Genomic DNA, 922,746 nt, shown 5'->3' with positions numbered 1-922,746 from the left:
CGCGGGATCTGCCGCGCTCCGAAGCTCCGGTGCCTCCTGCATCCTGCGGTCCCCTCACCCGGTGGTCGAACCTGTTAATGAGCGTTAACCATTTCCTTCAGGTTAACGACCGCTAACCTCCCTGTCTAGAATTGCCTGCATGGTCACCAGAACCGACGCGCCGACCCGCCGTGAGCAGATCCTCAAAGAGGCCGCCCGGCTCTTCGCCGAGCGTGGTTTCCACGGCGTCGGTGTCGACGAGATAGGCGCGGCGGTCGGCATCAGCGGCCCCGGTCTGTACCGGCACTTCCCGGGCAAGGACGCGATGCTCGCCGAGCTGCTGGTCGGCATCAGCGGCCAGCTGCTCACGGGCGCCAAGCGCCGTCTGGCGGAGGCCGACGGGGCCACCGGCGCCCCCGAGGTCCTGGACTCGCTCATCGAGGGCCACATCGACTTCGCCCTCGACGACCGCCCGCTGATCACCCTGCACGACCGCGAGCTGGACCGCCTGCGCGACAGCGACCGCAAGCTGGTGCGGCAGCTCCAGCGGCAGTACGTCGAGCTGTGGGTGGAGGTGGTCCGCGAGGTCTACCCGGCCCTGACCGAGCCGTCGGCCCGCTCGGCCGTCCACTCCGTCTTCGGCCTGCTGAACTCCACGCCCCACCTGGGCCGCGCCGGCACCCTGCCCGGCCGCGGGGCCATGGGGGCGCTGCTGCACCGGATGGCGCGCGGCGCGTTCGCGGCGGCCGGGGAGCAGTAGCCGGGGAAGCGGTTGCCGGGCCGGCTGTCCTCGCAGGTCATGGCCATGATCGAATTCCCCCCTGTGCCGCACGAGGGCGCACCCGACGAAGGGGGGAGCCGTGCTGACCGACACGGCCGGAAGAGCGACGTGGACGAGAGTGCTGCGAGCTGCCGCCGCGCTCGCCGTGGCCGGGGCGCTGACGGCCGCCGCCGGGGGTGACCGGGCCGGTGGCTACGCGCAGGGGCGCGCGCTCGCCGGGACGGGCGGTCTCCTCGGCTTCGACCACGCGCGCACGGGCGACGAGTACTGGGTGAGCCTGCCCTTGCAGACCGGCACCGGCGACGAGTCGCTCACGCTGCTGCGCACCCGGTGGCTCCGGGTACCGGCCGGCCTCGAGGTGCTGCGCTACGGAGTCGTGACCCTCGGGCAGATGGGCGGCTACGGCCTCGTCGTCGCCGACGACGAGACGCTGAACGAGGACGGCCCCGTCCGGGTCGGTCCCGAGCGGCCCGTCCGGGTACCGCCGCACGCCGCCGCGCGGGCCTATGTGCTCGCCCGCGTCCGGGTGACCGGTCCCGTGCGCGGCGATCTGTCCGGATATCGCGTGTGGTACCGGCAGGGGGCCGTCGAGTACCGCCAGGACCTCGCATGGGACGTGGAGATCCGGCTCGGACCGCCCCTCGGGCGGGCGTGACGAGCGTTACGGACGGATACCCCTGGACGGGGTTACCTACCCGCCGGTACGGTTGAGTGAGCAAGCGCTTAGACATGGCGATGCCGAGGTACGTGGAGGTGGGCGGCGTGCGCCGTACGGTGTTCAACGAGGATCACGAGGCGTTCCGGGAGACCATCCGCGCCTTCATCGAGGCCGAGGTCGTACCCGTGTACGACGAGTGGTTCGCCGCCGGCCAGGCGCCGCGCGAGTTCTACTACAAGCTCGGCGAGCTCGGCATCTTCGGCATCAACGTGCCCGAGGAGTTCGGCGGCGCGGGCATGGAGAGCCACAAGTTCGAGGCCGTCCTCTACGAGGAGACTGCCCGCGCCGGCGTCCAGTTCGGCGGCTCCGGCGTGCACGTGCTGCTCGCCCTGCCGTACATCAAGATGCTCGCCACCGACGAGCAGAAGAAGCGCTTCCTGCCGAAGTTCGTCACCGGCGAGGAGATGTGGGCGATCGCGATGACGGAGCCGGGCACCGGTTCCGACCTCGCGGGCATGAAGTCCACCGCCAAGCTGTCCGAGGACGGCACGCACTACGTGCTCAACGGCGCCAAGACCTTCATCACCGGCGGTGTGCACGCCGACAAGGTCATCGTCTGCGCCCGCACCGCCGCGCCGACCGCCGAGGACCGCCGCCACGGCATCTCGCTGTTCGCCGTCGACACCAAGTCCGAGGGCTACTCCGTCGGCCGCAAGCTCGACAAGCTCGGCCTGAAGACCTCCGACACCGCCGAGCTGGCGTTCGTCGACGTCAAGGTCCCGGTCGAGGACCTGCTCGGCGAGGAGAACAAGGGCTTCTCCTACCTCGGCCACAACCTGGCCTCCGAGCGCTGGGGCATCGCCTTCGGCGCCTACGCGCAGGCCAAGGCCGCCGTCCGGTTCGCCAAGCAGTACGTGCAGGAGCGCACCGTCTTCGGCAAGCCGGTCGCCCACTTCCAGAACACCAAGTTCGAGCTGGCCGCCTGCCAGGCCGAGGTGGACGCCGCCGAGGCCGTCGCCGACCGCGCCACGGAGGCCCTGGACGCCGGTGAGCTGACGCCCGCCGAGGCCGCCTCCGCGAAGCTGTTCTGCACCGAGGTCGCCCACCGCGTGATCGACCGCTGCCTCCAGCTGCACGGCGGCTACGGCTACATGAACGAGTACCCGATCGCCCGCCTGTACGCCGACAACCGCGTCAACCGCATCTACGGCGGCACCAGCGAGATCATGAAGTCGATCATCGCCAAGGACATGGGTCTGTAAGGTCCCCGCAATCACTGGCGGGTACAACTACAAGCCATGAGCCAGGCACTCCAGGATCTCCTCGATCTGCTCGACCTCGAGCAGATCGAGGAGAACATCTTCCGCGGCCGGTCCCGCGCTGCCGTCGTCCCCCGTGTCTTCGGCGGGCAGGTGGCGGCGCAGGCCATGGTCGCCGCCGGCCGGACGGTCCCCGCGGACCGGCCCGCGCACTCCCTGCACGCGTACTTCCTGCGCCCCGGTGATCCGGGCGCGCCGATCGTCTACACGGTCGACCGGATCCGCGACGGCCGGTCCTTCACCACGCGCCGCGTGGTCGCCGTGCAGCACGGCAAGCCGATCTTCCACCTGTCGGCGTCCTTCCAGGTCCACGAGGAGGGCCTCGACCACCAGGCGCCGATGCCGCCCGCACCGGACCCGGCGACCCTGCCGACCTCCCAGGAGCGGCTGCGCGGGTACGACCATCTCGCGCCCGACGTGGTGGAGCGGTTCCTGGAGGCCCGCGAGGCGATCGACCTGCGGTACGTGGACGAGCCGCCGTACGGGCGCTTCGGCGAGCCCCGCGAACCGCACTCCCAGGTCTGGTTCCGCACCAACGGCAAACTCGACGACGACCCCCTGCTGCACGTCGTCCTCGCCACCTACGTCTCCGACATGACCCTGCTGGACTCCGTGCTGCTCGCGCACGGCCGCGGCGGCTGGGCCGTCGGCGACGTCGTGGGGGCGTCCCTGGACCACGCGATGTGGTTCCACCGCCCCTTCCGCGCCGACGAATGGCTGCTGTACGACCAGGAGTCGACCACCGCGCACGGCGGCCGCGGCCTCGGCCAGGCCCGCATCCACACCCAGGACGGCCGCCTCGCGATCACGGTGATCCAGGAGGGCGTGGTGCGCGTCCCCAGGTGACGCGCACCACCCGCCGCCCCACGACCGCGACGGCCGTGGGGCGGGCCGACGGCTCAGTCCCGGCGGATGAGTTCCGGATCGATCCGGCGTCCCACCAGCGGCAGGGTGCCCAGGGCCGCGACCGCGCCCACCCCCAGCGCCGCGCAGGCCAGGACCTGGGACCGCCGCGACCTCGCCGGGCGCGACGGAGAGATGAGCCCCGTCCACGGCCCGCCGACTGCCGTAGTAGAGGTCGACCCCGACGGCGGAGACGGTGTGTGAGCTGCTGATGTCTTCCCCCAGGTCGGCTCAGGCCGGTCAGGTCCATGAGATAGCTGTGGCGCGATTAGTCGCCCGAGATGACGAGTGGCGGGTGCGGTACTAGGCTCTTCGAGTGAAAGCCGCAAGTGCACGGCACACACGGCCGACGAGGTCCCGGGGAAGCTCTGACCTCAGCCGTGACACCCGAGGCATGGGGTCACAGGCGTCGGCCGGACCCAGGTGCCGCTCATGAGCCAGCGGTGACATCAGAAGACCGCTCCGCACTCTTTCCGTCTTTCCGTGCGGTGACGGCCATCCACCTCGTGGCGTTCCCGTCGGGGACGTGCGAGAGACGGTGGAAGGTACTTCCCATGCGAGCTACACGCACGAGGCGTCTTGTCGCGACGTCCGCAGCCGGAATCCTGCTGGCCGGTGGGGCCGCGATCGGGGCGGCGGGCACTGCCTCGGCGTCGGATCACGGCGACCACGGCTCCTACAGCGACAGCTGGGGCGGCCACAACGGCCACAACAGCTGGTGGGACGACGATGACGACGACTACGGCGGCTACGGCGGCGACCACGGTGGCTACGACCACGGTGGCGGCGGCTACGGCGGCGACCACGGTGGCGGCGGCTACGGCGGCGACCACGGTGGTGGCGGCTACGGCGGCGGTGGCCACGGTGGCGGTGGCCACGGCGGCCACTGACCCCGACACGATCTGAGGCGATGGTGCGGCCCTCCTCGCGGGGCCGCACCATCGCGTCCGCCGACGCTCGCGCGGACCCTACGCCAGGCCGGCCCCCGCCAGCAGATACACCGTCATGGGGTCGTAGTGGCGCGGGCTCACGACGTGGTCGTCGAGCGGGACGACCACCTGCACCGTGCCCTCGGACTCACCGAGGAACAGCGCCGGGTCGTTGCAGTCGGCGTATCCCACGGAGTCCACGCCGTGCTGTCCCGCGTACCCCGCCCAGCCGTGGTCGGCGACGACCAGGTCCGGCAGCGGACGCCCGGCGCGCTCAAGTCCCGTCAGAATGGCCCGCATCGGCTCGCCCGAGTGGGTGTGCCACAGCGTCGCCCCGTGCTCCAGCACCGCGACGTCGGCGAACTGCATGACGTACCCCTCGTCCGTCTGCAGCCCCTCCGGAATGACCACGATCTCGCAGCCGGCGGCCCGCAGCGCGTCCGCCGTCGCCCGGTGCACGTCCAGCAGGCCGCCCGGGTGGCCGGTCGCGAACAGCACCCGCTGCTGCCCCTCGGCCGCCTTGCGCAGCCGCGCCGCCATGCGGTCCAGCGCGTCCACGGTGAGCTCGGGGTCGATGGTGTCCTGCCCGTACCGGTACTCGGGATCGTCGTTGACGCCCACCCGTTCGGCCATGACCGCGAGCACGTCCTGCTCGTCCGTCCAGCGGTCGCCCAGCTCCAGGCCGAGCCAGAAGTTGCGGACACCGTTGGCGAGCTGACGGTAGTGGGAGAGGTTGTTCTCGCGGGGCGTGGCGACGTCCCCCGCGATACGGGTCCTCACCAGGTGGTCGACGAGCTGGGCGCGGCTGGGTGTCCCGGATATCGGCATGCCTCCCATTGTGAGGCAGCGCGCCGCGGGCGTCCTCGGCATATCGCCCCGTGGGACGGGGGTCACTCGGCCGTCGCCCTCAGCCGCGCCGCAGCGCGAACCACAACTCCATGCGGACGTCCGCGTCGTCCAGATCGGTGTCCAACAGGGCGGCGCAGCGGGCGATCCGCTGCCGCACGGTGTTGCGGTGCACGTCCAGCGCCACCGCCGTGCGGTCCCAACTGCCGTGCAGGGACAGCCAGGTGCGCAGGGTCTCGGCGAGCGCGGCCTGCCCCGCGAGGGGTGCGAGCAGCGTACGGGCGTGCGACTCGGCGTCCTCGCGTGGCACCAGGTCCTCCAGCACCGGCCGGGCGGCGTGCCGGACCAGCGGGGTGCGGGTGGCGCGGGCGCGGGCGAGGGCGCGGGCCGCCTGGGTGTCGGCGGACGGCCACGCGGACGGCTCCGCCGCGGCGCTCACCCCGAGCGTCCAGCCGGGCTGCGGTTCCGGGTCCCGCCCGGCCGGCACCAGCACGCGTACGACGTCACGGGCCAGGTCGACCAGGGGCGAGCCCAGGGCGGCGCCGAGGGCGGAGGCGGCCACGGCGTCCGGCGCCTGGGAGTCCGGCCGCGCGTGCACGACCCGCCACTCGCCCTCCCCGCCCAGCAGGGGCGCCGCCTCCTCCGGCGCGGCCCCCAGCAGCAGCCGTACCAGGGCGGAGGACCGGGCCGCCCCGGCCCCGCTCTGGTGCTCGCCGGTCAGCAGGGACAGCAGGACGGCGGCCACGGAGGCGATGGTGTGGTCGCCGGGTTCGCGCCGGGTGGTGGCCACGCCCAGCACGAAGCCCTCGCCGGCGCCGAGGGCGTAGACGGCGAGATGGGCCGGGCCGAGGGTGTCGGTGGCGGACGCCGGCAGCGGCCGGGAGGCGGCGGGGCGCCGCCGCCCGCCGCGTGGTCCGCGCCCGCCGCGGCCGGCGGTCTGACCACCCCGGCCAGCTCCGCCAGCGCCGGCCGCACCTCCCGTGCGGCGTCCCGGCCCGCCCCCGCGACCTCCGTGCCGTCCGGCCCGTACAGCACCGCGCGGCCGCCCAGGCGCTGGGCCAGCTGCCGCAGGACGGCGGGGACGGGGTCCGGGCGCGCGGCCGCCGCGGCCAGGCTCTGCTGGGCCTCGGTGACACGCCGCAGCTCCGCCAGGCGGGCCTGTGCCATCAGCTGCCACACCGCGCGGGCCACCCCGGAGAAGGTGGTCTGCGGCGGGACCTCCAGCAGCGGCAGGCCGTGGCCGTCGCAGGCGGCGACCAGCGCGGGCGGCACCGTGTCGTGCACCGGGGCCAGCCCGAAGCCGAGGGCCGCGCCGCCCGCCGCGACGATCCGGGACACGTAGTCGTCGAAGTACGTCCCGTCGCCGGCCGCCTCCGGGATGTGCACGCCGGCCGTCAGCAGCAGTTCGCCGCCGAGCAGGTACGGGTACGGGTCGGCCATCTCCGAGGTGTGCGCCCAGTGCACGACGGTGTCCGGGTCGGTCGGCCCCGCGATCTGCCGCAGGCCCAGGTCCTCCCGGGCCAGCAGGGCCGTGAGCGGGACCGGTGGGGTCGGTGGGACGGCTGGGGTGATCGTCTCCGGCATGATGTGCGTTTCCTCCATCCCGCCCCGTTCATATGGATGAAACGTACTCTTCGCAGTCGCTTTCCGGCCACCTAGGGTCAACACGGAACGGCAGCCGCGGGTACGGGCGGATGTCCCCGCGATCCGCTGCCGTCACCCCCGCTCCGGAGGAAGCCCTCTCCCCGAGGGACCCCTCCCGAGGAATCCCCACGTCTCTGCACGACACGCCACCGACAGTGCGCGAAGGAGGGCCCCACATGGCCGTCGACTACACAGTGATCGTCGTCTATCTCGCCGGCATGCTGGCCATGGGCTGGTGGGGCATGCGCCGCGCCAGGTCGAAGAGCGAGTTCCTGGTCGCCGGCCGGCGCCTCGGCCCCGTGATGTACTCGGGCACCATGGCCGCGATCGTCCTCGGCGGCGCGTCCACCATCGGCGGCGTGGGCCTCGGCTACCAGTACGGCCTCTCCGGCGCCTGGATGGTCTTCACGATCGGCCTCGGCCTGCTCGCCCTGTCGGTGTTCTTCTCCGCCCGCATCGCCCGCCTGAAGGTCTACACCGTCTCCGAGATGCTGGACCTGCGCTACGGCGGCCGGGCCGGGGTGATCTCCGGTGTGGTCATGTGGGCGTACACCCTCATGCTCGCGGTGACCTCCACCATCGCCTACGCCACGATCTTCGACGTCCTGTTCGACATGAACCGGACCGTCGCGATCATCCTCGGCGGCTCGATCGTCGTCGCCTACTCCACCCTCGGCGGCATGTGGTCCATCACGCTGACCGACATGGTCCAGTTCGTCGTCAAGACGATCGGCGTGCTGCTCCTGCTCCTGCCCATCGCCGTGGTCAAGGCGGGCGGCTTCTCCGAGATGAAGGCCAAGCTCCCCACCGCGTACTTCGACCCGCTGGGCATCGGCGGCGAGACGATCTTCACGTACGTCCTGATCTACACGTTCGGCATGCTGATCGGCCAGGACATCTGGCAGCGCGTGTTCACCGCCCGCGGGGACCGGACCGCCAAGTGGGGCGGCACCGTGGCCGGAACCTACTGCCTGGTCTACGCCCTCGCCGGCGCGGTGATCGGTACGGCCGCCAAGGTGATCTACCCCAAGCTCGGCAGCCCCGACGACGCCTTCGCCACCATCGTCAAGGACGAACTGCCCGTCGGCGTACGCGGCCTGGTGCTGGCCGCCGCCCTCGCCGCCGTGATGTCCACCTCCTCCGGCGCCCTGATCGCCTGCGCCACGGTCGCCAACAACGACATCTGGTCCCGGCTGCGGGGCGCGGTGCGCCGCACCGACGACACCCACGACGAGGTCACGGGCAACCGCGTCTTCATCCTGATCATGGGCATCGGCGTGATCGGCACCGCGATCGCCCTGAACAACGTGGTCGAGGCGCTGACCGTGGCCTACAACCTCCTCGTCGGCGGCCTGCTCGTGCCCATCCTCGGCGGCCTGCTGTGGAAGCGCGGCACCGTCCAGGGCGCCCTCGCCTCGGTGATCGTCGGCGGCCTCGCCGTGATCGGCCTGATGGCCGGCTACGGCATCCTCGCCAACGAGCCCGTCTACTACGGCCTGCTGGCCTCCCTCGTCGTCTACGTCGCCGTGTCCCTGGCGACGAAGCCCACCGACGCGGCCGTCCTCGCCACCTGGCGCGAGCGCCTGGCCGGGCGGAACCCCGAACTCGTGTCCGAACCGGTCCCGGCTCACCAGTAGAGTCGTATGAGAAGCAGTACATGCGCGACGAAGCGCAGGAAAGAAGGCATTTCATCATGAGCAGCAACGAGACGCCCCGCGGCCCCGTCGACTCCTCCCGCATCCCGCGGTACGCCGGTCCCGCGACCTTCGCCCGGCTGCCCCGCCTCGACGAGGTCGGCACCGCCGACGTCGCCGTCGTGGGCGTGCCGTTCGACTCCGGCGTCTCGTACCGGCCGGGCGCCCGCTTCGGCGGCAACGCCATCCGTGAGGCGTCCCGGCTGCTGCGTCCCTACAACCCCGCCCAGGACGCGTCCCCCTTCGCCCTCGCGCAGGTCGCGGACGGCGGCGACATCGCCGTGAACCCGTTCAACATCAACGAGGCCGTCGACACCATCGAGGCCGCCGCCGACGACCTGCTCGGCACCGGCGCCCGTCTGATGACCCTCGGCGGCGACCACACCATCGCGCTGCCGCTGCTGCGCTCGGTCGCGAAGAAGCACGGCCCCGTCGCCCTGCTCCACTTCGACGCCCACCTGGACACCTGGGACACCTACTTCGGCGCCGAGTACACGCACGGCACCCCGTTCCGCCGTGCGGTGGAGGAGGGCATCCTCGACACCTCCGCCCTCTCCCACGTCGGCACCCGCGGCCCGCTGTACGGCAAGCAGGACCTCACCGACGACGAGAAGATGGGCTTCGGCATCGTCACCTCGGCCGACGTCTACCGCCGGGGCGCCGACGAGGTGGCCGACCAGCTCCGCCAGCGCATCGGCGACCGCCCGCTGTACATCTCCATCGACATCGACTGCCTCGACCCGGCCCACGCGCCCGGCACCGGCACCCCGGAGGCGGGCGGCATGACCTCCCGCGAGCTGCTGGAGATCCTGCGCGGCCTGGCCTCGTGCAACCTGGTCTCGGCCGACGTCGTCGAGGTCGCGCCGGCGTACGACCACGCCGAGATCACCTCGGTCGCGGCCTCGCACACCGCGTACGAACTCACCACCATCATGAGCCGTCAGATCGCGGCGGCCCGGAAGGACGCGTAAGCGCAGTGACTCACGACCACGACCTGGTTCTCCGCCCGACGGCGGCACAGATCTCGACCGCGCTGAACCCGCCCCCTGGGCGCAACGGCGGAGACCTGGTCGTGGAAACCCTGGCCGGGCTCGGCGCGACCACCGTCTTCGGCCTGCCCGGCCAGCACGCTCTCGGCATGTTCGACGCCCTGCGCCGCTCCGCCCTGCGCTACATCGGTCTGCGGGTGGAGAACAACGCGGGCTTCGCCGCCGACGCGTACGGCCGGATCACCGGCGAGGCGGCCCCGCTGCTGCTCTCGACCGGCCCGGGCGCGCTGACCTCCCTGGCGGCGCTCCAGGAGGCCGCGGCCGCCTCCGCTCCCGTCCTGGCGATCAGCAGCCAGATCCCGACGGCCGGCCTCGGCGGCGGCCGCCACGGCTACCTCCACGAACTCCCCGACCAGGCGGCCTCGTTCCGTGGCGTGGTCAAGTCCGTCCACACGGTCCGCAGCCAGTCCCAGATCCCGTCCGCGATCGCGGCGGCCTGGAAGTCGGCGCTGACGGCTCCGCACGGACCGGTGTGGGTGGAGATCCCGCAGGACGTCCTCCTCGCCGAGACCACGCTGCCGGTGGTGACGGCGATGGACGCGACCCCGGACGACCTGGTGCCGCGCCCCGAACTGACGGCGGTGGCGGCGGACCTGCTGTCCCGTGCGGCCCGCCCGGCGATCATCGCGGGCGGCGGCGTCGTACGCGCGGACGCCTCGGGGAAGCTGCTGCAGCTGGCCGAGATGCTCGACGCCCCCGTGGTGACCACCTTCGGCGGCAAGGGCGCGTTCCCCTGGCAGCACCCGCTGTCGATGCAGTCCTGGCTGGAGGACCGGTACACGACGGACCTCCTGGAGGACGCGGACGTCCTGCTGGTGGTCGGCTCCGGCCTCGGTGAACTCTCCTCGAACTACCACACGTTCAAGCCGCGTGGCCGGGTGATCCAGATCGAGGCCGACCTCGGCAAGCTGGAGTCCAACCACCCCGCCCTCGGTATCCACGCGGACGCCCGCCTCGCGCTCCAGGCGCTGCTGGAGACGGTGTCGCCGCGCGAGGACGACACGGCGGCCGGCCGGGTACGGGACCTGCTCGCCCGGGTCGCTGACCGCATCGCCGCCCAGGAACTCACCCTGGAACAGGACGTGCTGGCCGCGGTGCGCCGCGCCCTGCCGGCCGACTCCCCGTCCTTCTGGGACATGACGATCCTGGCGTACTGGGCGTGGTCGGCCTTCGACACGCGGGGTGCGAACACCATGCACTCGGCGCAGGGCGCGGGCGGCCTCGGCTACGGCTTCCCGGCGGCGCTGGGCGCGGCCGCGGCGGACCCGTCCCGCCCGGTCCTCGCGGTGTCCGGCGACGGCGGGGCCCTGTACTCGATCGCCGAGCTGGCCACCGCCAAGCAGTACGACCTGCCGGTCACCTGGCTGATCGTCGACGACGGCGGCTACGGCATCCTGCGCGAGTACATGACGGACGCCTTCGGCCAGGCGACGGCGACGGAACTCACCCGCCCCGACTACGTGGCCCTCGCGGAGTCCTTCGGCGTCCCGGGCACCCGCACCACCCCGGAAACCCTGGAGACGGACCTGACGAAGGCCCTCGCCACCCCGGGCCCGTCGGTGGTCGTACTCCCGGCGGTGCTGCGGATGTTCGCGCCTACGCATCTGGATTGAGCCCGTGCCGCCGGCGCTCCTATGATCATGGGCACGTCTGCCCTGCGTGAGCGTTCCGCCCACAGCCGACTGGCCCCCGGTGAGCGGCTACTGGCATACGGCTTCGTCGTCTCCGCCAAGGGCGTCGGTGTCGGCGCGGTGGTCGCGAACCGGCTGGTCAACTCCGTCTGCGCGCAGGCCGGCGAGGCCGGCAGCATCGCCGCGCACGCGCTGCTGCTGCGCGTGACGGACCAGCGCGTGGGCCTGGTCCGGTCCCTGGACGGCACCCCGGTGTGGGAGGGGCAGCGGGCCTGGGTGACCCGGGTCGAACGCCGGCCCCGGACAAAGCTGATGGCCCGCTTCCGCCTGCACTTCGCCGACGGCTCCTGGCCGTCTCCCTGTTCCTACCTCAAGAGGTTGTCCTCGAAGGGGTCACCGTAGGAACCCCACTCGAAGGCGTAGCCACCCGTCGCGCTGTCGAAGGAGACGCGCAGCCCACGCTCGGGGAGGCCGAACTCCTCTCTGAGCCAGCCGTCCATGGCCAGGGCTGCCACTTCCGACCGGAAGTGAGCGAGTGGATAGGTGAGTGCGGTGACGCGCACCACGAGTCCTTCGGTGTGCCGTGCCATCAGATCGGACGCGTGCGCCGCCAGACCGAAGGACAGCCAGGAGACGTCGCGCCAGTGCATGCCGCTGGGCGGTGCGAGACGAACCTTGCGGTCCACCTGCAGGAGGAAACCGTCATCGGTGCCCGGCGAGGCCCACTCGGCGGTCAGATCTGCGGCGAGACCGCCGAGCGGACTGCGGAAGCGGTATCGGAAGGTGCGGCTCACGGAGTGTCGAGCGCCTTGGCCATGTCGGGGGCGCCGTCGGCCATGTCCTTCAGCCAACCGTGGCCGTCGTGGTAGTAGCGACGCCAGTACGGGTCGTCGAAGGCCGATATCGCCTCGCCCTTGTTGTTCTCGATGATGCCGCGGGCCGACCTGTTCGCCGCCGACAGCACGTCCTCCAGATCGTCGGCGAAGTCCCGCCACGCCTTGGCCGCGTTCCGCAGCCCGTCCTCGTCGGCGTCGGGCCACCACATGCCGGTGAGGTCCTGGACGATCTCTTTCGCCTTGTCGGCCGCGCTCACTTGCCGTGGCCTCCGGCCTCGCCGTGCTCCTGCACCTGGACCTTGCTGAACATCGAGCGGACGAGCTGCTCGTTGTCGATGTGCCCGTCCGCCATGTCGACCATCGCTTCGCGGATGCTGGCGAGACCCTCGGCCAGGATGGACGCGGCATTCTCGATCTTCGTCACGTTCGGCCCGTAGGCCTTGTGGAACTCCTTGCCCTATCTCGCCACTGCCGGCGCTTCCCTGGTCAGCCATGGTGCCGTTCTGCTCCCCGTCGTGCGACTCACTGGCCCGAAGACCCTAACCGGGCATGGGAGGAGCAGAACGTCTTCACCGGTGTGAGCGACGAAGTGTGATGAGCGGACCCGGGCCCCAGACCGGTGTGTCTGGCGTCGGGTGCCGGGCCGGCCTCGGAGAGAGGAGGCGGACAGGCGTCCCGTCACGAGCGAAGCCTCGCCCCGTCCCCACCCCCCCACCCCTCGAACTCCCGCACGGCGAAAGCGTGTACAACTTTCGCGTGCCCTCGCGAGTCCAGTCAGGCAGCGCACGGGTGCGCTCGACGGCGTTCAGGGGGACGCCCGTAGACGTTTTAGGGGAACTTTCCATGACTTACCGGATATCCGGTCGGGCGCTCGCGGCCGCCGTCGGCGCCGCGCTGCTCGTTCCGGCGGTCACCGCCGCCACGCCTGCCGCCGCCGTCACGCCCACGGTGAGCTGCACGTCCGCGAAGACGGGCCTCGCGGACAAGCTGAAGAAGGACATCACCGCCGCCCTTGCGGGCCGCAAGGGAACGGTCGCCGTCGGCCTGTACGACCGCAGCACGAAGACCACGTGCACCCTGCGGGCCACCAGCGCCTACGACTCGGCCAGCACCGTCAAGGTCACCGTGCTCGCCACGCTCCTGTGGGACGCGAAGAAGCACAACCGGTACCTGACGGACACCGAGACCACGCTCGCCAAGGCGATGATCACCAAGTCCGACAACGACGCGACCAGCAAGCTGTGGAAGCAGCTGGGCATGACGAAGATCAAGGGCTTCCTGACCGCCGCCGGCATGACGAAGACCACGCCCGGCGCGAACGGCTACTGGGGCCTGACCCAGGAGAACGTCACCGACGAGCAGAAGCTGCTCAAGCTCGTCACCGCCAAGAACAGCGTGCTGAGCGACAACGCGCGCGCGTACATCCTGAAGCTGATGGGCCAGGTCGTCTCCTCGCAGCGCTGGGGCACGCCCGCCGGGGCGCCGTCCTCCGTCGCGGTGCACGTCAAGAACGGCTGGCTGCAGCGCTCCACGCACGGCTGGCGCGTGCACAGCCTGGGCACCTTCAACGGCGCCGGGCACGACTACATGATCTCGGTGCTGACGCAGGACAACAGCACCATGAGCTACGGCGTCACCACCATCCAGAACGTGGCCAAGGCCATCCACAAGGACCTGGTGCCGACCACCTCCGGCGTCACGCGCTACACCCCGACCAGCCGTCCCAGCGAGGCGTTCGTCGCCACCCCGCCCCAGGGCTGACACCGGGCGCCCCGGCCGCGACCCGGCGGCGACGGCCACTCGGTCCGCCGCCGGGCCTGCGGACACCGGCTCGACCGCCCCACCCGTCACGGAACGTGACGGCGCCGGCCGCCCCGGACCGCGCGATTGTTACGGCGGGATGAAATCGCCCGCTCACGACGTTGGTGCCTTCCGGTAGAGCAGGTCGACAGGAAGGCACCGGCGTGGCAGCGCAACGGGGATGGGCACGACGGCTGGCGGCCTACGCATGGCGGTACCCCAAGGACGTCGTCCTCGCCCTGGGCTCGTCCCTCGCCGGCATGGCCGTCCTCGCGATCGTCCCGCTGATCACCAAGGTGATCATCGACGACGTGATCGGCGACCACAGCCGTGCCATGGGCCCCTGGGCCGGTGCCTTGATAGGCGCGGCCGTACTGGTCTACGTCACCACGTACGTCCGGCGCTTCTACGGCGGCCGGCTCGCCCTCGACGTGCAGTACGACCTGCGCACCGAGATGTACGACACGATCACCCGCCTCGACGGCCGCCGTCAGGACGAGCTGTCCACCGGGCAGGTGGTCGGCCGGGCCACCAGCGACCTCCAGCTGATCCAGGGCCTGCTCTTCATGCTCCCGATGACCATCGGGAACCTCCTGCTCTTCCTGGTCTCCCTGATCATCATGGCGTGGCTGTCGCTGCCGCTGACCCTGGTCGCGCTGGCCGTGGCGCCGGCACTCGGCTGGATCGCCAAACGGAGCCGGTCCAAGCTGCACCCCGCCACCTGGTACGCCCAGGCGCAGGCCGCCGCTGTCGCGGGCGTGGTCGACGGCGCCGTCAGCGGCGTCCGTGTGGTGAAGGGCTTCGGGCAGGAGGACCAGGAGACCGGCAAGCTGCGCGAGGTCGGCCGCCGCCTCTTCGCGGGGCGCCTGCGCACCATCCGCCTGAACAGCAGGTTCACCCCCGCGCTCCAGGCCGTGCCCGCGCTCGGCCAGGTCGCCATGCTGGCCCTCGGCGGCTGGCTCGCCGTACGGGGCCACATCACCCTCGGCACCTTCGTCGCCTTCTCCACCTACCTGGCCCAGCTCGTCGGCCCGGTCCGGATGCTCGCCGTGGTCCTCACGGTCGGCCAGCAGGCCCGCGCCGGCACCGAGCGGGTACTGGAGCTCATCGACACCGAGCCGACGCTGACGGAGGGCACGAAGGAACTGCCCGCCGACGCGCCCGCGACCGTCGAGTTCGACGACGTGTCCTTCGGGTACGCCGACGGCCCGAAGGTCCTCGACGGGCTCAGCCTGGAGATCCGGCCCGGCGAGACCCTGGCCGTCGTCGGCTCCTCCGGCTCGGGCAAGTCCACGCTCTCCCTGCTCCTCCCGCGCTTCTACGACGTCACCCACGGCGCCGTCCTGATCGGCGGCCACGACGTGCGCGAGCTGACCCTGGACTCGCTGCGGGCCGCGATCGGACTGGTCCCGGAGGACTCCTTCCTCTTCTCCGACACCGTCGGCGCCAACATCGCCTACGGCCGCCCGGACGCGAGCCAGGAGGAGATCGAGGCCGCCGCCCGCGCCGCCCAGGCGCACCGGTTCGTCGTCGAGCTGCCCGAGGGCTACGACACCAAGGTCGGCGAGCACGGCCTCACCCTCTCCGGCGGCCAGCGCCAGCGCGTCGCGCTCGCCCGCGCCCTGCTCACCGACCCCCGCCTGCTCGTCCTCGACGACGCCACCTCGGCCGTGGACGCCCGGGTCGAGCACGAGATCCACGAGGCGCTCCAGCAGGTGATGCGGGGCCGTACCACCCTGCTCATCGCCCACCGGCGCTCCACCCTCAACCTCGCCGACCGCATAGCCGTCCTGGACGGCGGCCGGCTCGCCGACATCGGCACCCACGACGAGCTCCAGGAGCGCTCGGCCCTCTACCGCCGGCTGCTGACCGACCCGGACGAGCTGGGCGGGGTCTCCCCGGGCCACGAGCGCCCGGCCGAGCCGCGGGAGGACACCTCCGTACGCGACGAGCTGGACGCCGAGTTCGACGCCGAGCGGGGCGTCACCCCGCGGTTGTGGACCGGCGACCGCGAGCCCAAGGACCGGGCGCTCGGCGGCACCCCGGCCACCCCCGAACTGCTCGCCCAGGTCGAGGCGCTGCCCCCGGCCACCGACGTCCCGGACGTCGACGAGGGGCGCGCGGTCCGCCCGGAGGACTCCTACGGCCTGCGCCGTCTGCTGCGCGGCTTCCGCACCCCCCTGCTGGTCAGCCTGCTGCTGGTCGCCGTGGACGCGGGCGCCGGGCTGCTGCTGCCGGTGCTGATCCGGCACGGCATCGACCAGGGCGTGACCCGGATGGCCGTCGGGGCCGTGTGGGCGGCCGCGCTGCTCGGCCTGCTGACCGTCGTCGTCCAGTGGGCCGCGCAGATCGGCGAGACCCGGGTCACCGGCCGGACCGGCGAGCGCGTCCTGTACACGCTGCGGCTGAAGATCTTCGCCCAGCTCCAGCGGCTCGGCCTCGACTACTACGAGCGCGAGCTGACCGGCCGGATCATGACCCGGATGACGACGGACGTCGACGCGCTGTCGACGTTCCTCCAGACCGGTCTGGTCACGGCGTTCGTCTCGGTCGTCACCTTCTTCGGCATCATGGTCGCCCTGCTGGTGATCGACCTGCAGCTGGCCCTCGTCGTCTTCGCCACCCTGCCCCCGCTGATCGTCGCCACCTTCTTCTTCCGCCGGGCGAGCGTGAAGGCGTACGAGCTCGCCCGCGAGCGCGTGTCGCTGGTCAACGCCGACCTCCAGGAGTCGGTGTCCGGACTGCTGGTCGTGCAGGCCTTCCGGCGCGAGCGGGACGGCGCGCGGCGGTTCGCCGAGCGCAGCGACAGCTACCGCAGCGCGCGCGTCCGCGGCCAGCGGCTGATCTCGGTCTACTTCCCGTTCGTCCAGCTGCTGAGCTCGGTCGCCGCGGCGGCCGTGCTGGTCGCCGGGGCGGGACGGGTCGACGCGGCCACCCTCACCACCGGCGCGCTCGTCGCGTACCTGCTCTACATCGACCTGTTCTTCGCCCCCGTCCAGCAGCTCTCCCAGGTGTTCGACGGCTACCAGCAGGCCACCGTGTCGCTGGGCCGCATCCAGGAGCTGCTGCGCGAGCCGACGTCCACCGAGGCGGCCGCCGACCCGCTCGCCGTGCCGGCCCTGCGCGGGGACATCGCCTTCGAGGGCGTGCACTTCGCGTACGGGGACGGCGAGGAGGCTCTGACCGGCGTCGACCTGACGATCCCGGCGGGGCAGACCGTCGCGTTCGTGGGGGAGACGGGCGCCGGGAAGTCGACGCTGGTGAAGCTGGTGGCCCGGTTCTACGACCCCACCTCCGGCCGGGTCACGGCCGACGGCACCGACCTGCGCGCCCTGGACCTCACCGCGTACCGGCACCGCCTCGGGGTGGTGCCGCAGGAGGCGTATCTCTTCCCGGGCACCGTCCGCGACGCCATCGCCTACGGCCGTCCCGACGCCACCGATGCCGAGGTGGAGGCGGCGGCCCGCGCGGTGGGCGCCCACGAGATGATCGCCACGCTGGAGGGCGGCTATCTGCACGAGGTCGCCGAGCGCGGCCGGAACCTGTCGGCCGGCCAGCGCCAGCTGATCGCGCTCGCCCGCGCCGAACTGGTCGACCCCGACGTCCTGCTCCTCGACGAGGCCACGGCCGCCCTGGACCTGGCCACCGAGGCGCAGGTCAACCTGGCCACCGACCGCCTGGCGGGCCGCCGTACGACGCTGGTGGTGGCCCACCGGCTGACCACGGCCGCCCGCGCGGACCGGGTGGTGGTGATGGACCACGGCCGGGTCGTCGAGGACGGCACGCACGAGGAGCTGCTGGCCCGCGACGGCCGGTACGCCGGACTGTGGCGGACCTTCATCGGCGAGTCCGAGCCGGAGGAGCCGGTCGGCGCGTCCCGCTGACGGTCGTGCAACCATCCGACACATGTCCTGCGTCCGTACATCAGTACGGTGACCGGGGGAACGCGGGACAGGTGTTCGGGGAGGTCGACATGAACATGGGTGCGATACGCCGGAGACTGGCGCTCGGCGCGGCCGCGCTGGCCGCGTCCGGACTGCTCGGGCTCGCGGCGACCGGTACCGCGCAGGCCGCCACGGCCGGCGGCTGCGCGGGCCGCGAGGTGCGCACCCTGCCGTTCCGCACCGGTGTCACCCACGTCTACAAGCGCGGCGGCTACGTCTGCGCCGTCACGGTCGCCCGGCACCCCGGGGCGACCCGCACCATGTCGGTCAGCGTGCAGGCCCGCGGCAACCGGCCCGTCGTGGACCGGGGCCGCTACAAGCACCACGCGGGCCCGGTCACCGTGCACGCCGGACACCGCTGCGTGTGGATCAAGGGCGTGGTGGACCACTACGCGGTCAGCTCCGGCTGGATCCTGTGCTGATCCACTTGACCACATCCTGAAGAACACTCAATCCCCCCTGGTGTGAAGGCAGTTGCTGGGATAGCTTCCGGCGCACATCTGTCTCACAGGGGAGAGTGCGCATGCGCAAGGTGCTCAGATGGCTGCTGTCGCTCACCGTGTTCATAGGCACGTTGAGCACGGCGGGCGCGGCCACCGCCGCACAGTCCGAGCCCTCCGACATCAAGGACCGGCTGCTGTCCGTACCGGGCATGAGCCTGATCCAGGAGAAGCCGTACCCCGGCTACCGCTACTTCGTCCTGAACTACACTCAGCCGATCGACCACCGCCATCCGGAGCTGGGGACCTTCCAGCAGCGCATCACCGTGCTGCACAAGGACACCAGCCGCCCGACGGTCTTCTACACCGGCGGCTACAACGTCTCCACGACGCCCTCGCGCCGCGAGCCCACCCAGATCGTGGACGGCAACCAGGTCTCCCTGGAGTACCGCTTCTTCACCCCGTCCCGTCCCGCGCCGGCCGACTGGTCCAAGCTCGACATCTGGCAGGCCGCGAGCGACCAGCACCGCGTCTTCACGGCCCTCAAGTCGGTCTACCCCGCCAACTGGCTGGCCACGGGCGGCTCCAAGGGCGGCATGACGGCCACCTACTACGAGCGCTTCTACCCCCGCGACATGGACGGTGTGGTGGCCTACGTGGCCCCCAACGACGTCGTGAACAAGGAGGACTCGGCCTACGACCGCTTCTTCACCCGGGTCGGCACCAAGGAGTGCCGGGACCGGCTGAACGCCGTGCAGCGGGAGGCGCTGGTGCGCCGCGAGCCGCTGGAGAAGAAGTACGCGCAGTACGCCGCCGACAACGGCTACACGTTCGGCACCGTCGGCAGCCTGGACAAGGCGTACGAGGCGGTCGTCCTGGACTACGTGTGGGGCTTCTGGCAGTACAGCCTGCTGGCGGACTGCGACACCGTCCCGGCGCACGCGGCCACCGCGACCGACGACGAGATCTGGAACTCGGTCGACACCATCTCCGGTTTCTCCGCCTACACCGACCAGGGCCTGGAGCAGTACACGCCGTACTACTACCAGGCGGGCACCCAGCTGGGCGCGCCGACGATCCACTTCCCGTACATCGAACGGAAGCTGATCCGCTACGGCTACCAGCCGCCGCGCAACTTCGTGCCCCGCTCCATCCCGATGCGCTTCCAGCCGCAGGCGATGCGGGACGTGGACACCTGGGTCCGCCACCACGCCTCGCACATGCTCTTCGTCTACGGCCAGAACGACCCCTGGGGTTCGGAGCGGTTCCGGCTGGGCCACGGGGCGCGTGACTCGTACGTCTTCACCGCGCCCGGCATGAACCACGGCGCGAACGTGGCGGGTCTGGTCCCCGACCAGAAGGCCCTGGCCACCGCGCGGATCCTGCGGTGGGCGGGCGTGGCCTCCCCGGCGGTCCTGGCGGACCCGTCGGCGGCCAGGCCGCTGGCCCGCCACGACGCGAAGCTCGACGTCCGGGACGTGGAGCGCGAACCGGCGCTGCGCCCCTGACACCTGACGGGCGGCCACGACGGACCGGCACCACACCGCCGTCGTGGCCGCCCGCCACGTCCACGGCCGCCGGGCGCGGCCCACCGGGCCCCGGCCGCCCGGCGGGACGCGGCTGGGGCCTGTCGTGTGGATCCTGCCCGCGTCGCGGGGCGGGTCGGCAGACAAGGCACCGTGGGCCAGGCCGGCCTGATCCGAACGACAGGCCCTAGTACGACAGCCCGTGCCCGACGGGGTACAGCACCCGCGCCGGATCGTCCGCCCGCTGCACCGGAACCGGCAGCCGGCCGCGCGGGGACACCCGCCCGGCGATCACCCGTGCGGCGGCCCGCATCTCCACATCGGTCCAGCAATAGGTCGCCAGACAGGCCTTCACCGACGGCAGTTGGGCCACGTCGTAGGGGTTGCGGACGGCCACCGCGACCACCGGCCTGCCCGTGGCCAGCAGCCGGTCCACCAGGGTCCGCTGCGAACTGCCCGGCGTCACGTTGTAGGTGGCCACCACGACCGCGTCCGCGTCCTGTGCCGCGGCGACCGCCTTGGTGACGGTCGCGGCCGAGGGGGCCGTCCCGGTGGACAGGGCCGTGGCGGTGAAGCCCAGCTCGGTGAGGGCGGCCGCGAGCACGCCGGTGGGCGGCCCGGTGGTGCCCGACGGAGAGGCCGGATCGGCGCCGACGACCAGGACGCGGGACTCGGTGCGGCGGCTGAGCGGGAGCACGCCGCCCTCGTTGACCAGCAGGGTCGTGGTCCGCTCGGCGATCCGGTCGGCGGCGGCCAGATGGGACCGGGTCCCCACCGTGCGGTCCACCCCCGCGCGGTCGGCCCAGGGGTCGGTGAAGAGCCCCAGCCGCGCCTTGAGGCGCAGGATGCGCAGGATCGATTCGTCGAGACGGGCCTCGGTCAGCTCGCCGTCCTGGACCGCCTTGAGCACCGCGTGCCAGGCCACGTCGATGGACGGCGGGTTGAGCAACTGGTCCACGCCGGCCTTGAGCGCGAGGACCGGCACCCGGTCGTCGCCGTACTTGCTGCGCACGCCCTCCATGCCGAGGGAGTCGGTGATCACGACCCCGTCGTAACCGAGTTCACCGCGCAGGATGCCGGTGAGGATCGGGTGGGACAGGGTGGCCGGGTCACCGGAGTCGTCCAGGGCCGGGAACTGGATGTGCGCGGTCATCACGGAGTCGATGCCCGCCCGGACGGCGGCCCGGAACGGCACCGCGTCCAGCTTCTCCCACAGCTCCCGGCTGTGCGTGATCACCGGGAAGCCGTAGTGGCTGTCGACGGCGGTGTCCCCGTGGCCGGGGAAGTGCTTGGCGGTCGCCGCCACCCGCGCCGCCTGATAGCCCTTCACCTCGGCGGCCACCATCCCGGCCACCGCCTCCGGGTCGGCGCCGAAGGACCGGACGCCGATGACCGGGTTGGCCGGGTTGACGTTCACGTCGGCGTCAGGGGAGTAGTCCTGGTTGATGCCCATGGCGCGCAGCTCGGTGCCGGAGATCCGGCCGAGCGTGCGGGCGTCGGAGCGGGAGCCGCCCGCGCCGATGGCCATGGCACCCGGGAAGAGGGTCGCGGGCCTGCCGACCCGGCAGACCGCGCCGTGCTCCTGGTCGGTGGCGACGAGCAGGGGCAGTCCGCGCGGCTGGTCCAGGGACGCCCGCTGGATGCCGTTGGACAGGTCCGTGATCTGGTGCGGGTCCCGGGTGTTGTGCGCCCAGGTGAAGTAGATGATCCCGCCGACGCGGTACTTCGCGATCAGTTCGGCGGCGGTGCGGACGCCGATCTCGCTGAGGTTGGCGTCGACGTCCGCCTGGTCGGGGGCGGTGGCGGAGTGGCCGTAGACCCGCATGACGAAGAGCTGGCCGACCTTCTCCTCCAGCGTCATCCGGGAGACGAGGGCACGCAGGCGGTGTTCGTCGGGGGTGGCGGCGCGGGCGGTCGTCGGGACGGTCAGCGCGGCGGTGAGACCCGCGGTCGCGGCGAGGACGGCGCGTCTGGACGGCCGTGCGGTGCTTCCCGTGCTTCCCGTGCTGGTGTCGTGCACGTGCGCTCCTTCCGGAGGAGAACCGCTGAAGGAAACTTCCGAGGAATCACCAATATCCGGGAAGTTTCTTTCCGTCAAGACAACGCACAGTACCCGCGGACCGGGCCGCCACCGGCGCATGGCCGCGGGGCGCGCCGGTGTCGGCGGACCGCCCGGCGGACGGCGCGCCCCGCGGCCGGGTTCCCGTCCGGGGCGGAGCCGGCCGGCGCCGGGGTGCCGAAGTGGGCGGACCTGCGCGGGTGTTCGGGGCTCACGCCTTCGCCGGGCCGGGCGCGGGGACTCTTCCCGCCCGCAACTCCGGTGTCGTCGCGGCGACTCCCGCCACCGCCAGTACGCACAGCAGGCCGCCGGTGATCAGGGCGGTCGCGCCCGAGGTCCAGCCGGCGAGCAGGCCGCCGCGCACGTTGCCCAGGCTGGGGCCCGCCTGCCCGACGATCTGCTCGGCGGCCGTGACCCGGCCGAGCAGCGCGTCCGGTGTACGTGTCTGCACGAGCGTGGAACGGGCGACCACCGCGGTGGCGTCCGCCGCCCCGGCGACCGTGAGCAGCGCGAGGCCGGCCCAGGGCCGGGCGGACAGACCGAACAGGACCAGGGCCGCGCCCCAGGTGGCGGACGCGCAGAGCATCACCGGGCCAGGCCGGCCGAGCCGCGTCAGCGGTCCGGACAGCGCGGTCGCCAGCACACCGCCCACCGCCAGTGCCGACAGGAACAGACCGAGGGTGCGCGGATCACCGCCGAACCGCCCGGTGTTCACGAGCGGGAACAGGCTCACCGGGAAGGACAGCACGGTGGCGGCCAGGTCGGTGATCAGCGCACCCCGTACCGCCCGGTGCCCGGCCAGGAACCGCAGCCCGTCCAGCACCCCCTGCACGCCCGCCCGCGACGGCTCGCCCTCCGGCCGCAGCGCGGGCAGCCCGAAGGCGCCGTAGAAGGCACAGCCGAAGCTGAGGGCGTCGAGCAGATAGCAGACGCCGATCCCGAACCAGCCGAGCAGCACCCCGGCCAGGGCGGGACCGAGCAGCATCATCGACTGGCCGGTGATCTGGTTCAGCGCGAGACCGGCGGCCACCTGGTCCCGGGGCAGCAGGCGCGGGACGAACACGCCGGCGGCCGGAGCGCCCAGCGCGCCGAACGCCGACTGCGCCGCGACGAGCAGCAGGACCGCCGGCACCGGCACATGCCCGGTGAAGCCCTGCACGGCGAGCAGCGCGGAGCACGCCGCCTGGCCGACGGTGGCCGCGAGGAAGATCCGGCGCCGGTCGGCCCGGTCCACCCAGGCCCCGGCGAACAGCCCGAACACCACCAGCGGCAGCGCCTGCGCCAGCCCGACCGCGCCGGTCCAGGCGGTGCTGCGGGTCGTGTCCCACACCTGGTACATGACCGTCACCATGGTCATGAACCCGCCGAGCACGGAGACGGTCCGGCCGATCAGCAGGCGCCGGAAGGCGGGTGAGGTGCGCAGCGGCCGTACGTCGACGAGCGAGCGGGCGAGGCTCATGAGCGGAGAAGGGCGCTGCGCCCCGGCTGCTGATGCACCGGGGGAGGCTAACCGGCCGTTGACGCCCCGGCCAGCGAATTACCGCGGGTCCGGAGCGCGGCGGGGCCCTTCCCCGGCGGCGCTACGCGGCCTCGCCCAGCAGCCGTACGAGGTGGTCGCGGCCCGGGCCCAGCAGCTCCGGGAGCGGGGCGGCCGTCTCGTGCCACCGCTTCTCGTACTCCCAGCACAGCCAGCCGTCCCAGCCGTGCCGGCTCAGGACGTCGACGCACTCGGTGAGCGGCAGCACGCCCGCGCCGAGCGGCAGCGGGGCGGTGTCCTCGGCCGAGGCGATGTCCTTCACCTGCACGTAGCCCAGATGCGGGCTGAGGGAGGCGTACGTCTGCGCGGGCTGTTCGCCGCCCAGCCAGGGGTGCATCACGTCCCACAGCGCGCCCACCTGCCGGTGGCCGACCGGTCCGAGGACGCGGATCGCGTCGGCGCCGGTGGGGTGCGAGTCGTGGGTCTCCAGCAGGATGCGGACGCCGAGCGCGGCGGCGTCCTCGGCGGCGGTGCCGAGCCGCCGGGCGGCGACGGCGTCGGACTCCTCCGGCGGCAGGGCGGGGTCGGCGCCGGGGAAGACACGGGCGAACGGCGCGCCCAGGTCGTGGGCGAGTCCGAGGAGTCCGCGGATCTCCTCCAGCACCGGGGCGTCGTCGCCGGGCGCGGCCACGCGCGTGTACCCGGCGACGCCCAGCACCTCGATGCCGGCTTCCTTGAACAGGGCCGCGGTCCGGGCGCGGTCGGCGGGGGAGAGACCGGGGTGCACCGGTTCCTCCGGGTGGGCGCGCAGTTCCACGCCGTGGTAGCCGTGGGCGGTCGCGAGGGCCAGCACCTCAGGAACGGGCAGGCCGGGGACACCGAGTGTGGAGAACGCCAGCTTCATGGGCACGGAACGTACCCCTCAGTCGCCGGGTCCATGCAATTCCAGGCGCCAGTCCTGGCCGAGGAGGTCCTGGCCGAAGGAGCGGTGCGGCTTCTCGGCGACGAGGGCGAAGCCGTGCCGCTGGTAGATGCGGCGGGCGCTGCCGAGCACGTCGTTGGTCCACAGCACCAGGTCCCGGTAGCCGGCCTCGCGGGCGAAGTCGATGACCGCCCGCACCAGCCGGTCGCCGATGCCGTGCCCGCGCGCCTCGGGCTCGACGAGCAGCAGCCGCAGCCGCGCGGTGCCGGGCGCGTCGTCCCGTACGCACATCACGCAACCCGCCGGACGGCCGTCCAGCTCGGCGATCCACACCCGCTCCCGATGCGGGTCGTGGTCCTCGGCGAAGTCGGCGACGATCCGGGCGACGAGGCCCTCGTAGTCGGAGTTCCAGCCGTACTCGGCCGCGTACAGGGCGGCGTTGCGCTGCACGATCCAGCCGAGGTCACCGGGTCCGGGGTCACGCAGCACGACCTCGCCGGGCCCGGTGGCGGAATCGTCCCCGAGGATGCCCCGAATGGCCCGCATGGCTTCGGCCAGCCGTGTCCGGTCCCGCGGTGCCACGGTGCCGAGCAGCGCCCCGACCGTGTCGCGGGCCCGCTCGTCGAGCAGTCCGGCGGCCTCCCGCCCCGGGCCGGTGAGCCGCACCCGCCGCCGCCGGGGATCACTGTCCGAGGGCCCGCGCTCGATCAGCCCGCCGTCCTCGAACCGGTTCAGGATCCGGCTCAGATAGCCGGCGTCCAGCCCGAGCCGCGTCCGCAGATCGGCCGCGTCCAGCTGCGCGGCGTGCGCGAGCTCGTACAGCACCCTGGCCTCGGTGAGGGTGTACGGCGCGTAGAGGTGACGGCCGTAGTCGAGGGCACCGATGACGCCGGTGTAGAACCGGTTGAACGCCCGGACGTCCTGGACGGACATACGCACCCCCGGATACTTGACCCAGTCAGAGATCCCACCGTAACCCCCCACCGGCCCAGGAACCAGAGACACGGAAAACCACGCGCCCCCCGGCCGACGCCGCCCCGGTCAACTCAGGGGCGCGGGGAACTGCGCGAGGAACCCCAACGAACCCGCACCCGACACACCTGGCCGCCCCGCCCCCCCCGGCCGACATCGCTCCGGCCACCCCAGGGGCGCGGGGAACTGCGCGGGGAACCCCAACGAACCCGCACCCGACACACCTGGCCGCCCCGCCCCCCCCCGGCCGACATCGCCCCGGTCAACTCAGGGGCGCGAGGAACCCCAACGAACCCGCACCCGGAAACCGGCCCGGCCCTACCCCCGCGGCACTCCGGAGGAGCCCCGCACCATCAGTTCCCCCCGCACCGACGCGACGCCCCCCAGCGGAGGCTCCTCGCGGCCCATGGCTATGCGGCCGGCCCGGGCCCCCGCCTCGGCCAGCGGCAGACGGACCGTCGTGAGGGAGGGCACCGCGTCGATGCTGAACGGCAGGTCGTCGAAGCCGGCCACCGAGACGTCCTCGGGGACGCGCAGACCCGACTCGCGCAGCGCCGCGCACGCCCCCAGCGCGACGGAGTCGTTCGCGGCCACGACCGCCGTCAGGGTCGGATCACGGCGCAGCAGCTCCAGCGTGGCCTCGTGCCCGGACCGCCGGTCGTAGCGCGCGTGGACCGTCCAGCGGGGGTCCTCCTCGACGCCCGCCGCGGACAGTGCCGCGCGGTGCCCCTCCAGGCGGTGCCGGGTCGTCGTACGCTCCCGGGGTCCGGCGATGTAGCCGAGGCGGCGGTGGCCGAGGCCGATGAGATGGTCCGTCAGCGCGCGAGCGCCCCCGCGGTTGTCGAAGGTGAGCGCCACGGCCCCGGTGTCCGGCGCCGGCGGCCGCCCGCACAGCACCACCCGCGTCCCCGCCTCCGCCAGCTTGCGCAGCTTCGCCCCGACCGCCGCCGCGTGCGGCGCGTCCTCGACGGCCCCGCCGGTCAGCACCACGGCCGCGGCCCGCTGCCGCTGCAGAAGGGTGAGGTAGGTCAGCTCCCGCTCCGGCGAACCGCCGGTGTTGCAGACCACCGCCAGCCGCTCACCGCCCGCGCGTCCGCCCGGCCCGCCGATCTCGGACTGGATCGCGCTCGCCATGATCCCGAAGAAGGGGTCGGCGATGTCGTTCACGAGGATGCCGACCAGGTCGGAGGTGGCGGCGGCGAGCGCGCTGGCCGGACCGTTGAGGACGTAGTCCAGTTCGTCCACGGCGCGCAGCACCCGCTCGCGCGTGGAGGCGGCCACCGGGTAGTTGCCGTTCAGCACGCGCGAAACCGTCGCGGGGGAGACCTGCGCGCGGGCCGCCACGTCCGCCAGGGTCACCGTCATCTGTCGTCCTCCGGTCGCGCATCATGTCGTACGCCCTCGTAGACAGCCAGGTCCCGGTCCTGGTTCCGAGGGTCTGTCGAGCGAACACTAAGTCCATGCGCCCCGGTTGTTCGCCCCCTCGAACAACTCGAAGAGGACACGGTCTTGTACACACCCTGGTCCGGCGCTAGCTTCGGACCAGGTAGAAAGCGCTTGCTGACTGCCTGTCGCACCACGACGCCGCTGCCGAACGGGCGCCCGGCGCCCATGAAAGGGACCGACGTGACACGCAGGACGGTGCGTATCGCCATGAACGGCATGACCGGGCGCATGGGCTACCGACAGCACCTCGTCCGCTCCGTCCTCGCCCTGCGCGAGCAGGGCGGCCTCGACCTCGGCGACGGCACCGTGCTCTGGCCCGAGCCGGTCCTGGTCGGCCGCCGCGAGGACGCCCTGCGGGAGATCGCCGGCCGGCACGGTCTCGCCCACGTCTCCACCGACCTCGACGCCGTCCTCGCCGACCCCGCCGTCGACGTCTACTTCGACTCCCAGGTCACCTCCGCCCGCGAGGCCTCGATCAGGAAGGCGATCACGGCCGGCAAGCACGTCTACACCGAGAAGCCCACCGCCACCGGTCTCGACGGCGCCCTCGAACTCGCCCGCCTCGCCCGGCGAAAGGGCATCCGGCACGGCGTCGTCCAGGACAAGATCTTCCTGCCGGGCCTGCGCAAGCTGAAGCGGCTCGTCGACGGCGGCTTCTTCGGCCGCGTCCTCTCCGTCCGCGGGGAGTTCGGCTACTGGGTCTTCGAGGGCGACCGGCAGCCCGCCCAGCGCCCCTCCTGGAACTACCGCGCGGAGGACGGCGGCGGCATCGTCGTCGACATGTTCCCGCACTGGGAGTACGTCCTCCACGAGCTGTTCGGCCGGGTGGTCTCCGTCCAGGCCCTGGCCACCACCCACATCCCGCGGCGCTGGGACGAACACGGCAGGCCCTACGGCGCCACCGCCGACGACGCCGCCTACGGCATCTTCGAACTCGACGGCGGCGCCGTCGCCCAGATCAACTCCTCCTGGGCGGTCCGCGTCCACCGCGACGAACTCGTCGAGTTCCAGGTCGACGGCACCGAGGGCTCGGCGGTGGCCGGCCTGCGCCACTGCCGGGCGCAGCACCTGAGCGCCACCCCCAGGCCCGTCTGGGACCCGGACGTGCCCGCCACCGAGGTCTTCCGCGACCAGTGGCGGGAGGTGCCCGACGACACCGAGTCCGGCAACGGCTTCAAGGCCCAGTGGGAGCTGTTCCTCCGGCACGTCCACGCCGGCACCCCCTACCGGTGGGACCTGCTCGCCGGCGCCCGCGGCGTGCAGCTCGCCGAGCTGGGCCTGCGGTCCTCCGCCGAGGGCCGCCGCGTCGACGTGCCGGAGATCGTGCTGTGACCCTCCGGCTCCCCGCCGCCGACGGCACCCTCAGGACGTACCGGCCCCGCACCGAACCCCTGCCCCCGGCGGCCGGTGCCCCCCTCGTCTCGCGCACGGTCCTCGCCGCGGCCCATGTCGTCGCCGACCCGTACGCGGACGTGTCCCCCGACTCGCCCGCCGCCGTCGACTGGGACGCCACCCTCGCCTTCCGCCGCCACCTGTGGTCCCACGGCCTCGGTGTCGCCGAGGCGATGGACACCGCGCAGCGCGGGCTGGGCCTGGACTGGGGCGGCGCGGCCGAGCTGATCCGACGGTCGGCAGCGGAGGCGAGGGCCGTCGGCGGCCGCATCGTCTGCGGGGCCGGCACCGACCAGCTCACCGGGGGCACCCTCGCCGAGATCCGGGCGGCGTACGAGGAACAGCTGGCGGTCGTGGAGGAGTCCGGCGCCCGGGCCGCCTTCATGGCCTCGCGCGCCCTGGCGGCCGGCGCCACCGGACCCGAGGACTACCTGGAGGTCTACGGCCACCTCCTGCGCCAGTGCGCCGAACCGGTGATCCTGCACTGGCTGGGCCCCCTGTTCGACCCGGCCCTGGAGGGCTACTGGGGATCCACCGACCCTGACACGGCCACAGAGGTGTTCCTGGAGGTCGTCGCCGCACACCCGGACAAGGTCGACGGCGTGAAGATCTCCCTCCTGGACGCCGGCCGCGAGGTCGCCCTGCGCCGCCGCCTGCCCCACGGCGTGCGCTGCTACACCGGCGACGACTTCCACTACCCCGAGCTGATCGCGGGTGACGAGCAGGGCTTCAGCCACGCCCTGCTCGGCGTCCTCGACCCGCTGGGCCCGCGGGCCGCGCGGGCGGTACGGCTCCTCGACACCGGTGACGTCCAGGGCTTCCGGGCCCTGCTGGACCCGACGGTCGAGCTCTCCCGCCACCTCTTCGAGCCCCCCACGCGCTTCTACAAGACGGGCGTGGTCCTCCTGGCCTGGCTCGCGGGCCACCAGTCGCACTTCACCATGGTCGGCGGCCACCAGTCGGCCCGCTCCCTGCCGCACCTCGCCCGCGCCTACGAACTCGCCGACGGCCTCGGCCTGTTCCCGGACCCCGTACTCGCCGAGGACCGCATGAGGACCCTGCTGTCGCTGTACGGGGTGACCCCGTGACCGGCACCGGACTGGAACGCCTCTCCGTCAACCAGATGACGGTCAGACAGCTGTCCCTGCCCGAACTGGCCGCCGGCTGCGCACGGTTGGGCATCCGCCAGGTGGGCCTGTGGCGGGAGCCCGTCCGGGCGTACGGCGTGGCGGAGACCTCCGCGCTGGTGCGGGACGCGGGCCTGCGGGTGACGACCCTGTGCCGGGGCGGCTTCCTGACGGCCGTCGACGCGGACGCGCGGGCCGCGGCCCTGGCCGACAACCGCCGGGCGGTCGACGAGGCGGCCGCCCTCGGCACCGACACCCTGGTCCTCGTCTCCGGCGGCCTCCCGGCCGGCGCGAAGGACCTCGGCGCCGCCCGCGAACGCGTCGCCGACGCCCTCACGGAACTCGCCCCCTACGCCGGGGACCACGGCGTCCGCGTCGCCGTGGAGCCCCTGCACCCCATGTACGCGTCCGACCGCTGTGTGGTCTCCACCCTCACCCAGGCCCTGGACCTCGCCGAACGCTTTCCCGCGCACCAGGTCGGGGTGGCCGTGGACACCTACCACGTCTGGTGGGACGACCGGGCCCCCGCCGAGATCGCCCGCGCCGGCGCGTCCGGCCGCATCCACACCTTCCAGCTCGCCGACTGGACCACCCCCCTCCCCGAGGGCGTCCTCACCGGCCGCGGGCGGCTCGGCGACGGCGCGATCGACCTGCGCGCCTGGACGTCCCACGTGGCCGCGGCCGGCTACACGGGCCCGATCGAGGTCGAACTCTTCAACGAGGACCTGTGGGCCAGGGACGGCCAGGAGGTGCTCACGGAGACGGCGGAACGCTTCCTTCAGCACGTCGTGGGCTGACCCGGAAAATATTCCGGAGCCGTGCAACCCTTCCCGCACCCTGCGTGTCGTACCTGTCGTCGGAACCCCGGGAGGGGACCCGGGGGGGATTCACGGGGGTTCCGACGAGGAGGGGAAAGACGAGGGGGTGTCCCCGGCCGACGGGCCGGGGACACCCCCTCGAAACGTCTCCGGCCGACGCCGTCGGCCGGGACCGTCTAGAAGAACACCCCGCAGCGCAGCAGGACGTTCGCGTACGGCCGGGCCTCGCCGGTGCGGACGATCAGGCGGGCCCCCGCCGACAGCTCCTTCAGGCGTTCGTGCGGCACCAGCGCCAGGTCCGTGAAACGGTCCTCCAGCAGCGCGGCCGCCGCCGGATTGGCCGCCCGCACCTCCTCCGCGGCCGTCGCGCCCTCCACCACCAGCTCGGCCAGCAGACCGTCCACGACCTCGGCGAAGGACGGCACACCGGCGACGAACGCGAGGTCCACCACCCGCGGGCCGTCGGGTATCGGCATCCCCGCGTCGCACACCAGCACACCGTGGCCGTGACCCAGCTCGGCGAGGGCACCGGACAGCCGCCGGTTGAGGATGCCCGCCTTCTTCACAGCCCGACCTCCGCCGCCGTCGGGTACGACTCCTGCGCGCCCCGCTTCGTCACCGCGGCCGCGCCCACGCGCGCCGCGCAGGCCGCCGCCTCGGCCGGCGCGTCGCCCGCCCCGAGCCGCCAGGCCAGCGCGGCCGTGAACGCGTCGCCCGCCCCCGTCGTGTCCACCGCGTCCACCGTCACCGGCGGAACCCGCCGCACGCCCGAGCCGTCGCACACCAGCGCACCCTCCGCGCCCAGCGTGACCACCACCGAGCGCGGGCCCGCGGCCAACAGCAGCCGCGCCCAGTCCGCCGGGTCCTCGCTCGCACAGGCGTCGCCCAGGATCACCCGCGCCTCGTGCTCGTTGACGATCAGCGGGTCGCACGCCGCCAGCACCTCGGCCGGCAACGGGCGCGGCGGGGACGGGTTCAGCACGAAACGGCTGCCGGGAGCCAGATTCCGGACGACCTCCACGACCGTCTCCAGCGGGATCTCCAACTGCGCCGACACCACCCGCGAGGCGTGCAGCAGCGGCACGGCCGCCCGGACGTCCGCGGGCACCAGACGGAAGTTGGCACCCGGCGACACCACGATGCTGTTGTCCCCGGAGGGGTCGACCGTGATCAGCGCGACACCCGTCGGCGCCCCGCCCACCAGCACGCCCGCCGTGTCGACCCCGGCCGCGCGCAGGGAGTCCAGGAGCAGCCGCCCGTGACCGTCGTCGCCGACCCGCGCGAGCAGCGCCGTGCGCGCCCCGAGCCGGCCGGCGGCGACCGCCTGGTTGGCCCCCTTGCCGCCCGGGTGCACGGCGAGGTCGCCGCCGAGCACCGTCTCGCCGGCGGCCGGCCGCCGCTCGACGCCGATCACCAGGTCGGCGTTGGCCGAACCCACGACCAGGAGGTCGTAGTCGTACATCAGTTGACTCCCCTGAGAGATGACTGCGGGGCGGACCGCCGTACCGGACTCCCGCCCGGCACGGCAGCCCGCCCGTCCGTCCTTGTCAGCCGCTGAAGCCGGCCACGTTGTCCTTCGTGACCACCTTCACCGGCACCTTCACCGTCGGCTCCACCTTCTTGCCCTGGACCGCCCGCAGGGCGTTGTCCACGGCGATCCGGCCCAGCTGGGTCGGCTGCTGGGCGACGGACGCGTACAGCGTGCCGTCCTTCACCGCCTTCAGCCCGTCCGGGGTGCCGTCGAACCCGACCACCTGCACCGACCGGCCGGCCTTGGAGCCGAGCGCCTTGATCGCGCCGAGCGCCATCTCGTCGTTGGCGGCGATGACACCCTGCACGTCGGGGTGGGCCTGGAGCAGGTTCGACATCACGTCGAGGCCCTTGGTCCGGTCGAAGTCGGCGGGCTGCTGGGCCACCACCTGGATGCCCGGGTAGGCCTTGAGACCCCGCGCGAAGCCGGCCGCCCGCTCCCGGGCCGCGGAGGTGCCCGCCTGTCCCTGGAGCACCACGATCCGGCCCTTGCCGCCCAGCTTCTCCGCGAGCGTCTTCGCGGCCAGCTCACCACCGGCCACGTTGTCCGAGGCCACCAGGGCGTCCACGGACGCCTTGTTGACGCCCCGGTCGACCGCGATGACCGGGATCCGCGCCTTGTCGGCGGCCTTCACCGAGTTGCTCGCCGCGTCCGAGTCCACCGGGTTGACGATGATCGCGCCCTGGCCGGCGGTGGTGAAGTTCTGCAGCTGGTTGGCCTGCTGCGAGGCGTCGTTCTGGGCGTCGGTGACGGTCAGGTCCACCCCCAGCTTCTTCGCCTCGGCCTGGGCACCCGTCCGGATCTGCACGAAGAACGGGTTGTTCAGCGTCGACAGCGACAGGCCCATCTTCGGGGTCGTCGAGGCGGACCCGCCGTGCAGGAGGGAGGTCGCGCCCACGACCGCCACCGTCACCACGGCCGCGAGCGCGTACGTCGCCGCCTGCCGGCCCTTGTTCCCGCCGCCGGTGCCGGCGGCCACCGGGGTCGCCCCGGCCTTGCGGCGCACGGTGTCCAGCAGCACGGCCAGCGCGATGACGACACCGATCACGACCTGCTGCCAGAACGCGGAGACGTTCAGCAGGTTGAGGCCGTTGCGCAGCACCGCGAGGATCAGCGCGCCGATCAGCGTGCCCGACGCCTTGCCGGTGCCGCCCGCGAGCGAGGCACCGCCGATGACGACCGCGGCGATCGCGTCGAGCTCGTAGCCGTCGGCGGCCTGCGGCTGCGCCGAGGACAGCCGGGACGCCAGCACGACGCCCGCCACCGCGGCGAACACCCCGGACAGGGCGTAGATCGCGAGCTTCTGCCTCTTCACCCGCAGTCCCGACAGCCGGGCCGCCTCCTCGTTGCCGCCGATCGCGTACATGGAACGGCCGATGTACGTCCGCCCGAGCACCACCGCCGCGATCACGCCCATCAGGACCATGACCAGGACCGGTACCGGCAGCCAGTCGCCGAGGGTGTCCCCGAGGTGCGAGACCGAGTCGGGGAACGGGATGGGCACGCCCCCGGAGATCACCAGGGACAGACCCCGCGCCACCGACAGCATCGCCAGCGTCGCGATGAACGGCGGCAACTTGCCGTAGGCGATGAGGAAGCCGTTCACCAGACCGGCCGCGACACCCGTGGCGACGGCCAGCACGAGCGCCAGGAACACCGGCACGCCGTGGTTCGTGGCGCTCCAGGCCAGCACGGTCGCCGACAGCGCGGCCACCGAACCCACCGACAGGTCGATGCCCGCCGAGACGATCACGAACGTGACACCGAAGGCGAGGATCGCCGTCACGGCGGCCTGCACACCGATGTTGAGCAGGTTGTCCGTCGTCAGGAAGTCGCCGGACAGCGCCGACAGGGCGATGACCAGGACGATCAGCGCGGTCAGCGCGCCGTTGTCGAGCAGCAGCCTCCGCAGGCCGCCCGGGGCGCTCGCGCCCGTCGTGCTCTTGAGCGTGTCAGCGGCCACGGGGGGCCTCCTTCTCGGTGGTCGGGGTGGAGACGGCGAGCGCCATGACGGCGTCCTGGGTGGCCTCGTCGGCCGCGAGTTCACCGGCGATCCGGCCCTGGGCCATGACCAGGACCCGGTCGCTCATGCCGAGCACCTCCGGCAGATCGCTGGAGATCATCAGCACGGCGGTCCCGGCGGCCGTCAGTTCGTTGATCAGCTGGTAGATCTCGACCTTCGCGCCGACGTCGATACCGCGCGTCGGCTCGTCGAGGATGAGCACCTTGGTGTCTGCCAGCAGCCACTTGCCGATGACGACCTTCTGCTGGTTGCCGCCGGACAGGGTCCGCACGTGCTGCCCGAGCCCGGCCATCCGGACGCCGAGCCGGCCCGCGATCCGCTCGGCCGCCCCGTGCTGCGCCTTGCGGTCGACCAGCCCGGCCCGGGTGGCGGCACGCATGGTCACCAGCCCGAGGTTCTCCTCCACGGAGGCGTCCAGCACCAGCCCCTGGCCCTTGCGGTCCTCCGGCACGAGCCCGACCCCGGCCGCCATCGCCGCGTTCACATCGTGCCGCCGCAGCCGGTTCCCGGAGACCTTCACGACCCCGCCGTCGTACGGATCGGCCCCGAACACGGCCCGCACCACCTCGGTACGGCCCGCGCCGACGAGCCCGGCGATGCCGACGACCTCACCGGCGCGCACCTCGAAGCTCACGTCGTGGAAGACACCGTCGCGGGTGAGCCCTTCGACGGTGAGCAGTGCGGCGCCGCGCTCGGCGCGCTCGCGCGGGTACTGCTGTTCGATGGAGCGCCCCACCATCAGCCGCACCAGTTCGTCCTCGGCCGTGTCGGCGGGCACCTGGCCGACGCTCCTGCCGTCCCGGATCACGGTGACCCGGTCGCCCAGGGCGGCGATCTCCTCCAGGTGGTGGGTGATGAACACGACGCCGACGCCGTCCGCGCGCAGCGAGCGCACGATGGCGAACAGCTTCTCCACCTCCTCCGAGGTGAGCACGGCGGTCGGCTCGTCCATGATGAGCACGCGCGCGTTCAGGCTGAGCGCCTTGGCGATCTCGACCATCTGGAGCCGGGCGATGCCGAGTTCGCGCACCCGCGTGCGGGGCGACACGTCGACGCCCACGCGCGCGATGAGCACCTCGGCGTCGGCCTCCATCCGCCTGCGGTCGATCATCCCGAAGCGGCGCGGCTGGCGGCCCAGGAAGATGTTCTCGGCCACGGTCAGGTCGGGCACCAGGTTGAACTCCTGGTAGATGGTGGCGATTCCGAGCCGCTCGGAGTCCTGCGCACCGTTGATGCGCACCTCCTCGCCGCCGGCCAGGATCCGGCCGGCGTCGGGGGTGTAGGCACCGGAGAGCATCTTGATGAGCGTGCTCTTGCCGGCGCCGTTCTCACCGAGCAGCACGTGCACCTCGCCCCGGCGCAGATCGAAGTCGACGCTGTCGAGCGCGACCACGCCGGGGAAGGCCTTGCGGATGCCCTCGATGCGCAGCAACTCGTCCGGGTTGCTCACGACGTGCTCCTTTGCACTGGGGAGGGGGACTGCGTGGGGGAGGGGAAGGGCGGGGCGGGCTCGCCGCACGAGCGGCGCACGACGAGCCGGGCGGGCAGTGTGACGGACTTCGGGGTGCGTCCCTCGATCCGGTCTACGAGGGCCCGTACGGCGGCCCGGCCCAGCTCGCCCGTGGGCTGGGCGATGGCGGTGACCGGCGGGTCGGTGTGCACGAACCACGGGATGTCGTCGAACGCGGCCAGCGCGATGTCCCGCGGCACGCGCAGCCCGCGCGCGCGGATCGCGTCCAGGGCGCCGAGGGCCATGAGGTTGTCGGCCGCGAACACGGCCTCCGGCGGCTCGGGAAGGTCCAGGAACCCCTCCATCACCCGCCGCCCGCTCTCGGCCTGGAAGTCGCCCTGTCCGGTGTAGGCGTCCGGCAGCGGGATGCCGTACTCGGCGAGGGCCGCCCGGAAGGCCTCGACCCGCTCGCTGCCGGTGGTGGTGGCCGCCGGTCCCGCGATGATCGCGACCCGCCGGTGCCCGAGGCCGTGCAGATGTGCCACGAGGCCCCGTACGGCCGCCTGCCCGTCGGCCCGTACGACGGGCACGTCCACGCCCGGGATCCACCGGTCCACGAACACCATCGGCGTCCCCGCGCGCACGGCGTCCAGCATCAGCGGCGAGCCCCCGTCGGTGGGGGAGACGAGCAGCCCGTCGATCCGCCGGTCCAGCAGGTTCCGCACGTGGTGGTCCTGGAGGTCGGGCCGCTCGTCGGCGTTGCCGATGATCACGCTGTAGCCGAGGGCGCGGGCCTCCTCCTCCACGGAGCGGGCCAGCTCCGTGAAGTAGGGGTTCATCACGTCGCTGATGACCAGGCCGAGGGTGTGCGTCTGGTCGGTCCGCAGTGACCGGGCGACGGCGTTGGGCCGGTAGCCCAGCGTCTCGACGGCGGCCAGCACGCGTGCGCGTGCGTCGGCACTGACGGACGGATGCGCGTTCAGCACCCGCGACACCGTGGCCACGGACACGCCGGCCGCGGCGGCGACGTCCTTGATGCTCGCCATCGCCGGTTCCACCTCCTTGTGGACCTCATGGAAACGATTACATGAGCTGTAGGAGGTATTGGAATCGATTACATGGCGCGAAGCAAGGGGGTGCCGAGTGGCCGAAACCGGATCGTGACCCGGGCTGGGCGACCTGCGCCCACGGGCTTACTCCATGGTGAACAGCTCCGTGGCGTCCGTGGCGTGGACGGCTCGTCGGACCCAGGTCTCCAGCTGGTCGAGGTCGGTGCAGGTCTCGACTCGTTCGCGGACGGCGTCGGGCACGGGGATGGCGCGCCATTCGAGGATGCGCAGGGTCATTTCCCTGCGGGACTGGATGTGCCCCTGCTCCAGCCCCTGCTCCAGCCCCTGCTCCAAGCCTTGCTCTCGGCCTTCCTCGCGTACCTGTTCGGCCAGTGGGTGGCGCCAGAAGTACTGGATGGCGGTCATCAGGTCCCTCCGCAGCTGTGCTTCGCAGCGCCGCCCCGTCCGGAGAGGCGGAGGGGGCGGCGCTGCGGGTACTTGCTCAGTCCTCGGTGAACAGCTCCGTGGCGTCCGTGGCGTGGACGGCTCGTCGGGCCCAGGTCTCCAGCTGGTCGAGGTCGGTGCAGGTCTCGACTCGTTCGCGGACGGCGTCGGGCACGGGGATGGCGCGCCATTCGAGGATGCGCAGGGTCATTTCCCTGCGGGACTGGATGTGCCCCTGCTCCAGCCCCTGCTCCAAGCCTTGCTCTCGGCCTTCCTCGCGTACCTGTTCGGCCAGTGGGTGGCGCCAGAAGTACTGGATGGCGGTCATCAGGTCCCTCCACAGCTGCTTCGCCTGGGGGTCGGCCAGGCAGGAGTCGACGAACTGCACGAAGACTGCGGCACTGTCGGCATCGATGGTCCGCAGGGCGGATGCCAGGGATTCCAGTATGGCCGGAGCCTGGGGCCCGCGGCCGTGTGTCATGGCCGAGAGCACCGCGAGGGGTACGTCCCGTTCGGCCGTCCGCTCGTCCGCGATCACCGGCGCGTTGTCGGGGCCCAGCACGAGGGGACGCACCGTCAGCGAGTGCCAGCCGGGGAGGCCGAAGCGGATCGGGCGGGACGCCCACTCGGCCGTCTTGCTGCTCTGCGTGATGACGATGAGCACCGGCTCGCAGCGGTACAGCTGCCCCGCTTGCGTTCGTCCACCTTTCCCTGCTCCACGACGAGGAGGTAAGTGCCCTCGTCCGTCTCCGCCCGCAGCAGGGTGTCCACCCGGCGTTCGACCGGTTCGATCTCGGTCAGGTCCACGTTCAGCGCGGCGATCTCGCGGGGTTCGGGGAACGGGACGTGCAGGACCCGTTGTAACGCCCGAGTCAGCAGCGTCGGGTCCTTCTGGAAGATCCGGTGCAGCGCCTCGTGCGATGAGCCGACCATCAGCATCTCCTTTCGTGCGACGTGATCAACAAGCTAGGCGGCCACAAGTTCGCACCAGACGTACTTGCCCCGGTCGCCGAACCGGGCCGACGGCTGCCAGCCCCAGTGGTCCGCGCAGGCCCGCACCAGGCCGAGTCCGCGCCCGTCCTCGCGCTCCACGATCTGGCCCAGTGGCCGTGGGGCGGGCGGGGGCCCCGGGTCGGTGTCCCACGCCCCGATCCACACCACCCCCTGCGCGGTACGGCGGACCCGCAGCGCCGCCGGCCCCTTGGTGTGCCGTACCGCGTTGGACACCAGTTCCGTCGCCAGCAGCTCGGCCGTGTCCACCAGTCCGATCAGACCGTGCAGGGTCAGGATCAGGCGCAGGGTGCGCCGGCAGACGGTCACGGCTCTGGCGTCGTTGGGGATGTAGAGCGTGTAGTCCCAGGACCCGTTCTCGGGCATGCGTCATCAACTCCGGTCAGCCAAGGGGTGTTTCGCGAGCGGTGGCGATGCCGCGGCCGTCATGGCAGGACAGCGCGGTGCACTTCCGCTGCGTATCGGATGCGTTACAGACAGTAGGGCTAACTATTTAGCCCCAGCAACCGGCTCCCGTAATGTGACCCCGAACGAGTTGCGTCGCAGGCAGGTTGAGAGGTCGGCCGGATGGCACTGAGGAGCGAGCCCACAGCGCGGCAGATGCGGCTGGCGGTGGAGCTGCGAAGGCTCCGCGATGCAGCAGGTCTTACTTCCCGGGAGGCGGCAGCCCTGCTCGGGGTGACGGCCCCGGTCATCAGTCAGATCGAGTCCGGCATCGCAGGGGTGAGTGAAGAGCGACTGCGCCGCCTGGCCACTCACTACGCCTGTACGGACGAGGAGCTCATCAACTCCCTCGTCGTCATGGCCACTGATCGGACGCGAGGCTGGTGGGAGGAGTATCGAGGCCTGCTGCCGACGTCGTTCCTCGACCTGTCCGAACTGGAGCATCACGCCAAGTTCCAGCGGCACGTGGCGATCCTCTACGTGCCGGGTCTGTTGCAGACCGAGGACTACGCGCGTGCCGTCTTCTCGGCCAGGACGCCGGCGCTCACCCCGGAAGAGCTTGAGCTGCGCATCCGGCACCGCAAGGCACGCCAGGAGAACACCATTCCCTACGAAGCGGTGATTCACGAGGCGGCACTTCGCATCCGAGTCGGCGACCGCGCGACGTCCAAAGCGCAACTCGCCCGGCTCCTGGAACTCTCCGAAGTGGACCACATCACCTTGCGCGTCGTCCCCTTCGACCTGGACGGCTTCGCCAGCGCCTCCAGCACGATGACCTACGTGGGCGGTCCCTTGCCCAGGCTGGACACAGTGGTCCGCGACGCGCTGCACGGATCGGCCTTCATCGACTCGGAAGCTCAACTCAACATCTATCGAACGACTTTCCGTAATGTGGAGGCCGCGTCACTCGATTCCGAACAGTCGCGCGATCTCATCCACAAGTTGACGAAGGAGCTATGAGGAACCCCATGGACAACTGGCGGAAGTCGTCCTACTCGGGCCCGGGCGACGGCAACGAATGCGTGGAGATCGCGAACAGCCCCACTCACGTTGCCGTGCGTGACTCGAAAACCCCCGCCCGCGCCCTCCTCACCTTCCCCGCCCCGGCGTTCGCCGTCTTCCTCGACGGGCTCAAGAACGCACCGCACACCCGAGGCTGAGGCCTCAGAGCCAGAACACCGCGGCCAGGGCTATCAGCGTGCCGAGGGCGATGGCGCCGCCGAACGCGCCCGCGGCGATGGCCACCTTGACGCTCGCGGGCCGGATCTCCCGCCAGCCCAGTTCCCGGGCCGCGCCCCGGATCAGGCGGTGGCCGTCGGCGGAGGAGAAGGAGTACTCCAGCGTGCCGTTCAGGCTCCAGCGCTTCTCGGCGTACATGCTCCGGCCGGCGGTCACCGTCCTGCCGAGCCGCACGCCGTCCGGTCCCGCCCCGTACTCGACGGTACGCACGACGTCCGTCAGCGTGTAGCGCCTCTCGTGCGGGCGCAGCGCCACCCGGAACGTGTGCACCCGGCTGACCCGGTGCCTGGTCAGCGTCTCCCGGAACTGCGGGTCCTCGACGTCCACGGTCACGTCGAATCCCGGCACCGTGCGGCGCACCCGGTACCGGGTGCCGGCGGTGGCGGCCTCGACGCGGTCGCGGAACTGCAGCCCTGCGTCCGTGCTGTTGATGTCCTCGGTCACGGGCAGGCACGGTAACAGTGCGCCGCTGTCGGACCCCACCGGTACCGTCGGGACCATGGCGCACCAGGAGGGGAACGCGACGGCCGAGCGGCGGCTCGCCGTGCTCGAGGGCGTGCTGGAACGGATCACGTACGCCAACGAGGAGAACGGCTACACGGTCGCCCGGGTCGACACCGGCAGGGGCGGCGGAGACCTCCTCACGGTGGTCGGTGCGCTGCTCGGCGCGCAGGCGGGGGAGTCCCTGCGGATGGAGGGCCGGTGGGGCTCGCACCCGCAGTACGGCAAGCAGTTCCACGTGGAGAACTACACGACCGTCCTGCCGGCCACGGTCCAGGGCATCCGCCGGTATCTCGGCTCCGGCCTGGTCAAGGGCATCGGGCCGGTCTTCGCCGACCGCGTCACCCAGCACTTCGGGCTGGACACCCTGCGGATCATCGAGGAGGAGCCCGGGCGGCTCATCGAGGTGCCGGGCCTCGGCCCGAAGCGGACGAAGAGGATCGCCGACGCCTGGGAGGAGCAGAAGGCGATCAAGGAGGTCATGCTCTTCCTGCAGACGGTGGAGGTCTCGACGTCCATCGCCGTGCGCATCTACAAGAAGTACGGCGACGCCTCGATCTCGGTCGTGCGCAACCATCCGTACCGCCTCGCCGCCGACGTCTGGGGCATCGGCTTCCTCACCGCCGACAAGATCGCCCAGTCCGTCGGCATCCCGCACGACAGCCCGGAGCGGGTGAAGGCGGGCCTGCAGTACGCCCTCTCGCAGTCCGCCGACCAGGGGCACTGCTTCCTGCCCGAGGAGCGGCTGATCGCCGACGCGGTGAAGCTGCTCCAGGTCGACACGGGGCTGGTCATCGAGTGCCTCGCCGACCTGGCCCGCGTCCCGGAGGACGGCGCCGACCCCGGGGTCGTACGGGAGAGCGTCCCCGGCCCCGACGGCGGTGGCTCCGAGCCGGTCACCGCCGTGTACCTGGTCCCCTTCCACCGCGCCGAACTGTCCCTCTCCGCCCAGCTCCTGCGCCTCCTGCGCACCGGGGAGGACCGGCTGCCGGCCTTCCGGGACGTGGACTGGGCGAAGGCCCTCGGCTGGCTGAAGTCCCACACCGGCGCGGACCTCGCCCCCGAGCAGGAGGCCGCCGTCCGGCTCGCGCTGACCGAGAAGGTGGCCGTGCTCACCGGCGGGCCCGGCTGTGGCAAGTCCTTCACGGTCCGCTCGATCGTGGAACTGGCCCGGGCCAGGCGCGCCAAGGTGCTGCTCGCCGCGCCGACCGGCCGGGCGGCCAAGCGGCTGGCCGAGCTGACCGGCGCCGAGGCCTCCACCGTGCACCGCCTGCTGGAGCTGAAGCCCGGCGGGGACGCCGCCTACGACCGGGACCGGCCGCTCGACGCCGACCTCGTCGTCGTGGACGAGGCCTCCATGCTCGATCTGCTGCTGGCCAACAAGCTGGTGAAGGCCGTGCCGCCGGGCGCCCACCTGCTCTTCGTCGGGGACGTGGACCAGCTGCCCAGCGTCGGCGCGGGGGAGGTGCTGCGGGATCTGCTCGCCGACGGCAGCCCCCTGCCGGCCGTCCGGCTCACCCGGGTCTTCCGCCAGGCCCAGCAGTCCGGCGTCGTCACCAACGCGCACCGGATCAACGCCGGGCAGCATCCGCTCACCGACGGGCTCAAGGACTTCTTCCTCTTCGTCGAGGACGACACCGAGGAGGCCGGGCGCCTCACCGTGGACGTGGCCGCACGGCGGATCCCGGCCCGGTTCGGCCTCGACCCGCGCCGGGACGTGCAGGTGCTCGCGCCGATGCACCGCGGACCGGCCGGCGCGGGGGTGCTGAACGGCCTGCTCCAGCAGGCCGTCACACCCGGCCGGCCCGATCTGCCGGAGAAGCGGTTCGGCGGTCGCGTCTTCCGCGTCGGCGACAAGGTCACCCAGATTCGCAACAATTACGAGAAAGGGAAGAACGGTGTCTTCAACGGCACCGTGGGCGTCGTCACCTCGCTCGATCCGGTCGACCAGCGTCTTACGGTGCTGACGGACGAGGACGAGGAGGTTCCGTACGATTTCGACGAACTGGACGAACTGGCACACGCGTACGCGGTGACGATCCACCGCTCGCAGGGAAGTGAATATCCCGCGGTGGTGATTCCCGTCACCACGGGAGCGTGGATGATGCTCCAGCGGAACCTGCTGTACACGGCGGTGACGCGGGCGAAGCGACTCGTCGTCCTCGTCGGTTCACGCAAGGCGATCGGGCAGGCGGTGCGCACGGTGTCCGCGGGACGGCGGTGCACGGCACTGGACTTCAGGCTCGGCGGTTCCTGACGGCCTCTGACCAGGGGCGGCGGCCCGCGGCGGAAAAAATGATCGATCAAACGAGTCGTGAAGGTCACAGAGCACTTCCCGATGCCGTTCCGAGGGGGCAGGATGAGCAGGTTGGCGGCACTGAGTGCCGCCGATAGGCCCAATGGTCGACCCCGAGTGCACTCTCCTGAGCCAAATGGGGGATGGTAGAGACAGTCAGGGCACCTCGAAGATGAGGCACTACGTCGGTGAGGGAAGACGTGAGCGACAACTCTGTAGTACTGCGGTTCGGCGACGGCGAGTACACCTACCCGGTGGTCGACAGCACCGTCGGCGACAAGGGCTTCGACATCGGGAAGCTCCGCGCCCAGACCGGTCTGGTGACTCTGGACAGCGGTTACGGCAACACGGCCGCCTATAAATCCGGCGTCACCTACCTCGACGGCGAGGCGGGCATCCTCCGCTACCGCGGCTACCCCATCGAGCAGCTGGCGGAGCGCTCCACCTTCCTCGAGGTGGCGTACCTGCTGATCAACGGTGAGCTGCCGACCGTCGACGAGCTGACGACGTTCAAGAACGACATCACGCGGCACACCCTGCTGCACGAGGACGTCAAGAACTTCTACAAGGGCTTCCCGCGCGACGCCCACCCGATGGCCATGCTGTCCTCGGTCGTCTCGGCGCTGTCCACCTTCTACCAGGACAGCCACAACCCGTTCGACGAGAAGCAGCGCAACCTCTCCACGATCCGCCTGCTCGCCAAGCTTCCGACGATCGCGGCGTACGCGTACAAGAAGTCGATCGGCCACCCGTTCGTCTACCCGCGCAACGACCTCGGCTACGTCGAGAACTTCCTGCGCATGACCTTCTCGGTGCCGGCCGACGAGTACGAGCTCGACCCGGTCGTGGTGGCCGCGCTGGACAAGCTGCTCATCCTGCACGCCGACCACGAGCAGAACTGTTCGACCTCCACGGTCCGCCTCGTCGGCTCCTCGCAGGCCAACATGTTCGCGTCGATCTCGGCCGGCATCTCCGCCCTGTGGGGCCCGCTGCACGGCGGTGCCAACCAGTCCGTGCTGGAGATGCTGGAGGACATCCAGGCCTCCGGCGGCGACGTCGACGCCTTCATCCGCAAGGTGAAGAACAAGGAGGACGGCGTCCGCCTGATGGGCTTCGGCCACCGGGTCTACAAGAACTTCGACCCGCGCGCCAAGATCATCAAGGCCGCCGCGCACGACGTCCTTTCGGCCCTCGGCAAGTCCGACGAGCTGCTGGACATCGCGCTCAAGCTGGAGGAGCACGCACTCTCCGACGACTACTTCGTCTCGCGCAGCCTCTACCCGAACGTCGACTTCTACACCGGCCTGATCTACCGGGCCATGGGCTTCCCGACCGAGATGTTCACGGTCCTGTTCGCCCTCGGACGGCTCCCGGGCTGGATCGCCCAGTGGACCGAGATGATCAAGGAGCCGGGCTCCCGCATCGGCCGCCCGCGCCAGATCTACACGGGCGTCGTCGAGCGCGACTTCGTCCCGGTCGAGGAGCGCTGACACCTGCCGGCGGGGACACCGGTCCCGGTGTCCTGACCGGTGGCTCTCCCGGCTTCGGCGCCGCCGGCCGACGTGGTCCGTGCGGACCTTCGGCGGCCCGGACGGCCGGGGGGTGTCCCCGGGTGGGCACGGCCACGGGCGTCGTCGAGCGCGATTTCGTCCCGGTCGAGGAGCGCTGACACCTGCCGGCGGGGACACCGGTCCCGGTGTCCTGACCGGTGGCTCCCGGCCTCGGTGCCGCCTGGCCCGTGCGGGTCGGGGGTGCCGGGCGCACACCGCACGAAAAGGGCCTGCCGAAACGGCGGGCCCTTTGTCGACGGCGGCACAGCGACAGCAGAAGGCGCCCTGAGACGCCGGTCCCCCCACGGGCCGACGACCAGGGCGCCTTCCCATGTCCCGGTGCGGATTCCCCCCACGGGATCCGGCCGGGCGCTCGGAGAGGACAGCGCCTGAATTCGCTGTCGGTGAGTACGACGGGCGAACCCGCCGTACTCCAGTGACACGGTGCGATCTGCCGGGACAACGCACGCCCGGGAGGGCCGCTCAAAGCTTCCCGGTGTACGTGCCCCGGCAACGCATCTCTGGAGAAGTCCCCCAAGACATCCCCAGATGCCGGTCGGCGCCCCCCAAGACGCCGGCCCGACATCGCCAACTTAGACCTTCGAACCCCTTCGATGGTTACGTTCGCATCACTGTGATCTGCGTCTCTTGCATATGTCCTTTAAGTGCGCAAGAGCCCCGATACGCCGATCGGGACTCAAGCGTAAGGATGATGCGCGAGCCTTGTGAAGAGCTTATGTGAGGCTCGCGCCGGACTCCAGGGGGACTCTTACTTCCGCACCCCCGAACCCCCGGTAACACCGCCCGACTTCAGCGGAACCGGCGCAGTCGCAGACTGTTGGTCACCACGAAGACGGACGAGAAGGCCATCGCGGCCCCCGCGATCATCGGGTTCAGCAGTCCCGCGGCGGCCAGCGGCAGCGCGGCCACGTTGTAGCCGAAGGCCCACACGAGGTTGCCCTTGATGGTCGCGAGGGTCCGCCGGGAGAGCCGGATCGCGTCCGCCGCCACCCGCAGGTCCCCCCGCACCAGCGTCAGGTCGCCCGCCTCGATCGCCGCGTCCGTGCCCGTGCCGAGGGCGAGGCCCAGGTCGGCCGTGGCGAGCGCGGCCGCGTCGTTGACGCCGTCGCCGACCATGGCCACGCTCCGCCCCTCGCCCTGCAGCCGCCGTACGACGTCCACCTTGTCCTCGGGGAGGACCTCGGCGATGACCTCGTCGATGCCGACGGTCCTCGCGACCGCTTCGGCGACCGTCCGGTTGTCCCCGGTGAGCAGCACCGGCGTGAGTCCGAGGGCGCGCAGCTCGCGCACCGCCTCGGCGCTGGTCGCCTTGACCGCGTCGGCGACGGCGAGGACGCCGCGGGCCCGTCCGTCCCACCCGGCCAGGACGGCCGTACGGCCCTGCCGCTCGGCCTCGCGGGCCGCGCGGTCCAGCTCCGGCGGCAGGTCGTCGTACAGGCGCCCCACGGCCACCTCGCGGCCCTCCACCCGCCCGCGTACGCCCCGACCGGGGACGTTCTCGAAGTGCTCGACCGCCGGCAGCGCCCCGGCACGTTCCTCGGCACCGGCGGCGACGGCGCGGGCGACCGGGTGCTCGGAGGCGTGCTCCAGGGCGCCCGCGAGGCGCAGCAGCTCCTTCTCGTCCTCGCCGTCGGCGGCGTACACCGCCTGGAGGGTCATCCGGCCGGTGGTGACGGTGCCGGTCTTGTCCAGCACGACGGTGTCGACGCGGCGCGTGGACTCCAGCACCTCCGGGCCCTTGATGAGGATGCCGAGCTGGGCGCCCCGGCCGGTGCCGACCATCAGCGCGGTCGGTGTGGCGAGGCCGAGCGCGCAGGGGCAGGCGATGATCAGGACGGCCACGGCGGCCGTGAAGGCGGCGACCGTGTCCCCGGTGACGCCCAGCCAGACGCCGAACGTGCCGAGCGCGATCAGGATGACCACGGGGACGAAGACGGCGGAGATCCGGTCGGCGAGCCGCTGCACCTCGGCCTTGCCGTTCTGTGCGTCCTCGACCAGCCGCGCCATCCGGGCGAGCTGGGTGTCGGCGCCGACCCGGGTGGCCGCCACGACCAGCCGGCCGCCCGCGTTGACGGTGGCGCCGGTGACCCGGTCGCCGGGGCCGACGTCGACCGGTACCGACTCGCCGGTCAGCATGGACGCGTCCACGGCGGAGACGCCCTCGACCACCGTGCCGTCGGTGGCGACCTTCTCGCCGGGCCGTACGACGAACCGGTCGCCGACCGCGAGGGAGGCCACCGGGACCCGTACCTCGCGCCCGTCCCGCAGCACCGCCACGTCCTTGGCGCCCAGCTCCATCAGGGCCTTCAGGGCCGCACCGGCGCGCCGCTTGGAGCGGGCCTCCAGAAAGCGGCCCAGCAGGATCAGCGCGACGACTCCGGCGGCGACCTCCAGGTAGATGGTGGAGGCGCCGTCCGTCCGCGAGACGGTGAGGCGGAACTCGTCGTGCATGCCCGGCATGCCCGCGTCGCCGACGAACAGCGCCCACAGCGACCAGCCGAACGCGGCCAGCGTGCCGACGGAGACGAGGGTGTCCATGGTGGCCGCGCCGTGCCGCAGGTTGGTCCAGGCCGCCCGGTGGAAGGGGGCACCGCCCCAGACCACCACGGGTGCCGCGAGCGTGAGTGAGAGCCACTGCCAGTCGTCGAACTGGAGCGCGGGGATCATCGCGAGCAGGACCACGGGGACGGCGAGAGCCGCGGAGACGAGCAGGCGGTGGCGCAGGGAGCCGAGCTCGGGGTCACGCTCGGCGGTGCCGGGTGCGGCCTCGGCCGCCGGCTCCGGCGGCGGGGGCTCCTCGGCGGTGTAGCCCGTCTTCACGACGGTGGCGATCAGGTCGGCGACCCGGACGCCGTCGGCGTAGGTGACCTTCGCCTTCTCGGTGGCGTAGTTGACGGTGGCGCTCACGCCGTCCATCCGGTTGAGCTTCTTCTCCACCCGGGCGGCGCAGGAGGCGCAGGTCATCCCGCCGATGAGCAGCTCGACCTCGGCGACCTGGCCGGTGGCTATCGCTGTCTCTGCGGTGGTGCTGGTCATGTCCGGACTCCAGACATCGGACCGGGCCGTACGGATCCAGTATCAGCTGGTCGGTGCGGCCCGGTCGGGAAAGGGAAGGGTGTTCCTCAGGCCTGGCCGGCCAGCTCGAAGCCCGCCTCGTCCACGGCGGCGCGCACGGCCTCGTCGTCGAGCGGGGCCGCGGACACGACGGTCACCTCGCCGGTCGCCGCGACGGCCTTCACGGAGCTGACGCCGGGGATCTCGGAGATCTCGGCGGAGACGGAGCCCTCGCAGTGGCCGCAGCTCATTCCGGTCACCCGGTAGACGGTGGTGACGGAGCCCGGGGTGTCGGTCTGGGCGCTCATGTCGTTCTCCTCGTCGAGGCGTGTGGGGCCGGCGGGGCCCACGGGGGGCCCGACCGTTCTCACACTATACCCCTAGGGGGTATTTCTCCAAGAGGTGTCCCGGCGCGCCAGCGACCGCACCCAGCCGATCCCGGCGAGCGCGACCAGCGCCGCGCCGCCTGCCGAGAACAGCGCGAACAGGTGCTCCTGCCCGGTGCCCGGCCAGACCGGGTACCCCGGCGCGACCGGCCGGGTGGCGTGCCCGGTGCCGGACAGGCGGCCCACCAGCCGCAGCGCGATGCCGTGCGTGGAGTCCCACAGGGTGTGCAGCAGGCAGGCGCCCATGAAGGCGGCGACCACCGGCGGGGCGTACCGGAAGGTCCCGTTCGGCCGGCGCAGCGACAGCAGCGCGCCGCCCGCGGCCGCCGTCCACAGGGCCTGCCCGAATGGAGCGAGTACCCCGCGGAGCAGTTCCGTCTCCAGCGGCGTCCGCGGGTCCGTCCCCCCGGCGGAGGTGACTGCGGCGATGCCGTACCCGACGCTCTCCAGGGCGGCGAAACCGGCGCCGACGGCCGCGCCGAGCACCAGTCCGGCCCGCATGCCGCGGATGCCCGGCCGGCGGCGCAGCACGAGGACCAGCGCCCCGAGCTTGGCCGCCTCCGCGAGCAGGGCGAGACCGAGGAACCGCCCGAGGGAGGGATGCGTCAGGTGCCCCTCCGTCAGCGCGGCGCCGGGCGCGCCCAGCGCGCCGCCGGCCAGGAAGCAGCCGAGGACCGCGCTCACGCCCAGGTCGCGGGCGTGCCGCTCGTACGCCCACAGCACGTAGGCGACGGGTACGGCGAAGCCTCCGAGCAGGATCAGCATCGGCAGCGGCGCGGTGCTCCGCGTCAGGTACGCCACGCAGGCGGCCGCCGCCCACAGGGCGAGGGCGCCGCCGAGGGCGCGCCGCCACAGGCCCGCCCCGATGTGGGGGTACGGCGGTGGCGGCTGCTGCGGGCGGGGGATGCGGGCCCTGGGCCTGCCGGGCGGCGGGGAGTGGGTCACGTGCGTCCCCTCGGGCTGCTGCTGGGCGATTTACCCGCACTGTAGGCAGGTGTGCCGGAAGTCGCAGTCCGGGGGGACCCGGCGGAGCCGGGTCAGGCGCGGCCGAGCGAGGCGCCCACCAGGGGCTCCAGGTAGCGGATCAGGACGTCCTTGGTCTCCTGGACGTACGCCGCGCGCTCGGCGCCCTCGCGGGCCAGGACCAGCTCCAGGCCCGCCTTGTAGATGCCGAGGCAGACGTGGGCCGTGCGGGTGATGTCGGCCTGTGCGGTGCCGGGCATGAGGGAGGTGAGCAGCGCCTCGATGCGGCCGACCACGGTGGTGTGCAGCTGGTCGTGTGCCTCGGCCATCCGGCCCGGGATGTCGGGGCCGTGCATGAGGGCGAAGAACACGGGGTGGTCGGTGTTGAAGGCCATGAACCGGTCGACGGCCGAACCGATCGCCTCCTCCAGCGGGGTGCCGGGGGCGACCGGTGCCAGGGCCTCGCCGTAGGCCTCGCGCATCTCGTGCATGAGCCGGTCGCCGAGCTCGATCGCGATCGCTTCCTTGTTCGGGAAGAACTGGTAGAGCGTGCCCGGTGAGACGCCGGCCTCCCGGGCGATCGCGTTGGTGCTCGCGGCCGTGTAGCCGGTGGTGCAGAAGACCTGGGACGCGGCTTTCAGCAGCTGCGCGATACGGCGTTCGCCGCGGGCCTGGCGGCGCCGCGGCTGCTCCTTCTCCGAGGTGTCCGACACGCGTGATCCCCAGCTCTCCGAAGACGATTGACAAACGCGAGTGGTCGCTCGCATTCTTGGGAAACGCGAGCGACGTCTCGTGTTTGCCATTTTATGGCGACGACTCCTCCGTGCCTCCTTCCTTGCAGGCACGGCTCCTGGTGAAGGGGACACCGCAGGATGACCGAAGTCAACAGCCCACCCCGGCCCGGCCGCTGGACGCGGTTCGTGACCGCCCGGCCGCGCCTGTCGCTGCTGGTGGCCCTGCTGCTCACCGCCCTCGCCGTGGTGGCCGGCAGCGGTGTCGCCGACCGTCTCGGAAGCGGCGGCTGGGAGGACCCGGCCGCCGAGTCGACGTACGCGACCAAGGCGCTGGAGCGCGAGTTCCCCGGCTCCCAGCCGAACCTGCTGCTCCTGGTCGACGCCGGCCGTGCCTCGGTCGACGATCCCGCGGTGGCCGCCCGGGCCCGGGAGCTGACCGCCCGGCTGGCGGCGGAGAAGGGGGTGACGGGCGTCGGCTCCTACTGGCGGAGCGAGTCGCCCGCCCTGCGCGCCGAAGACGGCCACGAGGCGCTGATCGCCGCCCGCATCACCGGCGACGAGAACGCGATGGGCAGGACCCTGGACCGCATCGCCCCGCACTACCGGGGCACGCACGGCCCGGTGCGGGTGAAGGTCGGCGGCATCGTCGCGGTCCGGCACGAGATGCAGAGCATCATCAAGGAGGACCTGACCCGCGCCGAGCTCATCGCGCTGCCCATCACCCTGGTGCTGCTCGTGATGGTCTTCGGCAGCGCGGTCGCGGCCCTGCTGCCGCTCGGCATCGGCATCGTCGCGATCCTCGGGACGAACGCGGTGCTGCGCGGTCTGACCTCCTTCACCGACGTCTCGGTCTTCGCGCTGAACCTCACCACGGCCCTGGGGCTCGGCCTCGCCATCGACTACGCCCTGTTCATCGTCCGGCGGTACCGCGAGGAGCTGTCCACGGGCGCCGATCCGCTCACGGCGGTGGGGACGACCCTGCGCACGGCCGGCCGTACGGTGCTCTTCTCCGCGCTCACGGTCGCGGTGTCCCTGGCCGCCATGATGGTCTTCCCCCAGTACTTCCTGCGGTCCTTCGCCTACGCCGGCATCGCCGTGGTGCTCCTCGCGGCCGCGGCCGCACTGATCCTGCTCCCCGCCGCGCTCGTCCTGCTCGGACACCGGGTCAACTCCCTGGACCTGCGCCGTCTCTTCCGGCGCGGCCGGGTGCCCGCCTCCGCCGACGGCACCGCCTGGGCCCGCGCCGCGTCCCTGGTCATGCGCCGTGCCCCGCTCTTCGCGCTCGGTACGACCGCCCTGCTCGTCCTCCTCGGACTGCCCTTCACGGGCGTGAAGTTCGGCACCGCCGACGACCGTCAGCTCCCGGCGGCCGCCGAGTCCCACGTCGTGCAGCAGCACGTCCGCGAGGGCTTCCCGGGCAGCCCCGGCGGCGGCCTGGAGATCCTCGCCGAGGGCAGGGGCACCGAGGCCCAGTACGCCTCCTACCGGCAGCGGGTGGCCGCCCTGCCCGAGGTCGCCCGCGTCGACGGCCCGCTGGTCCGGGGCGACGCGGCCTACTTCACGGTCCAGCCGAAGGGCGAGGCGGTCGACGAACCGGCCCAGCGCCTGGTGGGCGACCTGCGCGCGCTGGACGCCCCCTTCGACACCCGGGTCACCGGCACGGCCGCCGTGCTGGTCGACACCAAGCACGCGATATCCGAGCGGCTGCCGTGGGCGGCCCTGTTCATCGCCGTGGTCACCCTGCTGCTGGTCTTCCTGCTCACCGGCAGCGTGCTGATACCCCTGCAGGCCGTGGTGCTCAACGCGCTCAGCCTGACGGCGATGTTCGGCGCGGTGGTGTGGGTCTTCCAGGACGGCCACCTCTCCGGAGCGCTCGGCTTCACCAGTCCCGGCTCCATCGAGACGACCCTGCCCGTCCTGATGTTCTGCGTGGCCTTCGGCCTCTCCATGGACTACGGCGTGTTCCTGCTCTCCCGCATCAAGGAGGAGTACGACCGCACGGGCGACCACGACGAAGCCGTGCGCCACGGCCTCCAGCGCACCGGCGGGCTGATCACCGCCGCCGCGGTCATCCTCGCGGTGGTGATGGTCGCCATCGGCACCTCGCGGGTGACCAACACCAAGATGCTCGGCCTCGGCATCGCGCTCGCCGTGCTGATGGACGCGATGGTGGTGCGCAGCCTGCTCGTCCCGGCCATCATGCGGCTCACCGGCCGCGCCACCTGGTGGGCTCCGGCCCCGCTGCGCCGCTTCCACCGGCGGTTCGGCATCAGCGAGGGCGAACCGGCGGCCGTGGCCGAGGAGAAGGAGCCCGTACCGGTGTGAGCCCCGGCGGGGGGCCGGATCCGGCCGGCCCCCGCGGGCCGTGCACAGTGGACCCGTCCGGTGACCGGGGAAGGGTGAGACGCATGCGAGCGGTGGTCTTCGAGCGGTACGGCGAGCCGGCCGAGGTGCGGGAGGTGCCGGATCCCGAGCCCGCCGGGCACGGAGTGGTGGTGCGGGTCGAGGCGACGGGGCTGTGCCGCAGCGACTGGCACGGCTGGATGGGCCACGACTCCGACATCACCCTGCCGCACGTGCCCGGGCACGAACTGGCCGGTGTCGTCGAGGCGGTGGGCGCGCGGGTCACCGGGTGGCGGCCCGGCGACCGGGTGACCGTGCCCTTCGTGTGCGCCTGCGGCACCTGCCCGTCCTGCGCGGCCGGCGACCAGCAGGTGTGCGAGCGCCAGACGCAGCCCGGCTTCCACCACTGGGGCTCGTTCGCGCAGTACGTGGCCCTCGACCACGCCGACGTCAACCTCGTCGCCGTCCCCGACGACATGGCCCACGCGACCGCGGCCGGGCTCGGCTGCCGCTTCGCCACCGCCTTCCGCGCCGTGGTGCAGCAGGGCCGGGTGGCCGCGGGGGAGTGGGTCGCGGTGCACGGCTGCGGCGGGGTCGGCCTGTCGGCGGTGATGATCGCGGCCGCCTCCGGAGCCCGGGTGATCGCCGTCGACGTCTCCCCGGCCGCGCTCGGCCTGGCGCGGGAGTTCGGCGCCGCCGCGTGCCTGGACGCCACCGCTGTGCCCGACACGGCCGCCGCGATCCGCGAACTGACCGGCGGCGGCGCCCACCTCTCCCTCGACGCCCTCGGCTCACCCGCCACCTGCGCGGCCTCCGTGAACGGCCTGCGCCGCCGCGGCCGGCACGTCCAGGTCGGCCTGCTGCCCTCCGCCGACGGCACGACCCCGGTGCCGATGGCCCGCGCCATCGCGCTGGAACTGGAACTCCTCGGCAGCCACGGCATGGCCGCGCACACCTACCCCGCCATGCTCCGTCTGGTCCGCTCGGGCGCGCTGCGCCCCGACCTCCTCGTGACCTCCGCCATCCCCCTCGACGCGGCCCCGGCGGCGCTCGCGGCGATGGGCACGGCGGCGGGGGCGGGCGTCACGGTCATCGAGCCGTGGCGCCGGGCGTGAGCCCGGCGCCGCCCCGCAGCGCCGCCCGGCACGGACGCCGGGACGTCGATCAGTCTCTTCGGCCCCGGTTGCCGGGACGGGAGGCGACCCAGGCCCGGACGGTGTCGGCGTACCAGTAGGGCTTACCGCCCTCCACATGGTCGGGCGGCGGCAGCAGCCCGTGCTTGCGATAGGACCGCACGGTGTCCGGCTGCACCTTGATGTGCGCCGCGATCTCCTTGTAGGACCAGAGCCTTCGGTCGGTCATGCGTTGCACCTCCCCGCGCGCGCCGCGGCGGCGGCCGAGGACGGCCGTCGGGGGAGCCGGGCACTGCGCTGGCGATCACCAAGCCTGTGCCCGGTGAACGACGCACAGTGACCGGCGGGCAGTGCCTGTCGACCTGGTGTGACCGAGCACCCGCGTACACGCGACATGTGTGACACAAGGGGGGTGTTTGTGACAGAGCTGCGGCAGAGACTTCCGGCCGCCCGGCGGCGTGGCGTGTCGACCCGGCGGCCGGAGCGTGCTCACCGCGCGGGCGTCCCCGGGTTCCGCACGTGCGCGCGGGTTCCTAGGCCCCGCACGAGCGCAGGAACGCCCGGGTCCTGCGGGCGATCGGCAGCGGCCGGTCCGGCTCGCAGGGGTACATGTCCTGCTCGACGATCGCGAACAGCTCCACGCCGAGCCGCTGCGCCGCCTCCAGCACCGGTCCCAGCTCGGGTGTACCGGACGGGGGCTCGCACATCACGCCCTGGGCCACCGCCGGCCCGAACGGCGTGCCCTTGGCCCGCACGTCGGCCAGGACCTCCGGGTCCACCTGCTTGAGGTGCAGATAGCCGATCCGCTCGCCGTAGGTCTCGATCAGCTTGACGCTGTCCCCGCCGCAGTAGGCGTAGTGCCCGGTGTCCAGGCACAGCGACACCAGGCCGGAATCGGTGCCGTCGAGGAAGCGGGTGACGTTCTCCTCGCTGTCGATGTGGGTGTCGGCGTGCGGGTGGACGACGATCGTGAGGCCGTACCGCTCGCGCACCTCCCGGCCGAGCCGCTCGGTCAGCGAGGTGAGGTTCCGCCACTGCCCGGCCGTCAGTTCGGCGGGCTCCAGCACCTGCCCCGTCCGGTCGTCGCGCCAGAAGGACGGGATGACGACCAGGTGCCGGGCGCCCATCGCCCGGGTGAGGTCCGCGATCCCGGAGACGTGGGCCCAGGTCTCCTCCCACACCTCCTCGCCGTGGTGCAGGCCGGTGAAGACGGTGCCGGCCGACACCTTCAGGCCGCGCCGGGCGGTCTCCTCGGCGAGCACCGCGGGGTCGGTGGGCAGGTAGCCGTAGGGGCCCAGCTCGATCCACTCGTAGCCGGAGGCGGCGACCTCGTCCAGGAAGCGCTCCCAGGGCACCTGCCGGGGGTCGTCGGGGAACCAGACGCCCCAGGAGTCGGGCGCCGATCCGATGCGGATGCGGGACAGTGAGGAGGGCGACAACGACGTCATGGCCGCCAGCGTGCGGGCGGGGGGAAGGGGTGTCAAGGGCTGGTCCGAATGTCTGGACAAAACATTGACAGGGTCCGGCGTACGGGACTACAAAGCCGTGGAGAGCCGTGACGAAGGGAAGCCGATGGCCTACGACCTGATCACCATGGGGCGGATCGGAGTGGACCTCTACCCACTGCAGACCGGTGTCCCGCTCGCCCAGGTGTCGTCCTTCGGCAAGTTCCTCGGCGGGTCGGCGGCGAACGTCGCGGTCGCCGCCGCCCGGCTCGGCAGACGCACCGCCGTGATCACCCGTACGGGGGACGACCCGTTCGGCGTCTATCTGCACGAGGCGCTGCGCGGCTTCGGCGTCGACGACCGCTGGGTCACCCCCGTGCCCGGGCTGCCGACCCCGGTCACCTTCTGCGAGGTCTTCCCGCCGGACGACTTCCCGCTCTACTTCTACCGCCGGCCGAAGGCCCCCGACCTGGAGATCGACGCCGCCGAACTGGACCGGGACGCCGTCCGCGACGCCCGGATCTTCTGGGTCACCGGCACCGGCCTGAGCGAGGAGCCCAGCCGCACGGCGACCCTCGCCGCCCTCGCCCACCGGGCGAAGGCCGGCCCGACGGTCTTCGACCTCGACTGGCGCCCCATGTTCTGGACCGATCCGGACGCCGCCCGCCCCTTCTACGCCGAGGCACTGCGCCACACCACGGTCGCCGTCGGCAACCTGGACGAGGTCGAGGTCGCGACCGGGGAGCGCGAACCGCACGCCGCCGCCCGGGCCCTGCTGGCCGCCGGAGTCGAGCTGGCCGTCGTCAAGCAGGGACCCAAGGGAGTGCTCGCCGTCGACCGCGCGGGCGAGTCCGCCGAGGTCCCGCCGCTGCCGGTCGAGGTGCTCAACGGCCTCGGCGCCGGGGACGCCTTCGGCGGGTCCCTCTGCCACGGCCTGCTGGCGGGCTGGGACCTGGAGACGGTCATGCGGTACGCCAACGCGGCCGGTGCCATCGTCGCCTCCCGCCTGGAGTGCTCCTCCGCGATGCCGACCCCGGACGAGGTGGCCGCCGCGCTCGACGCCGGAGCGGTGCTGTGAGGGCCGGCCGCGTGGCGGGCGCGTACCCGCACGGCGGCGACGGGGCCGCCCGGAGCCCCCGGGTGGACGTGGCCGAGCTGGTCCGCATCCGCACCCGCCATCCCGAGGCGATCGAGGAGGCCGCCGCCCGCCGGGCCCGGCGCCCGCTGCTCGGCGAGAGCGGCCGGCTGATGATCGTCGCCGCCGACCACCCCGCCCGCGGCGCGCTCGGCGTCGGCGAGCGCGGGCTCGCCATGGCCAACCGCGCCGACCTGCTCGAACGCCTCTGCCTCGCGTTGTCCCGGCCCGGGGTGGACGGCGTCCTCGCCACCGCCGACATCCTCGACGACCTGCTCCTGCTCGGCGCCCTCGACCACAAGGTCGTCATGGGCTCCATGAACCGCGGCGGACTCCAGGGCGCGAGCTTCGAGCTGGACGACCGCTTCACGGGCCACCGGCCCGAGGACATCAGCCGTCTCGGCTTCGACGCCGGCAAGCTGCTGCTGCGCGTCGACTACGCCGACCCGGGCTCCCTGACCACGCTGGAGTCCACCGCCCGCGCCATCGACGCCATGGCGGCGCACCGGCTGCCGGTCTTCGTGGAGCCGTTCATCAGCCGCCGCACCCCGGAGGGGAAGCTGCGCAACGACCTGTCGGCCGAGGCGGTCACCCGGTCCATCGCCATCGCCTCCGGCCTCGGCGGCTCCTCGGCCTACACCTGGCTGAAGGTGCCGGTCACCGAGAACCCCGACGACATGGCCCGGGTCATGGAGACCTCCACACTGCCGGCCGTGCTGCTCGGCGGGGACATCGGCGACTCCCCGGAGGACCAGGTGGCGGCCTACGAGAAGTGGCGCGGTGCGCTCCGACTGCCCACCGTGCGCGGCCTGGTGGTCGGCCGCTCGCTGCTGTACCCGGCGGACGGCGACGTGGCCGCCGCCGTGGACACCGCCGTAGGACTGCTGTGAGGACCGCATGACCCGCACCGACCTGCATCTGCCCCGGGGTGCCACCGCGAACGCCCGGTACGCCCTCGACATCGGCCCCGAGTCGGCCGGCTGGACCCACAGCAGCCTGCGCGTCGCCGAGTTGGCGCCGGGCGGCCGTCATTCGTTCCCCACCGGCGACAGTGAATGGATCGTGCTTCCGCTGGAAGGCGGATGTACCGTACGAATTGAGACTGCGTCAACCGAGCAGTGCGAGTTTCAACTCCTGGGCCGGGACACTGTGTTCGCGTCGGTCTCCGACTTCGCGTACGCACCCCGGGACGCCCGGGTCCAGATCGCCTCCGGCGCGGGAGGCCGCTTCGCCCTGGCAGGAGCGAAGTGCGAGCGACGACTCCCCGCCCGCTACGGCCCCGCGCCGGAGGTCCCCGTCGAGGAACGCGGCAGCGGCACCTGCGCCCGCCGGGTGCGCAACTTCGCCTCCGCCGACTCCTTCGACTGCGACCGGCTGATCGCCGTCGAGGTGATCACCCCCGGCGGCAACTGGTCCTCGTACCCGCCGCACAAGCACGACGAGCACCGGCCGGGCGAGGAGTCCGAGCTGGAGGAGATCTACTACTTCGAGATCGACGGTCCGAACGGTCTGGGGTACCAGCGCGTATTCCCCTCGCGCGAGGGCGGCAGCGACGTCCTCGCCGAGGTCCGCTCCGGCGACGCCGTCCTCGTCCCCGACGGATGGCACGGCCCGTCGATCGCCCAGCCCGGGCACGCCATGTACTACCTGAACGTCATGGCCGGACCCGGCGCGACGCGGGAGTGGCGGATCTGCTTCCACCCCGACCACGCAGAGAGCACAGGGGGGTACCGATGACCACCTCGACGACGAGGCTCACGGTCGCGCAGGCACTCGTCCGCTTCCTCGCCGCCCAGTACACCGAACGGGACGGCGAACGGCGGCGGCTGATCGGCGCGACCTGGGGCATCTTCGGCCACGGCAACGTCGCCGGGCTCGGCCAGGCGCTGGTCGAGTACGCCGGTGTCATGCCCTACCACCAGGGCCGCAACGAGCAGTCCATGGTGCACGCGGCGGTCGGCTACGCCCGCCAGTCGGGCCGGCTGTCCACGCACGCGGTCACGACGTCGATCGGCCCCGGCGCGACGAACCTCGTCACCGGCGCCGCCCTCGCGACCGTCAACCACCTCCCGGTCCTGCTGCTGCCCGGGGACGTCTTCGCCACCCGCCCCGCCGACCCCGTCCTGCAGCAGCTGGAGGTGCCGTACGCGGGCGACGTCTCCGTCAACGACACCCTGCGTCCGGTGTCGCGGTACTTCGACCGCGTCACCCGCCCCGAGCAGCTGATCCCCAGCGCGCTGCAGGCCGTACGGGTCCTCACCGACCCCGTGGAGACCGGCGCGGTCACCCTCGCCCTGCCGCAGGACGTGCAGGCGGAGGCGTACGACTGGCCGGAGGAGTTCTTCGCCGAGCGGGTGTGGACCGTCCGCCGGCCGGGTGCCGACCCCACCGAACTGGCGGAGGCGGTCCGCGCGATCCGAGCCGCCCGCAGGCCGCTGGTCGTCGCCGGCGGCGGGGTCCACCACAGCCGTGCCGAGGCGGCCCTCGCCGAGTTCGCCGCGACCACCCGGATACCGGTCGCCTCCACCCAGGCCGGCAAGGGCTCCCTGCGCCACGACCACCCGCAGGACGTCGGCGGCATCGGCCACACCGGCACGGCGACCGCCGACGAGCTGGCCCGCACGGCGGACCTGGTCATCGGGGTCGGCACCCGGTACACGGACTTCACCACCGCGTCCGGCACCCTCTTCGAGAACCCGGACGTCCGCTTCCTGAACCTCAACATCGCGCCCTTCGACGGCCACAAGCTGGCCGGACTCCCGCTGGTCGCCGACGCCCGCAGCGGCCTGGGCGAGCTGACCGAGGCACTCGTGGTGCACGGGCACCGGGTCGCCGGCTCCTACGTCGCCGAGTACACCGAGGACAAGGAGCGCTGGGAACAGCGGGTCGACGCCTGCTTCGAGGCGGACGACCCCGACGTACGGCCGACCCAGCCGCAGGTCATCGGTGTCCTGGACGCGCTGGTCGACGAGTCGGACATCATCATCAACGCGGCCGGCTCCCTCCCCGGCGACCTGCACAAACTGTGGCGGGCCCGGTCGTCCGACCAGTACCACCTGGAGTACGGCTACTCCTGCATGGGCTACGAGATCCCGGCCGCGATCGGCGTGAAGCTCGCCGCTCCCGAGCGGAACGTGTGGGCGCTGGTCGGCGACGGCACCTACCTGATGATGCCGACGGAGATCGTGACCGCGGTGCAGGAGGGAATCGCGATCAAGGTACTGCTCCTGCAGAACCACGGGTACGCGTCCATCGGCGGCCTCTCGGAGGCGGTGGGCGGCGAGCGGTTCGGCACGGCCTACCGGTTCCCGGCGGACGAGGGCACCCTGACGGGCGCCCCGCTCCCCGTCGACCTCGCCGCCAACGCGGCCAGCCTCGGCATGCGGGTGCTGCGCGCGAGGACCGTGGGCGATCTGCGCGAGGCGCTCGCCGAGGCGCGGGCCGCCGACACTCCCACATGTGTCTACGTGGAGACCAAAACGTCCGACACTGTGTCGGGCGCGCCTCCGGCGCAGGCCTGGTGGGATGTTCCTGTGGCCGAGACCGCGACCCGACCGTCGGCGGTCAAGGCACGAGAGCTGTACGAACGGCACGTCTCGACCCGACGCCGCCATCTGTAATAAGGAGTCTCTGGGCATGACGAAGATCGTCAACCACTGGATCGGCGGGAAGACCGCCGAAGGCGCGTCGGGTGCGTACGGGCCGGTCACGGACCCGGCGACCGGCGCGGTCACCACCAAGGTCGCGTTCGCGTCGGTCGAGGAGGTGGACGCGGCCGTCGCGGCGGCCAAGGACGCCTTCGCGACGTGGGGCCAGTCCTCGCTGGCCCAGCGCACCACGATCCTGTTCAGGTTCCGCGCGCTGCTCGACGCCCACCGCGACGAGATCGCCGAGCTGATCACCGCCGAGCACGGCAAGGTGCACTCCGACGCGCTCGGCGAGGTCGCGCGCGGCCTGGAGATCGTCGACCTGGCCTGCGGCATCAACGTCCAGCTGAAGGGCGAGCTGTCCACGCAGGTCGCCAGCCGGGTGGACGTGGCGTCCATCCGCCAGCCGCTCGGTGTCGTCGCCGGCATCACGCCGTTCAACTTCCCGGCGATGGTTCCGATGTGGATGTTCCCGATCGCCATCGCGACCGGCAACACCTTCGTGCTCAAGCCGTCGGAGAAGGACCCGTCGGCCGCGATCAGGATCGCCGAGCTGCTGGCCGAGGCCGGCCTGCCCGACGGCGTCTTCAACGTCGTCCACGGCGACAAGGTGGCCGTGGACCGGCTGCTGGAGCACCCGGACGTCAAGGCCGTCTCCTTCGTCGGCTCGACCCCGATCGCCCGCTACATCCACACCACCGCCTCCGCCAACGGCAAGCGCGTGCAGGCCCTCGGCGGCGCCAAGAACCACATGCTGGTCCTGCCGGACGCCGACCTGGACGCGGCGGCCGACGCGGCGGTCTCGGCGGCGTACGGCTCCGCCGGCGAGCGCTGCATGGCCATCTCCGCGGTCGTGGCCGTGGGCGGCATCGGCGACGCGCTGGTGGACAAGATCCGCGAGCGCGCCGAGAAGATCAAGATCGGTCCGGGCGACGACCCGGCCTCCGAGATGGGCCCGCTGATCACCAAGGCGCACCGCGACAAGGTGGCCTCCTACGTGGCGGGCGCCGCCGCCGAGGGCGCCGAGGTGGTCCTGGACGGCACCGGCTACACCGTGGACGGCTACGAGGACGGTCACTGGATCGGCATCTCGCTGCTGGACAAGGTGCCCACGAGCGCCAAGGCCTACCAGGACGAGATCTTCGGCCCGGTGCTGTGCGTGCTGCGCGCCGAGACCTACGAGGAGGGCGTGGCGCTCATCAACGCCTCGCCGTTCGGCAACGGCACCGCGATCTTCACCCGGGACGGCGGCGCCGCCCGCCGCTTCCAGATGGAGATCGAGGCGGGCATGGTCGGCGTGAACGTGCCGATCCCGGTGCCGGTGGGCTACCACTCCTTCGGCGGCTGGAAGGACTCGCTCTTCGGCGACCACCACATCTACGGCAACGACGGCACGCACTTCTACACCCGCGGCAAGGTCGTCACCACGCGCTGGCCCGACCCGGCCGACGCCCCGGCAGGCGTGGACCTGGGCTTCCCGCGCAACCACTGAGTGCCCCCCGGAGGTCGCCTCCGGTCCTCGTCAGGCCGTCCGGAATCCGGACGGCCTGACATTTTTTTGACGCCCCGGCTGCGATTCTCGTTAGTGCTGGACGAATCGGGTGGCGAAGGGGTGAACGGAAAATGACCTTGGAAAGCAAGGTCACACTGACCTACGTCTTGATGGATGCGCCAATAGGGCGTCACGGCCTGTGAAAGTGATGCAGGGGAGATCGTTCCACAACTGCGGATTTCGAAGGTAAACAGCCATTGACGCAGTGGTTTTCGTCGGGGTTCCCTATGGCAGCACCGGGAGCGGACGAGATGAACGTACGACGATCCGCCGGAGGCGATAGCGCTCCCGAGCCCATCCCCAGTCGCACGAGTCGATCGGATTCCGCCGCATGACCGACACGCTCCGCCCTGTCGAGGCTCCCCTCGTAGAGGCCCCTGACAGCCCCCAGAAGCTCAAGCGCTCCATCGGCGTAGTCGGCGGCACCCTCCTCACACTCTCGTGCGTCACACCGGCCTCCACGCTCTTCGTGGTCGTCCCGGACCTGTTCGGCTCCCTCGGCACCGCCACCGCCCTGACGATCGCCATCGGCTCCCTCCTCTGTATCGCCGTGGCGTTCTGCTACTCCGAGCTGGGCACCCTCATCCCCAGCGCGGGCGGCGAGTACGCCATGGTGTCGACGATGGCCGGACGCCTCGCCGGCTGGCTCGTCTTCGTCCTCTCCCTGCTGGTCGTCATGATCGTGCCGCCCGTCATCGCGATGGGCACCGCCGACTACCTCGCCCCGATCGTGCACCTCGACCCCGCGATGACCGGCGCCGGCGTCATGCTGCTCGCCACCCTCGCCGGCCTGCTCGACCTGCGCGCCAACGCCTGGATCACCGGCATCTTCCTGGTCCTGGAGGTCATCGCGGCCGGTGTCGTCGCGCTGCTGGGCTTCTCCCACAGCCACCGCGGGCTCGGCAGCCTGACCTCGATGCAGGTCGCGGGCACCGGCGGCCACACGGACACGGTCACCGCGATGCTGGTCGTCTCCGGCCTCGCCATCGCCCTCTTCGTCACCCAGGGCTTCTCCACCGCGGTCTACCTCTCCGAGGAGCTGGAGAACCCCCGGCGCAACGTCGCCCGCACGGTGCTCGCCACCCTCGCCATCTCCACCGTGATCATCCTGGTGCCGGTCGCCGCCATCACCATGGGCGCCTCCGACCTCAAGGAGCTGACCGGCGGAGACATCAGCTCCATGGTGACCGCCTGGTCCAACTCCGCGGTCGGCACCTTCGTCAGCCTCTGCGTGGCCCTCGCGATCATCAACGCCGGCATCGTCATGGTCATCCAGAACTCGCGCGTGCTGTTCGCCTCCGCCCGCGACAAGGCCTGGCCCGGCCCGGTCAACACCGTCTTCTCCAAGCTCGGCCGCTTCGGCTCCCCCTGGGTCGCCACGCTCGCGGTCGGCGTCCCCGGCGCGCTGCTCTGCTTCGTCAACCTGGACACCCTGTACGGCGTCACCGGCGTCTCGGTGACCGCCATGTACCTGCTGGTCGCGGTCGCCGCCCTGCTGGCCCGCCGCGGCTCCCACAAGCACACCTCCGCCTGGCGGATGCCGCTGTGGCCCGCGATGCCGATCCTGCTGATCGTGGTCCTCGCCTACATCCTCACCCAGCAGGAGGCGAGCTACCTGATCTGGACCGGCGGCATCACCGCCGTCGCCACCCTCTACTGGGCTCTCTACCTCCGCCCGCGCCGCGACACCCGCTGGCTGGTGTCCATCCCCGAGGACACCCAGGTCCCGGAGCACCCGCAGGCCTGATCACGGCGCCTCGTACCGCGCCTGGCGTACACCGGGACCGGCCCGTACGCCGTGAGGAGGGTCCCCGGTTCAGACCGGCGGCAGCATCGCCCGCCGGCGCCGCCCCGTACGGTTGACGCATGGATCTTCGCCCGTCCCCCCGGGGGCGAATGAGGAAGGGCGTACCCGCGCTGCGGGGGCTGCTGAAGCGGCCGCGCCGGCTGATCGCCGCCGCGGCCGCCGTCGTGGTGCTCGCCGGCGCCGGTACCTGGGCGACGGCGGCCGTCGGCTCCGAGGACACCCGGTCCGTGCGCGTCAGCGACCGGATCGTGACCTTCGACGGCGTGCGCCTGGACACCTCCTTCTTCGCCCCGGCCGACGCCGGCCGCCACCCCGCCGTCCTGCTGGGCCACGGCTTCGGCGGCAGCAAGGACGACATGCGGACCCAGGCCGAGGACCTCGCCCGGCACGGGTACGCGGTCCTCACCTGGTCCGCGCGCGGCTTCGGCCGCTCCAGCGGGAAGATCGGCCTCAACGACCCGAAGGCCGAGGTCGCCGACGTCTCGCGGCTCGTCGACTGGCTGGCCGAGCAGCCCCAGGTCCGCCTGGACAGGCCCGGCGACCCCCGCGTGGGCATGGCCGGCGGCTCGTACGGCGGCGCCATCGCGCTGCTCGCCGCCGGACACGACGACCGCGTCGACGCCATCGCCCCGGCCATCACCTACTGGAACCTCGCGGACGCCCTGTTCCCGGGCGGCGTCTTCAAGAAGCTGTGGACCGGGATGTTCTTCAACACCGGCGGCGGCTGCGCCCGCTTCGAGCCCGCGCTGTGCCGGATGTACGACCGGGTCGCCGAGTCCGGCACCCCGGACGCGGCGGCCCGCGCGCTGCTGGAGGAGCGCTCGCCGTCCGCCGTCGGCGACCGGATCAGGGTGCCCACCCTGCTGATGCAGGGCCAGACCGACTCCCTGTTCACCCTCGACCAGTCCGACGCCGCCGCGAAGGCCATCAGGGCCAACGGCGCCCCGGTGGACGTCGACTGGATCGCCGGCGGACACGACGGCGGGGACATGGAGACCGGCCGGGTGCGGGCGCGCGTGGAGAGCTGGTTCGACCGGTACCTGAAGGGTGACGAGGGCACCGCCACCGGCCCGGCCTTCCGGATCACCCGCACCGGAGGCGTCGACTCCACCGACGGCACCGCCCAGCACCGCGGCGCGACCGCCCCCGCCTACCCCGGCCTGCACGACCACCCGCGCACCGTCGCCCTCTCCGGAGGCACACAGCGCGTCGCCAACCCGGCCGGCGCCAGCCCGCCCGGCGTCTCCGCGCTGCCCGGCCTCGGCGGCTCGGGCGGCCTCGGTCAGCTCTCCGCGCTCGGCGTCGGGGTCTCCCTGGACTTCCCCGGGCAGTACGCGCGCTTCGACTCGGCGCCGCTCACCCGCGACCTGCGGATCACCGGCGCCCCGACCGCCACCGTCCACGTCACCTCCACCCGCGACGACGCGGTCCTGTTCGGCAAGGTGTACGACGTCGGCCCCGGCGGCACCCGCCAGGTCCTGCCCTCCCAGCTGGTCGCGCCCGTCCGGGTGACCGGCGCCAAGGCGGGCAGGGACGTCACGCTCACCCTGCCGGCGATCGACCACGAGGTGCAGCGCGGCCACCGGCTCCGCCTGGTCCTCGCCTCCACCGACCTCGGCTACGCCTCACCGGCCGCCCCCGCGACCTACACCGTCTCCCTGAGGGGAGACCTCGCCGTGCCCACGGCCCCGGCCGTCAGCACCGCCGCGGCACCCCTGCCCTCCTGGGTCTGGTGGCTGCCCGCGGCCGGCGCCGCGGCCGCCCTGGCGCTGCTGCTGACCACGCGCCGCCGCACGGCCGCCCCCGGACCCGACCCGGAGCTCACCGAGGTCCCGCTCGTGATCACCGGCCTCGCCAAGCGGTACGCCAGATCCGCCGACCGGTACGCGGTCCGCGACCTGTCCTTCCGGGTGGAGAAGGGCCAGGTGCTCGGCCTGCTCGGCCCCAACGGCGCCGGCAAGACCACCACCCTGCGCATGCTGATGGGTCTGATCACCCCGGACGACGGCGAGATCCGCGTCTTCGGGCACGCCGTCCGGCCGGGCGCCTCGGTGCTGTCCCGGGTCGGCGCGTTCGTCGAGGGCGCGGGCTTTCTGCCGCACCTGTCCGGCCGGGAGAACCTGGAGCTGTACTGGCGGGCCACCGGCCGTCCGGCCGAGGACGCGCACCTGGAGGAGGCCCTGGAGATCGCCGGCCTCGGCGACGCCCTCGCCCGCGCGGTGCGCACCTACTCGCAGGGCATGCGCCAGCGCCTCGCCATCGCCCAGGCCATGCTCGGGCTGCCCGACCTGCTCATCCTCGACGAGCCCACCAACGGCCTGGACCCGCCGCAGATCCGCGAGATGCGCGAGGTGATGATCCGCTACGCGGCCGGCGGCCGCACGGTGATCGTCTCCAGCCATCTCCTCGCCGAGGTGGAGCAGTCCTGCACCCACCTGGTGGTGATGGACCGCGGCCGGCTCGTCCAGGCCGGCCCGGTCCGGGAGATCGTCGGCTCCGGCGACACCCTGCTGGTCGGTACCGCCGCGCCCGTGGAGGAGCCGGTCGCGGAGAAGGTGGCCGCGCTGCCCGGTGTCGCCTCCGCCGTGCGCACCGACGACGGTCTGCTCGTCCGGCTCGAACCCGGCGGCACGGCCGAGCGGCTGGTCGTGGAGCTGGTGCGGCTGGAGGTGCCGGTCGCCTCGGTCGGCCCGCACCGCCGGCTGGAGGACGCGTTCCTGACCCTGATCGGAGGTACCGCATGAGCACGCTCGCCGAGCGCGCCGAGACGGCGTCCGGCTACCGCGCGGGCCGCACCCTGCCCCTGCGGGTGGAGCTGGTCCGCCAGCTCAAGCGGCGCCGCACCCTGGTCATGGGCGCGGTCCTCGCCGTGCTGCCGTTCGTGCTGCTGATCGCCTTCGCCGTCGGCGGCGAGCCGGGGGGCCGCAACAACCAGGTCACCCTGATGGACACGGCCACCGCGTCCGGCGCCAACTTCGCCGCGGTCAACCTGTTCGTCTCGGCGGGCTTCCTGCTGGTGATCCCGGTCGCCCTGTTCTGCGGGGACACGGTCGCCTCCGAGGCCGGCTGGTCCTCCCTGCGCTATCTGCTGGCGGCGCCCGTGCCGAGGGCCAGGCTGCTGTGGTCCAAGCTCGTCGTCGCGCTGGGGCTCAGCCTCGCCGCGATGGTCCTGCTGCCGGTGGTGGCCCTCGTGGTCGGCACGGCCGCCTACGGCTGGGGCCCGCTGCAGATCCCCACGGGCGGCGTGCTGGACGCGGGTACGGCGGCCCAGCGCCTGGTGGTCGTGGTCGCGTACATCTTCGTGTCCCAACTCGTCACCGCGGGGCTCGCGTTCTGGCTGTCCACGAAGACGGACGCCCCGCTGGGCGCGGTCGGCGGCGCGGTCGGCCTGACCATCGTCGGCAACGTCCTGGACGCCGTCACCGCGCTCGGCGACTGGCGCCACTTCCTGCCCGCGCACTGGCAGTTCGCCTGGGCCGACGCCGTCCAGCCCCGTCCGGAGTGGGCCGGCATGATCCAGGGCGCGGCGATCTCCGTGACGTACGCGCTCGTGCTCTTCGCCCTGGCGTTCAGGGGCTTCGCCCGCAAGGACATCGTCTCCTGACCCCGCCCGGCGTCCCGGGAGATAGCGCACGCCCCATTGACCTTCCCTTACTTACGAGTAAGTTGACGCACCGGTAAGGAGCTTGGCAGGGCACGAGCCGCGACCGGGAGCCGTCATGGGCGTACGCAGGGAACTGAAGCGGGCACGGCGGCGGACCGATCTGGCGGACCGGAGCGCGGTGGAACTCGTGCGGGACGCGAAGGGCGCCGTGCGCGAGGTGCGGGCGGCGCCCCTCGCGCCCGCGCTCACCACCGGGTCCCTGGCCGACCTGCCGTTCGCGCACGCGGCCGAGACCCCGACGCGGTGCTCGTGCGCCGCCGCGTACGGAGCGCCTGGCACCCGGTCACCGCGGCCGCCTTCGCCACCGAGGTCGCCGCCGTCGCGAAGGGTCTGATCGCCGCCGGCCTCGAACCGGGCGGCCGGGTCGCCGTGATGTCCCGCACCCGCTACGAGTGGACCGTCCTGGACTTCGCGATCTGGGCGGCCGGCGGCCAGTCCGTACCCGTCTACCCGACGTCCTCCGCCGAGCAGGTGGAGTGGATCGTGCGCGACTCCGGCGCCCGCTTCGCCGTCACCGAGACCGTCGGGAACGCGGCCACCGTCACCGCCGGCACCGCGGGCCACACCCGCCCCCCACGCCTGTGGCAGCTCGACGCGGGCGCCCTCGCCGACCTCGCCGCCCTCGGCGCTGACGTCCCCGACGACGAGCTCGCGGGGCGCCGCGCCACGACGAGCCCCGGCACCATCGCCACGATCTGCTACACCTCCGGCACCACCGGCCTGCCCAAGGGCTGCGTCCTCACGCACGCCAACCTGCACGCCGAGGCCGCCAACACCGTCGAACTGCTGCACCCGGTCTTCCAGGCCGTCACCGGCCGGACCGCGTCCACCCTGCTGTTCCTGCCGCTCGCCCACATCCTCGGCCGCACCCTGCAACTCGCCTGCCTGCTCGCCCGCATCGAGATCGGCCACTTCCCGAGCGTCCGGCCCGACGAACTGCGGCCCGCGCTCAAGGAGTTCCGGCCCACCTTCCTGGTCGGGGTGCCGTACCTCTTCGAGAAGATCCACGACACCGGGCGCGCCACCGCCGAGAAGATCGGCCGCGCCGCCTCCTTCGACCGCGCCGAGCGGGTCGCCGTCCGCTTCGCCGAGGCGTACCTGCAAAAGTTCCTCGGCACCGGCAAGGGCCCCGGCCCCGGCCTGTACGCCGCCTGGGCCCTGTACGACCTGCTGGTCTACCGGCGCATCCGCGCCGAGCTGGGCGGCCGCATGCGGTACGCCATCAGCGGCGGCTCCCCTCTGGACCGCAACCTCAACCTGTTCTTCCACGCCGCCGGGATCGTCGTCCACGAGGGCTACGGCCTGACCGAGACCTCCGCCGCGGCCACCCTCGTGCCTCCGCTCGGCCCCCGCCCCGGCACCGTCGGACTGCCCGTCCCGGGGGCCGCCGTACGCATCGCCGACGACGGCGAGGTGCTGATCAAGGGGGCGATCGTCTTCGGGGCGTACTGGAACGACCCGGCGGCCACGGACGCCGTGCTCACCGACGACTGGTTCGCCACCGGGGACCTCGGTTCGCTCGACGAGGACGGCTACCTCACCATCACCGGCCGCAAGAAGGACATCCTCGTCACCTCCGGCGGCAAGAACGTCTCCCCGGCCGTCCTGGAGGACCGGCTGCGCAGCCGCTCACCCGTCGGCCAGTGCGTGGTCGTCGGGGACAACCGGCCCTTCGTCGCCGCCCTGGTCACCCTCGACCCCGAGGCGCTCGCCCACTGGCTGGCGGTGCGCGGACTGCCGGCGGACACACCGGTCGCGGAGCTGGCCGGCGACGAACGGCTGCGGGCCGAGGTGCAGAAGGCCGTCGACTACGCGAACGAGGCGGTCTCCCGCGCCGAGTCCGTCCGCGCCTTCGCCGTCGTCGAGGGGGAGTTCACCGAGGAGAACGGACTGCTGACCCCGTCGCTGAAGGTCAGGCGGCACGCGGTGACCGCCACGTACGCGGAGACGATCGAGGCGCTCTACCGACGCTGAAACGCCGCAGCGGGCCGCCGAGTTGCTCGGCGACCCGCTGCACGCACCGGGATCGGTTACTTGCCGGCTTCCGAGTTCTGCGACAGGACCGACACGTCCTCCAGCAGGTGCGCCAGCGCACCGTCGCGCTTGGCGTTGGTGCTGTTCTCGGTGCACTGCTGCTGCATGTGGTCCGACAGGATCGGGAGGTCCTGGACGTTGACGCCGATGAGGGCGCCGACACCGACCGGGATGTCGTTGACCGCGATGCACGGCTTGTTGAAGGAGCCCTGGATCAGCGCGATCTGGGGGCTCATGTTCCCGTACGTGGCCGAGTTGCCGTAGCTCTGCCAAGCGCCGTTGCCGTTCGCGGCGGTCGGCCCGCTGTCGTTCCCGAGCGCCAGCGCCTGCGGTGCCGCGGCAGCGGAGGCGCCCATGGCGGAAGCGGCGACGGCCGCAGTGGCAACAATCTTCCTGATCACTGGCCAGTCCTTTCAGAGGAAACCCCGTCCACCGGAGCGTTCTGGACAACTCCCCCGGCCCCGTGTGGTTTCTCCCGTTCACTCCCACGGCGGACAGCGCGGACTGGTGGTGCGCTTTTAGGCTTTGGTGATTTCCCGCCCCGTCCACGGTCGTGCGGGCCAACCGGGTGAATGGGCGCAACCATTCCTGGTGGGCCGGGTTGATGTCGCCGTAGGACATGCGTCGCTACGAGGAAAGGAACGCGAAGTGCTCAAGAAGGCAATGGTCGCCGCTGCGACCGCCGCTTCTGTCGTGGGAATGGCGGTGGCGGCCGCGCCGCAGGCGCTTGCCATCGGCAACGACGACGGACCGACCGTCGCCAACGGCAACGGCGCCGTGTCGTCGTTCGGCAACTCGGCGACGAAGGGCAACATGAGCCCGCAGCTGTCGCTGGTGCAGGGCACGCTCAACAAGCCGTGTGTCGGCGTCCAGGACGTCGACGTCGCGGTCGACGCCCTCATCGGTGTCACGGCCCAGGACATTCCGATCCTGTCGGACCACCTCCAGCAGCAGTGCGACGACAACTCGTCGAACGTCAAGCGGGACGGTGCGGTCTCCCACGTCCTGGAAGACCTGTCGGTTCTTTCGTCCAACGGCGAAGGCTGAGCCGAACTGGTCGGGCCCGGGCCGTCCGCTGCTTTGTCTGCGGGCTGTCCGGGCCTTTTCCACGTTCATTTCGAGGGAGCTGTACGGGGCATGGCGGGTGCGATCGAGTGATAATCCATCAGTTCGCGTTCCGCAAAGCCGAATTCCGTCAATTCCTCGTTCCGTGCCACGACCGTCCACGTCGTGCCTGCACGGTTCTGGCAGTCATTGGGGCATGACCCCAGAGAAGGGAACATCCATGAAGAAGAGCGTTGCTCTCGTCGCCGGCGCCCTCCTGGCCCTCGGCATGGCCGCTCCGGCCTTCGCCGACTCCGGTGCCGACGCCGCCGCCGCCAACTCCCCGGGCTTCCTGTCCGGCAACGTCGTCCAGATTCCGGTCCACGTGCCGGTCAACCTCTGCGGTGACTCGGTCGACGTCATCGGTCTGCTCAACCCGGCGCTCGGCAGCGGCTGCGCCAACGACTGAGACGCACCACAACGCATCAGCCTCCGGCTGTGTACCGCCGGCCTCGGATCGTCGATCACTCGACTCTGCGCTCCGAGGCCGGCTTTTCCACTTCTACGAGCAGGAAGACAACGAGATTGCGACAGACCCTCAGTAAGGGCATGGTCGTGGCCGCGGCCGCGACCGGCATGCTGTCGTTGTGCGGCGGCGCCGCACTCGCCGACACGGAAGCCCAGAGCGTCACCCAGGGTTCGCCGGGCCTGGTGTCCGGCAACAGCGTCGAGGTTCCGGTGAACGTCCCGGTCAACGTCTGCGGCAACTCCGTGGACGTGGCAGCCGCCCTGAACCCGGCCTTCGCCAACGCCTGTGCGAACGAGGACAAGGGCCACTCGACCCCGCCGTCGTACGGGGACGAGGAGTCGACGCCGCCCTCGACGCCGCCCTCGTACGGGGACGAGGACCACTCGACTCCGCCCTCGTACGGGGACGAGGACCACTCGACCCCGCCCTCGACGCCGCCCTCGTACGGGGACGAGGACCACTCGACCCCGCCGTCGTACGGCAGCGACGACCACTCGACGCCCCCGTCGTACGGCGACGAGGACCACTCGAAGCCGCCGTCGTACGGGGACGAGGACCACACGACCCCGCCCTCCACCCCGCCGTCGACTCCGCCCTCGTACGGCGGTGACGACCACACGACCGCGCCCCCCTACGGCGGCGAGGACCACACGACCGCGCCTCCCTACGGCGGTGACGACCACACGACCGCGCCTCCCTACGGCGGTGACGACCACACGACCGCGCCCCCCTACGGCGGCGAGGACCACACGACCCCGCCTCCGTACGGCGGCGACGACCACACGCCGCCCCCCTACGGCGGCGACGACCACCCCACGCCTCCCGGATACGGCGAGGACGACACCCCGCCCCACGGCTGGCATCACCACCGGCCCAGCCTCCCGCACACCGGCGGTGACGCCCGGGCCATGCTCGCGACCTCGGCCGCCAGTGCCGCGCTGATCGCGGCCGGGACGATCCTGTACCGCCGCGGCCGGGCAACCTCCCGTCGGTAGGGCGCCGGGTGCCGGTCCCGAGCGCCCGGCACCCCGCGACCTCCGGCGTCCTCAGTGCCGTACCGCGTGCGGTGCTCCGCCGGTCCGGCCGGCCGGGATCCGCCAGCCGGCCGGCCCCGCGCGCAGCCGCCGCCGCACCCCCGCACCAGCGTGCCCGCCGTGAAGGCCGCGCCGTGCACGAAGCGCATCGCCGGGCCGAAGCCCGCCGCGGTGACCGGACCGGCCAGGAAGAGACCGGGATACGACGACTCGAACTCCAGCCCCACCTCGGGTGCCCCGTCGGCGCCCGCCGCCAGCAGCGCGCGCAGCTCGGGGGAGAGCAGGCGCAGCCGGTCGACCGTGGCGCGGAAGCCGGTCGCCGCGATCACATGACCGGTCTCCAGCACCCCGCCACCGCCCCGCCGGACCGCCGTCGTCAGACGCAGGCCGCCCGGCACCTCCTCGGCCGCGACCACCCTGCGTCCGGGCAGGATCTCCACCCGGTGCTCCACCCGCTCGCGCAACCACCAGGCACCCGCCGGGCCCAGCGCCCGGGACGCGGTCCGGGCCCGCGTCCGCTCGGGCAGCCGCCGGTACAGGTCCGGCCGCTCGGCGTAGAACGCGTTCCGCCAGCCGGTGCCGAGCCCGCTGTGCGGGGAGCGGGCCGAACGCCACCAGGGACGCTCCCGGGGCGGCGGCACCTCGTTCCAGCGCAGCCGGTCGGCCACCGTCAGGACCCGCACCCGTGTGCCCTGCTCGGCGAGGAGCGCGGCCGTCTCCAGCGCCGACTGGCCGCCGCCCACCACGGTGACGTCCCGGTCGCGGAAGCGGTCGAGGGAGGCGTGGTCGCTGCTGTGGGAGACCAGGGCCGGGGGAAGGCCGCGCAAGGGGGCCGGGATCTCGGCGAAGGGCAGGGCGCCGACGGCCAGCGCGACCGTCCTCGCGGTCAGCGTCCCGCCGTCCTCGGTGACGGCCTCGAAGCCGCCGGTGCGCGGCGCCACCCGGGTCACGGTCCGCTGTTCGAGCAGGGGCACGGCGTTGCGGGCGAACCAGGTGCCGTACTCCGCGAACAGCTCCAGCGGGATCGGCTCGGCGTGCCGGACCTCCACCCCGCGGAAGGCGCAGAAGACGTCGAGGCGCCAGCGGCCCTCGGGGTCGGAGAGGTCGGACGCCCAGGGCTCCGACGTCAGGAACATGCCGCGGGGCATGTGCTCGCGCCAGGTCTGCATGGGCCGTCCGAGTACGCGGACGTCGAGTCCGGCCGCCGTGGCGTGCGACGCGATGGACAGGCCGTAGGGGCCCGCGCCCACCACCAGCAGGTCGTGCATCAGCAGCTGCTCACCTTCTCGTCCGTTCGCCCGTGCGGGGGTTCGGGTCACCTGGAAGCCGTAACCGAGCCGGGCGGAATTCATATCGGTATGACCGTCCGTCAATAACAGGGACAGCAATGCGGGAACGCAGTCGAGCGGAGGGAGGAGCAGCGTGGCTCCTCGGCACAGGGCTCCTCAGCAGTACGCGGCTCCACAGCGGCGGCGCCGCCTCGGGCGGCTGACCGGCATCGCGGCGGCGGCCGTCGCGTCGCTCGTGCTGGCGGCCGCTCCCGGACCCGGAGCGGGGAGCGCGCGGACCGCGGGGCCGTCCGCTCCCGCCCCGGCGGCGGGCAGCTCCGCCGCCGTCCCGCCCTTCGGCGCCTTCCTCGACTCCGGGCCGCTCGGGGTGGCCCGCATGGCCGCGATGAGCGCCTGGCTCGGCGGGACCGAGCTGAAGGTCGCCCACACCTACCTGCCCGGGGGAACCTGGCGCGACATCGAGGGGCCGCCCGGTTTCCTCGACGCGTGGGCGCAGTGGCGGCAGCGGAAGGCCGACCGGACCCTCGTCCTCAACGTGCCGATGCAGGAGCGCAACGAGGAGGGCCTGTCCGACGACGAGGTACGGGGGCTGCTGAGCCAGGCCGCGGCAGGCGCGTTCGACCACCATTTCAGGACCCTGGCCGAACAGCTGGTGCGGCTCGGCGTCCCGGACACGGTGATCGTGCTCGGCTGGGAGATGAACGGCATCACCTACAGCCACCGCTGCGGACCGGACCCCGAGGCCTGGAAGACGTACTGGAGGCGGATCGTCGCGGCCATGCGCGCGGTGCCCGGCCAGCGGTTCCGGTTCGACTTCACGCCGTCCCGCGGCCGGGACGCCGTGCCGTGGACCGACTGCTACCCGGGGGACGACACCGTCGACATCATCGGCATGGACTCCTACGACCAGCCGGCGGGCATGTCGTTCGACGAGCAGGTGTCCGAGCCCTACGGGCTCCAGCAGCACGTGGACTTCGCCAGGGCCCACGGCAAGCCCGTCTCGTACCCGGAGTGGGGGCTCTTCCGCAACGGTGACGACGCCGAGTACATGCGGCGCATGCTCGCCTGGTTCGACGAGCACGGACCGGTGTACAACACGCTGACCGACTACTGCCCGCACGGCGTGTGGCAGTGCGGCGCGAACCCCGGGGCGTCGCAGGTCTACCGGACGGCGCTGTACGGCCGTACCGACGAACGCACCCCGGCCGAGCCGGTCCCGACCCCGCCGCCGGCCCCCGCCGACTGCTCGCCGCTGGACCTCGGCGAGTGGATCGAGTCCCTGCTCGGCCGGAAGCTCTGCCTGCCCCTCGGCCGGTGGCCGGCGAACCGCTAGCCCCGCCCGCGTTCCCGCCACCGGCGCAGCACCTCCCTGCCCCGGTGCCGGGCGGCCGCGTCGCACAGCGCGGCCGTCAGCAGCGGGGCGGTGCGCCGCCGGGCCAGCAGCAGCCGCTGGTTGACGACCGGTTCGGGACGCCAGTGGTGCTTGTACGGCTCGTCACCGCGCAGCAGGCTCAGCGTGCCCCGCCCGCCGCCCGCCACGTGCTCCGCGCACGCGTCCAGCAGCATCACCGCCACGTCCGCCTTCCGCTGCCGCAGGCCCGGGTGGGCGCCGTACAGGTAGCCGCCGACCAGGCTGCGCGACAGCAGGGTCAGGTCGACGGCGACCACCTCGCCGTCGATCAGGAACTCGGTGACCACCGCGTTCCCGGACCGCACCATCGGACCGACCGCCCGCACCAGGTGCGCGCGGAACCGCGGCTGGAGGTGCTCGGACGTCACCTTCCGTCCCTGCCACTGCAAGCGGTGCAGCTCCAGGAGCCGGCCGAGCGCGGCGTCCACCTCCTCGGGGCCGACCGTGCGCCGGGTCACGCCGAGCGCGTCCAGCTTGCGCAGCTTGGCCCGTACCCGCTGGGCCTTCTGCGACGGCAGCCGTGCCACCAGGCCGTCCATGGGCAGGGCGGGCAGTTCCAGGCACGGCGAGTCCCCGAGCGTGCGCCGCGGTCCGCGCCAGCGGTCGTGGATCCGCTGCGCGGTGCCGCCCGGGCGCACCTCGCGGAAGTCGACGAGCGCCGTGCGTGCCGCCTCCGCCAGCGCCTCGGTGAGGGCGTCGGCCGCGCGCCCGTCGTCGCCGTCGTCCAGCAGCACGTCCGCGTAGTCGGAGATCGGCCCGCCGAGCGGGACCAGCGCGGGCAGCGGCCGGCGGACCAGCATCAGCGGTGCCGCGGCCAGCAGTTCACCGCCGCGGCGCACGAGGAGCAGCCGCAGCCGGCCGCGCCTGCCGTACGACAGCCACCACGAGTGCAGCCAGGCGTGGCTCTGGAACGGGGTCGCGGCGGCGCACCGCGCGTGCAGCCGCCCCCAGGCCGGGGCGAGCGCCGCGAAGACGCGCTCGTCGGTGACGAGTTCGGCGGTGACGGCGGCCCGGGTGGCGGGCGCCGTGCGCGTCGCCGTCACAGCCGGCCGCGGGCGTCGGCGGCCACGGCCGGTGCGGGCACCGACGCCGGCCGCAGCAGTTCGTCCTCCGGGCGGCGCCGCGGCCGTACCAGCAGCGCGAGACCACCGAGCAGGCCGCCGCCGCTCGCCCCGACCAGAGCGGTCAGCCCGGCCGAGGGCGAGGTGGGCGAGTCCGGCCGCACGGCCCGGGAGAACTGCACCAGCTGGACGTGCGTGTCGGCCTTGGTGCCGTTCGCCTGCGCGGTGAGCGCGGCGGCCACCGCGTTGGCCATGGCGGCCGCCTGGGCGGGGCGGGCGGAGGTGGCGGAGACGGCGACCATCGGGGCGTCCGGCGAGGTCGCGGTGCGCACGCTCTCGCGCAGGGTCTCCACCGGCACCCCGGCCCGCCCCTGCGCGTCCCCGAGCACCGCGAGCTGTGTGGCGACCCGGCCGTAGGCCTGCGCGAAGCCCAGCGCCGAGGACGTGTCCGACCGCTCCGTGGGGACGACGACGACATAGCTGGTCGCCGTGTACGTCGGCGTCTTCAGCCCGCCGTACGCACCGCCCAGCAGCCCACCCGCGAGGACCCCGGCGGCCACCAGCGACCAGGGTGGCAGCGCGCGGACGCGGGCGAGACGGGCGGGGCGATGGCGCCGGCTGTGGTGGTCGGTCATGACGGTCTTGCTCCCTGCTGGACGGGGACTCGGGTGGACGCGGGGGCGAGCGCCGCCGTGTAGACCTCCATGAGGCGGGCGGCGCTGCGGGTGATGCAGTAGTGGCGGGCCGCCTCGGGGGCGGTGCGCGGGCCGGGGCCGGCGGCGCGGACGGCGGCGAGCGCGCGGGCGTAGGCGCCGGCGTCGCACGGGACGCGCACCGCGTCCGGGGCGGCCTCGGGCGGCAGGTCCTGCAGTGCGGGGCACGAGGTGTAGCGCACCGGCAGCCCGGCCGCGAGCGCCTCCACCGCCGCGAGCCCGAACGCCTCCTCGGGGGACGGCGAGGCCAGCACGTCCATCGCGGAGGCCAGCGCCGGCAGGGCCGGGCCCGGGGAGCCGTCGGGCAGGTACGGCCGCTCGCCGGCGAACAGCACCCGGCCGGAGACCCCCGCCGCCCGTGCCGTCCGCCGCAGGGCGTCCTCCTCGGGACCGCCGCCGACCAGCAGCAGCCGGCAGTCGGCGGGCAGCCCGGCCAGGGCGTGGATCAGGACGTCGAAGCGCTTCCCGGGGGCGAGCCGGCCGATGCCGCCGACGACGAACGCGTCGGTGGCGAGCCCGAGTTCGTCCCGGACCCGCCGGCGGGCCGCCGGGTCGAAGGCGAACCGCGCCCGGTCGATGCCGTTGGGGACGACCGCGATCCGCGGCCCGGGCACGCCCCAGCGGCCCAGCCGTTCGGCGACCGTGGGGGAGACGGCGACGGTCGACCGGCCCAGCCGCTCGCCCAGGAGGTACAGCCCGCGCACGCCCGCCGTGAGCGGACGGCCCTCCATCTGCGAGTCCCCGAGGGAGTGCTCGGTGGCGACGACCGCCCGGACCCCGGCCAGCCGGGCGGCGATCCGCCCGTACAGACAGGCCCGGTACAGGTGCGTGTGCACCAGGTCGTAGCGGCCGCGCCGGACGACGCGGGCCAGCCGGGGCAGCGCGGCCAGGTCCCGGTTGCCGGTCATCCCGAGGTCCACCACCCGCACCCCGTCGGCGGCCAGCCCGGCCGCGACCGGGCCGGGATTGGTCAGCGTCACCACGTCGCAGTGCACCGGCAGGTGCCGCAGCAGCAGCCGCAGTTGCTGCTCGGCACCGCCGACGCCGAGCCCGGTGATGATGTGCAGCGCCCTCACACCCCCTCCACGGGCCGCCGGCGCAGCCGGTGCAGCCGCCGCTTGAGGAACAGGCGTACGGCGGTGTCGTCCTGCCCGACGTGCACGCGCGGCAGGACGTGCGGGCCGTTCAGCCGGCCGGGGTCGATGGCGCAGCCGTAGCCGTACCCGGCGTTCCGCACGGCGTCCACCGCCCGCCGGTCGACCGTGCCGTACGGATAGCAGAAGCCGGTGACCGCACGCCCGGTCAGCTCCTCAAGCAGGGCCCGGCTCTCGGCGGTCTCGGCGGTGAGCAGGGCGTCGTCGGCCCGGGTGAGGTCGACGTGGGTGAGGCCGTGCGAGCCGATCTCCACGCCCGCGTCGGCCGCGCGCCGGACGCCGTCGGCGGTCAGCAGCGGCTTGCGCGGGCCCAGCGGGTCCCAGGCGTTGTCACCGCCGAGCCGGCCGGGCAGGACGAACAGGGTGGCGGTGCATCCCCAGCGCTCCAGCAGGGGCAGGGCGTTGTCGAGGAAGTCGGCGTAGCCGTCGTCGAAGGTCAGGCCCACCAGGTCCCGTCCGCCGCCGGCCGCCCGCGCGGCGAGCAGCTCGGCCACCGACACCCCGCGCAGCCCCCGCCGGCGCAGCCAGTGCAGCTGCCGGTCCAGGCGCTCGGGAGTGACCGTGATGCGGTACGGGTCGTCGGTGCGGTCGCCGACGGAGTGGTACATGGCGATCCAGGGGACCGGTCCGGTCGTGGCCGGCCGGACGTTGACGGCGGGCTCAGCGGAAGAAGGCATGGGCGACCCTTCTGGTGCGGGTGCGTACGAGACGGAGTGCGGATGCGAAACCCCGGGCCCCCAGGGCGCAGCCCAGCAGGGCGAACACGACGGTGACGGTGGTGCCGCCGGCCACGAGACCGGCGAGCGGCGCCGCGGGCAGGCTCGCGACCCAGGCGCCGGCCCCGGTGGCGGCCGCGGCCGCCACCAGCGGCCGGCCGAGCCCGCCCAGCACCTGCCGGGTCCGCAGGGGCACACCGCGGCGGCCCGTGCCGGCCAGCAGCAGGACGGCGGTGACCGTGATGCCGGCGGCGTTGGCGGCGGCGATCCCGGTGACGCCCCCGGTGCCGACGGTCCGGTCACCGATCCAGAAGGTCACGGCCAGGCCCACGGCCATCGCACCGGCCGGATACCAGGTGGCGCGGCCCGCCGAGAAGTACGAGCGGATCAGGACCCCGGTCAGCGTCTGGCCGAGCAGCCCGAACGCGTACACGCGCATCACCGCGGCGGTCGCCGCGGTGTCCGCGGCCGTGAACGCGCCCCGCTGGAACAGCAGGCCGATCAGCTGCGGGGCGCAGGCGATCACCGCGGCGGTGCCCAGCAGCACCACGGCGGCGGCCACCGCCAGGTCCCGCTCCACCCGGGCCCGGGCCCGCTCGGTGTCGCCCTCCGCCAGCGCCCGCGCCACCACCGGGAAGGTGACCGTGCACAGCATCGTCGACAGCGTCATGGGGATCTGCGCGACCTTCTGCGCGTAGTTCAGATGCGAGATGGCACCGGCGGGCAGCCCGGAGGCGAGGAACCGCTCGATCAGCACCTGCGACTGCCGGCCCAGCGCGAACAGCAGCACGCTCGCCAGCAGCGGCACGTCCATCGGCCGCGCCTCGGCGGTCTCCCCGGGGCGCGCCCGGGCGGTCCGGCGGCGGCTCAACCGCCCCAGCAGCGAGGGCAGCTGCACCAGCACCATCAGGCAGCCGCCCGCCGCGACCCCGACCGCCGCCGACCGCACCCCCCAGCGGCCGCCGAGGGCGTACATCGCCGTGACGATCCCGATGTTGTAGGCGACGTAGATGGCGGCCGGCGCCAGGAAGCGGCGGTGCGCCCGCAGGGCCGCGCTGCAGTACCCGGCGAGACCGAAGGTCAGCACGCAGGTCGCGGTGAGCCGGGTGCAGTCCACGGCGAGACCCGCGTCGGGCAGGCCCGGCGCGAGGACCCCGACGAACTGCGGTGCCGCCAGCGCGAGCAGCGCGCCCACCGCCGCGAACGCCAGCGCCAGCCGGGGCAGCGTGCCCGCCACCAGTGACCGCACCGGGTCACCGGCGGCGCCCTGCGCGCGGCGGGCGAGGGCCAGGCTGAACGCCGGGATCAGCGCGAACGCCAGCCCGTCCTCGATCAGCAGCGTCGCCGCGAACTCCGGCACGGTCCAGGCGACCAGGAAGGCGTCGGTGCCCCGCCCGGCACCGAACAGCCGGGCCAGCGACTGGTCCCGCACCAGCCCGAGCAGCGCCGCCGCGACCGTGAGGGAGGCCGTGAGCAGGGTGGCCCTGGCGAGGAAACGGCCGGTGGGCGGGGTGTGTTCGGGGGCGTCGGCCGGCTCCGCGGCACGGGCCTTCGGCACGGTGGGGCCGCCGGTGCCCGCCGTGGCCCGCGGCAGGCGTACGGCGTCCGTCGCCGGTCCGTGCGGGGCGCCGGACGCGCGCGCCCCGCCGGTCTCGGGGCCCGGCGGCCGTCCGGGCCCGCGGGAGGCGCTCACCTCAGTGCCGCCTGCCCGGCCGGCGCCCGCCGCCCGCCCGGTACGGCGGTGCCCGGCCCGGTGCCGACGCGGTCGCCGCCCACCAGGGCCCACCAGGCGACCAGACCGAAGCACACCGCCGTCAGCACGGTGGAGGGGCCGCCGATGTCGGCGTACGCGAAGTCCACCAGCTGCCAGACCAGCAGTCCGCAGGCGATCAGCGGGCACTCCAGACCCGCCCCGCCGGCCGCGCGCACCCGCCACAGTCCGCGCAGGGCGCACACCAGCAGGGCCAGCCAGCCGCCCGCGAGGCAGAGCAGCCCGATCAGCCCCTGTTCGCCGAGGACCAGCAGGTACATGTTGTGCGGGGAGAGCAGCGGCTGTCTGCGGAAGGCGGCACCCGCGCCCTCGGTGTCGCTTCCGGAGGACAGCGCGAGCGAGGCGTGCCCGTCCCGGTACTCGGGGAAGCCCTTCAGCCCGACCCCGTTCAGCGGGTGCTCCCGCCACATGTCGACGGCCGCCGCCCACATCGTGTACCGGTCGGTGACCGACTGGTCGGGCGCGTCGGCGACCTGCCCGATGCTGTCGATCCGCTCCTGCAGCATCGCCGTACCCACGCCCAGCCCGCCCACCAGGACCACGCACGCGGCCACCACGACCGCGCCGACCCGCAGCGCCCGGCGCAGCCCGGACAGCGTCAGCTGCACGGTGAGCGTGACGGCGGTGGCGATCCACGCGCCCCGGCTGAAGGACAGGGCGAGGGGCAGGAGCAGGAGGAGGGCGCAGCCGGCGGCGAGTCCGCGCTCCCGGGCCGCCGAGCGGCCGAGCGCCAGGCCCACCGCGCACACCAGCCCGAAGGCCACCACCGTCGCCATGCCCATCACGTCGCTCGCCCCGAAGGTGCCGACCGCGCGGACGTCCTCGCCCTGGTAGGAGGCGCCGGTCCCGGTGAGGTACTGGTGCACGCCGATCCCGCCCTGCCAGCCCGCGAGGGCCACGAACGACCAGGCCAGCAGCCGGAGGTCGGAGCGGTCGCGGACGAGCAGCACGACGGCCGCCGGCACCAGCACGAAGATCTGGAGGTAGCGGCCGAGGCCGCTGATCCCGGCGCCCGGGGCGACCGCGTTCATCGCGGCGAGCGACAGGCCGGCCACCGGCAGCCCGAGGACCAGGGCCGCGGTGCGGCCGAGCGGGCGGCGGCGGTCGCGCAGCAGCCGTACCGCGCAGAAGCCGACGGCCAGCGCGGACAGGGCGTCGGCGGGACCCGCGCCGCCCTCGCCGCCGGGCGTGACCGGCAGCGCGAGAGCGGCGACGACGGCCACCACGGCCAGCACCGGGCGGAACCGCGGGGGCCGGCGGAGCGGCGGGGCGAGGGCCATGGGTCAGCTTCCCGTCGAGCGCACGAGCGCGGCCGCGGTGCGCAGCAGGATGCAGATGTCCTGCCACAGCGACCAGTTGTCGATGTAGGCGTTGTCGAAGCGGGCCCGGTCCTCGATGGAGGTGTCCCCGCGCAGCCCGTTGATCTGGGCGAGCCCGGTCATGCCGGCCGGCATGCGGTGCCGGGCCGCGTAACCGGCGTGCAGACCGCTGAACTGCACGACGAAGTACGGCCGTTCGGGGCGCGGCCCGACGAGGCTCATGTCGCCCCGGAACACGTTCCACAGCTGCAGCAGTTCGTCCAGCGAGGTGCGGCGCAGGAAACGGCAGAAGGGGCTCATCCGCCGCTCGCCGGCCACGCTCCACCGGGTGGCCGACTCCTGCTCGTCGACCGGACGGTGGGTGCGGAACTTCAGCAGCGTGAAGGGGCGCCCGTCCCTGCCGATGCGCTCCTGCCGGAAGACCACCCCGGGTCCGGCCGTGAGCCGCAGCACCACCGCGCACACCAGCAGCAGCGGAGCGGCCGGCACCAGCAGCACCCCGGACACCACCATGTCCAGCGCCCGCTTGGCGGCACTCGTCCGCCGCCGCGACCCCAGGTCCAGCCGGCGCACCGAGAACCCGGCGAGCTGGTCGCGCATCTCGTACGACGGGCAGTCCGCGTCCACCTCCCATACCGCGCAGCCCGATTCGGCCAGCGCCCGCAGCAGCGGCCCCTTCTCGGTCCGCACGGCGGGGTCGACGGTGAGCACGACCCGCACCCCGTTCTGGATGAGTGCCCGCTCGACCTCCTCACCGGTGGAGAGCAGGGGCAACCCGCTGCTTCCGTCCGGGTGTTCCGCGACGACACCGACGGGCCGCACACCGCAGCGCGGGTACCGCAGCAGCGCGGCGGCCACCCGCTGCGCGGTCGCGGCGGGCCCGATCACCAGCGCCGTGTGCGGGTGGCGCAGCTGCGCGACCCGGCGCCGCCAGTGCACCACCGCCCGGCCGGCGCAGGCAGCCGCCGCCTGCAGCGCCCAGCCCAGCAGCAGGGTCCGCGCGGACAGGGCGCGTCCGGGGGCGTGGGCGGCGATCAGTGCGGCCAGTCCGAGCCAGACCACCGCGGTCCGGCCGCACACCAGGGGCAGTTCGTCCAGCACACCGGGCTGCGGACGGGCGGAGCGCGGGCGCAGCACCAGCGCGCCGGCGAGCAGGGCGGCGGCGGACACCGGCCGGCCGGTGACCCCGTCCAGGGCGGCCGTGCCGGCCAGCGCGGCGAGCAGGTCGGCGGCGAGCAGGGGCACCGGGGACGCGGGCCGCGCGGGCCGGCGCCGCGGCGGGAACCGGAAGCCGCCGCCGGCCCGGGCCGGCCGGAGGGGAACGGACGCCGGTGCGCGGCCCCGGGACCGGGTGCCGGGGAGGAGACGGTGCTTTCCGTGGTCACGAGTGGATGGACTCCCTGCGCTCCGAGGGCACGGACACGGCCGGCGCGGCACCGTCCCGGCCGCGTACCTCCTGGGCGGCGCCGAGGAGTTCGCGGTAGAGGCCCGCGATCCGTTCCGCGGTGTGCCGCACGTCGTGCGTGGCGAGGACGTGCCGGCGCCCCTGCCCGCCGAGCGCCGCGCACAGCGGCGGGTCGGCCAGCAGACGGGTGATCGCCCCGGCCAGCGCCCCGGGGTCGTCGGGCGGCACCAGGCAGCGCGCGGCGAGGGCGGCTGGCAGGCTCTCGCGGGCGCCGTCGACGTCGGTGACCACGACCGGCCGGCCGCAGCCCATCGCCTCCAGCGGGGCGAGCGCCATGCCCTCCCAGCGCGAGGGCAGCACCACCAGATCGGCGGACCGGTACCAGGGCACGGCGTCGGCGACCGCGCCGGTGAACGTCACGGAGGGACGGGAGCGACGGCGTAACGCCTCGCGCTCCGGCCCGTCCCCGACCAGCACCAGCCGGGCCGCCGGATGCGCGGCCAGGACGTCGTCCCAGGCGCGCAGCAGTACGTCCTGGCCCTTCTGCCGGCACAGGCGGCCCACGCACACGACCAGGGGGCCGCCCGCCCCGGTGCCGTCCCCGCCCCTGGCCGGTGCCGGGGAGAAGCGGGCGGTGTCGATGCCGTTCGGGACGACCGTGTACGGGGCGCGCACCCCGGCGCGCAGTCCGGTCGCGCGCTCTGCCTCGCTGACGCACACCACCCGGTCGGCCCAGCGCGCTCCCCGGCGCTCCCAGCGCAGGGCGAGGGCGGCGGTGGGTCCGCCGACGGCCTCGAACGACCATGCGTGCGGCTGGAACACGGTCGGTACCCGCCCGCGGACGGCCAGCCGGCCGGCCAGGCCCGCCTTCGCGCTGTGCGCGTGCACCAGTTCGGGCCGTACCTCGTCGATCAGGCGTACGAGCCGCCGTACCTCTCCCGGCAGGCCCGGACCCGGGGACCGGGCGGCCCGCCAGTCCCGGACGTCCGCCCCCAGTTCGCGCAGTCCCGCGCCGAGTTCGCCGCCGGGGCAGGCCACCGTGACCCGCAGGCCCGCCGCGAGCTGGGCCCGCGCCAGATCCAGTACGACCCGGGCGACACCGCCGTCGACGGGCTGGGCGAGGTGCAGGACCCGTGCTCGGGGATCGGGTGCTGACTGGTGCATACGCGGGTTCCTCGCTCACGGGGGCGCTCGGGACGTGCGATCGGGGACGCGCCTCACTGCCGGACGGCCACCGGGACGCGGAGTGCGCCGGCCCACGCCGCGTCCCCGTGAAAACGAGCCGCAAGCCCGGCTGGTCACCACCCCGCCGCGAAGCGGCGCCGGGATCGAACACGACGGCGCACCGGCCGGGCGTGTCGGCGTGCGCCGGACGGCGGACGGGAGGGCGCGCGCACGCACCGGCGCTCCCGGGGGAGGAAGTGGGCAATTGTGAAGGAATCGCCCGGACTTCCTTCCGTAGGCGGGAGAGCGGCTCCCGGGCACATCACTCCATTGGCGGCACAACCCCCGGGGGTGCCACGCGTTGACACAGCGCCGGGTATCCGCCCGGATGTTGTGTCGATCCCAAGGAGCTCCTCTCCATGTCGCGTATCGCGAAGGGCCTGGTCCTGACCTCCGCCGCCGTCGCGGCCGTCGCCGGTGGTGCCGGTGTGGCCGCCGCCGACTCCGGTGCCCACGGCGCTGCTGCCAACTCGCCGGGCGTGCTGTCGGGCAACGCCGTTCAGGTTCCGGTCCACGTGCCGATCAACGTCTGCGGCAACACCGTCGACATCATCGCTCTGCTGAACCCGGCGTTCGGCAACGCCTGCTACAGCGACTGACGTCGGGGCGCCCCCCTTCGGCCGGCCGGTCACCCCGCGATCTCCTCGCGGGGCGGCCGGCCGGTTTTGTGCTCCCCCGGATGGGCCACCCTGCGCGTTCGCGCGGTTGCAGCGAGTGCCCGGTGAACGGACGGTGGGCTCAGGTCCCCCAGTTCACCGGAAGGAACACTCATGCGTGCTCTGCCGCCCCGGCGTCTCGCGTCCACTGTCCTCTGCGCCGCCGTCCTGGTCGGCATCACCGGCCCCGCCGTCGTCGCCGCCGACTCGTCCCGGGAACACGCGCGAGCCGCCTCGCCCGCGTTCGCCCCCGCGGCCGAGAAGCTGCTGGCCCAGGTCAGAGCCCTGGACCACACCGGTACCGTGCCCAGGCCGGTGATCGACCTGCTCGAGCAGTCGCTGGAGAAGGGCAAGCTGCCCGCCGCCGAGGCCCGGAGACTGGGCGACGCGGCGAAGAAGGCCCTCGCCGAGGCCGCGGCGCACCCAGCGTCCGCGGTCGCCCCCTCCGCGACGGCCACGCCCACCGCCTCCGCCGCGACGCCCACGGCACCGGCGGCCTCCACCGCACCGACGACTCCGGCCGAGCCCGCGGCCGCCACCCCGGCGGCTTCGACGCCCGCCGCCTCGACCCCGGCGGCCGCCGCGTCCACCCCCGCCGCCTCCACTCCGGCCTCCGCCCCCGCCTCCGCCTCGCCGAGCCAGTCCGTGGCGCCTGACGTGGCGGCCAGCCCCTCGCAGTCGGTGGCCGCGAAGAACCGCGACGACGCCAAGCCCGCGGCCCGCGACGCCGTGGACGACCTGCTCGCCGCACTGGACAAGGCGATCGACAACCTGGTCGACGCCATCACCGCCCAGCTCGACCAGGTGCTCGCCTCGGCCGACGGACTGGTCGACGGCCTCCTCGAACTGATCGACTCGGTCCTCGGGGGCGTCCCCTCCACACTGCCGTCGCCGCTCTCCGCCGCCGCGGCGGTGCCGGACGTGGCCGTACCGTCGCTGGCCCCGGCCGAGGCCGTACCGTCGCTGCCCGCCCTGCCGGCGACGAGCACCTCCGCGGCCCCGGAACTGCCGGCCGGCTGACGCCGTACCGCCCCGCGTCCCGGTCGTCGTGCCCTCCGGGTGTGCCGGCCGGGACGCCGAGGTGAGGCCGGGTGAGGGCTCCTCGGGGATCTCATATGTCTTGTGACCCGAGGGTTTCCGGCCCGGTCGCGACTCGTTAGGCACGGCGCCGGACATTCCCCGGGGTGACGTGAGTCGCCGATGAAAGGAGCACGATGAAGTCCCTGAAGGCCGCCGTCGTCGTCGCCGGTTCCGTGGCCCTCGCCGGCGCCGCCGCGCCCGCGTTCGCGTCCACCGCCCACGACCTGCCGCCCATGAGCCTCAACGGCGGGCTGGCCTCGATCGCCGAGCACCCGCCCACCGTCCAGGACCTGATGCCGCTCCAGCACCAGTCGGACGCGCTCGACACCGAGAACAAGGACTCCGTGCTGAGCACCGTCAAGGACGCGACGACCACGCTCAACAAGCCGGGCCTGCTCGGCGGTCTTCCCCTGAGCTGATCTCCGCACCCCGCACCACTGGGCCGGTACCGCAGCCGCGGCGCCGGCCCGCGCCGTGTCCGGGACGGCTTCCCTCGTTCGTGTGGAGCGCCCCGGGCCACTGCTCCGGACGGGTGAGAAGCCGTCAGGCGGCCCCACGGCCCGTCGGTATGGTCGCGCGGTGACCTCAGCGACAAGTGCAACCCGTCCCTTCCGCGCCGCCGACCTCGGCACGCTCGTCCTGCTCGCCTGGATGGCCAGGAACGAGGAGGGGGACGGCAGGACACCCTGTCTCCTCGCCTGCTCCCTGGGCGACGGCCCCGACGGCCCGGAGGCCGCGTCCGCCGCTGTGGAGCGGCTCCTCGGCGACGTCGGACTGACCGTCGGCGGCGAGCCCGTCGACGGCACCACGCGGCCGGGCCTCAAGGTCAGCATGCTCGTCGTGGCCGGGCAGATCGTCCTGCAGCTGCCGAACGTCAGCAGCCAGGTCACCCCGCCCGCCGAGTGGGTGCAGGCGGTCGAGAAGCTCGGTTACACCTACTTCATGTTCACCACCCGGATCTGCCCCTCCACCGGCCCCCGCCGGCCGGTCCAGGGACAGGAGCTGGCCGTGTTCGCGGGCTCCCCGGAGACCACCGACGCCGCCGCCCACGTCTTCCTGCCCGCCCGCGGCCTGCGCACCTGATGCAACGCCACGCGGGCGGCGGCCGTGCCTTCGCCCTGCTGATCGTGCTCACGGGGGCGGCGGGTCTGCTCGCCTCCTGGGTCATCACCCTCGACGAGTTCAAGCTGCTGGAGAACCCCGCCTTCGTGCCGGGGTGCAGCCTGAACCCGGTGGTGTCCTGCGGCAGCGTGATGAAGAGCGACCAGGCCTCGGTGTTCGGGTTCCCGAACCCCATGCTGGGTCTGGTGGCCTACGGCATCGTCGTCTGCGTCGGCGTGAGTCTGCTCGCCGGGGCCCGCTTCCCCCGCTGGTACTGGCTGCTCTTCGAGGCGGGCTGCCTGTTCGGGATCGGCTTCGTCACCTGGCTCCAGTTCGAGTCGCTGTACCGGATCGACGCGCTGTGCCTGTGGTGCTGCCTGGCCTGGATCGCGACGATCCTGCTCTTCTGGTACGTCACGTCCCTCTGCGTGCGCCACGGCCTCCTGCCCGCTCCCGCCTGGCTGAGGACGTTCTTCGCCGAGTTCACCTGGGTGCTCCCGGTGCTGCACATCGGGGTGATCGGCATGCTCGTGCTGACGCGCTGGTGGGACTTCTGGACGAGCTGACTATTACGGCACCCGGGGGAATTGTGCACTGGTGGCGTTTTCGGCTCGTTACGCGGTACGGACGCCGAACCTCCCGCATCCTGAAAGGGACCGTACCTGACATGAAGTCGACCACCCGAGGAACCCTTGCCGCCGTCGTCACGGGCATCGCTGCCACCGTGGGAGCCGCCGGTCCCGCGGCGGCGTCGGGCGCGGTCCCCGTCTCCGTGCCTCTGGGCGGCGTCTCCACGGCCCTCGACATGGAGGTGCCCCACCTCGGCGCGCAGGTGCCCCTGGTGAAGCCGGGCGCCCCCGAGGGACCCCGGTATGTCACGGGCCGGCTGCTCCCCGAGCGGACCCTGCCCCAGCTGCCGGTCAGCAGCGGCCTGCCCGGCGTGGACGCCAGGTCCCCGCTGCCCCACGTCCTCGGTGACGGCGGCTTCGACCACGTCGGCCTCGACGCGCCCGCCTCCGACCTGCGCGCACTCGCCCCCGGCCTGTCCGTGGACGCGCCCCTGACCGCACCCGACGCGGGGAACTTCGGTCTCCCGCGGCCCAAGCTGCCCCAGGCCGGCATCCTCACCCCGGTCCTCCAGAACGTCTCCGACGCGAACCTGCAGTCGGGGCCCGGCCTGTAGGAAGCACAGCGCCCTGGGCCCGTCGGGCCCGCCGCGGGCCCTGGCCCGGCCCGCCGAGCCGCGTCCGGCACGGGCGCACCGACGGCACCCCGGCCGCCGCATCGGCCGGGTGCCGGCTGTTCCGCCGGCCGTTCCCCGGGCCGTCTCCTGGTGTGCCCCGCCGCGGTCCCGGGGCTCGCTCCATCGGCCGTACCGCCGTGCGGTATTCGCCCGTTAGCCGTCGTCGTACCACCGGATGGCCCTCGGACGGTGACTCCGCACGGCCTTCAGCGGTTACCACTCCGGACAAGATCTGTAATCCGGACGAGGAGTACGCGATGGTCGTCGGTGCCGGTGGCGTGGCTGTGGGCACGGAACAACAGCAGGTGTCAGGGGGAGCGGGCAGACCGTCGCGGAGGGAGGTGACGCGGGGCCTGATCGCCTCGGCCGCGGCGCTCGCGCTGGCACCGGTCGTCGCCGCCTCCCGGCCCGTGCCCGTGAACGAGGAGCCCGACGGAGACTCCTTCGACGAGACCTACCGGGGCCGCCGCATCCAGGGCTTCCTCGTGCCGACCGGGGGGCGCAAGGCCACCGACGTCGAATGGCAGATCACCATCGACGGCCGCCCGCTGCACCTGATGCGCCGCGCCGACGGCAGCTGGCTGAGCATGGTCGACCACTACACGTCGTACGCGACGCCACTGGAGGCGACGCGCGCGGCCGTGGACCAGATCGGCCCCCGCCAGCGGCTGCGCGACCTGGCACCCGGCCCGGTCGGTGGGGAACAGCCGGGCGGCCACATGCACATGGCGATGGGGGGTCGGCATGGCGTACGTGCGTAAGAACGTCCGCAACCTCACCGCGACGGAGCGGCGGCGGTTCGTCGACGCCCTGCTGGCCCTGAAACGGCGCGGCGAGTACGACGAGTTCGTGCGCATGCACATCCAGTACTACACCGCCGACGGCGAGGACGGTCTGCGCACCGCCCACATGGCCCCCTCCTTCCTGCCCTGGCACCGCAGGTTCGTGCTGGACCTGGAGCGGGCGCTGCGGCGGATCGACTCCTCGGTGACGGTGCCGTACTGGGACTGGACCCGGGACCGCTCGACGACCTCCGTGCCCTGGACGAAGGACCTGCTCGGCGGCAACGGCCGGCGCTCCGACCGGCAGGTCATGACCGGTCCCTTCGCCTACGCCTCGGGTCACTGGACCATCAAGGAGGGCGTCACGGACGGCCGGTTCCTCGCCCGGGACCTGGGCCGCTCCGCCTCCCCCATCCAGTTGCCCACCGCGAAGGAGCTCCAGGGGGCGCTGGACGACCCGGTCTACGACGCCTGGCCCTGGAACTCGACGGTCCGCAAGGGCTTCCGCAACAAGCTGGAGGGCTGGGGGTCGGGTTCCGGCAGCGCGTCCTGGCACAACCACAACCGGGTGCACCGGTGGGTCGGCGGCGCGATGCTCGGCGGCGCCTCGGTCAACGACCCGGTGTTCTGGCTGCACCACGCCTTCCTGGACCTGCAGTGGTACCGCTGGCAGCGGGCCCACCGCAGCCACCGCTACCTGCCCGCCGAGCCGCCCGGCGCCCGTGACGACCAGCACGGACGGGTGGTGGCCCGGCACCAGAAGCTCCCGCCGTGGAACGACACCCCGGACCAGCTCGAGGACATGAGCGGGGTCTACCGCTACGCCTGAGACGCGAACGCGATCGTGATCGTGATCGCGAGCTGGAACGGGAAGAGGAACGGGAAGGGCCCCGGCGCTCGGAGTGCCGGGGCCCTTCCTTCGCGTACGGCCGGATCAGTTGCCGTAGCCGCCGTCGTGGCTGGGGCCGGGGTGGCCCGGGATGCTGCCGCCACCGCTGTGGTTGAGGCAGCTGTTGCCGAAGGCGGGGTTCAGCAGGCCGACGATGTCGACCGTGTTGCCGCAGAGGTTGACCGGGACGTGGACCGGAACCTGGACGGCATTGCCGGACAGCACGCCGGGCGAGCCGGCGGCCAGACCATGGGCACCCGCGTCGGCCAGAGCCAGCCCGGCCCCGCCGACCACCACGGCACCGGTGCCGAGGGCGACAACGGCTGACTTCGCGATGCGAGACATCACGTTCTCCTTTTGTTGCTCGGTAAGGCGCAGCGGCAGGCCAGCCACCGCACTCCCCGTTCAACGGCGGCACACGGACCTGGTCACGGTGATCGGCGGGGGATCACCCTTTTAACGGCAGCCACCCGGCGGCGGCCCGCGCACCCCACCTCGCGCCCGGCGATATTCGGGGGCGGCGGGCCCGGACGTTGACCTAGCCTCCGGCCATGGACACCGACAACCCTTCCGAGCCGGCCGAGCGGTCCCGGCGGCTGATCGGTCTGCTCGCCGAGGAGCGGCGGCTGCGGGCCTTCGCGGCCGTGGCGCTGGGCGCGGACAGCGCCGGCCGGGTCGCCGAGGCGGCCGGGCTCACGGCGAAGGACACGGCCCTCGCGCTGCTCAGGCTGCGCGAGCAGGGCGCCGTGACGGACCGCCCGGACGGCGGACTCACCGTCTCCTACGGCCTGTTGCGCGAGCTGGCCCGCACCGAGCGGTCCGCCCGGCCGTCCGGGGACGCCGTACTGGACACCTTCGTGCGCGGCGGCCGGCTCGTCCGGCTGCCCGCCCAGTGGACCCGCAAGAAGCAGGTGCTGCGGCACATCGCCGAGCAGAGCTTCGAGCCGGGCGTGGAGTACCCGGAGCGCGTGGTGAACGAGCGGCTGCGGAGCTGGTGCGAGGACGCCGACGACACCGACCATGTGACGCTCCGCCGCTACCTGGTGGACCTGGGCCATCTGCGCCGGAGCGACGGGGTCTACACGCGCGTGACGGCGGCCTGACGGACGCTCAGGGCAGTCGCCGTACCGGAGAGCCGGCCAGGTAGGCCTGGATGTCCTCCACCGCCTGGTCGTAGTACGTCGTGTAGTTGGCCCGCGACACATAGCCGAGGTGGGGCGTGGCGAGCAGGCGGGGCGCGGTGCGCATCGGGTGGCCGGCGGGCAGCGGCTCGACGTCGAAGACATCGACGCCGGCGCCCGCGATCCGGCCCTCGTGGAGCGCCGCGAGCAGGGCCTCCTGGTCGACGATGGCCGCGCGGGAGGTGTTGATCAGGTAGGCGGTCGGCTTCATCACCGCGAGTTCGGCGGCGCCGACGAGACCCCGGGTGCGGTCGCCGAGGGCCAGGTGCACGGAGACGAAGTCGCTCTCCGCGAGCAGTTCCTCCTTCGAGGCGGCCAGTTCGACACCTTCCTCCTTCGCGCGCTCCTCGGTCAGGTTCTGGCTCCACGCGCCGACCCGCATGCCGAAGGCGAGCCCGACGCGGGCCACCCGGCTGCCGATCCGGCCGAGCCCGAGCAGGCCGAGCCGGCTGCCGTGCAGGTCGGCGCCGACGGTGGACTGCCAGGGGCCGCCCGACCGCAGCGCGGTGCTCTCCTCGACGACGCCCCGCGCGAGACCCAGCAGCAGCGCCCAGGTCAGCTCGACCGGCGGGGTCCCCGAACTCGCCGTACCGCACACGGTGACGCCGTGCGCCCGTGCGGCGTCGTAGTCGATGACGCTGTTGCGCATGCCGGAGGCGACGAGCAGCTTCAGGCGGGGGAGGCGGGCGATCAGGGAGCCGGGGAAGGCGACGCGTTCGCGCAGGGTGACGACGATGTCGAAGCCGGCGAGGGCCTCGGCGAGGGCGTCCTCCCCGTCGAGGTGCTCGCGCAGCGCGACCACCTCGACCCGGTCCTCGATCACCGACCAGTCGGCCATACCGGTCGCCACGCCCTGGAAGTCGTCCAGCACCACACAACGCAGCCGCACCCGACCTCACCCCTCGCTCCCGACGGTCCCGGGGGCGACTGTAACGGCCGGGCGGGAGGGCGTGGCGTGGGGGGGATGACGGCACGGCAGGAGAGCTCCGACCGGGTGATCTTCAGCCCTGCGGACCCTATTCGGCATGCCAATCTGAAGCGTCCTAGGTGAGCCGAACTACCGGTTGAACGGAATCTCGTAGACGATCTCGCAGTGCGAGGCGGGCACCACGATGTCCGCTGTCTCGACGGGCCGCCCTTGATCGCTGTAGTACGTCCGCCGGATGTGCGTGACGAGCGCGGCCTTCTGGATGCCCAGGAGCGATGCTTCCTCGGCGGTCGCCTGTCTCGGCTCGGGCTGCTCCACGGCGTGGCTGACGGTGACACCGATCGCGGCCATGCGGTTCGCGACTCCCGCCCCGGCGTGAGGCCCTCCTTCCGGGAGGACAACGAGAGTGCCAGCGGTGAGGTCGTACGGCTCCCAACTCGTCGACAGCTGCACAGGCCTGCCGTCGGCCAGGAACTCGTACGTCGTCCGGACGCACAGGTCACCCTCAGCGATGCCGAGCCGCGCCGCGATGTCCGCCGGAGCCGGCACCTTGGCCTCGGTCCGGCTCTCCCAATCCCCTTGCCTGCCCACGGCCTTCATGTCCGCCCGGAACGGAGACTCGTCGGGCCGCTCCCGCGCGGACGAACGGACCACCCGAACCCGCTGTCGGGGCTCGGCGACGTACGTGCCCGAACCGGCGCGGCCCTCCAGTACGCCCTGGGAGATCAGCAGCTCCTGAGCCCGGCGGACCACGTTCTCGCCGACCCCGTACTCCTGGCCGATCTGGGCGCGGGACGGCAGACGGTCCCCGGGCTCCCACTCGTGCTCCGCAATCCTTCGCCGGAGTTCGTCGGCGATGCGGAGATAGGGCGGCTGCTCAGGCATGTGGAAAATCTAATCCACTATCTCTAATCTAGTTAACTAGCTGCAAAGGCTTACTAATTGACGGAAAAACAATTTGCTTCTAAACAAAAGGACTTGTGTTCCTGTTGGATGACTCGACATGCGCATATTGCAGAATGGTCCGATGATGGAACCGGGACCCCATCAATAGGGACAACCCCCAACTCGACATCCATAGAGCCAAGGAGGGATCATGACCAGAAGCGGACCGCTCTTCAGGAGCCAGACCGTGGAGTTCAGGCCCGACAGCGCAGTGGGGGAAGAAATCGCGAATCTCAGGGCATCCCACTCCGACGTGGGCCGCATCTTTGACGCAGTTCCGTCCGTTCTCGGCCTGACTTCCCTAGAAGCAGCCAACGAGACGGGTGCCTTCGGCGTCACGGTGCGAGCGGAACTCACCGAGGCGATGGTCCCGCACGACGCGCCGGCCGGATCGCAGCCAATCACGTCCTACCTCACGTCGTTGGCCCTCGTCGGGTGGCAAGCTGGGGATACGCACGTGGCAGCTGGCCTTGCTCGCATGATCGCCGAACCTGTCGAAGGCGGCGGCAACCGCACCATCGACCGCACCGTCCTCCTGGAGACCACCGACTACCGGCGCATAGTCGAGCGCACCGTGCAGGACGGTACCGTGGTCGTGGTGGACGGCTGGTGGGACGCTCTGCGCGACTGCCTCGTCAACCGATGTGCGGGTGAGTGCACGAACGCGGCCCTGGAGTGTCCGCCCGCGTCCTGGCCCGTCTACCTGGCCTGCCTCGCCGGCCGGTGTGGCGGGTGCCTTGCAGGGTGCGTGGGATGCGCAACCTGCGACTGCGGCTGGCTGTGCCGAGTGGCCTTCGGGTGCTGCCACCAGTAGCCGCGGAGGGCAGAGACATGGTCACCTGGCTGGAGATGCCGCTCCGCTCCTCCGGAGCGCAACCCTCTCTCCGAGCAAAGTACGACGTCGGCAATGCAGTGGTCATGCTGAGCGAGACAACGGCATACGTCGCGCTCGCAGACCCGAAAGCTGCAAACGAACTGCTGCAGCACCCCGACGTCCAACGCCTCACCGCCAACAACCTCAAGACGATCCAGCCCGGCGGACCGCTGAGCTGGGAGGCCTTGGAGCGGCAGGCCGAGGCGCTGAACCACCGTGGTGTTGGACGAGGTCCAGTGGGTTTGGGAGACCTTATCTCGTCACTCACCCGCAAAGCACGTATCCACGAATGCAGCGGCTGTGCCCGCCGCCGCCGAGGACTGAACCGAATCCCAGTCTGGGGCTGGTGGCGTTCCCAAAAACTCACGCCACAGCCTGACGGTAGTCCGTGAATCTGGCGCTTCCTTCCCAGAGAAGGAGGCGCCACCCCAGAACGCGAAGGAGGATTGTCATGACAGGCCAGCAAAAGCAAGAGGTGCCTGCTGACAAGGTGCTGTCCGTTGAGGAAGGGGCAGCTCTCAAGCAAGAAGTGCAGGGACTCGCGGAATCAAAGCGTTGGCGTTGGGCGGGAAACTACGCCTCCCCGGTGGATGCGGCGGAGGCCGCCAACCGACCGCCGGCCCAGACAGCGGGTGAGGTCATCTTCGCCGTGAACGGAAACCTCACCGCCACCTGGCTCTTCTTCTAGGAGACGGGGAGGGGGGCTACGGAACCAACGCGGCTCCTGCGCCTATGGGTTGAGACTCGAACACCTCCCCCACCGGCACGGGAGCCGTGTTGCGTTGCGCGCATCGATCCCGTCCCCCGATCACTGTCCGCGCTGAAAGAGCTCACTCACTCGGGACGCGAACCGCCCGGAAGCCGGTGCGCGGGTTCTACCGACCCCACCGGCCTCAGTGACGCTATCTGTGCCGTCGAGCAGAGCAAGCCACGACGGGCCGGCCTGTGACGATGGCGCCTGAGCCTCAGCTTGGGAAGCTGAGGTGATCTGGGCGTCAACCCGCGGCTGACCTGCTGCTGAGCGGAATCAGGTGTCTGGGGCGAGGCTGGCTGGTTCCCCAGCTGCGGTCACGGTGGTCGCTGTACTCCGCTGCTGTTCAGCGGTCACGGGATCAGGAAAGCCGCGCGGCCTCGCGCAGTGCGTCGAAGGCCATCGCGTCGACGGCCGAGACCCGGTCCCGATCGGCGTAGCGGAACCACGCCTTCTCGGCGATCTCCCTCGACGGGGTCAGCTCACCGCGGTGATCGGCGGTATAACAGATCATCCTGAAGGGACCGTGATCCGGATGGCCCTCGCCGATCTCGAAAGTGCCGAAGTGCACCATGGAACCAGGGTCGATCGTCGCCTGCAGTTCTTCGTCGATCTCCCGCACCAGGGTCTCTGCGTCGGACTCGCCCAGCTCACGATGACCGCCCGGGAAGTAGAAGCGATCTCTGCCGTGACTACGCGTCACCAATACCCGGTCGGCCCGAATCAGGACCCACGCCACCTTCTCCGGCACACCGTTGTCATTCACCATGGCTCGGACCGTATCGGAGGGCACCGTCTGCGTCAGTACCGTCCAGCCTCAGCCTCGCCTGTGGCAATTCCACATGAGGGAGCTGGACTTCTTATCCCGCTGGGATGAGCCGTGGTCCGTCGTGGCTCCGCACGTGCGGGCCGTTGCCATCCAAGGCATCCAAGGGACGAACCGCGAAGACCTCGGACATGCGCTCCGACACTTCGTCAGGCGCTGGCTACCTGAACGCGGTCGACTCGCTCGATTTGCGCTCAAAGCCGCCGGCAGGCTTGCACCTGAAGACGAGGGCCACGATGCCCCGGGTGGTGTTCTTGTAGACCCCGGTGAGTTCGTCCACCTCGATGTGGATGCCGGCCTCCTACAGGATCTCGCGCGCGACGCCGGCCTCAGGGGTCTCCATGAGTTCGAGGACGCGGCCGGGGAGTTCTCAAGCTCCGTTGTCCGCACGTCGGATCGCCAAGGGCCGCCCATCCTCGCGCACCACGACCCCGGCCACAGACACGGAGTGCAGTGGCGGTGACTGCTCCGAACCCATTCGGTCCACCGGCAAGGGTGAGGCGTTCGTCATCGCCACCGGGCTGCCGGTGTCTCATCGCTCCAAGTCGGCCGCCATGAGCTGGTACGCATTCGCTGTCGAGTACGTGGATGCCCGCTGGGCCCAACTCGGCGGGAACAGCCTGAAGAACGTCGCCAAGGCCCTGACGGCGACCACCGTGGCGCTGCTCCGGACGCAGCGAGGGAGGAGCGCTCCCGGAACAGCAACTGCTCGCGGGGCGCGCCCAGCCGGTTGAGCAGGTGCAGCAGGGCGTCCCGGGTGGACAGCGGCGCCTCCTGGACGGATAGCAGGAGGCGGCGGCGTGGTCCCGGAAGCGCAACCGACGGATCCTCAACGTCGTCATGAAGCACGCCGTCAGGCGGCGCATCCTCCGGGCCAACCCCCTGCCGAAGGGGAAGGAGACGACGGCCGTCACCAAGACCACCAACGCCGTGGACAAGCGGTCCTTGCTGAACCCCGAGCAGGCCGCAGCGATCCTCGACTGGATCCGGCGCCGGCCGCGCGGGGGCAAGAGGCTGCACGCGTTCTTCGCGACGCTGTACTACTGCGGTCCGCGGCCCGAAGAAGCCGTGGCCATGCGCGTGGAGGACGTGACGCTGCCGCACCCCGACGCCGAGGATCAGTGGTGCGAGCTGCTGTTCCACACGGCGACCCCAGAGGTCGGGAAGCAGTGGACCGACACGGGGGAGATCCATGAACAGCGCGATCTGAAAGGCCGTGCCGAGGGAGAGACGCGCACGGTGCCCGGGCACCCCGCTCTGACGCGCATCCTGCGGCAACACATCCTCGATGAGCAGCTCCAACCGGGTGATCTTCTCTTCCGAGGTGAGACCGGTGGCATCCTGGCCGGCTCTGTCATCCGCCGGGCCTGGCGCAGTGCCCGCCAGGCCGTGTTGCCGTCGCACGTCTTCGCGTCGCCGACCGGTCGGCGTGTGTACGACAACCGGAACACGCGGTTGACGAAGTGGCTCAACGACGGGATTCCGCCCGCTCAGGTGGCGGAATGGGCCGGGAACAGCGTCGCCGTGCTTCTGGCTACTTACGCGCGGTGCGTCGACGGTCAGCTGCCTGATCTGAAGCGGCGGCTGGAGGCTGCGGGGGATCTCCCGGAGGCGTCCGACGGAGGCTGATCCGCGCCGGTCGGCCCTGATCATCAAGGGAGGGTCCGGGGCTTCGGCGTGTCGCGCGTCACCCATTCTGAGCAGCAAAAACGCCCTCCCATGGGGAGGGCGGAGACTGGCGCCCCCGGCAGGACTCGAACCTGCGGCCAAGCGCTTAGAAGGCGCCTGCTCTATCCACTGAGCTACGGGGGCCGGTGGGGTGGCCTCGTACCCGGTGCCCCGGTGAGGGCTGATCCGTGACGTTGCCGGGGACAAGGATAGGGCTCCCGGTCCCTTGACCCTGCCGCTTCGCCTCCGTGACGCGATGTGGAGGTTCGGTGAAGCGGTCCTGATAATCGCAGGCAGGTACGAATCGTGCACCGCTTTTGGCGCGGGACGCCACCGGGTGTTGTGCACTCGTTATGCCTGGACTGTGCCCGTGTCCCGGTCATCCCTTGTGCCTGATCTGTCCCGTCGGCGCGCAGACATGTCTATATGCTTCAGAATTCCCCTAAAATTGGGCATTCTTCGCATGTGGTGACCTTGGACGTACGGCCTCAGCTGCTCGACACACTTTCCGCTCTGCGCGACCGTGTCGCCGCCGCACGCTTTCCGCTGCCCCTGGCCGGAGCCCCACGCGCGCGCGCCAACCGAGACGAGTTGCTCGCACAGCTCGACGACTACCTGCTACCCCGGCTCCGGGAGCCCGCGGCACCGCTCCTCGCGGTCGTCGGCGGCTCCACCGGCGCCGGCAAGTCGACGCTCGTCAACTCGCTCGTCGGATGCCGCGTGAGCGAGGCGGGCGTGCTGCGGCCGACGACCCGGACGCCGGTGCTCGTCTGCCATCCGGAGGATCATCACTGGTTCAGCGGCGTGCGCGTGCTGCCCGATCTCGCACGCGTGTGGGAGCCGCTCCGGGAGACCTCGGACGACCTCGTGGTGCCCGGCCAGGATCCCGGGCGCGGGCGGGTCCTGCGCATCGAGACCGCCGACAGCCTCCCGCCCGGCATCGCCCTCCTCGACGCACCGGACGTCGACTCCCTTCTCCCTGACAGCCGTAGGCTCGCCGCCGAGCTGATCTGCGCCGCCGACGTGTGGATCATGGTGACCACGGCCGCCCGCTACGCCGACGCCGTCCCCTGGCACCTGCTGCGCACCGCCAAGGAGTACGACGTCACCCTGATCACCGTGCTGGACCGGGTGCCGCACCAGGTGGTGTCGGAGGTCTCCCGGCAGTACGGTGCCCTGCTCACCAAGGCCGGTCTAGGGGACGTACCCCGGTTCACCGTGCCCGAGCTGCCCGAGTCCGCCTGGGGCGCGGGGCTGCTGCCCGGTACCGCCGTCGCGGCCCTGCGCACGTGGCTCGTCCACCACGCGCAGGACCCCACCGCCCGCCAGCAGGTCATGGCCCGGACGATCCACGGTGTCCTCGACTCGCTCAAGCCCCGCATGTCCGAGCTGGCCAGTGCCGCCGCCGCGCAGTACGCGGCCGCCCTGCGGCTCACCTCCGCGGTGGACGCCGCCTACGACAACGAGCAGGCACGCGTGCGTGGCCGTCTCCAGTCCGGCGCCGTGCTCGCCGGGGACGCCCTCAAGCGCTGGCGCGCCTTCCCACTGGACTGCACCGCCGGGGAACTCCTCGACGCCCTCGTGGAGAGCCTGGCCGCGCTGCTGCTGTGCTCCGTCACCGCCGCCGACGAGCGCGTCGACGAGGCCTGGCGTCGGGAGCCCGCCGCGAGCGCCCCGGGACTCACCGGCCGCGAGCCCTCCCTGGAGCGCGCCGAGCACCGTATCGGGCTCGCCGTACGGCGCTGGCGGCGCGAGCTGGAGGAGCACGCGGAGGAAGAAGTGCGCCATCTGGAACGTACGGCCGCGCCCGACGCGGAGGTCGTCGCCGCCGTGGTCGCCACCGCGCTGCTCGGCGGGCGCCGGGCCCGCAACGCCGGCGAGGGGCTGGCCGAGCGGCTCGGGGCGCACGGCGCCCTGCGCCTGCGCGACCGGGCCGGGCGGTTGCTCACGGAGCACGTGGACCGAGTCATGCACGCCGAACGCGAGCGGCGCCTCGCGCCGCTCGACGCCCTGGACGTCCGGGCGGAGCCGCAGGCCGAGCTCATCGCCGCGCTGTCCGTACTGCAGAAGGAGAGGTGACCGGTGACCGCCGTCACTGATCAGGACCACACGGAGCACACCGACCACATGGGGCGCATGGAGCACGGCGACGACAGGGGACCCATGCAGCGCGACGGTCACCCGGGCAACGGTCAGCCCGGCAGCGGCCACCCGGGGCCGGGCACGGTTCCGGCCGCCGGCACCGGGGGCGGACCCGGCGTGGGTTCGCAGGCCGGACCGGGAAGCGGCGCGGCGGCCGGCGAGGCGGGTGCCGGGCCGACGGGTTCGGGTGCGGGCGCCACTGAGGACGCCGGCTCGGACGGCAGGGGCGAGCAGCTCCTGCTGGACGCCGGCAAGGAGGCCACCGGCGAGGGCCCCTCGACGCGTGACCGCAACGGGGTTGCCGACGCTGCCCGTCCGTCGGGCGGCGGCCGGGCGGCCCCGGCGGAGGACCGGTCACCGGACGGCCGTACCGGTGACCGCCCGGGCGGGGTGCCCCGCGCCGGGGCCGAGGCCTCGGCCGCCGCCGTCCGCGAGTGGGAGCGCGGGTGGCACGCGCGCGTGGAGGACGAAAACGGCCACGCGTGCGGTACGGGCGACAACGCGGCCTCGGTGGGCCCCGCGCGCGGGCACGTCCCCGAGACGGGCATCCGGCCCCGGCTGCTCCCCGCGCCGATGTCCCGCTCTGCCGAGGAGACGCCGAAGCTCCGCCCCACCGGCGAGGTGCCGAAGGCCTCCACCGGTGGCGGCTCGCTCTCGTTCCGGCCCCTGAGGGAGCTGTCCACGCCCCGGCCGTCCGACACCGCACAGACATCCCGGCCGTACGACACCGCGCCGGCTTCCCAGCCGTCCGACACCGCGCCGGCTTCCCGGCCCGCCGAGGGCGTACCGACCCCGGCCGCAGAGGACGTACCCGAGTCCCCGGCCGCCGGGGCGGCCGCGGTCGGCGGACCGCCCGCGGACGAGGCACCCGCCCTCCAGTTCGTGGGAGAGGCGCCGGTGCTCACGCCCCCCGACGAGGCGCTGCAGCCCGGCGCCGGCCCGCAGGCGCCGCAGTCCCCGCTCGAGGGGGAGGCGCCGGAGCCCCGGTCCGCCGAGGCGGCGGCGAGGCTCCGGTCCGGCGAAGAGCCGACGCCGTCCGGCGGCACCGACACCGGCCAGGGGGCGAACTCCCTGGCCGCCGGCGGAACACCGGGGTCCGGGCCTGCCGACGAGGAGGCCGAGCCGCGGTCCGCCGACGAGGTGCCGGACTCCCGGGGCACCGCCGAGGAGTCGCCGAACTCCCGGACCGGCGGCGAGGATGCGTCGAAGACGCCGCTCACCGAGCGGGCAGCGACATCCCGTCCCGCGGAGGACTCGCCGAAGCCGCGTCGCTCCCAGGACGCGCCCGAGTCGCGGTCCACGGACACGTCGAAGTCACGGTCCGCAGAGGAAGCGCCCCAGGCGCGCCCCGCCGCCAAGGAGCCCGCGAAGAAGCGGTCGGCCGACGACGCCCCCGGTAGCAGCGCCGCCACCACCACCGATGCCGACGTCGACCCGGATGCCGAGTCCGAGGAAGCCTGGGACGACGGGCTGATCGCCCGGCGGGTCACGGAGGCCAACGCCGCCGCGCTCGCCGCCGAACGCGCCTCCGCACTGGAGACCCCGAGCCGCGCCCCGGGCAGTAAGAGTCCCGCGCCGCTGGCGTACGACGGCCCCCTCCGGTCCCGTCTGGACGCCCTGCGTGAGCTCGTCGGCCTCTCCCGCACCCGCCTGGACAGCCGTACCCTCGCCGAGGCGGGCCGTGTCCTGGACGAGGCTGCCGCCCGCCGCAAGCTCTCCGGCAGGCACACCGTCGTAGCCATCGCGGGCGCGACCGGCAGCGGCAAGTCCCAGCTGTTCAACGCCCTGGCCGGAGTCGCCATCTCGGAGACCGGCGTACGGCGCCCGACCACGGCCGCGCCCATCGCGTGCAGCTGGAGCGACGGCGCGGCGGCCCTCATCGACCGGCTGGGCATCCCGGGCCGGCTGCGCCGCCGTCCGCTGCAGAGCCCCGAGGCCGAGGCGCAGCTGCGCGGGCTCGTCCTGGTCGACCTGCCCGACCACGACTCCGCCGCCGTGCAGCACCGCGAGCAGGTCGACCGGATCCTCAAGCTGGTCGACGCGGTGATCTGGGTGGTCGACCCCGAGAAGTACGCCGACGCGGTCCTGCACGAGCGCTACCTGCGGCCCATGGCCGGGCACGCGGAGGTCATGTTCGTCGTGCTCAACCAGGTCGACCGGCTGCCCGGGGAGGCCGCCGACCAGGTCCTGGACGACCTGCGGCGGCTGCTGGACGAGGACGGCGTCGCGCTCGGCGAGTACGGCGAACCGGGTGCCACCGTGCTCGCGCTGTCCGCCCTCACCGGTGACGGTGTCGGCGATCTGCGCGAGGCCCTCGGCGAGTTCGTGGCCGAACGCGGTGCGGCGGCCCGCCGGGTCGCGGCCGACGTGGACCTCGCGGCGGCCGAACTCCGGCCCGTCTACGCCACCGGACAGCGCGCCGGACTCAGCGAGGAGGCACGCGAGGAGTTCGCCGCGCGGCTCGCGGACGCGGTGGGCGCCACCGCGGCGGGCGAGGCCGCCGAGCGCGCCTGGCTGCGCAACGCCAACCGCGCGTGCGGCACGCCGTGGTTGCGGCTGTGGCGCTGGTACCAGGGCCGCGGTGAGCCCAACACGGGCCGCATCCCGGTCCGTTCCCAGGCGGACGAGGAGGCCACCGCCCGCCAGCGGGTGGAGCAGGCGGTCCGTACGGTCTCCGACCGGGCCTCGGCCGGGCTGCCCGTGCCGTGGGCGCAGGCGGTCCGCGAGGCGGCCGTACGCGGGTCGCAGGGGCTGTCGGAGGCGCTGGACGAGCTGGCGGCCAAGGCCGCGCTGCCGGGCCGGCCGCCGCGGCCGGGATGGTGGCCGGTCGCGGTACTGGTCCAGGCGTCGATGACGCTGCTGCAGGTCGTGGGCGGGCTGTGGCTGGTGGGGCAGATCGTCGGTGTCATGGCCCCCAACCTGGGCGTGCCGGTGCTGCTGATGGTCTGCGGGATCGTCGGCGGGCCGCTGGTGGAGTGGGCCTGCCGGATGGCGGCCCGGGCCCCCGCACGGCGTTACGGCCAGGATGCGGAACGGCGCCTGCGGGAGGCCTCCGCGAGCTGTGGCCGGGCCCGTGTCCTGGACCCGGTGGCGGCGGAACTGCTGCGCTACCGGGAGGTGCGGGAGCAGTACGGGCGCGTCGTCGGCACCGGTGCCGGGGCTGGCGTGGGCGTGGGGTGAGGCGGGCCTCCCGCGGGGAGGCGGTCCTTTTCGGTCGTGGGCGGCCCCGGGGTCTCGGGGCCGCCCACGGTCGTGTTCACCGGGGAGGTGAAGGGGGCCCCGGGGGCGGTGCCACTGGGGTCCCAGGGGCGGTGCCACCCCTGCGGGTGGCGGGGTTTTCCACAGGTGAGGTGCTCGTCCACAGCGCTCAGCGGGCCCGGCCGGGCGGAGGCAGTCTGAGGTCGCGGCGATCGCACGGCGGTCGTACGCACAGGCATGGCAGACGCAGCCGTACGGGAAAGGCCCGTGCGCGTGTCGGCCCGCCCGGTCCGGATCGGGTGGGTGACCTGCCCGGCGGGACCGGGTGGGTGACCTGCCCGGGCTGGCCGGGCGGGGGAGGGGAGCGAGGACGATGAACGAGACCATCGTGTGCGTGGTGGGCAACGTGGCGACGCCACCGGTGTACCGGGAGCTGCCGTCGGGCCCGTCGGCCCGGTTCCGGCTGGCGGCGACCGCCCGTTACTGGGACCGGGAGAAGGGCGTCTGGACGGACGGGCACACCAATTTCTTCACGGTGTGGGCCAACCGGCAGCTCGCGGTCAACGTGGCCGCGTCGGTGGAGGTGGGGCAGCCCCTGCTGATCCAGGGGCGGCTGAAGGTGCGCACCGAAGTGCGTGACGGACAGCAGCAGTGGGCGTCCGCCGACATCGACGCCATGGCGATCGGGCACGACCTGTCACGGGGTACCGCGGTCTTCCACCGCGCGGCCAGGTCGGAGCCGGCGGCGACGGCGGCGCGACCGGAGCCGAACTGGGAGACACCACCGCCCGCGGCCGCCCAGGACGGTACGGCGGTACCACCGGCCGAGCAGGAACCCGCAGCGGTGACATGACGTCAGGGCCGTTCCGGAGCAACGGCGTTCATGAACGCGCCACGGGTGGATTTGTCGATAAGCGCAGCTCATGAACCGTATCCGCGATAACGATTGCGGATCGGATCGGCCATCGGATGATCCGACCGGCAGGTGAGGCTCCGTCCGATCCATAGGATGCCGGGCGTGCCCCTAGGGGCTGCCGATTCTGCTGGTGGGACCGTCCCCCACGTTCAACGGGTCCTGCTCGAAGGGGAATTCTGTGCTTGCTGCGCTCGTTGGGTTCTGCCGGTCCACCGGAACGGTCCGCGTGGCCGCCGCCACCGCGGTGTCCGGTCTCGTGGCCGCCGGTGTGCTGTCCGGCGCCGGTACGGCCGTGGCCGACGTCAGCCCGCAGACGCAGGGCGGGGCGGCGGCCACCATCAACGGCCTCAAGGTGTACGGCGAGGCCGTGATACACACGGACGGCGGCGACGAGCGCGTCGACGCGGGCCTGTTCGAGATGTCCGTGGACGGCGGCGGCACCCTCCAGACGTACTGCGTCGACCTGCACAACCCCACCCAGCGGGACGCCCGGTACCAGGAGACGCCCTGGAGCGGCACCTCGCTGGGCGCCAATAAGGACGCCGGAAAGATCCACTGGATCCTGCAGCACTCCTACCCGCAGGTGAACGATCTCGCCTCGCTCGCCCGGCAGGCGGGGGTCGGCGCCCTCAGCGAGCAGGACGCCGCGGCCGGCACCCAGGTGGCCATCTGGCGCTACTCGGACGGCGCCGCGGTCGACGCCGTCGACCCGCAGGCCGAGAAGCTCGCCGACTACCTGGAGAAGAGCGCCCGCAACAGCGGTGAGCCGCAGGCCTCGCTCACCCTGGACCCGCCCGCGATCTCCGGCCGGCCGGGCGACGTGCTGGGTCCGGTGACCGTGCACACCAACGCCGGTACGGCCACGGTCGTCCCGCCGGCGGACGCGGACACCAGCGGGGTGCGGATCATCGACACGACCGGCAAGGTCGTCACCTCGGTGCGGGACGGCAGCCGGGTCTACTTCGACATCCCCGAGGGCGCGGCGGACGGCACGGCCGACTTGACCCTTCAGGCGTCGACGACCGTGCCGGTCGGCCGGGCCTTCGCCTCCGAGAGCCGCAGCCAGACCCAGATCCTCGCCGGCTCCAGCGAGTCCACGGTCTCCGCGACCGCGACGGCCACCTGGGCGGCCAAGGGCGCCGTACCGGCGGTGTCGGCGCGGAAGAACTGCGCCGCCGGCGGGGTCGACATCATCGCGGCCAACAAGGGCGACCAGCCGTTCACCTTCGAGCTGATGGGCGCCGAGCACACGATTCCCGCCGGTGCCTCCCGCACGGTGACCGTCCCGCTCCAGGAGGACCAGGCCTACGACTTCACGGTCACCGGCCCGAACGGCTTCAGCCACCGCTTCACCGGCCTCCTGGACTGCAAGACGCAGGGCACCGTCACGACCCAGACCGCCGAGGTCCGCAGCCTGCCCAGCCCCGCCACGGTGGGCGGTGCCGCACCGGACACCACCGACCTGGCCGCCACCGGCGGCTCGGCGATCACCCCGCTGATCGCGGGCGTGGCCATAGGCCTGGTCGTCATCGGCGGTGCGGTCCTGGTGCTGCTGCGCAACCGCGAGCAGCCGCTTGACTGACCGGCCCGGACCGGTCAACGGCCGTTTGCGTGAACTCGGTTGTTGACCGGGGGGCTCGTGCGCAAGGTGGGGACCTCACCGACCAGCGCTCCGGGGGGCGACCAGCGATGAGAAAGATCCTCGACACGGCCCACATCTACATGATCGTCGGGCTGATCGGCGGCCTGCACTACCGCGACATCACCAAGGCGGAGGACTTCACCGGCGACACCCAGCTCGCCGTCGTGCACACCCATGTCCTCGCTCTCGGGCTGATGTTCTTCCTCATCGTCCTGGCGCTGGAGAAGCTGTTCGCGCTGACGGCGCTCCCGTTGGTCCGCTGGTTCTTCTGGACGTACAAGCGCATCCCCGCCACCAGGACGGCGGACGCCACGACCGCCGCACCCGCCCCGGTGGCCGCGTCCACCGACGAGCGGTGACGCACACCGCGGTTTCGCCGCGCGCTACCGGATGACTCCGGCCGTGCGCGCGGTGGCGAGCCACTCGGGGAATTCCTTCATGAGGCAGTCGTACAGGTCGTCGTCGGAGCGCGTGAGGGGGTGCTGGCCGGCACCGAAGTAGCCGGCGTTGTCGACGACCCGGCCGTCGAGGGTGTCAAGGCTGCGCAGGAACCGCATGTTCCGGCCGGGCCCGAACCCGACGAACTGCCAGAAGATCGGCAAGGAGCTGGAGGCGCGCAGCAGTTCTCGGGTGGCTCTGCGGTCGGACGGCTCACCGTCGGTCTGGAAGATGACGAAGGCGGGGTCCGTGGCGCCGCTGGACCGGTAGTGGTCGATGACGGCCTGCATGGCCGGCGCGTAACTGGTACCGCCCCAGTCCAGGCCTTTGTGCAGGTGGTCGATCAGCCCCTGGTAGGTGTCGAGGCCGATCTCGGTGACGAGGTCGACGCGGTGGGAGAAGAACACCAGGGGCACCCTGCCGTCGTCGTCGAGGTTCGCCGACAGTCCCAGGGCCTGTTCCGCGAGGTGCTGCATGGTGCCGTCGCGGTAGAAGCCGTGCATGCTCGCGGAGTGGTCGAGGACCAGGTAGACGGCCGCGCGCCGGCCCATGACACCGGCCTTGCCCAGGGAGACCTGAGCGGCCTTGTAGAGGTTGACGAGCCCCGGTGCCGACTGCTGGACCTTGCTCAGACTGATGGCAGGCGCGGGAGCCTCCCCGCCGCCCCCGCCCCCGCCGCCCTGCCGAGGCACGGCAGGAGGCGCGGGGGCCTCCTCGTCGACCACCACACCGAAGTCCGTGGCCAGTCCCGCGAGGCCGGTGTCCCAGCCCTGGCCGACGGCCCGGAGCTTCCACGCGCCCGCGCGGCGGTAGATCTCCACCAGCACCGCCGCGGTCTCGCCATGGAGCAGCGGCGGCGGGACGAAGGCCAGTTGTACGTCACCGCACCGGATGTCGGCCCTCGGGGTGCTGCCGGCGTCGAACCGCGCGTCGGGCACGGAGGGGTCGGTGCTGGCGACGATCACGACGCGGTCCACGGAGGCCGGTATCGCGGTCAGGTCCGCGATCATGGTCGCGCCCGTCAGCCGGACACCGTCCTGCGCGGGATGGTTGTAGAACACGAGGTCGTCGTCACCGCGCACCTTGCCGTCCTGTGCGAGTAGTACGGCGCAGACGTCGATGCCCACGCGGGCCGCGGTGAGCGTGACGTGGCAGGGTGCCGCCGGCAGCGGGGCGTTGCCACCCTTTGAGAGCGTCGTGGTCATGGCGAGCCTCCTGGTCCCGTGACGTGAGCCGGCTCCCGAAGAGGGCGGGCGCCGGTCCGGCCGAGCAGCGCGAACAGGGGCGTCGGCGTCGACACGCGGTCCCGTACGACCCCCCACCGCACAGAGTCAGCAGGCTAGCCGGGGCAGCCGCCGTATTCGGGCGCTTTCACCGAGATCACCGAATAGCCGGCGGCCCCGACTCCGGTCGCCGTTCGCACGCGGGCCGAGCCGCGGGCCGACGCGACTCCCCGGACGCCGCTCCCCGAACTGGGTGCTGTGCTCGGCCGGGACTGGTCTCAGAACGCCTTCAGGTAGACCCTGGCCTGATCGCCCTTCAGCGGTCGGACGTAGATGTCGATCCACTGCGCGAAGCCGAACGTGTCTGGGGAGTCATGTTCCCCGAGGACTATGAGGAGTTCGTGGCCACGTACGGCGATGGTGAGGCCGACGCGTTCCTCACCTTCCTCGTTCCCGAGCAGGCCGAGGGAGCCGACCCCTCGGGCGCTATGGCGGAGGAGACGGCCGAGGCACGGCGGATGTGGCTGAGGGCACCCCCGGCCGGATACGGCTCGCAGGCCACACCTTCGGTCATCGCCTGGGGAGTGAACGCGCGCGCCGACCTGCTCCGCTGGGCGAACAGCGGCGGTCCGCGTCGTACCTCAGTGGACGATGGACCGAGGCGCAGCGCCGGTTGGCCGACGGTGCCACATCCCAGTGATCGACCTCATAAAGATGAGGCCACAGCTTCCAAGCTGGCGACTACCCCGGCGTAGGCTGCCCGACTTACCGACCTCCTGCCGTCGCTGGACGGAGGCCAGGCTGGCGGCACCCGGGGTATGCCCCGAGGGTAGGACGAGGGGGAACGTCGAAGGCGCTCAAGGGTCAGGAGCTGTCGACCGGCCCGATCACCGGGTGACGCCAGAGCTCCCAACTCGTCTGGAGGAGGCAGATGAGTGTAAGCCCGGCGAGGGCAGCCAACGCCGGCGCCACTCCAGCGACCGGGATCACCGCGGCAGCCCCAAGTGCGGCAAGGAGGCGATCGACGGCCAGCTGGTGGTGATCGCGCCACCGGTAGGCGACGTCGCCGGCGAAGAACAGCGCGACGCCACCGGCCAGGGCCACGGCGGGCAACAGCGGGAGCGGTTCGTCTGCACCCGCGACGGCCTCGTGCACCCCGAGTGCGAAGAAGACCACCCCGGCCACCAGCGGCAGGTGCAGGTAGCTGTAGGAATCGCGCGCCAGCCGGGCCCGCTCCCCATTCCGGGTACCGCGCAGCCGCCGCTCGGCCCCGCCGCGGAGATAACCGAAGTAGGACCACCACAGGCCGGCCGCGATCAGCACCGCGAGCAGGACGGCGGTCACCACGCTCAGCCGTCCCAGAGAGTGTTCGGCGCCGGCGCCCACCTGGACGATCGCCTCACCCAGCGCGATGATGATGATCTGCCCATGCCGTTCCACGAAGTAACCGGGCGCCACACCCCAGCCGGCCGTACCGATCACAACCGGTCCCGAGAAGCCGATCACCACGGCCGCGATCCACAGGAGCTCCCGCCCCTGTGTGTCGACGAACGCGGCGGCCACCAGCAGGGCCGGCCCGCCGAGTAGGGAAGGGACCAGCCGCAGCGCGGGCGCACCCACGTCGGCCTCGCCCCGCACGTCGAGAGCCAGCAGCGCGACGTGGATCAGTCGGACCGCCAGGAACGCGAGTCCGAACACCAGCGCCCGCCCGCCGAATGCCTGGGGCAATGCGACCGCGGCAACCAGCATCGCCGCCATCGCCAGGAAGATCAGCAGCCGGTGCGCGGGCCCGGCGTGGTCGGAGGTGTTGGTCAGCCAGGCGTAGCAGACCCACGCCCACCACACCACGGCGAGCGCCAGGAGCCCGCGCCCGAAGCCCGCCCAGGAGATGTCCGCCAACATCAGGATCGTCACCTGGGACATCGCGTAGACGAAGACCAGGTCGAAGAACAGCTCCAGCGTCCCGACCGACCGGTCCGCCGTGTCTTCGGCTGCGTACTCACCAGCACCGCCACCAGCATCTCCGCGCGAATCTTGCTCCACAGCCACCTCGCCGCCCTCGATGTCGCGTACATCAACCCACATCGTGCGCGTCAGAGCGACGACCACGTTCCATAGCGGGAACCCGATTCGTCCTCGGTCACTTCCACCGGCGGCGGCAGCAGCTCGGTGGGGTCGCGGATCTCGTCCGGCCAGTACATGAGGTGCAGTACGAGGGCGTCGTCGTGGACGCGGCGCAGGCCCAGCGGTAGAAGACGGCGCCGATACGGATCGGGTCGATGGACTCCAGCGGCCGGCCGCCCGTGTTCCCCATCACCGAGGTCGTCTGCCGCCGGCAGCTTTACCCTCTCCAGGGACATAGAGGGTGGCTACCGGTACCAGTCGCCATCGCCTGCGAGGGAACGACGGCCATTCCACTCGCGATGGAGCTGCCCGCGTCCGGCCTCCGTCACGGTCGTCGTCTGCCGGCACGACGCACACAACATCAGGTGAGGTCCCGGGTCGACGAGTGGCAGGCGGATGACGTGTGACCGTTCCTGGGTCGTCTCTGGGCCGTGCGAGGGTGGCCGAGGCCGACCTACGGCGACCGACACTGGCAGGCGAGCCACCGACGCCGTCGGCGAAACCCCAGGTCAGAGCCGCCCAGACAGACGCGTTTCCGCACAGGGGTGGCCGTACGGCAAGATGGGGTGTATCTGCCCACTGCCAGATTTCAAGCTGCCGGACGGTTTCTCTTGGCTGAGTACATCTACACCATGCGCAAGGCGCGCAAAGCGCACGGCGACAAGGTGATCCTCGACGACGTCACCCTGAGCTTCCTGCCGGGAGCGAAGATCGGCGTCGTCGGGCCGAACGGCGCGGGTAAGTCGACCGTCCTGCAGATCATGGCGGGACTGCAGCAGCCGTCCAACGGTGACGCCTTCCTGTCGCCGGGCTACAGCGTGGGCATCCTGCTGCAGGAGCCCCCGCTGAACGAGTCGAAGACCGTCCTGGAGAACGTCCAGGAGGGTGTCGCCGAGGTCAAGGGCAAGCTCGACCGGTTCAACGAGATCGCCGAGCTGATGGCGACCGACTACTCCGACGCGCTGCTCGACGAGATGGGCAAGCTGCAGGAGGAGCTGGACCACGCCAACGCCTGGGACCTCGACGCCCAGCTGGAGCAGGCGATGGACGCCCTCGGCTGCCCGCCCGGCGACTGGCCCGTCACCAACCTCTCCGGTGGTGAGAAGCGCCGCGTCGCGCTGTGCAAGCTGCTGCTCGAGGCGCCCGATTTGCTGCTCCTCGACGAGCCCACCAACCATCTCGACGCCGAGTCGGTGAACTGGCTGGAGCAGCACCTGGCCAAGTACGCGGGCACCGTCGTGGCGATCACCCACGACCGGTACTTCCTGGACAACGTGGCCCAGTGGATCCTCGAGCTCGACCGCGGTCGCGCCTACCCGTACGAGGGCAACTACTCCACGTACCTGGAGACCAAGGCCACCCGTCTCAAGGTCGAGGGCCAGAAGGACGCCAAGCGGCAGAAGCGGCTCAAGGAAGAGCTGGAGTGGGTGCGGTCGAACGCCAAGGGGCGCCAGGCCAAGTCCAAGGCCCGTCTCGCCCGCTACGAGGAGATGGCGGCCGAGGCCGACAAGATGCGGAAGCTGGACTTCGAGGAGATCCAGATCCCGCCGGGCCCGCGTCTGGGCAACGTGGTCGTCGAGGTCGACAAGCTGAACAAGGCCTTCGGTGAGAAGGTCCTCGTCGACAGCCTGAGCTTCACGCTGCCGCGCAACGGCATCGTGGGCGTGATCGGCCCGAACGGCGCCGGCAAGACCACCCTGTTCAAGATGATCCAGGGCCTGGAGACGCCGGACTCCGGTGACATCAAGGTCGGCGAGACCGTCAAGATCTCCTACGTCGACCAGAGCCGCGAGAACCTCGACCCGAAGAAGACGCTGTGGGAGGTCGTGTCCGACGGGCTCGACTACATCAACGTCGGCCAGGTCGAGATGCCGAGCCGGGCGTACGTGTCCGCCTTCGGCTTCAAGGGCCCGGACCAGCAGAAGCCGACCGGCGTCCTGTCCGGTGGTGAGCGCAACCGCCTCAACCTGGCGCTGACCCTCAAGCAGGGCGGCAACCTGCTGCTCCTCGACGAGCCCACCAACGACCTCGACGTCGAGACGCTCTCCAGCCTGGAGAACGCCCTGCTGGACTTCCCCGGCTGCGCCGTCGTCGTCTCCCACGACCGGTGGTTCCTGGACCGGGTCGCCACCCACATCCTCGCCTACGAGGGTGAGTCGCGGTGGTTCTGGTTCGAGGGCAACTTCGAGTCGTACGAGAAGAACAAGATCGAGCGACTCGGTGCCGACGCCGCGCGTCCGCACCGCGCCACCTACAAGAAGCTGACCCGGGGCTGATCGATCTTGCGGCACGTCTATCGCTGTCCACTGCGCTGGTCTGACATGGACGCCTACGGCCATGTCAACAACGCGGTCTTCATCCGCTACCTGGAGGAAGCCCGGATCAACTTCCTGTTCCGCCCGGACAAGGAGTTCAAGCAGGGGTCCGTGGTGGCGCGCCATGAGATCGACTACAAGCTGCAGCTCGTCCACCGGCACGAACCCGTGGACATCGAGCTGTGGATCACCGAGATCAGGGCCGCGTCCTTCACCATCGCCTACGAGGTGAAGGACGACGACCAGGTCTACGTGCGGGCCTCGACGGTCGTCGTACCGTTCGACTTCGAGACCCAGCGGCCGCGCCGGATCACCGCCGAGGAGCGCGCGTTCCTCCAGGAGTACACGGACGGGGCCGGCAAGCCCGGGGAGAAGGCCGTCGCCGCATGACGGTGCTGCACCTCGCCGACGAGACGGAGGCGGCGGACCTCGCCGCCTTCCTCACCCGGCTGCTGCGCTACGACCGCGGTGCCGCGGTGCGCCTCCAGGCGGCCGGTACGGCACTCGCCGTCTTCGGGCGGCCGCCGTCGTTCGAGGTGCTGACGGTCCGTGCGGTCCGGCTGGCGAAGCCGTACGAGGACGGGCTCGACGTCACCCTCGACGTGACCGTCTCCGCCGGTGAGTTCCTGGAGTCCGTCGACGAGCGTGCGGCCACCGCCGGCGTTCCGGGCGCGGTCACCGGTCCGCCGTGGGCCGGTGTGCTGCCGCCCCGCGGCGGCTGGCAGCCCGAGCCCGGGCTGCCGGCCCCGGACGGGCTGCGGGCGACCGTCGCCGCGGCGGTCGCCGAGTTCCGGTCGCGCACGGAGGAACTGGCGCCCGAAGGGCGTACCCGCGCCGAACTGGACCGGATCGGCCGGGACATCTGGTCCCGCGAGGTCGGGGGCACCCGGCTGCCGGTGCGGGCCGTGCACGCCGCGCAGTCCCTGGGTTTCCTGCGGCCCGGCACCGGAGCGGAGGACACCGGGCTGTTCTCCTCGGGGGCGTGGCTCAGGCTGCGCACGCCGTACGGGTCCGTCGCCGTCCGCCGCGCGGGCCTCGGCTCGCTGGGCGTCAGCGTGCGCTGAGCGGGCGCGTCCCCCGGTTTCCTGACCGTTTCACCCGCCCGTTCGCGGCTCATCGGGTGTCGTCCGGCCATACCCCGATGTGGTCGGCCTCCAGTTCCAGGGCCACGCGCTCGCGCATGTCCAGGGCGTCGAGGTAGTCGGCGGGCAGTTGCAGCCGGCCCGCCCGGTCGAGCATGGCGTACTCGCGGGCGACGACCGTCTCGTGGCCGGTCGTGGCGTCGATCTCGCTGCGGCGCAGCACCTCGGTGGAGGTGCGGCCGTCGCGGATGGCGACCGTGCGGCGGACCTCGCCCGCCGCCGCCTGGTCGTGGGTGACGATGACGATCGTCGTGCCGAGGGTCTCGTTGGCCGTACGGAACGCCTCGAAGATCTGCGCGGCCGTCTGGGAGTCGAGTTCGCCGGTGGGTTCGTCCGCGAGCAGGACCGAGGGGCCGCCCGCCAGGGCCACGGCGATGGCCACGCGCTGCTGCTGACCGCCGGACAGCTCGCGCGGGTGCCGGTCGCGGCAGTCGGCCACGTGCAGCAACTCCAGCAGTTCCAGAGCGCGTTCGGCGCGGGCGCGTCGGCCCTTGCGGGTGCCGGCGAGCTGGAGGGGGAGGGCGACGTTCTGGGCCGCGGTGAGGTAGGGGAGCAGATTGCGGGAGGTCTGCTGCCAGACGAAGCCGACGACCTCGCGGCGGTAGGCGAGGCGGTCGCGGGCGGTCATGGTGAGCAGGTCGCGGCCGGCGACCCGGGCGGCTCCGGCGGTCGGGGTGTCGAGGCCCGCGAGGATGTTCATCAGCGTGGACTTGCCGCTGCCGGACGCGCCGACCAGGGCCATCAACTCGCCCTCGCGGACGAGGAGATCGAGCCCCTGGAGGGCCTGGACCTCGACGCCGTCCGCGGTGAAGACGCGGACCAGGCGGTCGCAGGTGATCAGCGCGTCGTGGCCGTAGACCGGGCGGTCCCTGGCCTCGGTGACGCGGTTCGCCAGCTCGGAGAGGCTCGGGTTCGCTGTCATGGGGTCTCCTGCCTTCCGTGGGTGCGTGCCGCGGCCCGGCGGGTCGCCCGCCGCCGTGCCCGGCTGTGCCGGCGCGGTCCGGGCCCGCCCGTGTTCATCCCGTCTCCCCGGCCCGCAGCTCGCGTACCGAGCCCTGTCGGCCCGTCCACCACGCCTGGAGGGCCGCCACGGCCACCGACGCGACCAGGACCAGCAGGGCCGGGACCGTCAGGGACCAGGCGTCGGCGTGCAACTCGGCCTCGGTGAGCGGTGTTCCGGCCGAGGGCAGGGCGATGGTCGTGAGGTCGATGCCGGGGGAGAGGAGACGGATGGCGGACCAGCCGGTCAGGACGCCGCCGAGCGCGGCGAGCAGGGCCTGCGGCAGGGACTCCAGCACGAGCAGACGGCGGCCCTGGGCGCGGGTGAGGCCCATCGTGCGCAGCCGGGCGAGGAGCGCGGCCCGTTCGGGTGCCGCGCTCAGCAGGCCCAGGAGCAGCGCGAGGACCGCGAAGCCGGCCCCGGCCGCCACCGCCGCCGTGTAGACGTGGACGGCACCGGTCTGCAGGGGCGAGTCGGCGTAGCGGGCGCGTTCCTCGGCGCGGACGTGGATGCCGGCCGAGCCGCCGACGGCGTGCCGCAGCGCGGCCGGGTCCAGGTGTGCGCCGGTCACCAGCAGGGCCGTGGGACGGTTCGCCGGGTCGGCGAGCCCGGCGCGGTCCACGACGAGGAAGTCACCGCCGGAGACGGCCGGGGTGCGGTCGCGGACCAGCACGATGCGCACGGTGACCGCGCTGCCGTCCGTCAGCCGGACCGGGAAGGGGCGCCGGGTGCCGTACGCCGACGCGACCGACGGGGAGGCCACCGCGGGCAGTGTGCCCGTGCGGCCCGCGAGCCGGCTCCCGGGTACGGCGCCGAGTCCGGTGCGGGCGGTCAACTCCCCGTAGGAGCGCGGGTCGGCGCCCACCAGCGGTACCGGGTCCTGGCCGTCCTCCGGCTTGGCCTGGTAGTCGATGCTGACCGGGGCCACCGCCCGCACCCCGGGCAGGGCCCGCACCCGGCCGGGCACGGCGGCCGGGAGCGGGCCGTCGGCATCCGCGCGAGCGTCGGCGCCGACCGTGAGGAGCGCCGCGCGGTCGCGGGCGTCGGCCACGCCCGCCAGCACCGAGCCGCCGAAGGCCGCCGTGGTGAGCGCGGTCAGCAGGGCCAGCAGCGGCAGGACCGCGGAGGCCGAGGTGCGGCCCGCGCGGGCCAGCGAGAGGTGGCCCACCGCGCCGCGCAGCCGTCTTGCCGGACCGGTGAGCCGGCGCAGCAGCAGGGGGTACAGGCGGAGCAGCACCAGGGCCGCGACGACCCCGATCAGCACCGGCGCCGCGGCCACCAGCTGGTCGTCCGAGGTGCCGCGGCGGCGCAGGGCGGCCACGGCGCCGACCGCCGCTACCAGCAGGGTCAGTTCGGCCACGGTACGGCGCCGGGAGGGCCGTACGCCCGCCACGTCCTCGCGCGGGGCGGTGGCCCGTACCGTGCGGTGGGCGAGGGCGGCGCGCAGCAGGGCAGGGCGGCGCAGCCGGTGAGCGTGACGGCCGCGGCGGTGACGACGGCGGGCCACAGGCGGCCCTCGGGTACCGCCGGCAGGGCCGCCGCCAGGCCGAGCGCGCCCGCCGGTACGGCGACCACGGCGGTCTCGGCCAGCAGCCGCCCGGTGAGTCCGGGCAGGGAGGCGCCGCGGGCGCGGAGCAGGGCGAGTTCGGCGCGGCGGCGGTCGGCGGCCAGGCCGCCCGTCATCAGCAGGACCACGGCGACGACCGTGCCGGTCCCCGCCGCGGCGACGGACACCAGCGGGGAGATGCCGGAGCGCAGCCGGGCGAACAGGGTGAGGGTGTCGTCCAGTTCGGTGGCGACGTCGGTACCGGAGTCGGTGACGGCGCGGGCGCGGCGCAGCCCGGGGCCCGACTCCAGGGCGGCCACGGCCGACTTCAGCCGGTCCAGGTCGTGGGCGCGCAGACCGCGCAGGTCGGGCGCGAGGTACCAGTAGCGGACCGGGTCGGTGCCGGTGCCGAGCAGCGCGGGGGCCGCGCCCGCGGGGAGCAGCAGCGCGCCGCGCCAGTACTTCGCCGGGTCCGGGCCGGGGGTCGGCAGGGTCACCAGCTCGGGCGAGCGCTGCAGCGGCATGGTGGACCAGTAGGCGCCGCCGGGTTCGCGCGGGACGACGACGCCGGTGACGCGGACCGCGAGCGGCCGCCGGCCGGGTGCCGGTACGTGGACGACCGAACCGACCTCGATGTTCATGCTCTTCGCGGTGGCGGCGGTCACCGCGGCCTCCACCTCGGGGGTGGCGGAGCCCACGGGGCGGGCGGCGCGCGGCAGCCGGCCGGCGCGGAGCCGGGAGTGGCCGGCCAGGCCGTTCGGCGCGACCAGCCAGACCCGGGCGGGCAGTCCGGAGGGGCGCGGCAGGAACGGGTCGGGGACCTCCGGGCTGACGGTGGCGGCGACCCCGTACGCGGACTGGGCGCGGTCGACGGTCAGCGGGCCGGCGGCCGCGCCGAGCACCTTCGCGTACTGCCGTTCCAGGGCGGCGGGGTGCATCGCCTCGGCCCGCCGGCCGGCCGGCAGTCCGAGGTCCGGCTGGGGCGCGGTGACCCGCACCGTGGTGTGGTCCGGACGGGCCTGCCGCAGCGCGGTCCGCAGGCCCGCGTCCTCGTACCGGTCGACGGCGCGCGGGTAGGCGCCGGCCAGGCACGCGGTCAGGGCGACCAGCAGCGCGAGTGCGGCGGCGGCGCCGGGCGCGGCCCGCAGCCGGGTCCGTACCCACGGGGCGACCGGGTGGGGCGCCGGTCGGCGCATCTCACTCACCTCCCGGTGCGCGCAGGTCCCGCGCCGGGTCCGCCCGGCGCAGGGCGGTCACCGCCGCCACGGCGAGCGGGGCCGCCGCGACGCCGGCCAGCAGCAGCGCCACCTGTCCGGCGGGGAGCCGCACGAGCACGTCCGGTACGGGCCGGGCGGCCTCGCCGGTCAGGATGATCAACGGCAGTACGGCACGGGCCAGTACGGTGCCCAGGCCGAGGCCCACCGCGAGCGCCAGGCCCACCAGCACGGCCTGTTCGGCGGCGACCGTGCGGGCCAGCCGGCCGCGTGGCGCCCCGAGGGCCCGCAGCACCGCGAACTCCGGGCGGCGGGCCCGCCGCGCCCCGGCCGCGCCGACCGCGAAGCCGACCGCGGCGAGCGCCGCCGCCACCACGGCCGCGGCCGTGAACGCGGCCGCGGGGCCCGCGCCGAACGGGTCGTCGCGCAATTCGGCGGCGATCTCGTCGCGCACCACCACCTGTCCCGGGCCGACGTCCGGCAGGTTCCGCACGGTGGCGGCGACCCGCGCGGCGTCGCCGGGTGCGGTGGCGAGCCACCACTCGGTGGGCTGCACGCTCTCGCCGTACCGGGCCTGGAGCACCTGGTTCGCGGCCCGCAGGTCGAGCAGGACGGCTCCGCCGTCGCGGGCACCGGTGCCGGCCGGGTCGGCGGTGGCGGGCAGCGCCCGTACCGCGCGGACGATCCGCACCGGCAGCGTACGGTCGCCGACGGTCAGGTCGACCCGCTGGCCGGGGCGGGCGTTCGCCGAGGCCAGGTAGCGGTCGGTGGCGACGGCGCGGACCTCGGCCGGTGCGGGCTGGGTGGCCTGGAGCCGGACGGTCAGCGAGGCGACGGTCCAGATGTCCGCGCCGGGGAGGTAGCCGGTGCTGTACGTGAAGGTCGGCGGCCGGGTGCCGGTGACCCGGGGGCGGGTGGGGCTGGTGGCCGCGCTGGGGACGGCGGCGCCGCCGGCCCGGGCGTCGGTGGTCCACCGCGCGGGGAGCGCGAGCCGGTGCTCCCGGCCGTCGCGGCCGGCCGCGGTCAGCCCGCCGAGGGTGAGCCGGTGCCGCTCGGCACGGTCGGCGGGCTGCGCCAGGTCCAGCCGGAGCCCGGTGAGGGTCAGCGCGCCGGCCGGGGTGCCGAGGTCCAGGGTCAGGGTGTGCTCGCGTCCGTCGGCGGGGAGTTGGCCGAACGGCACCTGGTACGGCACTCCGTACCGGTCCGTCAGGGCCACCGTCACCTCGGTGGCGGTGCCCGGCCCGGTGGAGCTGTGCAGGCGTGCGGTCAGCCGCAGCCGGGTGGTGCCCGCGAGGACCGGGGTCCCGGCGGGGGACCCGTGGGGTGCGAGGCCGGCCAGCACCCGGCGGACCGGCCGGTCCGCCAGGTCGGGGCGCATCAGCACGGCGTCCGCCGCGTGCCGGGTGTCCAGGGCCAGTACGGCCGCCGTGCGGTCGCCGGACAGCGGCTGGGAGACCCGGACGGCCGGGGCGGCCGCGCGGACGTGCGGCAGGCCGGCGTACAGGTCGGTGCGGCCGAGCCCGCCCTCGCCCGCGGAGAACACCCGCACCGGCACACCGGCGCGGAAGTCGGCCTGGTCGTCCTGCGAGCGGTCCCAGGAGGCGGCCTGGCCGACGGCGAGCATGCCGAGGGCGACGGCGAGGACGAGGAGCAGCACCGGGCCCGCGCCGCGTGCGGTGCGCCGGCTGAACCCAGCCGGCCAGCGCGGCCGGCAGCCCGCGCCCGCCGGCCGCCCACCGCTCGGCGAGCCGGGCCACCGGGGGCAGCAGCCGCAGCGTGAGCACGGTTCCGGCGAGGAGCGCGAGTGCGGGCGCGGCCACCAGCAGCGGGTCGATGCCGAGGGTTCCCCGCCGGTCGGCGGCCACGGCGCCCGACCCCTGGCGGCCGAGCTGCCAGTAGGCCACCCCGGCGACCGCGAGCAGTCCGAGGTCGGCGCCCGCGCGCAGCGGGGCGGGGACGGCCCGGGGCACGGACGTGCGTGCCGCCGCGCGGCGGTACTTCCTGACCGGCGACCACGCCCGGGACCGGCCGGGCCGCCCGCGCCGCGCCCGGTCCCGTACCTGCGCCCCGGCTCCGGTGACGGCCGGCACGGTGACCGCGAGCGCACAGCCCAGGGCCACCGCGGCCGCGACCAGCCAGACGGCGGGCCGGCCGGCGGCCGGGAGGTCCAGGCGCAGACCGAGGCGGGCGAGCGGGCCGTGCCCGGCGAGCAGGGCGGTGAGCGGCCCCGCGACCGGCGGGGCGCACACGGCCGCGGGCACCGCGAGGAGCAGGGCCTCGGCGGCGGCGAGGCGGGCGATCCGGGTGCGCGAGGCGCCGCGCGCCCTGAGCAGCCGGGTCTCCTCGGCCCGTTCGGTGCTGAGCAGCCGGGCCACCAGCAGCAGCGCGTACCCGGCGAGCAGGACGAGCAGCAGGGCGACGACGAGCAGTGTGGAACGGGCGACCAGCAGCGAACGGTCCGCCCGGTCCAGGACGTCCGACAGCGCGGTCTGCGAAACGGTCGTACCGCGCAGGACCGTGGGGCGGCGCAGGGCCGCGCTGCCCTCCCGGGCGGCGTCGCGCAGCCTGCCGATCCGGGCGGTCGTCACCGTCGAGAAGTCCGCCGTCGCCAGCCAGGCCGTCGAACCGGCGCTGATCCGGCCCCCGGTGAGCACGGCGGGGTGGGTGAGCAGCGGACCGTAGGTCGTGAAGCCCGCCTTCTTCACCCCGCGGCCGAGCAGGTCGTCCAGCCGCCAGTACGGCGCGGTCACCGAGGCGGGCCGGTACACACCGGTGATCCGCACCCGGACCGCCGGGCCGTCCAGCCGGTCGGCCAGGGTGAGCCGGTCGCCGGGCCGCAGCCGCAGGGTGCGGGCGGCGGCCTCGGGGAGCGCCACTTCGGCCGGGCCGGTGCCGGGCTGCGGCAACCGGCCTTCGGTCAGGCGTAGTTGACGGTGGTCCAGGGCGGCGAAGTAGGTCAGGTCGGGGTCGTCGGACCGGCTCGCGGGCGCCCGGGGCGAGCGGGGGAGCGCGTACGGCCCCGAGCGGCGCAGGGTCCGTACGGTCACCGGCAGACCGTCGAAGGCCCGTGCGGCGCCCTCGCGTAGGGCGGTGCCGGCGGCGGCCCGCTCCTCGCGGGGGACGTCGGCCTTGACGATCAGTGAGGTGTCGGCCGCGTTGCGGGGGTCGGCCAGTACGTGGCGCAGCGACGCGTCGCCGATCGCCCCCGAGTAGGCGGTGAGCGTGGCCAGCACCGTGGTGGTCAGCACCACCGTGAGCAACGCGGCGCCCAGCAGCAGGCGGTGCGCACGCGCGCGTGAGAAGACGAACCCCGTCACCCGGCCCCCGTGTGTCCGGACTTCCGAACCTTCGGGCGATGCTGGCAGAGGTGCCCGGTCCTGGGTAACCGGTCGTCGGCCGGTCTATACCGGATCGTGACCGGTTTCCGGCGACGGGTGACCGGAATCCGGCCTTCAGCGACGACCGGTCGGCGGCCGGTGATCAGCGGGTGTCAAACGCCTGATCACTCCGGGGTGTTGATCATCGACTGGGCCGCGTAGGTCAGGTAGTTCCACAGCGTCCGCTCGTGCTCCTCGGACAGACCGAGTTCGTCGACGGCCACCCGCATGTGCCGCAGCCAGGCGTCGTGCGCCGCCCGGTCCACGACGAACGGGACGTGGCGCATGCGCAGCCGGGGGTGGCCGCGGTTCTCGCTGTACGTGGTGGGGCCGCCCCAGTACTGCATCAGGAACAGGGTGAGCCGCTCCTCGGCCGGACCCAGGTCCTCCTCGGGGTACATCGGCTTGAGGAGCGGGTCCCCGGCGACACCCTCGTAGAAACGGTGGACGAGCCGGCGGAAGGTCTCCTCCCCGCCGACCTGCTCGTAGAAGGTCTGCTCCTGAAGCGTGCCGCGCCGAATCTCATTCACCCCTCCATGGTCTCAGACCCGCGGACCGAGGACTCGGGACTTAGGACCGCGACGGGCGGCGCGACCCTACTGTGGACCCATGGGCGCCTACGACACGGAGATCGACGGCATCGCCGTCGCGGAGCGGGCCGCGCTGGTGCGGGAGATCGACGCCGACGGCGCCTGGGCCGAGGACCCGGTGTGGCGGGAGGCGTTCGCCGAGGTGCCCCGGCACCTGTTCGTGCCCTACTACTACGTGGCGGGCAGGGGCGGCTACGAGCGCCGCTGGGGCGAGAGCCCCGACCCGGCGGCCAGGGAGCGCTGGGTGCGCGGCGCATACGAGGACGTGCCGCTGGCCACCCGGCTGCGCGACGGCGAACTGCTCTCCTCCAGCAGCCAGCCCTCCCTGATGGCGCGGATGCTGGTCGCCCTGCGCGTCGAGGACGGCGACCGGGTCCTGGAGGTGGGCGCGGGCACCGGCTACAACGCGGCGCTGCTCGCCCACCGGCTCGGCGACGACGACCTCGTCACCACCATCGACCTCGAACCGGAGATCACCGAGTCGGCCCGGCAGCACCTGGCCGCCGCCGGCCACCGTCCGCCGGTCGTCACCGGCGACGGAGCGCGCGGGGTGCCCGAGCGCGCTCCCTTCGACCGGATCATCGCCACCTGCGCGCTGCCCACCGTGCCGCGCGCCTGGCTCGCCCAGTGCCGCCCCGGCGCCCGCGTCCTCACCCCGCTGGCCACCGGACTGCTGGCGCTCACCGTGCGGGACGCCGAGCACGCCGAGGGCCGCTTCCTGCCCTCGGCCGCCTTCTTCGTACCGCTGCGCGGCGAGGGCCGGGCGGAGCCGGAGGAGGTGTCCCTGACCGGGCTGCCGGCCCGGGCCCGCGAACAGGAGCCGTTCCGCTTCCTGCTCGCGCTGACCCGGGGCGCCCTCGATCCGCTTCAGGCCCACGCGCTGTGGGAGCGCGAGGGGGAGCCGGACCGCGGACGCTACGGCGTCACCGTCGACGGCGAGCACGCCTGGGCCTGGCTGGACGACCCCGGGGGGCCGCACCGGTGGGCGCTGCCCTGACGGGTGCGCCCCGGGGGACCCGGCCGCCCGGCCGTGCTCAGCCCCGGCGGATCGTGATCGTCGTCCAGGCGCCCACGTGAACCCGGTCGCCGTCCTGCAGCGGGACCGGCACGAACGGCTGGATCGGTTCCTCACCCATGTTCACCGTGGTGCCGTTCGTCGAGTTCTGGTCGACGACCGCCCACGTGCCGTCCGGCTGCTGCACCAGCACCGCGTGCTGGTGCGAGACACCCGGGTCCTCCGGCGGCACCGACAGGTCGACGTCGGGGGTGTCGCCGGTGGAGTGCCGGCGGCGGCCGATGGTGACCTGGTTGCCGGTGAGCGTGCGCTGCTGCTCCGGGGAGTACGCGGGCAGGTTCAGCCCGGCGGCCTCGGGGCCGGAGCGGTGCATCATCGCCATGAAGTACTCGCGGTCCGGGCCGATGGTCGCGGTCCAGGTGGCCCGCTGCTGCGGGAAGCCGGGGCCGGACGGGGCCTGGGTACCGCCGGGCTGCGGGAAGCCGTAGCCGCCGCCCTGACCCGACGGGCCGGACGGACCGGAGGGACCGGCGGACGACGGCGGGGAGAGCACCCAGTCGTCGTCGGCGCCGCCGAAGGGGGCGCCGCCGGGGCGGCCGGTCTCCTGCGGGAACGCGGGCGGGGCGGGCGGCCCGGACTGCTGGTACGCCTGCGGGGCACCGCCGGGAGCGGCGGACGGGGCCGGACGCGAGGGGTCGCCGCCGAAGCCCGAAGGGCCGGGGGCGCCGGGGCCCTGGGGCGGGCCGGACGGCTCACGGCCGAAGGGCGGCGGACCGGAGGGGCCGCCGGGCCCCTGGCCGAAACCGGGACCCTGACCAGGTCCGGGACCCTGCCCCTGACCGGGACCGCCGCCGTAGCCGGACGGACCGCCGGCACCCGGGCCCTGACCGGCACCGCCGTAGCCGGACGGGCCGCCGGGACCCTGGCCGGGGCCGCCAAAGCCCTGCGGCGGGCCCGAGGGGCCCGGCGAGGTCGGCGGGCCGGCCGGGCGGCGCTCGCCGCCGAACGGCGTCGGGCCCGACGGCTCGCTGTTGAAGGACGGGATCGGCTCGGCGGGCCGGTTCATCTGCGAGGGCCGCGAGCCCTGGTACTCGTACGAGTCACCGCCGCCGTACGTCGCGCTCGGCGGCTCGAAGCGGGGCTGCGCCGGGCGCGGGGCGGCCGGCGTGTACGAGGTGGCCGTGTTGGTCAGGAAGTTCCACCGGCACTCCTCGCAGAACGGCGCACCGCCCTCCCGGGGCGTACGGCACTGCGGGCACAGCTCCGGCTCGGGCGCGCCCGGCTGCGGGCGGCCGCCCTGCGGCGGAGGGAAGCCGTAACCGCCGGCGGGCGGGGGCGGCGGTGGGGGCGGAGGTACGGCACCGGCCATGCGGTGACCGCAGACCTCGCACCAGTCGTCGGAACCCGACTGGTGTCCGTTCGGGCAGGTCGGCATGTCGGTGCTTCCCCTTCTCCTAAGGGTCGGTCTGGATGGCTCGGATCGCTTCCAGCGTCACTTCTTCACACGAACAGTCTTTGTGGACCGGGTCTCCAGAGTCATCTCGTCCGCCTCCGCGACCCTCGTCTTCAACCGCACAGTACCTGTCGCGGCGTCGACCACGTCCACCACCTTCGCAAGCAGTTTCGCAGTATCCGCGTTCCCCGAGACATTGGCGAGCTGAACAGCGCGCCCCAGTTTCGCCGTTGCTCCGTCGAAATCGCCCGCTTTGCGCAGATCGAGCCCCTGTTGGATGGCTTGTGCCAGTTCGGCCTGCCCGGTGTAGTGGGCGACTTGGGGGTTGATCGACGTGGAGGCCGCCATGTCGTCGGTCCACACGGCCCGTACGAGACCCTGGGCGCCGAGGTTCTGCACCGAACCGTCCGGCTGCGGGACGACGAGCGAGACCCGGGCGGCGAGCATCTCCTGGCCGAGACCGGCCGCCGGGACCTCCACGCACAGGTGGTAGTCGCGGGACTCGTCGCCCCAGGACCCGGTCGGATAGTCCCCGGCGCGCGGCCCGGCCTCGGTACGTCTGCCGGTCAAGTCCGCGACGGTGGGCGCGACTTGCTTGACGTACCGGATGGTGGTGCCGACCGGCGTCCACACCCGCAGGGCGACGTCGGCGACCTCCTTTCCCATGGCCGTCTCCATCATCCGCGTGAAGTCGGCGGCCAGCCCCGCCGGATCGGCCACGATGTCGGCGGTGCCGAGCAGCGCCGAGGCGATCCCTGTGACTTCTTTCACTTCCCAGTCGGTGCCCACGCCCCGCGCGTCACAGGTGAACCGGCCCGCGCACGCGTCCAGCGCGGCCCGCAGGTCCTCCGGCGACTCGTGCTCGTTGCGGCCGTCGGTGAGCAGGATGCCGTGCCGGATGGTGACGTCCGCGGAGGACAGCAGCCGGTCGGCGAGCCGCAGCCAGGTCCCGATGGCCGTACCGCCGCCCGCGCTGAGCCGCCGCAGGGCCCGCTTGGCCTGCTCACGGGTCGCGGCGTCGGCGACCGCGAGCCGCCCGCCGCCCGGATAGACCTCCTGCGCCACGTGCGTGCCGCCGATCACCGCGAAGTGGGTGCCGTCGCGCAGGGTGTCCACCGCGGCGGCCGTGGCGTCCCGGGCGTTGCGCATCTTCGTCGGCGGGTAGTCCATGGAGCCGGAGCAGTCGACCATGATCGCCACCGCGGCGGAGGGACGCCCGCCCGCCGGGTACACCGGCGCGGCGATCGCGCTGCCGACGGTGCCGCCGCCCGTCGCCGTCACGGTGACGATGGCGTTGACCTCGCGGCCGCCCTCCGGCAGGTACTCGTTCTGGTAGACGTCCATCGAGAACTGCGGCACGTTCGACTTGGCGAAAATGGCCATGCTTGTTCGACTCCCCCTAGACAGCACCCCGCTGACGCGAGGCGGTGGTGTGGACGGACCGGTCCCCTCCGGCCCGCCGCCGCTTCCCCGTCCCCCACGGCGTCGTGCACGCCGTTTTGTACGGCCTCAGGCCGATACTGCCCCCTGCGGAGGCGCCGGGAACGGCAGGACCGCCACTGTTACGTTGTCGTGGCCCCCGCCGTCCAGGGCGTGCCCCACGAGCACCCGGGCGCTGTGCAGCGGTCGGACCGCCGCGTCCGGGGGCACGATCTCGGACATCTCCTCCGCCGTCTCGGCGTAGTTCCACAGGCCGTCGGTGCACACCACCAGGACACCGGGGCGGTCCGGTTTGAAGGAGGCGGTGTGCGGCTCCAGTTCGTAGGCGTCCGCGCCGAGCCAGCCGGTGATGGCGTGCGCGCGCTCGTCGGCGTACGCCTCGGCCTCGCTCATCAGGCCGGCGGCGACCATCTGCGCGGCCCAGGAGTCGTCCTCGGTCAGCCGGGCCGGGGGCGCGCCCGCGTCACGGGGCACCCAGTAGACGCGGCTGTCGCCGACCCAGCCGACGACCAGCAGCCCGGAGGTGACGACCGCGCCGACGATCGTGCAGGCCGGGGCGTTCTGGTGCGGGGAGTGCTCGCGGGCCGTGGCCGGCTCCTCGGCGAGCGCGTTGACGGCCTGCGCCGCGGCGACGATCGCCTCGTGCATGGCCGCCTGCGGATGGGTGCCCCGCGGCAGGGCGGCCAGCAGGATGTCCCCGGCCACCCGGGAGGCGGCCATCGAGGCGTCGTCGGGCCGGGTCGCCGAGGAGACCCCGTCGCAGACGACGGCCAGCGCCGCGGGCGTGCCGTCGGGCAGCGTGGTGTGACCCACGGCGAAGGAGTCCTCGTTGCGGTGGTGGCGCAGCCCGCGGTCGCTGACGGCGGCGACCGGACCCGACTCCCGCTCCATGTGGTCGCGTTCACGGGGCTGGGCGTGCCCGCAGTTCTCGCAGTAGCCGTCACTGTCCACCCGGCCCGCCCGGCAGGCCACACACACCTGCGCCGGCTCGGCGGCGGGTACGGCGGCCCCGGCGACGTCGGCGGACGCCCGCGGGTCGGGTGCCTGCAGCGGGTACTCGTCGGGCTCGGCCGGCCGGTCGAAACGGACCCCGGGCGCGGCCGGTTCCCCGTCGGCGGGCAGGGGCTTGCCGCCCGAGTCGGTGCCCGCCAGGTCGGTCGCGAGATGCGCCGCGGGCAGGGTGCCGCCGGAGGCGGCCGGCTCAGGGGCCGGCCAGTCCACGCCGTCCCCCGACGCGGCGGACCCGGTCATGGTGAGCGTCGGATGGTCCTGCGGCGCGGCGGGCACCACCGATAGGTCGTGACCGCACGCTCCGCAGAAGAGGTCACCCGTCTCGACGGGTTCCGCGCAGCTCGGGCACTTCGGCAGTGCGGCCTGCTGGGGCATCTGCGACATCAACTACACCCACGTCCGGGGGCGGTAACGGTTGGCCCGTTCCACCAGTTCGATCCTCTCGTCGCCGCCGGGCGCCAGCCGGGCCAGCGTGCGGTAGGCGCGCTCCAGGCCGAAGCGGAGACCCCGCTCGTCCAGGCCGCTGCCCAGCAGCACCCGTCCGCCGGCGGCCGGCGGGGCGGTGCCCTGGCCTCCGGAGAGTATCCAGTCCAGCGCGCAGCCGAGCACCTCCACCGACAACTGCTCGCGGCGCGCCGGGTCGAGACCGTACGCCTGGAGCGCCTCGACCTGTCCGGCGGCGGCGGTCAGGTCGTCCAGGAACGGTACGTCACCGGCGCTCGCCGTGCGCTGTCTGAGCCGCGCCCGGACGGCGGCGACCCGGGCGGCCGTGTAGTGGATGGAGGACTCCGGCACCGACTCCAGCGTCGTCACGGCGCTGCGCCGGTCCCCGGCCGCGAGCTGCACCCGGGCCAGGCCGAAGGCCGTGCTCACGAAGCTCGGATCGGTCGCCCACACCAGGTGGTAGTACTCGGCGGCGTTGTCCAGCTGGCCCAGCACCTCCGCGCACAGGCCGAGCGCCAGCTTGGGCGCGGCCTCGCCGGGGAAGGCGTCGTAGATCGCGTCGAAGGCGAGCGCGGCGCCCTCGTGGTCACCGGTGACCAGGGCGGTCACGCCCCGGTACCACACCACCCGCCAGTCGTCGGGCCGTTCCTCGTCCAGCTCGGCGAGGGCCGTCGCGGCGGCCTCCCGGTCGCCGCTCTCCAGCCGGGCGCGGATCTGCCGCAGCCGGGTCTCCACGGTCCGGGCGGGCGCCGCGTCCAGCGCGCTGATCAGCTCGGCCGGGGCGGAGGCCATCAGGCCCGCGAGGAAACCGGCGTCGGGATCGTTCGGGTCGACCAGCGGGACCGGCAGGGCGAGCGCGGCGGCCGCCACGTCGACGGGCCGGACCAGGGACGGCGGGGGCAGGGCGGGCGCGGACCCCGCGATGCCTCCCGGCCGGCTCCCCAGCCGGGACACGCCCCCCGTCAGACGCGGGAACAACTCCGTGTCGGTGACCCGCACTTCGGGTCCGAACAGCGTCGACAGCGCGGGCCGCGCCTGCCCGGTCTGCAGCGAGACGACCTCGCGCAGGACGCCGGTCAGCTGCTCGGACATCTCCTGCGCGGAGGCGAACCGGCGGGCCGGGTCCGGATCGGTGGCCCGGACCAGCAGCCGGTAGAAGGACTCGTACCGGCGGAAGACCTCGATGGTGTCCGGGTCGGGCAGGGAGTCCACGAAGACGTTCGTGTAGCCCTGGAAGTCGAACGTCAGCACCGCGAGCGTACGGCCCACCGTGTACAGGTCGCTCGCCACGGACGGGCCGGCCTCCGCGACCTCCGGCGCCTGGTAGCCGACCGTGCCGTAGATCGCCGACTCGTCGTCGTCCATGCGGCGCACGGCGCCCATGTCGATCAGCTTGAGCTGGTCCTCGGTCTGGATGGCGTTGTCGACCTTGAAGTCGCAGTACAGCAGGTTGCGGCTGTGCAGATGACCGAGCGCCTCCAGCGCCTCGATGCCGTACGCGCAGGCCTGCTCCACCGGCAGCGGGTCGCGCCTGCCGTCCGGCGTGCGGCGGGCGTTCGCGATCTCCTTCAGCGACTTGCCGCCGACGTACTCCATGACGATGTAGCCGTCGAGGGAGCCGGTGCGCTGGTCGAGGTGCTCGACGAAGTTGTAGATCCGCACGATGTTGGCGTGCTCGATCTCCGCGAGGAAGCGCCGCTCGGAGATCGCGGCGGCCATCGCGTCCTGGTCGCCGGTGTCCAGCAGGCCCTTCAGCACCACCCACCGGTCGGACACCGCCCGGTCCACCGCCAGGTAGACCCAGCCGAGCCCGCCGTGCGCGAGACAGCCCGCCACCTCGTACTGGCCGTGCACGATGTCCCCGGCCTTCAGCTTGGGCACGAAGGAGTACGGGTGCCCGCACTTGGTGCAGAAGCCCTCCGTGCGCCCCGGCCGCTCGCCCCGGGCCCGGCCGACCGGCGCACCGCAGTCCGACCGCGAGCAGAACCGCTTCCGCTCCGGCACCTCCGGGTTCGCCTGCACCATCGCGCGCGGGTCGGGCCGCGGCACCTGCGGCACGCTCACCAGACCGGCGCCCAGCCGGCCGCGCGTCGACGTACCGGACGCGGAGCCGGAGCTGCGCACCGACACCGAGCGGCCGGTCGACTTCCCCGACAGGGACCGGGAGAGCCGCCCGGACACCGAGCGGCGCGACTTGGACGACTGCGAGGAGGTCCGCGCGCTGCGCGAACTGCCGCTGTCCGCCGCGCCCCTGGTGACGCCGGTGGGCGGCGAGCCGACCATGCCGTTGGCGGCGACCACGGGCGCGAGGCCGCAGGTGTCGCAGTACAGCTCGCCGCCGCCGACGTCCTCGTACGTCCCCTCGCAGCCCGGCCGCTGGCACGTCTGCCCCGGCTGACTCATGACTGGTCCCCCTTACGGTCCTCCGGCGCGCCCGGGCCGCCGAGCAGCTCGGTCGCCAGCTGCTGGTAGCGCAGCACGGCCTGTTCGGCCACCCGCAGATCGCAGGGCGCGCTCCACAGCATCCGCCGGGCCGCGTCGTACCGCTCGATCAGGAACGGGTCCTCGGCGAGCCCGTGCCGGGCGACCTTCGCCCGGTAGGCGTCGAGCCGGCCGCGCAGCTCGGCGCGGACCGCGAGCGGCGCGGTGACCGCGGTCAGCGACTCGCGGGCGCGCAGCAGTTCGTCCTCCGCCTTCCGCTCCAGGGACTCCAGCAGCGGGGACAGCCGGTGCCACTGCGCCTGCCTGCGGTACTCGGCGGCCGTCGCCAGCTGCTCCTGCAGCACGGTCGGCGGGCCGCTGACCACCGGCACCTCGGTGGCGGCGATCTTCGCCAGCACCTCGCCGCGCGCCGTGCGGGCCTCGGCGAGGGTGCGGTCGGCGCGCGAGAGCACGTCCCGCAGCCGGATCAGCCGCGCCTCGGCGTCCTGCCGGACGGTGAGCACGGCGTCGATCTCCCGCCGCACGTCCTCCAGGGCGCGCGCCTCCCGGTCGTACACCGTGGTGTCCGGGCGGCCCCCGCCGGGAGCCGAACTGCCCTCGGCGGGCACCCAGAACCCGAGCGGGTCGGAGACGACGTCCTCGCGCAGCCTGGTCAGCGTGCGGGTGATCCGCTCCAGGTCGTCACCGGAGGGGTGCTCGCCCGGGCGGACGCCGACGGAGTGCGCGAGCCTGCGGGTGCGCTGGAGCTCCGCGGCGAGTAAATCGATCCGGGCGGGCAGCGCCGACCAGACGGCGTCCGCGGCGACGACCATGTCCAGGCTCGTCGCGTACAGCTCGTTCATCCGGTCCACCAGGGAGGACAGCGTGAACGTCTCGCTCAGCGTGCCGTTCCCGGCGACGGTGACGGACTCGCCGCGCAGCCGCTCGGTCAGCTCCACCAGGTCCTCGCGGCTGGACCAGCGGCGCCGGGCGCGGATCTCGCGGGCGGCGCGCAGCGCGTCCGCGTAGGCGTCGAAGTACCCCCACAGCAGGGTGATCCGGGCCTCGGCGGCCTGCCAGCGCTCCTTGGTGAGACCGGTCAGTTCGGCACCCTCGAGGAGTCTGCGGCCCGCATGGTCCTGCAGCGCCAGCAGCGAGGTCTCGATCGCCTCGTGCTCCTGGCCGAGCCGCGCCAGCGCACGGTCCACCTCGTCCCGGTCCATCACCGGCCCGGCGGGGTCCGTGACGCCCATCGATCACCTCTCGCTTGCTGTCTGGTCGGCCTGTCGTGCACCACGGGGTTCAGCTCGTACGCAGGTACTGCGGCGCGGGCGGCTCGGAGGCCGCCGAGTCCTTCCCCAGTGTCGCCGACAGCCACTTGTCGTACGAGGCCTGCCAGCCGTGCTCGTGGTAGTCCACCAGGATGCGGTTGACCCGGCGTACCAGATCGGTGGCGTCCTTCTTCATCGCCACGCCGTAGTACTCGGTCGTGAACGCCTCGCCCTTGAGTTCGACGGTCGGGTCCTGGGCGGCCTGGCTCGCGGCGAGCGCGCCGTCGGTCACCACGGCGTCCACCTCGCCGAGTTGCAGCCGCACCAGGCAGTCGAGCTGGTTCGGCACGGTGGTGGAGATGTCGGTGGAGGCGGGCAGCTCGCCGGCCTTCCGGTCCGCGTCCAGCTTGGTGTACGCGGTCGAACCGGCCGCCGTGCACACCTTCTTGTGCGCGAGGGAGCCGCCGTAGCCCTTGATCGGCGAGGACTTGGGCGCGAGGACCTGCTGACCCGTCTTGAAGTAGGGCGCCGAGAACGCCACCTGGGACAGGCGGTCGCAGGTGATGGTCATGGTCCGCACGACCATGTCCACCCGGCCGTCCTGGATCGCCGGTATGCGCTGGCTGGTCGGTATCGCCTTGAACTGCACCGCGTCCGGGTCACCGAGGATGTCCTGCGCGATCCGGCGCACCAGGTCGATGTCGAAGCCCTCCAGTTCCGCGCCCTCGGTGTTCGGGTTGCGGTAGCCCCAGTGGTAGCTGTTCTGGTCGACGCCGACGACCAGCTTGCGCTTGGCGCCCGTACGGGCCTTGATGGCGTCGATCGTCGGACCGTCCGCGCCGGACGGCGACAGCGTCCGCTTCTGCGCCTCGGCGTCCTTGCAGCCGTCCGCGCGGACCTGGCTGCCGGTGACCACCCGCTGCCCCACCCGGCCGTCCCCGGCGGGCGCCTGGGTGCGGGGCAGCAGCAGGACGAACGCCAGCGCCAGCGCGCACAGCACCGCCATCGCGCCGACCCCGCCCCAGCCCCGCAGGGAGGCCCGTGCACGTGCCGCGTACATCGCTGCGCCCCCTGTCACCGGTACTCCGAAAGCCTGCGCCCGATGCCGGCCACGGCACCGGCCGCGCCCAGCACCGCGAGGACCGCCGCGCCCACGGGGAGCCCGGTCATGGCGTCCCGTCCGTCACCGGCGGACCGCTGGAACTCGGCCTGCTCGTGGTCGATGGCCCGGGCGAGGTTGGCGTCGACGCTGTCGAAGCACTCACCGGTCGCCCCCTTCGCGCCGATCACCTTGTCCAGCGCCTGCTGGAAGTTGCCGTTCTCGTCCTCGGCGCGGGCCGAGGCGTGGCGCTGCTTCCACACCGCCATGTTTCCCTCGGCCGCCTTGACCGGCGTGCTGCCCGCCCGGTCGTCGGCGAGCGTCGCCGCCCGGCTCAGTCCCTTGCCAAGCACGGCCATGTCCTTGTCGAAGTCGTAGTAGTACGCGTCGTACGGCTTCCCGCCGACCGTGATGGTCTCGGCCCCGCGCGCCACCAGGCTCAGGTTCTCGTTGCCGCGCGCCTTCAGCGAGGCGATCCGGGCGTCGTGCAGCACGCTCAGCGAGCGGATGCCGTGGTCGTAGGAGCCGTCCAGGCCGGAGCGGGCGATCGTGTGCCCGACGACCAGCCACAGCAGCACCACCGCGGTGGCGGCGCTGCCGGCCACCAGACCGTGGTTGAGGACGCGGTTGGTGCGCCGGTAGGTGCGGTGCTGCGCCCAGCCGAGCGCGGCCAGCGCGAGCAGACCGAGGGCGATGGCGGCCCACGGGTACGGTGTCGCGTCCGCGTAGTCGGCGTCGAGCCGCTGGTTCTCCTTGGTGTAGAGGTCCTCCGCCGCGGGGAGCATCCGCGTCTGCATCTTCTCGTTGGCGTACCGCAGATAGGCGCCGCCGACCGGATAGCCCTGCCGGTTGTAGGTACGGGCCCGCTCGATGAGGCCCTTGTACTCGGGCAGCAGCCGGTTCAGCTTGGCGATGGTGGCCTCGGAGGCCGAGCCGGGCTCGGCGTTGGCGGCGGCGGTCACGAGGCCCGAGGCGGCGGTGCGGATGTCCTTCTCGTACCGGTCGCGGGAGGCGGTGCTCTCCTGGCCGCCCGCGAGGAACCCGCTGGACGCCGTCGTGTTGGCGTCCGCGAGCGACCGGTAGATCGCGGCCGCGCCGGAGCTGAGCGGCTGGCTGCTGTGCAGCACGTCGTCGGCGGCGGCCGCCCGCTCGCTGCTCTGCCAGGCGGTGACCGCGCCGAACGCGACGACGAGCAGGGCGAGTACGGCGCCGATGATCCGCAGCCGCCCGGGCTCGGTCGTCGCGGCGGCCCGGACGCGGTCGACGCCCTCGGCGAAGGCGGTACGGCGGCCGGGCGGCGTGGGGGAGACGGGTGCGGGCACGGGGGCCGGCCGGCCGGGCTGGGTGGGGATGCCGGGGGTCGCGGGCATGCCGGGCCCCGCCGCTGGCGGGCTCGCGCTCTTCGGCGGGTGTGTCACTCGACCTCCCCCATGGTCATCCGTACGCCGCCAAGTATCGCCGCACGGACCGACATTCCGCACCGGCCTTCACTGGATCTTGATCGGATCGCAGCGTGCGCCGCTCATGTACACGCCGGGAGCGTGTGTTCGGTTCCGGGCGGCGCGGCCCGTGTGATCAGGGACGTCCCGTCTCCCAGTGGCCCCGGGCGCGCTCCTGCGCCCCCGTGCCCGCCCCCAGCCGGTCCAGGCCCAGCAGCACCGCGCCGAGGACCGGGCTCGCCGTCACCACGCGGACGTCGGCCTTCGGGGCGCGGGCGGCCAGCAGCTCGCGGACGGTGTCGTCCAGCTGGGCGTGGCCCGCGGTCAGGACGCCCCCGCCGAGCAGGACCGGTGTCTCCTCCTCCAGGAGGTCCAGGCGGGTCAGCGCGACGGTGGCCATCACCGTCACCTCCTCCGCGAGCCGGGTGACGATGGCGCGGGCCCGCCCGTCGCCCCCGGCGGCCGTCGCGAAGAGCACCGGGGCCAGCTCGTGCCGCCGGTCGTGCCCGATGTGCTCCAGGTGGAGCGCCTCGATGAGGGCGTACATGGAGGGCAGGCCGAAGTGCGCGGGGAGCGTGCGGGACAGGGCCGTCGGCCCGCCCCGGCCGTCCTCCGCGCGCGCCGCGTGCCACAGCGCCTCCTCGGCCAGCCCCCAGCCGCCGCCCCAGTCCCCGGAGATCCGGCCGATCGCCGGGAAGCGGGCCGTGCGGCCGTCGGGGCGCATGCCGACGCAGTTGATGCCGGCGCCGCAGACCACCGCGACTCCGCGGGGCTCGGACACACCGGCCCGCAGGATCGCGAAGGTGTCGTTGCGGACCTCCACCGCCGGCCCCCATCCGCGTGCCCGGAGGGCGGTTGCCAGCTGCTCCTCCTCGACCGGCAGGTCGGCGTTGGCCAGGCAGGCGGAGACGTGGTCGACGGATGTCACGCCCGCGTCGGCGAACGCCCGGGCCACCGGTTCGGCCAGCGCGTCCAGCGCGGCCGCCACACCGACCACGGGCGGCCGGAAGCCGCCGCCGCGTGCCGTGGCCAGCACCTCTCCGGCGGCGGTGACCACGGCCACGTCGGTCTTGCTGTTGCCCGCGTCGACGGCGAGGACGCGCGCGGTCTCAGGTGCGGTCAGGCCCACGCCAGGTGCTCCCGGTTGTGTGCGATCAGCTGGTCGGTGAGGGTCTCGGCGTACGCGTACTGGCCGATCAGCGGATGGGCGAGGAGGGCGCGGAAGACCCGGTCCCGGCCGCCGCGCAGCGCGGCCTCCAGGGCGAGGTCCTCGTAGGCGGTCACGTTCGCGACGAGGCCCGAGAACAGCGGGTCGAGGCCGGGCACCGGCAGCGGCGCGGGGCCCGACGGGCCGACCGCGGCCTGCACCTCGATCACCGCGTCGTCGGGCAGGAACGGCAGCGTGCCCCGGTTCAGGGTGTTGACCACCTGGTACGGGCTGCCGCCGCCGCCCAGCAGCGCCGCCGCGAGGTCCACGGCCGCCTCCGAGTAGTAGGCGCCTCCTCGCTTCGCCAGCAGGGCCGGCTTCTCGTCCAGCGCCGGATCGCCGTACATGCGCAGCAACTCCTGCTCCATGGCCGCGACTTCCGCCGCGCGGGACGGCTTGGTGCGCAGCTCGCGCACGACCTCGTCGTGGGCGTAGAAGTACCGCAGGTAGTAGGAGGGGACCACGCCCAGGCGGTCCAGGAGCGGGCGCGGCAGGCGGACGTCGTCGGCGATCGCGTCACCGTGCTCGCCGAGCAGCTTGGGCAGGACGTTCTCGCCCTCCGGGCCGCCCAGCCGGACGTCCGTCTCCCAGGTGAGGTGGTTCAGGCCGACGTGGCCGAGGTGGACGTCCGCGGGGCTCACGCCGAGCAGGCCGGCGAACTTGCGCTGGAAGCCGATCGCCACGTTGCACAGGCCGACCGCGCGGTGCCCGGCCTGGAGCAGGGCGCGGGTGACGATGCCGACGGGGTTGGTGAAGTCGACGATCCAGGCGCGAGGGTTGGCGCGGCGGACGCGTTCGGCGATGTCCAGGACCACCGGCACGGTGCGCAGCGCCTTGGCGAGGCCGCCCGCGCCGGTGGTCTCCTGGCCGATGCAGCCGCACTCCAGCGGCCAGGTCTCGTCCTGCTGCCGGGCCGCCTGCCCGCCGACCCGCAGCTGGAGCAGGACGGCGTCGGCGCCGTCCACGCCCGCGTCCAGGTCGGAGGTGGTCACGATCCGCCCGGCGTGGCCCTGCCGGGCGAAGATGCGGCGGGCCAGGCCGCCGACGAGTTCCAGGCGGTCCGCCGCCGGGTCCACGAGGACCAGTTCCTCGATGGGCAGGGTGTCCCTGAGGCGGGCGAAGCCGTCGATGAGTTCGGGGGTGTAGGTCGAGCCGCCGCCGACCACGGTGAGTTTCATACGTGGATCAACCCTTTACTCCGGTGAGGGTGACGCCCTCGACGAACGCCTTCTGGGCGAAGAAGAACACGAGGATCACGGGGGCCATGACCAGTACCGTCGCCGCCATGGTGAGGTTCCAGTCGGTGTGGTGGGCGCCCTTGAAGGACTCCAGGCCGTAACTCAGCGTCCAGGCACCGGGGTTCTCCGAGGCGTAGATCTGCGGGCCGAAGTAGTCGTTCCAGGCGTAGAAGAACTGGAAGAGGGCCACCGCGGCGATCCCGGGCCGGGCCATGGGCAGGACGACCTTCAGCAGGGTCCGCAGGTCCCCGCAGCCGTCCACGCGCGCCGCGTCCAGGTACTCGTTCGGGATCGTCATCAGGAACTGGCGCAGCAGGAAGATGGAGAACGCGTCCCCGAACGCCATAGGGACGATCAGCGGCCACAGCGTGCCGGACAGGTCCAGCTGCTTCGCCCAGAACAGGTACATCGGGATGACGACCACCTGCGGGGGCAGCATCATCATCGAGATCACCAGCATGAGGGACAGGTTGCGGCCCCGGAAGCGGAACTTGGCGAGCGCGTACGCCACCGGGATGGAGGACACCACCGTCAGGACGGTGCCGAGGCCCGCGTAGAGCAGGGTGTTGCGCCACCAGGTGAGGAATCCGGGGGTGTCGAGGACCTTCCGGTAGTTGCCCCATTCCCAGGTGTGCGGGATCAGGTCCCGGCTGAGGGCCTGGCTGTCGCTCATCAGCGAGGTCATGAAGACGAACACGAACGGCAGGGTGAAGAACAGCGCGGCGGCGACGCCGAGGGAGTGGACCGCGATCCACTCCAGCAGGGCGCGGCGGCGGGCGGTGCGTTCGGCGCCGTACGGCACCGTGGGCGCCGGCTTGACCGGCTGGTCCAGTACGTGGGTCATGGTCAGTCACCTGCCTGGAGGAGGCCGCCCCGGCGCCGCATCAGCAGCGTGGTGAACGCCATCGACAGGGCGAAGAGCACCAGTGCCACCACGCAGGCGGACCCGTAGTCGAAGCGCTGGAAGCCGAGGTTGTAGACGAGCTGGGGGAGGGTGAGCGTGGACTTGTCCGGGTAGCCGGGCTCGAACTGGGTGCCGGCGCCCTGGATCACGCCCGAGGCGACCTTCCCGGCGACCAGCGGCTGCGTGTAGTACTGCATCGTCTGGATCACGCCGGTGACCACCGCGAACATCACGATGGGGGAGATGTTCGGGAGCGTGACGTACCGGAAGCGCTGCCAGGCCGAGGCGCCGTCCAGCTCCGCGGCCTCGTACTGCTCCTTCGGCACGTCGAGCAGGGCGGCCATGAAGATGACCATCAGGTCGCCCACGCCCCACAGCGCCAGCAGGGTGAGCGCCGGCTTGGACCAGGTGGGGTCGTTGAACCAGCCGGGCGCCGGCACGCCCACCTTCTCCAGCACCGAGTTGACGGGGCCGGTGCCGGGGTTGAGCAGGAAGGCGAAGGCCATGGTGGCCGCGACCGGCGGGGCCAGGTAGGGCAGGTAGAACAGGGTGCGGAAGACACCCGTGCCGGTCCTGATCTTCGTGATGAGCAGGCCGACGCCGAGCCCGAACACCACGCGCAGGCTCACCATGATCACGACCAGCCACAGGGTGTTGCGCAGGGCGGGCCAGAAGAGCGGGTAGTGCTGGAAGACGTAGGCCCAGTTCCTGCCCCCGCTCCAGGTCGGCGGCCGGAAGCCGTCGTAGTGCATGAAGGAGAAGTAGACCGTGGAGATCAGCGGGTAGGCGAAGAAGACCCCGAAGCCGATCAGCCAGGGCGACATGAAGGCGAGTGTCCGCAGCGCCGAGCGCCGGCGCCTCGATACCGGAGTGAGCGTGCTCATGGGCTACTTCGCCTGCGTGATGTCCGTGTCGATCTGCGCGGCCGTCTTCTTCAGACCGGCCTTCAGATCGGTGGCCTTGCCGCTCTCGTAGTCGTAGCCGAACTGCTGGATCGTCACCAGGTAGACACCGCCGTTGATGGAGGCGGGCGTCGTGGTGGAGTCCGGGTTCGCGGCGATGTCCAGGAACGTCTTGAACCGCGGGTCGTACTTCAGCTTCGGCGACTTCAGCGCCGCCAGGGTGGAGGGCACGTTGTGGATGCCGTTGGCGAAGCCGACCACCGCGTCGGTGTCGGTGGTCATGTACTTCACCAGTTCCCAGGCCGCGTTCTGCTTGTGGCTGTTGGCGGCGATGCCGGCGATGGTGCCGGTGATGTAGCCCTTGCCGTACTGCGCGGCCTGGTCGTCGGGCACGGGCAGCGGGGCCACGCCGATCTCGAACTTCGGCTTGGCCTCCTCGGCCATGCCGAGCCGCCACTCGCCGTCGAGCTGCATGGCCACCTGGCCGGTGTGGAAGGGGTGCTTGGGGCCCCACTCGTCGCCGAGGGTGGCCCGGAACTTCTCCAGCTTCTGGAAGCCGCCGAGTTCGTCCACCAGCTTCTTCTGGAGCGTGAAGCCCTTCTCGAACGCCGGGTCCTTCGCCAGGGCCGACTTGCCGTCCTTGCCGAAGTACGTCGGGGAGAACTGCCCGAAGTAGTGCTCGGTCGTCGACTCCCAGCCGTGGTAGTTCGGCATGAAGCCGAGCTGCCGGTAGGAGTCGCCCCGGGCGATGGTCAGCTTCTTGGCGTCGGCCGCGAACTCCGACCAGGTCTTCGGCGGGTTCGCGATGCCCGCCTTCTCGAACGCGGTCTTGTTGTAGTAGAGCCCGTAGGCGTCGCCGAGCAGCGGGACCGTGCAGCGGTTGCCGTCGAACTGGGTGTACTCGTTCATCGGCTTCGGGAACGTCTTCTGCGCGTCGATGCCCGACTTCTCGAAGAAGGGGTTCAGATCGACCAGCGCGCCCGAGGAGCAGAACTTGCCCACGTTGTTCGTGGTGAAGGAGGAGATCACGTCCGGCGCCCGGTCGCCGCCGGAGCGCAGCGCCTGGTTGATCTTGTCGTCGGTCATGTTGCCGACCACGTTCACATGGATGTTGGGGTGCGCCCGCTCGAAGCCGGCGACCAGGGAGTCGACCGCCTTCACCTCGTTCGGCGCGCTCCAGGCGTGCCAGAAGTTGATCGTCGTGTCCTTGGAGGCGTCGTCCGTGGCGCCCGAGCCGGACTGGCCGGTACAGGCGGTGGTCAGCAGAGCAAGCGACGCGGTCAGGGCAAAAGCCGTCTTTCGGGCAAGGGAGGGTAGGGCTTCGGGCATGGCGAGGTCTCCCGGGGCGGTGTGGGTGAGCGGGGAAGGTGCTGCCGAAGTGCTGCGAAGGTGCTGCCGAGGTGGTGCGGAGGTGCTGCCGTGGCGGTGCGGGGGTCAGCGCGAGGTGTCGAAGACCTCGTCGCGGGTGGTGGCGAGCGCCGATTCCAGTGCGCCGCGCAGGACGGGGTGCTCGTGGACGTCGCCGACGACCAGCCGGGGGCGGGCCGCGGCCAGCTCCTCCAGCTCGGCCTGGACGAGGGCGCGCAGCACCTCGCCGCCGGCCGTCAGGGCGGAGCCGCTGAGGACGACGAGTTCGGGGTCGAGGACGGAGACGAGCGAGGCGAGGCCGGTGGCCAGCCGGGTCGCGTAGGTCTGGAGCAACTCCCGGTGGGGGCCACCCGCGTGATCGGCCGCGCGGGCCACGAGTGCGGCGGCCACGTCGGTGTACGGCCCCGACGGGATCTCGGTGATGCCGAGTTCACGGGCCAGCTTCGGTACCGCCTGGGAGCCGGCCAGCTCCTGGTAGCCACCGCTGTTGGCCTTGGTCACCTGGCGTACGAGGGGGGTGCCGGGCACCGGCAGGAAGCCGACCTCGCCGGCGCCGCCGGTCCAGCCGCGGTGCAGCCGGCCGCCGAGGACCAGGGCGGCGCCGAGGCCCTCCTGGTTCCACAGCAGCACGAAGTCCGCGTGGCCGCGGGCCGCGCCGAGCCGCTGTTCGGCGATGGCCGCGAGGTTGACGTCGTTCTCGTACTCGACCGGCATCGGGAGCGCCGCCGCGAGTTCGTCGAGCAGCGTGGGGGAGTGCCAGCCGGGCAGGTGGGAGGCGTAGCGCAGGCGCCCGGTGTTGGGGTCGAAGGCGCCGGGGGTGCCGATGACCAGCCGGTGCACGTCGGACCGGGCGAGGCCGGCGGCCTTCACGGCGCCGTCGAGGGCCTCGGTGACCTGCTGGACGACCGGCTGGGCGGGCCGTCTGCCCGGGGTGGGCAGCTCGTGCTCGCCGACCGTGCGGCCGGTGACGTCGGCGACCGCGGCCCGGATGCGGTGCGGGCTGACGTCGAGTCCGGCGGCGTACGCGGCACCGGGATCGACCGCGTACAGCTGGGCGTTGGGGCCCGGCCGGCCCTCGCTGGTGCCGGTGACCCGGACCAGCCCGGCCGCTTCGAGGCGGGCCAGCAACTGGGAGGCGGTCGGCTTGGACAGGCCGGTGAGCTTGCCGATCCGGGTGCGCGACAGCGGCCCGTGCGCCAGCAGGAGGTCCAGGGCGGCGCGGTCGTTCATGGCGCGCAGGACGCGCGGGGTGCCCGGCGTGCCGGCGGTTCCTGCCATGGGGTCGACACCTGCCTTTCCAGCCGCCCAGCTTCTCAGTGACCTGCGGATGACGTCCAGTCTTGATCACCGGCCGCCTGGAGATCACTGTTAGGAAACTTTCCTATTGGGGTGGGAGGAACGTAAGCCCAGGACGAAGAGGGCGTCAATAGACAACGCCCCCGAGGCAACAGAGTCGTTATCTCGGGGGCGTGGCCGTGCGGGCCCGTGCGGGGCCCGGGTCTACTCGCGGGTCACGGCGGCTACTTGACCGTCACGTGGTCGCCGGCGGACGTCTTCGCGGCCGTGGTGGCCGTACCGGCGAAGACGAAGCGGTACGTGCCGCTCCGGGTCGCCTTCACCGTGGTGGACAGGGCGCCCTTGGTGCCGGAGGTGATGCCCTTGACGTTCGCGTAGGAGCCGCCGTCCGCCTTGAACTGCAGGACGACCTTCACGCCCTGGTAGCCGCGGTAGGTGCCGTACTCCCAGTCGGCCCGGGTCAGGCTGCCCTTGACGGTGAGCGTCCGGCCCTTGACCGCGGGCTCCGGGGTGGCGTTCACGGTCAGCCGGGCGGCGCGCTGCAGCTTCACCGAGGCGAGGTTGCCCCACATGGTGATGTCGTTCTCGCTGTGCAGGTAGTCGTCCGAGAAGACGCTGTCGCTGTGGCCGTAGACGCCCGCCGCCTTCCAGGTGGTGGCGTCGGAGGCGTCGAACAGCGCCTCCTCGGGGTCGACGGTGACCTTCTCGGTGCAGTTCTCGGTGACCGTCGTGTCCGTGGTGGCGGCGGTCTTGCAGACGGGCGGGGCGTCGGGGCCGAGCTCGTTGTCGGCCGACCGCAGCGTGCCGCGGTACAGCAGCACCGCCTGGATGTTCTTCTCCTGGTCGATGACCAGGTCCTTGGGCCGGGTCAGGGTGTACGAGACCGGCACGGTCACCGTGGCGGTGGTGCCGACGGCCACGGCCTTGCCCTTGTTCACGGTCACGCCCGCGAACGTCAGGTCCGGCGCGTCGGCCGCGGAGGCGGCGGGCGCGGCCAGGCCGGCCAGGGCCAGGGTGCCGGACAGGGCGGCGCCTATGGCGAGCTTGCGCATGTTTCCCCACATTCGAGACGGGCCCCCGGGCGGCGTCGCGCTCCAGAGCAAGGGCCCGATGTGGAGGTGACCCTAAGCGATCACGAAATACGGAGACGAAGCGGGGTTCCTGTGAAGACGATCTTCCCCCCGGGCTCCCGTCCCGACGACCTCACGCGACTGGTTTCCGCTGGTCACGGCCACTACATTCGGTGCCCGGTGAGCGACGGGGGAGTGAGCGGCTTGAAGATGCGTCACATGCTGGCGGCGGCGGTGCTGCTGCCGGTTCTGGCGACGGGGTGCACGGCTCGCGCCCGGCACGAGGCCCGCGCGACACCCTCCGCCTCGCCGTCCGTGTCGCTCTCGCCCCCGGCGTGCGCGACCGGGGCGATCCGCTGGGGCGCGGCGCACCGGAAGTGGCGGCTCGTCGGGCTGTCCCCGGTGAAACGGCTGAACGCGGACGCGGGCCGGACCACCTTCCGGTACGCCCCCGTGCGCACCGTCGTCGCCCGGGTCGAGGCGAGGGACGCGAGGGTGTCCGGCCAGCGGGTGATGGCCCTGCTCGCCCGGCACCTGGGCCTGGAGAACGGCGAGCTGATGCCGCCGGGGGCGTCCACGGAGGACCACCGGCTGCGCGCGGAGCGCACGCGCATCCACGGGGCGGGCCGCTTCCTCACCGCCGAAGCGGTCCTGACCCTGGACGCGGGCTTCACCCTCACCTGCGCCGGCCGCACGGTCCGCGGCAGCGTCACCACCTGGCAGCAGAGCTTCGCCCAGGATGCCTTCCGCTGCGGCACCGACCCCGGCACGGACGCCTGGGCCCGGGAGGCCTACGAACGGGGCTGCGGCCCGCTCGGCAGCTGAGAGCCGCAGGCGCGGCGGCGCTACTTCGCCGGGGGTGACGGGCGCTGCGGGGTGAGCGGGGAGGCCGCTGCCGTCTGGGGGGAGTCCGCGTTGGAGTACACCGACGGGGCCGCCACCGCCGCCGCCGGGTCCGGGGTGTCCTCCAGGTCCTCGACGGCCGTGGCCCCGCCGACGATCCGGATGCTCGCCGCGTCGAACGCCCGCTTGATGCGCCAGCGCAGCTCCCGCTCCACCGTCACCGACTTGCCCGGCATCGTCCGCGCCGAGACGCGGACCACCATGGAGTCGATCAGCACGGAGTCCAGGCCGAGCACCTCGATCTGGCCCCACAGCAGCTCGTTCCAGGGCTCTTCCTTGCTCATCTTCTCGGCGACCTCGTCCAGCGTGCTCTTGACCCTGTCCAGGTCCTCGCTCGCCTTCACCGTCACGTCGACGCCGGCGGTCGCCCAGCCCTGGGAGAGGTTGCCGATCCGCTTGACCTCGCCGTTGCGGACGTACCAGATCTCGCCGTCGGCGCCCCGCAGCTTGGTCACCCGCAGCCCGACCTCGATCACCTCGCCGGACGCCACCCCCGCGTCGATCACGTCACCGACGCCGTACTGGTCCTCCAGGATCATGAAGACGCCGGAGAGGAAGTCCGTGACCAGGTTGCGGGCGCCGAAACCGATCGCCACACCGGCGACACCGGCGGAGGCCAGCAGCGGCGCCAGGTTGATCTTGAAGGTGCCCAGCACCATCAGCGCGGCCGTGCCGAGGATCAGGAAACTCGCCACCGAGCGCAGCACCGACCCGATCGCGGCCGACCGCTGCCGGCGCCGTTCGGCGTTGACCAGCAGCCCGCCCAGCGCGCCGCCGTCCACCTGCGCGGACCGGCCCATCCGGTCGATCAGCTTGCTGATCGCCCGCCGCACCACCGCTCTGAGCGCGACCGCCACGGCCACGATCAGCAGGATCTGCAGTCCCATGGCGAGCCACGTCGACCAGTTCTGCTCGACCCAGCTCGCCGCGTTCGTCGCGCTCTCCTGGGCGTCCTGGAGCGTCGGCACGGCCGGGGCCGTCGAACCGGAGGGGGACGGCGACGGGGACGGCGATGCACCGGCGGCCGACACGGCGGCGGGCAAGGACGACACGGCAGGTACCTCCAAGGTGCTGCGCGGTCCGTACCGGCAAGGCGGTCAAGGTCTGCAAGGTCACGAAAAGATCACCGGACGGACAGGACCACCACACTAACGGGGCATTGTGTGTGCCCCGCGCGGATCCGCCCAGGAGAGGCACAGGAGAGACAGGGCTCACCCTGGCTTGAACAGGTCATGATCCTGGGGATGAATGCGGTGTGGTCGAAAACACTCCCAGCCCGTTACCGGGACATGGTGGCGCTTCCACCAGGCATGAGGGGAGACTGACTGCAGATCGTCCCGGCGCGAGCCACGCGCCGCCGACGCCCAAGGAGGCACCCGTGCCGCATGTCCTGGTCCTCAACGCGTCGTACGAGCCGCTCGGCGTCGTACCGCTCCGCCGCGCGCTCGTCCTCGTCCTGGAGAACAAGGCCGTCTCCCTCGAGGAATCCGGCGCCTATCTGCACAGCGCAACCGTCACAGTCCCCGCACCCAGCGTGGTCCGGCTCAAGCGATTCGTGCGGGTCCCCTACCGCGGGCCCGTTCCTCTCACCCGGCGGGCGCTCTTCGCGCGCGACGGGGGCCGGTGCATGTACTGCGGTGGCGTCGCAACCAGCGTCGACCACGTCATCCCGCGCAGCCGCGGGGGCAAGCACGTCTGGGACAACGTGGTGGCGTCCTGCCGCCGCTGCAACCACGTGAAGGCCGACCGTCACCTCGTGGAGATCGGCTGGCGGCTGCGGCACAAACCGGCTCCGCCCACCGGTCTGGCCTGGCGCATCATCGGCACAGGTCACAGGGATCCGCGCTGGCTGCCCTACTTGCAGCCGTACGGCGCGGACGACGCCCTGGCCCGGATCGACGGCATCTCCGCCTAGTCGCTCCGGGCCGGTTGTATGGGGGCGGGCAGCCCCTCCTCGCGGCCGGCTGCCCCGCCCACCGCCTCAGGTGCGCGGCCCCTCGGGACGCGCACCCCGCACCGCGTACCAGGCCGTCCCCAGCGCGAACACGGCCAGCGCCGTCAGCCAGGCGCCCCGCTCCGCCCCCGGCTGCATCGGCCACGCCCACACCGTCGCCCCCGGCCGCCGGCCGCCGTGGAAGCCCAGGTACACCGCGAAGACGTAGGCGGAGGCCGGCAGCCAGCTCAGCCGGGCCCCGAGCAGGACGGCGGCGGCCGCCGTGACCCCCGTGCAGCCCAGCGTGTTGCGGACCACCGCGCCCGGTCCGAAGGGCCCCGGGTGCCCGAGGACGGCCAGGGGCAGCAGCGCGGCCGCGACCGCGGTCAGCGCCGCGAGCTGGGCCAGGCGCCGCGGCCACCACGGGCGTACGGCCGTACCGTCCAGCTCCGCCGAGGCCGAGTACAGACTCGCCCCGATCACCGCAGAGGCCAGCAGCGGGGCCGTCGCGACGATCACCACCCGGTGGTAGAGGTCCGGCCAGTCGTCCAGCCGCCCGGCGGCCCACACCGCGCACGCGGTCGTCGCGGCGAGGGCGGCCAGCGCGACGGGCACGGCCCGCGAGCGGACGTACAGCAGGGGACCGCGCAGCGAAGGAGCGCTCACAGGGCCGGCACCCCCTTCACGTCACAGCGGCCCGTCGTGGCGAAGTACGCCGACAGCCAGTCCCTGCGTTCGCCCGCGCTCATCGCCGCGAGGCGTGCCCGTCCGGCCTCCTCCCGGCGCTGTTCGGCGCGTTCGGCCTTGGTGCCGTCCCGGTACAGGTCGTCGAAGTGCGACTCGCCGGGGCTGGGCGCCAGATAGTGCTCGACCAGCTCGTCCAGTTCGGCCACCCGCGGATCGTCGCAGTTCCCGTGCCCCTCCAGCGCCGCGGCCGCCTCCCAGGCGTACTGCCGCGGATCGGTCAGCCGGCCCCGGACGACCGACCGCCCGATCGGCGTCACCATCGGCAGGTGCGCCCGGTCGTCCGGCCCGCCCGGCAGGTCGTCCCAGCGCTCCGGCAGGTTCTCCACCCCCTCCAGCTTGTCCGTGATGCCCGACAGCGCCTCCTTGACCTGCGGCAACAGACCCGCGTACCGGGCGTTGACGCAGATCGCCGGCGTGGTCGAGGTGTCACAGACCTGGCGTTGCGAGAGCGGATCGGGCCGCCACAGGCCGTCGCCGGTCTGCACCAGCAGCACGCCGGCGGCCACGGCGGCGGCCAGCGGCAGCAGGGCCGTCGCCCGGCGCCGGGCGGTGTACGCCAGCACGGCGGCGAGCGCCAGGCCGCCCGTCCAGGCGGCCATCGCCGCCGGCTGCCACCACACGGGCAGCTGGGCGTCGCCGACGAGGCGCGCGGGGCTCAGTTCGTGGCTCGGGTCCGCGGGGCTCCGCTCGAGCAGCCCCAGCCCCACGTACCCCGCGAGGGCCAGCAGCGGAGCCGCCAGCCGCGTCGGCACGACCCGGCCGAGCACCTGACCGGTCAGCGAAGCCGCCACCAGGGCCACCGTGTCCCCGGGCAGCAGCCCGAGCCGCGGCCCGCCGCCCAGCGCGTACGGCCGGCACGCGAGCAGCGCCAGTGCCACACCGGCCAGGTAGCCCAAGGCCACCCAGGCGGCCGTCGGGAGTGCCGAGGCCAGGAACCGCGGGAGCGGCGGCCGTGCGGCCGTGGCCCAGAGCTCCTCGGTACGGCGCCGCCGCTCCCGCCCGCCCTGCCAGCAGCCCGCGGCGGCGGCCAGCGGTATCAGGATCAGCAGCCCGGTGTGCAGGAGCGCGGCGGTCGCCCCCCAGTCGCCCTGCCACTCGTCCGCTTTGTAGCCCGTCATCACGCCGACCGTCAGCAGGACCGCGGCCCCCGCGAACGGCGCGAAGCCGCGTACGGCCTCCGCCCGGGCGGGATGCGGCGCGCGCCCCCGCGCCGCCGGCGCGCTCCGTTCGGTGACCGCGCTCATCACACCGCCTCCCGCGCGCCCGTGCCCGCCGCGCGGTGGGCCCGCAGCGCGGCGGTGTACCCGCGCTCGATCGGATGGTCGCCCGGACCGCCGGCGCTCTCGCCGAGCGCCGACAGCGCCTCGGGCGTGCCCCGGTAGGCGACCCGGCCGCCGTCGAGGAGGGTGACCTCGGTGCAGGCGGCGGCCACGTCCTCCACCAGGTGGGTGGAGACCACGACCGTCGCCGCCACCCCCAGCTCGCGCAGCAGCGCGCGGAACTCCACCCGCTGCTCCGGATCCAGCCCGGCCGTCGGCTCGTCGAGCAGCACCACGGCCGGGTCGTTGACGACGGCCTGCGCGATGCCGACCCGGCGGACCATGCCGCCGGACAGGGTCCGCACCTTCGCGTCGATACGGTCCTCGAGACCCACCCGGGCCACGGCACGCTCCACGGCGTCCGGCACCCGCTCGGCGGGCATCTCCTTCAGCCAGGCCATGTACGCCACGAACTCCCGCACGGTGAAGCCCGGGTAGTGGCCGAACTCCTGCGGCAGATAGCCGAGCCGGCGCCGCACCTCGGTCCGGCCGCGGTGCTCGGCGGTGTCCTCGCCGAGGATCTCCACCCGCCCGGCGTCCGGCCGGGCGACGGTGGCCAGCACCCGGATCAGCGAGGTCTTCCCGGCCCCGTTCGGCCCGAGCAGCCCGTGCACACCGGGGCCGAGGCCGAGGTCCAGGGAGTCGAGGGCGAGTGTTCTGCGGTGCCGGACCCGCAGGCCGGACACACGTATCGAAGTCAAGGTCTCTCCAGACGGATCACGTGAAGCGATGAAGGGTGGGGGGCCGGCGGGGCCGGGAGCGCCGGCCGCCGTCACCGGCCGAGCGGGCGGTCGTACACCGGGCGGCGGGCCGTCACCAGGACGGCGCTCAGCACGGCCGCCGTCGCCCACGCGCTCTGCGCGCCGACGCCGTCGAGGCAGCGGGAGAGCTGCTCGGCCAGCCGTGCGCCCGCCGCGCCACCGGATGATGCGGCGGGCACCGGGCCGAGGACGGCCAGCAGCCAGCCGCCGCCCGTCAGCAGGGCAGCCGTCCGGCACCCCACGAAGGAGGCCAGGGCCAGCGAGCCGAGCGCCAGCGCCAGCCCCGGCAGCAGCCAGGCCGCGGCGGCCGGGGCGCCGGACGCGGGCAGCAGCAGACCGGTGAGGGTCAGCAGCGGCAGGCTCACCGCGAGGACGGCGACCGTACGGGTGAGCGCGAGCCGCAGCCCGCCGCCCGGGGTGGCCGCGGCGACCTCGTGCAGCGGATCGGCGTGCGGACCGTAGGACAGGGCCACCCCGGCGACCGGCACGACCGGGGCGACGGCCAGCAGCAGCGCCCGCACCCCGGGATATCCGGTGCCGTACGCCAGGGCCAGCGCGCCGGCGGCCACCACGAGCACCGCGGGCAGCCACGCCCCGCGCACCGCGGGCCCGGCGGCCCACAGCAGCCGCGCGAACCGGTGGGGCACGTGCCGACGGGGCCGCCGCGCGGCGGGCGCCGCCGGCGCCGGGGCCGGCAGCGACGCCAGTACCGCGTCCCGTATCTCCGCGAGGACCGGCCCGGCCGCCGTGCCCCGCACCGCCTCCGACACCGTGGCCGCGCAGCCCCCGCAGCCCTCCACGTGCTTCTCCAGGGACCACGCCTCCGGCTCCGGCAGCACCCCCTCGGCGTAGCGGGCGGCGAGGTCGTCGGACACGTGCCAGACGCGCGCGTCGCCGTTCGTCGTTGCGTGCCTCATGCCGTGCCTCCCAGCGTGGACGGGTGCAGCAGGTCCAGTGCCGCCCGCAGTTCGGCGCGGGCCCGCCGGGCGCGGGACTTGACCGTGCCCTCGGGTATGCCGAGCAGCCGGGCCGCCTCCCGCGTGGTCAGCCCGTCCACGACGGTCGCGCGCAGCACCTCGCGCAGCTCGGGGGAGATCCGGTCGAGGGCGGCACCGACATCGCCGTACTCCAGCCCCGCCAGCACCCGGTCCTCCGCGGACGGCGCGGCGGCGGGCTCGTACCGCCCCGCCGAACCGGGCTCCAGCGGTGGCCCGGCGAACCGCGCGACCCGTTCCTGCGCGCGCCGGGCGTCGACCAGCCGGCGCGCGGCGATCGTCCACAGCCAGCCGCCGGCGTCCTCCCCGCGGTGCCCGGCCGCCGACCGCCACACCGTGACGAACGTGTCCTGCACCACCTCGCGCACGACCTCCGGGTCCGCGCACCGCCGGGTCAGCCGCGCGTGCAGCCAGCCCGCGTGCCGGTCGTACAGGGTGGCCATCGCGGCCGCGTCCCCCGCGGCCACGGCCCGCAACAGCGCCGCGTCCGCGCCGTCGTCCTTCTCCCGCTGGCCCCCCATGGGGCGGAACAGTCTCACACCTCCTCTATCGATCACCGGCCCGGCGACGGATCACCACCACCCCTTCCGGTGCTCCGGTAACGGCCACGCGTGCCGACGCCGTCATTGGGTAGGCCTGCCCTAAACCGTCAAAAGCCGCACCGTCGAAAAGGAGGCCCCAGTGGCCGCACCCACGATCCCGGCCCAGTTCAAACCCGTGGCGGAGCAGTCCGCCGACACCGACACGGTCCGCCTCTGCGTCTTCAGCGCGGAGAGCGCCTGCACCCAGGCCCCCCTCACCAGCGAACCGCCGCTGCCCGACGCCGAGCCCCTGACCAGTGAGCCCCCGCTCGCCGAGGCCGCCCCGCTGACCAGCGAGTCCGACCCGGTCCCGGACTGCTACGCCCCGGGGCTGTAGATGGCCGCGGGGCACGACGACGCGGAGCTGCCCGGGCCGGCCGGAACCGTCGCGGCCGGACCCGGCGACACGGGCGCGGCGTCCGCGCCCGCCGGTGAGGACCTCACCCGGCTCGCCGGGCTGCACGGGGTCGCCACCTCCTACAGCCCCGCGCCGGACCGTACCGTCGCGGTACCCGCCTCCGCCGTGGCCGCCGCCCTGACCGCGCTCGGCGTCGACGCGGGCACCCCGGACGCCGTCAACGCCGCGCTCGCCGAGCGGGAACGCGAACTGCGCGAACGCCTCCTGCCGCCGACGGTGGTGCAGTGGGCCGGCGCCGAGCCGCCCGCCGCCCTCGCCGCGCTGCCCCCGGAACCCGGCTGGACGTGCTGACCGAGGACGGGCAGCAGCGCGAGGGGACCGCGGGCCTCCCGCTCGGCGTCCACCGGCTCACCGCCCACGCGCCCGACGGCCGCACCGGCCGGGCCCACCTCGTCGTCGCCCCCGACCGCCTCCCCACCCCGCCCGGACGCTCCTCGGGCGTTCTCGTCCAGCTGTACTCCCTGCTCTCCCACCGCTCCTGGGGCATGGGCGACCTCGGTGACCTCGCCGAGCTCGCGAGCTGGGCGGGGCGCACCGCCGGAGCCGGGTTCGTGCAGGTCAACCCCCTGCACGCGGCCGTGCCCGGTGCTCCCACCGACCCCTCCCCGTACCGGCCCTCCTCCCGCCGTTTCCCCGACCCCGTGCACCTGCGGATCGAGGAGATCCCCGAGTTCGGCTACGTCGAGGACCGCGAGCGCCTGAACGCCCTGCTGGAGCGGGCCGGGCGGCTGCGGGAGGACGTGCTCGACAAGGGCGCGCTCATCGACCGGGACGCCGTGTGGGAGCTGAAGCGGGAGGCGCTGGAGCTGGTCCTCGCCGTCCCCCTCGGCCCCGGCCGGCAGGCCGCCTACGACGACTTCCGCGCCGCCCACGGCCGGGCCCTCGACGACCACGCCACCTGGTGCGCCCTCGCCGAGGTGTACGGCTCCGACTGGCACGGCTGGCCGGACGGGCTGCGCGACCCCCGCTCGCCCGCCACCGCCCGTGCCCGCGCCGAACTCGCCGGCCGGGTCGACTTCCACGCCCGCCTGGCCTGGCTCACCGACGGCCAGCTGCGCGCGGCCCAGCGTGCCGCCCGCGACGCCGGGATGCCGGTCGGGATCGTGCACGACCTCGCCGTCGGGGTGCACCCCGTCGGTGCCGACGCCTGGGCGCAGCAGGACGTGTTCGCCGCCGGCATGTCGGTCGGCGCCCCACCGGACGCCTTCAACGCCCGCGGCCAGGACTGGGGCCTGCCGCCCTGGCGTCCCGACCGGCTCGCCGCCTCGGGCCACGCCCCCTACCGCGAGCTCCTGCGCGCCCTGTTCCGGTACGCGGGCGCGCTGCGCATCGACCACGTCATGGGCCTGTTCCGGCTCTGGTGGGTGCCGCAGGGCAGCCCGCCCACCGAGGGCACCTACGTGCGTCACGACGCCGACGCCATGCTCGCGATCCTCGCCCTGGAGGCCACCCGCGCCGGGGCCGTGGTGATCGGCGAGGACCTGGGCACGGTCGAACCCGGCGTGCGCGAGGCGCTGCAGCGGCGCGGGGTGCTCGGCACCTCCGTGCTGTGGTTCGAGCGGGACTGGGAGGGCGACGGACACCCGCTGCCGCCCGAGCGGTGGCGCGCCGACTGCCTGGCCACCGCCACCACCCACGACCTGCCGCCCACCGCCGCCCGGCTCACCGGCGACCACGTCGACCTGCGCGACCGTCTGGGACTGCTCACCCGTTCGGCGGCAGAGGAGCGCGCCGAGGCCGCGGCGGACACGGCGGAGTGGCTCGCCCTGCTCGGCAGCCTCGGCCTGCTGGACAGCCCGGCGGCCGGACCGCCCGGCTCCGACGAGGAGGAGGAGATCCGCGCGGTCCACCGCTTCCTGCTGCGCACCCCAGCCCGGCTGATCGGGGTCTGGCTGCCGGACGGCGTGGGCGACCGCCGGCCGCAGAACCTGCCGGGCACCTGGGACCAGTATCCGAACTGGCGGCTGCCGATCGCCGACCGGGAGGGCAGGCCGGTGCCGCTGGAGGAGCTGACGGCGTCGCCGCGGCTGCGGGGTCTGCTGGAGGTGCTGCGGCCGTCGGCTGCGTCGGGTCCGTCGGCTGCGTCGGGCCCGTTGGGCTCGCCGGGAGCGCCGGGCTTGCCGGGAGCGCCGGGTCCGTCGGGCGCGCCGGGCGCGTGAGGAGGAGGGTCTGCGGTACGGCGGAGGGCGCGGCGTACGGCAGGGGCCGCCGGCGTGCGCCGGGCGCCGCGCGTGCGGTCGGGGCACCGGAGTGCGGTGCCGGAGTACGGCAGGGGCACCGGCGTGCGGTCGGGGCTGCGGCGTGCGCTCGGCGCGCTGTCGTTGCCCGGTGTTCCCGCCGCGAGGCCGCGGTCCCGCCCGGCGCGGAGGTGCTGCTAGGGCACCCCGGGCGCGCGGCCCCGACGACCGTTCGCTAACTTGAGTTCCGTGGACAAGAAGAACGCCCTGCGCGCCGGCGCCCTGGCCGCCGGTACGACGCTGATGATGCTGCTCATGTCGTCCCCCGCGCTCGCGCTGACCCGCGACGACGGCGACGACCCCGGCCCCGGCCTGAGCGTCATCCAGACGCTGGGCCTCTACGTGCTCCTCCCGGTCGCGCTGTTCGTGGTCATCGCCGGCCTGGTGATGCTGCTGGACAAGTCGCACGCCAAGAAGGACGACACCACGTCCAACATCCGGGCCAAGGCCTGACGACTGCTTCTCCCGCCGGGGCGCCCGTCCCACCCGCGGTACGCGCACACGCCGTACCGGGGTGAGACCGGCGCCCTCGGTGTTTTCGGCCGGAGGACGGGGCGGACCGGCCGGGGGACCGGCCAGGGATTCGGCTAGGGGTTCGGTGCCGTCAGGTAGCGCTGGACCGTCGGTCCGAGCCAGGCCACCAGTTCCTCCCGGGTGAGCGCGCGGGCCGGCGGCAGCCTCAGCACATAGCGGGTCAGCGCGAGACCCAGCAGCTGTGCGGCGCAGAGCGCGGCCCGGGCCGGCACCTGCTCGGGGTCGGGGCAGGCCTGCCGGGCCACCGGCAGCAGCTGCTCCCGGAAGATGCCCTGCATCCGCTCGGCCCCGGCCTCGTTGGTGGCGCCCACCCGCAGGACGGCCGTCAGCTCCTCGTTCTCCTCCCACAGGCTCAGGAAGTGGCCCACCAGCGTCCGCCCGATGTCGTCGCGCGGTACCCGGGACAGGTCGGGCAGCCGCAGATCCAGCGCGACGGCCGCCGCGAACAGGCCCTCCTTGCTGCCGAAATAGCGCATCACCATCGACGGGTCGATGCGCGCGTCCCTGGCGACGGCCCGGATGGTGGCCCGCTCGTACCCGTCGGCGGCGAAGCGCTCCCGGGCCGCGGCGAGGATGGCGGACCGGGTGGCGCCGGAACGGCGCGCCCGGCCGGTGACGCCCTCGCCGGATCCCTTCCCCGCCTGCTTCGTCCGCGCGCCGGACCGCTCCCCCTGCTGCTCCCCGGACTTCTCCCCGTGATCCCCGGGTTGATCCCCGGGCTGCGCCCCGGCCTGGTTCGTCTGTGTGCTGCCCGTCATGCCCACGAGCGTAGGCCAACACATGTGGGCCAACAAGTGTTGACCGGCGGACGCCCCCGTCTTACGCTTGCCAACAAGCGTTGACCAACCTTTGTTGGCCAACAGGCGTTGGCACCCGGAGGCCATCATGAGCGGCAGCGGCACCACCGAACCCACCGGCACCCACAGCACCGCCGGCACCCCGGCATCCCGCGTCGTGATCGTCGGCTGCGGTCCCACCGGGCTCCTGCTCGCGGGCGACCTCGCCGCCGCCGGCGTCCCCGTCACCGTCCTGGAGAAGCGCCCCCACCAGATCAGCAACCTCTCCCGCGCGTTCGTCCTGCACGCCCGCACCCTCGAACAGCTCGACGCCCGCGGTCTCGCCGACGACCTGGAGGCCGTCGGGCAGCCCCTCGACCGGCTCGGTCTCTTCGGCCGGCTGACCATGGACCTCTCCGCCCTCCCCTCCCGCTATCGCCACCTCCTCGTGCTGCCGCAGTACGAGGTGGAGAAGGCGCTGGAGCGGCGCGCGGTCGACGCGGGCGCCGACTTCCGCTACGAGACCGAGCTGACCGGGCTCACCCAGGACGCGGCCGGCGTGACGGTCGAGGCCCGGGGGCCGGAGGGTCGTACGGAGACGGTCCGGGCCGCGTACGTCGTCGGCGCCGACGGGATGCGCAGCGCGGTGCGGCAGGCGATCGGGCTGCCCTTCCCGGGCCGGTCGGTGATCCGGTCCGTCGTGCTCGCCGACGTCCGGCTCGCCGAGAAGCCCCCGACCCTGCTCACCGTCGACGCCGTCGGCGACGCCTTCGCCTTCCTCGCACCGTTCGGCGACGGCTACTACCGGGTGATCGGCTGGCACCGCGGCCGTGACGTCTCCGACCACGAGCCCCTGGATCTGGCGGAGGTCAAGGAGATCACGCGGCTCGCGCTCGGCCGGGACTTCGGGATGCACGACGCCCGCTGGATGTCCCGCTTCCACAGCGACGAGCGGCAGGCGCCGGCCTACCGGGTCGGCCGGGTCTTCCTCGCCGGTGACGCCGCGCACGTCCACACCCCGGCCGGCGGGCAGGGCATGAACACCGGCCTCCAGGACGCGGCGAACCTGAGCTGGAAGCTCGCCGCCGTGCTGGGCGGCCACGCCGACCCCGCCCTGCTGGCCACGTACCAGGACGAACGGCACCCGGTCGGCCGGGCGGTGCTGCGCAGCAGCGGCGGGATCGTGCGCCTCGCCATGGCCAAGCGCCCCTGGACGCTGGCGGCCCGCGCCGCGCTCACCACGTTCCTCGACGTGTGCGGCCCGGCCCGCCGCAAGGTCGCCGGCCAGGTCACCGGCATCGGCTACCGCTATCCCGCACCGCGCGGCGCCCACGCCCTCACCGGTGCCCGCGTCCCGGACGTCACGCTCTCCGGCGGCGGTCGGCTGTACGAGGCGCTGCGCGGCGGACGGTTCGTGCTGATCACGCCGGAGCCGTACGAGGCGGGAGCCGGCCGCGCGGACCGGCTGGCCGTGACCCGCTGGGCGGGCGGCCGCCGCACCACCGTGCTGGTGCGGCCCGACGGCTACGCGGCCTGGGCCGCCGACGCGGCGACACCGGCGGACATCGAGACGGCCGTCCTCCGCCACCTCGGCCCGACCTCCCCAGCGACCGTTCAGTTCAGCTGAACGAAATGGTCGAAAACTTTCGATGGACCTGACAGGTCGGGCGCTGGGACGGTGAGGAAGCACCCACTCCCGCACGGAAAGGACCCCCGTGGCCGCCGTCCTGCACCGGACCACCGCCTCGCCCCGCCCCACCCTCCCGGCCCGCCTCCCTTCCCGCCGGGCCGCCGGCCCGCTCCTCGGACTCGCCTGCGCCGCCCTCGCCACGGTCGTCTGGGCCGGGAGTTTCGTCACCTCACGCGGCCTGCACGACAGCGTCCCCCCTGTTCAGCAGGCCTTCTGGCGCTGGGTCGTCGCGCTGATCGCCGTCGCCCCCTTCGGCGCCCGGCCGGCCTGGCGGGCGCGGGCCCACGTCCGACGGCACGGCCGCTACGTCCTGTTCGCCTCGCTGCTCGGCGTGGCCGTCTACAACACCCTCGTGAACCAGGCCGGTCTGACCACCCCGGCCGCTACCATGGGCATGACCATGGCCGCCTCACCGGTGCTCATGGCGGTGTGCGAACGGCTGACCGGCATCCGGCTCGGCGCGCGGCGCACCGCCGGACTGCTCGTCGCCTGCGCGGGCGTGACACTGCTCGCCGGCGGCGGCGCGGACCTCTCGGCCGGCGGCCTGTGGATGATCGGCGCCGCCTGCTGCTTCGCCGGCTACAGCGCGCTGCTGCGCCGCCGCCCCGCGGAACTCGGCGGAGCCGCCTTCCTGTTCACCACCTTCCTCGCGGGCACGGTCCTGCTGCTGCCCGCCCAGGCCTTCAGCCTCGCCGTGCAGGGCGGCTTCACCCCGGCCCCCGGTACGGTGCTGCCCCTGCTCTACGTCGGCGTGGCCTCCTCCGCCGTGGCCTTCTTCGCCTGGAACAAGGCCGTCGCCCTGATCGGCGCCGCCCGCGCCGGAGTCGTCTACCACCTCCAGCCGGTCTGTGTGGCCCTGCTGTCCTGGGCGGTACTCGGCGAGCGCACCGGACGGCCGCAACTGCTGTGCCTGGCACTGATCCTGGGCGGCGTCGCCCTCGGCGCGGGCAGCGGTCGCCGGGACGTGCCGCACGGCGCCGGACCCGGAAGTCGGGCGGCCGTCCTGCGCGGTGACGACGTGTAACGTGCGCGCCATGGCCGAGTGGGACCTGAGGAAGCTGCGGATCCTGCGCACCCTGCGTGAGCGGGGGACCGTGACGGCGACGGCCGAGGCCCTGCACATGACTCCGTCCGCCGTCTCCCAGCAACTCACCAACCTCGCCCGGCAGCTCGGCGTACCCCTGCTGGAGGCGCAGGGCCGCCGGGTGCGGCTCACCGACGCGGCCCGGCTGGTGCTGTCCCACGCCGAGGCGGTGTTCGAGCAGCTGGAGCGGGCGGACGCGGCGCTCGCGGCGTACGCGCGGGGAGACGCAGGCGAGGTACGCGTCGGCGCCTTCCCGACGGCGGTGCCCGCCCTGGTCGTCCCGGCCGTCCGGGCCCTGCGCGCCTCGCACCCCCGGATCTCGGTACGGGTCAGGGAGGCGGAGGCCGCCGAGGCCTACGAGTTGCTGGCCGCCGGAGAGGTGGACCTCGCCCTGTCCCTCGCGGCCGAGGCGCCGAGCGCGGCGGACCCCCGTCTCACCCGCGTGCCCCTGCTCACCGACCCGCTGGACGTCGCCCTGCCGGCGGGCCATCCGCTCGCCCGCGCCGGCCGGCTGCGGCTGCCGGACCTCGCGGCGGAACCGTGGATCTTCGGCGGCAGCGGACCCTGGTCCGACATCACCCGGCGCGCTTGCGAGGCGGCCGGCTTCAGCCCCCACCAGGGCCACTCGGCCTCCGGCTGGACCGCGATCCTCGCCATGGTGGAGGCGGGGATGGGCGTCGCCCTGGTACCGAGGATGGCGGCCGGCCGCCGCGCGGACGTGGTCCTGCGCGAACTGGGCCCGGACCGGCCCGTACGCCATGTGGTGGGCGCGGTGCGCAAGGGCGCGGAGAGCGGGACCGCGGTGACCCGGGTCCTGCGGGCCCTGCACGACGCGGCCGCCACCAGGGCCGGCGGCTAGGGCCTGACGTGTGGATCACGCCCGCGTCGCGGGGCGTCGGACAAGGCACCGTGGGCCAGGCCGGCCTGATCCGAACGACAGGCCCTGGCGGCGGCCCGGTGGGCGCGTGCGAAAGGGCGCCCGGTGCATCACCGGGCGCCCTTTCCGTGGTCCGGCGGTCAGGCGGCGGCCGCCGCGTCCGCGGCCTGGGCCCGCAGCGCGCGCTCGACGCCCGCACGGGACTCCGAGACGAGGCGGCGCAGGGCCGCGCTCGGCTCGGCCGCGGCCAGCCAGGAGTCCGTCTTGGCCAGGATCTCCTCGGAGACCTGCACCGACGGGTACAGACCGATCGCGATCTGCTGGGCGATCTCGTGGGACCGGGAGTCCCACACGCCCTTGACGATCTCGAAGTACCTGTCCGTGTAGTCCGCCAGCAGCTCGCGCTGGTCGGTCTGCACGAAGCCGCCGATCACGGCCTCCTGCACGGCGTTGGGCAGCTTGTCGGACTCGACGACCGACGCCCACGCCTCCGCCTTGGCCTCGGCGGTGGGCCGGGCCGCGCGGGCGGTGGCCGCGTGCCGCTCACCGGCGGCGGTGCGGTCCCGCTCGTACTCGTTCGCGATCTCGGCCTCGTCGAACCGGCCGACCGCCGCGAGCCGCTGCACGAACGCCCAGCGCAGCTCGGTGTCCACGGCCAGACCCTCGACGGTCTGCGTGCCGTCCAGCAGGGCCTCCAGCAGGTCCAGCTGCTCCGGGGTGCGCGCGGTCGCCGCGAACGCCCGGGCCCAGGCCAGCTGGTGGTCGCCGGCCGGCTCGGCCGCCCGCAGGTGGGCCAGCGTGGCGTCGGTCCAGCGGGCCAGCAGCGCCTCCCGGGCGGCCGGGTCGGCGTACAGGTCGATCGCCAGCTTGACCTGGCGGTGCAGCGACTGCACGACGCCGATGTCGGACTCCTTGCCGATGCCCGACAGGACGAGGGAGAGGTAGTCGCGGGCGGCCAGCTCGGCGTCCCGCGTCATGTCCCAGGCCGACGCCCAGCACAGCGCGCGCGGCAGGGACGCCTCGAAGTCGCCGAGGTGCTCGGTGACGGTCCGCAGCGACTCCTCGTCCAGGCGGACCTTGGCGTAGGACAGGTCGTCGTCGTTGAGCAGGACGACGGCCGGACGGGGCCTGCCACCCAGCTGCGGTACGGCGGTCAGCTCGCCGTCGACGTCCAGTTCGATCCGCTCGGTGCGCACCAGCTTGCCGCTGGCGGCGTCCAGGTCGTACAGGCCGATCGCGATGCGGTGCGGCCGCAGGGTCGGCTCGCCCTTGGCGCCGGCCGGCAGGGCCGGGGCCTCCTGGCGGACGGCGAAGGACGTGATGACACCGTCGGCGTCGGTGGCGATCTCGGGCCGCAGGACGTTGATGCCGGCGGTCTCCAGCCACTTCTTCGACCAGGTCTTCAGGTCGCGCCCGGAGGTCTCCTCCAGGGCGCCCAGCAGGTCCGACAGACGCGTGTTGCCGAAGGCGTGCCGCTTGAAGTAGGCCTGCACGCCCCGGAAGAACTCGTCCTCGCCGACGTACGCGACGAGCTGCTTCAGCACGCTCGCGCCCTTGGCGTAGGTGATGCCGTCGAAGTTGACGAGCACGTCGTCCAGGTCGCGGATGTCCGCCATGATCGGGTGCGTGGACGGCAGCTGGTCCTGCCGGTACGCCCAGGTCTTCATCGAGTTGGCGAACGTGGTCCACGAGTGCGGCCAGCGGGAGCCGGGCGCGGCGGCCTGGCAGGCGATGGAGGTGTAGGTGGCGAACGACTCGTTCAGCCACAGGTCGTTCCACCACTCCATGGTGACCAGGTCGCCGAACCACATGTGGGCCAGCTCGTGCAGGATGGTCTCCGCCCGCACCTCGTACGCCGCGTCGGTCACCTTGGACCGGAAGACGTACTGGTCGCGGATGGTGACGGCGCCCGCGTTCTCCATCGCGCCCGCGTTGAACTCCGGCACGAACAGCTGGTCGTACTTGGCGAACGGGTACGCGTAGTCGAACTTCTCCTGGAACCAGTCGAAGCCCTGCCGGGTGACCTCGAAGATCGCGTCCGAGTCGAGGAACTCGGCGAGCGAGGGACGGCAGTAGATGCCGAGCGGCACGGACTGCCCGTCCTTCTCGTACACGCTGTGCACGGAGTGGTACGGGCCGACGATCAGGGCCGTGATGTACGAGGAGATCCGGGGCGTCGGCTCGAAGGCCCAGACGTCGTCCTTGGGCTCCGGCGTCGGCGAGTTCGAAATGACCGTCCAGCCAGTCGGTGCCTTCACCGTGAACTGGAAGGTGGCCTTCAGGTCGGGCTGTTCGAAGGAGGCGAAGACGCGGCGGGCGTCCGGGACCTCGAACTGGGTGTACAGGTAGGCCTGCTCGTCGACCGGGTCGACGAAGCGGTGCAGGCCCTCGCCGGTGTTGGTGTAGGCGCAGTCGGCGACGACCCGCAGGACGTTGCGTCCCTCGAGCAGCCCCGGCAGGGCGATCCGCGAGTCGGCGAAGACCTCGGCGGGATCCAGCTGGTCGCCGTTGAGGACCACCTCGTGGACGGTCGGGGCCACCAGGTCGATGAACGACTCCGCGCCGTCCCGGGCGACGTCGAAGCGCACCGTGGTCACGGACCGGTAGGTACCGCCCTCCTGCGCGCCGGAGAGGTCGAGATCGATCTCGTACGAGTCAACGGTCAGCAGCTCGGCCCGCTGCTGTGCCTCTTCGCGAGTCAGGTTTGTGCCAGGCACGCGGTCATCTCCTCGTTATGTGTCGGTTGCGTCATCCTTCCATGCCACCGAGGGGTAAGGCGATGTCCGGTTCCCGCCGGTCGGTGTGGCGGTGGGTGCGGCGGTGCGCGCGGGGCCGGGGAACGGGGAAGGGGCGGTCACGTCGCCGTGACCGCCCCTTCCCGCACACGCCGTGCGCGTCCTACTTCTTCGCGGACAGCTCCGCCGCCACCAGCTCCGCGATCTGCACCGCGTTCAGCGCGGCGCCCTTGCGGAGGTTGTCGTTGGAGATGAACAGCGCGAGGCCGTTGTCCACCGTCTCGTCGCGGCGGATCCGGCCGACGTACGAGGGGTCCTGGCCGGCCGCCTGCAGCGGGGTCGGGATCTCGGAGAGGGCGACGCCGGGGGCCTTCGCGAGCAGCTCGGTCGCGCGCTCGGGGGGGATCGGGCGGGCGAAACGGGCGTTGACCTGGAGGGAGTGGCCGGAGAAGACCGGAACGCGCACGCAGGTGCCGGAGACCTTCAGGTCGGGGATCTCCAGGATCTTGCGGGACTCGTTGCGCAGCTTCTGCTCCTCGTCGGTCTCGTTCAGACCGTCGTCGACGATGCTGCCCGCCAGCGGGAGGACGTTGAAGGCGATGGCGCGCTTGTAGACCTGCGGCTCGGGGAAGTCGACCGCGGCGCCGTCGTGGGTCAGCTTGTCGGCCTCGGCGGCGACCTTCTGCACCTGGCCGTGCAGCTCGGCCACGCCCGCGAGACCGGAGCCGGACACCGCCTGGTAGGTGGCGACGATCAGCGCCTCCAGGCCGGCCTCCTCGTGCAGCACCTTCAGGACCGGCATGGCGGCCATGGTGGTGCAGTTCGGGTTGGCGATGATGCCCTTGGGGCGGTCGGCGATCGCGTGCGGGTTGACCTCGGAGACGACCAGCGGGACCTCGGGGTCCTTGCGCCAGGCGGAGGAGTTGTCGATCACGACGGCGCCCTGCGAGGCCACCTTCTCGGCCAGCGCCCGGGAGGTCGCGCCGCCCGCGGAGAAGATCACGATGTCGAGGCCGGTGTAGTCGGCGGTCGTCGCGTCCTCCACCGTCACGCCGTCCAGCACGGTCCCGGCCGAGCGGGCCGAGGCGAACAGGCGCAGCTCCGTGACCGGGAAGTTCCGCTCCACGAGGATCCTGCGCATGACCGTGCCGACCTGACCGGTGGCTCCGACGATTCCGACCCTCACAGCGTCTCCCTCTTTGTGTCTCTCGCATGACCGGGGCTTTTCCATCATGCGGCCGACCCCGGTCCACCTGTCCAATTCTTTGCGCCGCGTGCCCGAAGAATGGGACACGGGCGCCCGGCGGACGGTTCCACAACTCCGTCGGACGCCCCGCTGAGCTGGAGAAATTCGCTCGACGGGGCGTCCGTGCCGGAAGCTGTGCTGTGCGGTTCCTGCCCGTCCGGATTCCGGCCACACGGAGGTGTGACGTACGCCTCTGCGGGTGGCGGAGAAATCCCGGGCCCGTCCGAACGTTCCGGCCGGCCGCGGCGTCGTAGGGGCAAACGCGTGAGGGGGTGGCTTGTGCTGCGCGGAGGGGCGCGCCGCGACCAGGGGGCGTACGCCGGTGCGGAACGTGCCGGTGACGATCCGCTGGACGCGGCCCAGGAACGCCGGGTGCGGGCGGTGCTCGCGCTGGGCGGGGTGCCGCAGTCGGACCTGCCGGACGGGGTGCAGCAGGTACGTCTGCGGCTGCTGGAGCGGACGGCGAGCGGCCGCGAGGCACCGCGGGACGTGTCGGCGTGGGCGGCGGTGGTCGCCTCCAACCTCGCCATGGACTGGCACCGGGCCAAGCGGCGCCGCGAACGGCTGGGGGAGCGGCTGGCCGCGCTGCGCGAGCCCGCGCACCCCTCCGGCGAGGAGGCCAGCCTGCTCTCCCTCGCCGTCGCCCGGGGCCTGGACGAACTGCCCGCCGCGCAGCGGCAGGTGGTCGTCCTGCGGTTCTTCGCCGACCTGCCGGTGCGGGGCATAGCCGAGGAGCTGGGCATCCCCGAGGGCACGGTCAAGAGCAGGCTGCACACGGCGGTCCGCGCGCTGCGCGAGCGGCTGCACGACGACGAGGTGGTGTGACGTGACCGCCGGACACGACAGTGCGCGGGGCGCGGAGGGCGCCGGGGAGTACGGCGGCATGGACGCCCTGATGGCGGCGATCACCGGCGACCCCCTGCCGGCGGACGCCCGGCGGGACCCCGCCTTCCTGGCCGAGCACCGGGCGGCCGAGGCCGACGTGGCGCTGCTGCGGGAGCAGCTGGACCGGCTGGCCCGGGCACTGACCGAGGAGCCCTTGGAGGATCCCCTGACCGAAGGGCGCGAGGACCGGCCCCGGCGCCGCCGGCGCCTCCGGGGACCCGGCCCCGGCGGAAGGCCCGGCCCCGGCCGGACGCCCGCCGGGCGCCCGCCCGCGGAGCGTCACGCGTCCCGCCGGGCCGTCCCGGCCCCCGCGGCCGGGGCGCCCGTCCGGACCCCGCCGTGCGCTGCGCGTCGCGCTCGGCACGCTCGCCGGTGCCGCGGCCTGCTCGCTGGTCCTCGGCTTCGGCTGGCTGGTGACGCGGGCCGGTGTCGGCGCGGACGACAGCGGGGACGCGAAGAGCGCCGCCGACGCCGGGGGAAGGCGGCGACTCCGGAGGCCGCCGGGCGTCCGGCGGACCCGGAGCGCGAGCTGGCCTGCTCCCGGCTGGTGGTCGAGGGCACGGTGGCGAAGGTGCGGCGGCTGCGGGGCTCCGCGGAGAGCCGGGTCACGCTGACCGTGACCCGCTCCTACCGGCCCGCGCACGGCCCGGCCGAGGTCGGTTTCCTGCTCGACGGCACCGCACGGCCGGCGCCCCGCGCCGGACAGCACGTGCTCGTGCGGCTCGCCCGCGGCGAGGAGCGCGCGAGCCTGTGGTCGGTGGGCGACGCCGAGGTGGCCGCCGACCGCGCCTGGATCGTCCGGGCCCTGCCCGGCTCCCGGCACACGTCCTGCGCCCCGGCCGGCGGGTCGTGAGCCCGTGCGTGGCGGACGGCCGGTCGTCCGGCCCCGGTGCGGCCGGTGCGGCGCATGAGAAAGGGCGGGTGTCCGGTCGGACACCCGCCCCCGCCGTGCGCGTCACCCCGTTACGGCGTGACCTTCTCGATCTTCACGCTGCCGCTGCCCGCGACCGTGCCGCGGGCGTTCACCAGCTGGACCCGGCCGAAGAACTCGCGGCCGGCCGGGGCCTCGGCGGCGGCCGTGACCTGGCCGGTCACCGTCGCCGAGTCACCGGTGCCGAGCTTGACCGGGGCCGAGCCGTCGACCGTGACGGAACCGAGCGAGGAGGAGAAGAACACGTCCCGGTAGTCGTAGTCCGTGGAGCCGGACGGGACCGAGTAGCCCACGACCTTGATGGTGTAGGTGCCGGCGGCCGGGGACGGCACGGAGACCGCCTCCTCCGAGTCGCCGTCAGCGGACTGCGCGACCTGCTTGCCGCTCGCGTCGTAGACCGTCAGGTCCAGGTCGGCGGCGGTGTCGGAGACGCCGCCGATCGCCACGTCCAGGGACTTGGCGCCGGCCGGGACCGCCACCGTGGTGGTCTGCGTCTCGCCCTGCTTGATGGCCGGACGGGCCGACTTGGCGGAACCGAGCGGGCCGCCGACCAGCTTGCCGTCGAGCGCGGCGTACTTGTTGGTCACCTTCCAGGAGGCGTCGGTCGGGGTGCCGGCCTTGGCCTCGGGGACGGTCACGGTCTCCGGGTCGAAGGCCGCGCCGAGGACGGAGACGTCCAGCCGGAAGGGGTTGTCGAGCAGCGGCGACGTGCGCCGGGCCTCGACCTCGACCTCCCAGACGCCGGGCTGCGGGTCGGCGTACGCGCGCACGTCGGGCTTGCAGCCGTTGCCGTCCAGGTAGTTGTTGTAGCAGTACGGCGTCGAGGTGTTGTCGGACGGGACGCCGTACGGGTGGATGGCGATGAACCGGGTCTGACTCTTGTCCCCCAGCCCGCCGATCGCGACCTCCAGCGACTTGGCGCCCTCGGGCACGTTCACGAAGTACGACCGGGTGGCGTTGCGCTGCACCGAACCCGACGCCGACCAGGTGAAGTCCACCGGGGAGGCGACCACGACGGTGGTGAGGATCTGCTTGTCGACACCCTCCGTGCGCGGGTCGTCGACCTCCAGGATCGCGCTCTTGATGCCCGCGGAGCCCGGGGCCGCCTGGACCTTGACGGTCACCGGCTGGTTCAGCGGCAGCTTCACGACGTCGTCGCCGAGGATCCGGAAGGTGTGCCCGGCGTTGTTCTCGAAGTGCAGCTCGTGCCGGACGGCCTTGTCCGGGCCGGAGGTACGGGTGACGGTGACGTCGTACGTCTTCTTCTGGCCCGCCTTCAGACCGCCCTCGCGGTCGTACAGGCCGGTGCCGAAGCCCGGGGTCTTCAGGGCGTAGTCGATCGCGGTGTCGACCGGGGCCTTGACCGTGTAGTCGTGGGCGGTGGCGTCGTCACGGATGGCGTCCCACGCGTCCACGATGTTGATGAGGCCCGCGCCCTCCTCGTACGCCTGCACACCCTTGATGTGGTCGGCGGTCGAGGTCAGCGCCGTGCGCAGGGTGGCCGGGGTGAGGTCGATGTGCTTCTGCTTCGCGGCGCTCAGCAGCAGCGCGGAGGCGCCTGCGGCCTGCGGCGAGGCCATCGAGGTGCCCTGGAGCATCGAGTAGCCGGCCGGCAGGGGGTAGCCCGCCTCGGCGACCGGGGAGCCCTTCAGCCAGGTCTGGGTGGTGTTGATGGCGGCGCCGGGCGCGCTCAGGGTCGGGGTGAAGCCACCGTCCTCACGCGGGCCGCGCGAGGAGAACGGCATCATCGCGTACGGGGTCTCCACGGCCGAGCCGTAGTTGGCGGCCCAGGTCTCCTTGGAGATGGCGGCACCGACGGAGATCACCTTGTCCGCGAGACCGGGGTCGCCGATGGTGTTCGCGCCGGGGCCGGAGTTGCCCGCGGAGATCACCAGCTGGACGCCGTAGGTGTCGATGAGCCGGGTGTACAGCTCGGCGCGCGCGTTGTTGCCGTCGTTGAGCGCGGGCAGGCCGCCGATCGACATGTTGACGATGTCGACGCCGCGGTTGGCGACGAGGTCGATCATGCCCTCGGTGAGGGCGACGTTGGTGCAGCCGCCGCTCCAGGTGCAGGCGCGCGAGGAGACGATCTTCGCGCCGGGGGCCGCGCCGTTCATCTTCCCGCCGAACAGGCCGTTGGCGGAGGTGATGCCGGCGACGTGGGTGCCGTGCTCGGACTCGATGACGCCGATGTTGACGAAGTCGGCCTTCTTGCCGACCCAGTCGCCGCCGTACGGGTCGGTCGGCACGTCCTTGCGGATCTGCACGACGAACGGCTGCCGCTCGACGACGTCGGTCTTCGGGTCGTCGGTGCCGAAGTAGCCGATCTGGTAGCCGTCCTTGTACGGCTTCATCGGCGTGTCGTCGGTGAAGTCGAAGTTGTTGTTCAGGTCGACGCGGACGGTGCCGGCGGCCGGGTCGTAGAGGATGCCCCAGACGTCGGTGGTGTCGCCGTCCCGGTTCGCGTCGCCCGCGGCGTCCCCTCCGGCCGTCGCGGACTCACGGAACAGGTTGACCTGGTAGTCGCCCGCGGGCGCCTTCCAGTCGGCGCCGCCGTAGGAGAACGACGGGCCGCTGACCGGGTTGGTCATCCGGCGCCAGGTGCCGTCGCTGTCGAGGATCGGGTCGGTCGCGGTGACCCAGTCGACGATCTTGCGCTCGCCGGTGGTGGTCTTCTGCAGCGCCGGGTGGCCTAGGTCGACACCGGAGTCGAGGATGCCGATGGTGACGCCGCGGCCGTCCGCCTTCGGGTGGTCCTGGACGAAGTCGACGGCGCCGGTCTCGAAGGACGGGTTGTACGGGTTCTCCGCCGGGGTGTTCCGGCCCGGTCCGGAGTAGCCGCCCTTGGCGGCACCGGACTTGCCGGCGGTGTCCCCGCTCGGCGCCGGGTCGTCGAGCGGGATCTCCTGCTTGAGGTCGATGGCGTGCACCGAGGAGAGCCCGGCCGCCGCCTTGATGGCCGCGTCGGCCCTGGCGGTGGGGACGGTGGCACGGACGTAGCCGACCTTGTCGTAGCTGCGGCCCACCGAGCCGCCCTTGACCGCGTCCAGCTTCTCGGCGACCTGCTCGGTCTGTCCGGGGGCCGTCGCGATCATCATCGTGACGTTCTTGTCGCCGGCGGCCTTGGCCTCGGCGAGCACGTCGGCGTCGTCCGAACCGAGCTTGTCGTGACCGGACTTGACCGGGTCCGCGGCCGGGGCGGGCGGAGCGTCCGCGGCGAGGGCCAGGGGGACCGGCCCGGCCGCGGAGAGAGCGGCCACCACACCCACGGCCACGGCTATGCGGGCCAGGCGTCTGGGACCGGATATGGGATCACGCTCGGGCGTGTGGGTCATCGGCATCCCTCAGGTAAAGGAACGAGCGGACGAGAGCGCTCAGCTTTACCGAAGGGCACGCCTTTGGGGACCCGTTGACCGAATCGATATGCATGTATGGGGAAAACCCCCGATGGGATTTGAGCGTATCCGGCCCTGATGGTCCGGTATTTGCTCAGTTCTCCTTCGAACGCGCGTAATGCCGGGAGGCCTTCGCCCGGTTGCCGCACGCCGCCATCGAGCACCAGCGGCGGGTGCCGTTGCGGGATGTGTCGAAGAAGTGCAGGACGCAGCCGCCGCCGGCGCAGGGGCGGATCCGCTCCGGGGCGCGGGTCAGCAGGTCCAGGTAGTTCCGGGCGGCGAGCCAGGCCGGCCCCCACGACGGGTCGGCGAACTCGGGCTCCTCGGCCGGGCCGGCGGCGGTCAGCCGGGCCCGGATGCGCCCGTGTCCCAGCACGGCGTCCACGAGCGGAGCCGCCTGTTCCGCTGGGCCGTCCACCGCGGCCCGCAGTGCCTCCCGGGCCTCGCGGAGGTGGTCCAGGACGGCGGTGTCGGCCGGGTGGTTTCCGGCCAGCCCGTTGCTCGCGAGCCACACCGCGAGACCGTCGGGACCGGCGAGCAGGTCCTGGGTGACGCCCTCCTTGTTCCACCGGGTGTTCAGCAGGTCGAGCGCCAGGGGCTCGCCGGTGAGCGGGCGGGGGTCGCGGGCGGTGGGCATGGGCCTCTCCTTCTCTGCTAACCGGTCAAGCGTACGTGACCGGTTGACCCGACCGGAACTAACTGTCTAATGTTGCTTACGACGGTTATAAACCTCGAAGGGGAGAGCCATGACCCTGCGCACCGCGCACATCGGCCTGAACGTCACCGACCTCGACCGCTCGCTCGCCTTCTACCGGGACGTCCTCGGCTTCGCCCTGCTCGCCGAGGGCAAGGAGGACGACCGGCGGTACGCCTTCCTGGGCGACGGCGGCGACCAGCCGGTCCTCACGCTCTGGCAGCAGGCGCGGGCGCCGTACGAGGCCGGCCGGGCCGGGCTGCACCACCTCGCCCTCGCCGCGGACTCGGTCGACCGGGTCCGGGAGTACGAGACGGCCCTCAGGGCCGCCGGGGTGGAGTTCGCCCACGAGGGCGTGGTGGCCCACCGGGAGGGCTCGGCCTCGGGCGGGATCTTCTTCCACGATCCGGACGGCACCCGCCTGGAGATCTCCGCCCCGCACGGCGCCGAGGACGCTCCCGCCCCGCACGGATCCGCTCCGACCTGCGGGTTCTTCTAGTCATGGGCGGCTATCGCGCGGGCTCGCTCGCGCTGCAGCGGGAGCTGGGCGTGCGGGAGCGCGCCGAGCACGTGGGCCGCTCCCTCGGCCAGGGCATCAAGCCCGTCGCCGCGGCCTTCCTGGAACTCCAGCCCCTGCTGGTCGTCGGCGCCGCCGATCCCGCGACCGGCCGGGTGTGGGCCTCCCCGGTCGTGGGCACTCCGGGGTTCGTGCGAGCCACCGGGCCCCGGCAGATGTCCGTCGCGGGAGGGCCACCCCCGACCGACCCTCTCGCGACGGCCCTCACCACCCCGGGCACGCCCGTCGGCACCATCGCCCTCGATCCGCGCACCCGCCGCCGCATGCGGCTGAACGGCAGGCTGCGGCCCACCGCCCGCGGCTTCGCCGTCGAGGCCGACCAGGTGTTCTCGAACTGCCCGAAGTACATCCAGCGCAGGGAGTCGTACGAGGTGACCGGCGCCCGCACGCCGGGTCCCGCCCGGCAGGGCGGGCGGCTGGACCGGGCCGGCATGGAGTGCGTCCGGACCGCCGACACCTTCTTCGTGGCCACCGTGCACCCGGCCGGCGCCGACGCCAGCCATCGCGGCGGCAACCCCGGCTTCGTCCGGGTGGACTCGCCGGGCGAGCTGAGCTGGCCGGACTACCCGGGCAACGCCATGTTCCTCACCCTCGGGAACCTGCGCACCGATTCGCGCGCCGGGCTGCTCTTCCTCGACTGGGAGACGGGCACCACCCTCCAGCTCACCGGCGAGGCCCGCACCGAGTTCTCCGACGGGGGCGGACGGAGGGTCCGCTTCACCGTGACCGAAGTCGTGCGCACCCCCGCCGCCGTGCCCCTGCGCTGGTCCGCCCCGGAGTACTCACCGGCCAACCCCGACCGCTAACGTCGGGGAATGCGACGGAAGTTGAGGGTGGCGGCCTACGCCGTGTGCGTCCGCGACGGACAGATCCTGCTCGCCCGCTCACCGGGACCCGACGGCACGCCCGAGTGGGTGCTGCCCGGTGGCGGCACGGAGCACGGCGAGGATCCGTACGACACCGTCCGCCGCGAGGTCGCCGAGGAGACCGGCTACCGCATCGAGGTGACCGGTCTCCTCGGCATCGACTCCTCCCGGCACGTCTTCCGCGGCGGGCGCCTGCGCCGCCGCACCGACCATCAGGGCGTGCGCGTCCTCTACGAGGGCACGGTCACCGGCGGTGAACTCCGGTACGAGATCGGCGGATCGACCGACTTCGCCGCCTGGCAGGACCTGGACGCGGTACCCGGACTCACCCGGATCCGTCTGGTCGACGTGGCGCTGCGGCTCTGGCGCGAACGTCCCGCCCCCGGCCATCTGCCGCCCGGGGACCGTCCCCTACCCCGGTAGATGAACGGGGCGTGACCGGTCCCCGGCCGCCCGCGATCCAGTCCATGACCGCACTCCCCGCCCGAGATCCACGTACGGTGATCGGCGCTGCGCGTTGCCGCCGCGTTCACGCGCAGGTCATCCCCGCTGCCAACCATCCAGAGCGAGCGGGGCGTTCGCGCCTGCGACGGCCCGCGACCACTGCCGACGCGTTCGCACTCGGGGAGATCGCGCCATGTCGCGCATACGCTCTGTCGCCACCTCCGCTTCGGGGGTCAACCGCCGTACCGTCCTTGCCGCCGCCGGAGCGGTCTCGCTCTCCGCGGGCGTCGGCTACGCCCTGCGCCCCACCGACAGCGAGGCCGCCACCGCGGCCTCCGAGGGGGAGACGCCCGTCGCCCACTCCCGGCGGGCGGCCGCCGCGGCTCCGCTCGCCCCCTACACCAAGGGCACCACCGTCGCCTCCGTCGCCGCCCCGCGGAACAGTTCCGGCTACCGCCGTCTCGGCGACGGACCCGGCTGGAAGCGGGTCGTGCGCAGCGAGCTGGCCACGCCCAAGTCCGGCCGCGCCGGCCGCCGCACGGCCCTCGCCGCCTTCGTGCAGTTCACCGACCTGCATCTGATGGACGTGCAGCACCCGCTGCGGCTGGAGTACCTGCGCGCCTACGACCCGCACGCCTGGCGCCCGCACGAGGCGCTCACCGTGCCCGGCGCGATCTCGCTCGTCGAGCGGGTCAACGCGCTGCGCGGCGCCCCGGTGACCGGCGCCCCGCTGCACTTCGTGATGACCACCGGCGACAACACCGACAACAACGCCCACTCCGAACTGGAGTGGTTCATGAAGGTGATGAGCGGGGGCCGCGTCACCCCCAACTCCGGAGACCCCAAGCACTACGAGGGCGTGCACAACAGCGGACTGAAGCTGTACTGGCAGCCGGACGCCACCACCCGCGACAACGACAAGGCGGTCGGCTTCCCCCACCTCAAGGGCTTCCTGGCCGCCGCGATCCGCGAGGTGAAGAGCCCCGGCCTCAAGCTGCCGTGGTACTCCACCGTCGGCAACCACGACATGCTCCCGCTCGGCTGCTACGGCTCCCACGGCGACGGCTACCTCGCCGAGGCGGCCATCGGCGGCAAGAAGCTGATGACCGCCACCCCCGCCGAGGCCAAGAAGCTCCAGGACGCCGTCAAGCAGGCCACGGACCCCAAGGGCACCGGCTACCGGGACTTCCTCAAGGCCCACACCCGCTCCATGCGCTCGGTCACCCCGGACGAGAAGCGGGCCCCGTACACCCAGGCCGACTACCTCAAGGCCCACCTGGACCCCGCCCACCAGGGCGTCGGCCCCGTCGGGCACGGCTACTCCTCGGCGAACCTGGACGCGGGCACCCAGTACTACGCCTTCCGCATCTCCGACGACGTCATCGGCATCAGCCTCGACACCACCGACGCCGGCGGCCACTACGAGGGCTCCATCGGCACCGCCCAGCTGAAGTGGCTGGAGCGGACGCTCAAGGACAACAAGGACTCCTACGCCGTCGTCTTCAGCCACCACACCAGCAAGACGATGACCAACACCCGCCCCGACCCGGCCCGCCCGGGGGAGAAGCGGCACGAGGGCGCCGACGTGCTCGCGGTCCTGACGGCCCACACGAACGTGCTGGCCTGGGTGAACGGGCACATCCACAAGAACGCCATCACCCCGCACAAGGCCTCCGGCGGCCGCTCCTTCTGGGAGATCTCCACCGCCTCCCACGTCGACTACCCCCAGCTCGCCCGGGTCATCGAGCTGGTCGACAACAAGGACGGCACGGTCTCCCTGTTCACCACCCTGATCGAGTCCGCCGCCCCGCACCGCACCGACTACGCCGACCTCTCCCAGACCGGCCTCGCCGCCCTGTACCGCGAGCTGTCCTACAACGCCCCCGGCGCCAAGAAGACCCTCGCGGGCAGCGCGGCCGACCGGAACACCGAGCTGGTGCTGAAAAAGGGCTGAAAGTCACTCAACCGGTCCACAAGCAGGCAACCTTCGCGCAACGCCCCCGTGTCCCTTCCCCCGACCGCACCGCACACCACTGGCTGGGGGAAAGACATGCGCGTACGCACGACTCTGGTGGGCGCCACCGCCCTGCTCGCCACGGCCGCCCTGGCGGCCCCCGCCGTCGCGGCGGCCGGGCCCGCCGGCGGCCACGGCCACACCGGCACCCGCGAGGCCGTCGAAGCGGCGGTCGAGGCGGGCGTGCCCGGGGTGACCGCCACCGCCGTGGACGGCCACGGCCGCTGGTCCACCACCGCGGGCACCGGCGACCTCCGCACGGGCGCACCCCGCTCGACGGCCGACCGCTACCGCGTCGGCAGCATCACCAAGACCTTCGTCGCGACGGTCCTGCTCCAGCTGGAGGCGGAGGGCCGGCTCTCCCTGGACGACAAGGTCGACACCTGGCTGCCCGGGCTGGTGCGCGGCCACGGCCACGACGGGCGCCGCATCACCGTCCGGCAGCTCCTCAACCACACCAGCGGCATCTACAACTACACCGCCGACGACGACTTCGGCCGCACCTACTTCCTCAAGGACGGCTTCTTCCGGCACCGCTACGACACCCTCACCCCGCGCGATCTGGTGGCGATCGCCATGAGGCACGCACCGGACTTCGCGCCGGGCACCTCGTGGAACTACTCCAACACCAACTACGTCGTGGCCGGCATGGTGATCGAGAAGGTGACGGGCCGGCCGTACGCCACCGAGATCCGGCGCCGCGTCCTCGACCCGCTGCGCCTGCGGGCCACCTCCGTGCCCGGGACGAGGGTCACCGTCCCGCGGCCCAACAGCCGGGCCTACTCCAAACTGGCCGAGACGGCGACGGGCCCGACGTACGACGTCACGACCCTCAATCCCTCCCTCGCCTCCTCGGCGGGCGAGATGATCTCGAATTCCGCGGATCTCGACCGCTTCTACTCCGCGCTGCTCCGCGGAAAACTGCTCCCGCCGCGGCAGCTGAAGGAAATGAAGACCACGGTGAAGATCGAGGGAGTGCCGAACGCGGGGTACGGCCTCGGGCTGATGGACCGCACGCTGACCTGCGGTGTTCACGTGTGGGGCCACGACGGCGGCATCCACGGCTCCGCGTCCTCGGCGGTGACGACGGCCGACGGCCGGCATTCCCTCGCGCTGAATTTCAACGGGGACTGGGCGGGCGACATGGAGGCGGTGATCGAAAAGGAATTCTGTTAGCCGACGTTCCATTCGTGTCATTGCGCGTTAACCCGGACGCAATGTCCGTACCGCCTCATATCGGCTAACCCGCTGTTCACGGGTTTGGCTCGATCTTGTGCAAGGCGGGTGGTCGTGTGCGTGCAGAGCACGGACTGCGTGTGCTGTCGGTCTACGAGGGCTTCTTCTCCGGAGGGGCCCGGATCGTCCACAGCGACGTCGTACGGGGACTGGCCGAGGGCGGCCAGTCCCACCAGGTACTCAGCATTCATGGCGAGGTCCACCGCGAGGCCACCCGGCAGCGCATGGAGGACGACCACTGCTACCGGGCGCTGACGGCCGCCGGGGTGGGTGTCACCTCGCTCGGCCGCACCGCCGGGCTGGTCGACGGCACCCTCGCGGCGAACGTTTTCAGCGGCCCGGAGCTGGCCGAAACCGCACGGGTGACGGCGGCGGCGGACGTCATCCTCGCCCTGAAGGAGCAGCCGCTGGCGCTGCTGAACCAGCGCGGGCTGCCCCGCCGCCCGGTCGTGGTCTGCCTGCACCGCTCCGACCCCGAGAACCAGGGGCCGGCCCTGGACGAGCTGAAGGCCGCCATCGCCGACGGCACGGTGGCGGCGTGCGTGTGCTGCGCCGAGTCCACCCGGGCCGCGTACCGGGCCGCGGGCGTCCCGCCCGAGCTGCTGCACGTGATCCCCAACGGGGTGGACCTGCTCCGGTTCCGGCCGGACCCGGCCGCCAGGCTCGCCTTCCGCACCGCGCGGGGCATCCCCGCCGGCGCCCCTGTGGTCGTCCTCGCGGCCCGCTACGCGCCGATGAAGAACATCCCCCTCTTCCTGCGGGCGGCCCACGCCTGGCTGGCCCGCGAGGGCGGCGGGCACGTGGTGATGTGCGGGGCCGGGATGGCCGCGGACAACCCGGGGCTGCGCGCGGACCTGGAGGCCGCTCTGGCCGGGGAGAGGGAACTCGCCGACCGGGTGCACCTGCTCGGCGTCCGGCACGACATGGAGGCCGTGTACGCCGCCGCCGACGTGGTCGCCCTCACCTCCGTCTCCGGCGAGGCGGCCCCCCTGTGCCTGATCGAGGGCATGATGTGCGGCGCCGTCCCGGTCGCCACCGACATCGGCGACAGCGCGTCGATCGTCGCCGGACACGGGTTCGTCACGCCGCCCGACCCCGGTGCGATCGCCCTGGCCTGGACGGCGGCGGCCGCGGGCCGCGCCAGGCTGACGCCCGCCCTGGAGCGCAGCCGCGAGCGGTTCAGCCGCACCCGGATGATCGCCGCGTACGCGGCACTGCTGGACGGCGTGCACACCTCCCACTCGGCGCACACCGGGGCGTACGGCCCGCCACCCGCCCTGTGATCAATTCGGTTGACGGTGTCCATGCCATGGGGAAGGGTGCCCGTCGATGACACGAACCGATACGCCTCCCTCCTGGGACGAGCGCACCCAGCTGACCACCTTCCTCGACTACGCGAGGGCCACCGCCCGCGCCAAGTGCGAGGGTGCCTCGCCGGAGGACGCCCGCCGGGCGCCGCTGCCGGGCTCCCCGCTCATGACGCTGTGCGGTCTGATCAACCACCTGCGCTGGGTGGAGTACTACTGGTTCCAGGTCGTCTTCCTCGGCGAGGAGGACGAGGGCCCGTGGACCGACGAGGACCCCGACCGCGAGATGCGGATCGCCGTCGACGTCCCGCTGGCGCAGCTGCTCACCGAGTACGAGGAGCAGAGCACCCGGTACCGGGAACTGGTCGCCGCCACCGACCTGGACGCGCAGGCGAAGCGGTCGATGCGCGACGACCGTCACCCCGACCTGCGCTGGGTGCTGCTGCACCTGATCGAGGAGACCTCCCGGCACAACGGGCACCTCGACGTCGTACGGGAGCTGCTGGACGGGACCACCGGCTCGTAGGGGCACGAGGAGGGGCCACCGGAACCGGTCCGGTGGCCCCTCCGCTCCCCTCCTGACGCTCCTCCGGTCCGTCACTACCGGGGCAGCACCACGACGTAGGCGGCCGGATCGCGGTCGCCGGACGCCATCAGCGCCGTCCGCACCACCGCCGCCTGCTGCTCCATCGCGTCCCTCAGCTTCCTCGGCGTGAGGTACACGACCGTGATCCCGAGGCGCTCCAGGTGCTCGCGCTTGCGGGCGTACTCCGACCACAGCGCGTCCTCGTCCTGGCGCGGGGCACGGGTGTCGAGTTCGACCGCGACCGCCTGCTCGGGCCAGTACGCGTCCAGGCCGCCGAGGTGCGGGCCGCCGGGCAGCCGCAGGTCCACGTTCCACACCGGGTCGGGCAGTCCGTGCTCCCGCACCATGCGGTAGAGGCGGTCCTCGGCGATCGAACGGCCCTCGGCCAGCAGCGAGTCCACCGCGTCCACCACGTGCGGCCGGTTCAGCAGCTTCGCGGCCGTCAGTTCACGCACCACCGCCGCCGGTTCGCAGTGACCGGCGCGCACCGCCTCCGTCATCAGTCGGCGTACCGCCTCCGCGTCCGTCAGCTCCGCCACCGCGTCGGCCAGTGCCCGCGGCACCGGTGCCACCGGCAGGCCGGACACCATGCGGGGCGTGGGCAGCGCGGCGGTGCGCAGGATGCGCACGTACCCCGTCGAGCGCAGCCGGCGCAGCCGCGGGACCAGGACGTCGACGCGGTCCACGGAGAGCAGCTGCGGGGTGGCGGAGAACCCGTACAGGGTGAGGGCCGCGAGCCCCGTGATCACCGCCTCCGTGTACGTCGGGCGGTGCGGGCCCTCGGCCGTCGGCTGCGCCGGGACGCCCGGCGCGGCCTCTCGGGCCGCGTACAGCAGGGCGCCGTGCAGCCGCTCCTCGCCGGTGGGCGCTCCGGTGTGCAGCAGGACGACGTTCGGAAGCAGTTGACGCCACGGGCCGGTGGGGCGGCACTGCTCGGTCAGTTCGGCGGCGGTCACGCCGTGGGAGCGGAGCTGAGCCGCCGTCAGGACGCGGCGGTGGACGTCGGAGAGGTGACGGAGGGGGCGGGGGGAGAGCGGGGTGTTGTGCGTCATGGCCTCGAACTTCCCGCACCCGGTCCCGCCCGTAACCGCTGTTACACGCTCGTCGATGAATGCAGACAAGCCGGGACTAAAGGTCAGGTGTTCGGGTGCCGAGTAGGAACCGAAAACCCCTGGTCCACTCAGGTGCGGACCAGGGGTTACGGTTCTACTTGCCTGAATTTCGTAACGGTCACCGACCGGGCAAGCTCAGGCCAAGGCTCGCCGTTCTCAGGCCGTCGCGTCGCACTCCTGTGCGCGCAGGGCCCGCGCCAGGTCGTCCCGCGCCTCCAGCACCAGCCGCCGCAGCGCCGGCGCGGCCTCCCGGTGCGCGTCCAGCCACGCGTCCGTCGCGTCGAGCGTCTCCGCGCGGTCCTGGTAGGACGGGAACAGACCCCGGACCACGTCCATGCCGATCTGGATCGACCGCTCCCGCCAGACCCGCTCGATCGCCGCGAAGTACAACTGCGCGTACGGCGCGGTCAGCTCCCGCTGCGAGGGCCGGCCGAAGCCCGCGATCGTCGCCTCCACCAGCGCGTTCGACAGCGCGTCGGACTCCACCACCTGCGCCCAGGCCTGCGCCTTGACGGCCGCCGACGGGCGGGCCGCGAGGCAGCGCACCTGGTGCCGCTTCCCGGAGGCCGTGTCGTCACGCGCCAGTTCGGCCGCGAGCACCCGCTCGTCGGCCACCCCGTGCGCGGCCAGCGGCTCCAGGAACGCCCAGCGCAGCTCCTGGTCCACGTCCAGGCCCTCGATCGCCGTCGTCCCGTCCAGCAGGTCCTTCAGCAGCGCGAGGTCCGGCCCGGCGGACGCGACGGACGCGAAGAACCGGGCCCAGGCCAGCTGGTGCTCGCTGCCCGCGCCGGCCGCCCGCAGCTCCCGCAGCGCACCCTCGGCCAGCAGCCGCCCGCCGGTCTCCCGCCACTCGGGCGCCGCGTAGTGCACCAGCGCCGAGTCGGCCCAGGCGTGCAGCATCTGGAGCACGCCGATGTCCGACTCGCGGCCCGCGAACCGAAGGACGAGATCGACGAAGTCCCGCGCCGGCAGCAGCCCGTCCCGGGTCAGGTTCCACAGCGCCGACCAGCACAGCGCACGGGCCAGCGGGTCGGTCAGCGCGCCCAGGTGCGCGCGCAGCGTGGCCAGCGAGGTCTCGTCGAAACGGATCTTGCAGTAGGTCAGGTCGTCGTCGTTGACCAGCACCAGCTCCGGCGCCTGGGACCCGGCCAGCTCCGCCACGACCGTGCGGGGGCCGTCCACGTCCGTCTCCACGCGCGCGTACCGCTCCAGCGCGCCCTCGGGCGTCCGGCGGTACAGGCCCACCGCGACCCGGTGCGGGCGCAGCTCCGGGTGCGTCTCCGCGGCCTCCTGGAGAACGGCCAGCTCGGCGATCCGGCCGCCCTCGGTGTCCAGCAGCACCTGCGGGGTCAGCGAGTTCACCCCGGCCGTCTGGAGCCAGGAGGCCGACCACGCGGTCATGTCCCGCCCGCTGGTCTCCGCCAGCACCGACAGCAGGTCGCCGAGGCGCGTGTTGCCGTACGCGTTGCGCTTGAAGTAGCGCCGGGCGCCCTCGAGGAACGCGTCCTGGCCGACGTACGCCACCAGCTGCTTGAGCACCGAGGCGCCCTTGGCGTAGGTGATGCCGTCGAAGTTCAGCTTGGCGTCCTCCAGGTCACGGATGTCCGCCGTGATCGGGTGGGTGGACGGCAGCTGGTCCGCACGGTAGGCCCACGCCTTGCGGCGGTTGGCGAAGGTGATCCAGGCGTCCCGGAAGCGGGTCGCGCCGACGTTGGCGAACGTGCCCATGAAGTCCGCGAAGGACTCCTTCAGCCACAGGTCGTCCCACCACTCCATGGTGACGAGGTCGCCGAACCACATGTGCGCCATCTCGTGCAGGATGACGTTGGCCCGCGCCTCGTAGGACGCCTGCGTCACCTTCCCGCGGAAGATGTACTCCTCGCGGAAGGTCACCAGGCCCGGGTTCTCCATCGCGCCCAGGTTGTACTCGGGCACGAACGCCTGGTCGTACTTCCCGAACGGGTACGGGTAGTCGAAGTGGTCGTGGAAGAAGTCCAGGCCCTGCTTGGTGACCAGGAAGACGTCGTCGGCGTCGAAGTGCGGGGCGAGGCCCTTGCGGCACATCGCGCCCAGCGGGATCTCCAGCTTCGTCCCGTCCTCGAAGGTACGGGAGTAGGAGTCCGTCACGTAGTGGTACGGGCCCGCGACGACACAGGTGATGTACGTGGAGATCGGCTTGGTCTCCGCGAACCGCCAGACGCCGTCCACGAGTTCGCCCGCGCCGTTGCTCCACACGGTCCAGCCCTCCGGCGCCCGCACCTCGAAGCGGTAGGGCGCCTTGAGGTCGGGCTGCTCGAAGTTCGCGAAGACCCGGCGCGCGTCGGCCGGCTCGTACTGCGTGTAGAGGTAGACCTCGCCGTCCTCGGGATCGACGAACCGGTGCATGCCCTCGCCGGTGCGCGAGTAGGCGCACCGCGCGTCCACCACCAGCTCGTTGTCGGCGGCCAGGTCCTCCAGCGCGATCCGGGAGCCGTCGAAGACCTCGCTCGGGTCCAGATCCTTGCCGTTGAGCGAGACGGCGGTCACGCTCGGCGCGATCAGGTCGGCGAAGGTCGACGTGCCCGGCTCGTTGCAGCGGAACCGGATCGTGGTCACCGAGCGGAAGGTGCGCGGCTCGGCGTCCCCGTCACCGACGGCGGACCTCAGGTCCAGGGACACGTCGTACCCGTCGACGGACAGCAGTGCGGCCCGCTCCCGGGCCTCGTCGCGGGACAGATTCTCACCGGGCACGGGCGGCACTCCCTCGTGGTCGCGTGATAGGCGGTCGAACAGGACCGATCCTGCCATGCGCTCCTGACAGGAGGCACCCGGGAATGCGGGCCGAAGTGATCTCGTTGACGCCTCGAAAGACCGCTGTGCTGAGGAGAGCCATGTCCGAGACCACGACCTCGACCGGCAGGACCCCCGTCGACTTCTGGTTCGACCCGCTGTGCCCCTGGGCCTGGATGACCTCCCGGTGGGTGCTGGAGGTCGAGAAGGTCCGCGACATCGAGGTCCGCTGGCACATCATGAGCCTCGCCGTGCTCAACGAGAACCGGCTCGACGAGCTGCCCGAGGACTACCGGGAGATGCTCACCACCAAGGCGTGGAAGGCGGTGCGCGTGGTCACGGCGGCCTGGCAGAAGCACGGCGACGACGTGCTCGGCCCGCTCTACACCGCGCTCGGCACGCGCATCCACAACGACGGCGAGGGCGTGACCCCGGAGGCCATCGCCGGCGCGCTCGCCGACGCGGGCCTGCCCGCCGAGCTGCTCGACTACGCCGAGCAGGAGGACTTCGAGTTCGACGCCGAGCTGCGCGCCTCCCACAAGGAGGGCATCGAGAAGGTCGGCCAGGACGTCGGCACCCCGGTCATCGCGGTCCCGGGCCCGGACGGCGAGCAGATCGCCTTCTTCGGCCCGGTCGTCACCCCCGCCCCCAAGGGCGAGGAGGCGGCCCGCCTGTGGGACGGCACCCTCGCCGTGGCCTCCGTCCCGGGCTTCTACGAGATCAAGCGGTCCCGCACCAAGGGCCCGGACTTCAGCAACCTCTGAAGCGGTTTCTGAGCCTGTCGACGGCACGACGGAGGGCCCCCGCGAGTCACGTCCTCGCGGGGGCCCTCCTCTTTCCGCCTGCCCGCGTGAAGGGTGAGAAGACGATCACGAGGCAGGACGTTCGGGGTCGCTCAGGGCGCTCAGGGCGCGAGCAGCAGGGCGTCCGCGCGGGACCTGGCGGCCTCGTACCGGCGGGCCACGTCCTGCCAGTTCACGACCTCCCACATGGCGTCGACGAAGTCGACCTTCTGGTTGCGGTACTGCAGGTAGAAGGCGTGCTCCCAGGCGTCGAAGACGAGGATCGGGACCGATCCCTGGCCGACGTTGCCCTGGTGGTCGTACACCTGCTCCACGATCAGCCGGCCGCTCAGCGGTTCGTGGGCGAGGACGCCCCATCCCGAGCCCTGGGTGGTGGCGGCGGCCTTGGACAGCTGTGCCTTGAAGGCGGCGAACGAGCCGAAGGACTCCCTGATCGCCTCGGCCAGCTCACCCAGGCCGTCGGCCGCGAGGGGCTCGCCGCCACCTTCCTTCGGACCGGTCATGTTCTGCCAGTAGATGCTGTGCAGGATGTGCCCGGAGAGGTGGAAGGCCAGGTTCTTCTCCAGCCCGTTGATCGAGCCCCACGTCTCCCTGTCCCGCGCCTCGGCGAGCTGCTCCAGCGTGTCGTTGGCGCCCTTCACATAGGCCGCGTGGTGCTTGTCGTGGTGCAGCTCGATGATCTCGGGGCTGATCACGGGCGCGAGCGCCGCGTAGTCGTAGGGCAGGTCGGGCAACGTGTAGACGGGCATGGGGGACCCCCTCCGGAACCTTATTGCACATCACTTGCAGGTACACGCTAGCAACAACTGCGACGGGACAACAGAAAGGCCCCCACGTGTCGTACGTGGGGGCCTCGCCGGCGCGGCCGGGACGCGGGTTCAGCGGGCGGCGCGGGCCCGCTGCCAGGCGTAGCCCGCGGCCGCCAGGGCCAGGGTCATGGCACCCGTGGAGTAGAGCTGGACCCGGGTGTCGGGCTGGCGGGCCATGAGGACGAAGATCGCGACCATGCCCGCGAGCGCCACCCAGGTGAGGTACGGGAACGCCCACATCCGCACGACCAGCCTCTCCGGCGCCTCCCGCTCGATGCGGCGGCGCAGCAGCAGCTGGGAGACCGCGATGAAGATCCAGACGACCAGGATCACCGCGCCGATCATGTTCAGCAGCCACTTGAAGACGTCGTCCGGCCGCCAGTAGCTGAGCAGCACGCAGACGAAGCCCAGCACGCAGGAGACGAGCACCGCGGTCCGCGGGACCCCGCCGGACAGCCTGCCCAGCGCCTGCGGCCCCTGACCGCGCTGCACCAGGGAGTAGGCGATGCGCGAGGAGCCGTAGATGTTGGCGTTCATCGCGGACAGCAGGGCCACCAGCACGACCACGTTCATCAGCTGGCCGGCGCCGGGAATCCCCAGGTGGTCGAGGGCGGCGACGTACGGGCCCTTCGCCACGACCTCCTCGGAGTCCCACGGGACCAGGGTCACGACGACCGCCATGGAGCCGATGTAGAACAGCGCGATGCGCCACATCGCCGTACGGACGGCGGACGCCACGCCCTTGACCGGGTCCTCGGACTCGGCCGCGGCGATGGTGACCGTCTCCAGGCCGCCGTACGCGAAGACCGACGCGAGCAGGCCGATGATCAGGCCGTTGCTGCCGTGCGGGAGGAAGTCCGTCAGGTTCGAGGCGCCCGGGGCGTCCGTGCCCGGCAGCACACCGGCGATCGCCAGCACGCCGAGAACCAGGAAGAGACTGATCGCGCCGACCTTCAGCGCGGCGAACCAGAACTCGAACTCGCCGAAGTTCTTCACGGCGGCCAGGTTCGTCCCGCAGAACACCACCATGAACAGCGCGACCCACAGCCACTCCGGGGTGCCGGGCAGCCAGCCGGAGACGATGTGCGCGGCGCCGATGCCCTCCAGGCCGACGGCCGTGCACAGCAGGATCCAGAAGGACCAGCCGGCCGCGAAGCCGGCCCACGGGCCGATCGCCCGCTCGGCGTGCGCCGAGAAGGACCCGGAGGACGGGTAGGCGGCCGACATCTCGCCCAGCATCCGCATCACCAGCATCACCAGGAGGCCGGAGACCGTGTAGGCGATCACGATGGACGGTCCGGCGGCGGCGATGCCCGCTCCGGATCCGACGAACAGGCCCGCGCCGATCACCCCGCCGAGGGCGATCATCGACAGATGGCGCTGCTTGAGGCCGTGGGAGAGGGAGGCGCCCTCCCGCTGCTGCGGGGGCGTCCCGGTCTTCGTACTGCTGGGCATGAGCGCGGCTCGTCCAGTGCTCTAGAGGGCAAAAGTGCCCACAGTCTGGGCGGCCCGTCCGCTCACGCGAAGGGGCCGCCCACTATCCGGACACCTGCCGTACGCAGCGTGGACCGCCGGTTACGCGGCGGCGGCCACCGGGGTGTAGTGCGAGGCGTCCCCCTCGATCGAGTAGCTCTCCTTGCCCTCGATGCCCACCGGGACGTCACCGGCGACGGTCACCCGGTGCAGCCGGCGCGGCCGGCCGTCGTAGTTGTCGATGGCGTAGTGCTGGGTGATGCGGTTGTCGAAGAGGACGAGCTGGTTCTCCGACCAGCGGTGGCGCAGCACGTTCTCCGGGCGGGTGACGTACGCCTGCAGCAGGTCGAGGACCTTGCGGGACTCGCCCACCGACAGGCCGGCGATCCGCTGCGCGAACCCGCCGATGAACAGCCCCCGCTCGCCGGTCAGCGGGTGGACCCGCACCACCGGGTGGGCGGTGCGGTACTTGATGGAGGTGAACTGCGCCCGCTGGGCCGCCCTGTCCTCGTCGACGTCCTCGTCCGGCACCGCGTAGTCGTAGTCGTTGGTGTGCTCCGCCCAGAGGGTGTCGGCGAGGCGCCGCAGCGGCTCCGGCAGGTCGCGGTAGGCGGCCGCCGCGTTCGCGATCAGGGTCTCGCCGCCGTACGGCGGGACGGTGATCGAGCGCAGGGTGCTGGCCTGCGGCGGGTTGAGGACGAAGGTGACGTCGGTGTGCCAGTGGTTGGCGCGGCCCCGCTCGCTGTCGACCGGCAGCACGTTCGGCGCGTCGTCGACCGCGCCGACCGTCGGGTGCGCGGTGGTCAGGTCGCCGAAGTGGCGGGCGAAGGCCTGCTGGCCGGCGTCGTCCAGCGGGCCGGCGTCGAAGACGAGCGCCTTGTGCACGTTCAGGGCCTCGCGGATCGCTGCGACCTCCTCCGGGGCGAGTGGCGCGGAGATGTCGACGCCGGAGACCTGCGCGCCGATGCGTGCGGTGACCTTGGTGATCTCGATGGACATACGGGTTCCTCTCGTGCGGATCAGGCGAACGCGGGGGTCAGGTACTGGTTGGCGGGACGGGGCAGGCCGTAGCGCTCCCGCAGGGTCCGGCGGGGGCCGTAGCCGGTGCGCAGCAGGCCGCGGGCGCGCAGGAGCGGTACGACGTGCTCGACGAAGGCGTCCAGGCCGGAGGGCAGTACCGCGGGCATGATGTTGAAGCCGTCCGCGGCTCCCTGCGTGAACCAGGTCTCGATCTCGTCGGCGACCTGCTCGGGCGTCCCGGCGAAGGTGCGGTGCCCGCGTCCGCCGCCGAGCCGGCCGATCAGCTGCCGTACGGTGAGCCGCTCCCGCCGGGCCAGCTCCACGACGAGCGTGTACCGGCTCTTGGCGCCCTCGACGGCGGACTCGGGCGGCAGGTCCGCGGGCAGCGGGGCGTCCAGCTCCAGGGAGCCGGGCTCCAGTTGCAGCAGGCTCTCCAGCCGGTCCACCCCGTGGTCGTACACGATGTGGTCCTCCAGCAGCCGCTCGGCCGCCCGCGCCTCGGCCTCGGTGGAGCCGAGCACGGGGACGATGCCGGGCAGCACCTTGATGTGCTCGGGGTCCCGTCCGGCCTGTGCGGTACGGGACTTGAGGTCGGCGTAGAAGGTCTGCGCGTCGGCGAGGGTCTGCTGCGCGGTGAACACCGCCTCCGCGTACCGGGCGGCGAACGCCTTGCCGTCCTCGGAGGAGCCGGCCTGCACCAGCAGCGGGTAGCCCTGCGGGGAGCGGGGCACGTTGAGGGCGCCGGCGACGCTGAAGTACGTGCCCCGGTGCCGAGGCGGGTGGATCTTGCCGTCGTCGCCCCAGACACCGGCCGCCTTGTCGGCGACGATCGCGTCGTCCTCCCAGCTGTCCCAGAGCTTCAGGGACACGTCCAGGAACTCGGCGGCGCGGGCGTACCGCTCGGCGTGCGCGGGCTCGGCGTCGAGACCGAAGTTGCGGGCCGCCTCGGCGCCGGCGGTGGTGACGATGTTCCAGCCGGCCCGGCCGCCGCTGATGATGTCCAGCGAGGCGAACCTGCGGGCCAGGTTGTAGGGGGAGTTGTAGGAGGTCGAGGCGGTGGCGATCAGCCCGATGTGCTCCGTGGCCGTCGCCAGCGCGGTCAGCAGGGTGAGCGGTTCCAGGGCGCCGGCCGGCCGCTGGGCGAGGTTGTTCCACAGCTGGGGGCCGTCGGCGAGGAACAGCGAGTCGAAGGCGCCGCGCTCGGCGATCCGGGCGAGGTGCACGTAGTGCGCGAGGTCGGTGTGGGCGTACGGGTCGCTCTCCGGGAGCCGCCACGAGGCCTCGTGGTGGCCGGTGTTCATCAGGAACGCGTTGAGATGGAGTTGCCGGGTCATGGGCGTCCTTCGCTGCGGACGGGTGCGGGGAAGTGGTGCCGGCGCCGACGCGGGCCGGCCGGCGGACCGGCACGGCCGGGTACGGGAGCCGGTGCGGAAGGGGAGGCGCGGGGCCGCCGGTCAGCCGGCGTCCTCCGTGACGCCCAGCGCGGCGAGCAGCCGCGACCGGTACTCGTCGCGCGGGCGCCCGTGGTCGATGGCCAGGTCGAGGCCGATCCGGCCCTCCTCCAGGACGAGGACGCGGTCGGCGAGCACGATCGCCTCGTCCACGTCGTGGGTGACGAGCAGCACGGCCGGCCGGTGGCGCTTCCACAGCTCGCGCAGCAGGTGGTGCATCCGGATCCGGGTGAGCGCGTCGAGCGCGCCGAACGGCTCGTCGGCGAGCAGCAGTTCGGGCTCCCGGACCAGGGAGCGGGCGAGCGCGGCACGCTGCGCCTCGCCGCCGGACAGTTCGCCCGGCCAGGCCCGCTCACGGCCGCCCAGTCCGACCTCCGTCAGCGCCGCCCTGCCGCGTTCCTCGGCGTCCTTGCCGTCGAGCCCCAGGAGGACGTTCGCCAGCACCCGGCGCCAGGGCAGCAGCCGGGAGTCCTGGAACACCACCGACACCCGCTCGGGCGCGGTGAGCCGTCCGTCGCCGGCGACACCGTGGTCCAGGCCGGCGATCGCCCGCAGCAGGGTGGACTTGCCCGAGCCGCTGTGCCCGAGCAGGGCCGTGAACTGTCCGGCGGGCAGATCGAGGTCGATGCCGTCGAGGACGGTACGGCCCCCGAAGGAGCGGGACAGGCCCCGGATCCGGACGGTGGGCCGGGTCAGCTGCTCAGTGTGCGGCGCCACGACAGCACCCTCCGTTCGACGAGACGGACCGCGCTGTCGGAGATCAGGCCGAAGACGCCGTAGATCAGCAGACCGACCAGGATGACGTCGCTCTGGCCGTAGTTCTGGGCCTGGAACATCAGATAGCCGAGGCCGCTGGTGGCGTTGATCTGCTCCAGGACCACCAGCCCCAGCCAGGAGCCGGTCACGCCGAGCCGGAGTCCCACGAAGAAGCCGGGCAGCGCGCCGGGGATCACGACCTGGCGGACGAAGGCGAACCTCGACAGGCCCTGCACCTCGGCGAGTTCGACGAAACGGCTGTCGATGCCGGACAGCGCGGCATGCGTGTTCAGGTAGATCGGGATGTAGACGACGATCGCGATGATGGCGATCTTGAAGGTCTCCCCGATGCCCAGCCAGAGGATGAACAGCGGGATCAGGCCGAGGGTGGGGATCGCCCGGTTGAGCTGGACGGTCCCGTCGATCAGCGCCTCACCGGTCCGGCTGAGACCGGAGGCCAGCGCGAGCAGCACGCCCGCGGTCAGGCCGATGGCGAAGCCGTACGCGGCCCGTTCCAGGGAGGTCAGCACATCCGTGGGCAGCGTGCCGTCCGTCCACAGGTGCCCGGCGGTTCTCAGCACCGTCCACGGCGCGGGGATCGCCCCCGTGTCGAGGGTCCCGGCGGCCGAGGCCGCGGCCCACAGGGCGAACAGCAGCAGGGGCCCGGTGAGCCGGGCGGCGGGCAGTCGCCGGCCTGGGGACAGGCGCCTGCGCCGGCGCACCTGGGGGAATTCGGCGGCTTCCGGCGCCGCGACGGCGGCCGTCGTCGTGGTCACGGCGCTCACCTCCGGTACTTCGCCGGTACGGCCTCGGCGGCGAGGGACTCGAAGCGGTGGTCGAACAGGGAGGAGACGTCGAACTTCTTCACGAACCCGCCCTCGGCGAGCAGGTCGGCGGTCTCCTGCTCCCACTTGATCGCCTCGTCCCAGCTGGGCGGGAACAGCGGCTTGTTGGCGAGCTCGGTGATGGACTTCGCCTGCTCCGTGGTCAGGTTCTGCGTCTTGACGTAGAACTCCTCGTTCCAGGTGTCCGGGTGCTCGTACTGCCAGACCTGGCCCTTGGCCCACGCGGGGATGTAGGCGGCGATCGCGGCGGCCTTCGCCGGATCGTTCAGCACCGACTGCGGCGCCCACAGCAGGTTGAGCAGGTCGACGACGTCGGTCTTGATGGTGTGGGCGCCCTTGCCCTGGTACTGCTTCAGGTACGCGGGCGCCTGGCTGTTGGCGAGCGGGGCCACGTCCACCTGGCCGGACTGCAGGGCGGTCAGGAACTGGTTGCTGGTCAGCGGGACCAGCTTCACCTCGTCGTACTTCAGGCCCGCCTGCTTCAGGGCCCGCAGCAGGACGACACCCTGGGCCTGCCCCTGGGAGAAGGCCAGCCTCCTGCCCTTGAAGTCCCGCACCGTGCGGATGTCGCTGCCCGGCTTGGTGGCGAAGAGGTAATTGGGCTTGCGGGTGACGTTGATCGCCACGATCTTCGCGTCGAAGCCCTGGTAGTGCGCCTGTATCGGCGGGATGCCCGCGTTGTTGGCGAGGTCGAGGGACTTGGCGCGGAAGGCGTTGATGACGTCGGGCCCAGCACCGATGTTCACCCAGCTGGACACCGTGAACGGCAGCTTGGGCAACTTGGCCAGCCGGAACTGCAGTTGCTGCACGTCCTGGTACGAGGCGATCTTCAGGCTGGTGCCGGCCGGCACCTTGTCGGCCAGCGGCCTGGTCGCGGCCCCCTTGGCGGCGGCGGACGCGTCGCCCTTGGCGCATCCGGTCAGGCCCGCGGCAGCGGCGGACGCGCCGAGCAGGGACGTGAGAAACACACGACGGTGCATGGGAGGACTCCCGGGAGAAAAAGAGCGGAAAGGCAGGAGGAATTCCGGGAAAGAAGAGCCGGAAGAAGAGAACTCACGCAGCGGGAAACACGCGCTTCATGCGCGGCAATGTGTCAGCAACAGAAGGTGCGACAGCTCGTGAGGAGGCTCATGAACAGCATGTTCCTTTCCCGGAGTGGCGTCTGTCAACATTCCGAGTTTCTGAATTAAATAGCCTCAGGTGACGCACTCAGCGGGTCCCGGAACAGCACGTCGAGCATCACGGATCCGCCTGCCGTGGCCAGTACGGAATCCGGGAAACTCGTCGGGAGGACGGCGGCCGAACGGGCCGTACCGGCCGCGTCCCGCAGCGCGCCGAGGCAGTCCTCGAAGTGGATGACCCCGACCTCGGTGACGACGACCGTCTCCGGGTTGAGCACGTCCAGCAGCAGCCCGGCCGCCCGCCCCGTCGCACGCGCCCGGTCCACCAGCAGCCGCCGCGCCACCGCGTCCCCGCCCGCCGCCGCGGCCACCACGTGCATCGGGTTGTCCGAGCCGGTCACCCCGGCCGCCCGGGCCCGCCGGCACAGCGTCCGCTCGCTCAACTCCGCCTGGAGGCAGCCGGTACGACCGCACGCGCAGGGCTCGTCGCCGCCCGGCACCGGCAGATGGGCGATCGCCCCGGCCGCCGAACGCGGCCCGTGGTGCACCTCGTCGTTGGTCGCGAAGGCCGCGTCGACCATGTTGCCCACGAACAAATGCAGCACGCTGCGGCTGCCCCGGGCCCGCCCGAACAGCCGCTCCGCGTTCACCAACGCCCGTGCGTGGCCGTCCACATGGACCGGCAGGCCGGTGCGGGCGCCCAGCAGGTCCCGCACCGGCACCTCCCGCCAGCCCAGCAACTCGTGCTCGACGACGGTGCCGGTCTCCCGGTCCACCCAGCCGCCGACCGCCACCCCGACACCCAGCGGGTGACGCCCCGGCACCCGCGCGAGCAGTTCCGCGAGCCCGTCGGCGGCCCGCGCCAGCACCGGGCCCGGATCGGTCCCCCCGTGCTTCAGCTCCCGCCGCGCCACCACCCGGCCACGCAGGTCCAGCAACGTGACCGTGGTGTACGGCACCGCCACGTGCACGCCGGCGACCAGGAACCGGGAGTCGTCGAGGTCGACGGGCACGTGCGGCCGGCCGACCCCGCCCGAGCGGCGGGGCGCGGCCGACTCCCGGATCAGGCCCAGTCCGGCGAGCCGGGCGCAGTGCTCGGTCACCGACGCCGGGGACAGCCCGGTCAGCCGGGCGACGGTGCTGCGCGCCACCGGCCCGTGCTCCAGCACGGAACGCAGGACGACGCTGGCACTGGTGCGCCGCCGGTCGGGGTCGGCGGCACGGGGAACGGGGGAATCAAGGGTGGACAGAGCGCTTCGGGGCATGGAGGACCGTCCTCGGGACCGGGGCCGACACGTCTCGGAACAGCGGAGAAGGCGAGGCGTGCCGGGAAGCCCGCCCCTACCCCGGGCGGCGACAGGTGGCCGTGCCCTGGCGTCGCAGGTCGACGTAGCGACGCGACGTGAAGTACCGGGCCTGGGCAACCATGCGGTCGAAGCTAGCAAAGGGCCCCCGCGCTGCCCAGACGGCGACCGACGGGCGAGACGCGCATCGGACGCTGTTTGGTGGGATTCCACAGTCGGGGGCCGACGCGGGGGAGTGAGCGGAACGTCGCTGCCTCAGTGACCGGTATCACGCCCGACCGCGTGTAAGGGACACGGTTTGTGCGAAGGTCACGAAGGCGCCGTTCCCCGCTTTGTCGAGCGCCGACGGTGATCACCACGCGGGCGCTGGGATAGCGTCACGATGTCCCGACGTGTCCATACCATCCCGCGGAGTCCCCATGAGCACCGCCACCGCCACCGCCCGCCCCGGTGCAGTCCTCGCCGACCTCCTGCCGGCGTCCCGTGTCCGCGACGCCGCCCTCGTGCTCGGCGGCGCCGTGCTCACCGGCCTCGCGGCCCAGCTCTCGGTGCCGGTGCCCGGATCCCCGGTGCCGGTGACCGGCCAGACCTTCGCCGCGCTGCTCGTCGGCACCTCCCTCGGTGCCCGCCGCGGCTTCCTCTCCCTCGCCCTGTACGCCGTCGCCGGTGTGGCCGGTGTGCCGTGGTTCGCCGGAGGCACCTCCGGCGGGAGCGCCGTCTCCTTCGGTTACATCCTCGGCATGCTGCTCGCCTCCGCGGTCGTCGGTGCCCTGGCGCGGCGCGGCGCCGACCGCTCCCCGCTGCGCACGGCGGGCACGATGATCCTCGGCGAGGCGATCATCTACGCCGTCGGCGTGCCCTACCTGGCCCTTGCCGCCCACCTGTCCGCCTCCCAGGCGATCGCGGCCGGCCTCACCCCGTTCCTGCTCGGCGACGCCCTCAAGGCCCTCCTGGCCATGGGCGTACTGCCGACGGCCTGGAAGTTCGCGAACAAGCGCTGACGCACAAATCCCCCGAAGAGGCTCGCCGCCCCCGGCGAGCCTCTTCGGCGTTCCGGGCGAGCCTCTTCGGCGTTCAGGGACCCGCCCGGCCACCGAACCGTCTCGCCGACCTCCGGCCCACGGGCCCGACACGGCATGCTCCCGGCCCCGGCCCTGGCGCCCGAACGGCCGGGCACCCGACGCGAATCGGCGCCGCCCGCGGACCTGCCGGGCACCGGGGCTGCTGTGCCCCGGGTCGCTTCTCCGGCCGCCCGCCGCTGCGGGGCGTCGGCCTCCGGGGCGGACACGAGGGCCGACCCGGCCTGCGTCCCGCCGCCCGCACGGTTGACCGCCCCCGAAGCGCGTCGGCGCCCCCGCGGGCGCCAGGTCCGGTGCGTCCCGGGGGCATTCGCCCGCGGCCCGATTCCGGCTCTCGGCGCGGCCACGGTTCCGGCCCGGTCCGCTTCCCGTCCCGGCTCGCCGCCCGGAGAGGCCGGCCGCCCGACGCGCGTCGGCTCCGCCCGCGCACGCCCAGGGGGCCGGGCCCGGGGCGACCGGCGACGCTTCTCCGGTCGTTCGCCCGAGCGGCCACCGGAGGTGGATGCCGGCCTTCGGCGCGGGCACGGGGCTCGGCACGGTCTGTTGCCGGTCCCTGCCCGGTGGCGGTAGGTGCCTGTCACGGAGGGGCGTCGGGCGGGCGGCTGACCCGCGGGACGCGCGGACGCCTTGGGCGCCGCGCACGATGCGGCCCGTGGCACTCCTCCGGTCGTTCGCCCGAGCGGTCACCGGGCCGGGGTGCCGGCCACTGGGTCCGCCACTGCTCCCCTTCCGGGCCCGGCCCGTTGTCCGGAGGGGGGATCCGTCCGGCGCGCGTCGGCTTCGTCCGGGGGCGGTGTCGGTCGGGTTCTGGACGCACGAGGGCCGCATGACCCGACGGCTTTCGTCAGGTCATGCGGCCCGGTGCCACGGGGGAGTGGGTCAGCCGACGGACACCTTGTCGGCCGGGGCCTCGACCGCGGGGTCGGGGCGCTTCGCCGCGACCGTCTGCTTGATCACCGCGATCACCAGGACGACCGCGGCGACCAGCAGGGACAGCAGCACCGTCTCCCGGCCGTCGTGCTCGGTGTCGAACAGCATGTAGACGAGGACGAACACGATCATCGCGGCCGTCGCCCAGGTCAGGTACGGGTACAGCCACATCTTCACGACGAGCTTCTCCGGCGCCTCACGCTGGATGATCTTCCGCATCCGCAGCTGCGAGAAGCAGATGACCAGCCACACGAACAGGGCGACCGCACCGCTGGAGTTGAGCAGGAAGAGGAAGACGCTGTCCGGGTACTGGTAGTTGAAGAAGACCGCCACGAAGCCGAAGACCACCGAGGACAGGATCGCGGCCATCGGGACACCGCGGGAGGTGGTGCGGGCGAACGCCTTCGGGGCGTCACCGCGCTGGCCGAGGGAGAAGGCCATCCGGGAGGCCGTGTAGAGGCCCGAGTTGAGGCAGGACAGCACCGAGGTCAGCACGATGACGTTCATGACCTCGCCGGCGTGGGCGATGCCGAGGGAGTTCAGCGCGGCGACGTAGGAGCCGTCCTTCGCGATGGACGGGTCGTTCCACGGCAGCAGCGTGACCACGACGAGGATCGAACCCAGGTAGAAGACGGCGATCCGCCAGATGATGCTGTTGGTGGACTTGGTGACCGCGCGCTGCGGGTCCTCGGACTCGCCGGCCGCCAGGGTGGCGATCTCGCTGCCCATGAAGGAGAAGACGACCAGCAGCACACCGGTGAGGATCGCGCCCGGGCCGTGCGGCAGGAAGCCGCCCTCCCCGGTCAGGTTGGAGAAGCTCGCCTTGTCGGCGTGGACGCCCGGCAGCACGCCGAACACCGCGAGCAGACCGATGACGACGAACGCGCCGATCGCCACGACCTTGATGCCGGCGAACCAGAACTCGAACTCGCCGTAGGAGCCGACCGAGACCAGGTTGGTGGCGGTCAGGACGACCATCACGATCAGGGCCCAGCCCCACTGCGGGACGGCCGGTACCCAGCCTTCGAGGATCTTCGCGCCGGCGGTCGCCTCGACGGCGAGCACGACGACCCAGAAGAACCAGTAGAGCCAGCCGATGGAGAAGCCCGCCCATCGACCGAGCGCGCGGTCGGCGTGGGCCGAGAAGGAGCCGGAGGTGGGGTTCGCGGCGGACATCTCGCCGAGCATCCGCATCACGAGGACGACGAGCGTGCCGACGAGTGCGTACGACAGGAGGATGCCGGGACCGGCGGTGGCGATACCTGAGCTGGAGCCGACGAAGAGTCCGGCACCGATCACGCCGCCGATGGCGATCATCGTCAGGTGACGGTTCTTGAGACCTGCTTGAAGTCCGGAACCAGGGGTCATGGGACGGATTTCCTTTGCGCCGGTGGAGCGATTCCCGTCCGAGGGGGGTGCCGTTGTGCGGCTGCGGACGGGACCTCGCACGAGCGGTGTACGAGGCGGTCCAGTGAATCCGAGGTGTATGGATTCGGGAACCTCTGAATCCAGATTGTTACTTGAGGTTCCCTTGAGCTTCTATGGTTTGGCTCACATTTCACAGCGTCGGCACCCGAAGCTGCTGCCCGGATGGGGGCGTGTCACACTCGTCCCATGCGCGTGTATCTCGGCTCCGACCATGCGGGCTACGAACTCAAGAACCACCTCGTCGAGTGGCTCAAGGCGGCGGGGCACGAGCCCGTCGACTGCGGGCCCCACATCTACGACGCCCAGGACGACTACCCGCCCTTCTGCCTGCGTGCCGCGGAGAAGGCGGCGGCGGACGCGGACGGCCTCGGCATCGTGATCGGCGGCTCGGGCAACGGCGAGCAGATCGCCGCCAACAAGGTGAAGGGCGTGCGGGCGGCCCTGGCCTGGAGCGAGGAGACCGCGGCCCTCGGCCGTCAGCACAACGACGCCAACGTGGTGGCCGTGGGTGCGCGTATGCACAGCACGGAGGAGGCGACCAAGTTCGTCGAGGTCTTCCTCAACACCCCGTTCTCGGGTGACGAGCGCCACATCCGCCGGATCGACATGCTGTCGGCCTACGAGACGACCGGTGACCTGCCCCCGGTCCCGGCCCACCACCCGCAGCAGGACTGAGCCGTCCCCGGGGCCCGGCGGACACCGGGCCCCGAGGAGCGGAAAGGAACGGGCGACCGTGCCAGAGGGGCACACGATCCACCGGCTGGCGCACGACTACGCCGCCCGGTTCTCCGGCACGGCCCCGCGCGTCACCAGCCCCCAGGGCAAGTTCTCCGACGCCGCCGACCTGCTGGACGGGGCCGAGCTCACCGCCACCGAGGCCCACGGCAAGCACCTGTTCCTGCGGTTCCGGGACGCCGACTGGGTCCACATCCACCTCGGCCTCTTCGGCAAGGTGGGCTTCGGCGACGCCCCGGCGCCCCCGCCGGCCGACACCGTCCGGCTCCGCCTCGCGAACGACACCGCGTACGTCGACCTGCGCGGCCCCACGACCTGCGCGCTGATCACGGACGCCGAGAAGCGGGCCGTGCACGACCGGCTCGGCCCCGACCCGCTGCGCGCGGACGCCGACCCGGGCGCCGCCTACCGCAGGGTCTCCCGCAGCCGCACCACCATCGCGGCGCTGCTCATGGACCAGAAGGTCGTCGCCGGCGTCGGCAACGTCTACCGCGCCGAGGTCCTCTTCCGGCACGGCGTGGACCCGTACCGCGCCGGCCGGGACATCACCCCGGCCGAGTGGGACGCCCTGTGGGCCGACCTCGTCGAGCTGATGCGCGAGGGCGTGCGGAACAACCGGATCGACACCGTCCGCCCGGAGCACACCCCGCAGGCCATGGGCCGCCCGCCGCGTGTGGACGACCACGGCGGCGAGGTGTACGTCTACCGCCGCGCCGACCGGCCCTGCCACATCTGCGCCACCGAGATCCGCACCGCCGGCCTCGCCGCCCGCAACCTCTTCTGGTGCCCCACCTGCCAGAAACCCTGACCGCACCCGGCGGCCCGCCGGGGACCCTGCAGCCGGGCGCCCCGGGTCAGAAGCCGTGGGAGATCCAGGGGGCCACCGGTGAGCCGAAGGCCACCGACGCCTCGGTCAGCGCCCCCGGACGCAGCTCCCGCACCCGCCCGGCCGCCGCCAGCGACAGCAGCGTCACCCCGCCGAGGTAGGCCGCGCCCAACTCCCGTGCGGACAGGGCGAGATCGGCGGCGTCGTCCGTACGCTCGCAGGACGCGCCCTTGGCGTCCCCGGTCAGCCGCCAACGCCCCTCGTTCCAGGGGCAGAAGGCGTCCTCCACCTCGAGGACGACGTCGACCGGAGCCTGATAGGTCCGCACCGACAGAGCCGCGTCCACGTCCACGAGACGGACGTACCCCGCGTCCCGCAGGCGCGGCAGACAGCGGCGGATGTCGGAGACCTGGTGCTGCCAGGCCTCGTCGACCGGCCGTCCCCGCACCGCCAGCGTCGTCATCAGGTCGATGCCGAACAGGAACCGCCACAGCGCGGCCTCGCTCGCCGGATCGAGCGCGGCCAGGTCCTCCAGGGTCACCGTGCCGTCGTGCCCGCTCGGACCCCAGCCCAGCTTGGTGCGGAAGCGGGCGTACCCGGTGATCCCGCCGTCCCGTTCGGCCACCACGCACTGCAGGGCCGACGCCCCCTCGCGGTCGCTCTCCGGGTCGAGCAGCCCGGCCCGCTCCCAGCCGGGCACGCGGGCCAGCATGCCGGGGCGCCGGGGCACCAGCGCCGCGTACACCGCCTCGCACTCCCGCAGCACGTCGGCGGGCGGCGCGTAGCGCACCCGCACCTCGTCGGTGCCCCGGGGCAGTGCCAGGGAGACCCGGCCGGTGTCGATCTCCGCGCTGATCTGGGAGGTCGCCGCGCCGTACCCGAAGCGGCCGTAGATCGCGGGCTCGGAGGCGAACAGGGCGGCCAGCGGCTCGCCCTTGGCGCGCGCGTCGTCCAGCAGCCGCCGCATCATCGACGTCAGCACTCCGCGCCGCCGGTGCGTCGCGGCCACGCTCACCATGGTCACGCCGGCGGTCGGCACCACCGCCCCGCCCGGCACCGTCATCCGGAAACTGAAGGCCCCGGACGTGCCGACGATCGCGTCCCCGTCCCGGACGACCAGCGAGCGGTCGAACTCGGTGAGCGATTTATCCAGTTCGCGTTCCTCGGTCGAGGAGGGCCCGCCGCCGAACGCACGGACCAGATGCTCCCACCACCGGTCGAAGTCCTCGGGGCGCAGCGTCGTCAACTCGGTCCCACGGTCATTCCCCATGAGCCATGCCTACCAGGGCATTGCGGGACGAGCCAGCGAATTTCTCCCGGTCGGCGCCACGAGGGCCGCGCGTGCCGTTCACTGTGAGGACGCACCACGAAACAGGGCCTCGCACGGGGGACAAGTGGGACCTCCCGTGCCAAGCAGCCGGTCCGATGGATAGGGTCCCGAACTAATGGCAGCAGGACGAGAGCGGCGCGCTAAGGCCGAGACGTTCACGGCGCGGTGGCGTATGCAGTGGCACCGGGCCCGGGTCGGCCTGCGCAGAAGCGCCGTGGACTATTTCCGCGGCGACGGTTCCGACTGGATCGCGTTCGCCGGACTGCTGCTCGCCGTACCCGTCCTCGCGGCCATGACCCTCGCCGACTCGGTGTGGTGCTCCCCGGCCACCCTGGTCCTGCCGATCGTCGCGGGCGGTCTGCTGCTGCGCCCGGCGAGCCTGCTCGGCCTGTACGCGGCGGCGGCCACCGCGCTGATCGTGGAGTCGGTACGGCTCGGCCCCTACACCGAGGGGCCCTCCCGGGTCACCCCCGGTGTGGTCCTGGTGGTCGCCGCGTGCGGCTTCTTCGGGCTGCTGACCGCGCAGTTCCGCAGCCGCGTCGGCGTGCCGTGGCGGCGCGGCGGCACCATGCTGTTCGACCTGCGCGAGCGGATCCGGGTGCAGAGCAAGCTGCCGAAGCTGCCGCAGGGCTGGCACCACGAGATGGCGCTGCGTCCGGCGGGCGGGCAGTCCTTCTCGGGCGACTTCGTCGTCGCGGCCCGTACGAACGGCGGCCGCACCCTGGAGGTCGTGCTGACGGACGTGTCCGGCAAGGGCATGGACGCCGCCTCGCGCTCCCTGCTGCTGTCCGGCGCCTTCGGCGGCCTCCTCGGCTCCCTGCCGCCGCACGCCTTCCTGCCGGCGGCCAACGGCTACCTGCTCCGCCAGGAGTGGGACGAGGGTTTCGCCACCTCCATCCACCTGGTCCTCGACCTCGACTCCGGGGACTACGAGCTGTACTCCGCGGGCCACCCACCGGGCCTGCAGCTGAGCGCGGGCAGCGGCCGCTGGGAGGAGAAGGGCGCCGAGGGACCCCTGCTGGGGGTGTACGACGGCGCCCAGTTCGACCCCGTGAAGGGCTCGCTGCGCCCGGGTGACGTGTTGATGCTGTTCACGGACGGTCTGGTGGAGACGTCCGACCGCGACATCGTGGAGGGCATCGACCGGCTCACCGGCGAGGCCGACCGCTATGTCGCCGGCGGCTTCCACGGTGCCGCCTGGCACCTCATCGAGGCGGTGGCCAAGGACGTCAACGACGACCGCGCGCTGCTGCTGATCTGCCGCCAGCACGCGACGAACGGCCGCTGAGCGCAGGGGGAGACACTGGGTCCATGACACAGCTCTCCCCGGCCGAGGTCGAGGCCGTCGCGCGTGCCGCCCACGAGGGACAGACCGACAAGGCGGGGCGGCCGTACGCCGAACACCTCGCGGCCGTCGCGGAGGGCGTCCGGGCCCGCGGCGGCGACCAGGAGCAGATCGCGGCGGCCTGGCTGCACGACTCCGTCGAGGACGACGCGCTCACCCGCCAGTGGCTGGCGGAGGCGGCTCTCACCCCGCGCACCAAGGCCATCGTGGACGCCCTGACCAAGCGGCCGGGCGAGGAACCGGAGGAGTACGCCCGCCGCATCCTGGCCACCCCGGGCGCGCTGCTGGTGAAGGAGTCCGACCTGGCGCACAACGCCGACCCGGAGCGGCTGGCCGTGCTGCCGGAGGCGACCCGGAGACGACTGACCGAGAAGTACACGCGGATGCGCGCGCTTCTCGGTCTCGTTCAGGGGTGAGCCGGTGAGCCGGTGAGCCGGGGGTCCGGGGCGGCGGCCCGGCGGTGGCCGGTCCGGGCGCTAGGCGCGGACCTTCTCCCGCTTCCGCTCCTGCTCCTGCTCCTGCTCGCGCTCCTTCTCCTTCTTCTGGCGCTCCCGGGCCAGTTCCGCCGCGTCCTGCTTGAACGCCCACTCCATCCTCGGCTCCATCGCGAACCGGAAGACGCGCTGCACCGGCTTGGTGCACAGCAGGGTGACGGCGGTGCCGGCGAGGAGGGTCACCAGGATCTCCCCGGCCGGGTGGTGCAGCCAGGGGTGCTCGAACAGGCCCCGGTAGTCCGCGAACTTCGTCAGGAAGCCGTGCAGCAGGTAGCCGTAGAGGGTGCCCGCGCCGAGGGCGGTGAACCACATCCTGCGGCCCGGCACCCACGAGAAGAAGCAGGCCGTCAGCAGCAGCGAGCAGCCCATCAGCGCCAGTGTCATGACCGGGCCGCACCACCACGGGGCACCGAGTTCCTGCGCGGCGTCACGGTGGTAGAACCACGAGGCGTTCATGCGCGGTGCCGCCCACCAGCCGACCACGAGCGCCACCGCGAGCACCGGCACCGAGGCGATGCGCACGGAGCGGCGGCGCACCAGCTTGAAGTGCTCGGGCTTCATGCACAGGCCCAGCACGAAGTACGGCAGGAACTGCAGGACGCGTTGGAGGTCGAGGTCGTCGCCGATGTCCGGGCTGACGCTCGCCAGCATGGCGAGGCCGACGGCGAGGGGCAGCGGCCAGCGGACCAGCTTCCAGATCGGCGTGGTCAGCCGCCACACGAACAGGGCGACCAGGAACCAGGTGAGATACCAGGGGTCGAGCAGGGAGATGGGCTCGTGGGAGCCCTCGTCCACGAGGTTCTTGAAGAGGGGGTACGCCGTCTCGAAGAGGATGTACGGCACCGCGACGCCGGTGATCAGCCGCTTCAGCCGGTCCGGCCGCATGTCGAAACTGCGCGAGAAGAAGCCGGAGATGATGATGAACGCCGGCATGTGGACCGTGTACACGATGGTGTACAGCGTCTCCACGACCCGGCTGTCGCCCTTGAGCGGCTCCCACGAGTGCCCCATCGCGACGAGCACGATGGCCAGGTACTTGGCGTTGTCGAAGAACGCGTCGCGTTGTTTGCCGGGTCTGTCCGCCTTCGCCTGCCCTTTCTGCGCACTCATCGGGGTGCGCGGTCCGGGCACTCCGTCCACCGGCGACTGTGCCGGGGGGAGCGGCCTGCGGTTCTGGCCGGGGGACGAGGCGGCGTCAAACATCTCAGGCACCCTAGCGTCGGCTGTGGGATTTCGTAAAACTCCCGCAGTCATTCCTGGTTATCGCCTTCGGATACCCCCTGATTTGCAGAACTTGCCACCCCTGTCGACGTGATGGTGCCCACACAGGGGTCGTCAGTTCACCCTCGATGTCCCGATTCATCCAGACTAAACGGGGCATACGGCGCCTCGGCGTCATCAATTCCAATTACCTGCGCACGAGATGTGTGGAGACGGAAACGAAGTCACGCAATTCCCGGCGCGGTCACCTGCGGGATCTCCGTCGAATTACCTTGTGACGCGCGGCGCGTGCGGGACCGTCAGCCGACGTTGTGTCACGGGCCGCATACGGACGCCTGGTTGGTGGCACGATGGTTCTGGCGGGGGTGCGGCGGCCGTACCTCCGGGCCGGGAGAGCGGACCGACCGAGGGTGTGATCAGTGTGGCCATTTCACTGTCCGTGGTGCTGCTGTTGGCGATCATCCTGGTGGTGCTGATCCGAGGGGGGAACATCAAGGCCGGCCCCGCGATCGTCGCGATCCTCTTCGGCTTCTTCCTCGCGTCCACCGGCATGGCGCCGTCCATCAGCCGGTTCCTCAACTCGATAGCCGACTCGATCAACTCGATCAGGTTCTGACCGGCCCGGGGCGCCCGCGGGAGTGCGGGGCGCGGGCCGGGGCGCCCGGGGTGCCCGAGGGAGCGCGGGCGCCGGCCCGTCGCGCCCCGGGGCTGCCGCGTTCGCGCCCCGGATCGCGCGCACGGAGCGTGACCGCACGGGTACGGAAAACGCTCAGGGCCGGACCGAGGAGAAATCCTCGGTCCGGCCCTGAGTAGTACAGAGCGGGCGACGGGAATCGAACCCGCGTAGCTAGTTTGGAAGACTAGGGCTCTACCATTGAGCTACGCCCGCGACGGCGCGCCGCAGGTCCGTGACCGCGGCACTGCAGGCATCGTAGCGGGTCGCCCGCCATCGAGGCCAACGAGTGGCGACACGCGGATCCCGTGCGCGCCGCCCGGAAGAATGCGGCGGCCCCGGCAGGCCCGGGCATGTACCCTACGTGTCGCACCAGACGGGGTGTGGCGCAGCTTGGTAGCGCGTCCGCTTTGGGAGCGGAAGGCCGTGGGTTCAAATCCCGCCACCCCGACCATTGCCTCGCGTACGTCGCGAAGATCGCCTTTTGGGGCGCTGACCGGCTGCGGTTACTATGCAAGCTGCGCGCCCGTGTGTCCCGGCCCACTCGGCCTACGAACTCCTCCGGGCGGCGAAATCCGCCGGACCAGTCTGGCTCCGGCAGAAACCAAGAAGTCAGCCACAAGGAGACCGAACCGTGAAGAGCGCCGTGGAGACCCTGAACCCGACCCGGGTTCGGCTCACTGTCGAGGTGCCCTTCGAGGAGCTCAAGGACAGCCTCGACGCGGCGTACAAGAAGATCAACCAGCAGGTCACGGTGAAGGGCTTCCGCAAGGGCAAGATCCCGGCCCGCGTCATCGACCAGCGGTTCGGCCGCGGTGCGGTCCTGGAGGAGGCGGTCAACGACGCGCTCCCGAAGTTCTACACCGAGGCGGTCAACGAGGCCGAGCTGAGCCCGCTGGGCCAGCCCGAGGTCGACATCACGGAGCTGAAGGACGGCGAGACGCTGAACTTCACCGCCGAGGTCGACGTGCGCCCCGCCCTGGAGATCCCGGACTACTCGGGCATCGAGGTCGAGGTCGACGCCGTCGAGGTCACCGACGAGGACGTGGAGAAGTCGGTCGAGCAGCTGCGCGAGCGCTTCGCCTCCACCTCCCCGGTCGAGCGTGCGGCCGAGGACGGCGACGTCGTCACCATCGACCTGCAGGCCAAGGTCGACGGCGAGGTCCTCGAGGACGGCATCGCCGAGGGTGTCTCCTACACCATCGGTTCCGGTGAGCTGCTCGACGGCATCGACGACGCCGTGAAGGGCCTGGAGGCCGGTGGCGAGGCCACCTTCACCTCCGAGCTCAAGGGCGGCTCCGCCGCGGGCAAGGAGGCCGAGGTCTCCGTCAAGGTGTCCCAGGTCGCCGCCCGCGAACTGCCCGCGCTGGACGACGAGTTCGCGCAGCTCGCCTCCGAGTTCGACACGCTGGACGAGCTCCGGGCCGACAGCCGCAAGCGCCTCGCGAACATGAAGCAGTTCGACCAGGCCACCCAGGCCCAGGAGCGCGTCCTGGAGAAGCTCCTCGAGCTGGTCGAGGTCCCGGTCCCCGAGAAGCTGCTCGAGGACGAGGTCAACACCCGCAAGCACAACCTGGAGCACCACCAGCTCGGCCAGATGGGTCTGGACCTCGACAAGTACCTGGAGATCCAGGGCAAGACCGCCGAGGAGTTCGAGACCGAGACCCGTGAGGCCGCGGTCAAGGGCATCAAGACCCAGTTCGTCCTCGACGAGCTGGTCAAGAAGGAGAACCTCAACGTCAACCAGGAGGAGCTCACCGAGCACCTCATGCGGCGTGCGGCCTCCTCCGGCATGTCCCCCGACCAGTTCGCCCAGGCCGTCGTCGAGGGTGGCCAGGTGCCGCTCCTCGTCGGCGAGGTCGCCCGCGGCAAGGCCCTGGCCGTCGTGGTCGAGGCCGCCACGGTGAAGGACACCAACGGCGAGATCGTCGACCTGGACGACGAGGAGGAGGAGACCGAGGCCGCCGAGGCGTCGGAGACCTCCGAGGAGAACGCCGAGGGCTGAGCGGCCCCGCGGCGCCCCTGAAGCGCGTACGCAGGCCCCCGGGGTGCACCCCGGGGGCCTGTGCCGTCCCCGGGGCGCGGAGGCCCCTTGGGGGGCGCGGGCCCCCACGCGTACGCGGGCCCCGTACGACCGCGCGGCCCGGCCGCGGGCGCCGGGACCGGCCACGATCGGCCCGCGGACCGGCGACGCGAAAGCGCCACACCCCCCGGAACCGCACGCGGCCCCCACACGGAGCCCTTCGCTACGCCCCCGGCGAACACTCCCATCTCCGGGATTCCCCGAAGGGACCCGCGCGTTAGGGTCCATGAGTACGGGGGCAGGGGAGTCTCCTGAAACCCCCAGCCAAGCCTCCGGCAGGACGACGTGAGACGGCCCGGCGCCGTCGTAAGACGAGCAGGTGGATACGTGACGAATCTGATGCCTTCAGCCGCCGGCGAGCCTTCCATCGGTGGTGGCCTCGGCGACCAGGTCTACAACCGGCTGCTCAACGAGCGGATCATCTTCCTCGGCCAGCAGGTTGACGACGACATCGCCAACAAGATCACCGCACAGCTGCTGCTCCTTGCCGCCGACCCGGACAAGGACATCTACCTCTACATCAACAGCCCCGGCGGCTCGGTGACGGCCGGCATGGCGATCTACGACACCATGCAGTACATCCCGAACGACGTGGTCACCATCGCCATGGGCATGGCGGCCTCGATGGGCCAGTTCCTGCTCACCGGTGGCGCCGCGGGCAAGCGCTTCGCGCTGCCGCACGCGGACATCATGATGCACCAGGGCTCCGCGGGCCTCGGCGGTACCGTCTCGGACATCAAGATCCAGGCCGAGTACCTGCTGCGCACCAAGAAGCGCATGTCCGAGCTGACCGCGCAGCACTCCGGCCAGACGGTCGAGGCGATCATCCGCGACGGCGACCGCGACCGCTGGTTCACCCCGGAAGAGGCCAAGGAGTACGGTCTCATTGACGAGATCATCACGCACGCCTCGGGTGTTCCGGGAGGCGGCGGCACCGGTGCCTGACCGGCCAGGCCACGCCACGCACCGCCGAGACCCCAGCCCCCAGAACGCCACCAGGACGGTGAACACCCCATGAGCAACTTCCACGGCGCCGCCAGCGGCATGTACGAAGGGCCCCGCCCCGACAGCCGCTACGTCATCCCGCGCTTCGTCGAGCGCACCTCCCAGGGCATCCGCGAGTACGACCCGTACGCGAAGCTCTTCGAGGAGCGCGTGATCTTCCTGGGCGTCCAGATCGACGACGCCTCGGCCAACGACGTCATGGCGCAGCTGCTGTGCCTGGAGTCGATGGACCCGGACCGGGACATCTCGATCTACATCAACAGCCCCGGTGGCGACATGACCGCCCTCACGGCGATCTACGACACGATGCAGTTCGTGAAGCCGGACATCCAGACGGTCTGCATGGGCCAAGCGGCCTCCGCGGCGGCGATCCTGCTGGCCGCCGGCACCCCCGGCAAGCGCATGGCGCTGCCGAACTCCCGCGTCCTGATCCACCAGCCGGCGGGCTCCACCGGCCGCGGTCAGCTCTCCGACCTGGAGATCATCGCGAAGGAGTTCACCCGGATGCGTGACCAGCTGGAGCAGATGCTGGCCAAGCACTCGAACCAGCCGCTCGAGAAGATCCGCGAGGACATCGAGCGCGACAAGATCCTCACGGCCGAGGAGGCGCTGCAGTACGGCCTCGTCGACCAGATCATCTCCACCCGCAAGCTGAACAACTCCGAGGTCCGCTGACCCGGAGAGGTACGCTCTCCGCCCCTCTTGGCACCGTGCACGTCAAAGTGAACCCTGCCAAGGGGGGCCCGAACACCGGGCCCGGCAAGGTACCGTCGGACATAAGGCAGCACCAGGAGCCGCTGGACTCGTAACGTCCAGGCGTCTCCCAGGCGAAGGGGAAGCACACCGTGGCACGCATCGGTGACGGCGGCGATCTGCTCAAGTGCTCGTTCTGCGGCAAGAGCCAGAAGCAGGTCAAGAAGCTCATCGCAGGGCCCGGTGTGTACATCTGCGACGAGTGCATCGATCTCTGCAACGAGATCATCGAGGAAGAACTCGCGGAGACCAGCGAGGTCCGCTGGGAGGAACTGCCCAAGCCTCGCGAGATCTACGAGTTCCTCGAGGGCTACGTGGTCGGCCAGGAAGCGGCCAAGAAGGCGCTTTCCGTCGCGGTGTACAACCACTACAAGCGGGTCCAGGCAGGCGAGAACGGCGGCGCGAGCGGCCGTGACGACGCCATCGAGCTGGCGAAGTCCAACATCCTGCTGCTGGGGCCCACGGGCTCCGGCAAGACGCTCCTCGCGCAGACGCTCGCGCGCATGCTGAACGTCCCGTTCGCGATCGCCGACGCCACGGCGCTCACCGAGGCGGGCTACGTCGGCGAGGACGTCGAGAACATCCTCCTGAAGCTGATCCAGGCCGCGGACTACGACGTCAAGAAGGCCGAGACCGGGATCATCTACATCGACGAGATCGACAAGGTCGCCCGCAAGAGCGAGAACCCGTCGATCACCCGGGACGTCTCCGGCGAGGGCGTCCAGCAGGCCCTGCTGAAGATCCTCGAGGGCACCACGGCCTCGGTGCCGCCCCAGGGCGGCCGCAAGCACCCGCACCAGGAGTTCATCCAGATCGACACGACGAACGTCCTGTTCATCGTGGGCGGTGCCTTCGCGGGCCTGGAGAAGATCATCGAGGCGCGGGCCGGCGCCAAGGGCATCGGTTTCGGCGCGACGATCCTCTCCAAGCGCGAGCTGGAGGCCAAGGACGTCTTCGAGGACGTCATGCCGGAGGACCTGGTCAAGTTCGGCATGATCCCCGAGTTCATCGGCCGCCTCCCGGTCATCACCTCGGTCCACAACCTGGACCGCGAGGCCCTGCTGCAGATCCTCGTGGAGCCCCGCAACGCCCTGGTCAAGCAGTACCAGCGCCTCTTCGAACTCGACGGCGTGGAGCTGGACTTCGAGCGCGAGGCCCTGGAGGCCATCGCCGACCAGGCCATCCTCCGCCAGACCGGCGCCCGCGGCCTGCGCGCCATCATGGAGGAGGTCCTCCAGGGTGTGATGTACGAGGTCCCGTCCCGCAAGGACGTGGCCCGCGTGGTCATCACGGCCGACGTGGTCCTCTCCAACGTCAACCCCACCCTGATCCCCCGCGACGCCCGCGGCCGGGGCTCCGGGGAGCAGAAGACGGCGTAGGCGCACCGACACACGCGAAGGGGCCCCGGTCACCGACCGGGGCCCCTTCGCGTGTCCTGCGGCAAGGTCAGGCCTTGACGCGGACCTCGTTGCGGAACTTGGCGACGAGCGCGGCGTCCGTCGCCGGGTCGCTGCTCCGGCCGGCCACCAGGCTCGCGAAGTCCATCGGCATGACGAACCCGAGGGTGCTGTGGTCGCCCCAGATGCAGATGGTCATCGTCACGTCCTTCGGGCCGCCGCTGCTCGTGCCGGTGGGAGCGGAGGCCTGCTGGCACTTGAGGACCGCACCGTCGAGCCCGTCCGGCGTGTACGCGGTCGGCTCGCCCTTCAGGGAGGCCCCGCTGTCGCTGTCCTTCTGGGACTCGCTCTTCATGTACGCGAACATCGCGTCCACGGTCTTGCCGGGGTCGTCGATCGTGCCGTAGACGCCGCCGAAGTTGATCCCCTTCTTGCTCAGCGGGTTGTCGGGGTCCCCGGACGCGTAGGTGGCGCTGACGTCGTGCGGGTCCTGCACGCCCCACTTCTCGGCGTCCTTCAGGTCCTTGGCCGTCATGGAGCCGCTGTCGCTCTTGGACTTCTTGTACTCCGTCAGCACCGTCGCCGGAGTCGTCAGCTTGTGGGGGCCGTCGTCCGCGACGTCACTGCTACCGCTGCCGCCGAGCACGAAGTACGCGCCCACCGCGACGGCCGCCACCACGGCCACCGCGCCGATGATCAGGCCCGTCTTCTTCTTCCCGCCGGCCGGCTGCGGCGCCTGGGGCATGCCGTACGGCGCCTGCTGCTGCGGCACACCCTGCTGCGGGTAGCCGTAACCCGGCTGCGGCGGAGCCGCCGGAGCCTGCTGGGGGTAGCCGTAGCCGGGCTGCTGAGCCTGCGGCTGCTGGCCGTAAGGGCCCGGCTGGCCGTACGGACCCGGCTGCTGGGGCTGCTGGCCGTACGGGCCCGGCTGGTTGCTGCTCATTACTGGGTTCCCCTCCAGATGCTTATGTGTTCCTGACATCCTGGCCCAGGCCCGGAAAACGCACGGCACCGGGGGCCGCACCGTTACAGAACAAACGTGTTTCGGGACCACGCCGTGACACCTCTAAACTGACCCCCGTGACCGAGAACGCTCATCAGCAGCCACCCGCGCCCGACTCCGAACTGCCGACCCAGTACGCGCCGGCCGATGTAGAGGGGCCGCTGTACGAGCGCTGGGTAGAGCGCGGTTACTTCGAGGCGGACGCGAAGAGCGACAAGCCGCCGTACACGGTCGTCATCCCGCCGCCGAACGTCACCGGCAGCCTGCACCTCGGGCACGCCTTCGAGCACACGCTCATCGACGCCCTGACCCGCCGCAAGCGCATGCAGGGCCACGAGACGCTGTGGCAGCCGGGCATGGACCACGCCGGCATCGCCACGCAGAACGTCGTCGAGCGCGAGCTGGGCAAGGAGGGCAAGTCCCGGCACGACCTCGGCCGCGAGGCGTTCGTCGAGCGCGTCTGGCAGTGGAAGGCCGAGTCCGGCGGCCAGATCAGCGGCCAGATGCGCCGCCTGGGCGACGGCGTCGCCTGGTCCCGCGAGCGCTTCACCATGGACGAGGGCCTCTCCCAGGCCGTCCAGACCATCTTCAAGCGCCTCTACGACGACGAGCTGATCTACCGCGCCGAGCGCATCATCAACTGGTGCCCGCGCTGTCTGACGGCCATCTCGGACATCGAGGTCGAGTACCAGGACGACGACGGCGAGCTCGTCTCCATGAAGTACGGCGAGGGGGACGACACCATCGTCGTCGCCACCACCCGCGCCGAGACGATGCTCGGCGACACCGCCGTCGCCGTCCACCCCGACGACGAGCGCTACCGGCACCTGATCGGCAAGCTCATCAGGCTCCCGCTGACCGACCGCTCCATCCCGGTCGTCGCCGACACGCACGTCGACCCGGAGTTCGGCACCGGCGCCGTCAAGGTGACCCCGGCCCACGACCCGAACGACTTCGAGATCGGCCAGCGGCACGACCTGCCGTCCATCACGGTGATGGACGAGCACGCCGTCATCACCGTCCACGGCCCCTTCCAGGGCATGGACCGCCTGGAGGCCCGCTCCGCCATCGTCGCCGCGCTGCGCGCCGAGGGCCGGATCGTCGCCGAGAAGCGGCCCTACGTCCACTCCGTCGGCCACTGCTCGCGCTGCAAGACCACCATCGAGCCGCGCCTGTCCATGCAGTGGTGGGTCAAGGTCGGCCCGCTGGCGAAGGCGGCCGGCGACGCCGTCCGCGACGGCAAGGTCAAGATCCACCCGCAGGAGATGGAGAAGCGGTACTTCGACTGGGTCGACAACCTCCACGACTGGTGCATCTCGCGGCAGTTGTGGTGGGGCCACCGCATCCCGGTCTGGTACGGCCCGGACGGCGAGGTCGTCTGCGTCGGCCCCGACGAGGAGCCCCCCGGCACCGAGGCGGACGGCTGGAAGCAGGACACCGACGTCCTCGACACCTGGTTCTCCTCCGGCCTGTGGCCGTTCTCCACCCTCGGCTGGCCCGAACAGACCGAGTCGCTCGCGAAGTTCTACCCGAACTCCGTCCTGGTCACCGGCTACGACATCCTCTTCTTCTGGGTCGCCCGGATGATGATGTTCGGCCTCTACGCGATGGACGGCACCCCGCCGTTCCACACCATCGCGCTGCACGGCATGGTCCGCGACCAGTTCGGCAAGAAGATGTCGAAGTCCTTCGGCAACGCGGTCAACCCGCTGGACTGGATGGACAAGTACGGCTCCGACGCCCTCCGGTTCACGCTGGCCCGCGGCGCCAACCCCGGTGTCGACGTCCCGATCGGCGAGGACTGGGTCCAGGGTTCGCGCAACTTCGCCAACAAGATCTGGAACGCCACCCGTTTCGCGCTGATGAACGGCGCCACGGTCGAGGGACCGCTGCCGGAGCCGTCGAGGATGTCGGCGACGGACCGCTGGATCCTGTCCCGGCTGAACTCGGTGGTCGCCGAGGTCGACGCCCTGTACGAGGACTTCCAGTTCGCGAAGCTGTCCGACGCCCTCTTCCACTTCGCGTGGGACGAGGTCTTCGACTGGTACGTCGAGCTGTCGAAGACCGTCTTCCAGGCGGGCGGCGAGCCGGCCGAGGTCAGCAAGCGGGTCCTCGGCGAGGTCCTGGACGTCACCCTCAAGCTGCTGCACCCGGTCGTGCCGTTCGTCACGGAGACGCTCTGGACGACGCTGACCGGCGGCGAGTCGGTCGTCATCGCCGAGTGGCCGGCCGACAGCGGCTTCCGTGACAGCGGCGCCGAGCGCGAGATCGAGACCCTCCAGTCGGTCATCACGGAGGTCCGCCGCTTCCGCGCCGACCAGGGCCTGCAGCCCGGCCAGCGGGTCCCGGCCCGGCTGACGCTGGACGGCACCGCCCTCGCCCCGCACGAGGCCGCCATCCGCCAGCTGCTGCGCCTGCAGCCGGAGGGCGAGTCCTTCACGGCCACGGCGACGCTGCCGGTCGCCGGTGCCGAGGTCGCCCTCGACCTCTCCGGCACCATCGACGTGGCCGCCGAGCGCAAGCGCCTCGCGAAGGACCTGGCCGCCGCCGAGAAGGAGAAGGCCCAGGCCACGGCCAAGCTCGGCAACGAGGCGTTCCTCGCGAAGGCTCCGGAGAACGTGGTCGACAAGATCCGCACCCGCCTGGCCAAGGCGGAGGAGGACATCGCCCGCATCCAGGCCCAGCTGGACAAGCTGCCGCCGGCGTAATCCGCGACACGGCCCAGCAGGCCCCGGCCCCTCAAAGGCGCCGGGGCCTCGGCCGACCCAGGGGCGCGGGGAACGGCGCGACGAGCCACGACGCACCCGGCAGCCGGTCCCGGCCCGCTGGATCCGCCGCCGACGCCGGTCACCCGCCGGCCGAGCCCCGGGCAGCCCCTTCAGGGGCGCGGGGAACGGCGCGACAAGCCACGACGCACCCGCGCCCGGCAGCCGGTCCAGGCCCGCTGGATCCGCCGCCGACGCCGGTCACTCGCCGGCCGAGCCCCGGGCGGCCCCCTTCAGGGGCGCGGGGAACGGCGCGACGAGCCACGACGCACCCGCGCCCGGCAGCCGGTCCAGGCCCGCCGGATCCGCCGCCGACGCCGGTCACCCGCCGGCCGAGCCCCGGGCAGCCCCTTCAGGGGCGCGGGGAACGGCGCGACGAGCCACGACGCACCCGCGCCCGGCAGCCGGTCCAGGCCCGCCGGATCCGCCGCCGACGCCGGTCACCCGCCGGCCGAGCCCCGGGCGGCCCCCTTCAGGGGCGCGGGGAACGGCGCGACGAGCCACGACGCACCCCGCACCGGACCGACGGCCCCCCCCGCGCCCTCGGCCCCCCCGACTCCCCGAACCCCCGTCGGGACCCGGTGAGACAAGCCCTCCCATACCGGCGCCGCGAAGCGCCCCCACGCTCCGTAGACTGGCCTCGTGAGCGACCACCCCGGCAACAGCGACACTCCCGACCCCCTCGACAGTTTCGAGGAGATGATCGAGGCCGAGACCGACCGCGACCCCGACCTCGCGGTGATCGAGGCCGGCAGCCGCACCCTGCGCACCCAGGGCGGGCCGCCGCAGGCCGACGTTCCCGCGCGGCCGGCGGACCCGGAGGTCGACAAGGCCCTGCGCGAGGTCGAGGCGGACCTGGCCACCCGCTGGGGCGAGACCAAGCTGGAGCCCTCGGTCAGCAGGATCGCCGCGCTGATGGACGTCCTGGGCGAGCCGCAGCGCTCGTACCCCTCGATCCACATCACGGGCACGAACGGCAAGACCTCCACCGCCCGCATGATCGAGGCCCTGCTCGGCGCCTTCGAGCTGCGCACCGGCCGCTACACCAGCCCCCACGTGCAGTCGATCACCGAGCGGATCAGCCTGGACGGCGCTCCCATCTCGGCCGAGCGGTTCATCGAGACGTACCAGGACATCAAGCCGTACGTCGAGATGGTGGACGGGCAGCAGGAGTACCGGCTGTCCTTCTTCGAGGTGCTCACCGGCATGGCGTACGCGGCCTTCGCGGACGCGCCCGTGGACGTCGCCGTCGTCGAGGTCGGCATGGGCGGCTCCTGGGACGCCACCAACGTGATCGACGGCGACGTCGCCGTGGTCACCCCGATCGACCTGGACCACACCGACCGCCTCGGTGAGACGCACGCGGAGATCGCCACCGAGAAGAGCGGCATCATCAAGCAGGACGCGACCGTCATCCTGGCCCAGCAGCCGGTGGACGCGGCGCAGGTGCTGCTGAAGAAGGCCGTCGAGGTGGACGCCACCGTGGCCCGCGAGGGCCTGGAGTTCGGGGTCGTCGCCCGGCAGGTCGCCGTCGGCGGGCAGCTGCTCACCCTGCGCGGACTCGGCGGCGAGTATCCCGAGGTGTACCTCCCGCTGCACGGCGGACACCAGGCGCACAACGCGGCCGTGGCCCTCGCCGCCGTGGAGGCGTTCTTCGGCGTCGGCGCGCAGCGCGCGGAGCCGCTGGACCTCGACACGGTCCGCAAGGCCTTCGCCGCCGTGTCCTCCCCGGGCCGCCTGGAGGTCGTACGACGGTCGCCCACGGTCGTGCTGGACGCCGCGCACAACCCGGCGGGCGCCGCGGCCACCGCGGAGGCCGTGCGGGAGGCGTTCGACTTCACCCGGCTGATCGGGGTCGTCGGCGCGAGCGGCGACAAGAACGTGCGGGGGCTGCTGGAGGCCTTCGAGCCGATCTTCGCCGAGGTCGTCGTCACACAGAACTCCAGCCACCGCGCCATGGACTCGGACGAGCTCGCCGCCATCGCCGTCGAGGTGTTCGGCGAGGAGCGGGTGCAGGTCGAGCCGCGGCTGCCCGACGCCCTGGAGGCCGCGATCACGCTGGCCGAGGAGGAGGGCGAGTTCGCGGGCGGTGGCGTCCTGGTCACCGGTTCGGTCATCACGGTCGGCGAGGCCCGGCTGCTGCTGGGGAAGGGCTGAGGTCTCCCGTGCGTACGCTCTGTTCATCGACTCTCATCGGCGAGTTCTTCGTCATCGGCTTCGCCGGGCTCGTCGCCATGAAGCAACCGGACCTGTCCACCTCGACGGTGTGGCTGGTCAGCGGCATCGCCATGCTGCTGTGCGTGCTGCTGTGCGGCATGGTGACCCGGCCCGGCGGGATCGCCCTCGGCTGGGTCCTGCAGATCGCCCTGGTCGCCTCCGGCGTCTTCGTCCCGACCATGTACTTCATGGGCGTGATCTTCGCGGCCCTGTGGTGGGCCTCGGTCCACTACGGCAGGAAGATCGACGAGGCGAAGGCCCGCTTCGCGGCCCAGGCCGCCGAGAACACCCCCTCCGGCGCCTGACGGCGTCCGCCGGCCGGGCCCTCCGGCCGGCGGCGGCAGCTCTCGGTCACGACGGCGGCGCCCGGCGAGGGCCCGCACCGGCGGCGTCCGGGTTCACCGCCCCGCTCAAGTTGACACTGCGTGACGGAGAGGCGGAGCGGCCCTGTAGCCTCATCCCACCGCACACGCTGAAAAGGAGCACGTCGTGACGCAGCGCACCCTCGTCCTGCTCAAGCCCGACGCCGTCCGTCGAGGCCTGACCGGCGAGATCATCGGCCGGATCGAGCGCAAGGCCGGCTGGCAGATCACCGCGCTGGAACTGCGCACCCTGGACCGCGCCACGCTGGAGCAGCACTACGCCGAGCACGTCGGCAAGCCGTTCTACGAGCCGCTGGTCGAGTTCATGTCCTCCGGCCCGGTCGTCGCCCTGATCGCCGAGGGCGAGCGGGTCATCGAGGGGGTCCGCCAGCTGGCCGGCCCGACCGACCCGATCGCCGCCGCCCCCGGTTCCATCCGCGGTGACTTCGGTGTGATCGTCCGCGAGAACCTGATCCACGCCTCCGACTCCGAGGAGTCCGCCGAGCGCGAGGTGAAGATCTTCTTCCCCGGCCGCGCCTGAACCGCGTGGCGAATTCTCGCTGAATTTTCTGAGCGGGCGTCAGCTGAGCCCGCGTACCTGACCAGGGACGGTCGTGCGTTTTCGGCCGTCCTTTGGCATATGCCTTGCCGATCGGGGGAACGCCTTCCTCCGATGGACCGTCTCCACAAGCGGGGCGGCCCGCCATCTGGTGACAATGGCGGAGACCCTCGCGCAGTGTTCGTGCAGGCGCGTTTACGATGGAAGCCTTCACGTCACAGCACCCGCCTGGCCGACCTGACATGCCCTCAAATGCTCAGGAAGGCCCGATGAATCCGGATGGGGAACTCAATGTCGTTCATCGGCCGTGACATGGCTGTCGACCTCGGGACCGCCAACACGCTGGTGTACGTCAGGGGTCGCGGGATCGTGCTCAACGAGCCGTCCGTCGTGGCGATCAACACCAACACGGGCGGGATCCTCGCGGTCGGCGCCGAAGCGAAGAAGATGATCGGCCGTACACCGGGCAACATCGTCGCCGTCCGCCCGCTGAAGGACGGCGTGATCGCCGACTTCGAGATCACCGAGCGGATGCTCCGCTACTTCATCCTGAAGATCCACAAGCGGCGGTATCTCGCCAGGCCCCGCGTCGTCGTCTGCGTGCCCTCGGGCATCACCGGCGTCGAGCGCCGCGCCGTCATCGAGGCGTCCTCCCAGGCCGGTGCCCGCCAGGTGCACATCATCGAGGAGCCCATGGCGGCCGCCATCGGCTCCGGCCTGCCGGTCCACGAGGCCACCGGCAACATGGTGGTGGACATCGGCGGCGGCACCACGGAGGTCGCGGTCATCTCGCTCGGCGGCATCGTCACCGCCCAGTCGATCCGCGTCGCCGGCGACGAGCTCGACAACGCGATCATCCAGTACATCAAGAAGGAGTACAGCCTTCTCCTGGGTGAGCGCACCGCGGAGCAGATCAAGATCACGATCGGCTCGGCGTACGACCTCGACAGCGACGAGCACACCGAGGTCCGCGGCCGGGACCTGGTCTCCGGACTGCCCAAGACCGTCGTCATCTCGGCCGCCGAGGTCCGCAAGGCGATCGAGGAGCCGGTCAACGCGATCGTCGACGCCGTCAAGACCACCCTCGACAAGTGCCCGCCGGAGCTGTCCGGCGACATCATGGACCGAGGAATCGTTCTGACCGGCGGCGGAGCACTGCTGCGCGGGCTCGACGAGCGGCTGCGGCGGGAGACCGGCATGCCGATCCACATCGCCGAGGACCCGCTGGACAGCGTCGCGCTCGGCTCGGGCAAGTGCGTCGAGGAGTTCGAGGCGCTGCAGCAGGTCCTGGACGCCCAGCCGCGCAGATGACGTAACTCTTCGATTCCGCCGTACGAGACGTTCTCCTCTCGTGCGGCGGATCGTTGGTATAGAGGCATAAGCTCCCCCAAATGGGCCGCTTCGGTTTGCGCCGCACCATTCGCGTTCTCCAGGGCCCGCACGATTCCGACTTGAGGAAGGGCACGGCCGCCGCACGTGAGGGACACGAAAGAGAGCCGGCTGCTCCTGGTCCTGCTGATCGCCATCGCGTTCGCGCTGATCACGGTGGACATCCGCGGGGGCCGCAACTCCCCGGTGGACGGAGCCCGGCAGGCCGCGGCAGCGGTGTTCGGACCCGTCGAGAACGGACTGTCCTCGGCGGTCGACCCGGTGGGCAACGCCGTTTCGGCCATCCGCGACTCCGGCAGCCGGCACGACCGGCTCGCCGCCCTGGAGAAGGAGAACGCGGCCCTCAAGGCGAAGCTCGGCAGCGACGACCGCAACCGCAGCCGCCTGGCACAGCTCGACAAGATGCTGAAGATCGCCGGCGAGGGCCAGTACGGCATCAAGGGCGCCCAGGTCATCGCCATCGGCTCGGCACAGGGCTTCTCCTGGACCATCACCATCGACGCGGGCGCCAACGACGGCATCAAACGGGACATGACCGTGCTGAACGGCGACGGGCTGGTCGGCCGCGTCACCACCGTCGGCCCGGACACCGCCACGGTGCTCCTCGCCAACGACCCCGACTTCACCGTCGGCACCCGCATGGAGGGCAGCGACGAACTCGGCTTCGCCTCCGGTCAGGGCGACCGCCCGCTGCGCGTGGAACTGCTCAACGGCAAGGCGGAGGTGAAGAAGGGCGACCGGCTCATCACGTTCGGCTCGCAGGCCGACAAGCCGTTCGTGCCCGGCGTCCCGGTCGGCGTGATCTCCCGCGTCGACCCCTCGGGCGGCGGCCTCACCCGCACCCTCTACGTCACGCCGTACGTCAGCTTCACCAAGCTGGACGTCGTCGGCGTGGTCGTCGAGGCCCCGAAGAAGGACCCGCGGGACACCGTGCTCCCGGCCCACCCCAAGCCCACGCCGACGCCGACGGTGACCGTCACGGTGACCCCGTCGGCCGACGCCAACACGACCGACCAGCAGCAGTAGGAGCTGAATCCCCATGCGTGTCAACCGGATCCTGCTCTCCTCCGCGCTGGTCGTCGTCGCCCTGGTCATCCAGGTGAGCGTCCTCGCCCGGCTGCACCTGCCGGGCGCCGTGCCCGACCTGCTGCTGCTCACCGTCCTCGGCCTCGCGATGGTGTACGGCCATGTCGGCGGCGCCCTCGTCGGCTTCGGCGCCGGACTGCTCGCCGACCTGGCCCCGCCCGCCGATCACGCAGCCGGCCGCTACGCCCTCGTGCTGTGCGTCATCGGTTACCTCGCCGGGCTCGTCAAACCGGAGAGCGGCCGGCTGAAGTCCGCGACCGGGCCCATGGCCGTCGTGGTCGCCGCCGCCGTCGGTTCCACCCTGCTGTACGCCGGTGTCGGCGCCCTGGTCGGCGACACCGCCGCCCGCCACGTCGGCCTGACCGGCCTGCTGATCTCCGCCGCCCTGTACGACCTGCTGCTCGCCCCGTTCGTGGTCCCCGGGATCATGTGGCTCGCCCGCAAGGCCGACAACGATCCGCTCACCGAGAGCAGCCCCGCGGCCAAGGCCGGTGACATCTCCTCCGGCTGGCTCTCCTCCGGCACCGGCCTGCGCATCGGCAGCCAGCGCGGCGGCCTCGGCGCCCTGAAGGCCAAGGCGCGCACCCGCTCCACCCGGGTCGGCCGCATCAAGGGGGTCAAGCGGCTGTGAAGGCGGGGGAGTTCACCCGAACGGGGCAGATGCCGCGGAACCGGGGCGCACAGGCCGGTCGTTCATCATGCGTACACACGCAGGCGGCTCGCACGCACGCACGACGCGCAGGACATGCGCAGGCAGGGCAAGCAGAGGCAGTGCACGCACAGGCATTCCGCGCGCAGACATCCGCGCACTGAGAGGGGGAGACAGCCGCAGTGACCAACATCCCCGAGACCGGCCGGACCCCACGGGTCCAGATCCGGCTCGTCGTGATCCAGATTCTCGTCCTCTCCCTCCTCGGCACGCTCGGCGGCCGGTTGTGGTACCTCCAGATCCGTGAGGGCGCCTCGTACCAGAAGGAGGCGTCCGGCAACCACGTCCAGCAGGTCGTCGACCCCGCCGTGCGCGGCGACATCCTGGACGCCCGGGGCGTCCCCCTCGCGGACAACGAGACCCGCCTGGTCGTCTCCGCCTCCCGCACCGACCTGCTCAAGCAGAAGGACGACGGCAAGGCCGTCCTGACCAAGCTGGCCGGCGTCCTCGGCATGAAGCCGCAGGACGTCATGCAGAAGGTCCGGCTGTGCGACTCCAAGACCCCCCAGCCCTGCTGGAACGGCTCGCCCTACCAACCGATCCCGATCACCGACGAGGCGACGGCCCGGCAGGCCCTGCAGATCCGCGAGCGCTCCGAGGACTTCCCCGGCATCACCGCCGAGCCCGAGGCCGTGCGCCGCTACGCGGGCCCCGGCAAGTCCAACTCCGCCCAGGTGCTGGGCTACCTCTCGCCCGTCACCGACGCCGAGATCCAGAAGGCCAAGGACACCGACTCGCCCTACCTGCGCTCCGACATGGTCGGCCGCTCGGGCATCGAGCGCACCTACGACAAGGTGCTGCGCGGCAAGGCCGGCGTGACCCGCTACGAGGTGGACAACCTCGGCCGGGTCATCGGCAAGGCCAAGTCGGACGCGGCCGAGGCCGGTTCCAACCTGGTCACCAGCATCGACTCCCGGGTGCAGCGCGTCGCCGAGTACGAACTGGACAAGGCGATGAAGGTCGCCCGCCAGCAGTTCGACAAGATCACCGGCGAGAACTACAAGGCCGACTCCGGCGCCGTCGTGGTCATGGAGGCCAAGACCGGCCGGATCGTCGCGATGGCCTCCGCGCCCACCTACGACCCGAACGTCTGGGTCGGCGGCATCTCCGCCAAGGACTACAAGGCCCTCACCGGCAAGAACTCGGACTACCCGCTGCTCAACAGGGCCATACAGGGTCAGGCGGCCCCGGGCTCGACGTTCAAGGTGGTCTCCACGGCCGCCGCGGTCCAGGCGGGCTACGTCTGGGACGGCGGCTACCCCTGCACCAGCTCCTACTCCGTCGGCGGCCAGGTCTTCAAGAACTTCGAGGGGGAGAGCTTCGGCCCGATCTCGCTCGGCCGGGCGCTCGAGGTCTCCTGCGACACCGTCTTCTACGGCCTCGCCGACCGGGAGTGGAAGAGGGACGGCGGCATCAACCCCAAGAAGGGGCAGCCCAAGGACTGGTTCTTCAAGACCGCCCACCAGTTCGGCCTCGGCAAGGAGACCGGCATCGACCTGCCCAACGAGGTCACCGGCCGCGTCCCCGACCGCCAGTGGAAGCTCGACTACTGGAAGGCCAACAAGGACGCCTGGTGCAAGTCCGGCAAGAAGGACGGCACCTACGTGGAGAAGATCGCGTACGAGAACTGCCTCGAAGGCAACAAGATGCGCGAGGGTGACGAGATCAACTACTCCATCGGCCAGGGCGACACCCTCGTCACGCCGATCCAGGAGGCCGTGATCTACGGCGCCGTCGCCAACGGCGGCACGATGTACCAGCCGACCATCGGCAAGGCGATCATCAGCGCCGACGGCCGGACCGTCACGCCGATCAAGCCGAAGAAGAACGGCAAGCTGCCGGTCAGCCAGGCCACCCTCAAGGGCATGAACGACGCCTTCGCGGGCGTCATCACCCGCGGTACGGCCGCCTGGAAGTTCGGCGGCTGGCCGCAGGACAAGATCGCCCTGCACGGCAAGACCGGTACCGCCGAGGTCTACGGCAAGCAGACCACCTCCTGGCTTGCCACGTACTCCAAGGACTACACGGTGATCATGACGATCGCCCAGGCCGGTACGGGTTCCGGTGCCTCCGGTGAGGCCGTGCGCAACATCTACAGCGCGCTCTACGGCGTCAACGGCGACGGCTCCGTCGACAACAAGAGGGCGCTGCTGCCCGAGCCGCAGAAGGGCCTGCCCAAGGTCCGCACGGACGGCACCATCGTCAACCCCAAGGTCAAGGGCGACCCGGCCAAGGACGTCGAGGCCGCCCAGAAGGACAACACGACCAACGGCGACGACCAGCAGCCGGCCACCACACCCTCACCCACCACGCGCAACCGTGACACCCGCAGGCGGCCTCGCCGGAGGGGAAGCCGGAGGATGCCCTCATGACCGGCGCGAACAGCTTCTCCGTCTCCGGGTACGGCCCCGAGCGGGCCGGCTGGACCAGGATCTTCGCCCGCGACTCGCTCGCCCGCCGCCTGGACTGGCCGATCCTGTTCGCGGCCACCGCCCTGTCCCTGATGGGCTCGCTGCTCGTCTACTCCGCCACCCGCAACCGCACCGAGCTCAACCAGGGCGACCCGTACTTCTTCCTGGTCCGCCACCTGATGAACCTCGGCATCGGCATCGCCCTGATGATCGGCACGCTCTGGCTCGGCCACCGCGCCCTGCGCAACGCCGTGCCCGTCCTCTACGGCCTGTCGGTGGCCCTCGCCCTGGTGGTCCTCACCCCGCTCGGCGCCACGATCAACGGTCAGCGCAACTGGCTCGTCATCGGCGGCTTCTCGCTCCAGCCCGCCGAATTCCTCAAGGTGACGATCATCCTGGGCATGGCGATGCTGCTCGCCGCGCGGGTGGACGCGGGCGACAAGCCGTACCCCGATCACCGGACCGTGTTCCAGGCCCTGTGCCTGGCCGCCGTCCCGATCCTCATCCTGCTGCTCATGCCCGACCTCGGGTCGGTGCTGGCCATGGTGGCGATCATCCTCGGGGTGCTGCTCGCCTCCGGCGCCTCCAACCGCTGGGTCTTCGGCCTGCTCATCGCCGGCGTGATCGGCTGCGTCGCCATCTGGCAGCTGCACATCCTGGACGAGTACCAGATCAACCGCTTCGCGGCCTTCGCCAACCCCGACCTCGACCCGGCCGGCGTCGGCTACAACACCAACCAGGCCCGTATCGCCATCGGCTCCGGCGGCCTGACCGGAGCGGGCCTCTTCCACGGCTCGCAGACCACCGGCCAGTTCGTGCCCGAGCAGCAGACGGACTTCGTCTTCACGGTCGCGGGGGAGGAGCTGGGCTTCCTCGGCGCGGGCCTGATCATCTTCCTGCTCGGGGTCGTCCTCTGGCGCGCCTGCCGGATAGCACGTGACTCGACCGAGCTGTACGGGACGACCGTCGCCGCCGGGATCGTCGCCTGGTTCGCCTTCCAGTCCTTCGAGAACATCGGCATGACCCTCGGCATCATGCCGGTCACCGGTCTCCCCCTGCCCTTCGTGTCGTACGGCGGCTCGTCGATGTTCGCGGTGTGGGTGGCGGTCGGACTCCTGCAGTCGATCAAGGTGCAGCGGCCGATGTCGGCGTAGGACCCGGGCCGCCCGGCGCCGGCGGGACGCGTACGGCCGCGGGTATCCGTCCCCGGGACGGGTACCCGGGCCTGACCGGCGCCGATGCCCTCTGCCGAAACGGCGCCCCGGACACTAGATTCGAGCCATGGCGGACGAGAAACGCGAGATCGAGCGCAAGTACGAATCCGACGACAGCGGGCTGCCCGACCTGACCGGCGTCGGCGGGGTGGCGTCCGTCCTGGACAAGGGCGTGGTCGACCTCGACGCCACCTACTACGACACCGTCGACGAACGCCTGGCCACCGCCTCGCTCACCCTGCGCCGCCGCACCGGGGGCGCCGACGCCGGCTGGCACCTAAAGTTCCCGGTCGCACCCGGCGTCCGCGACGAGATCCGGGCCCCCCTCTCCGACACCGTCCCCGACGAGATCGCCGCCCTCGTCCGCTCCCGCGTCCGCGACGACGAGCTGATCCCCCTCGTCCGGCTGCGCTCCGCCCGCGACGTGCGCCACCTGGTCGACGCCGACGGCACCCTGCTCGCCGAGGCGAGCGTCGACACCGTCACCGCCGAGCGGCTCAACGGCAAGGGCGGAGCCGCCCAGTGGACCGAGATCGAGGTGGAACTCGCCGACGACGGCGACCCCGCCTTCCTCGACCAGGTGGAGAAACGACTGCGCAAGTCGGGCGTGCGCCCCTCCAGGTCACCGTCGAAACTGGCCCGCGCCCTGGACCAGACCGCCCCCCGCCGCCGCCGGAGGACGAAGTCGGCACAGCCGGTCACCGCCGGCGACCACGTCCTCGCCTACCTCCGCGCCCAGCGGGACGCGCTGGTCGAACTCGACCCCGCCGTCCGCCGGGACGTGCCCGACTCCGTGCACCGCATGCGGGTCGCCACCCGCCGTGCCCGCAGCACCCTGCGCACCTTCCGCAACGTCCTCGACCGCGGTGCCACCGATCCCCTCGTCGCCGAGCTGAAGTGGCTCGCGGGCGAGCTGGGCATCGACCGCGACCAGGAGGTGCTCGCCGACCGCCTCACGAAGGCCCTCGACGCCGTCCCCCCGGCCCTGGTCACCGGGCCCGTCCGAGAACGGCTCACCGGCTGGGCGGAAGCCCGCCACCGCGGCGCCCACAGCCACCTGACCGGGGTCCTCGACTCCCGCCGCTACCTCACCCTGCTGGACGGCCTGGACCGGCTCCTCGCCGACCCGCCCCTGCGCAAGGCGGGCGGCAAGAAGCCGCGCAAGGCGCTCGGCAAGGCCGTACGCAAGGATCTGGCGAAGGTCTCCGGCCTGGTGGAGCAGTCGATGGAGCTGCCGCCCGGCGAGGACCGCGACCACGCCCTGCACGAGGCCCGCAAGAAGGCCAAGCGCACCCGCTACGCCGCCGAGGCCGCCACCCCCGCCCTCGGCGGTCCCGCCCGCTCCCTGGCCAAGTCCATGAAGTCCCTGACCAGCCTTCTCGGGGAGCACCAGGACAGCGTCATGGCCCGCCACACCCTCCGCGAGCTGTCCGCGGTGGCCCACGCGGCGGGGGAGGACACGTTCACGTACGGCCTGCTGCACGGCAGGCAGGAGGCCCGGGCGGCGAGGACCGAGGAGGACCTGCCCGGCCTGTGGAAGAAGATCGGTTCGTCGTCGCCCGGCTGAGCGTACGGGGGAGTCCGTCGGGCGGGTTACGCTGAATGGTCACCCCTGTCAGCTCATGAAGGTTCGCGAGATGCCTGTCGAGTCGGTTTTCCCGCAGCTCGAAGCTCTGCTCCCGCACGTGCAGAAGCCGATCCAGTACGTCGGCGGTGAGCTCAACTCCACCGTCAAGCGCTGGGACGAGTGCGACGTCCGCTGGGCGCTCATGTACCCGGACGCCTACGAGGTCGGACTGCCCAACCAGGGCGTCATGATCCTCTACGAGGTCCTCAACGAGCAGGAGGGCGTCCTCGCCGAGCGCACGTACAGCGTGTGGCCGGACCTGGAGGCGCTGATGCGTGAGCACGGCGTCCCGCAGTTCACGGTGGACAGCCACCGCCCGGTGAAGGCCTTCGACGTGTTCGGCCTCAGCTTCTCCACGGAGCTGGGCTACACCAACATGCTCACCGCCCTGGACCTGGCGGGCATCCCGCTGGAGTCCAAGGACCGCACGGTCGACGACCCGATCGTCCTGGCCGGCGGCCACGCGGCCTTCAACCCGGAGCCGATCGCCGACTTCATCGACGCGGCGATCATCGGCGACGGCGAGCAGGCCGTCCTCGACATGACGCGGATCATCCGCGAGTGGAAGGCGGAGGGCCGCCCCGGCGGCCGCGAGGAGGTCCTGCTCCGCCTGGCCAAGACCGGCGCGGTGTACATCCCGGCGTTCTACGACGTCGAGTACCTGCCCGACGGCCGGATCGCCCGCGTCGTCCCGAACCGTTCCGGTGTCCCGTGGCGCGTCTCCAAGCACACGGTGATGGACCTGGACGAGTGGCCGTACCCGAAGCAGCCGCTGGTGCCGCTGGCGGAGACGGTCCACGAGCGGATGTCGGTCGAGATCTTCCGCGGCTGCACCCGCGGCTGCCGCTTCTGCCAGGCCGGCATGATCACCCGCCCGGTGCGCGAGCGCTCGATCACCGGCATCGGCGACATGGTCGACAAGGGCCTGAAGGCGACCGGCTTCGAGGAGGTGGGCCTGCTCTCCCTGTCGTCCGCGGACCACTCGGAGATCGGTGACATCGCCAAGGGCCTGGCGGACCGCTACACCGACGACAAGATCGGCCTCTCGCTCCCGTCCACCCGCGTCGACGCCTTCAACGTCGACCTGGCGAACGAGCTGACCAGGAACGGCCGCCGTTCCGGTCTGACCTTCGCCCCCGAGGGCGGCTCCGAGCGCATGCGGAAGGTCATCAACAAGATGGTCTCCGAGGAGGACCTGATCCGGACCGTGGCCACCGCCTACGGCAACGGCTGGCGCCAGGTGAAGCTGTACTTCATGTGCGGCCTGCCCACGGAGACCGACGACGACGTCCTGCAGATCGCCGACATGGCGACGCACGTGATCCAGAAGGGCCGCGAGGTCTCGGGTTCGAACGACATCCGCTGCACGGTCTCGATCGGCGGCTTCGTCCCCAAGCCGCACACCCCGTTCCAGTGGGCGCCGCAGCTGTCGGCGGAGGAGACGGACGCCCGTCTCGCGAAGCTGCGCGACAAGATCCGCGGCGACAAGAAGTACGGCCGCTCGATCGGCTTCCGCTACCACGACGGCAAGCCCGGCATCGTCGAGGGCCTGCTCTCCCGCGGTGACCGCCGCATCGGCGCGGTCATCCGCGCGGTGTACGACGACGGCGGCCGCTTCGACGGCTGGCGCGAGCACTTCTCGTACGACCGCTGGATGGCGTGCGCCGACAAGGCGCTGGAGCCCTTCGGCGTCGACGTCGACTGGTACACCACCCGCGAGCGCACCTACGAGGAGGTCCTGCCCTGGGACCACCTCGACTCCGGCCTCGACAAGGACTGGCTCTGGGAGGACTGGCAGGACGCCCTCGACGAGACCGAGGTCGAGGACTGCCGCTGGACCCCGTGCTTCGACTGCGGCGTCTGCCCGCAGATGGACACCCACATCCAGATCGGCCCGACGGGCAAGAAATTGCTGCCCCTCACGGTCAAGAACGCAGGCCCGGCACCGGCTTCGAGTGGTCATTCGCACTGACGTGAGCGAGGCGCGAGGATGAGGTGGCGGCTGCGCCGGCTGCGGCCGGCACAGCCGCCACCTCACCGGCGTAGCCACCGTCTGGCGAGACCCGACAGCCCAGGATCGAAAACCTGTTCCGGAGCGGGCATCGGGAGTCTCAGTCCCGGCGGATGAGTTCCGGATCGACGCGGCGGCCTACCAGTGGCAGCGTGCCCAGTGTCGCGACGACGATCACGCCCAGGGCGGCGCACGCCAGTACGGGGATCCCGGCGATGTCCCAGAACACCTCACCGCCCCCGGTGACGAGATAACTGGATTCGGCGAGCTTGCCGCTCACAAGGGCCAGCACGAGGCCGATGGCGAGTGGCAGCACCACCTGGATGCTCTGCACCGCGCGCAGAGTGCGCGCCCGCGCCCCGATCAGCGTGATCGCTGCGACCTGGGCGCGGCGTTCGACGGCCCGGTCCGAGACGGCGACCAGGAAGGCGGCGACACCGATCACCAGCCCCATGATCATGCCGAGGACCAGCAGGGTCTCGAGGACCGCGATCTGCGACAGGCTGTCGACGTTGACGCCGACCGGTTCGACGGAGTCGGTCGGCGCGATACCGCCGATGCCGTCCAGCACCTTGCGGACCACGTGCGGATCGGAGTCGCTGTCGAGGATGAGCGAGCCCGACTGCGGCCGGGCGTGCGCGGGCAGTGCGGATGGCGGGACGATCACGGACGCGTCGCCGACCGCGGACGGGTCGTACGGGCGCATGACGACCCTCGCGGACGGGATGGTCAAGGTCACCGAGACCGGATGCCGCCCGGACCGCAGCCGGAAGGGGAAAGACGCGCCGGGGTGGATGTCCGGGTCGGTGGCACTGTTGGGGTTGACCAGCCGCATGACCCGGCCGTCCGTGCAGCCTTCGGCCCGCCGCACCAGCCGCGTCAGGTCGGCGCAGGTGGCGACCAGCGCCGTGGCCCGGGGCGGGATGCCGGAGGGCCCGGGCTTGCTCCAGGAGACCATCGTCCGGGCGTGGGCGCGGACACCCGGCACCTCGGTGAGTTGCTTCTGCTGCCGGTCGGAGAGCGCCGAAAGGGGAATGGAGTAGTCCTGGACGGGGTTGTTCGGCTTGCTGACCTGCTCGAACTCGATCAGCACGCCCTGCGCGAGGGACGCCGCGTACACCAGCAGGACCAGGCCGGTGACGACCCGCATGGTGCTGCCGGGCTCGACCTCGTTGCGGCGCATGGCCAGGTTCAGCGCCAGGGACCGGGTGGTGCCGGCCACCTTGCGGGCGAGGAGGTACGACAGCCAGGGCAGAGTCAGTACCAGCCCCGAGCCGGTCAGCAGGACGCCGCCCACGACGAGGACCGCGAAGAGGCCGTCGCTCGTGGCCGGGTGGTCGGTGAGGCCGGTCGCGCAGAAGCCCGTGACGATGCCGAGGCCGGTGACCAGCAGGAGGCCGCCCCACTTCGTGGGGGGCTTGGGTACGGCCGTGCGCCGTACCGCCAGGGGATTGGCGGCGGCGGTGCGCGCGCTCGCGCGACCGACGAACCAGGCGAGTGCCGGGCAGCCGAGAAGGCAGACGGCGACGGTGGTCCAGGACAGGGCGCCGTCGGCCGGGTACCAGCGCAACGCGGGCAGGCCGGAGCGGGACATCACCTGGTTGAGGATCCCGTACTCGCCGAGCCCGAGGAGGGCGCCGAGCAGCGCCGCGGCCACGGTCTCGGCGGCGTTGACGCGCTGCGTGCCCTTGGTGCTGAGCCCCAGCAGGCGCAGCGCGGCCAGGCGGCGGGTGCGGCTGGCGGCGGAGAGCCGGGCGCACACCGACAGGAAGACGGCCAGGGGAAGCAGGACCAGGGTGGCGAGGGCGAAGCGGAGGTTGGTGAGGGTGGACGGCTCGACGACGGGGGTGGGGGCGTAGGGGTAGCCGAAGGACTGCAGCGCCCCGGTGTCCGCGTCGTCGGCGATCTCCTTCCGGGACATTCCCACATAGGCGTACAGCTCGTCCGGGTCGGCGAGTCCCGCAGGGCCGATGAAACCCTTCTCCCGGCCGGGCAGCAGACCCTTGAGGGCGGGCTCCGCACGCAGCAGTTCGTGCAGGCGCGGAGACAGGTACAGTTCGCCGGGTCCTGGGAGTGCGTCCACGCCGGGCGGTGGTTGCTGCGTGGCCTTGGTACCGCGGGCGACGAACACCCGGGTGAACGGCTTGGAGCCGTGCGGATCCCTGCGCTCCAGGACGAGCGCCGAGCCCGGGTGTGCCTTGCCCACCGACGTCGTCTGCGGTTCCCGGGCCGCGGCGCGGGCGTCGTGCGCGTCCAGGATGGCCGGGATCGTCAGCACGAGGGCGAGGCAGCACACACCGAGGGAACCGCCCGCCGCCATCAGGAAGAAACGGATGCGGCTGCCGCGCCCGGAGCCGAACAGCAGGCGCAGGCCCAGCATGAACTCCCTCACGCGCCACCCCGCGGGGAGAGAACTCCGTCGGCCATGGTGTAGTGGCTGTCGGCCCGCGCGGCGACGGCCGGATCGTGCGTCACCAGGACCACGGCCGTGCCCTGGGAGCGTGCCAGGCCGAGGAACTCGTGCAGTACGGCGGCGGCGTTGGCGCTGTCCAGCGACCCGGTGGGTTCATCGGCGAAGACGACCGCCGGACGGTGTACCAGGGCGCGGGCCACCGCGACGCGCTGACTCTGGCCGCCCGACACCTGCGAAGGCCGCCGCTCGCGCAGATCCGCCAGGCCGAGCCGCTCCAGTACCCGGCCGGCCGCCGCGAGGGCGGACTTCTTGCCCTGCCCGCTCAGGCGCAGCGGCAACGCGGCGTTCTCCTCGACGGTCAGCTCGGGCAGCAGTTCCCCGTACTGGAAGACGAAGCCGAAACGCTCCCGGCGCAGCGCGCTCATCTCCTCGTCGGTGAGGCCACCGAGTACGCGCCCTTCGAAGCGCACCTGTCCCCGCGTGGCGGGCAGCACACCAGCCAGGCAGTACAGCAGTGAGGACTTGCCCGAGCCGCTCTGCCCGGTGATGGCCGCCACCTCGCCGGGCGCGACGTGGAGATGGGCGTCACGCACGGCCGGCTGGCTGCCGTAGGAGAGGTCTACTCCGACGGCGGAGAGGATGGGTGAGGTAGTGATGGTTTCCCCCAGGAAACCCAGGAAAGGGCTGGGGGCCCAGGTGTGACACCTGGGCCCGAAGCAAACCGACCTGCCGGCTACGGCCGCTTGTAGTGCTTGGTCACCGAGCAGTTGTCGGGGTGGAGCGAGCCCTTGTCCCGGCAGACGCGTATGTAGGCGTTGACGGTGTAGCGCTCGGCGCCGTCCCAGTTGTAGTAGTCGAGCGGAACCGTCTTCTTCTGCTTGCCGTTGTACCGGCTCCAGTCGTAGCCCTCGACCTTCACCTGCATGTACACGTTGTGCCCATCACCGCTGTCGGTGTCCTGGAGATTGCCCTTCCACTCGAAAGCACCGTGGTGCTGGCCGGCCGGCCAGAACTTGTACTGGCCGTCGTAGAACTTGGCACCCCCGGTGGTCAGCGTGGGGATCTTGTGCCAAGAGGCGGCGAACGCGGTTTGTTCTGTCGTGGCCCCTGGCGGTCAGACCGGGGACGGGGGGATGCTAGTAACCGTGATCGACAAGGGCAGCGCATATAAGCCGGGTATGGCCGCCTTCGGTGCAGTATTTCCGGTGAGACTTTGTCTTTCCGTTGACTGCCGTTGAGCGGAATCTGATGATCCGTAAGTTGTCGTCGGGGGGCGTGGTGGGGAAACGGCTGAGGCGAGAATGGGCGAGCATCCGGAGAGCCGAAGACTCGCGCAGGGCCCACTCCTGCGGGTTCACCGCGGACGGGGCGGTACGACTGCGGGGTGCACGGGTCTCGGATGATGGCCGCCGGGTGCTCCTCGTCGACACGCTGGACGTCTTGACACCGTTTCGTACTGGAGGACACCGGCGTTCCATGGTTCGCGTTCGTGCTGAACGCTGACGGCTGGTTGTTGACGACGGCTGTCATCGCGGGTGTGACCCGCACCCTGAACCGGAACTGGAGCACGCCGGTGCGCCTGTCGTTGCGTGGCGCGGCATTCGGGGCAGGCGAGGCAAGGCACCGGGCGCGGTTTTGGAGCCGTTGGTCTACGCGCGCAGATGGACACCCACATCCAGATCGGCCCGACGGGCAAGAAACTGCTGCCCCTGACGGTCAAGAACGCAGGCCCGACACCGGCCGCGAGCGGCCACACGCACTGAGGCGTACGCCGCTGCCGGCTCCCGGAGAGCTTGCACAGCCGAGCCCCCTCCCCGGTAGGGAGGGGGCTTTGTGCTGGTCGGCGTAGTTTCGCGGCGCGTTGTCTTGATCGGGGGGAGGGGCCGTTGCTAAGCCTGGGGCACTCGACTCCAGGGAGCCCGCTGTGCCTCAAGAGCCCCCGCTGCCCGTCCCTCCTCGTTCACGCGTCCGGGCATTCGCCTGTGCCGTCGTGGCCGTCGCCCTCGTGACGCTCACCGCCGCGACGACTCCCCCCGACACGGAAACCCGGGCCGCCGCGGACCCGGCCGCCGTGGTCCGTGAGTGGAACGCCGTCGCCACCGACACGATCAAGGCCGCCCTCGGCCCGCGCCCCTCCGGCCAGGGGGCGATCTGGGAGGGGTTCGTCTCGGTCGCCGTGTACAACGCCGTCGTGGGGATCGAAGGCGGCTACACCCTGTACCAGTGGCACGAGCGCGGTCCGGCCAAGGCGTCCTCCGCCGCGGCCGCCGCCACCGCCGCCCATGACGTGCTGCTCACCTACTTCCCCGCCTTCAAGGAGCGGCTCGACACCGCCTACGCCAACTCGCTCGCCGCGCTTCCGGCCGGCCGGGCCAGGGACCTGGGCGTTGACTACGGCAAGCGTGCCGCCGCCCGCGTCGTCGAACTCCGGGAAGGGGACGGCAGGTTCGCGGACGTCCCGTTCACCGCCGCCCCGGCACCGGGGGTCTGGCGGCCCACCCCGCCCGCGTTCCAGCCCTTCATCGACACCTGGCTCGCCCGGCTCCGCCCCCTCGTGCTCGCCTCTCCGCAGCAGTTCCGCCCCGGCGGACCGCCCGCCCTCTCCTCGGCCGCGTACGCCGCGGACCTCCAGGAGCTGAAGGCCATGGGCGCGAAGACCGGCTCGGGCCGGAACACGCAGCAGACCGAGACCGCCCTGTTCTACAGCGGCAACCTCGTGGACCAGGTGCAGACGGCCGTACGGGACCATGCCGCCCGGCACCGGCTCGGCATCGCCCAGACGGCCCGGCTGTTCGCCGCGGTGAACGCGTCGGCGACCGACGCCGTCATCACCGCGTGGGATGCCAAGCTCCACTACGCCTCCTGGCGGCCGATCACCGCGATCCGCCTCGCCGACACCGACGGCAACCCCGCGACGACGGCGGACCCGGGCTGGGAGCCGCTGCTCGTCACCCCACCGCACCCGGACTACGTCGCCGGTCACACGACCGTCGCCGCCGCCGTGGCACGCGCCCTGACCGGCGTCCTCGGCACCTCCCGCATCGACCTCCACGTCCCCTCCGACGTCACCGGCACGACGCGGTTCTACGGTTCCGCCGACGACTTCAACCAGGACGTCGTCGACGCCCGGGTGTGGGGCGGCGTCCACTCCCGTACGGCCGACACGGCCGGCCGCCGGGCCGGCACCCGTGTGGCCGCCTGGGCGCTGGACCACTACTTCCAGCCGGTCCCCGGGGGACGTACGGCCGGCGGCCGATCCTCGTGAAGCCCCGGATCAGGGCCGGTCGGTAGCGCTGCCGTCCGGTTCGTGGGCGGAGTGCGGGTGTCCGCCTCCGCCCACACCGGCATCCTCCCCGCGGCGGCGTCCTACTCCGACGCCGTGAACGCCTCGGGGCCCTGCTGGACCGCCGCCGGGTCCATCCACATGACCTGCCAGCCGTGGCCGTCGAGGTCGAAGAAGCTGCGCGCGTACATGAAGCCGTGGTCCTCGGCGCCGTCCGCCTCGACCCCGCCCGCCGCGAGCGCGGCGGCGCTGACGGCGTCGACCTCGTCGCGGGACGACACGCTGAAGCAGTACAGCGTCAGCGCGTGCGTGGTCGGATCGGCCATCGGCAGCTTCGAGAGCTCCGCGAACTTCTCGCGGCTGAGCAGCATGACGAAGGCCTGCTCGCCGACCAGCATGCAGGCGGCGGTCTCGTCGGTGAACATCGGGTTGAAGGCGAACCCGAGCTTGGCGAAGAACGCCTTGCTGCGCTCCAGGTCCGCCACGGGGATGTTCACGAACAGCATGCGGCCGGGGTGTGCGGGGCTGGACATGGTGGGTCTCCGTTCGGTGGCTCGACGGCGTACGGCTTGGTGGACCGGCCCGGCCGCCGGAACTCATCGGTCTGCCGCGCTCGGCCTGGGCCGGTGGATGGACTTCGTGCCCGCCGAGCGGTTGACCTCCCCGGTGCGGTCGTGGGCCGGTCCTCCGGGTGGCCGAGATGCTGCGTGCATGACTTCTGGGACCGGCGACGTCGAGAGCCCGGCACGGGCACGGCTCGTCCTGCTGACACTCGCCGCCGGTCAGTTCCTGATGGCGCTCGACAGCTCCGTCATGAACGTCTCGATCGCGGCGGTGGCCGCCGACGTCGGTACGACGGTGACCGGGATCCAGGGCGCCATCACGGCGTACACGCTCGTGATGGCGATGTTCATGATCCCCGGCGGCAAGGTCGGGGCGCTCATCGGCCGAAGGCGTGCGTTCATGACCGGCTGCTGCATCTACGGGTGCGGCTCCCTGACCACCGCGCTCGCGCCGAATCTCCCCGTGCTGCTGGTCGGCTGGTCGCTCCTGGAAGGCATCGGGGCGGTGCTCATCCTGCCCGCGCTCGTGGCGCTCGTGGCCGGCAACTTCCCCACCGAGCGACGTGCCGCCGCCTACGGACTCGTCGCGGCCGCGGGTGCCGCGGCGATCGCGCTCGGACCCCTCATCGGCGGTTTCGCGGCGACGTACCTCTCCTGGCGGTGGGTGTTCGCCGGTGAGGTCCTGGTGGTGATCGGAATCCTGCTGCCCGCTCGCCGTTTCGCCGACGTGTCGAGCGGCAGGCGTCCGCACATCGATCTCGTCGGCAGCGTGCTGTCCGCACTGGGGCTCGGGACCTTCGTCTACGGTGTGCTCCGCTCGGACGAATGGGGCTGGTTCCGGCCGAAGTCCGAGGCGCCGTCGTGGCTCGGCGTCTCGCTGGTCATCTGGCTGATGCTGGCCGGGGTGCTGCTGATCAGGCTCTTCGTCGCCTGGGAGGCCCACCTCGTGGCGCAGAGGCGAGAGCCGCTCATCGACCCGGCCCTGCTGCACAACAAGCAGCTCACCGGCGGTCTGACGATGTTCTTCTTCCAGTACCTCGTCCTGATGGGCGTGTTCTTCGTCGTACCGCTCTATCTGTCCGTCGCCCTGGGCCTTTCCGCGCTCGCGACCGGCCTGCGGCTTCTACCGCTGTCTCTGACGCTGGTGGCCGCCGCGACCCTCATCCCACGCCTCCTCCCGGACGTCTCACCGAGAAGGGTGGTGCGGCTCGGGATCGTCGCGGTGTTCGCGGGCGCCGTGACGCTCATGGCCGCTCTCGACACCGGCGCCGGAGCGGAGGTCGTCGCGGTCCCACTCCTGTTCGTCGGCAGCGGCATGGGCGCGCTGGCCTCCCAGCTCGGCTCCGTCACCGTCTCCGCGGTGCCGGACGAGCAGAGCGCGGAGGTCGGCGGCGTGCAGAACGCCGTCACCAACCTCGGCTCCTCCATCGGCACGGCACTGGCGGGATCGATTCTGCTCGCCGTGCTCACCTCGTCGTTCCTGGCGAGCGTCGAACAGAATCCGGCGATCCCGGCACGAGTGAAGGACGAGGCGGCGGTCAGACTCCAGAGTGGTGCGACGTTTCTGTCGGACGCCCAGCTCAGGAGTGCGCTCGACGAAGCGGGCACGAGTGAGAGGGTGGCCCGGGCGGCACTGGAGGCCAACGCGGACGCCAGGCTGGACGGTCTGCGCGCCACGCTCGCGATCCTCGCGTTCTCCTCCGCCCTGGCGTTGTACTTCACTTCGCGGCTGCCGACCTCCCAGCCCCGCTCGACGCGGCGCTGACCAGGACGCCACCGCGCTGACGACCGGTCACCGATCGCCGGACGGGTGGGGCGGAACCGAGGTCCAGCGGGCGCCGGTCCGGCAGCGGAAGGAGGTGACGGCGGCTTCCAGCGTGGGGAAGAAGTGGCGGGGGTCGACCGTGCGGGTGAGTCCGTACCGTTCGATCTTCCGACGGACGGGATCCTCGACCTCGGCGAAAAGTTGCCGTTGCCCGCCCCGCGAAGGGCCCAGAGCAGGTCGGAGTGGTTCTCCAGGTCGGTGTGGAGCACCTCGGCGCCGCCCGTGCCGTCCGCGACGACGATCTCGGCGCCGGTCAGGTTGTCGCAGGCCATGCCGAGGTAGCGGGTGAGGAAGCCGAAGCCGCCGAGCGTCGCACCGGCCAGGCCCACGATGCCTTCCGTTCCGGTCGTCACCGCGAGGTCCTCCGCCGCGAGCGCGGTCACCGCTTCCAGCTGGGTGAGCCCGGCGCCGACCGTCGCGGTGCGAGCGGTGGCGTCGACGCGCACCGACTTCAGTTCGCGTGCCCCGGCGGGACTCCCCCGTGATGAGGGCGAGGCGGACAGTAGCAAGGGTGGGCACGGCCGCGGGCGCCGACACGCTCAGCTCCACGGCCCCGGACGCTCCTCCTCCGCCACCGGGAAACCACCCGGGACCAGGCGTAGCGTGGAACGGCAGGCCCCGACGCACGGAAGGCCACTCATGTCTCCCTCCATGCGCGCGCTCGTGGCCGTGAAGGCTGGCGAGCCCGCCGATGTGCTGCGGCTGGAATCACGGCCGGTTCCCACGCCGAAATCCGGTCAGGCGCTGGTCCGGGTGAGCGCGACCCCGATCCACGCCAGCGATCTGCACGTGCTCCGCGGCCGCTACGGTTTCTCCCTCGACTTCCCCGCCGTCGGGGGCCGGATGGAATGCGTGGGCCGGGTCGCGGCCCTGGGCCCCGGCACCGACGGGCCGAAGGCCGGCGAGCGGGTGGTGGTCGCCGCGATCCCGGCGGTACCCGGTCCCCCCGCGTCCGGTACCTGGCAGGAGTACCTCGTGGCGGACACGAGCAGGCTGCTGCCGGTTCCCGACCGGCTGAGCGACGCCGCCGCCTGTCAGCTCGCCGTCAATCCGCTGACCGCGCTGCTCCTCGTGACGCGCGAACTCGGCGTGCAGCCGGGGGAGTGGCTGCTGCAGACGGCGGCGGGTTCGACCGTCGGCCGGCTCGTCATCCAGCTGTGCGGGCATCTGGGCATCCGCACGATAAACGTCGTACGCCGCCGCGCCGCCGTCGAGGAGATCGCAGCGGTCGGCGGTGACGAGGTGATCTGCACGGAGGACGAGGACCTGGTGCGGCGGGTGGCCGAGATCGCCGGACCGGGCGGTGTGCGCAAGGCCGTCGACTGCGTCGCGGGCCCCGTGGGCGCGCAGGTGTCCCAGGCGCTGGCCCCGGGAGGTGAGGTCGTGGTCTACGGCGCCCTTTCCACGCATCGGCAGACCGACCCGGCGGCGCTGACGATCCCGCTGCAGGCACGCTCGGTCATCTACGAGACGAAGGTGGTCCGCGGCTTCTGGCTGAACCGCTGGTTCGGCACCACCTCACCCGGGATCGCGTCGCAGGCGCTGTCGCAGGTGCGCGATCTCGTCGCCGACGGGGTGCTGGCCATCCCCCGAGGCCGGCCCTTCCCCCTGGAACACTTCACCGAAGCCGTCTCGCTCGCCGAAGCGCCCGCACACGGCACCAAACCGCTGTTCGTCCTCGACGAAGGACCGGGGCCGTCCTGACGGCGGGCGGGTTCGCGCTGAGCCATCCCGACGAGACGGGGAATCCCGAGCATCGGCGCACCGGCCGGCCGGCCTCGGCACGTGACCGGCATCGCCCGTCGCGTCAGCCGGTGCCCTGTTCGACGGGCAGGTGGATCGGGCCGCGGAGGATGGGGCTGCGGCGGTAGGGCGGGGGGTCGGTGACCAGTCGGGGGTGGTCGAGGCGGCGTACCAGCTCGGTGAGGGCGATCTGGGTCTCCCGGCGGGCCAGCGGGCCGCCGAAGCAGAGGTGGATGCCGCTGCCGAACCCCAGGTGCTCGTTGTCCCGCCGGTCGGGGTCGAAGCGGTCCGGCTCGTGGAAGTGGCCCGGATCGCGGCTGCCCGAGGCGAGCATGAGCATGATCTGGGAGCCCTTGGGGATGACGGTGTCGGCGACGGTGATGTCGCTGTACGCCGCCCGCCAGGGAATGATGTGCACGGGCGGCTCGTACCGGAGCAGTTCCTCGACCAGCGGTACGACCAGATCCGGGTCGTCCCGCAGCCGCTGGAGCACCTCCGGGTGGCGCAGCAGCGTCAGCATGCCGTTGGTGATGAGGTTGACGGTGGTCTCGTGACCGGCGATCAGCAGCAGGTTGGCGGTGGCGACGATCTCCTCGTCGGTCATCCGCCCGTCCGGCCCGTCGTCGTTGGCCATCCCCGTCAACAGGTCGTCGCCCGGCTTGCCGTGGCGCTGTTCCAGCAGCCCGCCCAGGTAGTCGCGCAGGTCCTTGCGGGCCTGTACGCCCTTCTCCAGGACCTCCTTCGGGTCGGTCTTCGGGTCGTAGGCGATCGCGTCGATGATGTCGTTCACCCACAGGCGGAACCTGGGTTCGTCCTCGCGCGGCACGCCGAGCAGGTGGCAGATCACGGTGACGGGGAACGGGTAGGCGAAGTCGTCGACGACGTCGATCCGTTCCTTGCCGGCGAAGTCGTCGATCAGGCTGCCGACGGTGCGGGTCAGGTCGGGGTCCAGTCCGGTCACCAGCCCCGGGGTGTGCGGGGGGCCGAAGTGACGCATCGCCAGGCGGCGCAGGCGGTCGTGTTCGGGCGGGTCGACGTTGATGAACGACGGCGTGCCGTGGTCCGCCGCCCCGGGCATCGGGTGCGACAGGTTGCGCACGTCGGAGCTGAGATGGGGATCGTGCAGCAGGTCCGCGATCTCCCGGTAGGTGCTGACGACGTAGCTGCCGTCCTCCTGCCGCGCCACCGGTGTCCTGCGCAGTTCGGCGTAGAGCGGGTAGGGGTCGGACCGGGAGGAGTAGTCGAGGATCCGGTGGAGGGTGTCGGGCGTCTCGGTCGTGGTCATCTCGCTTTCCCTCCTACCGGTGCTGCTGCTGCGCGGCCGTGACCCGTCGTTCGCCCGGGTCGTGACCGGTGACGACCACCGTGGCGCCCTGGGCGAGCAGTTGGGGTCCGGGGAAGTCGACGGGGACGGGCTTCATGTCGACGGGCTGGTCCGGGGTGGGGTTGGGCGGCGGGAAGGGGGCGGCCGTCTCGATCAGCCCCCGGTAGTGGTCGAGCCACTTCGCGTTGTTGAAGCTCACCGCCGCGGTGACCCGGCCCCGGTAGCCGTACGCGGCGACGAAGCGGCGGTCGGCCACCGATCCCTGGGTGACGGCCACCTCGTCCGCGAACGTCGGTACGCCGACGGACTTGATGTTGACGCCGAACTGGATCGACCAGAACACCGGGAGGGTCAGGTGGGGCCAGCGGTCGGCCTGGCCGCTGACCATGTTGTGCGCCGCGACCTCCGCCTGCTCCACGGCGTTGGCCCAGTGCTCAAGCGAGATGAGCCGGTACTCGTAGACCGGGTTCGGGCAGCGTGCCACGTCCCCCGCGGCGAAGATGTCGTCGGTGATCAGGCCGTCGAGGGTGAGGGCGCGGCAGCCCGTGTCGCAGGCGATGCCCCAGACCCCGGCCGCCAGCCCCGAGTCGCGCAGCCACTCGGTGTTGCGGATGCCGCCGAGCGCCACCACGGCCACGTCGGCGTCGACGGTGCTGCCGTCGTCGAAGTGCGCGCGGCGGAAGTGTCCTTGGGCGTCGCCCTCCAGCCGGGTCACCTTGACCCCGCAGCGCAGGTCGACCCCGTGGGCGCGCTGCATGTCGGCGGCGACCTCACCGACCATGGCACCGAGCGCGCCCACCAGCGGGGCCGGCGCCAGTTCGGCGACGGTGACCGCGATGCCGCGTTCACGGCAGATGGAGGCGATCTCGGAGCCGGTGAACCCGGCACCGATGACCAGCACCCGGGACGGGCCGGCGGCGACGGCCCGCTGCAGGCCCTCGGCGTGCTCCCGCGTACGCAGGACGAACACGCCGTCCAGGGCCGCCTCGCTCTCCACGAACCAGGGACGGGCCCGCACCCCGGTGGAGATCAGCACCCGGTCGAAGGGGATCTCGCGTCCGTCGGCGAGCCGCACCTGGTTGCCGGCCAGGTCCAGCCCACTGGCGGGGACGCCCAGCAGCCATTCCGCGTCGATGTGCCGGCGCCTGGGCAGGGTCGTGCCGTCGGCCGGCACCCAGCCGGTCAGCACCTGCTTGGACAGGGGCGGCCGGTCGTAGGGTTCGCCCAGCTCGTCGCCGATCATGGTCAGTGATCCGGTGAACCCTTCCTCGCGCAGGGTCTCCGCGGCCCGGAGCCCCGCCAGCGACGCACCGACGATCACGATGCGGCCGTCGCGCCTGAACGCCTGGAGGTTGTCGGCGCTGGTCATGATCGCGATGCCTCCACCGGTGCGTCCCGACCCTCCAACTGGTCGACCAGGATGGCCTGCACCGGACAGGCCGCCGCGGCGCGCAGGACCTGCTCGCGCCGGGCGTCGTCCGGGGTCGGGTCGTACATCAGCGCTTCCTCGCCGTGCATCCGGAACGCGTCCGGAGCCAAGAACGCACACTGCGCGTACCCCTGACACCGGGAAAGATCAACGACAATTCTCATCCCGACCTCCACGTGCACTGCGGGTCGTGGGCCCTGGCGCCGGCGCCGGCACGGCGCGCGACGAACCTCGGTGAGAAGATGAGGCGGAGGGCCACCCGGCCGCGGTGAGAGGGAGAGCGCCGCCTTCGCCGGGTCCCCGCGGAGGGAGACCGCCGCGCACGAGGCGACCGGCGTCCGCGGAACCGCCCAGGGAACCTGAGCCCGGAGAATCCGGGCCCGCAGGACACGAGCCCGGAGAACCGACCTTGTTGTGAGGAAAGCGTATCCCTCGCCCTTATGGCCTGCACTCCAGGCGAGGGAGGCTCTCTCGCCGGCCGCGCGCTCATGCGGCCGGGACGACGTCGGGCCGCCGTCCGCCACGACGGCGCGACTCCTCCAGGTGCCGGAGGTTCGCATGGGACAAGTGCTGGGTGACGTACTGGGCCTGGCGGCCGGTGTCGCCGTCAGCCCCCTTCCGGTCATCGCCCTCATCATCGTGCTGGCGACGCCGCACGGGCGAGTGAACGGGCTGGTGTTCACCGTGGGCTGGGTGGTGGGGCTCTCGGTCCTGGGCGCGGTGACGCTGGCCGTCGGCGGTCAGGAGGACGCCGGGGGCGACGGGCAGCCGGCCGCGTGGGTGGGGGCCCTCAAGCTCGCGCTGGGTGTGGCGCTGGTCCTGTTCGGCGTGAAGCTGTGGCGCCGTCGCCCCGCCGACGTCACGCAGGCGCAGTTGCCCGCGTGGATGGCCACGATCGACCGCTTCACACCGGTGAAGATCTTCCTCCTCGCCCTCGTGCTGTCGGCGGGGAACCTGAAGAACGCCCCGCTGACCATCGCCGCTGCGGCGTCCATCAGTTCGTCGGGGCTGCCGGTGGGACAGCAGATCGCCGCGCTGGCGATCTTCGTGGTCATCGCCTCCCTGGGGCTGCTGACCCCCCTCGTGGTCTACCTGGTCATGCGGGAGCGGGCGAGGGGCATGCTGGGCAACTGGAAGGAATGGGCCGCGCGGCACAACACGGCTGTCATGGCCGTCCTGTTCTTCGTGTTCGGGCTGAAGCTGCTGGGGGACGGCATCGACGTGCTGGTCTCCTGACCGGTACCGGGCCGGCCGGTCCCGTCCGTCCGGCCGGCCCGTGGCGCGGGTCCCCGGTCCTACGGAGTCCCGTAGCGCGCGGCGATGTCCTCGGAGGCCGCCCACCGGCTGTACGTCGGCGACTGGGGCCAGCCCTCGGGGGAGTCCTGCCACTGCTCCTGGCGTCCGTACGGCAGGAGGTCGATCAGCGCGAAGGTGTGGCTGAGCTGCTCGGTGCCCCGGCCGTCGGTGTGCCAGGTGCGATAGACCGTGTCGCCGTCCCGGAGGAACACGTTGACCGCGAATCCTCCGTCGGGCGGCGCGCCGACATCGGCACCGAAGGAGCTGTCGGCGGTCGAGTACCAGGTCATCAGGTTGCCCACCCGCTGCCGGTAGGCGAGCGCCTCCTTGATCGGGCCCTGGGTGACGACGACGAAGCGCGCGTCGTAGTCGTCCAGGAACTCCAGGCGGGTGAACTGCGAGGTGAACCCGGTGCAGCCGGGGCACTGCCATTCCTTGCCGGCGGACCACATGTGGTGGTAGACGATCAGCTGCCTCTTGCCCTCGAAGACGTCCGCCAGCCGGACGGGGCCGTGCTCGCCCTCGAGGAGGTAGTCGGGCATCTCGACCATCGGCAGGCGGCGGCGCTGGGCGGCGACGGCGTCGAGTTCGCGGGTCGCCGCCTTCTCCCGGGCACGCAGTGCCTCCAGCTCGCGCTTCCAGGTCGCGGTGTCGACGACGGGTGGCAGTGCTCGGTCGGTCATGGTTCCTCACAGAGCTCGTGCGCGGGCTTCGCTTGCGCAGGGTGGACCCCGCCGCGCTCCGGAACTCATCGGTCACCGGGCCAGGGGGGGCGCGAAGCCAGGCCCTAGCGGGGGTCCGGCCGCTCCGTGGTGGGCCGCCGGTCGGCGAGGATCATCGCCACGTCGTCCGCGAGGCCGCCCCCGGTGTGCCGGACCAGCGCCCGGTGCAGCTGCTCCAGGAACGCCTGCGGTGAGATGCCGCCGCCGATCCCTTCCATGGCGCGCGGCAGGGCGAAGAACTCCCCCCGCCCGTCGCGCGCCTCGATGACGCCGTCGGTGTACAGCAGCAGCCGGTCGCCCGGGGCGAACGGATAGCTGTCGGGCTTGTCGGGGAAGTCGGCGACCAGGTCCTCCAGGCCCAGCGGCGGCAGCGGCGCGGGCGGCACCAGCGGCGTCGTCCTGCCCTCGTGGAGCAGCAGGGGCGGCGGGTGACCCCGGTTGACCACCTGCACCACCGGCTCGTTCGGCACCTGCGCGACGAGCGCCGTGATGAACCCCTCCAGCAGCACCTCCTCGTCGTACGCGCCCGGTTTGGCGACCTCCCGGCGCAGCGCGGCCGAGCAGCGGTTCATGACCTCCACGAGTTCGTCCTCGTAGTGCACCGCCTCCCGGAACGCGCCCAGCACCACGGCCACGGCCCGGATCGCGGACAGTCCCTTGCCCCGGACGTCGCCCACGATCATCCGGACGCCGAACGGGGTCTGCACGGCCTCGTACAGATCCCCGCCGACCCGGGCCCCCGTCCCCGCCGCCAGGCACAGGCTGCCCGCCGACACCGGGCCCAGCCGCGCGGGCACGGGCCGCAGCACGACGTCCTGGGCCGCCACGGCGATCCGGCGGACCTGGTCGAGCTCCCGCTGTCTGCGTGCCCGCACGGCGCTGCTCGTGACGAAGCCGGCCGCGGTGACCAGGCCCAGGGCGAGGAAGTTCGTGTAGACCTGCAAGGTGCCCCAGGCGCTGTTGTACGCCGCGGTGGCCACGCTGATGGCCAGCGCGAGCGCCGCGGCGGCGGCCGTGCCCCGCGGCCCCAGCGTTACGGCCGCCAGCGCCGGTACGGCGGTGAGCAGCGGGCCGGTGTAGATGAAGTGCGCGGGCGTGAGCTCGATGACCAGCACGGCCAGCGCGATCGCGAAGGGCACGCACTGCATCAGCGTGAACAGCATCCGGCCCCGGCCGCCTGCTCCCGGCCCGGTCGGCGCGCGCAGGAGCGACTTCATGCCCCCAGCCTGCCTCGCCCGGCCCCGCCGCTCCACTCGCGCCCCCCGCCACCGGGACCGGACCGGAACCACCCCCGGGGGGTGAGGCGGCCGCCGCCGGGCCGGGCGATTCTGCGGGTGCACGGTGACGGGGCACGAGGTGCGGCCGGAGGGCCGGGCGAGGGAAGGGGAGCGGATGGCCGACGACAGAGCCGCCCGCTTGGCGGAGTTCATCCAGCCGCTGCGGGTCGAGCCCGGCCGGAGCGTCGACCTGGCGACGGACTTCGACCCCGGCTACCGGGCCGGTGTCCACAAGAAGAAGGACGGCGTCGAGCTGCTGCGGACGGGCACCGAGCTGCTCGCCGACTACCAGGCGCGGCTGGCCGCGCAGAACACCTACGGGGTGCTGGTGTGCCTCCAGGCGCTGGACGCGGGCGGCAAGGACGGGACGATCCGGCACGTGATGAGCGGGGTCAATCCCCAGGGTGTGACCGTGTCCTCGTTCAAGGTCCCCTCGTCCGAGGAACTCGATCACGACTATCTGTGGCGCTACGCCTGCCGCCTTCCCCGGCGCGGCGAGATCGGCATCTTCAACCGCTCCCACTACGAGGAGGTCCTGGTGGTCCGGGTGCACCCGGAGAACCTGACCCGGCAGAACCTGCCCGAGTCGGCGCGCGGGCCGGACGTGTGGGCGCGGCGCTACCGCGAGATCAACGACTGGGAGCGGTACCTCAGCGACAACGGCTTCAGGATCGTCAAGCTGTTCCTGAACCTGTCGAAGGAGGAGCAGCGCCTGCGGTTCCTCAAGCGCATCGACGTGCCCGAGCGGAACTGGAAGTTCTCACCGGCGGACGTCCGTGAACGCGCCCGGTGGGACGACTACCAGCGCGCCTTCTCGCAGATGCTGTCGGCCACCAGCACGGAATGGGCGCCGTGGTACGTGCTTCCGGCCGACCACAAGTGGTTCGCGCGGCTGTGCGCCTCCTCGGTGCTGGTCCACACCCTGATGGACATCGACCCCCAGTACCCGCGCGTGAGCGAGCAGACCCTGCGGGAACTGGCCCGGGTCCGGGAGGAGTTGGAGGGCGAGGCGCCCGAGGGGGCGGTGCCCGACCCGTACGCGGCCCCGGGCGCGAAGGCCGGGCGCAGGAGCGGGCGTCCCGGCGGGAAGGGATAGCGGCCGGGAGTGCCGAGCGGGGACGGCGGACCGGAAGGACGTGTCATGACCGTGCAGAAGGATGCCCTGGAGGGGAAGGCCGAGCGGGGCCGGGAGTGGTACGCACTTCCGGCGCGGGACGTCGCCGCCGCGTTCGGGGTGGACACGGCCGAGGGGCTGTCGCCGGCGCGGGCGGCACAACTCCTGCGCGCCCACGGCGCGAACGCCCTGCCGGAGGAGAAGCCGCTGCCCGGCTGGCGCCGCTACCTGGCGCAGTACCGCAGCTACATGCAACTGGTCCTGGTGGGCGCGGCCGTGGTGTCCCTGGTGATCGAGGAGTGGACCACCGGGGTGCTGCTGCTGGTGCTGACGGTCCTCAACGCGGTGGTGGGCATGCGCCAGGAGGGCAAGGCGGAGAGCGCCATGAACGCCCTCAAGTCGATGATGAAGGCCACCGCCCGGGTGCGCAGGGACGGGGCTGAGTCGCGGATCCCGGCCGAGGAGGTCGTCGTCGGCGACGTCGTGCTGATCGCCGCCGGGGACGAGGTGCCGGCCGACGGCCGCATCGTCGAGGCGCACGCGCTGCAGATCGACGAGTCGGCCCTGACCGGCGAGAGCGTGCCGGTCGCCAAGGGGGCCGGCGTACTGGCCGGAACCGGCCTCGGCCCCGGGGACCGCACGAACATGGCGTTCATGAACACCCCCGTCACCCACGGCAGCGGGACGGTGGTGGTGACGGGGACGGGGGCGGACACCGAACTCGGCCGGATATCCGGGATGCTCTCGGCGACGCCGCGCGAGGCCTCGCCGCTGACCCGGGAACTGGACCGGCTCACCCTGTGGATCACGGGTGCGGCCGGAGCGACGATGATCGTGATGTTCGTCCTCGGGCGCAGCCGCGGCGAGGCGTGGGACGCCCTGTTCGTGAGCGCGGTCTCCCTGGCCATCGCCGCCATTCCGGAGGCCCTGCCGACGGTGACGCAGACCATCCTCTCGCTGGGCGGGGTCGATCTTGCCCGGCGCGAGGCGATCGTCAAGGACCTGCCGTCGGTGGAGTCGCTGGGGTTCACCTCGGCGATCAACTCCGACAAGACCGGCACGCTCACCATGAACCAGATGACGGCCGTGGAGGTCGTCGATCCGGGCGACCGCTACACCGTCTCCGGCACCGGGTACGGCCTGGAGGGCAGGATCCACCACGCCGCGGGCAGCTCGCCCGGCATCGAGGACGCGATCCTGCCGTATCTGATCGCCAACGACGCCCGGCTCGTGGACGGCAAGGTGGTCGGGGACCCCACCGAGGGCGCCCTGCTGGTGCTGGGCCACAAGGCGGGACTGGACATGGAGGCCACCAGGGAGCGGTTCCCGAGGCTGGCCACCCTGCCGTTCGACCCCGCGTACAAGCTGATGGCGACGTTCACCCGGACCACGGACGAGGCCGGCCGGCCGGTGGTGCGGTGCTTCGTGAAGGGGGCGGCGCCCGCGGTGACGGCCCGGGCCGCCACCGCGCTCGCCAGGGGGACGGCAGTTCCGTGGGACGCCGAGGCGCGGCGCCGGGCCCAGGAGCACATCGACCGCATGGGCGGCGCGGGCCTGCGGGTGATGGCCGCCGCACGGCGCGACCTCGACCCCGCGGACTTCGACCCCGAGGGCGACCTGCTCGGGTACGTGACCGGGCTTGAGATGACGAGCCTGGTGGGGATGGTCGACCCGCCGCGCAAGGAGTCGCGGGCGGCGGTGGCCGACGCGCAGGCGGCCCACATCCGGGTCCGGATGGTCACCGGCGACGACGTCGTCACGGGTGCCGCCATCGCCCGGCAGCTCGGGATCGAGGGCGAGGCCATGCTCGGCGCGGACTTCGCGGCCCTGCCCGAGAGCGAGCGGCTCGCCCGTATCGACGGCATCGGCGTGGTCGGCCGGGTCGCCCCGGAGCACAAGGTGCTGCTCGCCGACACCCTGAAGCAGCGGGGCCATGTGGTGGCCATGACCGGGGACGGCGTGAACGACGCCCCGGCCATCAAGGCCGCGGACATCGGGATCGCCATGGGCTCCGGCACGGAGGTCGCCAAGAACGCCGGGCGCATGGTGCTCTCCGACGACAACTTCGCCACCATCGTCTTCGCCGTCGAGCAGGGCCGGAAGATCTACGACAACCTCACCAAGTACATCCGCTTCGTGCTGGTGCTGCTCGTCGTCTTCGTCCTGACGTTCCTGGGCGCCGCGGTGTTCGACATCGCCGGCGGGGAGCCCTTCACCCCGGCGCAGGTGCTGTGGATCCACTTCTTCGTCAACGCGGCCTTCGGCCTCGCCCTGGGCTTCGACCGGCAGAGCCCGGGCCTGATGCGGCGCCGGCCCCGCCCCCGCGGCATGCCCGTGCTGACCAGGAGCGTGCTGGTCACGGTCGGGCTCTCCGGCCTGGTGATCACCATCGCCCTGCTGTTCCTGATCAAGCTCGGCGAGGACCGCTTCGGCAGCGTCGCGGTGGGCCAGTCGATGGCGTTCACCTCCTTCGCGCTGTGCCTCGTCGTCGCCGCGCTGGAGTGCCGCAGCGAGACGGAGACCGTGCTCACGACGGCCAGTTTCGACAGCAAGCAGATGAACTGGGCCATGTTCGTCGAGTTCGTCCTCGCGATCATGGTGACCCAGCTGGACGCCTTCCGCAGGCTGCTCGGCACGACCCGGCTGGACCTCCCGGAGTTCGCCTGGACCCTGGTGCCGCCGCTGGTGCTGCTCCTCCTGTGGGAGCTCGGCAAGTGGCTCGTGCGATGGACCGGCGGGCCGAGCGTACGGAAGTGAGCCGGTCGTGGCGTGCCCGGTGGCGGGAGGCGGGCCGCCGGTTCGACGAGAGCGGTCCGGGCCGGCTGTGGGGGCGCCTCGCCGCGGTCGACTTCTTCGGGCACTCCTTCCAGCTGGCCGCCCTGGCACTCCTGTGCTTCTTCCCGTTCCTGATCATCATCACGGCGGCGTCGGGCCGGGAGGCGGCCGACGTGGTCGCCGGCTGGCTGGGACTGGACCAGCAGGCCGCCGAGGCCGTGTCGACCCTGTTCGCGCCCACGACGAACTCGTACACCCTCACCGTGACCAGCGCCGTCCTGCTGCTCCTCGGCGTCATGGCCGTGGCCGGCACCCTGCAGAGCTGGTACCGGATGCTGTTCGACGCTCCCGGGAGCGTCACGCGGAACACCGTGGCGCGACTCGCCTGGCTCGTCGGCCTGTTCGCCTACGTCGCCGTGCAGGCCGCGCTCGGCAGGGTGCTCGGCGGATGGTTCCTGCCCGCTCTGACCGGCTTCCTGTGGGCGGTCGCCTTCTGGTGGGGCAGCATGTACGTCCTGCTCGCCGGGGCGGTGCGCTGGCGTGTCCTGCTCCCTCCGGCGCTGGTCACCAGCGTGTGCTGGACCGGCCTCGGGGTCTTCTCCGCGCACTGGTTCTCGGCGGCCGTCGTGGCCAACGAGGAGAAGTACGGCCCCATCGGAGTCGTCATGGTCATCCTGTCCTGGCTGGTCGCCGTCGGCGTGGTCATCCACCTGGGCGCGATCGTGGGGCGCGCCTGGCGGTCCGGGCTCAGGGGGTGATTTCGTGCTGGTGGCCGCCGCGCCAATCGGCCGGCAGGACGGTCGTGTCGTCGGCGAGGCGGCCCGCGTTGTGGTCGAGGACGGCACGCATCAGACGGCGCAGCGTCTCGTGCAGCAACTGCCGGTCGGAGTGGTGCCGGACGACGTGGTCGACGAACCGGTCACGGCCGAACTCGCGGCCCTGGGGCGTCGCGGGCCTCCAGGACGCCGTCGGTGTACAGCGACAGCCGGTCACCCGGTTCCAGCTGCTGGTGGCACTCGGTGACGGGCAGGTTCAGGTCGGTGCCCATCGGGCCGGCGGGCGGGCAGCCCAGTTCGACGACCCGCCGGTTGCCGCGGATCAGGAGCGGCGGGTGGTGTCCGCGGTCGATCCACACCAGCCGCCCGTCGGCGAGGTCCAGGCCGGCCAGGATGCCGGTGACGTAGCGGCCGGTGCCGAAATGGCTCATGAGCATGGACTCGACGGCCCGGCCGGCGTCGATCAGCGAGGCACCCCTGGGAGCTGGAATCACACCCCCTTGCCCGCCGGGCAGCCGGGCGACCCCGGTTCACACGTGCCGGTCTTCCAGGCGGGCGGGCACCGGTGGCCACCGGCGCGCCTGGCGGCGGACGTGGCGGCCTGGCGCTCCTGGTACCGGCGCTCGGTGGTGCTGGACGCGCTCGAGTACCTCCACCAGCACCGCCCGGCCGGCCGCCCGTGACTCCCGCCGGGGGCCGTCCCGGCGGTCACGCCGTTCTCCGCCACCCGGGTTCCAGGCTGTCGAGGAGGGCGTGGAAGGCCTGGTCGGCGCGGTCCCAGTGGCCGTCCGCGAGCGGGGCGGCCAGAAGGCCGAAACAGGCGTCGGTCAGGAGGGTGGCCTGCGTCCGGGCCCGGTCCCGGTCCATACCGAGGTCGCGGAGGAACGAGGTGAGCAGGTCCGTCCAGGCGACGACGACGTCGCGCATGACCGGCCCGTAGCGGTCCGGATGCAGGACACCGGCGCTCATGATCTCGAGGTAGAGGGGGAGGGCGGCCCGCACTTCGGGGTCGCGGAACTGCCGCCACACCTCCTCCAGGAAGCGGCGCAGCTCCGCGGGGGTGGTGGGCGGGCCGATCGTCTCCAGGAGTTCCCGGGTGCGCAGCAGGGGGCGCCGCTCGTACACGGCGAGTGCCTCGGCGACCATGCGTTCCTTGGTGCCGAAGTAGTAGAGGAGCATCCGGTCACTGGTGCCGAGGGCCTTGGCCAGCGGACGCAGGGAGAGGTCCGCCAGGCCGTTGCGCAGCACGTACGCGCGGACCCGGTCGAGAAGGTCGCGCCGCTTGGCCGGATCGGGCGGACGAGGCATGAAAGCTCCTGTCGGCGAGCGGAGAGGCGCCGGGGATGTCCGGTACGAAAGCTTTTGGGCAGGTATTTACTGTAGCAAGCGCTACGTGTATATTTCTTGGTGTAGCGACCGCTACGTGTACGAGCCCTGGTGCTTACCCGGCGCACTCACCGGCAAACCGTCATACATGAGAGGACTGATTCCCATGGCCGCTGTGGCCACCGGTCGCCGCCCTGTCGTCGCTCGGCGCGGTGGGCGGCCGAAGCGCGCCGCCGCGAACTCCTGGGCCGTCCGGCAGTGGGCCCTTTGGTCCCGCATGCTCTCGCCGTTGCGGCCGCTGGACGCGCCGCGTGGCCGTGCCACCGACTGGGACGCCTCCTGGCCCCTGGCCGAGGAACCGGTCTCGGTGCGCCGCGCCCGGCGCCTGGTCACCGCCCAGCTGACCGAGTGGGCCGTGGCCGACCTGTCCGACACCGCCGAGCTCCTCGTCAGTGAACTGGTCACCAACGCCCTGCGGCACACGCGCGGCCCGCTCCGGCTGAACCTGCGGCTGCGCGACTCCCGCCTGGTGTGCGAGGTCGAGGACACCGAGTCCGCGGGCCCCGTACGCAACGTCGTCGGCCCGGACGCGGAGGGCGGACGCGGAACCGAACTGCTGGACCTGCTCGCCGCCGCCTGGGGCACCGAACGGACCCCCACCGGCAAGAGCGTCTGGTTCGAACTGCACGGCGAGGACGGCTCCGCCGGTAACGCGCCCTCCGCCGACTGAGCGCTCCGGCGACCGTCGGCGCGGCCCGCGGGCGGGAACGCCCGGCGGATCCCGCGCTGTTGCGCGGGGCGGCGGCCCGGCGTGGAATCAAGTGTGAGGCTCTTCGGCAGCGCCCTGTCCGCCGACCGCCCCGCTCCCGGCACCGGGGTCGGCCGGAAGGGGCTCAAGAACGACGCCCTGGGCCTGTTCTCGTCGGTCGTCATGGGGCTGGCCTCCGCCGGCCCGGCGTACAGCCTCGCCGCCACGCTGGGCATCATCGTGGCGGGGGTCGGACTGCAGTCCCCGATCGTCACCATGCTGGCCTTCGTCCCGATGCTGCTGGTCGCGAGCGCCTTCCGGGAGCTCAACGCGAGCGACGCCGACTGCGGCACCACCTTCACCTGGGGGACCCGCGCCTTCGGGCCGCGCACCGGCTGGATGGGCGGCTGGGCGCTCATCGTCGCCAACGTCGTCGTCATGGTGAACCTCGCCGAGATCGCCGGTATCTACGGCTTCCGCCTGGTGGGCCTCGACGGGATGGGGGAGAGCCGGCTCTGGGTCACGGTGGCCGGCGTCGTCTGGATCGCCGTGCTGACCGCGGTCTGCTACGTCGGCATCGAGTTCTCGGCGACCGTCCAGCGCTGGCTGCTCTGCGCGGAAGTGCTGATGCTGGTCCTCTTCGCCGTCGCCGCGCTGGTCCGGGTGTACACCGACCCCCCGCCGACCGCGATCCACGTCTCCGCCTCCTGGTTCAACCCCTTCCAGGTGTCGTCGATGAGGGACCTGACCGCGGGCATCCTCGCCGGGGTCTTCATCTACTGGGGCTGGGACACCGCCTTCTCGGTCAACGAGGAGACCGTCGACAGCACCCGCGTCCCGGGGCGCGCCGCGGTGACGTCGATCGTCCTGCTCCTGGTCATGTACGGGCTGGTGGCCACCTCGGCGCAGGCGTTCGCCGGAGTGGGCGACTCGGGCATCGGGCTCGGCAACCCGGCGAACTGGGACGACGTGTTCTCCGGGCTGGGCGAGGCCGTGTTCGGCAGCCGGGCCACCGGGCTGATCCTCTCCCGCGTGCTGCTCCTCATGGTGCTGACGTCCGCGCTGGCGTCCGCGCAGACCACCATCCTGCCCCTGGCCAGAACCGTCTTCTCCATGGCCGTCCACAAGGCCGTCCCCGCCCGCTTCGCCCGGATCCACCGCAGGTACCTCACCCCGACCTGGGGGACCCTCGGCATGGGCGCCGCGTCGATCGTGCTGCTGGTCCTGCTGTCCTCGTTCAGCCGGAACATCGTGGCCGACTCGGTCGAATCGGTCGGACTCGCCATCGCGTTCCAGTACGGAGTGACCGGCTTCGCCTGCCTCTGGTACTACCGCAAGGTGCTCACCCGCAGCTTCCGGGACCTCGTCCTCAAGGGCGTGTTCCCGGCGCTCGGCGGGCTGATCATGGCGCTGCTGTTCCTGTACGCGGCCTTCGGCGTCTACGCGGACCCCGACTACGGCGCGACCAGCGTCGACGTGCCGCTGCTCGGGCCGATCGGCGGGGTCACCGTGCTGGGCCTCGGTGCCCTGCTGCTCGGGCTGCTGCTGATGCCGGTGGTCACCCGAGGCCACACGGTGGCCCTCAAGCTCCAGCGGAACCTGCTCCCGCGATGGCTGCCCCCGCACGTCGCCGTCGACTCGGCGAGCCGCTACCTGCCCGCCGACAGCGGGTCCGGCGTGGGCGGCGACTGGTACGACGTCATCCCCCTGTCGGGGACCCGGGTCGGCCTGGTCGTCGGGGACGTGCTCGGCCACGGCCTGCGGGCCGCGGCCACCATGGGGCGCATGCGCACCGGCGTCCAGGTGCTGGCCCGCCTCGACCTCAGCCCGGACGAGCTGCTGTCCCGCCTGGCCGACCTGCTGGAGCAGACCGCGCGGGAGAACGCGGCGGCCCACGGCCCGGGCCGGCCGCGGACACCCGCCGACGAGGCGCTCGGCGTGAGCTGCCTGTACGCGGTGTACGACCCCCTCACCGGCAGCTGCAGCCTGGCCCGGGCGGGCGAGCCGGTGCTGGCCGTCGTCGCCCCGCACACGGGAGCCGTCGACATCCCCGACCTGCCCACCGGACCGCCGCTGGGCATCGGCGGCCCGCCGTACCGGACCACGGAGATCCAGCTGGCGCCGGGCAGCACGGTCGCCCTCCTCACGGGCGGCCTCCTCCAGGCGGCCGACACCTGGGGCGCCGGGCTGGCACAGCTGTCCCGCGTCCTCGCCGGCACCGACCGGACGCCCCTGGAGGAGCTGTGCGACCGGGTGGTCGCCACCCTGCTGCCCGGCCCGGTGGACGAGGACGCGACACTGCTGGTGGTCCGCACCCGGCTGCTCGACCGCAACAGGTTCACCCAGTGGGAACTGCCCCCGGACCCGGCCGCGGTCGGCAGCATCCGCACCGCCGTCGGCAAGCAGCTGGGCGACTGGGGGATGGAGGACCTGGCGTTCGCCAGCGAGCTCATCATCAGCGAACTGGTCACCAACGCCATCCGGTACGTCGGCGGCCCCGTCCAGGTGCGCCTGATCCGCGACCGGACGCTGATCTGCGAGGTCTCCGACACCGGCCACACCACGCCCAACCTGCGGCACGCGGCGAGCGACGACGAGGGCGGCCGGGGCCTGTTCATCATCGCCCAGATGACCCACCAGTGGGGCACGCGCTACACCCCCACCGGCAAGACGATCTGGACCGAGCAGGACCTCTCGCCGCAGGACGGCCTCCCGTGACAACCGCCGTGCGGGCGGGGGCCCGTGGTGCCGGCGGGCGCCGTCGGCATACGGTGGCGCTCCATGGACTGGACTACGCCCGTCAGCACGCTGATCGGCGCCCTGGTGGGGGTCGGATCGACGCTGCTGAGCGAGAGCGTGCGCGCCAGGCGCGACCGGGGGAACCAGTCGCACCAGCTCAGGCGCCAGCTGTACGCCCGCTACCTGGAAGCCCTCACCAGCACCGACAGTGACCTGCAACTGCTCGCCGTCCGCGAGGGGGTACCGGTCGCGGAGGCCGACCTCAGGGCCGCCTGGCGCGGGCACTCCCTGCTCGCCCTGCACTACGAGGTCGGGCTGGTCGCCCCGCCGCCGGTCACCGGCGCGGCCGACACGGCGTACCGGGCGCTGCGGGCGGCGCGCAACGCCCTGGGCGCGGCCGGCAGCGCCGCCGGCGGCTCGGGGACTCCGGACGGCCACCCCGGCCCCGCCGGGCCGCAGGACGTCCGCGGCGGGTACGTCGACGCGCTGGCCGCCCTGCGCGCGGCCATGCGCGCCGACGTGGGCGACGGCCGGGGCTGAACCACCCCGCGGGACAGGGCCGTACGGCCCGCCGTGAGACGTGATGGCATCGCAATCCGGGAGCCGAACCCGGACCGGCCGCCCCCGCGTCCTTGCGGGTATGGAACCGCAGAAACCGCCGCCCGGGCCCCGGCGGCCCGAAGGGTGCCTCGTCGTCGCGATCCGGATCCCGGTGCGGATCGTCGTACTCGTGCTCGTCGTGCCGGTGCGCATGGCGTGGGACGCGCTCGTCGTCGCCGGAAGGTTTCTGCGTGACACCGTGCTCCGGCCGCTCGGCCGGGCCCTGCTGTGGGCCGGCACGGCTCTGTTCGTGTGGCCGCTGGTGGGTCTGTGGCGCTACGTCGTCGTCCCCCTCGGCAGGGCGCTCGGGTGGCTCGCGACCGTCCTCCTCGTCGTCCCGGCGGTGTGGCTGTACCGCCGGGCGCTGACCCCCCTCGGCCACGCCTGCGCCTGGCTGGCGCGCGGAGTGCTCGCCGGGCTCTCCTGGCTGTACGCGCGGGTGCTCGCCCCGCTCGGGCACGCGCTCGCCCGGCTGCTGAAGGGCATCGGCGCCGTCCTCGCCGCCCTCGGCCTCGGCGGGTGCACGGCCCTCGCCTGGCTGGCCCGCCATCTGATCGCCCTGCCCGCCCAGTGGCTGTACACCTGGGTCCTCACACCCCTGGGGCACGCCGTCGCCTGGTGCGGGCGCGGACTCGGGCGGCTGCTGGAGCTGCTGGCCACCGGGATCGGGCTGGTCCTGTACTGGACCGTCCGCGTCCTGCTCGTCCTGCCCGTGCTCGCCCTGTGGCGCCGGGTCCTGGCACCCGCCGGCCGGCTCCTCGTCCTCGTCGCGCGGGACGTCGGCGACGCCCTCGGGCACGCCTGGCGGATCGCGGGACGGATCTCGCTCGCCGTCGGCCGGGCCCTGGCGGTCCTCTTCCGGTGGATCCTCGTCCAGCCCCTGCGCTGGGTGTACCAAACCGTCCTCACCCCGGTCGGGCACGTCGTCCGGGACGCCGTTCTGCGGCCCGCCGCGGCCGCCCTGCGCGCGGTCGGCCGGGTCACCCGCGAGGCGCTGGCCACCGCCCGTGACACCGCGCGGCAGGCCCGCGCCGACTTCAGGCGGCTGCTCCTCGGCGAGCCCCGGCCGCCGGCCGCCGTGGACCGGCGGGAACCTCCGGGCCCCAGGACACGTACTCTTGGTAGCAGTACGACCGCTCTCACGAAGGACTAGGACACTGGGCAAGCGACAGCCCGAAGGCCCGCCGCCCGCACCCGCGGTGCAGCGCATCCGACTGCGCTACACCAAGCGCGGCCGCCTGAGGTTCACCAGCCACCGAGACTTCCAGCGCGCCTTCGAGCGTGCGCTGCGCCGCGCCGAGGTGCCCATGGCGTACTCGGCCGGTTTCACGCCGCATCCGAAGGTGTCGTACGCCAATGCCGCACCCACCGGCACGGGCAGTGAGGCGGAGTACCTGGAGATCGCGCTCACCGCGACGCGCGATCCGGAGAAGCTGCGCGTCCTCCTCGACGAGTCGCTGCCCCCCGGGCTCGACGTCGTCGACGCGGTGGAGGCGCGGACCTCGGGTCTCGCCGACCGGCTGACGGCCTCCGTATGGGAGCTGCGGCTGGACGGCGTCGACCCGGCCGACGCCGGGCGCGCGGTCGAGGCCTTCACCGGGGCCGACACCGTCGAGGTGCAGCGGACGACCAAGAACGGCGTCCGCACCTTCGACGCCCGCCCGGCCGTGGTGAGCCTGGAAACGCACGGTTCACCGGCTGATAGGCCGACCGACCGGCCCTGTGCGATACTGCGGCTGGTTGTTCGGCACGTGACGCCTGCCGTACGACCCGACGACGTCCTGTCCGGTCTCCGCGCCGTGGCCGACCTGGCGCCGCCGGTCCCCGCAGCGGTGACCAGGCTGGCGCAGGGGCTGTTCGATGAAGAGACCGGCACGGTGACCGACCCGCTCGCGCCCGACCGCGAGGCAGCCGAGGCCATGACGGCCGCACCTGCTGCCGCCGCGACGGCGCCGACGCCGGAAGGTCCCGCGTAGGGACGGACGTCGTAGCGCAGCCCTCGTACTCGGGAGCCATCTGGGTCGGGCAGCGCACCCCACCAGAAGACTTTCGCCAGGCCGTACCGACAAGGCGTACGGAACCGGCGAGACAGGACACAGAGTGCTCCCGTGCGGCGCCCGCGCCCCGGACGGCGGCCATCGCGCATCGCGCGGGCCGCGGACGTCAACGGCGTCCGGTCTCCACAGACCGGTGCCGGACCAGGCGCGGCGCCCGGGGGCCTGACGGGAGAAACGCCCGCATGCTCGAGCCGACCGAACCCAATGAGGGTTCCGAACTGAACACTCCCAGCGACACCCTGCCGCCGCGCAGGCGTCGCCGTGCCGCCTCCCGCCCGGCGGGTCCGCCCGTCGCGGCGGAGGCGGCCGCCGAGGTCACCGTGCCGGCCATACCGGCCGCCGACGCCGACGAGGTCGTGGAGACCGAGGCGGCCGACGAGGCAGCGGAGACCGCGGTGACCACCGGGACCGAAGCGGCCCCGGAGGAGACCGCTCCCGCCGCGCGCCCGCGCCGCCGGGCCACCCGCCGCGCGTCAGCGCCCGCCGGGGCCCCGACGGCGGAGGGCGCCGAGACCGTCGTACCGGCCGCCGTCGAGCCGGAGACGCCCGCTGCCGTCGCCGAGGGCGGCGAGGTCGTCGTCGGCGAGGAGGCCGCCCCGCGCCGCACCCGCCGCCGTGCCACCCGCACCGTGGCGACGCCCACCGGCGCCGCCGCTCCCGCCGAGGAGACGGCCGCTCCCGCCAAGGACGCGGCTCCCGCCGAGGAGACCCCCGCCGAGGCCGCTCCCGCGGCGCGTCCGCGCCGCCGGGCCACCCGCCGTGCGGCCGCGCCCGCCGGGGCCCCCGAGGTCGCCGAGGCCGTCGCGGCCGAGCCGGTCCAGCAGACCGAGGCCCCGCAGGAGACGGGCGCCGCCGAGACGGCCGCCCCCGTCGAGGAGGCCGCTCCCGCCGCGCGTCCGCGCCGCCGGGCCACCCGCCGTGCGGCCGCGCCGGCCGGGGCGCCGGAGGCCGCCGAGACCGCGCCCGCCGAGCCGGTCCAGGCCGCCGAGCAGGCGGAGGAGACCGCTCCGGCCGTCGCCGAGGAGGCCGCGCCCGCCGTCGAGGAGGCCGCGCCGCGCCGCACCCGGCGCCGGGCGACCCGCCAGGCGTCCGCGCCCACGGACACCCCTGCCGCCGAGACCGCCGAGCCGGCCGCCGCCGCTCCCGCCGCGGCCGAGGCCCCGGCCGAGACCGCCCCCGTCGAGGAGGCCGCCCCGCGCCGCGCCCGGCGCCGGGCCGTCCGTCCCACCTTCGGCTTCTCCGAGCCGGCGCAGCCCGCCGCCGAGGCCGCCGAGGGCGAGGGCCGGCGCCGCCCGTCCCGCCCGGCCGTCGCCGTCTTCCAGGCGCCGGTGTTCGCCGAGCCCAAGTTCCAGACCCCGAGCGGGCCGCCGCCGAGGCCGCCGCGGAGGCGGTCGAGGCCGTCGAGGAGCAGCCCGAGGAGCAGGCGGAGGAGCGCGCCGACGCCGGCTCGCGCCGTCGCCGTCGCCGCCGCGGCGCCGACCGGGCCGAGGAGACGCAGGCCGTCGAGACCGCCGCCGAGGACGAGGAGACCGAGGAGCCCGCCGCGGACGCCGAGTCCGCCGAGGACCTCGCCGACGGCGAGGAGTCCGAGGACGGCGAAGAGGCCGAGGGCTACGAGGAGTCCGGTTCGCGCCGCCGCCGCCGTCGTGGCGGACGCCGCCGTCGCCGCGGTGACGCCGGTGACGGCGAGGGCCCGGACGGCGAGGGCGACGAACTGGCCGCCGAGCAGGCCGCGCAGGACGCCGAGGACACCGCCGAGCAGGAGGAGGAGGACGCCGACGACGCCCGTGGCGACGAGTCCGGCGGCTCCAGCTCCAGCAGCCGTCGCCGGCGCCGCCGTCGCCGCCGCGCCGGGGACAGCGGCCCGGAGGGCGAGCCGTCCGCCGACGACCCGGAGCGCACGGTCGTCAAGGTCCGTGAGCCGCGCAAGCCCAGCGAGCCGTCCGACGAGGTGCAGTCCATCAAGGGCTCCACCCGTCTGGAGGCCAAGAAGCAGCGCCGCCGGGAAGGCCGCGAGCAGGGCCGCCGCCGCGTCCCGATCATCACCGAGGCCGAGTTCCTGGCCCGCCGTGAGGCCGTCGAGCGCGTGATGGTGGTCCGCCAGCACGGCGACCGCACCCAGATCGGCGTCCTGGAGGACAACGTCCTCGTCGAGCACTACGTCAACAAGGAGCAGTCGACCTCCTACGTCGGCAACGTGTACCTCGGCAAGGTGCAGAACGTCCTGCCGTCGATGGAGGCCGCCTTCATCGACATCGGCAAGGGCCGCAACGCCGTGCTGTACGCCGGTGAGGTCAACTTCGAGGCGCTGGGCATGGCCAACGGCCCGCGCCGCATCGAGGCCGCCCTGAAGTCGGGCCAGTCGGTCCTCGTCCAGGTGACGAAGGACCCGATCGGCCACAAGGGCGCGCGCCTGACCAGCCAGGTCTCCCTGCCGGGCCGCTACCTCGTGTACGTCCCCGAGGGCTCCATGACCGGCATCAGCCGCAAGCTGCCCGACACCGAGCGCGCCCGGCTGAAGACCATCCTCAAGAAGATCGTCCCCGAGGACGCCGGTGTCATCGTGCGCACCGCCGCCGAGGGCGCGAGCGAGGAGGAGCTGCGCCGCGACGTCGAGCGGCTCCAGGCGCAGTGGGAGGACATCCAGAAGAAGTCCAAGAACGGCAACGCGCCGACGCTGCTGTACGGCGAGCCGGACATGACCGTCCGGGTCGTCCGCGACATCTTCAACGAGGACTTCACCAAGGTCGTCGTCAGCGGCGACGAGGCCTGGTCGACCATCCACGGGTACGTCTCGCACGTCGCGCCGGACCTGGCCGACCGCCTGTCGAAGTGGACCTCCGAGGTCGACGTCTTCGCCACCTACCGGATCGACGAGCAGCTCGCCAAGGCGCTGGACCGCAAGGTCTGGCTGCCCAGCGGCGGTTCGCTGGTGATCGACCGGACCGAGGCGATGGTCGTCGTCGACGTCAACACCGGCAAGTTCACCGGCCAGGGCGGCAACCTGGAGGAGACGGTCACCAGGAACAACCTGGAGGCGGCCGAGGAGATCGTGCGCCAGCTGCGGCTGCGCGACCTCGGCGGCATCATCGTGATCGACTTCATCGACATGGTCCTGGAGTCCAACCGCGACCTGGTGCTGCGCCGCCTGCTGGAGTGCCTGGGCCGGGACCGGACCAAGCACCAGGTGGCCGAGGTGACGTCGCTGGGCCTGGTCCAGATGACCCGCAAGCGGGTCGGACAGGGCCTGCTGGAGTCCTTCTCCGAGACCTGCGTCCACTGCAACGGCCGCGGTGTCATCGTGCACATGGAGCAGCCGGCCTCCGGCGGTGGTGGCGGTGGCGGCGGCAAGCGCAAGAAGCGCGGCCGTGGCGGCGACACCCAGGAGCACGTGCACGAGACGGCCGCGGTGGCCGTGGAGACCGGCGAGGCCGTCGAGCCGGAGACGGAGACCGCCGTCGAGGTGGCCGCCGAGCTCGCCGAGCCCGTGGCCCTGCCCGCGCCCGAGTTCGCGCCCGACGAGGAGCTGTACAGCAGCGTCGCCGAGGCGGAGGCGGCGGCCGGCCGTGGCCGTTCGCGCCGCCGCGCGAGCCGCCGGGCGTCCGCTCCGGCCGGTGCGCCGAAGGCGGAGAAGGCCGAGCGGGCGAAGGACCGGAAGGCCGAGGCCCCGCAGCCGGAGGCCGAGCAGCCCGAGCCCGTCGTGCAGGCCCCGACCGCGCAGGACGTCACCGCCGACGAGGCGGCGGCGCGCCCGGTGCGGCCGGAGCCGGCCGCCGAGGCGCTGGCCGAGCCCGCGGCCGCCGAGGACCAGGTGGTCCCGGCCCCGCAGGCCGAGGCTGTCGAGGAGGCCGCGCCGAAGGGCCGTACGCGCCGTCGGGCGACCCGTAAGGTGTCGGCCCCGGCCGGTTCCCCCGCGGGTGCCGAGGCGGCCGTCGTGACGGTGGCCGAGACCGCGCCCGCGGCCGAGGCACCGGCCGAGCAGCCGGCGGCCCCGGCCGAGGAGGCGCCCGCCGAGAGCGCCGCCCCGGCCCGCCCGCGCCGCCGTGCCGTGCGCAAGGCCACCGCGCCGACCGCGTCCGAGGAGACGGCCGTCGTGGTCGTGCCCGCGGCCGCGCCCGAGGAGACCGCGGCGGCCGGCGAGGAACTCGCCGAGGCGGTCGCCACGGCCAAGAAGACCGCCCGCAAGGCGGCGAAGAAGGCGACGGCCAAGAAGGCCGCCACCAAGAAGACCGCGGCCAAGAAGACGGCCGCCAAGAAGACGACGGCCAAGAAGGCGGCCAAGACCGCCAAGACGGCCGCCGCGAAGACGACGGCCAAGAAGACCACCACGGTCTCCTCGGCCGCCGACGAGGGCTGAAACCCGGGGTGTGCGCCCGGTCCCGAGTGACCGGGCGCACACCCATGGGGCCCGGTTTGACCCCCTCGGCCGTGCCCCGTAACCTGGACCGTCGGCGTGTCCACTGAACACGCCACATCCCCGTAAACCTTCTCCTCCCGGGCGCAAGTCGGGCCGGGAGAGGTCGCCCGTGTGTTCCTGGGCGGCTGGCCTTCGGGGGTGCCGTTTCTTCGAGCGAAAGAGAGATCCGCGTGTACGCCATCGTGCGCAGCGGTGGTCGCCAGCACAAGGTTGCTGTCGGCGACATCGTTGAGGTTGACAAGATTTCCACCGCCAAGGTGGGCGACACGGTCGAGCTCTCGACCCTGCTCGTCGTCGACGGCGACTCCGTGACCAGCGACCCGTGGGTGCTGGCCGGCATCAAGGTCCAGGCCGAGGTCGTGGACCACCACAAGGGCCAGAAGATCGACATTCTGCGCTACAAGAACAAGACCGGCTACCGCCGTCGTCAGGGCCACCGCCAGCAGTACACGGCGATCAAGGTCACGTCGATTCCCGCGGCTGCGAAGTAAGGGACTGAGGAGAAATGGCACACAAGAAGGGCGCATCGTCCACCCGGAACGGTCGCGACTCCAATGCCCAGCGGCTCGGCGTGAAGCGCTTCGGCGGTCAGGTCGTCAGCGCGGGTGAGATCCTGGTCCGCCAGCGCGGCACCCACTTCCACCCCGGCGCCGGTGTGGGCCGTGGCGGCGACGACACGCTGTTCGCCCTGCAGGCCGGTGCGGTCCAGTTCGGCACCCACCGTGGCCGCAAGGTCGTGAACATCGTTCCGGCTGCCTGAATCAGCTGATTCGGCACCGAACGCATTCGCGAGGCGGACCTCACTTCCCGTTCGGGAAGGCGGGTCCGCCTTTCGCGTGTTAACACAGGTACAACCCGCATCTTTTCTGGAGGCACCCCACCATGACCACCTTCGTGGACCGCGTCGAGCTGCACGTCGCCGCGGGTAACGGAGGTCACGGCTGTGCCTCCGTCCACCGCGAGAAGTTCAAGCCGCTCGGCGGCCCGGACGGCGGAAACGGCGGGCGTGGCGGTGACGTCATCCTGACCGTCGACCAGTCCGTGACGACGCTCCTCGACTACCACCACTCGCCGCACCGCAAGGCCACCAACGGCAAGCCCGGTGAGGGCGGCAACCGTTCCGGCAAGGACGGCCAGGACCTGATCCTGCCCGTGCCGGACGGCACCGTCGTCCTGGACAAGGCGGGCAACGTGCTCGCCGACCTGGTCGGCCACGGCACCTCGTACATCGCCGCCCAGGGCGGCCGGGGCGGGCTCGGCAACGCGGCGCTGGCCTCCGCCCGCCGCAAGGCGCCCGGCTTCGCCCTGCTCGGCGTGCCCGGCGACCTGCACGACATCGTCCTGGAGCTGAAGACCGTCGCCGACGTGGCCCTCGTGGGCTACCCGAGCGCCGGCAAGTCCTCGCTGATCTCGGTGCTCAGCGCGGCCAAGCCGAAGATCGCCGACTACCCGTTCACGACGCTCGTGCCGAACCTGGGCGTGGTGACGGCGGGTTCGACCGTCTACACCATCGCCGACGTGCCCGGGCTCATCCCCGGCGCCAGCCAGGGCAGGGGCCTCGGCCTCGAGTTCCTGCGGCACGTGGAGCGGTGCAGCGTGCTGGTGCACGTGCTGGACACCGCCACCCTGGAGTCGGACCGCGACCCGGTCTCCGACCTCGACATCATCGAGGAGGAGCTGCGGCAGTACGGCGGTCTCGACAACCGGCCGCGGCTCGTCGTCCTGAACAAGGTCGACGTCCCGGACGGCAAGGACCTCGCCGAGATGGTCCGCCCCGACCTGGAGGCCCGCGGCTACCGCGTCTTCGAGGTGTCGGCGGTCGCCCACATCGGATTGCGGGAGCTGTCGTTCGCGCTCGGCGACCTGGTCGGCAAGGCGCGTGCCGCCAAGCCGAAGGAGGAGGCCACGCGCATCGTCATCCGGCCCCAGGCCGTGGACGACGCGGGCTTCACCGTCACCCGTGAGGAGTCCGGCGGCGAGCCGCTGTTCCGGGTGCGGGGCGAGAAGCCGGAGCGCTGGGTCCGCCAGACCGACTTCAACAACGACGAGGCCGTCGGCTACCTCGCCGACCGCCTCAACCGCCTCGGGGTGGAAGAGCAGCTGATGAAGGCGGGTGCCCGGTCCGGCGACGGCGTCGCCATCGGTCCCGACGAGAACGCGGTCGTCTTCGACTGGGAGCCGTCGGTGATGGCCGGTGCGGAGATGCTGGGCCGCCGTGGCGAGGACCACCGTCTCGAAGCGCCCCGGCCCGCGGCCCAGCGCCGCCGGGACAAGGACGCGGAGCGGGACGAGGCGCTGCGCGAGTACGACGACTTCGACCCGTTCGAGTAGCGGCCCCTCCGGGCCGGGCAGACGCCCGGTCCGGGCCGAGCGGCGCGGCGAGGACCCCGGTCCTCACCGCGCCGCTTTCGTATGCCGCCGTGCTCCTCGCCGGCCGGCACCGGACCGCCGATGTGCCGTCAGGCCCGGTGCCGCGCACGGGTGTTGCCGTGCCGTCACCGGGCCTCCGCTGTACCCCCATTCGTCATGCCCGTGAGGGATGTCGTTCAGCGGGCCCGGACGGCCGAACCCCCGCTGCCCGCCGGGGTGTTCGCCCTCGGCTACACCTCCGGCGACCCGCCGCCCGACGGCATCGTCCTGTGGACCGGGCTCGCGCCCGACCCGTTGAACGGCGGCGGCATGCCCGACACCGCGTTCCCGGTGGAGTGGGAAGTGGCCGAGGACGAGGGGTTCCGGCGGATCACCCGCCGCGGCCTCGCCCTTCCCCGGCCCGAACTCGGCCACGGCGTCCACGTGGACGTGCGCGGCCTGCGTCCGGACCGCCCGTACTGGTACCGCTTCCGGGCCGGCGGCCGGCTCTCGCCCACCGGCCGCACCCGTACCGCGCCCCACCCCCGGCAGCGGGGCGGCGCCCTGCGCGTCGCCCACGCCTCCTGCCAGAACCGGCAGCACGGCCCCTTCGCCGCACGCGGGCATGCTCGCCCAGCAGCCGGACGTGGTGCTCTTCGCCGGCGGCTACGTCCACGAGTCCGCGCCCTCCCCGACGGCCGTACGACGGCGCGAGGGCGAGGGGGAGCCGTACACCCTGGAGGAGTACCGCAACCGGTACGCCCAGTACCGCCCCACATCTGGGTGTGCGGATCGCGCGGGATCACCGGCCCGGAGGGCATCGTGCGACTGCTTGCCGGGGTCCCGCGGGATATCGCACGATCGACGCCCGTCGCGGCTCACCACACCGGTGTGACGGCCACCGGAACCGCGGGAGCCCGGGACTCAGCCGAGTCCCAGGCTCCATTCAGTCCTGTCTCAGGAAGAAGTCTTACCTTTCGTTCACCCGGGAAACGTACAGTTCCACTCCGTCGGAACAGCCGCCACGGAAATTGCTTATGCGCTCCTTACAACCGCAGACCGGTTCGCCGATTAATCTCCGCCGCACGGGCCGGAGCCTCTGCGGCATCGCACGGTAATGCGGGCGGCCGGGCGGCGCATTGTCGTGGAATTCACCTTCGGCATTGCCGGGAATTCCGGTACCGGACCGGGCGGTGACCGATTCGACGGACCCCGGACGCGCATAGGGGGAAGCCGTATGCCGTGCGGCCCGGCGAGGTGACGCGGCCCTCTGCGGAATCCGCGGTGGGCGACGGCTGTTACCGACCGGTTCGATCAAGTGCCGTACGGGACAAGGATCTTGCGGGGAGCCAGGGCGGGCCCGCCCCAGTGGCCCTTCCTCGCGCGCACCGGACGCTGGGCGTCGCCGGAGCAACTCCCCGGCGCACCCGTACACCCGTGCGTGAAGCGGCAGATGAGACCGCCGAACGGCGTTCCAGGAAAGCCTGTGGACTTACTCACAGCAAATTCATGGAACTTGGAGCCGCCTGTCTCCAATCAGCTGGGGTAGCAGGTGAATGAGAGGTTGCGCGCACATATGCAGCGAAGGTCACTCATCTTGCACTGCGGTTACCGTAAGTGGGAGCCTTTCACGGTTCCCTGTCGTCCCGAGGTAGGTCACCTGTGTCACAGCACATAGCCAAGCCCCGTACTACCGCAGTGATCCTGGCCGGTGGCACCGGTCAGCGGGTCGGTCTGTCGATTCCCAAGCAGTTGCTGAAGATCGCCGGCAAGGCGGTCATCGAGCACACGCTGACCACTTTCGAGAACGCCGAATCGATCGACGACGTCATCGTGCTGATGGCGCCCGGTTACGTGCCGGACGTCGAGAAGATCGTCGCCAAGGCCGGTCTCACCAAGGTGAAGAGAGTCATCGAGGGCGGCTCCACCCGGAACGAGACCACGGAGCGCGCGATCGCGGCCCTCGGTGAGGGCCTGGCCGAGGGCGAGGACCGCAACGTCCTGTTCCACGACGCCGTACGCCCCCTGCTCTCGCAGCGCGTCATCGACGACTGCGTGGCGGCGCTGGAGCGGTACCAGGCCGTGGACGTGGCCATCCCGTCAGCGGACACCGTCATCGTCACCCGCACGCACGGCGAGGACGGCGAGTTCATCACCGAGATCCCGGACCGCTCCCGGCTGCGCCGCGGCCAGACCCCGCAGGCCTTCAAGCTGTCCACCATCCGGCACGCCTACGAGGTCGCCGCCAAGGACCCCAACTTCCAGGCCACGGACGACTGCTCCGTCGTGCTCAAGTACCTGCCGGACGTGCCGATCCACGTGGTCGCGGGCGACGAGTACAACATGAAGGTGACGCAGCCGGTCGACGTCTTCATCGCCGACAAGCTGTTCCAGCTCGGCACCACCGCCGCGCCCGAGCGGAACGGCGAGGAGACCTATCGCCAACTGCTGGCCGGCCGGACCGTCGTCGTCTTCGGCGGCTCCTACGGCATCGGCAAGGACATCGCCGAACTCGCCGAGTCCCACGGCGCGAAGGTCTACGCCCTCGGCCGCTCCACCACCGGGACCCACGTGGAGAACCCGGAGGAGGTCGACGACGCGCTGTCCAGGGCGTACGCGGAGACCGGCCGGATCGACTACGTGGTCAACACCGCCGGCGTGCTGCGCATCGGCAAGCTCGCCGAGACCGACAACGCCACCATCGCGGAGGCGCTGCAGGTCAACTACCTCGCGCCGGTGCAGATCGCGCGCACCGCCTACAAGTACCTGGCGGAGACCAAGGGCCAGTTGCTGCTCTACACCTCCAGCAGCTACACCCGCGGCCGCGCCGAGTACTCCCTGTACTCCTCCACCAAGGCCGCCATGGTGAACCTCACCCAGGCGCTGGCCGACGAGTGGGCGGGTGACGGCGTCCGGGTCAACTGCATCAACCCCGAGCGCACCGCGACCCCCATGCGCACCAAGGCGTTCGGCGAGGAGCCCGCCGGCTCGCTGCTCTCCTCCGAAGCGGTGGCCCGGACTTCTCTCGACGTGCTGCTGTCGGAGCTGACCGGCCATGTCATCGACGTCCGCCAGCAGGACCCCACCGCGGGTGCCGCCAAGGCCTCCGGCTTCGAGCAGGCGCTGGCCTCGGTGCTGGACCGCCAGGACGACATGTAGGACCACCGGACGGTCGTGCGCGCTCCGTGGAATTCAGGCCTCTCCGGGTATCCGATCACCGGGTATGCGCAGAGGCCTGAATCCGTACCCCGCGCGGCAGCCCGGACCGCAAGCGCACCACTGGCATTCCCCGGCAATTCCTGTCAGAACCGGCACTCTCCCCTCCCAGAGCAGGTTTCTCCGTGATATCCACCGCTATTCGCGTCGCCCGGGTGGGCAGCGCGTCCGAGCTGGCCGCGGCGGTCCTCGTGATGCTGGGCTTCCCGGCGCTCATGCTGGCCGCCCTGGTCCCGAGCGTTCCCGCCTTCGCGGCCGTGGCCGCAGTGACGTACCTGGCGGACCACTACCTGCACCGCAGGGGCAGCTACCTGGTCAACCGCCTCAGCAAGGTCCGGGCGGGTCTGTCCATCCGCTTCCTGATCCGGCAGCTGCTGCTGATCCTGCTGCTGGCCCGGCTGTCGCTCTCCACCCATCTGGTCTTCTACGGCGCGGTGGCCTGCTTCATCGCCTTCTACGGCCTCCAGGCCCCGCACGGTGCGCTGGTCACCCTGATCCGCAACCGCCGCCGGATGCCGGTCGCCACCCGCAACATCGACCTCAAGGCCCGCATCCGCATCCCCGACGCCCCGCCGCGCGGCCTGCTGCACCGCTCCGCCGAGAAGATCCTCCACCTCGACCTGTTCGCGGTCGCCGGCATCCTGGTCTCCGCCGAGCTGGGCTCCGCCGTCGCCGCCTTCGCCGGCATCGGCCTGACCGTGGGCCTCGGCTGTCTGTACGTCCTCGTGCTCGTGCCGTACGTGCGCGGCACGCGGATCCCGCCGAAGGCCGACGCCGTGCTCGCCGCCATGGACGACTGGCTGACCGCCTACCGGCCCGAGACCGTCCTGTACTTCTCCGGCTCCAAGGACTCCGCGTACCAGGTCAACATGTGGCTGGAGACGATGGAGCGGCTGGACACCCGGCCGCTGATCATCCTGCGCGAGCGGGTCCTCCTGGCCGGCCTCGCCCCCACCACGGTCCCTGTCGTCTGCGTGCCCGGAGGGGTGCACCTGATGAACCTGGACCTGTCGACCGTGCGGGTCGCCCTGTACGCGGCGAACGTCGGCAAGAACATCCACCTGCTGCGCGTGCCCACCATGAAGCACGTCTTCATCGGCCACGGCGACAGCGACAAGCTGGCCAGCGTCAACCCGTACAGCAAGGTCTACGACGAGGTGTGGACCGCCGGCCGCGCGGGCCGCGACCGCTACGCCATCGCCGACGTCGGCGTCCGTGACGAGGACATCGTCGAGGTCGGCCGCCCGCAGCTCGCACCCATCATGCCCCGGCGCGACCTGCCGGAGGGCGGCGTGCCCACGGTCCTGTACGCGCCCACCTGGGAGGGCTGGGACGGCAACCCCGGCAACACCTCGATCGTGCTCGCCGGCGAGAACATCGTGAACCGGCTGATCGCGGCCGACCCGCCGGTCCGCGTCCTGTACAAGCCGCACCCCTTCACCGGCACCGTCAGCCCCGAGGCCGGCGCGGCCCACCGGCGGATCACCGCCCTGGTGGAGCAGGCCGCCGCCGAGCGCGCCGCCGACCCCCGCTTCCCCGCCGACGGCGACACCGCGGCCCGCGCCAAGGAGGAGCTGACCCGGATCGAGGCCCGGCTCGCCGAGCTCGCGGGCCCCGGCGGCGAGCGGGGCGACGAGGCCGAGGCCACCCGCGACGGCGTCGTCGACGTCCGCCGGCACGAGGAGACCGCCCGGCTGCGCGCCGAGTGGAACGACGCCTACTGGCGCTCCTTCCCGGCGTACGAGCACCGGGTCGTCACCGGCGCCGAGCCGCGCCTGTACGACTGCTTCAACGTCTCGGACGCGATGGTGTCCGACATCTCCTCGGTGGTCTCCGACTTCATCGCGAGCGGCAAGCCGTACGCCGTCACCGACTCCGCGGAACTGGGCGCCGAGGAGTTCAGACGGCAGAACACGGCCGTCCGCGCCGCCACGATCCTCACCAACGGCGCGGACGGTCTGGACGCCCTGCTGGACGCCGTGCGCGACCCGGCCGGCGATCCGCTGGCGGGCGCCCGCACGGAGCTGAAGCGGTACCTGCTGGGCCCGGACGAGCCCGCGTCCATCGACCGGTTCAACGGCGCGGTGGCCGATCTGGCCCGCAAGGCGGAGACCCGCAACGTCGGCCAGGAGTCCCGGGCGGGCGCCGCGAACGCCGACCCCGCCGAGGCGGCCGAACTGACCAACGCGGTGCCGGGCCAGCGCTCCGCGTCGGCCGGCGACACGGACGGCGTGACCGCCGGCTGACCGCCCCCGCGACCGGCGCCGGGCCCCCGAGGAGTGCTCCTCGGGGCCCTCGTCGTGCCCGGCCCCGACCGGACCTTCCCTCGCTCTTAACCGGTCCTGAGCAACTCTTACCGCCGCCGCGTACCTTTCCGGTGAGCGTGCGCACGCCTGTGACCTGCGCCACTCCGTACCCGGGGTGAGGCAACCGCGTCCTCCGGGCGCCCGTCTAACACGTTGAGATTGAGGCGATACGGGGTGAATGTTCCGTGACTGGGGGGAAGAGTGAGCGCCGTGACGCAGCCTGATGTCAGCGTGATCATCGGGGCCTACGAAGCCATGCCGTACCTGGTGGAGTGCCTGGCGTCCGTCGAGGCGCAGACCCTCGCCCCGGCGCGCATGGAGGTCATCGCCGTCGACGACGGCTCGACCGACGGCACGGGGGAGTGCCTGGAGGAGTTCGCGGCCCGCGCCCCCATGCCCGTCACCGTCGTCCGCCAGGACAACTCCGGCGGCCCCAGCGGCCCGCGCAACGTCGGCCTGGGCAAGGCGTCCGGACGCTACGTCTTCTTCCTCGACGCCGACGACCGGCTCGGCCCCGAGGCCCTGGAACGCATGGTCGCCATGGCCGACGAGAACGGCACGGACGTCGTCCTCGGTCGCGTCGAGGGCGTCAACCGCACCGCGCCGAAGTCCATGTTCGGCAAAACCGTCGGCCGTACCGACGTCCACTCCTCCCGCATCAAGTTCACGCTGAGCGCGCAGAAGCTGTTCCGCCGCGCACTGCTGGACCGGCACGGCATGCGGTTCGACGAGTCGCTGTGGACCGGCGAGGACGCGCTGTTCACCCTGGAGGCGTACCTGCGCGCGGACGGCGTCTCCGTCCTCGCCGACTACACCTGCTACTACCTGGTCGGCCGCGAGGACGGCAAGCACGTGACGAAGACCGGCGGCTACGCGCTCCGCTTCGACTCCGCGCGCGCCCTGATGAAGCTGATCGCCGACATGGTCCCGGCCGGCGACCGGCGCGACGCCCTCATGGTCCGGCCCTTCCTCATCACCCTGCTGCCGCAGTTCGGGCCCACGTTCCTCACCGACGACGAGGACGTCCGCCGGCACAAGTTCGAGCTGGCCCGGCCGCTGATGGACGCCCACTGGACGCCCGGCGTCGCCCGCCTGCTGAAGGTCCACGAACGGCTGCGGCTGCACCTGGTCGCCATGGGGCGCCCCGAACTGCTGCTGGACGTCGTGCGGTTCGTCAAGGCGAAGAAGCAGGCCCCCGCCGTCCTGGAGAAGCGCGGCACCCGCCTCTACCTCATCTACCCGCACTTCCGCTCCCGGGCCGCCGGCGTCCCCGACGAGATCTACCTCGCCGCGGCCGGCGAGGCGCGCGCCTTCGAGGGGTACCGCGCGGCCGCCGCCAACACCTTCCTGCGCCGCGCCCTGCGCAAGGCGCGGCGGATGCTGCCGGCCGGGGGCTTCGGATCGGCGGCCGCCTGAGCCGCTCCGCCCCCTGTCCGCGCACTGGACCGCCGCCCGGCCCGGCGGTCCCCTTCGCGTAGATTGATGCCACGCGCGAGGGAGTGGAGACAGCACGTGGCAAGGGCAAGGCAGGCCGTGGGCGAGGCCCGCAGGATCGTCGTCAAGGTGGGCTCCTCGTCGCTGACCACCGCAGCGGGCGGCCTGGACGCCGACCGCGTCGACGCGCTCGTCGACGTCCTCGCCAAGAGCCGCGGCGGGGACGGCACCGCCCGGAGCGGCGGCGGGGCGGACCGGGAGATCGTCCTCGTCTCCTCCGGCGCCATCGCCGCCGGACTCGCCCCGCTGGGCCTGCGCCGCCGCCCCCGCGACCTCGCCCGCCAGCAGGCCGCCGCCAGCGTCGGGCAGGGCCTCCTCGTCGCCCGCTACACCGCGTCCTTCGCCCGCTACGGCGTCCGCGTCGGCCAAGTCCTGCTCACCTCCGACGACATGAGCCGCCGCGCCCACCACCGCAACGCCTCCCGCACCCTCGACAAGCTGCTCGCGATGGGCGCCTTCCCGATCGTCAACGAGAACGACACCGTCGCCACCGACGAGATCCGCTTCGGCGACAACGACCGCCTCGCCGCCCTCGTGGCCCACCTCGTCCACGCCGACCTGCTGGTCCTCCTCTCCGACGTCGACGGCGTCTACGACGGCGACCCGAGCAGGCCCGGCACCTCGCGGATAGCGCAGGTACGCAGCCCCGAGGACCTCGCGGGCATCGAGATCGGCAGTGCCGGCAAGGCGGGCGTCGGCACCGGCGGCATGGTCACCAAGGTGGAGGCCGCCCGCATCGCCGCCGCGGCCGGCATCCCGGTCGTGCTGACCAGCGCCGTCCACGCCGCCGAGGCGCTCGCCGGCGGCGACACCGGCACCTACTTCCACCCGGCGGGCAAGCGCTCCGCCGACCGGCTGCTCTGGCTCCAGCACGCCTCCACCCCGCAGGGGGCGCTGACCCTGGACGACGGGGCGGTGGACGCCGTCGTGAAGGGGCGCAAGTCGCTGCTGCCCGCCGGGATCGCCGCCGTGGAGGGCGAGTTCACCGCCGGCGACCCCGTCGAACTGCGGGACGCGGCCGGCCGGCCCGTGGCCCGGGGACTCGTCAACTTCGACGCCAAGGAGATCCCCCGGCTGATCGGGCGTTCGACCCGCGAGCTGGCCCGCGAGCTCGGCCCGGCGTACGAACGCGAGGTCGTACACAGGGACGACCTGGTGCTCCTGCACGCGTGACACTCGCAAAACCGCTCGTAAACGGGAGACGAGGACGGCCCCCGGTGGGGGACGTTCCGTAAAACCCCCACGCGGAGCCCTGCGGCCTGCTCAACTTTGTCTCTGGGACATGTTGAAAGGACACGTTCCGTCAAGGGGTCGGGCGAGGCATGCGCGAAGGAGGCCGTCGTGAGACGAGTGCGCCCTGGGGCGGTGTCCCGCGGGGCTCTGACGAGCGTCGCGGCCGGGGACACCTACGAGGAGCCCAAGGACCTGCCCCGCCTGTGGCACGTCACCCTCAGCGTCTCCGGGCAGAAGGTCCCCCTGGCGGACCTGCGGCGGGCCCTCGAACAGCTCGCCCACGACCACCCCTTCCTGCTGACCAGCAGATACGCGACCGACCACGCCGAGATCCGGTACTGGGAGGAGGCCCGCGACCTGCACGACGCCGCCGCCGTGGCGCTGCGCCTGTGGGGCGAGCACCGGCAGAGCGCCGGGCTGCCCCAGTGGGAGATCGTCGGCCTGGAGGTCATCGACCGGGAGACCTACCACCAGCGCATCGCCGAGGGCTACGGACCCGCGCCGGCGACGCCCGTGGGGGTGCACCCCTTCTGAGACCCCCGTGCCCGGACACCCGGCTCGGGCGCCCCGGGGCCGGCCGCCTGTCCCTTTTGCGGCGTCTCGGGGTGTGGGACGACCGCTGAACGGCCCGGCGCCGCGCACTACCCTTCACCCCATGACCACGCTCTCGCCGTACGACTCGATGTCCCCGGTCACCCAGGCCGCCTACCGGGCCAAGGCAGCCGCCGCCGACCTCGCGCCGCTCCCGCGCGCCGAGAAGGACGACGCGCTGCTGGCCATCGCCGACGCCCTGGAGGTCCGGACCGCCGAGATCGTCGAGGCCAACGGCCGCGACGTGGCCAAGGCCCGGGAGAACGGCACCAGCGAGTCCGTCGTCGACCGGCTGACCCTCACCCCCGAGCGGGTCCGCGCCATCGCCTCCGACGTCCGCGACGTCGCGAAGCTGCCCGACCCGGTCGGTGAGATCGTCCGCGGCTCCACCCTGCCCAACGGCATCGACCTGCGCCAGGTCCGCGTGCCGCTCGGCGTCGTCGGCATCATCTACGAGGCCCGCCCGAACGTCACCGTCGACGCCGCCGCCCTCTGCCTGAAGTCCGGCAACGCCGTCCTGCTGCGCGGCTCCGCCTCCGCCTACGAGTCCAACACCGCCCTCGTCCGGGTCGTCCGGGACGCCGTCGGCGGCGCCGGGCTGCCCGCCGACGCCGTCCAGCTCGTGCCCGGCGAGAGCCGCGAGTCCGTCCGGGAGCTGATGCGCGCCCGCGGCCTCGTCGACGTCCTCATCCCGCGCGGCGGCGCCTCCCTGATCCGGACCGTGGTCGCCGAGTCCGTCGTCCCGGTCATCGAGACCGGCACCGGCAACTGCCACGTCTACGTCGACGCCCACGCCGACATCGACATGGCCGTCGACATCCTGATCAACTCCAAGGCCCAGCGGGTCAGCGTCTGCAACGCCGCCGAGACCCTCCTGGTCCACCAGGACATCGCCCCCGAGTTCCTGCCGCGCGCCCTGGACGCCCTCGCCGAGGCCGGCGTCACCGTCCACGCCGACGAGCGCGTCCTCGCCTACGGCGAGGACTCCAAGGCCACCGTGGTCGAGGCGACCCCGGAGGACTGGGAGACGGAGTACCTGTCGTACGACATCGCCGCCGCCGTCGTCGACTCGCTGGACAAGGCCGTCGAGCACATCCGGCTGTGGACCTCCGGGCACACCGAGGCGATCGTCACCACCTCCCAGCAGGCCGCCCGCCGCTTCACCCGACTGGTCGACTCCACGACCGTCGCCGTGAACGCCTCCACCCGCTTCACCGACGGCGGCCAGTTCGGCTTCGGCGCGGAGATCGGCATCTCCACCCAGAAGCTGCACGCCCGCGGCCCGATGGGCCTGCCGGAGCTGACCAGCACGAAGTACATCGTCACCGGCGACGGCCACGTCCGCCGCTGAGGTTCACCCCTTCGGCCGTACGTCCGACACCGCCCGCGCACGGCCGGAGAAGGCGTCTCATCAGGCGGATGAATTTCCATACCGTCTGCCCAAATTGACCCCCCAGGTCTACTCTGGACCCGTGCCGGAGGACGTGGGGGGCACGCCGTTCCCGGACGGCTGGGAGCCCGACGACGACCACGACCGCGGGGTGTCGGACGAAGAGTTCGCCTCCGTGGTCTTCGACGAGGCGTTCGTGCGGGCGGCCACGGTCCACGAGCCGACCGCCGTCGAGCGCCTCCTGGCCGCCGCGCAGGCCCGGGCCGAGGCCTCCGAGGCGGAGGCGGCCCGCCGCGCCCACCTCGCCGCCGACCGCTTCGACGACGCCTACGGCCCCGACGACGCCGGTCCCGGCCATGATCCGGACGACGACGAGCCGGACGATCACGACGTCCTCGGCGACCACCACGGCCCCTTCGGCGCCTACGGCAAGCAGGTCCGCTGGCACCGCCCGGTCGCCTGGGTGCTCGCCGTCGTGATGGGCATCGGCATGGTCGCCCTGGCCTTCGCCGCGGTCTACCGGGGCGCCTCCTCCAACACCCGGGACCGGGTGCCCGCGCCCGCCTCCACCGGCCTGGAACAGGGCAGCGCGGCCGCTCCCTCGGTCTCCGCCGACTACTCCCGGCCAGCCGTCCCCGCCGGCCCGCGCTCCCCCTGAGCGCAGCCGTCCGCCCCGGGTGAGAAACCGTCAGAAGTTGTCGTACGGCCGTGCGTTTACCCGAGGCCCCCGAGACCTACCCTGAAAGTATGGGCGGGCCTGGAGACCCACCGGAGGGGACACCCGAGGGCGGCCCCGGAGGTGCGGAGGACGAATACCGATCCGTCGTGTTCGACGAATCGTTCGTCCGTGCTGCCCGCCTCCAGGAGTACTCCGCCGAGGAGCGGATGACCGACCACGCGCCCGCCGTGCGCCGCCGCCCGCCCCTGCACCGGGGACTCGGCCGCCAGGCCCTGATCCTCGTCGTGCTGATCGCCGTCGCCTTCGGCACCGCGATCTACATGGGCGTCCGCCACCCCTACAGCTCCCCGCAGGCCCGGCGGCCCGTCGAACCCCTGCGGACGACCGTCATCCCGCTCGCCCCGCAGGGCAAGGTGCCCGGCGCCGACGACGCCGAGACCCTGTACAGCCACAGCCGCGCCGCCCAGTTCGCGATCGGCGCCGAAGGCGTGCCGCTGCCCGCCACCCACAGCACCGCCCACTTCTCGGACAGCCAGGTCGTCGCCGCCCTCACCACCGCCAAGGACTACATCGTCCGCTCGTCCCTCTACCCCGAGGTCCTCACCGAGCGGCGGGTCGACCCCGCCCGGGCGCTCCTCGACCCCGACCAGCTCGACCAGTTCGACCAGAGCTTCGACCACCCGGCGGCGGACGGCCGGCACGCCCCCACCGGCTGGCTGGTCCGCATCGACCCCTCCCGGGCCCAGCTCGCCGGCGACCGGATCCGCGTCCAGGGCAGCCTCAACGCCAGCGAGGCCGACTCGGCCACCCTCGAGGTCACCGCCGACCACACCTTCGTCTACGCCCTGCGGCCCACCGGAGCCGCCGACGCGCCCGTCTCCCTCTTCACCGTCCGCCGCGAGGTGACCTTCCGCTTCAGCCGCGACGACCTGCGCACCCACCAGGTCCAGCTCGTCACGTCGTACGTCCAGGCCGGCCCGCTGTCCTGCGCCGAGGACTCCAGCGCCTATCTGCACCCCCTGCTCGCCGGGCAGACGGCCAAGGCGGGCGGCCCCGCGGGCACCAACCCCTACGAGACGGACAACACCCCGGCCCTGTGCGGCACCCTGGCCACCGGGGCCGAGCCGGACCTGTGACCGGCCCGGACCGGCGCGGCGCCCAGGAGGCGTCGCCTGCTCATTCCTGGGGCGCGTCCTTCGGGCCCTCGCCCGGCTGCGGCGGGCTGCGGAAACCGTCGAAGCCCCGCCGGACCCGGCCGCCCAGGTCGCCCGCGCCGCCCGCGAGGTCCGAGACCAGCTTCATCAGCGGGTCCTTGGAGCTCTTCATGTCGTCGGCGTAGCTCGCCGCGGACTCCCGGAAGGACTCGCGGGCGGAGGTGTCCTTGTCCTCGCTGCGCCGCGGGTAGTGACCGTCCATGATCCGCTGGTAATCCCGGGACTCGGCCCACTTCTTCAGCTCGGCCGCCCGGATGGTGGCGAACGGGTGCGACCGCGGCAGCACGTTCAGGATCTTCAGCACGGAGTCGCGCAGGTCGCCCCCGGCCTCGTACTCCTCGGCCTGCTCCAGGAACGCGTCCACGTTCATCTCGTGCAGGTGGTTGCCGCCCGCGAGCTTCATCAGGCCGCGCATCGAGGCCTTCACGTCCTGGCCCACCAGCAGACCCGCCCGGTCCGCGGACAGCTCCGACTTGCGGAACCACTCCCGCAGCGCCGTCACCAGCGCCATGACGGCGAAATTGCCCAGCGGGATCCAGGCGACCTTCAGCGCCAGCGTCGTCAGGAACAGCAGGATCGTGCGGTACACGGCGTGCCCGGACAGCGCGTGCCCCACCTCGTGCCCGACGACGGCCCGCATCTCCTCCTCGTCGAGCAGCTCGACGAGCCCGGTCGTGACCACGATGATCGGCTCGTCCAGACCGATGCACATCGCGTTCGGCTGCGGATCCTGCGCGACGTACATCGGCGGGACCTTCTCCAGGTCCAGGATGTAGCAGGCGTCCCGCAGCATGTCGTGCAGGTGCGCGAACTGCCGCTCGGAGACGCGCACCGAGTCCGACAGGAACAGCAGCCTGAGGCTCCGCTCGGGCAGCAGCCCGCTCAGCGCCTTGAAGACGGTGTCGAACCCGCTCAGCTTGCGCAGCGCGACCAGGGCCGACCGGTCGGCCGGGTGCTCGTAGGCACGCGAGGAGATCCCGGGGAACCGCTTGCGCTGCCGGCTCGGCACCCGCTCCTGCGCCGTGCCCTGCTGGCCGTCGTCGGACATGTCCATCCCCCATGCGTGTGAGTGCCCACTGTGCCCCCGAGGCAGGGCCCAGCCTAGGCGGAGATACCGTGGACGGGCAGTACAGCCGAAGGAGTCCGCCCATGGAGCACCACCCCGCAGCCGCCCGGCTGACCGAGGCCGCCACGCTCGCCGTCCAGCAGCACGGGGCGGGGAATCTGCTCCGCGTCGTCATCGTCGTGATGTTCGTCGGCTGTGCACTGACCGCGTGGTTCCTGCTGCGCGGCTACAAGCGGAAGGACGACTGACGGACGGCGAAGGTTCCCCGCCGGCGGACGCGGACGCGCCCGCCGACGGCACCCGGCACGCCACCGCCCGTCACCGACGGCGGAGTCGGCGTGATCGCCGCGAGCCCGCACGCTTACGATGAGCCGACATCTTTATCCCGCCCACACGGTTAGGTCCTGCCGAAGATGAGCCTCCACCACACCGCAGCCCAGTTGGTCACCCTCGCCGCCGAGGGCGGGGAGCACGGCGGAAACCACGAAAGCCTGAACCCGGCCGTCACCGGCGGCGGCGCCCTGCTCATCCTGCTCCTGCTGCTGTGGATCACCACGCGCTTCAACCGCGACCGCTGAGCGGGGAGCCGGTCCCCGGCCGGACCTCTCGGACCGGGCCGGTAGGGTCTGCACGCATGGGAGAGCAGGACATGCCTACCGGTCCGGCACACGAGAGCGCCGACGACGCGGTGAAGCACCCACAGCACCGGCCGGGCGACGGCCCCGCCCACCCGGGCAAGCGACGCCTGGGCGTCATGGGCGGAACGTTCGACCCGATCCACCACGGGCACCTCGTGGCGGCCAGCGAGGTCGCCGCGCAGTTCCAGCTGGACGAGGTCGTCTTCGTCCCCACCGGCCAGCCGTGGCAGAAGTCCCACCGCTCCGTGTCCCCGGCCGAGGACCGCTACCTGATGACGGTCATCGCGACCGCCGAGAACCCCCAGTTCTCCGTCAGCCGCATCGACCTCGACCGCGGCGGCCCCACCTACACCGTGGACACCCTGAGGGACCTGCGCGCCCTCAACCCCGAGACCGACCTGTTCTTCATCACCGGCGCCGACGCGCTCGGCCAGATCCTCACCTGGCGCGACTCGGAGGAACTGTTCTCCCTCGCCCACTTCATCGGCGTCACCCGCCCCGGCCACCACCTGGCCGACCCCGGCCTGCCGGAGGGCGGCGTCTCCCTCGTGGAGGTGCCGGCGCTCGCCATCTCCTCCACGGACTGCCGGGCGAGAGTCGCCAAGGCGGACCCCATCTGGTACATGGTGCCGGACGGAGTCGTGCGCTACATCGACAAGCGCGAGCTGTACCGCGGCGAGTGAGCCGAGAGGGGCACCGGTGAACGACCGATACGACGCGGGTGAGGCCGGCCACGGCGCCGGCCCGTACGAACTCGTCGGCTACGACGAGTACGGGCAGCCCGTGTACCGGCAGGTCCCGGCGCAGCAGACGCCGCAGACGGCCTACGACCCGTACGCCCAGCAGCAGGGCTACGGCTACGACCCGTACGCCACCGGCCAGCAGCCGCCGGCGTCCCCCTACGGCCCCGGCCACGGCGCCGGCGGGCAGCAGGCCGCCTACGACCCCTACGGCACCCCGGCCGGGTACGACCCGTACGGCACCGGCTCGCACGGCACCGCTGCCTACGACCCCTACGGGCAGACCGCGAGCAGCGGGCAGCAGCCCCGGGTCGCCGAGCAGACCGCCCACATCCCGCAGCAGGCCGGACCGCCGGAGGGCACCCACTCCCCGGCGGAACCCGACCGCGGGGCCCGGACGGACGAACCCGACTACCGCACCGAGCAGTTCGCGTTCGTGGAGGAGCCGACCGGTGACTCCGAGGACGTCATCGACTGGCTGAAGTTCACCGAGAACCGGACCGAACGCCGCGAGGAGGCCCGCCGCCGCGCCCGCGGCCGGATAGTCACGCTGCTCGTCGTCCTCGCCGTGTTCGCCGCCGGCGGCGTCGGCTACCTCTGGTACGCCGGCAAGCTGCCCGGCCTGTCCTCCGCCGACGGGAAGACCGGCACGGCCACGCCCACCGCCGCGCAGAAACGCGACGTGATCGTCGTCCACCTGCACGTCACCGGCAAACGCGGCACCTCCACCGTGCTGCTCGTGGACAACACCACCACCAAGCGGGGCACCACCGTCCTGCTGCCCAACTCCCTCGCGCTGAGCGGCGACGACGGCTCCACCACCACCCTCGCCAAGTCGGTCGACGCCGACGGCTCCTCCGGCACCCGCGACCAGCTCGACACCGTCCTCGGCACCGACATCCAGGGCAGCTGGCGTCTCGACACCCCGTACCTGCAGAACCTCGTCGACCTGGTGGGGAACATCGAGATCGACACCGACACCGACGTGCCCGACCCGGACGCCAAGAAGAAGGGCAGCGAGCCCCTGGTGCACAAGGGCTCCGACCAGGCCCTCAGCGGCAAGATGGCCGTCGCCTACGCCACCCACCGCGGCGCCGGCGAGTCCCAGACCGCCCAGCTGGAGCGGTTCGGCCAGGTCATGCAGGGCGTCCTGCGCAAGATGTCCTCCGAGCCCTCCTCGGCCACCGTGACCGTGCAGACCCTCGCGCAGATCCTCGACCCGCCGCTCACCGACAAGGACCTCGGCACCTTCCTGGCCAGGCTCGCCGACCTCGCCAAGAGCGGCGACTACCGGACGGCCCTGCTGCCCGTGCAGCCGGACGGCACGCTGAGCGCCCGCACCAGCGACAGCGTGGTCAAGGGCATCCTCGGCGGCACCGCGAAGAGCCCCGCCGCGGGCTCCGCGGTCCGGGTCTCCGTGCAGAACGCCACCGGCGTGAAGGACGACAGCGGCAAGGCGCGCGTGGCGCTCCTGAACGGCGGCTTCACCTTCCTGGAGGGCGGCACCGCCGACGGCACCCGGCCCGTCTCGAAGGTGACCTACGCGGACGCCTCCCACAAGGCCGACGCCACCGAGGTCGCCAAGACCCTGGGCCTGCCCGCGGGCTCCGTGGCCAAGGGAACGGTCTCCTCCGGGGCCGACGTCTCGGTCGTCCTCGGGTCCGACTACGCCCCCGCCGCCTCCTGACGGCGGCCCCGGCACCCCGCGCCGCCGTAATCGCGTGGGGTGCCCAGGGCGGTCCGTGAGACCCTTGGGGTCTAACGACCGCCGACGGAAAGCCACGCAGTGACCGCCACCGACCGTTCCCTTGAGCTCATCCACACCGCCGCGCAGGCGGCGGCCGACAAGCTCGCCCATGACGTCATCGCCTACGACGTGAGCGACGTGCTGTCGATCACGGACGCCTTCCTGCTGGCCTCCGCGCCCAACGACCGCCAGGTCAGGGCCATCGTCGACGAGATCGAGGAGCGCCTCCAGAAGGAGCTCGGCGCCAAGCCGGTCCGCCGCGAGGGCGACCGCGAGTCCCGCTGGATCCTGCTCGACTACGTCGACATCGTCGTCCACGTCCAGCACAGCGAGGAGCGTGTCTTCTACGCCCTGGAGCGGCTGTGGAAGGACTGCCCGGAGCTGGAGCTGCCCGCCGACGCCGCGGCCACCCGCGGCAAGGCCGAGGAGCACGCCAAGCTCCAGGCCGCCGAGGGCGACCAGGAGCCGGGCGGGGAGTGGTGATGAGCGCCACCGGCGAGGTGACCGACCGCAAGGGGCGCGGCCGCCGCGTCATCCTGTGGCGGCACGGCCAGACCTCGTGGAACGTCGAGCGCCGCTTCCAGGGCAGCACGGACGTCGAGCTGACCGAGACGGGCATCGGCCAGGCCCGCCGCGCGGCCCGGCTCCTCGCCTCCCTGGGGCCCGACGCGATCGTGGCCTCGGACCTCAGGCGGGCCGCGGACACGGCCGCCGAGCTGGCCGCCCTCACCGATCTCGACATCACCCGCGAGGAGGGCCTGCGGGAGACCTACGCGGGCGTCTGGCAGGGGCTGACGCACGACGAGATCATCGCCCGGTACGGCGCGGAGTACGCCGCCTGGAAGCGCGGCGAGCCGGTCCGCCGCGGCGGCGGCGAGCTGGAGACCGAGGTCGCCGACCGCGCCGCGCCCGTCGTGCTCCGGCACGTCGAGAAGCTGCCCGAGGACGGCACCCTCGTGGTCGTCAGCCACGGCGGCACCATCCGCACCACCATCGGCCGGCTCCTCGGTCTGGAGCCCCGGCACTGGGAGGGCCTGGGCGGCCTCTCCAACTGCTGCTGGTCCGTGCTCGGGGAGGGCGCCCGGGGCTGGCGCCTGCTGGAGCACAACGCGGGCACCCTCCCGGAGCCCGTCCTCGGCGACGACGACTGAGCGTCCCGCGGCCCCCGCACCCCGGATTTCACTTTCCGGCTGGTCACAGGCTAAAGTTCTTCTTGTTCGCCCCGCCGGGCGGGAAGAACGCACGGGGCTATAGCTCAGTTGGTAGAGCGCCTGCATGGCATGCAGGAGGTCAGGAGTTCAATTCTCCTTAGCTCCACAGATCGACACTCCACGGAGTGAGCGAAGATCGGTGACGAAGATCCCGTCCCCCTCGGGGGGCGGGATCTTCTGTCTTCCGCGACGGACTGCGGCACACTGGTGCCCACCGGCTTGAGTCACCGGAGCCCCGCGGGCGTATACCTCTGCGGAGGCGTTCTCGGTGGGTGCTCGGGCGGCGGGCGCCGTGTCCGGACTGGTACTGAGGCGTCGCTGACCGTATTGGTCCGGCCGTGGCAGAATCAAACGGCCGGAAGGGGGCGCGGCCCGACGGGAGGGAGTAGCGATGCCTGCGAGCATCCTTGGGGAGGTCGGCCACCTCCTCGGCGCGGCGTTGATACGGAACACGGCAACGCGGCTCAGCTGCCCTTCCTGCGGTTCCGCGCATGTGGCCCAGGTCCTCGGCGACAACGGCGGCATCTCCTACGTGTGCACGGCCTGCGGCCACAGCTGGAGCTGATCGATGGGTGCACACAGGCGAAAGTGCGACTGGTGCGGCAGTGGTACGCCGATCGTCCGTGACATGGAGCCGATCAATCCCGACTACCAGTACTGGTGCGAGGAATGCGCCCGGGCGCTGATCATAAAAGGCGACCCGATCGAGACGTATCGGGAATTGGAGGGCGAGCCGATCTACGGCCGTCTCCTCGAGGAGCACTGCACGCTCAAGCGGTTCTATTCCTTCGTCACGGCCTGACGCGGCACCGTGCGGGAGCGGGGCCGCGACGCCGTCCATGCCAGCGCAAGGAAGAGCGCACCGGCTGCCGCGTAGAGCGCCGAGAGAGTCAACTCCACGCCTGTCTGGTGCAGTTCGGGCCGGTTCGCGCCGTGCGGCACCCACCAGGGCACGTACGAGCAGAAGACCAGCAGCACGCCCACGGCCGGCGCCCGGCGGCCGCGTGTCCACAGCAGCAGGACGAGGGGCACGCACCACACCCAGTGGTGGGTCCAGGACACCGGACTCACCAGCAGCGCCGTGACCGCGCACGCGCACACCGCCCAGGCCCGCCGGCCGCGCAACTCCGCCGCGACCGCCACCGCGAGGCCCAGGGCGGCCGCCACGGCCGCCGACGCGGTCCACAGGCCCCCCGGGTCGGGTGTGTGCAGCAGACGGGCCAGGACGCCGCGCAGGGCCTGGTTGGCGGTCTCCTCCGGGTGTCCGACCCGGCTCGCGCGGAAGACGGCGTCCGTCCAGAACCGCCAGGAGTCGTACGGCAGGACGGCCGCCGTCAGCGCCGTCGCCCCGGCGAACGCGACGGCCGCCCCGCGCGCGTGCCGCAGCCAGGGCCCGCCGTCCCGGCCGCCCAGCCGGGCCACGACGCCCGCGGCGAGCAGGAACACCGGGAACAGCGCGGGCGTCAGCTTCACCGCGGCGGCCAGTCCCAGGCCCGCCCCCGTCCAGCGGTCGGGGCCGCCGGCCGGGCGGCGTGACAGGTCCCACAGCACCAGGACGGCCAGCAGCAGATTGACCTGGCCGTAGCGCAGGGTCGTCCACACCGGCTCGCACCACACGGCCGACGCCGCCACCCACCAGACGGTGTCCACGCGCGCGTGCCCGACGAGTCTCAGCGACAGCCGTACGAACACCACCAGCAGGACGAGGTTCGCCGCCGTCGCCGGCGCGCGCAGCGATGCGGTGTCCAGCAGCGTCAGCGGCGTGAACAGCAGGGCCGCGAAGGGCGGGTACGTGGTCGGCAGGTGCGCGGCCGTCGCGCGCAGCGCGTAGAGGTCCCCGCCCGCGCGCACGGTGGCGCCCTCGGCCCGGTAGACCATCAGGTCGATCATCGACACGTGCGCGGCGCGCTGCGCGGCCCAGAACACCGCGAAGGACACGAGGCACACGGCCGGCGCAACCGGCACCCGGCGCCGGGTCGCTGACGGCACGATCAAGGTCACGAAAGCCGACATTAGCGGCTGTACCGGAGCGAACCCGAAACCGATTTGGAGCTGCGTCCCCGGCCCTGTAATGTTTACGACGTCGCCGGGGGAACCGGGCGAAAAAGCAGAACACGGGGCTATAGCTCAGTTGGTAGAGCGCCTGCATGGCATGCAGGAGGTCAGGAGTTCAATTCTCCTTAGCTCCACAGAAATCGAAGGCGGATCATCCTCGCGGATGGTCCGCCTTCGTCGTATTCACGGATATGCGGGCCCCGAACGGGCGGGCGGGCCACCCGGCTCGGGTGACCCGCCCCTCGTGGCGTTCAGCGGCCGAGAGCGCGCCGGCCGCGGCCCTGGGACAGCACCGGCAGGTTGCGCGACGGCGCCTGCCCGCGCGTGTCCTCCTCCAGCCGCAGGGCCAGCGCGGGGCACCTGCGCACCGCGCGCAGCGCCTTCGCCTCCGCGTACCGCGGCACCTGGGCCTGGGCGACGGTCGGGAACCCGTCGGCGCCGAGTTCGAACACCTCCGGGAGGATGTCGGCGCACAGGCCGTGGCCGCGGCACAGCGTCCAGTCGACGTGGATCTTCTGGCGGCTCGCGCCGGTCTCCTCGGGCTCCGAGCCGCCCGCGATGCCCGCGGGTGCCCTGCCCCCCTCGAAGAGCGGCAGCACGCCCTCCACGGGCCGTCCGCAGCCGTTGCCGAGGACATGGGCGGCCAGGTCGTCGGTGAACGCCTTGATGGTCGACTCCAGGAACATCGCCGAGCCGTCCGGGTGCGAACACGCCCCGCGCCGCTTGACGTTCTTCGCGACCTGCTTCAGCGCCTCCAGGGCGGCCGGTCCGCCGCCGTTGAGGATGTCCTCCAGGCCGCGCGCGGCGGCGGGCAGTCCGAGGTAGCACGGACCGCACTGGCCGGCGCTCTCCTCGGCCAGCCACTGGGCCACCCGCAGCGACTCGCCGAGCGGGCAGGTCTCCTGAGTGATCGGCAGGATGGCGCCCGCGCCCAGCGCACCGCCCACCGCGTCCAGGGAGTTGCGGGAGACGATCGCCTCGTCGACCGTGGCCGCGTCGATCCACTTGCCGTGGTAGCCGCCGGTCAGCACGCCCTGCGGCACCGGCGGGGCCCCGGCGAGCTGCAGCACGTAGCGCAGCGGCACGCCGGTGGGGACCTCGAGCACCATCGGGCGGGCGACCGCGCCGGACACGGTGAGCATGACGGTGCCGGGCTCGTCGTACAGGCCGGTGTTGCCGTACCGCTCGGGGCCGATGCGGGCGGCGATGGCCAGCTGGGCGAACGTCTCCGCGTTCGACAGCAGGGTCGGCGCGCCGCCGACGCCGGTCTGCGACGCGCTGATCTTGCGGCCCGGCGGGATGGCGGGGCCGCCGTCGATCGAGCGGACCAGCGACGCGGCGGCGCCGGTGACCATGCGTACCGGGTTGCGCTGCACCCACGCGCGCAGCGCCGATCTCCGGCTGTTGCTCAGGCCGCGCTCGGCGAGCGCGGCCTCCATGGAGCGCTGGGTGGACTCGCGCGTGACACCGATCACGAGCGTGCGGGCACCGAGCGCCTCGGCGCACAGTAGCGCGCCGTCCAGGATGAGGTGCGGGGCGCGGTTGATGAGGACGGTGTCCTTGCGGCAGGCCGGTTCGTCCTCACTGCCGTTGACGACGACGACCGGCCGCACCCCGCGCTTGATCGCCGACTCGGCGACCGAACGCAGCTTCTTGTGGAAGGGGAAGCCCGCGCCGCCCCGCCCCTTGAGGTTGATGCGTTCGGCGAGCTGGGCGAGCTGTTCGCCGCCCAGCGGGTCGAGCGGCCCGTGCACCTTCAGATGCATGGGCAGGTCGAGCCGCTCCACAAGGTCGAAGCCCGACGTGAGCTGGGGAAGCCCGACCACGCGGACTTCGGGTACGTCGGGCAGGGCCTCGTTCACCTATAGCCTCCGGAAGGCATGTTCCAAGGTTCGCCCGAACCCGGTGCCTCGTAGGGGGCACCGGGGGTTGGTTCAGTGGCGGGACCGCTGTTGAACGTGTCACCCGGGTTGTACGTGCCGTAGTACCCGTTCGTCTCACCGGTGTCGTACACATCACTTCCGCCGTATCCGGGCGTGCCCGGATTGCCATAGGCCGGGATGGTGTATCCGGTGTCCTGCAGCGGGTCGTACGCGGACGGCGGGGCCTCGCCGACCGGCGGCGGGGACGGGACCGGCCAGCTGCCCGACGTGCTGGAGGGGCCGTCCACGCGCGGGACGGCCTGCGTGGGCTGAAGGTCCAGCGGCAGGTCCATGCGGGAGGTCTGCCCGGTCGCCCAGGGCTCCTGGCCCCGGCCCGGCGTGGACACCGCGCGGTAGGCCGCCGCGAATCCGGCGCCGGACTCCGCGGGCGACTGGTAAAGGGGTGCGCCGCCGCCCGGAGCGGACGCCTGCGGATCGCGCCGGCCCTCGCGTTCCCGTCGGCCCTCGTAGCCGGGTATGCCCTGGCCGCCGGCCCGGGAGCGGCTCGCGTCCAGCTCCTCCAGGCCCGCCCGTTCCGAGCTGCCGAACAGCGCCACCAGCCGGTCGGCGACCTTGCGCTTGACCGGGCGCGGGGCGGCGCGCAGCGCCAGGGCGCCCATCACGCCGAGCAGGGACAGGCTGTAGAGGATCACGAAGACCGGCTTGGCCGTGCGACCCGCGTAGAGCCCGTGGACCAGCGCGGCGCACCACGCCGGATAGGCCAGCATGTGCATGGCGCGCCAGCGCGCGGCCACCGGGGCGGGCGTGGCGAAGTTGCTGCGCAGGGCGCCGGTGATGCCCACGAAGATCATCAGCAGGCCCGCCAGGGAGCCGAGGCCGATCAGGCCCGCGATCCCGGTCAGGCCGAGCGAGAACGGGATGATCGCCGCGATCAGCTGGGTGTGGCCGAGCGCCACCTTGGTGGTGATGTGAAGCAGCAGGAACGCGATCGAGGCGACCGCGGTCGTCCGGTGCACCGCCTGGCCGACGATGCGCTGGCGCGTGTTCAGGAAGATCCGGTCCTGGGCGAACAGGCCCCAGATCACCGAGCAGCTCAGCGACACCAGCGACAGCACGCCCGCGCCGAAGTTCAGGAAGGACTGGAACTGGTCGCCTCCGACCAGCACGAGCACGGGTATGAGCAGCAGGACGACAGCGGACGCCACCCCGTAGGCCGAGCGGCCGGGCCGGGGGAGCGAGCTGGTACTACGACGAGGGTTCATGGGGGCACTCCGAGCAGTTCCGGGAAAGCGGTCCCGCTGCCGAACTCTAAGTGGCGTCATACCGATCAGTACGAGGCTTTGCGTTATTGCGTTGTTATCAACGCACAATCTGATTGCCGGGGTGCCCCTTAGGGGGCGGTTCGCGAAGTAATCCTTGACCTTGGTTCAGTTCCGTCGGGGTTCCTGGCATGTCCACAAGGGATACGGAAGCGCGTCGCGGCTTGCTCAAGGCCTGCGGTACCCTAACGCCATGCGTGCCGTACGCCTTCTGCTTAGCGGGCCGCGCTGATCAGTACCGACCCCCGGTCGAACCGAGAGGTCGGCATCGGCGCGGCGTCCCCTCCTGTGTGAGGGGCTTTTTCGTTTCTCGGATGACACAGCCGCAGGCAGAGACGATCGATGGAGCTTTGAGGATCATGAGCGAGACGAACCCCGCTGTCGCGTCCGCGGAGGCCGCGCCGCACCGCTACACGGCCGCCATGGCGGCCGACATCGAGGCACGCTGGCAGGACTTCTGGGACGCCGACGGCACCTACGCGGCGCCGAACCCCACCGGCGACCTGGCGGGCGACTCCGAGCTCGCCGCCAGGCCCAAGAAGTTCATCATGGACATGTTCCCGTACCCCTCCGGCGCGGGCCTGCACGTGGGCCACCCGCTGGGCTACATCGCCACCGACGTCTACGCCCGCTTCCAGCGCATGACCGGCCACAACGTCCTGCACACCCTGGGCTTCGACGCCTTCGGCCTGCCCGCCGAGCAGTACGCGGTGCAGACCGGCACGCACCCGCGCGTGTCCACCGAGGCCAACATCGAGAACATGAAGGCCCAGCTGCGCCGGCTGGGCCTGGGCCACGACAAGCGCCGGTCCTTCGCCACGATCGACCCGGACTACTACAAGTGGACCCAGTGGATCTTCCTGCAGATCTTCGACTCCTGGTACGACGAGGACGCGAAGAAGGCCCGCCCGATCGCCGAGCTGATCGCGCTGTTCGAGTCCGGTGAGCGGGCCGTCCCGGGCACCACGCGCGCGTGGAGCGAGCTGAGCGGCACCGAGCGTGCCGAGGTCCTGGGCGAGTACCGCCTGGCCTACGCCTCCGACGCGCCGGTCAACTGGTGCCCCGGCCTGGGCACCGTGCTGGCCAACGAGGAGGTCACCGCCGACGGCCGGTCCGAGCGCGGCAACTTCCCGGTCTTCAAGGCCAAGCTGCGCCAGTGGAACATGCGCATCACCGCCTACGCCGACCGGCTGCTGGAGGACCTGGAGGAGCTGGACTGGCCCGAGGCCATCAAGCTGCAGCAGCGCAACTGGATCGGCCGCAGCGAGGGCGCCCGCGTCGACTTCCCGATCGACGGCGAGAACATCACGGTCTTCACGACCCGCCCGGACACCCTGTTCGGCGCCACCTACATGGTGCTGGCGCCCGAGCACCCGCTGGTCGAGAAGTTCATCCCGGACGCGTGGCCCGAGGGCACGCACGACGTGTGGACCGGCGGCCACGCCACCCCGGCCGAGGCCGTCGCCGCCTACCGCGCGCAGGCCGCCGCCAAGTCCGACGTCGAGCGCCAGGCCGAGGCCAAGGACAAGACCGGCGTCTTCATCGGCGCGTTCGCGACCAACCCGGTCAACGGCGAGCAGGTGCCGGTCTTCATCGCCGACTACGTCCTGATGGGCTACGGCACCGGCGCGATCATGGCCGTCCCGGCGGGCGACCAGCGCGACTTCGAGTTCGCGCGCGCCTTCGAGCTGCCGATCCACTGCATCGTCGAGCCGACCGACGGCCGCGGCACCGACACCTCGACGTGGGAGAACGCCTTCGCGTCCTACGACGTGAAGATCATCAACTCCGCCAACGACGAGATCTCCCTGGACGGCCTGGGCGTCGCCGAGGCCAAGGCCCGCATCACGGACTGGCTGGCGGAGCGGGGCATCGGCGAGGGCACCGTCAACTTCCGCCTGCGCGACTGGCTGTTCAGCCGTCAGCGCTACTGGGGCGAGCCCTTCCCGATCGTCTACGACGAGGACGGCGTCGCCCACGGGCTGCCCGAGTCGATGCTGCCGCTGGAGCTGCCGGAGGTCGAGGACTACAGCCCGCGCACCTTCGACCCGGACGACGCGGACACCCAGCCCGAGACCCCGCTGTCGCGCAACGAGGACTGGGTCGACGTCACCCTGGACCTGGGCGACGGCCCTAAGAAGTACCGCCGCGAGACCAACACCATGCCCAACTGGGCCGGCTCCTGCTGGTACGAGTTCCGCTACCTGGACCCGCACAACGACCGGAAGCTGGTCGACCCGGAGATCGAGCGGTACTGGATGGGCCCGCGCGAGGGCCTGCCGCACGGTGGCGTCGACCTGTACGTCGGCGGCGCCGAGCACGCCGTGCTGCACCTGCTGTACGCGCGCTTCTGGTCCAAGGTGCTGTTCGACCTGGGGCACGTCTCCTCCGCGGAGCCGTTCCACAAGCTGTTCAACCAGGGCATGATCCAGGCCTACGTCTACCGCGACAGCCGTGGCATCGCGGTGCCGGCCACCGAGGTGGAGGAGCGCGACGGCGCCTACTACCACCAGGGCGAGCAGGTCAGCCGGCTGCTGGGCAAGATGGGCAAGTCCCTGAAGAACGCCGTCACCCCGGACGAGATCGCCGCCGAGTACGGCGCCGACACCCTGCGGCTGTACGAGATGGCCATGGGCCCGCTGGACGTCTCCCGTCCGTGGGACACGCGCGCGGTGGTCGGCCAGTTCCGGCTGCTGCAGCGGCTGTGGCGCAACATCGTCGACGAGAACACCGGCGAGGTCACCGTCACGGACGCCGAGCCCGACGAGGAGACCCTGCGCGCCCTGCACAAGGCGATCGACGGCGTCCGCCAGGACCTGGAGGGCCTGCGCTTCAACACCGCCATCGCCAAGGTCACCGAGCTGAACAACCACCTGACCAAGGCCGGCGGCGCCGTGCCGCGGTCGGTGGCCGAGCCGCTGGTGCTGATGGTCGCGCCGCTGGCCCCGCACATCGCCGAGGAACTGTGGCGCGCCCTGGGCCACACCGACTCGGTCGTCCACCAGGACTTCCCGGTCGCGGACCCCGCCTACGTCGTCGACGAGACCGTGACCTGCGTCGTGCAGATCAAGGGCAAGGTCAAGGCCCGCCTGGAGGTGTCGCCGGCCATCTCCGAGGCGGAGCTGGAGAAGGCGGCGCTGTCCGACGAGAAGGTCGTGGCGGCCCTGGGCGGCGCCGGCATCCGCAAGGTGATCGTGCGGGCGCCGAAGCTGGTCAACATCGTGACGGCGTGACTGTACGACGGCGTGACCGTGTGACGCCGTGAGCGTGCGGCGTTGTGATCGTGTGACGCCGTGAGCGTGCGGCGGTGTGATCGTGTGAGGGGCTGACGGCCCGGGGCCGGGCGCGACCGGCGTCGGGGTAGTCCCCTACGGGCAGGTTCGGGGTTCATCCGGAACTCCGGACCTGCCTGCTGCGTTTACCGTGGAGAGCACAGCGGTACGCGCTGTGCCCACCGGAGGAGGCGTCGTGGAAGCAGTGATCGCCGTGTTCGCGCTTCTCTTCCTGCTCTTCGTCGGCCTCGGCGCCTACGCCGCGGTCAAGGCGGTCGGCGCCGCGAAGCGCGGGGTGGACCGGACCATCGCGCAGGCCCGCCGCACGGTCGAGGACCACACCCTGCGTGCCAAGTCCTTCGCCCAGCTCGGCCCGGCCGGCGAGATCGCCCAACTGCGCCTCGCGCTGCGCACCTCCATGCGCGCCACACAGGACGCCTTGCAGGCGGGCGCGGCCGAGGACGAGTCGCTGAAGGAGTCCATCGGCCTCTTCGAGCGGCTCAGCGCGCACGGCCACGAACTGGACGGGGACCTCAAGCGGCTGGAGACCGAGCCGGACCGGGCCACGCTCACGGCGCGCCTGCCCGAACTGCGCGACCGCACCGAGCGCATCACCAAGTCCGCCGACTCGCTGCGCTGGGCCGTCCGCGACCGCGCGCGCCGCTTCGCCGAGGACGATCTGGGCTCGCTGAGCGCCCAGATCGACATCGAGGCGGACGCCCTGCGCCACTGGGCGCGGACGGACACCGGCCCGCATTCCGCGCCGTGGCCGGAGGACCCCGCCGCCGGCGGCCCGGCCGCCTCCCGGCAGCGCACGCCCGGCTCCGCCCCCACGGAGGAGCCTGCCCCCCAGGCGATCACCCCGCCGTCGCCGCGTCCCGCCTACCCCTGGCAGAAGAAGCCCCGCCCCGAGAGCACCGCCTGAGGCGCGGTTCCTGGCCCGCACCAGGGGCCGGGCTGCCGCGCGCCCGGTACGGCAGGTAACCTCCAGCTCATGTCCCGCCATGTCGCGATCGTCACCGATTCAACGGCCTACCTGCCGACGCGGATGATGGAGCGCCACGGCATCACCGCGGTACCCCTGACCGTGGTCCTCGGCGACCGGGCGCTCGAAGAGGGCACCGAGATCTCGACCCGCTCCCTCGCCCAGGCGCTGCAGAAGCGGCGTTCCGTCACCACCTCCCGGCCCAGCCCGCAGGTGTTCGCGGAGACGTACCGCAGGGTCGCCGAGTCCGGTGCGTCCGGCATCGTCTCCCTGCACCTGTCCGCCGAGCTGTCCGGCACCTACGACGCGGCCGTCCTCGCGGCACGCGAGGCGCCGGTGCCGGTGCGGGTGGTGGACACCGGGATGGTCGCGATGGCCCTCGGCTTCTGCGCGCTCGCCGCCGCCGAGGTGGCGGAGGCCGGCGGCACGATGGACGAGGCGGTCACGGCCGCCGAGAAGCGGGCCGCGGGCACGTCCGCCTATTTCTACGTCGACACCCTCGACTATCTGCGCCGCGGCGGCCGCATCGGAGCCGCGCAGGCACTCCTCGGCTCCGCACTCGCCGTCAAGCCCCTGCTCCAACTGGACGGCGGCCGCATCGAGCTGCTGGAGAAGGTGCGTACGGCGTCCAAGGCGATCGCCCGGCTCGAGGAGATCGCCGCCGAGCGAGCGGGCGGCGCGGAGGTCGACATCGCCGTTCACCACCTCGCCGCCCCGGAACGGGCCGCCGCGCTCGCCGACCGGCTGCGGGCACGGGTGCCGGGCCTGGCCGACCTGCATGTCAGCGAGGTCGGAGCGGTGATCGGGGCGCACACGGGCCCCGGGTTGCTCGGAGCGGTGGTCTCGCCCCGCTGACGGGGGGCGGCCCGTCGGTTCGGGCCGGCCATTTCGAGGGCGGGTGGTTCGAGCCGGCCGGGTGGCTTGAGCCGGCCGGGTAGCTTGAGCCGGCTTGTGAGAGTGACGGAGTTATCCACAAGTCGGCGGTTTTCCCCGGGAATTGACCAAGATCAACGCGAAGCGGTGGGATGTCTCATCCTCGTCGCATGGCACTTCGATCACGTTCCCGCACAGCCACTTCGACCAGCGGTCCCGGCCGCGGCCCGGCCTCCGACGGCCGTGTCCGGAGCCACCGCGACACCGGGCTCCGCCGTGGCACCGGCCACCGGCGGGGCGGTGAGCACGGTCGCGTCCGTCCCCGGCCCCCGGCACCGGCCGAGGAGCTGCGCCGCCGCGCGGAACTGCTCTTCGGTGAACGAGCGGTACGGCGACGGGAGTCGGACAACGGTCCGCCGGACGGGGCGGGGGTTCCGGCGAGCGCGACGACGGCGGCGACAGGGACGACGCCGTGGGTGACGGGTGCTCCGGCGCCCGGGTCCGGCCCGCTGCGGACGGCGGCCGCACCGGTGCAGCCGGCGGCTCCGGAACCCGAAGCGGTGGACACCGCGACCCTGTTGGAGCCGGACGTGGCGCTCACCCCGCTGAGCCGTCGGGAGCGAGCCCGGACGGCGCTGCGGGAGCGGATGCCGCTGTGGCTGCAGACGCGGTGCGGTGTGGAGCGACGGGGAGTCGTGGCGCTCACCCTGGTGCTCGCGGCCGCCGCCGGGTTCGCCGTTCAGCACTTCTGGACCGGCCGCACCCAGTCCGTGAGCGCCCCTCAAGTGGTACGTGCCGAAGCGCCCTTCGCCCGGGAACACCCGGCCGCCAAGGGTTCGGAGGTGGTGGCCGCCTCGGCGGCGCCCGGCGGCCGGATCGTCGTGGACGTCAGCGGCAAGGTCCGCGAACCCGGCATCCACCGGCTGCCGGCCGGCTCCCGGGTGGCCGACGCCCTGCGCGCCGCGGGCGGAGTGCGGCCGGGCGCGCGCACCGAGGGGCTCAACCGGGCCCGGTTCCTGGTGGACGGTGAACAGATCGTCGTCGGCACGCCCGCCGGGGCGCCGGCGCCGGCGGCCCTGCCCGCCGGCACCACTTCGGGAGGCGTCGGCGCGGGCCCCGCGGCTCCGGTCTCCCTGAACACGGCCACCGCCGACCAGCTCGACACCCTGCCCGGAGTCGGTCCGGTCCTGGCCCAGCACATCCTGGCCTACCGCACCGAGCACGGCGGCTTCCGCTCGGTGGACGAACTCCGTGAGGTCAACGGGATCGGCGACCGCCGCTTCTCCGACCTGCGGAACCTGGTACGGCCATGAGCCGGCTGCTCGACGAAGCCGCCCTCGGTGCGGGGCCCGAGGAGCGCGAGGAGGCCGGTCCGGATCGGGCCGGCCCCCTGGACCTGCGTCTCGTGCCGCCCGCGCTCGCGGCCTGGGCCACGGCGGCCGCGACGCTGGACGCACCGGCGGGCCGGACCGCCGGGCTCGCGGCCGTGTGCCTGGTCGGCGGGGTCGTCCTGCTCTGCGCGCGGGGCATCGGACGACGACGTACCGCGCGGACCGAGCACGAGCGGACCGGGCGGAGCGCGCCGGTGCCGGGGGCGAGCCGGCGGATCGACCTGGCCGGTCCGGCCGAGGGGGCGACCGACCCGGCCGGTCCGGCCGAGGGGGCGGGCGGCCGGTTCGGGTGGGCCCGTCCTTCGGCCGCCGCCGTGCTGCTCTGCGTCGCCGCGGCCGCCGCCTCCGCCGGACTGCACGGGGCGGACCTGCGGCGCGGGCCGGTGCCCGAGCTGGCCCGGCGGTTCGCGACGGTGACCGCCGAGGTGGAGCTGAGCGGCGACCCGTGGCTGAGCAGGCCGCGCGTGCGCGGCGACCGTACGGCGTCCGAGGCGGTACTGATCCGGGCGGAGGTGCGCCGCGTCGAGGACAGCGACGGGACGGGCGCGCGGACCCGGACCCCGGTGCTCCTGGTGGTCGACGCGGACGTGCCGGCGCCGGACGGGGAGCCCGGCCCGGTCCGGGCGCACCGGGGCCGCCGGCCACCGCCGGGGAGTTACCCGGTGGAGATGCCGAGCACGGCCACGATGCGCGGGAGCGGCCGGCGGGCGCGGTCACGGGTGCGGGCGGATCCGCGGGGGTGCCGTCGGCCGGGGTGCGCGAGGGCGTGCCGGGCGGGCGTGCCGCCTGGCTGGGACTGCTGCCGTCCACGCGGCTGCGGGTCGGCGGGCGGCTGGCGCCCGCGCTGACGGAGGGTGACCGGACGGCGGCCGTGCTCCGGGTGCGGGGGCGGCCGGGGCCGCGGATCGTGGCCGGGCCCAGCGGGCCGCAACGGCTCGCGGGGCGGTTCAGGGCCGGGCTGCGGCAGGCGACCGACGGCCTGCCACAGGACGCGCGGGCGCTGCTTCCCGGACTGGTCGTCGGGGACACCGCACGGATCACGCCCGAGCTGGACGGCGCCTTCAAGGAGACGGACCTGGCGCACACCCTCGCGGTGTCCGGCAGCAACCTCACCGTGCTGCTCGCCCTGCTCATCGGGCCACCGGGCCTGGCCCAGCTGGCGGAGCGCCGAGGCCTCGCCCCGCGTCTGGGGCTCTCGCTTCGGGCGACCGCCCTGTCCGCGGGAGCGCTGACGCTGGCGTTCGTCGTCGTGTGCCGCCCCGACCCCAGCGTGCTGCGGGCCGCCGCCTGCGGTGCGGTGGCACTGCTCGCCCTGGCCACCGGGCGCCGTAGATCCCTGCTCCCGGCACTCGCGGCGGCCGTGCTGCTGCTGGTGCTGTACGACCCGTGGCTGTCGCGCAGTTACGGCTTCCTGCTCTCCGTGCTGGCCACCGGCGCGCTGCTCGTGCTGGCCCCGGGCTGGAGCGAGGCGCTGCGACGGCGCCGGGTGCCGCCGAGGCTGGCCGAGGCGCTGGGGGCCACCGCGGCCGCGCAGGCGGTGTGCGCTCCGGTCGTGGCGGTGCTGTCGGCCCGGGTCAGCCTGGTGGCGGTGCCGTGCAACCTGCTGGCCGAGGCGGCGGTGGCACCGGCCACGGTGCTGGGGTTCGCGGCGCTCGTGTCGGCCCAGGTGGCGATGCCGGCGGCCAAGGCGTTCGCGTGGTTGGCGAGTTGGCCCGCGGGATGGATCGCCGGGGTCGCCCGGACGGGTGCGGCGCTGCCCGGTGCCGGGGTGGACTGGCCCGGAAGCTGGGCGGGAGCGTTGCTGCTCGCGGCGGTCACGGTGGCCGTCGTCCTGACGGGACGGAGGCTGCTGCGACGCCCGTGGTTGTGCGCACTGCTCGGGCTGCTTCTCCTGCTGGCGGTGGTACGGCCGGCACCCCTGACACGGGTGATCACGGGCTGGCCGCCGCCGGGCTGGCGGTTCGCGATGTGCGACGTGGGACAGGGGGACGCGACCGTGCTCGCGGCGGGGGAGGGAGCCGGGGTCGTCGTGGACGCGGGGCCCGATCCGGCACCGGTCGACCAGTGCCTGCGGCACCTGGGCATCACCCGCGTCCCCCTCCTCGTCCTGACCCACTTCCACGCCGACCACGTGGCCGGACTGCCGGGTGTCCTGCGGGGCCGTTCGGTGGCGGAGATCGAGACCACGGGCTTCGAGGAACCCGCCGGACAGGCCGCGTTCGTCCGAAGGGAGGCCGCGGCGCGGCACATTCCCGTCACCCGTGCCGTCGCGGGGGAGGAGCGGCGCAGCGGACCGCTCGCCTGGCGCGTGCTGTGGCCCCCACCGACCGTCCGGCCGCCTCCGGGCGCACCGGTACCACCGCCGTGGCCCGGCGCCCCGCCGGAACCGGACGGACCGAACGACGCCAGTGTCGCGCTGCTCGTCCGCACCGGTGGACTGCGGCTGCTGCTGCTCGGCGACCTCGAACCCCCGGCCCAGCAGGCGCTGCTGAGGTCCCCGGCGGCGGCGGACGTCGCCGGAGTGGACGTTCTGAAGGTGGCTCACCACGGCTCGGCCTACCAGGAGCCGGAGTTGATGCGGCTGGCGGCGCCCCGGGTGGCCCTCGTGTCCGCCGGTGCCGACAACCCGTACGGCCACCCGGCGCCGTCGACGCTGGCGGCGCTGCGGGCCGGCGGCGCGGTGGTGCTGCGCACCGACCGGGACGGGGCGCTCGCGGTCACGAGGGCACCGGGAGCGGGCGGGGAGGTGCGGGTGACGAGGGAGTGAGGGGCGCGCCCCCTCATGCGCCGGTGCCGGCACGAACCCGGCGACCGCCCGCGGACGGGCGGTCGCTCAGACTGGTCCCATGAACTCAGCACAGGTCGATGCCTACCTCTTCCGGCTCGGGGTGGTGCGCCCGCCGCGGCCCACCGGTGAGGCCCTGCGCGAGCTGCATCTGCGGCACCTGCGGACCGTCCCCTTCGAGAACCTGTCGATCCACCTCGGCGAGGAGATCGTGCTGGAGGAGAAGCGGCTGCTGGACAAGGTGACCGGCACGCCGCGCGGCGGCTTCTGCTACGAACTGAACGGCGCCTTCGCGGCGTTGCTCACCGCACTCGGCTACGAGGTCGAGCTGCTCGCCGCCCGTGTGTACGGCGACGAGGGACGGCTCGGCATCCCCTACGACCACCTCGCGCTGCGGGTGGGGACGGCGGACGGCGGGCCCTGGCTCGCGGACGTCGGCTTCGGGGCGCACAGCCACTATCCGCTGGACTGGGCCGAACGCGGGGAGCAGGACGATCCCGCGGGGCGGTTCCGTCTGGTGGCCGCCGGGCCCGACGCGGCGGGCGCCGGGGACCTGGACGTCGTACGGGACGGCAGGCCGCAGTACCGGCTTGAGACGCGGACCCGGGTGCTCGGGGACTTCGTGGCCGGTGCCTGGTGGCACAGCACGTCACCGCTGTCGCACTTCACGAAGTCGCTGGTCTGCTCCCGGGTCACCGAGGACGGCGGGCGGATCACCCTGGGCGGGCGCACCCTGACGACGACGGCTGCCGACGGTTCCCGCGACAAGCGGGAGTTGGAGAGCGACGAGGAGGTGCTGGGGGTGTACCGGGAGCGGTTCGGGATCGAGCTGGACCGCGTACCGGCCGTGCGGAACGGCGACCGCGCCTAGCCGGCGACCGCGCCTGGCCGGCGACCGCGTCTGGCCGGCGACCCAACCCGGGCCCGGCCCGTGACCGCACCCCGCCGTGGCCTCGCCTCTCTCCCCGTGCCGGAGAATGGGGCCGTGAGCGATGTGAGACATGTGCTGGTGCTGCCCGACCGGGAGGCCGCCGAGGAGGCCGCGGAGGCGTTCGGGGAGCGGTTCGGGGCCGTCGAGGAGCCCCGGCTCGTCCGGGACGCGCTGGCCGGTGAGGACGACGCCGAGGACGCCCAGTGGCTGCTCGTCCTGCGGGACGAGGACGAGCGGCTGGACCCGGCGGAGCTGGACGCGTTCGCGGGGGAGTGGGACGGCTGGCGCGAGGAGCCGTGATCCCGAGGCGGAGCCGGGAGACCGGGGGCCGTTCCGGGTGCGCGGCCCGCTTCGATGTCGGTGCCGCGTGGGATGCTGTGGGGGATGGCCAGGAAGACTGCGAATGACGACCCTCTTGCCCCGGTGACCCTCGCCGTGGGCCAGGAGGACCTCCTGCTCGACCGTGCCGTGCGGGAGGTGGTGGCCGCCGCCCGGGCCGCCGACGCCGACACGGACGTACGCGACCTCACTCCGGACCAGTTGCAGCCCGGCACGCTCGCCGAGCTGACCAGTCCGTCGCTCTTCGCCGAGCGGAAGGTCGTGGTCGTACGCAACGCGCAGGACCTGTCCGCCGACACGGTCAAGGACGTGAAGGCGTACCTCGGGGCGCCGGCGGAGGAGATCACCCTGGTGCTGCTGCACGCCGGCGGCGTGAAGGGCAAGGGTCTGCTGGACGCCGCGCGCAAGGCGGGTGCGCGGGAGGTGGCCTGCCCGAAGATGACCAAGCCGGCGGACCGGCTGGCCTTCGTGCGGGGCGAGTTCCGCTCCTTCGGGCGGTCGGCCACGCCCGAGGCGTGCCAGGCGCTGTGCGACGCGATCGGCAGCGACCTGCGGGAGCTGGCCTCCGCGGTGTCCCAGCTCGTCGCGGACGTGGAGGGGACGATCGACGAGGCGGTCGTCGGGCGGTACTACACCGGCCGGGCGGAGGCCTCCAGCTTCACGGTTGCCGACCGGGCGGTGGAGGGGCGCACGGCCGAGGCGCTGGAGGCGCTCAGGTGGTCGCTGGCGACGGGCGTGGCGCCGGTGCTGATCACCAGTGCGCTGGCGCAGGGCGTGCGGGCCATCGGGAAGCTCTCCTCCGCGCGCGGCGGCCGGCCCGCCGATCTCGCGCGTGAGCTGGGCATGCCGCCGTGGAAGATCGACCGGGTCCGGCAGCAGATGCGGGGCTGGACGCCGGACGGGGTGGCGACGGCGATGCGCGCGGTCGCCGAGGCCGACGCGGGCGTCAAGGGCGGCGGCGACGACCCCGAATACGCCCTGGAGAAGGCGGTCGTGGTGATCGCCCGCGCCGCCCGCTCCCGCGGCCGAGGCTAGCCACCCCGCCCCGCACACCGGCCCCGCAGAGCCGACCGCTCCGCCCCGGGCGGCCACCCGCACGATGCCGACCACTCCCACACGAGCGTCCACCTGGGCAATGCCGGCCGCTCCGGCCCGGGCGGTCGGAAGGGCGGTCCCGGTCACTCCGGCCCGGGCGGCTACCCGGGCGGTGCCGGTCGCTCCGGCCCGAGCGGTCACCCGGGCGATGCCGGTCAACTCCCGCACGGGCGGCTACCCAGGCGGTGCCGGTCACTCCGGTACGAGCGGGCCCCGGGCGGTGGCGGTCACTCCGCCTGGGCGGCCACCGGGCGGTGTCGACGGTCCCGGCCCGAGCGGCCACCCAGGCGGTGCCGGTCAACTCCCGCACGAGCGGCCACCCGGCCGCCGCCGGTCGCTCCCGCACGAGCGGGCACGCACTGGTGGACGGCCGGCCGGGCACCGGCGGGCGCTCGCAGGGCGGCTAGCGGGCACGCAGTGGCGGACGGTCGGCCGGCCACCGGCGGGCGCTCGCAGGGCGGCTAGCGGGCACGCACTGGTGGACGGCCGGCCGGCCACTGGCGGGCGCTCGCAGGGCGGCTAGCGGGCACGCACTGGTGGACGGCCGGCCGGGCACCGGCGGGCGCTCGCAGGGCGGCTAGCGGGCACGCAGTGGCGGACGGCCGGCCGGCCACTGGCGGGCGCTCGCAGGGCGGCTAGCGGCACGCAGTGGCGGACGGTCGGCCGGGCCCCGCCAAGCGCTCGCCGGCGATCTCGTGGGGCCCTCGAAGCGCCCGCAGGGCCGTGGCCGGGAATGCCGGAACCCCGGCCGTCGCCCTGGGGAAGGGAGGTGGCCGGGGTTCCGGTTGAAGCGTGCGAGCCCGTTCCCGCGTGGCGAACGCAGGCCGCGAACAGGCTCTTGGGTGCCGGACGGGAGCGGATGAGAGAGGGCCCGCTCTGGGTCCCTCCGGCGGTCAGATCAGAAAGGGTTTCAGCCCTTGAGCGCGACGACCTTGGAAGCAAGCGCCGACTTCTTGTTGGCGGCCTGGTTCTTGTGGATGACGCCCTTGGAGACGGCCTTGTCGAGCGCACGCGCGGCAGCGCGCTGCAGCTCGGTGGCCTTCTCCACGTCACCCGCGGCAGCGGCCTCGCGGGCCTTGCGGATCGCGGTCTTCAGGGAGGACTTGACGGCCTTGTTGCGCAGCCGAGCCTTCTCGTTGGTCTTGATCCGCTTGATCTGGGACTTGATGTTCGCCACGAAGGAGCCTTTTCAGGTTCAGGTACCGGGCCGGGAGAGATCCCGTACCGGTGATCCAGGTTTTCTCTGACGTGCCTCGCGCTGAGAGGGCATGAGGCACAGCCATCTACAGTACCAGTGGCCCTCCGGACGGCCCAAAACGGCCCCCGGTCCCTCCGCGTGGGACCATGGAGACTACGTAACGATCCGACCCGAGGCATAAGGCGCCTCAAGAGACAGGACCCTGCGTGCCCGCGACCCCTAACAATGTGCCCGCGCCGAGCCGTACCGCCCCGGCCCTGATCCGCAACTTCTGCATCATCGCTCACATCGACCACGGCAAGTCCACGCTCGCCGACCGGATGCTCCAGCTGACCGGTGTCGTCGAGCAGCGGCAGATGCGTGCTCAGTACCTCGACCGGATGGACATCGAGCGCGAGCGCGGCATCACGATCAAGTCCCAGGCGGTGCGTCTGCCCTGGGCCCCGACCGAGGGCCCCGACCAGGGCACGACGCACATCCTCAACATGATCGACACGCCGGGCCACGTCGACTTCACCTATGAGGTCTCGCGGTCGCTGGCCGCCTGCGAGGGGACCATCCTCCTCGTGGACGCCGCCCAGGGCATCGAGGCGCAGACCCTCGCCAACCTCTACCTGGCGATGGAGAACGACCTCACGATCATCCCGGTGCTGAACAAGATCGACCTGCCGGCCGCGCAGCCGGAGAAGTTCGCCGAGGAGCTGGCGAACCTGGTCGGCTGCGACCCGGACGACGTGCTCAAGGTCTCCGCGAAGACCGGTCTCGGCGTCGACGCCCTGCTGAACAAGGTCGTCAAGGAGATCCCGGCGCCGGTCGGGGTCGCCGACGCCCCCGCCCGCGCGATGATCTTCGACTCGGTCTACGACTCGTACCGCGGTGTCGTGACGTACGTCCGTGTCATCGACGGCCAGCTCAACAAGCGCGAGCGCATCAGGATGATGTCGACGGGCGCCACGCACGAGCTGCTGGAGATCGGTGTCAGCTCGCCCGAGATGCTGCCGGCCGACGGCCTCGGCGTCGGCGAGGTGGGCTACCTCATCACCGGTGTGAAGGACGTCCGCCAGTCCAAGGTCGGTGACACCGTCACCAGCCAGAGCAAGGGCGCCACCGAGGCGCTCGGCGGCTACAAGGACCCGAAGCCGATGGTCTTCTCGGGTCTGTACCCGCTCGACGGCTCGGACTACCCGGAGCTGCGCGAGGCCCTCGACAAGCTCCAGCTGAACGACGCCGCGCTGGTCTACGAGCCGGAGACCTCCGCCGCCCTCGGCTTCGGTTTCCGTGTCGGCTTCCTCGGCCTGCTGCACCTGGACGTGATCCGGGAGCGGCTGGAGCGCGAGTTCGGCCTCGACCTGATCGCGACCGCGCCGAACGTGGTCTACCGCGTGCTCATGGAGGACGGGACCGAGCACACGGTCACCAACCCCAGCGAGTTCCCCGAGGGCAAGATCAACGACGTGTACGAGCCGGTCGTGCGCGCCACCATCCTGGCGCCGACCGAGTTCATCGGCTCGATCATGGAGCTGTGCCAGACCCGGCGCGGCACCCTGCTCGGCATGGACTACCTGTCCGAGGACCGGGTCGAGATCCGCTACACCCTCCCGCTCGCGGAGATCGTCTTCGACTTCTTCGACCAGCTGAAGTCCAAGACCCGCGGCTACGCCTCCCTCGACTACGAGCCCACCGGGGAGCAGACGTCGAGCCTGGTCAAGGTCGACATCCTGCTGCACGGCGACAAGGTGGACGCCTTCTCGGCGATCACGCACAAGGACGCGGCGTACGCGTACGGCGTGCGGCTCGTCGCCAAGCTGCGCGAGCTCATCCCGCGGCAGGCGTTCGAGGTGCCCATCCAGGCGGCCATCGGTTCGCGGGTCATCGCCCGCGAGACCATCCGCGCCATCCGCAAGGACGTCCTCGCCAAGTGCTACGGCGGTGACATCTCGCGTAAGCGCAAGCTGCTGGAGAAGCAGAAGGAAGGCAAGAAGCGGATGAAGATGGTGGGTTCCGTGGAGGTTCCGCAGGAAGCCTTCATCGCCGTCCTGTCCAGTGATGACAGCGCGGGGTCGGGCAAGGGCAAGAAGTAGTCACGGGTTACTCCGGGTCACGTCCGCAAACCGGGCACGAGGGGGCTCGTCGTACGAAAGTGCGGCGGGCCCCTACGCGCGCGTAGCGTCGCTCTGCGTGGAAAGTGACAGGCCGAAGCCTCTTACGCAGCGGCCGGTCGCGGCTTACTCTGATCCCTGCTCGATAGTTACTCGCGAGTTAAACAACAGCTCGAAAACCCCACCGTGAGTTAACCCAGCCGCACCGAGTCAGCCGCACCGTCGCGGGCCCCCGGAGGATGTCGTGAGCGACACACAGACCCTGATCGAGAACCGTCCGCCCTCCGTGGCGGCCCTCTTCCTGGAGCGCGTCGCGGCCACACCGGACGCCGAGGCCTACCGGTATCCGGTGCCGCCGGCCTCCGGGCAGGGACCCGACGAGTGGAGGTCGCTCAGCTGGGCGCAGGCCGCCGAGCGCGTGTACGCGGTCGCGGCCGGGCTCATCGAACTGGGCGTGCAGCCCGAGCAGCGGGTGGCGCTCGCCTCCTCCACCCGGGTGGAGTGGATCCTCGCCGACCTCGGCATCATGTGCGCCGGCGGCGCCACGACCACGATCTACCCGCAGACCAACGCCGACGAGTCGGCGTTCATCCTCTCGGACTCCGAGAGCCGGGTGCTGATCGCCGAGGACGCGGCCCAGGTCGCCAAGGCGGTCGAGAAGCGTGCCGAGCTGCCCGAGCTGGTGAAGGTCGTCGTCGTCGACCCGGCCGGTGTCGAGACGGACGACTGGGTGATCACCCTCGCCGAGCTGGAGCGGCGCGGCGCCGCGTACCTGGAGAAGCACCCGCAGCTGATCAAGGAGCGGGTCGGCGCGATCACCAGGGAGCAGCTCGCCACCCTCATCTACACCTCCGGCACCACCGGCCGCCCCAAGGGCGTGCGCCTGCCGCACGACAACTGGGCGTACATGGCGAAGGCGATCGCGTCGACCGGCCTGGTCACCCTGGACGACGTGCAGTACCTGTGGCTGCCGCTCGCCCACGTCTTCGGCAAGGTGCTCACCTCCGGGCAGATCGAGGTCGGGCACGTGACCGCCGTGGACGGCCGCGTCGACAAGATCATCGAGAACCTGCCGGTCGTGCAGCCGACGTACATGGCGGCCGTGCCCCGCATCTTCGAGAAGGTCTACAACGGCGTCGCCGCCAAGGCCCGGGAGGGCGGCGCGGCCAAGTACAAGATCTTCCAGTGGGCCGCCGAGGTCTCGCGCGAGTACGCCAAGGTCACCCAGGACAACTTCCGCCGCACCGGCACCGCCTCGGTGCCCTTCGGGCTCGCCGCCAGGCACAAGGTCGCCGACACCCTCGTCTACGCCAAGCTGCGCGAGGCCTTCGGCGGCCGGCTGCGCGCCTGCGTCTCCGGCGCCTCCGCGCTCGCCCCGGAGATCGGCTACTTCTTCGCCGGTGCCGGCATCCACATCCTGGAGGGCTACGGCCTCACCGAGTCCTCCGCGGCCTCCTTCGTCAACCCCGGCGAGGCCTACCGCACGGGCACCGTCGGCAAGCCGCTGCCCGGCACCGAGGTCCGCATCGCCGACGACGGCGAGATCCTGCTGCGCGGCCCCGGCATCATGGAGGGCTACCACGGGCTGCCCGAGAAGACCGCCGAGGTGCTGGAGTCCGACGGCTGGTTCCACACCGGTGACATCGGCGAGCTGTCGCCCGACGGCTACCTGCGCATCACCGACCGCAAGAAGGACCTCATCAAGACCTCCGGCGGCAAGTACGTGGCGCCGGCCGAGGTCGAGGGCCAGTTCAAGGGCGTGTGCCCGTACGTCTCCAACATCCTCGTGCACGGCGCCGACCGGAACTACTGCACCGCCCTCATCGCCCTGGACGAGCTCGCGATCCAGGACTGGGCGAAGGAGAACGGCCTGGCCGGAAAGTCGTACGCGGAGATCGTCGCGGCGCCGCAGACCGTCGAGATGGTCGACGGCTACGTCCAGGAGCTCAACGCCGGCCTCCAGCGCTGGCAGACCATCAAGAAGTTCCGTCTGCTGCCGCGCGACCTCGACGTGGAGCACGGCGAGATCACGCCGAGCCTGAAGCTCAAGCGGCCGGTGGTGGAGCGCGAGTACAAGCACCTCATCGACGGCATGTACGCGGGCACCCGCGAGGGCTGAGCGACCGCCCCGGCCCCCGGGAGGACCCCGTCCTCCCGGGGGCCGGGGCGCGCCCACTACCGCCTCGCGGCGCCGGGCGGAAGCCCTGCTTGAGGGTTGCTCGAACCCGGTCGGATTTCCGACCGTCTTCGCACACTCACGTAGCACAGTTCTCACCCGTGACTGTCCACTTCGGTCACTGACCGCTTATGCGCGCCGCCGTTGTGTCACCCTGAGCCGCATGGACATGGCGGCCATACCCGCGCAGCGGGAGAGCGAGGCCCCGCACCGTGAGGTCCGGGGCCGGACCACGCTGCCCGGGAGCCCCCTCGCGCCGGGGTCGGCCCGCGGACTGGTGCGGGCCGCGCTGGCCGAGGTGCCCGGGGTGTCCGCCCGGCTCACCGACGACGCCATGGCCGTCGTCAGCGAGCTCGTCACCAACGCCGTCGTGCACGCCGGCACCGACGTGGAGGTCGACTGGCGGCTGGAGGAGACCGGCGCGTTCGTCGTGGAGGTCCGCGACCGGCACCCCTCCCGCGCCCCGCGCGACCCGCTCGGCGCGGAGGCGCCCCACGACGCCGCCGAGCACGGCCGCGGGCTGCGGCTGGTCGCCACCCTCGCCGAGTCCTGGGGCGTCACCTACCGCAAGGGCGCCAAGACGGTCTGGGCGCGGCTCCCCCGGGCGGCAGCGAGGCCGCCGACGGCCCGGCCCCCGGCCCCGCCCTGGACGTCGCCGAGGACCTCGCCCCGCAGCCGCCCCGCACCGGCGGCGACCGGGACTGGCTCGGCCGGGGCGCGCTGTCCTTCCTCGCCGAGGCCTCCGACCTGCTCGCCGGACAGCTGGACGAGAACCTGGTCGCCGCCCTCACCGGCCAGCTGATCGTGCCCCGGCTCGCCGACTGGTGCGCGATCTGGCTGGAGGACGAGGCCTCGGCGCGCGGCGGCAGCGGCGGCGGCCCGGCACGGGTCTGGCACGCCAGCGAGGCCCGCGTCGACGAGCTGCGGCGCGCCCTGGAGAAGGATCCCCGTGCCACCGGGACGGGCTGCGCTCCGGCCCGGAGCCCCACCCTGGCCCGGTGACGCGCTCGGCCCGCAGGGCGCCGACGGCACGGCGCTCGCGTACCGGCTGATCGCGGGCGGCCGGCCGCTGGGCACGCTGGTCATCGGCCGCTGCGGGCCGGCCCGGTTCCCGGACGAGGTCACCGGGCTCGTGGAGGACCTCAGCAGGCGGGTCGCCCTCGCCGTCGGCGCGGCCCGCCAGTACGCCCGCCAGGCCACGATCAGCGCCGTCCTCCAGCGCGGCCTGCTGCCCGGCGCGGTCGCCGAGATCCCCGGCGTGCGCAGCGCGCTCGTGTACGAGCCGTGCGACAAGGGCGGCCCGAGCGGGGACTTCTACGACCTGTTCCCGGCCGGCGACGGCCGCTGGTGCTTCGCCGTCGGCGACGTCCAGGGCAAGGGCCCCGAGGCCGCCGTGGTGATCGGTCTCGCCCGCCCCTGGCTGCGCCTCCTGGCCCGCGAGGGCTATCGCGTCGCCGACGTCCTCGACCGCCTCAACCAGCTCCTCCTCGACGACGCCACCGAGGCCGCCGACGCCGCGGCCCGCGCCCTGGTCGCCGCCGGCGGCCGGCCCCTGGTCCCCGGCGACGGCCCGCAGACCCGCTTCCTGTCCCTGCTCTACGGCGAGCTGACACCGCACGAGGGCGGGGTCCGCTGCACCCTCGCCTCCGCCGGGCACCCGCTGCCGCTCGTGCTCGGTCCCGACGGCGGCGTGCGCTCCGTCGCCCGGCCGCAGACCCTGCTGGGCGTGGTCGAGGACGAGACGTACACCAGCGAGACCGTCGACCTGCGGCCCGGCGACAGTCTGCTGTGCGTCACCGACGGGGTGACCGAGCGCCGCTCCGGCTCCCGCCAGTTCGACGACGACGACGGCCTCGCCCGCGCCCTGTCCGGCTGCGCGGGGCTCAGTGCCGAGCTGATCGCGGAAAGGATCCGCCGCCTGGTCCACGACTTCGGCGGCGGCCTCCCCGAGGACGATCTGGCCCTGCTGGTGCTCCAGGCGGAGTGACGCCCGCGGTGCTGGACAATGGAAGGCATGCCTTCCGCACTTCCCGACGGCGAGCCCGTCCCCGACGACGGCGCGCTGCCCGCCCCCGCGCTCGCCGGCGCAGCCGAGCGGCCCCTCGGGTTCTATCTGCACGTCCCGTACTGCGCGACCCGCTGCGGCTACTGCGACTTCAACACCTACACCGCGACCGAGCTGCGCGGCACGGGCGGTGTCCTCGCCTCCCGCGACAACTACGCGGACACCCTGATCGACGAGATCCGCCTCGCCCGGAAGGTCCTCGGCGACGACCCCCGCGAGGTCCGCACGGTCTTCGTCGGCGGCGGCACGCCCACGCTGCTGGCCGCCGACGACCTGGTCCGCATGCTGGCAGCCGTCCGCACCGAGTTCGGACTGGCACCGGACGCGGAGATCACCACGGAGGCCAACCCGGAGTCGGTGGACCCCGCGTACCTGGCCACCCTCCGCGAGGGCGGCTACAACCGCGTCTCCTTCGGCATGCAGAGCGCACGGCAGCACGTACTGCGGATCCTCGACCGGACCCACACCCCGGGCCGCCCGGAGGCCTGCGTCGCCGAGGCGCGGGCCGCGGGCTTCGAGCACGTCAACCTCGACCTGATCTACGGCACCCCGGGGGAGAGCGACGACGACTGGCGGGCCTCGCTGGACGCCGCGATCGGCGCCGGACCGGACCACGTCAGCGCGTACGCGCTCATCGTCGAGGAGGGCACCCAGCTCGCCCGGCGCATCCGCCGGGGCGAGATCCCGATGACGGACGACGACGCCCACGCCGACCGCTACCTGATCGCGGACGAGACCCTGTCGGCGGCGGGCTTCGGGTGGTACGAGGTCTCCAACTGGGCGACCTCGCGGGCGGGCCGGTGCCTGCACAACGAGCTGTACTGGCGGGGCGCCGACTGGTGGGGCGCGGGCCCGGGCGCCCACAGCCACGTGGGCGGAGTGCGCTGGTGGAACGTGAAGCACCCGGGGGCGTACGCGGCGGCGCTCGCGTCGGGGCGGTCGCCGGGCGCCGGGCGTGAGGTGCTGTCGGACGAGGACCGCCGGGTGGAGCGGATCCTGCTGGAGCTGAGGCTCAGCGAGGGCGCGCCGCTGGACCTGCTGAAGGAGGCGGGCCTCGCGGCCTCCCGCCGCGCCCTGTCGGACGGCCTGCTCCAGGCGGCGCCGTACGACGAGGGGCGCGCGGTGCTCACGCTGCGCGGGCGGCTGCTGGCCGACGCGGTGGTGCGGGACCTGGTCGACTGAGCCCGCCGGGTGTCACGCGGGCGCCGTGACGAAGTCGATCAGTTCCTCCACGCGGCCCAGCAGCTCCGGCTCCAGGTCCTTGTACGACCGCACCCGGGACAGGATCGACTGCCAGGCCGCGCCCGTGTTCTGCGGCCAGCCCAGCGCCTTGCACACGCCCGTCTTCCAGTCCTGGCCGCGCGGTACCGTCGGCCAGCCCGCGATCCCCAGCGACGACGGCTTCACCGCCTGCCAGATGTCGATGTACGGGTGGCCGACCACCAGCGCGTGCCGGCTCGTCACCGACTCGGCGATGCGCCACTCCTTCGTACCGGGCACCAGGTGGTCCACCAGCACGCCGAGCCGCGCGTCCGGGCCCGGCGCGAACCCGTCCACGATCGACGGCAGGTCGTCGACGCCCTCCAGGTACTCCACGACCACGCCCTCGATGCGCAGGTCGTCGCCCCACACCCGCTCGACCAGCTCGGCGTCGTGCCGGCCCTCGACGTAGATGCGGCCGGCGCGGGCCACGCGCGCGCGTGCGCCGGGTACGGCGACCGAGCCGGAGGCGGTGCGGGCGGGTCGTGCCGGGCCCGCGGCGGGCCGCACCAGGGTGACCACCTCGCCCTCCAGCAGGAAGCCGCGCGGCTCCAGCGGGAACACCCGGTGCTTGCCGAAGCGGTCCTCCAGGGTCACCGTGCCGGCCTCGCAGCGGATCACCGCCCCGCAGAACCCGGTACCGGCCTCCTCCACCACCAGGCCGGGGTCGGCCGCGACCTCCGGAGCCGGCTTCGGCTTCTTCCACGGCGGGGTCAGGTCGGTCGAGTACTGGCGCATTCGGATGACGATAGGAGAAGCCGTGGGCCGGCGCTCACGACACGCCGAATCGCGTGGCCAGGGCGTCGCGTTGACGTCGTACGAAGCCCGCGTCGACCACCGCTCCGTGGCCGGGCACGTACAGCGCGTCCTCGCCGCCGAGTGCCAGCAGCCGGTCGAGCGCGGCCGGCCAGCGCGAGCCGACGGCGTCCGGGCCCGCCTGGGGCTCGCCGGACTCCTCGACCAGGTCGCCGCAGAACACCACCTCCGGTCCGCCGGACACGCTCGCCGGGACCAGGACCGCGAGGTCGTGCGCGGTGTGGCCGGGGCCCACGTTGGCCAGCAGCGCCTGCCGGCCCTCGCCGAGGTCCAGGGTCCACTCGCCGGAGACCGGGTGCCGGGGCGGGGCCAGCGCGTCGACCGCCTCGTCCGCCTCCGCCACGGGCAGGCCGTTGCGGACCGCGTCCAGGCGCAGCTCCTCGCGCCCGTGGGTGAACACCGCGTCGACCCCGACCGCCGCGTACACCTCCGTCCCGGCGAACGCGGCCGCCCCGAAGACGTGGTCGAAGTGGGGATGGGTGAGCGCGAGATGGGTCACACGTCCACCGGACAGTTCCTGGGCCGCGGAGCGCAGCCGCGCCCCCTCGGCGAGGCTGGAACCGGCGTCCACCATCAGGGCCGTGGTCCCGCTCAGCACAAGGCCGACCGTGCAGTCCCAGCCGGGCAGCCGGCACCGTCCGACAGCGGCCGTCAGCCGTTCCCACCCCAGGTCTTCCCAAGTCACCGTCATACCGCGACGCTAACGTCACGAGCCGGTTCGGACCGGACCGACCTTGCCCCGTCAGTACCCCACGGCCGTACACTGGGCCGGGGAATGCTGGCACTCGCACGGGAAGAGTGCCAGGCGGAAGACCCGAAGGGCCGAGGGGACGACGTGCTGGAGGTGCGCGCGCATGCTGAGTGAACGCAGGCTTCAGGTCCTGCGCGCCATCGTCCAGGACTACGTGGGCACCGAGGAGCCGGTGGGTTCCAAGGCGCTCACGGAGCGGCACAGCCTCGGCGTCTCCCCGGCCACCGTGCGCAACGACATGGCGGCCCTGGAGGACGAGGGGTACATCGCGCAGCCGCACACCAGTGCCGGGCGCATCCCCACCGACAAGGGCTACCGGCTGTTCGTGGACAAGCTCGCGGGCGTGAAGCCGATGACCGGGCCCGAGCGGCGGGCGATCCAGAACTTCCTGGAGGGCGCCGTCGACCTCGACGACGTCGTCGCGCGGACGGTGCGGCTGCTGGCGCAGCTGACCCGGCAGGTCGCGGTCGTGCAGTACCCGTCGCTGACCCGGTCCACCGTGCGGCACGTCGAGCTGCTCTCGCTCGCCCCCGCGCGCGTGATGCTCGTGCTGATCACGGACACCGGCCGGGTCGAGCAGCGGATGGTCGACTGCCCGGCGCCGTTCGGCGAGGCCTCGCTGGCGGATCTGCGGGCGCGGCTGAACAGCCGGGTCGCGGGCCGCCGGTTCTCGGACGTGCCGCGACTGGTCGAGGACCTCCCCGAAGGCTTCGACGTCGACGATCGCGGTACGGTCTCCACGGTGCTCTCCACCCTTCTGGAGACACTGGTCGAGGAGAACGAGGAGCGGTTGATGATCGGCGGTACCGCCAATCTCACCCGCTTCGGGCACGATTTCCCCCTCGTGATCCGGCCCGTCCTGGAGGCACTGGAGGAGCAGGTCGTGCTCCTCAAGCTCCTGGGCGAGGCGAAGGACCCCGGCGTGACCGTGCGCATCGGCCACGAGAACGCCCATGAAGGACTCAACTCCACGTCCGTCGTGTCGGTCGGCTACGGTTCGGGCGGCGAGGCGGTTGCCAAGCTCGGCGTGGTCGGACCGACCCGCATGGACTACCCGGGAACGATGGGAGCGGTACGCGCAGTGGCACGGTACGTCGGACAGATCCTGGCGGAGTCGTAAGTGGCCACGGACTACTACGCCGTTCTCGGCGTGCGCCGCGACGCGTCGCAGGATGAGATCAAGAAGGCGTTCCGTCGGCTCGCGCGCGAGCTGCACCCGGACGTCAACCCGGATCCGAAGACCCAGGAGCGGTTCAAGGAGATCAACGCCGCCTACGAGGTGCTGTCGGACCCGCAGAAGAAGCAGGTCTACGACCTCGGCGGCGACCCGCTCTCCCAGTCGGGCGGCGCGGGCGCGGGCGGCTTCGGGGCCGGTGGCTTCGGCAACTTCTCGGACATCATGGACGCGTTCTTCGGTACGGCGTCGCAGCGCGGGCCGCGCTCGCGCACCCGGCGCGGCCAGGACGCGATGATCCGGATCGACGTCGAGCTGGACGAGGCGGCCTTCGGCACGACCAAGGACATCCAGGTCGACACCGCGGTCGTCTGCAACACCTGCAACGGCGAGGGCGCGGCCCCCGGCACGTCCGCCCAGACGTGTGACATGTGCCGCGGCCGGGGCGAGGTCTCCCAGGTCACCCGGTCCTTCCTGGGCCAGGTCATGACCTCCCGTCCCTGCCCCCAGTGCCAGGGCTTCGGCACGGTCGTGCCGACCCCGTGCCCGGAGTGCGCCGGTGACGGCCGGGTCCGCTCGCGCCGCACGCTGACCGTCAAGATCCCGGCCGGTGTCGACAACGGCACCCGTATCCAGCTCGCCGGCGAGGGCGAGGTCGGCCCGGGCGGCGGTCCGGCCGGTGACCTGTACGTCGAGATCCACGAGCTGCCGCACCCGATGTTCCAGCGGCGCGGCGACGACCTGCACTGCACGGTCACGATCCCGATGACCGCGGCGGCCCTCGGCACCAAGGTGCCGCTGGAGACCCTGGACGGCATGGAGGAGGTCGACATCCGGCCCGGCACCCAGTCCGGCCAGTCGATCCCGCTGCACAACCGGGGCGTCACGCATCTGCGCGGCGGCGGCCGGGGCGACCTGATCGTGCACGTCGAGGTCACGACCCCGACCAAGCTCGACCCCGAGCAGGAACGGGTCCTGCGGGAGCTGGCCAAGCTGCGCGGCGAGGAACGCCCCCAGGGCCAGTTCCAGCCGGGGCAGCAGGGACTGTTCTCCCGGTTGAAGGACGCCTTCAACGGGCGCTGAGACCGGGGGCCGAGCCGGTCGGAGGACGCCTTCGACCGGCGCCGGGGCGGGGTGTACGGGGTGCTCCGGCACCCCTATGCCGGTGGCCTATGCCGCGGGAAGCCCGGATTCGGACTTGTTCGGGGGACGTGACAACATGCGCTCATGTCCTCCGCGCTGACCGATCTCTTCCCCCACCCGATCGTGCAGGCCCCCATGGCGGGCGGCGGTTCCGTCCCGCAGCTCGCCGCAGCCGTCTCCGAGGCCGGCGGCCTCGGATTCCTCGCCGCCGGGTACAAGACGGCCGACGGCATGTACCAGGAGATCAAGCAGCTGCGGGGGCTCACGAGCCGCCCCTTCGGCGTGAACGTGTTCATGCCCCAGCCCGAGTACGCCGAGTCCGGCGCCGTGGAGGTCTACGCCCACCAGCTGGCCGGGGAGGCCGCCTGGTACGAGACCGAGCTGGGCGACCCGGACAGCGGACGGGACGACGGCTACGAGGTCAAGCTCGCGGTGCTCCTGGACAACCCGGTCCCGGTGGTGTCCTTCCACTTCGGCGTGCCGAGCCGTGAGGCGCTGGACGCGCTGCGCCGGGCCGGCACCCTCACCCTGGTCACCGCCACCACCGCCGAGGAGGCCCGCGCGGTCGAACGGGCCGGGGCGGACGCGGTGATCGCGCAGGGCGTCGAGGCGGGCGGCCACCAGGGCACGCACCGGGACATCCCGGAGAACGACGGGTCCGGCATCGGACTGCTGTCGCTGATCGCGCAGATCCGGGAGGCCGTGCGCATCCCGGTCGTCGCCGCGGGCGGCATCATGCGCGGCGGCCAGATAGCCGCCGTCCTCGCCGCGGGCGCCGACGCGGCCCAGCTCGGCACCGCCTTCCTCGCCACCCCCGAGTCCGGCGCCCCCGCGCCGCACAAACAGGCGCTCACCGACCCCCTGTTCGCGCGCACCGAACTGACCCGCGCCTTCTCCGGCCGGCCGGCGCGCGGACTGGTCAACCGCTTCGTGCGCGAGCACGGCCCCTACGCCCCCGCGGCCTACCCCGAGATCCACCACCTCACCGCCCCGCTGCGCAAGGCCGCCGCCAAGGCCGCGGACGCGCAGGGCATGGCGCTGTGGGCGGGCCAGGGCCACCGGCTGGCCCGGGAGCTGCCCGCCGGACGGCTGGTGGAGGTGCTGGCCGCCGAACTCGCCGAGGCCAGGACAGCGTTGTCGAACCCGCCCGGAACCGGAGGTGAGCGGCGATGACCGCACCCGTCTTCGTCGTGGACCGACTCGACCGGGTCGGCCCGGAGTTCGTGCTCGACGGCCCCGAGGGCCGGCACGCGGTGTCGGTGAAGCGGCTGCGGCCGGGCGAGGACGTGGTCCTCACCGACGGGCGCGGCCACTGGGCCGAGGGCGTCGTCAAGGCGGCCGAGGGCAAGGACCGGCTGGTGGTCGCGGACCTGGCGCCCGTCCACGAGGAACCCCCGGCCGCCCCGCGGATCACGGTCGTCCAGGCCCTGCCCAAGGGTGACCGGGGCGAACTCGCCGTGGAGACCATGACCGAGGTCGGCGTCGACGCGATCGTGCCCTGGCAGGCGTCCCGCTGCATCACCCAGTGGAAGGGCGAGCGGGGTCTGAAGGCCCTCGGCAAGTGGCGGGCCACGGCCCGGGAGGCCGGCAAGCAGTCCCGCCGGGTCCGCTTCCCCGAGGTCGCGGACGCGGCGACGACCCGGCAGGTCGGCGCGCTGCTGGCCGGCGCGGACTTCGCGGCCGTCCTGCACGAGAGCGGCGAGGAACGCCTCGCCACCGCCGAACTGCCGGCCGCCGGTGAGATCATGCTGGTCGTCGGGCCCGAGGGCGGCGTCTCTCCCGAGGAGCTGGCGCTGTTCGCGGAGGCCGGCGCCAGGCCCTACGTGCTCGGCCCCACCGTGCTGCGCACGTCCACCGCCGGCACCGCCGCCGCGGCCCTCCTGCTGGGCCGCACCGGCCGCTGGTCCTGACACCACCCGGGGGACAACCGTGGAACTCGCCCAAGTCCGGCTCCTGGTGACCGACTTCGCCGCCTGCTACCGCTTCTACGCCGACGTCCTCGGCCTGAAGCCGCAGTCCGGCGCGACCGAGGGCCCGTACGAGAAGTTCAGCGCGCACGCCGGCTCCGCCGGGATCGCCCTGCAGGACCGGGTGATGATGGCCGAGGTCCTCGACGAGCTGAACGGGACCGTCACCGGCCACCGTTCGCTGGTCGTGCTGCGGGTGGACGACCTCGACGCCTACTGCGCGGAGATCACCTCCCGGGGCGCCACCCTGATCCACGGCCCGGCCCTCATGACCGACCGGATGCGCGTGGCCCACCTCAAGGACCCCGAGGGCAATCTGGTCGAACTCCAGGAGTGGCTGCTGCTGCGCGGCTGACCGGGCCTCCGGTGGGCGAAGTCCCGTGCCCCGAGGGGCGCGTGGGCCGCTTCCCCGAACGGGTGAGTGGCCGTATGCGCCCTTCCGCCCCGGCCGCACCGGTGGCACCCTGCCCTTCATGGGGGCTTCGAGACGGATCCGGGCCGGGACACGCGGGACGCGTACGTGGGTCGTCGCGGGACTGGCCGTGCTGGCCGGCGGTGCCATGGTGGCGTGCCAGGGCGATCTCAGCACCGCGACCGTCGCCTACACCACCGACACCACGGCGACGGCCCGGCTGGAACGCGAGGACGTGGACGTCAGCTGGCTGACCTGCAACGGCAGTTACGGCGACCGCGGCGGTACGGCGGCCCGGACGCCCTCGCCGTCCGAGACCACGGTCGTCTCCGTCGACTGCTCGGGCGAGACCAAGGACCGGCGGAAGATCACCGTCACCGGGAAGGTCACCAAGGCCGTCGACGGCGCCTGCGTGCGCGGCGACCTGACGGCCAGGGTCGGCGGCAGACAGGTCTTCCACGTCGACGGGCTCGGCGACTGCGGCGCCACGCCGGGACCGACGTACCGCCCGCCCGGCGGAGGGGGGCAGCCGACCGTGACGGTCACCGTCACCCGGACCCTCTGGTGCAAGGGCGACCCCACCTGCTGGCCCGTCGAGGGCAAGTGATCGAAAGGGGAGCGGGGCGCACCGGCCGCTGCGTACAGTGACGGGGTGACTCAGGGTGCTTCGACGGGAACCACGGAAACCTCCGCCTACCTCCGATTCCCCCACGTACGGGGCGACTTGGTGGCATTCGTCGCCGAGGACGACGTCTGGCTGGCGCCCCTCGACGGTGGCCGCGCCTGGCGGGTCAGCGCCGACAACAGGCCGGTGGCCAGACCCCGCATCTCACCGGACGGGCGCCTCCTCGCCTGGACCTCCACCCGGGACGGCGCCCCCGAGGTGCACGTCGCCCCCGTCGACGGGGGCCCCGCCCGGCGGCTGACGTACTGGGGCAACGGCCGTACCGAGGTGCGCGGCTGGACCGCCGACGGACGTGTCCTCGCGCTCGGCGCCCAGGGCCGGCCCAGCTCCCGCCAGACCTGGGCGCACGCCGTGCCGCTGGACGGCGGACCCGCCGAGACCCTGCCGTACGGGCCCGTCGGCGACCTGGCGTCCGGGCCGGCCACCGTGCTGCTGTCCGTGCCGATGGGGCGCGAGGCCGCCTACTGGAAGCGCTACCGGGGCGGCACGGCCGGCAAGCTGTGGATCGACCGGGCCGCCGCCGACGGCGAGGGCACCGGCGACTTCGTCCGGCTGCACGAGGACGTCGACGGGAACATCGAGTGCCCGGTGTGGGTGGGGGACCGGATCGCGTTCCTCTCCGACCACGAGGGCACGGGCGCCCTGTACTCCTCCCTCGCCGACGGCTCCGACCTGCGCCGGCACACCCCGCTCGGCGGCTTCTACGCCCGCCACGCGGCCGGCGACGGCGACCGGGTCGTCTACAGCAGCGCCGGTGAACTGTGGCTGCTCGACGACCTGGAGGGCGCCGAGCCGCGTCGGCTGGACGTACGGCTCGGCGGCCCCCGGGTGGACCTGCGGCCCCGCCCGGTGAACGCCTCCCAGTGGTTCGGCGAGGCGTCCCCGGACCACACCGCGCGCGGCAGCGCCGTGTGCGTGCGCGGCGGCGTCCACTGGGTCACCCACCGTTCGGGCCCGGCCCGCGCCCTCGCCGCCACCCCCGGCGTCCGCGCCCGCCTGCCCCGCGCCTTCCGCGCCGACGGCGAGGAGTGGGCGGTGTGGGTGACGGACGCCGAGGGCGACGACGCCCTGGAGTTCGCGCCGGCGACCGGGACCGTGCCCGGCGCCCCGCCCCGCCGGCTCGCCGCCGGACAGCTCGGCCGCGTCCTGGAGCTGGCCGTCTCGCCCGACGGTAGCCGGGCCGCGGTCGCCGCGCACGACGGGCGGCTGCTGCTCGTCGAGCGGGAGACCGGCGAGGTCCGCGAGGTCGACAGCAGCGACGACGGCGAGGTCTCCGGACTCGCGTTCTCCCCCGACTCCGCCTGGCTCGCCTGGGCCCACCCCGGCCCCCGCCCGCTCTCCCAGCTGCGGATCGCCCACACCACCGACCTGTCGGTCACCGAGGCGACCCCGCTGCGCTTCCAGGACTACGCGCCCGCCTTCACCCTCGACGGCAAGCACCTCGCGTTCCTCTCCAACCGCGCCTTCGACCCGGTCTACGACGAGCACGTCTTCGACCTCGCGTTCGTGGTGGGCGCCCGGCCGCACCTGATCACCCTGGCCGCCACCACCCCGTCCCCGTTCGGGCCGCAGCGCCACGGCCGGCCCTTCGAGACCTCCGACAAGGAGGAGACCGCCGAGGGCGAGGGCACCCCCGCCACCCGCATCGACCCCGAAGGCCTCGCCGACCGGATCGTGCCCTTCCCGGTGGAGGCCGGCCGCTACTCCGGTCTGCGCGCGGCCAAGGACGGCGTCCTCTGGCTGCGCCACCCCGTGCACGGCGTCCTCGGCGCCTCCCGGGCCCACCCCGAGGACCCCGACCCGCACTCCGAGCTGGAGCGCTACGACCTCGCCCAGCGGCGCCTGGAGCACCTGGCCTCCGACGCCGACCACTTCGAGGTCAGCGGCGACGGCAAACGCGTCCTGCTGTGGAGCGACGGCCGGCTGCGGGTCGTCCCCGGCGACCGCCGTACCGGCGGCGACGACGACGGCGACACCAGCGTCACCGTGGACCTCGCCCGCGTCCGGCAGATCCTCGACCCGGCCGCGGAGTGGCGGCAGATGTACGAGGAGACCGGCCGCCTGATGCGCGACCACTTCTGGCGCCCCGACCTCGGCGGTGTCGACTGGGACGGTGTCCTCACCCGCTACCGCCCGCTGCTGGCCCGGCTCGCCACCCACAGCGACCTCATCGACCTGCTGTGGGAGGTGCACGGCGAACTCGGCACCTCGCACGCCTACGTGACCCCGCGGGGCGGCCGCGGCGGCGCCCGGTACGGCCTGCTCGGCGCGGACATCTCCCGGCACGAGGACGGCAGTTGGCGTATCGACCGCATCCTGCCCGCGGAGACCTCCGATCCGGACGCCCGCTCCCCGCTGGCCGCGCCCGGTGTCGCCGTGCGCCCCGGCGACGCGATCATCGCCGTCGCCGGTCACGCCGTCGACCCGGTGACCGGCCCCGGCCCCCTGCTCGTCGGCACGGCCGGCCACCCCGTCGAACTGACCGTCTCCCCGGCGGGCGGCGGCGAACCGCGCCACACGGTCGTCGTCCCCGTCGCCGACGAGGAGGCCCTGCGCTACCACGCCTGGGTCGCCGACCGCCGCGCCCACGTCCACACCGCCTCCGGGGGCCGGCTCGGCTACCTCCACGTCCCCGACATGCAGGCCCCCGGCTGGGCGCAGATCCACCGCGACCTGCGCGTGGAGGTGACCCGGGAGGGGCTCGTCGTCGACGTCCGCGAGAACCGGGGCGGGCACACCTCGCAGCTCGTGGTGGAGAAACTCGCCCGCCGGATCATCGGCTGGGACCTGGCGCGCGGCATGCGCCCCACCAGCTACCCGCTCGACGCGCCCCGCGGCCCGGTCGTCGCCGTCGCCAACGAGTTCTCCGGCTCCGACGGCGACATCGTCAACGCGGCCATCAAGGCCCTCGGCATCGGACCGGTCGTCGGCACCCGCACCTGGGGCGGCGTCATCGGCATCGACAGCCGCTACCACCTGGTCGACGGCACCCTCGTCACCCAGCCCAAGTACGCGATCTGGCTGGAGGGCCAGGGCTGGGACGTGGAGAACCACGGTGTCGACCCGGACGTCGAGGCCGTCCAACGCCCCCAGGACTGGGCGGCGCAGCGGGACACCCAACTGGACACCGCCGTCGCCCTGGCCCTGGAGGCACTGGAGGACAGCCCCGCGAAGACACCTCCGGACATGCCCGCCTAGGGAGCGCGGGGCAGTGGCGGTGCGCGGCTTCGCCTCGTGGGCGCGACAAGCCACCGAAGACCCGCCGCCGAACGACTACCATGCCCCCGTAACCGATCACCGCCGAAAGCGAGCGCAGCGTATGGCTGGGGAACCGCAGGACGACTGCCTGTTCTGCAAGATCGTCGCGGGCCGGATCCCGGCGACGATCGTCCGCGAGACCGAGACGACCGTCGCCTTCCGGGACATAAACCCCCAGGCCCCCACGCACGTCCTGGTGATCCCCAAGGCGCACTACGAGACCGCCGCCGTCCTCGCCGCCGGTGCGCCCGGTCTCGCGGCCGACGTGCTGCGCGAGACGCAGGCCGTCGCCGACGACGAGAAGCTCGACAGCTACCGCATCGTCTTCAACACCGGCAGCGGTGCCGGCCAGACCGTCTGGCACGCCCACGCCCACGTCCTCGGCGGCCGTGGTCTGGAATGGCCCCCCGGATAGTCCGTCATGTCCGTCCGTGAACTGGTGGTCCTCGGCACCGCCAGCCAGGTCCCGACCCGGCACCGCAACCACAACGGCTATCTGCTGCGGTGGGACGGCGAGGGCCTGCTCTTCGACCCCGGCGAGGGTACGCAGCGGCAGATGCTGCGCGCCGGGGTCGCCGCCCACGACCTGAACCGGATCTGCGTCACGCACTTCCACGGGGACCACTCGCTGGGCCTGGCAGGGGTGATCCAGCGGATCAACCTCGACCAGGTGCCGCACGAGATCACCGCGCACTACCCGCGCTCCGGGCAGCGCTTCTTCGACCGCCTGCGCTACTCCACGGCCTACCGGGAGACGGTCGGCATCACCGAGGCGCCGGTCGCCGCCGACGGCATCCTCGCGGTGACGCCGTCGTACACCCTGGAGGCCCGCAGGCTGTCCCACCCGGTCGAGTCCTACGGCTACCGGCTGATCGAACCCGACGGCCGCCGCATGCTCCCCGAACGCCTCGCCGCGCACGGGATCAAGGGGCCCGACGTGGGCCGTCTGCAGCGCGAGGGCCGGATCGGGGACGTGACGCTGGAGGACGTCAGCGAGGTGCGCCGGGGGCAGCGGTTCGCGTTCGTCATGGACACCCGGCTGTGCGACGGGGTGCACGCGCTCGCGGAGGGCTGCGACCTGCTGGTCATCGAGTCCACCTTCCTGGACGAGGACACCCCGCTGGCCGTGGAGCACGGGCACCTGACGGCCGGGCAGGCCGCCGCCGTCGCCCGGGAGGCGGGCGTCCGGCACCTCGTGCTCACCCACTTCAGCCAGCGCTACACCGAACCGGAGGAGTTCGAGCGGCAGGCGCGGGCGGCCGGCTTCGAGGGCGAGCTGACCGTGGCGCACGACCTGCAACGGGTCGCGGTTCCGAAACGTCGGTGAGCCACCCGTACGATGCTTCGATGCCCCTCCCGAAAGCAGAACTGCACCTCCACATCGAAGGCACCCTGGAGCCGGAGCTGGCGTTCGAGCTGGCCGCCCGCAACGGGGTGACCCTGCCGTACGCGGACACGGAAGAACTCCGCAAGGCGTACGACTTCGAGGACCTCCAGTCCTTCCTGAACCTGTACTACGAACTCATGGCCGTCCTGCGCACCGAGCAGGACTTCGCCGACCTGGCGGACGCCTACCTGGCCCGCGCCGCCGCGCAGGGCGTGCGGCACGCGGAGATCTTCTTCGACCCGCAGGCCCACCTCGCGCGAGGCGTGCCGATGGGCACGGTCGTGGAGGGGCTGTGGCGGGCGCTGGGCGCCGCCGAGGAGAACCACGGCGTCTCCACCAGGCTGATCCTGTGCTTCCTGCGGGACGAGTCCGCCGAGTCCGCGCTCGCCACCCTGGAGGCCGCCCGCCCGTACCTGGACCGGATCACCGGCGTCGGCCTGGACTCCGCCGAGGTCGGGCATCCGCCGGTGAAGTTCCGCGAGGTGTACGAGGCCGCCGCCGCCCTCGGGCTGCGCCGGGTCGCGCACGCCGGCGAGGAGGGGCCGCCGGAGTACATCACCGAGGCGCTGGACGTGCTCGGTGTGGAGCGCGTCGACCACGGCCTGCGGTGCGTGGAGGACCCGGCGCTGGTCGAGCGGCTGGTCCGGGACCGCGTCCCGCTCACCCTCTGCCCGCTGTCCAACGTCCGCCTGCGCACCGTCGACACCCTGGCCGACCATCCGCTGCCGGCCATGCTCGACGCCGGCCTGCTGTGCACGGTGAACTCCGACGACCCGGCGTACTTCGGCGGGTACGCCGGCGACAACTTCACCGCCGTGCGGCGGACCCTGGGGCTGACCGAGGACCGGCTGCGCGAACTGGCCCGCAACTCCTTCCTCGCCTCCTTCCTGGAGGACGACGAGGAGCGGCGCGCCCGCTACATCGCCGAGGTCGAGGCGTACGAGTTCGGGGACGCGGTCTCGTAGGCCTGCCGGGCGGCCACGGCGGGCGTCTCCACCGGGACCTCCACGACCGGGAGTTCCACGACCGGCACGGGACGCCTGCCCGTACGCAGCGCCACCGCCGTCATCGGCGCGGCGATCAGCAGCAGTCCGGCGCCGAGCAGCAGTCCCATGCCCGGGAATCCCGCCCAGCCCGCGAGCAGGCTGCCGGCCAGCGGCCCGGCCGCGGTGCCCAGGGAGGACGCCGAGCCGACCAGGACCGCCCAGCGGCCGCGCGGGTCCAGGGAGGCGGCGAGTCCGATGACGTACGACAGCACGACCGGGTAGAGAAGGTTCCAGGAGATCTCGCCGGCCGCGAAGGCCGGCAGGTCCGTCGCCGAGGCGCTGAGCGCGATGCAGGCGGCGATGAGCGCCGTGCCGCCGCCGATGGGCAGCGCGCGCCCGAGGCGCGGGCCGAGCGCCCCCGCGCCCAGCACACCGAGCAGTCCGGCGCCCAGCGCGATCGCGAACACCGCGCCCACGGTGACCTCCGTGAGGTGGGCCTGGGCGAGTCCGATCCGGCCGCTGACACCCCACAGGGAGTTCTGGGCGAGGGACCAGCAGGGCATGGCGGCGGCGAGCAGCAGGCCGGCCCGCGGGTGGGGGAGACGGCCGTACCCGGAGGCGGCGCGGGCCGGTGCCGTGCGGACCGACAGACGCCCGGTGAACGGCCAGACGGCGAGCGCGGTCAGCGCGACGGCGGCCAGGGGGAGCCCGTGGCCCGGACCGAGGTGCGGGATCGTCAGGTAGAGGGCGCCGGCCAGGGCGGAGACGCCGAGCAGGCCGAGGGTGGTGACGCGGTGCGGGTCCCGGTTGGCGGCGATGCCGCTCGCGGCGACCGCGGTGACCGTGCCGGACCCGAACCCGCCGAGGAGCGCGCCCGCGACGACGGCGGGCACGGCGTCCGTGACGGCGGCACCGCCGTAGCCGAGGAAGGCGAACGCGAGGCCGGCGCGCGCGAGTGCCCGGGGTCCGAACCGGTCCACCCGGGACGCCAGCAGGAAGCCCGCCGCCGCCGAACTCAGCAGCAGGGCACTGCCGATGGCGCCGGCCTGGGTGGCGGTGAGCGGGAGTCCGCTGTCGAGTCTGCCGACGGTGGTCGGCAGCAGATAGGGGGCGAGATACCCGGCCGTGAAAAGGGCGACGAGGGGCCAGGGCAGGGTGCGGGCGGGCGACACGGGCGTTCCAGGGCAGGCGAAAGGAGCGAGGCTCAAAGAGGAGGGGGAGGGCGACGACCGTCGACGGACAGGAACGCGCGAGCAAGTTGTATCAAGCACGTGGTTCCGGAAGAAGATCGGGGGGTGTGATCCGGGCCACTCTTGCGTTTGAGGGTGTGGGGGCCGGGTAGGAGGCGCCGACTTCCGAGGCTCCGCCCGCTCCGCGCCGGGTGGGGCCTTTCGTGTGTCCGCCATTGACGGCCGAGCATCCGTGTATCTAGCCTCTGTTCTCATACATGGACGGCATTCATAAGGGGAGATGGTCAGGTGGGCGGCGACCCGGCTCCGCAGAACGTGGCGCGACGACTGCGGGAGGGGATGGCGCGCGGCGTGCTGTCCTTCCCGCTCACCGCCTTCCACGAGGACGGCTCCCTCGACCCCGACGGCTTCCGGGCGCACGTCGCCGGGCGCCTCGCCGCCGGATGCGGCGCCGTCTTCCCGGCGTGCGGCACCGGCGAGTTCTTCTCGCTGGACGAGGACGAGTACCGGAGGGTCGTCGGCATCACCGTCGAGGAGGCGGCCGGACGGGTGCCCGTCGTGGCCGGCACCGGATACGGCTGGGCGCAGGCGGCCCGGTTCGCGCGGATCGCCGCGGAGGCCGGCGCCGACGCCCTGCTCGTACTGCCGCACTACCTGGTCGAGGCCCCGCAGGACGGCCTCGCCGCCCAGCTGGAGCAGCTCGCCGCCCGCACCCCGCTGCCGCTGATCACCTATCAGCGCGGCCAGGTCGCCTACACCGCCGCGTCGTTGCGGCGCATCGCCCGCCTCCCGAACGTCATCGGCCTCAAGGACGGGCACAGCGACCTCGACCGGCTCCAGCGCCTCACCCTCGCCGCCCCCGACGGCTTCCTCTTCTTCAACGGCGCCGCCACCGCCGAGATCCAGGCCCGCGCCTACGCGGCCGTCGGCGTCCCCGCCTACTCCTCGGCCGTGCACGCCTTCGCGCCCGAGATCGCCGACGCCTTCTTCACCGCGCTCCGCGACGGGGACCACGGCGGCGTCGACAAGCTGCTGCGCGCCTTCTACGTCCCCTTCGTCGAGCTCCGCGACCGCGCGCCCGGCTACGCCGTGTCCCTGGTGAAGGCGGCGGCCCGGCTGCGCGGGCAGCGGGTCGGACCCGTGCGGGCCCCGCTCACCGAGCCCTCGCCCGGCGACCTCGCCGCCCTGAGGACCCTCCTCGCCGCCGGACTCGACCTCGTGGGAGCCGCCCTGTGACCCGTGACCTGACCATCGCCGAGGTGCGGCTGACGCCGATCCTGGTCGCCGACCCGCCGCTGCTCAACACCCAGGGGGTGCACCAGCCGTACACCCCCCGGCTGATCGTGGAGATCGTCACGGCCGACGGGACCACCGGGATCGGCGAGACGTACGGCGACACCAAGTACCTGGAACCGGCCCGGGCGCTGGCCGAACGGCTCCCCGGCCGGTCGGTCATGGATGTGAACGGTCTCTTCGCCCTGGACCTCGCCGTGGACGAGTCCCGGGTCCGGGACGCCGTGGACGCCGGCGGGCTGCGCGGGGTGCAGAGCGCCGACAAGCTGCGGCTGTCCGTGCTGTCCGCGTTCGAGGTCGCCTGCCTGGACGCCCAGGGCAGGGCGCTCGGACTGCCGGTGCACGCCCTGCTCGGCGGCAAGGTCCGCGACAGCGTGGAGTACAGCGCCTACCTGTTCTACAAGTGGGCCGGGCACCCGGCGGGCACGGCCGCCGGGCCGGACCCGTGGGGCGCCGCCCTGGATCCGGCCGGAATCGTCGCCCAGGCACGGGAGTTGCGGCGGCGGCACGGCTTCGGCTCGTTCAAGCTCAAGGGCGGCGTCTTCCCGCCCGAGGAGGAGATCGCGGCCGTCCGCGCCCTCGCCGAGGCGTTCCCCGGGCACCCGCTGCGCCTCGACCCCAACGGCGCCTGGTCGGTCGCGACCTCGCTGAAGGTGGCCGCCGAACTCGGGGACGTCCTGGAGTACCTGGAGGACCCCACGCTCGGCACGCCCGCCATGGCCGAGGTCGCGGCCGGGACCGACGTCCCCCTCGCCACCAACATGTGCGTGACCACCTTCGGCGAGATCGCGGAGGCGTTCACGAAGGACGCCGTCCAGGTCGTCCTCTCCGACCACCACTACTGGGGCGGCCTGCGCAACACCCGGCACCTCGCCGCGATCTGCGCCGCCTTCGGCGTCGGGGTGTCCATGCACTCCAACACCCATCTCGGCATCAGCCTCGCCGCCATGACCCACGTGGCCTCGACCGTGCCGGACCTCCACCACGCCTGCGACTCCCACTACCCCTGGCAGTCCGAGGACGTCCTCACCGAGCGGCTCCTCTTCACCGGCGGCCGGGTCGCGGTGCCCGACGGGCCGGGGCTCGGCGTCGAACTCGACCGGGACGAACTGGCCCGGCTGCACCGGCGGTGGGCCGAGGACGACGGCGCGCTGCGGGACCGCGACGACGCGGCGGCCATGCGCGCGGGCGAACCGGGGTGGCACCCACCGGTGATGCCCCGCTGGTGACGGGCACCGCGGGCGGTTCCGGTGGGTGACCTGGTGCACACTGGCCAGAACCGCACCACGTCAGGGAGCGCACCGTGACCCCCTCGTACACCGTCGCCGGAGAGGAACCGGACCATCTGACGCCCGCCACGCGCTGCCGGGCCCGGACCGACCCGCTGACCGCGCTGCGCGCCCCGGGCGACCCGCCCTGGGACGTCTGCCTCACGGGCACGGTCTTCCTCGACATCGTCTTCACCGGCCTGGACTCGGCGCCGGTGCGCGGTACCGAGTCCTGGGCCCGGGGCATGGGCTCCAGCCCCGGCGGGGTCGCCAACATGGCCGCCGCCCTGGCCCGCCTCGGCCTGCGCACCCTCCTCGCCGCGGCCTTCGGCGACGACCACTACGGCGAGTACTGCTGGGACGCGCTCGAACAGGGCGAGGGCATCGACCTGTCCGCCTCGCGGACCGTCCCCGGCTGGCACTCGCCGGTGACCGTCTCCATGGCGTACGAGGGCGAACGCACGATGGTGTCGCACGGGCACGAGCCGCCGCCGGAGGCCGTGCTCGTCCAGCAGGGCGCGCCGGGCTTCCCGCCCCCGCCCGGGCGGCCGTCGCCTCCCTGACCCCCGGCCGCCGCGCCCCGTGGATCGCGCGGGCCGCCCGCGCCGGCACCCGGATCTTCGCCGACGTCGGCTGGGACGAGACCGGGGCGTGGGACCTGCGCGGGCTGGCCGACCTGGAGCACTGCGAGGCCTTCCTGCCGAACGCGGAGGAGGCGAAGCGGTACACCGGCGCCCCCTGCCCCCGGGAGGCCGCGCACGCGCTGACCGAGCACGTCCCGGTGGCGGTGGTGACCCTCGGGTCCGAGGGGGCGTACGCGGTGGACCGGCGCACGGGGGAGACGGCCGAGGTCCCGGCGATCGCGGTGGAGGCGCTGGACCCGACCGGGGCGGGCGACGTGTTCGTCGCCGGGTTCGTGACGGGCTCCCTCGCGGGGTGGCCGCTGGCCGACCGGCTGGCCTTCGCCGGGCTCACGGCGGCCCTGTCCGTGCAGGAGTTCGGGGGGTCGCTGTCCGCGCCGGGGTGGTCGGAGATCGGGGCGTGGTGGCGGCGGGTGCAGTCCGTGGAGGGGCAGGACCCGGCGGCGCTGCGTCGGTACGCGTTCCTGGAGGGGCTGGTGCCCGAGGAGCTGGACCGGCCCTGGCCGCTCGCCCGGGCGGTGCCGACCATCGGGTTCCGCCGGTCCGGCTGAACGGGCCGGCCGCCGTCCGGCGGAAAAGTCCTACAGGCTTGTCGGTCCACCGTCGTACCCTGGAACGGCGAGGCCGCCCTCAGCCATGCGGCCGTGACGAGGAGGAAGCGCAGGCCTTCAGCGCCGGCCCATGACACAGACACCCACAGCTCACACCCCCGCGCAGGAGCAGGCGAGAGCACAACTGACCGTCCCCGCCCAGCACCCCATGGTGACCGTGCTGGGCTCCGGCGACTCCCTCCTGCGCGTGATCGAGAGGGCTTTCCCGGCGGCCGACATCCATGTCCGGGGCAATGAGATCAGCGCGGTCGGCGACCCCCAGGACGTCGCCCTCATTTCGCGCGTGTTCGACGAGATGATGCTGGTGCTCCGCACCGGGCAGCCGATGACGGAGGACGCAGTGGAACGCTCGATCGCCATGCTCAAGGCGAGCGAGAACGGGACGAGCGACGGGCCGGAGACCCCGGCCGAGGTACTGACGCAGAACATCCTGTCCTCGCGGGGCCGCACGATCCGCCCGAAGACCCTCAACCAGAAGCGGTACGTCGACGCGATCGACAAGCACACGATCGTCTTCGGCATCGGCCCCGCCGGTACCGGAAAGACCTACCTGGCCATGGCCAAGGCCGTCCAGGCCCTGCAGTCCAAGCAGGTCAACCGCATCATCCTGACCCGTCCCGCGGTCGAGGCCGGCGAGCGGCTGGGCTTCCTGCCCGGCACGCTCTACGAGAAGATCGACCCCTACCTGCGCCCGCTGTACGACGCGCTGCACGACATGCTCGACCCCGACTCCATCCCGCGGCTCATGGCCGCCGGGACGATCGAGGTCGCGCCGCTCGCCTACATGCGCGGACGCACGCTCAACGACGCCTTCATCATCCTGGACGAGGCCCAGAACACGAGCCCCGAACAGATGAAGATGTTCCTCACCCGCCTCGGCTTCGACTCGAAGATCGTGATCACCGGTGACGTGACGCAGGTCGACCTGCCGAACGGCACCAAGTCCGGTCTGCGGCAGGTGCAGGAGATCCTGGAGGGCGTGGAGGACGTCCACTTCTCCCGGCTGTCGTCCCACGATGTCGTACGGCACAAGCTGGTGGGCCGTATCGTCGACGCGTACGAGTTGTACGACAGCAAGCACGGCACCGAGAACGGCACCCACAAGGGCGGCCGCGGCAGAACCGGTGCCAAGGCTCCCAAGGGGAAGTAGACCAGCACGACCATGTCGATCGACGTCAACAACGAGTCCGGCACCGAGGTCGACGAGCAGGCGATCCTCGACATCGCCCGCTACGCGCTCGCTCGGATGCGCATCCACCCGCTGTCCGAGCTCTCGGTGATCGTCGTGGACGAAGACGCCATGGAGCAGCTGCACATCCAGTGGATGGACCTGCCCGGGCCGACCGATGTCATGTCGTTCCCGATGGACGAGCTGCGGCCGCCCACGAAGGACGACGACGAGCCGCCGCAGGGGCTGCTCGGCGACATCGTGCTGTGCCCGGAGGTCGCCACCAAGCAGGGGGCCGAGGCGCCCACGCAGCACTCCATGGACGAGGAGCTCCAGCTGCTCACCGTCCACGGGGTGCTGCACCTGCTCGGCTACGACCACGAGGAGCCCGACGAGAAGGCCGAGATGTTCGGGCTCCAGGCCGCCATCGTGGACGGGTGGCGGTCCGAGCACGGGCTGACCGGGCCGTCCCCGGCGCCGACCGTCTCGTAAGCGGGCGGCATGTCTCCACAGATCGTGATCGGCGCGATCGCGCTGGTCGTCGTCGCCTGGCTCGCCGCCTGCGCGGAGGCGGGCCTCGCGCGGGTCTCCAGCTTCCGTGCCGAGGAGGCCGTGAAGTCGGGCCGGCGCGGCGGCGCCAAGCTCGCGCAGATCGCCGCCGACCCCACCCGCTACCTCAACGTGGCCCTGCTGGTCCGCGTCGCCTGCGAGATGGCCGCCGCGGCCCTGGTGACCTACGCCTGCCTCCAGGAGTTCGACACCACCTGGCAGGCGCTGCTGGTCGCCATCGGCGTGATGGTCCTCGTGTCGTACGTCGCCGTCGGCGTCTCCCCGCGCACCATCGGCCGCCAGCACCCGCTGAACACCGCGACCGCGGCGGCGTACGTGCTGCTGCCGCTCGCCCGGATCATGGGACCCGTCCCGTCCCTGCTGATCCTCATCGGCAACGCGCTCACCCCCGGCAAGGGCTTCCGCCGCGGCCCCTTCGCCTCCGAGGCGGAGCTGCGCGCGCTGGTCGACCTCGCCGAGAAGGAGTCGCTGATCGAGGACGACGAGCGCCGCATGGTGCACTCGGTCTTCGAGCTCGGCGACACGCTCGTGCGCGAGGTCATGGTCCCGCGGACCGACCTCGTCGTCATCGAGCGGTACAAGACCATCCGGCAGGCCCTCACCCTCGCCCTGCGCTCCGGGTTCTCCCGGATCCCGGTCACCGGCGAGAGCGAGGACGACATCGTCGGGATCGTGTACCTGAAGGACCTGGTCCGCAAGACGCACATCAGCCGGGACGCGGAGAGCGACCTGGTGTCCACCGCTATGCGCCCGGCCGTGTTCGTGCCCGACACCAAGAACGCCGGCGACCTGCTGCGCGAGATGCAGAAGGAACGCAACCACGTCGCCGTCGTCATCGACGAGTACGGCGGCACCGCGGGCATCGTCACCATCGAGGACATCCTGGAGGAGATCGTCGGTGAGATCACCGACGAGTACGACCGGGAACTGCCGCCCGTGGAGGACCTCGGGGACGACCGCTACCGGGTCACCGCCCGTCTCGACATCACCGACCTCGGCGAGCTGTACGGCCTGGAGGAGTACGACGACGAGGACGTGGAGACCGTCGGCGGACTGCTCGCCAAGGCCCTCGGCCGCGTGCCCATCGCGAGCGCGTCCGCCGAGGTGGAACTGCCCGACGAGCGCAGGCTGAAGCTGACGGCGGAGGCGGCGGCCGGCCGCCGCAACAAGATCGTCACGGTCCTGGTGGAGCCGGTCCCCGTGCCGCCCGCCGAAGAGGAGGAGCCCGAGTGACGCCCGGGGAGCTGCGCGCCTTCTGCCTGTCCTTCAACGCGGTCGTGGAGGACTTCCCGTTCAACCCGGAGACCTCGGTCTTCAAGGTGCTGGGCAAGATGTTCGCCCTGACGGCCCTGGACGCGCGGCCCCTGACGGTCAACCTCAAGTGCGACCCGGAGGACGCGCTCCGGCTGCGCGGCGAGCACGAGGGGCTGATCGTCCCCGGCTACCACATGAACAAGCGGCACTGGAACACGGTGGCCGCCGACGGCGCACTGCCGGACCGGCTGCTCCGCGAGCTGATCGAGGACTCGTACGACCTCGTCGTCGCGGGGCTGCCACGGGCGGAGCGGCTGCGGCTCGACCGGCGGTAATCGCCTTGCGGGACCGCGCTGACCTCGTGTCAGAATCCGGCGCATGACTGTTCGGTACCCGCGCCCGCTGCGCCCCGGTGACCGTGTCGGTGTGACCTCCCCGTCCAGCGGGGTCGCCGAGGAACTGCGCGGCCGCCTCGACGTGGCGGTGCGCGACCTCGAGGCCCGCGGCTTCGAGGTGGTCGTGGGCCGGTGCATGGACGGCTCGACGCACATCAGCGCCCCCGCCGCCGAGCGCGCCGCGGAACTCACCGGGATGCTGACCGACCCGGCGATCCGGGCCGTGGTGCCGCCGTGGGGTGGGGAGACCGCGATCGACCTGCTGCCGCTGCTGGACTTCGAGGCGATCGGGCGGGCCGAACCGACCTGGATGGCCGGCTGGTCCGACATCTCCACGATCGTCACCCCGCTGACGCTGCTCACCGGTGTGGCGACCGTCCACGGCGGCAACCTGATGGACACCCCGTACCGGACCCCCGAGGGCCTGGTGTCCTGGCTCGACATCGTCACCGCCCCGCGGGGCGGGTCCTTCGCGCAGACGCCGCCCGGCCGGTACCGGTCCGGCGGGTTCGACGACTGGACCGCGGACCCGGAGGTCCGCGCCCTGACCCTGGACGCCGAGGGCGGCTGGCTGCGGCTGGACGGGAAGGGGGACGTAGACGCCCGGGGCCGGCTGATCGGCGGCTGCGTCGAGATCCTCGCCAACCTCGCGGGCACGCCGTACCTGGACACCTCGCGGTTCGCCGGGGACGAGCCGCTGCTCGTCTACGTCGAGGCCTGCGAGGACAACGCGTTCACCATCTGCCGCAATCTGCACGGCATGCGCCTCGCCGGGTTCTTCGACCGCGCGGCCGCCGTCCTCGTGGGCCGCACCCACGCCCCGGACAGCCGCACCCTCACCCAGTACGAGGCCGTCCTCGACGCGCTCGGCCCGCTCGGGGTGCCGATCGTCGCCGACGTCGAGTGCGGCCACGTGAGCCCCCGTCTGCCCCTGGTGAACGGCGCGCGCGGCCGTGTCGTGCACACCGCCACCCGGAGCGAGATCGTCCAGACCCTGGACTGACCCGGCACGGGTACGGGCGGGGCACCCCCGCGGCCGGGCGCACGCACCGCCGCTTCGTATGCTCGGGGCATGACCGAGAGCAGCGCGCTTGACCCCGAGGACCGCAAGATCGTCACCCTGGCCCGTTCCGCGCGGGCCCGCAACGGCGTGCCGGAGGGGGCGGCCGTACGGGACGACACCGGGCGTACGTACGTCGCGGGGTCCGTGGAGCTCCCCTCGCTGAGGCTGAGCGCGCTGCGCACGGCCGTCGCGATGGCCGTGGCGTCGGGGGCGCGGTCCCTGGAGGCGGCGGCGGTGGTGAGCGACGCGGAGGCGGTGGCGGCCGAGGACCTGGCCGCCGTGGCCGATCTCGGCGGCGCCGGGACGCCCGTCCTGCTCGCCTCGGCCGACGGGAGTGTGCGGGCGACCGTCTCCGCCGGCTGACGTCCGGTGGGACCGGACGACAGGTCGGCCGGAATGCCACCTTGCCGTCCCCCGTCCCCCGCGCATCAATGAAGCCGTACCTTCCGACGATCCGTCAGATCCGCACCGCCGCGCCGGGCGCCCGCATCCGCCCGCCCGGCCTGCCGCTCGTCGGCGCACCTTCCGACCATCCCCACATGGCATCCCCACAGGGAAGGGAAGCGGATCCCCATGAGAGGCACACGCACGGCAACGGGTGCGGCACTGGCGGCCGGGGCCCTCGCGGTCATCGGACTGGCCCTCGCGCCCACCGCGGCCGCCGTCGCCCCCCAGACGGCGACCATCACCGCGAGCTGCGGCTTCTTCGGCGGCGGCGCGGCCACGCTCACCGCCACGCAGAACGGCACCTCGGCCACCATCACCCTCACCTCCACCGCGATCAGCGCGCCGGTAGCCGTCGCGCCGGACTCGATCTCCTCCACGCTCACCCTGGCCAGGGCGGGCGGCGGCGGCGTCGTGTTCAGCGGGACGAAGAACCCGGCCATGAACACCGGCGACCCGGTCAGCGTCGGCCCGCTGCCGGGCACCGTCGCCGCCGGGGACCGCCTGGACGCCTACGGCGGCTCCCTGAAGATGGTGATCTTCGGGATCACCGTGACCTGCAAGGCGAACGGCCCGCAGGCGCCGGGGCCGTTCGTCTTCGACTGAGCGCTCCGCCCCGGGTGAGCGATCTGTTCCGGATGCCGCAGAAACTGATGATCCGTCAGATTTCTGCGGCATCTCCATTGACTTCTCACCCCCGCTCCACATCAATGCCCCCTGTCGGCGCAGATGAGCCGCTGCGCCAGCAACCCTCAGGAGGGGGCCCATGGGTCCGACACCCCGAAGAACCCGACGGTGGCGCTGGGCGTCGCTGTTCGGGGCGACCGCCCTCGCGGTCACCGCGGGCGGCGCGCTGGCCTGTCCGGCCGGTGCCGCCGGCGCGAACGTGGACTTCGCCACGCACTGCATCCCGCCCGCCGTCTCCGGCCTGCCGCCGATCGACGGCACCACCACCGCGAGCGTGTCGGTGGACAACACCAAGCCCAAGGTGGGCGACACGGTCACCGTGACCTACACGGTGGTCACCCCCGCCGCGGGCAACCCCACCGACCTGGCCCTGCCGGCCGACATCATGACCCCGACCGGCAAGGTCGCGCTCGGCGGCGCCCAGACCGGGTCCGTCACGGTCGCCGGGCCGAAGAAGAACACCCCGGTGCCGGGGAAGGCACCCTTCCCGTCCTTCTCCATGACCGGCACGTTCACCGTCACCAAGGCCGGGCAGATCACCCTCTCGCCCGGCGACTACAACATCCACACCAGCTACATCCTGGAGCTGGACACCCCCTGCACGGTCACCAGCCCCCCGGCCCCGACCTCGGAGACCGTCACGGCGACCGACGGCACCCCGGCCAACACCCGGTCAATCTCGCTCGGTTCGGCCTCCGGTGACCCCGGCGCCGCCGTCACCGTCAGCGGCACCAACTTCACCCCGGGCGCGAGCGTCACCCTGGCCGGACGGTCCGGGACCACCCAGACCGCCGACACCGCGACCGTGACCGCGAACGCCCAGGGCTCCTTCAGCGGCTCCCTCGTCGTCAACGACAAGACGACGACCGGGGTCGTGGCCTACGAGGGCGCGTCCTGGACCACGGACAAGGGCGCGGGCCCCGCGGCCTACGTCGTCAACGACACCACCCCCGTCCCGCCCGGCAGCCAGAAGCTGACGACCACCGTCAAGGCGGGCACCCTGTCCATGTCCCAGGCCGGGGACGCCGTCGCGCTGTCGGCGGTCGACTTCGGCAAGGGCGGGGCCTCGACCGGAGCCCTGCGGACGGTGACCGTCAAGGACTACCGCGGCGGGCCCGCGGGCTGGTCCCTGACCGGCAAGGTCACCGACTTCACCGGCCCCGGTGCCAAGATCGACGCCGGAAAGCTGAGCTGGACCCCCGCCTGCGCGACCAAGGCGGGCAGCCCCAGCACCTGCAAGGCCGGTTCGGCGGGCGCCGTGGGCCTGACGGGAGCGACCCTCGCGTCGACCCCCGACGGCACGGTCACCGGCGGTGAGTTCACCGTCGACGCCGGACTCTCCCTCGACGTACCGGCGTTCACGCCTCCCGGCGCGTACTCCGGCGTCCTGACCCTCACCCTCACCTGACCCGCACCCCGACACCGGTGGCCGGGCGCCCCGCCCTACGACCGGGGCCGCACCCGCCCGACCGCCACCACCCCGAGCCCACGGGGGGTCCGCACCCATGCGCAAGCCGTACGTCCTCCTCCTGAGCCTGCTCCCCCTCCTCCTCGGCGTCCTCGGTGTTCTCGGCACACCGGCACGGGCCGCCGACAACGGCAGCTGGTCCGTCTACCCGGTCGCCTCGAAGGTCGCCGCGCGCCCCTACTTCTACCTCTCCGCCGACCCCGGACAGACCCTCACCGACAAGGTCGCCGTCCAGAACAAGACCGGCCGCCCGCTCACCTTCCGGCTCTACGCGGCCGACGCCTACAACACCGCCCGCGACGGCGGGTTCGCCGTGCGCACGGTCAAGGAGCGCATGCGCGGGGTCGGCGCCTGGGCGCGGCCCGCGACGTCACGGATCACCGTGCCCGGCCACCGGACCGTCACCGTGCCGTTCACCCTGCGCGTCCCCGACGGCGCCGAACCCGGCGACCACCCCGGCGCGATCGTCGCCCTCGACGAGCGGGTCGACCCCGGCACCGGCAGACTCGCGCTCGGTGTGCGGCGGGCCGTCGGCGCCCGCGTCTACCTCCGGGTCGGCGGTCCCACGCTGGGCGCCCTGGCCGTCGAGCACCTGCGGATCGGCCACCACCAGCCCGCGATGCCCGGCTTCGGCGACAGCACGGCGACGGTCTCCTACACCCTGCGCAACACCGGGAACGTCACCCTCCACCCCAAGGCCCGGCTGACCGCGCGCGGACTGTTCGGCCGGACGCTGCTCGACCGCGAACTCACCCGGATGCCCTCCGAGCTGCTCCCCGGACAGCGGGTACGGCTCACCGAGACCTGGCAGGGGGCGCCCCAGCTCGACCGGGCCGACGTGACGCTCACCGTGCGCGCGCCGGGCACCCGGGAGTCGGCGAGCGCCTCGTTCCTCGCGCTGCCGTGGCTGCTCGCGACGCTGGTGTTCGCGGCCGGCGCGGTGACCGGGGTGCTGCTGGTCAGAGCGCGTCGGGGCCGCGCTCGCCGGTCCGCACCCGCACGACCGTCTCCACGGGTACGGACCACACCTTCCCGTCCCCGATCTTCCCCGTCTGCGCGGCCCTGACGACCGCGTCGATCACGTCGTCCGCGGCGGCGTCGTCCACCACCACCTCGATGCGCACCTTCGGCACCAGGTCGACCCGGTACTCGGCACCCCGGTACACCTCGGTGTGGCCGCGCTGCCGGCCGTAGCCGCTCGCCTCGGTCACGGTCAGGCCCTGCACCCCCAGCTCCTGGAGGGCGGTCTTGACCGAGTCCAGACGGTACGGCTTGACGATCGCGGTGATGAGCTTCATGCCTGGCTGTCGACCTTCTGCGCGCTGGTGCCGGTGAGGACGGAGTGGGAGACCGGGGCGCCGTGCCCCAGGACCCCGTGATCGTAGGCCGTCTCGGCGTGCACCGTAAGGTCCAGACCGGTGTGCTCCTGGTCCTCGCTCGCACGCAGGCCCATCACCTTGTCGAGCAGCCGGCCCAGGCCGTACGTCACGCCGAAGGCGTACAGCGCGACGGCCGCCACGGCGAGCAGCTGCCTGCCCAGCGGGACCAGCCCGCCGCCGTAGAACAGCCCTTCCGTGCCGCCGGTCATCGCCCGCTCGGCGAACAGGCCGATCAGCAGGGTGCCGATGACACCGCCGACCAGGTGCACACCGACGACGTCCAGGGAGTCGTCGTAGTTCAGCCGGAACTTCCAGCTCACCGCGTAACTGCAGACCACGCCCGCGGCGAGGCCGACCACGAGCGCGCCGAGCAGCGAGACCGTGCCGCAGGACGGCGTGATCGCGACGAGACCGGCGACCGCGCCCGAGGCGGCGCCGAGGGTGGTCGGGTGGCCGTCCCGCCTCTGTTCCACGAAGAGCCAGCCGAGCAGGCCGGTGCAGCCCGCGGCGAGGGTGTTGAGGAAGGCGGCGGCCGCGAGACCGTTCGCGCCGAGCGCGCTGCCCGCGTTGAAACCGAACCAGCCGAACCAGAGCAGACCCGCGCCGAGGATCACCATCGGCAGGTTGTGCGGGCGCATGGCGTCCTTCTTGAAACCGAGCCGCGGTCCGAGGACCAGGCACAGGGCCAGTCCGGAGGCGCCGGAGGCGATCTCGACGGGCATACCGCCGGCGAAGTCCAGGGCGCCCAGCCGGTCCACGATCCAGCCGCCCGGGCCCCACACCCAGTGGGCGACCGGAACGTATACCAGGAGGGTCCAGACCGGTACGAACACCAGCCAGGCCGAGAACTTCGCCCGGTCGGCGACGGCTCCGCTGATCAGCGCGGCGGTGACGATCGCGAAGGTGAGCTGGAAGGTCGCGAAGAGCAGGGTCGGGACCGTGCCGTGGACACCGTCCGGGCCGATCCCGCGCATGCCGGAGTGGCCGAGGCCGCCGACGAGCCCCGCGAAGGCGTCCCCGCCGAAGGCCAGCGAATATCCCGCCGCCAGCCACACCACCGTGACCAGGGCGATGGAGACGAAGCTCATCATCAGCATGTTCAGGACGCTCTTCGTGCGGACCATGCCGCCGTAGAAGAGGGCCAGGCCCGGGGTCATCAGCAGGACGAGGGCGGTCGCGGCGAGCAGCCAGGCGGTGTCGCCGGTGTTCACGTGCGCGGCGGCGAGGGTCACGGGCGTCTCCAACGGTGTGGGGGCTCGTCAGAGCGTCACGGGTGCCGGTTTCCGGTCGCGTACAGGTGTGTTTCCGTGACGTTTCGTTGCGTGCCGGTTTCCGGAAGCTCACCGCGCCGGGGGCCGGCGCGGGGCGGTCACGACGGCCGGTGCGGCGCGGTCCCGTGGATCAGGGACAATGAACGCCATGAGCGTTCGTACCCAGTCATCCGAGCAGCCGGCCGAGTCCGCCCACCGTGCCGGCTTCGCCTGCTTCGTGGGCCGCCCCAACGCGGGCAAGTCCACCCTCACGAACGCTCTGGTCGGGCAGAAGGTGGCGATCACCGCCGACCAGCCGCAGACGACGCGGCACACGGTGCGCGGCATCGTGCACCGGCCCGAAGCCCAGCTGATCCTGGTGGACACCCCGGGCCTGCACAAGCCGCGCACCCTGCTCGGCGAGCGGCTCAACGACGTCGTGCGCACGACGTGGGCCGAGGTCGACGTGATCGGCTTCTGCCTGCCGGCGAACGAGAAGATCGGTCCCGGCGACCGCTTCATCGCCAAGGAGCTGGCCGGCATCCGCAAGTCCCCGAAGGTCGCCATCGTCACGAAGACCGACCTCGTCGACTCCCGTGCCCTGGCCGAGCAGCTCATCGCGATCGACCAGCTCGGCAAGGAGCTGGGCATCGAGTGGGCGCAGATCGTCCCGGTGTCGGCGACCGCGAACAAGCAGGTCGACCTGCTGGCGGACCTGCTGATCCCGCTGCTGCCCGAGGGCCCGGCCCTCTACCCCGAGGGCGACCTCACCGACGAGCCCGAGCAGGTCATGATCGCGGAACTCATCCGCGAGGCGGCCCTGGAGGGCGTCCGCGACGAGCTGCCGCACTCCATCGCGGTGGTCGTCGAGGAGATGCTGCCGCGCGAGGACCGTCCGGCGGACAAGCCGCTGCTGGACATCCACGCCAACGTCTACATCGAGCGCCCCAGCCAGAAGGGCATCATCATCGGCCCCAAGGGCAAGCGCCTGAAGGACGTCGGCATCAAGTCCCGCCGGCAGATCGAGGCCCTGCTCGGCACGCCGGTCTTCCTCGACCTGCACGTCAAGGTCGCGAAGGACTGGCAGCGCGACCCGAAGCAGCTGCGCCGACTGGGCTTCTGAGGGTCACCGCACGCCCCGGATCCGGTTCACCAGCACCGCGCCGGCCAGGCCGACCGCCGCGGAGAACAGGTACAGCGCCCGGTAGCCGCCCAGGTGGGTCACGATCGGGGCGGCCAGGGCCGGGGCGGCCACCTGCGGGAGCGCGTTGGCCACGTTGATCACGCCCAGGTCCTTGCCCCGGTCCAGGGCCTTCGGCAGCACATCGGTCATCAGCGCGAAGTCGACCGAGGTGAACACGCCGAAGCCGACTCCCAGCACGGCCGCCGCCACGATCGCGCCCGGCCAGGTCTGCCAGCCGGCCAGCAGCGCCGTCGCCACCGCCATCAGCACGCCCGACCAGACGACGAACGGCTTGCGCCGGCCCACCCGGTCGGACCACACGCCGCCGGCCACGACCGTCGCGGTCAGGGTCAGGCTGTTGACGGCCGTCAGGATCAGCACGCCCCGGCCGGGGTCGGGATGGTGCAGGCGGTCGCGGAGGTAGTACAGCAGGTACAGCAGCACCAGCGAGTTGCCGAGGTTGATCAGGAACCGGGTCAGCCAGGCCCAGGCCAGATCCGGATGGCGGCGCGGACTCGTCCAGAACCCGGCCGCGAAGCTCCGCCAGGACCACGCCGGGCGGTCCGCGCGCGCGAGCCGCAGGTCCCGGTGGCACAGCACGTACGGCAGCACGCCCACCACCGTGAACACCGCGCAGGCCGCGTATCCGGCCCGGACGCCGCCCGCCGCCGCGGCCAGTCCCGTGCCGGCGACCACGCCGAGGATCTGCGCCGCGCCCAGCCAGCCGCCCACCGTGCCCCGCTGGAGCCGCGGCACCCGGTCGGGCACGGCCGCGGTCACCGCCGCGAAGGCCGCGTTCAGGGTGAGCTGCACCAGGCACCAGCCGGCGGCCATCGTCGCCACCCCGCCCGCGCCGGCGAGCAGCAGCAGCGCGAGCGCGCCGCCCGCCGTCCCGGCCACGATCCACGGGGTACGGCGGCCCGCCCGGGCGGTCGTCAGGTCCGACAGGGCGCCGAAGAGCGGGTTCGCGACCAGGGAGACCACCGCGCCCACGCCGGTCACCCAGGCCAGCAGCGTCTCCTTCGACATCCCGGCGCCGGGCGCGAAGTCCTCCGCCTGGGAGGCGAGCAGGATCTGCAGCGGACCGAACCAGCCCACCCAGATCGCCCCGTTGGCCAGCGACAGCGCCGCCGTCCAGCCCCGCCCCACCCGGACCGTGGGCTCGGCGAGCGCGGCCGGGGCGCCGGCGGTGGTCACTTCTGGTTCCGCAGCACGTCCCGGAACCAGTGGTAGGACGCCTTCGGGGTGCGCCGCTGGGTCGTGAAGTCGACGTGGACCAGACCGAACCGGCGGGCGTAGCCCTCGGCCCACTCGAAGTTGTCCATCAGGGACCACACGAAGTAGCCGCGCACGTCCACCCCGGCCTTCGACGCGGCGTGCAGGGCGCGCAGATGGGCGTCCAGGTAGGCGATGCGGTCCTGGTCGTCGACGCCCTCGTAGGAGCAGCCGTTCTCGGTGACGACGATCGGCGGGAGCCGGTCGCCGTAGCGTTCGCGGAAGCCGCACAGCAGCTCGGTCAGGCCCTCCGGGACGACCGGCCAGCCGAAGTCGGTCACCGGGCGCCCCTCGATCTCCCTCAGGGAGAAGGGGAGTTCGTCGGGCAGCGTCACTCCGCCGTACTCGGACTCGCCGCCTCCGGGGGCCCCGACCCGGGTCGGGGCGTAGTAGTTGACGCCGTACCAGTCGAGCGGTTCGCCGATGACCGCCAGGTCGGACTCCACGTCCCCGGGCATCAGTTCACCCATGCCGTCGGGATAGCGGCCCAGCAGGACCGGTTCGGCGAAGAGGCGGTTGAGCAGGAGGTCGTAGAAGCCGGCCGCCTCCACGTCGGCCGCCGCCCCGGAGGCGGGCCAGGTGGGGCCGTGGGAGTTGGCGATGCCGATGTCCGTCGCGCCGGCCGCGCGCAGTGCCCGCACCGCGAGCCCGTGGGCGAGGAGCTGGTGGTGGGCGGCCGGAAGGGCGTCGAAGAGCAGCTTGCGGCCGGGGGCGTGGGTGCCGAGCGCGTGCCCGAGAAGCGTGTGCTCCGCGGGCTCGTTGAGGGTGATCCAGGTGCCGACCCGGTCGCCGAGCCGTTCGGCCACCACCGACACGTACGCGGCGAAGCGGGCGGCGGTGTCCCGGCGCAGCCAGTCCAGCGAGGCGGGCAGGTCCCAGTGGAAGAGGGTGGGCACGGGGCGTACCCCGGCGGCGCACAGCTCGTCGACGAGGCGGTCGTAGAAGTCGAGTCCGCCGGGGGAGTTCACCCGGGGCCAGGAGACGGAGAAGCGGTAGGCGTTCACGCCGAGCCCGGCGAGGAGCGCCACGTCCTCCCGGTAGCGGTGGACGTGGTCGCAGGCGACCGCCGCCGTCGAACCGTCCTTCACCCGCCCGGGGACGTCCGTGAAGTCGTCCCACACGGACCGCTCGCGGTCCTCGGCCGCGCCCTCGATCTGGTGGGCGGAGGTCGAGACACCCCACAGGAAGCCGTCCGGGAAGCGGGGCATCGGATCGCCTGCGTCAGTCGCCATGGCCGGATCATCCTTACCCCAGGTAACTCACGTCAACGCCCGTGCTCGAAGCACTGGTTGGCGTGAGCGAGCCGCGGCCCCGCGGAGAGTTCTATGATCACCGGATGATCGAAGGCAAGCTCGTGCGACTGCGCGCCCTGCGCGCCGAGGACCTGGACGCCCAGCTGCGCTGGCGCAACGACCCGGAGGTGGCCCACTGGGCGACCGGCGGCCATCCAGGCTTCGGCCCGGTGACCCGTGCCGCCATGGAGCGGTTCCACGAGGGCCGCCTGCGCGAGGACCCGCGCGACGGCGCCACCTTCACCGTCGAGGAGCTCGGCGGCGGCCGGCCGGTCGGCATGGCCGACTACCGGGGCCTGGACCCGTTCGCCGGGCGGGCCACGGTCGGGATCACCATCGGCGAGCGGGACCTGTGGGGCACCGGCCACGGCGGTGAGGCGCTGTCGCTGCTGCTGGACCACCTGTTCGGCGCCTGCCGGCTGCACCGGGTCGAGCTGGAGACCTGGAGCGGGAACGAGCGCGCCCAGCGGGCGTTCCGCCGCCTGGGCTTCACCGAGGAGGGGCGCCGCCGGGCGGCGGTGCTCGTGGGCGGCGAGTGGCACGACGAGGTGCTCTTCGGGCTCCTGCGCGAGGAGTGGGAAGCGGCCCGCTGAGACGTGGGGAAGCGGCCCGCTGAGGTGTGGCGGGGCGCTGAGGTGTGGAGGGGCGCTGAAACGGGGTGGGGCGCCCTCCGTCAGGCGCCCTCCTTCAGCACCCGGGAGACCAACTCCCGCTCCGGCTCGCTGAGTCGGGGATCGGCCGCGTGGACCGTGCGGCCGTCCACCGTGATCTCGTAGCGGAAGCCGTCGGGGACGCCGGCGGGCGGAGCGGCCCGGCCGGACGCGAGGACGCGTTCGGCCAGGCTCTCCCACTCGTGGGCGTCCGCGCGGCCCGAGGTGTCCATCTCGGCCAGGCGCTCGATGCCCGCGAAACCGCCCGTGCGCCGTACTCGAATTCGCATGGGTCCCTGTGTAGTACGGAACTACAGCGTCCGCACCCCGACCTGTTCCCAGGACTTCTGCACGGCCTGGAGTTCGTCCCCGGCGCCGTACCGCTCGCGGGCCGCCTTCACCGTCAGCGTGGCGAAGTCGGCGAACAGGGCGTCCGCCTTCAGTTCACCGCCGGTCAGCACGTCGTACCAGATCTGCCCGGTCTTCTCCCAGGCGTAGCCGCCGAGGGCGCTCGCGGCCAGGTAGAAGGCGTGGTTCGGGATGCCGGAGTTGATGTGCACGCCGCCGTTGTCGCGGCCGGTGCGGACGTAGTGCTCCATGGTGGCCGGCTGCGGGTCCTTGCCGAGGACGTCGTCGTCGTACGCCGTGCCCGGGGCCTTCATCGAGCGCAGGGCGGTGCCGGTGACGCGCGGGGCGAGGAGCCCGGCGCCGATCAGCCAGTCGGCCTCGGCGGCGGTCTGGCCGAGCGTGTACTGCTTGATCAGCGAGCCGAAGACATCGGACAGCGACTCGTTGAGCGCCCCGGACTGCCCGAAGTACTCCAGGTTCGCGGTGTGCTGGGTGACGCCGTGGGTCAGCTCGTGCCCGATGACGTCCACCGGGATGGTGAAGTCGAGGAAGATCTCGTTGTCACCGTCGCCGAACACCATCTGCTCGCCGTTCCAGAAGGCGTTGTCGTACCCCTCGCCGAAGTGGACCGTGGCGTCGAGGGGCAGCCCCTCGTCGTCGATGGAGTGCCGGCCGTACGCCTTCAGGTACAGGTCGAAGGTGGCGCCGAGGCCCGCGTAGGCGCGGTTGACGGTGGCGTCGGAGCCGGCCTCCGAGCCCTCCCCGCGGACCTCGGTGCCGGGCAGGTCCTGGGTGTGGCCGGCGTCGTAGATCGTGCGCTGCGGCCGGTCGGCGGCGCCGCCGGCCGGCGCGGCGGCGGCGGCGCGCCGATCACCGTGGTCAGGCGGCGCTTGGTGCGCTGGTAGGCGTCGTGCTCCAGGGACCGGCGGGCCGGTCCGGACAGTCCGGGGTCCTCGGCCCGGGCGAGCCGGTCGAGGACGTGGGGCGGCACGATCGTGCAGAAGACGGGCACAGAGCCCCCGTTGGTCGTCATGCCCGGCACCTTTGCACTGCGTGACAGTGATGTCACTACTCGCAACCATGATTGGTGAAATACCGGGACACCGAGCGCCACGCAGCGTGACGATGTGGTACGGCGCACTTTTTGTCCATTTTGTGACACCGGTCCCGCATACTGGAACGAACCCACCTCGTCCGCGACGGCTCGGCTAGGCTGCGGAGCATCATGCGTTACGGGCTGCTTCTTCTTAGCTGCCGCGGCGAGGGCCTGTAGTCGAGGCCGACTCCCTCCCCGCGGAGCTTGGCGTTGCGTCGTCGGCCGTCCTTCCGGTCATCCAGAGGAGCCTTACGCATCATGGCCAACCGCCAGCAGCCCAGTTCCATGCCGATCCACAAGTACGGCCGCTACGAGCAGGTCGACCTCCAGGACCGCACCTGGCCCGAGAAGCGGATCACCGCCGCCCCCCGCTGGCTCTCCACCGACCTGCGCGACGGCAACCAGGCCCTGATCGACCCGATGTCGCCCGAGCGCAAGCGCCGGATGTTCGACCAGCTGGTCGCCATGGGCTACAAGGAGATCGAGGTCGGCTTCCCCGCCTCCGGCCAGACCGACTTCGACTTCGTGCGCTCGATCATCGAGGAGGAGGGCGCGATCCCGGACGACGTCACGATCTCCGTACTGACCCAGGCCCGCGAGGACCTGATCGAGCGGACCGTGGAGTCCCTGAAGGGCGCCCGGCGGGCCACCGTCCACCTGTACAACGCCACCGCCCCGGTCTTCCGCCGGGTGGTCTTCCGCGGCTCCAAGGACGACATCAAGCAGATCGCCGTCGACGGCACCCGTCTGGTGATGGAGTACGCCGAGAAACTGCTGGGCCCCGAGACCGAGTTCGGCTACCAGTACAGCCCCGAGATCTTCACCGACACCGAGCTGGACTTCGCCCTGGAGGTCTGCGAGGCGGTGATGGACGTCTACCAGCCGGGCCCGGGCCGCGAGATCATCCTCAACCTGCCGGCCACGGTGGAGCGTTCGACCCCGTCGACGCACGCGGACCGCTTCGAGTGGATGGGCCGCAACCTGTCCCGCCGCGAGCACGTCTGCCTGTCGGTCCACCCGCACAACGACCGCGGCACGGCCGTCGCCGCCGCCGAGCTCGCGCTGATGGCCGGCGCCGACCGCGTCGAGGGCTGCCTGTTCGGCCAGGGCGAGCGCACCGGCAACGTCGACCTGGTCACCCTGGGCATGAACCTGTTCTCCCAGGGCGTCGACCCGCAGATCGACTTCTCCGACATCGACGAGATCCGTCGTACGTGGGAGTACTGCAACCAGATGGAGGTCCACCCGCGCCACCCGTACGTGGGCGACCTGGTCTACACGTCCTTCTCCGGCTCCCACCAGGACGCCATCAAGAAGGGCTTCGACGCCATGGAGGCCGAGGCGAGCGCCACGGGCGTCACCGTCGACGACATCGAGTGGGCGGTGCCGTACCTGCCGATCGACCCGAAGGACGTCGGCCGCTCCTACGAGGCCGTCATCCGCGTCAACTCGCAGTCCGGCAAGGGCGGTGTCTCCTACGTCCTGAAGAACGACCACAAGCTGGACCTGCCGCGCCGGATGCAGATCGAGTTCTCCAAGCTCATCCAGGCGAAGACGGACGCCGAGGGCGGCGAGATCACGCCGAAGGACATCTGGGCCGTCTTCCAGGACGAGTACCTGCCGAACCCCGAGAACCCCTGGGGCCGCATCCAGGTCAGGACCGGCCAGTCGACCACCGACACCGACGGCGTGGACACCCTGACCGTGGAGGCCACCGTCGACGGCGAGGACACCGTCCTGACCGGTTCCGGCAACGGTCCGATCTCGGCCTTCTTCGACGCGCTGGAGTCCGTCGGCGTCGACGTACGCCTGCTGGACTACCAGGAGCACACGATGAGCGAGGGCGCCTCCGCGCAGGCCGCCTCCTACATCGAATGCGCGATCGGCGACAAGGTTCTGTGGGGCATCGGCATCGACGCGAACACGACGCGTGCTTCACTGAAGGCGGTCGTCTCCGCGGTGAACCGCGCGGCCCGCTGACCCCTCTGACCGGCTGTTTCGTCGCCCTGACCGCTGTGAACGGCGGCCAGGGCGACGTCGATTGTCGGCCACCGAACCCCCCAGGTCACGGAAAGGTCTCGTACGGGGTACTGACTCCGCCTCCCTGATGTGGCTAACATCACGCCAGCGCGGCGATGTTGCCGTGCGGTTACGGAGGTGCGACGTGCTGCCAGTACGGGGACGAGACGGCCGTGCCGCCAGGGCTGCGCGCATCCTGGGCACCCGCACCGCATGGACACCCGTGGGCGACGGCGAGTTCTTCTGCCCCGGCTGCGGAGGCGACCGCAACTACCAGCGGCTCACCGGGCGCCGCCGCCTCACCCTGCTGGGCGTGCCGCTGCTGCCGCGCGGGGTGACCGGGCCGGTCGTGGAATGCGCTTCCTGTCACCGCCACCACGGCACGGAAGCCCTCGACCACCCCACCACCCGCCGCTTCTCCACGATGCTCCGCGACGCCGTGCACACCGTCGCCCTCGCCGTCCTCACCGCGGGCGGCACCAGCTCCCGTACGGCCCTGGAGACGGCCGCCGGCACGGTACGCGCGGCCGGCTTCGACGACTGCACCGAGGACCAGCTGGCCGCCCTGGTCGAGGCGCTCGCCGCCGACACCGGCCGGGTGTTCGAGCAGCCCTGCGGCGCGAGCCTGACCATAGAGCTGCACGAGGCCCTGGACCCGCTCGCCCCGCACCTCGCCCCGGCCGGCCGGGAGGCCCTGCTCCTCCAGGCCGCCCGCATCGCCCTCGCCGACGGCCCCTACACCCCCGCCGAACGCGACGCCCTCACCACCGTCGGCGCGGCACTGACCATCTGCGCCGACGACGTCACCCGTCTGCTGGCGGCCGCCCGCACCCCCTCCTGAGCGCCGCCGCCCGCTACTCCCCGGGGAGTAGCGGGGCGCGCCGGCCACCCCCGGCAGTACCGGCGAACTCGCCCCCTCGTCCGACGATCGCCGCCGTTCCCGGCGGAAGTCTGGAGCCGTGTCCAGACATCCGTACCGGAGGGGAGGCCCGATCCTCATGGGGGCCGCGACAACACGTGCGACACGCGGGCGGCGGGGGCTGCCGTGGCTGGTGGTGGGACTGTGGGTGGTCCTGCTGGCCGTCGCTGCACCGTTCGCCGCCAGGCTGGGCGACGTCCAGCGCGACCGCGCCACCGACTACCTCCCGGCGTCCGCCGACTCCACCCAGGTCGCCGAGCTCCAGGACCGTCTGCCGGGCGGTGAGACCACCGAGCTGGTCCTCGTCTACCACCGCGCCGACGGACTCACCGCCGCCGACCGGGCCACGGCGGCCGGACAGGTCGCCGCCGTCGCCCACCGGCACACCCTGACCGGCACCCCGCGCGGCGTCCCGTCCGCCGACGGCACCACCCTCGTGTACCCGGTCGGCAGCAACGAGCCCGGCACGGACGAGAAGAAGCGCGACGCGTTCGTGGCCGACGTCCGCCGACTCGCCCACGGCGAGGGCGGGCTGACGGTACGGGCCGGCGGCCCGGCCGCCCTCGCCACCGACGCCTCCGGCGTGTACGCCTCCCTCGGCGGCCCGCTGCTCTACACCACCGTCGGCGTCGTCGCCGTCCTGCTCGTCCTCATCTACCGCAGCCCGCTGCTGTGGCTGGTCCCGCTCACCGTCGCCGGGCTCTCCGACTTCCTGGCCCGCGCCGCCGCCTACGGCCTGAACCAGGCCTTCGGCACCACCGTCTCCGGTCAGAGCGCCGGCATCATGACCATCCTCGTCTTCGGCGCCGGCACCGACTACGCCCTGCTCCTCGTCGCCCGCTACCGCGAGGAACTACGCCGCCACGAACTGCCCCACGACGCCATGCGGGCGGCGCTGCGCGGCTGCGGGCCCGCCGTCCTCGCCTCCTCCGGCACGGTCGCCGCGGGCCTGCTGTGCCTGCTCGCCGCCGACCTCAACTCCAGCCGCGGCATGGGCCCGCTCGGCACCGTCGGCGTGCTGTGCGCCCTGGCCGCGATGCTCACCCTGCTGCCGGCCCTCCTGGTGCTGCTGGGCCGCCGCGTGTTCTGGCCGCTCGTGCCCGCCCACGGCAGCACGCCCGTGGCCCGCCGCTCCCTGTTCGCGGCGATGGGCTCCTCCGCCGGGCGCCGCCCGCTGACCGTCCTCGCCACCGGCGCCGCCCTGCTCGGCGCCCTCGCGCTCGGCACCCTCTCCCTGCCCGGCACCCTCAAGCAGCTGGACACCTTCGTGGACAGGCCCGACTCCGTCACCGCGATGGAGACCGTCGCCGCGGCCTACCCGGAGCGCTCCGCGCAGCCCATCGAGGTGCTGACCCCGGCCGCGCGCGCCGACGCGGCCCTGACCGCCGTCCGGGACACCCGGGGAGTGGCGGACGCGCGGCGGGGCCGTACCGGCGGCGGCTGGACCGAGATCACGGTGACCGCCTCCGCCCCGCCCCAGTCCGCCGCCGAGACCGCCACCATCGAGGCCCTGCGCCACCGGCTGCCCGGCTCCCACGTGGGCGGGCCCAGCGCCCAGCAGCTCGACCTGCGCGACACCGACGCCCGCGACCGCACGGTGGTCGTCCCCCTCGTGCTGCTGTCCGTGCTGCTGATCCTGGCCGCCCTGCTGCGCTCCCTCGTCGCCCCGCTCGTCCTGGTGGCCGCCGTGGTCGCCGTGTGGGGCGCGGCCCTCGGCCTCGGCGGGCTCGTCTTCGGGCCGCTGTTCGGCTTCCACGGCACCGATCCCGGACTCGCCCTGCTGTCGTTCGTGTTCCTGGTCGCCCTCGGCGTCGACTACGGCATCTTCCTCATGCACCGGATGCGGGAGGAGTCGCTGCGGGGGAGCGAGCCGGCCGAGGCCGCGCTCACCGCGCTGCGCACCACCGGCGGGGTCATCGCCTCCGCCGGGCTGGTCCTGGCCGCCACCTTCGCCGTGCTGACGAACATGGGCCTCGTGCCCCTGGTCGAGCTGGGCTTCGTCATCGCCGCCGGCGTGCTGCTCGACACCTTCCTCGTCCGCACCTACCTGGTGACCAGCGCGAGCGTGGCACTCGGGCGCCGGGTGTGGTGGCCGGGGCGGCTGTCCCGGGCGCCGTCCGCCGCCCCCCGGCGCGTCCCGGAACCCGTGGCCTGACCCCCGGGCACCCCTGCCCTCGGCGGGGGTGCCCGCCTACCGGAGGATGAACCCCGTGCAGGCAACCATCACCGCCCCCCGGCCCCGACGGGCCTTCGCGTCCCCGGCCCCCCCGCGGCAGGACGCGTGCCTCGCCGCCGGACTCGCCGCGCTCGCCTCCCTCATCGCCGTCACCCTCGGCACCGGCCGTCACCCGGACGCCCTCGGCTGGGCCCTGCTGCTCGCCCTCCACGTGCCGCTGGCCTGGCGCCGGCGGGCCCCCCTGACCGCGCTGACGGTCATGATCGCGCTGATCGCCGGCTACCACCAGCTCGACTACAACCACTCCGCGCCGACCGCCGCCTCCATGGTCATCCTCTACACCGTCGCGGCCGGCGGCAGCCCGCGGCGCACGGCCGTCATCGGCGTCTCGGTCGTCGCGCTCATGGTCGTCCTGAAGATCGACCACGGTGTGGCCGGGCTGACGGTGACCTTCCAGATCACCGGCTGGATCGTCTCCATGCTCGTCCTCGGCGGCTACCTCCGCGTCCACCGGGAGAACGCCGCCGCCGCGCTGGAACGGGCCGAGCGCGCCGAACGCACCCGCGAGGAGGAGGCCCGCCGCCGGGTCGCCGAGGAGCGCCTGCGCATCGCCCGCGACCTGCACGACCTGCTCGCCCACAGCATCACCCTCATCGGCGTGCAGACCTCGGTCGCCGCGCACGTCCTGGCCGCCGACCCCGACCGCCTCGACCGGACGGCCGTCGCCCGCTCCCTGGACGACATCGCCGAGACCTGCCGCACGGCCCGCGGTGAACTGCGCACCACCCTGGAGGTGCTGCGCGACCCCGGCACCCCGGACGCCCGCGGCCCGCTGCCCGGCCTGCACGGCCTCACCGACCTGGCGAAGGCGGCGGGCGTGACCGCGGAACTCACGGTCCGGGCCGGCGAGGTGCCGCCCGCCGTCGGTGCCGCCGCCTACCGGATCGTCCAGGAGGCCCTCACCAACGCGGTGCGCCACGGTGGCCGGGACGACCTGACCGTGCGGGTGCGGGTGCACGAAGAGGAGCAGGCCGAGGGCTCGGTGCGCGCCCTGCGCGTCCGGGTCACCGACGACGGCACGGGCGGAGCCGCCGCCGACGGGCGGCCGCCCGGGTTCGGGCTCGTCGGCATGCGGGAACGCGCCCGCAGCGTCGGCGGCACCGTCGAGGCCGGACCGCGCGCCGACGGACCGGGCTTCGAGGTGAGCGCCGTACTGCCGCTGGGGGAGACCCGATGATCAGAGTCCTGCTCGCCGACGACCAGACCCTCGTGCGGGCCGCGTTCGCGATGCTCGTCGAGTCCGCGCCGGACATGCTGGTCGTGGGCCAGGCGGCCACCGGCGCGGAGGCCGTCGCACTCGCCCGCACCGCACGCGCCGACGTGGTGCTGATGGACGTCCGCATGCCCGGCCTCGACGGCATCGAGGCCACCCGGCGCATCGCCGCCGACGAGGACCTGGCCGGGGTCCGGGTGCTGGTCCTCACCACCTACGACACCGACGAGAACATCGTCGACGCCCTGCGGGCCGGCGCCTCCGGCTTCCTGGTGAAGGACACCCGCCCGGCCGACCTGCTCGACGCGATCCGCACGGTCGCCGCCGGCGAGGCACTGCTCTCGCCCGGGCCCACCGCGCGGCTGATCGAGCGGTTCCTGCGAAGCCCCACGGCCCCGCACACGGGCGGCCCCGAGTGCCTGTCGGACCGGGAGCGTCAGGTGCTGACCCTGGTCGCCCGGGGCCTCAACAACGCCGAGATCGCCGAGGCGTTGGGGCTGAGCCCGCTCACCGCGAAGACCCACGTCAGCCGGATCATGGGCAAGCTCGGCGCCCGCGACCGGGCCCAGCTCGTCATCGTGGGCTACGAGTCGGGGCTGGTGATTCCGGGGAGCATGGGTGCGTGACACCGCTGAACCGCACCCTCCTCACCACCCTCGCGTTCCTCACCTCGCTCACCGTCCACCCGCCCGCGCACGCCGCGGCCGGCTGCGTCTCCTCCGCGCCGTACGTGTCCGGGCAGGGCGGTTACGCCACCTACCGCATCCCCGCCACGGTCCGGACCCGACACGGCACCGTCCTCGCCTTCGCCGAGGGCCGGCACGACGGCGCGGGCGACACCGGCGACATCGACGTCGTGCTGCGCCGCTCCACCGACGGTGGCTGCACCTGGGGCCGGCTGCGGGTGGTGGCCGCGGGTGACGGCGACACCCGGGGCAACCCCGCGCCGGTGGTGGACCCGCGCACCGGCGCCGTCGTCCTCGTGACCTGCGCCAACAGCGGGAAGGTGACCGAGGCGCAGATCATGCGCGGCGAGGCCGCGCCCGCATCGGGCCGCCGGGTGTTCGTGCAGCGCAGCCGGGACGACGGCCGCCACTTCACCCCGCCGCGCGACATCACGGCCGAGGCCGGGCGGCCGGACTGGCGCTGGTACGCCACCGGACCCGGCCACGCCGTCGCCCTCACCCGGGGCCCGCACGCCGGGCGGCTGGTCGTCCCCGCGAACCACTCCACCGCCCCGCCCGCCGGCTCCGGCGACACCGGCCGGGAACCCCGCCACTACGGCGGCAACGCGCTCTACAGCGACGACGGCGGCCGCACCTGGCGGCTCGGCTTCGTGACCGGCGGCCACGACGGCGTCACCAACCCCAACGAGACCACCGCGACCCAGCTCACCGACGGCCGGCTGTACTTCAGCTCCCGCGACCAGAACGGCAGCGCTCCCGGGAACCGCCTGGACACCTACTCCGGCGACGGCGGCGCCACCCTCGACCGCCCCTACGCCCCCCAGCCCACCCTGGACGACGTGCCGATGGTCGAGGGCAGCGTCCTGCAACTCGACGGCCCCGACCGGCGGTTGCTGTTCTCGGCGCCCTCCGTACCGGCGGCCCGCCGCGCCATGGCGCTCTGGTCCAGCGCCGACGCCGGCCGCACCTTCACCAGGCTGCTCACCGTCTCGGACCGGCCGGCCGCCTACTCGGACCTGGTGCCCCTCGGCGACGGCACGCTCGGCATCCTCTACGAGACCGGCACCACCGGCCCCTACGACGCCATCGAGTTCCGCAGACTCCGCCTGCCCTAGAGCAGTCCGGCCGCCGCCAGGTGTTTGCCGATCCGCTCGACCTCCTCGCCCGACAGCGGGACCTGCGGTTCCGCCGTCACCGGGCAGTCGATGATCCCACGCAGGTGCAGCGCCGCCTTGAACGCGCCCAGCGCCGCCGAACTGCCGCCCATCCGGGCCGGATCGCCGACGGCGGTGACGGCGAACAGCGCGCACAGCCGCTCCTGCTCGGTCCGCGCGCCCTCCCAGTCGCCGGCCCGGCACTGGCGGTAGAGGCGGACGTAACCGTGCGGGTCGACGTTGGCGAGGCCCGGCACGGCACCGTCGGCGCCCAGCGCGAGCGCGGAGTCGGCGATCAGCTCCGAGCCGGTCAGCACGCTGAACCCGGCGTGGCCGCGGGCGCCGGTGACGAGCTCCCGGAAGGCCGCCAGGTCCCCGCTGGAGTCCTTGATCCCGGTCAGCACGCCGTCCCCGGCGAGCCCCAGCACCAGGTCGGCGGGGAGCTTGGTGTGCACGGCCACCGGGATGTCGTAGGCGATCACCGGGATCGGGCTGACGGCGGCGATCCGGCGGTAGTGGTGGACGATCTCCGCGCGGTGGGTGCGGGCGTAGAACGGGGCGGTGACGACGACGGCCTGCGCGCCGGCCGCGGTGACCGCCGAGACGTGGTCCAGGACGCGCGGGGTGGTCATGTCGATGGCCCCGGCCAGCACCGGCAGCTGGCCGGCCACGTGCGCCGTCACGGCCGCCACGACCTGGGTGCGCTGCCGGTCCGTCAGGAAGGCCGCCTCCGAGGTCGAGCCGAGCAGGAACAGCCCGTGCACCCCCGCCTCCACCAGGTGGTCGACCAGCCGGAGCAGCGAGCGCAGGTCCACCTCGCGCTCCGGCGTCAGGGGGGTGCAGACGGGCGGGACGACACCGGTCAGCGGGGCGGGGAAGGTCATTCAGGGCTCCTGGCGTGCTAGGTCTCGGGTCGGCTGGTCCTCCTGGACAGGATGGTGACAGCGGAACCGGTGTCCGGGGCGTGACGCGGCCGAGAAGTCCGGCATCGCCCCGGCGCACACGTCGTCGGCCTTCCAGCAGCGGGTGCGGAACGGGCAGCCGCTCGGCGGGCGGGTCGCGGACGGCACCGGCCCGGTCAGCGGGATCGGGTCGACCGGGTCCAGCAGACCCGGCGTGGCGGAGAACAGGGCGCGGGTGTACGGGTGCCGGGCGCTGTCGGTGACCCGGTCGGCCGGGGTCTCCTCCACGATCCGGCCCAGGTACATGGTGATCACTCGGTCGCTCATCCGCCGGACCGTCTGGATGTCGTGGCTGACGAACACCAGGGCGAGCCCCAGGCGGTCCTTCAGGTCCAGCAGCAGGTTCAGGATCTGCGCGCGGACCGAGACGTCCAGGGCGCTGGTCGGCTCGTCGGCGATCACCAGGGCCGGGTCGAGGGCGAGCGCCCGGGCGATCGCGACGCGCTGCCGCTGCCCGCCCGACAGCTGCCCCGGCAGGGCGTCCGCGAGGGCGCGGGGCAGCCCCACCAGAGCCATCAGCTCACGGACCCGGTCCTCCCGTTCGGCGCGGGTGCCGCGACCGTGGACGTCCAGCGGGTCGCGCAGGACACGGCCGACCGGCAGCCGGCGGTTCAGGGCGGTCGACGGGTCCTGGAAGATCATGCCGGTGCCCGCGCCGACCGCGGTCCGGCGTTCGGCGGGCGTCATCGACCACAGGTCGCGGCCCCGGTACGACACCGTCCCCGACGTCGGCCGCTGGATGCCCACGAGCACCTTCGCCAGCGTCGACTTGCCGCACCCCGACTCCCCGACCACCCCGACCGTCTCACCGGCGCCCACCGTGAGATCGGCGCCGGTCAGGGCGTACACCCGGGCACGGGCGAACAGCCCGCCGCCGCGCGCCTTGTGGACGACGTGCGCGTCCCGGACCTCCACGACAGCGGTCACTGCAGGGCCTCCTCGCTCTCCGCCGACGTCAACGCGACCGCCGGGTGGTGGCAGGCCGCCGTGTGCAGGGGCGGACCCGTGAGGACCGGCGCGGTCGTGTGACACACCCGGGTCGCCAGCGGGCAGCGGTCGGCGAACCGGCAGCCCGCCGGGAAGTCCGCCGGGGCGGGGACGACGCCCTTGATCTGCGTCATCCGCTCCTCGGCCGACTCCAGCGAGAGCACACTGCCGAGCAGACCGCGCGTGTAGTGGTGGGCCGGCGCCGCCACCAGCTCGGCGGTCACCCTGCTCTCCACGATCTGCCCGCCGTACATCACCACCACCCGGTCGGTGACGTCGGCGACCAGCGCCAGATCGTGCGAGACCAGGATCAGGGCGAAGCCGAGCTCCGCGCGCAGCCGCAGCAGCAACTCCATGACCTGCGCCTGCACGGTGACGTCCAGCGCGGTCGTCGGCTCGTCGGCGACGATCAGACCCGGCTCGCGGGAGAGGGCCATGGCGATCAGCACCCGCTGGCGCTGGCCGCCGGAGAGTTCGTGCGGGTAGCTGCGCAGGGTCCGCTCCGGATCCAGGCCGACCAGCGCCAGCAGCTCCCGCGGGCTGCGCCGGCCCCCGCGGCGGACGAGCTGCTTCAGCTGCGCCCGGACGGTCATGGCCGGGTTCAGGGCGGACAGGGCGTCCTGGTGGACCATCGCCATCTCGTGGCCGAGCAGCCGCCGCCGGACCCGCATCGGCTCGGCGAGCAGATCGCGCTGCCGGAAGCGGATCTGGCCGCCGACGCGCGCGCTCCCCGGCTGGAGCCCCATCACCGTGAGCGCGGTCAGCGACTTCCCGCACCCCGACTCGCCCACCAGGCCGAGCACTTCGCCCGGATACACCTCGAAGCCGACGCCGGCGACGACGTCCACGCCCCGGTGCCGGTCCGGGAAGCCGATGGTGAGGTTCTCCACCGCGAGCACCGGCGGGCCGCCGCGGCCGGGCAGCGGCCGGGCACGGGCGCGCAGCCGCCGGGCGGCCTCCGGCAGGCCGGGCAGCCGGAGCACCTCGCCACCGCCCGGCTCCGCCGTCCGGGGCCGTTCCTCGGGCACCGCGACCTCCCGGGGCGCCGGTGCCGCCCACGCGTCGGACACCCCCTCGGAGAGGATGTTCAGCGAGAGCACGGTGAGCAGGATCAGCAGGCCCGGGAAGACGGTCGCCCACCAGCCGCCGGTCAGCACCATGTTCTTGCCGTCGGCGATGACACTGCCCCAGGACGGGTCGGGGGGCCGTACGCCCGCGCCGATGAAGGACAGCGACGCCTCGAAGACGATCGCCTCGGCCACCTGGACCGTGCAGAACACCAGGACCGGGGCCGCGCAGTTGACGGCCACGTGGCGCAGCACGATGTGCGGGGTCCGGGCGCCGATGACCCGCTCGGCGGTGACGTAGTCCTCACCGTACTGGTCGAGGACGTTGGCCCGGACGACGCGGGCCACGGGCGGGGTGAACAGGAAGGCGATGGCACAGATCAGCACGCCGATGCCGCCGCCGAACACGGCCACCAGCACGGCCGCGAGCGCGATGCCCGGGAACGCCATCACCACGTCCAGACAGCGCATCAGCGTCTCGTCGGCCGCCCTGCGGGAGGTCGCGGCGAGGGCGCCGAGCAGCGCGCCGGCGACCAGGGCGAGCGCGGTGGCGCCCAGCCCGATCGCCAGCGACCAGCGGGCGCCGTACATCAGCCGGCTGAGGACGTCTCGGCCCAGGCTGTCCTGGCCCATCCAGTGCGCGGCCGACGGGTGGCCGGTGCCGTCCACCGGGTCCTGCTGGTCGAGCGGATCGTGCGGGGCCAGCAGGGGGGCGAGGACGGCGACCAGGACGACGCAGCCCAGGAAGCAGACCGCGATCCGGGACGACAGCGGCAGCCGGCGCCGGCCGCGCAGCCGGACGCCGGGCCGCGAGAGCCGTTCGGCAAGACGCGCGCGCGTGACCATCAGGCCGCCCTCAGACGTGGGTTGACCAGCAGATACAGGATGTCGATGACGAGGTTGACGACGACGAACCCGGTGGCGGTGGTGAGCACCACCCCCTGCACCACCGCGGGATCGCCGTTCTGCACGGCGTCGATCATCAGCTTGCCCATGCCGGGCAGCGAGAAGATCGTCTCGATGACGACGGCACCGCCGAGGAGGTAGCCGACGCGCAGCCCCAGCACGGTCAGCGGGTTGACCAGCGCGTTCCTGAGGACGTTGCGGCCGACGACGACCCGCGGCGGCAGCCCGCCGCCGATCGCCGTGCGGACGTAGTCCTTGTCCAGCTCCTCCACCACCGACGTCCGCACGATCCGGGTCAGCTGGGCGGCCACCGGCAGCGAGAGGGCGAAGGCGGGCAGCGCCATCGTCCGCAGCCAGCCGGTGACCGAGTCGGCCGGATTGATGTACCCGCCGGTCGGGAACCAGCCCCGGTCCACCGCCAGGTACTGGATCATCAGCAGCGCCAGCCAGAACCCGGGTGCGGCGACCCCGACCAGCGAGACGACCCGGACGACGTGGTCCGGCACCCGGTCCCGGTGGACGGCCGCGGTGATCCCGCCGGCCAGCGCCAGCACCACCGCGATGCCCAGGCCCAGGAAGGTCAGCTGGAGGGTGAGCGGCAGCGCGGTGGTCACCTGGTCGACGACCGGGGCCCGGGTCAGGGCGCTGGTGCCGAGGTCGCCGTGCAGCAGGTCGCCGACGAAGTGGGCGTACCGCACGGGCAGCGGATCCAGCAGCCCGTTGCGCTCCCGGAAGTCGTGCAGCTGCCGCGGGGTCGGACTGGCGCCCTGGAAGAACGCGGACGCCGGGTCCACGTCGGAGAACCGCATCACCAGGAACACGAACAGCACGATGCCGAGCAGCAGCGGTACCAGCAGGGCGACCCGGCGCAGCAGGATCCGTACGACGGCCGTCATGCCGTCAGACCCACGCGGCCTGGAGGAGGTTGACGCCCGGGTAGGGCTGCGCCCTTATGCCGGTGAGCCGGCGCGGGTCCCAGGCCGTCATCAGCTCGTTGTGCACCACCGGGTACAGCACGGCCTGCTCGGCGACGACGTCGATGTAGTCCTGGACCATCGCCGTCTTCCGCGCCGGGTCCGGCTCCCGGGTCGCCCGGTCCATGTCCGTGAACAGCTTCTTCGCGACCGGGTCGCCGGCCCAGCGGGTGTACTGCATCCACAGGTTCCGGGGGCCGTAGTTGTAGTGCATGATCAGGTCGGCGTCGAGCCCGAACTGGTTCGGGTTGGAGGCCGCCGCGACCACCTGGTAGTCCTGCTTCTGGTCCATCTTGGTGAACACGGCCGTCGTCTCCTGCGGCGCGAGGGTCGTCTCCACGCCGATGGCGTCCCAGGAGGCCTTCACGGTCGGCAGGCAGTCGACGATCCAGCTGACGTTCACGGCCAGGATCTCCACCTTGAGGTCCGTGACCCCGGCGGCCCTCAGCAGCGCCTTCGCCCGGGCGGGGTCGTGGTCGTAGACCGTCCTGGCGCGCCGGTGGCCGGGGTTGCCCTCGTCGAGGAACGACGTCGCCGGCCGGCCGTGCCCCTTCAGGGCGACCCGCACCATCTTCTCGGTGTCGATGGCGTAGTGCAGGGCCTGGCGGACCCGCACGTCGTCGAAGGGCTTGTGCGCGGTGTTGAACATCAGGAAGAGGTTGTTCATCCCGGCGCCGCCCTCGACCGTCAGGCCGCCCTGCTCCAGCCGGGGGATGTTGGCGTAGGGGATGTTGTCGGCGATCTGGGCGCCCGCGCCGGTCCCGGAGATCTTCGCGACGCGCGGGGCCGCGTCCACGATGGTCAGCCAGTTCATCCGCTTGAAGGCGGGCCTGCGCGGGCCGTTGTAGCCGGGATACGCCTCGAAGGTGGTGTTGGACTTCGGATGGTGCGCGGTCTGCCGGTACGGGCCCGAGCCGACCGCCAGCCCCTTGATCGCCTCGTCCCAGGCACCGGGCCGGGAGAACACGTGCCGGGGCATGATCTTGGCCAGCGTGAGCCGCGAAAGACCATCCGGGAAGGGGAACTTGAGCACCAGCTCGACCGTGCGGGAGTCGACCGCGCGGACCTTCTCCAGCCAGCCGGCGAAGAAGCCCTTGGCCAGCGTCTGGGTGTGCGGGTCCAGTATCCGGTCGAAGACGAACACGACGTCGTCGGCGGTGACGGGCCTGCCGTCGTGGAAGGTGGCCCCGGAGCGCAGGGTGAACCGCCAGGTGGTGGCGCCCGGGTCGGCGGGCACCCGGGTGCCGAGCGCCGGGTACGGCTTCCGGGAGATCGGGTCGGTGTCCAGCAGCCCTTCGTAGACGTGGTTGTTGGCGGCCATCGCGAACGCCGACGCCGTCTGCGTCGGGTCCCAGCTGCCGTCGTTGCCGTATCCGATCACCGCGGTCAGCGTGCGGTCGCGGCCGCTGCCGCCGCTGCCGGTGTCGTTGGTGGACTGCGGCCCGCCGGAACAGGCGGCCAGCGCGGGCGGCAGCAGGGCGGCCCCGCCCAGCGCGCCGGTGAGCTTGAGGAACTGCCGGCGCCGCGGTGCCGGTAGGTCGGGGGTCACGTCGTCGCGCACGGGTCCTCCAGCGGGTGGGAGAGGGGAGGGGCGGGAGATACGACGTCCAACGTCCTACGTCCGATTTCGGTAGCGCGACCATAGGTAAGCCCCCGGGGGCGGTCAAGAGAGCACACACGAATGGCGCAGCCGCAGCGGGCGGGGACCGCCGGCGCACTCGCGGGCGCGGGCGGACGCGGAGTGTAGGGGCGGAGCGTCACCGGGGATGCGCGAAGCGTGAAACCCGTCCGGGGCGGGCAGCCACCGTGAGGGCGCGACACCACCACACATCCCGCGCCGTGTGACGAGGGAGGCGGAGGAGACGTTGGGGGAATCGCAGCCGCCCGTCGGCACCCATGTCGTGGACACGGACACCGGGCGGGCCGGGATCGTCATGGGCCACGAGGGCCCCTACGTCCAGCTGAGACCCCCCGGCGGCGGCCGGGAGTGGGACGCCGAACCCGGCGCCGTCCGCCGGACGGTCCCCGGTGACCGGGCCGGCGCCGAGGCGGCACACGCCGAGGCCGGCGACGAGCCTCCCTGACCGGGCGCCTCCGCGTTGGCCGCCCCCACCTCGGCCGACCCCGACATGGCCGCCCGGGCCATGGGCGAGAATGGGTGGCATGAGTCTGTTCCGCGACGACGGCATCGTGCTGCGCACCCAGAAGCTGGGTGAGGCGGACCGGATCATCACGCTGCTCACGCGCGGTCACGGACGGGTACGCGCGGTGGCCCGCGGGGTACGGCGCACCAAGTCGAAGTTCGGGGCCCGGCTGGAGCCCTTCTCCCACGTGGACGTGCAGTTCTTCGCCCGCGGCAGCGAACTGGTCGGGCGCGGACTGCCGCTGTGCACCCAGAGCGAGACCATCGCCCCGTACGGCGGCGGGATCGTCGCCGACTACGGCCGCTACACCGCCGGCACGGCCATGCTGGAGACCGCCGAGCGGTTCACCGACCACGAGGGCGAGCCGGCCGTCCAGCAGTACCTGCTGCTGGTGGGCGCCCTGCGCACACTCGCCCGGGGCGAGCACGCCCCGCACCTCGTCCTGGACGCCTTCCTGCTGCGCTCCCTCGCCGTCAACGGCTACGCACCGAGCTTCGGCGACTGCGCGAAGTGCGGCATGCCCGGCCCGAACCGCTTCTTCTCGGTGGCCTCCGGCGGCTCCGTCTGCGTCGACTGCCGGGTCCCCGGCAGCGTCGTACCGTCCCCGCAGACCCTGGTGCTGCTCGGGGCGCTGCTTACGGGAGACTGGGAGACGGCGGACGCGTGCGAGGCGCGGTACGTCCGCGAGGGCAGCGGGCTGGTGTCCGCCTACCTGCACTGGCATCTGGAGCGCGGACTGCGCTCGCTGCGCTACGTCGAGAAGTCGTAGCGGAATTCCTGGATCGCAGAGGGAGACGAGAAGCACATGGTGGTACGCGGGATCCTCGGGCGCCAGCGGCGCGACTACCAGGCGCCGGAGCCGCACCCGTCGGGAGCCCGCGCGCCGAAGCTCCCCGGCGAGCTGGTCCCGAACCACGTGGCGATCGTCATGGACGGCAACGGTCGCTGGGCGAAGGAGCGGGGGCTCCCGCGCACCGAAGGGCACAAGGTGGGCGCCGAGCGGGTGCTCGACGTCCTCCAGGGCTCCATCGAGATCGGTGTGCGCAACATCTCCCTGTACGCCTTCTCCACCGAGAACTGGAAGCGTTCGCCGGACGAGGTCCGCTTCCTGATGAACTTCAACCGGGACTTCATCCGCAAGACCCGTGACCAGCTCGACGCCCTCGGTATCCGGGTGCGCTGGGTGGGCCGGATGCCCAAGCTGTGGAAGTCGGTCGCCAAGGAGCTCCAGGTCGCCCAGGAGCAGACCAAGGGCAACGACCTGCTCACGCTGTACTTCTGCATGAACTACGGCGGGCGGGCCGAGATCGCCGACGCCGCGCAGGCCCTCGCGGAGGACGTGAAGGCCGGCCGCCTCGACCCGTCCAAGGTCAACGAGAAGACACTCCAGAAGTACATGTACTACCCGGACATGCCGGACGTCGACCTGTTCCTGCGCCCGAGCGGCGAGCAGCGCACCTCCAACTACCTGCTCTGGCAGAGCGCGTACGCCGAGATGGTGTTCCAGGACGTGCTGTGGCCGGACTTCGACCGGCGCGACCTGTGGCGGGCCTGCATGGAGTTCGCCTCCCGGGACCGGCGCTTCGGCGGAGCCGTCCCCAACGAGGACCTGCTCGCCATGGAAGCCGCCATGAAGGGCGAGTCCACCTCGTAGCCACCGTGGATTCACGCGGGCCGCCGAGGATGCGGTACTCATGAGACGTCTCACCCCTGTCCTCGCCCTCGGCGCCCTGCTGCTCACCGCGCTGCCCGCACACGCGGCCGACGGCCCCGCGCACCGCGAGAGTTACGGCACGAAGGCGCCGTACGCGCCCCAGCAGAACCCGCGTACCTACCAGCGGCCCCCGGCCGGCTTCGAGCCCGTCCTCACGGAGAACGTCTCCCGGCACGGCTCCCGTGCCGCGACCGACGGCGAGGACGCCGACCTCGTCCTCGCACTGTGGGACGAGGCCGAGGCCACCGGGCAACTGACCCGTCGCGGTGAGGAGTTCGGGCCGACGGTCCGCGCCCTTGAGGCCGCCATGGCGAAGGTCGGCCACGGCAACCTCAGCGGGCGCGGGCGGCAGGAGATGCGGGACACCGCCGCGCGCACCGCACACCGGCTGCCGTCCCTGTTCGCGGCGATCGCCGACAAGGGCGAGCGGATCGACGTCGTCAGTTCCGGGCAGGGGCGGGCGGTGGACAGCGCGAAGGAGTTCACCGACTCGCTCGCCGCGATCGACCCGGCGCTGAAGCCGCTCATCGGCCCGACCCGGACCGATAAGGACCTGCTGTACTCCCACAAGGCGGCGGGCGGCGCGGCCTACCGGGACTACATCGAGAACGACCAGCGCCTTAAGGACACCCTGAGCGGCATCACCGAACAGCCGAGGACCGGGCGGGCCGCCCGCGGCGTCCTGCGGAGGATCTTCACGGAGTCCTTCGTCGAGCGGATCGCCGACCGGACCGGCGCCGCGCAGGCCGTCTACAACCTGTACGCCATCGCCCCCGCGATGACCGAGGAGAGCCCGGGCGGCGCGGGCTGGGGCATGGAGCGCTTCCTCTCCCGTCGGGACGCGGCGTGGTTCGGCCGGCTCGGCGACGCCGAGGACTTCTACGAGAAGGGCCCCGGCTTCGCCGACAGCGACATCACCTACAAGATGGCGGGCGTACTCCTCGACGACCTCTTCGAGCAGGCCGAGGCCAAGCGCGCCGGTACCGGCGACCTCGGTGCCGAACTGCGCTTCACCCACGCCGAGGAACTCATCCCGCTGGCCGCGCTGATGGGTCTGCCCGGCAGCACGCAGCCGGCGGCGCCGGGGGAGCCGTACACCTACGCGGACAACCCGTGGCGCGGCGCCTCGGTCGCCCCGCTGGGCGGCAACATCCAGTGGGACGTCTTCCAGAAGGGCGACCGCTACCTGGTCCGCATGCTCTACAACGAGCGGGAGACGGCGTTCAAGCCCGCCTGCCGGCCGGTCGGGAAGGGCAGCGCCTTCTACGACCTCGACGAACTGGAGCGCTGCTTCGGCCGATCCTGAGCGGCCGCGCGCCGGCTCAGCCCGCGGCGCACTCCGCGCAGGTGCCGAAGATCTCGACCGTGTGGGCCACGTTGACGAAGCCGTGTTCCGCGGCGATCGCCTCCGCCCACTTCTCGACGGCAGGGCCCTCGACCTCGACGGCCCTGCCGCAGGCGCGGCAGACCAGGTGGTGGTGGTGTTCCCCGCTGGAGCAGCGGCGGTAGACGGACTCGCCCTCGGACGTGCGCAGGACGTCGACCTCGCCCGCGTCGGCGAGGGACTGCAGGGTGCGGTAGACCGTGGTCAGGCCGACCGAGTCGCCCTTGTGCTTGAGCATGTCGTGCAGTTCCTGCGCGCTGCGGAACTCGTCGACCTCGTCCAGGGCCGCCGCCACGGCTGCGCGCTGGCGGGTCGCGCGACCCTTCACGGGCGGTCCAGCGGTCGTCACCGGTTGCCTCCTCACGTCTGGCGTCTGCCCGGGCCATTGTGCCAGCCCGGGCGACGCGCGGTCAGACGCCGACCTCGTCCCCGGCCCGTCTGCCGGCCGGAATCGCGCACTCCGCCGGGTCACCGGCGGGCTGGGCCGCGGCGGCCGCCCGAGCGCGTCGGCGGGCCAGCGGAGCGGCCAGCGCCGTCAGCGCGACGAACGCGGCGATGGTGAGCAGCACGATGGTCGCGCCGGGCGGGACGTCCTGGTAGTACGAGGTGATCGTGCCGCTGACGGTGACGCCCACGCCGATCGCGACGGCGATCGCGAACGTGGCGGCGAAGCTCCGGCTGAGCTGCTGGGCCGCGGCCACCGGCACCACCATCAGCGCGGAGACGAGCAGCAGCCCGACGACGCGCATCGCGACCGTCACGGTCACCGCGGCGGTGACCGCCGTCAGCAGGTTCAGCGCGCGCACCGGAAGCCCCGTGACCCGGGCGAACTCCTCGTCCTGGCTGACCGCGAACAGCTGACGGCGCAGGCCCAGCGTGACGAGCAGGACGAGGGCGGCGAGCACGCAGATCGCGTGCACGTCGGACGGTGACACCGTCGACAGCGAGCCGAACAGGTACGACGTCAGGTTGGCGTTGGAGCCGCCCGGCGCGAGGTTGATCAGCATCACGCCGCCGGCCATGCCGCCGTAGAAGAGCATGGCGAGGGCGATGTCGCCGCGCGTCCTGCCGTACCAGCGGATCAGCTCCATCAGGACGGCGCCGAGCACCGAGACGGCCGTCGCCATCCACACCGGCGACGTCGACAGCAGGAAGCCGAGGCCGACGCCCGTCATGGCGACGTGCCCGATGCCGTCGCCCATCAGGGCCTGGCGGCGCTGGACCAGGTAGATGCCGATCGCGGGCGCGGTGAGGCCGACGAGCACGGCGGCGAGCAGTGCCCGCTGCATGAAGGCGAAGTCGAGGAATTCCATCAGCTCAGCAGTCCCGTGCGGATCGGTTCGGCGCCCGCCGGTGCGTGCGGGTGCACATGGTCGTGGCCGGGCAGGGCGTGCTGGCCGACCGCGCGGGGCGGTGGGCCGTCGTGCAGGACGCAGCCGTCGCGCAGGACGACCGCCCGGTCGATCAGGGGCTCCAGGGGGCCCAGTTCGTGCAGCACCAGGAGGACCGTCGTACCGGCCGCCACCTGCTGCTCCAGCGTCCGCGCGAGCACCTCCTGGCTGGCCAGGTCGACGCCCGCCATCGGCTCGTCCATGATCAGCAGTTCGGGCTCGGCGACCAGCGCGCGGGCGATCAGCACCCGCTGGTGCTGGCCGCCGGAGAGGGCGTCCGCCGAGTCCTTGGCGCGGTCCGCCATGCCGACCAGCTCCAGGGCCCGGCGCACCGCCTCCCGGTCGCTCCTGCGGAAGACGCCGAAGCGGGTGCGCGAGAGCCGGCCGGCGGAGACGATCTCGGTCACGGTCGCCGGTACGCCGCCCGCCGCGGTGGTGCGCTGCGGTACGTAGCCCACGCGCGACCAGTCGCGGAAGGACCGGCGCTCGGTGCCGAAGAGTTCGACGGCGCCGCCGCTGACCGGCACCTGGCCGATGATCGTGCGGATCGCCGTGGACTTCCCCGAGCCGTTGGCGCCGAGCAGCGCGACGACCTCGCCGCGGCCGACGGTGAGATCCATGCCGCGCAGCACGGGACGCGCGCCGAGTTCGGCGGTCACCGCGCGCATGGTGATGACGGGTTCGCCCATGGTCCTGCCCTCCGTGCCGCTCACTTGGCGCCCAGTGCCCGCTGGAGCGCCTTGAGGTTGGCCCGCTGGACCGCGAAGTAGTCGGTGCCGCGGGACTTGCCGGTGATGCCTTCGATCGGGTCGAGGACGTCGGTCCGCAGGCCCGTGTCGTGCGCGACGGTCTTCGCGGTCTCGTCGCTGACGAGCGTCTCGTAGAAGACGGTGGTGACGCCGTCGGCCCGGGCCATTCGCTCCAGGTCCTTCACGCGCGCGGCGCTGGGCTCCGACTCGGGGTCCAGGCCGCTGATGGCCTCCTCGGTGAGGCCGTAGCGCTCGGCGAGGTAGCCGAAGGCGGCGTGGGTGGTGATGAAGACCTTGTCCGCCGTGTGCGCGAGGCCGTCCCGGAACTGCCGGTCCAGGCCGCCCAGCCGCTCGACCAGCTCGGCGGTGTTCTTCTCGTAGTCGGCGGCGTGCTTCGGATCGGCCTTGGCGAAGGCGTGGCCGACGCCGCGGGCGACCTGGGCGTAGCGCACCGGGTCGAGCCAGATGTGCGGGTCCTTGCCGCCGGACTCCTCGTCGTCGTGGGAGTCGTGCGCGGCCGCGTGGCCGCCGACCTCGGTGCCGTGGTTCTCCAGCGTGGTCAGCGAGGCCGCGTCGATCTTCGTCCCGGCCGGCGACTGGGCCACCGCCCGGTCGACGGCGGGCTGGAGGTTCTTCAGGTAGAGGACCGCGTCGGCCTTCTCCAGGCCGCCGATCTGCCGGGGGCTGAGCTCCAGGTCGTGCGGTTCCTGGCCGGGAGTGGTGAGACTGGTTACGTGGACGTGGCTGCCGCCGATCCGCTCGGCGAGGAACGTCATCGGGTAGAAGGACGTGACGACGTCGAACTTGCCGGTGCCGGCCGCCGCCGCGCCGTCGCCGGAGCATGCGGTGAGGGTGCCGATCCCGAGTGCGGTGACCGCGCCGACCGCGGCGGCGGATATGAGGCGTCGTCGTACGTTCATGACAGTCATTTTCAACAAAGATGGAAACCGTTGTCAACAAGCCCTCCGAGGGCCGTGGACCAGGGGCCGATTTGGTCGTGGGGGAGCCTGCGCCGGTAACCTGAATCATTCGCTGGAAGCATCTCGCTTCAACGCCCGTCGTCGTAATGAAGAGAGCACCGTGGCCGCCGACAAGATCGACACCATCGTCAGCCTGAGCAAGCGCCGTGGCTTCGTTTTCCCGTGCAGTGAGATCTACGGCGGACAGCGTGCCGCCTGGGACTACGGACCGCTGGGCGTCGAGCTCAAGGAGAACATCAAGCGCCAGTGGTGGCGCTACATGGTGACGTCGCGCGAGGACGTCGTCGGTATCGACTCGTCCGTCATCCTGGCCCCCGAGGTCTGGGTCGCCTCCGGCCATGTCGCCACTTTCACGGACCCGCTGACCGAGTGCACCGCGTGTCACAAGCGGTTCCGCGCGGACCACCTGGAAGAGGCCTACGAGGAGAAGAAGGGCCACGCCCCGGCGAACGGCCTGGCCGACATCAACTGCCCGAACTGCGGCAACAAGGGCCAGTTCACCGAGCCCAAGCAGTTCTCGGGTCTCCTCTCCACCCACCTCGGCCCGACGCAGGACTCCGGCTCCGTCGCCTACCTGCGCCCCGAGACCGCCCAGGGCATCTTCACCAACTTCGCCCAGGTGCAGACCACCTCGCGCCGCAAGCCGCCCTTCGGCATCGCGCAGATGGGCAAGTCCTTCCGCAACGAGATCACGCCCGGCAACTTCATCTTCCGGACCCGCGAGTTCGAGCAGATGGAGATGGAGTTCTTCGTCAAGCCGGGCGAGGACGAGAAGTGGCAGGAGTACTGGATGGAGCAGCGCTGGAACTGGTACACGGGCCTCGGCCTGCGTACCGAGAACATGCGCTGGTACGAGCACCCGAAGGAGAAGCTCTCCCACTACTCCAAGCGCACCGCCGACATCGAGTACCGCTTCCAGTTCGGCGGCAGCGAGTGGGGCGAGCTCGAGGGCGTCGCCAACCGCACCGACTACGACCTCGGCGCCCACTCCAAGGCGTCCGGCCAGGACCTCTCCTACTTCGACCAGGAGGCCGGCGAGCGCTGGACGCCGTACGTCATCGAGCCCGCGGCCGGTGTCGGCCGCGCGATGCTGGCCTTCCTCCTCGACGCGTACGTCGAGGACGAGGCGCCCAACGCCAAGGGCAAGATGGAGAAGCGCACGGTGCTGCGCCTCGACCACCGTCTCGCGCCGGTGAAGGTCGCGGTGCTGCCGCTGTCCCGCAACCCCGAGCTGTCGCCGAAGGCCAAGGGCCTCGCCCAGGCGCTGCGTCAGAACTGGAACATCGAGTTCGACGACGCCGGTGCCATCGGCCGGCGTTACCGCCGCCAGGACGAGATCGGCACGCCGTTCTGCGTGACCGTCGACTTCGACACCCTCGAGGACAACGCGGTGACCGTCCGCGAGCGTGACTCGATGAAGCAGGAGCGGGTCTCCCTCGACCAGATCGAGGGCTACCTGGCCCAGCGCCTCATCGGCGCCTAGTCCGCACGGCGCATGCCGGGCGGGCCGATTCGATCGGCCCGCCCGGCATGCGCGTGTCCGGCCCCCTTCGTCGACTCGTCCGCTCGGCCGCTCAACGCCCCTGAAGGGCCTTCACGTTGTCGCCGAAGGTCCAGTTCTTCGAGCCGTCCCAGTTGACGGACCAGGTCATCAGGCCCTTGAGCGAGCCGCCGTAGTGCTTCCACGCCTGGGAGACCAGGGATGGCGACATGTGGCCGCCGCCCGCGCCGGGCTGGGCGGGCAGGCCCGGCACCTGCTTGTCGTACGGCACCCTGACCGTCGTGCCCTGCACCACCAGGCCCCTGTCCAGGCAGTCCGTCTGCGCGGTGAAGCCCTGCACGGTGCCCGCCGCGTACGAGTCGCCCGAGCAGCCGTACATGCTGCCGTTGTAGTACTGCATGTTCAGCCACCACAGCCGGCCGTTGTCCGCGTACTTCTTCACGATCGGCAGGTACGCGCCCCAGATCGAGCCGTAGGTGACGCTGCCGCCGGTGACGTACGCCGTCTCCGGGGCCATCGTCAGGCCGAAGCCGGACGGCATCTGCGCGAGGATCCCGTCGATGATCCGGATCAGGTTCGCCTGCGAGGGGGAGAGCCGGCCGATGTTCCCGCTGCCCACCAGGCCCGTCTCGATGTCGATGTCGATGCCGTCGAAGTTGTACGTCTTCAGGATCGGCACGATCGTCGCCACGAACCGGTCGGCCACGGCGGCGGACGACAGGTCGATGCCGGCCGCGGCACCGCCGATGGACAGCAGGATCGTCTGGCCGGACGCCTTGGCCCGGCACATCTCGGCGGGCGTGGCCACCTTGACGCCGGTGTCCATGCCGTCCTCCCACAGTGCCGTGCCGTCCGAACGGATCACCGGGAAGGCCGCGTTGACCACGTTGTAGCCGTGGGCCGGGATGCGCGCGTCGGTGATCGGGGTCCAGCCGAACGGCGGGTGGACGCCGGACGCCGAGCCGTCCCAGTTCTCCCAGTAGCCCTGGAGCACCTTGCCGGCCGGCCGGGACTTCACCGCGCAGGTGTCGGCGGCGGAGGCGGGGGCGGCTGCGGGGAGCTGGGTGAGACAGGCCGTGGCGAGCGCGGCGGCGAGCAAGGACAGGGTGCGGCGGAGCATACGGGCCTCCCGGTGGGGGTGCGGCGAGGTGTCGTAGGCATGACAGTTCTGGCGTCGACAGTGCTCGTGGTCCAGACCTCTCGTCAATAGGTCTGGACCAAATCGGGAGGATGGGGATCGGTGATCGATGGCAGAGGGGGAATGACAGAGATGGAATGACAGATATTGAAATCTGTCAGCTGTCATGGCAAGGTGGGGGCATGACGATGCGAACCCGAACCCTCGGAACCACCGGCCCCAAGGTCTCCGCCCTCGGCCTCGGCTGCATGGGCATGTCCGCGCTGTACGGCGACGCCGACCGCGCGGAGTCCCTCGCGACCGTCCACGCCGCCCTGGAGGCGGGCGTCACCCTGCTGGACACCGGCGACTTCTACGCCATGGGGCACAACGAGATGCTGCTCGGCGAGGCCCTGCGCACCGCACCGCCCGCCCGTCGCGAACAGGCGCTGGTCAGCGTGAAGTTCGGCGCCCTGCGCGACCCCGACGGCAACTGGAGCGGCTACGACGGCCGCCCCGCCGCCGTGAAGAACTTCGCCGCCTACTCCCTCCAGCGGCTCGGCGTCGACCACATCGACGTCTACCGGATCGCCCGCCTCGACCCGGACGTACCGATCGAGGAGACCGTCGGCGCGATCGCCGAGCTGGTCGAGAAGGGGTACGTCCGCCACGTGGGCCTCAGCGAGGTCGGCGCCGAGACCGTCCGGCGGGCCGCCGCCACCGCCCCGATCGCCGACCTCCAGATCGAGTACTCGCTCATCTCCCGCGGCATCGAGCGGGACATCCTGCCCACCACACGGGAGCTGGGCATCGGCGTCACCGCGTACGGTGTCCTCTCACGCGGCCTCATCTCCGGCCACTTCTCCCGTGACCGGCAGCTGGCCGCGGGCGACTTCCGCGCCCACTCGCCCCGCTTCCAGGGCGACAACCTCCAGCACAACCTGAACCTGGTCGACGCCCTGCGCAAGATCGCCGAGCAGAGGGGCGCGAGCGTCGCGCAGATCGCCATCGCCTGGGTGCTCTCCCGGGGCGAGGACATCGTGCCGCTGATCGGTGCCCGCAGCCGCGAGCGGCTGACCGAGTCGCTGGGCGCGCTGGCCGTCACCCTGGACGCGGCCGACCTCGCGGCGATCGAGGAGGCCGTCCCGGCGGACGCGGCGGCCGGCGACCGCTACCCGACCGCGCAGATGGCACACCTCGACAGCGAGCGCTGAACCGGCCGCCGGGTACGGTCTAGAACATGGCACCGACCAGCGAGACCCTGACCGCCGAGCGCATCCTCGAAGCGACCGAGGAAGTGCTGCGCCGCCACGGCCCGGCCAAGGCCACCGTGGTCGACGTGGCCCGCGCGCTCGGCGTCAGCCACGGCAGCGTCTACCGGCACTTCCGCACCAAGGCGGCACTGCGCGAGGCCGTCACCAAGCGCTGGCTGGACCGCACGTCGCTGAAGCTCGCCGGGATCGTCGCCGACGGCGGCAGTCCGGAGGAGCGGCTGCGGGCGTGGCTGGCGGCGCTGTTCGAGGCCAAGCGGCACAAGGCGGGCGACGACCCCGAACTCTTCGCCACCTACACGGTGCTGACCGACGAGAACGGCACGGTCGTCGGCGAGCACATAGCCGAGCTGACCGCCCAGCTGACCGGGATCGTCGCGGCGGGGGCCGAGTCGGGCGCGTTCTCCGTCGCCGATCCGGCCGCCGCGGCCCGCGCCGTCTTCCAGGCCACCGGCCGCTTCCACGACCCCTGCTACGCCCGGGAGTGGACCGCCCCCGGGATCCACGAGGAGTTCACGGCCGTCGTTGACCTGCTGCTCCGCGGCCTGGCCCCGACGGGCCGGTGAGCCCGGACGCCGGCGGGTAGCCGCCCGGACGCTCGCGGGCAGCCGGGAGTCCCGCCGCCGAGGGCAGGGGGCTCCGCGCCCGCCGGCGATCCGGCGGGCCGTCGCGACGGCCCGCCCGGCGACCCGGCCTTGAGCCACCGCAGGAGCGGGCGTCCCGCGTCGGCGGAGGGAGTTGCCGCCGTCGCCGTCCCGTCTACCCGGGGTCCGGGTCCGGGCGGGCGGCGATCCGGGCGGGCGCCGCGTGTCCGGGGTGTCCGACGTGGCCGTCGGGCCGGCCGGCCCGGTTCCCGGCGGGACGGCCGTACCTGTCCTCAGCGGGACGGCTGGCGGGCCGTCGTCGGGTCGACCGTCGCCTGGTGGGCCTCGGCCAGGTGCTCCTCGGCCTTCAGCCACGGCAGGAACTGGGCGCCCCGCCGCCAGCCGCACGTGTCGCATCTGATCGTGCGCTGCACCCCCGCGCGCTGCACTCTGACGACGTGCTCCCGCCCGTGCTGGTCCCAGCGGCTGACCTTGCTCGTAGTGCTGACCCGTGGCATGACGCCTCCCGTCCCCGCGTCCGGCAACCCGACGGCAAGGAGTGTGCAGCAGGACCAACATCAACAGGGCGAGATTCGCGGTGAGTTCTCCAAGCCGTGCCCTCGGCCCGCCCGGCTCAGCCGATGTCGCGGGGCAGCCGCAGGCTGAGCAGGCCCGTCAGCACGGTCCCGGCCAACTGCGCCAGCAGCGTCGCGACCAGCGCGTCCCGCATGCCCAGACGCGGAACCAGGGTCAGGAACAGCGTGCCGAGCGTGGCCACGCCCAGGGCGAGCGCGGACTGCTGGGTGGTGACCATCACACCGCTGCCGACCCCCGCCCGGGCGGCCGGCACCTCGGACATCACGATCCGCATCACATTGGGGAGTTGCAGCGCCTGCCCGGCACCGGCCACGGCCGCGCCCGGCAGCAGCGAGCCGAAGTCCAGGTGTGGCCAGTCCCGCCAGGCGGCCAGCACGATCAGCAGCACACCGGCGCCCTGCACGACGGCTCCGGCGGTGACCACGCGGGTGCCGTGGCGGGCGATCAGCCGCGGTCCGGCGAGCGAGACGAACAGGAACACCACGGCCATCGGCGCGAGCGCCAGCCCCGCCTGCACCGGCCCCAGCCCGGCGCCCTGCTGCAGGGCGAGCGCGATGACGAACATGAACCCGCTGAACCCGATGGAGAACGGCAGGATCAGCAGCAGTCCGCGCCGCAGCGAGGCCAGCGCCAGCAGACTGGGCGGCACCAGCGGGGTCCGGCCCGCCCGGTCCGCCCGCCGCTCCACGGTCCAGAACATCCCCGCGACAATCGGGAACGCCGCCAGCGACGCCCACGTCCACAGCGGCCAGCCCGCCGCCCGGCCCTCGGTGAGCGGAGCGAGCAGCGTCAGCAGGGACAGTGCGAGCAGGACCGTGCCCGGCACGTCGACCGGCTCCGGACGCCGCGACCTGGTCTCCGGCACGTACCGGACGGCGAGCACCAGCCCGGCCGCCACCACGGGCACGTTGACGAGGAAGACCGACCGCCACCCGGTACCGGCGACATCCGCGGCCACGAGCACCCCGCCCAGGATCTGCCCGGCCACCATGGACAGCCCGGCCGTGGCGCCGTACAGGCTCATCGCCCTGGCCCGGCGCGCACCCGTCGTGGCGGACTGGATGGTGGCGAGCACCTGCGGCAGCATCGCCGCGGCCGACGCGCCCTGCGCGACCCGCGCCGCGACGAGGCTCCAGGCGCCGGGGGCGAGCCCGCAGGCCAGCGAGGTGAGCCCGAACGCCGCCATGCCGCCGAGGAACAGCCGACGCCGGCCGAACAGGTCCCCGAGCCGCCCGCCGAGCACCAGCAGCACGGCGTACGCGACCCCGTAACCGGCCACGACCAGTTCCAGCACGGCCTCGCCCGCGGCGAGGTCCGTGCCGATGGCCGGCAGGGCGACGTTGACGATGAAGAAGTCGACCAGCGGCAGGGCCGCGGCCAGCAGGACGGTGAACAGTCCGGGCCCGCCGAGCGCGGGCGGGGCGGCCGCCGTCCGGACGGCCTTCGCGGTGGTGACGGTTTCGCTCATGCCCCCGAGCCTGCGCCCCCGCCGAGGCGGGTACCAGAGTCTCCTCATCCTGGTACCAGGAGCACCTGGCAACAGGATGGCGATCGCGGGACCCTGGACACATGACGACCCTGTCCCAGGAGACCGCCGCGCGGCCGACCGCCCGGGGTGCGGAGATCCGCCGGCACGAGCTGGCGGCCTTCCTGCGCAGCCGCCGCGAGCGCATCAAGCCCGAGCAGGTGGGGCTGCCTCGCGGAGCCCGCCGCCGTACGCCGGGACTGCGCCGGGAGGAGGTCGCCCAGCTCTCCGCGGTCGGCGTCACCTGGTACACGTGGCTGGAGCAGGCCCGCGACATCCAGGTGTCCGTCCAGGTCCTGGACGCCCTCGCGCGGACCCTGCGGCTGGACGCCGGCGAGCGCGCCCACCTCTTCCAGCTGGCCGGCGCCACCGATCCGTCGCCCGCGGCGAGCTGCCCGAGCGTGACCCCGGCCCTGCGCGAGATGCTGCGCCGGCTGGACCCGATCCCGGCCTGCATCCAGAACAGCCGGTACGACATCCTCGCCTACAACCGCACCTACGGGCGTCTGCTGGGCGACCTGGACGCGATCCCGCCCGAGGACCGCAACTGCATCCTGCTCGTGTACACCAGCGAGGAGTGGCAGTCGGCGGTCGTGCACCTGGAGCAGACCCAGCGCCTGATGGCCGCCCGGCTGCGCGCCTCCCTGGCCGGCCACCTCGGCGAGCCCGCCTGGAAGATGCTGCTCGGGCGGCTGGAGGAGGCACCGGCGTTCCGCGAGAACTGGGAGCGGTACGAGGTGGTCGCCGGCCGCACCAGGACCAAGGAGTTCCTCAACCCGCACGTCGGCCGTCTCAGCCTGGAGCACACCGACCTCTGGCTCGGCCCGGAGGCGGGCGCCCGGATGGTGACGTACACCCCGCGCGACGACGAGACGCGGGAGCGTCTGGAGAGGCTCTACGACCTGGCGCGGGCGGACTGACCGGCGGCGCCGCGCCCGCTCAGCGGGCGGCTCCCGAAGCGCCCACGACCTGGCGCACCTCCGCGGACCGAAGCTGCTCGGCCGTGCGCTCGGCGGTGCGGTGGGCCCAGCGGCCGCTCGTCAGCAGGCCGAGGACGAGGACGGCCAGACCGCACAGGGTGAGGATCCACCAGCCGGGGCGGGCGGCCGAGACGAACTCCTGCCGGTAGGAGGACGAGCCGACGCCGGCCGCGAGGACGGCGCCGACGACCGCCACGCCCAGCGTCTGACCCAGCTGCCTGCTCGTGGAGGCGACCGCGGCGGCGACCCCGGCCTGGGCGCGCGGCATGCCCGACACCGCCGTGTTGGTGATCGGCGCGTTCACGAAGCCGAAGCCGATACCGAACAGGACGTACCCGATGAAGAGCGTGGTGTTGGAGGTCTCCGCCTCGAAGACCGCGAACAGCACGCCGCTCGCCGTCATCGCCGTACCCGCCACGAGGAGGGGCAGCCGCGGACCCCGGCTGCCGACCAGCCGGCCGGACAGCGGCGCGCACAGGAACGTCGGCGCGGCCATGGGCAGCATCCACAGCCCCGCGTGCAGGGCGTCGAGACCGCGCACGTTCTGCAGGTACAGGGTGGACAGGAAGAGGAAGCCGCCCAGCGCGGCGAAGGCGCTGACCGCGATCACGGTCGCCCCGCTGAACGGCGCGGAGCGGAAGAAGCGCAGGTCGATGAGGGGTTCGGCGCGCCGGGGTTCGTACCACACGAGGGCCAGCAGGGCCGCCACGGCGATCACCGCGAAGGGGGCAACCGTGGCCGCGCCCGCGTCCGGCGCCTCGATGATCGCGTACGTCAGCGAGCCGAACAGGGCGATCACCAGCAGCTGGCCGACGGGGTCCGGGCGGCGGGCCTTGGGCGCGCGGGACTCGGGCACGAAGCGGAGGGTGAGGAGCAGGGCGGCGAGACCGACCGGCAGGTTGACCCAGAAGATGGCGCGCCAGCTCACCGACTGCACGAGCAGCCCGCCGACCAGCGGGCCCGCGGCCATGGAGATGCCGACCACCGCGCCCCACACGCCGATCGCGCGGGCGCGTTCGCGGGAGTCGGTGAAGGTGTTGGTGATGATCGACATGGCGACCGGGTTGAGCATCGAGCCGCCCACCGCCTGGATCATCCGGAACACGACGAGCAGTTCCAGGTCGGGTGCCAGGGAGCAGAGCAGGGAGCCGACGGAGAACAGCACCAGGCCGGTCATGAAGACCCGCTTGCGGCCGATGCGGTCGGCCGTGGAGCCGGCGAGCATGAGCAGCGAGGCCAGGACGAGCGTGTAGGCGTCGATCGTCCACTGCAGCCCGGAGGTGGTGGCGTGCAGGTCGCGCTCCATCGAGGGCAGCGCCACGTTCAGCGCGGTGTTGTCGAGGCTCACGATCAGCAGGCTCATACAGCAGATCGCGAGCACCAGCATGCGTCGGCGGTGACTCAACTCGGGCATGCGCTCCATCCTACGTCCGCTTCGATAGTGCGTCTAACTAATGAGTGATACATGATCTTTGTCGATGGGTGACAATGGGGCAATGCCCACGCCCCAGTCCCCCTTGCAGATCGGCCCGCACACCGTGCAGCCGCCCGTCGTGCTCGCCCCCATGGCGGGTATCACGAACGCGCCGTTCCGCACCCTGTGCCGGGAGTTCAGCGGCGGCAAGGGCCTGTTCGTCAGCGAGATGATCACGACCCGGGCGCTGGTCGAGCGCAACGAGAAGACCATGCAGCTGATCCGGTTCGACGCGAGCGAGCGGCCGCGGTCGATCCAGCTGTACGGCGTCGACCCGGCGACCGTCGGCAAGGCCGTCCGCATGATCGCGGAGGAGGACCTGGCCGACCACATCGACCTGAACTTCGGCTGCCCGGTCCCCAAGGTCACCCGCAAGGGCGGCGGCTCCGCCCTGCCCTACAAGCGGAACCTGCTCCGGGCGATCCTGCGCGAGGCGGTCTCGGGCGCCGGCGACCTGCCGGTGACCATGAAGATGCGCAAGGGCATCGACGACGACCACATCACCTTCCTCGACGCGGGCCGCATCGCCGTCGAGGAGGGCGTCACGGCCATCGCCCTGCACGGCCGTACCGCCGCCCAGCACTACGGCGGCACCGCCGACTGGGACGCCATCGCCCGGCTGAAGGAGCACGTCCCGGAGATCCCCGTGCTCGGCAACGGCGACATCTGGTGCGCCGAGGACGCGCTGCGGATGGTGCGCGAGACGGGCTGCGACGGGGTGGTCGTGGGCCGCGGCTGCCTGGGCCGCCCGTGGCTGTTCGCCGACCTGGTGGCCGCCTTCGAGGGCCGGCCCGACGACGTCGCCCGCCCCGCCCTGCGCGAGGTGGCCGACGTCATGGTGCGGCACGCCACTCTGCTCGGCGAGTGGGCCGGCGAGGAGTCCAAGGGCGTGGTCGACTTCCGCAAGCACGTCGCCTGGTACCTCAAGGGCTTCGCCGTCGGCTCCGAGATGCGCAAGCGGCTCGCGATCACCTCCTCGCTGGAGGAACTGCGGGCCGGCCTGGACGAGCTGGACCTCGACCAGGCCTGGCCGGCCGGCGCGGACGGGCCCCGGGGGCGTACCTCCGGCAACAACCGCGTCGTGCTGCCGGACGGCTGGCTGAAGGACCCGTACGACTGCGCGGGCGTCGGCGAGGACGCCGAGCTCGACACCTCGGGCGGCTGATCAGCCCTTCCTGGGGTGCGGGGTCGAGCCGTACGCCGTCAGGAAGCGGTCGCGGAAGGAACTCATCTTCCACACCGGCGCGTCGTGGGCCGGGCGCAGACCGTCCGTCCAGTGCCAGTCGGCGACCTTGTCGAGCACCCGCGGATCCTTGGCCACGATCGAGACCGGCACGTCACGGCTGGCGTGGTTGCCGCTGACCCGGGCGATCGGCTGGTGGTCGCCGAGGAACACCAGCACGGTGTCCTCGGTGCCGTAGCGCTCCAGCCACTCGGTCAGCGCGGTCACCGAGTACTGCACCGACTTGCCGTACTCCTCACGGGACTTGGTGGTGTCGGCGATGACGTCGGCCGGGTCGTTGCCCGCCGCCTCGATGCCCTTGAACACCGAGCCGTCGCCCAGCCGGTCCCAGCCCACCATCTTCGGAATGGGCGCCCACGGCTGGTGGCTGGACGTCAGGATGAGCAGCGACATCCGCGACTTGCCGCCGGCCGGCCGCTTGCTGTGCACCCGCTCCTGGTACTGCTGGAGCGCGTACTGGTCGGGCATGGTCGACCAGCTGAACTTCGGCCCCTTGTAGCCCAGCTGGAAGGCGTTGTACACCTTGCCGAGGCCGTACCACTTCTGCTCCGGCCAGCCCTTCTGCACACCGGGCATCACGCCGACCGTGTCGAACGCGCCGGTCCGCTCGAACGCCTCCGTCAGGCTCATGTGGTCGCTCGCCATGACGGTCCGGTAGCGCTGCTGGTTGCTGATCCACAGGCCCGACATGGTGGTGGAGTGGCCGAGCCAGCTGCTGCCGCCGTAGGTCGCCGAGGTCAGCCAGCCGCTCTTGGCGTGGAAGCCCGCCGCGGCCAGGGCCTTGGTCCGGACGTCGAGGGTCCTGTCCACGCCGGGCGCCATGATCGGGTCCTCGATCGCGCTGCGGCCGTAGGACTCGATGAAGGTGAAGATCATGTCCTTGCCGCGCAGGTCCGGGACGAGCTGGCTGCCCGGGGTGTTGCCGAAGGCGTCGACCCGGGCCACCTTCCGGAACTCCGCCTCGTCCCTGAGGGTGTCCGAGACACGCCGGGCCTGGACCTTCAGCGCGGTGGCCGTCCGTTCGGAGGCGAGCGGCACGCCGGACACCTGCAGGCCCAGGGAGGAGCAGGTGATCCAGACGACCCCGGCGATCAGCGTGCCCCGGGTCGCGGTGCCGGTGTGCCGGGCGAGCACGTTGCTCAGCCGGACCGTGGACAGCGCCAGCACGACGAAGAGGAGGAGCACCAGGGCGATCACGCCGGCCACGGCCGCGAGGGTGGTGGTCCGGCCGAGGGAGTCCTCCAGGTACGACTCCGCGTCGGTCAGCAGGCTCCAGTCGAGGACGAGGTTGAAGCTGCGGCCCAGGTACTGGTTGAAGCCCATGTCGAGCGCGTTGAGCAGGGTCATGGCGCCGAGCGCGACCCCGGACACCGCCGCCAGCACCACCCGGGGCCGGCGCGGCAGCGCGAGCATCACCGCCGCGCCGACGACGGCTTCCCCCGGAATCCGCAGGAACTTGGCGGGCCCCAGGTGCACGACGCTGTTGGGCATCACGAGCGCGGCGACCACGAGGACGGCGGCCAGCACGGTGACCGTGACCGACAGGGCCCGCGCGCCCGCGGGGTGCCGCTCCCGCCACCGCCCCGCCCACGCGGACCAGACCTTCCAGGGCCACCGGACGGACCGCCGGGCGGGCTCCGCGGGGGCGGCGGCCGGGTCGACCTCCGGAGCGGGGGCAACGGCGGGCGCGGGACCGGGTTCCGACGCCAGGCCGGGTTCCGGCACGGGCCCAACGCCCGAGCCGTGCGCCCCGGGGCCCGCCGCCTCGGCCTCCGTCACCTCGGCTTCCGCCGCTTGCGGTTCCCGCGGCTCCGGTTCCGCCGACTCGGCTTGGGCCGCCTCCGACTCCGGTTCCGCCGACTTCGCTTGGGCCGCCTCCGGCTCCGGCTCCGCCGACTTCGGTTCGGCTGACGTCGGTTGGGCCGTCGCGCGGGCGGTCGGTGTCTCGGCTTCCGGCACCTCGGCCTTCGTCACCTCGGCTTCCGCCGCTTGCGGTTCCCGCGGCTCCGATTCCGCCGACTCGGCTTGGGCCGCCTCCGACTCCGGCTCCGCCGACTTCGGTTCGGCTGACGTCGGTTGGGCCGTCTCACGGGCGGCCTGGTCCGGCTCCCGCTGCTCCGGGACCGCTGCCGTCGCCTCCGCGCCCTCGGCCGGTGCCGGGGCCGGCGCCCCGGGTTCCGTTTCCTCGCCGCGCGCCCCCGCGGCCGTACGGGATGGCTGGCGCGTGCTCGTGTGCTGAGGCAACCCGGAGGTCCTTCCGTGCGAGACCCTTGATGTCCTCCCGTACGGCCACTTCAGGGCCCCTGTTCACGGCCCCGGGCAAACACCTGGCAAACGCTCACCGGGCCGGCCGGCGGCCCGGCGCGGCTACGTTCCGCCCACCGCCGTGAGCAGCGCGAGCGGTGCCGCCGCCGAGCGGGACTCCCGGACACAGGCGTGCGGACAGGGGACAGGTTCCGGATGGGTGTCGCGGCCGTAACCCGCCAGAACCTCCGGCAGCCGGTGCCCGCCCGCCGTCGCCGCGTCGACCAGCGCGTGCGCGACCGTACGGGCCTCGTCGTGCAGTCCGTAGCGGGTCAGGCCGAGCGTGATCAGCGCGTTGTCGTGCGGCCAGACCGAGCCGCGATGGCGGGAGAGCGGATGGTAGGCCGGCTGTCCGGCGGCGAGGGTGCGGACGCCCCAGCCGGAGAAGAAGTCCGGTTCGAGCAGCCGCCGGCCGACCACCTCGCCGTACTCCTTGTCCAGCAGCCCCGACCACAGCAGATGCCCCGCGTCGGACGCCAGCGCGTCGATCCGGCGGCCCTCGCCGTCCAGCGCGAGCGCCGGGAAGGAGTGCTCGCCCATCCAGAAGTCCCGCTGGAAGCGGTCCCGGAGGTCGGCCGCCGCCTGCTCCAGCAGGGCCGCGTAGGTCTCGTCGGCCCACACCGTGCGCGCCAGCCACGCCGTACGGCGCAGCGCGTCGTACGCGTAGCCCTGGGCGCCCGCCGCCATGACCGCCCCGGTGGGCCGGGTGCCGTCGGCGCAGCAGATCGCGTCGGGGGAGTCCTTCCAGTTCTGGTTGGCGAGGCCCCCCTCGTCGGCACGGTGGACGAGGTAGCCGCGCGTGGTCAGGCCGCCGTGGTCGAGCATCCAGCCGACGGCGGCCCGGGCGTGCGGCTCCAGGCGGCGGGCCGGCGCCGGGTCGGAGGTGCGCTCGGTGTACGCGCCCAGCAGGACGAGGAAGAGCGGGGTGGCGTCGACCGAACCGTAGTAGCGCCCGTACGGCACCTGCCCGAAGTGCGCCAGCTCGCCGTGCCGCACCTCGTGCACGATCTTGCCCGGCTGGGCACCCCGGCCCCCGCCGCCGCCGGTCGCCTGGGTGGCGGCGAGCGCGTGCAGCGTCGCGGCGGCCGGCCGAGGCCGGTACGGCAGGGCGAACAGGGAGGTGAGCAGGGCGTCCCGGGCGATGAGGGTGAGGAACCAGGGGGCACCGCCGGCCGGTACGCGCAGTTCCTCGCCGTCCGTCCCGGTGGCCGGCACCTGGAGCGCGGCCAGGTCGGCGAGCCCCCGGGCACAGGCCGCCGCCAGCTCCGGCCAGCCGGTCGGGAAGGCCACCCCCTCCATGAACTCGCCCTCGGCGGCGAGGAGCTGGTCCCGCACGGCGGCCGGGTCGCGGGGCACCCGCAGGGCGCGCCGCTCGCCGTGCGGGCGGGCGATCACCCGCAGCACCAGCCGTGCCGTGCCGTGCGGTGCCAGGTCGAGGGTCCACACCAGGCGCCGGGCGCCGGTGCCCGTCTCCTCCACGGCCTCCGGCGCCGGGTCGGCCGTGATGGTCGTACAGGACCGCCACTCGGCGCGCCGGTAGGTGAACTCGATGCCGTCGTCCAGTACCTGACGGGATCGCAGGGCGCCGGGCTTGGCGTAGGTACGGTGGTCGGAGCGGAGTTCGAACTGGTCGGTGAAGTCGGCGTCGACGGTGAGGGCGAGCCGGATCGTGGTGGGCTCGGGGCGGTTGCTGGTCACCCGCAGCGCCTCCACGAACGCGCTCTCCCCGACGGCCTGTTCACGGAAGACCGTGTACGCCGGGGGCTCGTGCCGGCCGCCGCGCGGCACCAGCGCGCAGCGGCTGGCGTCCCCGTCCGGGACGGGGCGCAGCACTTCGGGCACCGCGCCGTCGACGGTGAGCTGCCAGCGGCTCAGGTGCCGGGCGTCCCGGACGAACCACCCGTCCGGGGAACTGCCGCCCCGGACACCGCTGATGTCGCCCCGGTCGTCCACGGCGGCGAACGTCGCCCCGTGCACGAGCAGATGATGCCGGTCCGTCATCCCCGGTCTCCTCCTTCGTCACTCCTGGCGAACGTGGCGGTGCCCGTCGGGGACACGCCCTGTGCGAGGTGCTTGAGAAGCTCTTGGTGCAGGTCCAGTGCGAGTGCGGCGGTCCAGGAGAAGCCGGTCGCGCCGCAGGCCTCGCCGGTGAACGGGTCGGCGTACTCCGCGAAGCCGGTGGCGCCGGCGAGCTCGACGACCGCCGCGCGCAGGGCGTCGGCCTGGTCCGTCTCGCCGTGCGTGCGCAGCCCGCGCTCCACCAGCCAGCTCGTGTTGAACCAGGCCGGGCCGCGCCAGTACCGGTGCGGGTCGAAGGTCTCGGCGAGCAGGTCGTGGCTGGGCACCAGCCGGGTGCGGTCGCCGAGCGAGAAGTGCGGTCCGCGCAGGGTGCGGACCAGAGCGGCGGCGATGTCCCGGGGCAGGTCCGGCAGCAGCAGCGGGATCAGCCCCGTGACGCCGCGCTCGCGGACGGTCGCCCCGCCGGCCCGCAGGTCCCGGCACAGGAACTGGCCGGCCGCCGGCTCCCACAGCCGCTCCACCAGGGCGCCCGTCAGCCGCTCGGCGCGGGCCCGCCGGGCGGTGCCGGCCGCGCCCAGCTCCTCGGCGATCCGGGCCAGTGCGTGCTCGGAGGCGATGAGGAGGGCGTTGAACGCCGGGTCCTCCACGGCGAACTGCCCGCCGCCGTCCGCGTAGCCGGCGTCCCGGTAGTCGGCGGCCAGCCGTACGTACCGCCCGTAGTCCAGATCCGTCGGCCGGTCCTCGGGCGCGCCGTGGTCGAGGTCGGCACGGCGGAAGGAACGGGCCGGCGCCGGGGTGATCCGGGCGAGCGGGGCGTCCCAGCAGGGGCTGTTGTCCATGCCCTGCTCCCAGGGGTGGACCACCGACACCAGCCCGCCGCCGCCCAGGTCGCGCCGGTGCAGCAGATAGCGGTGCCAGGCGGCCAGCCGCGGGTAGACCCGGGCCAAAAAGCCCCGCTCCCGGGAGAGTCCGGGGTCGGCGCCGTGCACCAGCCAGGCCGCCAGGGCGTGCACCGGTGGCTGCACGATGCCGGACGTCTGTACGGTGCGCGGGGCGCCGGCGGCGCGGCCCGCGGTGGCGGAGCGCCAGAAGTCGGGGCTCGGGAAGTAGGCGTCGAGCGGTACGGAGGGGTTGAACACGATGTGCGGGACGCGCCCGTCGCCCCACTGGGCCGCCAGCAGCGTCTCCAGCTCGGTCTGGGCCCGCAGCGGCGACACGTGCCGCAGGCCGATCGCGATGAACGCCGAGTCCCAGGACCACTGGTGCGGATACAGGCTCCGGGAGGGGACCGTCGAGGTGCCCGTCCAGTTCGCCGCCAGCACCCGGGCGGCCCCGGCCTGCGGGGACGTGTCGGAGAGCGGGGGATCGTATGCGAGGTCTGCTCGTGCGGGGCGGGCGGTGAGCTGGGCAGTGCGATCCACTCGGGGCTCCCCGAAGACGTCCGGCCGGCCGGGTTTGGTGGTGGCTACCGCAGGGTTACGTCTATTTAACACGCAAAACTCACTATGTAATGCAGGCTTGAGGAACACAAGGGGGTGCGTATGACGGGACGTCCGGGAAGAACCGGGACAACCTCCAGGGGCGGCGGCCAGGCCGGCGCCGGCGATCTGCTCGAACTGGTGCGCAGCGGACGGGCCGTGACCCGTGGTGCGCTGCAGGAGGCGACCGGACTGTCCCGCGCCACCGTCGGCCAGCGCCTCGACCGGCTGTTCCGGGCCGGCTGGCTGCGTGAGGGCGCGGGCGGTCCCGTCGGCTCGCCGCTCGGTGGACGCCCCGCCGTCACCCTGGAGTTCGACGACTCCCACGCCGTGGTCCTCGTCGCCGACCTCGACACCCGGCACGCCCGCGCGGCCGTCCTCACCCTGACCGGCGAGCTGCTGGCCGAGGACTCCGGCACGCTCGTGGTGGAGCACGGCCCTGAGGCGGTGCTCGGCGAACTCGGGCGCCGGTTCGCCGACCTGCTGACCAAGGCCGGCCGGCCGGCGGCGGCGGTCTGCGGGATCGGGCTCGCGGTGCCGGGCCCGGTGGACAGCGAGACCGGCCGGGTCGTGCAGCCCCCGATCATGCCGGGCTGGGACGGCTACGACATACGGGGCCGGCTCTCCCGTGCCTTCACCGAGCACACCGGCACCCCGGCGGTCCCCGTCCTGGTCGACAACGACGCCAACCTCATGGCGTACGGCGAACAGCGCACCGGTCACCCGGACTGCTCGGCCCTCGTCCTCGTCAAGGTGTCGACCGGCATCGGCGCCGGAGTGGTCGTCGACGGTTCGATCTACCGGGGCGTGGACGGCGGCGCGGGCGACATCGGGCACGTCCGGGTCGGCGCGGACGCGCTGTGCCGGTGCGGGTCGTACGGCTGCCTCGCGGCCGTCGCGAGCGGGGGCGCGGTGGCCGGGCGGCTGGCCGAGTCCGGGGTGCCGGCCGCGTCCGGGTCGGACGTACGGGACCTGCTGGCCGCGGGGCACCCGCAGGCCGCCGCGCTGGCCAGGGAGGCCGGACGCCGGGTCGGGGACGTGCTGGCGACGGTCGTGACCCTGCTCAACCCGGGCGTACTGGTGATCGCCGGCGACCTGGCCGGCACCCCCTTCCTCACGGGTGTGCGCGAGCTGCTCTACCAGCGGGCCCTGCCGCGCTCCACGGCCAGCCTGGACGTCGTCACCTCCCGGCTGGGGGAGCGGGCCGCGCTCATCGGAGCGGGGGCGCTGGTCGTGGAGCACCTCTACGCACCGGCGCGGGTGGAGGAGCGGCTGGCGGCCATGGGCGTGTGACCGCGCCGGGCCACCTCCGCGGCGCACGCCTGTGACAGGCGTGTTTGCCCTGCGTTTCCGTCCCGGATCCGCGTCCGCATGGTGAAATCCGGGCCGCTGTGGCAGCGTGATTCTCGCCACCCTTGATAAGGGTGGCGCTCAGATGAGCGGATCATGCGCGGCTGCACTTCTCCAAGGGGTGGCACTCCGTGCCACCCCTTGATCGTTCATCGATCGAAATCAGTCGTGTCAAGGGTCGCTCAGATGAGCGGAATAGTGCCCCTTCGGGGGTGCGTGCGTTCAAGAAGTGAAAACATCAGCCCGCCTGGGCTTGCCAAGCTTTGACTTTCGATCCACTGGCGGACGAGTGGTTACAGGCGCATGACGCACAAGTAGACGTACCCACGGACCTTCGATCTGGGTATGTTCCTCGCCGTCAGGGCAGCCACCGTGGCCTCAAGGAGTCGAGACCCGTGTCGGAAAACAAAGAACCCCACGTAGCGAAGTTCGTTTACGACTTCACCGAGGGCAACAAGGACCTCAAGGACCTCCTCGGTGGCAAGGGTGCCAACCTCGCCGAGATGACCAACCTCGGCCTTCCGGTCCCTCCCGGCTTCACCATCACCACCGAGGCCTGCAAGGTCTACCTGGAGAGCGGTGCGGAGCCCGCGGCACTGCGTGACGAGGTGAGTGCGCACCTCGACGCCCTCGAGCAGGCGATGGGCAAGAAGCTCGGCCAGGCCGACGACCCCCTGCTGGTCTCGGTCCGCTCGGGCGCCAAGTTCTCCATGCCCGGCATGATGGACACGGTCCTGAACATCGGCCTGTCCGACAAGTCGGTGCAGGGCCTGGCCAAGCAGGCGGGCGACGACCGCTTCGCGTGGGACTCCTACCGCCGGCTCATCCAGATGTTCGGCAAGACCGTCCTCGGCGTCGACGGCGAGCTCTTCGAGGAGGCCCTCGACCAGGCCAAGGAGGCCAAGAAGGTCACGGTCGACACCGACCTCGAGGCCGCCGACCTGAAGAAGCTCGTCACCGCCTTCAAGAAGATCGTCAAGAAGGAGGCCGGCCGGGACTTCCCGCAGGACCCGCGCGAGCAGATGGACCTCGCCATCAAGGCGGTCTTCGACTCCTGGAACACCGACCGCGCCAAGCTCTACCGCCGCCAGGAGCGCATCCCCGGCGACCTGGGCACGGCCGTCAACGTCTGCTCGATGGTCTTCGGCAACCTCGGCCCCGACTCCGGCACCGGCGTCGCCTTCACCCGCGACCCCGCCTCCGGCCACCAGGGCGTCTACGGCGACTACCTGCAGAACGCGCAGGGCGAGGACGTCGTGGCGGGCATCCGCAACACGGTCCCGCTGGCGGAGCTGGAGCAGATCGACAAGAAGTCGTACGACCAGCTCATGCAGATCATGGAGACCCTGGAGAACCACTACAAGGATCTCTGCGACATCGAGTTCACCATCGAGCGCGGCCAGCTCTGGATGCTCCAGACCCGCGTCGGCAAGCGCACCGCCGGTGCCGCCTTCCGCATCGCCACGCAGCTGGTGGACCAGGGCCTCATCGACGAGACCGAGGCCCTCCAGCGGGTGACGGGCGCCCAGCTCGCGCAGCTGATGTTCCCGCGCTTCGACGAGCAGGCGAAGGTCGAGCAGGTCGCCCGCGGCATCGCGGCCTCGCCGGGCGCGGCGGTCGGCAAGGCCGTCTTCGACTCGTACACCGCGGTGAAGTGGTCCCGCTCGGGCGAGAAGGTCATCCTCGTCCGCCGGGAGACCAACCCCGACGACCTGGACGGCATGATCGCCGCCGAGGGCATCCTGACCTCGCGCGGCGGCAAGACCTCCCACGCGGCCGTCGTCGCCCGCGGCATGGGCAAGACCTGTGTCTGCGGCGCCGAGGAGCTGGAGGTCGACACCAAGCGCCGCCGGATGACCGTCCCGGGCGGCCACGTGGTCGAGGAGGGCGACGTCATCTCGATCGACGGCTCCTCGGGCAAGGTCTACCTCGGCGAGGTCCCGGTCGTGCCGTCCCCGGTCGTGGAGTACTTCGAGGGCCGGATGCACCCGGGCGCCGACGACGCCGACGAGCTGGTCGAGGCCGTCCACCGCATGATGGCCTTCGCCGACCGCAAGCGCCGGCTGCGCGTGCGCGCCAACGCCGACAACGCCGAGGACGCGCTGCGCGCCCGCCGCTTCGGCGCCCAGGGCATCGGCCTGTGCCGCACCGAGCACATGTTCCTCGGCGACCGTCGCGAGCTGGTCGAGCGCCTGATCCTCGCGGACACGCAGGAGGAGCGCGAGGACTCCCTGAAGTCCCTGCTGCCGCTGCAGAAGACCGACTTCGTCGAGCTCTTCGAGGCGATGGACGGCCTGCCGGTCACCATCCGTCTCCTCGACCCGCCGCTGCACGAGTTCCTGCCCGACATCACCGAGCTCTCGGTCCGGGTGGCCCTCGCCGAGTCCCGCCAGGAGCCGCACGAGAACGACCTGCGGCTGCTCCAGGCGGTCCACCGCCTGCACGAGCAGAACCCGATGCTGGGTCTGCGCGGTGTACGCCTCGGGCTCGTGATCCCGGGCCTGTTCACGATGCAGGTCCGCGCGATCGCCGAGGCCGCGGCCGAGCGCAAGGCCGCCAAGGGCGACCCGCGCGCCGAGATCATGATCCCGCTCGTCGGCACGGTCCAGGAGCTGGAGATCGTCCGCGAGGAGGCCGACAAGGTCATCGCCGAGGTCCAGGCGGCGACCGGCACGGAGCTGAAGCTGGCGATCGGCACGATGATCGAGCTGCCGCGCGCCGCCCTCACGGCGGGTCAGATCGCGGAGGCGGCCCAGTTCTTCAGCTTCGGCACGAACGACCTGACGCAGACGGTGTGGGGCTTCAGCCGGGACGACGTGGAGGCCAGCTTCTTCACGGCCTACCTGGAGAAGGGCATCTTCGGCGTCAGCCCCTTCGAGACGATCGACCGCGACGGCGTCGGCTCCCTGGTGAAGCTGGCGGCGGAGGCCGGCCGGCGCACCCGTCCCGACCTCAAGCTCGGCGTCTGCGGCGAGCACGGCGGCGACCCGGAGTCGGTCCACTTCTTCCACGAGGTCGGACTCGACTACGTCTCCTGCTCCCCGTTCCGCATCCCGGTCGCCCGCCTGGAGGCGGGCCGCGCGGCGACGCAGTCGGAGGGCAGCGACCACCGCTAGGCCTCCCGGCCACCGAACCCCGGAGCCGCCGTCGGTCCCCGACCCTCAGACCGATCGGCGGCGGCTCCGGCGCACGAGAAGAGGGGCGGCACCCTGTGCGGGGGTGCCGCCCCTCGTCGTGGTCGGGGGCGTCCGGTCGCCTCGACCGGGACCGTCACCAGCCCTCGACGCCGTGGGCCAGGCGGCGGTGCCACCAGGGCAGGGTGCGGTCGGCGAAGGGGTCGGGCAGGGTGCGGGCGAGGTAGCGGCGGCGCAACGGCGCGAGCAGCCGGGACAGTTCGGATCTGGGGCGGGGTGGCAGCGCGGCCAGCGTCTGTGCGAGCAGGCTCATGGCTTCCCGTACGTCGTCCAGCGCGCAGCCGGGGCATGACGCGCAGTACGCCTCGGTCGGGTAGAGGGGACTTTGGCCCGGTGCCGCGAGGAAGCCCTCGCAGCGGCGCAGGGCCCTGTCCACGCTGCCGGGGCGCAGATGCAGGACGTCGGCCTCGGCCCGGTTCACGGCGAGGCTGGTGCGGGCGGAGAGCCCGTGCACACGGGGCGGTGGGGGAGCGGTCCGGGGGCGGGCGGAGAAGCTGCCCTGCGGGGCGCGCAGGGCGCCGGGGCGGTTACGCGGCATCGGCCTTTCGGGGGGTCTTCATGGACGTCATGATGCCGCACGGGAGATGCTGTGGCCGGATCTTTTCGCCCGCCCCCGCGTGCTCGCCGGCAGGCCCTCCAGCCAGCGGTCACTCGTCCGTCCAGCCAGCCGCCCGCCCGCCTGATTGCTCGCCGCCCGCTGGCCGCCCCGTCCAGCAACAGCCGCCCGCCCATCCGGCCGACCGCCCGTCCGCCGCACTCCCTCCGGCTCGCGTCCAGTCGGCCACTGCACGCGCCCACTCGGCCACCGCCCGCCCACTGACCCCCGCCCGCTGACCCCGCCCACTGACCCCCGCCCCCCCCGGAAGGACCCGCCATGACCGGCTGGACGGCCGCCGACATTCCCGATCAGGTCGGCCGCGTGGCCGTCGTCACCGGGGCCAACAGTGGGCTCGGGTACGTCACCGCGCGGGAGCTGGCCCGTAAGGGGGCGCGGGTGGTGCTGGCGTGCCGGAGCGTGGAGCGCGGGGGCCGGGCCGCCGAGCGGGTGGCGGCGGAGGTGCCCGGAGCCCGGGTGGAGCCGGCCCCGCTCGATCTCGCCGACCTCGCGTCCGTGCGGGAGTTCGCCGACCGGCTGCCGTACGACCGGCTCGATCTGCTCCTCAACAACGCCGGTCTGATGGCCGTACCGTACGGGACCACCGCCGACGGGTTCGAGACGCAGTTCGGCGTCAACCACCTCGGGCACTTCGCGCTCACCGGGCTGCTCCTGCCGAGGCTGCTCACCACCCCCGGCGCCCGGATCGTGACCGTCTCCAGCTTCCTGCACGCCCTCGCCAACATCGACATCCGGGACCTGGGCAGCGAGCGCGGATACCGGCGCTGGATCGCCTACGCCCGGTCCAAGACGGCGAATCTGCTCTTCACGCACGAGTTGGCCCGGCGGGTCGGCCGGCACGGCGGTGAGGTCGTCGCCACCGCCGCGCACCCGGGGTACGCGGCCACCAACCTGCAGACGGCCGGGCCGCGCGCCGAGGGCGCCGGGGCGCCGAGCGGATGATGGAGGCCGCCAACCGGGTCTTCGCCCAGCCGGCCGAGGCCGGCGCGCTGCCCTCGCTGTACGTGGCGACCGCGCCCGGCGTACGGCCCGACTCCTTCTTCGGCCCCTCGTTCGCGATGTGGCGCGGCGCGCCCGCACCGTCCTGGCGGGCACCCTGGACGCTGGACGACGAGGTGGCGCGACGGCTCTGGACGGAGTCGGTCCGCCTGACCGGTGTGTCCTACGACGCCCTGAAGGAGTGAGCCGCCCGGCGCCGGGACCGCCTCAGGACGCGCGCACCTCGTACGCCGTCACCCGGGCCGACGCGTCGTCCAGACACGCCCCGCTGGCCAGGTCGAAGCGCTGCTTCAGCAGCGGGGAGGCGACGAAGGGGCGGCCCTGGTGGGTGCCGGTCAGGCCGCGTGAGAGGACGGCCGCGCCGGTGAACGGGTCACGGTTGTCGATCGCGTACAGGCGGTCGGAGCGGTCGCGGAACAGGGCCACCTGGCGGCCGTCCGGCAGCAGCGCGGCCACTCCGCGGCCGGAGCCGAGCGCGCTGAGGTCGCAGACCGTGAACCAGCCGTCGGAAAGCCGGAGCTGGACCTTCAGGTCGGTGGTCTCGAGGGCCAGGGTCATCGCTGGGCGCTTCCTTCCAGGACGTCTTCGGCGGACCGCATGCCGATCGACAGCAGCGGCAGGTCGGGCTTGATCTGGTCGCGTTCGGGAACGAAGGCGACGACCGGGTCCGGGGTGTCCGGGGCGTTGACGAAGGACACGAACCGGGCGAGCTTCTCGGGGTCGTTGACGGTCTCGGCCCACTCGTCGCGGTAGTGCGCGACGTGCGCGGCCATCAGGGACTCCAGCTCCGCGCAGATGCCGAGCGAGTCGTGCACCACCACGTCCCGTACGTGGTCCAGGCCGCCGGGGATCCGCTCCAGCCAGGCCGAGGTGCGCTCCAGGCGGTCGGCGGTGCGGATGTAGAACATCAGGAACCGGTCGATCAGGCGCACCAGTTCGGCGTCGGACAGGTCCTGGGCGAGCAGGTCGGCGTGGCGCGGGGTGGCGCCGCCGTTGCCGCCGACATAGAGGTTCCAGCCGCCCGCGGTGGCGATCACGCCGAAGTCCTTGGACCGGGCCTCGGCGCACTCGCGCTGGCACCCGGAGACCGCCGACTTCAGCTTGTGCGGGGAGCGCAGCCCCCGGTAGCGCAGCTCCAGGTCGATCGCCATGCGGACCGAGTCCTGCACGCCGTAGCGGCACCAGGTCTGCCCGACGCAGGACTTCACCGTGCGCAGCGACTTGCCGTAGGCGTGCCCGGACTCGAAGCCCGCGTCCACCAGGCGCGCCCAGATCAGCGGCAGTTGCTCGACCCGCGCACCGAACATGTCGATCCGCTGGCCGCCGGTGATCTTCGTGTAGAGGCCGAAGTCCCGGGCGATCTCCCCGATCACGATCAGTTTCTCGGGCGCGATCTCGCCGCCGGGGATGCGCGGCACCACCGAGTACGAGCCGTTCTTCTGCAGGTTGGCTAGGAAGTGGTCGTTGGTGTCCTGGAGGGCTGCCTGCTCGCCCTCCAGGACGTAGCCGCTCGCGCCGATCGTGGGCGCGAGGGAGGCGATGATCGAGCCGACGGCCGGCTTGCAGACCTCGCAGCCGTCGCCGCCCCGGGCGCCCTCGCGGCCGTAGCGGTCCAGCAGGTCCTGGTACGAGGTGACGCGCAGGGCGAGGACGATCTCGTACAGCTCCTCGCGGGTCCGGTCGAAGCAGCCGCACAGCCCCTTGTCGACCTCGACGCCCGCGGCCTCCAGCTCGGCGGTGACCAGCTGCCCGAGCACCTTGACGCAACTGCCGCATCCGGTACCGGCCTTGGTGCACTTCTTCACCTCGGGCACGGTGGTGCACGCGTGCTCGGTGACCGCGCCGCGGATCGTGCCCTTGCTGACGTTGTGGCAGGAGCAGATGATCGCGTCGTCCGGCAGCGCGGACGGGCCGAGCGCCGCTCCCGGGGCGGCTCCGGCGGGCAGGACGAGGGACTCGGGGGAGACGGGCGGGACGGATCCGGTGAGCGCGCGCAGGGTGCCGTAGGCCTCGGCGTCGCCGACCAGGATGCCGCCGAGCAGGGTGCCGTCCGCCCCGATGACCAGCTTCTTGTACAGGCCCGCGCGGGAGTCGGAGTAGACGACGTCCAGGCAGTCGCCGGTGGTGCCGTGCGCGTCGCCGAAGGAGGCCACGTCCACGCCGAGCAGCTTCAGTTTGGTGGACAGGTCGGCGCCCGTGAAGGACGCCTCGTCCCGGGCGATCGCGGCGGCGGCCGTCTCCGCCTGCTCGTAGCCGGGCGCCACGAGGCCGTACACCCGGCCGTCCGCCGCCTGCGCGCACTCGCCGATCGCGAACACGCGCGGGTCGGCGAGGGTGCGGCAGCGCTCGTCGACGGTGATGCCGCCGCGCTCGCCGACCGGCAGACCGCAGTCCCGCGCGAGCTGGTCGCGGGGGCGGACGCCGGCGCTGAACACGACCATGTCGACGGCGAGTTCGGAACCGTCCGACAGCTTCATGCCGGTGACGGCGCCGTCGGTCCCGGTGACGATCTCCTGGGTGCCCGTGCCGATGTGCACGGTCAGGCCCATGCCCTCGATGGTCCGCAGCAGCGCCGCGCCACCGCCGTCGTCGACCTGCACCGGCATCAGCCGGGGCGCGAACTCCACGATGTGGGTGGCCAGTCCGAGGCCGTTCAGGGCCCCGGCGGCCTCCAGGCCGAGCAGGCCGCCGCCGACCACGGCGCCGGTGACGGCCCGGGTCCGCGCGTACTCCTCGATGGCGAGCAGGTCCTCGATGGTCCGGTAGACGAAGCAGCCGGCCGCGTCCCTGCCCGGCACCGGCGGGACGAACGGGTAGGAGCCGGTGGCCAGCACCAGGACGTCGTAGCCGACGACGCGCCCGGAGCGCGCGGTGACCTCGCGGGCCTCGCGGTCGATCGTCTCCGCCGGGTCCCCGAGGCGCAGCTCGATGCCGTGGGCCGTGAGGAACTCCTCGTCGGTCAGGGAGAGGTCGTCGGGCGTCCGACCCGAGAAGTACGAGGTCAGCTGCACGCGGTCGTAGGCCGGGCGGGGCTCCTCGCACAGCACGACCACGCGGTGCGTGGCGGTCAGGCCGCGCTCGGCGAGTGCTTCGAGGAAGCGCTGGCCGACCATGCCGTGCCCGACGAGCACGATCGTGGGACGGTCCCCGGCGGGTGCGGTCGTGGACATCAGGAGCCTCCGTCGTTGGTGAGCAGGTGGAGCAGGGGGCCGCCGTCGGACGGGAGCGGCTCTGCTCCCTCCCAGGCGCGGGCGAGCGCGCCGACGGTGCCGAGTTCGCCGACCAGGACCCCGCCCACCAGCCGGTCGTCGCGGACGACGACCTTGCGGTAGGTGCCCCGGGTGGCGTCGGCGAGCCGCACCACGTCGTCGCCGGGGCGGGCCTCGGTCTCGCCGAACGCGGCGAGGTCGAAGGGGGAGCCCGGGCCCGTGAGGGTCAGCCGGGTCAGGGAACGGGTGCCGCGGTAGCGGGCGCCGGCCGGGCCCGCGAGCAGCCCGGCGAGCGCGTCGGCCTGTTCCAGCGCGGGGGCGGCCAGGCCGTAGACCGTGCCGTCGTGCTGGGCGCAGTCGCCGACGGCGTGGATGTGCGGGTCGGAGGTGCGCAGCTCGTCGTCCACGACGACGCCCTTGCGGACGGTGAGGCCCGCCTGCTCCGCCAGGCCGGTGCGCGGGCGCACCCCGCAGGTGACCACGACGAGGTCGGCGTCGAGGGCGTACCCGTCGGCCAGATCCACGGAGCGGACCGCGCCGGCGACGCAGCGCACGTCCCGCACCCGGCACTCGGTGTGCACCTCGACGCCGAGGTCGGTCAGGTGCCGTCGCACCAGCCGGGAGGCGTCCGGGTCCAGCTGGCGTTCCATGAGGCGTTCGGCCTGCTGGGCGAGGACCACCTGGGCGCCGCGCACGGCGAGCGCCCGGGCGGCGGAGACCCCAGCAGCCCGCCGCCGATGACGACGGCGCGCAGCCCCGGCCGGACCGCCTTGGCCAGCCCCAGGCAGTCGTCCATGGTGCGGAACGCGTGGACGCCCTCGGGCAGCTGCTGGCCGGCGGTGAACAGGCCGCGCAGCGGTGGCAGCACCGGGTTGGAGCCGGTGGCCAGGACCAGCGTGTCGTAGGCGATCCGGGTGCCGTCGGCGCAGTCGACGGTCCGGGCGGCCCGGTCGATCCCGGTGACCCGGGCGCGCAGCAGGCCCTCCGGTGCCGGCAGGCCGATCACCTCGGGGGCGTACCGGCCGGCCAGCACCTCGGCGAGCAGCACCCGGTTGTAGGGCGCGTGTTCCTCCTCGCCGACCAGCAGCGCGGGCGTGCCCAGGTCGCCGAGCCGCCGGGCGAGCCGTACGCCCGCGAGGCCGGCGCCGATCACCACCACACGCGTTTTCGAGGTCATGTCCCGAGCGTGCGGCCCCGACGTTTCCCGGCAGCATCACCTCTGTTTCCCAGCAGGAACGCTGCCCTCAGCGGCCGGCGGCGGGGGGTGTGAGGGACCGGGAGTGCTCGGCGGGCGGGGGTTGTGAGGGACCGGGGGCGCTCGGCTGCGGGCGGTGGGGTGCCGGGACCGGCCGCCCAGCCTCAGAAGCCGCTCAGATACATGGACGGCACACGCATCCTCTGCCTAGGGTCGCGATCATGCCCGACATACCCGTGGCCGTCGTCGCCCTGCTCTGTGTGGCCTCCCTCGCGGCCGGCTGGATCGACGCGGTGGTCGGCGGGGGCGGACTGCTGCTGTTGCCGGCCCTGCTGCTGGGCCTGCCCTCGGCCACCCCGGCCGCCGCGGCGCTGGGCACCAACAAGGCGATCGCGATCGTCGGCACCACGGGCGCCGCCGTGACCTACGCCCGCCGGGCGCCGGTGGACGTCGGCACGGCCGTGCGCATCGGCTTCGCCGCGCTGGCGGGTTCCTCGGCGGGCGCGTTCTTCGCGGCCGGGATGAGCACGGAGGTCCTCAAGCCGGTGATCATGGTGGTGCTGCTCGGGGTGGCCGCCTTCGTGATCCTGCGCCCCGCCTTCGGCACCGCCCCGGCCCTGGGCCCCGCCGGCCGGCGCCGCAAGCTCGCCGCGATCGGCCTGGCCGGCCTGGGCATCGGCTTCTACGACGGCCTGATCGGCCCCCGCACCGGCACGTTCCTGGTCCTCGCGCTGACCGCGGTCCTGCGCCTCGACCTGGTCAGCGCCTCCGCCACCGCGAAGATCGTCAACTGCTGCACCAACGCGGGCGCCCTGGCCATGTTCGCCTGGCAGGGCACGGTGCTGTGGCGTCTCGCGCTGCTGCTCGCCGTCTTCAACCTGGCGGGCGGCACGCTCGGCGCCCGCACCGCGCTCAAGCGCGGCAGCGGCTTCGTCCGGGTGGTCCTGCTGACGGTCGTCCTCGCCCTGGTGACGAACCTGGCCTACGAGCAGTGGGTCGCCTGACCGCGCGGCGCCCCCTCGGCGGTGAGGGCGGCGATGAGGGCGGCGGTGCGGGTCGGGGGTGCGGTCGGCGGATGACCGGCGGCGAGTCGGCCGAGAGGTCAGCGGGAGCCGGTGAGGTGGGCGAAGACGACCACGTTGCCCTGGTAGCCGGTGGCTCTCGAATAGCCGCCGCCGCAGGTGATGACGCGGAGTTCGGGGCGGGCGGCGGCGCCGTAGACCTTCTCGTCGGGGAAGTCGCGGGCGGAGTACACCTCGACCGCGTCCACCGTGAACACGGCCACGGAGCCGTCCCGGCGGTCCACCTCGATGCGGGCGCCGCGTCTGAGGGCGCCGAGGTCGTAGAAGACGGCGGGGCCGTCGGTGTTGTCGACGTGCCCGGCGAGGATCGCGGTGCCCGTCTCACCGGGCATGGTGCCGGCCTCGTACCAGCCGGCGAGGTTCTTCTGTGCCGCGGGCGGCGCGTCCAGGCTGCCGGACGGGGTGAGGGCCAGGCCCATCAGCGGGGCGTTCACGCGGATCGAGGGGATGCGGACCCGGGTCGGCGGGGACGGGGCGAGCGCCGGCGCCGCGAGCCGCTCGTCCGTCGGATCCGGCCGGCCCTCGGCCGCCGACGGCTGCGGTGGGGTGTGGGCGCCGGCACCGCCGCCGAGCAGCCACACCCCCGAACCGAGGGCCACGACGGTGACCGCGGCTATGGCGGTGTCGCCGAGCCGGTCGAACCTGGCTCTCGTGCGCATGCGAACCCCTCTCCCGGGGGCGGACCCCCGAAGGCCCTCCCCCTCCGGGCCGCGAGGGGCATCGGACCCGGAGGGGGTGGGACTGCGGTACCTGCGGACGGACAGCGGAGGGTGTCCGTCAGATCCCGTCGCCTCTCGCCCGGCGATGCAGGAGCCAGGTACCGCCCGCGGCGGCGACGGCCAGAGCCGCCACACCCGCCGTGGTCTGCGCGGGGTCGGTGCCGAGTGCGCCACCGACCCCCGTCTTCACGCTTCCTTTCGGCTGCACGCCGCCGGCCGCCTGCTCGTGCGCCGCGCTCAGCGCCACCACCAGGTCGCCCTTCATCTGCCGGTCGCCCTCCGCGCACTTGGCGACGATCTCGTACGTCCCCGGCTGCGCGCTCTCCGGCACCTTGAACTGGCCGATCGCCTCGCCCTCGTGGGTGCTGGGCGCCAGCGTGAAGGTGCCGGCGCCGACCGCGCCCGCGTCCCCGGTCGCGGAGCCCTTGTCGCCGCACGCGGCGGTGTTCACGGTGACCTGGGCACCCGGCGCGACCGTCGAGGGGTACACGTCCAGGCTGCCGGTGCCGGCGGCGTGGGCGGGTGCCGCGGCTGCCAAGGCGAGAGCGGTACCGGTCAGCAGACGGGCGGTGCGGCGCATGGTGCTCCCCGAAGCTTGTCCGACTCGTGCCCTTCCGAGGTAAGTGGCTCGGGGGCCCGTCCGCTTCCCGGGAGAACGCCGGGGATTGCGGAGAACGGGTGTCGGCCGAGCCCCCCGTACGGGCTAGCGCTTCCGGGGTTCGGGCAGGTCACGGGCGTGGGCGGGGGCTTCGGGAGGTTGCGGTATGAAAAGCACACGAATGGAGCGGTGGGCGCCGGTGAACGGGTGACGGGGCGTCAAGGGAACAGGACCACGCCTCCGCGGGCGCCCGGGACCGGCCGGGCACCCGCCCGCCGGCCGGGGGACGCCGAAGGCCGGGGGACACCGAAGGCCGGTGCCCGCGGGGGCACCGGCCTCGTGTCGTCGGCGACGGATCAGTTGACGTTGACCGCGCTCCACGCGGCGGCCACCGCGTTGTACTCGGCGCTCCCCGCGCCGTAGAGGTCCTTGGCCGCGTTGAGGGTGGCGGTCCTGGCCCCCGCGTAGTTCGTCGAGGAGGTCATGTAGACCGTCAGCGCCCGGTACCAGATCTTGCCGACCTTGTCCCGGCCGATGCCGGTGACGGTGGAGCCGTTGGCGGTCGGCGAGTCGTAGGAAACGCCGTTGATGGTCTTCGCGCCGCTGCCCTCGGCGAGGAGGTACGCGAAGTGGTTGGCGACGCCCGAGGAGTAGTGGACGTCGAGGTTGCCGACCGAACTGCTCCAGTAGTCGGCCGAGTTGCCGTCCTTCGACGGCTTGTCCATGTAGCGCAGCGCGGTCTTGCCGAAGCCGGAGCGGACGATCTTCTCGCCGATGAGGTAGTCACCGGTGTCGGAGGAGTTGTTCGCGTACCACTCGACCATCGTGCCGAGGATGTCGGAGGTGGCCTCGTTCAGGCCGCCGGACTCGCCCGAGTAGGTCAGCGCGGCCGACTTGGACGTCACGCCGTGGGTCATCTCGTGCCCGGCGACGTCGAGGGCGACCAGCGGGCCGAAGGTGGTCCCGTCCCCGTCGCCGTACGTCATGCAGAAGCAGCTGTCGTCCCAGAACGCGTTGTTGTAGTTGTTGCCGTAGTGGACGCGGTTGTAACTGCCCTTGCCGTCGCCCGCGATGCCGTTGCGGCCGTGGACGTTCTTGTAGTAGTCCCAGGTCTCGTTCGTGCCGTACTGGGCGTCGACGGCGGCCGAGGAGCGGTCGGCGGTGGTGCCGGTGCCCCAGTGGTTGTCGGCGTCCGTGAACAGGGTCGCGGGCGCGCGGCTGAAGCAGATGCCGAAGATGCACAGGTCGGTCTTGTTGGCCGCGTCACCGGTGTAGGTGTTGCCGCGGGTCGGGTCCTTGAGCTGGTACGCCGATCCCGACTGGGTGGTCTCCAGCGCGACGGTGCCGCCGTACAGGGACTTGCCGTCGCCGGTGGCCGTCTCGATGGTGTCCCACGCGTCGATCCGGGCGCCGGTGCGCGCGTCGGTCAGCACGGTGCGGCCGACCGGGTTGCCGAGCGAGTCGAGGCCGGCGGCGTCGGTGCGCCAGGCGAGCCTCGGCGCGCCGTGCAGGGCGTCGACCACCAGCTGCGGCTTGGCCTTCACCTGCTTCAGCTTCTCGCCGAGGTTGGCCGCGCGCAGGGCGTTCACCGCGAGGTCGGCGGCCTTCTGGCCGGAGATCTTCGGGACCACCGAGGCCAGGGATATCCGGCCGCGGGTCGCCCGGTCGGCGCTGCGGTAGCCGCCGTCCGCCGTCAGGTGGACGACGAAGTCACCGCCCAGCACGGGCAGTCGGTGGTAGGTGCGGTCGTAACGGACGTGCTGGGTGCCGTCCTTGTCCACGATCACGTCCCGCACGCTGGTGTCCTCGGCGGAGGTGAGGCCGAGGCCGGCGGCGTGGGCGAGCAGGGCCGAGGCCGCGTTCTGGATCGCGGTGGCCCGGGTCGGTCTGCCGTCGGCGTGGGCGGCGGGGGCGAGAGCGGTGACCATCAGGGCCGCCGTGCCGACGGCGACACCGGTGGTGGCGAGACGACGGGTTCCTCGGACGTGCTGACGTATCCGGCTCATCAGTCTCCTTGGGGAGGCGCCAGGTTGGAGGTGGGGGTGGCGCTGGCAACCCCTGAGATTTAAGGGGCCATGACATGTCATGTCCATAGGGCGTTCATGGAGATGTGTGGGGAGGCGGCGGGGGTACAGAATCGTTTCCGTGATCACTGAGGACCCCGAGCCGCTCCCCTTCTTCGTGTACGGCACCCTCCGCCCCGGCGAGGCGAACCACGATCTCTTCCTGCGCGGCCGGACCTCGGCGGAGGAACCGGGCCGCCTCCCGGGCGCCGTGCTGTACGACGGCCCCGGCTACCCGTACGCCGTCGAGCGGCCCGGTGACGAGGTGCGGGGAGAACTGGTGACCGCCCGCCCCGAGGCGTACGCGGACCTGCTGGCCGCCCTGGACCGGCTGGAGGAGTACGTGCCGGGCGACCCGCACAACCTGTACCTGCGCGTCGCCCGGGACGTCGTGCGCGCCGACGGCGGTACCGTCCGCGCCTGGGTCTACCTGGCCGCCCCGAGGGTGGCCGCCCGGCTGCGCGCCCGCGGCACCCGTATCGAGGGCGGCGACTGGCTCAGCCGCCGCTGAGCCGGCCCAGCAGCTCCAGCCCCTCGGGCACCTCGATCCCGAACTCCTCCGCCACCACGCGCCGTGCCTCCGCCTCGCCGGCCAGCTCGCGCACGGCCACCGTGCCGTCGGCGCGGGTCTCCGTCAACCGGGCTCCGTCCAGGGCGAGATGACGCTCGGCGGTGGTCCGCTGAAGGTACGGCCGGCGGGTGAACGGGGAGCGCGGGTTGCTGCCGACGTGCCAGTTGAACACCTCGAAGTCGGCGGCCGTGAACGGCTCCAGCGTGAACGCGTACTGGCTCACCCAGTCCCGCGCCACCCCGTCGTACGCCTGCAACGCCCACAGTTCCAGCGGCCCCTCGTGCGGCAGGCGCGTGAAGCGGTGCCGGCGTCCGCCGTCCTCGAACTCCTCGCCGACGGTCAGCGGCACCGGCGCCAGCAGCGCCCCGATCGCCCCGAAACCGACATCGGCCAGATACGGCAGCGGCTCGCCCGGCACCTCGACCCGGAGCATCGCGTGCGTACGCGGCCGGCTCTCCGGGGTGTCCGCCCCCAGCACCACCCGGCCCGCCAGCGGGGTCACCCGGAAACCGAGCGCCTCCAGCGCCAGCCGCAGCAGGGTGTTGTGCTCGTAGCAGTAGCCGCCGCGCCGCCCGTGGACCATCTTGGCCACCACGTCGGCGGGTTCCAGCGACGGGACCCTGCCGGACACCGGGTCCAGGTTCTCGAAGGGCAGCGCCAGGGCGTGCGCCAGATGCACCCCGCGCAGCGTCGCCAGGTCGGCCCGTGCGCCGCCCGCCCAGCCGATGCGCTCCAGATAGGCGTCGAGGTCGAACTTCTCCCGGTCGGACATACCGCGAATCTACGCGTGCCCCCCCGGCCCCGCACCGGCCCGGAGACCGAACCGGCCTACTCCTCAGGTCCCAGGACCTCCACCCGCACCGCGCACGACTTGAACTCCGGCATCCGGGACGTCGGATCCAGCGCGGGGTTGGTGAGGGTGTTGGCGCGGCCCTCGCCGGGCCAGTGGAAGGGCATGAAGACGGTGTCCGGACGGATGGCGGTGGTGATCCGCGCGGGCGCCACCGCCCGGCCCCGCCGGGAGACCACCGCGAGCCGGTCGCCCTCCGCCGCCCCCAGCCGGGCGGCGAGGCGCGGATGCAGTTCCACGAACGGGCCGGGGGCCGCCGCGTTCAGCTCCGCCACCCGCCGGGTCTGCGCCCCCGACTGGTACTGCGCCACCACCCGGCCGGTGGTCAGCAGCAGCGGGTACGCGCCGTCCGGTTCCTCGGCCGCCGCCCGGTGGGCCACGGCGACGAACCGGGCCCGGCCGTCGGGCGTCGCGAAACGGTCAAGGAACAGCCGCGGCGTGCCGGGATGCACGGCGGCCCCGGCCGGCCGCGCCGGGACCCCTGCGCCTCACGAGCCTCCGGCCGCGCATGGCCTTCCGGTCCCGTCAGTCCCGCCCGGCCCGACGACGCCTCGTGAGCCTCCGGCCGCGCCTGGCCTTCCGGTCCCTTCAGTCCCGCGTGGCCCGCCGACGCCTCGCGGGCCTCCGGCCGCGCCTGGCCTTCCGGTCCCGTCAGTCCCGTCCGGCCCGACGACGCCTCACGGGCCTCCGGCCGCGCCTGGCCTTCCGGCCCCGTCAGTCCCGCGTGGCCCGTCGACGCCTCGCGAGCCTCCGGCCGATGATCCTCCGGCCCCGTCAGTCCCGCGTGGCCCGACGACGCCTCACGGGCCTCCGGCCGCGCCTGGCCTTCCGGCCCTGTCAGTCCCGCGTGGCCCGCCGACGCCTCGCGAGCCTCCAGCGACTCAGGACCCTCCGGCCCTTCACCCACCGGTCCCCTCAGCCCCGCCTGGCCCGTCGGCGCCTCACGAGCCTCCGGCCCCTCATGCCCCCCGGAAACCTCATGGACCTCAGGAGTCTCCGGGCACGGCCAGAAGACCCCGTTCTCCTCCACGAGGCGGCGGTAGGTGATGCCCGAGTAGTCGGCCGGGCCGCCCGCGCTCGCCCGGCGCAGCTCGCCGAAGACCTCCTCCGTGTCGGTGGGGAAGCCCTTCTCCACCCCGAGCCGGCCGGCCAGCTCGTGCAGGACGAACAGGTCGCTGCGCACACCCGGCGGGGGAGCGACCGCCCGCCGGCGCAGCAGCACCCTGCCCTCCAGGCTGGTCGTGGTGCCCGTCTCCTCCGCCCACTGCGTCACCGGCAGCACCACGTCCGCCAGCTCCGCCGTCTCCGACAGCACCACGTCCGCCACCGCGAGGAAGTCCAGGGAGCGCAGCCGCTCCTCGACATGGGCCGCGTGCGGCGCCGACACCACCGGGTTCGAGCCCATCAGCAGCAGGGCCCGGATGTCCGTGCCGAGCGCGTCGAGGAGTTCGTAGGCGCTGCGCCCGGGCCCCGGCAGGCTGTCCGGGTCCACGCCCCACACCCCGGCCACGTGCCGCCGGGCCACCGGGTCGTCCAGCTTGCGGTAGCCGGGCAACTGGTCGGCCTTCTGGCCGTGTTCCCGGCCGCCCTGCCCGTTGCCCTGCCCGGTCAGGCAGCCGTACCCGGACAGCGGGCGGCCCGCCCGGCCGGTCGCCAGGCACAGGTTGATCCACGCGCCCACCGTGTCCGTGCCCTTCGCCTGCTGCTCGGGCCCGCGCGCGGTGAGCACCATCGCCGACTCGGGCTCGCAGAACATGCGCACCGCCTGCCGCAGCTCGGGAACGGACACCCCCGTGATCCGTTCCACGTACTCCGGCCAGTGCGCCATCGCCGCCGCCCGGGCCTCCTCCCAGCCGGTGGTCCGCTCCCGGACGAACCGCTCGTCCGTCCGCCCCTCGGCGACCACCAGGTGCAGCAGCCCCAGGGCGAGGGCGAGATCGGTGCCGGGGCGCGGCGCGAGATGCAGATCGGCCTGCTCGGCGGTCCTGGTACGGCGCGGATCGACGACGATCAGCGTGCCGCCGTTCTCCCGCAGCTCGGTGAAGAAGCGCAGCGACGGCGGCATGGTCTCGGCCAGGTTCGAGCCGACGAGGATCACGCACCCGGTCCTCGGGACGTCCTCCAGCGGGAACGGCAGCCCGCGGTCGAGCCCGAACGCCCTCGTCCCCGCGGCCGCGGCCGAGGACATGCAGAAGCGCCCGTTGTAGTCGATCTGCGAGGTACCGAGCACCACCCGCGCGAACTTGCCGAGCGCGTACGCCTTCTCGTTGGTGAGCCCGCCCCCGCCGAACACCCCGAGCGCGTCGGCGCCGTGCTCCCGCCGCGTCCGTCCGAGCCGGTCCGCGATCAGGTCCAGCGCCTCGCCCCAGCCCGCCTCCACCAGCCGCCCGCCCGACCGCACCAGCGGAGTGGTCAGCCGCACCGCGGGCGACAGTACCTGGGCGGCCGTACGGCCCTTGCCGCACAGCGCCCCCCGGTTGACCGGGAAGTCCGGCCGCTCGGAGACCTCGGCGCCCCCCTGCGGCAGGGGCCTGACCGTCATCCCGCACTGCAGGGCGCAGTACGGGCAGTGGGTGGGCGTCGAGGTGTTCTCCATGCCGCCCAGCCTGCGCGGACCGTGTTACGGGCCGTGCCCGTCCCCGGTTACACCGCCGGGACGGTCACCTCCCCGCGCCCGATCGGCCACCGTGAGGGCCGCCCCGCGCACCCCGCCGGCCCGGCGGTGCGGGTCACCGGCCGGCCGCCAGCGCCCGGCTCACGCCCCGCTCCTTCGGGCCCAGGAACCGCGGGTCCGGGCGGAGCACCGCGTCCAGCGCCGCCTTGCCCGCCGCGAAGACCTCGCGCGTGCCGCCGTAGTACCAGGTCACGTCGTGCTTGGCGGCGACCCCGACCCCGTACGAGTCGATCCCCGCGGCCTCGCACAGCGCCACCGCCCGCCGGATGTGGAAGTCCTGACTGATCAGCACGGCCCGGTCCACCCCGAAGATCTTCCGGGCCCGCACACAGGAGTCCCAGGTGTCGAATCCGGCGTAGTCGCTGACGATCCTCGTGCCCGGCACCCCGTGCCGGGTGAGGTAGGCGCGCATCGCGTCGGGCTCGTCGTAGTCCTCGCGGCTGTTGTCGCCGGTGACCAGGACGACCTCGATGCGGCTCGCCCGGTACAGCTTCGCCGCCGCGTCCAGCCGGTGCGCGAGGTACGGCGACGGCTCCCCGTTCCACAGCCCGGCGCCGAACACCACCGCCACCGGTGTGCGCGGCGCGTCCGCCGTCGTCCGCAGCCGGTCCGCCGTGGACACGTACAGCCAGGTCGCCGGCAGCAGCGCCAGCACGCACGCGGCCATCACCGACTGCACCAGCCGCCGCTGCCCGGCGCGGGTGCGCGGCAGCCGCGGTCGACGGATCTTCATGGCGTCCCCCGGAGAAAGTGATCGGTTCCCACCGGGGAGGACGCCCCCACCACCGGACCGGTTCACCTCACGTCCCGCATCCGCGCACCGTGAAGCCACGGAAAACACCCGTGACGGCCCGGCAACGGGGCCGCAACCTCGGCCCGCCAGGATCCTTCCATGACGGCGTCGCACCCTCCCCGCTCCGAGTCCCTCCACCACCTCGAAAGCACGGCGCACCTCATGGACAGCATCAGCAGCCAGCTGGCCGGCCGGCTCCGGCTCGTCTCCCCGGTCGGCCGCCGCCGCCCGACCCCGCCCGCCCTCGTCCTGGTCGCGCACGGCAGCCGCGACTCCCGCGCGGCGGTCACGGTGGGGGCCCTGCGGGACCGGGTCCGCGAGCTGCGCCCCGGCCTCTCCGTCCACCTGGGGCACATCGAGCTGAACGAGCCGCTGCTCCCGGACACCCTCGCCGCGCTCGGGTACAGCCCCGCCGTCCTCGTCCCCCTCCTCCTCGGCCGCGGCTACCACGTCAAGCAGGACATCCCCGCCATGGCCGCCGCCGCGGCCGGCCGCACCCGCGTGGCCGCCCCGCTCGGCCCGCACCCGCTCCTCGTCGAGACCCTGTACGACCGCCTGACCGAGGCCGGCTGGCAGCCCGACCCCGACCCGGCCGTCCGCCGCACGAGCGCGGTCGTCCTGGCCGCTGCGGGCTCCCGCGACCCCGAGTCGGCGGCCGACACCGCCCGCACCGCCCGCCTCCTGGCCGACCGCCTCGGCGTGCCCGTGGTCCCCGCGTACGCCTCCGCCGCCGCACCGACCGTCGAGGCGGCCCTGCGCACGCTGGCGGCCCGCGGCCGGCACCGGGTGGCGGTCGCGTCCTGCTTCACCGCCCCCGGCCGCTTCGCCACCCAGTGCGCGGCGGCGGCCCCCTGGATCGCCTCCGCCCCCCTCGGCGACCACCCGGCGATGGCCCGCCTGATCCTGCACCGCTACGACCGCGCCCTCACCACCCCGCACACAGAAGCCGCCTGATCCCGCGCGGGGACCGTTTCGGCGCCGGCCGGTCCGATCGTGCACCGCCGTGCCCGCGGCTTCACCGCACCGCGGAGGCCGCCGGTTCCCTCGCGGCAGCGCGCGCACCGGGTCGTCCCGCCCGCGCGGCGACCGTCCGCCGCCGGGCGGCCTGATCCTGCACCGCTACGACCGCGCCCTCACCACCCCGCACACAGAAGCCGCCTGATTCCGCGCGGCGACCGTTTCGGCGCCGGCCGGTCCGATCGTGCACCGCCGTGCCCGCGGCACCGCGGAGGCCGCCGGTTCCCTCGCGGCAGCGCGCGCACCGGGTCGTCCCGCCCGCGCGGCGACCGTCCGCCGCCGGGCGGCCTGATCCTGCACCGCTACGACCGCGCCCTCACCACCCCGCACACAGAAGCCGCCTGATTCCGCGCGGCGACCGTTTCGGCGCCGGCCGGTCCGATCGTGCACCGCCGTGCCCGCGGCACCGCGGAGGCCGCCGGTTCCCTCGCGGCAGCGCGCGCACCGGGTCGTCCCGCCCGCGCGGCGACCGTCCGCCGCCGGGCGGCCTGATCCTGCACCGCTACGACCGCGCCCTCACCACCCCGCACACAGAAGCCGCCTGATCCCGCGTGGTACGGCGTGCGTGGGGCGTCTCGGTCCGCTGGGCGGATGGCCTGCCTGATCCTGCACCGCCGGAGCGGCCGGGCCGGGACCTCCGGTACCCGGTGTCCGGCACCGGGTCCTCGGCGTCCGGCACCCCGGTGGGTACCCGGTCGCACCCCGAATGTCACCGGCGCCGCTTACTGTCGAGGCATGGAAGGCACCGCAGGCACCGCAGGCACCGCAGCAGTCACCGGCACCGCATCCGCCCCGGCGTACGACCCGGCGTCGGCCGACCGCTGGGCGCCGGAGCCCGACAAGCGCCCCGGCCGCACCGCCTTCCAGCGCGACCGCGCCCGCATCCTGCACTCGGCCGCCCTGCGCCGCCTCGCCGGCAAGACCCAGGTGGTGACCCCGGGCACCCGCACCCGGGCCTGGGACGCCAGCCCCCGCACCCGGCTCACCCACTCCCTGGAATGCGCGCAGGTAGGACGGGAGCTGGGCTTGGCCCTCGGCTGCGCCCCCGACCTGGTCGAGGCGGCCTGCCTCGCCCACGACCTCGGCCACCCGCCCTTCGGGCACAACGGCGAACAGGCGCTGAACCTGTTCGCCGCGGACTGCGGCGGCTTCGAGGGCAACGCCCAGTCCCTGCGGCTCCTCACCCGCATCGAGCCCAAGCGCTTCACCCCGGAGGGCTCCGTCGGCCTCAACCTCACCCGCGCCACCCTCGACGCGGCCACCAAGTACCCCTGGCCGCGCGGCGCCCACCCCACCGACCCGGCGTCGGTGAAGTTCGGCGTGTACGAGGACGACCGCCCGGTCTTCGACTGGGTCAGGGCGCACGCCCCCGGCACCCGCACCTGCTTCGAGGCCCAGGTCATGGACTGGTCGGACGACGTGGCCTACTCGGTGCACGACGTCGAGGACGGGCTGCACGCCGGCCACATCGACCCCGACTGCCTGCACGCCGAACCCGAGCGGCAGGCCGTGTTCGAGGTCGCCCTCGGCCGCTACGTCCCCGCCGGCACCGACCCGGCCGAGCTCGCCGCGGCCCTCGACCGCCTCCAGGACCAGGACTGGTGGCCGCACGGCTACGACGGCACGGCGGTCGCGCAGGCCCGCCTCAAGGACGCCACCAGCCAGCTCATCGGCCGGTTCTGCCTGGCCGCCGAGGGCGCCACGCGCGCCGCGTACGGCACCGGCCGGCTCACCCGGTACGGCGCCGAACTCGTCGTACCCCGCGAGACCCGCATGGAGTGCGCGGTGCTCAAGGCGGTCGCCGACCGGTACGTCATGCAGCGCGCCGAGCAGGAACTGCTGCGCGCCGACCAGCGGGTGATCGTCGCGGAACTGGCCGAGGCCCTCACCGCCCGCGCGCCCGAGGGCCTCGACCCGCAGTTCCGCGCCCTGTTCGACGCGGCACCCGGCGACCTGGCGCGCAAGCGGGTGATCGTGGACCAGATCGCCTCCCTCACGGACGCCTCGGCCCGCTCCCTGCACGCCAGACTGACAGGGCATATCTGAGCGGAATGTGACCCGGGCTGGCCTGATCGGGTCACTCCCTCTTCCCGCAGCACGCCGGGTGCGGGACGCTCGCATGTGGCGGCACCCTTACGAGGAGGCATCAAGTGGTCGACGCGGATCAGACATTCGTCATCGTCGGAGGCGGCCTGGCCGGCGCCAAGGCGGCGGAGACGCTCCGTGCGGAGGGCTTCACCGGCCGGGTGATACTGATCTGCGACGAGCGCGACCACCCCTACGAGCGCCCCCCGCTCTCCAAGGGCTACCTGCTCGGCAAGGAGGAGCGCGACAGCGTCTTCGTGCACGAGCCCGCCTGGTACGCGCGGAACGACATCGAGCTGCACCTCGGCCAGACCGTCGACCGCATCGACCGTACGGCGAAGACCGTCCGCTTCGGAGACGACGGCACCCTCGTCCGCTACGACAAACTGCTCATCGTCACCGGCGCCGAACCCCGCCGCCTCGACATCCCCGGCACCGACCTCGCCGGCGTCCACCACCTGCGCCGGCTCGCCCACGCCGAGCGCCTCAAGGGCGTACTGACCTCCCTCGGCCGGGACAACGGCCACATCGTGATCGCCGGCGCCGGCTGGATCGGTCTGGAGGTCGCGGCGGCGGCACGCGAGTACGGCGCCGAGGTCACGGTGATCGAACCGGCCCCGACCCCGCTGCACGGCGCCCTCGGGCCCGAGCTGGGCAACGTCTTCGCCGAGCTGCACCGCGAGCGCGGCGTCCGCTTCCACTTCGGCGTCCAGCTCACCGAGATCGTCGGCCAGGACGGCATGGTCCTCGCCGCCCGCACCGACGACGGCGAGGAGCACCCGGCGCACGACGTCCTCGCGGCGATCGGCGCGGCTCCCCGCACCGGCCTCGCGGAGGCGGCGGGACTGGAGATCGCCGACCGGGCACACGGCGGCGGCATCGTCGTCGACGAGCGGCTGCGCACCTCCGACCCCGACATCTACGCCGCCGGTGACGTCGCGTCCTTCCCGCTCGCCCTGTTCGGCACCCGGCTGCGCGTCGAGCACTGGGCGAACGCGCTGAACGGCGGCCCGGCCGCCGCCCGCGCGATGCTCGGCAAGGACGTCACCTACGACCGGGTGCCCTACTTCTTCACCGACCAGTACGACCTGGGCATGGAGTACAGCGGGTGGGCGCCGCCGGGGTCGTACGACGAGGTGGTGATCCGCGGCGACGCCGGAAAGCGCGAGTTCATCGCGTTCTGGGTGCGTCAGGGCCACGTGCTCGCCGGGATGAACGTGAACGTGTGGGATGTCACAGAACCCATCCAGAAACTGATCCGGGCCGGTGCGCCGGTGGACCTCGACGCGCTGGCCGACCCGCACGTACCCCTCGACAGCCTCGCCCCGTGAGCTCCGCGCGCGCGGGGACTGTCACACCACCCCCGTAGAATTCATCCGTGGCAGGACGGATCAACGACGAGGACGTGAAGGCGGTTCGGGACGCGGTCCCGATCGACGCCGTGGTCTCCGAGTACCTCCAGCTGCGCAACGCGGGCGGCGGCAACCTCAAGGGCCTGTGCCCGTTCCACGACGAGAAGTCGCCGTCCTTCCAGGTCAGCCCCAGCAAGGGACTCTTCCACTGCTTCGGCTGCCAGGAGGGCGGCGACACCCTCACCTTCGTGATGAAGGTGGACCACCTCTCCTTCTCGGAGGCGGTCGAGCGGCTGGCCGCCCAGGCCGGCATCACCCTGCGCTACGAGGAGGGCGGGTACAACCCGGCCCACCAGCGCGGCGAGCGCATCCGCCTGGTCGAGGCGCACAAGATCGCCGCCCAGTGGTACGCCGAGCAGCTCGCCACCAGCCCCGAGGCCGAGACCGGCCGGATCTTCCTCGCCGAGCGCGGCTTCGACCAGGCCGCCGCCGTCCACTTCGACGTCGGCTACAGCCCCCAGGGCTGGGACCACCTCACCCGCTACCTGCGCGGCAAGGGGTTCACCGACAAGGAGCTGGTCCTGTCCGGGCTGTCCCAGGAGGGCCGCCGCGGCCCCATCGACCGGTTCCGGGGCCGCCTGATGTGGCCCATCCGCGACATCGGCGGCGAGGTCGTCGGCTTCGGCGCCCGCAAGCTGTACGAGGCGGACAACGGCCCGAAGTACCTGAACACGCCCGAGACGGCGATCTACCGCAAGAGCCAGGTGCTGTACGGCATCGACCTGGCGAAGAAGGACATCGCCAAGGCCAGCCGGGCCGTCGTCGTCGAGGGCTACACCGACGTCATGGCCTGTCACCTGGCCGGTGTCACGACGGCCATCGCGACCTGCGGCACGGCCTTCGGCGGCGAGCACATCAAGATCCTGCGCCGGCTGCTGATGGACAACGGCTCGGCCCGGGTGATCTTCACCTTCGACGGCGACGCGGCCGGCCAGAAGGCGGCCCTGCGCGCCTTCGAGGACGACCAGAAGTTCGCCGCGGAGACGTACATCGCGATCGCGCCCGACGGCATGGACCCCTGCGACCTGCGTCTGGCCAAGGGCGACGAGGCGGTCACCGACCTGGTGGAACCCCGCACGCCGCTGTTCGAGTTCGCGCTCCGCCAGATCGTGCGCCGCTACGACCTCGACACCCCGGCCGGCCGGGCCGCCGCCCTGGACGAGGCCGCGCCGATCGTCGCCCGCATCAAGAACAGCGGCGCCCAGCACGAGGTCGCCGTGGAACTCGCCGGCATGCTCGGCATCCTCGACACCCAGTTCGTGGTCCGGCGCGTGGCCCAGCTCGCCCGCTGGGCCCGCGACCGGGGCGGCAAGGGCCCGGCTCCGCAGCAGGGTACGGGCCGCCCGGCCGACCAGCAGTGGGCCGGAGCCCCGCGGCCCGCGAGTTCCGGGCCGGCCCTCACCCTGCGCAACCCCGTCTACGCCGCCGAGCGCGAACTGCTCAAACTCGCCCTGCAGCGGCCCGAGCTGGTCTCCCCGGCCTTCGACGCCTACGGCGTGGACGAGTTCACCGCCCCGCCCTACGCCGCCGTCCGCCAGGCCGTCGCGGAGGCGGGCGGCGCCGAGTTCGGCGTGACCGACGCGCAGGAGTACCTGGTCCGCGTCCGTGAGGCCGCGCCCGACGACGCCGTCCGCGCGATGGTCACCGAGCTGGCCGTCGAGCCGATCCTGCGCCGCACGGTCGACGAGACCTACGCCGGCACGGTCCTCGTGCAGATCCGCCGCCGGGCCGTGGAGCGCCGCATCCGGGACATCCAGTCCCAGCTGACCCGCCTGGCCACCGGCGGCGACCCCGCCCAGCTGGCCGCCGTGCAGAACGAGCTGTGGGTCCTCCAGCAGTACGACCAGACGCTGCGCGAGCGGGGCGCGCAGGCGCTCTAGCCGGCCTCGGGCGGGAACGCCGGCGTGACCGCCCGCACCAGCCGCTCGGCGAACTCCCGCTCCCGGTCGGCGAACTGCGGGTACTCGGTGACGAAGTGCTCCCACTCGACGTACCCGACCGCCTCCACGACGTCCGCGAGGAGCACGTCCTCGCGGTACGGGTACGGCCACTCGCCCGACAGCCGGAACACCTCGCGCAGCAGCTCGTGCCGCAGCGGGTGGCGCTCGGCGAGCAGAACGGCGTCGTAGAGGTCCTTGCCCTGGGCGTGCACGTCGTTGACCAGCCACATGAGCTTCCAGGCGAGCGACAGCGCGGGCGTCGCGCCGAGCAGCGTGCCGCCCGGCAGCCGGACCGGCTCGGGCTCCCCGGGCAGCGGCTCGTTGAAGACGAAGTCGAGCTGGACGTGCCCGCCCGGCAGCGCGGGCGCCGACCAGGGCAGGACCATGCGGCGGCCGGGCACCCGGTCGTAGGTCCAGATGTCCTCCACGACCGCGTCCCGCGCCGAGAAGCGCACGTCCCCGGCGCGGGAAGCGGCCGCCCGGGCGATCCCGTCGAGCATCCGCGCCGTCCGGTCCTCCTCGATCCGCCACGCGGCCGGTACGACGACGAAGTCCAGGTCACCGGGCTCGCGCGCGGCCTGCCCGAACCACACCGACATCAGCGCACTGCCGCGCAGCACCAGCGCACCGGCCCACTCGGAACCGGCGATCGCGGCCAGCACCTCGTCCAGCGCCGTCCGCCGGGCCGTGTGCCAGGCCGCGCCGAGCGCCGGGTCGGCGAAGACGGGATCGGTGGCCCGGTAGGCGTTCCGGTAGTGCTTGAGGGCCGGTTCGAACACGGGCCGCTGGGTGACGCCGTCGCCGGGCACCCAGGTCAGGGTGCGGGGCAGGTCGTTCGCCCGCCGGGCCGCCTCGTCCGGCGGCTCGGGGGGAAGCTCCCCACCGCGCCACAGGGCTCGCCAGGTCTCGCTCATCCGGACACCTCCCGCTCCTCGATCCATCCGTCGTCCACCGACTCGTCGCTGTCGTACAGGACGAACTCCCGCTCCACGCCGAGGACGTCGAGCCCCTCCAGCTCCGCGAGCAGCCGCCCCAGGGCCCGTTCGGCCGCCGCGTCCGTGACGCCACGGCAGCGCTGCGTCACGAACCGCTCGTGCCGTCCGCCGTCGCGCACCCGCCGCGCGTTCCACGACAGGTGCGCGCCGTGCGGCACGACCCGCGCGGCGAGCGCGCCGAGGTCGGTGCCGGCGTCGAGCAGCAGCTTGGCGTGGTGCTCGAAGTACTGTCCGCCCCCGCACGGTCCGGCCGGCACCTCCGGCGCCCAGGGCACCGACTCGGTCTTCACCCGCACCGGTGCGAAGCCGGCCGACCGCAGCGCCGCCACCGTGACGGCCGCGCGGGCGGACTCCTCGGCGTACGAGGACGAGCCGGCGAGGGTGAGCATCGGCTGGTGCCGCATCCGGCCGCGGGCCAGCACGATGTGCGTCAGCTTGAGTCCGGATGCGTCCGCCCAGCCGCGCAGCCGCTCGGCCTCGGCGGTGTCGTCGCAGCGGACGGTCACATGGGTTTCGTACAGAAGTCCGGACACCCGGGGATCGTCCCAGATCAGGGCCGGGTACGGCGCCCGCTTTTCCGGTGCCGGTCACCAGCCGGTCACGGTCCGGACGCAAAAAGTCACCGCACGCCCCTCGTGGCGGGGATGTGTCGTACTCCACACTGGGGGCGGTGCCCGAGTCCTCGGAGCGCAGGCCGTCGACTCTCCGCCCCCGAAGTGCCGCTGCCGCACACCTTCGGCAGCGATCATCCTGGAGGTCGCCCCCGTGCAGACCCAGACCCTCAGCCAGTCCGATGGCAACACCGGTGCCACCGGCACCACCGGCACCTCCGCGGACGAGCCGGACGCGGAGACGGACGTCCTCGTGGCCGTGCCCCCGCAGGGCCGTGGCGGCCTGCACGCGGAGACGGCGCCCGCCGACCCGGGGGAGCCGCCCGCCGAGGAGCTCACGGAGGACTCCGGGGAACCGGAGGAGTCCGGGGAGCCCGAGGAGAGCGCCGGACCCGCCGCGGCGCGGGCCGCCGCCCGGGCCGAGTCCGGTGGCCCCTCGGCCGATCTGTTCCGCCAGTACCTGCGCGAGATCGGCCGCATCCCGCTGCTCACCGCCGCCGAGGAGGTCGAACTCGCCCGCCGGGTGGAGGCCGGCCTGTTCGCCGAGGAGAAGCTGAGCAACACCCCCGACCTGGACAGCCAGTTGGCGAACGACCTGGACCGGCTCGTGGTCCTGGGCCGGATGGCCAAGCGCCGGCTCATCGAGGCCAACCTGCGGCTCGTGGTCTCCGTCGCCAAGCGGTACGTCGGCCGCGGCCTGACCATGCTCGACCTCGTCCAGGAGGGCAACCTGGGCCTCATCCGGGCCGTGGAGAAGTTCGACTACGCGCGCGGCTACAAGTTCTCCACCTACGCCACCTGGTGGATCCGCCAGGCCATGTCCCGGGCCCTCGCCGACCAGGCCCGCACCATCCGCGTCCCGGTCCACGTCGTGGAGCTGATCAACCGGGTGGTCCGCGTCCAGCGGCGCATGCTCCAGGAGCGGGGCTACGAGCCGACGCCGGAGGAGGTCGCCGCCCATCTGGAGCTGCCGCCGGAGCGGGTCGGCGAGGTGCTGCGCCTCGCCCAGGAGCCGGTGTCGCTGCACGCGCCGGTGGGCGAGGAGGACGACGTGGCCCTCGGCGACCTCATCGAGGACGGCGACGCCGCCAGCCCGGTGGAGTCGGCCGCGTTCCTGCTGCTGCGCGAGCACCTGGAGGCGGTGCTGTCCACGCTCGGTGAGCGCGAGCGCAAGGTGGTGCAGCTGCGCTACGGACTCATCGACGGCCGGCCGCGGACGCTGGAGGAGATCGGCCGGCTGTTCGGGGTGACCCGGGAGCGGATACGGCAGATCGAGTCCAAGACGCTGAACAAGCTCCGGGACCACGCCTTCGCGGACCAGCTGAGGGCTACCTCGACTGAGTCCGGCCGCCGGGGTGCCGCCGCCGCGGCAGCGGCACCCCGGCGCCGGCCGGAGCTAGTCCACCTCGGCCACGGCCTGGGCGAACTGGGCCTTGTACAGCCGGGCGTACGCGCCGTCGGCCGCCAGCAGGTCCGTGTGCGCGCCCTGTTCGACGATGGACCCGTTCTCCATCACGAGGATGGTGTCCGCGTCCCGGATCGTCGACAGCCGGTGCGCGATCACGAACGACGTGCGGCCGGCCGCCAGCTTGGCCATCGCCTTCTGGATCAGCACCTCGGTGCGGGTGTCGACCGAGCTGGTCGCCTCGTCCAGGACGAGGATCACCGGGTCGGACAGGAACGCCCGTGCGATGGTGATGAGCTGCTTCTCACCCGCGCTGACCCCCGTGCCCTCGTCGTCGATCACCGTGTCGTAGCCGTCGGGCAGGGTCCGGACGAACCGGTCGGCGTGCGCGGCCCGCGCGGCCTCCTCGATCTCGCCCCGGGTGACCTCGCGGGAGGCGCCGTACGCGATGTTCTCCGCGATGGTGCCGCCGAACAGCCAAGTGTCCTGGAGCACCATGCCGATGCCGGAGCGCAGTTCGTCGCGGGACATGCTCCGGACGTCCACGCCGTCGAGGGTGATCCGGCCACCGGAGACGTCGTAGAACCGCATCAGCAGGTTGACCAGCGTGGTCTTGCCCGCGCCGGTCGGGCCGACGATCGCGACCGTGTGGCCCGGCTCCACCTTGAGCGAGAGGTCCTCGATCAGCGGCTTCTCCGGGTCGTAGCGGAAGGACACGTGCTCGAGGCCCACCCGCCCGCGCAGTTCCGCGGGCCGCTCGCCCGGCACCGGATCCGCCTCCTGCTCCTCCGCGTCCAGGAGTTCGAAGACCCGTTCGGACGACGCGACGCCGGACTGCACCAGGTTCGCCATCGACGCGACCTGCGTCAGCGGCATGGAGAACTGCCGCGAGTACTGGATGAACGCCTGCACGTCACCGATGGACAGCGCGCCGGACGCCACCCGCAGCCCGCCGACGACGGCCACCAGGACGTAGTTCAGGTTGGACACGAACATCATCAGCGGCTGCATGACACCGCTGTTGAACTGCGCCTTGAACCCGGCCTCGTACAGGGCGTCGTTCTGCTCGGCGAACTGCTGCGCCGACTCCTCCTGCCGGCCGAACACCTTCACCAGGGTGTGCCCGGTGTACATCTCCTCGATGTGGGCGTTCAGCTTGCCGGTGGAGCGCCACTGCTGGACGAAGTGCGGCTGCGAGCGCTTGCCGACCCGGGTGGCGACCACGAACGACAGCGGCACGGTCACCAGCGCGACCAGCGCCAGGATCCAGGAGACGTAGAACATCATCACGAGCACGCCGATGATGGTCAGCAGCGAGTTGATCAGCTGGCCCATCGACTGCTGGAGCGTCTGCCCGATGTTGTCGATGTCGTTGGTCGCCCGGGACAGCACCTCGCCGCGCTGACGCTTGTCGAAGTACGACAGCGGCAGCCGCGACAGCTTCGTCTGCACGGACTCGCGCAGCCGGTACATCGTGCGGTTCACGGCCCGGTTGACCAGCCGGGTCGCGACGGCCATCAGCAGGCCGGCGACCAGGAACGTACCGAGGGCGAGCAGCAGGACGTGCCCGACGGCGTCGAAGTCGATGCCCTCGCCGGGGGTGAAGTCGGTGCCCTGGAGCATGTCCGCGACGGAGCCCTGGCCCCGCTCGCGCATCGAGTCGAGGACCTGCTCCTTGCTGGCCCCGGCCGGCATCTGCCGGCCGATGATGCCGGAGAACACCAGGTCGGTGGCGCGGCCGAGGATCTTCGGGCCGATCACGCTCAGGCCGACACTGACGACCACGCAGAACAACAGGGCGTAGATGGTGACCCGTTCGGGCTTGAACTGGGCGACGAGCCGTTTGCCCGAGCCCGTGAAGTCCATCGAGCGCTGGTCGGGGCCGCCCCCGGCCATCATGCGTCCCATGGGCCCGGCCATCAGGCGGCCTCCGCTTCCGTCAGCTGGGAGAGCACGATCTCCCGGTAGGTCTCGTTGGATGCCATCAGCTCGTGGTGCCGGCCGGCGCCGACGACCCGGCCCTCGTCCAGCACGACGATCCGGTCGGCGTCCCGGATGGTCGCCACCCGCTGGGCGACGATGACGACGGTCGCCTCGGCGGTCTCCTGGGAGAGCGCCGCGCGCAGCGCCGCGTCCGTCGCGTAGTCGAGCGCGGAGAAGGAGTCGTCGAAGAGGTAGATCTCCGGGCGCTGCACGAGGGTGCGGGCGATGGCGAGCCGCTGCCGCTGGCCGCCGGACACGTTGGTGCCGCCCTGGGCGATCGGCGCGTTCAGGCCGCCCTCCAGCTTGTGCACGAAGTCCTTGGCCTGCGCCACCTCCAGCGCGTGCCACAGCTCCTCGTCGGTGGCGTCCGGATTGCCGTAGCGCAGATTGGTGGCGACGGTGCCGGCGAACAGGTACGGCTTCTGCGGCACGAGCCCGACGGTCTTCGCGAGCAGCTTCGGCTCGACCTCCTGGACGTCCACGCCGTCCACCAGCACCTGGCCCTCGGTGGCGTCGAACAACCGGGGGACGAGTCCGAGCAGGGTCGACTTGCCGCTGCCGGTGGAGCCGATCACGGCGGTCGTCTCACCCGGCCGGGCCTCCAGCGCGATGTCCGTCAGCACCGGCTCCTCGGCACCCGGGTAGCGGAAGCCCGCCCCGCGGATCTCCAGGTGCCCGTGCCGGCGCAGCTCGGTGACGGGCGCGGTCGGCGGCACCACGCTGGAGTCGGTCCCCAGGACCTCCTGGATGCGCTCGGCGCAGACCTCCGCGCGCGGCACCATCATGAACATGAAGGTGGCCATCATCACGGACATGACGATCTGCATCAGATAGGCGAGGAACGCGGTCAGGTCGCCGATCTTCATGCCGCCGCTGTCGATGCGGTGCGCGCCGAACCACACCACGGCGATCGACGACACGTTCACCACCGTCATGACGATCGGGAACATCAGCGCGAGCATCCGGCCGGTGGCCAGCTGCATCTCGGTGAGCTCGCCGTTGGCCTTCCCGAAGCGGCCCTGCTCGTACTCGTCGCGGACGAAGGCGCGGATCACCCGGTTGCCGGTGATCTGCTCGCGCAGCACCCGGTTCACCGTGTCGAGCCGGACCTGCATGGTCCTGAACAGCGGCCGCAGCCGGCGCACGATCAGCGTCACACAGATGCCGAGCACCGGGACGACCGCGACGAGCACGCCGGACAGCGGGACGTCGAGACCGAGGGCGAGCACGATGCCGCCGACGCACATGATGGGCGCGGAGACCATCAGGGTGAACGTCAGCAGGGCCAGCATCTGGACCTGCTGCACGTCGTTCGTCGTACGGGTGATGAGCGAGGGCGCCCCGAATTGGCCCAGCTCACGGGAGGAGAAGGACTGCACCCGGTCGAAGACGGCACCGCGCACGTCCCGGCCGAGCGCGGAGGCGGTCCTGGCGCCGAAGTACACGGCACCGATGTTGCACACGACCTGCGCCAACGAGATGCCGATCATCAGGGCACCGAAGGACAGGATGTAGCCCGTGTCCCCCTTGACGACACCGTTGTCGATGATGTCCGCGTTCAGGGTGGGCAGGTAGAGGGTGGCGCAGGTCTGCAGGAACTGCAGCAGCACCAGGAACGCTATGGGTTTCTTGTAGGGCCTGAGATAGGTCCGCAGAAGTCGTATGAGCACGCTACGTCTCTCGGAGTCGGCGGTGGGGGCGGGGTGGTTGCCCCTGGCCCCTATCGTCCGACACTCCACCCGCGTTACCTCAACCGATTAAGCCGACAGCGGCGAACCGGCAGCCATACGGGTTCGTGGTGCTACGGACGGAACGCGCCCGGATGGGTCTGCTCGCGCACCGCGGTGAACTGCTGCCGCACCGCCTGGCCCACCGCCAGCTCCTCGCCCGGCTCCAGCACCTGCGCGGCGGCTCCCTGCCAGGCCGGCGGGGTCCGCGGGTCGAGCGTGCCCTGCGACACCCCGAGCGCCCAGGCCGCCTGCCGGGCCGCGCCGATCGCCGCGTAGTCCGCGGGCTGCGGCACGACGACCTGGGCACCGAACAGCGAGGGCGCCGAGGCCTGCACGGCGGGCAGCTCGGCGGCCTGGCCGAGCAGGAAGATCCGGCGCACGTCCACGCCCCGCCCGCGCAGCACGTCCAGCGCGTCGCCGAGCCCGCACAGCATGCCCTCGAACGCGGCCCGCGCCAGGTGCTCGGGCTTCATCGACTCGCGTCGCAGCCCCGCGAGCGTCCCCGCGGTGTGCGGGAGGTTCGGCGTCCGCTCACCCTCCAGGTAGGGCAGCAGCACCAGCCCGTGGGAGCCCGGCGTGGACTTCATGGCCAGGTCGGACAGGCTCTCCAGATCCGGCAGCCCGAGGAGTTCGGCGGCGCCGCGCAGGGTCCGTACGGCGTTCAGGGTGGTGACGACCGGCAGGTGCATGCCGGTGGCGTCGGCCAGCGAGGTGATCATCCCGGACTGGTCGACGAGCGCCTCCGGGTGCACGGCCATCACCGATCCGGAGGCACCCAGGGACACGACCGCGTCCCCGAGCCCGATCCCGAGCCCGAACGCGGCGGCCATGGTCTCCCCGGTCCCGGCGGAGATCAGCAGGCCCTCGGGGGTCGTGCCGGCCGCGTCCGAGGGGCCGATCACCTCGGGGAGCATCGCCTGGTGGCCGAGGGCCAGCTCGACCAGGTCGGGCCGGTACCCGCCGCCGGCCGCGGACCAGTAGCCGGTGCCGGAGGCGCCGCCCCGGTCGGTGGTCCGCCGCACCGGACGCCCGAGCAGCTGCCACACCAGCCAGTCGTGGGCCTGCAGCAGCACCGCCGTGCGCTGGGCGTTCTCGGGTTCGTTCTTCGCCAGCCAGCGCAGCTTCGTGACCGGCTGCGCGGCCTGGGGCGCGCAGCCAACGGCCTGCGCCCACGCCTCGCGCCCGCCGAGCGCGTCGACCAGATCGGCCGCCGCCACCTGTGCCCGCTTGTCGCCGCCGACCAGCGCCGGACGCACCGTGTTGCCCTGGGCGTCCAGCGGGACCAGCGCGTTCTGCTGGGAGGAGACGCCGATGGCCTGCACGCCCTCCAGCAGGCCGCCGCCCGCGGCCTCGCCCAGGGAGAGCAGCCAGGCCTGCGGGTCGACGTCGCTGGGGCGGCCCGCACCGTCCGGCGTCTCCACCGGATGCGGTGCGTATCCCTGCCGGAGTACGGCACCGGTGTCCGTGTCACAGACCACGATGCGCGTGAAATCGGGCGAGCTGTCCAAGCCGGCGACTATCCCCATACCGAAGATTTTGCCGTACCGCCGGGGCTGCTTCCGCCAGGGCGCCGCGCGCGGCGGCGGAGCACCGGCGCCGAGCTGGGACGTCAGGTGTTGCTCGTGCCCCAGTCGTCGTCGGCCGTGCCGTTGACGTTGCGCTCGCGCAGGGAGCGGACACGCTGGGCGACCGAGGCCGGGACGCGGTCGCCGACCTTGTCGCTGACCGTGTGGAAGGCCTTCCCGGCGTAGACGCGGCCCTGCTGGGCGGCGCTCTCCGCGGTGTTGCGGACGGCCGGGTTCTGCATGATCTGCTGCGCGGACTTCTTCAGCTGCTCGTAGCGCTCGCGTCCGGCCCTCGTGCCGAGTACGTAACCGAGTGCCATTCCGGCGACGAACGTGAGCCGGTAGCGCATGGCTGCCACCCTTCCCTTGTGCCTAGGTCTCTGGTGCGGCGTCGGCGCCGGGGGATACCGATTGGCGGAGCACCCCCCTGCTTGCGCTAATGTATGTGTCGCAGCGAGCGCCCGCCCCCTGGCGAATACCCAGGTAGGTACGTTCGATGCAATCGAGGCGATCCTCCGTAGCTCAATTGGCAGAGCAGCCGGCTGTTAACCGGCAGGTTACTGGTTCGAGTCCAGTCGGGGGAGCTTCGGTCCTCCGTAGCTCAATTGGCAGAGCAGCCGGCTGTTAACCGGCAGGTTACTGGTTCGAGTCCAGTCGGGGGAGCACGCTGAACGAGGACCCTCCGGGGTCCTTTTTCATGTTCACGGGGAACCGCCGCGCCTGCGGAGATGTCCTCAGGTTCATGAGCAGCGCGGAAGCCGACCATCCGAAGCAGGAGATCGTATGAGCGGCTATGCTGCGGCAGACGGCGCGCACACATGTACGCGACACGCCGCTATGGGGCGGTAGCTCAGCCGGTTAGAGCAGCGGACTCATAATCCGTCGGCCGTGGGTTCGAGTCCCACCCGCCCCACAGGACACCGCAGGTGCAGAAACGATGCGACCTGCGCATGAGGAACATGATCAAGCGCGGGCCGGGAGTGTTCCCGGTCCGCGCTCTGTCGTCGGCGGTCCTTCCCGCCCCGCCCTCCGCCGTCGGCGCCGCGCGTGTACGGCGGCTCCCGTGAGATCCGGCCGCGCAGGGTGGCGACGTGTCAGGCCCGGGCCATACCCTGGACGCAGAGCGGCGGAGCCCGGACTGCCCGACTGCGACGAGGAGTTGGGGTGACCGGGCGAGACGGGGGGACGCTTGTTCGGCGACGGAAATGGCGGTCGTGCGCCAGGACTCGAGCGTGAGCTGGTTGATCAGATGTGCGCGGTGACGGGACTCGATGCACCGGAGGGGCGCGATCTCTTGATCAATATGCTGGCGAGCCGGTTACCCGAGTTAGGCAACATCCGGCGCCACGGCCGGACCCGGCCCGAGATGCTGGAGATCGTCCGCGCCTGTCTGAGGGAGCCCGGCGGGCTTCCCGAGCTGGCCGCCACCCTCAACGACTACGCCCCGAACACCGTGCCCGTGCTCCGGATCAGCGAGCTGGCCGTCACCTCCCCGGTCCTGGCGGTGCTCTCCGAGGCCGAGTCGCGCGAAGTCCACTCCCTGCTGTCCCGCGTCCGCCATCTCGACGTACGCGGTGTGCTGTACGCGGCGGCCGGTGAGCTGACGCTCCCGGACCGGCGGGTCTCCACCCTCCGCGACGCCTTCGACTTCCTCTCCCAGGTCAACGCGCGCGCCGACGGCCTGCTCCCCGTGATGGCCCTCGTCGAGCACGTCGTCGCCGCGCTGGAGGGCGACGCCCACCGCCAGGTCGCCGACGGGCTGCGGGCGTGGAACGACGCCCAGGCGCGCAGGCTCGGCACGGGCGCCCCGCTCAAGGCGCTGCGCGCGGAGATCGCGCAGGCCCCCACGGCACAACCGGCGCCCGCCTGCCTCGTTATCCAGCTCAGCAGACACGGGATGACCCCGGACCACTATCTGCTGTCCCACTGGCGGCAGATACGCCCGGGACCCTGGCGGCCGGAGCGCGGAGAGGACCAGATCGTGGCCCTGAAGGACGTGGAGGCCACCGTGGAGCGGCTGGTCGTCCGCGCCGAGAGGGACTGGGCCGGGCGGCCCGGCAGGCCGGTGCTGGAGTTCGTGCTCCCCTTCCACCTGCTGAACCATCCCCTGGAGTGGCTGCCGATGGGCTCCCAGTCCTCCTCGTCGACCGCACTGTGCCTCAGCTATCCGGTGGTCCTGCGGAGCCTGGAGCGCATGCGCGCCCGCGAGTTCCACCGGCGCTGGCACAACCGCTGGCAGCAGATGACCGAGGACGCCGGCATCGTCTGCCACTGGGACACGACCGGGCGGCGCGGCCACGACCCCGTGCAGTGGACCAGCAGGCTGACCGCCGACGAGCGGCTGGTCTCGGTCGCGCTCAACGCACCGCCGCTGCCGGGGCCCGCCGGCAGCCAGGCCTCGCTGGAGGCCGCCCTGCGCGCCGGGGTCCCGCTCGCGGTCTGGGACCGCCGGCCGGCCCCGCCGAGCGAGTTCCGCAAGCGGGTGAAGAAGATCATCAAGGGCAAGCCGATCGAACTGCCGCAGCGGGTCCAGCAGTTGCGCAACGAGGCGGCGACCGCCGGCGCGGCACAGCGGGAGGCGCACGCCGGCCGTCATTTCGCGGTTCTGTTCGACGACCCGAACCGCATCGTCGACGGGTCGTCCCCGGGGGCGGATCCCGGGAGCGCGCGGGGCGGACACGACGACGAGGGGGATTCATGAACGGTGTCCATCACCCGGTCGAGAGCACCGGGAACGGAGGATCCGTCAGCAGCCGCAGCTGGTGGATCTACCGAGGCACCGGGCAGCCGCTGGCCGACATCCGCCTCGCCGACGTACTGCCCCCGCCACCCGCGTGGCGGGACTTCGACGGCGGACCGGTGCTGCCGCCCGTACCGGCCGAGAGCGCCGAGACCGACCGCCGGCTCGGCGGCGCGGGCCGCGCCACCCCCCGCCAGAACCCGCACGACATCGACATGATCAACACGGCCCTGCTGCTGCGCCGCCCGCTGCTCGTCACGGGCCGCCCCGGCATCGGCAAGTCGACGCTCGCCTACCTCGTCGCGCGCGAGCTGGGCCTCGGCCGGGTGCTGCACTGGGGCATCACCTCCCGCAGCACCCTGCGCTCGGGTCTGTACGAGTACGACGCCATCGGCCGCGCCCAGGCCTCCTCGGCCGCGGTCCGGCGGCCGCCGGGACGTCCGGGGCGCCGGGCACCCCCGCGGACGGCGAGGCGGGGCCGGGTCCGCAGGAAGGGGAAGCGCGGATCGGGGACTTCGTACGGCTCGGACCGCTGGGCACCGCGCTGCTGCCGTACGAGCTGCCGCGCGTCCTGCTCATCGACGAGCTGGACAAGAGCGACATCGACCTGCCCAGCGACCTCCTCCATGTGCTGGAGAACGGCGCGTACGACATCCCCGAGCTGGTCCGCGCCCGGCAGCGGGAGCGGCACGCGCAGGTGTTCACCGACGACCCGGACAGCACGGTCACGGTGACCGACGGGCGGATCCGGTGCCGGGCCTTCCCGTTCGTCGTCATCACCAGCAACGGGGAGCGGCAGTTCCCGCCGGCGTTCCTGCGCCGCTGCGTCCGGCTCGACGTCTCGCCGCCGCGCGAGGACCAGCTCGCCGCCATGATCGCGGCCCACTTCCGGGACCAGGACGGCCGGCACGACGCGTTGATCCGCGCGTTCGTGGAGCGCAGCCGGGAACACGGCGGGCTGGCCACCGACCAGTTGCTCAACGCCGTCTTCCTGCGCACGGCCGGCGTCCGCGACGACGACGCGGCCTGGGGCGACCTGCTGGAGGCCCTCTGGCGCGAGCTGTCGGGGGCGCCCTGATGGGTGAGGACCCGCGTCCGTACCCGGAGCCCGTCGAACTGGCGGAGGCGCTGTGGCTGCACGCGTACCAGACGCTGGCGGCGCGGCTGCCCCCGTCCGACCGCCCGCCGCAGCCCCGGCCGTCCACGCCGCCGGGGCTCTCCGGGCTGCCCGGACCGTCCGGACGGCAGGCCGCCGGGTCCGGGTCCGAGGAGCCGCCCGGTGAGCGGGCGGACGGCGGACCGCCGGGGGCGGAGCGTCCCCGGCCGGAGCCGCGGACGGCCCCCGCGGCGGACCGGACGGCAGCCGGCGGGCGGGAGGGGCCGGCGGGCGGGCGGCCGTGGCCCTCGCCGGCGGCCGACGCGCCACGGACACCGCTGCGGTACCTGCCGACCGGGACGTCCGGACCCGGTGTCGGCACGGGGCGGCGGGCCGGGTACGGCGAGGCCGCAGCGGTGGTCGCGCCGGGACCGGATCTGCGCGACGCGCCGGAGATCGGCCGGCGGCTGCGACCGCTGAAGCAGGTGGTGCCCTCGGCGTCCGAGGTGGAGCTGGACGAGGAGGCCACCGCCGAGCACGCCGCCGAGGACGGCCTCTGGCTGCCGTACACCCGGTCGGCGGACGAGCGCCGGTTCGATCTCGTCCTGGTGGTGGACGATCACCCGACGATGGTGATCTGGCAGCAGACCATCACCGAGTTCACCGCCGTGGCGGAGCAGCTGGGCGCCTTCCGGGACGTGCGGGTGCGCCGGCTGGGCCTGCGCGAGGGGCCCGGCGGCGAGGAGGCGGTGCTGCGCGGCCCGCACCCGGACGACGACCGCGCCGGTGCCCCCGGCGAGCTGGTGGACCGGACCGGCCGCCGGATCGTCCTGGTGCTGACCGACGGCCTGGGGCCGCTGTGGCGGGGCGACGCCGGCCGCGCGGCGCTGGAGCTGTGGGCGGCCGCCGGGCCGGTCGCGGTGGTGCACCTGCTGTCCCAGCGGGACTGGCACCGCACCGCCGTGGTGCCCCGGCCGGCGCGGCTGCGCAGCCCGCGCGCGGGGGCCCGCAACACCGAACTGTCCGTGCACTTCCCGCCGGAGCAGCGCGATCCGTTCGACCCGCCGCCGGACAAGTGGACGGTGGCTGTCCCGGTGCTGGAACTGGACGCCGACTGGCTGGGCCGCTGGGCCCGGCTGGTCGCCGGTGACGAGTCCGGCCCGGTCGACGCCCCCGTGCTGCTGCTGGGCGTGCCCGAGCGGCCCGTCCCGGACGACGACCGCGAGCCGCCCGACGACGTCCCGCCGCCGTCGGTACGGGAGCGCATCCGGCGCTTCCGCAGCCACGCCACCCCCACCGCCTTCCGGCTGGCCACCCATCTGGCCGCCGCGGTCCTCGAGCCCCGCCTGGTGCGGGACGTACAGCGCAAGCTGGTGCCGGAGGCCCAACCGGTTCATCTGGCCGAGCTGTTCCTGAGCGGCCTGCTGGAGCAGACGCCGCCCGGCGAACCGCCCGGCGACCCCGCCCGTATCCCGCTGGACTTCGTCGACGGCGCCCGCGAGGAACTGCTGTCCGCCGCGATGCGCGCGGACACGGCGCGGGTGGTCAGTTCGGTGTCCGACTTCTACGGTGACCGCTTCGAGGCGGCCCGCGGGCTGCACGGCGCCCTGCTCGCCCCCGAAGAGGTGCCCGATCCTCCGGTGACGGCGGAGAGCCTGCCGTTCGTGCGCGTGGAACTGGCGGTCCTCCGTGCCCTCTCGGGGCCCTATCTGCTCCGTGCCCGACGCATCAGCGCAGCTCTGGAAGGGGCTGTGCCGGGAGCGTCGATCACGCAGAACACGGAGCGAATGGTCCACGATGTCCGCAATGTAGACATTAATTCCGACACGGACGGCCTGATCATGACCGACACCACTGCCAGTCAGCACCAGCGTGAGGACGGGGGCGCCGTCAACAGCAACCCGGCCAAGGGCATTCCGGCACCGAGCCCCGACGGGCAGTCGGACGCCGTCACCCCGGCACGCGGCACACCGGTACCGGCCACACCGCAGTCGACGCCGTCCCCGCACACCACGGCCCGCGCCTCCGTGCCCGCGGTGTGGGGCAACGTCCCGCCCAACAACCCCAATTTCGTCGGCCGCGAGGATCTGCTGGAGCAGGTCCGGGAGCAGTTGGTGACCGGCGACACCTCGGCCGTGCTGCCGCACGCCCTGCACGGCATGGGCGGTGTCGGAAAGTCGCAGATCGCCATCGAGTACGTGTACCGGTACGCGTCCGACTACGACGTGGTGTGGTGGATCCCGTCGGAACAGCCGACGATGATCCTCACCGCGCTCACCGAACTCGCCCACCGGCTGGGTCTGAACGTGAGCAGCGAGGCCAACCGGGCCGTCCCCGCGGTGCGCGAGGCACTGCGCCGGGGCCACCCGTACGACCGGTGGCTCCTGGTGTTCGACAACGCCGAGAACGTGGAGGCCGTACGCCCCTACTTCCCGACCGGCGGCACCGGCAAGATCCTCATCACCTCCCGCAACCAGGAGTGGGACCGGGTCGCGAGGACGCTGTCCGTCGACGTCTTCACCCGTGAGGAGAGCAAGGCGCTGCTGCGCCGCCGCGCCCGCAACCTGAGCGACGGCGACGCCGACCGGCTCGCCGAGGCCCTGGGCGACCTGCCGCTCGCCATCGAGCAGGCGGCGGCCTGGCAGGCGGTCACCGGCATGTCCGTGCCCGAGTACCTGCGGCTGATCAACGAGAAGATCGCCGAGCTGATGCTCGAACTCGTCCCGTCGCCCGACTACCCCATGTCGGTCGCCGCGGCCTGGGACGTCTCGCTGCGGCAGCTGGAGCAGCGCAACCCCGCGGCCCTCCAGCTCCTCCAGGTCTCCTCGTTCTTCGCGCCCGAGCCGATCTCCCGCAGCCTGTTCAACAACTCGCGGAGCACCACCATCGCCCCCGAGCTGGACGAGGCCCTGCGCGACCCCATCAAACTGGGCCGGGCCATCCGGGAGATCAACGTCTACGCGCTGGCCCGGATCGAGCACCGGCACGACACCATCCAGCTGCACCGACTGGTCCAGGCGGTGCTGGTCAACCGCATGTCCCCGCAGCAGCAGGCGGACATGCGGCACGGCGCGCACCTGCTCCTCGCCGACGCCAACCCCAACAGCCCCGGCTCGCGCGAGCTGTGGCCGCGCTACCAGGCCCTGCTGCCGCACGTGGTGGTGTCCCGTGCCGTGGAATGCGAATCCCCGTGGGTGCGCGGCCTGGTCCGGGGCATCGTGGAGTTCCTCTACGTGTGGGGCGACCACGACGGCGCCGCGGCGATGGCCCGCGAGGCACTGGAGATCTGGACCGAGAAGTTCGGTGCCGAGGACCTCCAGACGCTGCAGATGGCGAAGTGGCTGGCCTTCCTGCTGCGCATGCTCGGCGAGTACCGGGAGGCCGCCGAGATGATGCAGCGCACCGCCGACACCTACATCCGGATCGCGGGCGAGGACGACGAGGGCACCCTGGACGCCCTCATCCAGCTCTGCAGCGGTCTGCGGCTCAGGGCCGAGATGCCCAGGGCGCTGGAGATCAACCGCTCGGTCTACGAACGCTCGCTGCGGGCCTTCGGCGAGGACGACCCGGCCACGCTCCGCGCGGCCCACAGTCTCGGTGTCGGCCTGCGCCTGATGGGCCTGTACCAGGAGGCGCGGGAGCGGGACACGGAGACGGCCCGGCTGCGCGCCGTCACGCTCGGCGAGAACCACCTCGACACCCTGAGCACCCTCAGCGGTCTCTCCATCGACCTGCGGGAGACCGGCGACTACCTGGGGGCCGTCGTCCACCAGGAGGACGTGTACACCCGCTACGTCGACAACTACGGCGAGGACAACCCCGCGAGCGTCAGCTGCGCCCGGGTCCTCGCGGTGTGCCGCCGTCGCGCGGGCGACCACGAGGGGGCCCTGGAGCTCGGCGAACAGGCGCTGACGAAGTTCGAGAGCCGCTACGGCGCGGACCACCCGGACGCCGTCGCCTGCGCGGCGAACCTGGTCAACGACCTCAGGCAGGACGGCCAGTTGACGCGGTCCCGGGAACTCGGCGAGGCGACCGTCGTACGGTACGCGGCGAAGCTGGGCGGCGCCCACCCGTACACGCTGTCCGCCCGCACGAACGTGGCCATCACCCTGCGGCAGCTCGGGGACCTCGGCGCCGCCGACGAGCACCTCGACGCGGCGCTGCCCGGCATGCGCGAGGCCCTGGGCGACGAACACATCCTCACCCTGGCGGCCGCCCTCGGCGCGGCCACCCAGCACAGTGCCCACGGACGGCACGCGGAAGCCCTGGAACTGGACAGCGGCTCGCTGCGGATCCTGACCCGCAACCAGGGTGAGGACCACCCGACCACCCTGGCCTGCGCCAACAACGTGGTCCTCGACCTGCGGGCACTGGGCCGCGACGACGAGGCCACGGCACTGCACACCGAGACCCTGACGCGCTTCCGCCGTACGCTCGGCGAGAGCCACCCCGCGACCACGGCCGCCGCCAGCAGCCGGCGCGCCGAGGTGGACATCGCGCCCGTGCCGTTCTAGCCCCCGCGCCGGAACGGGAGAGCCGGCCGGGCCCGCTCAGGGCCCGGCCGGCTCCGTGCTTCGGTGGCGCGGGGTGCGGAGCCTCACGTCCGCGGGGCGGGTTCGGCGTCCGCGGCGGGGGACTGACCCGGCTCCGGTCCGGGCCAGGTGTCCGGTGCCGTCCCGTCCCCGCCGGTGACCGCACCGGTGTGTCCGGGCAGCGGCGGGCCGTCCGGGCGGTACAGCAGCGTCAGCAGCGGACCGGTGGCCGCGGTGGTGAGCAGCGCCATCACGACCAGCAGGGCGTACAGGCGCGAGCCGATCACCCCGGCCTCCAGCCCGACGTTGAGCACGATGAGTTCGGTCAGCCCGCGGGTGTTGAGCAGGACACCGATCACCACCGAGTCGCGCCACGGCATCCGGGCCGCGCGGGCCGAGAGGGCGCCCGCGGCCACCTTGCCCACGACCGCCGTGACACATATCAACCCCAGGAGCAGCAGGTCGGAGCTGCGCAGCCCGCTCAGCCGGACGGCCATCCCGGAGATCGCGAAGAACACCGGCAGCAGCAGTCCGCCGGTCTCCTGCAGAGGGCGCAGCAGCCGGCTGTCCGGCACACCGTCGGGCTGGCGGGGCATGATGAGCCCGGCCAGCAGCGCGCCGAAGATGACGTGCAGCCCGAGCGCGTTGGTGGCCCAGGCCGAACCGAGGGCCACGGCGACCGCGACGGGCACCTGGTTGGTCATCAGGGCGCCCGGCCTGCGCATCCACCACACCAGCAGGGGCCGTACGGCGAAGAGCATCACCAGCAGGTACCCGGCGAGCAGGGCCACCCGGACGGTCCAGGGCGGCGTCGCGGCGTCCGTGCCGCCCACCAGCACCACGGCGAGCACCGGCCAGCTCAGCGCGTCGATGACGCCCGCCGCGGCCATGGCGATGACAGCCGGCCGGGTGCCGGCCACTCCCTGGTCCCTGATGATGCTGGCGAGGACGGGCACCGCCGTGATGGACAGCGCGACCGCCATGTAGAGGATGAAGGTGGCGTCGACCGGATGGCCGCCGTTGGCGGAGCCGAATCCTCCGGGAAAGAGCAGAACGGCTCCGGCGCCCATCAGCATGGGAATGGCGAATCCGCCCAGCGAGACCGCGGTCACCGCGTTCTGGCCGCGCAGCATACGCAGGTCCAGCTCATATCCGACGGCGAAGAGAAAGAGGACCAGCGCGACTTGTGACAGGGAGGTCAGAATGGGCTGGATCTGCTTCGGGAAGAGCGTTTCGTAAACGCCGCCCGGGGCGAGGCCCAGCAGGCTGGGGCCGAGGGCGATGCCCGCGAACAACTGGCCGACGACCGGGGGCTGACCGAGCCTGCGGGCCACCGCGCCCATGGTGTACGAAGCCGTGATCACCACCGCGAGAGCGGCTACCACATGGGTGACGATGGCGTCCGTGCTCACCGGCATCCCCCTTCCGGCAAGTGCCGCCGCAGTGGCGGAGTCTGTACGGAGTGTAGCCGGTTTCGGGCAAACAGCCTATTGTTGCCTGCACTTGGTATATGCCGTCACGAGCGGGGGGTCGGCAGTGACGACGGTGTTATTCGTACACGGCACCGGCGTGCGCGAGCCGGGTTTCAGCGAAACCCTGGAACGCGTACAGCAAGGTTTCCGGTCGCTACGCCCGGAAATCCGGATAAATTCCTGCTATTGGGGGGGAAGCGCAGGATCGGTACTCCATTCGAACGGTATCTCCGTGCCGGGGTACGCGACCGGGCGTGACCTTCCCGGCGCGCGCGCCGTCGACGAGCGGGACGGCGACCTGGACGCGGACGTCGAGTTCTGGGGACTGCTCTATCTGGACCCGCTGCTCGAACTGCGACTGCTCGCCTCGGAGTCCGCGGCCCCGGCCGAGCTGGCGCCGGGAGCCCGGCCACCGGGAGAGGACATCTCCGCGGCGGCCCTGACGCTCACCTCGGACGCCCGGCTGCGCGGACTGCTCGAAGAGGCCGGGACCGGCGACGACTTCGCCGCCGCCGTGGCCGCCGTGCTCACCGCACCGGACTGCCGGCGCTTCCTGCGCGATCCCGCCGCTCAGGACCCGGCGGCCGTGCTGGCGCGGGCGTTCCTCGCGGAGGCGGTACGGCGGCGGACCGGGCAGGAAGGTCCGGCGCCCGCCCTCGACGGCACCGCCCGGGACGAGGCGGTCGTCCGGATCACCGAACTGCTCCCCGGGGCGGCCGGGCCGGGAACGCACCGCGGCCCGGTGACCCGGAAGGTCAAGCGGACGGCCGGCCGGCTGGCGCTCGGACTCGCCTCGGCCCAGGCGGTGAAACGGCGTTCGGCGCTCACCGACGCCGCCCACCCGGCCGCGGGCGACGTGCTGCTCTACCTCTCCCGGGGCGCCGCGATCCGCGAGGCGATCGCGGAGGCGGTGCGTACGGCCGAGCCGCCCGTCGTCCTCCTCGCGCACAGTCTCGGCGGCATCGCCTCGCTCGACCTGCTCGTGCTGCGCGCCCTGCCCGAGGTCGCGCTGCTGGTCACCGTCGGCTCGCAGGCGCCGTTCCTCTACGAGCTGGGCGCCCTGCCCAGCCTGGAGCACGGCAGCCCGCTGCCCGCCCACGTGCCGCGCTGGCTGAACGTGTACGACCGGCGGGACCTGCTCAGCTACCTCGGGGCGGGCGTGTTCCCCGGCCGGGTCGACGACATCGCCGTGGACAGCCGGCAGCCCTTCCCGCTCTCGCACAGCGCCTACTGGAGCAACCCCGAGCTCTACCGGGTCCTCGCGGGGGAGCTGCCGTGACCGCCGCCGCGCGCCCGGACCGTACGTACGCCGTCGTGGCCGGGGTGGAACGGTACGCCGCCGGGCCGTCCTGGGACCTGCCCGGGCCCGCCGCCGACGCCCGCCGCTTCACCGCGTGGCTGCGCGGACGCGGGGTCCCCGCCGCCCACATCCACCTGCTGCTGGAGGAGCTGCCCCGAGCCGGTGGGCCGGACGTCGACGTCCCCGCGGGGGCCGCCGTACGGGAGGCGGTGCAGGAGGTGCTGACCCGGCGGCTGCCCCGGCTGGAGGGCGATCTGCTGTGGGTGTTCTGGGGCGGGCACGGCGTCACCGACCCCCAGGGGCACCGCCGGCTCTTCTACGCCGACGCCGGCAGCGACGACAAGCGGAACCTGGACCTCGACGCGTGGCTGACCGCCTTCACCACCGATCTGCTGCCCGGTTTCGCACGGCAGATCTGGCTGGTGGACTCCTGCCAGACCTTCGTCGAGGACCTCGGCCCCGCCCGCGCACTGCCCACCGAACTCCCCCCGGGCGGCGACCGGTTGCCGGGCCGGGAGCAGTTCGTGCTGCTGGCCTCCGCCCCCGGGCAGCGGGCGGCCAACGACCCCGCGGGGCGGACCGGGGTGTTCTCCCGTGCCGCACTGGCCGCCCTGACCGCCGCGGGCGGCGAGAGCTGGCCGCCGGACATGGGCAAGGTCGCGGACGGGGTGATCGGGCAGTTCACCGGCGGGGCACAGCGGCCCACCTCGCTCTGGTACCGGTCCTGGACCAGCGACGTACGCCGGCTGGTCTTCCCCGACGCGCGGCGCCGGGAGGAACCGGTGCCGGACGCGGCGCTGAGCGAACTGGTCAACCTGCTCGCCGGGTGGCCCGGCATGACCGACCGGGACCAGCGCCAGCTCGTCCTCGGCATGCTGCCCGCCGACCTGTCCTCCGCCATCCCCCGGCTGGGGGCCCCGCGCCCCGACATCATCAGCATCGTCCGCACCTGCCGGCGCCACCCGGGCGGACTGGCCGCCCTGGTGGAGGCGGTCGCCCTGCTCGAACCGGGTTCGCTGGAGCAGCGGGAGCTGACGGACTGGGCGGCGCGCTGGCTGGCGCCGGAACAGGGCGCCTGACCGGCTGATCACGGTCTTCCCGAACACTTCCGCCATGCGTCATCATGAAGTCATCGGGATGCAGGGCGTTCACAGGGGGATGTCGCATGGATACGTCCGCGGAGTTCATGGGATCCGAACTGGCCGACCTCAGCGACGTCCCACTCTCCGCCCTCAGGTCGCAGAGCGCGGACGTCTACGCGCGCTCACTGAGCAGGCTGCTCTGTCAGGTCGAGCGGCCGCGGGTCAACTTCTCCGGTGGCGAGGGGCAACCCGGACGGGCTGACTGAGGGCCCGCCGGGGAGGAGACCTGTGCAGACCGACGGACGTTCCGGACGCCCCCGTGCCGCGCACCATCTCATCCCCTCGGCGTACTTCGAGGACCTGGCCGCGGGCCGGGGCGGTCCGGGGACGATCCGTTTCCTGCGGCGGACCGAGTACAGCAGGCGCCTTCTGCTGCTGCGCGCCCTGCTCGACACCATGGCCGCCACCCCGGGCGCGCTCGGTCCCCTCCCTCCCGTCGACAGCGCCTGGGACACCCTGACCGCGGCCCAGGAGGCCGCTCCGGAGGAGTTCCGCGAGCTGCTGCTGCACCCGCAGATCGGCATCTGGCTGGGCCACAGCATCCGGCGGCTGACCCACACGGCCTGGGGGGACGGGCCGTTGTGGACCGACCTCGGCCACCTGTACGCGGTGTGCTCCGTCGCGGCCCTGCGCGCGGGGCTGGCGTTGCGCACCACCGTGCCGGTGCGGGACGGCACCGCGATGTTCCCCACCCTCGGGCTGGCCCGCTTATCGGGCCGCCCGCACTGGGGGACCGCGGAAGTCGTCGTCGCCGAGGGCCGGTTGCGGGTCGACGCGTACGGCGAGAGCGTGGGGCCGCCCGAGCCGCCCGGGACCTCGGGCGGCGACGCACCCGGCTGGCAGGGACTGCGCACCCTGCGGGCGGACGCGGCCGGGCGGCCGGTGGCCGTCCTGCTCGACGACATCGACCCCTACCGGGACCTCAGCGAGCCGTTGCCGGCGCGCCGCCTCGGCAAGGACCGGATCACGCGCTGGCAGGAGCTGTTCGGCGGCGCACTGGGCCTGCTGGCGCGTGTCGACCCGGACACGGCCGCGGCGGTCGCCGAGGGACTGCGCACCGTCACCGACGTGGAACCGGCGCCCGGCGGGGTGGTCCTCAGCGCCTCCTCCGGCGACGCCTTCGGCGGCGTGCTGACCTCCCTGCCCCCCGATCCGGTCACCCTGGCGGTCACCCTGGTCCACGAGTTCCAGCACACCAAACTGGGCGCGCTGCTGCATCTGCTGACGCTGGAGCAGGACAGCGGTGCCGAGCGGCACTACGCCCCCTGGCGGGACGATCCCCGGCCCCTCGGCGGACTGCTCCAGGGCGCGTACGCCTTCCTCGGCATCACCGACTTCTGGTGCCGGTACCTGGACGAGGCACCGCGCGCCGAACGCCCGCTCGCCGAGTTCGAGTTCGCCCTGCGCAGGCGGCAGACGGAGGAGGCCGTCCGGGTGCTGGCCGCCGATCCGGGACTGACCGGGCACGGGCGCCGGTTCCTGCGGGGCATGACCGCGCGGCTGTCCTCCTGGTGGGGGGACGACCGGATCCGGCCCGATGTCGCGGCCCTCGCCGAGTTCGTCGCGAGGGACCACCGCACCGGCTGGCGGATACGGCATCTGAGCCCCGCCCCGGAGGACGTGCGCGCCCTCGCCCGGGCCTTCGCCGCGGGCCTCCCGGCCGGCTTCCGCCTCGCCCGCTCCTCCGTGGTGCCGGATCTCGCCGCGCCCTGGTCGCACGCCCGCACGTGGCTGGTCCGGTGCCGCCTCGGTGCGCCGCCCGGCGACGGGCGTCCCGCGGCGTCCGTCGCCGACCGCGCCCTCGTCTCGGGGGACCCGCCGCCGCGGACGCCTACGCCCGCCTGCTGGCCGACGATCCGGAATCCGCCGACGCCTGGACCGGCCTCGTCCTCGCCGCCGACCCCGACGGCACGCTCCTCGGCCGTCCCGAGCTGCCGCGTGCCGTCCACCGTGAACTCCGCGTGACCGGCACGCCGGCCGACCCGCGCCGGGTCACCCTCTGGCTCGCCTCCCGCCCGGGCTGACCGGTTGCCCGCCGGCCGGCCCGCGCCGCGCGGGCACCCCCGTGGACAGCGCGTCGCGGCCCGGTTCCGGGTGGTCTGTCAGGGTCTGTGGTCACGGGCCGTCATCGATCTTTCACAGGTTCGGGGCCGGGAAGCGTCGAACACTCCTGTGGTTTGCCGATAAGCTCGGCGGGACCGGAAGCGGCCACGGGGGCGTCGCGGACGTGACGCAGGACGACAGGACGCGTACCCGGAGGACACTGTGCCCGCCGTACCCCCTGCCTTAGCCGGCAGGCCGCCCCAATCCGGCCTTCTCCAGGCCGTCGTGGTCACTCCGCAGCCCGTCGGGCCCTCCGGGCCCCCGGTGCCTTCCCGCGCGCCCGGTCCGCGTTCACCGCTTCCGTCCTGTCATGGCCGCGTCATGCGGGTGTCGTCCGCGTCGCGGTGCCGTCCCGCCTCCGACCCGCTCGCGACTCGGACTTTGGAGAGGACTCGATGACCGATCTCATACTGGCCGTCGGTGCCGTGGCCGTCCTGGCGGCCGCGGGGACCGCCTGGCGCTTCCACCGCGCGTACCGGCGCGAGCAGCGCAGGGCCGAGGAATTCCGGGGCAGGTCGGAACAACTGGGCCACCAGTTGCGTGCCGTGGACCTCGCCCTGGAGCAACTCGCCGCCCACATACCGGTCCTGGGAGCGGCCAACGCGCCGGGCGAGCACCACGCCGGTGACCTCGCCCTGCCCCCGCCCCCCGCCCACACCGTCCTCGCCGACCGGCTCCGCGACGTCACCGGCCAGGTGGCCGCCACCGTCACCCAGGTCCGGGAGACGGCGCAGGCGACGGCCGAACAGCACGTCGGCATGATCCGGACCGCGGCGGACCAGGAGATCGCCAGGGCCCGCCGGGAGTCGCGGGAGGCCACCCGCGCGGCCGTCCGCAGCTTCGCGTCCGGCGTGGTGGCGCGGGCCTCCCGGCTGAGCCGGGAGATCAGCCAGGGCGTGCGCTCCCACCAGGACGACGAGGCCTACGCGACCCTGGTGCACATCGACCACATCGCCCAGCAGATGCTGCTCACCGCGCAGGGCTACGCCGTACTGGCCGGCGACAAGCTCTCCCGCCGCTGGCCCCGCACCTCCCTGACCGACGTGATCCGCGCGGCGATGGGCCGGATCGAGGGCTACCAGCGGGTCGAGCACCACGAACTCGACACCGTCGCGGTGCACAGCCGGGCCGTCGAGGCCGTCGTCCACACCCTGGCGCTGCTGCTGGACAACGCCCTGCGGTACTCGCCGCCGGCCGCCCGGGTGCACGTCGCGGTCGAGCAGGGCCACCACGCCTGCTTCCTGACCGTGGACGACGCCGGCCTGCGCATGGACGACGAGCGGCTGCTGTGGGCCAGCGACATCATGTCCGGCAAGGACCGCGACGACATCACCCAGCTCGGCGCCCACCCGCAGACCGGTCTGCGGGTCGCCTCGCTGCTCGCCGAGAACTACGGCTTCCGGGTCGAGCTGACCGCGCCGAACATCTACCAGGGCACACGGGCCGTACTGGTCCTGCCGAACAAGCTCCTGGCCTTCCCCGCGGCGACGGCGCCCGAACCGGCGGCCGTCCCGGCCCCGCGCCCGGCCGTACCCCGGAGCCCGCCGCGACCACCGCCGGCGGGCTGACCGTCCGCCGGCGGCCCGCCAAGGCGCGCGCCGCGTCCCCGGCACCGGCCGAGGCGCCCGTCGTGCCGGGCCGGCCGAGCGTCGCCGCCGCCTGGGCGGCGGGCACCCGCCAAGGACGGCGGTCCCAGGAAAACACCGGAACCACCGAAGGACACTGACCATGCGCGACACGCACAGCAACAGCCTGGGGTGGCTGCTCGACCAGGAACTCGGCTGCGTCGAAGGCGTCGAGTACGCGGTGCTGATGAGCGGCGACGGCCTGCTGCAGGCCCGCACGCAGACGATCGGCCAGGAGGACGCCGAGAAACTCGCCGCCGTGACCGCGTCCCTGCGCGCCGCCGGCAAGGCCTGGGACGAGCACGTCGGCGGCAAGGGCATGTGCCAGCTGCTCATCGAGTCGCAGGGCCGCATCGGGCTGACGACCGCGGCCGCGAAGAACAGCATGCTCTCGGTGGTCACGACCGGCCCCGAGGCCGACGTCGGCCTGATCAGTCACCACATGGTGCGCCTGGCGACCCGGCTCGGCCACGAGCTGGAGGTCGGGGACCGCCGTCCCGCCGCGGACGGCGGCACGGCGACGTGACGGGTCCGCGGCACGACCCGGACCTGATCAGGCCCTACGTCCGCACCGGCGGACGCAACCGTCCCAGCCGGGACGTGCGCCTGGAGACGGTGGTCATCGCCGCGTCCGGACCCACCGGGACACTGGCGCCGGACGCCCGCCGGGTGATGCGCCTGTTCGCCGGCGGCCGGGGCGGCCTGGCCGTGGCGGACATCGCCGCCGCGCTCGAACTGCCGCCCTCCACCGTCCGCATCATCGTCTCCGCACTCATGGACAGCGGCCATCTGTCCAGTCCGGTCCCCGTCCAGGAGGGCCGCCCCGGACTCGACCTGCTCCAGGAGGTGCTCCGTGGACTCCGCGAACTGGTCTGACCAGCCCGCACCCCACTACCTGGCCCCCGCCGTGACCCGCTCCGCGAAGATCGTCGTCGCCGGGGCGTTCGGGGTCGGCAAGACCACCTTCGTCGGCAGCGTCTCCGAGGTGACACCGCTGCGCATGGAGGAGCCGATCACCGAGGCGAGCGTCGGCGTCGACGACCTGCGCGGCACCCCGCACAAGACGACCACGACGGTCGCCATGGACTTCGGCCGCATCCACCTGCTCGGCGACCGCCTCGTGCTCTACCTGTTCGGCACCCCCGGCCAGGCCCGCTTCCGGCCCCTGTGGGAAGGGCTGACCGAAGGCGCGCTGGGCGCCCTGGTCCTGGCCGACACCCGCGACCTCGACGGCTGCCACGAGGTGCTGGGGCTGCTGGAGGAACAGCACACGCCGTACGCCGTCGTCATCAACGTCTTCCCGGACGCGCCCCGCTACCCCCTGGACGAGATCCGGCAGGCGCTCGCGCTGGACCCCGACACGCCGCTGACCGAGTGCGACGCACGGGACCGCCGGTCCTGCGTGTACGCGCTCATCACCCTGATCGAGTTCCTGACCACCCGGCACCCCTCTGCCTCACTCGTGGAGCCCCGTTCATGACGACCCCCGATCCCGGCACCGCCGTCCCCCCGACGCGGATCGCGCTCCACGAAGCCGAGTTCGCCGACGACCCGCACGCCGCCTACGCACGCATGCGCCGCGCCCACGGCCCCCTGGTCCCGGTGGACCTCGCCCCCGGCGTCCCCGCGACCCTCGTCATCGGCTTCGAGCAGGCCCGGCGCATCCTCAACGACCCGCTGCACTTCCCCGCCGACCCGCGGATCTGGCAGGAGGCCGTACCCGAGAGCTGCCCGGTCCGGCCGATGATGGAATGGCGGCCCAACGCCCTGCGCTCGGCCGGCGCCGAACACGCCCGCTACCGGGCGGCGAACACCGCGAGTCTGCACGCCGTCGACCAGCACGAACTCCGGGCCCTGGTGGAGAAGGTGGCCTCCACCGCCATCGGCGACTTCCTCCCCCTCGGCCACGCCGACCTGCTCACCCAGTACTCGTACCCCATCGCCTTCCGCGTCCTGAGCGCGCTGCTGGGCTGCCCGGACGAGATCGGGCTGCGCATCGCCGACGGCATGGCCAAGATCTTCGAGTCGGAGGCCGAGACGGCCGCGCACGGCAACGAGATCCTCGGCCGGGCGGTGGCCGACCTCGTCACCCTGCGGCGGCGGCAGCCCGGCGACGACGTCACCTCCCGGCTGATCGCCCACTCCGCGCGGCTGGACGACGTAGAGATGTCCCACCAGCTCGTCACCCTGTACGGCGCCGGCATCGAACCGCTCACCAACCTGATCAGCAACACCGTGCTGAAGATCCTCACCGACGAGCAGTTCTCCGCCGGACTGCACGCCGGCCAGCCCGTCCGGGACGCCCTCGACACCGTCCTGTACACCGACCCGCCGCTGGCCAACTACTGCATCACCTACCCGCCGTACCCGATCGACGTCGAGGGCGTGCTGCTCCCCGCCCACCAGCCCGTCGTCATCTCCCTGGCGGCCTGCAACAACGATCCGGCCGTCACGGCCGGCGTCACCGCCGCCGGCCTCAGCGGCAACCGCGCCCACCTGTCGTGGAGCATCGGCCCGCACACCTGCCCGGCCCGCACCCACGCCTACCTCATCGCCGAGACCGCCGTCACCTGCCTCCTGGACGCGCTCCCCGAGATCGACCTCGCCTGCCCGCAGTCCGAACTGTCCTGGCGGCCCGGTCCGTTCCACCGCGCCCTGGAAGCCCTGCCCGTCCGCTTCCCCGCAGTCGCCTGAAGGAGACCGGCCATGTCCCAGCCCACCCCCCTCGTCCTCGATCCGGCCGGCGCCGACCGGCACCAGGAGCACCGGACCCTGCGCGCCGAGGGTCCGGCCGCACGCGTGGACATCCTCGGTGTCCAGGCCTGGGCCGTCACCGACCCCGTCCTGCTCAAACAACTGCTCACCAGTCCCTCGGTGTCCAAGGACGGACGGGCGCACTGGCCCGGCTTCCAGCAGACCGTCGCCGACTGGCCGCTCGCGCTGTGGATCGCGGTGCGGAACATGTTCACCGCCTACGGCGCCGACCACCGCCGGCTGCGGCGCATGGTGGCCCCCGCCTTCAGCGCCCGGCGCATCGCCGAACTGCGCCCGGCCGTCGAGGCGATGGTCACCGAGCTCGTCGACGGCCTCGCCGCCGTGCCCGCCGGACAGGTCGTCGACCTGCGCGAGCGCCTGGCCTACCCGCTGCCCATCGCCGTGATCGGCCACCTGATGGGCGTACCCGAGGACCGGCGGGCCGACTTCCGGCAGTTCGTGGACGGCGTCTTCGACACCACCCTCACCCCGGAGCAGTCCCAGGCCAACGCCGTCCGCCTGTACGGCATCCTGGACGAGCTGATCGCCACGAAGTCCGCCGCACCCGGCGACGACATGACCTCCCTGCTCATCGCCGCCCGCGACGAGGAGTCGGACGGCACGGGGTTCACCGGCGAGGAACTCCGCGACACCCTGCTGCTGATGATCAGCGCCGGGTACGAGACCACCGTCAACGTCATCGACCAGGCGATCGTCGCCATGCTGACCGCGCCCGACCAGCTCGACCTCGTGCGCGCCGGGAAGGCCGGCTGGGACGACGTCGTGGAGGAGACCCTGCGGCACGAGCCCGCCGTCAAACACCTGCCGCTGCGCTACGCCGTCACCGACATCGAGCTGCCCGACGGGCGGACCATCGCCCGGGGCGAGGCCATCCTCGCCTCCTACGCCGCCGCCAACCGCCACCCCGACTGGCACGGAGAGGGCGCCGACACCTTCGACGTCACACGCGGCCTCAAGGAGCACCTGGCGTTCGGCCACGGTGTGCACTTCTGCCTCGGCGCGCCGCTGGCCCGCCTGGAGGTCGCGGAGGCCCTCCGGCAGCTCTTCGGCCGCTTCCCGGACCTGTCCCTCGCGGTCCCGGCCGGCGAACTGCGGCCGGTGGCCTCCCTCATCAGCAACGGCCACCAGGAACTCCCGGTCCTGCTGACCCCCGCCTAGACCCGGCCCGCGACCGGCGGGGCCCCCGGCCGGCACCCGCCCGCCAACCGTTCGGATCGATCCACTACTTGTGCCCGTTCATGCTTGAACGGGCCATGTCCTGGGCACGGACCTCCTACCGGCGTCCACCGCCGGGCCGTCACCGGCAGAAGGAGGGCGTCATGGACCGTCGGATCCGAGTACGTGTCAGCCGGCGCCCGGCCGCACCGCGCGGTCAGGAGATCGACCGCAGGACTCCCTCCGGGCGCATCCTGCCGTACTGATCATCCAGGGGCGGCGATTGACGGACCGTCACCGGGCGTGGCGGGCCGCCGCCTCGCCCAGCGCGGCGCGCAACGGACCGGGCGGTGCGGGCCCGTCGCGGGTCGCGCTCTCCGTGACCGCCGCCGCCACCTGCCGCAGCTTGGTGTTGGTCCGCTGGGACGCCTCGCGCAGGATCTCCCACGCCTGGTCCGGGGTGCAGGCGTGGGCCGCCATGAGGACGCCGCGGGCCTGGTCGATCACCGGGCGCGAGTCGAGCGCGTGCCGCAGCTGCTCGATCTCCAGGCGCAGCAGCTCCAGCTGCTCGGCGCGCTCCCGGGCCACCGCGGAGGCGGTGCGGGCGCCGGAAGCGGCGGGCGGCGCGGTCCGCAGCGGGTCCGTGGCGTCCAGTCCCGCCAACTCCAGGACCCGGCGCGGCTGTCCGTGCCAGCCGGTGGCGGACACCCGTACACCGTGCCGGCGGGCGTAGTCGCCCAGCAGGGTCAGGAACGTCAGACCGGTCGTGTCCATGAACGACACCCCGGAGACGTCCAGCTCGATCCGGGTCACGCCCGCCGGGAGAGCGGCGAGGGTCCCGGCCAGGGTGTCAGTGCAGCCGAGGACCAGCTCGCCCCGCGCGGACAGCAGGGCCCGCGGCCCTTCCGTCCGGCCGCCCAGGGCCAGTGTGTCCGGGCGTCCGGCGTGCGGTGCCCGTGCCGGTGAGGTCATGTCGCCGCCCTGTTCCGTCCTCCGGATGTCACGCCGGTCGCGTGCCCGGGGCACCTCCGGCTACACCCGGCGCGTCGTGGATCACACGCTCCGTGGCGGCGGGCGGCCGGGACGGAAGGGGGCCAAGCCCGGTGGATCAGGCGGCCAGCGGGTTCAGCAGCAGCGGCTCGATCCGGCCCTCCAGCATGGCGCCGAGGCCCTCGGCCGCGCACAGCTCCGGCCGCTCGGCGATGTGCACCGGCATCCCGGTGGCCTGCCGCAGCATCTGGTCGAAACCGGGCAGCAGCGCGGAACCGCCGACCATCATGATCCCGCGGTCGGCGAGGTCGGCGACCAGATCGGGCGGGCAGTCCCGGAGCACCCGGCCGATGCCGTCCAGGACGGACGTCAGCGGGGTCTGGATCGCCTCCCGTACGGCGGCGGTGTTCACCCGCACGCTGCGCGGCAGGCCGGTCACCACGTCCCGGCCGTGGATCTCCGCCGACGCCGGGCCGTGCGGGGTCAGCCCGTTGCCCCGCAGGGCCACCTGGAGCGGCCGTACCGACTGGCTCGGCAGCACCAGCGCGTGCTCGTGCCGCAGGTGCTGCACGATCGCGTGGTCGACGGCCTCACCGCCCACCGGGAGCCGGACGGCGGTGACGATGGACCCGAGCGAGAGCACCGCCACCTGGGTGGCCGCCGCACCGCAGACCATGATCATGGTGGCCTCGGGGCGCTCCACGGGCAGCCCGCAGCCGACGGCGGCGGCGATCAGCGTGTCCACCAGCTCGACCCGGCGGGCGCCCAGGCCGACCAGGGTCTCGATCGTCGCGCGGGTGGCCAGCGGATCGGCGTCGTGCGGGGTGCAGGCCGCCGCGCGCAGCCGGAGGTTGCGGCGCAGGGCCCGGCGGGTCTTGTCGCCGATCAGCTGCCGCAGCATCCGCTGGGCCATCTCGATGTCGACCACGGTGCCGCCCGAGACGGGCCGTACGACCCTGATGTAGCTCGGTGTCCGGCCCGTCATCTGCTCCGCGAACTCGCCCACCGCGATCAGTCCGCCGGTACGGGTGTTCACGGCCGCGACCGAGGGCTGGTCGACGACGAGGCCGGCGCCCTTCACGAAGACCCGGGTGCGGGCCGCGCCCAGGTCGACGGCGAAGTGACAGCGGCGCAACTGCTCCAGGCTGACGGTCACGACAGATCCTTCCGTGCGCGGGCCTGCGGTCCCCGCCGGGCCGGCGGGCTCACTGGAATCCTGCGCGGGCCCGGCAGCGGGCGCCTTCTGGGGGCGACCGGCCGGGGTGCCGCTGAACGGGCGGTTCTCGCGGCCCGTGCGGAGTGTCGCCGGGACTACAGGGCGCGGGCGGCCTCCAGCAGCGGTTCGAGAGACGCGACGGTGACCTCGCTGCCCTCCTCGCGCAGACGCCGGCGTCCGGCAGCGGTGGGGGCGTACCCGATGAAGCGGAGGCCGAGCTGCTGAGCGGCGGTGAGCTCGGCGACCGAGGAGCCGATCAGGACACCGGCCCGGGCGGGTACGCGCAGAGCGTCCAGGGCACGCAGCAGGCAGTCGGGGTGGGGCGTCAGCAGACCGAGGTCCTCGCCGCGGCCGTGCACGCTCGCGAAGGGCAGCCGGTAGGGCTCCAGACAGCTGCGCACCGCCCGCGGCGCCACGTCCGTGACCACGCTGACCCGCCGGCGCGCGCCGTGCAGGGCACGGACCAGCGCGAGGGAGCGGTGCGTGGTGGGGGCGTCGGGCGCGGCACGGAGTTCGAGCTCGTCCAGGCGCGCCCGCAGCACGGGGCCGAGCCCGTCGTGGGCGAACGCGCGCAGGACGTCCAGCGGATGCACGAACGCCTCCCGGCCGGCGGGGCTCGTCACCGCGAGCGGCCGGCCCGACAGCGCGTCCGCCGGGTCGCGGTGCTCGGCCACGACGGACAGCAGGTCGAGCGCGGCCTCCCGGGCGCGCCGCGCCGAGAACAGCCGGGCCAGCGGCCCGTCGAAGCCGATCAGCACGGTCTCGGCGCCGGCGAGCAGGGCCGAGAGCCGGCGGCGCGACGGAGCCGACTGCTCCACCGCCGGCACGGGCGCCCCCTCCGGGACCAGGTGCACGGTGTACGACACCGCCAGCCCCGGCACCGGCCAGTCGCCCACCCCGGCGTTCACCGCGCGCTGCGCCCCGCCCGCCCGGCGCAGCGGATGGCGGCGGGTGATGCGGTCCGCCGCGGCGCACAGGTGGGCCAGCAGCAGCCCGGAGACGTCGGCGGTCTCCCCGCGGACGAGGGCCACCGGGTCGTCGACCCGCCAGGACAGCTCGACCGCGGCGGTGAACGCCCCCTTGCCGGAGCTCGGCAGGGAGACGGTGTGCCGGGCCTGGTGCGGGGCGAGGTCGACCGTGTAGTACGTCTCCGGGCGTGGTGGCCGGGTGCCGTACGGCTGGATCGGGTCGAGCAGGGTGAGCGGGCCGTCGGGCCGGGTGTGGACGACGGCGGTGCGGCCCGGGGTGGGGACGCCCAGCTCGTGCAGGTCCTGGGTGATGAACGGGCCTCGCACCAGCTCGCGTTCGCCGGGTTCCGGGGCGGTCGGCCCGAGCAGGCAGTACCAGGCCGCCGGGGCGCTGTCCGGGGCGCCGTCGCCGAAGAGGGGCCAAAAGCGCGGGGAACGCTGGGCGGCGGAGCTGGCGGCGAAGTCGTCGTACAGCGCGGGCGGCACGACGACCGTGACGTCCGCGGCCGTCTCCGGGGGCCGGGCGGACGGCTGTCCGAACGCCACTCGCAGCCGCGGCGGATCGGTCAGCCGGGTGAGCGCCTGGGGGAGTTCCCGCAGGACGGCGACGAGGACGGGCAGCAGGTAGGCGCCGGGCTCGGTCCGCACCAGGTAGCCGTCCGGTCGGACCTCCACCTCGTGGCGGCGGCTGCCGAGGGAACCGCGCGAGAGGACCTCGTGCACCGCGGCCTCCAGGGTGATGCGGGCCTCCGGGCGGCCGGCGAGCTCGTCGGCCGTGAAGAGGATCCCGGGCCGCTCGGCGGGGGCGCCGTCCCGGGCCGTGGTGGCGCTCAGCACCCGGTGCAGGGCGCGCAGGCCCTCGCGGGTTTCCTCGGCGGCCGGACCCGGGACCCCGGGCAGCGGATCGCCTCGCCACGACTGCAGTGCCTCGGCCGCGAGTTCGCGGGAACGCTCCGGGTCCCCGGCGGCGCCCGCCCGCTCGGCCTCTCCGGCCAGCCGGCGGAAGCGGAAGACGTCGACGCCGTCGCGGCCGTCGAGTTCGCGGACCCGTTCCGGGTGCAGGGCGTAACCGCCCCCGGTGGTCAGGATGTCCGGGCCGAGTAGGTGGCGCAGGCGGGCGAGGTACGTCTCCGGCATGCGGACCCCGGACGGGACAGGGGGGTCCCAGCAGCCTGCGGCCAGCTCGGCCCACGAGGCCGGCCGCCCCCGCCGGAGCAGCAGCATGCACAGCAGGGCCCGGGTGTGCGGGTCCTCGACGGCCAGCGGGCGTCCGCCGCGCGTCACCCCGAACGCGCCGAGGAGGGTGAACCCGAGGGCGCCGCGCCGTGGATCCGGCTGCCCGTCGCGGTCCGCCGTGAGCCGCCGCACGCTGTCCGCACGGACCGTGGCGAACGGGTCGCCCTCCACGCCCGCTCCCGCTCCCCGCGCGGCGGGGACCGACGCCCGGAACTCGCCCGGCGCCCGGCCCGCCCGCCGGTCGATGAACCCGCCCATGCGCGCGAGGAGTTGCGCGGTGCTGTGGTGGGCGGTGCGCGGCAGGCCCAGCAGGAGCAGTTCGCGCACGCCGTCGCGGAAGGCGTAGGAGCCGGGCGGGCCGCCCGGGACGGCGGTGAGCATGCCGCTGAGGACGACCTCGGCCAGGTGCTGGGGGCGCGGATCCGGTTCCACGGCGGCTTGGACCAGGCGCATCACCGGCAGGTCGGGGCGTCCCACCGCGAGATGGCCGGCCAGCCGGAACGCCTCGGGGGAGGCGGTCGCGCGGAACCGCAGGACCAGTTCCTCGGCGGACAGCACGCCGACGTCCGTACGGTCCTCGGCATCCGCCGCCAGGGGCCCGCGCAGCGCGGCGACGGCACCCGGGACCTCCGCGCCGGGCGTCGTGAGCAGCGTGGCCCAGTGCGCCAGCCACCTCGGCTCCGGCTCCAGCACGGGCAGCGGGACGGCACCGTCGAGTAGCGGCGGCTCGTGCGGATCGCGCGGTCCGGGCGGCTCGTACGGGGTGAACGCGAGGGCGGCCGTGGGGGCGGCGGGGCCGGGCGCCGACAGCCGGCCGGGGACGGCGGGCAGGGCCGTGTCCCGCCACAGGTGTTCCGGCAGCGGCTGGACGACGGCCAGGGGCATCCGGCGTGCCCAGCGGTGCAGGGTGGCGTACCAGCGGGTGCCGGCGGGACCCTCCCGCCACTGCGGGCCCATGCAGTCGCTGACCAGCAGGGTGACCGTGCGGCCGTCGCCGGGTGCGTGGGCGCCGGGGCCGCGCACCGTGCCGTCGGGGGCGGCCCGGTACAGGCCGACCGTGCGGAAGGCGCCCGACTGGGCCAGGGCCGTGTGCAGTTCGCGGACCAGGGGGCGCCAGACCGGCATGGTGGGGCCGGCGTCGTACACCAGGTTAAGGCGCAGCCAGCGCTCCCGGGCGGGGCGCAGCACGGGCAGCCACCACTCGGGGCCGGCGCCCAGCCGGGCGATGCGCTCGGCGGTCGCCCGCTCGTCCAGTTCGCGGCCCACGGGTGCGTCGACCCGGCGGGCCAGCGGGCGCAGCGCCCGCTGGAGCGCGAGGGGGTGGCGCAGCATCGGGGGCGCCGGGGCCAGCAGTTGGGTGTGCGGCGCACCGCCCGCCGCCGGGGCGGGGCGGTGGGCGGGCAGGTGCAGCGGGACGCGCGAGGGGGGTTCGGGGGGCCGGGTGGGTCCCGGCGGGTGTGCCGCAGCGGGGGACGGTCCGTCCGGGGCCGGCGGGACGGCCGGCGCCGGCGCGTCCCGCACCGGGACCGGCTGCCCGCCGCCCGTCGCGTCCGCCGCGCCCGCGGTGTCCCTGCCGCCGGGGCGCATCCGCCCGGCCAGCCAGAGCAGTTCGGCCAGCTCCAGCGGGGTCGGGCGCGCGCCGCCCGACGCCTCGGCCAGCACGTCGGCGAGGCGGGCCAGCGGGTCGGGGGAGGCGGCGGGGTCAGAAGACATCGGGCTGCGCGGCCTGCCCGAGGTAGGGCATCAGCTGTTCGGCCAGCCGGTCGAGGGAGTCGGCGTCCAGGTCGGCCGAGCGGGCCAGGTAGATGGCGTTGAGGAGCTGGTCGGTGGCCAGGTCGCCGGCGCCGGCCCGCGACAGGAAGCGGTCGATCAGGGTGCGTGCGTACGCGTCGGGTTCGCCCAGGTGGGCGCGGACGATCTCGGCGAGGTGCCGGTCGTCCGGCTGCCGCAGGTGCAGCGTGACGCAGCGGCGCAGGAACGCGGGCGGGAACTCGCGTTCGCCGTTGCTGGTCAGCACGACGAAGGGGAAGGCGCGGCAGCGGACCCGGCCGTGCGCCACCGGGACCCGCTCGTCGGTGCCGTCGGCCAGCACCTCGGCGACGCCGTCCGGCGCCAGCCGGGCCGAGCGGACCAGCTCCGGAATCTCGTACTGGCCCTCCTCCAGCACGTTCAGCAGGTCGTTGGGCAGGTCGAGGTCGCTCTTGTCGATCTCGTCGATGAGCAGCGCGCGGGGACGGTCGTACGGCAGCAGCGCGGTACCGAGCGGGCCCAGGCGCAGATGGTGCTCGATGCCCGAGCCGTCGGGCGTTCCGTCGGCGTGGCCCCGGTCGTCCCGGTCGGAGCGGGCGGCCTGCCGGCGGGCCGCGTACAGCCGGGACAGCGGGTCGTACTGGTAGAGCCCGTCGTGCAGGGTGCTGCGGCTGGTGACGTTCCAGCGCAGCACCGGGCCGAGCCCGAGCTCACGGGCGACCGCGTACACGAGCGAGGACTTGCCGGTGCCGGGCGGGCCGGTGACCAGCAGCGGACGGCGCAGGTACAGGGCCGCGTTGACGAGCTGCACCGTCTGCTCCGTGGCCTGGTAGGTCTCGGCGCGGTGCATCCGGTCGGGGGAGACGGCGGAGGCGTCCGCGGCCGCGTCCGGTGCGCGCAGCACCGGCCCGCCGTCGAAGGCCCGCCACGGCGGCGGCGGGGGGAGCTCGGTGATGCCGTCGTGCGGCTCGTTCGTACCGGTGTAGACGGGCCACAGGGGCATGGGCTCTTCTTCTCCGTGGGGGGCGGTCGGTGGTGCGGTCGTTCAGGCGACGGGCGAGTGCAGGCTCGCGGTGGTCTCGGGGAAGCAGCGCGGGTCGTCCCAGAGCAGCTGGAGGTCTCTCGCCCAGTGCCGGTCCGGTTCGTCGGCGGCGTCCGCGGCGAGCCGCAGGGACAGGACGTGGCGCGGGAGTTCGGCGGCCGGGACCTCGGCGAGCGAGTCGGCGAGCCGGTCGAGGAACGCGCTGCCGGGGCACGGCGGCTCCCCGGCCCGGGCGCGGGGCGGGTCCTCGTGCCAGTCGCACGCGCAGCCGGTCCGCGGCCAGAGCAGGACCGGCACGGGCACGGTGAGGCCCACCTCGAAGTGCTGCCGGGCCGTCGCCGGCGGCACCGCGTAGCCCGCGAGCCCGGCATCCCCGTCCCAGAGCCGCTTGCGCAGGCTCGGCGGCCGCTCCCGGGTGCCGCACTCGACGCGGTGCACCTCCGTCCCACGGCCGGACAGGTCCAGCTTCCGCCATTTCTTGCGCAGTTGATGACGCAGCCGGCCGCTGCGGTGCCGGGCCCGGTCGGTCACCACCAGGGGATAGGCGCAACCGAGCGGCGTGCTGTCCTCCGCGCCGCACTCCCAGTGCGCCACCGCCTCGTTGAGCCACTCGCGGGGCAGGACGAACGTCACCAGTTCGTCGGCGTCCGGGGCGAGCTGGGCGACGGCCTCGTCGATTCGGCCCTGCACGTAGGCCCGCACACCGGTCCGCGGCAGCCGGCGCGTGCCCACCGGCCGGCGGCGTCCGTCGCGGTACGCGGACACCTCCACGGTGACCTGGTCGGGTCCGGCACCGCTGTGGTCGATCTCGACGACCACCGGAGACCAGGCCGCCGACGCCGAACCCGACGCGGACGCAGACGCAGACGCAGACGCCGACGCGGACGCCGATGCCGGGCCGGGAGCCGGGGCCGTGGGAGCCGCGGGTGGCCCTGACGCCTCTACGCCGTCCAGCAGTTCGCCGAGCCGGCCGGCGAAGCGGTCCACCGCCTCCGGGTCGGGGACCTCCCACTGCACGTACGCGGCGGCCGCCCCCAGGGTGGGGAAACCGTCCGTGGGCAGGGGCGGCCCGAAAGCGCCCACCGCGTCCACGTAGAGCCGGTTCGGATCGCAGACGCGCCCGGCGTCCGCGGCCCGTCGCAACAGGGCGTACAGCCGCCGGCGGGCGTCGTCCCGGTGGCCGGGGGTGGGCACCAGCTCGCCCAGCTCGGGCCAGTAGCGGGCCATGACGTCCAGCGGCAGCATCCGGCCCTTGCGCACGTCCGGCGTGCCCGAGGCCGCGGTGACCATCCCGACGACCCGGCCGTCCGGCAGCGTCGCCGCCGCACCGCTGAACCCGGCCACGAGCGGCTGCCCGTGCCCGTGCCACGCCACGAGTTCGAGCCATTCGCCCGCGATCAACTGGCCCGACACCGCCTGGTACTCGGCGAGGGTGCCCTCGTCGTACCCCTCCGGGAAGCCGTACGCGACCAGCCGGGGGTAGGGGTCCGTGTACGCGACGTCGGGTGCCGCGAAACCGGCCGGGTCGAGCGGGACCCGGCGGTCCAGTTCGAGCACGGCCACGTCCCCGGGGTCGGCGGCGTCGCCCGCCCAGCCGCCGTGGACGACGACCGAGGCGGACAGCTCGCCCAGTTCCCGGGCGTGCGGGAAGGAGACGGTCACCGCCGCCCGGCCGCTCCCTCGGACGACGTGGGCGCAGGTGAGCACCCGGTGACCGGCGACCAGGAAACCGGCCCCCACCTCGTTGCCGCAGGCGATGCGGGCGTGCCAGGAAGCACTGCGCATCACCGGGCGGCGGGCTCCGCCGCCGGTACGGCCTCTCCCGGCACACCCTGTCCCGGCAGGGCCTGTCCCGGCAGGGCCTCTCCCGGCAGGGCCTCTCCCGGCACGGCCCGCCCCGGCGCGGCCTGCGCGGCCGGGTCCGCCGCCGGCTGCCCCGGGGACCAGCTGAGCTTCACGACCAGGTGGCCCTCCGTCGACCCCTTCGCGATGACCGCGCCGGCCTCCGCGGACAGCCGAACGCCGAACTCGATCTCCACCGTCTCGGGACGCAGGCTGCCGTCCCGGAAGACCCGCAGCGCGGACGCGGCCGCCGCCCGCACGCCCTCCAGCGCCCCCTCGAAGGTGCGTGCCGCCTGGGCCGGACCGTCGCCGCGCGAGACCAGGCGGGCACCGGATCTGGTGACGACGTCCTCCACCACGACCAGCGCGCCGTCCTCGGTCCTGAACTCCACCAACCCGTCCATGGCGACGTCTGCTCCCCCGTCGTACCCGACTCGTGAAACAACACCCATGTTACGGACGGTGCTTCGGGTGTCACATCGTCCGAGGCGCGTGGCGGGACATCGGCCGAGGTTGGCGAGAACCCGCCAGTGCGCCAACCCGCCACCTCCGGCCCGATCCGCCGCCGCGCGAACCGCCCGACACTCTTCGCAGCACCCGACACGCAGTTCTCGCACACGGTTCCCGACACACCGTGCACGGGCCGCCGTTCACGTGACGCAGGCCCCGACTCGCACACGGACGCAGAAGAGGGCGTTGATGATCAGAGAACCAGTCAGGCGTGGGGCGGCCCTCCTGTCGGCCGGGCTCGTGCTGGCGATGTTGCCTAAGGCGGCGGCCGCCGCGGGCGACCCGCCGGCCGTCCCGCGCACGGCGGACGCCACCCGGACCGTCACCCTCGTCACCGGTGACAAGGTGACGGTCACCGACCTCGGGCGGGGCCGCAGCACGGTCACCGTCCAGCGGCCCCGCGGGGCCACCGGAGCGGTGCGCACACAGCGGAGCGACGGCCGCCTCACCGTCGTACCGGACGAGGCGCTGCCGTACCTGCGGGCCGGGACGCTGGACCGGCGGCTGTTCGACGTGAGCGGACTGATCCGGCAGGGGCTCACCGACGCCGGGTCCGACGCGACACCGCTGATCGTGACCTACGGCAGGAGCGCCCGCACCGCGACACCGGCCGGCACCGAGCGGGTGCGGAGCCTGCCCAGCCTGCGCGGGGCGGCCGTCGAGGCGGACCGGGGCCGTACCTTCTGGCGGTCCTTCACCCGGTCCGCCGGCATCGAGAAGGTGTGGCTGGACGGGCGGGTGAAGGCCGACCTGGCCGAGAGCAACGCCCAGATCGGCACGGCGACGGCCTGGGACGCCGGACTGACCGGCAAGGGCGTCACGGTCGCCGTCCTCGACACCGGTGTCGACACGAGCCACCCCGACCTCGCGGACCGGGTGAGCCGGACGAAGAGCTTCGTCGAGGGGGAGGAGGTCGCCGACCGCAACGGCCACGGCACCCACGTCACCGCCACCGTCGGCGGCAGCGGTGCCGCCTCCGACGGCAGGGAGAAGGGGGTCGCGCCGGACGCGACGCTCGCCGTCGGCAAGGTGCTCGGCGACCAGGGTTCGGGCAGCGAGTCGCAGATCATCGCCGGGATGGAGTGGGCGGCACGGGACGTGCATGCCAGGATCGTCTCCATGAGCCTCGGCTCCACCGAACCGAGCGACGGCACCGACCCGATGGCCCGGGCGGTGGACACCCTCTCCGAGGAGACCGGCGCCCTCTTCGTCATAGCCGCCGGGAACACCGGCGCCCCGTCCTCCATCGGCTCGCCCGGCGCCGCCGACTCCGCCCTCACCGTGGGCGCGGTGGACGCCGGCGACCAGGCGGCCTACTTCACCAGCGCCGGCCCCCGTCACGGGGACAACGCCCTCAAGCCGGACCTGTCCGCCCCCGGGGTCGACATCCTCGCCGCCCGCTCCCAACTCGTCGCCGGAAGCGGCTACTACACCTCCATGAGCGGTACGTCCATGGCGACACCGCACGTGGCCGGGGTGGCCGCCCTGCTCGCGCAGGAGCACCCCGACTGGAGCGGCGCCCGGCTGAAGGACGCTCTGATGTCCACCTCCGCCCGGCTGGACGCCTCCGCCTACACGCTGGGCGCGGGACGGGTGAGCGTGCCCGACGCGGTGCACGCGAAGGTCACCGCCACCGGCAGCGCCGACCTGGGCTTCCTCGGCTGGCCGTACGAGGGGAACAAGCCCGTCAGCCGCACCCTCACCTACCGCAACTCCGGTGACGAGCCGGTGCGGTTGGAGCTGTCCGCGCAAGGTGCCCCCGACGGGGTCGCCACCCTCGCCGACACCTCCCTCACCGTGCCCGCGCACGGCACCGCCTCCACCAGCGTCACCGGCGACGGCACCCGGGCGCCGGTCGGGCGGACCAGCGGGCAGATCGTCGCCGCCGACCCGGCCGGCACCGTCGTCGCGCACACCGTGTTCGGGCTGGTCAAGGAGGAGGAGCGGTACACGCTCACCGTCAACGTCAAGGACCGGGCCGGCAAGGCCGCCGCCGCCGACCTCGCCGTGCAGCGGCTCGCCGAGGGCGAGGACGCCCAGCCCGCCCACGTCGGCGACTCCGGGACCCTGCGGCTGCGCCTGAAGCCCGGCACCTACTCCCTCACCTCCTTCCTCGACGTGCACGGCAGCCACGGCGCCGACTCGCTCGGCCTCGGCTTCCTCGCCGCCCCCGAGATCACCCTCGACCGGGACCGGGACGTCACCCTGGACGGCCGCGGACTGCGGGAGATCCGCGCGGACGTCGTCCGGCGCACCGAGACCCACCAGCTCCTCATGGAGTTCGACCGGAAGGCGGGCGGCGCCGACCTGTTCGGCGCGGTCCAGGTGCCCCTCACCTACGACAGCGTCTTCGCCGCCCCCACCCGGCAGGTGACCGAAGGCGACTTCGAGTACCGGACCGTGTGGCGGCTCGCGAAGCCGGCGCTCCAGGTCGCGGGCGTCGGCGAGGCGACCGTCCAGCCGGGCGGCACCCTGATCGAGGGCCGGACCCGGCTGCCGCTCGTGGACGTCGGCGACGGCCCCGTCACCGAAGCGGCCGGCAAGGCGGTCCTCGCCCGTCTCACCGAGGGCACCGACCCCGCGGCACTCGCCCAGGAGGCCCAGGGCGCGGGCGCCCGGGCGCTGTTCGTGACCGACGACGCCCCCGGCCGGCTGATGGCCTGGTGGGGCACGGACGACAACGCCGACCGGCCCCTGCAGATCGCCACCGTCGACGCGGCCGACGCGGCACGCCTCCGCGCGGCCGGCCGGGTCGACATGACCGGCACCGCCGACGCGCCCTACGTGTACGACCTCTCCGAGGGGCACCGGGGGGCGATACCCGACCGGCCCCTCACCTTCGCCCCCGCACCGCGCCGGCTCGCGGCCGTCCCCGTCCGGTTCCACGCCGCGCAGCCGCTGAGCGGCGGCGAGTTCCGCTACTCCCTCACCGACGCCTTCCCGATCGGGCTCGGCTTCCAGGAACGCGTCCACTTCCCCGCCGAACGCACCGACTACGTCTCCACGGGTCCCGGCCAGCTGTGGCACGAGTCCGTCGCGGTCGGCGACGGCACGCTGGAGGAGCGCAGCGGACTGGTGCGCTACGACGCCGGCACCCGGCCGGCGCTGCACTGGTTCCGCCCGGTGTGGCACCCCTGGCTGGGCACCGGGCTCGGCTGGGGCCAGCAGCGCGCGGGCAACCAGATCCAGCTGAACACCCCGGGCTGGGGCGACTCCGGGCCCGACCACACCGGTTTCGGCGACGCCTGGAGCGAGGACAGCGGCATGAGCCAGACCACCGCCGTCTACCTCGACGGCACGCTCGTCGACCGCAACACCGGCTCCGCCGCCTACGTGTGGGACGCGCCCGCCGACGAGCACGGCTACCGGGTCGTCACCGACACCGCGCTCGACGCCGGCCGGTGGCAGCTCGCCACGAAGGGCCACACCGAGTGGACCTTCCGCTCGGCGGCCACCCCGGACGACCGCTGGACCTACCTGCCGCTGATCAACCTCGCCTTCGAGCTCGACACCGACCTCGCCGGAACCGTGCGCGCCGGGCACCGCGCCCCGGTCACGCTCGGCGCCGAGTACGTCGCCCGCGCCACCGGCACCGGCACGCTCGGCGGCGAGAGGCTGGAGGTGTCGTACGACGAGGGAGCCACCTGGCACCGGGTCCCGCTGACGGGCGGGGGCACCGCCCGGCACGGCACGCTGAACGTGCCCCGGGATGCCCGGACCGTGTCGCTGCGGGCCTCGGCCCACGACGACAAGGGCGGCTCGGTGACCCAGGAGATCATCCGGGCGGTGGCCGTGCGGTGATCCGCGGCGGGGGTGGTTCAGGGCCTGGATATGCCCCGGACCACCCCCAGCTCCACCAGGTCCTGCGGCCGGATGCGCAGTTGCCCGGCGGTCGCCTCCACCTCCTCGGGCGGCCGCTTGAGGATGGCGGCGGCGAGTTCCGGCGCGATCACCGAGAAGTAACTGTCCGGCACGGCCCAGGTGTTGCCGGGTGCGGCGAGGGCGAGCGCGCCGCCGGAGCCGCCCTCGCCGACGACGAGCGTGGTCACCGGGACCCGGGCGGCGGCCACCGCCCCGAAGACCTCGGCGATGGCCGCCCCGGCGCCCTGCCGCTCCGCCTCCGCGTCGTTCGCCGCGCCCGGGGTGTCCACCAGGGTCAGCACCGGGACACCGAGCCGGTCCGCCAGCCGGATCAGCCGGGCCGCGGTCCGGTACCCGGCGGGCCGGGTCGCCGCACCGGTCTGCGCCGCGTAGGCCACCGTACGGCCGTCCCGCTCGCCGAACCCGCAGAGCATGCCGTCCTCGTCGGTGCCGCCGCAGCGGTCGCCGACGAGCGCGGCACGTGCCGAGAAGTAGGCGTCCAGGTAGGCACCCGCGCGGGGGCGTCCGGCCGCACGCGCCCGCAGCACCGCCTCCCAGCCGGTGCGGGGAGACCACCGCCGCCGAGCGCGGCCGGGACGGGGGCGGGGGCGATCCCGGCCGCCCGCGCCCTGGCCCCGCCGGCGCTCCCGGGGTCCGCGTCGGCCCCCGCGGCGCCGCGCGACAGCAGCCGCAGCCACAGCCCCAGCACCGGCTTCAGCTCCTCGGGCCGCACCACCGCGTCCGCCGAACCCGCCGCGAGCTGGGCCTGCGAGGTGTACGCGGCCGGGTCGGCGTCCGGCGGCCGGACCCGGGAGCCGGCGAAACCGACCTGGGCGCCCGACAGGGCCAGGACGACGTCCGCGCCCGCACCGAGCGTCGCCCAGCCGCCGCCCGTCGTCGGGTCCCGCAGGACCGCGATCTGCGGCAGCCCCGCCTCCCGGGTGAGCGCCGACTGCCGGGCCACCCGCTGGAGCTGGGTCAGCGCGAGCATGCCCTCCTGCATCCGGCTGCCGCCGGTCGCGATCAACGGCACCACCGGCAGCCGGTGTTCCCGGGCGTGCGCGTACGCCGCCTCCAGCCGGTCGCCGGTGCGTTCGCCCAGCGAGCCGCCGAGGAAGCCGAACTCGAAGGCGAGCAGCACGGCCGGGCTGCCGTCGACCTCGGCGGTGCCGCACACCACCGACTCCTCCTCGCCGGTGCGCCCGGCGGCGCGGGCGCGCGAGGCGTCGTACCCCTGCCAGGCGAGTGGGCCGTCCGGCGCGGACTCCCGTCGGGGAACGGGGAGTTCACGGAAGCTGCCCGCGTCCGTCACCAGGGCCAGCAGCTCCCGCGCCGAGCGCCGCTCAGACATCGGCCAGCGCCCGCTTCATGATCTTCCCCATGTCGTTGCGGGGGAGCGCGTCCAGCAGGCGGACGACGCGGGGCCGCTTGTGCGGGGCCAGCCGCCGGGCCACGTGGTCCGCCAGCTCCTCGGTGGTGGGCGGCGCCCCGGGGTCCGCCGGGACGATCCAGGCCACGATCCGCTCGCCCAGGTCGGCGTCCGGCTCGCCGGTGACCGCCGCCTCCCGCACCCCCGGGTGCTCCAGCAGCGCGTTCTCGATCTCACCCGCCCCGATCTTGTAACCACCGCTCTTGATGAGGTCGGTGGCCTTGCGCCCCACGATGCGCACGTACCCGTCGCGCTCGCGCACCGCCATGTCCCCGGTGCGGAACCAGCCGTCCTCCGTGAACGCGGCGGCCGTGGCGTCGGGCCGGTTCAGGTACTCGGTGAACAGGTTCGCGCCGCGCACCTGGATCTCGCCCACGCTCTCCCCGTCCCGCGCGGCGAGCTCCGTGCCGTCCTCCTCCACCAGCCGCAGCTCCACACCCGGCAGCGCCACCCCGACCGTGCCCGCCCGGGCCTCACCGTCCGCCCGGACACTGGTGTTCATCAGCGTCTCGGTCATGCCGTACCGCTCGATCACCCGCCGGCCGGTCGCGGCCAGGATCCGCTCGTGGTCGTGCACGGGCAGCGCCGCCGAACCGGAGACGAGCAGCCGGGCCCGGCCGAGCGCCGCGGCCAGCGCCGGGTCGTCCGGCAGGGCCTCCGCGAGGCGGTGGTACATCGTCGGCACGCCGAACAGCATGGTCGCGCCGTCGTTCAGCTCCCGGGTGACCCCCTCGGGACCGAACCGGCCCAGGTGCCGTACCGAGCCGCCGCGCCGCAGCGGTCCGAGGACGCCGAGCACGAGCCCGTGCACATGGAACAGCGGCAGCCCGTGCACCAGCACGTCGTCCCCGGTCCACTGCCAGGCGTCCGCGAGCGCGTCCAGGGTCGTGGCCAGCGCCCGGCGCGGGAGCACCGCGCCCTTGGGCGGGCCGGTGGTGCCGGAGGTGTGGACGATCAGTGCCGGGTCGCCGTCGGCCGCGTGCTCCTCGGGGAGGGGGCCGGCGGCGGACGCGTCGACGTCCAGCCGCGGCAGCCCGGCGAACACGGGGGCAGTGCGGCGCCCGGCGCGGCGAGCACGAGTGCCGGGGCGCTGTCGGCGAGGATGTGCGCCAGCTCCTTCTCGCCCGACCTCGGGTTCAGCGGCACCGCGGCCGCCCCGGCCAGCAGCGCGCCCGTCACGGCGACGGCGGTCTCCAGCTCCGGAGTGGCCCACACGGCGACCCGGCCGGTGCCGCCCAGCCGGCGGGCCAGCGCACCGGCGGCACCCGCGAGTTCGCCGTACGTCGACGACCGTTCGCCGAACCGCAGGGCGATCCGCTCGCGGGGGCCGTCCGCCAGGGCGGGGAAGAGGGAGGACACGCGGCGCACTCCTTACTGCCGGCTCGGTCGGCCGACGGGGACGACAGCACCCTTCCTACCCCATGAGCCCCGTCCCCACGACGTCGGCGACGACGCAGCTCACGTTGTCGGGTCCGCCGGCGGCGTTGGCCTCCTCGACCAGCAGCCGCACCGCCCGCTCGGGCTCCGCCACGGAGGCCAGCAGCGCCGCGATCCGCGCGTCCGGCAGCACCTCGGTCAGCCCGTCCGAACACAGCAGGAACCGGTCCCCCTCCCGGGCCTCCTGCAGCCGCAGATCGGGCACCGGGGCGTCCCCGCCGCCCAGCGCCTTGAACAGCAGCAGCGACTCCACCGACACCCGGTGGTCCCGGGTGATCCGGCTCAGCTCCCCGTCCCGCAGCAGATACGCCCGGGAGTCCCCGATGTGCGCGAGGGCCAGCTCCGCGCCCGTCCACAGCAGTGCCGTCAACGTGGTGCCGACCTCGTCGCCGCCGCCCGCCAGAACCCCGACGGCCTCACCGGCGGAGCGCACCGCGTCCTCCAGCAGGTGCAGCACACCTCCTGCGGCGAGTTCCTCGGCGTCGTCCAGGTACCGCAGCGCCGCCACCGCCGCGCTGCTCGCCGGAGCCCCCGCGGGGCCGAAGCCGTCCGCGACGGCGAGCAGCCGCCGGCCGGCGTACACCGTGTCCTGGTTGGCCGGACGGACCTGCCCGCGGTCGGAGTGGGCGTGATGACGCAGTTCCAGCATGGTGAGGGTTTCCCTTCCCGTCGTTCCGGTCAGCTGATGGACGAGGAACGCGGCGAGATCCCGCCGTGCGGCCGTCTCCGCCTCGACCCGGGCCCAGTACGCCCGGACCGCCCGCGCGGCGCCCGCCGCGTCGAGGGCGCACACCGCGCGTATCTCCGCGAGCGGCATGCCGAGCCGCCGCAGCCAGGCCACCAGCCGGGCCTGCCCGAGCTGACCGGCCGCGTAGTACCGGTAGCCGGTGTCCGGGTCGACCCGGGCGGGCCGCAGCAGATCCAGCTCGTCGTACAGCCGCAGGGCCTTCGGCGACAGCCGGCTGCCGCGGGCGAAGGCGCCGATCGTCAGGAACTCGCCGCTCATACCGTGCTCCTCCTCGTCCGCCTCCGATGCTGGGGCTTCACCGAAGGTGAAGGTCAAACCCCCTGTCCCGGTTCCGTGTCCGGTTGTTAGCCTCGCCGCGTGGATCACCCGATCCGGACGTCGTACGACAAGGAGTCCGCCGTGCCCCGCATCGCCCTCGCGACCTACGACCCCGGGGCCGAGCCCGTCCGCGACACCGACCTGGCGGTGCTGGTGCGGGCGCTCGGGGACGCGGGGGCCGAGGCCGAGGCCCGGTTCTGGGACGACCCGGAGGCGGACTGGGGCGGCTACGACCTCGTCGTCATCCGCTCCACCTGGGACTACAGCTGGCGGGCCGCGGAGTTCACGGCCTGGGTGGAGCGGGTCGGCGCGCTGACCCGGCTCGCCAATCCGGCCCCGGTGGTGCGCTGGAACACCGACAAGCGGTACCTGGGGGAGCTGGCGGCGGCCGGTGTGCCCACCGTCCCGACGCGCTACATCGCCCCGGGCGAGCCGGCCGGCCTGCCCGACGGCCACGAGTTCGTCGTCAAGCCGACCTCGGGCGCGGGGGCGCGGTTCGCCGCCCGCTACACGCCCGGCGAGCACGACTCGGCGGTACGGCAGCTCGCGCGCATGCACGCCGAGGGCTTCACCGCGATGGTGCAGCCCTATGTGCGGGGCATCGACGTCAGCGGCGAGCGGGCCCTGCAGTTCTTCGGCGGCCGGCTGCTGCACGCGAGCCGCAAGGGCGCCGTCCTCACGCCCGGCACCCCCTACGACGCCGACAAGGTGCCCCACCCCGACCTGGTGCCCTGGCAGCCCACGGGCGCCGAACTCGCGGTCGCGGAGCAGGCTTTGGCGGCCGTGCCCGGCGGGTCCGGGCTGTTGTACGCCCGCGTGGACCTCGTGGACGGCGAGGACGGCGAGCCCCGCCTGATGGAACTGGAACTGGTCGAGCCGAACCTCTTCCTGTGGCTCCACCCGGCCTCCCTGCCCCGGGTGACGGAGGCGATCCTGGCGGCGGCGGAAGGCTAGGGCCGGCTCCGGGTGCCGTCCCGGCCGGCGGTCCCCACCGTCGCCCGGCACGCCCCGGCGTACGCCCGCACCAGGGGGCGTCCGCCGTCCTCGCGGCGCCACGCCAGCGCGTACCGGCTCGGGCCGACGCCCCGCAGCGGGCGGGTGATGACCCCGCCGAGACGGATCAGCGGGGCGTTGCCCGCGGCGACCAGGCAGACCCCGAGGCCCGCGACCAGCGCCTCGTACGTCTCCTCGGCACCGGCGATCTCCGCGCCGATCCGGGGCGCCCGGCCCGCCCGCGCGTCCACGGCCAGCCAGTGGTCGCGCAGCACGCCCGCGCTCTCCGGCAGGGCCAGGAACGGCTCGTCCAGCACGTCGGCGAAGTCGATCTCGGCCCGGACGGCGAGCGGATGCGTCTTTGGGAGGGCGAGCAGCCGGGGTTCCTCGGCGACCACCGTCCAGGCGTAGCGCTCCTCGTCCGGCAGCGGCAGCCACACGAACGCGACCTCCGTGGCGCCGCCCGCCAGGCCCGCCGTCGGATCGTCCCAGCTCAGCTGGCGCAGCCGGACCGTGACTTCGGGATGCGCGGCGGTGAAGCGGGAGCGGATCGCCGGCAGCAGTCCACCCCGGCCCGGACTGGTGCTCATGCCGACCACGAGCGTGCTGCGCTCCGCCGCCCTGGCCGCCTCCACCGCCACCGCGCCCGCCTCCCACGCGGCCAGCACCTGACGGGCGTGCGGCAGCAGCGCCTCACCGGCACCCGTCAGCGCCACCCCGTGCCGGTCCCGCCGGAACAGCTCCGTGCCCAACTGCCGCTCCAGCGCCCGGATCTGCTTGCTCAGCGCGGGCTGGGAGACGTACAGCCGCTCGGCCGCCCGGGTGAAGTGCAGCTCCTCGGCGACCGCGACGAAGTAGCGCAGATCGCGGCCGTGGACGTCACTGGTCATGACCGTTGGTTATCACCACGGGTCTTGGACGGACAAGGGCGCGGGGCGGGAGGCTGGTGGACGTCGAGAAGGACGAGACGCACGGGGAGTCGTGATGAACAAGGTATGGCTGGTGACCGGGGCGAGCAGCGGCTTCGGACGGGCGATCGGCGAGGCGGCCGTGGCCGCGGGCGACGTGGTGATCGGCGCGGCCCGGCGTCCGGAGGCGCTGGACGACCTGGTGGCCGCCCACCCCGACCAGGTGGAGGCGCTGCGCCTGGACGTGACCGACACCGCCGCCCTGGAGGGTGCCGTGCGGGACGTCGTGGCCCGGCACGGGCGGATCGACGTGCTGGTCAACAACGCGGGCCGCACCCACGTCGGCGCGGTCGAGGAGACCACGGAACGGGAACTGCGGGACCTGTTCGACCTGCACGTCTTCGGTCCGACCGCGCTCGTGCGGGCGGTGCTTCCGCACATGCGGGAGCGGCGCTCGGGGGCGATCGTCCAGATGAGCAGCATGGGCGGGCAGATGTCCTTCGCGGGCTTCGGGGCGTACAGCGGGACCAAGTTCGCGCTGGAGGGCATCTCCGAGGCGCTCGCCGACGAGGTGGCCGAGTTCGGGATCAAGGTGCTGATCGTGGAGCCGGGCGGATTCCGGACCTCGCTGATGGAGTCCGGCCGGGCCGGCGTCAGCGCGGACAGCGGGATCTACGCGAAGGTGGGGGAGACCCGCGGCTTCGTCTCCGGCGGCGACGGCACGCAGCCCGGCGACCCGGCCAAGGCGGCGGCGCTGATCCTGGCCGCGCTCGCCGCGGAGCGCACCCCGCTGCGGCTGCCGCTCGGTGAGGACGGGGTGAGCGCGGTGCTGGCCCACCTCGACCAGGTCCGCGAGGACGTCACCGCCTGGGAGAAGCGGACCAGGGCGACCGGGTTCGAGGACTGAGGCCGCGCGGCCGGGCGGGCCGGTTCAGCCGACGACGGCCGACCGCTGCAGCAGTCCCCAGGTGAACTCGGCGACCACCTCGTGCCGTACGCCCGCCCGGTCGGGGGCGGTGAACGCGAGCCCCCACCGGGTGGGGGCCGTGCCCTCCAGGGGGCGGGCCGGGGCGAAGGCGCGGGCGGCCTCGTCCACGGTGCAGGACCAGGGGACGAGGTCGTCGAGGGTCTTCGGTCTCGCCGCCGGGGCGCCGGGCGCCCGCACCAGCCACTCGTTCCACACCCCGCCGTCCGGCCCGACCAGCACCTCGAACAGCAGGTCGGGCCAGAGGGGCAGGGCCCAGCGGCGGGCCTCGCAGTCGACGTCCCCGAGCCGCCGCGGCACGACCGACTCCGGCTCGCCGAGGACCGACCGGTAGCGGGCGGCCGCGGACCGGGAGCGCGGCGAACGGACCATGGCCTGCCAGCGCTTGTTGGTCTCCCGCATCTCGGCGAGCGACACCCCGAGCCGCCGCCGGGCGTCCTCGACCAGGTCCGGATTGTGGTCGGCCATGCGGCGCAGCAGCACCAGCTGGAAGTCGAGTGGCATGCCCCCATGGTGCCCGGCGCACCGGTGTCCGGGCGCACGGACGTGCTCGCGGACCATTGCCCCGCGGAACCCGGTATGACTAGCCTGTGTTCGTCATGCCGATCGCCTGTTGAAATCTCGAACATCGGGGTGCCGACATCTTCGCATCCCGTACAGGCGCCTAGACCCAAGGGAGGGGGCCGGCCGTGGGACGTCTCGTGCCTGCCGTGACCCGGGCTCTCGACATTCTGGAGCTGTTCCTCGACGGGGACGGGACGCTCTCCGCCCCCGACATCGTGCGCAGGCTGCAACTGCCGCGCACCACCGTGCACGAGCTGGTCACCACCCTCGCGGCGCGCTCGTACATCGTGCAGGTCCCCGGCCAGCCCGGACGGTACCGGCTCGGGGTGCGCCCGTACCAGCTCGGCAGCCGCTACGCGGAGCAGCTCGACCTCGCGGCCGAGGGCCAGCAGGTGGCCCGCTCGGTCGCCGAGACCTGCGACGAGACGGTGCACGTGGCCATCCTGGAGGGCACCGACGTCATCTACATCGCCAAGGTCGACTCCACGCACGCCGTCCGCATGGTCTCCGCCGCCGGCCGCCGGCTCCCCGCCCACTGCACCTCCGTCGGCAAGATGCTCCTCGCCTCGCTGCCCGAGCAGGAGCTGGCCGCGCGGATCCCGGACGGCGCCGAGCTGACCGCGATGACCCCGAACAGCATCACCGGACCGGCCGCGCTGCGCGAGGCCCTGGCGGAGATCCGGCGCCGGGGCATCGCCGTGGAGAGCCGCGAGTCCAACCCGGACGTCTCCTGCGTGGCCGCGCCGGTCCGCGACCGCACCGGCCAGGTCGTCGCCGCCCTGTCCATCTCCGTGCCCATGATCCGCTGGAGCGAGGAGCGCCGCGCCGAACTGGAGCAGCTCGCCGTGAAGGGCGCCGCCGAGCTGTCGGAGCGGCTGGGCCACCGGAGCGCGGTATGACGGCGTACGAGGTCGCGGTGCGGGCCGGGGCGACGCTGGGGGAGGGTCCGGTCTGGGACCCGGTTTCCGGCCGGCTGGTCTGGCTCGACATCCTCGGCGCCCGCGTCCACACCTACGACCCGTCGACCGGCCGGCGCACGGTACGCACGACCGACCAGCACGTCGGCGCGGCCAAGCCCCGGGCGGGCGGCGGTCTGGTGCTCAACCTCCGGGACGGGGTGGGGCTGCTGGACCCCGACGGCACGTTCCGCTGGCTGCGCCGCGAGCCGGTGCCCGGCCGCCGCGGGAACGACGCGGCGGTGGCCCCCGACGGCTCCCTCTGGGCGGGCACCATGCGCTACGACGAGGCGACCGGCGGCGGCACGCTGTCCCGGCTGACCGGGGACGGCACCGCGGCGACGGTCCTGCCGGACGTCACGGTCAGCAACGGCACCGGCTGGAGTCCGGACGGCCGGCTGATGTACTACATCGACACCCCGACGCGCCGCGTGGACGTCTTCGACCACGACGCCGACGGGGTGCGCGACCGCCGCCCGCTGGTGGAGATCGAGGCGGGCGCGGGCTTCCCGGACGGCCTGACGGTCGACGCCGACGGATGCGTGTGGGTGGCGCTGTGGGACGGGGGAGCGGTGCGCCGCTACACACCGGCCGGCGAACTGGACCGGGTGATCACCCTCCCCACTCCGCGGACCACGGCCTGCGCCTTCGGCGGCGCCGCGCTGACCGACCTGTACGTGACGACGGCCCGCGTGGGCCTGCCGGCACCGCACCCCGTGGCCGGCTCGCTCCTGGTGATCCCGGACATCGGCCACGGCCTCCCCCAGCCGGCGTTCGCGGGCTGACCGGGCCCCGGCCCAGGGGGCTTCGTCCGGATCAGCCCGGGTCCGACCTGATCCAGACGAAACCCTCTAGACGACCCCCGCGGCCCGGTCCTCCGGTACGGCCGCCGAGGACCGGACCGCCTCCAGCGTCGCCGGATGCCGCAACGCACGGGAGATCGCGGCGATCTCGCGGAGCAGACTCGAGGGGTCCGGCCCCGTCACCGGCTCGGACCTGCGGCCCGCCCCGCCCCCGACCGCGTCCAGGATGCCCACCGCGGCGGCCAGCGCCCGCGCCCGCTCCGGCGGATGCCCCAGCGCGAGCGCCGCGTCGTACGCCCGTGTCCCGAGGTCCGCGTCGATGTGCCGGGTCAGCGGCAGCAGCACGTCCCGGATGAACGTCTCGCGCCGGGTCAGCCGCAGCTCCGGCGTGCCCCGCAGGGTGAACGGCACGCCCTCGCCGCTCACGCCCCGCATCAGCCGGTACAGCGGCCGCAGTTCGCGGTGGGCGAGCCGGATCCGCCGGCGGTCCTGCAGATACTGGCCGGCGTGCGGCAGGATGAAGCCGGCCGCGACCAGGATCGCCGACAGCGCGGCCAGCGGCGGCGCCAGGTTCGTGCTCAGCCAGTCCAGGTCACGCCCGCACCAGCGCGCGAACACCGCCGTCAGCTTGGCCCCGTTGAAGAGCAGGTTGAGCGCGTACCCGGCGCCCAGCAGCTTCAGCCCCCGGCGCAGCCAGGCGTCCAGGCCCTCGGTGTGCGCCCAGTCCCAGATCAGCCGTGAGGTGATCAGACAGGCCACGCCGTGGGCGACGAGGTAGAGCAGGATCTCCTCGCGCATGAAGGGGGTGCCGGCGTAGAAGGTGTCCAGGTCCCGCACCCGTTCCTCGGGAGTGTCGGCGAGCAGGAACAGCACCCACAGCGCGACGATCACCCCGCCGTACACCGACACCACCCGGCGCAGCGCCCGCCGGGTCGCCGCCGAGCGGTCGTACCGGCCGTTGCGCCAGGCGACGAGCAGCAGCAGACAGAAACCGGACATCGCGGTGATGAGCGAATAGCACCAGGGCGCCGCGATGTTGGGCACCCCCGTCAGCCGGTTCACCCGCACGATGGTGGACGGCGTGCAGAACACGAAGACCGCGCCGGCCAGCAGCAGCAGGCCGCCGACGGCACGCAGCAGCGGGTCCCGCCACAACCGGATGATCGAGGGCAGTTTGATCACCAGCGCGGCGGCCAGGACCGCGGTCGGGATCCAGAAGGAGATGTAGAACTCGTCGAGCAGCGCCGAGGGGTCGAGGGCGAGCCGGGTCACCGCGCGGCTCCGCCCCGTCCGCGGTAGCCGAGGGCACGCTGCACGGGGCCCGGCGGGGCGTCGCCGGCGCCGGTCACCTGGCGGCGGAACAGGGTGGCGAGGCGGTGCCCGAAGTCGTCGGCCTCGGCCTCGTCGGACTCCCGGGAGCCGTTGCGCGCGGCCACCGTGAGCGCCATGTCCCGCCAGCCGGGCGCGTCGGCGAAGGCGCGGGCCACCGCGGCCCCGGCCGGGTGCTGATGCCGGTGCCCGGCGTGCAGATGCCACAACTCGTGCCCGAGGATGACCAGTTGCTGCAGGGCCTCGGCCCGTTCCTCCACGATGACCAGGTCGAAGTCGGTGAACTCCACCCAGAGCCCGGTGACCTCGATCTCGTCCGGGAACCGTTCGAAACGCAGCTCGACCGGGCGTCCGCCGCGCAGCACGCTCATCTCCTCGCACAGGGCGCGGCCCAGCTCCCGCACTCCGCGGGGGGGTTCGGGCCGGGCCTGGACGGCGGCGGCGAGACGGCCGGACAGGGAGCGCATCCCCGGACCGGGGCGGGAACGGCGCAGCCGTGCGGTCAGGCGTGCCGACCGCCGCCGCGCGCCCGCGAAGTCCATCGGTCTCCCTCCCCACCGCCGGTGCGGCGGCCGGTCCGAGCGTACGCGCCCGGATGTGTCCGCGTCATGCGATGGGACGACCGTCGTCCGGGGCGCGAGAAGCGCGGGGGCACGGCGGCAGGGCCGCGCCCGGCGGGGCTCAGCGGCCGGGGGAGGGCACCGGGTCCACCGGTACACCGCCGGCCGCCCTGCCCAGCAGGGTCAGGCCCACCTTGCCGGGCCCCGAGTCCGTGGTGAACTCCGAGAGGACCGCCAGCGCGAGCGTGTTGGCGCCCCGGGTGCGCAGGATGCCGTTCGGCAGTACGAAGGTGTGCTGCGGGCCGACGTTGTTGATGTACTGGCCCATGTTCCAGCCGTTGAGGAAGATCTGCGCCCGGTAGGCCCGGTACGGGTCGTCCTCGAGGGTCAGCCCGATCGACGCGTCGACATCGGCCGGCACCGCCAGCCGGAACGTGGTCCGGTACCAGGTCACGCCCTGGTACCGCGCGGACCGGGGGAGCGTCACCGCCTCCCAGTCCCGGTCCCGGAAGCCCGGCAGGTGCCAGCCCTCCCGTTCCCCGTACAGCCCGCCGTTGTTCATGGGCCCGCGCACGGGGTCCGGGGCCGCCTCGCCCTGGATGCGCCAGGTGACGTCCGGCGCGGCCCCCGTGAAGGAGACGCCGGTCAGTCCGCGTGCCGCCTTGTGGGTGTCGAGCGCCTTGCCGTCCTGGTCGTGCTGCATGCGCCGGACCAGCACCGACAGCACGTGCCGGCCGGGCGAGCGCAGCCGCTCGCGCACCGGGAGGACCGCGGTGTCGGCCCAGGTGCCCTGCCGGATGGTGGTGGTCTTGTTCGGCACGGGCATCCGGTGTGTGCCCAGCGGCTCCCCGTCCAGCCAGGCCATCAGCAGGCCCTGGGTGCCGGTGCGGTAGGCGAGGGAGATCTCCTCCAGGCCCTCGGAGCCGGTGAAGACGCCCCGGTACCAGACGTCCCCGTAGTGGAAGCCGTAGTCGTCCGCGAACAGCACCGGCTGCCCCTCGGGCACCTCGGTGGTGCTGTACGACGTCTTCCGGTCGGCGACCCGCCAGGACGAGTCGTCGAAGCTCGGGCCCGCCTCCGGGTTCTCCGTCCGCATCCGCCAGCCGCCCAGCTCGGGCAGCTCCACCTCGGGCACCTCGGGCAGCAGGTCCGTGGTCATCAGGCTGCCGGCGAGGGTGGTGCGGGTGGGCAGGGTCCGCCCGTTCCACACCAGCTTGTCGATCCCGCGCGGCCCCCACACCTCCACGGTCGCCGTCTCGGTGACGTCGCCCGTCAGCCGGACCTCGGAACCGTGCACCTCGACGTGCCGCAGCAGCTTCGGGCCGTACACCAGCAACGTGCCGGACGGGGTGTCGTAGGGGAACAGCCGGACGGCGGTGGCGTCGTCGGCGAAGAGCAGCAGCAGCGGGGTCTCGCTCTCGCCGTTCTGCACCAGCACCCGGGTCAGCCCGCCCTGGCCGAGGGGCGCGCTCACATGCAGTTCGTTGCGGTCGTAGATCCAGGCGCCCTCCGGATCGAGGCGCTGCACGAACGGCTCGACCGGGCACTTCAGCACCAGTTCGGCCATGTCGTCGCGGCGCCCCGAGAACAGGGCGATGTCCTGCCGCCCCGCCGACAGGTGCAGCACGGGTTCGGCGGTGGAGTACTTCACCGTGCGCCGGCCCACCGAGAGCCCGGTCGTCACCATCCTGGCGTCCTTGCCGGGCACGGTGATCCGCAGGTCCCCGGCGTCGGTGGGCAGGTTCGTGGTGACCGCGTCGGTGCCGTCGTTGCGCGCGATGTACACCTGCGCGCCGGTGTCCGGGTTGGCCAGGTGGTAGACCTTCACGCCCTCGGCCTTCACCTCGGACGCCTTGTCCAGCTTGGCGAAGTCCGGCACACGCTGCAGCAGATGCCCGAGCTGGTGCATCGGGGCGATCTTGTCGGTGACGTTGCGGCCCTCGTCGATCGCGGCCCCGTAGTCGTACGAGGTGTAGACGACCGGTGCGGGCAGCCACCCCCAGGACGTGCCGCCGAACGTCATGTAGACGTTGTGCAGGGTCAGGCCGTTGGCGAGGTTGGTCAGGTAGAAGCGGCGCTCGTAGGCCGCGTCCCGGGTGCGCCGCGACTCGGCGTACCCCTTGCCGTCGAACCAGGCACCGCCCCACGGGTCGAACCAGCCGCCCCCGAACTCGGGCACGAAACCGGGCGTGGCCGGCGAGGCGGTGGCCCCGCCCTTCATGCCGCCGGACCCGAAGTGCCCCCAGTCCGGCGGGGTCTGGGACGGCGACGGGTAGCCGTCGAAGCCGTACAGCCAGCCGCCCTTGTCGCCGCCGGTGTCGAACGAGCCGGGGACCCAGTAGCCGTTGCGCCCCTTGTCGTTGTGGAACAGGGGCACGTCGATCCCGTCCGCGCGGACCTTCTTGTACAGGTGGGACATGTAGTCCCGGCCGGCGGCCTCGGTGACGTGGGAGTCGTACTCGTTCTCGATCTGGTACAGCAGGATCGTGCCGGTGCCCCGCGTGAACAGATGCCGGCGGGCGATCCGGTTCACCTGCGACAGCCACTCGTCCACGTGCGCGAGGTAGTCCGGGTCGAAGGTGCGGGCCGTGCCCTTCGTCGCCGTGAGCCACCCCGGGAAGCCGCCGCCGTCGACCTCGGCGTTGATGTAGGGACCGGGTCGCAGGATGACGTACAGCCCCGTCTCGGCGGCCGTGCGCAGGAACAGGTCGAGGTCCCGCACGCCCGTGAAGTCGTACCGGCCGGGCGCGGGGGAGTGGTAGTTCCAGGCCACGTAGATGCTGACGGCGTTGTAGCCGTGGGCCCGCATCTTCTGGAGGACGTCCCGCCACAGCGACGGGCTCGGCAGCCGGAAGGGGTGCAGTTCGCCCGACCACACCACCAGCCGCTTGCCGTCGACGAGCAGCGAGTAGCGGTCGTACCCGATGGTGTGCCGCTCGCCGTCGGCGCTCGGCGGCTCGGGCGCCGGGCCGGTCGGCGCGGTGCCGCCCGCGAAGGCCGAGGGCGCGCCGGGGCCGCCGCTGCCGCCCAGGGCGAGGCCGAGCGCGGCCGAGCCGGCCAGGGCACTGAAGGTACGTCTGCTGAGCGCCAAGGTGGATCCTCCCGGGCGATCGTACGGGGCGCGGGTGCGGCCATTCTCCACGCGGGTACGCCCCACAATGGACACATGAGGATCTCGGCGCGGGCGGATTACGCGGTACGGGCGGTACTGGAGCTGGCCGTACGGCAGGGTAACGGCCCGGTGAAGGCGGAGGAAATCGCCGCCGTCCAGGACATCCCGCACAAGTTCCTCGAAGGGATCCTCGGCGATCTGCGGCGCGCGGGTGTCGTCGACAGCCGGCGTGGCGGGGGCGGCGGCTACCGGCTCGCGCGGGACGCGGCGGCGATCACCGTGGCGGACGTCGTCCGGGCCGTGGACGGTCCCATCGTCTCCGTGCGCGGCGAGCGCCCGACCTCGCTCTCCTACACCGGTACGGCCCAGCCCCTGCTGCCCCTGTGGATCGCCCTGCGGGCCAATGTGCGCCGGATCCTGGAGGGCGTCACCGTCGCCGACCTCGCGGCGGACGCCCTGCCCGAGCCGGTCCGGGCGCTGGCGGCGGAACCGGCGGCGTGGGAGAACCCGTGACGGAGTGAATACCCGGAAGTGAATGGCCTGAGTTCGCTCTGCCCGGTGCTCGTGGGGCTCCCTACGCTACCCACGCCTCCCTTCCTCCTTCACAGTTGACGCACAGTTTCTTCAAAGGTGAACGGGCGGCCGGAGGCGTGACCCCCCACTCGACAACCGGGAGAAACGATGGCTGGTGGACTCCTCCTGAGCGGCGCCGTAGCCGCTCTACTCACCACCGCGCTACCCGCCCAGAGCTCGTCCCCCGTGTTCGACGACCCGCCCCCGGACAAGATCGTCATCGACGTGGCGACGGTGAACGGCTCGGGCTGTCCCGCGGGTACGGCCGCCGTGGCCGTGTCGCCGGACAACACGGCCTTCACGGTCACCTACAGCGCCTACCTGGCCCAGGCCGGGGGCAACTCCGACCCCACGGCCTTCCGCAAGAACTGCCAGCTCAACCTGGTGGTCCACGTGCCCCAGGGCTTCACCTACGCGATCGCCAGCGCCGACTACCGGGGCTTCCTCTCGCTCCAGCCCGGAGCGTCGGCGACGCAGAAGGCCTCGTACTACTTCCAGGGGTCCCCGACCACCGTGCCCCTGTCCCACCCCTACGGGGGGCCCTACAACGACGACTGGCAGGCCACCGACACCACGGACTGGGCCCAGCTCGTCTGGGCGCCCTGCGGGGTCCTGCGCAACTTCAACATCAACACCGAGCTCAGGGTGAACGCGGGCAGCGCCAACCCCGGCAAGGTCAGCTTCATGACGATGGACTCGACCGACGGTGACATCAGCACCGTCTACCACCTCGCCTGGAAGGAGTGCCCGCACTAGTCCGCGGTCCGGTCAGCCCGTCTGCCCCATCCCCGCCGCGTTCGGCCAGCTCTGGGCGTGGGGCCAGCCCGTCGCCGGGGCCGGAGACAACCCCGTGGCGGGGGCCGGGGTGGCGGGGGCCGTCATGCCGCGCACCTGCGCCGCGGTGAGCCCGCCGCGCGCCGGGACGCCGGGCGGAGTCGGCGCCGCCGCGGCCGCCGGCGCCGGCACGGGTGCCTGCACCGGGACGGGCGCGGGCGCCGGCATGGCGGCGGCCGCCGGTACCGGCACCTGCTGGGGTGCCGGCGGCTGCTGCACCGGGAACTGCGCGGGCGCCGGCATCTGCGCGGGCACCTGCATCGGTACGGGCGCCGGAGCCGGCGCGGGCACGGGCGACGGCTGGGCTGCCGCCGGCATCGGCATCCCGCCGCCGGCCGGTGACGCGGCGGCGGGGAGCGGCATGCCGGTGCCGGCGACCGGGGCGGGACCGGCGCCGAGGGCCTGGGCCGCGAGCCCCGGCACACCGGCCCCGTTGGTCTCGCTGACCAGGCGGTCCACCGCCGCCGTACCCGAGCTGTAGCTGGTCCCGGTGCCCAGCTCGGGTACGGCGGCTCCCCTCCTGGACCCGTAGAGCACCTGTTCCAGGCCGGACACCAGGCGACGCACGTCGACCTGGGGGCGCACCACGAGTCTCAGGAAGCGGCTGGAGGAGCCGATCTTGTTGCCGCACTCGCGGACCAGGATCCGGTGCTCGGTGAGCATCCGGTCCCGGACCACCGTGCCCTCGGCCCCCACGGGAAGACGGACGAAGAGGAAGTTGCCCTGGGAGGGGTAGACGGTGAGGCCGGGGAGCGCGGAGAGCTGGCTGGCCATCTCCAGCCGGTCCCGGCGCACCTGCTGGAGGCTCTGCGCGTACTCGGCGCCGTGCTCCTTCAGCATGAACACCACGTGCTCGGCGAAGGAGTTGAGGTTCCACTTCGGCAGCATCGAGCGGATCCGGCCCGCGAGCGCCGGGTTGGCGACGAGGTAGCCGAAGCGTATGCCGTGCAGGCCGAAGTTCTTGCCGAGACTGCGCAGGACGACGACGTTCGGGCGGAGCATGGCCTCCTGGACGACGCTCGGCTCGGTCTCCGCGTCGGCGAACTCCAGGAAGGACTCGTCGATCACCACCAGGTCCAGGTCGGCCATCGCGTCCATGAACTGCACCACCTGCTGGCGGCGCAGACAGCCGCCGTCGGGGTTGTTGGGGTTGCAGATCACGGCCACCCGCGTCTTGCGCACGCGGATGAACTCGGCGTACTGGGCGAGGTCCAGGGCGAAGCCGTTCGCCTCCTGGAGCGGGAACATGTCGACCCGCTTGCCCGTCTCCATCGGCTGGTCGGTCCAGCGGCCGAAGGTGGGGACCGGTATCGCCAGCGACTCGCGGACGAGGAGGTGGTCGATCCAGGTGATCAGCTCCGTGGAGCCGTTGCCCATCGCCACGCACTGCGGGGGCAGCTGGAGCAGGCTGCACAGCTCGGCCGTGATGGTGTCGGCGCCGCTCGGGTAGTAGGTGACGATCTCGCGCAGCCGGGCCGACATCTCGTCGAACATGGCCGGGGTGGGGAAGTACGGGTTGCAGGGGATGCAGAAGTCCACCGGGCCGGTCCCGTCGCCGCCCTCCCGCGTCAGCGCCGCCATCGAAGGGCTGTGCGCGGCGGTGCCGCGGAACAACGAGGTGACGTTGCCGGACAAGGGGACCTCCGTTCGGGGTGGCCCGTGCGGGGGAGCACGGGCCACCCGTGGATACGGAGGCGGGCGGGGTGGCGTTCAACTCGTGCGGTACGTGAGCCACTTCACGCCCGTGGCGCTACCTCGCCGCGAACGTGTGGATCGTCGTCGTCCGGTACCGCTGTCCCGGCCGCAGCACGGTGGAGGGGAACGACGGCTCGTTCGGCGAGTCCGGGAAGTGCTGGGTCTCCAGGGCCAGCCCGTCGCCCTGCCGGTAGGTGTGTCCGGACGGGCCGACGAGGGTGCCGTCGAGGAAGTTGCCCGAGTAGAACTGCACGCCCGGCTGGTCGGTGAGGATCCGCAGGGTGCGGCCCGAGCCCGGGTCGCGCAGCGTCACCACGTGCTCGGGACGGGCGGTCACGCCCTTGTCGAGGACGAAGTTGTGGTCGTACCCCTTGGCGGTCACCAGCTGGGGGTGGCCGACGCGGATGTCGCGGCCGATCGGCTTGGTCCGGGTGAAGTCGAACGGGGTGTGCGCGACCCTCGCCAGTTCGCCGGTGGGGATCAGGCCCGCGTCGGTGGGGGTGTACCGGCTCGCCCCCAGCCACAGTTCGTGGTCGTGGATGCTGCCGCTGCCCTCGCCCGCGAGGTTGTAGTAGGTGTGGTTGGTGAGGTTCACGACCGTGGGCCGGTCGGTGACGGCGTCGTAGTCGATCCGCCAGTCGCCGTGCCGGGTCAGCGTGTAGGTGACCTTCGTCCGCAGCGTACCGGGGTAGCCCATCTCGCCGTCGGGGCTGGTGCGGTACATGCGCAGGCCGACGTCCGGGCCCGCGGTGAACGGCTCGACGTCCCACACCTTCTTGTCGAAGCCCTCGGCGCCGCCGTGCAGACTGTTCTCGCCGTCGTTGACGGACAGCTGGTAGGTCCTGCCGCCCAGGGTGAACCGGCCCTTGGCGATGCGGTTGCCGTAGCGGCCGATGGTGGCCCCGAAGAACGTCGTCCCGGCGACGTACGCGGCGAGGTCGTCGTAGCCGAGGGAGACGTTCGCGTACCGGCCGTGCCGGTCCGGGATCTCCAGCGACTGGACGATGCCGCCGTAGGAGAGGACCTTCAGCCGGGTGCCGCCGTTCTCCAGCGACCAGCGGTGGACCTTCGTGCCGTCGGCGAGGGTGCCGAAGAGCTCCTTTGCCGGTTTCCTCCCCGAGGAGGCGTGGGCCGTACCGGCGGCGGTGGCGGCGAGGCCGGCCGCGGCCGCGCCGGCGATGACGGTGCGTCTGTTCAGTTCCATGTGCGACTCCGTTGTCTGGGCGCTTACGAACCGGACTTGCGCTTGTTCCACACGTCGAAGCCGACCGCCACCAGCAGGGCGAGGCCCTTGATGACCTGCTGCCAGTCGGTGCCGACGCTGAGGAGGTTCATGCCGTTGTTCAGCACACCGAGGACGAGACCGCCGATGATGGCGCCGAGGACGGTGCCCACACCACCGCTCATCGACGCGCCGCCGATGAACGACGAGGCGATCGCCTCGAGCTCGTAGTTGAGACCCGCCTTCGGCGAGGCCGCGTTCAGCCGGGCGGCGACCACCAGGCCGGCGAGGGCCGCGAGCACGCCCATGTTGAGGAAGACGCAGAAGGTGACCTTCCTGTCCTTCACGCCGGACAGCTTGGCCGCCGGCAGGTTGCCGCCGATGGCGTAGATGTGACGGCCGAAGACGGCGTTGCGCATCACGTAGCCGTAGCCGACGACCAGCGCGCCGAGGACGATCAGCACGATCGGCGCGCCCTTGTAGCTGGCGAGCAGCATCGTGACGACGAGGATCGCGGCACCGATGGCGACGAGCTTGAGCAGGAAGATGTTCCGCGGCAGCACCTCCAGGGCGAACTCCTGCTGACGCTTCCTGTCGCGGAACTCCTGCACGACCGTGAAGACGATCAGGGCGAGGCCCAGCAGCAGGGTGAGGTTGTGGTAGTTGGTGTCCGGTCCGGTCTCCGGCAGGAAGCCGTTGCCCAGCTTCTCCAGACCGCCCGGGAACGGGCCGAGGGTCTGGCCCTCCAGGAAGATCTCCGTCAGACCGCGGAAGATCAGCATCCCGGCGAGGGTGACGATGAACGAGGGTATGCCGAAGTAGGCGATCATGAAGCCCTGCACCGCGCCGGCCACCGCGCCCACCAGCAGGCACAGCACCAGGGCGACCGGCCAGGCCACGCCGTGCTGCACCGTGAGCACCGCGGCGAACGCGCCGATGAACGCCGTCAGCGAGCCGACCGACAGGTCGATGTGACCCGCGATGATCACCAGCATCATGCCGATCGCGAGGATCAGGATGTGACTGTTCTGCAGCACCAGGTTGGAGACGTTGCGGGGCAGCAGCAGGTCGCCGTCGGTCCACACCGAGAACAGGACGACGATCAGGCCGAGCGCGATCAGCATGCCGAACCGCCGCATGTTGTTGCGCAGACCGTCCAGCATCAGCCGCAGCAGGCCGCCGGGGGCCTGGACGCCGCTCTTTCCGGGCGGGGCCGGGGCCGGGGTCCTGGCGGTCACGTCCGTGCTCATCGGGTCACCTCTTTGTCCTTCGTCATCTGGCGCATCAGCGATTCCTGGGATGCCTCGGCCCGTGAGAACTCGCCGGTCAGCCGTCCGGCGGCCATCGTGTAGATGCGGTCGCACATGCCGAGCAGCTCCGGCAGCTCGGAGGAGATGAAGACGACCGCCCTGCCCTCGGCGGCCAGCCTGTCGATGACCGTGTAGATCTCGAACTTGGCGCCGACGTCGATCCCGCGCGTCGGCTCGTCCAGGATCAGCACGTCCGGCTCCGCGAAGATCCACTTGCTGAGGACGACCTTCTGCTGGTTGCCGCCGGAGAGCCGGCCCACGGGCTCGAAGACGGTCGGCGCCTTGATGTTCATGGAGGCGCGGAACCGCTCGGCGACCCTGCGTTCCTCGTGCTCGTCGACCACGCCGCGCCGGGCCACCCTGCGCAGCGAGGTCAGCGAGATGTTCCGGTTGACGGTGTCTATGAGGTTGAGGCCGTAGTGCTTGCGGTCCTCGGTGACGTAGGCGATGCCGTGCCCGATCGCCTCGGCGACGGTCTTCGTCCGGATCTCCTCGCCGTCCTTGAGGACCGTGCCGCCCGCGTACCGGCCGTAGGACCGCCCGAAGACGCTCATGGCGAGTTCGGTGCGGCCGGCCCCCATGAGGCCCGCGATGCCGACGATCTCGCCGCGCCGGACCGTGAGCGACACCCCGTCGACCACCTTGCGCTGCTGGTCGATCGGGTGGCGCACGGTCCAGTCACGGATCTCCAGGGCCGCGGCGGCGCCCTCCTCCGGGCGGTGCGGGGTGCGTTCCGGGAAGCGGTGGTCGAGGTCGCGGCCGACCATGCCGCTGATGATCCGGTCCTCGGTCGTGTCCGGGGCCCGCACGTCCAGCGTCTCGATGGAGCGTCCGTCCCGGATGATCGTCACCGAGTCGGCGACCCGGCGGATCTCGCCCAGTTTGTGGGAGATGATGATCGAGGTGATGCCCTGGTTCTTCAGTTCCAGGATGAGATCGAGGAGTTTGCCGCTGTCCTCGTCGTTCAGGGCCGCCGTCGGCTCGTCCAGGATGAGCAGCCGCACCTTCTTCGACAGTGCCTTGGCGATCTCCACGAGCTGCTGCTTGCCCACACCGATGTCGGCGACGCGGGTCTCGGGATGGTCGGTCAGACCGACCCGGCGCAGCAGTTCGGCGGCGTGCCCCAGCGTGTCGTTCCAGTTGACGAATCCGCGCCGGGCGTGCTCGTTGCCGAGGAAGATGTTCTCCGCCAGGGAGAGGTAGGGCACCAGGGCCAGCTCCTGGTGGATGATGACGATGCCGCGCTGCTCGCTCGCCCGGATGTCCCTGAAGCGGCAGGGCTCTCCCTCGAAGCGGATCTCTCCCTCGTAGCTGCCGTGCGGATGGACGCCGGAGAGCACCTTCATCAGGGTGGACTTGCCGGCGCCGTTCTCGCCGCAGATGGCGTGGACCTCGCCCTGACCTACCGTCAGTGAGACGTCCGAGAGCGCTGTGACACCGGGAAAGGTCTTGACGATCGAGCGCATTTCCAGGACGGGTCCCGCCATGGTCGTGCCTTCCAATCAGTGTGGGGTCGGACGGTCGGCGGGACTACTTGAGCTGGGCGGCCGTGTAGTAGCCGCCCTTGACGAGGACCTCCTCGTAGTTGGTCTTGTCGACGCTCACCGGCTGGAGCAGGTAGGAGGGGACGACCTTGGTGCCGTTGTCGTACGACTTGGTGTCGTTGACCTGCGGCTTCTTGCCCTTCAGCACGTCGTCGACCATCGTCGAGGCGACCTCGGCGAGCTTGCGGAGGTCCTTGTAGACGGTCTGCGTCTGCTGGCCGCCGATGATCGACTTCACGGAGGCGAGCTCGGCGTCCTGGCCGGTGATGACCGGCAGCGGCCTGCTCCCCGAGCCGTAGCCGTCCGACTTCAGCGCCGACAGCACGCCGATCGAGATGCCGTCGTAGGGCGACAGGACGGCGTCGACCTTCTCGCTCTTGTACGAGGAGGTGAGGATGTCGTCCATGCGCCGCTGGGCGGTGGCGCCGTCCCAGCGCAGGGTGGTGACCTTGTTGAGGGCGGTCTGTCCGGACCGTACGACCAGTTGCTTCTTGTCCATGTACGGCTTCAGGACGCTCATCGCGCCGTCGAAGAAGTACCGGGTGTTGTTGTCGTCGTTGGAGCCGGCGAAGAGCTCGATGTTGAACGGGCCCTTCTTCCCCTTGCTCAGTCCGAGCTTGTCCACGATGTACTGGCCCTGGAGCCTGCCGACCTTCTCGTTGTCGAAGGAGGCGTAGTAGTCGACGTTCCGCGAGCCGAGGATCAGGCGGTCGTAGCTGATGACCGGGATGTCGGCGTCCGCGGCCTGCTGGAGCACGCTGTTCAGGGACTTGTTGTCGATCGCCGCGATGATCAGTCCCTTGACGCCCTGCGTGATCAGGTTCTCGATCTGCGAGACCTGCTGCTCGGGGTCGTCCTCGCCGTAGACGAGCTTGGTCTTGTAGCCCTTGGCCTCCAGGTCCTTCACGACGTTCTTGCCGTCGGATATCCAGCGCTCCGAGGACTTGGTGGGCATCGCGATGCCGATGGTGGCGCCCTCGGCGCCGCCCGACTTCTCCTTGCTGCCGCCCTCGCCGCTCTGCCCGCAGGCGGTCAGCGTCAGGGCGAGCGAGGCGGCTGCGGCCGTCGCGGCGAGTGCGGCTCTGCGGTTGCGCATGGTGATCAGTCCTTGGTCGTCTCGGCGTCGGGAGGGGGTCAGGCGGTGGTGAAGCGGTGGAGCGGGCCGGGCAGCCGGGAGCCGAGCGGCGCCATGTCGCCGTCCGCGCCGTGCCGGGCGAGCAGGTCCAGGGCGAGGCGGCCGCGCCGCACCCGCTCCCGGGCGGTGTCCAGGGTCACGTCCCGCAGATGGGTCCCCCACGGGTAGATGCCGGGGGCCCTGGACAGACCGAACTTCAGGTAGAGCGGCGCGCCGCGCCGGATCAGCTCGGCGACCTCGTACATCCGCACGTAGCCGCCGAGGTCGTCCGGGGCCTCGATGTACATGTCCATGGGGGCGCGGGACACCCGGCGGATCTCGGTGAGGTGATCCAGCGTCAGATCGCTGGGCACGTTGACCGAGTCGGCGCCGAGCCGCTCGTAGACGGCGTACGAGGCCGGGTTGACGGGGCCGATCAGTGCCGAGACCTTCAGCGTGGTGCAGGCCGGGATGATCCCCGCCTCGCGCGCCCGGTGCAGGGTCCACAGCACGCCCTCGTCGGCCACCAGCAGGCAGAGGACACCCAGTTCGGTGGCGCGGACGGCGTCCTCCAGGCAGCCGGCGACGGCGTCGTGGCCGCGGGCGCGCAGTCCGGCCCCGCGCGAGTCGGAGCGCACCGAGCCGCCGATGTCCCAGGTGCCGCGCGGGCCCGTGAACAGGCAGAGCTCGATGTCGCGTTCGGCGGTCGCCTCGACCATCTCGGTGATCTCGGCGTCGGTGAGCATCCACACGCCGCTGCCCTGGCTGATCCGGTGGATCGGCACGTCGAGGCGCGAGGCCTCCTTGAGCACGATCGTCAGCGCCTCGGGACCCTCGCACGAGGGGATCTCGGTGCGCCAGCGGCCGCCGCCCGGGAAGCTGTGGGCGGAGGCGTCGGCGGGGTCGAGGGCGGGGGCGCCCAGGCCGAGGGCGGAGAGCACCTGCTCGCCGGGCCTGCGGGCCGCCGGGGCGGAAGCGTCGGTCACGGGCTGTCCTTCGTGTTCGGTATTTCGGACGTGGTTCGCAACTCGGGGCGGAGAGGGGTCCTGCCGGTGCCGCGAAAGAAGCGGCCCTCCCGGTACGCCGGCCGGCGCGCCGTCGGGTCACGCCCGGCCGGCGTACGGCTAGGGGCGGAGCAGTACCTTGCCCACCTTCGGGTCGCCGGCCCCGACCAACTCGATGGCCTGCGAGAACTCGGTCAGCGGCAGCTCGTGCGTGACGAGCGGCGACGGGTCCAGCAGTCCGGCGCCGAACACCCGCACGGTGTGCGCCCAGGCGTCCGGCGGCGCCCCGAAGACGGTGTGCACCTCCAGCTGCCGTACGACGAGGTCGGTCGGGTCGAGACCGTCCGCGCCGGGTGCCGGGATACCGGTCAGGACCAGCCGTCCGCCCCGCCTGAGCAGGGAGGCGGCGGTGCGCGCGGCCGACGCGGACCCGGCGGTCTCGACCACCACGTCGAAGTCGCCGGGGAGTTCCTGGTCCCGGGTCCGGAAGTCCGTGGCCCCGTATCCCCGGGACAGTGCCTCACGGTCCCGCCCGGTGCCCACCACCAGCAGTTCCCCGGGCGAGACGGCCTTCAGGAACTGCACGGCGAACATCCCGAGCGTGCCGGTGCCGACCACCGCGGCCCGCTCGCCCGGCCGGGCGCCGGCCTTCAGCGCCGCGGCCGCCACACAGGCGGCCGGCTCCAGCAGGGCGGCCGCGGTGAGGTCGGCGTCGTCCGCGAGGACGTGCAGCAGCCGGGCCGGCAGGGTGAGCGTCGCGGCCATGGCGCCCGGCTGGGTGAAGCCGGTCTCCTCGTAGCCGTCCGTGCACAGCGTGGTCTCGCCCGCGTGGCAGCGGTCGCAGACCTGGCAGTTCCGGAAGCCCTCGCCGACGACCTTGCGGCCGACCAGCGTCCCGGGCACCCCGGCGCCCACGGCCCGGACCGTGCCGGACCACTCGTGTCCGGGAGTGAGCGGGTAACGCACGTACCCCTCGGGCCGGTTGCCCTGGTACACCTCGCGGTCGCTGCCGCAGATGCCGACCGCGTGCACGGCCACCAGAGCCTCGCCGGGGCCGGGCTGCCGGGGCGTGTGCTCCTCGACCCGGTGGACGCCCGGCGCCTCGACGACGACCCGCGAGCTGGGCGAACTCACTTGGTGTCCTTCGGCTTGCGCTGCTCCCAGCCCTCGGCCCACAGGTCGAACCGGGCCTGCTGCTGCGGGAACTCGGCCGCCGCGTCGACGTCCAGCTCGACGCCGAGCCCCGGCGCGTCGGACAGGTGGAAGTACCCGTCGACGACCTCCGGCGCGCCCTTGACGACCTTCTTGATCTCCGCGTCCGCGAAGTCGTTGAAGTGCTCCAGGATCTTGAAGTTCGGTGACGTGAAGCCGACTTGGAGGGAGGCCGCGGTCAGCACGGACCCGCCCACGTTGTGCGGGGCGACCAGCATGTAGTGGGTCTCCGCGGTGGCGGCCAGCTTCCGGGTCTCCCAGATGCCGCCGAGGTGGCCGACGTCGGGCTGGATGATGTCCACGGCCTGGCTCTCGAACAGCTCGCGGAACTCGATCCGGTCGTGGATGCGCTCGCCGGTGGCGACCGGGATGTCGACCTTGGCGGCCACCTTCTCCAGCGCCTTGAGGTTCTCCGGCGGTACCGGCTCCTCCAGCCAGGCCGGCTCGAACGGGGCCATCTCCCTGGCCAGCCGGACGGCGGTGGCGGGGGAGAAGCGGCCGTGCATCTCCAGCATCAGCTCGGTCTCCGGGCCGATCGCGTCGCGTACGGCCTCGATGAGGGAGACGGCGTACAGGGTCCGTGCACGGTCCAGCTCGAAGTGGCCGGTGCCGAACGGGTCGATCTTCAGCGCCCTGTAACCGCGCTCGACGACCCCCTGCGCCGCCTTGTGGTAAGCCTCCGGGGTCCGCTCGGTCGTGTACCAGCCGTTGGCGTACGCCTTGACCCGGTCCGTGACCTTCCCGCCCAGCAGCTGCCAGACCGGTACGCCGAGAGCCTTGCCCTTGATGTCCCAGCAGGCCGTCTCGATCACCGCGATGCCGGACATGACGATCTCGCCGGCCCGCCCGTAGTCGCCGTACTTCATGCGGCGCACGAGGTCCTCGGCGGCGAACGGGTCCGAACCGAGGATGTGGTTGGCCTCGGCCTCCCGCAGGTAGCCGATCAGCGCGTCGGTGTGACCGAGCATCCGGGTCTCGCCGACTCCCGTGATGCCCTCGTCGGTGTGCACCTGGACGTAGGTCAGGTTGCGCCACGGCGTGCCGACCACGTGCGTGCTGATTCCGGTGATGCGCACGGCAGTTGCCCCTCAGCTGTTCGAGATTTCGTCACACGTTCGAAATGCTGGCGTGACAGTAAGGACGGCGCGGTGGGGGTGTCAATGGGTCGAACAGGTAACGGTTCCGGCACGGCGTGCGGGAGTTCTTCCGCTCGTCTACGAAACCTTCACAAGGCCGACTGGGAACTCGACCCATGCGGACTCTAGTCTTCCCGCGTCATGGACTTCTGCCACCCGTGCCAACGGCACCTCAACGGCGCCCTGGCCTGCCCGGGGTGCGGCGCGCCGGCCGAGCGGCTCGCCGTGCCCGCCCACGCCCCGGCCGGCCACGCCCCCACGGGTGCGGGTGAGCCGTACGGCGCTCCCGTCCCTGAGCAGCACCACGGAACCGCCCAGGACCACGGAACCCCGCAGGGGTACGAAGGTGTGCAGGGGTACGACGGCACCGGGGGGTACGACGCCTCGCCCGGGTACGAGCCGGGCGCCGCGGCGGAACCGGACGCCCCCGGGGAACCGGACGCGCCGGAAGCGCCGGAGTCCCCGGCGAGCCCCGGGCGGGCGGCCGGGCCGCCCGGCGAAGAGAGCGCGGCGCCGCCACCGTGAGCCCCGCCGAGGCCGACTCCAGCCGTCGTGACCGCAAGGCCGCGGCGCACCGGCGCAGACGGCGCCGGACCGTGCTCATAGCCGCCGGCTTCGTCCTGGCCGCGGGCGGACTCAGCCTCGCCGAACTGGGTACGGACGCGCCCTTCTCGCCGTTCGCCGACGACCAGCCGGCCGCGGCCCGGGACACCACGGTCGACGGCGGCTCGCCCTCCGCCGCCCCGGAGCGCACGGACCGGCCGCTCGACGACGGCTCCGCCGCCACTCCGGGCGCCTCCGTCTCCGCGTCCGCGAGCGCCTCCGCCTCCGCGTCCGCCTCGAAGTCCCCGAAGGAGAAGGACTCCGCGTCCCCGTCCGCCGAGGCCACCGGCGCCGCGCAGCAGCAGGCCACCACGGGTTCCGGCGCCACCGCGGGCGGCCCCGCCGCGCCGGCCACGACCCCGCCCGCCGCCACCCCGACGGCCGCACCGACGACCTCCGGGCCCACCCCGCGGCCGTCGCCCACCAAGACCTGCAACCGTTTCCTGTGGTGGTGCACCTGAGCCGCCCCGAGCGGGCCGCGCACCACCCTGCCGCCCTGTCCCCGACGGCCCCGCCTCCGGGCCGCGGTTGAGTCGTACGGGCACCTCCCGCCGTACCGATCCAGGAAACGCCCTGATCCGGACGGGCGTTGTGCCGAGGGGGAGCGGCGAGCCGGCTCAGTTGAGGAGAGCGGATGACGCAGGAGACCACCGTCCACGGCACGGTAGCCGAGGGTTTCGAGGCGGTGCGCGAGGAGTTCGCCGCCTTCGCCGCCGGGGAACGGGACGACTACGAGGGCCAGTTGTGCGTGTACGTCCACGGGCGGCCCGTGGTGGACCTGTGGACGGGTGAGGGCGCGGCGGGCGACTCGCTCTACGCCGTCCACTCGGCCACGAAGGGCGCGGCCCACCTGGTCACCGCGCTGCTCGTGCAGGACGGCACGCTGGAACTGGACCGCAAGGTCACCTACTACTGGCCCGAGTTCGCCGCCGAGGGCAAGGGTGCGCTGACCCTGCGGGACCTGCTCGCGCACCGCGCCGGGCTGATCGGCACCGACACCGGGTTCACCCCCGCCGAACTGGCCGACGACCGGGTGATCGCCGAGCGTCTCGCCGACCAGCGGCCGTTCTGGCGGCCGGGCACGGCCTTCGGCTACCACGCCCTGGTGATCGGCGCGCTCACCGGAGAGGTCGTCCGGCGGGCGACGGGCCGTACCGTCCAGGAGCTGTACGAGGAGCGGATCCGTGCCCCCTACGGCCTGGAGCTGTACCTCGGCCTGCCCGCCGCGCACGAGCCGCGCTTCCGTTCCGCCCGGCCGATGCTGCCCACGCCGGCGCAGCAGGCCCTCCTCGACGGGCTGCCGGCCGGTCCGCACACCCTCGCCGCGGTGGCCTTCAACCGGCACGGCACCCAGCCGACCGACCTGGAGGGCCTGGCGAACGAGCGGCTGATCCGCGCCAGGGGCCCGGCCTCGGTGGGCGGGGTCGGCTCGGCGCGGGGTCTCGCGGGGATGTACGCGGCGGCGATCAGCGAGGTCGACGGCAAGGCCCCGCTGCTGAAGGAGGACACGGTCGCGGAGTTCGGGCAGATCCACTCCGTCGGCCACGACCTGGTGGCCCGCAGGCACACCTCGTTCGGCCTGGGGTTCCAGGCGACCGCCGACACCTGGCACTCCTTCCTCGGCGCCGGCACGATCGGCCACAGCGGCGCGAACGGCGTCCAGTCCTTCGCCGACCCCCGCAGCCGGATCGCCTACGGCTACACCCGGCGCCGGTTCGCCTTCCCGGGCGGCGCGGCACCGGAGAACGACCGCCTGGTGGCGGCGGTGCACCGGGCCGCCCTCGCCGCGCGGTAGGGGGCCGGCGGGGCACCCGGGCGGGTTCGGACCACCGGGGGACCCGGGCGGGCCCGGACCGCGGAAGAGGCCGCACCCCACGTCCAGGGATGCGGCCTCCGCTGTCTGCAACGACGGCCGTCAGGCCAACGTCACGCTGATGTTCCCCCGAGTCGCCTTCGAGTACGGGCACACCTGGTGCGCCTTCTCGACCAGGTCCCGTGCGGCCTCCGCGGAGACACCCGGGATCTCGGCCGAGATCTCCACGATGATGCCGAACCCGTCGTCGTTCCTGCCGATGCCTACCTTCGCGGTGACGGTCGAGCCGGAGACGTCGGCGCCCTCCTGCCGGGCGACCACGGCGAGGGCGCCCTGGAAGCAGGCGCTGTAGCCGGCGGCGAACAGCTGCTCCGGGTTGGTTCCGGCGCCGCTGCCGCCCATCTCCTTGGGCGGGTTCACGACGACGTCGAGCTTGCCGTCGTCGGTGGCGACACGGCCGTCCCGGCCGTTCTCGGCGGTGGCGACGGCCGTGTACAGGACGTCGGACTGCTGAATGGGCATGCGGTGGTCCTCCTCCTCGGTCCGCCGCGACTCGCGCCCACGATCGGCGACGGATTTCGGAAAAAAGTTACCGCATTACGGAAAGTCGAGCCAGGGGGGTCAGAGCTTGACGATCATCTTGCCGGTGTTGTCGCCGCGCAGGACGCCGAGGAACGCCTCCAGGTTGTTCTCGATGCCCTCGACGACCGTCTCGCGGTACTTCAGCGCGCCCGAGGCGACCCAGGGGCCGACCTCCTGGACGAACTGCTGCTGGAGGTCGTAGTGGTCGCCGACCAGGAAGCCCTCGATGCGGCCGCGGGTCTGGATCAGGCGGGCGAGGTTCCTCGGGCCGGGGGCGGGCTCGGTGTTGTTGTAGACCGAGATCATGCCGCAGACCGCGATCCGGCCGCCCTGGTTGAGGGAGCCGATGGCCGCCTCCAGGTGGTCGCCGCCGACGTTGTCGAAGTAGACGTCGATGCCGTCGGGCGCCGCCTCGCGCAGCTGCTCGGCCACCGGGCCGTTCTTGTAGTTGAAGGCGGCGTCGAAGCCGTACTCCTCCACCAGCAGCTTGACCTTCTCGTCGGAGCCGGCCGAGCCGATGACCCGGGAGGCGCCCTTGAGCTTGGCGATCTGCCCGACCTGGCTGCCCACGGCACCCGCGGCGCCGGAGACGAACACCACGTCGCCCTCCTTGAAGGAGGCGGTGCGCAGCAGTCCGGCGTAGGCGGTCAGGCCGGTCATGCCGAGCACGCCGAGGTACGTCGACAGCGGCGCGGCCGAGGCGTCGACCTTGACGGCGTGCTGCGCGTCCAGGGCCGCGTACTCGCGCCAGCCGAAGAAGTGCAGGACGTGGTCGCCGACGGAGAGCCCCTCGGCGTTCGAGGCGACGACCTCGCCCACCGCGCCGCCCTGCATGGCCTTGCCCAGCTCGTAGGGGGCGGCGTACGACTTCGCGGCCGACATCCGGCCCCGCATGTACGGGTCGACGGAGACGTACGTGTTCCGCACCAGCACCTGGCCCTCGCCGGGCGTCGGGACGGGTGCCTCGACAAGGGCGAAGTCCTCGGGCTTCGGCCAGCCGACCGGGCGGTTGAGCAGGTGCCACTCGCGGCTTACGGCGGGGAGTGCGGGGGACTCGGACATGGTGCGTGACCTTCCTTGGACGGCGCAGATGTTTCAGAACCTGAAACAACCCTGCACCTGAATATTTCATGATGTCAAGTAACCGGGTATCCTGGTGAGCATGTCCACCCCATCGAAGACCCACCGTGCCGACGCCCTCACCATGGAGGTCGTCGAGCTGATCGGTGACGTCGTCGCCCGCTTCTACACGGACTACGAGGAGGCGGCCGGCGAGCACACGCTGACCGGCCCGCAGGCCCGGCTCCTCAGCCTGCTCTCCGTGGAGCCGCTGCCCATGCGCAAGCTCGCCCACAAGCTCAAGTGCGAGCCGTCGAACGTGACCGGGATCGTGGACCGCCTGGAGACGCGCGGCCTGGTGGAGCGCCGTCCCGACCCGGCCGACCGCCGGGTGAAGCTGGCCGTGGCCACCGACGACGGTCTGCGGGTCGCCCGCGAACTGCGCGAGGGCCTGCGCTTCGCCCGCGAGCCCCTGGCCGGCCTCTCCGCCGACGAACGCCGCTCGCTGCGCGACCTCCTGCGCCGCATGCTGGACGCCTGACCTGCCCCCACCCGGTGTCCGAGTCCTTCGGTAAGGTCTTCGGCATGCGTGATCTCGGGTCGGGGTTCGGTTATTTGGTGAAGGGCCAGCGCTGGGTGGCCCGGCACGGGCGCAGCTACGGCTTCGGCCTGCTGCCCGGTCTGATCACGCTCGTGCTCTACGCGGGGGCGCTGGTGGCGCTCGCCGTGTGGGGCGAGGACGGTGTCGTCTGGGCGACCCCGTTCGCCGACGACTGGGCGAGCCCCTGGCAGGGCCTGTTCCGCGGCTTCCTCACGGCCGTCCTGTTCGCGCTCGGACTGCTGCTGGCCGTGCTCACCTTCACCGCCGTCACGCTGCTGGTCGGCCAGCCCTTCTACGAGAACCTGTCGGAGCAGGTCGACGCCGACGTCTCGCCCGACGGCACCGCCCCGCGCTCCGGCCTCCCGCTCTGGCGCGAACTGTGGATCTCCGGCCGCGACAGCCTGCGCGTCCTCGTCCGGGCCCTGGTGTGGGGCGTGCTGCTCTTCGCCCTCGGCTTCCTGCCGTTCGTCGGCCAGACCGCCGTGCCGGTGCTCGGCTTCTTCGTCACCGGGTTCTTCCTCACCGAGGAACTGGCCGCCGTCGCCCTGCAGCGCCGGGGTGTCGAACTGCGCTCCCGGCTCGCCCTGCTCCGCTCCCGCAAGACCCTGGTCTGGGGCTTCGGCACCCCCCTGGGCCTCGCCTTCCTGGTCCCGTTCGTCGCGGTCTTCCTGATGCCGGGCGCGGTGGCGGGCGCCACCCTCCTCGCCCGCGACCTGCTGGGCGAGGAGAGCGCCGACGACGACTCCGGCGCCCGGGACGGCCGTCCCGACGCGGAGGGCGTCAGCCGGTGACCGGGGTGCTCAGCCCCGTGCCCGTCGCGTGGCGCCGAGCGCCACGGCCACGATCGACCGCACCTGGCCGATGATGTCGAGCCGGTTGCGCACGAACTCCGGGTCGGTGACCGTGCCGGTCGCCGGATCGGTGTTGCCGGCGCCGAACTGCAGCACCGGTGTGTGCACATGGCCGCCGGGCAGGGTGTCGTGCAGGCCGAGGCGGTCCCGCAGCAGCGTGGCCCGGTAGGCGATCTCGTTGGACAGGTAGTCGCCGCCGCCCCCGGCGCGGGCCGTGGAGCCGGCGGTCGGCCCGTCCGGCCGTACGACCGCGGCGGTGCCTCCGGCCGGGATCTCCGTCACCTCCGTGTGGTCGTACACCGGGAAGCGGCCCGTGTGCGCGGCGACCACGGCGGTGTACGGCAGGGTCGTGCCCGTCCACTGCGGCTGCGAGGCCGGATCGGCGACCGGCACCGTCTCCGTGCGCGAGACGCCGTCGTTGTCCGGGAACCCGCCCCGCCAGGCGCCGTTGGTGCGCTCGACGTCGAACCGGCCGGTCCTGCCCTGGCTGACGGTGGTGAACAGATCCACCCGCGGCAGGTACGGCCGCAGCGTCCGCTCCACCGTGCCGGCCGCGAAATCCGTCCAGCGCACGGGGAACACGGCCGTCTCGACGCGCGCCGGGCCCTCGGGCGTCTCGATCACCGTGCCGTCCAGCGCGAGCGCGGTGGCCCCCGACGGGTTCGAGATACGGATGTCGCGGTCCAGGGTGAACGGGTCGAACCCGGTGAGCAGCACCCGGCGCAGGTGCCCCTTCGCCGGGTAGCGGATGCCGTCCTGGCCGCGCGAGCCGCGCTCCAGCCGGTCCAGCAGGTCCGCCCGGTCCCGGTCGGTGAGCCCGAACCCCGGCTCCCAGGTGCGCACGGCACGCGTCAGCTCCAGCCTCGCCCAGTACAGCGGACGGTCGTCGTCCCGGCCGAGGTCGCCGCCCGCCGGGCCCCGGCCCTGCGCCCGGTCCACGGCCCGCCGCCACAGCGCGGCGCCCTCCCGTGCGACGAGGCCCCGGGCCTCGGCGTAGGAGTGCGCGCGCTCGAGCTCCCGGCCGAACCGCGGGGCCACGGCGTCGAACCCCGAGCGGCGCAGGATCTCCCGCGGCACGGCGCGGTCGAGGCGCTGCTCCTCGGTCGTGGGGGAGGGGGCCGCGGGCGCCGGGGCGGACGATGCCGCGGCGGTGGGCCCGGGCAGGCCGGACAGCCCGGTCAGCAGGGCCAGTGCGAGCAGACCGAGGCGAACGCGTCGGGATGTCACGGGAGTTCGGGTCCTTCCGTCGCTGCGCGCCGCGTGGTGCGGTGGACGGCGGCAGTATCGCGTGACGGAAGTGACCGGCGCCACGGGGCGGTTCACGCCACGGGGCGCATACGGTTCGGTAGGGCGCCGGCCCGTGGCCGGTCAGTCCACCGGCTCGCCCAGCAGGTGCAGGAAGTCGCGGAAGGCGCCCGGCATGTCGACGGACTCCGGGTCCAGCAGCCACTGGTACTGCAGTCCGTCCATGACCGCCACCAGGAGCGGCGCGGTGCGCTCGGGGGTGAGGCCGTTCGGCAGCCGCTCGCCGTACTCCGCGCGCAGCACGGCCGTCATGCTCGCGCGGACCCCCGCGTAGCGCTCCGTGAAGTACGCCCGGGCCGGATGCCCCTCCGTCACGCTCTCGCCGAGCAGCGCCGAGAAGGTCTGGACGATCGCCGGGCGCATCGCGTTGTACTCGACCAGCGAGACCAGCAGGTCCGTCCGCCACCGGGGGTCGGGCACCGCGTCCCACCGGTCGCGCTCCTGGAGCACGGCCACCAGCAGGGCGTCCTTGGTGGGGAAGTGGTGCAGCAGCCCCTGCTGGGTCAGCCCCACCCGCTCGGCCACCGCGCTCAGGCTCGCCCCGCGGTAGCCGCGCTCGGCGATCACCTCCAGGGCCGCCCCGATGATCTCCGCACGCCGCTCCTCGCCCCTGACCCTCGCGTTCATGGCGTCACCGTACGACATCACCGCGAGCCGAAAGTAACGGAAAGATAACAAAACCTACCGCTCTACAGGTGGCGGATGCAGCATGAGAGGCACCCAACGGACTTCAGCGAGGAGGCCCCGCCGTGACGGAGACGGACGAGCGGCGAGCGGACCGGGCCAGGAAGACGGTCGTGGAGGCGGCGCTGCGACGGCTCGACCTCGACGCCAAGACCCGGCTGCTGGCCGGCCAGGACATGTGGACCCTGCCCGCCGTGCCCGGGATCGGCCTGGAGTCCCTGGTCATGTCGGACGGCCCGATCGGGGTCCGCGGGGTGCGCTGGACGGCCGACGACCCCTCCGTCGCGCTGCCCTCGCCGACCGCGCTCGCCGCCTCCTGGGACCCGGAACTCGCCCACCGGGCCGGCGTGCTGCTCGCCCAGGAGGCCCGCCGCAAGGGCGTCCACCTGCTGCTCGCGCCCACGGTCAACCTGCACCGCTCCCCGCTCGGCGGCCGGCACTTCGAGTGCTACAGCGAGGACCCGTACCTGACCGGCCGGATCGGCACCGGATACGTCACCGGCGTCCAGTCCGGCGGTGTCGGCACCACGGTCAAGCACTTCGTCGGCAACGACGCCGAGACCGACCGCTTCACCGTGGACAACCTGATCCCGGAACGCGTCCTGCGCGAGCTGTACCTGGCCCCCTTCGAGGCCATCGTGGAGAACGCCCGCCCCTGGGGCGTCATGACCGCCTACAACTCGGTCAACGGCACGACGATGACCGAGCACCGCCACCTGGTCGGCGACGTCCTGCGCGGCGAATGGGGCTTCGACGGCTGCAACGTCTCCGACTGGACGGCCGCCCGCGACACGGTCGGCGCCATCGAGGGCGGCCTGGACGTCGCCATGCCCGGCCCCGGGACCGTCTACGGCGAGGCCCTCGCCCGGGCCGTACGGGACGGCAGGGTCGCCGAGTCCACCGTCGACGCCGCCGTCCGCCGGGTGCTGCTCCTCGCCGCCCGCGTGGGCGTCCTGCGGGGCGCCGACCCGGTCGTCACCGAGCCGCCCGCGCCGGTCGACGGCGAGGCCCTGGCCCGCGAGATCGCCCGCCGCTCCTTCGTCCTCGTCCGCAACGAGGGCGGCGCGCTCCCGCTGAAGCCGGGCACGGTGGCCCTGATCGGCGCCGCCGCCCGCGACGCCCGCATCCTCGGCGGCGGCTCCGCCACCGTCTTCCCGGCCCGCGTCGTCTCCCCGCTCGACGGCCTCACCGCCGCCCTCCCCGAGGGCACCCTCGACTACGCCGTCGGAGCCGACCCCGCCACCGAACTCGCCGCGGCCGAACGCGGCTTCGCCCTGCGCGCCGTCTGCCGGGACCCGGACGGCACCGTCATCGGCACCCGCTCCGCGCCCGGCGGCCTGATCCAGTGGATGGGCTCCGACCTCCCCGACGGCGTCACCCACGACCGCCTCCACAGCATCGAGCTGACCGGCACCTTCACCCCGCGCGAGTCCGGACCGCACACCTTCGGCATCAAGGGCGTCGGCGGCTTCACCCTCGCCGTGGACGGCACCACGTACTACGACGACCTCCAGCGCCCCGACAAGGACGACCCCTTCGAGGCGCTCTTCGGCGCCCCCGTGCCGCGCGCCCGGGTGGAACTCACCGCGGGCGAACCGGTCGGCGTCTCCCTCACTCATGTCGTCCGGCTGCCCGACGGCCTCCCCATGAAGGTCATCACCTTCGCGTTCGCCCACGCCGAGCCGCAGCGCGACCCCGACGAGCTGATCGCCGAGGCCGTCGAGGCCGCCCGCGGCGCCGACACGGCCGTGGTCATGGTCGCCACCACCGACCGCGTGGAGTCCGAGGGCTTCGACCGCACCGACCTGCGGCTGCCCGGCCGCCAGGACGACCTGGTCCGCGCCGTCGCCGCCGCCAACCCGAACACCGTCGTCGTCGTGAACTCCGGCTCCCCGGTCGAACTGCCCTGGCGCGACGAGGTCGCCGCCGTCCTGCTCGGCTGGTTCCCCGGCCAGGAGGGCGGCGCCGCCCTCGCCGACGTCCTCACCGGCGCCCACGAGCCCGGCGGCCGGCTCCCCACCACCTGGGGCGCCCTCGCCGACGCCCCGGTCACCCGGGTCGTCCCGATCGACGGCGCACTGCCGTACACCGAGGGAGTGTTCATCGGCCACCGCGCCTGGGAGAAGGCGGGCCGCACCCCGGCGTACCCCTTCGGCCACGGCCTCGGCTACACCGACTGGACCTACGAGTCCCTCGACGTCGAGGGCACCACGGTCCGCGTCCGCGTCCGCAACACCGGCGAGCGGCCCGGCCGGGAGGTCGTCCAGGTCTACCTGTCCCCGGCGGGGCCCGACACCGGGCGTCCGGCCCGCTGGCTGGCCGGTTTCGCCGCCGCCGAGGCGGGCCCCGGTGAGAGTGTCGAAGTGACCGTGGAACTCCCGCGCCGTACCTTCGAGGTCTGGGACGACACGGCGAAGTCGTGGGCGTTTGTGAAGGGTTCGTACGAGATCGCCGCCGGACGCTCCGCCGGCGACCACCGGCTCTCCGCGCCGATTAACGTCTGATCCGGGACAGGTCCCCCACGAGCAGCCCCGGTCCGGGACCTGACCCCCGGACCGGGGCTCGTCGCCTTCACGGAGGGCGCCTCAGCGCGCCGAGAAGCCGTACACCGTCTCCGAGCGGAAGACCTCGCCCGGCCGCAGCACGGTGCTCGGGAAGTCCGGGCGGTTCGGGGAGTCGGGGAAGTGCTGGGTCTCCAGGGCGATGCCGTCGCCCGGCGCGAACGGCTCCGACAGATGGTCGCCCGTGTAGAGCTGGAGGCCCGGCTCGGTCGTCGCCACCGTCAGGGTCCGCCCCGAGGCAGGGTCGTGCAGCTCGGCGACCTCCCGCGGCGCCCGGGTGACCCCCTTGTCCAGGACGAAGTTGTGGTCGTAGCCCGAGCCGACCTCGCGCGCCTCGCGGAAGTCGAAACGCGAACCGGCCACGTCCTGCGACGGCCCGGCCGGGATCAGATCCGTGTCCACCGGCGTGTACCGGGACGCGGCGAGCCGCAGCCGGTGGCCGCCCGCGTTTCCCGTGTAGTGGCCCGCCAGGTTGAAATAGCTGTGGTTGGTGGGGTTGACCACCGTCGGCGCGTCCGTCACCGCCTCGTAGGCGATGTGCAGCGCACCGGACGCGTCCAGGGTGTACGTCGCCGACATCTCCAGGCGCCCCGGGAACCCCTCCTCGCCGTGCACGCTCACCCGGCTCAGCCGCACCCCGTCCGCCACCGGCTCCGCGTCCCACACCCGCTTGTCGAAGCCGTGGCTCCCACCGTGCAGGGAGTTCGGGCCGTTGTTCGCCTCCAGCGCGTACACCCGGCCGTCCAGCTCGAATCGGGCGCCCGCGATCCGGTTGGCGTACCGGCCGACCAGAGCCCCGAGGAACGGCTCCGGATGCCCGACGTAGCCGTCCAGGCCGGCGAACCCCAGCACCACGTTCACCGTGCGGCCCGCCTGGTCGGGGACCTCGACCGACCGCACGATCCCGCCGTAGGTCAGGACCTCCACACGTGTCCCGGCGCGCTCCAGCGTCCAGCGGTGCACCTCGGTGCCGTCGGAAAGTGTGCCGAAAAGTTCGCTCATGTGGAAAACAGTAGGCGACCGGCGGCTAACCGGCCGGGCGCGCTGCCGTGATCGTCCGGTAGGCGATCGACGCCAGCCGGGCCTGGCCGTCCTTGCTGGGGTGGAACCAGTCCCAGTGGCTGAGCTGATCGGTGCCGAAGTCGTAGTCGTAGACCGCGTTGCCGTCGAAACGGCAGCGGCGGTCCTTCGCGCAGACCTCCTTCAGCACCCGGTTGTACTCCACCACCCGCCGCTGCACCCGGTCCCGGCGCAGGGTCGCCGCCCTGGTCAGATCGTCCGCGTCGGCCAGCATCGACGGGCAGATGCCCAGCTGCCACACCTGCTTGCCCAGCGGATTGACCCGCCCCTCGGACCACAGCCGCTTCAGGTTCGGCACGCTCGCCACGTACACCTGCGCCTTCGGCAGCACCGAACGCAGCGTGCCCAGGGCCTCCTCGAAGTCCGCGCGGAACCCGGCCACCGGCGTCATCGCCGACGCCGACGCCCGGCAGGCGTCGTTCGCGCCCACCATCACCGTCACCAGGGCCGGGCCGCGCGCCGCCGCCTGGGCCATCTGCCCGGGCAGGTCGGCCATCCGGGCACCGGTCACCGCGTAGTTCCAGCTGCGCTCCGCCGCCCCGGTCACCCCGAGCAGCCGCACCGCGAGGCTGTCCACCTTGGCGTCGCCGCCCGTCGCCCACGACACCTCGGGGCAGTCCGACAGCACCGTGCACGCGTCGAAGCCGCGGGTGATGGAGTCGCCGACCGCGGCGATCGAGTCCGGGCTGCGGTCCCACACCGGGGCCGGCTTCGCGGCCCGGGCCCTCGGGCGCTCGGCGGCCGGCGCGCCCCCGCCGCCCGCGTCGCACCCGGCGAGGCCCAGCACGGCGGCCGCCACGACCGCGAGTGCCGCCCGCGTACGGCTGCTTCGCTTCCGCATCCCCTGGTGATCCCCTCGTCGTGGTTCCGGCGCCCGGTGCGTCCCCGGACCTCGCCCGGTGCTTCCTCCCATAACAACGTGCGGGGGTTCCCGGCCGCGCGCGCGGGAACGGAGCACCCCCGTACAAGCGTCCCCCTGGGTGAATGGCGGGGGTTTCCTGGCACCGGGACCGACGGTACGTCACACTCCTTGCGCCGCCGCAGGGTAGCCTCGCCATCAACGCGGCCGTCGCGCCACAGCCGCCCAGCCAGTCCGCAAGATGTCCCGCTCTGCCCGGAGGTTCCGGTGACGACACGTGGAGTTCTGTACGTGCACTCCGCGCCGCGCGCGCTGTGCCCGCACGTCGAGTGGGCCGTCGCCGGGGTGCTCGGCACGCGCGTCGGCCTCGACTGGATCCGGCAGCCCGCGGCCCCCGGCACCTGGCGCTCGGAGTTCTCCTGGCAGGGCGAGGCCGGCACGGCCTCCAAGCTCGCCTCGGCGCTGCGCGGCTGGCACCTGCTGCGCTTCGAGGTGACCGCCGAGCCCTGCGCGACCGCCGAGGGCGAGCGCTACAGCTGCACCCCCGACCTCGGCATCTACCACGCCGTCACCGGCATCCACGGCGACATCCTCATCCCCGAGGACCGTCTGCGCGCGGCGCTCACCCGCTCGCAGCGCGGCGAGACGGACCTGGAGGCGGAGATCGCCAAGCTCCTCGGCAAGCCGTGGGACGACGAACTGGAGCCCTTCCGCTACGCGGGCGAGGGAGCGCCGGTGCGGTGGCTGCACCAGGTGGTGTGAGCACCGCACCCCCGGACGCGACGAAAGGGCCCCCACCAGCCGGTGGGGGCCCTTCGCGCGGGTCCGTCAGATGGTCCGGAACGCCAGGACCACGTTGTGACCGCCGAAGCCGAACGAGTCGTTCAGCGCGGCGATACGGCCCTCGGGGAGGGTCCGCGGCTCACCGACGACCACGTCCGCGTTGACCTCGGCGTCGAGCTCGCGCACGTTGATGGTCGGCGGAGCCGTACGGTTCACCAGTGCCAGGATCGACGCGACGGTCTCGATACCGCCGGCGCCGCCGAGCAGGTGCCCCGTCATCGACTTGGTCGCCGAGATGGCCATGTGGTCGACGTCGTCGCCGAACACCTTGCGCAGCGCCTTGATCTCCGCGACGTCGCCCTGCGGCGTCGACGTGGCGTGCGCGTTCACGTGCACGATCTCGGCCGGCTTCAGGTCCGTGTTGTCCAGCAGGTTCTGCAGCGCGTGCGCGATGCCGTTGCCGGACGGCTCCGGCTGCGTGATGTGGTGGCTGTCCGCGGAGATGCCCTGGCCGACGGCCTCGGCGTAGACCCGCGCGCCGCGGGCCTTCGCGTGCTCCTCGGACTCCAGCACGATCACACCGGCGCCCTCGCCGAGCACGAAGCCGTCACGACCGGAGTCGTAGGGACGGGACGCGCCCTGCGGGTCGTCGTTGTTCTTGGACATCGCCATCATGTTGCCGAACGCGGCGATGGGCAGCGGGTGGATGGCGGCCTCGGTGCCACCGGCCACGACCACGTCCGCACGCCCGGTGCGGATCATCTCGATCGCGTACCCGATGGCCTCCGCGCCCGAGGCGCAGGCCGAGACCGGGGTGTGCACACCGGCCCGGGCACCCAGCTCGATCCCGACGTTGGCCGCCGGGGAGTTGGGCATCAGCATCGGCACGGTGTGCGGGGAGACGCGGCGTACGCCCTTCTCCTTGAGCACGTCGTACTGGTCCAGGAGGGTCGTCACGCCACCGATGCCGGAGGCGATGACCGCACCGAGGCGGTCGGGGTTCACCGAGGAGTCCTCACCGGCCCTGGCGGTGAAACCGGCGTCCTTCCAGGCCTCCTGGGCGGCGATCAGCGCGAACTGCGCGGACCGGTCCAGCTTGCGGGCCTGCGGGCGGGGGATGATCTCGCCCGGCTCGACGGCGATCTGCGCGGCGATGCGGACGGGCAGTTCGGCCGCCCACTCCTGTTCCAGGAGGCTGACGCCGGACTTGCCGGCGAGCAGACCCTCCCAGGTGGAAGCTGCGTCGCCACCCAGCGGTGTGGTTGCGCCGATACCGGTGACGACCACGGTGCGATTGGTCGGGCTCACGGGAATTCTTTCTCCAACGGATGCGGGATTCTACGGCGCCACCGCCGGGTGGCGGGGCCTTGCAGCCTGGGGCCTAAGGGGTGGCTCAGGCCTGGTGCTTGAGGATGTAGTCGGTCGCGTCGCCGACCGTCTTGAGGTTCTTGACGTCCTCGTCCGGGATCTTCACGTCGAAGCGCTCCTCGGCGGCGACGACGACCTCGACCATGGACAGCGAGTCGACGTCCAGGTCGTCGGTGAAGGACTTGTCCAGCTGGACGTCCTCGGTGGGGATCCCGGCGATCTCGTTCACGATCTCGGCGAGACCGGCGACGATCTCTTCCTGAGTGGCGGCCATGTCAGGCGCTCCTTCTTGATATTCCAGACGGTTTTACGGCGTCCGCCGCTACAGCGGCGGATGGTGCTGCTCCCGCACCGGATCGCATGATCCGGCACGGAGTGCCTAGGGGAGGGTAACGACCGTGGCGGCGTAGACGAGACCCGCCCCGAATCCGATGACGAGCGCGGTGTCGCCACTCTTCGCCTCCCCGGTCGCCAGGAGCCGCTCCATCGCGAGCGGGATCGAGGCGGCCGAGGTGTTGCCGGTGGTGCGGATGTCACGGGCGACCGTGACGTGCTCCGGCAGCTTGAGCGTCTTCACCATCGAGTCGATGATCCGCACGTTGGCCTGGTGCGGGATGAAGACGTCCAGGTCGTCCGGGCTGATTCCGGCCGCGTCCAGCGCCTGCTGGGCGACCTTCGCCATCTCGAACACGGCCCAGCGGAACACCGCCTGGCCCTCCTGCGTGATCGCAGGGAACTTGACGTTGCCCTCGCTGTCGAGCGGCAGTTCGGTGAGGTCGCCGATCCGGAACCGGTCCCAGGGGACGGTCTGCTTGATCGTGCCGGACTTGTCGCCCTCCGAGCCCCACACGGTCGGGCCGATGGCCGGCTCCTGCGAGGGGCCGACGACGACCGCGCCGGCGCCGTCGCCGAACAGGAAGGCCGTGGCCCGGTCCTCCAGGTCGGTCAGGTCGCTCAGCCGCTCCACACCGATCACGAGCACGTACTCGGCGGAACCTTCCACCACCATGCCCTTGGCGAGGGTCAGGCCGTAGCCGAAGCCCGCGCAGCCGGCCGAGATGTCGAAGGCGGCGGCCTTGTCGGTGCCCAGCTTGTCGGCGATCTCGGTGGCGACGGCCGGGGTCTGGCTGAAGTGCGAGACGGTCGAGACGACCACGGCGCCGATCTGCTCGGCGTCGATGCCCGCGTCCGCGATCGCCTTGCCCGCGGCCTCGACGGACATCGCGGCGACCGTCTCCTCGGGGCCCGCCCAGTGCCGGGTCTCGATGCCGGAACGCGAGCGGATCCACTCGTCGGACGAGTCGATCTTCTCGAGGATCACGTCGTTGGGTACGACACGGGTCGGCCGGTAGCCGCCGACGCCGAGGATGCGCGCGTACGGGGCACCCTTGCTGGGCTTGATCTTCGCCATGTACGGCTCCTTAGGCCCCTGCGTGCTCGGCGATGAGCTCGCGGGCCGCGTCGAGGTCGTCGGGGGTCTTGAGGGCCAGCGTCTTCACGCCGGGCAGGGCGCGCTTGGCCAGGCCGGTCAGGGTGCCGCCCGGGCACACCTCGATGAGCGCGGTGACGCCCAGCTCCTTGAAGGTCTCCATGCACAGGTCCCAGCGCACGGGGTTGGCGACCTGGCCGACGAGCCGCTCCAGCACCTCGGCGCCGTTCGCGACGGTCCGGCCGTCCTTGTTGGAGACGTAGGGGACCTTCGGGTCGGCGGGCGTGAGCTCCGCGGCGGCCTTGGCCAGGGTCTCGACGGCCGGGGCCATGTGGTGCGTGTGGAAGGCACCGGCGACCTTCAGCGGGACGACCTTGCGGACACCCTCGGGCTTGTCCTCGTTCAGCACGGCCAGCTGCTCCAGCGTGCCGGCGGCGACGATCTGGCCCGCGCCGTTGCTGTTCGCCGGGGTCAGGCCCAGCCTCTCCAGGTGCGCGACGGACGTCTCCGCGTCGCCGCCGAGCAGCGCCGACATGCCGGTCTCGGTGATCGCGGCGGCGTCGGCCATGGCCAGACCCCGCTTGCGGACGAGGGCGAGCGCGGCGGTGGCGTCCAGGACCCCGGCGAAGGCGGCGGCGGTGATCTCACCGACGCTGTGGCCGGCGACGGCACCCGGGGCGATCTCGGACGTGTCACCGAGTGCCGCGGCGGACAGCAGTCCGGCGGCGACGAGCAGCGGCTGGGCCACCGCGGTGTCGCGGATGGCATCCGCGTCGGCCTGGGTGCCGTAGTGGACGAGGTCCAGTCCGAGCACGTCGGACCACGCGGCGACGCGGTCGGCGGCACCGGGGAGGTCGAGCCAGGGAGTCAGGAAGCCGGGCGTCTGGGCGCCCTGGCCGGGAGCGACGAGTACGAGCACTCTCACACTCTCTCTTGGGGACGGCCACGGCCGCCCGTGGGGACAGGGACGAAGAACACGGGGGGCTTTTGTTGGCCCCCCACAAAACCCTATGCCTGGGCTTCACCATCGGCCAGACGCCCCAGGATGAGCGCGATCCGCAGTGTGAACGCGGATCGTACATCCGATGGCGACCAACCGGTGACATCAGTCACACGTCGGAGCCGGTAGCGCACGGTGTTCGGGTGAACGAAGAGCATGCGGGCCGCGCCTTCCAGGCTGCTCGCCTGCTCCAGGTAGACACTCAACGTTTCGAGGAGCGCCGAGCCCGCTTCCTCCAGTGGTCTGTAGATCTCCTCCACCAGCTGCTCGCGGGCGCCCGGATCGCCCGCGATCGCGCGCTCCGGCAGCAGATCGTCCGCCAGAACCGGCCGCGGGGCGTCCTGCCAGGCGGAACACGCCTTCAGGCCGGCGGCGGCCGCCTGCGCGGAGCGCGTGGCGGCCAGCAGATCGGGTACGACGGGCCCCGCGACCACCGGCCCCGCGGCGAACGGCCCGATCAGCGACTTGGCGACCGCGAGCGGATTGTCGCTGCCACCGGCGATGACGACGAGCCGCGCCCCGAGGACCCCGGTGAGCACCTGCAGCTTGGCGTGCCGGGCGGCCCGCCGGATCGCCTCGACGGTCAGCTCGCTGTCCCCGTCGGGCGCGGTGCCGAGCACCACGCACACGTGCTCCGGCGAGTTCCAGCCGAGCGCCGCGGCCCGGCTGACGGCGCCCTCGTCGGCCTCGCCGCTGAGCACCGCGTTCACCACGAGCGACTCCAGCCGCGCGTCCCAGGCACCGCGTGCCTCGGCGGCCTGCGCGTACACCTGGGCGGTGGCGAAGGCGATCTCCCGGGCGTACACGAGCAGCGCCTCGCGCAGCACGCTCTCGTCGCCGGGCGCGGCCACCTCCTCGATGGCGCTCTCCATGACCTCGATGGTGGTCCGCACCATCTCCACGGTCTGCCGCAGCGTGATCGCCCGCGTCAGCTCGCGCGGCGCGGTGCCGAAGACGTCGGTCGAGATCGCCTGCGGGGCGTCCGGGTGCCGGAACCACTCCGTGAAGGCCGCGATGCCCGCCTGCGCCACGAGCCCGATCCAGGAACGGTTCTCCGGTGGCATGGCCCGGTACCACGACAGGGTCTCGTCCATGCGCGCGATGGCCTGCGCCGCGAGACTCCCGGAGGACTTCTCCAGCCGCTTCAGGGTCGCGGCGTGCGGATGGGCGTCGTGTGCTGCGGGATCGCTGCTGTGGGATTCGGGTTCGGGCACGGGGACAAGACTGCCTTATCCGGACGCCGGGGTGCGCTGCCGGGTCATGGTTGCCCGTACCGAGACCTTTCCGGCGGCGACTACCGTGGTGCCCGTGATGGACGTACGGCGCGCCGGCGAGCGCTACCGCGGAGGGGACCCCGGGGCGGGGATCGACTCCCACCACGCCTTCTCCTTCGGCCCGCACTACGACCCGGACAATCTGCGCTTCGGCGCGATGATCGCCTGCAACGAGGAGCGGCTGGCGCCGGGCGCCGGCTTCGACGAACACCCGCACAGCCACACCGAGATCGTGACCTGGGTGGTCGAGGGCGAACTGACCCACCGCGACTCCACCGGGCACGAGACGACGGTGCGCCCCGGCGACGTCCAGCACCTCAGCTCGGCGGCGGGCGTGCGGCACGTGGAACGCAACGACGGGCCCGGCCCGCTCACCTTCGTCCAGACCTGGCTGGCCCCGCTGGCCCCGGGCGGTGCCCCCGCCTACGAACTGGTCCCCGGCATCGCCGACTCCACGCCGTACGCCGTCGCCGGGGCCGGCGCCCTGCTGCACGTGCGCCGCCTGGCACCGGGGGAGCGGGCCGCCGTACCGGACGCCACGTACGTGTACGCGCACGTGGTCCGCGGTGACGTACGGCTCGCGGGCGAGGAACTGGGCCCCGGCGACGCGGCGCGGATCACCGGGGCGAAGGACCTGGAGGCGGAGGGGGTCACGGCGGCGGAACTGCTGCTGTGGGAGCTGTCGCGGTGAGCCCCGCCGCGCCCGCTCACTCCTTGGTGGACGGCTCCTCGGCGTTGCGCCACACCGTGACGTCCACCGTCATGTAGTCGCCCAGGTCGGACTTCGGGGCGGTGCCCTGGAAGGTGACCAGGGCGATGTGCCCGGAGGTGGTGTGCACGCACAGCTGCGAACCCCGGGACAGCTGCGAGAGCTTGGCCTGCTCGGCGTACCGGGTCTCGGTCCGGCAGGTGTCGAGCGAGCCCTGCTGCGCGTTGTTCAGCAGGACGATCTTCTTGCCGCTGCTGCCGAGGATCTTCTCGTCGTCGAAGCTGCCGCTCTCGTAGAACAGGTCGGCGTCGTCGACGTACTGGGCGCCGACGTCGTCGTAGAGCGGCTTGGGCGGCGAGTCCGCGAACCGCACGTAGTAGTTCATCGGGATGTCGATGCCCTTGAAGCTGATCGGCTTGGGGTCGGGCCGGGGCGAGGAACCGACCGCCGAGCCGGAGTCCGAGCCGGAGTCCGAGTCGGAGCCGGAACCCGAGCCGGAGTCGGTGCCGGGCGTCGCGTCCGGTGAGGCGCCGGCGTGCGCGGCCGAGCCCTTCGCGGAGCTGTCGGCGGCCTTGTCCTTCGTGTCCTTGCCCATCTGGGTCAGGTACACGGCGGCGCCACCGCCGACCAGCACCGCCGCCACGACGACCGCGGCGATCACGCCGAGCCGTCCCTTGCGCTTCGGCTTCTGCCGCTGACCCGGCTGCGGCTGCGCGCCGGGCCACGGAGCGGCCGGACCGGCCGCGGCCGGCGGGCCGTACGACTGCGGCGGCACCGGGGTGTGCTGCGCCGGCGTGTGGTGCGCGGCCCCGGGCGGCGGGGTGGGGGACGCGGCGGCGGGCGCCGGTGTGTGCTGCGTGGGCGTGGGCGGCGGAGTGTGCGGTGCGGTGGCCGGCGGGGAGGGGTTCGCGGACACCGTCGGCAGGGCGTGCGGGGCCGGCTGGTCGGCGTGGGTCACCGGAGCGGTCGGCGGCGGCGCCGGCACCGCCGCGGTGGGCGTGCCCGTGGGCGGGGTGGCCGGCGGTGCCGGTATGGCGGTGGCGGGCTGGGTCACCGGAGCGGTCGCCGGGAGCGGCGGCACCCCCGCGGCCGGCTGGGTCACCGGCGCGGTCGCGGGCGGGGCCTGGGTGGGCGCGGCGGGCTGGGCCGCCAGCGCGGCGGACGCCGAGACCCGCCGGGTGATCTGCGTGCCGATGGCCGCCGGCAGCCACTCCCCGGACTGCCGCAGTCCGCCCGCGGACGCCTCCTGGCACAGCGTGATGATCTCGGCCGGGGAGGGCCGGTCCGCCGGGTCCTTCGCCAGGCAGCGGGCGATGAAGCCGAGGGCGTCCGGGAGGCCGCCGAGGTCCGGCTCCTCGTGGACGATCCGGTACAGCACGGCGTGCGAGGGCCCGTCGCCGTAGGCACCGGAGCCGCGGGCCGCGAACGCGGCGACCTGGCCGAGCGCGAACACGTCCGAGGCGGGGGTGATCTCCCTCCCGGCGGCCTGCTCGGGCGACATGAAGGCGGGGGTGCCGACGGAGACGCCGGTGCCGGTGAGCGCCGTGGCGTCGGTGGCCCGGGCGATGCCGAAGTCGATGACCCGGGGGCCGTCGCCGGCGAGCAGCACGTTGGACGGCTTCAGGTCACGGTGCACGATGCCGGCGGCGTGGATGACCGACAGCGCCTCCGCGACACCCGCGACGAGCAGGAGCAGGGTGGGCACGGGGAGCGGGCCGTGCTCGGTGACGGCCGCCGCCAGCGAGGGGCCCGGCACGTAGGCGGTGGCCAGCCAGGGCCGCACGCCCTCGGTGTCGTAGTCGATGACCGGCGCGGTGTACAGGCCCTGGACGCGCTGCGCGGCCTGCACCTCCTGCCGGAACCTGCGGCGGAACTCGGGGTGCTCGCTCAGCTCCGGCCGGATCGTCTTGAGGGCGATCGGATGCCCGCCCGGGGTGTACGACAGGTACACCGTGCCCATGCCGCCGGATCCGAGGCGTGCCGCGAGCCGGTAGGCCGCCACCGCCTGTGGGTCACCGCTCTCCAACGGCCGGAACTGGCCGTCCGTCTGCAGGCCGCCCATCACTTACCCCCGATGCCCTGTGCCGGTAATTCGCTTGTGCACGGGGGAGGTTATCGGACACCGATCAGTGCGCGCCGCGTGTCTCGCCAAGGACCGTGTCCGTGAACGCCGGCCACACCTCGGCGGCCCAGGGCCCGAACGCCCGGTCCGTCAGGGCGACGGCGGCCAGCCCGGCGTCGGGGTCGAGCCACAGGAACGTACCGGACTGCCCGAAGTGGCCGAAGGTACGCGGCGAGGAGGAACCGCCGGTCCAGTGCGGGGACTTGCCGTCGCGGATCTCGAAACCGAGCCCCCAGTCGTTGGGGTTCTGGTGCCCGTACCCCGGCAGCACGCCCTTGGTGCCCGGGTACTGCACCGTCATCGCCTCCGCGACCGTGCGCGGGTCGAGCAGCCGCGGCATCTGCACCTCCGCCGCGAACCGCAGCAGGTCCTCGACCGTCGAGACGCCGGCCCTGGCCGGGGACCCGTCCAGCGAGGTGGCCGTCATCCCCAGCGGCTCCAGCACGGCCTGCCGCAGGTACTCCGCGAACGGGATGTCCGTCGCCTTGGCGATGTGGTCCCCCAGCTGCTCGAACCCGGCGTTGGAGTACAGCCGCCGCTCCCCGGGCGGGGCCGTCACCCGGTGCTCGTCGAAGGCGAGACCGGAGGTGTGCGCGAGCAGATGCCGGACCGTGGACCCGGGCGGGCCGGCCGGCTCGTCCAGCTCGACCGCCCCCTCCTCGTACGCGACCAGCGCCGCGTAGGCGGCCAGCGGCTTGGTCACCGAGGCGAGCGGGAAGCGGTGCCCGGCCGGTCCGTGGGTCCCGAGGACGGTCCCGTCGGCTCGTACGACGCCCGCCGCGGCGGTGGGGACGGGCCAGTTCTCGATCAGCGCCAGGCTCTGCAACGACATGCCGTCGAGCCTATGCGGCTCACAGCTCCAGCCGCATCGAGGGGTCGGGCTTGCGCACGAAGCCGAGCGAGGCGTACAGCGGCTCGGCCTCGGCGGAGGCGTTGAGGTCGACCTGCCGGGCCCCGCGCCCCCGGAACCACTCCAGCAGTTCCTCCACGCACGCGCGCGCGTGGCCGCGCCGGCGGGCGTCCGGGTCGGTGGCGACGCTGAAGACGTGGCCGACCCGCCCGTGCGGATTGCCGGTCCGCCCGATGCGGTACTCCAGTGCTCCGGCCGCCAGCGCGGCCAGCGCCCCGGGCCGGCCGGGACGCTCGACGACGAAGGCGACGAAGTCCCCGTCCGCGTCGGCGAGCCGGTCCCGCAGCGTCGGCAGGGACTCCGCGTGCCAGTCGGCCGGGCCGCCTCCCGGCGCGAACATCGAATCGATCATGACCTGCCGCAGACGCAGGACCTCGGCGGCGTCCTCGGGCAGGGCCCGTCGTACGAGACTCATGGACCGCACGCTAATCACCGGCTCCGGCGTGCGTCCCGCGGTTTTCTTACCCGGGCCGGCTTGCTTGGAGTGCACTCGAAGGTCATAGCGTGGGGGCATGACGGTGATGCAGACCACGCCAGCGGACGCCGCGTCCACCGACCCCGTCGACATCTGCGCCGCCCCGCCCCGGCGCCATCCACGCCCCGACGGCGAGGACCGCTACACGATCAGCGAGGTCGTCGCGTTCACCGGCCTCACCGCGCACACCCTGCGCTGGTACGAGCGGATCGGCCTGATGCCGCACGTCGACCGCTCGCACACCGGCCAGCGCCGCTACAGCAACCGCGACCTGGACTGGCTGGACTTCGTGGGCAAACTGCGGCTGACCGGCATGCCGGTGGCGGACATGGTCCGCTACGCGGAACTGGTGCGGGCGGGCGAGAGCACGTACGCGGAGCGGCGGGAGCTGCTGGAGTCGACCCGTGAGGACGTGCTGGCCCGGATCGCGGAACTGCACGACACCCTCGGCGTCCTGGACCGGAAGATCAGCTTCTACGCCACGGAGAAGCCGGCACCGGACCCCCTGCGTCCCGCGGCCGACACCCTGCGTCCCGCGGCCGGCGGCCGCTAGAGCTCGGCCAGCAGCTCGGCCTTCTTCGAGGAGAACTCCTCGTCCGTGACCAGCCCCGCCTGGTGCAGCTCCCCGAGGTGCCGGATCCGCTCGGCGATGTCGGCGGGATCCCGGCGCGCCGGCACCGGCACCGCCGACGACGGCCGGGTCCGGACCGCCGCCAGTACGGCCGCCGCGAACGGCAGCGACTCGTGCACCGGCCCGTACCCGAGCCCGAAGACCACCGAGGCCGGGTCCTGGTCGGGCTGGGCCGGCCGTTCGGCGGCCGCCTCGCGCGGCAGCAGGCGCAGGTGCCCCTCGAAGACCTCCGGCGAGCGCCATTCCACCCCGCTCAGCCCGGCCACCGGGAAGCTCTGGTCGCCGGCCTTCCACTTCGCCGAGGAGGCACCGGTCCAGGACCAGCGGAACTGCACCGACGTGCCGTCGAAGGAGGCCTTGGCGTCGGCGGCCTTGAAGTGCAGCGGCGCCTCGGGCACCGCGACCAGGTACCGGTCCACCGGACCGGAACCGGTCAGCAGGCCCTTCAGCTCGTCGGCGTAGTACTCGGCGAGGGTCTCGCGGTCGGCGGACAGCACGAGCCGGTACGGGTCGGAGCCCTCCTTGAGCTGGCCGGCGGCCGCCTCCATCAGCGGGTCCGCGCCGGCCCGGGGCACGAGGCGCAGGACGACGGTGCCGCGCCTGCCCGCCGTGAGCGTCACGTCCTCGACCGCGGACAGCGGGATGCGCCGTTCCCCGAGTGCCTGGAAGAGCCTGGGTGTTCGAATCCCCCGTTCGTAGCGGATGAGCACGGAGTCGGACTCGAACTCCCAGACGGCATGAAAACCCGCCAGTACGTCACCCATGCGGCTCATCGTATGCGGCACGTGCTCCTCCGTCGCCACCCGCGCAGACCGCACTTCCTGTTGTCTCTACGCGCGTCCGGCCGTCGTCGTGCCGGGCAGACCGGCCCGGCACGCATCGTTCTCATGGGCGCACGTCACCGCGTCGTACGCCCCCACGCCGACGTCGGCGAGGTTGCGCAGGCTGTCCGTGCCCGGCTGGAAATAGCCGGCGTGACCCTGCGCGTCCCGTGCGGACAGCACCCGCGCGCCGAACGCCGAGGACACCGGGTCGGCTCCGTGCCCGAGCCCGCCGAGCTCCAGGTACGGCACGTCCTGGATCCAGTCCGTGGCGTCCCGCATGGCCCACACCCGGGCCGTGGTGCCCAGCCGGTCGGCCCTGGTGACCCGCATGCCGGGGCTCGCCGCCACCGCTATGTCGGTCACCCGGCGCGGCATGTCGTGGGCGGCGACCCCGCAGACCACGGTGCCGTAGCTGTGGCAGACCATCGCCACCCGGGCGCGGCCGGGCAGCGCCCGCAGCAGGCCGTTCAACCGCACGGCGCCCTCCTGGGCGCGCAGGCCGGTGGCCGCGTCCACACCGAGCCCGTCCGGCGCGGTGTAGTCGGCCCACGCGATCACGGCCGTCCGCGTCGAGGGGCCGGCGTCGCGCTGGGCGGAGTAGAGCGCCTTGGCCATGCCGACCGGGGCCGTGTACCTGCGGTACGTCCGCTGGAAGGTGAGCAGGTCGGTGTCCACACCGGGAACGACGACCGAGACCCGCTGCGCCCGGTCGAGGTTCCCGAAGACCTCCGCGATCCGGCCCGAACCGGCGGGGTCGAACGCCAGGATGTGCCGGCCGCGGCTCAGCAGCGACTCGTAGCGGTGCATACGGCGGCCCGCGTCCTGCTGACCGGCCGCGCTGAGCCGGTTGTCGTGCATGCGCTTCTTCTCCACCTTGCGGGCCTGGTCCAGCGCGATGTGGTTGGCCCTGTAGCGCAGGGTGACGGGCGCGCCGTTCATGTTGCCCACCGCGAGCGGGTAGCGGTGGGCGAGCCGGTCGCGGTCCGCGGCGGACAGCGAGGCGAAGAACCGGCCGAGCCGTGCCGGGGCGGACTCCGGGTCCGGCAGCGGGAAGCCGTGCACGCGACCGTGCTCCCACTTGGTGAGCGAGGCCTGCAGCGCGCCCGAGTCGCGGTGGCTGCGCATGGCGGTCCAGCCGGTGGTCGCGAGCATCACGAACACGACGGACAGCGCCAGCAGTGCGCGCCAGACGTTGAGCGGCGGGGAGGTGTCGAAGGAAGTCACTGGGAGGACACACTAGGAGAACGGGAGGGTCTCGGGGTAACCGAGTGACGGGGATCACGTTTCAGTGCGCACCGAACACTCGGGCGGTGATCTGCGGGGCGGTCGGCGGGTCGATCTTCGGGGACGCCGTGCCAACGACCTCAGGCCGTGCGCCAGTTCCCGGTCAGCGCGGAACCCACCTGATCGAGGTACGCCGCGGTGAGCGTCCGGATCGCCTCCAGGCTGAAGTCCCCGCCCGTGCTCCACTGCCGTTCGGTGACCCTTATCACCCCGCCGAACACGGCCACGGCGAGCCTCGGCCGGGGGTCCGCGTCCACGTCCACACCCTCGCGCTCGGCCAGTACGCGCGCGATCGTCTCCTCGGTCGCGGCCGAGCGGCGCAGATGAGCGGCGAGCAGCGCGGGCGTGGACTCGATCGTCCGGTACATCCGCAGGTAGAGCTCGACGGGGACGGCCGACTCGACCGTCTCCCGGATCGCGTCCCAGCCCTCCAGGACCGCCTGCCGCAGCGCCTCCATCGGCGCCTCGTGCGCCGGACGCGCGCGTACGGCGGCCACGAAGTGCGCCTCCGTCATCACCTGGACCGCGAACGCGGCGTCCTCCTTGCCGGCGAAGTACCGGAAGAAGGTGCGCTGGGAGACGTCGACGGCCTCCGCGATCTCGTCGACGGTCGTCCGCTCGTACCCGTTGGTGGTGAAGAGTTCGAGAGCGGCCCGCAGCAGCGCCTCCCGGGTACGCCGCTTCTTGCGCTCGCGCAGCGTCTCCATGGTCTCTCTTCCGTGAATTTCCGACCGGCTCGTCCCTTGTGCCGGTGTCCTGTCAGTTACCGACTAGTGAATTGGTTTGTCAACTGTCAGTGGCTGTCACTAGCCTCGAAGGTATGACTAGTCAGACCACCGTCGACACCACGGGGCCGGGGGACAAGGCGCCGGCAGCCCCGTCGGAGGCGACCCCGGCCGCCGGCCTGCGCGGCCATCCATGGCTCACCCTTCTCACCGTTGCCGTCGGGGTCATGATGGTGGCCCTCGACGGCACCATCGTGGCGATCGCCAACCCGGCGATCCGCGACGACCTGCACGCGACCTTCGCCGACGTGCAGTGGATCACGAACGCCTACTTCCTGGCCCTCGCCGTCACCCTCATCACCGCCGGCAAGCTGGGTGACCGCTTCGGCCACCGGCAGACCTTCCTCATCGGGGTGACCGGCTTCGCCGCGGCGTCCGGTGCCATCGGCCTGTCCCACAGCATCGCCGCGGTCGTCACCTTCCGCGTCTTCCAGGGTCTGTTCGGCGCCCTGCTGATGCCGGCCGCCCTCGGCCTGCTGCGCGCCACCTTCCCCGCCGAGAAGCTCAACATGGCGATCGGCATCTGGGGCATGGTCATCGGCGCCTCCACCGCGGGCGGCCCGATCCTCGGCGGCGTCCTGGTCCAGCACGTCAACTGGCAGTCGGTGTTCTTCATCAACGTGCCCGTCGGCGTGCTCGCCCTCGTCCTCGGCGCGCTGATCCTGCTGGACCACCGTGCGAAGAACGCCCCGCGCTCCTTCGACCTCCCCGGCATCGTGCTGCTCTCCGGCGCGATGTTCTGCCTGGTGTGGGCCCTCATCAAGGCGCCGACCTGGGGCTGGGGCGACGGCATGACGTGGGCGTTCCTCGCGGCGTCCGTGCTGCTCTTCGGCCTGTTCGCCTTCTGGGAGACGAAGGTCGCCGAACCCCTGATCCCGCTGGGCCTGTTCCGCTCGGTCCCGCTGTCCGCGGGCGTGGTGCTGATGGTCCTCATGGCCATCGCCTTCATGGGCGGCCTCTTCTTCGTCACCTTCTACCTCCAGAAGGTGCACGGCATGAGCCCCGTCGACGCGGGCCTGCACCTGCTGCCGCTCACCGGCATGATGATCGTCGGCTCCCCGCTGGCGGGCGCCGCGATCACCAGGCTCGGCCCGCGCATCCCGCTGGCCGGCGGCATGGCGGTGACCGCGGTCGCCATGTACGGCATGTCGACGCTCGAGGCCGGGACCGGCAGCGCGGTGATGTCGATCTGGTTCGCCCTGCTCGGCCTCGGTCTCGCCCCGGTGATGGTCGGCGCCACCGAGGTCATCGTCGGCAACGCCCCGATGGAGCTGTCCGGTGTGGCGGGCGGCCTCCAGCAGGCGGCGATGCAGATCGGCGGCAGCCTCGGTACGGCCGTGCTGGGCGCCGTGATGGCCTCCAAGGTGGACAGCGACCTGCCCGGCAACTGGACCGGCGCGGGACTGCCGAAGCTGACCCCGGCCCAGCTGGACCAGGCGTCCGAGGCGGTCCAGGTCGGCGTGGCCCCGGTGCCGCAGGGCACCCCGGAGCCGATCGCCGCGAAGATCAGCCAGGTCGCCCACGACACCTTCATCTCCGGCATGAGCCTCGCCTCCCTGGTGGCGGCCGGCGTGGCGGCGGTCGCCGTGCTCGTCGCGCTGCTCACCAAGCGGGGCGCCAACGCGGAGGCGGGCGCGGGCGTGGGTCACATCTGATCCCCGAACGTCCCCCCTCGGCGGGCGGAATTCGCTCATCAGGGTGACGGGGCTCAAGATCGCTCGCCCCGGGCGCGCGCCACAGGTCACAGTGGGTCAAGTCCTCCGCAGGGCATGGGGGGACGGCCGGGCCGTGGCGCGCGCTGCCGGAGGGGGGCGGCGCGCGCAGGTCTGCCCCGGCACAACCGGGGTACCCGCACACCGAAGCCGAACTGTCCACAGGCCTCAGGGAGTTGATGATGGCTGGCTTCGGGCACGGAACGCGTGGGTACCCCCGGTCACGTGGTCGGACGTGGCAACGGTCCGGGCCGGACCGCGCGACGCTCGGGATCATCGGTGCCATCTGCGCGGTGGCGGGTTTCTTCGCGCTGGGCATCGTCCTCGGCCCGGTCGCGATGTTCTGCGGCTGGCAGTCCATGGGCCGCAAATGGTCCAACGACCGTGAGATCCCGGCCCTGGTGGCCCTGATCCTGGGCGCCATCGACACCTTGCTGGCGATCGTCGCCCTGGCGGGCGCCGCCACCTGGGGCCACGGGCTCCTGTAGCGGGTGTCCCGGCCGCGCGGGCCCGCGCCCCGGCGGGGCGCGGGCCCCGCCGGCGCCCCGGTCAGCGAGGCTGCTCCTGCCGTTCCGTCAGACGGGCCACCTCCGCCCGCAGCAGCCGGACCTCCTCGGTCAGCGAGGCGATCGCCTCCGTCTGCCGCCGCTCCTCCACGTCGTCCTTCTCGAACCGGCCGATGAACCACGCGGCGATGTTCGCGGTGACCACACCCAGCAGGGCGATCCCGGACAGCATCAGGCCGACCGCGATCATCCGCCCCAGTCCGGTCGTCGGCGCGTGGTCCCCGTACCCGACCGTCGTCATCGTCGTGAACGACCACCAGACGGCGTCACCCAGCGTCCGGATGTTCCCGTTCGGCGAGTCCCGTTCCACGGACAGCACCGCGAGCGAGCCGAACATCAGCAGCCCGACCACCGACCCCACCACATACGTCGTCAGCCGGATCTGCGGAGCCATCCGCGCCCGCCGCCCCACCAGCAGCAGCGTGGACACCAGACGCAGCAGCCGCAGCGGCTGGAGCACCGGCAGCACCACGGCGATCAGGTCGGGCCAGTGCCGTCGGACGAACTCCCCGCGGTGGGACGCGAGCGCCAGCCGCACGACGTAGTCCACCGCGAACGCGCCCCACACCGCCCATTCGACGGTCGTGCACGCGGTCGTCAGCGAGTCTCCCGCCGACCCGTCCACGATCGGCACCGCGTACGCGACGGCGAACGCCACCGCCAGCCCCAGCAGGGGCCGCTCGGTACGCCGTTCCCAGGCCGCCTGCGCCGGTTGTCGTTCCATGCCCGCATCGTAAAGAAAAGGTAAGGGCGGTGGAGGATGGAACTCCACCGCCCTGGGGGCCGGGCTCAGCGCCGCGGCAGGGTCACGCGTCGCCGCCGGCCGCGCCCGGGTCCGCCGCCGAGACGTCGAGCAGCTGGTACCGGTCGATGGCCTGCTTCAGCACGGACCGGTCGACCTTGCCCTCGCGCGCCAGCTCCGTCAGCACCGCGACCACGATCGACTGGGCGTCGATGTGGAAGAAGCGGCGCGCGGCACCCCGGGTGTCCGCGAAGCCGAAGCCGTCGGCGCCGAGGGACTGGAAGGTGCCCGGCACCCAGCGCGCGATCTGGTCCGGAACCGCGCGCATCCAGTCGGACACGGCCACGAAGGGCCCCTCGGAGCCGCTGAGCTTCCGCGTCACCCACGGCACCCGCTGCTCCTCCTCCGGATGCAGCAGGTTGTGCTCCTCGCACGCCACGGCCTCGCGGCGCAGCTCGTTCCACGAGGTCGCGGACCACACGTCCGCCCGGACCTCCCAGTCCTCGGCGAGGATCCGCTGCGCCTCCAGCGCCCACGGCACCGCGACACCCGAGGCCATGACCTGCGCCGGGATCGAGCCGCCGGTGGCCTCGGCGATCCGGTGCACGCCCTTGACGATGCCCTCGACGTCCACGCCGGCCGGCTCGGCCGGGTGCTGGATGGGCTCGTTGTAGACGGTCAGGTAGTAGAAGACGTCCTCGCCCTGCGGGTGCTCGGGCGAGGAGCCGTACATGCGGCGCAGGCCGTCCTGCACGATGTGCGCGATCTCGTAGGCGTAGGCCGGGTCGTACGCCACGCAGGCCGGGTTGGTCGAGGCGAGCAGCTGGGAGTGGCCGTCCGCGTGCTGCAGGCCCTCACCGGTCAGGGTCGTACGGCCGGCGGTCGCGCCCAGGACGAAACCGCGCGCCAGCTGGTCGGCCATCTGCCAGAACTGGTCGCCGGTGCGCTGGAAACCGAACATCGAGTAGAAGACGTACACCGGGATCAGCGGCTCGCCGTGCGTGGCGTACGCCGAGCCGGCCGCGATCAGCGAGGCCGTGCAGCCCGCCTCGGAGATGCCGTCGTGCAGCATCTGGCCGGTCGGCGACTCCTTGTAGGCCAGCAGCAGCTCCCGGTCCACCGACTCGTACTGCTGTCCCAGTGGGTTGTAGATCTTCGCGCTCGGGAAGAAGGAGTCCATGCCGAACGTGCGGTACTCGTCCGGCGCGATCAGCACGAACCGCTTGCCGATCTCCTTGTCCCGCATGAGGTCCTTGAGGAGACGCACGAAGGCCATGGTCGTCGCGATGGACTGCTGGCCCGTCCCCTTCTTCACGGTCGCGTACGCCTTGTCGTCCGGCAGCCGCAGCGGCTTCGCGCGCACGACCCGCGTCGGCACGTACCCGCCGCACTGCTTGCGGCGGTCGTGCATGTACTGGATCTCCTCCGAGTCCCGCCCCGGGTGGAAGTACGGCGGCAGGCCGGAGTCCAGCTCCTTGTCGGAGATCGGCAGGTGCAGGCGGTCCCGGAAGCGCTTGAGGTCGTCGACCGTCAGCTTCTTCATCTGGTGCGTGGCGTTGCGGCCCTCGAAGTTCGGGCCCAGCGTCCAGCCCTTGACCGTCTTGGCCAGGATGACCGTCGGCTGGCCCGTGTGCTCCAGGGCCGCCTTGTACGCGGCGTAGATCTTCCGGTGGTCGTGCCCGCCGCGGCCCAGCATCAGGATCTGGTGGTCGGTCATGTTCTCGACCATCGCCCGCAGCCGGTGGTCGTCGCCGAAGAAGTGGTCGCGGATGTACGAGCCGGACTCGGTGGCGTAGGTCTGGAACTGCCCGTCCGGGGTGGTGTTCATCCGGTTGACCAGGACACCGTCACGGTCCTGGGCGAGCAGCGGGTCCCAGGAGCGGTCCCAGATCAGCTTGATCACGTTCCAGCCGGCGCCCCGGAAGACCGACTCCAGCTCCTGGATGATCTTGCCGTTGCCGCGCACCGGGCCGTCGAGCCGCTGCAGGTTGCAGTTGACCACGAAGGTCAGGTTGTCCAGGCCCTCGCGGGCGGCCAGGCTGAGCTGGCCGAGCGACTCGGGCTCGTCCATCTCGCCGTCGCCGAGGAACGCCCACACGTGCGACCGGGAGGTGTCGGCGATGCCCCGCGCCTGCATGTAGCGGTTCATCCGCGCCTGGTAGATCGCGCCGAGCGGGCCGAGGCCCATGGAGACGGTCGGGAACTCCCAGAAGTCCGGCATCGAGCGCGGGTGCGGGTAGCTGGAGAGGCCGTCGGGGTACTTCGACTTCTCCTGGCGGAAGCCGTCGAGCTGCGTGTCGGTGAGCCGGTCGAGCAGGTAGGCGCGCGCGTAGATGCCGGGGGAGGCGTGGCCCTGGAAGAAGACCTGGTCGCCGCCGTCGCCCTCGTCCTTGCCCCGGAAGAAGTGGTTGAAGCCGACGTCGTACAGTGAGGCGGAGGACGCGAAGGTGGCGATGTGGCCGCCGACGCCGATGCCGGGCCGCTGGGCGCGCGAGACCATCACGGCCGCGTTCCAGCGCGTGGCGTTCAGGATCCGGCGCTCGATCTCCTCGTTGCCCGGGAAGAACGGCTCGCTCTTGGTCGGGATCGTGTTGACGTAGTCCGTGCTGCGCATCTCGGGCACGGCCACGCGCCTCTCGCGAGCCCGCTCGATCAGGCGCAGCATGAGATAACGGGCCCGTTCCCGGCCGCGCTCGTCGACGGCGGCGTCGAGGGAGTCGAGCCACTCCTGGGTCTCTTCGGGATCGAAGTCAGGAACCTGACTCGGAAGGCCGCCAATGATGATCGGGTTGCGATCGGATCCGGAAGCCACGCTGTTCCTTACCTGTCGGAGGGCCGCTGTGTCACATGTCCTGTTCGTGCCTGCACCGTTCCCCATCGTGTACCTCGGGAACACGTACGTCATCTCTACTGCGGGGTAACGGTGCACAGTGCCGGTCAAAACGCAACGATACGCCCGGGGTGTGACGTGATTGGCAAAGTTGTTCGAGAGGCGTGACAACACATGATTCCGAACGTGGCATTCCGGGCACTTCGGCGTGATGTGAGCAGCGGAGAATCGGGATACGGTGCCAGGAGTTGAGTCGACACAGCCGGGATCGTCACCGTTTCGGCGGTCCCGGCGGCCGGGTACTTGCGCGATCCGTCCCGCACGTGTGGACTACGGCCAATGCTTCGCGCACGCGCGTGGCTGAGATATTCACCAAGACATGATCAGGAGGCAACCCGTGAGCGCGACCGCGGACCACGCGGAGGAGCGGACGAACCCTGCCGGCAGGCTGGGGTTCCAGCCCGGGCAGGTGGTCCAGGAGATCGGCTACGACGACGACGTCGATCAGGAGCTCCGCAAGGCCATTGAGGAAGCCGTCGAGGGCGACCTGATGGACGAGGACTTCGACGACGTGGCCGATGCCGTTGTGCTGTGGTTCCGTGACGACGACGGCGACCTGACGGATGCGCTGGTGGACGCCACCACGTACATCGAAGAGGGCGGCGCGATCCTGCTCCTGACGCCGAAGACCGGCCGTTCGGGGTATGTGGAGCCGAGCGAGATCCAGGACGCCGCCACCACGGCCGGCCTCACGGCGTCGAAGAGCGTCAGTGTGGGCAAGGACTGGAGCGGCTCCCGTCTGGCGACGCCGAAGGCGGCCAAGTCGAAGCGGTGACCGACGCGTCACTCCCGGACGGGCCGGCTTCGCCCCGGCCCGTCCGGAACACCTCGGTGCCCGCTGCGTAGGGTGGGGCCCAGCGTTTGCTGTGCCCTCATCCGAACGGCCCACCGAAGGGATGCACGACGATGGCGATCCAGGTCGGCGACAAGGCGCCCGACTTCGAGCTCAAGGACAACCACGGCCGCACTGTGAGGCTCTCCGACTTCCGCGGCGAGAAGAACGTGGTCGTGCTCTTCTACCCCTTCGCCTTCACCGGTGTCTGCACCGGCGAGCTGTGCGAGCTGCGCGACAACCTCCCGAGGTTCGCCGACCGCGACACCCAGCTGCTCGCCGTCTCCAACGACTCCATCCACACCCTGCGCGTCTTCGCCGAGCAGGAGGAGCTGGAGTATCCCCTGCTCAGCGACTTCTGGCCGCACGGCAACGTCTCGCGCGCGTACGGCGTCTTCGACGAGGACAAGGGCTGCGCCGTGCGGGGCACCTTCATCGTCGACAAGGAGGGCGTCGTGCGGTGGACCGTGGTCAACGGCCTGCCGGACGCCCGTGACCTCGACGAGTACGTGAAGGCCCTGGACACCCTGTAGGCCGACCGCGCGTCGACACCTGTGATTCGTCGGCTCCAACGTCTGCGAGGCACGGGAACCCGTCACTAGGATCGGCACGTTGATCCCATAACCGAAGCAGACCGGGGCTCCCCGCCCCTGGACACCACATGGAGGACCCGTGGGAGTCAGCCTCAGCAAGGGCGGCAACGTATCGCTGACGAAGGAGGCCCCGGGCCTGACCGCCGTCATCGTCGGTCTGGGCTGGGACGTGCGCACCACGACCGGCACCGACTTCGACCTCGACGCCAGCGCGCTGCTGCTCAACAACTCCGGCAAGGTCGCGAGCGACCAGCACTTCGTCTTCTTCAACAACCTCAAGAGCCCCGACGGCTCCGTCGAGCACACCGGTGACAACATCACCGGTGAGGGCGAGGGCGACGACGAGCAGATCAAGATCAACCTGGTCGGCGTCCCGGCCGACATCGAGAAGATCGTCTTCCCGGTGTCGATCTACGACGCCGAGAACCGCCAGCAGTCCTTCGGTCAGGTCCGCAACGCGTTCATCCGCGTGGTGAACCAGGCGGGCGAGCAGGAGATCGCGCGCTACGACCTGAGCGAGGACGCCTCCACCGAGACCGCCATGGTCTTCGGGGAGCTCTACCGGCACGGGGCGGAGTGGAAGTTCCGGGCCATCGGCCAGGGCTACGCCTCCGGCCTCCGAGGCATCGCCCAGGACTTCGGCGTCAACGTCTGACACCGACAGCCCCGCACCATTCCGGCGCCGACCGTTTACGGTCGGCGCCGGACGCGCAGGACAACCAAAGAAGCACCACTAGGGGAGGACCAGCAACATGGGCGTCACGCTCGCCAAGGGGGGCAATGTCTCCCTCTCCAAGGCCGCACCGAACCTCACCAACGTCCTGATCGGACTCGGCTGGGACGCGCGCTCCACCACCGGCGCGCCCTTCGACCTCGACGCCAGCGCCCTGCTGTGCGGCGCCGGGAACCGGGTGCTGGGGGACGAGTACTTCGTGTTCTACAACCAGCTCACGAGCCCCGAGGGCTCCGTGGAGCACACCGGTGACAACCTCACCGGTGAGGGCGAGGGCGACGACGAGTCGATCCTGGTCGACCTCGCGAGGGTGCCGGCGCACTGCGAGAAGATCATCTTCCCGGTCTCGATCCACATGGCGGACGAGCGCGGTCAGACCTTCGGCCAGGTCTCCAACGCCTTCATCCGGGTCGCCAACCAGGCCGACGGCCAGGAGCTGGCCCGCTACGACCTCAGTGAGGACGCCTCCACCGAGACCGCGATGATCTTCGGCGAGCTGTACCGCTACCAGGGCGAGTGGAAGTTCCGGGCCGTCGGGCAGGGGTACGCGTCGGGTCTGCGCGGCATCGCCCTGGACTTCGGGGTGAACGTCTCCTAGGCCGCGGCCTCCCTCCGGCTCGCGCTGAGGCTTTTCCCACGAGGGTTGCCCTGACCGGTACCGCCGGTAGGGTCCCCCTCTAGACTCGTGGTCAACGTTTAGCAAAGCCGAGTACGGCGCGGGGGAGACCCGTCCCCAGACTCCGTCTGGGGGTACCCCCAACACACGATTGGGTAGCCAGTGCTTCTGAAAACCTTCGGCTGGTCGTTCGCGGTCACCGCGCTCGGCCTGGTCGCAGCGGCGTTCTACGGGGGGTGGACCGCCTTCGGCATCGTGGCGATCCTCGCCATCCTCGAGATCTCGCTGTCCTTCGACAACGCGGTCGTCAACGCCGGAATCCTGAAGAAGATGAGTGCCTTCTGGCAGAAGATCTTCCTCACGGTCGGCGTGCTGATCGCCGTCTTCGGCATGCGGCTGGTCTTCCCCGTCGTCATCGTCGCGATCAGCGCCAAGATGGGCCCGATCGAGGCCGTCGACCTCGCCCTGAACAACAAGGACCACTACCAGGAACTGGTCACCGACGCCCACCCGGCGATCGCCGCCTTCGGTGGCATGTTCCTGCTGATGATCTTCCTCGACTTCATCTTCGAGGACCGGGACATCCAGTGGCTGCGCTGGATCGAGCGGCCCCTGGCCAAGCTCGGCAAGGTCGACATGCTGTCGGTCTGCATCGCCCTGATCGTCCTGCTCATCACCTCCTTCACCTTCGCCACCCACGCCCACCAGCACGGCGGCGCCCACGTCGACAAGGCGCAGACGGTGCTGATCGCCGGCATCGCCGGCCTGATCACCTACATGATCGTCGGCGGCCTGTCCGGATACTTCGAGGACAAGCTGGAGGAAGAGGAGGAGCGCGAGCACGAGGAGGAGGAAGAGGCCGCCCGCACCGGCAAGAAGAAGCCCGCCGTCGTGCTGGCCGGCCAGGCCGCGTTCTTCATGTTCCTCTACCTGGAGGTCCTGGACGCGTCCTTCTCCTTCGACGGAGTCATCGGCGCCTTCGCCATCACCAACGACATCGTCCTGATGGCCCTCGGCCTCGGCATCGGCGCCATGTACGTCCGGTCGCTGACCGTGTACCTGGTCCGCCAGGGCACCCTCGACGACTACGTCTACCTGGAGCACGGCGCCCACTACGCCATCGGCGCCCTGGCCGTGATCCTCATGGTCACCATCCAGTACGAGATCAACGAGGTCATCACCGGTCTCGTCGGTGTCGTCCTGATCGCCTGGTCCTTCTGGTCCTCCGTCCGCCGCAACCGCGCGCTGGCGGACAGCGAGGGGAACGCGGGCTCGGACGACAAGGCCGAGATCTCCTCGGGAGTCTGACGACCGCCGGACGACCGGCGACCCCTGCGCGCCCCCTACGGGCAGGATCAGGGACGGGACGGGGTGTGACGCCCCGCCCGGTGAGGAACGCTCTGATCGGGGCGGCCGACGTGGTCGGCCGCCCCGACGGCGTTGTGGACGAGTACCTGGGGGCGGGAATGGGATTCTTCGACGGACTGCTGGGCGGGCGCGCCGCCGACTTCGACTCGGGCAGCGCCTCCAGCAACGCCATCGAACTCACCAGGCGGCACCAGACGGTGTCCCTCACCAAGCAGGACGCGGCCACCGGCCATCTGCGCGTCAACCTCACCTGGCGGATGCGGACCTCCGACTTCGACGGCGCCCAGCGCACCAGTCTGTTCCGGCACCCCTTCAAGGCGCTGAAACCGCCGGAGGTGCTCGGGCACGGCCAGAGCATGGTCAACGTCGACCTCGACCTCGGCTGCCTGTTCGAGCTGACGGACGGCACGAAGGGGGTCGTCCAGCCGCTCGGCGGCTACCTGGGCGACGTCAACGCCCCGCCGTACATCAAGCTCAGCGGCGACGACCGGTTCGGCTCGGCGTCCGGCGAGACCATGTACGTCAACCTCGACCACCGCGACGCCATCAAGCGGCTGCTGGTCTTCGTCTACATCTACGACCGCACACCGGCCTTCGACCGTACCCACGCCATCGTCACCCTGTACCCGAGCAACGGACCCCGCATCGAGATAGGCCTCGACGAACGCCACCCCCAGGCCCGCTCCTGCGCCGTCGTGATGATCGAGAACGTCAAGGGCGAACTGATCGTCCGCCGCGAGGTCAAGTTCGTCTACGGCTTCCAGGGCGAGCTGGACCGCCTGTACGGCTGGGGCCTGCAGTGGGGACGGGGCTACAAGACCAAGGTCGACCGGTAACCCCGCACGCCGGCCGCCCGGACCGCCTACCGGCCGACGAACTGCGGGCCCTGCGGAGGCAGCCGGAAGTTCGGGTCCGGAGCCACCGGCACCGGAGCCGGCTGGGTCTGCGGATAGCCGTACGACGACTGACCGGCCGGCTGGGGGTAGCCGTACCCCGCCTGCGGCGAGGCCGGCTGGGGATAGCCGTAGGCGGGCGGCTGCTGCGGCACCGCCGACGTCGGCGCCTCCGGGGGCAGCGGCTGCGACGCCGTCTCCGGCTGCCGCCGCTCCTCGTCCACCTCCGACTCGTCCACCGAGATGCCGAAGTCCGTGGCGAGGCCCTTCAGACCGTTCGAGTAGCCCTCGCCCAGCGCACGGAACTTCCAGCCCTCCCCGCGCCGGTACAGCTCACCGCAGATCAGCGCCGTCTCCGCGCCCGTCTCCGGCTTGATGTCGAACGTGGCCAGCGGCTCCCCGTCGGCCACGGCCGCGTCGTAGAGCAGGATGCCCAGCGCCGGCACCCGGTCGAAGGGGATACCGTCCGCGGACGCGACCAGCAGGATGCGGCCCACACCCGGCTCGACCCCCGAGAGGTCTGTCTGGATCGTGTCGCTCAGCCCCTCGGCGACGCGCTTCTTGCCGAGCCGCCACACCTTTCCGGAGGGATGCCGGGGCTGGTTGTAGAAGACGAAGTCCTCGTCGGAGCGCACACGGCCGTCGGAGCCCAGCAGCAGCGCCGAGGCGTCCACGTCCGGAACCCCCTGCCCGGGCGTCCAGCGCAGTACGGCACGTACCGTGGTGGCATCCAGCGGGACGTTCGACCCCTTCAGCATCGCGTGCGTCATGCCGTCATCCTGCCCTCTCGGTCCTGGCCACGACAATGCGGGGGGTGTCGGCGCCGACACAGGTGAGTTACCGGAAATTCATGCCCGCGGGGAACCTCCGACATGGATCCCTACGTACTATTACCGGCCACCCTTTACCGAATCCACAGGATCGGCTCGCGCCCTGAGGGAGTCCTATGCGTCATTTCGGGCACATCGCCCCCGCGGTGCGGCAGCGCCTGTTCCACCAGGAGCCGTCGGCGTTCTCCGCCGACTCCCCGGCCAAGCTGCTCTCCGCGGCCCTGGGCGCCACGCTGTACAGCCCGGCCACCCGGCCACGGCTCGCCGACGACATCGTCAAGCAGGCCGCGAACGGCGTGGTCTCCATGGTGCTGTGCCTGGAGGACTCGATCGGCGACGCGGACGTCGTCGCCGGCGAGGAGAACCTCGTCCGCCAGTTCGCCGACCTCGCCTCCCGCCCCGGCGTGGAACCACCCCTGCTCTTCATCCGGGTACGCACCCCCGAGCAGATCCCCGACCTCGTACGGCGCCTCGGCGCCACCGTACGGCTGCTCTCCGGCTTCGTGCTGCCCAAGTTCACCGAGGAACGCGGCATCCCCTTCCTGGAGGCCCTCACCGCCGCCGAGAGCGCCGGCGGCCACCGGCTCTTCGCCATGCCGGTCCTCGAATCCCCGGAGCTGCTCTACCGCGAGTCCCGCGTCGACACCCTGGAGGGCATCTCCCGCGCGGTCGACAAGTACCGCGACCGGGTCCTCGCGCTCCGCCTCGGCGTCACCGACTTCTGCTCCTCCTACGGCCTGCGCCGCGCCCCCGACATGACCGCCTACGACGTCCAGATCGTCGCCTCGGTGATCGCCGACGTCGTCAACATGCTCGGCCGGGCCGACGGCACCGGATTCACCGTCACCGGCCCCGTCTGGGAGTACTTCCGCGTCTCCGAACGCATGTTCAAACCCCAGCTCAGGCAGAGCCCCTTCCTCGAAGTGCAGGCCGTCGAACTGCGCGCGAAGCTCATCGAGCACGCCATGGACGGACTGCTCAGGGAGATCTCCCTCGACCAGGCCAACGGCCTGCTCGGCAAGACCTGCATCCACCCGTCCCACGTCCTGCCCGTGCACGCGCTGTCCGTCGTCAGCCACGAGGAGTACAGCGACGCCCAGGACATCCTGCGGCCGGAACGCGGCGGCGGGGGTGTACTCCGTTCGGCCTACACGAACAAGATGAACGAGGTGAAACCGCACCGCGCCTGGGCCGAGCGGACCCTCCTGCGCGCCGAGGTCTTCGGCGTCGCCCACGAGGACGTCGGCTTCGTGGAGCTGCTCGCCGCCGGAATACCCGGCTGACCCGGCCGGACATCCGGCCGGACACCCGACAACCAAGGAACGCATGAACAACGCAGTGAACGACGCGGTCTGGTCCGGCACCTGGGTCGCCGAGCGGCTCGGGGTCGAACTCGTGGGCGACGACGGGCTGACCGACCTCCTCGGACTGGCGCTGCGCCGCAACCCCAAGCGCGCCCACCTGCTGGTCTCCCACGTGCTCGGCAAGCACGTACCCCAGAGGCCCTCCGTGGTCTACGGCCACGGACTGGCCCTGGGCCGCCGGGTGGCCGCCCTGCTCGGCGAGGCGGAGGCCGCCACCGCCGTCGTCCTCGGCTACGCGGAGACCGCGACCGGACTGGGCCACGCCGTCGCCGACGGCCTCGGCACCGCGCCGTACCTGCACTCCACGCGCCGGCCGGTCCCCGGCGTCGCCCCCGCGGGCGGCTTCGAGGAGTCCCACTCCCACGCCACCTCGCACCTGCTGCTGCCCGAGGACCCCGCCCTGCTCTGCGGCTCCGGCCCCCTCGTCCTCGTCGACGACGAGTTCTCCACCGGCAACACCGTCCTCAACACCGTCCGCGACCTCCACGAACGCCACCCCCGGCACCACTACGTCATCGTCGCGCTGGTCGACATGCGCTCACCCGAGGACGCTGCACGCATGCAGGCGTTCGCCCGCGAGATCGGCGCCCGCGTCGACCTGATCGCCGCGGCCTCCGGAGTCGTACGGCTCCCCGCCGACGTCCTGGAGAAGGGACAGCGGCTCGTCGCCCACCACGAGTCCGCCGGCTCCCGGCCCGCCCCGGCCGGCCGCACGGCACCCCACAGCCCCCAGCCCACGCCCCGCGTCGACCTCGGCTGGCCCGCCCGGCTCCCCGACGGCGGCAGGCACGGATTCACCCCCGTCCACCGCACCCGGCTCGAAGCCGCCCTCCCCGCCATGGCCGGTCGCATGGCCGACGCCCTGCCCCCCGACGCCCGCCGCGTCCTCGTCCTCGGCAACGAGGAACTCATGTACACCCCGCTGCGCCTAGCCGAGCAGCTGGAACGGACCACCGGCGCCGAGGTGCGCTTCTCCACCACCACCCGCTCGCCCGTCCTCGCCCTCGACGACCCCGGCTACGCCATCCGCACCCGCCTCACCTTCCCCGCCCACGACGACCCGGCCGACGGCCCCGGCGAGCGCTACGCCTACAACGTCGCCGGCGCCGGCTTCGACACCGTCGTCGCCGTCGTGGACTCCGCCGCCGACACCCCCGCCCTGCACGCCCCCGACGGCCTGCTGGCCCGCCTCGCGGCACACGCCCCGCACGTCCTGCTCGCGGTCGTCCCGTCCTACGTCCCCGAACCCCAGCACGCTCCCGAAAGGCAGGCCATGCTGCCCGAGCCCCTCCGCGGCCCGGCTTTCTCGTCGTACGCACCCGAGGAGGTCGGCTGGCTGCTCCAGGACCTCTCCGACGTCACCCTGGAGGCACCGACCGAGGAACGCGAGGAGGCCATCCAGAGCGGCGGCGCCCACTACGCCGAATCCCTGCCGGTGGAGTACCAGCCCACCGAGCAGTACCAGCGGCTCTTCCACAGCGCCCTCGACGCCTCCGCGGCCCGCATAGCCAAGGCGGTCGGCGTCGTCACCGAGACCGTCGTCGGTGAGCGCTCCCCCCGCCCGGTCCTCGTCTCCCTCGCCCGCGCCGGCACCCCCGTCGGCGTCCTCATGCGCCGCTGGGCCCAGTTCCGGCACGGCCTCGACCTGCCGCACTACGCCGTCTCGATCGTCCGCGGCCGCGGCATCGACGCCAACGCCCTGCGCTGGCTCGCCGCCCACCACGACCCCCGCGACGTCGTCTTCGTCGACGGCTGGACCGGCAAGGGCGCCATCACCCGCGAACTCGCCCAGGCCATCGAGGAGTTCGAGGCCAAGGAGGGCGTCACCGGCTTCGACCCGGAGATCGCCGTCCTCGCCGACCCCGGCTCCTGCGTGCGCACCTACGGCACCCGCGAGGACTTCCTCATCCCCTCCGCCTGCCTCAACTCCACCGTCTCCGGGCTCATCTCCCGCACCGTCCTGCGCGCCGACCTGGTCGGCCCGGACGACTTCCACGGCGCCAAGTTCTACCGCGAACTCGCCGGCGCCGACGTCTCCGTGGCCTTCCTCGACGCCGTCTCCGCCCGCTTCCCCGACGTCGCCGACACCGTCGACGACGCCGTGAAGGAACTGCTGGCCGAGGACCGCACCCCGACCTGGGAGGGCTGGCGGGCCGTCGAACGGATCAGCGAGGAGTACGGCATCCACGACGTCAACCTCGTCAAGCCCGGCGTCGGCGAGACCACCCGGGTCCTGCTGCGCCGGGTGCCCTGGAAGATCCTCGCGCGCCAGGGAGCCGGCGCCGACCTGGACCACGTACGCCTGCTCGCCGAGCAGCGCGGTGTGCCGGTCGAGGAGGTCGGCGACCTGCCGTACACCTGCGTCGGACTGATCCACCCCCAGTACACCCGCGGCGCGACCGGCGCCGACGGCAAGGCGGTGAACGTCTGATGCCCGTGCTGGTGGCGAGCGACCTCGACCGTACGCTCATCTACTCCGCGGCGGCCCTCGCGCTGACCATGCCCGACGCGCGGGCACCCCGGCTGCTGTGCGTGGAGGTGCACGAGGCCAGACCGCTCTCCTTCATGACGGAGACCGCGGCCCAGCTGCTGACCGACCTCGGCGACACGGCCCTCTTCATGCCGACCACGACCCGCACCCGCAAGCAGTACCAGCGCATCAACCTGCCCGGCCCGGCCCCCAAGTACGCGATCTGCGCCAACGGCGGCCATCTCCTGGTCGACGGCGTCACCGACGCCGACTGGCACACCGGCGTCCAGGCCAGGCTCGCCGACGAGTGCGCACCGCTCGACGAGATCCGCGAGCACCTGCTCCGGACCGCCGACCCGGTCTGGGTGCGCAAGCACCGGGTCGCCGAGGACCTCTTCGCCTACCTCGTCGTCGAGCGCGAGCTGCTGCCCGAGGAATGGGTGAAGGAACTGGCCGCGTGGGCGGAGAACCGCGGCTGGACGGTCTCGCTGCAGGGACGCAAGATCTACGCCGTCCCCAAGCCGCTCACCAAGAGCGCCGCCGTCCGCGAGGTCGCCCGGCGCACCGGCGCGGAGCTGACCCTGGCCGCGGGGGACTCCCTCCTCGACGCCGACCTGCTCCTCGCCGCGGACCGCGGCTGGCGCCCCGGACACGGCGAACTCGCCGAGACCGACTGGACCGCCCCGCAGATCAGCGCACTGCCCGAGCGGGGCGTACTGGCCGGCGAGCGGATCACCCGGGAGTTCCTGAAGGCGGCCCGGGAGTCGACGGCGGGCCTCCGCGGCTGAGGGACGCGACGCGAGCACGCAACACCCGTTGGCCACCATCTGTTGGCCAACGGGTGTGGATGGGTCACCCCGCCGCGCAGCCGCTCAGCGGATCAGCCGCAGCAACCCCCGCCGCAGCAGCTCCCACCGCCGCCTCCCGCACCGGGAGCCGGGGCGGACGCGCCCGCCGTGCCGCCCACGGCCACCGCCGACAGCAGCTTCACCGTGTCGTCATGGCCCGCGGGACAGGACGCGGGAGCGGCCGACTCCGCCATGGGACGGCTCAGTTCAAACGTGTCGCCGCAGGTGCGGCAGCGGTACTCGTAGCGAGGCATGCGCACAGATTAACCGGCCCCGGGCGCTCCCCCCAGGGCCACACCACGTCACTCCGTGTCACGCCGGCGCATGTCCTCCGAACTCCGCAGCGCCCGCTCGGCCGGCGCCGTCCCCAGCGCCTGCCGCCGCTGCTCCTCCTGCTGCGCCGCCTCCGGGTGCCGGGCGCGCCAGTACGGGTTGTCGTGCGGCAACGTCGAACCGACGCGGCCGTACATCCCGAAGGTCATCAGCAGCAGCCCCACGACAAAGCTGAACAGCACGTTCTGGATCTTGAACGCCAGGAAATTGCTGTCGGTGTCCAGCAGTCCGAGGAACAGGAAGCCGTTCAGCAGGAACAGCACCCCGAGCACCATGTTCAGGGTCGACGCGAAGTTCCCGCCGATCGCCATGCCGACCAGCAGCAGCGCGCCGATGCAGATCGACAGCACACTGAGCGTGCCGTTGCTGTTCAGCCCGGCGACCGAGTTGCCGCCGGTGTCGAAGAAGCCGATGTGGTTGATCAGGCCGAGAATGCCGAACGCGACCAGGAAGCCGCCGATCAGCCCGGCACCGACCCGGTACACCCGGTTCAGCCGGTGGTCGACGGGCAGGTGGTCGTCCAGCCGCATCCGCGGCCGTTCCTCGGTATGCGCTGCGTGTGCGGCCATATCCGCCTCCCTCGGGCGATTAGCGGAGGCCATCCGTCCACATCAATATCCGCCCGCCCGACCCCACCCGGCAACACAGGAACCTCAGTGAGCGCCGCCGCGCTCCTCCCGGATCTGCGCCACCACCCGTGCCACCGCCTGCCGTACCGCGTCCGTCTCGGTCAGGAAATGCCAGTAGTCCGGATGGCGTCCCTCCAGCGTCCCGATCGCCCGCTCCAGCCGGCCCACCGCGTCGTCCAGCGGCCGGGCATGCCGCGGATCCGGGTTCGTCCGCCCCGTCATCGCCAGCCGCTGCGCGTCCCGGATCGCGAACCGGGTGCGCTCGATCTCCGCCTGCGGATCCTTCTGCACCGCGTTCAGCCTGGTCAGCCGCTCACCCGCGGCCGACACGGCCTCGTCCGTGCCGTTCAGCAGAGCCCGTACCGTCGACAACAGCGACGTCGCGTCCGCCCAGCGCTGGGCGTCCCGCGCCGTCTGCGCCTCGCGCAGCTTCAGCTCGGCCTGCCGCACGTTCTCCCCGGCCTGCCCCGGCACCTGCTGGAGGTCCTGCCAGCAGGCGGCCGCGAACCGGCGCCGCAACTCGCTCAGCACCGGCTCCACCTGCCCGGCCCGCGTCGTCAGCGCCTGCGCCCGGGTCCGCAGCGACACCAGCCGGTGATCGATCTCGCCGGCCTTCTCCGGCAGCCGCTCCGCCTCGGCCCGGATCGTCCCGGCCTCCCGCTGCACCCGCTCGGCCCGCTCCAGCGTCGCCGCCACCCCGTGCTGACCCGCACCCTGGTTCAGCCGGGTCAGCTCCGGCGACAACGAGGCCAGCCGCGCCGCGAGATCATCGGCCCGCAGCCCCTTCTCCCGCACGGAGTCCAGCGCGTTGCTCGCCGCGAGCAGCGACTGCCGGGCCCGCTCCACGGCGGGCGCCAGCCGGGCCAGCTGCGTCTCGGCCTTGCCGAGCAGCGGCCCCAGCGAACCACCGAACCGGTCCAGTTCCTGCTTGACCCGCACCAGCTCGTCCTTGGCCGCGCTCAGCTGCGCACGCGCCCGGGACGCCGCCGCGGCCTCCAGATCGTCCCGGTCGAGGTCATGGGCGTCGACCGCCTGGATGTAGTTCTGACTGACCTCGTCGATACGGCGGCCCAGCGCCTCGAAGTCGGAGACGGCACGACGGGCGGCCGGGGAGTCGTCCACGGCCGTGATCGTCTCGATGGAGATCCTCAGATCCCGCTGGGCGGTGTCGAGTTCGTAGAACGCGGCCGCCGCCGCGTCCTTCGCCGCCTGCGCCTCCGCCCGCTGGCCCTCCGACCGCCCGCCGAACCAGCGCCGGGTGCCCCCGCCGGCGAACGCGGCGGACAGCCCCAGCGCGGCCAGCACCGGCAGGCTCATCAGGGTCAGGGAGTCGCGCAGGGCCGTGGGCCGGCGCGGGGGGCGCGCGGCGGACGACGGTGGGTACGGCTGCTTCGATGGCGTGCCCGGTGTCGCCGTCACATCCCTCTCCCGTGCTGTGCTTCGCCCTGGGTGGTGTCATTCTCCCACCCGTTGAAGACGAACACACGGGCCGGTCAGTTCGCACCGCACACCGCGACTTTGCCGCCGGAGGGCGCCGCGGGCGGCCGTACTCGCAGCCGTCGGAGTCGAGCGTGCGGCCGGGCGAAGGGTGCGGCCTTTACGCGTTTGCCGTCCACCGGGCCCGGCAAGGTACTCTGTCCACTCCTCCTGGGCTCGCCGCCCGGGTGTTCAGGGTGCGTAGCTCAGGGGTAGAGCGCCTGCCTTACAAGCAGGATGTCGGCGGTTCGAAACCGTCCGCGCCCACCGGTCGGCCCCTCGGAGTTGTCTCCGGGGGGCCGTTCTCGTCGGTGTCAGGGGTGCTCCCGCGGGGGCTCGGCGTGGGCGTGCTTCAGCTTGGAGCGGGCTTCCGGCCGGTCCGGGGTCGCGACCTCGGACCAGAAGCGGTGCGTGCTCACGAACACCGCCAGTTCGTGCTCGCGGCGCCGCAGCTTCTCCACCTCGGCCTGCTCGTCCGCCGTCCAGCCCGGGGAGGCGGGCCGCTCCACCTTGCGCCAGCCCGTGTCGTCACTGAAGCCCTCCCTCGGCTCGACCGACCACGGCAGCCGCTTGAGCAGGGCCGAGAGCTCGGCCCGGACCTGATGCAGCTCCTCCTGGCCGGCGAGGAGGTCACTGGGGAATTCATAGGTCGTAGCCACCCGGCAATGGTACGCCTGTTCGATTTTGGGTGGCGAGCTCGTTCCTGGGGTTCGGGGGGCGATTCAGCCGAACGAGTGGTCGCCCCTCCGGACCGGTTCCGGTGTCAGTGACCGGCGTCCCGCAGTTCTCGTACGAGCCGCTCGGCCACCGGTGCCGGCACGCCGTGCCGCTCGGCCGCGCGCAGCAACGCCCCGCCGATGGCGTCGAGTTCGAGCGGACGGCCCGCCTCGGCGTCACGTTGCATGGACGACTTGGCGCCGGGCGGGAAGGCGTCGTAGCGGGCCAGCGCCCGGGCGGGGTCGGCGGGGGCGCCGCAGGCCCGGCTGACGGCGGCGGTCTCGGCGACCAGCGCCTCCAGTTCGTCGCGGTGCCGGGTGCGGACCTCGCCGAGCGGCAGGCCGTACCGGGTGGTGAGCAGGGCGAAGGGGGCGAGGAAGGCCATCTTGGCCCACAGGGTCGCGGTCTCGTCCCCGGTCGTGCGGGCGGTCGGGCCGGCCGCGTCGAGGAGGGCGGCGAGCGCGTCGAGCCGGTCGCGGGGGACGGCGTCGCCGGCGAGGTCGATCTCGGTGAACGGGCTGCCGTGTTCGATCACGCCCGGGGCGACCCTGGTGGACTCCACGCGGATCACGGCCGGGGCGACCCGGTCGGCGCGGTACCGGGCGCGCAGGGCGGCGGGGTGTTCGACGCCGTTCAGGAGCGGTACGACCAGGGCGTCGCCCAGAGTGGCGGGCGGGATCCGGGTGAGGGCCGCGTCGAGTGCGGTGTGCTTGACGGTGATCAGGCAGGCGTCCACCTCCTCGCGCAGTTGGGTGTCCGCCTCGACGGGAGCGGTGAACTCCCCGAACTGGGCGCTGCGGACGGTGATTCCGGTGCGGCGCAGGACGTCCGCGGTGTCTTCCCGGGCCAGGCAGAGGACGCGGTGGCCGGAGCGGGAGAGGAGGGCGGCGAGGAGGCCGCCCGTGCCGCCGGGGCCGAGGACGGCCACGGTGCGCTGGTTCGCCATGAGGCTGTTCCTTTCGACGGTCGGCCCCGGGAGTCGGTGGCCGCCTTCGGCGCGATCATCCCAGGGCCGGGCGGGCTGCGTGAGACTGGGGGCATGTGCCGGAGTATCAAGACGCTGCGTCCGCCCGTCCTGCCCGAAGAGGCCACGGACGAGGACATTCACGCCGCCGCGCTGCAGTACGTGCGCAAGGTCTCGGGCTTCCGGGCCCCCGCCGCGCACAACCGCGAGGTCTTCGACCGGGCGGTGGAGGCCGTCGCCCGGGCCACGGCGGAGCTGCTCGGCGGGCTGGAGGTGAAGGGGCAGCGGGTGCGCGAGCGTTCCGCGGAGGACGTGGCCTGACCCTCTGACGCCTCCACAGGCCCTCTGTCTCGTGTGCGGAGGGCCGCTTTCGCATGTCCTCGCGAGGGGCGAGCGCGCCGGGGCGTGCCGAGGGCGGGTGCCGCGGGATGGCCAAATCTTGAACTTGCAAGCATTGATTAGGTTCACCTAACCTGGGCCCCTCGTTCGGTACCGCCGACCCCCCACGGCCGGCCATCAGACGTCCCCTGGCCGGTCCGACCGACACCGAAGAGGAGACCCCCTCATGTCCACGCGCCTCGATTCCGCTCAGCCCTATGCCCTCGGGCTCTTCCGCATCGTGATCGCCCTGCTCTTCGCGGTGCACGGCGCCGCCTCGCTCTTCGGTGTCCTCGGCGGCGCCGCGGGGACGGACGGCGGCACCGTCGCGGCCGGTACCTGGCCCGCCTGGTACGCGGCGGTGATCCAGCTCGTCGCCGGCGGGCTGGTGCTCCTCGGCCTCGGCACCCGCGCGGCCGCGCTCATCGCCTCGGGCTCGATGGCGTACGCCTACTTCGACGTCCACCAGCGGGCCGCCCTGTGGCCCATCCAGAACGGCGGCGAGCTGCCCGCCCTCTTCTGCTGGGGGTTCCTGCTGCTGGTGTTCACCGGCTCCGGCGCCTTCGGTCTCGACCGGCTGGTCGGCCGGCGTACGGCGGCGGCGGGCGGGTCCGCCGCGGAGCGGGCGCCGGTGGCGGCGGCCTGAGCCGTGGCCGCGGCTGTCGCGCGTCGGTCGCACACGCCCCCTGGGCACCCGTTGTCACACCCCCGGCGTACGCTGTATGGCTGTCGACGGGGGATCAAGGGGAGTCGTGGTGTTCGAGAGCGTGGGGTCCATCGCGGCCGGGCCGTGGATCTATGCCGTGGTGGCCCTGTCGGTGCTGCTCGACGTGTTCCTGCCGGTGCTGCCGAGCGGTGTGCTGGTGATCACGGCCGGTACCGCGGCGGCCGCGGGTTCGGGCGCGGCGGCGGGTGCCGTCCCGCACGACGTGCCGGACACCCTGGCCCTGATCCTCTCGGCGGCGACCGCGTCGGTCCTCGGTGACCTGGTGGCGTACCGGCTGGCCTGGCGGGGCGGGGAGCGTCTGGACCGGGCGATAGCCCGCTCGCGTCGGCTGACCACCGCGCAGGAACGTCTCGGCGACGCCTTCGCGCGGGGCGGTGGTGCGCTGGTGGTGCTGGCGCGCTTCGCGCCGGCGGGCCGCTCGGTCGTGTCGTTCTGCGCGGGCGCCGCCCATCGCCGCGTCCGCGACTTCCTGCCCTGGTCGGCCCTGGCCGGCCTGTGCTGGGCGGCGTACAGCGTCGCCCTCGGTTACTACGGCGCCCAGTGGCTGGGCGCGACCTGGGTGGCGACGGGTGTCTCGGTGGCCGCGCTGTTCGCGGCCGGTGCGGCGGCGGGCTTCCTGATACGCCGCCGCCCGGCCTCCTGACGGAGCCCGGGCCGCCGGCCGCGGTGGCTGCCCGGCGGACCGCGGGGAGCCGTGCGGCCGGCGTACGGCGGGCTCGGGGTTCCGTGCCCGCCGCCGGTTCGCCGCCGGTGGCGAGGGTCAGCAGCCGGCCAGGTAGTTGGTCAGGGCGCTCTTCTCGGCGGAGTCGACCGAGAGGTTGTAATAGTACTTCACCTGCACCCAGGCGCGGACGTAGGTGCACCGGTACGCGGTGCGCGACGGCATCCAGGTGGCCGGGTCCTGGTCGCCCTTGGCCTGGTTCACGTTGTCGGTGACGGCGAGGAGCTGGGGCCGGGTGACGTCGTTGGCGAAGGCCTGGCGCTGGGCGGTGGTCCACTTGCTCGCGCCGGAGTCCCAGGCCTCGGCGAGCGGGACGAGGTGGTCGATGTCGACGTCGGAGGCGGCGCTCCAGGTCGCGCCGTCGTACGGCGAGTACCAGCTGCCGCTCTGGGCGACGCAGGCGGAGTCGGTGACGACGTTCGTGCCGTCGCGCTTGAGGATGTACTCGCGGGTGTTGCAGGTGCCGCTGATGGTGATCCAGGTCGGGAACAGGTCGCGGTTGTAGCCGGTGCGGTTCTCGGTGGCCACGGTGAGCTGGGCGAGGTAGCCGCGGGCGGTGGCGCCGCTGACCGGGGTGGGCAGGGCGGCCGAGGCGTTCGGGGAGTTGAGGAGGGCGGCGGAGGCTATCAGGCCGGTGAGGGCGGCGAGTATGCTCAGGCGTCGACGCGCGTAGAGTTTCGGCATGCGAACTCCCTTGTGGGGTGGGGGTGTTGGGGCGCGGGCGAGGGAATGCTCGCGAGGCCGTGTTGCCGGAGGGTGAGCGCTCGGTGAGAAACTAGTGACATGTTCATGTCACTACAAGGTGTGGGGCGCAACTTTCGCGTCCCGTACTATGGGCGGTGCAGAAGGGGAGTAGCTCTTCGCCGGACCGTCGACATACTGCTCAGCGAGCCTGAGCCGGCGCCCGGAGGCGGACCTCGTGCAGGCCGCCAGCGAGACCTTCGGCAAGCAGTGCACGCCCCTGCCCCCGGCACGGGCGCAGAGTGCGCTGCCGTGCCGAGGTGTGTTCGCGTGATGTACCGCACTCTCGGTGGGGCAGCCCCGACCGATTGAGGGACCTTGATCAGCATCACCGTGACGGCGCTCGTCTTCGGCGTCATCTTCCTCGCCGAACTGCCGGACAAGACCGCGCTCGCCGGTCTCGTCCTCGGCACGCGCTACCGCGCCTCGTACGTCTTCGCGGGCGTCGCCGCCGCCTTCCTGCTGCACGTGGTGCTCGCCGTCGCGGCGGGCAGCGTGCTGACCCTGCTGCCGCAGCAGATCGTGCACGCGCTCACCGGTGTCCTCTTCCTCGGCGGCGCCGCGGTGCTGCTGCTGAAGAAGGACGACGGCGAGGAGGAGATCAGGAAGCCCGCCGACCAGTCCTTCTGGAAGGTCGCGGGCACGGGCTTCATGCTCATCCTGGTCGCCGAGTTCGGTGACCTCACGCAGATCATGACGGCCAACCTGGCCGCCCGTTACGACGACCCCGTCTCCGTCGGTCTCGGCGCCGTGCTCGGCCTGTGGGCCGTCGCCGGTCTCGGCATCGTGGGCGGGAAGGCACTGATGCGGCGGGTGCCGCTGCGGCTGATCACGCAGATCGCGGCCCTGCTGATGCTGGGTCTCGGCGTGTGGAGCCTCTTCGAGGCCGTGGCGGGCTGATCCGCGAGGCCGTGGCCGAGCTGAACGGTGGGTGAACCCTTCCGGGGGTCGGTGGCGCAACCCGCCCCCGGTTTTGTACCGTGGAGGAACAAAGTGGCTCCCGCCCGTTCTCCCTGACCGGCGGGCGGGGCCGCCTTGTCCCCTCCGGATCCCCGGGGGCCCAGGGGGGCCGCCCGTACGACCCTCGCCCGCGCTTGGAGCTGCCGATGCCGGCCACCGCCACGCCCACCGTCCTCACCGCCCGAGCCCTCCTGCTCGACATGGACGGCACCCTCGTCGACTCGGACGCCGTGGTCGAGCGGATCTGGCGGCGCTGGGCCGAGCGGCACGGGCTGGACGGCGACGCGGTGATGAAGGTCGTGCACGGCAGGCAGGGGCACGCCTCCATGGCCGTGCTGCTGCCCGAGCGGCCCGTGGCGCAGAACCTCGCCGACAACGCCCGCATGCTCGCGGAGGAGACGGCGGACATGGACGGCGTGGTCGAGGTCCCCGGCGCGGGCGTCTTCCTCGCCGCGCTGCGCGGCCTCCCGCACGCCCTGGTGACCTCCGCCGACGTCGCCCTGTCCACGGCCCGCATGCACGCGGCCGGGCTGCCCCTGCCCGACGTCCGGATCACCGCGGAGTCGGTCGGCGCGAGCAAGCCCGATCCCGAGGGCTTCCTGAAGGGCGCCGCCGAGCTGGGCGTCGACCCGGCCGACTGCGTCGTGTTCGAGGACTCCGGCGCCGGTATCGCCGCGGGTCGCGCCGCGGGGATGCGGGTGGTGGGCGTCGGTCCGCGCGCCGGTGTCCACGGGCCCGACGTCGTCGTGCCCGACCTCACGCGGGTGAGCGTCCGGGGGGCGGCCGACGGGACGATCCGGCTGCACGTCGGCTGACGCGGCGGCCCGTACGTCCCGTGCCTACGGCTGCGACGTCTCCGCCTCCAGGCTCGCCCGGGTCGGCGGACCGTAGACCCCGAAGTCGTCGCCGGTGATGCCCCGGGCCAGCTGGTAGGTGCGCACGCCGTCCTCGACGGAACGGTTGAAGACACCGTCGACCTCGCCGACGTAGAGGTTCAACTGCCGCAGCCGCTGCTGAAGTTCGGTGACCTCGGGGCCCTTGTCGCCGCGACGCAGCACCGGGGCGGGTACCGGGGTGCCCAGCGGGCTCGCGGAGATCGTCGCGGTCGTCTCGGTGGGGGAGGCGGAGGCGGACGCGCCGTGGGACGCGGACGGACTCGGCGACGGCGACGGCGAGCCCGACGGGCTGCTCGACGAGGGCGAAGGGGAAGGGGTCCGCGAGGGCGACCGGGGCGCGACCGGCGTACCGGGTGCCTTCGTGGACGGCGTGCCCGGTGTGCCGACGTCCGGGACGCCCTGCCGGACCTCCTGGGCCGCCTGGTCCCGGGACGGGGCGTGGTACGAGAACACCCCGCTCGCGAGTCCGGCCGCCGTCACGACGGCCACGCCGGCACCGGCGACCACCATCAGCACGGTGCGCCGCGACCGCCGCCGCCCGCTCTCTCCCCGCCCACCGGAGGCCGCCGGTCCGGCTGCGCCGTCCGCCGCGGAACTCCGGGCACCGTCCACGCCGTCCTCGGCCGCCCCGCCGCCCGCGGACCCCCGAGAGCCGACCGTCCCTGCGCCGCCGGACCGTGCTGTCGCGGAGGTGCGAGCCGTGGACGTCCGGGGGTCGGTGGTCCCGGCCGGGCTCGGCCCATGGATTCCGGTCGGAGGGGCCGCGCCGTCGGCGCCGTCCGGGCCGCCGGCTGTCGACGCCCGGGCGCCGGCCGACCCGGCGCCGCCCGGCCCGTCGGCCCCGGATCCTCGCGGAGCGGTCGGGCCGACGTCGCCGGGCCGTGCCGTTGTCGAGGTCCGAGCGTCGGCGGGGCCGGGTCCGCCCGGCCCGGGCTCCCGGGGAGTGCCCGGGTGGGCGCCGGTGGGTGGTGGTGCGGTGGTCCCGGCCTCCGGGGCCGGGCGGGGCTCCGCGTCCGGCGGCGGTCCGGGGCGGGTGCCCGTCCCGGGGGCGGCCGACGCGTGCGACGGGGACGGCCCGGGGTGCTGCCCGGCGGCGGGCGAGGACGGCTCGCCGTACGCCCGGGTGCCGGGCAGCGGCCCGGGCTGCTCCGTGCTCCCCGGAGCGCCGGACGACCCCGCCTCCGCACCCGGCGCCGCGCGCCCTCGGGGCGGGCGTGGTCTCTCCACGTCGATGTAGGGACGTATCCGCAAGGGGTCGAAGTCCCCGGCCGCCGCCGCCTCGGCCGAGCGGGCCTCGTGCAGGGCCTCGGCCGTCCGCTCGGTGCAGTCGCAGGTCGGGGTGCGGTCGGGTCCCCTCGGCACCCCGCACTCCGGGCAGGTACGGCCCTCGGAATCAGTCACGCGTTCGTCCCCTCCCCTCACGAAATTCAGAGACTATGCGGATCTCCTTCACATCCGCAGGACTCGACAGGCCATAAACGGTGACACCGATCACGATGGAAGAGGTGCACCGAGCCCCGGGAGGTCTCCATGGCCCTGGACACGCACGGCGCGGCGAAGGACGCGAAAGAGAGCGAACACGTTCAGGGCAGCGTGTTCGTTCCGATCGGCGCCCTGCTGCTCGGCCTGCTGCTCGCCGCCCTCGACCAGACGATCGTGTCGACGGCGCTGCCCACCATCGTCAGTGATCTCGGCGGACTCGAGCATCTGTCCTGGGTGGTCACCGCCTATCTGCTGGCCTCGACCGCCGCCACCCCGCTGTGGGGCAAACTCGGCGACCAGTACGGCCGCAAGCGGCTGTTCCAGACGGCCGTCGTGATCTTCCTGATCGGCTCGGCGCTGTGCGGCATGGCGCAGGACATGCCGCAGCTCATCGCCTTCCGGGCGCTGCAGGGCCTGGGCGGCGGCGGGCTGATGGTGCTGTCGATGGCGATCGTCGGGGACCTCGTGCCACCCCGGGAACGGGGGCGCTACCAGGGGCTGTTCGGTGCCGTGTTCGGCGCGACCAGTGTGCTGGGACCGCTGCTCGGCGGGCTGCTCACCGAGCATCTGAGCTGGCGCTGGGTGTTCTACGTCAACCTGCCCGTCGGCATCGTCGCGCTCGTGGTGATCGCCGCCGCCCTGCACATCCCGCGCCGCACCGCCCACCACGTCATCGACTACCTCGGCACGTTCCTGATCGCCGCGGTCGCCACCTGCCTGGTGCTCGTGGCCTCCCTCGGCGGTACGACGTGGGCGTGGGGCTCGGCGCAGATCATCGGGCTGTGCGTGCTGGGCGTCCTGCTCGCCGTGGCGTTCGTCGCCGTGGAGCGGCGGGCCGCCGAACCGGTGCTGCCACTGAAGCTGTTCGGCATCCGCACCTTCTCCCTCGCCGCCGTCATCAGCTTCATCGTCGGCTTCGCCATGTTCGGCGCGATGACCTACCTGCCGACCTTCCTCCAGGTGGTGCACGGCATCTCGCCCACCCTGTCGGGCGTGCACATGCTGCCCATGGTGGTCGGGCTGCTGCTGTCCTCCACCGTGTCCGGGCAGATCGTCAGCCGCACCGGCCGCTGGAAGGTCTTCCCGCTGACCGGCACCGCCGTCACCGCCATCGGCCTGCTCCTGCTGCACCGGCTGGACGAGCACAGCTCCACCACCGAGATGAGCGTCTACTTCTTCGTCTTCGGTCTCGGACTCGGCCTGGTCATGCAGGTCCTGGTGCTCATCGTGCAGAACGCCGTCTCCTACGAGGACCTGGGCGTCGCCACCTCCGGCGCCACCTTCTTCCGGTCCATCGGCGCCTCCTTCGGCGTCGCCATCTTCGGCACGGTCTTCGCGAGCCGCCTCGGCGACAAGCTCGCCGCCGCCTTCCGCGGGGTCGCCCTGCCGCCCGGCGTCGCCGCGACCACCCTGGAGTCCGACCCCCGGGGCATCGCCACGCTGCCCCCCGCGCTGCGCCCGGCCGCCCTGCACGCCTACGCGTCCGCCATCACCGACGTCTTCCTGTACGCCGCGCCCGTGGCCGCCCTAGGCTTCCTGCTGGCCTGGTTCCTGAAGGAGGACCGGCTGCGCGGCTCGGTCACCGCGCCCGACGTCTCCGAGACCATCCCGCCCAACCCGGTCCAGCGCTCCTCCTACGACGAGGTGTGCCGCGCCCTGTCCCTGCTCGGCACCCGCGAGGGCCGCCAGGAGATCTACCGGAAGATCACCGAACGGGCCGGCTACGACCTGCTGCCCGAGTCCAGCTGGCTGCTGCTGCGCGTCCGCAGGTACGGCTCGGTCGAACCCGGTGTGCTCGCCGAACGCAGCCCCGTCCCGCTCCAGGTGGTCATGGCCGCCGCCCGCCAGGTGGAGGAGCGGCACCTGGGCCGCCGCGAGGGCCTGGACCTGGTGCTGACCGACAGTGGACGCGAGGTCGCCGAACGGCTCGCCCAGGCCCGTGAGGACTCCCTGGCCGAGCTGCTGGGCGACTGGTGGCAGCCGGGCCGCTCGACCGACCTGAGCCAACTGGTCAGGGAACTCACCGGTGAACTGTGCGGCGCCGAGCGGGAACGCCCCCACGACACCACGGTCACGAGGAGCGGGTGACCGGCTCCGAAGTCCCGAGCTCCTTGCGGAACCAGTGCTCGGCGTAGACGTCGTCGTTGTGCCGGCCGGTCTCGGTGTAGCCGAGGCGGGCGTACAGCGCGCGGGCCTCGACCAGGTCCGAGCGGGTGTCGAGGACGATCCGCCGGGCTCCGAGGGCGCGGGCGGCCTCCTCGGCGGCCGCCACCAGCGGCGCGGCACCGCCGGTGCCGCGCCGTCCCTCCAGCACGAACACCCGGGTGAGTTCCGCCGTGTCCGGGTCCAGCAGCCGTACGCCCGCCGAGCCGGCCGGTTCCCCGTCGTACCGGCCGATCAGCAACCGGCCCCGCGGCGGCCCCAGTTCGGATCCGGTGCGCGCGGCGATCTCCCGCTCCAGCTCGTCCGGGTCGGTGCGGCGCCCCTCGTGCAGCAGATACCAGCGGTCGCTGACCTCGGTGTAGTACGCCCGCCACAGCGCGGCGGCGGCCGGGGAGTCGTACGGTTCCGGGGCGATCGTCCATGTCATGGCGGCCATTCTGGGACGCCGGCGGGCACCCCGCGCAACCGGATATGCGGGGCCGGCCGCGGCGCGGAGCCGGGCGCGGCCGCCGGTGCAACACCCGCCGTTTGTCGGGCCACTTCCGGGTCACACGAAGGAAGAACCGGCCAGCAGGGCCGGTCCGACCCGGAAGGGAACCATGTCCACAGGTCTGATCATTCTGTTGATCGTGATCGCGGCGGTCGTGGTCGTCGGCGCGGCCCTGGTCCTCGGCCGCGGGCGGCGCGGCGGCGCGAGTCTCAAGCGGCGCTTCGGGCCCGAGTACGAGCGGACCGTGGCCCGGCACGACGGCGACACCAAGGCCGCCGAGCGGGAACTGACCGAGCGCGTCGAACGCCACGGCGACCTGCGGGAGCGGCCGTTGGGCGAGGACGAGCGCGAGCGGTACGCGGCCCGCTGGACGGCCGTGCAGGAGCACTTCGTCGAGTCGCCGCGCGGTGCGGTGGCCGAGGCCGACCGGCTGCTCGCCGAGCTCGCCGCCGACCGCGGGTACCCCGACGGCGAGCGTTACGAGGAGCAGCTCGCCGCGCTCTCCGTGCACCACGCCGGCCACGTCGACGGCTACCGGCAGGTGCACCGGATGGCCCGCACCGGCGCGGACGGCGATGCGGGTGGGAACGGCGGCGGCACCGAGGAACTGCGGACGGCCCTGATGGGCGCCCGCGCCCTCTTCGACGAACTGACCGGCTCCCACGCGGACGGCGGCCGCCGCCGTGCGCCCGCGGGCTCGGCGACGCAGCCGGCCGGGACGCCCAGCCATGCGCACGGCCGCTCCCACACCCCGTGGGCGCTGCACCGGAGCCGACCGAAGGAGAGTTGAGCGGCATGAAGGACACGACGACCGGCCCCCGAGACGAGCGCCACTCCGCCGCAGGCCTCACCCGGCCGCCGCACGACGAGCGGACCCCGGAGGGCCGCACCCCGGACGGTCCCCGGCCGGAGAAGCACCTGACCGGCGAACCGGCCCCCACGAAACCGCGGACGGCCGCCTCCCCGGCCCCGGCGGCGAGGGCACGACCGCCGACGGCCGGGCCGCCGCCACCGCCCCGGCCGGTGACCGGTCGGCGGGCATCGCGGCACAGCCGCTGCCCGGACACGGCTCGGCGCACGGTTCCGAGGGGCCGCGGCCCGGCACGGAGGGTCCGGCCGCGCAGACGCCCGGCAGGACCACCCGTGCCGCGGCCGAGGGCGTCAAAGAGAGCACCACCGCCCCCTCCGGCGTGGGCGCGCCGCTGCTCGCGCACGAGGAGGCGGACCGCTGGGAGCAGCGGATGCACCAGGTGCTCGCCGGGTTCGTGGAGGAGCCGCGGACGGCCGTCGAGGAGGCCGACCGGGCGCTGGAGGAGATCGCCGAGCGGTTCACCGAGGCCGTGACCCGGCGCCGCCGCACCCTGCGCACGTCCTGGCAGGGCGCAGAGCGCACCGACGGACACGGTCCCGACGCCGGCGGCGACACCGAGCAGCTGCGGCTGGCCCTGCGCGACTACCGGGAGCTGGCCGGACGCCTGCTACACGTCTGACGTTCCCGGCACCTCACCCGTGGCGGCAGCCCTGCGCTGCCGCCACTCGCGTACGACCGCTTCGACGTCGTACGGCTTCTTCCCCAGCGGGGGGCCGGGCGGCGGCTTGAACATCATGTCGCGGATCTTGACGTTGACGTCCTCGACGATCTTCCGCGCGATCCGCTCCGAGGGAGCCGCGTAGGCCGCGACGAGGGCGTCCTCGGCCTCCTTGCGCAGCGCGAGTGCGGGCGGCAGCACGGCCAGCCCCTCGCGGGCCATCTTCCGTCTGACCCACCACAGTTCGTCGTAGCCCGACTCGAGTTCGGCGGGCAGCGGCTCGCCCGCCCCCGGCAGCCGCTCGAACTCCCCGCGCGCCTGCGCGTCGCGGATCTGCCTGTCCACCCAGGACTCGAACGGGACGCCCGGTGGCTTTCGCTCGGTCATGAGCCCATTGTGCCGGACGCCGCCCGGCCGGGCGTTTTATCATTCGGCGGCGGTACGGCGATCCGGCCACCGCACCAGGACGTACGGACGCTGCGGCCGCATCACAGCTTCAGGGGGAACAGGCGTGCTCGAACTCACCATGGCCACCGTCTCCGGCGAGGACGCCGGCGCCACCGCGGGAATGACGATGGCCGACGCACCCTCCGAGCCGGGTGCCGCGCTGCGGGTCGGCCGCGACGCCTCCGTGTGCCGGCTGGTCACTCCCGACGACTGGCTCTTCATCTCCCGGGTCCACCTGGAGTTCCTGTGCGGGGCCGACGGTGCCTGGCAGCTGACCTGGCTGCGCGGCTCGCAGGCCGACCCGGCGTCCGAAGTGCGGGTGATCGTCGGGGAGTACACCCAGCCCCTGGTCTACGGCGGGAGCGTCGTCCTGCCGCACGGCGGGTCCGGCGAGATCGTCGTCCAGGACCGCACCGCGCCGCGCAGCGTCAACGTGGGTTTCTACCACGAGGCGTGACCCCCGGCCGGGTTCAGCCGAGCACCCGGGCCAGCGCGAAGCCGTCGTAGCCCTTGCTGCCGACCGTCTGGATCGCGGCGCCGCTCAGCCGCGGATGGGTCGCGATCAGGTCGATCGCGGCCCGGGTGCCGACCACGTCCGGCTCGGTGCTGGCCTCGTCGACGACCCGGCCGCCGCGTACCACGTTGTCCACGACGATCAGGCTGCCGGCGCGGGTCAGGCGCAGCGCCCACTCCACGTAGTGGGCGTTGTTGGCCTTGTCGGCGTCGATGAAGACGAGGTCGAAGGGGGCCGGGTTCTCGTCGGCGAGCTTGGGCAGCGACTCCAGGGCCGGACCCACCCGCACCTCCGTGATCCGCTCCAGGCCCGCCCGCGCGAGGTTCCGGGTGGCCACCTCGGCGTGCTTGGCGCTGTACTCCAGCGAGATCAGCCGGCCGTCCTCGGGCAGCGCGCGGGCCAGCCAGATCGTGCTGTACCCGGCGAGCGTGCCGATCTCCAGGATGGTGCGCGCGCCCTGCACCTGCGCGAGCAGCTGCAGGAACTTGCCCTGGGCGGCCGTGACCCCGATGGGCGGCAGCCCGGCGGCCGCACTGTCGGCCAGCGCCAGCTGGAGCGCTTCGTCGTCGGGGGAGAGGTGGCTGATGAAGTAGTCGTCGACGTCGTCCCAGAGCTGCGACCCGCTCATGCGTCTGCTGCCTTTCCGGAGTGTCTTCCCGAGGCTGTTCGGACCTGCCCAGGTCGATGATCTCAGCCGGACGGCGCGGACGGGGCCACCGGCGGCGGGGGAGTCACCGGCCGCTTCGCGTGCCGTACGACGGCCACGGCGACGGCCGCGACCACCGTGAGCAGAACGCCCCCGACCGTCAGCAGCCAGGCCGGGATACCGGCGATCCGGCGCAGTTCGCCGTCGACGATCACCTGCCGGACCGGGGTGTCGGCGGCGGCGCGGCGCAGTTCGTGGTCGCCGGAGATGCGCGCGGGGTCGGGGAACCGCTGGGTGAACGCCGTCAGGTAGGGCGTGCCGGCGGACAGCTCGCCCAGGGCGCCGTCGTGCGGGGCGAGCCTGCCCGCGAAGACGACCCGGGGCGGCGCCCCGCCGATCGCCGTGCGGGTCTCCATGCGGTGCGCGGCCAGGACGTACAGGCCGAGCGACTGCGGGGTGCGGGCCAGGCGGGACAGCCGCATCGGGTAGACGGGCCGGTCGGCGTCGAAGGTGAGGTGCAGCGGGTCCAGGGCCCCGTGCAGCGGGGTGCCGCCGGCGCGGGGGGCGAGCCGTACGGCGACGTACTCCCAGTGCCGGTCGACGTACGGCCGCAGCGCGGTCTTCAGCCGGGCCGGCAGGGAGAAGCCGTGACGGTGCAGCCAGTCGCCGAGGGCGGCCGGGTCGGTGGCGGTCAGCCGGGCCACGTCGAACGGCCCGAGTCGCTGCCGGCCGACCACCGAGACGCCGCCCGCGGCGGGGAGCGCGCCGTCGGCGGCCAGGTCGCGGTCGGCGAAGGGCCAGTCCCCGGTGCCCGGCCAGAAGTGGTAGCGGGTGCGGTGCACGGGGGCGACGGCCTGGGCGAGCTGGTCGAAGAGGGCCGGGTCGCCCAGCCGGACGGTCGCCCGGTGCGGGACCGGCATGATCCAGGCGGCGTGCGCGGCGTCACCGCCGACCGTCAGCCGCATGACGATCTGTTCGCGGCGGCCGTCCCAGCGCAGGACGGACTGCTCGTCGGAGACGGCGATCCGCCGGGACGCGTCCGGGATCATCGCGCCGCATCCGCAGGCGTACGCGGGGGCGATGAACCAGCTCAACTGGATGCCGAGCAGGGCGAGAACGGCGACGAGTATCCGGCCACGGGTCACAGCGCTACAGACGGTGCGCGTGGGGAAACGGTTCCGGCCCGTCCGACGACGACGGGCCCGCGGCCGGGGTACGGCCACGAGCCCGAGAACCGCTCGGCGGTGCCTACCGCTGTTCCACGGACGGCGCCGAGCCGGGCAGCGGACGGCCCGCCGACTCCGACATGCGCCACACGGCGAAGCCGCCCACGACGGCCGCGGCCATCATGTAGTACGCGGGCATCATCATGTTGCCCGTCGCGCCGATCAGCGCGGTGACCACCAGCGGCGTCGTACCGCCGAACAGCGACACGGACACGTTGAAGCCGATGGACAGCGAGCCGTAGCGCACCCGGGTCGGGAAGAGCGCGGGCAGCGCGGCCGGCATGGCCGCGGTGAAGCAGACCAGCAGCAGACCGAGCGCGCCCATGCCGAGCGCGACCGCGACGAGGCTGCCCTGGCGGATCAGCAGGATCGCCGGGACGGACAGGAGCAGGAAGCCCGCGCAGCCGGCCGCGATCACCGGACGGCGGCCCACCCGGTCGGTCAGAGCGCCCGCGAACGGCTGGACGATCATCATCATCGCCATCACACCGAGCACGACCAGCAGCCCGTGCGTCTCGTCGTACTTCAGCTCACTGGTGAGGTAGCTCGGCATGTACGACAGCAGCATGTAGTCGGTGACGTTGAAGACCAGCACCAGGCCCATGCACAGCAGCAGCGCCTTCCACTGGCCCGCGACCATCTCGCGCAGCGGCACCTTCGGCCGGGAGGCCTCCGCCTTCTCGACCTCCGCCGCGAACGCCGGGGTCTCCTCCAGCCGCATCCGCAGGTAGAGGCCGATGATGCCCATCGGGCCCGCGATCAGGAACGGCACGCGCCAGCCCCAGGAGAGCAGGTCGTCCGTGGACAGCAGCGCCGTCATCAGGGTGACCAGGCCCGCGCCGCCGATGTAACCGGCGAGCGTGCCGAACTCCAGCCAGCTGCCGAAGAAACCGCGCTTCTTGTCCGGCGCGTACTCGGCGATGAACGTCGAGGCGCCCGCGTACTCGCCGCCGGTGGAGAAGCCCTGCACCAGCCGGGCGGCCAGCAGGAGCAGCGGCGCGCCGACGCCGATCGTCGCGTACGACGGGATCAGGCCGATGGCGAACGTGCCCGCCGCCATCATGATCATCGTGAGGGCGAGCACCTTCTGGCGGCCCACGCGGTCGCCCAGCGGACCGAAGACCATGCCGCCCAGCGGGCGGACCAGGAAGGCCGCGGCGAAGGCGCCGAACGTCGACAACAGCTGGGCGGTCGGGTTGCCCGAAGGGAAGAAGACCTTGCCCAGGGTGACCGCGATGTAGCTGTAGACACCGAAGTCGAACCACTCCATCGCGTTGCCGAGCGCGGCCGCCTTCACGGCGCGCTTGACCAGCGCGGGGTCGGTGACGGTGACGTCCTGGGCCTTGCGGGCCCGGGGGATCTTCAGGGACGGGGAGACGGCTGTGACGGTCGCCAAAACGAGGCTCGCCTACCTTTCGACGGGGACAGGTACGCGGCCCGGACGGCGGCGATGACGTGCGACGGGCCGAAAATCGACCATAGGCCGACTTGCGCCCCTTACGTCGTGTATGCACATCGATGCATAGTGCAGCTAAAGGGCGTGTATGCAGGTACGACTGCCCATTCGCGCGGCGGTATGCCATCCGCTTCCTGTGATCCTTGTCGCGCCGCCGCCGTGGAACCGCAGCGCCCGCGCGCTGCGGTTATCCGGACAGAGTGGCATATAAGGTGCAGGGCTCTCTCAGAGGTCCCCGCACTCGAACCACACCGTCTTGCCGCCCCCGCCCCACGGTGTCACGCCCCACTTCCCCGTCAGGGCGTCGAGCAGGGCCAGCCCCCGCCCGCTCTCCGCCTCGGGGTCCGGCTCGTCCGGCATCGAAGGCAGGCGGCGGAAGCCGTCGGTGACCTCCACCCGCACCCCCGCCGTGCGCCGGGCCACCACGACCGTGCAGCGGCGGTCCGGGACGTGCCGTACGACGTTGGTCACCAGTTCGCTCACGCCCAGCTCCACGGCGAACGTCAGCTCCGCCAGTCCCCACTCACGCAGCAGCGAGCGGACGATCCGGCGGATGTGCTGCACCGAGTGCTCGCCGACGGTGAGGTGCAGGCGGTACTGGGGGGTGCGCGGAATGTTGAGTTTCACGGTACGAGGCTGACCTCGCCTCACTACTCTGGGCTACAGATCGGATACAACGCGTCCGGCTGTGGACCGAGTTGTCTGGGAGGGGACCGTCCGTGGCCCACATCAACACCCTCGACCCCGGCGCCTCGCCGCTCGACTACTACGGCTTCGAACTCCGCCGCCACCGGGAGGCGGCGGGGCTGACGCAGCGGCAGCTGGGGGACATCGTCAATTACACCGGGTCACTGGTGGGACAGGTGGAGACGGCGCGGAAGGTGCCGACGCCGGAGTTCAGTGAGCGGGTCGACATGGCGCTCGGGACGGGCGGGTTGCTTTCGCGGCTGGTCGACCTGGTGCTGCGCAGTCAGCTTCCGGCGTGGTTCCGGGAGGTGGCGGAGTTGGAGGCACGGGCGATCGAGATCTGCACCTTCCAGACCCATGTGATCCACGGCCTGCTCCAGTCCGCGTCTTACGTTCGTTCGGTGCTCGGAGTGCTCGATCAGGTCAACCTCGGGGACCGTACCGCTGTGCGGCTGGCTCGCCAGCGCATCTTCGAGAAGGGGGAGCCACCGGTCTTCTGGATGGTGCTCGGTGAGGCCGCGTTGTACCAGGAGATCGGCGGGCGCGAGGCCATGCGGGAGCAACTGGCCAAGCTGTTGTCCCTGGAGGGGGACCCTCGGGTCAATGTGCAGATCCTGCCGTTCGCGGCTGGGGAACATGCCGGACTGCAAGGCCCGTTCACCGTCTTCCGCTTTGCCGGCGATCCCCCCATCGTCTACACGGAGAGCTACAGCAGCGGGCATCCGACCGCGAATCCGGACACCGTCAAGGACTGCTCGCTCCGATACGATCATCTTCGAGCCGCCGCGCTCTCGATCAAGGACTCGGCGGGGCTGATCCGGCGCGTGATGGAGGACCGCTATGGAGAGCAAGTGGCGTAAGTCCAGCTACAGCGGAGACCAGGGCGGGGAGTGCGTCGAGGTCGCCGAGTTGGCGGAAGCCACTGTCGCTCTCCGCGACTCCAAGAACCCGGCGGGACCGATCCTCACGATCGCCCCCGCCACCTTCACCCGCTTCATCGCCTGGACGTCGGCTACATCCGCTGAATGATCGTCCCGGTCGCCAAACCGCCGCCCGCGCACATCGTGATCAGCGCGAACTCCTTGTCGCTGCGCTCCAGTTCGTGGAGCGCGGTGGTGATCAGACGGGCGCCCGTCGCGCCGACGGGGTGACCCAGCGCGATCGCACCGCCGTTGACGTTGACCTTCTCCAGGTCCTGCTCGAAGACCCGGGTCCAGCTGAGCACGACGGACGCGAAGGCCTCGTTGATCTCCACGAGGTCGATGTCCTTGAGGGACATGCCCGCCTTGCCGAGCACGGCCTTCGTCGCGTCGATCGGCCCGTCCAGATGGAAGTGCGGGTCGGCGCCCACGAGGGCCTGCGCCACGATCCGCGCCCTCGGCCTCAGCTTCAGCGCACGCGCCATCCGCTTCGACGCCCACATGACCGCCGCCGCGCCGTCGGAGATCTGCGAGGAGTTGCCGGCGGTGTGGACGGCCGTGGGCATGACCGGCTTCAGCCCGGCCAGCGCCTCCATGGAGGTGTCCCGCAGCCCCTCGTCCCGGTCCACCAGGCGCCACATGCCCTGCCCCGCGTGCTGCTCCTCCTCGGTGGTGGGGACCTGCACGGCGAAGGTCTCCCGCTTGAAGCGCTCCTCGGCCCAGGCGTGGGCGGCACGCTCCTGGGACAGCAGGCCCAGCGCGTCCACGTTCTCCCGGGTCAGGCCGCGGTGCCGGGCGATCCGCTCGGCCGCCTCGAACTGGTTGGGCAGGTCGACGTTCCACTCGTCCGGGAACGGCTTGCCCGGCCCGTGCTTCGAGCCCGAGCCCAGCGGCACCCGGGACATCGCCTCGACCCCGCAGCTGATCCCGACGTCGATCACGCCCGCGGCGACCATGTTGGCCACCATGTGCGAGGCCTGCTGGGAGGAGCCGCACTGGCAGTCCACCGTCGTCGCCGCGGTCTCGTAGGGAAGGCCCATGGCCAGCCAGGCCGTGCGCGCGGGGTTCATGGACTGCTCGCCGGCGTGGGTCACCGTGCCGCCGACGACCTGCTCGACCGCGTCGGCGGGGATGCCGGTACGGCCGAGGAGTTCACGGTAGGTCTCGCCCAGGAGGTAGGCGGGGTGCAGATGGGCGAGCGCACCGCCGCGCTTGCCGATCGGGGTCCGTACGGCTTCGACGATCACGGGTTCGGCGGCCATGGGCGCGGGTCCTCTCCGAGGCTCGGCTCCGGAACTAGTACGCGTTCTAGTTCTGCCTGAAGTCTGCGGAGGCGGCGCCCGTCACCGCAAGGGTCTTGCAGGTCTTGAAGTCGCCATCTGCACGAATTTCGCACGCAATTGGGGCGGCGGAATGTCTTGCGACTTGTAGAACCCGTTACTACCTTCACGGCAGCCTGTATTCCTGATGGGCCGTCAGACCGGACGACGGGAGCCGCCGATGCACTGCCCCGCGCTGCCCGACGGGTTCGACTTCACCGACCCCGACCTGCTGCACCACCGCGTGCCCCTCCCCGAGTTCGCCGAGCTGCGCCGTACCGAGCCGGTCCGCTGGATCCCGCAGCCGCACGGCCTCGCGGGGTTCGCCGACACCGGCTACTGGGCCGTGACCCGGCACGCCGACGTCAGGTACGTCTCCACTCACCCCGAACTGTTCTCCTCCACCCTCAACACGGCGATCATCCGGTTCAACGAGCACATCGAGCGCGACGCGATCGACGCGCAGCGGCTGATCCTGCTCAACATGGACCCGCCGGAGCACACCCGCGTGCGCCAGATCGTGCAGCGGGGCTTCACCCCGCGCTCGATACGCGCCCTGGAGGACCGGCTGCGCGCCCGCGCGGAGGCGATCGTGGCCGGTGCCCGCGCCCGCTCCGGGCCGTTCGACTTCGTCACCGAGGTCGCCTGCGAACTCCCCCTCCAGGCCATCGCCGAGCTGATCGGCGTCCCGCAGGAGGACCGCTCCAAAATCTTCGACTGGTCCAACAGAATGATCGCCTACGACGACCCCGAGTACGCGATCACCGAGGAGGTCGGCGCGCAGTCGGCCGCCGAGATCATCGCCTACGCGATGAACATGGCCGCCGAGCGCAAGCGCTGCCCGGCGCACGACATCGTGACGACCCTGGTGGCGGCGGAGGACGAGGGCAACCTGAACTCCGACGAGTTCGGCTTCTTCGTGCTCATGCTGGCCGTGGCCGGCAACGAGACCACCCGCAACGCCATCACCCACGGGATGCACGCCTTCCTCACCCATCGCGACCAGTGGGACCTCTTCACCCGGGAGCGGCCCGCCACCGCGGCCGAGGAGATCGTGCGCTGGGCGACCCCCGTCAACGCCTTCCAGCGGACCGCCACGCAGGACACGGAACTGGGCGGGGTGGAGATCAGGAAGGGCGACCGGGTCGGCCTCTTCTACGCCTCCGCCAACCACGACCCCGAGGTCTTCACCGAGCCGGACGCCTTCGACATCACCCGGGACCCCAACCCGCACCTGGGCTTCGGCGGCGGCGGCCCGCACTACTGCCTCGGCAAGTCCCTCGCGATCCTGGAGATCGACCTGATCTTCCACGCGATCGCCGACGCGATGCCCGGTCTTCGGCTCGCGGAGAGCCCGCGCCGCCTGCGCTCGGCCTGGATCAACGGCGTCAAGGAACTCCGGGTGACCACCGGCTGACCGCACGGCCGGGGCCGACGGATCCGGTGCCGTCGGCCCACCCCGAGGGAGGCAGGAGCACCCTCGTCCCTACGCCCGTTCCTGCCTCCCCCGAGGTCCGCCGCGTCCTGTCGCCGCCTACTCCCGGCCCGAGGCCGTCAGCGCCAGTACCGCCGAGGCCAGTGCCGCGACCAGCAGCGGGACGCCGAGGCCGTGGTGGAGCACCAGCCAGGCGCCCAGAAAGGCACCGGCCAGCATGGCGATCGCGGAGGCGGTCCGGCGCGGGGAGCGGTGTCCGGTGCCGTCGCCCAGCCGGGACTCCGCGGCGAGGCCGGTCAGGGTCATGGTCAGGACCGTGGTCGTCAGGTCGGAGACGCCCAGTCTGCGGACGGTGGCGTTGCGCAGGCCCATCGCGTAGGCCGTGAGGGCGATGAGGGCGTAGACCGTGCCGGTGGTGCCCGGCCGGATCAGGGCGACCGCCGCCGACACCCCGACCAGCAGGGCCTCCGCGGCCAGGGTCAGCCGCGCCCACCTGCGGCGTGAGCCGGATCCGAGACGGGCCGCGACCCGGCCTCCCGTCGCCGCGCCGAGCAGGAAGCAGACCAGCGAGGTGGCCGTGTGCAGGACGGAGAAGCCGGGCGCGCCGGCCGCGGCGAAGCCGAGGACGACCACGTTGCCGGTCATGTTGGCGGTGAAGACCCGGCCCAGGCCCAGATAGCTGACGGCGTCGATCAGCCCGCTCACCACGGTCAGCACCAGGAGGACGGCGACCAGCCGCACCCCGCGCGCCTCCGGGTCATGCGCCGTCGCCTGCGCTGTCGTCATGGTTGCTCCCACCGGCCCGAGGGACGAGTCGGTGACCACTCCACCACGCCGGCGGGCGGGGCGCCGGGTGGCCGGGGCACCGGCGTGTGCTCGGTGGGGGCCGGACACACGCGCGCACCCCCGCCCGGCGGGGCGAGGGTGCGGAAGCGTGGGGGGAGGCTCGGAGGGGCGAGCCGGGTGGAGCGCTCGGCCGGAGGACGCGGCTCGACGGCGAGCGCTCGGGCGAAGCTCAGTCGGGTGCGGCTCAGTACCAGCCGTTGGCCTGCCAGAAGCTCCAGGCCTGGGCCGGGCTGCCGTAGCGGGACTTCATGTAGTCCAGGCCCCACTTGATCTGGGTGGCCGGGTTGGTCTTCCAGTCGGCACCGGCGGAAGCCATCTTCGAACCCGGCAGGGCCTGGACCAGGCCGTAGGCGCCGGAGGAGCTGTTGGTGGCGCTGGGGTTCCAGCCGCTCTCGTGCTCGACGATCTTGCTGAACGCGTTGAACTGCGCGGCGTCCGGGATCATCTTGTGCGCGATCGCCTGGGCGGAGGAGGCGGAGCTCGGGGCGGCCTGGGCGGGCGCCGCGCTCAGTGCCATACCGGCGGTGGCGGCGGCCACGGCAGCGGCGGTGAGGGCCTTCTTCGGGGAAGCGATGCGGCGGATGAAGGAGACGGACACGGAGAACCTCTTGCGTCGGGGACGGTGGATCGCCCGCATGGGATGGACCACGCGCTGTGGCCGTATGCGTCGGCGCCGCGGCCCGGGTGGGCTCGTGGCGCCTGGCGACGTCGTCCAGACAAGCAGGCCGGAAACCCGTCCGCAATGACCCCTTTTACTAGTTGTGGCCGGATCGGCGGGGAACGTCCGCCCTGTGGCGTGGCTCTCAATCAGCAGGTCAGCAGGGGTGTCGGATGGGACGTATCGGGCAAAACGGACTACGGCCCCCCGTAGTAGGTGATGTGCGTCATGTGGGGCGCTTCACCGACTCGCTCACGGGGCGGATCCGGCGCCTCACGCAGCGGGACGACCGGATGTGCCGCCGGTCACGCGCCCGGACCGTCGAATGTGACCGCGGTCTCGAACGCGGCCCGCCGGGTGGCCCGGCGCAGCGCGCGCAGCACCGCCGGACCGAGGAACACGGTCAGCAGCACCGTGCAGACGGCCCGGCCCAGGTCCCAGCCGAGGGAGGTGGCCAGGCAGTACGCGACGAAGCGGGCCAGGTTCGCGGGCACCGCGGCCTGCGGGTCGAAGGAGATGTTCGACGCCGCGGCCCCGAGGAAGGGCCAGCCGGCCAGGTTCATGATCGTGCCGTACGCGAAGGCGGCCAGGAAGCCGTATCCGGCCAGCATCAGCACTTCGCCCCGGCCGCGCAGCCGCACCGGGCCCGGCAGCAGACCGGCACCCATCGTGAACCAGCCCATCGCCAGCATCTGGAACGGCAGCCAGGGTCCGACCCCGCCCGTGAGCAGCGCGGACGCGAACATCGTCACCGAGCCCAGCGTGAAGCCGAATCCCGGTCCGAGCACCCGCCCGCTGAGCACCATCAGGAAGAACATCGGCTCGATGCCCGCCGTGCCCGCGCCGATCGGGCGCAGCGCCGCCCCGGTCGCGGCCAGCACCCCCAGCATGGCCACGGCCTTCGGTCCGAGGTCCGACTCGGAGATCGTCGCCGCCACCACCGCGACCAGCAGCAACAGCAGACCCGCGAAGAGCCAGGGCGCGTCCTGGGCGTGCGCGTTCAGCTGCGCGGTGGGCGGGGCAAGGAAGGGCCAGCCGAAGGCCGCCACCCCCACCGCGCCGACCAGCACCAGCGCGGCGAGGGAGCGGGGACCGAGCCGGACGGCGCGCACCCGGGTGGACGTCATGCCAGTGCCTCCCGCACCTCGGCCACCGTCAGCCAGCGCTGCGGGGCCAGGATCTTCGTCACCTGCGGCGCGAACGACGGCGACGACACCACGATCTCGGCGGTCGGGCCGTCGGCGATCACCTCGCCCTCGGCGAGCAGCACCACCCGGTGGGCGATCTCCGCGGCCAGCTCCACATCGTGCGTGGCCAGCACGATCGCGTGCCCCTCGGCGGCCAGGTCCCGCAGGACGACGGCCAGACGGGCCTTCGCCGCGTAGTCCAGGCCGCGTGTCGGCTCGTCCAGCAGGAGCAGGGGAGGACGGGCGGTGAGCACCACGGCCAGGGCGAGCGCCAGGCACTGGCCTTCGGACAGGTCGCGCGGGTGCGTGCCGTCGGTGATGCCCGGCAGCAGTCCGGACACCAGCGCCCGGCAGGTGCCCGGCTCGGCCCCCGCGTCCCGGTCGGCGGCCGCGCACTCGGCGGCCACCGTGTCGGCGTACAGCAGATCGCGCGGCTCCTGCGGGACCAGGCCGACGCGGCGGACCAGCTCGCGGGGCGGGGTGCGGTGCGGCGCGGCACCGCCCACGTCGACCGTGCCGGCGGTCGGCGTGACCAGACCGACGAGCGAGTTGAGCAGGGTGGACTTGCCGGCGCCGTTGCGGCCCATGAGGGCGACGGTCTCGCCCGCGGAGACGGTCAGGTCCACGCGGTGCAGGGCCTCCGTCCGGTTGCGGCGGACGGTGACGTCGCGCAGGACCGCGATGTGCGGGGTCGCGGGAACCGGTGCGGCGGGCCGGCGCCGGAACAGGGAGCGGCGGGCCGGCGCGGCCGGGACCTCCGGCACCCGCCGCCGGAGCTGCGCCGGGAGCGGGGCCGTCGGCCCGTGCGCGCGGGGTGCCGCCGCGGCGGCACCGGCCAGCCGGTCGCGCAGGGGAGCGGCACGGCGGCGGGCGTCGCGCACCGTCAGGGGAGCGGAGTCCAGTCCGCCAGCCGGCCCAGGGCGACGACCGGCGGGTACACCGGGGACGCGGCCATCACCTCGGCCGGGGCGCCGACCACCGGGGCCTCGCCGGGCGCGGGCAGCAGGACGACCCGGTCCGCGTACTGCACCACGCGTTCCAGCCGGTGCTCCGCCATCAGCACGGTCGTCCCCAGGTCGTGCACCAGGCGCTGCAGCACCGCCAGCACCTCCTCCGCCGCGGCCGGGTCCAGCGCCGAGGTCGGCTCGTCCAGGACCAGCACCCGGGGGTGCGGGGTGAGGACCGAACCGATCGCGACCCGCTGCCGCTGGCCACCGGAGAGCGTGGCGATGGGCCGGTCCCGCAGCCCCGCCAGGCCCAGCAGGTCCAGGGTCTCCTCCACCCGGCGCCGCATCACCGCGGGCGCGAGGCCCAGCGACTCCATGCCGTAGGCGAGTTCGTCCTCCACGGTGTCCGTCACGAAGTGGGCGAGCGGATCCTGCCCCACCGTGCCGACCACGTCGGCGAGTTCCCGCGGCTTGTGCGTACGGGTGTCCCGGCCGGCCACCGTGACCCGCCCGCTCAGGGTGCCGCCCGTGAAGTGCGGGACCAGTCCGCTGACCGCGCCGAGCACGGTCGACTTGCCCACCCCGGACGGGCCGACGAGCAGCACCAGTTCGCCCTCGGGCACCTCGAAGTCCACGCCCCGGACGGTGGGTCCGGCCGCGCCGTCGTACGTGACGCCGACGTTCTCGAAGCGGATCACGACGGCTCCTCGGGGATGCGGGGCACCTCGGGTGCCCGGGGGACGACGAAGGCGGGCAGCAGGGCCGGCAGCACGGCGAGCGCGGGCCACAGCGGGAACGCGGGCGCGACCAGGGGCACCACCCCCGGGTGCAGCGCGTCGGGGTCGCGGGCCGAGGCGAGCGCGAGCAGCGCGGCGACGGCCACGCCCGACCCCGCGACCAGCCAGGCCCGTACGCCCCAGGGGTCCGGGCGGTACCGGGTGCGCAGGGAACGGCGGCCGCCCAGGCGCAGACCCGCGAGCGCGGCGGCCACACCGGCGAGCAGCACCGGCAGCCCGTACGTGCCGCCCTCCGCGGTGAGCAGCCCGTACGTTCCCGCGCACACCCCGAGCAGACCGCCGAGGGTGAGCGCGGCGGTCGTACGGCGGACGCGGGCGGGCACCTCGGCGGTGCGGCCGTAACCGCGGGACTCCATCGCCGCGGCGAGCGCGACCGAGCGCTCCAACGCGCCCTCCAGGACCGGCAGTGCGACCTGGAGCAGGCCCCGCACGCCACGGTCGGGGCGGCCCCGCAGCCGGCGGGCGGCCCGCAGCCGCCGTACGTCGGCGATGAGATGGGGCGCGAAGGTGAGGGCGACGACGACGGCCACCCCCGTCTCGTACAGCGCTCCGGGCAGCGACTTCAGCAGCCGGGAGGGGCTGGCGAGCGCGTTCGCCGCGCCCACGCAGATCAGCAGGGTGGCCAGCTTCAGACCGTCGTAGCCGGCGAAGACGAGCGCCTCGGCGGTGACCCGGCCGCCCAGCCGGATGCCCTGCGCCCAGTGGGGCAGCGGGATCTCGGGGAGGGTGAACAGGGTGTGCGTGCCGGGGACGGGAGTGCCGAGGGCCACCGCGAAGAGCAGGCGGACCAGCAGCACGGCGAGGCCGAGCCGGACGAACGCGGCGTAGGAGCGGGCCCAGGGAGCCGGGGAGCGGTGCGTCGCCACGACGTAGGCGGAGGCGGCGACGAGGAGCGCGAGGAGGAGCGGGTTGGTGGTGCGGGTGGCCGCGGTACCGAGGGCGAGCGCCCACAGCCACCAGGCGCCGGGGTGCGGCTGAGCCCGGTACCGGTGCCGTGCGCCGGCCGCCGGCTTCGGCTTCCCGGCGGCACGGGGGACCGCGCGATCGGCCACGGCGCACCCGTTGTCGCAGGACCGGCCGCAGCTACACGGAGTCATCGCGCCGCCGCCGCGCCTGCCACACCGCGGCACCCGCCAGCACGGCCACCACTCCCACGCCGACCGGCAGACCCAGCGACGGCCCGCCGCCGGACCCGCCGTCCGCACCGTGCCCGCCCGGTGCGGCGGCCTCGGGCTCGCGGTCCGCCGACACCTGCTCGCCGCACCCCTGGCGCGGGTACCCGGCGATCGCGCAGAGCAGCGCGTTGGTGTCGTACCGCAGGGGTTTGGCGACCGCGGCCACCGCGTCCGCGCTCGTCGCGTCCGGGGCGAGACGGGCGCACGCGGTGCGGCGCGCGGGCGGACGCTCGCCGGACGGGGCGTCGGCGGCCGTGCCGAAGTCGAGGACCAGCGCCACCCGCTTGGTGCCCGCCTTCGCGGGCGTGTCCGCGCAGATCGTGGTGAAGTCCGCCGTACCGCGCGGCCGGGTCGCGTCCGCGGAGTCCGCGCTCACGGCGAACCGGAAACCCTGGACCGCGCCGTCGTCCGGGCGCACCATGGACGGGCCCTGGGTGGCGTACGTCCAGTGGCCGCCGGAGCGCTCCCAGAACGACCAGTAGCGGTAGCCGGTGGCGTGGGCCGCGGTCGCGGGAAGCAGCAGGACGAGCGCGGCGACCAGCAGGGTCGCGGCACGGCGGACGGGGGTCACGGCCGGTTCTTCTTCCGGCCGCTGAGCAGGAAGCCGATGCCGACGCCCGCCACGAGGCCGACGCCGACGATCCACCACACGCCGGTGTTCGAGTCGTCGTCGGACGCCTCGGCCTTCTTCTCCGCGGCCTTCTCCGCCTGCGGGGCCGGGCCCTGGGCGTTGAGGGAGCGGACCAGGCTGGTGCCGCCGAAGTCGCCCGGCTGCGCGCCCACCGCGTGCGCGGCGAGGATCAGCTGCGCGTACGCGGCCGGGCCGCTCTGCACCGCCCACTGGGTGGCGTTCTTCTCCAGCCAGGCGTACACCTTCTTCGCCCGGTCGGTGCGGCCGTCCGCGGCGAGCGCGACGACGGTGTCCGCGGTGTTGCCGAAGTCGGGCTGGTCCTTGGCTCCGGGCAGGGTCGACTTCAGGTACCCGGTCCTGGCGACGGCCGACGCCAGGTAGGCGCCCGCGTTGTCCGCGAGCCGGGCCGGGGTGGGGTGGGCGGCCTTGACGCAGCCGTCCTTCGCGGGCGCCTTGCCGGCCTGCGCGACGAAGCCCTTGCCGAGCGAGCCCAGCAGGCCGGCCGCCGTCGCGTCCGCGTTGGCGAGCAGCTTGCCCTTCTTGTCCGGCTGGTAGGCGAGGGCGCCACCGCCGTCCTGGTCGCAGGGGACGGCCTGCGTGGCCAGCAGGTCGTACGGGGTCCTGCTCCTGTTGTGCAGCTTCGCGACGTCCTGGCCGTCCGCGGCGAACGCGCCGATGACGACGCTGGTGGAGTTGGTGTCGCTCGGACCGCCCGGCGTGTAGCCCCAGCCGCCGTCCTTGTTCTGCACGGTGGTCAGCCAGACCAGGGCGTCGCGGACCTCGCGCTCGTGTCCGCCGACGGCGGCCAGGGCCTGCACGGCGGCCGCCGTGCTGTTGGTGTCCACCTGCGTCTTGTCGTCGCAGGCCTTGGCGGGCACGGCGCGGAAGGCGGCGAAGGAGCCGTTCGCGCACTGCTGCCCGGTGAGCCAGTCCACGGCCTTCGGGGCCGGCCGGTAGCCGAGGGTGCGCTGGGCGAGCAGCGTCAGCGACTGCCGCCACACGCCGTCGTACGTCGGGTCCGCCTTGCCGTAGAGGCCGTCCGGGACCGCCACCTTAGGGGACGGGGACGCGTCGGCGGCCGTGGCGGGCGCGGCGGCGGCCAGCACGCCTATGGCGGCGAGAGCCGCGGCGCTGCGGCGAACGTTCATGGTCGGCGACTGCCTCTCCTGCGGGGAGCCTGCAGCGCACGGGAACACCCGGGCGGCTCGGCCCCGTATACCTCGACGGTGCCGTGCGCGGCGGGCCGCCGACGCACGTGAGCCGGTCAACGTCCCGCCCGGGGCAGTCCGGCTCACCGCCCGCCGGGCGGCTCACGGTTGCGGGTCAGCGCCGGAATTGCACCGGCTTCCCCCCGTACGGGTGTGATGACGACTCCGCCACTTTACCGGCAGCCCCGCGCGACCCGAGGGGTGGCCGTGGGCACACCGCCCCGGTGACCGGGCTCACGCCCCCGACGGGCTCGGGTCACAGGGCCGACGTGCGCGAGAGCGGCGACGCGTGGGGGCCGCGCCGGGACCGCGAGGGCCGGGCGGACGCGGCCGCCGAGGCGGCCGTGACGGAGGACGTACGACGGTACGGCTGTCCGGTGCCCCGGTCGCGGCCGACCGGCTCGGGCATCGACCTCGTGTGGAGCGGCCGTCCGGACCGACGCTGCTCGGCGCCCTAGTCGAACTCCTCGCCCCCGCGTCGGCGTTGTCTCGCTCTCCGTGTCGTGATCCTCACCCAGCGCTCAGGCGACTGTCAACGATTGCTGCCCCCTTCGGTAGGAAGCGCTGTCACCTCTGGTCGGTCACCGACCGACCCGGTAGCCTCGCGTCAGCCCGACACCGAACGGACGACAGCCCAGGGAGAACTCGGTGAGTGACGCGTACGCCGACCTGGCCGATGTCCTGCGCCGGCTCGGCGAGTTGACCGGCCGGCCGGGCCGGCTGCCGGAGGCCCTCGACGTCGCCGACCTCTCCCGTCGCACCGGTGTCCCCGTAGCTGTCGTCGCTGAACTCCTCGACGGCGGACGGGTTCCCGAGACCATGCTGGCCCAACGGGTGCGCCAGCGGCTCGACTTCATCCGCGAGCACCGGCGGCGGCCCGACGGAAAGCGGTACTCCCTGGGTGAGCTGGCCGCCATCGCCGGCACCAGCAGGCAGTGGCTGAGCGAGTGGCGCAAGAGCGGGATGCCGAGCCTCGCGCACATCGACCGGCTGCGCCGTTTCTTCGGGCTGAGCGCCGGGTTCTTCACCGCCGACGAACCGGAAGCGCTGCACGAGGCGTTGCGGCCCGTGCTGCAGAGTCTGGAGGCCGAGGCCGACCCGCTGCTGCGGCTGCGCCAGAACGGGCTGGTCCGGCTCGCCGCCCGTGCCCCGCAGATGAACGCCCACCAGCTCGCCACCCTCGCCGACCTGGCCGAGATGATCATCTCCGCGGAACGGGTGGAGGACGCCGGGCGCACCTGACCCCGCGACCGGGGCGGGGGTCTCTCGCTGCCGCCGCGACGCACACGGCTCACACGGCCACGTACGCCACCGGCTCGCTCCCGGCCAGCGGTTCGGCCCGTCCCTGCTTCACCAGGCGCCGCAGATGGGACTCGGCCTCGGAGACGGCGATGTTCCGGGAGCCGTAGGGGATGTCGGCCCAGGGCCGGTTCCACTCCATGCGCTCCGCGAGCTGCCAGGGTGTGAGGGGCTCGCGGAGCAGCGCCAGCAGTCCGGCCAGCCGCTGCTCGTGGTGGTCGAGCAACTGCCGTACCCGGCCGGGCGCGTCGGTGAAGGCGTACTGGTGGGCGGGGAGCACCTCGGCCGGGGTGAGCCGGCCCACCCGCTCCAGGGAGTCGAGGTAGTCGCCGAGCGGATCGGTCACCGTGGCGTCGTCGGGGTCCTCGTACAGACCGATGTGCGGGGTGATCTCCGGCAGCAGGTGGTCGCCGCTGAACAGACGCCCGCGACCCGCGAGTCGCGCGGGGTGGTCCTCCTCCAGGTGCAGGCAGACGTGGCCGGGGGTGTGCCCCGGGGTCCAGACGGCGCGCAGCCGGCGGCCGGGCAGGTCTAGGAGTTCCCCGGGCACGACGTCCCGGTCCGGCAGTGCGGGGGAGAGGCCGGGCAGGGTACGGCGGCCCCGGGCGGCCCGCAACGGGGCGATGTGCTCCTCGGGCGCCCCGGCCGCCGCGAGTTTGTCCGCCATGTACGCGTACCAGCGCTCCGGCCGGGTCTCCCGGGCCCGCCGGACGATCGCCGCGTCGGCCTCGTGCATCGCCACCCAGGCGCCGGACGCCTCGCGCACCCGCGCGGACAGCCCGTGGTGGTCGGGGTGGTGATGGGTGACGACCACGCCGTACACCTCGGACGCCCCGGTGCCGCAGGCCGCGAGGCCCGCCACGAGCACGTCCCAGGACGCCGGATCGTCCCAGCCGGTGTCGACCAGCACGGGTCCCCGGCCGGTGTCCACGACGTACACCAGCGTGTGGCCGAGGGGGTTGTCCGGGATGGGCACCTGAACGGACCGTACGCCCCCGCCGTGATCGAACGTCTTCGTCATCCGGCTCCTCCGCCCCGCCGCCCGCAGCCTTTCGACCCCGTTCACTATAACCAGAACTGACGCAACGTCAGTTGCGGTCGGCGGAGGGGGCGTGCGGACGAGCACCCCGAGTTGCGTCACGCTTTCGGCCTATTAGAGTGGAAACATCCCATATGAGCGTATCTGGGGAGAGCTCATGCAGCGAAGGACGATCAAGAGGGCCGCGGCCCTCAGTTCCGCTCTGGTGGCGACCGGCGTCGCCCTCATGCCGTTGAGCGTGCAGTCGGCGGCCGCCTCTCCGGCCCCGACGCGGGTGGGTTCCGCCGCGGTCGCTCCCGAGCAGAACCACTACCAGCAGGGCTTCCGGCAGGGCTTCCGTGACGGCTTCTCCGACGCGCGCTCCGACTGTGACCGCGACGGCTACAGCTCCGGCTACTCGTCCGGCCACGACTCCTCGTGGGCACACGGTTACGTCGACGGCTACAACCGGGGCTACAGCTCGGCCTACAACCGGTACTGCGACTGAGTCCCGCTTCACCGCGCGACGGTCAGGGCCGCACCGGCGGGTGATCCGCCGGTGCGGCCCTGACCGGCGTCGCCCATTGCCCGCTGTAACTAGAACTGGTATCAGTTCTGAAACGGCGTCAGATACGCGCGGTGCGGCGGGAGGCAGTCGGCCATGACCGAGCTCGTGGAACACGGACAGCTGTTCATCGGCGGGGAGTTGACCGACCCCCTCGGCACGGACGTCATCGAGGTGGTCTCCCCGCACACCGAGGAGGTCATCGGCCGGGTGCCGCACGCCTCCCGGGCGGACGTCGACCGGGCGGTGGCCGTCGCGCGCCGCGCCTTCGACGAGGGTCCCTGGCCGCGGGCCACGCTCGAGGAGCGGATCGAGGTCGTCACCCGCATCAAGGACGGCATCGCCGCGCGGCACGAGGAGATCGCCCGCGTGATCTCCTCCGAGAACGGCTCCCCGTACTCCTGGAGCGTCCTCGCCCAGGCGCTCGGCGCGATGATGGTGTGGGACTCGGCGATCCGCGTCGCGCGGGACTTCACGTACGAGGAGCGCCGCGCCGGCGTCCTCGGCCCGCTCCTCGTCCGCCGCGAACCCGTCGGCGTGGTCGCGGCCGTCGTGCCGTGGAACGTCCCGCAGTTCGTCGCCGCGGCCAAGCTCGCCCCGGCGCTGCTGACCGGCTGCGCGGTCGTCCTCAAACCGTCCCCGGAGTCCCCGCTGGACGCCTACCTCCTCGGCGAGATCGCGCGCGAGGCGGGTCTGCCGGAGGGCGTGCTGTCCATCCTCCCCGCCGACCGGGAGGTCAGCGAGTACCTGGTCGGCCACCCCGGCGTCGACAAGGTCTCCTTCACCGGCTCGGTCGCGGCCGGCCGGCGCGTGATGGAGGTCGCCGCCCGCAATCTCACCCGGGTCACGCTGGAGCTCGGCGGCAAGTCGGCGGCGCTCGTGCTCCCGGACGCGGACCTCGGGACGGCGGTCGCGGGCATCGTCCCGGCGGCCTGGATGAACAACGGCCAGGCCTGTGTGGCCCAGACCCGCATCCTCGTCCCGCGCGCCCGGTACGCCGAGTTCGCCGACGCCTTCGCGCAGGCGGCGAGCGCCCTGACGGTCGGCGACCCGCTGGACCCGGCCACCCAGGTGGGCCCCCTGGTCGCCCGCCGTCAGCAGCGGCGCAGCCTCGACTACATCCGCATCGGCCAGGAGGAGGGCGCCAAGATCCTCGCCGGTGGCGGCCGGCCGGCGGCCCCGGACCGCGGCTGGTACGTCGAGCCGACCCTCTTCGGCGACGTGGACAACTCCATGCGGATCGCCCGCGAGGAGATCTTCGGCCCGGTGATCTGTCTGCTCCCGTACGGCGACGAGGCCGAGGCCGTGAAGATCGCCGACGACTCCGACTACGGTCTGTCCGGCAGCGTGTGGACGGCCGACGTCGAGCACGGCATCGAGGTGGCCCGCCGCGTCCGCACCGGCACGTTCTCCGTCAACACCTTCAGCCTGGACATGCTCGGCCCGTTCGGCGGCTACAAGAACTCGGGCCTCGGGCGGGAGTTCGGCCCGGAGGGGTACGGCGAGTACCTGGAGCACAAGATGATCCACCTGCCGGCGGGGGCGTGAGGATGGGCGACCGCTGGCGCGTCGAGGTCGACCGCTCCGTCTGTATCGGCTCGGCCCAGTGCCTCCATCACGCCCCGTCCGCCTTCCGCCTCGACACGGCCCGCCAGTCCCACCCGGTGGACCCGGCCACCGACGCCACCGAGGCGATCCTGGCGGCGGCGGAGAGCTGCCCGGTGGAGGCGATCACCCTGACCCTCCTGGACACGGGGGAGACGGTGTTCCCGCCGGAGGAGTAGCGGGGCCCCGGGGGCCGGGCAGCCGGGGGCGGGTGCACGGCCTAGCGCGAAGCCCCCGGCTCCGTCAGGTCGATCAGGCGGCAGACCGTTTCGATGTCTATCTTGACCTGGGCGATGGAGGCGCGGCCCGAGAGCCAGGTGGTGAGGGCCGAGTGCCAGGTGTGCTCGATGACCCGGACGGCGGAGAGCTGCTGCGGGGTGGGGTCCGCGAGGCCCATCGCGTCCAGGATGATCGCCGTCGTCTGCCGGGAGACCTGGTCCACCTCGGGGGAGACGCTGCGGTCGGCGAAGGTCAGGGCGCGGACCATCGCGTCCGCCAGATGCGGCTCGCGCTGGAGGGCGCGGAAGGCGCGCATCAGCGTCTCCGCCACCCGCTCGGCCGCCGTGTCCCCTGCCGGCGGCTTCTTCCGCAGCGTGCCGTGCATGTGCTCCAACTGGTCCTGCATGGTGGCCACCAGCAGGTGCACCTTCGACGGGAAATAGCGGTACAGCGTGCCGAGCGCCACCTGCGAGGACTCGGCCACCTCGCGCATCTGCACCGCGTCGAAACCGCCCCGGCTGGCGAGGTGGGCGCTCGCGCGCAGGATCCTGCGGCGGCGGGCCTCCTGCCGCTCGGTGAGCGGCGGCGACGCGGGCCGCGACGTACTGGCTTCCGCAGGCATGGGTCCCGTTCCGTGACAGTCGGTGAGGGTGTCGGTGGGGCAGGTGATCATCCGGCGCGGAGGGGGCCCGTGTCGTGGCGTGAATCACCTGATCCACTGCTCACAGCGCCCCTACCTGCCGGTAGATTCAGAGCCTCTTGAACGATCAAGTCTGAAACTTGTTCTAGATTAGCGTCCCGTCGTAGTCTCGCGGGACAGTGCATGCAGAAGGGGGCACCGAGTGACCGCCGAGGCCCGGGAAGCGGGTGCCCAGGAGGACTCCGCAGCCGACGGCGAGCGACCGCTCCACATCGCGCTCCTCACCTACAAAGGGAACCCGTTCTGCGGCGGCCAGGGTGTCTACGTACGGCACCTCTCGCGTGAGCTCGCCCGCCTCGGCCACCGTGTCGAGGTCATCGGCTCGCAGCCGTACCCCGTCCTCGACGAGGGCTACCCCGCGCTCACCCTGACCGAGCTGCCCAGCCTCGACCTGTACCGCCAGCCCGACCCCTTCCGCACCCCCGGGCGGGACGAGTACCGGGACTGGATCGACGCCCTCGAAGTGGCGACCATGTGGACCGGCGGCTTTCCCGAGCCCCTGACCTTCTCGCTGCGCGCCCGCCGCCATCTGCGCGCCCGCCGCGGCGAGTTCGACGTCGTCCACGACAACCAGACCCTCGGCTACGGCCTGCTCGGCGACATCGGCGCCCCCCTGGTCACCACGATCCACCACCCGATCACCGTCGACCGGCGGCTGGAGCTGGACGCCGCCGAGGGCTGGCAGCGCCGCTACTCGGTGCGCCGCTGGTACGCCTTCACCCGGATGCAGAAGCGCACCGCCCGCCGGCTGCCCTCCGTCCTCACCGTCTCCGGCAGCTCCCGGCAGGAGATCGTGGACCACCTCGGCGTCCGCGAGGAGCGCGTCCACGTCGTCCACATCGGCGCCGACACCGACCTGTTCGCGCCGGATCCGGCCGTCCCCCAGGTGCCCGGCCGGATCGTCACCACCTCCAGCGCCGACGTCCCCCTCAAGGGCCTGGTCTTCCTCGTGGAGGCGCTGGCGAAGGTGCGCACCGAGCACCCGGCCGCCCACCTCGTCGTCGTCGGCAAGCGCCCCACCGAGGGCCCGGTCGCCCAGGCCGTCGAGCGCTACGGCCTCGAAGGCGCCGTCGAGTTCGTCAAGGGCATCTCCGACGCCGAACTCGTCGACCTGATCCGCTCGGCCGAGGTCGCCTGCGTGCCCTCCCTGTACGAGGGCTTCTCGCTGCCCGCGGCCGAGGCCATGGCCACCGGCACCCCCCTGGTCGCCACCACCGGCGGCGCGATCCCCGAGGTCGCGGGCCGCGACGGCGAGACCTGCCTGGCCGTGCCGCCCGGCGACGCCGGAGCCCTGGCCGCCGGCCTCGGCCGGCTGCTCGGCGACCCGGAACTGCGCGCCCGGCTCGGCGCCGCGGGCCGCGAGCGGGTGCTGAGGAACTTCACGTGGGCACGCGCCGCCGAGGGCACCGTGGCCCGCTACCGCGAGGCCATCGCACGCTCCGCGGGCGGCGACGGCGCCCACGCCCCGGCGGCCGGCGGCGCGACGGCCCCCGTTCCCGGCCGTTCCGCGGCTTCACCGAGTGTCGCGGTCACGGCGTCCCGGAGCGACGCGTCCCCGACCTCGGCCAGTGACACCGGCGTCTACACCGAAAGCAGGGCCACGTGCTGACCGTCGACTTCTCCCGGTTCCCGCTCGCCCCGGGCGACCGTGTCCTGGACCTCGGCTGCGGGGCCGGCCGGCACGCCTTCGAGTGCTACCGGCGCGGCGCCCAGGTCGTGGCCCTCGACCAGAACGCCGAGGAAATCCGCGAGGTCGCCAAGTGGTTCGCGGCGATGAAGGAGGCCGGCGAGGCCCCCGAGGGCGCCACCGCCACGGCCATGGAGGGCGACGCCCTCGCCCTGCCCTTCCCCGACGAGTCCTTCGACGTCGTCATCATCTCCGAGGTGATGGAGCACATCCCCGACGACAAGGGCGTCCTCGCGGAGATGGTCCGCGTGCTCAGGCCGGGCGGCCGGATCGCCGTCACCGTGCCGCGCTACGGCCCCGAGAAGGTCTGCTGGGCGCTGTCCGACGCCTACCACGAGGTCGAGGGCGGCCACATCCGCATCTACAAGGCCGACGAGCTGGTCGGGAAGATCCGCGAGGCCGGCCTGAAGCCGTACGGCAGCCACCACGCGCACGCCCTGCACTCGCCGTACTGGTGGCTGAAGTGCGCGTTCGGCGTCGACAACGACAAGGCGCTGCCGGTCCGGGCGTACCACAAGCTGCTGGTCTGGGACATCATGAAGAAGCCCCTGGCCACCCGGGTCGCCGAGCAGGCGCTGAACCCGCTGATCGGCAAGAGCTTCGTGGTCTACGCGACCAAACCGCACCTGCCGCGTCTCGATGGGACCGACGGGGCGGCCGCCAAGTGACGACGCCCCGGACAGAACACCTGGTCCTGCCCGGGGTCCTCACCGCCGGGCAGGCCGCCGCGACCGTACGCGGCATCCTCGCCGCGCAGCGGGAGGACGGCGCGATCCCGTGGTTCCGCGGGCACCACCTCGACCCCTGGGACCACACCGAGGCCGCCATGGCCCTCGACGCGGCCGGCGAGCACGAGGCGGCCGAGCGGGCGTACGACTGGCTCGCCCGGCACCAGCTGGAGGACGGCTCCTGGTACGCGGCCTACGCCGACGGCGCCCACGACGACGTCACCGACCGCGCCCGCGAGTCGAACTTCGTCGCCTACATAGCCGTCGGCGTCTGGCACCACTACCTGTCCACGGGTGACGACACCTTCCTGGACCGCATGTGGCCCTGCGTCTACGCGGCCGTCGAGTGGGTGCTGCGGCTCCAGCGGCCCGGCGGGCAGATCGGCTGGCGGCGCGAGGACGACGGCACCCCCACGGCCGACGCCCTGCTCACCGGCAGCTCCTCCGTCCACCACGCCCTGCGCTGCGCCCTCGCCATCGCCGAGCAGCGTGAAGAGCCCCAGCCCGACTGGGAGCTGGCGGTCGGCGCGCTGCGCCACGCGATCCGCCGGCACCCCGAGCGGTTCCTCGACAAGGACCGCTACTCGATGGACTGGTACTACCCGGTCCTCGGCGGCGCGCTGACCGGGGCGGAGGCCAAGGCCCGCATCGAGGAGTCCTGGGACCGCTTCGTCGTCCCCGGCCTCGGCGTGCGCTGCGTGATCCCCAACCCCTGGGTGACCGGCGGCGAGTCCAGCGAACTCGCCCTGGCCCTCTGGGCGGTGGGGGAGTCCGACCGCGCCCTGGAGATCCTGCAGGCCATCCAGCACCTGCGCGACCCCGCGACCGGCCTGTACTGGACCGGCTACGTCTTCGACGACGAAGCGATCTGGCCCCAGGAGCTGACCACCTGGACCGCGGGTTCGCTCCTGCTGGCCGTGGCCGCGCTCGGCGGCCACGACGCCACCTGCGCGGTCTTCGGCGGCGACCGCCTGCCGACCGGCCTGGACCCCGACTGCTGCGCCTAGCCGACGCGAGCGGCACGGCCCCCCGGGGGACCGTGCCGCGTGCCGCCTCAGTGCCGCTGCATCCGGCTGGCGATGGCGTGGCCGACGAACAGGTAGACCACCGCGGCGAGACCGTAGCCGGCCACCACCCGGGCCCAGGCCTCGTCGAACGTGAAGAGGTCGTGGGACCAGCCGGCCAGCCAGGCCGCGGCGTCATGGACGAACTGCACCAGGCTGTTCGCCCGGTTCGCGTCCAACAGGTACATCAGAATCCAGAGGCCGAGAATGAAGGCCATGACGTCGGCGACGATCGCCACGACCGTCCCGGCCTGATTCGCGCCCGTGCGATATCGAGACATGTTCTTCGGATTGCCGCTTCCGGGCCCGTGAAACAGGGCCGGGAGCACCGACGGCGTTCCTCCCCGAGTGGCGGGACGCGGCCGTTCGGGTGAACCTGCCGGAGGAAGCAGACCGCTCGGGGAAACACGTCCGGAGGACCCCGTGCCCGTACCGATACGGCGCCTCTTCGTGGCGCTCACCCTCTGCTGCGCACTGGTGGCGGGCGCCACCGCCTGCGGCAGCAGTGAGAAGACCAGCAGTACGAAGACAGCCGCTTCGGCGGTGGCCGCCGCGCAGGAGGCCACCCCCAGCCCGTCCACGTCCGCCGAACGCCAGAAGTTCGCCAAGACCCGCTTCGTCGCGAACGCGGGCCTGGCCGCCGGCGCCACCTACCAGTGGATCGTGAAGCCGTGGAAGGCCGGCAAGTTCAAGAAGGGCGCCCACGGCCGCAAGCTGTCCCTGGTGAAGGCCGGTCTCGCCGGTGCCTTCGCCTACAACCGCCTGAAGGCGGCGCAGAAGAACGCCCAGGGCGATCCCCTGCTGTCGAAGGCGCTCGCACCGCTCACCGCGGGCATCGCCTCCCTCAAGAGCCTGCCGTCCAAGCTCCGCAAGGGCGACGAGGGCGCGGCGAGTTCCTTCGACGACATCATCAACCAGGTGAAGGACGCCGGGAAGAGCGCCGGTGCCGAGGTCAAGAACAAGGTGCCCTCGACCTCGCAGCTCACCCAGGGCTAGGAGGTCAGCTCCGCCAGCACCCTGAGGGTGTGCGGGTCCGGTGACAGGGCCAGCAGGTCCGTCACCGGACCCTTGCGCCACAACTCCAGTCTTTCCGCTATGCGTTCGCGCGGGCCGACCAGGGAGATCTCGTCGGCGAAGGCGTCCGGGACGGCCAGCACGGCCTCCTCCCGGCGTCCGGCGAGGAACAGCTCCTGGATCCGCCGGGCCTGCTCCGCGTACCCCATGCGGGCCATGAGGTCGGCGTGGAAGTTGCGGGCCGCGTGCCCCATCCCGCCGATGTAGAACCCGAGCATGGCCTTGACCGGCAGCAGCCCCTCCGCGACGTCGTCGCACACCTTCACCCGTGCCATCGGAGCCACCAGGAACCCCTCGGGGAACTCCCGCACGACGTCCCCGTAGACCTCCGGCCGGCTCGGCGACCAGTACAGCGGCAGCCAGCCGTCGGCGATGCGGGCCGTCTGCGCCACGTTCTTCGGCCCCTCGGCGCCGAGCAGCACCGGCAGACCGGCCCGCAGCGGATGGGTGATCGACTTGAGCGGCCTGCCGAGCCCCGTCCCGTCCGGCCCCCGGTACGGCAGCGGATGGAACCGTCCGTCCACCTCCACCGGCGCCCGGCGGCGCAGCACCTGCCGTACGACGTCCACGTACTCCCGGGTCGCGGTCAGCGGCGACTTCGGGAACGGGCGGCCGTACCAGCCCTCCACCACCTGCGGCCCGGACAGGCCCAGCCCGAGCAGCATCCGCCCGCCGGAGAGGTGGTCCAGGGTGAGCGCGTGCATCGCGGTCGCGGCCGGCGAGCGGGCGGCCATCTGCGCGACGGCCGTACCCAGCCGGATCGTCGAGGTCCGCGCGGCGATCCAGGTCAGCGGGGTGAAGGCGTCCGAGCCCCAGGACTCCGCCGTCCACACCGAGTGGTACCCGAGCCGTTCCGCCTCCTGGGCGAGCGCCACGTGTCCGGGGTCCGGACCGCGTCCCCAGTAGCCGAGTGCGAGACCGAGCCGCATACGCCTGCCTCCTGACGGAGCGTCAGCCAACCGACCGGGGGCCGACTGTACGACAACGGCCCCCCGCCCGGAAGGGCGAGGGGCCGGAGTGCGGCGAGATGCGGGACTTCAGCCCCGCTGGATGCCGGAGGTGTCCTGGAGGACACCGCGGCGGCCGTCCTGGGTCTGCGCGACCAGCGCGGCACCGCGCTGCTCGACGGCCAGGTACCAGGTGCCCGGCGCCAGTTCGGCGATCGGGTTCGACGAGCCGTCCTCCGCGAACAGCTGGCGCGGCACCGGCACGGCGAACCAGAACGGCGAGAAGTCCCCACCGGAGGTCTGCGGCGCCGGAGCGGCGGGACCGGCGGGCGGCTGCTGCTGCCCGGCCGGCGGCTGCTGTCCGAACGGCTGCCCCGGCTGCGGCTGCGCACCGTACGGCTGCCCCGGCTGCGGCTGAGCACCCGGGTAACCGTAACCACCCTGCGGCTGCCCATCGTAGGGCTGCGGGGCGACCGGCCTGGGGGCCGAGACGAGCGGGGCCTGGAGGGCGGGCACCAGCGGGGTGGCGATGGCGGCGCCCGCGAGAACGAGCGCGGCGATGAAGCCGAGGATGAGGCCGGCGCCGGCGTCCAGGCCGTCCTGGACATCGATCAGCGACCACAACAGCGTCCAGGCCGCGAGGACGCCGAACGCGGTGCCCGTGGCACCGAGGTCGAGTCCGAGGACCTTCCGCGGCTGGGGCAGGCAGCGGTTGACGACGATGAGGACGGCACCGATCACCGCGCCCATGTAGATGCCCAGACCCATGCCGAGGTCTTCCCAGGCGTTCCGGGACTGCGTGGCGCCGAAGCCGGAGTAGCTGAGGTAGGTCAGGAACGACGCGATGAACAGCACCACCGCTGCTCCGATCACCACGCCGTCGCCTCTAGTGAGGGAGCGGATATTCACTTCAGGTCCTTCGTGAGTCGTCTCGTCGTCGGTAGACACTATCGTCCGCAAGATCCGGCTGTCCGGCCGGTTCCGCATGCCGGTCAGGACCGACGCAGGAAACTCACCATTCCCTCGGAGATCCCCCGCGCTGCCTTCTGCCGCCAGGCGCCGCTGGTCAGTAGTGCCGCGTCCTTGCTATCGCGCATGTTGCCGCACTCGATGAACACCTTGGGGACTGTTGACAGATTGAGACCACCCAGGTCCGTGCGCGTGACGAAACCGGTACCTCCGCCGAGGTAGTTGGAGGGCGGTTCACCGGTCTCGCGCACGAAGTTGCCCACGATGCGCACCCCGAGGTCGTGGGACGGGCCGACGATCTCCCGGGTGTCCGCGGCGCCGGAGTGCACGGATCCCGGCATGATGACGTGGAAGCCGCGGTTGCCGGGCGCCGAGCCGTCGGCGTGCAGGGAGATGGCCGCGTCGGCGTGCGCCGCGTTGCCGATCCGGGCCCGCTCGTCCACGCAGGGCCCCCAGGACGGGCCGCCTTCGTCGTGCGTCAGTTTCACCGTGGCGCCCTGCTGTTCCAGGAGCGTGCGCAGCCGGTGCGCCAGATCGAGGGTGAACCGGGCTTCCGGATAACCGGCGTTGGTGGACGTCCCGGTGGTGTCGCACTCCTTGTGGTTCGTCCCGATGTCCACCTGGCGGTTGATCTGGGCCGTGTGCTGGAAGTTGCCGAGGTTGTGCCCCGGGTCGATGACGACGACCTTGCCCTTGAGCGGCCCCGAGGCGGCGGCCGTCGGCGACTTGGCGGGCCGCTTGCCGTCGCCGTCCGAGGAACTGGGCGAGGCGGACAGGGCCGAGGGCGAGGAGGGGGACGCCGGGGCGGTGCGCGAGGGCGAGCCCGAGGAAGGGGCCGCCGTGCGGTCGGAGCCTTCCGGACCGCCGCCGCCCACCGCCTCGTACACCAGCCAGCCGAGCAGCGCTCCGGGCACCAGCGCGGCGAGCGCCACGGTCAGCGGGCCGCGCCGGGACCGGCGCGGCTGCGGGGATCGAAGTCCGGGCCTACGTACGACACGCTGCCACCTTACGGTCCGACGCGCCCCGCCCGCACAGACTCCGACCGGCGCTCCGGCCCGCCGCGGCGGGGGAGGGGGCGATGCGCCGCCTGCGGACCGGGTGCGCGGGAGGCCGGAGCGCCGTGCGCCGGACCGCGGTCGTGCGGGTGGGCGGTCGGCGGCGGACGCGCCGTCCGGCACGCCGCCGCGGGAGGTCAGACGCCCGTGCCGGTCCGGCGGAGCACGCGCAGGGACCCCGTCGCCGAGATCTCCGTGAACGCGCCCGAGTCCAGGGCGCGCAGATAGACGCGGTAGGGCGCCTGGCCGGTGAACTCGTCCTCGGGGTACGGGAAGACGTCGTGGATGACCAGCAGTCCGCCCTCGGCGACGTGCCGCGCCCAGCCCTCGTAGTCGGCGGTGGCGTGCTCGTCGGTGTGGCCGCCGTCGACGAAGACGAAGCCGAGCGGGGAGTTCCAGATCGCCGCGATCTGCGGGGAGCGGCCGACCAGGGCGACCACGTGGTCCTCCAGGCCCGCCTTGAACAGCGTGCGCCGGAAGGCCGGGAGCGTGTCCATCAGGCCGATCTCCGGGTCCACCGTCTCCGGGTCGTGGTAGTCCCAGCCGGGCTGCTGCTCCTCGCTGCCCCGGTGGTGGTCGACGGTCAGCGCCGTGACCCCGGCCGACCGGGCCGCGTCGGCGAGCAGCACCGTGGACCGGCCGCAGTACGTGCCGACCTCCAGCAACGGCAGCCCCAGCCCGCCGGCCTCCACGGCGGCCGCGTACAGCGCCAGGCCCTCGTCCACGGGCATGAACCCCTTGGCCGCCTCGAACGCGGCCAGGATCTCGGGCTTGGGTGCGGCGGACATGGGCGGCCTTCCGGTCGTACGGCTGTCAGGCCGCCCATGCTGCCGTACCCCCTGGCCGCCGGTGCGACCAGGGGGTACGGGAGGAGGCCGGAAGGGGCGCGCGGCCCGCCGCGCTAGACGTCGACCGTCTCACCCGGCAGGGCGAGGTCCAGGTCCACCGCGTGCTCGGCCCCGGAATGGCTCGCGGACGAGGCCAGCGGTCCGTGCCCCGCCGCCCGCGCGGCCAGCACGTACGCGCCCTCGGCCGGCACCGCGAGGGAGTAGAAGCCGTCCTCGGCGGAGACGGTGGCCCCCGCCTGACGGCCGCGCCGGTCGATCAGCGTGACCTTGGCGCGGGCGACCGGAGCGCCGCCGGCGTCCAGGACCCGCCCGCGGAAGCCGCGCAGCACCTCCTCGGCGCGCAGCAGGTTGGCGTCCTCCTCGCTGCTCGCCCGCAGCTGCGCGTGCTGGGCCGGTCGCGGGGCCTTCGGCAGGAAGACCGCCAGCAGCAGGCCGACCGCGACGGCGGCGGTGGCGATCAGGAAGGAGACCCGGAAGCCGTGCATGGTCGGGATCTCGACGCCGCCCACGGTGTTCGCCGTGTTGGCCAGCACCATGCCGATGACGGCGCTGGAGACCGACGTGCCGATGGACCGCATCAGTGTGTTGAGGCCGTTGGCCGCGCCGGTCTCGGACGCCGGGACCGCGCCGATGATCAGCGCGGGCAGCGAGGAGTAGGCGAGGCCGATACCGGCGCCGAGGACCACCGACGTGATGATGGTCTGCCAGGCCGCGTCCATGAGGCCGAGGCCGCCGCCGTAGCCGAGGGCGATGACCAGCAGGCCGACGATGAGGGTCACCTTGGGGCCGTACCGGGCGGACAGCCGGGCGTAGACCGGCGCCGTGAACATCATCGTCAGACCCAGCGGGGCCACGCACAGACCGGCGACGACCATGGACTGGCCGAGGCCGTAACCGGTGGCCTTCGGCAGCTGGAGCAACTGCGGCAGGACCAGCGAGACGACGTAGAAGCTGACGCCGACCATGATCGACGCCAGGTTGGTGAGCAGCACCTCGCGGCGGGCCGTGGTGCGCAGGTCGACCAGAGGCGCCTGGACGCGCAGTTCGAACAGGCCCCACAGCAGGAGCACGATCACGGCCGCGGCGAACAGGCCCAGCGTCGTCCCCGAGGACCAGCCCCAGTCGCTGCCCTTGGTGATCGGCAGCAGGAGCAGCACCAGTCCGGTGGACAGGCCCATGGCGCCCGGCAGGTCGAAGGAGCCCTCGGCGCGCATCGGGGACTCGGGCACCACGAGGAGGGTGAGGGCGATCGCGACCACGCCGAGGCCGGCGGCGCCGTAGAACAAGGAGTGCCAGTCGCTGTGCTGGGCGACGAGGGCCGCCGCGGGCAGCGCGAGACCGCCGCCGACGCCGATCGAGGAGCTCATCAGGGCCATGGCCGAGCCGAGCCGCTCGCGGGGCAGCATGTCCCGCATCAGACCGATGCCGAGCGGGATCGCGCCCATGGCGAAGCCCTGCAGGGCACGGCCCACGATCATGGTGAGCAGCTGGCTGGTGAGCGCGCTGACCAGGGCGCCCGCCACCATCACGGCGAGGCTGAGGATCAGCATGCGCCGCTTGCCGTAGAGGTCGCCGAGCCGGCCCATGATGGGGGTGGCGACGGCTCCGGACAGGAGGGTCGAGGTCAGGACCCAGGTGGCGTTGCTGGGTGCGGTGTCCAGCAGCTGCGGCAGGTCCTTGATGACCGGCACGAGCAGCGTCTGCATCACCGCGACCACGATGCCGGCGAAGGCGAGCACCGGGACCACGCTCCCGCCGGCCTTCCGGGTCGGTCGTTCGGTCGTCGTACGGGTCATTGAGTGAGGCCTCCCCTGAACACAAGTGCTCGGTAAACCTCGTATGCGCAGGCAACTATTCCGTTGCTTCAGGCCTCTAATGAAGTCTTGACCTTCCCATGGGTTTCTGATCTTTCGTCAGCTCTGGTCAGTTGGTGGAACACGTTCTACTCTGCGCGCCATGAAGGCCTATGTCGCCGGGGTCGGGATGACCAGGTTCGAGAAGCCCGAGACCCGTGAATGGCAGTACTGGGACATGGTCCGGGAGGCCGGGGGTGCGGCGCTCGCGGATGCCGGGGTTTCCTACCCGGACGTGGAACAGGTTCCTGTCGGCTACTGTTTCCAGCCCTCCACCGCCGGCCAGCGCGCCGCGTACGAGCTGGGACTCACCGGCGTCCCCGTCTACAACGTCAACAACAACTGCGCGACCGGCGCGACCGCGCTCATGCTCGCCCGGCAGCTCGTCGAGGGCGGCGCCTGCGACTGCGCGCTGGCACTCGGCTTCGAGAAGATGCGGCGGGGAGCGCTCGGCGAAGGGGCCGGCGGCGACTTCGCCACCTCACCCGTCGCCCGGCACTACGGGATCATGGCCGCCCGGCACGGGTTCGAGGCGACCCCGCCCACCGCCCAGATCTTCGGCGACGCGGCCCGCGAGCACATGGAGCGGTACGGCACCACCGAGGCGCAGCTCGCCGCGGTCGCCGCCAAGAACCACCGCCACTCCGCGCACAACCCGTACGCCCAGTTCCGGGACGTGTACGACGTGGCCGGCGTGCTCGCCTCGCGCACGGTCCACCGGCCGCTGACCAAGCTCCAGTGCTCGCCGACCTCGGACGGCGCGGCGGCGGCGGTGGTGGTCTCGGAACGGTTCGCCGAGGAGCGCTCCCTGACCGGGCTGGTCGAGATCGCCGGGCAGGCCATGGCGACGGACACCGAGGAGTCCTTCGCCTCCGGCTCCTGCGTCGACGTCGTCGGGCAGCCCATGTCCCGGCGGGCGGCCCGGCAGGCGTACGACCGTGCCGGGATCGGCATCGAGGACGTCGACGTGATCGAGCTGCACGACTGCTTCTCGGTCAACGAACTGCTGACGTACGAGGCGCTCGGCATGTGCGCCCCGGGGGAGTCGGGGAAGCTGGTCGAGTCGGGCGCGACGACGTACGGCGGCCGCTGGGTGGTGAACCCGTCCGGCGGGCTCATCTCCAAGGGCCATCCCCTGGGCGCGACCGGCCTGGCCCAGACGGCCGAGCTGGTCTGGCAGCTGCGCGGCGAGGCGGGCGAACGGCAGGTGCCGGGGGCGCGCACGGGGCTCGCGCACAACATCGGGCTGGGGGGCGCGGCGGTGGTGACGGTGCTGCGGGCGGCGTAGGGCTTTGGGGGGAGGGGCGGGGGCGGAGCCGGTGGCGAAGTCCTGCGGTGGAGCGGTGGCGAAGCCCTGACGGTGAGGTGGTGGCGTCGCGAGGGCACCGAGTCGCGGCCATGGGTGCCGGGCGCCGTCGGGCGCTGCCGGAGGCCGCTGGAGTCGGGTCGCCGTCCGGTCGCAAGCAGCGGGACCCGTCGTCCGGACGCCCGCCGTCGTAGGTCGCGGGGCCTAGGCCGCCGCCCGGACCGGGCTGGGCCGAAATGCCGATGCAAGGACCGTAACCGGGTTGAGAGCATGACACCCATGCTGGAAGCCACCCCTGCCTCGCCCCGGACACTCCGCCGCGCCGCACCCCCGGCCTGGCTGGTGGTGGCACTCGCCTGCGCAGGTCAGTTCCTCGTCGTGCTCGACGTGTCCGTCGTGAACGTCGCCCTGCCCTCGATGCGGGCCGACCTCGCGCTGAGCCCGTCCGGCCTGCAGTGGGTGGTGAACGCCTACGCCATCGCCTTCGCCGGGTTCATGCTGCTGGGCGGCCGGGCCGGCGACCTGTACGGCCGCAAGCGGATGTTCCTGGTCGGGCTCGCCCTGTTCACGCTGGCCTCCCTGGGCGGCGGCCTGGCCCAGGAGGGCTGGCAGCTGCTGCTGGCGCGGGCCGTGCAGGGGCTGGGGGCGGCGGTGCTCGCGCCGTCGACGCTGACCCTGCTCACCTCGGCGGTGGCGGAGGGCCCGGCGCGGGCCCGGGCGATAGCCACCTGGACCGCCGTGGGCGCCGGCGGCGGGGCGGCGGGCGGACTCGTCGGCGGGGTCCTGGTGGACACGCTGTCCTGGCGCTGGGTCCTGCTGATCAACGTGCCGGTCGGCGCGGTGGTGCTGGCCGGCTCGGTCCGGTGGCTGACGGAGAGCCGGGCCGGCGACCGGCGCCGACTCGACCTGCCCGGCGCACTGCTGGTGACGGCGGGCCTCGCGACCCTGGCCTACGGCATCTCGCAGACGGAGGCCGAGGGCTGGACGGCGGCGGCCACCCTGCTGCCGCTGGGCGCCGGGCTGCTGCTCATCGCCCTGTTCCTGCTGGTCGAGGCGCGTACGGCGGCCCCGTTGATGCCGCTGGGCGTGCTGCGGCTGCGTTCCGTGGCGTCCGCGAACGCGGCGATGTTCCTCTCCGGCTCGGCGATGTTCTGCATGTGGTACTTCATGACGCTGTACGCCCAGAACGTGCTCGGCTACACGCCGCTGGAGGCCGGGTTCGCTTTCGTGCCCAGCTCGCTTTCGGTGGTCGCCGGCTCCAAGGTGGCGCCGCGCCTGATGCGCAGGGCGGGCGCGCGGAACGTGGCGGTGCTCGGCACGCTGGTGGCCGCGGCCGGCTTCGGCTGGCAGTCCACGATGACCGCGCACGGCGGGTACGTCACCGCGATCATGGTCCCGGGGATCCTGATGATGCTCGGCGCGGGCCTGGCCGCGACCCCGCTCGCGTCACTGGCCACGTCCGGGGCGGCGCCCGGCGAGGCGGGCGTGGTGTCCGGACTGGTCAACACCTCGCGCACCATGGGCGGTTCGCTGGGCCTCGCCGTGATGTCGACCGTCGCCGCGGCCGGTACGGGCGGCGGGGCGGGCCCCGAGGCCCTGACGGACGGCTACGCGCTGGCCTTCCGGACGAGCACGGCGGTGCTGCTGGGCGGGGCGCTGCTCATGCTGCTGTGGCTGCCGCGGAGAATTTCCGAGGGTTCCGCGCACTGAGGCAACGGTCCGGGCGGCCCGTGGACTCCTTCTGACATCAAGGAGGTAATCCATGGGGGACGGGAAGAGCGCTCGGGACGAGGAGTTCCAGAGCTTCGTCGTCGGCCGCTGGCCGCGGCTGGTGCGCACGGCGTTTCTCCTCACGGGGCAGCAGCACGCCGCGGAGGACCTGGTCCAGTCGACGCTCGAACAGGTCTACGTGCACTGGCGCAAGGTGGGCTCGGCCGACGATCCGGAGGCGTACGTACGGCGCGTGATGATCAACGCGCACGCGCGCAGGCACCGGAGGCGGCTCAAGGAGTTCCTCGCGCCGAAGGACGACTCGGGGATGGTGCGCGAGGTGGCCGACACCGGCGACCGGATCGCGCAGGCCGACGACCGGAGCGCGCTGCTGGAGGCGCTCGCCCAGCTGCCCGCGCGGCAGCGGGAGGCGGTGGTCCTGCGCTACTGGGAGGACCTGACGGAGACGCAGACGGCCGAGGCGATGGGCTGCTCGGTCGGCACGGTGAAGAGCAACGCCGCCAAGGGCATCGCCAAGCTGCGGGCCATACCGGGGCTGGCGGAGACGGTGACGCAGGGAGGGCGTAAGTGATGAGCGCGGACCGGGAGAGCCACGAGATGACACAGTCGGACATCGCCTTCCTCCTCGCGGACGCCGCGGACGAGGTGGAGATCGGCATAGCCCCGGTGCAGGCGGTCATCCGCGGCGGCCGCCGCCGCAGGGCGCGCCGCTGGGCCCTGGCGGCGACGACGGCCCTGGTCCTCGCGGGCTCGACGGGCGTGACACTGGCGGTCGCGGGGCTGCCCGGCGGGCACGGGGACCGGGGTGCGCAGGTGGCGACGCGGCCGACGTCTCCCGGGGCCCGGCATGTGTACGTGCCGCAGACGACGGAGCTGTCGCGGGGCACCTACCGCGGCAAGCCCTGGTACGTCGACATCCAGGTGTGGGGAGCGCCACGCGACGAACACGAGGCGGACCGGCAGTTCGACGCCATGGCCGAGCTGGGGATCAAGCCCGTCGTCAGCACGCCGGCCGGCCTGATCGGCAAGACCTCGCACTTCGTGACCCGGAAGTACGGTGTCGGCCTGCCCCGGCAGCTCACCTTCGACACGGTGAAGCACCCGGACCGCCTGCGGGGCACGGACCTGGAGGCCGCGGCCGCGCCCATCGAGTCCAGCGGCGACGAGGTGTCGCGCCTCGTGGTCGGCAAGGTCGCCACCACCGCGCGGGAGGTCACCTGCACCTGGCGGGACGGGCGTACGACCGTCGTCCGGAGCGGGCCGGTGAACTACCGGCACAATGTGCCCGACCCCGCCATCGTGCCGGTGGACGGCTACCCCGAGGCGAACTGGTTCGTGTGCGCCGCCCCCGAGGGGACGGCCTACAAGGACGTGAAGGTGACGAAGTGACTCCCCACCGAAGAAGACCCGGTCACAACCACCCCCGCTGCCGGGCCTCCCGTACCGCCTCCGTCCGGTTGCGGGTGCCCGTCTTGCCGATCGCCGCGGACAGGTAGTTGCGGACGGTGGACTCGGACAGATGGAGCCGGCCGGCGATGTCGGCGACCGTCGCCCCGTCCACCGACGCCGTCAGCACCTCCCGCTCGCGGGCCGTCAGCGGATTCGGCCCGGCGCTGAGCGCGGCGGCGGCGAGCGCCGGGTCGACCACCGTCTCCCCGGTGAGCACGCGCCGGATCGCCGCGGCGAGTTCCTCCACCGGCCCGTCCTTCACGAGGAACCCGGCCGCCCCGGCCTCCATGGCCCGCCGCAGATAGCCGGGCCGGCCGAAGGTGGTGAGGATCAGTACCCGGCAGTCCGGCGCCTCCGTCCGCAGCGCCGCCGCGGCGTCCAGCCCGCTCATGCCCGGCAGTTCGATGTCCAGCAGGGCCACGTCGGGGCGGTGGGTGAGCACGGAGTCCACGATGACGTCGCCCGAGGAGAGCTGGGCCACGACCTCGATGTCCGCCTCCATGCCGAGCAGCAGGGCGAGCGCGCCACGCATCATGCCCTGGTCCTCGGCGAGCAGTACCCGGATGCACTTGCCGGGCCGGTGGTCCCGGGGCGACTCGTTCATGGGCTCAGCCTAGGGCCGTGTGAGGAAGGGGGATCCTGCCGCGCCGGAGGCTTCCGCGCGGGTGCGCCGGGGCCCGTGGGGGAGCCGCCCCGGCCCGGTGCGGTCGGGGCGCCACCGGCTGGTCAGCCCGCGGCGGGCGCGGTGACCGCCACCGCCGTCAACTCCTCCGAGCCGACGGGAAGTTCCGCGGTCACCGTGAAGCCCCCTGCGGTGACCGGCCGGCGCTGAGGGAGCCGCCCGCCGCCGCGAGGCGCTCGGTGAGGCCCGTCAGGCCGGTACCGCCGATGCCCTGAGCGGGCCGGTCCGCGGCCTCCCCGCTGCCGTCGTCGGTGACCCGGAGCCGTACGTGCTCGTCGGCACCCTCGACGGTGATCTCGCAGCGGGCGGCGTCGCTGTGCCGGACCACGTTGGTGACGGCCTCGCGCACCACCCAGCCGAGCAGTACCTCGGCCTGCGGGGCGAGCGGCGCCCCGCTCCGGCGGACCACCGGTTCCACGCCCGCCGCGGACAGCGCCGAGCAGGCCCGGGTCAGCTCGGTGGCCAGACTGCCCTCGCGGTAGCCGGTGACCGCCTCGCGGATCTCGGTGAGCGCCTGCCGCCCCACCGACTCGATGTCCGTGATCTGCGCCAGCGCGGCGTCCATGTCCCCCGGGGCCAGCCGCCGGGCCGCCTCCGACTTCACCACGATCACCGACAGGGTGTGCCCGAGCAGGTCGTGCAGATCGCGGGAGAAGCGCAGCCGCTCCTTCTCCACCGCCCGGCGGGCCAGCTCCTCGCGGGCGGCGCGCAACTCCCGCACGGCCTCGGACAGACCGAGGATGGCGGCGGTCACCATGCTGGAGATGAAGGTGGCGTACCCGATGGTCGACGCGTCGCCCCAGCCGCCGCGCACATAGGAGACGGCGCCCGCGTACAGGGCGAGCAGCAGGCCGGTGCGTCCCAGCCAGGGGCCGCGCAGACTGGCGCCCGCCGCGAGGCCCAGCAGCGGGAAGAACGTCAGCCAGTCACCGCCGTACCCGAGGGCCAGGCCGGTGGTGAGCAGGCCCATCAGACCGAGCGCGACCCGGGTGGAGGCCGCCTCGCGCCGGCAGCGGTCGAAGGAGCGGAAGGTGACGTAGATGTACAGCGAGTTGAAGGCCAGCAGACCCAGGCCGCCGATCCACGGGTCGGGCGTCCTGCCCTGGAGCAGGTTGGAGAAGGACCCGAGGCCCAGCAGCAGCCACGGCAGCAGGGAGAAGCCGGTGGGCGGCGGTCCCGCGTGCTCGGTGTCCGGCGTCCCGCCGCCCTTCCGGGCGGCCCGCCGCGCCGCCTCGGACCGCCGGTGCTCGGTGCGCCACTGCTTCCCCTCCGCCCGCCAGGCCGCCATCCGGCACCTCATCGCCCGCCACCTCGTCATCCTCGTCTCCCCCGGTCGGTCGCCCCGCACCACGGCGGGCGACGGCACTGCGTACGGAGTCGACGGTACGGAACCGGGCCCGTCCCCGGCAGATGCGGTTGTACGGATCCCGGCAGTACAAATGTCACCGCCCCGCGGTACCTGACACGGCGTCAGGAGCCTTCACAACTGTGGAGCGCTCGGCTATACAGGGGGCGCCGGACTGGAACGCGTTCTAGGTCGGCCCGTGGCGACCTCGGTGCGGCCGACGGTGCGGACGGCCGTGCCGGGGTCTTGAGACCTGTCAGGAGCCCCATGCCCATCGACGCAGCCAAGGCCCTCGCCGCCGAACCCCGGACCGGCGAGATCAGCTGGAACCAGAAGGACGTGCTGCTCTACCACCTCGGCATCGGCGCCGGCACCCCTGCCACCGACCCCGACGAGCTGCGCTACACCCTGGAATCACGGCTGCACGTCCTGCCGAGCTTCGCGACCGTCGCGGGCGCCGGCGCACCGGGGGTGATCAGCGGGCTGTCCATGCCGGGCATCGAGGTCGACCTCGCGCGCGTCCTGCACGGCGGCCAGACGCTGACCGTCCACCGCCCGATCCCGGCCCAGGGCGCCGCCACCATCAGCCACCGCGTCGCCGCCGTCCACGACAAGGGCAAGGCGGCCGTGCTCGTGCTGCGCACCGACGTCGCCGACGCCGACGGGCCGCTGTGGACCAACGACGCCCAGATCTTCCTGCGCGGAGAGGGCGGCTTCGGCGGCGACCGCGGCCCGAGCACCCGTCTCGAAGCGCCCACCGGCGAGCCGGAGCGGACCGTCGAGCGGCGGATCCGCCCCGACCAGGCCCTGCTCTACCGCCTCTGCGGCGACTGGAACCCGCTGCACGCCGACCCCGAGTTCGCGAAGGTCGCCGGGTTCGAACGGCCCATCCTGCACGGGCTGTGCACCTACGGCATCACGCTCAAGGCGGTCGTGGACACCCTGCTCGGCGGAGACGTGAGCCGGGTGCGGTCGTACACCACCCGCTTCGCCGGTGTCGTGTACCCGGGGGAGACCCTGCGGATCCGCATGTGGCGGCAGGAGGGAAGCGTCCGGGTGGCCGTGAGCGCCGTCGAGCGGGACGACGCGCCCGTCCTCGCCGACACCGTCGTCGAACACTCCTGAGCCAGCCCACCGCCAGAGGGGAGCCGCACCATGCGCGCAGCCGTAGTGCACGAGATCGGCCAGGAAAAGCTGGAGGTCCTCGACGACGTCGAGGCGACGGGCTTCGGCCCCGGCAGGGTCAGGGTCCGGGTCCGCGCCGCCGGACTGTGCCACTCGGACCTGTCCGCGATGAACGGAGTGCTGCCCCAGCCCGCCCCCTTCGTCCCCGGCCACGAGGGCGCGGGCGAGGTCCTCGAAGTGGGCGAGGGCGTACGGCACCTGAAGCCCGGCGACCGGGTCGTCATCTGCTGGCTGCCCGCCTGCGGCGCCTGCCCGGCGTGCAAGCGGGGGCAGACCGAGCTGTGCCTGGCCGGCTTCATGAACGCGGGCACCCCCAACTTCCGGCGCTCCGGCGGTGACGTCTTCGGCTTCGCCGGCACCGGCATCTTCGCCGAGGAGGTCGTCGTCGACGCCGGCTGCGCGGTCCCGATCCCGGACGACGTGCCCTTCGACATCGCCGCGCTGATCGGCTGCGGAGTCACGACCGGACTCGGTGCCGCGCTCAACACCGCCGACGTGGAGGCCGGTTCGTCGGTCGCCGTCATCGGCTGCGGCGGCGTCGGCATCTCCGCGGTGCAGGGCGCGCGGCTGAAGGGCGCCGCCGAGATCGTCGCCGTCGACCCGGTCGCCTCCCGGCGCGAGTCGGCCCTGCGGTTCGGCGCCACCCGGGCGGTCTCCCCGGAGGAGCTGGCCGGCGCCAAGCAGGAGGTCACCGGCGGCGAGGGCTTCGACTACGTCTTCGAGGTCGTCGGCAGGTCCGCCACCGCCCGCACCGCCTACGAGAACACCCGGCGCGGCGGCACCCTCGTCGTGGTCGGCGCGGGCGCCATGGACGACTTCCTCCAGCTCAACATGTTCGAGCTGTTCTTCGACGAGAAGCGCATCCTGCCGTCCATGTACGGCGGCGGTGACGTCCTGCGCTCCTACGAGCGGACGATCGCCCTGTGGCGGGCCGGCCGCGTCGACCTGGCCGGCCTGATCACCCATCGGGTGCGGCTGGCGGAGATCAACGAGGCACTCGACCAGATGCGTACCGGGACCGCCCTGCGTACCTGCATCGAGATCTGAGGACACCGCGCATGTCACTGCCACTTCAGGGGCTCTCCGCGATCGTCACCGGTGCCGGGCGCGGACTCGGCCGGGCCGAGGCGCGGGAACTCGCCCGGCTCGGCGCGGCCGTCGTCGTCAACGACTACGGGCAGCCCGGCCGCGACGGCACCGGCGAGGCCTCCGCGGGCCCCGCCGAGCAGGTCGCCGCCGAGATCCGCGAGCTGGGCGGCCGGGCCGTCGCGCACACAGGGGACGTCGCCGACCTCCGGCAGGCCGAGGAACTGGTCGGGCTGGCGGTCGCCGAGTTCGGCGCCCTGGACGTGCTCGTCAACAACGCCGGCATCCTGCGCGACCGCATGGTCTTCTCCATGACCGAGGACGAGTGGGACTCGGTGATCCGCGTCCACCTCAAAGGACACTTCAACACCACCCGCTTCGCCGCCGCGCACTGGCGGGAGCGGTCCAAGGCGGCCGGCGGGCCGGTGTACGGGCGGATCGTGAACACCTCCTCGGAGGCGTTCCTCGCCGGATCCGCCGGGCAGCCCAACTACGCGGCGGCCAAGGGCGGGATCGTCGGCCTGACCACCTCCACCGCGCTCGCCCTCGCCAAGTACGGCGTCACGGCCAACGCGATCTGCCCGCGCGCCCGGACCCGGATGACCGAGGACGTCTTCGCCGGGTTCGGACGGCCGGACGAGGGCCTGGACCCGCTGGCCCCCGAGCATGTGGCCCCGCTCGTCGGCTACCTGGCCTCACCGGCCGCCGCGCGGATCAACGGCCAGCTGCTCGTCGTGCACGGCGGAATGATCGCCGCGATGGAACGGCCGCGGGTGCAGGCCAAGTTCGACAGCAAGCAGGAGACGTTCACGTACGACGAACTCGACGCGCTGCTCACCCCGCACTACGCGCGGCGGCCGCCGGGCGAGACCTTCGCGGCGGCCGAGGTGCTCGGTCTCAAGCGGGCCTGACGGCAGCGGGAAAGAGACGAGGGGGACGCCCGGCGGGCGCCCCCCTCTTCACTGGTACGACCGTCAGGCAGCCGCCTCGGCCGTCTCCTGGACCGGCTTGCGGTGCCGGCCGTGCGGAGCCGTCTCGTTCTCCTGGGCCGCGACCGGCCCGCGGTGCCGGCCGTGGCCGGTCCCCTGGGAATCCACGGACAGCTGCTCCGTCGTGCTGGTGTCGCTCATCGGACGTATTCACCCCGTCAACATGATCTTTCGTACAGCCGGGCGAGTGTAACCAACACACCACGGGCCGAATCCAGGCGCACACGCCGACCGGCACTACTTCGTTACAAGACGCCCCAGGGGTGCCTGCTGCAACGGAACCGGACGGGCCGTCACCGGCTCCGCGGAGCCCGGTTCCGGTGCCTCGCGGGACGCCTCGGGCACCCCGCCGCCCGTGCCGTCCGGGACCGCACCCGCCGGACCGGTGTCCCGCGGTACCCCCGCTTCACCCCGGGGCACCGTCAGCTCCGCGACACCGCACGGAGTCTCCCGCGTGACGTACGGCAGCCGCAGCACCCCGTCCCGCGTCCACACCCCGGCGCCCGCCAGCCACCCCTCGGGAGCCGGGAGATGACACACCTGCCGCTCGGCCGGCCGCCAGACGCACACCCAGCCGCCGAACTCGCCCTCGACGCGCAGCGCCACCGCGCAGTTCTCCGGCATCAGCACCTGCCCCGGCTGGATCGCGAACGGCGTCACCGTGCAGTCCGGCACCCGCAGGCACTCCGGGAAGCGCACCGGCAGCGTGCTGCCGAGCACCCCCCAGCCCAGCCGCGGGCGCCCCGGCGAGGGCGCGTCGGAGGAGATCAGCAGCAGCCCGCTGTCGAGGTCGGCGAGCAGCAGCCGGTCGTCGCTGCCCTCCGCGATCTGCAGCAGGGGAGAGACCTCCACGCGCTCCAGGTCGACCACGACCGTCTTGGTGCGCCCGCCCAGTTCCCGGTCCAGCGCCAGCATCCGCCCGGCGCCGTCCAGCCACACCCCGCCCGAGCAGCGCCCCGGCACCTCGGCGAGCCGCTCGGGACCGAACGCCCCGCCCGCCACCAGCCACACCACGCTGGAACGCGCGCCGACGGCCAGGGCGTACGCCCGCGTGCCCCCGGCGCCGGCGGCAGCAGCGTGAACCGGGTGCCGGGCTCGGGGCACTCCACCGCGCCCAGCGGCAGCTCGCCCGTGCCGGGCCCGGTCGGGTACAGCAGCGCGAAGACGTGCCGCCGCTCCACCAGCCGGTGGATCAGCACCCGGCCGTCGCTCATGGGCTGCACCTGGGTGCCGGGCTCCTCGGGCTGGTTGCCGGGCAGCGGGACGGCGTACGGCTCCGGGCTGTCCAGCGTCCAGCGCTCGGGGAACCAGGAGTCACCGTCCAGCGCGAGCCGGGCGGCGTACGCGCCGTCCGCCGTGAGAGCGCATCCCGTCCCACCGTCTTCCGCGCCGGTCGACGGGGTTTCGATCGCACAGGCCGTCATGGTTCGGTCACCTCCGGCGACGAAGCTAGTTTTCGCACGCACAGACGTGGGACGGGCCGTCCCCCCTTCACACATACGGGTGGTGCAGAAGCGATTCGCCTGAGGGAACCGGGGCCGCTGTGCTGAGCGGGGCCGGACCGGGCGCACGCGGTACGGCCGCGCCGAACGGCCAGGTAGCCTTTTCCCGTGCCCCGTCTGTCTGAAGTCATCGCCGCGCTGGAGAACCTGTGGCCCGCCGAGCGGGCCGAGTCCTGGGACGCGGTCGGCACGGTCGTGGGCGACCCCGACCAGGAGGTCACCCGGGTCCTGTTCGCCGTCGACCCCGTCCGGGAGATCGTCGACGAGGCGGTGAAGCTCGGCGCCGACCTGCTTATCACCCACCACCCGCTCTATCTGCGGGGGACCACCACGGTCGCGGCCACGCACTTCAAGGGCCGGGTCGTGCACACGCTGATCAAGAACGACATCGCGCTGCACGTGGCCCACACCAACGCCGACACCGCCGACCCGGGCGTCTCCGACGCCCTCGCCGGCGCCCTCGACCTCCGCGTCGTACGGCCCCTCGTGCCGGACCCGACGGACCCGGAGGGCCGCCGGGGCCTCGGCCGCGTCTGCGAACTCGACCACCCGCTCACCGTCCGCGAACTGGCCGCCCGCGCCGCCGAGCGGCTGCCCGCCACCGCGCAGGGCGTCCGGGTGGCCGGCGACCCCGAGGCCGTCGTCCGCACGATCGCCGTCAGCGGCGGTTCCGGCGACAGCCTCTTCGACCAGGTCCGCGCGGCCGGTGTGGACGCCTTCCTCACCGCCGACCTGCGCCACCACCCGGTGAGCGAGGCCGTCGCCCACAGTCCTCTCGCGCTGCTCGACGCGGCGCACTGGGCCACCGAGTGGCCCTGGTGCGAGCTGGCCGCGAGCCAGCTCGACGAGATCTCCGACCGTCACGGCTGGGACCTCAGGGTCCATGTCTCCAAGACGGTCACCGACCCCTGGACCGCCCACGCGGCGTCCTCCGTCCCCAACCAGTACCCGGGAGCCCCCAACTGAACGCCGCGCCCGCCGACCAGATCCGACTCCTCGACGTCCAGGCCCTCGACGTCCGCCTGCAGCAGCTGGCGCACAAGCGGAAGTCCCTGCCCGAGCACACCGAGATCACGTCGCTGAACAAGGACCTCACGCAGCTGCGCGACCTGCTGGTCGCCGCGCAGACCGAGGAGAGCGACACCGCCCGCGAGCAGACCAAGGCCGAGCAGGACGTGGACCAGGTGCGCCGGCGCGCCGCCCGCGACCAGCAGCGGCTGGACTCCGGCGCGGTCACCTCGCCGAAGGACCTGTCCAACCTCCAGCACGAGATCGCCTCCCTCGCCAAGCGCCAGGGTGACCTGGAGGACGTCGTCCTGGAGGTCATGGAGCGCCGCGAGAGCGCGCAGGAGCGGGTGACCGAGCTGACCGGGCGGGTCGCCTCCGTGCAGGCGAAGATCGACGACGCGACCGGCCGCCGGGACGCCGCGTTCGAGGAGATCGACGGCGAGGTGGCGTCCGTGACCAAGGAGCGCGAGGTCGTCGCGGCCTCCGTCCCGGCCGACCTGCTCAAGCTGTACGACAAGCTGCGCGAGCAGCAGGGCGGCATCGGCGCGGCGAAGCTGTACGCCCGCACCTGCCAGGGCTGCCGCCAGGAGCTGGCCATCACCGAGCTGAACGAGGTCCGCGCGGCGGCGCCGGACACGGTGGTCCGCTGCGAGAACTGCCGCCGCATCCTGGTGCGCACGGCCGAGTCGGGTCTGTAGGGGAGTAGGGGGCGTTGGGCGTGCGGGAGTTCATCGTCGAGGCCGACGGCGGGTCGCGGGGCAACCCGGGGCCGGCCGGGTACGGCGCCGTGGTGAGCGACGCGGCGACGGGGGAGACCCTGACGGAGGCGGCCGAGTACATCGGCGTCGCCACGAACAACGTCGCCGAGTACCGCGGTCTCCTCGCGGGACTGCGCGCCGCCCACGCCCTCGACCCCGCCGCGCGGGTCCACGTCCGGATGGACTCCAAGCTCGTCATCGAGCAGATGTCGGGCCGCTGGAAGATCAAGCACCCCGCGATGAAGCCGCTGGCGACCGAGGCGAGGGCCGTCCTCCCGCCGGACCAGGTGTTCTACGAGTGGATCCCCCGGGAGCGCAACAAGCACGCCGACCGGCTGGCCAACGAGGCGATGGACGCGGGTGCCAAGGGCGAGCAGTGGTCCCCGTCCCGGTCCCGGGCCGCCCTGGACACCCCACCGGCGGCCCCGGAGCCGACGGGTCCGCCCGGCGACGCGACCGCGGGCGCGGCGAGGGCCCGGGCGGCTCTCGCCGAGGGACGGGCCACTCCGGCACGGCCGACGCCCGCCGAGGCACCGGCCGCCGGTCCGGCGTCGCCCACGGGACCGTCGCCCACCGAGGCGGCCGCCGGCGGTCCGTCCCGTCCGGCGTCCGGTGCCTCCGCGAGCGGTGGCCCCGCCGAGTCCGCCGCGCAGGCCGGCAGCGGTCCGGGATCGTCGTTCGCCGGACAGTCGTCGGCGACTGAGGCGGCCGGCGGCGGGTCGTCCGACGCGGCGACGACCGCGCGGCAGCCGGCGTCCGCCGCCGCGAGCGGGGCGGCTGCCGAGGCGCTTCCCGTCAGCGGGCGGCAGCCGTCCGCGCCGGGGTGGAGCAGTGCCCCCGATCTCGGCGCCCCCGCCACCTTCGTCCTGCTCCGGCACGGCGAGACCCCGCTCACCCCCCAGAAGCGCTTCTCCGGCAGCGGCGGTACCGACCCCTCCCTCTCCGACGCGGGCCGCGAGCAGGCCCGGCGCGTCGCCGAGGCACTCGCGCGGCGCGGCACCGTCCAGGCCGTCGTGGCGTCCCCGCTCGCCCGCACCCGGGAGACCGCCGGTATCGTCGCGGCCCGCCTGGGCCTGGACGTCACGGTCGACGACGGCCTGCGCGAGACCGACTTCGGCGCCTGGGAGGGCCTGACCTTCGGCGAGGTCCGCGAGCGCCACCCGGAGGACCTGAACGCCTGGCTCGCCGACCCGGAGGCGCACCCCACCGGCGGCGGCGAGAGCTTCGCCGAGACGGCCCACCGGATCGCCGCCACCCGGGACAAACTGGTCGCGGCCCACGCCGGCCGCACGGTCCTGCTGGTCACCCACGTCACGCCGATCAAGACCTTCGTCCGCCTCGCCCTGGGCGCACCGCCCGAGTCGCTGTTCCGGATGGAGCTCTCGGCGGCGTCCCTGTCGGCGGTGGCGTACTACGCCGACGGCAACGCGAGCGTACGGCTGTTCAACGAGACGTCCCACCTGCGCCCCTGAGCCCGGCCGCGGCCCGCGCCAGCTCCTCGATCCGGGCCCAGTCCCCGGCGGCCACCGCGTCCGCCGGGACCATCCAGCTGCCGCCCACGCAGCCGACGTTGGGCAGCGCCAGGTACTCCGCCGCGGTCGCCGCGCCGATCCCGCCGGTCGGGCAGAAGCGGGCCTGCGGCAGGGGTCCCGCCAGCGACCTCAGATAGGCCGTCCCGCCCGCCGCCTGCGCGGGGAAGAACTTCATCTCCCGCACCCCGCGCTCCAGCAGGGCCACCACCTCCGAGGTGGTCGACACCCCCGGCAGGAACGGCACCCCGGACCCGCGCATCGCCGTCAGCAGCGCCTCGGTCCACCCCGGGCTCACCAGGAACCGCGCCCCGGCGGCCACACACGCGTCCACCTGCTCCGGCGTGATCACCGTGCCCGCCCCGACCACCGCGTCCGGTACCTCGGTGGCGACGGCCCGGATGGCCTCGGGCGCCGCCGGGGTCCGCAGCGTCACCTCGATCGCGGGCAGCCCGCCCGCCACCAGGGCCCGTGCGAGCGGTACGGCGTCGGCGGGGTCGGAGAGCACCACGACGGGCACGACGGGCGCGAGATCGAGCACGGAGGCAGGGGAGGGGCAGGGCAGCGGCGAGGTCATGCCCTCATCGTGCCCAGAGGCTGCACTGCTCGCAATGAGCGTTGCGCATGATGCAACGCCCGTGCGGAACACCGGCGCCTCGGCGGGGCGGTCGGCTCAGTGGATCTCCTCCACCAGCACGTCCAGGGACCACGCCTTGCCCGCCTTCCCCGGTGCCTCCGCCTCCACGACGTACCCGAGCCCCCGCAGCGTCTCCACCAGCTCGGCGGGGTCCCGGGGCGCGGCCCCGGCCGTCAGCAGACTCCGTACCATCCGCCCCTTGGTCGCCTTGTTGAAGTGGCTGACCACCTTCCGGGTCGGCGCGTGCAGCACCCGTACCGTCGCCGTCCGCCCCGCCACCTCGCCCTTGGGCCGCCAGGCCGCCGCGTAGGCCGAGGACCGCAGGTCCAGCACCAGTCCGTCGCCCGCCGCCCCGGGCAGCACCTCGGCCATCGGCGCCCGCCAGTGCCCGGCCAGCGCGCCGAGCCCGGGCAGCTTCACCCCCATCGAGCAGCGGTAGGAGGGGATGCGGTCCGTCACCCGCACCGCGCCCCACAGACCCGAGAAGACCAGCAGCGAGTCCGCCGCGCGCCGCCGCGCCGCCGTGTCCAGCGTGGCGAGGCCCAGGGCGTCGTAGAGGACGCCGGTGTAGACCTCTCCGGCAGGTCGGGCGCCGGCCGTCGGCAGCCCGGCGTTCTTCGCGACCTCGCCGCGCAGGCCCTCGCTCAGCCCGAGCACCTCGCGCGCCTTCTCCTCGTCCCCCGAGCAGAGCTCGACCAGCTCCGTGAACACGGCCTCCCGCGCGGCCGACAGCCCCGGCAGGGACAGCGACCCGATCTCCAGCGGGGCGCCCCCGCCCGCACTCGCCTTGCCTTCAGAGGGCGGCAGCAGGACCAGCAACACGAACTCCTCACGTAGACCTCCGCGACAGCGTACGGCGTGCCGGGGGCCCCACCCCGACCTACGCTCGCTGTATGCCCCGCCGCAGGATCCGCGTGACCGGCGCCCCCGAGGCACCCCTCCGGGCAGCCCTCGCCGCGCTGCGCGCCGGACTCGGCGTCCCCGGGGACTTCCCGCCGGAGGTCCTGGCGGAGGCCGAACGCGCGGCCAAGGCGCCCACGCCGCCGCCGTACGACGCCACGGACATCCCCTTCTTCACCCTCGACCCGCCCGCCTCCACCGACCTCGACCAGGCCACCCACCTCTCCCGGCGGGGCAACGGCCACCGGGTGCGGTACGCCATCGCCGACGTCGCCGCCTTCGTCGCGCCCGGCGGTGCCCTGGACGCGGAGGCGCACCGGCGGGTGAACACCCTCTACTTCCCGGACGAGAAGGTCCCCCTGCACCCCGTCGTGCTCAGCGAGGGCGCCGCCAGCCTGCTGCCGGACCGGACCCGCCCGGCCGTGCTGTGGACGATCGACCTGGACGGCGAGGGCCGCACCCTCGCCGTCGACGTACGCCGGGCCCTCGTGCGCAGCCGCGCCAAGCTCGACTACGCGGGCGTGCAGCGGGCGATCGACTCCGGGACGGCCGAGGAGCCCGTCGCGCTGCTCCGGGAGGTCGGCACGGCGCGGGAGCGGCTGGAGGTGGAACGCGGAGGGATCTCCCTCAACGTGCCCGAGCAGGAGATCACCGAGCACGACCACACCTACGAGCTCGGCTACCGCGCCCCGCTGCCCGCCGACGGCTGGAACGCCCAGCTCTCCCTGCTCACCGGCATGGCGGCCGCCGAGCTGATGCTCGCCCACGGTACCGGCATCCTGCGCACCCTGCCCGCCGCACCCGACGGCGCGGTGGCCCGCCTGCGCCGCACCGCGACCGCCCTGCACATCGACTGGCCGCACCACGTCTCGTACGCGGCCCTGATCCGCACCCTCGACCCGCACGAGCCGCGCCACGCGGCCTTCCTCCAGGAGTGCACGACGCTCCTGCGCGGCGCCCGCTACACCCCCTTCCGCGACGGCGTTCTGCCCGCGATCACCACGCACTCCGCCGTCGCCGCCCCCTACGCCCACTGCACCGCCCCGCTGCGCCGCCTCGTCGACCGCCACGCCTCCGAGATCTGCCTCGCCGCGGTGGCCGGGCAGGAGCCGCCGGACTGGGTGCGGGCCGTCCTCGACGCCCTGCCCCGCCGGATGGCCGAGGGTGCGCAGCTCGCCGGCACGGTCGAGCGGGAGTGCGTCGACATCGTCGAGGCGGCCCTGCTGAAGGACCGGGTCGGGGACGTCTTCGACGGCTGCGTGGTGGACGTCGAGGAGCACCGGCCGACCGTGGGGACGGTCCAGCTGGAGTCCCCGGCGGTCGTCGGCCGCATCGAGGGCGAGCGCCTTCCCCTCGGCGAACGCCTGCGCGTGCGCCTGACCCGGGCCGACCCCCGCACGTCGAAGATCCTCTTCGCCCCGGCCTGAACGCCCCGTCGCGGCACGAGTCCCGCCACCCCTTGACGGCTAACGCTGTTAGCCGTACCGTCGTGGCTAACGGCGTTAGCCAGTCGGGAGGGCGCCGTACGACCTGGGAGGCAGCCATGGCGGCAACGGTCACCACCACCGCACCCCGTTCCACCCGCACCGTCCTGCGCCGCGCCGCGTGGCTGGCCGGCGCGCTGTTCTGGTCGGCGTTCGCCGTGCTGGAGGGCGTGAACCACGGCTGGCTCGCCGGCGGCCTCGCCCTGCTCTTCCTCGTGGCGCCGGACCTGACGTTCCTTGTCGGCCTGGGCGACGCCCCCCGCATGGCCAGGGGGCAGCTGCCGCCGCGCGCGGTGCCGTACTACAACGCGATGCACCGCGCCCTGGTCCCGTTCGCGCTGATGGTCGCCTACACGGTCCTGCCGATCGACTGGCCGCCCGCCTTCGCGGCCCTGTGCGGCTGGATCGCCCACATCTCGTACGATCGCGCCTTCGGCTACGGACTGCGCACCGAGGCGGGCTTCCAGCGTGGCTGAGCGAGGACCGGGACCGGCTTCGGCGGTGGCCGGCCGAGAAACCGGGCGAGAGACGAGGAGGGCTGCCGGCGTGGCCGAGCAAGAATCCGGGCGAGAGCCTAGAAGGGTTTCCGGCGTGGCCGAGTGGACGACGGCCGACGGGGCGACGGCCCCGCGGCTCACCCCGAGGGCGCGGGAGATCGCGTCGGCCGCCCGCGAACTCCTGGAGGAGTCCGGGCCCGACCGGCTCACCATGCGCACCCTCGCCGACCGCCTCGGCATCAAGGCGCCGTCCCTCTACAAGCACTTCCCCGACAAGCACGCCGTCGAGGTGGAACTCACCGCGCAACTCCTCACCGAGACCGCCGAGGCGCTGGAGGCCGTCGAGGCCCGCGCCCCCGGCTCCCTCGACGCGCTCGCCGACGCCTACCGCGACCACGCCCTCGCCCACCCCCACCTGTACCGGCTCGCCACCGAACGCCCGCTGCCCCGCGCCGAACTCCCCGCGGGCCTGGAGGACCGGGCCGCGCTCCCCCTGCTCCGCGCCTGCGGCGGTGACATCGACCTGGCCCGGGCCACCTGGGCGTTCGCCCACGGGATGGTGATCCTGGAGATCCACGGCCGGTTTCCCGACGGCGCCGACCTGGACGCGGCATGGAAACGGGGCCTGAAGGCGTTGCACCCCTAGGGCCTGTCGTTTGGATCAGGCCGGCCTGGCCCACGGTGCCTTGTCTGCCGACCCGAGCGGGGCGTGCCACGCCCCGCGACGCGGGCCTGATCCAAACGACAGGCACCTAGGGCCCGGCACGAGGCGAGGGGGAGTCCGATGGCGGAACAGGCGCTGTGGACGCGGGCGCGGCTGGGCCGCTGCGGCCCGCCGCTCGACCTCCTGACCGCGAGCTTCCGGAGCCACGTCTACGCCCCGCACGCCCACGAGGAGTACACCGTCGGCGTCTGCGTAGGCGGCTCCGAGGTGATCGACTACCGGGGCGGCCACATCCGCACCGGCCCCGGCACCATCGTCGTGCTCGACCCCGGCGAGATGCACACCGGCGGCCCCGGCAACAGCACCGACGGCTACGCCTACCGCGCGCTCTACGCCGAGCCGTCGCTGCTGGCCGACGGCACCCTGTGCGGCCTGCCGTACTTCCGTGAACCGCTTCTCGACGACCCCGAACTCGCCGCCGCGCTCCGCCTGGCCCACACCGAGCTCAGTGCCTGCCCCGACCCGCTGGAAGCCGAGTCCCGCCTGCCCTGGCTGCTGACCGCGCTGGCCCGCCGGCACTCGACGGCACGGCCCGTCTCCGGCCTGATCCCCGGCGCGAGCGCGATCGCCCACACCGTCCGCGACCGCCTCGCCGACGAACTCACCGCGCCGCCCACGCTGGCCTCCCTCGCCACCGACCTGGGCCTGTCCCGCTACCAGCTCCTGCGGGCCTTCCGCACGACGATGGGGATACCGCCGTACGCCTGGCTCGCGCAGCACCGGGTGAGCCGGGCCCGCGCGCTGCTCGCCGCCGGGCTGCGCCCCGCGGAGGTGGCGCCGCTCGTGGGCTTCGCCGACCAGGCCCATCTGACGCGCTGGTTCCGCCGCGTGCTCGGAGTGACCCCCGCGGCCTACCGCAACAGCGTTCAAGACACCCGCTGAGGCGGCGGCCGAGACTCGGCGCATGACTGCACGCGGCTGGTTCCTCTTCTCCCTGATGGGAGTGGTGTGGGGCATCCCCTATCTGATGATCAAGGTGGCGGTGGGCGAGGTCTCCCCGCCGGTGGTGGTGTTCACGCGCTGCGCGCTGGGCGCCGCGCTCCTGCTCCCGTTCGCCCTGCGCCAGGGCGGTCTGCGGGAATCCGTACGCGCCCACTGGCGTCCCATGCTCGCCTTCGCGGGTCTGGAGATCGTCGTGCCCTGGTTCACCCTCACCGACGCCGAACGGCACCTGTCCAGCTCGACGGCCGGCCTGCTGATCGCGGGGGTGCCGATCGTGGGCGTGATCGCCGCCCGGGTGCTGGGCGACACCGAGCACCTGGGGGCGCGCCGCGTCACCGGACTCGCTCTCGGTCTCGCCGGTGTGACGGTCCTGACCCTGCCGCATCTGACCGGCGGCGACGCCCGCTCGCTGGCCGAGGTCCTGCTGACGGTCGTCGGGTACGCGACGGCGCCGCTGATCGCCGCCCGCCGGCTCAGGGACGTCCCCTCCCTGCACCTGACCGCGGCCTGCCTGTCCCTGGCGGCCCTCGTCTACGCCCCCGTGGCCGTGGTCACCCGTCCCGCCTCCGTCCCGTCCGGGCAGGCACTGGCCGCGCTGGCCGGGCTGGGCGTGGTCTGCACGGCGGTGGCCTTCGTGGCCTTCCTGGAGCTGATCAGGGAGGTGGGCCCGACGCGGTCGACGGTCATCACGTACGTCAACCCGGCAGTGGCGGTGGCGGCCGGTGCCCTGTTCCTGAGGGAGTCGCTGACGCCGACGGTCCTCGCGGCCTTCGCCCTGATCCTGACGGGCTCGGTCCTGGCGACGGCCGCCGCCGGTCCGCGGCGGGCCGGGCGCCCGGTACCATGGTCGACACGGCAGACGAGCCGGGCGGACGGCCGCGTGGAGTCCCCCTAGGGGGCTTCCCGAGGAACGTCCGGGCTCCACAGGGCAGGGTGGTGGCCAACGGCCACCCGGGGTGACCCGCGGGACAGTGCCACAGAAAGCAGACCGCCGGGGACCTCGGTCCTCGGTAAGGGTGAAACGGTGGTGTAAGAGACCACCAGTGCCTAGGGTGACCTGGGCAGCTAGGTAAACCCCACCCGGAGCAAGGTCAAGAGGAGACACCTCGGTGTCTCTGCGCGGACGTTCGAGGGCTGCCCGCCCGAGTCCGCGGGTAGACCGCACGAGGCCGACGGCAACGTCGGTCCTAGATGGATGGCCGTCGCCCCGGGCCCCGCGAGGGACCCGAGGAACAGAACCCGGCGTACAGCCCGACTCGTCTGCCGCCTACGGCGCCCTGCGTCGTGCCAGCCTGTTCACCCACCCCTGAGCTGCCCACCGGGCGACCGCGCCGACGAGGACGGCCACGAGTACGGCCCCCCAGTCGACGACATGCGGAAGCCCGGGCCAGAAGCCGAAGAACCCGAGCACGACCCCGGCCCCGAACAGAAACGCGACGATCCCGACCCACCGCCGCCGCACCTCCCACACCTGGTCCAGATCCTCGGTCTGCTGCTGGTCGGTCATGACGGACTCACTTCGTGATGTGGTGGCACTGGCTCACGCGGCGCACTCCGTTGACGAAGAGATGCGCGCACGCCTTGCCATAACGACGCAGCTTCTGTGGAGAGTTGCTCCGCATCGGGTCGATCTTGCACTCGCTGTGCGGTACGTGCGGTTGTCGGTGTCGGCGTAGGTGAAGTCGATGCGCCAGTTGCAGAAGCCGCTGCTGAGGGCCGCGACGAAGGCGCAGTCGACGCCGGCGTTCTGGTAGGTGATGTTCCTGCCGCTGCCGCGGATGATGTGCGTGAACATGCAGCCCGTCGGGATCTTCATCAGTGCTCCCGCTGCCGCCAGCGTCGTGGTGAGGCGCGTGAGGTGATGCATGGCCAAGGTGGTCCCTCCCGGTGGTCTCCTGCCGAGCACCTGGGACAACCGGGGGAGGGGGCGGGCGGTTGCCGGTCCGGGCTGGATCGGCCCCTATTGAGTGATCAAGAAACGATCCTCTGACCTGCAGAAACGATCAGGGGGAGCGGTGAGAGCGGAGTTCACTCCGTCGGGTGGAGGGGGCGGGTGTGGACTCTTTTCAGGTGGGTTTGGAAGACCTGTTCCGCTTCCGGGGTCAGGGTGCGCAGGGCCACCAGGGCCGTGATCGCCACGTCGCAGAGTTCGGACCGGACGTCGTCCCAGGTGTGGGTGGTCCCCTTGCGCGGGTTCTGGCCCGTCGCGCCGATCACCGCCTCCGCGACCTCGCCGACCTCCTCCGACAGTTTGAGGATGCGCAACAGAACGCCTTCCTCACCGGCATGCACGCGCGTCGCCTCCAGACGCGACCAGAGCGCGTCGATCGTCGGCCAGAGGGGAGCGGGGGGAGTGGAGTCACGGTCGTCCGTCATGCCCGGCAGCCTGCCATGCCGTCGGACCCGCCCATGGTCCTTCGGGCCGCTTCTCGCCGTCCGGCCTCGGGGGAGTGGCCGTACCCCCTACTCCTCGAACTCCTCGAACAGCGCTTCCTGTTCGCCCGTCTTCAGGGCACGGAGGCGCTTCGTGCGGGCGCCCACCACCACCGCCGTCGCCGCGGCCGTGACGCCCAGGGCGGCCGGGACCATCCAGCCGCGGTCGAAGACGTGGCCGAGGGCGTGGTCGAGGGAGAGCCGGCCGGGACCCGTGATCGCCAGGCCGGCCGCCGCGAGGCCCAGGGTCGCCGCGTACTCGTAGCCGCCCTCCTGGGCGAAGAAGCCGTTGGGCATGTGGACCGCCGCCGCACCCGCCATCGCGCCGGCCGCCGCCGCGCCCGCCGCCGGTGTGGCCAGGCCCAGGGCCAGCAGCGCACCGCCGCCGGTCTCCGCGAGGCCCGCCGCCGTGGCGCTCGCCCTGCCCGGCGCGTAGCCGACGGACTCCATGAACTGGCCCGTGCCCTCCAGCCCGTGTCCGCCGAACCAGCCGAACAGCTTCTGCGCGCCGTGCGCGGCCAGCACACCGCCGGTGCCGAGCCGGAGGAGGAGCAGGCCGAGGTCACGCCGGTCGAAACAGCTCACGGTGACTCCCATGCAGAGACGTGCGGACGGATACGGACGGGTGCCGCGTATCCACCGTGGCAGGTCCGGCACCCGTCGGCCCGCCCTGGGCGGCGTTCGGGTGGCGTTCCGGTGGCGGGGCCGGGGGAGCGATGTGAGCCTGGCGCCATGACGATTCAGCCAGCCAAGCTCAGCGACCCGGCCGTCCGGGCCTTCGTCAACGCCGTCAACGCCCAGGACCGCGACGTCTTCATGTCCCTGCTCGCCCCCGACGCGACCATGGCCGACGACGGCTCCGACCGTGACCTCGCCGACTGGATCGACCGGGAGATCTTCACCTCCCACGGGCACATGGAGGTCGACAACGAGTCCGGCGGCGGCCGCATCCTCCTCGCCCGCTACCGCAACGACACCTGGGGCGAGATGCGCACCAAGTGGACGTTCACGGTCGAGGACGACGGCCGGATCTCCCGCTTCGAGACCGGGCAGGCGTGACGCGACAGCGCCCCGCGCCCTGACGCCACCCGGGAACGGCGAGCCTTGGAGGGCTTGCCTGAGGGACGGGGAAACCCGGCTAACTCATGGGATTTTCATAACGCGGCAAATTCCGAGCCGTACCGGCCCCGGGGCGCGAAGCCCCTGCTCGACGCGGTGTACGGTCCCGGGGTGCGTGAAAGTTCCCGGCTCAGTCGACGTGCCGTCCTCGGACTGACGGCCGCCGCCCTTCCCCTGTCCACGGCCACCGAGGCCGCCGCGACGACGGTCGTCGGCGGCGACCGTCTGGCCCGCGCCGGTGTCCAGGTGCGCGGTGCGTCCGGACTGCCCAAGAAGCTCACCGCCCGCTCCTGGATGATCGCCGACTGCGCGAGCGGGGAGATCCTCGCCTCGTTCAACGCGCACCGGCGCCTCGCGCCCGCGTCCACGCTGAAGATGCTGTTCGCCGACACCGTGCTGAAGAAGTTCGACCGCAACGGGCGGTACAAGGTCACGGACGCCGACCTGGCCGACATCCCGGCCGGTTCCAGCCTCGTCGGCATCAAGCCCGGCATCACCTACACCGTCGAGCAGTTGTGGCAGGGCGTGTTCCTGCGCTCCGGCAACGACGCCGTGCACGTGCTCTCCCACATGAACGGCGGCGTCGCCAAGACGGTCGCCGAGATGCAGGCCAGGGCCGAGGACCTGCAGGCCCTGGACACCCATGTGGTCAGCCCCGACGGCTTCGACCACAAGGGCCAGCTCTCCTCGGCCTACGACCTCACCCTGTTCGCCCGCCACGGCCTGAAGGACGACGACTTCCGCGCGTACTGCGGCACGCGGACGGCCGATTTCCCGGCGGGCGGCAAGAAGACCTTCCAGATCCAGAACACCGACCGCCTGCTGACGGGGGCGTGGGGCCTGAAGACGTACGACGGCCTCATCGGCGTCAAGAACGGCTACACCAGCCACGCCGGCAACACCTTCACCGGTGCGGCCACGCGCGGCGGCCGCACACTGCTGGTCACGGTCATGCACCCGGACGCGGGCGGCAACGGCGTGTACGAGCAGACGGCCGCGCTGCTCGACTGGGGCTTCGGCCGCGGGCGTTCGGCGCAGGCCGTCGGCACGCTGGTCGATCCGCTGAGCGAGGGCGGCGCGAGCGCGAGCCCGGCGCCCCGGCACAGGACGGTCCGGGCGGCGGCCGGGGCGCCCGGTTCGGCGTCCGGCAAGGACTCGCCCTGCACCTCGCCGAGGGCGCGGCCGGGACGTTCGCGCTGCTGGGGGCCGGCGTCTGGGCCCTGCGCCGACGCCGCCGGGCGGCCGGGGCGGCCGGGGCGGTCGCGCCGGCTTCGGAACCGGCGCCCGAGAACGCGGAGGGCGGGGGCAGGCACCGCCGGTGATGTTCGCGGCGGCCGTTCCACCGGCCGGTGTGTACCTCGCTGTCCCTTGCGAGGTCCACCCCCAACTCCGGCCCGGTGGAACGACCGCCGCCTTCCCCCCTCGGTGTGGCCACGGAATGCTCGTGCTCCAAGTGTGAAGCTCTTGTGGAGGAAAGTTGAGCATATGTGGTCGACCGGCCGCAATACCGCGGATGTTGAAACTCCGTTTGTGTAAGTGGGCTCAGCCCCGCCCGATGTAGGGCATCGCCGTCGCCAGAACCGTCGCGAACTGCACGTTCGCCTCCAGCGGCAGCTCCGCCATGTGCCGCACGGTGCGCGCCACGTCGGCCACGTCCATCACGGGTTCGGGTGTCGTCTCCCCGTTCGCCTGGAGCGCGCCGGTCCGCATCCGGGCCGTCATGTCGGTGGCCGCGTTGCCGATGTCGATCTGGCCGACCGCGATGCCGTACGGCCGCCCGTCCAGCGACAGCGACTTGGTCAGACCGGTCAGCGCGTGCTTGGTCGCGGTGTAGGCGACCGAGTGGGGGCGCGGCGCGTGGGCGGAGACGGAGCCGTTGTTGATGATCCGGCCGCCCTGCGGGGCCTGCTCCTTCATCCGCCGGTACGCCGCCTGCGCGCACAGGAACGCGCCGTTGAGGTTGGTGTCCACGACGTGCCGCCAGGCCTCGTAAGGCAGTTCCTCGACCGGGACCCCGCCCGGCCCGAAGGTCCCCGCGTTGTTGAACAGCAGGTCCACCCGCCCGAACCGCTCCACGGTCGCCGTGAACAGCGCCTCCACGTCCTCGGGCCGGGACACGTCCGTGCGCACGGCGAGCGAGGCGCCGCCGGGCGCCGACGCGGCCGTCTCCGCCAGCGGCTCGGCGCGCCGGCCGGCCAGGGCCACCGACCAGCCGGCGCGCAGCAGTTCCACGGCGACGGCCCGCCCGATGCCCGAACCGGCGCCGGTCACCACCGCGATCTTCGATTGCCTGTCAGTCATGGCACCGCAGCGTAGGCGCCGAGTCCGCCATGCGGAATCAGGCGTCCGCCATACGGATGGACCAAGAGGGACTCGCCGAGCTCACCGAGCTCACCGAGCCCACCGAGCCCACCGAGCTCGCAGAGCCCACCGAGAGCCCACCGACCTTCCAGCATCCCGCTCACGGCCGGACGGCGGCCATCGCCTCCCCCGGGTAGCGCACCCCGATCCGCTCCCGCACCGCGTCCAGCGTCCGCAGCACGGCCAGCGTGCCCTCCAGCGGCACCAGCGGGGACTCCTTCTCGCCCGCCCGCAGCGCCCGCATGACCTCGCTCGCCTCGTGCCGCAGGCTGGTGCGCGGCCCGTCGGCCGGATCGGCGGTGAACTCCTCCGGTTCCCGGCCGTCCCGGTGCAGTACGAACCGGTCGGGGTGGAAGAAACCGGACGGCACGTCGATCCGGCCCCGGGAACCGGTCACCGACGCCGTGACCCCCGTACCGCCGGTGATCGAGCAGTGCAGCGTGGCCAGCGCGCCGCTCTCCCAGGACAGCAGCGCACCGGTCTGCAGGTCGACGCCCTCCGCCGACAGCACCGCGCTCGCCGTCACCGCGTCCGGCTCGCCCAGCAGCAACTGCGCGAACGACACCGGATACACGCCGAGATCCAGCAGCGCCCCGCCCCCGAGCGCCAGGTCCCGCAGCCGGTGGGCCGGAGGGAAGGGCCCCGCCAGCCCGAAGTCCGCCTGCACGGTGCGCACCTCGCCGATCGCCCCGTCGTCCACCAGCGCCTTCAGCCGCCGCACCAGCGGATGGCAGTACATCCACATCGCCTCCATCAGAAAGCGGTCGTGCTCCCGCGCCAGCGCGGCCAGTTCCTCCGCCTCGCGCAGGTTCAGCGTGAACGGCTTCTCGCACAGCACGTTCCGCCCGGCCTCCAGGCAGAGCCCGGCCGCCGCCCGGTGCGCCACGTGCGGGGTGGCGACGTACACCACGTCGACGTCCCCGTCCGCGGCCAGGGACGCCCAGTCGCCGTACGCCCGGTCGACCCCGAACCGGTCGGCGAACGCCTCCGCCGACTCCCGGCTGCGCGAGGCCACCGCCACGATCTCCGCGTCCGGCAGGTCCACCAGGTCCGCCGCGAACGCCGCCGCGATCCCGCCCGTCGCCAGGATCCCCCAGCGCACGCTCCGCTCCACCATGGCCCCGCCCTCACTCATGTGTGCCTCGTCAGTGTGTGCGAGCTGAGAGCATAGGTGCCGGTCGTTCCGGACACCTCGGAGAGGGAGGGGCAGATGCCCGAGCACACGGCGGCACCCACGCCGGAGACGGAGCACCCGCCCACCCCCGCGTCCCGGGCCGCCGCCACCCGCCGCACCGGCCTGCTCGTCACCCTGGTCCTCGGCGGACTCACCGCGACACCCCCGCTCGCGATGGACATGTACCTCCCGGCGCTGCCGGAGGTCACCCGCTCCCTGCACGCGCCCGCCGCCACCGTCCAGCTCACCCTCACCGCCTGCCTGGCCGGCATGGCGCTCGGGCAGCTCGTCGTCGGCCCGATGAGCGACCGCTGGGGCCGCCGCCGCCCCCTGCTCACCGGCCTCGTCGTCTACGTCCTCGCCACCGCGCTGTGCGCCCTCGCCCCGAACGTCGAGGCGCTGGTCGCGTTCCGGCTGGCCCAGGGCCTCGCCGGCGCGGCCGGCATCGTCATAGCACGGGCCGTCGTACGCGATCTCCACGACGGCGCCGCCATGGCGCGCTTCTTCTCCACCCTGATGCTGATCTCCGGGGCCGCGCCGATCGTGGCCCCGCTGATCGGCGGCCAGATCCTGCGGGTGACGGACTGGCGGGGCGTGTTCGTCGTCCTCACCGTGGTCGGCGTCCTGCTCGCGGTGCTGGTCCGGCTGCGGCTGCCGGAGACGCTGCCGCCCGGCGAACGCCACAGCGGGGGAGTGGGGGAGGCCCTGCGCGCCATGCGCACCCTGCTCGCCGACCTGCCCTTCACCGGCTACATGCTCGCCGGCGGCTTCGCCTTCGCCGCCCTGTTCGCCTACATAAGCGCCTCCCCGTTCGTGATCCAGGAGATCTACGGCGCCTCCCCGCAGACCTTCAGCCTGCTGTTCGGCCTCAACTCGGTCGGCCTGGTGATCGCCGGGCAGATCAACGGCAAGGTGCTGGTCGGCCGGGTCAGCCTGGACAAGGTGCTCGCCGTCGGCCTCACGGTGATCGTGCTGGCCGCGACCGCCCTGCTGCTGATGTCCGCCGGCGTCTTCGGGCGGGCCGGCCTGGTCCCCGTGGCCACCGCGCTCTTCGTCCTCATGTCCGCGATGGGCATCACCCTGCCCAACGCCCAGTCCCTCGCCCTGCTGCGCACCCGGCACGCCGCCGGCTCCGCCTCCGCGCTGCTCGGCACCTCCTCCTTCCTCGTCGGCGCGGTCGCCTCCCCGCTCGTCGGCGTCGCCGGTGAGCACACCGCCGTACCCATGGCGGTGGTCCAGCTCTCGGGAGCACTGGTCGCGGCGGCCTGCTTCGTGGGAATGTGCCGTCCCTGGGGCACGCGTGGGAACACACGTGCGGGGTCGGAGGGAGACGAGAACTGAGCGCACCGAGACTGCGCGCCGGCACAGCGGAACGGGCCGGGCTCGATCCCGTGGAACTCGGGCACCTGGTCGGCGAGGCGCACGCCCTCACCGCCGGCGCGCGCCCCTGGGCGGCCGGCGCCGTCGTGCTGGCCGGGCGCGGCCCCGTGATCGCCGTGGCGGAGGCCGCGGGCTGGGCGGTCCGCTACTCCGCCTACGACCCCGAGACCGACACCGGCGTCGAACTGCCGACCGCCGCCCGGGTCCCCGTCACCGTCGGCACGCCCTTCGACCTGGCCTCCGTCACCAAGCTCTTCACGTCCGTCGCCGCCGTGCAGCAGATCGAGCGCGGCACGCTCGGCATGGACGCCCGGGTCGGCGACTACCTGCCCGACTTCCGGGCCGCCGCCGTCCACGGCATCACCGTCCGGCAGCTGCTCACCCACACCTCCGGGCTGTGTCCCGAACTCCCGCTGTACGACGGCGCGGACGACGGGGCCAGGCTGGACATGCTGCGCGCGGAGGCGCCGTCCGCCGAACCCGGCACCTACCTCTACTCCGACCTGAACATGCTCCTGCTCCAGTTCGTCCTGGAGCGCATCACCGGCCGCGCCCTGGACGTGCTGATCCAGGACGGCATCACCCGGCCCCTCGGCATGACCGCCACCACCTTCGGGCCCTGCCCGGGCGCGGCGGCCACCGAGGACCAGCGCACCCCGTGGGCCAAGGCCGACCGGGGCATGCTGCGGGGTGTCGTCCACGACGAGAACGCCTGGGCGCTCGGCGGGGTCGCCGGGCACGCCGGGCTGTTCTCCACCGCCGGCGACCTGGCCGTGTTCTGCCGGGCCCTGCTCGCGGGCGGCTCCTACGGCCCCGCCCGCATCCTCGGCCCCGACTTCGTGGAGCTGCTCCTCACCCCGCCGGGGCTGGGCTTCGCCGTGGACCAGCCGTGGTTCATGGGCGAGCTCGCGGGCCGGGGCGCGGCCGGCCACACCGGCTTCACCGGAACCTCGCTGGTCCTCGACCCGGAGACCGACACGTTCCTGGTGCTGCTGGCCAACACCGTCCACCCCAGACGCCGGCCCGCGGACAGCGGGCCGCGGGCGGCGCTGGCCACCCGGTTGGCGAGGGCGGTGATCGCCAAGCCGCCGTGCGGCGCGACCGGCCCGTGAACCCGGTGCCCCGTGCGTCCGCAGCGGGGCGTGCGGAAGTCCGGGGCCGGGGAACGCGGCCCCGGGCAGGACCTAGAATCGCCGGGTGAACGACCCCCTCCGCACCGCACTGGCCGAGCTGCTGGACGGCCTGCCGTCCAAGGAGGTGGCCGCCGCCGTGGACCGGCTGATCGCCAACTACCGCGGCGACACCCCCACCGACGCGCCGATCCTGCGCGACCGCGCCGACGTGGCCGCGTACGCCGCCTACCGGATGCCCGCCACCTTCGAGGCGGTGCGCTCGGCGCTGGCCGCGTTCGCGGACGCGGTGCCCGGCGCGGCGCCCGGAAGCCACCTCGACGTCGGCGGCGGCACCGGCGCCGCCACCTGGGCCGTCACCGCCACCTGGCCCGGCGGGCGCGACGTCACCGTGCTGGACTGGGCCGAGCCCGCGCTCGCCCTCGGCCGGCAGATCGCCGCCGCCAACCCGGCCCTTCGGAACGCCCGCTGGCAGCGCGCCCGCATCGGCGCCGGCCTCACCCTGGACCCCGCCGACCTGGTCACCGTGTCCTACGTCCTCAACGAGCTGTCCGCCGCCGACCGCACCGCACTCGTCGACGCCGCCGCCGGCGCCGCGCAGTCCGTCGTGATCGTCGAGGCGGGCACCCCCGCCGGGTACGCCCGCGTGATCGAGGCCCGCGACCGGCTGATCGAGGCCGGGTTCCGGATCGCCGCACCCTGCCCGCACAGCGCGGCCTGCCCGATCGAGCCCGGCCGGGACTGGTGCCACTTCTCCGCCCGGGTCGGCCGTTCCTCCCTGCACCGCCAGGTCAAGGGCGGCTCGCTGGCCTACGAGGACGAGAAGTTCTCCTACGTCGCCGCGACCCGGCTGCCCGCCGAACCGGCCCCCGCCCGGGTGGTCAGGCGCCCGCAGATCCGCAAGGGCCAGGTGCTGCTCGACCTGTGCGAGGCCGAGGAACAGCTGCGCCGGGCCACGGTCACCAAACGCCACGGAGACCTGTACAAGGCCGCCCGGGACGCCGAGTGGGGCGACGCCTGGCCGCCCGCCGGTTCCGCGTCGTAGACCCTCCCGGCTCCTTGTTACTTTCGACCCCATGGTCAAGAAGCCCGCCCCCGACGCCACCCGCCGCAGCGAGAAGTCCCGCCGGGCGATCTACGCCGCCGCCCTCGCCCTGGTCGGCGAGGTCGGCTACCCCAGGACCACCGTCGAGGGCATCGCCGCCCGGGCCGGCGTCGGCAAACAGACCATCTACCGCTGGTGGGCCTCCAAGGCGGACGTGCTGCTGGAGGCGTTCCTGGACCTCGGGGAGCAGGCGGCGCAGGCGGCGGGCCAGGACACCGACGCCGTCCCGGACACCGGTGACCTCGCCGCCGACCTCAAGGCGGTGCTGCGGGCCACGGTGGACGAGCTCCTCGACCCCCGCTTCGAGACCCCGGCGCGTGCGCTGGCCGCCGAGGGGCTCGTCAACGACCAGCTCGGCCGCGAGTACGTGGCCCGGCTCCTCGAACCCCAGCTCCAGCTGTACGTCGCCCGGCTGCGCTCCGCCCGGGACGTGGGCCAGGTACGGGCCGACGTCGATCCGCGGATCGCCCTGGAGCTGTTCGTCTCGCCCCTCGCGCAGCGCTGGCTGCAGCGCACCGGGCCCATCACCCACGCCTACACGGACACCCTGGTCGAGTACGCCCTGCACGGCATCGCACCGCGCTGACCCCCGCACGGCCCCTGTGAGGCACGTCTCGCCCGCATCCCCCTTATCCGCCCACCCACCCCCCGAAGCACCCAAAGGTGGGACCATGAGGCATGCTGTCCGCACACCAGCGAGGCGACGACGAGACCGAGGGGATAGATGAGCGCGACGTTCGGCGGCCGGCCCGGCCGGCAGGGCAGACTCTCCCAGTGGCTGCTCGGCCGGCGCCCGAAGGAGGACGCCACCGGCGACGGCGGCCGTGAGCCCCTGCTGCTCGCCGCCGCGGCGGCGGGACTGCCCCTGGCGCCCGCCGCGCACCCCGCACCCGGCTACCGCTGCTCCTGCGACCGCGTGGGCTGCCCCACCCCGGCCCGGCACCCGGTGTCGTTCGCCTGGCAGACCCAGTCCACGACCGACCGCGGCCAGATCGAGCGCTGGGCCCGGCACCAGCCGCAGGCCAACTTCATCACCGCCACCGGCATGGTGCACGACGTCCTGGACGTCCCCCTGGAGGCCGGCCGCGAGGCCCTGGAGCGGCTGCTCGGCGCCGGTGTCGAGGTCGGCCCGGTCGCCGAGAGCGACGACGGCCGCATGCTGTTCTTCACCCACACCCGCGGCACCCCCGAGGACGAGGACGAGTGGTGGCCCTGTGAGCTGGACTGCCACCCGGAGACCATGGACGAGCACCCCGGGCTGCGCTGGCACTGCCGCGGCTCCTACGTCCTCGTACCGCCCGCGCGGCTGCCCGGTGACGACCGGGAGGTGCGCTGGGTGCGCGGTCCCGAGCACGCGCTGCCCGACCCGCTGAGCCTGCTGGAGGTGCTCACCGACGCCTGCGCCCGGTACGCCGGCGCGACCGCCGACCAGCCGGGCTCGGCCTGGCCGCTGCGCCACTGAGGCACGGCCGGCGGCTCACTCGCCCTCGGCGGCCGTGAGCCCCTGCACCCGTCCCAGCACCCGCACCGGAGCGCTGCCGAGCGGGTCCACGGCGACCTGGTTGGCGATGGACTCCAGCGTCAGGGACTGCTTGACCTCGCCCTTGGTCAGGGCCCGTACGTCCTTGTTGGGGGCCGGCACCGAGGTCCCCGCGGCGGCGGTCTGCTTCTCGTAGTGGTGGGTGCTGAAGAACACCAGCGCCCCGCCGTCCGCGGTGCGCAGCGCGAGCGGCGCGTACTCGCCGTGGGTGAGCGGTTCGTCGATGAACTGCCGTACCAGACCGGGCCTCTTGGCCGCCTTCCGGCGGTCCGCGCGCAGTCCGCTGGTGTTGCGGCCGTCCGCGAAACCCTTCCCGCCGTTCTGCAGGTACGCCGTGTACGACCGGCTCAGCTCCTGCGGCGGGACGGCCGGCCGCGCGGAGTCGGCCGGCACGGCCTCGGCCCAGCCGTCCCCGTCCGTGGCGAACTCCGGCACCGAACCGGGCGCGGCCAGCGTCAGGTACGCCGCCCGCCAGCGCTCGTCGAGGCCGTCCCGGGTGAACACCAGCAGCCAGCGGAAGTCGCCGCCCTTGTTGCCGCGGGCGTCGGCGACGAACCAGCGGGGCCAGCCGGCCTTCCGCGGGATCGTGAACTTCGCGTCGGTCAGCTTCAGCGGCGTGTGGTTCGCGTTGCCCGAAGGGCTGTTGGCGTGGCCCGCCTTCAGCCGCGCGGCGTCGATGTCGGCCAGCGGGCCGGTGACATAGGGCGCGTCCAGGGAGCTGTCGTAGGCCTTGTCCGCCTTGTTGTAGGCGTCGGTGAAGGCGGCGAGCGCCTTGGCGGCCTCGGCGCGCGTGGCGGCGGGAAGTCTCACCCGCTCCCCGTGGACGACGACACACCCACTCGCCGTCAGCGACAAAGCGGTCAGCGAGGCCGCTATGAGTGCGTTCCGGCTACGCCTGCGAAGCCGTCGACGGCTGCGTTCCCTGGTCATCGGGCTCCTTAACCTTCCCCTTCCCGGAGGCGAACCCTACCGGGGCGAAGAAGATCGCGAGCGTCGGGACCAGGTACAGCAGCCACACCGTGACCTGGACGACCGTCGGGTCGGGCTGGAAGTTGAGGACACCCTTGAGCAGCGTGCCGTACCAGCTGTCCGGCGGGATCGTGCCGCTGATGTCGAAGGCCAGCTTGTTGATGCCCGGGATCCAGCCGGCCTCCTGGAGGTCGTGGAAGCCGTACGCCAGCACGCCCGCGGCGACCACGACCAGCATGGCGCCGGTCCAGGTGAAGAACCTGGCCAGGTTGATCTTCAGGGCGCCCCGGTAGAACAGCCAGCCCAGGAGTACCGCCGTGGCGAGGCCGAGGGCCACGCCGACCAGCGGGCGCGGGGTGCCGTCGGAGGCCGCGTGCACCGACGCCCACACGAACAGGGCGGTCTCCAGGCCCTCCCGGCCGACGGCGAGGAACGCGGTGGCCACCAGCGCGCCCGTGCCCATGGCGAGGGCCGCGTCCAGCTTGCCGTGCAGCTCCGACCTCAGGTGCCGGGCGGTGCGCCGCATCCAGAACACCATCCAGGTCACCAGGCCGACGGCGATGACGGACAGCGAGCCGCCGAGTGCCTCCTGCGCCTGGAACGTCAGTTCCTGCGAGCCGAATTCGAGGGCGCAGCCGAAGCCCATCGCGATGGCGATCGCGATGCCGATGCCGATCCAGATCGGCCGCAGGGCGTCCTTGCGGCCGGTCTTGACCAGATAGGCGATCAGGATGCAGACGACGAGCGAGGCCTCCAGCCCCTCGCGCAGACCGATCAGGTAGTTGGAGAACACGGGCTACGCCTCCTTCGAGAACAGCGTGCGGCCCCACCAGTCGCCGGAGTCCCGGACGCCGGGGGGAACCGCGAAGACCGCCGAACCCACGTGCTGGATGTACTCGTTGAGCGCGTCCTGCGCCGAGAGCCTGCGCTGCAGGGGGATGAAGCCCTTGCGCACGTCGCGCTGGTAGGCGAGGAAGAACAGGCCCGCGTCGAGCCGGCCGAGGCCGTCGGTGCCGTCGGTGAAGGAGTAGCCGCGGCGCAGGATCGTGATCCCGTCGTTGGAGTCGGGGTGGGCGAGCCGCACGTGCGCGTCCGGCTTCATCGCCTTCAGGAACGGCGCGTCGTGCTCCTTGGCCTTGCCGACGGCGGCGCCCTCGCGCTTGTCCCGCCCGAAGACGTCCTCCTGCTCCTGCAGCGAGGTGCGGTCCCAGGTCTCGATGTTCATCCGGATGCGGCGGGCGACCAGGTACGACCCGCCGGTCATCCAGTCCGTGCCGTCGCCGTCGCCGACCCACACGAACTTCTTCAGCCGGTCGGTCTCGGTGCCCGCGATGTTGCGGGTGCCGTCCTTGAAGCCCATCAGGTTGCGCGGGGTCTGCGCGTCCGGGGTGGTCGAGGAGGTCTTGCCGAAGCCCAGCTGCGACCAGCGGACGGCGACCTTGCCGAAGCCGATGCGGGCGAGGTTGCGGATCGCGTGCACGGCGACCTGCGGGTCGTCGGCGCAGGCCTGGACGCACAGGTCGCCGCCGGTACGGGTCCTGTCCAGGTTGTCGCCGGGGAACTGCGGCAGGTCCACCAGGGCCTCGGGGCGCCGGTCGTGCAGGCCGAACTTCTCGAAGAAGGAGGGCCCGAAGCCGATCGTGAGGGTCAGCCGGCTGGGCTTGAGGCCCAGGGCCTCGCCGGTGTCGTCCGGGGGCGCCTCGGCGAGCCCGCCGTAGGCGCCGTCGCCGACCGCCTTGCCCGCGGTCATCCGCCGGGCCGCCGCCGTCCAGTCCTTCAGCAGCTGGACGAAGGCGTCGCGGTCGTCGGTCTTCACGTCGAACACGGCGAAGTGCAGCCGGTCCTGGACGGGGGTGGCGATGCCCGCCTGGTGGGCGCCGTGGAACTCCACCGCGCCGCCGGCCTCGGCCGCCGCAGGGTCCATGTCGTTGCCGGCCTCGGCCATCGCGACCGCGCCGCCGGCCACGGCGGCGCCGAGCGCGAGCCCGGCCGCCCCAGCCGAGCAGTGCCCGGCGCGAAGGGCTGCCGCCCTGGGTCTCCGTCATCGTTTCGCCCTCCCTGGCCCGGTTACTTCACGACCGCCGCGGCGAGCTTGGACAGCGGCTCGGCGAGTGCGTTCACCGAGTCGTGCAGCTCCTTGCGCTGGGCCTCGGTGACCTTGTCGTAGGAGACGAAGTCGTACGAGGTCTTGTCCGAGCGGTACTTGTCCAGCAGGCCGTTCAGCGCCGTGAACTGCTTGTCCAGCTCGCCGGTCAGCGCCGGGTCGTTCTTGGCGACGACGGGCTTCAGCAGCTCGTAGGCCTTCTGCGCGCCCTCGACGTTGCCCTTGAAGTCGACCAGGTCGGTGTGCGAGTAGCGGTCCTCCTCGCCGGTGACCTTGCCGGTGGCGACCTCGTCCAGCAGCTCCTTGGCGCCGTTGGCCATGGAGGTCGGGGTGATCTCGGCCTTGCCGACCCGCTTCCGCCAGTCCTCGAGGTCGGTCACCAGCTGGCCGGCGAGGGTCTTCTCCTCGGCGCCGATCTTCTCGTCCTGCCAGAGGGCCTTCTCCAGCCGGTGCCAGCCGGTCCACTTCTGGCCCTTCTCCAGGCCGTCGGCGCGGGTGTCGGTCTTCGGGTCGATGTCACCGAAGGACTCGGCGACCGGCTCGGTGCGCTCCCAGCCCAGACGCGAGGGGGCGTAGGCCTTCTTGGCGGCGTCCAGGTCGCCGGCCTTGATCGCCTCGGCGAACTTCTCGGCGAGCGGCACCGTGCGGTCGGCCTGGTCCTGGGCGTACTGGCGGTAGCCGGCGACGGCCTGGTCGAGCTTGGGGTCGCGCTTGGCGGTCTTGCCGGAGCCGGTCACGGTCAGCTTCTGCCGGACGCCGTGGCCCTTCATGCCGGGACGGCAGGCGATCTCGTACGAACCGGCCTTCACCTCGGCGGTCAGCGTGTACTTGGTGCCGGGGCCGATGTTCTCCTTCTCGGAGACGATCCGGTCGTCGGGGAAGACGATCTCGACCTCGGTGGCCCTGGACCCCTTGTTCTCTATCTTCAGCGTGACGTGCCCGGCCGGCACGGTCTTGCTGGAGGTCTCGCACGTGGTGTCCGCCGCGGTGACCTGGATGGCGTCGCCGTCCTTGGCGTCGCTCTTGGCGGTGCAGGCCGAGAGGGCGGTCAGAGCGGCCGTGGTGACGGCGGCGGTGACGGTCAGTCGGACGGCTCGCATGCAGGCTCCAAGCGGATCTGATTCGGTGAGGCTGCCCTAACTTACATGAGGCTTACCTCACCACTACCCCTCGGGGTGGTGATTCAGCTCTCACGGAAAAATCACAGACACGGCTTGATCGCGACGGCTCAAAGCCGACGCCACAGGGGGGTAAAGGGACGGTCAAGGGGGTCGTCCGCGCGCCGGGGATCCCCGGGCGCCCGCGCGTGCCGCGATGTTTGAATGCACCGGTGACTGACTACGACGTGCTCCGCGTCTTCTGCGGACCGAACGGCGGCTACGGCAACGAGCTGGGCGTCGTCCGTGACGGCTCGGTACTGCCCGAGCGGGGCGACCGGCAGGAACTGGCCGCCAAGCTCGGCTTCAGCGAGACCGTCTTCGTGGACGACCCGGAGCGCGGGGTGATCGACATCTACACCCCCACGCTGCGCCTGCCCTTCGCCGGTCACCCCTGCGTCGGCACCGCCTGGCTGCTCGACGTGCCCGAACTGGTCACCCCCGCGGGAGTCGTCGGAGTCCGTCTCGACGGCGAGTTCAGCTGGATCGAGGCCCGCGCCGAGTGGGTCCCGCCGCGCACCCTGCGCCAGTACGCGAGCGCCGCCGAGGTCGACGCGCTCGACGTGCCGCCGCCGGGGGAGTGGCTCTACGCCTGGGCCTGGGAGGACGAGGCGGCCGGCCGGGTCCGCGCCCGCGCCTTCCCCGGCCGGGGCGACGGCGTCGACGAGGACGAGGCGACCGGCGCCGCCGCCCTGCTGCTCACCGACCGGCTCGGCCGGGCGCTGAACATCACCCAGGGCAGGGGCTCGCAGATCCTCACCGCCCCCCAGCCGCACGGCTGGACCGAGGTCGGCGGCCGCGTCCACCTGGAGCGCTGACCGGCACCGGCGCCCGGGTGATCGTGCGAGGCTCCGTTCGGGTGGACCCGCGTGTGCGGGCCGTGTCGAACGGGGACCTCTGGGCATGACCACATAGCCTCCCCGAGAGGAGCACCATGCGCATCCGTTCTGTGCTGGCCGCGACCGTCCTCGCCGCCGCCCTTGCCGCCACCGGCGCGACGGCGGCCGGCGCCGCCGGTCTCGACACCCGGGAAGACGACGACGCCGTCTGCAGCCCGTACGCCGGCGAACTCACCTCCGCCACCAACCACATCGCCTGGAGCGGCGCCCACTGCAGCGACTACCTGCGCTGACCCGGCCCCGGCCCCCTTGCGCGCGCCCTTCGCGCCGAGGGGGGCCCGGTCGCTCCCGGCCGGGCGGCGGCTCACGCGGACAGCGTGAACTCCTCGCCCAGCGCCCGGAAGACGGCGGTGTTCAGTGCGAACGCCCGCCTGCACTCGCCCACGACCCGCTGCCGCTCCAGGTCGTCCACCCCTATCGCGTCCAGCAGCTCCCGGTAACCGCGCTTGAACGCCGCCGGGTTGGCGATCTCCTCGAAGACGTAGAAGCGGACGCCGTCGCCCTTCCTGGCGAACCCCCAGGTCTTCTCCGCCCGGTCGCGGATGATCTGACCGCCCGACAGGTCGCCCAGGTAGCGCGTGTAGTGGTGGGCGACGTAACCGCCGGGCCAGCGCTCCGCGCACTCGCGCACCCGGTCCGCGTACGCCCGCGTCGCCGGCAGGGCGCTCAGGCCCGCCCGCCAGCCGGGGCCGCGCAGATGGGCCAGGTCCCGCTCCAGCGCGGGCAGCCGCAGCAGTTCCGGCCGGACGAACGGACCGGCCACCGCGTCGGCCGTCAGGTGCTCGGCCGCGCTCTCCAGCGCCTCGTACACGAACCAGAGCTGCTCGGTGTAGCGGGCGTACGCGTCCACGCCGAGCCGGCCGCCCAGCAGATCGCTCATGAACGCCGAGTTCTCCGCCTCCGCGTGCTGTGCGTGCGACGCGGTGCGGATGAGGGACGAGAAGGAGTCCATGAGCCACATCCTCTAAGGTAAGGCTAACCTAAGTCAATGTCTTTCCCGACCTCGTGTCGGTAACTTTGCCGACAGCGTGTCGGTAAAAGCGTACAAGAGAAGGCCCGCTCCCGGCAGGGAGCGGGCTCCGCCCGGCGCGCGGGCGAGGTCGGGCTACGGGTGAGGTCAGGGGAGGGTCAGGATCTCCGCGCCCGTCTCCGTCACCACCAGCGTGTGCTCGAACTGGGCCGTGCGCCTGCGGTCCTTCGTCACGACCGTCCAGCCGTCGTCCCACATGTCGTACTCGTGGGAGCCGAGGGTGAGCATGGGCTCGATCGTGAACGTCATGCCCGGCTGCATGACCGTCGTGGCGTGCGGGCTGTCGTAATGCGGGATGATCAGCCCCGAGTGGAAGGACGAGTTGATGCCGTGGCCGGTGAAGTCACGGACGACGCCGTAACCGAAGCGCTTGGCGTACGACTCGATGACCCGGCCGATGATGTTGATCTGCCGGCCGGGCTTCACGGCCTTGATCGCCCGGTCGAGGGACTCGCGGGTGCGCTCCACCAGCAGCCGGGACTCGTCGTCGACGTCACCGACGAGATAGGTGGCGTTGTTGTCGCCGTGCACACCGCCGATGTACGCGGTCACGTCCAGATTGACGATGTCACCGTCCCGCAGGACCGTCGAGTCCGGGATGCCGTGGCAGATGACCTCGTTCACCGAGGTGCACAGCGACTTCGGGAAACCGCGGTAGCCGAGCGTGGACGGGTAGGCCCCGTGGTCGCACATGTAGTCGTGGGCGACCTTGTCCAGCTGGTCCGTGGTGACGCCGGGCGCGATGATCCGCGCGGCCTCCTCCATCGCCCGCGCGGCGATGCGTCCCGCGGTCCGCATGGCCTCGACGGTCTCCGGGGTCTGCACCTCCGGCCCGGTGTACGGCGTCGGCGCGGGCTTGCCGACGTACTCGGGCCGGCGGATGTTTCCGGGCACGGAACGGGTGGGGGACAGCTCCCCTGGGACGAGCAGCGACTGGCCAGACATGCCAGCGAGTCTATCCAGCGGACATGGGGGAACATGTCGGTGGCGAGAGGAGCTGTCCATGGCCTTGTTCAAGAAGCGCACCGCCGGCAAGCCGGGCGAGTGGTACTACTGCCTGGAGCACAAGAAGGTCGAGGAGGGCCCGGACTGCCCGGGCAAGGACCGCTTCGGACCGTACTCCAGCCCGGAGGAGGCGCGGCACGCGATGGAGACCGCCGCCGAGCGCAACCTGCAGTGGGAGAACGACCCGCGGTGGCACGACGCCTCCGCCGGGGGGAACGCCGACGAGAACTGATCCCGCGTCGCCGTCCGCCCGGGCCGCCCGTCCTTCCGCCCGTCCGGGGTGGCGGGCGGGCGCCGGTCACACCTCGGTGGCGGCGCGCCGCTCGCGCATCCGTACGGCGTGCGCGTTGGTCCGCGCGTCGTAGGACATGAGGCCGGGCAGGCAGAGCGCCAGCAGGCCCATCACGCCCGCGCAGGCCAGTCCGCCGGACCACACCGACGCCCGCACCCCGGCCCAGGCGGCGAGACCACCCGCCCGCACCTGGCCCAGCTGCGGGCCGACCGAGTACGAGAGCAGTTCGATCCCGGCGAGCCGGCCGCGCAGCTCGTCCGGGATCGTCTGGTTCCACATGGCCGCCCGGAAGACCCCGCTCACCATGTCGAAGCCGCCGCCGACGGTGAGGAGGAGCAGGACGAGCCAGACGCTGCCGCAGATCCCGGCCGCGGCGACCGCCAGCCCCCAGCCGGCCGCCGAGAGCACCACCATGAGCCCGTGCCGGTGCACCCGCGAGGTCCAGCCGCTGGTCAGGCTGACCACCAGGGCCCCGGCCGGCAGGGCCGCGTACATCAGCCCGAGCGCCCACTCGGCGTGCAGCTCGTCGGCGAGGAACGGCAGCACGGCGAGCGGCATGGCCAGGAACATCGCCGCCAGGTCGACGACGTAGGTGCCGAGGAGTTCCTTGCGGCTCCACGCGTACCGGGCGCCCTCCGCGACGGCCCGCAGATTCGGCTTCGCCGCCTCGTGGGACGCCGGGGAGGGGGCGATCCGCAGGACGTACGCCAGCGACACGGCGAACGTCAGCAGATCGGCCGCGTACGCCCAGCCCAGGCCCGCGTAGGCGACGACCACGCCCGCGAGCGCCGGTCCGGCGACCCCGCCGACGGTCCAGCGCAGCGAGTTCAGCGAGGCCGCGGCCGGCATGTCGTCGTGCGCGACGATCCGGGGCCACAGCGAGTCCAGGGCGGGCCGCTGGACGGAGACCAGCGCGGAGGACAGCGCGGCGACCGCGTACAGCGGCCACACCGCGGGCCCCGGCAGCAGGGCGTTGACCAGCAGGACCACGCTGAGCAGACCCTGGCCCGCCTCCGTCCACACGATGAGCCCGCGCTTGTCGAGGGCGTCGGCGAGCGCGCCGCCGTACAGCCCGCACACGACGAGCGGCAGCAGCTCCACGGCGCCGATCGCCCCCACGGCCGCCGCGGACCCCGTCAGCTCCTTCAGCTGGACGGGGAGCGCGACGAAGGTCAGGAAACTGCCGAAATTGCTGATCAACCCGGATTTCCAGAGCCGCCGGAAGTCCGCGGAGGCCTTCCAGGGGGACAGATCGGGGAGGAGAGCTCGGGTCACCGGTGCATGCTCGTGCGGCCGGAACCGCCGGGCAACCGCTTTTCCCGCGCACCGGGGCGCGGGGGACGTCACCAGGGGGCGGGCGGCGGGGCCGTCAGGATCTCCGCCAGCCGCGACAGCCGGTCGCGCAGGCCCCGGCCGGGCCGCGGGGAGCCCGCGTTCTCGCCCGCCGCCGCGCTGACCAGGTGCTGCACGGTGTCCAGGTCCAGTTCCGCGCCCTCCGGCACGGCCAGCGTGTCGTGCGCCATCGCCGCGAGCTCACCGCCGCCCGCGCCCAGCGCCAGCACCTTGACCCCGGCCCGCCGGGCGTCGTGCACCCGCTCCAGCAGCGCGGCCGGCTCCTCCGGTGCCACGACCAGCAGGGTCTCCCCGCGCCGCGCCGCCGCGATCCGGCCAGGACCGACCGCCAGGTGCGCGGGGTCGGAGGGACGTGCGTGATGGCGTACGAGGGTGGGCGCCAGCTCGGGCGTACCCGACCAGGCCGCCTCGTCCACCAGGTGCGCCGCCAGGTGCCAGGGCTCGTGGTCGGGTGTGCCCACCAGCAGCAGCCCGCCGCCGTGCGCGACCACCGATCCGCGCAGCACCCCCGCGAACCGCCGGGTGGCGCCCAGCCACTCGGTTCCGGCCAGCACTTCCCGCAGCAACGCGACCCGTACGGCGTCCATGTGACCGCATACTGCCGCAACCGGACACTTGTGACGCGGAGTTCACCCCGAATTCGCCCGACCCGGGGATGGGGGACGGACCGTTGCCGTACGTGTGAGGAGCCGCCCGATGACCGACGTGACCGTCCCCTTCCGCGCGGGCCGCGAGGGATACGCCAGCTTCCGCATCCCCGCGGTCGTCGCCACCGGCGCCGGGACCCTCCTCGCTTTCTGCGAGGGCCGCGTGGACTCCGCCGCCGACCACGGGCACATCGACATCGTGCTGAAACGCTCCACCGACGGCGGCCGCACCTGGGGCCCGCTGCGGGTCGCCGCGAGCAACGGCGGGAACCTCGCCGGCAACCCCGCCCCCGTCGTCCTGGACACCGGCCGCGTCCTGCTCGTGCACGTCCGCGCCGCGGCCGGCGCCACGGAGGCCGCCATCCTGCGCGGACAGGTGAAGGACGCCGACGGACGCCGGGTCTGGGTGGGGCACAGCGACGACGACGGCGTCACCTGGTCCGCGCCCAGGGAGATCACCGCCCGCGTGAAGAAACCCGGCTGGCGCTGGTACGCCACCACCCCCGGGCACGCGATCCAACTGCGCTCCGGCCGCGTCCTCGTCCCGGCCAACCACACCCTGCCGCCCACCGGCACCGACACCGGCGCGGAGGCGAAGTACAACAGCGGCCACTGCCTGCTCAGCGACGACCGCGGCGCGAGCTGGTACCTCGGCTACCTGGACGAGAACACCGACGGCTACGTCAACGTCAACGAGACCACCGCCGCCGAACTCCCCGACGGCCGTGTCTACTTCAACACCCGCAACGACTCTCCCGCGCCCGGCAACCGCGCCGACGCCCACTCCCGGGACGGCGGCAGGACCCTCGTCAAGCCCTTCCGTCCGCAGGCCGGCCTCGCCGCCCCGGTCTGCGAGGCCTCCGTCCTCCAGCTCCGCGACCCCGACCTGCTGCTGTTCTCCGGCCCGGCCGACCCCGCCGCCCGCGCCCTGATGACCCTGCGCGCCTCCGCCGACGGCGGCACCACCTGGCGCCCGGCGTTCACCGTCGACGGGCTGCCCGCCGCCTACTCCGACCTGGTCCGCGTCGACCGGCACACGGTCGGGCTGCTGTACGAGACGGGAGACTTCGGCGCGTACGAGACGATCACCTTCCGCCGGGTCCCCGTGCACCGGCTGACCTGACCCGGTGCGGGCCCGGACACGGACGTAGAGTCGGGCCCATGACCTCTAGCGACAGCGCACAGAAGGCCCCCGCCAAGGACCCCTGGGACCTGCCCGACGTCTCCGGGTACGTCGTCGGCGTGCTGGGCGGCACCGGACCGCAGGGCAAGGGCCTCGCCCACCGGCTCGCCCGCGCCGGGCAGAAGGTGATCATCGGCTCCCGGGCCGCCGAGCGTGCCCGGGCCGCCGCCGACGAGCTCGGCCACGGCGTCGAGGGCGCCGACAACGCCGAGACCGCGCGCCGCAGCGACATCGTGATCGTCGCCGTGCCGTGGGAGGGCCACGGCGACACCCTGAAGTCGCTGCGCGAGGAGCTGGCCGGCAAGCTCGTCGTGGACTGCGTCAACCCGCTCGGCTTCGACAAGAAGGGCGCCTACGCGCTCAAGCCGGAGGAGGGCAGCGCCGCCGAGCAGGCCGCGGCCCTGCTGCCGGACTCGCGGGTCGCCGCCGCCTTCCACCACCTGTCGGCCGTCCTGCTCCAGGACCCGGAGATCGAGCGGATCGACACCGACGTGATGGTGCTCGGCGAGGAGCGCGCCGACGTGGAGATCGTGCAGGCGCTCGCCGGGCGTGTCCCCGGCATGCGCGGCGTCTTCGCGGGCCGGCTGCGCAACGCCCACCAGGTCGAGTCGCTGGTGGCGAACCTGATCTCCGTCAACCGCCGGTACAAGGCGCACGCCGGGCTCCGCGTCACCGACGTGTGAGCCACGGGCGGGGCGGCGCGGGACATGGGGGACACTGGTCGTCGAAGCAGTGTCCCCCGCAAGGAGCCGAGCCCTCATGCCCCGCATCGCCCTCTACACCCTCGCCGTCTGCGTCCTGGCCGTGGCCGCGGCGGTCGTCTCGTTCGTCCAGGGCAGCTGGCTGGGGATCGTCTGGGTGCTGCTGGCGGGCCTGTCGTCCAACATGACCTGGTACTACGTGAAGCGCGGCCGGGCCGGCGGGCAGGGCGGCTCGGTCACCGGCTGAGCGCGCAGTTCTCCGGGGTGCCCTGCCAGAACCGGTAGAGCTCCTGACCGCAGTACCGGTCGAGCACGTCGATGCCCAGTCCGCGCAGGATCGTGTCGATCACGTCGAAGAACGCGCTGTTGACCGACGGCACCCACAGCAGCGCGAACACGAACAGCAGGCCGAACGGCGCGAACGGCTCCACCTGCCGCTTCACCTGGTACGACAGCCACGGCTCGAGCACGCCGTAGCCGTCCAGACCCGGGACCGGCAGAAAGTTCAGGATCGCCGCCGTCACCTGGAGCAGCGCGAGGAACGCCAGCGCGTACCGGAAGTCGCGGGGGACGCCGTCCAGCGCGTGCAGCCAGAACGGCGCCGTGCACACCACCGCGAACAGGACGTTCGTCAGCGGGCCCGCCGCCGAGATCAGGCTGTGCCGCCAGCGGCCCCGGATGCGGCCGCGCTCGATAAACACCGCACCGCCCGGCAGACCGATCCCGCCCATGATCACGAACAGCACCGGCAGCACGATGCTCAGCAGCGCGTGCGTGTACTTCAGCGGGTTCAGCGTGAGGTAGCCCTTCGCGCCGACCGTGATGTCCCCGCTGTGCAGAGCCGTGCGCGCGTGCGCGTACTCGTGCAGGCACAGGGAGACGATCCAGGCCGCGGTCACGAACAGGAACACCGCGATGCCCGGCTGCGCGGCGAACCCCGTCCACGTGGCCCAGCCGGTCACCGCCGTCACGGCCAGGATCCCCACGAACACGGGACTGACCCGTCGCTCGCCGTGGCGGGTGGTGGCGGTGGTCATGGAAGCTCCTGTCCGGGCGGGGACGGTCGGGGACTGCGACCGTACCGGCCGCGGACACATGGGGAAAACGTCTCGCGGTGGCCGCGCGGTTCCTGGAAGGTGAAGGGATGCCACGGATGAGGGTGTTCTACGAGGACTGGCAGATGGAATGCTGCGGCACACCGTTCGCGGTGGGCGACGAGGTCGCGTGGCGGCTGGTGCCCTACCGCCGCAAGGACCGCCGCCGGAACGCCGGGCACGGCGCCGAGGCGTGGGTGGAGAACCACGGCGGACCCGACCGGGCCACCGTCGGCCGTGTGCACGCCGTCGAGCTGGTGCACCAGGAGTACCTGGCCCGGCACGATCCGCTCGCCGTCGACCACCCCGAGCCGGAACCCGGCACGCTGGTCCCGCGGCCCGCCGGGCGCCGCCTGGAGGAGGTCCCCGACGGCCGGACGCTGGAGCCCGTCGACGCCTGCCCCAAGTGGTTCGAGGAGGACGAGGAGCCGCCGCCGCGGCAGGTGCCGTACCGGGTCCGGCGTACCGTGGGCGCCGTCGTCACACTCGACGCCACGGGATCCGTGGACCTTCCCCGGCCGACAGCCGACGCCAAGCCGGACGAACCCGGCGACCGCCCCTGACCGCTCCGGAGACAATGGACCCCGTGCGCTATCGCCTGCTCGGCACCACCCAGGCCGTCCGCCCCGACGGCACGCCCGTCCCGGTCGGCGGGGCACGCCTGCGTGCCCTGCTGAGCGTGCTCGCGCTCCGGGCCGGCCGGACCGTGCCGGTCGCCGTCCTGGTCGACGAGGTGTGGGACACCGACCCGCCCGCCGACGCCGGCGGCGCGCTCCAGGCGCTCGTCGGCCGGCTGCGGCGGGTCCTCGGCGCGGACGCCGTCGCCTCCGTGGACGGCGGCTACCGGCTCACCGCCGCGCCCGACGACGTCGACCTCACCCGCTTCGACCGGCTGACCGGCGACGGTCTGCGCGCCCTCGCCGACGGCGACCCCGCCAAGGCCGCCGTCGTCCTCGACGACGCCCTCGCCCTGTGGCACGGCCCGGTCCTCGCCGACCTGCCCGGCCACACCGCCGAGGCGGCCCGCTGGGAGACCCGCCGTCTCGACGCCCTGCGCGCCCGGCACACGGCCGCCCTCGCCCTCGGGCAGGCCGAGCAGTCGCTGCCCGAGCTGACCGCCCTGTGCGACGGCCATCCGCTGGACGAGCCGCTGCAGGCGCTGCGGCTGCGCGCCCTGCGGGACGCCGGCCGCCCGGCCCAGGCACTCGCCGGCTACGAGGACGTACGACGACTGCTCGCGGACCGGCTCGGCTCCGACCCAGGCCCGGAACTGCGCACCCTGCACGCCGAGTTGCTGAACGCCACGCCCCCGGAGCCGACGCCGGAGGCGGCACCGCAACCGCGGCCCGGCAACCTGCCTGCCCGCCTCACCTCCTTCGTCGGCCGGGAAGCCGACATCGAGGCCATCGGCGCCGACCTCGCCGCGGCCCGCCTCGTCACCCTGCTCGGGCCCGGCGGCGCCGGGAAGACGCGGCTGTCCCAGGAGGCCGCCGAGGCGGTGCGGCACACCGTCCGGGACGGGGTGTGGCTGGCCGAGCTCGCGCCCGTGGACGACCCGGAGGCCGTGGCACAGGCCGTGCTCACCGCGATCGGCGCCCGCGAGACCGTGCTGCACGGTGCCGGCGCCGACACCATGCGCGCCGTCTCCGACCGGCACGACGACCCCCTCGAACGGCTCGTGGAGCACTGCGCCCGGCGCCGGATGCTGATCATCCTCGACAACTGCGAGCACGTCGTCGAGGCCGCCGCGCGCCTGACCGACCGGCTGCTGGCCCGCTGCCCCGACCTGACCGTCCTCGCCACCAGCCGCGAACCCCTCGGGGTGCCCGGCGAGCTGGTGCGCCCGGTGGAGCCGCTGCCCGAGCCCGTCGCGCTGCGGCTGCTCGCCGAGCGCGGAGCGGCCGCCCGGCCCGGCTTCCTCGTCGAGGAGGACCCCGAGGCGTGCGCCGAGATCTGCCGGCGCCTCGACGGACTGCCCCTCGCCATCGAACTCGCGGCGGCCCGCTTCCGCATGCTCACCCCCCGGCAGATAGCCGACCGGCTCGACGACCGCTTCCGGCTCCTCACCTCCGGCAGCCGCACCCTGCTGCCCCGCCAGCAGACCCTCCGTGCCGTCGTGGACTGGTCCTGGGACCTGCTGGACGCGGACGAACGCGAGGTGCTCGCCCGGCTGTCCGTCTTCGCCGGCGGCTGCGACCTCGCCGCCGCCGAGGCCGTGTGCGGCCCGGTCGCCCTGGACGCGCTCGGCTCCCTGGTCGACAAGTCCCTGGTGGTGGCCGCCCCCGCGGCCCGGGGCGGGATGCGCTACCGGCTCCTGGAGACCGTCGCCGAGTACGCCTCCGAACGGCTCGACGAGGCCGGGCAGCGCACCGGCGCCGAGCGCGCCCACCTCACGTACTACCGCGAACTCGCCCGCACGACCGACCCGTTGCTGCGCGGCTCCGAGCAGCGCACGGCCATCGACCGGATCCAGACGGAGTACGAGAACCTGCGCACCGCCCTGCGGCACGCCGTCGCCCTGCGCGACGAGCAGGAGGCGCTGTGCCTGACGCTGTCCCTCCAGTGGTTCTGGCAGATGCGCGACCAGCGCCTCGAAGTGCGCGCCTGGTGCAAGGAGGTGATGCCGCTCGGCCCGGACCCGTTCACCGAACCCGTCCGGCGCGCCCGCCCGGTGTGGCGGCGCGTCACCGACACCCCGCCGCCCTACGAGGGCGAGGTCCTGCTGGAGGCCCGGCGCGGTGTCCACCTGGCCCATCTCGCCATGATGGACACCGAGATGGAGGCCTGGCAGACCCCCGAGGCGAAGGAGAAGCTGCGCATCATCACCCAGGTCTACGAGCCGGGCCTGCCGCAGACCTGCCGGGCCCCGGGCATGCTGTGGTTCTTCGCCGAGATGCTGACCAACGGCCTGGAACGGCTGCGGGACATCATCGACGCGGCCGTGCGGACCTGCCGGGCCACCCCGGGCTACGAGTGGGAGCTGGCCGGCGCCCTGCAGATGCGCGCCAACCTCCTCGCCAACCGCACCGCCTGGGCCGGCGACGCCACCCGGGACGCGGACGAGGCCCTGGAGATGTACCGCCGCCTCGGCGACGACTGGGGCACCGCGGAGGCGCTGTCCGCCCGCGGGGAGGCCCGCGAGCGCAAGGGTGCCTTCGGTGAGGCCGCCGCCGACTACCAGGCGGCCATCGACCACGCCGAACGCCTCGGCGCGCGCGCCCAGATGGCCGTGCTGCGCTCCCGCCTGGGCAGCGTGCTCATGGAGTCGGGCGAGCTGGAGCGCGGCGAGCGCCTGCTGCGCGAGGTCATCGCCAGCCGGGACAGCCTCCACAACGAGGCGATGCCCGCCGCCCGGCTGTTCCTCGCCTGCTGGCTCGGCCTGACCGGACGGATCGACGAGGGCCGGGAGCAACTCCGGCTGATGCGCGAGGAGTTCAAGATCGCGCACTTCGTCGTGTTCGACGCGATCATCCTCGGCCAGGAGGCCTGGCTGGACGCCCTCGACGACCGGAGCGAGGAGGCGCTGCCCCGGGTGCGCAGGGCGCTCCGGCTCGCCACCGACCCGCTGTCGGAGGCCATCACCCCGCACATGAACTCGATCTGCCTCACCATCGCCGCGATGGCCCTGGCCCGCGTCGACGGGGGCGTCCGGGCCGCCGACGCGGCCCGCTGCCTGGCCGCCGCCATGCGTTTCCTGCCGCCCGGCCACGGGCTGTCCGGGGTGGAGCGCCGGCTGTACGACATGACCGAGGCCCGGATCCGGGAGGAACTCGACGGCCCCGCGTACGAGGCCGCGTACGCCGAGGGCGGTGGCCTCTCCCTCGTGGAGGCCACCGCCCTGATCTGACCGTCCCGGCGGGTCAGGCCTTGGTGCGGAACTTGTGGATCGCGACCGGCGCCATGACCGCGGTGAGTCCGACCGACCAGATGAGGGTGACCCACAGGTCGTGGGCGACCGGACCGCCCTCCATCAGGCCGCGCGCGGTGTCGGCCAGCGCGGACAGCGGGTTGTAGTCGGTGAACGACTGGAGCCAGCCCGGCATGGACGCGGTGGGCGCGAAGATCGACGAGCCGAACTGGAGCGGCATCAGCACCAGGAAGCCCATGGCCTGCACCGACTGCGCGCTCTTCATCATCACGCCGAGGGTCAGGAAGACCCACATCAGCGCCGAGCCGAACACCGCGGACAGCCCGATCGAGGCCAGCAGGCCGGACCAGTGCTTGATGTCATAGCCCACGAGGACGGCGACCACCATCAGCACGCAGGTCGCGAACAGCATCCGCATCATCTCCACCGCGATCTTCGCGAAGAGGACGGAGCCGCGCCCGATGGGCAGCGAGCGGAAGCGGTCCATGACACCGGAGTTGAAGTCCTGGTTGAAGCCGGTGCCCACGCCCTGGGCCATGTTCATGCCCATCATGGCCATGAGGCCGGGGATGACGTACTGGACGTACCGCTCCTGGCCGCCGCCCAGCGACTGCCCGATGGAGCCGCCGAAGACGTACACGAACAGCAGGGTGAAGACGACCGGGAACAGGATGGCGTCGAACATCGACTCCGGGTCCTGCCGGATCCACAGCAGGTTGCGGCGGATCAGCGCGCCGGTGTGCCGCAGATGGGCCCGCACCGGGATCGGGGTGTCCGCCTTCGCGGTGGCCGCGGCGGCCGGGGACAGGGTGGCGGTGCTCATACGGCGACCTCCTGGCGGTCTTCGGTGGGCACGGAGTCCTGCGGGGCACTGGCGCGGTGGCCGGTGAGGGACAGGAACACCTCGTCCAGGCTGGGCAGTTCGGTGGTGATGGAGGAGAGCGTGATGCCGCGCGCGGTGACCGCGCCGACGACGGCGGTCAGCTGCTCGTCGCTGAGGATTGGCACCAGCAGCGTCCCGGTCTCGTTGTCCACGGTGGTGGTCGCGAGGCCGGTGATGCCCAGCTCGTCCAGCATCCCGGCGAGCGGCCGCAGCTGGAGCGGGTCCACCGGGCGCACCCTGAGGGTGCGGCCGCCGACGCGGGCCTTCAGCTCCTCGATGCCGCCCTTGGCGATGACCTTGCCGCGGTCCACGACGGTGAGTTCGGAGGCGAGCTGCTCGGCCTCCTCCATGTACTGCGTGGTGAGCAGCACGGTGACGCCGTCGCCGACCATCGCCTTCACCTCGTCCCACACCTCGTTGCGGGTGCGGGGGTCGAGCCCGGTGGTCGGCTCGTCCAGGTACAGCACAGCGGGCCGGCCGATCATGGAGGCGGCGAGGTCCAGCCGCCGCCGCATACCGCCGGAGTACGTGCTCGCCGGGCGCCTGGCGGCCTCGGTGAGGGAGAACCGCTCCAGCAGTTCGTCGGCGCGGAGCCGGGCGTCCTTGCGGGACAGGTCCAGCAGCCGGCCGATCAGGTAGAGGTTCTCCCAGCCGGGCAGCTTCTCGTCCACGGAGGCGTACTGGCCGGTCAGGCCTATCACCCGGCGCAGCTGCCGGGGCTGCCGTACGACGTCGTAGCCGGCCACGAGGGCCTCTCCGGCGTCCGGGGTGATCAGGGTGGACAGAATGCGCACGAGGGTGGTCTTGCCGGCGCCGTTCGGTCCGAGCACACCCATCACGGTGCCCTGCCGGACGTCCAGGTCGACTCCGTCCAGCGCCTTGGTCTCGCCGTAGTGCTTGACCAGCCCCCGTACGGTCACGGCGGGGCGCTCGCCGGCGGGGTTGTCATCGATTCGCGTCATGCCGAAGACGGTGCCAGGGCCCGCCGACAAACCACCGACAGCCGGCCGACACCTCACCGACAGCCCGCCGACAGGGCCGCGGACGGGCCCGCGGACCCGCCCCGGAAAAGGCGGCAGCCCGTCGACGGGGGAAGATCGACGGGCTGCCGGCGGTGTTGCCGCAGTGGTCTAGTGGACGGAGTGCTCCTCCAGCGGGAACGTGCCGCCGACGACGTCCTCGGCGAACTCCTTGACCGCGTTCCCCATGACCTCGCGCAGGTTCGCGTACTTCTTGACGAACTTCGGCACCCGGCCGGAGGTCAGCCCCAGCATGTCGGTCCACACGAGGACCTGCGCGTCCGTCTCGGAACCGGCGCCGATGCCCACCGTCGGGATGTGCAGCACGCGCGTCACCTCGGCGGCCAGCTCCGCCGGCACCAGCTCCAGCACGACCGCGAACGCGCCCGCGTCCTGCACGGCCTTGGCGTCGCGCAGCAGCTGCTGCGCCGCCTCCTCGCCCCGGCCCTGCACGCGGTAGCCCATCGCGTTGACGGACTGCGGGGTCAGGCCGATGTGGGCCATCACCGGGATGCCGGACTCCACCAGCAGCCGGATCTGCTCGTGCGAGCGCTCGCCGCCCTCCAGCTTGACCGCCCCGACGCCGGCCTCCTTCACCAGCCGGGTCGCCGAGCGCAGCGCCTGCACCGGGCCCTCCTGGTAGGAGCCGAAGGGCAGGTCGCCGACGATCAGCGAGCGGTTCGTCCCGCGTACGACGGCCGCCGAGAGCAGGGTCATCTCGTCGAGGGTGACGGGCACGGTGGTCTCGTACCCGAGGTGACAGTTGCCCGCCGAGTCACCGACGAGGATCACCGGGATCCCGGACTCGTCGAAGACGGACGCGGTCATCGCGTCGTAGGCGGTGAGCATGGGCCACTTCTCGCCACGCTCCTTGGCGAGGGCGATGTCGCGGACCGTGATGCGGCGAGTGCCCTTCCCCCCGTACAGCGCCTTGCTGCCGTCGGAAGGCTTGTTCTGGGCAGCCGAAAGCTGCGTCATGGCAACGGCTCCTTCAGTCATCTCGAGGCGCCCTCACGGCGTCCCCGGATCGTCTCCATGGTGGCACCTCGTGCCAGTCACGACCAGAGGGGGCCCCTGTGATCCCCACCCATGGCCGAAACGTGTAAGGCCTTGGTAAAGAAAATAAGATACGAGACGGTTCCGTATCGAAATGGTTCTAGGCTCGGACCCATGACAAGTCCCGTCCCTGCCTCCCGGATACCGGAAGCGGTGCACCGGCGCCGCTGGGCGATCCTCGGCGTGTTGATGCTGAGCCTGCTGATCGTGGTGCTCGACAACTCGATCCTGAACGTCGCCATCAAGACCATCTCCACCCCCGCGCCGATCGGCCTCGGCGCCACCCAGAGTGAGATCGAGTGGGCGATCAACGCCTACACCCTCGTCTTCGCCGGCCTGCTGTTCACCGCCGGACTCGTCGGCGACCGCGTCGGCCGCAAGAAGGTCCTGCTCGGCGGCATCGCCGTGTTCGGCATCGGCTCCGCGCTCGCCGCCGAGTCCGGCTCCCCGGGGCAGCTGATCGCCTTCCGCGCGCTGATGGCGCTCGGCGCGGCCTTCGTCATGCCGGCCACCCTCGCCGTGCTCATGAACGTCTTCGAACGCGACGAGCAGCCCAAGGCGATCGGCATCTGGGCGGGCGGTGTCGGCCTCGCCATCGCCATCGGCCCGATCACCGGCGGCGCGCTCCTCGACCACTTCTGGTGGGGCTCGGTCTTCTTCGTCAACGTGCCGATCGTGATCGTCGCGCTGGTGCTGATGACCTGGCTGGTGCCCGACTCCCGCGACCCCAGTCCCGGCCGCCTGGACCCGATCGGCGTGGTCCTCTCCGTCGTCGGCCTGGTGCTGCTGGTCTACGGCATCATCAAGGGGGGCGAGCTGGCCGACTTCACCGACGCCAAGGTGCTCGCCACGATCGTCGCCGGAATCCTCGTCCTGGCCGCGTTCGTCCTCTACGAGAAGCGCAGCGACCACCCGTCGCTGGACGTCACCTACTTCAGGAACAAGGTCTTCTCGGCCGCCATGGGCGCCATCGCGCTGGTCTTCTTCGCGCTGATGGGCGTCACGTTCTTCGGCGTCTTCTACACCCAGAGCGTGCGCGGCTACTCCCCGCTGGAGTCCGGCGTCCTGATGCTGCCGCTCGCCCTCGCCCAGCTGATCTTCGCACCGCGCGCCCGGCTGCTGGTCGAGCGGTTCGGCAACAAGGCCACCACCACGGCGGGCCTGCTGCTGATCGCGGCCACCCTGGCCGTGTTCGCCACCTTCGAGGCGGACACCCCGATCTGGCTGCTGGAGGTCGTCTTCTTCCTCATGGGCACCGGCATGGCGCACATCATGACGCCGACCTCGGTCGTCATCATGCAGGCCCTGCCGCGCGAGAAGGCCGGCTCCGCCTCCGCGCTCAGCAACACCTTCCGCCAGGTCGGCGGCGCCCTCGGCATCGCCGTCCTCGGCTCGGTGCTCGCCACCTCGTACCGCAACGGCATCGAGGGCAGGCTCGGCGCGCTGCCGGCCGGCCTGCGCGACACCGCCGGCGAGTCCATCGAGGCCACCCTCGGCGTCGCCGCCAGACTCGGCCCGCAGGGCCGGGCCCTCATCACCCCCGCCAACGACGCCTTCCTGCACGCCATGCACGTCACCGCCCTGTGCGGTACGGGCGTCGCGCTGATCGGCGCCGTGGTGACCGCCCTGTTCCTGCCGGGCAAGCCGCCGGCCGGTCAGCAGGGCGAGAAGGAGGCGGAGTTGGTCGCCGCCACGGACTGAAGCCCGGTGATGTTCCACGGGGGAAGGAGGAGGCTGCGGGAAGATGACCGCAGCCCATCGAGAGGACGGATCGAGTGAGCCTTGCCGACAGCCGGACGCGACCGGTCGCACCCGCGCGGGGCCGACCGCGCAGTGAGGCCGTGGAACACGCCATCCTGGAAGGCGTGATGAAGCTCCTGGAGGAGGGCGTGCCCCTCGCCGAGGTCTCCATCGAGCGCGTAGCCCGCACGGCCGGCGTCGGCAAGGCCACCATCTACCGCCGCTGGAGCGGCAAGGAGGAGTTGTTCGTCGACGTCCTGCGCGCCGCCGAACCCCCCGACCCCGAACTGCCCGGCACCTCCATGCGCGACGACCTCGTCGTCCTGCTGGAGTCGCTGCGCCAGCGCGGCCTCAGGAGCCGTACGTCGGCCATCCTGCACAACGTGTACGTCCAGATGAAGTCCAGCCCGAAGATCTGGGCCGCCTACCACGCCGGTGTCGTCGCGCCCCGGCGCGCGCTCGCGCTGCAAGTGCTGCGCCGCGGGCAGGAGAACGGCGAACTGCGGCCGGACATCGACCTGGAACTGGCCAACGACCTGTTCAGCGGCCCCATGCTGGTGCGCACCATCATGCGTCCCGACGGCGAACTCCCCGAGGATCTCGCGGAGCGGATCGTCGACACGGTCCTCGCGGGCCTACGACCCGTCAGCTCGACAGCCTCGTAGCATCAATGTGCGCGTTTCGTCACAGACCACGCGTGCACCGGGGGTGACCGGAACCCCCGGCCCCGCTTCGTTCGTCATCGTCTTCCGTACGGCCGTCATGGGACGGCGGAACGGAGCCGATCATCCCCTAGGGTCGGAAGAGCACGGGGGCGGACGGTGTGCACGGCAGGCAGTGAGGCAGACGGTATGGCGCAGCAGGCGTACATGACGGAGACGGACAACGGCGGCTCGGGGCCCGAGCGACCAGGATCCCGGCTTCGGCGCCTCGCGCACAGGCTGCTGCACGGCTGGCGCGGCGATCCACGGATCTGGCGGCGGGGCATCGTGCTCGCCGTGCTCGCGCTGCTGCTCGCCCTCGTGATGCTGGTGCACTCCCGCATCCCCAACCGGGTGGGGAACCTCGGCTCCCTCTCCGAGACCTTCCTGCCCTGGCTCGGTGTGGCTGTGCCGGTGCTGCTGGTCCTGGCCCTGGTCCGGAAGTCGGCGACCGCGCTCGTCGCGCTCCTGCTCCCGGCGATCGTGTGGCTGAACCTCTTCGGCGGACTGCTCACCGACAAGACCGGCAGCGGCGGCGACCTCATGGTGGCCACCCACAACGTCAACGCGGAGAACCCCGACCCGGCCGCGACCGCCACCGACGTGGCCGCGTCCGGCGCCGACCTCCTCGCCCTGGAGGAACTGCCCGCCTCCGCCCTGCCCGTCTACGAGAAGGCGCTCGCGGGGACCTACCGGCACCACGCGGTCGTCGGCACGGTCGGGCTGTGGAGCAAGTACCCGATGACCGACGTACGGGCCGTGGACATCAAGCTCGGCTGGAAGCGCGCGATGCGTGCCACCGTCGCCACCCCGCAGGGCCCGGTCGCGGTCTACGTGGCGCACATGCCCTCGGTGCGGGTGAAGATGAAAGCCGGGTTCACGGCGCGGCAGCGCGACAAGAGCGCCGACGCGCTCGGTGAGGCCATCGCCGACGAACGGCTGCCGCGGGTGGTCCTGCTCGGCGACCTCAACGGCACGATGAACGACCGCTCGCTCAACGCCGTCACCTCCCAGTTGCGCTCCACGCAGGGCGCGGCGGGCAGCGGCTTCGGGTTCAGCTGGCCGGCCTCGTTCCCGATGGCCCGGATCGACCAGATCATGGTCAGGGGCGTGGAGCCGGAGGGCTCCTGGACGCTGCCGCGCACGGGCAGCGACCACTTGCCGGTGGCAGCCCGTGTGAAGCTGGACACAGGCGCGTAACCCGCTGGAATACCGGACCCGAGAGCATTTGTTCCGTCGGGGAACTTACTGCGAGACTCGAACCCCGTACGGCACCGTCGCTCTGAGAGGTCCTCCCTTCATGCCCCTGGCCCTGCTCGCCCTCGCCGTGGGCGCCTTCGGCATCGGTACCACCGAGTTCGTGATGATGGGCCTGCTGCCCGATGTCGCGGACGACCTGCACATCTCGATCCCCGCCGCCGGGCACCTGGTCTCGGCCTACGCGCTGGGCGTCGTCATCGGCGCCCCGCTGCTGGCCGCGGTCACGGCCCGCATGTCCCGCCGCACGGTCCTCATCGGTCTGATGGTCCTGTTCGTCGTCGGCAACGCGCTCTCCGCGTTCGCCCCCGGCAACGGCTCCCTGCTGGCCGCCCGCTTCCTCAGCGGCCTGCCCCACGGCGCCTTCTTCGGTGTGGGCGCGGTCGTCGCGACCGCGATGGTGCCGCCGGAGCGCAAGGCCCGCTCGGTGTCCCTGATGTTCCTCGGCCTGACCGTCGCCAACATCGCGGGCGTGCCCGCCGCCACCCTGATGGGCCAGCACCTCGGCTGGCGGGCCACGTTCCTCGGCGTGAGCGTGATCGGGCTCGTCGCGATAGCCTCGCTCGCCCTGCTCATCCCGCACGACCACACCCAGGCCTCCGCGACCGGCCTGCGCGGCGAACTGGCGGCCCTCACCTCGCTGCCGGTCTGGCTGGCCCTCGGCACCACCGTGGCGGGCTTCGGCGCGCTCTTCGCCGCCTACAGCTACGTCACCCCGATGCTGACGGACTCCGCCGGCTTCGCGCAGGCCCATGTGACGCTGCTGCTCGCGCTCTTCGGCGTGGGAGCCACCGCGGGCAACCTCCTGGGCGGCCGTCTCGCCGACCACTCCCTGCGCGGCACGCTCTTCGGCGGCCTGGTCTCCCTGGCCGCGGTCCTGGCCCTCTTCCCGCTGCTGATGCGCGCGGAGTGGAGCGCGGCCGTCGCCGTGACCCTGCTCGGCACGGCGGCGTTCGTCACCGGTTCGCCGTTGCAGCTGATGGTGATGGAGAAGGCCGCCGCGGCCCCGTCCCTCGCCTCCTCCGCCAACCAGGCGGCCTTCAACCTCGCGAACGCCGGGGGCGCCTGGATCGGCGGCCTCGCGCTCGCGGCCGGCTTCGGCGTCACCTCACCGGCCCTCGCGGGCGCCGTGCTGGCCGTCCTGGGCCTCGGCGTGGCGGGCGCGGCCCGCGCGGTCGACCGCCGCCGCCAGTCCGCGCCGGCGTCGGCGGGGCGGGTCGTCACCTCGCATCTGCCGGAGGAGTCGGGGGCGTTGCGCCACTGAGGCGCGTGTCCGGCACGACGAAGGGGCGTGGGGTGCCCGGCACCCCACGCCCCTCGGCCGATTCCGCTCAGCGGATTCCGCTCAGCCGATCCGCGGGATCAGTGCTTGCGGTACGACTGCACGTAGCCGTTCGCGGGCGAACCCACGCCGGTCACGTCGTCGTAGCCAGTCACCGCGGACAGCGAGCTGTCCTTGCCCAGGCTGCGGACCGAGGTCAGCAGGCCGTCGGCGGCGTCGAAGCCGTTGGCGAAGTCCAGGCGGGCGACCGCCAGGCCGGAGCCCGTCGGGTTGTCCGTGACGTCGTGGAAGACGCCCTTCTTGCCGTACTTGGCGTAGATCGCCGGGTTGGCGAAGCCGAGCGCCTTGCCGTCGCGCGCCTCCTGGGCGAGGGCCTGGACCGCCGCGATGACCGGAGCGGCCAGCGAAGTGCCGCCGATGCGGTACTGGCTGTACTTCTCCGAGCCGTCGGGGAAGGTCTGCGTCTGGCCCACCAGGAAGCCGGTGTTCGGGTCGGCGATGGCCGCGATGTCCGGCACGACGCGGTTGCCGGCGGCGTTGTTGGCCGTGGCCAGCGCCTTCGGCACGACGTTCTTCTGGTAGTACGGCTGCGGCACGGTCTTGCTGGTGCCGCCGCCCGCGCCCGAGGTGTAGGCGCCGGGGAAGCCGTTCCAGCTCTTGCCGTCGGGCGACAGGGTCGCCTTCTCGGTGCCCCAGCCGGTCTCCCACTGGTACGTGTCGCCCTTGCCGACGGCCAGCGAGGTACCGCCGACCGCGGTCACCCACGCCGAGTTGGCCGGGGTGTCGACCTGCTTCGTACCGGTGTTGGCGACCTCGTCGCCGTTGTCGCCGGAGGAGAAGTAGAAGCCGATGCCCTGGACCGCGCCCAGCTGGAAGACCTGGTCGTACGCGGCGGCCAGGTCCGGCGTCTGGTTGGCCTCGATGTCGCCCCAGGAGTTGGAGACGATGTCGGCCAGGTGGTTGTCGACGATCTTGCTGAGCGAGTCCAGCAGGTCGTCGTCGTAGCAGGACGCGGCGCCCACGTAGGTGACGTCGGCGTTCGGCGCGACCGCGTGCACGGCCTCGACGTCGAGGGTCTCCTCGCCGTACCAGCCGGCCGCCCCGCACTCCTCGGTCTTCGTGTAGTTCTTCGGCAGCACCTGGTGCAGCTGACCGGTCTTCCAGGCCGCGTCACCGTTCTTCTGCGCGTACTTGCCCGCGTCGAAGGCGATGGTCGGCGAGGCGTAGGCGTCCGTGATGGCGACGCGGACGTGCTTGCCGGTGTAGGTGCCCGCGCCGTAGGCGGCGCGCAGCTGCTTGCCGGTGTAGCCCTTGACCGCGTACGGGATCTTGTGGCCGTACGCGTCCGGCAGCGTGCTCGCGATGTTCGAGCCGTAGTACGAGGAGAACGGCCCGGCGTTCTTGAACACGGCGTCCGGCGGCGGCAGCTGGTCGTGGTGCGACGACTTGTGCGGGGCGTTGTCCAGGCCGGTGACGGTCAGGACGGCGCCACGGAGGCCGGCCGGCACGGACGCGGTCTGCGCGGGGGCGCGGTAGGTCTTCGACCCCTTGGCGAAGTTGTGCAGCTGGGTGCCGAACGCCTTCTCGGCGGCGGCGACGTCACCGGAGACGGTGACGTAGTGCGCGGTGACCTCGGTGACCTCCAGACCGGAAGCCTTCAGCCAGGACTTGACCGCGCTCACCTGGGCCTTGGTGGCCCCGAAACGGGCCTCGGCCTTCTTGGCGCTCAGGAACTTGCCGTAGGCCGGCGAGTTCGGGTCGGACACGGCCTTGGCGTAGGCGGCGAGTCCGGCGGCGTCCTTGCCGGCCAGGTAGACCCGGGCCTTGACCTGGGCGCCGTTCGACGCCGCGCCCTTGTCCGCCTTGGCCGTCGCCCAGAGCGGCTTGGAACCCTTCAGTACGTCACGTGCGGGGCTGTCCGCGGCCTGTGCCGCGGGTATGCCCAGCGCCAGCGCGCCGGCGATCATGGGCAGTGTCGCTGCCATGCTCACGCCGGCGCGCACCTTGGCGCGGTTGGATCTCATAGAACCCCCTGCGATGCGGTTCGCATGCATGTAGTGGCTGGAACGTCGAGCTCCCGCGCACCGGCCCGCGGCGGTATCGGCCGGCGAATGGATCACACGACGGTGGCCACTCTGGCGATGAACCGTTCATGCCAGGGGAACGTGAGGGTCAAGAGAAGCTCAAGTGCTCGTCACTTGGGGGGAATTGCCTCTTTCATCCCTCACGGTTGGATAACGGAACGGCCTGTCGGCTGTTCACGAACGCGGTCGCGCCCCGCGCTCCTCGAGCATCCCCGCCATCACCTGGAGCTCCGACTGCTGCGCGTCCACCATGCCCCGCGCGAGCCTCTTCTCCACATCGACGGTGCACTTGGCGACGCACCCCTCGGCCATGTGGATGCCGCCCTTGTGATGGTCCGTCATCAGCTGGAGGTAGAGGACCTCGGCCTGCTTCCCCTTGAGCGACCCGAGCTTCTTCAGCTCGGAGTTGGTCGCCATGCCCGGCATCAGCGCGCCGTCCTTGCCGGCGGGCATGTCGCCCATGCCCATCCAGGTCATCGGCGGATCGGCCGACACCTTCGGCAGCCCCCACAGGTCCAGCCAGCCCAGCAGCATGCCGCGCTGGTTGGACTGGGTCTGCGCGATGTCGTAGGCGAGCCGCCGGACGTCCTCGTCGCCGGTCCGGTCCCGCACGATGTACGACATCTCGACGGCCTGCTGGTGGTGGACGGCCATGTCCCGGGCGAACCCGGCGTCGGCGGAGTCCGCCGCCGGCGTCTTCGGGTCCGCGCCGCCGGTGTCCTCAGCGACCGCGTACGTGATCGCGCCCGCGGCGACGAGCACCGCCGCCGCGGCCCCCGCCACCCAGCCGATGTACCGCCGGCTCATTTCATGGCCCCGCCGGTGCACGAGGCGCCCGGTTCGGGGGTCTGCCGCCCCTGCACGTAGGCGGCGAAGAACTTGTCCACCTCGGGATCGCTCGCGCTCTTCACCGTCACCTGGTGGCCCCACGCCGACAGGATCAGCGGCGCGTCCTGGTTCGCGTACGGGCTCATCAGCGAGTACGGCGTCTTCTTCACCTTCGCCGCGAGCGCGTCGACGTCCGCCTTCTTCGCCTTCGCCGTGTACGTCACCCAGACCGCGCCGTGCTCCAGCGCGTGCACGGCGTTCTCGTCCTGCACCGGCTCGGTGTAGACGTCACCGTTGCAGTTGAGCCAGACCGGGTTGTGGTTGCCGCCCACCGGCGGGTGCATGGGGTACGACACCTTGGTCGTCACGTGCGTCCGCGCCAGCTTCCCGGACCATGTCCGCACCCCGTCCTTGCCGGTGGTGAAGTGCCCGGAGTCGCCCGAGTTCTTGGCGTCGCCGCTCGCCACCGAGTCCTTCTTGTCGGACTGCTTGTCCACGAGCACCACACCGCCGACCACGAGACCGGCGACGACGACCACGCTCGCGGCGACGACGAGCACCCGGTTGCGGCGCTCACGGGCACGCTCGGCGCGCCGCATGTCCTCGACGCGCGCCTTGCGCGCCGCGGTGCTGCTGTTCTTGGCGGAACCCATGAGGTGAGTCCTTCTGGCAGAAAGGGCGGATAGAAGGGGTCGGGCCCGTTGATCGTAGTGCGCGAGAGGGGCGCTTCCGTAGAGAGGGCACGGAATCCGTCGATGGGCCGGGGGTGGCTCCGGGATGCAAACTAAAGCGGCGTGGCGTGCCTCACTCGGTGACGTGGACCGGCCATGACGGATGCCGGGGCGAGCAGGCAAGATGGGCGAGAGGGCAGTACACCTGCCGTACGAGAGGCGTTCAGCCCGGAGTCGCTTCGGCGATCAAGGTCCGCAACGCGCATGAAATGGTGTTGTGGTGGGATGCTCAGGTGCCCGACCGCCTCCCGCGGCACCGGGAACCGGCGGCCTGACCAGCAAGGATGGGGAAGCGGAAGATGGACAAGCAGCAGGAGTTCGTGCTCCGGACCTTGGAGGAGCGGGACATCCGGTTCGTACGCCTGTGGTTCACGGACGTGCTGGGCTTCCTGAAGTCCGTGGCCGTGGCCCCCGCCGAGCTGGAACAGGCCTTCGACGAGGGCATCGGCTTCGACGGATCGGCCATCGAGGGCTTCGCCCGGGTCTACGAGTCCGACATGATCGCCAAGCCGGACCCGTCCACCTTCCAGGTCCTGCCGTGGCGCGCGGAGACCCCCGGCACCGCCCGCATGTTCTGCGACATCCTCATGCCGGACGGCTCGCCCTCCTTCGCCGACCCGCGCTACGTCCTCAAGCGCGCCCTCGCCCGGACCTCGGACCTCGGCTTCACCTTCTACACCCACCCCGAGATCGAGTTCTTCCTGCTGAAGGACCGCCCCCTCGACGGCTCCCGCCCCATCCCCGCCGACAACTCCGGGTACTTCGACCACACCCCGACCAACGTCGGCATGGACTTCCGCCGCCAGGCGATCACCATGCTGGAGTCGATGGGCATCTCGGTGGAGTTCTCCCACCACGAGGGCGCGCCGGGCCAGCAGGAGATCGACCTGCGCTACGCCGACGCCCTGTCGACCGCGGACAACATCATGACGTTCCGCCTGGTCATGAAGCAGGTCGCGCTGGAGCAGGGCGTGCACGCCACCTTCATGCCGAAGCCGTTCTCCGAGCACCCCGGCAGCGGCATGCACACCCACCTGTCCCTCTTCGAGGGCGACCGCAACGCGTTCTACGAGTCCGGCTCGGAGTACCAGCTCTCCAAGGTCGGCCGCTCCTTCATCGCCGGCCTGCTCCGGCACGCCGCCGAGATCTCCGCGGTGACCAACCAGTGGGTCAACTCCTACAAGCGCATCTGGGGCGGCTCCGAGCGCACGGCGGGCGCCGGCGGCGAGGCCCCGTCCTACATCTGCTGGGGTCACAACAACCGCTCGGCCCTGGTCCGCGTGCCCATGTACAAGCCCGGCAAGACCGGCTCCGCCCGGGTCGAGGTCCGCTCCCTGGACTCCGGCACGAACCCGTACCTGGCCTACGCCCTTCTGCTGGCCGCCGGCCTGAAGGGCATCGAGGAGGGCTACGAGCTCCCGCCCGGCGCCGAGGACGACGTCTGGGCCCTCTCCAACGCCGAACGGCGCGCCATGGGCATCGAGCCCCTCCCGCAGAACCTCGGCGAGGCCCTGACCCTCATGGAGAGCAGCGACCTCGTCGCCGAGACCCTCGGCGAACACGTCTTCGACTTCTTCCTGCGCAACAAGAAGTCGGAGTGGGAGGAGTACCGGTCCGAGGTGACGGCGTTCGAGCTGCGGAAGAACCTGCCGGTGCTGTAGGCGCAGGTCGGGGCGGGGGTTCCGCCGAAACGATCCCTTGGGGCCGACGGTCACTGACCGTCGGCCCCTTCGGTTCGGTGCCCCCGAAGAGGCCGTCCCTCCACGGCACCGCACGGGCACGTCCCGCAGTACGCGAACGCACCGATCGCGTGTGCGTCGGCTTCCGCGCGGCGGTGTTATCAAGGGTGTATGGAAGTATTTTCCGGGCGCCCACGGGGTCCGGAACGTCATCCGCTCGTCGGGGGCTCGCGCGCACGTCGCGCCTCCCTGCTGGACCTGCGCAGTGCGGCCGGTCAGGTGTTCCTCCTTCAGGTCGTGATCGTGGTCCTGCTGGTCGCGGCCGCCGCGGCGGGCATGGTGCTCCAGGCGGCGAACGACGCCCTGCAGCAGGGGCGCAGGGAGTCGGTCATCGCGGCGCAGTCGTTCGCGAGTGCTCCCGGCGTGGCCGAGGCGCTGCAGAGCCCGGATCCGACGGCGGTGCTCCAGCCACGGGCCGAGGAGGCGCGGAAGCGTGCGGGCGTGGACTTCGTCATCGTCATGAACACGGAGGGGATCCGTTACACGTATCCCTACCCGCGCGAGATCGGGAAGAAGTTCGTAGGCACCATCGAACCGGCGCTGAAGGGCGGCACCGTCGTCGAGCAGGCCGGCGGCCCGCCGCTGCCCGCGGGCAGGGGGACGGACGTGCAGGCGGTGGTCCCGGTGACCGACTCGCAGGGCAAGGTGGTCGGCCTGGTCTCCGCCGGAATCACGGTCAGGAACGTGGCGGAGCTGTGGCTGCCGGAGCTGCCGATCATCCTGGGCAGCGGCGTGGCCGCGCTGGCGCTGGCCGTGACGGGAACGATGTTCGTGTCCCGGCGGCTGAGGCGGCAGACGTACGGCATGGCCCCGGTGGAGCTGGCGGAGCTGTACCGGCACCACGACGCGGTCCTGCACGCGGTGCGGGAAGGAGTGTTGATCACCGACGCCGACGGAAGGCTGCTGATGGCCAACGACGAGGCGGCACGGCTGCTCGAACTGCCGGCGGACTTCCGGGGGCGCCCGGTGCGGGAGCTGGAACTGCCGGAGCCGATCACGCGTCTGCTGTCGTCACCGGAAGCGGTCACCGATGAGGTCCGTCTCGCGGGCGACCGGTTGCTGGCGGTGAACAAGCGGCCGACGTACCCGCAGGCCGACCCGGGGGGCAGCGTGGTGACTCTGCGGGACACCACGGAGCTGGCGGCGGTCTCGGGGCGGGCCGAGGTCGCGCGGGAGCGGCTGAAGCTGCTGTACGAGGCCGGGGTGGGGATCGGGACCACGCTGGATGTGGAGCGTACGGCCCAGGAACTGGCCGACGTGGCGGTGCCGCAGTTCGCCGACCTCGTGACGGTGGATCTGCTCGAAGCGGTGCTGCGGGGGTGGGAGCCGACGGCGGAAGGCTGGCGGCATCTGCGCCGGGCGGCGATCGGCGGCGACCGGCGGATGGTTCCGGTGTATCCCCGGGGCCAGATGATCTCGTTCTCGCGCCGAACGCCGCAGATGCGGGCGCTGCAGGAGCGACGGGTGACGCTCGAGGCGGACCTGCGGCAGGCACAGGGCTGGCGGGAACAGGATCCGGAGCGCGCCAGGAGGGCTCTGGAGTGCGGATTGCGTTCGCTGGTGGCCGTGCCACTGCGGGCGCGGAACGTCACGCTGGGCGTGGCGAACTTCTACCGGACGGTGGATTCCGCGGCGTTCGAGCCGGACGACCTCACCTTCGCCGAGGAACTGGCCGCGCGGGCGGCGGTGGCCATCGACAACGCCCGGAGGTTCACCCGGGAGCACGCGATGGCGGTGGCGCTGCAGCGCAGCCTGCTGCCGCGGCGGCAGCCGGAGCAGGACGCCCTGGAGGTGGCCTGGCGGTACCTGCCCGCGGAAGCCGGGGTGGGCGGGGACTGGTTCGACATCATCCCGCTTCCTGGCGCTCGCGTGGCCCTGGTGATGGGTGATGTCGTCGGTCACGGGCTGCACGCGGCGGCGACCATGGGCCGGCTGCGCACCGCGGTGCACAACTTCTCGACCCTGGACCTGCCCGTGGACGAGGTGCTCGGGAACCTGGACGACCTGGTCGTCCGCATGGACAACGAGGAGAACACGGACGACGCCAGGGACGGCCGGGAAGGCGAGGGCGTGACCGGAGCGACCTGCCTCTACGCGATCTACGACCCGGTGACGGAGGCCTGCACGATGGCCCGTGCGGGGCATCCGGAGCCGGTGGTGGTGCTCCCGGACGGGACGGTCACCTGCCCCGGAGTGCCGGCCTCGGCACCACTGGGCCTGGGCGGCTACCCCTTTGAGGCCGTGGAACTGTCCCTGCCGGAAGGTTCGCAACTGGTGCTGTACACCGACGGCCTCGTGGAGGACCGTACCCACGACATCGACGTCGGGATGGAGCGGCTGCGCGGGGCGTTGGGCGGGTCCGGGGGCCGCTCGCCGGAGGAGACGTGCCGTGCGGTGATCGACTCGCTGAAGCCGTCGCCCTCCTCCGACGACATCGCGCTGTTGACGGCACGTACCCGGAGGTTCCCGCGCTCGGATGTGGCCATGTGGGACGTGCCGCCGGACCCGGCGGTGGTTCCCTCGGTACGGGCGCGCTGCCGGGAGACACTGCTGGAGTGGGGGCTGGAGGAGACCGCGTTCGCCACGGAGCTGATCGTCAGCGAGTTGGTGACGAACGCGATCCGGTACGGCTCGCCACCGGCCGGCGTACGGCTGCTCCGCGGACGCTGTCTGATCTGCGAGGTGTCGGACGGAAGCGGCACGTCGCCGCACATGCGGCGGGCGGCGACCACCGACGAAGGCGGGCGGGGACTGTTCCTGGTGGCGCAGTTCGCCCAGCGGTGGGGGACGCGGTACACCCCTCACGGCAAGGTCATCTGGACGGAGCAGCTTCTCCAGGACGGCGCGTCCGCCGCCTCGGGCCTCGCCCCGGTCGACTTCCTTCTCGACCAGTTCGACGATCCCGGCCTGTGAGCCGGCGTCGAGAGGGGGACGCGCACTCGTTGTGCCCCTCTCCGGAGGGGCGTCCGGTCCTCCACGCGATCAGCCGATCGGCTCGTCAGATCGGTGCCGGGGATCGATACGTTCGGCAGGAAGGCAGAAGACCTGCGAGAGAACCGGAGGTGCAGGATGGGGACGCCCGTCGATCGCGCGGATGTCGTCATGGACCGGGGGAACGCATCCCGGTGCCGCCGCCGGGGGGACGCCGACCTCGCCGGCGACGTGGCGCGCTCCCGGTTCAGGGTCACGTGCGAGGAGTATGCGCGTCTGGACCGGCGGCCGTACCACGAGCGCAAGTCGCGCTACCTGGTCGCCGTCGACCGTATGCTCCGCGGCGGTCTCTGCGATCGTGACATCGTCGTGGACATCGGCGCCGGATACACCGAACTGGACGTGTGCCTGCGGGTCGACCACGCCTGGCGGGGGCGCTACGTCCCGGTCGACGGCTGGATCGACGGCACGGACATCGAGGAGTGGACGCCGGAATTCGACTGCGACTGGTACGCCGCACTGGAAATCCTTGAGCACCTGCGCGATCCGCGGCGGTTGGTCGAGGAGCTGAAGGCCAGCGCCAAGCGCGGCTTCGTCATCACCACCCCGAACCCCGAGGTCGTGGACGTTCTGGCCATGGACCCCACACACGTCACCCCGCTGCCCCGGGGGCTGCTGGAATCCTGGGATCTCTACACGACGGTCCACAACTTCTACGGGCGGCACGAGGACGGCATCGCCGCCCTCTGGACCCGGGAGCTGGTGCGATGACCGCGTGTGAAATGCCCTGTCGTGCATTCTGCGGGTGAGGAACCGGCCGGCCCTCTGTCTTTCAGGGAACTGCTGGCGATCGCTCTCGCCTCCACGATGACGTCGCTCGACCGGACCGTGGTCGTCGTAGCCCTTCCCTCCATGGCGCACGGGCTGGGATTCGGTCTGGTGGCGGCTCACTGGACCATCAGTGTCTACGTGCTGGCCACAGCCGCGCTCGTACTCCTCGGAGGGCGGCTGGGGAGCACGGCCGGGCTCATGCGGACGTTCCGCTGGGGTGTAGTGGTGTTCGCGCTCGCGTCAGCCGGATGTGCGACGGTGCCGGCCGGAGGCGCCGCTTTTCCGGCGCTGGTCGGCTTCAGGGCTTTGCAGGGGGCCGGTGCCGCCCTGATGTGGCCCGCCGCCATCCCGATGGTGACGGACGCCTTCGCCCGGGCGGCCCAGGGCCGGGCGGTCGCCCTGTTCTGCGGTGTGTCCCAGCTCGCCGGAGCCCTCGGGCCCCTCGTCGGCGGAGCCGTCACGGGGACACTCGGCTGGCGTTACGTGTTCTGGCTCAACATCCCGATCGCCGTCCTCATCTGCGGCCTCACCTCGCGCGGCACTCCCGGTCCCCGGCCGGCCGGTCCCCGGCCGCCCTGCGCGAAGCCGCTCCTCGTGGTGCCGGGCGTCTGCCTGGTCGTACTGGCCCTTCAGCAGAGTGCGGCATGGGGCGTCGCGTCATGGCGATTCTGCGCATCGCTGGGTGCCGGCCTGCTGATCACCGGTGTCTTCTGTCGCACCACCCTGCGGTCGCCCCGCCCCCAGATCGACCTGCGCCTGTTCGCCCGGCGGCGGTTCGGCGTGGATGTGCTGGTCAACTGCGGTCTCCAGCTCGGTCTCTTCGCCGTGTTCGTCAACAGTGCGCTCTACATCCAGGAGGTGCTGCACTTCCGCCCCCTCCAAGCCGGAATCGCGCAGACGCCCCTCCTCGCCGGCGTCATCCTGGGAAGCCAGGCGGCTGGTCGCCTGTTCGACCGCACGGGCAGTGCCAGGGTGCCGGTGCTGTGCGGACTGCTCTGCGCCCTCGCGGGGGTGGGGATGTGGATCGCGGCCCTGTCCAGCAGTTCCTACGTCTGGCACCTGCCCGGCATGGTCCTCAGCGGCCTGGGGGCCGGCGCGCAGGCCGCGGTCACCGCCGACGCCATGAACGCGGTGCCGGCGCTTCGACGGCCCGACGCCTCCGCGCTGCTCACCGTGACGCAGCAACTCTCCGCCGTGGTGGGCCTCGCCGTCGCCGGAACGGCCATCGCGACGCACGCGAAGGCGGACGCCGGATCGGCCCTCGTCGACACCCGGGCCGTGACCGCGGGGTTCGTGGTCTCCCTGGGCTTTCTGGTGGTGACCTTCTGCGGAGCGGCCCTGTTCCTGGGCCGGTGCCGCTCGATCACCGGCCGGCGCTGTGCCGACGGGGCCGGCGGTCACGAACCGTCGGCCCCAGGGGTGCGCCCGTGCCCTTTCGTCAGGGGGTGCGGGGAGTTTCCCGGGGCGGGGTCGCGGTCGGCGGCTGCACCACGCACAGGGCCCAGATGACGACTCCCGCGAAGGCGATCATCAGGGTGGACCAGATGGGGGAGTACGGCAGGGAGAGGAAGTTGGCGATGATGATCAGGCCGGCGATGACGATGCCGGAGATCCGCGCCCACTTCGCCGTCTGGAACAGCCCCATGCTCACCACCACGGCGACGGCGCCCAGGATGAGGGTGACCCAGCCCCAGCCGGTCAGGTCGAAGCGGAAGACGTAGCCGTTCGCCGCGATGAACACGTCGTCCTCGGCGATGCCCATGATGCCGCGGAAGATGTCGATCACCCCGGCGACCATCAGCATGACGGCGCCGAACAGCATCAGACCGCTGGCCCAGTGCTGCTTCCTGGCCTGTGTGGTGTGTGTCGTGGTCATGTCTTTGCCTCGCTTGCTGTCGTCCGGTGATCAGTGCGGGACGGTCGTGGTGGCCGAGCCGGTGCGGTCCGTGCCGTCGTCGCCGTTCAGCACCAGTGCCTTCGCCCTCTGGAACTCCTCCTGGGTGATGTCGCCGCGGTTGCGCAGCTCGGAGAGCTTGGCGAGTTCGTCGGAACTGCTGGGCCGGGCACCGCCCGCCGCCTCCCTGACGTAGGAGTCGAACGCCTTGCGCTGCTGGATCGCCTGCTCCTGCTCCCGGCGGCCCATGTCCTTGCCACGGGCGAGCAGGTACACGAGGACCCCGAGGAACGGCAGCACGATCACGAACAGGCACCAGCCGGCCTTGCCCCAGCCGCTCATGGAGTCGTCCCGGAAGATGTCGAGCACGACCTTGAACAGCAGGAAGAACCACATGATCCACAGGAAGAACCACAACATGGTCCCGAGGGCGGCCAGCAGCGGGTAGTCGTAGGCGAGGTTCATCTACGTGGTCCCTTCTTCGCACATCGGGCCGTTGTCCGAGCCCACAGTGCGCCGGTCCGGGACCGCCCGCCTCACACCCTCCGGGTGATTTCCCCGGCCCGCCCGACCGCCCAGGCCCTAGCGCAGGTACGCCGGTGACACCGCCGCCGTGCTGATCCGCCGGGCCCTGCCCGAGCCGTCCGCCGGGACCTCGTAGAGATCCGCGCCGTAGTCCCCGGGCAGCGCGTACACCAGGGTGCGGGCGTCCCGCCAGACCGCCTGGTCGTCCACGCTCCTCGGTTCGGCCAGGGGAGTCTCCCGCATCGTGCGCAGGTCGAGGACGTACAGACGCCACGGGGCGTCCTTGGGCAGCCCCGCCACCCGCTTCTTGTAGGCGACCCGCGTGCCGTCGGGGGAGAGGGACGGGCACTCCACGTTCGGGTGCAGCGTGGTGACCGTACGGCGGCGCAGATCGCCGCGGACCAGGTAGGTGCGCCCCCCGGTGGCCAGCGTCGCGTAGAAGGTACGGTCGTCCGCCGCGAACGTCACGCCCCAGAAGTTGACGTCCGCCGCCCGGTAGGGCCGTCCGTCCTTGACGATCCGGAAGTCCTCCAGCGACGGGACCAGGACGCCGGTGCGGGTGTCCGCGATCGCCGTGCGCGTGGAGAAGTTCGTACCGGCGTACGAGTCGCCGCCGACGAAGGCCGTCCAGGCGGCGAAGCGGCCGGTGGGGGAGACCCGGGCGCGGGAGGGGATGCCGGGGACGTCGTAGTGGTCCACGGTGCGCAGGCGCGCGTCGAGGATCAGGGCGCGGTAGGTGTCGGACACCGGCCCGTGCACCGCCTGGAGGCACACGCCGGTGCCCGAAGCGGCGTGGAAGCGCAGGCACTTGACGCCCGAGGCGGTGCGCGGGGCCGCGGGCTCGCCGGCCGGGACGCTCGTCAGCTCGTCCCGGTGCGGTCCCCACGCCATGTTCCGGAACACCATCCGGCCGTGACCGGTCAGTGCCACCGTGCCGGGCGTGACCCGCGGGCCGCCGGCCTGGGTGTGGTCGCGGCGGTCGGCGCGGGCGGAGGCGTGCAGCACGGACGCCAGCCCGACCGCCGCGAGCACGGCGACCGCCGCCGCCAGGATCAGGACACGGTTGCGTACGGTCATGCGGTCACCGGTTCCTTCGGGCGCAGGGTGAGGGAGAACGCGGCACACGCGGCGAGCGCCACGGCCGCACCGGCCAGTGCGGTGCGGTCGCCCCACGCCGTCCAGGCCGCGCCGAACAGCAGCGAGCAGGCGAACCGCGCGAGTGCCTGCCCGGTCTGCACCACGGCGAGTCCCGAGGAGCGCAGCGCCTCGGGGACCCCGTCGGAGGCCGCCGCCATCAGCACCCCGTCGGTGGCCGCGTAGAAACCGCCGTGCAGGGCGAGGACGGCGTACGGCAGGGCCGTGCCGTGCCAGGACGTGAGCAGCAGGCCGTAGGCGAGGAGCAGGGCACCGTGCCCGGCCAGGAACACCGTCCACCGGCCCACCCGGTCCGCGAGCCGGCCGAGCGGCACCGCCAGCAGCAGGAAGGCGGCCGCCGTGCCGAGCGGCAGCAGCGCGAACCAGCGGTCGGGCACGCCGAGGCGGCGCTGGAGCAGCAGGTAGACGAAGGAGTCGCTGACCGTGGCGAGGCCCAGCAGCAGCGCGCACACGGTGATCCGGCGCAGGTCACGGCGGCGCAGCAGCCGTACGGCGGCGCGCAGGGTGGGGCGTTCGGCGGGAGCCGCGCTCGTGGTGGCCGGCTCTCCGGGCCCGCCGCGGGCCGGCTCTCCGGGGCCGCCGCCGCGCCTGCCGCCCGGTACGAAGAGGACCAGGACCAGGACGCCCAGGACGGCCACGCAGAAGCTGACGGTGAACACCGCGTCGTAGCCGTCCACGGTGGCCCGCAGGACCAGGAACGCCGCCAGCGGGCCGAGCAGGGCGCCCGCGGTGTCCATCGCGCGGTGCACGCCGAAGGCCCGGCCGCGGGACTCGGGCGTGCTCGCGAGCGAGATCAGCGCGTCCCGGGGAGCCGTCCGCAGCCCCTTGCCGGTGCGGTCGGCGGCGAGGACCAGCCCGATCGGGGGCAGTGAGTGCGCCACCAGCAGCAGGGGCTTGCAGGCCGCGGAGAGGGCGTACCCGCACCCGGCGACCCATTTGTGCCGGCCGCCGCCCCGGTCGGCGAGGTGCCCGCCGACGAGCCGGACCAGGGCCGAGAACCCGTTGTAGATGCCGTCCAGCAGTCCGAAGCCCAGCGGGGACAGGCCGAGGCCGGCCACGAGGTACAGCGGCATGACCGCCGTGACCATCTCGGAGGACACGTCGGTGACCAGGCTGACCGTGCCGAGGGCGAGGACGGTGGGCGCGACCGCGGCACGGCGCCGCCCGGCCGGAGGCCGGACGGCACCGTCAGCGGACGCGACGGCGCGGCTGTCCGCTACGTACACGTCAGGACGCCCAGATACCGGTGATGTCCCTGGCGGAGGCCGCGTTGCCCGCGTGCGTGGTCAGGCCCTGGGTGTCCTCCAGGGTGCGCAGCAGGTCGTAGTGGTTGTAGGTGGTGGAGCTGGACGAGCCCGCGGTGACCGGCTGGCCGTACAGGACCGTCGGGATGCGGTTGCCGCTGAGGCGGTTGTCCTCGTCGAAGGTGACGACGAGCAGGCTGTTGTGGGTCTTGGCCCAGGTCGCGTACGCGCCCAGGTTGTTCTTCAGCCAGGTGTCACCGGAGGACACCGAGCAGTCGTGCATGTCGCTGCACAGGTTGGGGACGACGAACGACACCTGGGGCAGCGTCGAGTAGTCCGTCGGGAACTGGGCGAACGTCTTGGCGCTGGACGTCGGCACGTTGCTGAACCCGAACCAGGGGTTGTGCTTGCGCGCGTACTTGCCGCTGCTGCACGTGGTCGAACCCTGGCTGGGCAGCGTCTCGTTGTAGCTGGCCCAGCTGCGGCCGGCGGCGATCAGCTCGGACGCCAGGTTCGGCGCGGACGAGAAACCCGGGGTGTAGCAGCTGTCGTCCGTGACGCCCTGCGTCGAACCGGAGAACAGGGCGAAGTAGTTGGGCTGGCTCGGGTGGGTCTCGGCGTACGCCTGGGACAGGTTGGCGCCGCCCGACTTCAGCGAGTTGATGTAGGGCGCGCTGGAGGAACCGATGACCTGGCTGTACGCGTGGTTCTCGAAGACGACGACGACCACGTGGTCCGGGCTGGGAACGGCCGTCGCGGCGTGCGCGGACCCGCTGCCGAGACCGGTCCACAGGCCGGCCGCGGCCGCGGCGAGGGCCGCCGCGGACGCCACGACGGTGCGGGCACGGCGGTACACGGAACTGCCGGACACATCAACCTCCGGGGGTGGGGGGGGGTACGGGGCTGGCGGTGCGGACAGAGCATGCACACGCCAACATTCCCGTGGCCCACGGAAGCCAACCTCGCGAGTGAAGACCGGATGAACGACGGGTACTCGCGCCGCCATGACGCGTATCTCCGTGGGAACTTGCGGTTGGACCGACCCGGCGCTGATGCGGAGCGGCTGGTACCCACGCGGCCACCGCGACGCCGAGGGCCGCCTGCGGCACTACGCGAGCCGCTTCCCCGTGGTCGAGGCCGACTCCCCGTACTACGCCCTGCCGAGTCCGCGCACCACCCGGCTGTGGGCGGAGCGCACCCCGGCCGGATTCCGCTTCGACGTCAAGGCGTTCTCCCTCCTCACCGGCCACCCCACCCGCCCCGCCGCCCTCCCCGCGGACCTGCGCGGACACCCCCGCGACGAGGGCCTGCTGACGGAGACCTGGACGCGGTACGCCGAGGCGGTGGACCCCCTGCGCCGCGCCGGGCGGCTGGGCACGCTCCTGTTCCAGTACCCGCCCTCCCTGGCCCCCGGCCCCGACTCCGAGGCGTTCGTCCGCGCGGCCCGGGAACGCGCCCGCGACTGGCCGTTCGCCGTGGAGTTCCGCGACCGCGCCTGGTGGTCGTCCGGTCGTACGACCGCCTTCCTCAGGGACCTGGACGCCACCGCCGTCGGCGTGGACACCCGCCAGGGCCTGCCCGGCTCGCTGCCCCCGGACACCGCCGTGACCACCCCGCGCCTCGCCCTCGTCCGCTTCCACGGCCGCAGCGCCCACTGGGGCACGGGCGGCAAGGAGGACCGCTTCCGGCACGCCTACACGGAGGCGGAACTCGCCGAGTGGCTGCCCCGCGTCCGCGCCCTCGCCGCGCACGCCGAGGAGGTGCACCTCCTGTTCAACAACTGCTGCGCGGACGCGGCGGTCCGGGCGGCCGGCGGCATGCTCGACCTGCTGACCGCCCGGCTGCCGCGGCAGGCGGCCAGTCCTGAGGCGCCGGTGCCGCGAGCACCTGGTGCGGCGGTTCGGTGAGCCGCCGCTCGTACTCCTGAACGGCCCACCCGTTGCCGTCGGGGTCCTTGAAGTACATGAACGTGGCTCCGTCCTGCTGCGCGAACTGCACCGGCTCGCTGACCTCCAGGCGCCGCGCGGTCAGTTCCTCGTAGTCACGGCTGAACGGCTCGCCCTCACCGAAGCGGAAATCCCTCCGGGGCGCCACCGAAACGGCGCCGCCGGGGGCGGATCGGGGGACCTGCCGGCAGCGCCGGACGGCTGCGCACCGACCCGTCCCCCGACCACCCGCCCACGCTCCGCCGTCCCGGGTCCTCGGCCCCCAGCGCGCGCTCGGCGGACGTCCGCCGCTCCGTCGTCCCCGAGGCTGCGGACGGCCACCCGTCCCCCGTCCCCCGTCACCCGCACGGCCTCTCGCGCCGCCGCCGAGTCGCAGGCACGACGCCCGCCCCGGCGGGCGGCCGGGCGTGCGAATCCCTGAGGGGATCACGGATCGCGCGGCGGGCCGGCTGGCGGGGCGGTGCGGCGCACCCGGCAAGGGCTGCCGCCCCTGACCGGCGGAGCCCCCGCTCACACGGCCTAGCGCACCTGATGCCCGCCTGCGCCCGCGCAGCCGCCGAGTTCCCTGGCCGGTCCCGGGGCGTCCGGCGCCCACGCAGCCGCACCCGGAGCCTCGCGCCGCCCCCGTGCCCGCGCCCGCGCAGACGCACCGGAGTCCGGAGCCGCACCCCCCGCACCGCCCCGTCGGCGCCCACGCAACTGACCCACAGTCCCGCCCCGCGCTCACAAAGCCGCACCCGGACCCCTGCCCCCCGTGCCCGCGCCCACTGAGCCGCACCCGAACCTCTCCCCGCCTGCCCCCCCGAAGACCGACGAGCCGCACCGGGACCTCCCCCGCCCCTGCCCCGAAGACCGACGAGCCGCGCCCGGACCTCCCCCGCCCCTGCCCCGGAGACCGACGAGCCGCGCCCCCGATCCCGGGCCGGTACCGGGGCCGCCCCCGAATCCCGGGCCGGTAGCGGGCCCGCCCCGGAGCTCGTGGGGCGTGGGGCGGTTAGGCTCTGGCCAGGACGACCTTGATCCGAGACAAGGGGAGGCCGAGGATGACGCCGGGGCGCAGAAGCAGCACGTTCACCCGTCTGCTCCGGCACGGCTTCACCGACCCCTCCGCCGCCGAGCGCCTGCTGGACGGCCCCGAGCTGGACCCCGTGCGCAACGACCCGGTCCTGCTGGAGGCCCTCGGCGCCACCGCCGACCCCGACCTCGCCCTGCACGGCCTGGTCCGCCTCCTGGAGGCGCAGAACGGCTCCGCCGCCCCGCGCGAGCTGACGGACACCCTGATCGCGGCCAAACCGCTGCGCGACCGCCTCCTCGGCGTCCTCGGTGCCTCCGCCGCGCTCGCCGACCACCTCGCCCGCCACCCCAGCGACTGGCAGGCCCTCGTCACCTACGAGCCCCGCGACCTCCACCCGGGCGTCGCGGAGTTCGAACGCGGCCTGGCCGAGGCGACCGACCCGGTCTCCCTGCGCGTCGCCTACCGCCGCTGCCTGCTCTCCATCGCCGCCCGGGACGTCTGCGGCACCACGGACGTCGCCCAGACCGCGGCCGAACTCGCGGACCTGGCCACCGCCACCCTGCGCGCCGCGCTGGCGATGGCACAGGCCTCCGCCCCCGAGGACGCGGCGGCCTGCCGCCTCGCCGTGATCGCGATGGGCAAGTGCGGCGGCCACGAGCTGAACTACGTCTCCGACGTGGACGTCATCTTCGTGGCCGAGGCCACCGACGGCACCAGCGAGGCCAAGGCCCTCAGGTCCGCCACGAAACTCGCCTCCCACCTCATGCGGATCTGCTCGGAGACGACCGTCGAGGGCTCCATCTGGCCCGTGGACGCCAACCTCCGTCCCGAGGGCCGCAACGGCCCCCTCGTCCGCACCCTCAGCAGCCACGTCGCCTACTACCAGCGCTGGGCGAAGACCTGGGAGTTCCAGGCCCTGCTGAAGGCCCGCCCGGTGGCCGGCGACCAGGACCTCGGCCGGGCCTACATCGACGCGCTGGACCCCCTCGTCTGGAAGGCCGCCGAACGCGACAACTTCGTCGCGGACGTGCAGAAGATGCGCCGCCGGGTGGTCGAGAACATCCCCGTCACCGAGATCGAACGCGAGCTCAAACTCGGCCCCGGCGGTCTCCGCGACGTCGAATTCGCCGTCCAGCTCCTTCAGTTGGTGCACGGCCGCACCGACCCGTCCCTGCGCAGCGGCACCACCCTCGACGCCCTCCAGGCCCTGGCCGCCGGCGGCTACGTCGGCCGCGAGGACGCCGCCCGCCTGGACGAGGCGTACCGCTTCCTGCGCTCCATGGAGCACCGCATCCAGCTGTACCGCCTGCGCCGTACCCACCTCGTCCCCGAGGCGGAGGAGGACGTGCGCCGACTGGGCCGCTCCATGGGGCTGCGCGCCGACCCGGTCGCCGACCTGAACCGCGAGTGGAAGCGGCACACCGGCGTCGTACGACGGCTGCACGAGAAGCTCTTCTACCGCCCGCTGCTCGACGCGGTGGCCCAACTCGCCCCCGGCGAGGCCCGCCTGAGCCCCGAGGCGGCCCGCGAACGCCTGGTGGCCCTCGGCTACGCCGACCCGGCCGCCGCCCTGCGCCACCTGGAGGCGCTGGCGTCCGGCGTGACCCGCAAGGCGGCGATCCAGCGCACCCTCATGCCGGTCCTGCTGGGCTGGTTCGCCGACTCGGCGGACCCCGACGCGGGCCTGCTGAACTTCCGCAAGGTCTCCGACGCCCTCGGCAAGACCCCCTGGTACCTGAGGCTCCTCAGGGACGAGGGCGCCGCCGCCGAGAACCTGGCCCGCGTCCTGTCGGCGGGCCGCCTCGCCCCCGACCTGCTGATGCGCGCCCCCGAGGCGGTGGCCCTGCTCGGCCAGGGGGACGGCGGCGGCCTCAAGCCCCGCGACCGCGCCCAGCTGGAGCAGGAGATCCTCGCCGCCGTGGGCCGCGCGGAGAACGCCGAGCAGGGCGTCACCGCGGCGCGCGGCGTCCGCCGCCGCGAGCTGTTCCGCATCACCGCCACCGACATCATCGGCTCCTACGGCACCGAGACCATCCCCGCCGAGGCCGACCAGGGCGCCCTGGTGGACCGGGTCGGCGCGGCCGTCTCCGACCTCACCGCGGCCACCCTCGCCGGCACCCTGCGCGCGGTCGTGCGCGGCGGCTGGGGCGACACCCTGCCCACCCGGTTCGCGATCATCGGCATGGGCCGTTTCGGCGGGCACGAGCTGGGCTACGGATCCGACGCGGACGTGCTCTTCGTGCATGAACCGCAGGACGGCGTGGACGAGCACGAGGCGGCCGCGGCCGCCAACAAGGTCGTCGCCGAGATGCGCCGGCTGCTCCAGCTGCCCAGTGCCGATCCGCCCCTGCTGATCGACGCCGACCTGCGCCCCGAGGGCAAGTCGGGCCCGCTGGTGCGCACCCTGAAGTCGTACGGGGCGTACTACCGCCGCTGGTCCCTGGTCTGGGAGTCGCAGGCGCTGCTGCGGGCCGAACCGGTCGCCGGGGACGCGGACCTCGGCCGCCGCTTCACCGAGCTGATCGACCCGCTGCGCTACCCGCCGCAGGGACTCGCCGAGGACGCCGTACGCGAGATCCGCCGGCTGAAGGCCCGTATGGAGGCCGAGCGGCTGCCGCGCGGCGCCGACCCCAAACTGCACACCAAGCTCGGACCCGGCGGCCTGTCCGACGTCGAGTGGACCGTCCAGCTGTTCCAGCTCCGGCACGGCCACCAGGTGCCCGGGCTGCGCACCACCCGCACCCGCCAGGCCCTGTCCGCGGTCCGCGCGGCCGGGCTGCTGTCCGCCGAGGAGACGGAGATCCTGGACGAGGCGTGGGTGCTGGCCACCCGGGTGCGCAACGCGGTCATGCTGGTGCGCGGCCGGGCCGGGGACACCTTCCCCACCGAGCCCCGCGAGCTGGCCGCCGTGGGCCGCTACCTGGGATACGGCGCCGGACACGCGGGGGACATGCTCGACGCCTACCGTCGCACCACCCGCAGGGCGCGCACGGTGGTGGAGGAGCTGTTCTACGGCGACGGGGCCTGAGCCGGCTCCGGCGCCCGGACCGGCACCCGCCGCGGCAGCGCGTGGGGCAGGGCGCCGTACCAGATCCGGGCCACCGCGGCACCGAAGGCCAGGCAGAGCATGCCGCCCACCGCGTCCAGCCAGAAGTGGTTGGCCGTGGCGACGATCACCAGCAGGGTGGTCGCCGGGTACAGCAGGCCGAGCACCCGGGCCCACGGCACCGACGCCAGCGCGAAGATCGTCAGACCGCACCACAGCGACCAGCCGATGTGCATCGACGGCATCGCCGCGTACTGGTTGGACATGTGCTTGAGGTCGCCGGAGGCCATCGAGCCCCAGGTGTGGTGCACCATGACCGTGTCCACGAAACGCCCGTCCCGCATCAGCCGGGGCGGCGCGAGCGGGAACAGGTAGTAACCGACGAGGGCGACGCCCGTGGTCGCGAAGAGCGCCAGCCGGGTGGCCGCGTACCGGCCGGGATGCCACCGGTACAGCCACACCAGCACGCCCAGCGTGATGACGAAGTGCAGCGTGGCGTAGTAGTAGTTCATGCCGACGATCAGCCAGGACACCGAGTTCACGGCGTGGTTGACCGCCCGTTCGACGGCGATGCCCAGCTGGTGCTCGGTCCGCCAGATCCAGTCCGCGTTCCGCAGCGCGGCGGAGCGCTGCTCCGGCACGGCGTTGCGGATCAGGGAGTAGATCCAGTAACTCAGCGCGATCAGAAGGATCTCGAACCACAACCGGGGCCGGCGCGGATGACGCAGTCGGCCCAGCAGACCCCGTCCCCCCTCGCCCGTGACGGCCCGCGGAACGGCCACGTCCTCGCGACCTTCCGACTCTGTCACGGTCGAGTCACTCATAGCCATCAAGTCTGCCAGACAAGGCTTCCTCGCCCGATCATCCCAAGGCCGGGTTCCCGACGCACCTTCTGCGCGGCACCCGGACACGGCCGCCGGCCGCCCCGCGGGACGCGCCGCCGCTACGAGGCGCGCAGGGCGTGCGGCGCCGAGGCGGTCGAGCCGCGCACCACCAGCTCCGGCATGAACACGAACTCGCTGTGCGGCGCCGGCGTACCGCCGATCTCCTCCAGCAGCGTGCGCACAGCGGCCTGTCCCATCGCCGGGACCGGCTTGCGGACCGTGGTCAGCGGCGGATCGGTGAACGCGATCAGCGGCGAGTCGTCGAACCCGACCACCGACACGTCCCGCGGCACCTCCAGACCCCGCTGCCGGGCCGCCCGTATCGCGCCGAGAGCCATCATGTCGCTGGCGCAGACCACCGCCGTGCAGTCGCGGTCGATCAGCGCGGTCGCGGCGGCCTGACCGCCCTCCAGCGTGTACAGGGAGTGCTGGACCAGCTCGGTCTCCACCCGCTCCGCGGGCATGCCCAGCTGCTCCTGCACCGCGCGCACGAACCCCTCGATCTTGCGCTGCACGGGCACGAACCGCTTCGGTCCGAGCGCCAGCCCGATCCGGGTGTGGCCCAGCGACACCAGGTGCGTCACGGCCAGCGTCATCGCCGCCCGGTCGTCGGGGGAGATGAACGGCGCCTCCACCTTCGGCGAGAACCCGTCCACCAGCACGTACGGCACGCCCTGCGCGCGCAGCCGGTCGTAGCGCTGCATGTCGGCCGTGGTGTCGGCGTGCAGCCCGGAGACGTAGATGATCCCCGCGACGCCGCGGTCCACCAGCATCTCGGTCAGCTCGTCCTCGGTCGACCCGCCCGGGGTCTGCGTGGCGAGCACCGGCGTGTACCCCTGGCGGGTCAGCGCCTGGCCGATGACCTGGGCCAGCGCCGGGAATATCGGGTTCTCCAGCTCCGGCGTGATCAGGCCCACCAGACCCTCGCTGCGCTGCCGCAACCGGACCGGCCGCTCGTAGCCGAGCACGTCCAGGGCGGCCAGCACGGACTGGCGGGTGGTGGCGGCGACGCCCGGCTTCCCGTTGAGGACCCGGCTGACAGTCGCTTCGCTCACCCCCGCCTGCGCTGCGATGTCGGCAAGCCGTGTGGTCACGGCACTGGACTGTACCGGTCGCCTGCCCCCTTGCACACCGGCCGGACGCCGGGCGCGGGAGGCCGGGCGGCCCGGCGTGGTCTGCTGCGTCATCGCGCTCCTCGTCCTTCGGTGGGACCAACAAAAAGCAAGAGCTTGCAGAGTCTTGCACAAGTGGCCCGTCCCGCGCTGATCACCGACGAAAAGGGGTCACGAGCCGCTCGCGCACAGGTCACGGCGGCGTAACCATCGTGTTCCCTTGCACTTTTTTGCTGCAAGGTCTTTCGCACCGCTTACATCGCTGTTACGTTCCCACTCGCCCGGCGGCCGCAACGGCGCAGTCGGCAAGACCGCGGGGACGGCGGACGGGACCGCTCCCTGCCTCACTCGGGCTTAACCCTCAAGGAGAACTCATGCGGCGTGGCATAGCGGCCTCCGCGCTGGTGGCGTCCCTCGCCCTCACGGCGACGGCGTGCGGCGGGAGCGACAGCGACAGCGGTAAGTCGGACGGCCCGGTCACCATCACCTGGTGGGACACCTCCAACGCCACCAATGAGGCACCGACGTACCAGGCCCTGGTCAAGCAGTTCGAGGCCGCCAACAAGAACATCAAGGTCAAGTACGTCAACGTCCCCTTCGACCAGGCGCAGAACAAGTTCGACACGGCCGCCGGCGCCTCGGGCGCCCCGGACGTGCTGCGCTCCGAGGTCGGCTGGACGCCCGCCTTCGCCAAGAAGGGCTACTTCCTGCCGCTGGACGGCACCGAGGCCCTGGCCGACCAGGCCAAGTTCCAGCCCAGCCTGATCAAGCAGGCCCAGTACGACGGCAAGACCTACGGCGTGCCGCTGGTCACCGACACCCTCGCCTTCGTGTACAACAAGGCCCTGTTCAAGAAGGCCGGCATCACCGAGGCCCCCAAGACCTGGGACGAGCTGAAGGCCGACGCCGCGAAGATCAAGACCAAGGCCAAGGTCGACGGCTACTGGGGCTCCACCCAGGCCTACTACGCCCAGACCTTCCTCTACGGCGAGGGCACCGACACCGTCGACGCCGCCGCCAAGAAGATCACCGTGAACTCCGCCGAGGCCAAGAAGGCCTACGGCACCTGGCTGAGCCTGTACTCGGGCAAGGGCCTGCACAAGGCGGACACCACCGCCGACGCCTACGCCCACATCCAGGACGCGTTCGTCAACGGCAAGGTCGCCTCGATCATCCAGGGCCCCTGGGAGATCACGAACTTCTACAAGGGCAGCGCCTTCAAGGACAAGTCCAACCTCGGCATCGCCACCGTCCCGGCCGGCTCGTCCGGCAAGGCGGGCGCCCCGACCGGCGGTCACAACCTCTCGGTCTACGCCGGCTCCGACAAGGCCCACCAGGCCGCGGCGCTGAAGCTGCTGAAGTTCATGACCTCGGCGAAGTCCCAGGAGACCATCGCCCTGAAGAACTCCACGCTGCCCACCCGTGACGACGCCTACACCGACCAGGTCAAGGCCGACCCCGGGATCGCCGGCTACCAGGGCGTCCTGGCCGCCGCCCAGCCCCGCCCGGCGCTGCCCGAGTACAGCAGCCTGTGGGGTCCGCTCGACACCGAGCTGCCCAAGATCGCCGGCGGCAAGGAGTCGCTGGACAAGGGCCTGAGCAACGCCGAACTGGCGATCTCGAAGCTGGTGTCCGGCTTCAGCAAGTGAGCCCGGGTGGCCGTCGGATCCTCCCTCGAAGGGGGAAAGGATCCGGCGGCCACCGCCCTGCGCCCAGCCCGAATCCTTGATCCTTTGAAGGTGTCGAACCATGACAGTCGCCATCGACCGCGCGACCGGCAAGCGCCGCGGTGACCGCGCGCCTCGGCCCGGGCTGGGGCAGCGCTTCAAGAACGGCTACCAGAAACACTGGTACGCGTACGCCATGATCGCCCCGGTCGCCGTCGTGCTCGGCGCCCTGGTGCTCTATCCGCTGGTGTACGGCCTGTACCTGACGCTCACCGACGCCAACAGCCTCAACACGGCGCGCACGATCGGCGTCAACCACATCGACGCCACCTACAAGTTCATCGGGCTCGACAACTACAAGGACATCCTGTTCGGCCCGACGTCGTACGACCGCTTCTGGTCGCACTTCATCTGGACGATCGCCTGGACCGCCCTCTGCGTCGCGCTGCACTACTTCATCGGGCTCGGCCTCGCGCTGCTGCTCAACCAGAAGCTGCGCGGCCGCACCTTCTACCGGCTGATCCTGATCCTGCCGTGGGCCGTGCCCACCTTCGTCACCGTCTTCGGCTGGCGCTTCATGCTCGCCGACGGGGGTGTCATCAACTCCGCCCTCGACGCGCTGCACCTGCCGGCCCCGCTGTGGCTGGAGGACACCTTCTGGCAGCGGTTCGCGGCCATCATGGTCAACACCTGGTGCGGTGTGCCGTTCATGATGGTCTCCCTGCTCGGCGGCCTCCAGTCCATCGACTCCTCCCTCTACGAGGCGGCCGAGATGGACGGCGCCAACGCCTGGCAGCGCTTCCGGTACGTCACCCTGCCGGGCCTGAGGTCGGTCAGCTCCACCGTGGTGCTGCTCGGCATCATCTGGACGTTCAACCAGTTCGCGGTCATCTTCCTGCTCTTCGGCAACACCGCCCCGGACGCGCAGATCCTCGTGACCTGGGCGTACTACCTGGGCTTCGGACAGCAGCCGCGTGACTTCGCGCAGTCGGCCGCCTACGGCATCCTGCTGCTGGCCATCCTGATCGTCTTCACCTCGTTCTACCGCCGCTGGCTGAACCGCAACGAGCAGCAGCTCGCGATCTGAGGCAGGAGTTCCCATGACCACGACCACCGTCGAGACCTCCGCCACGCCAGCCGAGCCGCGTCCGGCGCCCGCTGAGCGCAAGACCCGCCGGGGCGAGCGCGGACCGCTCGCGTCCCTCGCCTCCCACGGCATCCTGATCGTCGCCAGCCTGATCGCGCTCTTCCCGATCGCCTGGCTGGTCTTCCTCTCCCTCGGCCCGGACAAGGACGACTACCTGCACCCCGGCGGCATCTGGCACAAGATGACGTTCAGCAACTACTCGTTCGTCCTGCAGCACACCGGCTTCTTCGACTGGATGAAGAGCTCGCTGATCGTGTCGCTGGGCACCACGGTGATCGGCGTCCTCGTCGCCGCCACCACCGGCTACGCGGTGTCCCGCATGCGGTTCCCCGGCTACAGGAAGTTCATGTGGGTGCTGCTGCTCACCCAGATGTTCCCGATCGCCGTCCTCATCGTGCCGATGTACCAGATCCTCTCGGACCTGCAGCTCATCGACAGCTACCTCGGTCTGGTCCTGGTCTACTGCACCACGGCGGTGCCCTACAGCGCCTGGCTGCTCAAGGGCTACTTCGACACGATCCCGTTCGAGATCGACGAGGCGGGGCGGGTCGACGGCCTCACCCCGTTCGGCACCTTCTTCCGGCTGATCCTGCCGCTCGCCAAGCCGGGCCTCGCGGTCGCCGCCTTCTACAACTTCATCACGGCCTTCGGTGAGGTCGCCTTCGCCTCGACGTTCATGCTCGACGACAGCAAGTACACCTTCGCCGTCGGCCTGCAGAGCTTCGTCAGCGAGCACGACGCCCAGCGCAACCTGATGGCGGCCACCGCCGTGCTGGTCGCGATACCCGTGTCCGCGTTCTTCTACCTCGTGCAGAAGAACCTCGTGACCGGCCTCACCGCGGGCGGCACGAAGGGCTGACGCCCTCCACGCCAGAGGCTCCCGCGCGCCTTCGGGCGCGCGGGTAGGCGGCCGCGGTGCCCATCCGACCCCGCTGTCACCGCGGCCGCCTCGACACCCCCGGCCCGCCCCCGCCGCCGTACCCACGCGCCTCCGAACCGCACACCTCCCCCACTCTCGACAGCGTTCGAACGGGGGACCGTCACCTTTCCAAGGACGCCATGAGCCAGCAGAACCCTGCAGCCCCGGCCACCGACTCCGCCGTCGCCACCGTCGCCACCCGCCGCGACTGGTGGCGGGACGCGGTCATCTACCAGGTCTATCCGCGCAGCTTCGCCGACAGCAACGGCGACGGCATGGGCGACCTGGAGGGCGTGCGCTCCCGCCTGCCCTATCTGCGCGACCTCGGCGTCGACGCCGTGTGGCTCAGCCCCTTCTACGCCTCCCCGCAGGCGGACGCCGGCTACGACGTCGCCGACTACCGCGCCGTCGACCCCATGTTCGGAAACCTGCTCGACGCCGACGCGCTGATCCGCGACGCCCACGGGCTGGGGCTGCGCATCATCGTGGACCTGGTCCCCAACCACTCCTCCGACCAGCACGAGTGGTTCAAGCGCGCCCTCGCCGAGGGCCCCGGCTCCCCGCTCCGCGAGCGCTACCACTTCCGCGCCGGCAAGGGTAAGAACGGCGAACTCCCGCCGAACGACTGGGAGTCCATCTTCGGCGGCCCGGCCTGGACCCGGGTGACCGAGCCGGACGGCACCCCCGGCGAGTGGTACCTGCACCTCTTCGCCCCCGAGCAGCCCGACTTCAACTGGGAGCACCCGGCGGTCGGCGACGAGTTCCGCTCGATCCTCCGCTTCTGGCTGGACATGGGCGTCGACGGCTTCCGCATCGACGTGGCCCACGGACTGGTCAAGGCACCGGGCCTGCCCGACCTCGGCTCCCACGACCAGCTGAAACTGCTGGGCAACGATGTCATGCCGTTCTTCGACCAGGACGGCGTGCACGCCATCTACCGCCAGTGGCGCACGATCTGCGACGAGTACGCCGGTGAGCGCATCTTCGTGGCGGAGGCCTGGACGCCGACCGTCGAGCGTACCGCCAACTACGTGCGCCCCGACGAACTCCACCAGGCCTTCAACTTCCAGTACCTGGGCACCGAGTGGGACGCCGAGGAACTGCGCGAGGTCATCGACCGGACGCTGGAGGCCATGCGGCCGGTCGGCGCCCCCGCCACCTGGGTGCTGTCCAACCACGACGTCACCCGGCACGCGACCCGCTTCGCCAACCCGCCCGGCCTCGGCACCCAGATCCGCACCGCGGGCGACCGCGCACTGGGTCTGCGCCGGGCCCGTGCCGCCACCCTGCTGATGCTGGCGCTGCCCGGCTCGGCCTACGTCTACCAGGGCGAGGAACTGGGCCTCCCGGACGTCGTCGACCTGCCCGACGAGGTGCGCCAGGACCCGGCGTACTTCCGCGGCGCGGGCCAGGACGGCTTCCGCGACGGCTGCCGCGTCCCGATCCCGTGGACCCGCGAGGGCTCCTCCTACGGCTTCGGCGACGGCGGCAGCTGGCTGCCGCAGCCGGAGAGCTGGGCCGAGCTCAGCGTGGCGGCGCAGACCGGCGAGCCCGGCTCCACGCTGGAGCTGTACCGGGCCGCGCTGAGCGCCCGGCGCGCGCAGGCCGACCTCGGCGCGGGCGACTCGGTGGAGTGGCTGCGGGCGCCGGAGGGCGTCCTGGCCTTCCGCCGCGGCGACTTCGTGTGCGTGGCGAACACCACGGGTGAGTCGGTGCGGACCCCCGCGTACGGCCGGGTGCTGCTCAGCAGCGGCGAGATCGCGGAGACGGGCGGCGAGGCGAAGGTGCCCGCCGACACCACGGTCTGGTGGACGAAGCGGGCCTGACCCGCCGTCTGAAATTTCTTGCATCAACTTCACACCGGCCCGCTGCCTTTCCGGCAGCGGGCCTTTAACATCTGCGTCACCGCAAGTTTGCTGAAACATTTCAGCAAGCGTCTTCAGCGGCCTCCCCGAGCCTTCAAGGACGAAGGACCCCCACATGGCACGCAGAACCCTCCCCGCGGTGCTGGCCCTCGCCACCGGCCTTCTGGTTGGCATGAACCCGACGATCGCAGAGGCGTCCCCGCCCGGCACCAAGGACGTCACCGCGGTCCTCTTCGAGTGGAACTACGCCTCGGTCGCCAAGGAGTGCACCGGCACCCTCGGCCCGGCCGGCTACGGCTACGTGCAGGTCTCCCCGCCCGCCGAGCACATACAGGGCCCGCAGTGGTGGACGTCGTACCAGCCGGTGTCGTACAAGATCGCGGGCCGCCTCGGCGACCGCACCGCGTTCCGGAACATGGTGAACACCTGCCACTCGGCCGGTGTGAAGGTCGTCGTCGACACGGTCGTCAACCACATGTCGGCGGGCAGCGGCACCGGCACCGGCGGCTCGTCGTACACCAAGTACGACTACCCCGGGCTGTACTCGAGCCACGACTTCGACGACTGCACCTCCCAGGTGTCGAACTACGCGGACCGCTGGAACGTCCAGCACTGCGAACTCGTGGGCCTCGCCGACCTGGACACCGGCGAGGACTACGTCCGCGGGGCCATCGCGGGCTACCTGAACGACCTGCTCACCCTGGGCGTGGACGGCTTCCGCATCGACGCGGCCAAGCACATCCCCGCCGGTGACCTGGCGAACATCAAGAGCCGCCTGACCAACCCTTCCGCCTACTGGAAGCAGGAGGTCATCTACGGCGCGGGCGAGGCCGTCCAGCCCACCGAGTACACCGGCAACGGCGACGTCCAGGAGTTCCGCTACGCCTACGACCTCAAGCGGGTCTTCACCAGCGAGAAGCTGGCCTACCTCACCAACTACGGCGAGGGCTGGGGCTATCTGAACAGCTCCGTCGCCGGGGTCTTCGTCGACAACCACGACACCGAGCGCAACGGCAGCACCCTCAACTACAAGTCCGGCGCGAACTACACCCTGGCCAACGTCTTCATGCTCGCCTGGCCCTACGGCGCCCCGGACGTCAACTCCGGCTACGAATGGTCCGACGCGGACGCCGGACCGCCCAACGGCGGCACCGTGAACGCCTGCTGGCAGGACGGGTGGAAGTGCCAGCACGCCTGGCCGGAGATCATCCGCATGGTCGCCTTCCGCAACGCGACGCGCGGCCAGGCCGTCTCCAACTGGTGGGACAACGGCAACAACGCGATCGCCTTCGGGCGGGGCACCAAGGGATACGTGGCCATCAACCACGAGTCCTCGTCCCTGACCCGCACCTACCAGACGGCCCTGCCCGCCGGTACGTACTGCAACGTCCAGAACAACACGACGGTGACCGTGAACTCATCCGGCCAGCTCACGGCCACCCTGCCCGCGAACACCGCACTGGCGGTCTACGCGGGCAAGCCGAGCTGCTGACCGGTGCGCCGGCCCGGCCCTTCAGGGGGCCGGGACCCAGGCCCCCGCCCGCTCGCGGGCGTCGACGACGGAGACCTCGGCCGGCGCTCCCGCCGGGACGCCGGCCGGCGGGCACCCGATGGGCGGGCGCCAACCGGAGCAACCCCGCGTGCGCGGCTCACCCCCGGATTCGAGGCCGGCCTCAGCTTCACTGGGTAGTGCTTCGACCGCTGCCGACACGGGGCGCAGGGGGGAGCTAATGGGCCGCAGAGCCGGGCGGGGGCAGTCGCACGATCCGCTCCCGGTCCACCGCCTCGACCCCGTCGACGGCCGCCAGAAGCGGAATCAGGTCCTCGGCGATCGTTCCGGACAACGAGCCGAGCAGGGGCTGTTCGCCGGTGACCGCCAGGCCGGCGCGGCGCACGGCGTCGACCGTCTGGGCGTACCGGTCGGGATCGACCGCGACGACGACCCCGACCGGTGCGGAGCCCGGTGCCTGGCTCATGGCGCCTGGAGCAGACCCGCGCCGATGTCCCGGGCGGGTTGCGGCAACGGATGTGCCATGGACTGGAGTTGTGCGCCGAGCTCGGCCGCGGAGGCGTCCGGGTGCGCCTCGGTGAGCAGTGCGAGGACACCGGCGGCATGGGGCGTCGCCATGCTGGTGCCGTCCATCGTCGCGTACGTGCCGTCGGGAGCGGCCGAGAACACCTCGACCCCGGGCGCCGCGATGTTCACCTCACCGCCCGCGCCGTTGATGCCTCCGCAGGAGAACGGCGCGGTCGCCAGGTCCTTGCCCAGCGCGGCCACGGACAGGATCGACGGGCAGTTGGCGGGACGCCCGACGGGCGCCACGAAGCCGGGACGGCGGCTCTCGTTGCCCGCCGCCGCGACGATCACCGCGCCGCGGCGCAGCGCGCGCCGGGCCACGGTCTCGTAGGTCTGCGGGAACAGCTCGCCCTGCTCGACCGGTGAGCCGAGGGACAGGGAGATCACCTGGGCGCCCCGAGACACCGCCCACGCGATGCCCGCCAGGATCTGGCCGTCGGGGCCCGTCCCGCGGTTGCTGAGCACCTTGCCCGCGAGCACCCGGGCCCCTCCGGCCACGCCGTAGCGAAAACCCTCCTCGGTCGGGCCGGCCGCGGTGCCGATGCAGTGCGTGCCGTGGCCGTGGCCGTCCTCCACGCTCTGCCCGGGGACGAAGGAGGCCGTCTCCGCGATACGGCCGACCAGGTCCGGGTGGTCGGTGTCCACTCCGGTGTCGAGGACGGCGATCTTCACGTCCCGACCGGTCAGCAGGGACCAGTTGGCCCGTGTCGCCTGCACGCCCCAGGTCATCTGGTACTCGTCCCAGGCCGGGCCCCGGCCGGCGGCACCCTGGGCCCGGATGTGGTGGGCGACCTCCGTCTCGTCGCTGCGGTAGGTCGGATAGAACCCGGTCAGTGTCTGCCGGGCCTCGGTGATCACCGACGCGTACGCCACACGCTCCGGCTCCGCCGCGATGATGTGCGCCTCCGCCTCCGCCGTGGTCACCAGCGCGTGACGCTGGTCCGGTTGGGCGGAGACCACGGCGACGCCGAGATCGTCGAAGACCACCGAGACGTCCGGGCGCTGGAGGAGTTCCGCGGCGCCCACCGCCTCGGCCCCGCCGACACGCTCCACGGCCGAGATGCCGACGGAGCTGCGCAGGGCTTCCATCCCGCGCTCCGGTTCGTCCTGGTCCAGCAGGATCACGTACCGGCCCGTGAACTCCGCCGACTGCTTGGAGATGCCCGCATCGGCTCTCTCCGGGTGCTCTCCGAAGGGCTGCCTGCCCGTTGGTCCGTTCACCATTGCTCTCGCTGCTTCCCTTGGGTTTCTCCGCTGGATTCCAGGGCTTTCCGCGCGTCAGTCCGGAGCGCCGGGGGCACCCGGCGCGAAGGGGCGCGCCGGTGCGCGGAACGCCGTACGCCGTGAGCGAGACAATGGGGCGGTTCGGTCGTGCGTCGACGCGGTGCCCTCGTCCGCTCCGTCACCGCTCGCGGTGCCTCCGCTGTCGCAGCCGTCCCTCTCTCCACGCTCGCTCCGCCGACGACCTGCCGCAACCCGGGCCGCCTGGATCGTCGCAGGTCACCCCTGAGGTGACCGGCCCACAGGACTCCGTCAGCCGTTGAACGGTCAAAGAGACGGGTGTTGAACGGTCAATGACAGCCGGCCAGGGGCGCCGGGCCCCGACGCCGCGAGCACGTGCGCCCCGCCTCGGCGGTGGCCGGCCGGCGTCCGGCGGAGGGACACCTCGGAGGTCCGGCGCCGGACAAGGTGGTTGAAATTTCTTGCCGTCGGTTTCAAGACCCTTGCTGAAACCTTTCGTTGGGGGGTACGGTCGCGCGGGCGCCCGGCAGTGAAGCCGTGCCGCGGCGTAGGGGTCGGACCCGACAGAGCCGTAATCGCAAGGAGTTCCCGCCTGTGATACCGAGATGGCCGGCGCCCCACACGCGCCGCACCCCCCGTGTGAGAAGGGCGGCGGCGATCACCGTCGCCGCCCTCGCGGCCGCACTCGTGCAGCCGCTCGCGGCCCATGCCGCCACCCCGCCCGCACCGCCGTCGGACGCCGCGCTCGCCGCCCAGCCCGCCCGGCACGACGACACGCGCGAGCAGTTCTACTTCGTCATGCCGGACCGTTTCGCCAACGGCGACACCTCGAACGACCGGGGCGGACTCACCGGTTCCCGTACGAGCACCGGTTACGACCCCACCGACAAGGGCTTCTACCAGGGCGGCGACCTCAAGGGCCTGACCAAGCGGCTCGACTACATCAAGGGCCTCGGCACCACCTCCATCTGGATGGCGCCGATCTTCAAGAACCGGCCGGTGCAGGGCACGGGCGCCAACGCCTCCGCCGGGTACCACGGTTACTGGATCACCGACTTCACCCAGGTCGACCCGCACTTCGGCACCAACAAGGACCTCGAAGGCCTCATCGCCAAGGCGCACGCCAAGGGCATGAAGGTCTTCTTCGACGTCATCACCAACCACACCGCGGACGTCGTCGACTACCGGGAGAAGACCTACGACTACCTGTCCAAGGGCGCCTTCCCGTATCTGACCGAGGACGGGCGGCCCTTCGACGACTCCGCCTACGCGGACGGCCGGAAGAAGTTCCCCGCCGTCGACGCCGGCTCCTTCCCGCGCACCCCGAAGGTCGCCGAGAAGTCCAAGGTCCCGGCCTGGCTGAACGACCCGACGATGTACCACAACCGGGGCGATTCGACGTACGCCGGCGAGTCGACCACCTACGGCGACTTCTCCGGCCTGGACGACCTGTGGACCGAGCGTCCCGAGGTCGTCCACGGCATGGAGAAGATCTACCAGCGGTGGGTGAAGGACTTCGCGATCGACGGGTTCCGCATCGACACCGTCAAGCACGTGAACATGGAGTTCTGGACCCAGTGGGCGACCGCGCTCGACAAGTACGCGGCGGCGCACGGGCGGAAGAACTTCTTCATGTTCGGCGAGGTCTACACCGCCGACACCTCACTCACCTCGCCGTACGTCACCCAGGGCCGCCTGGACGCCACCCTCGACTTCCCCTTCCAGGACGCGGCCCGCGCCTACGCCTCCCAGGGCGGCAGCGCCCAGCGGCTGGCCGGCGTCTTCGGTGACGACTACAAGTACACGACCGACAAGGCCAACGCGTACGAGCAGGTCACCTTCCTCGGCAACCACGACATGGGCCGCATCGGGTACTTCCTGAAGCAGGACGACCCGAAGGCGACCGACGCCGAGATCCTGCGCAAGGACAAGCTCGCCAACGAGCTGATGTTCCTCAGTCGCGGCAACCCGGTCGTCTACTACGGCGACGAGCAGGGCTTCACCGGCTCCGGCGGCGACAAGGACGCCCGCCAGACCATGTTCGCCTCCAAGGTCGCCGACTACCTGGACGACGACGAGATCGGCACCGGCCGCACCCACGCGAGCGACGCCTACGACACCGGCGCGCCCCTCTACCGGCAGATCGCCGACCTCGCACGGCTCCGCAAGGCCAACCCCGCCCTGACGGACGGAGTCCAGACGGAGCGGTACGCGGCCGACGGCGCCGGCGTCTACGCCTTCACCCGTACGGACGCGAAGTCCGGCCAGGAGTACGTCGTCGCCTTCAACAACGCGGCCGACGCGAAGACCGCGACCTTCGCGACCGGGTCCGCCGGTATGGCCTACCGCGGGATCCACGGCGCCGACGGCACCCTGACCTCGGACGGCGACCGCAAGATCACCGTCACCGTCCCGGCCGGCTCCGCCGTCGTCTACAAGGCGGCCGGCGCGCTCGCCAGGCCCGCGGCCAAGCCCACGATCACCCTCCGGGCCCCGGCCGCCGGTGCCACCGGAACCGTCGAGCTCGCCGCCGGCACCGACGGCGGGCAGCTCGACCGGGTCGTCTTCGCCGCCCAGGTGGGCAACGGCGAGTGGCGCACCCTCGGCTCCGCCGACCACGCCCCCTACAAGGTCACCCAGACCATCGGCGAGGACGTGCCGGCCGGCACCGCGCTGCGCTACAAGGCCGTCGTGATCGACTCCGCCGGGCGGACCGCGAGCGCCACGGCGAGCAGCAGCACCGGCACCCCGCCGGCCCCGGAGGTCCCCACGGCGTCCTCCCGGGACTACGCGATCGTCCACTACAAGCGCACCGACGGCGACTACGCGGACTGGGGCCTGTACGCCTGGGGCGACCTCGCCGACGGCGAGGCCACGAACTGGCCCGCCAGCCACCCCTTCACCGGCCGGGACGCCTACGGCGCCTTCGCCTACGTCAAGCTCAAGCCCGGCGCGTCCAACGTCGGCTTCCTGGTCATCGACAAGGACGGCGACAAGGACGTCTCCGCCGACCGGACGATCGACGTCACCAAGACGGGTGAGGTGTGGATCGAGCAGGGCAAGGCCGACGTGACCACCCAGCGGCCCGACTACCCGGCGCAGGACAAGGCCAAGGCGGTCCTCCACTACCACCGGACCGACGGGAACTACGACGGCTGGGGCCTGCACGTCTGGACGGGTGCCGCGAACCCCACCGACTGGTCGAACCCGCTGAAGCCGGTGAAGACTGATGCCTATGGCGCGGTCTTCGAGGTGCCGTTCACCGAGGGTGCCACCAGCCTCAGCTACATCATCCACAAGGGCGACGACAAGGATCTCCCGACCGACCAGTCGCTTGACCTCAAGGCGAACGGCCACGAGGTGTGGCTGTTGAACGGCCAGGAGAAGTACCTGCTGCCGCAGCCCGCGGGCAGCGCGGCCGCCCTCGACCTGACCACCTCCAAGGCGGTCTGGATCGACCGGGACACGGTCGCCTGGAACGGCTCCGACGGCGCCGCCTCCACCCAGCTGCTGTACTCCCGCGACGGCTCCATCGCCGTCGAGGACGGGACCCTCACCAGCGACGACGAGCGCTGGATCCGGCTGGCGAAGGCCACGCTCACCGACGCCCAGAAGGCGAAGTTCCCGCACCTGAAGGACTACACCGCCTGGTCCGTCGACCCGCGTGACCGCGACCGGGTCCGTACCGCCCTGAAGGGCCAGCTGGTGGCCTCGCAGCGGGCCGCGAACGGCGCCGTGCTGGCCGCGACCGGAGTGCAGATCGCCGGCGTGCTGGACGACCTGTACCCGGGCGCGGCCAAGGCGAAGCTCGGCCCGGTCTTCCACGACGGCAGGCCGACCCTGGCCGTGTGGGCGCCGACGGCCCAGAGCGTCTCCCTGGAACTGGGGGGCTCGCTCAAGGCCATGCACCGCGACGCCGCCACCGGCGTCTGGTCCGTCACCGGCCCCGCCTCCTGGAAGGGCAAGCCCTACCGGTACGTGGTGAAGGTGTGGGCGCCCAGCGTCCGCAGGACGGTCACCAACAAGGTCACCGACCCGTACTCGGTCGCGCTCACCGCGAACTCCGAGCGCAGCCTCGTCGTCGACCTGAACGACAAGGCCCTCGCCCCGGGCGGCTGGTCGGGCCTGCACAAGCCCAGGGCCGTACCGCTGAAGGACGCCCAGATCCAGGAGCTGCACATCCGCGACTTCTCCGTCGGGGACCGCACCTCCAGGCACCCGGGCACCTACCTGGCCTTCACCGACAAGGACAGCGACGGCTCCAGGCACCTGAAGGCACTGGCGAAGTCGGGGACGTCCTACGTCCACCTGCTGCCCGCCTTCGACATCGCCACCATCCCCGAGAAGAAGGCCGACCAGGCGACCCCCGACTGCGACCTGGCCTCCTACCCGGCCGACTCCGACAAGCAGCAGGAGTGCGTGGCGAAGGCCGCCGCGAAGGACGCCTACAACTGGGGCTACGACCCGTACCACTACACGGTCCCGGAGGGCTCGTACGCCACCGACCCGGACGGCACGGCCCGCACGGTCCAGTTCCGCAGGATGGTCCAGGCGCTCAACCAGGACGGCCTGCGGGTCGTCATGGACGTCGTCTACAACCACACGGCGGCCAGCGGCCAGGCGGACACCTCCGTGCTGGACCGGATCGTGCCCGGCTACTACCAGCGGCTGCTCGCCGACGGCTCGGTGGCCAACAGCACCTGCTGCGCCAACACCGCGACCGAGAACACGATGATGGGCAAGCTGGTCGTCGACTCGATCGTCACCTGGGCGAAGCAGTACAAGGTCGACGGGTTCCGCTTCGACCTCATGGGCCACCACCCGAAGGCCAACATCCTCGCCGTGCGCAAGGCCCTGGACGCGCTGACCCCGGCCAAGGACGGCGTCGACGGCAAGAAGATCATCCTGTACGGCGAGGGCTGGAACTTCGGCGAGGTCGCGGACGACGCCCGCTTCGTGCAGGCCACGCAGAAGAACATGGCCGGCACCGGCATCGCCACCTTCTCCGACCGTGCCCGCGACGCGGTCCGCGGCGGCGGCCCCTTCGACTCCGACCCCGGCGTCCAGGGCTTCGCGTCCGGGCTGTACACCGACCCCAACGCGTCCACGGCCAACGGCACCGAGGCGGAGCAGAAGGCCCGGCTGCTGCACTACCAGGACCTGATCAAGGTCGGTCTCAGCGGCAACCTCGCCGCCTACCGGTTCACGGACACCGGCGGGAAGGACGTCACCGGCGCCCAGGTGGACTACAACGGCTCACCCGCCGGCTACGCGGACGCACCGGGCGACGCGCTCGCCTATGTGGACGCGCACGACAACGAGTCGCTGTTCGACGCCCTGACCTACAAGCTCCCGAAGGACACCTCCGCGTCCGACCGGGCCCGCATGCAGGTCCTGGCGATGGCCACGGCCGCTCTGTCCCAGGGGCCGGCCCTCTCCCAGGCGGGCACCGACCTGCTGCGCTCGAAGTCCCTGGACCGCAACTCCTTCGACAGCGGGGACTGGTTCAACGCCATCCACTGGAACTGCGCCGACGGCAACGGCTTCGGCCGGGGGCTGCCCCCGGCCGCCGACAACGAGTCCAAGTGGGAGTACGCCAAGCCCTTGCTGGGCTCCGTGCGGGTCGGATGCCCGCAGATCACCGGTGCCTCGGCCGCCTACCAGGAACTGCTGAGGATCCGCACGAGCGAGAAGGCGTTCTCCCTCGGCACGGCCGCGCGGGTGCAGGACCAGCTGTCCTTCCCGCTGTCCGGCAAGGACGAGACGCCCGGGGTGATCACCATGAAGCTCGGTGACCTCGTCGTGGTGTTCAACGCCACGCCGAAGCGGCAGGAGCAGCGGATCGGCTCCCTCGCCGGGGCGCACTACCGGCTGCACCCGGTGCAGGCGGCGGGCGCGGACGCGGTGGTGAAGACCTCCGCCTACGCGGCGGGCTCGGGCACCTTCACCGTCCCCGCGCGGACCGTCGCGGTGTTCACCCGGGCGGGGAACTAGGGTGAGACCGTTGCCGTAGAACAGGAGTGCGCATGCCGCAGATCACCGTCGACTACTCCGACACCATGGAGAACGCCTTCGACCGCGAGGGTTTCGCGCGGGCGCTGCACGAGGCGACCGTGGAGATCGCGGCGGCGAAGCCGGAGGCCTGCAAGACGCAGTTCCGGCCGAGCGCGTACACGGTGTTCGGGTACGAGGACCCCGGGGCGCGCGGGCACGCCATCGTGCACGTGACGATCGGGCTCCTCGCCGGACGTGCCGACGAGACGAAGGAGAGGCTCGCGGAGGCCGCGCTGGAACTGCTCCGCGAGCACGTGGCGGACGCGGCGTTCACCCTGCTCGCCTCCGCCGAGATCCGTGACCTGGATCCGTCCTACCGGAAGTTCGACCGCTAGGGGTCAGGAACCGAGGGCGATCAGCCGGCCGACGAGCTCCGCGAAGGGGCCGTCGGCCGGTTCGTCCTTGGCCATGCCGCGCAGCAGCGCGGCGATGTCCGGGTCGTGCGTGGCGCCGACGGCGGCCAGCGCGGCGAAGTCGTGCACGAGCTGGAGCTCCAGTTCGGCACGGGGGATCCGGCGGCCGTCCAGCCAGAGCAGGGCCGTGGACTCGGCGAGCGAGATCCAGGAGCGGACCACCAGCTCCAGCCGCGGTGACGCCTCGGTCACCCCGAGGTGTGTGAGCATCTGCTCGTAGGCGGCCTGCCGTACGGAGTCGATCAGCGCGTTGGTGGCCGAGACGTGGTCCTTCGCGCCGACGCCGTCGGCCGAGACCGCCGGGCCGCCGCGCATCAGCGCCGAGAACCCGGGGCCGTGCTCGTCCACGAAGTCGAAGTAGCGGCGCATCACCCGCAGCAGCCGGGCGCCGAGCGGGCCCTCGTGCGGCTCCGCGAAACGACCGGCGAGATCCTCCGCGGCACGCTTCAACGCGGCCTCGTAGAGACTGAGTTTACCGGGGAAGTAGTGGTAGACGAGCGGGCGCGAGATGCCCGCCGCCGACGCTATCTCGTCGATGGAGACCTCGTCGGGCGAGCGTCGGCTGAACAGTTCGAGGGCGACGCCGATCAGCTGCTGCCGCCGCTCGTCGACGCCCATCCTGCGGCGAACCCCGGTACTCATGCGAACACCTTACCGATCGAATTCAGCCGCCTGTGATCACATGTCGAGCACCAGGCGATCGCTCGCGGCCCGGGAGACACAGATCAGCATCGAATCACGCCGTTCCGCGTCCGTCAGCAGCTCATCGCGGTGGTCGATCTCACCCTCCACCACCCGCTGTTGGCAGGTGCCGCAGAAGCCCTGCTCGCAGGAGTAGGCGGTGTCCGGCAGCTCACGCCGTACGGCCGCGAGCACCGTGGAGTCCGCCGGGACGGTCAAGGTCCGCCCGGAACGGCGCAGTTCCAGCTCGAACGTCGTGTCGCCACCGGTGCCGGTGCGGGGCGCGAACCGCTCCAGATGCAGGGCGGCACCCGCGGGCAGCGCCGCCTCCACCGCCGCCATCAGACCCTCGGGACCGCAGCAGTACACGGCCGTACCGTCGGTCGCGTCCGCGAACAGGGCCGCCAGGTCCGGGCGTCCCTCCTCGTCCTCGGCCACCACCGTCAGCCGGTCCCCGGCGAGCTCCCGCACCTCCTCCAGGAACGGCATCGACGCCCGCGTCCGGCCGCCGTACAGCAGCCGCCACTCGGCGCCGTCCGGCAGGGTCCGCAGCATCGGCAGGATCGGGGTGATGCCGATACCGCCGGCGACGAAGACGTACGACGGGGCCGCCACCAGCGGGAAGCGGTTCCGCGGGCCGCGCACCTCCAGCTCCATGCCCTCGGCGAGCCGCTCGTGCACCTCGCGGGAGCCGCCCCGGCCGTCCTCGGCCAGCCGCGCGGCGACCGTGTACGACGAGGTGTCCCCGGGGTCCCCGCACAGCGAGTACTGCCGCACCAGCCCGGAGGGCAGCACCAGGTCGAGGTGGGCCCCGGGCTCCCAGCGCGGCAGTCCGGCGCCTTCGAGCCGGAGCCGTACGACCCCGTCGGCGACCGTCTCGTGGGAGGTGAGCAGCAGCCGCAGCGCCCGCGGGCGCGGCCGGCCGGAGACGGGCGGGTCCAGGGCGGGCATCGGCCACAGCGGGGAGACCTGGATACGGCGGCGCAGGGCCTGGCGGGTCAGCAGGGCCGCGCCGGCGACCAGCGCGACGGTCAGCGGCTTCGGCATCACGCCACCGGCCCTTCCGCGGCGAGGGCGGCCGGGGAGGCGGCCAGATAGGCCACGGCCTGCGCGGTGGAGCACTCGTGCGAGGGGTGGTAGCCACGGCTGAGGTAGCGCGGAATGGACCTCAGCATGTCCCCGGTCGCGGGCAGGGTGCCCTGCCGGCCGCGCTGGTGGAAGCCCCGGAAGGACGCCTTGCCGTCGACCAGCGTGGGGTCGTTCTCCATGAAGAAGCGGGCTCCGCGCTGCCACAGGAACACCAGCGCCGAGAAGGCCGCCGCCCAGGTGCGCACCCGGCGCCGGTATCCGCCGTCGACGTGCATGAACAGGTCGAAGGCGACCGAGCGGTGCTCGACCTCCTCGGCCCCGTGCCAGCGCAGCAGGTCCAGCATGGTCGGGTCGGCGCCCCGCCGGTCCAGCTCGGCCGCGTTGAGCACCCAGTCGCCGAGGAAGGCGGTGTAGTGCTCGATGGCCGCGATCAGCGCCACCCGCTCCAGCAGCCACCAGCGGCGGGCCCGGCCCGGCGGCAGTGTGCGGTCGCCGAGCAGCTTCTCGAAGAACCAGTCGACCTGCGCGGTGTACGGCGTGGGGTCGAGACCCAGTTCGCGCAGGTGCGGCAGGACCTCGTCATGGGCCTGGGAGTGCATGGCCTCCTGCCCGATGAACCCGACGACGTCCGCCCGCAGCCGGTCGTCCCGGATCAGCGGCAGCACCTGCTTGTAGACGTGCACGAACCACCGCTCACCGGCGGGCAGCAGCAGGTGCAGCACGTTGATGGTGTGCGTGGTCAACGGGTCGCCGGGCACCCAGTGCAGCGGTGTGTCCTCCCAGGAGAAGGACACGTTGCGGGCCTTGAGCGCGATGCGCTCGGACTCCACCGGCCGGGCCTGCGTATTAGACATGGCGTCAATGTACTGACGGGTAGTGCGTCTGAGAAGCCCTCGGGCAAGGCTTGTTCACGACTGTGTCAGCAAGCCGGCGTCCGGTGGCGGTGCGGCGGCTACCGCAAGCCGGTGATCGACCGGCCGTCCGCCAGCGTGCCCTTCAGGTCCGCCCGCGCGCCCTGCTCGGCCCGGGCGGCGAGCAGCGCCCCGCGGCCGGACGCCGTGACCCCGCCGGTGGCCCGGATCGACGCCGTGTCCCGGCTGCCCGCCGCCAGCAGGTACCAGTGCCCGCCGGCGGACTTCCACAGCACCCCGGCGAGCACATGGGGGTCACGCGGCCCGCACGCCGGCACGTCCGTGCCCTTGGCGACGACCGCTCCGGCGGCCCCGCCCGGCGTGTGGAACTGGGCGAGCGCGGCGGTGCCCTCCCCGCGCCAGGTCTCGGCGCGGGTGCACACCCAGTCGCCCGATCCGCTGCCGTCGGGCAGCGGCTGTTCGGCGTACCCCCAGGCGTTGACGCTGCGGATGCCCGCGGAGCGCTCGGCCGCCAGGGAGCAGGCGAACGGCGCCCACGACCGCAGCGCCTCGGTGCCGGACGCCTCGCCGGCCGAGCCGGGGCGGCCCGCGGTCAGGTGGGCCGGGACCAGCTCGCCGAGGTCGGTGGAGAGCCGGGTGCCGGAGGCGTCGGTCAGCTGCAGCACGGTCCACGAGGTGCAGCTGCCCGGCTGGAGCGCGGGGCTGGCCAGCGGTGCGGTGATGCCGTCGGTGACGGCCAGCGCGGTCGCCGCCGAGGCCGGCTTCGTCAGGTCCCGCGCGGCCGCCCTCGTCACCCAGGGGGCGGTCAGGTAGCGGACGTTGCCGTCGGAGCGGCCCAGCACCAGCGCGCTCGCCTCGGCGCCGGACGCGCCGTCGACGCGGGCGAAGTCGAGGGCGGCCCCCTGGGTGCCGTCCCGCGGTTCGGCGTACCGGGCGATGCGCAGGCCGTCGTAGAGGATCACCACCCGGGCGTTGTCCACCTCGCCCGCGTACAGCAGCTGGGGCGGGCCGGCCGGGCCGCCGGTCTGGGTGCCCGGGGTCGCCGACACATGGACCGTCTCCCCGGGGCGGGCCCACACGGCGAGGGCACGGCGCAGCAGCGCCTCGTCACCGGTGAGCGGGCCGCGCGCGGGCCACACGGAGAAGTCGGTGCGGGCCGCGGACTCCCAGGCGGTGGGCGGTACCCGGGTGAGCCTGCCGGGGTCGAGAGCGGCCTGCGCCGACGGGTTCTCCGCGTAGGCGGGCGCGGCGGCGCCGTCGGGGCCCCAGCCGCCGCCCGGCAGGAGGGCCAGGGTCCCGCACACGGCGAGCGCGGCGGCGGCGGCGAGGGCGGCCTTGGTGTGCTGGCGGCGGCGCATCAGGTCGGTGGGCCGGGCCTGCAGCGAGCAGGGGTCGAACTCGGGGAGGAGAGCAGCGCGTGCTGGGCGGGCACGCTGTTCGCGGCGGCCAGCGCGCCGCCCGGGTCGTCGACGCCGGCGGCCCCGAGGATCCGGTGCACGTCCGGGTCGGGCAGCCGCTCCAGGCCGCGGAGCACGTACGCGGCGCGGGCCGGGCCGGACAGCGCGGACAGCCGCTGGTCCAGGGCGAGTTCGTCGGCACCGCCGGAGCGCGGGAACAGCCGCAGCCCCCACACCTGGGGCAGCAGCGGCGGCAGCGGGGCCAGCCGGGCCAGGCCCTTGCGGGGGCGGGCCGCCTCCAGGGCGGCGCGCAGGACGCGCTCGCGCAGACAGGCGTAGCCGGGGTCGGTGTCCCGGCCCGCCGTCCGGGCCGGGACGGCCGACAGCTGCTTGCGGCCCCGGGGCAGGGCGCGCTGGGCCAGGGAGTGTGCGGTCAGCACCCGGCGGCTGCGGCCGAGACCCGGGGGCAGCACCAGGTAGGCGATGCGGACCAGTCGTGGATAGTGCTCGACGAGCGCGGCCTCGGCCTGCTCGAGGTCGACCGGTCCGGTGGCGGCGGGTGCCTGGCGCGGGGCTACATCCTGTGACTGCACGTCCGGAAGAACGAGCGAACGGGTGGTTGGTCACCGCCGGATGAGTGGTTGTGCCGCGCGCCTGTTGCCCGATGCTCCCGCCGCACCGCGTGCCGGCCGGTCCGGGGCCCGTCCTACGGTTCCACCGGTTCGACGAGTGCGCGCGCGTAGTTGGCCATCGACCGCTGGTAGCGCGGCAGATGGGGGGCGAGGGCGCCCAGGACGAGGGACAGGCCCTCCCGGTCACGCCCGAGGCTCGACAGGCACAGCGCGAGGCAGGCCCGCACCGCGTCGTCCAACTCGTCGGACGGGCCGTCCAGTTCCGGGGTGAGCAGCCGTACGCCCTCCTCGGCCTGCCCGATGTTCCGCAGCGAGCTCGCCAGCTGGATCCTGGCCCGGCGGCTCTTGTAGCCGCTCACCTCGCCGAGGCCGCCCGCCAGTGCCTCCCGGTACAGCGGAGCCGCCTTGTCCGAGTGGCCGGTCGAGTCCCAGGCACAGGCCTGCTCGAAGGGGCCCAGCGGGCTGTCGTCCGGCAGCTCGTCGACGAGGGCGTCGATCAGCGCGCGGAACTCGTGCGCCCGCTCTTCCGGATAGTCGTCGAAGGAGGCCCAGGCGGCGGCCACACGATCTTCCCAGTTCTGGTTCACCGGGTCACCCTCGCACACCTGTGCGCGTCCGGTCAGCGGATTTGAGCGCACCGCGCACGGGAGCCGTATCCGATGGGCGGGGTCCCGCACCGGGGCTCCACGCGGCATGCTTGGCCCCACCAGTACCGGAGGATCAGATGAGGTTGACAGGACTGCTGCTCGGCGCCGCGGCCGTGTGCGCGCTGGCGGGATGCAGCTCGGGCGGGCACACCGAGACGGCGCCGCCCACCGCGACCGGCAGCCTGGAGAGCCTGGCCGCCGAGGTGAAGTGCAAGCCGAACATGCAGACCGACGCCGACGAGATCCGCCAGGCCCTGTGCCGCAACGGCGACGGGAAGTTCATCCTCGCCACCTTCGCCACCGACCGCGGCCAGCGCGAGTGGATCAACGACGCGAAGGACTACGGCGGTCACTACCTCGTCGGCCGCAAATGGGTCGCCGTCGGCGACGACGGGGTGGTGAAGGCGCTGCGCGGCACGCTCGGCGGCGAGGTGGAGATCGGCGCCGACCACAGCGGCCACGGCGGCGGCCACACGGACGGCGACAGCCACGCGCACGGCGGCTGACACGCCCGCTTCCGCGCGGGAGGCTCGCCCGGCGACCGCACGACGCGCGCACGACGAAGGCCGGTGACGGGAGGGGGGTCCGTCACCGGCCTTCTGTCATGAGGGGCGTGCCGTCATGAGCCCACCGAGGGGATCACGTGCAGTTCTGCCCGCTGTTGACGCAGTTGGCGATCTTGTTGGCCAGTCCGTTCTTCGTGACGCTGATGAAGTCGTCGTGGTCCGTGGCCGCCTTGTGCAGCTGCTCCGGGAAGCCGTCCACCGCGTAGGCGTTCTTCACCTGCCCGTTCTGCACGGTCGGCGGGTTGATGTTGTACACCAGCCGCATCGTCAGCTGCGGGATCGCCTTGAACCCGTTCTGGCAGTTGCCGCCCGCGTCGGCGAACGCGACGTGGGTGCGGTGGTTGGCGCTGTCGATGTTCTGCCCGTCCCAGCAGCTCTGGAAGGCGAACGTCCGCACCACCTTGCTGCCCTGCGGGCAGATCGGGTACTGCGTGGTCAGCTGGACCTTGTTCTCGAAGCCGGTGCAGCTCCAGTGCGCGTTCGCGTTGGCCAGACCGTTGGTGGTGGTCTTGGCGTCACCGGTGATGATCCGCAGGAACTGCGGCATCGCGACGACCTTGGAGGTGGGACTGCCGACGTACTTGATCTGCGCCTGGACCGGCGTCAGGATCTTGCCGACGTTGCCCTCCTTGCCGCCGCCGTCCCGGTTCTGGTCGAAGTCCTGCGAGCCGTCCTGGATCCGGACCACCGGCCAGTAGTACGACGACAGGTCGCTCCGGTTCTGGCAGCTGGTGCCGCCCTGGAGGAACGTCTGGTTGCTGGAGAAGGCGTTGACCTTCTGGTTGCCGGTGTAGTCGTGCAGGTGGTGCGCGCCGTTGGCCACGCCGGGCGCCACGATCACGTTGTCCGTGTTGTGGTTCTTGTTGGCGTTCACACCGCAGCGCGTGGTGAACGTGCCGGTCGAGCCGCCGCGCTGCTGGCGGGGCTTGCCCTGGACGTTCGGCTGGACCTTGGTGATGTCCACGAAGTCGGCCGCGACCGGGCCGTTGCCGGCCTGCCCGCCGATGTTCTGCTGCTGGCCGCCCTGCTGCTGGCCGCCCTGCTGCTGCCCGCCTTGCTGCTGCCCGCCTTGCTGCTGCCCGCCTTGCTGCTGGCCACCGTTCTGCTGCTGCCCGCCGGCGGTGGTCTGGTTGGCGTTCTGCGCCGTGCAGGCGGCGAGGCTGTTCAGATCGCCGGGCGCGGTGCCGCCGACACGGGTGATCTCCAGCTTGATCCGGTCGAGGATCGCCTGTCGCCGGTCCTTGAGCGGCTGCAGGATGGAGTTCTGCACGAAACTCGCGTCCCTGGCCTGCGCGTCCCGCGTGGTCGCGAGCCGCTGGTAGGCGTCGGTGATCTGACGGTCCAGGTTGGCCAGCTCGCCGGCCACGTCGGTCCGGGCGCGGTCCGGCACGTTCGTCAGCTTCTGGCCGACGTCCGGGCAGGAGATCGTCGCGACCTGGGCCTGGGCGGCCTTCGTCTGGTTGCCTCCCCACGTCTGGTGGTTCGACTCGTGCGCCGAGGCGTAGAAGTTCGCCCAGATCAGCCCGCCCCCACCGAGCGCTAGGGCCGCCGATGCGGCTATGGCCTTGGTGGCCAGCGGCGTACGGCGTTTTCGTGTGTTGCGTCCCATGGAACTCCTCTGACTTCCTTGCGGGGCAGCATCGAGGCGCCCGACAGGAGTGAAGCGGCGCTCTTCCATACGGACGCCGCCTCGGAGGTGTTCACCGGTCTCACGAATTCCTCACGAGTCCCTCGCGTCCCGGCCCCTCAAATGCCCTCTGAACAGCGGAAGTTCGCAAACCTCAGCGATCGCCGTCGAGATGGGCGAGCACGGCCAGTACGCGCCGGTTGTCATCGTCCGACACCTCGAGGCCCAGTTTGGTGAAGATGTTGGAGGTGTGTTTGGCGATGGCCCGTTCCGTCACCACCAGCTGGGCCGCGATCCCCGCGTTCGAGCGTCCCTGCGCCATCAGCTCCAGCACCTCGCGCTCGCGCGGGGTGAGCCGGCCGAGCGGCCGGTCCTCGGCGGACCGCCGGGACAGCAGCTGCTGGATCACCTGAGGGTCCATCGCCGTGCCGCCCGCCGCCACCCGCCGTACGGAGTCCACGAACTGGTCCGCGTCGAACACCCGGTCCTTCAGCAGATAGCCGATCCCGCCGTTGCCGTCCGCGAGCAGCTCGCGCGCGTACAGCTGTTCCACGTGCTGGGAGAGGACCAGTACCGGCAGGCCGGGCCGTGCCCTGCGGGCGGCCAGCGCGCACTGCAGCCCCTCGTCGGTGTGCGTGGGCGGCAGCCGGACGTCGACCACGGCGACGTCCGGGGCCGACTCGGCGAGCGCGCGGGTCAGTTCGGGGCCGGTCTCGACGGCGGCCGCGATCTCGAAGCCGTAGGCCTCCAGCATCCGTACCAGTCCGTCGCGCAGCAGGAAGAGGTCTTCGGCTAGGACAACGCGCACGGGATCTCCATGGTCACCATGGTGGGGCCGCCCGCGGGGCTGCTGACGGCCAGGACGCCGTCGAATGTACCGAGCCGCCGCTCGACCCCGGCGAGCCCGGAGCCGGCCCCGACCGCCGCGCCGCCCTTGCCGTCGTCGGTCACCGTGATCCGCAGCATGCCGTCCGTGTGGTGCAGGTCGGCCCATATCCGGTCGGCGCCGGAGTGCTTGACGGCGTTGGTGAGCACCTCGCTCACCGCGAAGTAGGCGGCCGACTCCACCGGTGCGTCCGCCCGGCCGGGCAGCTCCACGGCCACCTCGGTGGGCAGCGGCAGCCGCAGCGCCAGCGCCCGTACGGCGTCGCCCAGTCCGCGCTCCGCGAGCACCGGGGGATGGATGCCGCGTACCAGGTCGCGCAGCTCCTCCAGGGCCTCGGCGGAGTTGCGCCGTGCCTGGGCCAGCAGCTGCTTCGCCCGGGCCGGGTCCCGTTCGACCAGCATCTCGATGGTGCCGAGGTCCATGCCCATGGCGACGAGCCGGGCCTGGGCGCCGTCGTGCAGGTCCCGTTCGATGCGGCGCAGCTCGGCGGCGGAGGTGTCGACGGCGTCGCGCCGCGTCTCGGTCAGCACCCGCACCCGCTCGACGAGTTCCCCCTGGTCGCCGCCGAGGACGGCCCGGGTGAGCCGGAAGTGGGCGGTCAGCAGGCGGGGGGCCAGGTGGTAGGCGGCGAAGAGGAGCACGGCGGCGGTGGCGGCCGCGCCGAGCGCGGTCGGCTGGTCGGAGACCGGCACGAAGCCGTACCAGTAGGGGTGGCCGTCGGCGGAGACCACCCGCCACAGTCCGGCGGCCACCGCGAAGCCCTCGAACGGGTAGAAGAGCAGCACGGCCGGGAGCAGCGCGGTGACGAAACCGGCCGTCATGTCGGCGAGCAGCCAGCGCATGTCCCGCCAGGTCGCGGGGTCGCCCAGCATCAGGACCGTGCGGGTCCAGGGGTTGGCGCCCTCCGGCAGCGGCCGGTAGGACGAGCGGATCGGTATCCCGCACCACTCGGCCGCGAGCCGCCGCCGGGTGTCCGCGAACTCCCGTACGCCGCCCAGGACCGCCGGGGTCGTGACGATGCCCAGGCCCAGCGGGATCAGCGCGACGGACACCAGGGTCAGGGTGAAGCAGAGTACGGCGACGGGCAGCATCGCCAGTGCCAGCACGAGCCCCCGTACGGCGGCGAGCACGACCTCGCGGACGTGGGCGCGGACGCCGTCGCTCTTCGTGTCGGTGTTCATGCGGCCAGTCTGGCCGACCCCCGCACCGGGTTCACTGGCCCGAGGCCCCCTCCTCGGGGGTGGTGGCAGGTACACCCCCGGGGCCGGCGAGCACCGCGGCCTCCACCTCGGGGTCCAGTCCCACCGGCGGACGGTCCGGCCGCAGCGGCGCGACGCCGCCGATCCTCGTGAGCCACCGCCAGGTGTCCGCGACGGTCTCCTCGGCCGGCCGGCACTCCAGTCCCGTGGCCAGGGCCCGGGAGACGTCCGCACGGTGGACGGGGGAGTACAGCTCGGCGCCCGGCGGCACCCACACCGGCAGCCCCGTCCAGGGCTCGATCCCGGCGTCCGCGATCACCTCCGGGTCGGTCCAGCGCAGTTCGGCGTCCGCGCCGGTCACCCGGACGCAGGCGTCGAGCAGTTCCCCCATGGTGGTGTGGCCGGGCGGACCGGCCAGGTCGTACGGTCCGCTCAGCCGCTGCCCGGCCGCCGCGAGGATCCAGTCGGCGAGGTCCCGCGCGTCGATGAACGACACCGCCAGTTCCCGAGGTCCGGGCGCCAGGACCGGGCCGCCGCGGGCGATCCGGGTCAGCCACCAGGGCAGCCGGCCGATGTTCTCGTGCGGGCCGAGGATCAGCCCGGCCCGCACGAGGAGCGAGTCCCGCTCGCCGAAGGTCCCGGCGGCGGCCAGTTCGCCGCCGCGCTTGTCCCGCGGGTAGTCCGTCGCTTCCGCGTCGGCGGCGGCTCCCTCGACCGGTTCCCCGGCACCGGCGGGGCCGTCCACGGAGGGCCAGGGCCAGGTGTAGACGGACCGGCTGGAGACGTACACGTACCGTCCGGCACGGCCGTGCAGCAGCCGGGCCGCCTCCAGCACGGCCCGCGGCGCGGCCGACCAGGTGTCGACCACCACGTCCCAGGTGCCGGTGTCGGCGGCGAGCGCGGCGAGGCCGTCGGGAGCGGTGCGGTCGCCGTGCAGCGACCGCACCCCGGCCGGCGGGCGGTGCCGTCCCCGGTGGAGGACGGTCACCTCCCAGCCGCGTGCGCACGCGGCTTCCACGACGGCCCGCCCCACGAACTCCGTACCGCCCAGCACGAGAAGTCTCATGCCGGTGATGGTGCCCGGTCCGGGCGCGGTACGGACCGCGGGTCTGCCGAGGGCAGAGCGGGTCAGCCGCCGGTCGGCGGGGTGTACTTGTAGCCGACGCGGCGCACCGTCTGGATGGTCTGCCGGTGCTGGGCGCCCAGCTTGCGGCGCAGCCGGGCGACGTGCACGTCGACGGTGCGGCCGTCGCCGACGTGGCCGTAGCCCCACACGGTGGTGACCAGCTGGTCGCGGGTGTGCACCCGGTGCGGGTGCGCCACCAGGTGCGCGAGCAGCTCGAACTCCAGGTAGGTGAGGTCGAGTTCATGGCCGTCGAGGGAGGCGATGCGCTGCACGGGGTCGATCCGCAGCAGCGGGTCGCCGTCCTCGGTGGCGGCCGTCCGCGGCTCGTCCGGGACCGCTACCGGGAGGAACGGCGGCTGCTGGTCGGCCGGGACCAGCACCAGGTAGCCGACCATCGGGGGACGGCCGGGCAGGGTGGGCAGGGTGTGCTGCGGCGCGGGCAGCCAGGTGGCGCCCGGCGGCAGGAAGTCCGCGACCTCCACCACCTCGTCCCGGTCGACGGCGCGCAGCCGGTGCCGGGGGCCGTCGGGGGCGGGGGCGGTCAGGGTGGCGGAGGAGAGGGAACGAGTGGTCGCCATGAGAGGTCAGCTCTTTCGCGCGAGGAGTTCGTCGGGAAGTGCGGCGGCCGCGATTCGTGGTCGGGCGCGCCGGGGACGTACGTCGTTCCGCGCTGGCCGAAGGCCGGGGTGTACGGCTTTAGAGGGCCCGCGCGTTCGTCGCGCGGCAACACACCCGGTCGAAGTCGTGGTGCTGACGGGAGGGCCAGAAGGGCTGGAGGTCATGGCGACCCGTCGCGGTGGTCTTCCGGAAGCTGGCCATGCGCCCATTGAAGCAGAAGGGGACGCCGGGCAGGAGAGTCCTCTCACTGCTTGGACGCTTCCTTGGTGTGAAGTTGACGCTTCGTGGGCTCCCGGGCTGCCCGGAAGGCGCTGGTCAGCGGATTCTTCCTCGTTCACGGGTCCGAAACGCCGTCTCGGCATACGGACATGGGGTCCGCTCGCCCCCCCCCGGCCGGGCCCCGGAAAGGCGGCAGGGGCGCCCGCCGTCATGGCGGACGCCCCTGCCGGGAAGCGGGACGGATCAGACCTGGCCGGCCTTCTCCAGCGCGGCGCAGCAGGTGTCCACCAGCAGGCGGGTCACCACGTACGGGTCGACGTTGGCGTTCGGACGGCGGTCCTCGATGTAGCCCTTGCCGTCCTTCTCGACCTGCCACGGGATGCGGACCGAGGCGCCGCGGTCGGAGACGCCGTAGGTGTACTTGTCCCACGGGGCGGTCTCGTGCAGGCCCGTCAGACGCTCGTCGATGCCGGCGCCGTAGTTCTTGACGTGGTCCAGCGGCTTGGAGCCCTCACCGAGCGACTCGCACGCGGTGATGATGGCGTCGTAGCCCTCGCGCATGGCCTTGGTGGAGAAGTTGGTGTGCGCGCCCGCGCCGTTCCAGTCGCCCTTCACCGGCTTCGGGTCCAGCGTGGCGGAGACACCGAAGTCCTCGGCGGTGCGGTACAGCAGCCAGCGGGCCACCCACAGCTGGTCGGAGACCTCCAGCGGGGCGAGCGGGCCGACCTGGAACTCCCACTGGCCGGGCATGACCTCGGCGTTGATGCCGGAGATGCCGAGGCCCGCCTTCAGGCAGTTGTCGAGGTGCGCCTCGACCACGTCCCGGCCGAAGATCTCGTCGGCGCCGACACCGCAGTAGTAGCCGCCCTGGGGGGCCGGGAAGCCGTTCTCGGGGAAGCCGAGCGGACGGGTGCCGTCGAAGAAGGTGTACTCCTGCTCGATGCCGAAGATCGGCTCCTGGGCGGCGAACCGCCCGGCGACCTCCGCCAGCGCGGCACGCGTGTTGGACCGGTGCGGGGTCATGTCGATGTCGAGGACCTCGCACAGCACCAGGATGTCGTCGCCGCCGCGGATCGGGTCCGGGCAGGTGAAGACCGGCTTGAGCACGCGGTCCGAGGCGTGCCCCTCGGCCTGGTTGGTGGAGGAGCCGTCGAAGCCCCAGATCGGCAGCGTGTCGAGACCGGCGGCGGTACCCGTGATGATCTTCGTCTTGGAACGGAGCTTGGCCGTCGGCGCGGTGCCGTCGATCCAGATGTACTCAGCCTTGAAGGTCACGGGGCCACATCCTTCGTGGGTGGTTCGGGCGCGGTTGCGGGTGCTGCGGCACCGGTGCGCCGCTCGATCTGCCGGGCAGCCTGTCAACAGGCCGTTTCCCGGCCATTGCCCGTATGTGAACCCCGTGTTACCTGGGCCTTTTGTGGCGCGGCTCACCTTGTGGGGCGCAGAGGAGCCGGGGTATGGGGCTCATCCGCGCGTGGCGGCGGCCTCCCGCACACCCTCCAGGAAGCCCCGGATCGCGGCCCGCTGGTGGTCGTCGTAACCGCGCAGCAGCTCCACCGAACGCTCGATCAGCGGCCCGAAGAACGCCCGGCCGATGGCCACGGCGCGCTCCTCCACCTCCACGACGACCCGCCGCCGGTCCTCGGCGGAGCGCACCCGGCGTACGTGCCCCGCCCCTTCGAGCCGGTCGAGGAGCGCGGTCGTGCCCGCCGAGTTGAGCCCCAGGGCGGCCCCGAGCCGCCCGGCGCTCATCTCCTCGCCCGCCCGCCGGGCGTCCATGAGCGCGATCAGGGCCCGTACGTCCGTGGGGTGCATGCCATTGCTGTCCGCGAACCGGGCGCTGTGCAGGCCGAGTTCGACCGTCACCGCGCGCAGGAGGTGCACGGTCTCCAGCTCGGGTGCCGCTGCGGGGCGGTGGGGGGTCGGCATGGGAGTCCTCCGGGCGTACCATCTCGCTCAACAAGTATCTTGCTGGGCGAGATAATAGGGGGTGGCCGTGCCCGTCGGCAGGTCGAGGACGTACACGTACGACGACGAGGCGTTCCGGATCGCGTACGAGAAGGTGCTGGCGAAGTGGCCGGCCGACCGGGAGGCGCTGACCGTGGCCACGCCCTTCGGCGCCACCCGGGTCAACGCCTGCGGCCCGCGCGACGCGCCCCCGCTGCTCCTGCTGCCCGGCGGCGGCTCCGCGACCTCCGCGTCCTGGTACGCCCAGGCCGCCGACCTGGCCCGCGTCCGGCGTGTCCACGCCCCGGACCTGATCGGCGCCCCGGGCCTCGGCGCCCCGGCCGGCGACCGTCACCCCCGTACGGTCGCCGACCTGGCCGGCTGGGTGGACGCCCTGCTGGACGGCCTCGGCGCCGAAGCGGCCGACGTGGGCGGGCACTCCTACGGCGCCTGGATCGCCCTGCACCACGCGCTGCGTTCCCCCGCCCGGGTGCGCCGCCTGTTCCTCCTGGACCCGACCGGGTGCTTCGCCGGGTACAAGGCGGCGTACCTGCTCCACGCCCTGCCGATGCTGCTGCGGCCCTCGCCGCGCCGCGTCCGCGCCTTCCTGCGGTGGGAGACCGGGGGAACGGCCCTGGATCCGGACTGGCTCCACCTCCAGGAGGCGGCCGCCGGCTTCCCCTCAGCCCGGCCGGTGACCGGGCCGCGCCCCGCGCCGGACGCGCTGCGGGCGCTACGGGTGCCGGTCCTGCTGCTCGTGGCCGCGAACAGCAGGACCCATGACTCCACCCAGGTGACGGACCGGGCCGCCGCGCTGCTCCCGCACGTCGAGACCGCCGTGCTGCCGGAGGTCTCGCACCACGCGCTGCCGGGGGCAGCGCCGGACGCCCTGACCCGTCACCTCATCGGTTTCCTGTCCGGTCCCTGAGCCTCACCCCACCTTCTCGATCACCGCACGGCGGATGAGGAACTTGCCGGGCTCGCGGACCTGCTCGAAGGCGGAGTTGTTGAGCAGGACGCAACTGCCCGAGACGGAGGTCACCTTCACCGTCGTGGACTTGTTGTTGTCCAGGTTGGTGACCTTCAGCGTCGTGCCCGCCGGGAACTGGTTGCTGGACGCGGCCGGTGCGCCGCCCTCGCCGGAGAGCGTGACGGTCGAGCCCTTGCACACCTGCTGCCCGGCGGCAGCGGCGCCGCCGCCCGCGGCACCGGGCTGCGACGGCTGCGCCTGCTGGCCGCCACCGGCCTGCTGGCCTTGACCCTGCTGACCCTGCTGACCCTGCTGACCGGCGTTGCCGTTCTGCGCCCCCTGGGAGTCCTGAGCCGACTCCCCAACGGTGCATCCGGCAGCCTTCTGCTGGACCTCGATCTGCTTGATGACCGCCTCGCGGTTGGCGATCCGGGCCGCCGACTGCGCGTCCGGGTTCGCCTTCTGGTCCGCGATGAACCTGTCGTTGTTGCCGTGGGCCGTCGCCAGCCCCTGGCAGACGGTCGAGTCCCCGGCCGACAGCGTCTTGGCCTGCTGCGGGCTCTGCGCGGCGTTCGAGGTGGAGGCCAGCGCGAACGCCCCGCCGCCCGCCACCGCCGCGGCGCTGACGAGCAGCGCGATCTTCTTCTTCGTGCCGAGAGTTCTCCTGCGCGACATGCGCGCCTCCTGAAAGAGGTAGGGGAGCGTACGCCGCTATGTACGAGATCCCGAACGGGGATGCTCACCCGACCGCAGGAGTAAACGAAGTAACCTGTGTCACAGAGCAGTTGTGCGGCCTCAGCCCTTGTCGCGGGACAGGGCCTCCCGTACGGCCTCCTCGCTGCGCGCCACCAGGGCCGTTCCGTCGTCGGCGGTGATGATCGGGCGCTGGATGAGTTTCGGGTGCCCGGAGAGCGCGGCGATCCACCGGTCGCGCGAACCGGCGTCCCGCGGCCACTCCTTGAGCCCCAGCTCCTTGGCGGCGGCCTCCTCGGTACGGGTGATGTCCCACGGCTCCAGGCCCAGGCGTTCGAGCACGGCCCTGATCTCGTCCTCGCTCGGCACGTCCTCCAGGTACCGGCGGACGGTGTACTCCGCCCCCTCGGCGTCGAGCAGGCCGATGGCGCTGCGGCACTTGGAGCAGGCCGGGTTGATCCAGATTTCCATGCGCCACACAGTACGCGAGAACCCGTCCGGCGCCCCTGTCACGGCAGCCCCGAAAGCCCTTGTGGCCAGGGCCTTTTGTCAGTGGGGGGTCGTAGAATGGAAGCAGTGTTCGAGGATGTCGCCGGACTCGCCCGGCGGTGCCCTGACCGCGACAGGAGGATGCCCGTGCCCGCTGCCGCCCTGAAGCCGAAGCCGTTGCCGACCCAGTCCACCGCCCAGCACCCCGTGCTGTTCGACTCGCCCTACGAGCCCGTCATCAAGCGACCGCTGCCGGCCGGGCGGCCGCGCGAGTGGTACGTCGCGCACAACCGGCGCCTGAAGGCCATGCGCCTGGCGATAGCCCTGCTCGACTCCGGTGTCCACATGCCGGGCCGGGTCCGCAACGAGACCATCCGCAGCACGGCGGAGGAGATCGGCATGCGCCCGCCCTCCGACACGACCTGCCACATGGTCCGCGCGTTCATGCGCTACAGCCGCTGATCCGGACGCCGGGTGTCCCGCCGCGCACCACCGGGGCACCCGGTCTCCTGCCTCCGGCCGGCGAGCCCGCAGCGGTTCCCTCCGGCCCCACCGGGTGCTCGCGCCACGGGTGACACCGTCCGCGGCTCCCGGCCCGGCCCGTCTCCCGCCACGGCCGGGCGCGAGCGCCGTTCACCCGTTCGCCGTACTCCGCATGCGGGTGACCGGGGGGCGGCCTTCACTGCGAGCAGGTGGTGACGCGAGCAGCGGAGCAGTGCCGCGCCTTCTAGCGGCGACTGCGGGAGACGAAGCGCTCCGCCGACGTCGCCGGCATGGGCCCGGCCGCGCTCTCCGGCTACGCCCGCCTGTGCGGCACCGCCCTGGCCCGCGCCCACGCCCGCTCCGGCGACCGTATCGCCATCGCGGCCTACCTCGGCGGCGCCGACACCTTCGACCGGGCCGTCGCCGACTTCGCCCTGTCCTACGCCGACCAGACCGCCGGCGACCACAGCGCCCTCGCCGCGGCCATCGCGGCGGGCCTGGTGCGGGCGGCGCCCGGACTATGAGGCCGACCAGGCGCGCGGCGGGGCCGCCGGCTCGCCCGTGTCCGACTCCCTCAGCAGCGCGGCCACGAACTCCCGCCGGTCCTCGGCGTGGTCGTGCAGCCACGACCCCAACCGGTGTCCGGCCGCCGGGAGTTCCAGCCGGGTGTACTCGGCGCGGGCCGACAGCGCCTCCTGTACGGCCCGCGTCACGGCGGGCGGGATGACCTCGTCGGTGCCCGGCACGGCCAGCACCGCCCGGCCCGCGTACGCGGCGAAGGCGTCGAGGGCGGGGGAGTCCCGCCAGCCGTCCGGTGTGCGGATGATCGTGCTGAACGGGCCCTCGCCGTCGCCGAAGGGCACCTCCCAGGCCTCCGCGGCGTAGACGGCGGGTGCGCACAGGCCCACGGCCGCCACCCGCTCCCCGTACCGCCGTACCAGGTCGGCGACCGTCTGGCCGCTCATGCTGAACCCGACCAGCACCAGCGGATCGCCCTGGGGGGCGTGCGCGTCGAGCACTGCCGCCGCCTGCGCGAACCTCCGGCGCAGGCTCAGCTCCGCGAGCGCGCCGCTGCTCTCGCCGTGCCCCGAGAAGTCGAACGCCAGGGCACGGCAGCCCTGCGCGGCGAAATCGGCGAGCAGCGGGAGCAGCCGTTCCTTGCTTCCGTTGCCCGCGCCGTGCAGGAGGAGCACGGTGGCGCGGCCCCGCGGACCGCCGGTGGCCACGCTGAGGCTTTCGCCGTCGTACTCGTGGGTGAAGAGGTGGAGTTGAGCCATGGGAGCCATTCACTCATGGGGCGGCCGTGCCCGGAAAACGGGATGCGGTCGCGGAGGCGGGCTCCCTACCCTGAACAAACGGCGCGAAGCCGACACACCCCCCCCGCACCCCCTCGGCAGTACGCCACCACTCACTCCACGGAGGTCCGACATGCGTGGCATCGTCGCGTCCGGGACCGTCGTCCTGGTGATCCTCGGCATCGGCGACCATCTCTGGTGGCTCGCCGCCGTCGCCCTGCTCTATCTGTACGCGACGCACGGGCGCGGTTCGCCCGGCACACCGGCCCCGCCCGCCGGAGCGGGCGCCGTCCCCGACAGCTACCGGACCTACCGCGAGCGCCGGGACCGGCAGGCCAGGTGGGAGCGCCGTTACCGGCGCGAGCGCCCCCTGCGCACCCGGCGGCAGGAACGGCGAAAGAGCGGCTGAGCAGGGGAGTCCCCGGTCACAGGCCGGGGGCGCCCCACACCGGGAACCAGCGGCTCAGGTCCTGCTCGATCCGCAGATCGTCCCCGAGCGCCGCCTTCACCCGCAGCTCCAGCGCGTTGTCCCGCCGCTGCGCGGTACCGGCCAGCGGGGCGAACGGGTAGAAGGTGCCGCGCTTGTAGAGGTAGACGAGCGCCAGCCGGCGCCCGGCGTCGTCCGTGAACCCGGCGAGGGAGCACAGCAGCTGCGGGCCGAAGCCGTTGACCTCCATCGAACTGTTCACCGCGTGCAGGTCGTTGACCAGCTGGGGCAGCTGGTCGGGGGCCCGCCGGGACACCAGCCAGGAGTAGCCGTAGTCGTCCTGCCGCAGCTCCACCGGCGGGCCGCTGCGGTCGGCGTCCGCGTCGAGCAGCGCCTGGACCTCCCGGTGGGTCTGCTCGAAGGCCGCGCCCTCCACCGTGGCGAAGCACACCGCCCCGTGCCCGGTGGGCGTGAACCCGGCCGCCGCCTGGAGGGTGACGGCCGCCGAGGGCAGCGCGAACAACTGGTCGAGATCCGGTGCGACCGGTTTCGTACGCCCCAGCAGGATGTCCAGCAGCCCCAACGCTCAGCCCGCCTTCCGCAGTGCCGTGTCCGTGCGTGACGTCCCTCAGCCCGCCGTCCCGGGGGTCGCGGCCTCGCCCAGCTCCGTGGAGATCCGGCCCAGTTGGTCGAGCCGCTGCTGCAGGGTCGGGTGGGTGGAGAAGAACCGCTCGATGCCGGGCTCCCTGCCCGTGGCCGGGGTGAAGTAGAACGCGTTGAACGCCTGGGCCGTGCGCAGGTCCTTGGTCGGGATCCGGGCGATCTCCCCGGTGACCTTGGTGAGCGCCGACGCCAGCGCCGAGGGGCGGCCGGTCAGGTGCGCGGCCGCCCGGTCGGCCGCCAGTTCCCGGTACCGGGACAGCGCGCGGATCAGCAGGAAGCTGAGCGCGTACACCGCCGCCGAGACACCGATCACGACGGCGAAGACGGCGGCCGTGTTCTGGTCCCTGCGGCCCCCGCCGAGCACCTGGGAGTAGAAGGCGAACCGCACGATCAGTCCCGCGATCACGCCGAGGAAGGACGCCACCGTGATCACGGCGACGTCCTTGTGCGCCACGTGCGACAGCTCGTGCGCGAGCACACCCTCCAGCTCGGCCGGCTCCAGCCGCCGCAGCAGGCCGGTGGTCACGCAGACCACCGCGTGGTCGGGGTTGCGCCCGGTCGCGAAGGCGTTCGGCATGTCCATCGCGGACACGGCGACCACCGGCTTCGGCATGTCCGCGATCGCGCACAGCCGGTCGACGACCGCGTGCAGCTCGGGGTACTCCTCGCGCTCCACCACCCGCCCGCGCATCGCGAACATGGCGATCCGGTCGGAGAACCAGAACTGCGCCACGAACATCGCCCCGATCAGGACGACGACCACCAGCCAGGACTTCAGCAGCACGATCAGCGCGGCGACGAACCCCACGTACAGCAGTCCGAGCAGGAACAGTGTCACGCCCATGCGCACGGTCAGTCGCCGGTCGCTCCGGAAGCGGCTCCGCATCTTGCATCACCCCGCAGTCACGCACTCGTCCCGCACTCCAGTGTGCACCTGCCGATTCCCATGAGGAGGTCGCGAACGGTCCTAGGAGCAGCAAAGACCGGTGGGGGCGCCCAGGTGGCGGGCGGGAACCCGCCTAGAAGGCGGCGCGCAGCTGCGCCCAGCCGATCACGATCATCACCACGGCCACGCAGCCGATCACCATGGCCGTCGACGCCCAGGACGTCCGGCGCGGGGCCGGGCCGGGGTCTGCGCGGAACGGCGCCGGGTCGGGCGGGGTCTCCTTCCAGCGCGCGGCGAGCATCCGGGCCCGGGCGGAGGGCTCCTTGTGCTCGGCCGAATTCGCCCAGGTGTGATCGAACTCGCGCTCCCAGTCGTCCAATTCCGCCATCCCCGTTTCCTTTTCCCTCGTCCTGCAGAGTCCGGAGGGATGATCCCCCGACAGTAGGAATGCTGGGAAGCGGGAAAGGTTGCACACCGGCCGGCGGACGGCGGGCCGGCGGCCCTCGCGGTCCTAGGGCGCAGGCGTCGGCGACCACGATGGGCCGGTTGCCGCGCAGGAAGGCACCCTGGGCGGTGAAGGCGACGCACATGTGGGTCATGAAGCCGGCGATCCCCCTCTTCATCCGCGACGGCGAACTGCGCCGGCACATCACGCGGCACGTCACCGCACCGCTCACCGCCGCCGACCTGGCCCGCCACGCCCATGGGAGCGAGCGCCGGCCGACCCGGCTGTTCGAGGCGGAACCAGGTTGACGGCGTCCGGTGGACCGGCGGGCCCGTACCGGAAAAGCCGTCGGCCGGCTCTCCTGAAGGCGGAGAGCCGGCCGACGGCGCAGAGACGGCCCAGGGGAGCGGTTACCCGCTTTGACCTGGGGCGATGTCACACGTCGAAGTAGAGCTCGAACTCGTGCGGGTGCGGGCGCAGCTGCAGCGGGGCGATCTCGTTGGTGCGCTTGAAGTCGATCCACGTCTCGATCAGGTCGGACGTGAAGACGTCGCCCTGGAGGAGGAACTCGTGGTCGGCCTCGAGCGAGTCGAGGACGGCGTTCAGCGAGGTCGGGACCTGGGCGACGTTCGCGTGCTCCTCGGGAGCCAGCTCGTACAGGTCCTTGTCGATCGGCTCGGCCGGCTCGATCTTGTTCTTGATGCCGTCCAGACCCGCGAGCAGCAGGGCAGAGAAGGCCAGGTACGGGTTGCCGGAGGAGTCCGGGGCGCGGAACTCGACGCGCTTGGCCTTCGGGTTCGAGCCGGTGATCGGGATACGCATCGCGGCGGAGCGGTTGCGCTGCGAGTACACCAGGTTGATCGGCGCCTCGAAGCCCGGCACCAGGCGGTGGTAGGAGTTCACCGTCGGGTTGGTGAAGGCGAGCAGCGACGGGGCGTGCTTGAGGACGCCGCCGATGTAGTAGCGGGCGGTGTCCGACAGGCCCGCGTAACCGGCCTCGTCGTAGAACAGCGGGTCGCCGTTGCTCCACAGCGACTGGTGCACGTGCATGCCCGAGCCGTTGTCACCGAAGATCGGCTTCGGCATGAAGGTCGCGGTCTTGCCGTTGCGCCAGGCCACGTTCTTCACGATGTACTTGAAGAGCTGGAGGTCGTCCGCGGCGGCGAGCAGCGTGTTGAACTTGTAGTTGATCTCCGCCTGGCCGGCGGTGCCCACCTCGTGGTGCTGGCGCTCGACCTTCAGGCCCTGCTTGTCCAGCTCCAGGGAGATCTCGGCGCGCAGGTCGGCGAAGTGGTCGACCGGCGGGACCGGGAAGTAGCCGCCCTTGTAGCGGACCTTGTACCCGCGGTTGTCCTCCAGGGCGCCGGTGTTCCAGGCACCCGCCTCGGAGTCGATGTGGTAGAAGGACTCGTTCGCCGAGGTGGCGAAACGGACGCTGTCGAAGACGTAGAACTCGGCCTCGGGACCGAAGTACGCGGTGTCGGCGATGCCCGTCGACGCCAGGTACGCCTCCGCCTTCTTCGCCACGTTGCGCGGGTCACGGGAGTACTGCTCACCCGTGATCGGGTCGTGGATGAAGAAGTTGATGTTGAGCGTCTTGTCCCGGCGGAACGGGTCGATGCGCGCGGTGGACAGGTCGGGGCGCAGGGCCATGTCCGACTCGTGGATGGCCTGGAAACCGCGGATCGACGACCCGTCGAAGGCCTGCTCGTCGTCGGGGTCGAACGCCTCCGCGGGCAACGTGAAGTGCTGCATGACGCCCGGCAGGTCGCAGAAACGGACGTCGACGAACTTGACGTCCTCGTCCGCGATGAACTTCTTGGCCTCGTCGGCGTTCTGGAACATCCAGCTCCTCCTACTCCCGACCGTCGACGCCGGGGTGGTAGATCGTTCGTGCGGCCAGTGCGGTGGCACACGCTGGTCTCGACCCTAGGGACGGGTGATTTCTCGGGCGTGACCCGTTTGTTTCGCAGAAGTTAACCGGCCACGTGTCCACCGTAGCCCCGACACACCCCTGCGCGTAGTGCCCGAAACCGGGCACAGTACCGTGGTCGGGTGGACAACAGGCAGGCAATCGGATCGTGGCTCTCCGGCCCCCGCGCGGCCATGGAGGACGCCGGGGCCGACTTCGGCTACCGGGGCGAGCAGCTCGGGCTCCCGGAGGAAGGACCGAACTCGCTCGCCCGGCCCGGACGGCGGCTCGGCGCGATCGCCGTGGACTGGGCGCTGTGCGTCCTGATCGCATACGGCCTGATCACGCATGGCAACGGCCCCGCTACCAGCAACTGGGCGCTCGGCGTTTTCTTCGTGCTGAGCGTGCTCACCGTCGGCACCGTCGGCTTCACCCCGGGCAAGCGTCTCTTCGGCATCCGGGTGGTGGCGCTGGAGACCGGCACGGTCAGCCCGCTGCGCTCCCTGCTGCGCACGGTCCTGCTCTGCCTGGCGATCCCCGCCCTCGTCTGGGACCGCGACGGCCGCGGCCTGCACGACCGTCTCGCGAAGACGGTCGAGGTGCGTATCTGACGTCCCCGCGTCACCCGCGTCACCCGCGTCACCCGCGTCCTCCCGTCGGGCCCGCCGCGGCCGCCCCGGAACAGCGAGAAGGCCACCCGCACCGGCCGGTGCGGGTGGCCTTCCGTCCTGTCGCACCCCGGCTCAGCCCGTGCGCAGCACCGCCGCCAGGACCTGCCTGAGCTCCGCCTCCGGGTCCGCCGCCGCCGCGGAGGCGCGCCAGGCGACGAAGCCGTCCGGGCGGACCAGCACCGCCCCGTCGGGCACCGTGCCGTGGACCGCGCTCCAGTCGTCGCCGTCCGTGTCGTACGCCAGGTCGGCGTCCGCGCCCGCCCCGACGCGGTACGCGTCCAGCCGTACACCGTCCGTGCCGGCGACGCGGCGGGCGGCGGCGTGCCAGGCGGCGCCCGCGGCCGAGCCGGCGTCGCTGAGCAGCACCAGTGACCGCTCGTAGAGGTCCAGGGTGGAGAGCCGTTCGCCCGATCGGCGCAGCCACATGTGCGGCGCCCGGGTGCCGGGCTCCCCGGTCAGGCGCATCCCGTCGGGTACGACCGGCTGCGCGGGGTCGGCGCCCACGACGGCACCCTCCGGGTAGCGGTAGCCGAGGACGACGTTGAGGATGCCGCCGCGCTTGCCGCCACCGATGCCGGGGGCGGGGGCGAATCCGGGGTGGCTGTGCTCCACCGACCGGGCCGAGGCGCGGGCGCTGGTGGCCAGGGCGACGGGCCGGCGCTCGGTGTCGTACGTGCCGAGCAGCCCCGGTCCGGCCCAGCCGTCGAGGACGGCGGCCAGCTTCCAGGCCAGGTTGTGGGCGTCCTGGATGCCGGTGTTGGAACCGAAGGCACCGGTCGGGGACATCTCGTGCGCGGAGTCGCCCGCCAGGAACACCCGGTCGGCCGCATACCGTTCGGCGACGCGCTCCGCGGCGCGCCAGGACGCCTTGCCGGTGATCTCCACGTCGAGGTCGGGGACACCGACGGCTCGGCGGATGTGCCGGCGCAGCCGCTCCTCGGTGAACTCGTCGAGCGTCTCGCCGTTTTCGGGGTGCCAGGGGGCGTGGAAGACCCAGTGCTCCTTGTTGTCGACGGGCAGCAGCGCGCCGTCGGCCTCGGGGTCGGTGAGGTAGCAGCAGATGAAGCGCCGGTCGCCCACGACGTCGGCGAGCAGCTTGGACCGGAAGGTGACGCTGACGTTGGCGAAGAGGTCGCCGGGGCCGGTCTGCCCGATGCCGAGCCGGCCCCGGACCGGGCTGCGCGGGCCGTCGGCCGCGACCAGGTAGTCCGCGCGGACCGTGTAGAGGTCGTCGCTGTCGCGGTCGCGGACGTACGCCGTCACTCCTTCGGGGTCCTGGGCGAAGGACTCCAGCTCGTGGAAGTAGCGCAGGTCGCCGCCGAGTGCGCGGGCCCCCTTCAGCAGCACCGGTTCGAGGTCGTTCTGGCTGCACAGGCACCACCCCGTGGGGCTGAACCGGGCCAGCCCGCCGCCGGGGTCGATCTCCTTGAACAGCCACTCCCCGGCGTCACCGGCGAGGGTCGGCGTCTGGAGGATGCCGTGGTTGTCGGCGAGGAGCGAGGCCGCCGTCTTGATGTCGGCTTCGACGCCGGCACCCCGGAACAGCTCCATCGTCCGCACGTTGTTGCCGCGTCCGCGCGGGTGGATCGAGGTTCCCGAGTGCCGCTCGACGAGCATGTGCCGTACGCCGAGACGGCCCAGGAACAGGGACAGGGACAGGCCCACCAGAGAGCCGCCCACGACGAGGACGGGAACCTGGTGATCGGCTTTCTGCTGCATCAAGGACTCCTGAGGCAGTGGTGGGGGGTGAGGGGGTGTCGGAATCTCCATGCCCCCTGGGAGGGGTTACGCGTGCTCAATCACCCGCGTGGTTCACGTGAGTCGCGCACTCCGGGGGAGCGGCACAGGATCAAAAAGCGCTGACGTCGTGTCATCGGCGGCGGCCACCTCTGCCCCTGCGAAGGAGATGTCCACATGACCACCACGCCGGAGAAGATTTCCGAAGAGCTGACGCGCCAGGTGTCGAAGAGGGTTTCCCAGTCCGTGTTCGACGGCTCCCGCCTCCGGGTGGTCCTGCTGGTGGACGTGTACGACGGCGCCCAGCAGCAGTTCCTGGAGGCCTACGAGGAGATGGGCAAGCAGGTCTCGTCCGTACCCGGACACGTCAGCGACCAGCTGTGCCAGTCGATCGAGAACCCCTCCCAGTGGCTCATCACCAGCGAGTGGGAGAGCGCCCCGCCGTTCCTCGCCTGGGTGAACAGCGAGGAGCACGTCCAGATGGTGCAGCCGATGCACAGCTGCATCCGCGACACCCGGTCGCTGCGCTTCCACGTGGTCCGCGAGACGGGCGGCGAGCAGTCGAGCGCCCAGGCCGCGCAGCGCAGGCTCCAGAGCTCCCCGCGGATCGGCGACGGGGTGATCCGGCACGCGCTCACCTTCACCGTCCGCCCGGGCAGCGAGAAGAAGGTCGCGGAGATCCTGGCGAACTACGCCTCGCCCGAGGCGCGGGTCGACGACACCACCCGCCTGTGCCGCACCTCCCTCTTCATGCACGGCAACCGGGTGATCCGGGCCATCGAGGTCCGCGGCGACCTGCTCGCGGCGCTGCGCCACGTCGCCCGGCAGCCCGAGGTCCGCGCGGTCGAGGAGGCCATCAACCCGTACCTGGAGCAGGAGCGGGACCTCAACGACCAGGAGTCCGCACGGGTGTTCTTCACCCGGGCGGCGCTGCCCGCCGTGCACCACGTCACCGCGGACGAGCTCCCCGAGGGCGAGCGGTACGCGCTGTACTACCCGGCCCGGCCGGGCTGCGGGATGGAACTCGCGGAGATCCTCGCCCGCCAGGACGAGTCCGCGGCCGAGGACCCGGCGGGCCCGGTGCTGGGCAGCACGATCTTCCAGCGGGACGACGTCGTCGTGCGGCTGGTCGACGTACGGCCCGGTCTGGGCGTCGACGCCGCCCTGCCGAAGGCCGGCGCCCAGGCCCCGCTCAAGGCCCTGCTGGACGGCGACACCGTCCGCATGGAGCTCATCACCGACCGCCGCTCGCCGGACGCCTGACCCGGCAGGCACAGCACACCAACGGAGGAACGTCGTGATCAAACCCCTTCCGAAGATCGTGGACCTCAGCGAGGTCGAGCCCAACACCCGGCGCGGCGGCGATCTGCGTGCCATGCTCACCCCGGCCACGGTGGGTTCCACCAGCGGCTTCATGGGTGTGGCCCTCATCAAGCCGGGCGATCGCATCGCCGAGCACTACCACCCGTACTCCGAGGAGTTCGTGTACGTCGTCTGCGGCCAGATGGAGGTCGACCTGGACGGCGAGCCGCATCTGCTCCGGCCGGAGCAGGGCCTGATGATCCCCATCAACATGCGCCACCGCTTCCGCAACGTCGGCAAGGTGGAGGCGCGGATGGTCTTCCACCTGGGGCCGCTCGCCCCGCGGCCGGCCCTGGGCCACGTCGACACGGAGGAGACGGAGCCCGTCCCCGTCGCCGAGCGGGAACAGGTCCGCTCATGACCCGGCGCGTGGCGGTCACCGGCATAGGCATCGTGGCTCCGGGCGGGATCGGCGTGCCGGCGTTCTGGAATCTGCTGGCCGACGGCCGTACCGCGACGCGGGGCATCACGTTCTTCGACCCGTCCGGGCTGCGGTCCCGGATCGCCGCCGAGTGCGACTTCGACCCGGTCGGGCACGGCCTGGACGCCGACCAGATCGAGCGGGCGGACCGGTACATACAGTTCGCCCTGGTCGCGGGCGAGGAGGCGGTGCTGGACTCGGGGCTCGACCTCGGCCGGGAGAACCCCTGGCGGGTCGCGGTCTCCCTGGGCACCGCCGTCGGCGGCACCACCCGGCTGGAGAACGACTACGTCCTGGTCAGCCACCGCGGTGAGCGCTGGGACGTCGACCACACCGAGGCGCGGCCCCAGCTGCACCGGGCGTTCTCGCCGAGCACCGTGGCCTCCGCGGTGGCGGAACGTTTCGGCGCCCAGGGTCCCGTGCAGACCGTGTCCACCGGCTGCACCTCCGGCCTGGACGCCGTCGGCTACGCCTTCCACACCGTCCAGGAAGGCCGGGCCGACATATGCATCGCGGGGGCGTCGGACTCCCCGATCTCGCCGATCACCATGGCGTGCTTCGACGCGATCAAGGCCACGTCCCCGAACAACGACGACCCCGCGCACGCCTCCCGGCCCTTCGACAACGACCGTGACGGGTTCGTCATGGGCGAGGGCGGCGCGGTGCTCGTCCTGGAGGAGCTGGAGCACGCCCGGGCCCGCGGTGCCCATGTGTACTGCGAGCTGGGCGGCTACTCCACCTTCGGCAACGCCTACCACATGACGGGCCTGACCAAGGAGGGCCTGGAGATGGCGCGGGCCATCGAGACCGCCCTCGACCAGGCGCGGCTCGACCCGACGGCGATCGACTACGTCAACGCCCACGGATCCGGCACCCGTCAGAACGACCGCCACGAGACGGCGGCCGTGAAGAAGGCGCTCGGCCACCACGCCTACGACACCCCGATGAGCTCCATCAAGTCCATGGTGGGGCACTCCCTCGGGGCGATCGGCGCCATCGAACTGGTCGCGTGCGTGCTGGCCCTCGCCAAGCAGGTCGTACCGCCGACCGCGAACTACGAGATCCCCGACCCCGAGTGCGACCTGGACTACGTCCCGCGCGTCGCCCGCGAACGGAAGCTGAGCAGCGTGCTGTCCGTGGGCAGCGGATTCGGCGGCTTCCAGTCCGCGGTGATCCTGACCCGGCCCAGGGAGTGAGGACACGATGAGCGAACCACAGGACCGGCGTGCGGCCGTCACCGGAATCGGGGTGGTCGCGCCCAACGGCACCAGCACCGACACCTTCTGGAAGGCCACCCAGGAGGGCCTCAGCGTCCTCGGCCGGGTCACCCGCGAGGGCTGCGAGGACCTGCCCCTCAAGGTGGCCGGCGAGGTCCGCGCCTTCGACCCGGCCGACACCATCGAGGAGCGCTTCCTCGTCCAGACCGACCGGTTCACGCACTACGCCATGGCCGCGGCCGACTTCGCCCTGGAGGACGCCCGCCTCGGCCAGGCCGACACCTCCGAGGCGCCGTACTCCATCGGCGTGGTCACCGCCGCCGGCTCCGGCGGCGGCGAGTTCGGCCAGCGCGAGCTCCAGCGACTGTGGGGCAAGGGCAGCCGGTTCGTGGGCCCCTACCAGTCCATCGCCTGGTTCTACGCGGCGAGCACCGGCCAGGTCTCCATCCGGCGCGGCTTCAAGGGGCCCTGCTCGGTCGTCGCCTCCGACGAGGCCGGCGGCCTGGACGCCCTCGCCCACGCGGCCCGGGCGGTACGGCGCGGCACCGACGTGATCGTGGCGGGCTCCACCGAGGCGCCGCTCGCCCCGTACTCGATGGTCTGCCAGCTCGGCTACGACGAGCTCAGCCGCGAGACGGACCCGTCCCGGGCCTACCGCCCGTTCACGGACGGGGCGTGCGGGTTCGTGCCGGCCGAGGGCGGCGCGATGCTCGTGATCGAGGCCACCGGTGCCGCGCGGGAGCGCGGTGCCCCCGTCCGGGCGGTCGTGGCGGGCCACGGTGCCACCTTCACCGGCGCCTCCCGCTGGGCGGACACCCGGGAGGGTCTCGCCCAGGCCGTCCGGCAGGCGCTCGCGGAGGCCGACTGCGCCCCCGAGGAGATCGACGTCGTCTTCGCCGACGCGCTCGGGGTGCCGGAGGCGGACCGGGCCGAGGCGCTGGCGCTCGCCGACGTCCTCGGCGCGCACGGCACCCGGGTGCCGGTCACGGCCCCGAAGACGGGGACCGGCCGCGGCTACTGCGCGGCCCCCGTGCTGGACACCGCGGCGGCCGTGCTCGCGATGGAACACGGCCTGGTCCCGCCGACGCCGAACGTCTTCGACGTCTGCCACGACCTCGACCTCGTGACGGGCCGCGCCCGGGTCGCCGAACTGCGGACGGCGCTGGTCCTCAGCCGTGGACTCATGGGGTCCAACTCGGCACTGGTGCTGCGGCACGGCGCCGCGCACTGAGCACAGCAAAGGAGGAAGCACATGTCGCAGATCACCGTGGAAGAACTCGCCGCGCTGATGAAGAAGGCCGCCGGGGTGACCGTCAGCCCGCAGCAGCTCACGGAGAAGCCGGACACCGGCTTCGACGTCCTCGGCGTCGACTCGCTGGGCCTGCTCGGCATCGTCGGCGAGCTGGAGAACGCGCACGGCACCCCGATGCCGGTCGACGCCGAGCGCTGCAAGACGCCCCAGCAGTTCCTGAACCTCGTCAACACCACCCTGATGGCAGGAGCCTGAGATGGCAGGACACACCCAGAACGAGATCACCATCGCCGCCCCGCTGGACCTGGTCTGGGACATGACCAACGACCTGGAGCGGTGGCCGCAGCTGTTCAGCGAGTACGCGTCGGTGGAGATCATCTCCCAGGAGCGCAACCGGACGAAGTTCCGGCTGACCATGCACCCGGACGACAACGGCACCGTGTGGAGCTGGGTCTCCGAGCGTGAGCCGGACCGCGACACCCTCACCGTCAAGGCGCGCCGGGTCGAGACCGGGCCCTTCGCCCACATGGACATCCACTGGCGGTACGAGGAGGTCCCCGCCGGCACCCGGATGGTGTGGACGCAGGACTTCGCGATGAAGCCGGACGCACCGGTCGACGACGACTGGATGACCGACAACATCAACAAGAACTCCAAGGTCCAGATGGCCCTGATCCGGGACAAGATCGAGAAGGCGGCCGCCGGTCACCGGCCCGCCCCGGCGCTGGCCGACTGAGCCGGACGACAGGAGAAGAGACCGTGCACCAGGCCCTGATCGTCGCCCGCATGGCCCCGGGTTCCGCCCCCGACATCGCCAAGGTGTTCGCGGAGTCCGACCGGGGAGAGCTGCCGCACCTCGTCGGAGTCGTCCGGCGCAGCCTCTTCCAGTTCGGCGACGTGTACATGCACCTCATCGAGTCCGAGCGCGAGCCGGGACCGGCCATCGCCAAGGTCACCTCGCACCCCGAGTTCACCGAGGTGAGCGAGCGCCTCACGGCGTACGTCAGCGCGTACGACCCGGAGACCTGGCGGTCACCCAAGGACGCGATGGCCCAGCGCTTCTACCTCTGGGAGCGCGACGCCCGCGGCTGATCCTCCGTCCGGCCACCGGTGCCGGGCCCGCGTCCGACGCGGGCCCGGCACCGGTGTTCTCCGGGGGGAGTGCGCTCACGCGGGGACGATGCAGTCGAACGCGTGCAGGTAGGGATTGACCGGCCGGATGTCGTTGACGGTCAGACCCGCCGCCTTCAGCCGCTCGACCATGCTCTTCGTGGTGTGCTTGGCGCCGCCCACGTTCATGAGCAGCAGCAGGTCCATGGCGGTGCTGAACCGCATCGACGGGGTGTCGTCGACGAGGTTCTCGATGACCACGACCCGGGCGCCGGGACCGCCCGCACCGATCACGTTCCGCAGCAGCCTGGCCGTGGACTCGTCGTCCCACTCCAGGATGTTCTTGATGATGTAGACGTCGGCGTCGACCGGGACGGACACCCGGACGTCGCCCGGCACGATGTGCGCCCGGTCGGCGAGGTCGCCGCCCGGCCGCAGCCGCGCCACCGCGTTCTCCACCACCCGCGGCAGGTCGAGCAGGTGGCCCCGCATCGCGGGGTACTTGTCCAGCAGGCTGGCCACCACGTGCCCCTGGCCGCCGCCGATGTCCGCGACGGACGAGCTGCCGGACAGGTCGAGCAGCGCGGCGACGTCACGGGCCGACTGCTCGCTGGAGGTCGTCATCGCCCGGTTGAAGACGTCCGCCGACTCGGGGGCGTCCTCGTTCAGGTAGACGAAGAACTCCTTGCCGTAGAGGTCCTCGATCACGTTCCGGCCGGAGCGCACCGCCTCGTCCAGCCTGGGCCAGGCGTCCCAGGTCCAGGGCTCGGTGCACCACAGCGAGATGTAGCGCAGGCTGTTCGGGTCGTCCTCGCGCAGCAGCCGGGACATCTCGGTGTGGGCGAACGTCCCGTCCGGCCGCTCGGCGAAGACGCCGTAGCAGGACAGGGCGCGCAGCAGCCGGCGCAGCGGCTTCGGCTCCACCTTCACCGAGGCGGCGAGGTTCTCGACGGTCATGGGGGCGTCCCCGAGTGCGTCGGCGACGCCCAGCCGGGCGGCCGCGCGGACGGCGGCGGCGCACGCCGCCCCGAACACGAGCTCCCGCAGCCGCATCGACGGCGGAGGGGTGGGGGCCGCCCCCTGGGCGGACGGGGCCGAGAGCTCGGGGGATGGTGCGGTCATGTGCCGCCTTCCTTCCTTGCGTGGGTCTGGTACGGCGCGTGGGTCGGGTACGGCCGTCCGGTCAGCACAGGCCCGCGGGCTTCGAGGCCCGGCAGGAGTTGCCGTCGAACGCGTTGGCGCTCTTGGTGGATTCCTGGTTGACGAGGTCCGCCGGGGAGTTGTCCTCCAGCCAGTTGCCGGTGACCCGGTTCCGCTCGCTGGTGACGCCCACGAAGCTCTTGAACAGGACGATGCCGCCCGAGAGCGGGGACTTGCCGGAGTGGCCGGTGACCACGTTCCGCGTCACCAGGGCCTTCTCGGTACCGGTCAGGACGATGCCGGAGCCCTTCAGGTAGGGCAGCCGGGCGGTCTTCGCGCAGTACTTGTTGTTCCGCACGACGTGGTTGCCGGTGACGGTCAGGCTGCCCGCCTTCGGCTTGTTCTCGTCGCCGACGACGAACACGCCGGCGCAGTTGCCGGTGACGTAGTTGTGCGCGACGGTCAGGTTGCGCAGGCGGCGCACGGTGACGCCGATGCGGTTGTCCTCCAGGCGGTTGCGCTCGACGACCGCGCCCTTGCTGTCGGTGGCGCCTTCCTCGGCCTTCACGTTGTTGGCGAGGAACAGGCCGGCGTCACCGTTGCGCCGGGCGGTGTTCTCCCGGAACAGCCCGCGGGTGGAGTGCTCCTGGGCGATGCCCCACTGGCCGTTGTCGTCGGCGGTCACCCGTTCCACGGTCAGCCGGTCGGTGCCCATCGACCACAGGCCGATCCTGCTGAATCCGCTCACCTTCAGGTCGGCCACGGTGACGTTCTTCAGGGGGGTGTTCTTCCCCCCGACCACGCAGACGCCGTTGCCGCCCTCGAGGCAGCTGACGGAGGCCCTGGCGCCCCGTGCCGACTTCGCGGAGGGCGCCGCGGCCTTCTTCCTCACCGGCTCGATCACCGTGCGCGGGCCCACGCCCCGCAGGGTCAGTCCGGGCGTCTTGACCGTGACGCTCTCGTGGTAAGTGCCGGCCAGCACGAGCACCGTGTCGCCGGTCCTGGCGGCGTCGACCGCCTTCTGGATGGACTCACCGGGGTTCACCACATGGATCCGGTGGGCGGCCGACGCGGGGGTGGTGCCGGCCAGGGCGCCGATGAGTGCCGTCGTGCATGCGAGGTACGAGATATGGCGTTTTGTCACATTCGGCAGGCTACGAGCGCATGAGCCGATTACCGGCTGGATACTCCGTTCGGCGGCGTGTCATCCGTGCGGGTACGACGACGCGGCGCCCACCTGTCCGGACCACAGTCCGGGGCAGGTGGGCGCCGCGTCGGGATCGGCAGGTCGCCGGGGTGCCGTCAGCGTCCCTTCGGCATCCGCATGCCCTTGGGCATCGGCCCCTTGGGCACCGGCATGTTGCTCATCAGGTCGCCCAGGGCGCGCAGCCGGTCGTTGGTGGCGGTCACCTGGGGGCCGGTCAGCACGCGCGGGTACTTCAGCAGGGTCGTGCGCAGCTTCTTCAGCCCGACCTGGCCCTCGCCGTCGCCGACGATCACGTCGTGCACCGGAACGTCCGCGACGATGCGGTTCATCTTCTTCTTCTCGGCGGCCAGCAGGCTCTTCACCCGGTTCGGGTTGCCCTCGGCCACTAGCACGATGCCGGCCTTGCCGACCGCCCGGTGCACCACGTCCTGGCTGCGGTTCATCGCCACCGCGGGGGTGGTCGTCCAGCCCCGGCCGATGTTGTCCAGCACGGCCGCCGCGGCGCCCGGCTGGCCCTCCATCTGGCCGAAGGCGGCGCGCTCGGCCCGGCGGCCGAACACGATCGCCGTCGCCAGCAGGGCGATCAGCAGGCCGAAGATGCCCAGATAGACCGGGTGGCCGATCAAGAAGCCGATCGCGAGGAAGACACCGAGGGTGCCGATGCCGACGGCCGCGAGTACAAGACCGATCTTCTTGTCGGCCTTGCGGGTCATCTTGTACGTGAGGGCGATCTGCTTCAGTCGCCCTGCGTTCGCGGCGTCCGCCGCGGTTTCCTTCCTCGCCATGCCACGAAGTCTACGTGCCTCCGGAAGCGCCGACGACGGCAGTGCCGGTGCGAGGGGATCAGGAGCGGACGGCGGCCTGCTGCTCCAGGACGCGCTGCGCCTCGACCCGGTCCTTGGCGCGGCGGCGGTCCTCCAGCACGGAGGTCCAGGCGTTGCGGCGGGCGGTGCGCTGACCGCTGCTCATGAGCAGGGACTCGACGGCGCGGAGCGCGTCGGTGAAGGACGGGATGGCGGTGGCGCGGACGGGCGCGGCCTGCATGATCGAGGTCCCCCCTCGGGACGGGTGGTGTACGAGGCGTGATACCAGAGTCACTGATTGGTGTTACCAGGGCGTGACCGAGCGGTCAAACGCCGATGAAACCTTGATGCGGGACCCTCGAACGCCGACGCGGCCCTGACGGTCGCCCTCATCAGCGAGGACGGTCAGGACCGCGTCGTCTCGGCCATTACTGGCCAGTAGCTACTTGTGCGTGAATTCACACGCTCGGCTCACACCGCCTGGCCGGCGATGTACGCACCACGCTTCTCGACGGCCATCCGGTAAAGGCGCCCGGCGCGGTACGAGGACCGCACGAGCGGCCCCGACATGACGCCGGAGAAACCGATCTGCTCGGCCTCCTCCTTCAGCTCCACGAACTCGTGGGGCTTCACCCAGCGCTCCACGGGGTGGTGGCGGACGGAGGGGCGCAGGTACTGGGTGATGGTGACCAGCTCGCAGCCCGCGTCGTGCAGCTGCCGCAGCGCCTCGCCGACCTCCTCGCGGGTCTCGCCCATGCCGAGGATCAGGTTGGACTTCGTGACCAGACCGTAGTCGCGGGCCTCGGTGATGACCTTCAGCGAGCGCTCGTAGCGGAAGCCGGGGCGGATGCGCTTGAAGATGCGGGGGACCGTCTCGACGTTGTGCGCGAACACCTCGGGGCGGGCGGAGAAGACCTCCGCCAGCTGCTCGGGGACCGCGTTGAAGTCGGGGGCGAGGAGCTCGACCTTGGTGTGGCCGCCCTCACGGCCGGCCGTCTGCGCGTGGATCTGGCGCACGGTCTCGGCGTACAGCCAGGCGCCGCCGTCCTCCAGGTCGTCGCGGGCGACGCCGGTGATGGTCGCGTAGTTCAGGTCCATGGTGACCACGGACTCACCCACGCGGCGCGGCTCGTCGCGGTCGAGCGCCTCGGGCTTGCCGGTGTCGATCTGGCAGAAGTCGCAGCGCCGGGTGCACTGGTCGCCGCCGATGAGGAAGGTCGCCTCGCGGTCCTCCCAGCACTCGTAGATGTTCGGGCAGCCGGCTTCCTGGCAGACCGTGTGCAGGCCCTCGCTCTTCACGAGGTTCTGCATCTTCGTGTACTCGGGACCCATTTTCGCCCGGGTCTTGATCCACTCGGGCTTGCGCTCGATGGGGGTCTGGCTGTTGCGGACCTCCAGGCGCAGCATCTTGCGTCCGTCGGGTGCGACTGCGGACACGACCGGCTCCCTAAGCTTTGATTCCTCGGCGCACACCAGGGTACGCCCGTGTTCCTTGCGCCCTGCCGGTTAGGCCGACCTCGCGGATGCAGGGCGCGTTCCCGTCGGTCAGGCGGTCGCCTTCTCGATCACGCGGGGTGCGAGCTCCGCGTGCTCCAGGATGTCCTTCAGGTGCTTCTCGACCACCGGCAGGACCTCCTCGATCGTGAGGTCCCGGCCCAGCTCGGCCGCCAGCGAGGCCACCCCGGCGTCCCGGATGCCGCACGGGATGATCCGGTCGAACCACTTGTTGTCCGGGTTCACGTTCAGGGCGAAACCGTGCATCGTGACGCCCTTCGCGACGCGGATGCCGATCGCGGCGATCTTGCGGTCCTCGCGCCGCTGGCCCGCGTTGGAGGGGGCGTACTCGGGGCCGTTCAGCCGGGGGTCGAACTCCTCGTCGGCCAGCCGCGGGTCGAGGTCCAGGGACAGTCCGCCGAGCGCGGGCCGCTGCTCGACCGGGTCGCCGAGCACCCACACCCCGCTGCGGCCCTCGACCCGGGTGGTCTCCAGGCCGAACTCGGCGCAGGTGCGGATGAGGGCCTCCTCCAGCCGGCGCACATGGGCGACGACGTCCACCGGGCGGGGCAGCTTCTGGATCGGGTAGCCCACCAGCTGGCCCGGCCCGTGCCAGGTGATCTTGCCGCCGCGGTCCACGTCGATCACGGGGGTGCCGTCCAGCGGGCGCTCGCTGTCCGCGGTGCGGCGGCCGGCCGTGTACACCGGGGGGTGCTCCAGCAGCAGCACGGTGTCCGGGACCTCGTCGGCGAACCGGGCCGCGTGCACCCGGCGCTGCTCGTCCCAGGCCTCCTGGTACTCGACGGCGTCCGCGCCGAACCCCATGCGGACGAACCGCAACTCACTCACGGCAAGCGCCTCCCTCAGCGACCGGTGTCAGGCACGTAACGCGCCCACGCCACTGTACGTCCGGCCGGCGTACGTCAGCCGTGGGGCCAATCCTCACACGATCGGATGAATCGCTGGGGAACTATGCGATCGTCTGCTCACTCTCCGCTACATTCGCGCCGTTCGTGAGGGCAAAAGGGCTGCTCACAGGCAATCCCGGCACTTCACAAGCCCGGAAGGCAGGAGACCGTACCGCAGATGACGGACCGACCCGCGCAGCGCACTCCCAACCGACAGCTCGCCGCGCTCATCGCAGAAGCGGGGTTCTCCAACGCGGGTCTGGCTCGTCGCGTCGACCAGCTCGGCCTGGAGCACGGGCTGGACCTCAGATACGACAAGACCTCGGTCACCCGCTGGCTGCGCGGGCAGCAGCCGCGCGGCACGACCCCCGCCCTCATCGCCGAGGTGTTCACCCGTCGGCTCGGCCGCCGGCTCACCGCCCAGGACCTCGGCCTGGACGCCTGTGCCCCGGTGTACGCCGGGCTGGAGTTCGCGGCCACCCCGGAGGAGGCCGTCGACATCGTCAGCGGGCTGTGGCGCAAGGACTCCGGCAGCCACGCCGAGCTGCGGAAGATCGCCTTCACCCCGGCCGGCCTCGTGGTGCCGAGCCGGGACTGGCTGATCGGCAAGCCCGACGACAGGGTGGCCCGTGAACCGGTGGCCCGGGTGCCCGCGCAGGGGAGGCCGGCCGCGGCCAAGCCCCTGCCGCTCGCCCCGCCGCGGGTGCGCGGGCACGCGGAACGAGCCACCGGCCACCGGGTCTCCGGCGGCGACATCGCCGCGCTGCGCTCGGTCGGGGAGCTGTTCCGCACCCTCGACGACCGCTTCGGCGGTGGCCACGCCCGGCAGGCCCTGGTGCGCTATCTGGAGCACGAGTGCGAGTCGATGCTGCGCGGCAGCTACGACGAGCAGACGGGGCGCCGCCTGTTCGCGGCCGCGGCGGACCTCACCCGGCTCGCGGGCTGGACGTCGTACGACATCGCCGCGCACGGGCTCGCCCAGCGCTACTTCGTCCAGGCCCTGCGGCTCGCCCAGGCGGCGGGCGACCGGCCCTACGGCTCCTACGTCCTCGTCACCATGAGCCGCCAGGCCGTCTACCTGGGCCACGGCCGGGAGGCCGTACAGCTGGCCCGGGTGGCCCAGCAGGGCGTCGGCACCGGCGCCCCGCCGGTCGTCCAGGCGCTGCTGCACGCGTCCGAGGCGAGGGCGCACGGCGTCCTGGGCGAGGTGCGGGCGTGCACCGCCGCGCTGGTCCGGGCCGAGCGGGCCCTGGAGGCCGCCCGGCCGGGGGACGAGGTGCCGTACTGGGCGAGGTTCTTCGACGAGGCGCAGCTCGCCGACGAGCTGGGGCACTGCCACCGCGATCTCCAGCAGTTCCGGGCCGCCGCGCAGCACGCCGAGCGCTCCCTGCAGCTGCGCGCCCCCTCCTACGCGCGCAGCCGTCTGTTCTGCCGGGTCGTCCTCGCCACCGCCCGGCTCGGCCTCGGCGAACTCGACCAGGCCTGCGCGCTGGCCGCGGAGGCCGCGGGCCAGGCGGCGGAGATGCGCAGCGCCCGCGCGGTGGAGTACGTCAGGGACTTCGAACGCCGGCTGGAGCCGTACCGGGACGCGGCGCCGGTGCGCGGCTACCGGGAGAAGGTGGCCGCCCTGGGCTGAGCGGGGGCGCGCGGCCGGCCGTGCGCCCCCCGTGCAGGGGTGCGCTACGCCGCCCTCGGCAGCGTCGGCGCCGGGTCGGCCCGGTGCATCGAACCCGTGGCGCCGAGGTCCGTGAGGATCGCCGCGGCGGCCCGGTGGGCCGAGTGCAGGGCGCCCTGGACGGTGCTGGTGTCCCGGTGGTCGCCGCACACGTACAGTCCGGCCAGCAGCCGCACCGGACGGCGCAGGTCGTGCGGCGGGCGCATCGCCGGTACCGCCTCCGGCGTGTGGTGCACGGCCAGCGTCTCCCAGCGGCGCGTGGAGGTGCCGTAGAGGCGGGAGAGATGGATGCGGACCGCCGTGTCCACGCTCTCCGGCGGCCTGCCCAGCACCGTCGAGGAGATCAGCACCCGTCCGGCCGGCGCCCGGCTCGGGTCCACGTTGCTGAGCACCGCCGTGTGCGCCACCGGCCCGCCCCGGTCGGCGTCCAGCAGCAGCGAGGCGCCGGCCGCGAAGGACGCCGAGGGCTCGTCGGTGGTGTGGTGGACGACGGTCACCGGGTGGAAGTCCGGTACCCGGAGCCCGGGCAGCAGCCGCGCGGCGGCCCGCGCGTCGGTCGCCAGCAGTACCGCCCGGCAGCGGATCTCCCCGTGCTCGGCGGTGGTCACCGAGGTCGTGGACACGGAGGTGACCCGCACCCCGGTGTGCACGGTGCCGGCCGGCAGCGCCCGCGCCAGCAGTTCCGGCAGCATCTCCGCGCCGCCCTCCGGGACGCACAGCCGTCCGCTCGCGAAGGCCCGCAACGCCAGGTCGGCACACCGGCTGGACGTGCTCAGCCCGGGATCGCACAGCAGCGCGGCGAGCAGCGGGCGCAGAAAGCCGTCGATGGTCCGGGCGGGCACCCCGCGCTGGGCGAGGGCCTGGGCGGCGGGCATCTCGGGGCGGGCCAGGATGCGCTCGACGGGGGTCGAGGCGATCCTCCCGAGCGCGGCGCCCAGCCGCGCCTGGTCCACCGCGCCGCCCACCGGCGCACCGGCCCGGCCGGGCGCGACCGCCGGGTTCCGAGGGGCGCTCGCCAGGGCGCGCACCGCGTGGAGTGCGCCCCTTGCGCTTCCTCCGGCCGCCGGTGCGCCCGCGCGATGGGTGCGTCCGTCGCGGTGCAGGAGGACGCCCGGCGCGAACCGGCGCACGGGCAGGGATTCCAGGCCCGGCGTCAGCCGGAGTTCGGGAAAGGACGTGGACAGCAGCTGTCCTATGCGGTCGAGCCGGAAGCCGTCGACCTTCTCCGTCGACATCCGGCCGCCCGCACAGGGAGCGGCTTCCAGGACTGCGGTCGTGATTCCTGCGCTGGTCAGCCGATGAGCCGCCGAGAGGCCGGCGATTCCGGCTCCCACGATGACGACGTCCACCTGGTACACGGGCTCAAGCACGAGGCCCCTCCTGTGGTTGCGCGGCCGGTGGAGACGTCATGCCCCCAACAGGCTTCGGGGATACCCGAGTTCGGGTCGAGGTTAGGGCTCCTACCGGTCAGGTTCAGTCGCGCATCGACAGGGCACGGTCGCATGGAGGTCGCATACGGTCACGTCCGTTCTCCGGTGTTACAGGCACTGGTCCGCGGCCGGCTCAGCCCGCCGCACGGATCGCGTCGTCGATGCCCGGGAACGCGAACCGGAACCCCGACTCCAGCAGCCTCGCGGGCACCACCCGCTGACTGCCCAGCACATCCCCGGCCAGCTCGCCCAGCGCCGCCCGCAGCACCGGCGCCGGCACCGGGAACAGGGCAGGACGGCGCAGCACCCGGGCCATCGCCTCGGTGATCTCACGGTTCGTCAGCGGCTCGGGCGCCGTCAGGTTGAACGGGCCCGACAGCGACTCGCCGTCGATGAGATGCCGGATCGCCGCGACCTCGTCGGCCAGCGCGATGTACGACCAGTACTGCCGGCCGTCGCCGAGCCGCCCCCCGAGCCCCGCCTTGAACAGTGGGAACAGCCGCCCCCAGGCACCGCCGCCGCGCGCCACCACCAGCCCCGTCCGCACGAACACCGTCCGCACGCCCGCCTCCTCGGCCGGCGCCGCCGCCTCCTCCCACTCCACGCACAGCGACGGCAGGAAACCGTCGCCCGGCGGGGCGCTCTCGTCCACCACCCGGTCACCGGTGTCGCCGTAGAAGCCGATCGCGCTGCCGCTGACGAACACCTTCGGCGGCTCCGCCAGCGAGGCGACCGCCTCCGCCAGCGCCGCGGTGCCCAGCACCCGGCTGTCCCGGATCAGCCGCTTGTACTCCGGGGTCCAGCGCCGGTCGCCGATCCCGGCCCCGGCCAGGTCGACCACCGCGTCACAGCCGATCAGCCCCGCCGCGTCCACGGAGCCCCGCTCCGGATCCCAGCGGACCTCCCCGGGACCCCGGGGCGCACGCCGCACCAACCGGACCACCTCGTGCCCGTCGTCGGTCAGGGACCGCACCAGGGCGCTGCCGATGAGACCGGACGCACCGGCCACCGCGATTCGCGAACGTTCCATGACCCCAGCATGACCGCAGGGCCCGCGCGTAACCCGGTGGGACGCCGGGGGCAGCCCCCGTAGGGTGATCGGCATGCCGCAACCGCACATACGCCCGGCCCGCCCCGAGGACGGCGGTGACCTGGCCGCACTCGACCGGGCCGTCTGGTCCACCCTGCACGCCGTGACCCCCGCGCCGGAGCCGCCCTACGAGCCCTTCTTCGACGAGCGGCACACCCCCGACGACTACCTCGTCGCCGAACTCGACGAACCCGCCGCGCTCAAGGGGCGCGTCGCCGGCTACGTCCGCCTGGTCCACGCCACCCCGCTGGCCTCCAACGCGCACGTCCTCGCGATCCAGGGCTTCGCCGTGGCCGAGGAGGCACGCGGCCGGGGCGTCGGGCGCCTGCTGATCCGGGCCGCCGCCGCGGAGGCGCGCAGGCGTGGTGCCCGGCGCCTCACCCTGCGGGTCCTCGGGCACAACACCCCGGCCCGCACTCTCTACGAGTCCGAGGGCTTCACCGTGGAGGGCGTGCTGCCCGAGGAGTTCCACCTCGACGGCCGCTACGTCGACGACGTCCTCATGGGCCGCCGGCTCTGACCCGGCCGCCCGGCGCTCACGAGTCGACCAGCTCGCCCGTGTCCACCGGGAGGGTCGCCAGGGCCGCGCGGGACGCGTCGTTCGCCACCTCGGCCGCCGTCAGCACGTACCCCGTCTCGGCGTCCGAGGTGGAGCGCGCGAAGACCACCCCGAACACCCGGCCCTCGGTGGTCAGCAGCGGGCCGCCGGAGTTGCCCGGCCGCACCGTGGAGCGGATCGAGTAGATCTCCCGGGTCACCGCGCGGTCGTTGTAGATGTTCTGGCCGGTCGCCCGCACCCGGTTCGCGACCGTCGCCGCCTGCAGGTTCAGGCTCCCGTCCTGCGGATAGCCGGCCACCACGGCCGAGTCGCCGCGCACCGCGCTCGTGTCGAAGCGCAGCACCGGTGCGCTCAGCCCCGGCACGAACAGCACCGCCACGTCCCGGTCGGGGTCGAAGAGCACCACCCGGGCCTCGTACGACCGCCCGACCCCGCCCACCCGCACGCTCGGCCGGTCGATGCCCGCCACCACGTGCGCGTTGGTCATCACGTGCCGGGCCGAGTAGACGAAGCCACTGCCCTCCCGCCCCTCGGCCCCCGAGGCACCCTCGATCTTCACCGTGCTCAGCCGGGCCGCGCTCGCCGCCGCCGGGGTGACGCTGTCACCGGTGGGCCGCGCCACCCGCGCCGTCGACTCGTTCTCGAACGGATTGAAGACCTGCGGGAAGCCCGCCTCGGTCAGCGCGGACGTGGCCCGCGAGAACCACGCGGGCGTGGTGTCCGGCATCGCCTCCTGCACCGCGCCCAGCACCGCCGAGTTCCGCAGCGCCGAGGCCAGGCCCTGCGAGGGGGCCGCGCCCAGCACGCTCGCCGCCACCCAGGCCACGACCAGGACCGCCACCGAGTTCGCCGCCGCGCCGCCCAGACCGTCCGCCACCCGCAGCGGTCCCCGGTCCAGCTCGCCGCGCAGCCGCAGCGCCAGCCGGCCCGCCAGCGCGTGCCCCACCACCGCCGGCACCAGCACCGTCGCCACCGCGAGCACCGTCGCCTGCGCCGAACCGCGCTCCACCAGATCCATGACCCACGGCAGCATCCACACACCGACGGCCGCACCGCCGACGAAGCCGGCCAGGGAGACGCATCCGGCCACCAGCCCGCGCCGGTAACCGGACACCGCGTAGACGAGGACCACCAGCACAAGCACCAGGTCGAGCAGGTCCACGGAGCCGCCTTTCTGTAGGACCCCTCAGTACGGACGGGGCGGGCCCGCTGATCAGCCACGCACACATGAGCGGCCACCGGACGGCGAACCGGCCATGTGAGCGTGTACCCGCAGAAACGTCCCGGACCAGGACGATGGTTCCACCAGGTGGCACAGCGCACATCGCGGGCACGGAACAACGCCCCGAGAGTGGGACCATGCGTGTCGTCCGAAGAGCTCCGGGGCCACCGGCACGACGAGCCGCGCGGCTCCCCGGCGCCCTGCCGGTGACCGGAGGTGGGGACCATGAAGAGCAGTCGTACCGGGACCGCGCGGGAGTGGACCGGCTGGATCCGGACCGTCCGGGCCCCCTGGGTGGTGGTATGCGCGGTCGCCAGCGTCGTCCTCGGACCCGCCGCCGTCACCGCGTCCGCCCTCGACCGGGCCAACGCCGCCCCGCCGCACCACGCCCACCGGGCCGCCGGCGTCCAGGCCCACCTGCCGGCGGACACCACCCGCGGGCGCCCGGCCGTCTGACCCGGGCCGTCACTCCCTGAACCGCTCCCACAGCCGGGGATACCGCTGCGCGAGCGCCCCTTCGTTCTCGAAGTCCACGGGCGTCCCCTCCGGTTCGGAGGGCGCCGGGGCGATGCCGAGGTCGGGCGCGACGGTGCCGGTCAGCTGCTCGTAGGCCTCGTCCGCCGCGTAGCCCAGCTCCTCGCCGTCGCCGTCGATCTCGTCGTCGAAATCGTCCAGTAGCTCGGCCAGCGAGTCCGGTTCGTGCACGGCGCCCTCGAAGACCTCCCGGCCCTGGCCGATCAGCCAGCACCGGAAGAAGTCGAACGCGTCGTCGCTGCACCCGTCCAGCAGCACCCAGGCGGCACCCCACAGGTCCCAGCGGTAGGCGCGGTTGTAGCGGGCCTCGAAGTGACGGGCGAAGTCCAGGACCAGTTCGGGGTCCATCTGGAGCAGCCGGTCCACGAGCACGTCGGCCTGCTCCTCGGGATCACCCTCGGCGGCCGCGCGCGTGGTGTCGATCAGCTCCCAGAACTCCGTCTCGTCCATCACGGCACCAGCATCGGGCCTGGGCCGGTGGGCCGCACGCGGAGTACCGCGGATCGTTACCCGCCGTCCGCGCCCCGGTAGAGCGCCGCGATCCGGGCCGCGTCCGCCGCGAACCGCTCCCGCAGGGCCGCCGGTGCCAGCACCTCGGCCTCCGGTCCGAGTGCGGTCAGCTGGGAGTGCGCGACCTCCTGCGACTCCACCGGCAGCGTCACCGTCACCCAGCCTCCGGCGTCCGGCTGGCCCGCACCGCCGAGCGCCTCCCGCGCGGACAGCGGATCGACGGCGTACGGCAGCCTGCGCACGCCCTCCGGGGACAGCCGTACGACGGCCTCGGCGCGCAGGATCGACCGCGCGAACCGCTCGGCCTCGGCCGCCCAGTGACCGGGCAGGTCGAAGTCCTCGTCCCGCTCGTAGCGCTCGTCGAGGACGTCCAGCGCACCGAACCGGTCGATCCGGTAGGTGCGGACGGAACCGCCGCCGGCCACCCGCGCGCACAGGTACCAGACGCCCGCCTTCAGCACGAGCCCGTACGGCTCCAGCGTCCGCCGGACCTCCTCGTCCCCGCGGCGGTAGCGGGCGGCGACCCGCCGGTCCTCCCAGACCGCCTCGGCGAGCACGGGGAGCAGCGCGGGCGTCTCCGGCTCCCGGAACCAGGCGGGTGCGTCCAGGTGGAACCGCTGGGCGGCACTGTCCGGGGCGTCCCGCAGCGACGGCAGCAGCGCGGCGGAGACCTTCAGCCGGGCGGCCGAGGCGGCGTCCTCCAGGCCCATCTCCCGCAGCGCCCCCGGCACCCCGCTGAGGAACAGCGCCTCGGCCTCGCTCCGGGCCAGCCCGGTGAGCCGTGTCCGGTACCCGCCGACCAGCCGGTACCCGCCGGCCCGCCCCCGGTCGGCGTACACCGGCACCCCCGCCTCCGACAGCGCCTGCGCGTCCCGGGTGACCGTCCGCTCCGACACCTCCAGCTCCCGCGCCAGCTCGGCCGCGGTCATGACCGGGCGGGACTGGAGCAGGAGGACCATCTTGATGAGCCGGGCGGCGCGCATCCCCTCATGATGCCGGGGACCACCGACAGGAAGGGGGTACGGCGGCTGCCGTACCCCCTTCCCCGGGACCCCGGTGCGACTACAGCCCGTACTTCTCGCGGGCTTCCTTCACCGACGCCGCCTTGACCTCACCGCGTGCCGCCAGCTGGGCCAGGGCCGCGACGACGATCGACTGGGCGTCGACGCCGAAGTGGCGGCGGGCGGCCTCACGGGTGTCCGACAGACCGAAGCCGTCGGCGCCCAGCGAGGACCAGTCCTGCTCGACCCACTGCGCGATCTGGTCCGGCACCTGGCGCATGTAGTCGGAGACCGCGAGGACCGGGCCCTCGGCGCCGTGCAGCGCCTGGCGGACGTACGGCACGCGCTCCTCGCCGCGCAGCAGGGCCGCGTCGGCCTCCAGCGCGTCGCGGCGCAGCTCCGACCAGGAGGTCGCGGACCACACGTCGGCGGACACGCCCCACTCCTCCGCGAGCAGCCGCTGCGCCTCGAGGGCCCAGTGGATCGCCGTGCCCGAGCCGAGCAGCTGGATGCGCGGGGCGTTGGCCGGGGCGGTCACACCCGCGGACTCCGCCGTGTTGAAGCGGTACAGGCCCTTGACGATGGCCTCGTCGATGCCGAGCCCGGCCGGCTTGGCCGGCTGCGGCATCGGCTCGTTGTAGACCGTCAGGTAGTAGAAGACGTTCTGGTCCTCGCCCGGCTTGGCCTCGCCGTACATCCGGCGCAGACCCTCACGGACGATGACCGCGATCTCGTAGGCGAACGCGGGGTCGTACGTCAGCGCCGCCGGGTTGGTGGCCGCGATCACGGGGGAGTGGCCGTCGGCGTGCTGGAGGCCCTCGCCCGTCAGCGTCGTGCGGCCGGCCGTCGCGCCGACGAGGAAGCCGCGGCCGAGCTGGTCGCCGAGCTGCCACATCTGGTCGGCGGTGCGCTGCCAGCCGAACATCGAGTAGAAGATGTAGAAGGGGATCATCGCCTCGCCGTGCGTCGCGTACGCGGTGGACGCGGCGATGAAGTCGGCCATCGAACCGGCCTCGGTGATCCCCTCGTTGAGGATCTGGCCGTTCTTGGCCTCCTTGTAGTACATCAGCTGGTCGCGGTCGACCGGCTCGTACGTCTGGCCCTTGGGCGAGTAGATGCCGAGGGACGGGAAGAGCGACTCCATACCGAAGGTGCGCGCCTCGTCGGGGACGATCGGCACCCAGCGCCGGCCCGTCTCCTTGTCGCGGACGAGGTCCTTGACCAGGCGGACGAAGGCCATCGTGGTGGCCACGTTCTGCGAGCCGGAGCCCTTGTCGAAGGAGGCGAAGGCCTTCTCGGCGGGGGCGGGCAGCGGGGCCAGGGCGTGCGTGCGGCGGGCCGGGGCGGGGCCGCCGAGGGCCGCGCGGCGCTCCTGGAGGTAGCGGACCTCGGGGGAGTCGGCGCCCGGGTGGCCGTAGGGCACCACGCCGTCGGTGAAGTCGCTGTCCTTGATGGGCAGCTCCAGCAGGTCCCGCATCGTCTTGAACTCGTCCACCGACAGCTTCTTCATCTGGTGGTTGGCGTTCTTCGACGCGAAGCCCTCGCCGAGGGTGTGGCCCTTGACCGTCTGGGCCAGGATCACGGTCGGGGCGCCCTTGTGCTCGACGGCGGCCTTGTACGCGGCGTAGACCTTGCGGGCCTCGTGACCACCGCGGGAGAGGTGGAAGCACTCGAGGATCTTGTCGTCGCTCAGCAGCTTCGCCATCTCGGCGAGCGCCGGGTCCTTGCCGAAGAAGTCCTCGCGGATGTAGGCGGCGCCGCGGGTCTGGTACGTCTGGATCTGCGCGTCGGGCACCTCGCGCAGGCGGCGTACGAGCGCGCCGGTGGTGTCGAGCTGGAACAGCTCGTCCCAGGCCGTGCCCCACAGCGTCTTGATGACGTTCCAGCCGGCGCCGCGGAACTGGGCCTCCAGCTCCTGCACGATCTTGAAGTTGGCGCGGACCGGTCCGTCGAGGCGCTGCAGGTTGCAGTTGATGACGAAGGTGAGGTTGTCGAGCTCCTCACGGGCGGCGAGCGCGATGGCCGCCGTCGACTCCGGCTCGTCCATCTCGCCGTCGCCGAGGAAGGCCCAGACGTGGGACGCGGAGACGTCCTTGATGGAGCGGTTGGTGAGGTAGCGGTTGAAGCGCGCCTGGTAGATCGCCGACAGCGGGCCGAGGCCCATGGACACCGTCGGGAACTCCCACAGCCAGGGCAGGCGGCGCGGGTGCGGGTACGACGGCAGGCCGTTGCCGCCGGCCTCCTGGCGGAAGTTGTCCAGGTGGACCTCGTCGAGGCGGCCGTCGAGGAAGGCGCGGGCGTAGATGCCGGGGGAGGCGTGGCCCTGGATGTACAGCTGGTCGCCGGAGCCGTCCGCCTCCTTGCCCTTGAAGAAGTGGTTGAAGCCGGTCTCGTACAGCCAGGCCGCGGAGGCGAAGGTGGCGATGTGGCCGCCGACGCCGTGCTTCGCGCCGCGGGTCACCATCGCCGCCGCGTTCCAGCGGTTCCAGGCGGTGATCCGGGCCTCCATCTCCGGGTCACCGGGCAGGCCCGGCTCGGCGGAGGTGGGGATGGTGTTGACGTAGTCCGTCTCGAGGAGCTTCGGCAGCGCGACGCCGCCCGCTTCGGCCCGCTCCAGCGTGCGGCGCATCAGGTACGCGGCGCGGTGCGGCCCCGCCTCCCTGGCCACGGCGTCCAGGGAGGCCTGCCATTCGGCGGTCTCCTCCGGGTCGCGGTCCGGGAGCTGGTCGAGCGCGCTCGGCTGGATGGCCTTGGGGTCGGTCATGTCGCCGCCTTCCTCAGTCGAAGGGGGTTCCCTCATCGGTAAGGGTTCGGGGGTGCCCTTGTGTCTTTGGCAGGACAGGGCAGCGGACCTCGGTGGAGGTCCGTCGGCGACTGTAACTCCCTGATCGATGATCGATCAAAGGGTTGAGGGCGAAAACCTCTTGATTTGGAGAAAGTCGGCACGCGGTGCCTTGGGCGCGGGCACCGGGTGCCGCAGTCGATCAGGGTTTTCGCAGGTGAGCGCGGGCGTGCTCGACTGGATCAAGGGCGCGGGGCGCAGCCGAGGACGTGGGCCTTCACCAGCTCCGCGATCCTCGGGTCCCGGCGCTTGAACGCCTGCACCAGCTCCTCGTGCTCCTCCGCGTAGGACTGCTGGACCGTGCCCAGCCAGCGGATCGACAGCGCCGTGAAGACCTCGATGCCGAGGCCCTCCCAGGTGTGCAGCAGCACCGAGTTGTCCGCGGCGCGCACCAGCTCGCGGTGGAAGCCGACGGTGTGCCGGACCTGGGCCGTGCCGTCGGCGTCCCGGTCGGCCTCGTACAGGGCCAGCACGTGCGGCTCCAGGGCCGAGCAGTCCTCCGCGAGGCGGGCCGCCGCCAGCTCCGCGGCGATGGCCTCCAGGCCCGCCCGGACCGGGTAGCTCTCCTCCAGGTCGGCCGCCGTCAGGTTCCGCACCCGTACGCCCTTGTTCGGCGCGGACTCGATCAGCCGCAGCGACTCCAGCTCGCGCAGGGCCTCCCGGACCGGGGTCTGACTGACCTCCAGCTCGGTGGCGATCCGGCGCTCGACGATCCGCTCACCCGGCTGCCAGCGCCCGCTGACGATCCCCTCCACGATGTGCTCGCGGATCTGCTCGCGCAGCGAGTGGACGACGGGCGCGGTCATGAGGGCTCCTTCGGAAGGGGCCGTGCTGGGCCCCCGGGGCTTCGACGTTTAGACAATACGGCCGGTTCGCTCGGCGAGCAGGGCGCATGGGGGTGCTTTTGCGCAGGTGAGACGAGCCTTACACGCTTCGTGTGCCGACAAACACGAACACCCCGCCCGGAAAAGCTCCGGACGGGGTGCCGTACTGCCTGATCGGGAGATCAGAGGCCGAGCTCGACCTCGAACTCGCCCGCCTCCAGGATCGCCTTGACCGCCGTCAGGTAACGGGCCGCGTCGGCGCCGTCCACCAGGCGGTGGTCGTAGGAGAGGGTCAGGTAGGTCATGTCGCGGACGCCGATGACCGTGCCCTCCTCGGTCTCGATGACGGCCGGACGCTTGACCGTGGCACCGATGCCGAGGATCGCGACCTGGCCCGGCGGCACGATGATCGTGTCGAACAGCGCGCCGCGCGAACCGGTGTTGGAGATGGTGAAGGTCGCGCCGGACAGCTCGTCCGGAGTGATCTTGTTGGCGCGGACCTTGCCGGCCAGCTCCGCCGTGGCCTTGGCGATGCCCGCGATGTTGAGGTCGCCGGCGTGCTTGATGACCGGGGTCATCAGGCCCTTCTCGGAGTCCACCGCGATTCCGACGTTCTCGGAGTCGAAGTAGGTGATCGTGCCCTCGGCCTCGTTGATCTTGGCGTTGATGACCGGGTGGGCCTTCAGCGCCTGGGCCGCCGCCTTCACGAAGAACGGCATCGGGGAGAGCTTGACGCCCTCGCGCGCGGCGAAGGAGTCCTTGGCCTGGGCGCGCAGGCGCATCAGGCGGGTGACGTCGACCTCGACGACCGACGACAGCTGGGCCTGCTCGTGCAGGGCCTTGACCATGTTGTCGCCGATGACCTTGCGGATGCGCGGCATCTTGACGGTCTGGCCGCGCAGCGGGGAGGCCTCCAGCGCGGGCGCCTTCCTGGCGGCCGGGGCAGCGGCGGCGGCCGGCGCCGGGGCGGCGGCGGCCTTCGCGGCCTCGGCGGCGGCGAGGACGTCCTGCTTGCGGATGCGGCCGCCGACACCGGTGCCCTTGACGCCGGCCAGGTCGACGCCGTTCTCGGCGGCGAGCTTGCGCACCAGCGGGGTGACGTAGGCGCCCTCGTCCGTCGCCTGGGTGGCGGTCGGGGAGGAGGGAGCGGTGGCCGGGGTGACCGGAGCCGGGGCGGCGGCCGGAGCCGGAGCCGCGGGCTGGACCGGAGCCGGGGCGGCGGCCGCGGGCGCGGCCGGAGCGGCGGGGGCCGGAGCCGGGGCGGCCGGGGCGGGCGCCGGAGCGGCCGGAGCCGCGGGGGCGGCCGGGGCAGCGGCGGCGGGCGCCGGGGCGGCCGGAGCCGGAGCGGCGGCCGGGGCGGCACCGGGAGCACCGATGACGGCCAGCTTGGCGCCGACCTCGGCGGTCTCGTCCTCACCGACGACGATCTCGAGCAGCACGCCCGAGGTCGGCGCGGGGATCTCGGTGTCGACCTTGTCCGTGGAGACCTCGAGCAGCGGCTCGTCGGCCTCGACGGAGTCGCCCACCGACTTCAGCCAGCGGGTGACGGTGCCCTCGGTGACGGACTCGCCGAGCGCGGGCAGCACCACGTCGGTGCCCTCCGCGGAACCACCGCCGGAGGCGGCCTCCGCGGTCGGGGCCGGCGCGGGGGCGGCCTGCTCGGTGGACGGGGCGGCCTGGGCGGCCGGGGCGGGCTCGGCGGCCGGAGCCGGAGCGGCCTCGGCGGCGGGGGCCGGAGCGGCCGCGGGGGCACCGGTGCCGTCGTCGATGACGGCCAGCTCGGCGCCGACCTCGACGGTCTCGTCCTCGGCGACCTTGATGGAGGCCAGCACGCCGGCGGCGGGCGAGGGGATCTCGGTGTCGACCTTGTCGGTCGAGACCTCGAGCAGCGGCTCGTCGGCCTCGACGCGCTCGCCCTCGGCCTTCAGCCAGCGGGTGACAGTGCCCTCGGTGACGCTCTCGCCGAGCGCCGGAAGGGTTACGGAAACCGCCATGGTTTCGGTTGCTCCTTACGAATTGCGGAAGTCTGTGTCGTCGCGCCCGTTGACCGAAGGCTCAGTCGTGGGAGTGCAGCGGCTTGCCGGCCAGCGCCAGGTGGGCCTCGCCGAGCGCCTCGTTCTGCGTCGGGTGGGCGTGGATGAGCTGGGCCACCTCGGCCGGCAGCGCCTCCCAGTTGTAGATCAGCTGGGCCTCGCCGACCTGCTCGCCCATGCGGTCGCCGACCATGTGGACGCCGACCACGGCACCGTCCTTGACCTGGACGAGCTTGATCTCGCCCGAGGTGTTGAGGATCTTGCTCTTGCCGTTGCCCGCCAGGTTGTACTTCAGAGCGACGACCTTGTCCGCGCCGTAGATCTCCTTGGCCTTGGCCTCGGTGATACCCACGGAGGCGACCTCCGGGTGGCAGTACGTCACCCGCGGGACACCGTCGTAGTCGATCGGGACGGTCTTGAGACCGGCCAGACGCTCCGCCACCAGGATGCCCTCGGCGAAGCCGACGTGCGCGAGCTGGAGGGTCGGGACGAGGTCACCGACGGCGGAGATGGTCGGAACGTTGGTGCGCATGTACTCGTCGACCAGGACGTAGCCCCGGTCCATGGCGACACCCTGCTCCTCGTAGCCGAGGCCCTGGGAGACCGGGCCGCGGCCGACGGCGACGAGGAGGACCTCGGCCTCGAACTCCTTGCCGTCGGCGAGGGTGACCTTGACGCCGTCCTGGGTGTACTCGGCCTTCTGGAAGAAGGTGCCCAGGTTGAACTTGATCCCGCGCTTGCGGAACGCGCGCTCGAGGAGCTTCGAGCTGTTCTCGTCCTCGACGGGGACGAGGTGCTTCAGGCCCTCGACGACCGTGACGTCCGAGCCGAAGGACTTCCACGCCGAGGCGAACTCGACGCCGATGACACCGCCGCCCAGGATGATCGCGGACTTGGGCACGCGGTCCAGGACGAGGGCGTGGTCGGAGGAGATGATGCGGTCGCCGTCGATCTCCAGACCCGGCAGCGACTTCGGCACGGAGCCGGTCGCCAGCAGGACGTGGCGGCCCTCGACGCGCTGCCCGTTCACGTCGACCGAGGTGGGGGAGGACAGCCGGCCCTCGCCCTCGATGTACGTCACCTTGCGGGAGGCGACGAGACCCTGCAGGCCCTTGTACAGGCCGGAGATCACGCCGTCCTTGTACTTGTGGACGCCCGCGATGTCGATGCCCTCGAAGGTGGCCTTGACGCCGAACTGCTCGCTCTCGCGGGCCTGGTCGGCGATCTCGCCCGCGTGCAGCAGGGCCTTGGTGGGGATGCAACCCCGGTGCAGGCAGGTGCCGCCGACCTTGTCCTTCTCGATCAGGGCGACGTCCAGGCCCAGCTGCGCCCCGCGCAGGGCCGCGGCGTAACCACCGCTACCACCGCCGAGGATCACTAGGTCGAAAACGGTGCTGGCGTCGTTCGCCACGTCACGTCCTCCATGCATGTGCGCCTTGCGCCGGTCGTCACTGACCGGCGGGCGGCTGGTGTCCGGCCGCTTGATGCTTCGGCCCTTCGGTGGGGGCCCTGTCCTGCCGGGCTCCATCTTTGCACTTGTTCGAGGCGAACGAGACGCGGGGCCTGAGTGTGAGGCACCCCACGTACCGCCGAGAACGGGGGGCGTACGCGGACAGGGGCGCGGGAGCTGCGTGAACAGCCCCCGCGCCCCCGTCCTCGGCGGTACGCGGAGCGGACCTGAGCCGCCGGGCGGCTCAGCCCAGGTCGCCCGCGGCGGTCAGCTCGGCGAGACGGACCAGGGTGCGCACGGCGGAACCCGTACCGCCCTTGGGCGTGTAGCCGAAGGGGCCGCCCTCGTTGAACGCCGGGCCGGCGATGTCGAGGTGCGCCCAGGTGATGCCCTCGCCCACGAACTCGCGCAGGAACAGACCGGCGACGAGCCCGCCGCCCATCCGCTCGCCCATGTTCGCGATGTCCGCGACGGTGGACTCCATGCCCTTGCGCAGGTGCTCCGGCAGCGGCATCGGCCACGCCGGCTCGCCGACCTCGTCGGCCGCCTCGTGCACCGCGGTGCGGAACGCGTCGTCGTTGGCCATCACGCCGAACGTCCGGCTGCCCAGCGCCAGCATCATGGCGCCGGTCAGCGTGGCGACGTCCACGATCGCGTCCGGGCTCTCCAGCGAGGCCGCCCACAGCGCGTCGGCGAGGACGAGGCGGCCCTCGGCGTCGGTGTTGAGGACCTCGACGGTCTTGCCGCTGTACATGCGCAGCACGTCGCCGGGGCGCACGGCCGAGCCGGACGGCATGTTCTCGGCCAGCGCCAGCCAGCCGGTGACGTTGACCTCCAGGCCGAGCCGCGCGGCGGCGACGACGGCGGCGAACACGGCGGCGGCACCGCTCATGTCGCACTTCATCGTCTCGTTGTGCCCGGCCGGCTTCAGCGAGATGCCGCCCGAGTCGTAGGTGATGCCCTTGCCGACGTAGGCGAGGTGCTTCTCCGCCTTGGGGTGCGTGTACGTCAGCTTCACCAGGCGCGGGGTCGCGGCCGAGCCGCCGCCCACGCCGAGGATGCCGCCGTAGCCGCCACGGGTCAGCGCCTTGTCGTCGAGCACCTGCACCTTGATGCCGTGCTCCTTGGCCGCGGCCTGCGCGATGCCGGCGAAGATCGCGGGCGTGAGGTCGTTCGGCGGCATGTTGATCAGGTCGCGGGCGCGGTTCAGCTCCTCGGAGACCGCGACGGCGCGGGCGACGGCCCCCTTGTGGGCGGCGTCGCGCGGCTTGGCGCCGAGCAGCGTGGCCTCGGCGAGCGGCGCCTTGCCGTTCTTGGCGCGGGCGCCCTTCGCCTGGCCGCCGTTCTCCTTGTAGGTGTCGAAGGAGTAGGCGCCGAGCAGGACGCCCTCGCCGATCGCCTCCACGGCGCCGGGGCTGTCGACGGGCAGCGCGAACGCGGCCTTCCTGGAGCCGGTGAGCGCGCGGGCGGCCACGCCGGCGGCCCGGCGCAGCGCCTCCGCGGTCCAGCCGGTGTCCTCGTCCTTGGTGCCGGGCTCCGCGCCCAGGCCCACCGCCACCACGAGCGGTGCCTTGAAGCCGGCCGGGGCGGGCAGCTTCGTCAGCTCGCCCTCGGCACCCGAGGCGCCGAGGGTCTCCAGGACGCCGGCCAGCCTGCCGTCGTACGCCTTGTCCACGGCTTCTGCGCCCGGCGCGACGACGGGGCCCGCGGCGCCCTTGGCGACACCGATCACGATCGCGTCGGCCCGCAGGCCGGGCGCCGCGGCGGTGCTGAGAGTCAGAGCAGTCACGGTGGTGAAATCTCGCTTCCGATGTGAAGTTGCTGTGGCCGAATGGGGGTGGGTCGACCGGGCCCGAGAGCCGACCCTAGGCCCAGGCCCGGGGACAGGTGGCAACCGGGGCCTTCACCCTGTCGGCGAACACCCGGGACGAGACTACGCGCGTGCGCGCGTTCGCTCATTCCTGCGGGTGTTCACCTGTGCGTGGCGTCATGGCCATTTCCGCCCCCTGGGGGCCGGTGAGCTGAGCCACACTCGTCGGGTTCCGGTGGGCCGTCTGCCCGCCGATTCGCGAGATTTCCACTGATCCTCCGCAATGACGTCACGTATCGGGCGCGGGGATCTTCTGGGGGGAGGAACCTGACATGGCTCATAGGGCGCACCGCTGGAGAGCGGCCGGCGTCACCGCGACGGCCGCGGGGCTCATCACGCTGGGACTGGCCGCGCCGGGCGCGTCGGCCGCGACCGACCCGCGTGTCGACCTGCGGGTCCTGGTCGTCGACGACGGCGCGGGACCGGTCGGCGCGATCACGGCCCAGCTGAAGAGCGAGGGCATCCCGTACACCACCGTCGATCTGGGCGACTCCGGTCGCCCGACGATCAGCGCCACCTTCCTGAGCGACAGCGTCGGCGGCCGGCCGCGCGCCAGGTTCCAGGGCGTGGTCCTGCCGAACGAGGCGCCGTTCGGGGCGGCTTCGGCCGAGCAGACGGCGCTGGAGACGTACGAGAGGACGTACGGCATCCCGCAACTCGACGCCTACACCTGGGCCCACCCCGAGGTGGGCCTCGACTACACCGACAGCAACGGGTACGCCGGCACCCTCGACGGGCGCACGGCGACCGTCAGCACGGCCGGCCGGTCGGGCCCGTTCGGGTATCTGCGCGGGGCGTTCTCGTTCGAGGACAACGCGTCCTCGGTGGACGAGAGTTACGGCTTCGTGGCGCAGCCGCGCACCGGCTTCACCAGCTACGTCGACACGCCCGTGCCCGGGGGGACCGGCAACGGCAGCCTGCTCGGCGAGTACGCGCACGACGGCCGCCGTGAGCTGGTGGTGACGTTCGCCTACAACCAGTACCAGCAGCAGTTCCGGCTGCTGGCCCGCGGCATGGTCGAGTGGCTGACGCAGGGCGTGCACCTGGGCCAGGCCCGCAACTACTTCGCCGTGCACGTGGACGACGTCTTCGCGCCGGACGCCCGCTGGGACCCCGAGCGCAACTGCACGCCCGGCGACATCGACTGCGCGGGCGGCGGCGAGGACACCGGGACGCCGATCCGCATGACGGCGGCCGACGCCCAGTACGCGGCCTCCTGGCAGCAGAGCCACGGCTTCACCCTGGACATGGTGTTCAACGCGGGCGCCGGACAGGAGTGGAAGAGCGAGAACGGCGGCACGGACGCGCTGACAGACCAGCTGCTGAGGGACAAGGCCAAGTACCGCTGGGTGAACCACACCTACACCCACATGTTCCTCGGCTGCGTCCAGGACACCTCGACCGTGCCGTGGAGCTGCGCGAAGAACGCCGACGGCTCGACGAAGTGGGTGAGCCGCTCGGACATCTCCGGAGAGGTCGCGGACAACTACACCTGGGCGCTCCAGCACGGACTCTCCGTCGACCAGGGCGAGCTGGTCACCGGTGAGCACTCCGGTCTGAAGACGCTGCCCCAGCAGCCGCAGGACAACCCCAACCTGGGCCCCGCGCTCGCCGCCAACGGCGTGAAGTGGACCGCCTCGGACAACTCCCGCGAGTCCGAGCAGCGGACCGTCGGCACCGGCACACTCACCGTGCCGCGCTACCCGATGAACGTGTACTACAACGTGGGCACCAAGGCCGAGATGGCCGACGAGTACAACTGGATCTACACGTCCAGGGCGGACGGCGGCAGCGGGATCTGCGAGGACAACCCGGCCTCGACCTGCCTGTCCCGGCCGCTGGACACGGCCACCGGATTCACCGACGCCATCGTGCCCGCCGAGGCCCACACCGACCTCGGGCACGTGCTGGGCAACGATCCGCGCCCGCACTACGCCCACCAGTCCAACCTGGCCGAGGACCGCCTGCTCTACCCGGTCCTGGACCGCGTACTGGCCGACTACCAGGGGCTGTTCGCCGACAACACCCCGATCGTCAACCTGCGGCAGAGCGCCATCGGCACCGAGATGCAGAACCGGGCCAAGTGGCAGGCCGCGCTCGACGCCGGCAAGGTCACCGCGTACCGGATCGGCAACACCGTGACCGTCACGGCACCCTCCGGCACCCAGGTCCCGGTGACCGCGCCGGAGGGGACGAAGCAGCAGCAGGTGCTGGGCACCACCACGTTCGGCACCGCCTACGCCGGGCAGCGCTCGGCCTGGACGGCCCCGGGCCTGCTCCAGTCCGCGCTCACGCTGAAGCTGGCGTAACGGCGCAACGCCCCGCAGGGGCGCGGGGAACCGCGCGATCAACCACCTCGGACCCGCAGCCGGAGTCCGGGAGCGCGGTTCCCCGCACGTCATCCGCGACACAGGGGGGAGTTGCGCAGCGATGCGCACCGGCCGTCACGTCACCATGCTCACCGAAGGCACCTACCCGCACGTCCACGGCGGGGTCAGCACCTGGTGCGACCAGCTCGTCAAGGGCATGCCCGAGGTCGCCTTCCATCTCGTCTCGCTCACCGGCAGCGGCCGCGAACCCGTCACCTGGGAGCTGCCGCCGAACGTCCGCCGGCACACCACCGTGCCCACCTGGGGCCCGCGCCCCGGCCGCACCCGCGCCCCGCACGGCCGGGACCGGCGCCGCTTCACCGACGCCTACGAGCGTCTCCTGCTGTCCTTCCTCGACCCCGGGGCGCGCTGCGACTTCGGCGAGGCGCTGTACGAGCTGGCCGTCCTCGCCCGCGAGGGACGGCTGTCCGCGGCCCTGCGCACCGAGTCCGCGCTGCGCTCGCTCCAGTGGATCTGGACGATGCCGCACCTGCCGACGGCCGCGGCCGGGCCCACCGTGCACGACGCCCTGACCGCCACCGACCTGCTGGAGCACGCCCTGCGCCCGCTGGGGGTGCGCATCCCCGTGGACTCGGTGGCCCACGCCGTCAGCAGCGGCCTGGCGACCCTGCCCGCGCTCGCCGCGCACCGCCTCGACGGGGTGCCGTTCCTGCTCACCGAACACGGCATCTACCTGCGCGAGCGCTACCTGGGACAGCGGGGCGACGGTCACCGCTGGCCCGTGAAGGCGTTCCTGCTGGGCTTCTACCGCGAACTCAACTCGCTCGGCTACCGCGCGGCCGACCTGATCACGCCGTGCAACCAGTACAACCGCCGCTGGGAGGAGCGCGGCGGCGCCGACGCCGGCCGCATCCGCACGGTCTACAACGGCGTCGACCCGCATGCCTTCCCGCACGCCGGTCCCGAACCCGGCGTACCGACCCTCACCTGGTGCGGACGCGTCGACCCCATCAAGGACCTGGAGACCCTGCTGCGCGCGTACGCCGCCGTCCGCGCCGAACTCCCCGAGACCCGGCTGAGGCTCTTCGGGCCGGTCCCGCCCGGCGGGGAGGAGTACCGCACCCGCCTGGAGAAGCTCGCCGCCGAACTCGGTGTCGCCGACGGCCTCACCTTCGAGGGCCGTGTCACCGAGGTCTGGCGCGCCTACGCGGCCGGTCACGTGGTGATGCTGTCCTCCATCTCCGAGGGCTTCCCGTTCTCCCTCATCGAGGCCATGTCCTGCGGCCGTACGACGGTCTCCACGGACGTCGGCGGGGTCCGCGAGGCGGTCGGCGACACCGGGCTGGTCGTGCCGCCCCGCGAACCGGAGAAGATGGCGGCCGCCGCGCTCTCCCTCCTCCGGGACGACGAACGGCGCCGGGAACTGGGCGAGTCGGCGCGGCAGCGGGTCATCGACCGGTTCACCCTGCGCCGCTCCGTCGACAACTTCCGCACCATCTACCAGGAACTCGCGGGCCTGCCCGAGCGGTACGAGCCCGCGGTCGAGACGGTGGCCGACTGGACCGCGGAGCTGCACGACCCGTGGTACGCGGCCGTCGCGACGGACGGGACCGACTGGTGACCGACGAGAACCGGGTGCTGTCCGGCATCCCCCGCCAGCGCAACCGGCCCGGCTGGGCCCGTACCGACCCGATCGACGAACTCGCCCGCGAACTCGACGAGTTCGTGGCCGCCGCCGTCCACCCCGACGAGATAGCCGCGCTGCTGGAGTCCGACGGCCTCTCCGACGACCGGATACGCGAGCGCTACGGCGTCGAGGACTCCTTCGCGCTCGCCGAGCGGCTCTACGACCGCACCCCGCGCCGCCATCCCGAACCGGCCGGACCGCCCGCGGACCCGTGGCGGATCGGCCTGCTCGGCTGTCTGCTGCGCGGAGTCCTCTTCGCCCTGCCGGGCTTCGCCTACGTGCTCGGCGCCCCGCTCCTGGCCGGCCCGCACGACACGGGCGGCCTCCCGGCCGGCACCCGCACCCTGCTGGCGGGCGCCCTGTGCGGCTGGGCCTGGAACCAGGGGCTCGCCCACCGCGCCTACTCCTGGCTGGGCCTCGGCGACCGCCCGGCGGCCCGGCGCTGCCTGCTGACCGGCGCCCCCGCGGGCATGCTGCTCGGCACCCTGGTCGCGCTCGCCGTCGCGGGCCCCGGGCACCCGGCCCAGGTCGCGTTCGCCGCCGGGCAGTCCTGCTACCTGGGCGCGTCCGGGGCCCTGCTGGTGATGGGCCGCGAACGGATCCTGCTGGCGGCGCTCGGCCCGCTTGCGGTGGGCGGCCTCGTGTCCCTGGCGCGCCCGCTGCCCGGACCCGCCGCGCTCGCCCTCCTGCTGACCTCGCTGACGGCGGTGGCGGTCCTCGGCCTGCTGGAGGCCGCTCCGGGGTTCAGGGACGTCAAGAAGATCAGGGACGTCACGAAGATCAGGGACGTCAAGCGGCGCGGGGAAAGGGCCGGAACTCCGGCGCGGGCGCGCCCCGCCCTGCTCGCCTCCCTGCCCTACGCCGTGTTCGGGCTCGGCACCGGCGTCCTGGTGCTGTACGCGGCCCTCGGCGACCTCCTGGCCGGGGGCACCGGGCACGGCGTGCCGTCGGCCGTGGCGCTCACGCTCAGCATGGGTCCCGCCGAATGGCTGCTGTACCGCTTCCGGAGCCGGGCCCTGGCCGCGCTGCGCGGCAGCGGCACACCGCGGGCCTTCCGCCGGGCGACCGTCCTCGCCCTGGCCGGCTGCCTCGCCGTATACCTCGCGGCCCTGCTCGCTCTCGCCCTGGCCACCACCGCGCTCCAGCCGGGCGCCCCGGGCCAGGCCGGTCCCCGCCTCGCCGGACTGCTCATGCTCGGCGTGGTGCTGTGGACGGGCCTGCTGCTGCAGTCCTTCGGGGCCGTCCTCGGTGCCACGGCCGTGTGCTGCGCCGCCGCGCTCGCCCAGACCCTCGCCCTGGCCCTGCACGCGGGCCGCCCGCACCTGGTCGCCCTCGTCGTGTACACGGTGGCGGCCGCGGCCCAGTCGGCGCTGGTCTGCCACCGGCTGGGCAGGGCGACCGCCCACCGATGAGCACCCTGCTGGTCCCCTACTACGAACACCCGGCCGTCCGCCCCGCCGAATGGGCGGCCGTCCTCGCCGCCGCGCCCCGCCTGTACGGCGTGGTCCTCAACCCGGCGAGCGGGCCGGGCGACCGCCCGGACGCGGCGTTCGCCCGGACGGCCGCCGGGCTGCGGGCGGCGGGCGTGACCGTGCTGGGCTACGTCGACACCGGCTACGGCCGCAGAACCCACGACGACGTCGTGCGCGACCTGGCCCGGCACCGCACCTGGTACGGCACCGAGGGCGCCTTCCTGGACCAGGTGAGCAGCGGCATCGGCGAGTTCGGGCACTACGAACGGCTGGCCGCGGCCGCCCGGGCCCTCGGCTGCCCCACCCTCGCGCTGAACCACGGCACCCGGCCGCACCCCGCGTACGCGGCGCTCGCCGAGCTCCTGGTCACCTTCGAGGGCCCCTGGTCGGCGTACCGGCACACCCCCGCCCGGGCCCCGGCCCCCGCGCCGGGCGCGCTCGCATGCCATCTGGTGTACGGCGTACCGCCAGGCGCCGACGTGGCCGCCGCGGCACGTGCGCGGGGCGCCCGCGTGCACTGCGCGGTACCCGGCGACGGGCCGCACCCTGGGGCACACTGCCCCACGGCCTGCACCCGCCCCGCTGACACGCGACCGCGTGCCCGGACGACCGGCCCTAGCGGCCGAGGGCCAGCACCACGAGCGCCGTCGTCGCCGCCGTCTCCGCCAGGGCGCCGAACACGTCCCCGGTGATGCCGCCGAAACGGCGCGTGCAGCGGCGCAGCAGGAGTTCGGCGACGGCCGCGGCGACGGCCACCGCCAGGGCGGTGCGCACGGCGTCGTACCCGCCGAGGCAGGCCCCCGCCGCCCCGGCCGCCGCGATCACGGCCACCGCCGCGGTCAGGGCGGCGCCCTTCGGCACGACCCCGGCCACCGCCGCCCCCAGCCCCTCGGGCCGTGCGGCCGGCACCCCGGTGCGCGCGGCCAGGGTCAGCGCGAGTCGGGCGGCCGTCGCCGAGACGACGGCGGCCAGCGCGCCCCGCGCCCACGAGCCGCCGTAGAGCTGGGCGAGCACGGCGACCTGGGCCAGCAGCGTCAGCACCAGGGTGATGACGCCGAACGGCCCGATGTCCGACTGCTTCATGATCCGCAGCGCGTCCTCGGCGGGCTTGCCGCTGCCCAGCCCGTCGGCGGTGTCGGCGAGCCCGTCGAGATGCAGTCCGCGGGTGAGCACGGCCGGAGCGGCGATGGAGGCGACGGCGGCGAGCAGCGGGCCCGCGCCCAGGAAGAGGAGCAGCAGCGCCGGCCCGGCCGAGAGGACGCCGACGACCAGACCGGCCACCGGCGCGGTGAGCATCCCGCCCCGCGCGGCCGGCCGGTCCCACCGGTGCACCCGGACGGGCAGCACGGTGAGCGTGCCGAAGGCGAAGCGGAGGCCGTCGAGAGGGGAGGACTTGAGCACCGGCGCAGGTTACCCGGCGGTCGCGAGGCCCCCTTCCACACCCAGGGATAAGGTGCGCATATGGGGCACTGGTGGGAGCGGAACATCCTGGAGCCGGGCAAGCTCCCCCTGCTGCTCGCCCTCACCGCCTTCGTCGTCACCTTCCTGGTGACCCGGGTCATCACCCGCATGATCCGGGCGGGCCGGGGCCCGTTCGGGAACGTCAAGGCGGGCGGGCTGCACATCCACCACGTCGTCCCCGGCGTCCTCCTCACCGTCGTCGGCGGCTTCGGCGCGGTCGCCAGCGACCGGCACGGCGCCGGCGGGGCCGTCGCCGCCGTCGTCTTCGGCATGGGCGTGGGCCTGGTCCTCGACGAGTTCGCGCTGATCCTGCACCTGGACGACGTCTACTGGAGCGCGGAGGGCCGCAAGAGCGTCGAGGTGGTCGTGCTCACCGCCGCCCTGGTCCTGCTGCTGCTGGCCGGCTTCTCGCCCTTCGGGGTCAACGACCTGACCCAGGACGAACTCCAGGACCGCGGCAGCGCCATCGGCACCATCGCCGGCAACTTCGTCTTCGCGCTCGTCGCGCTCGGCAAGGGCAAGACCCGTATCGCGGTCTTCGGCGCGATCGTGCCGCTGGTCGCGATCGTCGGCGCGGTCCGGCTCGCCCGCCCCGGCTCCCCGTGGGCCCGTCGCTTCTACGGCCGCCGCCCCCGCGCCCGCGCCAAGGCCGCCCTGCGCGCCTACCGCCACGACCGCCGCTGGGCCCGGCCGCGCCGGGCCCTTCAGGACTGGATCGGCGGCAAGCCCGACCCCCGCCCGCTCCGGCTGCCCGACCGCCGCTGAGCGTCCCGCGGCCGCCGCCCGGCGAACAGCCCGTACCGGTGCCGCACCGCCACCGCCAGGCACAGCGTCCCCACGGCCATCAGCGCGGCGAGATGCTCCTTGCCGGCCAGGTTCTCCTTGACCAGGACTTCGACGACCATCGCCAGGGTCACCGCCGCCGACGTGAGGTACGCGCCGTACCGCCAGCTGACGAACACGGCGAGCCCCACGACGGCCGCCGACGGGCCGGTGTCCACCACCTGCGCGTCGGACCACGGCAGCCCGAACGGCGCGTGCGGGCCGAGCGCGATGCCCACCCGCGCGTACAGCGTCCCGGCGAGCGTGGCGAGGTAGGCGATGGCCAGCGTCCGCCACCAGCCCAGACACACCTCGGCGATGCCGAACACGCACAGGATCTGCGCCAGCGCCCCCCACACGGGCAGGTCGAGCGCCGGCACGAAGAGCGACAGGGGAGTGCGCAGCAGGGCCAGCCACAGCGGGTCCTCGGCCCGTACGGCACCCAGGTTCTGCACGGGCCGGTAGCCCCACGGCTGGTTCTGCACGTACTGCAGGACGGCCGTCAGGCACACCGCCCCGAGGGTCATCGGCAGCGCCCGCAGGTTCCTGGTGCGCAGCGGCTCGCGCGCGGTGACGTACAGCAGCCCCCATTCGGCGCGGGCCCAGTCGGCGAGCCTTCCCATCGAGCGTCCCTCGTCCGTGCGGCTGTTCGGCGGCTAGCGGTGTGTGTCCAGGTGCCTGCGGTGCAGCCACTTCGGCAGCCCCGGCGCCTCCAGGAAGCCCTCCGCACGGGCCGCGGCGAGGCCGATGCGCGGCAGGTCCGCGCTCTTCTCGAAGAGCAGGAACCGCGGCTCCCAGATGGGCCGGTACTTGGCGTTCGCGCGGTACAGCGACTCGATCTGCCACCAGCGGGAGAAGAAGCTGAGCAGCGACCGCCACAGCCTCAGCACCGGCCCGGCGCCGAGGCGTGCGCCACGTTCGAAGACCGACCTGAACACCGCGAAGTTCAGCGACACTTGAGTGATCCCCGTCTCGCCGGAGCGCTGCAGCAGCTCGATGACCATGAACTCCATCAGCCCGTTGTCGCAGTCCCGGTCGCGCCGCATGAGGTCCAGGGACAGCCCGTGCGGGCCCCACGGCACGAAGGACAGCAGGGCCCGCAGCCGGCCCTCGCCGTCGGTGCACTCCAGCATCACGCAGCGACCGTCCTCGGGGTCGCCGAGCCGGCCGAGGGCCATGCTGAACCCGCGCTCGGTCGCCCCGTCCCGCCAGTCGTCCGCGCGTTCCAGCAGGTACGCCATCTCGTCCGCCGGGATGTCCTCGTGCCGCCGGATGCGCACCCGGTACCCGGCCCGCCGCACCCGGTTGCAGGCCTGCCGGACGGTCCGCATGGCCCGCCCCTCCAGCGTGAACTCGGCGATCTCCACCAGCGCCTCGTCGCCGAGTTCGAGCGCGTCCAGGCCGTGCCGGGCGTAGACGGTCCCGGCCTCCTCGCTCGCCCCCATCACCGCCGGGATCCAGCCGTGCGCCCGCGCCTGCGCGAGCCACGGCAGGATCGCCCCCGGCCAGGCCTCCGGGTCGCCGAGCGGATCCCCGGACGCGAGACTCACCCCGCCGACGACCCGGTAGGCGACGGCCGCCTTCCCGGTCGGCGACCACACCACGCTCTTCTCCCGGCGCAGCGCGAAGTAGCCGAGCGAGTCCCGCTCCCCGTGCCGTTCGAGCAGCGCCCGCAGCCGCTTCTCGTCGTCCTCGGTGAGCGGGTCGACGGCCCGCCGGGACCGGAACGCGGCGTAGAACACGGCGAGGACCAGGGCCGTGCTGAGCACGTTGACCGCCACGTTCGCCCAGTTGGGCGGGTCGATGCCGGGGAAGCTGGACTCCTCGGCGGCCACCGACACCAGCCGCAGGGTGCCGTAGTGCCAGCGCTCCAGGAAGGTCGAACGGGCCGCGTCCGGCGCCCGGTCGGTGACCGTCACCAGCAGTCCGGCGAGCAGGGAGGCGGCGAGCCCGCCGCCGACGGCGACCGTGGCGGCGAGCCGCGGGTTGGACCGGTCGCCCTTGGCGTAGAACTCACCGCGGCCGGCGAGCAGCGCGCCCACGAAGGCGGCCGTCAGCGCCAGGGAGATCCAGTTCTGCGGGTAGCGCCGGATCTCCGGGAACGCCATGGCGAACGCGAACAGGGCGAGGAAGGCGCCGCTGAGCACGAGGTTCAGGATCCACGCGGCCCGTTTGCGGCGTCGCATGGTGATCGCCAGGAACGCGGTGAACACCCCCGAGGCGAAGCCGGCGGTCAGCAGGTAGGGGGTGAAGAAGTCGTCCTGGTTGTGGCGGCGCACGTCCTGGCCGAGGGAGACCCACACGGCGCTGAGGAAGTTGACGAAGGCGACGGTCCGCAGATACCAGACGGCGACGGCGGCGGCGCGCCGGGAGGTCCCGGTGGACCGCCGCCCCTCCTCGCCCGGACGCCACGGTCCGGCTTCCGGCTGCACGGCAATTCGGGCATCTCCCATAGGTGAGGATCATATGGGCGATGACCTGACGAACCCGGCCATTCCCGCCAGGGGTGTGGTGGCACGCCGGATCGAGTACGGGCCCGCTGCCGGGGTGCCGGTAGGTGGCCGTCGCCCGGGCGCCGGGCCGGTGCCGGGGGTCTTCGACAGGGCCCGGCCCGGCCGCTCGCGTGTGCCGCCGCGCAGGCCGGCGCCCGACGCGGCGGAATACGGCGGTGCCGGGCCGGCGGACTACTCGGCCGCCGGAGTGTCCGGCTCCTTCGGCTCCTCGGCGGCGACCGGTTCCGGCCGCTCGGGGAGTTCCGCCGCCAGGGCCGCGGCGGCCCGGACCAGCGGCAGCGCCAGCAGCGCGCCCGCGCCCTCGCCGACCTTCACGCCCTGCTCCAGCAGCGGCTCCAGGGCCATCCGGTCCAGCGCCTTCGCCTGCCCCGGCTCCCCGCTGGCATGGCCGGCCAGCCACCAGTCCGGCGCGCGGAAGGCCACCCGCTGCCCGACCAGCGCGCACGCGGCGGCCACGACCCCGTCCAGGATCACCGGCAGCTTGCGCACCGCGCACTGCAGCAGGAACCCGGTCATCGCCGCGAGGTCGGCCCCGCCCACGGTCGCCAGCAGCTGCAACTGGTCCCCGAGCACCGGCCGGGCCCGCCGCAGCGCGTCCCGGATCGCCGCGCACTTGCGCATCCACGCCAGGTCGTCGATGGCGAGCCCGCCGCGCCCGGTCACCACGGACGCGTCCGTCCCGCACAGCGCGGCGACGATCACCGCGGCCGACGTGGTCCCGCCCACGCTGATGTCGCCGAGCACCACCAGGTCCGTGCCGGAGTCGGCCTCCTCGTCGGCGAGCGCCACGCCCGCGCGCAGCGCCGCCTCGGCCTCGTCCAGGGTGAGCGCGTCCTCGATGTCGATCCGGCCGCTGCCCCGCCGTACCCGGTGCCGTACGACGTCCTCCGGGAAGCCGGCCGGATCGCAGTCCAGGGCCATGTCCACGACCCGTACCGGCACCTCCAGCCGCCGCGCCAGCACCGCGACCGGGCTCGCGCCCTCCAGCACCGCCCGCACCAGCCGCTCCGCACCGCCCGCCGGCCGCGCCGAGACACCCAGCTCGGCGATGCCGTGGTCGCCGGCGAAGAGGACCACGCGCGGCCGCTCGACCGGCCGTACCGGTACGGCGCCCTGCGCGGCGGCGAGCCACTCGCCCAGTTCGTCGAGACGCCCCAGGGCCCCCGGCGGCACGATCTGGCGCTCCCGCCGGGCCTCGGCGTCACGGCGCACGCCCCCGTCCGGGCGCTCGATCAGATCGGTGAAGTCGTCCAGATCAATCCTGCTCATTCGCCGAACAGTACCGCCCGGGGGCGAACGCCCCGGCGCCACATGGCCACCACGCCGCGACGACGTCGTTGCACCCACCACCGGCATCCCATACGTTCCGGTTTGCAGTGGAATGTCGCACAGGGAGCCGCCATGCCGAGCACGCCCCTCACGCCGTACGTCACCAACGTCACCCCGGACACCACCGACACGTTCCTGGAGCCGCGCCGCGGGAACTGCCCCTGGTGCGGCTCCGTACGGCTGCGCACCCGGCTGCGCGCGTCCGACCCGCTGCGCCACCGGCCGGGGACCTACTGCCTCGACGCCTGCGACGACTGCGGTCACGTCTTCCAGAACCCCCGCCTCACGGCCGAGGGCTTCGCCTTCTTCCACCGGGACTTCTACGAGAGGCAGCTGGCGGAACTCACCGCCCGGATCGTGCCGGCCCGCATGCTCGGCCGCCGCCACCGCGCCGCCGCGTACCGCCTGTCGGCCCTGCCCGAACCGGAGAGCTGGCTGGACGTCGGCACGGGCCACGCCCACTTCCCCGCGGCCGCCAAGGAGTTCTTCCCCTACACCAGCTTCGACGGCCTCGACCCCACGGACCGTGTGGAACAGGCCCGGCGGGAGGGCCGGATCGAGGAAGCCCACCGCGGCCACCTCACGACCCCCGGCATGACGGCCCGGCTGCGCGCCCGCTACGACGTGGTCAGCATGTTCCACCAGCTCCAGCACGCCCCCGACCCGCGCGCCGAACTCCGCGCCGCCCTCGCCACGCTGCGCCCCGGCGGCCACCTGATCGTCGAACTCCCGGACCCGGGGTGCGCCCTCGCCGCCCTGCTCGGCAGATGGTGGCTGCCCTACGGTCAGCCCCGCCACCTGCACCTGCCGCCGCGGGACAACCTCCGCGCCGAACTGGAGAGCCTCGGCTGCACGGTCCTCGTCACGGACCGCCTCGATCCGCACCTGCCCTACGACCTGTCGGCGGCCGTCGCCCTGGCCGTGGCCCATGTCCACCCGCTGTTGCGGGAGGCGGCCACCCCGGTGCAGGCGCTGGCCGCGGCCGTGGACCGGACCCTGGCCCCGCTGCTGCGCCGCACCCCGTTCTCCAACGCGTACCGCGTCGTCGCCCGCAAGGAGCGCCGCCTCGCCGCGCCGCCCGCTCAGCCCCGCAGCACCAGCGCCTGACCCGCGACCACCAGCAGCACCTGCTCGCACTCCGCCCCGAACGCCGCGTTCAGCCGCCCCAGTTCGTCCCGGTACCGCCGGCCGGACGCGGTCGCCGGCACGATGCCCGAGCCGACCTCGTTGGACACCGCGACCACCGTCCGCCGGGTACGGCGCACGGCCGACGTCACCTCCCGCACCCGTTCCCGCAGCGCCTTCTCACCGCCGCCCGCCCACTCCGCGTCGTCCCAGGCCCCCACCGCGTCCATGGCGTCCGTCAGCCACAGCGACAGACAGTCGATCAGCAGCGGCGGCCCGTCCTCGGCCAGCAGCGGCACCAGATCCGTGGTCTCGGCCGTCCGCCACGACCCGGGCCGCCGGTCCCGGTGCACCGCCACCCGCTCCGCCCACTCGGTGTCCCCGCCCCGCGTCCCGCCGGTCGCCACGTACAGCACGTCCGGGAAGGCCTCCAGCCGCCGCTCCGCCTCCACCGACTTCCCCGAGCGCGCCCCGCCCAGCACCAGCGTCCGGCGCGGCACGTCCGGCACGTCCTCGTACACGCCGGCCACCACCGTCGTGCCGTCCGGCACCGCCCGCGCCCCGGCCGCCGCGAGCCGCCGCCGCAACTCGGCGCCGGACGGCACGTCGTGGTCGAGGTGGACGGCGAGCACATCGGTCGTCGGACCGACGGCACCCACCGCCCGCAGCCGGGCCAGCGCGTCCGGGCGGCCCACCACGTCCGCGAGGACCAGGTGGTACGACTCCGCCGTCGTCTCCGCCAGGCCCGCCGGGGCACCGCCCGGCGGCAGGTACAGCAGCCGCTGCCCGTCCGGCCCGGTCACCGCGTACCCCGTGCCGCCCGCGTCCATCGCCACGGCCCGCACCCGATGCCCCGTCAGCAGCGTCAACTCCCGCCCGTCCGGCACCCGTACGGGCTGCGGCAGTCCGGCCGGCACCTCCACCGGGGGACCGTCGTGCGGATGGGACAGCAGCACCTGCCGCACCCCGCCCAGCGAATGCCCCGCCCGTGCCGCCGCGAACGCCGCGCCCGGCGTCAGGTCCAGCAGCAGCGCCCCGTCCACGAGCAGCGCGGTCGCCGCCCGGGCGTCGGGCCCCAGTGCGGTCGCGCACACGGCGCAGGGGCAGTCGGGGCGGGGCAGACCCGCCGGGGCACCGGTTCCGAGCAGAGTGATTTCCACGCGACCGATTTTCGCCCGTCCACGCGGCTCCCGCGCACCGGCGGCCCCCGAGGCGCGTCACCGCGGGCCCGCGGGGCATCCGGGGCCTCTAACGGCCGACCCCGCGGAGCGCATACGCTGCGAGCAGGAGTTGGATCACTAGGAGGCCCATATGACGGCATGGACGTGGCGGTTCGAGAAGGCCGACGGGACGGAGGTCCAGCCCGCGGTGCAACCCGAGGAGTTCACCACGCAGGGGGATGCCGAGTCCTGGATCGGCGAGCACTGGAAGGCGCTGCTCGAGGGCGGAGCCGAGCAGGTGCGGCTGTTCGAGGAGCAGTCCGAGATCTACGGGCCGATGAGCCTGGACGCCGAAGGGGCGTAGACCGCTCCGGGACGCGCGGACGGGCGGCCGGCCTCCGGGCGGTGGCCCTCCGCGCGGCCCGCGCGCCGCGGGCCCGCCCGGTTCAGCCCCGCACGCCGCACAGATGAAGCAGTGCCGCCACGCCCCGGTAGGGGTCCGTGCGCCCGGCCCGCTCCTCGACCGCGAGCAGCGTCCCGAGGTCCTCGGGGATGTCCGCGCCGTCCGCCGCCGTGTCCGTGAAGACCCGGACGCCGTACCAGGCGTGCAGCGGGGCCGCGATGCCGGCGAGCGTGGCGGTGAGGGTGGCCAGCCGGTCGGCCCGTACGTCGAGGCCGAGACGGTTGCGGTAGGCGGTGGTGTCGAAGGCGGCCAGCGCGCCGGCCCAGTCCCCGGACAGGCCCGGCCGCACGGCGAGCGCGTCACCGTTGCGCACGAGGAGCGACAGCAGTCCGCCCGGCGCCAGCATCCGGGCCAGACCCGCCACCAGCGGGTCGGGCTCCTCGACGTACATCAGCACCCCGTGGCACAGCACCACGTCGAAGCTGCCCGGCAGGAAGTGCACGCCGGTGTCCCGCCCGTCGCCCTCCACCAGCCGGACCCGGGCGCGGATGCCCTCCGGTTCCCCGGCGAGGGCCTCGCGCGCGGTGGCGATCATCGTCGAGTCCTGCTCGACGCCGGTGACCTGGTGGCCGAGCCGGGCCAGCCGCAGCGCCTGCGTGCCCTGGCCCATCCCCACGTCGAGCACCCGCAGCCGCTGCCCGACCGGGAACCGCCCGGCTATCTGCTCGTCGAGCTGCCGGGCCACCAGCTCCTGCCGTACGACGTCCCGCAGACCGCCCAGCTTGTTCAGCCAGGCATCGGCCGCACCCCCGGTGAAAGCGTCTGCGCTCAGGGCCGCTCTCCGCGCTTGACCTGCGGCTTCGGCAGGCGGAGCCGGCGCATCTGCAGGGAACGCATCAGGGCGTAGGCGACCGCGCCGCGCGTGTTCTGGTCCGGGAAGCGCTCCTTGAGCCGCTTCCGCAGCCGGAAGCCGCTCACCGCCGCGTCGAGCACGATCAGCACGATCACGACCAGCCACAGCAGCAGCGCGATGTTCTGGATCGACGGCACCCGCACCACGCTCAGCACGAGGATCACCACGGCGAGCGGCAGGAAGAACTCCGCCACGTTGAACCGCGAGTCCACCCAGGCTCGGGCGAACTTGCGGACCGGACCCTTGTCACGGGCCGGCAGATAACGCTCGTCGCCGCTGGCCAGCGCCTGGCGCTGGCGCGCCATCGCCTCGCGCCGGTCCTCACGCTGACGCCTGACGGCGTCCTTGCGGTTGGTCGGCGTCTGGGCGACGCTGCGGCGCTGGGACTGGGCCTCACTGCGCTTGGGCGTGGGCCTGCCCTTCGGGGCCTGCGGGTCACGGGTCTGCTTGGAGAGGGTCACCTGCGCCTTGTCGGCGGTCGGGGCCTTCTCTTCCTTGGCACGGCTACGGAACACAAAACCCAAGGGTACGGGCTTCACCGGCATGGACCACAGTCCGGCGGGGAACGATCCCGCAACGCCGGGCGTCTGTAGGGGACAGACAGGACGTTTCCGGGGAGGTGCCGCCGGGGTCCGGGTGGGGGATCACCTACTCCCTGCGCCGGAGCGGCACGGTCCACGGTCGTCCTTGGGGATGAGCGCATCACCGCCCGAACAGTGCGGTAATGGAGGCAGGGCCCGTACTGTGGGTCCTGTCGCAGGATCTGTGAGCTGGAGTCCGTCAGAAGGGGGCGCGCGAAGCCCATGAGCGGTGTCATGAAGCGTATGGGGATGATCTTCCGCGCGAAGGCGAACAAGGCCCTTGACCGGGCCGAGGACCCGCGCGAGACCCTCGATTACTCGTACCAGAAGCAGCTGGAGCTGCTCCAGAAGGTGCGCCGCGGCGTCGCGGACGTGGCGACGTCCCGCAAGCGCCTGGAACTCCAGCTCAACCAGCTGCAGCAGCAGTCCTCCAAGCTGGAGGACCAGGGCCGCAAGGCGCTGGCGCTCGGCCGTGAGGACCTGGCCCGTGAGGCCCTGTCCCGGCGTGCCGCCCTCCAGCAGCAGGTGACGGACCTGGAGACGCAGCACACCACCCTCCAGGGCGAGGAGGAGAAGCTCACCCTGGCGGCCCAGCGCCTGCAGGCCAAGGTCGACGCCTTCCGTACGAAGAAGGAGACCATCAAGGCCACCTACACCGCCGCGCAGGCCCAGACCCGCATCGGCGAGGCCTTCTCCGGCATCTCCGAGGAGATGGGCGACGTCGGCCTGGCCATCCAGCGCGCCGAGGACAAGACCGCCCAGCTCCAGGCCCGGGCCGGCGCCATCGACGAGCTGCTCGCCTCCGGTGCCCTCGACGACCCCTCCGGCATGGCCAAGGACGACATCCAGGCCGAGCTGGACCGGCTCTCCGGTGGTACGGATGTAGAGCTGGAACTGCAGCGCATGAAGGCCGAGCTGGCCGGGGGCTCCCCCCAGCAGGCCATCGAGGGCGGCACCGGTCAGGGGCAGTCCCAGCAGCAGCCGCAGGACACCCCGCGCTTCGACAAGCAGTAGCCCGGCGCCGGGGCCCCGAGCCGAGGAGGCGGACGTGATCGTACGGATCATGGGGGAGGGCCAGGTGAGGCTGGACGACTCCCACTTCCCTGAGCTGAACAAGCTGGACGACGAGCTGCTGGCGGAGGTGGAGAGCGGCGACGGCGACGGTTTCCGCCGCACGCTCACCGCTCTCCTGGACGCGGTCCACCGGCTCGGCACCCCGCTGCCGGACGACGCGCTGGAACCCTCCGAACTGATCCTGCCGTCGTCCGACGCGACGCTGGAGGAGGTCCGGGAGCTCCTCGGCGACGACGGCCTGATCCCGGGCTGACCAGGGCGACCCCGGGGAACGAGCCCGGAACGGCCCAGGGCGGCCCCGGGGGATCAGCCCAGGGTGAACCAGGTGGTGCGGGACTTCTGCCACTCCGGGTGGGTGAGGTCCTTCGCCTCCACGCCGTCGCCGTACAGGTCGGCCGCCCCGTCGTCGGTGATCAGCTGCACCCGGGCGCCGGCGACGGACAGGTCGGGCACGGACACGACCGACTCCCAGCCGCCCGCGTCCGCCGTCGGCAGGTCCAGCAGCTTGACCGGCCGGTTCCCGGCGACACCGTCCCACGAGTAGAGCGCGTACGGGTCGCTGTTGTCGTCGGCGGCCCAGGACCCGGCGACGATCAGGTACTGCCCCTGGTCGTTGCGGCGCAGGTCGCGGATGGCGAGGCCGCCGAGGTCCAGCTCCATCGGCGCGCCGAAGGTGGCCTTCGCGCCGCGCACCACCTGGTCCATGTCGGTGACCGGCACGATCAGCGCCTTCCCGCCGGTCCGCGGCGGCACCAGCGGAGCCCGGAAGCCGACGTAGGCGGTGGTCGTGGAGCCCGGCGCGAACTCCAGCCCCTCGACGTTGAAGCCGTCGATCTGCTTCGGGACCTGCCCGGTCGCGGTCCCGGCGGCGAAGCCGTACCGGTTGCCGTTCGCCTCGTCCCAGGCCACCAGGTCGTCGCGGAGGCGGTGGCCCGCGCTGCCGAAGGCCAGCTGGGTGCCGGCGCCCGAGCCGGAGACGGTCGTGGTGAACACGGTGTTCCGGTCGGCCTTGTACTCGCCGTCCTTGTTGTTGCCCAGCGACCCCGTCCAGTAGACGGTGTTCCCGACCCGCGCGGCCCCCTCGATGTCGACCTCCTTGTCGGCGCCCAGGGCGTTGTCCAGGTCCCAGGTGCGCACCGGAGCGCCGGAGGCGGCGCCGTCGTACAGGCGCAGGGTGTTGTCCTCGTCGTTGGCGACCACGACGTACCCGCCGCCGACATCCACACCGGCGGAGGCGTCCGAGGCGCCGGTCAGGTAGCGGGCGTCGGCGCTGTGCTGGACGGCCGGGGAGGCGGCGTAGTGCAGGGTCGTGGTGGCGGTCTTGCCGCCGAGCCCGGTCACCTTCAGGGTGAGGTCGGCGTAGCCCCGGGCGTGCGCCGTGACGGCGACGGTACGGGTGCCGCCGGTGCCGGTGACCCGGACGTCGCCCGTGCCGGCCACACCGGCCGTGCTGGTCCTGCTCGCGGCCACCGTCAGGGCGGAGGCGTCGGCGCCGCTCTGGGCGACGGTGACGGTGACCACCGGGTCCCCGGTGCCGCCGACCGCGCCCGAGAGGTAGGACGCCGACAGCTTGATCGTCGGCGTGCCGTAGGTGACGGCGTGGGCGGATCCGGTGAGGCCGGTGGCCGAGACCAGCGCGGCAGCGGCGGCGGACCAGACCACTCGGAGCGGGAGGGGGCGCACGGGATGCCTTTCGTCGGCGGGATGCTGGCGAGAAGGCTGAGCGCGACCGGCCAACGGGACGAGTCCGCGGGGGGACCGGGCGCCCAACAGCTCTGGTCATATTGTCGTCCGGCGGCCGCGGGCCCGTCGTGGCCGGCTTCGGTACCGGGTGCTCTCCGCTACCGGGCACCTTCCGGAACCGGCTGCTTCCCGGTACCGGGTACCTTCCGGTACCGGGCACCTTCCGGAACCGGCTGCTTTCCGGTACCGGGTACCTTCCGGTACCGGGCACCTTTTGGTGACCCGCACCCGAAACGCCCGTACTGTTCAGTCCCGTGAGCACTCTCGACCGCGCCCGCCGCAGCCTCAAGGCCCACCCCCTGGCCCTGGACGCGGCCATCGCCGCCGGCGTGCTGCTGTGCATGGTCGCCGGCTCCTTCGTCGTGCCGAAGGACGGGCACGGGGTCAGTTGGGGCGTCCGCACCCCCGACCTCTTCGCCCTCCTCCTCATGGTCCTCGGCGCCGCCGCCCTCGTCTTCCGCCGCCGCGCCCCGAAGACGGTCCTCGCCGTCACCGGCGGCGTCTCCCTGGTCGAGTTCGTCACCGGCGACCCGCGTGCCCCCGTGGCGATGTCGGCCGTCATCGCCCTGTACACCGTCGCCTCCACCACCGACCGCTCCACCACCTGGCGCGTCGGTCTGCTCACCATGACCGTGCTGACGGCCGGCGCCATGCTCGGCGGCCCGCTGCCCTGGTACGCGCAGGAGAACCTGGCCGTCCTCGCCTGGACCGGCATCGGCGCCACCGCCGGGGACGCCGTCCGCAGCCGCCGCGCCGTCATGCAGGCCATCCGGGAGCGGGCCGAGCGCGCCGAACGCACCCGCGAGGAGGAGGCCCGCCGCCGGGTCGCCGAGGAACGCCTGCGCATCGCCCGCGACCTGCACGACGTCGTCGCCCACCACATCGCCTTGGTGAACGTGCAGGCCGGGGTCGCCGCCCACGTCATGGACAAGCGGCCCGACCAGGCCAAGGAGGCCCTCGCCCACGTCCGCGAGGCCAGCCGCAGCGCACTGAACGAACTGCGCGCCACCGTCGGCCTGCTGCGCCAGTCCGGCGACCCCGAGGCGCCCACGGAGCCCGCCCCCGGCCTCAGCCGCCTGGAGGAACTGGCGGCCACCGTCCGCAGCGCGGGTCTCCCGGTGGAGGTGGCCCGCGCCGACCAGGGCACCGACCTCCCGGCCGCCGTCGACCTGGCCGCCTACCGGATCGTCCAGGAGGCCCTGACGAACGTGCAGAAGCACGCGGGCGCCGGCGCCCGGGCCGAGGTGAGCGTCGTACGCGTCGGACCGAACGTCGAGATCAGCGTCCTCGACGACGGGGCCGGGCAGGACGCGGCGCCCGGAGCCGGCGGCGGACACGGGCTGCTGGGCATGCGGGAGCGGGTCTCCGCCCTCGGCGGCACCCTGACCACCGGCCCCCGCTACGGCGGCGGCTTCCGCGTCCATGCGATCCTGCCCGTCGAGACGCGTCCCGAGACCCGCTCCGGGACCCGTGCCGACACCAGCGGCCCGCGTGCCGGGACCGGCCCCGGGACCCGTACCGACAGCCGTGCGCAGACGCGTACGACGGCCCCGGGGGAGCCCGCATGACGATCCGTGTCCTGCTCGCCGACGACCAGGCGCTGCTGCGCAGCGCGTTCCGCGTGCTGGTCGACTCCGAGCCCGACATGGAGGTGGTGGGGGAGGCGTCCGACGGCGCCGAGGCGGTCCGGCTGGCCCGGGCGGAGGCCCCCGACGTCGTCCTCATGGACATCCGGATGCCGGGCACCGACGGCCTCGCCGCCACCCGGGCGATCAGCGCCGACCCCTCTCTCGCCCAGGTCCGCGTGGTCATCCTGACCACCTTCGAGGTCGACGACTACGTGGTGCAGGCCCTGCGCGCGGGCGCCTCCGGCTTCCTCGGCAAGGGCAGCGAGCCCGAGGAACTGCTCAACGCCATCCGGCTGGCCGCCGACGGTGACGCGCTGCTCTCCCCGGCCGCCACCAAGGGTCTGATCGCCCGCTTCCTGGCCCAGGGCGACGGCGACGACGGCCGTGACCCCGCCCGTTCCGAACGCCTCGGCGCGCTCACCGGCCGGGAGCGCGAGGTGCTCGTGCAGGTCGCCGGCGGGCACTCCAACGACGACATCGCCGAACGTCTGGAGGTCAGCCCGCTGACCGTGAAGACGCACGTCAACCGGGCCATGGCCAAGCTCGGCGCGCGGGACCGGGCCCAGCTCGTGGTGATCGCCTACGAGTCGGGGCTGGTACGTCCGAGGACGGACTGATCTCCACCCGCGCGTACTGCGCGCGGAGTAGGGGGCGGATAAGGAACGGGACCTGGGGCCTACGGTTCGGCCCTCCGGCATGGCTCAGGGTGGTGGGGTGGGCGCGCCCGTGCGTCCCCCGCCGCTCCTGCCGCTCACAGAGAGAACCGGATCCATGTCCTGGCTGTCGAGATTCAGCCTCGCGCAACGCGCCCTCGTCGGGCTCGTCTCGCTCATCGCGCTCGCCTTCGGGCTGATCGCGATACCCCAGATCAAGCAGCAGCTGCTGCCCACCATCGAGCTGCCCATGGTGTCGGTCGTCGCGCCGTACCAGGGCGCCTCGCCCGACGTGGTCGAGAAGCAGGTCGTCGAGCCCATAGAGGACAACCTGCAGGCCGTCGACGGCATCACCGGTGTCACCTCCACCGCGAGCGAGGGCAACGCCGTGATCATGGCGTCCTTCGACTACGGCAACGACACCAAGCGGCTGGTCTCCGACGTACAGCAGGCCGTCAACCGGGCCCGCAACCAGCTCCCGGACGACGTCGACCCGCAGGTCGTCTCCGGCTCCACGGACGACATGCCCACCGTGGTCCTCGCCGTCACCTCCGGCAAGGACCAGCAGGCCCTCGCCGACCGGATCGACACGTCGGTCGTGCCGGTCCTGAAGGACATCGACGGCGTCGGCCGCGTCCAGGTCACCGGCGTGCGCGACCAGCAGGTCACCGTCACGCCGGACGACGCGAAGCTCGCCCGGGCCGGCCTCACCCCGGCCGCCCTCGGCCAGGCCCTCCAGGCCGGCGGCGCGACCGTCCCGGCGGGCTCCTTCGCCGAGGACGGCGCCAACCGCACCGTCCAGGTCGGCGGCGGCTTCACCTCGCTCCGGCAGATCCGCGACCTGCGCATCGCCGGCGAGGGCGGCGGGAAGCCCGTCCGCCTCGGTGCCGTGGCGACCGTCGCCGAGAAGCCGGCCCCGGCCGACTCCCTCACCCGCACCGACGGCCGGCCCAGCCTCGCCGTCAACGTCACCATGGACCACGACGGCAGCGCGGTGGCCATCTCCGACGCCGTCAAGGACAAGCTGCCCGGCCTGCGCACGGACCTCGGCGCGGACGCGAAGCTCACGGTCGTCAGCGACCAGGGCCCCGCGGTGTCCAAGTCCATCAAGGGCCTGACCACGGAGGGCGCGCTCGGCCTGCTCTTCGCGGTCCTGATCATCCTGGTCTTCCTGGCCTCGGTCCGCTCCACGCTGGTGACCGCGGTGTCCATCCCGCTGTCCGTCGTGCTCGCGCTGATCGTGCTGTGGACGCGCGGTCTGTCTTTGAACATGCTCACGCTCGGCGCGCTCACCATCGCCATCGGCCGGGTCGTCGACGACTCGATCGTGGTGCTGGAGAACATCAAGCGCCACCTCGGCTACGGCGAGGAGCGCAGGGAGGCGATCCTCACCGCCGTGCGCGAGGTGGCCGGCGCGGTCACCTCCTCCACCCTCACCACCGTCGCCGTGTTCCTGCCGATCGGCCTGGTCGGCGGCATGGTGGGCGCCCTGTTCGGCTCGTTCAGCATCACGGTGACGGCGGCCCTGCTGGCCTCGCTGCTCGTTTCGCTGACGGTCGTCCCGGTCCTGTCGTACTGGTTTCTGCGCGCGCCCAAGGGCACCCCCGAGGACGCGGCCGAGGCCCGCCGCGCGGCCGAGGAGAAGGAGGCGAACAGCCGCCTCCAGCGCGCCTACGTGCCCGTCCTGCGCTTCGCCACGCGCCGCCGCCTCACCAGCGTGCTGATCGCGCTCGTGGTCCTGGTCGTCACCTTCGGCATGGGCGGACTGCTGAAGACGAACTTCTTCGACCAGGGCGACCAGGAGGTCCTCACCGTCAAGCAGGAGCTGAAGCCCGGCACCGGCCTCGCGGCCACCGACGTCCAGGCCCGCAAGGTGGAGAAGCTGCTCGCCGCCACCGACGGCGTGAAGGACTACCAGGTCACCGTCGGCTCCTCCGGCTTCATGGCGGCCTTCGGCGGCGGCACGGACACCAACCAGGCGTCGTACCAGGTGATGCTGAAGGACTCGGCGTCCTACGACGACGTGCAGCGGCACATCGAGGACGGTCTGAAGAAGCTCGACGGCATCGGCACGACCACCGTGTCCGCCGGTGACGGCTTCGGCAACCAGGACCTGAGCGTCGTGGTGAAGGCCGCCGACCCGGAGGCGCTGCGCACGGCCGCCGAGCAGGTGCGCTCCACCGTCGCCGGGCTCGACCACGTCACCGACGTCACCAGCGACCTCGCGACGAGCGTCCCGCGGATCTCGGTCAGGGCCAACGCCCGGGCCGCCGCCGCCGGGTTCGACGACCAGAAGCTCGGCGCCGCGGTCGCGCAGGCCGTGCGCGGCACGACGGCGGCGAAGGCGGTGCTCGACGACACCGAGCGCGACGTCGTCGTGCGGTCCGCGAAGCCCGCGACCACCCTCGCCCAGCTGAAGAAGCTGCGCCTCGGCCCCGTGCGGCTCGGTGACATCGCCACCGTGAAGCTGGTGGACGGCCCGGTGTCGATGACCCGCATCGACGGCCGGCGCGCCGCCACCGTCACGGCGAAGCCGACCGGTGACAACACGGGCGCGATCAGCACCAGGCTCCAGTCGAAGATCAAGGCCCTGAAGCTCCCCGCGGGCGCCACGGCCGAGATCGGCGGCGTCTCCTCCGACCAGGACGACGCGTTCAAGAACCTGGGCCTGGCCATGCTGGCGGCCATCGCGATCGTCTTCATGCTGCTGGTGGCGACGTTCCGCTCACTGGTCCAGCCGCTGATCCTGCTGGTCTCCATCCCGTTCGCGGCGACCGGCGCGATCGGCCTGCTGGTCGCCACCGGCACCCCGCTGGGGGTCCCGGCGATGATCGGCATGCTGATGCTGATCGGCATCGTGGTGACCAACGCGATCGTGCTGATCGACCTGATCAACCAGTACCGATCGCAGGGATACGGCGTCGTCGAGGCCGTCGTCGAGGGCGGCCGGCACCGGCTGCGCCCGATCCTCATGACGGCCCTCGCGACGATCTTCGCCCTGCTCCCGATGGCCCTCGGCGTCACCGGTGAGGGCGGCTTCATCGCCCAGCCGCTCGCGGTGGTCGTCATCGGCGGCCTGATCAGCTCCACCCTGCTGACCCTGCTCCTCGTCCCGACGCTCTACGCGATGCTGGAGCTCCGCAAGGAGCGGCGCGCGAAGAAGCGGGCGGCGAAGAAGGGTCCGCCGTCCCCGGCCCCGGCCGCCTCGGACGAGCCGGAGCCCGCGGGGGTCTGACACCCCGCACCGCGTCCCCTCCCGCGCAGACCTTTCCTATCCTGTGATCCGGAACTGCTCTTGCGGGGGAGGGGGAACGGGGCGGTGGCACTGCACGAGGGCGACCCCGGGTCGCTCGGTGGATACCGGATCGTCGACCGGCTGGGGGCCGGTGGGATGGGGGTCGTCTACCGGGCGCGGGCCGGATCGGGGCGTGAGGTCGCCGTCAAGGTGGTCCACGCCCAGTACGCCGAGGACCCCGTCTTCCGGGCCCGTTTCCGCCAGGAGATCGCCGCCGTCCGCAAGGTGAGCGGCGCCTTCACCGCGCCGGTCGTGGACGCGGACCCGGAGGCTGGCCGGCCCTGGATGGCCACCCAGTACGTACCGGGACGCCCGCTCTCCGCCCGCGTCCGGGACGACGGACGGCTGGCCGGCGCCGAACTGCGCCGGCTGGTCCTCGGCCTGGTGGAGGCTCTGCGCGACATCCACCGGGCCGGGGTGGTGCACCGCGACCTCAAGCCCGCCAACGTCCTGATGGCCGAGGACGGCCCCCGGGTCATCGATTTCGGCATCTCGCGCGCGGCGGAGAACCAGGCGCTGACCGAGACCGGGCACATGATGGGCACCCCGCCGTTCATGTCCCCCGAACAGCTCGCGGACGCCCGGTCGGTGGGTCCCGCGTCCGACGTCTTCTCGCTGGCCGCGCTGGTGGTGTTCGCGGCGACCGGACGCGGCCCCTTCGACGCGGACAGCCCCTATCTGACGGCGTACCGGGTCATGAGCGAGGAGCCCGACCTGACGGCGGTCGCCGAGCCGCTGCGCGCGGTCCTGTCCCGCTGCCTGGTCAAGCGGGCCGCCGCCCGGCCCGGACTCGACGCCCTGGCCGCCGAGTTCGCCGCCGTGCTGCCCGAGCGGGCCGCCGCGGAGCCGCCCACCGTCCCGCACCGCCGGGCGGACCCGGAGCCGACCCGGCCCGCGACGGCGGACCCCGAGGCGACCCGGCCTCCGACGGCGGACCCGGCCGACTCCGCCCCGTACCGGGACCCGGCCGTCGCGGACCCGGACGCCGTACCGTCCGCGGCGGCGGCCGACGCCCCCGCACGCCGGAGGCGCGCCCTGCGGGTGCCGCTCGCCCTCGGGGTGGCGGGCGTGCTGGTGGCCGCCCTCACCGCGTATCTGATCGGGCCGTTCCAGGGCGGGGCGCGGCCCGGGGCCGGCCCTTCGCCCCGTCCCACGGCCGCCCGCTGGGGTGCCCTCCCGGACGGCTGGCGGCCCTGGCGGACGACGGTGTACGCGGTGGCCGACCACGGCGTGAAGCGTTCCGCGGCGCCGGCGGACGGCCCCGGCCGCGGCGGGCAGCCGTCCTGCGCGCTGAGCGGGGGAGCGGTCTACTGCGGGGGCAACGGCACCCTGCCGATCCGCGTCGACGCGGTCACCGGCCGCACGGTCTGGCGGGCCGGCACCCAGCCGCCGGGGATCGGTCTCGACCACTACGACAGCGCGGTCGTCGGGGTGCACGAGGGCGTCGTGCTCGTCCGCGAGAGCGTCCTGAACCCGGCGGGCAACGACACCGCGGCCACCGTCGCCGCGTTCGCCGCCGACGACGGACGGCGGTTGTGGTCCCGTCCGACGGGCGACGGGAACGCGTCGGCGGTGGTCGCCGGCGGCCTCGTCCTCGTCCCGGACGGCCTGACCGTGACGGCCCGTTCCCCGCGGGACGGCTCCGCGCGCTGGTCGATGCAGGTGCCGGCCGGACACCACTGCGACTTCCACGGCGCGGGCGGCGGCCTGTACGCGGACTGCACCGGCTACCACACCGCGTCCGGCGCCCAGCGGCGGCTGATCGCCGTCGATCCCGCCGACGGCTCCGCGCGCCGGCTCCCGGCCGCGCCGCCGGTGACCGCGGACTACGCCGGGACCCTGGACGGACGGCTGGTCTACGCGGCACGGCGGTCCGTCGACCCGATGGCGCAGGACAACCCGTTCACCCGGGTGGTGGTGATCGATCCCCGCACCGGGGCCCGCGAGACCCACGCGATGGCCGAGGAGCACCGGGGGCGGGCGGCGATGGCGCACGGGGTGCTGTGTCTCGCCGCCTCGGACGGGCGGGCGACCGCCGTCTCGCCCCTGACCGGCCGGCAGCTGTGGCGCACCGCGACGACCCTCGAACAGCCGGCCGCGCCCGTCGCGGACGGGCGCAGCAGTGTGTTCCTGGCCAGCGCGAGCGGCCGGGTGGCGGCCCTCGACGCCCGTACGGGACACCGGCTATGGGAGTCCTATCCGCGGGCCGGCACCGTGGTCAGCGGCGACTACAACTCGCCGGAGCTGCTGGTGAACGGCGGCGCGCTGGTGGTGACGACCCCCGACGGCACGCTCTTCACGCTGGATCCGGCCCGCCCCGGACGGAAACCGGCGTCGGCGTGACCTCGCACGCCGACGCCGGACCCCGCCGGGCGGGTGCGGCTACGGAAGCGCGAGCATCCGCTCCAGGGCCAGCTTCGCGAACGCCTCGGTCTCCTTGTCGACCTCGATGCGGTTGACGAGGTTGCCCTCGGCCAGGGACTCCAGGGTCCAGACCAGGTGCGGCAGGTCGATGCGGTTCATCGTCGAGCAGAAGCAGACCGTCTTGTCGAGGAAGACGATCTCCTTGCCCTCGGGAGCGAAACGGTTCGCCAGCCGGCGGACCAGGTTCAGCTCGGTGCCGATGGCCCACTTGGAACCGGCCGGGGCCGCCTCCAGGGCCTTGATGATGTACTCGGTGGAGCCGACGTGGTCCGCGGCGGCGACGACCTCGTGCTTGCACTCGGGGTGGACGAGGACGTTCACCCCGGGGATGCGCGCACGGACGTCGTTCACCGAGTCCAGGCTGAAGCGGCCGTGGACCGAGCAGTGGCCGCGCCACAGGATCATCTTCGCGGCCCGCAGCTCCTCGGCGGTCAGGCCGCCGTTCGGCTTGTGCGGGTTGTAGACGACGCAGTCGTCCAGGGACATCCCCATGTCCCGCACGGCGGTGTTGCGGCCGAGGTGCTGGTCGGGCAGGAACAGCACCTTCTCGCCCTGCTCGAACGCCCAGTCCAGGGCGCGCTTGGCGTTCGACGACGTGCAGATCGTGCCGCCGTGCTTGCCGGTGAAGGCCTTGATGTCGGCCGAGGAGTTCATGTACGACACCGGCACCACCTGCTCGGCGACGCCCGCCTCGGTGAGCACGTCCCAGCACTCGGCGACCTGCTCGGCCGTCGCCATGTCGGCCATGGAGCAGCCGGCGGCGAGGTCGGGCAGGACCACCTTCTGGTCGTCGGACGTCAGGATGTCCGCCGACTCGGCCATGAAGTGCACACCGCAGAAGACGATGTACTCGGCCTCCGGGCGCGCGGCCGCGTCGCGGGCCAGCTTGAAGGAGTCGCCCGTGACGTCGGCGAACTGGATGACCTCGTCGCGCTGGTAGTGGTGGCCGAGCACGAAGACCTTGTCGCCGAGCTTCTCCTTGGCCGCGCGGGCGCGCTCGACCAGGTCGGGGTCGGACGGCGAGGGCAGGTCACCGGGGCACTCGACGCCCCGCTCGCTCTTCGGGTCGGCCTCACGGCCGAGCAGGAGCAGGGCGAGCGGAGTCGGCTGCACGTCGAGTTCCGGGGGCTGGGCGGTGGTCACGACACGCACCCTTTCTACTTTTCGTCTAACTGACGCTATCTATCATAACCGCTTCACGTCAGTTTGACGATGGCAATAGCGTCCATGTGACGTGAATCCCGCCCGCCGCCCTCCACCGGTCGCTGTGCGTGCCCGCGCCCGTGTGCGAGCATGAAGACGGAAACAGAAAACGCGACCACGCGAATGCCCGGCCCGGAATGAATCCGCGGAAGCGCCGGTTGCACTCGTCGGCAAGCAGTCTCCGTACAACCCGGGAGAGATGTAGATGTCCGTATCGGACGAGACCACCACCGTCACCGACGGCATCATCCTGACCGACGCCGCCGCGGCCAAGGTCAAGGCCCTGCTCGACCAGGAAGGCCGTGACGACCTCGCCCTGCGCGTCGCCGTCCAGCCCGGCGGCTGCTCCGGCCTGCGCTACCAGCTCTTCTTCGACGAGCGCTCGCTCGACGGCGACGTGGAGAAGGACTTCGGCGGGGTCAAGGTCGTCACCGACCGCATGAGCGCTCCGTACCTGGGCGGCGCCACCGTCGACTTCGTGGACACGATCGAGAAGCAGGGCTTCACGATCGACAACCCGAACGCGACCGGCTCCTGCGCCTGCGGCGACTCCTTCAGCTGAGCCGCCCGGCCGGCCCACGGCCCGACGGAGAAGGCGGCGGTCCCCTGTGCGGGGCCGCCGCCTTCGTCTGCCGCGGGGTGCCGTGCGCCCCGTTCAGCCGGTCTGCGGCCGCAGCGCCCCCGGCTTCGTCCGCGCGATCCGCCCGCCGTCGGCACCGACCACGGTCCGGCCGTCCAGCGGCGCGTCCAGCCGTACGGTCTTCACGTACTCCTTGGCGATCAGGACGCACACCTTGTCCGGCCAGGGCTTCTCGGTCACCGAGACCGTCACCCGGCCGCCGCTCTCCCGCGCCGAGGCCGTGTAGTCGGCGCACACCCCGCCGAAGAAGCTCACGGTCAGCTCCCGGCCCTCGCCCGTGTAGCCCGTCACCTTCACGTCCCGGGTGCCGCCCGGCGCCGCGGACGGTCCCGTGGCGGGGGCCGACCGGCTCGACCGCAGGTACTTCGGATCGACCGCCGGGTACGTCACGGTGAACGTCTCCGGGGCCGCCGCCCCCCGCACCTCGAACAGCCAGGACGGCACCAGCGCCTGCCGCCCGTCCACCGCGTGGGCGGCCAGCCCGAACACCGCCTTCTCGACCGTGGCCGTGCCCGCCGCCCGCTTGGGCGCCCCGGTGGCCGCGCCGCACGGCTGCTCCAGCCGGTCCTTCGCCGGCACCGGGGTCGCGCACCCGCCGATCCCCATCCGGTGACCGGTCCTCGCCGCCCCGTTCATCAGCTCCAGCGTCCGGCGCGCGTCCAGGACGGGGTACGTGTCGCCCTTCACCGGCGTGCCCAGCAGCCCGTGGCCGCCGACCACCTCACCCGTGCGGCCGACGGTCAGGCCCGTCGTCCAGCCGTACGTGGGCAGCCCGCCGACCACCGGGTCCGCGTCGACCACCCGCTGGGTGCCCAGCACCCGGCTCGCGTCGAGCTTCGCGCCGTCCAGGCCGGCCGCCCGCAGCACCGGGGCCGCGGCCTTCTCGGCGGCCGCCTCGCTCGACGGGCCGCCGGTGGGACCCACCGGGCCGTGCGCGCACAGGGGCCCCTTCTTGCAGTCGTCGGTGCCCGGCGCGTACCGGCTGTAGGTCCAGCTGCCGGGCGCGTCCCGGTCCACCCGGAGGCTCGGCCCCGAACCGTCCTTGCCGCCGACCCGCCAGGTCCGCCCCTCGTCCACCGGGGCCGCGTCGATGCCCAGCGCCCGCGCCAGACGCACCACGGCCTCCTTGCCGACCCGTCCCGGCGGCGCGTACACCGGCGCCGCGTCCGGCCCGTCGGGCAGCTCGCCCCGGACGGTGTAGGTCGTCCCGTTCGGGTCCGGCTCGCCGGGCGCGATGCCGTGCGAGCCCGCGGAGGAACCGTCCAGGGCCAGCGGCGGGGGAGTGCCACCGCCACCGGGAGCACCCGCGTGCGTACGGCCGTCCGGGCCGCCGTGCGCGGCGAGGTACGCGCCGCCCCCGCCGACCAGCAGGACCGCCGCGGCGACGGAGGCCGCGACGAGTGGGGTGCGGCGCCGTGCGGACCGCTCGCCCGCCCGGTCGTCGCCGACCCGCGGCTCCTCGGCCGCACCTTCCCCGGACACCTCCGGCTCCTGCGCCTCGCCGGAGTTCTCAGGCCGCTCGGTGTTCACCGCATCGCTCCTCGCGTCGTGTCCCGCATCCCCTGCGCGGGGGACGCCGATGGGACGCGGGAGAGGAGCGCGCGGTTCCCCGCGTGAACGCGCCCCGCGGGTCAGTCGCCGTAGTCGGACATCGCGTCCAGCAGTCGTGCGGACCGGGCCGGCACCGTCACCCCGTGGATGAGGGACGGAGGTACCGGCCGAGACGTGCCGTGCTCGGGAACCACCCAGTGCGGAGCCATCCGGGCACAGTCGCCGCGCAGTACGGCGAGGTCGCCCTCGAGGTCGGCCGGGGGGGTGAAGTTGACCCTGGGGTTTGTCATGACGGCACCGTAGGCATGTTCCGGCTCGCGAAGAAAGATCTACTATCGGGTAGTTTTGTCAGCTTCAGTGCCGCCCCACCAACAGGTAGCGTGAACTGTCAACCCACCCTCCCGCAGGAGAATGCCGACGTGCGCATCGCAGTCACGGGCTCCATCGCCACCGACCACCTCATGACCTTCCCCGGCCGTTTCGCCGACCAGTTCGTCGCGGACCAGCTGCACACGGTCTCGCTCTCCTTCCTGGTGGACAACCTCGACGTGCGCCGGGGCGGCGTCGGCGCGAACATCGCCTTCGGCATGGGCCAGCTCGGCACCCAGCCGGTCCTGGTCGGCGCCGCGGGCTTCGACTTCGACGAGTACCGCGCCTGGCTGGAGCGGCACGGCGTCGACACCGACTCCGTCCGCATCTCGGAGACCCTGCACACCGCCCGCTTCGTGTGCACCACCGACGCCGACCACAACCAGATCGGCTCCTTCTACACCGGCGCGATGAGCGAGGCCCGCCTCATCGAGCTCAAGACGGTGGCCGACCGCGTCGGCGGTCTCGACCTGGTCCTCATCGGCGCCGACGACCCGGAGGCGATGCTCCGCCACACGGAGGAGTGCCGCTCCCGCGAGATCCCCTTCGCCGCCGACTTCTCCCAGCAGATCGCCCGCATGGAGGGCGAGGAGATCCGGATACTGCTGGACGGCGCCACGTACCTGTTCTCGAACGAGTACGAGAAGGGCCTCATCGAGACCAAGACCGGCTGGACCGACGCCGAGATCCTGTCCAAGGTCGGCCACCGCGTCACCACCCTCGGCGCGCGCGGTGTGCGCATCGAGCGCCACGGCGAGGACCCGATCGAGGTCGGCTGCCCCGAGGAGGAGCGCAAGGCCGACCCGACCGGCGTCGGCGACGCCTTCCGCGCCGGCTTCCTGTCCGGCCTCACGTGGGGCGTCTCCCTGGAGCGCGCCGCCCAGGTGGGCTGCATGCTCGCGACGCTCGTCATCGAGACCGTCGGCACGCAGGAGTACCAGCTGCGGCGCGGCCACTTCATGGAGCGGTTCACCAAGGCGTACGGCGACGAGGCGGCCGAAGAGGTCCGCGCCCACCTGCGCTAGGACGCTCCCCGGGCGCTCAGCCGAGCCGGCGGACCAGGTACGCCGTACCGCGCTCCGCCGGCTCCTCGCCCAGGTACTCCTGCCCGCGCATCTCGCACCAGGCCGGGATGTCCAGCCGTGCGGCCTCGTCGTCGGAGAGCACCCGCACCGTGCCGCCCACCGGCACCTCCCCGATCACCTTGGCCAGCTCGATGACGGGAATCGGGCAGCGTTTGCCGAGGGAGTCGACGACCAGCTCCGCGGCGCGCACCCGGGTGGCCGGCGCCGGTGCGCCCAGCTTCTCCCGGACGGACGCGACGGCCCCCGGCAGCACGTCCAGGAACCGCTCGACGTCCGCCTCGGCCACCCCCATGGGCAGCGAGACCCGGACGTTCCCCTCGCTCAGCACGCCCATCGCCCGCAGCACATGGCTCGGCGTCAGCGTGCTGCTCGTGCACGAGGACCCGGACGAGACGGAGAACCCCGCCCGGTCCAGCTCGTGCAGCAGCGCCTCTCCGTCGACATAGAGACAGGAGAAGGTGACGATGCCCGGCAGCCGCCGCCGGGCGTCGCCCACCACCTCCACGTCCGGCACCAGTTCCGGCACCCGCGTCCGGATCCGTGCCGTCAGCTCCCGCAGCCGTACCGCCTCCTGGTCCGCCTCGGCCCGCACCGCGCGCAGGGAGGCCACGGCCGCCACGATCGCCGGGATGTTCTCGAAACCCGCGGCCCGCCCCGACTCCCGCTCGTCCACCGGCCCTTGGGCCGCGAACCGCACGCCCTTGCGGACGACGAGCAGCCCGACCCCGGACGGCCCGCCCCACTTGTGCGCACTGGCCGTCAGCAGCGACCAGTCGCCCTCGACGGGCCCCCAGCCCAGCGACTGCGCCGCGTCCACCAGCAGGGGCACCCCGGCCGCCCGGCAGATCCCGGCCACCTCGGCCACCGGCTGCACGGTCCCCACCTCGTGGTTGGCCGACTGGAGCACGGCCAGCGCGGTGTCCGCGCGAAGGGCGGCGGAGTAGCCGGCGGCGTCCACGGCCCCGCCCCGGCCGACGGCCACCCGGTCGACCGTTCCCCCCGCCGCCTCGAACACTTCAGCCGAATGGAGCACGGAGGAGTGTTCGACGGCGGACACGATCAGGTGGCGTCCGGTCCGGCGCCGGCCGGCCAACGCGCCCGCGACGCCCGTGTGTACGGCCCTCGTCCCCGACGGAGTGAAGACCATCTCGTCGGCCCGGCAGCCCACGGCCTCCGCCGCCGCCTCGCGCGCCGCGTCCAGCAGCATCCGCGCCTTGCGGCCCTCCCGGTACAGCCGGGCGGGATCGGCCCACCCGTCGTCCAGCGAGGCCAGCAACGCCTGGCGGGCCACGGGGTGGAGAGGGGCGGCGGAAGCTGCGTCGAAGTAGGCCACAGGGCAACGTTAAGACTTCGGTGGGACCGGCCCACCCGGGGGCGCGGAGAACGGCGCGACCAGCCACGACGCGTCCCGCGCCGGGACGCCAAACCGCGACAACCCGAGCCAATAGGCGCCCATCGCCTCCCCGACCGAGTGACAGGCGACGCGTATGCCCCCCTCCCCGCGAACCCCTGGAGGGCGTCGGCTAGGGTTTGGTCCGCATAAACATCCAAACCCCTGCCCGACGCAGGGCGGCGACCGACCAGCGAGAAGGCCGCAGCCGTACAGCGCGGGCGAGACTCTCGGGAAGGCGCTACGTGAGTCCCAACGGCTCCGACCGCTCGCCGCGGCGCCCGATGCGGCGGAAGCTGCTGCAGGCACTGACCGCGGGCCTGGTCTTGGCGACAGCCACCGGTTGCTCGTACAACTGGGAAGACTTCCCCCGCCTTGGTATGCCCACCCCGACCACGGAAGAGGCTCCGCGGATCCTCTCCCTGTGGCAGGGTTCCTGGGCGGCTGCGCTCGCCGTCGGCGTGCTGGTGTGGGGCCTGATCCTGTGGAGTGCTTTCTTCCACCGGCGCAGCCGCACCAAGGTCGAGGTACCTCCGCAGACCCGGTACAACATGCCGATCGAGGCCCTGTACACGGTGGTCCCGATCATCATCATCTCGGTGCTCTTCTACTTCACGGCCCGGGACGAGACGAAGCTGCTCAGCCTCACCGACAAGAAGCCCGACGTCACGGTCAACGTGGTCGGCTTCCAGTGGAGCTGGGGCTTCAACTACATCGCGGACGTTCCCGGAAGCACGGGCAACGCGAAGACCGACAAGAACCTGGCCGCCGTTCCGGACCGGTTCAGGGACGCCTTCCCGGCCAACGCCGGCGGTGTCTACGACGTCGGTACGCCCGGCACGCGGAACCCGCAGACCGGCAACCCCGGTCCGACGCTGTGGCTCCCCAAGGGCAAGACGGTCCGCTTCGTCCTGACCTCGCGTGACGTCATCCACTCCTTCTGGGTGGTGCCGTTCCTCATGAAGCAGGACGTCATCCCGGGCCACACCAACGCCTTCCAGGTGACCCCCAACAAGGAGGGCACCTTCCTCGGCAAGTGCGCCGAACTCTGCGGCGTCGACCACTCCCGGATGCTGTTCAACGTGAAGGTCGTCTCCCCCGAGCGCTACGAGCAGCACCTCAAGGACCTCGCCAAGAAGGGGCAGACCGGTTACATTCCCGCCGGCATCGCGCAGACGCCGCACGAGAAGAACCGGGAGACGAACAACCTGTGAGCATCCTCAACGAACCCCAGGGTGCCGCGGCAGCTGAGGACTCGTACGAGAACGAGCTGCCGGTCAGGCGCAAGCAGCCCGGAAATCTCGTGGTGAAGTGGCTGACGACCACCGACCACAAGACGATCGGCACGCTCTATCTGGTCACCTCGTTCGCGTTCTTCCTGATCGGTGGCGTCATGGCGCTGCTGATGCGCGCCGAGCTGGCCCGGCCGGGTCTGCAGATCATGTCGAACGAGCAGTTCAACCAGGCGTTCACGATGCACGGCACGATCATGCTGCTGATGTTCGCGACGCCGCTGTTCGCCGGTTTCACGAACTGGATCATGCCGCTGCAGATCGGCGCGCCCGACGTGGCGTTCCCGCGGCTGAACATGTTCGCCTACTGGCTCTACCTGTTCGGCTCGTCCATCGCGGTCGGTGGCTTCCTCACCCCGCAGGGCGCGGCCGACTTCGGCTGGTTCGCCTACTCCCCGCTGTCGGACGCGGTCCGCAGCCCGGGTCTGGGTGCCGACCTGTGGATCATGGGTCTGGCCTTCTCCGGCTTCGGCACCATCCTCGGCGCCGTCAACTTCATCACCACGATCATCTGCATGCGCGCGCCGGGCATGACCATGTTCCGCATGCCGATCTTCGTGTGGAACGTGCTGCTGACGGCCGTCCTGGTGCTGCTGGCCTTCCCGGTCCTCGCGGCCGCGCTGTTCGCCCTGGAGGCGGACCGTAAATTCGGCGCCCACGTCTTCGACGCCGCCAACGGCGGCGCCCTGCTGTGGCAACACCTCTTCTGGTTCTTCGGCCATCCAGAGGTGTACATCATCGCGCTGCCGTTCTTCGGCATCATCTCCGAGGTCATCCCGGTCTTCTCCCGCAAGCCGATGTTCGGCTACATGGGTCTGATCGCCGCGACCATCGCGATCGCCGGTCTGTCCGTGACGGTGTGGGCCCACCACATGTACGTCACCGGCGGAGTGCTGCTGCCGTTCTTCTCCTTCATGACGTTCCTCATCGCCGTACCGACCGGCGTGAAGTTCTTCAACTGGATCGGCACGATGTGGAAGGGCTCGCTGTCCTTCGAGACACCGATGCTCTGGGCGGTCGGCTTCCTGATCACCTTCACCTTCGGTGGTCTGACCGGTGTCATCCTGGCCTCGCCGCCGATGGACTTCCACGTCTCGGACTCGTACTTCGTGGTGGCGCACTTCCACTACGTGGTGTTCGGCACCGTCGTCTTCGCGATGTTCTCCGGCTTCCACTTCTGGTGGCCGAAGATGACCGGCAAGATGCTCGACGAGCGCCTCGGCAAGATCACGTTCTGGACGCTGTTCGTCGGCTTCCACGGCACGTTCCTGGTGCAGCACTGGCTGGGTGCCGAGGGCATGCCGCGCCGGTACGCCGACTACCTGGCGGCCGACGGCTTCACCGCCCTGAACACGATCTCGACGATCAGCTCGTTCCTGCTCGGCCTGTCGATCCTGCCGTTCCTCTACAACGTGTGGAAGACGGCCAAGTACGGCAAGCCGGTCGGCGTGGACGACCCGTGGGGCTACGGCCGTTCGCTGGAGTGGGCGACCTCCTGCCCGCCGCCACGGCACAACTTCCTCACCCTGCCGCGGATCCGCAGCGAATCCCCGGCGTTCGACCTGCACCACCCCGAGATCGCCGCGCTGGAGCAGCTTGAGCACGCCGGTCACGGCGCAGCCATCGCGGGCAGCAAGGAGGCCGGCAAGTGAAGATCCAGGGCCGGATGTTCATCTGGCTGAGCTTCTTCATCCTGATCATGGCCGTCGTGTACGGCGTGTGGTCGAAGGAGCCGGCCGGTACCACCGCACTCTTCCTGGCCTTCGGCCTGTCCGTCATGATCGGCTTCTACCTGGGCTTCACCGCCCGTCGGGTGGACGCCGGCGCGCAGGACGACAAAGAGGCGGACGTCGCCGACGACGCGGGCGAGCTGGGCTTCTTCAGCCCGCACAGCTGGCAGCCGCTCATGCTGGGCGCGGGCGGCGCGATCGCCTTCCTCAGCATCGCGGTCGGCTGGTGGCTGATCTACTTCGCGGCGCCGATCATCATGCTCGGCCTGTTCGGCTGGGTGTTCGAGTACTACCACGGTGAGAACCGCACCCAGTAGCACGCGAGCGCATGTGCCGGGAGCCCGGACCCTCCATCAGGGGGGTCCGGGCTCCCGTCGTTCGCGGCCGGACGGCCCCCGCAACCGGGGGGACCGTCCTTTGCCGTAGCGTCCGTCCCCCGTACGAGTTACCCGCCGTGCCGGTACGGTCAGCACCTCATAGCGTGATCATATGAACCGACTTCCGCGGACCCGCACCGTCGTCAGCTGCACCCTGCTGGTGGCCGCCCTAGGTGCGGGCGTCACCGCTTGCGGTCCGGACGGCAACCCCCTGTCGGCCAAGCCGTACGACGCAGCGGACCAGATCTCCTTCAACGGCCCCACCGAGGCGGGGAAGCGGGCCGATCCGGACAAGCCCCTGGAGATCACGGCCGAGAGCGGCGACGGCCGCATCACGGACGTCACCGCCCAGGACTCCACAGGGCGCTTCGTGGCGGGCGAACTCGCGGCCGACGGCAGCCGCTGGCACAGTACGTCCCCGCTGGCCGCCAACGCCCACTACACGGTCTCCGTGAGCACCGAGGACGACGACGGCGCACCCGGCCGCAAGGTCCTCGAGTTCGACACCAGCAAGCCCACCAGCAAGAAGACCCTGGCCGTCACGTTCGGCCCGGACGCGGGCGAGTACGGCGTCGGGCAGCCCATCACCGCCATGCTCGGCCAGGAGATCAAGGACAAGGCCCAGCGGGCCGTCGTGGAGCGGGCCCTCAGGGTGGACTCCGTGCCGGCCGTGCAGGGCTCCTGGTACTGGGTCAGCGACAAGGAACTCCACTACCGGCCCAAGGAGTACTGGCCCGAGCACGCCACCATCCAGGTGCACAGCAACCTGGACGGCGTACGGATCGGCGACCGGCTGTGGGGCGCCAAGTCGAAGGCGCTGAAGATCACCACCGGCGACAAGGTCGAGGTGGTCACGGACGCCGCGGCGCACCAGCTCACCTACTACAAGAACGGCAAGCAGGTCGAGCAGATCCCCGTCACCACCGGCAAGCCCGGCTTCGAGACCCGCAACGGCGTCAAGGTCGTGCTGGAGAAGCAGTACTTCGTACGGATGCGCGGCACCACCGTGGGCATCGCCGAGGGCAGCTCCGACTCCTACGACCTGCCGGTCTACTACGCCACCCGGGTCACCTGGTCCGGCGAGTACGTCCACGCCGCCCCCTGGTCGGTGGGCTCGCAGGGGTACGCCAACGTGAGCCACGGCTGCACCGGTATGAGCACGTCCAACGCCGAGTGGTTCTTCGACAACGTCCGTGAGGGCGACATCGTCAAGGTCGTGAACTCGGGCGGCCACGAGATGGAGCCGTTCGGCAACGGCTTCGGCGACTGGAACGTCGACTGGACGAAGTGGCGCACGGGCAGCGCCCTGGCCGCCGGCACCTCGGGCGGCCCGACTCCGGGCGACGCGGTGAGACTGCGGCCGACGGCCGTGTGAACGCCCTGGAGGGGCGCGGGGAGCGGCGCGGCGAGCCGGGACGGACCGGCGGCCGCGCGACCTCGCGCCCCGCTCTCCTAGGCGCTCTGCAGGCGCTTGCGGCGCAGCAGGGAGGCCAGCGAGGCGGCGAACTCCACCGGGTCCACCGGAAGGGTGACGGCGGCGTCCGCGCGGCTCCAGGTGGCCAGCCAGGCGTCCTGGGGGCGGCCCATCAGCAGCAGCACGGGCGGGCAGTCGAAGACCTCGTCCTTGATCTGCCGGCACACCCCCATGCCCCCCATCGGCACGGCCTCGCCGTCGAGCACGCAGACGTCGATGCCGCCCTTGTCCAGCTCGCTCAGCACCGCGGCGGGCGTCGCGCACTCCAGGAACTCGACCTGCGGCACGTCCGGAGCGGGCCGCCGGCCGGCGGCGAGCCGTACTTGCTCGCGGGTGTTGGAGTCGTCGCTGTAGACCAGCACCGTGGCGGTCGGCTGCATTGTTCCTCCGGGACGTCGGCGTCGTACGGACGGGACGGACAGGGCCGTTTGGGCGGATGTTACTCCCATGAACACCACGTCAGCACCGGTTCGGCGGGCAGCAACACTCCGAACGGCACCCCCCGGAGTGAGGGCGGGATAAGCGACCGACATAATGTCGGTCGTGGCGACAGCAACGACAGTAGAAACCGGGCACGCGCACCCGTCGGTCAACCGGCCGAACCTCACCAGCGTCGGAACCATCATCTGGCTGAGTTCCGAGCTGATGTTCTTCGCGGCCCTCTTCGCGATGTACTTCACCCTCCGGTCGGTGACCGGACCGGCCCACTGGAAGGAGATGGCGGAGGCACTGAATGTGCCCTTCTCCGCCACGAACACCACGATCCTGGTGCTCTCCTCCCTCACGTGCCAGCTCGGCGTGTTCGCCGCCGAGCGCGGCGATGTGAAGAAGCTCCGTGGCTGGTTCATCCTCACCTTCATCATGGGTGCGATCTTCATCGGCGGTCAGATCTACGAGTACACGGAGCTGGTGAAGAAGGACGGCATCTCGCTGTCCTCCGACCCGTACGGCTCGGTGTTCTACCTGACCACCGGCTTCCACGGCCTGCACGTGACGGGCGGTCTCATCGCCTTCCTGCTGGTCCTCGGCCGTACATACATGGCCAAGAGGTTCACTCACGAGCAGGCGACCGCCGCCATCGTCGTGTCCTACTACTGGCACTTCGTCGATGTCGTCTGGATCGGCCTTTTCGCCACGATCTACCTGATCAAGTAGCGGGACCTCCCGCACATCCAGAAGCACCGACGCAGAAGATCCTGACACCGGGGTAATCCGTGAAAAAGCTCTCCGCACGACGACGCCATCCGCTGGCGGCGGTCGTCGTCCTACTCCTCGCGCTGGCGGCCACTGGGGGGCTGTACGCCGCGTTCGCGCCCGCGGGCAAGGCGCAGGCCGATGAGACCTCCCAGTCCCTGACCATCAAGGAGGGCAAGAAGCTCTACGCTGTCGGCTGCGCCAGCTGCCACGGCACCGGTGGCCAGGGCTCCTCCGACGGCCCGAGCCTGGTCGGCGTCGGCGCCGCCGCGGTCGACTTCCAGGTGGGCACCGGCCGCATGCCGGCCTCGTCCTCCCAGATGGCGCAGATCCCGAGCAAGAAGGTCGTCTACACGCAGACGCAGATCGACCAGCTCGCCGCGTACATCGCGTCGCTGGGCGCCGGTCCGAACGTGCCCACCAGTGAGCAGTACGGTCCGGAAGGCGCGGACATCGCCAAGGGTGGCGAGCTGTTCCGCACCAACTGCGCGCAGTGCCACAACTTCACCGGCAAGGGCGGTGCCCTCACCAAGGGCAAGTACGCCCCGACCCTCGAGGGCGTCGACCCGAAGCACATCTACGAGGCCATGCAGACCGGCCCGCAGAACATGCCGTCCTTCCCCGACACCACGCTGACGGAGAAGAACAAGAAGGACATCATCGCGTACCTGCACGCGGTCGACAGCAGCGAGACGACGAACCCCGGCGGTCTGGAGCTGGGCGGCATCGGGCCGGTCAGTGAGGGTCTGTTCGCCTGGATCTTCGGACTCGGCGCGCTGATCGCGGTCGCCGTCTGGGTCGCCGCTCGGACCGCAAAGGCCAAGAAGTCATGAGTAGCCAAGACATTCCAGAAGAGAACCTGCCCGCAGCGCAGGACCACGCGCACGGCGCGGTGGGGGTCGCCGACGAGGTGAACCCGTTCGCGGACCCGGGGCTGCCCCCGCACGAGCACCGGATCCAGGACGTCGACGAGCGGGCCGCCCGGCGGTCCGAGCGCGCGGTCGCCCTGATGTTCACGGTGTCGATGCTGGCCACCATCGGCTTCATCGTCTCGTACCTGGTGATCCCGAACGACAAGTCGATCTTCGTCTTCCCGATCGGGCACATCAGCGCGATGAACTTCGCGCTGGGTCTCACCCTCGGCGTGGCGCTGTTCTGCATCGGCGCGGGCGCGGTCCACTGGGCCCGCACCCTGATGTCCGACGTGGAGGTCGCCGACGACCGTCACCCGATCGCGGCCTCCCCCGAGGTCCGGGCGAAGGTCCACGCGGACTTCGCCGAGGGTGCCAAGGAGTCGGCGATCGGCCGCCGCAAGCTGATCCGCACCACCATGTTCGGCGCGCTGGCCCTGGTGCCGCTCTCCGGCGTCATGCTGCTCGGCGGTCTCGGCCCCGCGCCCGGGACCAAGCTCCGCCACACCATGTGGGCCAAGGGCAAGCGCCTGGTCAACATGAACACCAACCTGCCGCTGCGTCCCGAGGACGTCGCCGTCGGCTCGCTCACCTTCGCCAAGCCCGACGGGCTGGAGGAGGCCAGCGAGGACTTCCAGAACGAGATCGCCAAGGCGGCGCTGATGATCGTCCGGCTGCAGCCGGGCAACATCAAGGACAAGCGCGAACTCGACTGGTCGCACGAAGGCGTGGTCGCCTTCTCCAAGATCTGCACCCACGTCGGCTGCCCGATCTCCCTGTACGAGCAGCAGACGCACCACGTGCTGTGCCCGTGCCACCAGTCCACCTTCGACCTCTCCGACGGCGCCCGAGTGATCTTCGGCCCCGCCGGCCACGCCCTGCCGCAGCTGCGCATCGGCGTGGACAGTGAGGGTTACCTCCAGGCGCTCGGCGACTTCGAGGAGCCCGTCGGTCCTGCATTCTGGGAGCGCGGATGAGTACTGAACCGAACGAAGCACCCCGCTCGCGCGGGAAGGCGCCGGCCGGCGAGCGCGTCGCCGACTGGGCCGACAGCCGGCTCGGGATCTACTCCCTGGCCAAGGCCAACATGCGCAAGATCTTCCCCGACCACTGGTCGTTCATGTTGGGTGAGGTCTGCCTCTACAGCTTCATCATCATCATCCTGACGGGTGTGTACCTGACGCTGTTCTTCCACCCGTCGATGAACGAGGTGGAGTACCACGGCAGCTACGTCCCGCTCCAGGGACAGCTGATGTCCGAGGCGTTCAACTCGACCCTGCACATCTCCTTCGACGTGCGCGGTGGTCTGCTCATCCGGCAGATCCACCACTGGGCCGCGCTGATCTTCCTCGCCGGCATGTTCGTGCACATGATGCGCGTGTTCTTCACCGGCGCGTTCCGCAAGCCGCGTGAGATCAACTGGCTGTTCGGCTTCCTGCTGTTCGTCCTCGGCATGTTCACCGGTTTCACCGGTTACTCGCTCCCGGACGACCTGCTCTCCGGCACCGGTGTCCGCTTCACCGAGGGCGCCATCCTGTCGATGCCGATCGTCGGCACGTACATCTCGATGTTCCTGTTCGGCGGCGAGTTCCCCGGCCACGACTTCGTGGCCCGGTTCTACTCGATCCACATCCTGCTGCTGCCGGGCATCATGCTCGGTCTGGTCGTCGGCCACCTGATCCTGGTCTTCTACCACAAGCACACGCAGTTCGCGGGTCCCGGAAAGACCAACAAGAACGTCGTCGGCATGCCGCTGCTGCCCGTCTACATGGCCAAGGCCGGAGGCTTCTTCTTCCTGGTCTTCGGTGTCATCGCGGCCATCGCCGCGGTCACCCAGATCAACCCGATCTGGGCCATGGGCCCCTACCGCCCGGACCAGGTGTCCACCGGCGCCCAGCCCGACTGGTACATGGGCTTCGCCGAGGGTCTCGTCCGCTACATGCCGGGCTGGGAGATCAACTTCTGGGGTCACACGCTCGTGCTGGGCGTGTTCATCCCGCTGGTGCTCTTCGGTGTCGTCCTGGCGGCGATCGCGGTGTACCCGTTCATCGAGTCCTGGGTCACCGGCGACAAGAGCGAGCACCACATCCTGGACCGCCCGCGCAACGCCCCGACCCGCACCGCCTTCGGTGTCGCCTGGGTCACCGTGTACATGGTCGGTCTGGTCGGTGGTGGCAACGACCTCTTCGCCACCCACTTCCACCTGTCGATCAACGACGTCACCTGGTTCGTCCGGATCTCGTTCTTCGCCGGACCGGTCATCGCGTTCATCGTCACCAAGCGGATCTGCCTGGGTCTGCAGCGCCGTGACCGCGAGAAGGTGCTGCACGGCCGCGAGACCGGCATCATCAAGCGGCTGCCGCACGGTGAGTTCATCGAGGTCCACGAGCCGCTCAGCCAGGAGCAGCTGCACACGCTCACCGCGCACAACCAGTACGCGCCGGCCGAGATCGGCCCGACGGTCGACGCGAACGGTGTCGAGCGCAAGGTGCCGGCCACGCAGAAGCTGCGGGCGAAGCTGTCCAACGCCTACTACGGCGAGGACAACCAGATCCCGAAGCCGACCGTGGACGAGTACAAGGAGATCACGAGCGGCCACGGCCACCACTGATCCCCGCGTCGCCACGCCACGCTGAAGGGCCCCGTCCGGGTTGCGGACGGGGCCCTTCGCCGTGCTCCGGGCTGGATAGGGTGGTGTACGACCTGGCAGGACTGTGTACGAGGAGCGGCTGATGAGCGCTGTGACCCCCGCTGGAGGCGACACCGCGGCGGGCCGTTCCTGGCCCGCCCTGCTGAACGGGCTGCTGGACGGCCGTGACCTCTCCGCCGACGAGACCGCGTGGGCGATGGACCTGATCATGCGAGGCGAGGCGACCGACGCGCAGATCGCCGGATTCATGGTCGCGCTGCGGGCCAAGGGCGAGACGGTCCAGGAGATCACCGGACTCGTCCGGACGATGTACGAGCACGCCAACGTGATCGAGGTGCCCGGGCCGGCCGTCGACATCGTCGGCACCGGCGGCGACGGCGCCAAGACCGTGAACATCTCCACCATGTCCTCGATCGTCGTCGCCGGCACCGGCGCGCAGGTCGTCAAGCACGGCAACCGTGCCGCGTCCTCCGCCTCCGGCTCCTCCGACGTCCTGGAGAAGCTCGGCATCAACCTGAACCTGACCCCGAAGCGGGTCGCCGAGGTCGCCCAGGAAGCCGGCATCACCATCTGCTTCGCGGTGAAGTTCCACCCCTCGCTGCGCCACGTGGCCGCCGCGCGCGGGCAGTTGGGCATCCGGACGACGTTCAACGTGCTCGGCCCGCTGACCAACCCGGCCAAGGTGCGCGCGCAGGCCGTCGGGGTCGCCGACCCGCGGATGGCGCCGATCGTCGCCGGTGTCCTCGCCGAGCGCGGCAACTCCGCGCTGGTCTTCCGCGGCGACGACGGCCTGGACGAGCTGACCGTCACCGCCACCTCCAAGGTGTGGGTGGTCCGGGACGGCAAGGTCACCGAGGAGACGTTCGACCCCCGTGACGTCGGCATCGAGCTGGTCCCCGTGGAGGCCCTGCGCGGCGCCGACGCCGTCTACAACGCGGCGGTGGCCCGTCGGCTGCTGGACGGCGAGCAGGGCCCGGTGCGGGACGCCGTGCTGCTGAACTCGGCCGCCGCGCTCGCCGCCCTCCGGCCGACGGACGCGCCCCTCGCCGACCAGCTGCGCGCCGGCATGGCCGAGGCCCGGGAGTCGATCGACTCGGGCGCGGCCAAGCGGTCGCTGGAGCGCTGGGTGGCAGCGAGCAACACCTGAGCCCGGCCGGCGCGCACGCGGGGCGCGGTCCGCATGGTGGACCGCGCCTTGCGCGCCGAGGGCCGTGTGGCAGGATGTTGGATCAGGTCATGAGTGACAGTCATGAGGCCCCGGCCGACTGTCCGGCAACCCTCCGTCCGTGGCGGGGTGCCCCGGGTGAAGACCAGGTCGTGGACAGCAAGGTCCACGGCAAGCGCGGACCCCTCGCACACCAGGGGTCCTGGTCGTCCGAGGAGCCTTCCGTGAGCAAGCGAATGCGATAGGGCCGCAGAGCCCCGCCTCCGCATCCCCCTTTCCCCCTTCACCGCGCTCGAGCCGTACCCGCTCGCGCGGCGACGCCCCATGCCCACGGGAGTTCACCATGTCCGTCTCCACCGCTGCCGCCGACCAGACCGTCTGTGCCCCGCTGCCCGTTCTGGGCCGTGATGTCACCGTCCCCCTCGTGACGGGCGGTGAAGTCGCCTACGCCGCACTGGACTACGCGGCCAGCGCCCCCGCGCTCCAGCGCGTCTGGGACGACGTCGCCGCCTACGCGCCGTACTACGGCAGCGTCCACCGCGGCGCCGGCTACCTCTCCCAGCTCTCCACCGACCTGTTCGAGAACGCCCGCGGGACCGTCGCCGCCTTCCTCGGCTGCCGCGCGGACGACCAGGTGGTGTTCACCCGGTCGACCACCGACTCGCTGAACCTGCTGGCCCGCGCCCTGCCCGCCGACTGCCAGGTCTTCGTCTTCGAGACCGAGCACCACGCCTCCCTGCTGCCCTGGCAGGACGCCCGGGTCAGCTTCCTCGACGCGCCGCGCACCCCTCGCCAGGCCGTCGAGACCCTCGAGCGTGCCCTCGCCGACCGCGACCCGCACGGCCCGGCCCTGGTCTGCGTCACCGGCGCCTCCAACGTCACCGGTGAGCTGTGGCCGGTGCGCGAGCTGGCCGCCGCCGCCCACGCGCACGGCGCCCGGATCGTCCTCGACGCCGCCCAGCTCGCCCCGCACCACCCGGTGGACCTCCGTGAACTGGACGTCGACTGGGTCGCCTTCTCCGGGCACAAGCTGTACGCCCCCTTCGGCTCCGGTGTGCTGGCCGGCCGCGCCGACTGGCTGCGGGCGGCCGAGCCGTACCTCGCGGGCGGCGGCGCCAGCCGCAAGGTCACCCGGCGCACCGACGGGGGAGTGGACGTGGAGTGGCACGAGAGCGCCGCCCGCCACGAGGCCGGCTCCCCGAACGTCATCGGCGCCTACTCCATCGCCTCGGCCTGCAAGGCGCTCACGGAGGCCGGCTGGGACACCCTCGTCGCCCGCGAGCAGCACCTCGTCCGCACGGTCCGCGAGGGCCTCGCCGAGGTGCCCGAGGTGCGGATCCTGTCCCTCTTCGGCGACGACGCCCCGCGCGTCGGCGTCCTCTCCTTCGTGGTCGAGGGCTGGAACAGCTCCCACTTCGCCGCGGCCCTGTCCGCCGAGTACGGCATCGGCGTCCGCGACGGCCTCTTCTGCGCCCACCCGCTGGTCCGCACCCTGCTGGGCAGCGACCCGCAGACCCAGGGCGAGTGCGGCGCCCCCGAGGCGGCCCCGGGGGAGAAGTCCCTGAACGCCATCCGCGTCAGCTTCGGGGCGGGCACCCCGGACGAGCACGTGGCGCGGTTCGTGAGCGCCGTGAAGGAGCTGGTCCGCGACGGCGCGAAGTGGCGCTACCGCACGGAGGACGGCCGCTGCGTCCCGGCGGTGTGAAGCTCCACCGGGCCAAATAGACTCCCCCCGACAGCAGTTCGATCGGGGGAGAGTGCGAAGTGCAGTCGCGCGCAACCGGCCCGGCACGGATCGGCCCGTACGACGTCCTGCGCCGACTCGGGTCCGGCGGCATGGGCGAGGTCTACCTCGCCGAGTCCCGCACCGGCCTGCGGCTCGCGGTGAAGGTCGTACGCCACGAGCACGCCGAGGACCGCACCTTCCGGGCGCGGTTCAGGCACGAGGTGCGGGCCGCGCGGACCGTCGGCGGCGAGGGAACCTTCACGGCCCGGGTCGTCGACGCCGACACGGAGGCCGAACGGCCGTGGATGGCGACGGAGTTCGTGCCGGGCCCGAATCTGCGGGACGCCGTCCTGGACCACGGGGCGCTGCCCGAGCCGGCGGTCCGCGTGCTCGCGGCGGCGCTCGCCGAGGCGCTGGCGGCCATCCACGCCAAGGGTCTGATCCACCGGGACCTGAAGCCGTCCAACATCCTGCTCGCCCCGGACGGGCCCCGGGTCATCGACTTCGGGATCGTGCGGGCCCTGGAGGCGACCGCGCTGACCCGGACCGGCGCGGTCGTCGGCTCGGTCGGCTACGTCTCGCCGGAGCAGATCCGCAACGGCGGGCAGGTCGGCCCGCCCAGCGACGTCTTCTCCCTCGGTGCGGTCCTCGCCCACGCGGCGGCCGGCCGCGAGCCCTTCGGGGAGGGCCAGGACTCGGTGATCCTGCTGCGCATCCTGACCCGTGACTTCGACCTGTCCGGCGTGCCGGAGGGGGTACGGCCGCTGGTGGCGGCCTGTCTGCGCGAGGACCCGCTGGAGCGCCCGACGCCGTCGGAGGTGGTGGCGGCCGCCGGGTTCACCCCGGGGGCCCTGCGCGGCGCCGTCCGCCCCGGCTGGTACGGCCCGGCCGGCGCCCCGGGCCCGGCGCACGACGACCGCCCCAGCGGCGTCGAGTACCTGGCCCCGGCAGCCCCGGCAGCCCCGGCAGCCCCGGCGCCCGCCGAACCGCCGCACGGGCTCGCCGAGGCCCCTCCCACCGCCGACGCCGCCCTGCCGGCGCCCGCCGAACCGCTGCTGTCCGCCGCCCCGCCGGACCGGACGCCCGGGTCCACCGCGCCCCGTCCCGCCGCCGACGCCGCCCGGCCTGCGGCCTCCGCGTCACCCCCGGCGTCCTCCGCATCGCCCCCGGCGGCCGCCGTGCCGGACCTGGTGCCCGGGTCCGCCGGGCCCGCTGCCGCCGGCTCGGCGCCCGCCGAACCGCCGCGCGGGCTCGCCGAGGCCCCTCCCGCCGCCGACGCCGCCCTGCCGGCGCCCGCCGAACCGCCGCTGTCCGCCGCCCCGCCGGACCGGACGCCCGGGTCCACCGCGCCCCGTCCCGCCGCCGACGCCGCCCGGCCTGCGGCCTCCGCGTCACCCCCGGCGGCCTCCGCATCGCCCCCGGCGGCCGCCGTGCCGGACCTGGTGGCCGGGTCCGCCGGGCCCGCTGCCGCCGACTCGGCGCCCGCCGATCCGCCGCGCGGTCCTGCCGTGGCCCGCCCCGCCCTCGACGCCGCCCAGCCGGCGGCCTCCGCATCGCCCCCGGCGGCGGCCGTGCCGGACCTGGTGCCCGGGTCCGCCGGGCCCGCTGCCGCCGACCCGGCGCCCGCCGAACCGCCCCGGTCCGCCGTGACCCCGGCCACCACGGTCGCTCCTGGCACCCCCGCCTCGTCCTCCTCTCCCACCACCCCCGTCGTCCGGTCCCTCGGTGCCGACGCGCCCGGCCGGCGGCGGCTGCTGAAGATGCTCGCCGGGGGATCCGTGGCGGCGGGGGCCGGCGCGTGGCTGTGGCAGCGGGGGCCCGACGTCGTCGGCCACAGCGCCGGCCACGACTCCTCGCTCACCTCGACCCCCGCGGCGGTCGAGCGCAGGGCGGTGCTGCGCTGGCAGTACGACGTCGGCGGCATCGGGGGCCTGGACGGGCCGTGCTGCGCGCTCTCCCCGGACGGCTCGGTCGTCTACGTCGGCACCTCCGACGGTGTGCTGCACGCGGTGTCCCGCGACGGCTCCCGGCGCTGGAAGGTCCGGCTCGGCGACGACGTCTCCAGCCCGGTCGCCACCCGTGAGGGGGTGTACTGCGTGGTGGGCTTCCCCGCCGAGGACGAGCGGCGGCTGACCGCGGTGAGCCCCTCGGGCCACCCGCTGTGGACCCGCACCCTCGGTGACCACGGCTACGCCGTGCCCGTCCTGCTCGGCGACGACGTGCTCGTCTCCTTCGGGGGCACGGACGCGGGCGGACTGCGCCGCTACGCCCCCGACGGCGGCATCCGGTGGAGCGCGAAGACCCCGGCCGGCCCCACCGGCACCCCCGTGGTCGCGGACGGCCTGGTGTGCACCGGCAGCTACGGGGACGTGCTGCTGGCGCTGGACGCGCGGGACGGCTCACGCGCGTGGCAGGTGCCCGCGGGCACCGACGTGACGGCCGCCGCGCTCTCGGGCACCACCCTGTTCGCCGACTCCGCCGCCGTACGCCAGGGCTTCCGGCTCAAGGACGGCCGGCGACTGTGGCGCACCGAGGCCTACGGCAGCGGCACCATGACGGCCGGCAGCCGCTCCCTCGTCATCGGCACGGAGGCCGCGACGGTGTACGCGGTCCGGGCGGCCGACGGCTCCCGGGCCTGGTCGTACGACGTCCGGAGCGCCACCGGTGAACCCCGCGCGGTGGCCGCCGGCGACACCGTGTACGCGCGGTCCGCGGACCGGCTGTGGGCCCTGGACCTGAACGGCCGCAAGCGCTGGAGCGCGACCCTCGGCCACGGCGCGGGCGACGACCAGCACGTCCCGGTCGTCCGCGGCCGGCGCCTCTACGTCCCCTCGGGAACCGGCATCGCCGCGGTGGACGTGAGCGACTAGTTGTCTAGGCCGATCGCGAACGCGGCTTCGAGGTCGTGCTGCGAGTAGGTGCGGAAGGCGACGTGCGTGTCGGTGCCCTCCACGCCGGGGATCTTGCTGATCTTCCCCGGGATGACGTCGGCGAGGTCCTCGTGCTGCCGCACCCGGACCATGGCGATCAGGTCGTAGGTGCCGGTGACCGAGAAGACCTCGCTGACACTCTCCAGCGCGGCGATCTGCTCCGCGATCTCGGGGATCCGGTCCACGCTGGTCTTGATGAGGACGATCGCGGTGATCACGGCTGGTTCTCTCCCTGGGACGCCGGGGCCGGTGCGGATCTCACTCTAGTCCCACGCCCGTACCGCACCCAGGCGTAGCCGAAGCCGAGCCCGAACCCCACCAGGTGGGCCAGGTAGGCCACGCCGGGGCCGTCGGAGGCGCGGCCCGCGGCGAACCACTGCAGGGCCGCCCAGAAGGGCAGCACGACCCAGGCCGGAAAGCGCAGCGGCAGGAAGAACAGGAACGGAAGAAGACTGGTCACGCGGGCGCGGGGGAACAGGTAGAGGAACGCTCCGAGGACCGCCGAGATCGCCCCGGAGGCGCCCACCAGCGACTGTTCGGAGGTGGCGTTGGCGGCCGCGTAGCCGAGCAGGGCCAGGTATCCGCAGCCGACGTAGAACAGGGTGAACTCCATCCGGCCCATCCGCTCCTCGGTCATCGCCCCGAAGACGAAGAGGAAGAGCATGTTGCCGAGCAGATGCACCCAGCTGCCGTGCACGAACAGGGCGGTGACCGGGGTGAGCGCCTCGCGGACGGCACCGTCGAACAGGTCGGCCGGGACCACGCCCCAGTGGCGGAAGTACGCCCGCTGCGCCGGGAGCAGCGCGTCCCCGGAGCCGTACGAGGGGACGAGCCCGGAGGCGGGGCCGAGGGCGAAGATCAGGCCGCACAGGACGATGAGGCCGAAGGTCACCGGGGCCGAGGTCCCACGGACCGGTACGGGTGTCCTGCCGGGCGCCGGTCTCCAGGTGCTGATCATGACTACAGAGCATGACGTAACGGGACGCAAGCCGACAGACCGCCTCGCCGCCGTGGACGGACGGGCGGCGGGGACCCGCCAGGCCGTAGGGTTACGAGCCACACGCGTCGGCCGGCGGCGCGGACCCCTGGACGAGAAGGAAGCGGACCACCACGATGACGGTTCCCCTGCCGACCGCCACGACGCGATGGCGCTGCACCCTGTGCGGCAACCTCACCCGGTTCGACGTGACGCGCTCCTCGAAGGTCGTCGAGTACGTCCACCTCGATCTGGCGGGCGAGCCGACGGTGGAGGAGCGCGAGGTGGTCAGTGAGACCATCGAGTCGGTCCGCTGTCGCTGGTGCAACGCGGTGGACCAGGTGGAACTCGTGGACAGGCCGGGCGCCGGCTCCTGAGCGGAGCGGCCCCGGGGAAGCGCTTGAGGCGATGGGGTGTGACGGATGGTGGAGACCGCAGGCGGGGGGCCGGGCGACGGCACCGCTGAGGTGCTTGACCGTCCGCTGCCCGACGGCGTGCGCCGGCGCGTCGTACAGATCGTCTCGGACGGTTTCGGCGGGCTGACCGTGGCGGAACTGCCCGCCCAGCTGAGACAGTACGCCCGGTTCGCCCCCAATCGCCGCGCGAAGTTCGCCGGGAACGCGATGGCGGCCGCGCTGGAGACCGACCCGCTCTTCCGGCAGCGGATCGGGGAGAAGTTCAGAGAGGCGCAGCCGGAACTCGCCGGCGCCCTCGACTCGGGCTCCCCGCCCCCGGCCGCGGACCCGCTGGATGTGGCGGCCGCGGCCTACGTACTGCGCCCGGCGGGCTGGGTGAAGCTGGTGACCGCCGCCGGCGAGGAGGCCCAGCGCGCCGACGCCGAGCGCGCCGACGAGGAGAGCCGGGCCGAGCTGGAGCGGTTGCGCGCCGAGCTGACCCAGGCCCGCGACCAGACCCGCGCCGAGACCGAACGGCTGCGCGTGGAGCTGGAGTCGGCGAAGAGGGAAGCCGAGTCGCTGCACCGCAAGCTGCGTGCCGCGCTCAGTGACGTCAAGCGGGGCGAGGCCGCGCTGCGCAAGGCGCGGGGCGAGATCGACGGCGTGCGCGCCGAGGCGCAGGCACAGGTGTCGGCGGCCGAGAGCGAGTCCCGGCGGCTCAGGGCCCGCCTGGGCGAGGCCGAGGCGACGCTGGAGGCCACCAGACGGGCCACCCGCGAGGGCCGCAGCGTGGAGGACATGCGGGTGCGGCTGCTGCTGGACACCCTGCTGGACGCCACCCAGGGGCTGCGGCGCGAACTCGCGCTGCCCCCGGTCTCCGTGCGCCCGGCCGAGACCGTGGACGCCGTCGAGCCGGGGCGCATGACCCCGAAGGACATCGCGGCCCGGGCCCTGTCCGAGAACGACCCCGCGATCCTCGACCAGTTGCTCGCGCTGCCGCAGGCCCATCTGGTCGTCGACGGCTACAACGTGACCAAGACCGGCTATCCCCAGATGCCGCTGGAGAAGCAGCGGCTGAGGCTGCTCGGCCAGCTCTCGGCGCTCGCCGCGCAGACCGGCGCGGAGGTCACCTGCGTCTTCGACGGCGCCGAACTGGCCGCGCCGGTGCTGCTCGCGCCGCCGCGCGGGGTGCGGGTGCTGTTCTCCAAGCCGGGCGTCACGGCCGACGAGCTCATCCGGCAGCTCGTGCGCGCGGAGCCGCCGGGCCGTCCCGTCATCGTCGCCTCCACCGACCGGGAGGTGGCCGACGGGGTCGCCAGGGCGGGTGCCCGACCGGTCGCGTCTGCGGTGCTTCTGAAGCGTCTGTCCTGAAGGTGCAACGGGCATATGCAATGCCCGAATTGGCCGTATCGTCACGCAACGTAGTGTCAATCGGGCATCACTGCACGTGTGTTGTGTGCAAAGAATGCATTGCGTCACAGGGTTTTTTGCCGCGAGGATTTGAACTGATCACAGCTGGGTCACTAGGGTCTGGGCTCGAACCTCCGAACGGGTGATCACTCACAAGAAGGAGTTCGTCCTCAGTGGCGTCCCACCGTCGACCCAAGCAGCCGAGCCGCACGCGTGTCACCGTGCTGACCACCGCAGCCGCCGCTGCCGTCGCGCTGAGCGCGAACGCCGCCAACGCCGCCCCCAGCGAGAAGCTGAGCAAGGACGAGGTGAAGGCGAAGGTCGACAAGCTCTACGAGCAGGCCGAGCAGGCCACCGAGAAGTACAACGGGGCCAAGGAGAAGCAGCAGAAGCTGCAGAAGGAGATCTCCACCGTCCAGGACGACGTGGCCCGCGGCCAGCAGGAGCTCAACAAGCTCCGCGACGGCCTGGGTTCGCTGGCCACCGCCCAGTACCGCTCGGGCGGCATCGACCCCTCGGTGCAGCTGCTGCTGTCGTCCAACCCGGACGACTACCTCGACAAGGCCTCCACGCTCGACCAGTTGAGCAGCCAGCAGGTCGACGCCCTGAAGAAGATTCAGGACAAGCAGCGCGAACTGGCCCAGGAGCGGGCGGAAGCCGCGGAGAAGCTCAAGGACCTCTCCTCCACGCGCACCCAGCTGGAGGAGAAGAAGAAGGAAGTCCAGGGCAAGCTCGCCGAGGCGCAGCGGCTCCTCAACACCCTGACGGCCAAGGAGAAGGCGGCGCTCGCGGCCAAGCAGGAGCGCGCCAACCGCTCCTCCTCCGACCGCGTGGACCTCGGCGACGCCCCGCCGGCCTCCGGCCGCGCCTCGGCGGCCTTCTCCGCCGCCCAGAGCAAGATCGGCACGCCGTACGTCTACGGCGCCACCGGCCCCTCGTCCTTCGACTGCTCGGGCCTGACGTCCTGGGCCTACGGCCAGGCCGGCGTCTCCATACCGCGTACCTCCGAGGCCCAGGCGAACTACGGCACCCGGGTCTACAGCCAGAGCGACCTGAAGGTCGGCGACCTGGTGTTCTTCTACGGCGACCTGCACCACGTCGGCCTGTACGCCGGCAACGGCCAGGTGCTGCACGCCCCGCACACCGGTGCCGTCGTCCGCTACGAGGCCATCGGAAACATGCCGTTCCAGTTCGGCGTCCGGGTCTGACGGACCCTTCGGACGCCCGCGGAACGCGGACACGAAGGCGCCCGAACGGGCGAATCCCGGGAACCGGAACTGACTCCGCGCCCCGCCGGTGACCTGCGTCAGCGGCGGGGCGTCACTGTGATGTTGACTCCGAGGTCTTTGGTCCGGGCCCGTCGGCACGGCTACTGTCTGGCGCGTTTCCCCGGCGCCCGAGGCATCCCCGTCCCCAGGCCCCGGGGAAGCGGTCTCTGTCCGCCAGCAGAAGGACTGCCGTGGGGTCCCATCGCCGCCTTGCTCCGTCGTCCGGATTCGACCGGGGTGCGGCCGCCCTGTGCGTGCTGTCCGCCGCGGCCGCCACGTTCGGCGCCGTACCGGCGCACGCCGAGCCGCACGGCACCCGTGCCGAGGTGGACCGGCTCTACGAGGAGGCCGAGCGGGCCACCCAGGCCTTCGACAAGGCCGCTGAGCGGGCGGGCACCCTGCGCCGCGAGGTGCGTGACGCGCAGGACCACATCGCCCGGCAGCAGCAGCGCATCAACACCCTGCGCGAACGGCTCGGTTCGGTGGCCGGCGCCCAGTACCGCTCCGGCGGCCTCGACCCGGCCGTCGCCCTGCTGTTCTCCGACGACCCCGCCGACTACCTGGACAAGGCCGCGACCCTCGACCGCATCGGCACCCGGCAGGCCGGGCAGCTCCGCGAACTGCGGTCCGCGCTGCGCGACCTGGCGCAGGAACGCGCGGAGGCGGCCGGCAGACTCGCCGACCTGGAGAAGAGCCGCAAGGCCGTCGTCGCCCACAAGCGGACCGTGGAGAAGAAGCTCGCCACGGCCCGCCGGCTGCTCAACTCCCTGCCCGCCGCGGAGCGTGCCGCCTACGACCGCGCCTCCCGGGGCGGCCGCACCGACCTGCCGGACCCGGCCGGCGCCGCCGCCCCGGACGGCCGTACCGCCGCCGCCCTCGCCGCCGTCCGCTCCGCCCTGGGCCGCCCCTACGTGTGGGGCGCCAGCGGTCCCTCGGGCTTCGACTGCTCGGGTCTGATGCAGTGGTCGTACGCGCACGCCGGCATCCACCTGCCGCGCACCTCGCAGGAGCAGCGCTTCGCCGGCCGGCAGGTCCCGCTCTCCCAGGCCCGCCCCGGCGACCTGGTCGTCTACCGCTCCGACGCCAGCCACGTGGCCATGTACGTCGGCAACGGCCAGGTCATCCACGCCCCCTACCCGGGCGCGCCGGTGCGCTACGACCCGGTCGGCATGATGCCCGTGTCCTCGGTCACCAGACCCTGACCCGGCTTCGGCCGTACGATCGGGAAATGGCTGGTCGAAGAGGGGTGTGGCGCGCCGGAGCCGTCGGGCTCGCCCTGCTCCTGCCCCTGACGGGATGCGGGGGGCGCCCGCCCGCCGACTCCGTCCGCGCCGAGGTGCAGCACGTGCTCGACCGGCGCGCCGCCGCTCTCGTCCGGCACGACGAGACGGCCTACGGCGCGACCGGCACCCGCACCGAGTACGCCCGGCTGCGCGCCCTGCCGCTGGCCTCCTGGTCCTACCGGGTCACCGGTGTCCACCGCACCTCCGCCGGCGCCACCGCCGACGCCGAGCTGCGCTACCGCGTCGCCGGCTACGACAAGGCCCCCGTCGAGGCCCGCCGCACCCTCACCCTCGGCCGTAGCGCCGCGGGCGGGTGGTACGTCACCGCCGACGCGCCCGCCGGGCCGGCCGGGCAGCAACTGTGGGACCAGGGCACGGTGACCGCCGTGCGGGGCGCGCACGGCCTGGTCCTCGGCACCGGCCGGCCCCTCGCCGAGCTGCGCGCGTTCTCCCGGATGGCCGACCGCGCCGTCCCGGCCGTCTCGCGGGAGTGGGACCCCGGCTGGAGCCGGCGGGTCGTCGTCCTCGTGCCCCGGACCCTGGCGGGCATGGCGGCCCTGCTCGGCTCGCCCGCGTCCAACTACCGGGGCATCGCGGCCGTCACCACCGGCGAGGCGGCCGGTTCGGGCCGGGCCCCCGCCGACCGGGTGGTCGTCAACCCGGAGGCGTACTCGGGCCTCGGCGAGGTCGGCAAGCAGGTCGTGCTCACCCACGAGACCACCCATGTCGCCACCCGCGCGCACACCACCACCGCCACCCCGCTGTGGCTCTCCGAGGGGTACGCCGACTGGATCGGCTACCTCGGCACCGGCCGCACCCCCACGGAGGTCGCACCGGAACTGGCCCGCGCCGTCGAGGACGGCCGGGCCCCCGGCGCGCTGCCCGGCGACAAGGAATTCGGCTTCACCAGCGAGCCCACCGAGCTGGCGCAGGCCTACGAGGGCGGCTGGCTGGCCTGCCGGATGATCGCCGACCAGTGGGGCCCGGACCGGCTCGCCGCCTTCTACCGGGCCGTCGGCGCGCACGACAGGCGGGCGGGAGCGGTCGAGCAGGCGCTGAAGACGGTCCTCGGCATCACGCCGGAGGAGTTCACCGCGCGCTGGCGGGAGTACGTGAGGGCGCAGCTCGGCTGAGGCGCCGGGCCGGCCGCGGGCGTCAGGGCGAGACCGGGGTCTCCTGCGCCCGGGTGGCCTGCGGCGGGAACGGCGCGCTCATCGGCGGCGGGACGGTCGCCCGCCACAGGGAGCGGCCCGCCGTCACCGTGGCCGCGACCAGCAGCCCGTTGCGCAGCACCAGCAGCGTGATGCCGTACCAGTCGCTGAGCACCACGTGCGTGAAGCCGAGCGGGAACTCCAGGACCGTCAGGAAGGAGGCGAGGGCGACCATCAGCGCGGGCGCCCCCATGCGGCTCGCCCGGTGGGTCACGCAGACGGCGGCGAGTCCGATCAGCCAGACCAGGTACTGCGGGCTGATCACCCGGCTGGTGACCGTGAACAGCAGCACCGCCGTGAAGGCCGCGTCGGGGAGCGTCTGCGGGGCGAAGCGGCTCGCACGCAGCCGCCACAGCAGCAGCCAGCCGAACCCGGCCCCGGTCAGCGCCAGCGCCGCCGTGCTCACCTGGTCGACGTACGGGCCGAGGAATTCGATCGACCCGTAGTTCAGCAGCACCTGGCCGTCCCAGCCGAAGTGCCGGGCCACGTGGAAGACCAGGGAGCCCAGCGACTCCACCTCGGTGCCCCGGTCCCGCTGGAAGGTCAGGAAGGCGAACGCGCCCGGCATGGCCACAGCGAACAGGGCCGCGAGAGCGGCCGCGGTCACCGCCGCCGCCGCCCACGACCGCCGCCGCACGGCACCGGCCAGCAGCAGCGCCGGCCACACCTTCAGCAGCGCCCCGAAGGCGGCCAGCGCGCCCATCGCCCGCGGGTGACGGGCCCCGGCGAGCAGGGCCGCGACGGCGACCGCCGTGACCATCACGTCGTAGCGGGCGTAGACCGTGGGCCCGAGCAGCGGCACCGCCGCCACCCATGTCCAGGCCCCGCGCCGCGACCGGTCGGGGCGCCGCGCCGCGTACAGCAGCAGCGCCAGGACCGCGAGGTCGGCGAGGAAGGCCAGCACGAAGAAGGCGTGCTCGTAGGAGAGGAAGGGCAGCGCGGCGGGGGAGAGGACGGGCAGCGCGGCTGCGGGCGGGTACTGCCAGGTGACGTCGTCCAGCGGAAACGTTCCGTGCCGCAGGACCTCGTACCAGCCGCGGTAGGTCACCGACACGTCGGAGGTGACGTCCGGGCCGGGGAAGACGTACACCTTGAAGACGCACAGCAGCAGCACCGCGCGGGTGGTGCACCAGGTCGTGAGCAGCACGGCCGGGGACCGCCGGGCGGCCTTCGTCTCCACGTGTTCCCCTGTCCCTCGCCGCCGGCTGGGTCCGCCGTGCTGTTCGATTCCGTGTGCCCATGATGGCGTGCGGCCCTGTGCGCGTGCCACAGGCTCGGCCGCGCCCTGCCGCGTACGGCCGATTGGATAGGGTCGGCGGCGATGCACAAGACCCTGATCGTCACCAACGACTTCCCGCCCCGGCCGGGCGGCATCCAGGCCTTCCTGCACAACATGGCCCTCCGCCTGGACCCCGACCGGCTGGTCGTCTACGCCTCCACCTGGAAGCGCGGCCGGGAGGGCGCCGAGGCCACGGCCGCCTTCGACGCCGAGCAGCCCTTCACCGTCGTACGCGATCGTACGACCATGCTGCTGCCCACCCCGGGGGCGACCCGGCGGGCGGCGGGGCTGCTGCGGGAGCACGGCTGCACCTCGGTGTGGTTCGGGGCGGCGGCGCCGCTCGGTCTCATGGCGCCCGCGCTCCGCAAGGCCGGCGCGCAGCGGCTGGTGGCGACCACGCACGGGCACGAGGCCGGCTGGGCCCAGCTGCCCGCGGCCCGGCAGCTGCTGCGCCGGATCGGCGAGTCCACGGACACGCTCACCTACCTCGGTGAGTACACCCGCTCGCGGATCGCGGCCGCGCTCACCCCCGCCGCGGCCGGGCGGATGGCGCAGCTGCCGCCCGGGGTCGACGAGAAGACGTTCCACCCCGGCTCCGGCGGCGACGAGGTCCGGGCCCGGCTCGGCCTCACCGACCGGCCGGTCGTCGTCTGCGTCTCCCGGCTGGTGCCGCGCAAGGGCCAGGACACCCTCATCCGGGCGCTGCCCCGCATCCTCGCCGCCGAGCCGGACACCGTGCTGCTCGTCGTGGGCGGCGGTCCCTACGAGCAGGACCTGCGCCGGCTGGCCCGCGAGACGGGGGTGGACGCCTCGGTCCGCTTCACCGGCGCGGTGCCCTGGTCCGAGCTGCCCGCGCACTACGGCGCCGGTGACGTCTTCGCCATGCCGTGCCGCACCCGGCGCGGTGGTCTGGACGTCGAGGGCCTCGGCATCGTCTACCTGGAGGCGTCCGCGACCGGCCTGCCGGTCGTCGCCGGCGACTCGGGCGGCGCCCCCGACGCGGTACTGGACGGGGAGACGGGCTGGGTGGTCCGCGGCGGCGAGCCGGCCGAGGCCGCCGACCGGATCACCGCCCTCCTCGGCGACGCCGAGCTGCGCCGCAGGATGGGCGAGCGCGGCCGGCGGTGGGTCGAGGAGAAGTGGCGCTGGGACCTGCTGGCGGAGCGGCTGAAGGAGCTGCTGTAGGAACCGCGCGGGACGGCGCACCCGCACGCGGCCCCTAGCCGGAACCGAAAAATCCGCACATGCTGCGCACCATGGCAGCAAAACTGATGCAGCGTCAGCTGACAAGACGTCACATACTCGGCATGGCCGCGCTACAGACCGCGGCCACCCTCGGGTTCACCCGCGTAGGCCTCCAGTCCGCCCGCGCCGCCCAGCCCGACGCGGTCGAATCCGCCCCGGCGATCGTCGTCGGTTCCGGCTACGGCGGGGCCGTGGCCGCCCTCCGTCTCGGCCAGGCCGGCATCCGCACCCTCGTCCTGGAGATGGGCCGGCTGTGGAACACCGCCGGCCCCGACGGCAAGGTGTTCTGTTCCACCAGCGCCCCCGACCGGCGGTCCATGTGGTTCCGCACCCGCACCGAGGCCCCGCTCGCCACCTTCCTGTGGCTGGACCTCGTCAACAAGGCCATCACCCCCTACCCCGGGGTCCTCGACCGCGTGCACTACGACGCCATGTCCGTCTACGTCGGCCGGGGCGTGGGCGGCGGGTCCCTCGTCAACGGCGGCATGGCGGTCACCCCGCTCAAGTCCTACTTCGCCGAGCAGTTCCCGACCGTCGACGCCGACGACATGTACGGCACGTACTTCCCGCGCGCCCGCGCCATGCTCGGCGTCAACACCATCGACCCGGCGTGGTTCGAGTCCACCGACTGGTACCGGTTCACCCGCACCTCCCGCAAGGCCGCCGCCAACGCCGGCCTGCGCACCACCTTCGTGCCGAACGTCTACGACTTCGGCCACATGCAGCGCGAGGCGGCCGGCACCGCCACGAAGTCCGCGCTCGACGGCGAGGTCATCTACGGCAACAACGAGGGCAAGCGCAGCCTCGACAGGACGTACCTCGCCGCGGCCCTCGGCACCGGCAACGTCACCATCCACACCCTGGAGAAAGTGCGCACGATCGCCAGGGCCGCCGACGGGTCGTACGTGCTGACCGCGGACCGGATCGACGACACCGGAGCCGTGGTGGAGACCAGGAGCTACGGCTGCCGGTACCTCTTCCTCGGCGGCGGCAGCCTCGGCACCACCGAACTCCTCGTCCGGGCCCGGGACACCGGCACCCTGCCGGACCTGAACGCCAGCGTGGGCGCCGGCTGGGGACCCAACGGCAACACCATGCTCGGCCGCGCCAACCACGTCTGGGACACCGTCGGCGCCGACCAGGCCACCATGCCCGTGATGGGCATCGACGACTGGTCCAACGCCGACAACCCCGTCTTCGCCGAGATCGCGCCCCTGCCCATGGGTTTCGAGCACTGGATCAGCCTCTACCTGGCGATCACCAAGAACCCCGAGCGGGCGTCGTTCACGTACGACTCCGCCTCCGGGGCGGTCAGACTCGGCTGGACCGCGGCGCAGAGCGCGGTCTCGGTGCGCATGGCCAAGAAGCTGTTCGACCGCATCAACCTGGCCAACCTCACGATCTACCGCTACGACCTGTTCGGCTCGTCGAGCAAGGTCTTCGCGGACGACTTCACGTACCACCCGCTGGGCGGCTGTGTGCTGGGCCGGGCCACCGACGACTGGGGCCGGGTGAAGGGGTGCCCGAGGCTGTACGTCACCGACGGCTCGCTGGTGCCCGGCAACATCGGCGTGAACCCCTTCGTCACCATCACCGCGCTCGCCGAACGCACGATGGCGCGGGTCCTCGCCGAGGACACCGCGCCATGACGCGCTTTCAGCGGCCCTGCCGGGTCCGCTACTTCGCGTAGATCGCCTCGATCTCGTCCGAGTAGTCCTTCGCCACCACGTTCCGCTTGAGCTTCAGCGACGGGGTGAGGTGGCCCGACTCCTCCGTGAACTGGGAGGACAGAATGCGGAACTTCCGCACCGATTCCGCCTTCGACACCGCGGCGTTGCCGTCGTCGACCGCCGACTGGATCGCAGCGACCAGATCGGCGTCCTCGCGCAGCGACGCCGCGGTGGAGCCCGCCGGCTTGCCGTGCTCGGCGGCCCACCGGCCCAGGAACTCGTCGTCGATGGTGACCAGCGCGCCCACGAACGGCCGTCCGTCGCCGACCACCATGCACTCCGCGACCAGCGCGTGCGCCCGGATCCGGTCCTCGATCACGGCCGGCGCCACGTTCTTGCCGCCCGCCGTGACGATGATCTCCTTCTTGCGGCCGGTGATCCTGAGGTAGCCGTCCTCGTCGAGGGTGCCGATGTCACCGGTGTGGAACCAGCCGTCCGCCAGCGCCTCCGCGGTCGCGGCCGGGTTGTTCCAGTACTCCTTGAACAGGTGCTCGCCGTGCAGCAGCACCTCGCCGTCGTCCGCGATCCGGACCACCGAACCCGGCAGCGGCTGCCCGACCGTGCCGATCTTCTGCCGGTCCCAGGGGTTGAACGCGGTCGCCGCGCAGGACTCGGTCAGGCCGTACCCCTCCAGCACCGTGAAGCCGATGCCCCGGAAGAAGTGACCGAGCCGCTCGCCGAGCGGGGCGCCGCCGGAGATCGCGTACTCGCCCCGGCCGCCGAGGACCGCGCGCAGCTTGCTGTAGACCAGCCGGTCGAAGACCTTGTGCTTGACCTTCAGGCCGAACGACGGGCCCGAGGCGTTGTCGAGCGCCTTGCTGTACGCGATAGCCGTGTCGGCGGCCTTGTCGAAGATCGCGCCCTTGCCGTCCGCCTGCGCCTTGGCGCGGGCCGAGTTGTAGACCTTCTCGAAGACGCGCGGCACGCCGAGGACCAGCGTCGGCCGGAAGGCGGCCAGCTCGTCGGTGAGGTGCTTGATGTCGGGGACGCAGCCCAGCTTGATCGGCGCCATCATCGGCGCGATCTGCACGAGCCGCCCGAAGACATGGGCGAGCGGGAGGAAGAGCAGCACCGAGCACTCACCGGTGCGGAACAGCGGACGCAGCCGCTCCACGATGTTGCCGCACTCGGCGAAGAAGCTGCGGTGGGTGAGCACGCAGCCCTTGGGGCGGCCGGTCGTCCCGCTCGTGTAGACGATGGTCGCCGGGTCGTCGGCCTTGGCGAGCGAGCTGCGCTCCTCGACCGTCTCGTCCGACACGTCCTGCCCGAGCCGCGCCAGCTCCGCCATGCCGCCGGCCTCGATCTGCCAGACGTTCTTCAGCGCCGGCAGCGACTCGCGGACCGCCTCCACCGCCGCCGCGTGGCCGTCCAGCTCCACGACGCACGCGGTCGCGCCCGAGTCGGAAAGGATCCACTGCACCTGCTCCGGCGAGCTGGTCTCGTACACCGGCACGGTGATCGCGCCCGCGCTCCAGATCGCGAAGTCGAGCAGCGTCCACTCGTAACGGGTGCGGGACATCAGACCCACCCGGTCGCCCGGCTGCACGCCGGCGGCGACGAGCCCCTTGGCGGCGGTGCGCACCTCTGCCAGGAACTCCCGGGCCGACACGTCCTGCCAGACACCGTCCACCTTGCGGGCGATGACGGCGACGTCGGGATGCTGCGCGGCGTTTCTGCGGACGATGTCGGTCAGATTGCCGTCCGCAGGGACCTCGTACAAAGCCGGAAGGCTGAACTCGCGCAAGACTGCTGCTCCTCATAGGGCGCCGGCGCCCACGACACTGTGTGATGCGACGGTGCGGTCCAAGGCTCGGGCAAGTGCTCGCGGATTCACATGTTGAAATCCTGAGCACGACTGGACTGCCCGGACGTTACCCGCCGGTATGGCGTCTACGACAGGGGGTCCCGGCGAGATGTTCGCTGCGTCACACGGACTGGCGTTCCTTCGCGCACAGTAGTCCACGGCTTAACCGACCGGCGAGTAACCGCAGGCCGGACCGCCACTGTTCACGCAGACCACACAGGCTTACGCTTGATCGCCATGGCATCCACACCCTCCGGCGAGCGACGGACCCGCGTCCACGTGGTCAGCGACGTGCACGGCAACGCCCGGGACCTGGCCCGGGCCGGAGAGGGTGCCGACGCCCTGATCTGCCTGGGCGACCTGGTCCTCTTCCTCGACTACGCCGATCACTCGCGGGGGATCTTCCCGGACCTCTTCGGCGAGGAGAACGCCGACCGCATCGTCGAGCTGCGCACCGCGCGCCGGTTCGCCGAGGCCCGCGAGTTCGGCGCCCGGCTGTGGGCCGGCATCGGCGCCGACCGGGCCACGGCCGTCGAGGGAGCGGTGCGCAAGCAGTACGCCGAGCTGTTCGCCGCGTTCCCGACCCCTACGTACGCCACCTACGGCAATGTCGACATGCCGCCCCTGTGGCCGGAGTACGCCCGGCCGGGCACCACGGTCCTCGACGGTCAGCGGGTGGAGATCGGCGGCCGGACCTTCGGCTTCGTCGGCGGCGGCCTGCGCACCCCGATGCGCACCCCCTACGAGATCGACGACGAGGAGTACGCCGCGAAGATCGAGGCGGTCGGCGAGGTCGACGTGCTGTGCACGCACATCCCGCCGGAGGTGCCCGAGCTGGTCTACGACACCGTCGCGCGCCGTTTCGAACGGGGTAGCCGGGCTCTGCTGGACGCCATCCGCCGCACGAAACCGCGCTATTCGCTGTTCGGGCACGTCCACCAGCCGCTCGTGCGCCGGATGCGCATCGGCTCGACCGAGTGCGTCAACGTCGGCCACTTCGCCGGGACCGGCAGGCCCTGGGCGCTCGAATGGTGACCGGCGGGACATCGGGTGAAGGCGCCAGGTCGGTGGCGCGGTAGCCTTCACGCTGCACACACGTGCGCAGCCCGGCGCGCACGGACCCCTCAACACGGCCTGCATCCGGAGGAGCCACGGCGATGGCGGAACACACCAGTTCGAGCATCACGATCGAGGCGGCTCCGGCCGACGTCATGGCGGTGATCGCCGACTTCGCGCGCTACCCGGACTGGACCGGCGAGGTGAAGGAGGCGGAGGTCCTCGTGGCCGACGCGCAGGGCCGCGCCGAGCAGGTCCGCCTCGTCATGGACGCCGGCGCCATCAAGGACGACCAGACCCTCGCCTACACCTGGACCGGCGACCACGAGGTCTCCTGGACCCTGGTCAAGTCCCAGATGCTCCGCTCCCTCGACGGCACCTACCTGCTCAAGCCGGCCGGCGCGGGCGCCACCGAGGTCACCTACCGGCTCACGGTGGACGTCAAGATCCCCATGCTCGGCATGATCAAGCGCAAGGCGGAGAAGGTGATCATCGACCGCGCCCTCGCCGGCCTGAAGAAGCGGGTCGAGTCGGACCGCTAGCCGGTCCGCCGGCCGGGGCACGCGGCGGCGCGGGCACGGCCCGGTGCCGGGCGGCGGCCCACGCCCCGCACCCCCCGGTCCGTTACGGTTCACCCTCATGCGCACCATCCTGATCACGGGTCCGGGCGGCAGCGGTCGTACGACCATCGCCGCCGCCACCGCACTGCGCGCCGCCGAGGCGGGCGACCGCACCCTCCTGCTCAGCGCCGACCGCACCGACACCCCCGGCGCGGCCCTGGGCACCCGATCAGGACCGGTCCCGGCGCAGGCCGCCCCGAACCTCACCGTCTGGCGTCCGGACGCCACGGAACGGTTCCGCGAGGACCTCACCGCCTTCCAGAACCGCGCCTCGGGCGTCCTCGACCTGCTCGGCGCCGCCCGTCTGGACGCCGAGGAGGTCACCCCGCTGCCCGGCGCCGAGGAACTGTCCTTCCTGCGCGCCCTGCGCGACGCCGCCCTCTCCGAGCGCTACGACCTCCTCGTCGTCGACCTGCCGCCCCTCCCGCAGGCCCTCGCCCTGCTGGCCCTGCCCGAGGAACTGCGCCGCTACCTGCGCCGTATGCTCCCGCCCGAGCGGCAGGCCGCCCGCGCCCTGCGCCCGGTCCTCGGCCGGCTGGCCGGCGTCCCCATGCCCGCGGAGTGGCTGTACGAGACGGCCGCCCGCTGGGACGTCGAACTCGCCGCCGCCGGAGCCGTCCTCACCGACCGGAACACGGCCGTCCGCCTGGTCGCCGAACCCGGACCGGCCGGCGCCGACGCGGTCCACGACGCGACGCTCGGCCTCGCCCTGCGCGGCCTGCGCACCGAGGCCCTGATCGCCAACCGCGTCCTGCCCGACGCGGGCGGCGACACCTGGCTCGCCGGACTCCTCGCCCAGCAGCGCAAGACCCTCGCCGACTGGCAGGACACCGAGCGGTCCCACGACGTGCACCCCGTCCGGCACCTCGGCCGCGACCCGCACGGCACCGACGACCTCGGCGCCCTCGCCGTCCCCGGCGTCAACCCCGGGCCCGCCCCGGTCGAGTGGCCCGTCGCCGACCGCCTCGCCGACGACGGCGTGCTGGTCTGGCACATCCCGCTGCCCGGCGCCATACGGGAGGAGCTGGACCTGATCCGGCGCGGCGACGAACTCCTGATCGCGGCGGGTCCCTTCCGCCGTATCGTCCCGCTGCCGTCCGCCCTGCGCCGGTGCACCGTCGCCGGGGCCGGACTGCGCGAGGGCGAGCTGCGTGTCCGGTTCGCGCCCGATCCCGGCCTGTGGCCCGCCGGTGGACGCTGAACAGGGCACGCCCGTTCGGGTAACGTCGTAAGGGCGAACCGTAGTCAGGAGTCCGCCATGAGCGAAGAGCGTCCCGCGTCCGGTCCCCACGAGGAGGAGCAGCCGCGGGCGACCGACGCCGACGCCTGGGCCGCGGCCTGCGCCGAGGACCTCGCCGCCGAGAAGGCCCGGCGCCGCGCCGGGCAGGGCCCGCAGCCGGGTTCGGCCGCCGAGGAACTGCGCAAGTTCGTGGACACCGTGGCCGACAAGCTGTCCGGCCTGCAGTCCCCGCTCCTCACGGGCCTCGCCGGACCCGCCGCCCAGCAGGTGGTGCGGCAGGTCGTCCAGCAGGCGAAGGCCGCCGTCGAGCCCGTCGTGGAGCGCAACCCGGACGTCTTCGACCATCTCGCCGCGGCCGGCTCCGAACTGCTGGCCGCCTACCGCTCCGCCGTCCAGGCCCAGGAGCGCCGCTGGACCACCGGCGCGGCGGGCCCGGCGGACGGCGACCGGCCCGACCGTCCCGACCGGGGCGAGGGCACCGGTCCGGGCGAACGCATCGACCTGGACTGAAGCCCTTCCACGGCAGGGCCTCGGGTACGGTTGGCCGTAGCGGGGCTCGACCGGAACTGAGGGATTCATGGGACTCACCATCGGCGTCGACATCGGCGGCACGAAGATCGCGGCCGGCGTGGTCGACGAGGAAGGCAACATCCTCTCGACCTTCAAGGTGCCGACCCCCACCACGCCCGAGGCCATCGTGGACGCCATCGCCTCGGCGGTGGAGGGAGCGCGTGCCGGGCACGAGATCGTCGGCGTGGGCATCGGTGCGGCCGGTTACGTCAACCGGCAGCGCTCCACGGTGTACTTCGCGCCCAACATCGACTGGCGCACCGAGCCGCTGAAGGAGAAGGTCGAGGCCCGCACCGGCCTCCCGGTCGTGGTCGAGAACGACGCCAACGCGGCCGCCTGGGGCGAGTACCGGTTCGGCGCGGGCAAGGGCCACCGCAACGTCATCTGCATCACGCTCGGCACCGGCCTCGGCGGCGGCATCATCATCGGCAACAAGCTGCGCCGCGGCCACTTCGGCGTGGCCGCCGAGTTCGGCCACATCCGGATGGTCCCGGACGGTCTGCTGTGCGGCTGCGGCTCGCAGGGCTGCTGGGAGCAGTACGCCTCCGGCCGCGCCCTGGTCCGGTACGCCAAGCAGCGCGCCAACGCCACCCCCGAGCGCGCCGAGGTGCTGCTCGCGCTCGGCGACGGCACCCCCGACGGCATCGAGGGCAAGCACATCTCCATGGCCGCCCGCCAGGGCTGCCCGGTCGCCGTCGACTCCTACCGGGAGCTGGCCCGCTGGGCCGGCGCGGGCCTGGCCGACCTGGCCTCCCTGTTCGACCCGTCCGCGTTCATCGTCGGCGGCGGCCTCTCCGACGAGGGCGACCTGGTCCTCGACCCGATCCGCAAGTCGTACAAGCGCTGGCTGGTGGGCGGCAACTGGCGCCCGGTGGCCGACGTGATCGCGGCCCAGCTCGGCAACAAGGCGGGCCTGGTGGGCGCGGCCGACCTGGCCCGCGAGCCCGACCCGATCATGTGACGCTCACTTCCTGAGCTTCGACGCCCACGCGGCCTCCGGGGCGCGGGGAGCGAGCGACCGGCCACGACGCACCGGCCGTCGCGCACGCTCCCCGCGCCCCGAGCCGTGAGGCGTACATTGATCCATATGGCGCTGCTCCCCAACTCCTCGACGGAGCCCGACGGTTCGGCCGTCGTCCGCGTACTGAGCTACAACATCCGCTCGATGCGGGACGACACGGACGCCCTCGCCCGTGTCATCACCGCCTGCGCCCCCGACCTCGTCCTCGTCCAGGAAGCCCCCCGCTTCTTCCGCTGGCGCAAGAAGCTCGCCCGGCTCGCCGCCGCCTCCGGCCAGGTGATCCTCACCGGCGGCGCCACGGCCGCGGGACCGGCGATCCTGTGCGGTCTGCGGGCCACGGTCGAGCGCACCGAGGACGTCCTGCTGCCGCTCACCCCCGGCCTCCACCGGCGCGGCTTCGCCACCGCGGTCGTACGGTTCGGCGGCGCCCGCCTCGGCGTGCTCAGCTGCCACCTCAGCCTCCAGCGGGACGAGCGGCTGGAGCAGGGCGGCATGCTCCTCGACCGCCTCGCCGGCCTGGGCGTGGAGCACGCCGTCGCCGGCGGCGATCTGAACGAACGCCCCGACGGCCCCACCTTCCGGCATCTCGCCGCGGGTCTTCAGGACTGCCGCGCCACGGCGCCCTGGGGCGGCGAGTTCACCTCCACCCCGGCCCACCCGCACCAGCGCATCGACGCGGTCTTCGCCACCAAGGGCGTCGAGGTGCTCGGCTGCGGTGTCCCCCTGGACCAGCCGGGGATCACCCGGGCCGACCTGACGGCCGCGACGGACCACCTGCCGGTGCTGGCGGCACTGCGCGTGCCGGCCGCCTGAGCCGGAACGCCACGCGCCGGCGTCCCCGCCGGCGCGCGTCGCGGGCTCAGACCACGGCCCCGCGCCCCGGATCGTCGTCCTCGTCGTCGTCCGTCCGCATCCGCATGACCAGCGTGGCGAAGCCGCCGAGGAAACCGCCGATGCCGACGGTCGCCAGCCACCAGGTCATGTCCCAGCCGAGGACGACCGCGAGCAGCAGCAGGATCGGGCCGCCCACCACACCGAGCCAGGCGAACTTGGCGGACGCGTCGGCGACCGGCAGCGGCGGCGGCTCCGGCGGTACGAAGTGGCCCTCGTCGTCCGCGTCGAAGTCGTCGTCGGACGGCTCGGGCGCCACATGGTCGCGCGGCCCGACGCCGGGCGCGAACGAGACCGAGCTGCCCAGCGGGCGGGCGGCCCGGGGCTCGGCCGGACCGTCCCGGTCGCCGGTGGCGTCCGGTTCCGGCAGCGCGAGGTCCTCCACCGGCTTGAAGGGCTTGCTGCCCGGCGGATCCGGCGGCTCCGTGCCGTACCCGGCGACGATGGCCCGCCAGGCGGCGTCCTCGTCGAAGGGCACCCCCTGCTCGTCGGGCTCCCGCTCCTCGCGGTTGTCGCGGTCGGAGTCGTGCTCAGCCAACTGCGGCCGTCCCTTCCTTGCCGACACTGGGTGCGAGCCGGCCGATGAAGGCGAGGCTCTCCTCGAAGACCCGGTCCGCATCCTCGTCCAACGTCGCCACGTGGTAGCTGTGTTCCAGCACGAGCTCGGTCACGTCCGTGGACGACACCCGGCTCAGCACCCGGGCCGAGTCCGCGGCCGGGACCACATGGTCCTGGGCGCTGCGCAGCAGCAGCAACGGCTGGGTGACCTGGGGCAGCTCGCCGTCCAGCCGGCGCAGGAAGACCCGCAGCGAGTGCGCCGCGTGCAGCGGCACCCGGTCGTAGCCCAGCTCCGCCGCGCCCTCCTTCGCGATGTCGCTGGCGATGCCCTTCGTCGTCCGCACGAGGTGCCGGGCCACCGGAAGGGCGTACGCCGACAGGCCGTGCACCCGGTTCGCCGGGTTGACGGCCACCACGCCCGCGACCCGCTCGCCGTGCCGGGCGGCCAGCCGCAGCGCCAGCGCGCCGCCCATCGACAGGCCCGCGACGAACACCCGCGAGCAGCGGTCGGAGAGCAGGCGCAGCTCGCGGTCCACCTCCGCGTACCAGTCCTGCCAGCCCGTGAGCTGCATGTCCTCCCAGCGGGTGCCGTGGCCGGGCAGCAGCGGCAACGAGACGGTCAGGCCGTGGGCCGCGTGGTGCTCCGCCCAGGGGCGCAGCGACTGGGGGGAGCCGGTGAAGCCGTGACAGAGGAGGACGCCCACCTCCCCGCCGTCGTGGCGGTACGGCTCGGCTCCGGGGAGAACCGGCACCTTTCGACTCTCCTGTTCCTGTGCGGGGCCTCGTCGGGTGACCGGCGGAACGCGTCCGGTGACCGGCGCAGGCGGGAAGAAACGCGCGGATGTGCTTCACCGTACGCGACCGCACTGACACCGACCAGGGCCGTCGGGCCCATCGACGGTCCTCCGGGTTAAGGTCTGTGCGACGGAAACAGGAGGCACACGGGTGTTGTACGGCACGATGAAGGTCGCCATCGGCGGACCGCTGAAGGTTGCCTTCCGACCATGGGTCGAGGGGCTGGAGAACATTCCGGCCGAGGGCCCGGCCATCCTGGCCAGCAATCACCTGTCCTTCTCGGACTCGTTCTTCCTCCCGACGATGCTGACCCGCAAGGTCACTTTCATCGCGAAGGCCGAGTACTTCACCACGCCCGGCGTGAAGGGCCGCCTCACCGCGGCCTTCTTCAAGGGCGTCGGGCAGCTCCCGGTGGACCGCTCCGGTGCCCGCGGCGCCGGCGAGGCGGCCATCAAGAGCGGCATAGAGGTGCTCCAGCGGGGCGAGCTGTTCGGCATCTACCCGGAGGGCACCCGCTCGCCCGACGGCCGGCTGTACCGGGGCAAGCCCGGCGGCCTCGCGCGCGTGGCGCTCGCCACCGGAGCGCCGGTCATCCCGGTCGCCATGATCGACACGGAGAAGATCCAGCCGCCCGGCAAGGTCGTGCCCAAGCTCATGCGGCCGGGCATCCGCATCGGCGAGCCCATGGACTTCAGCCGCTACCAGGGCATGGAGCACGACCGTTTCGTGCTGCGCGCCCTGACCGACGAGGTCATGTACGAGATCATGAAGCTCTCCGGCCAGGAGTACGTCGACATCTACGCGACCGCGGCCAAGCGGCAGATCGCTGAGGCGGCGAAGGCCGCCAAGGAGGCGGAGAAGGCGGAGAAGAAGCAGGCCGACTCCTAGACGGGGGAGCGCGGGGGAGACGGGGGGCGGGGGGACATGCCCAGGCGCGAGCGGGTCATGAGGATGTCGGTCGAGCTGCCGCTGTGGCGGGCGCTCGCCGGCTACCGCGTGCTGACCATGCTGTACGCGATCGGCCTGTGCGCCACCGCGTACTCGCACTTCGTCCGACCCTGGTTGGCCGTCGCCTACTACGCCGTGCTGGTCGTGTGGACCCTCGCCACCCTGCCCCGGGTGGCGAGCGCGCCCGCCTGCACCAAGCGGTTCCTCGCCGCCGACCTGGCCGTCGCCCTCACCGGCATCCTGCTCACCCCGCTCGCCGACAACCACGAGCGGATCGCGGGCGGCGGACCCACCCTGCCCTCGATATGGACGGCCGGCGCGGTCCTGGCCTTCGCCCTCAAGGGCGGCTGGCGCTGGGCGGCGGTCGCCTCCACGGCCGTGGCCGTCGTCAACCTGGTCGAGCGCGGCCGGCCCGCCCGGGACACCGTGCACAACGTGATCCTGGTCTGGGTGGCCTCCATCGCCATCGGCTACGTCGTCGAGGTCGCCCGCGCCTCCGAGCGCACCCTCGCCCGGGCCCTGGAGATCGAGGCCGCGACCCGGGAGCGGGAGCGGCTGGCGCGGGACATCCACGACGGCGTGCTCCAGGTCCTGGCGATGGTGAAGCGCCGGGGGGCGGCCCTCGGCGGCGAGGCGGCCGAGCTCGGCCGGCTCGCCGGGGAGCAGGAGGTGGCCCTGCGCACGCTGGTGTCGGGCGGCCTGGTGCCGGTGTCCCGGGTGTCGGAGGACGCGTCCGACGGCGCGGTCGTCCGCGTCGTCGAGGAGCCGTACGAGGACGGACCGGCCGGTCCGGTCGACCTGCGTTCCCTGCTCGCCCCCTACGCGTGCGGCCGGGTGAGCCTCGCCGAGCCCGGCGCCCCGGTGCTGCTGCCGCCCGCGGCGGCCCGCGAGGTGGCGGCGGCGGTCGGGGCCGCCCTGGACAACGTGCGCCGGCACGCCGGCGAGGACGCCCGGGCCTGGCTGCTGGTCGAGGACGAGCCGGACGAGGTCGTCGTGACCGTCCGGGACGACGGCCCCGGCATCCCCGAGGGCCGGCTCGCCCAGGCCGAGGGCGAGGGGCGGCTCGGGGTGGCCCAGTCCATCCGCGGGCGGCTGCGGGACCTCGGGGGCGGCGCCGAGCTGATCTCGGTCCCCGGCCAGGGCACCGAGGTCGAACTGAAGATACCGAAGGGCGCCGAAGGGGCGCGGGGGAAGAAGGCGGAGCGGCGATGACGGAGCAGCGGGACCCGATCCGGGTCATGGTGGTCGACGACCATCCGATGTGGCGGGACGCGGTCGCCCGGGACCTGGCCGAGTCCGGCTTCGAGGTGGTCGCCACCGCGGGCGACGGCGAGCAGGCAGTCCGCCGCGCGAAGGCGGCCGCTCCCGACGTCCTCGTGCTTGACCTCAACCTGCCCGCCAAGCCCGGTGTGCAGGTCTGCAAGGAACTCGTCGGCCACGACCCGGCGTTGCGCGTGCTGGTCCTGTCGGCCAGCGGCGAGCACGCCGACGTGCTGGAGGCCGTGAAGTCGGGCGCGACCGGCTACCTGCTGAAGTCCGCCTCGACCGAGGAACTGCTGGACGCGGTGCGCCGTACCGCCGTCGGCGACCCGGTGTTCACCCCGGGCCTCGCCGGACTCGTCCTCGGCGAGTACCGCCGGCTGGCCTCCGAGCCGGCGCCCGCCCCCGACACGGACGGGCCCGGGGCGCCCCGGCTGACCGACCGGGAGACGGAGGTGCTGCGGCTGGTCGCCAAGGGCCTGAGCTACAAGCAGATCGCCGAACGCCTCGTCATCTCCCACCGCACGGTCCAGAACCACGTCCAGAACACCCTCGGCAAGCTCCAGTTGCACAACAGGGTCGAACTCGTGCGGTACGCCATAGAGCGCGGCCTCGACGACGAGTAGGCCGGATTCCGGCGCAACTCACCGGAATCACCCTTCCCGCCTCTCCCGATGTGACGCGGATCACCATTAGCGTGACCGATCGTCAGGCAACCGCGGCGAAGGGACATTTCCATGCGGGTCGGAGTACTGACCGGAGGCGGCGACTGCCCCGGGCTCAACGCCGTCATCCGGGGCGTCGTACGCAAGGGCGTACAGGAGTACGGCTATGACTTCGTCGGCTTCCGGGACGGCTGGCGAGGTCCGTTGGAGGGCGACACCGTCCGCCTCGACATCCCCGCCGTGCGCGGCATCCTGCCCCGCGGCGGCACCGTCCTCGGCTCCTCCCGGACCAACCCCCTCAAGGTGGAGGGCGGTATCCGCCGGATCAAGGAGAACCTCGCCAAACTGGAGGTCGAGGCGCTCATCGCGATCGGCGGCGAGGACACCCTCGGCGTCGCCGCGAGCCTGTGCGACGACTACGGGATGCCCTGCGTCGGCGTACCGAAGACCATCGACAACGACCTGTCCGCCACCGACTACACCTTCGGCTTCGACACCGCGGTCAACATCGCCACCGAGGCCATCGACCGCCTGCACACCACCGCCGAGTCCCACATGCGGGTCCTGGTCTGCGAGGTGATGGGCCGGCACGCCGGCTGGATCGCCCTGCACTCCGGCCTGGCGGGCGGCGCCAACGTCATCCTCATCCCCGAGCAGCGCTTCGACCTCGACCAGGTCTGCGCCTGGATCACCTCCCGCTTCAAGGCGTCGTACGCCCCGATCGTCGTCGTCGCCGAGGGCGCCATGCCGAAGGACGGCGAGATGGTCCTCAAGGACGAGTCGCTGGACTCCTTCGGCCATGTGCGGCTCTCCGGGGTCGGCGAATGGCTGGCCAAGGAGATCGAGAAGCGCACCGGCAAGGAGGCCCGCACCACGGTCCTCGGGCACATCCAGCGCGGCGGCACCCCCAGTGCCTTCGACCGCTGGCTCGCCACCCGCTTCGGCCTGCACGCCATCGACTGCGTCCACGAGGGCGACTTCGGGAAGATGGTCGCCCTGCGCGGCCCCGACATCGTCCGCGTCCCGATCGCCGAGGCCACCGCGAAGCTGAAGACCGTGGACCCCAAGCTCTACGACGAGGTCGGGGTGTTCTTCGGCTGACGGCCGCACCCCGCGGCGTCCGGGGGCCGGCGGTCGCACCGACCGCCGGCCCCCGATCCGTCACCCCGCGGTCCTCACCTGGCGCCGCTCGCCTCGCGCAGCCGGGCGATCAGCCCCCGGAGCACCCGGGCGCCGTTCAGCGTGAGGACCGACTCCGGGTGGAACTGCACCCCGGCGAACCCGGGACCGCGCAGCGCGTGCACCTCGCCGTTGCCGGCCCGGCTCACCTCCACCCCGTGCGCGGCCAGCTCCCGGGCGGCCTCGTCGTCGCAGCGGGCAGTGAAGCTGTTGTAGAAGCCGACGGTCTCGGGCCGCCCGAACAGATCGATCTCGGTCTGCTCCCCCTGGCGGGGCACCTCCTTGCGGACGATCTCCAGCCCCAGCTCGGCCGCGATCAGCTCATGGCCGAGGCAGACCCCGAGCACGCCGTGGCGGTGCTCCCGGACCACCGTGGCGGCCAGCGCGCGCAGGAGGCGCATCTTCGGGTCGGTGAGGTCGCCGGGGTCGCCCGGACCGGGGCCCAGCACCACCGGGCCCTCGTGCGCGAGCACCTCGGCCCGCAGCCCCGGCTCGTCGTACCGCCGTACCGTCACCTCCAGCCCGCCGGAGCGCAGGACGTGCGCCAGCATGGCGGTGAAGGTGTCCTCGCCGTCGACGACCAGGGCGTGTCCCGTCAGCTCCCGGGCCTGCTCCTGCATCCGCAGCCAGAACGGCGCGAGCGCGGAGCGCCGGCCGTCCAGGGCGGCCCGCACCCGGGGGTCGTCGGCCAGCCGCGGGCGCTCCCGCTCCGCGTGCGGCCGGGAGGGCCGCACGCCGAGGGCCGCCAGCACGCCCGCCGCCTTGGCGTGGGTCTCCGCGACCTCGCCCGCCGGGTCCGAGCCGCGGACGAGCGTCGCCCCGACCGGGACGCGCAGCCGGCCGTCCGCGTCGATGTCGGCGGTGCGGATGAGGATGGGGGAGTCCAGCGTCTGCGCGCCCCCGGAGTCCCGGCCCAGCAGCGCGAGCGCGCCCGCGTAGTAGCCCCGGCCGCCCACCTCGTGGCGTTCGATCACCCGGCACGCGTTCTGCACCGGCGACCCGGTCACGGTGGCCGCGAACATGGTCTCGCGCAGCACCTCCCGCACGTCCAGGGAGGACCTGCCGCGCAGTTCGTACTCGGTGTGCGCGAGGTGCGCCATCTCCTTCAGCCGCGGCCCGACGACCACCCCGCCCCGGTCGCCGACCGTGCACATCATCTTCAGTTCCTCGTCGACGACCATCGACAGCTCCTCGATCTCCTTGCCGTCGGCGAGGAAGTCCAGCAGGTGCTCCGGCGTGGGGCCCTCGGCGGGATAGCGGTAGGTGCCGCTGATGGGGTTCATCACGACGGTGCCGCCGGACATGCGCACATGGACCTCGGGACTGGCACCCACCAGCGTCCGGTCCCCGGTGTGCACCACGAAGGTCCAGTAGGCGCCCCGCTCGCCCTCCAGCAGCCGGCGGAACAGCGCGAGCGCGTCCGCGCGGCCGAAGCCGGGGATGTCGCCCCGGTACGTGCGCCGGATCACGAAGTTGGCGCCCTCGCCCCGGCCGATCTCCTCGGCCAGCACCCGCCCGACGATCCCGGCGTACCGCTCGTCGTCGACGTCGAAGCCGCCGCCCTCGACCCGCACGTCGTGGCCGGGCAGCGTCCGCAGGGCCTCGTCGAGCGGGATCTCGTACGACTCCTCGGGAGTCAGCACCAGCAGCGGGGTGCCGTCGTCGCGGACGTCGAAGCCGCGCTCGCGGATCTGCCGGAACGGGACCAGCGCGAGGCCCTCGTCGGGCAGGTCGGCGAGCCGCTCGCGGCTGGTCACCGGGCCGAGCAGCACCTCCACCACCGCCTCGTCGCGCCCCGGGGTGCGACGGCGGAGCAGGGCGAAGGGGCGGGGGTCGGACAGCAGGTCGTGCAGGTTCACGGGTCGGGCTCCTTCTCGTACGTCTGAGTTCACGTCTGAGTTCGTCTGACGGAGAGGAACGACCCGGAAACGCCGAAGGCCGCCCCTCGGGCGGCCTTCGCGAAGTCTGTGTGCGCGCGAATCAGTGGGCCGCCGGAGAAGCGGTCCACCACCAGTTCTGGATCGAAAGCGCGAACATGCGAGGAACCCTACCCCACCCGTCGGCGTTCCACGGGGCGATCGCCTCGTCTCACTCTTCGAGCAGGAGGAAAAAACATCCGACACGACCCCGTAGTGTTTACGGGGTGACCGTGAACGCTAAGACCAGCGCGAGCGCTGGCAACACCTGGCGAAACCTGCCCGCGGCGCAGCAGCCCGAGTACCCCGACACCGAGGCTCTGCGCGCAGTGATCGCGGACCTCGAGTCGTATCCGCCGCTCGTCTTCGCGGGCGAGTGCGACCAGCTGCGCGCCCGGATGGCGGCCGTCGCCAGGGGTGAGGCGTTCCTCCTCCAGGGCGGCGACTGCGCCGAGGCCTTCGACGCGGTGTCCGCCGACCACATCCGCAACAAGCTCAAGACGCTGCTCCAGATGGGTGCGGTCCTGACCTACGCGGCCTCCGTGCCCGTGGTGAAGGTCGGCCGGATCGCCGGGCAGTACTCCAAGCCGCGCTCCAAGCCGACCGAGACCCGGGACGGCGTGACGCTCCCGGTGTACCGGGGCGACTCCGTCAACGGCTTCGACTTCACCGAGGCCAGCCGCTACCCGGACCCGGAGCGGCTCAAGCGGATGTACAACGCCTCGGCGTCCACGCTGAACCTGGTGCGCGCCTTCACCACCGGCGGCTACGCCGACCTGCGCCAGGTGCACGCCTGGAACCAGGACTTCGTGCGCACCTCGCCGTCGGGCCAGCGCTACGAGCAGCTCGCGCGCGAGATCGACAGCGCGCTGAACTTCATGCGGGCCTGCGGCACCGACCCGGAGGAGTTCAAGACCGTCGAGTTCTACGCGTCGCACGAGGCGCTGCTGCTGGACTACGAGTCGGCGCTGACCCGCGTCGACTCCCGCACCGGCAAGCTGTACGACGTCTCCGGGCACATGGTGTGGATCGGTGAGCGCACCCGGCAGCTGGACGGCGCGCACATCGAGTTCGCCTCGAGGATCCGCAACCCGATCGGCATCAAGCTCGGCCCGACGACGACGGCCGAGGAGGCGCTGCAGTACATCGACCGCCTCGACCCCGAGCGGGAGCCGGGCCGGCTGACGTTCATCGTCCGCATGGGCGCGGGCAAGATCCGCGACAAGCTGCCCGAGCTGGTGGAGAAGGTCACGGCGTCCGGTGCCACGGTGGCCTGGGTGACCGACCCGATGCACGGCAACACCTTCGAGGCGGCCTCCGGGCACAAGACCCGCCGCTTCGACGACGTGCTCGACGAGGTCAAGGGCTTCTTCGAGGTGCACAAGGCCCTCGGCACCCACCCGGGCGGCATCCACGTGGAGCTGACCGGCGACGACGTGACCGAGTGCGTGGGCGGCGGCGACGAGATCTTCGTCGACGACCTGCACCAGCGCTACGAGACGGCCTGCGACCCGCGGCTCAACCGCAGCCAGTCGCTGGACCTGGCGTTCCTCGTCGCCGAGATGTACCGGGACCAGTGACGGCTTCGTCCGTCGCAGCGGCCTGAGTGGGGCGCGGATCACACCCGATCCGCGCCCCCCGCCACTTTCGCGCTCACCGAGGCATGGGTAAGGTTAGGTTTGCCTCACCGAGAAACGGGATGGCAGTGAGCGAACGATCCCGCGGGAGGTGAGCCGGGTGTACGTCTGCAGTTGCTTCGGCGTCACCGAGCAGCAGGTGCAGCAGCACGCGGAGAACGGCGCCTGCACCCCGCGCCAGATCGCCTCCGCCTGCAAGGCCGGCACGGACTGCGGCTCGTGCGTCCGGCGGATCCAGGCCATCCTCGGCCGGGGCGCGTGCCCCCGCCGCGAACTCGCCGACCAGGGCAGGCCCGTCCTCGCGGAGATCCCGGACGCCGCCTAGCTCTCCGGCTGCTCGATCAGCTGGGCGAGATAGAGCGCCTCACCGAGCTTCTCCAGCAGCTCCAGCTGGGTGTCCAGGTAGTCGATGTGGTGCTCCTCGTCGGCGAGGATGTCCTCGAAGATGTTCGCCGACGTGATGTCGCCCTTCTCGCGCATCACCTTGATGCCCCGCTTGAGGCGGTCGATCGCCTCGACCTCGACCTGCCGGTCCGCCTCGAACATCTCCCGGACCGTCTGGCCCACCCGGACGTGGAAGAGCCGCTGGTAGTTGGGCAGCCCCTCCAGGAACAGGATCCGGTCGGTGAGCACCTCCGCGTGCTTCATCTCGTCGAACGACTCGTGCCGCGTGTACTTGGCGAGCTTCGTCCAGCCGAAGTTCTCCTGCATCTTCGCGTGCAGGAAGTACTGGTTGATCGCGGTCAGCTCGCCGGTGAGCTGCTCGTTGAGGAACTCGATTACCTCGGGGTCGCCCTGCATCGCAGCGGGCTCCTTCCACAGTGGAGGGACGGGGGAGGCGTGCGGCGGCATGATGTCACCGGCGAGGAAGATCGTCCAGTAAGTGCGTACTTAGTAAGTTAGTGCTGACTTGATGCCTCTTGTCCGCTTTGGTGAAGGGTGGTCAAGGGCACTGCCCGAGGTCTGTCAGGATGGATACATGGGGCATCCGGTGGAGCGAGAGTCTGGAGCAGCGGCAGGGTCCGAGCTTCCGCCGGGTCAGCGGCTCCAGCGCGGCTGGCCGGTCACGCACTACGGACCGGTCCCGAAGTTCCGTCCCGAACGCTGGGAGTTCCGGGTCTTCGGCGCCACCGCCGACGGCGACAAGCGCACCTGGGTCCACGAGGAGTTCACGGCCCTGCCGTACACCAGCGTCGTGGCGGACCTGCACTGCGTGACGAAGTTCAGCATGGTCGGCGCGGAGTGGGGCGGTGTCCCGGCCCGCGCGATCCTGGACCTCGCCCCGCCGGCGGCGGACGTCACCCATGTGATGGTCTGGGCGGAGTACGGCTTCAGCTCCAACCTGCGCCTGTCGGACTTCGCGTCGGACCGCACGATCTTCGCCACCCACAAGGACGGTGAACTCCTCACCGCCGAGCACGGCTTCCCGGTCCGCCTGATCGTCCCCCACCTGTACGCCTGGAAGGGCCCCAAGTGGGTCCGCGGCGTGGAGTACATGACCGCCGACCGCCGCGGCTTCTGGGAGGAGCGCGGCTACCACAACCTCGGCGACCCCTGGAAGGAACAGCGCTACTCCTACCAGGAGGAGCCCGGGGACGGCCCCGAGCTCTGAGCTCCCGGTCCGCTCAAGCGTGGTACCGGTGGACCACCGCGTGTCCCTTGCCCCGCCCGATCGTCCACTTGTTGACGGGGGTCGTCACGACGAAGGCGAGCACGAGCGAGGCCGCCAGCGAGATCCAGAACAGCGGCTCGGCGAGCGTCGCGTCCATCGCGGACGGCCAGACCAGGATCACGCCGTTGTCGATCAGCTCCATCACGGCGATGGACAGGGTGTCCGCGGCAAGCGCCACGCGGAAGGCGGTGCGGAAGTCGACACCGGCCCGCAGCACCCCGCGCAGGGTGAACGAGTAGCCGAAGAAGAAGGCCAGCACGACCGCCAGTAGCGTGGTCGGCAGGTTGCCCCAGCCGAACGCCGTGCCGAGGACCATGCCGAGCACCTCGCCGACGGCACAGCCGGTGAGGCAGTGCAGCGTGGCCTGGACGGCCGTCGACCAGGTGGCCGCCGGGCCGTGCCCCTGGTGCTGCCCGTGCGCCTGCTCGTGCTGCTCGTGTCCGGTGTGAGCGGTGTGGTCCATGGTTTCCCCCACGAGTGACGGTTCCTGCGACGACAGGAACCGTATACCCCCCAGGGGTATTCCGGAACGGCTCAGGAATCCCGGAGTTTCTTCAGCCGCTCCACGTCGGCCGCGTGCCCTTCCCTGCCGCCCGGCGTCTCGATGATCAGCGGGACGCCGGCCGTCGCCGGGTGGGTCATCAGGGCGCGGAAGGGGTCCTCGCCGATGTGGCCCGAGCCGATGTTCTCGTGCCGGTCCTTGTGCGCCCCGGACACGTCCTTGGAGTCGTTGGCGTGGATCAGCCGCAGCCGGCCCTCGCCCACGGTGTCCACCAGCAGGTCCAGGGTCCGGTGCATGCCGCCGGGCTCGGCCAGATCGTGCCCGGCGGCGAAGACGTGGCAGGTGTCCAGGCACACGCCCAGCATCGGATGGGCGTCCAGCGCCGCGAAGTACGGCCCGAAGTCCCAGGTGCGCGAGCACAGCGAGGCGCCCTGCCCCGCGGTCGACTCCAGCAGCAGGTACGGATCGTCGTCGTGGGTCAGCTCGTCCAGCACCGGCAGCAGGCGCTCCCGCACCTGCTTCAGCGCCACCTCCCGCGGCCGCCCGCCGGTCGCGCTGCCGGTGTGCACGACGACGCCCAGCGCGCCGATCTCCCGGCCGCGCCGCAGCGAGTGGCGCAGCGACTCCACCGACCGCTCCACCGTCGCCTCGGTGTGCGAGCCGAAGTTGATCAGGTAGGGAGCGTGCACGTACGCCGGGATCGACTCCTCGGCGCACGCCGCGCGGAACGCCTCGTCCTGCCGCGGGTTCCCGGCGGGCGTGGCCCAGCCGCGCGGGTTCGCGACGAAGACCTGCACGGTCTCCGCCTTCAGGTCGCGGGCGTACGACAGGCCCACGGAGTGCAGGCCGCCGGCCACCGGGACATGGCCGCCCACCGGGTTGCGGGGGAGCAGGGGGGAGGGATCGGGACTCACCCGTTCAGGGTGTCATGCCCGCTCCGGCCCCCGGACCACGGTCCCGGTGACCCCCGTCACCGGATGGTGATGGTGATCGTCGACCCCTTGGGCGCCCGGTCGCCGCCCGCCACCGACTGCTTCTTCACGGTGTCGCCGAACAGTCCGAGCAGACCGCGGTCCTCGTCCACCTCGAAGCCGGCCCCCTCCAGGGCCTTGTGGGCGTCGTCCACGCTGTCGCCGACCACGTCCGGGACCTGGATCATCGGCGGGCCCTTGGACAGCGTCAGCTTCACCGTGTCGCCCTCGGCGGCCTCGCGGCCCTGCTCCGGGATCTGGGCGGCGACCTTGCCCTTGTCGTAGTCCTCCGAGGTGATCGGCTCGGCGGCGATCTCGACCTTCAGACCGGCGTCGGTCAGCGTCTGCCGGGCGCTGTCCGGGTCGTCACCGGTGACGTCCGGGACGTGGACCGCGCGGCCCTTGCTGACGGTCAGCGCGATCGCCGAGCCGGCGTGCCGCTTGGTGCCCGCGGCCGGCGTCGTGGCGATCACGGACCCCTTGTCGACGTCGTCGCTGAACTGGCGGGTGACCATGCCCGGCTCCAGCGCGTCCGCCTTCAGCCGCGCCCGCGCCTTCGCCAGCGGCTGCCCCCGCAGATCCGGCACGTTCACCGTCTCCGGGCCGAGCGAGACGGTGAGCTTCACCGAACCGTTGTCCCGGATGCGGGAGCCGGGAGAGGGGTCGCTACTGATGACCCGGCCCCGCTCGACGGTGTCGTCGTAGGCCCGCTCGACCTTCCCGACGTCCAGACCGGCGGCCTTCAGCCGCTGTCCGGCCTGTGCCTCCGTCTTGGTCACCAGCGGGGGGACCTCGGTGAACTGCCCCGAGTTGATGTACCAGACGCCGGCGCCCACGCCGAAGACCAGCAGCACGGCCGCGAGCACCGCCAGCAGCCCGCGCCGGGGCCGCCGCGCCGCAGAGCCGCGGGGCGGCCCCGGCGGCGGGGACTGCAGCCGGGAGGTGCGGTGGACGCCGTCCTCGGCCGGGTCCTCGTTCACGGGCAGCGGCCGGGGCACGGTCAGCGAGCGCGGGATCACGCTCGTCCGGTCCTCGGCGATGTCGTGCTCCGCGGTCAGCGCCTGCGGCGGCAGCCGGTCCAGCTGCTCCGCGGTCAGCCCCTGACGGGCCCCGCGCACCAGGGCGAGCAGCGCCACGGCGTCGTGCGGGCGGACGTCCGGGTCGCGCGCGGTGGCCGAGGCGACCAGCCCGTCCAGTTCGTACGGCAGTCCCGGCACGAGCGCCGAGGGCGGCGGCACGTCGTCGTGTATGTGCTTGTAGAGCACCTGGGCGGGGGAGTCGCCGGAGTGCGGCTTCTCACCGGTCAGCATCTCGTAGAGGACGACACCGCACGCGTACACGTCGACGCGCGGATCGGCGGTGCCCTGCTCGATCTGCTCCGGAGCGAGGTACGACACCGTCCCGAGGACGGCACCGGTCGTGCTCGTCACGCTGTCCACCGAGCGCACCAGCCCGAAATCGGCGACCTTGACCCGGCCGTCGTCCCCTATCAGGACGTTCTCCGGCTTCATGTCCCGGTGGACGAACCCGGCCCGGTGCGCGGCGCCGAGCGCGGCCAGCACCGGCTCCAGGATGTCCAGCGCGGCCCGCGGCTGCACCGCCCCCCGCTCGCGCAGCACGTCGCGCAGGGTGCACCCGGCGATGTACTCCATCGCCAGGTACACGTACGACCCGTCGGTGCCCTGGTCGAAGACCTGCACCACGTTGGGGTGGTCGAGCCGGGCGACGGACTTGGCCTCCCGGATGAACCGCTCGACGAAGGAGCCGTCGGTCGCGAGCGCCGGGTGCATCACCTTCAGCGCGAGGACGCGGTCCAGGCGGGTGTCCAGGGCCCGGTAGACCGTGGCCATCCCGCCGGCCGCGATCCGCGCCTCGACGCGGTAACGGCCGTCGAGCACCTGCCCGACGAGGGGGTCCTGAAGGGTCGTATCCACGCAGGGGAGTCTACGAGGGGTGAACGGCGCTCCCACCCGCTGCGCCGTCGTGGGGACGGAATGCAGCAGAGCTGTGACTGTCGGGTGACGGGAAGGCGGGGCGCTCGGGGTCCAGGTGCGCGCGCCCCTCGGCCGGGGAGGAGGCCTCGGCGAAGTGGCGGCGCGGGATCCGCCCCGCCAGCCGGGCCAGCCGGCCGGCCTCGACCGCGTGCCGCATGGCCGCGGCCATCGTCTCCGGCTCCTGCGCCCGCGTCACGGCGGAGGCGAGCATCACACCCGCGCACCCCAGCTCCATCGCCAGCGCCACGTCGGACGCCGTACCGGCGCCCGCGTCCAGGATCACCGGTACGCCCGCCTGCTCGACGATGAGCTGGAAGTTGTGCGGATTGCGGATGCCGAGCCCCGATCCGATCGGGGAGCCCAGCGGCATCACCGCGGCACAGCCGACGTCCTCCAGCCTGCGCGCGAGGACGGGGTCGTCGTTCGTGTACGGCAGCACCGTGAAGCCGTCGTCGACCAGCGTCTCCGCCGCGTCCAGCAGCTCCACCGGGTCGGGCAGCAGGGTCCGCTCGTCGGCGATGACCTCCAGCTTGACCAGGTCCGTGCCCAGTGCCTCGCGGGCGAGGCGCGCGGTCAGCACGGCCTCCCCGGCGGTGAAACAGCCCGCCGTGTTCGGCAGCACGCGGATGCCCAGCTTCTCCAGCACCGACAGCACCGAGCCGTGCACGGACGGGTCGACCCGCCGCATCGCGACCGTGGTCAGCCCGGTGCCGGAGGCGGTCAGCGCCCGCTCCAGCACGTCCAGGCTGGGCGCGCCGCCCGTGCCCATGATCAGCCGGGAGTCCAGGTGCACACCGCCCAGCACGAAGGGGTCGTCGGCCATCGGTTCAGCCTCCCTGGACTGCGGTGAGTACTTCGACGCGGTCGCCCTCGGCGAGCGCGGTGGTCGCCCACTGGCCGCGCGGCACGACCGTCTCGTTGACGGCGGCGGCCACCCCGGAGGGCGCCGCGGTGAGGGTGCGGACGAGGGCGTCGAGAGCGGTGCCCGGGGCGATCTCCCGGTGCTCCCCGTTGACGGAGACGGTGAGGCTGAGGGTCATGCGGACTGCTCCATGAGACGTGCGGGCCGCTCCGGCGGCGGGGCGGTGAAACGCTGGGGCGTGAACGGGCGGGCCTCCTCGGGGAGGTCACCGGTGGCCAGCGCGTGCGCCAGCACGTCCCCGGTGACCGGTGTGAGCAGCACGCCGTTGCGGTAGTGCCCGGTGGCCAGCAGCAGTCCGTCCAGGCCGGACGGGCCGAGCAGCGGGGCGTTGTCGGGGGAGCCGGGCCGCAGCCCGGCCCGGGTCTCGGTCAGCGGGAGCTCGGTGAGGCCCGGGATCAGCTCGTGGGCGTCGCGCAGCAGCTCGTACACGCCCCCCGCCGTGACCGTCGTGTCCCAGCCCAGCTCCTCGGTGGTGGCGCCGACGACCAGCTCGCCGTTCTCGCGCGGCACGAGGTAGACCTGGCTGCCGCGGACCACGGCCCGCACGGTCCGGCTCAGGAACGGGGCGAACCGCCGGGGCACGGCCAGCCGCAGCACCTGCCCCTTCACCGGCCGGACCGGTGGCAGCAGCGCGTCCGGCACGCCCGCGAGGCGTCCGCTCATGCTTCCGCCGGCGAGGACGACCTGCTCCGCGCGCAGCTCGGTGCCGTCCGCCGTGGTGACGCCGGCGGCCCGCTCGCGCACGACGTCGAGCCGCTCGGCCCAGGTGCGGTGGAACACCACCCCGGCGTGCTCGCACGCGGCCACCAGGGCCGTCGCCAGCCGCCGCGGGTCGATCTGGTGGTCGCCGTCGACCCGCAGCCCGCCGCGCACCCCGGGGGCCAGCATCGGCTCGAGACGCCGGCAGTCGCGCCCCGACAGCCACTCCGACTCCAGGCCCGAGCGCTGCTGGAGCGCGTGCAGTTCCCGCAGGTGCGCGCGGTCGTCGGCGTCGAGGGCGACCGCGAGGGTGCCGCACCGGCGGTAGCCCAGGTCGTGGCCGGTCAGCTCGGAGAGCTCGGCCGCGAAGCCGGGATAGCGGCGGGCGGACTCCAGGTTCAAAGCGAGCAGCGTCTCCTCGCCGTAGTGCAGCTCCGTGACCGCGGCGAGCATCCCCGCCGCGACCCGTGCGGCCCCGCCGCCGGGCTCGGGGTCCACCACCGCCGTGGTGAGCCCGCGCTGCGCCGCGCGCCAGGCCGTGACCAGACCGATGATCCCGCCCCCGATGACGAGGACGTCGGACGTACGTGACGACATGGGCGTCCAGCCCCTCCCTTCGCCGGCATGACCCGGATCAGGTTCGTACGGTCGGAGGCCGCCAGCCTCCCTCTCAGCCCGGTGCGTCCAGGCTCCCGCGAGTGCTTGTACGGTGGCCACCCTAGTCCGTCCCGCTCGTCACCCGTAAGGGAGCCCTCCGTCATGCACCGCTCGCTCGACGGTCTGATTTTCGCCCCCGTCGCGGACCAGGCCCCAGGTCAGGTGGGTACCCGCACCCGGTTCGCCTACCACGAGACGGACGGCCGCATCTGGGCGGAGTACGCGGGCGGCGAGGTCGTGCGCGGCCATCTGGTCGGGACCCGCGAGGGCGACCGGCTGGACTTCCGGTACGTGCAGCTGCGCACCGACGGGACCACGGCCGGCGGGCACTGCGTGTCCACCGTCGTGGAGCTGCCCGACGGCCGGCTGCGGCTGGCGGAGACCTGGGAGTGGGAGTCCGCCGCGGGCAGCGGTACGAGCGTTGTGGAGCAGGTCACCGAGCACGCCCCCTGACTGACGTTTCGTCAGTTGTCTATGGTGATCGGGTGAGCGAGCAGACACCGCAACAGGGCACGTCACAGGAACGGCGCGTGGTCGTCGTGGGCGCGGGCATGGCCGGGGTGCAGACCGCGGTCGCCCTGCGGGAACAGGGCTTCAAGGGAGCCGTGACCGTCATCGGCGCCGAACCGCACCAGCCGTACGACCGGCCGCCGCTGTCCAAGGCCGTGCTGCTCGGCACGGCCGAGGGCTCCGCCTTCGACGTCGACTTCGAGTCCCTCGGCGTCGAGCTGCGCCTCGGCTGCGAGGCACAGGGCCTGCGCCCCGCCGAACGCGTGCTGGACACCGAGGCGGGCCCGGTGCCCTACGACGTCCTGGTCCTGGCCACCGGGGCCGAACCCGTCACCCTGCCCGGCACGGAGGGCGTACCCGGCGTGCATCTGCTGCGCACCCTGGACGACGCCGAACGGCTGCGGCCCGTGCTGCTCCGGCAGCACGACATCGTGGTCGTCGGCGCCGGCTGGATCGGCGCCGAGTTCGCCACGGCCGCCCGGGAGGCGGGCTGCGCGGTGACCGTCGTCGAGGCCGCCGACCGGCCGCTCGCGGGCGCCCTGCCCGCCGAGGTGGCCGCGCCCATGGCCGCCTGGTACGCCGACAGCGGCGCCGACCTGCGCACCGGCGCGCGCGTGGAGCGCGTCGAACCGGGCGCGGTGGTGCTGACCGACGGCACCCGGCTGCCCGCGGGCGCCGTCGTCGTCGGCATCGGCGCCCGGCCGGCCACCGGCTGGCTGGCCGGCTCCGGCATCGAACTGGGGCCGCACGGCGAGGTCGTCGCGGACGCCCGCCTGCGCACCGGGGCCGAGGACGTGTACGCGGTCGGCGACTGCGCCTCCTTCCCCTCCGCCCGCTACGGCGAGCGGCTGCTCGTCCACCACTGGGACAACGCCCTCCAGGGGCCCCGGACGGTCGCCGCGAACATCCTCGGCGAGACCCCGGCGCTCTACGACCCGGTGCCGTACTTCTGGTCCGAGCAGTTCGGCCGCTTCGTGCAGTACGCCGGGCACCACGCAGCGGCGGACCGCCTGGTGTGGCGCGGCGACCCGGCCGGACCCGCCTGGTCGGTGTGCTGGCTGCGCGAGGGCCGGCTGGTGGCGCTGCTGGCGGTGGGCCGGCCCCGCGACCTGGCCCAGGGCCGCCGCCTGATCGAGGCGGGCCGCCGTATGGACCCCGAGGCCCTGACCGATCCGGCCCGCCCCCTGAAGAACGCCACGGCCGACTGACCGGCGCCGCGGTCGGCCGTCGGCATCGAGCGGCACCCCGGACGGAGCGCCTACCCTAGGACTCGTGACCGAGATTGACGCAAAGATCGATGCTCTCGTCCCCGCCTGGCTCACCCTCCCCGACATCGCCGAACAGCTCGGCGTCGAGGTGACGCGTGTGCGGCAGCTGGTCAAGGAGGGCCAGCTGATCGCCGTACGCCGTGGTGAGAACCGGGCGCTGCACGTCCCCGCCGCCTTCATCGACGGGGACAAGGTCGTCAAGGGCCTGACCGGCACCCTGACGCTCCTGCGGGACGACGGCTTCACGGACGAAGAGATGATCGAGTGGCTCTTCACCCCCGACCCCACCCTGCCCGGCACTCCCGCGCAGGCCCTGAGCGAGAATCGCGGCACGGAGGTGAAGCGCCGCGCCCAGGCGCTCGCCGTCTGAGCCCAGCCGCACCAGGGGGGTGGCGTGCGTGCCCCGGGCCCGCACGCCACCCGAGAACCAGCAGGTAGACCGATCACGGGGGGACCCACGCATGTCCGACACCGCCCGCGCCGCCCTCGCCGACGCCCGTCTGTACCTCTGCACGGACGCCCGCAGGGACCGGGGCGACCTCGCCGGCTTCCTGGACGCGGTCCTGGCCGGCGGTGTCGACATCGTGCAGCTGCGCGAGAAGGGCATGGAAGCCGCCGAGGAGCTGGAGACCCTCCGGGTCTTCGCGGACGCCTGCGCCCGGCACGGCAAGCTGCTCGCGGTCAACGACCGGGCGGACGTCGCGCACGCGGCCGGTGCCGGGGTGCTGCACCTCGGCCAGGGCGACCTGCCGGTCCCCGCGGCCCGAGCGATCCTCGGCGACGACGTCCTGATCGGCCGTTCCACGCACGCCGAGTCCGAGGCCGCCGCGGCCGCCGAGCAGGACGGCGTGGACTACTTCTGCACCGGCCCGTGCTGGCCCACCCCCACCAAGCCCGGCCGTCACGCGCCCGGGCTCGACCTGGTCCGGTACACCGCCGGCCTCGGCACCGACCGCCCCTGGTTCGCCATCGGCGGGATCGACCTCGCCAACCTGGACCAGGTGCTGGACGCCGGCGCCCGCAGGGTGGTCGTGGTCCGCGCCCTCACCGAGGCGGCGGACCCGGGTGCCGCGGCGGCGGAGTTCGCGAAGCGGCTGCGGCAGCTCTGAGGGCGCCGCGGGCGGCCACTGTCCGGGATTCTGTCCAATGGGTGGACAGCAAGCCGACAAATCAGCCAAATTACCGGCGTCCGGTTGGGGTACCGCCCACCCCTGGCTAACCTGCCCATATGGCCCTCGGAACCGCATCCACCAGGACTGATCGCGCCCGCACCGTGCGCGACATCCTCGCCACCGGAAAGACGACGTACTCGTTCGAGTTCTCGGCGCCGAAGACCCCCAAGGGCGAGCGGAACCTGTGGAGCGCGCTCCGGCGGGTCGAGGCGGTCGCTCCCGACTTCGTCTCCGTGACCTACGGCGCCGGCGGCTCGACCCGCGCGGGCACGGTCAAGGAGACCGAGCAGATCGTCGCGGACACTACGCTCACCCCGGTCGCCCACCTCACGGCTGTCGACCACTCCATCGCGGAACTGCGCAACATCATCGGCCAGTACGCGGACGCGGGCATCCGCAACATGCTCGCCGTGCGCGGCGACCCGCCCGGCGACCCCATGGGCGCATGGGTCCCGCATCCGCGGGGCCTGACCTACGCCGCCGAACTCGTACGGCTCATCAAGGAGTCGGGCGACTTCTGCGTGGGCGTCGCCGCGTTCCCGGAGATGCACCCGCGGTCCTCGCAGTGGGACACCGACGTCCAGCACTTCGTGGACAAGTGCCGGGCGGGTGCCGACTACGCCATCACACAGATGTTCTTCCGGCCGGAGTCGTATCTGCGGCTGCGCGACCGGGTCGCGGCCGCCGGCTGCGACACCCCGGTCATCCCCGAGGTCCTGCCGGTCACCAGCGTGAAGATGCTGGAGCGGCTGCCCAAGCTCAGCAACGCCAGTTTCCCCGACGCCCTGAAAGAGCGGATCCTCACAGCGAAGGACGATCCGGCGGCGGTACGCTCGATCGGTATCGAGTTCGCCACGGAGTTCTGCGCACGGCTGCTGGCCGAGGGAGTGCCCGGACTGCACTTCATCACGCTCAACAACTCCACGGCGACCCTGGAAATCTACGAGAACCTGGGCCTGCACCACCCCCCGCAGGCCTAGACCGGCCGCACCGCGATACGACACACTGCGTAGCGGCCACTGGGAGAGGGGCGTACATGGGCTGGACGGTCCTCTACATCGCGTTCGGCGTCGTCGCACTGTGGCTGCTGGGCGAGGTGCTGCTGCAGTACAAGGCGCGGCTTCGCTGGCGGCTGCTGGCCTTCGTCGGCTTCCTCGGTGTCGTGCTCGGCGTGCTCATGCCGTCCGTCATCGTGATCGGCCTGGGCGCGATCGCCTTCGCCCTCGGGCAGACCTACGTCACCCTGTCCTTCCGCCGCGGGTTCGCCGCGGGCTGGGCGGTCAAGCGCCCCGACGGCGAGGACGACGAGCCGGGCGGCAGCAAGCGGCGCCGCGGCCGGGCCGAGCGGTACGAGGCGGACCCCGAGCCGTCCGCGGACGCGACGGGCGACGACCGGGATGCCGACCACGGCCCCGAGCGCCCCGCCTACGGCGACGACGACTACGACCGCGACGACGTCTTCACCCCGGCCCGCTCCGCCGAGCCCACCGCCGCCGAGTCGACCGCCGTCTACGAGCCGCAGCCCATGCCCGACGACACCGGCAACTACGGCGTCTACGGCGACACCGCCTACGCGAACGCCGGCCAGCCCCAGGGCGACGGACAGCAGGCCTACGCCTACGACTACTCCGGCTACGGCCAGCAGCAGGGCTACGCCGGCTACGACGCGGGCCAGCAGGGCTACGCCAACTACTCCGACCCGTACATCGGCAGCCAGTCCTACGGGGACGCCGCGTACGACCCGGGCTACGCGCAGCAGTACGGCCAGCAGGGCTACACCCAGGACCCGTACGCCACCGGCGGCTACCAGCAGACGCCGGCCGGCGGGGTGTGGGTGCCGCAGCAGCGCACCGACGAGAACTACGGCGGCGAACTCCCGCAGGAGCAGCCCTACCCCTACCAGGCGGGCGGGCAGCAGACGCAGCCCGGCGCCGGGTACGACGAGCAGTACCGCTTCTGAGCCGCCGGGCCCCCGCTCACCGCGAACCGCGGAACTCCGGGCCCTCCACGATCAGTCCGGCCACCAGCGCTCCCGACATGCCCGCGTGCGGCAGACCGCCGCCCGGGTGGGACCAGCCGCCGGCGGCGAACAGGCCCGGCATCGCGGTGGCGTTGGCCGGGTGCAGCACACCCTCCGGCGCGGCCAGCGCGGGCGGCGGCACCGCACCGCCCTTCGCGCCCGTCTCCCGCTCGGTGTCCAGGGGCGTACGGATCTCGCGCCACAGCAACCGCTCGCGCAGCCCCGGCACCGCGCGCTCGGCGGCGGCGGCCATCCGGTCCGCGAAGGCGGCGGCGGCGCCCGGCGCGGCCCAGTCGTACTCCGTCGCCGCCGGCACGGTCGCCGTCAGCACCACGGACTCGTGGTCCGGGCCGGGACGCAGGGCCGGGTCGTCCGGGCGGTCCACCAGGACCGTCGGCAGCTCGGGCGGCACCCCGTGCCGGAACAGATCGAGATCACCCTCGCCGTCCGCCGCGTGCACCACCGTGCGGTGCACGGCGCCGGGCTCGCGTGCGCCGCGCAGTGCCAGGCACACCACCACCCGGCCCGGGTAGCGGTCCTCGCGCTCCGCCGGCACGTCCCCGGCGCCGTAGAGGTCCCTGCTCGGGAGCATGCCGCCCAGCCGCCAGGGGCCCGTGCCGACGACGAAGTCCGCCTCGGCCGCCGTCCCGTCCGCCAGCTCCACGCCGGCCGCCCGGCCCCCCGCCTCCAGCACCCGGGTGACCTCCGCGCCGAAGGCGAACTCCACCCGCCGCTCCAGGCACCGCTCGTACACCGCGCGGGCCAGCTCCCGGACGCCACCACGCACGTACCAGGTGCCGAAGGCGTGCTCCATGTAGGGCAGCACGGCCGCGCTCGCCGGGGCCGTCCCGGGATCGACGCCGTACGCGAGCGCGCAGTCCGCGAGCAGCGCCGCCAGGCGGGGGTCGTGCAGCTCCCGGTCACCGATCTCGTGCAGTCTGAGCGCGCGGCGGGTGCGCAGGAACCGCTTGTACGGCACGCCCGGATAGGGCTCCTTCCCTTCCAGCACCTGCCAGTTCGGCCACAGCGGCTCCTCCAGCAGCGGCCGGCGCGTGCGGTCCCAGGTCTCGCGGGCCCGCACCAGGAAGTCGCCCCAGCGCTCGCCGGCACCCCCGCCCAGTGCCTCGTCGAGGGCCGCGACGACTCCCGCGCGCGAGGCGTTCGGCAGGGACACGTCGGTGCCGTCGGCGAAGACGTGCCGTGCGGCCGGGTCGACCTGGACCAGCTCGACGCGGTCCTCCAGCGGCTCCTTGCCGGTCTTGACGAACAGATCGCGGTACACGGCGGGGAGGGTCAGCAGCCCGGGCCCGGTGTCGAAGGCGAACCCGTCCCGCTCGAACCGGCGCACCGCACCGCCGTACGTCTCCGTGCGCTCGTACACCGCCACCCGGTGGCCCGCGACGGCCAGCCGGGCAGCGGCCGCCATCGCGCCCATCCCGGCGCCGATCACCGCAATCCGTGCCATGCCGGTGACTTTATCGACCGCCACCGACACCCCGGTCGGCGGGCGGCCCGGCGCGGGTCGGGGGCGCAGGTCAGGGCGCCCGCGAGGCCAGGCGCCGCTCCTCCCGGCGCTGGGCCCTGCGGCGCAGGAAGCGCCGGATGCGCGACACGAGGAACCACAGCGTCAGCAGACCGCCGGCCAGCAGGACGGCCGCGACGACGGCCGCGGCCTCCGGGTGGAACATCGCGAACGACACGACGCCGGCCACCCCGAGGTCCTCGGCGAGGCTCAGTACGAAGTTGCTGAACGGTTCCGGCGAGGTGTTGACCGCCATGCGGGTCCCGGCCTTGACGGTGTGACTGGCCAGCGCGGTCGAGCCGCCGATCAGCCCCGCGGCCACGTCCGAGACCGAACCGCTCTGCCCGGCGAGCAGCGCGCCCACCCAGGCACCCGCGAGCGGCCGGACCACCGTGTGCACGGAGTCCCACACCGAGTCGACGTACGGGATCTTGTCGGCGACCGCCTCGCACACGAACAGCGCGCCCGCGACGATCAGCACCTCGGGGTGCTGCAACGTCTGCGGGACGTCGTCGCTCACGCCCGTCATGCCGAACAGGCCGAGCAGCAGCACCACCGCGTACGCGTTGATGCCGCTGGCCCAGCCGCTGGTGAAGACCAGGGGGAGTACGGACACGGAGGCGATCGTAGCCAGCCGGCGCCCCGCGGGGCAGGGCACGCGCGCGGAGGGCTGAGTACCCGTACCTAGTCCGCGAGATGAGTACGCGCGCGGATGGGCGCGGGCCCTCGCGGACGGGACAGTGGAGGCACGGCAAGGGGCGGGGCCCCGGCACCGCCGGCACGGGGCGGCGGAACGGTGTCCCGCCTCCTCGCCACTCCTTCCGCCGATCCGTCGGCGGAAGCGGGTCGGGGGACCCGGGGACGGCCGCCCGCGGGGCCGTCGGGGGAGGACCGTACGGGGGAGTGCGGGAGAGCACGGGGGAGCGGAAGGCGCCGGTCCGGCAGCGGACCGGTGCCTTCCCGTGCGCCGAGGGTGTCCCGGCGCTCAGTCCCTGCCGCTGACCCGGCCCTGAAGCAGCCGGGACAGGGCCGCGTGCACGTCGTCCAGGGAGCGCTCCGGCTGGAAGGACTTCCAGTCCAGGGCGGCCACCAGGACCATGCCGACCAGCGCCGCCGCCGTCAGCTGGACGTCGATCTCGTCGCTGAACTCCCCGGCCGCCACGCCCTCGCGCAGCACCCCCTCGACCACCGCGACGGCCTCCTGCCGGACCACCATCAGCGTGGACTGCCAGGCCCGGTTGGTGCGCCACAACTCCGCCACGTACAGCTGGGTGAAGGCCGGGTAGCGGTCGATGAAGACCAGACCCGCGCGGACCATCGCGTCCAGCGCGTCCACCCTGCTGCCGCCCTCGGCGGCCGTCCGCTCCGCCGCCTCCCGCAGCGAGGCGGTGAGCAGGCCCACGCCGTGCCGCAGCAGCTCCTCGAAGAGGACCGACTTGCTCGCGAAGTTGTAGTAGACCGTGCCCTTCGCAACGCCGGCCCGCTCGGCGATCTCGTCCACCGTGGTCGCGGAGAAGCCCTGTTCGGCGATGAGCGTGACGGCCGCCTCGTAGAGCTTCTGCCGGGTGGCCTCGCGGCGCGTGCTGCCGCCGGACCTGGTGCTGCTGCTTTCCATGGTCCCGATTGTCACAGGTACGCGCGCGTGCAGGGACGCTTCGGGGATCACAGGCTCAGCTCCGGGTGCAGCCGGTCCAGCGTCCACACCTGCCGGCGCCGGGCCGCGAGGGCGGTCAGCGCCAGCGCTCCCGCGGTGAACACGACGAGCACGCCGCACGCCTGCCAGACCGGACCGAGCCCGCCGCCCGTGATCAGCCGGCGCAGCGCCTCCACGATGTAGCTCATCGGCAGGTAGGGGTGGATCGCGTTGAAGAAGCCCGGACTGGTCTGCACGGGGTACGTGCCGCCCGCCGAGGTCAGCTGGAGCATCAGCAGGGCGAGGACGAGGATCCGGCCGGCCGCGCCGAACCGGGCGTTCAGCCACTGCACGATCGCCGCGAACGAGGCGGTGACCAGGAACAGGAACCCGACGGTGCCGGCCGCGCGCAGCATCTGCAGACCGATCGCCCAGTGCAGTACGGCCATCAGCGCGCCCACCTGGAGCACGCCCACCGCGGCCACCGGCAGCCAGCCGGCCAGCGCGATCCGCCAGGAGGAGGAACCGGCCGCCAGGGCGCGCCGGTTGAGCGGCGGGATCAGCATGTAGGCCACCATCGCGCCGACCCACAGGGACAGCGGGATGAAGTACGGGGCGAACCCGGTGCCGTAGTTGGGGGCCTTGTGCAGGTCCCGGGAGGCCAGCTGGACCGGGTCGGCCATCACGTCCGTGCGCCGGTCGCGGTCCTGCTTGCCGTAGTCCGGGATCTTCTTCGCACCGTCGTGCAGGCCGCCGGCCAGCTTCCCCGATCCGTCGGACAGCTTGAACAGGCCGCCGTTCAGGGTCTGGGCGCCCGATGCGGCGGTGCCGATGCCCTTGTCCAGGGCGACCGCGCCGGTGTGTGCCGTACCCAGTCCGGTGTGCAGCTTCTCGGCCCCGGTGGCGACCTGGTGGGCGCCGGTGTTCAGCTTGTTGATCTTCTTGACGGCGTCGTCGACGTCCTCGTAGAGGTGCGGTGCGCGGGCCTCCAGGGCGCGCGCCTGCTTCTGGAGCGTGCCGAGGTTGTCCCGCATCGTCTTCAGGTCGCCGTCCTGGTCCGCGATGAGCGTGTTCAGGTCGTCGGAGACGTCGGCCACGTCGTCGGCGGCGGTTTTGGCCCGCTTCAGTTCCGGGCATGCCGGGTCGGGGAGGGCGGCGGTCTCGCAGCGCGCCGCGTAGATCTTGTCGAGGACGGCGGCGGAGGCGTGGGCGGCCTTCGCGGCGCCCGGCGCGTGCTTCACGAGGACGTCGAGGTTGTCCTTGACCGTCCCGGCCGAGTCGGCGACCAGTCTGGCGGTGTCCCCGATGGTCTTCTCGTTGGTCTTCAGGAACGGGCCGGCCTCGGCGTAGACGGGGTTGACCTTGTCGGCGAGCCGCTGGGTGCCGTCGGCGACCTGCCGGGCACCGGTCTGGAGGTCCCCGGAGCCCTTGTCCAGCTTCGTCAATCCCGTGGCCAGCTTGCCGCTGCCGCCCTTGGCGTCCTTCAGGCCGTCGGCGAGGTCCTTGGAGCCCTTCTCCGCCTTCCCGATGCCGGAGTTCAGCTTGTCGGCGCCGTGGGCGGCCGTGACGGTCTTGTCGTGGATGTCGGAGAAGGACACGAAGATCTTGTCCAGGAAGCCCCGGGAGGCCTTCGTGGACGCGGCCCGGCGCACCTCGCTGAAGACGGTGCGGGAGATCTGGCCGACGATGTAGTTGTTCGCGTCGTTGGTGCGCACCTGGAGCGCGCCGGTCTCGGGGGAGTCGCCCGAACTGGACGCGATCCGGCCGCTGAAGTCGGCCGGCATGGTCAGCGACAGGTAGTAGGTGCCGTCCTCGACCCCCTTGCGGGCCTCGTCGGCGTCGACCTCGTGCCACTCGAAGGTCCGGCTGTCGCGCAGCCCGTCGACGATGTCGTCGCCCGCGGTGATCTTCCTGCCGCCCGCCGTGGCGCCCTTGTCGTCGTTCACCAGGGCCACCGGGATGCGGTCCAGGCGGCCGTAGGGGTCCCAGAACGACCACAGGTACAGGGCGCCGTAGAGCAGGGGCAGCACGAGCAGCGCGACCAGGGCGGCGCGGGGCAGCTTCCCCCGTCCGAAACGCCTCAGCTCAAGCGCGGCCAGCCTCGGTGAGCGCATCGCCGGTCCCCTCCTTCTTCGCTTCGGTGTCCGGCCCGGTGGTGCCCGGCTCGGCGGTGTCCGGGTCTGCGGTGTCCGAGTCTGCGGTGTCCGGCTCGGTGGTGTCCGGCCCGGTGGTGCCCGGCTCCTGCCCTGCGTCCGGGGCCGTGGCGGTGTCGGCCGCCTCCGGCTCGGCCGCGGTGTCCTTCCGCCCGGCGTCCTCCGGCGCGGTCGACACGGTGACGCAGCCCTCGGGAGCGGTGCGGCACACGACCGCGACCGTCGTCCCCGCGCGCGTGAGGGACCGCAACAGGTCCCAGACCTCGGCGCGCTCGGCGTCCGAGAGCTTCGTCTCGATGTCGTCCACACCGAGCAGCCGGGGCCGGCCCAGCAGGGCGAGGGCGACGGACAGGCGCAGCTCCTGGAGCCGCTCCAGGTCGCGCACGGCCGTCCGGGAGCCCTTGGGCAGCGTCTCCGGATCGAGCCCGGCGGCCGCGAGGGCCGCGTCGATCCGCAGCCGCGCCGGGTGCCCGCGCCGGGCGCGGGGCCGCAGCACCTCGCGCAGCGAGTCGCCGAACCGGCTCTGCAGCAGGGCCCGTTCGCGCAGGTGCTCGCCCACGGTCAGGGCCGGGTCGAGGTCGGTCACCCCGGCCACGTTGGCCACCGCCGCCACGCGGCGCAACGCCGCCATGTGCCGGGGGAGTTTGAACCCGCCGACGGCGGCCACTCCTTCGGTGGGCTTCATCCGTCCCGTGAGCGCGAGCAGCAGACACGTGCGGCCGGAGCCGGACGGTCCCTCGATCGCGATCAGTGATCCGGGCTGCGCGTCGAGGGTGATGCCGCGAAAGGCCCACCCCCGCGGCCCTTCGAGCCCGAGGCCTTCGGCCGTGACGTCCACGCCGTCCACAAGCCCCCCTGTGGCAAATTTGAACTGACTGGTCAGTGCAAAAATACGCCCGAACCTTCGATCGAAGCAAAACCCCAGGTCAGAACGGATTGTCAGTGGCATACCTCACGATGGGCACATACGGCACCTGTGCCGTCACCCAGACGACAGGAGGTTCGTCATGGCCAACTCGTCCGCAGCCGCCGCCCACCGGCGCCGCGCCACCGGCCCTGCCCCCTCACTGACCGGCCCGGCGAGCGACGTGCACCCCGTGCTCCGCCGGGCCACGGCCCCGCCCGCCGCCCTCGACCTGCTCGCCCAGGCCCGCTCCGGCCTGGAGGAGGCCGCCGTCCTTCAGACGCCGAACGAGCGCTACGCGACGGCCCACCTCGCCGCCCTGCGCACCGCCGCCGCGGTGCTCGCCGCCCGCGGCCGCCCCGAGACGTCCCCCCGCCGCCGGGCCAGGATCCGCAGCGCCTGGGAGGTCCTGCCCGAGATCGCCCCGAGTTGACCGAGTGGAGCGCGCTGTTCGCCGCCGGTGCCGCCCGCCGAGCCCGCGCCGAGGCCGGCATCCAGGGCGCGGCCGGCCGGCGGGACGCCGACGACCTCATACGTGACGTGGCGATGTTCCTCCGCCTCGTCGAGCGGATGCTGGTCCTCCAGCCGGTCCTGCCCCAGCCCCGCCAGGAGGCCGGCGAGCGCGACGGACCGGGCGCGCGCGGTGACCTTCCGGACGCGGGCTGATCACCGGAGGTCCGCCGTACGAGACGCACCGGCCGTCCACGGCCGCGGTGACCGGCTCCGGCGGCGAAGGCAATAGGGTGGAGGTCGCCTGAAGCCTTCCGTCCTGCCGAGGAGTCAACTGCCGTGTCGGACCCGATGCGCCCCCGCGCCTCCCTCCGTACCGCCGTGGTCTGGGAGGTCCTGCAGGACGCTCTCGACCGCCGGGTCAAGGCCACGGGGCGGGACGCGCTGGACGTCCTCGACACCGGAGGCGGCAGCGGCAACTTCGCCGTGCCCGTCGCCAGCCTCGGCCACCGGGTCACCGTGGTCGACCCCAGCCCGAACGCCCTGTTCGCGCTGGAGCGCCGTGCCGCGGAGGCCGGCGTCGCCGACCGGGTCAAGGGCGTCCAGGGGGACGCCCTCGGCCTCTTCGACGTGGCCGAGCGCGGCGGCTACGACGTCGTGCTGTGCCACGGCGTCCTGGAGTACGTCGACGACCCGGCCGAGGGCCTGCGCAACGCCGTCGCCGCCCTGCGGCCCGCGGGCGTCCTCAGCCTGCTCGCCGCCGGCCTCGGCGGTGCCGTGCTCGCCCGCGCCCTCGCCGGTCATTTCACCGAGGCCAAGCAGGCCCTCGCGGACCCGGACGGCCGCTGGGGCACCGGTGACCCGATGCCGCGCCGCTTCACCGCCGAGCAGCTCACCGAGCTGGTGGAGAGCGCCGGCCTGAAGGTCGGGGCCGTGCACGGCGTGCGGGTCTTCGCCGACCTAGTGCCCGGCGTCCTGGTCGACACCGAGCCCGGAGCCCGCGACGCGCTCCTCAAGCTGGAGGCCGCCGCGGCCGAACTGCCCGCCTTCCGCTCCGTCGCGACCCAGCTGCATGTGCTGGGCGAGACGCCGGGTGCGGCCGGGGCATGAGCGCACTGCCGGGACCCCGCCGCTGATCAGGGGCTCGGCGGCGGATGGAGTACGCCACAAGCCCCCCGATCGAGGGGTTTGCGCCGTATGATCGAGGTACACCGCCCGGCATGACGGGTCGGCCGCCGGGGAATGGAAGCCTCAGCGAGTCGGGGTCGTCATGACGGGTTCCGATTGGTCAACTGGCGTAGTGGGGCGGGTTTCACGGGGGCGATTCCCTGCCTATCCTGAAGGGACCCCCCGGGTCGCCCCGGCGACTGCACGATGAGGAGGACTCCGTGCCGCTCTCGGAGCACGAGCAGCGCATGCTCGAGCAGATGGAGCGAGCGCTGTACGCCGAAGATCCCAAGTTCGCGTCGGCGCTTGAGGGAAGCGGACTGCGCACGTACACCCGGCGTCGGGTCTACCAGGCGGTCGCAGGCTTCCTCGTGGGTATCGCGCTCCTCATGGCCGGAATGGTCGCGCAGCTGATCTGGGTCAGCGTGGTGGGTTTCCTCGTCATGCTGGGCTGTGCCGTGCTCGCCGTCACCGGATGGCGCAAGGCGCCGAAACCGGGGGAGCAGCCCGCGGGCGCCGCTCGCCGCCAGGCACGGCCGAAGCGCTCCATGATGGACCGGATCGAGGAGCGCTGGCAGCGCCGCCGGGACGAACAGGGCCACTGACCCGCGGTTCTCCAGAACGACGACAGACGCACCCGAGGGGTGACCACCGGCAGGTGGTCACCCCTCGGACGTGCTCCGGGGCGGCCGGCCCCGGCCGTGTCCGCTCCGTGGTGGGCCGGCCGTCTCCTCGGGCGCGACCGGTCCCCGCCGGCCCGTGGCCGCCGCCCGCGCCCGGGGAGAGCGGGCGGCGGCCACGGGCCCTAGTTCTGCTGTCCCGACGGCCGGCGCAGCGGCGGCCGGACCGCGGCGGCCCGGGCCCTGAGCGCCGACCAGCGGTCCGACACCGCCCACAGCACCCGTGCGGCCGAGCGGGGCAGGAACAGCGCCCGCAGCCGGGTCCCGGTGCTCACGTTGCCCGCCAGTGCGCCGATCGCCCGGCGCACGTCCTGCGCCAGACCCGCGCCGGGGCTCGGCCGGGGAGCGTAGAGCACCTGCTCCACCGCGTCGGCGACCCGGTGCACCGACGCCCCGTCGGCCGGGTCCAGATGCCCGAGCCGCACGAGCCGGGCGGCCGCACCACGCGGGGTCAGCGACTCGTCCGGCGGGATGCCGTGGTCCCAGGCGCTGTCGGTCAGCTCCTGCCAGACGGCCAGCGTGTGCGCGGCCGCGCCCTCGGGCGTCCGCGGGTGTCCGCCCAGTCTCCGGGACCGCGTCCGCTCCCGCCACAGCAGCGGGGACAGCGGGATCGCGAGTGCCACCAGGACCCCCGGCACGAGCAGCAGCCACCAGGGGCTCGGCCCGCCGTTCCCGGGGTGCGGGGCCGCCGCGGCCGACGGGCTGTCGCAGGCCTGCAGCCGGCGCAGCTCGTTCGCGCAGCTCTCGCTGGGCGAGGCGGCCGCCGAAGGCTCCGACGACGCGTTCTTCGACGGCAGGGCCGGGTCCGGAAGCGCGTCGCCGGGGGTGTCCGACTGGGTGTACGACGGCGTGGTGCCGCGGGTCGGGGTCGGCTCGAAGCGGGTCCAGCCGATGCCCTCGAAGTACAGCTCCGGCCAGGCGTGCGCGTCCCTCTCGCTCACCGACACCGTGCCGTCGGCCTGCGGAGTGCCGGGCGCGAAGCCCACCGCGACCCGCGCCGGGATGCCGAGGGTGCGGGCCATCGCCGCCATCGCGAAGGAGAAGTGGACGCAGAAGCCCTCCTTCTGCTCCAGGAAGTTCACGATGGCGTTCGGACCGCGGCCGACCTTCACCGAGGTGTCGTACTGAAATCCGCCGTTGACGGCGAAGTAGTCCTGGAGTCGGACGGCCTCCTCGTAGTGGCTCTTCGCGCCCGAGGCGATCTCCTTCGCGGTGCGGGAGACCTCCTTGGGCAGCGAGGACGGCACCCGGGTGTACGCGCGCTCCAGGGCCGCCGGCGGCTCCGGGGCGTCCGCCAGCTGCTCCGCGGTCGGCCGTACGTTCAGGCTGGTCACCTGGTACGTCTGCCCGCGGGTGCTCTGGCCGTGGTCGCCGACGACCGTCATCCCGACGGGCTCGTAGCGCCAGCGGCCGGCGACCTTCACCTCGCTCGGCGGGTAGGGCATCGGCAGCCAGTTCTGCGCGTACCAGTCCGCCGCCGTGACCGTCGTCCGCACCTTGCCGCGTTTGACGTCCGTGCCCAGGCCGACGGGTGTGGGCAGCTCGTCCGGCACCCCGACGACATGCCGCCGGGCGGGCGTCCACGTGGTGCCGTCGAACTCGTCGAGGGAGACGATCCGCAGATACAGGTCCGAGATGTCGCTCGTGCTCGTCCGCAGCGACAGCACCCGCCGGTCGTTGTCGGTGTTCAGGCTGTCGCGCAGGGACACCAGCGGGTTGACCGCGGAGATCGTGCCCCCGTTGCCGTTGCCCGCCCCCACGCCGGTGCCCGCCGCGTCCAGCAGTCCGCCCTGCATCGCGGGCAGGGCCGCCGGCACCAGCAGGGCCACTCCGAGGGCGACCGCGCCGATCCGGCGGCCGGTGCGCACGGGCGCCGCGACGCCGGGATCCGGTGAGCCCGGCGTGCGGGCGCGCCGCCGAAGACCCGGCCCCACTGCGCGAGCCGGTCCCGGCCCTCCGCGAGCAGCAGCATCAGATAGCCGGCCGCCGCCACCAGGAACCACAGCCAGTCGGCGGCGCCGTCGGACAGTCCGGCGGCCACCGAGTACAGCGCGAGCAGCGGCAGCCCGGCCGGGGCCGCGCTGCGGAAGGTCACCGCGATCGTGTCCACCAGCAGGCCGATCAGCAGCACGCCGCCGATCAGCATCAGCTTGATGCCGTTGGTGAGCGGTGCCGGTATGGCGTACTGGCTGACGTCGTCCGCACCCTGCTGGAGCAGCTCGGCGAGGTACCGGAAGGTGTCCGGCCCGGGGACCAGCCCGGCGAGGGCGTGCTCCCGTGCGAACACCAGCGTCAGCAGCATCAGGGTGACCAGTGCCTGCGCCGCCACCGTCAGGGGCCGGCCCAGCGGGACCCGCCGGGCCGCCGCGCCCACCCCGGTCTGCACGGCCACCAGCGGCACCAGTTGCAGCAGCCAGGTCGGCTCGGCCACCAGGGGCAGCAGCGCGCAGGAGGCCATCAGTGTGGCCGCGGCGGCGCACAGGGCCAGTCGTGCCCGCCCGCTCATCCCAGGGCCTCCCCGCCGACGGCGGTCAGACCCGAGCGTTCCCGGTCCGCCTGCCGCCACAGATCGTTCAGCGCGGCGCCGCGCGGCACGCTCAGCGCCGTCCAGCCGGCCTCGCGCAGCATGCGCAGCCGCTCCGCGTGCCGGTCGCCCGGGCCGGGCACGTCGGTCGCCTCGCGCACCCAGGTGTCCGGGTCCAGCACGAAGGCGACGGCACCGCCGCTGCGCCGGCTCATCTTCGCGACCGTCGTGGCCTGCTCCTCGTCCAGGTCGCCGAGGAAGGCGATCAGCAGCCCCTCGTTGCCGCCGCGCAGCACGTCGTACGCCCGGGACAGGCCCGTGCCGTCGGAGTGGTCGATCACCGCGAGGGTGTCCATCATCAGTCCGGCCGCCTCCGCCGTCTCCTGGCCGGCGCCCGCGAACCCGTCGGCGCCCTCCCCGGGCACCGAGCTCCCGCCGTCCGTCAGCAGACGGACGGAGAAGCCGCGTTCGAGCATGTGCACCAGCACCGAGGCGGCACCCGCGACCGCCCACTCGAAGGCCGAGTCGGGGCCCGCGCCCTCGTAGGCGCCGCCCCGGGTGTCGAGCAGCACGGTGCACCGGGAGCGCCGGGGCTGTTCCTCGCGGCGCACCATCAGCTCGCCGTAGCGCGCGGTGGAGCGCCAGTGGACCCGGCGCAGGTCGTCGCCGTAGCGGTAGCCGCGCGGGATCACGTCGTCCTCGCCCGCCAGGGCCAGCGAACGCTGCCGCCCGTCGCCGTAGCCCATGGCCTCGCCGCTGAACCGGACCGGTGTCAGCGGTTCCACGCGCGGGATGACGGTCAGCGTGTCGTACGTGGAGAAGGACCGGGTCAGTTCGCACATCCCGAAGGGGTCCGTGAGGCGCAGTTGCAGCGGGCCCAGCGGGTAGCGGCCGCGCAGGTCGGAGCGGACCCGGTAGGACACCTCGCGGCTGCCGCCCGGCTCGACCCGGTCCAGCACGAACCGGGGCCGCGGACCGAGGACGTACGGCACCCGGTCCTGGAGCATCAGCAGGCCGGTGGGCAGCCGGGAGACGTTGTCCATGCGCAGGTGCACCCGGGCCTCGCCGGCGGCCGGCACGCGCGCGGGGGAGAGCCGGCGGTTCGCGGCCACCCGGTAGCGCGTGCGGTACAGCACCGCCGCGCAGACCAGCGGCAGCGCGGCCAGCAGCAGACCGACCCGCAGCAGATCGCTCTGGCCGAGGACGTACGCGCAGATCGCGGCGGCGATCCCGGCGGCCAGGAAGGAACGGCCACGGGTGGTGAGCCCCGCCAGGGCCGTACGGACGCCGCCCGCCTCCCCGCGGTCGGCGTCCGCCTGCCCGGCCCCCCCGGCGCTCATCACAGACCCCGCGGGGGCTGCTGGGGATAGGCCGGCACGCCGCGGCCGAGCCCGCCGAAGCCGTGCTGCTGTCCGGGTGTCGCGGGCACCGGGGTGTGCTGGAGGATCTCCAGCACCACCTGTTCGGACGTACGGCGGTTCAGCTGGGCCTGCGCGGTGGGCAGCAGCCGGTGGGCGAGGACGGCGACGGCGAGCGCCTGGAGGTCGTCCGGCAGGGCGTACTCCCGGCCGGCGAGGGCCGCGGACGCCTTCGCCGCGCGCAGCAGATGCAGCGTGGCCCGCGGGGAGGCGCCGAGTCTGAGGTCGGGATGGCTGCGGGTGGCCGAGACCAGCTCGACCGCGTACCGCCGGACCGCCTCGGAGACGTGCACCCCGCGCACCGCCTCGACCAGTTTCACGATCTCGTGCGCGTGCGCCACCGGCTGGAGGTCCTCCAGCGGGCTGACCCCGCCGTGCACGTCGAGCATCTGCAACTCGGCCTCGACGCTCGGGTACCCGACGGAGACGCGGGCCATGAACCGGTCGCGCTGCGCCTCGGGCAGCGGGTAGGTGCCCTCCATCTCGACCGGGTTCTGCGTGGCCACCACCATGAACGGGCTGGGCAGTTCGTAGGTCTGCCCGTCGATGGTGACCTGCCGCTCCTCCATGGACTCCAGCAGCGCGGACTGGGTCTTGGGCGAGGCGCGGTTGATCTCGTCGCCGATCACGATCTGCGCGAAGATGGCGCCCGGCTTGAACTCGAAGTCCCGGCGCTGCTGGTCCCAGATGGAGACACCCGTGATGTCCGAGGGCAGCAGGTCGGGCGTGAACTGGATACGCCGCACGGAGCAGTCGATGGACCGCGCCAGTGCCTTGGCGAGCATCGTCTTGCCGACCCCGGGCACGTCCTCGATCAGCAGGTGTCCCTCGGCGAGCAGCACGGTCAGCGCGAGTCGTACGACCTCGGGCTTGCCCTCGATCACGCCTTCCACCGAACCGCGCACCCGTTCCACCGTGGCGGTCAGATCAGTGAGGCTCGCTCGATCGTCATAGGTCGTCACCCGGCCCTCCTCGGCCCGTTCTTTCCCGGGCCGACGCTCTGTGTCGCGAAACCGGCCCACCCCGAAACAGGGACACCACGCGGAAACAGTTCCGCGTGACGCCACACCCCGCATTCTTGCTGCCGTTACCGATTCGTGTCACTCGCCTGTGGACAACTGCCCGCACGATGTCGGCCTTACGGCTGTTCCGACCACATTTTCGATACGGGGAGGGCGGGACGGTCCGGGGCGGCCGGCCGGTGCTCCGGTCAGGCCGGGTCGACCTCACGCAGCAGACCGGTGCGCACGTCGAAGACGAACCCGCGTACGTCCTCGGTGTGCAGCAGGAACGGCGAGGTGCGCACCCGCTGCATCGACTGCCGCACGTCCTGGTCGACGTCCCGGAAGGACTCCACCGCCCACGCCGGACGCTGGCCGACCTCCATCTCCAGCTCGGAGCGGAACTCCTCGGTGAGGGACTCCAGGCCGCAGCCGGTGTGATGGATGAGCACGACGCTGCGGGTGCCGAGCTTGCGCTGGCTGATCGTCAGGGAGCGGATCACGTCGTCGGTGACCACGCCGCCCGCGTTGCGGATCGTGTGGCAGTCGCCGAGCTGCAGGCCGAGGGCCTTGTGCAGGTCGAGCCGCGCGTCCATACAGGCGACGACGGCGACGTGGAGAACCGGGCGGGCGTCCATGCCGGGGTCGGTGAAGGCTTCGGCGTACTGCTGGTTCGCGTCCACGAGGCGGTCGGTGACGGTACCGCCGGTCGCTATGGCGCCTTCGGGTCCGGTGGGCACTGCTGCAGAAGTCGTCATACCGACGACGTTACTGGTCACGTACGGGCCCGGCCCGGTGTGAGGGGGGACAAAGAACGCCATCGCCGCGAGTTGTGAGCCAACCCACACGAAGGCGAACCGGTGTCACCCGGATGAATCCGTTCGAATTGCGGTTCCGGCCGTGAGGCGGTACGCGACGCGCAGGCCGGTTGATTGACCGCGAGACAGGGTGGACTAAAGTGGCGCGAAGCGGGAGGCGAGGCCCTCCCTGCTGGTGAAGTCCCCGGAGACCCCGGCACCCGCCCGGACCGTCTCCCCACGTGCGCGGCGCGTACGTACGGCTCGGCCTCCTCCCGCTTCCGGTCGGCTGTCGCTTCCGGCGCCGGCAGGCCTCCCGTTCACGAGCGGGCGGGGACCCGGCGGTGCGTACGGCCACGCCGGATCCTGAGAGGCCCCCTTGAGCCAGAGTCGACACGTCCCGGTGATGCTCCAGCGGTGCCTGGATCTGCTGGCGCCCGCCCTGGAGCGCCCGGGAGCCGTGGTCGTCGACTGCACCCTCGGCCTCGGCGGCCACAGCGAGGCACTGCTCGCCCGGTTCCCCGAGGCACGCCTGATCGGCCTCGACCGGGACAAGGAGGCACTGCGCCTGTCCGGCGAGCGGCTGGCGCCGTACGAGGACCGCGCCTCCCTCGTGCACGCCGTCTACGACGAGCTCCCCGAGGTGCTGCGGCGGCTCGGCGTCCCGCGCGTGCAGGGCGTGCTGTTCGACCTCGGCGTGTCCTCCATGCAGCTCGACGAGGCCGACCGCGGCTTCGCCTACGCCCAGGACGCGCCGCTGGACATGCGCATGGACCAGACGACCGGCATCAGCGCCGCCGAGGTCCTCAACACCTATCCGCCGGGCGAACTCGTGCGCATCCTGCGCGCGTACGGCGAGGAGAAGCAGGCCAAGCGGATCGTCTCGGCCATCGTCCGCGAGCGCGAGAAGGAGCCGTTCAGCAACAGCGCACGGCTCGTCGAGCTGATCCGCGACTCCCTGCCGCAGGCCGCCAAGCGCACCGGCGGCAACCCGGCCAAGCGCACCTTCCAGGCGCTGCGCATCGAGGTCAACGGTGAACTGTCCGTCCTGGAGCGGGCGATCCCGGCCGCCGTGAAGGCCCTCGGCGTCGGCGGACGCATCGCCGTGCTGTCGTACCACTCGCTCGAAGACCGCCTGGTCAAGCAGGTGTTCGCGGCCGGAGCCGCGTCCACCGCGCCGCCTGGGCTGCCGGTCGTCCCCGAGCGCTACCAGCCGAGGCTCAAGCTGCTCACCCGCGGTGCCGAACTTCCCACCGAGGAAGAGGTTGCCGAGAACCGCCGCGCCGCACCCGCCCGGCTGCGGGGCGCCGAGCGCATCAGGGAGGACGCCGAGTGAGCGAGACGGGTCGGTTCCATTCCCCCACCCGCCGGGGGAGCGCCTCCCCGGCCGACCGGGGGAGCCACCCCGCCCCGCTGGGGGAGTGATGGGCAGCAAACCCGCACTGAAAGGCCGGGCGGCCCGGCTCGCCCGGCTCTTCCCGGCGGGCCGCGCCAGGGCGGCCCGTACCCCGTTCGTCCTCCTCGTCGTCCTGCTCCTCGGCGGCGGCCTCATCGGGCTGCTGGTGCTGAACTCCGCGCTCAGCGAGGGCTCGTTCCGCCTCGCCGACCTGCAGCGGCGGACGAAGAACCTCACCGACGCGGAACAGGCCCTGCAGCGGGACATCGACGCCTACTCGTCCCCCGACGCCCTGCAGCGCCGCGCCCGCGAACTCGGCATGATCCCCGGCGGCGACCCCGCCTTCCTCGACCCCGACGGCAGGGTCAGGGGCGTCCCCAGCCCCGCCGCCGCCGAGCCCGCCGCCCTCACCGGGCCGGGAGCACCACCCGCGACCACGGACCCGGCCGTCGGCCCCGCCACGTCCCCGGCCCCCACGGCGGCCACCGCCGCGCCGCCCGCCCCGCCCCCGGGCGCGCCCACGGCCCCGGCGCCGGCGCCGCCGGCCGCGCCGCTCGCCACCCCCCAGTCCGCCTCCACCCCGACCCCCGGCAGGTGACGGAAGTGTCCGACAGGGAACCGCCGCGCCGCCGCGTGCCCGCGCCCGCCAGGCCTCCCCGGCCGCGGGAGGCCGTCCGGCGCCGGCCCGCGCCCGGCGCCCGTCCGGCCCGCCGCCCGGGCGGGTCCCGGCCCATGCCCCCGCCGCCGCTCCGGCTCGGCAGCCCCCGGCCCCGGCTGCGCCTGGTCGCCCTCGCCCTGACCCTGGTGCTCCTCGCCTTCGTCGTCCGGTTGCTCCAGGTCCAGGCCGTCGACGCGAGCGCCTACGCGGCCCGCGCCGAGCAGAACCGCTACGTGGTCCACACCCTGGCGGCCGAACGCGGCGGCATCACCGACCGCAACGGCGTGGCCCTCGCCATCAGCGAGGACGCCTACGACATCACGGCCGACCCGACGATGTTCCGTGCCAAGCAGCTGAAGATCGACGACGGCCCCGAGCAGGCCGCCACGCTGCTCGCGCCGATCCTCGGCCAGGACCGGGACAAGCTCGTCAAGAAGCTCCGGCCCGCCAACCCCGACTCCCGCTACGCCCGGCTCGCCACCCGGCAGACCCCGCAGGTCTGGAAGCAGATCAAGGACCTCAAGACCGCGCTCACCAAGAAGTCCGAGACGGACCGCGGCACCGTCAACGTGCTGGCCGGCGTCTTCGCCGACCCCAGCAGCCAGCGCGTGTACCCCAACGGCGATCTCGCCGCCGGGATACTGGGCTGGGTCAACGCCGACGGCAAGGGCGGCGGCGGCATCGAGCAGCAGCTGGACAAGCAGCTCTCCGGCAAGGACGGCAAGGTCCGCTACGCCCAGTCCGGCGGCCGCGAGGTGCCCACGGCAGGGTCCACCGAGACGCCCGCCGTGCCCGGTTCCGACGTCGAGCTCACCATCGACCGCGACATCCAGTGGGCGGCGCAGAACGCGATCAGCGAGCAGGTGAAGAAGTCCAAGGCCGACCGCGGGTACGTCGTCGTCCAGGACACCCGCACCGGACAGATCCTGGCCATGGCGAACTCGCCCGGCTTCGACCCGAACGACCTGTCGAAGGCCGACGGCGACGCCATGGGCAACGCGGCCCTCCAGGACGCCTACGAGCCCGGCTCCACGGCGAAGGTCATGTCGATGGCGGCCGTGCTGGAGCGGAACGTGGCGACCCCGCTCACCCATGTCGTCGTACCCAACCGGCTGCACCGCGGGGACCGGCTCTTCCAGGACGACATCGACCACGCCACCTGGAACCTCACGCTCAACGGCGTCCTCGCCAAGTCCAGCAACATCGGCACCATCCTGGCCACCGGCGAACTCGGCAAGTCGCAGCCCGAGGCCAACAAGGTCCTGTACTCGTACCTCCGGAAGTTCGGCATCGGCGGCTACACCGGGCTCGACTTCCCCGGCGAGACCCGCGGCATCCTCGCCCCGCCGCAGAAGTGGTCCACCTCGCAGCAGTACACGATCCCCTTCGGCCAGGGCTTCTCCATCAACGCGATGCAGGCCGCCTCCGTGTACTCGACCATCGCCAACGGCGGCATCCGGGTCGAGCCGTCCCTGCTGCGTGGCACCAAGGGCGCCGACGGGCGCTTCACCCCGGCGCCGAAACCCGAGGAGACCCGGGTGGTGGGCGCCAAGACCGCCGGGGAACTCGCGCGGATGCTGGAGTCCGTCGTGGACGACGAGCAGGGCACGGGCGTGAAGGCCCGTATCCCCGGGTACCGGGTCGCGGGCAAGACCGGCACGGCCAACCGTGTGGATCCGGCCACCGGCAGGTACCGCGGCTACACGTCGTCGTTCGCCGGGTTCGCGCCCGCGGACAAGCCGCGCATCACCGTCTACTGCGCGATCCAGAACGCCACCGTCGGCAGCTACTTCGGCGGCCAGATCTGCGGGCCCATCTACAAGCAGGTGATGGAGTTCGCCCTGAAGACCCTCCAGGTCCCGCCGACCGGCGCGAAGTCCGCCAACCTGCCCGTCGACTACAAGCCCTGATCAAGCCCTGATCAGCGCCCCGGAAACACCAGGAACGAGCTCGTGACAACGATCACCCCGAACGCCGGGAACCAAGGGGCCGAGAACCCTCCACTTCGCTCCGGAGCGGGTGCGCCCGGTACGCTCACCGCCGTGCCACACGCTGATCAGTCCCCCACCACCCAGAAGGGCGCTTCCGTGACATATCCGGGACCGCCGCGACCGGTTCAGGTCTCCGCCACACCCCTCGCGGAGCTCGCCGATCAGCTGGGTACCGCCGCGCCCGCCGAATCCGCCGGGATCACGGGGATCACCCACGACTCGCGCGCCGTCCGCCCCGGCGACCTCTACGCCGCGCTGCCGGGCGCCCGCCTGCACGGAGCCGACTTCGTCACCCAGGCCGCCGGTCTGGGCGCGGCCGCCGTGCTCACCGACCCGACGGGTGCCGAACGCGCCGCGGCGACCGGACTGCCGGTCCTGGTCGTCGACGACCCGCGCGCGCACATGGGCGAACTGGCGGCGACCATCTACGGCCGGCCGGGCCGCGGACTGCTCCAGATCGGCATCACCGGCACCTCCGGCAAGACCACCACCGCCTACCTGGTCGAGGGCGGCCTGCGGACCACCCGCAGCACCGGCCTCATCGGCACCGTCGAGATGCGGATCGGCGACGAGCGCATCAAGTCCGAGCGCACCACCCCCGAGGCCACCGACCTCCAGGCCCTGTTCGCCGTCATGCGCGAACGCGGCGTCGAGGCGGTCGCCATGGAGGTCTCCAGCCACGCCCTGGTCCTCGGCCGGGTCGACGGCTGCGTCTTCGACATCGCCGTGTTCACCAACCTCAGCCCGGAACACATGGAGTTCCACTCCGACATGGAGGACTACTTCCGGGCCAAGGCGCAGCTGTTCACCCCGCGGCGCAGCAAACTCGGCGTCGTCAACGCCGACGACGAGTACGGCCGCCGGCTCGCCGCCGAGGCGACCGTCCCGGTCGTCACGTACTCCGCCGAGGGCCACCCCGACGCCGACTGGCGCGCCGAGGGGGTCGAGGTCGGTCCCATGGACTCGACGTTCACCGTCGTCGGCCCCCAGGGCGAGCGCGTGCACGCCAGGTCGCCGCTGCCGGGGCCCTTCAACGTGGCGAACACCCTCGCCGCGATCGTCGCCCTCGCCGTGGCCGGGATCGACCCGCAGGTCGCCGCCGACGGCGTCGCCGCCGTGCCCGGCGTCCCGGGCCGGCTGGAGCGCGTCGACGCCGGGCAGCCCTACCTCGCGGTCGTCGACTACGCCCACAAGACCGACGCGGTCGAGTCGGTGCTCAAGGCGCTGCGCAAGGTCACCAAGGGCCGTCTGCACGTCGTCCTCGGCTGCGGCGGCGACCGCGACCAGACCAAGCGCGCCCCGATGGGCGCCGCCGCGGCCCGGCTGTCCGACACGGCCGTGCTGACCTCCGACAACCCCCGCTCCGAGGATCCGCTCGCGATCCTCGCGACCATGCTCCAGGGCGCGGCCTCCGTGCCCGCCCACGAGCGCGGCGAGGTGCTCCTCTTCGAGGACCGGGCCGCCGCGATCGCCGCCGCCGTCGGCCGGGCGCAGCCCGGCGACACCGTGCTGGTCGCGGGCAAGGGCCACGAGCAGGGCCAGGACATCGCCGGCGTGGTCCGTCCCTTCGACGACCGCCAGGTGCTCCGCGAAGCTATCCAGAAGACCCAGGGATGAACTTGTGATCGCCCTCTCCCTCGCCGAGATCGCAGAAGTCGTCGGCGGGCAGACGCACGACATACCGGATCCGTCCGTCCAGGTCACGGGACCGGTGGTCCGGGACTCCCGCGAAGTGGTGCCCGGCAGCCTGTTCGCCGCCTTCGTCGGCGAGCGCGTGGACGGCCACGACTACGCGGCTCGGGTCACCGGGGCCGGCGCGGTCGCCGTGCTGGCCTCCCGGCCGGTCGGTGTCCCCGCGATCGTGGTCGAGGACGTGCAGACCGCCCTCGGGGCCCTCGCCCGGCACGTCGTACGCCGGCTCGGCGCCACCCTCGTCGCCCTGACCGGCTCCGCGGGCAAGACCAGCACCAAGGACCTCATCGCCCAGGTGCTCGGACGCAAGGCGCCGACGGTGTACACGCCGGGCTCGCTCAACAACGAGATCGGGCTGCCGCTGACCGCCCTGTCCGCCACCGAGGAGACGCAGTTCCTCGTGCTGGAGATGGGCGCGCGCGGCATCGGGCACATCCGCTACCTCACCGAACTGACACCCCCGCGGATCGGCCTGGTGCTCAACGTCGGCACCGCCCACATCGGCGAGTTCGGCGGCCGTGAGCAGATCGCCCAGGCCAAGGGCGAACTCGTCGAGGCGCTGCCCCCGGCGGCGGACGGTGGTACGGCGGTCCTCAACGCCGACGACCCGCTGGTCCGGGCGATGGCCTCCCGTACCAAGGCGAAGGTGGTCCTTTTCGGAGAGTCGGCCGAAGCGGACGTACGCGCCGAGAACGTGCGACTCACGGACAGCGGACAGCCCGCCTTCAGGCTGCACACACCCTCCGGTGCAAGCGATGTGACCATGCGCCTGTACGGTGAGCACCACGTGTCGAACGCGCTCGCCGCGGCCGCCGTCGCCCATGAGCTGGGCATGTCCGCGGAAGAGATCGCCCTCGCGCTCTCCGAGGCGGGCTCCCTCTCGCGTTGGCGGATGGAGGTCACCGAGCGCCCGGACGGCGTGACCATCGTCAACGACGCCTACAACGCCAACCCCGAGTCCATGCGGGCCGCCCTCCGGGCGCTCGCGGCCATGGGCAAGGGGCGCCGCACGTGGGCGGTGCTCGGCAAGATGGCCGAGCTGGGGGACGAGGCGCTCGCCGAGCACGACGCCGTCGGACGGCTCGCCGTCCGGCTCAACGTCAGCAAGCTCGTCGCCGTCGGGGGGATTGAGGCCTCCTGGCTGCAACTGGGCGCATATAACGAGGGTTCGTGGGGTGAGGAGTCGGTGCACGTGTCCGACGCACAGGCGGCGATCGACCTGTTGCGCAGCGAGTTGCGCCCGGGGGACGTCGTACTCGTGAAGGCGTCCCGTTCGGTGGGGCTGGAGAGCGTTGCCCAGGCGCTCACCGAGTCCGGTGCCGAGGGCGAGGTTGCCGCCCGATGATGAAGCAGATCCTGTTCTCAGGAGTCATTGGCCTCTTCCTGACGCTGGTCGGCACCCCGCTGCTGATCAAGCTGCTGGCCCGCAAGGGCTATGGCCAGTACATCCGCGACGACGGCCCGCGCGAGCACGCCAGCAAGCGCGGTACGCCGACCATGGGTGGCATCGCCTTCATCCTGGCGACGATCGCCGCGTACTTCCTGAGCAAGCTCATCACCGGTTACGCGCCGACCTACTCGGGTCTGCTGGTCCTCGGCCTGATGTTCGGCATGGGCCTGGTCGGCTTCCTCGACGACTACATCAAGATCGTCAAGCGCCGTTCGCTGGGTCTGCGGGCCAAGGCGAAGATGGCCGGCCAGCTGATCGTCGGCATCGGCTTCGCGGTGCTGTCGCTGATGTTCTCCGACGCCCGCGGCAACACCCCGGCCTCCACCAAGCTGTCCTTCATCACGGACTTCGGCTGGTCGATCGGCCCGGTGCTGTTCGTGCTCTGGGCGCTGTTCATGATCCTCGCCATGTCGAACGGCGTGAACCTGACCGACGGCCTGGACGGCCTCGCCACCGGCGCCTCCGTCCTCGTCTTCGGCGCCTACACGTTCATCGGCGTCTGGCAGTTCCAGGAGTCCTGCGCCAACGCGCAGACCCTGACCAACCCGGGCGCCTGCTACGAGGTGCGCGACCCGCTGGACCTGGCCGTGGTCGCCTCCGCGCTGATGGGTGCCTGCCTGGGCTTCCTGTGGTGGAACACCTCGCCCGCGAAGATCTTCATGGGCGACACCGGCTCGCTCGCCCTCGGCGGTGTCCTCACCGGCCTGGCCATCCTCTCCCGTACGGAGCTGCTGGTGGCCATCATGGGCGGCTTGTTCGTCCTCATCACCATGTCGGTCGTCATCCAGGTCGGCTCGTTCCGGCTCACCGGCAAGCGCGTCTTCCGGATGGCGCCACTGCAGCACCACTTCGAACTCAAGGGCTGGTCCGAGGTCCTCGTGGTGGTCCGATTCTGGATCATCCAGGGAATCTGTGTGATTGTCGGACTTGGCCTCTTCTATGCAGGATGGGCAGCGGACAAGTGACCTCCTCGGTGCCTTCCGGGACCTCCGAATTCCAGGGCAAGCACGTCACCGTCGCCGGGCTCGGCGTCTCCGGCGTCCCGGCGGCCAAGGTGCTGCACGCACGCGGGGCGGTCGTCACGGTCGTCAACGACGGCGACGACGCACGCGCGCGCGAACAGGCCGCGGAGCTGGAGGCGCTCGGCATCACCGTGCGCCTCGGCGACGGCGCCACCCTGCCCGAGGGCACCGAGCTGATCGTCACCGCGCCCGGCTGGAAGCCCGACAAGCCGCTGTTCCTGGCGGCCGGGAAGGCCGGCGTGCCCGTCTGGGGCGACGTCGAGCTGGCCTGGCGCCTGCGCGGGCCCGACGCGGCCCCCTGGCTGGCCGTGACGGGCACCAACGGCAAGACCACCACCGTGCAGATGCTCGCCTCCATCCTCGCGGCCGCGGGCCTGCGCACGGCCGCCGTCGGCAACATCGGCGTCTCCCTGCTGGACGCGGTCCTCGGGGAGGAGCGGTACGACGTCCTCGCCGTGGAGCTCTCCAGCTACCAGCTGCACTGGGCGCCCTCCCTGCGCGCCCACTCGGCGGCCGTCCTCAACCTCGCCCCAGACCACCTCGACTGGCACGGCTCCATGGAGGCGTACGCCGCCGACAAGGGCCGCGTCTACGAGGGCAACCAGGTGGCCTGCGTCTACAACGTGGCCGACGGGCGCACCGAGGACCTGGTGCGCGAGGCCGACGTCGAGGAGGGCTGCCGCGCCGTCGGGTTCACCCTCGGCACGCCCGGGCTCTCCCAACTCGGCGTCGTGGACGGCATCCTCGTCGACCGCGCCTTCGTGCCGGACCGGCACAAGAACGCGCAGGAGCTGGCCGAGGTCTCCGACGTCAACCCGCCGGCCCCGCACAACATCGCCAACGCCCTTGCCGCGGCGGCCCTCGCGCGCGCCTTCGGGGTGCCCGCCGCCGCCGTCCGCGAAGGCCTGCGGAACTTCCGTCCCGACGCGCACCGCATCGCGCACGTGGCCGACATCGACGGGGTCGCGTACGTCGACGACTCCAAGGCGACGAACACCCATGCCGCGGAAGCCTCGTTGGCGGCATATGAACCGATCGTATGGATTGCGGGCGGTCTGGCGAAGGGCGCGACCTTCGACGAACTCGTCGCCACGTCGGCCAAGCGGCTGCGCGGCGCCGTCCTGATCGGTGCCGACCGCGCGCTGATCCGCGAGGCCCTCGCGCGACACGCCCCGGAAGTACCCGTGGTGGACCTCGACCGGACCGACACTGGGGCGATGCTCCAGGCGGTGACGGAGGCGAAGCGGCTCGCTCAGCCCGGCGACACGGTGCTGCTGGCCCCGGCCTGCGCCTCCATGGACATGTTCACCAACTACAACCAGCGCGGTGACGCTTTCGCGGCGGCGGTCCGCGAACTGCGCGCCTGACCCCGGCCGCCCGCCGGGCGGATCTAGGGAGGGACGCGTGGGACGGTCTACGCGCAGCGGAGGCGCCGATGCCCAGTAGCCGTACCGGCCGGCCACCCGTGCAGCGGGCGTCCCGGCGGCCGCCCGTGTCCCGTCCCGCGCGCGAGAACCCCGTACAGCGCTTCTACGGGCGCGCGAAGCGGGCCTGGGACCGGCCGCTGACCGCCTACTACCTGATCCTCGGCGGCAGCGTGCTGATCACCGTGCTGGGCCTGGTGATGGTCTACTCGGCCTCCCAGATCACCGCGCTGCAGCTGTCGCTGCCCGGGTCCTACTTCTTCCGCAAGCAGGCGCTCGCCGCGCTCATCGGCGGCGCGCTGCTGCTCGCCGCCTCCCGGATGCCGGTGAAGCTGCACCGGGCACTGGCCTACCCGATCCTCGCCGGCGCCGTGTTCCTGATGGTCCTGGTGCAGGTGCCCGGGATAGGGATGGCGGTCAACGGGAACCAGAACTGGATCTCCCTCGGCGGCTCCTTCCAGATCCAGCCCAGCGAGTTCGGCAAGCTCGCCCTCGTGCTGTGGGGCGCGGACCTGATCGCCCGCAAGCAGGACAAGAAGCTGCTGACCCAGTGGAAGCACATGCTGGTGCCCCTGGTGCCGGTCGCCTTCATGCTGCTCGGGCTGATCATGCTCGGCGGCGACATGGGCACCGCGATCATTCTCACGGCGATCCTGTTCGGCCTGCTCTGGCTGGCGGGCGCGCCGACCCGGCTGTTCGCCGGCGTGCTGTCGATCGCCGGCCTGATCGGCGTGGTCCTGATCAAGACCAGCCCCAACCGGATGGCCCGTCTCGCCTGCATCGGCGCCACGGAACCCAAGGCGGGCGTCGCCGACTGCTGGCAGGCCGTGCACGGCATCTACGCCCTGGCCTCCGGCGGACTCTTCGGATCCGGCCTCGGCGCGAGTGTGGAAAAATGGGGCCAACTCCCCGAAGCCCACACCGACTTCATCTTCGCCGTCACCGGTGAGGAACTGGGCCTGGCGGGGACGCTGTCGGTGCTCGCCCTGTTCGCGGCTCTAGGCTATGCGGGTATCCGCGTGGCCGGACGCACGGAGGACCCCTTCGTGAGGTACGCCGCGGGAGGTGTGACCACCTGGATCACCGCCCAGGCGGTGATCAACATCGGTGCGGTGCTCGGCCTGCTGCCGATCGCCGGCGTCCCCCTCCCGCTGTTCTCCTACGGAGGGTCCGCCCTGCTGCCGACCATGTTCGCCATCGGGTTGCTGATCGCCTTCGCACGCGACGAGCCCGCTGCGCGGGCGGCGCTTGCGACGCGGCAACCTCGCTTTGGTAGAAAGCGGGCGGGAGGCTCCGGTGCCGAGCGGGGGCCTCGGAGATGGAACACGATGCGACGGCGCGCCACAACGGCGCGTTCGTCCGGAGAGCGGTGAATTTCGGTGCATGTCGTACTCGCCGGTGGGGGGACCGCCGGCCACATCGAGCCAGCGCTCGCCCTCGCGGACGCCCTGCGCAGGCAGGACCCGACCGTGGGAATCACGGCCCTGGGCACGGAGCGCGGTCTGGAGACGCGGCTCGTCCCCGAGCGCGGCTACGAGCTGGCGCTGATCCCGGCGGTGCCGCTGCCACGCAAGCCCACCCCTGAGCTGATCACGGTCCCGGGCCGGCTGCGCGGCACGATCAAGGCCGCCGAGCAGATCCTGGAGCGCACCAAGGCGGACGCGGTGGTCGGCTTCGGCGGCTACGTCGCCCTGCCCGCCTACCTGGCCGCCAAGCGGCTCGGTGTGCCCATCGTGATCCACGAGGCCAACGCCCGCCCGGGCCTGGCCAACAAGATCGGCTCGCGGTACGCGGCCCGGGTCGCCGTCTCCACCCCGGACAGCAAGCTGCGCGACGCCCGCTACATCGGCATCCCGCTGCGCCGCTCCATCGCCACCCTGGACCGCGCCGCCGCACGCCCGGAGGCACGCGCCCGCTTCGGCCTCGACCCGAACCTGCCGACGCTGCTAGTGTCCGGCGGCTCCCAGGGCGCCCGGCGGCTGAACGAGGTCGTCCAGCAGGTCGCCCCGTGGCTCCAGCAGGCCGGCATCCAGATCCTGCACGCGGTCGGCCCGAAGAACGAACTGCCGCAGGTGCACCAGATGCCAGGGATGCCCCCCTATCTCCCGGTAAGTTACCTGGACCGGATGGACCTCGCGTACGCCGCGGCCGACCTGATGCTCTGCCGTGCGGGCGCGATGACCGTCGCCGAACTCTCCGCCGTCGGGCTCCCGGCCGCCTACGTCCCGCTGCCCATCGGCAACGGCGAACAGCGGCTGAACGCCCAGCCGGTGGTCAAGGCGGGCGGCGGGCTCCTCGTCGACGACGCGGAGCTCACGCCCGAGTGGGTGCAGCAGAACGTCCTGCCCGTGCTCGGCGACCCGCACCGGCTCTACGAGATGTCCCGCGCGGCAAGCGAGTTCGGCCGCCGGGACGCCGACGAACTTCTCGTCGGCATGGTGTACGAGGCGATCGCCTCACGCCGTTAGGACCATATGACGAAAGGGCAGTGAGCGTGGCCGGACCGACGACCGCCGAGCGCGGTGACCGCCAGCAGGAGTCGTCCGGCCCGCCGCCCGCCCGGGGGCTCAGAAGGCGGCGCCTGCGCGCGCTCGCCGTCCTGGCCGTGCTCGTCATCCTCCTGGGCGCCGGTGGCACTTGGGCGCTGTACGGCTCCCACTGGCTGCGTGTGGGGCACGTCTCGGTGTCCGGCACGCGGGTGCTGACCCCGGCGGAGGTGCGCGAGGCGGCCGCCGTTCCGCTGGGCGCCCCGATGATTTCTGTCGGCACGGACACGATCGAAGCCCGACTTCGCCGGAAATTGCCCCGAATTGACGCCGTCGACGTGGTGCGTGCCTGGCCGCACGGAATCGGCCTGAAAGTGGTGGAGCGCACGCCGGTGCTGCTTGTCCGAAAAGGCGGCGATTTCGTCGAAGTCGACGACGACGGTGTCCGGTTCGCCACGGTTCCGGACGCGCCGAGGGGCGTTCCGATGCTGGAACTGTCCGTCTCCCGCACCGGTCCGGGCGCCGCGAGCTTCCGGCGCTTCGGGACCGACCGGCTCGTGGTCGAGGCGGTCCGGGTCGCCGGTGACCTGCCGGCCGCGGTCGCGCGGGGCACCCGTGCCGTCCAAGTCCGCTCCTACGACGCCATCTCGCTGGCCCTGGCCGACGGGCGCACGGTCGCGTGGGGAAGCGGCGAGAACGGCCGCGCCAAGGCACGAGCCCTCACAGCACTCATGAAAGCAGCTCCCGGCGCGCGGCACTTCGACGTGAGTGTCCCCACCGCCCCTGCGTCATCGGCGAGTTGACGCACATCAGCGCAGGCCAGCACCCTGGTTGGGCACGGCTACGGCTGATCACATAGGGTGAAAAGAAAAACGGGAGGTTCGGCGTGTTCGTTGAACGGGCGCCACTTGTCGACTTAGTGTCCTGTTCAGAGACTTCAAGGAACAGACACACTGGTAACCCTAAACTTCAGGGTTAGGGTTCGGGTCGGCGCTACGGACCGTCCCATTCGGCATCTGTCGTACCGACGCGGGGAACCCCGCACGGCGACGACAACGTAATTCGAGGCGAGAGGCCTTCGACGTGGCAGCACCGCAGAACTACCTCGCAGTCATCAAGGTCATCGGTGTCGGCGGCGGTGGTGTCAATGCCATCAACCGGATGATCGAGGTCGGTCTCAAGGGCGTCGAGTTCATCGCCATCAACACCGACGCACAGGCGCTGTTGATGAGCGACGCCGACGTCAAGCTCGACGTCGGCCGTGAACTCACCCGCGGACTCGGCGCCGGAGCCAACCCGGCCGTCGGCCGCAAGGCCGCCGAGGACCACCGCGAGGAGATCGAGGAGGTCCTCAAGGGGGCCGACATGGTCTTCGTGACGGCCGGTGAGGGCGGCGGCACCGGCACCGGCGGCGCGCCGGTAGTGGCCAACATCGCGCGCTCCCTCGGCGCCCTCACCATCGGTGTGGTGACGCGCCCGTTCACCTTCGAGGGACGGCGCCGCGCGAACCAGGCCGAGGACGGCATCGCAGAACTGCGCGAAGAGGTCGACACCCTCATCGTCATCCCCAACGACCGGCTGCTGTCCATCTCGGACCGCCAGGTCTCGGTCCTGGACGCCTTCAAGTCCGCGGACCAGGTCCTGCTCTCCGGTGTCCAGGGCATCACCGACCTCATCACCACCCCCGGTCTCATCAACCTCGACTTCGCCGACGTCAAGTCGGTCATGTCCGAGGCCGGTTCCGCCCTCATGGGCATCGGCTCGGCCCGCGGCGACGACCGCGCGGTGGCCGCGGCCGAGATGGCGATCTCCTCGCCGCTGCTGGAGGCGTCCATCGACGGCGCCCGCGGTGTGCTGCTCTCCATCTCCGGCGGCTCCGACCTCGGCCTCTTCGAGATCAACGAGGCCGCCCAGCTGGTCAGCGAGGCCGCCCACCCCGAGGCCAACATCATCTTCGGCGCGGTCATCGACGACGCCCTCGGCGACGAGGTCCGGGTCACCGTGATCGCGGCCGGCTTCGACGGCGGCCAGCCGCCGGCCCGCCGGGACAACGTGCTCGGTTCGGCCTCCGCCTCCTCTTCGTCCGCGCCCCGCCGCGACGAGCCCGCCCCGGCGCGGCCGGCCGAGCCCAGCCGCCCGTCCTTCGGCTCGCTCGGCAGCGTGAAGCCGAAGGAGGAGCCGGAGCAGGCGCCCGAGCCGGTGGCCGAGATCCCGGTCGTCCCGCCGGTCACCCCGGCCCCCCGCACTTACTCGGACAGCGGGGCCGAGGAGCTGGACGTGCCGGACTTCCTCAAGTGATAGGACAGCGCGAGAGCGTGAGCGGCGCGCACTTCGCCTTCACCGACCGGTGGGGCGGGGTGAGCGCCGCTCCGTATGAGGAGCTCAACCTCGGCGGCGCGGTCGGCGACACGCCCGAGGCGGTGCGGGGCAACCGGGAGCTGGCGGCGAAGTCGCTGGGCCTGGACGCCGGCCGGGTCGTCTGGATGAACCAGGTGCACGGCGCCGACGTGGCCGTGGTCGACGAGCCCTGGGGCGAGCGGCCCGTGCCGGAGGTGGACGCCATCGTCACCGTCCGTCGCGGACTGGCACTCGCCGTCCTCACCGCCGACTGCGTGCCGGTGCTGCTGGCCGACCCCGTCGCCGGGGTGGTCGCCGCCGTCCACGCCGGCCGGCCCGGCATGACCAAGGGGGTCGTCCCCGCCGCCGTACGGGCCATGACCGCGCTCGGTGCCGAACCGGAGCGCATCGTCGCCCGCACCGGACCGGCCGTGTGCGGCCGGTGCTACGAGGTGCCGGAGCAGATGCGCGCGGAGGTGGCCGCCGTCGAGCCGGCGGCGCACGCTGTAACCGGCTGGGGCACGCCGGCGGTCGACGTGAGCGCCGGGGTGCACGCGCAGCTCGACCGGCTCGGGGTGTGCGACCGGGCGCAGTCGCCGGTGTGCACGCTGGAGTCGGACGACCACTTCTCGTACCGCCGTGACCGCACGACCGGGCGGCTCGCGGGCTATGTGTGGCTGGACTGATGGGGCATGACGGACCGTAGAACCGAACTCGCCGCGAATCTGGCGAAGGTGGAGGAACGCATCACCGCCGCGTGCGTGGCGGCCGGGCGTAAGCGGGAGGAGGTGACCCTGATCGTGGTCACCAAGACCTACCCGGCGAGCGACGTGCGGATCCTGTCGGAGCTCGGCGTGCGCCACGTCGCCGAGAACCGCGACCAGGACGCGGCACCGAAGGCGCAGGCCTGTGCCGATCTGCCCCTCTCGTGGCACTTCGTCGGGCAGCTCCAGACCAACAAGGTCCGTTCCGTGGTCGGTTACGCCGACGTCGTGCAGTCCGTCGACCGCTCCCGGCTGGTCACGGCGCTGTCGAAGGAGGCGGTGCGGGCGGGGCGCGAGGTGGGCTGCCTGATCCAGGTCGCGCTCGACGCGGACGCGAGCGGCCGCGGCGAGCGCGGCGGGGTCGGCCCGGACGGAATCGAAGAGTTGGCCGACCTGGTGGCGGCGGCCGACGGCCTGCGGCTCGACGGACTGATGACCGTCGCTCCGCTCGCCGGGGAGTACGCGGGGCGCGAACAGGCGGCGTTCGGGCGGCTCATGGATTTGTCGACTGACCTGCGCCGAGCCCATCCGGCTGCAACCATGGTGTCCGCAGGGATGAGTGCGGACCTCGAACAGGCCGTGGCGGCCGGAGCGACACATGTGCGCGTCGGCACTGCGGTACTCGGAGTCCGACCCAGGCTCGGGTAACGTCGCCAAGAAGTCGGACCACAGCAGAAAATATGGTCAATGCCCAGGATAACGGGCACAACGACCTCGTGGATCGCAGGCACTTGGCAGTCGTCAGCCGATCCACCACAGAGCGGAGGACTCAGAGCATGGCCGGCGCGATGCGCAAGATGGCGGTCTACCTCGGCCTCGTGGAGGACGATGGGTACGACGGCCGCGGATTCGACCCCGACGACGACTTCGAGCCCGAACTGGACCCGGAGCCGGAGCGGGACCACCGACGGCATGAGCCGTCCCACCAGGCGCACGGTGCACATCAGTCCCAAAGGGACGAAGGGGTGCGAATCGTGCAACCGCCTGCGCAACGCGAGCCGCTGGCCCGAGCGACCTCGCTCGCCGCGGAATCCGGACGTCCGGCGCGCATCGCGCCCGTGGCATCCATCACACAAGAACGCCAGTCCCTGGAGAAGAACGCACCGGTGATCATGCCCAAGGTCGTGTCGGAACGAGAGCCGTACCGGATCACCACGCTTCACCCCCGGACGTACAACGAGGCCCGTACCATCGGGGAACACTTCCGTGAGGGCACCCCGGTGATCATGAATCTGACTGAGATGGATGACACAGACGCAAAGCGACTTGTCGACTTTGCGGCCGGTTTGGTGTTTGGTCTTCACGGCAGCATCGAGCGGGTGACGCAGAAGGTGTTCCTGTTGTCTCCTGCTAACGTCGATGTCACGGCGGAGGACAAGGCCCGCATCGCAGAGGGCGGGTTCTTCAACCAGAGCTGAGAAGCACCACCGGACCAAGTGCGGAAGAGCACGGAGCAGGGGAGAGGGAAACGCAGGCCATGAGCGTGTTCGCGCAGGTGATCTACATCGCGCTGATGGTGTTCCTCGTCGTGCTCATCTTCCGGCTGGTCATGGATTACGTGTTCCAGTTCGCCCGCTCGTGGCAACCCGGCAAGGCGATGGTGGTCGTACTGGAGGCCACCTACACTGTCACCGATCCACCGCTGAAGCTTCTGCGGCGGTTCATCCCGCCGCTGCGTCTCGGGGGCGTGGCGCTCGACCTGTCCTTCTTCGTACTGATGATCATCGTCTATATTCTCATCTCCCTCACGGGCTTGGCGAGATGAATGTGGACGATACGGTCTTGCCGACTGCCGATGACTACGTTGAGGTGAAGAGATGCCGTTGACCCCCGAGGACGTGCGGAACAAGCAGTTCACGACCGTCCGCCTCCGAGAAGGCTATGACGAGGACGAGGTCGATGCCTTCCTCGACGAGGTCGAAGCCGAACTGACCCGTCTGCTCCGCGAGAACGAGGACCTGCGCGCCAAGCTGGCCGCGGCCACGCGCGCTGCTGCCCAGAACCAGCAGAACATGCGCAAGCCTCCGGAGCAGGACCAGCAGCATCCTCAGCAGCAGGGCATGCGAGGTCCCGGCGCGCCGGTGCCCGCCGGCATATCGGGCCCGCCGCAGCAGCAGATGGGTGGCCCCATGGGTGGCCCGCCCCAGCTGCCGAGCGGTGCCCCGCAGCTGCCTGCCGGCCCCAGCGGCCAGGGCGGCCCGCAGGGTCCCGGCCCGATGGGCCAGGGCCCGATGGGTCAGGGTCCGATGGGCCAGGGTCCGATGGGTCAGGGTCCGATGGGTCAGGGCCCCATGGGCGGCCAGCCGCCCATGCAGCAGCAGATGGGCGGTCCGATGGGCGGCCCCATGGGCGGTCCGATGGGCGGCCCCGGTCAGGGCCCCGGTGGCGACAGCGCCGCCCGTGTTCTCTCGCTGGCCCAGCAGACCGCCGACCAGGCGATCGCCGAGGCCCGCTCCGAGGCCAACAAGATCGTCGGCGAGGCCCGCAGCCGCGCCGAGGGTCTGGAGCGTGACGCCCGTGCCAAGGCCGACGCCCTGGAGCGGGACGCGCAGGAGAAGCACCGCGTCGCCATGGGCTCCCTGGAGTCCGCCCGCGCCACGCTGGAGCGCAAGGTCGAGGACCTGCGCGGCTTCGAGCGCGAGTACCGCACGCGCCTGAAGTCGTACCTCGAGTCCCAGTTGCGTCAGCTGGAGACCCAGGCCGACGACTCCCTGGCCCCGCCGCGTACTCCGGCGACCGCGTCGCTGCCGCCGTCCCCGGCGCCCTCCATGGCTCCGGCCGGCGCGAGCGCCCCGTCCTACGGCGGCAACCAGTCGATGGGCGGCTCGCCCGCTCCGTCCGCCCCGTCCTACGGCGGCAACCAGCAGATGACCCCGGCCATGACCCAGCCCATGGCCCCGGTCCGTCCGCAGGGTCCGTCCCCGATGGGCCAGGCTCCCTCGCCGATGCGCGGGTTCCTGATCGACGAGGACGACAACTGAGCACCGGGCACGGTGTGTAGTACGCCATAGGCGTCGGCAGAGTTCAGGGCGGGACCCCGGATCGCAGGATCCGGGGTCCCGCCCTTTTTACGCGTGTTGAGACCGGCTCCTGGAGAAGCGCCCGGACACGGGGAAGGGCCCGGACACAGGAAGGGCCCGGCCTCCTGACGGAGACCGGGCCCTTCCGGAGTCGGGCGGCTACGCCTTGCGCAGCCGGAAGGCCAGGCTCAGCCCCTCGTCCGTGAAGGCGGATCCGTACGTGTCCTCGGCGTCGCCCTGCGCGAAGTCGGTGGCCAGCACCTCCTCGGCGATCAACTCGCTGTGCTCGGACAGCGCGGCGATCACCGCGGGGTCGGTCGAGGTCCAGCGCAGCGCGATCCGGTCGGCCACGTCGAGGCCGCTGTTCTTGCGGGCCTCCTGGATCAGCCGGATCGCGTCACGGGCCAGGCCGGCCTGCCGCAGCTCCTCGGTGATCTCCAGGTCCAGGGCGACCGTCGCCCCGGAGTCGGAGGCCACCGACCAGCCCTCGCGCGGGGTCTCGGTGATGATCACCTCGTCGGGGGCGAGAGCGACCGTCTCGCCGTCGACCTCCACGGACGCCGTGCCCTCGCGCAGCGCGAGGGACAGCCCGGCCGCGTCGGCGCCGGCGATCGCCTTGGCCACGTCCTGCACCCGCTTGCCGAACCGCTTGCCGAGCGCCCGGAAGTTGGCCTTGGCGGTGGTGTCCACCAGGGAACCGCCGACCTCGGACAGCGACGCCAGCGCGGAGACGTTCAGCTCCTCGGTGATCTGCGTGTGCAGCTCGCGGTCCAGGGAGTCGAAGCCGCTCGCCGCGATCAGCGCGCGGGACAGCGGCTGACGGGTCTTGACGCCCGACTCCGCGCGCGTGGCGCGGCCCAGCTCCACCAGCCGGCGCACGAGCACCATCTGCCGGGAAAGTTCCGGGTCGATGGCGGAGAGGTCCGCCTCCGGCCAGGGGGCCAGGTGCACGGACTCCGGCGAGCCCGGGCTGACCGGGACGATCAGGTCCTGCCACACCCGCTCGGTGATGAACGGGGTGATCGGCGCCATCAGCTTGGTGACCGTCTCCAGCACCTCGTGCAGCGTGCGCAGCGCGGCCTTGTCGCCCTGCCAGAAGCGGCGGCGCGAACGGCGGACGTACCAGTTGGACAGGTCGTCCACGAACGCCGAGAGCAGCTTGCCGGCGCGCTGGGTGTCGTACGCCTCCAGCGCCTGGGTCACCTGGTCGGTGAGCGCGTGCAGCTCGGACAGCAGCCAGCGGTCGATCAGCGGGCGCTCGGCCGGGGCCGGATCCGCGGCGCTGGGCGCCCAGTTCGACGTACGGGCGTACAGGGCCTGGAAGGCGACCGTGTTCCAGTACGTGAGGAGCGTCTTGCGGACGACCTCCTGGATGGTGCCGTGGCCGACCCGGCGGGCCGCCCACGGGGAGCCGCCGGCCGCCATGAACCAGCGGACCGCGTCCGCGCCGTGCTGGTCCATGAGCGGGATCGGCTGCAGGATGTTGCCCAGGTGCTTGGACATCTTGCGGCCGTCCTCGGCGAGGATGTGGCCGAGGCAGACGACGTTCTCGTACGACGACTTGTCGAAGACCAGGGTGCCGACGGCCATCAGCGTGTAGAACCAGCCGCGGGTCTGGTCGATCGCCTCGGAGATGAACTGGGCCGGGTACCGGCTCTCGAACAGCTCCTTGTTCTTGTACGGGTAGCCCCACTGCGCGAACGGCATCGAACCCGAGTCGTACCAGGCGTCGATGACCTCCGGCACGCGCGTGGCGGGCTTCGCGCACTGCGGGCAGGCGAAGGTGACGTCGTCGATGAACGGGCGGTGCGGGTCGAGGGCCGACTGGTCCGTGCCGGTCAGCTCGGTCAGCTCCGCGCGGGAGCCGACGCAGGTGAGGTGGTCGTCCTCGCAGCGCCAGATCGGCAGCGGGGTGCCCCAGTAGCGGTTGCGGGACAGCGCCCAGTCGATGTTGTTGTTCAGCCAGTCGCCGAAGCGGCCGTGCTTGACCGTGTCCGGGAACCAGTTCGTGCCCTCGTTCTCCTGGATGAGGCGGTCCTTGATCGCCGTCGTGCGGATGTACCAGGAGGGCTGCGCGTAGTAGAGCAGCGCGGTGTGGCAGCGCCAGCAGTGCGGGTAGCTGTGTTCGTACGGCAGGTGCTTGAAGAGGAGGCCGCGCTGCTGAAGGTCCTCGGTGAGCCGTTCGTCCGCCTTCTTGAAGAAGACGCCGCCGACCAGCGGGACGTCCTCCTCGAAGGTGCCGTCGGGGCGGACCGGGTTGACCACGGGCAGGCCGTAGGCGCGGCAGACCTTGAGGTCGTCCTCACCGAAGGCGGGGGACTGGTGGACCAGACCCGTACCGTCCTCGGTCGTCACGTACTCGGCGTTCACCACGTAGTGCGCCGGCTCCGGGAACTCCACGAGCTCGAACGGGCGCCGGTAGGTCCAGCGCTCCATCTCGGCGCCGGTGAAGGACTGGCCGGTCGGCTCCCAGCCCTCGCCGAGCGCCTTGGCGACCAGCGGCTCGGCGACGACGATCCTCTCCTGGCCGTCGGTGGCGACGACGTAGGTGACCTCGGGGTGCGCGGCGACCGCCGTGTTGGACACCAGGGTCCAGGGGGTCGTCGTCCACACCAGCAGCGAGGCCTCGCCGGCGAGGGGGCCGGAGGTGAGCGGGAAGCGGACGTACACGGACGGGTCGACGACCGTCTCGTAGCCCTGGGCCAGCTCGTGGTCGGACAGGCCGGTGCCGCAGCGGGGGCACCAGGGGGCGACGCGGTGGTCCTGGACCAGCAGCCCCTTGTTGAAGATCTCCTTCAGCGACCACCACACCGATTCCACGTACTCGGGGTCCATGGTGCGGTAGGCGTCGTCCAGGTCGACCCAGTAGCCCATGCGGGTCGTCAGCTCGGCGAAGGCGTCGGTGTGCCGGGTCACGGACTCGCGGCACTTGGCGTTGAACTCGGCGATGCCGTACGCCTCGATGTCCTGCTTGCCGGAGAAGCCCAGCTCCTTCTCGACGGCCAGCTCGACGGGCAGGCCGTGGCAGTCCCAGCCGGCCTTGCGGGCCACGTGGTAGCCGCGCATGGTGCGGAAGCGGGGGAAGACGTCCTTGAAGACGCGCGCCTCGATGTGGTGGGCGCCCGGCATGCCGTTGGCGGTGGGCGGCCCCTCGTAGAACACCCATTCCGGGCGGCCCTCGGACTGCTCCAGGCTCTTGCTGAAGATCTTCTGGTCGCGCCAGAAGTCGAGCACCGCGTGCTCAAGCGCGGGCAGGTCGACCTGGGCGGGCACCTGGCGGTACGTCGGCGCTGTCATCTGCGAGCATCCTCCAACGGACTTGCTGCCTTCCGTCGGAGGGACGAGAGCCTTCGTTCCTGTCTACGCCGTGTGCGGCGCGCTCCCGCGGTACCACCCTCCTTGGCCCTCCGCCGCGCCGTACACGGCGGTGAGCCCCCTCATTGGGGTCGCGAAGCCGGTTCTACTCGCCTCGGCCCGTGGGCTGCGGCTTTCCTCCGGCGGCTCCGGGGTGATCTTCACGTCGCGCTGACCCCCGGGCTCACACCGTCCCCGGGTCGCTCTCGGCCGCTCACGCCGCTACTCGTCCCCATCCACGCTTTTCGCTCCGCCCAGTGTACGGCGCCGCGCGGACCGTGGCCGACCGGATTTCCGGGTGCCGGGGGCACCGGCCGCGGGACCGGCCGGGATGACCCGAATGGCGAGGGAGCGGCCGTGCTCCTGCCGCGCGGGTACGGCTCGGCGGATTACCCGGCGGGGAGCTGGGCACAACGGATGCAGGCCCGCTGCGCGGGGGGTGCGGGCGGGCGAATCGGGCGGTGTGCCCCGTTGCCGCGGGACTCAAGTCGATTTATCGTCCCAGCACGATTCGCGTGCGAGATCACATCATGTGAAGGGGCCGCGGCCATGGTGGCGAAAAAGACCGCCGTACAGCAGCCGGCGACCAGCCGGCCCAGGGGCGCGGCCGCCTCCGGCGCCGAGAAGCAGGGCACGCGCGCGGGGGCGCCGACGACTGCGCCGAAGGAGACGGCCGCGACCGCGAAGAAGAGGGCCGTGCGGGGGTCGGCCGAGACGACGGTCACCGCGGGGAAGAAACGGGCCGCCACCGGAAAGGCCCCGGCGAGGACGACGCCCTCCGGGGAGAGTGCGCGCACCGCCGAGGAAGGCGCGGCCACGCGTGCGTCCGCGAAGAAGCCACGGGCCGGGAAGGCGGCCGCGGAGAAGCGGCGGGTCGACGAGGCGCCCGCAGCGAAGCCACGGGCCGGGAAGGCCAGGGCCCACGAGCCGCCGACCGGCAAGGCCCCCGCGGAGAAGACGACGGCCCACGAGCCGCCACGGGCGGCCAAGGCCCCGGCTCACCGGCCGCCTGCCGAGAAGGGGTCGGCCGGGGAGCCGGCGACTCGAAAGGCTCCGGCAGGCAAGGTCTCGGGACACGAACCGGTGGCTGAGAGGGCGCAGACCGACGTGTCACCGACGGAGAAGGCGGCGGGCGGCAAGGCAGGCGCCGCGAAGCGGCCGGGCGGAAGGGCGACCGCCGCGGAGCCACGGTCCGCGAAGGCGCGGGTCCACGCGCCCGCGGCCGAGGAGACGCCCGCCGTGACGGCATCGGCCCACGAGCCGCAGGCCGAGCAGCCGCAGGCCGTGGAGGCGCTGGACCGCAGGGCGCCGTCCGAGAAGTCGCGGGCCGGGAAGACGGCGGCTCACCGGGCGTCGGCCGGGACGGCGCGGGCCGACAAGGCGCGGGCCCACGCGCCCGCGGCCGAGGAGACGCCCGCCGCGACGGCATCGGCCCACGAGCCGCAGGCCGAGCAGCCGCAGGCCGTGGAGGCGCTGGACCGCAGGGCGCAGTCCGAGAAGTCGCGGGCCGGGAAGACGGCGGCTCACGGAGCGACGGCCGGGAAGGCGCGGGCCCACGCGCCCGCGGCCGAGGATCCGCAGGCCGTGGACGCGCCGGACCGTAAGTCGCCGTCCGAGAAGTCGCGGGCCGGGAAGACGGCGGCTCACCGGGCGACGGCCGGGAAGGCGCGGGCCCACGCGCCCGCGGCCGAGGAGGCACCCGCGGCGACGGCATCGGCCGACGAGCCGCAGGCCAAGGAGGCGCACGCCGTGGAGGCGCCGGACCGCAAGCCGCCGTCCGAGAGGTCGCGAGCCGGGAAGACGACCGCCCGGAAGACGGCCGCCGGGAAGGCGCCGGCCGGCGATGCGCAGGCGAAGGCGTCGGGCGGGAAGGGGGCGGGCAGGAAGGCTGTCGCCGGGAAGGTCGTGGCGGACGGGCCGGCGGAGGGAGGACCGGCGGCGAGGAAGGGTGCCGCCGGGAAGGCGGACGGTGCGGACGTCTCCACGAGGGCGGCCGCGAAGAGCACGGCCAAGGAAGCGGGCGCGGCGCGGGCCGCAAGGCAGACGGGAGCCACGACAGTGGTTGCGAAGAAGACTCCTGGCACGGCCACGACGGCGCAGTCCGCCGTTCCCAAGGCGCGGGTCGCCGCGGCGGAGCCCGGCGAGCTGGCGGTGCGCCCCGGCGAGGCCCCCTGGACCCCGGAAGAGGTCGGGGAGGCCCGGGCCGAGCTGCTGTCCGAGGTGGAACGGCTGCGGAACGAGATCAGCACCTCCGAGGCGTCCCTCGTCGGCCTGATGCGCGACTCCGGGGACGGCGCGGGCGACGACCAGGCCGACACCGGAACCAAGAACATCACGCGCGAGCACGAGATGGCGCTGGCCGCCAACGCGCGCGAGATGCTGACGCAGAACGAGCACGCCCTGGAGCGCCTGGACGCCGGCACCTACGGCCTGTGCGAGAACTGCGGCAACCCCATCGGAAAAGCGCGGATGCAGGCCTTCCCGCGAGCCACCCTCTGCGTGGAGTGCAAGCAGAAGCAGGAACGCCGCTCCTGAGCGTGAGGGCCCCTCGGCACGTGCCGTACTCTCGTCCTCAGTCAGGCACCTAGGTTGAGGGACTCACGTGGCAGAGGCGGAGCGCATCATCGGTACGCCGGACACCCCGGAAGGCAGCGGCGAGCGGACGGCTGCGGCCGGCGCGACCGGCGTGGGCGAGCAGCAGACCCAGGCGGAGCGGCGCACGGGCCGCGGGCGCCGTATCGCCGTGCTGTTCGCGGTGGCCGCGTTCGCCTACGCCGTCGACCTGGTCAGCAAGCTGCTCGTGGTGTCCAAGCTGGAGGGCCGCGCGCCGATCCGGCTCGTCGGGGACCTGCTGGAGCTGCACGCCATCCGCAACCCGGGCGCCGCCTTCGGCTTCGGCGCCGCCTTCACGATCATCTTCACGCTGATCGCCGCCGCCGTGATCGTGGTCATCATCCGCCTGGCCCGCAAGCTGTACAGCTTCCCCTGGGCGGTCGCCCTCGGCCTGCTGCTCGGCGGCGCGCTCGGCAACCTCACCGACCGGATCTTCCGGGCCCCGGGGATCTTCGAGGGCGAGGTGGTGGACTTCATCGCGCCCAAGGGCTTCGCGGTGTTCAACCTCGCCGACTCGGCGATCGTCTGCGGCGGCATCCTGATCGTGCTGCTGTCCTTCCGCGGCCTGGACCCGGACGGCACCGTCCACAAGGACTGAGCCGCCGCCACGAGGACCGCGCCGACGGCTGCCGCGAGGGAGTTGTCCACAGGCCCGTGCGGGAGCGTCCGGCCGGTCCGGCATACTCGACGGGTGAGCACAGTTCCCGAGGTCCGTACCCTGCCCGTGCCCGACGGCCTGGAGGGCGAGCGCGTCGACGCCGCCATCTCCCGCATGTTCGGCTTCTCCCGCACGAAGGCGGCGGAGCTGGCCGCGGCCGGCAAGGTCCAGGTCGACGGCGCGGTGGTCGGCAAGTCCGAGAGGGTGCACGGCGGGGCCTGGCTCGAGGTCGAGATGCCGCAGGCGCCCGCGCCGGTCCAGGTGGTGGCCGAGCCGGTCGAGGGCATGGAGATCGTCCACGACGACGACGACGTGGTCGTGATCGTCAAGCCCGTCGGCGTGGCCGCGCACCCCAGCCCCGGCTGGAGCGGACCGACCGTCATCGGCGGTCTCGCGGCCGCCGGATACCGGATCTCCACCTCCGGCGCCGCCGAGCGCCAGGGCATCGTGCACCGTCTCGACGTCGGCACCTCCGGACTGATGGTGGTCGCCAAGTCGGAGCGTGCCTACACCTCGCTCAAGCGCCAGTTCAAGGAGCGCACGGTCGACAAGCGCTACCACACCCTGGTCCAGGGCCACCCGGACCCGACGAGCGGCACGATCGACGCCCCGATCGGCCGCCACCCCAACCACGACTACAAGTGGGCGGTCACCGCCGAGGGCAAGCCCTCCGTGACCCACTACGACCTCATCGAGGCCTTCCGCGCCGCCTCCCTGCTCGACGTGAAGCTGGAGACCGGCCGCACCCACCAGATCCGGGTCCACATGTCCGCCCACCGCCACCCCTGCGTCGGCGACCTCACCTACGGCGCCGACCCGACCCTCGCCAAGCGGCTGGGGCTGACCCGCCAGTGGCTGCACGCCGTCCGGCTGGGCTTCGAGCACCCCGGGGACGGCCGGTGGGCGGAGTTCGAGAGCGCCTATCCCGAGGACCTGGAGAAGGCCCTGGCGCAGGTCCGCGAGGAGACGTGGGCATGAGCGGCCCGTACACCCTGCGGGTCGCCGAGGACCCGGCCGACCGCGAGGCCTGCTTCGCGGTCCGCAAGGAGGTCTTCGTCGTCGAGCAGGGCGTCGACGAGGACATCGAGTACGACACGTACGACGCCGTGGCCGTGCACGTCCTGGCGGTCCGCGCGGACGGTGTGCCGCTCGGCACCGGGCGGCTGCTGCACGGCCCGGCGGCGGCCGCGAAGACCGGCGGCGACCCGGCGGTGGGCTCCCTCGGGCGGCTGGCCGTCACCCAGGAGGCGCGCGGGCTCGGGGTCGGCGCCGCCCTGGTGCGGGCCATCGAGGACGCGGCCCGCGCGCGCGGCCTCGCCGCGGTGGACCTGCACGCCCAGACCCACGCCCTGGGCTTCTACGAGCGCCTAGGCTACGAGGCGTACGGCCCGGAGTTCCCCGACGCGGGCATCCCGCACCGGGCGATGCGCCGCGCTCTGTAGAGTCACGCTTTCCCGCCGGGCGGATGGCAGGCTTGAGGCCTGCGTGTGATCGTCGACCCCCGGAGCGCCGGCCGTGGATCAGTTGGCTCTGTTGTTCGTCCTGCTGCTCGGGGCCCTGGTGAGCGTCCCGCTGGGGGACCGGCTGGGGTTGCCGGCGCCCGTGCTGATGACGCTGTTCGGCGGGGCCCTGGCGGTGGCCGACTTCGTCCCCAACGTGAACATCCCGCCCGAGCTGATCCTGCCGGGCCTGCTGCCGCCGCTGCTCTACGCCGCGGTGCGCCGCACCTCCTGGCGGCAGTTCGCGGCCAACGTCCGCCCGATCTTCCTGCTGGCCGTCGCCCTGGTGTTCGTGACGACGGTGTGCGTGGCGTTCGTCGCCAACGCGATCGTGCCCGGGCTGCCGATCGCCGCGGCCGTCGCCCTCGGCGCGCTGATCGCCCCGCCCGACCCGGTCGCCGCGACGAGCGTCGCCGGACAGCTCGGGCTGCCGCGCCGCCTGGTGTCCATCCTGGAGGGCGAGGGTCTCTTCAACGACGTCACCGCCATCGTGCTGTACCACGTGGCGATCGCCGCCGCCGTGAGCGGCACCTTCTCACCCTGGCGGGCCGGTCTCGACCTCGTGCTGTCCGCGGTCGTCGCGCTGGCCGTGGGACTGGTGCTCGGCTGGGGCGCGAACAGGCTGATGGATCTGCTGGGGGACCCGACCCTCCAGATCGGCATGACCCTGCTGGTGCCGTACGCCTCCTACGTCCTCGCGGAGAAGCTGCACGGCTCCGGGGTGCTCGCCGTGCTCACCACGGCCCTGTTCCTCGCGGAGTACGCCACCGACGCCGACGACGTGATGACCCGGCTCGCCGGGCACACCTTCTGGGACATCATCGACACCCTCGTCACGGGCGTGGCCTTCGGGCTCATCGGCCTGGAGCTGCACAACGCGATCCGCACGGCCGCGGGCCGGTGGGGCGAGATGCTCGGCTGGGCCGCCGCGGTGGTGGGCGTGGTGGTCGTCGTACGGCTGCTGTGGCTACTGCCCGCCACCTGGCTCACCAAGCGGCTGCACGCCCGCCGCGACTACGACGAGGAGATCCCGGTGAGCTGGCGGGAGACCGTCGTGATGTGGTGGTCCGGGATGCGCGGGGTGGCCTCCGTGGCGCTGGCGCTCGCCGTGCCGCTGGAGACGGACGCCGGGACGCCGTTCCCCGACCGGGACGAGATCATCTTCATCGCGTTCGGGGTGATCGTCGCCACCCTGGTGCTCCAGGGGCTGACCCTGCCGTGGCTGGTGAAGCGGCTCGGGGTGCAGGCGGACTCCGAGCGGGAGAAGGACTTCGAGAAGGAGCTCGCGGTGCGGGCCGCGAAGGCGGCCAAGCGCAGGCTGCGGGAGATCGAGCAGGTCGAGGAGCTGCCCGAGGAGCTGTCCGAGCAGATGCTGCGGCGGGCCTTCGACATCGGCATCCGGATCAGCCCGGACATGGGGGAGGAGGAGCGCCGCGAGGCGCAGCACCAGCGGGCCAAGCGGATCAAGCGGGTGCGGCGCATCCAGAACGAGATGCTCAGCGCCGCCCGGCACGAGGTGCTGGCGGCGCGGAGCGAACCGGGGGCGGACCCGGAGATCGTGGACCGGGTGCTGCGCCATCTCGACGTACGCAGCCTGCGCTGAGGCCGGCCGCCCCCGGCGGGCGGTGCCCGTCAGCCGCGGCCCGTGCGCGGGAAGTCGTACGCCTTGCGGAGCGAGGAGCGGTCCGGGGACGGCACCCGGTAGGGCGGCAGGACCGCGTCGGAGGTGTTGACCCTCGGCAGCGCGTACGGGTGCTCCGTGGACAGCCAGGTGATCATCTCCTCGCGCACCGCGACCCGCACCGTCCAGATGTCGTCGGCGTCCTTCGCGGTCACCAGCGCCCGCACCTGGATGCTGTTCGGGGTGGTGTCGGTCACCACGAGGTTGCAGGCACGGCCGTCCCAGGCCGGGCACCGGCGCAGGATGTCCCGCAGCTTCTCGCGCATCGCCTCGACGGGTGCGCTGTGGTCCAGGTGCCAGTAGACGATGCCGGTCATCTGCGGGGTGCCGCGGGACCAGTTCTCGAACGGCTTGGACGTGAAGTACGACACGGGCATGGTGATCCGGCGCTCGTCCCAGGTGCGGACCGTCAGGAAGGTCAGGGTGATCTCCTCGACCGTGCCCCACTCGCCGTCCACGACGACGGTGTCGCCGATGCGCACCATGTCGCCGAAGGCGATCTGGAGCCCCGCGAACAGGTTCGACAGCGTCGACTGGGCGGCGACACCGGCCACGATGCCCAGGATGCCGGCGGAGGCCAGCAGCGAGGCGCCGGCCGCGCGCATCGCCGGGAAGGTCAGCAGCATCGAGGCGATGGCCACGACGATGACGACCGCCGACACCACCCGCATGATCAGCTCGACCTGCGTGCGCACCCGGCGCACCCGGGCCACGTCCCGGTGGGCGCGCGCGTAGCGGCTGTAGGAGGTCTCCACGATCGCCGAGGCGATCCGGATGACCAGCCAGGACGCGGACCCGATCAGCACCAGGGTCAGCGTCCGGCCGATGCCGACCTGGTGGGCCTCCAGCACCTTCGTCTGGTCGTAGGAGCCTCTGAGCAGCGCGGCGCACAGGACGAGCTGGTAGGGGATGCGGGCGCGGCGCAGCAGCTCCCACAGCGGGGTCTCGGCGTTGCGCTCGTCGGCCTTGCGCAGCAGCAGGTCGGTGACCCAGCCGAGGGCCACCGTGAGCAGCACCGAGCCGCCGAGCACGATCAAGGGGCGGAGTACGTTCTCCATGCCTCCGCGCCTAACCGGACTCGCGGGTTCATGAACATGTGAGTTCCCGCACGGCGTGGGTAGGGCCGCGCCGTGGCCGGGCCGGTCCCTGCTGGCACCATGGCCTCATGAACATCATGCTCTTTCACTCGACCTACGGCCTGCGGCCCGCCGTGCGCGAGGCCGCGGACCGGCTGCGCGCGGCCGGCCACGAGGTGTGGACGCCGGACCTCTTCGAGGGACGCACGTTCGACACCGTCGAGGAGGGCATGGCGTACAACGAGGAGCTGGGCAAGGAGGAGCTGCTCAAGCGGGCGGTGCTGGCGGCGGCGCCGTACTCGGACCGGGGCCTGGTCTACGCCGGGTTCTCGCTCGGCGCCTCCGTCGCCCAGACCCTCGCCCTCGGCGACGACAAGGCGCGCGGGCTGCTGCTCCTGCACGGGACCTCGGACATCGCGCCGAACGCGGAGGCGGACGAGCTGCCGGTGCAGCTGCACGTGGCCGAGCCGGACCCGTTCGAGACGGACGACTGGCTGAGCGCCTGGTACCTGCAGATGGGGCGGGTGGGGGCCGACGTCGAGGTCTACCGCTACGCCGGGGCCGGCCACCTCTACACCGACCCCGGGCTGCCGGACTACGACGCGGAGGCCGCCGAGGCCACCTGGCGGGTGGCGCTCGGCTTCCTCGAGTCGCTCTACACCGGGTCGTAGGTCCGCTCGATCTTCTGCGTGCCGCTGCGGGTGCGGTACGAGCGCACCCAGCTGGACGTGGCGTTCGGGCTGGTGCGGTCGGACAGGACGTAGTAGTCCATCTGCGCGCGGTCCGCGGTGATGTCCAGGACGCCGTAGCCGTGCCGGTCGGTGTCCACCCAGTGGACGTGCCGGTTGGCGGCCTTGATGACCGGCGAGGCGATCGCGGAGACCGTGCCCTCGGGGACCTTCACGATGTCGTCGAGGTTGTCGGAGGTCACCGAGGTGATCACGAACTCGGTGGCCGCCGACGCCGACAGCGGGTAGGTGCCCGCGTCCACCGGCACGTCGTTGGCCCACGCCATGTGGATGTCACCGGTCAGGAAGACGGTGTTGCCGATGGCGTTGGAGCGAAGGTGGGCCAGCAGCTCGCGCCGGTCGTCGGTGTAGCCGTCCCACTGGTCGGTGTTGGCGGCGATGCCCTCCTGCGGCAGCCCGAGCAGCTTGGCGAGCGGCTTGAACAGGTCCGCGGATAGCGAGCCGAAGGAGAACGGCGAGATCATCACGGAGTTGCCGACGAGCCGCCACTTGGTGTCGGACGCCTTCAGCCCGGCCTTCAGCCAGTCGAGCTGGGCCCGCCCGGTGATCGTGCGGTCCGGGTCGTCCACCGAACCGCTGGCCGTGCCGGCCTGCTGGGACCGGAACGAGCGCAGGTCCAGCAGGGACAGGTCGGCGAGCTTGCCGAAGCGCAGCCGGCGGTAGGTGGTGCCGGCGATCGCGGGACGGACCGGCATCCACTCGAAGTAGGCCTGCTTCGCGGCGGCCTGACGGGACGTCCAGGCGCCCTCGGCCCCCTCGGTGTGGTTGACCGCGCCCCCCGACCAGGCGTTGTCGGCGAACTCGTGGTCGTCCCAGATCGCGACGACCGGCGCCTTCAGGTGCAGCGCCTGGAGGTCGGGGTCGGTCTTGTACTTGGCGTGCCGGGTCCGGTAGTCGGCGAGGGTGAGGATCTCGTTCGCCGGGGCGTGCGGACGTACGACCTTGCCGCGGGCCGCGTACTCGCCGGACTTGTACTCGTAGATGTAGTCGCCGAGGTGCAGCCAGGCGTCCAGGTCGTTGCGGGCGGCGAGGTGGCGGTAGGCGGAGAAGTAGCCCGCCTCCCAGTTGGCGCAGGAGACGACGCCGAAGCGCAGGGAGGAGACGGCCGCGTCCGCCGCCGGCGCGGTGCGGGTGCGCGCCACCGGGGAGTCGGTGCCGCCGGCGGTGAAGCGGAACCAGTAGTCGGTGGCCGGCTCCAGACCGCGGATGTCGGCCTTGACGGTGTGGTCGGACGCGGCCGTCGCGGTGGTGGAGCCCTGGGCGACGACGGTCGTCAGCGCCTTGTCCCTGGCGACGACCCAGCTGACCTGGGTGTCCGGGCCGACGCCCGAGCCGGGTATCGCGTCCGGGGTGGGGGTCACACGGGTCCACAGCAGGACGCCGTCGGGCAGCGGGTCGCCGGAGGCGACGCCGTGCAGGAAGGCGGGGGCGTCCGTGGCGGCGCGGGCCGGGAGCGCGGCGGCCAGCGGTCCTGCCAGGACAGCAGTCGCCGCCGCGGCCTTGACGACCGTACGGCGGCGGGGCGAAAGCGAGTTGAGGCCCTGGGACGCCTCGGATGATCTGTATCGACTGGTCACGACCGATCAGGTTACTGATCGGTATGCGCGAGAGTGGGCGAACTTCGAATGTTCGCCCACTCTTCACGCCGAGGCCCGTTTGTGAGGAGCCGTCAGCCCTTGAGGGCCGCGCCCACCACCCGGTTGAAGTCGGCCACCGTCAGCAGCGGGGTGCCCTGGCTGTCGGCGGTGAGCTTCTTGCCGTCCATGACGAAGCCCGGAGTGCCGGTGACCCCGTCCTTGTTGGTGTCGAAGGTCTTCGACATGGCCATAGCCCAGGCGTCGAAGGTGCCCTTCTTCACGGCGTTGTCGAACTTGGCGTTGTTCTTCAGCGCCGGGACAGTGTCGGCGATCTTGATGAGGTAGTCGTCGTCCTTGAACTTGTCGTCGGCCTCGTCCGGGTGGAACTTCGTGGAGTACAGCGCGCTCTTGTACTCGAGGAAGGCCTCCGGGGAGACGTTCAGCGCGGCACCGAGGGAGCTCAGCGCGTTCTTGGAGCCCTCGCCGTCGCCGCGGTCCAGGAACGTGGCGCCGACGAACTGCATCTTGAACTTGCCGTCGTCGAGGTCCTTCTTCACCGTCGTGCCCACGGTCTGCTCGAACTGGGCGCAGACCGGGCAGCGCGGGTCCTCGTAGACCTTCAGGGTCTTCTTGGCGGTGTCCTTGCCTATGACGACCGTCGTGCCGTCCGTGCCCGAGGTGTTGGCCGGAGCGGTGACCTTGGCGTCCTTCAGCCCCTCCCAGTAACCGGGCTTGTTCATCTGGACGACGGCGTAGCCGATGCCGCCGGCCGCGGCCAGCACGGCCACCACCGAGGCGGCCACGACGACCTGCCGCCTGGCCTTGTCCCGCTTGGCCTGCCGCTCGCGCTCCTGGCGCAGCCGCTCCCGGGCCGCCGTCTTCTCCGACTGGCTGTTCCGCTTGCTCATCTTGGTGATCTCCATGGGGGACGCGCACGTGCCGTACGCGGATACGTAGGGGGGACTGGTCGTGCTCAGCGGCCGTCGCCCGCGGCGGGGCCGTTCGGCCCGCCGGGCCGGCCACGAGGGACGCGGTCCTCGCTCAGGCGAGGGCGGCGACGGGCGAGCACGGAGGTCCACGCCGTCCCAGGGAGTGCACGAGAAGCCGGTCGCGGGCGGTGCCGCGGCGTGGTGCCGGTCGGGGCCGCCGGCGCTCCGGGGCCGTCCGTACGGCGACCGCGGCCACGGCCAGCAGCAGCGGCCGGAAGGTGGTGGCGGCGACCGCGCGCAGCAGCTGCGTCAGCGCCCGCTCGCCCCGGCCCAGCCAGGCGGCGGCGAGCAGGCCCACACCGACGTGCGCGGCGAGCAGCAGCCAGGCGGCGGCCGGGCTGGCGTGGGTGAGCAGTGCGGCCGCCCGGTCCGGGCCGCCGGCCACCTGCGCCAGCGGGGTGCCCACCCGCCCCTCGCACAGCACGTCCAGTCCGAACGCGTGCAGCGGGCCGGCGATCGGGCCGCCGGCCCGGCCGTAGCAGGCGTCCTGGCCGGTGGTGAACAGCGTGTCGGCGGCCAGCTCCAGCGGGACGAGCAGGGCCGCGATCCGGCCGAAGCCGCGCTCGCGGCCCGCCAGGGCGTACGCGGTGATGAACACCCCGGCGGCGACCGCGGTCACGGTCGCCACCGGCAGGGGGGCCCGGGAGAGCAGCACGTGCGACGCGGTGCTGAGCGTCACGGCGAAGGCCGTGAACAGCGCCGCGCGCACGGCTCTGAGCTGGGTCCCGGAAATGTCCATGGTGAGAGGAGAGTGTGTCACGTACGCGAGTAAGGGACCCCTAAAGGGTGCCTGTGCGTACGGGACGTCACAGCCCCGGGATGCGGCCGTTGCGGAACAGGTCGAGGAAGATCTGGTGGTCGGCCCGCGCGCGTGCGCCGTACCCGTGCGCGAAGTCCACCAGGAGCGGCGCGAAGCCCTCCTCGTCGGCCGCGAGCGCCGCGTCGATGGCCCGCTCGGTGGAGAACGGGACCAGGGACTCGCCGGACTGGTCGTCGGCCGCCGCGTGCATGGTGGCGGTGGCCCGGCCCAGGTCGGCGACGACGGCCGCGATCTCCTCCGGGTCGTCGATGTCGCCCCAGTCCAGGTCGACGGCGTACGGCGAGACCTCGGCGACCAGCTGGCCGGTGCCGTCCAGCTCGGTCCAGCCGAGCCACGGGTCGGCGTGCGCCTGCAGGGCGCGCTGGGAGATCACCGTGCGGTGGCCCTCGTGCTGGAAGTACTCCGCGATCGCCGGGTCCGTGATGTGCCGGGAGACGGCCGGGGTCTGGGCCTGCTTGATGTAGATCACCACGTCGTTCTCGAGGGCGTCGCTGTGGCCCTCCAGCAGGATGTTGTACGACGGCAGCCCCGCCGAGCCGATGCCGATGCCCCGGCGGCCCACGACGTCCTTCACGCGGTACGAGTCCGGGCGGGCCAGCGAGGAGTCCGGCAGCGTCTCCAGGTAGCCGTCGAAGGCCGCGAGGACCTTGTAGCGGGTGGCGGCGTCCAGCTCGATGGCACCGCCGCCGGAGGCGAAGCGGCGCTCGAAGTCGCGGATCTCGGTCATCGAGTCCAGCAGCGCGAAGCGGGTGAGGGAGCGGGCGTCACGCAGCGCGTCCAGCAGCGGACCCTGCGCGGTGTCCAGCGTGAAGGGGGGCACCTCGTCCCGCTTGGCGCCCGTGGCCAGGGCGTGGACGCGCTCGCGGTAGGCCGCCGCGTAGACCGTCACCAGCTCGGTGATCTGCTCGTCGCTGAGCGCCTTCGCGTACCCGACGAGCGCGATCGAGGCCGAGAAGCGCTTCAGGTCCCAGGTGAAGGGGCCGACGAAGGCCTCGTCGAAGTCGTTGACGTTGAAGACCAGGCGGCCGTTGGAGTCCATGTACGTGCCGAAGTTCTCGGCGTGCAGGTCGCCGTGGATCCACACGCGCGAGGTGCGGTCGTCCAGGTACGGTCCGCCGCGCTTCTCGGCGTCGAGGTCGTGGTAGAAGAGGCACGCCGTGCCCCGGTAGAACGCGAAAGCGGAGGCCGCCATCTTGCGGAACTTCACCCGGAACGCGGCCGGGTCGGCGGCCAGGAGCCGGCCGAAGGCGGTGTCGAAGACGGCGAGGATCTCCTCGCCGCGCTGCTCGTCGTTGAGCTGGGGGACCGACATCGCGGGGTGCCTCCTGGTGCGGGACGGGTGGTGCGTGAATGTGCAGGTACGGGTCGGACGGCGCTTCCGCCGTCTTCAACGGGCGACGCCACGCGGGAGTGCCCGGTTCCCGCATGAAGGTACGCGGGGAAGGCCCGCGTGTGTCAGTACCGGGGCATAGACTTCGACGCTGTCCCCCAGACTGTCCGCAGTCGGTCCGCAGCCGGTCGGAAGACCGTCGACGCCCGTTTTCCTTGGAGGCCGAAACCGTGTCGAAGCCGCCGTTCACGCACCTGCACGTCCACACCCAGTACTCGCTGCTGGACGGTGCCGCGCGGCTCAAGGACATGTTCGACGCCTGCAACGAGATGGGCATGACGCACATCGCCATGTCCGACCACGGCAACCTGCACGGGGCGTACGACTTCTTCCACTCCGCGAAGAAGGCCGGAATCACCCCGATCATCGGGATCGAGGCGTACGTCGCCCCCGAGTCCCGGCGCAACAAGCGCAAGATCCTCTGGGGCCAGCCGCACCAGAAGCGGGACGACATCTCCGGTTCCGGCGGCTACACCCACAAGACGATGTGGGCCGTGAACCGGACCGGGCTGCACAACCTCTTCCGCCTCTCCTCCGACGCCTACGCCGAGGGCTGGCTGCAGAAGTGGCCCCGGATGGACAAGGAGACCATCGCCCAGTGGTCCGAGGGCGTCGTCGCCTCCACCGGCTGCCCCTCCGGCGAGGTGCAGACCCGGCTGCGCCTCGGGCACTTCGACGAGGCCCTGAAGGCGGCCTCCGAGTACCAGGACATCTTCGGCAAGGACAAGTACTTCCTGGAGCTGATGGACCACGGCATCGAGATCGAGCGCCGGGTCCGCGACGGCCTGCTGGACATCGGCCGGAAGCTGGGCATCCCCCCGCTGGTCACCAACGACTCGCACTACACGTACGCGCACGAGGCGGGGGCGCACGACGCCCTGCTGTGCATCCAGACCGGCAAGAACCTCTCCGACCCGGACCGCTTCAAGTTCGACGGCACCGGCTACTACCTGAAGTCCACGGACGAGATGTACGCCATCGACTCCTCGGACGCCTGGCAGGAGGGCTGCGCCAACACGCTCCTCGTCGCCGAGATGGTCGACACCACCGGCATGTTCGAGGCCAAGAACCTCATGCCGAGGTTCGACATCCCCGACGGGTACACCGAGGTGACCTGGTTCAAGGAGGAGGTCCGCCGCGGGATGGAGCGCCGCTTCCCGGGCGGCATCCCCGACGACCGCCAGAAGCAGGCCGACTACGAGATGGACGTCATCATCCAGATGGGGTTCCCGGGCTACTTCCTCGTCGTCGCCGACTTCATCATGTGGGCCAAGAACAACGGCATCGCGGTCGGCCCCGGCCGAGGCTCGGCGGCCGGTTCGATCGTCGCCTACGCCATGGGCATCACCGACCTCGACCCGATCCCGCACGGCCTGATCTTCGAGCGGTTCCTCAACCCCGAGCGCGTCTCCATGCCCGACGTCGACATCGACTTCGACGAGCGCCGGCGCGTCGAGGTCATCCGGTACGTGACGGAGAAGTACGGCGCCGACAAGGTCGCCATGATCGGCACGTACGGCAAGATCAAGGCCAAGAACGCGATCAAGGACTCCGCGCGCGTGCTGGGCTACCCGTACGCCATGGGCGACCGGCTCACCAAGGCGATGCCCGCCGACGTCCTCGGCAAGGGCATCGACCTGAACGGCATCACCGACCCCTCGCACCCGCGCTACGGCGAGGCGGGCGAGATCCGCGGGATGTACGAGAACGAGCCGGACGTGAAGAAGGTGATCGATACCGCCAAGGGCGTCGAGGGCCTCGTCCGGCAGATGGGTGTGCACGCGGCCGGCGTGATCATGTCCAGCGAGACCATCACCGAGCACGTCCCGGTCTGGGTGCGGCACACCGACGGCGTGACCATCACGCAGTGGGACTACCCGAGCTGCGAGTCGCTCGGCCTGCTGAAGATGGACTTCCTCGGCCTGCGCAACCTCACGATCATGGACGACGCCGTCAAGATGGTGAAGTCCAACAAGGACGTCGACATCGATCTGCTGAGCCTCCCGCTCGACGATCCGACGACCTTCGAACTGCTCCAGCGCGGCGACACCCTCGGCGTCTTCCAGTTCGACGGCGGCCCCATGCGCTCGCTGCTGCGCCTGATGAAGCCCGACAACTTCGAAGACATCTCCGCCGTGTCGGCGCTCTACCGGCCGGGTCCGATGGGCATGGACTCGCACACCAACTACGCGCTGCGCAAGAACAAGCTCCAGGAGATCACCCCGATCCACAAGGAGCTGGAGGAGCCCCTCGAAGAGGTCCTGGCCGTCACCTACGGCCTGATCGTCTACCAGGAGCAGGTGCAGAAGGCCGCGCAGATCATCGCGGGGTACTCGCTCGGCGAGGCCGACATCCTCCGCCGTGTGATGGGCAAGAAGAAGCCCGAGGAACTGGCGAAGAACTTCGTCCTCTTCCAGGCCGGCGCCCGGAAGAAGGGGTACAGCGACGAGGCGATCCAGGCCCTGTGGGACGTCCTGGTCCCGTTCGCCGGCTACGCCTTCAACAAGGCCCACTCGGCCGCGTACGGCCTCGTGTCCTACTGGACCGCCTATCTGAAGGCGAACTACCCCGCCGAGTACATGGCCGCGCTCCTGACCTCGGTCAAGGACGACAAGGACAAGTCGGCGATCTACCTCAACGAGTGCCGCCGCATGGGCATCAAGGTGCTCCCGCCCAACGTCAACGAGTCGGTGCACAACTTCGCCGCCCAGGGCGACGACGTGATCCTCTTCGGCCTGGAGGCCGTACGCAACGTCGGCACCAACGTGGTCGAGTCGATCATCAACAGCCGCAAGGCCAAGGGCAAGTACGCCTCCTTCCCCGACTACCTCGACAAGGTCGAGGCGGTCGCGTGCAACAAGCGCACCACGGAGTCGCTGATCAAGGCCGGGGCGTTCGACACCCTGGGCCACACCCGCAAGGGGCTCACCGCCCAGTACGAACCGATGATCGACAACGTGGTCGCGGTCAAGCGCAAGGAGGCCGAGGGACAGTTCGACCTCTTCGGCGGCATGGGCGAGGAGACCAGCAGCGAGCCCGGCTTCGGCCTCGACGTGCAGTTCACCGACGAGGAGTGGGACAAGACCTATCTGCTCGCCCAGGAGCGGGAGATGCTCGGTCTCTACGTCTCCGACCACCCGCTCTTCGGCCTGGAGCACGTGCTGTCCGACAAGGCCGACGCGGGCATCGCCCAGCTCACCGGCGGTGAGCACGCCGACGGCGCGGTCGTCACCATCGGCGGCATCATCTCCGGCCTCCAGCGCAAGATGACCAAGCAGGGCAACGCCTGGGCGATCGCCACCGTGGAGGACCTCGCCGGCTCCATCGAGTGCATGTTCTTCCCGGCCACCTACCAGCTGGTGTCCACGCAACTCGTCGAGGACGCCGTGGTGTTCGTCAAGGGCCGCCTCGACAAGCGGGAGGACGTGCCCCGCCTCGTGGCCATGGAGCTGATGGTCCCGGACCTCTCCAACGCGGGCACCAACGCCCCCGTGGTCCTCACCATCCCGGCGGTGAAGGTCACTCCGCCGATGGTCAGCCGCCTCGGCGAGATCCTCAGCCACCACAAGGGCGACAGCGAGGTCCGGATCAAGCTCCAGGGCCCGCGCAAGACCACCGTGCTGCGCCTGGACCGGCACCGGGTCAAGCCGGACCCGGCCCTGTTCGGCGACTTGAAGGTGCTGCTCGGCCCGTCCTGCCTCGCGGGCTGAACGGCCCGTCCCGGACGCCGCACGGCCACCACGGCACGCGAAGGGGCGCACCCACAACGGGTGCGCCCCTCTGCGTGCCTGGGCTTCAACTGCCCTTTAGTTGTGGCCGAATCGCTTCTGCTGCTTACGGGCAACATCCGCGGGGCTGCCCTGGATGTGCGACACCGGCTCGTGCTCCTCGGCCGTAGGACGCTGTGCGTGCTCGGTCTGCTGAGCGCGGTTCTGCGGGCCAGCCTGCTTGCGGTTCTTGTTCTTGGCCATGGTGATCTGCCTCCTGTGGGGGATCTAGGGGCCAGGGCCGGCTTCAGATTCACATACGCTGACATCAGGCGCATGTCGGATAATTACTGTCTGTGACAGGGCAGGTGGGCGAGCGAAGTCCGCAAACGCCACGCCGAAGATCGAGTTCGGGCCGTTAACCCCCGCGCCGTCGGGCAGACTCGAAGGAAGTCCGAAGCAAAGCCTCCCGGGAAGAGGGTGAGTCGCGTGGACCGCTGCATCGTCCTGGTGGACGCCGGGTATCTGCTGGGTGCCGCCGCCAGCCTCCTCGCCGGCGAGCCCTCGCGGTCCCGGATCACCGTCGACCACACCGCACTGATCCAGGCCTTGCGCGTACGCGCGGAGTCCGAGACCGAGCGGCCCCTGCTGCGCATCTACTGGTTCGACGGCGCCCCCGACCGGGTCCCCCAGCCGGAGCACCGCCGGCTGCGCGTGATGCCCCGGGTGACCGTCCGCCTGGGCGCCCTCACCCGCAGTGACGGACGCTGGGCCCAGAAGGGCGTGGACGCCGCCATGCACGCCGAACTGACCGAGCTGGCCCGCAACCGCGCCTGCTCCGACGTCGTCCTGGTCACCGGCGACGGCGATCTGCTGCCCGGCATGATGGCCGCCAAGGAGCACGGCGTCGCCGTCCACCTGTGGGCCGTCCAGGCCGCCGACGGCGACTACAACCAGTCCGAGGACCTGGTCGCCGAGGCCGACGAGCGGCGCGTGCTGGACCGGGCCTGGATCACCCAGGCCGTCCGCGCCAAGGAGCTGACCGGCGTCTGCGCCCCGCCGCCCGTGCCGCGCCCGGAGATCGCCGCGATCCTCTCCGCCCCGCTGCCCGAGTCCGCGCTCGCCGCAGCGGCCGAGCGGCCCGCCGAGCAGGTCCCGCACCCGCCGGCCGCCACCGCCGCCGAGAACGGCGTCCAGGAGCGGGTTCCCGCCCCCAAGGGCGTCCCCACCCCCAAGGACCTCGCCGCGCTGCGCGCACCCGGCACCCAGCCCGCCCAGGCCCCCACCACCGCGACCCTGCGCTGGTCCTCCGACAAGGGCTGGGTGGACCGGCCCGGCGCGGTGTCCGAGCCGCCCGAGGTCGCGTCCATGCCGACGCTCGCCCAGCTCACCACCGCCGAGCAGCGCTGGGCCGACCGCGAGGAGGACATCACGACCGTCGGCGGCGACCCGTACGAGGTCGGCCAGGTCTTCGCCCGCCGCTGGATCTCCCGCCTCGGCGACCAGGGCCAGCTGCAGAAGCTGTCGCAGATGTACCCGCGGGTCCCGCACCGCATCGACGGGGAGCTGCTGCGGTACGCGGCCCGGTTCGGCCTGCTCGCCCACAAGGACGACCAGATCGACGAGCACGACCGCTACGCCATCCGGGCCGGCTTCTGGCGCGAGATCGACGTCCCGGCGGCCGGGGAACAGCACGCGCCCGCCGTCGACTGAACCCCCCGCGACCGCCCCGAGGACGAGTGGGGGCCCCGGACCCCTTAGGCTCGTCCCTTGTGAGTACGCGCACGGGACAGGACCTCCGGGACGACGAGGTCGTACGCGTGCGCGGGCTCAGCAAGACCTATCCGGCCGTCCGGGGGCGGCGCGGAGCACCCGGCGTCCCCGAGGTGCGGGCCACCGACGCGGTCGAACTGGACGTGCGGCGCGGCGAGGTCTTCGGACTGCTCGGGCCGAACGGCGCCGGCAAGTCCACCCTCGTACGGCAGCTGACCGGCCTGCTGCGGCCGGACGCCGGCCAGGTGGAGATCCTCGGCCACGACGTCGTACGGCACCCCGAGCGGGCCGCGCGGATCCTCGCCTACCTGGGCCAGGAGTCCACCGCCCTGGACGAACTGACCGTCTCCCTGGCCGCCGAGACCACCGGACGCCTGCGCGGCCTGGAGGTACGGCGGGCGCGGGCCGAACGGGACGCCGTCCTGGAGGAGCTGGGGCTCACCCCGCTCGCGGGACGGCCGCTGAAGAAGCTCTCCGGCGGGCAGCGGCGCCTCGCCTGCTTCGCCACCGTCCTCGTCGGGGAGCGGCCGCTGCTCGTGCTCGACGAGCCGACCACCGGGATGGATCCGGTGGCCCGGCGCGCGGTCTGGGCGGCCGTGGACCGGCGGCGCGCGGAACGCGGTACGACCGTCGTCCTGGTGACCCACAACGTCATCGAGGCCGAGACCGTGCTCGACCGGGTCGCCGTGCTCGACGGGGGACGGGTCATCGCCTGCGACACCCCGGCGGGGCTCAAGGAGCGGGTCGCCGACGAGGTGCGGGTCGAGCTCGTGTGGCGCGAGCAGGCGCCGCTGGAGGTGCCCGAGGTCGCCGCCCTGCGCGAGCGGGCCGTGGAGTCCGGCCGGCGCTGGACGCTCCGGCTCGCGCCCGAGGAGGCGCGCGCCGTGGTCGCGACGGTGACCGGCGGTGCGGCCTTCGCCGCGCTGGACGACTTCACGCTCGCCACACCCAGCCTGGAGGACGTCTACCTGGCGCTGGGCGGCGCCGCCCGGCAGGGTCTGGTGAAGGCGTGAGCGCGCGGGCCGCGGAATGCGTACCGATGTGCGCGACCGCCGTACGGAAGAGGAGCAGCTCGTCGTGAGTGTCGTACCCGCCGAGGTTCTGCCGGGCGGTGCCCGGGCCGTCCCGAAGACGGCGCGCGGCGCTGCCGAGCTCGGTCCGGCCGCCCGGCTGTGGCCGTCGCTGGTGGCCGTCTACCGGGCGCAGCTGTCCCGGGCCCGGGTGGCCCGCATCCCGCTGCTGTTCGTGGCCACCTTCCAGTCCGTCGGCATCACGGTGATGATGCGGGGTGTCGTCGACAGCGGCAGCGAGGCCCAGTCCGTGGTGGCGGGCTCGTCCGTGCTCGTCGTCGCGTACGTGGCGCTCAACCTGCTCTCGCAGTACTTCGGGCAGCTGCGGGCCAGCGGCGGGCTCGACCACTACGCCACCCTGCCGGTGCCGCCGGCCGCGGTGGTGCTGGGCGCGGCGGCGGCGTACGCCTCCTTCACCGTGCCGGGGACCCTGGTGACCGCCGTCTTCGGGTGCGTGCTGTTCGGGCTGCCGCTGGCCAACCTGTGGATCCTGGTGGCCGTGATCCCGCTCGCCGGGGCGGCGCTCGCCGGTCTCGGCGCCGCCTGCGGGCTGCTCGCGCCCCGGCCGGAGCTGGCCACGCTGCTCGGACAGCTGGGCATGTCGGCGGCGCTGCTGCTGGGTGTGCTGCCGGCCGACCGGATGCCGGAGATCGTCCGGCTGGCCCGTGACCTGCTGCCCTCGACCTATGGCGTGGAGGCGTACGCGCGGACCTTCGGCGCCCACCCGGACTGGGCCGTCGTCCTGGTTGACCTGGGGGTGTGCGCCGGTGTCGGAGTGGTCTCGCTGGCCGTGGCGACCTGGGCGTACCGCAGGGCCGCCGTCCGGTGACGCGGCCCACAGCGCGACCTGGCACGATGTCAGGGTGACCGCACCGCTTACGCCGCCTCCGCCGCCGCATGACAACTCCCCGCACCAGGCCTGGCAGGCGTCGCCGCCCGCCGGGTCACCGGGCGCGGGAACGTACGGACAGGACGGCCCCGGCATGAAGACCGAAGTGCGGGAAGCCGCCGTGATCACGGTGGCGATGACGGTCTGCGGGCTGCTGCTGGGGCTGCTGTGGTGGTGGCTGGCGCCGCACGTGCCGCTGGTCGGCGACGCGAGCGGCGGCGGCTGGGTCGTCTACCTCAAGGACAGCGAGGGGGAGCAGGCGGCCGGCGTGGACGGCACGTTCACGCTGCTCGGTCTGGGCCTCGGACTGGTCAGCGCGGTCGTCGTCTTCCTGCTGCGGCGCCGCGGCGGTGTCCCCCTGGTGGTGGCCCTGGGCCTCGGCGGACTGCTCGGCTCGGTGGTGGCCTGGCGGCTCGGGGTGTGGCTGGGGCCGACGTCGGACGTGCTCGCCCACGCGAGGGCGGTGGGCAAGGGGGTGACGTTCCCGGCGCCGCTGAAGCTGTCGGCCAAGGGGGCGCTGCTGGCCTGGCCGCTCGCCGCGGTACTGGTGCACCTGGGACTCACGGCGCTGTTCGGCCCCCGGGACCCGGAGCAGCAGTGACCTGGGCGGCGCCCGGACCGGCCGGCCCGGTCACCCCCGCCCGATGGGCGCCGTCACCGCGTTCGTGAGTTCGGCCAGGTCCGTCGGGGCGAGTTCCACCTCGAGGCCCCGCCGGCCCGCCGAGACACAGATCGTCGGGTGCCCCTCCGCGGAGTCGTCGAGGACCGTGGGCAGCCTCTTGCGCTGCCCGAGGGGGGAGATGCCCCCGCGCACGTACCCCGTGGTGCGTTCGGCTAGCGCGGGGTCGGCCATGGCGGCCCGCTTGCCGCCCACCGCGGCCGCCAGGGCCTTCAGGTCCAGGGAGCCGGCCACCGGGACCACGCCGACGACCAGGGCGCCGTCCACGTCGGCGACCAGCGTCTTGAAGACCCGGTCGGGGGAGACTCCCATCGCCTCGGCCGCCTCCTCGCCGTAGGAGGGGTGGGAGGGGTCGTGGTCGTAGGCGTGGACCGTGAAGTCCACGCCCGCCGCCGTCAGGGCCACCGTCGCGGGCGTCCCCCCGGACTGCTGCTGCTTCTTCGGCTTCTTGGCCATCGCTTCCTCAGTTCAGGCTCGTCGGCGTCCGCGTCAGCTCGAAGGCCGGCAGCGACGGCAGGTTGCGGATGATGGCCGTCTCGGCACGCAGCAGGGTGAGCTCGTCCCGCAGCCGGGACGCGGTGTCGGGGGCCTGGAGCAGCCGCTGCTTGGTCGGGGTGTCGTGCACCATCGCCGCCGCCACCAGGTACGACACCACGCCCGGGTCGTCCGGCAGTTCGGCGCCGGTGGACAGCGAGCGTTCGCGGGCGCCCGCGAGGCGCTTCTGGTACTGGCGGAAGGAGCGCAGAACCCCCTCGGCCAGCGCGCCGGCCTCCTCGCCGGGTTCCTCGGTGAGCTCCTCCACCTCGGCCGTCAGGTACGGACCCGAGGCGTCGACGGAGAGCAGCCTCACCCGGCTCGTGCCGGTCGCGAGCACCTCGAACGTGCCGTCGGCCCGCTCGCGGATGGTCGCCGCGTCCGCCACACAGCCCACGGCGTGGACGGCCTTGAGGGGGTCGGGACCGAAGCCGGCCGCCGGGCCCCGGTCGGGCTGTGCCGTGGGATCCGGCATGCCCGGGGCGCTGGGCGCCACCTCGTGCCCGTCGCGGATGGCGGCGACGGCGAAGCGGCGCGGCTCGTCCTCGGGGGTCTTCATCAGTTCGCGCATCATGGCGCGATAACGCTCCTCGAAGATGTTCAGCGGCAGCACGAGCCCCGGGAACAGCACCGAGTTCAGCGGAAAGAGCGGGAGACGGACGGTGGTCACGGCGCCCCAGCCTAGTGGTCACCGGCGCGGACGTGTCCCCGGTGGTCACCGAGCGGGTCCGCGGGCCCCGGGACCAGCCCCGCCGGGACGGGCTCGGGGCCGCCCGTCAGCAGGTGATCGCGCAGGCGCAGGAAGTGGCCGAGCGGGTCGTCGGAGAACCGGTCCCAGGGGAAGGACGTGGCGTACGGGCCGATCAGGCGGGCCTGGGTGGCCGCGTCGTCCCGCCGGTCCAGCCGCAGGAGGACGTACAGGAGCTTGTTGCGGACCTCGGCGGGCCACGGGTCGGCCGCCGGGAGACGGACGGAGAGGGCGACCGCCCGGTCCGCCGCGGCGTCGAGCCGCGCCCGCCCCATCTCGGGGCCGCAGCCGTCGGTCAGGTAGCCGAAGGCCGCCCGGGCCGGCAGCGCCTGGACGAGCGAGTCGGCGGGGGCGTCCTGCGCGGCCAGGTCGGCGAAGTCGAAGCACGCGTGGTGGGAGCCGTGCCAGAGCGCGGCCAGGTAGCGCAGGGCGGCCACGTGGCAGCCGTAGTGGTGCGGGGCGCGCCGGACCGCCGCCTCCCACAGTTCCTCGAAGTACCGGTGCCCGGCCCGGGAGCCGCGGGCGTGGTCCAGGGCGATCCGCCACGGCACGGGGTCGCGGTCGTCGGCGCGGGCGGCCGCCGTGATGAGCGGGCTCGCCTCGCGCAGCAGTTCGGCGCGGGCCGGTGAGGGCCAGGCGCGGTCCACCGTCAGTTGGGCGTCCAGCAGCAGGGCGTCGGGGTCGCCGGGGGCGGCCGTGCGCCAGTTCTCGAACCACTCGGGGCGCGAGCGGGCGAACGCGGCGAGGCGTCTGACGTACCGGTCGCGGTTCTCCCACTCGGCCGCGGCGCGGGTCGCGGCCAGCAGCGCGGCCGCGCCGGTGTGGTCGCCGCGGGCGGCCGCGACCAGCGCGGGCGAGAGGCGGTCGTCGGGCGCGTCGAGCACGGCCTCGTCCGCGGCCGGGGGTCCGGCCGGGCGCGCGGGGCGTTTGGTCATCCGGGTGGGGCGGATGAACGAGGGCAGCAGAGCCATGGTGTCGACCATTGAAAGTCCGCAGGTCGAGGGCGCGCCAGAGGGTCCACGGAACTTACGTAAGGTTGTACGTCCCATGGTCAAGGAGCAGTAAAAGGTGATGGTTCAACCAATGTGGTGAACCTGTACGCGAACGGTGAAGATCCGGCGCAGGCCGGGTCAGCCCCGGCGCAGCAGCCGGGTGGCCCCCGCCGCCACCGTCGTCGCCAGGATCCAGCCGAGCAGGATCATCGCCGCCGCCAGCCACTGCCAGGCGCCGCGCAGCTGCCACTGGCCCGCCTGGCCCAGGTCGATCACCGGCAGCAGCAGGTCCAGCGTGAACAGCGCCGGGCTCCAGGACGGATGCCCGTCGTGGTTCACCGGCGGATGGTCGGCGTGCGCGAACGCCAGCGTGCCCGCCGCCCACAGGACCGCCATCCACACCGCCGCCCGGCCCGGACGGTAGCCGTAGGCGACCGTCCAGTCCTGGACGACTCCCCAGAACTTCCCGGCGAGCGGGAGCGTCTCCCGGCGCCGGCGCTGCTTGGCGAGCAGCACCTCGCGCGCGTCCTCGTCCTCCCCGGCCGCCCGCAGCACCGAGGCCAGCCGCTCGTACGGCTCCGGGGCGTACTCGGCGGTGGCCGCCGCCACCCAGTCCAGGCGCCGGGTCAGCGGGAAGGGCCCCTGCGGGACCAGGCTCTCGTAGGCGAACCCGCCCATGTGCAGGTTCCCGGCGTCCGGCCAGCTGTTCGCCCGGTCCACCAGGTTCACGACCCGCGCCCCCGACAGCACCACCTTCCCGCGCTGCGGCTTGTCCCCGAGGAAGCGCAGCTCGGGCGTCTGCACCCGGCGCAGCGACAGCTCCTGGTCGTCGGTGAAGGTGAACCGCGCCCGCTCCAGGTCGACGGCGTCACCGAACCGCCCGTCGTCCAGCCGGACGCCGCCCCGGCACTCGAACCGCTGGATCCGCGTCCCGCGCGCCGGTGTCGTCCCGCTCAGCAGCGGACTGCCCACCCCGGCCGGGGTCAGGTACAGAGTGCGCTCGACCGTCAGCTGGGGCGCGTTCAGGGCGAGGCGGGCGTACGGGTTGGCCAGCCGCGCGCCGCGCAGACTGAGCGAGACGCCGACCTTGGCGCCCCGCAGGCTCAGCTCGCCGTGCGACTCCAGCATCTCCGCCTGGAGGTCCTGGCCGACGGTCATGCCGTCCGCCGCCATCGACCGCCCGCCGCGGTCCCGGTACACGACCGCCTGGTTGAGCAGCAGATCCGTGCCGATGTGCGCGTCGGTCAGCCGGATCCCGTTCTGGAAGCGGCAGCGCGGCAGGTGCAGATCACCCTCGGTGTGCACCCGGGCCGCCTCCAGCCGCGGCACCGAGCAGTCCACCAGGCGCACGGTCGTGAACCGGGCCTCCGGCAGCCTGACCTCGTCGTCGAAACGGCAGCCGCGCAGCTCCACGTACGGCGTGACCGTGCCGCCCGCAAGCTCCAGCGTGCCCGTGATCCGCACGCCGACGAGTTTCAGGGCGGACACCCGGCCGGCGAGCGCCGGCGGTCCGTCCAGCAGCAGCCAGGCGACGATGCGCGCCCGCACGGTCCGGCCGGGCCCCCAGGGGTGCCCGCCGTGCGGATCGTCCACGGCGGCGTCCCCGCTGCTCAGGTCGTACACGCTGCCGTTGCGGAAGGCCTGCCACATGCCCGCCTCGGCCGCGGTCAGGTCCCCGGCGTCGCTGCCGGTCCCCTCGGTCACCGCTGTTCCTTCTCTCCTCGCCCGTTCGGGCCACTGCTGGGTCACCTGTGTCGTACAGGCGTTCATGCCCGGTGCGTGACGCCCGGAACACTCCTGGTGAACGTGATCTTCCGGGTTTTGGCCACCCTATGTACCGGTGATTGGCCCACGCTCTGTATCAGCCATTGATACGCGCGAACGGCTCCGGACGCCGGTCTGAGAGAATTGGGACTGTGATTTCCCGAATCGATCTGCGCGGCGACGCCCTTCCCGAGGGCCCCGCCCTGCGCGACCTGCTGCCCCGAGCCGACTTCGACGTTGCGGCCGCCCTGGAGAAGGTGCGTCCGATCTGCGAGGCCGTGCATCATCGTGGCGACGCGGCGCTGATCGACTTCGCCGAGAAGTTCGACGGAGTACGGCTGGAATCCGTCCGTGTCCCGGCCTCGGCCCTCACCGAGGCGCTGGACGGCCTGGACCCGGCGGTGCGCGCCGCGCTGGAGGAGTCCATCCGCCGCGCCCGCATGGTCCACCGCGCGCAGCGCCGTACGACCCACACCACCCAGGTGGTGCCCGGCGGCACCGTGACCGAGAAGTGGGTGCCGGTCGACCGCGTCGGTCTGTACGCGCCCGGCGGACGCTCGGTCTACCCCTCCTCCGTGGTCATGAACGTCGTGCCCGCGCAGGAGGCCGGGGTCGAGTCCATCGCGCTCGCCTCCCCGGCCCAGGCCGCGTTCGGCGGCCTGCCGCACCCGACGATCCTCGCCGCCTGCGCCCTGCTCGGCGTGGACGAGGTCTACGCGGCGGGCGGCGCCACCGCCGTCGCGATGTTCGCCCACGGCACCGAGTCCTGCCCGCCCGCGAACATGGTCACCGGCCCCGGCAACATCTGGGTCGCCGCCGCCAAGCGCTACTTCACCGGCAGGATCGGCATCGACGCCGAGGCCGGCCCGACCGAGATCGCGATCCTCGCCGACGACACGGCCGACCCGGTGCACGTGGCCTCCGACCTGATCAGCCAGGCCGAGCACGACCCGCTGGCCGCCGCCGTCCTCGTCACCGACTCCCAGGAGCTGGCGGACGCGGTGGAGAAGGAGCTGGCGCCCCAGGTCGCGGCCACCCGGCACGTCGACGACCGGATCGTGCCCGCGCTGAAGGGCAGGCAGTCCGCGATCGTCCTCGTCGACGGCATCGAGGAGGGCCTGCGGGTGGTCGACGCGTACGGCGCCGAGCACCTGGAGATCCAGACCGCCGACGCCGCCCGGATCGCCGACCGGGTCCGGAACGCCGGCGCGATCTTCGTCGGCCCCTGGGCCCCGGTCTCGCTCGGCGACTACGCGGCCGGGTCCAACCACGTCCTGCCCACCGGCGGCTGCGCCTGCCACTCCTCGGGCCTGTCCGTCCAGTCCTTCCTGCGCGGCATCCACGTCGTCGACTACTCGAAGGACGCGCTGGCCGAGGTCGCGCACCACGTGGTCACGCTGGCGGAGGCGGAGGACCTGCCGGCGCACGGCGCGGCGATCAAGGCCAGGTTCGGCTGGAAGGTACCCGGGAGCAAGTGAGCGACGTGCGGATCGACGATCTTCCCGTACGGGACGAGCTGCGAGGCAAGTCCCCCTACGGGGCGCCCCAGTTGGACGTCCCCGTACGGCTGAACACCAACGAGAACCCCTACCCGCTGCCCGAACCGCTGGTCGAGCGGATCGCGGAGCGGGTGCGGGAGGCCGCCCGGGGCCTGAACCGCTACCCCGACCGGGACGCGGTCCGGCTGCGCACCGAGCTGGCCGCCTACCTGACGAAGACCGGCAAGTACCCGCTCGGCATGGCCAACGTGTGGGCCGCCAACGGCTCCAACGAGGTCATCCAGCAACTGCTGCAGACCTTCGGCGGCCCCGGCCGCACGGCGATCGGCTTCGAGCCGTCGTACTCGATGCACGCCCTCATCGCGCGCGGGACGGGGACCGGCTGGATCCCGGGTCCGCGGGGCGAGGACTTCACGATCGACCTCGCCGCCGCACGGCGGGCGATCGCCGAGCACCGGCCCGACGTCGTCTTCATCACCACCCCCAACAACCCCACCGGCAACGCGGTCCCGCCCGAGACGGTCCTCGCGCTGTACGAGGCGGCGCAGGCCGCCAAGCCGTCGATGGTGATCGTGGACGAGGCGTACGTCGAGTTCAGCCACGGCGACTCGCTGCTGCCGCTGCTCGCGGGCCGCCCGCACCTGGTCGTCTCCCGCACCATGTCGAAGGCGTTCGGCGCCGCGGGGCTCCGCCTCGGCTACCTCGCCGCCGACCCCGCCGTCGTGGACGCGGTCCAGCTCGTACGGCTGCCGTACCACCTGTCGGCGATCACCCAGGCGACCGCGCTGGCCGCGCTGGAGTACACGGACACGCTGCTCGGCTACGTCGAGCAGCTGAAGTCGGAGCGCGACCGGCTCGTCGCCGAGCTGCGCGCGATCGGCTACGACGTCACCGAGTCCGACGCCAACTTCGTGCAGTTCGGACGGTTCCGCGACGCCCAGGACGCCTGGCGGAGGATCCTCGACCGTGGCGTCCTCGTCCGGGACAACGGCGTACCGGGATGGCTGCGGGTGTCCGCCGGCACCCCGGAGGAGAACGACGCGTTCCTGGACGCGGTACGTGAAGTGAAGAAGGAGCTTGAGGCATGAGCCGCGTAGGACGCGTGGAGCGCACCACCAAGGAGACCTCGGTCCTGGTCGAGATAGACCTCGACGGCACCGGGAGGACCGACATCGCCACCGGCGTCGGCTTCTACGACCACATGCTCGACCAGCTCGGCCGGCACGGTCTGTTCGACCTGACCGTGAAGACCGACGGCGACCTGCACATCGACTCCCACCACACCATCGAGGACACCGCCCTCGCGCTCGGTGCCGCCTTCAAGCAGGCGCTCGGCGACAAGGTGGGCATCTACCGCTTCGGCAACTGCACGGTCCCGCTGGACGAGTCCCTCGCCCAGGTCACCGTCGACCTCTCCGGCCGCCCCTACCTCGTGCACACCGAGCCCGAGAACATGGCGCCGATGATCGGCGAGTACGACACGACGATGACCCGGCACATCCTGGAGTCCTTCGTCGCCCAGGCGCAGATCGCGCTGCACGTGCACGTGCCGTACGGGCGCAACGCGCACCACATCGTGGAGTGCCAGTTCAAGGCGCTGGCCCGGGCGCTCCGTTACGCCTCCGAGCGCGACCCCCGCGCGGCCGGCATCCTCCCCTCCACGAAGGGCGCTCTCTAACCCATGAACGGTCTGTCGACCCTCCTGATCGTCGTCGGCCTCTTCCTGGTCGGCGGCATCGTCTCCTTCGTGAAGCAGAAGATGCCCGCGAGCCTCATCGTGCTGCTCTCCATCGGCGCGGGGATGTGCCTCGTCGCGGGCGTCCTGCGGCTGGAGGTGTGGAATTGAGCACCAAGAAGGTCGTGGTCTTCGACTACGGCTTCGGCAACGTCCGGTCCGCCGAGCGGGCCCTCGCGCGCGTGGGCGCCGACGTCGAGATCACCCGTGACTTCGACCGGGCGATGAACGCCGACGGCCTGCTCGTGCCGGGCGTCGGCGCCTTCGCCGCCTGCATGCGGGGTCTGCGCGCCGCCCGCGGCGACTGGGTGATCGACCGCCGGCTGTCCGGCGGCCGCCCGGTGATGGGTATCTGCGTCGGCATGCAGATCCTCTTCGCGCGCGGCATCGAGCACGGCGTGGAGGCCGAGGGCCTGGACGAGTGGCCGGGCACGGTCGCGCCTCTCCAGGCCGAGGTGGTGCCCCACATGGGCTGGAACACCGTCGACGCCCCGGCCGGCTCCCGGCTCTTCGCGGGCCTCGACGCCGACGCCCGCTTCTACTTCGTGCACTCCTACGCCGTCCACGACTGGGCCCTGGAGACGCACAACCCGGTGATCGAGGCCCCCAAGGTCACCTGGTCGACGCACGGCGAGCCGTTCGTGGCCGCCGTGGAGAACGGCGCCCTGTGGGCGACGCAGTTCCACCCCGAGAAGTCCGGCGACGCCGGCGCCCAGCTCCTCACCAACTGGATCGGAACCCTGTAGACCATGGCCAAGCTCGAACTCCTCCCCGCCGTCGACGTCCGCGACGGCCAGGCCGTACGCCTCGTCCACGGCGAGTCCGGGACCGAGACCTCCTACGGCTCGCCGCTGGAGGCCGCCCTCGCCTGGCAGCGCTCGGGCGCCGAGTGGCTGCACCTGGTCGACCTGGACGCCGCGTTCGGCACCGGCGACAACCGGGAGCTGATCGCCGAGGTCGCGCGTGCGATGGACATCAAGGTGGAGCTGTCCGGCGGCATCCGCGACGACGACACCCTCGCCGCCGCCCTCGCCACCGGCTGCACCCGCGTGAACCTGGGCACCGCGGCCCTGGAGACCCCCGAGTGGGTCGCCAAGGTCATCGCCGAGCACGGCGACAAGATCGCCGTCGGCCTGGACGTGCGCGGCACGACCCTGCGCGGCCGCGGCTGGACCCGCGACGGCGGCGACCTCTACGAGACGCTGGCGCGCCTCGACAAGGAGGGCTGCGCCCGCTACGTCGTCACCGACATCGCCAAGGACGGCACCCTCCAGGGCCCGAACCTGGAGCTGCTGCGCAACGTCTGCGCGGTCACCGACCGCCCGGTCGTGGCCTCCGGCGGCGTGTCCTCCCTGGACGACCTGCGCGCCATCGCCGGTCTCGTGCCCCTCGGTGTCGAGGGCTCCATCGTCGGCAAGGCCCTGTACGCGAAGGCGTTCACCCTGGAAGAGGCACTGGAGGCGGTGGCCGAGTGAGCGACGTCCGACGCGTGTCCACCGGCGCGCCCTGGGAGGAGCAGTTCGGCTACTCCCGCGCGGTGGAGCTGCCGAACGGCCTGGTCCTGGTCTCGGGCTGCACCTCCATCGTGGACGGGCAGATCGCCGGGGGCGGCCCGTACGAGCAGGCGGTCAACGCGTTCAAGGTCGCCCTGGCGGCGCTCGATCAGCTGGGGCTCGGCCGTGACGACGTCGTCCGCACCCGCATGTACCTCACGCACGCCCGTGACGTGGACGAGGTCGGCCGGGCCCACAAGGAGCTGTTCGACGCCGTCCGGCCCGCCGCGTCCATGATCATTGTCTCCGGTTTCGTCGACCCCAGCCTGGTCGTCGAGGTCGAGGTGGAGGCGTTCCGAGGAGTGACGGCATGACCCTGGCCATCCGAGTCATCCCCTGCCTGGACGTGGACAACGGCCGGGTCGTCAAGGGCGTCAACTTCCAGAACCTGCGCGACGCCGGCGACCCCGTCGAGATGGCCAAGGTGTACGACGCCGAGGGCGCCGACGAGCTGACGTTCCTGGACATCACCGCGTCCTCGGGCGACCGGGAGACGACGTACGACGTGGTGCGCCGCACCGCGGAACAGGTGTTCATCCCGCTGACGGTCGGCGGCGGTGTCCGTACGGCCGAGGACGTCGACAAGCTACTGCGGGCCGGCGCCGACAAGGTGGGCGTGAACACCGCGGCCATCGCCCGTCCCGAGCTGATCCGGGAGATCGCGGAGCGCTTCGGCCGGCAGGTGCTGGTCCTCTCCGTCGACGCCCGCCGGACCGAGTCCGGATCCTTCGAGGTGACCACCCACGGCGGCCGCCGCGGGACCGGCATCGACGCCGTCGAGTGGGCGCACCGGGCGGCCGAGCTGGGCGCGGGGGAGATCCTGCTGAACTCCATGGACGCGGACGGCACCAAGGACGGCTACGACCTGGAGATGATCGCGGCCGTCCGCAAGCACGTCACGGTCCCGGTGATCGCGTCCGGCGGCGCGGGCGGCCTCGCGCACTTCCCGCCGGCCGTCACGGCGGGCGCGGACGCGGTGCTGGCCGCGTCGGTGTTCCACTTCGGCGACCTGCGGATCGGCGAGGTGAAGCGGACCCTGCGCGAAGCGGGGCACCCCGTCCGCTGACCTCCCCTCGCCCCGACCGCTCCGAGTACGGCCGAAAACGAAAGAGAAGTTGCGCAAAATAAGTTGTGCAACTTCTCTTTCGTATCTAGGGTCGCGGTATGGCGAGTCAGCAGGAGCGGCGGATCACCGACACGGGCACCCTCAAGGCCCTCTCCCATCCGCTGCGCATGAAGCTCTACCGGCTGCTGTTCGTCGCCGAGGCGGCCACCGCCTCCCAGCTGGCCGAGCAGGTCGACGAGGCCGTCTCCCTGGTCAGCTACCACCTGCGCAAGCTCGCCGAGCACGGCCTGATCGAGGCCGCCGACCCGCAGCGCGCGGACGGCCGGGAGCGCTGGTGGCAGCCCGCGTCCGAGACGGTCTCCATCCGCGACGAGGACTTCCGCGACGCCCCCGAGAAGGCGGCCGCGCACCTCGCCGCCTCCCGCATGTTCGTGGACCAGCGGGCCGAGATGTACCGCGGATACCTGGACACCCGCGCCCACTGGGGCGCGGAGTGGAACGAGGCCGCCCACGACTCGGAGTCCCTGCTCCGGCTCACCGCCGAGGAACTGGGCGCGCTGAAGAAGGACCTGCACGACCTGCTCAGGCGCTACGACGAGCAGGGGCGCGCCCGCGAGGCCGCCGGCGACACCGAAGGGCGCGAGCACGTCGCGCTGCACGTGTACGGATTCCCGTTCCGCGTCTGACAAGGGACCCCTGGTGACCGACACCCTGATACCCGCGCCCGCCGCCACCGCGGCCGACGCGCCCGCCCACCGCGACCCCAACGTGCTGCGCTGGCTCGCCGCCTACACCTCCTCGATGCTCGGCGACGGCGTCTACTACCTGGCCCTGTCCTGGGCCGCCGTCCAGGCGGGCTCCCCGGCCCAGGCCGGACTCGTGATGTCCGCCAGCGCGCTGCCCCGGGCCGTGCTGATGCTCGGCGGCGGAGTGATCGCCGACCGGCTCGGCCCGCGCCGGGTCGTCATCGGCAGCGACGCCGTCCGCTGCGCGGCTGTCCTCGCCGTGGCCGCCCTGCTCTTCCTCACCACCCCCGGACTGTGGCCGCTCGCCCTGCTGGCCCTGGTCTTCGGCACGGTCGACGCGGTGTTCATGCCCGCCGTCGGCGCCCTCCCGGCCCGCCTCACCGGCAAGGGCCAGCTCGCCCGGGTCCAGGGCATGCGCGGTCTCGCCATCCGCTTCTCCAACGTGCTCGGCGCCCCGCTCGGCGGGCTCGGCGTGGCCGTCGGCGGGGCGTCCGCCGCCTTCGCCCTGGCCGGGCTGCTCATCGCCGTCTCCGTACCGCTGCTGATCTCCGTACGCGTCCGCGACCTGCCCGCGGACGACGCGCCCCGCCCGGGCGGCACCACCGCACTGGGAGATCTCGCGGCCGGGCTGCGGTACATCCGCCACCACCGCGTCCTCGCCCCGCTGATGCTGGCCATCGCCCTCGGCGACTTCGGCTTCGTCGGCCCGCTCAACGTCGGCCTCACCCTGCTCGCCGACCGGCGCGGCTGGGGAGCCTCCGGCATGGGCTGGGTCCTCGCCGGCTTCGGGGTCGGCGCGGGCGCCGCCGCGCTGCTGCTGGCGGTGCGCGGCCGGGTGCCCCGCGCGGGCGTCGTCATCGGCTGCGCCTGCACGGCCGGGTCGGTGGCCATCGGCGCCCTCGGGTTCGTCCCCGCGCTCACCGGCGCCGTCGTCGTCGCCGCGCTCGTGGGCCTGCTCGCCGGGCTCAGCGGCGCCCTGTGCGGGGCCCTGCTGCAGACCTGCGCCGACCCCGCCTACCTGGGCCGGGTCACCGCCGTCGCCGGACTGGTCAGCCTCGGCCTCGCCCCGCTGAGCATGCCGTTCGCGGCCGCCGCGATCGGGACCTGGGGCCTCGGCCCGGTCTACGTCGTCAGCGCGGTCGTCTGCGGTCTCGGCGGGGTCGTCGCCCTCGCCGTCCCCGGCCTGCGCCGCGCGGAACTGCCCGGCTGACCGTCATCCCCGCGGCTGGACCAGCTGCACGAGATTGCCCACCGTGTCGTCGAGCACCGCCGCCAGCACCGGCCCCTGCTCCTGCGGCTCGTGCGCGAACCGCACACCGAGGCCGGTCAGCCGCGCGTACTCCGCCGCCAGGTCGTCCACCGAGAAGACGATGCACGGCAGACCCGCCTCGTACACCGCCCTGCGGTACGGCTCCGCGACGGGCCCCTGACCGGGCTCCAGCAGCAGCTGCAGATCCGGCTGGGCCCCCTGCGGCGCCCCGACCGTGACGAACAGCGTGTCGTTGCCGAGATCCATGTGGACGCGCGTCTCGAAGCCGAGGACCTCGGTGTAGAAGGCGTGCGCCCTGGCCACGTCGTCGACGTACACGTTGGTCATCGCGACCTTGATCACCGGAGGTGCCCCCTTCAGATGCCGAGCTGCCGGGACGCGTGCAGGGTGTCGATCGCCGCCGCGTCGCCCTCCAGCTCCACCTGGGCCGCGTCCTGCCGGCCGTAGGCGAACATCAGCAGCTCCGACGGCTCGCCCGTCACCGTGACCACCGGCGCGCCGCGGTGCGCCACCACCGTCTGACCGTCCGGCCGGCGCAGCACCAGACCCGTGGGCACACCCCGGCCCATCAGCCGCGCCATCCGCTCCAGCCGGGACCACAGCGTGTCCTGGAACACCGCGTCCAGCTCCCGTCGGCCCCAGTCCGGCTGGGCCCGGCGCACGTCCTCCGTGTGGACGTAGAACTCGACGACGTTGGCCGCCTCGTCCACCTGCTTGAGCTGAAAGGGTGAGAAGCGGGGCGGGCCGGTACGGATCAGCTGGATCAGCTCCTCGTACGGCTTCGCGGTGTACTCCGCCATCACCTTCTCCAGGCGCGACGCGAGCGGCTTGATCAGCGCGCCGCCCGCCGCGTCCGGACGGCGCTCACGCACGATCACGTGCGCGGCCAGGTCCCGGGCCCGCCAGCCCTCGCAGAGGGTCTCGGCGTCCGGACCGACGGTTTCCAAGAGGTCGGCGAGCAGCAGCCGTTCACGCTTGGCGAAGGTCGACATGGACTCAGCCTACGACCGCGCGCCAGGTCCGCCCAGTGGACACGGACGGTCACCGCCCCTCCCGGCGCGGCACAATGGCACCCATGAGCAGCACGCCCCCGCCCAGCGGCCTCGACCCGGAGATCGCCGCCCGCCTCAAGCGCAGCGCCGACGGCCTCGTCCCCGCCATCGCCCAGCAGTACGACACCGGAGAGGTGCTGATGCTGGGCTGGATGGACGACGAGGCGCTGCACCGCACCCTCACCACCGGCCGCTGCACCTACTGGTCGCGCAGCCGCGGGGAGTACTGGGTCAAGGGCGACACCTCCGGCCACTTCCAGTGGGTGAAGTCGGTCGCGCTGGACTGCGACGCCGACACCGTGCTGGTCAAGGTCGACCAGGTGGGCGCCGCCTGCCACACCGGCGCGCGCACCTGCTTCGACGAGGACGTCCTGCTCGCGGGCGCCGATTCCGGTTCCCTCCGCGCCGGTCAGTAAGGTCGACGGCCATGGACCTCGAGACCTTCCGCAAGCTCGCCACCGACCGGCGCGTCATCCCGGTCACGCGCAAGCTCCTCGCCGACGGCGACACCCCGGTCGCGCTCTACCGCAAGCTCGCCGCCGAGCGCCCCGGCACCTTCCTGCTGGAGTCCGCGGAGAACGGCCGCTCCTGGTCCCGGTACTCCTTCGTGGGCGTCCGCTCCGCCGCCACGCTCACCGCGCGCGACGGCCGCACGCACTGGCTCGGCGACCCGCCGGTCGGCGTCCCCGTCGACGGCGACCCGCTCGCCGCCCTGCGGGCCACCATCCAGACCCTGCACACCCCCCACCAGGAGGGCATGCCGCCCTTCACCGGCGGCATGGTCGGCTACCTCGGCTACGACATCGTCCGCCGCCTGGAGAAGATCGGCCCCGGCGAGCGCGACGACCTGCGGCTGCCCGAGCTGACCATGTTCCTGACCAGCGACCTCGCCGTGATGGACCACTGGGAGGGCTCGGTCCTGCTGATCGCCAACGCGATCAACCACAACGACCTGGACACCGGCGTCGACGAGGCCTGGGCGGACGCCGTGGCCCGCCTCGACGCCATGGAGGCCGACCTCACGCGCGCGGTGGCCCAGCCCCCGGCCGTTCTGCCGCCCTCCGAGCTGCCCGAGTACACCGCGCTGTGGGGCGGCCCGGACTTCCAGCGGGCCGTCGAGGACGTCAAGGAACGCATCCGGGCCGGCGAGGCCTTCCAGGTCGTGCCCTCCCAGCGGTTCGAGACGCCCTGCACGGCGAGCGCCCTCGACGTCTACCGGGTGCTGCGGGCGACCAACCCCTCGCCGTACATGTACCTCTTCCGCTTCGACGGGTTCGACGTCGTCGGCTCCTCCCCGGAGGCCCTGGTGAAGGTCGAGGACGGGCGGGCCATGGTGCACCCCATCGCCGGCACCCGGCACCGCGGCGCCACCCCGCAGGAGGACCAGGCCCTCGCCGACGAACTCCTCGCCGACCCCAAGGAGCGCGCCGAGCACCTGATGCTGGTGGACCTCGGCCGCAACGACCTCGGGCGGGTCTGCGAGCCGGGTTCGGTCGAGGTCGTCGACTTCATGTCCGTCGAGCGCTACTCGCACGTGATGCACATCGTCTCGACCGTCACCGGCAAGGTCGCCGAGGGCCGCACGGCCTTCGACGTGCTCACCGCGTGCTTCCCCGCGGGCACCCTCTCCGGCGCCCCCAAGCCGCGCGCGATGCAGATCATCGACGAACTGGAGCCCTCCCGCCGCGGCCTGTACGGCGGCTGCGTCGGCTACCTCGACTTCGCCGGCGACTCCGACACCGCGATCGCCATCCGCACCGCCCTGCTGCGGGACGGCACGGCCTACGTACAGGCCGGTGCCGGCATCGTCGCCGACTCCGACCCGGTCGCCGAGGACCAGGAGTGCCGCAACAAGGCGGCGGCGGTCCTGCGCGCCGTGCACACCGCCAACCGCCTGGGCGGACGGCCCGGTTCCGCCGAGTAGGGCGCATCTCATGGAACCCCGGGTGACGGTTCGCCCGGGGTTCAGGCGATAGTGGACTACGTGACTGCTGTTCCCCACCCCCGTTCCGAAGCCGCCGCACCCGCCCGGTCCGGCCGGCGGAGCCTCGCCGCGGCCCTCCTGTTCGGTGCCCTCGGCGCGGCCGTGACGCTGCTCGCGACCCGGCAGCGCTGGGCGGAGGGCACCGCGACGGTGGCCGGCGGCGCGTTCCCGCTGACCGTGAAGGGCAGCGACGTCACCGGCGTCCCCGCGGCCCTCGCCATAGTGGGCCTCGCCGCGCTCGTCGCCGTCTTCGCCGTCCGCAGGGCCGGCCGCCTCCTCGTCTCCGCCCTGCTCGCGCTGTCCGGCGCCGGCATCGTGGCCGCCGCCCTCGTGTCCGCCTCCGACACCTCCGTGCTGGACGAGAAGGCGGCCCAGGCCAGCGGCGACACCTCCGCCACGGTCGCCGCGCTCAGCCACACCGGCTGGCCCTACGTCGCGGCCGTCGGCGGTGCCCTGATCCTGCTCGCCGGCCTGCTCGCGCTGCGCTTCGGCAGCCGCTGGCCCGCCATGTCCGGCCTACTACGAGCGCGGTGGCGACCGCCCGCGCCGCACCGCCCGCCCGGTCGACCCGGAGCGCCCTGAGGAGATCTGGAAGGCCCTGGACCGCGGTGAGGACCCCACCGGCGCCTGAGCCGCCGCACGGGCTGGCCGCGCGGGAATGTGGCGAACCAGACGCCACCCCCGCGTCCGGCAGCCCCGCGCGTACGGGACAATGGAGGAGAGCGTCCGGCTCGGACAGTGACGGGCGGGCTCGGAACCGTACGGACACGTACTACGACACGTACACAGCAACGAGGAGCAAGTCATGGCGGGCAGCAGCCACGGTCACACCCCGGCCGCCTGGACCGGTGTCACTATCGCTTTCATCGGTTTCTGCGTCGCGGGCGCCTTCATGGTGATGGCCCAGCCGCTCGGCTTCTGGGCCGGCATGGTGATCGTGGTCCTCGGCGGTGTCGTCGGCGGCATCATGCGCGCCATGGGTCTCGGCATGCCGAAGGAGGCGCACGCCGCTCCCCGGACGGCTCCCGTCGCGACCCGCGAGCCGGCCGGCGTCGAGGGCTGAGCCCCCAGGTTTCCCACGAGGGGCGGCCCGGCATCCGGAAGGGTGCGGGCCGCCCCTCGTCGTGTGCGGGGTCGCCGGGTGGTCGGGTGCGGGGCTGCCGGGTCGTCGGGTGCGGGGCCGCCGGGCCGAGGCCGTACGACCGCCGGGCGGCCGCTTCGCCCGCGCGCGTACCGGAGCGGCGGGGCAGAATGCCCGCGTGAACGCCGACAGCCGCCCGGTCCCCGCCCCGGCTCCGCGCCCCGTCCCGCCCGTCCCGGCATGGCGGCGGCTCGCCGTTCCGGCCGGGCTGTTCGCGGCCGTCGCCGGAGCCTGCGCCTACGTGGGCGCCGTCGACCCCAACGAGCCCGGCCACTACCCGGTCTGCCCCCTCTTCCGGCTCACCGGCCTGTACTGCCCCGGCTGCGGCGGACTGCGCAGCGCGCACGCCTTCGTCCACGGCGACCTCGGCACCGCCCTGCACGACAACGCGGCCGGTGTCGTCGCCTACGTGGGCTTCGCCGTGCTGTGGGCCGTCTGGGTGGCCCGGGCGGCACGCGACCGGCCGCTGCGGCTTGCCCTCGGCCCGGCGCACCTGTGGGCGATCGGCACCCTGCTGCTGGCGTTCACCGTGCTGCGGAACCTGCCCGCCGGAGCATGGCTGCGTCCCTGAGGCGGTCCCGGCGGGTGGCCCGTCACGCGGTCCGCCCGGTGGCCCGCCGGGCGGTCACGGGGTGAAATGTCCAGGTAGTGGGACCGCCGTCCACCGGATGCGAGGCCACCCCGTTCCTGCGGATACCATCGCAGTGACCAGAGGTTTTCAGAACCTGAAGGAACCACCGTCCGGAAGGGGGCCGCTCGCGTGAGTGTGCTCGACGAGATCATCGACGGAGTCCGTGCCGACCTCGCGGAGCGGCAGGCACGCGTCAGCCTCGACGAGCTCAAGGAGCGCGCGGCCAAGGCCCCCGCCGCCAAGGACGGGGTGGCCGCGCTCAAGGGCGACGGCGTCAAGGTGATCTGCGAGGTCAAGCGCTCGAGCCCCTCCAAGGGCGCGCTGGCCGCGATCGCCGACCCGGCCGGGCTGGCCGCGGACTACGAGGCGGGCGGTGCGGCCGTCATCTCCGTCCTCACCGAACAGCGCCGCTTCGGCGGCTCGCTGGACGACCTGGAGGCCGTCCGCGCGCGCGTGGACATCCCGGTCCTGCGCAAGGACTTCATCGTCACGTCCTACCAGCTGTGGGAGGCCCGGGCGTACGGCGCCGACCTCGCGCTGCTGATCGTCGCCGCCCTCGACCAGCCGGCCCTGGAGTCGCTGATCGAGCGGGCCGTGTCCATCGGGCTCACCCCGCTCGTCGAGGTGCACGACGAGGACGAGGTCGAGCGGGCCGTGGACGCGGGCGCCAAGATCATCGGTGTGAACGCGCGCAACCTCAGGACGCTGGAGGTCGACCGCGGCACCTTCGAGCGGGTCGCCCCGGAGATCCCCGACCACCTCGTGCGGGTCGCCGAGTCCGGTGTGCGCGGACCGCACGACCTGATCGCCTACGCCAACGCCGGTGCGGACGCGGTCCTGGTGGGCGAGTCCCTCGTCACCGGACGCGACCCCAAGGCGGCCGTCTCCGACCTGGTCGCCGCGGGCGAGCACCCCGCGCTCCGGCACGGCCGGGGCTGATCCTTCGGTAGGCTTGGTCCTGATGATGCTTCCGATCACCCCGGCGACGCGGGACCCGTACGCCCGCCTCGCCCGAGGCTGCCGGCCCCGCGGCTGCCGTGCCCCCGCGCGCCGGGTGCACGGGCGGCGGGTCCGCTACGTGATCGGCGACGAGCCCGGCCAGGTGAACGGCATGCGATGGCGTCCCGCCGTGTGCGCCGGCTGAGCGGCCGTCTTCCCACGGTCCTCGGCTGAGCCCCCACCCTCGCCCCACCCGGGCCGACCCGGGGCTCCGGCCCCTCGGCCCACGCCCACCCACCGGCTCTCCGGCCCGTGACGGCTCGCGACTCGGCCTGCCGAGGGGCGACCCACCCGGTCCCGCGACGCGGTCGGCCGACGGGCCGCCCTTCGGGCTCACCCCCATGCGGCCCGCGACTCGGCCGGCCGGCGAACGGCCCGTCCGGTTCGCGCCCCGGCCGTCGGGAGCGCCTCACGGCAACCCGGACCGGTTGTCCGGAAGCGACCCCACGGGTCCCCGCACGCCGCGACCGGCGACGGCCCGCACGGGGCACGCCCGGCGGACCGGACGCGGGTCCCTCGGGGTTCGTGAGCGGTCGACCGGTGAGCGTCCCCGTCGGGTTCGCGACACGGGCGGCCGGACGCGTTCCCTTCGGGTGCGTGAGCGGCCGGCCGGAGAGCGTCCCCGGGTTCGCTCGGGCCCGCGACACGGGGCGGCCGGACGCGGTCCCCACGGGGTCGTGAGCCGGTCGGCCGGAGCGCGGCGCCGCCGGCGGAGTCGTGCGGTGGGCGGAGCCCGGTAGCCCGGGAGGGTGCTTGTCCGGGCCCTGCCGACAGGCGGGACCGGGCGGGTGGGAGAACACCGGCGAGGCCGGCGCACGCGTACCCGTACCCCAAGCCCAGCGACCCGGGGCACCAGCCCCTGCGAGGTATCCGTATGCCCAGCGAGTTCTTCATCCCCGATCCCACCGGCCAGGTGCCCAGCGCCGAGGGCTACTTCGGCGCGTTCGGCGGCAAGTTCATCCCGGAGGCGCTCGTCGCCGCCGTGGACGAGGTCGCCGTCGAGTACGACAAGGCGAAGGCCGACCCCGAGTTCGCCCGCGAGCTCGACGACCTGCTCGTCCACTACACCGGCCGTCCCAGCTCCCTCACCGAGGTGCCCAGGTTCGCCGAACACGCCGGTGGCGCCCGGGTGTTCCTCAAGCGCGAGGACCTCAACCACACCGGCTCCCACAAGATCAACAACGTCCTCGGCCAGGCCCTGCTCACCAAACGCATGGGCAAGACCCGGGTCATCGCCGAGACCGGCGCCGGCCAGCACGGCGTCGCGACGGCCACCGCCTGCGCGCTCTTCGGCCTCGACTGCACCATCTACATGGGCGAGATCGACACCCAGCGCCAGGCCCTCAACGTGGCCCGCATGCGCATGCTCGGCGCCGAGGTCGTCGCCGTGAAGTCCGGCAGCCGCACCCTGAAGGACGCCATCAACGAGGCGTTCCGCGACTGGGTCGCCAACGTCGACCGCACGCACTACCTCTTCGGCACCGTCGCCGGGCCCCACCCCTTCCCGGCCATGGTGCGCGACTTCCACCGGGTGATCGGCGTCGAGGCCCGCCGCCAGATCCTGGAGCGCGCCGGGCGCCTGCCCGACGCCGCGGTCGCCTGCGTCGGCGGCGGCTCCAACGCCATCGGCCTCTTCCACGCCTTCATCCCCGACGACGGCGTCCGCCTGATCGGCTGCGAGCCGGCGGGCCACGGCATCGAGACCGGCGAGCACGCGGCCACCCTGACCGCGGGCGAACCCGGCATCCTGCACGGCTCCCGGTCCTACGTCCTGCAGGACGAGGAGGGCCAGATCACCGAGCCGTACTCGATCTCGGCCGGTCTGGACTACCCGGGCATCGGTCCCGAGCACTCCTACCTCAAGGACTCCGGCCGCGGCGAGTACCGCGCGGTCACCGACGACGCCGCCATGCAGGCCCTGCGCCTGCTCTCGCGCACCGAGGGCATCATCCCGGCGATCGAGAGCGCCCACGCCCTCGCCGGCGCCCTGGACGTCGGCAAGGAACTGGGCAGGGACGGGCTGATCGTCGTCAACCTGTCCGGGCGCGGCGACAAGGACATGGACACCGCCGCGCGCTACTTCGGCCTCTACGACACCGACGCCGAGGTGGCCGCCAACGAAGCCGACACCGCCGAGATCGAGGGGGACGCCAAGTGAGCGGCAACATCCAGCTGCTGGCCGACACGCTCGCCGCCGCCAAGGCGGAGGGCCGGGCCGCGCTCATCGCCTACCTCCCGGCCGGGTTCCCGACCGTGGACGGCGGCATCGAGGCGATCAAGGCCGTCTTCGACGGCGGGGCCGACGTCGTCGAGGTCGGTCTGCCGCACAGCGACCCCGTCCTGGACGGACCGGTCATCCAGACCGCCGACGACATCGCCCTGCGCGGCGGCGTCAAGATCGCGGACGTCATGCGCACGGTCGCGGAGGCCCACGCGGCCACCGGTAAGCCCGTGCTCGTCATGACGTACTGGAACCCCATCGACCGCTACGGCGTCGAACGCTTCACGGCCGAGCTGGCCGAGGCGGGCGGCGCGGGCTGCATCCTGCCCGACCTGCCGGTGCAGGAGTCCGCCCTGTGGCGGGAGCACGCCGAGAAGCACGGCCTCGCGACCGTCTTCGTCGTCGCCCCCAGCAGCAAGGACGAGCGGCTCGCCCGGATCACCGCGGCGGGCAGCGGCTTCGTCTACGCCGCCTCGCTGATGGGCGTCACCGGCACCCGCGAGTCGGTCGGCGCGCAGGCCCAGGACCTGGTCGAACGCACCCGGGCCGCCGGCTCCGCGCTGCCCGTGTGCGTCGGACTCGGCGTCTCCGACGCGACCCAGGCAGCCGAGGTCGCCGGCTTCGCCGACGGCGTCATCGTCGGCTCGGCCTTCGTGAAGCGGATGCTGGACGCACCCGACGACGCGACCGGCCTGGAGGCGGTCCGCGAGCTCGCCGGGGAGCTCGCCAAGGGCGTGCGCGGACAGGCGTAACCGCAGGTCACCTGTCCTATCAGCACATCCCGCGCGACCACCGTGGAACACTCGGTCACTCGAACGAGTGGACCTCGGTCCGGGGAGGCGCGCTGCGCCTCCCCGGTTCGTTCTGGGGGTGTGAGCGAGAAGAACCGTGACGGAAAGCGCACCGCCCGGGAGCGGCTGGCGGTCGAGCGTGAGAAGCAGAAGTCCGCGGACAGGCGTCGGCGCACGCTGATCGTGGGCGCGAGCGTCGTCTGCGTCCTGGCCCTCGCGGCGGTGATCGGCGTGCTCGCCGCGAACGCCGGCAAGGACAAGGGCGGCAGCGCGGGCCCGGCCGTGGCGCCCTCGGGCGCGCAGGGCAAGGACAGCCTCGCGATCCCGGTCGGCAAGGACGGCGCCAAGTCGACGCTCACCGTCTGGGAGGACTTCCGCTGCCCGGCCTGCCAGGCCTTCGAGGCGGCGTACCGGCCTACGCTCCACGAGCTGACGGACGCCGGGAAGCTGCGGGTCGAGTACCACCTGGTCCGGCTGATCGACGGCAACCTCGGCGGCACCGGCTCGCTACGCGCCGCCAACGCCGCCGCCTGCGCCCAGGACGCCGGGAAGTTCCGCGACTACCACGACGTGCTGTACGCGAACCAGCCGAAGGAGACCGACGACGCCTTCGGCGACGACGCCCGGCTGATCGAGCTGGCCGGCAAGGTGAACGGCCTGGACACGCCCGCCTTCCGCACGTGCGTGAAGGACGGCACCCACAACAGCTGGGTCGACAAGTCCCACGCGGCCTTCAAGGCCGGAAACTTCGGCGGCACGCCGACGGTTCTGCTCAACGGCAAGAACATCTACCAGGACCAGACGATGACCCCGGCCAAGCTCAAGCAGATGGTGGAGGACGCCGCCAACGGGTAAGCGTTTCTCACGCCCCCGTTATGCACCCGTAGCCGGGCGGCTTGCCGTCCCCACCGCCCGGCACGGTAGCGTCGGACCTGTCATGGAACTTGCCTACATTCCCAGCCCGTCGCACGGGGTGTACTACCTCGGTCCCATCCCGCTGCGCGGCTACGCCTTCTGCATCATCATCGGTGTGTTCGTCGCCGTCTGGCTCGGCAACAGGCGCTGGATCGCCCGTGGCGGACGTTCCGGAACGGTCGCCGACATCGCGGTCTGGGCCGTGCCGTTCGGGCTGATCGGCGGCCGGCTGTACCACGTGATCACGGACTACGAGCTGTACTTCAGCGACGGCCGCAACTGGGTGGACGCCTTCAAGGTGTGGGAAGGCGGCCTGGGCATCTGGGGTGCGATCGCGCTCGGTGCGCTGGGCGCGTGGATCGGCGCCCGGCGCCGTGGCATCCCCCTGCCCGCCTACGCCGACGCCGTCGCGCCCGGCATCGCGTTCGCGCAGGCCATCGGCCGCTGGGGCAACTGGTTCAACCAGGAGCTGTACGGCCGCGAGACGCACGTTCCGTGGGCGCTGCACATCACCTCCTCCGAGGGCGGCCGGGTGCCGGGCTACTACCACCCGACCTTCCTCTACGAGTCCCTGTGGTGCGTGGGCGTGGCGCTCCTCGTCATCTGGGCCGACCGCCGCTTCAAGCTGGGACACGGCCGGGCGTTCGCGCTGTACGTCGCCGCGTACTGCGTGGGCCGCGGCTGGATCGAGTACATGCGCGTCGACGACGCCCACCACATCCTGGGCCTGCGCCTCAACGACTGGACCGCGCTGTTCGTCTTCCTGCTGGCCGTGACGTACATCGTGGTGTCGTCGCGGATCCGGCCGGGCCGTGAGGCCGTCGTCGAGCCGGGGGCGGCCGACGAGGTCTCCGAGGGCCCGGCGGACGGTTCCGCCACCGAAGGGTCCGAGGGTGCCTCCGAGGAGCCGGCCGGCGGTGTCCAGGACGGCCCGTCCGACGGCGCGGAACCCGCAGCCGGGGCCGGGGAGAAGGCCGGGCCGGACGCCGGGCAGGTGAAGGAGGAGGCCGCCGAGTCCGCTCCGAAGAAGAGCTGACCGCGGGTCGTACGTGACCGAGGGCGCCCGGGATCTCCGGGCGCCCTCGGTGTGTTCCGGGCGGGTGGCCGCGGCGGTCGGGCTCCGTCACGCCCTGCGGGCCAGCGACAGGGTCCGCTGGGCGAGGGCGACCACCGCCGCGTCGACGAAGCGGCCGTCGGGCAGGGCCTGGGCGCCCGGGTCGGCCGCCGCGGCCTTGATGATCGTCTCGGCCTGCTCGATCTCCGCGGGGGTGGGGAGGTAGGCCCGCTCGATGACCGGCAGCTGCCGGGGGTGGATGGCGGCACGGCCCAGGAAGCCGAGGGCGCGGCCGTGGGCGCAGGACGCGGCGAGGCCGTCCAGGTCGCGGATGTCGGGGTGGACGGACTGCGGCGGCGGGGCGAGGCCGGCCGCGCGGGCGGCGACGACCACGCGGGAGCGGGACCAGTCCAGGCCCGCGTCGGCCCGGACCCCCAGGTCGGCCCGGAGATCGGCCTCGCCCAGGGAGATGCCCCGCAGCGAGGGGTGGGCGCCGGCGATCGCGTGGGCGTGCTCGATGCCGAGGGCCGACTCCAGCAGGGCGTACAGCGGGAGCGGTGTCGCCACCGCGACCTGCCTGATCTGGCCGGGCGAGGTCACCTTCGGCAGCCGCAGCCCGCGGACGCCCGGCAGGGTGGCCAGCGCCGTGAGGTCGGCGGCCGCCCAGGGGCCGTCCAGGGCGTTGACGCGGACGTGCACCGGGACCGGCTGGGGCGCGCGGAGCAGCTCGGCCGTGGCCGAGCGGGCGTACTCCTTGCGGTCCGGGGCGACCGCGTCCTCCAGGTCGATCACCACGACGTCGGCACCGGCGGCGAGCGCCTTGGTGACGACGTGCGGGCGGTCACCGGGGACGTAGAGCCAGGTGAGCGGGGTCGGGGTCACAGGGCGCCCTCCGCGCGCAGGGCGGCGATGTCGTCCGGGCCGAGGCCCGCCTCGGTGAGCACGGCGTCGGTGTCGGCGCCGTGCGGGCGGCCGGCCCAGCGGATCGCGCCGGGGGTCGCGGAGAGGCGGAAGAGGACGTTCTGCATGCGCAGGGCGCCCAGCTCGGGGTCCGGGACGGTGGTGACCGTGTCCAGGGCCTGGTACTGCGGATCGGCGAGGACGTCCCGGACGTCCTGGACCGGGGCCACCGCCGCCTCCGCCTTCTCGAACGCCGCCAGCACCTCGGCGCGGTCGCGGACGGCGATCCAGGAGCCGACCGCCTCGTCCAGCACGTCGGCGTGGGCGGCCCGGTCGGCGCCGGTCGCGAACCACGGTTCCGCGATCAGCTCCGGGCGGCCCACCAGGCGCATCACCCGTTCGGCGACCGACTGCGCCGAGGTGGAGACGGCGACCCAGGCGCCGTCGGCGGTGCGGTAGGTGTTGCGCGGGGCGTTGTTCGCGGACCGGTTGCCGGTGCGTTCCTGGACGTAGCCGAGCTGGTCGTACCAGGTGGGCTGCGGGCCCAGGACCGACAGGATCGGCTCGATGATCGCCATGTCGACGACCTGGCCCGTGCCGGTGCGCTCCCGTGCGGCGAGCGCCGTCAGCACGGCGCACGCGGTCGCCAGGCCCGCGACGGAGTCCGCGAGCCCGAAGGGCGGGAGCGTCGGCGGCGCGTCCGGTTCGCCGGTGATCGCGGCGAAGCCGCTCATCGCCTCCGCGAGGGTGCCGAACCCCGGGCGGCGGGCGTACGGGCCGAACTGGCCGAAGGCGGTGACCCGGGCGAGGACCAGCCGCGGGTTGGCCGCCGACAGCTCGTCCCAGCCCAGGTCCCATCTCTCCAGGGTGCCGGGGCGGAAGTTCTCGATCACGACGTCGGCACCGGCGGCGAGCCGCAGCAGCGTGGCGCGGCCGCCGGACGTGGACAGGTCGAGGGTGACGGTTCGCTTGTTGCGGCCGAGCACCTTCCACCACAGGCCGACCCCCTGCTTGGCGGGGCCGTGCCCGCGGGAGGGGTCGGGCCTGCGCGGGTGCTCGATTTTGATCACCTCGGCGCCGAAGTCGCCGAGCATCGTGGCGGCCAGCGGGCCGGCGAACAGGGTCGCGAGGTCCAGGACCCGCAGACCGTCCAGGGCGGGGGGCGTGGGTGTCGTCGTCCTCATGCGGTGTACTGCGCCTCGATCTCCGGGCGGTACGGCATCGACGCGGAGGCTCCGGCCCGCTGGACGGAGATGGCCGCCGCGGCGGCCGCCCAGGACAGGGCCTCCCGTACCGGTTTCTCCTCGGCGAGGGCCACCGCGAGCGCGCCGACGAAGGTGTCGCCCGCCCCCGTGGAGTCGACGGCGGGTACCTGGGGCGCCGGGACCACCAGGGGTTCGACGCCCCGCGCCAGGTAGAGGCTGCCGGTCGCGCCGAGGGTGACGACGACCTCAGGGACCTGGTCCAGCAGGGCGGCGGCGGCCTCCCGCGGGTCGGTGCGGCCGGTGAGGGTGACCGCCTCGTACTCGTTGGGCACCAACAGGTCGGTGGCCGCGAGGAGTTCGGCCGGCAGGGGCTGGGCGGGGGCCGGGGTGAGGACGGTGCGGACCCCGTGCCGACGGGCCGCCTCGGCGCCCGCGACGACCGCGGCCAGGGGGATCTCCAGCTGGAGCAGCAGGGCGTCGGCGGAGGCGATCACCCCCTCGTCGCCGGGGGAGAGGTGGTCGACGGTGCCGTTCGCGCCGGGGACGACGACGATCGAGTTGCCGCCCTCGTCGTCGACCACGATGTGCGCGGTGCCGGAGGGGCCCTCGACGGTGCGCAGGGAGTCCGTGTCCACCCCGGAGTGTTCGAGGGTGTCGCGCAGGCGCAGGCCGAAGGCGTCGTTGCCGACGGCGCCGATCATCGAGACGGTGGCGCCGGCGCGGGCCGCGGCGACGGCCTGGTTGGCGCCCTTGCCGCCGGGGACCGTGCGGAACTCCCGTCCCGTCACGGTCTCCCCGCGCTGCGGGGCCTTGGTGACGTAGGCGACGAGGTCCATGTTCGTGCTGCCGAGGACGGCGATGTGGGTCATGAGCGGGTCGCCTCCGGGTGGGTGACCAGGTGGGTGAGGTGGGCGAGGGAGTCGAATCCGGTGCCGTCGAAGTCGCCGACGGTGGTGGCGAGCCGGTTTTTCAGCGGGGCCCGCCAGTGGTCGGGGAGGGCCGCGGGGTCGCCGGCCAGGAGCCCGGCGACGCTGCCTGCGGTGGCGCCGGCCGAGTCGGTGTCCCAGCCGCCGGACACCGCGCGGCCGACGGACCCCGTGAAGTCGCCGTCCGCGTGGCTGAGGGCGGCGGCGATCAGGGCGGTGTTGGGGACGGCGTGCACCCAGTGGTGGGTGGCGGCGTAGGTGGCGTGGAGTTCGTCCACGACCGTGTCGAAGTCCTCGTGCGCGGCGGCCAGCCGGACGGCGTGGTCGACCGCCCTCGCGAGCCGGGACCGGGCCGGGACCACCGCACGGCCGGCGCGCAGGCAGCCGTGGACGTCGTGGGTGCCCGCGGCGGCGGTGGCGATGACGGCGGCCGTGAACATCGCCGCGTAGACGCCGTTGGCGGTGTGGGTGAGGACGGCGTCGCGGTGGGCCTGTTCGGCGGCGGCGGCCGGGTCGCCGGGGTTGCTCCAGCCGTGCACGTCGGCGCGGATCAGGGCGCCGATCCACTCGCGGAACGGGTTGCGGTGGCGTGCGGTGTGCGGGGGCTCGATGCCGCCGAGGAGGTTGCGGTAGGCGATGCGCTCCGCCGTGAAGGTGCGGCCGGGCGGGAGTTCGTCCAGCCAGAGCCGGGCCACGTCCGCGGTGGTGAAGGACTTCCCGTGGCGCTGGAGGAGCAGCAGGTTCAGCAGGGGGTAGTTGAGGTCGTCGTCCTCGGGCATGCCGTCGACGTTCTCGGCGAGTGAGGTGGCGGCCGAGCGGCGGTTCCAGGGGTAGGCGTCGAGAAGCGCGGCGGGGACGCCCCTGGCGGTGAAGTAGCCGGTCAGGGGCCAGTTCCCGGTGGCCCGGGCAAGCGCGCGGACACCGTCGAGCGGGAGCTTCTCCACCGGCTTGCCGAGCAGGCAGCCGATGGCCCGGCCCAGCCAGGCGGCCTCCAGGGCGGCCGGGGCCGGCCGGGCGAGGTCCCGTGCGGCGGGCCAGTCCGGACAGGCGGCCCTGATCCGGGGCAGGTCCGTCGGCTCGTCCTCGGCCAGTCCGCTCGGCAGGTCGGCGAGTTCGTCCAGCAGGTCCTCGGCCAGCAGGCGCAGGTACCGGGACGCCCGATGCGGGGACGCCCCCGCGCGTTCCGGCGCGTCCGGGCCGCCGGCCGCGCGCCAGCGCGCCGCGACCGCCGCCGGCTCCCGGCCGTCCAGCCGGGCCTGGCGGAGTTCGTGGCCGAGCAGGTCCTCCGGCTGGACCCAGGTCAGGCGCAGCACGGGCGGCCTCCGAGCACGGTGAACGCCTGCTCGTGGGAGCGGCGGCGCTGTACGTCCCGTTCGAAGACCTCGCGGGTGACGGCGGTGAGCGTGCGGGCCGGTGCCCACAGGTCCAGGCGGCTCGCCTCGGCGACCGTCTTCGCCCACTCCTCGGGCACCGGGGAGCCGAGGGCGCCCGCGAGGGCTCCGGCCATCGTGGCGATCGAGTCGCAGTCGCGGCCGTAGTTCACCGAACCCAGGACGGCGTGCCGGTAGTCGCCGCCGGAGACCAGCAACATGCCAAGGGCTACGGGGAGTTCCTCGATGGAGTGCAGCCGGGAGGGGCGGCGGGCGCCGAGGGAGGGCGCGCGGTAGTCGGGGCCGACCGTGTCGTAGGGGGCGACCGCCGTGCGCAGCGGGCCGAGCGCCGACTCGAAGTCGCGGTACCCGCGCGCCACTTCGCAGACCTCCTCGATCGCCGTGCGGGTGCCGTCCCGGGCGAGGGACAGACAGGCGGTCACGACCGAGTCCGGCGTGGCGTCCGGTGCGGTGGCGGCGGCGACGGCCGCGGCGAAGACCCCGGCCGCCTCACGGCCGTACGACGACTGGTGCGCACCGGCGACGTCCAGCGCCTCGGTGTACGCGGCGGCCGGGTTGGCGGCGTTGACCAGGCCGACGGGGGCCATGTACATCGCCGCGCCGCAGTTGACGATGTTGCCGGTCCCCGCCTCCCGGGGATCGACGTGGCCGTAGGCGAGCCGGGCCACGAGCCACTTCTCGGCGAGGAAGACGCGGTGCAGGGGGAGCGCCTCCGCCTCCAGTTCCGGGATCCAGCGGGGGTTCGTCATCAGGTCCGGGACCAGGTGGTCGGCGATCGCGTACGCGTCGAGGTGGTCGCGCACGCGGTCGTAGACCCGGATCAGCGCGTGGGTCATCAAGGTGTCGTCGGTGACGTGGCCGTCGCCCTTGTGGTACGGCGCGAGGGGGCGGGCGGTGCGCCACTCGTCACCGTGCCAGGGCCCGACGACGCCGTGGATCCGGCCGCCGTGGCGCTCGGTGATCTGGTCGGGGGAGTAGCCCTCGACCGGCCCGCCGAGGGCGTCGCCGACGGCGGCACCCACGAGCGCCCCGGTGATCCGCTCGTCGAGTCCGTGCCGGGGCGGTTCGCCGCGGTCCGCCTCAGCCGATCGCGGGGGGTCGGTGGGTCGTTCGGGGTCTTTGGGTTCTTCGGGCGTCATGCCCGAATCATCCTCCCGGAAGGGCCGGTTGCGCGGCTTCCAGCAGTCCGGCGAGTTCCACCAGGTCGGTGCCGGTGAGGCGGGGCAGGGCGCAGCCGGACAGGGTGCGGCAGGCGTCCCGCCAGGTCTGCGGGATCGCCGCGCCGCCGCCGAGGGCGCCGGTCAGCGCGCCCACGAGGGCGGGGGCGGAGTCGGCGACCCGGGACAGGCAGGCGGCGGCGGGTACGGCTTCGGCGATACGGCCGCGGGCGGCGGTGGCGAGGGCCAGGGCGACGGGCACGGTCTCGGCGGCGGCGATGCCGTAGCTGTAGACGTGGTCGACGATCTGGTGTTCGAGGAGCGGGACGAGGGCGAAGGCCGACTCGCCGTCCCCGGCCAGCGCGAGCGCGTGGCGGGTGTTGCGGCCGATCTCCGTGTCCGCGGGAAGTTCGGCGAGCGCGGCGGTCACGCAGGTGCCGGTGTCCGCTCCGGCGAGGGCCAGCGCCAGGGCCGCCGCCATCGCGCGGGCGCCGTGCACGCCGTCGCCGTCCTGGGTGTAGCGGGCGTCGAACTCGGCGAGGGCGGCGGCGCGGGGGCGTCTCCGGGGTGGGCGACCGCGAGGACGCAGGCGCGGACGCAGGCGGCGTCGTCGAAGTAGTGCGGGTTGTCGTGGCCGGTGGCGGGCGGGCGCAGGCCGGCGGCGAGGTTGCCGAGCCCCGCCCGCACCGAGATGCGGCGGCGCGCGCAGGGGGAGGACGGCCGCCTCGATCTCCGGGGCGCGTTCCGCCGCGGCGGCGACCTCGCAGGCGACGGCGGTCCAGGTGAGGTCGATGGCGGCGCGCATACGGCGTTCCCGGCTGAGGTCGCCGAGGACGTCGTCGTCGCCGGCCCGCAGGACCGCCTCGGCGGCGAACGCGGCCCACTCGGCGTCGTCGGAGGGGCCGAGGCGCAGGGGCTCGGGGGGCTGGTTGAGGGCGATCGGCACCGGGAGGGTGGTGGTGGCGTTCTGCTCCGCGAAGGTGTCCAGTTCCCGGGTCAGCCGGCGGGTCCACTCGGGCATGCGGGCGGCACGGTGCCTCGCCGCGGGCCAGCCGGCGGCGTCCCCGGCGGCCAGACCGAGAAGGAGCCCCTCGACCCGGCGCGCGCTCACGACCGCCCCTCGCTGTCCTGCGACCCACTGTTCCCGGCCCCGACCAACGGGTGCAGGGGGTGTCCGGCGGGGGGCGGGGTCGCTTCGGCCGCACCGGGGGCGGGTGGGTCGCCGGGCCCGGCCGCGGACGGCGGGGGCGCGGCGAGGGGGAGGGCGCGGGGGCGCTCGGCGGTCTCGGTCGCCGATGGCAGTGGGGGAGGTGGCCGGCCGGCCGGGGCGTGGTCGGGAGGGGGATCGGCTGCTCGGCCGACGGCAGGGCAGGGGGCCGTTCGGCGGACGCGGAGGCGGCGGGGAGAGCGGGGGGCCGTTCGGTGGGCGGGGGTGTGGTGGTCGGGGCCGAGGGGTGTTCGGACGGGCCGGTGACGGGGGCGAGTGCCGGGGTTCGTCCGGTCGGCCTGTCGGCGGACGTGTGCGGTGAGGGTCCGGCCGGCTCGGGGGCCGGGGGCAAGGGAGCGGGGGGCCGTTCTGCGGGCGGGGGAGTGTGGGTCGGGGCCGAGGGCTGCTCGGACGGCTCGGTGACGGGGATGAGTGCCGGGGTTCGCCCGGTCGGCCTGTCGGCGGACATGTGCGGTGAGGGTCCGGCCGGCTCGGGGGCCGGGGGCAAGGGAGCGGGGGGCCGTTCTGCGGGCGGGGGGTGTTCGGACGGGCCGGTGACGGGGACGAGTCCCGTGGTTCGTCCGGTCGGCCTGTCGGCGGACATGTGCGGTGAGGGTCCGGCCGGCTCGGGGGCCGGGGGCAAGGGAGCGCGGGGCCGTTCTGCGGGCGGGGGGTGTTCGGACGGGCCGGTGGCGACGAGTGCTGGGGTCGGCCCCGCCGGCCTGTCGGCGGGTGTGTGGGGTGGGGGTCCGGCCGGCTCGGGGGCCGGGGGCAAGGGAGCGGGTGCGGTGGCGGGGTGGGAGACGGATGGGAGGGGGGCCGGTGCGGCGGTGTCGGCGGCGGCGGTCGCGGGCGCGGCGGCCGGCCGTGGTGGTCCGGCCGTGGTGGGCGGGGCCGGTGTGCTCCCCCTGTCGGGGGCCGGTTCCTGTCCGAGGCTCTGCGGGAGCACCTGCCTGACCTCGTGGACGGGCTGCAGGGTGTCCGGGGCCGGCTCGGGCGCGGGCCCCCAAAGCGCCCCTCTCAGGCGTTCCGGCAGCACCTCCGGCAGGACGACGTCCGCGCCCCACTTGCCGCCCTCGCCCGGTACCAGGAGTTCCGCCACGTCCAGGACGTGGTGGCCCGCCATGGAGGGCAGGCAGCGGCCGCGGGCGGGACCGATGGCGGACGCCCAGGCGGGCGGGATCGCGGCCAGCCCCTGTGTGGCCCCGGCCAGCGCACCGGCCACCGCCGCCGTCGTGTCGGCGTCGCGGCCCATGTTGACGGCCGTCAGCACCGCCTCCCGGAAGTCGCCGTCCGCCGCCGCGTACGCGCCGAAGGCGAGGGCGACCGCCTCGGGGGCCAGGTCGGTCCAGGGGTAGCCGCCGACGACCACGGCGGAGCGGACCGCCCGCTCGCCGCGGTGGGACACGGTGACCGCGCGCCGCAGGGAGCGGGCCGTCCAGGAGTCGTCCGGGACGACCGCGAGGGCGGAGGCGATCACCACCGGCACCGGCGCTCCCGCCATCGCCGCCGCCACTCCCGCCGCGACCGCCTGGCCGCCGTAGATGCCCTCGCCCTCGTGGCTGATCGAGCCGTCCACGGCCACCAGCCGGGCCGCCTCCCCGGGGCGCCCCGCCGCGAAGACCCCGAAGGGAGCCGCCCGCATCGCGAGCCCGTCGCTCCAGGCGTGGCGGTGCTGGGCGGAGATGGGCGCGGCCAGGCCCCGGCGGAGGTTCTCCAGGGTGCCGCGTTCGCTGAAGCCCGCGCCCCGGAAGGGGGCCTCGGCCCGGTCCGCGATCCACTCGTGCCAGGCCGCCTCCACATGGGCCGGGGTCAGCGCGGAGCCGTGCCGGGCGAGCAGCAGCCCGGAGAAGATCGCGTACTCGGTGTCGTCCGTGCCGGACGGCCGGTCGGTGACGTACCCGGTGATACGGCCCCAGCGCGCGCGGATCTCGGACGGTCTGAGGTTCTCCGCCGGCGCCCCCAGCGCGTCACCGACGGCGAGGCCCAGCAGGGCGCCGCGGGCCCGTTCGCGGAGTTCGGCGGCGTCCCCGGGCGCCGGGACCGGGGGAGTGCGGGCGATCGACACCATCGGGCGGCCTCCTTCGCAGGACCACTTTGCGGATGTGTCCCACGACAGCCCTCCCCGTGAGCCTTTCCCCGCACGGAGTCACCCACTCGGCATCTGAGCGGAGCTTCGCACGAACGAGCGATCGACGGTAAAAGCGCAGGTTAGCTCAGCCTTTCCTTGCTGGCAGGATCGGAATGATCGGCGTAGGTTCGGGGTTATCAAAAAGTAGAACTCGTCCAAAGTTAGCTTTGGCTAAGCTATCCCGGGGGTCCCGCATGGCCATCATCGACACCGAGGCCGCGCTGCACGAGGCGCACCGCGACAACCACACCCACCGCGACGTCAACGGCGGCTGGCTGCGCCCCGCCGTCTTCGGCGCGATGGACGGCCTGGTCTCCAACCTCGCCCTGATGACCGGTGTGGCCGGCGGTTCGGTGGGCCAGCAGACGATCGTCCTCACCGGGCTCGCGGGCCTCGCCGCCGGTGCCTTCTCCATGGCGGCCGGCGAGTACACCTCCGTCGCCTCCCAGCGTGAGCTGGTCGAGGCCGAGCTCGACGTCGAGCGCCGGGAGCTGCGCAAGCACCCCCAGGACGAGGAGGACGAGCTCGCCGCCCTCTACGTCGCCCGCGGGGTCGAGCCCGAGCTGGCCCGGGAGGTGGCGCGGCAGCTGTCGAGGGACCCCGAGCAGGCCCTGGAGATACACGCCCGCGAGGAACTGGGCATCGACCCCGGCGATCTGCCCTCGCCCCTGGTCGCGGCCGTCTCGTCCTTCGGTTCCTTCGCCCTCGGTGCCCTGCTGCCCCTGCTGCCGTACCTGCTCGGCGCGACCGCGCTGTGGCCCGCCGTGCTGCTCGCTCTCGCCGGCCTCTTCGGCTGCGGTGCCGTCGTGGCCAAGGTGACCGCGCGCACCTGGTGGTACAGCGGTCTGCGGCAGCTCGCCCTCGGTGGCGCGGCGGCCGGTGTGACGTACGCCCTGGGCAGCCTGTTCGGAACGGCCGTAGGATAGCGCCGCCGGTACTTATGCAATGGGCTGTATAAGTAGCCGTTACTCACTGGTTTCGAATGCTTAACCGGTGGGCATGAGCCGTAAGCACTGCGGGCAACGACGCCCGCCGCACCCCCGCGGGGTGGGCCGACGAGGCTCCCCCCGCCCCTCAGGGCCGACGGGCACCGATCCGACCGATCTCGTCCACAGTGGTCCCCCGCATACGTTGCGCCGCCCCGCGCGGCACCCCGCCGCACCCGTGTGGCACTCCGGCCACGCACCCCGTGGCGTCCGCATGGTGGAACGGAGTATCCGGTTCCCGAGTCCGGACCCATCATGTAACCTGCACGAAATTTTGCACTTATCGCAGAGGGCCAACGTCGTCCCTCGGCACTTGCCACATGCCACATGACGACGACGGGAGAGCCGATGCGTACGCCGCGCCAGCCGTCCCAGCATTCCGCGAATGGCCAGAACTGGTCCTTCATGGATGCTCGCCCTGCTGCACAGGGTATGTACGACCCCCGCAACGAACACGACGCCTGTGGCGTCGGTTTCGTCGCCACGCTCACCGGCGACGCGTCGCACACGCTGGTCGAGCAGGCGCTCACCGTACTGCGCAACCTGGAGCACCGCGGCGCCACCGGCTCCGAGCCCGACTCCGGCGACGGCGCGGGCATCCTCTCCCAGGTGCCGGACGCCTTCTTCCGCGAGGTGGCCGGATTCGACCTCCCGGCGGCCGGCTCCTACGCCGTGGGCATCGCCTTCCTGCCGGAGGAGGGGACCGAGGACGCCGTCTCACGTATCGAGACGATCGCGGGCGAGGAGGGCCTCACGGTCCTCGGCTGGCGTGCGGTCCCGGTCGCCCCGGAGCTGCTGGGCGCCACCGCCCGCTCCACCATGCCGGCCTTCCGGCAGATCTTCGTCGAGGACGGCGCCAGCGAGGGCATCGCGCTGGACCGCAAGGCGTTCGCGCTGCGCAAGCGCGCCGAGCGCGAGGTGGGCGTGTACTTCCCGTCCCTCTCCGCCCGCACGATCGTCTACAAGGGCATGCTGACCACCGGCCAGCTGGAGCCCTTCTTCCCGGACCTGTCCGACCGCCGCTTCGCGTCGGCCGTGGCGCTCGTCCACTCGCGCTTCTCCACCAACACCTTCCCGTCGTGGCCGCTCGCGCACCCGTACCGCTTCGTCGCGCACAACGGTGAGATCAACACGGTCAAGGGCAACCGCAACTGGATGCGCGCCCGCGAGTCCCAGCTCGTCTCCGAGCTCTTCGGCGACCGCGACCTCGAGCGCCTCTTCCCGGTGTGCACGCCCGACGCCTCCGACTCGGCCTCCTTCGACGAGGTGCTGGAGCTGCTCCACCTCGGTGGCCGCTCGCTGCCCCACTCCGTGCTGATGATGATCCCGGAGGCGTGGGAGAACCACGACTCCATGGACCCGGCCCGGCGCGCCTTCTACCAGTTCCACTCCACGATGATGGAGCCCTGGGACGGCCCCGCCTGCGTCACCTTCACCGACGGCACCCAGGTCGGCGCCGTGCTCGACCGCAACGGTCTGCGCCCCGGCCGCTACTGGGTCACCGACGACGGCCTCGTCGTCCTCGGCTCCGAGGTCGGCGTCCTCGACATCGACCCGGCGAAGGTCGTCCGCAAGGGCCGTCTGCAGCCCGGCCGGATGTTCCTCGTCGACACCGCCGAGCACCGCATCATCGAGGACGACGAGATCAAGGCGTCCCTCGCCGCTGAGAAGCCGTACGCGGAGTGGCTGGAGGCCGGCGAGATCGAGCTGGGCGACCTGCCCGAGCGCGAGCACATCGTCCACACCCACGCCTCGGTCACCCGCCGCCAGCAGACCTTCGGCTACACCGAGGAAGAGCTGCGCGTCATCCTCGCGCCCATGGCCCGCAGCGGCGCCGAGCCGATCGGCTCCATGGGCACGGACTCGCCCATCGCGGCCCTGTCCGAGCGCCCGCGGCTGCTCTTCGACTACTTCACCCAGCTGTTCGCGCAGGTCACCAACCCGCCGCTGGACGCGATCCGCGAGGAGCTGGTCACCTCGCTGCGCTCGTCGCTGGGCCCGGAGGGCAACCTGCTGGAGCCCACGGCCGCCTCCTGCCGCTCGGTGACCCTCCCCTTCCCGGTCATCGACAACGACGAGCTGGCCAAGCTCATCCACATCAACGCCGACGGCGACATGCCCGGCTTCAAGGCCGCGACCCTCTCCGGCCTGTACCGGGTCTCCGGCGGCGGTGACTCGCTCGCCGCCCGCATCGAGGAGATCTGCGCCGAGGCCGACGCGGCCATCGACAACGGCGCCCGGCTGATCGTCCTGTCGGACCGGCACTCGGACGCCGAGCACGCCCCGATCCCGTCGCTGCTGCTCACCGCGGCCGTCCACCACCACCTGATCCGCACCAAGCAGCGGACCCAGGTCGGCCTGCTGGTCGAGGCCGGTGACGTCCGCGAGGTCCACCACGTCGCCCTGCTCATCGGTTTCGGCGCGGCCGCCGTCAACCCCTACCTGGCGATGGAGTCCGTCGAGGACCTGGTCCGCGCGGGCACCTTCCTGTCCGGCGCCGAGCCCGAGCAGGCCATCCGCAACCTGATCTACGCCCTCGGCAAGGGCGTCCTGAAGGTCATGTCCAAGATGGGCATCTCCACCGTCGCCTCCTACCGCGGCGCGCAGGTCTTCGAGGCCGTCGGCCTGGACCAGCAGTTCGTCGAGAAGTACTTCAACGGCACCGCCACCAAGATCGGCGGCGTCGGCATCGACGTCATCGCCAAGGAGGTCGCCGCCCGCCACGCCAAGGCCTACCCGGCCTCCGGCATCGCTCCCGCGCACCGCGCGCTGGAGATCGGCGGCGAGTACCAGTGGCGCCGCGAGGGCGAGCCGCACCTGTTCGACCCGGAGACCGTCTTCCGGCTCCAGCACTCCACGCGCACCGGCCGCTTCGACATCTTCAAGAAGTACACGGAGCGCGTGAACGAGCAGTCCGAGCGCCTGATGACGCTGCGCGGCCTGTTCGGCTTCACGTCGGACCGCCCGTCGATCCCCGTCGACGAGGTCGAGCCGGTCAGCGAGATCGTCAAGCGGTTCTCCACGGGCGCCATGTCGTACGGCTCCATCTCCAAGGAGGCGCACGAGACCCTCGCCATCGCCATGAACCAGCTGGGCGGCAAGTCCAACACCGGTGAGGGCGGCGAGGACCCGGAGCGCCTGTACGACCCGGCCCGCCGCTCGGCGATCAAGCAGGTCGCCTCCGGCCGCTTCGGCGTGACCTCCGAGTACCTGGTCAACGCGGACGACATCCAGATCAAGATGGCCCAGGGCGCCAAGCCCGGCGAGGGCGGCCAGCTGCCCGGCCACAAGGTGTACCCGTGGGTCGCCAAGACCCGTCACTCGACGCCGGGTGTCGGTCTGATCTCGCCGCCGCCGCACCACGACATCTACTCGATCGAGGATCTCGCCCAGCTGATCCACGACCTGAAGAACGCCAACCCGCAGGCGCGGATCCACGTGAAGCTGGTCTCCGAGGTCGGCGTCGGCACGGTCGCGGCCGGTGTGTCCAAGGCGCACGCCGACGTCGTCCTGATCTCCGGCCACGACGGCGGCACCGGTGCCTCCCCGCTGACCTCCCTGAAGCACGCGGGCGGCCCCTGGGAGCTCGGTCTCGCCGAGACCCAGCAGACCCTGCTGCTCAACGGTCTGCGCGACCGGATCGTGGTGCAGACCGACGGCCAGCTGAAGACCGGCCGTGACGTGGTCGTCGCCGCACTGCTCGGCGCCGAGGAGTTCGGTTTCGCGACCGCTCCGCTCGTCGTCTCCGGCTGCGTCATGATGCGCGTCTGTCACCTGGACACCTGCCCGGTCGGCATCGCCACCCAGAACCCGACGCTGCGCGAGCGCTTCGCCGGCCAGGCCGAGCACGTGGTCAACTTCTTCCGGTTCATCGCCGAGGAGGTCCGCGAGCTGCTCGCCGAGCTCGGCTTCCGCTCCATCGAGGAGGCCGTCGGCCACGCCGAGGTGCTGGACGTCGAGCGCGCGGTCGACCACTGGAAGGCGCAGGGCCTGAACCTGGAGCCGCTGTTCCACGTGCCGGACCTGCCCGACGGTGCCGTCCGCCACCGGCTGATCGCCCAGGACCACGGCCTGGAGAAGGCGCTCGACAACGAGCTGATCAAGCTCGCCGCCGACGCCCTGGCCGCGAGCGACGCGACCGAGGCGCAGCCGGTGCGCGCCCAGGTCGCCATCCGCAACATCAACCGCACGGTCGGCACCATGCTCGGCCACGAGGTGACGAAGAAGTTCGGCGGCGCGGGCCTGCCCGAGGACACCGTCGACATCACCTTCACCGGCTCCGCCGGCCAGTCCTTCGGCGCGTTCCTGCCGCGCGGCGTCACGCTGCGCCTGGAGGGCGACGCCAACGACTACGTCGGCAAGGGCCTGTCCGGCGGCCGGATCGTCGTCCGCCCGGACCGCGCGGCCGACCACCTCGCCGAGTACTCGACCATCGCGGGCAACACCATCGGCTACGGCGCCACCGGCGGCGAGCTGTTCCTGCGCGGCCGTACCGGTGAACGGTTCTGCGTCCGCAACTCCGGCGCGCTGGTCGTCTCCGAGGGCGTGGGCGACCACGGCTGCGAGTACATGACCGGTGGTCACGCGGTCGTCCTCGGCCCGACCGGCCGCAACTTCGCGGCGGGCATGTCCGGCGGCATCGCCTACGTCATCGACCTCGACCGCGACAACGTCAACGTCGGCAACGTCGACGCCGTCGAGGCGCTGGACGACACGGACAAGCAGTGGCTGCACGACGTGGTGCGCCGGCACGCCGAGGAGACCGGCTCGACGGTCGCCGGGAAGCTGCTCGCCGACTGGGACGCCTCCGCGGAGCGCTTCAGCAAGATCATCCCCAGCACGTACAAGGCAGTGCTCGCCGCCAAGGACGCCGCCGAGCGAGCCGGTCTCTCCGAGACCGAGATCACCGAGAAGATGATGGAGGCGGCGACCAATGGCTGACCCGAAGGGCTTCCTGAACCACGGCCGTGAGGTCGCCAAGTCCCGTCCCGTCGACGTGCGCCTGAAGGACTGGAACGAGGTGTACGTCCCCGGCTCCCTGCTGCCGATCATCAGCAAGCAGGCCAGCCGCTGCATGGACTGCGGCATCCCGTTCTGCCACAACGGCTGTCCGCTCGGGAACCTGATCCCGGAGTGGAACGACTACGCCTACCGCGAGGACTGGTCGGCGGCGTCGGAGCGGCTGCACGCCACGAACAACTTCCCGGAGTTCACCGGCCGGCTCTGCCCGGCCCCCTGCGAGTCGGCGTGCGTGCTCGGCATCAACCAGTCGCCGGTCACCATCAAGAACGTCGAGGTCTCGATCATCGACAAGGCGTGGGAGACCGGTGACGTCGCCCCGCAGGCGCCCGAGCGGCTGTCCGGCAAGACGGTCGCGGTCATCGGCTCGGGCCCGGCGGGCCTCGCCGCCGCCCAGCAGCTGACCCGGGCCGGCCACACCGTCGCCGTCTACGAGCGCGCGGACCGCGTCGGAGGCCTCCTCCGTTACGGCATCCCCGAGTTCAAGATGGAGAAGCGGCACATCAACCGCCGTATCGAGCAGATGCGCGCGGAGGGCACCCGCTTCCGTACCGGTGTCGAGGTCGGCCGGGACATCAACGCCCGCGACCTGAAGAAGCGGTACGACGCGATCGTGATCGCCGCCGGTTCCACGACCGCCCGCGACCTGCCGGTGCCGGGCCGTGAACTCAACGGCATCCACCAGGCGATGGAGTTCCTGCCCCTGGCGAACAAGGTCCAGGAGGGCGACTACGTCACCGCGCCGATCTCGGCCGAGGGCAAGCACGTCGTGGTCATCGGCGGCGGCGACACGGGCGCGGACTGCGTGGGCACCGCCCACCGCCAGGGCGCGGCCTCCGTCACCCAGCTGGAGATCATGCCCCGCCCGAACGACGAGCGGCACCCGACGAACCAGCCCTGGCCGACCTTCCCGATCCTCTACAAGGTCACCTCGGCCCACGAGGAGGGCGGCGAGCGGATCTACTCCGCCTCCACCACCCACTTCGAGGGCGACGAGGACGGCAACGTGCAGTGGCTGCACCTGGCCGAGGTCGAGTTCGTCGACGGCAAGCTGACGCAGAAGCCGGGCAGCGAGCGCAAGATCCCGGCCCAGCTGGTCACCCTCGCCATGGGCTTCACCGGCATCGACCGGGAGAACGGCCTGGTCGAGCAGTTCGGCCTGGAGCTGGACGAGCGCGGCAACGTCGCCCGCGACGCCGCCTTCCAGACCAACGTGCCGGGCGTGTTCGTCGCCGGTGACGCGGGCCGCGGCCAGTCGCTGATCGTCTGGGCGATCGCCGAGGGCCGTTCCGCGGCCCGCGGGGTCGACCGCTTCCTGACCGGTGCCAGCGACCTGCCGGCCCCGATCCGCCCGACCGACCGCGCGCTCGCGGTCTGACCCGCCGAGGGCCCGGCAGGCCCTCATGAGACGTCCCGTACAAAGGCGTACGGAACACTGACGGCGCCCGCCCACCTGTCCCCGACCGGACTCTTGGGCGGGCGCCGCCGCATGCCCCGGCAGCCTCGCGTCTACGGCACCCGGTACGTCTCCCCGTACACCTTCCACCGGAGCGGCGTGCGCAGGTCCAGGTTGCCGTCGTAGAGGAACTCCCGCTGGGCCGTGTCGATGCGGGAGGTGTCGATGGTGGCCTTCCTCGCCTTCATGGCCTTGCGGCGCACGTCGAGGAAGATGTCCAGGTAGTTCTTCTCGCTGCCGCCCTCGGAGGGGCTGTCGGCCTCCGCGAGGGCGCGCTCGCGCAGGCCGTAGAAGCTGTTCGGTCCCGTGCCGGGGCCGTGGAAGACCATCGCGTCGAAGTAGACGAACTGGCCCAGCGTGCCCAGGCCGTCGAGCTTGGCGAGCCGGACGGCCGGCTCGAAGTAGACGCGGTCGCGCTCCTTCTGCTGCGCGTCGCGGAACGCGGGGACCTTCGCCTCCCGCTTCCACGCCGTGACGAATCCCGGCTCAAGGCCCTGGTGCGAGGGCGTGCCGTCGACCTTGCGCAGGGCGGGCAGATAGCGCGCCAGCCCGTTGTGCGGATGGGCGTCGGTGTAGCGCTCGACCAGGGTCCGCAGGTCGTGGGTGCCGGTGCAGAAACCGATGATGCCCGCGGTGTAGCCCTGTCCGTCGCCGATGTCCTCGATGTAGCCGTAGGCGCTTCGCCAGTCGAGCGTGGAGTTCTCGGCGCTCGCCACGAGCCGCTGCGCCAGCTCCTTCTTCGCGGGCGCCTCCAGACCGGCCGGGGCGTCGGCGATGACCTCCGCGTCCTCGGCACGCTCCGACTCGGCCCGCGTCTTGGCCTCCTGGCGGGCCTGCCGGGCGGCGGACAGGCGCGTGCCCCCGGAGTCGCCGGACCCGTCGGGGGTGGCGGCGTACACGGCCGCGGTGACGACGACCGGCACGGCCGCGAACAGCAGGACTCCGGCTCGTCTCATGCGCCGGCCCCTCCCGTGAGATCGGATACCTTCACCAGGGCCAGGACCAGCAGCAACGCCAGCAGGGCCACGCAGGCGCCGGTCTGGACGAGGGTGCGGCGCCCGTCCCGGGGAGCGTACGCGTAGGCCAGCGTCACGGCGCCGCCGGCCAGCAGCCCGCCGAGGTGCGCCTCCCAGGACGTCACCCACGCGGACAGCACCAGCCAGAGCAGCAGGCCGCCCATGTGCTGGTTCACCGACCGCATGTCGTAGCCGAGGCGGCGGCCCATCACGTAGTAGGCGGCGCCGAGACCGAAGATCGCGCCGGACGCGCCGATCGTCAGGGTGTCCGGGGCGGCCAGCAGGACGAGGACCGAACCGCCCAGCGCCGACAGCAGGTAGAGGGCGAGGTAGCGGACGCGGCCCAGCTGCGCCTCCACGACGCGGCCGACGGTCCACAGCGAGGCCATGTTCATCACGAGGTGCAGCACGCCGATGCCGTCGTCCGGCGGCATGTGCAGGAACGCGCTGGTCAGCAGCCGCTCCCACTCACCGCCCACGAGGCCCTCGGCGTGCATGGAGCCGTACGGGTACTGCCACAGGTAGTGCGCGCCGTCCGTGTCCCGCAGCCCGGCGCCCCGCATGCCGAACCGGTCCACCACCGAGGACCGCGCCAGCTCCGCCAGGTAGGCGAGCACGTTCAGCCCGATCAGCACGTACGTCACCAGCGGCACGGCGCTGATCCGGCCGCCGAACACGGTCCGCGCCTGCCGTACCGTCCGCGCGCCCTCCTTCACGCACCCCACGCACTGGTGGCCGACCGAGGCCTCGCGCATGCAGGACGGGCAGATGTAGCGGTCGCAGCGGGTGCAGCGGACGTGGGACTCCACCCGTGGGTGGCGATAGCACGTGGTGACGGCTGATTCGGCGGTCACAACCGGCTCCTCGGAGGAAGGCTGGGCAGGAAACGAGCCGGTGGGGACGGCGGCGAACAAAATAGCGAACGGTGATCGCCACGGGGACACCAGGGCCGCGTGATCACGTAGGCTCGGCCCCCGGACGGCGAGGGGGGACCATGGCCGCGATCAGTCCGCGCAAGGTGGAGGAGACGGCACCTGCACTGGTGGGCGCCTACCGGTCGGCCGGGGTGTCGCTGCGCAAGCACGGCCTGGACGGACTGCGCGCCGCCGTCTACCTGGTGGTCGACTACTCGGGCTCCATGCGGCCGTACTACGAGGACGGCAGTGTGCAGGCGCTCGCCGACCGGGTGCTGGGCCTGTCCGCGCACCTGGACGACGACGGCCGGGTGCCCGTGGTGTTCTTCTCGACCGACGTCGACGCCGTCACCGACATCGCCCTCGACGGCCACGCGGGCCGTATCGGGCGGATCGCGGCTTCACTCGGGCACATGGGCAGGACCAGCTACCACCTGGCGATGGACGCCGTCATCGACCACTACCTGGACAGCGGCGCGAGCGCGCCCGCGCTGGTCGTCTTCCAGACCGACGGCGGCCCGATCAACAAGCTCGCCGCCGAACGCTACCTGTGCAAGGCGGCGCGGCTGCCGCTGTTCTGGCAGTTCGTCGGCTTCGGCGACCCGGACAGCCGGCAGTTCGAGTTCCTGCGCAAGCTGGACGAGCTGGCGGTGCCCGGCAAACGGCCCGTGGACAACGCGGGCTTCTTCCACGCGGGACGCGATCCGCGGCGGGTGTCGGACACCGAGCTGTACGACCGTCTCGTCGGCGAGTTCCCGCAGTGGCTGGCGGCCGCACGAGCCGCGGGCGTCGTGCCGCCGGGCTGAGCCACCGGTCACCGGCCCAGGAGCCCGGCTCCCGCGCCGGCCGCGTCCCCGAGGACCGCGTCCCGGCACTCCTCGGGTGTGCCCCACGCCGCGCGCAGGGCGCGGGCCCTGGTCAGCAGCAGGGACAGGTCGTCCTCGGCCGTGTACCCGATCGCGCCGTGCAGCTGGAGGGCCGCGCGAGCGGTGCCGTACGCCGCCTCGCAGGCCTTCAGCTTGGCGGCCGCCACGTCGGCGGGACGCAGGGTGAGCGCCGCACCGAGGAGCAGCGGCCGGGCGAACTCCAGGGCGATCCGCGCGTCGGCGAGGCGGTGCTTGACCGCCTGGAACGAGCCGATGGCCACGCCGAACTGGGTACGGCGCCCGACGTGCGCCACCGTCCGGTCCAGCAGGGCGAGCCCGGCGCCGAGGGCCTGGGCGGCGGTGGCGAGCCGGGCCCAGGTGAGCGCCTGCTCCACGGCCGGGCCGACCCCGGGGCCGCTCGCGAGGAGCTCACCGCCGGCCGGCAGGAGGGACAGCCGGCGCGCGGGATCCAGCGAGGGACGCGAGTCGGCGGGGGCGGGAGCGAGGCGGACTTCGGCGAGGCCGGGGCCGGGGCCGCGGCCGGCGGGGGACGGGCCGCGCCGCCGGCGCCGTGCACCGCCAGCCGGACGGCGGCCGCCTCCGCGTCCAGGGCGTACGACCCGGCCGGCGCCAGGGTCGCCATCGACTCGCCCGACAGCAGGCCGGGCAGGAACCGGCCGGCCGGTGCCGGGTCGTCCAGGGAGGCGAGCAGCACGGCCGCGCCCACCGTCTCGGCCAGCGGGCCCGGCAGCGCGTGCCGGCCCGACTCTACGCAGGCGACGGCGAGTTCCACCGGTCGCGGGCCCCAGCCGCCCCGCGCCTCGGGGACGGCGAGGCGGAACACCCCCGCGTCCGCGAACCGGCGCCACAGCGCCCGGCCGCCCGCGCGCTCGCCCCGGCTCCACTGCCGTACCGCCGACGCGGTGTCCGCGGCCGTCAGCATCGCGCGCAGGGAGCCGGCGAAGGCCCGCTGCTCGGTGTCGAGGAGGAAGCGCATCAGCGGCGTCCCTTCGGCAGGCCGAGCAGGCGCTCGGCGACGATGTCCCGCTGGATCTCGTTGGTGCCGGCGTAGATGGGGCCCGCGAGGGAGAACACGTACCCCTCCGCCCACGCCGTGTCCGCAAGCTCGCCCTCCTCGCCGAGGAGATCGAGGGCCGTCTCGTGCAGCGCGAGGTCGAGTTCGGACCAGAACACCTTGTTCATGCTGGACTCCGGGCCGGGCGCGGCGCCCTCCAGAACGCCGCAGGCGGCGGCGTACGTGAACAGCTGATAGGCGCGGGCGCCGATCAGGGCGTCCGCCACCCCGGCCCGGGCCCCCACCGGACCACCCTGGGCCCGCCACAGCTCCAGCAGCCGGCCGGCGGCGGCGAGGAACCGGCCGGGGGAGCGCAGGGTGAGGCCGCGTTCGTCGCCCGCCGTGGACATCGCGATCCGCCAGCCCCGGCCGGGCTCGCCGATCACGTCCTCGTCCGGCACGAACACCTCGTCCAGGAACAGCTCCGCGAAGGCGGGTCTCCCGTCCAGGCGGCGGATCGGACGGACGGTGACGCCGGGGGCCCGCAGGTCGAACATCAGATACGTGAGCCCCTGGTGCGGGCGCTCGGCCGCCGGGTCGCTGCGGAACAGCCCGAAGGCCCGGTCGGCGAAGGCCGCCCGGGAGGACCAGGTCTTCTGTCCGCTCAGGCGCCAGCCGCCCGAGGTGCGCACCGCCCGGGAGGTGAGCGAGGCCAGGTCCGAGCCCGCCTCCGGCTCCGACCAGGCCTGCGCCCAGACCACCTCGCCGGAGGCCATCGGCGGCAGCACGCGCGCGCGTTGCTCCTCCGTGCCGTGGCCGAGGAGGGTGGGCGCGAGCAGGCTGACGCCGTTCTGCCCGACCCGGCCCGGCGCGCCCGCCGCCCAGTACTCCTCCTCGAAGACCAGCCAGCGCAGCAGCCCGGCGTCCCGGCCGCCGTACTTCTCCGGCCAGGACACCACCGACCAGCGGTCCGCGGCCAGTTCGGCCTCCCAGGCGCGGTGCGCCGCGAAGCCCTCCGCCGTCTCCAGGGACGGCAGCGGGGTGCGCGGCACGTGCGCCTCCAGCCAGGCCCGGGCCTCGGCGCGGAACTTCTCGTCGTCCTCGGAGTGGGTCAGGTCCACGGTCGCCGTCACCAACCTTCCCTAACAAGTGTTTGGTAGGTTAGCGTGGCGCCATGACAGGCGTCGAGAGCCCGGCCTACGTACCCGGGCACGGACTGCTGCGGGGGCGCACCGCCGTCGTCACCGCGGCGGCCGGTGCCGGCATCGGCGGCGCGACCGCGCGCCGGTTCCTGGAGGAGGGCGCACGGGTCGTCATCAGCGACGCCCACACACGCCGGCTGAAGGAGTACGCGGCCGAGCTGGGCCGCGCGTTCCCGGGCGCGGTGAGCGCCGTACCGTGCGACGTCACCGACGAGGCCCAGGTGCGGGCCCTCTTCGACGCGGCCGCGGCCGAGCACGGCCGGCTGGACGTCGTCGTCAACAACGCCGGACTCGGCGGCACCGCGGAGCTCGCCGACATGACCGACGAGCAGTGGACCCGCGTCCTCGACGTCACCCTGAACGGCACCTTCCGCTGCACCCGGGCGGCCCTGCGCGCCATGCGGGAGACCGGCGGCGGGGTGATCGTCAACAACGCCTCCGTCGTCGGCTGGCGCGCCCAGGCCGGGCAGGCGCACTACGCCGCCGCCAAGGCCGGGGTGATGGCCCTGACCCGCTGCGCGGCCGTGGAGGCGGCCGCGTACGGCGTGCGGGTCAACGCGGTCGCCCCGAGCCTCGCCATGCACCCGCACCTGGTGAAGGTCACCTCCGCCGAGCTGCTGGCGGAACTCACCGCCCGCGAGGCCTTCGGGCGGTACGCGGAGCCCTGGGAGGTGGCCAACGTGATCGTGTTCCTCGCCTCCGGCTACTCCTCCTACATGACCGGCGAGGTCGTCGCCGTCAGCAGCCGGCACGCGTGATGACCCGGGCAGACCACAATGGGGGCGTGCCGACCAAGAAGAAGCCCCAGGTGACCGCGGCGGCCGCCCGGCGCGGCGAACTCCTCACCACCGCCGCCGAGGTGTTCGCCGAGCACGGCTACAACGCCACCACCGTCCGCAGGATCGCCGACCACGCCGGGATGCTCGCGGGCAGCCTCTACTACCACTTCGACTCCAAGGAGTCGATGCTCGAGGAGATCCTGCGGACCTTCCTCGACGAGCTGTGGGACGGCTACGACACCGTCCTCGCCTCCGGACTCGGGCCCCGCGAGACGCTGGAGGCGCTGGTCACCGAGTCCTTCCGGGAGATCGACCGGCACCGGGCCGCCGTCGCCATCTACCAGAAGGAGAGCAGGCAGCTCGCCGCCCAGGACCGGTTCGCGTTCCTCGCCGATTCCCAGCGCCGGTTCGAGAAGGCCTGGCTCAGCACGCTGGAACGCGGCGTCGCCGAACGGGTCTTCCGCGCCGACCTCGACGTGCGGCTCACCTACCGCTTCGTGCGGGACACCGTGTGGGTGGCCGCCTCCTGGTACCGGCCCGGCGGACAGCACAGCCCCGAGGAGATCGCCCGCCAGTACCTGTCGATGGTGCTCGACGGGATCGCCGTACGCGACGAGCAGAGCGGATAGAGCCCACCCAACGTCCCTTCCAGGCAGGGGAGTCGCCATGGCCGAGGCCTACATAGTCGAAGCGGTCCGCACGCCCGTCGGGCGGCGCGGGGGAGGGCTCGGCGGGGTGCACCCGGCCGACCTGGGCGCGCATGCGCTCACCGCGCTGATGGAGCGGACCGGCGTCGACCCGGCCGCCGTGGAGGACGTCGTCCTCGGCTGTCTGGACGCGGTCGGACCACAGGCCGGGGACATCGCCCGCACCTGCTGGCTCGCCGCGGGGCTGCCCGAGGAGGTGCCGGGCGTGACCGTCGACCGGCAGTGCGGCTCCTCCCAGCAGGCCGTGCACTTCGCCGCGCAGGCCGTGCTGTCCGGCACCCAGGACCTGGTCGTCGCGGGCGGCGTGCAGAACATGACCCAGGTGCCCATCGCCTTCGCCTCCCGGCAGGCCGCCGCCCCGCTCGGGCTGACGGAGGGTCCCTTCCAGGGCAGCGCCGGCTGGCGAGCCCGCTACGGCGACCAGCCGGTCAACCAGTTCACCGGCGCCGAGATGATCGCCGCCCGGTGGCACATCAGCCGCGAGGACCAGGAGGAGTTCGCCCTGCGCTCGCACCGGCGGGCGATCCGGGCGATCGACACCGGCCGCTTCGAGCGCGAGATCGTCCCCCTCGGGGACGTCACGGTGGACGAGGGCCCGCGCCGGGACACCACCCTGGAGAAGATGGCCGGGCTGAAGCCCGTCGTCGACGGCGGCACCATCACCGCCGCCTGCTCCTCCCAGGTCTCCGACGGCGCCGCCGCCCTGCTGCTCGCCTCCGAACGGGCGGTACGGGACCACGGGCTGCGCCCCCGCGCCCGCGTCCACCACCTCTCCGTACGCGGCGAGGACCCCGTCCGCATGCTCTCCGCCCCCATCCCGGCCACCGCACACGCGCTGCGCAGGACCGGACTGACCATCGACGCCATCGACCTGGTGGAGATCAACGAGGCCTTCGCGCCGGTCGTCCTCGCCTGGCTGAAGGAGACGGGCGCCGACCCCGGCAGGGTCAACGTCAACGGCGGCGCCATCGCCCTCGGCCACCCCCTCGGCGCGACCGGCGCCCGCCTGATGACGACGCTGCTGCACGAACTGGAGCGCACCGGCGGCCGCTACGGCCTCCAGACCATGTGCGAGGGCGGCGGCCAGGCCAACGTGACGATCATCGAACGGCTCTGAACCCGGCCCGCGCCCGCCGAACGCCGCCCCCGGTCCGCGGCCCCCCTCATCGCGGGGGAGCCGCACCGGGCGGCTCCGCTCCAGCGGGCGCCGAAGCACCGCCCGTCCGCAGCGCACCGATGATCTCCCCGGCCTGCGCCATCATCCCGTCCACCAGCTCCGCGCACGACGGCAGATCGTCGATCACCCCCGCCACCTGACCCGCCGCCATCACCCCGAGGTCCGTACGCCCCTCGACCATCGCCGACCTGAGCAGCATCGGCGTGTTCGCGGCCAGCAGCACCTGGCTCCACGACAACTCCTTGCCGTGTCTCAGCGCGAGCCCGTCACGGACCAGCTGCCGCCAGCCGAGCCCCGACAGCCGCCGGAAACCCGCCGCCTCCCGGAGTGCCCGGGCGAAGGCCCGCACCCGGCCCGACCGCTCCAGCGCCTCCACCAGCTCCGTGCGCAGCATCCGGTGCGGCAGCCCGTCCACCGCGCACGTCACCGTGACGTCCCGCACCGTCGCCGCCAGATACCGCGCCTTCACCGCGTTCGGCACCGTCGAGTCGGAGGTGAGCAGGAACCGCGTGCCCATCGCGACCCCGGCCGCCCCGTACGCCAGCGCCGCCACCAGCCCCCGCCCGTCGAAGAAGCCGCCCGCCGCCACGACCGGTATCCGCACCGCGTCCACCACCTGCGGCAGCAGCACGCTCGTCGCCACCTCACCGGTGTGCCCGCCGCCCTCGCCGCCCTGGACGATCACCGCGTCCGCGCCCCAGGCGGCCACCTTCTCGGCGTGCCGCCGCGCCCCGACCGACGGGACGACCACCACCCCGGCCTCCTTGAGCGCGGTGATCAGCTCGCGTGAAGGGGCGAGGGCGAAGGACGCCACCCGGACACCCTCCTCCAGCATGATCCGCACGCGGTCGGCCGCGTCGCCCGCGTCGGCCCGGAGGTTCACCCCGAACGGCGCCCCGGTCCGCGACCGCACCTCCCGCACCGCCTCGCGCAACTGGTCGAGCGTCATCGTCGCGGAGGCCAGGATGCCCAGGGCGCCCGCGTTCGCCGCCGCCGACACCAGCCTGGGCCCGGCCACCCATCCCATCCCGGTCTGCACGATCGGATGGCGGACCCCGACCAGCCGGGTGAGCGCGGTCTCCATCAGCCCCTCGCCCCCTCCGGCACCTCGCGTGCCCGGTCCCCGGCCGGATCCAGCACCTCACGGATCAGCCGCAGCTCCTCGGCCCCTGGCTCCCGGGTGCGTGGCACGCGGTCCGGGACCGCGAGCGGGAAGCCCGTGGCCTCCCGCACCTGCTCCGGGCTCACCCCGGGATGCAGCGAGGCGAGCCGCATCGAACGGTCCGGCGTGGAGAAGTCGAAGACCCCGAGATCGGAGACGACCCGCACGACATGGTGGAAGCGGGCCGTGGCGCCCAGCTCCGCCGCCCGGTCGTACCCCACCCCGCACACCATGTCCACGCGCTCCACGAACACCCGGCGCGCATGCCGGGGGACCCAGTAACTCGTCGGATTGTTGAGCGTGTTGAGCGAGGCTCCGCGCACCCCGAGGAGCTGCCGGCGGGGGCGCTCCCAGTCGCCGACGCAGGAGATGTTCTGGTTGCCGTACCGGTCGATCTGGCTCGCGCCCATCATCACGTGCCGGCGCCCGCCCGCCACCAGCGTCAGGTGCTGCCGGTAGGGCAGCCAGCCCTCGGGCGTGCCGTCCGGGCGGACCAGCAGCGCCTCGCCGTCGGTCAGCAGCAGATCCGGCGCGAAGGTGAGCCGCGCCAGCCGCGCGCCGAGCGAGGGGATCAGGCCCATCGGGCTCGCCAGGATCTCACCGGCGCCCCGCCAGGCCTCGGCGCAGGCGATCACGCAGTACTCGGCCCGGGTGACGCCCGTCCCACCCCCGGTGACGCTCATCGCCCCTGCTCCTTCCGCCACTCGTGCACCGCGGTCCGGTAGGCGTCCTCGTCCGGGCCGAGGAACCGCTCGGCGAACTCCGGCCACGGCGTGGACGCGTAGCACCGCTGGAACTCCTCGTCCCGGCCGTACTCCGGCGCGCAGGACGTGAAGTGCGCGCCGGCGGGCGCCTCCACCACGCCCGTCACCGCGAGCCGCTTGAGGAGCAGCGAGTGCGGAGCCGCGTCCTTGGTCAGCTCGGCGGTGTCCACGATCCGTTCGCAGGAGACGTAGGCCGCGTCCGCCGCCTCGCAGAACAGGTCGTCGAAGTACGGGTCCGGGCCGAGGCACCGGCCGTTGCCCAGCCGGTCGGCGCGGTCGACGTGCACCAGGGCCGCGTCCAGCCGCAGGGCGGGCATGGCCACGAACGTCTCCCCGTCCTCGTACGGCGAGGTGACCGTCCGCAGCCGCGGGTTGACCCGCATCACGTCCGAGCCGACCCCCGCCCGCACCGGCAGGAAGGGCAGCCGCTGCGCCGCCGCCTGGAGGCCCGACAGGAACATGCCCTCGTCGACCTCCGTGAGCCGGAGGCCGCCGCCCTCGCGTGCCGCCCGGTAGTGCGGCTCCAGCGGGATGGTGTCGAGCGTGACGAAGGCCGTGACCAGGTGGCTGATCCGGCCGGCCGCGGCCAGCATGCCGACGTCCGGACCGCCGCACGAGACGACCGTCAGGTCCCCGATCCCGGACCGCAGCAGCGCACGGACGAGGGTCATCGGTTTGCGGCGCGCACCCCAGCCGCCGATGCCGAGCGTCATGCCGCTCTCCAGCCGTGCGACCGCCTCGTCCGCGGTCATCGTCTTGTCGCCCATCTACGCGCCCTCCTTCCCGAACGTGTCGCGGATGTGGTCGGCCAGACCGCTGAGGTTGGCCTCGAAGGTGAAGCCCTGCTCGAACCGGTAGCTGCGGCGCACGTCGACCGGGTCGATGCCGTTGATGGCCGACTTGGCCATGCGCAGCAGCCGCCCGTCCTTGGCGGCGATCTCCCCGGCCAGCTCCCGCGCCGCCGACGGCAGGTCCGCGCGCGGCACCACGCGCCAGACCGAGCCGTGCCGGTGCAGCTCGGCGGCGGTCGCTCTGCGCCCGGTGAAGTACAGCGCCCGCATCAGGTGCTGCGGGACCAGCCGGGCCAGATGGGTCGCGGCACCCAGCGCGCCCCGGTCCAGCTCCGGCAGGCCGAAGGTGGCGTCCTCGCTCGCCACGATCGCGTCCGCGTTGCCCACCAGGCCTATCCCGCCGCCCAGACAGAAGCCCTGCACCGCCGCGACCACGGGTGTCTCGCACTCGTAGACCGCGGCGAAGGCCTCGGCGCACCCCTGGTTGGCGCCGATCAGCGCCTCGCGGCCGGCCGTCTGTATCTCCTTGATGTCCACGCCCGCGTTGAACCCGCGCCCCTCGGCGGCCAGCACGACGCACCGGACCCCCGGATCGCGGCCCGCCGCGCGGACGGCCTCGGCCAGCGCGAACCAGCCGGCCACCGGCAGCGCGTTCACCGGCGGGAAGTCGATCGTGACGAGCGAAATCCCCTTTTCCGGGGACGAGGTGGAGACACCCATGGACGCATCAGCTACCTTCGCACTCAACGCCTTTCCACCAAACATTTGTTAGGTGTGAGGCTTCGAAGCTAGCAGTCGGCGAAGACGAGCGGGAGAGCCTGTGGACAACTCGGCCGCGCACCCTGTGGACAGCTCGCTGCACGGCCGTACCGTCGTCGTCACCGGCGGCACCCGGGGCGTCGGCGCCGGTATCGCGCGGGCCTTCGCCGAAGCCGGGGCCACGGTCCTGGCCTGTGCCCGCAGACCCCCCGAAGAGCCCCTGGAAGGCGTCGGGTTCACCGCGCTGGACCTGCGCGACCCGCCCGCCGTCCGCACCTTCTTCGCCGCGCTGCCCCGCCTCGACGTGCTCGTCAACAACGCCGGCGGAACGCCGTACCGGCCGCTGATCGAGCCCGGCGCGGACGCCGTCGCCCTCGCCGAACGGCACGCGCGGATCGTCGAGCTGAACCTGATCACCCCGCTGACCGCCTCCCTCGCCGCCCACGAGCACCTGCGCCGCAGCCGCGGCTCGATCGTGATGGTCGGCAGCGTCAGCGGAGCGCGCCCCTCGCCGGGTACGGCCGCCTACGGCGCGGCCAAGGCGGGCCTCGCCGGCCTGGCCGCCTCGATGGCCGTGGAGTGGGCGCCGGAGGTCCGCGTCAACACGCTCGTGGTCGGGATGGTCCGCACCGAACTGGCCCATCTCCACTACGGCGGCCCCGACGGTGTCGCCGCCGTCTCCCGCACCGTCCCGCTGGGCCGGCTGGCCGCGCCCGCCGACGTGGGCGCCGCCGCCGTCTTCCTCGCCTCCGACGCGGCCGCGTACATCAGCGGGGCGAGCCTGCAGGTCCACGGAGGCGGCGAAAGGCCCGCCTTTCTGGACGCCGCCGTCGGTACGACCGTGCGGCCGAACGGCCGGGAAGCGGCCGCCGAGGCCGCCGGACACCGGGCGACGGATGCCTCGACCACACCACTGGAGGGCTGAGATGGACGAAGACGGACCGTCCGGGACGGGCGGGATCTGCGACGGGCGGGTCGTCGTGGTCACCGGAGCGGGCCGCGGGCTCGGCCGCGCCCATGCGCTGGCCTTCGCCGCGGAGGGGGCGCGGGTCGTCGTCAACGATCTCGGTGTCGGTCTCGACGGCCGCCCCGGACCGGACGGCCCCGCGGCCCGGGTGGTCGAGGAGATCCGGGCCGCGGGTGGTGAGGCGGTCGCGCACGGCGGTGACATCGCCACCGGCGCGGGTGCCGAGTCCCTGATCCGCACCGCCGTGGAGACGTTCGGCCGGCTCGACACCCTCGTCGGCAACGCGGGATTCCTGCGCGACCGGATGCTGGTCAACCTCGACGAGGACGACTGGGACGCCGTGATCCGCGTCCATCTCAAGGGCCACTTCCTGCCCCTGAAGCACGCCGCCGTCCACTGGCGGGCCGAGGCCAAGGCGGGGCGCACCCCGGTGGCCCGAGTGGTGCACACCGGCAGCGGGGCCGGCCTGCTGGGCTCGGTCGGCCAGGCCAACTACAGCGCGGCCAAGGCCGGGATCGTGGGCCTCACCCTCGTCGCGGCGGCCGAACTGGCCCGCTACGGCGTGCAGGTCAACGCCGTCGCCCCGGCCGCCCGCACCCGGATGACGGAACACACCTTCGCCGCGGCCATGGCGGCACCGGCCGACGGGTTCGACGCCATGGCACCGGAGAACGTCTCCCCGCTCGTGGTCTGGCTCGGCTCGGCCGCGAGCGCCGGTGTCACCGGCCGGGTGTTCGAGGCGGAGGGCGGCCGGATCACCGTCATGGAGGGCTGGCGCCCCGGCCCCACCGCCGACAAGGGGGCGCGGTGGACACCGGCCGGGGCGGGCGAGCTGGCACGCGAACTGTTGTCGGCGGCCGAACCGCCCGGGGCGGTCTACGGGGCCTAGCGGCGTTGCCGGGCGGCCGCGAGGGTGACGCGGTCGGTCGATCAACGGGCAGTCGGCCGTGGGGCGGCTGGCCGGGGGCGCGGCCGGGGGGCGGTGAACGCAGCGCGGGTCGGCCGGTCGGGACGCGGCGGTGGGGGGCGGCGGGCTTCGCTCGGGGCGGTTGGTCGGGGGCGGCCGGCCGGGAGGGCTGTGAGGGTCGGCCGGGAGGGCTGTGAGAGTTGGCCGGTCAGAGGCAGTCGGCCATGGGGGGTGGCGCGGGCCGGCCGGTGGGGGAGCCGCGGCGGTGAGTGTCCCTCGGGGCGGCCGGTCAGGGGCGGCCGGCTGGGGAGGCGGCGACGAGCGGCCGGTCAGGCACAGTCGGCCGTGAAGGCGGCGCAGGTCAGCCGGTCGGGGAGCGGCTGAGGGGCGGCGGCGATGAGCGTCGCTCGGGTCGGCCGGTCAGGGGCGTCGCTCGGGCCGACGGTCAGGCCGGTCGGCCACGAAGGTGGTGCGGGGCGGCCGGTTACGAAGGTGGCGTGGGCTGGCCGGTCAGGAAGGCGGCGCGGGCCGGCCAGTCGGGAAGGCGGTGTGGGGCGGTCGGTCACGAAGGTGGTGCGGGGCGGCCGGTTACGAAGGTGGCGTGGGCTGGCCAGTCGGGAAGGCGGCGCGGGCCGGCCAGTTAGGAAGGCGGCGTCGGCTGGCCGGTCAGGAAGGCGGCGCGGGCCGGCCAGTCGGGAAGGCGGTGTGGGGCGGTCGGTCACGAAGGCGGTGCCGGGCGGCCGGTCAGGAAGGCGGCACGGGGCGGTCGGTCACGAAGGTGGTGTTGTCAGGCGGGCCGCCGCCGCGCGCTGGCGCTCGTCCATGACCGACAGGAAGCGGATCACGGTCTCCAGTTCGCCGGTGTCGAACTCCGCGCAGGCCTCGGCGACCTCCCGCGCCCAGTCGTCGAGGAGACCGGCCGGCCCGGCCGGCTCCTCCTCGCTCAGTTCGACGACCACCCGGCGCTTGTCCGTCGGGTGCTTGACCCGCCGGACGAAGCCCTTGGTCTCCAGGCGGTCGAGCAGACCGGTGACGGAGGCCGGGGCGAGACCGGTCAGCCCGGCCAGGTCCTTGGCGGTCAGCGGGCCCTCGCGCCGCAGGTGGTCGAGCGTCCTCATCTCCGTCGCGTTCAGTCCCAGCCGCGCGGCCAGGGCCGAGTGGAACAGCACCGTCACCGCGCCGTGGGCCCGCCCCACCTCCACGAGCCGCCCCAGAACCTCCGCGCGCTCCGCCCCGTCCCGCTTCGTCATGGGCCCAGGCTAACGAGGACCGGCCCGCCTACGTGTCGCACTCCAGCACCGTCCGGCACAGCCCGCACCGCGCGCGGACCCGCCCCCGCACCGGCACCCTGATCCGCTGGTGGCAGGTCGGGCAGGGGAACGACACGCGGAGCTGTCCGGCGCCGTCGGACGCGAAGGCGTAGGGCGCCGTCGGCCGGACCCCCGAGGTGTGCCGGCGGTCGTGGGCGTAGCGGCGCCGCCCCGCCCAGCCGGCCGCGGTCAGCGGTGGCTGCTGCTCGTCCCGGCGGGCCCGGGTCATGCCCTCGGCGTAGGCGGTGTAGGCCTGCGGGCTGGTGAACCACACCGAGGGGTCCTCGCCGAGGAGCAGCGCCCGCTTGGCCAGGACGTAGCCGAACTCCTCCGGGGTGAGGTAGCCCAGCTTCTGCGAGGAGACCCCGTCCTCCCGGTAGGCGTCCAGCAGCAGCCAGCCCGCGCCCAGGTAGGCCGTCACCGTGTCCGTGAGGATCTCGTTCTCCGCCGTGGTGGGGAACGAGAGGTCCAGGCGGTGCAGGTAGACGTGCGCGACCTCATGGGCGAGCGCCGCGCCGATGTCCCTGCGGTGGGTGCGGAAACGGTCGTTCAGTTCGACGAAGTACTCGGGCCCCGCCGTCAGTTCGACGTTCGCCGCATGGGTCATCTCCCGGAAGCAGACGACCAGCCGGGCGTCCGGCAGCCGGAAGTGCCGCACCATCTCACGGGCGACGCGCTGCGCCCCCAGATGCAGGTCGTCGGTGTCGCAGAAGGCCACGTCGGCGGGGGCCACGCTGGTCGAGAACGTCTGGACGGTGTCCCGGGACAGCCGCCGGTAGAGCGCCGTGATCGCGGCCCGCACCGTCTCCAGGTGCGGGTAGCCGTGCTGGACCGGTCCGCCGTTCGCCACGTCCGCACCCCCAAAGACGCCCGGACTCCACTGTAAGGGCGACGCCCGGCCGGTCACACGGGCAGCAGGCGGGGCGCCGGCCGGTCCGGGCCGGCCTGCTGGAGCTCCAGCAGCCACACCTCGTTCCCGCCCTCGCGCAGCACGGGCCCGGGGGCGTACAGGGACCGCTGCGGGCCGGCCGACCAGTAGCGGCCCAGGCCGAAGCCGTTGATCCAGGCGAAGCCGCGCGTCGAGCCCGGCAGTTCGAGCCGGGCGTCCCCCGCCCCGCGAACGGTGACCGTCCCCCGGTACAGCCCCGCCGCGCCGGCGCCCGGGACAGCCCCCGTGTCCAAGCCGGGCACGAGACCGAAGGGCACCCGTGCCACCCCGTCGTCGAAGGCGGCGAGATCCAGCCCGCGCGCGCGTGTCCCGTGCAGGTACTGCCGCTCGTGCAGGACACCCCCGGTGATGCCCTTGGGCTCACCCGAGCGCGGCCCGTAGTTCACCCGGCCCAGGGACTCCACCCACAGCTCCACGCGCGCGGGGCCCGCCACCGGCTCCGGAAGCCGCGGCTCCTCCTCCGTGAGCACCCCGGCCCACTCGCCGTCGACGTACACCGTGGCGAGGTCCCGCAGGCCCCGCACGGTCAGCGGGTACGGCCGCCGCGGCCCCGGCACGTCCACCGCGTACCGGACGAGCCCCCGGGTGATCCCGAGATCCTCGAACGTGGGCGCTACCGGCGTCACGGTCTCCGCGCCGCCCAGCGCCTCCAGTACGCCGTCCAGCCCTGCCCAGCCGGTGAGCACCACCTCGGCCGCCGCGCCCAGGGAAGCCGGGCGTGGCGGCGGTTCGGGCAGCGGGCCGTCGGCGTACTCGGCCAGGACCTCCCTGAAGCGCCGGAACTTCTCCGTGGGCCGGCCGTACTCGTCCACGGGGGCGTCGTAGTCGTACGACGTCACGTCCGGCTCCAGCGGTCCCTCGTGCAGGTCCCCGCCGCGGTTGGCGCCCGCCCAGCCGCCGAAGCTCGTCCCGCCGTGCGCCATGTAGAGGTTCACCGACGCCCCGCACTCCAGGATCTCCCGCAGGGCCCCGGCGGCCTCCCCGGGGTCCCGCACCGCATGCTGCCCGGCCCAGTGGTCGAACCAGCCGCACCAGAACTCCATGCACATCAGCGGGCTCGCCGGCCGGTGGCGGCGCAGCGTCGCGAAGGCCTCGCGCGCGTGGGAGCCGAAGTTCACCGTGGCGAGCACACCGGGCAGCGAGCCGCCGGTCAGCATGTGGTCCTCCGGCCCGTCCGAGGTGAACAGCGGGGCCGTGACCCCCTCGGCGCGCAGCAGCGCGGCCAGCTCCGCCAGGTAGCCGGCGTCGCTGCCGTAGCTGCCGTACTCGTTCTCCACCTGCACCATGAGCACCGGGCCGCCACGGTCCGCCTGCCGGGGGACGATCTCGGGCAGCAGCCGGCGGAACCAGCTCCCGACATGCAGGAGGAAGCGTTCGTCACGGGTACGCGCGCGTGCCCCGAGCCCACCCGTCACCCACGACGGCAGCCCGCCGTTCTCCCACTCGGCGCAGATGTACGGCCCCGGCCGCACGATCGCCCACAGGCCCGCCTCCCCTACCGCGTCCAGGAACCGGCCGACCGCCCCCACGTCCCGGTGACGCCCCGGAGCCGGCTCGTGCAGGTTCCACGGCACGTACGTCTCCACGCAGTTCAGGCCCATCGCCCGCAGCATCGCCAGCCGGTGCCGCCACTGCCCCTCGTGCACGCGGAAGTAGTGCAACGCCCCCGACAGCAGCCGCACCGGCCGTCCGTCCAGCAGGAAGTCCGATTCCCCCACCGTGAATGCGCTCATGCGTCCGCTCCCGCCCCGGCCTCGCCCACTCGCCCCAGCCTCGGCCCTGGCGGCGCTCGGCGCCATGGACGAAGATCGGCGCTGCTTGGACAAAAGTGCTGGGACACAAGCGCTGGGACAGAAGTGCCTGGACAAAAGCGCTGGGACAGAAGTGCCTGGACAGAAGTCCGCCGGAACGGAGATCCACCGCCGCCTGCGCCGGGAGGAGCGTCGATGTACCAGACCTGGATGCGGTTCTTCAGCCCCGGCCCCGCCCACCACCGGCTCGGACTGGTCTGCCTCGGCGTGGGCCTCCAGCACGGCCCGCTGCCCACCGTCGGCCCGCGCACCCTCGACCACCACGTGGCCGTCGTGATCAGCTCCGGCGGCGGCTGGTACCGGGGCGCCGACGGCCGCCGCACCCCCGTCACCGCACCCGCCCTGCTCTGGCTCACCCCGGGCGTGCCCCACCACTACGCCCCCGATCCGGACACCGGCTGGGACGAGGGCTTCGTCGACTTCGCCGGACCCGCCACCACCACGTACACCGAACTGGGCTACATCGAGCCCGACCGGCCCGTCGTGCCGCTCTCCGACGCCTCCGGGCCCCGCCGGGTCGTCGCCCGCATCGCCCGCGCGGCCCGCCGAGGCAACCCCCTGCTGGAGGTGGAGACCGGCGCGGCCGTGCACGAGTTGCTCGTCGCCCTGCGCCGCGCCCGCGCGGACCTCGCCCCCGACGGCGACCGGGTACTGGAGGCCCTGGCCCGCGACGCCTGCCTGCCCCTCAGCGTCGCCGGTCACGCCGCCCGGCACGGCATGACCACCGCCGAACTGCGCGGTGCGGTCCGCCGGGCCGCCGGATGCAGCCCCAAGGACTACCTCCTCGGTATCCGCCTCGCACGCGCCAAGGAACTCCTGGCCGCCACAGAACTCCCCGTCGCCGCCGTAGCCCGCCGCGTGGGCTACGACGACCCCGCCTACTTCTCCCGGCTGTTCACCCGCCGCGTCGGCCTCGCCCCCGTCCGCTTCCGCGCCCAGCAGGGCCGCAGCGTCCCCGGCGGCTGGAGCGACCGCGTCCCCGACCCCGGCGATCCCCCGATGATCCACTCCCCGGACACTCCCCGGGGACGATCCGGCGAACGCATAGGGTGGACGCCCATGACCACCAGCAACACCGGCACCGGTGACGTGGACCCCGAGGTCCGCCAAGAACTGGCACGGCTGCGCGACAGCATCGACAACATCGACGCGGCCGTCGTCCACATGCTCGCCGAGCGTTTCAAGGCCACCCAGCAGGTCGGCAGACTCAAGGCCGTGCACCAGCTGCCGCCCGCCGACCCGGCGCGCGAGGCCCGGCAGATCGAGCGGCTGCGCCGCCTCGCCGAGAACGCCAAACTCGACCCGGCGTTCGCCGAGAAGTTCCTGAACTTCATCATCGCCGAGGTGATCCGGCACCACGAGCGCATCGCCGAGGACACCCACGGCCGCTGATCCGTCGCCGGGGACACCCACGCCGCTGATCTTCGCCGGGGACACCCACGGCCGCTGATCCGTCGCCGAGGACACCCACGGCCGCTGATCCGCGAAGAGCACGGGCCGGACAAAAGCCGTGTACCGGCCCGCCCCTGTGCGTTGCCGGTCCCATCAGGCAGCATGGCCTGCATGTCCGTACTCACGCGCGATGAGGCGCAGCTCCGAGCACAGTTCCTCGACGTCCACCGCTACACCGTCGAGCTGGATCTCACCACCGGTGAGGACACCTTCGGCTCCCGCACCGTGATCCGCTTCACCACGCGGTCCGACGGGGACACGTTCGTCGAGCTCAAGCCCGCCGAGCTGCGCGACGTCACGCTGGACGGGCAGCCCCTCGACCCGGACTCGCTGCGCGACGGACGGCTGCCGCTGACCGGCCTCACCGCGGGCGAGCACGAACTGCGCGTCGACGCGGTCATGCGCTACTCCCGCACCGGCGAGGGCATGCACCGCTTCACCGACCCCAGCGACGGTGAGACGTACGTCTACACGCAGATGTTCATGGACGACGTCCAGCGGGTCTTCGCCGCCTTCGACCAGCCCGACCTGAAGGCCGTCTTCGAGGTCGCGGTGAAGGCACCCGAGGGCTGGACCGTGCTCGCCAACGGCGTCACCGAGCAGCGCGCCGACGGCGTCTGGCAGGCCGCGCCCACCCCGACAATCTCCACCTACCTCGTCGCCGTCGCCGCCGGCCCCTGGCACTCGGTCCGCTCCGAACACCGCGGACTGCCCTTCGGCATCCACTGCCGCCGCTCCCTCGCACCGCACCTCGACGCCGACGCCGACGAAATCCTCGACGTCACGCGCGCGTGCTTCGACCGCTACCACGAGAAGTTCGCGGAGCCCTACCCCTTCGACTCCTACGACCAGGCGTTCGTCCCCGAGTTCAACGCCGGCGCCATGGAGAACCCGGGACTGGTCACCTTCCGCGACGACTTCGTCTACCGCTCGGCCGTCACCGACACCGAGCGGCAGACCCGCGCCATGGTCATCGCCCACGAGATGGCCCACATGTGGTTCGGCGACCTCGTCACCCTCAAGTGGTGGGACGACATCTGGCTGAACGAGTCCTTCGCCGAGTACATGGGCTACCAGACCACGGCCGAGGCCACCCGGTTCGCCGGCCCCTGGACCGAGTTCGGCGTCACCCGCAAGCCCTGGGGCTACGACGCCGACCAGCGGCCCACCACCCACCCGGTGGCCCCCGACGCCGTCGACGACACCGCCTCCGCACTCCTCAACTTCGACGGCATCTCCTACGCCAAGGGCGCCTCCGCCCTGCGCCAGCTCGCCGCCTGGCTCGGCGAGAAGGACTTCCTCGCCGGCATCAACACCCACTTCGCCCGGCACAAGTTCGGCAACGCCACCCTCGCCGACTTCATCGACTCCCTCGCCTCGGCCACCGACCGCGACGTCCACGCCTGGGCCGACAGCTGGCTGCGCACCACCGGCGTCGACACGCTCACGCCCGTCATCGCCGCCGCCGACGGCACCTGCACGCTGGCCGTCGACCGCGCCGGCAGCCGCCCGCACCGCCTCACCGCCGGCCTCTACGACCACGACCTCGCCGACGAGGGCCGGCTCGTGCTCCGCGAACGCCTGGACCTCGACGTCCCCCAGGCCGCCCCCGAGCCCATCGGCAAGCGTCCCGCGCTGCTCCTGCTCAACGACGGCGACCTCACCTACGCCAAGGTCCGCTTCGACGACCGCTCCTTCGACGCGCTGCGCACCGGGCTGTCCGGCCTGCCCGACCCGCTCACCCGCGCGATCGTCTGGAACGCCCTGCGCGACGCCGTACGCGACGGCGAACTCCCGCCCGCCGCCTACCTGGAGACGGCCCGCGCCCATCTCCCGCACGAGACCGACCTGGCCCTCGTCCAGGGCGTCCTCGTCTTCGCCTCCGGGCAGATCGCCGACCAGTACCTGGCGCCCGAGGACCGCCCGGCCGCGCTGGCCACGCTCACCTCCCTCTGCCGCGACCTGCTGCGGCGCACCGAGGACGGCGACAACCCCGGTCTGCGCCTGATCGCCGTACGGCACCTGATCGACGTGGCCGCCCACCCCGAGACCATCGCCGCCTGGCTCGCCGACGGCACGGTGCCGGGCGGACCGGAGCTCGACCCCGAGCTGCGCTGGCGCGTCCTCGCCCGGCTCGCCGTGCTCGGCGCCGCCGACGAGGCGGCCATCGCCGCCGAACTGGACCGCGACCCGAGCGCCACCGGCCAGGAGGGCGCCGCCCGCTGCCGCGCCGCCCTGCCCGACCCGGAGGCCAAGCGCGCCGCCTGGGAGGCGATGTTCACCGGCGACGCCCTGTCGAACTACCTGTTCACGGCCACCGCCCAGGGCTTCTGGAAGCCCGAACAGGCCGAACTGGTACGGGAGTACGTGCCGCGTTTCTACGAGGACGTGGTTCCCGTCGCCGCCCGCCGCGGCCCCGCCATCGCCGTCGCCGCCGGCCGCTTCGCCTTCCCGGCCCACGCCGTCGACGCCGACCACGTCCGCCTGGGCGAGGCCTGCCTGCGCGACGCCGACCTCACCCCGGCCCTGCGCCGCACCCTCGCCGACCGCCTCGACGACCTGTCCCGCGCCCTCCGGGTGCGCGACGGCCAGGGCCCGGGCGACGAGAGGACCGAGACCCCGGCCACGGCCGAGACCCCCGAGAAGCCCGAGAAGGTCAAGAAGAGCGACAAGAGCGACAAGGGCGACAAGAGTTACAAGGGCAAGAAGGGGAAGGGCGAGGGGAAGACGGACCAGGAGGCGTAACCGCAAGGCGGCGGCCGCGGCCGGTCCCGGCCCGGCCGCGGCTCACCGCCGCGCCCCCTCACCCGACCCGCCCGCGGCCTCGGCCCCGGCGGGCCGCAGAACCGCCCGCCGTACGCCCGCCCCGCGCGGGCCCGGGCGCCCGCCCGCCGGATCCGGCCGCGCCGCCGGAACGGCGTCCAGGGCGAACCCGAGCCGCCGCAGGAAACGTTCACCGGGAACCCAGCCGGGCGGCACCGTGGCCGTCACCACCGTGCCGCCCCCGGCCCGGGCCAGCAGGGAAGCGGCCAGCGCCCGGCCGAGGCCGCGCCCCCGCGCCCACGGCGCCAGCAGGAACAGGCCCACCGCCACGGCACCCGGCTCCGGATGGTCGCGCACGGCGTCCACCACACCCGCGACCACCCCGTCCCGCTCCAGCACCAGCAGCACCTTGTCCTCGGGGTCCGCACCTTCCGGCAGCGCGTAGAACAGGCTCTGCACATCACCCGGCCCCGACGGCAGCCCCGTCGCCGCCACGAACCAGTCCTCGCACTCCTCGAACAGCGTGAGCAGCGGCCCCTCGTCCGCCGGGCCGAGTTCGCGCACCAGCACCCGCTCACCGGGCACGTCGATCATCCACGCGTCAACCATCCGACCGACGTTAGCGCGCGAGGCCACCTCCCCCACCCGTTTTCCTCGCACGGCAGTACCCACTTTCGGGTACGGATCCCCGGGCTTTCAGGACGCGGGGCACCCTTCCCGTACAAGCTGGAAACCGCGTACGGAAACGTCCGTGCCGAAGCCTCCGCACCCCGTTCCCGCGCCCCGGAGGAAACCCATGAGCACGCCGCCGCCCCTCGCCTCGGGACCCGACGGCCCCGACGCCCTGCGGCCGCTCCTCGACACCGTCCTCGACGCGCTCGCGACCGGCCGCCGGGCGCGCGGCGGACCGCTGCCCGCGGGCGGACCGGACGCCGTCGCCGCCCGCCTCGCCGACACCCTCGGGGACGCCCTCCCGGACGACGGCGACCCCGACGCCCTGCGCGCCCTCGTGCACGCCCTCGCCGCGGGCGCCGCCGACCCCGCCGACCCGCTGTGCGCCGCCCACCTGCACTGCCCGCCGCTGGCCGTCGCCACCGCCGCCGACCTCGCCGTCAGTGCCCTGAACCCCTCCCTGGACTCCTGGGACCAGGCCCCGGCCGCCTCCGCCCTGGAAGCCGCGGTCACCCGGGCCCTCGCCCACACCGCCGGCCTCGCCGACGCCCTCGTCACCACCGGCGGCACCGAGTCCAACCAGCTCGCCCTGCTCCTCGCCCGCGAGGCGCACGGCAGCGGGCTGCGACTGGTCTGCGGAGCGGGCGCCCACCACTCGCTGCCGCGCGCCGCCTGGCTGCTCGGCCTGCCCGACCCGGTCGTCGTCCCGACGCCGCAGGGCATCCTCGACCCGGCCGCGCTCCACCGCGTCCTCACCGGACGCACCGGGCCCCTCCTGGTCGCCGCCACCGCGGGCACCACCGACGCCGGCCTCATCGACCCGCTCCCCGAGATCGCCGGGCTGTGCGCCGCCCACGGCGCCCGCCTGCACATCGACGCCGCCTACGGCGGAGGCCTCCTCTTCAGCGACCGCCACCGCGACAAACTCGCCGGACTCGAAGCCGCCCACACCGTCACCCTCGACCTGCACAAACTCGGCTGGCAGCCGGTCGCCGCCGGCCTCCTCGCCGTCGCCCGCCCCCGCGAACTCGCCGCCCTGCACCAGCGCGCCGACTACCTCAACGCCGACGACGACACCGAGGCCGGATACCCCGACCTGCTCGACCGCTCACTGCGCACCACCCGCCGCCCCGACATCCTCAAGATCGCCGTCACCCTGAAGACCCTGGGCCGCAGCGGACTGGGCGCCCTGGTCGACCAGGTGTGCGCCCGCGCCCGCGAGTTCGCGGCCCTCGTCCACACGCACCCCGGCTTCGAGCTGTACGGCCGACCCGTGATCAGCACGGTCCTGTTCCGGCCCGCCGGAGCCGACGACGACACCGTGGCCGCCGTACGCCGCGGGCTGCTGGAGGAGGGCCGGGCGGTCCTCGGCCGTGCCCGGCTCGACGGCCGCCTCTGGCTCAAGGCCACCCTCCTCAACCCCCACACCGGGCCGGACGAACTGGCCCAGCTCCTCGAACTCGCAGAAAGAACGACCACCGGATGACCACCCCCGCGCGCCACGAACCCACCTCCCCCCGCGACCTGGTCGGCATCGGCATCGGCCCGTGCAACCTCTCCCTCGCCGCCCTCGCCCACCCGCTCGCCGAACTCGACGCCGTCTTCTACGAACAGCGCCCCGGCTTCGACTGGCACCCCGGCCTGCTCATCGACGGCGCCACCGTCCAGGTCCCCTTCCTCGCCGACCTGGTGACGCTCGCCGACCCCACCAGCCCCTGGAGCTTCCTGAACTACCTCAGGAACCGCGAGCGGCTCTTCCCCTTCTACTTCGCCGAGCACTTCCACATCCAGCGCGCCGAGTACGACGCCTACTGCCGCTGGGTCGCGCAGAGCCTCCCCGGGCTGCGCTTCGGCCACCAGGTCGACGCCGTCCGCTGGAACCCCGAACGGGACGTGTTCGAGGTCGACTTCACCCAGCTCGACGCCGACGGCGAGGCCGAGGCCCTCGGCCGCACCCACACCCGCAACATCGTTCTCGGCGTCGGCACCGTCCCCCATGTGCCCGACCCGCTCAAACCCCTGGTGGACGCGCCCGGCGTGCCGGTCGTCCACGCGGCCGACTACCTCGCCCACCGCGACACCGTCCTCGCCGCCGGCCACGTCACCGTCGTCGGCTCCGGACAGTCCGGCGCCGAGATCTTCCTCGACCTGCTGCGGCACCGCCCGGCCGGCCGCGAGAAACTGCACTGGATCGGCCGCAGCGAGGCGTTCGCCCCGATGGAGTACTCCAAACTCGGCCTGGAGCACTTCACACCCGACTACACCCGCTACTTCCACGCCCTCGCCGAGCCGGTCCGCGACCGTCTGGTGGCCGCCCAGTGGCAGCTGCACAAGGGCATCGACGCGGGCACCCTCGCCGCCATCCACGACGAGCTCTACCGGCGCACCCTCGACGGGGGCTGGCCCGACACCGTCCTCACCCCCGGCGTCCAGGTCCGCACGGCCGGCCGCATCGCGACCACGAAGGTCGAACTGCACCTGGAGCACCTCCAGCAGGGCAGCCGCTCCCGGCTCACCACCGACGCGGTCGTCCTCGCCACCGGCTACCGCGAGCGCCCCCTCGACCGCATCCTCGCCGGACTCGACCCCTACATGCGCCGGGACGGCAGCGAACGCCCGCGCATCGACGAGGAGTTCCGGCTCGTCCTCGACCCCTCGGTGACCGGCTCGATCCACGTCCAGAACGCCGAACTGCACACCCACGGCGTCGGTGCCCCCGACCTCGGCCTCGCCGCCTGGCGCAGTGCCACCATCCTCAACACGCTCACCGGCAAGGAGACGTATCCGCTGCCCACCCGGACGGCCTTCACCAGCTTCGGCCTCGACGACGCCCGCACCCGCGTGCCGCAGGCCCGCCCGGTACGGCAGCTGATCCCGCTCGTCGACGGCTGAGAGCCCGTTCGGGCGGTACGCGGTGCGGAGCACGCGGCACGCGAACGGCGCCGGCACTCGCGCAGGCGAGCGCCGACGCCGTCGGCCCGTCATCGAGGAGACGCTAGAACATCGGCGTGCCGTCGCGCGTCAGCTTCCAGTCCACCGAGGCGAAGTCCTTCGGGTCCAGCACACCCTTGGCGGTGACCCACTCCGCGATCCGGGTGCGGATCTCCGTCGACTCCGACCACAGCTCCTTCGCCGTGGCCACGTGCGGGAAGGCGCCGCCGCCGTTGGCCCGGTAGTTGTTCACCGCGAGCACGAACTGCTGGGCGTCGTCCAGCGCGGCCCCGCCGAAGGTCAGGTTCTTGATCCGCGAACCGGCCGGCTGGGCGACGTCGATGTCGTACGCCAGTCCCGAGACGTAGTCGTAGTTGTAGTCCGGACGGCCGCCGGCGTTGGTCAGCTTCTCCACGTCGACGGCCGCGCCGGCGGCGGTCTGGACGAAGTACTCCGCGGAGTACTCCAGGTAGGCGCGCACCTGAGCGCCCGTCATCAGCTTCGCCACCAGCGTGTTGTCGTACACGTACAGGCTCGACAGGTCCCGGATGGTCACGTTGCCCGCGGGGATCTCCGAGGTACGGGAGAACGGCGAGGCCTGGGCGATCACCGGCAGCGAGGCGTACTCGGTGCCCTTGAGCGCGGCCTTGACCACGTCCTCCTGGACCTTGGTGATCAGGTCGATGATCGGGGCGTCCTTGTAGCGGGCGTCGACCGTGGTCAGCGTCTCGGTCGCCCGGCCCACGACCTGGTTCACGTACGCGACGACCTTGGCGTGCTCGTCGGTGAGCAGCTTGGTGATCTTCGGGTCGTCCGCGACCGAGTTGGAGTTGCGCAGCGACGCGGAGACCGACTCGACCTCCCACCTGCCCTTGCTGAACACCAGCTCGATGTCGAAGAGGGTGAGCCGCTCGGCGTAGCACAGCGGCTCGGACAGCACGACGGTCCGGCCGGTCTTCTCGTTGACGACCTTCAGCTCCGGGATCTCCAGGTGCGCGTGGCCGACCAGGATCGCGTCGATGCCCGGCACCTGCTTGGCCACGTTGGCGGCCGCGTTCTCCACGTACGGCACCTGGTCGCCGTACGACGACGTGCCCGACGTGCCCGAGTGCGCGGAGACGACGACCACGTCCGCGCCCAGCGCCTTCAGCTTCGGCACCCACTTCGCGGCCTGCTCCTCCAGGCCCTCGAACTTCAGCTTGCCCTGGACGTAGGCCTTGTCCCAGATGGCGATGCCCGGGTTGGTCAGACCGAGGACGGCGACCTTGACCGGCTTGGCGCCCGGCACGTGGAACGTCTTGACGAAGTACGGCGGGAAGGCCGGCTTGAGCGTCTTGGCGTCGACCGCGTTGGCGCCGAGGAGCGGGAAGTCGAGCTGCTCCTCGAAGCGGCGCAGGGTCTCGATGCCGTAGTTGAACTCGTGGTTGCCGAGCGCGGCGGCGTCGTACCCGATCGCGTTCATGGCCTGCGCCATCGGGTGCACGGGGCCGCCCTTGGCGGTGATCGGGTCGACCTTGGCGTAGTAGTACGTCAGCGGGGTGCCCTGGATGGTGTCACCGGCGTCCAGCAGCAGCGTGTTGCAGTGGCCCTTCTCCGCGCGCACCTGGTCGACCAGGGTGGAGATCCGGGACAGGCCCATGGCGTTGCCGGCCTTGTCGGAGTACTCCGCGTCCTTGAAGTAGTCCCAGTTGAAGACGTGCCCGTGCAGGTCGGTCGTGCCCATCACGGTCAGGGAGTACCGCTTCACCGGGTGACCGGGCTTCTTCTGCTCGGCCGCCTCGGCCGCCGGAGCCGCCGCCGCACCGGCGATCGCCACTCCCGCTCCGGTGGCGGCGGACTTCTTCAGGAACTTCCGGCGGTTCAACGGCATCTCTCGGCTCCTCGGCGAACGGTGGACAACGCGCGTAGATTCTGACCTGGGCATGACGTGGCGCAACAGGTCCGGGAGGTTGCGATCTGGTGACCTCTTCCCCGAACTCCTGGCCGGCGCGTCAGGAATTCGCTCATAGGAGCGGGTCGCCGCACAATTCAACACTTGTCAATAAGGCTTCACGCAAAGGTGGTTGAGTAGTCATGCGGCCCAGATTCTCTACCCGCGGGTAAGGCCTAGGCTCGAACCATGCGCCGAGCAAAGATCGTCTGTACCCTGGGTCCCGCCACCGACTCGTACGACCAGATCAAAGCACTGGTCGAGGCCGGAATGGACGTCGCCCGCTTCAACCTCAGCCACGGCACGTACGTCGACCACGAAGAGCGCTACCAGCGCGTGCGCAAGGCGGCCGACGAGACCGGCCGCAGCGTCGGACTCCTCGCGGACCTTCAAGGCCCGAAGATCCGGCTCGGCCGCTTCGCCGAAGGACCCGTACTCCTTGAACGCGGCGACACCTTCACCATCACCGTGGAGGACGGCGTCCAGGGCGACCGGCACCGGTGCGGCACCACCTACGCCGGCCTCGCCGCCGACGTCACCCCCGGCGAACGCGTCCTCGTGGACGACGGCAAGGTCTGCCTGGAGGTCACCGCGGTCGACGGCCCCCGCGTGCACACCCGCGTGGTCGAGGGCGGAATGATCTCCGACCACAAGGGCCTCAACCTCCCCGGCGTCGCCGTCTCCGTCCCCGCCCTCTCCGAGAAGGACGAGGACGACCTGCGCTGGGCGCTGCGCACCGGCTTCGACGTCGTCGCCCTCTCCTTCGTCCGCAGCGGCGACGACGTCCGGGCCGTGCACCGCATCATGGCCGAGCAGGGACGGCGCCTCCCGGTGATCGCCAAGATCGAGAAGCCCCAGGCGGTCGACAACCTCGACGGCATCGTCGCCGCCTTCGACGGCCTGATGGTCGCGCGCGGCGACCTCGGCGTGGAGATGCCCCTGGAACAGGTGCCGATCGTCCAGAAGCGCGCCGTCAAACTCGCCAAGCGCAACGCCAAGCCGGTCATCGTCGCCACCCAGATGCTCGACTCGATGATCGACAACTCCCGGCCGACCCGCGCCGAGGCGTCCGACGTGGCCAACGCCGTCCTCGACGGCACGGACGCGGTGATGCTCTCCGGCGAGACCAGCGTCGGCAAGTACCCCGTCGAGACCGTGCGCACCATGGCGAAGATCGTCGCCGCGGCCGAGGAGGACATGCTGGCCAAGGGCCTGCCGCCGCTGAACGAACGGAACAAGCCGCGCACCCAGGGCGGCGCGGTCGCCCGGGCCGCCGCCGAGATGGGCGACTTCCTCGGCGCGAAGTTCCTGGTGGCGTTCACCCAGTCGGGCGACACGGCCCGCCGGCTCTCCCGCTACCGCTCGCCGATCCCGCTGCTCGCCTTCACCCCCGAGCCGGCCACCCGCTCCCAGCTCAGCCTCACCTGGGGCGCCGAGACCTTCCTCGGCCCGCACGCGGACTCCACGGACGCGATGGTCGACCAGGTGGACGACCTGCTCCTCAGGTACGGCCGCTGCCGGAAGGGCGACACCGTGGTGATCACCGCCGGTTCCCCGCCCGGCGTCCCCGGCGCCACCAACATGGTCCGAGTCCACCACATCGGCGAGGACGACAGCCCGAAGTAACGCCCTTCTCAGCGCTTGGGGCCGACGTGGGCGTCCATGAGCGCCACGGAAGCCTGTCTGGCGACCGAGATGTTGTAGGGGACACCGCCGCGGGTGCAGTGCGTCCACTCGACGCCGAGCTTGTCGAGGGTGTCGGTGTACAGGCCCCGGATGTCGTCCGACCTGTTGGTGAAGAAGTAGCGCGGATACTCGTACCGCTTCCGCTCCCCGGACACCACACGCGTCGTCCAGTTGGTGATCCGGCACCCGTCGGAGTGAACGAGGCCGCGGACGAACTCCCAGGGGTGGGCGTCGACGACGACCCGCTGCCAGGGCTCTAGGACGATCGCCCGCTCGTGCTTCTTACCGGGGCCATGCTGGGGCAGCAGGCAGCACCAGTGCTTGGTGAAGGACCTGACGTCGACGCAGCCTGCACGTGCGGTGCGACTGACACCCGGTCCGGGCAGGACCCGGCGCATGGCGTCCTCGGCGGCATCGACCAGGCCAGGCCACGAGGCGGTGCATGTGATCGCGAGGTAGTGCTGCCTTGGCTTGGAGACGACATGGCCGTCGCCCAGATAGAGGCCCAGCAGGTACGCGTAGGCCGGGCGGTCTTCCGGGGTTCCCGGTGCGTCTCGGCACCGAATGCAGGGCGGTGTTCGGGGGAGTGGTTCCACTCGGCCCAGCCAGCAGGTGATCGCGTGTCGGGAGACGCCGATCTCCTTGCTGACGGAGTTCAGGCTTCGCCCCTGAGCCACCAGCGCGAGTGCCCGCTTGCGTGTGCTGAGGTCGTACATGCGACCAATTTGGGGCACAGGATTTCGCCGCGAGTAGCAAAAAGCGGATGTTCACGAGAACGTGGACATCCGCATTGTGGCGCGACCTTGGAATCTTAGGAAAAGTGCCCCGGGTGGGATTCGAACCCACGCTGTCGGTGGTTTGAGCACCGTGCCTCTACCGCTGGGCTACCGGGGCTTCCTGTAAAACAAAGGCCGACGGTAACCCCGCCGTGCCCCCACCTTACCGCAGCTAGGTAGGCTCTTGTCAGCAGTGCCCCTGCCCTGAACGAGGAGCCCCCGTGACCCCCGAGTCGCCCCAGCCCGTGGACGCGCCCGACGACGACAAGTCGCACGTGCCTCCGCTGACGACCCGAGTCGTCATCGCCGAGGACGAGGCCCTGATCCGGCTCGATCTGAAAGAGATGCTGGAGGAGGAGGGGTACACCGTCGTCGGTGAGGCGGGCGACGGTGAGCAGGCCGTGGAGCTGGCCCGCGAGCACAAGCCGGACCTGGTCATCCTGGACGTGAAGATGCCCAAGCTGGACGGCATCTCCGCGGCCGAGAAGATCGCCGAGGAGTCCATCGCACCGGTCCTGATGCTCACCGCCTTCTCGCAGCGCGACCTCGTCGAGCGGGCCCGCGACGCCGGCGCGATGGCGTACCTGGTCAAGCCGTTCAGCAAGAGCGACGTCGTGCCGGCCATCGAGATGGCCGTCTCCCGCTTCACCGAGCTGAAGCAGCTGGAGCAGGAGGTCGCGGACCTCACCTTGCGGCTGGAGACCCGCAAGCTGGTCGACCGCGCGAAGTCCGTCCTGCAGAGCGAGTACGGCCTGACCGAGCCGGCCGCCTTCCGCTGGATCCAGAAGACGTCCATGGACCGCCGGATGTCGATGCAGCAGGTCGCCGAGGCCGTCATCGCGGACAACGAGGAGAAGAAGGCCGCGAAGAACGGCTGACGTCCGCCCCCGCGCACACGACATTGCCCGCGCCCCCTCGAAAAGGGGCGCGGGCAATGTGGCGTGACCGGTCACGGCGGGCCGGCGAAAGCGCCTAGTCCTCGCCGAGGTAGGCCTTGCGCACCGACTCGTCGTGGAGCAGGTCCCGGCCCGTGCCGGACAGGACGATGCTGCCGACCTCCATGACGTGACCCCGGTCGGCGAGCGAGAGCGCCGCCTGGGCGTTCTGCTCGACCAGCAGGATCGTGGTGCCCTGGGACTTCAGCTCGGCGATCGTCGCCATGATCTTCTGCATCATGATCGGCGACAGTCCCATGGACGGCTCGTCCAGCATCAGCAGCTTGGGCTGGGACATCAGCGCCCTGCCCATCGCCAGCATCTGCTGCTCACCGCCCGAGAGGGTGCCGGCCGCCTGCTTCCTGCGCTCCCCGAGGATGGGGAACAGGTCGTAGGCGCGCTGGATGTCCTTCTCGATGCCCGGCCTGTCGTTGCGCAGGAACGCACCGAGGCGCAGGTTGTCCTCGATGGTCATGCGCGGGAAGATGTGCCGCCCCTCGGGGGAGTGGGCGAGGCCCAGCGAGACCACCTGGTGGGCCGGGACCTTCTTCAGCGACTTGCCGTTGAACTTGATCTGGCCGCCGACCGGCTTGAGCAGACCGGACAGCGTGCGCAGGGTGGTGGTCTTGCCGGCGCCGTTGGTGCCGATCAGGGTGACCACCTGGCCGGCCTCGACCTTGAACGAGATGCCCTTGACGGCTTCGATCTTGCCGTAGGCGACCCGCAGGTCCTCGACTTCGAGCAGTGCGGTCATCGGTCGTTCTCCTTGCCGGGCGCGGCGTCCGTCGTGGTCTCGGCCTGCGCCTCGGCAGCCTCGACCTCGGCGACCTCGTCGTCGCCGGGCGCGTTCTCGAAGGGCTCGCCCAGGTAGGCGGCGATCACCCGCTCGTCGCCCTGGACGGTCGCGCTGTCGCCCTCGATCAGCTTCTCGCCCTGCACGAGCACGGCCACCCGGTCGCACAGGTTCATGATGAAGCGCATGTCGTGCTCGATGACGAGGACGGCGATGCCCATGTCCCGGATGGCGAAGACCAGTTCCTCGGTGGCCCGGGTCTCCTGCGGGTTCATGCCGGCCGTCGGCTCGTCGAGGAGCAGCAGGCCCGGCTCGCTGGCGAGGGCGCGGGCGATCTCCAGCTTGCGCTGCTCTCCGTAGGGGAGGTTGCGGGCCAGGTGCTCGGCCTTCTTGTCCAGCCCCACGAACGCCAGCAGTTCCATGGCGCGCTCGCGGGAGGCCTTCTCCGCGCGGTGGAAGCCCGGTCCGCGCAGCAGCGCGGACCACAGGCCCTCCTTGGTGCGGGTGTGCCGGCCGACGAGCACGTTCTCCAGGACCGTCATGTTGGCGAACAGGCGGATGTTCTGGAAGGTGCGGGCGATGCCGGCCGCGGTGACCTTGAAGGACTTCGGCGGCAGTACGCCGCCCTTGTAGCGGACCTCGCCCTCGGTGGGGATGTAGAGGCCGGTCAGGCAGTTGAAGAAGGTCGTCTTGCCGGCGCCGTTGGGGCCGATCAGACCGACGATCTCGCCGCTGTTGACGGTGAGGTCGACGTTCCGTACGGCCGTCAGGCCGCCGAACCGCATGGTGACGCCGCGTGCGTCGAGGACGACCTCGCCGGGGGTGGAGGCGCCGGGGGCGGCGGCCTTGGTGGTGGTGTCGGTAGTCATCGTGGTCAGGCCCCTGCCTTGCTGAGGACGGCGGGCGCTTCGGTCTCCTCGTGGAACTCGAGCTGCCGACGCCGGTTGGGGATGAGGCCCTCCGGACGGAAGCGCATCAGCAGTACGAGCGCGACGCCGAAGGCGAAGAGCTGGTAGTCGCCCAGGAACTGGAGCTTGGCCGGGATCAGGTACAGCAGCGCGGCGCCGACCAGCGGACCGGCGATGGTGCCCATGCCGCCGAGGACCACCGCGGCCAGCAGGAAGGCCGAGTTGGGCGGCACGACGTGCGCGAACTGGTACTGCTCCGGGGTGACCGTGTAGGTGACGTGGGCCTGGACGGAGCCGGCCAGGCCGGCGAGGCAGGCACCGAGGGCGAAGGCGATGAGCTTGACCCGGAAGCCGTTGATGCCCATGGCGAGCGCCGCGGTCTCGTCCTCGCGGATGGCGATCCAGGCGCGGCCGATGCGGGAGTCGCTGCTGCGCCGGAAGACCACGACCACGATGAACGTGATGAGCAGCATCAGCAGGAAGTAGTTCGCGAACCGGCCGACGGTGGCGCCGAGGAGCTGGTGCTCCTGGCCGAAGTCGAAGCCCAGGATGTTCAGGTTCGGGATCGAGGAGATGCCGTTGGAGCCGTTGGTGACGTCCGGGCCGGAGGTGCCGTCCATGTTGAGGACGGTGATGCGGAAGATCTCACCGAAGCCGAGGGTCACGATGGCGAGGTAGTCGCCGCGCAGTCGCAGGGTCGGGGCGCCGATGAGGACACCGAAGACCATGGCGACGGCCGCGCCGAGCAGGGCGGAGGCCCAGAAGGGCCACTGCACGTGCAGGGGCGAGGACGGGGAGCCGGAGACCAGGGCCGCGGTGTAGGCGCCGACACCGAGGAAGGCGACGTAACCGAGGTCGAGGAGGCCGGCGAGGCCGACGACGATGTTCAGGCCGAGGGCGACGGTGGCGAAGATCAGGATGTAGACGCCGATCGTCGCGTACTGGTCGTTGGACTGGGTGAGCGGGAAGGCGGCCGCGGCGGCGAAGGCGCCGGCCATGGTGATGTTGCGGTGGCGGGCGGTGATCGCCGAGACCCGGGCCACGAGCCCGGCCTTGGCGAGCGCGCCGAAGCCGAAGCCGGCGGTGAGGAGGAAGCCGATGAACAGCTGGTCGTACTCGGTGCCGATGCCGTAGGTGAAGACGATCAGGCCGAGGGCCATGGCGGCCGCGATCACGAGGATCTCGGCGTAGGCCGGCAGCGTGCGGGCCGGGGCCGGGGCCTCGGAGGCGAACGCGGCCTTGACGTTGTTCCACTTCTGGCGGCTCTGGTGGCGGAACCGCTCGCGGCCGGTGTCGTCCGGGTCGAAGGGCTCGGGCTCCGGGCGCTCGAACGGCAGGGCCAGCGCGCCGAGCAGGGCGGCGAGGGTGGCGACGGCGACGACGTAACCGCCGGGCTCCAGGTTCACCAGGCCGCCCAGCTTGGCGCTGATGGCGATGACGGTGTACCAGGCGGTGGCGAACGTGCCGAGCGCGGCCGTCTTCAGGGCGCTGTCGGCGCTGCCGGGGGTGAGCCAGCCCAGTCCCTTGACGCCGTAGGAGGCGACGCCGAAGAGGGTGGTGAGGACGCCGCCGATCAGGACGAGGACCTGCAGGCCGCCCGGGTAGCCGTAGACCGTGAGGTCGCCGGGGAATTCGGCGGTCCAGGTCCAGGCGAGGAAGGTGGAGACGATCGTCAGGACGCCGCCGCCGGTGGCGAGGGCGCGTCCGAGCGGCGCGGGCAGACCGATCAGGCCGGCCTGGGCGGCCGTGGGGGTGCTGGGCGTCTCTGCTGCGGTGGTCTGTGTGGTCATCGGTGTCACGCCCTGTCCGCGACGCGCTCACCGAGCAGGCCCTGTGGCCTGAACAGGAGCACGAGGATGAGGAGTACGAACGCCCAGACGTCTGCCCAGGACTGGCTGCCGAACTTGTCCATGCCGGGGATGTCCGCGATGTAGGCGGTGGACAGTGCCTCGGCGACACCGAGGACGAGGCCGCCGAGCATGGCGCCGTAGATGTTGCCGATGCCGCCGAGGACGGCCGCGGTGAAGGCCTTCAGGCCGAGGATGAAGCCCATGCGGAAGTCGATCTGACCGTACTTCAGGCCGTAGGCGACCGATCCGACGGCGGCGAAGGCGGCGCCGAGGGCGAACGCGATCACGATGATGCGGTCGGTGTTGACGCCCATCAGCTTCGCGGTGTCCGGGTCCTGGGCGGTGGCCTGCATGCCGCGTCCGGTGCGGGTGCGCATCACGAAGTAGGCGAGGAAGGCCATGCTGAGGGGAGCGGCGGCGACCAGGAAGACATCACCGGTCTGGATGGTGACATTACCGATCTCGAAGGGGCCGCCCGGGATGCTCGGGAAGGTGCGGGCGCTCTTGGCGCCCGGGTACCAGGCCCACACCGCCTGCTGGAGGGCCAGGGAGAGGCCGATGGCGGTGATGAGGGGCGCGAGTCGCGGGGCGGTGCGCAGGGGGCGGTAGGCGAATCGTTCCGCTCCGACGGCGACGGTGACGGCCACCAGGATGGCGCCGATGAGCATCAGTGGCAGGGCCACCCACATCGAGGTGCCGTCGGGCAGGATGTACGCGTAGACCGTGAGCGCGCCGAACGCGCCGGTCATGAAGATCTCGCCGTGGGCGAAGTTGATGAGCTGGACGATGCCGTAGACCATGGTGTAGCCGATGGCGACCAGCCCGTACATGGATCCAAGTAGCAGGCCGTTGACCAGCTGCTGCGGCAGTTCGTTCACCGCAAGTCCTCCGAGACGTTCGGAAAGTTCGACGGATGAGGCCGGATGCGAGTCCGCGCGGGGCGCCAGTGGAACAGCGCCCCGCGCGGCTCAGGTGATGCGGGTTGTGGGTCAGCTGCCGTTGTAGGTGCCGGACTCCACGGCCTTCCAGGCGCCGCCCGTGACGGAGTAGACGGTGAGCTGCTTGTTGGTCGCGTCACCGTACTCGTCGAAGGAGACCTTGCCGGTCACACCGTCGAAGGAGACGTTCTGCATGGCCTCGGTGACCTTCGCGCGGGCGTCGTCCGGCAGCTTGCCGCCGTTGTCGTCGACGACCTTCTTGACGGCCTCGATGATCGACCAGGCGGAGTCGTAGGAGTAGCCGCCGTAGGCCGCGTACGCCTCCTTGTAGCCCCCCGCCTTGTAGTTGGCGACGAACTCCTTGGCGGACGGCAGCGTCTCGACCGGCGCGCCGACCGAGGTGGCGAGGTCACCGGTGCCGGAGGCGCCGGCCAGCTTGATGAAGTCGTCGGCGTAGATGCCGTCGCCGCCGACCAGCGGGATCTTGGCACCGGCGGCCTTGATCTGCTTGCTGAGCGGGCCGGCCTGCGGGTACTCGCCGCCGTAGTACACCACCTGGGCACCGGAGTTCTTCACCTTGGTGGCGACCGCGGAGAAGTCCTTGGTGTCGGGGTTGATGTGCTCGGTGCCGACGATCTTGCCGCCGAGCTTCTTGAACTCGTCGCTGAACGTCGCGGCGAGGCCGGCGCCGTACGTCTTCTTGTCGTCGATGATGAAGGCCTTCTTCTTCTTGGCCTTGTTGTAGACGTACTGCGCGGCGAACGGGCCCTGGATGGCGTCCGTGGTCGCGGTGCGGAAGTACGACTTGTACGCGCGGGTCTTCGACTTCTGCCAGTCGTCACCCTGGGTCAGCGCGGGGTTGGTGTTGGCCGGGGAGACCTCGACCAGCTTCGCGTCGTCGAAGACCTTCTGCATCGACTGGGCGACGGAGGAGTTCAGCGGGCCGACGACACCGAGGACGTCCTTCTCGCCGACGAACTTGGTGGCGTTCGACTGGCCGGAAGAGGGCTGCGCCTGGTCGTCCGCCGCCTCGATCTTGAAGGTGACGCCCTTGACGTAGTTCTTCTTGTTGGCCTGCTTGGCCGCGAGGTCCACCGAGTTCCTGATGCCCAGGCCGAGAGCGGACAGGTCGCCGGTCAGCGGGGCGTCGACGCCGATGACGACGGTGGTGCCGCCGCCGTTGGAGTCCGAGCCCTTGTCGCCGCTGTCGCGCGAGCCGCAGGCGGTGAGGGTGAGTGCTCCCGCCGCCAGGGCGGCGGTGATGGCGATGAGCGAACGTTGACGCACGATCAGTCCTTTCCGCTGAACGACCGCATCCCCGTGGAGGCGGTCGAGCCGCGCGCCTGGCCGAAGAGTGACGGGCCGGAGTGGAGAATCCGGCGGCGCGGTGACTGGCCGTGACTCTAAGCGTGTGTGGACAACGTGGAGGAGAGTCTGACCAAGGCTGTGACGCTCTTGTTATGACACGAGGTAATGCAGAGCGGTACCCGGTGGGGGGAACGGCGGAATTCCGGCCGTTTCGCCCCGTCCACATTGTGAGAACCCGCAGGACCGATCGAGATCCGTTCAGGCGTCTCGGGGGTTTTGGTGATTACTCAACACTGTTGCTGCAGGCGACTTTCAGAGCCTGCGAGAGGTGCTGCGCGTAGCGCGGACCGAGGATGAAACTGTGGTTTTGTATTGCACGCGTATTACGCAGAGTTACGTCCAGGAAAGGCATCCCGGCGTCCTTGGGGACTTTTCCGCATTCGGTCACGTGCATCGTTATGGTGATCATGCGGGCCGAACCCGCTCTTGTCCGGAAGGGTGCCGCGGGGTCCGTCGACAGCGTCAGCCCCGCGTACGGCTGGGTCACCCGGGTGACGGTGACAGGCGGCCCGGAATCCACGCCCACCAGCACCCCGAAGCGGAAGCTGCGCGGCGGGGCGCCGGCCGCGGCGGGCAGGTCCTCCAGGTAGGTCACGTCCACCACCTGTGCGGGGTAAGGCGCTGGCGAAGGCCGGGGAGTTGGGGCCGGGTGCGGTTGCCGCGGCCGGGTGCCGTAGAGGTATCCGCCGCCCGCCAGGAGGACGGCCAGCGCGGCGAGGCAGAGGGTCAGCCGCCGGTGGCGGGCGTACCGGACGGCGAGCGCGGCGCGCCTCCGGCCGGGCGAACGCAGGTGCACGGTGTACGAGTTGTCCTGGGCGGTGGTGCCTTCGCCGGGCTCCAGGGGGCCGATGCCGCTCACTGCCAGGGGCCTCCGCTCGGGGTCCCGTCACGGTAGCGCTCGGTGCACGCCCGGCGCGCCTGACGATCTATCAACTTGTCGACTCGCGTGTCGCCTTGGCTCTGTTGCGCGGCCCGTGCCGCGTCCACGACGTCCCGGAGGATCTCGTACTGCCCGTTGGACAGGCCCATCGACTGGTAATCGCCGTAGGTGCCGCTGTCGAGCACCCGGCGCGACCAGTGCGCGACGAGCCGGGAGCACAGCCCGGCGTCGGAGGCCGCCGACGCCGGGCCCGGTGCCGCGGAGCCGGATGCCGCCGGGACGGGGGTGGGGGCGGGCGCGGTGTGCGGCGCGCCGCCGGACCGGTCGCAGCCGGTCACCACGAGCAGCGCCGAGATCGCCGGCCCGAGCACCAGGAACCCCGCCCCCGCACGGAGGCCTCCTCGCCGTCCCATGTGCCGAAGCTAAGGGGGAGGAGCGGGGAGGGGCAACGGCCCTGCCGAGGCCCGGCGGCTCCCGGAGGGCTTGGCGCCTCGTGGCCGGGGCGGGTACGCGACAGCCCGGGGTGTGGTGCCTGGGCGACCCGGTACACGCGGCGGGAGCCGCCGGGGTGCTCGCCCGTGCGCGTTCGGTGGGGGCATGCGGCCGGGGGGCGGCTGCCAGGGGGTGGGGGGCGATCCCACCCGGGAGGCCGGTCACTCGGCCGGTGGGGGTGTCCTGTGCCTCGCAGGGGTGGGCGGGGGCCGCTTGGGAGGCGGGAGCCGCTCCCGGCCGGGCGTCGGCCGGTCGGCGGCGCGGGCGGGGTGTCGCGCGGCGGGCGCGCGGGAGGCGGAGGGGTGCCTGCCGCCCCACGGCCGCGGTGGTGCCGGGGGCGGCTGTGGGGCAGGGGGCGGTCAGTCGGCGGTGGGGCGGGGGGCGGGCGCGTCGCCCTGCTTCACGTCCCGCAGGAGGCAGGTCAGGCGGGCCGTGCAGACCCGGCGCCCCTCCTCGTCGCTGATCACGACCTCGTACGTCGCCGTCGAACGCCCCCGGTGCACGGGCGTGGCCACGCCGGTCACCAGGCCCGAACGGACACCGCGGTGGTGGGTGCAGTTCAGGTCCACGCCCACCGCGATCTTCGAGCTGCCGCCGTGCAGCATCGAACCGACCGAGCCCAGGGTCTCCGCCAGCACCGCGGAGGCGCCACCGTGCAGCAGGCCGTACGGCTGGGTGTTGCCCTCCACCGGCATCGTCCCGACGACCTTCTCCGGGCCGGCCTCCAGGATCTGCACACCCATCCGCGTGCCCAGGTGACCGGCAGAGAACAGGGCGGGCAGGTCCACGCCGAGCGCCGCGTACTCGTCGATGATCTCCTGCGGGAACTTCACTCGCTGCTGCTCACCCATCGGCCCGGCTCCGTTCGTCGTACACCTGTCTCTGGCTGAGCAAACGCTCAGTCGGTCGCCGATTGTTCCAGACGCCTTCCCGCGCGGTCCGCGAGGTCCGGCGTGGGGTGCTCCAGCCGTACGACGACGGACTTGCTGGCCGGGGTGTTGCTGGTGTCGGCGGTGGCGTCCAGCGGCACCAGCACGTTGGTCTCGGGGTAGTAGGCCGCCGCACAGCCCCGGGCCGTCGGGTAGAGGACGACACGGAAACCGGGCGCCCGCCGCTCCACACCGTCCCGCCACTCGCCCACCAGATCCACGTACGCCCCCTCGGCGACCCCCAGCCGCCGCGCGTCCTCGGGGTTCACCAGCACCACCCGGCGCCCGCCCGTGATGCCCCGGTAGCGGTCGTCGAGCCCGTAGATCGTGGTGTTGTACTGGTCGTGCGACCGCAGGGTCTGCAGCAGCAGCCGGCCCTCGGGCAGCTCGGGGTACTCCACCGGCGCCGCCGTGAAGTTCGCCTTGCCCGTGGCGGTCGGGAAACGGCGCTCGTCGCGCGGGGCGTGCGGCAGAGTGAAGCCGCCCGGCCGGGCCACGCGCGCGTTGAAGTCCTGGAACCCGGGGACCACGCGCGCAATGCGGTCACGGATCGCCGCGTAGTCCTCCTCGAACTCCGCCCACGGCACGACGCTGGCCTCACCGAGCACCCGGCGCGCCATCCGGCACACGATCGCCGGCTCCGACAGCAGCCCCGGACCCGCGGGCGCGAGCCGCCCGCGCGAGGCGTGCACCATGCCCATGGAGTCCTCGACCGTCACGAACTGCTCGCCGCCGCTCTGGACATCGCGCTCCGTGCGGCCCAGCGTCGGCAGGATCAGCGCCCGCGCGCCCGTGACGACGTGCGAGCGGTTCAGCTTGGTCGACACGTGCACCGTCAGCCGCGCGCGCCGCATCGCCGCCTCGGTCACCTCGGTGTCGGGGGAGGCGGAGACGAAGTTGCCGCCCATGGCGAAGAACACCTTCGCCTCCCCGTCGCGCAGCGCCCGGATGGCCCGGACGACGTCGAAGCCGTGCTCGCGCGGCGGCGCGAAGCCGAACTCCTTCTCCAGCGCGTCCAGGAAGGCCGGCGCGGGCCGCTCGAAGATGCCCATCGTCCGGTCGCCCTGCACGTTGCTGTGCCCGCGCACCGGGCACACCCCCGCGCCCGGACGCCCGATGTTGCCCCGCAGCAGCAGGAAGTTGACCACCTCGCGGATGGTCGGCACGGAGTGCTTGTGCTGGGTGAGGCCCATCGCCCAGCAGACGATGGTCCGCTTCGAGGCGAGCACCATGCGCAGGGCTTCCTCGATCTCCGCCCGGGACAGCCCCGTCGCGGCGAGCGTCTCCTCCCAGTCGGCGGCACGGGCGGCCGCGGCGAACTCCTCGAACCCGTGGGTGTGCTCGCGGACGAACGCCTCGTCCACCGCGCCGTCCGTCTCCAGGACCAGCTTGTTCAGCAGGCGGAAGAGGGCCTGGTCACCGCCGATGCGGATCTGCAGGAACAGATCGGTCAGCGCGGCGCCCTTGAGCATGCCCTTGGGGGTCTGCGGGTTCTTGAACCGCTCCAGACCCGCCTCGGGCAGCGGGTTCACGCTGATGATCCTCGCGCCGCCGGCCTTGGCCCGCTCCAGCGCGGTCAGCATGCGGGGGTGGTTCGTGCCCGGGTTCTGCCCGGCGACGATGATCAGGTCGGCCCGGTGCAAGTCCTCCAGCAGGACGCTGCCCTTGCCGATGCCGATGGTCTCGGACAGCGCCGACCCCGACGACTCGTGGCACATGTTCGAGCAGTCCGGCAGATTGTTCGTGCCCAGCTCGCGCGCGAAGAGCTGGTACAGGAACGCCGCCTCGTTGCTGGTGCGGCCCGAGGTGTAGAAGACGGCCTCGTCGGGGGAGTCCAGCGCCGCGATCTCCTCGGCGATGATGTCGAAGGCACGCTCCCAGCCCACCGGCTCGTAGTGCTCCCCGCCCTCGGGCAGGTACATCGGGTGGGTGAGCCGTCCCTGCTGCCCCAGCCAGTAACCGCTGCGGCCGGCCAGGTCCGCCACCGGGTGGGCGGCGAAGAACTCCGGGGTGACCCGGCGCAGCGTGGCCTCCTCGGCGACCGCCTTCGCGCCGTTCTCGCAGAACTCCGCCTTGTGCCGGTGGTCCGGCTCGGGCCAGGCGCATCCCGGGCAGTCGAAGCCGTCCTTCTGGTTCACGCGCAGCAGCGTCAGCGCGGTGCGCCGCACACCCATCTGCTGCTGGGCGATGCGCAGCGTGTGTCCGATGGCGGGCAGGCCCGCGGCCGCGTGCTTCGGCTCCGCGACCTGCGGCGCGTCCTGAACCGGATCACCCTTGGGCGGCTTCGTCGCCATCGCCCGCTCCCCCTTCGACAGCGTGTGAGAAGTACGGCGACGATCCTCCCACGCGCCTCCGACAGGGCCGCCGCCCCCCGCGCGGACGGGAACCACCGCGGGTGACGGCCCGGCCACCGACGGCGGCCCGCGCAACCGCCCCGCCCGGAGTGTCAGTGCGGCGTGGCAGGATCGGGGACGTGGCAGAGACAGCATCGAAGAAGACCGACAAGACCCCCGGCGGCACCCGTCCACGGCTGATGCTCATGGACGGGCACTCGCTGGCCTATCGCGCGTTCTTCGCGCTGCCCGCGGAGAATTTCACCACCGCGACCGGCCAGCCGACGAACGCCATCTACGGCTTCGCGTCGATGCTGGCCAACACCCTGCGTGACGAGGCGCCCACGCACTTCGCGGTGGCCTTCGACGTCTCGCGCAAGACGTGGCGCTCCGAGCGGTTCACGGAGTACAAGGCGAACCGGTCGAAGACCCCGGACGAGTTCAAGGGCCAGGTCGAGCTGATCGGCGAGCTGCTCGACGCGATGCACGCGCCGCGCTTCGCGGTCGACGGCTTCGAGGCGGACGACGTCATCGCCACGCTCGCCACCCAGGCCGAGGCCGAGGGCTTCGAGGTGCTGATCGTCACCGGCGACCGAGACTCCTTCCAGCTGGTCACCGAGCACACCACCGTGCTGTACCCCACGAAGGGCGTCTCGGAGCTGACCCGGTTCACCCCGGAGAAGGTTTTCGAGAAGTACGGATTGACGCCCGCCCAGTACCCGGACTTCGCGGCCCTGCGCGGCGACCCGTCCGACAACCTCCCCGGCATCCCCGGCGTCGGCGAGAAGACCGCCGCCAAGTGGATCAACCAGTTCGGGTCCTTCGCCGATCTGGTCGAGCGCGTCGAGGAGGTCAAGGGCAAGGCCGGGCAGAACCTCCGCGACCACCTGGAGGCCGTCAAGCTCAACCGCCTGCTCACCGAGCTGGAGCGCCGGGTCGAGCTGCCGAGGCCCGTCACGGACCTGGAGCGGACCCCGTACGACCGCAAGGCCGTCGCGATGATCCTGGACACCCTGGAGATCCGCAATCCGTCCCTGCGCGAGCGGCTCTTCGCCGTCGACCCCGGCGCCGAGGAGGCCGAGACCACCCCGATCGCCACGGAGGGCGTGGAACTCGACGGCACGATCCTGCGCACCGGCGAGCTGGCCCCCTGGCTGGCCGAGCACGGCGGGCAGACCCTGGGCGTCGCCACCGTCGGCACCTGGGCGCTGGGCACCGGCTCGGTCGCCGAGGTCGCCCTCGCCGCACCCGGGGGAGCGGCCGCCTGGTTCGACCCCACGGAGCTGGACGAGGCCGACGAGAACGCGCTCACGGCCTGGCTGGCCGACGCCGGCCGCCCCAAGGTGTTCCACGACGCCAAGGGCGCCATGCGCGTCTTCGCCGAGCACGGCTGGAGCATCGACGGCGTCCGCATGGACACCGCACTCGCCGCCTACCTGGTCAAGCCGGGCCGCCGCTCCTTCGACCTGGACGCGCTGTCCCTGGAGTACCTGCACCGCGAGCTGGTCCCGGCCGCCGCGGCCGACGGCCAGCTGGCCTTCGGGGCGGACGAGAGCGCCGAGGCCGAGGCCCTGATGGTCCAGGCCCGCGCGGTCCTGGACCTGGGCGAGGCCTTCGAGGCCCGGCTGCCCGAGGTCGGCGCCGCCGACCTGCTCCGGGACATGGAGCTGCCCACCTCCGCCCTGCTCGCCCGCATGGAGCGGCACGGCATCGCGGCCGACCGCACACACCTCGAGGCTATGGAGCAGATGTTCGCCGGCGCGGTGCAGCAGGCCGTGAAGGAGGCCCACGCGGCCGCCGGACACGAGTTCAACCTGGGCTCGCCCAAGCAGCTCCAGGAGGTCCTCTTCGGCGAGCTGGCCCTGCCGAAGACGAAGAAGACCAAGACCGGCTACACGACCGACGCCGACGCCCTGGCCTGGCTCGCGACCCAGACCGACAACGAGCTTCCGGTGATCATGCTGCGGCACCGGGAGCAGGCGAAGCTGCGCGTCACCGTCGAGGGCCTGATCAAGACCATCGCGGGCGACGGCCGTATCCACACCACCTTCAACCAGACGGTCGCCGCGACCGGCCGTCTCTCCTCCACGGACCCGAACCTGCAGAACATCCCGGTCCGCACGGACGAGGGCCGCGCGATCCGCCGCGGCTTCGTCGTCGGCGAGGGCTTCGAGTCCCTGATGACCGCCGACTACAGCCAGATCGAGCTGCGGGTGATGGCCCACCTCTCCGAGGACGAGGGCCTGATCCGGGCGTTCACCTCCGGCGAGGACCTGCACACCACGGCCGCCTCCCAGGTGTTCGGCGTCGAGCCCGCCGCGGTCGACGCCGAGATGCGGCGGAAGATCAAGGCGATGTCGTACGGGCTGGCCTACGGCCTGTCCGCGTTCGGCCTGTCCCAGCAGCTGAACATCGAGGCGGCCGAGGCGCGCGCCCTGATGGACGCCTACTTCGAGCGCTTCGGCGGGGTCCGGGACTACCTGCGCCGGGCGGTCGACGAGGCCCGGGCGACGGGCTACACGGCGACGATCTTCGGTCGCCGCCGCTATCTGCCGGACCTCAACAGCGACAACCGGCAGCGCCGTGAGGCGGCCGAGCGGATGGCCCTCAACGCGCCCATCCAGGGCACGGCGGCGGACATCGTCAAGATCGCCATGCTCAAGGTGGACAGCGCGCTGCGGGCGGCGGAGCTCAAGTCCCGCATGCTCCTCCAGGTCCACGACGAAATCGTCCTGGAGATCGCCCCCGGCGAGCGTGCGGCCGCGGAGGAGATCGTCCGCCGCGAGATGGCCGCCGCCGTCCAGCTCCGAGCCCCTCTGGACGTCTCGGTCGGCGTGGGCCCGGACTGGGAGTCGGCAGCGCACTAGGGCCTGTCGTTTGGATCATGCCGGCGGTCGCGGGGCGTGGCACGCGCATCTGCGGCGTTGTCGTCGGTTGTCGACGCTCCGCGTCGCCGCCCTCCTCCGCCTTGCAGCTGCACGCACCACGCCCCGCTCGGGTCGGCCGACAAGGCACCGTGAGCCAGGCCGGCCTGATCCGAACGACAGGCCCTAGCCCGCGGCGCTTCAGCAGGGGGCACCGCGGCCGGAGTGCCCTGACCCGGGTTCCGTGGGCGGGTGGCGCCCCCGCACCGGCGGAGCGGCGGCGTCTCACGATGCCCGCCGGCCGGGGGCGCCACGACTGCGGCGCCCCCGGCCGGCGGGCATGCCTCACCGGGCGCATCGGCGAGACCCCTCGCCGGTCGCGCGAGGTCGCGTAGGGGCCGAGAGGGTGTGGAGCCCACGGCGCCCTCGGACCCCGTCCTCACCAGCGGTCATACGATCCGGTGCCGCTACACCCGTCGGCCGAACCCCCGGAGGGGCCGTCACTCACGTGGCCCCCGCCAAAACGCCCCCCGGCCTCCGCAGCCGCAAAACTGCGGGCATGGGTATACGCATGCTTCACCGCCGGACGCCCGAGGCAGTCACCCGGGCCTGGGCGGTCACCGCCTCGGCGCAGGCCATGCCCGCCTCGCCGGTCCCGGCCCTCGCGGCCGACGCAAGCACCGCCCGCATCCCGGCCGACCCGGCCATGACCGTACGCAGGGCCGCGAACCGCGTCAGACGCGGGCTCGCCGGCCTGACCGCCCGCAGGGGCCCCGTCCCGGACTGGCGCCAGTGGGCCGACCTGACCCGCGGCTATCTCGCGCTCGCGCTCACCGCGCTCCCGAGGTCACGGCCCCGGCCCACCCTCACCGTCTTCGTCGCGTCCCTCACCGAGAGACCGGCCGCCCCCGGCCGGACCCGACCGTCCCAGCGGGGCTCCCGGCCCCCACAGGACCGTCCGGAACCCGGCACGGACGCCACACCCTGACCGCGACCGCGTACAGCAGCACACCGAGCAGCGAACCGGCGCCCACCCCGAAACAGAGGGTGGGCACCAGGTCCCACGCCCGCGGCGGCCCACCCCGCAGCTCCTCGAACCGCGCGACCCGCTGCACCGCCCCGGCCAGCGCGCAGCCGCCGAGCACCGCCAGCGCCCACCACCGGTCGCGCACGGACAGCACCGGCACCCCGGCGGGCCCGGACCGCGGCGCCCGCCGCAGCGCCCGTACCAGCACGACCGCGATCACCACGGCCCCGGCCACGGACGAGCCGTACTGCAGCCACGAGAACAGCGGCAGGCCCGCCGGACGGTCCCGCCCGATGGCCGGAATCAGCCGCGTCCCCCACCGGTCGTGATGCGTGAACGCGTCCCACACCACATGGGTCAGCGCACCCAGCACCGCCGAGCCGTACCACCGGCCCACAACGGCGGCCCGCACCCGCGCGCGGGGCGCCCCGCAGCGCAGCACGGCGGCCGGCCGGGCCTGCCACGCCCGGGGCAGCAGCGCGACCAGCGGCTCCCGGACGAGCAGCCACAACCCCACCAGGGCCCACGCGATGAGCACATCGACCGTGACGACCCCGGCGAACCCGTGCGTGACCACGCCGAATTCCATGGCGCCCGGCAGGACGCCCGCCGTGTAGTAGGTCAGGTCCGGCGCGAAGGAACCCGCGACGAGCACCGCCGGCACCAGCCCGGCCCGCCCGCCGCCGTCCCGGCGCAGAGCGGGCAGCACGGCCGCCGCGTGGCTGAGCGTGAACGGCAACGGGGCCCCCTCGAACGGTCGTCGGCCGTGGCACCGCAGCCGGTGATCACGTTCCGTCCAGTATGCGTGACCCCCTCCGGGGCGCCCGTACGACAACGGCAGTTGGCCAACCGGTGAAAATCGGGCGCGAACCGCTGCCCCGTCAAAGCAAGTTGTCGTAGGGTCACCTGGGTCCGCCGTGCCACGCGCACGGTCGAACACACATCGCACCAAGGCAAAGGCGGCACAGGGGCAACCACAGCACCGGGTCAACCGTCACACCAGAGCGAGGCAGACAGACGGAGACGGACGCAGCGGCGTCCACGGGAGGGGTTCACTCTATGGCGGCGCATTTCGGCAGTCGGCTGCGCAAGGGGGCGGCGACCACCGCCGTGGCCGCGGCGGCGGTAGCGGCTCTGTCCGCGTCCCAGGCTCCCGGAGCGACCGGCGAGGACCACGGCAGACAGACCGCGGCCGGCGCCGCCACCGCCGCACCCGACCTGACCACCGACTCCAGCGGTGACGCCACCGGCAGCTCCCCCTACTACACGGACCTGCCGCCGCTGAACAGCCCCGAGCCCAGCCCCTCGTCGAGCATCGGCACCCCTGTCGTCAGGGGCGGCTCCGAGGCAGGCATCCCCGCGACCGTCCTCGACGCCTACAAGCGGGCCGAGGCCGAACTCCGCGCCTCCAAGCCCGGCTGCAACCTGCCCTGGCAGTTGCTCGCCGCGATCGGCAAGGTCGAGTCGGGCCAGGCACGCGGCGGCCGGGTCGACGCGAACGGCACCACGCTGGGCCGGATCCTCGGCCCCCAGCTCGACGGCAACGGCTTCGCCCTCATCCCGGACACCGACCACGGCGCGTACGACGGCAACAGCCGGTACGACCAGGCCGTCGGCCCCATGCAGTTCATCCCGTCGACCTGGGCCTGGGCCGGCCGCGACGGCAACGACGACGGCAAGTCGGACCCCAACAACATCTACGACGCCGCTCTCGCCGCCGGGCACTACCTGTGCCGCAACGACTGGGACATGTCGTCCACGGCCGGCCTGCACAGCGCGATCCTCAGCTACAACAACTCCCAGGACTACCTGAACCTCGTCCTGAACTGGGTGGATTACTACCGCAAGGGCACCCACACCGTGCCCGACGGGACCGGCCCGGTGCCGGAGCACCGCAGCGACGACAGCACCCCGCACCACGGCACCTCCCCGAAGCCCTCGGACCCGCCCTCCGGCAAGCCGCACCGGAAGCCGCACGAGAAGCCGGACGGGAAGCCGGACGAGCCGCGCGAGCCCGGCGGCGGCGAGAGCCCGAAGCCGCCCGCCCCGCCGAAGCCGCCCGTGCCGCCGACGCCCCCGCAGACCCCCACCGACACGGTGGACCACCTGGAGGACGCGGGCACGGCCAAGCTCACCGCGACGGCCGGAGACGCCTTCGCCGAGCGCATCGGCACCCGCGCCGAGACCAAGGCCGGCAAGACCGTCGGCAAGGTCAGGGTCCGGTTCACCATCACCGGGGACACCGACGCCACCTTCGTCGGCGGCGAGCGGGTCGCCGCCGTCGCCACGGACGCCAAGGGCACCGCGCACGCCCCGGCGCTCCAGGCAGGCGAGAAGACCGGCACCTTCAAGATCACCGCGACCGTCGTGGGCCGCCCGGTCAAGGGCGTCGACTACACCGCCACCGTCACCGAGCGCACCGCCGACACCCTCGCCCGCACCGGCGACACCCCGCTCACCTGCACCCCGGGCGGCGAGTTCGCCGACCAGGTCCAGCTGAAGGCGACGTTCAAGGGTGCCGTCGCGGACAAGGTCGCGGCCACCGCCACCCTGATCAAGTCCGACACCGACGCCACCGAGAACGACAAGGGCCCGTACTTCAAGGACGCCGACG

775 protein-coding genes, 10 tRNA genes, 1 other RNA gene, 38 pseudogenes and 2 riboswitches (2 of these 826 cut by a window edge) are annotated in these 922,746 nt (G+C 72.7%); of the genes and pseudogenes, 447 read left to right on the top strand and 377 right to left on the bottom strand.

What is annotated here, in order from left to right:
- Positions 1 to 42, bottom strand: partial view of a carboxyl transferase domain-containing protein gene (locus tag N8I86_RS15265; RefSeq protein ID WP_073900495.1) — the 5' portion only. 1,575 nt of this gene lie to the left of the window's left edge; the window shows 42 of its 1,617 coding nt (coding positions 1-42); the start codon lies at positions 40 to 42; its stop codon lies beyond the left edge, outside the window.
- Between the two features lie 97 nt (positions 43 to 139).
- On the opposite strand from N8I86_RS15265, the gene N8I86_RS15260 reads away from it, so the two are divergent.
- From N8I86_RS15260 to N8I86_RS15235, 6 genes are all read left to right on the top strand, one after another.
- Positions 140 to 739 carry an SACE_7040 family transcriptional regulator gene (locus N8I86_RS15260; protein ID WP_123437746.1) on the top strand — a complete coding sequence of 200 codons (600 nt, stop codon included), beginning with the start codon at positions 140 to 142 and terminating at the stop codon, positions 737 to 739.
- A 100-nt stretch (positions 740 to 839) separates the two neighbouring features.
- Positions 840 to 1,415 carry a hypothetical protein gene (locus N8I86_RS15255; RefSeq protein ID WP_263278010.1) on the top strand — a complete coding sequence of 192 codons (576 nt, stop codon included), beginning with the start codon at positions 840 to 842 and terminating at the stop codon, positions 1,413 to 1,415.
- Between the two features lie 107 nt (positions 1,416 to 1,522).
- Positions 1,523 to 2,680, top strand: a complete 1,158-nt coding sequence (locus N8I86_RS15250) for an acyl-CoA dehydrogenase family protein (protein ID WP_263280108.1) — start codon at positions 1,523 to 1,525, stop codon at positions 2,678 to 2,680.
- Positions 2,681 to 2,716: 36 nt separating this feature from the next.
- Positions 2,717 to 3,583, top strand: coding sequence for an acyl-CoA thioesterase (locus N8I86_RS15245; protein ID WP_073900501.1), 867 nt, complete (start codon positions 2,717 to 2,719; stop codon positions 3,581 to 3,583).
- Between the two features lie 66 nt (positions 3,584 to 3,649).
- Positions 3,650 to 3,844 (top strand): hypothetical protein, encoded by a 195-nt coding sequence (locus tag N8I86_RS15240; RefSeq protein ID WP_263278009.1) that lies wholly within the window; start codon positions 3,650 to 3,652, stop codon positions 3,842 to 3,844.
- A 350-nt stretch (positions 3,845 to 4,194) separates the two neighbouring features.
- Positions 4,195 to 4,530 carry a hypothetical protein gene (locus tag N8I86_RS15235; protein WP_263278008.1) on the top strand — a complete coding sequence of 112 codons (336 nt, stop codon included), beginning with the start codon at positions 4,195 to 4,197 and terminating at the stop codon, positions 4,528 to 4,530.
- Positions 4,531 to 4,608: 78 nt separating this feature from the next.
- Here N8I86_RS15235 and N8I86_RS15230 read toward each other — a convergent pair whose 3' ends face one another.
- Complete coding sequence (locus N8I86_RS15230) at positions 4,609 to 5,397, bottom strand: phosphatase (protein ID WP_263278007.1); 789 nt, start codon at positions 5,395 to 5,397, stop codon at positions 4,609 to 4,611.
- Between the two features lie 79 nt (positions 5,398 to 5,476).
- Positions 5,477 to 7,017: pseudogene (locus tag N8I86_RS15225) on the bottom strand (PucR family transcriptional regulator ligand-binding domain-containing protein).
- 218 nt (positions 7,018 to 7,235) lie between these two features.
- Between N8I86_RS15225 and N8I86_RS15220 the strand changes: the two are divergent.
- Genes N8I86_RS15220 through N8I86_RS15205 form a run of 4 tightly spaced genes read left to right on the top strand, consistent with a single transcriptional unit; the run spans position 7,236 to position 11,835 of the window.
- The gene (locus N8I86_RS15220) at positions 7,236 to 8,696 is read left to right on the top strand and encodes a sodium:solute symporter family protein (RefSeq protein WP_123437751.1); all 1,461 of its coding nucleotides are present in this window, start codon (positions 7,236 to 7,238) and stop codon (positions 8,694 to 8,696) included.
- A gap of 56 nt (positions 8,697 to 8,752) precedes the next feature.
- On the top strand, positions 8,753 to 9,724 hold the full coding sequence (gene speB / locus N8I86_RS15215) for an agmatinase (RefSeq protein ID WP_073900511.1): 972 nt from the start codon (positions 8,753 to 8,755) through the stop codon (positions 9,722 to 9,724).
- Positions 9,725 to 9,729: 5 nt separating this feature from the next.
- Positions 9,730 to 11,415, top strand: coding sequence for a thiamine pyrophosphate-binding protein (locus N8I86_RS15210; protein WP_263278006.1), 1,686 nt, complete (start codon positions 9,730 to 9,732; stop codon positions 11,413 to 11,415).
- Between the two features lie 27 nt (positions 11,416 to 11,442).
- Positions 11,443 to 11,835 (top strand): hypothetical protein, encoded by a 393-nt coding sequence (locus N8I86_RS15205; protein WP_263278005.1) that lies wholly within the window; start codon positions 11,443 to 11,445, stop codon positions 11,833 to 11,835.
- Here N8I86_RS15205 and N8I86_RS15200 read toward each other — a convergent pair.
- The 3 genes from N8I86_RS15200 to N8I86_RS15190 are packed head-to-tail and all read right to left on the bottom strand — an operon-like array spanning position 11,799 to position 12,693.
- A complete protein-coding gene (locus N8I86_RS15200) occupies positions 11,799 to 12,227 on the bottom strand; it encodes a hypothetical protein (RefSeq protein WP_263278004.1) in 429 nt (142 codons plus the stop codon). The genes N8I86_RS15205 and N8I86_RS15200 overlap by 37 nt on opposite strands.
- Positions 12,224 to 12,526: a WXG100-like domain-containing protein gene (locus N8I86_RS15195; protein WP_263278003.1), complete on the bottom strand. Its 303-nt coding sequence runs from the start codon at positions 12,524 to 12,526 to the stop codon at positions 12,224 to 12,226. The genes N8I86_RS15200 and N8I86_RS15195 overlap by 4 nt, the downstream gene beginning before the upstream one ends.
- Complete coding sequence (locus N8I86_RS15190) at positions 12,523 to 12,693, bottom strand: hypothetical protein (RefSeq protein ID WP_263278002.1); 171 nt, start codon at positions 12,691 to 12,693, stop codon at positions 12,523 to 12,525. Before N8I86_RS15190 ends, N8I86_RS15195 begins: the two co-directional genes overlap by 4 nt.
- A gap of 419 nt (positions 12,694 to 13,112) precedes the next feature.
- On the opposite strand from N8I86_RS15190, the gene N8I86_RS15185 reads away from it, so the two are divergent.
- The 4 genes from N8I86_RS15185 to N8I86_RS15170 all read left to right on the top strand — a co-directional run bounded on the left by N8I86_RS15185 (position 13,113) and on the right by N8I86_RS15170 (position 19,961).
- Positions 13,113 to 14,030: a class A beta-lactamase-related serine hydrolase gene (locus N8I86_RS15185; protein WP_263278001.1), complete on the top strand. Its 918-nt coding sequence runs from the start codon at positions 13,113 to 13,115 to the stop codon at positions 14,028 to 14,030.
- Positions 14,031 to 14,233: 203 nt separating this feature from the next.
- The gene (locus tag N8I86_RS15180) at positions 14,234 to 17,953 is read left to right on the top strand and encodes an ABC transporter ATP-binding protein (RefSeq protein ID WP_263278000.1); all 3,720 of its coding nucleotides are present in this window, start codon (positions 14,234 to 14,236) and stop codon (positions 17,951 to 17,953) included.
- An 89-nt stretch (positions 17,954 to 18,042) separates the two neighbouring features.
- Positions 18,043 to 18,435, top strand: coding sequence for a hypothetical protein (locus tag N8I86_RS15175; RefSeq protein WP_073900673.1), 393 nt, complete (start codon positions 18,043 to 18,045; stop codon positions 18,433 to 18,435).
- 101 nt (positions 18,436 to 18,536) lie between these two features.
- Positions 18,537 to 19,961, top strand: coding sequence for a S28 family serine protease (locus tag N8I86_RS15170; RefSeq protein ID WP_073900522.1), 1,425 nt, complete (start codon positions 18,537 to 18,539; stop codon positions 19,959 to 19,961).
- 205 nt (positions 19,962 to 20,166) lie between these two features.
- Here the strand turns inward: N8I86_RS15170 and N8I86_RS15165 are convergent, their stop codons facing one another.
- The 5 genes from N8I86_RS15165 to N8I86_RS15145 all read right to left on the bottom strand — a co-directional run bounded on the left by N8I86_RS15165 (position 20,167) and on the right by N8I86_RS15145 (position 26,774).
- A complete protein-coding gene (locus N8I86_RS15165) occupies positions 20,167 to 21,999 on the bottom strand; it encodes a glycoside hydrolase family 3 protein (RefSeq protein WP_263277999.1) in 1,833 nt (610 codons plus the stop codon).
- Between the two features lie 250 nt (positions 22,000 to 22,249).
- The gene (locus N8I86_RS15160; protein ID WP_263277998.1) at positions 22,250 to 23,497 is read right to left on the bottom strand and encodes an MFS transporter; all 1,248 of its coding nucleotides are present in this window, start codon (positions 23,495 to 23,497) and stop codon (positions 22,250 to 22,252) included.
- A 121-nt stretch (positions 23,498 to 23,618) separates the two neighbouring features.
- Positions 23,619 to 24,419 carry a sugar phosphate isomerase/epimerase family protein gene (locus tag N8I86_RS15155; protein WP_263277997.1) on the bottom strand — a complete coding sequence of 267 codons (801 nt, stop codon included), beginning with the start codon at positions 24,417 to 24,419 and terminating at the stop codon, positions 23,619 to 23,621.
- Positions 24,420 to 24,437: 18 nt separating this feature from the next.
- Positions 24,438 to 25,370, bottom strand: a complete 933-nt coding sequence (locus tag N8I86_RS15150; RefSeq protein ID WP_263277996.1) for a bifunctional helix-turn-helix transcriptional regulator/GNAT family N-acetyltransferase — start codon at positions 25,368 to 25,370, stop codon at positions 24,438 to 24,440.
- 357 nt (positions 25,371 to 25,727) lie between these two features.
- Entirely contained in the window at positions 25,728 to 26,774 is a 1,047-nt protein-coding gene (locus N8I86_RS15145) for a LacI family DNA-binding transcriptional regulator (RefSeq protein ID WP_263277995.1), read from the bottom strand.
- A gap of 261 nt (positions 26,775 to 27,035) precedes the next feature.
- On the opposite strand from N8I86_RS15145, the gene N8I86_RS15140 reads away from it, so the two are divergent.
- From N8I86_RS15140 to N8I86_RS15130, 3 genes are read left to right on the top strand one after another with little or no spacing between them, the layout of a single operon-like run.
- The gene (locus tag N8I86_RS15140; protein WP_263277994.1) at positions 27,036 to 28,187 is read left to right on the top strand and encodes a Gfo/Idh/MocA family protein; all 1,152 of its coding nucleotides are present in this window, start codon (positions 27,036 to 27,038) and stop codon (positions 28,185 to 28,187) included.
- Positions 28,184 to 29,335 (top strand): dihydrodipicolinate synthase family protein, encoded by a 1,152-nt coding sequence (locus N8I86_RS15135; protein WP_263277993.1) that lies wholly within the window; start codon positions 28,184 to 28,186, stop codon positions 29,333 to 29,335. Before N8I86_RS15140 ends, N8I86_RS15135 begins: the two co-directional genes overlap by 4 nt.
- 35 nt (positions 29,336 to 29,370) lie before the next feature.
- Positions 29,371 to 30,171: a sugar phosphate isomerase/epimerase family protein gene (locus N8I86_RS15130; RefSeq protein WP_263280107.1), complete on the top strand. Its 801-nt coding sequence runs from the start codon at positions 29,371 to 29,373 to the stop codon at positions 30,169 to 30,171.
- Positions 30,172 to 30,368: 197 nt separating this feature from the next.
- On the opposite strand, the gene rbsD is transcribed toward N8I86_RS15130, so the two are convergent.
- The 8 genes and pseudogenes from rbsD to N8I86_RS15090 form a co-directional block, all read right to left on the bottom strand.
- A complete protein-coding gene (gene rbsD / locus N8I86_RS15125) occupies positions 30,369 to 30,758 on the bottom strand; it encodes a D-ribose pyranase (protein ID WP_073900533.1) in 390 nt (129 codons plus the stop codon).
- Positions 30,755 to 31,654, bottom strand: a complete 900-nt coding sequence (locus N8I86_RS15120; RefSeq protein WP_073900535.1) for a ribokinase — start codon at positions 31,652 to 31,654, stop codon at positions 30,755 to 30,757. Before N8I86_RS15120 ends, rbsD begins: the two co-directional genes overlap by 4 nt.
- An 85-nt stretch (positions 31,655 to 31,739) precedes the next feature.
- Positions 31,740 to 33,686, bottom strand: coding sequence for an ABC transporter permease/substrate-binding protein (locus tag N8I86_RS15115; RefSeq protein WP_073900537.1), 1,947 nt, complete (start codon positions 33,684 to 33,686; stop codon positions 31,740 to 31,742).
- The gene (locus N8I86_RS15110; protein WP_263277992.1) at positions 33,676 to 35,196 is read right to left on the bottom strand and encodes a sugar ABC transporter ATP-binding protein; all 1,521 of its coding nucleotides are present in this window, start codon (positions 35,194 to 35,196) and stop codon (positions 33,676 to 33,678) included. The genes N8I86_RS15115 and N8I86_RS15110 overlap by 11 nt, the downstream gene beginning before the upstream one ends.
- Positions 35,193 to 36,242, bottom strand: a complete 1,050-nt coding sequence (locus tag N8I86_RS15105) for a LacI family DNA-binding transcriptional regulator (RefSeq protein WP_263277991.1) — start codon at positions 36,240 to 36,242, stop codon at positions 35,193 to 35,195. Before N8I86_RS15105 ends, N8I86_RS15110 begins: the two co-directional genes overlap by 4 nt.
- A 147-nt stretch (positions 36,243 to 36,389) precedes the next feature.
- The gene (locus N8I86_RS15100) at positions 36,390 to 36,671 is read right to left on the bottom strand and encodes an RpnC/YadD family protein (protein ID WP_263277990.1); all 282 of its coding nucleotides are present in this window, start codon (positions 36,669 to 36,671) and stop codon (positions 36,390 to 36,392) included.
- 76 nt (positions 36,672 to 36,747) lie between these two features.
- Positions 36,748 to 37,622, bottom strand: a pseudogene (locus N8I86_RS15095) (hypothetical protein).
- A 33-nt stretch (positions 37,623 to 37,655) separates the two neighbouring features.
- Positions 37,656 to 38,066 (bottom strand): ATP-binding protein, encoded by a 411-nt coding sequence (locus N8I86_RS15090; RefSeq protein WP_073889109.1) that lies wholly within the window; start codon positions 38,064 to 38,066, stop codon positions 37,656 to 37,658.
- Between the two features lie 201 nt (positions 38,067 to 38,267).
- On the opposite strand from N8I86_RS15090, the gene N8I86_RS15085 reads away from it, so the two are divergent.
- A complete protein-coding gene (locus N8I86_RS15085; RefSeq protein ID WP_073900544.1) occupies positions 38,268 to 39,104 on the top strand; it encodes a helix-turn-helix domain-containing protein in 837 nt (278 codons plus the stop codon).
- Between the two features lie 8 nt (positions 39,105 to 39,112).
- A complete protein-coding gene (locus tag N8I86_RS15080; protein WP_073900545.1) occupies positions 39,113 to 39,304 on the top strand; it encodes a DUF397 domain-containing protein in 192 nt (63 codons plus the stop codon).
- A gap of 4 nt (positions 39,305 to 39,308) precedes the next feature.
- On the opposite strand, the gene N8I86_RS15075 is transcribed toward N8I86_RS15080, so the two are convergent.
- Entirely contained in the window at positions 39,309 to 39,827 is a 519-nt protein-coding gene (locus tag N8I86_RS15075; protein WP_143611438.1) for a hypothetical protein, read from the bottom strand.
- Between the two features lie 55 nt (positions 39,828 to 39,882).
- Here N8I86_RS15075 and recD2 point away from each other — a divergent pair, with 55 nt between their 5' ends.
- Positions 39,883 to 42,141 (top strand): SF1B family DNA helicase RecD2, encoded by a 2,259-nt coding sequence (gene recD2, locus N8I86_RS15070; RefSeq protein WP_073900547.1) that lies wholly within the window; start codon positions 39,883 to 39,885, stop codon positions 42,139 to 42,141.
- A gap of 239 nt (positions 42,142 to 42,380) precedes the next feature.
- Positions 42,381 to 43,670, top strand: coding sequence for a citrate synthase (locus tag N8I86_RS15065; RefSeq protein ID WP_073900549.1), 1,290 nt, complete (start codon positions 42,381 to 42,383; stop codon positions 43,668 to 43,670).
- A gap of 870 nt (positions 43,671 to 44,540) precedes the next feature.
- Here N8I86_RS15065 and N8I86_RS15060 read toward each other — a convergent pair.
- From N8I86_RS15060 to N8I86_RS15045, 4 genes are all read right to left on the bottom strand, one after another.
- Positions 44,541 to 46,787: a heavy metal translocating P-type ATPase gene (locus N8I86_RS15060; RefSeq protein WP_073900551.1), complete on the bottom strand. Its 2,247-nt coding sequence runs from the start codon at positions 46,785 to 46,787 to the stop codon at positions 44,541 to 44,543.
- Positions 46,788 to 46,873: 86 nt separating this feature from the next.
- Positions 46,874 to 47,113: a heavy-metal-associated domain-containing protein gene (locus N8I86_RS15055; protein ID WP_073900553.1), complete on the bottom strand. Its 240-nt coding sequence runs from the start codon at positions 47,111 to 47,113 to the stop codon at positions 46,874 to 46,876.
- Between the two features lie 72 nt (positions 47,114 to 47,185).
- The gene (locus tag N8I86_RS15050) at positions 47,186 to 48,136 is read right to left on the bottom strand and encodes a PrsW family glutamic-type intramembrane protease (protein ID WP_073900555.1); all 951 of its coding nucleotides are present in this window, start codon (positions 48,134 to 48,136) and stop codon (positions 47,186 to 47,188) included.
- A 92-nt stretch (positions 48,137 to 48,228) separates the two neighbouring features.
- On the bottom strand, positions 48,229 to 48,867 hold the full coding sequence (locus tag N8I86_RS15045) for a TetR/AcrR family transcriptional regulator (protein ID WP_260148324.1): 639 nt from the start codon (positions 48,865 to 48,867) through the stop codon (positions 48,229 to 48,231).
- 159 nt (positions 48,868 to 49,026) lie between these two features.
- Between N8I86_RS15045 and N8I86_RS15040 the strand changes: the two genes are divergently transcribed.
- Positions 49,027 to 51,213 (top strand): MMPL family transporter, encoded by a 2,187-nt coding sequence (locus N8I86_RS15040; protein ID WP_263277989.1) that lies wholly within the window; start codon positions 49,027 to 49,029, stop codon positions 51,211 to 51,213.
- Between the two features lie 83 nt (positions 51,214 to 51,296).
- Positions 51,297 to 52,346 (top strand): zinc-dependent alcohol dehydrogenase family protein, encoded by a 1,050-nt coding sequence (locus N8I86_RS15035; RefSeq protein ID WP_073900561.1) that lies wholly within the window; start codon positions 51,297 to 51,299, stop codon positions 52,344 to 52,346.
- A 49-nt stretch (positions 52,347 to 52,395) separates the two neighbouring features.
- Here the strand turns inward: N8I86_RS15035 and N8I86_RS15030 are convergent, their stop codons facing one another.
- Both N8I86_RS15030 and N8I86_RS15025 read right to left on the bottom strand, forming a co-directional pair.
- Positions 52,396 to 52,593, bottom strand: coding sequence for a helix-turn-helix transcriptional regulator (locus N8I86_RS15030; protein WP_263277988.1), 198 nt, complete (start codon positions 52,591 to 52,593; stop codon positions 52,396 to 52,398).
- Positions 52,594 to 52,897: 304 nt separating this feature from the next.
- Positions 52,898 to 53,812 (bottom strand): sugar phosphate isomerase/epimerase family protein, encoded by a 915-nt coding sequence (locus N8I86_RS15025; protein ID WP_263277987.1) that lies wholly within the window; start codon positions 53,810 to 53,812, stop codon positions 52,898 to 52,900.
- A 124-nt stretch (positions 53,813 to 53,936) separates the two neighbouring features.
- On the opposite strand from N8I86_RS15025, the gene iolC reads away from it, so the two are divergent.
- From iolC to N8I86_RS14980, 9 genes and pseudogenes are all read left to right on the top strand, one after another.
- Positions 53,937 to 54,887 (top strand): 5-dehydro-2-deoxygluconokinase, encoded by a 951-nt coding sequence (iolC, locus tag N8I86_RS15020; protein ID WP_263277986.1) that lies wholly within the window; start codon positions 53,937 to 53,939, stop codon positions 54,885 to 54,887.
- Positions 54,888 to 54,949: 62 nt separating this feature from the next.
- Positions 54,950 to 55,834, top strand: a complete 885-nt coding sequence (locus N8I86_RS15015; RefSeq protein ID WP_432020700.1) for a Cgl0159 family (beta/alpha)8-fold protein — start codon at positions 54,950 to 54,952, stop codon at positions 55,832 to 55,834.
- Between the two features lie 7 nt (positions 55,835 to 55,841).
- On the top strand, positions 55,842 to 56,681 hold the full coding sequence (gene iolB, locus N8I86_RS15010) for a 5-deoxy-glucuronate isomerase (RefSeq protein WP_123437774.1): 840 nt from the start codon (positions 55,842 to 55,844) through the stop codon (positions 56,679 to 56,681).
- A complete protein-coding gene (iolD, locus tag N8I86_RS15005) occupies positions 56,678 to 58,564 on the top strand; it encodes a 3D-(3,5/4)-trihydroxycyclohexane-1,2-dione acylhydrolase (decyclizing) (protein ID WP_123437775.1) in 1,887 nt (628 codons plus the stop codon). Before iolB ends, iolD begins: the two co-directional genes overlap by 4 nt.
- Positions 58,565 to 58,580: 16 nt before the next feature.
- Positions 58,581 to 60,083 (top strand): CoA-acylating methylmalonate-semialdehyde dehydrogenase, encoded by a 1,503-nt coding sequence (gene mmsA / locus N8I86_RS15000; protein ID WP_073900575.1) that lies wholly within the window; start codon positions 58,581 to 58,583, stop codon positions 60,081 to 60,083.
- Between the two features lie 391 nt (positions 60,084 to 60,474).
- Positions 60,475 to 61,890, top strand: coding sequence for an APC family permease (locus N8I86_RS14995; protein ID WP_123437777.1), 1,416 nt, complete (start codon positions 60,475 to 60,477; stop codon positions 61,888 to 61,890).
- A 149-nt stretch (positions 61,891 to 62,039) separates the two neighbouring features.
- Positions 62,040 to 64,694: a CocE/NonD family hydrolase gene (locus N8I86_RS14990; RefSeq protein ID WP_263280106.1), complete on the top strand. Its 2,655-nt coding sequence runs from the start codon at positions 62,040 to 62,042 to the stop codon at positions 64,692 to 64,694.
- Complete coding sequence (locus tag N8I86_RS14985) at positions 64,691 to 65,554, top strand: ABC transporter permease (RefSeq protein WP_263277985.1); 864 nt, start codon at positions 64,691 to 64,693, stop codon at positions 65,552 to 65,554. Before N8I86_RS14990 ends, N8I86_RS14985 begins: the two co-directional genes overlap by 4 nt.
- 115 nt (positions 65,555 to 65,669) lie before the next feature.
- Positions 65,670 to 67,588 (top strand): annotated as a pseudogene (locus tag N8I86_RS14980) (AMP-dependent synthetase/ligase).
- A gap of 56 nt (positions 67,589 to 67,644) precedes the next feature.
- Here the strand turns inward: N8I86_RS14980 and N8I86_RS14975 are convergent.
- Complete coding sequence (locus N8I86_RS14975) at positions 67,645 to 68,049, bottom strand: rodlin (protein WP_073900588.1); 405 nt, start codon at positions 68,047 to 68,049, stop codon at positions 67,645 to 67,647.
- Positions 68,050 to 68,296: 247 nt separating this feature from the next.
- On the opposite strand from N8I86_RS14975, the gene N8I86_RS14970 reads away from it, so the two are divergent.
- The 3 genes from N8I86_RS14970 (at position 68,297) to N8I86_RS14960 (ending at position 70,216) form a co-directional block, all read left to right on the top strand.
- On the top strand, positions 68,297 to 68,695 hold the full coding sequence (locus N8I86_RS14970) for a rodlin (protein WP_073900590.1): 399 nt from the start codon (positions 68,297 to 68,299) through the stop codon (positions 68,693 to 68,695).
- Positions 68,696 to 68,933: 238 nt separating this feature from the next.
- On the top strand, positions 68,934 to 69,161 hold the full coding sequence (locus N8I86_RS14965) for a chaplin (protein ID WP_073900592.1): 228 nt from the start codon (positions 68,934 to 68,936) through the stop codon (positions 69,159 to 69,161).
- Positions 69,162 to 69,277: 116 nt separating this feature from the next.
- On the top strand, positions 69,278 to 70,216 hold the full coding sequence (locus tag N8I86_RS14960) for a chaplin (protein ID WP_263277984.1): 939 nt from the start codon (positions 69,278 to 69,280) through the stop codon (positions 70,214 to 70,216).
- Positions 70,217 to 70,267: 51 nt separating this feature from the next.
- Here the strand turns inward: N8I86_RS14960 and N8I86_RS14955 are convergent.
- Positions 70,268 to 71,523 (bottom strand): annotated as a pseudogene (locus N8I86_RS14955) (NAD(P)-binding domain-containing protein).
- A 154-nt stretch (positions 71,524 to 71,677) separates the two neighbouring features.
- Between N8I86_RS14955 and N8I86_RS14950 the strand changes: the two are divergent.
- The gene (locus N8I86_RS14950; protein ID WP_385324205.1) at positions 71,678 to 72,877 is read left to right on the top strand and encodes a glycoside hydrolase family 26 protein; all 1,200 of its coding nucleotides are present in this window, start codon (positions 71,678 to 71,680) and stop codon (positions 72,875 to 72,877) included.
- Here the strand turns inward: N8I86_RS14950 and N8I86_RS14945 are convergent.
- The 8 genes from N8I86_RS14945 to N8I86_RS14910 form a co-directional block, all read right to left on the bottom strand.
- A complete protein-coding gene (locus N8I86_RS14945) occupies positions 72,874 to 73,998 on the bottom strand; it encodes a GNAT family N-acetyltransferase (protein ID WP_263277983.1) in 1,125 nt (374 codons plus the stop codon). The genes N8I86_RS14950 and N8I86_RS14945 overlap by 4 nt on opposite strands.
- Positions 73,995 to 74,651, bottom strand: coding sequence for a lipopolysaccharide biosynthesis protein (locus tag N8I86_RS14940; protein WP_263277982.1), 657 nt, complete (start codon positions 74,649 to 74,651; stop codon positions 73,995 to 73,997). The genes N8I86_RS14945 and N8I86_RS14940 overlap by 4 nt, the downstream gene beginning before the upstream one ends.
- The gene (locus tag N8I86_RS14935; protein ID WP_263277981.1) at positions 74,648 to 75,805 is read right to left on the bottom strand and encodes a glycosyltransferase; all 1,158 of its coding nucleotides are present in this window, start codon (positions 75,803 to 75,805) and stop codon (positions 74,648 to 74,650) included. Before N8I86_RS14935 ends, N8I86_RS14940 begins: the two co-directional genes overlap by 4 nt.
- Complete coding sequence (locus N8I86_RS14930; RefSeq protein ID WP_317633648.1) at positions 75,802 to 76,491, bottom strand: polysaccharide deacetylase family protein; 690 nt, start codon at positions 76,489 to 76,491, stop codon at positions 75,802 to 75,804. The genes N8I86_RS14935 and N8I86_RS14930 overlap by 4 nt, the downstream gene beginning before the upstream one ends.
- Before the next feature lie 52 nt (positions 76,492 to 76,543).
- Positions 76,544 to 78,292 carry a murein biosynthesis integral membrane protein MurJ gene (murJ, locus tag N8I86_RS14925; protein ID WP_079192756.1) on the bottom strand — a complete coding sequence of 583 codons (1,749 nt, stop codon included), beginning with the start codon at positions 78,290 to 78,292 and terminating at the stop codon, positions 76,544 to 76,546.
- Positions 78,289 to 79,650 (bottom strand): O-antigen ligase family protein, encoded by a 1,362-nt coding sequence (locus N8I86_RS14920; RefSeq protein ID WP_263277979.1) that lies wholly within the window; start codon positions 79,648 to 79,650, stop codon positions 78,289 to 78,291. The genes murJ and N8I86_RS14920 overlap by 4 nt, the downstream gene beginning before the upstream one ends.
- A gap of 3 nt (positions 79,651 to 79,653) precedes the next feature.
- A complete protein-coding gene (locus tag N8I86_RS14915; RefSeq protein ID WP_263277978.1) occupies positions 79,654 to 80,934 on the bottom strand; it encodes an exopolysaccharide biosynthesis polyprenyl glycosylphosphotransferase in 1,281 nt (426 codons plus the stop codon).
- A 136-nt stretch (positions 80,935 to 81,070) separates the two neighbouring features.
- A complete protein-coding gene (locus tag N8I86_RS14910) occupies positions 81,071 to 82,258 on the bottom strand; it encodes a glycosyltransferase (RefSeq protein ID WP_263277977.1) in 1,188 nt (395 codons plus the stop codon).
- 419 nt (positions 82,259 to 82,677) lie between these two features.
- On the opposite strand from N8I86_RS14910, the gene N8I86_RS14905 reads away from it, so the two are divergent.
- From N8I86_RS14905 to N8I86_RS14870, 8 genes are all read left to right on the top strand, one after another.
- Positions 82,678 to 82,917 carry a chaplin gene (locus N8I86_RS14905; RefSeq protein WP_073900609.1) on the top strand — a complete coding sequence of 80 codons (240 nt, stop codon included), beginning with the start codon at positions 82,678 to 82,680 and terminating at the stop codon, positions 82,915 to 82,917.
- A gap of 171 nt (positions 82,918 to 83,088) precedes the next feature.
- A complete protein-coding gene (locus N8I86_RS14900; RefSeq protein WP_263277976.1) occupies positions 83,089 to 83,994 on the top strand; it encodes a hypothetical protein in 906 nt (301 codons plus the stop codon).
- 194 nt (positions 83,995 to 84,188) lie between these two features.
- Positions 84,189 to 84,473, top strand: coding sequence for a hypothetical protein (locus tag N8I86_RS14895; RefSeq protein WP_073900613.1), 285 nt, complete (start codon positions 84,189 to 84,191; stop codon positions 84,471 to 84,473).
- A gap of 160 nt (positions 84,474 to 84,633) precedes the next feature.
- Positions 84,634 to 85,137: a DUF5949 family protein gene (locus N8I86_RS14890; protein WP_123437790.1), complete on the top strand. Its 504-nt coding sequence runs from the start codon at positions 84,634 to 84,636 to the stop codon at positions 85,135 to 85,137.
- Positions 85,137 to 85,721 carry a vitamin K epoxide reductase family protein gene (locus tag N8I86_RS14885; protein ID WP_073900618.1) on the top strand — a complete coding sequence of 195 codons (585 nt, stop codon included), beginning with the start codon at positions 85,137 to 85,139 and terminating at the stop codon, positions 85,719 to 85,721. The genes N8I86_RS14890 and N8I86_RS14885 overlap by 1 nt, the downstream gene beginning before the upstream one ends.
- Before the next feature lie 101 nt (positions 85,722 to 85,822).
- The gene (locus N8I86_RS14880; protein WP_073900620.1) at positions 85,823 to 86,338 is read left to right on the top strand and encodes a hypothetical protein; all 516 of its coding nucleotides are present in this window, start codon (positions 85,823 to 85,825) and stop codon (positions 86,336 to 86,338) included.
- Between the two features lie 317 nt (positions 86,339 to 86,655).
- Positions 86,656 to 87,159 (top strand): tyrosinase cofactor, encoded by a 504-nt coding sequence (locus tag N8I86_RS14875; protein WP_073900621.1) that lies wholly within the window; start codon positions 86,656 to 86,658, stop codon positions 87,157 to 87,159.
- Positions 87,143 to 88,009 (top strand): tyrosinase family protein, encoded by an 867-nt coding sequence (locus N8I86_RS14870; RefSeq protein ID WP_073900623.1) that lies wholly within the window; start codon positions 87,143 to 87,145, stop codon positions 88,007 to 88,009. Before N8I86_RS14875 ends, N8I86_RS14870 begins: the two co-directional genes overlap by 17 nt.
- Positions 88,010 to 88,114: 105 nt before the next feature.
- Here the strand turns inward: N8I86_RS14870 and N8I86_RS14865 are convergent, their stop codons facing one another.
- Complete coding sequence (locus N8I86_RS14865) at positions 88,115 to 88,414, bottom strand: chaplin (RefSeq protein WP_073900624.1); 300 nt, start codon at positions 88,412 to 88,414, stop codon at positions 88,115 to 88,117.
- 206 nt (positions 88,415 to 88,620) lie between these two features.
- On the opposite strand from N8I86_RS14865, the gene N8I86_RS14860 reads away from it, so the two are divergent.
- Entirely contained in the window at positions 88,621 to 89,172 is a 552-nt protein-coding gene (locus N8I86_RS14860) for a DUF2087 domain-containing protein (RefSeq protein ID WP_263277975.1), read from the top strand.
- A gap of 7 nt (positions 89,173 to 89,179) precedes the next feature.
- On the opposite strand, the gene N8I86_RS14855 is transcribed toward N8I86_RS14860, so the two are convergent.
- Together N8I86_RS14855 and N8I86_RS14850 are read right to left on the bottom strand one after the other, a co-directional pair.
- Complete coding sequence (locus tag N8I86_RS14855) at positions 89,180 to 90,139, bottom strand: D-2-hydroxyacid dehydrogenase family protein (RefSeq protein WP_263277974.1); 960 nt, start codon at positions 90,137 to 90,139, stop codon at positions 89,180 to 89,182.
- 168 nt (positions 90,140 to 90,307) lie between these two features.
- Positions 90,308 to 91,063 carry a GntR family transcriptional regulator gene (locus N8I86_RS14850; protein ID WP_073900629.1) on the bottom strand — a complete coding sequence of 252 codons (756 nt, stop codon included), beginning with the start codon at positions 91,061 to 91,063 and terminating at the stop codon, positions 90,308 to 90,310.
- 211 nt (positions 91,064 to 91,274) lie between these two features.
- On the opposite strand from N8I86_RS14850, the gene N8I86_RS14845 reads away from it, so the two are divergent.
- The 3 genes from N8I86_RS14845 to N8I86_RS14835 are packed head-to-tail and all read left to right on the top strand — an operon-like array spanning position 91,275 to position 92,685.
- A complete protein-coding gene (locus tag N8I86_RS14845; RefSeq protein ID WP_263277973.1) occupies positions 91,275 to 91,937 on the top strand; it encodes a hypothetical protein in 663 nt (220 codons plus the stop codon).
- Positions 91,938 to 91,954: 17 nt separating this feature from the next.
- Complete coding sequence (locus N8I86_RS14840; protein WP_143611440.1) at positions 91,955 to 92,389, top strand: hypothetical protein; 435 nt, start codon at positions 91,955 to 91,957, stop codon at positions 92,387 to 92,389.
- A 59-nt stretch (positions 92,390 to 92,448) separates the two neighbouring features.
- Positions 92,449 to 92,685 (top strand): hypothetical protein, encoded by a 237-nt coding sequence (locus N8I86_RS14835; RefSeq protein ID WP_073900633.1) that lies wholly within the window; start codon positions 92,449 to 92,451, stop codon positions 92,683 to 92,685.
- Between the two features lie 424 nt (positions 92,686 to 93,109).
- On the opposite strand, the gene N8I86_RS14830 is transcribed toward N8I86_RS14835, so the two are convergent.
- On the bottom strand, positions 93,110 to 93,517 hold the full coding sequence (locus N8I86_RS14830; protein ID WP_263277972.1) for an NUDIX hydrolase: 408 nt from the start codon (positions 93,515 to 93,517) through the stop codon (positions 93,110 to 93,112).
- Positions 93,518 to 93,608: 91 nt separating this feature from the next.
- A pseudogene (locus N8I86_RS14825) lies at positions 93,609 to 94,052 on the bottom strand (NUDIX hydrolase).
- Between the two features lie 362 nt (positions 94,053 to 94,414).
- Here N8I86_RS14825 and N8I86_RS14820 point away from each other — a divergent pair.
- Entirely contained in the window at positions 94,415 to 95,203 is a 789-nt protein-coding gene (locus N8I86_RS14820) for a tyrosine-type recombinase/integrase (RefSeq protein ID WP_263277971.1), read from the top strand.
- Positions 95,204 to 95,310: 107 nt separating this feature from the next.
- On the opposite strand, the gene N8I86_RS14815 is transcribed toward N8I86_RS14820, so the two are convergent.
- Positions 95,311 to 95,386 (bottom strand) — tRNA-Arg (locus tag N8I86_RS14815).
- 321 nt (positions 95,387 to 95,707) lie between these two features.
- Here N8I86_RS14815 and N8I86_RS14810 point away from each other — a divergent pair.
- The 5 genes from N8I86_RS14810 (at position 95,708) to N8I86_RS14790 (ending at position 103,499) form a co-directional block, all read left to right on the top strand.
- Positions 95,708 to 97,321 (top strand): dynamin family protein, encoded by a 1,614-nt coding sequence (locus N8I86_RS14810; RefSeq protein ID WP_263277970.1) that lies wholly within the window; start codon positions 95,708 to 95,710, stop codon positions 97,319 to 97,321.
- Between the two features lie 1,134 nt (positions 97,322 to 98,455).
- A complete protein-coding gene (locus tag N8I86_RS14805) occupies positions 98,456 to 100,564 on the top strand; it encodes a GTPase (RefSeq protein ID WP_263280104.1) in 2,109 nt (702 codons plus the stop codon).
- Between the two features lie 391 nt (positions 100,565 to 100,955).
- Entirely contained in the window at positions 100,956 to 101,435 is a 480-nt protein-coding gene (locus N8I86_RS14800) for a single-stranded DNA-binding protein (protein ID WP_263277969.1), read from the top strand.
- Positions 101,436 to 101,724: 289 nt separating this feature from the next.
- Positions 101,725 to 103,080 (top strand): Cys-Gln thioester bond-forming surface protein, encoded by a 1,356-nt coding sequence (locus N8I86_RS14795; protein ID WP_263277968.1) that lies wholly within the window; start codon positions 101,725 to 101,727, stop codon positions 103,078 to 103,080.
- 107 nt (positions 103,081 to 103,187) lie between these two features.
- Positions 103,188 to 103,499 (top strand): DUF2871 domain-containing protein, encoded by a 312-nt coding sequence (locus N8I86_RS14790; RefSeq protein ID WP_263277967.1) that lies wholly within the window; start codon positions 103,188 to 103,190, stop codon positions 103,497 to 103,499.
- A 24-nt stretch (positions 103,500 to 103,523) separates the two neighbouring features.
- Here the strand turns inward: N8I86_RS14790 and N8I86_RS14785 are convergent, their stop codons facing one another.
- Positions 103,524 to 104,783, bottom strand: a complete 1,260-nt coding sequence (locus tag N8I86_RS14785) for a VWA domain-containing protein (RefSeq protein ID WP_263277966.1) — start codon at positions 104,781 to 104,783, stop codon at positions 103,524 to 103,526.
- 392 nt (positions 104,784 to 105,175) lie between these two features.
- On the opposite strand from N8I86_RS14785, the gene N8I86_RS14780 reads away from it, so the two are divergent.
- Entirely contained in the window at positions 105,176 to 105,556 is a 381-nt protein-coding gene (locus N8I86_RS14780; RefSeq protein WP_263277965.1) for a hypothetical protein, read from the top strand.
- A gap of 109 nt (positions 105,557 to 105,665) precedes the next feature.
- Here N8I86_RS14780 and N8I86_RS14775 read toward each other — a convergent pair whose 3' ends face one another.
- Complete coding sequence (locus N8I86_RS14775; RefSeq protein WP_263277964.1) at positions 105,666 to 106,910, bottom strand: low temperature requirement protein A; 1,245 nt, start codon at positions 106,908 to 106,910, stop codon at positions 105,666 to 105,668.
- Complete coding sequence (locus N8I86_RS14770; RefSeq protein WP_263277963.1) at positions 106,895 to 107,161, bottom strand: hypothetical protein; 267 nt, start codon at positions 107,159 to 107,161, stop codon at positions 106,895 to 106,897. Before N8I86_RS14770 ends, N8I86_RS14775 begins: the two co-directional genes overlap by 16 nt.
- A gap of 375 nt (positions 107,162 to 107,536) precedes the next feature.
- On the opposite strand from N8I86_RS14770, the gene ettA reads away from it, so the two are divergent.
- The 3 genes from ettA to N8I86_RS14755 are packed head-to-tail and all read left to right on the top strand — an operon-like array spanning position 107,537 to position 110,304.
- Positions 107,537 to 109,201 carry an energy-dependent translational throttle protein EttA gene (gene ettA, locus N8I86_RS14765; protein ID WP_073894048.1) on the top strand — a complete coding sequence of 555 codons (1,665 nt, stop codon included), beginning with the start codon at positions 107,537 to 107,539 and terminating at the stop codon, positions 109,199 to 109,201.
- A 6-nt stretch (positions 109,202 to 109,207) separates the two neighbouring features.
- Positions 109,208 to 109,630 carry an acyl-CoA thioesterase gene (locus N8I86_RS14760; protein ID WP_073894046.1) on the top strand — a complete coding sequence of 141 codons (423 nt, stop codon included), beginning with the start codon at positions 109,208 to 109,210 and terminating at the stop codon, positions 109,628 to 109,630.
- The gene (locus N8I86_RS14755) at positions 109,627 to 110,304 is read left to right on the top strand and encodes a hypothetical protein (protein ID WP_073894045.1); all 678 of its coding nucleotides are present in this window, start codon (positions 109,627 to 109,629) and stop codon (positions 110,302 to 110,304) included. The genes N8I86_RS14760 and N8I86_RS14755 overlap by 4 nt, the downstream gene beginning before the upstream one ends.
- Positions 110,305 to 110,353: 49 nt before the next feature.
- On the opposite strand, the gene N8I86_RS14750 is transcribed toward N8I86_RS14755, so the two are convergent.
- The 4 genes and pseudogenes from N8I86_RS14750 to N8I86_RS14735 form a co-directional block, all read right to left on the bottom strand.
- On the bottom strand, positions 110,354 to 111,304 hold the full coding sequence (locus N8I86_RS14750) for an ABC transporter ATP-binding protein (protein WP_263277962.1): 951 nt from the start codon (positions 111,302 to 111,304) through the stop codon (positions 110,354 to 110,356).
- Positions 111,305 to 111,398: 94 nt separating this feature from the next.
- Positions 111,399 to 114,124, bottom strand: a pseudogene (locus N8I86_RS14745) (FtsX-like permease family protein).
- Position 114,125: 1 nt separating this feature from the next.
- A pseudogene (locus N8I86_RS14740) lies at positions 114,126 to 117,459 on the bottom strand (FtsX-like permease family protein).
- 185 nt (positions 117,460 to 117,644) lie between these two features.
- Positions 117,645 to 118,049, bottom strand: a complete 405-nt coding sequence (locus N8I86_RS14735) for a globin (RefSeq protein WP_073894039.1) — start codon at positions 118,047 to 118,049, stop codon at positions 117,645 to 117,647.
- A 79-nt stretch (positions 118,050 to 118,128) separates the two neighbouring features.
- On the opposite strand from N8I86_RS14735, the gene N8I86_RS14730 reads away from it, so the two are divergent.
- Positions 118,129 to 119,106, top strand: coding sequence for a methyltransferase domain-containing protein (locus N8I86_RS14730; protein ID WP_263277961.1), 978 nt, complete (start codon positions 118,129 to 118,131; stop codon positions 119,104 to 119,106).
- 37 nt (positions 119,107 to 119,143) lie between these two features.
- Here the strand turns inward: N8I86_RS14730 and N8I86_RS14725 are convergent, their stop codons facing one another.
- The 14 genes from N8I86_RS14725 to N8I86_RS14660 all read right to left on the bottom strand — a co-directional run bounded on the left by N8I86_RS14725 (position 119,144) and on the right by N8I86_RS14660 (position 137,669).
- A complete protein-coding gene (locus N8I86_RS14725) occupies positions 119,144 to 120,559 on the bottom strand; it encodes an FHA domain-containing protein (RefSeq protein WP_263277960.1) in 1,416 nt (471 codons plus the stop codon).
- A gap of 57 nt (positions 120,560 to 120,616) precedes the next feature.
- Positions 120,617 to 121,960, bottom strand: a complete 1,344-nt coding sequence (locus tag N8I86_RS14720) for a vWA domain-containing protein (protein ID WP_073894035.1) — start codon at positions 121,958 to 121,960, stop codon at positions 120,617 to 120,619.
- A gap of 126 nt (positions 121,961 to 122,086) precedes the next feature.
- Entirely contained in the window at positions 122,087 to 123,412 is a 1,326-nt protein-coding gene (locus tag N8I86_RS14715; protein ID WP_073894190.1) for a PP2C family serine/threonine-protein phosphatase, read from the bottom strand.
- A 3-nt stretch (positions 123,413 to 123,415) separates the two neighbouring features.
- The gene (locus tag N8I86_RS14710) at positions 123,416 to 125,875 is read right to left on the bottom strand and encodes a serine/threonine-protein kinase (RefSeq protein ID WP_263277959.1); all 2,460 of its coding nucleotides are present in this window, start codon (positions 125,873 to 125,875) and stop codon (positions 123,416 to 123,418) included.
- Entirely contained in the window at positions 125,872 to 127,146 is a 1,275-nt protein-coding gene (locus N8I86_RS14705) for a coiled-coil domain-containing protein (RefSeq protein WP_073894032.1), read from the bottom strand. The genes N8I86_RS14710 and N8I86_RS14705 overlap by 4 nt, the downstream gene beginning before the upstream one ends.
- Before the next feature lie 49 nt (positions 127,147 to 127,195).
- The gene (locus N8I86_RS14700) at positions 127,196 to 128,224 is read right to left on the bottom strand and encodes a glutamate ABC transporter substrate-binding protein (protein ID WP_073894030.1); all 1,029 of its coding nucleotides are present in this window, start codon (positions 128,222 to 128,224) and stop codon (positions 127,196 to 127,198) included.
- Between the two features lie 14 nt (positions 128,225 to 128,238).
- Complete coding sequence (locus N8I86_RS14695) at positions 128,239 to 129,633, bottom strand: hypothetical protein (RefSeq protein WP_263277958.1); 1,395 nt, start codon at positions 129,631 to 129,633, stop codon at positions 128,239 to 128,241.
- Positions 129,634 to 129,838: 205 nt separating this feature from the next.
- Positions 129,839 to 130,831, bottom strand: a complete 993-nt coding sequence (locus N8I86_RS14690) for an N-acetylglucosamine kinase (RefSeq protein WP_073894029.1) — start codon at positions 130,829 to 130,831, stop codon at positions 129,839 to 129,841.
- Entirely contained in the window at positions 130,822 to 132,087 is a 1,266-nt protein-coding gene (locus tag N8I86_RS14685) for a 6-phospho-beta-glucosidase (RefSeq protein WP_073894027.1), read from the bottom strand. Before N8I86_RS14685 ends, N8I86_RS14690 begins: the two co-directional genes overlap by 10 nt.
- A 7-nt stretch (positions 132,088 to 132,094) precedes the next feature.
- Positions 132,095 to 132,991 (bottom strand): carbohydrate ABC transporter permease, encoded by an 897-nt coding sequence (locus N8I86_RS14680; RefSeq protein ID WP_263277957.1) that lies wholly within the window; start codon positions 132,989 to 132,991, stop codon positions 132,095 to 132,097.
- 2 nt (positions 132,992 to 132,993) lie between these two features.
- Entirely contained in the window at positions 132,994 to 133,935 is a 942-nt protein-coding gene (locus tag N8I86_RS14675) for a carbohydrate ABC transporter permease (RefSeq protein WP_263277956.1), read from the bottom strand.
- Positions 133,936 to 133,938: 3 nt separating this feature from the next.
- Positions 133,939 to 135,282 carry an ABC transporter substrate-binding protein gene (locus N8I86_RS14670; protein WP_263277955.1) on the bottom strand — a complete coding sequence of 448 codons (1,344 nt, stop codon included), beginning with the start codon at positions 135,280 to 135,282 and terminating at the stop codon, positions 133,939 to 133,941.
- 105 nt (positions 135,283 to 135,387) lie between these two features.
- Complete coding sequence (locus N8I86_RS14665; protein WP_073894021.1) at positions 135,388 to 136,599, bottom strand: ROK family transcriptional regulator; 1,212 nt, start codon at positions 136,597 to 136,599, stop codon at positions 135,388 to 135,390.
- 242 nt (positions 136,600 to 136,841) lie between these two features.
- A complete protein-coding gene (locus N8I86_RS14660) occupies positions 136,842 to 137,669 on the bottom strand; it encodes a hypothetical protein (protein ID WP_263277954.1) in 828 nt (275 codons plus the stop codon).
- Between the two features lie 222 nt (positions 137,670 to 137,891).
- Here N8I86_RS14660 and N8I86_RS14655 point away from each other — a divergent pair, with 222 nt between their 5' ends.
- Positions 137,892 to 138,512: a hypothetical protein gene (locus N8I86_RS14655; RefSeq protein WP_263277953.1), complete on the top strand. Its 621-nt coding sequence runs from the start codon at positions 137,892 to 137,894 to the stop codon at positions 138,510 to 138,512.
- Positions 138,513 to 138,532: 20 nt separating this feature from the next.
- Here the strand turns inward: N8I86_RS14655 and N8I86_RS14650 are convergent, their stop codons facing one another.
- Positions 138,533 to 139,642 (bottom strand): mechanosensitive ion channel family protein, encoded by a 1,110-nt coding sequence (locus tag N8I86_RS14650; RefSeq protein ID WP_123437818.1) that lies wholly within the window; start codon positions 139,640 to 139,642, stop codon positions 138,533 to 138,535.
- A 326-nt stretch (positions 139,643 to 139,968) separates the two neighbouring features.
- Between N8I86_RS14650 and N8I86_RS14645 the strand changes: the two genes are divergently transcribed.
- A complete protein-coding gene (locus tag N8I86_RS14645; protein ID WP_033526416.1) occupies positions 139,969 to 140,505 on the top strand; it encodes an HNH endonuclease in 537 nt (178 codons plus the stop codon).
- Positions 140,506 to 140,571: 66 nt separating this feature from the next.
- Here N8I86_RS14645 and N8I86_RS14640 read toward each other — a convergent pair whose 3' ends face one another.
- From N8I86_RS14640 to N8I86_RS14620, 5 genes are all read right to left on the bottom strand, one after another.
- Positions 140,572 to 141,189 carry a hypothetical protein gene (locus N8I86_RS14640; RefSeq protein ID WP_404830808.1) on the bottom strand — a complete coding sequence of 206 codons (618 nt, stop codon included), beginning with the start codon at positions 141,187 to 141,189 and terminating at the stop codon, positions 140,572 to 140,574.
- A complete protein-coding gene (locus tag N8I86_RS14635) occupies positions 141,186 to 142,514 on the bottom strand; it encodes a hypothetical protein (protein WP_263277952.1) in 1,329 nt (442 codons plus the stop codon). The genes N8I86_RS14640 and N8I86_RS14635 overlap by 4 nt, the downstream gene beginning before the upstream one ends.
- Positions 142,514 to 143,290, bottom strand: a complete 777-nt coding sequence (locus N8I86_RS14630; RefSeq protein WP_263277951.1) for an ABC transporter ATP-binding protein — start codon at positions 143,288 to 143,290, stop codon at positions 142,514 to 142,516. The genes N8I86_RS14635 and N8I86_RS14630 overlap by 1 nt, the downstream gene beginning before the upstream one ends.
- A 71-nt stretch (positions 143,291 to 143,361) precedes the next feature.
- The gene (locus tag N8I86_RS14625) at positions 143,362 to 144,267 is read right to left on the bottom strand and encodes a zf-HC2 domain-containing protein (RefSeq protein WP_263277950.1); all 906 of its coding nucleotides are present in this window, start codon (positions 144,265 to 144,267) and stop codon (positions 143,362 to 143,364) included.
- Entirely contained in the window at positions 144,264 to 144,866 is a 603-nt protein-coding gene (locus N8I86_RS14620; RefSeq protein WP_073894010.1) for an RNA polymerase sigma factor, read from the bottom strand. Before N8I86_RS14620 ends, N8I86_RS14625 begins: the two co-directional genes overlap by 4 nt.
- 160 nt (positions 144,867 to 145,026) lie before the next feature.
- Here N8I86_RS14620 and N8I86_RS14615 point away from each other — a divergent pair, with 160 nt between their 5' ends.
- The 3 genes and pseudogenes from N8I86_RS14615 to N8I86_RS14605 all read left to right on the top strand — a co-directional run bounded on the left by N8I86_RS14615 (position 145,027) and on the right by N8I86_RS14605 (position 148,034).
- Positions 145,027 to 145,263: a hypothetical protein gene (locus N8I86_RS14615; RefSeq protein WP_073894009.1), complete on the top strand. Its 237-nt coding sequence runs from the start codon at positions 145,027 to 145,029 to the stop codon at positions 145,261 to 145,263.
- A pseudogene (gene malQ, locus N8I86_RS14610) lies at positions 145,264 to 147,503 on the top strand (4-alpha-glucanotransferase).
- Positions 147,504 to 147,770: 267 nt separating this feature from the next.
- Entirely contained in the window at positions 147,771 to 148,034 is a 264-nt protein-coding gene (locus tag N8I86_RS14605) for a hypothetical protein (RefSeq protein WP_073894006.1), read from the top strand.
- 134 nt (positions 148,035 to 148,168) lie between these two features.
- Here the strand turns inward: N8I86_RS14605 and N8I86_RS14600 are convergent, their stop codons facing one another.
- Positions 148,169 to 148,873, bottom strand: coding sequence for a TetR/AcrR family transcriptional regulator (locus tag N8I86_RS14600; RefSeq protein WP_263277949.1), 705 nt, complete (start codon positions 148,871 to 148,873; stop codon positions 148,169 to 148,171).
- 127 nt (positions 148,874 to 149,000) lie between these two features.
- On the opposite strand from N8I86_RS14600, the gene N8I86_RS14595 reads away from it, so the two are divergent.
- From N8I86_RS14595 to N8I86_RS14585, 3 genes are all read left to right on the top strand, one after another.
- The gene (locus N8I86_RS14595; RefSeq protein ID WP_263277948.1) at positions 149,001 to 150,518 is read left to right on the top strand and encodes an FAD-dependent monooxygenase; all 1,518 of its coding nucleotides are present in this window, start codon (positions 149,001 to 149,003) and stop codon (positions 150,516 to 150,518) included.
- Positions 150,519 to 150,606: 88 nt separating this feature from the next.
- Complete coding sequence (locus tag N8I86_RS14590; protein WP_263277947.1) at positions 150,607 to 151,605, top strand: DMT family transporter; 999 nt, start codon at positions 150,607 to 150,609, stop codon at positions 151,603 to 151,605.
- A gap of 10 nt (positions 151,606 to 151,615) precedes the next feature.
- Positions 151,616 to 152,524 (top strand): LysR family transcriptional regulator, encoded by a 909-nt coding sequence (locus N8I86_RS14585; protein ID WP_263277946.1) that lies wholly within the window; start codon positions 151,616 to 151,618, stop codon positions 152,522 to 152,524.
- A gap of 158 nt (positions 152,525 to 152,682) precedes the next feature.
- On the opposite strand, the gene pepN (N8I86_RS14580) is transcribed toward N8I86_RS14585, so the two are convergent.
- Positions 152,683 to 155,259 (bottom strand): aminopeptidase N, encoded by a 2,577-nt coding sequence (gene pepN / locus N8I86_RS14580; protein WP_073894001.1) that lies wholly within the window; start codon positions 155,257 to 155,259, stop codon positions 152,683 to 152,685.
- A gap of 181 nt (positions 155,260 to 155,440) precedes the next feature.
- Positions 155,441 to 156,463 carry an aspartate-semialdehyde dehydrogenase gene (locus tag N8I86_RS14575; protein ID WP_073894000.1) on the bottom strand — a complete coding sequence of 341 codons (1,023 nt, stop codon included), beginning with the start codon at positions 156,461 to 156,463 and terminating at the stop codon, positions 155,441 to 155,443.
- A 339-nt stretch (positions 156,464 to 156,802) separates the two neighbouring features.
- Between N8I86_RS14575 and N8I86_RS14570 the strand changes: the two genes are divergently transcribed.
- Together N8I86_RS14570 and N8I86_RS14565 are read left to right on the top strand one after the other, a co-directional pair.
- Positions 156,803 to 157,348: a sigma-70 family RNA polymerase sigma factor gene (locus tag N8I86_RS14570; RefSeq protein WP_073893998.1), complete on the top strand. Its 546-nt coding sequence runs from the start codon at positions 156,803 to 156,805 to the stop codon at positions 157,346 to 157,348.
- A gap of 1 nt (position 157,349) precedes the next feature.
- Entirely contained in the window at positions 157,350 to 158,261 is a 912-nt protein-coding gene (locus tag N8I86_RS14565; protein WP_263277945.1) for a hypothetical protein, read from the top strand.
- Positions 158,262 to 158,371: 110 nt separating this feature from the next.
- Here the strand turns inward: N8I86_RS14565 and N8I86_RS14560 are convergent, their stop codons facing one another.
- Positions 158,372 to 161,674: a S8 family serine peptidase gene (locus N8I86_RS14560; protein WP_073893997.1), complete on the bottom strand. Its 3,303-nt coding sequence runs from the start codon at positions 161,672 to 161,674 to the stop codon at positions 158,372 to 158,374.
- 154 nt (positions 161,675 to 161,828) lie between these two features.
- Positions 161,829 to 162,371 (bottom strand): CGNR zinc finger domain-containing protein, encoded by a 543-nt coding sequence (locus N8I86_RS14555; RefSeq protein ID WP_073893995.1) that lies wholly within the window; start codon positions 162,369 to 162,371, stop codon positions 161,829 to 161,831.
- A gap of 109 nt (positions 162,372 to 162,480) precedes the next feature.
- On the opposite strand from N8I86_RS14555, the gene N8I86_RS14550 reads away from it, so the two are divergent.
- From N8I86_RS14550 to N8I86_RS14520, 7 genes are all read left to right on the top strand, one after another.
- Complete coding sequence (locus tag N8I86_RS14550; protein ID WP_263277944.1) at positions 162,481 to 162,927, top strand: VOC family protein; 447 nt, start codon at positions 162,481 to 162,483, stop codon at positions 162,925 to 162,927.
- A gap of 2 nt (positions 162,928 to 162,929) precedes the next feature.
- Positions 162,930 to 163,811: a pyridoxamine 5'-phosphate oxidase family protein gene (locus tag N8I86_RS14545; RefSeq protein WP_263277943.1), complete on the top strand. Its 882-nt coding sequence runs from the start codon at positions 162,930 to 162,932 to the stop codon at positions 163,809 to 163,811.
- 9 nt (positions 163,812 to 163,820) lie between these two features.
- Positions 163,821 to 164,294 (top strand): NUDIX hydrolase, encoded by a 474-nt coding sequence (locus N8I86_RS14540; RefSeq protein ID WP_263277942.1) that lies wholly within the window; start codon positions 163,821 to 163,823, stop codon positions 164,292 to 164,294.
- 214 nt (positions 164,295 to 164,508) lie between these two features.
- Positions 164,509 to 166,269 carry a TIGR03767 family metallophosphoesterase gene (locus N8I86_RS14535; RefSeq protein ID WP_263277941.1) on the top strand — a complete coding sequence of 587 codons (1,761 nt, stop codon included), beginning with the start codon at positions 164,509 to 164,511 and terminating at the stop codon, positions 166,267 to 166,269.
- Positions 166,270 to 166,365: 96 nt separating this feature from the next.
- Entirely contained in the window at positions 166,366 to 167,505 is a 1,140-nt protein-coding gene (locus N8I86_RS14530; RefSeq protein ID WP_263277940.1) for a serine hydrolase domain-containing protein, read from the top strand.
- Positions 167,506 to 167,645: 140 nt separating this feature from the next.
- The gene (locus N8I86_RS14525; protein WP_263280102.1) at positions 167,646 to 168,848 is read left to right on the top strand and encodes a glycosyltransferase; all 1,203 of its coding nucleotides are present in this window, start codon (positions 167,646 to 167,648) and stop codon (positions 168,846 to 168,848) included.
- 46 nt (positions 168,849 to 168,894) lie between these two features.
- Positions 168,895 to 169,398, top strand: coding sequence for a DinB family protein (locus N8I86_RS14520; protein WP_073893986.1), 504 nt, complete (start codon positions 168,895 to 168,897; stop codon positions 169,396 to 169,398).
- A 74-nt stretch (positions 169,399 to 169,472) separates the two neighbouring features.
- Here the strand turns inward: N8I86_RS14520 and N8I86_RS14515 are convergent, their stop codons facing one another.
- Both N8I86_RS14515 and pepN (N8I86_RS14510) read right to left on the bottom strand, forming a co-directional pair.
- On the bottom strand, positions 169,473 to 170,510 hold the full coding sequence (locus tag N8I86_RS14515; protein ID WP_073894180.1) for a hypothetical protein: 1,038 nt from the start codon (positions 170,508 to 170,510) through the stop codon (positions 169,473 to 169,475).
- 216 nt (positions 170,511 to 170,726) lie between these two features.
- On the bottom strand, positions 170,727 to 173,300 hold the full coding sequence (gene pepN / locus N8I86_RS14510) for an aminopeptidase N (RefSeq protein ID WP_073893985.1): 2,574 nt from the start codon (positions 173,298 to 173,300) through the stop codon (positions 170,727 to 170,729).
- A 140-nt stretch (positions 173,301 to 173,440) separates the two neighbouring features.
- Here pepN (N8I86_RS14510) and N8I86_RS14505 point away from each other — a divergent pair, with 140 nt between their 5' ends.
- Positions 173,441 to 174,103 (top strand): mycothiol-dependent nitroreductase Rv2466c family protein, encoded by a 663-nt coding sequence (locus N8I86_RS14505; protein WP_073893983.1) that lies wholly within the window; start codon positions 173,441 to 173,443, stop codon positions 174,101 to 174,103.
- Positions 174,104 to 174,243: 140 nt separating this feature from the next.
- On the opposite strand, the gene N8I86_RS14500 is transcribed toward N8I86_RS14505, so the two are convergent.
- The 8 genes from N8I86_RS14500 to N8I86_RS14465 all read right to left on the bottom strand — a co-directional run bounded on the left by N8I86_RS14500 (position 174,244) and on the right by N8I86_RS14465 (position 182,882).
- The gene (locus tag N8I86_RS14500) at positions 174,244 to 174,891 is read right to left on the bottom strand and encodes a superoxide dismutase (protein WP_263277939.1); all 648 of its coding nucleotides are present in this window, start codon (positions 174,889 to 174,891) and stop codon (positions 174,244 to 174,246) included.
- A gap of 129 nt (positions 174,892 to 175,020) precedes the next feature.
- Positions 175,021 to 176,406: an amino acid permease gene (locus N8I86_RS14495; RefSeq protein WP_073893980.1), complete on the bottom strand. Its 1,386-nt coding sequence runs from the start codon at positions 176,404 to 176,406 to the stop codon at positions 175,021 to 175,023.
- Between the two features lie 120 nt (positions 176,407 to 176,526).
- A complete protein-coding gene (locus N8I86_RS14490; RefSeq protein WP_073893978.1) occupies positions 176,527 to 177,423 on the bottom strand; it encodes a TauD/TfdA dioxygenase family protein in 897 nt (298 codons plus the stop codon).
- 20 nt (positions 177,424 to 177,443) lie between these two features.
- Positions 177,444 to 178,778, bottom strand: a complete 1,335-nt coding sequence (locus N8I86_RS14485; RefSeq protein ID WP_263277938.1) for an LLM class flavin-dependent oxidoreductase — start codon at positions 178,776 to 178,778, stop codon at positions 177,444 to 177,446.
- A 120-nt stretch (positions 178,779 to 178,898) separates the two neighbouring features.
- Positions 178,899 to 179,612, bottom strand: a complete 714-nt coding sequence (locus tag N8I86_RS14480) for an ABC transporter ATP-binding protein (protein WP_073893975.1) — start codon at positions 179,610 to 179,612, stop codon at positions 178,899 to 178,901.
- Positions 179,588 to 180,436: an ABC transporter permease gene (locus N8I86_RS14475; protein WP_073893973.1), complete on the bottom strand. Its 849-nt coding sequence runs from the start codon at positions 180,434 to 180,436 to the stop codon at positions 179,588 to 179,590. The genes N8I86_RS14480 and N8I86_RS14475 overlap by 25 nt, the downstream gene beginning before the upstream one ends.
- Complete coding sequence (locus N8I86_RS14470; protein WP_073893972.1) at positions 180,433 to 181,476, bottom strand: ABC transporter substrate-binding protein; 1,044 nt, start codon at positions 181,474 to 181,476, stop codon at positions 180,433 to 180,435. The genes N8I86_RS14475 and N8I86_RS14470 overlap by 4 nt, the downstream gene beginning before the upstream one ends.
- Before the next feature lie 206 nt (positions 181,477 to 181,682).
- The gene (locus N8I86_RS14465) at positions 181,683 to 182,882 is read right to left on the bottom strand and encodes an ROK family protein (protein WP_073893970.1); all 1,200 of its coding nucleotides are present in this window, start codon (positions 182,880 to 182,882) and stop codon (positions 181,683 to 181,685) included.
- A 458-nt stretch (positions 182,883 to 183,340) separates the two neighbouring features.
- Between N8I86_RS14465 and N8I86_RS14460 the strand changes: the two genes are divergently transcribed.
- Positions 183,341 to 183,922, top strand: coding sequence for a biotin transporter BioY (locus N8I86_RS14460; RefSeq protein WP_073893968.1), 582 nt, complete (start codon positions 183,341 to 183,343; stop codon positions 183,920 to 183,922).
- Between the two features lie 957 nt (positions 183,923 to 184,879).
- Here N8I86_RS14460 and N8I86_RS14455 read toward each other — a convergent pair.
- Positions 184,880 to 186,298 (bottom strand): amino acid permease, encoded by a 1,419-nt coding sequence (locus N8I86_RS14455; RefSeq protein WP_263277937.1) that lies wholly within the window; start codon positions 186,296 to 186,298, stop codon positions 184,880 to 184,882.
- Positions 186,299 to 186,544: 246 nt separating this feature from the next.
- Here N8I86_RS14455 and N8I86_RS14450 point away from each other — a divergent pair, with 246 nt between their 5' ends.
- Together N8I86_RS14450 and N8I86_RS14445 are read left to right on the top strand one after the other, a co-directional pair.
- The gene (locus N8I86_RS14450) at positions 186,545 to 187,033 is read left to right on the top strand and encodes a ribose-5-phosphate isomerase (RefSeq protein ID WP_073893965.1); all 489 of its coding nucleotides are present in this window, start codon (positions 186,545 to 186,547) and stop codon (positions 187,031 to 187,033) included.
- A 58-nt stretch (positions 187,034 to 187,091) separates the two neighbouring features.
- On the top strand, positions 187,092 to 187,901 hold the full coding sequence (locus N8I86_RS14445) for an Fpg/Nei family DNA glycosylase (RefSeq protein WP_073893964.1): 810 nt from the start codon (positions 187,092 to 187,094) through the stop codon (positions 187,899 to 187,901).
- Positions 187,902 to 187,947: 46 nt separating this feature from the next.
- On the opposite strand, the gene N8I86_RS14440 is transcribed toward N8I86_RS14445, so the two are convergent.
- Positions 187,948 to 189,189: a GNAT family N-acetyltransferase gene (locus N8I86_RS14440; protein ID WP_073893962.1), complete on the bottom strand. Its 1,242-nt coding sequence runs from the start codon at positions 189,187 to 189,189 to the stop codon at positions 187,948 to 187,950.
- Between the two features lie 175 nt (positions 189,190 to 189,364).
- On the opposite strand from N8I86_RS14440, the gene N8I86_RS14435 reads away from it, so the two are divergent.
- On the top strand, positions 189,365 to 190,537 hold the full coding sequence (locus N8I86_RS14435) for a PP2C family protein-serine/threonine phosphatase (RefSeq protein ID WP_073893961.1): 1,173 nt from the start codon (positions 189,365 to 189,367) through the stop codon (positions 190,535 to 190,537).
- 23 nt (positions 190,538 to 190,560) lie between these two features.
- The gene (locus N8I86_RS14430; RefSeq protein ID WP_123437836.1) at positions 190,561 to 191,010 is read left to right on the top strand and encodes an HD domain-containing protein; all 450 of its coding nucleotides are present in this window, start codon (positions 190,561 to 190,563) and stop codon (positions 191,008 to 191,010) included.
- Positions 191,011 to 191,070: 60 nt separating this feature from the next.
- Here N8I86_RS14430 and N8I86_RS14425 read toward each other — a convergent pair whose 3' ends face one another.
- Complete coding sequence (locus tag N8I86_RS14425; protein ID WP_263277936.1) at positions 191,071 to 192,198, bottom strand: acyltransferase family protein; 1,128 nt, start codon at positions 192,196 to 192,198, stop codon at positions 191,071 to 191,073.
- A gap of 532 nt (positions 192,199 to 192,730) precedes the next feature.
- On the opposite strand from N8I86_RS14425, the gene N8I86_RS14420 reads away from it, so the two are divergent.
- On the top strand, positions 192,731 to 192,925 hold the full coding sequence (locus N8I86_RS14420) for a hypothetical protein (protein WP_073894178.1): 195 nt from the start codon (positions 192,731 to 192,733) through the stop codon (positions 192,923 to 192,925).
- Between the two features lie 202 nt (positions 192,926 to 193,127).
- Here the strand turns inward: N8I86_RS14420 and N8I86_RS14415 are convergent.
- Positions 193,128 to 193,198, bottom strand: a tRNA-Gly gene (locus tag N8I86_RS14415).
- A 161-nt stretch (positions 193,199 to 193,359) separates the two neighbouring features.
- On the opposite strand from N8I86_RS14415, the gene N8I86_RS14410 reads away from it, so the two are divergent.
- The 5 genes from N8I86_RS14410 to clpX all read left to right on the top strand — a co-directional run bounded on the left by N8I86_RS14410 (position 193,360) and on the right by clpX (position 198,202).
- Positions 193,360 to 193,436 (top strand) — tRNA-Pro (locus tag N8I86_RS14410).
- Between the two features lie 180 nt (positions 193,437 to 193,616).
- Positions 193,617 to 194,987 (top strand): trigger factor, encoded by a 1,371-nt coding sequence (gene tig / locus N8I86_RS14405; RefSeq protein WP_073893956.1) that lies wholly within the window; start codon positions 193,617 to 193,619, stop codon positions 194,985 to 194,987.
- A 417-nt stretch (positions 194,988 to 195,404) separates the two neighbouring features.
- Positions 195,405 to 196,010 (top strand): ATP-dependent Clp protease proteolytic subunit, encoded by a 606-nt coding sequence (locus tag N8I86_RS14400; RefSeq protein ID WP_107423707.1) that lies wholly within the window; start codon positions 195,405 to 195,407, stop codon positions 196,008 to 196,010.
- Between the two features lie 69 nt (positions 196,011 to 196,079).
- Positions 196,080 to 196,745, top strand: a complete 666-nt coding sequence (locus N8I86_RS14395) for an ATP-dependent Clp protease proteolytic subunit (protein WP_073893953.1) — start codon at positions 196,080 to 196,082, stop codon at positions 196,743 to 196,745.
- 170 nt (positions 196,746 to 196,915) lie between these two features.
- On the top strand, positions 196,916 to 198,202 hold the full coding sequence (clpX, locus tag N8I86_RS14390) for an ATP-dependent Clp protease ATP-binding subunit ClpX (RefSeq protein ID WP_030747560.1): 1,287 nt from the start codon (positions 196,916 to 196,918) through the stop codon (positions 198,200 to 198,202).
- A gap of 67 nt (positions 198,203 to 198,269) precedes the next feature.
- Here clpX and N8I86_RS14385 read toward each other — a convergent pair whose 3' ends face one another.
- Positions 198,270 to 199,163 (bottom strand): hypothetical protein, encoded by an 894-nt coding sequence (locus N8I86_RS14385; RefSeq protein ID WP_073893952.1) that lies wholly within the window; start codon positions 199,161 to 199,163, stop codon positions 198,270 to 198,272.
- A gap of 137 nt (positions 199,164 to 199,300) precedes the next feature.
- On the opposite strand from N8I86_RS14385, the gene N8I86_RS14380 reads away from it, so the two are divergent.
- The 11 genes from N8I86_RS14380 to N8I86_RS14330 all read left to right on the top strand — a co-directional run bounded on the left by N8I86_RS14380 (position 199,301) and on the right by N8I86_RS14330 (position 215,534).
- Complete coding sequence (locus N8I86_RS14380; protein ID WP_073893950.1) at positions 199,301 to 201,931, top strand: valine--tRNA ligase; 2,631 nt, start codon at positions 199,301 to 199,303, stop codon at positions 201,929 to 201,931.
- Positions 201,932 to 202,687: 756 nt separating this feature from the next.
- The gene (gene folC / locus N8I86_RS14375; RefSeq protein WP_399203787.1) at positions 202,688 to 204,145 is read left to right on the top strand and encodes a bifunctional tetrahydrofolate synthase/dihydrofolate synthase; all 1,458 of its coding nucleotides are present in this window, start codon (positions 202,688 to 202,690) and stop codon (positions 204,143 to 204,145) included.
- Between the two features lie 8 nt (positions 204,146 to 204,153).
- Positions 204,154 to 204,510, top strand: coding sequence for a DUF4233 domain-containing protein (locus N8I86_RS14370; RefSeq protein WP_093477673.1), 357 nt, complete (start codon positions 204,154 to 204,156; stop codon positions 204,508 to 204,510).
- Between the two features lie 184 nt (positions 204,511 to 204,694).
- A complete protein-coding gene (gene ndk / locus N8I86_RS14365) occupies positions 204,695 to 205,108 on the top strand; it encodes a nucleoside-diphosphate kinase (RefSeq protein ID WP_073893946.1) in 414 nt (137 codons plus the stop codon).
- Between the two features lie 309 nt (positions 205,109 to 205,417).
- Positions 205,418 to 206,437, top strand: coding sequence for a rod shape-determining protein (locus N8I86_RS14360; protein ID WP_020940056.1), 1,020 nt, complete (start codon positions 205,418 to 205,420; stop codon positions 206,435 to 206,437).
- A gap of 165 nt (positions 206,438 to 206,602) precedes the next feature.
- The gene (gene mreC / locus N8I86_RS14355; RefSeq protein ID WP_073893944.1) at positions 206,603 to 207,541 is read left to right on the top strand and encodes a rod shape-determining protein MreC; all 939 of its coding nucleotides are present in this window, start codon (positions 206,603 to 206,605) and stop codon (positions 207,539 to 207,541) included.
- Between the two features lie 13 nt (positions 207,542 to 207,554).
- Positions 207,555 to 208,232, top strand: a complete 678-nt coding sequence (gene mreD / locus N8I86_RS14350) for a rod shape-determining protein MreD (protein ID WP_073893943.1) — start codon at positions 207,555 to 207,557, stop codon at positions 208,230 to 208,232.
- Positions 208,233 to 208,432: 200 nt separating this feature from the next.
- Positions 208,433 to 210,682 carry a penicillin-binding protein 2 gene (mrdA, locus tag N8I86_RS14345; RefSeq protein ID WP_263277935.1) on the top strand — a complete coding sequence of 750 codons (2,250 nt, stop codon included), beginning with the start codon at positions 208,433 to 208,435 and terminating at the stop codon, positions 210,680 to 210,682.
- The gene (gene rodA, locus N8I86_RS14340; RefSeq protein WP_073893940.1) at positions 210,679 to 211,875 is read left to right on the top strand and encodes a rod shape-determining protein RodA; all 1,197 of its coding nucleotides are present in this window, start codon (positions 210,679 to 210,681) and stop codon (positions 211,873 to 211,875) included. Before mrdA ends, rodA begins: the two co-directional genes overlap by 4 nt.
- A 127-nt stretch (positions 211,876 to 212,002) precedes the next feature.
- Entirely contained in the window at positions 212,003 to 213,502 is a 1,500-nt protein-coding gene (locus N8I86_RS14335) for a CYTH and CHAD domain-containing protein (protein ID WP_263277934.1), read from the top strand.
- Between the two features lie 70 nt (positions 213,503 to 213,572).
- A complete protein-coding gene (locus N8I86_RS14330) occupies positions 213,573 to 215,534 on the top strand; it encodes a TIGR03960 family B12-binding radical SAM protein (protein WP_263277933.1) in 1,962 nt (653 codons plus the stop codon).
- Positions 215,535 to 215,673: 139 nt separating this feature from the next.
- Here N8I86_RS14330 and N8I86_RS14325 read toward each other — a convergent pair whose 3' ends face one another.
- The 3 genes from N8I86_RS14325 to N8I86_RS14315 form a co-directional block, all read right to left on the bottom strand.
- Positions 215,674 to 217,965 (bottom strand): ABC transporter permease family protein, encoded by a 2,292-nt coding sequence (locus N8I86_RS14325; protein WP_263277932.1) that lies wholly within the window; start codon positions 217,963 to 217,965, stop codon positions 215,674 to 215,676.
- The gene (locus tag N8I86_RS14320) at positions 217,962 to 218,579 is read right to left on the bottom strand and encodes an ABC transporter ATP-binding protein (RefSeq protein WP_263277931.1); all 618 of its coding nucleotides are present in this window, start codon (positions 218,577 to 218,579) and stop codon (positions 217,962 to 217,964) included. The genes N8I86_RS14325 and N8I86_RS14320 overlap by 4 nt, the downstream gene beginning before the upstream one ends.
- A gap of 140 nt (positions 218,580 to 218,719) precedes the next feature.
- Positions 218,720 to 218,911: a hypothetical protein gene (locus N8I86_RS14315; RefSeq protein ID WP_189984221.1), complete on the bottom strand. Its 192-nt coding sequence runs from the start codon at positions 218,909 to 218,911 to the stop codon at positions 218,720 to 218,722.
- A 1,065-nt stretch (positions 218,912 to 219,976) separates the two neighbouring features.
- On the opposite strand from N8I86_RS14315, the gene N8I86_RS14310 reads away from it, so the two are divergent.
- Positions 219,977 to 221,251 (top strand): vanadium-dependent haloperoxidase, encoded by a 1,275-nt coding sequence (locus N8I86_RS14310; protein ID WP_263277930.1) that lies wholly within the window; start codon positions 219,977 to 219,979, stop codon positions 221,249 to 221,251.
- Positions 221,252 to 221,352: 101 nt separating this feature from the next.
- Here N8I86_RS14310 and N8I86_RS14305 read toward each other — a convergent pair whose 3' ends face one another.
- Complete coding sequence (locus tag N8I86_RS14305) at positions 221,353 to 221,802, bottom strand: VOC family protein (protein WP_263277929.1); 450 nt, start codon at positions 221,800 to 221,802, stop codon at positions 221,353 to 221,355.
- A gap of 178 nt (positions 221,803 to 221,980) precedes the next feature.
- Here N8I86_RS14305 and N8I86_RS14300 point away from each other — a divergent pair, with 178 nt between their 5' ends.
- The gene (locus tag N8I86_RS14300; RefSeq protein WP_263277928.1) at positions 221,981 to 223,597 is read left to right on the top strand and encodes an MFS transporter; all 1,617 of its coding nucleotides are present in this window, start codon (positions 221,981 to 221,983) and stop codon (positions 223,595 to 223,597) included.
- Between the two features lie 341 nt (positions 223,598 to 223,938).
- Here the strand turns inward: N8I86_RS14300 and N8I86_RS14295 are convergent.
- Positions 223,939 to 224,103: pseudogene (locus tag N8I86_RS14295) on the bottom strand (FAD-binding protein); the annotation flags it as partial.
- A gap of 193 nt (positions 224,104 to 224,296) precedes the next feature.
- Here N8I86_RS14295 and N8I86_RS14290 point away from each other — a divergent pair.
- A complete protein-coding gene (locus tag N8I86_RS14290; RefSeq protein WP_263277927.1) occupies positions 224,297 to 225,361 on the top strand; it encodes a zinc-dependent alcohol dehydrogenase family protein in 1,065 nt (354 codons plus the stop codon).
- Between the two features lie 103 nt (positions 225,362 to 225,464).
- Here the strand turns inward: N8I86_RS14290 and N8I86_RS14285 are convergent, their stop codons facing one another.
- From N8I86_RS14285 to N8I86_RS14275, 3 genes are read right to left on the bottom strand one after another with little or no spacing between them, the layout of a single operon-like run.
- Positions 225,465 to 226,685: a cytochrome P450 gene (locus tag N8I86_RS14285; protein WP_263277926.1), complete on the bottom strand. Its 1,221-nt coding sequence runs from the start codon at positions 226,683 to 226,685 to the stop codon at positions 225,465 to 225,467.
- A 13-nt stretch (positions 226,686 to 226,698) separates the two neighbouring features.
- Entirely contained in the window at positions 226,699 to 228,093 is a 1,395-nt protein-coding gene (locus N8I86_RS14280) for an NAD(P)/FAD-dependent oxidoreductase (protein WP_073893925.1), read from the bottom strand.
- Positions 228,090 to 228,317: a ferredoxin gene (locus N8I86_RS14275; protein WP_073894175.1), complete on the bottom strand. Its 228-nt coding sequence runs from the start codon at positions 228,315 to 228,317 to the stop codon at positions 228,090 to 228,092. Before N8I86_RS14275 ends, N8I86_RS14280 begins: the two co-directional genes overlap by 4 nt.
- Positions 228,318 to 228,711: 394 nt before the next feature.
- Here N8I86_RS14275 and N8I86_RS14270 point away from each other — a divergent pair, with 394 nt between their 5' ends.
- Positions 228,712 to 229,389, top strand: a complete 678-nt coding sequence (locus N8I86_RS14270; protein ID WP_263277925.1) for a GAP family protein — start codon at positions 228,712 to 228,714, stop codon at positions 229,387 to 229,389.
- 59 nt (positions 229,390 to 229,448) lie between these two features.
- Here the strand turns inward: N8I86_RS14270 and N8I86_RS14265 are convergent, their stop codons facing one another.
- Together N8I86_RS14265 and N8I86_RS14260 are read right to left on the bottom strand one after the other, a co-directional pair.
- Entirely contained in the window at positions 229,449 to 230,132 is a 684-nt protein-coding gene (locus N8I86_RS14265) for a DUF899 domain-containing protein (protein ID WP_263277924.1), read from the bottom strand.
- Between the two features lie 104 nt (positions 230,133 to 230,236).
- Entirely contained in the window at positions 230,237 to 231,388 is a 1,152-nt protein-coding gene (locus N8I86_RS14260) for a PP2C family protein-serine/threonine phosphatase (protein WP_263277923.1), read from the bottom strand.
- A 175-nt stretch (positions 231,389 to 231,563) separates the two neighbouring features.
- Between N8I86_RS14260 and N8I86_RS14255 the strand changes: the two genes are divergently transcribed.
- Genes N8I86_RS14255 through N8I86_RS14245 form a run of 3 tightly spaced genes read left to right on the top strand, consistent with a single transcriptional unit; the run spans position 231,564 to position 236,095 of the window.
- Entirely contained in the window at positions 231,564 to 232,544 is a 981-nt protein-coding gene (locus tag N8I86_RS14255) for a polyphosphate kinase 2 family protein (RefSeq protein WP_263277922.1), read from the top strand.
- A 45-nt stretch (positions 232,545 to 232,589) separates the two neighbouring features.
- Positions 232,590 to 235,319, top strand: coding sequence for a cation-translocating P-type ATPase (locus N8I86_RS14250; protein ID WP_263277921.1), 2,730 nt, complete (start codon positions 232,590 to 232,592; stop codon positions 235,317 to 235,319).
- Complete coding sequence (locus N8I86_RS14245) at positions 235,316 to 236,095, top strand: YihY/virulence factor BrkB family protein (protein WP_263277920.1); 780 nt, start codon at positions 235,316 to 235,318, stop codon at positions 236,093 to 236,095. Before N8I86_RS14250 ends, N8I86_RS14245 begins: the two co-directional genes overlap by 4 nt.
- On the opposite strand, the gene N8I86_RS39010 is transcribed toward N8I86_RS14245, so the two are convergent.
- Both N8I86_RS39010 and N8I86_RS14235 read right to left on the bottom strand, forming a co-directional pair.
- A complete protein-coding gene (locus N8I86_RS39010; RefSeq protein ID WP_317633606.1) occupies positions 236,085 to 236,213 on the bottom strand; it encodes a hypothetical protein in 129 nt (42 codons plus the stop codon). The two genes, N8I86_RS14245 and N8I86_RS39010, sit on opposite strands and share 11 nt — an antisense overlap.
- Before the next feature lie 43 nt (positions 236,214 to 236,256).
- Entirely contained in the window at positions 236,257 to 236,607 is a 351-nt protein-coding gene (locus N8I86_RS14235) for a PP2C family protein-serine/threonine phosphatase (RefSeq protein ID WP_263277918.1), read from the bottom strand.
- Between the two features lie 42 nt (positions 236,608 to 236,649).
- Between N8I86_RS14235 and N8I86_RS14230 the strand changes: the two genes are divergently transcribed.
- The gene (locus tag N8I86_RS14230) at positions 236,650 to 236,796 is read left to right on the top strand and encodes a hypothetical protein (protein ID WP_158075328.1); all 147 of its coding nucleotides are present in this window, start codon (positions 236,650 to 236,652) and stop codon (positions 236,794 to 236,796) included.
- A 25-nt stretch (positions 236,797 to 236,821) separates the two neighbouring features.
- Here the strand turns inward: N8I86_RS14230 and N8I86_RS14225 are convergent, their stop codons facing one another.
- On the bottom strand, positions 236,822 to 237,421 hold the full coding sequence (locus N8I86_RS14225) for a TetR/AcrR family transcriptional regulator (RefSeq protein WP_073893908.1): 600 nt from the start codon (positions 237,419 to 237,421) through the stop codon (positions 236,822 to 236,824).
- A 184-nt stretch (positions 237,422 to 237,605) separates the two neighbouring features.
- Here N8I86_RS14225 and N8I86_RS14220 point away from each other — a divergent pair, with 184 nt between their 5' ends.
- From N8I86_RS14220 to N8I86_RS14135, 18 genes and pseudogenes are all read left to right on the top strand, one after another.
- A complete protein-coding gene (locus N8I86_RS14220) occupies positions 237,606 to 238,169 on the top strand; it encodes an ATP-binding protein (RefSeq protein WP_263277917.1) in 564 nt (187 codons plus the stop codon).
- Between the two features lie 93 nt (positions 238,170 to 238,262).
- Positions 238,263 to 240,905 carry a SpoIIE family protein phosphatase gene (locus N8I86_RS14215; protein ID WP_073893906.1) on the top strand — a complete coding sequence of 881 codons (2,643 nt, stop codon included), beginning with the start codon at positions 238,263 to 238,265 and terminating at the stop codon, positions 240,903 to 240,905.
- 63 nt (positions 240,906 to 240,968) lie between these two features.
- Positions 240,969 to 241,466, top strand: coding sequence for a hypothetical protein (locus N8I86_RS14210; protein ID WP_073893904.1), 498 nt, complete (start codon positions 240,969 to 240,971; stop codon positions 241,464 to 241,466).
- A gap of 100 nt (positions 241,467 to 241,566) precedes the next feature.
- The gene (locus N8I86_RS14205) at positions 241,567 to 242,679 is read left to right on the top strand and encodes a hypothetical protein (protein WP_263277916.1); all 1,113 of its coding nucleotides are present in this window, start codon (positions 241,567 to 241,569) and stop codon (positions 242,677 to 242,679) included.
- Positions 242,680 to 242,725: 46 nt separating this feature from the next.
- Positions 242,726 to 243,502 (top strand): TIGR03936 family radical SAM-associated protein, encoded by a 777-nt coding sequence (locus N8I86_RS14200; RefSeq protein WP_073893900.1) that lies wholly within the window; start codon positions 242,726 to 242,728, stop codon positions 243,500 to 243,502.
- A gap of 263 nt (positions 243,503 to 243,765) precedes the next feature.
- Positions 243,766 to 247,940, top strand: a pseudogene (locus tag N8I86_RS14195) (Rne/Rng family ribonuclease).
- Between the two features lie 230 nt (positions 247,941 to 248,170).
- Positions 248,171 to 248,491 (top strand): 50S ribosomal protein L21, encoded by a 321-nt coding sequence (rplU, locus tag N8I86_RS14190; RefSeq protein ID WP_030653874.1) that lies wholly within the window; start codon positions 248,171 to 248,173, stop codon positions 248,489 to 248,491.
- A gap of 14 nt (positions 248,492 to 248,505) precedes the next feature.
- Positions 248,506 to 248,760: a 50S ribosomal protein L27 gene (rpmA, locus tag N8I86_RS14185; RefSeq protein WP_008738950.1), complete on the top strand. Its 255-nt coding sequence runs from the start codon at positions 248,506 to 248,508 to the stop codon at positions 248,758 to 248,760.
- A 122-nt stretch (positions 248,761 to 248,882) separates the two neighbouring features.
- A complete protein-coding gene (gene obgE / locus N8I86_RS14180) occupies positions 248,883 to 250,331 on the top strand; it encodes a GTPase ObgE (protein ID WP_073893898.1) in 1,449 nt (482 codons plus the stop codon).
- A gap of 195 nt (positions 250,332 to 250,526) precedes the next feature.
- Positions 250,527 to 251,139 (top strand): annotated as a pseudogene (locus tag N8I86_RS14175) (alkaline phosphatase D family protein); the annotation flags it as partial.
- 872 nt (positions 251,140 to 252,011) lie between these two features.
- Positions 252,012 to 253,508, top strand: coding sequence for a bifunctional cytidylyltransferase/SDR family oxidoreductase (locus tag N8I86_RS14170; protein WP_073893896.1), 1,497 nt, complete (start codon positions 252,012 to 252,014; stop codon positions 253,506 to 253,508).
- Positions 253,509 to 253,720: 212 nt separating this feature from the next.
- The gene (locus N8I86_RS14165) at positions 253,721 to 255,811 is read left to right on the top strand and encodes a CDP-glycerol glycerophosphotransferase family protein (RefSeq protein ID WP_263280101.1); all 2,091 of its coding nucleotides are present in this window, start codon (positions 253,721 to 253,723) and stop codon (positions 255,809 to 255,811) included.
- Positions 255,812 to 256,126: 315 nt separating this feature from the next.
- Positions 256,127 to 257,287 carry a glycosyltransferase family 2 protein gene (locus tag N8I86_RS14160; protein ID WP_263280100.1) on the top strand — a complete coding sequence of 387 codons (1,161 nt, stop codon included), beginning with the start codon at positions 256,127 to 256,129 and terminating at the stop codon, positions 257,285 to 257,287.
- A 117-nt stretch (positions 257,288 to 257,404) separates the two neighbouring features.
- Positions 257,405 to 258,538 (top strand): glutamate 5-kinase, encoded by a 1,134-nt coding sequence (proB, locus tag N8I86_RS14155; protein WP_185091582.1) that lies wholly within the window; start codon positions 257,405 to 257,407, stop codon positions 258,536 to 258,538.
- 168 nt (positions 258,539 to 258,706) lie between these two features.
- Positions 258,707 to 259,132: a hypothetical protein gene (locus N8I86_RS14150; RefSeq protein ID WP_073893892.1), complete on the top strand. Its 426-nt coding sequence runs from the start codon at positions 258,707 to 258,709 to the stop codon at positions 259,130 to 259,132.
- Between the two features lie 121 nt (positions 259,133 to 259,253).
- Positions 259,254 to 260,540, top strand: a complete 1,287-nt coding sequence (locus N8I86_RS14145) for a glutamate-5-semialdehyde dehydrogenase (RefSeq protein ID WP_263277915.1) — start codon at positions 259,254 to 259,256, stop codon at positions 260,538 to 260,540.
- Between the two features lie 121 nt (positions 260,541 to 260,661).
- Positions 260,662 to 261,237 (top strand): SCO2584 family spore wall biosynthesis protein, encoded by a 576-nt coding sequence (locus N8I86_RS14140; protein ID WP_079192463.1) that lies wholly within the window; start codon positions 260,662 to 260,664, stop codon positions 261,235 to 261,237.
- 89 nt (positions 261,238 to 261,326) lie between these two features.
- Positions 261,327 to 262,394, top strand: a complete 1,068-nt coding sequence (locus tag N8I86_RS14135) for an SCO2583 family membrane protein (protein ID WP_263277914.1) — start codon at positions 261,327 to 261,329, stop codon at positions 262,392 to 262,394.
- A gap of 40 nt (positions 262,395 to 262,434) precedes the next feature.
- Here the strand turns inward: N8I86_RS14135 and N8I86_RS14130 are convergent, their stop codons facing one another.
- The gene (locus N8I86_RS14130; RefSeq protein WP_263277913.1) at positions 262,435 to 263,520 is read right to left on the bottom strand and encodes a M48 family metallopeptidase; all 1,086 of its coding nucleotides are present in this window, start codon (positions 263,518 to 263,520) and stop codon (positions 262,435 to 262,437) included.
- Between the two features lie 101 nt (positions 263,521 to 263,621).
- Between N8I86_RS14130 and N8I86_RS14125 the strand changes: the two genes are divergently transcribed.
- The 9 genes from N8I86_RS14125 (at position 263,622) to N8I86_RS14085 (ending at position 268,676) form a co-directional block, all read left to right on the top strand.
- Positions 263,622 to 263,786 carry a hypothetical protein gene (locus N8I86_RS14125; protein ID WP_185091373.1) on the top strand — a complete coding sequence of 55 codons (165 nt, stop codon included), beginning with the start codon at positions 263,622 to 263,624 and terminating at the stop codon, positions 263,784 to 263,786.
- 165 nt (positions 263,787 to 263,951) lie between these two features.
- Entirely contained in the window at positions 263,952 to 264,116 is a 165-nt protein-coding gene (locus N8I86_RS14120) for a hypothetical protein (RefSeq protein ID WP_093477720.1), read from the top strand.
- A gap of 56 nt (positions 264,117 to 264,172) precedes the next feature.
- A complete protein-coding gene (nadD, locus tag N8I86_RS14115; protein ID WP_185091374.1) occupies positions 264,173 to 264,859 on the top strand; it encodes a nicotinate-nucleotide adenylyltransferase in 687 nt (228 codons plus the stop codon).
- A 16-nt stretch (positions 264,860 to 264,875) separates the two neighbouring features.
- Positions 264,876 to 266,603, top strand: coding sequence for a LytR C-terminal domain-containing protein (locus N8I86_RS14110; RefSeq protein ID WP_263277912.1), 1,728 nt, complete (start codon positions 264,876 to 264,878; stop codon positions 266,601 to 266,603).
- A gap of 99 nt (positions 266,604 to 266,702) precedes the next feature.
- Positions 266,703 to 267,146: a ribosome silencing factor gene (gene rsfS, locus N8I86_RS14105; protein ID WP_073893882.1), complete on the top strand. Its 444-nt coding sequence runs from the start codon at positions 266,703 to 266,705 to the stop codon at positions 267,144 to 267,146.
- The gene (locus N8I86_RS14100) at positions 267,146 to 267,814 is read left to right on the top strand and encodes a histidine phosphatase family protein (protein ID WP_073894167.1); all 669 of its coding nucleotides are present in this window, start codon (positions 267,146 to 267,148) and stop codon (positions 267,812 to 267,814) included. The genes rsfS and N8I86_RS14100 overlap by 1 nt, the downstream gene beginning before the upstream one ends.
- Before the next feature lie 93 nt (positions 267,815 to 267,907).
- Positions 267,908 to 267,980, top strand: a tRNA-Ala gene (locus N8I86_RS14095).
- Between the two features lie 285 nt (positions 267,981 to 268,265).
- The gene (locus N8I86_RS14090) at positions 268,266 to 268,439 is read left to right on the top strand and encodes a hypothetical protein (protein ID WP_263277911.1); all 174 of its coding nucleotides are present in this window, start codon (positions 268,266 to 268,268) and stop codon (positions 268,437 to 268,439) included.
- Positions 268,440 to 268,442: 3 nt separating this feature from the next.
- Positions 268,443 to 268,676, top strand: a complete 234-nt coding sequence (locus tag N8I86_RS14085) for a hypothetical protein (RefSeq protein WP_006136074.1) — start codon at positions 268,443 to 268,445, stop codon at positions 268,674 to 268,676.
- Here N8I86_RS14085 and N8I86_RS14080 read toward each other — a convergent pair.
- The gene (locus N8I86_RS14080; RefSeq protein WP_382982310.1) at positions 268,655 to 269,875 is read right to left on the bottom strand and encodes a glycosyltransferase 87 family protein; all 1,221 of its coding nucleotides are present in this window, start codon (positions 269,873 to 269,875) and stop codon (positions 268,655 to 268,657) included. The genes N8I86_RS14085 and N8I86_RS14080 overlap by 22 nt on opposite strands.
- Positions 269,876 to 269,990: 115 nt before the next feature.
- Here N8I86_RS14080 and N8I86_RS14075 point away from each other — a divergent pair.
- A tRNA-Ala gene (locus tag N8I86_RS14075) sits at positions 269,991 to 270,063 on the top strand.
- Between the two features lie 117 nt (positions 270,064 to 270,180).
- On the opposite strand, the gene N8I86_RS14070 is transcribed toward N8I86_RS14075, so the two are convergent.
- On the bottom strand, positions 270,181 to 271,791 hold the full coding sequence (locus tag N8I86_RS14070; RefSeq protein ID WP_073893878.1) for an NADH-quinone oxidoreductase subunit NuoF family protein: 1,611 nt from the start codon (positions 271,789 to 271,791) through the stop codon (positions 270,181 to 270,183).
- Positions 271,788 to 273,074, bottom strand: coding sequence for a cytochrome b/b6 domain-containing protein (locus N8I86_RS14065; RefSeq protein ID WP_263277910.1), 1,287 nt, complete (start codon positions 273,072 to 273,074; stop codon positions 271,788 to 271,790). Before N8I86_RS14065 ends, N8I86_RS14070 begins: the two co-directional genes overlap by 4 nt.
- Before the next feature lie 416 nt (positions 273,075 to 273,490).
- On the opposite strand from N8I86_RS14065, the gene leuS reads away from it, so the two are divergent.
- From leuS to holA, 8 genes and pseudogenes are all read left to right on the top strand, one after another.
- Positions 273,491 to 276,364: a leucine--tRNA ligase gene (leuS, locus tag N8I86_RS14060; protein WP_263277909.1), complete on the top strand. Its 2,874-nt coding sequence runs from the start codon at positions 273,491 to 273,493 to the stop codon at positions 276,362 to 276,364.
- 235 nt (positions 276,365 to 276,599) lie between these two features.
- Positions 276,600 to 277,328 carry a hypothetical protein gene (locus N8I86_RS14055; RefSeq protein WP_123437869.1) on the top strand — a complete coding sequence of 243 codons (729 nt, stop codon included), beginning with the start codon at positions 276,600 to 276,602 and terminating at the stop codon, positions 277,326 to 277,328.
- Between the two features lie 69 nt (positions 277,329 to 277,397).
- Complete coding sequence (locus N8I86_RS14050) at positions 277,398 to 278,243, top strand: DegV family protein (RefSeq protein WP_073893872.1); 846 nt, start codon at positions 277,398 to 277,400, stop codon at positions 278,241 to 278,243.
- Between the two features lie 188 nt (positions 278,244 to 278,431).
- Complete coding sequence (locus N8I86_RS14045) at positions 278,432 to 279,574, top strand: ComEA family DNA-binding protein (protein ID WP_263277908.1); 1,143 nt, start codon at positions 278,432 to 278,434, stop codon at positions 279,572 to 279,574.
- A gap of 112 nt (positions 279,575 to 279,686) precedes the next feature.
- Positions 279,687 to 282,419: pseudogene (locus N8I86_RS14040) on the top strand (ComEC/Rec2 family competence protein); the annotation flags it as partial.
- A 79-nt stretch (positions 282,420 to 282,498) separates the two neighbouring features.
- On the top strand, positions 282,499 to 283,308 hold the full coding sequence (locus tag N8I86_RS14035) for an arylamine N-acetyltransferase family protein (RefSeq protein ID WP_263277907.1): 810 nt from the start codon (positions 282,499 to 282,501) through the stop codon (positions 283,306 to 283,308).
- Positions 283,309 to 283,422: 114 nt separating this feature from the next.
- Entirely contained in the window at positions 283,423 to 283,668 is a 246-nt protein-coding gene (locus tag N8I86_RS14030; protein ID WP_073893868.1) for a hypothetical protein, read from the top strand.
- Between the two features lie 84 nt (positions 283,669 to 283,752).
- Positions 283,753 to 284,742: a DNA polymerase III subunit delta gene (gene holA, locus N8I86_RS14025; RefSeq protein WP_263277906.1), complete on the top strand. Its 990-nt coding sequence runs from the start codon at positions 283,753 to 283,755 to the stop codon at positions 284,740 to 284,742.
- Between the two features lie 970 nt (positions 284,743 to 285,712).
- Here the strand turns inward: holA and rpsT are convergent.
- Entirely contained in the window at positions 285,713 to 285,979 is a 267-nt protein-coding gene (gene rpsT / locus N8I86_RS14020) for a 30S ribosomal protein S20 (RefSeq protein ID WP_073893866.1), read from the bottom strand.
- 227 nt (positions 285,980 to 286,206) lie between these two features.
- On the opposite strand from rpsT, the gene lepA reads away from it, so the two are divergent.
- The 4 genes and pseudogenes from lepA (at position 286,207) to hemW (ending at position 293,522) form a co-directional block, all read left to right on the top strand.
- A complete protein-coding gene (lepA, locus tag N8I86_RS14015) occupies positions 286,207 to 288,081 on the top strand; it encodes a translation elongation factor 4 (protein WP_073893863.1) in 1,875 nt (624 codons plus the stop codon).
- A gap of 262 nt (positions 288,082 to 288,343) precedes the next feature.
- Positions 288,344 to 290,218, top strand: coding sequence for an AMP-dependent synthetase/ligase (locus N8I86_RS14010; RefSeq protein WP_123437923.1), 1,875 nt, complete (start codon positions 288,344 to 288,346; stop codon positions 290,216 to 290,218).
- 226 nt (positions 290,219 to 290,444) lie between these two features.
- Positions 290,445 to 292,262: pseudogene (locus tag N8I86_RS14005) on the top strand (SpoIIE family protein phosphatase).
- A 27-nt stretch (positions 292,263 to 292,289) separates the two neighbouring features.
- Positions 292,290 to 293,522 carry a radical SAM family heme chaperone HemW gene (hemW, locus tag N8I86_RS14000; protein ID WP_073894159.1) on the top strand — a complete coding sequence of 411 codons (1,233 nt, stop codon included), beginning with the start codon at positions 292,290 to 292,292 and terminating at the stop codon, positions 293,520 to 293,522.
- 12 nt (positions 293,523 to 293,534) lie between these two features.
- On the opposite strand, the gene N8I86_RS13995 is transcribed toward hemW, so the two are convergent.
- Positions 293,535 to 294,338 (bottom strand): DUF3097 domain-containing protein, encoded by an 804-nt coding sequence (locus N8I86_RS13995; protein ID WP_263277905.1) that lies wholly within the window; start codon positions 294,336 to 294,338, stop codon positions 293,535 to 293,537.
- A gap of 34 nt (positions 294,339 to 294,372) precedes the next feature.
- Positions 294,373 to 295,107 (bottom strand): MBL fold metallo-hydrolase, encoded by a 735-nt coding sequence (locus N8I86_RS13990; RefSeq protein WP_123437926.1) that lies wholly within the window; start codon positions 295,105 to 295,107, stop codon positions 294,373 to 294,375.
- Between the two features lie 163 nt (positions 295,108 to 295,270).
- Here N8I86_RS13990 and hrcA point away from each other — a divergent pair, with 163 nt between their 5' ends.
- The 10 genes from hrcA (at position 295,271) to N8I86_RS13940 (ending at position 306,158) form a co-directional block, all read left to right on the top strand.
- Positions 295,271 to 296,287, top strand: a complete 1,017-nt coding sequence (hrcA, locus tag N8I86_RS13985; RefSeq protein WP_073893857.1) for a heat-inducible transcriptional repressor HrcA — start codon at positions 295,271 to 295,273, stop codon at positions 296,285 to 296,287.
- On the top strand, positions 296,288 to 297,424 hold the full coding sequence (dnaJ, locus tag N8I86_RS13980; protein WP_073893855.1) for a molecular chaperone DnaJ: 1,137 nt from the start codon (positions 296,288 to 296,290) through the stop codon (positions 297,422 to 297,424).
- A gap of 144 nt (positions 297,425 to 297,568) precedes the next feature.
- The gene (locus N8I86_RS13975) at positions 297,569 to 298,657 is read left to right on the top strand and encodes a nitronate monooxygenase (protein ID WP_263277904.1); all 1,089 of its coding nucleotides are present in this window, start codon (positions 297,569 to 297,571) and stop codon (positions 298,655 to 298,657) included.
- A complete protein-coding gene (locus tag N8I86_RS13970) occupies positions 298,654 to 299,394 on the top strand; it encodes a 16S rRNA (uracil(1498)-N(3))-methyltransferase (protein ID WP_073893852.1) in 741 nt (246 codons plus the stop codon). The genes N8I86_RS13975 and N8I86_RS13970 overlap by 4 nt, the downstream gene beginning before the upstream one ends.
- Positions 299,395 to 299,413: 19 nt before the next feature.
- Positions 299,414 to 299,806 carry a VOC family protein gene (locus tag N8I86_RS13965; RefSeq protein ID WP_073893851.1) on the top strand — a complete coding sequence of 131 codons (393 nt, stop codon included), beginning with the start codon at positions 299,414 to 299,416 and terminating at the stop codon, positions 299,804 to 299,806.
- Positions 299,807 to 299,924: 118 nt separating this feature from the next.
- The gene (locus N8I86_RS13960) at positions 299,925 to 300,470 is read left to right on the top strand and encodes a hypothetical protein (RefSeq protein ID WP_263277902.1); all 546 of its coding nucleotides are present in this window, start codon (positions 299,925 to 299,927) and stop codon (positions 300,468 to 300,470) included.
- 117 nt (positions 300,471 to 300,587) lie between these two features.
- On the top strand, positions 300,588 to 303,746 hold the full coding sequence (locus N8I86_RS13955) for a S41 family peptidase (RefSeq protein WP_263277901.1): 3,159 nt from the start codon (positions 300,588 to 300,590) through the stop codon (positions 303,744 to 303,746).
- A 121-nt stretch (positions 303,747 to 303,867) separates the two neighbouring features.
- On the top strand, positions 303,868 to 304,221 hold the full coding sequence (locus N8I86_RS13950; RefSeq protein WP_073893846.1) for a histidine triad nucleotide-binding protein: 354 nt from the start codon (positions 303,868 to 303,870) through the stop codon (positions 304,219 to 304,221).
- A 6-nt stretch (positions 304,222 to 304,227) separates the two neighbouring features.
- Positions 304,228 to 305,133, top strand: coding sequence for a ribonuclease Z (locus N8I86_RS13945; RefSeq protein ID WP_263277900.1), 906 nt, complete (start codon positions 304,228 to 304,230; stop codon positions 305,131 to 305,133).
- Between the two features lie 20 nt (positions 305,134 to 305,153).
- Complete coding sequence (locus tag N8I86_RS13940) at positions 305,154 to 306,158, top strand: adenosine deaminase (protein WP_263277899.1); 1,005 nt, start codon at positions 305,154 to 305,156, stop codon at positions 306,156 to 306,158.
- On the opposite strand, the gene N8I86_RS13935 is transcribed toward N8I86_RS13940, so the two are convergent.
- Positions 306,110 to 307,351 carry an MFS transporter gene (locus N8I86_RS13935; RefSeq protein ID WP_263277898.1) on the bottom strand — a complete coding sequence of 414 codons (1,242 nt, stop codon included), beginning with the start codon at positions 307,349 to 307,351 and terminating at the stop codon, positions 306,110 to 306,112. The genes N8I86_RS13940 and N8I86_RS13935 overlap by 49 nt on opposite strands.
- A 357-nt stretch (positions 307,352 to 307,708) precedes the next feature.
- On the opposite strand from N8I86_RS13935, the gene N8I86_RS13930 reads away from it, so the two are divergent.
- The 12 genes and pseudogenes from N8I86_RS13930 to N8I86_RS13875 all read left to right on the top strand — a co-directional run bounded on the left by N8I86_RS13930 (position 307,709) and on the right by N8I86_RS13875 (position 319,297).
- The gene (locus N8I86_RS13930) at positions 307,709 to 308,605 is read left to right on the top strand and encodes a 5-dehydro-4-deoxyglucarate dehydratase (protein WP_263280099.1); all 897 of its coding nucleotides are present in this window, start codon (positions 307,709 to 307,711) and stop codon (positions 308,603 to 308,605) included.
- On the top strand, positions 308,602 to 309,891 hold the full coding sequence (locus N8I86_RS13925) for a glucarate dehydratase family protein (RefSeq protein WP_263277897.1): 1,290 nt from the start codon (positions 308,602 to 308,604) through the stop codon (positions 309,889 to 309,891). The genes N8I86_RS13930 and N8I86_RS13925 overlap by 4 nt, the downstream gene beginning before the upstream one ends.
- A gap of 116 nt (positions 309,892 to 310,007) precedes the next feature.
- Positions 310,008 to 311,122 (top strand): annotated as a pseudogene (locus N8I86_RS13920) (carbohydrate kinase family protein).
- Between the two features lie 130 nt (positions 311,123 to 311,252).
- Positions 311,253 to 312,332, top strand: a complete 1,080-nt coding sequence (locus N8I86_RS13915) for a PhoH family protein (protein WP_073893834.1) — start codon at positions 311,253 to 311,255, stop codon at positions 312,330 to 312,332.
- A 12-nt stretch (positions 312,333 to 312,344) separates the two neighbouring features.
- Positions 312,345 to 312,842, top strand: a complete 498-nt coding sequence (gene ybeY / locus N8I86_RS13910) for an rRNA maturation RNase YbeY (protein WP_073893832.1) — start codon at positions 312,345 to 312,347, stop codon at positions 312,840 to 312,842.
- 9 nt (positions 312,843 to 312,851) lie between these two features.
- Positions 312,852 to 314,153, top strand: coding sequence for a hemolysin family protein (locus N8I86_RS13905; RefSeq protein WP_073893829.1), 1,302 nt, complete (start codon positions 312,852 to 312,854; stop codon positions 314,151 to 314,153).
- A complete protein-coding gene (locus N8I86_RS13900) occupies positions 314,150 to 314,509 on the top strand; it encodes an MmcQ/YjbR family DNA-binding protein (RefSeq protein ID WP_123437934.1) in 360 nt (119 codons plus the stop codon). Before N8I86_RS13905 ends, N8I86_RS13900 begins: the two co-directional genes overlap by 4 nt.
- A 43-nt stretch (positions 314,510 to 314,552) precedes the next feature.
- Positions 314,553 to 315,572, top strand: a complete 1,020-nt coding sequence (locus N8I86_RS13895) for a S66 family peptidase (protein ID WP_263277896.1) — start codon at positions 314,553 to 314,555, stop codon at positions 315,570 to 315,572.
- Positions 315,573 to 315,641: 69 nt separating this feature from the next.
- Positions 315,642 to 315,995, top strand: a complete 354-nt coding sequence (locus N8I86_RS13890; protein WP_073893826.1) for a cytidine deaminase — start codon at positions 315,642 to 315,644, stop codon at positions 315,993 to 315,995.
- 210 nt (positions 315,996 to 316,205) lie between these two features.
- Positions 316,206 to 316,682 (top strand): hypothetical protein, encoded by a 477-nt coding sequence (locus N8I86_RS13885; protein ID WP_263277895.1) that lies wholly within the window; start codon positions 316,206 to 316,208, stop codon positions 316,680 to 316,682.
- 160 nt (positions 316,683 to 316,842) lie between these two features.
- A complete protein-coding gene (locus N8I86_RS13880; RefSeq protein WP_263277894.1) occupies positions 316,843 to 318,171 on the top strand; it encodes a beta-xylosidase in 1,329 nt (442 codons plus the stop codon).
- 97 nt (positions 318,172 to 318,268) lie between these two features.
- On the top strand, positions 318,269 to 319,297 hold the full coding sequence (locus N8I86_RS13875; RefSeq protein WP_263277893.1) for a DUF916 domain-containing protein: 1,029 nt from the start codon (positions 318,269 to 318,271) through the stop codon (positions 319,295 to 319,297).
- Here N8I86_RS13875 and N8I86_RS13870 read toward each other — a convergent pair.
- A complete protein-coding gene (locus N8I86_RS13870; RefSeq protein ID WP_073893820.1) occupies positions 319,191 to 319,529 on the bottom strand; it encodes a P-II family nitrogen regulator in 339 nt (112 codons plus the stop codon). The two genes, N8I86_RS13875 and N8I86_RS13870, sit on opposite strands and share 107 nt — an antisense overlap.
- Entirely contained in the window at positions 319,526 to 320,842 is a 1,317-nt protein-coding gene (locus N8I86_RS13865; protein WP_073894156.1) for an ammonium transporter, read from the bottom strand. Before N8I86_RS13865 ends, N8I86_RS13870 begins: the two co-directional genes overlap by 4 nt.
- 187 nt (positions 320,843 to 321,029) lie before the next feature.
- Between N8I86_RS13865 and era the strand changes: the two genes are divergently transcribed.
- Entirely contained in the window at positions 321,030 to 321,983 is a 954-nt protein-coding gene (gene era / locus N8I86_RS13860; RefSeq protein WP_073894154.1) for a GTPase Era, read from the top strand.
- Between the two features lie 3 nt (positions 321,984 to 321,986).
- On the opposite strand, the gene N8I86_RS13855 is transcribed toward era, so the two are convergent.
- Together N8I86_RS13855 and N8I86_RS13850 are read right to left on the bottom strand one after the other, a co-directional pair.
- Positions 321,987 to 323,240 carry an MFS transporter gene (locus N8I86_RS13855; RefSeq protein WP_263277892.1) on the bottom strand — a complete coding sequence of 418 codons (1,254 nt, stop codon included), beginning with the start codon at positions 323,238 to 323,240 and terminating at the stop codon, positions 321,987 to 321,989.
- Positions 323,237 to 324,550: a GH1 family beta-glucosidase gene (locus tag N8I86_RS13850; RefSeq protein WP_073893817.1), complete on the bottom strand. Its 1,314-nt coding sequence runs from the start codon at positions 324,548 to 324,550 to the stop codon at positions 323,237 to 323,239. Before N8I86_RS13850 ends, N8I86_RS13855 begins: the two co-directional genes overlap by 4 nt.
- A gap of 104 nt (positions 324,551 to 324,654) precedes the next feature.
- Here N8I86_RS13850 and N8I86_RS13845 point away from each other — a divergent pair, with 104 nt between their 5' ends.
- A complete protein-coding gene (locus tag N8I86_RS13845) occupies positions 324,655 to 325,203 on the top strand; it encodes a GNAT family N-acetyltransferase (protein WP_073893815.1) in 549 nt (182 codons plus the stop codon).
- A gap of 80 nt (positions 325,204 to 325,283) precedes the next feature.
- Here N8I86_RS13845 and N8I86_RS13840 read toward each other — a convergent pair whose 3' ends face one another.
- Positions 325,284 to 325,550, bottom strand: a complete 267-nt coding sequence (locus N8I86_RS13840; RefSeq protein WP_263277891.1) for a protealysin inhibitor emfourin — start codon at positions 325,548 to 325,550, stop codon at positions 325,284 to 325,286.
- A 21-nt stretch (positions 325,551 to 325,571) separates the two neighbouring features.
- Positions 325,572 to 326,641 (bottom strand): annotated as a pseudogene (locus N8I86_RS13835) (M4 family metallopeptidase).
- Between the two features lie 321 nt (positions 326,642 to 326,962).
- Here N8I86_RS13835 and leuA point away from each other — a divergent pair.
- The 6 genes from leuA to N8I86_RS13805 all read left to right on the top strand — a co-directional run bounded on the left by leuA (position 326,963) and on the right by N8I86_RS13805 (position 334,892).
- Positions 326,963 to 328,684: a 2-isopropylmalate synthase gene (leuA, locus tag N8I86_RS13830; protein ID WP_073893811.1), complete on the top strand. Its 1,722-nt coding sequence runs from the start codon at positions 326,963 to 326,965 to the stop codon at positions 328,682 to 328,684.
- Between the two features lie 184 nt (positions 328,685 to 328,868).
- Positions 328,869 to 329,564 (top strand): TerB family tellurite resistance protein, encoded by a 696-nt coding sequence (locus tag N8I86_RS13825; protein WP_073893809.1) that lies wholly within the window; start codon positions 328,869 to 328,871, stop codon positions 329,562 to 329,564.
- A gap of 157 nt (positions 329,565 to 329,721) precedes the next feature.
- Positions 329,722 to 331,797: an MMPL family transporter gene (locus tag N8I86_RS13820; protein ID WP_263277890.1), complete on the top strand. Its 2,076-nt coding sequence runs from the start codon at positions 329,722 to 329,724 to the stop codon at positions 331,795 to 331,797.
- Between the two features lie 46 nt (positions 331,798 to 331,843).
- Positions 331,844 to 333,055, top strand: coding sequence for a sensor histidine kinase (locus N8I86_RS13815; protein ID WP_123437943.1), 1,212 nt, complete (start codon positions 331,844 to 331,846; stop codon positions 333,053 to 333,055).
- A complete protein-coding gene (locus N8I86_RS13810) occupies positions 333,052 to 333,717 on the top strand; it encodes a response regulator (RefSeq protein ID WP_263277889.1) in 666 nt (221 codons plus the stop codon). Before N8I86_RS13815 ends, N8I86_RS13810 begins: the two co-directional genes overlap by 4 nt.
- Positions 333,714 to 334,892: a sialidase family protein gene (locus N8I86_RS13805; protein WP_263277888.1), complete on the top strand. Its 1,179-nt coding sequence runs from the start codon at positions 333,714 to 333,716 to the stop codon at positions 334,890 to 334,892. The genes N8I86_RS13810 and N8I86_RS13805 overlap by 4 nt, the downstream gene beginning before the upstream one ends.
- Here the strand turns inward: N8I86_RS13805 and N8I86_RS13800 are convergent.
- The 5 genes from N8I86_RS13800 to N8I86_RS13780 are packed head-to-tail and all read right to left on the bottom strand — an operon-like array spanning position 334,889 to position 341,388.
- A complete protein-coding gene (locus N8I86_RS13800; protein ID WP_263277887.1) occupies positions 334,889 to 335,815 on the bottom strand; it encodes a dihydrodipicolinate synthase family protein in 927 nt (308 codons plus the stop codon). The two genes, N8I86_RS13805 and N8I86_RS13800, sit on opposite strands and share 4 nt — an antisense overlap.
- Positions 335,816 to 336,820 (bottom strand): oligopeptide/dipeptide ABC transporter ATP-binding protein, encoded by a 1,005-nt coding sequence (locus tag N8I86_RS13795; RefSeq protein ID WP_073893801.1) that lies wholly within the window; start codon positions 336,818 to 336,820, stop codon positions 335,816 to 335,818.
- Positions 336,817 to 338,793, bottom strand: coding sequence for a dipeptide/oligopeptide/nickel ABC transporter permease/ATP-binding protein (locus N8I86_RS13790; protein WP_263277886.1), 1,977 nt, complete (start codon positions 338,791 to 338,793; stop codon positions 336,817 to 336,819). Before N8I86_RS13790 ends, N8I86_RS13795 begins: the two co-directional genes overlap by 4 nt.
- Positions 338,793 to 339,749, bottom strand: a complete 957-nt coding sequence (locus N8I86_RS13785) for an ABC transporter permease (protein ID WP_073893797.1) — start codon at positions 339,747 to 339,749, stop codon at positions 338,793 to 338,795. The genes N8I86_RS13790 and N8I86_RS13785 overlap by 1 nt, the downstream gene beginning before the upstream one ends.
- A gap of 4 nt (positions 339,750 to 339,753) precedes the next feature.
- The gene (locus N8I86_RS13780; RefSeq protein WP_263277885.1) at positions 339,754 to 341,388 is read right to left on the bottom strand and encodes an ABC transporter substrate-binding protein; all 1,635 of its coding nucleotides are present in this window, start codon (positions 341,386 to 341,388) and stop codon (positions 339,754 to 339,756) included.
- Between the two features lie 280 nt (positions 341,389 to 341,668).
- Between N8I86_RS13780 and N8I86_RS13775 the strand changes: the two genes are divergently transcribed.
- The 4 genes from N8I86_RS13775 to N8I86_RS13760 all read left to right on the top strand — a co-directional run bounded on the left by N8I86_RS13775 (position 341,669) and on the right by N8I86_RS13760 (position 344,991).
- A complete protein-coding gene (locus tag N8I86_RS13775; RefSeq protein ID WP_143611254.1) occupies positions 341,669 to 341,911 on the top strand; it encodes a hypothetical protein in 243 nt (80 codons plus the stop codon).
- A gap of 79 nt (positions 341,912 to 341,990) precedes the next feature.
- Positions 341,991 to 342,740, top strand: coding sequence for a DNA repair protein RecO (gene recO / locus N8I86_RS13770; protein ID WP_073893790.1), 750 nt, complete (start codon positions 341,991 to 341,993; stop codon positions 342,738 to 342,740).
- 36 nt (positions 342,741 to 342,776) lie between these two features.
- Positions 342,777 to 343,625: an isoprenyl transferase gene (locus tag N8I86_RS13765; RefSeq protein ID WP_073893788.1), complete on the top strand. Its 849-nt coding sequence runs from the start codon at positions 342,777 to 342,779 to the stop codon at positions 343,623 to 343,625.
- Positions 343,626 to 343,665: 40 nt separating this feature from the next.
- Positions 343,666 to 344,991 carry a histidine phosphatase family protein gene (locus N8I86_RS13760; RefSeq protein ID WP_263277884.1) on the top strand — a complete coding sequence of 442 codons (1,326 nt, stop codon included), beginning with the start codon at positions 343,666 to 343,668 and terminating at the stop codon, positions 344,989 to 344,991.
- A gap of 16 nt (positions 344,992 to 345,007) precedes the next feature.
- Here N8I86_RS13760 and N8I86_RS13755 read toward each other — a convergent pair whose 3' ends face one another.
- From N8I86_RS13755 to N8I86_RS13740, 4 genes are all read right to left on the bottom strand, one after another.
- Positions 345,008 to 345,418 (bottom strand): Fur family transcriptional regulator, encoded by a 411-nt coding sequence (locus N8I86_RS13755; protein WP_073893784.1) that lies wholly within the window; start codon positions 345,416 to 345,418, stop codon positions 345,008 to 345,010.
- 61 nt (positions 345,419 to 345,479) lie between these two features.
- Complete coding sequence (locus tag N8I86_RS13750) at positions 345,480 to 346,382, bottom strand: metal ABC transporter permease (RefSeq protein ID WP_073893782.1); 903 nt, start codon at positions 346,380 to 346,382, stop codon at positions 345,480 to 345,482.
- Positions 346,382 to 347,149, bottom strand: coding sequence for a metal ABC transporter ATP-binding protein (locus N8I86_RS13745; RefSeq protein WP_073893780.1), 768 nt, complete (start codon positions 347,147 to 347,149; stop codon positions 346,382 to 346,384). Before N8I86_RS13745 ends, N8I86_RS13750 begins: the two co-directional genes overlap by 1 nt.
- Before the next feature lie 20 nt (positions 347,150 to 347,169).
- Positions 347,170 to 348,129: a metal ABC transporter substrate-binding protein gene (locus N8I86_RS13740; RefSeq protein WP_073893778.1), complete on the bottom strand. Its 960-nt coding sequence runs from the start codon at positions 348,127 to 348,129 to the stop codon at positions 347,170 to 347,172.
- 160 nt (positions 348,130 to 348,289) lie between these two features.
- Here N8I86_RS13740 and N8I86_RS13735 point away from each other — a divergent pair, with 160 nt between their 5' ends.
- Positions 348,290 to 349,672: a glycine--tRNA ligase gene (locus N8I86_RS13735; RefSeq protein ID WP_073893776.1), complete on the top strand. Its 1,383-nt coding sequence runs from the start codon at positions 348,290 to 348,292 to the stop codon at positions 349,670 to 349,672.
- A gap of 91 nt (positions 349,673 to 349,763) precedes the next feature.
- On the opposite strand, the gene N8I86_RS13730 is transcribed toward N8I86_RS13735, so the two are convergent.
- On the bottom strand, positions 349,764 to 350,810 hold the full coding sequence (locus tag N8I86_RS13730) for a chitinase (RefSeq protein ID WP_263277883.1): 1,047 nt from the start codon (positions 350,808 to 350,810) through the stop codon (positions 349,764 to 349,766).
- A 200-nt stretch (positions 350,811 to 351,010) separates the two neighbouring features.
- Between N8I86_RS13730 and N8I86_RS13725 the strand changes: the two genes are divergently transcribed.
- Together N8I86_RS13725 and N8I86_RS13720 are read left to right on the top strand one after the other, a co-directional pair.
- Positions 351,011 to 352,021: an aldo/keto reductase gene (locus N8I86_RS13725; protein WP_263277882.1), complete on the top strand. Its 1,011-nt coding sequence runs from the start codon at positions 351,011 to 351,013 to the stop codon at positions 352,019 to 352,021.
- 26 nt (positions 352,022 to 352,047) lie between these two features.
- On the top strand, positions 352,048 to 352,644 hold the full coding sequence (locus N8I86_RS13720; protein ID WP_073893770.1) for a TetR/AcrR family transcriptional regulator: 597 nt from the start codon (positions 352,048 to 352,050) through the stop codon (positions 352,642 to 352,644).
- 311 nt (positions 352,645 to 352,955) lie between these two features.
- Here N8I86_RS13720 and N8I86_RS13715 read toward each other — a convergent pair whose 3' ends face one another.
- Both N8I86_RS13715 and N8I86_RS13710 read right to left on the bottom strand, forming a co-directional pair.
- The gene (locus N8I86_RS13715) at positions 352,956 to 353,180 is read right to left on the bottom strand and encodes a hypothetical protein (RefSeq protein ID WP_073893768.1); all 225 of its coding nucleotides are present in this window, start codon (positions 353,178 to 353,180) and stop codon (positions 352,956 to 352,958) included.
- 116 nt (positions 353,181 to 353,296) lie between these two features.
- On the bottom strand, positions 353,297 to 354,727 hold the full coding sequence (locus tag N8I86_RS13710; RefSeq protein WP_263277881.1) for an MFS transporter: 1,431 nt from the start codon (positions 354,725 to 354,727) through the stop codon (positions 353,297 to 353,299).
- Between the two features lie 101 nt (positions 354,728 to 354,828).
- On the opposite strand from N8I86_RS13710, the gene N8I86_RS13705 reads away from it, so the two are divergent.
- On the top strand, positions 354,829 to 355,704 hold the full coding sequence (locus N8I86_RS13705; RefSeq protein ID WP_123437955.1) for a helix-turn-helix transcriptional regulator: 876 nt from the start codon (positions 354,829 to 354,831) through the stop codon (positions 355,702 to 355,704).
- A gap of 19 nt (positions 355,705 to 355,723) precedes the next feature.
- On the opposite strand, the gene N8I86_RS13700 is transcribed toward N8I86_RS13705, so the two are convergent.
- Positions 355,724 to 357,178, bottom strand: coding sequence for an MFS transporter (locus tag N8I86_RS13700; protein WP_263277880.1), 1,455 nt, complete (start codon positions 357,176 to 357,178; stop codon positions 355,724 to 355,726).
- Positions 357,179 to 357,260: 82 nt separating this feature from the next.
- On the opposite strand from N8I86_RS13700, the gene dusB reads away from it, so the two are divergent.
- Positions 357,261 to 358,403: a tRNA dihydrouridine synthase DusB gene (gene dusB, locus N8I86_RS13695; protein WP_123437956.1), complete on the top strand. Its 1,143-nt coding sequence runs from the start codon at positions 357,261 to 357,263 to the stop codon at positions 358,401 to 358,403.
- Here the strand turns inward: dusB and N8I86_RS13690 are convergent, their stop codons facing one another.
- The 3 genes from N8I86_RS13690 to N8I86_RS13680 form a co-directional block, all read right to left on the bottom strand.
- On the bottom strand, positions 358,404 to 360,206 hold the full coding sequence (locus tag N8I86_RS13690) for an alkaline phosphatase family protein (RefSeq protein ID WP_263277879.1): 1,803 nt from the start codon (positions 360,204 to 360,206) through the stop codon (positions 358,404 to 358,406).
- Between the two features lie 642 nt (positions 360,207 to 360,848).
- Complete coding sequence (locus N8I86_RS13685; protein ID WP_263277878.1) at positions 360,849 to 362,786, bottom strand: amylo-alpha-1,6-glucosidase; 1,938 nt, start codon at positions 362,784 to 362,786, stop codon at positions 360,849 to 360,851.
- Positions 362,783 to 364,225: an MGH1-like glycoside hydrolase domain-containing protein gene (locus tag N8I86_RS13680; RefSeq protein WP_263277877.1), complete on the bottom strand. Its 1,443-nt coding sequence runs from the start codon at positions 364,223 to 364,225 to the stop codon at positions 362,783 to 362,785. The genes N8I86_RS13685 and N8I86_RS13680 overlap by 4 nt, the downstream gene beginning before the upstream one ends.
- Before the next feature lie 120 nt (positions 364,226 to 364,345).
- Here N8I86_RS13680 and N8I86_RS13675 point away from each other — a divergent pair, with 120 nt between their 5' ends.
- Both N8I86_RS13675 and ppdK read left to right on the top strand, forming a co-directional pair.
- Positions 364,346 to 365,575, top strand: a complete 1,230-nt coding sequence (locus N8I86_RS13675; RefSeq protein WP_185091383.1) for an ROK family transcriptional regulator — start codon at positions 364,346 to 364,348, stop codon at positions 365,573 to 365,575.
- Between the two features lie 452 nt (positions 365,576 to 366,027).
- On the top strand, positions 366,028 to 368,748 hold the full coding sequence (ppdK, locus tag N8I86_RS13670) for a pyruvate, phosphate dikinase (protein ID WP_263277876.1): 2,721 nt from the start codon (positions 366,028 to 366,030) through the stop codon (positions 368,746 to 368,748).
- Positions 368,749 to 368,902: 154 nt separating this feature from the next.
- Here ppdK and N8I86_RS13665 read toward each other — a convergent pair whose 3' ends face one another.
- Positions 368,903 to 369,364 carry a hypothetical protein gene (locus N8I86_RS13665; RefSeq protein WP_263277875.1) on the bottom strand — a complete coding sequence of 154 codons (462 nt, stop codon included), beginning with the start codon at positions 369,362 to 369,364 and terminating at the stop codon, positions 368,903 to 368,905.
- Between the two features lie 336 nt (positions 369,365 to 369,700).
- Here N8I86_RS13665 and N8I86_RS13660 point away from each other — a divergent pair.
- Positions 369,701 to 370,626: pseudogene (locus N8I86_RS13660) on the top strand (oxidoreductase).
- Between the two features lie 22 nt (positions 370,627 to 370,648).
- Here N8I86_RS13660 and nirD read toward each other — a convergent pair.
- From nirD to N8I86_RS13645, 3 genes and pseudogenes are all read right to left on the bottom strand, one after another.
- Positions 370,649 to 370,999 carry a nitrite reductase small subunit NirD gene (gene nirD, locus N8I86_RS13655; protein ID WP_073893744.1) on the bottom strand — a complete coding sequence of 117 codons (351 nt, stop codon included), beginning with the start codon at positions 370,997 to 370,999 and terminating at the stop codon, positions 370,649 to 370,651.
- On the bottom strand, positions 370,996 to 373,611 hold the full coding sequence (gene nirB, locus N8I86_RS13650) for a nitrite reductase large subunit NirB (protein ID WP_263277874.1): 2,616 nt from the start codon (positions 373,609 to 373,611) through the stop codon (positions 370,996 to 370,998). The genes nirD and nirB overlap by 4 nt, the downstream gene beginning before the upstream one ends.
- Positions 373,611 to 374,827 (bottom strand): annotated as a pseudogene (locus tag N8I86_RS13645) (NAD(P)/FAD-dependent oxidoreductase). The gene nirB and the pseudogene N8I86_RS13645 overlap by 1 nt, the downstream one beginning before the upstream one ends.
- Before the next feature lie 239 nt (positions 374,828 to 375,066).
- Between N8I86_RS13645 and N8I86_RS13640 the strand changes: the two are divergent.
- The gene (locus tag N8I86_RS13640; RefSeq protein WP_263277873.1) at positions 375,067 to 375,849 is read left to right on the top strand and encodes a sulfite exporter TauE/SafE family protein; all 783 of its coding nucleotides are present in this window, start codon (positions 375,067 to 375,069) and stop codon (positions 375,847 to 375,849) included.
- A gap of 98 nt (positions 375,850 to 375,947) precedes the next feature.
- On the opposite strand, the gene N8I86_RS13635 is transcribed toward N8I86_RS13640, so the two are convergent.
- From N8I86_RS13635 to N8I86_RS13625, 3 genes are all read right to left on the bottom strand, one after another.
- Positions 375,948 to 376,586, bottom strand: a complete 639-nt coding sequence (locus tag N8I86_RS13635; RefSeq protein WP_263277871.1) for a class F sortase — start codon at positions 376,584 to 376,586, stop codon at positions 375,948 to 375,950.
- Between the two features lie 118 nt (positions 376,587 to 376,704).
- A complete protein-coding gene (locus N8I86_RS13630) occupies positions 376,705 to 377,226 on the bottom strand; it encodes a hypothetical protein (RefSeq protein WP_073893736.1) in 522 nt (173 codons plus the stop codon).
- 374 nt (positions 377,227 to 377,600) lie between these two features.
- Entirely contained in the window at positions 377,601 to 379,250 is a 1,650-nt protein-coding gene (locus N8I86_RS13625) for a M4 family metallopeptidase (RefSeq protein ID WP_123437967.1), read from the bottom strand.
- 139 nt (positions 379,251 to 379,389) lie between these two features.
- Between N8I86_RS13625 and N8I86_RS13620 the strand changes: the two genes are divergently transcribed.
- Positions 379,390 to 379,818, top strand: coding sequence for a gamma-glutamylcyclotransferase family protein (locus N8I86_RS13620; protein WP_263277870.1), 429 nt, complete (start codon positions 379,390 to 379,392; stop codon positions 379,816 to 379,818).
- On the opposite strand, the gene N8I86_RS13615 is transcribed toward N8I86_RS13620, so the two are convergent.
- The 4 genes from N8I86_RS13615 to N8I86_RS13600 form a co-directional block, all read right to left on the bottom strand.
- Entirely contained in the window at positions 379,805 to 380,650 is an 846-nt protein-coding gene (locus N8I86_RS13615) for an arylamine N-acetyltransferase family protein (RefSeq protein WP_263277869.1), read from the bottom strand. The genes N8I86_RS13620 and N8I86_RS13615 overlap by 14 nt on opposite strands.
- A 56-nt stretch (positions 380,651 to 380,706) precedes the next feature.
- Positions 380,707 to 381,108 carry a molybdopterin dinucleotide binding domain-containing protein gene (locus N8I86_RS13610; protein WP_263277868.1) on the bottom strand — a complete coding sequence of 134 codons (402 nt, stop codon included), beginning with the start codon at positions 381,106 to 381,108 and terminating at the stop codon, positions 380,707 to 380,709.
- Positions 381,054 to 383,324, bottom strand: a complete 2,271-nt coding sequence (locus tag N8I86_RS13605; RefSeq protein ID WP_263277867.1) for a molybdopterin-dependent oxidoreductase — start codon at positions 383,322 to 383,324, stop codon at positions 381,054 to 381,056. Before N8I86_RS13605 ends, N8I86_RS13610 begins: the two co-directional genes overlap by 55 nt.
- A 133-nt stretch (positions 383,325 to 383,457) precedes the next feature.
- On the bottom strand, positions 383,458 to 384,135 hold the full coding sequence (locus N8I86_RS13600; RefSeq protein ID WP_263277866.1) for a SanA/YdcF family protein: 678 nt from the start codon (positions 384,133 to 384,135) through the stop codon (positions 383,458 to 383,460).
- Positions 384,136 to 384,294: 159 nt separating this feature from the next.
- On the opposite strand from N8I86_RS13600, the gene N8I86_RS13595 reads away from it, so the two are divergent.
- From N8I86_RS13595 to dnaG, 4 genes are all read left to right on the top strand, one after another.
- Positions 384,295 to 385,149, top strand: coding sequence for a sirohydrochlorin chelatase (locus tag N8I86_RS13595; protein WP_263277865.1), 855 nt, complete (start codon positions 384,295 to 384,297; stop codon positions 385,147 to 385,149).
- Between the two features lie 798 nt (positions 385,150 to 385,947).
- Positions 385,948 to 387,258, top strand: coding sequence for a deoxyguanosinetriphosphate triphosphohydrolase (locus N8I86_RS13590; RefSeq protein ID WP_263277864.1), 1,311 nt, complete (start codon positions 385,948 to 385,950; stop codon positions 387,256 to 387,258).
- Between the two features lie 104 nt (positions 387,259 to 387,362).
- Positions 387,363 to 388,628: an NAD(P)/FAD-dependent oxidoreductase gene (locus N8I86_RS13585; RefSeq protein WP_073893723.1), complete on the top strand. Its 1,266-nt coding sequence runs from the start codon at positions 387,363 to 387,365 to the stop codon at positions 388,626 to 388,628.
- Positions 388,629 to 388,675: 47 nt separating this feature from the next.
- Entirely contained in the window at positions 388,676 to 390,589 is a 1,914-nt protein-coding gene (gene dnaG / locus N8I86_RS13580) for a DNA primase (protein WP_073893721.1), read from the top strand.
- On the opposite strand, the gene N8I86_RS13575 is transcribed toward dnaG, so the two are convergent.
- Together N8I86_RS13575 and N8I86_RS13570 are read right to left on the bottom strand one after the other, a co-directional pair.
- Positions 390,586 to 391,563 (bottom strand): nucleotidyl transferase AbiEii/AbiGii toxin family protein, encoded by a 978-nt coding sequence (locus N8I86_RS13575; protein ID WP_263277863.1) that lies wholly within the window; start codon positions 391,561 to 391,563, stop codon positions 390,586 to 390,588. The two genes, dnaG and N8I86_RS13575, sit on opposite strands and share 4 nt — an antisense overlap.
- Positions 391,560 to 392,177 carry a hypothetical protein gene (locus N8I86_RS13570; protein ID WP_263277862.1) on the bottom strand — a complete coding sequence of 206 codons (618 nt, stop codon included), beginning with the start codon at positions 392,175 to 392,177 and terminating at the stop codon, positions 391,560 to 391,562. The genes N8I86_RS13575 and N8I86_RS13570 overlap by 4 nt, the downstream gene beginning before the upstream one ends.
- 111 nt (positions 392,178 to 392,288) lie before the next feature.
- Between N8I86_RS13570 and N8I86_RS13565 the strand changes: the two are divergent.
- Positions 392,289 to 393,582 (top strand): annotated as a pseudogene (locus tag N8I86_RS13565) (RNA polymerase sigma factor); the annotation flags it as partial.
- A 69-nt stretch (positions 393,583 to 393,651) separates the two neighbouring features.
- On the opposite strand, the gene N8I86_RS13560 reads toward N8I86_RS13565, so the two are convergent.
- From N8I86_RS13560 to N8I86_RS13545, 4 genes are all read right to left on the bottom strand, one after another.
- Positions 393,652 to 395,580, bottom strand: a complete 1,929-nt coding sequence (locus N8I86_RS13560; RefSeq protein WP_073893715.1) for an ABC transporter ATP-binding protein — start codon at positions 395,578 to 395,580, stop codon at positions 393,652 to 393,654.
- Positions 395,580 to 397,313, bottom strand: a complete 1,734-nt coding sequence (locus N8I86_RS13555; protein WP_263277861.1) for an ABC transporter ATP-binding protein — start codon at positions 397,311 to 397,313, stop codon at positions 395,580 to 395,582. Before N8I86_RS13555 ends, N8I86_RS13560 begins: the two co-directional genes overlap by 1 nt.
- A gap of 131 nt (positions 397,314 to 397,444) precedes the next feature.
- On the bottom strand, positions 397,445 to 398,899 hold the full coding sequence (locus tag N8I86_RS13550; RefSeq protein ID WP_073893712.1) for a xylulokinase: 1,455 nt from the start codon (positions 398,897 to 398,899) through the stop codon (positions 397,445 to 397,447).
- 83 nt (positions 398,900 to 398,982) lie between these two features.
- Entirely contained in the window at positions 398,983 to 399,288 is a 306-nt protein-coding gene (locus tag N8I86_RS13545; protein ID WP_073893709.1) for a hypothetical protein, read from the bottom strand.
- A 161-nt stretch (positions 399,289 to 399,449) separates the two neighbouring features.
- On the opposite strand from N8I86_RS13545, the gene N8I86_RS13540 reads away from it, so the two are divergent.
- From N8I86_RS13540 to fxsT, 7 genes are all read left to right on the top strand, one after another.
- Positions 399,450 to 399,522: transfer RNA gene (locus tag N8I86_RS13540), tRNA-Asn, on the top strand.
- A 6-nt stretch (positions 399,523 to 399,528) separates the two neighbouring features.
- Positions 399,529 to 399,601: transfer RNA gene (locus N8I86_RS13535), tRNA-Asn, on the top strand.
- Positions 399,602 to 399,777: 176 nt separating this feature from the next.
- Positions 399,778 to 399,851: transfer RNA gene (locus N8I86_RS13530), tRNA-Ile, on the top strand.
- 336 nt (positions 399,852 to 400,187) lie between these two features.
- Positions 400,188 to 401,639, top strand: coding sequence for a VMAP-C domain-containing protein (locus N8I86_RS13525; RefSeq protein ID WP_263280097.1), 1,452 nt, complete (start codon positions 400,188 to 400,190; stop codon positions 401,637 to 401,639).
- The gene (locus tag N8I86_RS13520; protein ID WP_404830807.1) at positions 401,636 to 402,412 is read left to right on the top strand and encodes a hypothetical protein; all 777 of its coding nucleotides are present in this window, start codon (positions 401,636 to 401,638) and stop codon (positions 402,410 to 402,412) included. The genes N8I86_RS13525 and N8I86_RS13520 overlap by 4 nt, the downstream gene beginning before the upstream one ends.
- Positions 402,376 to 402,756 (top strand): MoxR family ATPase, encoded by a 381-nt coding sequence (locus N8I86_RS39345; RefSeq protein WP_404830806.1) that lies wholly within the window; start codon positions 402,376 to 402,378, stop codon positions 402,754 to 402,756. The genes N8I86_RS13520 and N8I86_RS39345 overlap by 37 nt, the downstream gene beginning before the upstream one ends.
- Positions 402,756 to 407,288, top strand: coding sequence for an FxSxx-COOH system tetratricopeptide repeat protein (gene fxsT / locus N8I86_RS13515; RefSeq protein ID WP_263277860.1), 4,533 nt, complete (start codon positions 402,756 to 402,758; stop codon positions 407,286 to 407,288). Before N8I86_RS39345 ends, fxsT begins: the two co-directional genes overlap by 1 nt.
- Before the next feature lie 83 nt (positions 407,289 to 407,371).
- Here the strand turns inward: fxsT and N8I86_RS13510 are convergent, their stop codons facing one another.
- A complete protein-coding gene (locus N8I86_RS13510) occupies positions 407,372 to 408,718 on the bottom strand; it encodes a cation:proton antiporter (protein WP_073894147.1) in 1,347 nt (448 codons plus the stop codon).
- A gap of 292 nt (positions 408,719 to 409,010) precedes the next feature.
- Here N8I86_RS13510 and N8I86_RS13505 point away from each other — a divergent pair, with 292 nt between their 5' ends.
- From N8I86_RS13505 to N8I86_RS13460, 10 genes are all read left to right on the top strand, one after another.
- On the top strand, positions 409,011 to 410,057 hold the full coding sequence (locus N8I86_RS13505; RefSeq protein ID WP_263277859.1) for a hypothetical protein: 1,047 nt from the start codon (positions 409,011 to 409,013) through the stop codon (positions 410,055 to 410,057).
- Positions 410,054 to 411,157, top strand: a complete 1,104-nt coding sequence (locus tag N8I86_RS13500) for a caspase family protein (RefSeq protein WP_263277858.1) — start codon at positions 410,054 to 410,056, stop codon at positions 411,155 to 411,157. The genes N8I86_RS13505 and N8I86_RS13500 overlap by 4 nt, the downstream gene beginning before the upstream one ends.
- Before the next feature lie 86 nt (positions 411,158 to 411,243).
- Positions 411,244 to 411,426: a hypothetical protein gene (locus N8I86_RS13495; protein ID WP_073893699.1), complete on the top strand. Its 183-nt coding sequence runs from the start codon at positions 411,244 to 411,246 to the stop codon at positions 411,424 to 411,426.
- A 22-nt stretch (positions 411,427 to 411,448) separates the two neighbouring features.
- Positions 411,449 to 413,185 carry an HEXXH motif domain-containing protein gene (locus N8I86_RS13490; protein ID WP_263277857.1) on the top strand — a complete coding sequence of 579 codons (1,737 nt, stop codon included), beginning with the start codon at positions 411,449 to 411,451 and terminating at the stop codon, positions 413,183 to 413,185.
- Between the two features lie 533 nt (positions 413,186 to 413,718).
- Positions 413,719 to 414,891, top strand: coding sequence for an ATP-binding protein (locus tag N8I86_RS13485; RefSeq protein ID WP_263277856.1), 1,173 nt, complete (start codon positions 413,719 to 413,721; stop codon positions 414,889 to 414,891).
- Between the two features lie 160 nt (positions 414,892 to 415,051).
- Entirely contained in the window at positions 415,052 to 415,474 is a 423-nt protein-coding gene (locus tag N8I86_RS13480; RefSeq protein WP_073893693.1) for a roadblock/LC7 domain-containing protein, read from the top strand.
- The gene (locus N8I86_RS13475; protein ID WP_107423690.1) at positions 415,471 to 415,824 is read left to right on the top strand and encodes a DUF742 domain-containing protein; all 354 of its coding nucleotides are present in this window, start codon (positions 415,471 to 415,473) and stop codon (positions 415,822 to 415,824) included. The genes N8I86_RS13480 and N8I86_RS13475 overlap by 4 nt, the downstream gene beginning before the upstream one ends.
- The gene (locus N8I86_RS13470) at positions 415,802 to 416,428 is read left to right on the top strand and encodes a GTP-binding protein (protein ID WP_073893691.1); all 627 of its coding nucleotides are present in this window, start codon (positions 415,802 to 415,804) and stop codon (positions 416,426 to 416,428) included. Before N8I86_RS13475 ends, N8I86_RS13470 begins: the two co-directional genes overlap by 23 nt.
- On the top strand, positions 416,425 to 417,642 hold the full coding sequence (locus N8I86_RS13465) for a cytochrome P450 (protein WP_073893689.1): 1,218 nt from the start codon (positions 416,425 to 416,427) through the stop codon (positions 417,640 to 417,642). Before N8I86_RS13470 ends, N8I86_RS13465 begins: the two co-directional genes overlap by 4 nt.
- 12 nt (positions 417,643 to 417,654) lie before the next feature.
- On the top strand, positions 417,655 to 418,881 hold the full coding sequence (locus tag N8I86_RS13460) for a cytochrome P450 family protein (RefSeq protein ID WP_123437984.1): 1,227 nt from the start codon (positions 417,655 to 417,657) through the stop codon (positions 418,879 to 418,881).
- A 291-nt stretch (positions 418,882 to 419,172) separates the two neighbouring features.
- Here the strand turns inward: N8I86_RS13460 and N8I86_RS13455 are convergent, their stop codons facing one another.
- The 6 genes from N8I86_RS13455 to N8I86_RS13430 form a co-directional block, all read right to left on the bottom strand.
- Positions 419,173 to 419,850: an ANTAR domain-containing protein gene (locus N8I86_RS13455; RefSeq protein ID WP_263277855.1), complete on the bottom strand. Its 678-nt coding sequence runs from the start codon at positions 419,848 to 419,850 to the stop codon at positions 419,173 to 419,175.
- Between the two features lie 136 nt (positions 419,851 to 419,986).
- Complete coding sequence (locus N8I86_RS13450) at positions 419,987 to 421,024, bottom strand: rod shape-determining protein (protein WP_073893683.1); 1,038 nt, start codon at positions 421,022 to 421,024, stop codon at positions 419,987 to 419,989.
- A gap of 155 nt (positions 421,025 to 421,179) precedes the next feature.
- The gene (locus N8I86_RS13445; RefSeq protein ID WP_263277854.1) at positions 421,180 to 425,001 is read right to left on the bottom strand and encodes an SAV_2336 N-terminal domain-related protein; all 3,822 of its coding nucleotides are present in this window, start codon (positions 424,999 to 425,001) and stop codon (positions 421,180 to 421,182) included.
- Positions 424,991 to 426,040, bottom strand: a complete 1,050-nt coding sequence (locus N8I86_RS13440) for an AAA family ATPase (protein ID WP_073893681.1) — start codon at positions 426,038 to 426,040, stop codon at positions 424,991 to 424,993. Before N8I86_RS13440 ends, N8I86_RS13445 begins: the two co-directional genes overlap by 11 nt.
- A 42-nt stretch (positions 426,041 to 426,082) precedes the next feature.
- Entirely contained in the window at positions 426,083 to 427,864 is a 1,782-nt protein-coding gene (locus N8I86_RS13435; protein ID WP_263277853.1) for a serine protease, read from the bottom strand.
- Complete coding sequence (locus N8I86_RS13430; protein ID WP_263277852.1) at positions 427,864 to 428,325, bottom strand: CU044_2847 family protein; 462 nt, start codon at positions 428,323 to 428,325, stop codon at positions 427,864 to 427,866. The genes N8I86_RS13435 and N8I86_RS13430 overlap by 1 nt, the downstream gene beginning before the upstream one ends.
- 295 nt (positions 428,326 to 428,620) lie before the next feature.
- Here N8I86_RS13430 and N8I86_RS13425 point away from each other — a divergent pair, with 295 nt between their 5' ends.
- Positions 428,621 to 432,232: a S8 family serine peptidase gene (locus N8I86_RS13425; protein ID WP_263277851.1), complete on the top strand. Its 3,612-nt coding sequence runs from the start codon at positions 428,621 to 428,623 to the stop codon at positions 432,230 to 432,232.
- A 17-nt stretch (positions 432,233 to 432,249) separates the two neighbouring features.
- Here N8I86_RS13425 and N8I86_RS13420 read toward each other — a convergent pair.
- The 3 genes and pseudogenes from N8I86_RS13420 to N8I86_RS13410 form a co-directional block, all read right to left on the bottom strand.
- Positions 432,250 to 433,643, bottom strand: a pseudogene (locus tag N8I86_RS13420) (carboxyl transferase domain-containing protein).
- Positions 433,636 to 435,080, bottom strand: a pseudogene (locus N8I86_RS13415) (acyl-CoA synthetase). Before N8I86_RS13415 ends, N8I86_RS13420 begins: the two co-directional pseudogenes overlap by 8 nt.
- 55 nt (positions 435,081 to 435,135) lie before the next feature.
- Positions 435,136 to 436,164 (bottom strand): protein phosphatase 2C domain-containing protein, encoded by a 1,029-nt coding sequence (locus N8I86_RS13410; RefSeq protein WP_073893669.1) that lies wholly within the window; start codon positions 436,162 to 436,164, stop codon positions 435,136 to 435,138.
- Positions 436,165 to 436,305: 141 nt separating this feature from the next.
- On the opposite strand from N8I86_RS13410, the gene N8I86_RS13405 reads away from it, so the two are divergent.
- On the top strand, positions 436,306 to 437,178 hold the full coding sequence (locus N8I86_RS13405) for an ATP-grasp domain-containing protein (protein ID WP_073894144.1): 873 nt from the start codon (positions 436,306 to 436,308) through the stop codon (positions 437,176 to 437,178).
- Here N8I86_RS13405 and N8I86_RS13400 read toward each other — a convergent pair.
- A complete protein-coding gene (locus N8I86_RS13400) occupies positions 437,175 to 438,107 on the bottom strand; it encodes a LysR family transcriptional regulator (RefSeq protein WP_073893667.1) in 933 nt (310 codons plus the stop codon). The genes N8I86_RS13405 and N8I86_RS13400 overlap by 4 nt on opposite strands.
- A 94-nt stretch (positions 438,108 to 438,201) precedes the next feature.
- Between N8I86_RS13400 and N8I86_RS13395 the strand changes: the two genes are divergently transcribed.
- The gene (locus tag N8I86_RS13395; RefSeq protein ID WP_073893665.1) at positions 438,202 to 439,032 is read left to right on the top strand and encodes an oxidoreductase; all 831 of its coding nucleotides are present in this window, start codon (positions 438,202 to 438,204) and stop codon (positions 439,030 to 439,032) included.
- A 24-nt stretch (positions 439,033 to 439,056) separates the two neighbouring features.
- Here the strand turns inward: N8I86_RS13395 and N8I86_RS13390 are convergent, their stop codons facing one another.
- The gene (locus N8I86_RS13390) at positions 439,057 to 439,614 is read right to left on the bottom strand and encodes a hypothetical protein (RefSeq protein WP_073893663.1); all 558 of its coding nucleotides are present in this window, start codon (positions 439,612 to 439,614) and stop codon (positions 439,057 to 439,059) included.
- 185 nt (positions 439,615 to 439,799) lie between these two features.
- Between N8I86_RS13390 and N8I86_RS13385 the strand changes: the two genes are divergently transcribed.
- Both N8I86_RS13385 and N8I86_RS13380 read left to right on the top strand, forming a co-directional pair.
- Complete coding sequence (locus N8I86_RS13385; RefSeq protein WP_073893661.1) at positions 439,800 to 440,573, top strand: IclR family transcriptional regulator; 774 nt, start codon at positions 439,800 to 439,802, stop codon at positions 440,571 to 440,573.
- Positions 440,570 to 441,415, top strand: a complete 846-nt coding sequence (locus tag N8I86_RS13380; RefSeq protein WP_123437991.1) for an SMP-30/gluconolactonase/LRE family protein — start codon at positions 440,570 to 440,572, stop codon at positions 441,413 to 441,415. Before N8I86_RS13385 ends, N8I86_RS13380 begins: the two co-directional genes overlap by 4 nt.
- A gap of 66 nt (positions 441,416 to 441,481) precedes the next feature.
- On the opposite strand, the gene N8I86_RS13375 is transcribed toward N8I86_RS13380, so the two are convergent.
- The 3 genes from N8I86_RS13375 to N8I86_RS13365 form a co-directional block, all read right to left on the bottom strand.
- Positions 441,482 to 442,705 (bottom strand): MAB_1171c family putative transporter, encoded by a 1,224-nt coding sequence (locus N8I86_RS13375; RefSeq protein ID WP_263277850.1) that lies wholly within the window; start codon positions 442,703 to 442,705, stop codon positions 441,482 to 441,484.
- Positions 442,702 to 443,304 carry a toxin-antitoxin system, toxin component family protein gene (locus N8I86_RS13370; RefSeq protein ID WP_185091390.1) on the bottom strand — a complete coding sequence of 201 codons (603 nt, stop codon included), beginning with the start codon at positions 443,302 to 443,304 and terminating at the stop codon, positions 442,702 to 442,704. Before N8I86_RS13370 ends, N8I86_RS13375 begins: the two co-directional genes overlap by 4 nt.
- Positions 443,305 to 443,443: 139 nt before the next feature.
- The gene (locus N8I86_RS13365; RefSeq protein ID WP_263277849.1) at positions 443,444 to 446,413 is read right to left on the bottom strand and encodes a glycoside hydrolase family 35 protein; all 2,970 of its coding nucleotides are present in this window, start codon (positions 446,411 to 446,413) and stop codon (positions 443,444 to 443,446) included.
- 75 nt (positions 446,414 to 446,488) lie between these two features.
- On the opposite strand from N8I86_RS13365, the gene N8I86_RS13360 reads away from it, so the two are divergent.
- Positions 446,489 to 446,947: an RrF2 family transcriptional regulator gene (locus N8I86_RS13360; RefSeq protein ID WP_073893654.1), complete on the top strand. Its 459-nt coding sequence runs from the start codon at positions 446,489 to 446,491 to the stop codon at positions 446,945 to 446,947.
- A 168-nt stretch (positions 446,948 to 447,115) separates the two neighbouring features.
- On the top strand, positions 447,116 to 447,763 hold the full coding sequence (locus tag N8I86_RS13355) for a DUF4360 domain-containing protein (RefSeq protein WP_073893652.1): 648 nt from the start codon (positions 447,116 to 447,118) through the stop codon (positions 447,761 to 447,763).
- Between the two features lie 12 nt (positions 447,764 to 447,775).
- On the opposite strand, the gene N8I86_RS13350 is transcribed toward N8I86_RS13355, so the two are convergent.
- The 8 genes from N8I86_RS13350 to N8I86_RS13315 form a co-directional block, all read right to left on the bottom strand.
- Complete coding sequence (locus N8I86_RS13350) at positions 447,776 to 449,476, bottom strand: pyridoxal phosphate-dependent aminotransferase (RefSeq protein WP_073893651.1); 1,701 nt, start codon at positions 449,474 to 449,476, stop codon at positions 447,776 to 447,778.
- A 115-nt stretch (positions 449,477 to 449,591) separates the two neighbouring features.
- The gene (locus tag N8I86_RS13345; protein WP_263277848.1) at positions 449,592 to 450,740 is read right to left on the bottom strand and encodes an aldose epimerase family protein; all 1,149 of its coding nucleotides are present in this window, start codon (positions 450,738 to 450,740) and stop codon (positions 449,592 to 449,594) included.
- Between the two features lie 23 nt (positions 450,741 to 450,763).
- Positions 450,764 to 452,008, bottom strand: coding sequence for a multiple monosaccharide ABC transporter permease (mmsB, locus tag N8I86_RS13340; RefSeq protein ID WP_263277847.1), 1,245 nt, complete (start codon positions 452,006 to 452,008; stop codon positions 450,764 to 450,766).
- Positions 452,005 to 453,555 carry a multiple monosaccharide ABC transporter ATP-binding protein gene (gene mmsA / locus N8I86_RS13335; RefSeq protein ID WP_073893645.1) on the bottom strand — a complete coding sequence of 517 codons (1,551 nt, stop codon included), beginning with the start codon at positions 453,553 to 453,555 and terminating at the stop codon, positions 452,005 to 452,007. The genes mmsB and mmsA (N8I86_RS13335) overlap by 4 nt, the downstream gene beginning before the upstream one ends.
- A 43-nt stretch (positions 453,556 to 453,598) precedes the next feature.
- Positions 453,599 to 454,708, bottom strand: a complete 1,110-nt coding sequence (gene chvE / locus N8I86_RS13330; RefSeq protein WP_073893643.1) for a multiple monosaccharide ABC transporter substrate-binding protein — start codon at positions 454,706 to 454,708, stop codon at positions 453,599 to 453,601.
- Between the two features lie 38 nt (positions 454,709 to 454,746).
- Complete coding sequence (locus N8I86_RS13325) at positions 454,747 to 455,712, bottom strand: hypothetical protein (protein WP_263277846.1); 966 nt, start codon at positions 455,710 to 455,712, stop codon at positions 454,747 to 454,749.
- 138 nt (positions 455,713 to 455,850) lie between these two features.
- The gene (locus N8I86_RS13320) at positions 455,851 to 456,864 is read right to left on the bottom strand and encodes a zinc-dependent alcohol dehydrogenase (RefSeq protein ID WP_263277845.1); all 1,014 of its coding nucleotides are present in this window, start codon (positions 456,862 to 456,864) and stop codon (positions 455,851 to 455,853) included.
- Positions 456,861 to 458,018 (bottom strand): mandelate racemase/muconate lactonizing enzyme family protein, encoded by a 1,158-nt coding sequence (locus tag N8I86_RS13315; protein WP_073893637.1) that lies wholly within the window; start codon positions 458,016 to 458,018, stop codon positions 456,861 to 456,863. The genes N8I86_RS13320 and N8I86_RS13315 overlap by 4 nt, the downstream gene beginning before the upstream one ends.
- A gap of 201 nt (positions 458,019 to 458,219) precedes the next feature.
- Here N8I86_RS13315 and N8I86_RS13310 point away from each other — a divergent pair, with 201 nt between their 5' ends.
- The 3 genes from N8I86_RS13310 (at position 458,220) to N8I86_RS13300 (ending at position 460,476) form a co-directional block, all read left to right on the top strand.
- Positions 458,220 to 458,603 carry an SCO2400 family protein gene (locus N8I86_RS13310; protein WP_263277844.1) on the top strand — a complete coding sequence of 128 codons (384 nt, stop codon included), beginning with the start codon at positions 458,220 to 458,222 and terminating at the stop codon, positions 458,601 to 458,603.
- A complete protein-coding gene (locus N8I86_RS13305; RefSeq protein ID WP_263277843.1) occupies positions 458,600 to 459,142 on the top strand; it encodes a hypothetical protein in 543 nt (180 codons plus the stop codon). The genes N8I86_RS13310 and N8I86_RS13305 overlap by 4 nt, the downstream gene beginning before the upstream one ends.
- Positions 459,143 to 459,315: 173 nt before the next feature.
- Positions 459,316 to 460,476 (top strand): serine hydrolase domain-containing protein, encoded by a 1,161-nt coding sequence (locus N8I86_RS13300; protein ID WP_263277842.1) that lies wholly within the window; start codon positions 459,316 to 459,318, stop codon positions 460,474 to 460,476.
- A gap of 120 nt (positions 460,477 to 460,596) precedes the next feature.
- Here N8I86_RS13300 and N8I86_RS13295 read toward each other — a convergent pair whose 3' ends face one another.
- Together N8I86_RS13295 and N8I86_RS13290 are read right to left on the bottom strand one after the other, a co-directional pair.
- Complete coding sequence (locus N8I86_RS13295) at positions 460,597 to 461,016, bottom strand: organic hydroperoxide resistance protein (protein WP_073893633.1); 420 nt, start codon at positions 461,014 to 461,016, stop codon at positions 460,597 to 460,599.
- A gap of 99 nt (positions 461,017 to 461,115) precedes the next feature.
- A complete protein-coding gene (locus tag N8I86_RS13290; RefSeq protein WP_073893631.1) occupies positions 461,116 to 462,138 on the bottom strand; it encodes an NADP-dependent oxidoreductase in 1,023 nt (340 codons plus the stop codon).
- A gap of 100 nt (positions 462,139 to 462,238) precedes the next feature.
- Here N8I86_RS13290 and N8I86_RS13285 point away from each other — a divergent pair, with 100 nt between their 5' ends.
- On the top strand, positions 462,239 to 462,676 hold the full coding sequence (locus tag N8I86_RS13285; protein WP_073893629.1) for a MarR family winged helix-turn-helix transcriptional regulator: 438 nt from the start codon (positions 462,239 to 462,241) through the stop codon (positions 462,674 to 462,676).
- Between the two features lie 44 nt (positions 462,677 to 462,720).
- A complete protein-coding gene (locus tag N8I86_RS13280) occupies positions 462,721 to 463,527 on the top strand; it encodes an EI24 domain-containing protein (protein WP_263277841.1) in 807 nt (268 codons plus the stop codon).
- 9 nt (positions 463,528 to 463,536) lie between these two features.
- Here N8I86_RS13280 and N8I86_RS13275 read toward each other — a convergent pair whose 3' ends face one another.
- Together N8I86_RS13275 and N8I86_RS13270 are read right to left on the bottom strand one after the other, a co-directional pair.
- Positions 463,537 to 464,814, bottom strand: coding sequence for a pyroglutamyl-peptidase I (locus N8I86_RS13275; RefSeq protein ID WP_263277840.1), 1,278 nt, complete (start codon positions 464,812 to 464,814; stop codon positions 463,537 to 463,539).
- Between the two features lie 141 nt (positions 464,815 to 464,955).
- Positions 464,956 to 465,537 carry a TetR/AcrR family transcriptional regulator gene (locus N8I86_RS13270; protein ID WP_263277839.1) on the bottom strand — a complete coding sequence of 194 codons (582 nt, stop codon included), beginning with the start codon at positions 465,535 to 465,537 and terminating at the stop codon, positions 464,956 to 464,958.
- 104 nt (positions 465,538 to 465,641) lie between these two features.
- Here N8I86_RS13270 and N8I86_RS13265 point away from each other — a divergent pair, with 104 nt between their 5' ends.
- Positions 465,642 to 468,080, top strand: a complete 2,439-nt coding sequence (locus N8I86_RS13265) for a beta-glucosidase H (protein WP_263277838.1) — start codon at positions 465,642 to 465,644, stop codon at positions 468,078 to 468,080.
- Between the two features lie 81 nt (positions 468,081 to 468,161).
- On the opposite strand, the gene N8I86_RS13260 is transcribed toward N8I86_RS13265, so the two are convergent.
- Together N8I86_RS13260 and N8I86_RS13255 are read right to left on the bottom strand one after the other, a co-directional pair.
- Positions 468,162 to 469,139 carry an aldose epimerase family protein gene (locus tag N8I86_RS13260; protein WP_263277837.1) on the bottom strand — a complete coding sequence of 326 codons (978 nt, stop codon included), beginning with the start codon at positions 469,137 to 469,139 and terminating at the stop codon, positions 468,162 to 468,164.
- A 25-nt stretch (positions 469,140 to 469,164) separates the two neighbouring features.
- Positions 469,165 to 470,058: an SGNH/GDSL hydrolase family protein gene (locus N8I86_RS13255; protein ID WP_073893623.1), complete on the bottom strand. Its 894-nt coding sequence runs from the start codon at positions 470,056 to 470,058 to the stop codon at positions 469,165 to 469,167.
- A 285-nt stretch (positions 470,059 to 470,343) separates the two neighbouring features.
- Here N8I86_RS13255 and N8I86_RS13250 point away from each other — a divergent pair, with 285 nt between their 5' ends.
- Entirely contained in the window at positions 470,344 to 470,838 is a 495-nt protein-coding gene (locus N8I86_RS13250) for a DUF3145 domain-containing protein (RefSeq protein ID WP_073893621.1), read from the top strand.
- A gap of 66 nt (positions 470,839 to 470,904) precedes the next feature.
- On the opposite strand, the gene fabF is transcribed toward N8I86_RS13250, so the two are convergent.
- The 5 genes from fabF to fasR form a co-directional block, all read right to left on the bottom strand.
- Positions 470,905 to 472,167 carry a beta-ketoacyl-ACP synthase II gene (gene fabF / locus N8I86_RS13245; RefSeq protein ID WP_073893619.1) on the bottom strand — a complete coding sequence of 421 codons (1,263 nt, stop codon included), beginning with the start codon at positions 472,165 to 472,167 and terminating at the stop codon, positions 470,905 to 470,907.
- An 85-nt stretch (positions 472,168 to 472,252) separates the two neighbouring features.
- Complete coding sequence (locus N8I86_RS13240) at positions 472,253 to 472,501, bottom strand: acyl carrier protein (protein ID WP_018545314.1); 249 nt, start codon at positions 472,499 to 472,501, stop codon at positions 472,253 to 472,255.
- Between the two features lie 105 nt (positions 472,502 to 472,606).
- Entirely contained in the window at positions 472,607 to 473,638 is a 1,032-nt protein-coding gene (locus tag N8I86_RS13235) for a ketoacyl-ACP synthase III (RefSeq protein WP_073893617.1), read from the bottom strand.
- A gap of 10 nt (positions 473,639 to 473,648) precedes the next feature.
- The gene (locus tag N8I86_RS13230; protein ID WP_263277836.1) at positions 473,649 to 474,575 is read right to left on the bottom strand and encodes an ACP S-malonyltransferase; all 927 of its coding nucleotides are present in this window, start codon (positions 474,573 to 474,575) and stop codon (positions 473,649 to 473,651) included.
- An 89-nt stretch (positions 474,576 to 474,664) separates the two neighbouring features.
- Positions 474,665 to 475,870, bottom strand: coding sequence for a fatty acid biosynthesis transcriptional regulator FasR (gene fasR, locus N8I86_RS13225; RefSeq protein WP_073893613.1), 1,206 nt, complete (start codon positions 475,868 to 475,870; stop codon positions 474,665 to 474,667).
- A 97-nt stretch (positions 475,871 to 475,967) separates the two neighbouring features.
- Here fasR and N8I86_RS13220 point away from each other — a divergent pair, with 97 nt between their 5' ends.
- On the top strand, positions 475,968 to 476,621 hold the full coding sequence (locus tag N8I86_RS13220; protein WP_263280096.1) for a pirin family protein: 654 nt from the start codon (positions 475,968 to 475,970) through the stop codon (positions 476,619 to 476,621).
- 16 nt (positions 476,622 to 476,637) lie between these two features.
- Here N8I86_RS13220 and N8I86_RS13215 read toward each other — a convergent pair whose 3' ends face one another.
- The 3 genes from N8I86_RS13215 to N8I86_RS13205 all read right to left on the bottom strand — a co-directional run bounded on the left by N8I86_RS13215 (position 476,638) and on the right by N8I86_RS13205 (position 480,086).
- On the bottom strand, positions 476,638 to 478,701 hold the full coding sequence (locus N8I86_RS13215) for a serine/threonine-protein kinase (RefSeq protein ID WP_263277835.1): 2,064 nt from the start codon (positions 478,699 to 478,701) through the stop codon (positions 476,638 to 476,640).
- 64 nt (positions 478,702 to 478,765) lie between these two features.
- Entirely contained in the window at positions 478,766 to 479,593 is an 828-nt protein-coding gene (locus N8I86_RS13210) for a serine hydrolase domain-containing protein (protein WP_263277834.1), read from the bottom strand.
- A 19-nt stretch (positions 479,594 to 479,612) separates the two neighbouring features.
- On the bottom strand, positions 479,613 to 480,086 hold the full coding sequence (locus N8I86_RS13205) for a GNAT family N-acetyltransferase (protein ID WP_073893605.1): 474 nt from the start codon (positions 480,084 to 480,086) through the stop codon (positions 479,613 to 479,615).
- A gap of 97 nt (positions 480,087 to 480,183) precedes the next feature.
- Between N8I86_RS13205 and N8I86_RS13200 the strand changes: the two genes are divergently transcribed.
- On the top strand, positions 480,184 to 480,699 hold the full coding sequence (locus N8I86_RS13200) for a MerR family transcriptional regulator (protein WP_073893603.1): 516 nt from the start codon (positions 480,184 to 480,186) through the stop codon (positions 480,697 to 480,699).
- Here the strand turns inward: N8I86_RS13200 and N8I86_RS13195 are convergent.
- The 3 genes from N8I86_RS13195 to N8I86_RS13185 form a co-directional block, all read right to left on the bottom strand.
- Positions 480,696 to 481,541, bottom strand: coding sequence for a DUF4429 domain-containing protein (locus tag N8I86_RS13195; RefSeq protein WP_263277833.1), 846 nt, complete (start codon positions 481,539 to 481,541; stop codon positions 480,696 to 480,698). The two genes, N8I86_RS13200 and N8I86_RS13195, sit on opposite strands and share 4 nt — an antisense overlap.
- A gap of 66 nt (positions 481,542 to 481,607) precedes the next feature.
- Positions 481,608 to 482,825: an alpha/beta hydrolase gene (locus N8I86_RS13190; RefSeq protein WP_073893599.1), complete on the bottom strand. Its 1,218-nt coding sequence runs from the start codon at positions 482,823 to 482,825 to the stop codon at positions 481,608 to 481,610.
- 140 nt (positions 482,826 to 482,965) lie between these two features.
- Positions 482,966 to 483,592 (bottom strand): TetR family transcriptional regulator, encoded by a 627-nt coding sequence (locus N8I86_RS13185; RefSeq protein WP_123438013.1) that lies wholly within the window; start codon positions 483,590 to 483,592, stop codon positions 482,966 to 482,968.
- 113 nt (positions 483,593 to 483,705) lie between these two features.
- Between N8I86_RS13185 and N8I86_RS13180 the strand changes: the two genes are divergently transcribed.
- Positions 483,706 to 485,325, top strand: a complete 1,620-nt coding sequence (locus tag N8I86_RS13180; protein ID WP_263277832.1) for an MFS transporter — start codon at positions 483,706 to 483,708, stop codon at positions 485,323 to 485,325.
- A 236-nt stretch (positions 485,326 to 485,561) separates the two neighbouring features.
- Entirely contained in the window at positions 485,562 to 485,870 is a 309-nt protein-coding gene (locus tag N8I86_RS13175) for a small hydrophobic protein (protein ID WP_073893593.1), read from the top strand.
- Positions 485,871 to 485,931: 61 nt separating this feature from the next.
- On the opposite strand, the gene N8I86_RS13170 is transcribed toward N8I86_RS13175, so the two are convergent.
- On the bottom strand, positions 485,932 to 486,672 hold the full coding sequence (locus N8I86_RS13170) for a potassium channel family protein (RefSeq protein WP_123438015.1): 741 nt from the start codon (positions 486,670 to 486,672) through the stop codon (positions 485,932 to 485,934).
- Positions 486,673 to 486,754: 82 nt separating this feature from the next.
- The gene (gene aceE / locus N8I86_RS13165; RefSeq protein WP_263277831.1) at positions 486,755 to 489,502 is read right to left on the bottom strand and encodes a pyruvate dehydrogenase (acetyl-transferring), homodimeric type; all 2,748 of its coding nucleotides are present in this window, start codon (positions 489,500 to 489,502) and stop codon (positions 486,755 to 486,757) included.
- Positions 489,503 to 489,917: 415 nt separating this feature from the next.
- Here aceE (N8I86_RS13165) and N8I86_RS13160 point away from each other — a divergent pair, with 415 nt between their 5' ends.
- The 6 genes from N8I86_RS13160 (at position 489,918) to N8I86_RS13135 (ending at position 494,558) form a co-directional block, all read left to right on the top strand.
- Positions 489,918 to 490,355, top strand: a complete 438-nt coding sequence (locus N8I86_RS13160; protein WP_079192454.1) for a DUF3052 domain-containing protein — start codon at positions 489,918 to 489,920, stop codon at positions 490,353 to 490,355.
- A 131-nt stretch (positions 490,356 to 490,486) separates the two neighbouring features.
- Positions 490,487 to 490,945 carry a peroxiredoxin gene (locus N8I86_RS13155; RefSeq protein WP_073893585.1) on the top strand — a complete coding sequence of 153 codons (459 nt, stop codon included), beginning with the start codon at positions 490,487 to 490,489 and terminating at the stop codon, positions 490,943 to 490,945.
- Positions 490,946 to 491,084: 139 nt separating this feature from the next.
- Positions 491,085 to 491,660, top strand: coding sequence for a calcium homeostasis/redox stress adaptation protein (locus tag N8I86_RS13150; RefSeq protein ID WP_073893583.1), 576 nt, complete (start codon positions 491,085 to 491,087; stop codon positions 491,658 to 491,660).
- A 97-nt stretch (positions 491,661 to 491,757) separates the two neighbouring features.
- Complete coding sequence (locus N8I86_RS13145) at positions 491,758 to 492,336, top strand: TerD family protein (RefSeq protein ID WP_073893581.1); 579 nt, start codon at positions 491,758 to 491,760, stop codon at positions 492,334 to 492,336.
- A gap of 180 nt (positions 492,337 to 492,516) precedes the next feature.
- Positions 492,517 to 493,662 (top strand): DUF475 domain-containing protein, encoded by a 1,146-nt coding sequence (locus tag N8I86_RS13140; RefSeq protein ID WP_073893578.1) that lies wholly within the window; start codon positions 492,517 to 492,519, stop codon positions 493,660 to 493,662.
- Positions 493,663 to 493,820: 158 nt separating this feature from the next.
- On the top strand, positions 493,821 to 494,558 hold the full coding sequence (locus tag N8I86_RS13135; protein WP_093480899.1) for a TerD family protein: 738 nt from the start codon (positions 493,821 to 493,823) through the stop codon (positions 494,556 to 494,558).
- A 26-nt stretch (positions 494,559 to 494,584) separates the two neighbouring features.
- Here N8I86_RS13135 and N8I86_RS13130 read toward each other — a convergent pair whose 3' ends face one another.
- On the bottom strand, positions 494,585 to 495,385 hold the full coding sequence (locus tag N8I86_RS13130; RefSeq protein ID WP_263277830.1) for a TerD family protein: 801 nt from the start codon (positions 495,383 to 495,385) through the stop codon (positions 494,585 to 494,587).
- Between the two features lie 176 nt (positions 495,386 to 495,561).
- Between N8I86_RS13130 and N8I86_RS13125 the strand changes: the two genes are divergently transcribed.
- The 3 genes from N8I86_RS13125 to N8I86_RS13115 are packed head-to-tail and all read left to right on the top strand — an operon-like array spanning position 495,562 to position 500,067.
- A complete protein-coding gene (locus N8I86_RS13125; RefSeq protein WP_263277829.1) occupies positions 495,562 to 496,728 on the top strand; it encodes an HpcH/HpaI aldolase/citrate lyase family protein in 1,167 nt (388 codons plus the stop codon).
- A gap of 43 nt (positions 496,729 to 496,771) precedes the next feature.
- Positions 496,772 to 499,240, top strand: coding sequence for a phosphoribosyltransferase (locus N8I86_RS13120; RefSeq protein ID WP_263277828.1), 2,469 nt, complete (start codon positions 496,772 to 496,774; stop codon positions 499,238 to 499,240).
- Complete coding sequence (locus tag N8I86_RS13115; RefSeq protein WP_073893569.1) at positions 499,240 to 500,067, top strand: HAD family hydrolase; 828 nt, start codon at positions 499,240 to 499,242, stop codon at positions 500,065 to 500,067. The genes N8I86_RS13120 and N8I86_RS13115 overlap by 1 nt, the downstream gene beginning before the upstream one ends.
- A gap of 92 nt (positions 500,068 to 500,159) precedes the next feature.
- Here N8I86_RS13115 and N8I86_RS13110 read toward each other — a convergent pair whose 3' ends face one another.
- The 3 genes from N8I86_RS13110 to N8I86_RS13100 all read right to left on the bottom strand — a co-directional run bounded on the left by N8I86_RS13110 (position 500,160) and on the right by N8I86_RS13100 (position 502,508).
- Positions 500,160 to 500,381, bottom strand: a complete 222-nt coding sequence (locus N8I86_RS13110) for an FmdB family zinc ribbon protein (protein ID WP_263277827.1) — start codon at positions 500,379 to 500,381, stop codon at positions 500,160 to 500,162.
- A gap of 48 nt (positions 500,382 to 500,429) precedes the next feature.
- On the bottom strand, positions 500,430 to 501,029 hold the full coding sequence (locus N8I86_RS13105) for a DUF4383 domain-containing protein (RefSeq protein WP_123438020.1): 600 nt from the start codon (positions 501,027 to 501,029) through the stop codon (positions 500,430 to 500,432).
- An 84-nt stretch (positions 501,030 to 501,113) separates the two neighbouring features.
- Positions 501,114 to 502,508, bottom strand: a complete 1,395-nt coding sequence (locus N8I86_RS13100; RefSeq protein WP_073893560.1) for a hypothetical protein — start codon at positions 502,506 to 502,508, stop codon at positions 501,114 to 501,116.
- A 252-nt stretch (positions 502,509 to 502,760) separates the two neighbouring features.
- On the opposite strand from N8I86_RS13100, the gene N8I86_RS13095 reads away from it, so the two are divergent.
- Positions 502,761 to 502,832: transfer RNA gene (locus N8I86_RS13095), tRNA-Val, on the top strand.
- 47 nt (positions 502,833 to 502,879) lie between these two features.
- Here N8I86_RS13095 and N8I86_RS13090 read toward each other — a convergent pair.
- Entirely contained in the window at positions 502,880 to 503,224 is a 345-nt protein-coding gene (locus N8I86_RS13090; RefSeq protein WP_073893557.1) for a hypothetical protein, read from the bottom strand.
- 104 nt (positions 503,225 to 503,328) lie between these two features.
- Positions 503,329 to 504,228: a ketopantoate reductase family protein gene (locus N8I86_RS13085; RefSeq protein ID WP_263277826.1), complete on the bottom strand. Its 900-nt coding sequence runs from the start codon at positions 504,226 to 504,228 to the stop codon at positions 503,329 to 503,331.
- Positions 504,229 to 504,321: 93 nt separating this feature from the next.
- Here N8I86_RS13085 and N8I86_RS13080 point away from each other — a divergent pair, with 93 nt between their 5' ends.
- From N8I86_RS13080 to N8I86_RS13070, 3 genes are all read left to right on the top strand, one after another.
- Positions 504,322 to 504,567: a DUF2277 domain-containing protein gene (locus N8I86_RS13080; protein ID WP_079192453.1), complete on the top strand. Its 246-nt coding sequence runs from the start codon at positions 504,322 to 504,324 to the stop codon at positions 504,565 to 504,567.
- A 244-nt stretch (positions 504,568 to 504,811) separates the two neighbouring features.
- Complete coding sequence (locus N8I86_RS13075; protein WP_073893553.1) at positions 504,812 to 505,270, top strand: DoxX family protein; 459 nt, start codon at positions 504,812 to 504,814, stop codon at positions 505,268 to 505,270.
- 109 nt (positions 505,271 to 505,379) lie between these two features.
- Positions 505,380 to 505,994, top strand: coding sequence for a DedA family protein (locus N8I86_RS13070; protein WP_073893550.1), 615 nt, complete (start codon positions 505,380 to 505,382; stop codon positions 505,992 to 505,994).
- Positions 505,995 to 506,111: 117 nt separating this feature from the next.
- Here the strand turns inward: N8I86_RS13070 and N8I86_RS13065 are convergent, their stop codons facing one another.
- The gene (locus N8I86_RS13065) at positions 506,112 to 506,756 is read right to left on the bottom strand and encodes an HNH endonuclease family protein (protein ID WP_073893547.1); all 645 of its coding nucleotides are present in this window, start codon (positions 506,754 to 506,756) and stop codon (positions 506,112 to 506,114) included.
- Between the two features lie 375 nt (positions 506,757 to 507,131).
- On the opposite strand from N8I86_RS13065, the gene N8I86_RS13060 reads away from it, so the two are divergent.
- Positions 507,132 to 507,713, top strand: coding sequence for a TMEM165/GDT1 family protein (locus tag N8I86_RS13060; RefSeq protein ID WP_073893544.1), 582 nt, complete (start codon positions 507,132 to 507,134; stop codon positions 507,711 to 507,713).
- A gap of 206 nt (positions 507,714 to 507,919) precedes the next feature.
- Positions 507,920 to 508,588, top strand: a complete 669-nt coding sequence (locus N8I86_RS13055) for an HAD-IA family hydrolase (RefSeq protein ID WP_263277825.1) — start codon at positions 507,920 to 507,922, stop codon at positions 508,586 to 508,588.
- A gap of 24 nt (positions 508,589 to 508,612) precedes the next feature.
- Here the strand turns inward: N8I86_RS13055 and N8I86_RS13050 are convergent, their stop codons facing one another.
- Positions 508,613 to 509,281 carry a peptidoglycan-binding domain-containing protein gene (locus N8I86_RS13050; protein ID WP_263277824.1) on the bottom strand — a complete coding sequence of 223 codons (669 nt, stop codon included), beginning with the start codon at positions 509,279 to 509,281 and terminating at the stop codon, positions 508,613 to 508,615.
- A 918-nt stretch (positions 509,282 to 510,199) separates the two neighbouring features.
- Between N8I86_RS13050 and N8I86_RS13045 the strand changes: the two genes are divergently transcribed.
- Positions 510,200 to 512,239 (top strand): MDR family MFS transporter, encoded by a 2,040-nt coding sequence (locus N8I86_RS13045; protein WP_073893540.1) that lies wholly within the window; start codon positions 510,200 to 510,202, stop codon positions 512,237 to 512,239.
- Here N8I86_RS13045 and N8I86_RS13040 read toward each other — a convergent pair.
- Positions 512,223 to 512,741, bottom strand: coding sequence for a GNAT family N-acetyltransferase (locus N8I86_RS13040; protein WP_198960397.1), 519 nt, complete (start codon positions 512,739 to 512,741; stop codon positions 512,223 to 512,225). The two genes, N8I86_RS13045 and N8I86_RS13040, sit on opposite strands and share 17 nt — an antisense overlap.
- A gap of 172 nt (positions 512,742 to 512,913) precedes the next feature.
- Here N8I86_RS13040 and N8I86_RS13035 point away from each other — a divergent pair, with 172 nt between their 5' ends.
- Together N8I86_RS13035 and N8I86_RS13030 are read left to right on the top strand one after the other, a co-directional pair.
- Entirely contained in the window at positions 512,914 to 513,594 is a 681-nt protein-coding gene (locus N8I86_RS13035; RefSeq protein WP_073893535.1) for a hypothetical protein, read from the top strand.
- A gap of 400 nt (positions 513,595 to 513,994) precedes the next feature.
- Positions 513,995 to 514,294 carry a hypothetical protein gene (locus N8I86_RS13030; RefSeq protein WP_263277823.1) on the top strand — a complete coding sequence of 100 codons (300 nt, stop codon included), beginning with the start codon at positions 513,995 to 513,997 and terminating at the stop codon, positions 514,292 to 514,294.
- Here the strand turns inward: N8I86_RS13030 and N8I86_RS13025 are convergent.
- On the bottom strand, positions 514,283 to 514,720 hold the full coding sequence (locus tag N8I86_RS13025; protein WP_073893529.1) for a DnaJ family domain-containing protein: 438 nt from the start codon (positions 514,718 to 514,720) through the stop codon (positions 514,283 to 514,285). The two genes, N8I86_RS13030 and N8I86_RS13025, sit on opposite strands and share 12 nt — an antisense overlap.
- Before the next feature lie 124 nt (positions 514,721 to 514,844).
- Here N8I86_RS13025 and N8I86_RS13020 point away from each other — a divergent pair, with 124 nt between their 5' ends.
- Positions 514,845 to 515,237 carry a hypothetical protein gene (locus N8I86_RS13020; RefSeq protein WP_073893526.1) on the top strand — a complete coding sequence of 131 codons (393 nt, stop codon included), beginning with the start codon at positions 514,845 to 514,847 and terminating at the stop codon, positions 515,235 to 515,237.
- A gap of 13 nt (positions 515,238 to 515,250) precedes the next feature.
- Here the strand turns inward: N8I86_RS13020 and N8I86_RS13015 are convergent, their stop codons facing one another.
- The 4 genes from N8I86_RS13015 to N8I86_RS13000 all read right to left on the bottom strand — a co-directional run bounded on the left by N8I86_RS13015 (position 515,251) and on the right by N8I86_RS13000 (position 519,249).
- Complete coding sequence (locus N8I86_RS13015; RefSeq protein WP_073893523.1) at positions 515,251 to 515,922, bottom strand: O-methyltransferase; 672 nt, start codon at positions 515,920 to 515,922, stop codon at positions 515,251 to 515,253.
- 62 nt (positions 515,923 to 515,984) lie between these two features.
- Positions 515,985 to 517,085, bottom strand: coding sequence for a DUF2330 domain-containing protein (locus N8I86_RS13010; RefSeq protein WP_073893520.1), 1,101 nt, complete (start codon positions 517,083 to 517,085; stop codon positions 515,985 to 515,987).
- Positions 517,086 to 517,188: 103 nt separating this feature from the next.
- Positions 517,189 to 518,562, bottom strand: a complete 1,374-nt coding sequence (gene proP, locus N8I86_RS13005; protein ID WP_263277821.1) for a glycine betaine/L-proline transporter ProP — start codon at positions 518,560 to 518,562, stop codon at positions 517,189 to 517,191.
- A gap of 285 nt (positions 518,563 to 518,847) precedes the next feature.
- Positions 518,848 to 519,249, bottom strand: coding sequence for an ATP-binding protein (locus N8I86_RS13000; RefSeq protein ID WP_241840935.1), 402 nt, complete (start codon positions 519,247 to 519,249; stop codon positions 518,848 to 518,850).
- 92 nt (positions 519,250 to 519,341) lie between these two features.
- On the opposite strand from N8I86_RS13000, the gene N8I86_RS12995 reads away from it, so the two are divergent.
- Both N8I86_RS12995 and N8I86_RS12990 read left to right on the top strand, forming a co-directional pair.
- Positions 519,342 to 520,169: a helix-turn-helix domain-containing protein gene (locus tag N8I86_RS12995; protein ID WP_123438032.1), complete on the top strand. Its 828-nt coding sequence runs from the start codon at positions 519,342 to 519,344 to the stop codon at positions 520,167 to 520,169.
- Positions 520,150 to 520,338: a DUF397 domain-containing protein gene (locus N8I86_RS12990; protein ID WP_263277820.1), complete on the top strand. Its 189-nt coding sequence runs from the start codon at positions 520,150 to 520,152 to the stop codon at positions 520,336 to 520,338. The genes N8I86_RS12995 and N8I86_RS12990 overlap by 20 nt, the downstream gene beginning before the upstream one ends.
- Here the strand turns inward: N8I86_RS12990 and N8I86_RS12985 are convergent.
- Positions 520,322 to 521,491, bottom strand: coding sequence for a steroid 3-ketoacyl-CoA thiolase (locus tag N8I86_RS12985; RefSeq protein WP_263277819.1), 1,170 nt, complete (start codon positions 521,489 to 521,491; stop codon positions 520,322 to 520,324). The two genes, N8I86_RS12990 and N8I86_RS12985, sit on opposite strands and share 17 nt — an antisense overlap.
- Positions 521,492 to 521,729: 238 nt before the next feature.
- Between N8I86_RS12985 and N8I86_RS12980 the strand changes: the two genes are divergently transcribed.
- Complete coding sequence (locus N8I86_RS12980) at positions 521,730 to 522,965, top strand: cytochrome P450 (protein WP_263277818.1); 1,236 nt, start codon at positions 521,730 to 521,732, stop codon at positions 522,963 to 522,965.
- A gap of 117 nt (positions 522,966 to 523,082) precedes the next feature.
- On the opposite strand, the gene N8I86_RS12975 is transcribed toward N8I86_RS12980, so the two are convergent.
- The 7 genes and pseudogenes from N8I86_RS12975 to N8I86_RS12945 form a co-directional block, all read right to left on the bottom strand.
- Entirely contained in the window at positions 523,083 to 523,769 is a 687-nt protein-coding gene (locus N8I86_RS12975; protein WP_073893504.1) for a YoaK family protein, read from the bottom strand.
- A 244-nt stretch (positions 523,770 to 524,013) separates the two neighbouring features.
- On the bottom strand, positions 524,014 to 524,427 hold the full coding sequence (locus N8I86_RS12970) for an aggregation-promoting factor C-terminal-like domain-containing protein (RefSeq protein WP_073894131.1): 414 nt from the start codon (positions 524,425 to 524,427) through the stop codon (positions 524,014 to 524,016).
- Positions 524,428 to 524,792: 365 nt separating this feature from the next.
- Positions 524,793 to 525,614 carry an ECF transporter S component gene (locus N8I86_RS12965; protein WP_073893501.1) on the bottom strand — a complete coding sequence of 274 codons (822 nt, stop codon included), beginning with the start codon at positions 525,612 to 525,614 and terminating at the stop codon, positions 524,793 to 524,795.
- A pseudogene (locus tag N8I86_RS12960) lies at positions 525,611 to 527,319 on the bottom strand (ABC transporter ATP-binding protein). The gene N8I86_RS12965 and the pseudogene N8I86_RS12960 overlap by 4 nt, the downstream one beginning before the upstream one ends.
- Positions 527,316 to 528,515: an energy-coupling factor transporter transmembrane component T gene (locus N8I86_RS12955; protein WP_404830805.1), complete on the bottom strand. Its 1,200-nt coding sequence runs from the start codon at positions 528,513 to 528,515 to the stop codon at positions 527,316 to 527,318. Before N8I86_RS12955 ends, N8I86_RS12960 begins: the two are co-directional and overlap by 4 nt.
- Positions 528,502 to 529,164, bottom strand: a complete 663-nt coding sequence (locus N8I86_RS12950) for an SCO2322 family protein (RefSeq protein WP_263277817.1) — start codon at positions 529,162 to 529,164, stop codon at positions 528,502 to 528,504. Before N8I86_RS12950 ends, N8I86_RS12955 begins: the two co-directional genes overlap by 14 nt.
- On the bottom strand, positions 529,161 to 530,372 hold the full coding sequence (locus N8I86_RS12945) for a prenyltransferase/squalene oxidase repeat-containing protein (protein ID WP_263277816.1): 1,212 nt from the start codon (positions 530,370 to 530,372) through the stop codon (positions 529,161 to 529,163). Before N8I86_RS12945 ends, N8I86_RS12950 begins: the two co-directional genes overlap by 4 nt.
- Before the next feature lie 329 nt (positions 530,373 to 530,701).
- Between N8I86_RS12945 and N8I86_RS12940 the strand changes: the two genes are divergently transcribed.
- Both N8I86_RS12940 and N8I86_RS12935 read left to right on the top strand, forming a co-directional pair.
- Positions 530,702 to 530,890, top strand: coding sequence for a hypothetical protein (locus tag N8I86_RS12940; RefSeq protein ID WP_263277815.1), 189 nt, complete (start codon positions 530,702 to 530,704; stop codon positions 530,888 to 530,890).
- A 190-nt stretch (positions 530,891 to 531,080) separates the two neighbouring features.
- Entirely contained in the window at positions 531,081 to 531,674 is a 594-nt protein-coding gene (locus N8I86_RS12935) for a helix-turn-helix domain-containing protein (RefSeq protein ID WP_073893491.1), read from the top strand.
- A 49-nt stretch (positions 531,675 to 531,723) separates the two neighbouring features.
- Here the strand turns inward: N8I86_RS12935 and N8I86_RS12930 are convergent, their stop codons facing one another.
- Positions 531,724 to 532,752, bottom strand: a complete 1,029-nt coding sequence (locus tag N8I86_RS12930; RefSeq protein WP_073893488.1) for an MBL fold metallo-hydrolase — start codon at positions 532,750 to 532,752, stop codon at positions 531,724 to 531,726.
- A gap of 175 nt (positions 532,753 to 532,927) precedes the next feature.
- On the opposite strand from N8I86_RS12930, the gene N8I86_RS12925 reads away from it, so the two are divergent.
- From N8I86_RS12925 to N8I86_RS12915, 3 genes are all read left to right on the top strand, one after another.
- Positions 532,928 to 533,257: a FliH/SctL family protein gene (locus N8I86_RS12925; RefSeq protein ID WP_073893486.1), complete on the top strand. Its 330-nt coding sequence runs from the start codon at positions 532,928 to 532,930 to the stop codon at positions 533,255 to 533,257.
- A gap of 153 nt (positions 533,258 to 533,410) precedes the next feature.
- Entirely contained in the window at positions 533,411 to 534,862 is a 1,452-nt protein-coding gene (locus N8I86_RS12920) for an aldehyde dehydrogenase (RefSeq protein ID WP_263277814.1), read from the top strand.
- Between the two features lie 2 nt (positions 534,863 to 534,864).
- Positions 534,865 to 535,098 carry a ferredoxin gene (locus tag N8I86_RS12915; protein WP_073893480.1) on the top strand — a complete coding sequence of 78 codons (234 nt, stop codon included), beginning with the start codon at positions 534,865 to 534,867 and terminating at the stop codon, positions 535,096 to 535,098.
- A gap of 41 nt (positions 535,099 to 535,139) precedes the next feature.
- Here N8I86_RS12915 and N8I86_RS12910 read toward each other — a convergent pair whose 3' ends face one another.
- The gene (locus N8I86_RS12910) at positions 535,140 to 535,760 is read right to left on the bottom strand and encodes a TetR family transcriptional regulator (protein WP_073894128.1); all 621 of its coding nucleotides are present in this window, start codon (positions 535,758 to 535,760) and stop codon (positions 535,140 to 535,142) included.
- A gap of 220 nt (positions 535,761 to 535,980) precedes the next feature.
- On the opposite strand from N8I86_RS12910, the gene N8I86_RS12905 reads away from it, so the two are divergent.
- Genes N8I86_RS12905 through N8I86_RS12895 form a run of 3 tightly spaced genes read left to right on the top strand, consistent with a single transcriptional unit; the run spans position 535,981 to position 539,260 of the window.
- Entirely contained in the window at positions 535,981 to 537,447 is a 1,467-nt protein-coding gene (locus N8I86_RS12905) for a glycosyltransferase family 4 protein (protein ID WP_073893477.1), read from the top strand.
- Complete coding sequence (locus tag N8I86_RS12900; protein WP_073893474.1) at positions 537,441 to 538,193, top strand: class I SAM-dependent methyltransferase; 753 nt, start codon at positions 537,441 to 537,443, stop codon at positions 538,191 to 538,193. The genes N8I86_RS12905 and N8I86_RS12900 overlap by 7 nt, the downstream gene beginning before the upstream one ends.
- Positions 538,190 to 539,260: a prenyltransferase/squalene oxidase repeat-containing protein gene (locus N8I86_RS12895; protein WP_073893472.1), complete on the top strand. Its 1,071-nt coding sequence runs from the start codon at positions 538,190 to 538,192 to the stop codon at positions 539,258 to 539,260. The genes N8I86_RS12900 and N8I86_RS12895 overlap by 4 nt, the downstream gene beginning before the upstream one ends.
- A gap of 47 nt (positions 539,261 to 539,307) precedes the next feature.
- On the opposite strand, the gene N8I86_RS12890 is transcribed toward N8I86_RS12895, so the two are convergent.
- Complete coding sequence (locus N8I86_RS12890; protein ID WP_073894127.1) at positions 539,308 to 539,598, bottom strand: hypothetical protein; 291 nt, start codon at positions 539,596 to 539,598, stop codon at positions 539,308 to 539,310.
- Between the two features lie 142 nt (positions 539,599 to 539,740).
- Here N8I86_RS12890 and N8I86_RS12885 point away from each other — a divergent pair, with 142 nt between their 5' ends.
- Positions 539,741 to 540,313, top strand: coding sequence for a hypothetical protein (locus tag N8I86_RS12885; RefSeq protein WP_073893469.1), 573 nt, complete (start codon positions 539,741 to 539,743; stop codon positions 540,311 to 540,313).
- Here N8I86_RS12885 and N8I86_RS12880 read toward each other — a convergent pair.
- The 5 genes and pseudogenes from N8I86_RS12880 to N8I86_RS12860 all read right to left on the bottom strand — a co-directional run bounded on the left by N8I86_RS12880 (position 540,310) and on the right by N8I86_RS12860 (position 546,006).
- Entirely contained in the window at positions 540,310 to 541,320 is a 1,011-nt protein-coding gene (locus tag N8I86_RS12880; protein WP_263277813.1) for an LLM class F420-dependent oxidoreductase, read from the bottom strand. The two genes, N8I86_RS12885 and N8I86_RS12880, sit on opposite strands and share 4 nt — an antisense overlap.
- Positions 541,321 to 541,428: 108 nt before the next feature.
- On the bottom strand, positions 541,429 to 542,247 hold the full coding sequence (locus N8I86_RS12875) for a DUF5336 domain-containing protein (protein WP_263277812.1): 819 nt from the start codon (positions 542,245 to 542,247) through the stop codon (positions 541,429 to 541,431).
- Positions 542,248 to 542,330: 83 nt separating this feature from the next.
- A pseudogene (locus N8I86_RS12870) lies at positions 542,331 to 543,304 on the bottom strand (N-acetylmuramoyl-L-alanine amidase).
- 195 nt (positions 543,305 to 543,499) lie between these two features.
- Complete coding sequence (locus tag N8I86_RS12865) at positions 543,500 to 544,150, bottom strand: class I SAM-dependent methyltransferase (protein WP_263277811.1); 651 nt, start codon at positions 544,148 to 544,150, stop codon at positions 543,500 to 543,502.
- A gap of 113 nt (positions 544,151 to 544,263) precedes the next feature.
- A complete protein-coding gene (locus tag N8I86_RS12860; RefSeq protein WP_263277810.1) occupies positions 544,264 to 546,006 on the bottom strand; it encodes an MFS transporter in 1,743 nt (580 codons plus the stop codon).
- 160 nt (positions 546,007 to 546,166) lie between these two features.
- Between N8I86_RS12860 and N8I86_RS12855 the strand changes: the two genes are divergently transcribed.
- The 4 genes from N8I86_RS12855 (at position 546,167) to N8I86_RS12840 (ending at position 550,489) form a co-directional block, all read left to right on the top strand.
- On the top strand, positions 546,167 to 547,351 hold the full coding sequence (locus N8I86_RS12855) for a thiolase C-terminal domain-containing protein (RefSeq protein ID WP_263277809.1): 1,185 nt from the start codon (positions 546,167 to 546,169) through the stop codon (positions 547,349 to 547,351).
- A gap of 288 nt (positions 547,352 to 547,639) precedes the next feature.
- Positions 547,640 to 549,079 carry an MFS transporter gene (locus N8I86_RS12850; RefSeq protein WP_263277808.1) on the top strand — a complete coding sequence of 480 codons (1,440 nt, stop codon included), beginning with the start codon at positions 547,640 to 547,642 and terminating at the stop codon, positions 549,077 to 549,079.
- Positions 549,080 to 549,131: 52 nt separating this feature from the next.
- Positions 549,132 to 549,671 (top strand): SigE family RNA polymerase sigma factor, encoded by a 540-nt coding sequence (locus N8I86_RS12845; protein ID WP_073893447.1) that lies wholly within the window; start codon positions 549,132 to 549,134, stop codon positions 549,669 to 549,671.
- Positions 549,671 to 550,489, top strand: a complete 819-nt coding sequence (locus N8I86_RS12840; RefSeq protein ID WP_263277807.1) for a hypothetical protein — start codon at positions 549,671 to 549,673, stop codon at positions 550,487 to 550,489. Before N8I86_RS12845 ends, N8I86_RS12840 begins: the two co-directional genes overlap by 1 nt.
- Before the next feature lie 22 nt (positions 550,490 to 550,511).
- Here the strand turns inward: N8I86_RS12840 and N8I86_RS12835 are convergent, their stop codons facing one another.
- Positions 550,512 to 551,153, bottom strand: coding sequence for a response regulator transcription factor (locus N8I86_RS12835; protein ID WP_073893441.1), 642 nt, complete (start codon positions 551,151 to 551,153; stop codon positions 550,512 to 550,514).
- Positions 551,150 to 552,549, bottom strand: a pseudogene (locus N8I86_RS12830) (sensor histidine kinase). The gene N8I86_RS12835 and the pseudogene N8I86_RS12830 overlap by 4 nt, the downstream one beginning before the upstream one ends.
- Positions 552,550 to 552,843: 294 nt before the next feature.
- On the opposite strand from N8I86_RS12830, the gene N8I86_RS12825 reads away from it, so the two are divergent.
- Genes N8I86_RS12825 through N8I86_RS12815 form a run of 3 tightly spaced genes read left to right on the top strand, consistent with a single transcriptional unit; the run spans position 552,844 to position 555,758 of the window.
- The gene (locus tag N8I86_RS12825; RefSeq protein WP_263277806.1) at positions 552,844 to 553,701 is read left to right on the top strand and encodes a MaoC/PaaZ C-terminal domain-containing protein; all 858 of its coding nucleotides are present in this window, start codon (positions 552,844 to 552,846) and stop codon (positions 553,699 to 553,701) included.
- Positions 553,702 to 553,731: 30 nt separating this feature from the next.
- Positions 553,732 to 554,808, top strand: coding sequence for a Zn-dependent alcohol dehydrogenase (locus N8I86_RS12820; RefSeq protein WP_263277805.1), 1,077 nt, complete (start codon positions 553,732 to 553,734; stop codon positions 554,806 to 554,808).
- 11 nt (positions 554,809 to 554,819) lie between these two features.
- Positions 554,820 to 555,758 (top strand): 3-oxoacyl-ACP reductase, encoded by a 939-nt coding sequence (locus N8I86_RS12815; RefSeq protein ID WP_263277804.1) that lies wholly within the window; start codon positions 554,820 to 554,822, stop codon positions 555,756 to 555,758.
- 63 nt (positions 555,759 to 555,821) lie between these two features.
- Here the strand turns inward: N8I86_RS12815 and N8I86_RS12810 are convergent, their stop codons facing one another.
- Both N8I86_RS12810 and N8I86_RS12805 read right to left on the bottom strand, forming a co-directional pair.
- Positions 555,822 to 555,977, bottom strand: coding sequence for a hypothetical protein (locus N8I86_RS12810; RefSeq protein WP_185091396.1), 156 nt, complete (start codon positions 555,975 to 555,977; stop codon positions 555,822 to 555,824).
- Between the two features lie 96 nt (positions 555,978 to 556,073).
- Positions 556,074 to 557,260 (bottom strand): annotated as a pseudogene (locus tag N8I86_RS12805) (hypothetical protein).
- A 186-nt stretch (positions 557,261 to 557,446) separates the two neighbouring features.
- On the opposite strand from N8I86_RS12805, the gene N8I86_RS12800 reads away from it, so the two are divergent.
- The 3 genes from N8I86_RS12800 to N8I86_RS12790 are packed head-to-tail and all read left to right on the top strand — an operon-like array spanning position 557,447 to position 560,576.
- Positions 557,447 to 558,304 carry a Nif3-like dinuclear metal center hexameric protein gene (locus N8I86_RS12800; protein ID WP_263277803.1) on the top strand — a complete coding sequence of 286 codons (858 nt, stop codon included), beginning with the start codon at positions 557,447 to 557,449 and terminating at the stop codon, positions 558,302 to 558,304.
- Complete coding sequence (locus N8I86_RS12795) at positions 558,301 to 559,044, top strand: zinc ribbon domain-containing protein (protein ID WP_123439727.1); 744 nt, start codon at positions 558,301 to 558,303, stop codon at positions 559,042 to 559,044. The genes N8I86_RS12800 and N8I86_RS12795 overlap by 4 nt, the downstream gene beginning before the upstream one ends.
- 20 nt (positions 559,045 to 559,064) lie before the next feature.
- On the top strand, positions 559,065 to 560,576 hold the full coding sequence (locus N8I86_RS12790; RefSeq protein ID WP_263277802.1) for a bifunctional RNase H/acid phosphatase: 1,512 nt from the start codon (positions 559,065 to 559,067) through the stop codon (positions 560,574 to 560,576).
- Here N8I86_RS12790 and eda read toward each other — a convergent pair.
- Together eda and yaaA are read right to left on the bottom strand one after the other, a co-directional pair.
- On the bottom strand, positions 560,548 to 561,210 hold the full coding sequence (eda, locus tag N8I86_RS12785) for a bifunctional 4-hydroxy-2-oxoglutarate aldolase/2-dehydro-3-deoxy-phosphogluconate aldolase (protein ID WP_263277801.1): 663 nt from the start codon (positions 561,208 to 561,210) through the stop codon (positions 560,548 to 560,550). The two genes, N8I86_RS12790 and eda, sit on opposite strands and share 29 nt — an antisense overlap.
- Before the next feature lie 96 nt (positions 561,211 to 561,306).
- Positions 561,307 to 562,089 (bottom strand): peroxide stress protein YaaA, encoded by a 783-nt coding sequence (gene yaaA / locus N8I86_RS12780; protein WP_073893416.1) that lies wholly within the window; start codon positions 562,087 to 562,089, stop codon positions 561,307 to 561,309.
- A gap of 74 nt (positions 562,090 to 562,163) precedes the next feature.
- On the opposite strand from yaaA, the gene N8I86_RS12775 reads away from it, so the two are divergent.
- The 6 genes and pseudogenes from N8I86_RS12775 to rnpB all read left to right on the top strand — a co-directional run bounded on the left by N8I86_RS12775 (position 562,164) and on the right by rnpB (position 567,080).
- Complete coding sequence (locus tag N8I86_RS12775) at positions 562,164 to 563,597, top strand: RNB domain-containing ribonuclease (protein ID WP_263277800.1); 1,434 nt, start codon at positions 562,164 to 562,166, stop codon at positions 563,595 to 563,597.
- A gap of 116 nt (positions 563,598 to 563,713) precedes the next feature.
- Positions 563,714 to 564,130, top strand: a complete 417-nt coding sequence (locus N8I86_RS12770) for a DUF4260 family protein (protein WP_185091397.1) — start codon at positions 563,714 to 563,716, stop codon at positions 564,128 to 564,130.
- 115 nt (positions 564,131 to 564,245) lie between these two features.
- The gene (locus tag N8I86_RS12765; protein ID WP_073893408.1) at positions 564,246 to 564,797 is read left to right on the top strand and encodes a TetR/AcrR family transcriptional regulator; all 552 of its coding nucleotides are present in this window, start codon (positions 564,246 to 564,248) and stop codon (positions 564,795 to 564,797) included.
- 138 nt (positions 564,798 to 564,935) lie between these two features.
- Entirely contained in the window at positions 564,936 to 565,757 is an 822-nt protein-coding gene (locus tag N8I86_RS12760) for an AraC family transcriptional regulator (protein WP_263277799.1), read from the top strand.
- A gap of 22 nt (positions 565,758 to 565,779) precedes the next feature.
- Positions 565,780 to 566,559: pseudogene (locus tag N8I86_RS39340) on the top strand (DMT family transporter); the annotation flags it as partial.
- 118 nt (positions 566,560 to 566,677) lie between these two features.
- Positions 566,678 to 567,080: RNase P RNA component class A (gene rnpB, locus N8I86_RS12745), an RNA gene on the top strand.
- 4 nt (positions 567,081 to 567,084) lie between these two features.
- On the opposite strand, the gene N8I86_RS12740 is transcribed toward rnpB, so the two are convergent.
- The 4 genes from N8I86_RS12740 to N8I86_RS12725 form a co-directional block, all read right to left on the bottom strand.
- Positions 567,085 to 567,324, bottom strand: a complete 240-nt coding sequence (locus N8I86_RS12740) for a hypothetical protein (RefSeq protein WP_073893402.1) — start codon at positions 567,322 to 567,324, stop codon at positions 567,085 to 567,087.
- Between the two features lie 33 nt (positions 567,325 to 567,357).
- Positions 567,358 to 567,684 (bottom strand): hypothetical protein, encoded by a 327-nt coding sequence (locus N8I86_RS12735; protein ID WP_263277797.1) that lies wholly within the window; start codon positions 567,682 to 567,684, stop codon positions 567,358 to 567,360.
- Between the two features lie 161 nt (positions 567,685 to 567,845).
- The gene (locus N8I86_RS12730; RefSeq protein ID WP_073893399.1) at positions 567,846 to 568,193 is read right to left on the bottom strand and encodes a MazG-like family protein; all 348 of its coding nucleotides are present in this window, start codon (positions 568,191 to 568,193) and stop codon (positions 567,846 to 567,848) included.
- Positions 568,194 to 568,280: 87 nt separating this feature from the next.
- Positions 568,281 to 568,835 carry a DoxX family protein gene (locus N8I86_RS12725; RefSeq protein ID WP_073894122.1) on the bottom strand — a complete coding sequence of 185 codons (555 nt, stop codon included), beginning with the start codon at positions 568,833 to 568,835 and terminating at the stop codon, positions 568,281 to 568,283.
- Positions 568,836 to 568,982: 147 nt separating this feature from the next.
- Between N8I86_RS12725 and N8I86_RS12720 the strand changes: the two genes are divergently transcribed.
- Together N8I86_RS12720 and N8I86_RS12715 are read left to right on the top strand one after the other, a co-directional pair.
- Positions 568,983 to 569,309: a hypothetical protein gene (locus N8I86_RS12720; RefSeq protein ID WP_073893396.1), complete on the top strand. Its 327-nt coding sequence runs from the start codon at positions 568,983 to 568,985 to the stop codon at positions 569,307 to 569,309.
- A 171-nt stretch (positions 569,310 to 569,480) separates the two neighbouring features.
- On the top strand, positions 569,481 to 570,905 hold the full coding sequence (locus N8I86_RS12715) for a D-alanyl-D-alanine carboxypeptidase family protein (RefSeq protein ID WP_404830804.1): 1,425 nt from the start codon (positions 569,481 to 569,483) through the stop codon (positions 570,903 to 570,905).
- A 6-nt stretch (positions 570,906 to 570,911) separates the two neighbouring features.
- Here N8I86_RS12715 and N8I86_RS12710 read toward each other — a convergent pair whose 3' ends face one another.
- Positions 570,912 to 571,670: an SDR family oxidoreductase gene (locus N8I86_RS12710; protein WP_123438067.1), complete on the bottom strand. Its 759-nt coding sequence runs from the start codon at positions 571,668 to 571,670 to the stop codon at positions 570,912 to 570,914.
- 160 nt (positions 571,671 to 571,830) lie between these two features.
- The gene (locus N8I86_RS12705; RefSeq protein ID WP_198960407.1) at positions 571,831 to 572,847 is read right to left on the bottom strand and encodes a Gfo/Idh/MocA family protein; all 1,017 of its coding nucleotides are present in this window, start codon (positions 572,845 to 572,847) and stop codon (positions 571,831 to 571,833) included.
- 93 nt (positions 572,848 to 572,940) lie between these two features.
- Between N8I86_RS12705 and N8I86_RS12700 the strand changes: the two genes are divergently transcribed.
- From N8I86_RS12700 to N8I86_RS12680, 5 genes are all read left to right on the top strand, one after another.
- Positions 572,941 to 574,245 (top strand): multidrug effflux MFS transporter, encoded by a 1,305-nt coding sequence (locus N8I86_RS12700; protein ID WP_123438068.1) that lies wholly within the window; start codon positions 572,941 to 572,943, stop codon positions 574,243 to 574,245.
- Positions 574,170 to 575,396 carry a serine hydrolase domain-containing protein gene (locus N8I86_RS12695; protein ID WP_404830873.1) on the top strand — a complete coding sequence of 409 codons (1,227 nt, stop codon included), beginning with the start codon at positions 574,170 to 574,172 and terminating at the stop codon, positions 575,394 to 575,396. The genes N8I86_RS12700 and N8I86_RS12695 overlap by 76 nt, the downstream gene beginning before the upstream one ends.
- An 85-nt stretch (positions 575,397 to 575,481) precedes the next feature.
- Positions 575,482 to 576,459 carry a small ribosomal subunit Rsm22 family protein gene (locus tag N8I86_RS12690; RefSeq protein WP_263277795.1) on the top strand — a complete coding sequence of 326 codons (978 nt, stop codon included), beginning with the start codon at positions 575,482 to 575,484 and terminating at the stop codon, positions 576,457 to 576,459.
- Positions 576,460 to 576,490: 31 nt separating this feature from the next.
- Positions 576,491 to 577,105: a TetR/AcrR family transcriptional regulator gene (locus N8I86_RS12685; RefSeq protein ID WP_263277794.1), complete on the top strand. Its 615-nt coding sequence runs from the start codon at positions 576,491 to 576,493 to the stop codon at positions 577,103 to 577,105.
- 138 nt (positions 577,106 to 577,243) lie between these two features.
- A complete protein-coding gene (locus tag N8I86_RS12680; RefSeq protein WP_123438071.1) occupies positions 577,244 to 577,981 on the top strand; it encodes a bifunctional DNA primase/polymerase in 738 nt (245 codons plus the stop codon).
- 15 nt (positions 577,982 to 577,996) lie between these two features.
- On the opposite strand, the gene N8I86_RS12675 is transcribed toward N8I86_RS12680, so the two are convergent.
- From N8I86_RS12675 to efeO, 4 genes and pseudogenes are all read right to left on the bottom strand, one after another.
- Positions 577,997 to 578,989 carry an SCO2278 family lipoprotein gene (locus N8I86_RS12675; protein WP_263277793.1) on the bottom strand — a complete coding sequence of 331 codons (993 nt, stop codon included), beginning with the start codon at positions 578,987 to 578,989 and terminating at the stop codon, positions 577,997 to 577,999.
- On the bottom strand, positions 578,949 to 579,821 hold the full coding sequence (gene efeU, locus N8I86_RS12670) for an iron uptake transporter permease EfeU (protein WP_073893381.1): 873 nt from the start codon (positions 579,819 to 579,821) through the stop codon (positions 578,949 to 578,951). The genes N8I86_RS12675 and efeU overlap by 41 nt, the downstream gene beginning before the upstream one ends.
- Before the next feature lie 3 nt (positions 579,822 to 579,824).
- Positions 579,825 to 581,073 (bottom strand): annotated as a pseudogene (gene efeB / locus N8I86_RS12665) (iron uptake transporter deferrochelatase/peroxidase subunit).
- 22 nt (positions 581,074 to 581,095) lie between these two features.
- Complete coding sequence (gene efeO / locus N8I86_RS12660; protein WP_263277792.1) at positions 581,096 to 582,232, bottom strand: iron uptake system protein EfeO; 1,137 nt, start codon at positions 582,230 to 582,232, stop codon at positions 581,096 to 581,098.
- Between the two features lie 230 nt (positions 582,233 to 582,462).
- On the opposite strand from efeO, the gene N8I86_RS12655 reads away from it, so the two are divergent.
- Complete coding sequence (locus N8I86_RS12655; RefSeq protein WP_263277791.1) at positions 582,463 to 583,107, top strand: PhzF family phenazine biosynthesis protein; 645 nt, start codon at positions 582,463 to 582,465, stop codon at positions 583,105 to 583,107.
- Between the two features lie 116 nt (positions 583,108 to 583,223).
- Positions 583,224 to 583,421, top strand: coding sequence for a hypothetical protein (locus tag N8I86_RS12650; protein ID WP_073893369.1), 198 nt, complete (start codon positions 583,224 to 583,226; stop codon positions 583,419 to 583,421).
- Between the two features lie 71 nt (positions 583,422 to 583,492).
- On the opposite strand, the gene N8I86_RS12645 is transcribed toward N8I86_RS12650, so the two are convergent.
- Together N8I86_RS12645 and map are read right to left on the bottom strand one after the other, a co-directional pair.
- Positions 583,493 to 584,140, bottom strand: a complete 648-nt coding sequence (locus N8I86_RS12645) for a biliverdin-producing heme oxygenase (RefSeq protein ID WP_073893366.1) — start codon at positions 584,138 to 584,140, stop codon at positions 583,493 to 583,495.
- 165 nt (positions 584,141 to 584,305) lie between these two features.
- Positions 584,306 to 585,163, bottom strand: a complete 858-nt coding sequence (gene map, locus N8I86_RS12640) for a type I methionyl aminopeptidase (protein WP_073893363.1) — start codon at positions 585,161 to 585,163, stop codon at positions 584,306 to 584,308.
- A gap of 58 nt (positions 585,164 to 585,221) precedes the next feature.
- Between map and N8I86_RS12635 the strand changes: the two genes are divergently transcribed.
- The gene (locus tag N8I86_RS12635) at positions 585,222 to 585,455 is read left to right on the top strand and encodes a hypothetical protein (RefSeq protein WP_073893360.1); all 234 of its coding nucleotides are present in this window, start codon (positions 585,222 to 585,224) and stop codon (positions 585,453 to 585,455) included.
- 66 nt (positions 585,456 to 585,521) lie between these two features.
- On the opposite strand, the gene N8I86_RS12630 is transcribed toward N8I86_RS12635, so the two are convergent.
- Together N8I86_RS12630 and N8I86_RS12625 are read right to left on the bottom strand one after the other, a co-directional pair.
- Entirely contained in the window at positions 585,522 to 586,790 is a 1,269-nt protein-coding gene (locus N8I86_RS12630) for an MFS transporter (RefSeq protein WP_073893358.1), read from the bottom strand.
- A gap of 68 nt (positions 586,791 to 586,858) precedes the next feature.
- Positions 586,859 to 587,455 (bottom strand): hypothetical protein, encoded by a 597-nt coding sequence (locus tag N8I86_RS12625; protein ID WP_073893356.1) that lies wholly within the window; start codon positions 587,453 to 587,455, stop codon positions 586,859 to 586,861.
- A 109-nt stretch (positions 587,456 to 587,564) separates the two neighbouring features.
- Between N8I86_RS12625 and N8I86_RS12620 the strand changes: the two genes are divergently transcribed.
- The 3 genes from N8I86_RS12620 to N8I86_RS12610 all read left to right on the top strand — a co-directional run bounded on the left by N8I86_RS12620 (position 587,565) and on the right by N8I86_RS12610 (position 589,646).
- Positions 587,565 to 588,638 carry a sialidase family protein gene (locus tag N8I86_RS12620; RefSeq protein ID WP_263277790.1) on the top strand — a complete coding sequence of 358 codons (1,074 nt, stop codon included), beginning with the start codon at positions 587,565 to 587,567 and terminating at the stop codon, positions 588,636 to 588,638.
- A 38-nt stretch (positions 588,639 to 588,676) separates the two neighbouring features.
- Positions 588,677 to 589,381 (top strand): NADPH-dependent F420 reductase, encoded by a 705-nt coding sequence (npdG, locus tag N8I86_RS12615; RefSeq protein ID WP_123438076.1) that lies wholly within the window; start codon positions 588,677 to 588,679, stop codon positions 589,379 to 589,381.
- Between the two features lie 76 nt (positions 589,382 to 589,457).
- A complete protein-coding gene (locus N8I86_RS12610; protein WP_073893349.1) occupies positions 589,458 to 589,646 on the top strand; it encodes a hypothetical protein in 189 nt (62 codons plus the stop codon).
- Here the strand turns inward: N8I86_RS12610 and N8I86_RS12605 are convergent.
- The gene (locus N8I86_RS12605) at positions 589,636 to 590,436 is read right to left on the bottom strand and encodes a site-2 protease family protein (RefSeq protein WP_073893347.1); all 801 of its coding nucleotides are present in this window, start codon (positions 590,434 to 590,436) and stop codon (positions 589,636 to 589,638) included. The genes N8I86_RS12610 and N8I86_RS12605 overlap by 11 nt on opposite strands.
- 107 nt (positions 590,437 to 590,543) lie before the next feature.
- On the opposite strand from N8I86_RS12605, the gene N8I86_RS12600 reads away from it, so the two are divergent.
- Together N8I86_RS12600 and N8I86_RS12595 are read left to right on the top strand one after the other, a co-directional pair.
- A complete protein-coding gene (locus tag N8I86_RS12600) occupies positions 590,544 to 591,056 on the top strand; it encodes a DUF6578 domain-containing protein (RefSeq protein WP_263277789.1) in 513 nt (170 codons plus the stop codon).
- A gap of 14 nt (positions 591,057 to 591,070) precedes the next feature.
- Entirely contained in the window at positions 591,071 to 594,340 is a 3,270-nt protein-coding gene (locus tag N8I86_RS12595) for an AfsR/SARP family transcriptional regulator (protein WP_123438077.1), read from the top strand.
- 13 nt (positions 594,341 to 594,353) lie between these two features.
- On the opposite strand, the gene N8I86_RS12590 is transcribed toward N8I86_RS12595, so the two are convergent.
- The 3 genes from N8I86_RS12590 to panB form a co-directional block, all read right to left on the bottom strand.
- On the bottom strand, positions 594,354 to 595,184 hold the full coding sequence (locus N8I86_RS12590; RefSeq protein ID WP_073893339.1) for an ABC transporter permease: 831 nt from the start codon (positions 595,182 to 595,184) through the stop codon (positions 594,354 to 594,356).
- Entirely contained in the window at positions 595,181 to 596,206 is a 1,026-nt protein-coding gene (locus N8I86_RS12585) for an ATP-binding cassette domain-containing protein (protein ID WP_123439735.1), read from the bottom strand. The genes N8I86_RS12590 and N8I86_RS12585 overlap by 4 nt, the downstream gene beginning before the upstream one ends.
- A gap of 168 nt (positions 596,207 to 596,374) precedes the next feature.
- Positions 596,375 to 597,241: a 3-methyl-2-oxobutanoate hydroxymethyltransferase gene (gene panB / locus N8I86_RS12580; protein WP_073893333.1), complete on the bottom strand. Its 867-nt coding sequence runs from the start codon at positions 597,239 to 597,241 to the stop codon at positions 596,375 to 596,377.
- A 192-nt stretch (positions 597,242 to 597,433) separates the two neighbouring features.
- Here panB and N8I86_RS12575 point away from each other — a divergent pair, with 192 nt between their 5' ends.
- The 4 genes from N8I86_RS12575 (at position 597,434) to N8I86_RS12560 (ending at position 602,281) form a co-directional block, all read left to right on the top strand.
- Entirely contained in the window at positions 597,434 to 599,020 is a 1,587-nt protein-coding gene (locus N8I86_RS12575) for an MFS transporter (RefSeq protein WP_198960394.1), read from the top strand.
- 74 nt (positions 599,021 to 599,094) lie between these two features.
- Entirely contained in the window at positions 599,095 to 599,724 is a 630-nt protein-coding gene (locus tag N8I86_RS12570; protein ID WP_185091403.1) for a TetR/AcrR family transcriptional regulator, read from the top strand.
- Positions 599,725 to 599,910: 186 nt separating this feature from the next.
- Positions 599,911 to 600,960: an endonuclease/exonuclease/phosphatase family protein gene (locus tag N8I86_RS12565; RefSeq protein ID WP_263277788.1), complete on the top strand. Its 1,050-nt coding sequence runs from the start codon at positions 599,911 to 599,913 to the stop codon at positions 600,958 to 600,960.
- 100 nt (positions 600,961 to 601,060) lie between these two features.
- Positions 601,061 to 602,281, top strand: a complete 1,221-nt coding sequence (locus tag N8I86_RS12560; RefSeq protein WP_263277787.1) for an MFS transporter — start codon at positions 601,061 to 601,063, stop codon at positions 602,279 to 602,281.
- A 98-nt stretch (positions 602,282 to 602,379) separates the two neighbouring features.
- Here the strand turns inward: N8I86_RS12560 and N8I86_RS12555 are convergent, their stop codons facing one another.
- The 3 genes from N8I86_RS12555 to N8I86_RS12545 all read right to left on the bottom strand — a co-directional run bounded on the left by N8I86_RS12555 (position 602,380) and on the right by N8I86_RS12545 (position 605,864).
- The gene (locus tag N8I86_RS12555) at positions 602,380 to 604,323 is read right to left on the bottom strand and encodes a S53 family peptidase (protein WP_263277786.1); all 1,944 of its coding nucleotides are present in this window, start codon (positions 604,321 to 604,323) and stop codon (positions 602,380 to 602,382) included.
- Between the two features lie 234 nt (positions 604,324 to 604,557).
- On the bottom strand, positions 604,558 to 605,190 hold the full coding sequence (locus N8I86_RS12550; protein WP_263277785.1) for a DUF305 domain-containing protein: 633 nt from the start codon (positions 605,188 to 605,190) through the stop codon (positions 604,558 to 604,560).
- Entirely contained in the window at positions 605,187 to 605,864 is a 678-nt protein-coding gene (locus N8I86_RS12545; protein ID WP_073893317.1) for a DUF3105 domain-containing protein, read from the bottom strand. Before N8I86_RS12545 ends, N8I86_RS12550 begins: the two co-directional genes overlap by 4 nt.
- Before the next feature lie 377 nt (positions 605,865 to 606,241).
- Here N8I86_RS12545 and glnA (N8I86_RS12540) point away from each other — a divergent pair, with 377 nt between their 5' ends.
- From glnA (N8I86_RS12540) to N8I86_RS12525, 4 genes are all read left to right on the top strand, one after another.
- Positions 606,242 to 607,603 (top strand): type I glutamate--ammonia ligase, encoded by a 1,362-nt coding sequence (gene glnA / locus N8I86_RS12540; protein WP_073893314.1) that lies wholly within the window; start codon positions 606,242 to 606,244, stop codon positions 607,601 to 607,603.
- A gap of 189 nt (positions 607,604 to 607,792) precedes the next feature.
- On the top strand, positions 607,793 to 610,594 hold the full coding sequence (locus N8I86_RS12535; protein WP_263277784.1) for a SpoIIE family protein phosphatase: 2,802 nt from the start codon (positions 607,793 to 607,795) through the stop codon (positions 610,592 to 610,594).
- A 189-nt stretch (positions 610,595 to 610,783) separates the two neighbouring features.
- Positions 610,784 to 611,383 carry a methyltransferase domain-containing protein gene (locus tag N8I86_RS12530; protein WP_263277783.1) on the top strand — a complete coding sequence of 200 codons (600 nt, stop codon included), beginning with the start codon at positions 610,784 to 610,786 and terminating at the stop codon, positions 611,381 to 611,383.
- 21 nt (positions 611,384 to 611,404) lie between these two features.
- Positions 611,405 to 612,952: an MFS transporter gene (locus N8I86_RS12525; protein WP_263277782.1), complete on the top strand. Its 1,548-nt coding sequence runs from the start codon at positions 611,405 to 611,407 to the stop codon at positions 612,950 to 612,952.
- Here the strand turns inward: N8I86_RS12525 and N8I86_RS12520 are convergent.
- The 5 genes from N8I86_RS12520 to N8I86_RS12500 all read right to left on the bottom strand — a co-directional run bounded on the left by N8I86_RS12520 (position 612,882) and on the right by N8I86_RS12500 (position 617,132).
- Positions 612,882 to 613,319 carry a DUF7144 family membrane protein gene (locus N8I86_RS12520; RefSeq protein WP_263277781.1) on the bottom strand — a complete coding sequence of 146 codons (438 nt, stop codon included), beginning with the start codon at positions 613,317 to 613,319 and terminating at the stop codon, positions 612,882 to 612,884. The two genes, N8I86_RS12525 and N8I86_RS12520, sit on opposite strands and share 71 nt — an antisense overlap.
- A gap of 30 nt (positions 613,320 to 613,349) precedes the next feature.
- Positions 613,350 to 613,802 carry an SHOCT domain-containing protein gene (locus N8I86_RS12515; RefSeq protein ID WP_073893301.1) on the bottom strand — a complete coding sequence of 151 codons (453 nt, stop codon included), beginning with the start codon at positions 613,800 to 613,802 and terminating at the stop codon, positions 613,350 to 613,352.
- A gap of 117 nt (positions 613,803 to 613,919) precedes the next feature.
- The gene (locus N8I86_RS12510) at positions 613,920 to 614,939 is read right to left on the bottom strand and encodes a TolB family protein (protein WP_073893299.1); all 1,020 of its coding nucleotides are present in this window, start codon (positions 614,937 to 614,939) and stop codon (positions 613,920 to 613,922) included.
- A complete protein-coding gene (locus N8I86_RS12505; RefSeq protein ID WP_263277780.1) occupies positions 614,936 to 616,243 on the bottom strand; it encodes an MFS transporter in 1,308 nt (435 codons plus the stop codon). Before N8I86_RS12505 ends, N8I86_RS12510 begins: the two co-directional genes overlap by 4 nt.
- A 1-nt stretch (position 616,244) precedes the next feature.
- Positions 616,245 to 617,132, bottom strand: coding sequence for an alkaline phosphatase family protein (locus N8I86_RS12500; protein WP_263277779.1), 888 nt, complete (start codon positions 617,130 to 617,132; stop codon positions 616,245 to 616,247).
- A 133-nt stretch (positions 617,133 to 617,265) separates the two neighbouring features.
- On the opposite strand from N8I86_RS12500, the gene N8I86_RS12495 reads away from it, so the two are divergent.
- Complete coding sequence (locus N8I86_RS12495) at positions 617,266 to 618,168, top strand: DUF72 domain-containing protein (protein WP_073893292.1); 903 nt, start codon at positions 617,266 to 617,268, stop codon at positions 618,166 to 618,168.
- Here N8I86_RS12495 and N8I86_RS12490 read toward each other — a convergent pair.
- Positions 618,140 to 618,301, bottom strand: a pseudogene (locus N8I86_RS12490) (VOC family protein); the annotation flags it as partial. The gene N8I86_RS12495 and the pseudogene N8I86_RS12490 overlap by 29 nt on opposite strands.
- Before the next feature lie 949 nt (positions 618,302 to 619,250).
- On the opposite strand from N8I86_RS12490, the gene N8I86_RS12485 reads away from it, so the two are divergent.
- Positions 619,251 to 622,250: a bifunctional [glutamine synthetase] adenylyltransferase/[glutamine synthetase]-adenylyl-L-tyrosine phosphorylase gene (locus tag N8I86_RS12485; protein WP_263277778.1), complete on the top strand. Its 3,000-nt coding sequence runs from the start codon at positions 619,251 to 619,253 to the stop codon at positions 622,248 to 622,250.
- On the opposite strand, the gene N8I86_RS12480 is transcribed toward N8I86_RS12485, so the two are convergent.
- Complete coding sequence (locus N8I86_RS12480) at positions 622,232 to 623,092, bottom strand: phosphatase PAP2 family protein (protein WP_263277777.1); 861 nt, start codon at positions 623,090 to 623,092, stop codon at positions 622,232 to 622,234. The genes N8I86_RS12485 and N8I86_RS12480 overlap by 19 nt on opposite strands.
- Positions 623,093 to 623,211: 119 nt before the next feature.
- Positions 623,212 to 624,246 carry a LacI family DNA-binding transcriptional regulator gene (locus N8I86_RS12475; protein WP_073894112.1) on the bottom strand — a complete coding sequence of 345 codons (1,035 nt, stop codon included), beginning with the start codon at positions 624,244 to 624,246 and terminating at the stop codon, positions 623,212 to 623,214.
- Between the two features lie 392 nt (positions 624,247 to 624,638).
- Between N8I86_RS12475 and N8I86_RS12470 the strand changes: the two genes are divergently transcribed.
- The 5 genes from N8I86_RS12470 (at position 624,639) to N8I86_RS12450 (ending at position 631,354) form a co-directional block, all read left to right on the top strand.
- Entirely contained in the window at positions 624,639 to 625,913 is a 1,275-nt protein-coding gene (locus N8I86_RS12470) for an extracellular solute-binding protein (RefSeq protein WP_073893286.1), read from the top strand.
- 100 nt (positions 625,914 to 626,013) lie between these two features.
- Positions 626,014 to 627,018, top strand: a complete 1,005-nt coding sequence (locus N8I86_RS12465; protein ID WP_073893283.1) for a carbohydrate ABC transporter permease — start codon at positions 626,014 to 626,016, stop codon at positions 627,016 to 627,018.
- A gap of 13 nt (positions 627,019 to 627,031) precedes the next feature.
- Complete coding sequence (locus N8I86_RS12460) at positions 627,032 to 627,937, top strand: sugar ABC transporter permease (protein WP_263277776.1); 906 nt, start codon at positions 627,032 to 627,034, stop codon at positions 627,935 to 627,937.
- A gap of 200 nt (positions 627,938 to 628,137) precedes the next feature.
- Entirely contained in the window at positions 628,138 to 629,823 is a 1,686-nt protein-coding gene (locus N8I86_RS12455; protein WP_073893277.1) for a glycoside hydrolase family 13 protein, read from the top strand.
- A gap of 154 nt (positions 629,824 to 629,977) precedes the next feature.
- Positions 629,978 to 631,354, top strand: coding sequence for an alpha-amylase (locus tag N8I86_RS12450; RefSeq protein ID WP_185091404.1), 1,377 nt, complete (start codon positions 629,978 to 629,980; stop codon positions 631,352 to 631,354).
- A 235-nt stretch (positions 631,355 to 631,589) separates the two neighbouring features.
- Here the strand turns inward: N8I86_RS12450 and N8I86_RS12445 are convergent, their stop codons facing one another.
- Positions 631,590 to 631,838, bottom strand: a complete 249-nt coding sequence (locus tag N8I86_RS12445; RefSeq protein WP_073893275.1) for a hypothetical protein — start codon at positions 631,836 to 631,838, stop codon at positions 631,590 to 631,592.
- Positions 631,835 to 633,163 (bottom strand): S8 family peptidase, encoded by a 1,329-nt coding sequence (locus tag N8I86_RS12440; RefSeq protein WP_079192447.1) that lies wholly within the window; start codon positions 633,161 to 633,163, stop codon positions 631,835 to 631,837. Before N8I86_RS12440 ends, N8I86_RS12445 begins: the two co-directional genes overlap by 4 nt.
- 612 nt (positions 633,164 to 633,775) lie before the next feature.
- On the opposite strand from N8I86_RS12440, the gene pulA reads away from it, so the two are divergent.
- Together pulA and N8I86_RS12430 are read left to right on the top strand one after the other, a co-directional pair.
- Positions 633,776 to 639,175 carry a pullulanase-type alpha-1,6-glucosidase gene (gene pulA, locus N8I86_RS12435; RefSeq protein WP_263277775.1) on the top strand — a complete coding sequence of 1,800 codons (5,400 nt, stop codon included), beginning with the start codon at positions 633,776 to 633,778 and terminating at the stop codon, positions 639,173 to 639,175.
- Between the two features lie 32 nt (positions 639,176 to 639,207).
- Positions 639,208 to 639,570, top strand: a complete 363-nt coding sequence (locus tag N8I86_RS12430; RefSeq protein ID WP_263277774.1) for a 5-carboxymethyl-2-hydroxymuconate Delta-isomerase — start codon at positions 639,208 to 639,210, stop codon at positions 639,568 to 639,570.
- A gap of 3 nt (positions 639,571 to 639,573) precedes the next feature.
- On the opposite strand, the gene N8I86_RS12425 is transcribed toward N8I86_RS12430, so the two are convergent.
- The 5 genes and pseudogenes from N8I86_RS12425 to N8I86_RS12405 form a co-directional block, all read right to left on the bottom strand.
- Positions 639,574 to 640,290 (bottom strand): TetR/AcrR family transcriptional regulator, encoded by a 717-nt coding sequence (locus tag N8I86_RS12425; RefSeq protein WP_123438098.1) that lies wholly within the window; start codon positions 640,288 to 640,290, stop codon positions 639,574 to 639,576.
- A gap of 36 nt (positions 640,291 to 640,326) precedes the next feature.
- Entirely contained in the window at positions 640,327 to 641,376 is a 1,050-nt protein-coding gene (locus N8I86_RS12420; RefSeq protein ID WP_263277773.1) for a PDR/VanB family oxidoreductase, read from the bottom strand.
- Positions 641,376 to 642,272, bottom strand: a complete 897-nt coding sequence (locus N8I86_RS12415; protein ID WP_073893264.1) for a metal-dependent hydrolase — start codon at positions 642,270 to 642,272, stop codon at positions 641,376 to 641,378. The genes N8I86_RS12420 and N8I86_RS12415 overlap by 1 nt, the downstream gene beginning before the upstream one ends.
- Before the next feature lie 98 nt (positions 642,273 to 642,370).
- A pseudogene (locus N8I86_RS12410) lies at positions 642,371 to 644,280 on the bottom strand (hypothetical protein).
- 113 nt (positions 644,281 to 644,393) lie between these two features.
- On the bottom strand, positions 644,394 to 644,924 hold the full coding sequence (locus tag N8I86_RS12405) for a tetratricopeptide repeat protein (RefSeq protein ID WP_073893261.1): 531 nt from the start codon (positions 644,922 to 644,924) through the stop codon (positions 644,394 to 644,396).
- A gap of 119 nt (positions 644,925 to 645,043) precedes the next feature.
- Here N8I86_RS12405 and N8I86_RS12400 point away from each other — a divergent pair, with 119 nt between their 5' ends.
- Positions 645,044 to 645,472 (top strand): hypothetical protein, encoded by a 429-nt coding sequence (locus N8I86_RS12400; protein WP_185091405.1) that lies wholly within the window; start codon positions 645,044 to 645,046, stop codon positions 645,470 to 645,472.
- A 133-nt stretch (positions 645,473 to 645,605) separates the two neighbouring features.
- Here the strand turns inward: N8I86_RS12400 and N8I86_RS12395 are convergent, their stop codons facing one another.
- The 7 genes from N8I86_RS12395 to N8I86_RS12365 form a co-directional block, all read right to left on the bottom strand.
- Positions 645,606 to 647,141: a DUF1996 domain-containing protein gene (locus N8I86_RS12395; protein ID WP_263277772.1), complete on the bottom strand. Its 1,536-nt coding sequence runs from the start codon at positions 647,139 to 647,141 to the stop codon at positions 645,606 to 645,608.
- A gap of 172 nt (positions 647,142 to 647,313) precedes the next feature.
- Positions 647,314 to 647,967, bottom strand: coding sequence for a LuxR C-terminal-related transcriptional regulator (locus N8I86_RS12390; RefSeq protein ID WP_073893257.1), 654 nt, complete (start codon positions 647,965 to 647,967; stop codon positions 647,314 to 647,316).
- Entirely contained in the window at positions 647,952 to 649,226 is a 1,275-nt protein-coding gene (locus N8I86_RS12385; protein ID WP_073893256.1) for a sensor histidine kinase, read from the bottom strand. Before N8I86_RS12385 ends, N8I86_RS12390 begins: the two co-directional genes overlap by 16 nt.
- A gap of 31 nt (positions 649,227 to 649,257) precedes the next feature.
- Positions 649,258 to 650,310: an NAD-dependent epimerase/dehydratase family protein gene (locus N8I86_RS12380; RefSeq protein WP_263277771.1), complete on the bottom strand. Its 1,053-nt coding sequence runs from the start codon at positions 650,308 to 650,310 to the stop codon at positions 649,258 to 649,260.
- A 62-nt stretch (positions 650,311 to 650,372) separates the two neighbouring features.
- On the bottom strand, positions 650,373 to 650,948 hold the full coding sequence (locus N8I86_RS12375; RefSeq protein ID WP_263277770.1) for a winged helix-turn-helix domain-containing protein: 576 nt from the start codon (positions 650,946 to 650,948) through the stop codon (positions 650,373 to 650,375).
- A 502-nt stretch (positions 650,949 to 651,450) separates the two neighbouring features.
- Positions 651,451 to 652,482, bottom strand: a complete 1,032-nt coding sequence (gene glnII / locus N8I86_RS12370; protein ID WP_123438105.1) for a glutamine synthetase — start codon at positions 652,480 to 652,482, stop codon at positions 651,451 to 651,453.
- Positions 652,483 to 652,671: 189 nt separating this feature from the next.
- Entirely contained in the window at positions 652,672 to 653,136 is a 465-nt protein-coding gene (locus tag N8I86_RS12365; RefSeq protein ID WP_073893249.1) for a MarR family transcriptional regulator, read from the bottom strand.
- A 67-nt stretch (positions 653,137 to 653,203) separates the two neighbouring features.
- Here N8I86_RS12365 and N8I86_RS12360 point away from each other — a divergent pair, with 67 nt between their 5' ends.
- A complete protein-coding gene (locus tag N8I86_RS12360) occupies positions 653,204 to 654,082 on the top strand; it encodes an alpha/beta fold hydrolase (protein WP_073893247.1) in 879 nt (292 codons plus the stop codon).
- Positions 654,083 to 654,085: 3 nt separating this feature from the next.
- Here N8I86_RS12360 and N8I86_RS12355 read toward each other — a convergent pair whose 3' ends face one another.
- On the bottom strand, positions 654,086 to 654,799 hold the full coding sequence (locus N8I86_RS12355) for a septal ring lytic transglycosylase RlpA family protein (RefSeq protein ID WP_263277769.1): 714 nt from the start codon (positions 654,797 to 654,799) through the stop codon (positions 654,086 to 654,088).
- Between the two features lie 120 nt (positions 654,800 to 654,919).
- A complete protein-coding gene (locus N8I86_RS12350; protein WP_073893242.1) occupies positions 654,920 to 655,288 on the bottom strand; it encodes an arsenate reductase family protein in 369 nt (122 codons plus the stop codon).
- Between the two features lie 165 nt (positions 655,289 to 655,453).
- Here N8I86_RS12350 and N8I86_RS12345 point away from each other — a divergent pair, with 165 nt between their 5' ends.
- Both N8I86_RS12345 and N8I86_RS12340 read left to right on the top strand, forming a co-directional pair.
- Positions 655,454 to 655,768, top strand: a complete 315-nt coding sequence (locus N8I86_RS12345) for a hypothetical protein (protein WP_073894107.1) — start codon at positions 655,454 to 655,456, stop codon at positions 655,766 to 655,768.
- 269 nt (positions 655,769 to 656,037) lie between these two features.
- A pseudogene (locus N8I86_RS12340) lies at positions 656,038 to 656,313 on the top strand (DUF2252 family protein); the annotation flags it as partial.
- Here the strand turns inward: N8I86_RS12340 and N8I86_RS12335 are convergent.
- Positions 656,308 to 657,066 (bottom strand): alpha/beta hydrolase, encoded by a 759-nt coding sequence (locus N8I86_RS12335; protein WP_263277768.1) that lies wholly within the window; start codon positions 657,064 to 657,066, stop codon positions 656,308 to 656,310. The pseudogene N8I86_RS12340 and the gene N8I86_RS12335 overlap by 6 nt on opposite strands.
- A gap of 151 nt (positions 657,067 to 657,217) precedes the next feature.
- Between N8I86_RS12335 and N8I86_RS12330 the strand changes: the two genes are divergently transcribed.
- Positions 657,218 to 657,493, top strand: a complete 276-nt coding sequence (locus tag N8I86_RS12330; protein ID WP_073893239.1) for a hypothetical protein — start codon at positions 657,218 to 657,220, stop codon at positions 657,491 to 657,493.
- Positions 657,494 to 657,509: 16 nt separating this feature from the next.
- Here N8I86_RS12330 and pspAB read toward each other — a convergent pair whose 3' ends face one another.
- The 5 genes and pseudogenes from pspAB to glnA (N8I86_RS12305) all read right to left on the bottom strand — a co-directional run bounded on the left by pspAB (position 657,510) and on the right by glnA (N8I86_RS12305) (position 661,350).
- Positions 657,510 to 658,094, bottom strand: a complete 585-nt coding sequence (gene pspAB, locus N8I86_RS12325) for a PspA-associated protein PspAB (RefSeq protein ID WP_073893238.1) — start codon at positions 658,092 to 658,094, stop codon at positions 657,510 to 657,512.
- Positions 658,095 to 658,139: 45 nt separating this feature from the next.
- Complete coding sequence (gene htpX, locus N8I86_RS12320; RefSeq protein WP_073893236.1) at positions 658,140 to 659,060, bottom strand: zinc metalloprotease HtpX; 921 nt, start codon at positions 659,058 to 659,060, stop codon at positions 658,140 to 658,142.
- A 133-nt stretch (positions 659,061 to 659,193) separates the two neighbouring features.
- The gene (locus N8I86_RS12315) at positions 659,194 to 659,448 is read right to left on the bottom strand and encodes an SCO2583/SCO2584 N-terminal domain-containing protein (RefSeq protein WP_073893235.1); all 255 of its coding nucleotides are present in this window, start codon (positions 659,446 to 659,448) and stop codon (positions 659,194 to 659,196) included.
- A 127-nt stretch (positions 659,449 to 659,575) separates the two neighbouring features.
- Positions 659,576 to 659,671: pseudogene (locus tag N8I86_RS12310) on the bottom strand (isochorismatase family protein); the annotation flags it as partial.
- A 269-nt stretch (positions 659,672 to 659,940) separates the two neighbouring features.
- Entirely contained in the window at positions 659,941 to 661,350 is a 1,410-nt protein-coding gene (gene glnA / locus N8I86_RS12305; protein ID WP_073893229.1) for a type I glutamate--ammonia ligase, read from the bottom strand.
- A gap of 210 nt (positions 661,351 to 661,560) precedes the next feature.
- On the opposite strand from glnA (N8I86_RS12305), the gene N8I86_RS12300 reads away from it, so the two are divergent.
- A complete protein-coding gene (locus tag N8I86_RS12300; RefSeq protein ID WP_073893226.1) occupies positions 661,561 to 662,028 on the top strand; it encodes an RDD family protein in 468 nt (155 codons plus the stop codon).
- A gap of 132 nt (positions 662,029 to 662,160) precedes the next feature.
- On the opposite strand, the gene N8I86_RS12295 is transcribed toward N8I86_RS12300, so the two are convergent.
- Complete coding sequence (locus tag N8I86_RS12295; RefSeq protein ID WP_123438112.1) at positions 662,161 to 663,807, bottom strand: FAD-dependent oxidoreductase; 1,647 nt, start codon at positions 663,805 to 663,807, stop codon at positions 662,161 to 662,163.
- Between the two features lie 195 nt (positions 663,808 to 664,002).
- Between N8I86_RS12295 and N8I86_RS12290 the strand changes: the two genes are divergently transcribed.
- Genes N8I86_RS12290 through N8I86_RS12260 form a run of 7 tightly spaced genes read left to right on the top strand, consistent with a single transcriptional unit; the run spans position 664,003 to position 669,169 of the window.
- Positions 664,003 to 665,088, top strand: a complete 1,086-nt coding sequence (locus tag N8I86_RS12290) for a SchA/CurD-like domain-containing protein (RefSeq protein ID WP_073893218.1) — start codon at positions 664,003 to 664,005, stop codon at positions 665,086 to 665,088.
- A gap of 58 nt (positions 665,089 to 665,146) precedes the next feature.
- Positions 665,147 to 665,548, top strand: coding sequence for a cupin domain-containing protein (locus N8I86_RS12285; RefSeq protein WP_079192475.1), 402 nt, complete (start codon positions 665,147 to 665,149; stop codon positions 665,546 to 665,548).
- Entirely contained in the window at positions 665,545 to 666,804 is a 1,260-nt protein-coding gene (locus tag N8I86_RS12280) for a beta-ketoacyl-[acyl-carrier-protein] synthase family protein (protein ID WP_073893212.1), read from the top strand. Before N8I86_RS12285 ends, N8I86_RS12280 begins: the two co-directional genes overlap by 4 nt.
- A gap of 7 nt (positions 666,805 to 666,811) precedes the next feature.
- A complete protein-coding gene (locus tag N8I86_RS12275) occupies positions 666,812 to 668,056 on the top strand; it encodes a ketosynthase chain-length factor (RefSeq protein WP_073893209.1) in 1,245 nt (414 codons plus the stop codon).
- Between the two features lie 21 nt (positions 668,057 to 668,077).
- Positions 668,078 to 668,332 (top strand): acyl carrier protein, encoded by a 255-nt coding sequence (locus N8I86_RS12270; RefSeq protein WP_073893207.1) that lies wholly within the window; start codon positions 668,078 to 668,080, stop codon positions 668,330 to 668,332.
- Between the two features lies 1 nt (position 668,333).
- Entirely contained in the window at positions 668,334 to 668,813 is a 480-nt protein-coding gene (locus N8I86_RS12265; protein WP_073893204.1) for an SRPBCC family protein, read from the top strand.
- A gap of 23 nt (positions 668,814 to 668,836) precedes the next feature.
- Positions 668,837 to 669,169: a TcmI family type II polyketide cyclase gene (locus N8I86_RS12260; RefSeq protein WP_073893202.1), complete on the top strand. Its 333-nt coding sequence runs from the start codon at positions 668,837 to 668,839 to the stop codon at positions 669,167 to 669,169.
- A 75-nt stretch (positions 669,170 to 669,244) separates the two neighbouring features.
- Here the strand turns inward: N8I86_RS12260 and N8I86_RS12255 are convergent, their stop codons facing one another.
- From N8I86_RS12255 to lipB, 6 genes are all read right to left on the bottom strand, one after another.
- Positions 669,245 to 670,240, bottom strand: a complete 996-nt coding sequence (locus N8I86_RS12255; protein ID WP_073894105.1) for a methyltransferase — start codon at positions 670,238 to 670,240, stop codon at positions 669,245 to 669,247.
- Positions 670,241 to 670,370: 130 nt separating this feature from the next.
- A complete protein-coding gene (locus N8I86_RS12250; protein ID WP_073893199.1) occupies positions 670,371 to 671,471 on the bottom strand; it encodes a right-handed parallel beta-helix repeat-containing protein in 1,101 nt (366 codons plus the stop codon).
- A 158-nt stretch (positions 671,472 to 671,629) separates the two neighbouring features.
- On the bottom strand, positions 671,630 to 672,319 hold the full coding sequence (locus N8I86_RS12245; protein ID WP_123438114.1) for a DUF4191 domain-containing protein: 690 nt from the start codon (positions 672,317 to 672,319) through the stop codon (positions 671,630 to 671,632).
- 58 nt (positions 672,320 to 672,377) lie between these two features.
- Positions 672,378 to 672,578, bottom strand: coding sequence for an SCO2195 family GlnR-regulated protein (locus N8I86_RS12240; protein WP_073893194.1), 201 nt, complete (start codon positions 672,576 to 672,578; stop codon positions 672,378 to 672,380).
- Positions 672,579 to 672,808: 230 nt separating this feature from the next.
- Positions 672,809 to 673,774: a lipoyl synthase gene (gene lipA, locus N8I86_RS12235; protein WP_073893191.1), complete on the bottom strand. Its 966-nt coding sequence runs from the start codon at positions 673,772 to 673,774 to the stop codon at positions 672,809 to 672,811.
- 108 nt (positions 673,775 to 673,882) lie between these two features.
- Positions 673,883 to 674,680 (bottom strand): lipoyl(octanoyl) transferase LipB, encoded by a 798-nt coding sequence (gene lipB, locus N8I86_RS12230; protein WP_073893188.1) that lies wholly within the window; start codon positions 674,678 to 674,680, stop codon positions 673,883 to 673,885.
- Positions 674,681 to 674,917: 237 nt separating this feature from the next.
- On the opposite strand from lipB, the gene N8I86_RS12225 reads away from it, so the two are divergent.
- Positions 674,918 to 676,375 (top strand): regulator, encoded by a 1,458-nt coding sequence (locus tag N8I86_RS12225; RefSeq protein WP_073893186.1) that lies wholly within the window; start codon positions 674,918 to 674,920, stop codon positions 676,373 to 676,375.
- Between the two features lie 44 nt (positions 676,376 to 676,419).
- Here the strand turns inward: N8I86_RS12225 and N8I86_RS12220 are convergent, their stop codons facing one another.
- Positions 676,420 to 677,784: an NAD(P)/FAD-dependent oxidoreductase gene (locus tag N8I86_RS12220; protein ID WP_263277767.1), complete on the bottom strand. Its 1,365-nt coding sequence runs from the start codon at positions 677,782 to 677,784 to the stop codon at positions 676,420 to 676,422.
- 193 nt (positions 677,785 to 677,977) lie between these two features.
- Positions 677,978 to 678,874, bottom strand: coding sequence for a TIGR01777 family oxidoreductase (locus N8I86_RS12215; RefSeq protein ID WP_263277766.1), 897 nt, complete (start codon positions 678,872 to 678,874; stop codon positions 677,978 to 677,980).
- 73 nt (positions 678,875 to 678,947) lie between these two features.
- Here N8I86_RS12215 and N8I86_RS12210 point away from each other — a divergent pair, with 73 nt between their 5' ends.
- Positions 678,948 to 679,454: a GNAT family N-acetyltransferase gene (locus N8I86_RS12210; protein ID WP_185091407.1), complete on the top strand. Its 507-nt coding sequence runs from the start codon at positions 678,948 to 678,950 to the stop codon at positions 679,452 to 679,454.
- 16 nt (positions 679,455 to 679,470) lie between these two features.
- Here the strand turns inward: N8I86_RS12210 and N8I86_RS12205 are convergent, their stop codons facing one another.
- Complete coding sequence (locus N8I86_RS12205) at positions 679,471 to 680,655, bottom strand: MarP family serine protease (RefSeq protein ID WP_073893151.1); 1,185 nt, start codon at positions 680,653 to 680,655, stop codon at positions 679,471 to 679,473.
- A gap of 285 nt (positions 680,656 to 680,940) precedes the next feature.
- Between N8I86_RS12205 and N8I86_RS12200 the strand changes: the two genes are divergently transcribed.
- Entirely contained in the window at positions 680,941 to 681,171 is a 231-nt protein-coding gene (locus tag N8I86_RS12200; RefSeq protein WP_263277765.1) for a hypothetical protein, read from the top strand.
- 9 nt (positions 681,172 to 681,180) lie between these two features.
- Here N8I86_RS12200 and N8I86_RS12195 read toward each other — a convergent pair whose 3' ends face one another.
- The 7 genes from N8I86_RS12195 to N8I86_RS12165 all read right to left on the bottom strand — a co-directional run bounded on the left by N8I86_RS12195 (position 681,181) and on the right by N8I86_RS12165 (position 691,698).
- A complete protein-coding gene (locus N8I86_RS12195) occupies positions 681,181 to 681,699 on the bottom strand; it encodes a DUF4240 domain-containing protein (protein WP_123438118.1) in 519 nt (172 codons plus the stop codon).
- A 56-nt stretch (positions 681,700 to 681,755) separates the two neighbouring features.
- Positions 681,756 to 682,742 carry a helix-turn-helix transcriptional regulator gene (locus N8I86_RS12190; RefSeq protein WP_263277764.1) on the bottom strand — a complete coding sequence of 329 codons (987 nt, stop codon included), beginning with the start codon at positions 682,740 to 682,742 and terminating at the stop codon, positions 681,756 to 681,758.
- Positions 682,743 to 682,821: 79 nt separating this feature from the next.
- Entirely contained in the window at positions 682,822 to 685,524 is a 2,703-nt protein-coding gene (gene aceE, locus N8I86_RS12185) for a pyruvate dehydrogenase (acetyl-transferring), homodimeric type (RefSeq protein ID WP_263277763.1), read from the bottom strand.
- Between the two features lie 260 nt (positions 685,525 to 685,784).
- Positions 685,785 to 686,408 carry a GntR family transcriptional regulator gene (locus N8I86_RS12180; RefSeq protein ID WP_073893133.1) on the bottom strand — a complete coding sequence of 208 codons (624 nt, stop codon included), beginning with the start codon at positions 686,406 to 686,408 and terminating at the stop codon, positions 685,785 to 685,787.
- Between the two features lie 200 nt (positions 686,409 to 686,608).
- Positions 686,609 to 688,420 carry a 2-oxoglutarate dehydrogenase, E2 component, dihydrolipoamide succinyltransferase gene (sucB, locus tag N8I86_RS12175; protein WP_073893130.1) on the bottom strand — a complete coding sequence of 604 codons (1,812 nt, stop codon included), beginning with the start codon at positions 688,418 to 688,420 and terminating at the stop codon, positions 686,609 to 686,611.
- A 61-nt stretch (positions 688,421 to 688,481) separates the two neighbouring features.
- Entirely contained in the window at positions 688,482 to 689,870 is a 1,389-nt protein-coding gene (gene lpdA, locus N8I86_RS12170; protein WP_263277762.1) for a dihydrolipoyl dehydrogenase, read from the bottom strand.
- Between the two features lie 283 nt (positions 689,871 to 690,153).
- Positions 690,154 to 691,698, bottom strand: coding sequence for a leucyl aminopeptidase (locus N8I86_RS12165; protein WP_073893124.1), 1,545 nt, complete (start codon positions 691,696 to 691,698; stop codon positions 690,154 to 690,156).
- Between the two features lie 353 nt (positions 691,699 to 692,051).
- On the opposite strand from N8I86_RS12165, the gene N8I86_RS12160 reads away from it, so the two are divergent.
- The 4 genes from N8I86_RS12160 to N8I86_RS12145 all read left to right on the top strand — a co-directional run bounded on the left by N8I86_RS12160 (position 692,052) and on the right by N8I86_RS12145 (position 697,960).
- Positions 692,052 to 694,088 (top strand): hypothetical protein, encoded by a 2,037-nt coding sequence (locus N8I86_RS12160; RefSeq protein ID WP_263277761.1) that lies wholly within the window; start codon positions 692,052 to 692,054, stop codon positions 694,086 to 694,088.
- A gap of 121 nt (positions 694,089 to 694,209) precedes the next feature.
- Positions 694,210 to 695,730 carry a GT4 family glycosyltransferase PelF gene (pelF, locus tag N8I86_RS12155; RefSeq protein WP_263277760.1) on the top strand — a complete coding sequence of 507 codons (1,521 nt, stop codon included), beginning with the start codon at positions 694,210 to 694,212 and terminating at the stop codon, positions 695,728 to 695,730.
- Positions 695,727 to 697,208: a hypothetical protein gene (locus N8I86_RS12150; protein WP_263277759.1), complete on the top strand. Its 1,482-nt coding sequence runs from the start codon at positions 695,727 to 695,729 to the stop codon at positions 697,206 to 697,208. Before pelF ends, N8I86_RS12150 begins: the two co-directional genes overlap by 4 nt.
- Positions 697,205 to 697,960 carry a spherulation-specific family 4 protein gene (locus N8I86_RS12145; RefSeq protein ID WP_263277758.1) on the top strand — a complete coding sequence of 252 codons (756 nt, stop codon included), beginning with the start codon at positions 697,205 to 697,207 and terminating at the stop codon, positions 697,958 to 697,960. Before N8I86_RS12150 ends, N8I86_RS12145 begins: the two co-directional genes overlap by 4 nt.
- Here the strand turns inward: N8I86_RS12145 and N8I86_RS12140 are convergent.
- Positions 697,884 to 698,669: an adenosylcobinamide-GDP ribazoletransferase gene (locus tag N8I86_RS12140; RefSeq protein WP_123438129.1), complete on the bottom strand. Its 786-nt coding sequence runs from the start codon at positions 698,667 to 698,669 to the stop codon at positions 697,884 to 697,886. The genes N8I86_RS12145 and N8I86_RS12140 overlap by 77 nt on opposite strands.
- Positions 698,670 to 698,729: 60 nt before the next feature.
- Here N8I86_RS12140 and N8I86_RS12135 point away from each other — a divergent pair, with 60 nt between their 5' ends.
- Positions 698,730 to 699,494: a hypothetical protein gene (locus tag N8I86_RS12135; RefSeq protein WP_073893110.1), complete on the top strand. Its 765-nt coding sequence runs from the start codon at positions 698,730 to 698,732 to the stop codon at positions 699,492 to 699,494.
- On the opposite strand, the gene N8I86_RS12130 is transcribed toward N8I86_RS12135, so the two are convergent.
- The 3 genes from N8I86_RS12130 to cobT all read right to left on the bottom strand — a co-directional run bounded on the left by N8I86_RS12130 (position 699,434) and on the right by cobT (position 703,333).
- Complete coding sequence (locus tag N8I86_RS12130; RefSeq protein ID WP_263277757.1) at positions 699,434 to 700,174, bottom strand: hypothetical protein; 741 nt, start codon at positions 700,172 to 700,174, stop codon at positions 699,434 to 699,436. The genes N8I86_RS12135 and N8I86_RS12130 overlap by 61 nt on opposite strands.
- A 33-nt stretch (positions 700,175 to 700,207) precedes the next feature.
- Positions 700,208 to 702,004, bottom strand: a complete 1,797-nt coding sequence (locus tag N8I86_RS12125; protein WP_263277756.1) for a phosphatidylglycerol lysyltransferase domain-containing protein — start codon at positions 702,002 to 702,004, stop codon at positions 700,208 to 700,210.
- Between the two features lie 231 nt (positions 702,005 to 702,235).
- The gene (cobT, locus tag N8I86_RS12120) at positions 702,236 to 703,333 is read right to left on the bottom strand and encodes a nicotinate-nucleotide--dimethylbenzimidazole phosphoribosyltransferase (protein WP_073893102.1); all 1,098 of its coding nucleotides are present in this window, start codon (positions 703,331 to 703,333) and stop codon (positions 702,236 to 702,238) included.
- Positions 703,334 to 703,465: 132 nt separating this feature from the next.
- On the opposite strand from cobT, the gene N8I86_RS12115 reads away from it, so the two are divergent.
- Positions 703,466 to 704,500 carry a class I SAM-dependent methyltransferase gene (locus tag N8I86_RS12115; RefSeq protein WP_073893100.1) on the top strand — a complete coding sequence of 345 codons (1,035 nt, stop codon included), beginning with the start codon at positions 703,466 to 703,468 and terminating at the stop codon, positions 704,498 to 704,500.
- Here N8I86_RS12115 and N8I86_RS12110 read toward each other — a convergent pair.
- Positions 704,476 to 705,678 (bottom strand): bifunctional adenosylcobinamide kinase/adenosylcobinamide-phosphate guanylyltransferase, encoded by a 1,203-nt coding sequence (locus N8I86_RS12110; protein ID WP_073893097.1) that lies wholly within the window; start codon positions 705,676 to 705,678, stop codon positions 704,476 to 704,478. The genes N8I86_RS12115 and N8I86_RS12110 overlap by 25 nt on opposite strands.
- A gap of 151 nt (positions 705,679 to 705,829) precedes the next feature.
- Between N8I86_RS12110 and N8I86_RS12105 the strand changes: the two genes are divergently transcribed.
- Positions 705,830 to 706,042, top strand: a complete 213-nt coding sequence (locus tag N8I86_RS12105) for a hypothetical protein (protein ID WP_073893095.1) — start codon at positions 705,830 to 705,832, stop codon at positions 706,040 to 706,042.
- Between the two features lie 82 nt (positions 706,043 to 706,124).
- Here the strand turns inward: N8I86_RS12105 and N8I86_RS12100 are convergent, their stop codons facing one another.
- Complete coding sequence (locus N8I86_RS12100; RefSeq protein ID WP_073893092.1) at positions 706,125 to 706,826, bottom strand: class I SAM-dependent methyltransferase; 702 nt, start codon at positions 706,824 to 706,826, stop codon at positions 706,125 to 706,127.
- 83 nt (positions 706,827 to 706,909) lie between these two features.
- Complete coding sequence (locus tag N8I86_RS12095; RefSeq protein WP_185091409.1) at positions 706,910 to 707,539, bottom strand: DUF3043 domain-containing protein; 630 nt, start codon at positions 707,537 to 707,539, stop codon at positions 706,910 to 706,912.
- A gap of 258 nt (positions 707,540 to 707,797) precedes the next feature.
- Here N8I86_RS12095 and N8I86_RS12090 point away from each other — a divergent pair, with 258 nt between their 5' ends.
- Positions 707,798 to 708,589, top strand: coding sequence for a PspA/IM30 family protein (locus tag N8I86_RS12090; protein ID WP_073893086.1), 792 nt, complete (start codon positions 707,798 to 707,800; stop codon positions 708,587 to 708,589).
- A gap of 34 nt (positions 708,590 to 708,623) precedes the next feature.
- Positions 708,624 to 708,902 carry a PspA-associated protein PspAA gene (gene pspAA, locus N8I86_RS12085; protein WP_073893084.1) on the top strand — a complete coding sequence of 93 codons (279 nt, stop codon included), beginning with the start codon at positions 708,624 to 708,626 and terminating at the stop codon, positions 708,900 to 708,902.
- Between the two features lie 53 nt (positions 708,903 to 708,955).
- Here pspAA and N8I86_RS12080 read toward each other — a convergent pair whose 3' ends face one another.
- Positions 708,956 to 710,332, bottom strand: a complete 1,377-nt coding sequence (locus N8I86_RS12080) for a hypothetical protein (protein WP_404830803.1) — start codon at positions 710,330 to 710,332, stop codon at positions 708,956 to 708,958.
- A gap of 314 nt (positions 710,333 to 710,646) precedes the next feature.
- Between N8I86_RS12080 and N8I86_RS12075 the strand changes: the two genes are divergently transcribed.
- The 4 genes from N8I86_RS12075 to N8I86_RS12060 all read left to right on the top strand — a co-directional run bounded on the left by N8I86_RS12075 (position 710,647) and on the right by N8I86_RS12060 (position 718,311).
- Positions 710,647 to 711,960, top strand: coding sequence for a sensor histidine kinase (locus N8I86_RS12075; protein WP_073893078.1), 1,314 nt, complete (start codon positions 710,647 to 710,649; stop codon positions 711,958 to 711,960).
- Positions 711,957 to 712,637, top strand: coding sequence for a response regulator (locus N8I86_RS12070; protein WP_123438136.1), 681 nt, complete (start codon positions 711,957 to 711,959; stop codon positions 712,635 to 712,637). The genes N8I86_RS12075 and N8I86_RS12070 overlap by 4 nt, the downstream gene beginning before the upstream one ends.
- Positions 712,638 to 712,791: 154 nt before the next feature.
- Positions 712,792 to 715,908, top strand: coding sequence for an efflux RND transporter permease subunit (locus tag N8I86_RS12065; protein ID WP_263277755.1), 3,117 nt, complete (start codon positions 712,792 to 712,794; stop codon positions 715,906 to 715,908).
- Positions 715,909 to 715,992: 84 nt separating this feature from the next.
- Positions 715,993 to 718,311 (top strand): protein kinase domain-containing protein, encoded by a 2,319-nt coding sequence (locus N8I86_RS12060; protein WP_263277754.1) that lies wholly within the window; start codon positions 715,993 to 715,995, stop codon positions 718,309 to 718,311.
- A gap of 39 nt (positions 718,312 to 718,350) precedes the next feature.
- Here N8I86_RS12060 and nadA read toward each other — a convergent pair whose 3' ends face one another.
- Positions 718,351 to 719,535 carry a quinolinate synthase NadA gene (gene nadA, locus N8I86_RS12055; RefSeq protein WP_263277753.1) on the bottom strand — a complete coding sequence of 395 codons (1,185 nt, stop codon included), beginning with the start codon at positions 719,533 to 719,535 and terminating at the stop codon, positions 718,351 to 718,353.
- A gap of 265 nt (positions 719,536 to 719,800) precedes the next feature.
- On the opposite strand from nadA, the gene N8I86_RS12050 reads away from it, so the two are divergent.
- Entirely contained in the window at positions 719,801 to 720,157 is a 357-nt protein-coding gene (locus tag N8I86_RS12050) for an iron-sulfur cluster assembly accessory protein (protein WP_023551351.1), read from the top strand.
- Positions 720,158 to 720,250: 93 nt separating this feature from the next.
- On the opposite strand, the gene N8I86_RS12045 is transcribed toward N8I86_RS12050, so the two are convergent.
- Both N8I86_RS12045 and N8I86_RS12040 read right to left on the bottom strand, forming a co-directional pair.
- The gene (locus N8I86_RS12045) at positions 720,251 to 721,765 is read right to left on the bottom strand and encodes a hypothetical protein (protein WP_263277752.1); all 1,515 of its coding nucleotides are present in this window, start codon (positions 721,763 to 721,765) and stop codon (positions 720,251 to 720,253) included.
- Between the two features lie 101 nt (positions 721,766 to 721,866).
- Positions 721,867 to 722,076 (bottom strand): hypothetical protein, encoded by a 210-nt coding sequence (locus tag N8I86_RS12040; RefSeq protein ID WP_123438140.1) that lies wholly within the window; start codon positions 722,074 to 722,076, stop codon positions 721,867 to 721,869.
- Between the two features lie 129 nt (positions 722,077 to 722,205).
- Here N8I86_RS12040 and N8I86_RS12035 point away from each other — a divergent pair, with 129 nt between their 5' ends.
- Positions 722,206 to 723,180: a carbohydrate kinase family protein gene (locus N8I86_RS12035; RefSeq protein WP_073893062.1), complete on the top strand. Its 975-nt coding sequence runs from the start codon at positions 722,206 to 722,208 to the stop codon at positions 723,178 to 723,180.
- A 16-nt stretch (positions 723,181 to 723,196) separates the two neighbouring features.
- Here N8I86_RS12035 and N8I86_RS12030 read toward each other — a convergent pair whose 3' ends face one another.
- Positions 723,197 to 724,573 (bottom strand): cysteine desulfurase/sulfurtransferase TusA family protein, encoded by a 1,377-nt coding sequence (locus N8I86_RS12030; RefSeq protein ID WP_263277751.1) that lies wholly within the window; start codon positions 724,571 to 724,573, stop codon positions 723,197 to 723,199.
- 302 nt (positions 724,574 to 724,875) lie between these two features.
- Here N8I86_RS12030 and ctaC point away from each other — a divergent pair, with 302 nt between their 5' ends.
- The 4 genes from ctaC to N8I86_RS12010 all read left to right on the top strand — a co-directional run bounded on the left by ctaC (position 724,876) and on the right by N8I86_RS12010 (position 729,404).
- Positions 724,876 to 725,844 (top strand): aa3-type cytochrome oxidase subunit II, encoded by a 969-nt coding sequence (ctaC, locus tag N8I86_RS12025; protein WP_073893058.1) that lies wholly within the window; start codon positions 724,876 to 724,878, stop codon positions 725,842 to 725,844.
- The gene (gene ctaD / locus N8I86_RS12020; protein ID WP_093478285.1) at positions 725,841 to 727,574 is read left to right on the top strand and encodes an aa3-type cytochrome oxidase subunit I; all 1,734 of its coding nucleotides are present in this window, start codon (positions 725,841 to 725,843) and stop codon (positions 727,572 to 727,574) included. Before ctaC ends, ctaD begins: the two co-directional genes overlap by 4 nt.
- Complete coding sequence (locus N8I86_RS12015) at positions 727,571 to 727,969, top strand: cytochrome c oxidase subunit 4 (protein WP_073893053.1); 399 nt, start codon at positions 727,571 to 727,573, stop codon at positions 727,967 to 727,969. Before ctaD ends, N8I86_RS12015 begins: the two co-directional genes overlap by 4 nt.
- Before the next feature lie 172 nt (positions 727,970 to 728,141).
- Entirely contained in the window at positions 728,142 to 729,404 is a 1,263-nt protein-coding gene (locus N8I86_RS12010; protein ID WP_073893050.1) for a L,D-transpeptidase, read from the top strand.
- 77 nt (positions 729,405 to 729,481) lie between these two features.
- Here N8I86_RS12010 and N8I86_RS12005 read toward each other — a convergent pair whose 3' ends face one another.
- Positions 729,482 to 729,883 carry a response regulator gene (locus tag N8I86_RS12005; protein ID WP_073893047.1) on the bottom strand — a complete coding sequence of 134 codons (402 nt, stop codon included), beginning with the start codon at positions 729,881 to 729,883 and terminating at the stop codon, positions 729,482 to 729,484.
- 154 nt (positions 729,884 to 730,037) lie between these two features.
- Between N8I86_RS12005 and ctaE the strand changes: the two genes are divergently transcribed.
- From ctaE to N8I86_RS11970, 7 genes are all read left to right on the top strand, one after another.
- Positions 730,038 to 730,658 (top strand): aa3-type cytochrome oxidase subunit III, encoded by a 621-nt coding sequence (gene ctaE, locus N8I86_RS12000; protein WP_014672235.1) that lies wholly within the window; start codon positions 730,038 to 730,040, stop codon positions 730,656 to 730,658.
- A gap of 59 nt (positions 730,659 to 730,717) precedes the next feature.
- Entirely contained in the window at positions 730,718 to 731,530 is an 813-nt protein-coding gene (gene qcrC, locus N8I86_RS11995) for a cytochrome bc1 complex diheme cytochrome c subunit (protein ID WP_073893043.1), read from the top strand.
- Entirely contained in the window at positions 731,527 to 732,585 is a 1,059-nt protein-coding gene (gene qcrA, locus N8I86_RS11990) for a cytochrome bc1 complex Rieske iron-sulfur subunit (protein WP_073893040.1), read from the top strand. The genes qcrC and qcrA overlap by 4 nt, the downstream gene beginning before the upstream one ends.
- Positions 732,582 to 734,219 (top strand): cytochrome bc1 complex cytochrome b subunit, encoded by a 1,638-nt coding sequence (gene qcrB, locus N8I86_RS11985; RefSeq protein WP_073893037.1) that lies wholly within the window; start codon positions 732,582 to 732,584, stop codon positions 734,217 to 734,219. The genes qcrA and qcrB overlap by 4 nt, the downstream gene beginning before the upstream one ends.
- A gap of 121 nt (positions 734,220 to 734,340) precedes the next feature.
- Positions 734,341 to 735,405 (top strand): anthranilate phosphoribosyltransferase, encoded by a 1,065-nt coding sequence (gene trpD, locus N8I86_RS11980; RefSeq protein ID WP_073894101.1) that lies wholly within the window; start codon positions 734,341 to 734,343, stop codon positions 735,403 to 735,405.
- 85 nt (positions 735,406 to 735,490) lie between these two features.
- A riboswitch (SAM riboswitch) is annotated at positions 735,491 to 735,607 on the top strand.
- 159 nt (positions 735,608 to 735,766) lie between these two features.
- Complete coding sequence (locus tag N8I86_RS11975) at positions 735,767 to 737,128, top strand: aminotransferase class V-fold PLP-dependent enzyme (RefSeq protein ID WP_263277750.1); 1,362 nt, start codon at positions 735,767 to 735,769, stop codon at positions 737,126 to 737,128.
- Positions 737,129 to 737,187: 59 nt separating this feature from the next.
- Positions 737,188 to 740,019 (top strand): serine/threonine-protein kinase, encoded by a 2,832-nt coding sequence (locus tag N8I86_RS11970; RefSeq protein ID WP_263277749.1) that lies wholly within the window; start codon positions 737,188 to 737,190, stop codon positions 740,017 to 740,019.
- Here the strand turns inward: N8I86_RS11970 and N8I86_RS11965 are convergent.
- Together N8I86_RS11965 and N8I86_RS11960 are read right to left on the bottom strand one after the other, a co-directional pair.
- Positions 740,016 to 740,297, bottom strand: a complete 282-nt coding sequence (locus N8I86_RS11965; protein ID WP_073893028.1) for an Lrp/AsnC family transcriptional regulator — start codon at positions 740,295 to 740,297, stop codon at positions 740,016 to 740,018. The two genes, N8I86_RS11970 and N8I86_RS11965, sit on opposite strands and share 4 nt — an antisense overlap.
- A complete protein-coding gene (locus N8I86_RS11960) occupies positions 740,294 to 741,037 on the bottom strand; it encodes a rhomboid family intramembrane serine protease (RefSeq protein WP_079192446.1) in 744 nt (247 codons plus the stop codon). The genes N8I86_RS11965 and N8I86_RS11960 overlap by 4 nt, the downstream gene beginning before the upstream one ends.
- Positions 741,038 to 741,192: 155 nt before the next feature.
- Here N8I86_RS11960 and N8I86_RS11955 point away from each other — a divergent pair, with 155 nt between their 5' ends.
- From N8I86_RS11955 to N8I86_RS11935, 5 genes are all read left to right on the top strand, one after another.
- Complete coding sequence (locus N8I86_RS11955; protein WP_014672226.1) at positions 741,193 to 741,432, top strand: hypothetical protein; 240 nt, start codon at positions 741,193 to 741,195, stop codon at positions 741,430 to 741,432.
- Between the two features lie 45 nt (positions 741,433 to 741,477).
- Complete coding sequence (locus tag N8I86_RS11950) at positions 741,478 to 742,821, top strand: NYN domain-containing protein (protein WP_073893022.1); 1,344 nt, start codon at positions 741,478 to 741,480, stop codon at positions 742,819 to 742,821.
- A 212-nt stretch (positions 742,822 to 743,033) separates the two neighbouring features.
- Positions 743,034 to 744,068: a C40 family peptidase gene (locus N8I86_RS11945; RefSeq protein ID WP_073893020.1), complete on the top strand. Its 1,035-nt coding sequence runs from the start codon at positions 743,034 to 743,036 to the stop codon at positions 744,066 to 744,068.
- Between the two features lie 251 nt (positions 744,069 to 744,319).
- Complete coding sequence (locus tag N8I86_RS11940) at positions 744,320 to 745,330, top strand: C40 family peptidase (RefSeq protein ID WP_185091410.1); 1,011 nt, start codon at positions 744,320 to 744,322, stop codon at positions 745,328 to 745,330.
- A 26-nt stretch (positions 745,331 to 745,356) separates the two neighbouring features.
- A complete protein-coding gene (locus tag N8I86_RS11935) occupies positions 745,357 to 746,544 on the top strand; it encodes a hypothetical protein (protein ID WP_263277747.1) in 1,188 nt (395 codons plus the stop codon).
- Between the two features lie 22 nt (positions 746,545 to 746,566).
- Here N8I86_RS11935 and N8I86_RS11930 read toward each other — a convergent pair whose 3' ends face one another.
- Positions 746,567 to 747,802: a glycosyltransferase 87 family protein gene (locus tag N8I86_RS11930; protein ID WP_263277746.1), complete on the bottom strand. Its 1,236-nt coding sequence runs from the start codon at positions 747,800 to 747,802 to the stop codon at positions 746,567 to 746,569.
- A gap of 141 nt (positions 747,803 to 747,943) precedes the next feature.
- On the opposite strand from N8I86_RS11930, the gene N8I86_RS11925 reads away from it, so the two are divergent.
- Together N8I86_RS11925 and N8I86_RS11920 are read left to right on the top strand one after the other, a co-directional pair.
- On the top strand, positions 747,944 to 749,086 hold the full coding sequence (locus N8I86_RS11925; RefSeq protein WP_073893009.1) for a glycosyltransferase family 4 protein: 1,143 nt from the start codon (positions 747,944 to 747,946) through the stop codon (positions 749,084 to 749,086).
- A gap of 86 nt (positions 749,087 to 749,172) precedes the next feature.
- Positions 749,173 to 750,795, top strand: coding sequence for a GMC oxidoreductase (locus N8I86_RS11920; protein WP_450169252.1), 1,623 nt, complete (start codon positions 749,173 to 749,175; stop codon positions 750,793 to 750,795).
- Positions 750,796 to 750,823: 28 nt separating this feature from the next.
- Here N8I86_RS11920 and N8I86_RS11915 read toward each other — a convergent pair whose 3' ends face one another.
- Entirely contained in the window at positions 750,824 to 752,620 is a 1,797-nt protein-coding gene (locus tag N8I86_RS11915) for an AMP-dependent synthetase/ligase (RefSeq protein ID WP_263277744.1), read from the bottom strand.
- Positions 752,621 to 752,917: 297 nt separating this feature from the next.
- Here N8I86_RS11915 and N8I86_RS11910 point away from each other — a divergent pair, with 297 nt between their 5' ends.
- The 6 genes from N8I86_RS11910 to N8I86_RS11885 all read left to right on the top strand — a co-directional run bounded on the left by N8I86_RS11910 (position 752,918) and on the right by N8I86_RS11885 (position 758,000).
- The gene (locus tag N8I86_RS11910) at positions 752,918 to 753,715 is read left to right on the top strand and encodes a metallophosphoesterase family protein (RefSeq protein ID WP_123438156.1); all 798 of its coding nucleotides are present in this window, start codon (positions 752,918 to 752,920) and stop codon (positions 753,713 to 753,715) included.
- A 122-nt stretch (positions 753,716 to 753,837) separates the two neighbouring features.
- Entirely contained in the window at positions 753,838 to 754,278 is a 441-nt protein-coding gene (locus tag N8I86_RS11905) for an SRPBCC family protein (RefSeq protein WP_073892998.1), read from the top strand.
- Positions 754,279 to 754,375: 97 nt separating this feature from the next.
- Positions 754,376 to 755,557 carry an ArsA family ATPase gene (locus tag N8I86_RS11900; RefSeq protein ID WP_263277743.1) on the top strand — a complete coding sequence of 394 codons (1,182 nt, stop codon included), beginning with the start codon at positions 754,376 to 754,378 and terminating at the stop codon, positions 755,555 to 755,557.
- Between the two features lie 57 nt (positions 755,558 to 755,614).
- A complete protein-coding gene (locus N8I86_RS11895) occupies positions 755,615 to 756,106 on the top strand; it encodes a DUF5304 domain-containing protein (RefSeq protein ID WP_073892992.1) in 492 nt (163 codons plus the stop codon).
- 67 nt (positions 756,107 to 756,173) lie between these two features.
- Positions 756,174 to 757,127 (top strand): ROK family glucokinase, encoded by a 954-nt coding sequence (locus N8I86_RS11890; RefSeq protein WP_073892989.1) that lies wholly within the window; start codon positions 756,174 to 756,176, stop codon positions 757,125 to 757,127.
- Positions 757,128 to 757,253: 126 nt separating this feature from the next.
- Positions 757,254 to 758,000 (top strand): endonuclease/exonuclease/phosphatase family protein, encoded by a 747-nt coding sequence (locus N8I86_RS11885; protein ID WP_073892987.1) that lies wholly within the window; start codon positions 757,254 to 757,256, stop codon positions 757,998 to 758,000.
- A 46-nt stretch (positions 758,001 to 758,046) separates the two neighbouring features.
- Here N8I86_RS11885 and N8I86_RS11880 read toward each other — a convergent pair whose 3' ends face one another.
- Positions 758,047 to 758,616, bottom strand: coding sequence for a hypothetical protein (locus N8I86_RS11880; protein ID WP_073892985.1), 570 nt, complete (start codon positions 758,614 to 758,616; stop codon positions 758,047 to 758,049).
- Positions 758,609 to 759,388 (bottom strand): alpha/beta hydrolase, encoded by a 780-nt coding sequence (locus tag N8I86_RS11875; protein WP_073892983.1) that lies wholly within the window; start codon positions 759,386 to 759,388, stop codon positions 758,609 to 758,611. The genes N8I86_RS11880 and N8I86_RS11875 overlap by 8 nt, the downstream gene beginning before the upstream one ends.
- A 193-nt stretch (positions 759,389 to 759,581) precedes the next feature.
- Here N8I86_RS11875 and N8I86_RS11870 point away from each other — a divergent pair, with 193 nt between their 5' ends.
- From N8I86_RS11870 to N8I86_RS11855, 4 genes are all read left to right on the top strand, one after another.
- The gene (locus tag N8I86_RS11870; protein WP_176985757.1) at positions 759,582 to 760,319 is read left to right on the top strand and encodes a lysophospholipid acyltransferase family protein; all 738 of its coding nucleotides are present in this window, start codon (positions 759,582 to 759,584) and stop codon (positions 760,317 to 760,319) included.
- 36 nt (positions 760,320 to 760,355) lie between these two features.
- Complete coding sequence (gene macS / locus N8I86_RS11865) at positions 760,356 to 761,591, top strand: MacS family sensor histidine kinase (RefSeq protein ID WP_263277742.1); 1,236 nt, start codon at positions 760,356 to 760,358, stop codon at positions 761,589 to 761,591.
- Positions 761,588 to 762,265 carry a response regulator gene (locus N8I86_RS11860; RefSeq protein ID WP_073892978.1) on the top strand — a complete coding sequence of 226 codons (678 nt, stop codon included), beginning with the start codon at positions 761,588 to 761,590 and terminating at the stop codon, positions 762,263 to 762,265. Before macS ends, N8I86_RS11860 begins: the two co-directional genes overlap by 4 nt.
- Before the next feature lie 111 nt (positions 762,266 to 762,376).
- Positions 762,377 to 763,405, top strand: coding sequence for a 6-phosphofructokinase (locus N8I86_RS11855; protein WP_073892976.1), 1,029 nt, complete (start codon positions 762,377 to 762,379; stop codon positions 763,403 to 763,405).
- 74 nt (positions 763,406 to 763,479) lie between these two features.
- Here N8I86_RS11855 and N8I86_RS11850 read toward each other — a convergent pair whose 3' ends face one another.
- Both N8I86_RS11850 and N8I86_RS39335 read right to left on the bottom strand, forming a co-directional pair.
- Positions 763,480 to 765,342, bottom strand: a complete 1,863-nt coding sequence (locus N8I86_RS11850) for an anthranilate synthase family protein (protein ID WP_073892974.1) — start codon at positions 765,340 to 765,342, stop codon at positions 763,480 to 763,482.
- Between the two features lie 121 nt (positions 765,343 to 765,463).
- Positions 765,464 to 765,520 carry a trp operon leader peptide gene (locus tag N8I86_RS39335; protein ID WP_073894098.1) on the bottom strand — a complete coding sequence of 19 codons (57 nt, stop codon included), beginning with the start codon at positions 765,518 to 765,520 and terminating at the stop codon, positions 765,464 to 765,466.
- 106 nt (positions 765,521 to 765,626) lie between these two features.
- Between N8I86_RS39335 and N8I86_RS11845 the strand changes: the two genes are divergently transcribed.
- Positions 765,627 to 766,979: a class II 3-deoxy-7-phosphoheptulonate synthase gene (locus N8I86_RS11845; RefSeq protein WP_073892972.1), complete on the top strand. Its 1,353-nt coding sequence runs from the start codon at positions 765,627 to 765,629 to the stop codon at positions 766,977 to 766,979.
- Positions 766,980 to 767,136: 157 nt separating this feature from the next.
- Positions 767,137 to 767,361 carry a (2Fe-2S)-binding protein gene (locus tag N8I86_RS11840; RefSeq protein ID WP_073892970.1) on the top strand — a complete coding sequence of 75 codons (225 nt, stop codon included), beginning with the start codon at positions 767,137 to 767,139 and terminating at the stop codon, positions 767,359 to 767,361.
- Here the strand turns inward: N8I86_RS11840 and bfr are convergent.
- Positions 767,358 to 767,837: a bacterioferritin gene (gene bfr, locus N8I86_RS11835; RefSeq protein ID WP_073892968.1), complete on the bottom strand. Its 480-nt coding sequence runs from the start codon at positions 767,835 to 767,837 to the stop codon at positions 767,358 to 767,360. The two genes, N8I86_RS11840 and bfr, sit on opposite strands and share 4 nt — an antisense overlap.
- 178 nt (positions 767,838 to 768,015) lie before the next feature.
- Here bfr and N8I86_RS11830 point away from each other — a divergent pair, with 178 nt between their 5' ends.
- Complete coding sequence (locus tag N8I86_RS11830) at positions 768,016 to 768,648, top strand: sulfite oxidase-like oxidoreductase (protein ID WP_073892966.1); 633 nt, start codon at positions 768,016 to 768,018, stop codon at positions 768,646 to 768,648.
- Positions 768,649 to 768,661: 13 nt separating this feature from the next.
- Here N8I86_RS11830 and N8I86_RS11825 read toward each other — a convergent pair whose 3' ends face one another.
- From N8I86_RS11825 to thiO, 6 genes and pseudogenes are all read right to left on the bottom strand, one after another.
- Positions 768,662 to 769,171: a DUF4396 domain-containing protein gene (locus tag N8I86_RS11825; protein WP_263277741.1), complete on the bottom strand. Its 510-nt coding sequence runs from the start codon at positions 769,169 to 769,171 to the stop codon at positions 768,662 to 768,664.
- 71 nt (positions 769,172 to 769,242) lie between these two features.
- On the bottom strand, positions 769,243 to 770,124 hold the full coding sequence (locus N8I86_RS11820; RefSeq protein WP_263277740.1) for a deoxyribonuclease IV: 882 nt from the start codon (positions 770,122 to 770,124) through the stop codon (positions 769,243 to 769,245).
- Between the two features lie 56 nt (positions 770,125 to 770,180).
- Positions 770,181 to 772,115, bottom strand: coding sequence for a Stk1 family PASTA domain-containing Ser/Thr kinase (pknB, locus tag N8I86_RS11815; protein ID WP_263277739.1), 1,935 nt, complete (start codon positions 772,113 to 772,115; stop codon positions 770,181 to 770,183).
- 91 nt (positions 772,116 to 772,206) lie between these two features.
- Positions 772,207 to 772,998: pseudogene (locus N8I86_RS11810) on the bottom strand (thiazole synthase); the annotation flags it as partial.
- 4 nt (positions 772,999 to 773,002) lie between these two features.
- On the bottom strand, positions 773,003 to 773,215 hold the full coding sequence (gene thiS / locus N8I86_RS11805) for a sulfur carrier protein ThiS (protein WP_093478338.1): 213 nt from the start codon (positions 773,213 to 773,215) through the stop codon (positions 773,003 to 773,005).
- Positions 773,212 to 774,393: a glycine oxidase ThiO gene (gene thiO, locus N8I86_RS11800; RefSeq protein WP_263277738.1), complete on the bottom strand. Its 1,182-nt coding sequence runs from the start codon at positions 774,391 to 774,393 to the stop codon at positions 773,212 to 773,214. Before thiO ends, thiS begins: the two co-directional genes overlap by 4 nt.
- Positions 774,391 to 774,502, bottom strand: a riboswitch (TPP riboswitch). It overlaps the preceding gene by 3 nt.
- Before the next feature lie 53 nt (positions 774,503 to 774,555).
- On the opposite strand from thiO, the gene N8I86_RS11795 reads away from it, so the two are divergent.
- The 6 genes from N8I86_RS11795 (at position 774,556) to N8I86_RS11770 (ending at position 779,363) form a co-directional block, all read left to right on the top strand.
- Complete coding sequence (locus N8I86_RS11795; protein ID WP_073892954.1) at positions 774,556 to 774,906, top strand: hypothetical protein; 351 nt, start codon at positions 774,556 to 774,558, stop codon at positions 774,904 to 774,906.
- Positions 774,907 to 774,938: 32 nt separating this feature from the next.
- Positions 774,939 to 776,171 (top strand): NAD(P)/FAD-dependent oxidoreductase, encoded by a 1,233-nt coding sequence (locus tag N8I86_RS11790; RefSeq protein ID WP_073892952.1) that lies wholly within the window; start codon positions 774,939 to 774,941, stop codon positions 776,169 to 776,171.
- 64 nt (positions 776,172 to 776,235) lie between these two features.
- Positions 776,236 to 776,601 (top strand): Rv2175c family DNA-binding protein, encoded by a 366-nt coding sequence (locus N8I86_RS11785; protein WP_073892950.1) that lies wholly within the window; start codon positions 776,236 to 776,238, stop codon positions 776,599 to 776,601.
- A gap of 91 nt (positions 776,602 to 776,692) precedes the next feature.
- Complete coding sequence (thiE, locus tag N8I86_RS11780; protein WP_073892948.1) at positions 776,693 to 777,340, top strand: thiamine phosphate synthase; 648 nt, start codon at positions 776,693 to 776,695, stop codon at positions 777,338 to 777,340.
- Between the two features lie 119 nt (positions 777,341 to 777,459).
- A complete protein-coding gene (metF, locus tag N8I86_RS11775) occupies positions 777,460 to 778,383 on the top strand; it encodes a methylenetetrahydrofolate reductase [NAD(P)H] (protein WP_073892946.1) in 924 nt (307 codons plus the stop codon).
- Between the two features lie 56 nt (positions 778,384 to 778,439).
- A complete protein-coding gene (locus tag N8I86_RS11770) occupies positions 778,440 to 779,363 on the top strand; it encodes an SCO2102 family sporulation regulator (protein WP_263277737.1) in 924 nt (307 codons plus the stop codon).
- Positions 779,364 to 779,379: 16 nt separating this feature from the next.
- Here N8I86_RS11770 and N8I86_RS11765 read toward each other — a convergent pair whose 3' ends face one another.
- The 5 genes from N8I86_RS11765 to N8I86_RS11745 all read right to left on the bottom strand — a co-directional run bounded on the left by N8I86_RS11765 (position 779,380) and on the right by N8I86_RS11745 (position 785,578).
- A complete protein-coding gene (locus N8I86_RS11765) occupies positions 779,380 to 780,888 on the bottom strand; it encodes a phytoene desaturase family protein (protein ID WP_263277736.1) in 1,509 nt (502 codons plus the stop codon).
- A gap of 70 nt (positions 780,889 to 780,958) precedes the next feature.
- Positions 780,959 to 781,561 (bottom strand): DUF4126 domain-containing protein, encoded by a 603-nt coding sequence (locus N8I86_RS11760; RefSeq protein ID WP_263277735.1) that lies wholly within the window; start codon positions 781,559 to 781,561, stop codon positions 780,959 to 780,961.
- Between the two features lie 369 nt (positions 781,562 to 781,930).
- The gene (locus N8I86_RS11755) at positions 781,931 to 782,560 is read right to left on the bottom strand and encodes a TetR/AcrR family transcriptional regulator (RefSeq protein WP_073892937.1); all 630 of its coding nucleotides are present in this window, start codon (positions 782,558 to 782,560) and stop codon (positions 781,931 to 781,933) included.
- A gap of 47 nt (positions 782,561 to 782,607) precedes the next feature.
- A complete protein-coding gene (locus N8I86_RS11750) occupies positions 782,608 to 784,692 on the bottom strand; it encodes a YhgE/Pip domain-containing protein (protein WP_263277734.1) in 2,085 nt (694 codons plus the stop codon).
- Complete coding sequence (locus tag N8I86_RS11745; protein ID WP_263277733.1) at positions 784,664 to 785,578, bottom strand: ATP-binding cassette domain-containing protein; 915 nt, start codon at positions 785,576 to 785,578, stop codon at positions 784,664 to 784,666. The genes N8I86_RS11750 and N8I86_RS11745 overlap by 29 nt, the downstream gene beginning before the upstream one ends.
- A 160-nt stretch (positions 785,579 to 785,738) precedes the next feature.
- Here N8I86_RS11745 and N8I86_RS11740 point away from each other — a divergent pair.
- From N8I86_RS11740 to N8I86_RS11730, 3 genes and pseudogenes are all read left to right on the top strand, one after another.
- Positions 785,739 to 786,301 (top strand): annotated as a pseudogene (locus N8I86_RS11740) (SAV_6107 family HEPN domain-containing protein).
- A 123-nt stretch (positions 786,302 to 786,424) separates the two neighbouring features.
- Positions 786,425 to 787,195, top strand: a complete 771-nt coding sequence (locus N8I86_RS11735) for a methyltransferase (RefSeq protein WP_073892931.1) — start codon at positions 786,425 to 786,427, stop codon at positions 787,193 to 787,195.
- 278 nt (positions 787,196 to 787,473) lie between these two features.
- A complete protein-coding gene (locus N8I86_RS11730) occupies positions 787,474 to 787,857 on the top strand; it encodes a DUF3040 domain-containing protein (protein ID WP_073892929.1) in 384 nt (127 codons plus the stop codon).
- Between the two features lie 200 nt (positions 787,858 to 788,057).
- Here N8I86_RS11730 and N8I86_RS11725 read toward each other — a convergent pair.
- The 4 genes and pseudogenes from N8I86_RS11725 to N8I86_RS11710 all read right to left on the bottom strand — a co-directional run bounded on the left by N8I86_RS11725 (position 788,058) and on the right by N8I86_RS11710 (position 793,633).
- A pseudogene (locus N8I86_RS11725) lies at positions 788,058 to 790,438 on the bottom strand (transglutaminase TgpA family protein).
- Positions 790,435 to 791,796, bottom strand: coding sequence for a DUF58 domain-containing protein (locus N8I86_RS11720; RefSeq protein ID WP_073892925.1), 1,362 nt, complete (start codon positions 791,794 to 791,796; stop codon positions 790,435 to 790,437). Before N8I86_RS11720 ends, N8I86_RS11725 begins: the two are co-directional and overlap by 4 nt.
- A complete protein-coding gene (locus N8I86_RS11715) occupies positions 791,796 to 792,836 on the bottom strand; it encodes an AAA family ATPase (RefSeq protein ID WP_073892923.1) in 1,041 nt (346 codons plus the stop codon). The genes N8I86_RS11720 and N8I86_RS11715 overlap by 1 nt, the downstream gene beginning before the upstream one ends.
- Positions 792,837 to 793,084: 248 nt before the next feature.
- Entirely contained in the window at positions 793,085 to 793,633 is a 549-nt protein-coding gene (locus N8I86_RS11710; RefSeq protein ID WP_263277732.1) for a beta-class carbonic anhydrase, read from the bottom strand.
- A gap of 418 nt (positions 793,634 to 794,051) precedes the next feature.
- Here N8I86_RS11710 and rsmH point away from each other — a divergent pair, with 418 nt between their 5' ends.
- The 16 genes from rsmH (at position 794,052) to N8I86_RS11630 (ending at position 811,873) form a co-directional block, all read left to right on the top strand.
- The gene (gene rsmH, locus N8I86_RS11705) at positions 794,052 to 795,008 is read left to right on the top strand and encodes a 16S rRNA (cytosine(1402)-N(4))-methyltransferase RsmH (protein WP_123438174.1); all 957 of its coding nucleotides are present in this window, start codon (positions 794,052 to 794,054) and stop codon (positions 795,006 to 795,008) included.
- 88 nt (positions 795,009 to 795,096) lie between these two features.
- Complete coding sequence (locus tag N8I86_RS11700; protein WP_073892917.1) at positions 795,097 to 795,666, top strand: cell division protein FtsL; 570 nt, start codon at positions 795,097 to 795,099, stop codon at positions 795,664 to 795,666.
- A gap of 5 nt (positions 795,667 to 795,671) precedes the next feature.
- The gene (locus N8I86_RS11695; RefSeq protein WP_317633605.1) at positions 795,672 to 797,636 is read left to right on the top strand and encodes a peptidoglycan D,D-transpeptidase FtsI family protein; all 1,965 of its coding nucleotides are present in this window, start codon (positions 795,672 to 795,674) and stop codon (positions 797,634 to 797,636) included.
- 177 nt (positions 797,637 to 797,813) lie between these two features.
- Positions 797,814 to 799,334: a UDP-N-acetylmuramoyl-L-alanyl-D-glutamate--2,6-diaminopimelate ligase gene (locus tag N8I86_RS11690; RefSeq protein ID WP_123438176.1), complete on the top strand. Its 1,521-nt coding sequence runs from the start codon at positions 797,814 to 797,816 to the stop codon at positions 799,332 to 799,334.
- Between the two features lie 4 nt (positions 799,335 to 799,338).
- The gene (locus N8I86_RS11685; RefSeq protein WP_073892910.1) at positions 799,339 to 800,754 is read left to right on the top strand and encodes a UDP-N-acetylmuramoyl-tripeptide--D-alanyl-D-alanine ligase; all 1,416 of its coding nucleotides are present in this window, start codon (positions 799,339 to 799,341) and stop codon (positions 800,752 to 800,754) included.
- Positions 800,754 to 801,824, top strand: coding sequence for a phospho-N-acetylmuramoyl-pentapeptide-transferase (gene mraY / locus N8I86_RS11680; protein ID WP_073892907.1), 1,071 nt, complete (start codon positions 800,754 to 800,756; stop codon positions 801,822 to 801,824). Before N8I86_RS11685 ends, mraY begins: the two co-directional genes overlap by 1 nt.
- Positions 801,806 to 803,248, top strand: a complete 1,443-nt coding sequence (gene murD, locus N8I86_RS11675) for a UDP-N-acetylmuramoyl-L-alanine--D-glutamate ligase (RefSeq protein WP_263277730.1) — start codon at positions 801,806 to 801,808, stop codon at positions 803,246 to 803,248. The genes mraY and murD overlap by 19 nt, the downstream gene beginning before the upstream one ends.
- A 68-nt stretch (positions 803,249 to 803,316) precedes the next feature.
- The gene (gene ftsW, locus N8I86_RS11670) at positions 803,317 to 804,678 is read left to right on the top strand and encodes a putative lipid II flippase FtsW (protein WP_073892904.1); all 1,362 of its coding nucleotides are present in this window, start codon (positions 803,317 to 803,319) and stop codon (positions 804,676 to 804,678) included.
- Between the two features lie 6 nt (positions 804,679 to 804,684).
- Positions 804,685 to 805,773, top strand: a complete 1,089-nt coding sequence (gene murG / locus N8I86_RS11665) for an undecaprenyldiphospho-muramoylpentapeptide beta-N-acetylglucosaminyltransferase (RefSeq protein ID WP_073892902.1) — start codon at positions 804,685 to 804,687, stop codon at positions 805,771 to 805,773.
- A gap of 26 nt (positions 805,774 to 805,799) precedes the next feature.
- Positions 805,800 to 806,594 (top strand): cell division protein FtsQ/DivIB, encoded by a 795-nt coding sequence (locus N8I86_RS11660; protein ID WP_263277729.1) that lies wholly within the window; start codon positions 805,800 to 805,802, stop codon positions 806,592 to 806,594.
- A 280-nt stretch (positions 806,595 to 806,874) separates the two neighbouring features.
- Positions 806,875 to 808,089 carry a cell division protein FtsZ gene (gene ftsZ / locus N8I86_RS11655; RefSeq protein WP_073892900.1) on the top strand — a complete coding sequence of 405 codons (1,215 nt, stop codon included), beginning with the start codon at positions 806,875 to 806,877 and terminating at the stop codon, positions 808,087 to 808,089.
- A complete protein-coding gene (pgeF, locus tag N8I86_RS11650; RefSeq protein ID WP_263277728.1) occupies positions 808,086 to 808,814 on the top strand; it encodes a peptidoglycan editing factor PgeF in 729 nt (242 codons plus the stop codon). The genes ftsZ and pgeF overlap by 4 nt, the downstream gene beginning before the upstream one ends.
- Positions 808,815 to 808,820: 6 nt before the next feature.
- Positions 808,821 to 809,540 carry a YggS family pyridoxal phosphate-dependent enzyme gene (locus tag N8I86_RS11645; protein WP_073892895.1) on the top strand — a complete coding sequence of 240 codons (720 nt, stop codon included), beginning with the start codon at positions 808,821 to 808,823 and terminating at the stop codon, positions 809,538 to 809,540.
- A gap of 128 nt (positions 809,541 to 809,668) precedes the next feature.
- Positions 809,669 to 810,310: a cell division protein SepF gene (locus N8I86_RS11640; protein WP_263277727.1), complete on the top strand. Its 642-nt coding sequence runs from the start codon at positions 809,669 to 809,671 to the stop codon at positions 810,308 to 810,310.
- 59 nt (positions 810,311 to 810,369) lie between these two features.
- Positions 810,370 to 810,657 (top strand): YggT family protein, encoded by a 288-nt coding sequence (locus N8I86_RS11635; protein WP_073892891.1) that lies wholly within the window; start codon positions 810,370 to 810,372, stop codon positions 810,655 to 810,657.
- Between the two features lie 52 nt (positions 810,658 to 810,709).
- Complete coding sequence (locus N8I86_RS11630) at positions 810,710 to 811,873, top strand: DivIVA domain-containing protein (RefSeq protein WP_073892889.1); 1,164 nt, start codon at positions 810,710 to 810,712, stop codon at positions 811,871 to 811,873.
- A gap of 198 nt (positions 811,874 to 812,071) precedes the next feature.
- Here the strand turns inward: N8I86_RS11630 and ileS are convergent, their stop codons facing one another.
- A complete protein-coding gene (gene ileS, locus N8I86_RS11625; RefSeq protein ID WP_263277726.1) occupies positions 812,072 to 815,209 on the bottom strand; it encodes an isoleucine--tRNA ligase in 3,138 nt (1,045 codons plus the stop codon).
- Positions 815,210 to 815,815: 606 nt separating this feature from the next.
- Between ileS and N8I86_RS11620 the strand changes: the two genes are divergently transcribed.
- The 5 genes from N8I86_RS11620 (at position 815,816) to N8I86_RS11600 (ending at position 821,639) form a co-directional block, all read left to right on the top strand.
- The gene (locus N8I86_RS11620; RefSeq protein ID WP_263277725.1) at positions 815,816 to 817,801 is read left to right on the top strand and encodes a TraR/DksA family transcriptional regulator; all 1,986 of its coding nucleotides are present in this window, start codon (positions 815,816 to 815,818) and stop codon (positions 817,799 to 817,801) included.
- A gap of 67 nt (positions 817,802 to 817,868) precedes the next feature.
- A complete protein-coding gene (gene lspA, locus N8I86_RS11615) occupies positions 817,869 to 818,477 on the top strand; it encodes a signal peptidase II (RefSeq protein WP_263277724.1) in 609 nt (202 codons plus the stop codon).
- A gap of 93 nt (positions 818,478 to 818,570) precedes the next feature.
- Complete coding sequence (locus N8I86_RS11610) at positions 818,571 to 819,515, top strand: RluA family pseudouridine synthase (RefSeq protein WP_263277723.1); 945 nt, start codon at positions 818,571 to 818,573, stop codon at positions 819,513 to 819,515.
- Positions 819,512 to 819,979: a GNAT family N-acetyltransferase gene (locus N8I86_RS11605; protein ID WP_123438185.1), complete on the top strand. Its 468-nt coding sequence runs from the start codon at positions 819,512 to 819,514 to the stop codon at positions 819,977 to 819,979. Before N8I86_RS11610 ends, N8I86_RS11605 begins: the two co-directional genes overlap by 4 nt.
- Before the next feature lie 73 nt (positions 819,980 to 820,052).
- Positions 820,053 to 821,639, top strand: coding sequence for a Na+/H+ antiporter (locus N8I86_RS11600; protein ID WP_073892879.1), 1,587 nt, complete (start codon positions 820,053 to 820,055; stop codon positions 821,637 to 821,639).
- A gap of 29 nt (positions 821,640 to 821,668) precedes the next feature.
- Here the strand turns inward: N8I86_RS11600 and N8I86_RS11595 are convergent, their stop codons facing one another.
- Positions 821,669 to 822,775, bottom strand: coding sequence for a mechanosensitive ion channel family protein (locus tag N8I86_RS11595; protein WP_073892877.1), 1,107 nt, complete (start codon positions 822,773 to 822,775; stop codon positions 821,669 to 821,671).
- 107 nt (positions 822,776 to 822,882) lie between these two features.
- On the opposite strand from N8I86_RS11595, the gene N8I86_RS11590 reads away from it, so the two are divergent.
- Positions 822,883 to 823,464, top strand: coding sequence for a dienelactone hydrolase family protein (locus tag N8I86_RS11590; RefSeq protein WP_073892875.1), 582 nt, complete (start codon positions 822,883 to 822,885; stop codon positions 823,462 to 823,464).
- On the opposite strand, the gene N8I86_RS11585 is transcribed toward N8I86_RS11590, so the two are convergent.
- The 4 genes from N8I86_RS11585 to N8I86_RS11570 form a co-directional block, all read right to left on the bottom strand.
- The gene (locus N8I86_RS11585) at positions 823,449 to 825,119 is read right to left on the bottom strand and encodes an alkaline phosphatase D family protein (RefSeq protein WP_073892873.1); all 1,671 of its coding nucleotides are present in this window, start codon (positions 825,117 to 825,119) and stop codon (positions 823,449 to 823,451) included. The genes N8I86_RS11590 and N8I86_RS11585 overlap by 16 nt on opposite strands.
- A gap of 92 nt (positions 825,120 to 825,211) precedes the next feature.
- On the bottom strand, positions 825,212 to 826,027 hold the full coding sequence (locus N8I86_RS11580; protein WP_073894090.1) for a thioredoxin domain-containing protein: 816 nt from the start codon (positions 826,025 to 826,027) through the stop codon (positions 825,212 to 825,214).
- Between the two features lie 133 nt (positions 826,028 to 826,160).
- Positions 826,161 to 826,847 carry a hypothetical protein gene (locus tag N8I86_RS11575; RefSeq protein ID WP_263277722.1) on the bottom strand — a complete coding sequence of 229 codons (687 nt, stop codon included), beginning with the start codon at positions 826,845 to 826,847 and terminating at the stop codon, positions 826,161 to 826,163.
- Positions 826,848 to 826,914: 67 nt separating this feature from the next.
- Entirely contained in the window at positions 826,915 to 828,240 is a 1,326-nt protein-coding gene (locus N8I86_RS11570; RefSeq protein ID WP_073892869.1) for a DUF2252 domain-containing protein, read from the bottom strand.
- A 248-nt stretch (positions 828,241 to 828,488) separates the two neighbouring features.
- Here N8I86_RS11570 and dnaE point away from each other — a divergent pair, with 248 nt between their 5' ends.
- Positions 828,489 to 832,028: a DNA polymerase III subunit alpha gene (gene dnaE / locus N8I86_RS11565; protein WP_073892867.1), complete on the top strand. Its 3,540-nt coding sequence runs from the start codon at positions 828,489 to 828,491 to the stop codon at positions 832,026 to 832,028.
- A gap of 96 nt (positions 832,029 to 832,124) precedes the next feature.
- Here the strand turns inward: dnaE and N8I86_RS11560 are convergent, their stop codons facing one another.
- A complete protein-coding gene (locus tag N8I86_RS11560) occupies positions 832,125 to 832,289 on the bottom strand; it encodes a hypothetical protein (RefSeq protein WP_176985764.1) in 165 nt (54 codons plus the stop codon).
- Positions 832,290 to 832,514: 225 nt separating this feature from the next.
- On the opposite strand from N8I86_RS11560, the gene N8I86_RS11555 reads away from it, so the two are divergent.
- The 4 genes from N8I86_RS11555 (at position 832,515) to N8I86_RS11540 (ending at position 836,358) form a co-directional block, all read left to right on the top strand.
- On the top strand, positions 832,515 to 833,738 hold the full coding sequence (locus tag N8I86_RS11555; protein WP_073892865.1) for an NYN domain-containing protein: 1,224 nt from the start codon (positions 832,515 to 832,517) through the stop codon (positions 833,736 to 833,738).
- Between the two features lie 59 nt (positions 833,739 to 833,797).
- Positions 833,798 to 834,811 (top strand): ABC transporter ATP-binding protein, encoded by a 1,014-nt coding sequence (locus N8I86_RS11550; RefSeq protein WP_263277721.1) that lies wholly within the window; start codon positions 833,798 to 833,800, stop codon positions 834,809 to 834,811.
- A 64-nt stretch (positions 834,812 to 834,875) separates the two neighbouring features.
- Positions 834,876 to 835,697, top strand: a complete 822-nt coding sequence (locus tag N8I86_RS11545) for an ABC transporter permease (RefSeq protein WP_073894089.1) — start codon at positions 834,876 to 834,878, stop codon at positions 835,695 to 835,697.
- A gap of 34 nt (positions 835,698 to 835,731) precedes the next feature.
- Positions 835,732 to 836,358: an AAA family ATPase gene (locus tag N8I86_RS11540; protein ID WP_123438190.1), complete on the top strand. Its 627-nt coding sequence runs from the start codon at positions 835,732 to 835,734 to the stop codon at positions 836,356 to 836,358.
- 30 nt (positions 836,359 to 836,388) lie between these two features.
- On the opposite strand, the gene ybaK is transcribed toward N8I86_RS11540, so the two are convergent.
- From ybaK to N8I86_RS11520, 4 genes are all read right to left on the bottom strand, one after another.
- Positions 836,389 to 836,892, bottom strand: coding sequence for a Cys-tRNA(Pro) deacylase (gene ybaK, locus N8I86_RS11535; RefSeq protein WP_263277720.1), 504 nt, complete (start codon positions 836,890 to 836,892; stop codon positions 836,389 to 836,391).
- Between the two features lie 7 nt (positions 836,893 to 836,899).
- A complete protein-coding gene (locus N8I86_RS11530) occupies positions 836,900 to 837,640 on the bottom strand; it encodes an LON peptidase substrate-binding domain-containing protein (RefSeq protein ID WP_073892855.1) in 741 nt (246 codons plus the stop codon).
- 11 nt (positions 837,641 to 837,651) lie between these two features.
- On the bottom strand, positions 837,652 to 838,701 hold the full coding sequence (locus N8I86_RS11525; RefSeq protein WP_185091415.1) for a hypothetical protein: 1,050 nt from the start codon (positions 838,699 to 838,701) through the stop codon (positions 837,652 to 837,654).
- Positions 838,702 to 838,848: 147 nt separating this feature from the next.
- A complete protein-coding gene (locus N8I86_RS11520; protein WP_263277719.1) occupies positions 838,849 to 840,414 on the bottom strand; it encodes an oxidoreductase in 1,566 nt (521 codons plus the stop codon).
- Positions 840,415 to 840,626: 212 nt separating this feature from the next.
- On the opposite strand from N8I86_RS11520, the gene hisD reads away from it, so the two are divergent.
- The 10 genes from hisD to N8I86_RS11470 all read left to right on the top strand — a co-directional run bounded on the left by hisD (position 840,627) and on the right by N8I86_RS11470 (position 848,283).
- Positions 840,627 to 841,952, top strand: a complete 1,326-nt coding sequence (gene hisD / locus N8I86_RS11515) for a histidinol dehydrogenase (protein ID WP_123438191.1) — start codon at positions 840,627 to 840,629, stop codon at positions 841,950 to 841,952.
- Entirely contained in the window at positions 841,949 to 843,061 is a 1,113-nt protein-coding gene (locus N8I86_RS11510) for a histidinol-phosphate transaminase (RefSeq protein WP_073892846.1), read from the top strand. The genes hisD and N8I86_RS11510 overlap by 4 nt, the downstream gene beginning before the upstream one ends.
- Positions 843,058 to 843,651 carry an imidazoleglycerol-phosphate dehydratase HisB gene (gene hisB / locus N8I86_RS11505; protein WP_030783530.1) on the top strand — a complete coding sequence of 198 codons (594 nt, stop codon included), beginning with the start codon at positions 843,058 to 843,060 and terminating at the stop codon, positions 843,649 to 843,651. Before N8I86_RS11510 ends, hisB begins: the two co-directional genes overlap by 4 nt.
- A 3-nt stretch (positions 843,652 to 843,654) precedes the next feature.
- Entirely contained in the window at positions 843,655 to 843,819 is a 165-nt protein-coding gene (locus N8I86_RS11500; protein ID WP_176985766.1) for a hypothetical protein, read from the top strand.
- Complete coding sequence (hisH, locus tag N8I86_RS11495) at positions 843,810 to 844,454, top strand: imidazole glycerol phosphate synthase subunit HisH (protein ID WP_123438192.1); 645 nt, start codon at positions 843,810 to 843,812, stop codon at positions 844,452 to 844,454. Before N8I86_RS11500 ends, hisH begins: the two co-directional genes overlap by 10 nt.
- 3 nt (positions 844,455 to 844,457) lie before the next feature.
- Positions 844,458 to 845,183 carry a bifunctional 1-(5-phosphoribosyl)-5-((5-phosphoribosylamino)methylideneamino)imidazole-4-carboxamide isomerase/phosphoribosylanthranilate isomerase PriA gene (priA, locus tag N8I86_RS11490; RefSeq protein ID WP_093478419.1) on the top strand — a complete coding sequence of 242 codons (726 nt, stop codon included), beginning with the start codon at positions 844,458 to 844,460 and terminating at the stop codon, positions 845,181 to 845,183.
- On the top strand, positions 845,180 to 845,575 hold the full coding sequence (locus tag N8I86_RS11485; RefSeq protein WP_123438193.1) for a RidA family protein: 396 nt from the start codon (positions 845,180 to 845,182) through the stop codon (positions 845,573 to 845,575). The genes priA and N8I86_RS11485 overlap by 4 nt, the downstream gene beginning before the upstream one ends.
- Entirely contained in the window at positions 845,572 to 846,327 is a 756-nt protein-coding gene (hisF, locus tag N8I86_RS11480; protein ID WP_073892835.1) for an imidazole glycerol phosphate synthase subunit HisF, read from the top strand. The genes N8I86_RS11485 and hisF overlap by 4 nt, the downstream gene beginning before the upstream one ends.
- Before the next feature lie 98 nt (positions 846,328 to 846,425).
- Positions 846,426 to 847,013, top strand: coding sequence for an ArsR/SmtB family transcription factor (locus N8I86_RS11475; protein WP_123438194.1), 588 nt, complete (start codon positions 846,426 to 846,428; stop codon positions 847,011 to 847,013).
- 13 nt (positions 847,014 to 847,026) lie between these two features.
- Positions 847,027 to 848,283 (top strand): MFS transporter, encoded by a 1,257-nt coding sequence (locus tag N8I86_RS11470; RefSeq protein WP_073892829.1) that lies wholly within the window; start codon positions 847,027 to 847,029, stop codon positions 848,281 to 848,283.
- Positions 848,284 to 848,286: 3 nt separating this feature from the next.
- Here N8I86_RS11470 and N8I86_RS11465 read toward each other — a convergent pair whose 3' ends face one another.
- Together N8I86_RS11465 and N8I86_RS11460 are read right to left on the bottom strand one after the other, a co-directional pair.
- Positions 848,287 to 848,685 (bottom strand): VOC family protein, encoded by a 399-nt coding sequence (locus tag N8I86_RS11465; protein ID WP_073892826.1) that lies wholly within the window; start codon positions 848,683 to 848,685, stop codon positions 848,287 to 848,289.
- A gap of 14 nt (positions 848,686 to 848,699) precedes the next feature.
- On the bottom strand, positions 848,700 to 849,335 hold the full coding sequence (locus tag N8I86_RS11460; RefSeq protein WP_073892823.1) for a TIGR03085 family metal-binding protein: 636 nt from the start codon (positions 849,333 to 849,335) through the stop codon (positions 848,700 to 848,702).
- Between the two features lie 83 nt (positions 849,336 to 849,418).
- Between N8I86_RS11460 and hisI the strand changes: the two genes are divergently transcribed.
- The 11 genes and pseudogenes from hisI (at position 849,419) to lgt (ending at position 859,113) form a co-directional block, all read left to right on the top strand.
- A complete protein-coding gene (gene hisI / locus N8I86_RS11455; RefSeq protein WP_263277718.1) occupies positions 849,419 to 849,811 on the top strand; it encodes a phosphoribosyl-AMP cyclohydrolase in 393 nt (130 codons plus the stop codon).
- An 11-nt stretch (positions 849,812 to 849,822) separates the two neighbouring features.
- Positions 849,823 to 851,319 (top strand): anthranilate synthase component I, encoded by a 1,497-nt coding sequence (locus tag N8I86_RS11450; RefSeq protein ID WP_073892817.1) that lies wholly within the window; start codon positions 849,823 to 849,825, stop codon positions 851,317 to 851,319.
- A 51-nt stretch (positions 851,320 to 851,370) separates the two neighbouring features.
- Positions 851,371 to 852,010, top strand: a pseudogene (locus N8I86_RS11445) (TIGR02234 family membrane protein).
- Positions 852,011 to 852,184: 174 nt separating this feature from the next.
- On the top strand, positions 852,185 to 852,442 hold the full coding sequence (locus N8I86_RS11440; protein ID WP_073892812.1) for an HGxxPAAW family protein: 258 nt from the start codon (positions 852,185 to 852,187) through the stop codon (positions 852,440 to 852,442).
- Between the two features lie 196 nt (positions 852,443 to 852,638).
- The gene (locus tag N8I86_RS11435) at positions 852,639 to 853,091 is read left to right on the top strand and encodes a DUF2752 domain-containing protein (protein ID WP_263277717.1); all 453 of its coding nucleotides are present in this window, start codon (positions 852,639 to 852,641) and stop codon (positions 853,089 to 853,091) included.
- 189 nt (positions 853,092 to 853,280) lie between these two features.
- Positions 853,281 to 854,090: an indole-3-glycerol phosphate synthase TrpC gene (gene trpC, locus N8I86_RS11430; protein ID WP_073892808.1), complete on the top strand. Its 810-nt coding sequence runs from the start codon at positions 853,281 to 853,283 to the stop codon at positions 854,088 to 854,090.
- A 22-nt stretch (positions 854,091 to 854,112) separates the two neighbouring features.
- A complete protein-coding gene (gene trpM, locus N8I86_RS11425; RefSeq protein WP_073894086.1) occupies positions 854,113 to 854,295 on the top strand; it encodes a tryptophan biosynthesis modulator TrpM in 183 nt (60 codons plus the stop codon).
- Between the two features lie 729 nt (positions 854,296 to 855,024).
- Positions 855,025 to 856,308, top strand: a complete 1,284-nt coding sequence (gene trpB / locus N8I86_RS11420) for a tryptophan synthase subunit beta (protein WP_073892806.1) — start codon at positions 855,025 to 855,027, stop codon at positions 856,306 to 856,308.
- A complete protein-coding gene (trpA, locus tag N8I86_RS11415) occupies positions 856,305 to 857,123 on the top strand; it encodes a tryptophan synthase subunit alpha (protein ID WP_073892804.1) in 819 nt (272 codons plus the stop codon). Before trpB ends, trpA begins: the two co-directional genes overlap by 4 nt.
- 120 nt (positions 857,124 to 857,243) lie before the next feature.
- Positions 857,244 to 858,017: a DsbA family protein gene (locus N8I86_RS11410; RefSeq protein WP_073892802.1), complete on the top strand. Its 774-nt coding sequence runs from the start codon at positions 857,244 to 857,246 to the stop codon at positions 858,015 to 858,017.
- Positions 858,018 to 858,099: 82 nt separating this feature from the next.
- Positions 858,100 to 859,113 carry a prolipoprotein diacylglyceryl transferase gene (lgt, locus tag N8I86_RS11405; protein ID WP_263277716.1) on the top strand — a complete coding sequence of 338 codons (1,014 nt, stop codon included), beginning with the start codon at positions 858,100 to 858,102 and terminating at the stop codon, positions 859,111 to 859,113.
- 87 nt (positions 859,114 to 859,200) lie between these two features.
- Here lgt and N8I86_RS11400 read toward each other — a convergent pair whose 3' ends face one another.
- The 7 genes and pseudogenes from N8I86_RS11400 to N8I86_RS11370 form a co-directional block, all read right to left on the bottom strand.
- Positions 859,201 to 860,013, bottom strand: coding sequence for an HpcH/HpaI aldolase/citrate lyase family protein (locus N8I86_RS11400; protein WP_263277715.1), 813 nt, complete (start codon positions 860,011 to 860,013; stop codon positions 859,201 to 859,203).
- Positions 860,010 to 861,215: a CaiB/BaiF CoA transferase family protein gene (locus tag N8I86_RS11395; protein WP_073892795.1), complete on the bottom strand. Its 1,206-nt coding sequence runs from the start codon at positions 861,213 to 861,215 to the stop codon at positions 860,010 to 860,012. Before N8I86_RS11395 ends, N8I86_RS11400 begins: the two co-directional genes overlap by 4 nt.
- Positions 861,212 to 862,105, bottom strand: a complete 894-nt coding sequence (gene rbsK / locus N8I86_RS11390) for a ribokinase (RefSeq protein WP_073892793.1) — start codon at positions 862,103 to 862,105, stop codon at positions 861,212 to 861,214. The genes N8I86_RS11395 and rbsK overlap by 4 nt, the downstream gene beginning before the upstream one ends.
- Positions 862,102 to 863,475, bottom strand: a complete 1,374-nt coding sequence (locus N8I86_RS11385; RefSeq protein WP_073892779.1) for an ADP-ribosylglycohydrolase family protein — start codon at positions 863,473 to 863,475, stop codon at positions 862,102 to 862,104. Before N8I86_RS11385 ends, rbsK begins: the two co-directional genes overlap by 4 nt.
- Complete coding sequence (locus tag N8I86_RS11380; protein WP_263277714.1) at positions 863,463 to 864,692, bottom strand: ADP-ribosylglycohydrolase family protein; 1,230 nt, start codon at positions 864,690 to 864,692, stop codon at positions 863,463 to 863,465. The genes N8I86_RS11385 and N8I86_RS11380 overlap by 13 nt, the downstream gene beginning before the upstream one ends.
- Positions 864,693 to 864,699: 7 nt before the next feature.
- Positions 864,700 to 865,821: pseudogene (locus N8I86_RS11375) on the bottom strand (ADP-ribosylglycohydrolase family protein).
- Between the two features lie 1,075 nt (positions 865,822 to 866,896).
- A pseudogene (locus N8I86_RS11370) lies at positions 866,897 to 867,988 on the bottom strand (ADP-ribosylglycohydrolase family protein); the annotation flags it as partial.
- A 254-nt stretch (positions 867,989 to 868,242) separates the two neighbouring features.
- Here N8I86_RS11370 and N8I86_RS11365 point away from each other — a divergent pair.
- From N8I86_RS11365 to N8I86_RS11355, 3 genes are all read left to right on the top strand, one after another.
- Complete coding sequence (locus N8I86_RS11365; RefSeq protein WP_073892775.1) at positions 868,243 to 868,974, top strand: VIT1/CCC1 transporter family protein; 732 nt, start codon at positions 868,243 to 868,245, stop codon at positions 868,972 to 868,974.
- Positions 868,975 to 869,382: 408 nt separating this feature from the next.
- Entirely contained in the window at positions 869,383 to 873,975 is a 4,593-nt protein-coding gene (gltB, locus tag N8I86_RS11360) for a glutamate synthase large subunit (RefSeq protein ID WP_263280093.1), read from the top strand.
- Positions 873,968 to 875,431 (top strand): glutamate synthase subunit beta, encoded by a 1,464-nt coding sequence (locus N8I86_RS11355; RefSeq protein WP_073892771.1) that lies wholly within the window; start codon positions 873,968 to 873,970, stop codon positions 875,429 to 875,431. The genes gltB and N8I86_RS11355 overlap by 8 nt, the downstream gene beginning before the upstream one ends.
- A gap of 131 nt (positions 875,432 to 875,562) precedes the next feature.
- Here the strand turns inward: N8I86_RS11355 and N8I86_RS11350 are convergent, their stop codons facing one another.
- On the bottom strand, positions 875,563 to 876,465 hold the full coding sequence (locus N8I86_RS11350) for a chitosanase (protein ID WP_123438205.1): 903 nt from the start codon (positions 876,463 to 876,465) through the stop codon (positions 875,563 to 875,565).
- On the bottom strand, positions 876,462 to 877,379 hold the full coding sequence (locus tag N8I86_RS11345; RefSeq protein ID WP_263277713.1) for a rhomboid family intramembrane serine protease: 918 nt from the start codon (positions 877,377 to 877,379) through the stop codon (positions 876,462 to 876,464). The genes N8I86_RS11350 and N8I86_RS11345 overlap by 4 nt, the downstream gene beginning before the upstream one ends.
- 140 nt (positions 877,380 to 877,519) lie before the next feature.
- Here N8I86_RS11345 and N8I86_RS11340 point away from each other — a divergent pair, with 140 nt between their 5' ends.
- Positions 877,520 to 878,245, top strand: a complete 726-nt coding sequence (locus N8I86_RS11340; RefSeq protein WP_263277712.1) for a VWA domain-containing protein — start codon at positions 877,520 to 877,522, stop codon at positions 878,243 to 878,245.
- An 8-nt stretch (positions 878,246 to 878,253) separates the two neighbouring features.
- Here N8I86_RS11340 and N8I86_RS11335 read toward each other — a convergent pair.
- Positions 878,254 to 879,302, bottom strand: a pseudogene (locus N8I86_RS11335) (acyl-CoA dehydrogenase family protein).
- A complete protein-coding gene (locus N8I86_RS11330) occupies positions 879,302 to 880,441 on the bottom strand; it encodes an acyl-CoA dehydrogenase family protein (protein WP_073894082.1) in 1,140 nt (379 codons plus the stop codon). The pseudogene N8I86_RS11335 and the gene N8I86_RS11330 overlap by 1 nt, the downstream one beginning before the upstream one ends.
- A gap of 53 nt (positions 880,442 to 880,494) precedes the next feature.
- On the opposite strand from N8I86_RS11330, the gene N8I86_RS11325 reads away from it, so the two are divergent.
- Genes N8I86_RS11325 through N8I86_RS11315 form a run of 3 tightly spaced genes read left to right on the top strand, consistent with a single transcriptional unit; the run spans position 880,495 to position 883,125 of the window.
- The gene (locus N8I86_RS11325; RefSeq protein WP_263277711.1) at positions 880,495 to 881,280 is read left to right on the top strand and encodes an SDR family oxidoreductase; all 786 of its coding nucleotides are present in this window, start codon (positions 880,495 to 880,497) and stop codon (positions 881,278 to 881,280) included.
- A gap of 26 nt (positions 881,281 to 881,306) precedes the next feature.
- Entirely contained in the window at positions 881,307 to 881,930 is a 624-nt protein-coding gene (locus N8I86_RS11320; RefSeq protein WP_123438210.1) for a TetR/AcrR family transcriptional regulator, read from the top strand.
- 37 nt (positions 881,931 to 881,967) lie between these two features.
- Entirely contained in the window at positions 881,968 to 883,125 is a 1,158-nt protein-coding gene (locus N8I86_RS11315; protein WP_263277710.1) for an acetyl-CoA C-acetyltransferase, read from the top strand.
- Positions 883,126 to 883,171: 46 nt separating this feature from the next.
- Here the strand turns inward: N8I86_RS11315 and N8I86_RS11310 are convergent, their stop codons facing one another.
- The 4 genes from N8I86_RS11310 to N8I86_RS11295 are packed head-to-tail and all read right to left on the bottom strand — an operon-like array spanning position 883,172 to position 886,622.
- On the bottom strand, positions 883,172 to 884,269 hold the full coding sequence (locus tag N8I86_RS11310; protein WP_263277709.1) for an NAD(P)H-dependent flavin oxidoreductase: 1,098 nt from the start codon (positions 884,267 to 884,269) through the stop codon (positions 883,172 to 883,174).
- A complete protein-coding gene (locus tag N8I86_RS11305) occupies positions 884,269 to 885,030 on the bottom strand; it encodes a CoA-transferase subunit beta (RefSeq protein WP_073892760.1) in 762 nt (253 codons plus the stop codon). Before N8I86_RS11305 ends, N8I86_RS11310 begins: the two co-directional genes overlap by 1 nt.
- Positions 885,027 to 885,878 (bottom strand): CoA transferase subunit A, encoded by an 852-nt coding sequence (locus tag N8I86_RS11300; RefSeq protein WP_073892759.1) that lies wholly within the window; start codon positions 885,876 to 885,878, stop codon positions 885,027 to 885,029. Before N8I86_RS11300 ends, N8I86_RS11305 begins: the two co-directional genes overlap by 4 nt.
- On the bottom strand, positions 885,879 to 886,622 hold the full coding sequence (locus N8I86_RS11295) for an enoyl-CoA hydratase family protein (protein ID WP_263277708.1): 744 nt from the start codon (positions 886,620 to 886,622) through the stop codon (positions 885,879 to 885,881).
- A gap of 100 nt (positions 886,623 to 886,722) precedes the next feature.
- Here N8I86_RS11295 and N8I86_RS11290 point away from each other — a divergent pair, with 100 nt between their 5' ends.
- Both N8I86_RS11290 and N8I86_RS11285 read left to right on the top strand, forming a co-directional pair.
- Positions 886,723 to 887,586 (top strand): SDR family oxidoreductase, encoded by an 864-nt coding sequence (locus tag N8I86_RS11290; RefSeq protein WP_263277707.1) that lies wholly within the window; start codon positions 886,723 to 886,725, stop codon positions 887,584 to 887,586.
- A 1-nt stretch (position 887,587) separates the two neighbouring features.
- Positions 887,588 to 888,517 carry an SDR family oxidoreductase gene (locus N8I86_RS11285; protein ID WP_263277706.1) on the top strand — a complete coding sequence of 310 codons (930 nt, stop codon included), beginning with the start codon at positions 887,588 to 887,590 and terminating at the stop codon, positions 888,515 to 888,517.
- A gap of 788 nt (positions 888,518 to 889,305) precedes the next feature.
- Here the strand turns inward: N8I86_RS11285 and N8I86_RS11280 are convergent.
- From N8I86_RS11280 to N8I86_RS11270, 3 genes are read right to left on the bottom strand one after another with little or no spacing between them, the layout of a single operon-like run.
- A complete protein-coding gene (locus tag N8I86_RS11280; RefSeq protein ID WP_263277705.1) occupies positions 889,306 to 889,785 on the bottom strand; it encodes a MarR family winged helix-turn-helix transcriptional regulator in 480 nt (159 codons plus the stop codon).
- A gap of 28 nt (positions 889,786 to 889,813) precedes the next feature.
- Positions 889,814 to 890,695 (bottom strand): hypothetical protein, encoded by an 882-nt coding sequence (locus tag N8I86_RS11275; protein WP_123438216.1) that lies wholly within the window; start codon positions 890,693 to 890,695, stop codon positions 889,814 to 889,816.
- Between the two features lie 53 nt (positions 890,696 to 890,748).
- Complete coding sequence (locus N8I86_RS11270) at positions 890,749 to 892,527, bottom strand: glycoside hydrolase family 35 protein (RefSeq protein WP_263277704.1); 1,779 nt, start codon at positions 892,525 to 892,527, stop codon at positions 890,749 to 890,751.
- A 213-nt stretch (positions 892,528 to 892,740) separates the two neighbouring features.
- Here N8I86_RS11270 and N8I86_RS11265 point away from each other — a divergent pair.
- The 3 genes and pseudogenes from N8I86_RS11265 to pepN (N8I86_RS11255) form a co-directional block, all read left to right on the top strand.
- Positions 892,741 to 893,625 (top strand): annotated as a pseudogene (locus N8I86_RS11265) (helix-turn-helix domain-containing protein); the annotation flags it as partial.
- 39 nt (positions 893,626 to 893,664) lie between these two features.
- Entirely contained in the window at positions 893,665 to 893,997 is a 333-nt protein-coding gene (locus N8I86_RS11260) for a chorismate mutase (protein ID WP_079192473.1), read from the top strand.
- A 171-nt stretch (positions 893,998 to 894,168) separates the two neighbouring features.
- Positions 894,169 to 896,802, top strand: coding sequence for an aminopeptidase N (gene pepN / locus N8I86_RS11255; RefSeq protein WP_263277703.1), 2,634 nt, complete (start codon positions 894,169 to 894,171; stop codon positions 896,800 to 896,802).
- A gap of 42 nt (positions 896,803 to 896,844) precedes the next feature.
- Here pepN (N8I86_RS11255) and N8I86_RS11250 read toward each other — a convergent pair whose 3' ends face one another.
- Entirely contained in the window at positions 896,845 to 897,429 is a 585-nt protein-coding gene (locus N8I86_RS11250) for a GNAT family N-acetyltransferase (RefSeq protein WP_263277702.1), read from the bottom strand.
- 187 nt (positions 897,430 to 897,616) lie between these two features.
- On the opposite strand from N8I86_RS11250, the gene N8I86_RS11245 reads away from it, so the two are divergent.
- Positions 897,617 to 898,978: a pyridoxal phosphate-dependent decarboxylase family protein gene (locus N8I86_RS11245; RefSeq protein WP_263277701.1), complete on the top strand. Its 1,362-nt coding sequence runs from the start codon at positions 897,617 to 897,619 to the stop codon at positions 898,976 to 898,978.
- On the top strand, positions 898,975 to 900,384 hold the full coding sequence (locus N8I86_RS11240) for a lysine N(6)-hydroxylase/L-ornithine N(5)-oxygenase family protein (RefSeq protein ID WP_073892751.1): 1,410 nt from the start codon (positions 898,975 to 898,977) through the stop codon (positions 900,382 to 900,384). Before N8I86_RS11245 ends, N8I86_RS11240 begins: the two co-directional genes overlap by 4 nt.
- Positions 900,385 to 900,487: 103 nt before the next feature.
- Here N8I86_RS11240 and N8I86_RS11235 read toward each other — a convergent pair whose 3' ends face one another.
- Complete coding sequence (locus N8I86_RS11235) at positions 900,488 to 902,293, bottom strand: bifunctional metallophosphatase/5'-nucleotidase (protein ID WP_263277700.1); 1,806 nt, start codon at positions 902,291 to 902,293, stop codon at positions 900,488 to 900,490.
- A gap of 249 nt (positions 902,294 to 902,542) precedes the next feature.
- On the opposite strand from N8I86_RS11235, the gene pyk reads away from it, so the two are divergent.
- On the top strand, positions 902,543 to 903,979 hold the full coding sequence (gene pyk / locus N8I86_RS11230; RefSeq protein WP_073892747.1) for a pyruvate kinase: 1,437 nt from the start codon (positions 902,543 to 902,545) through the stop codon (positions 903,977 to 903,979).
- Between the two features lie 8 nt (positions 903,980 to 903,987).
- On the opposite strand, the gene N8I86_RS11225 is transcribed toward pyk, so the two are convergent.
- Positions 903,988 to 904,755, bottom strand: coding sequence for a transposase (locus N8I86_RS11225; RefSeq protein ID WP_263277699.1), 768 nt, complete (start codon positions 904,753 to 904,755; stop codon positions 903,988 to 903,990).
- Positions 904,756 to 904,860: 105 nt separating this feature from the next.
- A tRNA-Leu gene (locus tag N8I86_RS11220) sits at positions 904,861 to 904,933 on the bottom strand.
- A gap of 103 nt (positions 904,934 to 905,036) precedes the next feature.
- On the opposite strand from N8I86_RS11220, the gene N8I86_RS11215 reads away from it, so the two are divergent.
- Positions 905,037 to 905,693 carry an ANTAR domain-containing response regulator gene (locus tag N8I86_RS11215; RefSeq protein ID WP_073892743.1) on the top strand — a complete coding sequence of 219 codons (657 nt, stop codon included), beginning with the start codon at positions 905,037 to 905,039 and terminating at the stop codon, positions 905,691 to 905,693.
- Positions 905,694 to 905,787: 94 nt separating this feature from the next.
- On the opposite strand, the gene N8I86_RS11210 is transcribed toward N8I86_RS11215, so the two are convergent.
- The 9 genes from N8I86_RS11210 to N8I86_RS11170 all read right to left on the bottom strand — a co-directional run bounded on the left by N8I86_RS11210 (position 905,788) and on the right by N8I86_RS11170 (position 916,202).
- Positions 905,788 to 906,504: an ABC transporter ATP-binding protein gene (locus N8I86_RS11210; RefSeq protein ID WP_073892741.1), complete on the bottom strand. Its 717-nt coding sequence runs from the start codon at positions 906,502 to 906,504 to the stop codon at positions 905,788 to 905,790.
- Positions 906,501 to 907,412, bottom strand: coding sequence for an ABC transporter ATP-binding protein (locus tag N8I86_RS11205; protein ID WP_263277698.1), 912 nt, complete (start codon positions 907,410 to 907,412; stop codon positions 906,501 to 906,503). The genes N8I86_RS11210 and N8I86_RS11205 overlap by 4 nt, the downstream gene beginning before the upstream one ends.
- Positions 907,413 to 907,417: 5 nt before the next feature.
- Positions 907,418 to 909,241: a branched-chain amino acid ABC transporter permease gene (locus N8I86_RS11200; RefSeq protein ID WP_263277697.1), complete on the bottom strand. Its 1,824-nt coding sequence runs from the start codon at positions 909,239 to 909,241 to the stop codon at positions 907,418 to 907,420.
- Positions 909,242 to 909,246: 5 nt separating this feature from the next.
- Complete coding sequence (locus N8I86_RS11195; RefSeq protein ID WP_073892735.1) at positions 909,247 to 910,179, bottom strand: branched-chain amino acid ABC transporter permease; 933 nt, start codon at positions 910,177 to 910,179, stop codon at positions 909,247 to 909,249.
- Between the two features lie 111 nt (positions 910,180 to 910,290).
- Complete coding sequence (locus N8I86_RS11190; RefSeq protein WP_073892733.1) at positions 910,291 to 911,526, bottom strand: branched-chain amino acid ABC transporter substrate-binding protein; 1,236 nt, start codon at positions 911,524 to 911,526, stop codon at positions 910,291 to 910,293.
- 304 nt (positions 911,527 to 911,830) lie between these two features.
- Positions 911,831 to 912,466, bottom strand: a complete 636-nt coding sequence (locus N8I86_RS11185) for a Tat pathway signal sequence domain protein (RefSeq protein ID WP_263277696.1) — start codon at positions 912,464 to 912,466, stop codon at positions 911,831 to 911,833.
- The gene (locus tag N8I86_RS11180) at positions 912,463 to 912,900 is read right to left on the bottom strand and encodes a hypothetical protein (RefSeq protein ID WP_263277695.1); all 438 of its coding nucleotides are present in this window, start codon (positions 912,898 to 912,900) and stop codon (positions 912,463 to 912,465) included. The genes N8I86_RS11185 and N8I86_RS11180 overlap by 4 nt, the downstream gene beginning before the upstream one ends.
- 438 nt (positions 912,901 to 913,338) lie before the next feature.
- Positions 913,339 to 913,830: a hotdog fold thioesterase gene (locus tag N8I86_RS11175; protein ID WP_263277694.1), complete on the bottom strand. Its 492-nt coding sequence runs from the start codon at positions 913,828 to 913,830 to the stop codon at positions 913,339 to 913,341.
- Between the two features lie 47 nt (positions 913,831 to 913,877).
- Complete coding sequence (locus tag N8I86_RS11170; protein ID WP_263277693.1) at positions 913,878 to 916,202, bottom strand: FdhF/YdeP family oxidoreductase; 2,325 nt, start codon at positions 916,200 to 916,202, stop codon at positions 913,878 to 913,880.
- 179 nt (positions 916,203 to 916,381) lie between these two features.
- Between N8I86_RS11170 and polA the strand changes: the two genes are divergently transcribed.
- On the top strand, positions 916,382 to 919,108 hold the full coding sequence (gene polA / locus N8I86_RS11165; RefSeq protein ID WP_073892725.1) for a DNA polymerase I: 2,727 nt from the start codon (positions 916,382 to 916,384) through the stop codon (positions 919,106 to 919,108).
- Positions 919,109 to 919,992: 884 nt separating this feature from the next.
- On the opposite strand, the gene N8I86_RS11160 is transcribed toward polA, so the two are convergent.
- Entirely contained in the window at positions 919,993 to 920,871 is an 879-nt protein-coding gene (locus N8I86_RS11160; protein WP_073892721.1) for a DUF4184 family protein, read from the bottom strand.
- Positions 920,872 to 921,191: 320 nt separating this feature from the next.
- Between N8I86_RS11160 and N8I86_RS11155 the strand changes: the two genes are divergently transcribed.
- On the top strand, positions 921,192 to 922,746 hold the 5' portion of the coding sequence (locus N8I86_RS11155) for a lytic transglycosylase domain-containing protein (RefSeq protein ID WP_263277692.1). Its footprint extends 224 nt past the window's final position; only the first 1,555 of its 1,779 coding nucleotides appear in the window; it begins with the start codon at positions 921,192 to 921,194; its stop codon lies off the right edge, out of view.

The organism is Streptomyces albidicamelliae, from assembly GCF_025642175.1.
GTDB classification, from domain to species: Bacteria; Actinomycetota; Actinomycetes; order Streptomycetales; family Streptomycetaceae; genus Streptomyces; species Streptomyces albidocamelliae.
The sequence above is the reverse complement of the archived record's forward strand: the minus strand, read 5'-3'. Positions and strand labels throughout refer to the sequence as shown.

Coding starts and splice junctions, on each gene's coding strand:
- N8I86_RS14465 (WP_073893970.1), bottom strand. CDS start 182,882: ATGCCCCGAAGCGCTCTGTCCACCCTTGATTCCCCCGTTCCCCGTGCC.
- N8I86_RS12265 (WP_073893204.1), top strand. CDS start 668,334: ATGGCAGGACACACCCAGAACGAGATCACCATCGCCGCCCCGCTGGAC.
- N8I86_RS13625 (WP_123437967.1), bottom strand. CDS start 379,250: ATGAGCCGGATACGTCAGCACGTCCGAGGAACCCGTCGTCTCGCCACC.
- N8I86_RS14335 (WP_263277934.1), top strand. CDS start 212,003: ATGGCGGACGAGAAACGCGAGATCGAGCGCAAGTACGAATCCGACGAC.
- trpB (WP_073892806.1), top strand. CDS start 855,025: ATGCCCAGCGAGTTCTTCATCCCCGATCCCACCGGCCAGGTGCCCAGC.
- N8I86_RS12070 (WP_123438136.1), top strand. CDS start 711,957: ATGACGATCCGTGTCCTGCTCGCCGACGACCAGGCGCTGCTGCGCAGC.
- N8I86_RS14225 (WP_073893908.1), bottom strand. CDS start 237,421: ATGCCTCGTCCGCCCGATCCGGCCAAGCGGCGCGACCTTCTCGACCGG.
- N8I86_RS12550 (WP_263277785.1), bottom strand. CDS start 605,190: ATGAGCCGGCGGTACATCGGCTGGGTGGCGGGGGCCGCGGCGGCGGTG.
- N8I86_RS13730 (WP_263277883.1), bottom strand. CDS start 350,810: ATGCTCCGCCGCACCCTGTCCTTGCTCGCCGCCGCGCTCGCCACGGCC.
- N8I86_RS12375 (WP_263277770.1), bottom strand. CDS start 650,948: ATGGCGACCACTCGTTCCCTCTCCTCCGCCACCCTGACCGCCCCCGCC.
- thiS (WP_093478338.1), bottom strand. CDS start 773,215: ATGACCCTCAGCCTCACCGTCTCCGTCAACGGGGAGCACCGGGAGATC.
- fxsT (WP_263277860.1), top strand. CDS start 402,756: ATGGGTGAGGACCCGCGTCCGTACCCGGAGCCCGTCGAACTGGCGGAG.
- N8I86_RS12585 (WP_123439735.1), bottom strand. CDS start 596,206: ATGACGCGAATCGATGACAACCCCGCCGGCGAGCGCCCCGCCGTGACC.
- N8I86_RS14260 (WP_263277923.1), bottom strand. CDS start 231,388: ATGAAGTCGCTCCTGCGCGCGCCGACCGGGCCGGGAGCAGGCGGCCGG.
- N8I86_RS13480 (WP_073893693.1), top strand. CDS start 415,052: ATGCGCGACACGCACAGCAACAGCCTGGGGTGGCTGCTCGACCAGGAA.
- N8I86_RS13970 (WP_073893852.1), top strand. CDS start 298,654: ATGACCGCACCCGTCTTCGTCGTGGACCGACTCGACCGGGTCGGCCCG.
- N8I86_RS11630 (WP_073892889.1), top strand. CDS start 810,710: ATGCCGTTGACCCCCGAGGACGTGCGGAACAAGCAGTTCACGACCGTC.
- N8I86_RS14785 (WP_263277966.1), bottom strand. CDS start 104,783: ATGACCACGACGCTCTCAAAGGGTGGCAACGCCCCGCTGCCGGCGGCA.
- N8I86_RS11710 (WP_263277732.1), bottom strand. CDS start 793,633: ATGACGACTTCTGCAGCAGTGCCCACCGGACCCGAAGGCGCCATAGCG.
- N8I86_RS13590 (WP_263277864.1), top strand. CDS start 385,948: ATGGAAGGCACCGCAGGCACCGCAGGCACCGCAGCAGTCACCGGCACC.
- N8I86_RS12575 (WP_198960394.1), top strand. CDS start 597,434: ATGACAAGTCCCGTCCCTGCCTCCCGGATACCGGAAGCGGTGCACCGG.
- N8I86_RS12535 (WP_263277784.1), top strand. CDS start 607,793: ATGGAAGTATTTTCCGGGCGCCCACGGGGTCCGGAACGTCATCCGCTC.
- N8I86_RS13880 (WP_263277894.1), top strand. CDS start 316,843: ATGGGTCCGACACCCCGAAGAACCCGACGGTGGCGCTGGGCGTCGCTG.
- N8I86_RS12335 (WP_263277768.1), bottom strand. CDS start 657,066: ATGGCTCAACTCCACCTCTTCACCCACGAGTACGACGGCGAAAGCCTC.
- N8I86_RS14035 (WP_263277907.1), top strand. CDS start 282,499: ATGAACTCAGCACAGGTCGATGCCTACCTCTTCCGGCTCGGGGTGGTG.
- N8I86_RS13720 (WP_073893770.1), top strand. CDS start 352,048: ATGGCACCGACCAGCGAGACCCTGACCGCCGAGCGCATCCTCGAAGCG.
- N8I86_RS12395 (WP_263277772.1), bottom strand. CDS start 647,141: ATGGGACGCAACACACGAAAACGCCGTACGCCGCTGGCCACCAAGGCC.
- N8I86_RS11175 (WP_263277694.1), bottom strand. CDS start 913,830: ATGGGTGAGCAGCAGCGAGTGAAGTTCCCGCAGGAGATCATCGACGAG.
- N8I86_RS14585 (WP_263277946.1), top strand. CDS start 151,616: ATGGCCGAGTGGGACCTGAGGAAGCTGCGGATCCTGCGCACCCTGCGT.
- N8I86_RS12815 (WP_263277804.1), top strand. CDS start 554,820: ATGTCACTGCCACTTCAGGGGCTCTCCGCGATCGTCACCGGTGCCGGG.
- N8I86_RS14530 (WP_263277940.1), top strand. CDS start 166,366: ATGCGCGTACGCACGACTCTGGTGGGCGCCACCGCCCTGCTCGCCACG.
- N8I86_RS13560 (WP_073893715.1), bottom strand. CDS start 395,580: ATGGCCGGGCCCATGGGACGCATGATGGCCGGGGGCGGCCCCGACCAG.
- N8I86_RS14995 (WP_123437777.1), top strand. CDS start 60,475: ATGACCGACACGCTCCGCCCTGTCGAGGCTCCCCTCGTAGAGGCCCCT.
- N8I86_RS13155 (WP_073893585.1), top strand. CDS start 490,487: ATGGCGATCCAGGTCGGCGACAAGGCGCCCGACTTCGAGCTCAAGGAC.
- N8I86_RS12890 (WP_073894127.1), bottom strand. CDS start 539,598: ATGTCTCGATATCGCACGGGCGCGAATCAGGCCGGGACGGTCGTGGCG.
- N8I86_RS13185 (WP_123438013.1), bottom strand. CDS start 483,592: ATGGAGACGCTGCGCGAGCGCAAGAAGCGGCGTACCCGGGAGGCGCTG.
- N8I86_RS11830 (WP_073892966.1), top strand. CDS start 768,016: ATGGGGCATCCGGTGGAGCGAGAGTCTGGAGCAGCGGCAGGGTCCGAG.
- N8I86_RS13740 (WP_073893778.1), bottom strand. CDS start 348,129: ATGAACGTACGACGACGCCTCATATCCGCCGCCGCGGTCGGCGCGGTC.
- N8I86_RS14360 (WP_020940056.1), top strand. CDS start 205,418: ATGTCGTTCATCGGCCGTGACATGGCTGTCGACCTCGGGACCGCCAAC.
- hisF (WP_073892835.1), top strand. CDS start 845,572: ATGACCCTGGCCATCCGAGTCATCCCCTGCCTGGACGTGGACAACGGC.
- qcrA (WP_073893040.1), top strand. CDS start 731,527: ATGAGTAGCCAAGACATTCCAGAAGAGAACCTGCCCGCAGCGCAGGAC.
- N8I86_RS14130 (WP_263277913.1), bottom strand. CDS start 263,520: ATGTCCGACGACGGCCAGCAGGGCACGGCGCAGGAGCGGGTGCCGAGC.
- N8I86_RS11755 (WP_073892937.1), bottom strand. CDS start 782,560: ATGGAAAGCAGCAGCACCAGGTCCGGCGGCAGCACGCGCCGCGAGGCC.
- N8I86_RS14920 (WP_263277979.1), bottom strand. CDS start 79,650: ATGGCCCTCGCCCCGCCGCTCCGCCGGCCCCCGCGGTTCCGCCCGGTG.
- N8I86_RS13435 (WP_263277853.1), bottom strand. CDS start 427,864: ATGCGCAGTGCTTCCTGGCACGCCCGCATCGCCTGCGGCAACGAGGTG.
- N8I86_RS15185 (WP_263278001.1), top strand. CDS start 13,113: ATGACTTACCGGATATCCGGTCGGGCGCTCGCGGCCGCCGTCGGCGCC.
- N8I86_RS11925 (WP_073893009.1), top strand. CDS start 747,944: ATGCACAAGACCCTGATCGTCACCAACGACTTCCCGCCCCGGCCGGGC.
- N8I86_RS14800 (WP_263277969.1), top strand. CDS start 100,956: ATGAACGAGACCATCGTGTGCGTGGTGGGCAACGTGGCGACGCCACCG.
- N8I86_RS13630 (WP_073893736.1), bottom strand. CDS start 377,226: ATGCGCCGCACCGCCCGTCTGCTGACCGGTACCGCTCTCGCCTTGGCA.
- hisI (WP_263277718.1), top strand. CDS start 849,419: ATGAGCAGCACGCCCCCGCCCAGCGGCCTCGACCCGGAGATCGCCGCC.
- N8I86_RS14705 (WP_073894032.1), bottom strand. CDS start 127,146: ATGGGCGTCACGGACCCCGCCGGGCCGGTGATGGACCGGGACGAGGTG.
- N8I86_RS13055 (WP_263277825.1), top strand. CDS start 507,920: ATGCCGGCCACCGCCACGCCCACCGTCCTCACCGCCCGAGCCCTCCTG.
- glnA (WP_073893314.1), top strand. CDS start 606,242: ATGGACAAGCAGCAGGAGTTCGTGCTCCGGACCTTGGAGGAGCGGGAC.
- N8I86_RS12740 (WP_073893402.1), bottom strand. CDS start 567,324: ATGACCGACCAGCAGCAGACCGAGGATCTGGACCAGGTGTGGGAGGTG.
- N8I86_RS12635 (WP_073893360.1), top strand. CDS start 585,222: ATGGCCTTGTTCAAGAAGCGCACCGCCGGCAAGCCGGGCGAGTGGTAC.
- N8I86_RS13600 (WP_263277866.1), bottom strand. CDS start 384,135: ATGAAGATCCGTCGACCGCGGCTGCCGCGCACCCGCGCCGGGCAGCGG.
- folC (WP_399203787.1), top strand. CDS start 202,688: ATGATCGAGGCCGAGACCGACCGCGACCCCGACCTCGCGGTGATCGAG.
- N8I86_RS13295 (WP_073893633.1), bottom strand. CDS start 461,016: ATGCCCATTCAGCAGTCCGACGTCCTGTACACGGCCGTCGCCACCGCC.
- N8I86_RS11960 (WP_079192446.1), bottom strand. CDS start 741,037: ATGATCAGCACCTGGAGACCGGCGCCCGGCAGGACACCCGTACCGGTC.
- N8I86_RS15085 (WP_073900544.1), top strand. CDS start 38,268: ATGGCACTGAGGAGCGAGCCCACAGCGCGGCAGATGCGGCTGGCGGTG.
- N8I86_RS13195 (WP_263277833.1), bottom strand. CDS start 481,541: ATGGGTGACGTACTGGCGGGTTTTCATGCCGTCTGGGAGTTCGAGTCC.
- N8I86_RS12130 (WP_263277757.1), bottom strand. CDS start 700,174: ATGGGAAGGCTCGCCGACTGGGCCCGCGCCGAATGGGGGCTGCTGTAC.
- N8I86_RS14535 (WP_263277941.1), top strand. CDS start 164,509: ATGTCGCGCATACGCTCTGTCGCCACCTCCGCTTCGGGGGTCAACCGC.
- N8I86_RS13400 (WP_073893667.1), bottom strand. CDS start 438,107: ATGACCAGTGACGTCCACGGCCGCGATCTGCGCTACTTCGTCGCGGTC.
- N8I86_RS12590 (WP_073893339.1), bottom strand. CDS start 595,184: ATGAGCACCGCCACCCTGTCCCCGGCCGCCGCGGCCACCGCGAAGGCG.
- N8I86_RS13525 (WP_263280097.1), top strand. CDS start 400,188: ATGTGCGCGGTGACGGGACTCGATGCACCGGAGGGGCGCGATCTCTTG.
- iolB (WP_123437774.1), top strand. CDS start 55,842: ATGACCCGCACCGACCTGCATCTGCCCCGGGGTGCCACCGCGAACGCC.
- N8I86_RS13990 (WP_123437926.1), bottom strand. CDS start 295,107: ATGACGGTGACTTGGGAAGACCTGGGGTGGGAACGGCTGACGGCCGCT.
- N8I86_RS14065 (WP_263277910.1), bottom strand. CDS start 273,074: ATGAACCCTCGTCGTAGTACCAGCTCGCTCCCCCGGCCCGGCCGCTCG.
- N8I86_RS12445 (WP_073893275.1), bottom strand. CDS start 631,838: ATGAGCCAGGCACCGGGCTCCGCACCGGTCGGGGTCGTCGTCGCGGTC.
- N8I86_RS13065 (WP_073893547.1), bottom strand. CDS start 506,756: ATGCCGAAACTCTACGCGCGTCGACGCCTGAGCATACTCGCCGCCCTC.
- N8I86_RS11910 (WP_123438156.1), top strand. CDS start 752,918: ATGGCATCCACACCCTCCGGCGAGCGACGGACCCGCGTCCACGTGGTC.
- N8I86_RS14770 (WP_263277963.1), bottom strand. CDS start 107,161: ATGTCCCTGGAGAGGGTAAAGCTGCCGGCGGCAGACGACCTCGGTGAT.
- N8I86_RS13390 (WP_073893663.1), bottom strand. CDS start 439,614: ATGCCACTCGACTTCCAGCTGGTGCTGCTGCGCCGCATGGCCGACCAC.
- N8I86_RS15150 (WP_263277996.1), bottom strand. CDS start 25,370: ATGTCCGTCCAGGACGTCCGGGCGTTCAACCGGTTCTACACCGGCGTC.
- N8I86_RS13370 (WP_185091390.1), bottom strand. CDS start 443,304: ATGGACTTCGCGGGCGCGCGGCGGCGGTCGGCACGCCTGACCGCACGG.
- iolD (WP_123437775.1), top strand. CDS start 56,678: ATGACCACCTCGACGACGAGGCTCACGGTCGCGCAGGCACTCGTCCGC.
- N8I86_RS11240 (WP_073892751.1), top strand. CDS start 898,975: ATGACCACCCCCGCGCGCCACGAACCCACCTCCCCCCGCGACCTGGTC.
- mreD (WP_073893943.1), top strand. CDS start 207,555: ATGCGTGTCAACCGGATCCTGCTCTCCTCCGCGCTGGTCGTCGTCGCC.
- N8I86_RS13765 (WP_073893788.1), top strand. CDS start 342,777: ATGGTGGTACGCGGGATCCTCGGGCGCCAGCGGCGCGACTACCAGGCG.
- N8I86_RS14875 (WP_073900621.1), top strand. CDS start 86,656: ATGGTCGTCGGTGCCGGTGGCGTGGCTGTGGGCACGGAACAACAGCAG.
- N8I86_RS12125 (WP_263277756.1), bottom strand. CDS start 702,004: ATGGGAGATGCCCGAATTGCCGTGCAGCCGGAAGCCGGACCGTGGCGT.
- pyk (WP_073892747.1), top strand. CDS start 902,543: ATGCGCCGAGCAAAGATCGTCTGTACCCTGGGTCCCGCCACCGACTCG.
- N8I86_RS12275 (WP_073893209.1), top strand. CDS start 666,812: ATGAGCGAACCACAGGACCGGCGTGCGGCCGTCACCGGAATCGGGGTG.
- N8I86_RS12985 (WP_263277819.1), bottom strand. CDS start 521,491: ATGGCCGCCGAACCCGTGATCGTCGAAGCCGTACGGACCCCGATCGGC.
- N8I86_RS12255 (WP_073894105.1), bottom strand. CDS start 670,240: ATGCGGCTGCGGGAGCTCGTGTTCGGGGCGGCGTGCGCCGCCGCCGTC.
- thiO (WP_263277738.1), bottom strand. CDS start 774,393: ATGTCGTCACGTACGTCCGACGTCCTCGTCATCGGGGGCGGGATCATC.
- N8I86_RS15240 (WP_263278009.1), top strand. CDS start 3,650: ATGAGTTCCGGATCGATCCGGCGTCCCACCAGCGGCAGGGTGCCCAGG.
- N8I86_RS14675 (WP_263277956.1), bottom strand. CDS start 133,935: ATGAGCACGCTCACTCCGGTATCGAGGCGCCGGCGCTCGGCGCTGCGG.
- N8I86_RS11855 (WP_073892976.1), top strand. CDS start 762,377: ATGCGGGTCGGAGTACTGACCGGAGGCGGCGACTGCCCCGGGCTCAAC.
- N8I86_RS15060 (WP_073900551.1), bottom strand. CDS start 46,787: ATGACCAGCACCACCGCAGAGACAGCGATAGCCACCGGCCAGGTCGCC.
- N8I86_RS13870 (WP_073893820.1), bottom strand. CDS start 319,529: ATGAAGCTCATCACCGCGATCGTCAAGCCGTACCGTCTGGACTCGGTC.
- N8I86_RS11975 (WP_263277750.1), top strand. CDS start 735,767: ATGTCCGTCTCCACCGCTGCCGCCGACCAGACCGTCTGTGCCCCGCTG.
- N8I86_RS14885 (WP_073900618.1), top strand. CDS start 85,137: ATGCAACGCCACGCGGGCGGCGGCCGTGCCTTCGCCCTGCTGATCGTG.
- N8I86_RS11900 (WP_263277743.1), top strand. CDS start 754,376: ATGCGCACCATCCTGATCACGGGTCCGGGCGGCAGCGGTCGTACGACC.
- N8I86_RS14660 (WP_263277954.1), bottom strand. CDS start 137,669: ATGCGCAAGCTCGCCATAGGCGCCGCCCTGTCCGGCACCCTGGCCCTG.
- pepN (WP_263277703.1), top strand. CDS start 894,169: ATGTCCGTACTCACGCGCGATGAGGCGCAGCTCCGAGCACAGTTCCTC.
- N8I86_RS14395 (WP_073893953.1), top strand. CDS start 196,080: ATGAGCAACTTCCACGGCGCCGCCAGCGGCATGTACGAAGGGCCCCGC.
- N8I86_RS13290 (WP_073893631.1), bottom strand. CDS start 462,138: ATGTCCGAGTCCCCCGCACTCCCCGCCGTAAGCCGCGAGTGGCACCTG.
- dusB (WP_123437956.1), top strand. CDS start 357,261: ATGCCCACGCCCCAGTCCCCCTTGCAGATCGGCCCGCACACCGTGCAG.
- N8I86_RS13815 (WP_123437943.1), top strand. CDS start 331,844: ATGAACCCCGTGCAGGCAACCATCACCGCCCCCCGGCCCCGACGGGCC.
- N8I86_RS11620 (WP_263277725.1), top strand. CDS start 815,816: ATGGTGGCGAAAAAGACCGCCGTACAGCAGCCGGCGACCAGCCGGCCC.
- N8I86_RS14515 (WP_073894180.1), bottom strand. CDS start 170,510: ATGACGCACAACACCCCGCTCTCCCCCCGCCCCCTCCGTCACCTCTCC.
- N8I86_RS14160 (WP_263280100.1), top strand. CDS start 256,127: ATGCCGTACCTGGTGGAGTGCCTGGCGTCCGTCGAGGCGCAGACCCTC.
- nirB (WP_263277874.1), bottom strand. CDS start 373,611: ATGTCCACGACCGCACCCGCCGGGGACCGTCCCACGATCGTGCTCGTC.
- N8I86_RS14940 (WP_263277982.1), bottom strand. CDS start 74,651: ATGACCGACCACCACAGCCGGCGCCATCGCCCCGCCCGTCTCGCCCGC.
- N8I86_RS14550 (WP_263277944.1), top strand. CDS start 162,481: ATGACCCTGCGCACCGCGCACATCGGCCTGAACGTCACCGACCTCGAC.
- N8I86_RS12040 (WP_123438140.1), bottom strand. CDS start 722,076: ATGACAAACCCCAGGGTCAACTTCACCCCCCCGGCCGACCTCGAGGGC.
- N8I86_RS14100 (WP_073894167.1), top strand. CDS start 267,146: ATGAGCGCCACCGGCGAGGTGACCGACCGCAAGGGGCGCGGCCGCCGC.
- N8I86_RS14880 (WP_073900620.1), top strand. CDS start 85,823: ATGAAGTCGACCACCCGAGGAACCCTTGCCGCCGTCGTCACGGGCATC.
- N8I86_RS13430 (WP_263277852.1), bottom strand. CDS start 428,325: ATGGACGGGTTGGTGGAGTTCAGGACCGAGGACGGCGCGCTGGTCGTG.
- N8I86_RS13760 (WP_263277884.1), top strand. CDS start 343,666: ATGAGACGTCTCACCCCTGTCCTCGCCCTCGGCGCCCTGCTGCTCACC.
- nirD (WP_073893744.1), bottom strand. CDS start 370,999: ATGACCCTGGCCCTCGAGACCACCGACCTGAAGGTCCAGCTCCGGCTT.
- N8I86_RS14685 (WP_073894027.1), bottom strand. CDS start 132,087: ATGAAACTCACCGTGGTCGGCGGCGGCTCGACCTACACCCCCGAACTC.
- N8I86_RS12485 (WP_263277778.1), top strand. CDS start 619,251: ATGACGCCGGGGCGCAGAAGCAGCACGTTCACCCGTCTGCTCCGGCAC.
- ybeY (WP_073893832.1), top strand. CDS start 312,345: ATGTCGATCGACGTCAACAACGAGTCCGGCACCGAGGTCGACGAGCAG.
- N8I86_RS13455 (WP_263277855.1), bottom strand. CDS start 419,850: ATGACCTCACCGGCACGGGCACCGCACGCCGGACGCCCGGACACACTG.
- N8I86_RS13115 (WP_073893569.1), top strand. CDS start 499,240: ATGCCCGTGCTGGTGGCGAGCGACCTCGACCGTACGCTCATCTACTCC.
- N8I86_RS14600 (WP_263277949.1), bottom strand. CDS start 148,873: ATGACGGGCAGCACACAGACGAACCAGGCCGGGGCGCAGCCCGGGGAT.
- N8I86_RS14435 (WP_073893961.1), top strand. CDS start 189,365: ATGGCAGCAGGACGAGAGCGGCGCGCTAAGGCCGAGACGTTCACGGCG.
- N8I86_RS13890 (WP_073893826.1), top strand. CDS start 315,642: ATGACCGAGAGCAGCGCGCTTGACCCCGAGGACCGCAAGATCGTCACC.
- trpM (WP_073894086.1), top strand. CDS start 854,113: ATGATGCTTCCGATCACCCCGGCGACGCGGGACCCGTACGCCCGCCTC.
- N8I86_RS12820 (WP_263277805.1), top strand. CDS start 553,732: ATGCGCGCAGCCGTAGTGCACGAGATCGGCCAGGAAAAGCTGGAGGTC.
- N8I86_RS11450 (WP_073892817.1), top strand. CDS start 849,823: ATGGACCTCGAGACCTTCCGCAAGCTCGCCACCGACCGGCGCGTCATC.
- N8I86_RS12420 (WP_263277773.1), bottom strand. CDS start 641,376: ATGCCGAAGCCGCTGACCGTCGCGCTGGTCGCCGGCGCGGCCCTGCTG.
- N8I86_RS15260 (WP_123437746.1), top strand. CDS start 140: ATGGTCACCAGAACCGACGCGCCGACCCGCCGTGAGCAGATCCTCAAA.
- N8I86_RS11635 (WP_073892891.1), top strand. CDS start 810,370: ATGAGCGTGTTCGCGCAGGTGATCTACATCGCGCTGATGGTGTTCCTC.
- N8I86_RS14400 (WP_107423707.1), top strand. CDS start 195,405: ATGCCTTCAGCCGCCGGCGAGCCTTCCATCGGTGGTGGCCTCGGCGAC.
- map (WP_073893363.1), bottom strand. CDS start 585,163: ATGTCTGGCCAGTCGCTGCTCGTCCCAGGGGAGCTGTCCCCCACCCGT.
- N8I86_RS14780 (WP_263277965.1), top strand. CDS start 105,176: ATGTTCCCCGAGGACTATGAGGAGTTCGTGGCCACGTACGGCGATGGT.
- N8I86_RS12735 (WP_263277797.1), bottom strand. CDS start 567,684: ATGCATCACCTCACGCGCCTCACCACGACGCTGGCGGCAGCGGGAGCA.
- N8I86_RS13635 (WP_263277871.1), bottom strand. CDS start 376,586: ATGCGCACGAGAGCCAGGTTCGACCGGCTCGGCGACACCGCCATAGCC.
- N8I86_RS14670 (WP_263277955.1), bottom strand. CDS start 135,282: ATGCCCGAAGCCCTACCCTCCCTTGCCCGAAAGACGGCTTTTGCCCTG.
- N8I86_RS12105 (WP_073893095.1), top strand. CDS start 705,830: ATGACGGCATGGACGTGGCGGTTCGAGAAGGCCGACGGGACGGAGGTC.
- N8I86_RS12460 (WP_263277776.1), top strand. CDS start 627,032: ATGACCACGACCACCGTCGAGACCTCCGCCACGCCAGCCGAGCCGCGT.
- N8I86_RS12945 (WP_263277816.1), bottom strand. CDS start 530,372: ATGAACGTTCGCCGCAGCGCCGCGGCTCTCGCCGCCATAGGCGTGCTG.
- mmsA (WP_073900575.1), top strand. CDS start 58,581: ATGACGAAGATCGTCAACCACTGGATCGGCGGGAAGACCGCCGAAGGC.
- N8I86_RS14090 (WP_263277911.1), top strand. CDS start 268,266: ATGCCTGCGAGCATCCTTGGGGAGGTCGGCCACCTCCTCGGCGCGGCG.
- speB (WP_073900511.1), top strand. CDS start 8,753: ATGAGCAGCAACGAGACGCCCCGCGGCCCCGTCGACTCCTCCCGCATC.
- N8I86_RS12520 (WP_263277781.1), bottom strand. CDS start 613,319: ATGACCACGACACACACCACACAGGCCAGGAAGCAGCACTGGGCCAGC.
- N8I86_RS14250 (WP_263277921.1), top strand. CDS start 232,590: ATGACCGTGCAGAAGGATGCCCTGGAGGGGAAGGCCGAGCGGGGCCGG.
- N8I86_RS13080 (WP_079192453.1), top strand. CDS start 504,322: ATGTGCCGGAGTATCAAGACGCTGCGTCCGCCCGTCCTGCCCGAAGAG.
- N8I86_RS13750 (WP_073893782.1), bottom strand. CDS start 346,382: ATGGAATTCCTCGACTTCGCCTTCATGCAGCGGGCACTGCTCGCCGCC.
- N8I86_RS14430 (WP_123437836.1), top strand. CDS start 190,561: ATGACACAGCTCTCCCCGGCCGAGGTCGAGGCCGTCGCGCGTGCCGCC.
- N8I86_RS11205 (WP_263277698.1), bottom strand. CDS start 907,412: ATGACTACCGACACCACCACCAAGGCCGCCGCCCCCGGCGCCTCCACC.
- N8I86_RS13725 (WP_263277882.1), top strand. CDS start 351,011: ATGACGATGCGAACCCGAACCCTCGGAACCACCGGCCCCAAGGTCTCC.
- metF (WP_073892946.1), top strand. CDS start 777,460: ATGGCCCTCGGAACCGCATCCACCAGGACTGATCGCGCCCGCACCGTG.
- N8I86_RS13200 (WP_073893603.1), top strand. CDS start 480,184: ATGACGGTGATGCAGACCACGCCAGCGGACGCCGCGTCCACCGACCCC.
- N8I86_RS11605 (WP_123438185.1), top strand. CDS start 819,512: ATGAGCGGCCCGTACACCCTGCGGGTCGCCGAGGACCCGGCCGACCGC.
- N8I86_RS14990 (WP_263280106.1), top strand. CDS start 62,040: ATGAGGAAGGGCGTACCCGCGCTGCGGGGGCTGCTGAAGCGGCCGCGC.
- N8I86_RS14900 (WP_263277976.1), top strand. CDS start 83,089: ATGCGTGCTCTGCCGCCCCGGCGTCTCGCGTCCACTGTCCTCTGCGCC.
- hemW (WP_073894159.1), top strand. CDS start 292,290: ATGCCTTCCGCACTTCCCGACGGCGAGCCCGTCCCCGACGACGGCGCG.
- N8I86_RS11770 (WP_263277737.1), top strand. CDS start 778,440: ATGGGCTGGACGGTCCTCTACATCGCGTTCGGCGTCGTCGCACTGTGG.
- N8I86_RS12910 (WP_073894128.1), bottom strand. CDS start 535,760: ATGCCTGCGGAAGCCAGTACGTCGCGGCCCGCGTCGCCGCCGCTCACC.
- N8I86_RS13520 (WP_404830807.1), top strand. CDS start 401,636: ATGAACGGTGTCCATCACCCGGTCGAGAGCACCGGGAACGGAGGATCC.
- cobT (WP_073893102.1), bottom strand. CDS start 703,333: ATGAGCAGGATTGATCTGGACGACTTCACCGATCTGATCGAGCGCCCG.
- N8I86_RS14450 (WP_073893965.1), top strand. CDS start 186,545: ATGCGCGTGTATCTCGGCTCCGACCATGCGGGCTACGAACTCAAGAAC.
- N8I86_RS13085 (WP_263277826.1), bottom strand. CDS start 504,228: ATGGCGAACCAGCGCACCGTGGCCGTCCTCGGCCCCGGCGGCACGGGC.
- N8I86_RS13895 (WP_263277896.1), top strand. CDS start 314,553: ATGACTGTTCGGTACCCGCGCCCGCTGCGCCCCGGTGACCGTGTCGGT.
- N8I86_RS13270 (WP_263277839.1), bottom strand. CDS start 465,537: ATGTCGTACGGTGACGCCATGAACGCGAGGGTCAGGGGCGAGGAGCGG.
- N8I86_RS13800 (WP_263277887.1), bottom strand. CDS start 335,815: ATGACCTTCCCCGCCCCGCTGACCGGTGTCGTCCCGCCCGTCTGCACC.
- mmsB (WP_263277847.1), bottom strand. CDS start 452,008: ATGAGCACGGACGTGACCGCCAGGACCCCGGCCCCGGCCCCGCCCGGA.
- N8I86_RS14680 (WP_263277957.1), bottom strand. CDS start 132,991: ATGACCCACGTACTGGACCAGCCGGTCAAGCCGGCGCCCACGGTGCCG.
- N8I86_RS11700 (WP_073892917.1), top strand. CDS start 795,097: ATGGGCAGCAAACCCGCACTGAAAGGCCGGGCGGCCCGGCTCGCCCGG.
- N8I86_RS11460 (WP_073892823.1), bottom strand. CDS start 849,335: ATGTCGACCTTCGCCAAGCGTGAACGGCTGCTGCTCGCCGACCTCTTG.
- N8I86_RS11860 (WP_073892978.1), top strand. CDS start 761,588: ATGACGGAGCAGCGGGACCCGATCCGGGTCATGGTGGTCGACGACCAT.
- N8I86_RS14205 (WP_263277916.1), top strand. CDS start 241,567: ATGGAACCGCAGAAACCGCCGCCCGGGCCCCGGCGGCCCGAAGGGTGC.
- N8I86_RS12930 (WP_073893488.1), bottom strand. CDS start 532,752: ATGACGAAGACGTTCGATCACGGCGGGGGCGTACGGTCCGTTCAGGTG.
- N8I86_RS13395 (WP_073893665.1), top strand. CDS start 438,202: ATGAACAAGGTATGGCTGGTGACCGGGGCGAGCAGCGGCTTCGGACGG.
- N8I86_RS12760 (WP_263277799.1), top strand. CDS start 564,936: ATGGCGGAACAGGCGCTGTGGACGCGGGCGCGGCTGGGCCGCTGCGGC.
- N8I86_RS14385 (WP_073893952.1), bottom strand. CDS start 199,163: ATGAGCAGCAACCAGCCGGGCCCGTACGGCCAGCAGCCCCAGCAGCCG.
- N8I86_RS12135 (WP_073893110.1), top strand. CDS start 698,730: ATGGGGCACTGGTGGGAGCGGAACATCCTGGAGCCGGGCAAGCTCCCC.
- N8I86_RS12065 (WP_263277755.1), top strand. CDS start 712,792: ATGTCCTGGCTGTCGAGATTCAGCCTCGCGCAACGCGCCCTCGTCGGG.
- N8I86_RS11750 (WP_263277734.1), bottom strand. CDS start 784,692: ATGCGCTCACCGAGGCTGGCCGCGCTTGAGCTGAGGCGTTTCGGACGG.
- N8I86_RS11560 (WP_176985764.1), bottom strand. CDS start 832,289: ATGGCCAAGAACAAGAACCGCAAGCAGGCTGGCCCGCAGAACCGCGCT.
- N8I86_RS15120 (WP_073900535.1), bottom strand. CDS start 31,654: ATGTACGACTACGACCTCCTGGTCGTGGGTTCGGCCAACGCCGACCTG.
- N8I86_RS14490 (WP_073893978.1), bottom strand. CDS start 177,423: ATGTCCATCGAGATCACCAAGGTCACCGCACGCATCGGCGCGCAGGTC.
- glnA (WP_073893229.1), bottom strand. CDS start 661,350: ATGTTCCAGAACGCCGACGAGGCCAAGAAGTTCATCGCGGACGAGGAC.
- sucB (WP_073893130.1), bottom strand. CDS start 688,420: ATGGCGGTTTCCGTAACCCTTCCGGCGCTCGGCGAGAGCGTCACCGAG.
- N8I86_RS13550 (WP_073893712.1), bottom strand. CDS start 398,899: ATGGGGATAGTCGCCGGCTTGGACAGCTCGCCCGATTTCACGCGCATC.
- iolC (WP_263277986.1), top strand. CDS start 53,937: ATGGCCTACGACCTGATCACCATGGGGCGGATCGGAGTGGACCTCTAC.
- N8I86_RS12415 (WP_073893264.1), bottom strand. CDS start 642,272: ATGTCTAATACGCAGGCCCGGCCGGTGGAGTCCGAGCGCATCGCGCTC.
- N8I86_RS15205 (WP_263278005.1), top strand. CDS start 11,443: ATGGGCACGTCTGCCCTGCGTGAGCGTTCCGCCCACAGCCGACTGGCC.
- chvE (WP_073893643.1), bottom strand. CDS start 454,708: ATGCGCAACCGCAGAGCCGCACTCGCCGCGACGGCCGCAGCCGCCTCG.
- N8I86_RS13260 (WP_263277837.1), bottom strand. CDS start 469,139: ATGAGCGAACTTTTCGGCACACTTTCCGACGGCACCGAGGTGCACCGC.
- N8I86_RS13280 (WP_263277841.1), top strand. CDS start 462,721: ATGCGTGATCTCGGGTCGGGGTTCGGTTATTTGGTGAAGGGCCAGCGC.
- N8I86_RS11350 (WP_123438205.1), bottom strand. CDS start 876,465: ATGAGACGAGCCGGAGTCCTGCTGTTCGCGGCCGTGCCGGTCGTCGTC.
- N8I86_RS12365 (WP_073893249.1), bottom strand. CDS start 653,136: ATGCCGACCCCCCACCGCCCCGCAGCGGCACCCGAGCTGGAGACCGTG.
- N8I86_RS13850 (WP_073893817.1), bottom strand. CDS start 324,550: ATGGCGACTGACGCAGGCGATCCGATGCCCCGCTTCCCGGACGGCTTC.
- N8I86_RS12770 (WP_185091397.1), top strand. CDS start 563,714: ATGGCGGCAACGGTCACCACCACCGCACCCCGTTCCACCCGCACCGTC.
- N8I86_RS14330 (WP_263277933.1), top strand. CDS start 213,573: ATGCCTGTCGAGTCGGTTTTCCCGCAGCTCGAAGCTCTGCTCCCGCAC.
- N8I86_RS12855 (WP_263277809.1), top strand. CDS start 546,167: ATGAAGGCCTATGTCGCCGGGGTCGGGATGACCAGGTTCGAGAAGCCC.
- N8I86_RS12555 (WP_263277786.1), bottom strand. CDS start 604,323: ATGAGATCCAACCGCGCCAAGGTGCGCGCCGGCGTGAGCATGGCAGCG.
- N8I86_RS11210 (WP_073892741.1), bottom strand. CDS start 906,504: ATGACCGCACTGCTCGAAGTCGAGGACCTGCGGGTCGCCTACGGCAAG.
- N8I86_RS12095 (WP_185091409.1), bottom strand. CDS start 707,539: ATGCCGGTGAAGCCCGTACCCTTGGGTTTTGTGTTCCGTAGCCGTGCC.
- N8I86_RS12400 (WP_185091405.1), top strand. CDS start 645,044: ATGAGGTTGACAGGACTGCTGCTCGGCGCCGCGGCCGTGTGCGCGCTG.
- N8I86_RS12195 (WP_123438118.1), bottom strand. CDS start 681,699: ATGGACGAGACGGAGTTCTGGGAGCTGATCGACACCACGCGCGCGGCC.
- N8I86_RS12565 (WP_263277788.1), top strand. CDS start 599,911: ATGGCGCAGCAGGCGTACATGACGGAGACGGACAACGGCGGCTCGGGG.
- N8I86_RS11280 (WP_263277705.1), bottom strand. CDS start 889,785: ATGACGAAGCGGGACGGGGCGGAGCGCGCGGAGGTTCTGGGGCGGCTC.
- N8I86_RS13205 (WP_073893605.1), bottom strand. CDS start 480,086: ATGAGTCTCGTACGACGGGCCCTGCCCGAGGACGCCGCCGAGGTCCTG.
- N8I86_RS14930 (WP_317633648.1), bottom strand. CDS start 76,491: ATGTACCACTCCGTCGGCGACCGCACCGACGACCCGTACCGCATCACG.
- N8I86_RS13685 (WP_263277878.1), bottom strand. CDS start 362,786: ATGACGGACCGGCATCATCTGCTCGTGCACGGGGCGACGTTCGCCGCC.
- N8I86_RS14750 (WP_263277962.1), bottom strand. CDS start 111,304: ATGACAGCGAACCCGAGCCTCTCCGAGCTGGCGAACCGCGTCACCGAG.
- N8I86_RS11315 (WP_263277710.1), top strand. CDS start 881,968: ATGGCCGAGGCCTACATAGTCGAAGCGGTCCGCACGCCCGTCGGGCGG.
- N8I86_RS11645 (WP_073892895.1), top strand. CDS start 808,821: ATGACGGACCGTAGAACCGAACTCGCCGCGAATCTGGCGAAGGTGGAG.
- N8I86_RS12645 (WP_073893366.1), bottom strand. CDS start 584,140: ATGGACTCCTTCTCGTCCCTCATCCGCACCGCGTCGCACGCACAGCAC.
- N8I86_RS12710 (WP_123438067.1), bottom strand. CDS start 571,670: ATGACTGACAGGCAATCGAAGATCGCGGTGGTGACCGGCGCCGGTTCG.
- N8I86_RS12010 (WP_073893050.1), top strand. CDS start 728,142: ATGAACCGACTTCCGCGGACCCGCACCGTCGTCAGCTGCACCCTGCTG.
- N8I86_RS12775 (WP_263277800.1), top strand. CDS start 562,164: ATGCCCCGCCGCAGGATCCGCGTGACCGGCGCCCCCGAGGCACCCCTC.
- N8I86_RS14830 (WP_263277972.1), bottom strand. CDS start 93,517: ATGGTGAATGACAACGGTGTGCCGGAGAAGGTGGCGTGGGTCCTGATT.
- N8I86_RS13605 (WP_263277867.1), bottom strand. CDS start 383,324: ATGGAGAACACCTCGACGCCCACCCACTGCCCGTACTGCGCCCTGCAG.
- htpX (WP_073893236.1), bottom strand. CDS start 659,060: ATGCGGAGCCGCTTCCGGAGCGACCGGCGACTGACCGTGCGCATGGGC.
- N8I86_RS11575 (WP_263277722.1), bottom strand. CDS start 826,847: ATGGACATTTCCGGGACCCAGCTCAGAGCCGTGCGCGCGGCGCTGTTC.
- N8I86_RS11395 (WP_073892795.1), bottom strand. CDS start 861,215: ATGAGGACGACGACACCCACGCCCCCCGCCCTGGACGGTCTGCGGGTC.
- hisB (WP_030783530.1), top strand. CDS start 843,058: ATGAGCCGCGTAGGACGCGTGGAGCGCACCACCAAGGAGACCTCGGTC.
- N8I86_RS12385 (WP_073893256.1), bottom strand. CDS start 649,226: ATGAACACCGACACGAAGAGCGACGGCGTCCGCGCCCACGTCCGCGAG.
- N8I86_RS12050 (WP_023551351.1), top strand. CDS start 719,801: ATGTCCGTATCGGACGAGACCACCACCGTCACCGACGGCATCATCCTG.
- N8I86_RS12545 (WP_073893317.1), bottom strand. CDS start 605,864: ATGGGTTCCGCCAAGAACAGCAGCACCGCGGCGCGCAAGGCGCGCGTC.
- N8I86_RS11920 (WP_450169252.1), top strand. CDS start 749,173: ATGCAGCGTCAGCTGACAAGACGTCACATACTCGGCATGGCCGCGCTA.
- N8I86_RS12355 (WP_263277769.1), bottom strand. CDS start 654,799: ATGTCGCGCAGGAGAACTCTCGGCACGAAGAAGAAGATCGCGCTGCTC.
- N8I86_RS12850 (WP_263277808.1), top strand. CDS start 547,640: ATGACACCCATGCTGGAAGCCACCCCTGCCTCGCCCCGGACACTCCGC.
- N8I86_RS15035 (WP_073900561.1), top strand. CDS start 51,297: ATGCGAGCGGTGGTCTTCGAGCGGTACGGCGAGCCGGCCGAGGTGCGG.
- N8I86_RS14145 (WP_263277915.1), top strand. CDS start 259,254: ATGACCACGCTCTCGCCGTACGACTCGATGTCCCCGGTCACCCAGGCC.
- N8I86_RS15145 (WP_263277995.1), bottom strand. CDS start 26,774: ATGACGGTGACCCTGGCGGACGTGGCGGCCCGCGCGCAGGTCTCCCCC.
- N8I86_RS13945 (WP_263277900.1), top strand. CDS start 304,228: ATGTCCGTCCGTGAACTGGTGGTCCTCGGCACCGCCAGCCAGGTCCCG.
- N8I86_RS11310 (WP_263277709.1), bottom strand. CDS start 884,269: ATGGAGACCGCGCTCACCCGGCTGGTCGGGGTCCGCCATCCGATCGTG.
- N8I86_RS13135 (WP_093480899.1), top strand. CDS start 493,821: ATGGGATTCTTCGACGGACTGCTGGGCGGGCGCGCCGCCGACTTCGAC.
- N8I86_RS11570 (WP_073892869.1), bottom strand. CDS start 828,240: ATGTCGGTCCCCCAGCTCAACGACGAGCAGCGCGGCGAGGAGATCCTC.
- N8I86_RS12425 (WP_123438098.1), bottom strand. CDS start 640,290: ATGAGTACCGGGGTTCGCCGCAGGATGGGCGTCGACGAGCGGCGGCAG.
- N8I86_RS14625 (WP_263277950.1), bottom strand. CDS start 144,267: ATGAGGCACGCAACGACGAACGGCGACGCGCGCGTCTGGCACGTGTCC.
- N8I86_RS13440 (WP_073893681.1), bottom strand. CDS start 426,040: ATGCCCCTGTGGCCCGTCTACACCGGTACGAACGAGCCGCACGACGGC.
- N8I86_RS12705 (WP_198960407.1), bottom strand. CDS start 572,847: ATGGTGGAGCGGAGCGTGCGCTGGGGGATCCTGGCGACGGGCGGGATC.
- N8I86_RS13300 (WP_263277842.1), top strand. CDS start 459,316: ATGACGCAGGAGACCACCGTCCACGGCACGGTAGCCGAGGGTTTCGAG.
- N8I86_RS11225 (WP_263277699.1), bottom strand. CDS start 904,755: ATGTACGACCTCAGCACACGCAAGCGGGCACTCGCGCTGGTGGCTCAG.
- recO (WP_073893790.1), top strand. CDS start 341,991: ATGAGTCTGTTCCGCGACGACGGCATCGTGCTGCGCACCCAGAAGCTG.
- N8I86_RS13125 (WP_263277829.1), top strand. CDS start 495,562: ATGCGTCATTTCGGGCACATCGCCCCCGCGGTGCGGCAGCGCCTGTTC.
- N8I86_RS14665 (WP_073894021.1), bottom strand. CDS start 136,599: ATGGCAGGAACCGCCGGCACGCCGGGCACCCCGCGCGTCCTGCGCGCC.
- N8I86_RS11285 (WP_263277706.1), top strand. CDS start 887,588: ATGGACGAAGACGGACCGTCCGGGACGGGCGGGATCTGCGACGGGCGG.
- N8I86_RS14905 (WP_073900609.1), top strand. CDS start 82,678: ATGTCGCGTATCGCGAAGGGCCTGGTCCTGACCTCCGCCGCCGTCGCG.
- N8I86_RS12160 (WP_263277761.1), top strand. CDS start 692,052: ATGGCTCATAGGGCGCACCGCTGGAGAGCGGCCGGCGTCACCGCGACG.
- N8I86_RS15040 (WP_263277989.1), top strand. CDS start 49,027: ATGACCGAAGTCAACAGCCCACCCCGGCCCGGCCGCTGGACGCGGTTC.
- N8I86_RS14985 (WP_263277985.1), top strand. CDS start 64,691: ATGAGCACGCTCGCCGAGCGCGCCGAGACGGCGTCCGGCTACCGCGCG.
- N8I86_RS12145 (WP_263277758.1), top strand. CDS start 697,205: ATGAGCACCCTGCTGGTCCCCTACTACGAACACCCGGCCGTCCGCCCC.
- N8I86_RS12090 (WP_073893086.1), top strand. CDS start 707,798: ATGAGCGGTGTCATGAAGCGTATGGGGATGATCTTCCGCGCGAAGGCG.
- N8I86_RS13700 (WP_263277880.1), bottom strand. CDS start 357,178: ATGCCCGAGTTGAGTCACCGCCGACGCATGCTGGTGCTCGCGATCTGC.
- N8I86_RS11325 (WP_263277711.1), top strand. CDS start 880,495: ATGACAGGCGTCGAGAGCCCGGCCTACGTACCCGGGCACGGACTGCTG.
- N8I86_RS13665 (WP_263277875.1), bottom strand. CDS start 369,364: ATGCCGCGTAACCGCCCCGGCGCCCTGCGCGCCCCGCAGGGCAGCTTC.
- N8I86_RS11765 (WP_263277736.1), bottom strand. CDS start 780,888: ATGGCACGGATTGCGGTGATCGGCGCCGGGATGGGCGCGATGGCGGCC.
- obgE (WP_073893898.1), top strand. CDS start 248,883: ATGACCACCTTCGTGGACCGCGTCGAGCTGCACGTCGCCGCGGGTAAC.
- N8I86_RS12680 (WP_123438071.1), top strand. CDS start 577,244: ATGAGCGCGACGTTCGGCGGCCGGCCCGGCCGGCAGGGCAGACTCTCC.
- N8I86_RS13410 (WP_073893669.1), bottom strand. CDS start 436,164: ATGAGCGGCGAGTTCCTGACGATCGGCGCCTTCGCCCGCGGCAGCCGG.
- N8I86_RS14715 (WP_073894190.1), bottom strand. CDS start 123,412: ATGTCGCAGATGCCCCAGCAGGCCGCACTGCCGAAGTGCCCGAGCTGC.
- N8I86_RS12620 (WP_263277790.1), top strand. CDS start 587,565: ATGACCGACGTGACCGTCCCCTTCCGCGCGGGCCGCGAGGGATACGCC.
- gltB (WP_263280093.1), top strand. CDS start 869,383: ATGCGTACGCCGCGCCAGCCGTCCCAGCATTCCGCGAATGGCCAGAAC.
- N8I86_RS13345 (WP_263277848.1), bottom strand. CDS start 450,740: ATGGAACTGAACAGACGCACCGTCATCGCCGGCGCGGCCGCGGCCGGC.
- N8I86_RS13025 (WP_073893529.1), bottom strand. CDS start 514,720: ATGACCGAGCGAAAGCCACCGGGCGTCCCGTTCGAGTCCTGGGTGGAC.
- N8I86_RS13975 (WP_263277904.1), top strand. CDS start 297,569: ATGTCCTCCGCGCTGACCGATCTCTTCCCCCACCCGATCGTGCAGGCC.
- N8I86_RS14275 (WP_073894175.1), bottom strand. CDS start 228,317: ATGAGAATTGTCGTTGATCTTTCCCGGTGTCAGGGGTACGCGCAGTGT.
- N8I86_RS14555 (WP_073893995.1), bottom strand. CDS start 162,371: ATGCCCACCGCCCGCGACCCCCGCCCGCTCACCGGCGAGCCCCTGGCG.
- N8I86_RS13615 (WP_263277869.1), bottom strand. CDS start 380,650: ATGTCCGACCGGGAGAAGTTCGACCTCGACGCCTATCTGGAGCGCATC.
- N8I86_RS15080 (WP_073900545.1), top strand. CDS start 39,113: ATGGACAACTGGCGGAAGTCGTCCTACTCGGGCCCGGGCGACGGCAAC.
- N8I86_RS11595 (WP_073892877.1), bottom strand. CDS start 822,775: ATGGAGAACGTACTCCGCCCCTTGATCGTGCTCGGCGGCTCGGTGCTG.
- priA (WP_093478419.1), top strand. CDS start 844,458: ATGGCCAAGCTCGAACTCCTCCCCGCCGTCGACGTCCGCGACGGCCAG.
- N8I86_RS12295 (WP_123438112.1), bottom strand. CDS start 663,807: ATGCAGCAGAAAGCCGATCACCAGGTTCCCGTCCTCGTCGTGGGCGGC.
- N8I86_RS15155 (WP_263277997.1), bottom strand. CDS start 24,419: ATGAAGCTGGCGTTCTCCACACTCGGTGTCCCCGGCCTGCCCGTTCCT.
- N8I86_RS11380 (WP_263277714.1), bottom strand. CDS start 864,692: ATGACGCCCGAAGAACCCAAAGACCCCGAACGACCCACCGACCCCCCG.
- N8I86_RS14460 (WP_073893968.1), top strand. CDS start 183,341: ATGAGCACCGCCACCGCCACCGCCCGCCCCGGTGCAGTCCTCGCCGAC.
- N8I86_RS13845 (WP_073893815.1), top strand. CDS start 324,655: ATGATCGAAGGCAAGCTCGTGCGACTGCGCGCCCTGCGCGCCGAGGAC.
- N8I86_RS12515 (WP_073893301.1), bottom strand. CDS start 613,802: ATGAACCTCGCCTACGACTACCCGCTGCTGGCCGCCCTCGGGACCATG.
- N8I86_RS15160 (WP_263277998.1), bottom strand. CDS start 23,497: ATGAGCCTCGCCCGCTCGCTCGTCGACGTACGGCCGCTGCGCACCTCA.
- N8I86_RS13240 (WP_018545314.1), bottom strand. CDS start 472,501: ATGGCCGCCACTCAGGAAGAGATCGTCGCCGGTCTCGCCGAGATCGTG.
- N8I86_RS14720 (WP_073894035.1), bottom strand. CDS start 121,960: ATGGCCATTTTCGCCAAGTCGAACGTGCCGCAGTTCTCGATGGACGTC.
- N8I86_RS13255 (WP_073893623.1), bottom strand. CDS start 470,058: ATGCGGAAGCGAAGCAGCCGTACGCGGGCGGCACTCGCGGTCGTGGCG.
- N8I86_RS13675 (WP_185091383.1), top strand. CDS start 364,346: ATGACGGGACGTCCGGGAAGAACCGGGACAACCTCCAGGGGCGGCGGC.
- N8I86_RS13035 (WP_073893535.1), top strand. CDS start 512,914: ATGTCCACAGGTCTGATCATTCTGTTGATCGTGATCGCGGCGGTCGTG.
- N8I86_RS12865 (WP_263277811.1), bottom strand. CDS start 544,150: ATGTCCGCCGCACCCAAGCCCGAGATCCTGGCCGCGTTCGAGGCGGCC.
- N8I86_RS14120 (WP_093477720.1), top strand. CDS start 263,952: ATGAGCCTCCACCACACCGCAGCCCAGTTGGTCACCCTCGCCGCCGAG.
- N8I86_RS14315 (WP_189984221.1), bottom strand. CDS start 218,911: ATGCAGGTGAAGGTCGAGGGCTACGACTGGAGCCGGTACAACGGCAAG.
- N8I86_RS14220 (WP_263277917.1), top strand. CDS start 237,606: ATGGCCGCTGTGGCCACCGGTCGCCGCCCTGTCGTCGCTCGGCGCGGT.
- N8I86_RS15170 (WP_073900522.1), top strand. CDS start 18,537: ATGCGCAAGGTGCTCAGATGGCTGCTGTCGCTCACCGTGTTCATAGGC.
- N8I86_RS12980 (WP_263277818.1), top strand. CDS start 521,730: ATGCACTGCCCCGCGCTGCCCGACGGGTTCGACTTCACCGACCCCGAC.
- N8I86_RS13120 (WP_263277828.1), top strand. CDS start 496,772: ATGAACAACGCAGTGAACGACGCGGTCTGGTCCGGCACCTGGGTCGCC.
- N8I86_RS12560 (WP_263277787.1), top strand. CDS start 601,061: ATGCCCCTGGCCCTGCTCGCCCTCGCCGTGGGCGCCTTCGGCATCGGT.
- trpD (WP_073894101.1), top strand. CDS start 734,341: ATGAGCGCTGTGACCCCCGCTGGAGGCGACACCGCGGCGGGCCGTTCC.
- lgt (WP_263277716.1), top strand. CDS start 858,100: ATGGAACTTGCCTACATTCCCAGCCCGTCGCACGGGGTGTACTACCTC.
- N8I86_RS13105 (WP_123438020.1), bottom strand. CDS start 501,029: ATGGCCGCACACGCAGCGCATACCGAGGAACGGCCGCGGATGCGGCTG.
- ileS (WP_263277726.1), bottom strand. CDS start 815,209: ATGACAGCGCCGACGTACCGCCAGGTGCCCGCCCAGGTCGACCTGCCC.
- recD2 (WP_073900547.1), top strand. CDS start 39,883: ATGGCGCACCAGGAGGGGAACGCGACGGCCGAGCGGCGGCTCGCCGTG.
- N8I86_RS12650 (WP_073893369.1), top strand. CDS start 583,224: ATGCGCATCCGTTCTGTGCTGGCCGCGACCGTCCTCGCCGCCGCCCTT.
- N8I86_RS12720 (WP_073893396.1), top strand. CDS start 568,983: ATGACGATTCAGCCAGCCAAGCTCAGCGACCCGGCCGTCCGGGCCTTC.
- N8I86_RS13220 (WP_263280096.1), top strand. CDS start 475,968: ATGGACGTACGGCGCGCCGGCGAGCGCTACCGCGGAGGGGACCCCGGG.
- N8I86_RS13465 (WP_073893689.1), top strand. CDS start 416,425: ATGACGACCCCCGATCCCGGCACCGCCGTCCCCCCGACGCGGATCGCG.
- N8I86_RS14280 (WP_073893925.1), bottom strand. CDS start 228,093: ATGACCAGCGCCGACAACCTCCAGGCGTTCAGGCGCGACGGCCGCATC.
- N8I86_RS11500 (WP_176985766.1), top strand. CDS start 843,655: ATGAACGGTCTGTCGACCCTCCTGATCGTCGTCGGCCTCTTCCTGGTC.
- N8I86_RS12610 (WP_073893349.1), top strand. CDS start 589,458: ATGCCCCGCATCGCCCTCTACACCCTCGCCGTCTGCGTCCTGGCCGTG.
- N8I86_RS12845 (WP_073893447.1), top strand. CDS start 549,132: ATGGGGGACGGGAAGAGCGCTCGGGACGAGGAGTTCCAGAGCTTCGTC.
- N8I86_RS11720 (WP_073892925.1), bottom strand. CDS start 791,796: ATGAGCGCCGGGGGGGCCGGGCAGGCGGACGCCGACCGCGGGGAGGCG.
- N8I86_RS12115 (WP_073893100.1), top strand. CDS start 703,466: ATGCCGAGCACGCCCCTCACGCCGTACGTCACCAACGTCACCCCGGAC.
- npdG (WP_123438076.1), top strand. CDS start 588,677: ATGACCTCTAGCGACAGCGCACAGAAGGCCCCCGCCAAGGACCCCTGG.
- hrcA (WP_073893857.1), top strand. CDS start 295,271: ATGCTGAGTGAACGCAGGCTTCAGGTCCTGCGCGCCATCGTCCAGGAC.
- N8I86_RS15130 (WP_263280107.1), top strand. CDS start 29,371: ATGACGGTCAGACAGCTGTCCCTGCCCGAACTGGCCGCCGGCTGCGCA.
- N8I86_RS11260 (WP_079192473.1), top strand. CDS start 893,665: ATGACCACCAGCAACACCGGCACCGGTGACGTGGACCCCGAGGTCCGC.
- N8I86_RS12880 (WP_263277813.1), bottom strand. CDS start 541,320: ATGCGGCTCGGTCTCGCACTCGGCTACTGGGGACGCGGTCCGGACCCC.
- thiE (WP_073892948.1), top strand. CDS start 776,693: ATGTCCGACACCGCCCGCGCCGCCCTCGCCGACGCCCGTCTGTACCTC.
- N8I86_RS14125 (WP_185091373.1), top strand. CDS start 263,622: ATGGAGCACCACCCCGCAGCCGCCCGGCTGACCGAGGCCGCCACGCTC.
- N8I86_RS12595 (WP_123438077.1), top strand. CDS start 591,071: ATGGACCCCGTGCGCTATCGCCTGCTCGGCACCACCCAGGCCGTCCGC.
- pelF (WP_263277760.1), top strand. CDS start 694,210: ATGCGCACCGGCCGTCACGTCACCATGCTCACCGAAGGCACCTACCCG.
- N8I86_RS14425 (WP_263277936.1), bottom strand. CDS start 192,198: ATGAGTGCGCAGAAAGGGCAGGCGAAGGCGGACAGACCCGGCAAACAA.
- N8I86_RS11955 (WP_014672226.1), top strand. CDS start 741,193: ATGACGGTTCCCCTGCCGACCGCCACGACGCGATGGCGCTGCACCCTG.
- N8I86_RS13710 (WP_263277881.1), bottom strand. CDS start 354,727: ATGAGCGAAACCGTCACCACCGCGAAGGCCGTCCGGACGGCGGCCGCC.
- N8I86_RS15100 (WP_263277990.1), bottom strand. CDS start 36,671: ATGACCGCCATCCAGTACTTCTGGCGCCACCCACTGGCCGAACAGGTA.
- N8I86_RS13915 (WP_073893834.1), top strand. CDS start 311,253: ATGACACAGACACCCACAGCTCACACCCCCGCGCAGGAGCAGGCGAGA.
- N8I86_RS11305 (WP_073892760.1), bottom strand. CDS start 885,030: ATGAGCGTCACCGGGGGTGGGACGGGCGTCACCCGGGCCGAGTACTGC.
- N8I86_RS11250 (WP_263277702.1), bottom strand. CDS start 897,429: ATGGTTGACGCGTGGATGATCGACGTGCCCGGTGAGCGGGTGCTGGTG.
- N8I86_RS13285 (WP_073893629.1), top strand. CDS start 462,239: ATGTCCACCCCATCGAAGACCCACCGTGCCGACGCCCTCACCATGGAG.
- N8I86_RS11825 (WP_263277741.1), bottom strand. CDS start 769,171: ATGGACCACACCGCTCACACCGGACACGAGCAGCACGAGCAGGCGCAC.
- era (WP_073894154.1), top strand. CDS start 321,030: ATGAGCGTTCGTACCCAGTCATCCGAGCAGCCGGCCGAGTCCGCCCAC.
- N8I86_RS12240 (WP_073893194.1), bottom strand. CDS start 672,578: ATGCAGGCCGCGCCCGTCCGCGCCACCGCCATCCCGTCCTTCACCGAC.
- N8I86_RS14840 (WP_143611440.1), top strand. CDS start 91,955: ATGGTCACCTGGCTGGAGATGCCGCTCCGCTCCTCCGGAGCGCAACCC.
- N8I86_RS11590 (WP_073892875.1), top strand. CDS start 822,883: ATGAACATCATGCTCTTTCACTCGACCTACGGCCTGCGGCCCGCCGTG.
- N8I86_RS14255 (WP_263277922.1), top strand. CDS start 231,564: ATGGCCGACGACAGAGCCGCCCGCTTGGCGGAGTTCATCCAGCCGCTG.
- N8I86_RS14700 (WP_073894030.1), bottom strand. CDS start 128,224: ATGTACGCGGCACGTGCACGGGCCTCCCTGCGGGGCTGGGGCGGGGTC.
- N8I86_RS13715 (WP_073893768.1), bottom strand. CDS start 353,180: ATGCCACGGGTCAGCACTACGAGCAAGGTCAGCCGCTGGGACCAGCAC.
- mmsA (WP_073893645.1), bottom strand. CDS start 453,555: ATGGCGGGACCCGTCCTGGAAATGCGCTCGATCGTCAAGACCTTTCCC.
- N8I86_RS15090 (WP_073889109.1), bottom strand. CDS start 38,066: ATGCCCGAGAACGGGTCCTGGGACTACACGCTCTACATCCCCAACGAC.
- N8I86_RS14285 (WP_263277926.1), bottom strand. CDS start 226,685: ATGACCACGACCGAGACGCCCGACACCCTCCACCGGATCCTCGACTAC.
- N8I86_RS12925 (WP_073893486.1), top strand. CDS start 532,928: ATGCAGCGAAGGACGATCAAGAGGGCCGCGGCCCTCAGTTCCGCTCTG.
- N8I86_RS11935 (WP_263277747.1), top strand. CDS start 745,357: ATGGCTGGTCGAAGAGGGGTGTGGCGCGCCGGAGCCGTCGGGCTCGCC.
- N8I86_RS12825 (WP_263277806.1), top strand. CDS start 552,844: ATGCCCATCGACGCAGCCAAGGCCCTCGCCGCCGAACCCCGGACCGGC.
- N8I86_RS11795 (WP_073892954.1), top strand. CDS start 774,556: ATGCACCGCTCGCTCGACGGTCTGATTTTCGCCCCCGTCGCGGACCAG.
- N8I86_RS14265 (WP_263277924.1), bottom strand. CDS start 230,132: ATGACCGACCGAGCACTGCCACCCGTCGTCGACACCGCGACCTGGAAG.
- N8I86_RS11440 (WP_073892812.1), top strand. CDS start 852,185: ATGGCGGGCAGCAGCCACGGTCACACCCCGGCCGCCTGGACCGGTGTC.
- N8I86_RS14695 (WP_263277958.1), bottom strand. CDS start 129,633: ATGCCCGCGACCCCCGGCATCCCCACCCAGCCCGGCCGGCCGGCCCCC.
- N8I86_RS11885 (WP_073892987.1), top strand. CDS start 757,254: ATGGCGCTGCTCCCCAACTCCTCGACGGAGCCCGACGGTTCGGCCGTC.
- N8I86_RS15055 (WP_073900553.1), bottom strand. CDS start 47,113: ATGAGCGCCCAGACCGACACCCCGGGCTCCGTCACCACCGTCTACCGG.
- ybaK (WP_263277720.1), bottom strand. CDS start 836,892: ATGGCCAAGAAGCCGAAGAAGCAGCAGCAGTCCGGGGGGACGCCCGCG.
- N8I86_RS13235 (WP_073893617.1), bottom strand. CDS start 473,638: ATGGCGAAGATCAAGCCCAGCAAGGGTGCCCCGTACGCGCGCATCCTC.
- N8I86_RS11355 (WP_073892771.1), top strand. CDS start 873,968: ATGGCTGACCCGAAGGGCTTCCTGAACCACGGCCGTGAGGTCGCCAAG.
- N8I86_RS13130 (WP_263277830.1), bottom strand. CDS start 495,385: ATGACGCACGCGATGCTGAAGGGGTCGAACGTCCCGCTGGATGCCACC.
- aceE (WP_263277763.1), bottom strand. CDS start 685,524: ATGACCGACCCCAAGGCCATCCAGCCGAGCGCGCTCGACCAGCTCCCG.
- N8I86_RS11235 (WP_263277700.1), bottom strand. CDS start 902,293: ATGCCGTTGAACCGCCGGAAGTTCCTGAAGAAGTCCGCCGCCACCGGA.
- ctaE (WP_014672235.1), top strand. CDS start 730,038: ATGTCGGTCGTGGCGACAGCAACGACAGTAGAAACCGGGCACGCGCAC.
- panB (WP_073893333.1), bottom strand. CDS start 597,241: ATGACGCAGCTTTCGGCTGCCCAGAACAAGCCTTCCGACGGCAGCAAG.
- N8I86_RS14305 (WP_263277929.1), bottom strand. CDS start 221,802: ATGTCCAGCCCCGCACACCCCGGCCGCATGCTGTTCGTGAACATCCCC.
- N8I86_RS13215 (WP_263277835.1), bottom strand. CDS start 478,701: ATGGGCGGCCTGCAGACGGACGGCCAGTTCCGGCCGTTGGAGAGCGGT.
- N8I86_RS12480 (WP_263277777.1), bottom strand. CDS start 623,092: ATGAGTGACTCGACCGTGACAGAGTCGGAAGGTCGCGAGGACGTGGCC.
- N8I86_RS13485 (WP_263277856.1), top strand. CDS start 413,719: ATGACCGATCTCATACTGGCCGTCGGTGCCGTGGCCGTCCTGGCGGCC.
- N8I86_RS12990 (WP_263277820.1), top strand. CDS start 520,150: ATGGAGAGCAAGTGGCGTAAGTCCAGCTACAGCGGAGACCAGGGCGGG.
- mraY (WP_073892907.1), top strand. CDS start 800,754: ATGAAGCAGATCCTGTTCTCAGGAGTCATTGGCCTCTTCCTGACGCTG.
- N8I86_RS14045 (WP_263277908.1), top strand. CDS start 278,432: ATGGCACTTCGATCACGTTCCCGCACAGCCACTTCGACCAGCGGTCCC.
- N8I86_RS15175 (WP_073900673.1), top strand. CDS start 18,043: ATGAACATGGGTGCGATACGCCGGAGACTGGCGCTCGGCGCGGCCGCG.
- N8I86_RS14865 (WP_073900624.1), bottom strand. CDS start 88,414: ATGTCTCGCATCGCGAAGTCAGCCGTTGTCGCCCTCGGCACCGGTGCC.
- N8I86_RS14085 (WP_006136074.1), top strand. CDS start 268,443: ATGGGTGCACACAGGCGAAAGTGCGACTGGTGCGGCAGTGGTACGCCG.
- N8I86_RS12600 (WP_263277789.1), top strand. CDS start 590,544: ATGCCACGGATGAGGGTGTTCTACGAGGACTGGCAGATGGAATGCTGC.
- N8I86_RS11270 (WP_263277704.1), bottom strand. CDS start 892,527: ATGAGCGCATTCACGGTGGGGGAATCGGACTTCCTGCTGGACGGACGG.
- N8I86_RS11525 (WP_185091415.1), bottom strand. CDS start 838,701: ATGGTCGACACCATGGCTCTGCTGCCCTCGTTCATCCGCCCCACCCGG.
- N8I86_RS12330 (WP_073893239.1), top strand. CDS start 657,218: ATGCGTGGCATCGTCGCGTCCGGGACCGTCGTCCTGGTGATCCTCGGC.
- N8I86_RS14545 (WP_263277943.1), top strand. CDS start 162,930: ATGGGCGGCTATCGCGCGGGCTCGCTCGCGCTGCAGCGGGAGCTGGGC.
- N8I86_RS12450 (WP_185091404.1), top strand. CDS start 629,978: ATGGCACGCAGAACCCTCCCCGCGGTGCTGGCCCTCGCCACCGGCCTT.
- N8I86_RS12465 (WP_073893283.1), top strand. CDS start 626,014: ATGACAGTCGCCATCGACCGCGCGACCGGCAAGCGCCGCGGTGACCGC.
- N8I86_RS12835 (WP_073893441.1), bottom strand. CDS start 551,153: ATGAACGAGTCGCCCCGGGACCACCGGCCCGGCAAGTGCATCCGGGTA.
- N8I86_RS12685 (WP_263277794.1), top strand. CDS start 576,491: ATGGTCAAGAAGCCCGCCCCCGACGCCACCCGCCGCAGCGAGAAGTCC.
- N8I86_RS13930 (WP_263280099.1), top strand. CDS start 307,709: ATGGCGCGCGGCGTGCTGTCCTTCCCGCTCACCGCCTTCCACGAGGAC.
- rbsK (WP_073892793.1), bottom strand. CDS start 862,105: ATGACCCACATCGCCGTCCTCGGCAGCACGAACATGGACCTCGTCGCC.
- N8I86_RS12210 (WP_185091407.1), top strand. CDS start 678,948: ATGCCGCAACCGCACATACGCCCGGCCCGCCCCGAGGACGGCGGTGAC.
- N8I86_RS13820 (WP_263277890.1), top strand. CDS start 329,722: ATGGGGGCCGCGACAACACGTGCGACACGCGGGCGGCGGGGGCTGCCG.
- N8I86_RS12810 (WP_185091396.1), bottom strand. CDS start 555,977: ATGAGCGACACCAGCACGACGGAGCAGCTGTCCGTGGATTCCCAGGGG.
- efeO (WP_263277792.1), bottom strand. CDS start 582,232: ATGCGAGCCGTCCGACTGACCGTCACCGCCGCCGTCACCACGGCCGCT.
- N8I86_RS13015 (WP_073893523.1), bottom strand. CDS start 515,922: ATGAGCGGGTCGCAGCTCTGGGACGACGTCGACGACTACTTCATCAGC.
- leuA (WP_073893811.1), top strand. CDS start 326,963: ATGGCCAACCGCCAGCAGCCCAGTTCCATGCCGATCCACAAGTACGGC.
- N8I86_RS12455 (WP_073893277.1), top strand. CDS start 628,138: ATGAGCCAGCAGAACCCTGCAGCCCCGGCCACCGACTCCGCCGTCGCC.
- N8I86_RS14440 (WP_073893962.1), bottom strand. CDS start 189,189: ATGGGGAATGACCGTGGGACCGAGTTGACGACGCTGCGCCCCGAGGAC.
- N8I86_RS13940 (WP_263277899.1), top strand. CDS start 305,154: ATGCCCCTCCCGAAAGCAGAACTGCACCTCCACATCGAAGGCACCCTG.
- N8I86_RS13495 (WP_073893699.1), top strand. CDS start 411,244: ATGGATACGTCCGCGGAGTTCATGGGATCCGAACTGGCCGACCTCAGC.
- N8I86_RS11890 (WP_073892989.1), top strand. CDS start 756,174: ATGGGACTCACCATCGGCGTCGACATCGGCGGCACGAAGATCGCGGCC.
- N8I86_RS14620 (WP_073894010.1), bottom strand. CDS start 144,866: ATGGGGGGCCAGCGGGAGAAGGACGACGGCGCGGACGCGGCGCTGTTG.
- N8I86_RS14505 (WP_073893983.1), top strand. CDS start 173,441: ATGTCCGAGACCACGACCTCGACCGGCAGGACCCCCGTCGACTTCTGG.
- N8I86_RS14270 (WP_263277925.1), top strand. CDS start 228,712: ATGGGACAAGTGCTGGGTGACGTACTGGGCCTGGCGGCCGGTGTCGCC.
- N8I86_RS14455 (WP_263277937.1), bottom strand. CDS start 186,298: ATGACCCCTGGTTCCGGACTTCAAGCAGGTCTCAAGAACCGTCACCTG.
- N8I86_RS13110 (WP_263277827.1), bottom strand. CDS start 500,381: ATGCCTCGCTACGAGTACCGCTGCCGCACCTGCGGCGACACGTTTGAA.
- N8I86_RS15030 (WP_263277988.1), bottom strand. CDS start 52,593: ATGACCGACCGAAGGCTCTGGTCCTACAAGGAGATCGCGGCGCACATC.
- N8I86_RS13425 (WP_263277851.1), top strand. CDS start 428,621: ATGATCAGAGAACCAGTCAGGCGTGGGGCGGCCCTCCTGTCGGCCGGG.
- N8I86_RS13460 (WP_123437984.1), top strand. CDS start 417,655: ATGTCCCAGCCCACCCCCCTCGTCCTCGATCCGGCCGGCGCCGACCGG.
- N8I86_RS13380 (WP_123437991.1), top strand. CDS start 440,570: ATGACGGCGTACGAGGTCGCGGTGCGGGCCGGGGCGACGCTGGGGGAG.
- N8I86_RS13810 (WP_263277889.1), top strand. CDS start 333,052: ATGATCAGAGTCCTGCTCGCCGACGACCAGACCCTCGTGCGGGCCGCG.
- N8I86_RS12860 (WP_263277810.1), bottom strand. CDS start 546,006: ATGACCCGTACGACGACCGAACGACCGACCCGGAAGGCCGGCGGGAGC.
- N8I86_RS11180 (WP_263277695.1), bottom strand. CDS start 912,900: ATGGGACGGCGAGGAGGCCTCCGTGCGGGGGCGGGGTTCCTGGTGCTC.
- N8I86_RS14910 (WP_263277977.1), bottom strand. CDS start 82,258: ATGCACCAGTCAGCACCCGATCCCCGAGCACGGGTCCTGCACCTCGCC.
- N8I86_RS12430 (WP_263277774.1), top strand. CDS start 639,208: ATGCCGCAGATCACCGTCGACTACTCCGACACCATGGAGAACGCCTTC.
- N8I86_RS14560 (WP_073893997.1), bottom strand. CDS start 161,674: ATGACCCACACGCCCGAGCGTGATCCCATATCCGGTCCCAGACGCCTG.
- N8I86_RS12440 (WP_079192447.1), bottom strand. CDS start 633,163: ATGGTGAACGGACCAACGGGCAGGCAGCCCTTCGGAGAGCACCCGGAG.
- N8I86_RS12975 (WP_073893504.1), bottom strand. CDS start 523,769: ATGACGACAGCGCAGGCGACGGCGCATGACCCGGAGGCGCGCGGGGTG.
- N8I86_RS13040 (WP_198960397.1), bottom strand. CDS start 512,741: ATGACATGGACGATCGCCCCGGAACCGTACGACTCCCCGGCCGCCGCC.
- N8I86_RS13575 (WP_263277863.1), bottom strand. CDS start 391,563: ATGAGCGAGACCTGGCGAGCCCTGTGGCGCGGTGGGGAGCTTCCCCCC.
- N8I86_RS15235 (WP_263278008.1), top strand. CDS start 4,195: ATGCGAGCTACACGCACGAGGCGTCTTGTCGCGACGTCCGCAGCCGGA.
- N8I86_RS12245 (WP_123438114.1), bottom strand. CDS start 672,319: ATGGCGAGGAAGGAAACCGCGGCGGACGCCGCGAACGCAGGGCGACTG.
- N8I86_RS13145 (WP_073893581.1), top strand. CDS start 491,758: ATGGGCGTCACGCTCGCCAAGGGGGGCAATGTCTCCCTCTCCAAGGCC.
- N8I86_RS12530 (WP_263277783.1), top strand. CDS start 610,784: ATGGACCGGGGGAACGCATCCCGGTGCCGCCGCCGGGGGGACGCCGAC.
- N8I86_RS15025 (WP_263277987.1), bottom strand. CDS start 53,812: ATGACGTCGTTGTCGCCCTCCTCACTGTCCCGCATCCGCATCGGATCG.
- N8I86_RS13545 (WP_073893709.1), bottom strand. CDS start 399,288: ATGCGCTACCGGCTCACGTTCGTCGCCGGAATGGCACTCGGTTACGTA.
- N8I86_RS13045 (WP_073893540.1), top strand. CDS start 510,200: ATGGCCCTGGACACGCACGGCGCGGCGAAGGACGCGAAAGAGAGCGAA.
- N8I86_RS11640 (WP_263277727.1), top strand. CDS start 809,669: ATGGCCGGCGCGATGCGCAAGATGGCGGTCTACCTCGGCCTCGTGGAG.
- macS (WP_263277742.1), top strand. CDS start 760,356: ATGCCCAGGCGCGAGCGGGTCATGAGGATGTCGGTCGAGCTGCCGCTG.
- N8I86_RS12225 (WP_073893186.1), top strand. CDS start 674,918: ATGACGGACCGACCCGCGCAGCGCACTCCCAACCGACAGCTCGCCGCG.
- N8I86_RS14850 (WP_073900629.1), bottom strand. CDS start 91,063: ATGCCTGAGCAGCCGCCCTATCTCCGCATCGCCGACGAACTCCGGCGA.
- leuS (WP_263277909.1), top strand. CDS start 273,491: ATGAGCGAGACGAACCCCGCTGTCGCGTCCGCGGAGGCCGCGCCGCAC.
- N8I86_RS11905 (WP_073892998.1), top strand. CDS start 753,838: ATGGCGGAACACACCAGTTCGAGCATCACGATCGAGGCGGCTCCGGCC.
- N8I86_RS13790 (WP_263277886.1), bottom strand. CDS start 338,793: ATGGTCACGCGCGCGCGTCTTGCCGAACGGCTCTCGCGGCCCGGCGTC.
- N8I86_RS13175 (WP_073893593.1), top strand. CDS start 485,562: ATGATGGCTGGCTTCGGGCACGGAACGCGTGGGTACCCCCGGTCACGT.
- N8I86_RS14835 (WP_073900633.1), top strand. CDS start 92,449: ATGACAGGCCAGCAAAAGCAAGAGGTGCCTGCTGACAAGGTGCTGTCC.
- eda (WP_263277801.1), bottom strand. CDS start 561,210: ATGACCTCGCCGCTGCCCTGCCCCTCCCCTGCCTCCGTGCTCGATCTC.
- N8I86_RS11950 (WP_073893022.1), top strand. CDS start 741,478: ATGGTGGAGACCGCAGGCGGGGGGCCGGGCGACGGCACCGCTGAGGTG.
- N8I86_RS14485 (WP_263277938.1), bottom strand. CDS start 178,778: ATGACCCGGCAACTCCATCTCAACGCGTTCCTGATGAACACCGGCCAC.
- N8I86_RS13180 (WP_263277832.1), top strand. CDS start 483,706: ATGACTAGTCAGACCACCGTCGACACCACGGGGCCGGGGGACAAGGCG.
- N8I86_RS12510 (WP_073893299.1), bottom strand. CDS start 614,939: ATGACCGTACGCAACCGTGTCCTGATCCTGGCGGCGGCGGTCGCCGTG.
- N8I86_RS12920 (WP_263277814.1), top strand. CDS start 533,411: ATGACCGAGCTCGTGGAACACGGACAGCTGTTCATCGGCGGGGAGTTG.
- N8I86_RS13310 (WP_263277844.1), top strand. CDS start 458,220: ATGGACTTCTGCCACCCGTGCCAACGGCACCTCAACGGCGCCCTGGCC.
- N8I86_RS11340 (WP_263277712.1), top strand. CDS start 877,520: ATGGCCGCGATCAGTCCGCGCAAGGTGGAGGAGACGGCACCTGCACTG.
- N8I86_RS13170 (WP_123438015.1), bottom strand. CDS start 486,672: ATGGAACGACAACCGGCGCAGGCGGCCTGGGAACGGCGTACCGAGCGG.
- N8I86_RS11580 (WP_073894090.1), bottom strand. CDS start 826,027: ATGAGCAAGCGGAACAGCCAGTCGGAGAAGACGGCGGCCCGGGAGCGG.
- N8I86_RS14820 (WP_263277971.1), top strand. CDS start 94,415: ATGAAGCACGCCGTCAGGCGGCGCATCCTCCGGGCCAACCCCCTGCCG.
- N8I86_RS12215 (WP_263277766.1), bottom strand. CDS start 678,874: ATGGAACGTTCGCGAATCGCGGTGGCCGGTGCGTCCGGTCTCATCGGC.
- N8I86_RS13885 (WP_263277895.1), top strand. CDS start 316,206: ATGAGAGGCACACGCACGGCAACGGGTGCGGCACTGGCGGCCGGGGCC.
- N8I86_RS11300 (WP_073892759.1), bottom strand. CDS start 885,878: ATGGGCGACAAGACGATGACCGCGGACGAGGCGGTCGCACGGCTGGAG.
- N8I86_RS14635 (WP_263277952.1), bottom strand. CDS start 142,514: ATGAGCGCGGTCACCGAACGGAGCGCGCCGGCGGCGCGGGGGCGCGCG.
- N8I86_RS14210 (WP_073893904.1), top strand. CDS start 240,969: ATGGACTGGACTACGCCCGTCAGCACGCTGATCGGCGCCCTGGTGGGG.
- N8I86_RS14965 (WP_073900592.1), top strand. CDS start 68,934: ATGAAGAAGAGCGTTGCTCTCGTCGCCGGCGCCCTCCTGGCCCTCGGC.
- N8I86_RS12270 (WP_073893207.1), top strand. CDS start 668,078: ATGTCGCAGATCACCGTGGAAGAACTCGCCGCGCTGATGAAGAAGGCC.
- N8I86_RS14595 (WP_263277948.1), top strand. CDS start 149,001: ATGAGCGGCAGCGGCACCACCGAACCCACCGGCACCCACAGCACCGCC.
- N8I86_RS11245 (WP_263277701.1), top strand. CDS start 897,617: ATGAGCACGCCGCCGCCCCTCGCCTCGGGACCCGACGGCCCCGACGCC.
- N8I86_RS13705 (WP_123437955.1), top strand. CDS start 354,829: ATGACGACCCTGTCCCAGGAGACCGCCGCGCGGCCGACCGCCCGGGGT.
- ftsW (WP_073892904.1), top strand. CDS start 803,317: ATGCCCAGTAGCCGTACCGGCCGGCCACCCGTGCAGCGGGCGTCCCGG.
- N8I86_RS14050 (WP_073893872.1), top strand. CDS start 277,398: ATGTCCCGCCATGTCGCGATCGTCACCGATTCAACGGCCTACCTGCCG.
- N8I86_RS13355 (WP_073893652.1), top strand. CDS start 447,116: ATGGCTGGTGGACTCCTCCTGAGCGGCGCCGTAGCCGCTCTACTCACC.
- N8I86_RS13640 (WP_263277873.1), top strand. CDS start 375,067: ATGCCCGACATACCCGTGGCCGTCGTCGCCCTGCTCTGTGTGGCCTCC.
- N8I86_RS13840 (WP_263277891.1), bottom strand. CDS start 325,550: ATGCGAATTCGAGTACGGCGCACGGGCGGTTTCGCGGGCATCGAGCGC.
- N8I86_RS14755 (WP_073894045.1), top strand. CDS start 109,627: ATGACGGTGCTGCACCTCGCCGACGAGACGGAGGCGGCGGACCTCGCC.
- N8I86_RS12280 (WP_073893212.1), top strand. CDS start 665,545: ATGACCCGGCGCGTGGCGGTCACCGGCATAGGCATCGTGGCTCCGGGC.
- bfr (WP_073892968.1), bottom strand. CDS start 767,837: ATGCAGGGCGACCCCGAGGTAATCGAGTTCCTCAACGAGCAGCTCACC.
- N8I86_RS12625 (WP_073893356.1), bottom strand. CDS start 587,455: ATGGACGCCGTACGGGTCGCGTTGCTGCGGGAAGTGCTGGCCGGAACC.
- N8I86_RS12675 (WP_263277793.1), bottom strand. CDS start 578,989: ATGACCAGGGAACGCAGCCGTCGACGGCTTCGCAGGCGTAGCCGGAAC.
- N8I86_RS13995 (WP_263277905.1), bottom strand. CDS start 294,338: ATGCGCCAGTACTCGACCGACCTGACCCCGCCGTGGAAGAAGCCGAAG.
- holA (WP_263277906.1), top strand. CDS start 283,753: ATGGCCAGGAAGACTGCGAATGACGACCCTCTTGCCCCGGTGACCCTC.
- N8I86_RS14710 (WP_263277959.1), bottom strand. CDS start 125,875: ATGAGTCAGCCGGGGCAGACGTGCCAGCGGCCGGGCTGCGAGGGGACG.
- N8I86_RS13875 (WP_263277893.1), top strand. CDS start 318,269: ATGCGCAAGCCGTACGTCCTCCTCCTGAGCCTGCTCCCCCTCCTCCTC.
- nadD (WP_185091374.1), top strand. CDS start 264,173: ATGGGAGAGCAGGACATGCCTACCGGTCCGGCACACGAGAGCGCCGAC.
- N8I86_RS14845 (WP_263277973.1), top strand. CDS start 91,275: ATGACCAGAAGCGGACCGCTCTTCAGGAGCCAGACCGTGGAGTTCAGG.
- N8I86_RS12380 (WP_263277771.1), bottom strand. CDS start 650,310: ATGAGACTTCTCGTGCTGGGCGGTACGGAGTTCGTGGGGCGGGCCGTC.
- N8I86_RS11475 (WP_123438194.1), top strand. CDS start 846,426: ATGGCGAGTCAGCAGGAGCGGCGGATCACCGACACGGGCACCCTCAAG.
- N8I86_RS13960 (WP_263277902.1), top strand. CDS start 299,925: ATGGGGGCTTCGAGACGGATCCGGGCCGGGACACGCGGGACGCGTACG.
- N8I86_RS15105 (WP_263277991.1), bottom strand. CDS start 36,242: ATGGCGAGCATCAAGGACGTCGCCGCCGCGGCCGGCGTGTCCGTGGCC.
- N8I86_RS14730 (WP_263277961.1), top strand. CDS start 118,129: ATGGGCGCCTACGACACGGAGATCGACGGCATCGCCGTCGCGGAGCGG.
- rodA (WP_073893940.1), top strand. CDS start 210,679: ATGACCGGCGCGAACAGCTTCTCCGTCTCCGGGTACGGCCCCGAGCGG.
- N8I86_RS13745 (WP_073893780.1), bottom strand. CDS start 347,149: ATGGGCGAACCCGTCATCACCATGCGCGCGGTGACCGCCGAACTCGGC.
- N8I86_RS12495 (WP_073893292.1), top strand. CDS start 617,266: ATGACGCGTATCTCCGTGGGAACTTGCGGTTGGACCGACCCGGCGCTG.
- N8I86_RS11170 (WP_263277693.1), bottom strand. CDS start 916,202: ATGGCGACGAAGCCGCCCAAGGGTGATCCGGTTCAGGACGCGCCGCAG.
- N8I86_RS14500 (WP_263277939.1), bottom strand. CDS start 174,891: ATGCCCGTCTACACGTTGCCCGACCTGCCCTACGACTACGCGGCGCTC.
- N8I86_RS13360 (WP_073893654.1), top strand. CDS start 446,489: ATGAGGATCTCGGCGCGGGCGGATTACGCGGTACGGGCGGTACTGGAG.
- N8I86_RS14470 (WP_073893972.1), bottom strand. CDS start 181,476: ATGCACCGTCGTGTGTTTCTCACGTCCCTGCTCGGCGCGTCCGCCGCT.
- N8I86_RS12965 (WP_073893501.1), bottom strand. CDS start 525,614: ATGACGTCCACCCGGGTGCGCGCCGTCCGGCTCGGTCCCCGCTCCCTC.
- N8I86_RS14870 (WP_073900623.1), top strand. CDS start 87,143: ATGGCGTACGTGCGTAAGAACGTCCGCAACCTCACCGCGACGGAGCGG.
- N8I86_RS15220 (WP_123437751.1), top strand. CDS start 7,236: ATGGCCGTCGACTACACAGTGATCGTCGTCTATCTCGCCGGCATGCTG.
- N8I86_RS15245 (WP_073900501.1), top strand. CDS start 2,717: ATGAGCCAGGCACTCCAGGATCTCCTCGATCTGCTCGACCTCGAGCAG.
- N8I86_RS15230 (WP_263278007.1), bottom strand. CDS start 5,397: ATGCCGATATCCGGGACACCCAGCCGCGCCCAGCTCGTCGACCACCTG.
- N8I86_RS12315 (WP_073893235.1), bottom strand. CDS start 659,448: ATGGCGGAATTGGACGACTGGGAGCGCGAGTTCGATCACACCTGGGCG.
- N8I86_RS13445 (WP_263277854.1), bottom strand. CDS start 425,001: ATGTCTTCTGACCCCGCCGCCTCCCCCGACCCGCTGGCCCGCCTCGCC.
- N8I86_RS14860 (WP_263277975.1), top strand. CDS start 88,621: ATGGACACCGACAACCCTTCCGAGCCGGCCGAGCGGTCCCGGCGGCTG.
- murD (WP_263277730.1), top strand. CDS start 801,806: ATGGGCAGCGGACAAGTGACCTCCTCGGTGCCTTCCGGGACCTCCGAA.
- N8I86_RS12200 (WP_263277765.1), top strand. CDS start 680,941: ATGAAGAGCAGTCGTACCGGGACCGCGCGGGAGTGGACCGGCTGGATC.
- N8I86_RS12700 (WP_123438068.1), top strand. CDS start 572,941: ATGCCCGAGCACACGGCGGCACCCACGCCGGAGACGGAGCACCCGCCC.
- N8I86_RS14725 (WP_263277960.1), bottom strand. CDS start 120,559: ATGCCGACCTGCCCGAACGGACACCAGTCGGGTTCCGACGACTGGTGC.
- N8I86_RS14520 (WP_073893986.1), top strand. CDS start 168,895: ATGACACGAACCGATACGCCTCCCTCCTGGGACGAGCGCACCCAGCTG.
- N8I86_RS12955 (WP_404830805.1), bottom strand. CDS start 528,515: ATGACTCCGTGTAGCTGCGGCCGGTCCTGCGACAACGGGTGCGCCGTG.
- N8I86_RS12190 (WP_263277764.1), bottom strand. CDS start 682,742: ATGCGCGCCGCCCGGCTCATCAAGATGGTCCTCCTGCTCCAGTCCCGC.
- rpmA (WP_008738950.1), top strand. CDS start 248,506: ATGGCACACAAGAAGGGCGCATCGTCCACCCGGAACGGTCGCGACTCC.
- N8I86_RS12840 (WP_263277807.1), top strand. CDS start 549,671: ATGAGCGCGGACCGGGAGAGCCACGAGATGACACAGTCGGACATCGCC.
- N8I86_RS14895 (WP_073900613.1), top strand. CDS start 84,189: ATGAAGTCCCTGAAGGCCGCCGTCGTCGTCGCCGGTTCCGTGGCCCTC.
- qcrB (WP_073893037.1), top strand. CDS start 732,582: ATGAGTACTGAACCGAACGAAGCACCCCGCTCGCGCGGGAAGGCGCCG.
- N8I86_RS14790 (WP_263277967.1), top strand. CDS start 103,188: ATGAGAAAGATCCTCGACACGGCCCACATCTACATGATCGTCGGGCTG.
- N8I86_RS13785 (WP_073893797.1), bottom strand. CDS start 339,749: ATGACGGCCGTCGTACGGATCCTGCTGCGCCGGGTCGCCCTGCTGGTA.
- N8I86_RS12180 (WP_073893133.1), bottom strand. CDS start 686,408: ATGACCGCGCCCGTCGTCCACTCGCTGCGCGAGCAGATCCGCGAGCAC.
- N8I86_RS11295 (WP_263277708.1), bottom strand. CDS start 886,622: ATGGGTGTCTCCACCTCGTCCCCGGAAAAGGGGATTTCGCTCGTCACG.
- N8I86_RS14300 (WP_263277928.1), top strand. CDS start 221,981: ATGACTTCTGGGACCGGCGACGTCGAGAGCCCGGCACGGGCACGGCTC.
- N8I86_RS13210 (WP_263277834.1), bottom strand. CDS start 479,593: ATGTCGTTGCAGAGCCTGGCGCTGATCGAGAACTGGCCCGTCCCCACC.
- N8I86_RS14135 (WP_263277914.1), top strand. CDS start 261,327: ATGGGCGGGCCTGGAGACCCACCGGAGGGGACACCCGAGGGCGGCCCC.
- N8I86_RS12605 (WP_073893347.1), bottom strand. CDS start 590,436: ATGACCACCGCCACCACCCGCCACGGCGAGCGACGGGTCAGTCCCGTG.
- N8I86_RS12915 (WP_073893480.1), top strand. CDS start 534,865: ATGGGCGACCGCTGGCGCGTCGAGGTCGACCGCTCCGTCTGTATCGGC.
- N8I86_RS13905 (WP_073893829.1), top strand. CDS start 312,852: ATGTCTCCACAGATCGTGATCGGCGCGATCGCGCTGGTCGTCGTCGCC.
- N8I86_RS11200 (WP_263277697.1), bottom strand. CDS start 909,241: ATGACCACACAGACCACCGCAGCAGAGACGCCCAGCACCCCCACGGCC.
- N8I86_RS13950 (WP_073893846.1), top strand. CDS start 303,868: ATGGCTGGGGAACCGCAGGACGACTGCCTGTTCTGCAAGATCGTCGCG.
- N8I86_RS11895 (WP_073892992.1), top strand. CDS start 755,615: ATGAGCGAAGAGCGTCCCGCGTCCGGTCCCCACGAGGAGGAGCAGCCG.
- N8I86_RS14495 (WP_073893980.1), bottom strand. CDS start 176,406: ATGCCCAGCAGTACGAAGACCGGGACGCCCCCGCAGCAGCGGGAGGGC.
- N8I86_RS14540 (WP_263277942.1), top strand. CDS start 163,821: ATGCGACGGAAGTTGAGGGTGGCGGCCTACGCCGTGTGCGTCCGCGAC.
- N8I86_RS12470 (WP_073893286.1), top strand. CDS start 624,639: ATGCGGCGTGGCATAGCGGCCTCCGCGCTGGTGGCGTCCCTCGCCCTC.
- N8I86_RS13595 (WP_263277865.1), top strand. CDS start 384,295: ATGACGGCGTCGCACCCTCCCCGCTCCGAGTCCCTCCACCACCTCGAA.
- N8I86_RS12005 (WP_073893047.1), bottom strand. CDS start 729,883: ATGCAGCCGACCGCCACGGTGCTGGTCTACAGCGACGACTCCAACACC.
- N8I86_RS12350 (WP_073893242.1), bottom strand. CDS start 655,288: ATGGAAATCTGGATCAACCCGGCCTGCTCCAAGTGCCGCAGCGCCATC.
- N8I86_RS12730 (WP_073893399.1), bottom strand. CDS start 568,193: ATGACGGACGACCGTGACTCCACTCCCCCCGCTCCCCTCTGGCCGACG.
- N8I86_RS13075 (WP_073893553.1), top strand. CDS start 504,812: ATGTCCACGCGCCTCGATTCCGCTCAGCCCTATGCCCTCGGGCTCTTC.
- N8I86_RS11365 (WP_073892775.1), top strand. CDS start 868,243: ATGGCCATCATCGACACCGAGGCCGCGCTGCACGAGGCGCACCGCGAC.
- N8I86_RS12290 (WP_073893218.1), top strand. CDS start 664,003: ATGACCACCACGCCGGAGAAGATTTCCGAAGAGCTGACGCGCCAGGTG.
- N8I86_RS14290 (WP_263277927.1), top strand. CDS start 224,297: ATGTCTCCCTCCATGCGCGCGCTCGTGGCCGTGAAGGCTGGCGAGCCC.